General features: G+C 62.6%; 862 protein-coding genes, 10 tRNA genes, 31 pseudogenes and 1 riboswitch (2 of these 904 running past the window's edge). Of the genes and pseudogenes, 397 read left to right on the top strand and 506 right to left on the bottom strand.

The genetic code is table 11. The features are described from left to right. Positions 1-436 carry the 5' portion of a 30S ribosomal protein S4 gene (rpsD, locus tag AC56QQ_RS20655; protein ID WP_497123171.1) on the bottom strand. 182 nt of this gene lie to the left of the window's left edge, so 436 of the gene's 618 nt are visible here — the first part of the coding sequence; the start codon lies at positions 434-436; its stop codon lies off the left edge, out of view. Positions 437-812: 376 nt separating this feature from the next. Between rpsD and AC56QQ_RS20660 the strand changes: the two genes are divergently transcribed. Then, entirely contained in the window at positions 813-1019 is a 207-nt protein-coding gene (locus AC56QQ_RS20660) for a hypothetical protein (RefSeq protein ID WP_091578271.1), read from the top strand. 117 nt (positions 1020-1136) lie between these two features. Here the strand turns inward: AC56QQ_RS20660 and AC56QQ_RS20665 are convergent, their stop codons facing one another. From AC56QQ_RS20665 to AC56QQ_RS20675, 3 genes are all read right to left on the bottom strand, one after another. Continuing rightward, on the bottom strand, positions 1137-1325 hold the full coding sequence (locus AC56QQ_RS20665) for a DUF3008 family protein (RefSeq protein ID WP_489861012.1): 189 nt from the start codon (positions 1323-1325) through the stop codon (positions 1137-1139). 64 nt (positions 1326-1389) lie between these two features. Continuing rightward, positions 1390-2190: a glutamate racemase gene (gene murI, locus AC56QQ_RS20670; RefSeq protein ID WP_497123172.1), complete on the bottom strand. Its 801-nt coding sequence runs from the start codon at positions 2188-2190 to the stop codon at positions 1390-1392. Then, the gene (locus AC56QQ_RS20675; RefSeq protein WP_497123173.1) at positions 2183-3103 is read right to left on the bottom strand and encodes an RNA methyltransferase; all 921 of its coding nucleotides are present in this window, start codon (positions 3101-3103) and stop codon (positions 2183-2185) included. The genes murI and AC56QQ_RS20675 overlap by 8 nt, the downstream gene beginning before the upstream one ends. 217 nt (positions 3104-3320) lie before the next feature. Here AC56QQ_RS20675 and AC56QQ_RS20680 point away from each other — a divergent pair, with 217 nt between their 5' ends. Both AC56QQ_RS20680 and AC56QQ_RS20685 read left to right on the top strand, forming a co-directional pair. Next, positions 3321-4532, top strand: coding sequence for an NADP-dependent isocitrate dehydrogenase (locus tag AC56QQ_RS20680; protein WP_497123174.1), 1212 nt, complete (start codon positions 3321-3323; stop codon positions 4530-4532). Between the two features lie 12 nt (positions 4533-4544). Beyond that, the gene (locus tag AC56QQ_RS20685; RefSeq protein WP_497123175.1) at positions 4545-5171 is read left to right on the top strand and encodes a glutathione S-transferase family protein; all 627 of its coding nucleotides are present in this window, start codon (positions 4545-4547) and stop codon (positions 5169-5171) included. 47 nt (positions 5172-5218) lie between these two features. Here AC56QQ_RS20685 and alaS read toward each other — a convergent pair whose 3' ends face one another. After that, positions 5219-7885, bottom strand: a complete 2667-nt coding sequence (gene alaS, locus AC56QQ_RS20690; protein ID WP_497123176.1) for an alanine--tRNA ligase — start codon at positions 7883-7885, stop codon at positions 5219-5221. 277 nt (positions 7886-8162) lie between these two features. Then, entirely contained in the window at positions 8163-9260 is a 1098-nt protein-coding gene (recA, locus tag AC56QQ_RS20695; RefSeq protein ID WP_010909075.1) for a recombinase RecA, read from the bottom strand. 280 nt (positions 9261-9540) lie between these two features. On the opposite strand from recA, the gene AC56QQ_RS20700 reads away from it, so the two are divergent. Next, entirely contained in the window at positions 9541-10485 is a 945-nt protein-coding gene (locus AC56QQ_RS20700) for a carbohydrate kinase family protein (protein WP_497123177.1), read from the top strand. 75 nt (positions 10486-10560) lie between these two features. Further along, positions 10561-11478, top strand: coding sequence for a pseudouridine-5'-phosphate glycosidase (locus tag AC56QQ_RS20705; protein ID WP_497123178.1), 918 nt, complete (start codon positions 10561-10563; stop codon positions 11476-11478). Between the two features lie 11 nt (positions 11479-11489). Here AC56QQ_RS20705 and AC56QQ_RS20710 read toward each other — a convergent pair whose 3' ends face one another. Then, on the bottom strand, positions 11490-11813 hold the full coding sequence (locus AC56QQ_RS20710; RefSeq protein ID WP_091578257.1) for a TfoX/Sxy family protein: 324 nt from the start codon (positions 11811-11813) through the stop codon (positions 11490-11492). A 90-nt stretch (positions 11814-11903) separates the two neighbouring features. Between AC56QQ_RS20710 and AC56QQ_RS20715 the strand changes: the two genes are divergently transcribed. After that, positions 11904-12401 carry a GFA family protein gene (locus AC56QQ_RS20715; protein WP_497123179.1) on the top strand — a complete coding sequence of 166 codons (498 nt, stop codon included), beginning with the start codon at positions 11904-11906 and terminating at the stop codon, positions 12399-12401. A 32-nt stretch (positions 12402-12433) separates the two neighbouring features. On the opposite strand, the gene sufA is transcribed toward AC56QQ_RS20715, so the two are convergent. The 7 genes from sufA to AC56QQ_RS20750 form a co-directional block, all read right to left on the bottom strand. After that, on the bottom strand, positions 12434-12814 hold the full coding sequence (gene sufA, locus AC56QQ_RS20720; RefSeq protein WP_013532156.1) for a Fe-S cluster assembly scaffold SufA: 381 nt from the start codon (positions 12812-12814) through the stop codon (positions 12434-12436). Between the two features lie 109 nt (positions 12815-12923). Continuing rightward, complete coding sequence (locus AC56QQ_RS20725) at positions 12924-13316, bottom strand: SUF system Fe-S cluster assembly protein (protein WP_497123180.1); 393 nt, start codon at positions 13314-13316, stop codon at positions 12924-12926. A gap of 5 nt (positions 13317-13321) precedes the next feature. Further along, a complete protein-coding gene (locus AC56QQ_RS20730; protein ID WP_497123181.1) occupies positions 13322-14566 on the bottom strand; it encodes a cysteine desulfurase in 1245 nt (414 codons plus the stop codon). Positions 14567-14571: 5 nt separating this feature from the next. After that, positions 14572-15840 carry a Fe-S cluster assembly protein SufD gene (sufD, locus tag AC56QQ_RS20735; RefSeq protein WP_497123182.1) on the bottom strand — a complete coding sequence of 423 codons (1269 nt, stop codon included), beginning with the start codon at positions 15838-15840 and terminating at the stop codon, positions 14572-14574. A gap of 25 nt (positions 15841-15865) precedes the next feature. Continuing rightward, positions 15866-16621, bottom strand: a complete 756-nt coding sequence (gene sufC / locus AC56QQ_RS20740; RefSeq protein ID WP_497123183.1) for a Fe-S cluster assembly ATPase SufC — start codon at positions 16619-16621, stop codon at positions 15866-15868. 27 nt (positions 16622-16648) lie between these two features. Next, positions 16649-18166, bottom strand: a complete 1518-nt coding sequence (sufB, locus tag AC56QQ_RS20745; protein WP_256750867.1) for a Fe-S cluster assembly protein SufB — start codon at positions 18164-18166, stop codon at positions 16649-16651. 189 nt (positions 18167-18355) lie between these two features. Further along, the gene (locus tag AC56QQ_RS20750; protein WP_497129072.1) at positions 18356-19534 is read right to left on the bottom strand and encodes a cysteine desulfurase family protein; all 1179 of its coding nucleotides are present in this window, start codon (positions 19532-19534) and stop codon (positions 18356-18358) included. A gap of 241 nt (positions 19535-19775) precedes the next feature. Between AC56QQ_RS20750 and AC56QQ_RS20755 the strand changes: the two genes are divergently transcribed. Together AC56QQ_RS20755 and AC56QQ_RS20760 are read left to right on the top strand one after the other, a co-directional pair. Beyond that, a complete protein-coding gene (locus tag AC56QQ_RS20755) occupies positions 19776-20450 on the top strand; it encodes an alpha/beta hydrolase (RefSeq protein WP_091578247.1) in 675 nt (224 codons plus the stop codon). Between the two features lie 21 nt (positions 20451-20471). After that, positions 20472-21122 (top strand): FMN-binding negative transcriptional regulator, encoded by a 651-nt coding sequence (locus tag AC56QQ_RS20760; RefSeq protein ID WP_497123184.1) that lies wholly within the window; start codon positions 20472-20474, stop codon positions 21120-21122. Positions 21123-21142: 20 nt separating this feature from the next. Here the strand turns inward: AC56QQ_RS20760 and AC56QQ_RS20765 are convergent, their stop codons facing one another. From AC56QQ_RS20765 to AC56QQ_RS20785, 5 genes are all read right to left on the bottom strand, one after another. Then, positions 21143-21913, bottom strand: a complete 771-nt coding sequence (locus AC56QQ_RS20765) for a phosphatase PAP2 family protein (RefSeq protein WP_497123185.1) — start codon at positions 21911-21913, stop codon at positions 21143-21145. A gap of 90 nt (positions 21914-22003) precedes the next feature. Next, a complete protein-coding gene (locus tag AC56QQ_RS20770) occupies positions 22004-23653 on the bottom strand; it encodes an ArnT family glycosyltransferase (protein WP_497123186.1) in 1650 nt (549 codons plus the stop codon). Positions 23654-23694: 41 nt separating this feature from the next. Further along, positions 23695-24030, bottom strand: a complete 336-nt coding sequence (locus AC56QQ_RS20775) for a lipid-A-disaccharide synthase N-terminal domain-containing protein (protein ID WP_256750863.1) — start codon at positions 24028-24030, stop codon at positions 23695-23697. Next, positions 24023-24757: a glycosyltransferase family 2 protein gene (locus AC56QQ_RS20780; RefSeq protein ID WP_497123187.1), complete on the bottom strand. Its 735-nt coding sequence runs from the start codon at positions 24755-24757 to the stop codon at positions 24023-24025. The genes AC56QQ_RS20775 and AC56QQ_RS20780 overlap by 8 nt, the downstream gene beginning before the upstream one ends. Beyond that, entirely contained in the window at positions 24684-25118 is a 435-nt protein-coding gene (locus tag AC56QQ_RS20785; protein ID WP_497123188.1) for a hypothetical protein, read from the bottom strand. The genes AC56QQ_RS20780 and AC56QQ_RS20785 overlap by 74 nt, the downstream gene beginning before the upstream one ends. Here AC56QQ_RS20785 and tyrS point away from each other — a divergent pair. Beyond that, entirely contained in the window at positions 25105-26358 is a 1254-nt protein-coding gene (tyrS, locus tag AC56QQ_RS20790) for a tyrosine--tRNA ligase (RefSeq protein ID WP_497123189.1), read from the top strand. The two genes, AC56QQ_RS20785 and tyrS, sit on opposite strands and share 14 nt — an antisense overlap. 6 nt (positions 26359-26364) lie before the next feature. On the opposite strand, the gene AC56QQ_RS20795 is transcribed toward tyrS, so the two are convergent. Then, complete coding sequence (locus AC56QQ_RS20795) at positions 26365-29745, bottom strand: hypothetical protein (protein ID WP_497123190.1); 3381 nt, start codon at positions 29743-29745, stop codon at positions 26365-26367. A 95-nt stretch (positions 29746-29840) separates the two neighbouring features. Here AC56QQ_RS20795 and AC56QQ_RS20800 point away from each other — a divergent pair, with 95 nt between their 5' ends. Beyond that, entirely contained in the window at positions 29841-30308 is a 468-nt protein-coding gene (locus AC56QQ_RS20800; protein ID WP_497123191.1) for a peroxiredoxin, read from the top strand. A gap of 141 nt (positions 30309-30449) precedes the next feature. Then, positions 30450-31754 (top strand): M23 family metallopeptidase, encoded by a 1305-nt coding sequence (locus AC56QQ_RS20805; protein WP_497123192.1) that lies wholly within the window; start codon positions 30450-30452, stop codon positions 31752-31754. A 123-nt stretch (positions 31755-31877) separates the two neighbouring features. Here the strand turns inward: AC56QQ_RS20805 and AC56QQ_RS20810 are convergent, their stop codons facing one another. Then, the gene (locus tag AC56QQ_RS20810; RefSeq protein WP_497123193.1) at positions 31878-32501 is read right to left on the bottom strand and encodes a class I SAM-dependent methyltransferase; all 624 of its coding nucleotides are present in this window, start codon (positions 32499-32501) and stop codon (positions 31878-31880) included. Positions 32502-32800: 299 nt separating this feature from the next. On the opposite strand from AC56QQ_RS20810, the gene AC56QQ_RS20815 reads away from it, so the two are divergent. The 6 genes from AC56QQ_RS20815 (at position 32801) to AC56QQ_RS20840 (ending at position 38124) form a co-directional block, all read left to right on the top strand. Next, positions 32801-33967: an ROK family transcriptional regulator gene (locus AC56QQ_RS20815; protein ID WP_497123194.1), complete on the top strand. Its 1167-nt coding sequence runs from the start codon at positions 32801-32803 to the stop codon at positions 33965-33967. Continuing rightward, complete coding sequence (locus tag AC56QQ_RS20820) at positions 33964-34728, top strand: ATP-binding cassette domain-containing protein (RefSeq protein ID WP_489860989.1); 765 nt, start codon at positions 33964-33966, stop codon at positions 34726-34728. Before AC56QQ_RS20815 ends, AC56QQ_RS20820 begins: the two co-directional genes overlap by 4 nt. 39 nt (positions 34729-34767) lie before the next feature. Further along, entirely contained in the window at positions 34768-35808 is a 1041-nt protein-coding gene (locus AC56QQ_RS20825) for a sugar ABC transporter substrate-binding protein (RefSeq protein WP_489860988.1), read from the top strand. Positions 35809-35934: 126 nt separating this feature from the next. Then, on the top strand, positions 35935-36930 hold the full coding sequence (locus AC56QQ_RS20830; protein WP_497123195.1) for an ABC transporter permease: 996 nt from the start codon (positions 35935-35937) through the stop codon (positions 36928-36930). 13 nt (positions 36931-36943) lie between these two features. Next, on the top strand, positions 36944-37714 hold the full coding sequence (locus AC56QQ_RS20835; protein ID WP_497123196.1) for an SDR family NAD(P)-dependent oxidoreductase: 771 nt from the start codon (positions 36944-36946) through the stop codon (positions 37712-37714). A 185-nt stretch (positions 37715-37899) separates the two neighbouring features. Continuing rightward, entirely contained in the window at positions 37900-38124 is a 225-nt protein-coding gene (locus AC56QQ_RS20840; RefSeq protein WP_497123197.1) for a hypothetical protein, read from the top strand. A 30-nt stretch (positions 38125-38154) separates the two neighbouring features. Here AC56QQ_RS20840 and AC56QQ_RS20845 read toward each other — a convergent pair. Next, positions 38155-38230, bottom strand: a tRNA-Val gene (locus AC56QQ_RS20845). A gap of 217 nt (positions 38231-38447) precedes the next feature. On the opposite strand from AC56QQ_RS20845, the gene AC56QQ_RS20850 reads away from it, so the two are divergent. Next, positions 38448-38524, top strand: a tRNA-Asp gene (locus AC56QQ_RS20850). A 62-nt stretch (positions 38525-38586) separates the two neighbouring features. On the opposite strand, the gene AC56QQ_RS20855 is transcribed toward AC56QQ_RS20850, so the two are convergent. Continuing rightward, positions 38587-38787, bottom strand: a complete 201-nt coding sequence (locus AC56QQ_RS20855; RefSeq protein ID WP_497123198.1) for a hypothetical protein — start codon at positions 38785-38787, stop codon at positions 38587-38589. 695 nt (positions 38788-39482) lie between these two features. Here AC56QQ_RS20855 and AC56QQ_RS20860 point away from each other — a divergent pair. Beyond that, positions 39483-39611, top strand: a complete 129-nt coding sequence (locus AC56QQ_RS20860; RefSeq protein WP_497123199.1) for a hypothetical protein — start codon at positions 39483-39485, stop codon at positions 39609-39611. A gap of 132 nt (positions 39612-39743) precedes the next feature. Then, positions 39744-39875, top strand: coding sequence for a hypothetical protein (locus AC56QQ_RS20865; RefSeq protein ID WP_497123200.1), 132 nt, complete (start codon positions 39744-39746; stop codon positions 39873-39875). A gap of 260 nt (positions 39876-40135) precedes the next feature. Here AC56QQ_RS20865 and AC56QQ_RS20870 read toward each other — a convergent pair whose 3' ends face one another. Then, positions 40136-40510: a response regulator gene (locus AC56QQ_RS20870; protein ID WP_497129074.1), complete on the bottom strand. Its 375-nt coding sequence runs from the start codon at positions 40508-40510 to the stop codon at positions 40136-40138. 82 nt (positions 40511-40592) lie between these two features. After that, positions 40593-41642, bottom strand: coding sequence for a sensor histidine kinase (locus AC56QQ_RS20875; protein ID WP_497123201.1), 1050 nt, complete (start codon positions 41640-41642; stop codon positions 40593-40595). Between the two features lie 260 nt (positions 41643-41902). Between AC56QQ_RS20875 and AC56QQ_RS20880 the strand changes: the two genes are divergently transcribed. Next, positions 41903-42076, top strand: a complete 174-nt coding sequence (locus tag AC56QQ_RS20880; protein ID WP_497123202.1) for a hypothetical protein — start codon at positions 41903-41905, stop codon at positions 42074-42076. 243 nt (positions 42077-42319) lie between these two features. Here AC56QQ_RS20880 and AC56QQ_RS20885 read toward each other — a convergent pair whose 3' ends face one another. The 4 genes from AC56QQ_RS20885 to AC56QQ_RS20900 all read right to left on the bottom strand — a co-directional run bounded on the left by AC56QQ_RS20885 (position 42320) and on the right by AC56QQ_RS20900 (position 45615). Continuing rightward, positions 42320-43066, bottom strand: coding sequence for a hypothetical protein (locus tag AC56QQ_RS20885; RefSeq protein WP_497123203.1), 747 nt, complete (start codon positions 43064-43066; stop codon positions 42320-42322). Positions 43067-43142: 76 nt separating this feature from the next. Then, positions 43143-44072 carry a ribokinase gene (rbsK, locus tag AC56QQ_RS20890; RefSeq protein ID WP_497123204.1) on the bottom strand — a complete coding sequence of 310 codons (930 nt, stop codon included), beginning with the start codon at positions 44070-44072 and terminating at the stop codon, positions 43143-43145. Between the two features lie 4 nt (positions 44073-44076). Further along, a complete protein-coding gene (locus AC56QQ_RS20895) occupies positions 44077-44529 on the bottom strand; it encodes an RbsD/FucU family protein (protein ID WP_489860979.1) in 453 nt (150 codons plus the stop codon). Positions 44530-44556: 27 nt separating this feature from the next. After that, the gene (locus AC56QQ_RS20900; RefSeq protein ID WP_497123205.1) at positions 44557-45615 is read right to left on the bottom strand and encodes an ABC transporter ATP-binding protein; all 1059 of its coding nucleotides are present in this window, start codon (positions 45613-45615) and stop codon (positions 44557-44559) included. A 288-nt stretch (positions 45616-45903) separates the two neighbouring features. Here AC56QQ_RS20900 and AC56QQ_RS20905 point away from each other — a divergent pair, with 288 nt between their 5' ends. The 4 genes from AC56QQ_RS20905 (at position 45904) to AC56QQ_RS20920 (ending at position 50027) form a co-directional block, all read left to right on the top strand. Next, positions 45904-47568, top strand: coding sequence for an ABC transporter substrate-binding protein (locus AC56QQ_RS20905; protein ID WP_497123206.1), 1665 nt, complete (start codon positions 45904-45906; stop codon positions 47566-47568). Positions 47569-47664: 96 nt separating this feature from the next. Continuing rightward, complete coding sequence (locus AC56QQ_RS20910) at positions 47665-48786, top strand: carbohydrate ABC transporter permease (RefSeq protein ID WP_497123207.1); 1122 nt, start codon at positions 47665-47667, stop codon at positions 48784-48786. A 12-nt stretch (positions 48787-48798) separates the two neighbouring features. Further along, a complete protein-coding gene (locus AC56QQ_RS20915; protein ID WP_091578215.1) occupies positions 48799-49716 on the top strand; it encodes a carbohydrate ABC transporter permease in 918 nt (305 codons plus the stop codon). Continuing rightward, positions 49713-50027: a hypothetical protein gene (locus AC56QQ_RS20920; RefSeq protein ID WP_497123208.1), complete on the top strand. Its 315-nt coding sequence runs from the start codon at positions 49713-49715 to the stop codon at positions 50025-50027. The genes AC56QQ_RS20915 and AC56QQ_RS20920 overlap by 4 nt, the downstream gene beginning before the upstream one ends. Here AC56QQ_RS20920 and AC56QQ_RS20925 read toward each other — a convergent pair. Continuing rightward, entirely contained in the window at positions 50024-50767 is a 744-nt protein-coding gene (locus AC56QQ_RS20925) for a creatininase family protein (RefSeq protein ID WP_497123209.1), read from the bottom strand. The two genes, AC56QQ_RS20920 and AC56QQ_RS20925, sit on opposite strands and share 4 nt — an antisense overlap. 3 nt (positions 50768-50770) lie before the next feature. Beyond that, positions 50771-51337 (bottom strand): SIS domain-containing protein, encoded by a 567-nt coding sequence (locus AC56QQ_RS20930; protein WP_497123210.1) that lies wholly within the window; start codon positions 51335-51337, stop codon positions 50771-50773. Between the two features lie 164 nt (positions 51338-51501). Here AC56QQ_RS20930 and AC56QQ_RS20935 point away from each other — a divergent pair, with 164 nt between their 5' ends. Then, a complete protein-coding gene (locus tag AC56QQ_RS20935) occupies positions 51502-52524 on the top strand; it encodes an aldo/keto reductase (RefSeq protein WP_497123211.1) in 1023 nt (340 codons plus the stop codon). 88 nt (positions 52525-52612) lie between these two features. Here the strand turns inward: AC56QQ_RS20935 and AC56QQ_RS20940 are convergent, their stop codons facing one another. The 4 genes from AC56QQ_RS20940 to clpP all read right to left on the bottom strand — a co-directional run bounded on the left by AC56QQ_RS20940 (position 52613) and on the right by clpP (position 57999). Next, complete coding sequence (locus AC56QQ_RS20940) at positions 52613-52885, bottom strand: HU family DNA-binding protein (RefSeq protein WP_023798342.1); 273 nt, start codon at positions 52883-52885, stop codon at positions 52613-52615. 196 nt (positions 52886-53081) lie between these two features. After that, positions 53082-55493, bottom strand: a complete 2412-nt coding sequence (lon, locus tag AC56QQ_RS20945) for an endopeptidase La (protein WP_497123212.1) — start codon at positions 55491-55493, stop codon at positions 53082-53084. A gap of 306 nt (positions 55494-55799) precedes the next feature. Further along, a complete protein-coding gene (clpX, locus tag AC56QQ_RS20950; RefSeq protein WP_023759839.1) occupies positions 55800-57074 on the bottom strand; it encodes an ATP-dependent Clp protease ATP-binding subunit ClpX in 1275 nt (424 codons plus the stop codon). 295 nt (positions 57075-57369) lie between these two features. Continuing rightward, on the bottom strand, positions 57370-57999 hold the full coding sequence (clpP, locus tag AC56QQ_RS20955; protein WP_256750838.1) for an ATP-dependent Clp endopeptidase proteolytic subunit ClpP: 630 nt from the start codon (positions 57997-57999) through the stop codon (positions 57370-57372). Positions 58000-58327: 328 nt separating this feature from the next. Between clpP and AC56QQ_RS20960 the strand changes: the two genes are divergently transcribed. Further along, positions 58328-58918 carry a hypothetical protein gene (locus tag AC56QQ_RS20960; protein ID WP_489860970.1) on the top strand — a complete coding sequence of 197 codons (591 nt, stop codon included), beginning with the start codon at positions 58328-58330 and terminating at the stop codon, positions 58916-58918. A gap of 49 nt (positions 58919-58967) precedes the next feature. Next, positions 58968-60347 carry a pyridoxal phosphate-dependent decarboxylase family protein gene (locus AC56QQ_RS20965; protein ID WP_497123213.1) on the top strand — a complete coding sequence of 460 codons (1380 nt, stop codon included), beginning with the start codon at positions 58968-58970 and terminating at the stop codon, positions 60345-60347. Between the two features lie 30 nt (positions 60348-60377). Here AC56QQ_RS20965 and AC56QQ_RS20970 read toward each other — a convergent pair whose 3' ends face one another. Continuing rightward, positions 60378-61481, bottom strand: coding sequence for an NAD(P)/FAD-dependent oxidoreductase (locus AC56QQ_RS20970; RefSeq protein ID WP_497123214.1), 1104 nt, complete (start codon positions 61479-61481; stop codon positions 60378-60380). A gap of 104 nt (positions 61482-61585) precedes the next feature. Between AC56QQ_RS20970 and AC56QQ_RS20975 the strand changes: the two genes are divergently transcribed. From AC56QQ_RS20975 to AC56QQ_RS20985, 3 genes are read left to right on the top strand one after another with little or no spacing between them, the layout of a single operon-like run. Next, positions 61586-62836: a cytochrome P450 gene (locus AC56QQ_RS20975; RefSeq protein ID WP_497123215.1), complete on the top strand. Its 1251-nt coding sequence runs from the start codon at positions 61586-61588 to the stop codon at positions 62834-62836. Between the two features lie 60 nt (positions 62837-62896). Continuing rightward, positions 62897-63928, top strand: a complete 1032-nt coding sequence (locus tag AC56QQ_RS20980; protein WP_497123216.1) for a hypothetical protein — start codon at positions 62897-62899, stop codon at positions 63926-63928. Positions 63929-63980: 52 nt separating this feature from the next. Further along, on the top strand, positions 63981-64688 hold the full coding sequence (locus AC56QQ_RS20985; RefSeq protein ID WP_497123217.1) for a transporter substrate-binding domain-containing protein: 708 nt from the start codon (positions 63981-63983) through the stop codon (positions 64686-64688). A gap of 20 nt (positions 64689-64708) precedes the next feature. Here AC56QQ_RS20985 and AC56QQ_RS20990 read toward each other — a convergent pair whose 3' ends face one another. From AC56QQ_RS20990 to AC56QQ_RS21015, 6 genes are all read right to left on the bottom strand, one after another. After that, positions 64709-65053 (bottom strand): cupin domain-containing protein, encoded by a 345-nt coding sequence (locus AC56QQ_RS20990; RefSeq protein WP_497123218.1) that lies wholly within the window; start codon positions 65051-65053, stop codon positions 64709-64711. Between the two features lie 6 nt (positions 65054-65059). Next, positions 65060-66340, bottom strand: coding sequence for an O-acetylhomoserine aminocarboxypropyltransferase (locus AC56QQ_RS20995; protein ID WP_269905688.1), 1281 nt, complete (start codon positions 66338-66340; stop codon positions 65060-65062). Between the two features lie 145 nt (positions 66341-66485). Continuing rightward, positions 66486-67007 (bottom strand): CoA-binding protein, encoded by a 522-nt coding sequence (locus AC56QQ_RS21000; RefSeq protein WP_489860963.1) that lies wholly within the window; start codon positions 67005-67007, stop codon positions 66486-66488. After that, positions 66994-67758 carry a GNAT family N-acetyltransferase gene (locus AC56QQ_RS21005; RefSeq protein WP_497123219.1) on the bottom strand — a complete coding sequence of 255 codons (765 nt, stop codon included), beginning with the start codon at positions 67756-67758 and terminating at the stop codon, positions 66994-66996. The genes AC56QQ_RS21000 and AC56QQ_RS21005 overlap by 14 nt, the downstream gene beginning before the upstream one ends. Positions 67759-67768: 10 nt before the next feature. Continuing rightward, positions 67769-68191 (bottom strand): VOC family protein, encoded by a 423-nt coding sequence (locus tag AC56QQ_RS21010; protein WP_489860961.1) that lies wholly within the window; start codon positions 68189-68191, stop codon positions 67769-67771. Between the two features lie 2 nt (positions 68192-68193). Next, positions 68194-69015, bottom strand: a complete 822-nt coding sequence (locus AC56QQ_RS21015; protein ID WP_489860960.1) for an enoyl-CoA hydratase — start codon at positions 69013-69015, stop codon at positions 68194-68196. Between the two features lie 153 nt (positions 69016-69168). Between AC56QQ_RS21015 and AC56QQ_RS21020 the strand changes: the two genes are divergently transcribed. From AC56QQ_RS21020 to rpsI, 3 genes are all read left to right on the top strand, one after another. Beyond that, positions 69169-69633, top strand: coding sequence for a PaaI family thioesterase (locus AC56QQ_RS21020; RefSeq protein WP_497123220.1), 465 nt, complete (start codon positions 69169-69171; stop codon positions 69631-69633). A gap of 215 nt (positions 69634-69848) precedes the next feature. After that, positions 69849-70313, top strand: coding sequence for a 50S ribosomal protein L13 (gene rplM / locus AC56QQ_RS21025; protein ID WP_010915638.1), 465 nt, complete (start codon positions 69849-69851; stop codon positions 70311-70313). A gap of 1 nt (position 70314) precedes the next feature. Then, positions 70315-70797, top strand: coding sequence for a 30S ribosomal protein S9 (gene rpsI / locus AC56QQ_RS21030; RefSeq protein WP_091578186.1), 483 nt, complete (start codon positions 70315-70317; stop codon positions 70795-70797). 99 nt (positions 70798-70896) lie between these two features. Here the strand turns inward: rpsI and AC56QQ_RS21035 are convergent, their stop codons facing one another. Then, positions 70897-71796, bottom strand: a complete 900-nt coding sequence (locus tag AC56QQ_RS21035; protein WP_489860957.1) for a LysR family transcriptional regulator — start codon at positions 71794-71796, stop codon at positions 70897-70899. Between the two features lie 91 nt (positions 71797-71887). On the opposite strand from AC56QQ_RS21035, the gene AC56QQ_RS21040 reads away from it, so the two are divergent. Further along, positions 71888-72766, top strand: a complete 879-nt coding sequence (locus AC56QQ_RS21040) for an aldo/keto reductase family oxidoreductase (RefSeq protein WP_489860956.1) — start codon at positions 71888-71890, stop codon at positions 72764-72766. A 181-nt stretch (positions 72767-72947) separates the two neighbouring features. On the opposite strand, the gene AC56QQ_RS21045 is transcribed toward AC56QQ_RS21040, so the two are convergent. Then, a complete protein-coding gene (locus tag AC56QQ_RS21045) occupies positions 72948-74000 on the bottom strand; it encodes a glycerophosphodiester phosphodiesterase family protein (RefSeq protein ID WP_489860955.1) in 1053 nt (350 codons plus the stop codon). A gap of 151 nt (positions 74001-74151) precedes the next feature. Beyond that, positions 74152-75360, bottom strand: coding sequence for an acyltransferase family protein (locus AC56QQ_RS21050; protein ID WP_489860954.1), 1209 nt, complete (start codon positions 75358-75360; stop codon positions 74152-74154). 124 nt (positions 75361-75484) lie between these two features. Here AC56QQ_RS21050 and speB point away from each other — a divergent pair, with 124 nt between their 5' ends. From speB to AC56QQ_RS21065, 3 genes are all read left to right on the top strand, one after another. Then, a complete protein-coding gene (speB, locus tag AC56QQ_RS21055; RefSeq protein ID WP_497100779.1) occupies positions 75485-76495 on the top strand; it encodes an agmatinase in 1011 nt (336 codons plus the stop codon). A 30-nt stretch (positions 76496-76525) separates the two neighbouring features. Then, a complete protein-coding gene (argC, locus tag AC56QQ_RS21060; protein ID WP_489860953.1) occupies positions 76526-77452 on the top strand; it encodes an N-acetyl-gamma-glutamyl-phosphate reductase in 927 nt (308 codons plus the stop codon). 172 nt (positions 77453-77624) lie between these two features. After that, positions 77625-77939: a hypothetical protein gene (locus AC56QQ_RS21065; protein WP_489860952.1), complete on the top strand. Its 315-nt coding sequence runs from the start codon at positions 77625-77627 to the stop codon at positions 77937-77939. A 19-nt stretch (positions 77940-77958) separates the two neighbouring features. Here the strand turns inward: AC56QQ_RS21065 and AC56QQ_RS21070 are convergent, their stop codons facing one another. Beyond that, entirely contained in the window at positions 77959-79050 is a 1092-nt protein-coding gene (locus AC56QQ_RS21070) for a COX15/CtaA family protein (protein ID WP_489860951.1), read from the bottom strand. A gap of 197 nt (positions 79051-79247) precedes the next feature. Between AC56QQ_RS21070 and AC56QQ_RS21075 the strand changes: the two genes are divergently transcribed. Continuing rightward, positions 79248-79463 (top strand): DUF2842 domain-containing protein, encoded by a 216-nt coding sequence (locus AC56QQ_RS21075; protein ID WP_489860950.1) that lies wholly within the window; start codon positions 79248-79250, stop codon positions 79461-79463. A gap of 22 nt (positions 79464-79485) precedes the next feature. On the opposite strand, the gene AC56QQ_RS21080 is transcribed toward AC56QQ_RS21075, so the two are convergent. Next, positions 79486-80544 (bottom strand): polysaccharide deacetylase family protein, encoded by a 1059-nt coding sequence (locus tag AC56QQ_RS21080; protein WP_489860949.1) that lies wholly within the window; start codon positions 80542-80544, stop codon positions 79486-79488. A gap of 91 nt (positions 80545-80635) precedes the next feature. Between AC56QQ_RS21080 and AC56QQ_RS21085 the strand changes: the two genes are divergently transcribed. Further along, a complete protein-coding gene (locus AC56QQ_RS21085; protein WP_497123221.1) occupies positions 80636-81862 on the top strand; it encodes a GNAT family N-acetyltransferase in 1227 nt (408 codons plus the stop codon). A 104-nt stretch (positions 81863-81966) separates the two neighbouring features. Here the strand turns inward: AC56QQ_RS21085 and AC56QQ_RS21090 are convergent, their stop codons facing one another. Further along, positions 81967-82680 carry a GntR family transcriptional regulator gene (locus AC56QQ_RS21090; RefSeq protein WP_091578163.1) on the bottom strand — a complete coding sequence of 238 codons (714 nt, stop codon included), beginning with the start codon at positions 82678-82680 and terminating at the stop codon, positions 81967-81969. A 262-nt stretch (positions 82681-82942) separates the two neighbouring features. Here AC56QQ_RS21090 and AC56QQ_RS21095 point away from each other — a divergent pair, with 262 nt between their 5' ends. The 6 genes from AC56QQ_RS21095 to AC56QQ_RS21120 all read left to right on the top strand — a co-directional run bounded on the left by AC56QQ_RS21095 (position 82943) and on the right by AC56QQ_RS21120 (position 88765). Continuing rightward, positions 82943-84031 carry an ABC transporter ATP-binding protein gene (locus tag AC56QQ_RS21095; RefSeq protein WP_497123222.1) on the top strand — a complete coding sequence of 363 codons (1089 nt, stop codon included), beginning with the start codon at positions 82943-82945 and terminating at the stop codon, positions 84029-84031. Between the two features lie 34 nt (positions 84032-84065). Continuing rightward, positions 84066-85355 carry an ABC transporter substrate-binding protein gene (locus AC56QQ_RS21100; protein ID WP_497123223.1) on the top strand — a complete coding sequence of 430 codons (1290 nt, stop codon included), beginning with the start codon at positions 84066-84068 and terminating at the stop codon, positions 85353-85355. A gap of 87 nt (positions 85356-85442) precedes the next feature. After that, on the top strand, positions 85443-86354 hold the full coding sequence (locus tag AC56QQ_RS21105) for an ABC transporter permease (protein ID WP_497123224.1): 912 nt from the start codon (positions 85443-85445) through the stop codon (positions 86352-86354). 1 nt (position 86355) lies between these two features. Continuing rightward, positions 86356-87174 carry an ABC transporter permease gene (locus tag AC56QQ_RS21110; protein ID WP_489860946.1) on the top strand — a complete coding sequence of 273 codons (819 nt, stop codon included), beginning with the start codon at positions 86356-86358 and terminating at the stop codon, positions 87172-87174. 2 nt (positions 87175-87176) lie between these two features. Then, positions 87177-87923, top strand: coding sequence for an aspartate/glutamate racemase family protein (locus tag AC56QQ_RS21115; protein WP_497129076.1), 747 nt, complete (start codon positions 87177-87179; stop codon positions 87921-87923). Between the two features lie 5 nt (positions 87924-87928). Next, complete coding sequence (locus tag AC56QQ_RS21120) at positions 87929-88765, top strand: GNAT family N-acetyltransferase (protein ID WP_497123225.1); 837 nt, start codon at positions 87929-87931, stop codon at positions 88763-88765. A gap of 39 nt (positions 88766-88804) precedes the next feature. Here the strand turns inward: AC56QQ_RS21120 and AC56QQ_RS21125 are convergent, their stop codons facing one another. Continuing rightward, on the bottom strand, positions 88805-91054 hold the full coding sequence (locus AC56QQ_RS21125; protein ID WP_497123226.1) for a GumC family protein: 2250 nt from the start codon (positions 91052-91054) through the stop codon (positions 88805-88807). 257 nt (positions 91055-91311) lie between these two features. Between AC56QQ_RS21125 and AC56QQ_RS21130 the strand changes: the two genes are divergently transcribed. From AC56QQ_RS21130 to AC56QQ_RS21150, 5 genes are all read left to right on the top strand, one after another. Beyond that, complete coding sequence (locus AC56QQ_RS21130; protein ID WP_013532220.1) at positions 91312-91875, top strand: polysaccharide biosynthesis/export family protein; 564 nt, start codon at positions 91312-91314, stop codon at positions 91873-91875. A gap of 11 nt (positions 91876-91886) precedes the next feature. Continuing rightward, entirely contained in the window at positions 91887-93017 is a 1131-nt protein-coding gene (locus tag AC56QQ_RS21135) for a glycosyltransferase family 4 protein (RefSeq protein ID WP_497123227.1), read from the top strand. A 97-nt stretch (positions 93018-93114) separates the two neighbouring features. Next, positions 93115-94650, top strand: a complete 1536-nt coding sequence (locus AC56QQ_RS21140; RefSeq protein WP_489860942.1) for an undecaprenyl-phosphate glucose phosphotransferase — start codon at positions 93115-93117, stop codon at positions 94648-94650. Beyond that, positions 94647-95981 (top strand): O-antigen ligase family protein, encoded by a 1335-nt coding sequence (locus AC56QQ_RS21145; RefSeq protein WP_497123228.1) that lies wholly within the window; start codon positions 94647-94649, stop codon positions 95979-95981. Before AC56QQ_RS21140 ends, AC56QQ_RS21145 begins: the two co-directional genes overlap by 4 nt. Then, a tRNA-Pro gene (locus AC56QQ_RS21150) sits at positions 95972-96048 on the top strand. The genes AC56QQ_RS21145 and AC56QQ_RS21150 overlap by 10 nt, the downstream gene beginning before the upstream one ends. Before the next feature lie 112 nt (positions 96049-96160). Here AC56QQ_RS21150 and AC56QQ_RS21155 read toward each other — a convergent pair. Both AC56QQ_RS21155 and AC56QQ_RS21160 read right to left on the bottom strand, forming a co-directional pair. After that, positions 96161-96622 carry a YbaK/EbsC family protein gene (locus AC56QQ_RS21155; RefSeq protein ID WP_497123229.1) on the bottom strand — a complete coding sequence of 154 codons (462 nt, stop codon included), beginning with the start codon at positions 96620-96622 and terminating at the stop codon, positions 96161-96163. Between the two features lie 186 nt (positions 96623-96808). Next, complete coding sequence (locus AC56QQ_RS21160) at positions 96809-97390, bottom strand: helix-turn-helix domain-containing protein (RefSeq protein ID WP_497123230.1); 582 nt, start codon at positions 97388-97390, stop codon at positions 96809-96811. Here AC56QQ_RS21160 and AC56QQ_RS21165 point away from each other — a divergent pair. The 3 genes from AC56QQ_RS21165 to AC56QQ_RS21175 all read left to right on the top strand — a co-directional run bounded on the left by AC56QQ_RS21165 (position 97371) and on the right by AC56QQ_RS21175 (position 99611). Further along, on the top strand, positions 97371-97985 hold the full coding sequence (locus tag AC56QQ_RS21165; protein ID WP_489860937.1) for a hypothetical protein: 615 nt from the start codon (positions 97371-97373) through the stop codon (positions 97983-97985). The two genes, AC56QQ_RS21160 and AC56QQ_RS21165, sit on opposite strands and share 20 nt — an antisense overlap. A gap of 197 nt (positions 97986-98182) precedes the next feature. Continuing rightward, positions 98183-98380 carry a hypothetical protein gene (locus AC56QQ_RS21170; protein WP_497123231.1) on the top strand — a complete coding sequence of 66 codons (198 nt, stop codon included), beginning with the start codon at positions 98183-98185 and terminating at the stop codon, positions 98378-98380. A gap of 253 nt (positions 98381-98633) precedes the next feature. Next, positions 98634-99611 carry an ATP-grasp fold amidoligase family protein gene (locus AC56QQ_RS21175; RefSeq protein ID WP_497123232.1) on the top strand — a complete coding sequence of 326 codons (978 nt, stop codon included), beginning with the start codon at positions 98634-98636 and terminating at the stop codon, positions 99609-99611. 76 nt (positions 99612-99687) lie between these two features. Here the strand turns inward: AC56QQ_RS21175 and AC56QQ_RS21180 are convergent, their stop codons facing one another. Further along, the gene (locus AC56QQ_RS21180; protein WP_497123233.1) at positions 99688-99990 is read right to left on the bottom strand and encodes a hypothetical protein; all 303 of its coding nucleotides are present in this window, start codon (positions 99988-99990) and stop codon (positions 99688-99690) included. A gap of 91 nt (positions 99991-100081) precedes the next feature. Beyond that, the gene (locus tag AC56QQ_RS21185) at positions 100082-100621 is read right to left on the bottom strand and encodes a MerR family transcriptional regulator (protein ID WP_127412982.1); all 540 of its coding nucleotides are present in this window, start codon (positions 100619-100621) and stop codon (positions 100082-100084) included. Here AC56QQ_RS21185 and AC56QQ_RS21190 point away from each other — a divergent pair. Next, complete coding sequence (locus AC56QQ_RS21190) at positions 100620-100802, top strand: hypothetical protein (RefSeq protein WP_497123234.1); 183 nt, start codon at positions 100620-100622, stop codon at positions 100800-100802. The genes AC56QQ_RS21185 and AC56QQ_RS21190 overlap by 2 nt on opposite strands. Before the next feature lie 37 nt (positions 100803-100839). Here the strand turns inward: AC56QQ_RS21190 and AC56QQ_RS21195 are convergent, their stop codons facing one another. From AC56QQ_RS21195 to AC56QQ_RS21215, 5 genes are all read right to left on the bottom strand, one after another. Beyond that, a complete protein-coding gene (locus AC56QQ_RS21195; protein WP_111545727.1) occupies positions 100840-101163 on the bottom strand; it encodes an integration host factor subunit alpha in 324 nt (107 codons plus the stop codon). Between the two features lie 103 nt (positions 101164-101266). Continuing rightward, positions 101267-102238, bottom strand: coding sequence for a beta-ketoacyl-ACP synthase III (locus tag AC56QQ_RS21200; protein ID WP_489860933.1), 972 nt, complete (start codon positions 102236-102238; stop codon positions 101267-101269). 9 nt (positions 102239-102247) lie between these two features. Further along, positions 102248-103318, bottom strand: a complete 1071-nt coding sequence (gene plsX, locus AC56QQ_RS21205; protein WP_497123235.1) for a phosphate acyltransferase PlsX — start codon at positions 103316-103318, stop codon at positions 102248-102250. 113 nt (positions 103319-103431) lie between these two features. Further along, positions 103432-103980 (bottom strand): YceD family protein, encoded by a 549-nt coding sequence (locus AC56QQ_RS21210; protein WP_497123236.1) that lies wholly within the window; start codon positions 103978-103980, stop codon positions 103432-103434. 11 nt (positions 103981-103991) lie between these two features. Then, positions 103992-104534 carry a ubiquinol-cytochrome C chaperone family protein gene (locus AC56QQ_RS21215; protein WP_489860930.1) on the bottom strand — a complete coding sequence of 181 codons (543 nt, stop codon included), beginning with the start codon at positions 104532-104534 and terminating at the stop codon, positions 103992-103994. Positions 104535-104649: 115 nt separating this feature from the next. Between AC56QQ_RS21215 and AC56QQ_RS21220 the strand changes: the two genes are divergently transcribed. Then, a complete protein-coding gene (locus tag AC56QQ_RS21220; protein WP_497123237.1) occupies positions 104650-105165 on the top strand; it encodes an outer membrane protein assembly factor BamE in 516 nt (171 codons plus the stop codon). 308 nt (positions 105166-105473) lie between these two features. Here AC56QQ_RS21220 and AC56QQ_RS21225 read toward each other — a convergent pair whose 3' ends face one another. Beyond that, a complete protein-coding gene (locus AC56QQ_RS21225; protein ID WP_497123238.1) occupies positions 105474-107615 on the bottom strand; it encodes a sodium-translocating pyrophosphatase in 2142 nt (713 codons plus the stop codon). Between the two features lie 722 nt (positions 107616-108337). Here AC56QQ_RS21225 and AC56QQ_RS21230 point away from each other — a divergent pair. Then, complete coding sequence (locus AC56QQ_RS21230; RefSeq protein WP_497123239.1) at positions 108338-109117, top strand: glycosyltransferase family 25 protein; 780 nt, start codon at positions 108338-108340, stop codon at positions 109115-109117. An 82-nt stretch (positions 109118-109199) separates the two neighbouring features. Here the strand turns inward: AC56QQ_RS21230 and AC56QQ_RS21235 are convergent, their stop codons facing one another. The 16 genes from AC56QQ_RS21235 to AC56QQ_RS21310 all read right to left on the bottom strand — a co-directional run bounded on the left by AC56QQ_RS21235 (position 109200) and on the right by AC56QQ_RS21310 (position 125383). Beyond that, the gene (locus tag AC56QQ_RS21235; RefSeq protein WP_497123240.1) at positions 109200-109949 is read right to left on the bottom strand and encodes an ABC transporter permease; all 750 of its coding nucleotides are present in this window, start codon (positions 109947-109949) and stop codon (positions 109200-109202) included. Continuing rightward, the gene (locus AC56QQ_RS21240; RefSeq protein ID WP_497123241.1) at positions 109946-110884 is read right to left on the bottom strand and encodes an ABC transporter ATP-binding protein; all 939 of its coding nucleotides are present in this window, start codon (positions 110882-110884) and stop codon (positions 109946-109948) included. The genes AC56QQ_RS21235 and AC56QQ_RS21240 overlap by 4 nt, the downstream gene beginning before the upstream one ends. Continuing rightward, positions 110881-112047: an ABC transporter permease gene (locus AC56QQ_RS21245; protein WP_497123242.1), complete on the bottom strand. Its 1167-nt coding sequence runs from the start codon at positions 112045-112047 to the stop codon at positions 110881-110883. Before AC56QQ_RS21245 ends, AC56QQ_RS21240 begins: the two co-directional genes overlap by 4 nt. Positions 112048-112102: 55 nt before the next feature. Beyond that, the gene (gene osmF / locus AC56QQ_RS21250) at positions 112103-113014 is read right to left on the bottom strand and encodes a glycine betaine ABC transporter substrate-binding protein OsmF (protein WP_497123243.1); all 912 of its coding nucleotides are present in this window, start codon (positions 113012-113014) and stop codon (positions 112103-112105) included. A 177-nt stretch (positions 113015-113191) separates the two neighbouring features. Beyond that, positions 113192-114409 (bottom strand): MFS transporter, encoded by a 1218-nt coding sequence (locus AC56QQ_RS21255; protein WP_497123244.1) that lies wholly within the window; start codon positions 114407-114409, stop codon positions 113192-113194. After that, positions 114406-114813: a transcription antitermination factor NusB gene (gene nusB / locus AC56QQ_RS21260; RefSeq protein WP_489863698.1), complete on the bottom strand. Its 408-nt coding sequence runs from the start codon at positions 114811-114813 to the stop codon at positions 114406-114408. The genes AC56QQ_RS21255 and nusB overlap by 4 nt, the downstream gene beginning before the upstream one ends. 98 nt (positions 114814-114911) lie before the next feature. Further along, positions 114912-115367, bottom strand: a complete 456-nt coding sequence (locus AC56QQ_RS21265; RefSeq protein ID WP_497123245.1) for a 6,7-dimethyl-8-ribityllumazine synthase — start codon at positions 115365-115367, stop codon at positions 114912-114914. A 99-nt stretch (positions 115368-115466) separates the two neighbouring features. Continuing rightward, on the bottom strand, positions 115467-116084 hold the full coding sequence (locus AC56QQ_RS21270) for a riboflavin synthase (RefSeq protein ID WP_497123246.1): 618 nt from the start codon (positions 116082-116084) through the stop codon (positions 115467-115469). Positions 116085-116146: 62 nt separating this feature from the next. Next, a complete protein-coding gene (gene ribD, locus AC56QQ_RS21275; RefSeq protein WP_497123247.1) occupies positions 116147-117271 on the bottom strand; it encodes a bifunctional diaminohydroxyphosphoribosylaminopyrimidine deaminase/5-amino-6-(5-phosphoribosylamino)uracil reductase RibD in 1125 nt (374 codons plus the stop codon). A 2-nt stretch (positions 117272-117273) separates the two neighbouring features. Beyond that, positions 117274-117753, bottom strand: a complete 480-nt coding sequence (gene nrdR, locus AC56QQ_RS21280) for a transcriptional regulator NrdR (protein ID WP_091578115.1) — start codon at positions 117751-117753, stop codon at positions 117274-117276. 438 nt (positions 117754-118191) lie between these two features. Continuing rightward, complete coding sequence (glyA, locus tag AC56QQ_RS21285) at positions 118192-119505, bottom strand: serine hydroxymethyltransferase (protein WP_091578113.1); 1314 nt, start codon at positions 119503-119505, stop codon at positions 118192-118194. A gap of 172 nt (positions 119506-119677) precedes the next feature. Continuing rightward, positions 119678-121318, bottom strand: coding sequence for a Na+/H+ antiporter (locus AC56QQ_RS21290; protein WP_497123248.1), 1641 nt, complete (start codon positions 121316-121318; stop codon positions 119678-119680). A gap of 104 nt (positions 121319-121422) precedes the next feature. After that, positions 121423-122676: a L,D-transpeptidase family protein gene (locus tag AC56QQ_RS21295; protein ID WP_489860918.1), complete on the bottom strand. Its 1254-nt coding sequence runs from the start codon at positions 122674-122676 to the stop codon at positions 121423-121425. Positions 122677-123164: 488 nt separating this feature from the next. Further along, positions 123165-123680, bottom strand: a complete 516-nt coding sequence (ldtR, locus tag AC56QQ_RS21300; protein ID WP_013896002.1) for a transcriptional regulator LdtR — start codon at positions 123678-123680, stop codon at positions 123165-123167. A 240-nt stretch (positions 123681-123920) separates the two neighbouring features. Then, the gene (locus AC56QQ_RS21305) at positions 123921-124343 is read right to left on the bottom strand and encodes a DUF6163 family protein (RefSeq protein WP_489860917.1); all 423 of its coding nucleotides are present in this window, start codon (positions 124341-124343) and stop codon (positions 123921-123923) included. After that, on the bottom strand, positions 124340-125383 hold the full coding sequence (locus AC56QQ_RS21310) for an enoyl-CoA hydratase/isomerase family protein (RefSeq protein ID WP_497123249.1): 1044 nt from the start codon (positions 125381-125383) through the stop codon (positions 124340-124342). Before AC56QQ_RS21310 ends, AC56QQ_RS21305 begins: the two co-directional genes overlap by 4 nt. Positions 125384-125490: 107 nt before the next feature. On the opposite strand from AC56QQ_RS21310, the gene AC56QQ_RS21315 reads away from it, so the two are divergent. From AC56QQ_RS21315 to AC56QQ_RS21330, 4 genes are all read left to right on the top strand, one after another. Then, positions 125491-126096 (top strand): pyridoxamine 5'-phosphate oxidase family protein, encoded by a 606-nt coding sequence (locus tag AC56QQ_RS21315; protein ID WP_497123250.1) that lies wholly within the window; start codon positions 125491-125493, stop codon positions 126094-126096. A gap of 98 nt (positions 126097-126194) precedes the next feature. Then, positions 126195-127019, top strand: a complete 825-nt coding sequence (locus AC56QQ_RS21320) for a DUF8605 domain-containing protein (protein ID WP_497123251.1) — start codon at positions 126195-126197, stop codon at positions 127017-127019. An 86-nt stretch (positions 127020-127105) separates the two neighbouring features. Further along, positions 127106-128137: a porphobilinogen synthase gene (gene hemB / locus AC56QQ_RS21325; RefSeq protein WP_497123252.1), complete on the top strand. Its 1032-nt coding sequence runs from the start codon at positions 127106-127108 to the stop codon at positions 128135-128137. Between the two features lie 221 nt (positions 128138-128358). Further along, a complete protein-coding gene (locus AC56QQ_RS21330; protein ID WP_497123253.1) occupies positions 128359-129006 on the top strand; it encodes a dihydrofolate reductase family protein in 648 nt (215 codons plus the stop codon). 51 nt (positions 129007-129057) lie between these two features. On the opposite strand, the gene ppk2 is transcribed toward AC56QQ_RS21330, so the two are convergent. Then, positions 129058-129978, bottom strand: coding sequence for a polyphosphate kinase 2 (ppk2, locus tag AC56QQ_RS21335; protein ID WP_497123254.1), 921 nt, complete (start codon positions 129976-129978; stop codon positions 129058-129060). A 272-nt stretch (positions 129979-130250) separates the two neighbouring features. On the opposite strand from ppk2, the gene AC56QQ_RS21340 reads away from it, so the two are divergent. Continuing rightward, positions 130251-131294, top strand: coding sequence for an aldo/keto reductase (locus AC56QQ_RS21340; RefSeq protein ID WP_497123255.1), 1044 nt, complete (start codon positions 130251-130253; stop codon positions 131292-131294). A 130-nt stretch (positions 131295-131424) separates the two neighbouring features. Here AC56QQ_RS21340 and AC56QQ_RS21345 read toward each other — a convergent pair whose 3' ends face one another. Further along, positions 131425-132396 (bottom strand): glycosyl transferase family 90, encoded by a 972-nt coding sequence (locus tag AC56QQ_RS21345; RefSeq protein ID WP_497123256.1) that lies wholly within the window; start codon positions 132394-132396, stop codon positions 131425-131427. A gap of 197 nt (positions 132397-132593) precedes the next feature. Between AC56QQ_RS21345 and AC56QQ_RS21350 the strand changes: the two genes are divergently transcribed. Continuing rightward, on the top strand, positions 132594-132740 hold the full coding sequence (locus tag AC56QQ_RS21350) for a hypothetical protein (RefSeq protein ID WP_489860909.1): 147 nt from the start codon (positions 132594-132596) through the stop codon (positions 132738-132740). Between the two features lie 54 nt (positions 132741-132794). Here AC56QQ_RS21350 and AC56QQ_RS21355 read toward each other — a convergent pair whose 3' ends face one another. Continuing rightward, positions 132795-133028 carry a DUF982 domain-containing protein gene (locus tag AC56QQ_RS21355; RefSeq protein ID WP_244529578.1) on the bottom strand — a complete coding sequence of 78 codons (234 nt, stop codon included), beginning with the start codon at positions 133026-133028 and terminating at the stop codon, positions 132795-132797. Positions 133029-133160: 132 nt separating this feature from the next. Next, positions 133161-133825: pseudogene (locus AC56QQ_RS21360) on the bottom strand (GntR family transcriptional regulator). Between the two features lie 172 nt (positions 133826-133997). Here AC56QQ_RS21360 and AC56QQ_RS21365 point away from each other — a divergent pair. Beyond that, positions 133998-135257: pseudogene (locus AC56QQ_RS21365) on the top strand (multidrug efflux MFS transporter). Between the two features lie 41 nt (positions 135258-135298). Further along, positions 135299-135666 (top strand): annotated as a pseudogene (locus AC56QQ_RS21370) (DUF423 domain-containing protein). Between the two features lie 97 nt (positions 135667-135763). On the opposite strand, the gene AC56QQ_RS21375 reads toward AC56QQ_RS21370, so the two are convergent. Both AC56QQ_RS21375 and AC56QQ_RS21380 read right to left on the bottom strand, forming a co-directional pair. Further along, positions 135764-135910: a hypothetical protein gene (locus tag AC56QQ_RS21375; RefSeq protein ID WP_497123257.1), complete on the bottom strand. Its 147-nt coding sequence runs from the start codon at positions 135908-135910 to the stop codon at positions 135764-135766. A 61-nt stretch (positions 135911-135971) separates the two neighbouring features. After that, on the bottom strand, positions 135972-136115 hold the full coding sequence (locus tag AC56QQ_RS21380; protein WP_497123258.1) for a hypothetical protein: 144 nt from the start codon (positions 136113-136115) through the stop codon (positions 135972-135974). Between the two features lie 157 nt (positions 136116-136272). Between AC56QQ_RS21380 and AC56QQ_RS21385 the strand changes: the two genes are divergently transcribed. After that, positions 136273-137349 (top strand): LacI family DNA-binding transcriptional regulator, encoded by a 1077-nt coding sequence (locus AC56QQ_RS21385; protein ID WP_497123259.1) that lies wholly within the window; start codon positions 136273-136275, stop codon positions 137347-137349. A gap of 21 nt (positions 137350-137370) precedes the next feature. On the opposite strand, the gene AC56QQ_RS21390 is transcribed toward AC56QQ_RS21385, so the two are convergent. After that, positions 137371-138618: an OpgC family protein gene (locus tag AC56QQ_RS21390; protein WP_497123260.1), complete on the bottom strand. Its 1248-nt coding sequence runs from the start codon at positions 138616-138618 to the stop codon at positions 137371-137373. A gap of 202 nt (positions 138619-138820) precedes the next feature. Here AC56QQ_RS21390 and AC56QQ_RS21395 point away from each other — a divergent pair, with 202 nt between their 5' ends. Further along, positions 138821-139486 carry an alpha/beta hydrolase gene (locus AC56QQ_RS21395; protein WP_497123261.1) on the top strand — a complete coding sequence of 222 codons (666 nt, stop codon included), beginning with the start codon at positions 138821-138823 and terminating at the stop codon, positions 139484-139486. Positions 139487-139622: 136 nt separating this feature from the next. Here AC56QQ_RS21395 and sthA read toward each other — a convergent pair whose 3' ends face one another. Beyond that, on the bottom strand, positions 139623-141011 hold the full coding sequence (gene sthA / locus AC56QQ_RS21400; protein WP_489860900.1) for a Si-specific NAD(P)(+) transhydrogenase: 1389 nt from the start codon (positions 141009-141011) through the stop codon (positions 139623-139625). Between the two features lie 211 nt (positions 141012-141222). On the opposite strand from sthA, the gene AC56QQ_RS21405 reads away from it, so the two are divergent. The 3 genes from AC56QQ_RS21405 to AC56QQ_RS21415 all read left to right on the top strand — a co-directional run bounded on the left by AC56QQ_RS21405 (position 141223) and on the right by AC56QQ_RS21415 (position 143610). Next, on the top strand, positions 141223-141693 hold the full coding sequence (locus AC56QQ_RS21405; protein WP_489860899.1) for an RDD family protein: 471 nt from the start codon (positions 141223-141225) through the stop codon (positions 141691-141693). Between the two features lie 138 nt (positions 141694-141831). Continuing rightward, the gene (locus AC56QQ_RS21410) at positions 141832-142596 is read left to right on the top strand and encodes an arginyltransferase (protein ID WP_497123262.1); all 765 of its coding nucleotides are present in this window, start codon (positions 141832-141834) and stop codon (positions 142594-142596) included. A gap of 117 nt (positions 142597-142713) precedes the next feature. Continuing rightward, complete coding sequence (locus AC56QQ_RS21415) at positions 142714-143610, top strand: DMT family transporter (RefSeq protein ID WP_497123263.1); 897 nt, start codon at positions 142714-142716, stop codon at positions 143608-143610. A gap of 27 nt (positions 143611-143637) precedes the next feature. Here the strand turns inward: AC56QQ_RS21415 and AC56QQ_RS21420 are convergent, their stop codons facing one another. Further along, on the bottom strand, positions 143638-144852 hold the full coding sequence (locus tag AC56QQ_RS21420) for an AI-2E family transporter (protein WP_497123264.1): 1215 nt from the start codon (positions 144850-144852) through the stop codon (positions 143638-143640). Positions 144853-145077: 225 nt separating this feature from the next. Beyond that, complete coding sequence (gene parC / locus AC56QQ_RS21425) at positions 145078-147330, bottom strand: DNA topoisomerase IV subunit A (RefSeq protein ID WP_497123265.1); 2253 nt, start codon at positions 147328-147330, stop codon at positions 145078-145080. Positions 147331-147351: 21 nt separating this feature from the next. Here parC and AC56QQ_RS21430 point away from each other — a divergent pair, with 21 nt between their 5' ends. Further along, the gene (locus AC56QQ_RS21430; RefSeq protein WP_497123266.1) at positions 147352-147555 is read left to right on the top strand and encodes a hypothetical protein; all 204 of its coding nucleotides are present in this window, start codon (positions 147352-147354) and stop codon (positions 147553-147555) included. 102 nt (positions 147556-147657) lie between these two features. Beyond that, a complete protein-coding gene (locus AC56QQ_RS21435) occupies positions 147658-148848 on the top strand; it encodes an aq_1923 C-terminal domain (protein ID WP_489860894.1) in 1191 nt (396 codons plus the stop codon). Positions 148849-148964: 116 nt separating this feature from the next. Here the strand turns inward: AC56QQ_RS21435 and aspS are convergent, their stop codons facing one another. Then, on the bottom strand, positions 148965-150755 hold the full coding sequence (gene aspS, locus AC56QQ_RS21440) for an aspartate--tRNA ligase (protein ID WP_497129078.1): 1791 nt from the start codon (positions 150753-150755) through the stop codon (positions 148965-148967). 198 nt (positions 150756-150953) lie between these two features. On the opposite strand from aspS, the gene AC56QQ_RS21445 reads away from it, so the two are divergent. Together AC56QQ_RS21445 and rnd are read left to right on the top strand one after the other, a co-directional pair. Next, positions 150954-152198: an MFS transporter gene (locus tag AC56QQ_RS21445; RefSeq protein WP_489860893.1), complete on the top strand. Its 1245-nt coding sequence runs from the start codon at positions 150954-150956 to the stop codon at positions 152196-152198. A gap of 76 nt (positions 152199-152274) precedes the next feature. After that, complete coding sequence (gene rnd / locus AC56QQ_RS21450; RefSeq protein ID WP_497123267.1) at positions 152275-153426, top strand: ribonuclease D; 1152 nt, start codon at positions 152275-152277, stop codon at positions 153424-153426. 40 nt (positions 153427-153466) lie between these two features. Here the strand turns inward: rnd and AC56QQ_RS21455 are convergent, their stop codons facing one another. Genes AC56QQ_RS21455 through guaB form a run of 3 tightly spaced genes read right to left on the bottom strand, consistent with a single transcriptional unit; the run spans position 153467 to position 155989 of the window. After that, a complete protein-coding gene (locus AC56QQ_RS21455) occupies positions 153467-153886 on the bottom strand; it encodes an MAPEG family protein (RefSeq protein ID WP_497123268.1) in 420 nt (139 codons plus the stop codon). A 29-nt stretch (positions 153887-153915) separates the two neighbouring features. Continuing rightward, entirely contained in the window at positions 153916-154536 is a 621-nt protein-coding gene (locus tag AC56QQ_RS21460) for a hypothetical protein (protein WP_497123269.1), read from the bottom strand. Further along, positions 154487-155989: an IMP dehydrogenase gene (guaB, locus tag AC56QQ_RS21465; RefSeq protein WP_091577517.1), complete on the bottom strand. Its 1503-nt coding sequence runs from the start codon at positions 155987-155989 to the stop codon at positions 154487-154489. The genes AC56QQ_RS21460 and guaB overlap by 50 nt, the downstream gene beginning before the upstream one ends. On the opposite strand from guaB, the gene AC56QQ_RS21470 reads away from it, so the two are divergent. Beyond that, on the top strand, positions 155976-156179 hold the full coding sequence (locus tag AC56QQ_RS21470) for a hypothetical protein (protein WP_497123270.1): 204 nt from the start codon (positions 155976-155978) through the stop codon (positions 156177-156179). The two genes, guaB and AC56QQ_RS21470, sit on opposite strands and share 14 nt — an antisense overlap. Before the next feature lie 95 nt (positions 156180-156274). Then, complete coding sequence (locus tag AC56QQ_RS21475) at positions 156275-157696, top strand: MFS transporter (RefSeq protein ID WP_497123271.1); 1422 nt, start codon at positions 156275-156277, stop codon at positions 157694-157696. A 10-nt stretch (positions 157697-157706) separates the two neighbouring features. On the opposite strand, the gene AC56QQ_RS21480 is transcribed toward AC56QQ_RS21475, so the two are convergent. Both AC56QQ_RS21480 and AC56QQ_RS21485 read right to left on the bottom strand, forming a co-directional pair. Then, positions 157707-158489 (bottom strand): RlmE family RNA methyltransferase, encoded by a 783-nt coding sequence (locus tag AC56QQ_RS21480; protein ID WP_497123272.1) that lies wholly within the window; start codon positions 158487-158489, stop codon positions 157707-157709. Positions 158490-158816: 327 nt separating this feature from the next. Continuing rightward, positions 158817-160175, bottom strand: coding sequence for a Ppx/GppA phosphatase family protein (locus AC56QQ_RS21485; protein ID WP_497123273.1), 1359 nt, complete (start codon positions 160173-160175; stop codon positions 158817-158819). A 375-nt stretch (positions 160176-160550) separates the two neighbouring features. Between AC56QQ_RS21485 and AC56QQ_RS21490 the strand changes: the two genes are divergently transcribed. Together AC56QQ_RS21490 and AC56QQ_RS21495 are read left to right on the top strand one after the other, a co-directional pair. Continuing rightward, on the top strand, positions 160551-161483 hold the full coding sequence (locus AC56QQ_RS21490) for a lysylphosphatidylglycerol synthase domain-containing protein (RefSeq protein ID WP_497123274.1): 933 nt from the start codon (positions 160551-160553) through the stop codon (positions 161481-161483). A 173-nt stretch (positions 161484-161656) separates the two neighbouring features. Next, a tRNA-Gln gene (locus AC56QQ_RS21495) sits at positions 161657-161730 on the top strand. Here the strand turns inward: AC56QQ_RS21495 and AC56QQ_RS21500 are convergent. The 3 genes from AC56QQ_RS21500 to AC56QQ_RS21510 form a co-directional block, all read right to left on the bottom strand. Next, complete coding sequence (locus tag AC56QQ_RS21500; protein WP_497123275.1) at positions 161698-163287, bottom strand: recombinase family protein; 1590 nt, start codon at positions 163285-163287, stop codon at positions 161698-161700. The two genes, AC56QQ_RS21495 and AC56QQ_RS21500, sit on opposite strands and share 33 nt — an antisense overlap. Before the next feature lie 59 nt (positions 163288-163346). Next, positions 163347-163592 carry a hypothetical protein gene (locus tag AC56QQ_RS21505; RefSeq protein WP_497123276.1) on the bottom strand — a complete coding sequence of 82 codons (246 nt, stop codon included), beginning with the start codon at positions 163590-163592 and terminating at the stop codon, positions 163347-163349. Positions 163593-163665: 73 nt separating this feature from the next. Continuing rightward, positions 163666-164241 carry a hypothetical protein gene (locus tag AC56QQ_RS21510; RefSeq protein ID WP_497123277.1) on the bottom strand — a complete coding sequence of 192 codons (576 nt, stop codon included), beginning with the start codon at positions 164239-164241 and terminating at the stop codon, positions 163666-163668. 117 nt (positions 164242-164358) lie between these two features. On the opposite strand from AC56QQ_RS21510, the gene AC56QQ_RS21515 reads away from it, so the two are divergent. Continuing rightward, the gene (locus AC56QQ_RS21515) at positions 164359-164604 is read left to right on the top strand and encodes a helix-turn-helix domain-containing protein (RefSeq protein WP_095770966.1); all 246 of its coding nucleotides are present in this window, start codon (positions 164359-164361) and stop codon (positions 164602-164604) included. Between the two features lie 271 nt (positions 164605-164875). Here the strand turns inward: AC56QQ_RS21515 and AC56QQ_RS21520 are convergent, their stop codons facing one another. The 4 genes from AC56QQ_RS21520 to AC56QQ_RS21535 form a co-directional block, all read right to left on the bottom strand. Continuing rightward, entirely contained in the window at positions 164876-165022 is a 147-nt protein-coding gene (locus tag AC56QQ_RS21520) for a hypothetical protein (protein WP_497123278.1), read from the bottom strand. Then, a complete protein-coding gene (locus AC56QQ_RS21525) occupies positions 165019-165261 on the bottom strand; it encodes a response regulator (protein ID WP_497123279.1) in 243 nt (80 codons plus the stop codon). The genes AC56QQ_RS21520 and AC56QQ_RS21525 overlap by 4 nt, the downstream gene beginning before the upstream one ends. A 144-nt stretch (positions 165262-165405) precedes the next feature. Beyond that, the gene (locus AC56QQ_RS21530) at positions 165406-165741 is read right to left on the bottom strand and encodes a response regulator (protein ID WP_497129080.1); all 336 of its coding nucleotides are present in this window, start codon (positions 165739-165741) and stop codon (positions 165406-165408) included. Between the two features lie 136 nt (positions 165742-165877). Next, positions 165878-166924 (bottom strand): sensor histidine kinase, encoded by a 1047-nt coding sequence (locus AC56QQ_RS21535; RefSeq protein WP_497123280.1) that lies wholly within the window; start codon positions 166922-166924, stop codon positions 165878-165880. An 895-nt stretch (positions 166925-167819) separates the two neighbouring features. Between AC56QQ_RS21535 and AC56QQ_RS21540 the strand changes: the two genes are divergently transcribed. Then, a complete protein-coding gene (locus tag AC56QQ_RS21540) occupies positions 167820-169259 on the top strand; it encodes an RNA-directed DNA polymerase (protein WP_497123281.1) in 1440 nt (479 codons plus the stop codon). Next, the gene (locus tag AC56QQ_RS21545; RefSeq protein WP_497123282.1) at positions 169249-170001 is read left to right on the top strand and encodes a hypothetical protein; all 753 of its coding nucleotides are present in this window, start codon (positions 169249-169251) and stop codon (positions 169999-170001) included. The genes AC56QQ_RS21540 and AC56QQ_RS21545 overlap by 11 nt, the downstream gene beginning before the upstream one ends. Positions 170002-170125: 124 nt before the next feature. Here the strand turns inward: AC56QQ_RS21545 and AC56QQ_RS21550 are convergent, their stop codons facing one another. Then, positions 170126-170350, bottom strand: coding sequence for a helix-turn-helix transcriptional regulator (locus tag AC56QQ_RS21550; RefSeq protein WP_497123283.1), 225 nt, complete (start codon positions 170348-170350; stop codon positions 170126-170128). A gap of 132 nt (positions 170351-170482) precedes the next feature. Beyond that, complete coding sequence (traA, locus tag AC56QQ_RS21555) at positions 170483-173527, bottom strand: Ti-type conjugative transfer relaxase TraA (protein WP_497123284.1); 3045 nt, start codon at positions 173525-173527, stop codon at positions 170483-170485. A gap of 313 nt (positions 173528-173840) precedes the next feature. Here traA and AC56QQ_RS21560 point away from each other — a divergent pair, with 313 nt between their 5' ends. The 3 genes from AC56QQ_RS21560 (at position 173841) to AC56QQ_RS21570 (ending at position 175764) form a co-directional block, all read left to right on the top strand. Continuing rightward, the gene (locus AC56QQ_RS21560; protein WP_497123285.1) at positions 173841-174872 is read left to right on the top strand and encodes an IS110 family RNA-guided transposase; all 1032 of its coding nucleotides are present in this window, start codon (positions 173841-173843) and stop codon (positions 174870-174872) included. 315 nt (positions 174873-175187) lie between these two features. Next, entirely contained in the window at positions 175188-175514 is a 327-nt protein-coding gene (locus AC56QQ_RS21565) for a conjugal transfer protein TraD (protein ID WP_497129082.1), read from the top strand. Position 175515: 1 nt separating this feature from the next. Continuing rightward, positions 175516-175764, top strand: coding sequence for a conjugal transfer protein TraD (locus AC56QQ_RS21570; RefSeq protein ID WP_497123286.1), 249 nt, complete (start codon positions 175516-175518; stop codon positions 175762-175764). Between the two features lie 88 nt (positions 175765-175852). On the opposite strand, the gene AC56QQ_RS21575 is transcribed toward AC56QQ_RS21570, so the two are convergent. The 3 genes from AC56QQ_RS21575 to AC56QQ_RS21585 all read right to left on the bottom strand — a co-directional run bounded on the left by AC56QQ_RS21575 (position 175853) and on the right by AC56QQ_RS21585 (position 177334). Further along, positions 175853-175927, bottom strand: a tRNA-Ala gene (locus tag AC56QQ_RS21575). Between the two features lie 538 nt (positions 175928-176465). Further along, positions 176466-176912, bottom strand: coding sequence for a Ros/MucR family transcriptional regulator (locus AC56QQ_RS21580; RefSeq protein WP_497123287.1), 447 nt, complete (start codon positions 176910-176912; stop codon positions 176466-176468). Positions 176913-177043: 131 nt separating this feature from the next. Next, positions 177044-177334 carry a hypothetical protein gene (locus AC56QQ_RS21585; RefSeq protein ID WP_497123288.1) on the bottom strand — a complete coding sequence of 97 codons (291 nt, stop codon included), beginning with the start codon at positions 177332-177334 and terminating at the stop codon, positions 177044-177046. 310 nt (positions 177335-177644) lie between these two features. On the opposite strand from AC56QQ_RS21585, the gene AC56QQ_RS21590 reads away from it, so the two are divergent. Then, positions 177645-177902, top strand: coding sequence for a hypothetical protein (locus AC56QQ_RS21590; RefSeq protein WP_489860875.1), 258 nt, complete (start codon positions 177645-177647; stop codon positions 177900-177902). A gap of 25 nt (positions 177903-177927) precedes the next feature. Here the strand turns inward: AC56QQ_RS21590 and AC56QQ_RS21595 are convergent, their stop codons facing one another. The 4 genes and pseudogenes from AC56QQ_RS21595 to AC56QQ_RS21610 form a co-directional block, all read right to left on the bottom strand. After that, positions 177928-178296: a hypothetical protein gene (locus AC56QQ_RS21595; RefSeq protein ID WP_497123289.1), complete on the bottom strand. Its 369-nt coding sequence runs from the start codon at positions 178294-178296 to the stop codon at positions 177928-177930. Next, positions 178293-178586: a hypothetical protein gene (locus AC56QQ_RS21600; protein ID WP_497123290.1), complete on the bottom strand. Its 294-nt coding sequence runs from the start codon at positions 178584-178586 to the stop codon at positions 178293-178295. The genes AC56QQ_RS21595 and AC56QQ_RS21600 overlap by 4 nt, the downstream gene beginning before the upstream one ends. A gap of 237 nt (positions 178587-178823) precedes the next feature. Continuing rightward, positions 178824-179540 (bottom strand): annotated as a pseudogene (locus tag AC56QQ_RS21605) (SOS response-associated peptidase). 78 nt (positions 179541-179618) lie between these two features. Continuing rightward, positions 179619-179840, bottom strand: coding sequence for a DUF768 domain-containing protein (locus tag AC56QQ_RS21610; protein ID WP_497123291.1), 222 nt, complete (start codon positions 179838-179840; stop codon positions 179619-179621). 130 nt (positions 179841-179970) lie between these two features. Here AC56QQ_RS21610 and AC56QQ_RS21615 point away from each other — a divergent pair, with 130 nt between their 5' ends. Continuing rightward, positions 179971-180192: a hypothetical protein gene (locus AC56QQ_RS21615; RefSeq protein WP_497123292.1), complete on the top strand. Its 222-nt coding sequence runs from the start codon at positions 179971-179973 to the stop codon at positions 180190-180192. Between the two features lie 31 nt (positions 180193-180223). Here AC56QQ_RS21615 and AC56QQ_RS21620 read toward each other — a convergent pair whose 3' ends face one another. Both AC56QQ_RS21620 and AC56QQ_RS21625 read right to left on the bottom strand, forming a co-directional pair. Continuing rightward, positions 180224-180448 carry a hypothetical protein gene (locus tag AC56QQ_RS21620; protein ID WP_497123293.1) on the bottom strand — a complete coding sequence of 75 codons (225 nt, stop codon included), beginning with the start codon at positions 180446-180448 and terminating at the stop codon, positions 180224-180226. Beyond that, positions 180435-181307 carry an ATP-dependent DNA ligase gene (locus tag AC56QQ_RS21625; protein ID WP_497123294.1) on the bottom strand — a complete coding sequence of 291 codons (873 nt, stop codon included), beginning with the start codon at positions 181305-181307 and terminating at the stop codon, positions 180435-180437. The genes AC56QQ_RS21620 and AC56QQ_RS21625 overlap by 14 nt, the downstream gene beginning before the upstream one ends. 822 nt (positions 181308-182129) lie before the next feature. On the opposite strand from AC56QQ_RS21625, the gene AC56QQ_RS21630 reads away from it, so the two are divergent. Beyond that, positions 182130-182345, top strand: a complete 216-nt coding sequence (locus tag AC56QQ_RS21630) for a Y4oE-related protein (protein WP_497123295.1) — start codon at positions 182130-182132, stop codon at positions 182343-182345. A gap of 70 nt (positions 182346-182415) precedes the next feature. On the opposite strand, the gene AC56QQ_RS21635 is transcribed toward AC56QQ_RS21630, so the two are convergent. From AC56QQ_RS21635 to AC56QQ_RS21645, 3 genes are all read right to left on the bottom strand, one after another. Then, positions 182416-182631 carry a hypothetical protein gene (locus tag AC56QQ_RS21635; RefSeq protein ID WP_497123296.1) on the bottom strand — a complete coding sequence of 72 codons (216 nt, stop codon included), beginning with the start codon at positions 182629-182631 and terminating at the stop codon, positions 182416-182418. Between the two features lie 833 nt (positions 182632-183464). Next, a complete protein-coding gene (locus tag AC56QQ_RS21640) occupies positions 183465-183761 on the bottom strand; it encodes a hypothetical protein (protein WP_489860865.1) in 297 nt (98 codons plus the stop codon). A gap of 580 nt (positions 183762-184341) precedes the next feature. Beyond that, positions 184342-184542, bottom strand: a complete 201-nt coding sequence (locus tag AC56QQ_RS21645) for a hypothetical protein (protein ID WP_497123297.1) — start codon at positions 184540-184542, stop codon at positions 184342-184344. A gap of 983 nt (positions 184543-185525) precedes the next feature. Between AC56QQ_RS21645 and AC56QQ_RS21650 the strand changes: the two genes are divergently transcribed. Continuing rightward, on the top strand, positions 185526-185852 hold the full coding sequence (locus tag AC56QQ_RS21650) for a hypothetical protein (RefSeq protein ID WP_497123298.1): 327 nt from the start codon (positions 185526-185528) through the stop codon (positions 185850-185852). A 580-nt stretch (positions 185853-186432) separates the two neighbouring features. On the opposite strand, the gene AC56QQ_RS21655 is transcribed toward AC56QQ_RS21650, so the two are convergent. The 7 genes from AC56QQ_RS21655 to AC56QQ_RS21685 all read right to left on the bottom strand — a co-directional run bounded on the left by AC56QQ_RS21655 (position 186433) and on the right by AC56QQ_RS21685 (position 195728). Then, a complete protein-coding gene (locus tag AC56QQ_RS21655) occupies positions 186433-188241 on the bottom strand; it encodes an OmpA family protein (protein WP_497123299.1) in 1809 nt (602 codons plus the stop codon). A gap of 373 nt (positions 188242-188614) precedes the next feature. Continuing rightward, entirely contained in the window at positions 188615-189892 is a 1278-nt protein-coding gene (locus AC56QQ_RS21660; RefSeq protein ID WP_497123300.1) for a class I SAM-dependent methyltransferase, read from the bottom strand. 1562 nt (positions 189893-191454) lie between these two features. Continuing rightward, a complete protein-coding gene (locus tag AC56QQ_RS21665; RefSeq protein WP_497123301.1) occupies positions 191455-192087 on the bottom strand; it encodes a hypothetical protein in 633 nt (210 codons plus the stop codon). 37 nt (positions 192088-192124) lie between these two features. Then, positions 192125-193957, bottom strand: coding sequence for a caspase family protein (locus tag AC56QQ_RS21670; protein WP_497123302.1), 1833 nt, complete (start codon positions 193955-193957; stop codon positions 192125-192127). A gap of 280 nt (positions 193958-194237) precedes the next feature. Further along, positions 194238-194648 (bottom strand): curlin, encoded by a 411-nt coding sequence (locus tag AC56QQ_RS21675; protein ID WP_497123303.1) that lies wholly within the window; start codon positions 194646-194648, stop codon positions 194238-194240. 174 nt (positions 194649-194822) lie between these two features. Further along, a complete protein-coding gene (gene csgH, locus AC56QQ_RS21680) occupies positions 194823-195221 on the bottom strand; it encodes a curli-like amyloid fiber formation chaperone CsgH (protein ID WP_497123304.1) in 399 nt (132 codons plus the stop codon). A gap of 69 nt (positions 195222-195290) precedes the next feature. Then, positions 195291-195728, bottom strand: coding sequence for a curlin (locus AC56QQ_RS21685; protein ID WP_497123305.1), 438 nt, complete (start codon positions 195726-195728; stop codon positions 195291-195293). A 593-nt stretch (positions 195729-196321) separates the two neighbouring features. On the opposite strand from AC56QQ_RS21685, the gene AC56QQ_RS21690 reads away from it, so the two are divergent. Further along, positions 196322-196774 carry an NRAMP family divalent metal transporter gene (locus AC56QQ_RS21690; protein ID WP_497123306.1) on the top strand — a complete coding sequence of 151 codons (453 nt, stop codon included), beginning with the start codon at positions 196322-196324 and terminating at the stop codon, positions 196772-196774. Positions 196775-196867: 93 nt separating this feature from the next. Here the strand turns inward: AC56QQ_RS21690 and AC56QQ_RS21695 are convergent. From AC56QQ_RS21695 to AC56QQ_RS21705, 3 genes and pseudogenes are all read right to left on the bottom strand, one after another. Further along, positions 196868-197005: pseudogene (locus AC56QQ_RS21695) on the bottom strand (DUF768 domain-containing protein); the annotation flags it as partial. After that, a complete protein-coding gene (locus AC56QQ_RS21700) occupies positions 197005-197223 on the bottom strand; it encodes a hypothetical protein (RefSeq protein ID WP_497123307.1) in 219 nt (72 codons plus the stop codon). The gene AC56QQ_RS21700 and the pseudogene AC56QQ_RS21695, both read right to left, overlap by 1 nt. Before the next feature lie 489 nt (positions 197224-197712). Further along, positions 197713-198502 (bottom strand): annotated as a pseudogene (locus tag AC56QQ_RS21705) (ATP-dependent DNA ligase); the annotation flags it as partial. 120 nt (positions 198503-198622) lie between these two features. On the opposite strand from AC56QQ_RS21705, the gene AC56QQ_RS21710 reads away from it, so the two are divergent. The 3 genes and pseudogenes from AC56QQ_RS21710 to AC56QQ_RS21720 all read left to right on the top strand — a co-directional run bounded on the left by AC56QQ_RS21710 (position 198623) and on the right by AC56QQ_RS21720 (position 200027). After that, positions 198623-198823, top strand: coding sequence for a hypothetical protein (locus AC56QQ_RS21710; protein WP_497123308.1), 201 nt, complete (start codon positions 198623-198625; stop codon positions 198821-198823). An 18-nt stretch (positions 198824-198841) separates the two neighbouring features. Continuing rightward, positions 198842-199009: a hypothetical protein gene (locus AC56QQ_RS21715; protein WP_497123309.1), complete on the top strand. Its 168-nt coding sequence runs from the start codon at positions 198842-198844 to the stop codon at positions 199007-199009. An 84-nt stretch (positions 199010-199093) separates the two neighbouring features. Then, a pseudogene (locus AC56QQ_RS21720) lies at positions 199094-200027 on the top strand (IS481 family transposase). 207 nt (positions 200028-200234) lie between these two features. Here the strand turns inward: AC56QQ_RS21720 and AC56QQ_RS21725 are convergent. After that, a complete protein-coding gene (locus tag AC56QQ_RS21725; protein ID WP_497123310.1) occupies positions 200235-200645 on the bottom strand; it encodes a hypothetical protein in 411 nt (136 codons plus the stop codon). A 205-nt stretch (positions 200646-200850) separates the two neighbouring features. Further along, positions 200851-201060: a hypothetical protein gene (locus AC56QQ_RS21730; protein ID WP_497123311.1), complete on the bottom strand. Its 210-nt coding sequence runs from the start codon at positions 201058-201060 to the stop codon at positions 200851-200853. 398 nt (positions 201061-201458) lie between these two features. On the opposite strand from AC56QQ_RS21730, the gene AC56QQ_RS21735 reads away from it, so the two are divergent. Then, positions 201459-201656 (top strand): hypothetical protein, encoded by a 198-nt coding sequence (locus AC56QQ_RS21735; protein WP_497123312.1) that lies wholly within the window; start codon positions 201459-201461, stop codon positions 201654-201656. Between the two features lie 510 nt (positions 201657-202166). Here AC56QQ_RS21735 and AC56QQ_RS21740 read toward each other — a convergent pair. Further along, on the bottom strand, positions 202167-202709 hold the full coding sequence (locus AC56QQ_RS21740) for a helix-turn-helix transcriptional regulator (protein ID WP_497123313.1): 543 nt from the start codon (positions 202707-202709) through the stop codon (positions 202167-202169). A 351-nt stretch (positions 202710-203060) separates the two neighbouring features. Here AC56QQ_RS21740 and AC56QQ_RS21745 point away from each other — a divergent pair, with 351 nt between their 5' ends. Continuing rightward, on the top strand, positions 203061-203435 hold the full coding sequence (locus AC56QQ_RS21745) for a hypothetical protein (protein ID WP_497123314.1): 375 nt from the start codon (positions 203061-203063) through the stop codon (positions 203433-203435). Positions 203436-203555: 120 nt separating this feature from the next. Here the strand turns inward: AC56QQ_RS21745 and AC56QQ_RS21750 are convergent, their stop codons facing one another. The 3 genes from AC56QQ_RS21750 to AC56QQ_RS21760 all read right to left on the bottom strand — a co-directional run bounded on the left by AC56QQ_RS21750 (position 203556) and on the right by AC56QQ_RS21760 (position 205478). Next, positions 203556-203951 (bottom strand): helix-turn-helix transcriptional regulator, encoded by a 396-nt coding sequence (locus tag AC56QQ_RS21750; protein ID WP_497123315.1) that lies wholly within the window; start codon positions 203949-203951, stop codon positions 203556-203558. A gap of 682 nt (positions 203952-204633) precedes the next feature. Then, positions 204634-204903: an ArsR family transcriptional regulator gene (locus tag AC56QQ_RS21755; protein ID WP_497123316.1), complete on the bottom strand. Its 270-nt coding sequence runs from the start codon at positions 204901-204903 to the stop codon at positions 204634-204636. A 380-nt stretch (positions 204904-205283) separates the two neighbouring features. Next, on the bottom strand, positions 205284-205478 hold the full coding sequence (locus AC56QQ_RS21760; protein ID WP_497123317.1) for a hypothetical protein: 195 nt from the start codon (positions 205476-205478) through the stop codon (positions 205284-205286). Positions 205479-205778: 300 nt separating this feature from the next. Between AC56QQ_RS21760 and AC56QQ_RS21765 the strand changes: the two genes are divergently transcribed. Beyond that, complete coding sequence (locus AC56QQ_RS21765; protein ID WP_497123318.1) at positions 205779-206627, top strand: GGDEF domain-containing protein; 849 nt, start codon at positions 205779-205781, stop codon at positions 206625-206627. An 85-nt stretch (positions 206628-206712) separates the two neighbouring features. Here AC56QQ_RS21765 and AC56QQ_RS21770 read toward each other — a convergent pair whose 3' ends face one another. The 4 genes from AC56QQ_RS21770 to AC56QQ_RS21785 all read right to left on the bottom strand — a co-directional run bounded on the left by AC56QQ_RS21770 (position 206713) and on the right by AC56QQ_RS21785 (position 211583). Next, positions 206713-206910 carry a hypothetical protein gene (locus AC56QQ_RS21770; RefSeq protein WP_497123319.1) on the bottom strand — a complete coding sequence of 66 codons (198 nt, stop codon included), beginning with the start codon at positions 206908-206910 and terminating at the stop codon, positions 206713-206715. 1669 nt (positions 206911-208579) lie between these two features. Then, entirely contained in the window at positions 208580-208984 is a 405-nt protein-coding gene (locus AC56QQ_RS21775) for a response regulator (protein WP_497123320.1), read from the bottom strand. 11 nt (positions 208985-208995) lie between these two features. Continuing rightward, positions 208996-209412 carry a response regulator gene (locus AC56QQ_RS21780; RefSeq protein ID WP_497123321.1) on the bottom strand — a complete coding sequence of 139 codons (417 nt, stop codon included), beginning with the start codon at positions 209410-209412 and terminating at the stop codon, positions 208996-208998. Beyond that, positions 209409-211583, bottom strand: coding sequence for a PAS domain-containing sensor histidine kinase (locus tag AC56QQ_RS21785; protein ID WP_497123322.1), 2175 nt, complete (start codon positions 211581-211583; stop codon positions 209409-209411). Before AC56QQ_RS21785 ends, AC56QQ_RS21780 begins: the two co-directional genes overlap by 4 nt. 305 nt (positions 211584-211888) lie before the next feature. Here AC56QQ_RS21785 and AC56QQ_RS21790 point away from each other — a divergent pair, with 305 nt between their 5' ends. Beyond that, positions 211889-212689 carry an alpha/beta fold hydrolase gene (locus AC56QQ_RS21790; protein WP_497123323.1) on the top strand — a complete coding sequence of 267 codons (801 nt, stop codon included), beginning with the start codon at positions 211889-211891 and terminating at the stop codon, positions 212687-212689. Positions 212690-212706: 17 nt separating this feature from the next. Next, complete coding sequence (locus AC56QQ_RS21795; protein WP_497123324.1) at positions 212707-214323, top strand: ATP-binding protein; 1617 nt, start codon at positions 212707-212709, stop codon at positions 214321-214323. A gap of 33 nt (positions 214324-214356) precedes the next feature. Here the strand turns inward: AC56QQ_RS21795 and AC56QQ_RS21800 are convergent. The 4 genes and pseudogenes from AC56QQ_RS21800 to AC56QQ_RS21815 form a co-directional block, all read right to left on the bottom strand. Next, positions 214357-215091, bottom strand: a pseudogene (locus AC56QQ_RS21800) (IS630 family transposase); the annotation flags it as partial. An 82-nt stretch (positions 215092-215173) separates the two neighbouring features. Further along, positions 215174-217828, bottom strand: coding sequence for a bifunctional diguanylate cyclase/phosphodiesterase (locus AC56QQ_RS21805; RefSeq protein ID WP_497123325.1), 2655 nt, complete (start codon positions 217826-217828; stop codon positions 215174-215176). Between the two features lie 267 nt (positions 217829-218095). Then, a complete protein-coding gene (locus tag AC56QQ_RS21810; RefSeq protein WP_497123326.1) occupies positions 218096-218962 on the bottom strand; it encodes a class I SAM-dependent methyltransferase in 867 nt (288 codons plus the stop codon). Positions 218963-219793: 831 nt separating this feature from the next. Further along, positions 219794-220681 carry a hypothetical protein gene (locus tag AC56QQ_RS21815; RefSeq protein WP_497123327.1) on the bottom strand — a complete coding sequence of 296 codons (888 nt, stop codon included), beginning with the start codon at positions 220679-220681 and terminating at the stop codon, positions 219794-219796. Positions 220682-220885: 204 nt separating this feature from the next. Between AC56QQ_RS21815 and AC56QQ_RS21820 the strand changes: the two genes are divergently transcribed. Beyond that, the gene (locus tag AC56QQ_RS21820; protein WP_497123328.1) at positions 220886-221506 is read left to right on the top strand and encodes a hypothetical protein; all 621 of its coding nucleotides are present in this window, start codon (positions 220886-220888) and stop codon (positions 221504-221506) included. A gap of 56 nt (positions 221507-221562) precedes the next feature. Beyond that, positions 221563-223248 (top strand): tetratricopeptide repeat protein, encoded by a 1686-nt coding sequence (locus AC56QQ_RS21825; RefSeq protein ID WP_497123329.1) that lies wholly within the window; start codon positions 221563-221565, stop codon positions 223246-223248. Between the two features lie 23 nt (positions 223249-223271). On the opposite strand, the gene AC56QQ_RS21830 is transcribed toward AC56QQ_RS21825, so the two are convergent. Continuing rightward, complete coding sequence (locus tag AC56QQ_RS21830; RefSeq protein ID WP_091577621.1) at positions 223272-223958, bottom strand: D-lyxose/D-mannose family sugar isomerase; 687 nt, start codon at positions 223956-223958, stop codon at positions 223272-223274. A gap of 292 nt (positions 223959-224250) precedes the next feature. Between AC56QQ_RS21830 and AC56QQ_RS21835 the strand changes: the two genes are divergently transcribed. Both AC56QQ_RS21835 and AC56QQ_RS21840 read left to right on the top strand, forming a co-directional pair. Beyond that, entirely contained in the window at positions 224251-225309 is a 1059-nt protein-coding gene (locus AC56QQ_RS21835) for a D-TA family PLP-dependent enzyme (RefSeq protein ID WP_497123330.1), read from the top strand. Between the two features lie 146 nt (positions 225310-225455). Next, entirely contained in the window at positions 225456-225746 is a 291-nt protein-coding gene (locus AC56QQ_RS21840; RefSeq protein ID WP_091577505.1) for a hypothetical protein, read from the top strand. Positions 225747-225803: 57 nt separating this feature from the next. Here the strand turns inward: AC56QQ_RS21840 and AC56QQ_RS21845 are convergent, their stop codons facing one another. From AC56QQ_RS21845 to hutI, 9 genes and pseudogenes are all read right to left on the bottom strand, one after another. Beyond that, complete coding sequence (locus tag AC56QQ_RS21845; RefSeq protein WP_489860838.1) at positions 225804-226562, bottom strand: heme ABC transporter permease; 759 nt, start codon at positions 226560-226562, stop codon at positions 225804-225806. Between the two features lie 107 nt (positions 226563-226669). After that, positions 226670-228451: a glucan ABC transporter ATP-binding protein/ permease gene (locus AC56QQ_RS21850; protein WP_497123331.1), complete on the bottom strand. Its 1782-nt coding sequence runs from the start codon at positions 228449-228451 to the stop codon at positions 226670-226672. Positions 228452-228967: 516 nt separating this feature from the next. Beyond that, positions 228968-237555, bottom strand: a pseudogene (locus AC56QQ_RS21855) (glycoside hydrolase family 94 protein). A 267-nt stretch (positions 237556-237822) separates the two neighbouring features. Next, positions 237823-238410 (bottom strand): HutD/Ves family protein, encoded by a 588-nt coding sequence (locus AC56QQ_RS21860; protein ID WP_489860835.1) that lies wholly within the window; start codon positions 238408-238410, stop codon positions 237823-237825. 12 nt (positions 238411-238422) lie between these two features. Beyond that, positions 238423-240095, bottom strand: a pseudogene (hutU, locus tag AC56QQ_RS21865) (urocanate hydratase). Beyond that, positions 240092-240466 (bottom strand): hypothetical protein, encoded by a 375-nt coding sequence (locus AC56QQ_RS21870; RefSeq protein ID WP_489860833.1) that lies wholly within the window; start codon positions 240464-240466, stop codon positions 240092-240094. Before AC56QQ_RS21870 ends, hutU begins: the two are co-directional and overlap by 4 nt. Positions 240467-240493: 27 nt before the next feature. Further along, positions 240494-241312: an N-formylglutamate deformylase gene (hutG, locus tag AC56QQ_RS21875; protein WP_489860832.1), complete on the bottom strand. Its 819-nt coding sequence runs from the start codon at positions 241310-241312 to the stop codon at positions 240494-240496. Then, positions 241312-242853, bottom strand: a complete 1542-nt coding sequence (hutH, locus tag AC56QQ_RS21880; RefSeq protein WP_489860831.1) for a histidine ammonia-lyase — start codon at positions 242851-242853, stop codon at positions 241312-241314. Before hutH ends, hutG begins: the two co-directional genes overlap by 1 nt. After that, complete coding sequence (gene hutI, locus AC56QQ_RS21885; RefSeq protein ID WP_497100772.1) at positions 242850-244082, bottom strand: imidazolonepropionase; 1233 nt, start codon at positions 244080-244082, stop codon at positions 242850-242852. Before hutI ends, hutH begins: the two co-directional genes overlap by 4 nt. A 98-nt stretch (positions 244083-244180) precedes the next feature. On the opposite strand from hutI, the gene AC56QQ_RS21890 reads away from it, so the two are divergent. Then, positions 244181-245533 (top strand): formimidoylglutamate deiminase, encoded by a 1353-nt coding sequence (locus AC56QQ_RS21890; RefSeq protein ID WP_497123332.1) that lies wholly within the window; start codon positions 244181-244183, stop codon positions 245531-245533. Then, the gene (gene hutC, locus AC56QQ_RS21895) at positions 245530-246270 is read left to right on the top strand and encodes a histidine utilization transcriptional repressor HutC (protein WP_497123333.1); all 741 of its coding nucleotides are present in this window, start codon (positions 245530-245532) and stop codon (positions 246268-246270) included. Before AC56QQ_RS21890 ends, hutC begins: the two co-directional genes overlap by 4 nt. Positions 246271-246307: 37 nt before the next feature. On the opposite strand, the gene AC56QQ_RS21900 is transcribed toward hutC, so the two are convergent. Beyond that, complete coding sequence (locus tag AC56QQ_RS21900) at positions 246308-246652, bottom strand: RidA family protein (RefSeq protein ID WP_497123334.1); 345 nt, start codon at positions 246650-246652, stop codon at positions 246308-246310. Between the two features lie 226 nt (positions 246653-246878). Between AC56QQ_RS21900 and aztA the strand changes: the two genes are divergently transcribed. The 6 genes from aztA (at position 246879) to AC56QQ_RS21930 (ending at position 250944) form a co-directional block, all read left to right on the top strand. Continuing rightward, positions 246879-247682, top strand: coding sequence for a zinc ABC transporter ATP-binding protein AztA (aztA, locus tag AC56QQ_RS21905; RefSeq protein ID WP_497123335.1), 804 nt, complete (start codon positions 246879-246881; stop codon positions 247680-247682). After that, a complete protein-coding gene (aztB, locus tag AC56QQ_RS21910; RefSeq protein ID WP_489860827.1) occupies positions 247682-248557 on the top strand; it encodes a zinc ABC transporter permease AztB in 876 nt (291 codons plus the stop codon). The genes aztA and aztB overlap by 1 nt, the downstream gene beginning before the upstream one ends. Positions 248558-248588: 31 nt before the next feature. After that, on the top strand, positions 248589-249530 hold the full coding sequence (gene aztC, locus AC56QQ_RS21915) for a zinc ABC transporter substrate-binding protein AztC (protein ID WP_497123336.1): 942 nt from the start codon (positions 248589-248591) through the stop codon (positions 249528-249530). Positions 249531-249673: 143 nt separating this feature from the next. After that, entirely contained in the window at positions 249674-250096 is a 423-nt protein-coding gene (locus AC56QQ_RS21920) for a YeeE/YedE family protein (RefSeq protein WP_497123337.1), read from the top strand. 4 nt (positions 250097-250100) lie between these two features. Next, positions 250101-250538, top strand: coding sequence for a DUF6691 family protein (locus AC56QQ_RS21925; protein WP_497123338.1), 438 nt, complete (start codon positions 250101-250103; stop codon positions 250536-250538). 67 nt (positions 250539-250605) lie between these two features. Continuing rightward, a complete protein-coding gene (locus AC56QQ_RS21930; RefSeq protein ID WP_489860823.1) occupies positions 250606-250944 on the top strand; it encodes a protein tyrosine phosphatase family protein in 339 nt (112 codons plus the stop codon). A gap of 10 nt (positions 250945-250954) precedes the next feature. Here the strand turns inward: AC56QQ_RS21930 and AC56QQ_RS21935 are convergent, their stop codons facing one another. Further along, positions 250955-251422 (bottom strand): Lrp/AsnC family transcriptional regulator, encoded by a 468-nt coding sequence (locus AC56QQ_RS21935; protein ID WP_497123339.1) that lies wholly within the window; start codon positions 251420-251422, stop codon positions 250955-250957. A gap of 139 nt (positions 251423-251561) precedes the next feature. On the opposite strand from AC56QQ_RS21935, the gene hppD reads away from it, so the two are divergent. After that, on the top strand, positions 251562-252671 hold the full coding sequence (gene hppD, locus AC56QQ_RS21940) for a 4-hydroxyphenylpyruvate dioxygenase (RefSeq protein ID WP_497123340.1): 1110 nt from the start codon (positions 251562-251564) through the stop codon (positions 252669-252671). Between the two features lie 55 nt (positions 252672-252726). Here hppD and AC56QQ_RS21945 read toward each other — a convergent pair whose 3' ends face one another. From AC56QQ_RS21945 to hmgA, 5 genes are all read right to left on the bottom strand, one after another. Continuing rightward, positions 252727-253269, bottom strand: a complete 543-nt coding sequence (locus AC56QQ_RS21945) for a DinB family protein (protein ID WP_497123341.1) — start codon at positions 253267-253269, stop codon at positions 252727-252729. A 4-nt stretch (positions 253270-253273) separates the two neighbouring features. Continuing rightward, positions 253274-253567, bottom strand: coding sequence for a hypothetical protein (locus AC56QQ_RS21950; protein WP_497123342.1), 294 nt, complete (start codon positions 253565-253567; stop codon positions 253274-253276). A gap of 15 nt (positions 253568-253582) precedes the next feature. Continuing rightward, entirely contained in the window at positions 253583-254596 is a 1014-nt protein-coding gene (locus AC56QQ_RS21955; protein WP_497123343.1) for a fumarylacetoacetate hydrolase family protein, read from the bottom strand. A 90-nt stretch (positions 254597-254686) separates the two neighbouring features. Further along, a complete protein-coding gene (locus AC56QQ_RS21960) occupies positions 254687-255541 on the bottom strand; it encodes an MBL fold metallo-hydrolase (protein ID WP_497129084.1) in 855 nt (284 codons plus the stop codon). Positions 255542-255552: 11 nt separating this feature from the next. After that, complete coding sequence (gene hmgA / locus AC56QQ_RS21965) at positions 255553-256866, bottom strand: homogentisate 1,2-dioxygenase (protein ID WP_497123345.1); 1314 nt, start codon at positions 256864-256866, stop codon at positions 255553-255555. Positions 256867-256986: 120 nt separating this feature from the next. Between hmgA and AC56QQ_RS21970 the strand changes: the two genes are divergently transcribed. Further along, positions 256987-257424, top strand: coding sequence for a MarR family winged helix-turn-helix transcriptional regulator (locus tag AC56QQ_RS21970; protein WP_497123346.1), 438 nt, complete (start codon positions 256987-256989; stop codon positions 257422-257424). A gap of 81 nt (positions 257425-257505) precedes the next feature. On the opposite strand, the gene tdh is transcribed toward AC56QQ_RS21970, so the two are convergent. Further along, a complete protein-coding gene (gene tdh / locus AC56QQ_RS21975) occupies positions 257506-258540 on the bottom strand; it encodes an L-threonine 3-dehydrogenase (RefSeq protein WP_497123347.1) in 1035 nt (344 codons plus the stop codon). 52 nt (positions 258541-258592) lie between these two features. Then, entirely contained in the window at positions 258593-259780 is a 1188-nt protein-coding gene (locus AC56QQ_RS21980; RefSeq protein ID WP_091577468.1) for a glycine C-acetyltransferase, read from the bottom strand. A 310-nt stretch (positions 259781-260090) separates the two neighbouring features. On the opposite strand from AC56QQ_RS21980, the gene AC56QQ_RS21985 reads away from it, so the two are divergent. Further along, positions 260091-262160 (top strand): putative bifunctional diguanylate cyclase/phosphodiesterase, encoded by a 2070-nt coding sequence (locus tag AC56QQ_RS21985; protein WP_497123348.1) that lies wholly within the window; start codon positions 260091-260093, stop codon positions 262158-262160. Positions 262161-262232: 72 nt separating this feature from the next. Here AC56QQ_RS21985 and AC56QQ_RS21990 read toward each other — a convergent pair whose 3' ends face one another. Next, positions 262233-262661, bottom strand: coding sequence for a MarR family winged helix-turn-helix transcriptional regulator (locus tag AC56QQ_RS21990; RefSeq protein ID WP_497123349.1), 429 nt, complete (start codon positions 262659-262661; stop codon positions 262233-262235). A gap of 114 nt (positions 262662-262775) precedes the next feature. Here AC56QQ_RS21990 and AC56QQ_RS21995 point away from each other — a divergent pair, with 114 nt between their 5' ends. Further along, positions 262776-263183, top strand: a complete 408-nt coding sequence (locus AC56QQ_RS21995) for a hypothetical protein (protein ID WP_497123350.1) — start codon at positions 262776-262778, stop codon at positions 263181-263183. Positions 263184-263324: 141 nt separating this feature from the next. On the opposite strand, the gene AC56QQ_RS22000 is transcribed toward AC56QQ_RS21995, so the two are convergent. Then, positions 263325-265370: an oxidoreductase gene (locus AC56QQ_RS22000; protein WP_497123351.1), complete on the bottom strand. Its 2046-nt coding sequence runs from the start codon at positions 265368-265370 to the stop codon at positions 263325-263327. Positions 265371-265511: 141 nt separating this feature from the next. On the opposite strand from AC56QQ_RS22000, the gene queF reads away from it, so the two are divergent. Further along, on the top strand, positions 265512-265973 hold the full coding sequence (queF, locus tag AC56QQ_RS22005) for a preQ(1) synthase (protein ID WP_091577460.1): 462 nt from the start codon (positions 265512-265514) through the stop codon (positions 265971-265973). Positions 265974-266002: 29 nt separating this feature from the next. Here queF and AC56QQ_RS22010 read toward each other — a convergent pair whose 3' ends face one another. From AC56QQ_RS22010 to AC56QQ_RS22045, 8 genes and pseudogenes are all read right to left on the bottom strand, one after another. Then, entirely contained in the window at positions 266003-266707 is a 705-nt protein-coding gene (locus AC56QQ_RS22010) for a mandelate racemase/muconate lactonizing enzyme family protein (RefSeq protein WP_497123352.1), read from the bottom strand. Positions 266708-266876: 169 nt separating this feature from the next. Then, positions 266877-267224: pseudogene (locus tag AC56QQ_RS22015) on the bottom strand (hypothetical protein); the annotation flags it as partial. Beyond that, entirely contained in the window at positions 267194-267802 is a 609-nt protein-coding gene (locus AC56QQ_RS22020) for a hypothetical protein (protein ID WP_497123353.1), read from the bottom strand. The pseudogene AC56QQ_RS22015 and the gene AC56QQ_RS22020, both read right to left, overlap by 31 nt. A 4-nt stretch (positions 267803-267806) precedes the next feature. Next, positions 267807-268286, bottom strand: a complete 480-nt coding sequence (locus AC56QQ_RS22025; RefSeq protein ID WP_497123354.1) for a DUF3828 domain-containing protein — start codon at positions 268284-268286, stop codon at positions 267807-267809. A gap of 179 nt (positions 268287-268465) precedes the next feature. Next, positions 268466-269575, bottom strand: a complete 1110-nt coding sequence (locus tag AC56QQ_RS22030; RefSeq protein ID WP_497123355.1) for a mandelate racemase/muconate lactonizing enzyme family protein — start codon at positions 269573-269575, stop codon at positions 268466-268468. A 99-nt stretch (positions 269576-269674) separates the two neighbouring features. Further along, a complete protein-coding gene (locus AC56QQ_RS22035) occupies positions 269675-270367 on the bottom strand; it encodes a corrinoid protein (RefSeq protein ID WP_497123356.1) in 693 nt (230 codons plus the stop codon). A gap of 95 nt (positions 270368-270462) precedes the next feature. After that, a complete protein-coding gene (locus AC56QQ_RS22040) occupies positions 270463-272112 on the bottom strand; it encodes an ABC transporter substrate-binding protein (RefSeq protein ID WP_497123357.1) in 1650 nt (549 codons plus the stop codon). A gap of 32 nt (positions 272113-272144) precedes the next feature. Next, entirely contained in the window at positions 272145-273695 is a 1551-nt protein-coding gene (locus tag AC56QQ_RS22045) for a trimethylamine methyltransferase family protein (protein WP_497123358.1), read from the bottom strand. Positions 273696-273787: 92 nt separating this feature from the next. Here AC56QQ_RS22045 and AC56QQ_RS22050 point away from each other — a divergent pair, with 92 nt between their 5' ends. Continuing rightward, positions 273788-274690: a LysR substrate-binding domain-containing protein gene (locus AC56QQ_RS22050; protein WP_256749812.1), complete on the top strand. Its 903-nt coding sequence runs from the start codon at positions 273788-273790 to the stop codon at positions 274688-274690. 73 nt (positions 274691-274763) lie between these two features. Next, on the top strand, positions 274764-276653 hold the full coding sequence (gene mutL / locus AC56QQ_RS22055; RefSeq protein ID WP_497123359.1) for a DNA mismatch repair endonuclease MutL: 1890 nt from the start codon (positions 274764-274766) through the stop codon (positions 276651-276653). A 32-nt stretch (positions 276654-276685) separates the two neighbouring features. On the opposite strand, the gene AC56QQ_RS22060 is transcribed toward mutL, so the two are convergent. Next, positions 276686-277447, bottom strand: a complete 762-nt coding sequence (locus tag AC56QQ_RS22060) for a hypothetical protein (RefSeq protein ID WP_497123360.1) — start codon at positions 277445-277447, stop codon at positions 276686-276688. Between the two features lie 117 nt (positions 277448-277564). After that, a complete protein-coding gene (locus tag AC56QQ_RS22065) occupies positions 277565-278458 on the bottom strand; it encodes a DMT family transporter (protein ID WP_497123361.1) in 894 nt (297 codons plus the stop codon). A 90-nt stretch (positions 278459-278548) separates the two neighbouring features. Between AC56QQ_RS22065 and AC56QQ_RS22070 the strand changes: the two genes are divergently transcribed. After that, positions 278549-279475 carry a LysR substrate-binding domain-containing protein gene (locus AC56QQ_RS22070; protein WP_497123362.1) on the top strand — a complete coding sequence of 309 codons (927 nt, stop codon included), beginning with the start codon at positions 278549-278551 and terminating at the stop codon, positions 279473-279475. Here the strand turns inward: AC56QQ_RS22070 and AC56QQ_RS22075 are convergent. Next, a complete protein-coding gene (locus AC56QQ_RS22075; RefSeq protein ID WP_497123363.1) occupies positions 279472-280062 on the bottom strand; it encodes a hypothetical protein in 591 nt (196 codons plus the stop codon). The two genes, AC56QQ_RS22070 and AC56QQ_RS22075, sit on opposite strands and share 4 nt — an antisense overlap. Positions 280063-280176: 114 nt before the next feature. On the opposite strand from AC56QQ_RS22075, the gene AC56QQ_RS22080 reads away from it, so the two are divergent. Then, positions 280177-280410, top strand: coding sequence for a DUF2093 domain-containing protein (locus AC56QQ_RS22080; RefSeq protein ID WP_489860798.1), 234 nt, complete (start codon positions 280177-280179; stop codon positions 280408-280410). A gap of 56 nt (positions 280411-280466) precedes the next feature. Here AC56QQ_RS22080 and lpxK read toward each other — a convergent pair whose 3' ends face one another. The 7 genes and pseudogenes from lpxK to epmA all read right to left on the bottom strand — a co-directional run bounded on the left by lpxK (position 280467) and on the right by epmA (position 287272). Continuing rightward, on the bottom strand, positions 280467-281492 hold the full coding sequence (gene lpxK / locus AC56QQ_RS22085) for a tetraacyldisaccharide 4'-kinase (RefSeq protein ID WP_497123364.1): 1026 nt from the start codon (positions 281490-281492) through the stop codon (positions 280467-280469). A gap of 1 nt (position 281493) precedes the next feature. Beyond that, the gene (gene waaA / locus AC56QQ_RS22090; protein WP_489860796.1) at positions 281494-282810 is read right to left on the bottom strand and encodes a lipid IV(A) 3-deoxy-D-manno-octulosonic acid transferase; all 1317 of its coding nucleotides are present in this window, start codon (positions 282808-282810) and stop codon (positions 281494-281496) included. After that, positions 282807-283597 (bottom strand): annotated as a pseudogene (locus AC56QQ_RS22095) (lysophospholipid acyltransferase family protein). Before AC56QQ_RS22095 ends, waaA begins: the two are co-directional and overlap by 4 nt. Positions 283598-283602: 5 nt before the next feature. Beyond that, positions 283603-283848, bottom strand: a complete 246-nt coding sequence (locus AC56QQ_RS22100) for a DUF4170 domain-containing protein (protein ID WP_137929775.1) — start codon at positions 283846-283848, stop codon at positions 283603-283605. A gap of 76 nt (positions 283849-283924) precedes the next feature. Next, complete coding sequence (locus AC56QQ_RS22105) at positions 283925-284728, bottom strand: 3'(2'),5'-bisphosphate nucleotidase CysQ (RefSeq protein WP_497123365.1); 804 nt, start codon at positions 284726-284728, stop codon at positions 283925-283927. Continuing rightward, positions 284715-286058: a TldD/PmbA family protein gene (locus AC56QQ_RS22110; RefSeq protein WP_497123366.1), complete on the bottom strand. Its 1344-nt coding sequence runs from the start codon at positions 286056-286058 to the stop codon at positions 284715-284717. Before AC56QQ_RS22110 ends, AC56QQ_RS22105 begins: the two co-directional genes overlap by 14 nt. Positions 286059-286225: 167 nt before the next feature. Continuing rightward, on the bottom strand, positions 286226-287272 hold the full coding sequence (epmA, locus tag AC56QQ_RS22115) for an EF-P lysine aminoacylase EpmA (protein WP_497123367.1): 1047 nt from the start codon (positions 287270-287272) through the stop codon (positions 286226-286228). A gap of 111 nt (positions 287273-287383) precedes the next feature. Between epmA and efp the strand changes: the two genes are divergently transcribed. Beyond that, a complete protein-coding gene (gene efp, locus AC56QQ_RS22120) occupies positions 287384-287953 on the top strand; it encodes an elongation factor P (protein WP_091577433.1) in 570 nt (189 codons plus the stop codon). A 218-nt stretch (positions 287954-288171) separates the two neighbouring features. Here efp and AC56QQ_RS22125 read toward each other — a convergent pair whose 3' ends face one another. After that, complete coding sequence (locus AC56QQ_RS22125) at positions 288172-288930, bottom strand: TylF/MycF/NovP-related O-methyltransferase (protein WP_497123368.1); 759 nt, start codon at positions 288928-288930, stop codon at positions 288172-288174. Between the two features lie 150 nt (positions 288931-289080). On the opposite strand from AC56QQ_RS22125, the gene AC56QQ_RS22130 reads away from it, so the two are divergent. After that, positions 289081-290004 carry a class I SAM-dependent methyltransferase gene (locus AC56QQ_RS22130; protein ID WP_497123369.1) on the top strand — a complete coding sequence of 308 codons (924 nt, stop codon included), beginning with the start codon at positions 289081-289083 and terminating at the stop codon, positions 290002-290004. Positions 290005-290117: 113 nt separating this feature from the next. Here AC56QQ_RS22130 and AC56QQ_RS22135 read toward each other — a convergent pair whose 3' ends face one another. The 5 genes from AC56QQ_RS22135 to AC56QQ_RS22155 form a co-directional block, all read right to left on the bottom strand. Next, positions 290118-290972: a patatin-like phospholipase family protein gene (locus tag AC56QQ_RS22135; RefSeq protein ID WP_497123370.1), complete on the bottom strand. Its 855-nt coding sequence runs from the start codon at positions 290970-290972 to the stop codon at positions 290118-290120. Then, positions 290969-292258 carry a M16 family metallopeptidase gene (locus AC56QQ_RS22140; protein ID WP_497129086.1) on the bottom strand — a complete coding sequence of 430 codons (1290 nt, stop codon included), beginning with the start codon at positions 292256-292258 and terminating at the stop codon, positions 290969-290971. The genes AC56QQ_RS22135 and AC56QQ_RS22140 overlap by 4 nt, the downstream gene beginning before the upstream one ends. A gap of 88 nt (positions 292259-292346) precedes the next feature. Then, the gene (locus AC56QQ_RS22145; RefSeq protein ID WP_497123371.1) at positions 292347-293735 is read right to left on the bottom strand and encodes a M16 family metallopeptidase; all 1389 of its coding nucleotides are present in this window, start codon (positions 293733-293735) and stop codon (positions 292347-292349) included. A 118-nt stretch (positions 293736-293853) separates the two neighbouring features. After that, entirely contained in the window at positions 293854-294408 is a 555-nt protein-coding gene (gene rsmD / locus AC56QQ_RS22150) for a 16S rRNA (guanine(966)-N(2))-methyltransferase RsmD (protein ID WP_497123372.1), read from the bottom strand. Between the two features lie 13 nt (positions 294409-294421). Continuing rightward, on the bottom strand, positions 294422-296650 hold the full coding sequence (locus tag AC56QQ_RS22155) for a pseudouridine synthase (protein ID WP_497123373.1): 2229 nt from the start codon (positions 296648-296650) through the stop codon (positions 294422-294424). 180 nt (positions 296651-296830) lie between these two features. Here AC56QQ_RS22155 and AC56QQ_RS22160 point away from each other — a divergent pair, with 180 nt between their 5' ends. Further along, positions 296831-297280: a nucleoside deaminase gene (locus tag AC56QQ_RS22160; RefSeq protein WP_497123374.1), complete on the top strand. Its 450-nt coding sequence runs from the start codon at positions 296831-296833 to the stop codon at positions 297278-297280. Positions 297281-297326: 46 nt separating this feature from the next. Here the strand turns inward: AC56QQ_RS22160 and AC56QQ_RS22165 are convergent, their stop codons facing one another. Next, positions 297327-298007 (bottom strand): hypothetical protein, encoded by a 681-nt coding sequence (locus AC56QQ_RS22165; RefSeq protein ID WP_091577423.1) that lies wholly within the window; start codon positions 298005-298007, stop codon positions 297327-297329. 211 nt (positions 298008-298218) lie between these two features. Beyond that, positions 298219-301197, bottom strand: coding sequence for an isoleucine--tRNA ligase (gene ileS, locus AC56QQ_RS22170; RefSeq protein ID WP_497123375.1), 2979 nt, complete (start codon positions 301195-301197; stop codon positions 298219-298221). Positions 301198-301303: 106 nt separating this feature from the next. Between ileS and AC56QQ_RS22175 the strand changes: the two genes are divergently transcribed. Continuing rightward, positions 301304-301495, top strand: a complete 192-nt coding sequence (locus tag AC56QQ_RS22175; protein WP_489860783.1) for a hypothetical protein — start codon at positions 301304-301306, stop codon at positions 301493-301495. Here AC56QQ_RS22175 and AC56QQ_RS22180 read toward each other — a convergent pair. After that, positions 301485-302291 carry a MipA/OmpV family protein gene (locus tag AC56QQ_RS22180; protein WP_497123376.1) on the bottom strand — a complete coding sequence of 269 codons (807 nt, stop codon included), beginning with the start codon at positions 302289-302291 and terminating at the stop codon, positions 301485-301487. The genes AC56QQ_RS22175 and AC56QQ_RS22180 overlap by 11 nt on opposite strands. A gap of 195 nt (positions 302292-302486) precedes the next feature. Between AC56QQ_RS22180 and AC56QQ_RS22185 the strand changes: the two genes are divergently transcribed. Further along, a complete protein-coding gene (locus AC56QQ_RS22185; RefSeq protein WP_489860781.1) occupies positions 302487-303041 on the top strand; it encodes an HdeD family acid-resistance protein in 555 nt (184 codons plus the stop codon). Positions 303042-303055: 14 nt separating this feature from the next. Here the strand turns inward: AC56QQ_RS22185 and AC56QQ_RS22190 are convergent, their stop codons facing one another. From AC56QQ_RS22190 to AC56QQ_RS22200, 3 genes are all read right to left on the bottom strand, one after another. Then, positions 303056-303382: a hypothetical protein gene (locus tag AC56QQ_RS22190; protein WP_489860780.1), complete on the bottom strand. Its 327-nt coding sequence runs from the start codon at positions 303380-303382 to the stop codon at positions 303056-303058. Between the two features lie 74 nt (positions 303383-303456). Then, a complete protein-coding gene (locus tag AC56QQ_RS22195) occupies positions 303457-304437 on the bottom strand; it encodes a bifunctional riboflavin kinase/FAD synthetase (RefSeq protein WP_497123377.1) in 981 nt (326 codons plus the stop codon). A gap of 6 nt (positions 304438-304443) precedes the next feature. After that, entirely contained in the window at positions 304444-305304 is an 861-nt protein-coding gene (locus AC56QQ_RS22200; protein ID WP_497123378.1) for a TIGR01459 family HAD-type hydrolase, read from the bottom strand. Positions 305305-305609: 305 nt separating this feature from the next. Between AC56QQ_RS22200 and AC56QQ_RS22205 the strand changes: the two genes are divergently transcribed. Both AC56QQ_RS22205 and AC56QQ_RS22210 read left to right on the top strand, forming a co-directional pair. Next, a complete protein-coding gene (locus tag AC56QQ_RS22205; RefSeq protein ID WP_497123379.1) occupies positions 305610-307595 on the top strand; it encodes a TadE/TadG family type IV pilus assembly protein in 1986 nt (661 codons plus the stop codon). Between the two features lie 125 nt (positions 307596-307720). Then, entirely contained in the window at positions 307721-308353 is a 633-nt protein-coding gene (locus AC56QQ_RS22210; RefSeq protein WP_497123380.1) for a LysE family translocator, read from the top strand. 54 nt (positions 308354-308407) lie between these two features. On the opposite strand, the pseudogene AC56QQ_RS22215 reads toward AC56QQ_RS22210, so the two are convergent. After that, positions 308408-309233, bottom strand: a pseudogene (locus AC56QQ_RS22215) (DUF2189 domain-containing protein). A gap of 288 nt (positions 309234-309521) precedes the next feature. Here AC56QQ_RS22215 and AC56QQ_RS22220 point away from each other — a divergent pair. Beyond that, on the top strand, positions 309522-310034 hold the full coding sequence (locus tag AC56QQ_RS22220; RefSeq protein ID WP_489860774.1) for a CAP domain-containing protein: 513 nt from the start codon (positions 309522-309524) through the stop codon (positions 310032-310034). A gap of 68 nt (positions 310035-310102) precedes the next feature. On the opposite strand, the gene AC56QQ_RS22225 is transcribed toward AC56QQ_RS22220, so the two are convergent. The 5 genes and pseudogenes from AC56QQ_RS22225 to AC56QQ_RS22245 all read right to left on the bottom strand — a co-directional run bounded on the left by AC56QQ_RS22225 (position 310103) and on the right by AC56QQ_RS22245 (position 317710). Continuing rightward, positions 310103-312784 carry an EAL domain-containing protein gene (locus tag AC56QQ_RS22225; protein ID WP_489860773.1) on the bottom strand — a complete coding sequence of 894 codons (2682 nt, stop codon included), beginning with the start codon at positions 312782-312784 and terminating at the stop codon, positions 310103-310105. Positions 312785-313092: 308 nt separating this feature from the next. Further along, positions 313093-314076 (bottom strand): isopenicillin N synthase family dioxygenase, encoded by a 984-nt coding sequence (locus AC56QQ_RS22230; protein ID WP_497123381.1) that lies wholly within the window; start codon positions 314074-314076, stop codon positions 313093-313095. A 137-nt stretch (positions 314077-314213) separates the two neighbouring features. Next, the gene (locus AC56QQ_RS22235) at positions 314214-315749 is read right to left on the bottom strand and encodes a DHA2 family efflux MFS transporter permease subunit (protein ID WP_497123382.1); all 1536 of its coding nucleotides are present in this window, start codon (positions 315747-315749) and stop codon (positions 314214-314216) included. A gap of 307 nt (positions 315750-316056) precedes the next feature. Then, the gene (locus AC56QQ_RS22240; protein WP_497123383.1) at positions 316057-317235 is read right to left on the bottom strand and encodes an HlyD family secretion protein; all 1179 of its coding nucleotides are present in this window, start codon (positions 317233-317235) and stop codon (positions 316057-316059) included. After that, a pseudogene (locus tag AC56QQ_RS22245) lies at positions 317232-317710 on the bottom strand (MarR family winged helix-turn-helix transcriptional regulator). Before AC56QQ_RS22245 ends, AC56QQ_RS22240 begins: the two are co-directional and overlap by 4 nt. Before the next feature lie 261 nt (positions 317711-317971). Between AC56QQ_RS22245 and AC56QQ_RS22250 the strand changes: the two are divergent. The 11 genes from AC56QQ_RS22250 (at position 317972) to AC56QQ_RS22300 (ending at position 329706) form a co-directional block, all read left to right on the top strand. Further along, positions 317972-318580 carry a CDP-alcohol phosphatidyltransferase family protein gene (locus AC56QQ_RS22250; protein WP_497123384.1) on the top strand — a complete coding sequence of 203 codons (609 nt, stop codon included), beginning with the start codon at positions 317972-317974 and terminating at the stop codon, positions 318578-318580. A 39-nt stretch (positions 318581-318619) separates the two neighbouring features. After that, a complete protein-coding gene (locus AC56QQ_RS22255; RefSeq protein ID WP_497129088.1) occupies positions 318620-320404 on the top strand; it encodes a bifunctional alpha/beta hydrolase/class I SAM-dependent methyltransferase in 1785 nt (594 codons plus the stop codon). Between the two features lie 5 nt (positions 320405-320409). Continuing rightward, positions 320410-321735: a phosphatase PAP2/dual specificity phosphatase family protein gene (locus tag AC56QQ_RS22260; protein ID WP_497123385.1), complete on the top strand. Its 1326-nt coding sequence runs from the start codon at positions 320410-320412 to the stop codon at positions 321733-321735. Further along, positions 321732-322175 (top strand): hypothetical protein, encoded by a 444-nt coding sequence (locus AC56QQ_RS22265; RefSeq protein ID WP_489860767.1) that lies wholly within the window; start codon positions 321732-321734, stop codon positions 322173-322175. The genes AC56QQ_RS22260 and AC56QQ_RS22265 overlap by 4 nt, the downstream gene beginning before the upstream one ends. Beyond that, a complete protein-coding gene (locus AC56QQ_RS22270; RefSeq protein ID WP_489860766.1) occupies positions 322172-322834 on the top strand; it encodes a lysophospholipid acyltransferase family protein in 663 nt (220 codons plus the stop codon). The genes AC56QQ_RS22265 and AC56QQ_RS22270 overlap by 4 nt, the downstream gene beginning before the upstream one ends. Next, positions 322834-323769 (top strand): phosphatidate cytidylyltransferase, encoded by a 936-nt coding sequence (locus tag AC56QQ_RS22275; RefSeq protein WP_497123386.1) that lies wholly within the window; start codon positions 322834-322836, stop codon positions 323767-323769. Before AC56QQ_RS22270 ends, AC56QQ_RS22275 begins: the two co-directional genes overlap by 1 nt. A gap of 334 nt (positions 323770-324103) precedes the next feature. Beyond that, on the top strand, positions 324104-325471 hold the full coding sequence (locus AC56QQ_RS22280) for a glycosyltransferase family 2 protein (RefSeq protein WP_497123387.1): 1368 nt from the start codon (positions 324104-324106) through the stop codon (positions 325469-325471). Next, entirely contained in the window at positions 325468-327144 is a 1677-nt protein-coding gene (locus AC56QQ_RS22285) for a glycosyltransferase (RefSeq protein WP_497123388.1), read from the top strand. The genes AC56QQ_RS22280 and AC56QQ_RS22285 overlap by 4 nt, the downstream gene beginning before the upstream one ends. After that, a complete protein-coding gene (locus AC56QQ_RS22290) occupies positions 327141-328025 on the top strand; it encodes a glycosyltransferase (RefSeq protein ID WP_497123389.1) in 885 nt (294 codons plus the stop codon). Before AC56QQ_RS22285 ends, AC56QQ_RS22290 begins: the two co-directional genes overlap by 4 nt. Beyond that, a complete protein-coding gene (locus tag AC56QQ_RS22295; RefSeq protein WP_497123390.1) occupies positions 328016-328777 on the top strand; it encodes a glycosyltransferase family 2 protein in 762 nt (253 codons plus the stop codon). The genes AC56QQ_RS22290 and AC56QQ_RS22295 overlap by 10 nt, the downstream gene beginning before the upstream one ends. Further along, complete coding sequence (locus AC56QQ_RS22300; protein ID WP_497123391.1) at positions 328774-329706, top strand: glycosyltransferase family 2 protein; 933 nt, start codon at positions 328774-328776, stop codon at positions 329704-329706. The genes AC56QQ_RS22295 and AC56QQ_RS22300 overlap by 4 nt, the downstream gene beginning before the upstream one ends. A gap of 285 nt (positions 329707-329991) precedes the next feature. On the opposite strand, the gene AC56QQ_RS22305 is transcribed toward AC56QQ_RS22300, so the two are convergent. The 4 genes from AC56QQ_RS22305 to AC56QQ_RS22320 form a co-directional block, all read right to left on the bottom strand. Beyond that, on the bottom strand, positions 329992-330984 hold the full coding sequence (locus AC56QQ_RS22305; RefSeq protein ID WP_497123392.1) for a substrate-binding domain-containing protein: 993 nt from the start codon (positions 330982-330984) through the stop codon (positions 329992-329994). 78 nt (positions 330985-331062) lie between these two features. Continuing rightward, positions 331063-332112 carry an ABC transporter permease gene (locus tag AC56QQ_RS22310; protein WP_256749766.1) on the bottom strand — a complete coding sequence of 350 codons (1050 nt, stop codon included), beginning with the start codon at positions 332110-332112 and terminating at the stop codon, positions 331063-331065. Then, positions 332112-333629: a sugar ABC transporter ATP-binding protein gene (locus AC56QQ_RS22315; protein ID WP_497123393.1), complete on the bottom strand. Its 1518-nt coding sequence runs from the start codon at positions 333627-333629 to the stop codon at positions 332112-332114. The genes AC56QQ_RS22310 and AC56QQ_RS22315 overlap by 1 nt, the downstream gene beginning before the upstream one ends. Then, a complete protein-coding gene (locus AC56QQ_RS22320) occupies positions 333626-334624 on the bottom strand; it encodes a LacI family DNA-binding transcriptional regulator (protein ID WP_497123394.1) in 999 nt (332 codons plus the stop codon). The genes AC56QQ_RS22315 and AC56QQ_RS22320 overlap by 4 nt, the downstream gene beginning before the upstream one ends. Before the next feature lie 359 nt (positions 334625-334983). Between AC56QQ_RS22320 and AC56QQ_RS22325 the strand changes: the two genes are divergently transcribed. Continuing rightward, a complete protein-coding gene (locus AC56QQ_RS22325; protein WP_497123395.1) occupies positions 334984-335817 on the top strand; it encodes a GyrI-like domain-containing protein in 834 nt (277 codons plus the stop codon). Between the two features lie 4 nt (positions 335818-335821). On the opposite strand, the gene AC56QQ_RS22330 is transcribed toward AC56QQ_RS22325, so the two are convergent. The 3 genes from AC56QQ_RS22330 to AC56QQ_RS22340 are packed head-to-tail and all read right to left on the bottom strand — an operon-like array spanning position 335822 to position 339442. Continuing rightward, positions 335822-336967, bottom strand: coding sequence for an alanine racemase (locus AC56QQ_RS22330; RefSeq protein ID WP_497123396.1), 1146 nt, complete (start codon positions 336965-336967; stop codon positions 335822-335824). Continuing rightward, positions 336964-338244 carry a D-arabinono-1,4-lactone oxidase gene (locus tag AC56QQ_RS22335; RefSeq protein ID WP_497123397.1) on the bottom strand — a complete coding sequence of 427 codons (1281 nt, stop codon included), beginning with the start codon at positions 338242-338244 and terminating at the stop codon, positions 336964-336966. Before AC56QQ_RS22335 ends, AC56QQ_RS22330 begins: the two co-directional genes overlap by 4 nt. 10 nt (positions 338245-338254) lie before the next feature. Beyond that, entirely contained in the window at positions 338255-339442 is a 1188-nt protein-coding gene (locus AC56QQ_RS22340) for an MFS transporter (protein ID WP_497123398.1), read from the bottom strand. A gap of 123 nt (positions 339443-339565) precedes the next feature. Here AC56QQ_RS22340 and AC56QQ_RS22345 point away from each other — a divergent pair, with 123 nt between their 5' ends. Next, entirely contained in the window at positions 339566-340192 is a 627-nt protein-coding gene (locus tag AC56QQ_RS22345) for a TetR/AcrR family transcriptional regulator (RefSeq protein ID WP_489860751.1), read from the top strand. A 9-nt stretch (positions 340193-340201) separates the two neighbouring features. Here the strand turns inward: AC56QQ_RS22345 and AC56QQ_RS22350 are convergent, their stop codons facing one another. Then, complete coding sequence (locus AC56QQ_RS22350) at positions 340202-341053, bottom strand: ATP-grasp domain-containing protein (protein WP_497123399.1); 852 nt, start codon at positions 341051-341053, stop codon at positions 340202-340204. 73 nt (positions 341054-341126) lie between these two features. Between AC56QQ_RS22350 and AC56QQ_RS22355 the strand changes: the two genes are divergently transcribed. From AC56QQ_RS22355 to groL, 3 genes are all read left to right on the top strand, one after another. Then, positions 341127-341924, top strand: a complete 798-nt coding sequence (locus AC56QQ_RS22355) for a class I SAM-dependent methyltransferase (RefSeq protein WP_497123400.1) — start codon at positions 341127-341129, stop codon at positions 341922-341924. A gap of 238 nt (positions 341925-342162) precedes the next feature. Next, positions 342163-342459, top strand: coding sequence for a co-chaperone GroES (groES, locus tag AC56QQ_RS22360; protein WP_006203049.1), 297 nt, complete (start codon positions 342163-342165; stop codon positions 342457-342459). A 62-nt stretch (positions 342460-342521) separates the two neighbouring features. Further along, complete coding sequence (gene groL, locus AC56QQ_RS22365; protein ID WP_497123401.1) at positions 342522-344177, top strand: chaperonin GroEL; 1656 nt, start codon at positions 342522-342524, stop codon at positions 344175-344177. 137 nt (positions 344178-344314) lie between these two features. Here the strand turns inward: groL and AC56QQ_RS22370 are convergent, their stop codons facing one another. Then, positions 344315-345217, bottom strand: a complete 903-nt coding sequence (locus AC56QQ_RS22370) for a LysR family transcriptional regulator (RefSeq protein ID WP_497123402.1) — start codon at positions 345215-345217, stop codon at positions 344315-344317. Positions 345218-345333: 116 nt separating this feature from the next. Between AC56QQ_RS22370 and AC56QQ_RS22375 the strand changes: the two genes are divergently transcribed. Then, positions 345334-346212 (top strand): EamA family transporter, encoded by an 879-nt coding sequence (locus AC56QQ_RS22375; RefSeq protein ID WP_497123403.1) that lies wholly within the window; start codon positions 345334-345336, stop codon positions 346210-346212. A 22-nt stretch (positions 346213-346234) separates the two neighbouring features. Here AC56QQ_RS22375 and AC56QQ_RS22380 read toward each other — a convergent pair whose 3' ends face one another. Then, positions 346235-346870, bottom strand: a complete 636-nt coding sequence (locus tag AC56QQ_RS22380; protein ID WP_497123404.1) for a TetR/AcrR family transcriptional regulator — start codon at positions 346868-346870, stop codon at positions 346235-346237. A 99-nt stretch (positions 346871-346969) separates the two neighbouring features. On the opposite strand from AC56QQ_RS22380, the gene AC56QQ_RS22385 reads away from it, so the two are divergent. Genes AC56QQ_RS22385 through AC56QQ_RS22395 form a run of 3 tightly spaced genes read left to right on the top strand, consistent with a single transcriptional unit; the run spans position 346970 to position 348866 of the window. Then, positions 346970-347980, top strand: coding sequence for a zinc-dependent alcohol dehydrogenase family protein (locus AC56QQ_RS22385; protein WP_497123405.1), 1011 nt, complete (start codon positions 346970-346972; stop codon positions 347978-347980). Between the two features lie 35 nt (positions 347981-348015). After that, positions 348016-348465, top strand: a complete 450-nt coding sequence (locus AC56QQ_RS22390; protein ID WP_497123406.1) for an OsmC family protein — start codon at positions 348016-348018, stop codon at positions 348463-348465. Between the two features lie 14 nt (positions 348466-348479). Further along, positions 348480-348866 carry a nuclear transport factor 2 family protein gene (locus AC56QQ_RS22395; RefSeq protein ID WP_497123407.1) on the top strand — a complete coding sequence of 129 codons (387 nt, stop codon included), beginning with the start codon at positions 348480-348482 and terminating at the stop codon, positions 348864-348866. A gap of 19 nt (positions 348867-348885) precedes the next feature. On the opposite strand, the gene AC56QQ_RS22400 is transcribed toward AC56QQ_RS22395, so the two are convergent. The 10 genes from AC56QQ_RS22400 to AC56QQ_RS22445 form a co-directional block, all read right to left on the bottom strand. Continuing rightward, entirely contained in the window at positions 348886-349497 is a 612-nt protein-coding gene (locus tag AC56QQ_RS22400; RefSeq protein ID WP_091577351.1) for a LysE family translocator, read from the bottom strand. A 171-nt stretch (positions 349498-349668) separates the two neighbouring features. Continuing rightward, positions 349669-350001 carry a YkgJ family cysteine cluster protein gene (locus tag AC56QQ_RS22405; protein ID WP_497129090.1) on the bottom strand — a complete coding sequence of 111 codons (333 nt, stop codon included), beginning with the start codon at positions 349999-350001 and terminating at the stop codon, positions 349669-349671. A gap of 52 nt (positions 350002-350053) precedes the next feature. Further along, positions 350054-350221 (bottom strand): hypothetical protein, encoded by a 168-nt coding sequence (locus tag AC56QQ_RS22410; RefSeq protein ID WP_497123408.1) that lies wholly within the window; start codon positions 350219-350221, stop codon positions 350054-350056. A 1-nt stretch (position 350222) separates the two neighbouring features. Beyond that, positions 350223-350630 carry a hypothetical protein gene (locus AC56QQ_RS22415; RefSeq protein ID WP_091577347.1) on the bottom strand — a complete coding sequence of 136 codons (408 nt, stop codon included), beginning with the start codon at positions 350628-350630 and terminating at the stop codon, positions 350223-350225. Then, positions 350630-350857, bottom strand: a complete 228-nt coding sequence (locus AC56QQ_RS22420) for a hypothetical protein (protein WP_256749745.1) — start codon at positions 350855-350857, stop codon at positions 350630-350632. The genes AC56QQ_RS22415 and AC56QQ_RS22420 overlap by 1 nt, the downstream gene beginning before the upstream one ends. A gap of 343 nt (positions 350858-351200) precedes the next feature. Further along, positions 351201-351410 (bottom strand): cold-shock protein, encoded by a 210-nt coding sequence (locus tag AC56QQ_RS22425; protein ID WP_010915421.1) that lies wholly within the window; start codon positions 351408-351410, stop codon positions 351201-351203. Between the two features lie 386 nt (positions 351411-351796). Continuing rightward, positions 351797-352579: an SRPBCC domain-containing protein gene (locus AC56QQ_RS22430; RefSeq protein WP_497123409.1), complete on the bottom strand. Its 783-nt coding sequence runs from the start codon at positions 352577-352579 to the stop codon at positions 351797-351799. Then, positions 352576-352896, bottom strand: a complete 321-nt coding sequence (locus tag AC56QQ_RS22435) for an ArsR/SmtB family transcription factor (RefSeq protein WP_256749743.1) — start codon at positions 352894-352896, stop codon at positions 352576-352578. Before AC56QQ_RS22435 ends, AC56QQ_RS22430 begins: the two co-directional genes overlap by 4 nt. 68 nt (positions 352897-352964) lie before the next feature. Next, a complete protein-coding gene (locus AC56QQ_RS22440) occupies positions 352965-353717 on the bottom strand; it encodes an SDR family NAD(P)-dependent oxidoreductase (protein WP_497123410.1) in 753 nt (250 codons plus the stop codon). Positions 353718-353801: 84 nt separating this feature from the next. Continuing rightward, a complete protein-coding gene (locus tag AC56QQ_RS22445) occupies positions 353802-354455 on the bottom strand; it encodes a glutathione S-transferase family protein (protein WP_497123411.1) in 654 nt (217 codons plus the stop codon). A gap of 386 nt (positions 354456-354841) precedes the next feature. Here AC56QQ_RS22445 and AC56QQ_RS22450 point away from each other — a divergent pair, with 386 nt between their 5' ends. Further along, a complete protein-coding gene (locus AC56QQ_RS22450; protein ID WP_497123412.1) occupies positions 354842-355030 on the top strand; it encodes a CsbD family protein in 189 nt (62 codons plus the stop codon). 56 nt (positions 355031-355086) lie between these two features. Here AC56QQ_RS22450 and AC56QQ_RS22455 read toward each other — a convergent pair whose 3' ends face one another. Next, positions 355087-356220 (bottom strand): metallophosphoesterase, encoded by a 1134-nt coding sequence (locus tag AC56QQ_RS22455; protein WP_497123413.1) that lies wholly within the window; start codon positions 356218-356220, stop codon positions 355087-355089. Positions 356221-356343: 123 nt separating this feature from the next. On the opposite strand from AC56QQ_RS22455, the gene AC56QQ_RS22460 reads away from it, so the two are divergent. After that, positions 356344-356937, top strand: coding sequence for a hypothetical protein (locus AC56QQ_RS22460; RefSeq protein ID WP_497123414.1), 594 nt, complete (start codon positions 356344-356346; stop codon positions 356935-356937). Here the strand turns inward: AC56QQ_RS22460 and AC56QQ_RS22465 are convergent. The 3 genes from AC56QQ_RS22465 to AC56QQ_RS22475 form a co-directional block, all read right to left on the bottom strand. Then, on the bottom strand, positions 356918-358063 hold the full coding sequence (locus tag AC56QQ_RS22465) for an NAD(P)/FAD-dependent oxidoreductase (RefSeq protein ID WP_497123415.1): 1146 nt from the start codon (positions 358061-358063) through the stop codon (positions 356918-356920). The genes AC56QQ_RS22460 and AC56QQ_RS22465 overlap by 20 nt on opposite strands. A 92-nt stretch (positions 358064-358155) precedes the next feature. Beyond that, positions 358156-359697: an amino acid ABC transporter permease/ATP-binding protein gene (locus tag AC56QQ_RS22470; RefSeq protein WP_497123416.1), complete on the bottom strand. Its 1542-nt coding sequence runs from the start codon at positions 359695-359697 to the stop codon at positions 358156-358158. A gap of 98 nt (positions 359698-359795) precedes the next feature. Continuing rightward, positions 359796-360584, bottom strand: a complete 789-nt coding sequence (locus AC56QQ_RS22475; protein WP_497129092.1) for an ABC transporter substrate-binding protein — start codon at positions 360582-360584, stop codon at positions 359796-359798. Between the two features lie 288 nt (positions 360585-360872). On the opposite strand from AC56QQ_RS22475, the gene AC56QQ_RS22480 reads away from it, so the two are divergent. Further along, a complete protein-coding gene (locus AC56QQ_RS22480; RefSeq protein WP_497123417.1) occupies positions 360873-361952 on the top strand; it encodes a LacI family DNA-binding transcriptional regulator in 1080 nt (359 codons plus the stop codon). Between the two features lie 35 nt (positions 361953-361987). On the opposite strand, the gene AC56QQ_RS22485 is transcribed toward AC56QQ_RS22480, so the two are convergent. Next, positions 361988-362542 (bottom strand): TetR/AcrR family transcriptional regulator, encoded by a 555-nt coding sequence (locus tag AC56QQ_RS22485; RefSeq protein ID WP_497123418.1) that lies wholly within the window; start codon positions 362540-362542, stop codon positions 361988-361990. A 147-nt stretch (positions 362543-362689) separates the two neighbouring features. Here AC56QQ_RS22485 and AC56QQ_RS22490 point away from each other — a divergent pair, with 147 nt between their 5' ends. Continuing rightward, on the top strand, positions 362690-363478 hold the full coding sequence (locus AC56QQ_RS22490; protein ID WP_497123419.1) for an NIPSNAP family protein: 789 nt from the start codon (positions 362690-362692) through the stop codon (positions 363476-363478). Here the strand turns inward: AC56QQ_RS22490 and AC56QQ_RS22495 are convergent. Then, entirely contained in the window at positions 363475-363678 is a 204-nt protein-coding gene (locus AC56QQ_RS22495; protein WP_497123420.1) for an alpha/beta fold hydrolase, read from the bottom strand. The genes AC56QQ_RS22490 and AC56QQ_RS22495 overlap by 4 nt on opposite strands. Here AC56QQ_RS22495 and AC56QQ_RS22500 point away from each other — a divergent pair. After that, complete coding sequence (locus tag AC56QQ_RS22500; RefSeq protein ID WP_497123421.1) at positions 363601-363861, top strand: TetR family transcriptional regulator C-terminal domain-containing protein; 261 nt, start codon at positions 363601-363603, stop codon at positions 363859-363861. The two genes, AC56QQ_RS22495 and AC56QQ_RS22500, sit on opposite strands and share 78 nt — an antisense overlap. 50 nt (positions 363862-363911) lie before the next feature. Here AC56QQ_RS22500 and AC56QQ_RS22505 read toward each other — a convergent pair whose 3' ends face one another. Continuing rightward, positions 363912-364850, bottom strand: coding sequence for a glycosyl transferase family 90 (locus AC56QQ_RS22505; RefSeq protein ID WP_497123422.1), 939 nt, complete (start codon positions 364848-364850; stop codon positions 363912-363914). Between the two features lie 284 nt (positions 364851-365134). On the opposite strand from AC56QQ_RS22505, the gene AC56QQ_RS22510 reads away from it, so the two are divergent. The 3 genes from AC56QQ_RS22510 to AC56QQ_RS22520 are packed head-to-tail and all read left to right on the top strand — an operon-like array spanning position 365135 to position 367172. After that, entirely contained in the window at positions 365135-365908 is a 774-nt protein-coding gene (locus AC56QQ_RS22510) for an SDR family NAD(P)-dependent oxidoreductase (RefSeq protein WP_497123423.1), read from the top strand. After that, positions 365811-367007: a glycosyltransferase family 10 fucosyltransferase gene (locus AC56QQ_RS22515; RefSeq protein ID WP_497123424.1), complete on the top strand. Its 1197-nt coding sequence runs from the start codon at positions 365811-365813 to the stop codon at positions 367005-367007. The genes AC56QQ_RS22510 and AC56QQ_RS22515 overlap by 98 nt, the downstream gene beginning before the upstream one ends. Positions 367008-367034: 27 nt before the next feature. Next, positions 367035-367172: a hypothetical protein gene (locus AC56QQ_RS22520; protein WP_497123425.1), complete on the top strand. Its 138-nt coding sequence runs from the start codon at positions 367035-367037 to the stop codon at positions 367170-367172. A 12-nt stretch (positions 367173-367184) separates the two neighbouring features. Here the strand turns inward: AC56QQ_RS22520 and AC56QQ_RS22525 are convergent, their stop codons facing one another. Then, positions 367185-368168 carry a LysR family transcriptional regulator gene (locus AC56QQ_RS22525; RefSeq protein ID WP_497123426.1) on the bottom strand — a complete coding sequence of 328 codons (984 nt, stop codon included), beginning with the start codon at positions 368166-368168 and terminating at the stop codon, positions 367185-367187. A 99-nt stretch (positions 368169-368267) separates the two neighbouring features. Between AC56QQ_RS22525 and AC56QQ_RS22530 the strand changes: the two genes are divergently transcribed. From AC56QQ_RS22530 to AC56QQ_RS22545, 4 genes are all read left to right on the top strand, one after another. Then, on the top strand, positions 368268-368747 hold the full coding sequence (locus AC56QQ_RS22530; RefSeq protein ID WP_489860721.1) for a cupin domain-containing protein: 480 nt from the start codon (positions 368268-368270) through the stop codon (positions 368745-368747). A gap of 167 nt (positions 368748-368914) precedes the next feature. Next, complete coding sequence (fumC, locus tag AC56QQ_RS22535; protein WP_489860720.1) at positions 368915-370312, top strand: class II fumarate hydratase; 1398 nt, start codon at positions 368915-368917, stop codon at positions 370310-370312. 107 nt (positions 370313-370419) lie between these two features. Beyond that, the gene (locus tag AC56QQ_RS22540) at positions 370420-370842 is read left to right on the top strand and encodes a DoxX family protein (RefSeq protein ID WP_489860719.1); all 423 of its coding nucleotides are present in this window, start codon (positions 370420-370422) and stop codon (positions 370840-370842) included. Between the two features lie 190 nt (positions 370843-371032). Then, positions 371033-371437, top strand: coding sequence for a DoxX family protein (locus AC56QQ_RS22545; protein WP_489860718.1), 405 nt, complete (start codon positions 371033-371035; stop codon positions 371435-371437). Positions 371438-371458: 21 nt separating this feature from the next. Here the strand turns inward: AC56QQ_RS22545 and ppx are convergent, their stop codons facing one another. Both ppx and AC56QQ_RS22555 read right to left on the bottom strand, forming a co-directional pair. Further along, a complete protein-coding gene (ppx, locus tag AC56QQ_RS22550; RefSeq protein ID WP_497123427.1) occupies positions 371459-372994 on the bottom strand; it encodes an exopolyphosphatase in 1536 nt (511 codons plus the stop codon). After that, positions 372994-375195, bottom strand: coding sequence for an RNA degradosome polyphosphate kinase (locus AC56QQ_RS22555; RefSeq protein ID WP_489860716.1), 2202 nt, complete (start codon positions 375193-375195; stop codon positions 372994-372996). Before AC56QQ_RS22555 ends, ppx begins: the two co-directional genes overlap by 1 nt. Positions 375196-375339: 144 nt before the next feature. On the opposite strand from AC56QQ_RS22555, the gene AC56QQ_RS22560 reads away from it, so the two are divergent. Further along, positions 375340-375585 (top strand): zinc-finger domain-containing protein, encoded by a 246-nt coding sequence (locus tag AC56QQ_RS22560; RefSeq protein WP_091577590.1) that lies wholly within the window; start codon positions 375340-375342, stop codon positions 375583-375585. A 20-nt stretch (positions 375586-375605) separates the two neighbouring features. Continuing rightward, on the top strand, positions 375606-376856 hold the full coding sequence (locus AC56QQ_RS22565; RefSeq protein ID WP_497123428.1) for an FAD-dependent monooxygenase: 1251 nt from the start codon (positions 375606-375608) through the stop codon (positions 376854-376856). Here AC56QQ_RS22565 and AC56QQ_RS22570 read toward each other — a convergent pair. From AC56QQ_RS22570 to AC56QQ_RS22600, 7 genes are all read right to left on the bottom strand, one after another. After that, positions 376828-377493, bottom strand: coding sequence for a TIGR02117 family protein (locus AC56QQ_RS22570; RefSeq protein ID WP_497123429.1), 666 nt, complete (start codon positions 377491-377493; stop codon positions 376828-376830). The two genes, AC56QQ_RS22565 and AC56QQ_RS22570, sit on opposite strands and share 29 nt — an antisense overlap. A 116-nt stretch (positions 377494-377609) precedes the next feature. Beyond that, positions 377610-378359 carry an amino acid ABC transporter ATP-binding protein gene (locus tag AC56QQ_RS22575; RefSeq protein WP_031240865.1) on the bottom strand — a complete coding sequence of 250 codons (750 nt, stop codon included), beginning with the start codon at positions 378357-378359 and terminating at the stop codon, positions 377610-377612. A gap of 78 nt (positions 378360-378437) precedes the next feature. Then, positions 378438-379595, bottom strand: coding sequence for an amino acid ABC transporter permease (locus AC56QQ_RS22580; protein ID WP_497123430.1), 1158 nt, complete (start codon positions 379593-379595; stop codon positions 378438-378440). 4 nt (positions 379596-379599) lie between these two features. After that, entirely contained in the window at positions 379600-380787 is a 1188-nt protein-coding gene (locus AC56QQ_RS22585) for an amino acid ABC transporter permease (RefSeq protein ID WP_497123431.1), read from the bottom strand. Between the two features lie 63 nt (positions 380788-380850). Further along, entirely contained in the window at positions 380851-381879 is a 1029-nt protein-coding gene (locus AC56QQ_RS22590; protein ID WP_269903981.1) for an amino acid ABC transporter substrate-binding protein, read from the bottom strand. A gap of 434 nt (positions 381880-382313) precedes the next feature. Beyond that, positions 382314-383189 (bottom strand): DUF2182 domain-containing protein, encoded by an 876-nt coding sequence (locus AC56QQ_RS22595; RefSeq protein WP_497123432.1) that lies wholly within the window; start codon positions 383187-383189, stop codon positions 382314-382316. Between the two features lie 10 nt (positions 383190-383199). Further along, entirely contained in the window at positions 383200-383835 is a 636-nt protein-coding gene (locus AC56QQ_RS22600) for a DUF1326 domain-containing protein (protein ID WP_489860709.1), read from the bottom strand. A gap of 485 nt (positions 383836-384320) precedes the next feature. On the opposite strand from AC56QQ_RS22600, the gene AC56QQ_RS22605 reads away from it, so the two are divergent. The 5 genes from AC56QQ_RS22605 (at position 384321) to AC56QQ_RS22625 (ending at position 388586) form a co-directional block, all read left to right on the top strand. Beyond that, positions 384321-385505 (top strand): cystathionine beta-lyase, encoded by a 1185-nt coding sequence (locus AC56QQ_RS22605; protein ID WP_497123433.1) that lies wholly within the window; start codon positions 384321-384323, stop codon positions 385503-385505. 254 nt (positions 385506-385759) lie between these two features. Beyond that, positions 385760-386848 (top strand): HPP family protein, encoded by a 1089-nt coding sequence (locus tag AC56QQ_RS22610; protein WP_497123434.1) that lies wholly within the window; start codon positions 385760-385762, stop codon positions 386846-386848. A gap of 104 nt (positions 386849-386952) precedes the next feature. Further along, positions 386953-387624 (top strand): RNA polymerase sigma factor, encoded by a 672-nt coding sequence (locus AC56QQ_RS22615; RefSeq protein ID WP_497123435.1) that lies wholly within the window; start codon positions 386953-386955, stop codon positions 387622-387624. A gap of 117 nt (positions 387625-387741) precedes the next feature. Continuing rightward, positions 387742-388266: a DUF4142 domain-containing protein gene (locus tag AC56QQ_RS22620; protein ID WP_497123436.1), complete on the top strand. Its 525-nt coding sequence runs from the start codon at positions 387742-387744 to the stop codon at positions 388264-388266. Then, the gene (locus tag AC56QQ_RS22625) at positions 388263-388586 is read left to right on the top strand and encodes a cupredoxin domain-containing protein (RefSeq protein WP_497123437.1); all 324 of its coding nucleotides are present in this window, start codon (positions 388263-388265) and stop codon (positions 388584-388586) included. Before AC56QQ_RS22620 ends, AC56QQ_RS22625 begins: the two co-directional genes overlap by 4 nt. A gap of 85 nt (positions 388587-388671) precedes the next feature. Here the strand turns inward: AC56QQ_RS22625 and AC56QQ_RS22630 are convergent, their stop codons facing one another. From AC56QQ_RS22630 to AC56QQ_RS22645, 4 genes are all read right to left on the bottom strand, one after another. Continuing rightward, positions 388672-389520 (bottom strand): LysR family transcriptional regulator, encoded by an 849-nt coding sequence (locus AC56QQ_RS22630; RefSeq protein ID WP_497123438.1) that lies wholly within the window; start codon positions 389518-389520, stop codon positions 388672-388674. An 84-nt stretch (positions 389521-389604) separates the two neighbouring features. After that, complete coding sequence (locus tag AC56QQ_RS22635) at positions 389605-390720, bottom strand: branched-chain amino acid ABC transporter substrate-binding protein (protein ID WP_497123439.1); 1116 nt, start codon at positions 390718-390720, stop codon at positions 389605-389607. 52 nt (positions 390721-390772) lie between these two features. Next, positions 390773-392095 (bottom strand): serine hydroxymethyltransferase, encoded by a 1323-nt coding sequence (gene glyA / locus AC56QQ_RS22640; RefSeq protein WP_497123440.1) that lies wholly within the window; start codon positions 392093-392095, stop codon positions 390773-390775. A gap of 131 nt (positions 392096-392226) precedes the next feature. Continuing rightward, positions 392227-393150, bottom strand: coding sequence for a crotonase/enoyl-CoA hydratase family protein (locus tag AC56QQ_RS22645; RefSeq protein ID WP_497123441.1), 924 nt, complete (start codon positions 393148-393150; stop codon positions 392227-392229). Between the two features lie 87 nt (positions 393151-393237). Between AC56QQ_RS22645 and AC56QQ_RS22650 the strand changes: the two genes are divergently transcribed. Beyond that, entirely contained in the window at positions 393238-393825 is a 588-nt protein-coding gene (locus AC56QQ_RS22650) for a TetR/AcrR family transcriptional regulator (protein ID WP_489860699.1), read from the top strand. On the opposite strand, the gene AC56QQ_RS22655 is transcribed toward AC56QQ_RS22650, so the two are convergent. The 6 genes from AC56QQ_RS22655 to AC56QQ_RS22680 form a co-directional block, all read right to left on the bottom strand. Then, a complete protein-coding gene (locus AC56QQ_RS22655) occupies positions 393822-395048 on the bottom strand; it encodes an anion transporter (protein ID WP_497123442.1) in 1227 nt (408 codons plus the stop codon). The genes AC56QQ_RS22650 and AC56QQ_RS22655 overlap by 4 nt on opposite strands. 154 nt (positions 395049-395202) lie before the next feature. Continuing rightward, complete coding sequence (locus AC56QQ_RS22660) at positions 395203-396165, bottom strand: glycosyltransferase family 4 protein (protein WP_497123443.1); 963 nt, start codon at positions 396163-396165, stop codon at positions 395203-395205. A gap of 223 nt (positions 396166-396388) precedes the next feature. After that, positions 396389-397177: a GGDEF domain-containing protein gene (locus AC56QQ_RS22665; RefSeq protein ID WP_497123444.1), complete on the bottom strand. Its 789-nt coding sequence runs from the start codon at positions 397175-397177 to the stop codon at positions 396389-396391. A 275-nt stretch (positions 397178-397452) separates the two neighbouring features. Then, a complete protein-coding gene (locus tag AC56QQ_RS22670) occupies positions 397453-397674 on the bottom strand; it encodes a hypothetical protein (RefSeq protein WP_497123445.1) in 222 nt (73 codons plus the stop codon). 289 nt (positions 397675-397963) lie between these two features. Next, positions 397964-398040 (bottom strand) — tRNA-Arg (locus AC56QQ_RS22675). A 52-nt stretch (positions 398041-398092) separates the two neighbouring features. After that, a complete protein-coding gene (locus tag AC56QQ_RS22680) occupies positions 398093-398398 on the bottom strand; it encodes an ETC complex I subunit (RefSeq protein ID WP_091577283.1) in 306 nt (101 codons plus the stop codon). Positions 398399-398522: 124 nt separating this feature from the next. Between AC56QQ_RS22680 and AC56QQ_RS22685 the strand changes: the two genes are divergently transcribed. After that, positions 398523-398599 (top strand) — tRNA-Pro (locus AC56QQ_RS22685). A 401-nt stretch (positions 398600-399000) separates the two neighbouring features. Here AC56QQ_RS22685 and hdaA read toward each other — a convergent pair. Genes hdaA through AC56QQ_RS22700 form a run of 3 tightly spaced genes read right to left on the bottom strand, consistent with a single transcriptional unit; the run spans position 399001 to position 401472 of the window. Next, positions 399001-399705 carry a DnaA regulatory inactivator HdaA gene (gene hdaA, locus AC56QQ_RS22690; RefSeq protein ID WP_497123446.1) on the bottom strand — a complete coding sequence of 235 codons (705 nt, stop codon included), beginning with the start codon at positions 399703-399705 and terminating at the stop codon, positions 399001-399003. 47 nt (positions 399706-399752) lie between these two features. Further along, positions 399753-400943 (bottom strand): AI-2E family transporter, encoded by a 1191-nt coding sequence (locus AC56QQ_RS22695; RefSeq protein ID WP_497123447.1) that lies wholly within the window; start codon positions 400941-400943, stop codon positions 399753-399755. After that, positions 400915-401472, bottom strand: coding sequence for a CDP-alcohol phosphatidyltransferase family protein (locus tag AC56QQ_RS22700; RefSeq protein ID WP_256749833.1), 558 nt, complete (start codon positions 401470-401472; stop codon positions 400915-400917). The genes AC56QQ_RS22695 and AC56QQ_RS22700 overlap by 29 nt, the downstream gene beginning before the upstream one ends. A 170-nt stretch (positions 401473-401642) precedes the next feature. On the opposite strand from AC56QQ_RS22700, the gene purM reads away from it, so the two are divergent. Genes purM through AC56QQ_RS22725 form a run of 5 tightly spaced genes read left to right on the top strand, consistent with a single transcriptional unit; the run spans position 401643 to position 404600 of the window. After that, on the top strand, positions 401643-402737 hold the full coding sequence (gene purM, locus AC56QQ_RS22705; RefSeq protein ID WP_497123448.1) for a phosphoribosylformylglycinamidine cyclo-ligase: 1095 nt from the start codon (positions 401643-401645) through the stop codon (positions 402735-402737). Continuing rightward, the gene (purN, locus tag AC56QQ_RS22710) at positions 402734-403447 is read left to right on the top strand and encodes a phosphoribosylglycinamide formyltransferase (protein ID WP_497123449.1); all 714 of its coding nucleotides are present in this window, start codon (positions 402734-402736) and stop codon (positions 403445-403447) included. The genes purM and purN overlap by 4 nt, the downstream gene beginning before the upstream one ends. Before the next feature lie 58 nt (positions 403448-403505). Next, complete coding sequence (locus AC56QQ_RS22715) at positions 403506-403775, top strand: type II toxin-antitoxin system ParD family antitoxin (protein WP_489860690.1); 270 nt, start codon at positions 403506-403508, stop codon at positions 403773-403775. 6 nt (positions 403776-403781) lie between these two features. Further along, entirely contained in the window at positions 403782-404075 is a 294-nt protein-coding gene (locus tag AC56QQ_RS22720; protein WP_497123450.1) for a type II toxin-antitoxin system RelE/ParE family toxin, read from the top strand. Positions 404076-404078: 3 nt separating this feature from the next. Then, a complete protein-coding gene (locus AC56QQ_RS22725) occupies positions 404079-404600 on the top strand; it encodes a SixA phosphatase family protein (protein WP_497123451.1) in 522 nt (173 codons plus the stop codon). A 44-nt stretch (positions 404601-404644) separates the two neighbouring features. Here AC56QQ_RS22725 and AC56QQ_RS22730 read toward each other — a convergent pair whose 3' ends face one another. The 3 genes from AC56QQ_RS22730 to AC56QQ_RS22740 all read right to left on the bottom strand — a co-directional run bounded on the left by AC56QQ_RS22730 (position 404645) and on the right by AC56QQ_RS22740 (position 405587). Continuing rightward, positions 404645-404878, bottom strand: a complete 234-nt coding sequence (locus AC56QQ_RS22730; protein ID WP_497123452.1) for a DUF680 domain-containing protein — start codon at positions 404876-404878, stop codon at positions 404645-404647. A gap of 218 nt (positions 404879-405096) precedes the next feature. Further along, complete coding sequence (locus AC56QQ_RS22735) at positions 405097-405324, bottom strand: DUF680 domain-containing protein (protein WP_497123453.1); 228 nt, start codon at positions 405322-405324, stop codon at positions 405097-405099. A 56-nt stretch (positions 405325-405380) separates the two neighbouring features. Further along, positions 405381-405587, bottom strand: a complete 207-nt coding sequence (locus AC56QQ_RS22740; protein WP_497123454.1) for a DUF680 domain-containing protein — start codon at positions 405585-405587, stop codon at positions 405381-405383. Positions 405588-406177: 590 nt separating this feature from the next. Here AC56QQ_RS22740 and AC56QQ_RS22745 point away from each other — a divergent pair. Both AC56QQ_RS22745 and AC56QQ_RS22750 read left to right on the top strand, forming a co-directional pair. Then, a complete protein-coding gene (locus AC56QQ_RS22745) occupies positions 406178-406846 on the top strand; it encodes a response regulator (protein WP_497123455.1) in 669 nt (222 codons plus the stop codon). Beyond that, a complete protein-coding gene (locus AC56QQ_RS22750; RefSeq protein ID WP_497123456.1) occupies positions 406836-408194 on the top strand; it encodes a sensor histidine kinase in 1359 nt (452 codons plus the stop codon). Before AC56QQ_RS22745 ends, AC56QQ_RS22750 begins: the two co-directional genes overlap by 11 nt. A gap of 12 nt (positions 408195-408206) precedes the next feature. On the opposite strand, the gene AC56QQ_RS22755 is transcribed toward AC56QQ_RS22750, so the two are convergent. From AC56QQ_RS22755 to AC56QQ_RS22800, 10 genes are all read right to left on the bottom strand, one after another. Then, on the bottom strand, positions 408207-409085 hold the full coding sequence (locus tag AC56QQ_RS22755; RefSeq protein ID WP_497123457.1) for an ABC transporter permease: 879 nt from the start codon (positions 409083-409085) through the stop codon (positions 408207-408209). 11 nt (positions 409086-409096) lie between these two features. After that, positions 409097-409906 carry an ABC transporter ATP-binding protein gene (locus AC56QQ_RS22760; RefSeq protein ID WP_497123458.1) on the bottom strand — a complete coding sequence of 270 codons (810 nt, stop codon included), beginning with the start codon at positions 409904-409906 and terminating at the stop codon, positions 409097-409099. A 104-nt stretch (positions 409907-410010) separates the two neighbouring features. Then, positions 410011-410967, bottom strand: coding sequence for an ABC transporter substrate-binding protein (locus AC56QQ_RS22765; protein WP_497129095.1), 957 nt, complete (start codon positions 410965-410967; stop codon positions 410011-410013). Positions 410968-411160: 193 nt separating this feature from the next. After that, positions 411161-411937, bottom strand: a complete 777-nt coding sequence (dapB, locus tag AC56QQ_RS22770) for a 4-hydroxy-tetrahydrodipicolinate reductase (protein WP_497123459.1) — start codon at positions 411935-411937, stop codon at positions 411161-411163. A gap of 17 nt (positions 411938-411954) precedes the next feature. After that, positions 411955-414048: an ATP-dependent helicase gene (locus AC56QQ_RS22775; protein ID WP_497123460.1), complete on the bottom strand. Its 2094-nt coding sequence runs from the start codon at positions 414046-414048 to the stop codon at positions 411955-411957. An 83-nt stretch (positions 414049-414131) separates the two neighbouring features. After that, a complete protein-coding gene (locus tag AC56QQ_RS22780) occupies positions 414132-414305 on the bottom strand; it encodes a hypothetical protein (protein ID WP_489860680.1) in 174 nt (57 codons plus the stop codon). A gap of 106 nt (positions 414306-414411) precedes the next feature. Continuing rightward, on the bottom strand, positions 414412-414624 hold the full coding sequence (locus tag AC56QQ_RS22785; RefSeq protein ID WP_091577256.1) for a hypothetical protein: 213 nt from the start codon (positions 414622-414624) through the stop codon (positions 414412-414414). Positions 414625-414923: 299 nt separating this feature from the next. Beyond that, positions 414924-416090 carry a M20 aminoacylase family protein gene (locus AC56QQ_RS22790; protein WP_497123461.1) on the bottom strand — a complete coding sequence of 389 codons (1167 nt, stop codon included), beginning with the start codon at positions 416088-416090 and terminating at the stop codon, positions 414924-414926. A gap of 18 nt (positions 416091-416108) precedes the next feature. Then, a complete protein-coding gene (locus AC56QQ_RS22795; protein ID WP_497123462.1) occupies positions 416109-417335 on the bottom strand; it encodes a Zn-dependent hydrolase in 1227 nt (408 codons plus the stop codon). Next, positions 417332-418540 carry a diaminopropionate ammonia-lyase gene (locus tag AC56QQ_RS22800; RefSeq protein WP_497123463.1) on the bottom strand — a complete coding sequence of 403 codons (1209 nt, stop codon included), beginning with the start codon at positions 418538-418540 and terminating at the stop codon, positions 417332-417334. Before AC56QQ_RS22800 ends, AC56QQ_RS22795 begins: the two co-directional genes overlap by 4 nt. A gap of 104 nt (positions 418541-418644) precedes the next feature. Between AC56QQ_RS22800 and AC56QQ_RS22805 the strand changes: the two genes are divergently transcribed. Both AC56QQ_RS22805 and AC56QQ_RS22810 read left to right on the top strand, forming a co-directional pair. After that, a complete protein-coding gene (locus AC56QQ_RS22805; RefSeq protein ID WP_091577249.1) occupies positions 418645-419124 on the top strand; it encodes an Lrp/AsnC family transcriptional regulator in 480 nt (159 codons plus the stop codon). Between the two features lie 71 nt (positions 419125-419195). Then, positions 419196-420338, top strand: a complete 1143-nt coding sequence (locus tag AC56QQ_RS22810) for a flavin-containing monooxygenase (protein WP_497123464.1) — start codon at positions 419196-419198, stop codon at positions 420336-420338. Between the two features lie 24 nt (positions 420339-420362). On the opposite strand, the gene AC56QQ_RS22815 is transcribed toward AC56QQ_RS22810, so the two are convergent. Both AC56QQ_RS22815 and AC56QQ_RS22820 read right to left on the bottom strand, forming a co-directional pair. Further along, a complete protein-coding gene (locus AC56QQ_RS22815; protein WP_497123465.1) occupies positions 420363-422471 on the bottom strand; it encodes a molybdopterin-containing oxidoreductase family protein in 2109 nt (702 codons plus the stop codon). Between the two features lie 185 nt (positions 422472-422656). Continuing rightward, entirely contained in the window at positions 422657-423559 is a 903-nt protein-coding gene (locus AC56QQ_RS22820) for a LysR family transcriptional regulator (protein WP_489860674.1), read from the bottom strand. 178 nt (positions 423560-423737) lie between these two features. On the opposite strand from AC56QQ_RS22820, the gene AC56QQ_RS22825 reads away from it, so the two are divergent. Genes AC56QQ_RS22825 through AC56QQ_RS22835 form a run of 3 tightly spaced genes read left to right on the top strand, consistent with a single transcriptional unit; the run spans position 423738 to position 426783 of the window. Beyond that, positions 423738-425018: a serine hydrolase domain-containing protein gene (locus tag AC56QQ_RS22825; RefSeq protein ID WP_489860673.1), complete on the top strand. Its 1281-nt coding sequence runs from the start codon at positions 423738-423740 to the stop codon at positions 425016-425018. A 37-nt stretch (positions 425019-425055) separates the two neighbouring features. Then, the gene (locus tag AC56QQ_RS22830; RefSeq protein WP_489860672.1) at positions 425056-425931 is read left to right on the top strand and encodes an NmrA family NAD(P)-binding protein; all 876 of its coding nucleotides are present in this window, start codon (positions 425056-425058) and stop codon (positions 425929-425931) included. A gap of 24 nt (positions 425932-425955) precedes the next feature. Continuing rightward, positions 425956-426783 (top strand): aldo/keto reductase, encoded by an 828-nt coding sequence (locus AC56QQ_RS22835; RefSeq protein WP_489860671.1) that lies wholly within the window; start codon positions 425956-425958, stop codon positions 426781-426783. Between the two features lie 63 nt (positions 426784-426846). Here the strand turns inward: AC56QQ_RS22835 and AC56QQ_RS22840 are convergent, their stop codons facing one another. From AC56QQ_RS22840 to AC56QQ_RS22860, 5 genes are all read right to left on the bottom strand, one after another. Further along, positions 426847-428724 carry an ABC-F family ATP-binding cassette domain-containing protein gene (locus tag AC56QQ_RS22840; protein ID WP_497123466.1) on the bottom strand — a complete coding sequence of 626 codons (1878 nt, stop codon included), beginning with the start codon at positions 428722-428724 and terminating at the stop codon, positions 426847-426849. Positions 428725-428865: 141 nt separating this feature from the next. Next, positions 428866-429309, bottom strand: a complete 444-nt coding sequence (locus tag AC56QQ_RS22845; protein ID WP_256749677.1) for a Ros/MucR family transcriptional regulator — start codon at positions 429307-429309, stop codon at positions 428866-428868. Positions 429310-429470: 161 nt separating this feature from the next. Continuing rightward, the gene (locus AC56QQ_RS22850) at positions 429471-429674 is read right to left on the bottom strand and encodes a hypothetical protein (protein WP_497123467.1); all 204 of its coding nucleotides are present in this window, start codon (positions 429672-429674) and stop codon (positions 429471-429473) included. Continuing rightward, positions 429667-430617 carry a DMT family transporter gene (locus tag AC56QQ_RS22855; RefSeq protein ID WP_497129097.1) on the bottom strand — a complete coding sequence of 317 codons (951 nt, stop codon included), beginning with the start codon at positions 430615-430617 and terminating at the stop codon, positions 429667-429669. Before AC56QQ_RS22855 ends, AC56QQ_RS22850 begins: the two co-directional genes overlap by 8 nt. Before the next feature lie 45 nt (positions 430618-430662). Beyond that, on the bottom strand, positions 430663-431496 hold the full coding sequence (locus AC56QQ_RS22860) for a hypothetical protein (RefSeq protein WP_497123468.1): 834 nt from the start codon (positions 431494-431496) through the stop codon (positions 430663-430665). 111 nt (positions 431497-431607) lie between these two features. On the opposite strand from AC56QQ_RS22860, the gene AC56QQ_RS22865 reads away from it, so the two are divergent. After that, on the top strand, positions 431608-432549 hold the full coding sequence (locus AC56QQ_RS22865; RefSeq protein WP_497123469.1) for a LysR substrate-binding domain-containing protein: 942 nt from the start codon (positions 431608-431610) through the stop codon (positions 432547-432549). A gap of 28 nt (positions 432550-432577) precedes the next feature. On the opposite strand, the gene AC56QQ_RS22870 is transcribed toward AC56QQ_RS22865, so the two are convergent. Next, a complete protein-coding gene (locus AC56QQ_RS22870) occupies positions 432578-433090 on the bottom strand; it encodes a DinB family protein (protein WP_497123470.1) in 513 nt (170 codons plus the stop codon). Positions 433091-433150: 60 nt separating this feature from the next. Here AC56QQ_RS22870 and AC56QQ_RS22875 point away from each other — a divergent pair, with 60 nt between their 5' ends. Continuing rightward, positions 433151-433843 carry a glutathione S-transferase family protein gene (locus tag AC56QQ_RS22875; protein WP_497123471.1) on the top strand — a complete coding sequence of 231 codons (693 nt, stop codon included), beginning with the start codon at positions 433151-433153 and terminating at the stop codon, positions 433841-433843. Positions 433844-433926: 83 nt separating this feature from the next. Here AC56QQ_RS22875 and AC56QQ_RS22880 read toward each other — a convergent pair whose 3' ends face one another. Further along, positions 433927-434187, bottom strand: a complete 261-nt coding sequence (locus AC56QQ_RS22880) for a DUF2934 domain-containing protein (RefSeq protein ID WP_497123472.1) — start codon at positions 434185-434187, stop codon at positions 433927-433929. A gap of 368 nt (positions 434188-434555) precedes the next feature. Between AC56QQ_RS22880 and ndk the strand changes: the two genes are divergently transcribed. Together ndk and AC56QQ_RS22890 are read left to right on the top strand one after the other, a co-directional pair. Then, on the top strand, positions 434556-434978 hold the full coding sequence (gene ndk / locus AC56QQ_RS22885; protein ID WP_489860664.1) for a nucleoside-diphosphate kinase: 423 nt from the start codon (positions 434556-434558) through the stop codon (positions 434976-434978). 236 nt (positions 434979-435214) lie between these two features. After that, a complete protein-coding gene (locus AC56QQ_RS22890; RefSeq protein WP_497123473.1) occupies positions 435215-435820 on the top strand; it encodes a class I SAM-dependent methyltransferase in 606 nt (201 codons plus the stop codon). A 73-nt stretch (positions 435821-435893) separates the two neighbouring features. On the opposite strand, the gene AC56QQ_RS22895 is transcribed toward AC56QQ_RS22890, so the two are convergent. The 6 genes from AC56QQ_RS22895 to AC56QQ_RS22920 all read right to left on the bottom strand — a co-directional run bounded on the left by AC56QQ_RS22895 (position 435894) and on the right by AC56QQ_RS22920 (position 441093). Then, the gene (locus AC56QQ_RS22895) at positions 435894-436658 is read right to left on the bottom strand and encodes a YbaY family lipoprotein (RefSeq protein ID WP_497123474.1); all 765 of its coding nucleotides are present in this window, start codon (positions 436656-436658) and stop codon (positions 435894-435896) included. A gap of 113 nt (positions 436659-436771) precedes the next feature. Then, entirely contained in the window at positions 436772-437248 is a 477-nt protein-coding gene (locus tag AC56QQ_RS22900) for a molybdenum cofactor biosynthesis protein MoaE (RefSeq protein WP_497123475.1), read from the bottom strand. Positions 437249-437250: 2 nt separating this feature from the next. Continuing rightward, positions 437251-437508: a molybdopterin converting factor subunit 1 gene (gene moaD, locus AC56QQ_RS22905; protein WP_497123476.1), complete on the bottom strand. Its 258-nt coding sequence runs from the start codon at positions 437506-437508 to the stop codon at positions 437251-437253. A gap of 1 nt (position 437509) precedes the next feature. Next, complete coding sequence (gene pgsA, locus AC56QQ_RS22910; RefSeq protein ID WP_091577231.1) at positions 437510-438106, bottom strand: CDP-diacylglycerol--glycerol-3-phosphate 3-phosphatidyltransferase; 597 nt, start codon at positions 438104-438106, stop codon at positions 437510-437512. A gap of 159 nt (positions 438107-438265) precedes the next feature. Continuing rightward, positions 438266-440332 (bottom strand): excinuclease ABC subunit UvrC, encoded by a 2067-nt coding sequence (uvrC, locus tag AC56QQ_RS22915; protein ID WP_497123477.1) that lies wholly within the window; start codon positions 440330-440332, stop codon positions 438266-438268. Beyond that, positions 440329-441093, bottom strand: a complete 765-nt coding sequence (locus AC56QQ_RS22920) for an SDR family oxidoreductase (protein WP_497123478.1) — start codon at positions 441091-441093, stop codon at positions 440329-440331. Before AC56QQ_RS22920 ends, uvrC begins: the two co-directional genes overlap by 4 nt. A gap of 411 nt (positions 441094-441504) precedes the next feature. On the opposite strand from AC56QQ_RS22920, the gene AC56QQ_RS22925 reads away from it, so the two are divergent. Continuing rightward, positions 441505-442164 carry an outer membrane protein gene (locus AC56QQ_RS22925; protein ID WP_497123479.1) on the top strand — a complete coding sequence of 220 codons (660 nt, stop codon included), beginning with the start codon at positions 441505-441507 and terminating at the stop codon, positions 442162-442164. Positions 442165-442243: 79 nt separating this feature from the next. Here the strand turns inward: AC56QQ_RS22925 and AC56QQ_RS22930 are convergent, their stop codons facing one another. Both AC56QQ_RS22930 and AC56QQ_RS22935 read right to left on the bottom strand, forming a co-directional pair. After that, a complete protein-coding gene (locus AC56QQ_RS22930) occupies positions 442244-442840 on the bottom strand; it encodes a glutathione S-transferase family protein (protein WP_497123480.1) in 597 nt (198 codons plus the stop codon). A gap of 446 nt (positions 442841-443286) precedes the next feature. Then, entirely contained in the window at positions 443287-443673 is a 387-nt protein-coding gene (locus tag AC56QQ_RS22935; protein ID WP_497123481.1) for a hypothetical protein, read from the bottom strand. A gap of 639 nt (positions 443674-444312) precedes the next feature. Between AC56QQ_RS22935 and AC56QQ_RS22940 the strand changes: the two genes are divergently transcribed. Continuing rightward, on the top strand, positions 444313-444603 hold the full coding sequence (locus AC56QQ_RS22940) for a transcriptional regulator (protein WP_497123482.1): 291 nt from the start codon (positions 444313-444315) through the stop codon (positions 444601-444603). A 36-nt stretch (positions 444604-444639) separates the two neighbouring features. On the opposite strand, the gene AC56QQ_RS22945 is transcribed toward AC56QQ_RS22940, so the two are convergent. The 9 genes from AC56QQ_RS22945 to AC56QQ_RS22985 form a co-directional block, all read right to left on the bottom strand. After that, on the bottom strand, positions 444640-445254 hold the full coding sequence (locus AC56QQ_RS22945; RefSeq protein WP_497123483.1) for a LysE family translocator: 615 nt from the start codon (positions 445252-445254) through the stop codon (positions 444640-444642). A gap of 41 nt (positions 445255-445295) precedes the next feature. Next, on the bottom strand, positions 445296-445484 hold the full coding sequence (locus AC56QQ_RS22950; RefSeq protein WP_497123484.1) for a hypothetical protein: 189 nt from the start codon (positions 445482-445484) through the stop codon (positions 445296-445298). 5 nt (positions 445485-445489) lie between these two features. After that, positions 445490-446326 carry an EamA family transporter gene (locus tag AC56QQ_RS22955; RefSeq protein ID WP_497123485.1) on the bottom strand — a complete coding sequence of 279 codons (837 nt, stop codon included), beginning with the start codon at positions 446324-446326 and terminating at the stop codon, positions 445490-445492. Continuing rightward, entirely contained in the window at positions 446323-446904 is a 582-nt protein-coding gene (locus tag AC56QQ_RS22960; RefSeq protein WP_497123486.1) for a TetR/AcrR family transcriptional regulator, read from the bottom strand. Before AC56QQ_RS22960 ends, AC56QQ_RS22955 begins: the two co-directional genes overlap by 4 nt. Before the next feature lie 136 nt (positions 446905-447040). After that, on the bottom strand, positions 447041-447493 hold the full coding sequence (locus tag AC56QQ_RS22965; protein WP_497123487.1) for a hypothetical protein: 453 nt from the start codon (positions 447491-447493) through the stop codon (positions 447041-447043). A 264-nt stretch (positions 447494-447757) separates the two neighbouring features. Continuing rightward, positions 447758-448606 carry a 23S rRNA (adenine(2030)-N(6))-methyltransferase RlmJ gene (locus AC56QQ_RS22970; protein ID WP_497123488.1) on the bottom strand — a complete coding sequence of 283 codons (849 nt, stop codon included), beginning with the start codon at positions 448604-448606 and terminating at the stop codon, positions 447758-447760. Next, the gene (locus tag AC56QQ_RS22975) at positions 448603-449220 is read right to left on the bottom strand and encodes a hypothetical protein (RefSeq protein ID WP_497123489.1); all 618 of its coding nucleotides are present in this window, start codon (positions 449218-449220) and stop codon (positions 448603-448605) included. The genes AC56QQ_RS22970 and AC56QQ_RS22975 overlap by 4 nt, the downstream gene beginning before the upstream one ends. A gap of 165 nt (positions 449221-449385) precedes the next feature. Further along, the gene (locus AC56QQ_RS22980) at positions 449386-449835 is read right to left on the bottom strand and encodes a DNA polymerase III subunit chi (protein ID WP_497123490.1); all 450 of its coding nucleotides are present in this window, start codon (positions 449833-449835) and stop codon (positions 449386-449388) included. Between the two features lie 28 nt (positions 449836-449863). Then, entirely contained in the window at positions 449864-451360 is a 1497-nt protein-coding gene (locus AC56QQ_RS22985; RefSeq protein WP_497129099.1) for a leucyl aminopeptidase, read from the bottom strand. Between the two features lie 69 nt (positions 451361-451429). On the opposite strand from AC56QQ_RS22985, the gene AC56QQ_RS22990 reads away from it, so the two are divergent. From AC56QQ_RS22990 to rsmA, 7 genes are all read left to right on the top strand, one after another. Next, the gene (locus AC56QQ_RS22990; RefSeq protein WP_489860632.1) at positions 451430-451744 is read left to right on the top strand and encodes a hypothetical protein; all 315 of its coding nucleotides are present in this window, start codon (positions 451430-451432) and stop codon (positions 451742-451744) included. Then, a complete protein-coding gene (lptF, locus tag AC56QQ_RS22995) occupies positions 451731-452933 on the top strand; it encodes an LPS export ABC transporter permease LptF (protein ID WP_489860631.1) in 1203 nt (400 codons plus the stop codon). The genes AC56QQ_RS22990 and lptF overlap by 14 nt, the downstream gene beginning before the upstream one ends. Continuing rightward, positions 452930-454015: an LPS export ABC transporter permease LptG gene (lptG, locus tag AC56QQ_RS23000; protein WP_497129101.1), complete on the top strand. Its 1086-nt coding sequence runs from the start codon at positions 452930-452932 to the stop codon at positions 454013-454015. The genes lptF and lptG overlap by 4 nt, the downstream gene beginning before the upstream one ends. Continuing rightward, positions 454015-456435 carry an LPS-assembly protein LptD gene (locus AC56QQ_RS23005; RefSeq protein WP_489860630.1) on the top strand — a complete coding sequence of 807 codons (2421 nt, stop codon included), beginning with the start codon at positions 454015-454017 and terminating at the stop codon, positions 456433-456435. The genes lptG and AC56QQ_RS23005 overlap by 1 nt, the downstream gene beginning before the upstream one ends. 90 nt (positions 456436-456525) lie before the next feature. Continuing rightward, complete coding sequence (locus AC56QQ_RS23010) at positions 456526-457464, top strand: peptidylprolyl isomerase (protein WP_497123491.1); 939 nt, start codon at positions 456526-456528, stop codon at positions 457462-457464. 1 nt (position 457465) lies between these two features. Beyond that, entirely contained in the window at positions 457466-458494 is a 1029-nt protein-coding gene (gene pdxA / locus AC56QQ_RS23015) for a 4-hydroxythreonine-4-phosphate dehydrogenase PdxA (protein WP_497123492.1), read from the top strand. Between the two features lie 10 nt (positions 458495-458504). Continuing rightward, positions 458505-459344, top strand: coding sequence for a 16S rRNA (adenine(1518)-N(6)/adenine(1519)-N(6))-dimethyltransferase RsmA (gene rsmA / locus AC56QQ_RS23020; protein ID WP_497123493.1), 840 nt, complete (start codon positions 458505-458507; stop codon positions 459342-459344). 34 nt (positions 459345-459378) lie between these two features. Here the strand turns inward: rsmA and gmk are convergent, their stop codons facing one another. The 7 genes from gmk to fabD form a co-directional block, all read right to left on the bottom strand. After that, positions 459379-460035 carry a guanylate kinase gene (gene gmk, locus AC56QQ_RS23025; protein WP_256749645.1) on the bottom strand — a complete coding sequence of 219 codons (657 nt, stop codon included), beginning with the start codon at positions 460033-460035 and terminating at the stop codon, positions 459379-459381. Positions 460036-460038: 3 nt separating this feature from the next. Beyond that, positions 460039-460929, bottom strand: coding sequence for a YicC/YloC family endoribonuclease (locus tag AC56QQ_RS23030; RefSeq protein ID WP_489860626.1), 891 nt, complete (start codon positions 460927-460929; stop codon positions 460039-460041). A 156-nt stretch (positions 460930-461085) separates the two neighbouring features. Next, positions 461086-462315, bottom strand: a complete 1230-nt coding sequence (mltG, locus tag AC56QQ_RS23035; protein WP_489860625.1) for an endolytic transglycosylase MltG — start codon at positions 462313-462315, stop codon at positions 461086-461088. A gap of 102 nt (positions 462316-462417) precedes the next feature. Further along, entirely contained in the window at positions 462418-463680 is a 1263-nt protein-coding gene (gene fabF / locus AC56QQ_RS23040) for a beta-ketoacyl-ACP synthase II (RefSeq protein ID WP_497123494.1), read from the bottom strand. Between the two features lie 34 nt (positions 463681-463714). Continuing rightward, positions 463715-463951, bottom strand: a complete 237-nt coding sequence (locus AC56QQ_RS23045) for an acyl carrier protein (RefSeq protein WP_006203723.1) — start codon at positions 463949-463951, stop codon at positions 463715-463717. Between the two features lie 212 nt (positions 463952-464163). Beyond that, positions 464164-464901 (bottom strand): 3-oxoacyl-[acyl-carrier-protein] reductase, encoded by a 738-nt coding sequence (gene fabG / locus AC56QQ_RS23050; RefSeq protein ID WP_497123495.1) that lies wholly within the window; start codon positions 464899-464901, stop codon positions 464164-464166. Between the two features lie 59 nt (positions 464902-464960). Beyond that, positions 464961-465902, bottom strand: coding sequence for an ACP S-malonyltransferase (gene fabD / locus AC56QQ_RS23055; protein WP_497123496.1), 942 nt, complete (start codon positions 465900-465902; stop codon positions 464961-464963). Between the two features lie 255 nt (positions 465903-466157). Here fabD and AC56QQ_RS23060 point away from each other — a divergent pair, with 255 nt between their 5' ends. Next, positions 466158-468086 carry an LTA synthase family protein gene (locus AC56QQ_RS23060; RefSeq protein WP_497123497.1) on the top strand — a complete coding sequence of 643 codons (1929 nt, stop codon included), beginning with the start codon at positions 466158-466160 and terminating at the stop codon, positions 468084-468086. 20 nt (positions 468087-468106) lie between these two features. Here AC56QQ_RS23060 and AC56QQ_RS23065 read toward each other — a convergent pair whose 3' ends face one another. Beyond that, positions 468107-469753, bottom strand: coding sequence for a pilus assembly protein (locus tag AC56QQ_RS23065; protein WP_497123498.1), 1647 nt, complete (start codon positions 469751-469753; stop codon positions 468107-468109). 464 nt (positions 469754-470217) lie between these two features. Between AC56QQ_RS23065 and rpsF the strand changes: the two genes are divergently transcribed. The 13 genes and pseudogenes from rpsF (at position 470218) to AC56QQ_RS23130 (ending at position 482229) form a co-directional block, all read left to right on the top strand. Beyond that, positions 470218-470718 (top strand): 30S ribosomal protein S6, encoded by a 501-nt coding sequence (gene rpsF, locus AC56QQ_RS23070; RefSeq protein ID WP_489860621.1) that lies wholly within the window; start codon positions 470218-470220, stop codon positions 470716-470718. Continuing rightward, positions 470718-470966 carry a 30S ribosomal protein S18 gene (rpsR, locus tag AC56QQ_RS23075; protein WP_006203718.1) on the top strand — a complete coding sequence of 83 codons (249 nt, stop codon included), beginning with the start codon at positions 470718-470720 and terminating at the stop codon, positions 470964-470966. Before rpsF ends, rpsR begins: the two co-directional genes overlap by 1 nt. Positions 470967-471178: 212 nt before the next feature. Next, the gene (gene rplI, locus AC56QQ_RS23080) at positions 471179-471763 is read left to right on the top strand and encodes a 50S ribosomal protein L9 (protein ID WP_256749637.1); all 585 of its coding nucleotides are present in this window, start codon (positions 471179-471181) and stop codon (positions 471761-471763) included. A gap of 188 nt (positions 471764-471951) precedes the next feature. Beyond that, on the top strand, positions 471952-473256 hold the full coding sequence (locus tag AC56QQ_RS23085; RefSeq protein WP_497123499.1) for a cyclopropane fatty acid synthase: 1305 nt from the start codon (positions 471952-471954) through the stop codon (positions 473254-473256). 64 nt (positions 473257-473320) lie between these two features. Next, positions 473321-473644, top strand: a complete 324-nt coding sequence (locus tag AC56QQ_RS23090; protein ID WP_497123500.1) for a YnfA family protein — start codon at positions 473321-473323, stop codon at positions 473642-473644. A gap of 1 nt (position 473645) precedes the next feature. Further along, positions 473646-474617: a small ribosomal subunit Rsm22 family protein gene (locus tag AC56QQ_RS23095; RefSeq protein WP_497123501.1), complete on the top strand. Its 972-nt coding sequence runs from the start codon at positions 473646-473648 to the stop codon at positions 474615-474617. 380 nt (positions 474618-474997) lie between these two features. Continuing rightward, positions 474998-476488 carry a replicative DNA helicase gene (locus AC56QQ_RS23100; protein ID WP_489860617.1) on the top strand — a complete coding sequence of 497 codons (1491 nt, stop codon included), beginning with the start codon at positions 474998-475000 and terminating at the stop codon, positions 476486-476488. A gap of 63 nt (positions 476489-476551) precedes the next feature. Then, complete coding sequence (gene radA / locus AC56QQ_RS23105) at positions 476552-477955, top strand: DNA repair protein RadA (RefSeq protein WP_497100642.1); 1404 nt, start codon at positions 476552-476554, stop codon at positions 477953-477955. A 44-nt stretch (positions 477956-477999) separates the two neighbouring features. Next, a complete protein-coding gene (locus AC56QQ_RS23110) occupies positions 478000-478671 on the top strand; it encodes a CvpA family protein (protein ID WP_489860616.1) in 672 nt (223 codons plus the stop codon). A 93-nt stretch (positions 478672-478764) separates the two neighbouring features. After that, positions 478765-480233 (top strand): annotated as a pseudogene (gene purF / locus AC56QQ_RS23115) (amidophosphoribosyltransferase). 150 nt (positions 480234-480383) lie between these two features. Further along, positions 480384-481123, top strand: a pseudogene (locus AC56QQ_RS23120) (SDR family NAD(P)-dependent oxidoreductase). A gap of 82 nt (positions 481124-481205) precedes the next feature. Beyond that, positions 481206-481838, top strand: a complete 633-nt coding sequence (locus tag AC56QQ_RS23125) for a hypothetical protein (protein ID WP_497123502.1) — start codon at positions 481206-481208, stop codon at positions 481836-481838. 172 nt (positions 481839-482010) lie between these two features. Next, positions 482011-482229: a hypothetical protein gene (locus AC56QQ_RS23130; protein ID WP_091577180.1), complete on the top strand. Its 219-nt coding sequence runs from the start codon at positions 482011-482013 to the stop codon at positions 482227-482229. Positions 482230-482284: 55 nt separating this feature from the next. On the opposite strand, the gene AC56QQ_RS23135 is transcribed toward AC56QQ_RS23130, so the two are convergent. After that, positions 482285-482791: an OsmC family protein gene (locus tag AC56QQ_RS23135; RefSeq protein WP_497123503.1), complete on the bottom strand. Its 507-nt coding sequence runs from the start codon at positions 482789-482791 to the stop codon at positions 482285-482287. A gap of 240 nt (positions 482792-483031) precedes the next feature. Here AC56QQ_RS23135 and AC56QQ_RS23140 point away from each other — a divergent pair, with 240 nt between their 5' ends. Beyond that, complete coding sequence (locus tag AC56QQ_RS23140; protein WP_497123504.1) at positions 483032-483910, top strand: DMT family transporter; 879 nt, start codon at positions 483032-483034, stop codon at positions 483908-483910. A gap of 60 nt (positions 483911-483970) precedes the next feature. Further along, entirely contained in the window at positions 483971-484876 is a 906-nt protein-coding gene (locus AC56QQ_RS23145; RefSeq protein ID WP_497123505.1) for a DMT family transporter, read from the top strand. A gap of 165 nt (positions 484877-485041) precedes the next feature. Here AC56QQ_RS23145 and AC56QQ_RS23150 read toward each other — a convergent pair whose 3' ends face one another. After that, entirely contained in the window at positions 485042-485905 is an 864-nt protein-coding gene (locus AC56QQ_RS23150; protein WP_497123506.1) for a LysR substrate-binding domain-containing protein, read from the bottom strand. Between the two features lie 113 nt (positions 485906-486018). Here AC56QQ_RS23150 and AC56QQ_RS23155 point away from each other — a divergent pair, with 113 nt between their 5' ends. Both AC56QQ_RS23155 and AC56QQ_RS23160 read left to right on the top strand, forming a co-directional pair. Further along, on the top strand, positions 486019-486426 hold the full coding sequence (locus AC56QQ_RS23155) for a tautomerase family protein (RefSeq protein ID WP_497123507.1): 408 nt from the start codon (positions 486019-486021) through the stop codon (positions 486424-486426). A gap of 132 nt (positions 486427-486558) precedes the next feature. Then, positions 486559-488781: an AMP-binding protein gene (locus tag AC56QQ_RS23160; RefSeq protein ID WP_497123509.1), complete on the top strand. Its 2223-nt coding sequence runs from the start codon at positions 486559-486561 to the stop codon at positions 488779-488781. A gap of 27 nt (positions 488782-488808) precedes the next feature. Here the strand turns inward: AC56QQ_RS23160 and AC56QQ_RS23165 are convergent, their stop codons facing one another. After that, on the bottom strand, positions 488809-489627 hold the full coding sequence (locus AC56QQ_RS23165; RefSeq protein ID WP_091577169.1) for a CDP-alcohol phosphatidyltransferase family protein: 819 nt from the start codon (positions 489625-489627) through the stop codon (positions 488809-488811). 3 nt (positions 489628-489630) lie between these two features. Further along, the gene (locus AC56QQ_RS23170; protein WP_497123510.1) at positions 489631-490329 is read right to left on the bottom strand and encodes a phosphatidylserine decarboxylase; all 699 of its coding nucleotides are present in this window, start codon (positions 490327-490329) and stop codon (positions 489631-489633) included. Between the two features lie 253 nt (positions 490330-490582). Between AC56QQ_RS23170 and AC56QQ_RS23175 the strand changes: the two genes are divergently transcribed. Next, positions 490583-491257, top strand: a complete 675-nt coding sequence (locus tag AC56QQ_RS23175) for a lysozyme inhibitor LprI family protein (RefSeq protein WP_497123511.1) — start codon at positions 490583-490585, stop codon at positions 491255-491257. 104 nt (positions 491258-491361) lie between these two features. Here AC56QQ_RS23175 and AC56QQ_RS23180 read toward each other — a convergent pair whose 3' ends face one another. From AC56QQ_RS23180 to AC56QQ_RS23205, 6 genes are all read right to left on the bottom strand, one after another. After that, positions 491362-492054, bottom strand: a complete 693-nt coding sequence (locus AC56QQ_RS23180; RefSeq protein WP_497123512.1) for a hypothetical protein — start codon at positions 492052-492054, stop codon at positions 491362-491364. Next, complete coding sequence (locus AC56QQ_RS23185) at positions 491996-492619, bottom strand: DMP19 family protein (protein ID WP_497123513.1); 624 nt, start codon at positions 492617-492619, stop codon at positions 491996-491998. The genes AC56QQ_RS23180 and AC56QQ_RS23185 overlap by 59 nt, the downstream gene beginning before the upstream one ends. A gap of 147 nt (positions 492620-492766) precedes the next feature. Then, the gene (locus AC56QQ_RS23190; RefSeq protein ID WP_489860604.1) at positions 492767-493114 is read right to left on the bottom strand and encodes an antibiotic biosynthesis monooxygenase family protein; all 348 of its coding nucleotides are present in this window, start codon (positions 493112-493114) and stop codon (positions 492767-492769) included. 110 nt (positions 493115-493224) lie between these two features. Next, positions 493225-495105: an ABCB family ABC transporter ATP-binding protein/permease gene (locus AC56QQ_RS23195; RefSeq protein ID WP_497123514.1), complete on the bottom strand. Its 1881-nt coding sequence runs from the start codon at positions 495103-495105 to the stop codon at positions 493225-493227. A 23-nt stretch (positions 495106-495128) separates the two neighbouring features. Then, positions 495129-495476: an ArsR/SmtB family transcription factor gene (locus AC56QQ_RS23200; protein WP_489860602.1), complete on the bottom strand. Its 348-nt coding sequence runs from the start codon at positions 495474-495476 to the stop codon at positions 495129-495131. 142 nt (positions 495477-495618) lie between these two features. Next, positions 495619-497142 (bottom strand): LysM peptidoglycan-binding domain-containing protein, encoded by a 1524-nt coding sequence (locus AC56QQ_RS23205; RefSeq protein WP_497123515.1) that lies wholly within the window; start codon positions 497140-497142, stop codon positions 495619-495621. A gap of 114 nt (positions 497143-497256) precedes the next feature. Between AC56QQ_RS23205 and AC56QQ_RS23210 the strand changes: the two genes are divergently transcribed. Continuing rightward, positions 497257-497868, top strand: coding sequence for an LOG family protein (locus tag AC56QQ_RS23210; protein WP_497123516.1), 612 nt, complete (start codon positions 497257-497259; stop codon positions 497866-497868). On the opposite strand, the gene AC56QQ_RS23215 is transcribed toward AC56QQ_RS23210, so the two are convergent. Further along, positions 497865-498776 (bottom strand): LysR substrate-binding domain-containing protein, encoded by a 912-nt coding sequence (locus AC56QQ_RS23215; protein ID WP_497123517.1) that lies wholly within the window; start codon positions 498774-498776, stop codon positions 497865-497867. The two genes, AC56QQ_RS23210 and AC56QQ_RS23215, sit on opposite strands and share 4 nt — an antisense overlap. Positions 498777-498885: 109 nt before the next feature. On the opposite strand from AC56QQ_RS23215, the gene AC56QQ_RS23220 reads away from it, so the two are divergent. Then, a complete protein-coding gene (locus tag AC56QQ_RS23220; protein WP_497123518.1) occupies positions 498886-499176 on the top strand; it encodes a hypothetical protein in 291 nt (96 codons plus the stop codon). A gap of 77 nt (positions 499177-499253) precedes the next feature. Here the strand turns inward: AC56QQ_RS23220 and AC56QQ_RS23225 are convergent, their stop codons facing one another. Continuing rightward, positions 499254-500369, bottom strand: a complete 1116-nt coding sequence (locus tag AC56QQ_RS23225; RefSeq protein WP_497123519.1) for a DUF262 domain-containing protein — start codon at positions 500367-500369, stop codon at positions 499254-499256. A gap of 94 nt (positions 500370-500463) precedes the next feature. After that, positions 500464-501165, bottom strand: a complete 702-nt coding sequence (locus tag AC56QQ_RS23230; RefSeq protein WP_497123520.1) for an FRG domain-containing protein — start codon at positions 501163-501165, stop codon at positions 500464-500466. Positions 501166-501532: 367 nt separating this feature from the next. Between AC56QQ_RS23230 and AC56QQ_RS23235 the strand changes: the two genes are divergently transcribed. Continuing rightward, positions 501533-502528, top strand: coding sequence for a transporter (locus AC56QQ_RS23235; RefSeq protein ID WP_497123521.1), 996 nt, complete (start codon positions 501533-501535; stop codon positions 502526-502528). A gap of 4 nt (positions 502529-502532) precedes the next feature. On the opposite strand, the gene AC56QQ_RS23240 is transcribed toward AC56QQ_RS23235, so the two are convergent. The 8 genes from AC56QQ_RS23240 to cysS all read right to left on the bottom strand — a co-directional run bounded on the left by AC56QQ_RS23240 (position 502533) and on the right by cysS (position 509590). Continuing rightward, positions 502533-503216 carry a glutathione S-transferase family protein gene (locus AC56QQ_RS23240; RefSeq protein ID WP_497123522.1) on the bottom strand — a complete coding sequence of 228 codons (684 nt, stop codon included), beginning with the start codon at positions 503214-503216 and terminating at the stop codon, positions 502533-502535. 10 nt (positions 503217-503226) lie between these two features. After that, positions 503227-504144 carry an EamA family transporter RarD gene (gene rarD / locus AC56QQ_RS23245; RefSeq protein ID WP_497123523.1) on the bottom strand — a complete coding sequence of 306 codons (918 nt, stop codon included), beginning with the start codon at positions 504142-504144 and terminating at the stop codon, positions 503227-503229. 83 nt (positions 504145-504227) lie between these two features. Further along, a complete protein-coding gene (cimA, locus tag AC56QQ_RS23250) occupies positions 504228-505850 on the bottom strand; it encodes a citramalate synthase (RefSeq protein ID WP_497123524.1) in 1623 nt (540 codons plus the stop codon). Then, on the bottom strand, positions 505847-506803 hold the full coding sequence (gene pip / locus AC56QQ_RS23255; protein ID WP_497123525.1) for a prolyl aminopeptidase: 957 nt from the start codon (positions 506801-506803) through the stop codon (positions 505847-505849). The genes cimA and pip overlap by 4 nt, the downstream gene beginning before the upstream one ends. Further along, entirely contained in the window at positions 506800-507276 is a 477-nt protein-coding gene (locus tag AC56QQ_RS23260) for a GFA family protein (protein ID WP_489860593.1), read from the bottom strand. The genes pip and AC56QQ_RS23260 overlap by 4 nt, the downstream gene beginning before the upstream one ends. Then, a complete protein-coding gene (locus AC56QQ_RS23265) occupies positions 507273-507764 on the bottom strand; it encodes a GFA family protein (protein WP_497123526.1) in 492 nt (163 codons plus the stop codon). Before AC56QQ_RS23265 ends, AC56QQ_RS23260 begins: the two co-directional genes overlap by 4 nt. A gap of 6 nt (positions 507765-507770) precedes the next feature. Beyond that, the gene (locus AC56QQ_RS23270; protein WP_497123527.1) at positions 507771-508157 is read right to left on the bottom strand and encodes a VOC family protein; all 387 of its coding nucleotides are present in this window, start codon (positions 508155-508157) and stop codon (positions 507771-507773) included. Then, a complete protein-coding gene (gene cysS / locus AC56QQ_RS23275) occupies positions 508154-509590 on the bottom strand; it encodes a cysteine--tRNA ligase (RefSeq protein ID WP_497123528.1) in 1437 nt (478 codons plus the stop codon). Before cysS ends, AC56QQ_RS23270 begins: the two co-directional genes overlap by 4 nt. Positions 509591-509998: 408 nt before the next feature. Between cysS and AC56QQ_RS23280 the strand changes: the two genes are divergently transcribed. Next, positions 509999-510154: a hypothetical protein gene (locus tag AC56QQ_RS23280; protein WP_091577141.1), complete on the top strand. Its 156-nt coding sequence runs from the start codon at positions 509999-510001 to the stop codon at positions 510152-510154. Between the two features lie 71 nt (positions 510155-510225). Here AC56QQ_RS23280 and AC56QQ_RS23285 read toward each other — a convergent pair whose 3' ends face one another. Beyond that, positions 510226-510987, bottom strand: coding sequence for an SOS response-associated peptidase (locus AC56QQ_RS23285; protein ID WP_497123529.1), 762 nt, complete (start codon positions 510985-510987; stop codon positions 510226-510228). 130 nt (positions 510988-511117) lie between these two features. Here AC56QQ_RS23285 and AC56QQ_RS23290 point away from each other — a divergent pair, with 130 nt between their 5' ends. The 4 genes from AC56QQ_RS23290 to AC56QQ_RS23305 all read left to right on the top strand — a co-directional run bounded on the left by AC56QQ_RS23290 (position 511118) and on the right by AC56QQ_RS23305 (position 513499). Beyond that, positions 511118-511555 carry an NUDIX hydrolase gene (locus tag AC56QQ_RS23290; RefSeq protein ID WP_497123530.1) on the top strand — a complete coding sequence of 146 codons (438 nt, stop codon included), beginning with the start codon at positions 511118-511120 and terminating at the stop codon, positions 511553-511555. A gap of 91 nt (positions 511556-511646) precedes the next feature. After that, positions 511647-512024: a TIGR02301 family protein gene (locus tag AC56QQ_RS23295; RefSeq protein ID WP_497123531.1), complete on the top strand. Its 378-nt coding sequence runs from the start codon at positions 511647-511649 to the stop codon at positions 512022-512024. A 361-nt stretch (positions 512025-512385) separates the two neighbouring features. Then, positions 512386-512643 carry a hypothetical protein gene (locus AC56QQ_RS23300; protein WP_008874920.1) on the top strand — a complete coding sequence of 86 codons (258 nt, stop codon included), beginning with the start codon at positions 512386-512388 and terminating at the stop codon, positions 512641-512643. A gap of 67 nt (positions 512644-512710) precedes the next feature. Further along, positions 512711-513499, top strand: a complete 789-nt coding sequence (locus tag AC56QQ_RS23305) for a hypothetical protein (RefSeq protein ID WP_497123532.1) — start codon at positions 512711-512713, stop codon at positions 513497-513499. A 105-nt stretch (positions 513500-513604) separates the two neighbouring features. Here the strand turns inward: AC56QQ_RS23305 and AC56QQ_RS23310 are convergent, their stop codons facing one another. Continuing rightward, positions 513605-514936 (bottom strand): dihydroorotase, encoded by a 1332-nt coding sequence (locus AC56QQ_RS23310; protein WP_497123533.1) that lies wholly within the window; start codon positions 514934-514936, stop codon positions 513605-513607. 83 nt (positions 514937-515019) lie between these two features. On the opposite strand from AC56QQ_RS23310, the gene ygfZ reads away from it, so the two are divergent. From ygfZ to AC56QQ_RS23325, 3 genes are all read left to right on the top strand, one after another. After that, the gene (gene ygfZ / locus AC56QQ_RS23315; RefSeq protein ID WP_497123534.1) at positions 515020-515898 is read left to right on the top strand and encodes a CAF17-like 4Fe-4S cluster assembly/insertion protein YgfZ; all 879 of its coding nucleotides are present in this window, start codon (positions 515020-515022) and stop codon (positions 515896-515898) included. Then, the gene (locus tag AC56QQ_RS23320; RefSeq protein WP_497123535.1) at positions 515898-516533 is read left to right on the top strand and encodes an HD domain-containing protein; all 636 of its coding nucleotides are present in this window, start codon (positions 515898-515900) and stop codon (positions 516531-516533) included. The genes ygfZ and AC56QQ_RS23320 overlap by 1 nt, the downstream gene beginning before the upstream one ends. A gap of 64 nt (positions 516534-516597) precedes the next feature. Continuing rightward, the gene (locus AC56QQ_RS23325) at positions 516598-518736 is read left to right on the top strand and encodes a putative bifunctional diguanylate cyclase/phosphodiesterase (protein WP_489860582.1); all 2139 of its coding nucleotides are present in this window, start codon (positions 516598-516600) and stop codon (positions 518734-518736) included. Between the two features lie 11 nt (positions 518737-518747). On the opposite strand, the gene AC56QQ_RS23330 is transcribed toward AC56QQ_RS23325, so the two are convergent. Beyond that, positions 518748-519638, bottom strand: a complete 891-nt coding sequence (locus AC56QQ_RS23330) for a fatty acid desaturase family protein (protein WP_497100639.1) — start codon at positions 519636-519638, stop codon at positions 518748-518750. A gap of 112 nt (positions 519639-519750) precedes the next feature. Between AC56QQ_RS23330 and AC56QQ_RS23335 the strand changes: the two genes are divergently transcribed. Beyond that, positions 519751-520662 (top strand): LysR substrate-binding domain-containing protein, encoded by a 912-nt coding sequence (locus AC56QQ_RS23335; protein WP_497123536.1) that lies wholly within the window; start codon positions 519751-519753, stop codon positions 520660-520662. Positions 520663-520680: 18 nt separating this feature from the next. Here AC56QQ_RS23335 and AC56QQ_RS23340 read toward each other — a convergent pair whose 3' ends face one another. From AC56QQ_RS23340 to AC56QQ_RS23380, 9 genes and pseudogenes are all read right to left on the bottom strand, one after another. Next, complete coding sequence (locus tag AC56QQ_RS23340) at positions 520681-520953, bottom strand: DUF3303 domain-containing protein (RefSeq protein WP_489860580.1); 273 nt, start codon at positions 520951-520953, stop codon at positions 520681-520683. A gap of 22 nt (positions 520954-520975) precedes the next feature. Further along, complete coding sequence (locus AC56QQ_RS23345) at positions 520976-522439, bottom strand: RimK family ATP-grasp domain-containing protein (RefSeq protein ID WP_256749593.1); 1464 nt, start codon at positions 522437-522439, stop codon at positions 520976-520978. Next, complete coding sequence (locus AC56QQ_RS23350; protein WP_489863676.1) at positions 522436-523542, bottom strand: peptidase C39 family protein; 1107 nt, start codon at positions 523540-523542, stop codon at positions 522436-522438. The genes AC56QQ_RS23345 and AC56QQ_RS23350 overlap by 4 nt, the downstream gene beginning before the upstream one ends. Positions 523543-523749: 207 nt before the next feature. Then, the gene (locus AC56QQ_RS23355) at positions 523750-524541 is read right to left on the bottom strand and encodes an anti-sigma factor family protein (RefSeq protein WP_497123537.1); all 792 of its coding nucleotides are present in this window, start codon (positions 524539-524541) and stop codon (positions 523750-523752) included. After that, positions 524538-525056 (bottom strand): RNA polymerase sigma factor, encoded by a 519-nt coding sequence (locus AC56QQ_RS23360; protein ID WP_091577120.1) that lies wholly within the window; start codon positions 525054-525056, stop codon positions 524538-524540. The genes AC56QQ_RS23355 and AC56QQ_RS23360 overlap by 4 nt, the downstream gene beginning before the upstream one ends. Before the next feature lie 174 nt (positions 525057-525230). Continuing rightward, positions 525231-527973: pseudogene (locus AC56QQ_RS23365) on the bottom strand (DUF2339 domain-containing protein). Positions 527974-528046: 73 nt separating this feature from the next. After that, positions 528047-528565, bottom strand: a complete 519-nt coding sequence (locus AC56QQ_RS23370) for a PaaI family thioesterase (protein WP_497123538.1) — start codon at positions 528563-528565, stop codon at positions 528047-528049. Then, positions 528562-529338 carry a DNA repair protein RecO gene (recO, locus tag AC56QQ_RS23375; protein ID WP_497123539.1) on the bottom strand — a complete coding sequence of 259 codons (777 nt, stop codon included), beginning with the start codon at positions 529336-529338 and terminating at the stop codon, positions 528562-528564. The genes AC56QQ_RS23370 and recO overlap by 4 nt, the downstream gene beginning before the upstream one ends. Before the next feature lie 136 nt (positions 529339-529474). Beyond that, entirely contained in the window at positions 529475-530569 is a 1095-nt protein-coding gene (locus AC56QQ_RS23380) for a porin (protein ID WP_497123540.1), read from the bottom strand. 749 nt (positions 530570-531318) lie between these two features. On the opposite strand from AC56QQ_RS23380, the gene AC56QQ_RS23385 reads away from it, so the two are divergent. Further along, on the top strand, positions 531319-532122 hold the full coding sequence (locus AC56QQ_RS23385) for a CPBP family intramembrane glutamic endopeptidase (protein WP_497123541.1): 804 nt from the start codon (positions 531319-531321) through the stop codon (positions 532120-532122). Between the two features lie 101 nt (positions 532123-532223). Continuing rightward, entirely contained in the window at positions 532224-532541 is a 318-nt protein-coding gene (locus AC56QQ_RS23390) for a hypothetical protein (protein ID WP_497123542.1), read from the top strand. A gap of 41 nt (positions 532542-532582) precedes the next feature. Here the strand turns inward: AC56QQ_RS23390 and era are convergent, their stop codons facing one another. The 9 genes from era to rpoZ all read right to left on the bottom strand — a co-directional run bounded on the left by era (position 532583) and on the right by rpoZ (position 540123). Then, complete coding sequence (gene era, locus AC56QQ_RS23395; RefSeq protein ID WP_497123543.1) at positions 532583-533515, bottom strand: GTPase Era; 933 nt, start codon at positions 533513-533515, stop codon at positions 532583-532585. Continuing rightward, entirely contained in the window at positions 533512-534261 is a 750-nt protein-coding gene (rnc, locus tag AC56QQ_RS23400) for a ribonuclease III (protein ID WP_497123544.1), read from the bottom strand. Before rnc ends, era begins: the two co-directional genes overlap by 4 nt. A gap of 2 nt (positions 534262-534263) precedes the next feature. Next, positions 534264-535013, bottom strand: a complete 750-nt coding sequence (gene lepB, locus AC56QQ_RS23405; protein ID WP_269903848.1) for a signal peptidase I — start codon at positions 535011-535013, stop codon at positions 534264-534266. A gap of 78 nt (positions 535014-535091) precedes the next feature. Then, the gene (acpS, locus tag AC56QQ_RS23410) at positions 535092-535505 is read right to left on the bottom strand and encodes a holo-ACP synthase (RefSeq protein ID WP_497123545.1); all 414 of its coding nucleotides are present in this window, start codon (positions 535503-535505) and stop codon (positions 535092-535094) included. Beyond that, positions 535502-536101, bottom strand: coding sequence for a DUF2062 domain-containing protein (locus tag AC56QQ_RS23415; RefSeq protein WP_497123546.1), 600 nt, complete (start codon positions 536099-536101; stop codon positions 535502-535504). Before AC56QQ_RS23415 ends, acpS begins: the two co-directional genes overlap by 4 nt. Before the next feature lie 254 nt (positions 536102-536355). Continuing rightward, the gene (locus AC56QQ_RS23420) at positions 536356-536736 is read right to left on the bottom strand and encodes a VOC family protein (RefSeq protein WP_497123547.1); all 381 of its coding nucleotides are present in this window, start codon (positions 536734-536736) and stop codon (positions 536356-536358) included. 13 nt (positions 536737-536749) lie between these two features. Next, the gene (pyrE, locus tag AC56QQ_RS23425; RefSeq protein WP_489860567.1) at positions 536750-537328 is read right to left on the bottom strand and encodes an orotate phosphoribosyltransferase; all 579 of its coding nucleotides are present in this window, start codon (positions 537326-537328) and stop codon (positions 536750-536752) included. A 30-nt stretch (positions 537329-537358) separates the two neighbouring features. After that, positions 537359-539587 carry a RelA/SpoT family protein gene (locus tag AC56QQ_RS23430; RefSeq protein WP_489860566.1) on the bottom strand — a complete coding sequence of 743 codons (2229 nt, stop codon included), beginning with the start codon at positions 539585-539587 and terminating at the stop codon, positions 537359-537361. A gap of 134 nt (positions 539588-539721) precedes the next feature. After that, positions 539722-540123, bottom strand: a complete 402-nt coding sequence (gene rpoZ, locus AC56QQ_RS23435) for a DNA-directed RNA polymerase subunit omega (RefSeq protein ID WP_091577099.1) — start codon at positions 540121-540123, stop codon at positions 539722-539724. A 327-nt stretch (positions 540124-540450) separates the two neighbouring features. Here rpoZ and AC56QQ_RS23440 point away from each other — a divergent pair, with 327 nt between their 5' ends. Next, a complete protein-coding gene (locus tag AC56QQ_RS23440; RefSeq protein ID WP_091577098.1) occupies positions 540451-541032 on the top strand; it encodes a LabA-like NYN domain-containing protein in 582 nt (193 codons plus the stop codon). Between the two features lie 11 nt (positions 541033-541043). Beyond that, positions 541044-541700 carry a uracil-DNA glycosylase gene (locus tag AC56QQ_RS23445; RefSeq protein ID WP_497123548.1) on the top strand — a complete coding sequence of 219 codons (657 nt, stop codon included), beginning with the start codon at positions 541044-541046 and terminating at the stop codon, positions 541698-541700. A gap of 21 nt (positions 541701-541721) precedes the next feature. Here AC56QQ_RS23445 and AC56QQ_RS23450 read toward each other — a convergent pair whose 3' ends face one another. Genes AC56QQ_RS23450 through dapA form a run of 3 tightly spaced genes read right to left on the bottom strand, consistent with a single transcriptional unit; the run spans position 541722 to position 543834 of the window. After that, positions 541722-542432 (bottom strand): glycoside hydrolase family 25 protein, encoded by a 711-nt coding sequence (locus tag AC56QQ_RS23450; protein ID WP_497123549.1) that lies wholly within the window; start codon positions 542430-542432, stop codon positions 541722-541724. A 15-nt stretch (positions 542433-542447) separates the two neighbouring features. After that, a complete protein-coding gene (gene smpB / locus AC56QQ_RS23455; RefSeq protein WP_256749577.1) occupies positions 542448-542927 on the bottom strand; it encodes an SsrA-binding protein SmpB in 480 nt (159 codons plus the stop codon). Between the two features lie 25 nt (positions 542928-542952). Further along, a complete protein-coding gene (dapA, locus tag AC56QQ_RS23460) occupies positions 542953-543834 on the bottom strand; it encodes a 4-hydroxy-tetrahydrodipicolinate synthase (protein ID WP_269903837.1) in 882 nt (293 codons plus the stop codon). 290 nt (positions 543835-544124) lie between these two features. Between dapA and AC56QQ_RS23465 the strand changes: the two genes are divergently transcribed. Both AC56QQ_RS23465 and AC56QQ_RS23470 read left to right on the top strand, forming a co-directional pair. Further along, positions 544125-546155, top strand: a complete 2031-nt coding sequence (locus AC56QQ_RS23465) for a lytic transglycosylase domain-containing protein (protein ID WP_497123550.1) — start codon at positions 544125-544127, stop codon at positions 546153-546155. A 152-nt stretch (positions 546156-546307) separates the two neighbouring features. After that, the gene (locus AC56QQ_RS23470) at positions 546308-547210 is read left to right on the top strand and encodes an alpha/beta fold hydrolase (RefSeq protein ID WP_497123551.1); all 903 of its coding nucleotides are present in this window, start codon (positions 546308-546310) and stop codon (positions 547208-547210) included. Between the two features lie 78 nt (positions 547211-547288). On the opposite strand, the gene AC56QQ_RS23475 is transcribed toward AC56QQ_RS23470, so the two are convergent. The 3 genes from AC56QQ_RS23475 to AC56QQ_RS23485 all read right to left on the bottom strand — a co-directional run bounded on the left by AC56QQ_RS23475 (position 547289) and on the right by AC56QQ_RS23485 (position 549912). Next, positions 547289-548344 (bottom strand): tyrosine-type recombinase/integrase, encoded by a 1056-nt coding sequence (locus AC56QQ_RS23475; protein WP_497123552.1) that lies wholly within the window; start codon positions 548342-548344, stop codon positions 547289-547291. 243 nt (positions 548345-548587) lie between these two features. Continuing rightward, positions 548588-549682 (bottom strand): porin, encoded by a 1095-nt coding sequence (locus AC56QQ_RS23480; protein ID WP_497123553.1) that lies wholly within the window; start codon positions 549680-549682, stop codon positions 548588-548590. Between the two features lie 139 nt (positions 549683-549821). Continuing rightward, positions 549822-549912 (bottom strand) — tRNA-Ser (locus AC56QQ_RS23485). A gap of 451 nt (positions 549913-550363) precedes the next feature. Between AC56QQ_RS23485 and AC56QQ_RS23490 the strand changes: the two genes are divergently transcribed. Next, the gene (locus AC56QQ_RS23490; RefSeq protein ID WP_497123554.1) at positions 550364-551494 is read left to right on the top strand and encodes a porin; all 1131 of its coding nucleotides are present in this window, start codon (positions 550364-550366) and stop codon (positions 551492-551494) included. Positions 551495-551768: 274 nt separating this feature from the next. Here the strand turns inward: AC56QQ_RS23490 and AC56QQ_RS23495 are convergent, their stop codons facing one another. Further along, positions 551769-553433 carry a tetratricopeptide repeat-containing sulfotransferase family protein gene (locus AC56QQ_RS23495; RefSeq protein ID WP_497123555.1) on the bottom strand — a complete coding sequence of 555 codons (1665 nt, stop codon included), beginning with the start codon at positions 553431-553433 and terminating at the stop codon, positions 551769-551771. Between the two features lie 189 nt (positions 553434-553622). Between AC56QQ_RS23495 and AC56QQ_RS23500 the strand changes: the two genes are divergently transcribed. After that, positions 553623-554735, top strand: a complete 1113-nt coding sequence (locus AC56QQ_RS23500) for a pyridoxal phosphate-dependent aminotransferase (protein WP_497123556.1) — start codon at positions 553623-553625, stop codon at positions 554733-554735. A gap of 35 nt (positions 554736-554770) precedes the next feature. On the opposite strand, the gene AC56QQ_RS23505 is transcribed toward AC56QQ_RS23500, so the two are convergent. Continuing rightward, on the bottom strand, positions 554771-555244 hold the full coding sequence (locus AC56QQ_RS23505) for a GNAT family N-acetyltransferase (RefSeq protein WP_497123557.1): 474 nt from the start codon (positions 555242-555244) through the stop codon (positions 554771-554773). Positions 555245-555339: 95 nt separating this feature from the next. Then, positions 555340-555762: a MarR family transcriptional regulator gene (locus AC56QQ_RS23510; RefSeq protein ID WP_497123558.1), complete on the bottom strand. Its 423-nt coding sequence runs from the start codon at positions 555760-555762 to the stop codon at positions 555340-555342. 163 nt (positions 555763-555925) lie between these two features. On the opposite strand from AC56QQ_RS23510, the gene AC56QQ_RS23515 reads away from it, so the two are divergent. The 3 genes from AC56QQ_RS23515 to AC56QQ_RS23525 all read left to right on the top strand — a co-directional run bounded on the left by AC56QQ_RS23515 (position 555926) and on the right by AC56QQ_RS23525 (position 558152). Next, positions 555926-556210, top strand: coding sequence for an acylphosphatase (locus AC56QQ_RS23515; protein WP_497123559.1), 285 nt, complete (start codon positions 555926-555928; stop codon positions 556208-556210). 71 nt (positions 556211-556281) lie between these two features. Further along, the gene (locus AC56QQ_RS23520) at positions 556282-556923 is read left to right on the top strand and encodes a TetR/AcrR family transcriptional regulator (protein WP_497123560.1); all 642 of its coding nucleotides are present in this window, start codon (positions 556282-556284) and stop codon (positions 556921-556923) included. Positions 556924-556988: 65 nt separating this feature from the next. Next, complete coding sequence (locus AC56QQ_RS23525) at positions 556989-558152, top strand: isovaleryl-CoA dehydrogenase (RefSeq protein ID WP_497123561.1); 1164 nt, start codon at positions 556989-556991, stop codon at positions 558150-558152. Positions 558153-558169: 17 nt separating this feature from the next. Here AC56QQ_RS23525 and AC56QQ_RS23530 read toward each other — a convergent pair whose 3' ends face one another. Beyond that, the gene (locus AC56QQ_RS23530; RefSeq protein WP_497123562.1) at positions 558170-558562 is read right to left on the bottom strand and encodes a hypothetical protein; all 393 of its coding nucleotides are present in this window, start codon (positions 558560-558562) and stop codon (positions 558170-558172) included. 245 nt (positions 558563-558807) lie between these two features. Between AC56QQ_RS23530 and AC56QQ_RS23535 the strand changes: the two genes are divergently transcribed. The 4 genes from AC56QQ_RS23535 (at position 558808) to AC56QQ_RS23550 (ending at position 563558) form a co-directional block, all read left to right on the top strand. Then, positions 558808-560415: a carboxyl transferase domain-containing protein gene (locus AC56QQ_RS23535; protein WP_497123563.1), complete on the top strand. Its 1608-nt coding sequence runs from the start codon at positions 558808-558810 to the stop codon at positions 560413-560415. A gap of 1 nt (position 560416) precedes the next feature. After that, positions 560417-560938, top strand: a complete 522-nt coding sequence (locus AC56QQ_RS23540; RefSeq protein ID WP_497123564.1) for an O-acetyl-ADP-ribose deacetylase — start codon at positions 560417-560419, stop codon at positions 560936-560938. A gap of 129 nt (positions 560939-561067) precedes the next feature. Beyond that, positions 561068-561445: a hypothetical protein gene (locus AC56QQ_RS23545; protein WP_497123565.1), complete on the top strand. Its 378-nt coding sequence runs from the start codon at positions 561068-561070 to the stop codon at positions 561443-561445. 130 nt (positions 561446-561575) lie between these two features. Continuing rightward, positions 561576-563558: an acetyl/propionyl/methylcrotonyl-CoA carboxylase subunit alpha gene (locus AC56QQ_RS23550; protein WP_497123567.1), complete on the top strand. Its 1983-nt coding sequence runs from the start codon at positions 561576-561578 to the stop codon at positions 563556-563558. Between the two features lie 1181 nt (positions 563559-564739). Here the strand turns inward: AC56QQ_RS23550 and AC56QQ_RS23555 are convergent. Next, a complete protein-coding gene (locus tag AC56QQ_RS23555) occupies positions 564740-565861 on the bottom strand; it encodes an ABC transporter substrate-binding protein (protein ID WP_489860546.1) in 1122 nt (373 codons plus the stop codon). A 388-nt stretch (positions 565862-566249) separates the two neighbouring features. After that, entirely contained in the window at positions 566250-566516 is a 267-nt protein-coding gene (locus AC56QQ_RS23560; protein WP_010915070.1) for an SEL1-like repeat protein, read from the bottom strand. 449 nt (positions 566517-566965) lie between these two features. On the opposite strand from AC56QQ_RS23560, the gene AC56QQ_RS23565 reads away from it, so the two are divergent. The 5 genes from AC56QQ_RS23565 (at position 566966) to AC56QQ_RS23585 (ending at position 570648) form a co-directional block, all read left to right on the top strand. Continuing rightward, a complete protein-coding gene (locus tag AC56QQ_RS23565) occupies positions 566966-567310 on the top strand; it encodes a DUF2147 domain-containing protein (protein WP_256749558.1) in 345 nt (114 codons plus the stop codon). A gap of 224 nt (positions 567311-567534) precedes the next feature. Continuing rightward, positions 567535-567693 carry a hypothetical protein gene (locus AC56QQ_RS23570; RefSeq protein ID WP_269903817.1) on the top strand — a complete coding sequence of 53 codons (159 nt, stop codon included), beginning with the start codon at positions 567535-567537 and terminating at the stop codon, positions 567691-567693. 39 nt (positions 567694-567732) lie between these two features. After that, positions 567733-567927: a hypothetical protein gene (locus AC56QQ_RS23575; protein WP_091577065.1), complete on the top strand. Its 195-nt coding sequence runs from the start codon at positions 567733-567735 to the stop codon at positions 567925-567927. Positions 567928-568043: 116 nt separating this feature from the next. Then, positions 568044-569507, top strand: a complete 1464-nt coding sequence (locus tag AC56QQ_RS23580; RefSeq protein WP_489860544.1) for an AMP nucleosidase — start codon at positions 568044-568046, stop codon at positions 569505-569507. A 124-nt stretch (positions 569508-569631) separates the two neighbouring features. Beyond that, positions 569632-570648 carry an endonuclease/exonuclease/phosphatase family protein gene (locus AC56QQ_RS23585; protein ID WP_497123568.1) on the top strand — a complete coding sequence of 339 codons (1017 nt, stop codon included), beginning with the start codon at positions 569632-569634 and terminating at the stop codon, positions 570646-570648. A 93-nt stretch (positions 570649-570741) separates the two neighbouring features. On the opposite strand, the gene AC56QQ_RS23590 is transcribed toward AC56QQ_RS23585, so the two are convergent. Next, on the bottom strand, positions 570742-571338 hold the full coding sequence (locus tag AC56QQ_RS23590; RefSeq protein WP_497123569.1) for a DUF922 domain-containing Zn-dependent protease: 597 nt from the start codon (positions 571336-571338) through the stop codon (positions 570742-570744). A gap of 142 nt (positions 571339-571480) precedes the next feature. Beyond that, positions 571481-573160: an electron transfer flavoprotein-ubiquinone oxidoreductase gene (locus tag AC56QQ_RS23595; RefSeq protein ID WP_497123570.1), complete on the bottom strand. Its 1680-nt coding sequence runs from the start codon at positions 573158-573160 to the stop codon at positions 571481-571483. 219 nt (positions 573161-573379) lie between these two features. Here AC56QQ_RS23595 and AC56QQ_RS23600 point away from each other — a divergent pair, with 219 nt between their 5' ends. The 3 genes and pseudogenes from AC56QQ_RS23600 (at position 573380) to AC56QQ_RS23610 (ending at position 575828) form a co-directional block, all read left to right on the top strand. After that, complete coding sequence (locus AC56QQ_RS23600) at positions 573380-574024, top strand: hypothetical protein (RefSeq protein WP_489860540.1); 645 nt, start codon at positions 573380-573382, stop codon at positions 574022-574024. Between the two features lie 470 nt (positions 574025-574494). After that, a pseudogene (locus AC56QQ_RS23605) lies at positions 574495-574952 on the top strand (uracil-DNA glycosylase). 66 nt (positions 574953-575018) lie between these two features. Next, positions 575019-575828, top strand: coding sequence for a helix-turn-helix domain-containing protein (locus AC56QQ_RS23610; RefSeq protein ID WP_497123571.1), 810 nt, complete (start codon positions 575019-575021; stop codon positions 575826-575828). 12 nt (positions 575829-575840) lie between these two features. On the opposite strand, the gene AC56QQ_RS23615 is transcribed toward AC56QQ_RS23610, so the two are convergent. The 3 genes from AC56QQ_RS23615 to AC56QQ_RS23625 form a co-directional block, all read right to left on the bottom strand. Then, positions 575841-576299: a hypothetical protein gene (locus tag AC56QQ_RS23615; protein ID WP_497123572.1), complete on the bottom strand. Its 459-nt coding sequence runs from the start codon at positions 576297-576299 to the stop codon at positions 575841-575843. Between the two features lie 67 nt (positions 576300-576366). Beyond that, a complete protein-coding gene (locus tag AC56QQ_RS23620; RefSeq protein WP_425284673.1) occupies positions 576367-577269 on the bottom strand; it encodes a DMT family transporter in 903 nt (300 codons plus the stop codon). Between the two features lie 71 nt (positions 577270-577340). Beyond that, positions 577341-579647 carry a xanthine dehydrogenase family protein molybdopterin-binding subunit gene (locus tag AC56QQ_RS23625; RefSeq protein ID WP_497123573.1) on the bottom strand — a complete coding sequence of 769 codons (2307 nt, stop codon included), beginning with the start codon at positions 579645-579647 and terminating at the stop codon, positions 577341-577343. A gap of 157 nt (positions 579648-579804) precedes the next feature. Between AC56QQ_RS23625 and pepN the strand changes: the two genes are divergently transcribed. Together pepN and AC56QQ_RS23635 are read left to right on the top strand one after the other, a co-directional pair. After that, positions 579805-582450, top strand: coding sequence for an aminopeptidase N (gene pepN, locus AC56QQ_RS23630; RefSeq protein ID WP_497123574.1), 2646 nt, complete (start codon positions 579805-579807; stop codon positions 582448-582450). Positions 582451-582643: 193 nt separating this feature from the next. Next, a complete protein-coding gene (locus AC56QQ_RS23635; RefSeq protein WP_489860535.1) occupies positions 582644-584965 on the top strand; it encodes a PAS domain-containing sensor histidine kinase in 2322 nt (773 codons plus the stop codon). A gap of 111 nt (positions 584966-585076) precedes the next feature. On the opposite strand, the gene AC56QQ_RS23640 is transcribed toward AC56QQ_RS23635, so the two are convergent. The 14 genes and pseudogenes from AC56QQ_RS23640 to AC56QQ_RS23705 form a co-directional block, all read right to left on the bottom strand. Further along, positions 585077-585556, bottom strand: coding sequence for an EF-hand domain-containing protein (locus AC56QQ_RS23640; protein WP_489860534.1), 480 nt, complete (start codon positions 585554-585556; stop codon positions 585077-585079). A gap of 138 nt (positions 585557-585694) precedes the next feature. Then, positions 585695-588655: a bifunctional [glutamine synthetase] adenylyltransferase/[glutamine synthetase]-adenylyl-L-tyrosine phosphorylase gene (locus AC56QQ_RS23645; protein WP_497123575.1), complete on the bottom strand. Its 2961-nt coding sequence runs from the start codon at positions 588653-588655 to the stop codon at positions 585695-585697. Further along, on the bottom strand, positions 588655-590133 hold the full coding sequence (locus AC56QQ_RS23650) for a sensor histidine kinase (protein WP_497123576.1): 1479 nt from the start codon (positions 590131-590133) through the stop codon (positions 588655-588657). Before AC56QQ_RS23650 ends, AC56QQ_RS23645 begins: the two co-directional genes overlap by 1 nt. A 7-nt stretch (positions 590134-590140) precedes the next feature. Further along, positions 590141-590815, bottom strand: coding sequence for a response regulator transcription factor (locus AC56QQ_RS23655; RefSeq protein ID WP_167365012.1), 675 nt, complete (start codon positions 590813-590815; stop codon positions 590141-590143). 335 nt (positions 590816-591150) lie between these two features. Further along, positions 591151-592710, bottom strand: a complete 1560-nt coding sequence (locus AC56QQ_RS23660) for a Do family serine endopeptidase (protein WP_497123577.1) — start codon at positions 592708-592710, stop codon at positions 591151-591153. Between the two features lie 130 nt (positions 592711-592840). Continuing rightward, positions 592841-593308 (bottom strand): cytochrome c-type biogenesis protein, encoded by a 468-nt coding sequence (locus tag AC56QQ_RS23665; RefSeq protein ID WP_497123578.1) that lies wholly within the window; start codon positions 593306-593308, stop codon positions 592841-592843. Continuing rightward, positions 593305-595296 carry a heme lyase CcmF/NrfE family subunit gene (locus AC56QQ_RS23670; protein ID WP_497123579.1) on the bottom strand — a complete coding sequence of 664 codons (1992 nt, stop codon included), beginning with the start codon at positions 595294-595296 and terminating at the stop codon, positions 593305-593307. Before AC56QQ_RS23670 ends, AC56QQ_RS23665 begins: the two co-directional genes overlap by 4 nt. Positions 595297-595371: 75 nt before the next feature. Then, entirely contained in the window at positions 595372-595812 is a 441-nt protein-coding gene (gene ccmE, locus AC56QQ_RS23675; RefSeq protein ID WP_497123580.1) for a cytochrome c maturation protein CcmE, read from the bottom strand. Between the two features lie 5 nt (positions 595813-595817). Beyond that, positions 595818-596956 (bottom strand): annotated as a pseudogene (ccmI, locus tag AC56QQ_RS23680) (c-type cytochrome biogenesis protein CcmI). A 126-nt stretch (positions 596957-597082) separates the two neighbouring features. Beyond that, positions 597083-597523, bottom strand: a complete 441-nt coding sequence (locus AC56QQ_RS23685) for an RT0821/Lpp0805 family surface protein (RefSeq protein ID WP_489860526.1) — start codon at positions 597521-597523, stop codon at positions 597083-597085. Positions 597524-597710: 187 nt separating this feature from the next. After that, on the bottom strand, positions 597711-599144 hold the full coding sequence (locus AC56QQ_RS23690) for an ATP-binding protein (RefSeq protein WP_497123581.1): 1434 nt from the start codon (positions 599142-599144) through the stop codon (positions 597711-597713). Then, positions 599128-599793 carry a response regulator transcription factor gene (locus AC56QQ_RS23695; RefSeq protein WP_497123582.1) on the bottom strand — a complete coding sequence of 222 codons (666 nt, stop codon included), beginning with the start codon at positions 599791-599793 and terminating at the stop codon, positions 599128-599130. The genes AC56QQ_RS23690 and AC56QQ_RS23695 overlap by 17 nt, the downstream gene beginning before the upstream one ends. Positions 599794-599901: 108 nt before the next feature. Then, entirely contained in the window at positions 599902-600201 is a 300-nt protein-coding gene (locus AC56QQ_RS23700) for a hypothetical protein (protein WP_497123583.1), read from the bottom strand. A gap of 171 nt (positions 600202-600372) precedes the next feature. After that, a complete protein-coding gene (locus AC56QQ_RS23705) occupies positions 600373-600780 on the bottom strand; it encodes a DUF3168 domain-containing protein (RefSeq protein ID WP_420107491.1) in 408 nt (135 codons plus the stop codon). A 291-nt stretch (positions 600781-601071) separates the two neighbouring features. Here AC56QQ_RS23705 and AC56QQ_RS23710 point away from each other — a divergent pair, with 291 nt between their 5' ends. Beyond that, on the top strand, positions 601072-601860 hold the full coding sequence (locus tag AC56QQ_RS23710; RefSeq protein ID WP_497123584.1) for a 2-keto-4-pentenoate hydratase: 789 nt from the start codon (positions 601072-601074) through the stop codon (positions 601858-601860). Positions 601861-601891: 31 nt separating this feature from the next. On the opposite strand, the gene AC56QQ_RS23715 is transcribed toward AC56QQ_RS23710, so the two are convergent. From AC56QQ_RS23715 to AC56QQ_RS23740, 6 genes are all read right to left on the bottom strand, one after another. Further along, positions 601892-602509, bottom strand: coding sequence for a LysE family translocator (locus tag AC56QQ_RS23715; protein ID WP_497100637.1), 618 nt, complete (start codon positions 602507-602509; stop codon positions 601892-601894). Between the two features lie 231 nt (positions 602510-602740). Continuing rightward, the gene (locus AC56QQ_RS23720) at positions 602741-603547 is read right to left on the bottom strand and encodes an ABC transporter permease (protein ID WP_497123585.1); all 807 of its coding nucleotides are present in this window, start codon (positions 603545-603547) and stop codon (positions 602741-602743) included. Then, positions 603547-604380 (bottom strand): ABC transporter permease, encoded by an 834-nt coding sequence (locus tag AC56QQ_RS23725; protein ID WP_489860521.1) that lies wholly within the window; start codon positions 604378-604380, stop codon positions 603547-603549. The genes AC56QQ_RS23720 and AC56QQ_RS23725 overlap by 1 nt, the downstream gene beginning before the upstream one ends. A gap of 26 nt (positions 604381-604406) precedes the next feature. Next, complete coding sequence (locus AC56QQ_RS23730) at positions 604407-605522, bottom strand: ABC transporter substrate-binding protein (RefSeq protein ID WP_489860520.1); 1116 nt, start codon at positions 605520-605522, stop codon at positions 604407-604409. Positions 605523-605589: 67 nt separating this feature from the next. Then, the gene (locus tag AC56QQ_RS23735; protein WP_497123586.1) at positions 605590-606684 is read right to left on the bottom strand and encodes an ABC transporter ATP-binding protein; all 1095 of its coding nucleotides are present in this window, start codon (positions 606682-606684) and stop codon (positions 605590-605592) included. Positions 606685-606862: 178 nt separating this feature from the next. Next, positions 606863-607759 carry a LysR substrate-binding domain-containing protein gene (locus AC56QQ_RS23740; RefSeq protein WP_489860518.1) on the bottom strand — a complete coding sequence of 299 codons (897 nt, stop codon included), beginning with the start codon at positions 607757-607759 and terminating at the stop codon, positions 606863-606865. A gap of 75 nt (positions 607760-607834) precedes the next feature. Here AC56QQ_RS23740 and AC56QQ_RS23745 point away from each other — a divergent pair, with 75 nt between their 5' ends. The 15 genes from AC56QQ_RS23745 (at position 607835) to AC56QQ_RS23815 (ending at position 624224) form a co-directional block, all read left to right on the top strand. Next, positions 607835-609481 carry a zinc-binding metallopeptidase family protein gene (locus AC56QQ_RS23745; RefSeq protein ID WP_497123587.1) on the top strand — a complete coding sequence of 549 codons (1647 nt, stop codon included), beginning with the start codon at positions 607835-607837 and terminating at the stop codon, positions 609479-609481. Beyond that, complete coding sequence (locus AC56QQ_RS23750) at positions 609468-610400, top strand: dimethylarginine dimethylaminohydrolase family protein (protein ID WP_497123588.1); 933 nt, start codon at positions 609468-609470, stop codon at positions 610398-610400. The genes AC56QQ_RS23745 and AC56QQ_RS23750 overlap by 14 nt, the downstream gene beginning before the upstream one ends. 161 nt (positions 610401-610561) lie before the next feature. Beyond that, complete coding sequence (locus tag AC56QQ_RS23755) at positions 610562-611176, top strand: cupin domain-containing protein (RefSeq protein WP_091577017.1); 615 nt, start codon at positions 610562-610564, stop codon at positions 611174-611176. A 141-nt stretch (positions 611177-611317) separates the two neighbouring features. Next, positions 611318-612259, top strand: coding sequence for an ABC transporter substrate-binding protein (locus AC56QQ_RS23760; protein ID WP_497123589.1), 942 nt, complete (start codon positions 611318-611320; stop codon positions 612257-612259). A gap of 93 nt (positions 612260-612352) precedes the next feature. Then, positions 612353-613153, top strand: coding sequence for an ATP-binding cassette domain-containing protein (locus tag AC56QQ_RS23765; protein ID WP_425284667.1), 801 nt, complete (start codon positions 612353-612355; stop codon positions 613151-613153). Beyond that, complete coding sequence (locus AC56QQ_RS23770; RefSeq protein WP_497123590.1) at positions 613150-614169, top strand: ABC transporter permease; 1020 nt, start codon at positions 613150-613152, stop codon at positions 614167-614169. Before AC56QQ_RS23765 ends, AC56QQ_RS23770 begins: the two co-directional genes overlap by 4 nt. 1 nt (position 614170) lies before the next feature. Continuing rightward, positions 614171-615259 carry a phosphotriesterase family protein gene (locus tag AC56QQ_RS23775; RefSeq protein WP_497123591.1) on the top strand — a complete coding sequence of 363 codons (1089 nt, stop codon included), beginning with the start codon at positions 614171-614173 and terminating at the stop codon, positions 615257-615259. A gap of 32 nt (positions 615260-615291) precedes the next feature. Further along, positions 615292-616062 carry a glutamine amidotransferase gene (locus AC56QQ_RS23780; RefSeq protein WP_497123592.1) on the top strand — a complete coding sequence of 257 codons (771 nt, stop codon included), beginning with the start codon at positions 615292-615294 and terminating at the stop codon, positions 616060-616062. A gap of 2 nt (positions 616063-616064) precedes the next feature. Next, positions 616065-616976 carry a ribokinase gene (locus tag AC56QQ_RS23785; protein WP_497123593.1) on the top strand — a complete coding sequence of 304 codons (912 nt, stop codon included), beginning with the start codon at positions 616065-616067 and terminating at the stop codon, positions 616974-616976. After that, the gene (locus AC56QQ_RS23790; RefSeq protein ID WP_497123594.1) at positions 616973-617821 is read left to right on the top strand and encodes a BtpA/SgcQ family protein; all 849 of its coding nucleotides are present in this window, start codon (positions 616973-616975) and stop codon (positions 617819-617821) included. The genes AC56QQ_RS23785 and AC56QQ_RS23790 overlap by 4 nt, the downstream gene beginning before the upstream one ends. Further along, on the top strand, positions 617818-619062 hold the full coding sequence (locus AC56QQ_RS23795; protein WP_497123595.1) for a Zn-dependent hydrolase: 1245 nt from the start codon (positions 617818-617820) through the stop codon (positions 619060-619062). Before AC56QQ_RS23790 ends, AC56QQ_RS23795 begins: the two co-directional genes overlap by 4 nt. A gap of 251 nt (positions 619063-619313) precedes the next feature. Beyond that, positions 619314-621467 carry a transglycosylase domain-containing protein gene (locus tag AC56QQ_RS23800; protein WP_489860510.1) on the top strand — a complete coding sequence of 718 codons (2154 nt, stop codon included), beginning with the start codon at positions 619314-619316 and terminating at the stop codon, positions 621465-621467. Between the two features lie 109 nt (positions 621468-621576). Beyond that, positions 621577-622161, top strand: a complete 585-nt coding sequence (locus AC56QQ_RS23805) for a DUF1214 domain-containing protein (RefSeq protein WP_489860509.1) — start codon at positions 621577-621579, stop codon at positions 622159-622161. Beyond that, entirely contained in the window at positions 622154-622723 is a 570-nt protein-coding gene (locus AC56QQ_RS23810; protein ID WP_497123596.1) for a DUF1254 domain-containing protein, read from the top strand. Before AC56QQ_RS23805 ends, AC56QQ_RS23810 begins: the two co-directional genes overlap by 8 nt. A 475-nt stretch (positions 622724-623198) precedes the next feature. Next, positions 623199-624224: a hypothetical protein gene (locus tag AC56QQ_RS23815; protein ID WP_489860507.1), complete on the top strand. Its 1026-nt coding sequence runs from the start codon at positions 623199-623201 to the stop codon at positions 624222-624224. On the opposite strand, the gene AC56QQ_RS23820 is transcribed toward AC56QQ_RS23815, so the two are convergent. The 3 genes from AC56QQ_RS23820 to AC56QQ_RS23830 form a co-directional block, all read right to left on the bottom strand. Further along, entirely contained in the window at positions 624202-624549 is a 348-nt protein-coding gene (locus AC56QQ_RS23820) for a DUF1491 family protein (protein WP_489860506.1), read from the bottom strand. The two genes, AC56QQ_RS23815 and AC56QQ_RS23820, sit on opposite strands and share 23 nt — an antisense overlap. A gap of 71 nt (positions 624550-624620) precedes the next feature. Beyond that, positions 624621-625427 (bottom strand): peptidoglycan-binding domain-containing protein, encoded by an 807-nt coding sequence (locus AC56QQ_RS23825; protein WP_497123597.1) that lies wholly within the window; start codon positions 625425-625427, stop codon positions 624621-624623. Then, positions 625402-627135 (bottom strand): PAS domain-containing sensor histidine kinase, encoded by a 1734-nt coding sequence (locus AC56QQ_RS23830; RefSeq protein WP_497123598.1) that lies wholly within the window; start codon positions 627133-627135, stop codon positions 625402-625404. Before AC56QQ_RS23830 ends, AC56QQ_RS23825 begins: the two co-directional genes overlap by 26 nt. Before the next feature lie 532 nt (positions 627136-627667). On the opposite strand from AC56QQ_RS23830, the gene AC56QQ_RS23835 reads away from it, so the two are divergent. Both AC56QQ_RS23835 and AC56QQ_RS23840 read left to right on the top strand, forming a co-directional pair. Next, the gene (locus AC56QQ_RS23835) at positions 627668-628021 is read left to right on the top strand and encodes a DUF5330 domain-containing protein (RefSeq protein WP_489860503.1); all 354 of its coding nucleotides are present in this window, start codon (positions 627668-627670) and stop codon (positions 628019-628021) included. 100 nt (positions 628022-628121) lie between these two features. After that, entirely contained in the window at positions 628122-628550 is a 429-nt protein-coding gene (locus tag AC56QQ_RS23840; RefSeq protein WP_497123599.1) for a SufE family protein, read from the top strand. Between the two features lie 105 nt (positions 628551-628655). Here the strand turns inward: AC56QQ_RS23840 and AC56QQ_RS23845 are convergent, their stop codons facing one another. Then, entirely contained in the window at positions 628656-629081 is a 426-nt protein-coding gene (locus AC56QQ_RS23845) for a Ros/MucR family transcriptional regulator (protein ID WP_091576990.1), read from the bottom strand. 429 nt (positions 629082-629510) lie between these two features. Beyond that, positions 629511-629879, bottom strand: coding sequence for an SH3 domain-containing protein (locus AC56QQ_RS23850; protein ID WP_497123600.1), 369 nt, complete (start codon positions 629877-629879; stop codon positions 629511-629513). A gap of 116 nt (positions 629880-629995) precedes the next feature. Here AC56QQ_RS23850 and AC56QQ_RS23855 point away from each other — a divergent pair, with 116 nt between their 5' ends. Continuing rightward, complete coding sequence (locus tag AC56QQ_RS23855; RefSeq protein ID WP_497123601.1) at positions 629996-632122, top strand: S9 family peptidase; 2127 nt, start codon at positions 629996-629998, stop codon at positions 632120-632122. Between the two features lie 94 nt (positions 632123-632216). Beyond that, positions 632217-632606, top strand: coding sequence for an SET domain-containing protein (locus AC56QQ_RS23860; protein ID WP_091576987.1), 390 nt, complete (start codon positions 632217-632219; stop codon positions 632604-632606). Between the two features lie 7 nt (positions 632607-632613). Here the strand turns inward: AC56QQ_RS23860 and AC56QQ_RS23865 are convergent, their stop codons facing one another. From AC56QQ_RS23865 to AC56QQ_RS23880, 4 genes are all read right to left on the bottom strand, one after another. Then, positions 632614-633564: a cytochrome c gene (locus AC56QQ_RS23865; protein ID WP_497123602.1), complete on the bottom strand. Its 951-nt coding sequence runs from the start codon at positions 633562-633564 to the stop codon at positions 632614-632616. A gap of 9 nt (positions 633565-633573) precedes the next feature. Next, positions 633574-634011 carry a c-type cytochrome gene (locus AC56QQ_RS23870; RefSeq protein ID WP_489860499.1) on the bottom strand — a complete coding sequence of 146 codons (438 nt, stop codon included), beginning with the start codon at positions 634009-634011 and terminating at the stop codon, positions 633574-633576. A gap of 159 nt (positions 634012-634170) precedes the next feature. Beyond that, positions 634171-634773, bottom strand: coding sequence for a superoxide dismutase (locus AC56QQ_RS23875; protein WP_091576982.1), 603 nt, complete (start codon positions 634771-634773; stop codon positions 634171-634173). A 175-nt stretch (positions 634774-634948) separates the two neighbouring features. Continuing rightward, entirely contained in the window at positions 634949-635827 is an 879-nt protein-coding gene (locus tag AC56QQ_RS23880; protein ID WP_497123603.1) for a branched-chain amino acid aminotransferase, read from the bottom strand. A 156-nt stretch (positions 635828-635983) separates the two neighbouring features. On the opposite strand from AC56QQ_RS23880, the gene AC56QQ_RS23885 reads away from it, so the two are divergent. From AC56QQ_RS23885 to AC56QQ_RS23900, 4 genes are all read left to right on the top strand, one after another. Then, positions 635984-636646 (top strand): haloacid dehalogenase type II, encoded by a 663-nt coding sequence (locus tag AC56QQ_RS23885; RefSeq protein WP_497123604.1) that lies wholly within the window; start codon positions 635984-635986, stop codon positions 636644-636646. Positions 636647-636820: 174 nt separating this feature from the next. Then, positions 636821-637645: a L,D-transpeptidase gene (locus AC56QQ_RS23890; RefSeq protein WP_497123605.1), complete on the top strand. Its 825-nt coding sequence runs from the start codon at positions 636821-636823 to the stop codon at positions 637643-637645. A gap of 252 nt (positions 637646-637897) precedes the next feature. After that, a complete protein-coding gene (locus AC56QQ_RS23895; RefSeq protein WP_497123606.1) occupies positions 637898-638980 on the top strand; it encodes an alpha/beta fold hydrolase in 1083 nt (360 codons plus the stop codon). Positions 638981-639135: 155 nt separating this feature from the next. Then, on the top strand, positions 639136-640185 hold the full coding sequence (locus AC56QQ_RS23900) for a class I SAM-dependent methyltransferase (protein ID WP_497123607.1): 1050 nt from the start codon (positions 639136-639138) through the stop codon (positions 640183-640185). A 188-nt stretch (positions 640186-640373) separates the two neighbouring features. Here AC56QQ_RS23900 and AC56QQ_RS23905 read toward each other — a convergent pair whose 3' ends face one another. Further along, entirely contained in the window at positions 640374-641921 is a 1548-nt protein-coding gene (locus AC56QQ_RS23905; RefSeq protein WP_497123608.1) for a helicase HerA-like C-terminal domain-containing protein, read from the bottom strand. Between the two features lie 320 nt (positions 641922-642241). Here AC56QQ_RS23905 and AC56QQ_RS23910 point away from each other — a divergent pair, with 320 nt between their 5' ends. From AC56QQ_RS23910 to AC56QQ_RS23920, 3 genes are all read left to right on the top strand, one after another. Then, positions 642242-643684, top strand: a complete 1443-nt coding sequence (locus tag AC56QQ_RS23910) for a methylmalonyl-CoA mutase family protein (RefSeq protein ID WP_497123609.1) — start codon at positions 642242-642244, stop codon at positions 643682-643684. Further along, a complete protein-coding gene (gene scpA, locus AC56QQ_RS23915) occupies positions 643681-645801 on the top strand; it encodes a methylmalonyl-CoA mutase (protein ID WP_497123610.1) in 2121 nt (706 codons plus the stop codon). The genes AC56QQ_RS23910 and scpA overlap by 4 nt, the downstream gene beginning before the upstream one ends. Positions 645802-645867: 66 nt before the next feature. After that, entirely contained in the window at positions 645868-646095 is a 228-nt protein-coding gene (locus AC56QQ_RS23920; protein WP_497123611.1) for an AbrB/MazE/SpoVT family DNA-binding domain-containing protein, read from the top strand. A 16-nt stretch (positions 646096-646111) separates the two neighbouring features. On the opposite strand, the gene greA is transcribed toward AC56QQ_RS23920, so the two are convergent. Then, on the bottom strand, positions 646112-646585 hold the full coding sequence (greA, locus tag AC56QQ_RS23925) for a transcription elongation factor GreA (protein ID WP_091576966.1): 474 nt from the start codon (positions 646583-646585) through the stop codon (positions 646112-646114). A 121-nt stretch (positions 646586-646706) separates the two neighbouring features. Between greA and AC56QQ_RS23930 the strand changes: the two genes are divergently transcribed. Beyond that, positions 646707-648083 carry a TIGR03808 family TAT-translocated repetitive protein gene (locus tag AC56QQ_RS23930; RefSeq protein ID WP_497123612.1) on the top strand — a complete coding sequence of 459 codons (1377 nt, stop codon included), beginning with the start codon at positions 646707-646709 and terminating at the stop codon, positions 648081-648083. Positions 648084-648095: 12 nt separating this feature from the next. On the opposite strand, the gene AC56QQ_RS23935 is transcribed toward AC56QQ_RS23930, so the two are convergent. Further along, the gene (locus tag AC56QQ_RS23935) at positions 648096-649100 is read right to left on the bottom strand and encodes an asparaginase (protein ID WP_497123613.1); all 1005 of its coding nucleotides are present in this window, start codon (positions 649098-649100) and stop codon (positions 648096-648098) included. A 25-nt stretch (positions 649101-649125) separates the two neighbouring features. Next, positions 649126-650292, bottom strand: coding sequence for an acetyl-CoA acetyltransferase (locus AC56QQ_RS23940; protein ID WP_497123614.1), 1167 nt, complete (start codon positions 650290-650292; stop codon positions 649126-649128). A gap of 200 nt (positions 650293-650492) precedes the next feature. Between AC56QQ_RS23940 and betI the strand changes: the two genes are divergently transcribed. The 5 genes and pseudogenes from betI (at position 650493) to betB (ending at position 656770) form a co-directional block, all read left to right on the top strand. Further along, the gene (gene betI, locus AC56QQ_RS23945; RefSeq protein ID WP_497123615.1) at positions 650493-651083 is read left to right on the top strand and encodes a choline-binding transcriptional repressor BetI; all 591 of its coding nucleotides are present in this window, start codon (positions 650493-650495) and stop codon (positions 651081-651083) included. A gap of 29 nt (positions 651084-651112) precedes the next feature. Continuing rightward, positions 651113-652608, top strand: a pseudogene (betC, locus tag AC56QQ_RS23950) (choline-sulfatase). Beyond that, positions 652608-653609: a threonine/serine dehydratase family protein gene (locus AC56QQ_RS23955; RefSeq protein WP_497123616.1), complete on the top strand. Its 1002-nt coding sequence runs from the start codon at positions 652608-652610 to the stop codon at positions 653607-653609. Before betC ends, AC56QQ_RS23955 begins: the two are co-directional and overlap by 1 nt. Continuing rightward, positions 653602-655254: a choline dehydrogenase gene (betA, locus tag AC56QQ_RS23960; protein WP_497123617.1), complete on the top strand. Its 1653-nt coding sequence runs from the start codon at positions 653602-653604 to the stop codon at positions 655252-655254. The genes AC56QQ_RS23955 and betA overlap by 8 nt, the downstream gene beginning before the upstream one ends. A 52-nt stretch (positions 655255-655306) precedes the next feature. Beyond that, positions 655307-656770 (top strand): betaine-aldehyde dehydrogenase, encoded by a 1464-nt coding sequence (gene betB / locus AC56QQ_RS23965; protein ID WP_497123618.1) that lies wholly within the window; start codon positions 655307-655309, stop codon positions 656768-656770. Here the strand turns inward: betB and AC56QQ_RS23970 are convergent. Together AC56QQ_RS23970 and AC56QQ_RS23975 are read right to left on the bottom strand one after the other, a co-directional pair. Then, complete coding sequence (locus AC56QQ_RS23970; RefSeq protein ID WP_497123619.1) at positions 656764-659016, bottom strand: mannose-1-phosphate guanylyltransferase/mannose-6-phosphate isomerase; 2253 nt, start codon at positions 659014-659016, stop codon at positions 656764-656766. The genes betB and AC56QQ_RS23970 overlap by 7 nt on opposite strands. 53 nt (positions 659017-659069) lie before the next feature. Beyond that, positions 659070-659969, bottom strand: coding sequence for a LysR family transcriptional regulator (locus AC56QQ_RS23975; protein WP_497123620.1), 900 nt, complete (start codon positions 659967-659969; stop codon positions 659070-659072). Positions 659970-660070: 101 nt separating this feature from the next. Between AC56QQ_RS23975 and AC56QQ_RS23980 the strand changes: the two genes are divergently transcribed. Beyond that, entirely contained in the window at positions 660071-660964 is an 894-nt protein-coding gene (locus AC56QQ_RS23980) for an NmrA/HSCARG family protein (RefSeq protein ID WP_497123621.1), read from the top strand. Between the two features lie 170 nt (positions 660965-661134). Here AC56QQ_RS23980 and AC56QQ_RS23985 read toward each other — a convergent pair whose 3' ends face one another. Continuing rightward, positions 661135-662655 (bottom strand): phosphomannomutase/phosphoglucomutase, encoded by a 1521-nt coding sequence (locus AC56QQ_RS23985; protein ID WP_497123622.1) that lies wholly within the window; start codon positions 662653-662655, stop codon positions 661135-661137. 197 nt (positions 662656-662852) lie between these two features. Here AC56QQ_RS23985 and AC56QQ_RS23990 point away from each other — a divergent pair. From AC56QQ_RS23990 to AC56QQ_RS24010, 5 genes are all read left to right on the top strand, one after another. Next, positions 662853-662929: transfer RNA gene (locus tag AC56QQ_RS23990), tRNA-Pro, on the top strand. A gap of 583 nt (positions 662930-663512) precedes the next feature. Beyond that, positions 663513-663821 carry a hypothetical protein gene (locus AC56QQ_RS23995; protein ID WP_497123623.1) on the top strand — a complete coding sequence of 103 codons (309 nt, stop codon included), beginning with the start codon at positions 663513-663515 and terminating at the stop codon, positions 663819-663821. Positions 663822-663944: 123 nt separating this feature from the next. After that, a complete protein-coding gene (locus tag AC56QQ_RS24000) occupies positions 663945-664220 on the top strand; it encodes a hypothetical protein (RefSeq protein ID WP_497123624.1) in 276 nt (91 codons plus the stop codon). A 222-nt stretch (positions 664221-664442) separates the two neighbouring features. Beyond that, the gene (locus tag AC56QQ_RS24005) at positions 664443-664658 is read left to right on the top strand and encodes a hypothetical protein (protein WP_497129103.1); all 216 of its coding nucleotides are present in this window, start codon (positions 664443-664445) and stop codon (positions 664656-664658) included. Positions 664659-665171: 513 nt separating this feature from the next. Further along, positions 665172-665516 (top strand): hypothetical protein, encoded by a 345-nt coding sequence (locus AC56QQ_RS24010; protein WP_497123625.1) that lies wholly within the window; start codon positions 665172-665174, stop codon positions 665514-665516. A 26-nt stretch (positions 665517-665542) separates the two neighbouring features. On the opposite strand, the gene AC56QQ_RS24015 is transcribed toward AC56QQ_RS24010, so the two are convergent. The 14 genes and pseudogenes from AC56QQ_RS24015 to AC56QQ_RS24080 all read right to left on the bottom strand — a co-directional run bounded on the left by AC56QQ_RS24015 (position 665543) and on the right by AC56QQ_RS24080 (position 687677). Next, positions 665543-667162 carry an ABC transporter ATP-binding protein gene (locus AC56QQ_RS24015; protein WP_497123626.1) on the bottom strand — a complete coding sequence of 540 codons (1620 nt, stop codon included), beginning with the start codon at positions 667160-667162 and terminating at the stop codon, positions 665543-665545. Between the two features lie 17 nt (positions 667163-667179). Continuing rightward, entirely contained in the window at positions 667180-668301 is a 1122-nt protein-coding gene (locus AC56QQ_RS24020; protein ID WP_497123627.1) for an ABC transporter permease, read from the bottom strand. Further along, positions 668294-669217, bottom strand: a complete 924-nt coding sequence (locus tag AC56QQ_RS24025; RefSeq protein ID WP_497123628.1) for an ABC transporter permease subunit — start codon at positions 669215-669217, stop codon at positions 668294-668296. Before AC56QQ_RS24025 ends, AC56QQ_RS24020 begins: the two co-directional genes overlap by 8 nt. A 163-nt stretch (positions 669218-669380) precedes the next feature. Beyond that, positions 669381-670973: a peptide ABC transporter substrate-binding protein gene (locus AC56QQ_RS24030; RefSeq protein ID WP_497123629.1), complete on the bottom strand. Its 1593-nt coding sequence runs from the start codon at positions 670971-670973 to the stop codon at positions 669381-669383. A gap of 625 nt (positions 670974-671598) precedes the next feature. Continuing rightward, positions 671599-673224: a beta-galactosidase BglA gene (bglA, locus tag AC56QQ_RS24035; RefSeq protein WP_497123630.1), complete on the bottom strand. Its 1626-nt coding sequence runs from the start codon at positions 673222-673224 to the stop codon at positions 671599-671601. After that, a pseudogene (gene glgX, locus AC56QQ_RS24040) lies at positions 673211-675258 on the bottom strand (glycogen debranching protein GlgX). The gene bglA and the pseudogene glgX overlap by 14 nt, the downstream one beginning before the upstream one ends. Further along, a complete protein-coding gene (locus AC56QQ_RS24045) occupies positions 675258-676886 on the bottom strand; it encodes an alpha-D-glucose phosphate-specific phosphoglucomutase (RefSeq protein ID WP_497123631.1) in 1629 nt (542 codons plus the stop codon). Before AC56QQ_RS24045 ends, glgX begins: the two are co-directional and overlap by 1 nt. A gap of 3 nt (positions 676887-676889) precedes the next feature. Then, on the bottom strand, positions 676890-678335 hold the full coding sequence (gene glgA / locus AC56QQ_RS24050; RefSeq protein WP_497123632.1) for a glycogen synthase GlgA: 1446 nt from the start codon (positions 678333-678335) through the stop codon (positions 676890-676892). 26 nt (positions 678336-678361) lie between these two features. Then, the gene (gene glgC, locus AC56QQ_RS24055) at positions 678362-679627 is read right to left on the bottom strand and encodes a glucose-1-phosphate adenylyltransferase (protein WP_091585919.1); all 1266 of its coding nucleotides are present in this window, start codon (positions 679625-679627) and stop codon (positions 678362-678364) included. Between the two features lie 15 nt (positions 679628-679642). Beyond that, complete coding sequence (gene glgB / locus AC56QQ_RS24060; protein WP_497123633.1) at positions 679643-681862, bottom strand: 1,4-alpha-glucan branching protein GlgB; 2220 nt, start codon at positions 681860-681862, stop codon at positions 679643-679645. 235 nt (positions 681863-682097) lie between these two features. Beyond that, positions 682098-684566, bottom strand: a complete 2469-nt coding sequence (locus AC56QQ_RS24065) for a glycogen/starch/alpha-glucan phosphorylase (RefSeq protein WP_497123634.1) — start codon at positions 684564-684566, stop codon at positions 682098-682100. A gap of 132 nt (positions 684567-684698) precedes the next feature. Further along, entirely contained in the window at positions 684699-685481 is a 783-nt protein-coding gene (locus AC56QQ_RS24070; RefSeq protein WP_091585956.1) for an ATP-binding cassette domain-containing protein, read from the bottom strand. Further along, positions 685478-686538, bottom strand: a pseudogene (locus AC56QQ_RS24075) (ABC transporter permease). The gene AC56QQ_RS24070 and the pseudogene AC56QQ_RS24075 overlap by 4 nt, the downstream one beginning before the upstream one ends. A 161-nt stretch (positions 686539-686699) precedes the next feature. Beyond that, complete coding sequence (locus AC56QQ_RS24080) at positions 686700-687677, bottom strand: sugar ABC transporter substrate-binding protein (RefSeq protein WP_489863671.1); 978 nt, start codon at positions 687675-687677, stop codon at positions 686700-686702. Between the two features lie 268 nt (positions 687678-687945). Between AC56QQ_RS24080 and AC56QQ_RS24085 the strand changes: the two genes are divergently transcribed. From AC56QQ_RS24085 to AC56QQ_RS24100, 4 genes are all read left to right on the top strand, one after another. Then, positions 687946-689172, top strand: a complete 1227-nt coding sequence (locus tag AC56QQ_RS24085) for an ROK family transcriptional regulator (RefSeq protein ID WP_256749462.1) — start codon at positions 687946-687948, stop codon at positions 689170-689172. After that, entirely contained in the window at positions 689173-689619 is a 447-nt protein-coding gene (locus AC56QQ_RS24090; RefSeq protein WP_489860468.1) for an RbsD/FucU family protein, read from the top strand. It begins immediately after the preceding gene. Continuing rightward, the gene (locus AC56QQ_RS24095) at positions 689616-690539 is read left to right on the top strand and encodes a carbohydrate kinase family protein (protein WP_489860467.1); all 924 of its coding nucleotides are present in this window, start codon (positions 689616-689618) and stop codon (positions 690537-690539) included. The genes AC56QQ_RS24090 and AC56QQ_RS24095 overlap by 4 nt, the downstream gene beginning before the upstream one ends. A gap of 251 nt (positions 690540-690790) precedes the next feature. Then, positions 690791-691933 carry a DegT/DnrJ/EryC1/StrS family aminotransferase gene (locus AC56QQ_RS24100; RefSeq protein WP_497123635.1) on the top strand — a complete coding sequence of 381 codons (1143 nt, stop codon included), beginning with the start codon at positions 690791-690793 and terminating at the stop codon, positions 691931-691933. Positions 691934-691947: 14 nt separating this feature from the next. Here the strand turns inward: AC56QQ_RS24100 and cysQ are convergent, their stop codons facing one another. Genes cysQ through cysD form a run of 3 tightly spaced genes read right to left on the bottom strand, consistent with a single transcriptional unit; the run spans position 691948 to position 695595 of the window. Then, complete coding sequence (cysQ, locus tag AC56QQ_RS24105) at positions 691948-692739, bottom strand: 3'(2'),5'-bisphosphate nucleotidase CysQ (RefSeq protein ID WP_497129105.1); 792 nt, start codon at positions 692737-692739, stop codon at positions 691948-691950. A 10-nt stretch (positions 692740-692749) separates the two neighbouring features. Further along, on the bottom strand, positions 692750-694687 hold the full coding sequence (cysN, locus tag AC56QQ_RS24110) for a sulfate adenylyltransferase subunit CysN (protein ID WP_497123636.1): 1938 nt from the start codon (positions 694685-694687) through the stop codon (positions 692750-692752). A gap of 2 nt (positions 694688-694689) precedes the next feature. Then, positions 694690-695595, bottom strand: a complete 906-nt coding sequence (gene cysD / locus AC56QQ_RS24115; protein WP_489863669.1) for a sulfate adenylyltransferase subunit CysD — start codon at positions 695593-695595, stop codon at positions 694690-694692. A 492-nt stretch (positions 695596-696087) separates the two neighbouring features. Here cysD and AC56QQ_RS24120 point away from each other — a divergent pair, with 492 nt between their 5' ends. Continuing rightward, positions 696088-697386, top strand: a complete 1299-nt coding sequence (locus AC56QQ_RS24120; RefSeq protein ID WP_497123637.1) for an O-antigen ligase family protein — start codon at positions 696088-696090, stop codon at positions 697384-697386. A 17-nt stretch (positions 697387-697403) separates the two neighbouring features. Further along, positions 697404-698351, top strand: coding sequence for an NAD-dependent epimerase/dehydratase family protein (locus tag AC56QQ_RS24125; RefSeq protein ID WP_497123638.1), 948 nt, complete (start codon positions 697404-697406; stop codon positions 698349-698351). 47 nt (positions 698352-698398) lie between these two features. Here the strand turns inward: AC56QQ_RS24125 and AC56QQ_RS24130 are convergent, their stop codons facing one another. The 3 genes from AC56QQ_RS24130 to AC56QQ_RS24140 form a co-directional block, all read right to left on the bottom strand. Beyond that, a complete protein-coding gene (locus tag AC56QQ_RS24130) occupies positions 698399-698938 on the bottom strand; it encodes a sugar transferase (protein ID WP_489863668.1) in 540 nt (179 codons plus the stop codon). Positions 698939-699058: 120 nt separating this feature from the next. Then, positions 699059-699991, bottom strand: a complete 933-nt coding sequence (locus tag AC56QQ_RS24135) for a glycosyltransferase family 2 protein (protein ID WP_497123639.1) — start codon at positions 699989-699991, stop codon at positions 699059-699061. Between the two features lie 79 nt (positions 699992-700070). Further along, positions 700071-702059 (bottom strand): SDR family NAD(P)-dependent oxidoreductase, encoded by a 1989-nt coding sequence (locus AC56QQ_RS24140; RefSeq protein WP_497123640.1) that lies wholly within the window; start codon positions 702057-702059, stop codon positions 700071-700073. 420 nt (positions 702060-702479) lie between these two features. Between AC56QQ_RS24140 and AC56QQ_RS24145 the strand changes: the two genes are divergently transcribed. The 10 genes from AC56QQ_RS24145 (at position 702480) to AC56QQ_RS24190 (ending at position 711913) form a co-directional block, all read left to right on the top strand. After that, positions 702480-703271, top strand: coding sequence for an ABC transporter permease (locus AC56QQ_RS24145; protein WP_497123641.1), 792 nt, complete (start codon positions 702480-702482; stop codon positions 703269-703271). Between the two features lie 7 nt (positions 703272-703278). Further along, a complete protein-coding gene (locus AC56QQ_RS24150) occupies positions 703279-704019 on the top strand; it encodes an ABC transporter ATP-binding protein (protein WP_497123642.1) in 741 nt (246 codons plus the stop codon). A gap of 35 nt (positions 704020-704054) precedes the next feature. After that, positions 704055-705185, top strand: coding sequence for a DegT/DnrJ/EryC1/StrS family aminotransferase (locus AC56QQ_RS24155; RefSeq protein WP_497123643.1), 1131 nt, complete (start codon positions 704055-704057; stop codon positions 705183-705185). Further along, entirely contained in the window at positions 705170-706120 is a 951-nt protein-coding gene (locus AC56QQ_RS24160) for a glycosyltransferase family 2 protein (protein ID WP_497109029.1), read from the top strand. Before AC56QQ_RS24155 ends, AC56QQ_RS24160 begins: the two co-directional genes overlap by 16 nt. After that, positions 706117-707055, top strand: coding sequence for a WxcM-like domain-containing protein (locus tag AC56QQ_RS24165; RefSeq protein ID WP_497123644.1), 939 nt, complete (start codon positions 706117-706119; stop codon positions 707053-707055). The genes AC56QQ_RS24160 and AC56QQ_RS24165 overlap by 4 nt, the downstream gene beginning before the upstream one ends. A gap of 1 nt (position 707056) precedes the next feature. After that, on the top strand, positions 707057-707437 hold the full coding sequence (locus AC56QQ_RS24170; RefSeq protein WP_489860455.1) for a hypothetical protein: 381 nt from the start codon (positions 707057-707059) through the stop codon (positions 707435-707437). Then, positions 707413-708942, top strand: a complete 1530-nt coding sequence (locus tag AC56QQ_RS24175; RefSeq protein WP_497123645.1) for a glucosyltransferase domain-containing protein — start codon at positions 707413-707415, stop codon at positions 708940-708942. The genes AC56QQ_RS24170 and AC56QQ_RS24175 overlap by 25 nt, the downstream gene beginning before the upstream one ends. A 249-nt stretch (positions 708943-709191) precedes the next feature. Next, the gene (locus AC56QQ_RS24180) at positions 709192-710052 is read left to right on the top strand and encodes a class I SAM-dependent methyltransferase (protein WP_497123646.1); all 861 of its coding nucleotides are present in this window, start codon (positions 709192-709194) and stop codon (positions 710050-710052) included. A 43-nt stretch (positions 710053-710095) separates the two neighbouring features. After that, complete coding sequence (locus tag AC56QQ_RS24185; protein WP_497123647.1) at positions 710096-711019, top strand: hypothetical protein; 924 nt, start codon at positions 710096-710098, stop codon at positions 711017-711019. Between the two features lie 219 nt (positions 711020-711238). After that, positions 711239-711913: a class I SAM-dependent methyltransferase gene (locus AC56QQ_RS24190; RefSeq protein WP_497123648.1), complete on the top strand. Its 675-nt coding sequence runs from the start codon at positions 711239-711241 to the stop codon at positions 711911-711913. Here the strand turns inward: AC56QQ_RS24190 and tnpC (AC56QQ_RS24195) are convergent. From tnpC (AC56QQ_RS24195) to AC56QQ_RS24245, 11 genes are all read right to left on the bottom strand, one after another. Next, positions 711877-713409: an IS66 family transposase gene (tnpC, locus tag AC56QQ_RS24195; protein WP_497123649.1), complete on the bottom strand. Its 1533-nt coding sequence runs from the start codon at positions 713407-713409 to the stop codon at positions 711877-711879. The two genes, AC56QQ_RS24190 and tnpC (AC56QQ_RS24195), sit on opposite strands and share 37 nt — an antisense overlap. A gap of 69 nt (positions 713410-713478) precedes the next feature. Beyond that, on the bottom strand, positions 713479-713835 hold the full coding sequence (gene tnpB, locus AC56QQ_RS24200; protein WP_023800865.1) for an IS66 family insertion sequence element accessory protein TnpB: 357 nt from the start codon (positions 713833-713835) through the stop codon (positions 713479-713481). Continuing rightward, positions 713832-714212, bottom strand: coding sequence for an IS66-like element accessory protein TnpA (tnpA, locus tag AC56QQ_RS24205; RefSeq protein ID WP_497123650.1), 381 nt, complete (start codon positions 714210-714212; stop codon positions 713832-713834). Before tnpA (AC56QQ_RS24205) ends, tnpB (AC56QQ_RS24200) begins: the two co-directional genes overlap by 4 nt. A gap of 284 nt (positions 714213-714496) precedes the next feature. Further along, a complete protein-coding gene (locus AC56QQ_RS24210) occupies positions 714497-715480 on the bottom strand; it encodes an NAD-dependent epimerase/dehydratase family protein (RefSeq protein WP_497123651.1) in 984 nt (327 codons plus the stop codon). Then, positions 715477-720054, bottom strand: coding sequence for a glycoside hydrolase family 99-like domain-containing protein (locus AC56QQ_RS24215; RefSeq protein WP_497123652.1), 4578 nt, complete (start codon positions 720052-720054; stop codon positions 715477-715479). Before AC56QQ_RS24215 ends, AC56QQ_RS24210 begins: the two co-directional genes overlap by 4 nt. Then, entirely contained in the window at positions 720051-720959 is a 909-nt protein-coding gene (gene rfbD / locus AC56QQ_RS24220) for a dTDP-4-dehydrorhamnose reductase (protein ID WP_497123653.1), read from the bottom strand. Before rfbD ends, AC56QQ_RS24215 begins: the two co-directional genes overlap by 4 nt. Then, on the bottom strand, positions 720956-722026 hold the full coding sequence (rfbB, locus tag AC56QQ_RS24225; RefSeq protein WP_497123654.1) for a dTDP-glucose 4,6-dehydratase: 1071 nt from the start codon (positions 722024-722026) through the stop codon (positions 720956-720958). The genes rfbD and rfbB overlap by 4 nt, the downstream gene beginning before the upstream one ends. Before the next feature lie 34 nt (positions 722027-722060). Then, entirely contained in the window at positions 722061-722612 is a 552-nt protein-coding gene (gene rfbC, locus AC56QQ_RS24230) for a dTDP-4-dehydrorhamnose 3,5-epimerase (protein WP_497123655.1), read from the bottom strand. A 2-nt stretch (positions 722613-722614) separates the two neighbouring features. Continuing rightward, positions 722615-723496, bottom strand: a complete 882-nt coding sequence (gene rfbA / locus AC56QQ_RS24235) for a glucose-1-phosphate thymidylyltransferase RfbA (protein ID WP_489860444.1) — start codon at positions 723494-723496, stop codon at positions 722615-722617. A gap of 219 nt (positions 723497-723715) precedes the next feature. Then, positions 723716-724741: an NAD-dependent epimerase gene (locus AC56QQ_RS24240; protein WP_497123656.1), complete on the bottom strand. Its 1026-nt coding sequence runs from the start codon at positions 724739-724741 to the stop codon at positions 723716-723718. A gap of 80 nt (positions 724742-724821) precedes the next feature. After that, positions 724822-725412 (bottom strand): biotin transporter BioY, encoded by a 591-nt coding sequence (locus AC56QQ_RS24245; protein WP_497123657.1) that lies wholly within the window; start codon positions 725410-725412, stop codon positions 724822-724824. Between the two features lie 118 nt (positions 725413-725530). On the opposite strand from AC56QQ_RS24245, the gene AC56QQ_RS24250 reads away from it, so the two are divergent. Beyond that, entirely contained in the window at positions 725531-726439 is a 909-nt protein-coding gene (locus AC56QQ_RS24250) for an MBL fold metallo-hydrolase (protein ID WP_489860441.1), read from the top strand. A gap of 9 nt (positions 726440-726448) precedes the next feature. On the opposite strand, the gene AC56QQ_RS24255 is transcribed toward AC56QQ_RS24250, so the two are convergent. Next, positions 726449-727234, bottom strand: coding sequence for a DUF1499 domain-containing protein (locus AC56QQ_RS24255; protein WP_497123658.1), 786 nt, complete (start codon positions 727232-727234; stop codon positions 726449-726451). A gap of 178 nt (positions 727235-727412) precedes the next feature. Further along, positions 727413-729041, bottom strand: a complete 1629-nt coding sequence (locus AC56QQ_RS24260) for a fatty-acid--CoA ligase (protein WP_489860439.1) — start codon at positions 729039-729041, stop codon at positions 727413-727415. 193 nt (positions 729042-729234) lie between these two features. Between AC56QQ_RS24260 and AC56QQ_RS24265 the strand changes: the two genes are divergently transcribed. Both AC56QQ_RS24265 and AC56QQ_RS24270 read left to right on the top strand, forming a co-directional pair. After that, positions 729235-729591 carry a hypothetical protein gene (locus tag AC56QQ_RS24265; protein ID WP_489860438.1) on the top strand — a complete coding sequence of 119 codons (357 nt, stop codon included), beginning with the start codon at positions 729235-729237 and terminating at the stop codon, positions 729589-729591. Positions 729592-729731: 140 nt separating this feature from the next. After that, positions 729732-730121, top strand: a complete 390-nt coding sequence (locus AC56QQ_RS24270) for a DUF427 domain-containing protein (protein WP_497123659.1) — start codon at positions 729732-729734, stop codon at positions 730119-730121. Positions 730122-730182: 61 nt separating this feature from the next. On the opposite strand, the gene AC56QQ_RS24275 is transcribed toward AC56QQ_RS24270, so the two are convergent. Together AC56QQ_RS24275 and AC56QQ_RS24280 are read right to left on the bottom strand one after the other, a co-directional pair. After that, positions 730183-730923 (bottom strand): polysaccharide deacetylase family protein, encoded by a 741-nt coding sequence (locus AC56QQ_RS24275; protein ID WP_497123660.1) that lies wholly within the window; start codon positions 730921-730923, stop codon positions 730183-730185. Positions 730924-731061: 138 nt separating this feature from the next. Continuing rightward, a complete protein-coding gene (locus tag AC56QQ_RS24280) occupies positions 731062-732006 on the bottom strand; it encodes a glycosyltransferase family 9 protein (protein WP_497123661.1) in 945 nt (314 codons plus the stop codon). Here AC56QQ_RS24280 and AC56QQ_RS24285 point away from each other — a divergent pair. Beyond that, positions 731995-732153 (top strand): hypothetical protein, encoded by a 159-nt coding sequence (locus AC56QQ_RS24285; RefSeq protein ID WP_497123662.1) that lies wholly within the window; start codon positions 731995-731997, stop codon positions 732151-732153. The two genes, AC56QQ_RS24280 and AC56QQ_RS24285, sit on opposite strands and share 12 nt — an antisense overlap. A 137-nt stretch (positions 732154-732290) precedes the next feature. Here the strand turns inward: AC56QQ_RS24285 and ppdK are convergent, their stop codons facing one another. Further along, positions 732291-734969 carry a pyruvate, phosphate dikinase gene (gene ppdK / locus AC56QQ_RS24290; protein WP_497123663.1) on the bottom strand — a complete coding sequence of 893 codons (2679 nt, stop codon included), beginning with the start codon at positions 734967-734969 and terminating at the stop codon, positions 732291-732293. Positions 734970-735193: 224 nt separating this feature from the next. Here ppdK and AC56QQ_RS24295 point away from each other — a divergent pair, with 224 nt between their 5' ends. The 3 genes from AC56QQ_RS24295 (at position 735194) to AC56QQ_RS24305 (ending at position 736853) form a co-directional block, all read left to right on the top strand. After that, positions 735194-735538: a VOC family protein gene (locus AC56QQ_RS24295; protein ID WP_497123664.1), complete on the top strand. Its 345-nt coding sequence runs from the start codon at positions 735194-735196 to the stop codon at positions 735536-735538. A 118-nt stretch (positions 735539-735656) separates the two neighbouring features. After that, a tRNA-Gln gene (locus tag AC56QQ_RS24300) sits at positions 735657-735731 on the top strand. Positions 735732-736484: 753 nt separating this feature from the next. Next, a complete protein-coding gene (locus tag AC56QQ_RS24305; protein ID WP_497123665.1) occupies positions 736485-736853 on the top strand; it encodes a VanZ family protein in 369 nt (122 codons plus the stop codon). Positions 736854-736905: 52 nt separating this feature from the next. Here AC56QQ_RS24305 and smc read toward each other — a convergent pair. From smc to AC56QQ_RS24320, 3 genes and pseudogenes are all read right to left on the bottom strand, one after another. Beyond that, positions 736906-740363, bottom strand: a pseudogene (gene smc, locus AC56QQ_RS24310) (chromosome segregation protein SMC). 114 nt (positions 740364-740477) lie between these two features. Beyond that, the gene (locus AC56QQ_RS24315) at positions 740478-741221 is read right to left on the bottom strand and encodes a DsbA family protein (protein ID WP_497123666.1); all 744 of its coding nucleotides are present in this window, start codon (positions 741219-741221) and stop codon (positions 740478-740480) included. A 142-nt stretch (positions 741222-741363) separates the two neighbouring features. Then, complete coding sequence (locus tag AC56QQ_RS24320) at positions 741364-741864, bottom strand: DUF721 domain-containing protein (RefSeq protein ID WP_489860430.1); 501 nt, start codon at positions 741862-741864, stop codon at positions 741364-741366. Between the two features lie 54 nt (positions 741865-741918). Between AC56QQ_RS24320 and mutY the strand changes: the two genes are divergently transcribed. After that, positions 741919-743124 (top strand): A/G-specific adenine glycosylase, encoded by a 1206-nt coding sequence (mutY, locus tag AC56QQ_RS24325; protein WP_497123667.1) that lies wholly within the window; start codon positions 741919-741921, stop codon positions 743122-743124. Continuing rightward, positions 743117-743728 (top strand): HAD family hydrolase, encoded by a 612-nt coding sequence (locus AC56QQ_RS24330; protein ID WP_497123668.1) that lies wholly within the window; start codon positions 743117-743119, stop codon positions 743726-743728. The genes mutY and AC56QQ_RS24330 overlap by 8 nt, the downstream gene beginning before the upstream one ends. A 69-nt stretch (positions 743729-743797) precedes the next feature. On the opposite strand, the gene AC56QQ_RS24335 is transcribed toward AC56QQ_RS24330, so the two are convergent. After that, positions 743798-744931, bottom strand: coding sequence for a site-specific DNA-methyltransferase (locus tag AC56QQ_RS24335; RefSeq protein ID WP_497123669.1), 1134 nt, complete (start codon positions 744929-744931; stop codon positions 743798-743800). Between the two features lie 163 nt (positions 744932-745094). On the opposite strand from AC56QQ_RS24335, the gene AC56QQ_RS24340 reads away from it, so the two are divergent. Beyond that, positions 745095-745784, top strand: a complete 690-nt coding sequence (locus tag AC56QQ_RS24340) for an HAD family hydrolase (RefSeq protein ID WP_497123670.1) — start codon at positions 745095-745097, stop codon at positions 745782-745784. 41 nt (positions 745785-745825) lie between these two features. Here AC56QQ_RS24340 and AC56QQ_RS24345 read toward each other — a convergent pair whose 3' ends face one another. After that, positions 745826-746551, bottom strand: a complete 726-nt coding sequence (locus tag AC56QQ_RS24345; protein WP_489860425.1) for a hypothetical protein — start codon at positions 746549-746551, stop codon at positions 745826-745828. Between the two features lie 129 nt (positions 746552-746680). Between AC56QQ_RS24345 and thrC the strand changes: the two genes are divergently transcribed. From thrC to AC56QQ_RS24365, 4 genes are read left to right on the top strand one after another with little or no spacing between them, the layout of a single operon-like run. Further along, positions 746681-748078, top strand: coding sequence for a threonine synthase (thrC, locus tag AC56QQ_RS24350; protein ID WP_497123671.1), 1398 nt, complete (start codon positions 746681-746683; stop codon positions 748076-748078). A 14-nt stretch (positions 748079-748092) separates the two neighbouring features. Beyond that, entirely contained in the window at positions 748093-749385 is a 1293-nt protein-coding gene (locus tag AC56QQ_RS24355; protein ID WP_497123672.1) for a M16 family metallopeptidase, read from the top strand. Between the two features lie 14 nt (positions 749386-749399). Further along, positions 749400-749996, top strand: a complete 597-nt coding sequence (locus AC56QQ_RS24360) for a GNAT family N-acetyltransferase (protein WP_497123673.1) — start codon at positions 749400-749402, stop codon at positions 749994-749996. Positions 749997-749998: 2 nt separating this feature from the next. After that, entirely contained in the window at positions 749999-752887 is a 2889-nt protein-coding gene (locus AC56QQ_RS24365; protein WP_489860421.1) for an EAL domain-containing protein, read from the top strand. Positions 752888-752907: 20 nt separating this feature from the next. Here the strand turns inward: AC56QQ_RS24365 and AC56QQ_RS24370 are convergent, their stop codons facing one another. Then, positions 752908-753516: a YqgE/AlgH family protein gene (locus AC56QQ_RS24370; RefSeq protein ID WP_256749819.1), complete on the bottom strand. Its 609-nt coding sequence runs from the start codon at positions 753514-753516 to the stop codon at positions 752908-752910. A gap of 169 nt (positions 753517-753685) precedes the next feature. On the opposite strand from AC56QQ_RS24370, the gene AC56QQ_RS24375 reads away from it, so the two are divergent. The 6 genes and pseudogenes from AC56QQ_RS24375 (at position 753686) to tnpC (AC56QQ_RS24400) (ending at position 758160) form a co-directional block, all read left to right on the top strand. Next, positions 753686-754492, top strand: a complete 807-nt coding sequence (locus AC56QQ_RS24375) for a protein-disulfide reductase DsbD domain-containing protein (RefSeq protein ID WP_497123674.1) — start codon at positions 753686-753688, stop codon at positions 754490-754492. An 84-nt stretch (positions 754493-754576) separates the two neighbouring features. Further along, positions 754577-755059, top strand: a complete 483-nt coding sequence (locus AC56QQ_RS24380) for a peroxiredoxin (protein ID WP_497123675.1) — start codon at positions 754577-754579, stop codon at positions 755057-755059. Positions 755060-755157: 98 nt separating this feature from the next. Further along, positions 755158-755634, top strand: a complete 477-nt coding sequence (locus AC56QQ_RS24385) for a DUF2938 domain-containing protein (RefSeq protein WP_497123676.1) — start codon at positions 755158-755160, stop codon at positions 755632-755634. Between the two features lie 100 nt (positions 755635-755734). Then, positions 755735-756200: pseudogene (gene tnpA, locus AC56QQ_RS24390) on the top strand (IS66-like element accessory protein TnpA). Further along, positions 756181-756534, top strand: a complete 354-nt coding sequence (tnpB, locus tag AC56QQ_RS24395; RefSeq protein WP_258580693.1) for an IS66 family insertion sequence element accessory protein TnpB — start codon at positions 756181-756183, stop codon at positions 756532-756534. Before tnpA (AC56QQ_RS24390) ends, tnpB (AC56QQ_RS24395) begins: the two are co-directional and overlap by 20 nt. 54 nt (positions 756535-756588) lie before the next feature. Continuing rightward, the gene (gene tnpC, locus AC56QQ_RS24400) at positions 756589-758160 is read left to right on the top strand and encodes an IS66 family transposase (protein ID WP_497123677.1); all 1572 of its coding nucleotides are present in this window, start codon (positions 756589-756591) and stop codon (positions 758158-758160) included. A 77-nt stretch (positions 758161-758237) separates the two neighbouring features. Here the strand turns inward: tnpC (AC56QQ_RS24400) and rnhA are convergent, their stop codons facing one another. From rnhA to coxB, 12 genes and pseudogenes are all read right to left on the bottom strand, one after another. Further along, complete coding sequence (rnhA, locus tag AC56QQ_RS24405; RefSeq protein ID WP_497123678.1) at positions 758238-758768, bottom strand: ribonuclease HI; 531 nt, start codon at positions 758766-758768, stop codon at positions 758238-758240. Continuing rightward, complete coding sequence (locus AC56QQ_RS24410) at positions 758765-759727, bottom strand: homoserine kinase (RefSeq protein ID WP_497123679.1); 963 nt, start codon at positions 759725-759727, stop codon at positions 758765-758767. Before AC56QQ_RS24410 ends, rnhA begins: the two co-directional genes overlap by 4 nt. 5 nt (positions 759728-759732) lie before the next feature. Continuing rightward, positions 759733-760743: a 4-hydroxy-3-methylbut-2-enyl diphosphate reductase gene (ispH, locus tag AC56QQ_RS24415; RefSeq protein WP_489860415.1), complete on the bottom strand. Its 1011-nt coding sequence runs from the start codon at positions 760741-760743 to the stop codon at positions 759733-759735. Between the two features lie 89 nt (positions 760744-760832). Further along, positions 760833-761588 carry an SURF1 family protein gene (locus tag AC56QQ_RS24420; RefSeq protein ID WP_497123680.1) on the bottom strand — a complete coding sequence of 252 codons (756 nt, stop codon included), beginning with the start codon at positions 761586-761588 and terminating at the stop codon, positions 760833-760835. Further along, a complete protein-coding gene (locus AC56QQ_RS24425; protein ID WP_489860413.1) occupies positions 761585-761971 on the bottom strand; it encodes a DUF983 domain-containing protein in 387 nt (128 codons plus the stop codon). The genes AC56QQ_RS24420 and AC56QQ_RS24425 overlap by 4 nt, the downstream gene beginning before the upstream one ends. Beyond that, positions 761968-762122 (bottom strand): annotated as a pseudogene (locus tag AC56QQ_RS24430) (L,D-transpeptidase family protein); the annotation flags it as partial. The gene AC56QQ_RS24425 and the pseudogene AC56QQ_RS24430, both read right to left, overlap by 4 nt. A gap of 83 nt (positions 762123-762205) precedes the next feature. Further along, positions 762206-763087, bottom strand: coding sequence for a cytochrome c oxidase subunit 3 (locus tag AC56QQ_RS24435; RefSeq protein WP_489860412.1), 882 nt, complete (start codon positions 763085-763087; stop codon positions 762206-762208). A gap of 1 nt (position 763088) precedes the next feature. Beyond that, positions 763089-763721 (bottom strand): cytochrome c oxidase assembly protein, encoded by a 633-nt coding sequence (locus AC56QQ_RS24440; protein WP_497123681.1) that lies wholly within the window; start codon positions 763719-763721, stop codon positions 763089-763091. Continuing rightward, the gene (locus AC56QQ_RS24445; RefSeq protein WP_497123682.1) at positions 763721-763885 is read right to left on the bottom strand and encodes a cytochrome c oxidase system small membrane protein; all 165 of its coding nucleotides are present in this window, start codon (positions 763883-763885) and stop codon (positions 763721-763723) included. Before AC56QQ_RS24445 ends, AC56QQ_RS24440 begins: the two co-directional genes overlap by 1 nt. Then, on the bottom strand, positions 763882-764826 hold the full coding sequence (locus AC56QQ_RS24450) for a heme o synthase (protein ID WP_497123683.1): 945 nt from the start codon (positions 764824-764826) through the stop codon (positions 763882-763884). The genes AC56QQ_RS24445 and AC56QQ_RS24450 overlap by 4 nt, the downstream gene beginning before the upstream one ends. A 77-nt stretch (positions 764827-764903) precedes the next feature. Continuing rightward, positions 764904-766556, bottom strand: a complete 1653-nt coding sequence (gene ctaD / locus AC56QQ_RS24455; protein ID WP_091576372.1) for a cytochrome c oxidase subunit I — start codon at positions 766554-766556, stop codon at positions 764904-764906. 37 nt (positions 766557-766593) lie between these two features. Then, the gene (coxB, locus tag AC56QQ_RS24460) at positions 766594-767478 is read right to left on the bottom strand and encodes a cytochrome c oxidase subunit II (protein WP_489860408.1); all 885 of its coding nucleotides are present in this window, start codon (positions 767476-767478) and stop codon (positions 766594-766596) included. A 375-nt stretch (positions 767479-767853) separates the two neighbouring features. Here coxB and AC56QQ_RS24465 point away from each other — a divergent pair, with 375 nt between their 5' ends. Further along, positions 767854-768414, top strand: a complete 561-nt coding sequence (locus tag AC56QQ_RS24465) for an invasion associated locus B family protein (RefSeq protein ID WP_497123684.1) — start codon at positions 767854-767856, stop codon at positions 768412-768414. A gap of 124 nt (positions 768415-768538) precedes the next feature. Continuing rightward, complete coding sequence (gene tldD, locus AC56QQ_RS24470) at positions 768539-769951, top strand: metalloprotease TldD (RefSeq protein ID WP_497123685.1); 1413 nt, start codon at positions 768539-768541, stop codon at positions 769949-769951. Positions 769952-770004: 53 nt separating this feature from the next. Here the strand turns inward: tldD and AC56QQ_RS24475 are convergent, their stop codons facing one another. Next, positions 770005-771240, bottom strand: a complete 1236-nt coding sequence (locus AC56QQ_RS24475) for a class I SAM-dependent RNA methyltransferase (protein WP_497123686.1) — start codon at positions 771238-771240, stop codon at positions 770005-770007. Then, positions 771237-772001: a TlyA family RNA methyltransferase gene (locus AC56QQ_RS24480; protein ID WP_497123687.1), complete on the bottom strand. Its 765-nt coding sequence runs from the start codon at positions 771999-772001 to the stop codon at positions 771237-771239. Before AC56QQ_RS24480 ends, AC56QQ_RS24475 begins: the two co-directional genes overlap by 4 nt. Before the next feature lie 170 nt (positions 772002-772171). Between AC56QQ_RS24480 and AC56QQ_RS24485 the strand changes: the two are divergent. Beyond that, a pseudogene (locus AC56QQ_RS24485) lies at positions 772172-772561 on the top strand (GFA family protein); the annotation flags it as partial. On the opposite strand, the gene AC56QQ_RS24490 reads toward AC56QQ_RS24485, so the two are convergent. From AC56QQ_RS24490 to AC56QQ_RS24515, 6 genes are all read right to left on the bottom strand, one after another. Beyond that, positions 772522-772845, bottom strand: a complete 324-nt coding sequence (locus tag AC56QQ_RS24490; RefSeq protein WP_497123688.1) for a hypothetical protein — start codon at positions 772843-772845, stop codon at positions 772522-772524. The pseudogene AC56QQ_RS24485 and the gene AC56QQ_RS24490 sit on opposite strands and share 40 nt — an antisense overlap. A 148-nt stretch (positions 772846-772993) precedes the next feature. Continuing rightward, the gene (gene dxs, locus AC56QQ_RS24495; protein WP_497123689.1) at positions 772994-774928 is read right to left on the bottom strand and encodes a 1-deoxy-D-xylulose-5-phosphate synthase; all 1935 of its coding nucleotides are present in this window, start codon (positions 774926-774928) and stop codon (positions 772994-772996) included. A 122-nt stretch (positions 774929-775050) separates the two neighbouring features. Then, positions 775051-775971 carry a pirin family protein gene (locus AC56QQ_RS24500; RefSeq protein ID WP_497123690.1) on the bottom strand — a complete coding sequence of 307 codons (921 nt, stop codon included), beginning with the start codon at positions 775969-775971 and terminating at the stop codon, positions 775051-775053. Between the two features lie 40 nt (positions 775972-776011). Then, on the bottom strand, positions 776012-776278 hold the full coding sequence (locus AC56QQ_RS24505) for a DUF2277 domain-containing protein (protein WP_489860399.1): 267 nt from the start codon (positions 776276-776278) through the stop codon (positions 776012-776014). A gap of 111 nt (positions 776279-776389) precedes the next feature. Next, positions 776390-776641, bottom strand: coding sequence for an exodeoxyribonuclease VII small subunit (locus AC56QQ_RS24510; protein WP_013532792.1), 252 nt, complete (start codon positions 776639-776641; stop codon positions 776390-776392). A 3-nt stretch (positions 776642-776644) separates the two neighbouring features. Next, positions 776645-777571: a histone deacetylase family protein gene (locus tag AC56QQ_RS24515; RefSeq protein WP_497123691.1), complete on the bottom strand. Its 927-nt coding sequence runs from the start codon at positions 777569-777571 to the stop codon at positions 776645-776647. A 121-nt stretch (positions 777572-777692) separates the two neighbouring features. Then, a riboswitch (cobalamin riboswitch) is annotated at positions 777693-777872 on the top strand. A 120-nt stretch (positions 777873-777992) separates the two neighbouring features. On the opposite strand from AC56QQ_RS24515, the pseudogene bluB reads away from it, so the two are divergent. Next, positions 777993-778502 (top strand): annotated as a pseudogene (bluB, locus tag AC56QQ_RS24520) (5,6-dimethylbenzimidazole synthase); the annotation flags it as partial. A 170-nt stretch (positions 778503-778672) separates the two neighbouring features. On the opposite strand, the gene AC56QQ_RS24525 reads toward bluB, so the two are convergent. The 4 genes and pseudogenes from AC56QQ_RS24525 to aroC form a co-directional block, all read right to left on the bottom strand. Continuing rightward, positions 778673-779656, bottom strand: a complete 984-nt coding sequence (locus tag AC56QQ_RS24525) for a hypothetical protein (RefSeq protein ID WP_497123692.1) — start codon at positions 779654-779656, stop codon at positions 778673-778675. Between the two features lie 92 nt (positions 779657-779748). Then, positions 779749-779868, bottom strand: a pseudogene (locus tag AC56QQ_RS24530) (TetR/AcrR family transcriptional regulator); the annotation flags it as partial. Positions 779869-779957: 89 nt separating this feature from the next. Then, positions 779958-781057, bottom strand: a pseudogene (gene ribB / locus AC56QQ_RS24535) (3,4-dihydroxy-2-butanone-4-phosphate synthase). Between the two features lie 79 nt (positions 781058-781136). Continuing rightward, positions 781137-782252 (bottom strand): chorismate synthase, encoded by a 1116-nt coding sequence (aroC, locus tag AC56QQ_RS24540; RefSeq protein ID WP_497123693.1) that lies wholly within the window; start codon positions 782250-782252, stop codon positions 781137-781139. 178 nt (positions 782253-782430) lie between these two features. Between aroC and AC56QQ_RS24545 the strand changes: the two genes are divergently transcribed. Further along, positions 782431-782691: a DUF1344 domain-containing protein gene (locus AC56QQ_RS24545; RefSeq protein ID WP_091576397.1), complete on the top strand. Its 261-nt coding sequence runs from the start codon at positions 782431-782433 to the stop codon at positions 782689-782691. Between the two features lie 23 nt (positions 782692-782714). On the opposite strand, the gene AC56QQ_RS24550 is transcribed toward AC56QQ_RS24545, so the two are convergent. From AC56QQ_RS24550 to AC56QQ_RS24565, 4 genes are all read right to left on the bottom strand, one after another. Beyond that, on the bottom strand, positions 782715-783302 hold the full coding sequence (locus tag AC56QQ_RS24550; RefSeq protein WP_497123694.1) for a histidine phosphatase family protein: 588 nt from the start codon (positions 783300-783302) through the stop codon (positions 782715-782717). A 46-nt stretch (positions 783303-783348) separates the two neighbouring features. Further along, positions 783349-784167, bottom strand: a complete 819-nt coding sequence (fabI, locus tag AC56QQ_RS24555) for an enoyl-ACP reductase FabI (protein ID WP_497123695.1) — start codon at positions 784165-784167, stop codon at positions 783349-783351. A 106-nt stretch (positions 784168-784273) separates the two neighbouring features. Next, positions 784274-785203 (bottom strand): DnaJ C-terminal domain-containing protein, encoded by a 930-nt coding sequence (locus AC56QQ_RS24560; RefSeq protein ID WP_091576402.1) that lies wholly within the window; start codon positions 785201-785203, stop codon positions 784274-784276. A 260-nt stretch (positions 785204-785463) separates the two neighbouring features. After that, positions 785464-785925 carry an RT0821/Lpp0805 family surface protein gene (locus tag AC56QQ_RS24565; RefSeq protein WP_497123696.1) on the bottom strand — a complete coding sequence of 154 codons (462 nt, stop codon included), beginning with the start codon at positions 785923-785925 and terminating at the stop codon, positions 785464-785466. A 40-nt stretch (positions 785926-785965) separates the two neighbouring features. Between AC56QQ_RS24565 and pdxH the strand changes: the two genes are divergently transcribed. Then, positions 785966-786583, top strand: coding sequence for a pyridoxamine 5'-phosphate oxidase (gene pdxH, locus AC56QQ_RS24570; protein ID WP_489860393.1), 618 nt, complete (start codon positions 785966-785968; stop codon positions 786581-786583). Between the two features lie 9 nt (positions 786584-786592). Here the strand turns inward: pdxH and AC56QQ_RS24575 are convergent, their stop codons facing one another. Then, positions 786593-787345, bottom strand: coding sequence for a crotonase/enoyl-CoA hydratase family protein (locus AC56QQ_RS24575; RefSeq protein ID WP_497123697.1), 753 nt, complete (start codon positions 787343-787345; stop codon positions 786593-786595). 19 nt (positions 787346-787364) lie between these two features. Next, positions 787365-789134, bottom strand: a complete 1770-nt coding sequence (locus AC56QQ_RS24580; RefSeq protein WP_497123698.1) for an acyl-CoA dehydrogenase family protein — start codon at positions 789132-789134, stop codon at positions 787365-787367. A gap of 214 nt (positions 789135-789348) precedes the next feature. On the opposite strand from AC56QQ_RS24580, the gene AC56QQ_RS24585 reads away from it, so the two are divergent. Both AC56QQ_RS24585 and AC56QQ_RS24590 read left to right on the top strand, forming a co-directional pair. Continuing rightward, positions 789349-789585 (top strand): hypothetical protein, encoded by a 237-nt coding sequence (locus tag AC56QQ_RS24585; protein WP_497123699.1) that lies wholly within the window; start codon positions 789349-789351, stop codon positions 789583-789585. An 86-nt stretch (positions 789586-789671) separates the two neighbouring features. Then, positions 789672-790835 (top strand): glycoside hydrolase family 25 protein, encoded by a 1164-nt coding sequence (locus tag AC56QQ_RS24590; RefSeq protein WP_497123700.1) that lies wholly within the window; start codon positions 789672-789674, stop codon positions 790833-790835. Between the two features lie 22 nt (positions 790836-790857). Here AC56QQ_RS24590 and purD read toward each other — a convergent pair whose 3' ends face one another. Together purD and AC56QQ_RS24600 are read right to left on the bottom strand one after the other, a co-directional pair. Then, the gene (gene purD, locus AC56QQ_RS24595) at positions 790858-792135 is read right to left on the bottom strand and encodes a phosphoribosylamine--glycine ligase (protein WP_497123701.1); all 1278 of its coding nucleotides are present in this window, start codon (positions 792133-792135) and stop codon (positions 790858-790860) included. Between the two features lie 157 nt (positions 792136-792292). After that, positions 792293-793114 (bottom strand): phytanoyl-CoA dioxygenase family protein, encoded by an 822-nt coding sequence (locus AC56QQ_RS24600; RefSeq protein WP_497123702.1) that lies wholly within the window; start codon positions 793112-793114, stop codon positions 792293-792295. Between the two features lie 89 nt (positions 793115-793203). Here AC56QQ_RS24600 and AC56QQ_RS24605 point away from each other — a divergent pair, with 89 nt between their 5' ends. Both AC56QQ_RS24605 and ubiA read left to right on the top strand, forming a co-directional pair. Next, complete coding sequence (locus AC56QQ_RS24605) at positions 793204-794115, top strand: LysR family transcriptional regulator (RefSeq protein ID WP_497123703.1); 912 nt, start codon at positions 793204-793206, stop codon at positions 794113-794115. Positions 794116-794176: 61 nt separating this feature from the next. Further along, positions 794177-795160 (top strand): 4-hydroxybenzoate octaprenyltransferase, encoded by a 984-nt coding sequence (gene ubiA, locus AC56QQ_RS24610; protein ID WP_497129107.1) that lies wholly within the window; start codon positions 794177-794179, stop codon positions 795158-795160. Positions 795161-795257: 97 nt separating this feature from the next. On the opposite strand, the gene AC56QQ_RS24615 is transcribed toward ubiA, so the two are convergent. The 3 genes from AC56QQ_RS24615 to AC56QQ_RS24625 all read right to left on the bottom strand — a co-directional run bounded on the left by AC56QQ_RS24615 (position 795258) and on the right by AC56QQ_RS24625 (position 798424). After that, positions 795258-795824: a DUF6101 family protein gene (locus tag AC56QQ_RS24615; protein WP_091576418.1), complete on the bottom strand. Its 567-nt coding sequence runs from the start codon at positions 795822-795824 to the stop codon at positions 795258-795260. A gap of 185 nt (positions 795825-796009) precedes the next feature. Next, complete coding sequence (locus tag AC56QQ_RS24620; protein WP_497123704.1) at positions 796010-797440, bottom strand: FAD-binding oxidoreductase; 1431 nt, start codon at positions 797438-797440, stop codon at positions 796010-796012. 9 nt (positions 797441-797449) lie between these two features. Then, a complete protein-coding gene (locus tag AC56QQ_RS24625; protein WP_497123705.1) occupies positions 797450-798424 on the bottom strand; it encodes an L-threonylcarbamoyladenylate synthase in 975 nt (324 codons plus the stop codon). Positions 798425-798616: 192 nt separating this feature from the next. Between AC56QQ_RS24625 and AC56QQ_RS24630 the strand changes: the two genes are divergently transcribed. Both AC56QQ_RS24630 and AC56QQ_RS24635 read left to right on the top strand, forming a co-directional pair. Continuing rightward, entirely contained in the window at positions 798617-799078 is a 462-nt protein-coding gene (locus tag AC56QQ_RS24630) for a hypothetical protein (RefSeq protein ID WP_497123706.1), read from the top strand. 157 nt (positions 799079-799235) lie between these two features. Beyond that, positions 799236-799625 (top strand): hypothetical protein, encoded by a 390-nt coding sequence (locus AC56QQ_RS24635; protein WP_497123707.1) that lies wholly within the window; start codon positions 799236-799238, stop codon positions 799623-799625. Positions 799626-799797: 172 nt separating this feature from the next. On the opposite strand, the gene AC56QQ_RS24640 is transcribed toward AC56QQ_RS24635, so the two are convergent. Then, the gene (locus AC56QQ_RS24640; protein ID WP_489860380.1) at positions 799798-800196 is read right to left on the bottom strand and encodes a cupin domain-containing protein; all 399 of its coding nucleotides are present in this window, start codon (positions 800194-800196) and stop codon (positions 799798-799800) included. A gap of 95 nt (positions 800197-800291) precedes the next feature. On the opposite strand from AC56QQ_RS24640, the gene AC56QQ_RS24645 reads away from it, so the two are divergent. Both AC56QQ_RS24645 and AC56QQ_RS24650 read left to right on the top strand, forming a co-directional pair. Continuing rightward, the gene (locus AC56QQ_RS24645) at positions 800292-801203 is read left to right on the top strand and encodes a LysR family transcriptional regulator (protein ID WP_497123708.1); all 912 of its coding nucleotides are present in this window, start codon (positions 800292-800294) and stop codon (positions 801201-801203) included. Then, positions 801200-801352 carry a hypothetical protein gene (locus AC56QQ_RS24650; protein ID WP_497123709.1) on the top strand — a complete coding sequence of 51 codons (153 nt, stop codon included), beginning with the start codon at positions 801200-801202 and terminating at the stop codon, positions 801350-801352. The genes AC56QQ_RS24645 and AC56QQ_RS24650 overlap by 4 nt, the downstream gene beginning before the upstream one ends. Before the next feature lie 102 nt (positions 801353-801454). On the opposite strand, the gene AC56QQ_RS24655 is transcribed toward AC56QQ_RS24650, so the two are convergent. Both AC56QQ_RS24655 and glyS read right to left on the bottom strand, forming a co-directional pair. Then, positions 801455-801766: an ATPase gene (locus tag AC56QQ_RS24655; RefSeq protein WP_497123710.1), complete on the bottom strand. Its 312-nt coding sequence runs from the start codon at positions 801764-801766 to the stop codon at positions 801455-801457. 110 nt (positions 801767-801876) lie between these two features. Next, complete coding sequence (glyS, locus tag AC56QQ_RS24660; protein ID WP_497123711.1) at positions 801877-804093, bottom strand: glycine--tRNA ligase subunit beta; 2217 nt, start codon at positions 804091-804093, stop codon at positions 801877-801879. A 226-nt stretch (positions 804094-804319) separates the two neighbouring features. Here glyS and AC56QQ_RS24665 point away from each other — a divergent pair, with 226 nt between their 5' ends. Continuing rightward, positions 804320-804496: a hypothetical protein gene (locus AC56QQ_RS24665; protein WP_497123712.1), complete on the top strand. Its 177-nt coding sequence runs from the start codon at positions 804320-804322 to the stop codon at positions 804494-804496. Between the two features lie 3 nt (positions 804497-804499). Here the strand turns inward: AC56QQ_RS24665 and AC56QQ_RS24670 are convergent, their stop codons facing one another. Then, on the bottom strand, positions 804500-805480 hold the full coding sequence (locus AC56QQ_RS24670) for a glycine--tRNA ligase subunit alpha (RefSeq protein ID WP_489860374.1): 981 nt from the start codon (positions 805478-805480) through the stop codon (positions 804500-804502). Between the two features lie 235 nt (positions 805481-805715). On the opposite strand from AC56QQ_RS24670, the gene AC56QQ_RS24675 reads away from it, so the two are divergent. Beyond that, positions 805716-806177, top strand: a complete 462-nt coding sequence (locus AC56QQ_RS24675; RefSeq protein ID WP_497123713.1) for a GNAT family N-acetyltransferase — start codon at positions 805716-805718, stop codon at positions 806175-806177. Between the two features lie 106 nt (positions 806178-806283). Here AC56QQ_RS24675 and AC56QQ_RS24680 read toward each other — a convergent pair whose 3' ends face one another. The 5 genes from AC56QQ_RS24680 to AC56QQ_RS24700 all read right to left on the bottom strand — a co-directional run bounded on the left by AC56QQ_RS24680 (position 806284) and on the right by AC56QQ_RS24700 (position 811252). Beyond that, complete coding sequence (locus AC56QQ_RS24680; RefSeq protein ID WP_497123714.1) at positions 806284-808059, bottom strand: tetratricopeptide repeat protein; 1776 nt, start codon at positions 808057-808059, stop codon at positions 806284-806286. A gap of 238 nt (positions 808060-808297) precedes the next feature. Continuing rightward, entirely contained in the window at positions 808298-808741 is a 444-nt protein-coding gene (locus AC56QQ_RS24685; protein ID WP_497123715.1) for a DUF1284 domain-containing protein, read from the bottom strand. A 6-nt stretch (positions 808742-808747) separates the two neighbouring features. After that, positions 808748-809347 carry a biotin transporter BioY gene (locus AC56QQ_RS24690; RefSeq protein ID WP_489860371.1) on the bottom strand — a complete coding sequence of 200 codons (600 nt, stop codon included), beginning with the start codon at positions 809345-809347 and terminating at the stop codon, positions 808748-808750. 106 nt (positions 809348-809453) lie between these two features. Further along, positions 809454-810122 (bottom strand): GntR family transcriptional regulator, encoded by a 669-nt coding sequence (locus AC56QQ_RS24695; protein ID WP_497100627.1) that lies wholly within the window; start codon positions 810120-810122, stop codon positions 809454-809456. Between the two features lie 113 nt (positions 810123-810235). Then, the gene (locus AC56QQ_RS24700; protein WP_269903636.1) at positions 810236-811252 is read right to left on the bottom strand and encodes a polyprenyl synthetase family protein; all 1017 of its coding nucleotides are present in this window, start codon (positions 811250-811252) and stop codon (positions 810236-810238) included. A gap of 206 nt (positions 811253-811458) precedes the next feature. Between AC56QQ_RS24700 and AC56QQ_RS24705 the strand changes: the two genes are divergently transcribed. The 7 genes from AC56QQ_RS24705 to AC56QQ_RS24735 all read left to right on the top strand — a co-directional run bounded on the left by AC56QQ_RS24705 (position 811459) and on the right by AC56QQ_RS24735 (position 815780). Continuing rightward, the gene (locus AC56QQ_RS24705) at positions 811459-811683 is read left to right on the top strand and encodes a putative signal transducing protein (protein ID WP_091576439.1); all 225 of its coding nucleotides are present in this window, start codon (positions 811459-811461) and stop codon (positions 811681-811683) included. Then, complete coding sequence (locus AC56QQ_RS24710) at positions 811683-812483, top strand: tRNA1(Val) (adenine(37)-N6)-methyltransferase (protein WP_497123716.1); 801 nt, start codon at positions 811683-811685, stop codon at positions 812481-812483. Before AC56QQ_RS24705 ends, AC56QQ_RS24710 begins: the two co-directional genes overlap by 1 nt. A gap of 79 nt (positions 812484-812562) precedes the next feature. Continuing rightward, entirely contained in the window at positions 812563-813423 is an 861-nt protein-coding gene (locus AC56QQ_RS24715) for a S49 family peptidase (protein ID WP_489860368.1), read from the top strand. Positions 813424-813563: 140 nt separating this feature from the next. After that, positions 813564-813749, top strand: coding sequence for a hypothetical protein (locus tag AC56QQ_RS24720; protein ID WP_489860367.1), 186 nt, complete (start codon positions 813564-813566; stop codon positions 813747-813749). Between the two features lie 5 nt (positions 813750-813754). Further along, entirely contained in the window at positions 813755-814675 is a 921-nt protein-coding gene (locus AC56QQ_RS24725; protein WP_497129109.1) for a 4-(cytidine 5'-diphospho)-2-C-methyl-D-erythritol kinase, read from the top strand. After that, complete coding sequence (gene moaB / locus AC56QQ_RS24730; protein ID WP_497123717.1) at positions 814662-815216, top strand: molybdenum cofactor biosynthesis protein B; 555 nt, start codon at positions 814662-814664, stop codon at positions 815214-815216. Before AC56QQ_RS24725 ends, moaB begins: the two co-directional genes overlap by 14 nt. Before the next feature lie 141 nt (positions 815217-815357). Beyond that, positions 815358-815780, top strand: coding sequence for a GFA family protein (locus AC56QQ_RS24735; protein WP_489860365.1), 423 nt, complete (start codon positions 815358-815360; stop codon positions 815778-815780). A 7-nt stretch (positions 815781-815787) separates the two neighbouring features. Here the strand turns inward: AC56QQ_RS24735 and AC56QQ_RS24740 are convergent, their stop codons facing one another. Both AC56QQ_RS24740 and AC56QQ_RS24745 read right to left on the bottom strand, forming a co-directional pair. Further along, complete coding sequence (locus AC56QQ_RS24740) at positions 815788-816762, bottom strand: hypothetical protein (protein WP_497129111.1); 975 nt, start codon at positions 816760-816762, stop codon at positions 815788-815790. 144 nt (positions 816763-816906) lie between these two features. After that, positions 816907-817434, bottom strand: a complete 528-nt coding sequence (locus tag AC56QQ_RS24745; protein WP_489863661.1) for a glycosyltransferase — start codon at positions 817432-817434, stop codon at positions 816907-816909. A gap of 150 nt (positions 817435-817584) precedes the next feature. Between AC56QQ_RS24745 and AC56QQ_RS24750 the strand changes: the two genes are divergently transcribed. Together AC56QQ_RS24750 and rnhB are read left to right on the top strand one after the other, a co-directional pair. Further along, entirely contained in the window at positions 817585-818739 is a 1155-nt protein-coding gene (locus tag AC56QQ_RS24750; RefSeq protein WP_489863660.1) for a PA0069 family radical SAM protein, read from the top strand. A gap of 152 nt (positions 818740-818891) precedes the next feature. Beyond that, on the top strand, positions 818892-819587 hold the full coding sequence (gene rnhB, locus AC56QQ_RS24755) for a ribonuclease HII (RefSeq protein ID WP_091576450.1): 696 nt from the start codon (positions 818892-818894) through the stop codon (positions 819585-819587). Positions 819588-819734: 147 nt separating this feature from the next. Here the strand turns inward: rnhB and AC56QQ_RS24760 are convergent, their stop codons facing one another. From AC56QQ_RS24760 to AC56QQ_RS24790, 7 genes are all read right to left on the bottom strand, one after another. Then, positions 819735-820226, bottom strand: coding sequence for a F0F1 ATP synthase subunit B (locus tag AC56QQ_RS24760; RefSeq protein ID WP_091576452.1), 492 nt, complete (start codon positions 820224-820226; stop codon positions 819735-819737). 10 nt (positions 820227-820236) lie between these two features. After that, positions 820237-820836: a F0F1 ATP synthase subunit B gene (locus AC56QQ_RS24765; RefSeq protein ID WP_497123718.1), complete on the bottom strand. Its 600-nt coding sequence runs from the start codon at positions 820834-820836 to the stop codon at positions 820237-820239. Between the two features lie 78 nt (positions 820837-820914). Further along, the gene (locus AC56QQ_RS24770) at positions 820915-821139 is read right to left on the bottom strand and encodes a F0F1 ATP synthase subunit C (RefSeq protein ID WP_006206606.1); all 225 of its coding nucleotides are present in this window, start codon (positions 821137-821139) and stop codon (positions 820915-820917) included. A 69-nt stretch (positions 821140-821208) separates the two neighbouring features. Then, positions 821209-821967 carry a F0F1 ATP synthase subunit A gene (locus AC56QQ_RS24775; RefSeq protein ID WP_091576882.1) on the bottom strand — a complete coding sequence of 253 codons (759 nt, stop codon included), beginning with the start codon at positions 821965-821967 and terminating at the stop codon, positions 821209-821211. A gap of 85 nt (positions 821968-822052) precedes the next feature. After that, positions 822053-822460 (bottom strand): AtpZ/AtpI family protein, encoded by a 408-nt coding sequence (locus tag AC56QQ_RS24780; RefSeq protein ID WP_256749357.1) that lies wholly within the window; start codon positions 822458-822460, stop codon positions 822053-822055. A gap of 255 nt (positions 822461-822715) precedes the next feature. After that, on the bottom strand, positions 822716-823900 hold the full coding sequence (locus tag AC56QQ_RS24785) for a cell wall hydrolase (protein WP_497123719.1): 1185 nt from the start codon (positions 823898-823900) through the stop codon (positions 822716-822718). 148 nt (positions 823901-824048) lie between these two features. Continuing rightward, complete coding sequence (locus tag AC56QQ_RS24790) at positions 824049-825347, bottom strand: MFS transporter (protein WP_497123720.1); 1299 nt, start codon at positions 825345-825347, stop codon at positions 824049-824051. A 119-nt stretch (positions 825348-825466) separates the two neighbouring features. Here AC56QQ_RS24790 and AC56QQ_RS24795 point away from each other — a divergent pair, with 119 nt between their 5' ends. Further along, positions 825467-826387, top strand: a complete 921-nt coding sequence (locus AC56QQ_RS24795) for a LysR substrate-binding domain-containing protein (protein WP_497123721.1) — start codon at positions 825467-825469, stop codon at positions 826385-826387. 18 nt (positions 826388-826405) lie between these two features. Here the strand turns inward: AC56QQ_RS24795 and der are convergent, their stop codons facing one another. Both der and AC56QQ_RS24805 read right to left on the bottom strand, forming a co-directional pair. Next, positions 826406-827845, bottom strand: a complete 1440-nt coding sequence (gene der, locus AC56QQ_RS24800) for a ribosome biogenesis GTPase Der (protein ID WP_497123722.1) — start codon at positions 827843-827845, stop codon at positions 826406-826408. Positions 827846-827908: 63 nt separating this feature from the next. Beyond that, positions 827909-828574, bottom strand: coding sequence for a tetratricopeptide repeat protein (locus AC56QQ_RS24805; RefSeq protein WP_489860360.1), 666 nt, complete (start codon positions 828572-828574; stop codon positions 827909-827911). 197 nt (positions 828575-828771) lie between these two features. On the opposite strand from AC56QQ_RS24805, the gene AC56QQ_RS24810 reads away from it, so the two are divergent. Then, positions 828772-829779, top strand: coding sequence for a polysaccharide deacetylase family protein (locus AC56QQ_RS24810; RefSeq protein ID WP_497123723.1), 1008 nt, complete (start codon positions 828772-828774; stop codon positions 829777-829779). A gap of 40 nt (positions 829780-829819) precedes the next feature. Here AC56QQ_RS24810 and sbmA read toward each other — a convergent pair whose 3' ends face one another. The 3 genes from sbmA to AC56QQ_RS24825 form a co-directional block, all read right to left on the bottom strand. Beyond that, positions 829820-831079, bottom strand: a complete 1260-nt coding sequence (gene sbmA, locus AC56QQ_RS24815) for a peptide antibiotic transporter SbmA (protein WP_497100625.1) — start codon at positions 831077-831079, stop codon at positions 829820-829822. A gap of 113 nt (positions 831080-831192) precedes the next feature. Continuing rightward, positions 831193-832353, bottom strand: a complete 1161-nt coding sequence (locus AC56QQ_RS24820; protein WP_497123724.1) for a YbfB/YjiJ family MFS transporter — start codon at positions 832351-832353, stop codon at positions 831193-831195. Positions 832354-832471: 118 nt separating this feature from the next. Beyond that, positions 832472-832696 (bottom strand): hypothetical protein, encoded by a 225-nt coding sequence (locus AC56QQ_RS24825; protein ID WP_497123725.1) that lies wholly within the window; start codon positions 832694-832696, stop codon positions 832472-832474. Positions 832697-832791: 95 nt separating this feature from the next. Here AC56QQ_RS24825 and AC56QQ_RS24830 point away from each other — a divergent pair, with 95 nt between their 5' ends. The 3 genes from AC56QQ_RS24830 to AC56QQ_RS24840 all read left to right on the top strand — a co-directional run bounded on the left by AC56QQ_RS24830 (position 832792) and on the right by AC56QQ_RS24840 (position 835426). Continuing rightward, complete coding sequence (locus tag AC56QQ_RS24830; protein ID WP_497123726.1) at positions 832792-833706, top strand: LysR substrate-binding domain-containing protein; 915 nt, start codon at positions 832792-832794, stop codon at positions 833704-833706. An 84-nt stretch (positions 833707-833790) separates the two neighbouring features. Continuing rightward, on the top strand, positions 833791-835047 hold the full coding sequence (locus AC56QQ_RS24835; protein ID WP_497123727.1) for an aminopeptidase: 1257 nt from the start codon (positions 833791-833793) through the stop codon (positions 835045-835047). A 25-nt stretch (positions 835048-835072) separates the two neighbouring features. Continuing rightward, positions 835073-835426 (top strand): DUF488 domain-containing protein, encoded by a 354-nt coding sequence (locus AC56QQ_RS24840; RefSeq protein WP_497123728.1) that lies wholly within the window; start codon positions 835073-835075, stop codon positions 835424-835426. A 61-nt stretch (positions 835427-835487) separates the two neighbouring features. Here AC56QQ_RS24840 and AC56QQ_RS24845 read toward each other — a convergent pair whose 3' ends face one another. Then, a complete protein-coding gene (locus AC56QQ_RS24845) occupies positions 835488-835835 on the bottom strand; it encodes an ArsC family reductase (RefSeq protein ID WP_497123729.1) in 348 nt (115 codons plus the stop codon). Between the two features lie 166 nt (positions 835836-836001). On the opposite strand from AC56QQ_RS24845, the gene AC56QQ_RS24850 reads away from it, so the two are divergent. Together AC56QQ_RS24850 and AC56QQ_RS24855 are read left to right on the top strand one after the other, a co-directional pair. Beyond that, a complete protein-coding gene (locus tag AC56QQ_RS24850; protein WP_497123730.1) occupies positions 836002-836358 on the top strand; it encodes an ArsR/SmtB family transcription factor in 357 nt (118 codons plus the stop codon). Then, on the top strand, positions 836355-836834 hold the full coding sequence (locus AC56QQ_RS24855) for an SRPBCC family protein (protein WP_497123731.1): 480 nt from the start codon (positions 836355-836357) through the stop codon (positions 836832-836834). The genes AC56QQ_RS24850 and AC56QQ_RS24855 overlap by 4 nt, the downstream gene beginning before the upstream one ends. Positions 836835-836924: 90 nt before the next feature. Here the strand turns inward: AC56QQ_RS24855 and AC56QQ_RS24860 are convergent, their stop codons facing one another. The 8 genes from AC56QQ_RS24860 to AC56QQ_RS24895 form a co-directional block, all read right to left on the bottom strand. Further along, the gene (locus tag AC56QQ_RS24860) at positions 836925-837278 is read right to left on the bottom strand and encodes a SnoaL-like domain-containing protein (protein ID WP_497123732.1); all 354 of its coding nucleotides are present in this window, start codon (positions 837276-837278) and stop codon (positions 836925-836927) included. 129 nt (positions 837279-837407) lie between these two features. After that, positions 837408-838046, bottom strand: coding sequence for a 2'-5' RNA ligase family protein (locus AC56QQ_RS24865; protein ID WP_497123733.1), 639 nt, complete (start codon positions 838044-838046; stop codon positions 837408-837410). A 219-nt stretch (positions 838047-838265) separates the two neighbouring features. Further along, positions 838266-839351, bottom strand: coding sequence for an ABC transporter ATP-binding protein (locus tag AC56QQ_RS24870; RefSeq protein ID WP_497123734.1), 1086 nt, complete (start codon positions 839349-839351; stop codon positions 838266-838268). Further along, positions 839341-839949, bottom strand: coding sequence for a cupin domain-containing protein (locus AC56QQ_RS24875; RefSeq protein ID WP_497123735.1), 609 nt, complete (start codon positions 839947-839949; stop codon positions 839341-839343). Before AC56QQ_RS24875 ends, AC56QQ_RS24870 begins: the two co-directional genes overlap by 11 nt. Before the next feature lie 196 nt (positions 839950-840145). Beyond that, positions 840146-841204 (bottom strand): ABC transporter substrate-binding protein, encoded by a 1059-nt coding sequence (locus AC56QQ_RS24880; RefSeq protein ID WP_497123736.1) that lies wholly within the window; start codon positions 841202-841204, stop codon positions 840146-840148. Next, on the bottom strand, positions 841189-842058 hold the full coding sequence (locus AC56QQ_RS24885; RefSeq protein ID WP_497123737.1) for an ABC transporter permease: 870 nt from the start codon (positions 842056-842058) through the stop codon (positions 841189-841191). The genes AC56QQ_RS24880 and AC56QQ_RS24885 overlap by 16 nt, the downstream gene beginning before the upstream one ends. Beyond that, the gene (locus AC56QQ_RS24890) at positions 842055-842939 is read right to left on the bottom strand and encodes an ABC transporter permease (protein WP_489860344.1); all 885 of its coding nucleotides are present in this window, start codon (positions 842937-842939) and stop codon (positions 842055-842057) included. Before AC56QQ_RS24890 ends, AC56QQ_RS24885 begins: the two co-directional genes overlap by 4 nt. 83 nt (positions 842940-843022) lie before the next feature. Further along, a complete protein-coding gene (locus AC56QQ_RS24895) occupies positions 843023-844306 on the bottom strand; it encodes an NAD(P)/FAD-dependent oxidoreductase (protein WP_497123738.1) in 1284 nt (427 codons plus the stop codon). Positions 844307-844526: 220 nt separating this feature from the next. On the opposite strand from AC56QQ_RS24895, the gene AC56QQ_RS24900 reads away from it, so the two are divergent. The 7 genes from AC56QQ_RS24900 to AC56QQ_RS24930 all read left to right on the top strand — a co-directional run bounded on the left by AC56QQ_RS24900 (position 844527) and on the right by AC56QQ_RS24930 (position 852731). Beyond that, the gene (locus AC56QQ_RS24900) at positions 844527-845684 is read left to right on the top strand and encodes a fumarylacetoacetate hydrolase family protein (protein WP_497123739.1); all 1158 of its coding nucleotides are present in this window, start codon (positions 844527-844529) and stop codon (positions 845682-845684) included. A gap of 252 nt (positions 845685-845936) precedes the next feature. Then, positions 845937-847475, top strand: a complete 1539-nt coding sequence (locus AC56QQ_RS24905; RefSeq protein WP_497123740.1) for a sugar ABC transporter ATP-binding protein — start codon at positions 845937-845939, stop codon at positions 847473-847475. Next, positions 847472-848506, top strand: coding sequence for an ABC transporter permease (locus AC56QQ_RS24910; protein ID WP_497123741.1), 1035 nt, complete (start codon positions 847472-847474; stop codon positions 848504-848506). Before AC56QQ_RS24905 ends, AC56QQ_RS24910 begins: the two co-directional genes overlap by 4 nt. Positions 848507-848745: 239 nt before the next feature. After that, positions 848746-849681 carry a substrate-binding domain-containing protein gene (locus AC56QQ_RS24915; protein ID WP_091576490.1) on the top strand — a complete coding sequence of 312 codons (936 nt, stop codon included), beginning with the start codon at positions 848746-848748 and terminating at the stop codon, positions 849679-849681. Between the two features lie 120 nt (positions 849682-849801). Next, positions 849802-850788, top strand: a complete 987-nt coding sequence (locus AC56QQ_RS24920) for an ABC transporter permease (RefSeq protein WP_489860339.1) — start codon at positions 849802-849804, stop codon at positions 850786-850788. A 3-nt stretch (positions 850789-850791) separates the two neighbouring features. After that, positions 850792-851583, top strand: coding sequence for an ATP-binding cassette domain-containing protein (locus AC56QQ_RS24925; protein WP_497123742.1), 792 nt, complete (start codon positions 850792-850794; stop codon positions 851581-851583). Between the two features lie 125 nt (positions 851584-851708). Beyond that, a complete protein-coding gene (locus AC56QQ_RS24930; RefSeq protein ID WP_497123743.1) occupies positions 851709-852731 on the top strand; it encodes a LacI family DNA-binding transcriptional regulator in 1023 nt (340 codons plus the stop codon). 339 nt (positions 852732-853070) lie between these two features. Here AC56QQ_RS24930 and AC56QQ_RS24935 read toward each other — a convergent pair whose 3' ends face one another. Then, complete coding sequence (locus AC56QQ_RS24935; protein WP_489860336.1) at positions 853071-853661, bottom strand: TetR/AcrR family transcriptional regulator; 591 nt, start codon at positions 853659-853661, stop codon at positions 853071-853073. Between the two features lie 245 nt (positions 853662-853906). On the opposite strand from AC56QQ_RS24935, the gene AC56QQ_RS24940 reads away from it, so the two are divergent. Genes AC56QQ_RS24940 through AC56QQ_RS24950 form a run of 3 tightly spaced genes read left to right on the top strand, consistent with a single transcriptional unit; the run spans position 853907 to position 858498 of the window. After that, positions 853907-854158, top strand: coding sequence for a hypothetical protein (locus AC56QQ_RS24940; protein ID WP_497123744.1), 252 nt, complete (start codon positions 853907-853909; stop codon positions 854156-854158). Continuing rightward, positions 854143-857328 carry an efflux RND transporter permease subunit gene (locus tag AC56QQ_RS24945; RefSeq protein ID WP_497123745.1) on the top strand — a complete coding sequence of 1062 codons (3186 nt, stop codon included), beginning with the start codon at positions 854143-854145 and terminating at the stop codon, positions 857326-857328. Before AC56QQ_RS24940 ends, AC56QQ_RS24945 begins: the two co-directional genes overlap by 16 nt. Positions 857329-857343: 15 nt before the next feature. Then, a complete protein-coding gene (locus AC56QQ_RS24950) occupies positions 857344-858498 on the top strand; it encodes an efflux RND transporter periplasmic adaptor subunit (RefSeq protein ID WP_497123746.1) in 1155 nt (384 codons plus the stop codon). A gap of 44 nt (positions 858499-858542) precedes the next feature. Here AC56QQ_RS24950 and AC56QQ_RS24955 read toward each other — a convergent pair whose 3' ends face one another. Further along, entirely contained in the window at positions 858543-859451 is a 909-nt protein-coding gene (locus AC56QQ_RS24955; protein ID WP_497123748.1) for a LysR substrate-binding domain-containing protein, read from the bottom strand. Positions 859452-859554: 103 nt separating this feature from the next. On the opposite strand from AC56QQ_RS24955, the gene AC56QQ_RS24960 reads away from it, so the two are divergent. The 13 genes from AC56QQ_RS24960 (at position 859555) to AC56QQ_RS25020 (ending at position 874742) form a co-directional block, all read left to right on the top strand. Continuing rightward, positions 859555-860343, top strand: coding sequence for a HalD/BesD family halogenase (locus AC56QQ_RS24960; RefSeq protein WP_497123750.1), 789 nt, complete (start codon positions 859555-859557; stop codon positions 860341-860343). 114 nt (positions 860344-860457) lie between these two features. Next, entirely contained in the window at positions 860458-861150 is a 693-nt protein-coding gene (locus AC56QQ_RS24965) for a GntR family transcriptional regulator (RefSeq protein ID WP_497123751.1), read from the top strand. A 36-nt stretch (positions 861151-861186) separates the two neighbouring features. Further along, positions 861187-862293, top strand: a complete 1107-nt coding sequence (locus tag AC56QQ_RS24970; protein WP_497123753.1) for a mandelate racemase/muconate lactonizing enzyme family protein — start codon at positions 861187-861189, stop codon at positions 862291-862293. Position 862294: 1 nt separating this feature from the next. Further along, positions 862295-863479, top strand: a complete 1185-nt coding sequence (locus AC56QQ_RS24975; protein WP_497123754.1) for a mandelate racemase/muconate lactonizing enzyme family protein — start codon at positions 862295-862297, stop codon at positions 863477-863479. Positions 863480-863712: 233 nt separating this feature from the next. Continuing rightward, entirely contained in the window at positions 863713-865377 is a 1665-nt protein-coding gene (locus AC56QQ_RS24980) for an ABC transporter substrate-binding protein (RefSeq protein WP_497123755.1), read from the top strand. A gap of 135 nt (positions 865378-865512) precedes the next feature. Continuing rightward, entirely contained in the window at positions 865513-866403 is an 891-nt protein-coding gene (locus AC56QQ_RS24985; protein WP_167365002.1) for an ABC transporter permease, read from the top strand. After that, the gene (locus tag AC56QQ_RS24990; protein WP_497123756.1) at positions 866400-867278 is read left to right on the top strand and encodes an ABC transporter permease; all 879 of its coding nucleotides are present in this window, start codon (positions 866400-866402) and stop codon (positions 867276-867278) included. The genes AC56QQ_RS24985 and AC56QQ_RS24990 overlap by 4 nt, the downstream gene beginning before the upstream one ends. Then, positions 867271-869301 (top strand): dipeptide ABC transporter ATP-binding protein, encoded by a 2031-nt coding sequence (locus tag AC56QQ_RS24995; protein WP_497123757.1) that lies wholly within the window; start codon positions 867271-867273, stop codon positions 869299-869301. Before AC56QQ_RS24990 ends, AC56QQ_RS24995 begins: the two co-directional genes overlap by 8 nt. Before the next feature lie 121 nt (positions 869302-869422). Next, positions 869423-870187 carry an SDR family oxidoreductase gene (locus AC56QQ_RS25000; RefSeq protein ID WP_497123758.1) on the top strand — a complete coding sequence of 255 codons (765 nt, stop codon included), beginning with the start codon at positions 869423-869425 and terminating at the stop codon, positions 870185-870187. Positions 870188-870408: 221 nt separating this feature from the next. Beyond that, complete coding sequence (locus tag AC56QQ_RS25005; protein WP_489860324.1) at positions 870409-870600, top strand: hypothetical protein; 192 nt, start codon at positions 870409-870411, stop codon at positions 870598-870600. Between the two features lie 25 nt (positions 870601-870625). Then, the gene (locus tag AC56QQ_RS25010; RefSeq protein ID WP_489860323.1) at positions 870626-871600 is read left to right on the top strand and encodes an ABC transporter substrate-binding protein; all 975 of its coding nucleotides are present in this window, start codon (positions 870626-870628) and stop codon (positions 871598-871600) included. A 77-nt stretch (positions 871601-871677) separates the two neighbouring features. Further along, on the top strand, positions 871678-872763 hold the full coding sequence (locus AC56QQ_RS25015) for a quaternary amine ABC transporter ATP-binding protein (RefSeq protein WP_497123759.1): 1086 nt from the start codon (positions 871678-871680) through the stop codon (positions 872761-872763). Further along, positions 872760-874742, top strand: coding sequence for an ABC transporter permease (locus AC56QQ_RS25020; RefSeq protein WP_497123760.1), 1983 nt, complete (start codon positions 872760-872762; stop codon positions 874740-874742). Before AC56QQ_RS25015 ends, AC56QQ_RS25020 begins: the two co-directional genes overlap by 4 nt. Before the next feature lie 15 nt (positions 874743-874757). On the opposite strand, the pseudogene AC56QQ_RS25025 reads toward AC56QQ_RS25020, so the two are convergent. Continuing rightward, positions 874758-875716: pseudogene (locus AC56QQ_RS25025) on the bottom strand (NAD(P)/FAD-dependent oxidoreductase). Between the two features lie 257 nt (positions 875717-875973). Here AC56QQ_RS25025 and AC56QQ_RS25030 point away from each other — a divergent pair. Next, entirely contained in the window at positions 875974-876699 is a 726-nt protein-coding gene (locus tag AC56QQ_RS25030; protein WP_256749867.1) for a helix-turn-helix domain-containing protein, read from the top strand. A gap of 18 nt (positions 876700-876717) precedes the next feature. Here AC56QQ_RS25030 and AC56QQ_RS25035 read toward each other — a convergent pair whose 3' ends face one another. The 5 genes from AC56QQ_RS25035 to AC56QQ_RS25055 all read right to left on the bottom strand — a co-directional run bounded on the left by AC56QQ_RS25035 (position 876718) and on the right by AC56QQ_RS25055 (position 881202). Further along, positions 876718-877242, bottom strand: coding sequence for a hypothetical protein (locus tag AC56QQ_RS25035; protein ID WP_497123761.1), 525 nt, complete (start codon positions 877240-877242; stop codon positions 876718-876720). Between the two features lie 176 nt (positions 877243-877418). Further along, the gene (locus tag AC56QQ_RS25040; RefSeq protein WP_457153360.1) at positions 877419-878459 is read right to left on the bottom strand and encodes a heme-dependent oxidative N-demethylase family protein; all 1041 of its coding nucleotides are present in this window, start codon (positions 878457-878459) and stop codon (positions 877419-877421) included. Between the two features lie 9 nt (positions 878460-878468). Next, positions 878469-879434, bottom strand: coding sequence for a PDR/VanB family oxidoreductase (locus AC56QQ_RS25045; RefSeq protein WP_497123762.1), 966 nt, complete (start codon positions 879432-879434; stop codon positions 878469-878471). Next, entirely contained in the window at positions 879431-880027 is a 597-nt protein-coding gene (locus tag AC56QQ_RS25050; protein ID WP_091576522.1) for a dimethylamine monooxygenase subunit DmmA family protein, read from the bottom strand. Before AC56QQ_RS25050 ends, AC56QQ_RS25045 begins: the two co-directional genes overlap by 4 nt. A gap of 41 nt (positions 880028-880068) precedes the next feature. Then, complete coding sequence (locus AC56QQ_RS25055; RefSeq protein WP_497123763.1) at positions 880069-881202, bottom strand: aminomethyl transferase family protein; 1134 nt, start codon at positions 881200-881202, stop codon at positions 880069-880071. 284 nt (positions 881203-881486) lie between these two features. Between AC56QQ_RS25055 and AC56QQ_RS25060 the strand changes: the two genes are divergently transcribed. The 18 genes and pseudogenes from AC56QQ_RS25060 (at position 881487) to AC56QQ_RS25145 (ending at position 902739) form a co-directional block, all read left to right on the top strand. Beyond that, a complete protein-coding gene (locus AC56QQ_RS25060) occupies positions 881487-881774 on the top strand; it encodes a hypothetical protein (protein ID WP_489860315.1) in 288 nt (95 codons plus the stop codon). A 12-nt stretch (positions 881775-881786) separates the two neighbouring features. After that, positions 881787-882164, top strand: a complete 378-nt coding sequence (locus AC56QQ_RS25065; RefSeq protein ID WP_256749873.1) for a hypothetical protein — start codon at positions 881787-881789, stop codon at positions 882162-882164. Positions 882165-882179: 15 nt separating this feature from the next. Then, positions 882180-882341 (top strand): hypothetical protein, encoded by a 162-nt coding sequence (locus tag AC56QQ_RS25070; RefSeq protein ID WP_172351483.1) that lies wholly within the window; start codon positions 882180-882182, stop codon positions 882339-882341. Positions 882342-882355: 14 nt separating this feature from the next. Further along, the gene (locus AC56QQ_RS25075) at positions 882356-883750 is read left to right on the top strand and encodes an APC family permease (protein WP_497123764.1); all 1395 of its coding nucleotides are present in this window, start codon (positions 882356-882358) and stop codon (positions 883748-883750) included. A 45-nt stretch (positions 883751-883795) separates the two neighbouring features. Further along, positions 883796-884485, top strand: a complete 690-nt coding sequence (locus AC56QQ_RS25080; RefSeq protein ID WP_497123765.1) for a hypothetical protein — start codon at positions 883796-883798, stop codon at positions 884483-884485. Beyond that, positions 884482-884811, top strand: coding sequence for a hypothetical protein (locus AC56QQ_RS25085; protein ID WP_497123766.1), 330 nt, complete (start codon positions 884482-884484; stop codon positions 884809-884811). Before AC56QQ_RS25080 ends, AC56QQ_RS25085 begins: the two co-directional genes overlap by 4 nt. A gap of 85 nt (positions 884812-884896) precedes the next feature. After that, entirely contained in the window at positions 884897-885793 is an 897-nt protein-coding gene (locus tag AC56QQ_RS25090; protein ID WP_497123767.1) for a class II glutamine amidotransferase, read from the top strand. A 3-nt stretch (positions 885794-885796) separates the two neighbouring features. Next, the gene (locus AC56QQ_RS25095; RefSeq protein WP_497123768.1) at positions 885797-886522 is read left to right on the top strand and encodes a GltB/FmdC/FwdC-like GXGXG domain-containing protein; all 726 of its coding nucleotides are present in this window, start codon (positions 885797-885799) and stop codon (positions 886520-886522) included. A 6-nt stretch (positions 886523-886528) separates the two neighbouring features. Continuing rightward, positions 886529-887857, top strand: a complete 1329-nt coding sequence (locus tag AC56QQ_RS25100) for an FMN-binding glutamate synthase family protein (protein ID WP_172351489.1) — start codon at positions 886529-886531, stop codon at positions 887855-887857. Between the two features lie 40 nt (positions 887858-887897). Further along, positions 887898-889205: a type III glutamate--ammonia ligase gene (gene glnT, locus AC56QQ_RS25105; protein WP_091576536.1), complete on the top strand. Its 1308-nt coding sequence runs from the start codon at positions 887898-887900 to the stop codon at positions 889203-889205. 35 nt (positions 889206-889240) lie between these two features. Continuing rightward, on the top strand, positions 889241-890494 hold the full coding sequence (locus tag AC56QQ_RS25110; protein ID WP_489860309.1) for a sarcosine oxidase subunit beta family protein: 1254 nt from the start codon (positions 889241-889243) through the stop codon (positions 890492-890494). Positions 890495-890510: 16 nt separating this feature from the next. Then, positions 890511-890786, top strand: a complete 276-nt coding sequence (locus tag AC56QQ_RS25115) for a sarcosine oxidase subunit delta (RefSeq protein WP_497123769.1) — start codon at positions 890511-890513, stop codon at positions 890784-890786. Continuing rightward, positions 890786-893766: pseudogene (locus AC56QQ_RS25120) on the top strand (sarcosine oxidase subunit alpha). The gene AC56QQ_RS25115 and the pseudogene AC56QQ_RS25120 overlap by 1 nt, the downstream one beginning before the upstream one ends. Then, a complete protein-coding gene (locus AC56QQ_RS25125; RefSeq protein ID WP_497123770.1) occupies positions 893759-894388 on the top strand; it encodes a sarcosine oxidase subunit gamma in 630 nt (209 codons plus the stop codon). Before AC56QQ_RS25120 ends, AC56QQ_RS25125 begins: the two are co-directional and overlap by 8 nt. Before the next feature lie 126 nt (positions 894389-894514). Continuing rightward, the gene (locus AC56QQ_RS25130; protein WP_497123771.1) at positions 894515-896884 is read left to right on the top strand and encodes a trimethylamine N-oxide demethylase; all 2370 of its coding nucleotides are present in this window, start codon (positions 894515-894517) and stop codon (positions 896882-896884) included. 253 nt (positions 896885-897137) lie between these two features. Then, positions 897138-898847, top strand: coding sequence for a trimethylamine N-oxide permease (locus AC56QQ_RS25135; protein WP_489860304.1), 1710 nt, complete (start codon positions 897138-897140; stop codon positions 898845-898847). A 180-nt stretch (positions 898848-899027) separates the two neighbouring features. Continuing rightward, positions 899028-901130 (top strand): oxidoreductase, encoded by a 2103-nt coding sequence (locus AC56QQ_RS25140; RefSeq protein WP_497123772.1) that lies wholly within the window; start codon positions 899028-899030, stop codon positions 901128-901130. A 70-nt stretch (positions 901131-901200) separates the two neighbouring features. After that, positions 901201-902739 carry a trimethylamine methyltransferase family protein gene (locus tag AC56QQ_RS25145; protein ID WP_489860302.1) on the top strand — a complete coding sequence of 513 codons (1539 nt, stop codon included), beginning with the start codon at positions 901201-901203 and terminating at the stop codon, positions 902737-902739. Here the strand turns inward: AC56QQ_RS25145 and AC56QQ_RS25150 are convergent. The 4 genes in view from AC56QQ_RS25150 to AC56QQ_RS25165 are tightly spaced (at most 46 nt apart) and all read right to left on the bottom strand, a layout consistent with a single transcriptional unit that may run on beyond the window. After that, the gene (locus tag AC56QQ_RS25150; protein ID WP_497123773.1) at positions 902736-903416 is read right to left on the bottom strand and encodes a TetR/AcrR family transcriptional regulator; all 681 of its coding nucleotides are present in this window, start codon (positions 903414-903416) and stop codon (positions 902736-902738) included. The genes AC56QQ_RS25145 and AC56QQ_RS25150 overlap by 4 nt on opposite strands. Positions 903417-903462: 46 nt before the next feature. After that, positions 903463-905010, bottom strand: coding sequence for an ABC transporter substrate-binding protein (locus tag AC56QQ_RS25155; protein ID WP_497123774.1), 1548 nt, complete (start codon positions 905008-905010; stop codon positions 903463-903465). A 16-nt stretch (positions 905011-905026) separates the two neighbouring features. After that, positions 905027-906055, bottom strand: coding sequence for an oligopeptide/dipeptide ABC transporter ATP-binding protein (locus tag AC56QQ_RS25160; RefSeq protein WP_497123775.1), 1029 nt, complete (start codon positions 906053-906055; stop codon positions 905027-905029). Then, positions 906052-906865 carry the 3' portion of an ABC transporter ATP-binding protein gene (locus AC56QQ_RS25165; protein ID WP_497123776.1) on the bottom strand. The gene runs 152 nt beyond the window's last position, so only the last 814 of its 966 coding nucleotides appear in the window; the start codon falls outside the window, past its right edge; the stop codon is at positions 906052-906054. Before AC56QQ_RS25165 ends, AC56QQ_RS25160 begins: the two co-directional genes overlap by 4 nt.

The following is a 906865-nucleotide window of genomic DNA, read 5'->3' on the forward strand; positions in this document are numbered from 1 at the left end:
TTTCGCGTACTTCGACGACATCGCCCGGCTTGCAGCGGTACGAGCCGATGTTGACGCGCTTGCCGTTGACGTTGACGTGGCCGTGGTTGACGAACTGACGAGCGGCGAAAATGGTCGGCACGAACTTGGCGCGGTAAACGACCGCGTCGAGACGCGACTCGAGCAGGCCGATCAGGTTCTCCGAGGTGTCGCCCTTGCGGCGGTCGGCCTCTTCATAAACCTTGCGGAACTGCTTTTCCGAGACGTCGCCATAGTGACCCTTCAGCTTCTGCTTGGCGCGCAGCTGCAGGCCGAAATCGGAAAGCTTGCCCTTGCGGCGCTGGCCATGCTGGCCGGGGCCGTACTCACGCTTGTTGACCGGGGACTTCGGGCGGCCCCAGATGTTTTCGCCGAGACGGCGGTCGATCTTGTACTTCGCGGATCTGCGCTTGCTCATCGCATTCCCTTTCAAAACAAACACACCCGGAACCTCATGGTCCGGGTGAAGGAAACGCGCCCTCCTCTGGCCTCCGTTTTCGAGACCTGACAGGGTCTTCCCACGCAACGCGGCGGAAAACCCACGGGACACGTCATTTCAAACAGGATCAGAAAACGGCTAAGGCTCACTGATCTTGCGTATACAAAACAAACACCGGACATCGCTGCCCGGCGTTGGCGGCTGGTTAAACCGAGTTTTAACCGGTGTCAAGCTTGTGCCTGGCGTGGCGTAAGGCAAAGATATAGCGTTTCGCATGTTGATGCAGTGCCGGATGTGGCGGGAGGTGGTCGCGCCAGCGGCATCAGGAAGGGACTAGAGAGGAGACTGTGGTCATATGAAGAAGTTCTTCCTTACGTTGGCAGGCGCGGCGGTGTTGGCCGGGTCGATGGCGGTTGCACCGGAGCCGGCAGAAGCCAGACATTGGCAAGGACACCGGCATCATCAGGTTTGCCGCGTGGTGGTGAAGAAGAAGGTGGTCTGGCGGCATGGCCACAGACACGTCATCCGCTACAAGGTGCGGCGCTGCTGGGCACGCTGGTAAAAGTTCGGCTCAGGCGACCTACTCAAAGCCCGCGGCTATGGCCGCGGGCTTTTTGATTCTGACCCGTCTGACCGTGTTCTCGTGGACGATCTGGATATCCACCACGAGGACCAATCGTCAGTCCTTCGATTTCTTTTCAGGCAGTCCCTTGCGCTTCGTCTCGGCGAACTCCTCGAGTTGCTTTTCGCTCATCGATTCGAACATTTCCCGGGACGCGCCCTTGAGCTCACTCTTTTTCGTCTCGCCGCGCTTTGCGGAAAGTGCGGCACCGGCGGCCTTTTGCTGGGCTTTCGAGGTGGCAGGCATGATCGGTTCTCCCGTTTGGCTAAGGAGAAAAACGCAACGGCCGCCGGGATGTTCCCTTCGAGGATCAGGACATCGCCAGCCCGAACCCCTGCATCAGGCGACGGGTCGGGAAATCGATCCTTTTCGATGTGAAGACAGCAAGGTCGGGGCCTTCCGGCAGCATCTCGCCACGACCGTTCGGATCGATGTCGGCGAGAAGCGAAAGCGCGCGGCGCGCGATCGCTTCAGCCGGGTCGAGCCAATCGACCGGCCAGGGCGCCGTCTTGCGCATGCGATTGGCCAGAAAGGGATAGTGCGTGCAAGCGAGCACGACGATATCGGTACGCAACCCATCATGCTCGACGAAGCACGGTGCAATCTCGGCGCGCACAGCCTCCTCGTCGACGAAACCCTCACGCATGTAGATCTCGGCCAATCCCGCCAGATTGTCGCTGCCGACCAGGCGGACGTGGCACTTCTGCGCCCATTTGCTGATCAGGTCGCGCGTATACTGGCGCTTCACGGTGCCGGGCGTCGCCAGCACCGAAACCAGCCCGGAACGCGTGCGTTCCGCCGCCGGCTTGATCGCCGGCACCATGCCGACGAAAGGATGCTCGGGAAATCTCTCGCGCAGCGCATCGATCACCAGCGTCGAGGCGGTGTTGCAGGCGATGACTGAAATGGCCGGCGTAAACCGGTCGAGGAGTCTTGCGAACAGTTCGAGGATGTGCGTCCTCAGCGTCGGCTCTTCCCAGGCGCCATAGGGGAAGGCAGCATCATCAGCGACATAGATGAAGCGACGATCGGGCATCAGGACGCGCGCCTCGCGCAGCACGGTGAGCCCGCCAATGCCGGAATCGAACATCAGGACCGGCCGCTCAGTCATTGTCGGTTCCCCTGCCGCCGAGCGGGGGCGTGTCATTGTCGTCGCCATTGGCGTCGGGCGCCGGTCGACCCGCTTCCGCCTTGCGGGCGCGCGCGGCTGCCGCGGGCAATCGCCTGGGATCGTCGCCGGGAGACCCGTCGCCGCGGGGCATCGCCGGCGAGAATCTGTCTAGTGACGAGATGATGCCGCGCAGCACCTTGAGCTCCGGTTCGGCAAAGCCGGCACGCGTCAGCACGGCGCGCAGATTGTCGACCATCTTCGGCTTCTTCGGCGCCGGCCGGAAATAACCGCGCGCTTCGAGCGCACCTTCCAGATAGGCGAACAGGCCGTGCAGTTCTTCCTTGCTTGCCGGCTTCATGTCTGGACCGGCAAAGTTGGTCTTTGTCTCATCCTCGAGGCCTGACTTCATCCACTCATAGGACATCAGCAACGCCGCCTGGGCGATGTTGAGCGAGGAGAAATCAGGATCGACCGGAAAGGTGACAATCTCGTCGGCAAGGCCAACCTCGTCATTGTAGAGACCGAAGCGCTCGCGGCCGAACAGGATGCCGGTGCGCTGCCCCATATCGTGACGGGCTCGGAGCACCCTGCCCGCCTCCACCGGGCCGCGCACGGATTTGAAGCCGTCACGCTGCCTGGCGGTGGTGGCGAAAACGAAGTTCAGGTCGGCCAGCGCCGAGGCCAGATCGTCGAACACCTTCACCGCATCGATGACATGGTCGGCGCGGCTGGCGGCCGCCCGCGCCTTTTCGCTCGGCCAGCCGTCGCGCGGGTTGACCAGGCGCAGCTCGACCAAGCCGAAATTGGCCATGGCGCGTGCGACCATGCCGATGTTCTCGCCGAGCTGCGGCTCGACCAGGATGATGGCCGGACCGGCGGCGGGAATGGTGGCGGTGTCTTCGGTGACTGGCATGATTGTCAATGAACTGCTGTTTGCGGCATTTCAGCGTCCCCTGCCACATTCGGCCGCGAAAATGAAGCATTCGCAAATGATCGCGGCCACGGCCTCACATTCGTGACCGATCGCCGTTTGCGCGGCCAAAAACGCTTTGATATACGGGCGGGCATCCCCCGGCCGAACGCCACGCGGGCAAGGCCGTCCCATATCCCAGCAACGAGGCATTCTTTCCATGGCGAAGATCAAGGTGGCGAACCCGGTCGTCGAACTCGACGGCGACGAGATGACCCGCATCATCTGGCAGTTCATCAAGGACAAGCTGATCCACCCTTATCTCGACCTCAAGCTCGAATATTACGACCTCAGCATCGAGCATCGTGACGCCACCAACGACCAGGTGACCGTCGATTCGGCCAACGCCATCAAGAAATACGGCGTCGGCGTGAAATGCGCGACGATCACGCCCGACGAGCAGCGCGTCGAGGAATTCAAGTTGAAGAAGATGTGGAAGTCGCCGAACGGCACCATCCGCAACATCCTCGGCGGCACCATCTTCCGCGAGCCGATCATCATGAAGAACGTGCCGCGCCTGGTGCCCGGCTGGACCAAGCCGATCATCGTCGGCCGTCACGCCTTCGGCGACCAGTATCGCGCCACCGATTTCCGCTTCCCCGGCAAGGGCAAGCTGACGATCAAGTTCGTCGGCGAGGACGGCAAGGTGATCGAGCATGAGGTGTACGACGCGCCCGGCGCTGGTGTCGCCATGGCCATGTACAACCTCGACGAGTCGATCCGCGAATTCGCCCGCGCCTCGCTGAACTACGGCCTGCTGCGCAACTACCCGGTCTATCTCTCGACCAAGAACACCATCCTCAAGGCCTATGACGGCCGCTTCAAGGATATCTTCCAGGAAGTCTACGAGGCCGAATTCGAGGCCGAATTCAAGGCGCGCAAGCTCTGGTACGAGCATCGCCTGATCGACGACATGGTGGCGTCCAGCCTGAAATGGTCGGGCGGCTATGTCTGGGCCTGCAAGAACTATGACGGCGACGTCCAGTCCGACACCGTGGCGCAAGGGTTTGGGTCGCTCGGCTTGATGACCTCGGTGCTGATGACGCCAGACGGCAAGACTGTCGAAGCCGAGGCCGCGCACGGCACCGTCACCCGCCACTATCGCCAGCACCAGAAGGGCGAGGAAACCTCGACCAATTCGATCGCCTCGATCTTCGCCTGGACTCGTGGTCTCGCCCACCGCGCCAAGCTCGACGACAATGCCGAACTGAAACGCTTTGCCGAGACGCTGGAAAAAGTCTGCATCCAGACCGTCGAGTCCGGCTTCATGACCAAGGATCTGTCGCTGCTGATCGGCCCCGACCAGCCCTGGCTCTCGACCACCGGTTTCCTCGACAAGATCGACGAGAATTTGCAAAAGGCGATGGCCTGACAGTCAGGCAAGATGGGCAAGCCCATCGTCTACGGGGCGGACTACAGCGTCTATGTGCGCATCGTCCGCCTCGTGCTCGCGGAAAAAGGCATCGACTACGAGCTCGTGCCGGTCGATGTCTTTGCCGCCGGGGGCATTCCCGCCTGGTATTTCGAGCATCATCCGTTCGGCCGCATCCCGGCCTTCGAGCATGACGGTTTCCGCCTTTACGAGACGAGCGCGATTGCCAGATATGTCGACGAGGCGTTCGACGGCCCGGTACTGCAGCCGAAAGACCCGCGCGCACGCGCAACGATGAACCAGATCATCGGCATGCTCGACGCCTATGCCTACCGATCCATGGTCTGGGATGTCGCCGTCGAGCGGCTGGAGAAACAGGCGCCCGACGAGGCCCTGATCGCCGGCGGGCTTTCACGGGCGAGCACGGCGCTGCAGGCTCTCTCCTCGCTGAAAGCGTCGGGCCCATGGTTGCTGGGCAATGAGCTGACGCTGGCCGACCTGCATGCGGCGTCGATCATCGCCTATTTCGTCAAGGTCCCGGACGGGCAAAAGCTGCTGGCCGAATTTCCCGAGATCCAGGCCTGGTGGAACCGCATCGCGGCACGGCCAGGCTTTGCCCGCACTGAGAAGGCTGACTGACAGCAAAGGCCCGGTGGTTGGGCCCTTGCTATCTGATCACAATCTGATCACGCGGCTTCGAGGGCAGCTTTCACTGCCGCGATCGCATCGGCGGCCTTGGAAGCATCCGGGCCGCCGGCCTGGGCCATGTCTGGCCGGCCACCGCCGCCCTGCCCGCCGAGTGCGGCGGAGGCCACGCGCACCAGATCGACGGCGCTGAAGCGGCCGACAAGATCATCGGTGACAGCGACCACGACACTCGCCTTGTTGTCCTCGCCGGCGCCGACGAAGACCACGACGCCGGAGCCGAGAGACGACTTGCCGGCATCAGCCAACGGCTTCAAATCCTTCGGCGAGACGCCGGAAACCGCCTTGCCGAGGAAACCGACGCCCGCCACCGTCTCGTTCTCCGACGGAGCGCCCGCCGCGGCACCGCCGCCCAGCGCCAGCTTCTTGCGCGCCTCGGTCAGTTCTTTTTCGAGCTTCTTGCGCTCGTCGAGCAGCGCCTCGACACGCGCCGGCACGTCGGCCGGCGAGATCTTCAGCGTTGCGGCGACGGTCTTCAGCCGCCTGTCCTGCTCGTCGAGATGCTTGCGTGCGGCCTCGCCGGTCAATGCCTCGATGCGGCGCACGCCGGCGGCAACCGCGCTGTCCGACACGACACGCACCAGACCGATATCGCCGGTCGCCCTGACATGCGTGCCACCGCAGAGTTCGACCGAATAGGGCCGGTTCGCCTTGGCGCCATGCAAGCCGGTGCCCATCGACACCACACGCACTTCATCGCCGTACTTCTCGCCAAACAGCGCCATGGCGCCTTCGGCGATGGCGTCGTCGACCGACATCAGGCGCGTCGACACCGGGCTGTTCTGCACGACGATCTCGTTGGCCATGCGCTCGACCTCTTCGAGCTCCTCGGGCGAGATTGGCTTGTTGTGCGAAATGTCGAAGCGCAGGCGTTCCGGCGCGACCAACGAGCCCTTCTGCGCGACATGGCTGCCCAGCACCTCGCGCAGCGCCTCGTGGATCAGATGCGTCGCAGAATGGTTCGCGCGCAGCCTGGTGCGGCGCGCATGGTCGACTTTCAACTCGACGGCCGCGCCGGTCTTGACCGTACCGCTGGCCACCTTGCCGATATGGACGAACAGCCCATCAGCCTTCTTCTGCGTATCGGAGATATCGATCGAGAAGCCTTCGCCCGAAATGACACCGGTGTCGCCCATCTGGCCACCGGACTCGCCATAGAACGGCGTCTGGTTGACGACCACGGCAACCGCCTCGCCCTTGCTGGCGCTGTCGACGGTCTTGCCGTCCCTGACAAGCGCCTGGATGAGGCCTTCCGCTTGCTCGGTCTCGTAGCCGAGGAATTCGGTGGCGCCGGCCTGCTCGCGCACCGGGAACCAGACCCTCTCGGTGGCCGCGTCGCCGGAGCCTGCCCAATGAGCGCGCGCCTCGGCCCTCTGCCGCTCCATCGCATCGGTAAAGCCGGCAAGATTGACCGAGATGTTGCGCTGGCGCAGCGCATCCTGCGTCAGATCGAGCGGGAATCCGTACGTGTCGTAGAGCTTGAAGGCCGTTTCGCCATCCAGCATGTCGCCGGGATGCAGCTTTTCCGTAGCCTCCGAAAGCAAGCCGAGGCCGCGCACCAGCGTTTTGCGGAACCTGGTTTCCTCGAGCTTCAGCGTCTCGGTGATCAACTGTTCGCCGCGCACCAGTTCCGGATAGGCCTGGCCCATCTCGCGCACCAGCGCCGGCACCAGGCGCCACATCAGCGGATCACGGGAGCCAAGCAACTGCGCATGGCGCATGGCGCGTCGCATGATGCGGCGCAGGACATAGCCACGGCCTTCGTTCGACGGCAGCACGCCATCGGCCACCAGGAAGGAGGACGAGCGCAGATGGTCCGCGATGACGCGAAACGACGCGACGGTTTCCTTGTCGGGGCCATGCCCGATCGCCGACGACGCCGCGTCGATCAGGTGACGGAACAGATCGGTTTCAAAGACGCTTTCCACCCCCTGAAGAATCGACGCCATGCGCTCCAGGCCCATGCCGGTGTCGATCGACGGGCGCGGGAGGTCGATGCGCTCCTCCTTCGTCACCTGTTCATACTGCATGAACACCAGGTTCCAGAATTCGAGGAAACGATCACCGTCCTCCTCCGGACTGCCGGGAGGGCCGCCCCAGATGTGCTCGCCCCGGTCAATGAAGATTTCCGAGCACGGCCCGCACGGTCCGGTGTCGCCCATCGCCCAGAAATTATCCGAGGTCGCAATGCGAATGATGCGATCGTCGGAAAAACCGGCGATCTTCTTCCAGAAGCCGGCTGCCTCGTCGTCCGTATGATAGACGGTGACCAGCAGCTTGTCCTTGTTCAGCCCGAATTCCTTGGTGATCAGGTTCCAGGCAAGCTCGATCGCACGCTCCTTGAAGTAGTCGCCGAAGGAGAAATTGCCGAGCATCTCGAAGAAGGTCAGATGGCGCGCGGTATAGCCGACATTGTCGAGGTCGTTGTGCTTGCCGCCGGCGCGAACGCTCTTCTGGGCGGTCGAGGCGCGCGAATAAGGCCGCTTCTCAAGGCCGGTGAAGACGTTCTTGAATTGCACCATGCCGGCGTTGGTGAACATCAGCGTCGGATCGTTGCGCGGCACCAGCGGGCTCGACGCGACGATCTCGTGACCCTCCTTGTGGAAGTAGTCGAGAAATGTCGACCGGATCTCGTTCACGCCACTCATGAATGCTGCCTTTTCGAGAGAACCGCCGGCCAGCCGGCGGAAAATGGGCTCTTGCGTCCTGGAAGATAGACTTGGCCTTTTAGCGATCGCACCGCACCCTGTCCAGAAACACGGAATTGGTCCAAATCATGGTCTTTGCCGACTGTCCGGACCGGCCTGCCTCACCGCCAAAACGCAAAACCGCCGACCCAGGGCCGGCGGTTCGAAACGCATTGATACGCAAACTCAAACTGGGGTACGCGAACTCAGGCTGAAGCCCTGACGGACCATACTCGTCCTACATCGCGCCGGCTTCATCCTCGAAACCGTCGTCACCGCCTTCGGAGCCACCATTCTCGAGGAATTTCTCGGCGATCAGCCCGGCATTCTGCCTGAGCGCCAGTTCGATCTCGCGCGCCGTGTCGGGATTGTCGCGCAGGAACAGTTTTGCATTCTCGCGACCCTGGCCGAGACGTTGCGAATTGTAGGAGAACCAGGCACCCGACTTCTCGACCACACCGGCCTTGACGCCAAGATCGACCAGTTCGCCGGTCTTGGACACGCCCTCGCCATACATGATGTCGAACTCGACCACCTTGAAGGGCGGCGCCAGCTTGTTCTTGACCACCTTGACGCGGGTCTGGTTGCCGACGACCTCGTCGCGGTCCTTGACCGAGCCGATGCGGCGGATGTCGAGGCGCACCGAAGCATAGAATTTCAGCGCGTTGCCGCCGGTCGTGGTCTCGGGCGAACCGAACATGACGCCGATCTTCATGCGGATCTGGTTGATGAAGATGACCATGGTGTTGGAGCGCGAGATCGATGCCGTCAGCTTGCGCAGCGCCTGGCTCATCAGCCGGGCCTGCAGGCCGGGCAGCGAATCGCCCATCTCGCCTTCGATTTCAGCGCGAGGCGTCAGCGCCGCGACCGAATCGACCACCAGCACGTCAATCGCGCCGGAGCGCACCAGCGTGTCGCAGATTTCCAGCGCCTGCTCACCGGTGTCGGGCTGCGAGATCAGAAGGTTCTCGAGATCGACGCCAAGCTTGCGCGCATAGACCGGGTCAAGCGCATGCTCGGCATCGACGAAGGCGCAGATGCCGCCCTTCTTCTGGGCTTCCGCCACAGTGTGGAGGGCGAGCGTCGTCTTGCCCGAGCTTTCCGGCCCGTAGATCTCGATGATGCGGCCGCGCGGCAGGCCACCGACGCCAAGCGCGATGTCGAGGCCAAGCGAGCCGGTCGGCACCGTTTCGATCTCGACGACCTGCTCGTTCGCGCCGAGCCGCATGATCGAGCCCTTGCCGAAAGCCCGCTCGATTTGCGACAGCGCCGCATCCAGAGCCTTTGATTTGTCCACCGCTTTGTCCTCTACCAGCCGCAAAGAATTCTGAGCCATGATACATCACCCCTTGGTCGTCAATGAAGGCCGGACAATCCGTAATCCCTGTCATTTTGTACCTTTTTTGTTCTCGTTTGGCAAGGGGCTTCAAATATCTGAAAAACAATCAAAATTCGGATTTGTTCTTTTTTCGTCCCAGAACCCGAGCAGGAATGCATCCCACATTGGGCCAGACAGCTTGGCCGTTTCGATCCGCCGAATCGTTGCCTTGCATGCGAAACTCCGTCACGCAGCCTAGCGCTTGTGCGGGTGGAATAACAAAGGTCATATCGCCGGCATGGTGAAATCTCCAAGAATTCTGGCGGTGGGCGGTGCCCATATCGACCGGCGCGGCCAGGTTTCGGGCGCTTACGTGCCCGCCGCCTCCAATCCGGGCACGATGCGCGAGGATGTCGGCGGCGGCGTCTTCAACGCGTTGCGCAGTCTGGTGCGGCGCGGGGTCTCGGCCTCGCTGCTGTCGGTGCGTGGTGGCGATGCCGCCGCCGATACCGTCGCGCGAGCCATCGCGGAAGCAGGCATTGCCGACCTGTCCGCCGTGTTCCTTGATCGGACGACGCCGAGCTACACGGCGCTGATCGACCGCGAGGGCGAACTGATCGTCGGCTTCGCCGACATGGCGCTCTATGAGTTGGCGTTTCCCAAGCAGATTCGTCGTTCCAAGGTGCGGGAGGTGATCGCCGCCGCCGATGCCATTCTGTGCGACGCCAATCTGCCTTCGGCGGCACTGGAGCGGCTGGTTTTGCTTGCCGCCGGCAAGCCCGTGTTCGCCATTGCCATTTCGCCGGCCAAGATCGTGCGTTTGAAATCGGTCCTCGGCCATCTGGCCGTCGTCTTCATGAACCAGCGCGAAGCCGTCGCCTTGGCTGGCCTGGACGGTACGGCGTCCGGGCAAGATATCGTTGATGGCCTGAAACGCGCCGGCCTCGACAGCGCGGTGGTGACGGCGGGCGGCGGCCCGGTGCTGGGTTTCGACCGGGATGGCACCTTTGCCGTCATGCCGCCCGCTCCCAGGAAGGTGGCGGATGTTACCGGCGCCGGCGATGCGCTGGCGGGCGCAACCGTTGCCGCCCTGCTGCGTGGCATGCCCCTGCGCGCGGCACTGCGCGAGGGTGTCGCCGCGGCGACGCTGGCCATCGAAAGCGCCGACGCCGTTCCCGATTTCACCGCGGCGACCTTCTCCGAGGCGCTGGCCCTTGTGCCGGATGCGCAGGAAGTGGCATGAGACCGGCAAATTCATAGTGCCGGAGTGCCGCTCGCGCGTCCCGATGGATCGCCGCACTCCGGGTTGGAGATCAAGATGACGCCAGAGACCGCCCGCCCCTTCATCGACATCCATGCGCCGGTGGCGCAAGCCTTGGCTGCCGGGCGGCCGGTGGTGGCGCTGGAAAGCACCATCATCACCCACGGCATGCCCTACCCCGACAATGGCGCCATGGCGGCGGACGTCGAAAAGATCATCACCGATGGCGGCGCCGTGCCAGCGACGATCGCCGTGGTTGCCGGCCGCATCAAGATCGGGCTTTCGGACGGTGAGCGCGAATCGCTCGCCATGACGGGTGACGCCATGAAGCTGTCGCGCGCCGACCTCGGCTTTGCGGTCGCGCAAGGGCGCACCGGCGGCACCACGGTCGCCGCCACGATGATCGCGGCGCATATGGTCGGCATCAAGGTGTTCGCCACCGGCGGCATCGGCGGCGTGCATAAGGGCGGCGAAAAGAGTTTTGACATTTCCGCCGATCTCGACGAGCTGGCGCGCACGCCGGTCATCGTCGTATCGGCCGGCGCCAAGGCCATCCTCGACATCGAAAAGACGCTTGAAGTGCTGGAGACGCGCGGCGTGCCGGTGGTCGGCCATGGCTGCGAGACGATGCCAGCCTTCTGGTCGCGGCATTCGCCGTTCCGCGCGCCGTTGACCTTGTACAAGCCGGAAGACATCGCGCATTTCTACCAGACGCGGCAGGCGCTCGGGCTCGGCGGCGGCATGCTGATTGCCAATCCGGTGCCGGAAAACCACGAAATCCCGGCCGAGGAGATGGCCTTCTATATCGAAGCCGCGCAGAAGGCAGCCGAGGCTCTCAACGTGACTGGCAAGGCGGTGACGCCATTCCTGCTGTCGAAGATCCTCGAACTGACCGGCGGCAGGAGCCTCAAGACCAACATCGCCCTGGTCGAAAACAATGCAAGACTGGCGGCTAAGATCGCCAGGGCATTGTAGTTTCCACGCAGCTACTTGCCGGCGCGCCGTCCCGCCTCATGGGCGCGGCGTGCCCACACCGCCATCTCGTCCGGATCGTCGAACGCGCTGTCGGGAATGCTCCAGTAGGGCATGGAGACCAGCTTGCCGTGCCGCGATCCGGTATAGGTCCATTGCTTGCAACCGGCGGCTTCGAAGGCGGGCGCGCTTTGCTCGTCCGCCTTCAGCATCAATTCGCCGCGCAGCACGATGGCGACGATGACGCCGTCGAAATAGATGCCCTTGCCGCCGAACAATTTGCGGATGCTGACCGGGCCAAGGCCTTCGAAAAGTTCGGCTATGCGTTCATTGTCCATGCCGCGATCATGACATCGGCATCTGGCATTGTCATCGCCGCAACCAAAACCATGCTGACAGGTTGAGAACGAAATTCGTCGGAGTTTTTCATGCCGCTTCTGCTCAAAGGGTCCTGCCGGTGCAACGCCGTGCGTTTCGAGGTCGAGAGCCACACACCGGTGCCGTTCATGCTCTGCTACTGCTCGATCTGCCGCAAGCAACAGGGTGGTGGCGGCTTCGCCATCAATCTCGGCGCCGACTACGAAACGCTGAAAATTACCGGCAAGCGCAATCTTGGCGTTTATCGAGCCGAGATCGAGGATGACGAGCATTCGCAATGCGAAGTCTCGTCAGGCGAGCGGAATTTCTGCAGGAAATGCGGATCGGCACTGTGGCTCTACGATCCGACCTGGCCGGAGCTGGTCCATCCCTTCGCCTCGGCGATCGACAGCGACTTGCCGAAGCCTCCGAGCAAGGTGCATCTGATGCTGAAGTACAAGGCGAACTGGGTCGAGCCTGATATCGGCAAGGGCGACAAAACATTCGACGTCTACCCGGAGGAATCGATCGCCGACTGGCACAAGCGAATGAAGATGTGGGTGGATTAGCATCCTTCTCCCCGTTTGCGGGGGAGGAATACTCAGGCCGACGCCCGCGCCTCTGCCAGCGCTTTCAAGTCAGCCGGCTTCAACTCGACGGATTCGCCGCAGCCGCAGGCCGAACTCTGGTTCGGGTTGTGGAAGGTGAAACCGGTGCGCAGCGTCGTCTGCTCGAAGTCCATCTCGGTGCCGAACAGGAAAAGCGCTGCTTCAGGCGCGACATACACATGGGCGCCGTCGCGCTCGATATGGTCGTCCTTGGTGTTGGGCTCGGTCACCAGATCGACCGTGTATTCCATGCCGGCGCAGCCGCCCTTCTTGATGCCGAGGCGTATGCCATGCGCGTTGTCGCGGGTGGCGACGATCTCGCGCACCCGGTCGGCGGCCTTTTCGGTCATCGTGATGACGGCGAAGCGTCCCATTTTTTCTCTCTCCATTCCATGCAGGTTCAAGGCCTGCCGAATGATTCCTCACCTAAAATGGTGAAGTTTTATCACTGGCGCAAGGGCACCAACCTTTGTCGGCTCGACGCTAGTACCAACCGACCGCCACCTGTGCCTCTTCCGACATGCGGTCGGGCGACCAGGGCGGGTCGAAGGTCATGTTGACCTCGACGCCGGAAACACCTTCGACGGCGCCGACGGCGTTTTCGACCCAGCCCGGCATTTCGCCAGCGACAGGGCAGCCGGGCGCGGTCAGCGTCATGTCGATCTTGACCGAGCGGTCGTCCTCGATGTCGATCTTGTAGATGAGGCCGAGCTCGTAGATGTCGGCCGGGATTTCCGGATCGTAGACGGTCTTCAGCGCCGAGACGATGTCGTCGGTCAGCCGCGCCAATTCGTCGGCGGGAATGGCCGAAGCGGAAACCAGCGGATTGATGGCCGCTTCCGGTACGGTCTCGGTGGTATGGCTAGCGTCGTCCATGATCGTCACCCGAAGAACTTTCGCGCTTTTTCGAGCGCTTCTGCCAAAGCGTCGACTTCGGCCCTTGTATTATACATCCCGAACGATGCCCTGCATGTGGAGGTTACGCCAAAACGTTTCAACAGCGGCTGGGCGCAATGGGTGCCCGCGCGGACCGCTACTCCCTGCCGATCTATCACCATCGACACGTCATGGGCATGAATGCCCTGCAACTCGAAGGAAATGATCGCCCCCTTGCCCGGTGCGTCGCCGAAGATGCGCAGCGAATTGATGGCGCGCAGCCGCTCGTGGGCATAGGTCTTGAGGTCTTCCTCGTGCGCGGCGATGCGCTCGCGACCGACCTTTTCCATATAGTCGAGTGCCGCGCCCAGCCCGATGGCCTGCACGATTGGCGGCGTGCCGGCCTCGAAGCGGTGCGGTGGCTCGTTATAGGTGACGATGTCTTCCGTCACTTCCTCGATCATCTCGCCACCGCCCATGAACGGTCGCATGCCCAGGAGAATGTCCTTCTTGCCACAGAGCACGCCGATGCCGGACGGACCGTAGACCTTGTGGCCAGTGAAGACGAAGAAATCGCAATCGAGATCCTGCACGTCGATCGGCATGTGCACGGCGCTCTGGCTGCCGTCGACGAGTACGGGAATTCCACGCGAATGCGCAATGCGCACGATCTCCTTGATCGGCGTCACCGTGCCCAAGGCATTCGACATCTGCGTGATGGCGACAAGCTTGGTGCGGTCGGTCAGCCGCTTCTCGAATTCCTCGATGTGGAAGACGCCGAGATCGTCGACCGGCACCCAGACCAGCCTGGCGCCCTGCCGCTCCCGGATGAAATGCCACGGCACGATGTTGGAGTGGTGCTCCATGATCGACAGCACGATCTCGTCGCCCTCGCCGATGTTGGGCATGCCATAGCCATAGGCGACCGTGTTGATCGCCGACGTCGTGTTCGAGGTGAAGACGATGTTGTCGGTGCTCGGCGCATTGAGGAAACGGCGCACAGTCTCGCGCGCCTTCTCATACGCATCGGTCGCGGCATTAGACAAGAAATGCAGGCCACGGTGAACGTTGGCGTATTCCTGGCTGTAGGCGTGCTGGATTGTATCCAGCACCACCTGCGGCTTCTGAGCCGACGCGCCGTTGTCGAGATAGACCAGCGGCTTGCCATAGACTTCCCGCGACAGGATCGGGAAGTCGCGGCGGATCGCCTCGACGTCGTAGAAATCTCCGATCTTGCCCGGAGCGTTCATCAGGATCACCCGTGTGCCACGAACCAGTCGTCAAGCCGCGCTTCGAGCGCCTCGACAATCGTCTCGTCGTCCAATTCCTCGATCACCTCGGCGACAAACGCCTTGACCAGAAGGCCGCGCGCGCTCTTCTCGTCGATGCCACGCGCCATCAGGTAGAACAGGTGGTCGTGGTCTATCTCGGTGACGGTCGCACCATGGCCGCAGACGACGTCGTCGGCGAAGATTTCAAGTTCGGGCTTGGTCGAGAACTCGCCGTCGTCCGACAACAGCAGCGTGTTGCAGGCCATCTTGGCGTTGGTCTTCTGCGCGTACTGGTGGACGTTGATGCGGCCCTGGAAGACGCCGCGCGCCTTGCCGGTCACCACGTTGCGGATCACTTCCGTCGAGGTCGTGTGCGGCACGGTGTGGTCGAGCACCATGGTCACGTCGCTATGGGTGTCGCCTGCAAGCAAGTTGATGCCACGCAGCTTGAAATCGGCGCCCTCGCCAGTGGTCTTGACCATGATCTCCTGGCGCACGAGCTTGCCGCCGGCATTCATGACGAACAGCGTCAGTTTGGCGTTCTTGCCGATATGGGCCGTGAACTGCGCCAGATGCGTCGCCGTCTCCGGCTGTTCCTGGACGATCAGCCACGTCACCTCGGCGCCCTCGCCGAGCACGAGCTGGCTGACCGAACTTACCAGAGCAGCCCCGTCACCCGTCTGACGCTCGACGATGATTGCCTTGGCGCCAGCGCCGACACGCACCGGCAGGCGCACATGCGTCTGGCCACCGGCCTGCAGGTTCTGCAGTTCGATCGGCTTGTCCAGTTCGACGCCATCGGCGATGTCGACAAAGTAACCGTCAGCAACGAAAGCGGTATTCAAAGCGCCGATGGCATCGTCGCTGCCATAGGGATCGAGCCCCGGCGCGATGCTGCCATCGATCAGCTTTTCCGTCAGGCGCTGCACGGTGACGCCCTCAACGGCCGGCACCTTCGTGCTCGATACGCCGTTCAGGACGGCCAACACGGCCGAGCCTTCCACGATCGGAGCAATGGCCTTGACCGCCGCGGCCGGATCGAAGTCCGGCACCGCATTCAGCAGCCGGCGCAGGTCCGTGTAGTGCCAGGATTCGACACGCCGAGTCGGCAGGCCGTGCTTGATCGCCTCGATGGCGTCGTCGCGCTTCAGCATCACCGCGCCGTCGCCCGGTAGCAGCGACAACCGTTCGCCGAAGGCGTCGATCAACGCCGTCTCGGCCGGTGTCCGCTGGGGCTGTGTGTGCATATTCATCAGTCTTGCCTTGCCTTCTGGCATCTCACGCGGCTTCGCCGATCACGCCGGCATAGCCATTGGCTTCCAGGTCGAGCGCCAGCGACTTGTCGCCGGACTTGATGACCTGGCCCTTGTAGAGCACGTGCACGCTATCCGGCACGATGTGTTCGAGCAGGCGCTGGTAGTGGGTGATGACCAGGAAAGCACGGTCCGGCGCGCGCAACGCGTTGACGCCGTCGGAAACGATCTTAAGCGCGTCGATGTCGAGGCCGGAATCGGTTTCGTCGAGCACGCACAATTTCGGCTCAAGCAGCTTCATTTGCAGGATCTCGGCGCGTTTCTTCTCGCCACCGGAGAAGCCGACATTGAGCGGCCTCTTCAACATCGCCATGTCCATGCTGAGCGAGGCGGCGGCTTCCTTCACGCGCTTGAGGAATTCCGGAATCTTCAGCGGCTCTTCGCCCCGCGCCTTGCGCTGCTCGTTCATCGCAACCTTCAAGAATTCCATGGTCGCCACACCCGGTATCTCCATCGGGTACTGGAAGGCGAGGAAGATGCCGGACGTGGCGCGCTCGGCCGGATCCATTCCGAGGATCGACTGGCCGTTGTAGAGGATGTCGCCCTCGGTGACTTCATAGTCCTCGCGCCCGGCGAGGATATAGGACAGCGTCGATTTTCCCGAACCGTTCGGACCCATGATGGCGGCGACTTCGCCGGCTTTCACCGTCAGGTTCAAACCGCGGATGATTTCGGTGCCGTCATCGACGATGCGGGCGTGCAGGTTTCTGATCTCAAGCATTCTTTTGTTTCCTGAATATCTGTCCGGTCAGCCGACCGAGCCCTCAAGCGAGATCCCGATCAGCTTCTGCGCCTCGACCGCGAATTCCATCGGCAGCTGCTGGATGACGTCCTTGACGAACCCGTTGACGATCAGCGCGATCGCCTCTTCCTCGGGGATGCCGCGCTGCATGACGTAGAACTTCTGGTCCTCGGAAATCTTCGAGGTCGTCGCCTCATGCTCGAACTGCGCCGTCGAATTCTTGGCTTCCATGTAAGGTACGGTGTGCGCGCCGCACTGGTCGCCGATCAGCAGCGAGTCACAGTTGGTGAAGTTGCGGGCGTTGGTCGCCTTGCGGTGCGCAGAAACCTGGCCGCGATACGTGTTCTGCGAGAAGCCGGCGGCGATGCCCTTGGAGATGATGCGGCTCGACGTGTTCTTGCCGAGATGGATCATCTTGGTGCCGCTATCGACCTGCTGATAGCCGTTCGACACGGCGATCGAATAGAACTCGCCGCTGGAATCGTCGCCGCGCAGGATGCAGCTCGGATACTTCCAGGTGATGGCCGAACCGGTCTCGACCTGCGTCCACGAGATCTTCGAGCGGTCGCCACGGCAGTCGCCGCGCTTGGTGACGAAATTGTAGATGCCACCCTTGCCCTCGGCGTCACCGGGGTACCAGTTCTGCACCGTCGAGTACTTGATCTCCGCATCGTCGAGCGCCACCAGTTCGACGACCGCGGCATGAAGCTGGTTCTCGTCGCGCTGCGGCGCCGTGCAGCCTTCGAGATAGGAGACGTAAGCCCCCTCCTCGGCGATGATCAACGTGCGTTCGAACTGGCCGGTGTTCTTCTCGTTCATGCGGAAATAGGTCGACAGTTCCATCGGGCAGCGCACGCCCTTGGGCACGAAGACGAAGGACCCGTCGGTGAACACGGCCGAATTCAGCGTGGCGTAGTAGTTATCGGAAGTCGGCACGACCGAACCAAGATATTTCTTCACCAGTTCCGGATGCTCGCGAATGGCTTCCGAGATCGAGCAGAATATGACGCCGGCCTGCGCCAGCTCCTTCTTGAAGGTGGTGACGACGGAGACGGAATCGAACACCGCGTCGACAGCGACACGGCCCGATTTGTAGACATTGTCGCTGACTTCCTCGAGCTCCGAGGCGTCGGTCTTCTGCACGCCGGCGAGGATTTCCTGCTCCCTCAGCGGAATGCCAAGCTTTTCATAGACTTTCAGCAGTTCGGGATCGACATCGCTGAGCGAGGTCGGGCCGGGCGTGCTCTTGGGCGCCGCATAGAAGTAGATGTCCTGGAAATCGATCTTCGGGTAATGGACGCGCGCCCAAGTCGGCTCGTCAAGCGTCAGCCAGCGGCGATAGGCTTCCAGACGCCATTCCAGCATCCAGGACGGTTCATCCTTCTTGGCCGAAATGAAACGGATGATGTCTTCGCTCAGCCCCTTCGGGGCCTTGTCCATCGCGATTTCGGTCTGGAATCCGTATTTATACTGGTCGACATCGATCTTGCGGACTCGATCGATCGTCTCCTGCACAGCAGGCATAAGCGTTCTCCATCCACGCCGGGGTCAAGGCCCGGCAGTTTTCAAACTATGGCACCGCCAAAATGAACACCCCAAAGGGCCGTCCGCGGCAGCGTAAGTTCCATATAGTGCGTTCCGACCGGAAATTCACCCGGCCAACATGAAACGCACGGCTCTACCAGGCCGTGAAGCCTGTCTATCTCTGGCCGCTCATGCGGCCTTTTCCTTGTCCGCCTTTTCCCTGGCGGCTTGTCGCGCGGCGATCCCCGCCAACGCGATGCGGAACAGATCGATGTCCTGCGCGCCGGTCGCTGAACCGATCGACACGCGCAAGGCACCAACGCTGTCACTGTGCCCCATGGCTTTCAGCACATGGCTCGGCCCGACCTTGCCCGACGAACAGGCTGAGCCGGCAGACAGAGCCACACCCGCCAGATCGAAGGCGATCTGCGCGGTTTCGGCCTTGACGCCCGCAATAGCGAAGAATGTCGTGTTGGCAAGCCTTGGCGAACCGGTTCCGAAGATTTCCACGTCCGGAACCAGCATTTTCACGATGGCCTCGATCTCGTCGCGGCGATGCCCAACCGCATCCATGGTTGGCAATCCGGTCTGAGCCTCGCGCGCGGCCGCGCCAAAACCAGCGATGGCGGCGAGGTTTTCCGTGCCGCCGCGATGGCCCTTTTCCTGGCCACCACCACTGACCAGGGGCTTCGGCATCATCAGATCGGAGGCGGCGACAATGGCGCCGACGCCCTTGGGACCACCGATCTTGTGCGAAGACAAAATAAGATAGTCGGCGTAACCCGCTGACATATCGATCGAAACACGGCCCGCGGCCTGAACGGCGTCAACGACGAGAACGCCGCCCGCCGCCTTGACGATCCCGGCAATCCGATCGATCGGCTGGATCACCCCGGTCTCGTTGTTGGCGGCATGGATTGCAACCAGCGGCAGGCCATCGGCCTTGTCATGTGCGGCAAGCGCCACGGCCAAGGCTGCAAGGTCGGCGATGCCGTTGGCGTCAACGCCAATCCGCGTCACCTGCGCTGCCGGGAACCGCCCGCCATTCAACAGGCATGGATGATCGGCCTCGGACACGTAGAGCCGGCTCATGCGTACCGTGCCGCGTCCCATCCGCCAGTCGGGTGTCAGCAGCGTCGAGGCGGCCTCCGTCGCGCCGGAGGTGAACACGACATGCTCGGCCTTGGCGTTGACCAGCGCTGCCACATCACGCCTTGCAGTCTCGATCAGGCGTCGTGCAGCACGCCCCTCGGCGTGGACCGACGACGGGTTGGCGGCGACATCAAGCGCCGCGACCATAGCCTCGCGCGCCACCGCAAGCAGCGGCGCACTGGCATTGTAGTCGAGATAGGCGCGTAGTCCGGCCATTTTCGTCCAGTTGGTCCCGTCAGAAGCCATTCCGCCGTCGTATGGCGTTATTTCCTTGAAATTCCAAGGCGAGCCGTCCTATTTACGCGGCTTGCGGCGCGAGTGGCCGGGCTCGACGTTTTGGCCACTCAGTTTTGAACAATTCTAAACTAGCTTCTAAGAAGACGCTCGCCCTGCGTCAAGGCCAGAGGAAGATACGTTCCGGGCGCCGCGCATTCGTATTACCTAAGTGGAGTATTTCATGCCTGAGGTCATTTTCACCGGTCCTGCCGGCCGTCTGGAGGGACGCTACCAGCCCTCCAAGGAAAAGAGCGCGCCGATTGCCATCATCCTGCACCCGCATCCGCAATTTGGCGGCACGATGAACAACAAGATCGTCTACGACCTCTTCTATATGTTCCAGAAGCGGGATTTCACCACGCTTCGCTTCAATTTCCGCGGCATCGGCCGCAGCCAGGGCGAATTCGATCACGGCACCGGCGAGTTGTCGGATGCCGCCGCGGCACTCGACTGGGTGCAGTCGCTGCATCCGGATTCCAAAAGCTGCTGGGTCGCCGGTTATTCGTTCGGCTCGTGGATCGGCATGCAGTTGCTGATGCGCCGGCCGGAGATCGAGGGTTTTATCTCGATAGCGCCGCAGCCCAACACCTATGACTTCTCGTTCCTGGCGCCCTGCCCGTCATCGGGCCTGATCATTCATGGCGATGCCGATAAGGTGGCGCCACCGAAGGACGTGCAAGGCCTGGTCGACAAGCTACACACGCAAAAGGGCATCACCATCACGCAGAAGACCTTGCCCGGCGCCAACCACTTCTTCGCCAACGACGCAGACCTGCTGCTCGAGGAATGCGCGGACTATCTCGACCGCCGGCTCGCCGGCGAATTGTCCGATCCGCGGCCGAAGCGGCTGAGATAGACCAGGAAGAAGCGACAGGCGATGTACGAGCCTCCTCACTTCAAGGAAACGCGGCCGGACATCCTGCACGGGCTGATCCGGGCACATCCGCTGGGCCTGTTGATTTGCAACGGCGCCGAGGGGCCGGTCGCCAACGCCATCCCGTTCCTGCTCGATGGCGACGTGCCGCCCAACGGCAGGCTGCGCGCGCATCTTGCCAAGGCCAATCCACAATGGCGCCTGTTGGCCGACAATCCGGCCTCGCCGGTGCTGATCGTCTTCCAGGGCAGCGATGCCTATGTGACGCCGTCCTGGTACGAGACCAAGCGCGAAACCGGCAAGGTGGTGCCGACCTGGAACTATGCCATCGTGCAGGTGCGCGGCACCGTCAAGGTGATGGATGACCAGGACTGGCTGGCGCGGCAGATTGCCGATCTGACTGCGTCCCAGGAAGGCACTCGCAAGGCCCCCTGGTCAGTGACCGACGCGCCGGCGCCCTTCATCCAGTCGCAGATCAAGGGCATCATCGGGCTGGAAATCGAGATCAACGAAATCCACGGCAAGTGGAAAGTCAGCCAGAACCGGCCGGTCGCCGACCGTGCCGGCGTCGCCCAAGGGCTGGAAATCGAAAACCACCGGTCACCCGATATGGCCGGCCTGGTGAGATCCTACGGCGGTCTCGACGGCAACTAGGCTTCGGCAAATCCGAGCGCTCAGGCGGTCTTCCTGGTCGGGCCAATCAGCCAAAACGTCTCCTTGCGAACCGGCAATCCCGACCCTGTCGGACGAAAGATGAAGCCAAGCCGGGCAAAGACCAGCCCGCTGGCCAGAGCGAAGGCGCAGCCAAGGCCGAAGCCGGCGACGGTGTCGCTGGGATAGTGCGCGCCGACAAAGACCCGCGTCGACGCGATGCACGCCGTGATCGCCAAGGCTATGTACCAGCGCCGCGGAAACAAAAGCAGCGCAACCCCGAACACGGCGCCCATTGTCGTGGCATGGCCGGATGGAAAGCCGGCGAAGCGCGCATCAAAGGCGAAAGGGTGCAGGGACAGAACGCCAAAATCGTGGAAATAAAGCGGGCGGGCCCGACCGATGGCGTATTTCAGCATATTGACGGTCAGGCCGGACAGACCGACGGCGCTCAGCACCAGAAATGCCAAGCAGGTCCAGTTGTAGGCCAGCATCAGCGAACGCCTCGAAAGGCTTCGCCAGTCCGTCAGGTTCGCGGCGACGAGCAGAAGCGCCGACGGAATGAGATACCAGCCACCCAGGCCGAACTGCGTGAAAAAATCGGCAAGGTGGACAAACCCTGGCGACCATTGGTCGCGAAGCATTCCGGCCGGAGTGTCGAGGCGAACAAACGCTGCCGCCGTCAGAAAAACCCAGGCCAGGCCCCAGACAGGCCACACTATGTTCGGGTAGCCGGCGGGTCGAACGGCAAAGCGCTTGCTTGCGATCTGCATCGTATCGCGAAAATTGTCCAAGGATCGGCGCCCCACGCCAAGGAGCCCGCGGGAAACAGAAGGGCGCGATTTCACGAGCATTGGAAATTCGACCCTATCATCGAACAGCCGTCATTGAACCACACGGTAAAGGCCGAGCGACAGTTTGTCTCCCGACGAATAGTTGAGCCCGTCGATCTGGGCAACGCGGCTCGCGGATTTGCCTTGTGCCGCCAGCAGGCCATTCAGTTTCTGCTCATCGCCGACCTGCGCCAGCGCCAGCGCACAGGCAGGGTCGGCAAGCAGATGCCTGGCGACGCCATCGACATCGGTCAGAACCGTTTTCGTGCCGACAAGGAACACCAGGCTCGGTTCGTGATACCCCGCCGAGGCGAGCACGGTGGTGTCGCAAGGCCTGTTGGCGCGGACCGCCGCCTCGATCGCCGGGCTCAGCCAGATCGGCTTCAGCGAGGGCGCGATGACGCTGAACAACAAGGCATAGGTGATGCCCGCACAGACCGCGACGGCGGCAATGCGGCGAAGCGGCACTTGCAACCGTCGCGAAAAGGCGAAGTAGCCGGCGCCGAGTGCTGCGGCCGCCGCCGGAATGCTCCACCATGAGAAGGTGCCGGTGAGGTAGATCGGCGCGCCCACGCACACCACCGCCAGGCCGAGGCTGACCACGACCAGGCCGAATGCGGTCGACCACCACAACCAGCTTTGCCAGCGTCTGAGCGGTGCATTGGCATCCTGCGGCGACAATGTCAGCAGCCAGCCGATCAGCAGCGCCATGCCGGGGTAGGCCGGCAGGACATAATGCGGCAGCTTTGTCGGAATGAGCTCGAACACCAGCCAGAATGGGATGTACCAGGCAAGGCAGAAACGCAGCCGGGGATCGTCGCGCAACCGGTTGAGCGCCTGGAGCCCGGCACCAACCGCGATCAGGCCGAAAGGCCACATGAACAGCGAGTAGGTCAGCATGTAGAAGCCGGGCGGCAGGCCATGCGATTCCTCGCCCGACGCGACCTTGCCAAGCATGTCCTTGCCGACGGCCTGCTGCAGGAAAGCGCCATGGCTTTTCCAGGTGATCAGGGCAAGCCAGGGCAGCACGATCAGCACGACCAGTGCCAGGCCGCGCCCCACTTTGAGCTTCGCCAGCCAGCGCCCGTCGCGCTCGAAGGCAAACAGCACCGCAATGGTGAGCGCCGACAGCAGCGGCGCGATCGGTCCCTTGATGAGGATCGCGGCACCCTGCGCTATCCAGAAGATCCACCACAGATGGCCGGCGACAGGTTCGTTCCGGCGCGACGCCAGATAGATCTGCGCCAGCGCGCCTTGCGCCGCCACGCAACAGGCCAGCAGCATCGCATCGGTCTTGGCGTCGCGGCCCTCGAAGGCGGTGGCAAAGATCGCGGCCATGACCAGGCCGGCGGCGATACCGGCATTGGCTCCGAAAAGATTGGTGCCAGTCCAGACGATCGCCAGCACAGCAATGGCAATGCCGAGCGCCGAGACGGTGCGATAGACCCAGATCGGCGCTTCGGCGCCCTCGCCGCTCAGCATCACGGCCGCGGATTGCAGCCAATATATACCGATTGGCTTCTGGTAGCGCGAGGCGTCCTGAAAACGGATGTCGACATAGTCGCCAGTCTCCACCATCTGCTTGGTGGCCTGGACGAAGCGCGGTTCATCACGGTCGACCGGCGGCATCGACGCCAGCCCCGAAACCGTCATCACCAGGCTGAACAGGAAGAGGAGGATGTAGTTCCTGTTCAACGCCATGCTTCAGCCTCTCTGACCATTTTTCGAAGCGCCCAGGCCGCTCAATCGACCTTGGTCATCGCCGCGGCCTTGCGCTCATTGGCGATCAGCCAGAGATTGCGGATATAGATGAACATGCCCATGGCCTGCCCGGCGATGAAGACCGGATCCTGACGCTGGATGGCATAGATCAGAAGCAGGCCGCCGCCGAACAGCGAGAAGAACCAGAACGCGACCGGCACGACACTGCGCTTGGCCTTTTCCGAGGCGAGCCACTGCACGACGAAGCGCATGGTGAAGAAGAACTGGGCGATGAAGCCGAGCAGGATCCACGCATCGAACTGCTTGATGAAAACCTGGTGAAGCCAGGTCACCAATTCCTGAAGCACGTTACCCATGCCTGATTTCCTCTACTTTGGGCATTCTGCGGCGCCTGCGGCGCAGCCACCAGACACCGCCGAGATCGAGCGCACCCTGCAGGCCGCGATCGAAAATCCCGTAGTTCGACTTGCCGTGGCGGCGCGAACGATCGATGACGTCGCAATGCACGACGCGGTATCCCTCCTGGATGACCAGCGCCGGAACGAAGCGATGGGTGCCGTCGAAGAACGGCAGTTTCCGCAGGATATCGGTATGCACCGCCTTCAGGCCACAGCCGGTGTCGCGCGTCTCGTCATGCAGGATGGCGTTTCTCAGCCAATTGGCGAAACGCGACGCCAGCTGCTTGACCTTGCTGTCGCGGCGCTTGAGGCGCTGCCCTTGCGCGGCGCCGAAATTGGGCCCGGCCTGCCGCAAGGCATCGACCAGCACCGGAATGTATTGCGGATCGTTCTGGCCATCGCCGTCGATCGTGGCGACGATGCTGCCGCGCGCCGCCCAAGCGCCCGAACGCACCGAAAGGCTCTGGCCGGCGGATTTCTGGTGCCGCAATTCCCGCAGCGGAAACGGGCGAATTGCCGCCTGCTCGGCGAGCACCGAAGCGGTCTCGTCGGTCGAACCGTCATTGACGATGATCAGTTCGAAGTCGCGGCCGGCCATCGCCGCCTCGATCTCATCGATCAGCAGCGGCAGGTTTGCCGCCTCGTTCCTGCAAGGAATGACGATGGATATCAATGCGTCCGGCATGTCGCGTCGGGCTCTGTCGTCGGATATGGCATTGGATGGATGCCGTGCGGTGCCGTTCGAGGTCGTGGGCTGCAAGAACCTTCTGGCGCGGCGCCTCATTACGCCAGCCGAAACGATGAAGCAAGCATTCGTGCCGGAAGGCCCGCTGCAACGTTTCAACAACGGGTGATCGCTTCGGCGTCTTCAGCCGCAAAACCGGATTCCACTTTTGCTGATCGCGAGTTCTTCGTTGACGCGCGATCTGACGCAAAACCGGATTCCACTTTTGCTGATCGCGCTTGGATGCTAAACGCCCGCGTTCATGCACGCCAGAGCCGCAGCGGCCGGGCGCTTTCGGGAAAGAAACAATGTCCGCCTTCAAATCCGATTTCCTGCGCACGATGAGCGAGCGCGGTTTCATCCACCAGACTTCGGATGATGCCGGCCTCGACAATCTCTTTGCCAAGGAGACGGTGACGGCCTATATCGGCTTCGACGCGACCGCCAAGAGCCTGCACGCCGGATCGCTGATCCAGATCATGATGCTGCACTGGCTGCAGCAGACCGGTCATCGGCCGATCGCACTGATGGGTGGCGGTACTTCGATGATCGGCGATCCGTCCTTCAAGGACGAGGCGCGCAAGCTGCTGACCCCGCAGGATATCGACGACAACCTCGCCGGCATCCGCCGCAACTTCATGCCCTACCTCAAATTCGGCAGCGGCCCGAATGACGCGATCATGGTCAACAATGCCGACTGGCTGATGGAGATCAACTACGTCAATTTCCTGCGCGACGTCGGCCGTCACTTTTCCGTCAACCGCATGCTCGCCTTCGATTCCGTCAAGCTCCGGCTCGATCGCGAACAGTCGCTGTCGTTCCTCGAATTCAACTACATGATCCTGCAGGCCTATGATTTCGTCGAGCTCTACAAGCGCCTTGGCTGTCGCCTGCAGATGGGCGGCTCCGACCAGTGGGGCAACATCATCAACGGCATCGACCTCGGCCGTCGCATGGAGGATGCTCAACTCTACGCGCTGACCACGCCGCTGCTCACCACCTCGTCGGGCGCCAAGATGGGCAAGTCGGCCTCGGGCGCGGTCTGGCTCGATGCGGAAATGCTGAGCCCCTATGAATTCTGGCAGTATTGGCGCAACACCGAGGATGCCGACGTCGGCCGGTTCCTGAAACTGTACACGACGCTGCCCTTGAGCGAAGTCGCACGCCTTGAGCAACTCGGCGGATCCGAGATCAACGAGGCGAAGAAGGTGCTCGCCACCGAAATCGCCGCCATGCTGCACGGCCGCGAGGCGGCGGAAAGAGCCAGCGAGACGGCGCGCAAGACCTTCGAGGAAGGCGCGCTCGCCGAGTCGCTGCCGACCGTCGAGGTTGAAAACGCCAAGCTCGAAGCCGGCGTCGGCATCCTGTCGCTTCTGGTAACCGCCGGGCTGGCGGCGTCGAACGGTGAAGCGCGACGGCATGTGCAAGGTGGTGCCGTGCGCTTGAACGATCAGCCTGTCAGCGATGATCGCCGGCTGGTGACGCCCAGGGATTTGAGCCCGGAAAACGTCGTAAAGCTTTCACTCGGCAGGAAAAAGCACATTCTCGTGCGGCCGGCCTGAGGTCGATTACCGGTACTCGAAGATCGACCTGAATATCCCGGGAGCGATGACGGACAGCGGATTGACGTCCAGAAGTGGCTTGTTGGCGTTGCCCTTGAGCCGGTAGGTGACGCCAATCAGGCCACGATCGCGGCCATTGCCAAGAAGCGCGCCGACGATCGGCAATTCGCCGAAGATGCGGTTGAGGCCATAGACCGGCATGAAGGTGCCGGTCATGTCCATGTTGTTGTCCTGGTCATAAAGCGTGCCCTGGAAGGTGGTGCCAATGCGCGGACCGCGCAGCACGCCATTGGCCAGTTTCAGGTAGCCGCTGCCCTTGTCGATCTCGGCATAGCCGCGTTCGAACTTCACCCGCGACGTGTCGAGATTGCCCTTGACCGCCTGGTTGAGACTGCGGCTGTCGCCGGCTGGCGTCGTCGAGACGATGGAGGCCAGCTTCGGTTCGTTGACGACGAAGAAGTTGGTCGTATCGACCTTGCCCTTCATCGGACCGTCGCTCGCTCCCGACAGGGCCAGCGTGATCGAGCCGCCTTCCATGTGTTCGTAGATGTTGAGAAACCTCAATATGGCACCAGCATCCGCGGACTGCACGTTGAGCGCGCGGCGGCCGTCGCCGGTCGTGTTGCTGATGGTTATGGCGGCACCCGAACTTGCCGTGGCGCTGACCTTCAGCCCGTTCACCCTCGATCCGGCCGCGCTGTAGTCGAGCTTGAGGTTGGACAATTGCTCGTCGTGGAAACCGGTCAGCTGATCGACATCGGCGCTGACCGAAATGGCGTCCGACCCGGTGGTCTTGGTCGCTGTGTCGACATCCGAGGTGAACTGCTTGATGAGAGAACGGGCATCCAGCATGCTGCCATTGATGTCGACCGCATAGCCCTTTCCCGACCGCTTCACCGACACCGCGACATCGTCTCCCCTGTTCAGAGCGACCTTGCTGAACCGTGCGGACGACAGCGCGCCATTGACCAGCACAACGCTGCCGTCGACGGAGAAAGTCTTTCCGTCGAGATTGAAGTCGGACAGCGTCGTGGTGTCGCCGGACGTGGTCATGACGAACGTGACATTGGCGGGAACCCCCGCCCCCTTGCTCCAGCCCGCCCAGGGAATGTCCAGCCTGGCATTGGTCAGATCGGCCGAGACGTTCTGGTTGCCGGTGCCGCTCTTGTCGATGGCGACCTTCACCGTTCCGGCAAGCAGCGGCGTCAGGCCGGGCATCGCGGCGGCACGGACCTTGTCGTCGAGCACCAGAGCCACCTTGCGGCTGCGCGCCGGCCCGCCATCCTCCAGCGGCTCGATGAGATCGAGCTCGGCCGGTATGCCGTTCAGCGATGCCTTGGCGGAGATCACCGCCTTTTCGGGGTCGACCGTGATCGAGCCGTCGGCATCCGCCAAGGTCTGGCCCTCGAAAGGCTTGGCCAATGAAAGGCCCGTGTAGTCGAGCGACACCAGCCAATCGAGCTTCGAGGTGTCGACACCGGACTGCAACGGGATGTCCGCCTTGACGTGGCCGGTGACGTTGCCGGACAGGTCTTCCGGCAGGAAGCCGACATGGCGCATGGCGTTGATCGGCTCATACGAGGCGAGTTCGGCGATTGCCGGCGCTTCGCCCTCGACGTCGAGGTCGAGAGAGCCGATGACCGGTGGATGGTTCGCCGCCTTGACCGTCAGCGTTCCATTGCTGGCCGCCACCGTACGGCCACTGGGCATGAAGACCGTGCCCGAGGTCAGCGCGATATCGACATCATTGGCACGGAAACCAACGACGCCGACCGCGTCGCGTATCGGCGGAATGCGGCCGGCCGTGTCGAAACGCGAGCCTTCGACCTGGAAGTGGCCGAACACCTCGTCGGCGGAAAGCGGCACGCCATTGCCCAGGCGATCCGGCACGACGTGGAACTGAAGGTTGGCGTCGACGACGCGGCCGCCAAACAGATTGTCCAGCACCCAGAGCCGCGCATTGCGCGCCGAAAACCACGGCCAAAGCTGCTTGACGTGGGAGACCGGCATGTCGTGGACGTTGAAGGCGAGATTGATCCCAGGCGCTTTGCCCTCCACGAATTCCACGGCGGCGGTTCCCAGCACCTCGCCGCTGGAATCGGAACGAAGCGCGATCTGCTCGGCCACCAATCTATGGCTTACGGTCTGATAGACGCCGGCAATTCGAGCCAGGAAAGCAAGCGCGGGCTCTGGCGACTCCGATGGCGCCAATGTCGAACCGTCGCTGGTCAGGTCGTAACGATAGGACGGCTCCTCACCGGCAGTCCCAGTCGCCGGCTTCGGCCCTATCGATCCGGCAAAATTGAATGTCGAGCGGCCGGTCTTCAGCAGCAGCCTGTCCACCTGGATCTTGTTGCTGCCCGCAACCAGCGTCGCATCGACGCCGACATCTGCCGGCAGCAGTCCACGTGTGCCAAGATCGAGCACGGATCCCGTCGATGACAGCGCGGCCGTCAGCCGCGAAGCATTCGTGCCGGTCCCTTCCGATCCTGTCAGCTTCAGTGCGACCGCGCCCAACTTGCCCGCAGCGGCCGTGGTGTCACCGGCATCCGCCAGATCGATGCTCGCATTCAGCGCCGTCACGCGGTGCGCCGCGATATCGCGGGTGGCGGAAGCGGCGACGGTAACCACCGTGCCGTCGGCATCCGCCTGTGACGAAAACTCCATGCCGCCTGGCCCCGACTGCGCGACGGTGGCGTCGGTGATCTTGACCCGTTTGATCGTTGCGGTGTCGGGCAGCACGAATTCGACGTTGCGAAGATCGATGCGGCGCAGCGAATCTTCCCGCACCGCGTCGAGCGCGCGGTGGATGTTGCCAAACACCGCATCGGAAAGTTTCTCCGGATCGATGAGGCCATCCTTGTTGCGCAGGGCCGCGGACCAGTCGCCACTGGTCGGCATCGCCGCCACGACAATGCGCGCATCGGATATCCTGGCGCTGGTCAGCCGCACATCCCCCCACAACAGCGGTATCAGGCGCACGCCGAAACGCACGCGGCCCGCATCCGCCATCGGCTTGCCGTCTGATGTCTTCAGGCTGACGTCACTGACCTGCAGGGCAATGAAGCTCGATCCGTCCAGGGTGATGCGCGCCGGTCCGACCGAAACATCGACATCGAGGCCGGCCAGTTTCTCAATGGCGGTTTCCGCTTCCGCCCGAAGCCGCTCGGAGCCAACGCCAGATACACCGACCAGGTAGACAACGACAGCCGCCAACAACACGAGGCTGGCGAAGCCGGCGAACATCCTCGCCAGGATGCGAAAGCCGCGTCCGATCGACGCCTGACCGAGCGGCGGTACACGGCACGCGGACGGAAAAGTCCCCAGGTCGGTGATCTCGTCACGCCTGAACCTAATCTTCTCGTGCTGCGGTTGCTCCTGATCCACGCAATTTTCCGTTGTACGAACTCGATCGTGGACAGATCCCCGTTCGACACTATATCGGTGTGGCTTCGCGCGTAACCTCAAACAAGGGCATTGGTATGGCTGACCTCGACGTAGGTGATCTTGCGCCGCAATTCGATCTCCCGCGGGACGGCGGCGGATCGCTTAGCCTTGCCGCACTGTCGGGTAAACCCGTTGTGCTCTATTTCTATCCGCAGGACGACACAACAAGCTGCACGCAAGAGGCGATAAGCTTTTCGCAGCTGAAGCCCGAATTCGAAAAGGCTGGTGCCGTGGTGATCGGCCTGTCACCTGACAACGCCAAGAAGCACGACAAGTTCAAATCAAAATACAATCTCACCATCGACCTTGCCGCCGATGAGGAGCGCAAGGTCATCGAGGCCTATCATTTGTGGGTCGAGAAATCGATGTATGGCCGCAAATACATGGGCGTCGAGCGGGCGACCTTCCTGATCGGCCGTGATGGGCGGATCGCCAGGATCTGGCGCAAGGTCCGGGTCAAGGGCCATGCCGAGGACGTGCTGGAGGCTGTCCGCGCGCTTTGAGTTCTTGCCGGGAAAGCTGATGCGCCTTCCCCGCAACCTTGTGCCGCCTGACGGGCAATTGCTGACGCAACACCGCAAAGCTTTGTTAACCCTAATAATGTGTAATCAAGCAGTCGTGGTGTTTAACGAAAGCTTGGTCCCGTGAACGCAACCGGTCAGTCCGCAGTCTTCGGCAGACGCAAGGAACCCCATACGGTCATCATCGCCCGGGGCAACGAGATCAGGCACTTCACGGTCCGCCCCTGGCTCGCGGCATTTCTCGGTTCGGCGCTGGCCGCCATCGTCGTCGGATACCTGCTGGCCACCTCCTACCTCGTGCTGCGCGATGACCTGATCGGCGCCACCACGGCGCGGCAAGCCCGCATGCAGCAGGCCTATGAAGATCGGATTTCGGCGCTTCGCGCCCAGGTCGACCGCATCACCAGCCGCCAGTTGCTCGACCAGCAACTGATGGAAACCAAGGTCAGCGAACTGCTCGAACGTCAGAGCCAGTTGAGCCAGCGCCATGGCCGCCTCGGCCCGCTGCTCGAACGCGCAGAGAATGAAGTGGGAACGGCGCCAGCTGAAAATCCGGCAGCGATTGGGAAGCCGGACAAACCCGCCGAGGTGACCGGCAGCATCAACCAGCCGGTACAAAACTACGCGGTCGCCAGCCTGAGCGCCAACCCCGGTGCTGGCGACACCAGGCCGTTCTCACTGTGGTCGACCCGCTCCGATCCGCTGCCCAGCGATTCAGCCGCCGATCGTGCCGACAAACTGTTCGTGTCGATCAACCAGTCGCTGAAATCCATCGAGAGCGAGCAGCTCAGTCGCATCAGCACGCTTGCCGACAACGCCTACAAGAGCGCCGACGCGATCACCCAGGCGCTCGTAGCGGCGGGCCTGCCGGTCGATAGTGATTTCGGCAAGAGCAACAGCGATGTCGGCGGACCGCTGATACCGCTCGACAGTTCGATGATCTTCGACAGCAAGGTCAAGGAATTGGACGAGGCGCTGGACACGCTCGACCAGCTCAAGAAGGAAGCGCGCCAGCTGCCGCTTGCCAATCCGGCCCCCGGCCACTCCGTCACCAGCCCGTTCGGCGTTCGCACCGATCCTCTCCTAGGCACCGCCGCACTGCATTCCGGAATGGATTTCAGGGCCCCGATCGGCATGGCTGCCAAGGTCACGGCGCCCGGCGTCGTCACCAAGGCCGGCTGGAACGGCGGCTATGGCCGCATGGTGGAGGTCGACCACGGCAATGGTTTTGCGACGCGTTACGGGCACCTCAGCGAGATCGACGTGACCGTCGGCGAGAAACTGGACGCCGGCGCCGTCATCGGCAAGACCGGCAGCAGCGGTCGCTCGACCGGCCCGCATCTGCATTATGAAGTCCGCCACAATGGCGAAGCGATCGATCCCTTGCGCTTCCTGACTATCGGCAAGAAGGTCGCCCAGTATCTCTGAGACGCTCAAGCCCTGATCGAGGCCGGGGGATCAAAGCCTTGGCCGGTCTGTTCGATCGCGTGCGCCGGCAGGCGGGACTGACACATTCGACGCCGGTTGGCGCCGTATCTTGTGGAGTTGTCATCAATTGATGACAAGCGCGGCCCGCTGCTCTTCGAAGGCTGCCCAGGTGTATTGCTCTGGCTTCAACACCTCGTTCAGCGCCTTCCACTCTCCAAATCGCCATCCTGGGTAGCAGAGCAGTTCGTCAAACAGGATGACGCTGCCGCTGACGAGCCTATCCCTACAGAGCGTGAGAATAGCTTTGCAGGGTGTGTAGGTGTCCGTGTCAATATGAATGAAGGCAATCGGACCTTGGTGCTGCTCAAGAAACGTTGGAAGCGTATCTTCGATCCAGCCCTTCATCAGGCTCACATTTTGCCGAACCTTCGGCACAAGGCCGTCCCTGTTGAACTGCCGACCCTTGGCTTGGAAGTCAGTTCCAGCCCAGTTTTCTTGAAGACCTAGAAAAGCATCGAATCCAAAGATTGGCCGCGTGTCGCCGTGCGCCGTCAGCCTGTCGGCAAAATGGTTGATGCTTGTCCCGTCAAAGACACCAAATTCCAGCAGAAGCCCGGACTTCGCCACCTTCTCAATTGCGTAAGTTCGTATTTGCTGTTGGTCGTTGAAAAGTAAAGCATTCTCCATGTGCGGCGCCACAAAATCGGCACCCTCGATAACGCAGCGCTCATGCAGTATTTGCTTCATACGCCGTTCTGGAAGCACAACAACTGATGGCTGGCGCTTTCGTTTGAGACCGTGTCTCTCCAGGAAACTTGTAAGTTTCGACACTATTTGCCGCTCCACCAAATGTGCTCTTGTGAGTGAGGCGGGATGGAAAATCAAGCGCTGTGGATTTCGCCTTCCCTGGCCCCGTCCTGCACCGGCTCGCAATGGCCTCATCGCCTGTGACCCCGGCGCCGACGGATACGCGAATTATTTTTGAATTCCATTTGACTGAATAAATAACTGGTGCGAAGCTGCCCTCTCCTAAAGGGGCGCACGTCATGGCACTGCGGGGGACCAATCAGGAATTCGGCCGGCCCTACAACCGGCGTATCGTGCTTGAGTCCATCCGCCTTCATGGACCGATCGCCCGCGGCGAGATTGCCAGGCGCGTCGGGCTCACCGTCCAGACGGTATCGACCATCGTTCGCGAGCTCGAAGAGCAAGGTTACATCCTGTCCCTGCGCGAAGAGCCGAAGGGGCGTGGCCTGCCGCCGGCGACCCTGCGGATCAATCCCGACGGCGGCTATGCCGTCGGCACCCACATCACCCCGCTCGGCATCAACGCCGCGTTGATCAATCTGAGCGGCGACGTGATCGAGAGCAGCTACCGCGAGGCCCCCAACGCGACTCCGGACCACGCCTTCGACCTGATCGGGGCGATGGTGGTTGAATTGACCCGATTGCGGGCTGGAGGACGGGTTCTCGGGGTTGGCATGGCCCTGCCCGGGCCGTTCGGCGTCGAATCCATGAGCTTTGTCGGTCCGACCACCATGACCGGCTGGAAGGACGTGGCGCTGCGCGAGCGGCTGGCGGCTTCCACCGGACTACCGGCCTTCTTTGAAACCGACATGGCGGCCGCGGCCATGGGCGAGCGCCTCTACGGCCTCGGGGCTCAATTCTCCGAATATTACTACCTGTATTTCGGCGTCGGCCTTGGCGGTGCCATGGTTCATGACGGCAGCGTGTTGCGTGGCGCCTGGGGAAATGCCGGCGAGATCGGACACATTCCTGTCGTTCCCGGCGGTGAGAATTGCCCGTGCGGCAACAGCGGCTGCCTCGAAAGATACCTCTCGCTCGAAGCGCTCCGGCGCTGGAACGGCAGCGAGGCCGATTGGGTCGTGGAAGTCGCTCCTGTCTTCCACAATGCCGTCGCCATCATCGAGAACCTGTTCGACCCGGAAACAATCATCCTGGGCGGGCTGGCGTCCACCGCCTTGCTCGAACGGCTGGCTGGCTCGACCGCGGGCCTGCACAACTCCGTCTCCGCGCGAAAGGACCGCAAGACGCCTCGAATTGTCGTGGCGCGCGGCGGGCAGCATTCGGTGTTGCGCGGTGCCGCCGCCCTCGCTGTTTCCGGAGTGCTGTCGCCCCGCTTCGGGCAGATGTTCGCCGCCGAACGCGAGCGCGAGCGCGACCTTCTAAAAAGCAGGGAGATTGCGGCATGAGCGAACCGCTGCTGGTCCTCGACAACGTCACCAAGAACTATGGCGCGATCGAAGCGCTGAAGGGGATCAGCTTCTCGATCGGCCGGGGCGAGGTCGTGGCGTTGCTGGGCGACAACGGTGCCGGCAAATCCACACTGGTCAAGATCATCTCCGGCGGGCTGGAGCCGACCTCCGGCCGCATGCTGTTCGAGGGCAAGGAATTCCTCGCCAGGTCGCCCGCCGAAGCCAAGGCCGCGGGCATCGAAACCGTCTACCAAGACCTCTCGCTGTGCACCAATGTCGACGTGGTCGCCAATTTCTTCATGGGCCGCGAGATCACCAGGAAGGTTCTTGGCATTCCGGTGCTCGATGAGCGCGCCATGGAGGCCGTGGTCGAAAAGGCGCTGGCCACCGCCGGCACCCGCATCCCTTCGCTGCGCACCAATGTCGAGCATCTTTCGGGCGGCCAGCGGCAAGCCATCGAGCTCAACCGCTTCGTGCACTGGGGCGGCAAGCTGGTGCTGCTCGATGAACCGTTCGCCGCACTCGGTGTCGAACAGACGCGGCGCGGTCTCGACATGATCCGCCAGGTGGCGAGCCAGGGCATCGGCGTCGTCATCATCACCCATATCATGCAGCAGGCCTTCCAGGTCGCCGACCGGATCGTGGTCATCCGGCAAGGCGTCGTGGCGGGCGATGTCGCGCGCAACAAAACAAGTCCCGACGCGGTGATCAACATGATCACCGGTGAAACGCTTGCCGGTGCCGGACCGGTAGGCTGAGGGACAAAAGTGGGGTCCGGCTTAACAGGAGCGAACGACATGAAGCGACTACTTCTTGCTGTCTTCGGTATCCTGGCACTGGCTTTTGCCACGCTCATGCCGGCATTCGCCCAGTCCAAGGGGACCGTTTATTACTTGGTGCCGACATTGCTCGATGAGTTTCAGACCGGCTCGGTGAGCGCTCTGGAGCTGTTCCTGAAGCAGGTCGGCTATGAGGTGAAGACGCTGAACGCCGACAACAAGACCGACGCCCAGCAATCGCAGATGAATGACGTCATCGCGCTGAAGCCGGCCGCGATCATCCTCGCCGCCGTCGACTTCAATGCGCTGAAACCGTCCATCGAAGCAGCGCGCGCAGCCGGCATCCCGGTGGTCGAGTTTGACCGCCAGATCACCTCGACCCCCTCCGACTTCACGTCGGTCGCGGGAACGGTGGAGATCGGGTACGTCGCCGCCGACCAGGCCGAGAAACTTCTGAAAGCGAAGAACGGTTCGGTCAAGGGCAAGGTCCTGCAGGTGCTCGGCGATCCCGGCGATCCCTACACGCTCGACATCCAGAAGGGTTTCGAGGAGAAGATGAAGGCGTTTCCGGACGTCAAGATCATCTCGCTTCCGGCCATGCAATGGGAAGCCAGCAACGCCGGCACCATCGTTGCCGACCAGATGCTGGCGAACCCCGATATCGACCTGATCTTCAGCCATGCCGCGCACCTCTCGGTCGCTGCCGTCGCCTCGCTCGAGGCCGCCGGCAAGAAGCCGGGCGACGTCATGCTGATGAGCTCGAACGGCGCTCCGGTCGGCCTCGACCTGATCCGCAAGGGCTGGCTCAACGTCGAAGTCGAGCAACCGCTTTACGCGCAGGCCGCGGCCGTCGCCATGTTCATGGACAAGGTCGTCAAGAAAGAAGAGATCAAGCCCGGCGAATATGACGTGCTCGGCTTGAAATCGACCGTGACCAAGGAAGCCTGGGGTCCGAACATCAAGATCCCCGGTGCTGCCATCACCAAGGAAAACGTCGACAACCCGGCCTTCTGGGGCAACCAGAAGCCGCCGACGGACACCGTCAAATCCGTCGAATAGCAGCATCCCCGCAAAAACGCTCCGGACCATCTCGGTCCGGAGCCAATCCTCTGCAATTTCAATTTGCGCATGGTCCTCCGAAGATCGGATTTGGTTTTCGGGTTCGTGCGCCAGCCGGATCAGCCCATGAACCCCCGCACCCGCCACGCCCTGGAGTTCGTCCTCGACAACCTCGTCTGGTTCATGTTGCTGTTCGTGCTGGTTGTCTTTTCCATCTTCATCCCGAACTATTTCCAGCTCGGCATCTTCGCCAACATCATCGAGGCTTCCAGCGTGCTCGGCGTCATGTCGATCGGCCTGGCGCTGGTCATCATCGCCGGTCACATGGACCTGTCGGTCAGATCGGTGGCGGCGCTCAGCGCCATGGCGGTCGGCATCCTGTTCTGTTCGTCGGGCATTGGCCTTGGCGTTCAGCTCCATCCGGAATGGTTGATGGTTCCGGTCTCGCTGCTGCTGGCGCTTGCCGTGGGCGGCTTCATCGGCGCCTTCAACGGCTATCTGGTTGTCAGGGTGAAGATGAGCGCCTTCATCATCACCCTGGCCTCCTACATCTGGGTGCGAGGCCTTGTGCTGGTGATTTCGGGCGGCCGCTCGGCGCAGGACCTAGCACCGGCAATCCGCTGGTTCGGCATCCAGCGACTCGCCGGCCTGCCGCTGACGGCCTGGATAGCAATTGCCTGTTTCGTGGTTTTCTCGCTGATCATGGCCAAGACGCCGTTCGGCCGGCATCTCGTCATGATCGGCGGCAATGAGACCGCAACCTTCCGCGCCGGCATCCGCGTGAACCGCAATCTCATCATCGCCTTCGTGCTCGCCGGCGCCATCGCCGGCCTCGCCGGCTGGCTGCTGGCAATCCGCACCTCCGGCGCCACCGCCAATCTCGGCGTCGGCCTGCTGTTCAACGCCTTTGCCGCGGTCGTCATCGGCGGCGTCAGCCTGAAAGGCGGTGTCGGCACCCTGCCCGGCGTCTATGCCGGCGTGCTGCTGCTCTCGGCCATCAACACGGCGATCAACCTCATGGGCTTGCCGGCCAACTTCACCCAGGTGATCCATGGCCTGCTGGTGCTGGCCGCCGTGCTGCTCGACGCTTTCAAGCAAACCATTCGCCAAAGACTCGCATGACAGGACGGCTCGCATGACCAACCGGTTAAAAGACAAGGTCGCGCTGATCATCGGCAGTGCGCGCGGCATCGGCAAGGGCATTGCGCTACGCTTTGCCGAAGAAGGGGCAAAACTCGTGCTCGCCGACAACGAAGTCGAGGCCGGGCAAGCAACCGCTGGCGAACTCGGCGTCCCCTTCATCCGCACCGATATCTCGCGGATGAGTGACGTGGAAGCCGCCGTGGCGGCGGCGCTGAAGCACCATGGCCGCCTCGACATCATCGTGCAGAATGCCGGCATCTATCCCTGGCAACTGATCGAGAACACCACCTCGGATGACTGGGATGGCGTCATGGCCGTCAATCTGCGCGGCACTTTCAATGCCGCGCGCGCAGCACTTGTGCCGATGAAGGCGCAGCACTTCGGCCGCATGCTCTTCACCTCATCCATTACCGGCCCGCACGTCACCAGCCCCGGGCACGGCCACTATTCCGCCAGCAAGGCCGGAATCAACGGCTTCATCCGTGCCGCCGCGCTCGAATTCTCGGGCTATGGCATCACCGTCAACGGCGTCGAGCCCGGCAACATCCTCACCGAAGCGATCGAGCTTCACCGCGGCGCCGCCTATATCAAGAACATGGAGGACTCCATCCCGCTCGGCCGGCTTGGCAGCCCGCGCGATGTCGCCAATGCCTTCCTGTTTCTCGCCTCCGACGATGCCAGCTACATCACCGGCACGACCATTGTCGTCGATGGCGGGCAATTGCTGCCGGAGGGTAATGATTTTCGCCTCTTGCCGCCCTGATTGCTGCACCGACGGCAACGGACCGACATATCTCCTGGCAGCGAGGGGGAAGGCGAGCCGCGACTTCAAGCGCAAGATCCGGTGCTCAGTACATCAGCGGGTAAATTTCCCCTCAAAAGTTGTGCGGAACTCGGATACATCTCAAAGGTTGTGCACGAAGTGCTCACCAACGGAGGTGCTTGTGAATGACAGACGAAATCAGGACAGGCCATATCTACCAGCGGGCTCATGCTTTGGCGGAAGGTGGTTTTCACCACTCGCCAGCCGAGATCGTCGCCACGTTGCTGGCCGAAGGCTACCCGGAAGCGGCCGAGTTGCTGAACTCCAAAAACATCCATGCCGATCTGCGGCGGATTTGCAAAGCGGCGGTTGATGGCCAGCCAACTCCGCACGGCGGGCTTCGCCACTGACGCGGCGGTGGATGGATTGTGTGATTGGAATGGTGGGCGATGACGGGCTCGAACCGCCGACATCTTCGGTGTAAACGAAGCGCTCTACCAACTGAGCTAATCGCCCGCTCCGGGCCGGACCTTTAAGCGGTCAGGACCAGCTTCGCAAGGCCAAATGAGCGCGGGACGCCCTCCTTGGAGGCCGGTTTTGCCAACAAAACGCCGGCTGTCAAAAAACCTTCTCCTGATTGCTGTTATGCTGTCCTGCCGCGCTTGACACCCGGTGGCGAACCCCTTATCCAGCGGCCCAACGACGAACACGGCTGACACGTGCTCGTCAATGCGCGGGTGTAGCTCAGTTGGTTAGAGTGCCGGCCTGTCACGCCGGAGGTCGCGGGTTCGAGCCCCGTCACTCGCGCCATTTCTTTCAAGGGGTTAGCTACCGCCCCTTGAAAAGTTTCAACTCTCATTTTCCGGAGAGTTTCAACTTTTTGTATTCGTTCTTGGCGGAGCAGCTTTCGCCCCCTTGCGGCGGCTGGCGGAACGCACGGCTGCGAGATTGACCGGCATACAGGTCTTCTGCAGCGCCTTGTTCTTGTCGACCCAGTTGCCCATCATCTTGGCCGAGATCGCCTCGACCGAGGCGGCGTTGGCCTCGACCGCGGCCGAGCGCCACATGTCCATCAGCTCCATCCGACCTTGGGGCCCCGGCGCGAAGTCGCCTTCTGCATTTGGATAGTGATCGTTCGGCCATTGGGTCGAACTTCGGCGGTCATAGCCGCCGGTCTCGTTGGCGAAGCTGCTTGCCGCAAAGGCCACCACCTCCATGTGGGCCGACGTATTTTTCCGACCCTCACAGGTATGGAGACGCAAGCCCATGGCTTGCGCCGCCGGGCTGGGGGCTGGCGCAGAAGCTGGCGCTACTCACTCGTAGGGAAAATGGCCGGTGCAGTTGGGGGTCTCTGGGCGTGCACCACACCGGCCACTGCGGGAAGGGTTTTCGTCCCCCGCTTGCTTAGATTAACGCATATTAGCAGCCACGTAATTAACCCGATCGGCGACACCAAGGCGTAGGACAATGATTCCCTTTAAACGCGATTCAGCCTTACGCTTGCGAGCGCCCAGACCGGACCATGCTTATTCGGCAAGGCTGTACTCGAAAACACTGCGGTCACTTCCGTCAACCACTCTAAACCAGTGCTCTTGGAGGGCGCGGGGCGATATGGGTTTGCCGGTGATTTTCTGAAGCGCTGCAAGAGGTGTAACGCCACTGGCGACGTAAGATGCCACCCGCATGTCACCCTGTATTTCGTCTATGTTATATACTTGCATCCCACCTTCTCAAAAAGATCGCTCGTCCATCTCAGCGGCTTGTGCGCTTGATCGGCATGATGTGCGACCTGCCGAAAATCCCGCATATCGATCTGCTGGCCGCAGACCGAGCACACGATGAAGTGGTGACGTTCATTTCGTGGCTCGCCGTCTTGTGGCTTGCCGTGCTTGGGTGACCCGAAATCCGACAGCTTCGGCATTTGGGCAAACATAGTCACCGCGTAAAAGTTCCCGAACCATTTCATCGCCAGCTAACTGAATCGCGGTTTTGCGTGTCCGTTCATGCGTCTGAAGTCATCCCGCCACTGATGCCGACGCTCGTCGAGCAACCTCCCGAAGGCGACGACTGGATTCATGAAGTCAAGTTCAACGGCTATCGCTCGCAGCTGATCGTCGACGACGAGCCCGGTGTCGAGCCGCAGTCTCAAAGACCTTCGTGAGCTTGTTGCCGGCGGCGAAGCCTACTCCGCCGACCCGTTTTCGAGGTAGGGCGAGGCGCTCGGCACGCACTTTGCGCAGATCGGGGGCAAGGCGGGGCGGATCAGCAAGGAACTGCACGGGCCCGGCATGTGGTTCTGGTACCAAGGATCATCGAGCGGCGGTGTGGCGACCAAGGAAGAAGCCGTCTTCGAGGTGGAGCGAGCCTGTACCTGATGGGTCGCCAAGGCCGACTGGGCCGGGAAGTTTGCGCTGCCACATCTCAAATCTGATCGGGTACCATCCGCCGGATTTCTTCGATAATTGTGTTCTCGTGATAGGGCTTCGGGAAGAATCGACTTCCCTCCGGAAGTCGGCTCTCTTCAAGAATCGCCCTGCCGGACGCCACGATCAGCTTTATCGGCGGCCATCGGTTTCGGATGTAATGCGCTAGTTTGATGCCGTCCATGGTGCCGGGCATCCCGACGTCGGTGAACACCAGGACGATATCCGCTCGCGCCTCCAGAAGCCGAATTGCCTCGTCGGCATTGGTCGCCTCCAAGGCCTCGTAACCCGCATCGACGACCAGGTCGACAGCTCCCATCCTGATGATGGCGTTGTCTTCGACGATGAGAATGACAGCCTTTCGGTTCGTCATGAGTTCTCCAGCCTGCGCAGGACCAACGTCTGCGTCAGGCGACTGTTGTGCCGCAGCGGCAGTTTTCGGACTGGTCATCGTCCTATGCTGCGGCCGGTACGTCGTCGCCCACAGCGGCCTGCAGGTGGGCGACTGATATCAGGGTTCCCGGGTTTGCGTCGGTTACCCTGATTTCACTCTGGAGGTTTCTGGCAAGCGCCTCGACAATCCCGGTACCAAGCCCGGCCTTAGCGGCGCCGTCGCCGGTTGTCATGCCGATCCCATCGTCTCGAACCGAAAGGGTCCAGTATGGCCCGTCCGAATGGTAGTCGACCAAAATCTTGCCGGACCGCTCTTCGGGAAACGCGTGCTTCAATGCGTTGATCACCAGTTCGGTCACGATAAGTCCCAAGCTTATCGAAATGTCGGACTTCACGACACTTTCATCGACGGAAACGATAATGGAAAGCCGTTCCCTGTCGGAGATCATCGAAGCGCCAAGGCTTTGACAGAGCTGGGTCAAGTAGGTTCGCAACGAAACCCTTTCTGCGCCAGACTGGGCGAGGTGCCGTTGCACGGCAGCGATCGACATCACCCTGTTGTGGGCGTCATGCAGATGCCCGCGTGCCTCTTCTGACTGGACCCTGCGGGCACTTTGCATCAGCACGCTCGCGATGATCTGGAGGCTGTTGGCCACCCGGTGCTGAACCTCCTGCATCAGGATTGCCTTGTCCCGAATAAGATCGTCCTTTTGCCGGGCATTGGCGCGAGCATCCGTGACGTCGGTTATGGCTACGAGGAGGCGAGTACGATCGGGGTCGCCGTCTTCGAGCACGCGAGCGTTCACCACCAACTGGCGGGTTTTCTGGCCGTTCCGCTTCAAGTCAATCTCGTAGGCCTCGATCTTGGCGCTGCCCGAAGCGGTTGCCTTCAGCAGCGAGTTCAGCTTCGGCATGTCCCATTCGCCTGCGCCGAGTTCCGAAAGCTCCCTGCCTGAAACCGTGGCGGGATCGATCTCAAAGGTTCGGCAAAACGAAGCGCTGACAACGATGACCCGAAGATCATCGGTCAAGAACAAAAGCGGCTCGTTCGATGAAACGACCACCGCGAGCGTGCTCGCAGCTTCCAAGTGGGAGGGTGATACGGATGCCATAAAATTGGCCCTCATGGGCCGAAAGCTCGCGAAGCGAACCATCACTCGGCATAGACGTCGACCGAAAACCTTATGTGCGATCGAAAGGTATGATCAACAGTATCACGTTGAGCATTGTTCGCCACGCAATTTAAATTGCGCTTGAGACCGGCGTATCTAAAATGCTCACGTTGCCGTTGAAAGGCAAACAATACCTTGTTCGAGGCAGGAACCATTGCGTGTCGCGACCCGTTGGGGTCGCACGGAAGGGACATCCGACAATGAGTGAAGAGCAGCGGACGCCACTGGGTGCGACGGACGGCATTGCTCGCCGTTTGGTCAACGAAACCGACATCACCGATGCCCAGGCCCGAGAGCTCATCGCCCTCCTTGGGCCGCACAATTGGACATCGCTTTTGCGAGAGGCCCGGATATTGAACCCGAAGGGGGCCTAGATCCGTATGAGGTCACGCCGGAGGTCGCGAGTCCGAGCCCTGTCGTTCGCGCCATTTCTCTCAAGGGATAACAAGCCCTTGGCTTCGGAGAAATGTCGACGTTAAGTGTCAAAAACGTCTTCTTTCGTGAGCAGCTCAGGTCTTTCCGGATCTGAGTTCGAGCATTCATGGATCGGTCTGCAAACCCGCTTTTGAATCGAGCCCGCCACTCGCGCCATCCTGCCAGGGCCGCGCAGAGGTTCTCTACGCGAACGGTCTGAGCCGCCGCAGAATTCTCGCCATTCCGCCTTTCGGGACATTCTTATGCGTGTAGCTCTGACTGCCATGCGTCAGGCGTTTCGCCTCGTGATTGCGCATGTAGGCATCGGCCCGCTTTTCGAACGAATCACCGGCATAGTCCGGATATCGCGCGGATGCGGGATTCAGCTCATTGTAGATGGGCGCACGAAACACGGACATCTTTGCCAGAAAGCACTGATCCGAGAAACCGTAACCGACAAGGAACTCGCCCGCCCGGTCGAAACTCTCCGATCTCGCTTCGTCAAACCTGTCGTTCCAGCACAGATTCGCGACGACAAGATCGTTCCTGCCTTCCATGAGCTGGATGGCGGGGTCGATCCACCGGTGACGATGGTTCGGGTATGAGTCGCCCTTGTAATAAAGCAGATAGTCGGCTGTGCTGGCGTGGATGCCGACCAGTTCACTGATCGAATACAGGTAGCCACGGCCAAGGGACGTCCTGTCGATCTGGAAGAAATCCAACGCAGCATCGGCGTGATCTTCAACGAATAAATACTCGTCGAGATGGCCGCGGGCGATTGCCGCCTTCGCCGCGGCTTCGACCGGACGACGCTTCCTGACATTGTTGATGATCAGGCGGCGTCTGGAAAACGGATAGGCGCAGCGGTCCAGTACGACGCGCAGATAATGTCTTCCGAGCACGATCGGCCAGTCGTTCTCGTAGCAGTTGGTTTCGAAATCGACGGTCAAGTCACCCGCATTTCTCGATGATGGTGTGGTGTTGGCCAAGGGCTGTGCTGACAGGCGTGATACCAGGTGGCCCAGCTCAGCTCTTGCCGAGCAGCGCCTCGACCTCCTGCAGCGTCGGCATCGACGGCGCGGTGCCGGGGCGGGTCACGGAAATGCCGGCGACAGCGCAGGCGAAGCGCACCGCCTGCAACGGCTCAACCCCTCGCGAAAGTGCTGCGGCGAGGCCGCCATTGAAGGCGTCCCCCGCCCCGGTGGTCTCGACGACCGGCCCCGCGCTTATGGCGGGGACATGGTCGGAGCGATCCTTCGTGTGCAGAAGCGCGCCCTTGTCACCCAGCGTGACGATGACCGTGCCGACGCCCTTTTCGAGCAGCTTGTCCGCGGCGCGGCGCGCGTCGTCGACCGAGGAGACCTTTAGTCCGGTCAATTCCTCGGCCTCGGTCTCGTTCGGCGTGAGATAGTCGCACAGCGTGTAGATCCGGTCGGGAAGCTTTGCCGCAGGGGCCGGATTGAGGATGGTCGTCACCCCTGCCCCACGCGCGATCTCCAGTGCTCGCATCGCGGCATCGATCGGCTGCTCGAGCTGGGTGACAAAGACGCCGGCGGCACGGATCAGCTCGGCATTGGCCTCGATATCGGCCGGTGAGATCAGCATGGCCGCTCCGGGGCTGACGATGATGGCGTTGTTGCCGGTCGTCTCCTCGACGAAGATGTAGGCCGCTCCCGTGTAACTGTCGGGCGTGTCGATGACGGCGCTCTTGACGCCGGCATCCTGCCGAGTCCGCTTTGCCATGTCGGCGAAGGCATCGACGCCGAGCCTTGTCAGGAACGTGGTGTCGGCGCCGAGCTTGCCGGCGGCGACCGCCTGGTTCGACCCCTTGCCACCAGGGCCGAGCTTGAAGGAGTTGCCGAGGATCGTTTCGCCCATGCGCGGCTGGCGCTCGGCGCGATATGCAGTGTCGGCGACAAAGACGCCCAGGATGACGACGGGCTTGCCGGAGGCCATGCTGCTACTCCGCATCCGGCGGCACGACGCCCTTGCGGAAGGCAAAGCAGCCATAGAAGCGGCGTTCCCCGGTCTGGATCACGCAATAGGCCTGCTTGGCGCGCTCGTAGAAGGCGTAGCGCTCGACGGAAATCATCGGCCAGGCCTTGCCTTCGGCCTTGTCGATCTCCTTTTGCACTTCCTTCTGCACCGGCGGGATCTCGTCCGGCTTGCCGACGATTTCCATCCGTGCGGCAGAGTCATTGACGAAGGTGTCCAGCGGATAGAGCGATAGCACGGCCCTGACCACCTCGGCGGCCGGCGCGTCGATGCGCAGAAGCTTGCCGTGCACGGTCTGCTTCGCCACCGAATCGGACGGAAAGTTGGTGTCGGCGATGATCAGGTCATCGCCGTGGCCCATCGCTCGCAATGCCTGGAGCACGTCGGCATTGAGCAGCGGATTGATGCCTTTGAGCATGGTATTCCTCGTGAAGTCCGTTTGAGATCAGAGACGCTTGCCGGTCTCGGCGTCGAAAAGATGGATCTGGTCGAGCCTTGGCTTGAGCTTGAGCGTGTCGCCGGGCTTGAAGTCGTGACGCTCACGGAACAGCGCCACCATCTCGCCCTCACCAAAGCGGAGGAACACCAGCGTTTCCGAGCCGGTCGGCTCGACCACCGAAATCTTCGCCGGCACGCCGTCGGGATGGATTTCCAGATGCTCCGGACGCACGCCATAGACCACGGCCTGCCCGTCCCGCCCGGCATTGTCCGCGGCAATCGGGAACAATGTGCCTGATATTTCGACGCCGGGCTTGGCGCCTTTGCGCATGACGCCCTTGAGCAGGTTCATCGACGGCGAGCCGATGAAGCCTGCGACGAAAAGATTGGCAGGCCGGTCAAACAGTTCCAGCGGCGCGCCGACTTGCTCGATGCGGCCGTCGCGCATGACGACGATCTTGTCGGCCATGGTCATGGCTTCGATCTGATCGTGCGTGACGTAGATGGTGGTGGTCTTCAGCCGCTGGTGCAGTTCCTTGATCTCCGTGCGCATCTGCACGCGCAGCTTGGCGTCGAGATTGGACAGCGGCTCGTCGAACAGGAACACCTGCGGATTGCGCACGATGGCGCGCCCCATCGCCACGCGCTGGCGCTGGCCACCGGAGAGCTGCCGGGGATAGCGTTTCAGATAGGGATTGAGGTCGAGGATGTCGGCGGCGCGCTTGACCCGCTCGGCGACCTCGGCCGGATCGGTTTTGCGCAGTTTTAGGGCAAAGGCCATGTTCTGCTCGACCGTCTTGTGCGGATAGAGCGCATAGTTCTGGAACACCATGGCGATGTCGCGCTTGGCCGGCGGCAGATGATTGACGACGCGGTCGCCAATGGAGATCGTGCCGCCGGAAACGGTCTCCAGCCCGGCCACCATTCTCAGCAACGTGGACTTGCCGCAGCCGGAGGGACCGACCAGCACGACGAACTGTCCGTCGGCAATGTCGACGCTGACCTCGTGCAGAACCTTGACGGTTCCGAACGCCTTGGCCACCTTGCTGATTGCGACTTGCGCCATGTCTCCCCCATCGGCTCCATTGGCCGTAGGCGCAGAAGCTAACCAACGCGACCGGTCAGGGCAAGTCGGTCTCTTATAGATAAAAACCTGTCCTCGTTGACACGGCAGTTGGTTGTGAGAATAGTGGTGGGTGCTGGTCCAAAGTCGGTGGCCGATCCGCAATCGGAACATCAATCGATGCAGGGTGGGGTCCTGCGTAATTCGTTTCCGAGCCGGGAAAATCGCTGGTGCTCCAGCGTCCGACAATGACCACATCCATTCACACTGATATTCTGGGAGGAATAGTCCATGAGAACAGACCTTTACGAAAAGCTGGCCCGTGCCGGCGCCACAAGGCGCGACATCTTGAAGGGCGCGGCCAGCATGGCCGCCATCGCAGCCGCATCCGGCGCCGGACTTGGCGCGTTGACGCGTCCGGCCTCCGCCGCCAGCGAGCTTCGCACGAAAATCCTGCAGATCCCCGGTGTCGGCAAGGGTCAGCCGACCGACGCCGACTTCCAGAAGGTCGGCGAGCTTTGCACGGAAGCAACCAAGGCCAACGTCAAGGAAGGTGAATTCGCCGGCGTCGAGCTGACCTTCATGGGCCTCAACAACCAGAACCTGCACAATGTGCTGTTCCGCGGCTTCCTGAAGCCATGGGAAGCCTATACCGGCGCCAAGATCAGCTGGATCGACCTGGCGCAAGCCGACTACAACGCCCGGCTGCAGCAATCGATCGCCACCGGCACCGTCGATTTCGACATCATCGAGATGGGCGCGCCGTTCGAAGGCGATGTCTGCGGCAAGGGTCTTACGTCGGAAATGCCCGACTGGGTCAAGAAGCAGATCGATTTCGACGATCTGGTCAACTATCTCAAGCCTCCGGTCGGCACCTGGGACGGCAAGCAGTATCGCGTGACCATTGACGGCGACGCGCACAATTTCAACTACCGCACCGACGTGTTCGCCGACGCCGATCTCGCCAAACAGTGGAAGGATGGCGGCGGAGAAGGCGAGTGGGGCGTGCCGAAGACCCGGCAACAGGTCCAGGCGGTCACCAAATTCCTCAAGGGCAAGAAGTTCAAGGACCAGGACGTCTACGGCTATCTCGATGCGCCCAAGCCCTGGGGCGGATTCGGCTTCTACTTCCTTGGCAGCCGCGCCAGCGCCTATGCCAAGCATCCCGATGACAAGGCCTGGCTGTTCGACGCCGACACGATGAAGCCGCGCATCAACAACCCGGCCTGGGTGCGGGCAATCCAGGACGTCATCGACGCCTTGCCTTCCGAACCGGCGGACCAGATCAACGCTGACCCGAACACCACCGGCTTCCAGCAGTTTCTGGCCGGCACCGGTTCGATGATCCCCTGGTGGGGCGACATCGGCTCCAACGTCAAGACCAACGATTCCTCGGTCATTGGCGATGTCACCGGCTTCTCGATCCTGCCCGGCTCCGACGATGTCTACAATTCCAAGACCGGCAAGTGGGACAAGCTCGCCAGCGGGCCGAACTACGCGCCGAACTGCGCCTATCTCGGCTGGGGCGTCTATGTGATGGCCCGTGTCGATGCCGACGAGAAGAAGAAGAAGGCGGCCTGGTCCGCCGCCGCACATCTCGGCGGCAAGGACTTGTCGATCTGGACGGCGATGTATCCGTCAGGCTTCCAGCCCTACCGCAATTCCCATTTCGACGTTCCGGAATGGGTGGCGGCAGGCTACGATGAAGCTTTCATCACCTCATACCTCAAGTCGGAAGGCGACTCCTACAACCATCCGAACGCGGCGATCGAGCCGCGCATCCCCGGCATCTTCCAGTATTACAGCGCCGCCGAGGACATTCTGGCCAACACCTTCGCGGGCAAGATGAAAGCGCAGGAAGGCGCCGACGCAATTGCCGCGGCCTGGGAGAAGCTGACCGACCAGATCGGCCGTGAAAAGCAGGTCAAGCTCTACAAGGCTTCGCTCGGCATGTAGGCTGGTTTATGTGAACCCGTGGTCCGGCGGCAAAGGCCGCCGGACCACAACTGACCGGCTCCGTCTCATCGCGGAGCCCCTGAATGGGCGAGATTTGTGGCTGATCAGACTTCGACCGCGAGCCAGTGGCCGGCAGACGCCGCCCCTTACGACCTGATTTCACCGGCCCGCAGACGGCTGGGCTGGGCGTTGATGGCTGCTGCTACGCTCGGCCTGCTGGCAACGATCCTTGTCCAGATCCTTTACAAGAGCGAGGTCGACACGATCGGCTTCGAGACTTGGCGCCCGGTCGTCTACGCCTATGTGCTGTGGGGCGTGGCAATCGGCATCGGCCAGGTGCTGACACGAGGGGAAGACGGCCAGCGCGCGCTGTTCCTGCTGCCGGCACTGCTGTTCACCATCGCCATGGTGATCTTCCCGACGCTGTTCGGCTTCTACATCGCGCTCACCGACTGGAACCTCAGCTCCTTCAGCGGCCGCAGGTTCAACGGGCTCGACAATTTCTGGCAGATGCTGGGCGATCCCTACTATCGCAACGCGCTGTTCAACATGGTGCTCTATGTGCTCGCCGTGCTGGTCGAATATGTCATCGCCTTCGGCCTTGCGCTGCTGCTCAACGCGCAGATCCGCGCGCGAAAGTTCTTCCGCGTCGTCTTCCTGATGCCGCTGATGCTGTCACCGGTCGCGGTGTCGTGGATGGTCGGCAAATCGCTGATGGAATACCGCTTCGGGCCAGCGGCAACACTGGCGCGCCATCTCGGCTGGGAAAACCCGGCCTTCTTCTCGGATCCGATCATCGCCCGCATCTCGATCATGGTGCTGGATGCCTGGACGTTCATTCCGTTCATGATGATCATGCTGCTCGCCGGCTTGCAGGCGATGTCGCGTGAGATCCTCGAAGCGGCACGGGTCGACGGCGCCAATGCGTGGCAGACCTTCTGGCAGGTCACCTTTCCGCTGATGCTGCCGGTGTCGGTAACGGCGGTCATCCTGCGCATCATCTTCAAGCTGAAGCTGGCCGACATCATCATCACGGTGACCTCGGGCGGGCCCGGTGGCGCTACCGATTCCGTCTCCAGTTTCATCTACCGCGAATACCGCGACCGCTCGAATGTCGGCTACGGCACCATGCTGGCGATGGCCTATCTGGTCATCATCATCGTGTTCGTGACCTGGCTGCTGAAATTCGCCAACCGCTTCGTGCGCAACGTCAACTGAGCGGTGGGAATCATGAGCGTTCAAACCACCGAATACACCGTTTCCGAAATCCGCTCTCCGGCGAGCTTCATCACCAGCCGCGTCTTCATCTACGGCGCGCTGGTGTTCTGGGCCTTCATCTGCCTCTTCCCGATCTACTGGACGCTAACCACCTCGTTCAAATCGGCGGTCGATGTCACCCAGGGTCACCTGATCCCCTTCGTCGACTTCCAGCCGGACTGGAAGGGCTGGCGTTCGCTCGGCCTGTCGCCGGATTCGATCTTCCAGACCTCCACGGTGCGCGATGAGTTCTTCAAGCGCTTCATGAACTCGGTCATCACCTCGGTCGGCGCGTCCAGCCTCGCCATCGTCATCGGCAGCCTGGCGGCCTACGGGCTCACCCGCTATCGCTACCGCTTCGCCTGGTTCAAGAACGAGGACATCTCGTTCTTCTTCCTGTCGCAGCTGATCCTGCCGCCGGTGGTGCTCGCGCTGCCTTTCCTGGTGCTCTACCGGGAGGTCGGCCTGCTTGACACGCGCATCGGGCTGATCCTGCTCTACACGCTGATGGTGCTGCCGATCGTCATCTGGATCATGCGCGACCAGTTCAACTCGATCCCGGTCGAGCTTGAGGAAGCGGCACTGGTCGACGGGCTGTCGATCTGGGGGGCGTTCCTGCGCATCGTCATGCCGATCGCGTTGCCGGGCATGGTCGCCGCCTTCATCCTGGCGATGGTGCTGTGCTGGAACGAGTACTTCTTCGCCGCACTTCTGACTTCGACCGACGCAAAGACAATTCCCGTCATGGTGGCGAGCCAGACCGGCTCGCAAGGCATCAACTGGTGGTCGATGGCAGCGCTGGCCACCGCGGCGATAGCGCCGCTGGCGGTCATCGGCATCGCGCTGGAACGCTATCTGATCATGGGCATGACTGCCGGGGCGGTGAAGTGACGACCGGATACTGGTTCGCGCGCAACATCCGCGCGGGCCACCAGGGTTACGACCGCTACGGCAAGGGCGTCATGCCCGTCGCCTGGCAAGGCCAAGCCGTCATCGCCGGCTTTGTACTGGCGATGGTGGCAGGCGGCCTCTCCATGCTCTTGATCATGCTCCACACCAAGCTGTTTCCACTTGGCATCGCGCTCTTTGCCATCCTTGCCATTGCCGGCGGCGGCACGTTCATTTGGGCCGTGGCAACGAAAAGCGATCCGGACAAGTCGATCGCCGACTACCGGGCAGAGCGGCAGAAAATCAGCGGTTAGGCCCTCAGGATCGTGCGCAGGTGATCCATGATCATGGCGACGCCCTCTTCTCCAAGCTCAGCCGATGCCTCCTTGGCGCTCGCCGTGTACCAGCCCGTATTGTCGGCGAAGTGGGCGGCATCGACAGCTTCGGGGCATAGCGCCAGCATCAATGACGTCTCGCCAACGCCGGCATGGTCGAACGGGTACTTGCCGTTCATTGCCGCCGGCATCAGCGGATGCACCTGCACCCAGTTGAAGAAGTTTTCACCCGCAGCGTGTCCGGAATAGTAGTCGGCCATCGCCTCCGAACCCCACCAGCCCTCGCCGCGCTGCTTCTCGAGGAAGCGGAAGATCGCCTGGCGGCCGGCGGTCTTGAAGGCGAGATCGGTCGGCATGCCGGCGGCGAAATTCTCGGTCTGGTGGTGGATGATGGCGTGGATGTTGCGAAAACCGATGCGCAGCAGGCTGTAGAACAGCTCCTCCGCGAACGGAGCCAGCGCATTGCCACCGACCTGCACCGAGCCAGTGCCTTCCGGCGGCGCCACCGCATAGCTCGCCGCGCCGTAGTAGAAGGGCGGCAGGATGACGATGTCCCTCTCCTTCTCGAGCAGTTCCAGCGTCTTGACGACGGCCAGCGTATCCATGCCGACGGCCATGTGCTCGCCGTGGTATTCGAGCACGCCCAGCGGCAGTGCCACCGGCCAGTTCTCGGCGATCGCCTTGCGGATCTGGTGTGGCAGCATCAGTTCGTAGCGCATGATCTATTCCATGTTGGTGTGGCGGGCGCGCATGGCTTCCGGTGTCGCAGCGGTCAGATCCCTGAGCTTCAGCACCATCACCTCGAACAGCAGGAACAGTGCGCCTTCGAACACCGAGCCCATCGGCAGCACCGATGTCTTCCGCGAACCCTGGTCGTCGGCCATGGTCTGCGCCGGGATGAGCAGCGTGAAATCGGCCTGTCTTGCGGCGCTGCTCCCGGCCTGGGCGGTCAGCAGGAGGTTGGTTGCGCCGGCACCGTGAGCGACCCGCATCAAGGTCAGCACGGTCGAGGTCTCGCCGGGCCCGGAACTGGCCAGGAAGACATCGCCCGACCCCAGGGGTGGCGTGGTCATGTCGCCGACCACGGAGACCGGCACGCCAAGATGGTAGAGCCGCATGGCAAAACCCTTGACCTGCAAGGCCTCGCGGCCGCAGCCATAGACGACGATCTGCCTGGCGTCGGCCAGCATCTTGCAAGCCGCGTCGATGCGGCTGCCGTCGATGCGAGCCAACACGCCGCCGAGTTCGCCGAGCGCGGTGCTGAAGAGGTTTTCGCTCTGCTCGCTCACCACAAACCCGCCCTCGAAATCATCCCGGATTTTCCTACGAACAGCTTGATTTCGTTCATGCTAGCAACGGCGAAAATGCGTGTCCAACGCTCCGCGACGCTTTTGCCGGGCCACGGGCATGATAGTGTCATGTCAGACAAATCAACCCAGGAAAACCGCAGGACATGAAGACACGGCATTTCGACCGCATCGGCAATGGCGGCATCAGCTTCACCGAGCTCGGCTTCGGCACGGCGCCGCTCGGCAACCTCTACCGTGCGGTCTCGGACGAGGACGCCAATGCCACGCTGGAGGCCGCCTGGGCGACCGGCTGCCGCTACTACGACACCGCGCCGCTCTACGGGCTCGGCCTGTCGGAAACGCGGCTCAACCCCTTCCTGCGCTCCAAGAAGCGCGACGACTATGTGTTGTCGAGCAAGGTCGGCCGCATCATGCGCGCCTGTCCACCGGAAGAGCGCACCGGTATCGGCAAGTTTTTCGACACGCCGTCGCGCCGCGAGATGTACGACTACAGCTATGATGGTGTCATGCGCTCGTTCGAGGCCTCATTGGAGCGGCTTGGCGTCGATCGGATCGACATCCTTTTCGTCCATGATGTCGACATCTTCACCCATGGCAGCAAGGAAGCGTCCGACCAACGCATCGAGGAGTTCATGCGCTCGGGCTATTACGGGCTGCTGTCCCTGCGCGACCAGGGCGTCATCAAGGCGTTCGGTGGCGGCATCAATGAGTGGCAGGTCTGTCAGACGCTGGCCGAGCGTGGCGATTTCGATCTCTTCCTGCTTGCCGGGCGTTATACGCTGCTGGAGCAGGAGGCGCTGACATCCTTCCTGCCGCTTTGCCGGGCGCGCGGCATCGGCATCGTTCTCGGCGGACCTTACAATTCCGGCATCCTGGCAACGGGCCCGAAACCGGGCGCCTACTATAACTACACCGAAGCGCCACAGGACGTGCTTGACCGCGTGGCGCGTATCGAGGCCGTCTGCAAGCGCCACGGCGTGCGGCTGATCGAGGCGGCGCTGCAATTCCCGTTGCTGCATCCGTCGGTCGTCTCGGTGATCCCCGGTGGCCAGCGACCGAGCGAAGTCGAGAGCAACCGCTCGCTGCTCGACGCGAAGCTGCCGGCAGCGCTTTGGGCCGATCTCAAGCAGGAAGGCTTGATGCGCCCTGAGGCGCCGACCGCATAAGCCGACGACCGTTCGCGTTGCCGTGGGGCATAAAAATGAAAAGCCGGGCAAGCCCGGCTTTTCTGGTCTCTGAAAAGAAAAGAAACGCTTAGTTGACTGCGTCCTTGAGGCCCTTGCCGGCCGAGAACTTCGGCACGGTGCGTGCCGGGATCTGCACTTCGGCACCGGTCTGCGGATTGCGGCCGGTCGAAGCCGCACGCTTTGACACGGTGAAATTGCCAAAGCCGACAAGCCGGACATCGCCGCCCTTCTTCAGTTCGCCGGTGATCACGGAAAATACCGCATCGACCGCCGACTGCGCGTCACCCTTCGAAATGCTCGCGGCGTCGGCGACAGCGGACACCAGTTCGTTCTTGTTCATAAAAATTCCCTTCCATGAGAACACCGGAACTAACGACTCATCCGGCAGGAAACGGACTTTAGAAAGAAGCGTTCCCGCAACCAAGTCGAAAAGCCCGGAAAAAAGCGGAAAAAGCCCGGAATTCCGGGGTTTTTCACATGAAAAAGCCGGGCATGAAGCCCGGCTCTCTGTTTGTGCGCTGCAACTTTAGCTTTAACTAATGCGCGAGCGTCTTGCTGGCATCGTCCGCGCTGTCCGTTGTGGCCGGCGGATTGACCGGTTCGACCCATTCGATCGGCTCCGGCATACGCACCAGCGCATGGCGCAACACCTCACCGACCCGTGCGACCGGAATGATTTCCATGCCGTTCTTCACGTTGTCCGGAATCTCCGCCAGATCCTTGGCGTTGTCTTCCGGGATCAGCACCTTCTTGATGCCGCCGCGCAATGCGGCAAGCAGCTTTTCCTTGAGGCCGCCGATCGGCAGCACCCTGCCGCGCAGCGTGATCTCGCCGGTCATGGCGACATCGGCCTTGACCGGAATGCCGGTCAGCACGGAGACGATCGCCGTCGCCATCGCCACGCCAGCCGACGGTCCGTCCTTGGGCGTGGCACCCTCCGGCACGTGGACGTGGATGTCGCGCTTGTCGAAGAGCGGCGGCTCGATGCCGAAATCGATGGCGCGCGAGCGGACATAAGAGGCCGCCGCCGAAATCGATTCCTTCATCACGTCGCGCAGGTTGCCGGTCACCGTCATGCGGCCCTTGCCGGGCATCATGACGCCTTCCACCGTCAGCAATTCGCCGCCGACTTCCGTCCAGGCGAGCCCGGTAACGACACCGACCTGATCGTCAGCCTCGACCTGACCGAAGCGGAAGCGCGGAACACCGAGGTAATCGGCGAGGTTCGCCGCCGTGATGTTCACCGTCTTCTTCTTCGTCTTCAGGATCTCGGTCACCGCCTTGCGCCCGAGCTTCATCAGCTCGCGCTCCAGACTTCTGACGCCCGCTTCACGGGTGTAGGTCTGGATGATGGCGCGGATCGCGTCCTCGCCGACGGAGAATTCCTTCGGCTGCAGCGCGTGATCGCGGACCACCTTCGGCATCAGGTGCCGCTTGGCGATTTCGATCTTCTCGTCCTCGGTGTAGCCGGCGATACGGATGATCTCCATGCGGTCCATCAAGGGCGCGGGGATGTTCAGCGTATTCGCCGTCGTCACGAACATCACGCTCGACAGGTCGTATTCGACCTCGAGGTAGTGGTCCATGAACGTCGAGTTCTGTTCCGGATCGAGCACCTCAAGCAGCGCCGACGACGGATCGCCACGGAAATCCTGGCCCATCTTGTCGATCTCGTCGAGCAGGAAGAGCGGGTTGGACTTCTTCGCCTTCTTCATCGACTGGATGACCTTGCCGGGCATCGAGCCGATATAGGTGCGCCGGTGGCCGCGGATCTCGGCTTCGTCACGCACGCCGCCCAGCGCCATGCGGATGAATTCGCGACCCGTCGCCTTGGCGATCGACTTGCCGAGCGAGGTCTTGCCGACGCCGGGAGGACCGACGAGGCACAGGATCGGCCCCTTCAGCTTCTTCTGGCGGCTTTGCACGGCAAGGTACTCGACAATGCGGTCCTTGACCTTGTCGAGGCCGAAATGATCGGTGTCGAGCACGTTCTGCGCGAAGGCCAAGTCCTGCTTGACCTTGGAGTTCTTGCCCCACGGGATGGACAGGATCCAGTCGAGATAATTGCGCACGACGGTCGATTCAGCCGACATCGGCGACATCGTCCGCAGCTTCTTCAATTCGGCTTCCGCCTTTTCGCGAGCCTCCTTGGAGAGCTTGGTCTTCTTGATGCGCGCCTCGATCTCTGCGGCCTCGTCGCGGCCGTCCTCGCCTTCGCCGAGCTCCTTCTGGATCGCCTTCATCTGCTCGTTGAGGTAGTACTCGCGCTGTGTCTTCTCCATCTGGCGCTTGACGCGCGAGCGGATGCGCTTCTCCACCTGCAGGACGGAGATTTCGGCTTCCATGAAGCCCATAGCCTTTTCCAGCCGCTCCTTGACCGAGAGCGTGGCCAGCATCTCCTGCTTTTCAGGGATCTTGATGGCGAGATGCGAGGCAACCGTGTCGGCGAGCTTGGAATAGTCGTCTATCTGGCTGGCGGCACCCACCACTTCAGGCGAGATTTTCTTGTTCAGCTTAACGTAATTCTCGAAGTCGGTGACGACGGAACGGGCCAGCGCCTCGACCTCGACCTCTTCCTCATCCGGCTCGACCAGCGCCGTGGCGCGGGCCTCGTGGAAATCGGGGCGGTCGGTGAACGAAACGATTTTCGCGCGCGTGGCTCCCTCGACCAAGACCTTGACGGTGCCGTCGGGCAGCTTCAGCAATTGCAGCACATTGGCGAGCGTGCCGATGTCAAAGATGGCATCGGGCTCGGGATCGTCGTCAGCGGCATTCATCTGGGTGGCGAGCAGGATCTGCTTTTCCTGACCCATCACCTCTTCCAGCGCCTTGATCGACTTCTCACGCCCGACGAAGAGCGGAACGATCATATGCGGGAACACCACGATGTCGCGCAACGGGAGGACTGCGAAGACGCCGTCGCTGGGAGCCTTGGATATTTTGGCCATTGTCCAACCTTTCATGTCGCGATCGCCAGTCGGCCAACCGCGAATCTCATATTAACGACCGGGGATCGTTCCGCCTACCACCGTTTGTGACGGGAGTTTTATAGCACAGAAATCGGGCACCTCGGCCTTCTCCGTTTAGTTGGATGCACGACCCACAAAGATCAAGGGGCAGGTACAAATCCGGCCCTCCAACTTGCCCGCAAGTGACACATTTGCGACGGCAAAACCGCGCGCAGCCGCGAAACCCTGCATAACAGCAAAACGGCGCCTTGCGGCGCCGTTTCAAAATTCCGCTGCAGGCTCATGTCAGGCGCTGACATTGCCCTTCTTTTCCTTCTGCTCGGAGTAGATGTAGAGCGGCCTGGCGCTGCCGGTCACCACCTCTTCCGAAATAACCACTTCGCGCACGCCTTCGAGCGCCGGAAGTTCGAACATCGTGTCGAGCAGGATCGCTTCCATGATCGAGCGCAGGCCACGCGCGCCGGTCTTGCGCTCGATGGCGCGCTTGGCGATCGCCGACAAGGCATTCTCATGGAATGTCAGGTCGACATTCTCCATCTCGAACAGCCGCTGATACTGCTTGACCAGCGCATTCTTCGGTTCGGTCAGAATCTGGATCAGCGCCGGCTCGTCAAGGTCCTCAAGGGTCGCCAGAACAGGCAAACGGCCGACAAATTCAGGAATAAGACCGAATTTCAGCAGATCCTCGGGCTCAACCAGGCGGAAAACATCGCCGGTGCGGCGATCCTCGGGCGAAGCGACGATGGCGCCGAAGCCAATCGAGGTTTTTCTGCCGCGATCCGAAATGATCTTGTCCAGGCCAGCGAAGGCGCCACCGCAGATGAACAGGATGTTGGCGGTGTCCACCTGCAGGAACTCCTGCTGCGGATGCTTCCTGCCGCCCTGCGGCGGCACGGAGGCGACCGTGCCTTCCATGATCTTCAACAGCGCCTGCTGCACGCCCTCGCCCGACACGTCGCGGGTGATCGAGGGATTGTCGGACTTGCGCGAAATCTTGTCGATTTCGTCGATGTAGACGATGCCGCGCTGGGCCCGTTCGACATTGTAGTCGGCCGACTGCAACAGCTTCAGGATGATGTTTTCGACATCCTCGCCGACATAACCGGCTTCGGTCAGCGTCGTCGCGTCCGCCATGGTGAACGGCACGTCGATGATGCGGGCCAGTGTCTGCGCGAGCAGCGTCTTGCCGCAACCCGTCGGGCCGATCAGCAGGATGTTCGACTTCGCCAGTTCGACATCGTTGTTCTTGCCGGCATGCGCGAGGCGCTTGTAGTGGTTGTGAACCGCCACCGACAGCACGCGCTTGGCGTAGGGCTGGCCGATGACATAGTCGTCGAGAACCTTGAGGATCTCCTGCGGTGTCGGCACGCCCTCGCGCGACTTCACCATCGAGGTCTTGTTCTCCTCGCGGATGATGTCCATGCAGAGCTCGACGCACTCGTCGCAGATGAAGACCGTCGGACCGGCGATCAGCTTGCGCACTTCGTGCTGGCTTTTGCCGCAAAACGAGCAATAAAGCGTGTTCTTGGAATCGCCGCTGTTGTTGCCGACCTTGCTCATTTTCATGTCCTTTCATGGCCGCCCGCCGATGGTCTGGCTGAAAGGGCGCATACTCTATCTATCGCGGGAATCCGCCGCCGCCAGTATCCCGGCTCCCGCAACGCATTCCGTACGAAACACAAATCAGAAAACGTGGCAATGATTCGCGACAACCCCGCCTAAAGCTAAGCCGTCGAAACTCAACATAGCCTTAACGTAGGCAATCCTGTCCGCCGAGGGAACAGCCAATTGTGGCCGAAATGCCGCAACACGCGCCAAAAGCGCGTGATGGTGCCATCCAACTGCCAACAAGCCCTTATGCCACAGCTCCTTCAGCCGCTTCGCGCGACGAAATGACCTTGTCGATGAGGCCGAAATCCTTGGCTTCATCGGCGGTCATGAAATGGTCGCGGTCCAGCGTCTTCTCGATCTCTTCGTAGCTCTTGCCGGTGTGCTTGACGTAAACCTCGTTGAGGCGACGCTTCAGCTTGATGATGTCCTGGGCGTGGCGCTCGATGTCGGAGGCCTGACCCTGGAAGCCGCCTGATGGCTGGTGAACCATGATGCGGGCGTTTGGCGTGGCGAAGCGCATGTCCTTGTGGCCAGCGGTCAGAAGCAGCGAGCCCATCGAGGCCGCCTGGCCGATGCAGAGCGTCGACACGGCCGGCTTAATGAACTGCATGGTGTCGTAGATCGCCATGCCCGAGGTGACGACGCCGCCCGGCGAATTGATGTAGAGGTTGATTTCCTTCTTCGGATTCTCGGCTTCGAGGAACAAAAGCTGCGCGCAGACCAGCGTCGCCATGCCGTCCTCGACCGGACCGGTGATGAAAATGATGCGCTCCTTGAGGAGGCGGGAGAAAATGTCGTAGGCCCGTTCACCGCGATTGGTCTGTTCGACCACCATCGGAACGAGGTTCATGTAGGTTTCGACGGGGTTCTTCATCAGTTATCTCTTATCTCGCGGTGGGATTCCGGCGCCGGGAAGGCTGGCAAGTCGGGCAGAATCGGTCTGGATCGTTGTTCCGTAAATAGGATGCCGGCTCATCCTTGTGCAAGGCCGACCCGTCCTAGCCATCTGGGTAAGTCAGATCAAGGTTACGCTGACAGGATTTATCGGCTGGCGCCGTCTCCCGCTGGCGACACTGGTGATCCAGTAGCAGTTTCTTAACCCAGTCGCTTAACGAAATGCGCGGAAACCGCTTTTCTCCGAAAATGCTTCCTCTACAATTCAACGTTGAACTTGTGCGTAGAGTTCAAACAGGGGCAGTGTCATGTCCGGGAAAACCGCATGCTTCACCATTGCCGGGCTGACCATGCTCGGCACGATTTCCGAAACGGCGGCCGGCGGCCTCGCCGCCGAATGCTATGAACCTGTCCGCACGCCGGCCGTCTACGACACGGTCTACGAAGACGTCATGGTCACCCCGCCCGGCCAGCAGGTCGACTACGTCCCCGCGATCTACGGTACCCGCGAGCGCGTGGTGATGACCGTTCCGGCACAGGTGACCTACGAGGTCGTGCCCGCCGTCACCCGTACCGTCTACCATACGGTCCAGGTCGATGATGGCGGCTATTCCTGGGAATGGCGTGTCATCCACGGCCGCCGAGTGCTGTGCAAGATCTGGCACAAGGCGCGTTACGGGCGGGTCGCCGAGACCGTGGTGATCCAGCCGGAACGCACGCGGCGCGTCGTCATCCCGGCGCAGTACGACCGGATTGCCGAAGAGGTGCTGGTGCAGCCGGAACAACGGCGCTTCATCGATGTTCCCGCCTCCTACCAGACCGTCGCGCGGCGCGTGCTGATCCGCGAAGGGTCGTCAGGCTGGCGGCGTGTGCATATTCCGAGGCATTGCCAGGATTAGCGGCCATCGCGTAGCCTGCGCCGCAGCGAATTTCCGTTGGGCTGAGGACATGCGCGACCTGGAAGTTTCCAATCAAGAACTATCAGATCTCGCGGAAGAGGCCCTGGAACTGGCCAAAAGCTATTGGGCGTCCCTCGAGGAGCGTCGGGCGTACCCCTCGACCAGCGGCGAGGATACGACCGAACTCTTCTCGCGTCCTTGGCTGGAGAACGGTCGTGGTCGGGAAGTCTTGCAGGACTTCAAGTCGATGTCAGAGCATGTGCGACCTGCCACCGGCAGATTCTTCGGTTACGTCGTCGGCTCAGGCGAACCGGTCGGCGCGCTGGGAGAATTGCTGGCCGCGGTGCTCAATCAGAATGTGACGTCGTGGCGGTCGGCTCCCGCGGCGACGTCGATCGAACGCGCCGTTGTCGGATGGTTGGCGGAGGCTGTCGGCTGCGCCGGATTTACCGGCAGCCTGTGCGGCGGCGGCTCGTCGGCCAACCTCATGGCGTTGGCGATGGCGCGTGAAGCGAAGCAGCCAGCCAACGAAACAGGCGCACGGCCCTGCGTGATCTATGCTTCCGAACAAGTGCACATGTCCATTCCCAAGGCTGTCGCACTGCTGGGCATCGGCAGAAACAACCTTCGCTTGGTCCCTGTCGACGACAAATTCCGGATGCGACCGGATGCCCTCCAGGCGGCCATTGCCGTCGACCGCGAGGCTGGAAACATGCCGATCGCCATCGTGGCCACGGTCGGCACCATCGTCTCCGGCGCGATCGATCCCCTCCCCGAAATTGCAGACATTGCCCGGAGGGAGGCGCTATGGATGCATGTCGATGGTGCCTATGGGGGACTGGCGGCTCTGGCGGTGCCGGAAAAGTTCCAGGGGTTGTCTTCGGCGGATTCTCTGTCGCTCGACGCGCACAAATGGCTGTATCAGCCACTCGATTGCGGCTGCCTGCTCAATCGTCATCCAGATGTCGCGCGCACGACTTTCTCGCACAGCGACGATTATGTCAGGATCCTGAGTGAAGACCCTACGGAAGCGTTTGCCTTCTTCGAGGAGTCGATCGAGCTTTCTCGACGCTTCCGCGCGCTGAAACTCTGGATGTCGCTGCAGTATCACGGGCGCAGTGCCTATCGCGAAGCCATCACGCGCGATCTCCATCACGCACAATTATTGGCGCAGACAATCGCGTTGTATCCGGAGCTGGAACAGCTTGCCCCTGTATCGCTAAGCGCAGTCTGTTTCCGCCACCGCTCGAAGAGCAACGAAGCGATCCTGCGCCGCGTGATCGCGCGTGGCCGGGTGTACCTGTCAAATGCAACGATCAACGGCCAGTTCGCGCTGCGGGCGTGTTTCGTCAATCACCGAACGACGCCAGAGGACGTGCGGGCGATCGTGTCGGAAGTCATTGCCGCCGCCGACGAGCTCAATCGCTAAGCCGCCGTTGCCTTCTACCTGGCTTGCGCCTCAAGCCACCTCCGCCCGCAGCCATGCCTTCAGGCCAGCGACATTGCCGTCGTCGACGCAAGCCGCGACCCGCCTGCCGACCGCCGCACCGAATTTATAACCATGGCCCGAACAAGCCGAGACGATCAGGCATTTGCCCTTCTCGTGCGCCATGAATTTCTCGTCGGCGGTGAAGGTGTAGGCGCAAGTGACGACCTCCGTCACCCGATACTCCCCGATACGGGCGACCGGTGGCGAAAACAGATTGCGGATCGCCTCGCCCTCGCCTGCCACCGGTTGCCGGTTCCAGTCGGCATCGCTGGTCGGCACCCGGTGCAATCCCGAACCGAATTTCATCCCGGCGCCGCCGGAGGGCGGGATCACATAGCCATCGACAGCGCCGCCGATATCGAGGACCACCGGCGCTGCCTGCCAGGCCGCATCGAGGTCCGCCGGCGGTTCGACATAGGCGAGCGCGGTTCGATATGTCTTCAGCTCGCCGCCCAGTTCCGGGAACAGTTTCAACACCCAGGCGCCGGCAGCGACGACGACGCGGTCGGCCTGCATGGTTTCGCCACCAGCAAGCACGATATGGCCGGCTTCGGCATCGACTTCCACGACCTTACTGTTCTCGTAGACATTGGCGCCGTTGGCGCGCAGCCATCTTGCCAGGCCGGACGCGATCTTGCGGCAATGCAGCGCGCCGCCTTCGGTTGAATAATAAGCGTAACGGAATGAGCCAGCCTCAAGAAATGGCCAGCGTTCGACGGCCGCGTCCGGCTCCAGCAATTCAAACGGGAAATTGCCCTCTTCCAAGCCCTCGCGGTATTCCTCGGCCTCGTCGCCAGGCTCGCGCGAAATGCAGACAAATCCGCGCGCATCGAGGTGTTTTTCACCCAGATCGGCCCACATCTCGTCCCAGGCCTGATAGGCTTCGGTGATCAGCCGGCCATAGCCGGTTCCGGCCCGGTAGGCGCGGCGAATGATGCGGTGATGATCGCCCGACGCGGCCAATGGATTGGGGATCGGCCCCTGTTCGACGATCGAGACGCTGTGTCCAGCCTTGACCAGTGACCACGCCGTTGAAAGCCCGGCGATCCCAGCACCGACCACAATCACATTCATCAGATCAGACTTTCCGCAGCCGCATCGGCTGGCTCAACTCATTGGGTGTCGGGCGCCAACATACGGTCTGGCACCGAGCTGACAAGCCGCGCTAATGATCTGGCATGACCAAATTGACGCCACCCTACCTGGCCTTTGATCCAGCCACCCGCCATCTGCGGCTTGATCCGCATGAACCGGCCTTCTTCCAGAACCCGTATGAGGCCTATGCCTTTCTGCACGGCGCATCGAATGCATTTTTCTGGGAAGAATTCGGCTTCTGGTGCTTTGGCGGCTTCGACGACGTCAACCGGCTGTTGCGCGACCGCCGCTTCGGCCGCCAGAACCCGGCCGGCGTTCCCGACAGAAGCGGCATCGGCCAGGATCGCAGCCATCTGAGCGCCTTCGACGGCATCGAAGCCAACTCGATGCTGGAGCTGGAGCCGCCGGTGCACACGCGGCTCAGAACGCTGGTCAACCGTGCCTTCGTCTCGCGTCAGATCGAACGGCTGCGGCCGCGTGTCGAAGCCCTCGCCAACGAGCTGATCGACCGTTTCGAACCGGACAAATCCGTCGACCTGTTGCCTGCCTTCGCGGCTCCCTTGCCGATCACCATCATTGCCGAGATGCTCGGCGTGCCCGTCGAGATGGGGCCTCAATTGCTCGACTGGTCGCATCGGATGGTTGCGATGTACATGCATGGCCGCACGCGCGAGACCGAGGAGACGGCCAACCGTGCCGCGGGCGAATTTACCGATTTCCTGCGCCTCTATGTCGCCGAGCGACGCAAAAACCCAGGCGACGACCTGCTGTCGTTGCTGATCTCGGCGCAGCAGGATGGCCAGAAGCTGTCGGAGGACGAGCTGGTGTCCTCGGCGATCCTGTTGCTCAATGCCGGCCACGAAGCGACGGTGCATCAGACCGGCAACGCGGTCCGCACGATCCTCGCCCAAGGCGGCGACCCGCGCCGCTTCTTCATCTCGCCCGAAGCGACCGCGGCAACGGTCGAGGAATGCCTGCGTTTCGACGCGCCGCTGCACATGTTTACCCGCTACGCCTATCAGGAGATCGAAATCGCGCCCGGCATCGTCGTGCAGCCGGGCCAGACGATCGGCCTGCTGCTTGGCATGGCCAATCATGACCCGCGCGCCTTCGCCGAACCCCTCGCCTTCCGGCCGGATCGTGCGGACCAGAAGAACGTGTCATTCGGCGCCGGCATCCATTTCTGCATCGGTGCGCCGCTCGCCCGGCTCGAATTGCAGGTGTCGCTGAAAACTTTGTTCGGACGGCACCCGCGACTCCATCTTGCCGAACAGCCGCGCTTCCGCGACACTTATCATTTCCATGGGCTGGAAACGCTCGCCGTCGGCTTCTGACGATCGCGGGCCTGGGGCTGCGAGATGAGGGGCATTTCGATACGCACGGTCGCGTTGGCTTTGGGCATCGCGCTGGCGAGCCTTGCCAGCGCTTGGGCTCAGCAACAGCAGGAAAACATCCCGCAAGAAAACAGCGACGCGGTGGCAAGGAAGCTGGCGAGCATTCTGATTGAACGCCAGACCGGTGCCGCCGTGCCCGCCAACAGGTTCTGGGCCTATGAGGCCGATTTCAACCTCGACGGGTTTTCCGAACTCTATGTCTATGTCGCCGATCCCGCTTGCGATGGGGTGAAATGCGGACTTTTCATTTTCGTGCTGGAAGGCGACAGCTATCGCGAGGTGTTAGGCGACATCCCGGGCGCAAGGCTTGCCGATCCCGCTAAAGTCGGCTTCGGCGCCTTCAAGCGCAACGGCTTCATCGACTTTCAACTCGACCAAGTACTGGCCAGTTGGACAGGCGATCATTATGCGGATTCCTCGACGTTCCCTGCCACGTCGCTCGACGGTGTCGCCTTCCTGGCGGCTTGCCAGAAATCCAAGTCGAGCGAGCAGCCCGAGGAGGGTGAAGCTGAGCAGGTGGCCGGTGAGTGCCAATGCCAGTTCAACCGGTTTCAGACAATCGGCTTCAGCCAGGCCAGCCTGGACACCTATACGGCCTCGATGGGCGAAAACTTCGCCTATCCGAATGGCGAGAAGGAAAAGGCATGGCTCGCCCTGCTCAAGGATGCCGAGGATGTCGGAACCGGTTGCAGCGTCGTAAGTGGCAAAAGCCATTGGCAGCCGGCCTATTTCAAGCACGGCGACCAGCCGCAGCAAAAGCTTGACTTCGAAGCCTTCCTGGATGCCTGCCCAGCGCAGGATTTCATCCTGACAAATCGCAAGATTGGATCACCTGACCGAGCGCTCGGTCTGTGCGGTTGCATTGCCCGCGAACTCCCCACGCAAGGGGTCACGCAAACGGGACTCGATCTGCTGACGCAGTATTATCGCAACGAGATCTCCGACGCGGACATCGAGACGCGGGACGCCGACATTCTGACCTTCCACGACCAGGCGTCAGAAGCTTGCCTCAGCCAGTTCCCGGCGAAGTAGGCAACGCAGCCTGGTTCAAACATTGCGGGGACCGGACCCCATGGGCGAGACAATGAGATTTGCCTTTTTGCAGGAGCCGCCCTTCTGCTTCAGGGATGCCGGCGGCAATCTCCTCGGCTGCGATGCCGAACTCGCCGGGAAGGTGTGCGAGGGGCTGAAGCTCGATGCCTTCCTGCCGATCGAAACCGAGTTTGCCGAACTGCTTCCCGGATTGGCTGGCAACCGCTGGGACATGACCACCGGCCTGTTCATCTCGGACGAGCGCAGGAGAGTTGTCGACTTCACGCGGCCGATCTGGGTGCTGCAGGACGGGTTGCTGGTCGCCAAAGGCAATCCTCGTGGCTTTCGCGGCTATCGGTCGGTGGCCGAGGATCGGACGGCGCTGACCGGCGTCATATCCGGCCAAATCCAACATCAGACGGCGCTGCAAAATGGCGTTGCGCCGGAGCGGATCCGGATATTCGCCACACAAGCGGCCGCGGCGGAGGCTGTAGCGGCCGGCACGGTGCATGCCTATGCCAGTGTTGCGCTGGCGCACCGGGGCTATCTCGCCCGGTGGCCGCAGGCACCTCTTGCCGTCATTGATGTTCCGGCGACCGAAAAACAGCCGGCTGCCGGCGCCTTCGCCGTGGCCAAAAACAATACGGCTCTGCGCCAACGCATCGACTCAAGCCTGGGCGAACTGTTGGGAAGTCCCTGGCACCGGGAAATGATGAGCGGATACGGATTTTCCGATGCCGATATCGATCGCCTTTTGTGAGGCTGGGTGCTGCGAAATGATCAAAGCTTGATCACGTATTCCTTGCGGGTCGTTTCAAGCACTTCCCAGCTGCCCCTGAAGCCGGGCCTCAGCACGAAACTGTCGCCGGTTCGGACGGTGCGGGCATCGCCGCCGTCTTCCGCGATCACCGAAATGCCGGACAGGATGTGGCAGAACTCCCATTCGTCATAGACGATGCGCCATTTGCCAGGGGTCGATTCCCAGATGCCGGCGTAGAGGCCGCCTTCCCGCTCCTCGACGTTCCAGGTGCGGAATTTGGGATCGCCAGAGATCAACCGATCTGGCGCCGGCGCGCCAGATTCGGGTTCGACGTTTTTGGTGTCGACGGAAAGAAACGCGGCCATGGGCAATCAGACCTTGGCAAGCGCCTGTTCGAGGTCGGCGACGATGTCGTTGACGTCCTCGATGCCAATGGAGAGCCGCACGGTGTCCGGACCCGCACCGGCCTTGACCTTCTGCTCGTCGGAAAGCTGGCGGTGGGTCGTCGACGCCGGGTGGATGACCAGCGACTTGGTGTCGCCGACATTGGCGAGGTGCGAGAACAGTTCGAGCGCCTCGACGAATTTGACGCCAGCCTCGTAGCCGCCCTTGAGGCCGAAGGTGAACACCGCACCGGCGCCTAGCGGCGAGTACTTCTTCTGCAGCGCGTTGTTCTTGTCGCTCGGCAGGCCGGGATAATTCACCCAGGCGACCTTGGGGTGATTGGACAGCCAGCCGGCGACCGTCACCGCATTGTCGCAGTGGCGCTGCATGCGCAACGGCAAGGTTTCCAGGCCGGTCAGGATGAGGAAGGCGTTGAACGGCGAGATCGCCGGGCCGAGATCGCGCAGGCCGAGCACACGCGCGGCAATGGCGAAAGCGAAGTTGCCGAAGGTTTCATGCAGGACGAGACCGCCATATTCCGGGCGCGGTTCCGACAGCATCGGGTACTTGCCCGACTTCGACCAGTCGAAAGTGCCGCCATCGACGATGGCGCCGCCGATCGAATTGCCGTGGCCGCCAATGAACTTGGTCAGTGAATGCACGACGATGTCGGCGCCATGCTCGATCGGCCGGATCAGGTAGGGCGAAGCCAGCGTGTTGTCGACGATCAGCGGCAGGCCATGCTTGCGCGCGATGTCGCCGATCTTCTCGATGTCGACGAAGGTGCCGCCCGGATTGGCGAGGCTCTCGATGAAGATCGCCTTGGTCCTGTCGTCGATCTGGCTTTCGAAGGTCGAGATGTCATTGGTGTCGGCCCAGCGCACTTCCCAGCCATAATTCTTGAAGGCGTGCCCGAACTGGTTGATCGAACCGCCATAGAGCTTGTTGGCGGCGACGAAATTGTCGCCCGGTTGCATCAGATTGTGGAAGACGATCACCTGCGCGGCGTGGCCGGACGCGACCGCAAGCGCGGCCGTTCCGCCCTCCAGCGCCGCAAGACGCTCTTCCAGCACCGCCTGCGTCGGGTTCATGATGCGGGTGTAGATGTTGCCGAAGGCCTTCAGCCCGAACAGCGAAGCGGCATGATCGGCATCGTCGAAGACGAAGGAGGTCGTCTGGTAGATCGGCGTGGCGCGCGCGCCGGTGGCCGGGTCGGGTTTGGCGCCCGCATGGACGGCGAGCGTGTTGAAACCGGGCGTACGGGTCATCGAAAACCTCCCTTTTTGAAACTCTGAAATCGCCGGGCATTCTTGGCGAAGCCCGTACGTGAATGCAAAGAAGAAAATACCTTTCGGTGGACGATCCGCGGTGAACGCGCGAGAAAACCTAATTCTTCCTGGAATAATTTTTCGTCTACTTCTGGCGCACGCCGAAACTCTGGAATCCCGAGCGCATCAGCGGCTTCTTCGATGACAGCACCCCGGAGTTGACGCCGGTCCAGCCGATCTCGCCGGACAGCTTGCCATATTCGATCTTGGGACAGCGGTTCATCACCACCTTGATGCCGGCGGCTTCGGCGCGGGCGGCGGCTTCGTCATTACGCACGCCAAGCTGCATCCAAAGCACTTTCGGCAAGGGATCGAGCCGCAACACCTCATCGACGATACCGGGCACAGCCGCGGCATTGCGGAAGACATCGACCATGTCGATCGGTTCCGGAATATCGGCCAGCCTGGCATAGGTCATCCGGCCGAGGATTTCCTTGCCGGCCTGGCCGGGATTGATCGGGAACACCGAAAAGCCCTTGGCCAGCAGGTATTTCAGCACGAAATAGCTCGGTCGCACGTCGTTGGCGGATGCGCCGACCATGGCAATGGTCTTCACCGAATTGAGGATGCCGGCGATGTAGGCGTTGTCGTAGCTATCGTGGTTCATGCGGCTTCCTGCGGTAGTGATATCGGTAGAGTTCACGATTGAACCCGAGCGAGGCATAGAGTGCGCGGCCGGCTGCGTTGTCGGCAACCACTTGCAGGCATACAGCCAACGCACCTGCCCGCCGCGCCCAGTCAATCAGCCCGCCTACCGTCCTACGACCCAAGCCTTGCTGCCTGAAGCGGCCGTCGGTTTCAACCGATTCCACCACAAGCAGGCCATTGCGGATGACGCCATAGGCCAAGGCGGCAATTTCGCTGTCGCGTTCGCAAGACGCGAATGCCCGGTCGCCGATGATCAGCCCGGTCATCTCGCGAAAGATGCGGCGATCATTATCGTCATAGGCAGCCATGCGGAACCGCGCTTCGAACCACTTTTTGCTTGGCGTCGCCGAAATGACGACCTCCACGTCGCGCGATACCTTGAACTCTTCAATGCCGGCGAACAGATGAATCGTTCCGCCTTCAACGTCGTACCCATGACGGCCAAGGACCACATCCATCTCGGCGGCAATGTCGGGTACGCGAAACAGCGGTGTCTGGCCGTGACCGGCATAGAACGCCTCGGCGGCCGCAAGCACCCTGTCGGGCGCGCCGCGCTTGCCGTGCAGCGGGTTGACCGAATTGGTGCGCCGGATTCGTCCGCCCGATCGTCTCAGAAGCCAGCCATCCGCGACGGTCTCAACCGCGGCTGGCCAACCTTCGCGGCAAGCCTGCTCGATGCGCCAATTGAGATCATCGTCGCTGGCGGTCATTCGCCAGCCATCAACCGGGCAACGAAATCGTGCCGTCTTCGGCAATCGGAAAGGCCGGATTGTGCGCCACTTCCCAGACATGCCCATCCGCATCGGCGAAGTAACCATACCAGCCGCCCCAGAAGGCGCGGCCGGCCGGCTTGACGATGCGGCCGCCGGCCTTCTCGGCCATGGCGAGCACCTCGTCGACCTCGGCGTCGGAACGGGTGTTGTAGGCGAGGTAGACCGCCGACGGCGCTCTGGCGAAGGTGACGCCCGAATCCTCCTCGGCGCTTGCGCGCGGGAACAGGCCGAGAATGGCACCGCCCATCTGGAAGAAGGCGACACCGTCGGTGATGCCGGCATGACGGGTCAGGCCCATCGCCTCATAGAAGCGCACCGCGCGCTCAAGATCGTCGGTAGCGATCGTTATGATGGAGATGCGCGGTTCCACGGTTACGCGTCCGACCACTCCGGCTTGCGCTTGCCGATGAAGGCGCCGATGCCTTCCTCCGCGTCGCGCGCCAGCATGTTCTCGACCATGACGCGGCCGGTGTAGGCATAGGCGTCCGCCAGCCCCATTTCGGCCTGCGCGTAAAAGGCTTCCTTGCCGGTCCTCACCACCAAAGATGATTTGGAAGCAATGGTTTGCGCGTATTTGGTGACGATCTGATTCAGATATTCACGCGGCACGACGCGGTTGACGAGGCCGAACTCTTTGGCTGTTGCCGCATCGATCGTCTCGCCGGTCAGAAGCATCTCCATCGCATGCTTGCGCGACACGTTGCGTGACAGCGCCACCATCGGCGTCGAGCAGAACAGGCCGATGTTGACGCCCGGCGTGCAGAAGGTCGCCTCATGCGAGGCAATCGCCAGGTCGCAACTGGCGACCAGTTGCAACCCGGCGGCGGTGGCCAGGCCGTCCACCTCGGCGATCACCGGCAAGGGATGACGCACGATCGCCTGCATCAGTGCGGCACAGGCCGCAAACGTCTCTTCGAAGAAGGCCTTGCCGCGATCGGCGTCGGCGCGGCGCGCGGTCAATTCCTTGAGATCATGGCCGGCGCAGAACACCTTGCCGGCCGCCGACAGCACGATGACGCGAACGGCCCTGTCGGCGTTGGCGCGGTCGAGTTCCGCCATCAGCGCCGCCATCACCGAAAGCGACAAGGCGTTGGCGGGTGGATTGGTAAGTGTCAGCCGCAGCACGCCCTTGTCCAGCCGCGCGGCGACCGGACCGTCAACGGCGGCAGGCTTGATGGCAAGGATTTCGGCCATGGATAAGGTCTCCTCGATTCCGCTCGGGCTGGCAGAGTATCTAATACCGGATCGGTTTTCATCCAACACTCCATCGCTTGCGCCAAGCGACGGAGCTGTTGCCAGAAACGCCGTGCTGCGCTCATACAGGCTGGTGCAACACGAGAGGCCGACATGCCTGCCCAGACCAATCTCACGCCCGTGCTGACCGCGGCGCAAGTCAATGTGCTGATGGAAACCGTCTATCCGCAACTCAATGAGCAGTTCAAATATTACGAGGCGATCGACGTGTTCCCAGGCGGCTGCGTTGTGCGGCTCAATGCCGGCGAACGGCACCTGCGTCCCGGCGGCACGGTGTCCGGCCCGTCACTGTTCACGCTGGCCGACATCGGCGGCTATGTCTGTGTGCTTTCGCATGCCGGGCCCGATGCGCTCTCGGTCACCACCAATCTCAACATCAATTTCGTGCGCAAGGCCGAGGCCGGACCGATCGACGGCCATTGCCGCATTGTGAAACTGGGAAAGAGCCTGATGGTGTTCGACATAGACATCGTCGCCGGCCCGGACGGGCACACGATCGCGCACGCAACGGGCACCTACTCGATCCCACCGAAGCGAAAGGACGATGTGGTAAAATAATACCTTTTATTCAAACCATTGTTTTTGCTGCATTTTACCTGTTACCAGACTTTTCACGCGCCTTGACGCAACAACAGCCCTCGCCTATAAGCCCTCACGAAGCAGCGGCCCGCAAAGGCCGCCGTTTTGTTATTGGCGACGGACAGCGTCTCATCGCCAATCCAAGCAACAAGAAACGCCTTCCTCGCGAAGGTCCGAACCGAAAGCAGAAAACCATGACAACCTTTTCGCAGAAGCCTGCGGATGTGGTGAAGAAGTGGATCCTGATCGACGCCGAGGGTCTCGTCGTCGGCCGTCTCGCCACTGTCATCGCCAATCATCTTCGCGGCAAGCACAAGCCGACCTTCACCCCGCATGTCGACGACGGCGACAATGTCATCGTCATCAATGCCGACAAGGTGGTGTTCACCGGCAAGAAGTTCACCGACAAGGTCTATTACTGGCACACCGGCCACCCCGGCGGCATCAAGGAGCGCACCGCGCGCCAGCTGCTCGAGGGTCGTTTCCCCGAGCGCGTCGTCGAGAAGGCCGTTGAGCGCATGGTCCCGCGTGGCCCGCTCGGCCGTCGCCAGATGAAGAACCTGCGCGTCTATGCAGGCGCCGAGCATCCGCATGTCGCCCAGCAGCCCGAGGTTCTCGACGTGGCCAAGCTGAATTCCAAGAACAAGAAGGTCGCATAAGATGGCTGAGCTTTCCTCGCTCGCAGAACTGGGCGCCGCCACCGGCAACACCAACACGCAGCCGGCGGCCCCCGTCCACGTCCAGAAGCTCGACAAGTCGGGCCGCGCCTATGCCACCGGCAAGCGCAAGAACGCCATCGCGCGTGTCTGGGTGAAGCCGGGTTCCGGCAAGATCGTCGTCAACGACAAGGAATTCGCGACCTATTTCGCGCGTCCGGTCCTGCAGATGATCCTCAACCAGCCGATCATCGCCGCCAACCGTTCGGGACAGTATGACATTGTCGCCACCGTTGTCGGCGGCGGTCTCTCCGGCCAGGCCGGCGCGGTGCGTCACGGCATCTCCAAGGCGCTGACCTACTACGAGCCGACGCTGCGCGCCGTGCTCAAGAAGGGTGGCTTCCTGACCCGCGACAGCCGCGTCGTCGAGCGCAAGAAGTACGGCAAGGCGAAAGCCCGCCGCTCGTTCCAGTTCTCGAAGCGCTAAACGCTACGCAGCTTCAGACAATCGAAAGGCCGCCTCCGGGCGGCCTTTCTTTTGCAACTCACCAGACAGCAGCCGCACCCGTCGAATGACAACAAAATCTCAGGGTCTACCGGCCTTGATGAAGTCGATGAACGCACGCAGCGGGGCCGGCACGAGGCGCCGACCGGGATAATAGAGGAACGGTCCGGGAAAACTCTGCCACCATGGTTGGAGCACGGGCTCGAGGGCACCGTCTTCGAAGTAAGGGCGAAGCCAGCCCTCGAAGAGGCCGATGATGCCGGTGCCGGCGATGGCCGCATGGACGGCAAGATCGGTCGCCCCACCGATCCGCACGATCAGTGGCCCCGTCGGATCGACCCGCACCACCTCGCCGTCACGCTCGAATTCCCACGGCAGCATCGAACCGCTGGCAAAGCGGCCGCGCAGGCAAGCGTGGCCGAGCAGGTCGCTCGGGTGTTCAGGGCGCCCATGGCGATCGAGATAGGCGGGGCTGGCGGCGGTAGCAAAATGCTGGAGGCGCGGTCCGATCGGCACCGCGATCATGTCCTGTTCCAGCCGTTCGTCGTAGCGGATGCCGGCGTCACACCCGGCCGCCAGCACGTCGACGAAGTTCTCATCGGCGATCACCTCCAGCCGGATGCCAGGATACGCGGCGAGGAAGTCCGGAACGATATCGGGCAATATTAGTCGCGCCGCGCTGACCGGCACATTCAGACGCAACGAGCCCGCCGGCCTGTCGCGAAAGCCATTCAACACGTCCAGAGCCGCCTCCACCTCCGACAGCGCCGGGCCGAGCCGTCCAAGCAGGCTCAGGCCCGCCTCGGTCGGGACAACGCTGCGCGTCGTGCGGTTGAACAGCCTGACGCCGAGCTGTGCCTCGAGGCGTCGCACCGCCTCACTCAAGCCGGAGGCGCTGCCGCCGCTCGCACGCGCGCCATCGCGAAAACCGCCGGCGCGCGCCACCACCACGAAGGCATTCAGATCGCTGAGGTCCATCATTGTTCGCCATTCCGCACAGCCTGTGTGGATTGTACCTGATTATCCCGAGATTGAGCAGCGCCTATCTTCGTCTCCTCAAAGGAGACCACTCATGCCCAATATCGACCAGGCCGAAACATCCACCCTCGGCAGCCGCACCGTGAAGCGTCTTGGCTATGGTGCCATGCAACTCGCCGGGCCCGGTGTGTTCGGGCCGCCCAGGGACCATGACGCGGCACTGGCCGTGCTGCGCGAGGCCGTTGTCCAAGGGGTCGACCACATCGACACCAGCGATTTCTATGGCCCGCACGTCACCAACCGGCTGATCCGCGAAGCGCTGTCACCCTACCCGGACGATCTCGTGATCGTCACCAAGATCGGCGCCAAGCGCGGCACCGATGGATCGTGGCTGCCGGCCTTCTCTCCCGAGGCGCTGACCCAGGCGGTGCACGACAATCTGCACAATCTCGGCCTTGAGGCACTGGACGTGGTCAACCTGCGGATCATGTTCGACACCCATGGTCCCGCCGAAGGGTCGATCGAAGCGCCGCTCACCGTGCTGGCCGAGCTTCAGCGGCAGGGCTTGATCAGGCATATCGGCTTGAGCAACGTGACGTCAGCGCAGATCGCGGAGGGACGCCGGATCACCGAGATCGTCTGCGTGCAGAACCAGTACAATCTGGCGCATCGCGATGACGACGCCCTGATCGACGACCTTGCCCGTGACGGCATCGCCTATGTGCCGTTCTTCCCGCTCGGCGGCTTCAACCCGCTGCAGTCTTCGACGCTGTCTGATGTAGCGCAGCGCCTTGACGCAACCGCCATGCAGGTCGCGCTCGCCTGGCTGCTTCACCGTTCGCCCAACATCCTGCTGATCCCCGGCACGTCGTCGGTCGCGCATCTGCGGGAGAACCTCGCCGCTGGCGAACTCGAGCTTTCGGATGATGTGCTCGGGGAGTTGGACAGCATAGCGAGCGTCGCCTCAAGCTGACGACACGGCATCCGGTTGTGCCAGGCACCCGGCGATAGCAGCATCTGACCAACGATCTTGAAAAGGCCGCCTCCGGGCGGCCTTTTGCGTAGAGCATTCTTATCCGGCGGAATGATCCGCATCTCGGATGATCAGGAATGCGCAGAGCGCAGCCCGCGATGATGTGCCGAGTGGCAGCAAATCAATTGATGCTGGCGGTTGCGGCAGACTCGATGTGCGGTTCGGCATAAGGCACCCGGTAGCCATTTGCCGCCAGCCAGTCGATTGCCGCCTTCGGCTCGTCGGTCTGGATGATGGTGGCGCCGCGATCGGCCCAGAAACCCCAGCTTTCGCGCGGCAGGCTGGCCCGGACCGCCAGTTCGTCGCCGCGGCCGCCGGCGAGGAAGCCGCCCGGCTTGTTGACGATGGCGTAGGTGTCGGCCCAGATGTGCCAGTCGCCCCGCACCGCGGCCGCCCGCATGCGGGTGCTAAACAGCGGTCCGCCGGTCTCGGTCAGTTTCTCAGCGCCGGCCCGCCAGTTGATCATTTCGATCGCGCGCGGCGAGAAGGCGTGGTCGACAGTCTCGGCGAAACCAGCATCATGCACTGCGTCATCGGCGATGATCGGCATGAACTGGAAGCCGCCGCCGATGGCACCCATGGCCGCCTTGACCGTAGCAATCCGCTGTGGATTCCACAGGTTCTCCTTGACGATGACCTGCTCGGCCGTGCCGAGGTCGCGGGCGACGGCGATCATGCCTGAGAGGTCACCGACCTCCAGCTTGTTGTCGAGGTTTATGAGGATCCTGTCCCTGGTTGTCGTCAGCATCTCGCGCAGCGTCGAAACCGTCTCATTGGTGACGGCGCCGGTACCCTCGACCACCAGCCGGCAGGTCTTGAGTTCCGCCAGCGTGTACTTGACCACCTCGCCCTTGCAGGTCGTGGTGCGGTCGAGCCAGCTGTCATGCATGACGACGAACTCGCCGTCCTTCGAGCGCCTGATGTCGACCTCGACGATTTCGGCGCCCATGGCGATCGAGCCTTCCACGGCGGCAATCGAATTTTCCGCATAGAGCGTCTTGCCGGCCTGCATGCTGCCGGCGCGATGCGCGGCCACCATGACATGGTCGCGCCACTGGTTGGCGTGCTCGAAGCGGTCGAGAATCTGCCTGGCGCGGCTCTCTTCGGCACCAGCCGCGCCAACAGACGCCATCAGCGCGGTGGAAAGCAGAAGGCTCAGCCAGACGGTTCGCATCGAGAATCGCTCCTTGCCGGATCGAGACCCGGATAGGCGAAGCCCGTGACATCCAGGTGAACGAAGCCGGCTAGCCGATATCTTGTTTGAGCATGATCCTTTCCGAAAACCGGTCGCCACTTTTCGGGATCATGCTCGCGAGAGCTGAGCGTCAGATGCGTTTCGATAGCCGGCGGAACCACGCCATGGCCGGCATTTCGACAAAGCGCCAGGTGATCCAGGAAACGGCGATGGTGGCGACGAGCATGACGATGATCGCCACGGACCCCATCCAGCCGGCGCCAAAGCCCGTCGCGGGCTGGCCGCGCAGCACGATGTCACCGATCAGGCCCAGGTCGAGCTTGCGCTCGACGAGCCCGGCGACGTTGATCAGCCGCGACTGGACGAAGATATGGACCATGTAGATCGAGTAGGACAGCGCACCAAGCGTCAGCATGAACGGGGTCCTGAGCAAGGCGCTGATCCAGCCGCCTTCATGGGCGAAGAGAAACAGCGCCAGCGCGAACACCAGGGGCGCCGCGATGCCGAGATCACTGTCGCCCGCCAGCGAGACGAAAAGCACGATGACCGCCACCATGACAATCTCGGCAAGGGTCCAGGCCATGCGTGGGCCACCCCTGGCGAGCGCCTGTCGCGCCCCTGCAATGGAATCATGCTGAAACCAGGCCAGCAGGGCACCCAGCGAGAAGCCGTACAGGCAGCGGATGAAGCCGAAATCGAAAGACACATCCATATGATGGGTCGAAAATCCGAGCAGGAACAGCGGCGCGGTGACCGCAGCCGCGACGAACCATACCCAGGCGCGCGCGCCGGCGACGAAGACCACGCCCGCAAACAGGAGATAAGCGAAGAACTCCGCCGAAATGCTCCAGCTTGGCGCATTCCAGGTCAATCGATCCTCGAAACCGACACCCTGCAGCAACAGCAGGTTGGCAACCAGGCTCTTGAGATCGAAGCCACCGGTGAAAGGAGCAGCGCCGGCGCCATGGAGTTGCGGCAGCATCAGCCGCAGCAGCTCGAAACCGGCAAAGGCGGCGAGCATGATGAGATGCAGCGGGTAGATGCGGCCGAAACGGACCAGGGCGAAGCGCGCGACCTCTTCCGGCTCATTCAGCCGATTGCCGTAACTGCTGGCGATGACGAAACCCGAGAGAACGAAGAAGAAGTCGACGAAAAGGTAGGACGAACCGATGAAGGCGCTTTGCGAAACCATCGACGCGGTCGGGAAATGGAACAGCGCCACCAGAAGCGCGCAGATGCCGCGCCACGAATCGAGAACCAGGAAGCGCTCGCCCGCGATCGTGCCGGCGTGGGTCGACAACACGGCGCGAGAAGGATTGAGGAACGCCGTCTGCGTCATGATGATACAAATCCTGTCTTGCCGTGGCACTCGAGCGGCGCCATTTCGTCTCGCCAAGCTGTGACTGGCATCTTCCGTGCCGCTTCTGTAGTTGTTGCACCCCGATGAAAAACGAGGATCCGTAATGGCGAACAAGAATATCGACCACGCCTTCACCGCCCGGTCCAAAACGGGGGGCGCCCTCGAGCCGACCTATTCCGGCGCGCTGTCGTTCATGCGGCGCAAATACACGAAGGACGTGAAGGGCGCGGACGCGGTGGTATGGGGTATTCCGTTCGACGCCGCCGTCACCAACCGGCCCGGCGCCCGTTTCGGGCCGCAGGCGATTCGCCGCGCCTCGGCGATCCTCGACAACGACCCGCAATACCCGTTTTCACGCGATCTGTTCGAGCATCTGGCGGTGGTCGACTATGGCGATTGCCTGCTCGACTCGGGCAACCACCAGAAGACGCCGGGGACGATCGAACGCGAGGCGGCGAAGATCCTGAAGTCGGGCGCCTTCCTGCTGACGTTGGGTGGCGACCACTTCGTGACCTGGCCGCTGCTCAAGGCCCATGCCGCCATCCACGGTCCGCTCGCTTTAGTGCAGTTCGACGCCCACCAGGATACCTGGCCGGACGACGGCAAGCGCATCGACCATGGATCCTTCGTCGGCCGCGCCGTCAATGAAGGCATCATCGATCCAGATCGCTCGATCCAGATCGGCATTCGCACCCATGCGCCTGACACATTCGGCATCAAGATCCTCTACGGCCACGAGATCGAGGAGATGCGGGCGTCCGACATCGCCTACGCCATCGTCGACCGCACCGGCGGCAGGAAGACCTATCTCACCTTCGACATCGACTGCCTCGATCCGGCCTATGCGCCCGGCACCGGCACGCCGGTCGCGGGCGGGCCGTCCTCGGCGAAGATCCTGTCGACGCTGCGCCAGCTTACCCAAGTCGATATTGTCGGCGCCGATGTCGTGGAGGTTGCGCCGGCCTATGATCACGCCGATATAACGGCGATCGCCGGCTCGATGGTGGCCATGCAGTATCTCGGCCTGCTGGCGGAGCGAAAGGCCCGGCTTGAAGAGATGAACAACAACGGCAATCACAACGGTGCCGCGGTGAATCATGGTCAAGGCATATAGTCTTGAAATATCAGGGAATTTGATCAGGCAATGAAACCGAAAATCTTCATCGACGGCGAGCACGGCACCACCGGCCTGCAGATCCGGGCGCTGCTTGCCGAGCGCGGCGATCTGGAGATCATTTCCATTCCTGCCGAGCGCCGCAAGGAAACGGCGGCGCGCGCCGAATTCCTCAATGCCGCCGATATCGCGATCCTGTGCCTGCCGGACGAGGCGGCGAAGGAAAGCGTCTCGCTGATCGCCAACGGCACCACCAAGGTCATCGATGCGTCGACGGCGCATCGCGTGGCCGAAGGCTGGGCGTATGGCTTCGCCGAAATGGACAAGGAACAGGCAAGGACGATCGCCTCGGCGAAGCGCGTCGCCAACCCCGGCTGCTGGCCGCAAGGACCGATCGCCACATTGCGGCCGCTGGTCACCGCCGGCCTGCTGCCGGCGGATTTCCCGATCACGGTCAACGGCATTTCGGGCTATTCGGGCGGCGGACGTCCGATGATCGAGGACTATGTCGCCAAGGGCGAGGACGCTTCGGAATTCCTGCCCTATGGCCTCACCCTGCAGCACAAGCATGTGCCGGAACTGAGGGCCTATGCCAGGCTGTCGCATGACCCGATCATGCAGCCGGCGGTCGGCAATTTCGCGCAAGGCATGATCACGGTGGTGCCGCTGCAGCTTGGCGGCCTCGACCATGTGCCGACGGGTGCCGAGCTTCACGCGGCCATTGCCGACCATTTCGCTGCCATCCAGGGCGGCGTGGTCGAGGTGGCGCCCTATGTGCATCTGGAGCGCATGCCGGAGATCGATCCGGAAATCTACAACGGCACCAACCGGATGAGGGTCTACGTCTTCGCCAACGACAAACGCGCACAGGCGCTGCTGCTGGCAGTCTACGACAATCTCGGCAAGGGTGCCTCGGGGGCGGCCGTCCAGAACATGGACCTGATGCTCGGTCTCTGATGGACTCACCGGCATTTCCGGTGCCCTGGAACGTCAGCGCGTGCGAACTCATCACTGAGACCTTTTCGAGCCGCATCTGGAAAGTGCGGCGCGAGGGCGCTTCGCCCTGTGGTAACCGCATGTTCACCATGATGGTTTACTGACCTGTCCTGGCTTCCACTAGGAATTTGTCATGGTCAGCGCGATCTCGGGTTCCTCGGCAACCCAATATTCCTCGTCGATCTCGTCGAGCAACGCAGCCCAGGAGGCCGCGCTCGAAAAGCAGATCCAGGCCAAGGAAGACGAAGCCAAGGCGATCAAGGACCAGGTCGAAGCCGCCAAGGTGCAGCAGGAGATCGCAGCGCTGAAGGCCAAGCTTGATGCGCTCAAGGCCGCAGACAAGGCAGCCAAGGCCGATCAAGGCCAATCCGCACCGTCCGCCGCCGCGTTGCGTCAGGCGGAATTCGACGGCGAGAAGAAGACACCGTCGAACGCCTTCTGGATGTAACTGTCAGATCAGCTCGGGATCAGTTCCTGAGCGCGATTTCGTGCGACAAGGGATAGGCACCCTTGGTGCCGCGCCAATGCGCGGCGGCAAAACCGAGCACGACAAGCGCAAAACCCTGATGTGTCAGCGCCATATGCAGCGGCACCTGCATCAGCAGCGTGCCGATGCCGATCGAGGCCTGGACCAGCACCAGCAGGAACAGCAGCGTCGCGCGGCGGGCGTGGGTCGAGCCCGGCAGGCGCGTCCGCGTCGCGATCATGTGCCAGAGCGCGACGGCGAAAACCGTGTAGGCACCCAGCCGATGGACGAACTGCACCGTCTTCGGGCTTTCGAAGAAATTGCGCCACGCCGGCTCGAGGATCAGTAGATCACCCGGTATCAGCTTGCCGTCCATCAGCGGCCAGGTGTTGTAGCTCAGGCCCGCGTCGAGCCCGGCCACCAGACCGCCGAGATAGATCTGGATCAGCGCCAGAAGCACGATGAAGCCGGCCAGTCTCTGCGTCGAACGATCGGCGGCGGGTTCGGAATGCGGCGCCAGCCCGCGTGCAACGACCATGGTCGCCGTGAAGATCAGCGCCGCCAGCGTTAGGTGGGTCGCCAGCCGGTACTGGCTGACGGAAACCCGGTCGACCAGACCGGAGGCCACCATCCACCAGCCGATGGCGCCCTGCAGGCCGCCAAGGAGGAGAATGCCCGCCAGTTTCGGCCCCAGGCCGCGTTCGATGCGGCGCGTTGCCCAGAAGAACAGCAGCGGCAAGGCAAAGACCAGGCCGACGCTGCGCGCCAGGATGCGATGCGCCCATTCCCACCAGAAAATCGACTTGAACGCCTCGATGCTCATGCCCTTGTTGAGCTCGGCATATTGCGGGATCTGCTGATAGAGCTGGAATTCCTCTTGCCACTCAGCATCGTTGAGCGGCGGTATGACGCCGTGGATCGGCTTCCACTCGGTGATCGACAGGCCGGAATCGGTGAGCCTTGTGGCGCCGCCGACCAGCACCAGCGCGAACAGCACCAGAAGCACGACATAGAGCCAGCCGCGCAGCAGCACTCGGTTGTGCAGGTCGCGATCGCGGGCCACAAATGGCGCGGCAGCTGATATGGCAGCCATGGTCTTGTCCCGGCAGGTTGGTTTCCCGGATTGGTGGACCATCGTATCCCTGCTGGCAAGACCAGGCGGCGCGGCACGCCGTCGCGCCGCGTCTGCCGGGTTGCACCGCTTCGCGTCAAGGCCTATGCGAGGCCAACACCCTGAGCTTGCCGGGATCCTTGTCCGGGTTCCCGGCAGCCTCGACCAGGAGGCTAACCATGCCCGTGCGCCTGAAAAAGCTGATCGGAATGTTTCTGCTGGTGGCGCTGGTCATCATCTATGCGCTGCTCGCATCGATCTTCGCGGTCGCCCGGCTGTCGGAGTCGGGGCCGTGGGTGCACTTCCTGTTCTTCCTGCTGAGCGGCCTGCTGTGGGTACTGCCGGCGATGGGCATCATCAAGTGGCTGATGCTGGAGCCACGGGCCAAGCGCTGAGCCGGAAGCCCGCCTGCTGGCGTCAGATTGTCACCAGCATCTTGCCGGCGTTGGCGAGCGGGGTCGTCACGCCCGACAGCATGGTGCGGATGTGGGCGAGGCTCTGGTAGCGGCCGTTGACGGAAATGCGCGGCAATGCGTGCAGGAAGCCGGCATGTTCGGCGCGCAACACACCGTGGCGCGTCGTCACGGCCGAGGTATAGCCGGCGTCGCGGGCGAACCCCACTTCGCGGCAGCCTACCGCGCTGGCGTAGCCATAGGGATAAGCGAAATGGCGCGGTTCTTCGCCGAGTTCGGCCTGCAGAAGGCCGCGCACGGCGCCGGTCTCGTGCCGTGCATCGGCTTCGGAAAGCCGCTTCAGATTGCTGTGGTTGATCGTATGGGCGCCGATCGTCACCAGCGGATGCGCGGCCATGCCGCGGATTTCATCCCAGCTCATCAGTGTCCGCAGACGCGGGCCGTCAGCGTCGACGCCTGTTGCATTCGCCAAGTCACGCAGCACGGCCCGCAGGTCCTCCTCGCGGACTTCCGAGGTGAGGTAGGCGTGCAGGCGTGCGTTGGCCTGAAGCTTTTTGGCCGGGGTCGAACAATCGATCGCCAACGGGCCGCCTGGCGTGTTCAAGGTCAGGCGGGTGCCCGCATTGACGATGTCCTCGATCACATCCCACCACAGATCGGCGGTGCCGCTGATCAGCCCGGGCGCGACATAGATGGTGATCGGCGCGCCGTGCTTTTCCAGCACCGGCAGTGCCTCGGTCATGTTGTCACGATAGGCATCATCGGCGGTGATGGTGGCAAACTGACCGCCCTTGCCGCCTGCCTTGATGCGCTCAACCGCTTCGTCCATCGAGACGAAGGCATAACCGCTTGCCTTCATGTCGGCGATCACGGCGTCAAGGAAGCCGGGCGCGATATTCAGATGCCGGTTGACACTGTCAGGCTTTTCCGGTGTCGCGGTCACACGGTGCAGCATCAGGATGGCGCCAATGCCGCCGATGAACGGCTTGGCCAGCGGTGCGAGACCGGTATAGCGGGCGACGTTCAGCGCCAGTTTCCGGATTGCCTCGCCTCCGTCGATCATTCATTCACCTTTTGCGCCTAGGCTGATCCAAGCACGGAATGCGCCTACGCGAACCCCCAAATCGCGATCAATACGCCCTAAGGATTGAGGTATGGTTGACGCAACAGCGTCATTTGACGGCAATCGGCTTGCGGCAACCGAGGCGTCGCCCCGCGCCTTGCCGCGGGACCAGGCCGGGCCGTCGACATCCGTGGTGTCCGCCGAGGGCCTCACGGCCTATGCCGAGTTCTGCCGCTCGGCGCTGTTTGCGCCGGCGCAGAGTGCTGCCTGGATCCTGAACTGGGTCGTGCAGCTCGGACCGGATCTGCTTGTCGCGACACTGAGCGCCGAAGGCAGGCCGGTTTTCTCGCTGGCCCTGGAGGTCAGCCGCACCGGACCGTTCCGCGTCGCCCGCTTCTTGGGTGGGCGCCACGCCAACGGCAACTTCATCGCCGTCGATCCGCAATGGCTGGCCAGGCCGGATATCCCGGCCATCCGATCGATGCTGACCGCCATTGCCAAGGCACGTCCGGACATCGACCTCCTGGCACTGGAAAGATTGCTCCCCGATCTCGATGGCGTCGCCAATCCACTCGCCTCGTTTGACCATTTCGCCAGCCCCAATCTGTCGCTGGCTGTTGACCTCTGCGATGGCTTCGATGCGCTGCTGTTGCGCGCCAGCGGCAAGCGCAAGCGCAAGAAGCACCGCTCGCAGATGCGCAAGTTCGAGGCCTTCGGCGCCCATCGCCGCATCGAGGCCACGACTGCGGACGAGGTGAACAGGCTGCTCGACGCCTTCTTCGAGATGAAGGAGTTCCGCTTCCGCAAGATGGGCATCACTAACGTCTTCGCCGACGAGCAAGTGCGTGGCTTCTTCCGCGCGCTGTTCACGCAAGCGCTTGCCGAGGACAAGCCTTCCTTCGTGCTGCACGGGCTCGAGGTTGCCGGCAAGCTGCGTGCCATCACAGGGTCGAGCCGTTCGGGCAGGCGCCTGATCTGCGAGTTCGGAGCGATCGCCGAGGACGATCTCGGCCACACCAGCCCGGGCGATTTCCTGTTCTTCGACAACATCCAGGAAGCCTGCGAGACCGGTTTCGAGGTCTATGATTTCTCCGTCGGCGACGAGCCCTACAAACGGCTGTGGTGCGATATCGAAACCCAGCATTTCGAAGTGCTGTTTCCCTTGACCCTGAAGGGCCGCGTGCTGGCGCTCACCCTCCGGCAAGGTGCGCGGCTGAAGGCCTTCATCAAGAACAGCCCGACAGTCTGGAAGCTGACCAAGATGGTGCGCCGCAAGGCGGTGGGACAGACAGCGGCGCGCACCGAGGACGAAAGCTAGAGCCCCCTTTCATCCCGGCGGAATCGGGCTGAGGCTCTAACTGTCTTTCGAGCATGGATGTTTTCCGAAAACCGGCACCCATTTCCGGGATCATGCTCCGGGCTTCAGAAATTCAGGGCTTCCCTGAGCGCGGGGCCGGCCCTGACGCGCAGATCGAGATCCGCCTCGATATGGTCGATGTGGTGCAGCATCAGCCGGCTCGCCAGCCCGGAATCGCGGCTCTCCAGCGCACCGACAATGCCGGTGTGCTCGCTATGCCCGCAGGCTGACGCGCCGGATCGTCCATAAAGGGCGATGACCAGCGACGAGCGCGCCACCAGCTCCTCCATGAAGCGCTGCAGGATGGCATTGCCGGCAACCGAGGCCAGCAGCAGATGGAAATCGCCCGACGCCTTGATTTCGGAGCGTCGCGCATGTGGGCCGCGTTCGGCGATGAAGCGCCCCTCCTCGTCGAGCTGCGCCTTGAAGGCGACGATGTCGGCGGCGGTAACGCGCCCGCAGGCGGCGATGGCGATGCCCGGCTCGATCAGCCGGCGCGAGGCGAATACCTGGCGCGCCTCCTCAGGAGACGGGTTGGCCACGAAGGCGCCACGGTTGCGCTCGGTGCGCACCAGCCCTTCGAAGGACAGCATCTGCAGGGCCGCGCGTGCGACGGTGCGGGAGACATCGAACAACGTGCCGACCTCGCCTTCCGACAGCTTGGTGCCTGGCGCCAGCCGGCGATCGACAATGGCGTCGCGCAGCTGGTCGCGGATCGTCTGGGCGCGATCCTGCGTGGCGCTGTCGGCGGCTGAATAAACCTGGTCGGCGATGTTCATGGCGGAAATTGTCCTGCCCCCTTCTAACGCGACTCGCGAGGCCAGCACGAGAGGCAAAGTGAACACGAAGGCAAAAAAGATTGCATACGATTTTTGTGCATATCGCCCACAATAGCTCATAATTTGTGCAACGCACAACCCAGCCCATTCTGCGGGCGGTGATCCAGAATCCAGATTTTGCCGACGATTCAATTGCTTGGTCACTCACCTCGCGATTGGCACGCATGATGCTTTGGTTAATGCGACCAAACGGGGAAGCCTGATGTCCAAAGCCGCCGAAATCGACCTCGTGTCCGTTTCGAAAGTCTATGGAACGACGACCGCCGTCGAGGACATCAGCTTGAAGATCCCCGCCGGCACCTATTGCTGCCTGCTTGGCCCTTCCGGCTGCGGCAAGACGTCGACGCTGCGCATGATCGCCGGCCACGAGAGCATATCCAGCGGCGATGTCCGACTCGGCAACACCGTCGTGACGGACCTGCCGCCGGCCAAGCGCGGCACGGCGATGATGTTCCAGTCCTATGCGCTGTTCCCGCATCTCGACCTCATCGACAATGTCGCCTTCAGCCTCAAGATGAAGGGGGTCGACAAGGAACAGCGCCGCGCCAAGGCGCTGGATATGCTCAAGCTGATGCAGATGGAGGCCTATGCCACGCGCCGCCCCGCGCAGCTTTCCGGCGGCCAGCAGCAGCGTGTGGCGCTGGCGCGTGCGCTGATCACCGATCCCGAGGCGCTGCTGCTCGACGAACCACTGTCGGCACTCGATCCCTTCCTGAAGATCCGCATGCGCGCCGAGTTGAAGAAACTGCAGACCGCGCTCGGTATCACCTTCGTCCACGTCACCCACAGCCAGGAGGAGGCGATGGCGCTTGCCGACCTGATCGTGGTGATGAATGACGGCCGCATCGAGCAGGCGGCCCCGCCGCGCGACGTGTTCGAGCGACCGGCCACCGCCTTCGTCGCGCGCTTCATGGGCGACCACAATGTCATCTCCGGCCGTGTCACCGGCAGCCAGGACGGCATGGTCGTCTTCGATGTCAATGGCGGTGGCTCGCTCGCCGCCAGCGGGAAGTCACAGGAAGCAGGACAGCCGATCGACATCGCCATCCGCACCGACCATGTGCGCATCGGCGTCGCACCCTCGCCCGGCCTCGGCTTCACAGGCATCGTCTCCAACATCGAATACCGCGGCGCCACGGTGAAGCTCTCCGTCACTGGCGCCGGCATCGGCGATTTCACGGTCATCGTCGACGATTCCGACTTCTTCGCCAAACCGGTCGCCATCGGCGACGCCGTACCGCTCGCCTGGGATCCGCAAGACGCGATCGTCCTCGGCCGCCTTCATTCATGACGTCAACGAAGCAAAACAAGAAAGGGGAATAGACATGACAAACACCACCCAAGCCAAGACAGGCATATCGCGCCGCGCGCTGCTCAAGACAGGTGCGGCCGCCGTCGGCCTCGCCGCCGGCTCCGGCGCCATCACCGGCTTCCCGACCATCTGGGCGCAGTCCAACATCACGCTGCGCCAGTTCGGCACCGGCGTATCGAACCTCAACGCCATCGCTGACAAGTGCAAGGCCGACCTCGGCATCACGCTGGAGATGACCGCGACCGATTCCGACGCCGCCGCCCAGCGCGCCGTGACCCAGCCCGACAGTTACGACATCGCCGACATCGAATACTGGATCTGCAAGAAGGTGTTCCCCACCGGCGTGCTGCAGCCGATGGATGTCAGCAAGCTGAAATATTACGACGAGCTGGTGCCGCTGTTCAAAACCGGCAAGCTGACGCCCGACAGCGTGATTGCCCAGGGCACCGCGCCGCACACGGTCGGCTTCGTCGAGGCGCAGGACAGCAAGGTGTTCGCCAAGGCGCCGACCAACTGGTTCACGATGGTGCCGACCATCTACAACGCCGACACGCTGGGCATCCGCCCCGATCTCGTCGGCCGCGACATCACCACCTGGGCCGACATCATGGACCCGGCCTTCAAGGGCAAGACCGCGATCCTCAACATTCCGTCCATCGGCATCATGGACGCCGCCATGATCATGGAAGCCATGGGCAACATCAAATATGCCGACAAGGGCAACATGACCAAGGAAGAGATCGACAAGACCATCGACTTCCTGATCAAGGCCAAGCAGGGCGGCCAGTTCCGCGCCTTCTGGAAATCCTTCGACGAGAGCGTCAACCTGATGGCCTCGGGCGAAGTGGTCATCCAGTCGATGTGGTCGCCGGCTGTCGCCGCCGTACGTTCCAAGGGTATCGCCTGCCGCTTCCAGCCGCTCAAGGAAGGCTACCGCTCATGGGGCGGCGGCCTTGGGCTGGCGGCGCATCTCTCGGGCGCGCAGCTCGACGCGGCCTATGAATACATCAACTGGTACACGTCTGGCTGGGTCGGCGGCTATCTCAACCGTCAGGGCTACTACTCGGCCAACATGGTCTCGGCCAAGAAGTTCATGACCGAGGACGAGTGGGGCTACTGGATCGAGGGCAAGCCGGCCAAGGGCGACATCAAGGCGCCCGACGGCACCGTCATGGAAAAGGCCGGCGCCCTGCGCGACGGCGGCTCGTTCGAGGAGCGCATGGGCCATGTTGCCTGCTGGAACTCCGTCATGGACGAGGACCGCTACATGGTGAAGCGCTGGAACGAGTTCATCGCGGCGTAAGGAAGCCCAGCGCGCCTCCTCTTCCCCTTCTCCCCTATGGGAGAAGGGGACACGGCTCAGGCCGCATCGTCAACCCCGAGAGCATTGATGACAGTCGCGCTCGAACGTCCCGCAATCGCCGCCGCGAAACCCACCAGGCGCCGCCGCTTCTCGCTCGGCGCCGTCACGCCCTATCTGCAATCGGCGCCGCTGGCGCTGATCCTCGGTGCGTTCCTGCTGCTGCCGATCATCATGATCGTCGTCGTCTCTTTCTGGGATTACGACTTCGCCGCCATGTACCCGGATTTCCTGACCACCAACTATTCCGACGTGCTGGGCTCCTGGGTCACCTGGAAGACCTATCTCAACACCATCAAATTCGCGGCCATCGTCTGGGCGCTGACCTTGTTCATCGGCTTCTGGGTCGCCTATTTCCTCGCCTTCCACATCCGCACCACGGCCATGCAGATGGTGCTGTTCCTGGTCTGCACCGTGCCGTTCCTGACTTCCAACATCATCCGCATGATCTCGTGGATCCCGGTGCTCGGCCGCAACGGCCTGATCAACTCGACGCTGGTGCATCTGGGCATTGTGCCCAAGCCCATCGAATGGCTGCTCTATTCCGAATTCGCCGTCGTGCTGGCCATGGTGCATCTCTACACGCTGTTCATGGTGACGCCGATCTTCAACACGCTGATGCGCATCGACCGCTCGCTGGTCGAGGCCGCCCGCGACGCCGGCGCTTCGGGCTGGCAAGTGCTGTGGAACGTCATCATTCCGCTGGCCAAGCCAGGCATGGCGATCGGCACCATCTTCGTCGTCACCCTGGTGATGGCCGATTTCTCCACCGTGCAGGTGATGTCGGGCGGGCAGAGCGCGTCGGTGGCGCTGATGATGAAAAACCAGATGTCGCTGCTGCAATATCCGGCGGCCGCCGCCAACGCCGTGGTGCTGCTGGTGCTGGTGCTTTTGATGGTCGCCGGCATCCTGCGCATCGTCGATATCAGGAAAGAACTGTGACGTGAGCCACGAAAAACGCAGCTTCGAATTCTACGTGCTGGCCGTGTTCTTCACGCTCTTCGTGCTGTTCCTTTATGGCCCGCTGTCGGCGATCCTGATCCTGTCCTTCCAAGGGCCCGAGGGCGGGCTGACGTTTCCGCTCAATGGTGTCTCGCTGCACTGGTTCGCCAATCTGTTCGAACGCCAGGCGGTCGGCGATTTCGGCGGCAGCTTCAGGCGCTCGCTGGTGCTGGGCGTCATGGTGATGATCGTCACCGTCGTGGTGTCGCTGCTCGCGGGCCTCGCCTTCCGCCGGAAATTCCGCGGCGCCACAGCCCTGTTCTACCTGGCGGTCGCCAGCCTCGTCGTCCCTTCGATCATCATTTCGCTCGGTATCGGCGTTGTCTTCCAGCAGATCGGCTTTCGCCCGGCCTGGTACACATCGGCCTTGGGCGCGCATCTGACCTGGACGCTGCCCTTCGGCGTGCTGATCATGTTCGCTGTCTTCAACCGCTTCTCGCCAGCCTATGAGGAAGCCGCGCGCGATCTGGGCGCCACCTCCTGGCAAACCTTCATCCATGTCGTGCTGCCGATGATCGCGCCGAGCCTGATCGGTGTCGGCCTGTTCGGCTTCACCTTGTCCTACGATGAATTCGCCCGCACGCTGATGACGTCGGGCACCTTCAACACGCTGCCGCTGGAAATCTACGGCATGACAACCAACGTCACGACGCCGGTGCTCTATGCGCTGGGCACGGTGACGACCGTGTTTTCCTTCCTGGTGATCCTGGCAACGCTGGGCGCCATCCTCTATGTCGGCCGCCGCCGGGCGAGAGCTTGATCGTGCGGATACTGGTGGTGAACCCCAACACGACGGCCAGCATGACCGAAACCATCGCGGCGGCGGCGCGCGCGGCTGCCGGCGCCTGGACCGAGGTCGTCGCCGTGACCTCATCGATGGGGCCGGCCTCGATCGAAGGCTATTATGACGAGGCGCTCGCCGTGCCCGGCCTGCTGATGGAAATAGCCACCGGTGAGCGGAGCGGCGCGCAGGCGGCCATCATCGCCTGCTTCGACGACACTGGCCTCGATGCGGCGCGCGCCATGGCCGCGATTCCCGTCATTGGAATCTGCGAGGCCGCCCTCAGCATGGCGTCCTTCATCGCCCAGCGCTTCAGCGTCGTCACCACCACCGACCGCTCGCGCGTGCCGGTCGAGGCGCTGGTACAGCGCTACGGCATGGCGGGACGGGCGCGCGTGCGCGCCGCCGACATTCCGGTGCTTGCGCTTGAAGACCCGGCCTCGGGCGCGGTCGGCAAGCTGCGCGACGAAATCGCCCGGGCCATCGACGAGGACCGCGCCGAAGCCATCGTGCTTGGCTGCGCCGGCATGGCCGATCTCGCGCACCGGCTGCAGGCGGAGTTCGAACTGCCGGTCATCGACGGCGTCGGCGCGGCGCTGAAGCAGGCCGAGGCGCTGATCGCACTCGGCCTGTCGACATCGAAGCGCGGCGCCTATGCCAGCCCGCTGGCCAAGCCCTATCGTGGTGTGCTGAAATCCTTCTCACCCGGAGCCGTCGCAGCGGAGTGAGCGCAATGAAGCCAACCATCCGCACGCTGTCGCTGCAGGAGCTGACGGTCCTTGTCGACTGGGCGGCGGCGGAAGGCTGGAACCCTGGTCTCGAAGACGCGGCGATGTTCCAGGCGGCGGACCCCGAAGGCTTCATCGGTGCCTTTGTCGGCAACGAAATGGTCGCGGCGATCTCGGCGGTGGCCTATGGCCGCGAATTCGGCTTCATCGGCCTCTATATCTGCCGGCCGGACAAGCGCGGCAAAGGCTTCGGCAAGGCGGTCTGGAACGCTGGCATGAAGAGACTCGCCGGTCGAACCGTCGGCCTCGACGGCGTGGCCGAACAGCAGGCCAATTACCGGCGCAAGGGCTTCAGCCCGGCCTATGAGACCATCCGCTACAGCGGCCGCAAGGCGGGCCCGCCGGTCAAGGCCGACGGACTTAGGACGGTGAAGACCGAACTCGTGCCCGACATCATCGCCTATGATGCCCACTGCTTTCCCGCCCCCCGGCGCGCCTTCCTGCGGCGATGGCTGCAGCCGCCCCACCACGCGCTGGCGGTTATCACATCTCTTGGAACGACCGGCTATGCTGTCGCGCGCTCGTGCCGCGATGGCTTCAAGGTCGGCCCGCTGTTTGCCGACGACATCGGCGTCGCGCTGCACCTGCTGGAAGGGCTGGCGGGTGCGTGCGAGGGCGACGACCTCCACATCGACGTTCCCGCCGCCAAGGTGGACTTCATCGCCGCGCTCGATGCGGCAGGCTTTTCATCCACCTTCACCACCACCCGCATGTACAAGGGTCCGCCCCCGAAGCTCGGCCAGCAGCGGATATTCGGCGTGACGACCCTGGAACTGGGATAGAACTGGACTTCCGGCTTCCGCGGGCGGTCTGCGGCTCCTTTACGCGGCGGAGCGCCGTCCCGGCACCGGATTGCCGGGCGGCTCGTGGCCGAGCGGCGTCACCAGTGTCAGGTCGGGATAGCCGTTTTCAATCAGCTTGACCGCGGCCTGTGCCACCTCGTCGTCCGGTTCCAGCATCGAGAGAAAGACCTCGGTGGCATCGCCGGTCAGACGGCCGATGCCTTGCGCATCGGTCGGTCCGCATTCGACAACGACGAGATCATAGGCGGTGGTCAGCGACTGCATGATGATCGGCAGCCGATCGGCGGCGCGCATGGCACGGACCGGATCGGCGGTGCCGACGGGAATGACGTGGCAGTCCGAGTAGAGATCGGCATGGATGACGTCGCTGAACTGCGCTTCCGAAGCAAGCAGGTTGGTGATGCCGGGGAAAAGACCGCTGTCCAGCATCGGCCGCGAGGCAGCCCCCGACGCGGTCAGGTCCAGCAACAAGACACGCAGGCCGGCGTCCGAGACCTCGCGCGCCACCAGGACCGCCGATGCGGCTGCCTCATCGCCCTCCGGAGAAACGAATATGGCGCGCGCGGCCCCGCTTGCGATCAGTTTCTCAGCCGCCTTTTCGATGTCGATCTCACCCAGGCGGGAACGTGCCGGTTCGGCCTCGGCAGCCATGCGCTCGGCTGGCGCCGCCTCGGGCACGGCAACCATGCCCGGCACCTCGGCCGCATCGGGCACGACGGTGTCGGGCATTGAAGTCGTATCGGACAGCGGGGCCTTGTCGGGCTCGACCACCGCTTCAGCCGGATGTTCCCCCATCTCCTGGAGGGCGGCAGGTTCCTGGCGGACACCCGGCATCGCGACCTCATCGATCGGCTCGAAACGGCCACCCGCCGCCGGTCGCATCGCTCGGCCTGAAAACAGCTCCTGCAGAAGCGTCGCAATGGCCATGATCAGCAGCGATGCGACGAAAGCGGCGCCGACGATAGGCAGGACCTTCGGGAAATAGGGCTCGGACGGCACCGAGGCCTTTGAGGAGATGCGGGCATCGACGGGCAGATACTTGCGATCCTGGCGCGAAGCCGCTTCGCGGTAATTGGTCAGATAGAGCTCGAGCTGCTGGCGCTTGGCAGCAGCGTCGCGCTGCAGTGCGTCGAGATCGACCTGCTGCTCGCCGGCGCGCGCCGAAGCCGCCTTCAGCGTATTGACATCGGCGACAAGCTGGCTCTCGCGCGCCTTGGCCGTATCGGCCTGCGCCGTCAGGCCCTTTATGATCTTCTCGGCTTCACTGCGGATCTGTGCATCGAGATCGGCCAGTTGCGATTTCAGCGCGCGAATGCGTGGATGATTGCCGAGCAGGGTCGTGGAAAGGTCGGCGATGTTGGAGCGCAATTCGACCTGTCGCTCTCGCAGGCGCTGGATCAGGTCCGATGCCAGGACTTCCGGTACCGTATCCAGCGAACCGCCATTCCGCAGCACCTTGCGCACGTTGTCCGCGGTCGCTTCCGCCGAGGCGCGGTTGCCACGCACTTTCGACAGTTCGCTCGACAATTCCGCAAGCTGCTGCGTGGCCAGCACCGAGTTGTTGCCGCCCATCAGAAGATCGGACTGGGCGCGGTAGGTCGCGACCTTGGCCTCGGCAGCCTTGACCTGCTGCTGCAAGTCGGCGATCTCCGGCGCCAGAAAGTCAGCGGCCGCGGCATTGGATTCGAGCTTGGCTGTCCCTTGCCCGGCGATATAGGCAGCGGCGATGGCGTCAGGGATCGCCGCTGCAAGCGTCGGATCCAGCGAAGAAAACTCGATGGCGATGATGCGGGTTTTCTCAACGCCATAGACGTTGAGCTTCTCACGCATCTTCTTTAGCACGCGCTCGTCGACCGGTACGTCCATCGGGTCGCTCTTCAACCCGACCAGAACCAGCAGGCGACTCAACGATGACATGCCGGCTGCTTCATCGAATTCCGGCAGTTTCGCCAGATCGAGCTTCTGCGCCACCTGCTTGAGGATGTCGTTGGAGGAGATTATCTGGACCTGGGTGGCAATGCCCGACTCATCGAGGATTGGCTTGTCGGTGTCGTTGTTGCCGGCCGGCCGCGTGTAGACCGATTCACGCGGAATGATCTCCACTTGTGCCTGGGCCTTGTAGTGCCGGGTTGCCATCGAGGCGAACGCGAAAGCCGCGCCGGTCACCACCAGCGCGACGACGAGGATGCGCAGCCAGTTCCTCGCCAGGCTGGCGAAGAGCTGCCTGAGATCGACGTCGACATCTGCGGCCGCGGACTGAACGGACATGCATCCCTACTCCGGTACTGGGTCAGGATGCACCGTAAACAACTATGGTAACTCAGCCGTTAAGATCACGGTAAGCTCCCGTTAGGGTTTGCTGGAGAGCAACAAACAAAACCGCCAAAGACCGCAAAAACTCTTGCCGGCGCCCGACGTATCCGCCGCCTCCTTTACCGGCCATTAACCCTAACAGGATGATAACGAACTCGATCCCCGAGCTTGCGGCGACGCTGCAGCGACCAGTCGAAGGTACGTGTCCGGTCATGAAAAGCACTGCTTCCCTCTTTCGCGCGCTGCTTGCCGTATCGATGCTTGCCGGCTGCTCCAGCTACCGGCCGACGCCGGCAGCCTTCCATGAGGTGCTCGATCAGCCCTACCGCCTCGGCGCTGGCGACCGCGTCCGCGTCACCGTGTTCGAACAGGATGGGCTGACCAATACCTACAGCGTCGACCAATCCGGCTATCTCTCCTTCCCGCTTGTCGGCGCCATACCGGCCCGCGGCCACACCGCACAGCAGATGGAAAAGGAAATCGCCGACAAGTTGCGACAAGGCTATCTGCGCGATCCCGACGTCTCGGTCGAGATCGACCGCTACCGGCCGATCTTCGTCATGGGCGAAGTGGGCGCTGCCGGTCAATATTCCTACGTCCCCGGCCTGACGGTGCAGAAGGCGATCGCCATTGCCGGCGGTTTCACACCGCGCGCCAACCAGGAAAGCGTCGACATCACCCGCGACATCAACGGCAAGGTGATGACCGGCCGCGTGGTCACTTCCGACCCGCTGCTGCCCGGAGATACCGTCTACGTCCGCGAACGTCTCTTCTGACGAACCACCACGTGACGGACAAACTCAGGATCGTCCATTGCTTTCGTTCACCCGTCGGAGGAATTTTCCGGCATGTGCGCGACCTCACCGAGGCGCAGGTCGCCGCCGGGCATTCGGTCGGCATCGTCTGCGATTCGACGACAGGTGGAGAATTCGAGGAACGCCTGTTCGAGCAGATGAACGATATGCTGGCGCTCGGCATCCATCGCACGCCGATGCAACGTCATGTCGGCCCGGGCGACGCGACGTCGGCCTGGCGCACTTACAGGATCATCAAGGAATTGCGGCCGGACGTGCTGCACGGGCACGGCGCCAAGGGTGGCGCCTATGCCCGTCTGTTCGGCTCATTGTTGCGGGTATCAAGGTCTCGCGTAGCCCGCCTTTATTCGCCGCATGGTGGCTCCCTCCACTATGACGAGAACACGACCACCGGAAAGCTGTTCTTCGCGCTCGAGCGCTTCATGGCCCGCTTCACCGACTGCCTGCTGTTTGTTTCCGACTACGAGAGGCGAACCTATCGCCGCAAGGTCGGCGAACCGCCGATCCCGAACACCTTGGTCTACAACGGCCTGCGCGCCGCCGAGTTCGAGCCGGTGATCACCGGGGCCGACGGTGCCGATCTGCTCTATATCGGCATGATGCGCGACCTGAAGGGACCCGACATCTTCATCGATGCGCTGGCCGCGGCCGGGCCCCAGCTCGGCCGCGCGCTTACCGCGGTCATGGTGGGCGACGGTGACGACCTGCCGCGTTACCATGGGCAAGTGAAGCGCCTCGGGCTCGACGGCAATGTCCGCTTCCTGCCGCCGATGCCTGCCGGGGAAGCCTTCGCGCTGGCGGCGCTCGTGGTCGTTCCGTCGCGCGCCGAAGCCATGCCCTATATCGTCCTCGAGGCGCTTGCCGCGGGAAAACCGATGATCGCCACGGCGGTCGGCGGCATACCGGAGATTTTCGGCGCCGACTCCCCTGCCCTGATCCGGCCCGACCCGATCGAGCTTGCGGCCAAGATGAGCCAGGCGCTGGCCGACCCCGCCGCCTATCGCAACCTGATGCCCGATGAGGCCAGCCTCAAGGCGCGCTTCGGTGCCGATGTGATGGCCGCCGAGATCGAGAAGGCCTATTTCGCCGCGCTCAACAAGTAGGGCGCAAACCCCAAGCCATTCCAAAGCCACCTGTTGTTTCAAGGGTTTCTTAGCTCTCTTTTGCTATTCACCGCAGGGAAGCTTGCGGAAAAGCCCCATGAACGAGATCGACCCCGCGCACCGCTTTTCAGCAGAGGCGGTGCGTAAATTCGACGCCCCGACCGACGGCGATACGCCCGGCGGCATGAACGATGTCGCCCGCCAGGTCGCGTCACAGTACAGGCGCGATACGATGTCGCCGATCATGGTCAGCGGCGTCCTGCGCATGGTCGAATTCGGGCTGCTGTTCCTGTCGGGGCTCTGCTCCTATTTCTATTACGTTGGGTTCTTCAACTATCTCGCCTGGCAGTACCCGCTGGCGATCGCCGCCACGTCTTTCCTTGCCGTGGTGCTGCTCGACGTCACGGACTGCTACCAGGTTTTTGCCCTGATGCGGCCGATCGCCAATTTTAGCCGCGTCCTGGTGGTCTGGGCCGGCACCTTTGCCCTGATGGCGTTGACTGCCTTCGCCATGAAGATGTCGGAAGACTACTCGCGGCTGCTGTTCGGCACCTGGTTCGTCGTCGGTTTCGTCCTCATCTTCGGCCTCAGGCTGGTGATGTCGAAGCTGATCCGGCGCTGGGCGCGCGACGGCCGCATGGAGCGGCGCGCCGTTATCGTCGGCGGCGGCAAGGCAGCGGAAATCCTGATCCGCTCCGTCGAGAAGCAGCCCTACAACGACATCCGTATCTGCGGCATCTTCGACGATCGGGGCGACAAGCGCTCACCACCCATCGTCGCCGGGTATCCAAAGCTCGGCACCATTTCCGAACTGATCGAGTTCGCCCGCATCGCCCGCATCGACATGCTGATCGTGTCGCTGCCGCTGACGGCCGAATCGCGCGTGCTGCAGCTGTTGAAGAAGCTGTGGGTGCTGCCGGTCGATATCCGCCTGTCGGCACATTCGAACGCACTGCAATTTCGTCCACGCGCGTATTCCTACATCGGCTCCGTGCCGATGCTCGACATCTTCGACAAGCCGATCAACGACTGGGATTCGGTCGCCAAGCGTGCCTTCGATATCGTCTTCAGCCTCATCGGCATCGTCGTGTTCGCTCCGGTGATGCTGGCGACCGCCATCGCCATCAAGCTCGACAGCAAGGGACCCGTGCTGTTTCACCAGAAACGACACGGCTTCAACAACGAGATCATCGAGGTCTACAAGTTCCGCTCGATGTATACGGACCGGTCGGACCCGACCGCCAAGCAGACGGTGACCAGGAACGACCCGCGCGTCACCCGCGTCGGCCGCTTCATCCGCAAAACCTCGATCGATGAGCTGCCGCAATTCTTCAATTCGCTGCTGGGCTCGCTGTCGCTTGTCGGCCCGCGCCCGCACGCCATCGCCGCGCAGTCTCACAACCTCCTCTACAACGAAGTGGTCGACGGCTATTTCGCCCGCCACAAGGTCAAGCCCGGCGTTACCGGCTGGGCGCAGATCAATGGCTGGCGCGGCGAGATGGACACCAACGAGAAGATCCGCATGCGGACGGAGTACGACCTCTATTACATCGAGAACTGGTCGCTGCTGTTCGACTTGCGAATCCTGTTCCTGACGCCGATCCGGCTGCTGAACACGGAAAACGCCTATTGAGCGCGATTTCCCACGAGCTGCCACTGGGGGCTGTCAACGCCAAGCTGATCGCGCTGATCTCATCGGCGGCGGTTTTCCTCGGCATATTCCTGTCCGGCTTCGTCATCAGCGAACCGGCGCCCTATGAACTCTACATGGCGGGGCTGATCGCCATCTGGGCGCTCTTCGGCCTGAGGATTTCGCGTGCGGCGCTGCCGCTGCTGGTACTGCTGGTGACGATGAACATCGGCGGCATGATCGCCATGACGCAAATGTCTGACCTCGCCAACACCCCGCTCTATCTCTCCGTTTCGCTGTTTCTCGCCTTCACCGCCGTGTTCTTCGCCTCGGTGACGGCGGTGCAACCCGGCCTCTACCGGCTGATCTTCTTTGCCTATGTCGTGTCGGCGGTGATCACCTCGCTGCTCGGCATTGCGGGCTATTTCCATGCCTTCCCGGGCGCGGAGATGTTCACCAAATACGACCGTGCCGCCGGTGCCTTCCAGGACCCGAACGTCTTCGGGCCGTTCCTCGTGCTGCCTGGCATCTATCTGCTCTACCTGCTCTTGACCGGGCCGATCCCGCGCATGCCGCTGCTGGCGGTACCGCTGCTGATCATCACCGCCGGCATCTTCTTCTCCTTCTCGCGCGGCGCCTGGGGCATGTTCGCCGTCTCGGCCATCCTGCTCACCGGCTGCCTGTTCCTGCAGAGCGCCAGCGGCATGTTCCGGCTGCGCGTCGTGGTGATGACGATCGCCGCGCTATCGCTGCTGGTCATCGCCATGATCGTCATCTTGCAGTTGCCGGGCGTGGCGGAGATGTTTTCCAACCGCGCCCATCTCGAACAGAGCTACGACACGGCCCGTCTCGGCCGCTTTGCCCGCTACGCAATCGGCTTCCAGATGGCGCTCGAGCACCCGTTCGGCATCGGCCCGCTGGTCTTCGGCACGATCTTCGGCGAAGACACGCACGACATCTGGCTGAAGATGCTGATGGACTATGGCTGGCTTGGCTTCGTGTCTTTCCTGACGCTCGTCGCCTGGACGATAGCGGCCGGTTTCCGCATCCTGCTGCGCGACCGGCCGTGGCAGCCCTATCTCCTGTGCGCCTATGTCGCCTTCATCGGCAATATCGGGCTCGGCACCTTCATCGACATCGATCACTGGCGCCACGTCTATCTGCTGCTCGGGCTGATCTGGGGCGCAATCGCGCTGGAATACCAGCATCAGCGGCTGTTGCGGCCGGCATTGCCGGGTTCTCCCTCACCCGCAATCGCAGCAAGACAAAAGTCGCCGAATTCGGTTGACCCGAGCGGGGTTATCACGATACATCGCGACCGGTCCGGAGTGTAGCGCAGCCCGGTAGCGCACTTGACTGGGGGTCAAGGGGTCGTCGGTTCGAATCCGGCCACTCCGACCAATTCAAAGCAGGACTTGCCCCCAAAAGTCCGCCTCATCAGACGCTCAGCCAATCTCAAATCGTGTCTGTTGCCTTGTTTGCTAAGGCCTCGGGCCGAATCCGACCCGTTTGTCTAACCCTGGCACACATCAACCCATTCGGCGCCGGTAAGGACAACCACGCGCTGCGGCGCAAGTCGCACGGCGGCGTTGGTGGCGCCGGCGGCGGGCACGACCTCGTCGAATCCGCGCAGCGACACGTCGCAGTAGACCGGCAGCGGCGCTGGCAGGCCGAACGGGCAGACACCGCCGACAGGATGGCTCGTGGCGGCGACAACCTCCTCAGCATCCAGCATGCGCGGCTTGCCGCCGAACTGGTCCTTGAACTTGCGGTTGTCCAGCCTGGCGATGCCGCTGGTGACGACGAGCATGGTGCGGTCGCCAACGCGAAGGCAGATCGTCTTGGCGATCTGCGCCGGCAGTACGCCATGCGCCTCGGCCGCCAGCGCCACTGTCGCCGAACTCGCCTCCGTCACGATGACGTCGATGTCGGGCGCTTGGGCGGCAAAGAAGGCACGAACGGATTCCAGGCTCATATCGAAAAACCCACGGTTAAAAGCTTGGACGGCGGACTTGGATGGGCAACAGTGAATCTGCCCACGCGCATAAACACGGGCGATATACCAATCAGCAAGCCGCAGCGGCAGGGACACTGCTGCACCAACAAACAAACCCGCCAAGGGTATAGCCTGGCGGGTTCCGTGGGCATGCCTGGTGCTGATTTATGCCAGGGATCGACCTTGTGCGGCGCGCACGTCTGAACCGATGAAAGCGTCGTGTGGAAGTCGAAGCGCGGACGCAATACGACGCAGCTTCGACGGATCGGCCGCCCTGCCGTTCTCGATATCCTGAATCTCGTCGGCCGCCAGACCGCAGGTCAGGGACAACTTTTCCACGCTGTATCCGAGGGTCTCCCGGATCGCTTTGAGGGTGCTGTAATCTGGCCCGATCCCGTTGGCTACCGGTTCGGAGAGGGCTTCGCTTCTTGCATTGTGGGGCATTGGCAACTCCGTGGGCTGAAAGAGTTTGGTAAAATGACGATGTTGCCTGAGACGATCGAGAAGATGCCCGCTCGACGGCAATTTGCCAAGTGCCAATCGGACCGTCACGGTATCGTGAACCAGGCGCCCGCGCGGCCGCCTCGCGCGCACGCCGCGATCAAGTTGTTTTGAATGCCCGGACCCCTTTTTGCCCAGTGGTTTCGGCCCACCTGTTCGTTGTTCTAATGCGCTGGCGTGAAAACCATCCGGTTCCAGCCAGCTCTTTCCCGGAAGGATTTCTGCAATGAACTTCAAGACATTCATGGTCGTGCTCGGCACCATCTCCAGCCTCACCGTTGCCGGTACGGCCGGCGCCCAAGCGGCGGACGCGCTGCGGGTGCGCGGCACGGTGGTCAGCTTCGAGTCATCGCTGCTCACCGTGAAAACCCGCCAGGGCGATACAGATGCGATCAAGCTTGATGCCGGCTGGAAGATCTCGGGCGTCGCCAGCGCATCCGTGAAGGACATCAAGCAGGGTGATTTCCTCGGCGTCGCATCCGTCTCGAAAGCGGATGGCGGCAGCGGCGCCCTGGAGGTGGTGGTCTTTCCAGCCGCTTTGAAAGGCACTGGCGAGGGTGACCGTCCCTGGGACCTGCAGCCAAACAGCCGCATGACCAACGGCACCGTCGCCGACGTAACCGATATAAACGGGCGAGCCGTCACACTGACCTACGACAATGGGCAGACAAAGAAGATCTCGATACCCGACAACACGCCTGTCGTGACCTTTGCGACCGCCACGCCGACCGATCTCAAGCCAGGCGCGACGGTCTTCGTTGTCGCTCAGCGTGACGGTGACGGCACACTGAGCGCCGGTCGCGTCGTGGTCGGAAACAACGGTGTGGTTCCGCCGATGTAGGCGAAACAAGCGGCAAGGTCACGGCCTTTCGGCCTTTGTCGATGATGGTGGTGGAAGCCCGTTTCGTCAGAAACAGTCCAGACACAAAAATCTACAGTCGGGAAATACTGACGAAAAAATTCAGGAGCGTAATCCCATTCGCGGCGGTCGGGCTGTCGCCCCGGTTTATGTCAGCCTGCTAAAAAAGGAAACGTTCCATGAAGAAGTCCCTCCTCTCGGCCCTCGGGCTTGCGGTTGCACTTGCTTTCACGGCGCCGGTGATTGGCGCGACGAGCGCGGATGCTGCCCCGATGGCAAAGCATCATGGTCACCACCATCATCATCGCTACCACCACCGCCATCACCACGTTCATCATCACCACCACGTGAAGAAGATCGTGAAGAAGGCCTACTAAGCACTGCCAACGAGAAGACCTGCCTTGGCTTCTTGTTCAAGGCTGGTCTTCTCGTGGTAACGCTACGCGAAGCGCAACGCGGGCACCTCGAATTTCCCCAATGGCAGCGCTGGTTCCAGGATCCCGGCGCAAAACCACCACGGCGACGCTGGCCAACCTTTCACGCCAAGGCAAATCGCGGTACGGCAAGGGATGTTTCTGACCGGCGCACTCCCACCGGATCAGGCTTTGCCAACGAGGCCCAGAAATCCTGATGACGGCCAAGGCCGATGTTTCGTGGACAAGCCGCATTGTCCTGTCGACCGCGCGCCTCTGGCTCACCCTTCGGCATCCGGCTCTGATCTTGCGCTTCGTGCGCCGGCTGGGTTACCTGCCAAACCCGGCGGAACCCAGGAGCTACCATGAGCGATTGCTCTGGCGAAAGATCGTCGACCGCAATCCGCTGTTCGTAACGCTGACCGACAAGTTGGCGGCGAAGACCCATATCCACAATGCCTGCCCGGATCTGAAACTGCCCGCAACGCTGTGGGCCGGCAGCGACCCGGCGGCGATCCCGCCGGCATTGCTGGCCGGCGACGTGGTGGTGAAAGTCAACCATGGCTGCGAGATGAACATGTTCGTCGCCGATGGCCTGCCGGATCGCGACGCCATCGTCTATCGCACCAGCCGCTGGCTGAGGAGCCGCTTCGGCGTTCGCGACGGCGAATGGGCCTATTGGCCGATTGTTCCGGCCGTCTTCGTCGAACAGCGGCTGGCGTTAAGCGGCGGAACGATCGCCACCGACATCAAGGTTCATGTCTGCAGCGGCGTGATATCCCATGTCTGGGTCGAGGATACGCAAGCCAGTCGTTCACTGCTGTTTGACCGCGAAGCCAATCCGCTGCCTGGTCGCGATCCCGACTATCCTCGCGAGGATCAGGCCTTGCCCGTCAATGCGCGGCTGATCGATTATGTTCGCCAGGCGATCTCGATCGCGCCAGCCATCGCCGGCGACCTCGACTACATCCGTGTCGACTTCCTCGTCACCGACGACTGTCTCTATGCCGGCGAGATCGCCGTCTATTCGGCGGCGGGCTATGCCACCTGGACCAACCCGGCGATCGTCAGGGAAATCGAGCGATGCTGGCGGCTTGACCAATCCGCATTCCTGCGCCGGCGGCACAGCGGTGCCGTGCGCCTCTACGCCGAGGCGCTGAGCGCCAGATGCCAGAGCGACAGCAGAAATCGCTAATCGTCGGGTCCGGTGAACGCCTCGGGGGGAAGGCGCCTGAGCCCGAACTGCGGGAAGGCGATCCGAGGCTTGCCGCTCAACGCCTGCTGAACAGCAGACTGGCGACGAGACCAACCACGACAAGGCCGACCGCTGCCGCCACCGCCGGATGGTCGCGGGCCGATCTCTCGATCACCCTGCCCTGCTTGCGGATTGCCGGCATCGCCTCCCGCAAACGCCCTGCGAGATCGGAATAGGTGTCGAGCGCGGCATCACGACCGTCTTCGTAGACGGCGCCGCCTCGCCTGGAGACCGCCTTTTTGAGAGCCGCCAGTTCCCTGGAGAGAGCAGCAACCTGCTTGTCCAGATCGATATCCGAGAGGGTCGAGAACGATGCCATGATGTGTTTCCTTGCTTGCAGAAGGAAACGTAACGCGTCACCCGAAGGCGGGTTCCGGTTTTCGGGATATCACCGGCGCTTCAGGCGACGGTCAGCGCACCTGGTCGAGCAGCCGCTTGCATTCCAGGAGGTCGAACAACGCTTCCTGCAGCAGGGCGCGATTGTCGCGCGAGAGTTTCGACGCATCCGGCTGGACGGGACCTTCCTCATCGCTCTTGCCGAGACCAAAAAAGCGCCGACTTGGCTTGACGCGCGGTTGGCCAACCAGTTCGTCATCCATGCCGCGCGGCTGGGCTGCCGGCGTCAGTGGCACTTGATCGGCCTGCCTACGCTGCGAGATCGCCTCGACGGCGGCCATGTCGCCATTGCCGATGGCGACCAGGAAATGATTGCCATTCTCGCGCAACAGCTTTTGCACGCCCTTGATGGTGTAGCCCTGGTCGTAGAGCATATGCCGGATGCCCTTGATCAGTTCGACATCCTGCGGCCGGTAGTAGCGACGGCCGCCACCGCGCTTCATCGGCTTGATCTGGTTGAAACGCGTTTCCCAGAAGCGCAGCACATGCTGCGGCAGATCGAGATCCTCGGCGACCTCGCTGATTGTACGGAAGGCGTCAGGGCTCTTGTCCATGGGCGAAATCCTCACGCTGGAGCGTGATCCGGAACGGTCTTCAGACGAGATCACGCTCACCAAAGAGAGAAGCTCATTCCGTTTCCGCGGAATGGATCATACGCAGAACACCAATCCAGCCATGCTGCCGAATCGGACCTTATTTCAGCGGTTTGTGAAGCAATATTCAAGCCCGGCGTGATGACGGGGTCGGTTTTCAACCGCGCAGTAGAACGAGACTACTTGCCGCCTTTGGCCTTTCCGCTTTGATGAGACCGCAAAATGCGGCTCTTCAACACGTTCGACGATTTGAAGGTCATCACCCGGCGCGGCAGGATCGGCACCTCTTCGCCGGTCTTCGGGTTGCGGCCGATGCGCTCGTTCTTGGAACGGACGTGGAATGTCGCGAAGGACGACAGCTTCACCGTCTCGCCACGAACGATCGCTTCGCAGATTTCGTCCAGAACCGCTTCAACGAGTTCGGCCGATTCAGTGCGTGACAGGCCGACCTTTCGGTAGACGGCCTCGGCAAGGTCGGCGCGCGTAAGTGTCTTTCCCCCCATGCGACCGTCCCATCAGCTCAAAACATAAAATTCGGCACAACAACGGCAGAGCCTAAGTAATTGATCCGGCAAGGTCAAGGACCGAAACCGGACCGTTCGGCACTTACCAGCGAACGAGAACAGCGCCCCATGTGAAGCCGCCACCCATCGCTTCCAGAAGCACGAGATCGCCCTTCTTGATGCGCCCGTCGGCAACGGCAACCGAAAGCGCCAGCGGCACGGAAGCCGCCGAGGTATTACCGTGCAAATCGACCGTAACCACCACCTTTTGCTCTTCTATCCCGAGCTTCCTGGCGGAAGCGTCAATAATGCGTTTATTGGCCTGGTGGGGCACGAACCAGTCGAGATCCGCGGCGGTGATGCCAGCTTGCGAGAACGTCGCCTCGATGACGTCGGTGATCATGCCGACCGCATGCTTGAAGACTTCGCGGCCTTCCATCCTCAGATGGCCGACGGTCCCCGTGGTCGATGGCCCGCCGTCGACAAAAAGCTTGTCCTTGTGCGTGCCGTCGGAGCGCAGGCTGGCCGCCAGAACGCCGCGGTCGGCGATCGTGCCCGCGCCCTCGCCCGCCTCGAGCACCAGCGCGCCCGCGCCGTCGCCGAACAGCACACAGGTCGAGCGGTCGCTCCAGTCGAGGATGCGCGAGAATGTTTCCGAGCCGATCACCAGCACGCGCTTGGCCAAGCCGCCACGGATGTAGAGGTCGGCGGTTGTCACGGCATAGACGAAACCGGAACAGACCGCCTGCATATCGAAGGCAAAGCCGTGATGCATGCCGAGCCGGTTCTGGATCTCGACCGCGGTGGCCGGAAAGGTGTTGTTGGGCGTCGAGGTTGCCAGCACGATCAGATCAATGTCATCGGGCGTCAGGCCCGCATTGGCAAGTGCGGCGCGCGCGGCCGCTTCACCCAGCGAGGCCGTCGTCTCGTCGTCACCCGCGATGTGACGCTGGCGGATACCAGTGCGCTGGGCGATCCACTCGTCCGAGGTTTCGACCATGCCTTCGAAATCGGCATTCTTCATGATGCGGCGGGGCAGCGCGGCGCCCGTGCCGCGCACGACTGATCTGATCAATGCTCTTTCCTATTCCTTCGCGTCGGTAACGACGTCGGATTTCCTAGATGTCATGGCATGCGGGTTGCGCGCATGAAACAGGTCCAGATCGGCCTCGATGCGGTCAAGCAAATTGTTGCGCACCATGTCGTAGCCGAGCTCGATCGCCGCGGCGAACCCGTCCGAATCGGCCCCGCCATGGCTTTTGACGACGATGCCGTTCAGCCCCAGGAAAACACCGCCGTTGGAGCGGCCGACGTCCATCTTTTCGCGCAGGCGGTCGAAGGCCCCCTTGGCGAAGACATAGCCGATCTTGGCCATCAGGGTGCGGCTCATCGCGGCGCGCAGATAACCTGCTATCTGGCGCGCGGTGCCTTCCGCCGTCTTCAGCGCGATGTTACCGGCGAAGCCTTCAGTGACAACCACATCGACCGTACCCTTGCCGATATCGTCGCCCTCGACAAAGCCGTGATAATTCATCGAGGCCATATTGGCCTCGCGGAGCATGCGTCCCGCTTCCTTGACCTCTTCCTGGCCCTTGATCTCCTCGACGCCGACATTGAGCAGGCCAACCGTTGGCCGGGCGATGCCGAACACGGAGCGCGCCATGCCGGTGCCGAGAATTGCAAAATCAATGAGTTGGTGCGCGTCGGCACCGATGGTGGCGCCGACGTCCAGCACCACGCTTTCGCCGCGCAATGTCGGCCAGAGTGCCGCGATCGCCGGGCGATCGATGGTCGCCATGGTGCGCAGGCAGAATTTCGACATCGCCATCAGCGCGCCGGTGTTGCCGGCGGAGATACAGGCATCCGCCGCGCCCGACTTGACCGCTTCGACCGCCTTCCACATCGACGACTTCCAGCGGCCGTGGCGCAGCGCCTGGCTCGGCTTGTCGTCCATCCTGACCGCTACCTCGCAATGGATGAACTCGCTGACATCGGCCAGCTTGGGAAACTTGGCCAGTTCAGGGCGCACCACATCCTCGCGCCCGTAGATGACGAACCGGATGTCGGGACGGCGGGTCGCGACCGTCATGAGCGCCGGAATGACCACGGCTGGTCCGTGATCGCCGCCCATGGCATCGATGGAAATCCTGATCACGCGGTATTCATCTCACGGTTAGGCGGCAGGTCGCTTTAGCGATCGCGAAGGTTCGGCGAAAATAACGGTTTTGGGCTGCCGCACAACCGACTTTTCCGTCGCGGGCGAGGTTTTCAGGATTTTCCAAGCAAGGATCGCAGTTTTTGCTGAAATTCATTTTCCGCCGGTTCGATCTCGCCACCGGCATCCAGCGATGCGCCCTGCTTGCGCGGATAAGGGTCGATGGCCAGTCCGAAGAACTGCTCGGCGAGCGCGCCGACATCGATCGTGTCGCCGGAAAATGTTTCCGGGCTGTCAGGACCGTCCGCATCGATCAGGATCTCGCCGCCGCCATCGAAACCCTGCCGCCCGAGCTTGGAGTCATCCGGCAGGAACAGCGCCTCGATCGCCTCGTCGATATGCGCTTCGACAGGCTCGAGCGTGACGATGCAGGCCTGGGTTATGTCGGCCTCGACGCGGCCACTGACTTTGACGCCATTGCGTTTCCATGGCGCCACCAGGAGCTCCGCGCGATAGGTTTCGACCGACAGCAGATCATGCTCCGCGGCAAGGGCCGCGCGTTGGGCGCCGTCGGCGGTGATGACCACCGGCAGCCCCTTGTGCGGCAAGCGGGCGACATTGGCGATGAAGGACACCGGGCCTTGTGGTTCTGCATGTTTCATCGCTGCCTCCTTCAGTCTGCCTTGGCGGTGGGAAACGTCACCGTACCGGAGAGAATCGATTCGGTTGGCTGCGCGGCAAGATGCGTTGCCGCATCGGCGACATAGAGGGCCAGCCGTGACGCCTGCGGCCAGGCGCCGGCGTCGGGCCGGACATTGCGGGCAAGGGCAGCGGTGAGCCCGTCGTGGTCGTTTCGCTGCAGGGCATCATCATAGGCGGCGGTTCGGCCATAGAACATCTTCGCCAGCTTTTTCATGCGTTTGGGCACGCCGACGTCGCCAATGCCCAACTCCCGCAGCGAATGATCGACGTCGAGGAAGAACTCATCGATCAGCACCTGGGCGACCTCTTGCGCCGCACCGCCTTCGCCGCGCAACCGGTGCTGGAACAGGAACATGTGCAGCGACAGCATCTCGAAGCGACCAAGCGGCGTGTCGGGTACATTCCAGTGGGAATAAAACACAGTCTGCCGCGCCGCCGCCACGATTTGTGCGTAAAGCGCCTCGGTGATGGCGCGGTTGGCATGGCGTTCGCGGCCAAAAAGGCGCTGGAACATTGGGGATGGTCTCCCGGGACCGTTTGTTTAGTTGGCCTTGTTGCATCGGCAGGCAAGCTGGTTTACCGGTTTTGCGGCCCAGCGCAAGTTGCGGCGATATAATGGAGAATTGTTGTTGCGCGCGCTGAATTTCAAGTCGTCCTTCTCGTCCAGGCCCGCCGGTGCGATCACGCTGCTGCTCGCCGTTTCGGCGCTGTCGGCGTGCCACACCAACAAGATGATCGGTGACCTCAACCCGAGCGAGACGCTGACGCAGGGCTATGTCATCGACCAGCAGGCGATTGACCTGGTGCCGGTCGGATCGAGCCGCGAACAGGTGCTTCTGGCACTCGGTACGCCGTCGACCACGGCGACGTTCGACAACGAGGCCTTCTACTACATTTCCCAGACGCGCAAGCGCTACGTCGCCTTCGACAAGCCCAGGCTCATCGACCAGCATGTGCTGGCGGTCTATTTCGGCCCCGACGGTCGCGTCACCCAGATCGCCAATTACGGCTTGAAGGACGGCAAGATGTTCGACTTCATCTCGCGCACGACGCCGACCGGCGGCAAGGACCAGAACTTCCTCAGCCAGATCATCAACGGCGCCAGCAAGCTGGCGCCCGGCATTCCCGGCGGCGGCACTCCCTGATCTTCAGACCTGCCTTCCCGGGTCCTCCAGGAAGCAGCAACATCTCAGGCAACCAAAAACCCGCGGGAGCGATCCCGCGGGTTTTGTTATGACCAGACGGAGCGGTCCTGGCGGCATGCTCAACAGCAAGGGGAGTGGCTTCCCCATCGCCATGCCGTGAACCGAACCTGAAGGAAATGCCTGCGCTCGAATGCAAGCATTTCCCGGAGCCGACAAAGAGAAGAGCTGAAGGGTCCGCACCTCATTCGCCTCAACAAAAACCCGCGGGATCGCTCCCGCGGGTTTTGACGTTGAGCGTTGGACGCCGTTCAGCCGTGCGCGAGCACGGCGAGCAGCAACAGCGCGACGATGTTGGTGATCTTGATCGCCGGGTTGACGGCCGGGCCGGCGGTGTCCTTGTAGGGATCGCCGACCGTGTCGCCGGTAACCGAGGCCTTGTGCGCCTCGGAGCCCTTGAGATGCTTGACGCCGTCCTTGTCGACAAAGCCGTCCTCGAAGGACTTCTTCGCGTTGTCCCGGGCGCCGCCGCCCGAGGTCATCGAGATGGCGACAAAGAGGCCATTGACGATGACACCAAGCAGCGAGGCGCCAAGTGCCGCAAAGGCGGAAGCCTTCGAACCCGAGATCAGCAGCACGCCGAAATAGACGACGAGCGGCGCCAGCACCGGCAGCAGCGACGGGATGATCATTTCCCGGATCGCCGCCTTGGTCAGAAGGTCGACCGCACGCGCATAGTTCGGCTTCGAGGTGCCGGCCATGATGCCCGGATCCTCGCGGAACTGCTTGCGCACTTCCTCGACGATGGCACCGGCGGCGCGGCCGACGGCCGTCATGGCGATGCCGCCGAACAGATACGGGATGAGGCCGCCGAAGATCAGGCCGGCGACGACGTAGGGGTTAGAGAGGTCGAAGGAGATCTCGCCCATGCCCTGGAAGTAAGGATATTTGTCGCCATTGGCGGCAAAGAACTTCAGGTCGTTCGAGTAGGCGGCGAACAGCACCAGTGCGCCGAGGCCGGCCGAACCAATGGCATAGCCCTTGGTTACGGCCTTGGTGGTGTTGCCGACCGCATCGAGCGCGTCGGTGGAGTGGCGCACTTCCTTGGGCAGACCGGCCATTTCGGCAATGCCGCCGGCATTGTCGGTCACCGGGCCAAAGGCGTCGAGCGCGACGATCATACCGGCCAGGCCGAGCATGGTGGTGACCGCGATCGCGGTACCATAGAGGCCGGCCAGCTGGTAGGTCGAGATGATGCCGCCGACGATGACGATCGCCGGCAGTGCCGTCGATTCCAGCGAGACCGCAAGGCCCTGGATGACGTTGGTGCCGTGACCGGTCACCGAGGCCTGGGCGATGGAGTTCACCGGGCGCTTGCCGGTGCCGGTATAATATTCGGTGATCACCACGATGAGACCCGTCACCAGGAGGCCGATCAGGCCGCAGATGAACAGGTTCTTGCCAGTGATGACCATGCCGGCGACGGTGCCGATCTCGCCCCAGCCGAGGCATACCGAAGTGGCAACGCCAAGACCGACGATGGACAACAGGCCGGTGACGATCAGCCCCTTGTAGAGAGCACCCATGATCGAACCGTTGGCGCCGAGCTTGACGAAGAAGGTGCCGACGATCGAGGTCAGGATGCAGGCGCCGCAGATGGCCAGCGGATAGAGCATCGCGGCTCCGAGAACGGCGGTGCCGCCGAAGAAGATGGCGCCAAGGACCATGGTGGCGACGACCGTCACCGCATAGGTCTCGAACAGATCGGCGGCCATGCCGGCGCAGTCGCCGACATTGTCGCCGACATTGTCTGCGATGGTGGCCGGATTGCGCGGATCATCTTCCGGAATACCTGCTTCGACCTTGCCGACCAGGTCGCCGCCGACGTCAGCACCCTTGGTGAAGATGCCGCCGCCGAGACGGGCGAAGATCGAGATCAGCGAGGCGCCGAAGCCGAGTGAAACCAGCGAGTCGATGACGATGCGGTCGTTGGGCTGAAGGCCCATGAAGTGGGTCAGGACAAGGTAGTAGATCGACACGCCGAGCAAGGCGAGGCCCGCCACCAGCATGCCGGTGATGGCGCCCGACTTGAAAGCGATGTCGAGGCCGGCGGCGAGGCTGTTGGAGGCCGCCTGCGCGGTGCGCACATTGGCCCGCACCGAAACGTGCATGCCGATGAAACCCGCGGCGCCGGACAGAACGGCGCCGATCAGGAAGCCGATCGCGGCGGTGATCGAAAGCAGCCACCAGGCGAGCACGAGCACGACCACGCCGACGATGGCGATGGTGGTGTACTGGCGCGCCAGATAAGCTTGCGCGCCCTCGCGGATGGCCGCGGAGATTTCCTGCATGCGTGCATTGCCCTGATCGGCCGCAAGAACCGAACGTGTCGCCCAGATGGCGTATAGGACAGAAAGCAGACCGCAGGCGATGACGGCGGAAATAATTGTCATTGCCGGATTTTCCTCGATTGATGGCCCAAAAGAACCCCTCCCTGGGCCGTTGAGACAGAGACCGGATTCCGCGGGCGGAATCCGACCCTTCGCAGCGGTGTATGCGAAACAGGGCTCGGAACGTCAAGATATTGTTCGGTTTTTGCCCGGCTTTCGCCGTAATGCTTTCGTGCAAACCGATTGAATTGCATTCAGGCCGCGCCGTGCCCGGCGCTGAAGGGCTTGTCGTGGCCCTGAAAGCGCGCCGCTCGGCGTCCAGCCACCAAGCGACCTGCTCGTCCGTCGGCCCGTCAGATCAGGCGGCATGTCCTGAACTTTGTCCCAGCCGCGCGCGGCGAAAAAGCGTCTATCGCCTTGTGGTCCTGCCAGTAGTCGCGGACGAAGGCTGGCCAGCACCGGGCACAGATGTTCGGGCGACTCCCAAGAGACCTGGTAATTCTTGCCGCGCCGTGGGCGTCCCAAGGGCAGGCTGTTGCGTCAGATTCTGGGGATGTTCGCGAGGGCCTCCGCAAAGGTACGGGCCATAGCTTTTTGCTGTCCTATTATGCTCTTGGAGCACGCCAGCCTGGCCCAATGGCCGCGACCACAGTGGCGCTCAGGGAAAGTTTAGCGCGCCCGTATACAATTTCGACAGGCGACAATAACTGATGGTCAACTTTCCGCATAAGTATAGAGCGCATATAATTCTTTTATGCCCGGGGGGGTCGGTAGTGAGGTGTCTGGTGATCAATCTTGACCGATCAATTGATCGGCTCGCTGACGTCACGGCAGAATTTTCCCGCATTGGAATTCCTTTTGAACGCGTTGCAGCTGTCGATGCGACTGCCGGGGCTCCGTTCATCGCGGCCCCCCTCACCGAGGGGGAAATCTGTTGCTTCCTTAGCCACCGCCTCTGCTGGCAAAGGATCGCCGATGGCCCTGATCGGTATGGCGCAGTCTTCGAAGATGATGTTGTTTTCAGCCACGACGCCGGACCGGTGCTGAACGATGATGCCTGGGTCCCCCGAGACGCGGACGTGGTCAAGCTCGAAACATTCTTTGTGCGGGTGAGGATTGGGCGCCGGCACGTTCCCGTAAGAAATGGATACTCCGCAACGCGATTGCTCGGACATCACCTGGGCGCGTGCGGGTATCTGATTTCGAAAGAGGCCGCCCAAAAACTGCTCAAGAACACGAGGCGTCTTAGGGCAGCGGTCGATGTCGCGCTGTTCAGTCCCGATGAGATGACGACCGTGCTCAACACGACCTACCAGTTGATGCCCGCGCTCTGCGCCCAGGCCAAGTTCATTTCAGAGAACGACAGCCCTGCGACCTTGATCCAAGTCACTCCGAGGCTCCACAGAGACAAGCGGGTCATCGACAGAATCCGGGCAGAGGCGACACGCGTCTTCGGGCAATTGCGGAATAGAAGCTTTTTCGCGACGGAGAAGGTCGATGCCGTGCCGTTGCGTTTTCCGTTGGCGGCGCACGCCGACATGGATACCGCGCCCGTACCCGCTTAGAGTGGAAATATTGCGCAAATGAACGGAGTCAAACCTCCAAGATTTAGAACTGCTTCCTGCTGACGCCAGGTGAGATCGTAAACTACGCTGTCTCCCTGCCCATGCGGCGCGCGGTATAGCGTTCGACCGCCGACAGCCCGTCATAAATGAGCACGGCAAGTGCCGCCACGATCAGGCCGCCCTGCAGGATGAAGGCGAGGTTGTTGGACAACAGCCCGGCAATGATCACCTCGCCCAGCGTCTTGGCGGCCACGGTCGAGCCGATGGTGGCGGTGGCAAGGCCGATGACAACCGACAGCCTGATACCGCCGAGCATGATCGGGGCGCTGAGCGGCAGCTCGACCTTGACCAGTCTTTGCCAGCCGGTCATGCCGGCGCCGCGCGCCGCCTCCATCACATTGGCCGGCAGCGTCGTCAGGCCGGTCAGTGCATTCTCGAAGATCGGCAGCAGGCCATAGAGAAACAACGCGATCAATGTCGGCTTTTCGCCAAAGCCGACCGCCGGCACCGCAAGCGCCAGCACCGCCACCGGCGGAAAGGTCTGGCCGATATTGACCAGGCTGCGCGATAGCGGCAGGAACTCGGCACCGGCGGGCCTGGTGACCAGGATGGCAAGCGCCACCGCAACGATGGTTGCCGCCATGGTGGCGATCAGCACGATGCGCAAATGCAACAGCGTCAGGGTCAGCAGGCTGCCCTGGTTATATATCACCGGGGCATTGTTCTCGGTCAGCGGCTTCAGCAGCGGTTCGAACCAGCCGGGATTGGTGAGGAAGGCGACGAGCAGCACGACCAGGGCCAGTCGCAGCAGCGCCGGAAGCCAGGCTTTCATACCGGCCTCGCCGAGCGTTTGACCAGACCGTCGAGAGTGACGCGGCCGAGCGGCTTGCCGTCGGCGTCCCTCACCGGCAGCGCCGGCCGGCCCGACCACAGCAATTCTGCCAACGCATCGCGCTGGCTGGCATCGCCGGGGATCGCCTCGCCCTCAGCGGTGCCTTTCTCCACCGCGTCGCGCACCCGGCCGAGCGACAGCAGGCGAAACGGCCGTTCGCTGGCGCCGACCAGGGTTTCGACAAAAGCGCTGGCCGGTTTGGCCAGGATCTCGGCCGGCTTGGCGTATTGCACGAGCTTGCCGGCATCCATCACGGCGATCTTGTCGCCCATATGAACGGCCTCCTCCATGTCATGGGTGACAAGGATGATCGTGGTGCCGAAGCGCTTCTGGATCGTCAGCAGGTCTTCCTGCGCCTTGGTGCGGATGATCGGATCGAGGGCGCCGAACGGCTCGTCCATCAACAGCACGTTAGGCTCGGCGGCGAGCGCGCGGGCAACGCCGACGCGCTGCTGCTGGCCACCGGAAAGCTCGTGCGGGTAGCGCGGGCCGAACGCCTCGGGATCGAGCTGGTAGAGCGTCATCAGCTCCTCGACGCGGGCCTTGATGCGGGCCTTGTCCCAGCCGAGCAGAACCGGCACGGTGGCGATGTTCTGCGCCACGGTGCGATGCGGAAACAGGCCGTGGCCCTGGATGGCATAGCCGATGCTGCGGCGCAGTTCATAGCCGGGCAGCGAGCGGTTGTCGGCGCCGTCGAGCTTGATGACGCCAGCGGTCGGCTCGACCAACCGGTTTATCATGCGCAGCAGCGTCGTCTTGCCGGACCCGGACGTGCCAACGATGACAGCGATGGTGCGCGGCTCGATGACCATCGAGACGTCGTCGACCACCGTTGTCGCATCGTAGCGCTTGGTAATGCCTTCGATCTCGATCATGCCGGGCTTGCCTCGCGTCGTCTGGTGGAGGTCATTTCGATCACCGCGTCGAGTATGATGGCGGCGGCGAAGGCGAGCGCGACCGTCGGCACCGCGCCGAGCAGCACCAGATCCATCGCCGTCTGGCCAACGCCCTGGAAGACGAACACGCCAAAGCCACCGCCGCCGATCAGCGCGGCAATCGTCGCAAGGCCAATGTTTTGCACCAACACGATGCGGATACCGGTGAGGATCACCGGAAAGGCCAGCGGAAACTCGACACCGAACAGACGTTGCCTGTCGGTCATGCCCATGCCGCGGGCAGCGTCATTGGCGGCGCGTGGCACGCCGGCGAGGCCGACCACCGTGTTCGCCACCACCGGCAGCAGCGAATAAAGGAACAAGGCGACGAAAGCCGGCGCGGTGCCGATGCCGCGAATGCCGAGCGCCGCAGCCCCCGGCACATGTGACGCGATCCAGCCGAGTGGCGCGATCAGCAGCCCGAAAAGCGCGATCGAGGGAATGGTCTGGATGATGTTGAGCACGTTGAGGACGCTCGCACGCAGCCTCTCGACGCGATGGCAAAGGATGCCGAGCGGCAGGCCGATGATCACCGCGGCAAGCAGCGAACCGAGTGCCAGCGTCACATGCTTGGAACCTTCGGCCCAAAAGCTGTCGGCGCGGTTGGCGTATTCCTTGAGGATGGACAGGTCGTTCCAGCTTCCCGAAATCAACAGCAGACCGACCGCCGCGCTAGCCACTACCAGCACGCCGACGCGGCCCCAGGGCGAAAGCTCCAGCCTCGTCAGAACGTCGGCCAGCAAGAGCGTGAAAGCAAAGATGAGGATCCAGAAGCCCGAGGCCGGCGAAATTCGCGCAAAGGTATTGCCGGCCGGAGTGAGGAACGTGCCGGCGACGCCGATCAGCAGCGCGAGCACGGCAAGTGCCGCTACGCTGGCGGCGAGGCGCAGCATCAGCGGCGTCTTGAACAGCGCGACAAGTGCGGCAGCGACAATGATGGCGAGCAGCAAGGGCCCGGTGGCTGGCGGCAACGCCTCGAGAATCGAACGCGCCTGGCCGGGAACGATGCGGTTGGCACGGAACGTGGCAAAGGGCGCGGCGAAAGCCGCGTAGCCTGCTATCGCGGCGATGACCACGCCGAGCTTGTCGAAGCGGATTGGCACGCCCTCCCCCGTCAGTCGTTCCGGCGCGCCACGAATGCGGCGCGCCGGAATCGCTCTACTTCAGGAAGCCGTTCTTTTTCAGGAAGTCTTCGGCGACGCCCTTGACCGGCTCACCGCCGACCTGGACGCGGCCGTTCAGCTCCTGCAGCGTGACGAGGTCGAGCTTGGCGAAGACCGGCTTCAGCAGCGTCTCGATCTCGGGATGCTGCTTGAGCACCGCTTCGCGGATGATCGGCGCCGGCTGGTAGACCGGCTGCACGCCCTTGTCGTCGTCGAGCACGACGAGACCGGACGGCGCGATGCCGCCATCGGTGCCGTAGACCATGGCGGCGTTGGCGCCGCTGGTCTGGTTGGCTGCCGCCGCGATGGTCGCCGCCGTGTCGCCGCCTGAGAGCGTGATCAGCTGCTCGGGTTTCAGCGTGAAGCCATAGGTGGTCTGGAAGGCCGGAAGCGCTGCCGCCGAATTGACGAATTCTGCGGAAGCCGCCAGCACCACCTGGCCGCCGCCAGCGACATACTTGCCGAAGTCGGAGAGCGTGGCGAGCTTGTTGGTTTCGGCCACCTCCTTGCGCAGCGCGATCGCCCAGGTGTTGTTGGCTGGCGACGGCGACAGCCAGACAATCTTGTTGGCGTCATAGTCGAGCTTCTTGGCCGTCTCATAGGCCTTGACGGCATCCTTCCAGACCGGGTCGTCGGCCTTCTCGAAGAAGAAGGCGGCATTGCCGGTGTATTCGGGATAGATGTCGATCTCGCCGGCGGTGATCGCCTTGCGCACCACCGGCGTGCCGCCGAGCTGGATGCGGTCGGTGGTCTTGATGTTGTTGGCGTTGAGAACGAGCTGGATGATGTTGCCGAGCACGCCACCCTCGGTGTCGATCTTCGAGGAGACAACCACCTGGGCGCTCGCGGAGGCAGCGGTGATGCCGAGCGCAAGCGCCGCGCCGGCCAGAGCCTTGATTGAAAACATAGTGAAATCCCCTTGCAATGAACCGAAATTCGGTGGCCCCATATGAGCATGGCCCAAACGCGCCGTCGGGGCATACGGTTTCATAAGAACAGGGATCGGCGCAATAATTTTGTTCGGGCGGCGACGCCTTCGCCGAGTCCATCCTGACAGCATCGTATCAAGCAAAGCGATCCGGGATCAGGCGCCGGCTTTGCGAGTGCCCGTCAGCTTCAGCGCGCCGAGGGCCATGAAGCACAGAACGGTGACCGGAAAGATCATCCAGTTCAGCATCTCCCAGCCCCAGGCGTTGTAGACCATGCCCGACATCAGCGAAGCGCAGGCCACCGAGCCGAACAGGACGAAGTCGTGGAAGCCTTGCACCTTGCCCTTTTCCGACGGCCGGTAGCTGGCCGCCACCATCGCCGTGGCGCCGATGAAGCCAAAATTCCAACCAAGGCCGAGCAGGATCAGCGCCGTCCAGAATTGCCACAGCGCCAGACCCGACAAGGCGACAATGGCGCAGCCGGTCAACAGGATCAGGCCGATGGCCACGATGCGCTCGGCGCCGAAGCGATGGATCAGCGAGCCGGTGAAGAAGCTCGGTGCGAACATGGCCATGACGTGCCAGGAAATGCCCAGCGTCGCATCGTCTTCCGACAGGCCGCAGCCAACCATGGCCAGCGGGGCGCCGGTCATGACGAAGCTCATCAGCGCGTAGCTGCCGACCGCGCAGAACAATGCGGCGACGAAACGCGGTCGCGTGACGATTTCAGCCAACGGTCTGGCGTCGCTGCCGGCGATTTCCGCTTTCCCTGTTGCCTTCGCCGGCAGTCGCAGGAACGACAGGACGATGGCGCCGACCGCGGCCAGCGGCAGGATGGAAGCGAACGAGCCGGCAAACATCACCGGCGCGAACAATTCGCGGGTGAAGATAACGATCTGCGGCCCCAGGATGGCAGTGACGATACCGCCGGCTAGCACGAAAGAGATGGCGCGCGCCTTGAACGCCGGCGGCGCGTTGTCTGCGGCGGCAAAACGGAACTGCTGGACGAAGGCACCGCCGACCCCGATCAGCAGCAGGCCGAAGGCAAACAGCCAGAAGCTGCCATGGAAAAGCGCCAGGGTGGCGACCAGCCCGCCAAACGCGGTAACGACAGTGCCGGTCATGAAGCCGCCGCGCTGGCCCAGCCTGCGGATGATCGCCGCTGCCGGCAACGCGCCGAGCGCCACGCCGAGGTTGAAGCCGGTGATCGGCGCCGTCGCCAGCGACTTGTCGGCGGCAAGCAGATATTGCCCGGCCAGCGCACCCATGGAGATGGCGATGGGCGCAGCCGAGCCAACGATCGCCTGCGAGGCGGCGAGGATCAACGCGGTGCGACGCGCCTCCTTGCCTGCCTCGACGGCGATTGCCGTCATGATGCGTCCTTGCCGCGCCCTTCGCCACGCACCCGGCGTGACACGCGGTCGAGTACGGCGTTGACCAGCTTCGGCTCGTCTTCCTCGTAGAAGGCCTTGGCAATGTCGACATACTCGGAAACGATGACTGCGACGGGCACGTCCTCGCGCTTCATCAGTTCGTAGACGCCGGCGCGCAGGATGGCACGCAGTGTCGAGTCGAGCCTTGACAGCGGCCAATCCTCGGTCAGCGCCTGGCGGATGATCGGATCGACGGTCTTCTGGTTCTCGACGACGCCGGAGAGAATGGCGCGAAACCATTGCGCATCGGCCTCGCGGTAGAGCGCCCCGTCAACTTCCTTGCCGAGGCGAAAGGCCTCGTATTCGGCTGTGATCTCGAAGACACCGCTGCCGGCGACATCCATTTGGTAGAGTGCCTGCACGGCAGCCAGACGGGCAGCGCCACGCTTGTTGGCCTGGCGCACCGGCGGTCGGTCCTTGTCTCCGGATTGCGTCACGCCGTTCAGGCTCCGAGCCGTTTCTTCACCGCGATCATGGTCAGTGCGGCACGGGCCGCAAACCCACCCTTGTCGCCTTCCGTGCGCCGGGCGCGGGTCCAGGCCTGTTCGTCGTTCTCGGTGGTCAGGATGCCGTTGCCTATGCAGATGGCCTCCTGCACGGACAAATCCATCAGGGCGCGCGCCGATTCGTTGGCGACGATGTCGAAATGATGCGTCTCGCCGCGGATCACGGTGCCGAGCGCAACGTACCCGTCATACTCGGCCCCCTCGCCTTCGGCGGCGTCGAGCGCAAATGAGATCACAGCCGGAATTTCCAGCGCGCCGGGCACGGTGACGACATCGTACTTGGCGCCTGCCTCGTCCAGCGCGGCCTTGGCGCCGTCGAGCAGCGCATCCGCCAAATCGTCATAGAAGCGCGCTTCAATGATCAGCAGCTTGAGTTTCTTGTTCCTGGGCATTTTGGCTCACGTTTCCGGCGGAGCCGGTGACTTAGGCCGAAGCCGACAAGTTCGCAAGCTTTCCGAAGGTGACCCTGGGTCGAAATTCCAGGCAGCCGCTCAAAACCCTTCGTTCGCGGCCTCGACAAGGCGTGCCGCGTAGCGGGCCATGGTGTCGATCTCAAGATTGACGCGGTCGCCGACCTTGCGCTCGCCCCAGGTGGTCACGGTCAGCGAGTGGTGGATCAAAAGCACGTCGAAGCGCGTGCCTTGCACTCTGTTGACGGTGAGCGAGGTGCCATCGAGCGCGACCGAACCCTTGGGCGCAATGAACTTCGCCAGGTCGCGCGGCGCTTCCAGCGTGAAGCGCACGGCATCGCCCTCATCCTTGCGCTCGATGATCTCGGCCATGCCGTCGACATGACCCGAAACGATGTGACCGCCGAGTTCGTCGCCGATCTTCAGCGCCCGCTCCAGGTTGATCCGCGTGCCCGATTTCCAACCTATCGCCGTCGTCAGTCTGAGCGCCTCTTCCCAGGCCTCGACTTCGAACCAGCGCGCGTTCGAGCCGCTGTCTGGCAAGGCCGTAACCGTCAGGCAGACGCCGGCGCAGGAGATCGAAGCGCCGATGGCGATGGTCTGGGGGTCATAGGCCGTGTCGATGCGCAGCCCCACCCCTTCCCTGAGCGGTTTGACGGCCGCGACAGTGCCGACATCGGTGACAATCCCGGTGAACATCAGATCCTATCTTTCCGATTGACCACGATCCTATCCCGGTTCCCACTTTTCGGGACCATGATCTAGATATCCTTTACCCACTCTGCATAGCTGTCTTCGCCGAAACGCATGTCGCGAAGCTTGCGAAATCCTGCCAGGATGTGGTCAGCGTCGATCGGCGATGCAATGCCGTCGTCGCCGATCGCTTCGGGCCCCTGGAACAGCACGATACGGTCGACCAGCCCATCGGCCAGGAAAGCCTTGGCCACCCTGGCGCCACCCTCGACCAGGACACTTGCCATGCCGAGCGCGGCGAGATCCTCGAGCAGCTCCGGCAGCGCGACGCCGCCTTCATGTGTTTCTGTGCCGATGAAGCGCACGCCGGCGCGTTCGAGTGCTGCCCGGCGCAGCGGATCGGCCTCCAGGCAAGCGGCGACATAGAGCGGCACCCGGTCCACGCCCGAAACCAGCTTGGAGGCCTCCGGCAACCTGATCTGCCTGTCGAGCACGATGCGCGCCGGCGAACGGTTCTCCAGTCCGGGCAGTCGCACCGTCAGTGCCGGATCGTCCTCCAGCGCGGTGCCAATGCCGACCAGTATGCCGTCGGCCTCGGCCCGCATCAGATACACCTCGCGACGGGCGATATCACCGGTGATCGACACCTGCCCCTCGCCTTCCCTGCCGATCTTGCCGTCGCTGGAAAGCGCAAGCTTGAGAATCACTTCGGGCCGTTTTTTCAACGATCGAATGAGATAGCCGGCCATCTGCTCGGCGGCTTCCACCGCCAGCACCTTTTCGACCACCTCGACACCCGCGGCGCGCAGGATCGCATAGCCCTTGCCGGACACGCGCGGATCGGGATCGCTGGCGGCGCCAACGACGCGCGCGACACCGGCATTGACCAGCGCGTTGGCGCAAGGCGGCGTCCGGCCATGGTGGGCGCAAGGTTCCAGCGTCACATAGGCGGTGGCGCCGCGCGCCAGCTCGCCGGCCTCGGCCAGGGCCTCGGTCTCGGCGTGCGGGCGGCCGCCGACCGCGGTGACGCCGGTGCCGACGATCATCGGCCCGGCACCGTCATCGCGCACGATCAACGTGCCGACGGAGGGATTGGTCGAAGTGCGTCCGGCATTCTTCCGCGACAGTCTAAGCGCCGCCGCCATGAAACGGCGATCAAGGGCGGCCTGTCCGGTCTTGTCGCTTGCGGTCATGCTCAGCTGGCGTCCTCTTCGCCCTTTGTTTCGTCGCCCTTGAGCTCGCCGAGCAATTCGTGGAAATCCTTGGCCTCGCGAAAATTGCGGTAGACCGAGGCGAAGCGCACATAGGCGACATCGTCGAGCGACTTCAGTGCTTCCATGACCAGCCGGCCGACTTCGCCGGAGGCCACTTCCGTTTCACCGGAGCTTTCGAGTTGGCGCACGATGCCTGTCACCGCTCGGTCGATGCGCTCCGGATCGACATTGCGCTTGCGGACGGCGATCTCCACCGAACGCAGCAGCTTGTCGCGGTCGAACGGCACTTTTCGGCCGGACTTTTTCACCACCACCAGGTCGCGTAGCTGGACGCGTTCGAAGGTGGTGAAGCGGCCGCCGCAATCGGGGCAGACACGCCGCCTGCGGATCGCCGCGCCATCCTCGGCGGGGCGCGAATCCTTCACCTGCGTATCTTCGGACTGGCAATAGGGACAGCGCATGGTGAGCCTTGGGTTCGCGAATCTCGTGGGACGAAAGGCTTAGTGCTTTTTACAACGATGGCAAAGCATGCACGGCCCTTCGCGCCTCAGAGATAGCGAGGCGCAAGGAAAATTGCGAGAGCAGCCAGCAGCCGGACGGCGATACCGCCAAGCACGGCCAGCCGGTAGTCGACCTTGTCGGAAGGCGAGATAGGCGGGGATGGTCACCCCGGCCAGACAGGCCTCGCGAAAGGCCACGGCCGTGGTCTGAGCCGGGGCAGCTTGCGTGGGTGCGGTTTAGGCCAAGGTGATGCCTGGGAGCGGCAGGGCGGCCAAAGCGGTCGGGGCGCGCGCGGCGCCGCCGAGACGAAACATGCCTATCATCAAGGCTCCTGTGGATCACACCGGCCTTGCCGCGACGCTTGTCGTCGTGACAAGGCGGCGAGACCCGAAGTCTCGTCAGCCGAGATAGGGATAGAGCGGGAAACGATCGGTCAGCGCCATCACCTTGGCCTTGACCGCCGCTTCGACAGCAGCATTGCCCTCGTCGGAGTTGGCGACCTTGAGACCATCCAGCACTTCGGCGATCAGCTTGCCGATCTCGCGGAACTCGGCCTGGCCGAAGCCTCGCGTGGTACCGGCCGGGGTGCCGAGACGCACGCCCGAGGTGACGAAAGGCTTTTCAGGGTCGAACGGAATGCCATTCTTGTTGCAGGTGATGTTGGCGCGACCGAGCGCTGCCTCGGCGCGCTTGCCGGTGGCGTTCTTGGGACGCAGGTCGACCAGCATCAGGTGGTTGTCGGTGCCACCGGAGACGATGTCGAGCCCGGTTTCCTTCAGGCTCGCGGCCAGCGCCTTGGCATTGGCGGCGACGCTTTCGGCGTAGACCTTGAAGCTCGGCTTCAGCGCCTCACCGAATGCGACCGCCTTGGCGGCGATGACATGCATCAGCGGGCCACCCTGTAGGCCGGGGAACACCGCCGAGTTCATCTTCTTGGCGATCTCCTCGTCATTGCACAGGATCATGCCGCCGCGCGGGCCGCGCAGCGATTTGTGCGTGGTGGTCGTGACCACATGCGCGTGCGGCAGCGGCGACGGATGCACGCCGCCGGCGACGAGACCGGCGATATGAGCCATGTCGACCATCAGATAGGCGCCGACCGCATCGGCGATCTCGCGAAAGCGCTTCCAGTCCCAGACGCGCGAATAGGCGGTGCCACCGGCCAGGATCAGCTTCGGCTTGGTCTCGTGGGCGGTCTTCTCGATGGCGTCCATATCGAGCAGATGGTCATCCTTGCGCACGCCGTAGGAGACCACCTTGAACCATTTGCCGCTCATGTTGACCGGCGAGCCGTGGGTCAGATGGCCGCCGGAATTGAGGTCGAGGCCCATGAAGGTGTCGCCGGGCTGCAGCAGCGCCAGGAACACCGCCTGGTTCATCTGGCTGCCGGAGTTTGGCTGGACGTTGGCGAAGTTGCAGCCGAAGAGCTTTTTCGCCCGCTCGATGGCCAGTTCCTCGGCCACATCGACGAACTGGCAGCCGCCATAGTAGCGCTTGCCCGGATAGCCCTCGGCATATTTGTTGGTCATGATCGACCCCTGCGCTTCGAGCACGGCGCGCGAGACGATGTTTTCAGAGGCAATCAGCTCGATCTCGTGGCGCTGGCGACCAAGCTCGTTGCGGATGGCGCCGAAAATCTCCGGATCGGCATCGGCAAGCGTGGTTTCGAAGAAGGATTCGAATTTGTTCGACACTGCCGCTGCTGTTGCCATGGCTTGAAATCCTCGGAGTTCGGGGGGCGATCTTTGTTGAGCATGTCGTCGTCCTGAACCGCTGCGTAGTTTTGGGCGACATTCGCCGCGCATTAACACAGTTGCTTTCGCCTCGCCACGTTTGCAGCGCGAAATTTGCTGGCCGGTTTGCGGCAGAAGGGCCGCGAGACCGCTATTTCCTTTTCTGCCGACCCGTCAGCAAAGCTTCGGTGAGGGTGATCTCGGAAAACAGGGCCCGCATCGTATGGTCGTTGATCTCGCGGCTGCGAAACATTGCCCGGACGGCGGTGCGTTCCGCCTCGATGCCGGCGAGCCTGAGTTCGAGCTCCAGCTTCCCGGCTTCGCGGGCCTCGGCGCGCGCTTCGTCGGCCTCGTCGGAGGCGGCGATGCGGCGCCGGTAGCCGGCGACGATGCTGTCGGCGACGGCCAGCCCGGCCTCCGCCACCTCGCCCTCGCCTGCGTCACTGGCGATGCTCTCGATCCTGGCGATGGCAGCATTGGCCGCGCCGACTCGCGCCCGGCGCTCTTCGGCCGCAGCTGGATCCTCGCCCGGTTCAACCAGCCCGCGCGCGATCTTCGGCAAGGCAAGGCTGGCGATGGTGAGCGAGCAGATGATGACGCCGGCTGCGAGGAAGATGACAACATCGCGCGCCGGAAACGGCGAACCATCCGGCATGGCGAGCGGCAAGGACAGGATGCCGGCCAGCGTGACGGCGCCGCGCACGCCTGCAACCGAACCGGCGAGCCGGACGCGCAGGCCGAACACCTTGGCCTTGCGCTTGCCCAGCCGCGCGGCGATCGCCTGCGCGATATCGCCAATCCAGATCCATACGAAGCGCAGGCCGATCAGGCACAGCGTCAGAGCCAGTATTGTGGCGACCGGCTCCGCCAGCCAATGCCGGCTGGTGAGTTCGGGCGGAACGTTACGGATGATATCGGGCAGCTGCAGGCCGAGCAGGATGAAGAGCGCGCCGTTGAAGACGAAGGACAGCGTCGTCCACAGCGACATCGTCTGCATGCGCGCCGAGACGCCAAGATAACGGAAAATGCCGGAGCCGCCAGTCAGCAAGCCGGCGGTGACCGCAGCCAGGATGCCGGAGGCGCCGGCATGTTCGGCGCCGAGATAAGCGATGAAGGGTATCAGGATCATGACCAGCACCTGCGCCTCGGCCGGCACGCCGCCGATGCGGCTCAAGAGCTGCAGCGTCTTGGCGGCGACGATCAGCGCCGCCACGCCGGCCAGGATGCCGGCCGCCACGGCATAAAGAAAGCTCAGCGAGGCCGCCGCGAAGGAAAAGCTGCCGGTCAATGCCGCCGCCACGGCGAAGCGGAACATGACGAGGCCCGATGCGTCGTTGAGCAGCGACTCGCCTTCCAGGATGTGCATCAGCCGCGCCGGCACGACGTTCCTGTCGACGATCGAGGACACCGCGACCGCGTCGGTCGGCGACAGTACGGCGGCAAGCGCGAAAGCGACGACCAGCGGGATGCTCGGCACCAGCCAGTGCAGGGCATAGCCGAAACCGACGACGGTGAAGAAGACGAGCCCGATGGCAAGGTCCAGGATCGGCCCGCGCAGCGCTATGAGTTCGCGCTTCGGCGCGGCAACGGCATCTGCAAACAGCAGCGGCGGAATGAACACCAGCAGGAACAGATCCGGATCGATCTCGACATGGATACCGCGCACCGGCCAGGCGAGTGCGGCTCCTATGGCGATCTGCAGCACCGGCAACGGCACCCGCACCAGTCGCACCAGCGCGCCGGAGACCGCGACGAAGACGAGCACGACCAGGATGAAGACGGCGACCTGCATGGGCGCGTTTCCGAGTGTTTTCCGGACCATGCGCAAACAGCTCCGGTCCGTCCAGAAAAAGAAAAGGCCGCCCGAAGGCGGCCTTTGCGATACCGAGAAGCCTGTTAGAGCGCCGACGTGATCTGTAGCTCGTTGGCGCCGTCGAGCGCGTAGACGTCGTCGCGGAACTGCACAACGCCCGGGCCTGTCGACCAGGCCGAGAGATAGAGGAAATGCACCGGCACCGGGTTGGTGATCTGGATCGGCGTGTTTTCGCCAGTCTTGATCGCCGCCTCGAAATGCTGGCGGTCCCAGCCGGGCGTGTCGCGCAGAATCCAGGTGACGAGGTCGCGCACGTTCTGCACGCGCACGCAGCCCGAGGAATCGAAACGCATCATCTTGCCGAACAGGCTCTGCTGCGGGGTGTCGTGCATATAGACGCCGTCCGGGCTCGGAAAATTGATCTTCACCGAGGCCATCGCGTTGCCCGCGCCCGGATCCTGGCGGAAGCGGTACTTCGCCGCGTCGTCAGTCGACCAGTCGACATTGAGCGGATCGACCTCGCTGCCGTCTGGAGCGAACAGGCGGATATGGCTGTCCTTCAGATAATTGGGATCCTTCCGCATCAGCGGAATGATGTCCTTGCGCACGATCGAGACCGGCGCGTTCCAGTAAGGATTGACGATGATCTCGTTGATCTTGGAATTGACGATCGGCGTCTGGCGATCGATCTTGCCGACGATCGCGGTGTGGCGAAGCACGACGCGGTCGTTCTCGACCGCTTCGACCTGCGCCGCCGGAATGTCGACCAGCACATAGCGGCTACCCAGCGTGCCGGCCTTCTCCTTCAGCCGCTGCAGATTGGTCTGCAACTGGCCAAGCCGGATCTGCGCCGAGACATTCATCGCGGCATAGGTGTACTTGCCCATTGAGCCGTCAGCCGGCAGGCCGTGGCGCAACTGGAAGCGCTTGACCGCCGAGTCGACATAGGAATCGAAGGCCGTTGAAACGCCGGCGCTCTGCGCAAGGTCGCCGGAAACCATCAGACGCTTGCGCAACGGCACGACATCCGGATCATCGACGCCGAGTTCCAGTTTCTTGGTCGCGGGGACCTCCACCCAGCCGCCCTGCGCGACAATATTCTGATACTGGGCGACCGCCTGCTCCGTAAAGGCAACGGTCTGCAGGCTGAAAATCGGCAGTGTCGAGGCCACCTTGCCGCCCTCGCTGGCGCGAGCGTCAAACTGATCGTCCCAATTGCCGCGGGCCGACGATTTCAGGATATCCCCGATCACATCCTGCGCATTGGCGCCGCCGGCGACCATCGCTGCTGCGAGCGCGGAGGCTCCGGAGAGGAAAAAACGGCGGCTGGTTCTCATAGACGTTCCAGACATTCTTGTAGCGTTCGATCTACTGCATTCGGTTATCGGGCGATCTCGCCCGCACTCTAGAGTTGGCAACCTTAACAATTGACCAACCATGTCCGCATCAGTTCGGCCACAAACGCGCGGGGCACGATACGGGTTCCAGGTGAAGGCACGGCTTTCACCACAGCATCACCGGCATCCTCGGTCCCATTGGAATATGGCGGCAACGTGGCTTCCGGCGGAATTTGGCCCGGCCGTCACGGCGAAATGAAAGACCCGTGCTCTTTCGGCACCGATCGGCGATCGCCTGCATGACATCGCCGGGTGAACCACCAGCCATTGATGAAACAACGACAAGCGAAAGTCCGCTGACAGCCGTAACCCGAAAATCGTCAAACCCAAAAGAAAAGGCCGGCGCTTTCGACCCCGGCCCTGACTGAAGGTCGCTGTTTCGGCCGCGCTTCTTTGGCGCGGGCCAGATCCGATGCGCCGGATGCGCCTTACATCCGGTAGGCGATGGTGTCGTTCCAAAAGCGGTCGAGCCGCTGCAGGGCGCGGTTCATCTGCTTGAACTCGTCGGTGTTGATACCGCCGACCTGTTCGATCGAGCCGACATGGCGCTCATAGAGGCCGGCGACGACGTCAGCCACCTCGTTGCCCTTCGGCGTCAGCGAGACACGAACCGAGCGGCGGTCGATGCGCGAGCGCTGGTGGTTGATGAAGCCGAGATCGACCAGCTTCTTCAGATTGTAGGAGACGTTGGAGCCGAGGTAGTAGCCCCGCGAGCGCAGTTCGCCGGCGGTCAGCTCGGAGTTGCCGATGTTGAACAGCAGCAGCGCCTGGATGGCATTGATGTCGGAACGGCCGTTGCGGTCGAACTCGTCCTTGATCACGTCAAGCAGGCGGCGGTGCAGCCGCTCAACAAGCTGCAGCGATTCCATGTACAGCGAACGGATAGCCTCGCGGCGATCGTCGGATACGTTGGCGGTCTTCGCCGCCGGACGCGAATTGATCATTGTCTTTGCCTCTCGTTTGTCGCCCTGGTGATTTTTTGTTTTTCACCTTGATCGCGACACTATCGAATACTCATAAAATTCGACTTAAACGCTAGGGCTAACAAGAGCTTACCGGTAAGAGGTTTCGAAAGAGGCTTAACGAACGGTCACCCGAGCAAGGATAATTAACCTAAAGATTTAGCCAAGGATTTTGGAGGCCCAATTCACCGCCTGTTGGACCGCGCGGGCGCCCACCGGGCCTTACCCTCGTACCGGCCGCTTCTGCATATGGATGACGACGCGGAAGACGATATAGAGCACCGCCACCGCCGAATGCGAGACGATGATCAAAGGGCGGGAGCCGAAAAGTTCGGGAAAGCCGGCATACATGACGATCTCGGTCACCGCGCAGATGAACCAGATCACCGGTCCCCAGGAGGCCAGCATCCACAGGCCTGCAGCGGCGAAGGGGAAGAACACGGCCAGCACCACCGCCGCCACCTGCCAGTGGACCGGCATCAGGTCGAAACGCCAGAGCGATCCCGGATAGAAGCCGATCAGCTTTATCCAGTACAAGATGCCGAACAGCAGGCAGTAGCCTGATATGACGCGCTGGAACCAGGCGAATATCACCTCGACCGTCGAGGGCTGGAGCACGACGCGTCTCGAGGTCACCTCGCTCACAGTTCGAGCTCCCGTTCGCCGAGCGAGGCAAAATAGGCGTCGACATCCGCCTCGCTGACCGCAGCAAGGCTGGCGGGCCGCCATTGCGGCTTCGAACCCTTGTCGATGATGGCGGCGCGGATGCCCTCGTAGAAATCATGGCCGGCCAGCATCCGGTTGAGGATGCGGAACTCCATCTTCATGCAATCGTCCATCGACAGTGTCAGCCCGGCGCTGATCTGGCGCCAGGCGACGCGAAGACTGGTCGGCGAGCGCGTAAGGATCGTCGCCAGCGTCCTTGCCGCGAAATCGTCGGTGCCTGCGGCCCGCTCCAGGCTGTCGATTACGGCCTTGAGCGATGGTTGTGCAAAATGGCTGGATATTGCCTGCAGCGTCGGGCCGTCGGTCTCGCGCTTCGCCTGAGCGAAGAAACCGCGCAGTACAGTTTCCGGATCGCCGGTCAGCGTCAGCTGGTCGAGGAAGCCGGCCTGGTCCTCGGCCTTGATGGTGTGGGTAGCCAGCCCCGACCACAGCGCGTCGCCATAGCGGATGCGATTGCCGGTCAATGCCAGATACATGCCGAACGAGCCGCCGAGATCAGGCAGCAGATGGCTGGCGCCGACGTCCGGGAAAAAGCCGATGCCGACCTCCGGCATGGCGAACTGGGCATTCTCGGTCATCACCCGGTGCGAGCCGTGGAAGGAGATACCAACGCCACCGCCCATGACGATGCCGTCGATGAGCGCCACATAGGGTTTCTCGAAGCGCGCGATCTGAGCGTTGAGCCGATACTCGTCGGCGAAGAACTCGACCGGCGGCTTTCCAGCCCGGCCGGCTTCATAGATGTGCAGGATATCGCCACCGGCCGAGAACGCCCTGCCCTCGGCCTTGACGACCACGACATCCACAACGTCGTCGCGCTCCCAGCAATGCAGCGCTTCGCCCAGCGCCTTGACCATGCGGTGCGTCACGGCATTGAGCGCCTGCGGCCGCGTCAGCGTGACGACGGCTGCCCTGCCCAACCGTTCGAAGCGAATTTCGTCGCCTCCACCAAAATCCATCGCCAGAGAATCCCTCCCCCGCGCCTGCGGGACTGAAGTGCTAAAGGCGGCGCATGGGTGCGTCAATGGCGAGGTCAATCGGCAGCGGGTGAGTTTGGATTTCCGGGTTGGCGGAGCTCATCCTTTGCGCCCGGATCAAATGGGCGCAAAATTGTCAGCGAAGCACGGCTACCTTTGTGGGCAGCAGTCAACTCAAAGGCGACCGCATGATCCTTGTGCCCGGAGTGTCAGGATACGACTTGGCGATGCCGCGAAAGTTCGACCCGAACGACGTTCTAAGCCGCCCCCTTATGGCGAATCTGGCGACCGTTACCGCGGACGGCGCGCCGCGCAACGCACCGGTATGGTTCATCTGGGAGGAAGGTGCGATCTGGCTTCTCGGGTCGTCGGACGGAAGCGCGGTAAGGCATCTTGAAAGAGACCCACGTTGCGCGGTGGAAATTGTTCACTTCGACAACAATGCCGGCATCTTGCTGCATCTCGGACTGCGCGGCGTCGCCACCATCGAGCCGATGTCACCAGACCGCTTCAAACGGCTCCTTCACAAATATCTCGGTCCCGAAGCAAGCTGGAACGAGTGGTTCATCGATAACGTGGCCCAGGTCGAACATCAGGATGGGCGCATGATCAGACTTGCCCCAGCCAGCATTTTCACCAACAACGTGTCGTTCTTCAGAACGGGCCCTGACCTTGCGTGGCCGCCAAATCCATAGCCACGCTCGCTCCGCTTCCCCATCTTGGCTACCGCCACCGCCCGATGCTACAAGGCTGTTGATCACGGCCATGACCGGTTCGGGGGGAACGGTGAGCCATGTCGCAGTTTTCGCGCCTTGTTCTTGTGCTAGTCGGCTTGGTCATCGCTTATGCAGCGACCCATCCCGTAATCGCGGCAACCGTCGACGAGCTCTATCAGTCGCAGACCATCGTCACCGGCCAGGGCGAAGTAAACAGGCAGATCGGCTTCAAAGACTGCCTGGACAGGGTGCTGGTCAAAGTTTCCGGCGACCAGTGGCTGCCGAAGAAACCCGAAATGGCTGGTCTGCGCGACAAGGCCGGCAGCTTCGTCGATTCCTTCCGCTATCATGACAGGCTGGAAGGCATTCCGGTGCATGACGAGCAAGGCACGCATGACCGGCCGCATGATCTCACCTGCCTCTACAAGCCGGCGGTCATCGACAAAGTGCTTGGCGAACTCGGCAGCAAGCCGTGGCTTGGCGAGCGGCCGCGGCTCGTGGTGTTCCTCACGGCCGAGCAAGGTAGAAGGCATTTCGCGCTGACGGCTGATGATCAGCCAGGCCAGGCCATGCGCGAATCTTTCGTCAACGCGACCGGCCCGCTCATGATGCACATCGCATTTCCGCCGGCGGCACTGCTTTCCGGCATGGACGAGAACGCCGAGCGCGCCGCCGACATGGCAAGCCTGGACCGGCTCGCCCAAAAGGCAGGCGCCGACCAGGCGCTTGCCGGCAGCATCGTCTGGAGCGACAAGGATCTAGGCTGGATCGCCGATTGGCGGGTTGCCATGGCCGGCAAGACCTACCACTGGCAGGTGCGTGGGGTGAGCTTCGACGAGGCGTTCCGCGTCGCCATAAGGGGCGCGGCGCAGATCCTGTCGGGCAATGGACAACCGAAATAGGACGCGACCGGGTCGCTGGCACAAACGTGTCGCATTGGTCAGCGGCAAGGGCTCGTGGTAAAAGCCGCCGATCTGGAGTTTTGGCGATGAACAAATTCACCCCGACAAAGCCAGCCGGCGCGCGCAGCGTCGACGACATCACCGGCAGCCGCCGTTTGCGCCGCATGCGCAAGGCCGACTGGTCCCGCCGCCTCGTGCAGGAGAACCGGCTGACGGTCGACGACCTGATCTGGCCGATCTTCGTCGTCGACGGCAAACAAGTGCGCGAGCCGATCGCCGCCATGCCCGGCGTCTTCCGCCTGTCGATCGACCTTGCCGTCAAGGAGGCAGAGCGCGCGGCCAAGCTCGGCATTCCCGCGCTTGCCACCTTCCCCAATGTCGACATCTCGCTGCGCGACCAGACCGGTTCGTACATCCTCGACCCCGACAACGTCATCAACCGCGCCACCCGCGCGATAAAGGATGCCGTGCCTGGGATCGGCATCATCACCGATGCCGCGCTCGACCCGTTCACCAGCCACGGCCATGACGGCATTTTGCGCGACGGCATCATCGTCAACGACGAGACGGTTGAACAGGTGGCGGCGGCGGCGGTCATCCAGGCGGCTGCCGGTGCCGACATCATTGCACCGTCCGACATGATGGACGGCCGCATCGGCGCCATCCGCGACGCGCTCGACGCCAATGGCTTCCAGGACGTGGCGATCATGTCCTACGCGACCAAATTCGCCTCGGCCTTCTACGGCCCCTATCGCGAGGCGGTGGGCACCGCCGGCCTGCTCAAGGGCGACAAGAAGACCTATTACATCGACCACGCCAATTCCGACGAGGCGGTGCGCGAGGCCGAGCAGGACATCGCCGAAGGCGCAGACATGCTGATGGTCAAGCCCGGCATGCCCTATCTCGATATCATCCGGCGGCTGAAGGACGAATTCCAGATGCCGACCTTCGCCTACCAGGTGTCGGGCGAATATTCGATGATCAAGGCGGCCGGCGCCAATGGCTGGATCGACGGCGAGAAAGCGATGCTGGAATCGCTGCTCGCCTTCAAACGTGCTGGCTGCGACGGCATTTTGACCTACTTCGCACCTGAAGTGGCGGAGCTGCTCAAGGGATAACTTTCTCTTCTCGCGGACGGCCGGTAGCGGCGAGCAAATGCCGGCGATCCGCCTCGACATCCAGGATAATTTCCGGCTGGCGGCCGGGGAACCAGAGCGAAGGTCGTTGGACCAAGTGCCTTAGGCTTCTTCGCGCCCAAAAAATACCGCTTGCAATTCGCAATCGGTTTGCTAGAAAACAGCTGCTTGCAAAATACGATCGGTTGTCGAGGAGGCCTGTCATGCCCAAGCTGCGTGTCAACGCATTCACCCTGTCGCTCGACGGCTACGGCGCCGGTCCCGATCAGGATCTGCAAAATCCGCTCGGCGTCGGCGCGGAATCCTTGCACAAGTGGTTTGTCGATACCCGCACCTTCCGTAAGATGGTGCTCGGACAAGATGGCGGCACCACCGATATCAACGAGGCGTTCGCGGCGCGCGGTTTCGAAAATGTCGGCGCCTGGATCCTCGGCCGCAACATGTTCGGGCCGATCCGCGGCGAATGGCCGGATGAGACCTGGAAGGGCTGGTGGGGCGACAACCCGCCCTATCATGTCCCGGTTTTCGTGCTGACGCACCACAAGCGGGCGCCCATCACCATGGAAGGCGGCACGATTTTCCACTTCGTCACCGACGGCATCCATTCGGCGCTCGAGCAGGCGAAGTCGGCGGCCGAAGGCAAGGATGTGCGGGTGGGTGGCGGCGTCGCCACCATCCGGCAATATCTCCAGGAGAAGCTGATCGACGAGATGCATCTGGCGATCGCGCCGGTGCTGCTCGGGGCCGGCGAGAACCTTTTTGCCGGCCTCGACATGCCCAGGCTTGGATACCAGTGCACTGAACAGGTGGCGACGGCGCTCGCCACCCATGTTGTCATCAAGCGCGGCTAGGTGGAGAGCCTAATCTCCCCCCGCGTGGGGGAGATCGCAGCTTCATCTACCTCAATATTTCTCGGGCACATAAAGCTCGCGCGGCAGTGTCTGGCGCTCGTATTCGGGATTGAACACACGCTCGGGCAGCGTGATCTCCTCGTGTGGTACCTCTTCATACGGCATCTGCTTCAGCAGATGATCGATGCAGTTCAGCCGTGCCCGCTTCTTGTCGTTGCCCTCGACGATGAACCAGGGCGCTTCCGGGATGTTGGTGCGGGCGAAGGTCTCTTCCTTGGCCTTGGTGTATTGTTCCCATCGCACGCGCGACTGCAGGTCCATCGGCGACAGCTTCCACTGCTTCATCGGATCGTGGATGCGCATCAGGAAGCGCATCTGCTGTTCCTCGTCGGTGATCGAGAACCAGTACTTGACCACGGTGATGCCGGAGCGGACGAGCATGCGCTCGAACTCCGGCACGTCGCGAAAGAACTCCTCGACCTGATCCGGTTCGGCAAACCCCATCACCCGCTCGACGCCGGAACGATTGTACCAGGAGCGGTCGAACAGCACGATCTCGCCGCCGGCCGGCAGATGCGGGACATAGCGCTGGAAATACCACTGCGATTTCTCGCGCTCGGTGGGCGCCGGCAGCGCCACGACACGGCAGATGCGCGGATTGAGCCGCTGCGTGATGCGCTTGATAACGCCGCCCTTGCCGGCGGAATCGCGGCCCTCGAAGATCACCACCAGCTTCTTCTTGTGATAGGCGACCCAGGACTGCAGCTTGATCAGCTCGGACTGCAGACTGATCAAGCCGCGAAAATATTGCATGCGATCGATCGATGGCGGATGGGCGTTCTTGTAGATCCTGGCGATCTCCATCGAAAGTGCCGGCTCCGACATTTCGAGCTCATAGTCCTCGTCGAGCGTGTCGGCGAGCTCGGCTTCAAGCCAGTCCCTGGCCCCGGATTTCAGTTTGGGTTCGTTCATCTGCACCGCTCCGCATGCAAGCTGCCGTCCGTGATCCTGGCAGGCGCCCTCGTCCGGCCGGAAAAGGACCGTGAGCCGACTTGATATAGGCCAGCAATGACGGTTTTATTGCAGTCGGCCAAGGTCCAGGCCGCCGGGGCAGATTCCGCGAGGCATGATCGATCGGTCGTCGTGGCATGGCGACAAGTCATCCAAATTGTCCTACAAATAGCAGCCACATTCGCGGTGCCTTTCGCGGCACCCCTTTTCCAAATGCAATCGCGAGGACTGACATGGAATACCGCACTCTCGGCCGTTCCGGCTTGAAGGTTTCGACACTGACCATGGGCACCATGACCTTCGGCGGCGCCGGCGCGTTCTCCGCGGTCGGCAAGACCGACCTCGACGAGGCGCGCCGGATGATCGATCTGTGCATCGACGCCGGCATCAACGTCATCGACACCGCCAATGTCTATTCGAACGGCATCTCGGAAGAGATTATCGGCGAGGCCCTCGGCGGCAAGCGCAAGGGCGACGTGCTGATCGCCTCCAAGGCACGGATGCGGATCGGCAAGGGTCCGAACGATGAAGGCCTGTCGCGCTATCACCTGATCCGCGAATGCGAGAAGAGCCTGAAGCGGTTGAAGACCGACGTCATCGACATCTACTTCCTGCACGAGTGGGACGGAGTGACGCCACTCGAAGAAACCATCGCCGCGCTCGACACGCTGGTTGCCCAAGGCAAGGTCCGCTATGTCGGCTGCTCCAACTATTCCGGCTGGCAAGTGATGAAGGGGCTCGGCATCAGCGATAGCCATCGCCAGCCGCGCTTCGTCACCCAGCAGATCCACTACACGCTGGAGGCGCGCGAGGCGGAGTACGAGTTGCTGCCGATTTCGGTCGACCAGGGGCTAGGCGTGCTGGTCTGGAGCCCGCTCGCCGGCGGATTGCTGTCGGGCAAATACCGCCGCGACAGCCCCACCGCGCGACAGCTCGCCGGCTGGTCCGAGCCGCCGATCCGCGACGAGGACCGGTTGTGGCGCATCGTCGATGTCCTTGTCGATATCGGCACGCAGCGCGGCGTGTCGGCGGCCCAGGTGGCCCTGGCCTGGCTGCTTGGCCGGCCAGCGGTCTCCTCGCTGGTGATCGGCGCCCGCAACGAAGTCCAGCTCAAGGACAACCTAGCGGCCGCGAGCCTGGTGCTCACCGACGACGAACGCAACCGCCTGGACGCGGTCAGCCGGCCACCGCTGCTCTACCCCTATTGGCACCAGCAATTGACGGCAAGGGACCGGTTCGGCGCCGCCGATCTCGTGATTGACCGAAGCGGCGTGTGACCGCGGGGTTCGACGAGGAGCCCGGCCGGCGCTGTCCGCCGGGCAACTCTATCTTTTTGACGCAATTCCCAAGGGAAAGCGCTACGTGCTTTTCCCGGGAAAACGGTTTCACGCTTTTCCTGGAATTGCTTCAGCCCGTGATGTAGCGCCAGACTTCGGCGTCCGGTTTGATCTGGCCGCTGAGGACGAAGTATTTGTAGAGCACCAGCAGGGAGATCGCCTGCTCGGCCTGCTCGTTGGCGAATGTCCTGCAATAGGCATTCGCAGCGGCGATGATGCGCTCGGCTTGCTCGAGATGGCGTTCGAAATACGCCACGCGTTCGGCAAGATTGGAGAAGTCCGCTTCCAGCGGTACATAATGGACATCAGCCTGGAGCTGTCTCTCCGCGAACCATGTCTCGTAGGTCGGCGGCGGCATCAGGCACAGCGACTTCGAGTTCATGATCCATTTCAGGTTGGTCGCCACGTCATTGCCTTCGAGCGAGACGATATAGCGATAACGCTGGTGCTGGCTGATGCTGAGGAAGGGCTTGCTGTACTCGGCCGGCGCGTTCGGCTTGTGTGAGCCGGCGTCGCAGAACGGCAGGTCGCGCACGGCGTTCAGAAACCTTGTGCGTATGGGATTGTTGAGGTCGCCGCGCCAGACCACGGCCGGAAGCTTGTCGGCGAACGCGGTTGCGTCAGCAGGCATCTGGAAATGGCGAAACTTGTCGAGCTTCATGATGACCGCATTGCTGTCGTCGGCGACGATCGGCCGGTCCTTGACGATCGAAGGCACCTTCGGCACCTTCCTGACGTCTCCGTATTCCACGTCGATCAGCAGCGCGCGATCGAAGTAGCGGGCAAATTCCTTCAGGTCGTAATAGTACATGGTCGGCGTAAACGGCAGCTCGCCTATGCGCACGGCATCAGCGCTGGGCGTAAACGCATCCTGCAGCTTGTTGTAGTAATTCAGCCGCTGGCGAACCGAAGCGTCCGGGAGCCTTGCCTTTTCGAGGCGAGCGGCCAGCCTGTGGCGAAACAACGCCTGCGGGGCGATATCGCGCGCAAAGTTTCGCGCATAGTAGAAAACCCTTGCCGTCGTTCGCGCAATTGTGGCCATGCTTCACTTGATCAAAACAAGCGGGCGGCTCTCAATACCTGGGCGCCCCGGTTCCTCCTACACCATTGTGCCGCGCATCTTGCAAGCCCCGCACCATCATCGACGCCAACAGCCGAGCAGTTCACTTCAGCTGTTGTGTTTGGCGGCCAATGCTCTTAGGCAGGGTCAGAGCCGCGAGGCAGTGAAAAGGAGCCGATATGGCGCGAGCACCAAACTACGATCAGGAACGCAAGGAACGCGACCGCCAGAAGGCGGCCAAGAAGGCTGAGAAGCTGGCGGCCAAGGTTGCCGCGCGGGAACGTTCGCAGCCCGAGAACGAGACTGAAACCGAAGCAGCGAAATGACGGCAAAAGGCCCGCGAATGCGGGCCGTGCCTCAATCCGGATTGTCGCCTTGCGTCAGGCCGTCGCCTTGTCGCTGACGAAGACGTCCACTTCGCGCGCCGCGGCAATGAAGGCGCGCCTGGCGTTCATCGCCGGCTTGTCGCCAGCCAGCGCATCGTGACAGGCCTGCAGCGCCGCGCGATGCTTGGGGCTGCGTTTGCCCGGCCAGCTGTTGAGCAGGTAGTCGGAAGCCTCTCGGGCCGAGCGCAAGAGCTGAGTGCTTCCCGCCGCGACTGACTTGACCGTCACGGGTGTTTCAAATCGGTTGTTTTCCATCGCCGCTCTTACGCCATCGGCGCTCGCGAAGCGAGGCCGAAAGTGCATCTCGCGTCCGGGGCGTCGCCTTTTGCACGGCGACCGCCCTGCCCTGCAGCCGCCGCACTAAGCGGCAACGACGGCAAAACCCCTGGCGCGAAGACCACGGCGATCGTTGGCGAGCGACGTCACCAGCCTGTCGCGGCTGCCGACGATGTGGGCCGAAAGCTGGCGTGCGGCCTCTTCGGCATCGCCAAGGCGTGTCGTCGCCAGAATGGCGCGATGTTCGGCCCAGGCACGGGCAAGGGCCGCCTCATCGCGAACCTCCAGCCAACGGGCCCGCGACAGGCGCGTCATGGCATCGCGGACCGCGCGAAACAGGAATTCGTTGCCCGACAGGCGCGCCAGCTCGATGTGGAAATCCATGCCGACACGATGCCATTCCTCGCGCGGCGTGTTGGTGTCGCAGGATTCGAGCATCGCCTCGATGACATCGACCCCGCTCCTGTCGGCCAAGGCACAGGTCAGGCGAAGTGCGGCAACCTCGACCGCCTCCCTGTAGACGGCGATCTGCTCGAGTTCAGCCAGATTGATGGGCGAAACCGTCCAGCCACGGCCATCCCTGCCGACTAGGCCTTCGGTCTCGAGCCGCAGCAGCGCGGCCCTGACGGGGGTTCGCGACGCGCCGAAGCGACTTTCGATCCAGCGCTCGGTCAGTTTCTCGCCAGGACCGGCTCGAGGCCCAGGATCATCTCTCGAAGCTGTTTTTCGACGCTCTGCATCTGCGACATTGTCGTTCCCGTTTTCTGGCCGTTTGCTGGCGACCGGCCTGCGTCCGATCACGTTTGAGAGGGTCGCATTGACAGCGGCCGGGCTAGCGTCCATGACGGATACCAGTTTGGTATCCCAAAATGGTATCCGCAGCAACAGGCCACTCCAAGTTGCTCGGGCAGGACATTCGACATGCCGCAGAACACGCCCCCGGCGACCGACAGCGCCTACAACGTCCACTGGCGGCGCAATCTGTTCGTATGCTTCGCCGGTTCGTTCTCGACGCTTGTCGCCATGACGCTGCTTCTGCCGTTCCTGCCGCTCTATATCGAGCAGCTCGGCGCCGAAGGTCATGCAGCGATCGTGCAATGGTCCGGGATTGCCTATGGCGCGACATTCTTCGCGGCGGCACTGGTGGCGCCGCTCTGGGGACGCCTTGGCGACCGCTACGGCCGCTAGTCGATGCTGGTTCGCGCCAGTTTCGGCATGGCCATCTGCATGTCGCTGACCGGCATGGTGCAGACAGTCTGGCAACTGGTGCTGCTGCGGCTGCTGATCGGTTTTGCAGGCGGCTATTCCTCGGGATCGACCATCCTCGTCGCCATGCAGACGCCCAGGGAGCGTTCGGGCTGGGCACTGGGACTGCTGTCGGCGGGGATCACGGGTGGAGCACTGGTCGGTCCGCTGGTTGGCGGCGCCTTGCCGCCGCTGATCGGCATCCGCGCCACCTTCCTGTTGTCCGGCGGCGTCATCTTCCTGGCCTTCCTGGCGACCACCTTTCTGATCAAGGAGAATCCTCGGCCGAAGACAACAGACGCCGCATCGAAGGCGAAGCCAAAGGGCGGTTGGGCACAAATTCCCGACAAACGGCCTGTTATCGCCATGCTGGCGACCGGCATGCTGTTGAGTTTCGCCACCATGTCGATCGAGCCGATCATCACCGTCTATGTACAGCAGCTCATCGAGGACCAGAGCCGCGTCACGCTGATCTCGGGCGTCGTCATGTCGGCGGCGGCGCTTGGCGCCATCCTGTCGGCGTCGCGCCTCGGCAAGCTCGCCGATCGCATCGGCCATTGGAACGTCATCATCGGCGCGCTCGCCGTCTCGGCCCTGCTGCTGATCCCGCAGGCCTTCGTCACGCAAAGCTGGCAACTCATCGGCCTGCGCTTCCTGATGGGCCTGGCGCTGGGCGGGCTGCTGCCCTGCATCACCAGCGTGATCCGCCACAATGTTCCCGATGGCGTCGGCGGCAATGTATTGGGACTCTCGATCTCCGCCCAATATGTCGGACAGGTCGCCGGCCCCTTGCTTGGCGGCTTTGCCGGTGGCCATTTCGGCATGCGCTCGGTGTTTCTCGGCACCTCCGTCTTGATGGCGGGCGGAGCGATGTATAATTGGCTGGCGCAATCTCGCCGCGAGCAGGACATGCTCACCAACCCCGGCAAGTCCTGACCGGGGTGGCCGCATCCCTTGAACGTCACGGAGCCACGGATATGAGCACGGTCGAGCAGTCTTCCGGCGACAGCGGCCTCATCCTCGCCGCCGGCCTCTGTGGCGCCGCCGGCGTGGCGCTGTCGGCCGCGGCTGCGCACCGGGCGGCGCCTTCGTCGGCACCGCCGCATCCTTCCTGCTCATGCACGCGCCGGTCTTCCTCGCCACAGGATTGCTCGGCTCGAACCGGATCCTGCGTATCGGCAGCCTAGTCCTGCTGGTCGGACTTCTTCTGTTCTGTGGCGACCTGCTTGCCCGAGACTTCCTCGGCTCGCGGTTGTTCCCGCTGTCGGCGCCCATCGGCGGCACCTTGCTCATCGCCGGCTGGCTGGCGATCGCGGCCTCTGCACTGGGGCGGGCGCCTTCCTGATCCGGCTGAGTTCTCGGAATGATGCCTCAGGGCGCCCTGCCCTCGGACTGGACCCGGTCGCGAAGACTCATGCCAGGACGCTGCCTGTCACGAACGATCAGTCCTGGCAACGCTCCGGCTGAACAAGCAACTCGCGATTGCGCCGAAACATGGTCGGACGGCGCGCCTCCGGCCGGCGGCGAGCAGGCGAGATGCCCCAATAGTTGCGGTAGATGTCTTCGAACAGATAGCTCACGGGATGCATAGCGCGTTCTCCTTTAAAGACTTGAATCGATCCAATCGATCGACAAAAAATGCGGCGCCATTCAGCTCTGCTTGCGCTCCACGAGGAACCGCAACTCACGAACCCATGGGCTGGCGACGCCACGGCGCCTCTGCGTCACGGTGCGCAAGGCGACGCTCCAGTCGTTGCGATAGATGTCCTCGAAAAGAAAATTGACGGGGTGCATGGCACATCTCCCATGATCACGGATTGAATCGATCCAATCAATTAGATCACTACCCACTTGGATCGATTCAAACATACCCCTCGCCGAACCTTTGATCAAGTCAAAATTTGAACCGATCCAACGAAAGTGTTAGGTAGGACGCAGTCAGGAGACGAAGATGGCGCCATTGACCTCTGGAAAGACAAGACCGGTCCGGCTGGCAGACATCGCCAAAGCGGCCGGCGTGTCGCACGGCACTGCCTCCAACGTGTTCGCCCGTCCGGAGATCGTGCGCGAGGAAGTCCGCGAGCGGGTGAAGGCCGCAGCCGAGGCAATGGGATATGGCGGACCGGACCCCAAAGGACGGCTGCTGCGCGCCGGCAAGGTCAACGCCATCGGTGTGGCCACCGGCGAACCCCTGTCCTATTTTTTCGACGACCCTTTTGCCCGGGTGATGATGGCCAGCATTTCGCAGGCTTGCGACGCGACCGGCGCCGGGATCTCGCTGGTCTCGGCCGCCAACAGCGAACAGCTGGCCTGGAACATCCAGAGCGCCCTGGTCGACGGGTTCATCGTCTTCTGCATGGAGGGCGACTCGCGACTGGTGCAATTGGCACGCGAACGCAAGCTGCCCTTTGTGGCGCTCGATCTCGATTCGGACGACCAGACGGTCGCGGCGATCGGTATCGACAACATCGCCGGGGCTGGCCTGGCGGCCCACCATCTGGCCGAGCTTGGGCATCGTCGCTTTGCCGTGCTTGCCCTGCCCTGCGCGGACGCCGGCTTCGGTCCTACCACCCAGGCACAAGTGGAGATGGCCCTCTATTCCGGTACGCGCGACCGTCTGCGCGGCTATTTCGCGGAGCTCTCCAGTTTCGACATCGACGTCTCGCTTGTGACGATCTACGAAACCGTCAATGACGAGAAAAGCGTCTGGGCCGGCCTCGATCATATCTTCGCCTGCGCCGAGCCGCCAACGGCAATCCTGGCAATGTCGGACAGGATCGCCCTGCATGCGCTGGACTGGCTGCGTCAGCATGACATCGCCGTGCCGGGCGACGTTTCGATCGTCGGCTTCGACGGAGTCCCGGAAGGCGCGATCTCCGAGCCGCCGCTGACCACCGTCGCCCAGCCGATTGCCGAGATGGGCCGCCGCGCCGTCAAGGCGATCCTGGAAAATGATGGCTCGCTCAGCCGGCAATTGCTGCCGGTCGACCTCGTGGTGCGGGCCTCGTCCGGCCCCCCGCCGGCCTGAACCGCCGGTCGCCTCAAAGCGTCATCGGCTCACTCTTGCCGTCATGGGTGACATGCCGAAGGATGCATGGACAGGCGGCGGCGCGTTGGAAACCGGCCTGCTTTTCCCGGACCAGCCAAGGCCCGAAAGCCATTCTAGATAATAGGCGAGCGCAAACTGCATGGCGATGCCGGCGGCAATCAACAGGCTGTCATAGGTGAACCCGCCAGGATTGATCTGCTTGAGCACCTGCGCCGCCATGGCCAGCACGGTGCCGGCGATGAAAACCGGCAGCGATCGCTTGCCCAATATGGCAAGCGGGTGGTCGCGCCCGGTGCGAAACAGGTTGGAAATCGCCGGGAATGCCACGATCAGGTAGCTTACCGCCAGGATATGCAGCAGCCTCGGCAGCGACAGAAACGTCTTGTCAAAGCCGGTCAGTACGGAAGGCAGGCCAAGCCAGGAAATCTGTCCCCAGAGCGGGCTGTGCACCCATACCAGCGCCGTGGCGGCGTAGGCCAGAGCCGCGCCAACCAGCCAGCGATTGACCGGGATGCTGCCGCCGCGACGCACATGCAGTGTGCCCGCCAGGCCGATGTTGAAGAGGAACTGCCATGACAGCGGGTTGAGGAACCAGAAGCCGGGCTCGGGATAATTGGGCGGCGCGATCTGATAGATCCCCGCCACCAGCCATAGCGCACCGGAAGCGGCCAGCGCTGGCAACGGCCGGTGGCTGACAACAAGCAGGAAGACCGGCGCCAGCAACAGCAGAACCGCATAGACCGGCAGGATGTTGTTGTAGCCGAGCTGATGACCAAGCGTGACGATGCCGACCAGGACTTCCGGCGTGTTCTTCATGAGCGGCTCGATGTTGATCATCTTCAGCAGCTCAGGCCGCCTGGCGAATACCGCCGCGGCGCAGAACAAGGCCATGACCACCATGGTGGTGACGATGTGGGCGGCATAGAGCACACCGGCGCGCCGCCACATTTTCAGGGTCGCCAATAGCCGGTTGCCCGGCTGAAATTTCCTGCCGTAGGCAAGAGCGACCGAGATGCCGGAAATCAGCACGAAGACCTCGGCCGCGTCCGAAAAGCCGAAATTCTTGTAGGTCAGATATTCGAAGGCGGTGCCCGGTACATGGTCGACATAGATGGTCAGCAGAGCGAGAGCGCGGAAGACATCAATGCGCGTGTCGCGCTCCGTGACACGCATATCCCGGTCCGGGACACGCGTGTCACGGTCGGGGACACGCGCAGAAGCGCGATCCGGGGAAATTGGGGTGGTCATCGACAAAAGGCCTCAAAGCTGGTTGTTCATGCCGGCAATGCGACCCCCGGCGCACCGCTTCGATTCCTCCCACGGGAACGATATCGGCGAAGAAACGGACTGTAATGCGCCCGGTTCAATCAACTTTCGCGGAGCTTGAAAATATTGCGTTTTGAAGCCGGCAAAATGAACAAAAGTAACTTGAAATCAAAAGGCTGTGATCGTGACTGAAGAAGCCTTCGAAGACGTCGCCCCGCGGCGCGATCTGGGTTTTTTCTACCGCCTCTACCGGCCCGCCAATGCAACCGGCGAAGTGCTTTTTCTGCTGCACGGATCCGGAGTCGACGAGACCACTCTGGTCCCGCTCGGGAAACAGATCGCGCCGCGCGCGGTGCTGGTGGCGGTGCGTGGTCATATCGCCCAGGAAGACGGTTTCCGCTGGTTCACCCGGATCACCCCGACGCGCTTCGAGCAGCATAGCATTCGCGACGAGGCGGACGCGTTTGCCGGCTTCATCGGCGAAGCGGCGCTGCATCACAATCTCGATCTCTCCCGCACGACATTCCTCGGCTACTCGAACGGCGCCAATCTGCTTTCCAGCGTTATGCTGTTGCATCCCGGCCTAGTCGAACGAGCCGCATTGCTGCGGCCGATGCCGGTGCTGGACGATGTGCCGCCGACGGATTTGTCAAAGGTGCGTGTGCTCATCATCGCCGGCGCCGCCGACGCGACCTATGCGCCCTTCGCGCCAGCACTGGTGACGCTGCTCAGCCAGTATGGCGCCGACCTCGACGCCCGGATCGTTCCGTCGGGTCACGAATTCGGTGACGCGGATGCGGCAATCGTCAGGCAGTGGCTGACAGCGCCCCAGTCACACGAGGCTGGTTGAAGGCGGCGAAAGCCATGCCCCGGGCTGGTATGGAGCGCGGGGGCGGCGCTCTAGCTGACTCCAATGTGTCTGCCGTTGCTTTCACTCGCGCTACCGGCGGAGCGACGGCGGGAGAGCGACCGAATGAACTGGTCGCCTACCCTCGCCCCATCCTGTTCCACGCGTCCAGCCCAGCGATCTTGTAGGCCTCGGCGAGCGTCGGGTAGTTGAAGGTGTTGTTGACGAAGAAGTCGACGGTGCCGCCGAGATTGATCACCGCTTGGCCGATATGGATCAGCTCGGTGGCTCCCTCGCCCACTATATGCGCGCCAAGCAGCCGGCGCGTCTCGATTGAGAACAACAGCTTCAGGAAGCCGGTGTTGACGCCCATGATGTGGCCGCGCGAGGTTTCGCGGAAGCGCGCCACGCCGACCTCGTAGGCGGCCCCACTCTCGCGCACCTGTTCCTCGGACTGGCCGACTGTCGAAATCTCCGGCACCGCATAGATGCCGTAGGGAAAGGTCTCCGGTGGCGGCGGCAAGGGCACGCCGAAGGCGTGGCAGGCCGCCACCCTGCCTTGCTCCATCGAGGTGGAGGCGAGGCTCGGAAAACCGATGACATCGCCGGCGGCGTAGATGTTTGCCACGCTGGTCTGGAAAGTCTGCTGATCGACCTTGATACGACCCCTCGAGTCGGCGTCGATGCCGACAATATCCAGCCCGAGGCTGCCGACATTGCCGGTGCGACCGGCGGCGTAGAGCACGACCTCCGAACGAATGGTGCGGCCATCGGCCAGTTCCACTTCGGCGGTGTCCGGCTTGGACCGGATTTCCTTCACCGCGCTGCCCAGACGGATCGTCATGCCGCGATCGCGCATCTGGTGGATGAAATCGTCAACGATCTCACGGTCGACGAAATCAAGGATCGAGTTGCGCGGCTCGACCAGCGTCACCGGCACATCGAGCGCGGAAAAGATCGTCGCGTATTCGACGCCGATGACGCCGCCGCCGATCACCGTCAGGGTTCGCGGCAGGCGGTCAAGCTCCAGCATCTCGTCGCTGTCGAAGACGCGGGTCTTGTCGAAAGGCACGTCGCGCGGCCGGTGCGGCCTTGTGCCGACCGCGATCAGCGCATGGGCGAAACCGACCTCGCTGTAGTCGCCAGCGTCGGTTGTCAGGCTGACCTTGTTGGGGCCAAGAAATTTCACATCCGCGCGTGCGCTCTTGACCGTGTTGCGCATGAACTGGTGCTGCAGCACCTCGACCTCGTGATCGAGCGTCTTGTGCAAGCGTTCGATCAGGTCGCCGACCGAGATGTCCTGCTTGACCCGATAGCCGCGGCCGTAGAAGCCGCGCTCGCGCCAGCCCGAGAGGTTGAGCACCGTTTCGCGCAGCGTTTTCGACGGGATGGTGCCGGTATGCACCGATACTCCACCTAGACGCCGGCCCCGGTCGACCACCAGCACCGATTTGCCGAGCTTGGCCGACTGCACCGCGGCGCGCCGCCCTGAGGGGCCGCTGCCGATGACCAGCATGTCGTAGTCCATGGTGCCCCGTTCCCTCTGCCCCTGCGCGCTTTGTTGCGCCGCAGCAAGCTAATGCTATCCGCAAAACAAATTCAACCGATTCGCATTACATCTCGTGCCGTCCGAGCCTTGCCTGCCGTGAAAAGCCCGATCTTGATTCCGCCCCGGGCCCTCACCATTTCAATGCCGAGCGGCCAGCACCCTATGTCGGGCCCTGTTACGAGGAAATGACATGAACGCGCGCGTTCTCGACGGCGAAATCATCACCACCAGGCTTGACGACGTGCGGGCCTATGACGGCGTGCGCACGCGGCGCATCCTGGCCTTCGTGATCGACTATGTCATTGTCGCGCTGCTCACCATCCCGTTCGCCATACTGGTGTTTTTCCTCGGGCTGCTGACCCTCGGCCTTGGCTGGATGCTGTTTGGCGTCCTGGTGCCGGCCGTCGCCATCCTCTACATCTGGAACACGCTTGGCAGCGCCGACCAGGCTACGACGGGCATGAAAATGATGGGCATCCGCCTCGACCGGCTCGACGGCAGGCCAATCGACGGTCTCACCGCCGTCGTCCATTCGGTGCTGTTCTGGGCCGGCAATGTCATCCTGTCGCCGCTGGTCCTGCTGGTGACTTTGTTCGCCGATCGCAAGCGCACGCTGCATGATCTGCTGCTTGGCACGGTGGTCAGCCGCACCGACCGCTGACGGCATTTTCAGGAGCTCCGCGGGCCCTGTCGGCGCAAATGTGAAGCGTCGTCTCAACCACGCCCTAACAATCCTGTTGAATTTTTCGCCGTCCGCGCCAAAGGTAGAGAGATTCGAAGGAGTGTATCCAAAGGCTCGATGACGCAGCATCCGACCCAGTCGCCGCAGTTTTTCCTGACCGCGCCGTCGCCGTGCCCCTATCTCGACGGCCAGTTCGAGCGCAAGGTGTTCACGCACCTCGTCGGCGACAAGGCGTCGGAGATGAACGACCTGCTTACGCAAGGTGGCTTCCGGCGCTCGCAGAACATCGCCTACAGGCCGGCGTGCGAGACCTGCCGCGCCTGTGTTTCCGTGCGTATCCTGGCCCAGGAATTCGTCACCAGCCGCAGCATGAAACGCGTGCTGCAGCACAATTGCGACCTCGTCGGCGCCATGCACGGCGCCGAACCCTCCACCGAACAATATTCGCTGTTCCGCAGCTACCTTGATGCCCGTCACCGTCGTGGCGGCATGTCCGACATGACGGTGCTCGACTACGCCATGATGGTCGAGGACACCCATGTCGACACCAAGGTGATCGAGTACCGGCGGCGCGGACCCGACACCTTCATCACAGGCAAGGGACAAGGCGAGCTGATCGCGGTGGCGCTTACCGACAAGATGGCTGACGGCCTGTCGATGGTCTATTCCTACTTCAATCCCGATTTCGATGAGCGCTCGCTCGGCACGTTCATGATCCTCGACCATATCGCGCGCGCCCGGGCGATGGGCCTGCCCCATGTCTACCTTGGCTACTGGGTCAACGGCTCGCGCAAGATGAATTATAAGATGCGCTTCATGCCGCAGGAGCATCTCGGCCCGAAAGGCTGGGAGCGCTACACCAACGAAGCGGTTGCACGCTGAGTTTTTCCACGATCCACGCTTAAACTGTTTCAAGGCAGGGATGCTGGTCTTTCAGCCGGTTGGCTGAGAGTGCGCCATTGCACCGGGTCACCTGCATCTCATTGCGAAAGTTGCCGCATGTCTTCCCACAACGACCACCAGAAGGGCCTTTTGATAACCGCCATTGGCGGACTGACGCTGACCGTCGACATTCCGCTCATCCGCCTCGCCGACGGCGGCGCATGGACGATCCTGTTGCTGCGCACCGGCACCACCTTCGTGGCGGCCATGATTATCTGGTCGATCTGGCGCGCGTTCAGCCGGAACGCCCCGCAACTCATCCCCGGCTGGTCCGGCCTCGTCGTGGCGATATGCTATGGGCTGACCTCGATCACCTTCGTCACCGCCGTCTATCACACCTCGACCGCCAACCTGGTGTTCATCCTGGCCTTCAACACCGTGTTCGCGGCATTGCTGTCCTGGATATTCCTGAAGGAGAGGCCGCGGCTGGTGACGATCGCCGCGATGCTGATCATGATCCTCGGCGTGCTGGTCATCGTTGGCGGTTCGGTCGGCACCGGGCATCTGTTCGGCGATTTCATGGCGCTGTGCTCGGCTTTCTTCATCGCCGTTGCCATCACCATCTCGCGCGCCAGCGGCAAGGACATGGGGTTCACGGCCCTGGTCGGCGTCCTTCTGCCACTCGCGCTGGCGGCATTCATGGTCACTGGCGAAGGCATCCAGGTGAACGCGCCATGGTGGATCATCTTCAACGGCGCCGTCGTCATGCCGATCTCATTCTTCTGTCTCGCCAACGGGCCAAAATACATTTCAGGGCCGGAAGTGGCGATGTTCTACCTGCTCGAAACCGTGCTGGCGCCGGTCTGGGTCTGGATGATTTTTGCCGAAACACCGACCCGCAACAGCCTGATCGGCGGCGCGATCCTGATCATCACGCTGGTCGCGCATTCGCTTTGGCAGTTGCACGAGGGACGCAAGCGCCGTACCGACCTCGCGGTGCATCATCCGGCCTAGCAACATGGCGCAAGCCGGCTTTCGGGATCAGGCGTTGGCTTTCTTCACCGCGACAGGCTCCGCCAGGATCTCTATCCGCCGACCAGCTTCGATTTCCGCCACCGAATCGGGAACCACTTCATCGGCCAGTTCCACCTCGCGCAGCCATTCGCGCCAGATCGCAACCAGCAGGGCCATCAGCACCGGGCCGATGAACAGGCCCAGAAAACCCATGGTCTTGACGCCGCCGATCAGGCCGAAAAAAGTAGGCAGGAAGGGTAGTTTTATCGGGCCGCCGACGAGCTTCGGGCGCAATGTCTTGTCGACGATGAACAGCTCGACCGCACCCCACAAAAACAGCGCCAGCCCGGCCATCGGCGAACCGCTGGCGGCAAGGTAGATCGAGACCAGGGTGAAGGACAATGGCGCGCCGCCGGGGATAAGCGCCATGACACCTGTCAAGGCCCCGAGCGTTACCGGCGACGGTACGCCGGCCAGCCAGTAGGCGATACCCAGCACCAGCCCCTCGCCGATGGCGATGACGGTCATGCCGGTCACGGTCGAAGAGATCGTCGCCGGCACGACGCGCGAAATCCGCTCCCATCTCGTCGGCAGGATGCGTTCGCCAAGACGATCGACCTGGCCAGCAAAGTGCTCGCCGTCACGATAGGCGAAGAACAGGGCGATCATCATGAACAACAACGTCAACAGCAGGCCGAAAGCACTGCCGCCAGCAGCCAGCACGCCGCGGTAGATGCTGCCGATATTGGCGCCGCTGACCAACTGGATCAGTTCACCAATGCCGCCGGGATGGCCGATATTGGTCGTCCACTGCTCGTTAAGCCACTCGCCCACGACAGGCAGCGTGGCGATCCAGTGCGGCGTGACCGCGCCGTGCCGGTTGGTCTCGATCGCCCAACCGACCCATTCGCGCACCTCGTTGATGGCGTAGGTGCCGGCAAGCGCGATCGGGATGACGAGGAAGGCGAGGATGAACAGGATGGCAAAGGTCGCGGCGATGGTGCGGTTGCCGCCGACACCCGCCAGCAGCCGCCGATACAGCGGCCAGCTGGCGAAAGCGATGACAAGCGCTGCCAGCACAGGAAACAGGAACCCGTGAAAGAAGTAGACGCCGGCGGCGACGATCAGCACCAGCAGCCAGCGCGCCGCCGACAGCGGCGGGATGACGGCGGACCTCAACGGCGTCGACAGGCCAAACAGGCGCTGCTGACGTTCCGGCTTCTGGATTTTTGCTTCCTTCAAACGCCTGCCTTTCCCAACACCCTTCCCACTTATGCACTGATATAGTGCAGCAATCGTGACGACATTCCAAATGGTGCTGGTGAAGCTGCTGCGCTCCCCTCCTCGAGGGCGGCTGAACTGCCGGCTCGCCGAAGGCGAATTCATCGTGCCAGTGGCATATGCAGGCCGGCGAACGTTGCAAAGCAGCGGGACCCGGCAAGGTTGTCAGTCAGCGAATGCCCGGCTTTAACCGAACTTCCCTGTCCTGGGGAACCCTTTTGGCACCATGCGCCCAGCCGAAGCACGAGCGCCGATCCATTCGGCCAGTTCCTCGCGCGACCTGGTGAAGGTGCGGTCCGCCGAATCCTGCCAGGTGAGGCCGGTCTCCAGCGTGAACGGCTTGAGGTCGAGAAGGCCGCCATCCTTGTATTTCTGCAGGCGCACGCCCTTGCCGCGTCCCATTTCCGGAATCTCGGAAAGCGCGAACACCAGCATCTTGCGGTTCTCGCCGACGATGGCCAGATGATCGCCCGCGACCGGCACGCAGCGCTGCGCCTCATCGGGCGCCTTGACGTTCATCACCTGCTTGCCCTTGCGGGTGTTGGCGACCACCTCTTCCTCCGGCACTATGAAGCCATTGGCGTCATGCGAGACCAGCAAGAGCTTGCGCTTCGGATCGTGAACGAAAGCGGTGACGATGTCCTGATCATTGTCCATGTCGACGATGATGCGGATCGGCTCGCCGTGGCCACGCCCGCCGGGCAGCCGGTCGGCGCCGATGGTGTAGAACTTGCCGCCGGTGGTGAAGACGAGCACCTTGTCGGTGGTCTGGGCATGGAAGGCGAGCTTGAGGCTGTCGCCTTCCTTGAAGGTAAGGGTCGAGAGATCGGCCAGATGCCCCTTCATCGCTCTCAGCCAGCCCTTTTCCGAGACGACCACGGTGACCGGCTCGCGCTCGATCATGGCGTGCGCAATGTCGGTCAGATCGTGCTCGGGCGCGTCGGCGAACTGGGTGCGGCGCTTGCCGAGCTCGGTCTCTGGGCCGAACTTGTCACGGATGTTGGTGACTTCCCACTTGATGGTCGCCCATTGCTTGTCGTTTGAAGCAAGCAGCGCCTCGATCTGCTTCTTCTCGCCGCTCAGGCCGTCGAATTCCTTGCGGATCTCAAATTCTTCCAGCTTGCGCAAGGCGCGCAGCCGCATGTTGAGAATGGCTTCGGCCTGAGTGTCGGTCAGTGACCAGCGGGCCATCATCACTTGCTTGGGCTCATCCTCCTCGCGGATGATCCTGATCACCTCGTCGATGTTGAGGTAGGCGATCAGGTAGCCGGCAAGGATCTCCAGCCGCTTTTCGATCTCGCCGAGCCGATGTTTCGAGCGGCGGACCAAAACATCGCGGCGGTGGTCGAGCCATTCCTGCAGCACGCCCTTCAGCGACAAGACGTTGGGCACCTTGCCCCGCGACAGGACATTCATGTTGAGCGGGAAACGGCTTTCAAGCTCAGTAAGCTTGAACAGCGATTCCATCAGGATGCCGGGGTCGACAGAACGGCTCTTCGGCACCAGCACGACGCGAATGTCCTCGGCGCTCTCGTCCCTGATATCCTCGAGCAACGGCAATTTGCGCGCCATCAACAGCTCGGCGATCTTCTCGATCAGCCGCGCCTTCTGCACGCCATAGGGAATTTCGGTGACGACGATGCTCCAGGTGCCCCTGCCCTGGTCCTCCTGGCTCCACTTCGACCGGACACGAAAGCCGCCGCGCCCGGTTTCATAGGCTTCGAGGATAGAGGCGCGGCTGTCGACGATGATGCCGCCGGTCGGAAAATCCGGGCCCTGGACGAAGTCCATCAGCTTCGCCACCGGTGCATCGCGATGCTCGATCAAGTAAAGTGCCGCATCGCAAAGCTCGGCCGCGTTGTGCGGTGGGATCGATGTCGCCATGCCGACAGCGATGCCGGACGAGCCGTTGGCCAGGAGGTTCGGAAAGGCGCCGGGCAAGACCACCGGCTCCTCATCCTCTTCATTGTAGGTCGGCCGATAGTCGACGGCGTCCTCGGTGATGCCTGACAAAAGCTCGGTCGCCACATCTGTCATGCGCGCTTCGGTGTAGCGCATGGCGGCGGCGTTATCGCCGTCGATGTTGCCGAAATTGCCTTGCCCGTCGACCAGCGGGTAGCGCATCGAGAAATCCTGCGCCAGCCGCACCAGCGCGTCATAGATCGACTGGTCGCCATGCGGGTGGAACTTGCCCATCACTTCGCCGACGATGCGGGCGCATTTGGCAAAGCCCTGGTCGGGATTGAGGCGCAGCAGGCGCATGGCATGCATGATGCGGCGATGGACCGGCTTCAGTCCGTCGCGCACGTCGGGCAGCGCCCGGTGCATGATGGTCGACAGCGCATAGGCAAGATAGCGCTCTTCCAGCGCCTTCTTCAGATCGACCGGTTCGATATGATCGCCGCCGCCATCTTGAGGCGGCAAAAGCCCTTTTCCCATGGGCTGGGACTAGCCGAGAGGATGATTCGCGGCAAGAGGCAGGCAGATGTCCCGCCCCTTCTGCAACATCAAACCATGCATTGGAGGATATTGGCCAACATCAGCCCGTTACATGCGGTCTCTATGGCCAAGCGCAGTGACATCCGGCAACCGGATATTCATGACAAATTCACCGGTTTGCGCAAAGACGGTGGGATCGGATTTGCCTTTCGCCGTGATTTTTGACCATTGTGCCGGGACACGCCTTTTTCCCGTCCAGTTCGTCACGGAATGGTGATGGCGCAAAGAATTGAAAAACAATTTCAGGACACTCTCAGGGAACTCGCGATGACAATCAAACGCTCGACTCTTAGGAAATTAGCTTTTTCGACCTTTTTGCTGACGCTGCCGCTGAACGCGGCCCTCGCACAGGATACGGCGGTCGCCGACCGGCTGAAGGCAGCGCTTGCCGCGCAGGGTGTCGACGTCTCCTGGACAGGCGTAACCGGTGACAACACCAGCATGGTGCTGCAGGGCGTCTCGGTCAAACCGGCGGCCGAAAAGGAAGCCCTTGTCATCGGCGACGTCAAACTCGAAGGCGTCACCGCAGCAAACGGTGGCTATGACATCGCGACTGTCTCGACGTCGGCGTTCGAGCACAGCAAGGATGGCGTCACCCTCAATCTCAGCCCCTTCGTCATCCATGACATGACGGTTCCGGCCGACGGCGCCACCGGCCCGCTGGGTTCGCTGATGATGTACAAGTCCGCCGAACTCTCAAACATGACGGTCAAGGTCGCCGACAAGACCGCCTTCTCGATGGACGGGCTCGCCATCGAGATCACACCGCCGGCCGACGGCAAGGCGATGGAATTCACCGGCACAACGGAAAAGTTCAACGCCGACCTGACGCTGGTCGACGACCCCAAATCCAAGGAAGTCATCGACGCGCTCGGCTACCAGAACATCGCGGGCAATTTCGAGATGGCCGGCACATGGCAGCCGGCTGACGGCAAGATGGAACTGTCGAAATACGACATTTCCGTCGAGAACGCCGGCACGCTCGGCATGACCTTCGATCTCGGCGGCTACACGATGGACTTCATCAAGTCGCTGCAGGAGATGCAGAAGAAGATGGCGGCGCAACCGGAAGGCGCCGACAATTCGGCGCAAGGCATGGCCATGCTCGGCCTGTTGCAGCAACTTTCGTTCAACAGCGCCTCGATCCGCTTCGACGACGATTCTTTGACCAACAAGGTGCTCGAATATGTCGGCAAGCAGCAAGGTATGTCCGGCAAGGACATCGCCAACCAGGCCAAGGCGATCGTGCCGTTCGGCATGGCGCAACTCAACAACCCGGAACTGACGGCGCAAGTGACGGCCGCTGTCAGCAAATATCTCGACGATCCGAAGAGCCTCGAAGTTTCGGCCGAGCCGCCGGCATCGGTGCCGTTCGCGCTGATCATGGCGGGCGCCATGTCCAACCCGCTCGACCTGCCGAAGACGCTCGGCGTCACGGTCAAGGCCAACGAAGACTGATCGAAGCGACCTCGACACACGAAAAGCCCGGCAGCGATGCCGGGCTTTTTTGTGGAATTAGCGAATTGAATGAATCGGTTCGGACGGTTCTTTAAAGCATCGCCCGAAGCTAGCGATCATGCGTCCTTCTTGGGTACCGCAACGCGCAGCGCCAGTTCGCGAAGCTGCTGCGGGCTTGCTTCCGAAGGGGCGTTCATCAACAGGTCGTAGGCCTGCTGGTTCATCGGGAACATGGTGATCTCACGCAGGTTCTTGGCGCCCACCAGCAGCATGACGACGCGGTCGACGCCAGCGGCCATGCCGCCATGCGGCGGCGCGCCATACTGGAAGGCGCGGTAGAGGCCACCAAAGCGCTCCTCGACCGTGGCGCGGTCGAGCCCGACCGTCTCGAAAGCCTTGACCATGGTCTCGGGCAGATGGTTGCGAATGCCTCCGCTGGCGATCTCGAACCCGTTGCAGACCATATCGTACTGGAAGGCCTTGATGCCGAGCAGGTCCTCGCCGTTCAGCGCATCGATGCCGCCCTGAGGCATCGAGAACGGGTTGTGGGCGAAGTCGATCTTCTTCTCCTCCTCGTTCCATTCGAAGAAGGGGAAGTCGACGATCCAGCACAGTTCGAAGCGCTCGCGGTCGACAAGGTTCAGTTCCTCGCCAGCGCGCGTGCGCGCCGCACCCGCAAACGAGACGAACTTCTTCGGGTCGCCGGCGACGAAGAAAGCGGCGTCGCCATCGGCAAGGCCGAGCTGTTGGCGGATCGCCTCGGTGCGCTCCTCGCCGATGTTCTTGGCGAGCGGGCCGGCACCTTCGAGCTTGTCGCCCTCCTTACGCCAGAAGATATAACCCAGTCCCGGCTGGCCCTCGCCTTGCGCCCAGGCGTTCATGCGGTCGCAGAAGGCGCGGCTGCCGCCGGTCTTTGCCGGAATGCCCCAGACCTCGGCCTTCGGGTCGTTGGCGAGGATATTGGCGAACACCTTGAAGCCGGAATCGCGGAAGTGATCGGAGACGGCCTGCATCTCGATCGGATTGCGCAGGTCGGGCTTGTCGGAGCCGTATTTGCGCATGGCGACATCATAGGGAATGCGCTGGAATTTCTGCGTCACCGGCTTGCCGTTGGCGAAGGTCTCGAACACGCCCCGCATCACCGGTTCCATGGTCGACAGCACGTCGTCCTGCTCGACGAAACTCATTTCAAGGTCGAGCTGGTAGAATTCGCCGGGCAGGCGGTCGGCGCGCGGATCCTCGTCGCGGAAGCAGGGCGCAATCTGGAAATAGCGGTCGAAGCCCGACACCATGATCAGCTGCTTATACTGCTGCGGCGCCTGCGGCAGCGCGTAGAACGTGCCGGGGTGGATGCGCGACGGCACCAGGAAGTCGCGCGCGCCTTCCGGCGACGAAGCGGTGAGGATCGGCGTCGAGAATTCGGTGAAGCCGACCTCGTCCATGCGCTTGCGCATCTCGGCGATGATCTTGGTCCGCGCCACGATGTTCTTGTGCAACGTGTCGCGGCGCAGGTCGAGGAAGCGATACTTCAGGCGGATATCCTCGGGATAATCAGGCTCGCCGAACACCGGCAGCGGCAACTCCTTGGCCGCCGACAGCACCTCGATCTCGCGGGCGAAAATCTCGATCTCGCCGGTCGGCAGGTTGGCGTTCGTGGTCTCTGGCAAGCGAGCCTTGACCTCGCCGTCGACGCGGATAACCCATTCGCCGCGCACGGTCTCGGCGACCTTGAAGGCCGGCGAATCCGGATCGGCGACGATCTGGGTCAGGCCATAATGGTCGCGCAGGTCGATGAAGAGCAGGCCACCATGATCGCGTACGCGATGCACCCAGCCCGACAGGCGAACGGTTGAGCCGACGTCGCTCTTTCTCAACTGGGCACAGGTATGGCTGCGGTAACGGTGCATTGTCATTGGTAAAGTCCGGGGTGTTGGGTTGCAGGCCGAAGCATCAAGCCCGGCCTCAAAATTTGCGCGAAAAGCGCATGGGAGGCCGGATTTGTCAAGGCGAGCGAGGCTGGCGGCGGAGGGTCTTGCCGGGAATTGCCGCTGGCATTGGCCAAGGTGATGGTCCAATAAGGATCACCGACACGTGATCACCCCTTCATGTCCTCCATCCGCCCGCTGCTCCCGCTCCTTCTCGCTGCCGGCATCCTGCTCGGCGGCAATGGGCTGCAGAGCACGCTGATCGCACTGCGCGGCGCGCAGGAAGGGTTTTCCGCCTCGGCCATCGGCCTGATGGGCACCTTTTACTTCGCCGGCTTCCTGCTCGGCTGCCTGGCCATCACCCGCATCATGAAGGCGGTTGGCCATATCAGGGCGTTTTCAGCGCTGGCGGCCATCGCCTCGGTCGGCACCTTGCTGCTGGTGCTGGTCCTCGATCCGGTGATGTGGTGCGCGGTGCGCTTTATCGGCGGCTTCTGTTTCGCCGGGCTGTTCACCATCGTCGAAAGCTGGCTGAATTCCGGCGTCGCCAACAAGGATCGCGCCCGCGTGCTGGCGATCTACCGGATGGTCGACACCGGTTCGGTAACCGGCGCCCAGTTCCTGATTCCCGTTTTCGGCGCCGGCGGCTTCACTATCTTCGCCATCATGTCGATCATGATCACGCTCTCGCTGGTGCCGGTCTCGCTCGGCGACCGCTCCAACCCGACCCCGCCCGAGGAGGTCAAGCTCGACCTGGCGCGCGTCTGGCGGATTTCGCCGCTCGGTTGCTTCGGCTGCATCGCCGTCGGCGTCACCAACAGCGCCTTTCGCACCCTGTCGCCGGTCTATGCCGAGCAGATCGGCATGTCGGTGGCCGATGTCGTCACCTTCGTCAGCGTCGGCATCTTCGGCGGCGCCATCATCCAGTATCCGCTCGGCTACCTCTCCGACCGCTGGGACCGGCGCCGGGTGCTGTTGATAACGACCTGCTGCGCGATGCTGGCGGCACTGGCACTGGTGTTCATCGCCGGCAGCAATCCGACGCTCAATTTCGTCATCATCTTCATCTTCGGCTGTTTCGCCATGCCGCTTTATTCGTTGTCGGCGGCGCATTCCAACGACCGCGCCGACACCGGCGAGTTCGTGCTGATCAACGCGGCGCTGATGCTGTTCTACTCCTTCGGCGCCATTGGCGGGCCGTTCGCCGCCTCGACGGCGATGCAGTATTTCGGGCCGAGCGCGCTGTTCGTGTTCAGCGCCCTGGTCTACGCGATCTTCATCGCCGTCATTCTCTACCGGATGCAGGCCCGGTCCGGCGTTCCTGCGGGCAAGCGCGGCCGCTTCACCGCGCTTTTGCGCACCTCGACGGTTTTCGCGCGACTGGCCAGAAGAAACAGCGACCCGGACGGTCCGGTGGGGTCGTAACGACGGTGCCGGCGCTTGACGAAAGCCTTGCCGGCTGAAATTGAAGAAGACCCTACTCTTTGCCAAAAGCGATTTGATGCACGTCATCACCACCCAGAAAGAACTCGAGACCGTTCTCGCCGCTTTCGAAAAGTCGGATTTCGTCACCGTCGACACCGAATTCATTCGCGAAACGACCTTTTGGCCGATCCTGTGCCTGATCCAGATGGCAGCACCTGGCGTAACGGCGCTGATCGACCCGCTGTCGCCAGACATCGACCTCACGCCGTTCTTCAAGCTGATGGCCAACGAGGCGGTGGTCAAAGTCTTCCATGCCGCGCGGCAGGACATCGAAATCATCGTCCACCTTGGCGACCTCGTCCCGCATCCGGTGTTCGACACGCAAGTGGCGGCGATGGTCTGCGGCTTCGGCGACAGTGTTTCCTACGACCAGCTCGTGCAGCGGATCACCGGCGCGCGGCTTGACAAGTCGTCGCGCTTCACCGACTGGCGCCACCGGCCGCTTTCCGACAAGCAGCTCGACTATGCGCTGGCCGACGTCACCCATCTGATCGAGGTTTATCAGCACCTCAGCGCCGAGTTGGCGCGGGAAAACCGTGCCCACTGGCTGAACGAGGAAATGGATGTCCTCACCTCGCGCGAGACCTACGATCCGCACCCCGAGGATGCCTGGAAGCGGCTGAAGATGCGGCTGCGCAAGCCACAGGAACTGGCGATCGTGCAAACCGTGGCCGCATGGCGCGAGCGCGAGGCGCGCGAACGCGATGTGCCGCGCGGCCGCGTGCTCAAGGACGACGCCATCTACGAGGTGGCGCAGCAGGCGCCGCGCGACGCGGCAGCCCTTGGCAAGCTGCGCACGACACCGAAGGGCTGGGAGCGCTCCTCGACGGCAACGGCACTGCTTGGCGCGGTCAACACCGCCCTTGCCTTGCCCAAGGAACAGATGCCGAAACTGCCAAAGAACTTCCAGCCGCCCGAGGGCTCGAGCGCGGCGGCGGAACTCTTGAAAGTCCTGCTCCGGATCGTCGCCGAAAAGGAGGGCGTGGCCTCGAAGGTGCTCGCCTCCAGCGACGACATCGACCGCATCGCGGCCGAAGGAGAAGCCGCCGACGTACCGGCCCTGCAGGGCTGGCGGCGCGCCGTATTCGGCGAGGCGGCGCTCAAGCTGGTGCGCGGCGAGATCGGCATCAAGTTCGACAACCGCAAGATCGCGGTGTTCGACCTTTAGGTTCGCGAAGCGACCCTCCCACAAGGGGAAGGGTAACTGCTCACACGGCCCCGAGCAGGTGAAGCGCGAACCATATCCACCCCAGCAAGAGGATCACCGCCCCGACGAAGAAAGACCGGCTGCGCAGGCGCAGATTGTTGCTGGTCAGGTGAACCCAGGCATGGAAATAGCGGGACGCGATAAAGATCCACATCAGGGCCAGGGTCAGATAGTTGACGCCGTTGGTCAGGTGCAGTGCCAGGCACAGCACGTAGAAAAGCACCGGCAGTTCGAACTGGTTGATCAAATTGTTGGCAACGGTGACGCTGGATGACGGTTCGGTCGAGCGCACCTTGTACTGACCGACCTTGGCCTCGCCCGACTTGACGGCGAAATACCTGCGCTGGCCCATGACGCAATAGACAATGTAGATCAGCAGTACATGCGCCAGGATAGGCCAGAAGATCGTGGTCTGGTTCATGGAACCTCCTGCCCTGATGCCGGATCAGGTCAATGTTGTTTCTGTGCCACCAGCCAGAAAACGGCGATGACGATGACCGGGATGGCGAGAAGCGCGAATTTGGTGACGATGAGCGCCGAGGCGAAAGACAGCGAATCCGGGTTGGCCGACAGGAAATCCGACAGAAGGCTGGCCACCGCGATGTTCTGGGCATAGTCGGCAAGCGTGTAGGGCAGCACCAGCACCAGCGCGAAAATCGACTGTATCTGCCCCGGCAGCATACGGAAATTCTCCAGGCGCCGGCCAGTGGCCAGGATCAGGCTGACCAGCGTCATCGACAACAGGGCCGGGAACAGGAGATCGAAGGTCAGATAGTGCCAGACGAGAATGATCTCGCCACCGCGCCGGCCGAGCGACGTCAGCCAGGCCATGCCTTCGTCCGGCGTGAAACCGAAAAAGCGTGTGTCGAGTGACGGCAAGCCGCCGCTCAACTGGCGGAAGTAGAGGAACTCCAGCGCCGTCATGGCGATGAAAATCGCCGCCGACAGGAAACAGAGCGCGGCCGCGTGGCGTGGCAGCCGCAGGATCGTCGCTGTCAGGCCTCGCCCGAACCCGTACGGATCAGACTCCGCCGGGATAGTTCGGGCTTTCGCGGGTAATCGTGACGTCATGGGCGTGGCTTTCACGAAGTCCGGCGTTGGATATGCGCACAAAGGTGGCGCGTTCGCGGAAATCGGCAAGATCGCGGCCACCGACATAACCCATAGCGGCTTTCAGCCCGCCCGCAAGCTGGTGCAGCACTCCAGACACAGGTCCTTTGTAAGGAACCTGCCCTTCGATGCCTTCCGGGACCAGTTTCAGCGTGTCGCGCACCTCGGCCTGGAAGTAGCGATCGGCGGAACCGCGCGCCATGGCGCCGACCGAACCCATGCCGCGGTATGCCTTGAAGGAGCGGCCCTGATGCAGATAGACCTCGCCCGGGCTTTCGTCGGTTCCAGCCAGCAGCGAGCCGATCATGGCGGCGCTGGCGCCGGCGGCGAGCGCCTTGGCGAGGTCGCCGGAATATTTGATGCCGCCATCGGCGATCACCGAGACACCCGATTTGTGCGCGGTTTCCACCGCCGACATGATCGCCGAAAGCTGCGGCACGCCGACCCCGGCAACGATGCGGGTGGTGCAGATGGAGCCCGGTCCGATGCCGACCTTGACGGCGTCGGCGCCGGCGTCGATCAGCGCCTGCGTGCCTTCCGCGGTGGCGACATTGCCGGCCAGGATGCGAACCGAGTTGGAGAGTTTCTTGGCCCGCGTCACCGCGTCCAGCACGCGCTGCGAGTGGCCATGCGCGGTGTCGATGACCAGAAGATCGACACCGGCCTCGATCAGGCGCTCGGCGCGCTCATAACCGTCGTCGCCGACGCTGGTGGCGGCGGCGGCGCGCAGGCGGCCCTGCGCGTCCTTGCTGGCGTGCGGGTTGAGCTGCGACTTCTCGATGTCCTTGACGGTGATCAGCCCGACGCAATTGCCCTGCTTGTCGACAACGACCAGCTTCTCGATGCGATGCTGGTGCAGCAGCCGCTTGGCCTCGTCCTGGTCGACATTCTCCTTGACCGTGATCAGGTTCTCACGGGTCATCAGTTCGTAGACCTTCTGTGCCGGATCGGACGCAAAACGCACGTCGCGGTTGGTCAGGATGCCGACCAGCCGGCCGATCTTCTGGCCGCCGGTGCCGCCATTCTCGACCACCGGAATGCCTGAAATCGAGTAGGTGCGCATCAGCGAAAGCGCGTCGGCAAGGGTGGCGTCGGGGCCGATGGTGACCGGATTGATCACCATGCCGGATTCGAATTTCTTGACCTGGCGCACCTGCTCGGCCTGCTCGGCCGGCGTGAAATTGCGGTGGATGACGCCGATGCCGCCGGCCTGCGCCATGGCGATGGCGAGGCGCGCCTCGGTGACAGTGTCCATCGCCGCCGACAGGATCGGCACATTGAGGTCGATGTCGCCGGCGATGCGGGTGCGCACATCGGTCTCGCCGGGCATGACCTCGGAATGACCGGGCTGCAGCAGCACGTCGTCAAAGGTCAGCGCCAGTGCGCCGGTGGACGTTTCGATGATTTTTGCCATGGCCAGCCCTCGGAATACAAAAAAGCGCTGGACCGGAATGGACAGCGCCGACTCGTTTCTTCCCTTTCAGGATTGGCGCTGGCTGGTACCACGTCCCACCGCCGATGAAAAGCCGATGATTTCACGCTCCCGGAAAGGTGACTTGTTGCCGAAAGGACGCCACCTGTGGTTGCCGGTCGCACAAAAGTGACAGCAAATTAATGCGACATCCGGGTCCAGCCGTGATACCCGCCCCTCGTACCGGTTTGCCCCCAGCCGGAAAGAGACTCTGAAACGGGCACGCTCGTGAATCGCACCATCCCGCTCATCCTGGCGGTCGCACTTTTCATGGAAAACATGGATTCGACCGTGATTGCCACGTCGCTGCCGGCGATTGCCATCGACATCCACACCAGCCCGATCGCGCTCAAGCTGGCGTTGACGGCCTATCTCGTGTCGCTGGCGATCTTCATTCCGATCAGCGGCTGGATGGCTGACCGTTTTGGCGCCAAGAATGTCTTTCGCGCCGCGATCGCGGTCTTCATCGTCGGCTCGATCGCCTGCGCGCTTTCCGGTTCGCTGCCGGCTTTCGTGGTTTCGCGTTTCCTGCAAGGCATCGGCGGCGCCATGATGACACCGGTCGGGCGGCTGGTGCTGGTTCGGGCGACGCCGAAAAGCGAACTGGTCGCGGCGATGTCTTGGCTGACCGTTCCGGCGCTGGTCGGGCCGTTGGTCGGTCCGCCCGTCGGCGGCTTCATCACCACCTATTTCACCTGGCACTGGATCTTCCTGATCAATGTGCCGATCGGCCTGATCGGCATCTGGCTGGCGACGCGTTTCCTGCCGGAGACCGAACCGGCGGAGACGCCGCCGCTCGACTTCATCGGTTTCGTGCTGAGCGGGCTGGCGGCATCCGGCGTGGTGTTCGGCCTGTCGGTGGTCAGCCTGCCTGCCCTGCCGCCGATCGCCGGGTTCATCACCGTGGCGGTCGGGCTGCTGTCGGGCGTGCTCTACCTATTGCACGCCCGCCGCGCCAAAAATCCCCTGCTGGCACTCGAGCTGTTCCGCAACCAGGTGTTCCGCTCCTCGGTGCTTGGCGGCTCGCTGTTCCGCATCGGCATCGGCGCCGTGCCGTTCCTGTTGCCGCTGATGTTCCAGATCGGCTTCGGGCTGACGCCTTTCCAGTCCGGCATGATCACCTTCGTCTCGGCGATCGGCGCCATCGGCGTGAAATTCGTCACCGCACTGATCTTCCGCGGCGCCGGGTTCCGCCGCGTGCTGGTCGTCGGCTCGCTGGTCGCCGCGGCATCGATCGCCGTCAACGGCCTGTTCACCCCCGACACGCCTTATCTGCTGATGCTGGCCATGCTCCTGGTTGGCGGCTTCATCCGCTCGATGTTCTTCACCGGCGTCAACGCACTTGCCTATGCCGAGGTTTCGGCGGCCGACACCAGCAAGGCGACGCCGATTGCCGCCGTCTTCCAGCAACTGTCGATCGCGCTTGGCGTTGCGGTGGCCGGCGGCATCCTGGAAGTGTCGACGAGCATCCATGACAGGTCGCTGACGCTGGCGGATTTCCACACCGCCTTTTTCATCGTCGCGGCGATTTCCGCCGCAGCCTCGCTATCCTTCATCCGGCTGGCACCCGATGCTGGCAATGCCGTTTCCGGCCATGGCCGGCTGACGACGCCTAAAACGCTGGAAACGGTAAGCCCGCCCGGCAACTGATCCGGCAGACTCAGGCTTGGGGCTCGCCCTGCCCTTCCTTGTCGCTCCGGGCGCTCGAAGCTTTCGAAACGTCCACTGGTCCGCCTGACGGCGGCTCCCGCCCCTTGAAGTCCTTTGCCAGCAGATAAAGCTCGACCGATTCGTCGCGCGAGGCCGGTGGCTTGACGTGGTGCACCGAGCGGAAATTCTTCTTCAGCATCGAGAGCAGCTCGTTTTCGGCGCCGCCCTGGAAGGTCTTGGCGAGGAAATGCCCTCCCGGCTTCAGGACCGACAGCGCGAAATCGGCCGCCACCTCGCACAGATGCATGGTGCGGATGTGGTCGGTCCGCTTGTGGCCGGTGGTGGGTGACGCCATGTCGGACAGCACGATATCCGGATCGCCACCCAGCGCCTCGGCCAGCTTCTGCGGCGCCAGCGGGTCGAGGAAATCCATCAACAGCACGGGGGCGCCGGGCACCGCGTCCATTTCCAGATAGTCGATACCAACGACGTGTGGGTTGTCGGCCGTCGATTTCGTGCGCGCGGCGGCGACCTGGCACCAGCCGCCCGGTGCGGCGCCCAGATCGATCACCTTCATACCGGGCTTCAGGAGATGGTGCTTGTCGTCGATCTCGATCAGCTTGTAGGCCGCGCGCGAGCGATAGCCGTCAGCCTTCGAACGCTGGACATAGGGATCGTTGATGTGGCGCTGCAGCCAGCGGCGCGACGATTCCTTCAGGCCGCTCTTCTTCTTGATCCGCGTCTTCAGCACGCGAATGTTGGCCGATCCTGGTTTTTCCGGTTTCTTGGTCATTGCCTGATTTCTTGCCCGAGCATGATCTCTGGACAAACGGAACCGTTTGTCCGCGAAAACCGGTCGCCACTTTTCGCTGACGCGGTTCTGCGGTTCGGGATCATGATTTCTGGTCTGAGGTTTCTCGCCCGCCGAGTTGTGGCTGGGTTTCGGCGGCTGCGCGTTTCGTGAACGGCTTCCTCCACTCCGTCGCTGCTTCGCAGCGCCTCCTCTCCCCCTCCGGAGGGAGAGGAGGGGAGCCAGCCGGCATATGCTCGCGCCTTTCCTCTCCCCCGTCGATCGGGGGAGAGGTGTCGAGCGAAGCTCGACGGAGTGGGGGTCGACTATTCATGCTCTGCCACGCCCATCGTTGCGCCAGACGCCATCATCGGCCATCAGCTCGCTCAGTATGCCTTCGCGCAGGCCACGGTCGGCGACGCGCAGCCGCTCCGACGGCCACACGGCGCGGATCGCTTCGAGGATCGCGCAGCCGGCCAGCACCAGATCGGCACGATCGGCACCGATGCAAGGGTTGGCGCAGCGCTGTTGGAAATCCCAGCCGACCAGTCTTTCGACCATGCGATCGACACTGTCGCGGTCCATCCACAGCCCGTCGACACGACGGCGGTCGTAGCGTTCGAGGTCAAGGTGAACGCCAGCCAGCGTCGTCACCGTGCCCGACGTGCCAAGCAGATGGAAGTTCGGGCTTGCCTTGAGATGGCTCAGCCGGTCGCGGCCATCGAAGCTGGCCAGCCGGCCGGCGACGTCGTCGACCATGGCAGCGAAGATCTCGCGCGTCACCGTGCGGCCGCCGAAACGCTCGGCCAGCGAAACCACGCCGACCGGCAGCGACGTCCACGACACGATGTGGTTGGCGAGCCGCGGCGAGCGGCGGCCGCTGAGATCGATCAGCGCGATTTCGGACGAGCCGCCGCCAATGTCGAACAGCACGACGCCTTGCGTGTCGCGCTCGACCAGCGAGCCGCAGCCGGACACCGCCAGCCGCGCTTCGGTCTGGCGGTCGATGATCTCGAGTTTCAGGCCGGCCTCGCGCTCGACGCGATCGAGGAACTCGACCCCGTTTTCCGCCGTGCGGCAGGCTTCGGTGGCGATCAGCCGGGCCTTGCGGATCTTGCGGTTGCGCAGTTTGTCGCCGCAGATCTTCAACGCCTCGACGGCGCGGTCCATCGCCGGCTGGCCGAGCCGGCCATTGGCGGTCAGCCCCTCGCCCAGCCGGACGATGCGTGAAAAGGCGTCGATGACGCGGAACTGGCCATGACGCGTCGGCACGGCAACCAGCAGCCGGCAATTGTTGGTGCCGAGGTCGAGCGCCGCGAACACCGGGAGCTCCTGCATCGGCGGCCGACGGGTGCCCTGTTCGGAACGTACCGGCGCGGCTGCGGGCGAGGCCACCGCCTCCGCCGGTCTGCGCGCTTCATTGGCCGGGGCAACGGTTTTGCCGGGCGCCGGCGACCCGATCTCCGTGGGCCGCGCCTCGTCGCGCGCGAAAACCTTGCGCCCGCGCCTTCGCTTGCGCCGTTTCTTAGGCTTGCCCTTGTTGGCCGCGTCGCCCGCCTGCCCGTCGGCGGAGCGGGCCTCCGTCGGGCGGCGCTGCTGCCAACTGGCGGTCCCCGAGCCAACCGGCCCTGGGGAAGCGCTGGACGCGCCCACCTCCGGCGCGCCGGCGCCGGTGTCGCGGTCTTCCACTTGTCGTTCCTTCCGGCGCCGCGCGAACCGATGATGGACGCTGCGGGCGCTTCAGTGTTTTAAGTTGCCGTCAGACTAACAGTGCCGCGCCCGATCACCAAGAGCCGCATGCTGAATTTTGCCGGCTGGGCGCACGAACCGCCTTTCCGGCCACGCCGCGCAATGTATCCGCAAGCCAGGATTGCTGGCGCAACGCCTGCCGGCGCCTCCCGTTCGACCGCTCTCGACAACGACAAATCCTGGTTGTGGCCGGCGCGACAAGCGTTCGCGGTTGAATAGCCGGCTTCAATGAGGCATTCCTGAAATGGAAGAATCCGGACCAGCCGGCCTCCCGACAGAAAAGGAAGCGGATCCGCAACGCATGGCAATCAGGCAATGAACTGGAGACGCTATTTCTGGCCGGTCGTCGGCCTCGCGGCGGTGATTTTCTCGCTGCTGCTGCTCTGGCACGAACTGCGCGGCATCTCGCTCGACGACGTCTGGGGCGGTATATCGGCGATACCGACCCGCGGCTGGATCCTCGCCGCGCTGAGTTCGGTCGTCGCCTATGCCTCGCTCGCCGGCTACGACCACATCGCGCTCCTGCATATCGGCAGACGAGTTTCGTGGCTGTTCGTCACCCTGTGCTCATTCACCACCTATGCGCTGTCGCACAATATCGGCGGCTCGGTGTTTTCCGGCGCCGTCATCCGCTACCGCGCCTACGGCACCAGGGGTCTGACCGGCCAGGATGTCGGCATTCTGGTGGCGATCTGCTGGATCACCTTCGTGCTGTCGACGCTGCTCGCCTCCGGCCTTGTGCTTGTCTTCGAGCCGCAGATACTCGACCGGTTTTCCGGCATCGCCCATCACGGCCTGTCGCGGGGGGCGGGCGTCGTCATGCTGCTGCTGGTCGCCGCCTATATCTTCGGCAGCTGGCTGCATCTGCGGCCGCTGAAGATTGCCAGCTTCCAGTTGCACTATCCGGCGCTGCCGATCGTCGCCCGGCAGTTGCTGATCGGCCCGATCGAACTGCTGGCGGCCGCCGCGATCATCTTCTTTGCCCTGCCCGAGGCCCACAATCCCGGCTATTTCGTCGTGCTGGGCGTCTTCCTCGTCTCGTTCTCGATCGCGCAGATCTCGCACGCGCCGGGCGGGCTCGGCGTGTTCGAGGTGGTGTTCCTCGCCGGGCTTTCCGACATGGACCCGGTCGGCGTGCTGGCGGCGCTGCTGGTGTTCCGGCTGTTCTACCTGATCATCCCGCTGATTCTAGGCCTGGGCGTGGTGCTGTATTTCGAACGCTCGCAATTCAGCCGCAGCGAGAGCTGAGGCGGGACAGGCACGAGGCTCAGCGCGACCTTTGAAACGCAGTGCCTGAAACCCGCCGACAAAACCTGCCGATTGAACTGCGCAGCAGGCTTGACTATTTTCCACTGGCGGCTACAAGGCAGCGCTCACAGCGGCTTGCCCGCTCGGCTCGCGCGGTTCATGACCGCGCCTGCTGGGGAATAGGTTAACGGTAGACCCACGGACTCTGACTCCGTTAGTCCTGGTTCGAATCCAGGTTCCCCAGCCAAACTGGACTCCCTGTCGACAAAGCTATCTGCCGTGCACCCATTGCTGCGCCGGCTGCGACCGTTTCCGCAAGTAGATCAAACGGTTGCCTGAAGACCGGATGAACCTCGCCTTGATCCCATTGGCAGTTCGACAGCACGAGATTCAAGAGCCGCTTTTTCTCGTGCGCAGGCTGTTTCGCAAACAGTCGGCTGGCGTTGCGTGCCAGCTCCAACAGCCGGATGCCGTCCTCCATGTACGATTCCTCGGCGCTACCATGACGCTCTATCTCGCGAAGCAGCCGTGTCTGTTCGGTCCGCCACTGTGCTGACATCCGATCGTAGAAGGCGTTGTCGATGCGGCCATCGAGCTTGTCGAGATACATGGCATGCAGCCAATCCTCGAGCCGCTTGTACTCGACCTGGCATCGACGGATCGCCTGTTCATGCTCGCGGCGCTCGTCGGCATGGCTGGTCAAGAGGGCTGCCTTTACCCATTCCAGTATCTCGTCGTCGAAATGCAACCGGTCGAGCAGGTTGGCGAATGCCTGATCGAGCACTTCCTCGCGGACATATTTGCGGCGACAATCTGCGTATCCGCCCCGACCTTTGTTGGCGTGCCCCGTACAGTGATAGTAGACGTATTTGCCTTTCTTGATCTCCGCGACTACGGCGCAGCCGCATTCGGTGCAGTTCATCAGGCCGGTGAAGGCAAACTCGTTTCCTATCGGATGGGTCGGTACCGCGTTGCGGCCCGTCAGGATGCCTTGAACCCGCTCCCATAGTTCGATCGACACGAGAGGTTCGTGCTTGCCCTGGTGCAATTTTCCGTTCCACTGGAACAGCCCGGTATAGAGGCGGTTGCGCAGGATCATATGCACGGTGCTGACTGGAACCGGATTGCCGCTCTTGGGATAGATCAACCCATCGCCATGGGCTGCCTTAGCCAAGGCCTTGAGCGAATACTGGCCGGTTGCGTAGCGCTCAAACAGTTGTGTTACGACTGGAGCGAGTTCAGGATGCGGCTCAATAACCTTTCTGCCATCCTTCCCAGTGGTGTTGACATAGCCCAGCGGAGCCTTTGTCGGCCATATGCCCTGCTCCGCCTTCTCCATCTGCCCCTTGCGGGCTTCTTCCGACAGGTTGTCGATATAGTTCTTGGCCATCAAGACCTTGATGCCGTGCATGAACTTTTCAGATGAGCGTGAGTCTCGCGACAGCGTCACACCTTCTTTCGCAAGGTGGATTTCCACATCCAGCTCATCGAGAGTCACCCAATCCTTCAGGTTGCGATAGAGCCGGTCGGTCTTCTCGACCAGCACGCTTCGAACGCCAGGATGCTTTCGCAGATATTTGACCATTTCCGTGAAGTTGGTACGGCCAGTGGTCTTGGCCGTCTCGACGTCGATAAACTCCTGCACGATGTCGAACCGCTGTTGCTGGGCATAGTCGCGCAGTAACTTGCATTGCGCCGGGATGGAGAAGCCTTCCTTCTCCTGCTCCTTGGAGGACACGCGCGCGTAAAGCAGCGCCTTTACAAGGCCAGCCGGCTTGGCAGTCCGGACAAGTCGTTGGTTCATCTGGGTCGCCCCCTCGTTCATGGCACGGTCGCACCGAAGGCCGTCAGGTGAAGCGCCAACTATTTGCGCCGGTCAATCCGTTCCCATTCGCCGAGGATGCGGAAGAATCCGCCGAGATTGGCAACGATTTCCCGGGCGCTTTCCGTTGACAGGGGTCGTCCCATGCGAGCCTCGAACAAGAGGGCCGTTCGTTCCAGGAATGCTTCGTCCACGGTGCGATGGCATGAAAATAGATCGGTCTCGGCGTTGTGCTCAACACGTTTCGTGACGCGCCGCTTCGCTCTCACCATTTCCGTCGCGACCATATCTGCATCGAGATAGGGTCGCCGAAATCGGCTCAGCGCCAAATAGCCGTATTCTACGCCTGAGTTTCTTTTTCTACTCCCCCTTGATGCCTAGGACAGGCCGCCGCTCCAAATCCAGTCTACCGACCCGCTTTTCTACACCGACCAGGTCAGCTGCTATCTCTTGATAACGCCGACAGTCCGCCTGAATCACGGATCGTTGAGGGCGTTCTGAGGGCAGGCTCCCAGCTATTTCCTTCAGGTCATCAAGGACGGAAGCAATATGTGGCCAAGGAAAGTCTGTCGGGTCGTCGATATCGCGATCTGCGCCTGCGATGATTTCGAGCTTGGCGACGATACCAAGAAGCGACCGCGCCCGTATGTGGGGTAGCTTGTCCTGAATCTTCAAGGCCACAGTGGTGGCCTCGACCTCCGCTTGGCAGGCGATCAAATAGGCGACCTGCTTCTCCATCGCTTCCGCGCGTCTAGCGTCGAGATAACGCCTCTCTAAACGCTGTTGAAGACGGCAAAGGATCTGAGAAACATGCTGCGCCCGCAACCAATCCCGCCACAGTAGAACTGGAGGGTCTGAATCTGGCAACCGTTTCGGCGTCGGATTCCTGCCATTCGTGACGAGAGGCATAGTCGTGCTATGGTCGGAATCAGCCATGATCCGAGCTCCGCAAAGCGTGGGCGTGGTTAGACTGTTGGAAGCGGGAACCACTTCCGACGGCCGTTTCATAAAACAAGCATATTTGCACTTTTTGTGCAACAGGGCATTTGAACAATGAAGGTAAGTGCGGCCCAAGTTCGCGCGGCCCGTGGGCTTCTCGACATTTCTCAACAGGAATTGGCGGATTTATCCAAGGTAAGTTTGAGGACGATCGTGCAGTTCGAACGTGGTTCGAAACCAGCATCTGAATCGATCCTGCAAGTGCTGAAGCTATCTCTCGAAGCAGCCGGAATAGAGTTTATTCCAGAGAATGGCGGTGGCCCTGGTGTGCGTTTGTCGCGCGGTACCGCAAACACTTAGCCGAAGGCGGCACTTGCGGGCGGCATTACGGATGAGCTGTTTCCCAATCAATGTCGGCAGTGCGCCTCAACTCGGACGTAGAGGCCAATTTTGCTGTTGCCCAAAAGCAGCCATCTAACGCGACCACCTGTAGGTCGCTTCTCCGTCAGGGACTATCCCGACAAGTGGGTAGCATTGTCGGCAGGGGCCCTTCGTCCGACTTTAAGGTCGGTACTCAAGGGGTGTCATGCAACGATCAGAGCGCCAATGTGCCCAAGCACAGCCAGGCGTGTCAGGGGTGGTCGGAATGCTGTTGATTCAGCAGGGTCGACAAGGCCGTGATGATCTGAGGCAGGAAAAAGGGCTTGGCAATCATCACGCTTTCCGGAACACCCTCGGCGCCCCAGTGGATGGCGCTATCGCCACTCATGTAGATCACGGTATTGTCGGGTTGGCCTGGCGCAGATGCCGTGCAACGTCCCAGCCGGATTTGCCCGTCCCCAAGCGTATGTCGGTGACGATGCCCTTGAACTTGCCCGGCTCGGCGTCGAAGGCCGCGATGGCCTGAGCCGCATTGTGAGCCGCCACGACTTCGAAGCCAGCTTCTTCCAAGGCCGACTCGACGTCGAGCAGGATGAGCAGCTCATCCTCCACGACCAGAACCGCGCCATTACTCATCTGGACGCTCCCCTCGGAATTGCCACGCCACGATCCAGGCAAGTTCATACTACGGTTTCGACCCCGTTTTAGTTCCATCTAATAAATTCAACTGGATGTGAGGCCCGACCTAAGTCTTGAAACGATGAGTCAGACGATCCGCGCCTAGAGCTTCGGACGCGTTTCAATCGGCGACAGCATCCGGCGGATCTGTTCGACAATAGTGCCGTCATTATAGGGCTTGGGAAAAAAGTGACTTCCTTCAGGTAGGCGGCTCTGTTCGACGATCGACCTGCCGGAAGCGACGATCAATTTGACCGGCGGCCATCGGTTTCGGATGTGGTGAGCCAATTTGATACCATCCATGGTGCCGGGCATGCCGACGTCGGTGAACACCAGAACGATGTCGGTTCGCGCCTCCAGCAGCCGAATTGCGTCGTCGGCATTAGTGGCTTCCAGCGCCTCGTAACCGGCATGAACGACGAGGTCGATCGCGCCCATTCTGATGACGGCGTTGTCTTCGACAATCAGAATGACGGCCTTGCGGTTTGTGTTGATTTCTGCGGCCTGCGCGGGACCGACGTTCGCCTTGGGCAACGGTTGCCCTCGGTCAGCAGCTTTTGGACTGGTCATCCGGCTATGCTGCCGCCGGCACGTCGTCGCTGACAGCAGCAATGTGAGCGACCGATACAATGGTTCCGGGCTTTCCGTCGGCTACGCTGATGTCACTTTGCAGGTTCCTGGCAAGCGCCTCTATGATACCGGTGCCAAGCCCGGCCTTTGCGGCGTCGTCGCCGGTTGGAATGCCAATGCCGTCATCCCGAACCGAAAGGGTCCAGTCCTGTCCGTCCGAACGGTAGTCGACCGAAATCCTGCCGGACCGCTCCTCCGGAAATGCGTGCTTCAGAGCGTTGATCACCAGTTCGGTCACGATAAGGCCCAAACTTATCGAAATGTCCGATTTCACAACACTATCGTCGACAGTGACAACGATAGAGAGCCGCTCCCTGTCGGAGATCATTGAGGCACCAAGGCTTTGACAAAGCTGGGTGAAGTAGGTCCGTAGCGAAACACTTTCAGCGCCGGACCGGGCGAGGTGCCGCTGCACGGCTGCGATCGACATCACCCTGTTGTGGGCGTCGGTCAGATGGCCGCGTGCCTCATCGGACTGGACCCTGCGGGCGCTCTGCATCAGCACACTCGCGATGATCTGCAAGCTGTTGGCGACCCGGTGTTGCACCTCCTGCATCAGGATTGCCTTGTCCCGGATAAGATCGTCTTTTTGCCGGGCATCGGCGCGAGCATCGGTGACGTCGGTGACAGCCACCAGGAGCCGGATACGAGAATGGTCGCCGTCGTCAAGCACGCGGGCGTTCACCACCAACTGCCGGATCTTCTGGCCCGGCCGCTTGAGGTCGATCTCGTAGGCCTCGATGTTAGCGCTGCCCGAGGCGGTCGCCTTGAGCAATGAATTCAGCTTCGGCATATCCCATTCGCCCGCGCCGAGTTCCGACAGCAATTTGCCGGCAACCGCGGCGGGATCGATCTGAAAGGTCCGGCAAAACGACGCGCTGACAACAATAACCCGGAGATCATCAGTCAGGAACAAGAGCGGCTCGTTCGATGAAACGACCACTGCAAGAGTGCTCGCCGCTTCCAGGGGGGCTGTTGAAACGGATGCCATGACATTGGCCCTCAAGGGCCGAAAGCTCGCGAAGCGAGCCATCACTCGGCAGGAACGTCGACCGAATTCATGCTCGGCCGAAAAACATGACCCACCCTATCACATTGTAGGTCGTTAGCTATGGAATTCGGTCGTGCCTCACTCCGCGGGATTGGACGCGCTATGACGGCAAGACGCTCGTTCATTTGTCCTCAGGACGCTCGGCCCCTGGATCGGCCATTAAGGTGCATGATCTAGTTGCGATCGTCTTCGGAAACCAGAAGCTGCATTCAGCTTTTGACCCGCAGCTGCCGGGCCGCAATGCGCCTCAAGCCGGACGCTCAGGCAAACTATGCCTTCGGCTAAAAGCGGACGCTTCGCTGGGGGCAGCTGGGACGGCAGCGACGCACACCTAGTCCGTCGTCCGGTTTACGAAACTGGATCCGAAGCGGTCTTTCATGTGACTACCGGCTGATCGTGGACGCGGCGAAAGTTGGGAACTTCCGTCCCATTTCGACCGCCGCTAGGCGCAGGGGCCCCTAGGCGCGTTCGCCGTTGAGGTTGCTAAGGGAGCGGATCGCGCGTCGTCAATTTTTCATCGGGCATTTTTCTTATGCTATTGACGGTGCCACTGGACAGGCAAGTCCATCATCTGCAAACAAGCGCGAGACGACGAGTTATACCATCGCCTGCGCCATTTGCCGCGCATAAGAAGGATCATATTGATCAGAATGATCAGGGTTGAAACAGGCCATTTTCTTCGAGCTGCTCTTGAGATCGGCAATAGCGGTGAAAACGACACATTTACGATCTCGATGCGGCTTTTGTTAAGGACAGGGCAAGCGATCTCGCGTCTCTCTGTATGGCTTTGTTTCAAGGCGTCGAAAAGGGCGCTTTTGGGAAATCGATCATTTTCATGAACGGGCTCGCGATCGGGTCGGAGCGTTTACTCGTTCCTTCCGGGCCGCATGGTTTCCGCATTACCACCAAGATCCATCCCTTCTGGAACCTCTATCTAAATGGCCTTGGTCTGGCGATCGCGGAGGCGAATGAAGGATACCGAAGCGATCGCGCGCATTCCTATCGGCTCGCGGCGCACGGGCCGGCCTTTTTCGACCGAACCAAATCCTGGCGCGAGTACAAGCTTGCGACGTTGAACGAGCCCGGTCTAGGAGTTGAGCGGGCGGTTGTCATCCAGACCGATGTCTCAAGCTTCTACGAGCATGTCTACCACCATCGGCTCGAAAACGTCATCAAGGACTTGGCGCCAGGATCGACCTTGGCGATGCAAATCGATCGCATCTTGAGCAAGCTCACGGCAGGCCGTTCGTTCGGCCTGCCAGTCGGCGGCCAGTGCGCACGCATCCTCGCGGAAGTGATGATGACCCCCATCGACCGCTCTTTGAGCGACGCCGGGCTCGTATGGCACCGCTATGTCGACGACTACACCTTGATCTGCCGTTCGCAGCAGGAAGCCTACATGGCATTGTCAACGCTGTCGCATGCTTTGGCGGACTATGGCCTCTCGCTAAATCGCAGCAAGACAACCATCTTGAGCGCCAAGCACTACAGGGATTTCGTATCGGCGCAGTTGGGAGAGGGCGAGGATTCGGGCCTCGCGCTGCGAGAGCTCGATCTTCATTTCGATCCCTACTCTGACAATGCGAGCGCCGAATATGAGAAGCTCAAACAGTCGTTCGAAAAAATCGATATCTCATTTCTGCTCGATCTCGAACGAGAGAAATCGCAGCCCGATGCCTTTGTGCTTGCGCAGATCGGCCGCGCTCTCAAATTCCAGGAGCCGGCTGTGGCGGTTCAACTGTGCGCCACGCTCCTAGATCCGAATAATCTGGACTCGTTCCGCGCCTCTTGGTCGAAAATCATGCGAGGCGTGTACGCTGTCCGCTCAAACGACCTATTTGCAACAATATTCGTCGCCCTCGATGCTCTCCTCGATCGCATACCGTCCGCTAGCGCCCATCTACTGGTTCCTGAAGCCAATATGCTGCACTTCTTGAGAGCAATCCGATTCACCAGAACCGACATCCGTGGTGCGTTCGTGCGGCAGACCTACGATATGGCGACATCCGCTTCTGTCCGACGCGCCTGTATAGATTGCTGGAGACAGTGGGCGGATCGGTCGAACTTCACACGCCTGCGAAACCAATGGCCGAATCTGGGCGCCGGCGAGCAACGAATGCTCTGGGTGGCGGCAGGCGCGTTCGGCGACGAGGGCATGAAGACGAGGGACCAACTGCGAGGTTCCCTAGGACAGGCTTGGCAACTTGGTATCGAGGCCGGCGCACCGGGTAGCTTTGCTGCTTGTTACGAAGACTGGGTCAGAAATGCCTTTTAATCGTCTTCCGGCCCGGGACCCAAGGACCGTCGCGCGCGACATTCCCGGTGTTCTGGACGTTCTGTTCCCACGACTGACCGGCGGCCTCGTCAACGCCTTGAACGCGACCATGTTTTCCTTCCCCGGTATCAGCCCAATCCCAAACGCGATCATCGAAAAAAGCCGCCTGCAAAAGGCGATGATGTTCGAATTGTCGATGGCGCGCGCCGAAAGCCACCTGCGGGGAGGCGAGGTGGCGTCATGGGACACTTGCCTAGCAATCGCATCAAAACGGCAGCAACGCCATTTCGACGCGCGGATCCCGGAGGGGCTCGAGCCGGTCGACATCCTGGTCGCCGATCATGCCGCTCGCAATCTGGTGGCAATGCTGAACAGCGTACGGGCACAGCGATCTTCCGCCGTTTTGGAACATGCGCCTCTTATACCCGGCTTGGGCTGGATAGCGTCCGGAAACGGGGATTTTGCGATTGGCTCGACGCTCATCGAGGTCAAACATACGGAGCGCAATTTCGGCGCGAGCGATTTTCGTCAAGTTCTAATGTATTGGCTCCTGCGCTATGCGCGGATCGTCGAGAACGATGGCGATATGTGGTCAGACGTTCTGCTCCTGAACCCGAGACGCAACGCAGCGCTGCTCGTCAATTACGATCATCTTCTGCGGTCCGCATCCGCCTCTTCGAACCGCGTCGAGCTGCTCGAACTGCTGCGCTCTGCCGTTGGGCAGGAATTCGATCGACGCTGACGGCAAGCGAACGGTCAGCTCTGCTACAAGCGACGCCGAAAGCGGAAGGTTGGCTAACGGCCCATTCCCAGTCATTGAACTTGCCTCAGAGAGGAGTGTTCAACGTTGACAGCAACCTGCGACTTCACCGCCACTGGTCGATGTTTTTTCGTGATGCGCTGGTGTGCCATGAGGCTGGATCAGCGACCCACCGATTGATGTCGGACTCCCTCCATCCCGCACCGGTCAAGCTGATCTTGATTTGGGCCGGGAACGTGCCTTCGGCGATCTTGCGATAGATGGTTGAACGGGACAGGCCAGTCCTGGCAAGGACGGTTTTGAGGCGTATAATTCGATCCGGCTCGGGCATAGTTTCCCTGCACCCTACTGGTGGTTGCTGATTTCTGCTAAGACAGACAGGACGAACCCATGCCGGAGGCAATCAGGTTTGTCGCCTCAGCCGCGTGCAGCGTGAAAACGGCGGCAAATCGGCATGCCTTAGCTAGATCCCTATGCCCCGACCCTTGCCGATGCCATGGCTGAAGGCGAGTTCCGCGCCAAGGCGCCGGCCGGAATCGCTATGGATTCCAAGCTCGCGTTTGCGGTTTGCCAGTAGGGATTCAAGTTGAGGGTCACGTTCGAGGCTCTTGGCCATATCGGACATGGCCGAACGCGTTGACTTGTAGCCGGACATGTCGCCGGCCTGATATTGCTCCCGTCCCATACGGTCGAGCTTTTGCCAGCGCTCCACGAAACGGTCGGCGCGGCGGCCGGGATCGATTTCCATCCCTGTGCGGATTTCCGTCTCAAGCTGGAGAGCCAGCACGACGCGGCTGACGCGGCCGGCCCCCGCCTCGCGGACAAGTTGGGGATTTTTCACATAAGCCGCTTCGGCATCGCGCCAACCATGAGGCCGAACCTTCTCAAAAGCGTTGCGCGCATCTCTCAATTCGCCCATCTGCTCGGGAGTCCCCTGCCCGTCCGCATTTCCGGTACTGAGCATCGCGTCGAGCGCTCGCGCGTGACGCACAAGCGCCTTCGTGCGAGCGCTGCGCAACGCTGCTTCCGCGTCCACCGGCATATCCGTGTCGTGCGGCACGCCCCTGGCGGAAGGTTTCCTTTCCGGCGTGGAGCCAGACTCTCCGATTTGCGCCCCAACATTTTCCCTTGCCGGCCGCCCACCTTCCTGGCCGGACCCGGCGTCTCCGGGCGAGCGCAACCCGTCGAGCAGCCCACCGATCCTGTCGCGCAACTTCTCCGGAACGACCCGGCGCACGATCTCGACGACGCGCTGGCGGAACGTGATGCCGCGCCGCTCGGCATAGCTCTGCGCCGTGTCGATCTGCTCGTAATCCGACGCCATGTCCTTGGCGCGGTCCCGTGACATCGCGCGGACGAGCCGTTCGCGGGTCGCGAAGTCATCGCTGCCGTAATGCAGGTCCATCCCGTCGCGATGCCGCGACAAGGCAACGTAGCTGCCATGCGCATCTATGCCTGGCGTCGCCAGCACATGCGTACGATCGACCGTCATGCCCTGGGCCTTGTGAGTGGTGGCGGCATAGCCGTGATCGATGTGGGCATAGTCTTTCAGGTCAAAGCGCACAGACCGACCATCGTCGGTTCGAACCGTCATGCTCTGTGTGCTGACCTCTTCGGTCATACCGAGCGTGCCATTCTTGACGCCAAGCGACCGCTCGTTGCGCAAGAACATGACGCGATCGCCGCTGGCGAAGGCCCTTGCACCGCGTTCCACATCCACGCGAACATCGCCGCCGAGATCGCCGGCAGCGCGCATGCGCTCGCGCGCTGCCTGGTTAAGCGCGCGCACCTCGTCGTTTGTGTGGGTGAGGATTATCCGGCTTGCCTCTCGATGCGCCTGTCTGTCGCGATCCCAGCGCTCGACGAGTTCATCTCGCGCTTCCTCGCGCGTTGCAGCCTGATGCACCATGCCTTGCGCGTCGTAGGCGCTGATCGCGGCTCCGATCCTGCCGCTTGCCAGATCGCGCGTTGCGTCACGCTGCCAGTCCTCGCGCTGCCGGCGCACCTGGCCGATTTCGACGCCGCCATGACGCTCGTGGATAGAGCGGAATGCAGCGCCGGCTTCGATTGCCTGCAGCTGCTGCGGATCGCCGACGAGGACGACTTTCGCGCCGACGTCCGCCGCATGGGAAAGCACGCGCTCCAACTGGCGCGTGCCGACCATGCCGGCCTCATCGATCACCAGGACATCGCGCGCGGTGAGCAGATCCCTGCCCTGTCCCCAGCTATGCTCCATACTGGCGATGGTGCGTGACGCAATCCCCGATCCGCTCTCGAGATTCTCGGCGGCAATGCCCGAGAGCGCGGCACCTCGAACCTCGTAACCCGCCGCTGCCCATGCCTGGCCCGTAACGCCCAGCATGGCGCTCTTTCCCGTCCCGGCGAAGCCGATGACGACACCAAGACCGCGGCTATTCGTGATGTGATCCAGTGCATCTCTTTGCTCGCCCGAAAGGATAAGCCCGCGTTGCGCAGCCCGCGCCAGTGCTGCCTCGCGATGTACGTCACTCACCGCGTGTCGCTCGTCCAAATCGATACGCTCCGCGGCGCGGTGAAGGCGCTGTTCGGTCTCGATCATCTGGCGGGTGGTGAAACGGTCTTCGCGGCGTCCGTCCTTGCCGAGTTCCACCAGATCGGGTGCATTGCTGATGGCTGCCATGACCGCGTTGAACTGCTCCACTCCATCGCTGTGCCGATGCGCAAACTTCGCAATGTCCTTTCGGGTAAAGGTCGATTGCTGATGGGTGATGGCATCGAGCGCCACGGATGGATCGGCAATGATGCGCGCACCATTGTTGCGCGCGATCTCGCGATGCAGTTCGGCGCGATCTGCTTCACTGTCGCCAGCAGCAAGGCCACTGCCTTCGATGCGTTGCGCCGGTGCACCAATCTGGGTTTGCGGCTCCAGGGCAATGCCTTGCGCTTCCAGACTGCGGTGATCGATGCGGGCGTCGATGTCGAGTTCGGCCAGACGCTCATTGGCCAGCTCCGCCCACCGCTCGCGCCAGCGCTCGACAAGCTGAGTAGCATTCCAGTCGCGGACCTTGGCACCAAAACCGTTCTCGTCCACGGACCGCATGGTCAGCATGACATGGGCATGCGGTTTGGGGCTGCCATCCTCTGCCCTGTCCCAATGCACATTGAGATCGGCGACCATGCCGTTGCTGACGAACTCGACTTGTACAAAGTCGCGCGCCAGTTCGATGCCTTGCGCCTGGCTGAGTTCGCGCGGCAGGGCAAACTCGACCTCGCGGGCAAGCTGCGCATCTTTGCGCACCTCGAAGGCCTCGACATCGTTCCACAGCCGTTCGCGGTCATACCAGGCCTCGGGCGCACCCTCCGGCAGCATCACCTCGGAATGGACGACACCGCGTTTGGCTGAAAAATCATGGCTGCGTTCGACGCGCTCGTCATGCAACCGCGAGGCCGAGCGGTAGGCGGCCGACGCGACAGCGCTTGAGCCTGCCTTGCGGCCAATGACCTTGACGTGAAGATGATAGATCGCCATTGCGACAGGATCATTTGCACGGCAAAGCGCACGTCGGCACGACGTATAAGCGCGCCCTCCCTCGAAAAAATCTCGGGATGGACCAGCCCGTCCCGGGCTGTCTCGGCAACATGGAAGCCTTCCGGCAGGCGCTCCCCTATCATCGCTGCATCGACAATCGATGGAGACAGCCATGCGCAAACATGGGCTAATCGCGGCGCGACTCACGATCTATTCCGTCGGGACGGCGGATGGTGAAGGCGGTTGCTCCTCGATAGAATCGGAAGCGGGCTCACGATTGGCGCCGGGCCCAAATATCGGACGGAGAGCAACCATGGAGCAGTATGTCGGCCTTGATGTTTCCTTGAAGGACACCGCAATTTCGATCCGCCAGGATGGTGAGCGGATTTGGCGTGGAAAATGTCCTTCTGACCCTCAGATACTGGCGCAAGTGATCCGCAAGCATGCACCGCACGCCAGCCGCGTCGTCTTCGAGACTGGGCCATTGGCAACTTGGTTCTATCACACGTTGGCGGCTAAAGGTCTGCCTGCGATCTGCATCGAAGCGCGCCATGCGCAGAAGGTGCTGAGCGAAACGCTCAACAAGACCGATGCCAATGACGCGGATGGGTTAGCCCGGCTTGCCGAAGCGGGCTTCTTCAAAGCGGTCCGAGTCAAGTCGTACGACACGATGTTGATCCGCACGCTGGTGGCGGCACGCAATCAATTCATCCTCATCTCGACGCAACTTGGCAACCAGATACGCGGAACAATGAAGACGTTTGGGCTCATCGTTCCGCGGGGCAAAGGAGGCGCGTTCGAAAACAATGTCCGGAACCTTCTGGACGGCGAAGAAGGTCTGGCTCGGATCATGCTGCCGCTGCTCGAAGCCTGGCGCGACGTTCGCAAGCGCGCGGCCGATCTCGATCGTCAGCTACTTGCGACGGTGCGCAAAAGTCAGCGGGCTCAGTTGCTGATGACCGTCCCCGGCATTGGTGCGGTGACGGCTATTTCCTATGTCGCAGCGATTGAGGACCCCGACAATTTCCGCAAGTCACGCGCGGTGGGCGCTTGGCTGGGCCTGACCACACGGCGTTACCAGTCCGGTGAGGTCGACTATGACGGCCACATCTCACGACGAGGTGACAAACGCCTGCGCAGCTTGCTCTATGAAGCAGCGCTGGTGATCCTCACCCGAACCGGCGCCAAGAACGAGAGCAGCCTCAAGACCTGGGGACTCCAGCTACGTGAGCGCCTGGGCTTCAAGCGCGCAGCGATCGCGGTGGCGCGTAAACTGTCAGTCATCATGCACGCGATGCTTAAGTCAGGAGAAGCTTTCAACCGATCGGCTGGGGCCAGCGCCTAGCCTAGGCAACCCAGCTCTACACTCTCAGCGCGTCGTCATTCTAGCGCGCCGAGGCGTCCCTGCCGGGACGTGGGTCAGACCATTCCGTTCTCGTGATTGCAGCTCTCCGGAGACTGCGGCGCAAACACAGGAAGGCCTCGCCTGCGAAGACCCATAATGCGACGGCCAAATGCCGATCGCGGAGACAACCCTGCTCCCGGCACTCGCCTATGACTCGCGCGAAAGCGGCCACTGCGGGCATGCCCATTCTTCGTTCCAACCTGCGGCGGTGCAATCCATCGCCCGACTAGAAATGGAGTTGACCAGATGAGAGCGATTAGACAACCGCGGGACTTCGACGCCGAACTGAAGGCGCTGGAAGACAAAGCGCGAGAACTCAAAACGCGAAAGGTGCAGCAACTTGGCGAGCTGGTGATCGCCACCGGCGCCGATCAGCTCGGCACCGACGAACTGGCCGGCGCGCTGGTCGCCATCGCTGAAACGAAAGATAGCGGAAAGCGTGAGGCATGGGCCAAGCGTGGGGTGATGTTTTTCGAGAGCCGGTCCCGGCGAACTGCTCCGACATCTCGGCGCAACCTGCGCAGCGCTCCAGCGCAACCGGGCAGCGCACAATCGTCGGCAAGCGGCTCTGGCTCGCAGTGACATGCGCACCTGGCAGGTCGAGCGTCGCCAGCGCACCCGACGTCTGATCGAGCTCGGTGGGCTCGTCGTCAAGGCAGGCATCGTCGAGCTGAGTAAGGACGATCGCGCCATCATCTACGGAGCGATGCTCTGGATCGCCGCCAAGCTGCAAAGCCATGAAGGCGAGCAGGCAAGAGACCTATGGGCCGCGAAGGGAAGGCAGGCGTTCGATGCGGAACGGCATGAAGCCCAAAAGACTCAGCGAACTTAGCGGTGATTGGCGATCGGCAGGGTGCGAAGCCGCGAACAGCGGCATCTGCCAGCCGCTCGCCAGCTGACGGCGCTGCGTTAAGGATGGTAGCGATTTGGGGGACAATCAGCAGCGACCCCCAGCACTCCCTTGCCAAGGGAGTGCTCTACCACTGAGCTACCGCAGCAACGGGCGTCTGAATAGCCGCTGACGCCTTCAATTGCAAGGCGTTCCGGCCCCTATCTGCACAATCGTCGCACCGGGACGATTGGAACCGTACTGGCACCATGCGAGCACGAAACAGCCTCCAGCTGACACCATTCAGCTTGAAGCTACACCGTTCTTGAAACCGGTTTGGTGCCATGCCGGACACGCATTGAAATAGAGCCCCGTGGAGGGGTTTGTCCTCCCCCCACCCTTCACTCACTACCGGCGAAGGCCCTCGCGCTCGTCCTTGCCCCCGCCGCAGCTCGAAATGATACGTTTGCGAGGTTCATCCTCACCCGATTCAGCGCCTCGCTTATCGCGGACGGGGCCGAGGGCGATGACGCCCCAAAATTTGCGGTTGGGCGCTCACAGTAGGTTTTGGCGGAAAGAAAGGCCGGCGCCAATTTGGGGATCGGGGGTGGGCTTTGGGTGACGCCGGCCAAGCGGACACTTGGTCCGCCGCAATGGAAACAAAGCCGATTTGGCAGTGGTTCCCAATGGTGCGATCGCGGACCCTACGCTTTGGCCTTCCGCTTAGCAGGCGCCTTTTTGACTGGAGCAGCCTTGCGGCCAAGCCCCGATGCCCTAGCCAGCGCCGACCGAGTTGCAGCGTAGTTTGGCGCCACCATTGGGTAGTCGCGCGGCAGGCCCCATTTGGCGCGGTACTCATCGGGCGTCATGCCGAGCAAAGCGAGGTGCCGCTTCATCGATTTGAATTTGCGACCGTCTTCCAGGCTGACGACGTAGTCGGGGAACACTGACTTTTTCGGATTAACCGCAGGCACCAGCGGTTCGCTCGGCGCTACTGCGGGCCCACCAAGACCGGACAGCGACATATGCACGGATGCTATCACGTCCGGTAAGCTGGCCACGGGCAAAGGATTGTTGCTCACATATGCGGAAACAATTTCTGCCGTTAGATCGATGAGCTCGACGGCGCGGTAGTCCGTGTCTTCTGTCATTTGTTCGTCCTCTGTTTGTGGACAGCTATTACTGGAGGGGCTTCATCGGCGCAATGCACTTCGCAACTGTCGACCACCCGCGAAACAACCGGCCCGATCTACTCGACGATCTGTTCTACGCGCGTGAGGTCCTACGCGCTGCCATCCGTTTCGCTTTCCTCATGGATCATTCGCACTGGCAGATAAGCATTCGCTTCCAGCCACTCGCGCAGCACGATCTGAATGAGTTCCGACCGGCTTATCTTCACCTCGCCGGCAATGGAGTTCAGGGCGTCTTCGGTCGCCGGCTCCAGCGGCACGCCAGCCACATTTCGAAGCATCAGGGCGGCCCGTCGCAAAATGATCTGTAGATCGGGCCTCGCCATGTCCGCGATGCGGTTGGCGGCGTTCTCGAGTTCTTCGGCGATGGATAGACGGCTCATCTAGGAATGCTCGCGGAATTTAGTTCTTCTCGCAAGTAGGGTGCGCGCCAGCCGCGCGGGACGCTTCTGCAGGTGTAGGACAGCGGGCAGCGCCAAGCGAGGGTAATGCCACTCATATCGTCGATGTCTCACAACGGATCATTTGCGGTTGGCATCGGAATTGCTTCGTCCACCACAACGGCGGGATCCACATGGGGTCTGGAAAGCAAGGCGGAATGAGGCCGAAAGCCCGGGCGATTTTCATCCTGGCGAAGGCTCATGCCGAAGCGGGCGCTCCAAATCGCCTAATTGAACTCGCAAAGGTCGCAAGATGGTGGAAGCAACTCAATATTCGTTCACCTTGACCGAGGTCGCCACGGCACTGCTTCGACAGCAGGGGATCAAAAATGGCCGGTGGTCGCTTGGGTTTGAATTTTCCCTTGGAGTTGGAGCTTTTGGGACCAGCGAGGCTGAGTCCAAACCAGGAGCGATGGTGCAGATCCGCGCTGTGACTTTGATGCGGGTGCCAGACGAAAGTCCGCCTTCGACAGCCAGCTATGTCGTCTACGCTGCAGAATTAGATGAATGACGCCACACTAACCGGTTCGATGCCTTCAACGAGGCCAGTCGGCCTTCGCGACCCATCGGGTGTAGGCGCGCTCGACCTCGACGACGGCTTCTTCCTTTGTCTCCACGCTGCCCTTCGATGATCCCTGGTACCAGAACCACATGCCGGCAGACGGACCATGCAACTCTTTCCTGATCCGCCTGGCATTGTCGCTCTGGAAGGATGCCGCGAAGTCATACGCGGCTGTGCGACCTGCGATCTCCGTCCTGCCCCAGTCAACGTGAACCCGGGCACCACGCTCGACCAGGAACTGGAACGCCGCTTCCTTCGTGTCGAAGGTGTCCACGATCGCGCTGCCGTCCACAACTTGCCAGCCGCGCTGATAGGCAAGGCGGATCTTCAGGCGTTCACTCACCAGCGGAACCGTTCCGTGTACCAGGTGATCTTGCCGTCGACCTTCATCGGCTTGTGGATCATGAGGCGCTTCGGCAGGTGTTCGGGGTGCACCTCAAGCAGCGTTATCTTGACCTGCGGCTTGCAGTGGCTGCAGTCGAACTTCAGGGCCAGCGGATCTACGCCGCCGCCATAGACCATCATCAGGTCGGCCGACCTGCAGTAGCGGACGTTGCCGCAGCTGCATTCCGCTTTCACAAGCATGTTGTGCCGGGTTGCCTTGCCCAGCGTGTCGATCGGTTCGTGCGCCATGAGAACGAATAAAGAACATTTCTCTTGCCCGTCAAGCCGGCCCGTGGAATGTTTTCGCCATGAGCGACGAACCGACACGCCTTGCCGACACTATCACGCCAAGGGAGCACGCTCCGATCCTCGGCCATATCTGCGAGCATCAAGGCTGCGCCAGGCATGCGGGCTTCGGCTTCGCACGGCCGCGACAAGAACCTCGTTGGTTCTGTTCGCGCATCGCAGTGATGGCGAGCGCTACCTCTAGACGTCGAACAAATCGGATGGCCCGAGGCCGATCTCGTCGATGATGTCAGGCGTGTTGTTGCGCGGGCTGCCTACCTTGCTGTCGATCGGCCACATCTTCATCAGCTCGGACGGATAGGGCTTCATCAGGTCGCGCGGATCAGGCTCCGGACCAAGCCAGCGCATGTAGTCGGACGGCGCCAGAATGACGGGCATGCGATCATGGATAGTGGCCATCAGCTCGTTCGGCTCACACGTCGCAATGGCGAATGTGCGCACCAGTTCACCGGTCGCCTTGTCGGCGTATTCTTCCCAGATGCCGGCCATGGCGAAGGGATCGCCAGACTTCATGGCGATGGCATAAGGCTGCTTCTTCTTGCCTGAAGGGTCGAGCTTCCCATTCGAAATAGCCGTCGACGGGCACCAGGCAACGGCGTGAGGCATAGGCTTTCCTAAACAGGCCATTGGAGGCGATGGTCTCGCAGCGTGCGTTCACTGGCGGCGGCCGGCCGCTGCCTTCCCTGGCCCAGCCGGGGACGAGGCCCCACTTGGCCGACACGAACCCCGCCATGCTTGTGCAAGCTCATCACGAAGGATTATGGGGTACATGAGGCTTGGCGCGCCGTTCCAGATCGGAAACGCGTTTCCCATGCGCTCGACTTCACCAGGATGGGCAAACTCGAACCGCCGCACCATGTCGGGGATCGTCGATTTTACGAAGACGCGTCCACACATTTTAGACCAGGCTCACTCGTCACGTCAGGGGAAGACCAAAATGGGAACGCACCCGGAACGAGTCAAGCCTGAACCGCGTCACTCCGGAGCACCGGCATCGTAGTGCACGATGGCATCCAGGATGGTGCGGTAGAGGCTGTCGACCTCTTCGTCGATCTCTTCCCGCTTGATGCCGAGCGCCTTGGCATCGGCGATCAGCTTGTGTGTCAGTTCGTCGACGGAGATGACATCCGCCTTTGTCGTCTCGGGAACGTTGTTGGTGATCCATCGATCGAGGAAGTTTATGCCGCGTGTGCTCATCTGGCGACAAGCTCGCGAAGGCGTTTCGGTTCCGGCCCGAGCTTCTGCGCGGATCGAAAATCGCACTTGTGAGTTTACGGATTGCGGCACGCGCGCCGTTCGGCTGCACCGAACAGTTGAAGGAGGCGAAATGATCAATCCGCCAAAGCGACAGGGCGAGTACCTAGACCGTGAGGTCGACTGCCAGGAGGCCATGGAGCCCGGCTTTCAGGCGATCGTCGATTGCATGTTGGAAGTTGGCTGGACGCGAGGCGAGATCCAGCGATCACTGCGGAGGCTCATTGCAGCGGACAACATGACCCAAAAAGAAAACGCCAAGACGGATCCCAGCTGGCGATCGCGCGCGCCATGATGCGCGCCGGCAAGCTGCTATAGATGCGGCTTCAAGGCTTGCTCACTCCAGCTTCGTCAATCTCAGCTTCCATCTGGTCGCTGACGGGCTTGTTCTTGCCGCCGGCGAGCGGCTCGCCATCGAAGCCCTTCAGCCACGCATCGGCGAATTCGTCCCAGACCTGCGGCACAACGCGCTCCCTGCCGTCCTTGGGGGCCTGCGCACCGTACATCCACGCGTAGGTGATGCGCTCCTGGTCCTTCTTAGCCACGGACATCGTCTAACTCCCAGAAATCTTGCAGCGAAGCGTGCCGCAAATCTTCATCGCCGCGCAAGTGCTTGACGCGACCGATCAGGCCGGGCTTGACCCATTGCGTCGCCGGCCGTTTCATTCCCTTGGGCGCCGGCCCGGCATGGTCCTGGACACGCTTCCACAGCCGCTCACGGATCGCACGACTGGAATTGATGAAGGCCGAGCCGACATACTTGCCGGTCGCCCGATCCGCCATGAGAGCGAAGGCCGGCTTGCCGGCCTCGCGCTCGACGCCGAGCAGCCCATATTCGTCGATGGCGTAGCATTTCGTCTTCAGCCAATTTGTCGACGGGCCGCCGCGGTACTTGCTGTCGCGGCGTTTTGACACCATGCCCTCGAGTCCGGCCTCGTCGAGCAGATGATAGATGGCCTTGGCGTCGCCCGGCAGCGGCTCGCTGAACTGGATGCGCCCGCCCGGCTCGATCATGCCGGCCAGGATCTCGCGCCGCTCTTCCAGCGTCATGTCGCGCAGATCGTGACCATTGAGGTAAAGCAGGTCGAAGGCAACGAAATAGAGATCATGCTGCCGGCGCGTGATTGCCTGGCGCAGCTCTCCGAAGTCGGACAGGCCGGCTTTGTTGAGCACGATGATCTCGCCGTCGACAATGGCGCTTTCGGCGCCGAGGCTGGCGGATTCGTTTACCAGGTCGCGATACTTGGCCGTCCAGTCGTGGCCGTTGCGCGTATAGATCCTGGTGCCGGCGCCGTCGATGATCAGCTGCGAGCGATAGCCGTCGAACTTGACCTCGTGAATCCAGTCGTCGCCCTCGGGAGGCTGCTCGACGAGCGTCGGCATCAACGGCGGAATGAACTTCAAGCGCATACGGGAACCCACACAAACCGCGATTCAATTAGCTTGCGCTGAAATGGTTCCGGAACATTTTAGCTAAGTTGAATGTTTCAATGATTACCTTGCACAAACGAGGGACCGGATGGCACGAAACCTGAGAGTGGGCGACGAGATCACGCTAACCGCCACAATCTTGAAGGTGGTGAGCGACGGCGTTTCGAGCGTCAGCATTCCCACTTACAACTTCCCCCTCCCAATAGATTCGCCGAAACACGCCAAGCCGGGGCAGAAGGTTGAAATCAGGGGGTTCGCCACTCGCGTCGATGACGAGGATGGCAAGGTCACGGTTCGGATCGATGGGGGCGGCCTGGTGACCGTGGATCGACATCGCGGGTTGCGGTACGCGAGTAGCCTCGCGCGTAAGCTGCACTTGCACGAAAGAACATGCCGGCCTAGCCGATTGAGGTATCCGGGCGTAGTCACTCCCCTTCGAGAAAGGCAGATATAATTCCGGCGTTCCCGACGCCGGATTGGCCGGTTTCGGCGAACAGGGAGGGTATGATGCTACGTGCAATATCTAGGGTTCTGGCTATCGTCGTCCTCTGCTCCACCGCCGTCGGAATCACGACCAGCCTGACCATGGCTGACCCGCGCGATGTGGGCCACAAGCCGGGTGATAGAGGGAACTAGTTCCACCGCCCAGTACCGACGTGCCCAAGTGAATGGCCCGTTGCCCTCGCAGCGGGCCTATTTTCGTCTGAGGCACGTCGACGAGTTCGGCAACGGTGATGCTGAGGTCGCGCGGGTAGTGACCAGCGATCAAGCGAAAGGTACGATACAGGCGGAGGCTTAGAAATGCCGAACGCCGAAATCCCCACCTTGACCGTGCCCGGGCTCGCTGACCCCAACCGAGCCATCCAGGCAGCGGTCGCGCTTTATGGATCAGACGCAGCGACCGCCGTTGCGTGGTGTGCCCTGGAAGCGCGTTTCGCCGGCCGTGAAGCGGACTACCGCTTCTGGTGTGGCGTCTTCAAGCAACTGTACGCGACAAAAAAGAATGCCCGCCACTGACAAAACAGTGACGGGCTTTCTGTTACACCTGCCGGTGAGGGGACCGAGCATCAATAGAACTTCACTGCCGCTAGTCGGTTCCGAAAAAAGCCGGCCATTCATCAGTTGAGATCGCACGGCCTTTTGCCATGCCCTCTTCATGCCTACGGCCGCCTTCGACGATCAGCTGCTGAGCGGTAGCCGTTGAGCTCGACCTCGTGAATTCAGTAGGCTGCTCCACCGAGGTCGGCATCAACGGCGCGACGAACTTCAAACGCATGAGATGAACCGCAAAACCGAGATTCATTCAATTGGCTGACCTGAATTGGTTCCGGAACTTTTACGCGGTGACGATGTTTCCTCAAATGCCGAAGCTCTCAGATCGCGCGCCACCTACGCACGGCAAGCCACACGACGGCGAGCCAGGAAATCAACGTGACCACTTCATCGTGTGCTCGGTCTGCGGCCAGCAGATCGATATGTGGGATTTTCGGCAGGTCGCACATCATGCCGATCAGGCGCACAAGCCGCTGAGATGGGGGTCTGGACGCGTCTCAATGAGCGGCGGCGGGATAGCTTGAAATAATCAACTCGGCTGTCGCCCAAAATGCGAGGCCGGCGAAAAACAGAACCGCCACCGAGATGAACAACACTCGCTGGAAATCCGTAATCCTGAAACCTCGCCACACGATTGAAACCGGATCTGTTAAAGCCGACAGCCCGCTGCCAAGGTTGATTGGGACGAGGCAGCGGGCCGCTGGGTGTGGTGCACCCAATGAGCAGCGGGGGTCTGCTGCTCGTTCACTTATAATCGCTTGGCCAAGGTTCACGCCTTACATATTGGTAAGGAATTGTGATCCATTCACATCGAGGAGGTTGGGGGCGGCGTGCTCATCCAAACCAGCCGAACGTCAAGCTAACCATCACCACCGAGATCAGGATTGAGAGCGGCACCGCCATGAACAGTCCGGCCTCCCAAAAACGAGTTTCCTTATCACTGAACATTAGACGCGCCTTATGGATTGTTCGCCGCAGATAGAAGCGGCGAACCCTTGATTTGGCTCCGTATGCTGAGACGTGTAGAAACGAAAAAACCCGCCGGCGCACGCCGGCGGGCGATCGGGAGCTAGGCCTAACTGATCAGTTGGCGCCGCCGAGCTGCTTTGTCATTTTGCAGAAATTGTCATGTGACTTCGCGATAGCCTCGTCGCCACATTCCTTCATCATGCCCGCACGGTCTTCTTCCTTCATGGCCATCCAGGCGGCCTTGAATTCCGCTTCGGACTTCATCGTCTTCATGCCGGCATCAGTAAAGAAGGGCGACATCTTCGCCGGGTCATCGAGCGCAGACGTTCCGGTGCTGCCGCCCGCAAGCGCTGAACCAGTCATGATCGCAAGCGCCATAGCGCCCGTTGTCAGCATTTTGAAGTTGTTCATGGAAAATTCCTCCGGTTACGGCTGCCAGAAAGGCAGCTTGTTCCATCAACTCCGTCATTGGGAAAAAGTTTCCCTCAAAAAGGAAGCCGACCGCCGTACCCCAACCGGGAGGTTCCGTTGATCCTTCAAAAAAAAAGCCCGCCCGGTATACATTTTCGAGCGGGCCAAACGCCCATCCGAATGGAGAACGGGTGGGCCAAGGTCTGGAGTACGCTGGGTTAGCCAGCATAGCCAGACGAGCGGCGGCGAGGTTGGTTGCGCATATGGGCGTCAGCTGATCGTCGAGAGCAAAGCGTCTCTGGCAAGCCTGTGGATAGTAGCCGTTGAAGGCGAGCCGATCACGCCTATCGTGGAGTTGCCACCCCGCCCGGCAGTCGATGCTTTCACGTTTCTCAGGCAAGTATGCGTCGACTGCCGGCCCCCCAAAACATCAGGCACTTCTGTTGCTTACGCCGCACATCCTACGCTCACGCTTCATGCCCCGGATGGCGTCAGGCGTGCCGTAGCCTGCCGTTTCAAAAAAGAAACGCAAAAAAGAATCCCACCCGGCCGAAGCCGATGACTGGAAATGACGTACGGGTCAAGCGGTGCGCAGCACCTTCATGATGGCTTCCCACGCCCACCCATCCTCAAACCAATGCCGGCTCTGGCGACGCCATCGGCCCGCCACCGCCTCTTCTCGGGACGATTGCACGGTAGGCCGGACAGGGTGGAGGATCATCGTCATCCCGCCTGCGACGATGCGGCCAAGGCGCCCACTTGTCCTGACGGCGTCGAGCATGCGGCGCTCCCCAAAGCGTGCGATTTCGATTTGGACGGTTGTCATCCGACACGCCGTCCAGGGTCTTTAACGCGCACAGGATGTCGTCAATCGTGGCTATCGCTCCATTCTCCAGCCGACGCAGCAGAGGTATCCCGGGAACCGAGCAGGCGTCGGACGCCCAGGAAGCCAAAATCGCCCGCTTCTCGGCAGCAGTCAGATCTGGAAGGCCTACAACATCTTCAGGATGGGCAATCCTTGTTGAGCCGTATTGCATTTCCGATTTGGCAATAATTCGTGTCCGGTTGTCATCTCCATGGCGCTATCGATGCTGCCGTCTAGTCGCCGCGTGGGGGCGCGGATTGTCCCTACGTAGTCTGGCGATCCTGGTGACAACGACCGCTTGAAGCTGGGCGCCCGCGCCGCCTTAGTCAGGCCCCAGTTTCGGTCGCTGTTTTGTCAGTACCAGCAGCAGCAGCGACGGTCTCGGCCTTTTGGGCGTGGTAGATTTTCAGTAGAGTGGAAGCCGTTGCATCGGGCGTCCACCCCTGCGCTTCTGCGGAAGCTACCAAGGCCGCAAAGGCTGCTTCCAAAGCCACCTCGCAGTTGACCTCCCTGTCTGGGCTGTTCTCCGGCAAGATCGGTCCTTCAACGGCTTGGGACATCTGAAAAGCAGCTGGCCGCCGAAAGGTTTCTCTTGCCACGGTTTTGCGCCGCGTCGTGTCCCCCATATCGGGTTGACGACAGTCTGCACCTCTGGCCGAGCCCCCCGCTGGCGTCTCTGTGCCCTCCACTGTGTCCTCGATCTTTACCCCTCTCCATCGCCACCACTTCCGCCGCATAGTTGCAACCCGGGCACAGGTGGCGGCGAATGACACTTCCTGACTAAAGGCAGGGGGGCGCCCGTTCTCAGTGCTCGATGATCTGTGTGATGTCGAGGGAACAACCGCTGCTCCAGAGCGTTTTTGTCCCGACGGGACATTCTCAGCTCATGGAGAGTTGTGATGTTTAGAAAACTGGTTCTCTCATCGGTGATCGCGGTCACTTGTGCTGCCGCCGCCGTCTATCCGGCAAACGCGGGCGGTGTCATCATCGACTTTGGTAGTGGTTATGGCGACGATTATGGAGACAATTATGACTACTATGGTGACAGTGATCGGTACCCCGATTATTACGGTCAACGCTATTCCCAATACGACGACATGTATGACAACGGCTATAGGCCCCATTACTACCATCGGCATCATCGACACCATTGCCGCGTGGTGCTGATCAAGCATTGGCGTCATCACCACCGCGTCATCGAGCGAGTTCGAATCTGCAGGAGGTAATGGTATCAGGTCCGGCCAATCTGGGCGGACTGAGCGCTTGAGTTCACAGTTCCCGCAGCCGATAGGGGTACTTAACGCAGGTGGTCCGCTCGATCGCGGAGACGTGTCCGCTCGGGCGGCCTGCCGTTTTTCAGACGGACATGACGCTGCCTTTCTCGGCAACAATTCTGCCCTTTGCCCGCTTCGCGGGCGGTAGGTGGCCATGCTTAACGAACTGCGGACGACCAAGCGCCGCGCGCACCACGCAGTGGGCGGGTACATTCTGGGGGAAGTTCAAGTTCCGCATCAAACACCAGCGCGCCGGCGGCGAGGCAGTCCCCGCATTTTGATAAGAGCCGGCGGGCTTGTGCCTCAGGTACCCGTCGCTCTCTAAGAGCGACGGGCGGTGTTGCCTGAAAATGCGGAACTGCTACTTTAGCCGCAAGCGGGATGCTAAACCGCTCGGTAAATGGAGTCTTAGAAAAGCCCCGTCGGGGTTTGAAAGACAAGCATCTTCCGTCATCGGAGCACGCCGGGGTTTGGTCCTTGGCGCAAGTGTCTCGCGATTCGGGAGCTTTACCGAATCGCGAGATTGTCTTGGTCAGTTGGAACTGGCGACCGGGGCCACAAGCGGCGTGATGCGGCGAATAGCGACGCGGCGGTTCTGTCGTTCCGGCCCTGTCGTATTCACCTTAAGATAACGCTCGCCGTAGCCTTGGGTCGTCAGGTTCTCTGGCGCTATGCCAAAGGCGTTGGTGAGGGCCTCGGCAACTGCCTCGGCTCGCTGGTCGGACAAGGCCAGGTTTGCAGTGTCACTGCCGACGGCATCAGTGTGACCTTCGATCAGGAATGTTTCGGCTGGGTTCTTCTTCAGCAACAGCTCCATTGCGTCCGCAACCCCTTGCAGCTTTTTGACTTCGCTGTCCGAGATCGATGCCGAACCGGAGTCGAAATTCAACGTGTCGAGATCAACGCGCCGGGCGATGTCGCGCACACGCGCCGAGCGTTTGACCTCGTCGACCGAGTAGAGACGCTGGACCTTTTCCACGGGCGGTTGCTCAAGGAAGGTGTAGTAGTCGCCAGGATCCTCTACCAAATCCGATTCCAGGATATATTGCTTGCGCGGAATGGTTAGCCGCATCGGCGGCAAGTCATCGCCAGGGTCGCGCCAATCTTGCACGTCCTGGTAATACCGCTCGTCGACATAGCTCAACACATACTCGCGACCGTCGGGCGTGATGCGGGAGCGCTGGATGACGTCTCCATTGCCGTTGCGGATGGTGACGATCTGGTTGCCGTTGTCGCGAACGACGGTCTCGCGTGTACGGCCGCCCGGCAGATCCTCGTAATACACGTCCTTGGCACCACGGTTCATGCGCGGCGCTTCGTTGCTCTGGACGATCGTCTGGTTGTTGAACTGTATGATGACCCGGCCGCCAATTTCCGCGAGGACATCGGCGCCTTTTGGACGCTCCGGCGCTTGGGTGTCGGGCGCCTTGTCACGGCGAGTGCCCTTTTCGTTCGTCACCGGAACGATCTTCTCCGGCTTGATCTCCTGTTGCGCTGACTTGTCGTCAGCAGGTGGTGGTGCGGCATCTGCGGGGGCGGCCGCAGGCGCGGTGGCCTCATCGCTGCCGTTCTGCGGGGCGACGTTGCCGTCCTTGCCCGGACGTTTCGCGTCCTTCTGGCTGTCCAGGATGGGGGCAGCGTTCGGATACGCTGGCGCCTCGCCCTGGACTGGCTTTTCGCTTGGGGCGGGCGCGGCCGGCTCACCAACGGCCGGTTTTCCGCTGGGGGGCTGCTCGGTCGAAGGTGGGTCTTTTGTCTCGGGCTGGTTTGGGGCAGGCTGCTCGGCGGCAGGCTGCTCGGCGGCAGGTTTTTTCGTAGGTTCAGCCGGCTGTTCGCTCTGTACAGGCGCAGGCTGATCGGTCGCAGCGGGCGCTTGGGGAGCCGGGGTGGGCAAAGGCGCCTTGTCTGCGGGCGGCTGGGCTTGCTTGCCTGCCGGTTCGTCGGGAGCCTTGGACGCAGGCTCGGCTGGCGGCGCCGGCGCAGGTTCGGCCGTTTGCGCGGGCTGTTGCTTCGCGGACGGTTCAGTCGGTGCGGTGGATTCTGGAACGGGAGGTGCCTCAGACGCCGGAGCTGCCTCTTTTGGCTGCTCCTGCGGTTTAGGAGCAGGCTGTGGTTCGGTCGCCGGAGGTGGAGCAGCGTTTTCGGACGGAGCCTGTTGCCTCAGCGCGCAGGCTTCGGCGGACTCGCCCTCCTTACATTTCAACTTGATAAAAATCGGCGTTGCGGATGCGACGAACCGTGCCGCGCCGAATGCCGCGCTGCTGAGCGGGGCCCCGAACGGCGCTGAGGCGATGAGCAACCCGAGTGCGGTGCTGGCCAAAATCTTTGGTCGGCGTGTCATTTGAATTCTCCGTGTCGTGTCCCGTCACTATCCAAACTGGGCGCTGGCACATTGGTTCCCCGTCAAGATCGAATGGCGCGTTTGCCAGCAGACACGACACGCGGCTGAATCGCTACACTGCCTCTCATTGGCACTAGTTGTGGCTATTTTTATCTGGTGACTAGCGATGCCGGCCGGCCGCCTCACAAGATCCGCGTAAGCCCATCTGAACCCTTCTGGCGCCGCAATCCCCGCTAGGCCGCACCAACCGTAGGCACAATAACCAGCAATCTCGAATCCGAAGGCATGCGCGGCTGCGAGCAAGTGGTGTGCAAATGCGCCCCCACCGGCTCTGGGGCTGGTCGCTACCTGATCGTGATCGAGAGACCGCGCGTCACCATCGATAAATGTCGGCCCGCGTCGGCGGCAGGCCGCTCGGACCCCGCGCGCGTTTGGTGACGACGGTCTGGAAAATCTGTGCCGAGGCGCGCTCGAAGGTGATCGAACAGCCCGTGAGATAGAGCAGCCACAGCCGCGCCTTGGCCTCGCCGACCTCGGCGACCGCCTCGTCGAAGCGGGCCTGCAGCCGCTCGGCCCACAGCCGGCAGGTGCGTGCATAATGTTCGCGCAAATTCTCGACGTCGTAGACGAGGAAGCCATGCGCCTCGAGATTGCCCAGCGTCATGCCGATCGTGTCGAGTTCGCCGCCGGGGAAGATGTATTTGAGCAGTGCCTTGAACTCCGGGCCCTTGCGCAGGGTTTTCTTCATGTCGCCCTTGCTGCGCCGTGTAATGGCGTGGTGCAGATAGATGCCGCCTGGTTTCAGCAGGCGATGGATGGTCTTGAAATAGGTGGCGTGGTTGGCAAGTCCGAGATGCTCGAACATGCCGATCGACGATATCTTGTCGAAGGAGCCGGTGAGCTCCGCATAGGATTTGATCTCGATGGTGATGCGGTCTTCCAGCCCCTCGGCGCGGATACGCTCGCGGGCGAGGTCGGTCTGCGCCTGCGACAGCGACACGCCATGGCCGACGACGCCGTAATTCTTCGCTGCATGGATCAGCATGGCGCCCCAGCCGCAGCCTATGTCGAGCAGCTTTTCGCCCGGCTTCAGCCGCAGCTTGCGGCAGATATGGTCGAGCTTGTCGGCCTGCGCCTGGTCGATGCCGTTGGCGAAATCCGTGAAATAGCCACAGCTGTAGACCATGGGCTCGTCGAGGAAGAGCCGATAGAAGGCGTTCGAAATGTCGTAGTGGTGCTGGATCGCCTCCTGGCTCGAACCGCTGACGAAGGGATTGCGCCCGGATAGATCGGCGCGCGCCGTCATCTGTTTCCTCGAAAACAGCACGGCCGGCAGGTCGCGCAGGATCGCCAGTTTCGGCAATGACTTGAGCTTCGTCCGCAGCTTGCCTTGCGACGGCAAGGCATAGAAATCGAACAGCGATCCGTCTTCGACGTCGATCGTCTTGGAGATCCACATCTCGATCAGCGTCGAGAAGGCGGGCCGGCGGAGCACCTGCCAGACGATGTCCTGATCGTTGATGGTGAGCACCGGGCCAGTGGTGGGGCCGATCCGCTCGCCGGTCCACAGCCTGACTGCGAAACCCGGCTTCAGCGTTTCGACAACCGTGCGAACGATCCGTGCTGCCTTGTCGGCGGCGTCCTTTGGCATTTCCCCGTCCTGGCGCAAAGCTAACGATGCCTCCGAAAGTGTGACTTCCATCAACAGGCAGTCCATAATCTAGAGTCTTAGACAGACTCAGCAATCCCCGACGGCGCGTGTGCCGTGGCTACTAAAGCCGCACCAACGGCGCGCCCATCCCTGATCCGCACGGCCACGGCATTGTCCAAATCGATCAGAAAAGGGAACCTTCTCTATCATTCAAAGGTAGTCCTACGCCGCGTGTCCTTTCCACTGTACCGAAACGACGAGCAGCCCCTTCTGCATATTCCGACGGCTCTGCACCCCTATTCGATCATCGATCTTGGAGCCAAGCCTGGCGACAGGATGAGATTCGAAGGGGAAGTTGTGCATGTGGACGAGGATTTGAACAGGGTCACAGTGCAGGTGGTGGGGCGCGTCACGGTCGACACTAGCATGGTCAAGTTGGTGCGAAGATATCGGCCGCCGACCCGCAGCGAGCCGCTGCGTGAAACGGCGGTAAAGCGTTAGAGGTCCTCTCAAGCGCGTCGTGTCCCCGCCGGGGCCGTACGTTTTCGAGTTCGCGGGCGGCTTCCTCGCTCCTTCCGGGAGGCGCGCTTACCGGCGAAGTAGCGTTGGTGGTGATATCGGCACTGGCGTTTTGTTCGAGCAACGTGATTGGGCCATGCTGGTTTGCATGCTCCAGTCCCCGCCACGTCGTTTCGCGTTTCTGCCAGCGCGATAATTAGCTCACCCAGCTTGGTGTGATGGCGGCGGTGTCGCGATAGCCCTGGATCAGCACCACACCCAGTTGCACCTCAGTTCACCGCGGGCCAACCCTTAAACGTTAATGTAGCGTTCGGTGGGATGACATGCCGAGTTCGGCCTCGACGACGTTCATCGCGGTCACCTTGGCCGAGGATATCCGCCCGTGGTCGTCGGCCAGGTGCTGCGCAAACGAGTTCTTAAGGGCCTTCCTGTTTCGGCGGGTCACAAATGGGCGGTCTATTATTGTGCAAAGGCGCCAGCTGGCCGGGAGCCAGCGGGCGACGGACCTTGCGGCCCTAATGACCGCCTGGAGGGGACCGGCGGGCAAATGGCATGACTTTCAGCGCCGCAATCTGAGCTGCAGGCGGCGATTTTCAGTCAGTTTCAAAAAATCGATCTGATTCAACGATTCCGTTGGATTGCCTACGGGACCCTGTGCCTTGGGACGTTCATCGGCCTTGTTCGAAGGCGCGGATGCCTCGAATAGGCTACCATGGTTCAGATGCGTACAGTGCTCATAGCCATGGTCGCGCGCACCGCAGCGAGAACAGCACATCGAGATTTGGCTTATCAGCATTCACTAAAATGCGCGACTTGGATTTTGGTTGCCGAGGCTAGAAGCAAACATTCGGGTGCCGAAGACCCTCAAGGGCCTCACGCCGTACGAACACATCTGCAAAAACCTGGGCAAAATAGCCCGAGCAGCCGGGACTAAACACCGAGTGGGCCACCGTCCCTCCCGTCGATCACGCCTTTCGCTCCACCCCATTTCGAGCCTCACCGCCCACCTCGCGCGGCTGATGCCCTGATTGCCTTCCGGCCTCCTATTTGCCGCAGGCCGGCTCGCCCTGATGCCCGCAGGACAGCTTTTTACCAGGCAACTGCTGCGGCTTGGGCTGCTGTGGCAGGCGTTGTTCTTGGATTTGGGGCTTCGGCTGGGCACGGAACTCCGGCTTGGGCTGGGGCGGCGGACGTCGCTCTTGTACCTGGGCTTTCGGCTGGACGTGGAATTCCTGCTTCGGCTTCGCATGAAACGTCGGCTTCTGCGGCTTGGAGAACATCTGCACGTTCGGCTTTTCCTTCGGCTTGAGCTGGCGCTGCGGATTCTCGTTCGGCTTCTTGACCTTGAAATTCCGCTGGACGTTGATTTCCGGGCCGGTGGAACCTCCACCGCTGTTCTGCATCTTGCGGATTTTCTTGTTCCCGTTGCCCGGGACCTGATCGCTCGGTCCGACAACGGCCTGGCCAGCGGACAGATCCTTGCGCGTCAGCTTCTTCGGCTTGCCGGCGTTCTGGTAGGACAACGCGTTGGGATTGTTCTTCCTGAACTTCTGCCGAGCGCTCAGACCTTGCCCGGCCGGTGCACCGTTGACGGTGGGCAGCTTGCGGAATTTGCCATTCTTTCCCTGCCCATTGCCGGCTCCGTTCTGCTGTTCAGCGCCCTGCCCCTCCGTCACGGCGGCGCCTGGATTCCTGTAGTCTGCGGGTTCCCGCTCATCGTACCCTGCTTGCGCAGCTTCCTGAACTTGTCATTGGACAAGGTCTGGCTGTTGAGCACCGGCTTGCCGTTGACGAGCGGCAGCGTCTTGCCGTTGGCGCCGGGCAAGGCGTGATCGGTCGAAAGCTTGCCGCCAGGTAGCGTCTTTGACATCGGCATGGTGCCGCCTGGCTGCTCGCCCTGCGCTGCACCCTGGCCGAGCTTCGCCGGCAGGCCGCTCGGCTTCTGCTTGACCAGCGCGGCCCTTTTCTGCAGCAGCGGCGGCAGCGCGACCTTGGCCGCGAACGCGGCCGCGCCCAGCCCGCGGCGCCGAGCTTTTGGGCGGTGGTAAGACCGTCCGGCGCGTTGCCATTGCTCTGCCCGCCCTGATTGTTGGTCTCGTTGTTGATCGTCGTATTGTTGATGATCGTGGTGTTGTGGATGTTGTTGAAGACGATGTTGTCCCGAGGCGGCACGACGTTGTGCGGCGGGTTAACCCACACCGGCACCGGCACGAAGACCGGTACCGGCAGAACGAAGATATCGACTGCCGGCCGGGGTGGCGCCAACACGATGAAATCCGGCGGAGGTGGCGGCAGGAAGATCACCGCCGCCGGCGGCGGCGGATCGAAGTCGAAATCGTCGAAATAGAGCACGGGCCGGTCGACATAGATAATCTCTTCCGGCGGCGGCGGCGGCACGTCATAGTCATAGACAGCAAAACTCTGCGGCGGCTCCAGGGCGGCGTCGAAATGCTCGAGCCTGCGGCGGGCGTCCCAGGCATGCGGGCCATGCGGATAGCGATCGAGATAGGACCAATAGGCTTCGGGCGTATCCCTGAGCCAGGTCTGGCGCCAAGTGATCGCCTCGCGCCGCGCCGCCAGGATGGCGCGCACGCGCCTGGCCATCGGATCGTGGGGATAGGCGACCAAAAAGTCTTCGTAGCCGCGCATCGTGTCGCGATCGAGGGCCGCGATATAGGCGTCATGCGCGTCGAAGTCTCGGATCTCCCTGGTCCAGTTTGTCCGCACCTCGGCGGCGGAAACCTGCGGCGCGGGAGCATCCGGAGCGCGATCGAAGAAGACAAAGGGCTCCGCGATCTTCGAGGCGTTCCAGGGCACTTCAGCGCCTTGCGTCACTTCGTTGACGCGCAGCCTCGTGCGGTCGAACACTTCGCTGAGCGGCAAGCCACCTTCGCGCATCATCTCGGCGAGTGCCTGGGCATAGGCGCCATAAGGCCCCTTGCCTTCGGGTGCGACTGTCCCTGGAGCTGCATTGAAGGCGATGAGCATGTTCGGATCGGGATCAACCAGCGCGAGGCCGCCCGCAAGTGGCTGCTTCGATTGGGCCAAGGAATTCGGCCGCGCCGCGTCGAGCACGACGATGTTGACTTTCGACGGCAGCGCGGCAAGCGGCTTGGTGAGGTCGGAAACCCGCACCGCCGCAATCGGCACGTCAGCCGCGTTCGAGATCTGGGCATCGACCGGCAGGAAATAGTTCTCACCTTCGAACTGCACGCCATGACCAGCGAGATAGACGAAGACGACCGCGTCGGGACCGGCGGCCGAAACCTTGGCGAGGAAATCACGGAACGAGCCGCGCAGCGATTCCTGGTCAACGTCGCGCGCGCCGACAACATCAAACCCTGCCGCCTGCAAGGTCTGCGCGATCAGGCCAGCGTCGTTTGAGGGCGTCGCCAGCTCGCCGGATTGATAGGCGGCATTGCCGATAACAAAGGCCAGGCGCTTTTCATTTTGCGCGAGCACGCCCGTCGCGAAACAGACCGCAAAGATAGTAAGCGCGGCAAGGAAACCGAGGAACTTGCCGACGAACTTTTGGAGTGTCCGCATCACAATCTGCCATCCTTACAAACTACGACGCCGCAGAGACAGAAACCTCCCGCAGACAGTTCGAAGCAGAATCTCGCGCGGCTTTGCGGCACAATTTCGTCCAAAAAAGGCGGTATGGGTTACCAGACACGACCGCCGGGGGGCCGGGTCGCATAGCTTGGCATCGGACGTGCGATCGGCATTTCGGACATAGCGACGGTGAGGCCGGCGCTGCGAGATCACCAGCCATCGAGCTGCGGCGACCGGCAATGACTGTCTCGGGGTCCGTTCTCGTCGGTCTCTACCAGCCGTAGCTGAAAGTCGCGCCGCCGCCATCGCCGTTCTGCACGACGTTGGCGTGGGTATTCCTGCCGAACTGGAAAATTCCGTAAGCGTTGTCATTGCCGTTCTGCCGCAGGGTAGCTGAGTGGCCATTGCCCTGCTGTTGGATGATACCCAGATTGCCGCGGCCGTTCTGCGCGATCCCGGCAACATTGCGGCGCCCCGATTGGCGGATGCTGGCGCCGCGCAGGCCGTGATAGAGCGAGTAGACCCGCAGGCCGGCCGCCAGGGCGCCAGCATCGCGGGCGTTGGCAGGGGCATAGGTCGCAGAAACCCAGCCGCCGGCTAAGGCCGGTGCTGACAGCGCCGCCTGGCCGATGCTGCCGGCAACGAGAGCGACTGCGAGGGTCTTGAACATGTCGTGGGTCATCCTAGTCTCCATTTTCCGGCCGTCTCTGCCATGACTAACTGACCTTCTCATTTCGGGGCTGAACCCTGGCGGAACCCGTCGTTCAGCAGTCGTTTAGTCATTGTGCCCAGGCCTGACGCTCATAGAAAAGAGCGCCCCGACCCCGACGCCCTTTTTGTAATCTTGGCGATGCGATCAGGTTGCGCCACCGACCCGCTCGGCGCACCCGATTCTCTTGCCGCCGACGGTTACCTCGAGCTTGGCGTCGTAGATGCCGCCCTTCGCGTCGAGCGTGACGGTGCCGAGCGTGGCAGGGGGGCCGGGCGCGGCGCTGAAAGCGCCGCCCTGCTCGATATCGGTGCCGCCGGTGTGACCGGCACTTTCGACATGGAAGGAATACGTGCCGCTCACATTTGTGTCGGCATGGGCGAGCGCCTCCAGCGAAACCATGCCGCCTTCCGGCGTGACACGGATCTCGCAGCGTACCGGCCCAAGGGACTGGTCGGCGGTGGCCATGGTTGCCAGCGCGTTGGCCGAGACCAGGACCAAGGCGAGTGCCGCGACGCGGCGGGGATGTTTACTTATGCCTGGCATGGTTCGTCTCCTTGGCGTTCGTTAGCCGCGACCGCAGCCCTTTCCGCGGTCGCTTGCTCGTGCTGCCGATTACTGGCAGGCCTGGACGAAAGCGGCCACGTTGCCGCTGCCACCCTGGCTGACATTGGCATCACAGCCGTGCCCCACCTGCACGCCGGCAGCGATGTTGCCGTTGCCGTCCTGCGTCAGAATGGTGGTATGGTTCGAGCCGAATTGGCCGACCCCAGCCACGTTGCGGTCGCCGTTTTGGTAGGTGGCGCCATAGTTGGCGACGCCTTCCTGGCCGATGGCCGAAAGGTTGTGGCGGCCGCGTTGCTGGCCGATCACCTTGTTGAAGCGGCCGTTCTGATAGACACCGATGCGGTTTCTGAAACCGTTCTGAGCGCCGCCGGCTGAGTTCGACCAGCCATATTGCTCGATGCGTACATCGTTTGCCATGGCCGGTGCGACGGCGGTGAGACCCACAAGAGCGGCGAGCGCGGTTGCGACGAAAGAATTGCGGATCATGAGAGCGTCTCCTTTGGCGGACGGGCCGCGCGTTGAACGGCTTCTTTTTAGGAAATGCCGTTCGAACCGAAGCTGAAGACGGTGTTCAGATGGGGTTCAGGAAGGACTAATTGATCGCGATATTGTGATTTTGAGAGCGCTTCCGGCTTTCGGGCCGAAACATTCACGCGGAGCGGGCGGTTTGAATTAAGGCTTCTCTCGGCTGCTTGTCAAAACTTGGCAGCCATTCCCTTCCACCATCTGTTTAAGGTGGGCGGCCATACCAATTTGTAATGTTGGCGCATGGAACCGCACCGGGGTTTGCAGCTTCCTAGCTTTCAACAAAGGATACGTAAGGCGAGCCTAATGTTCAGTGACAAAGAAACACGATTCTGAGAGGCAGGGCTGTTCGTCGCTGTGCCGCTCTCAATCCTGGTCGCGGTGCTGATGGTTAACCTTACGTTCGGCTGGTTTGGATAAGCAACAAGTGGGATTCTTTGTGGCAAGAATCACGCTCGTCGCCAGAAGACTGTCTTCATCGTCGGTGCGAGCCTCCTTTGCGCGGGATCGGCACCCATATTCAGTAGGTATTACTACGGTTTAGATCGGGACCTTTGCAATCCGGACGCAAACGCAGCAAACCCGTTTGTCGGGCCATCAGGCGGCGCCTGCTTGGCATCCTTGGACCCGGCCTAATCGCGGGTGCCTCGGACGACGATCCGAGCGGCATTGCCACCTATTCTCGAGTTGGTGCTCAGTTCGGCTACGGCATGAGTTGGGTCATGCTGTTCAGCTGGCCCTTGATGTGCGCCATTCAAGAAATCAGCGCTAGGATCGGACGCACAGGTAGAGGTATCGCGGGCAATCTGCGAAAGCACTATCCTGCTGGCGTTGGTATTTCGATCGTTTCACTGCTCATGATCGCCAATATCATCAACCTCGGCGCCGACCTAGGTGCGATGGGAGCCGCGTTAAGACTGATCATCGGCGGACCGCAGTTGCTGTACGTCGGCGCTTTTGGCATCGTAACCGTCCTTCTAGAAATCTTTTCCCGTTACTCCCGCTAAGTGTCTGTGCTGAAGTGGCTCACATTGTCGCTTCTCGCCTATGTCGCGGTCGCCTTCGTGGCGAATGTCCCGTGGGCGACGGTAGGCTACGATGCGTTTGATCCCCAGCGCCTTCGCGTCGGCAACCAGCTTGTGCGTGAGTTCGTCGACCGAGATTACGTCGGCCTTCGTCGACTTGGGAACGTTGTTGGCCAGCCACCGGTGCAGGAAGTTTATTCCGCGCGTGCTCATCAGTTCGTTGCCTGACCCGGATTGTTTTGGTTGTGCAGTTGACGGCTGGGCGCCAATGCGGTTCTGCTATTGGTGTCGGGGATTTCAGTCGTGACCGAAAGGCGTTGCTCCCGCAACCGCGCAGTTTTGGCTTCCCTATCCTGTCGCTCTGCCTCAATGATCAGATGTGATTCTCTGTTCGCACGCTCGATCCGATCCTTATCGACTCTTCTGCGCATGAAAACCTCCCGACGGTGGCTTCCGAAAATGCTGCCCGAAGACGATGGTTCCAAAACGATAATTGATTCCGTTCGGTAAAGGGTTCAACGGGATTTGACTGTACGTTTTTAACCAAGGCCGCCGCTCAATGGATCGTTACCGTCGCTGGCTGGCAGTTGTGGGCGTCGGCGCTTGGTGAGTTCGTAAAGCTCCCGCCCATTTTCCGGAGTAGCCTCATGGACCAGGACCATGACGACGGACATGTTTCAGCCTTCGCTTTTGACATCGTACGTGAGGCTTTCAGAAAGTCGGTACGCGAAACAACCCTGCCCGAAGAGCATTGGGCCGAACCGCCAAGCGGCTGTTGCAAGACATGACGACGGAGAACCCGACGCAAGCATTATTAGCAGGATCATCGGGCCCTAAGCGGCCGGCGTGCGTAAGAGCCGCGCCTCGTGCACCAGGTGACGGAGAATGGTTCCATAGGCACTTAGCCACCCCCATCCCTCTTCCTCCCGTAAATCCTGCAGCGAAGCGTGCCGCAAATCTTCCTCACCACGCAAGTGCTTGACGCGGCGGATCAGCCCCGGTTTGACCCATTGCGTGAAGGGGCGCCTCATCCCCTTCGGCGCCGTGCCTGCGCGCTCCTGGACGCGCTTCCAAAGACGCTCGCGGATCGCCTGGCTCGAATTGATGAAGGCCGAGCCGCGACCGGTTGCTCGATCGGCCCTCAGTGCCGAGTAGCATTTCGCCTTCAACCAGTTCGTCGACGGGCCGCTGCGGTATTTGCTGTCGCGCCGCTTCGATACCATCCCTTCAAGGCCAGCCTTGTCGAGCAGATGGAAAATCGCCTTGGCTTCACCCGGCAGTGGTTCGCTGAACTGGATCCGGCCACCAGGCTCGATCATACTGGCCAGGATCTCGCGGCGCTCCTCCAGCGCCATATCGCGCAGGTCATGGCCGTTGAGGTGCAGGAGGTCGAAGGCCACGAAATATAGGTCGTGTTGCCGCCTGGTGATCGCCTTACGCAGCTCTCCGCAGTCAGACAGGCCGGCCCCGTTCAAAACGATGATCTCGCCGTCGACGATGGCGCTCTCGGCGCCGAGGCCCCTCTTTCACTAAGTCGGAATATTTGGCTGTCCAGTCGTGACCGTTGCGCGTGTAGATCCTGGGGCCGTCCTCATCGATGATCAGTTGCGAGCGGTACCCATCGAATTTGACCTCGTGAATCCAGTCGTCACCCTCAGGAGGCTGCTCAACGAGGGTCGGCATCAGAGGCGCGACGAACTTCAAACGCATGCACAGGACTCACAAACCGCAATTCAATCAGCATGTGCTAAAATAGTTCCGAACTTAGAAATCTTCAGCGAAACAAACCGGCTTGCCGGGCGTTGCGATCGATTGGGGTGTGAGAAGCCGATGCCAATCTATCAAGTGGAAAAATTGTACGGCGACGAAGTTCTCTCCTCTGATACGGTGGAGGAAGAGGACCCGATGAAGGCGGCCGAAAAGGTCGTCGGCCGGTCCGTCACGCCCGGAGCCTCGCAGGATTACTGGTACCGAGTCGTCGACGAGCGCGAGGCCACGGTTCACGAGTTCCAGCCTGGCCGCAACAGGTGAAGCCCGAGACTTCGCGAAGTGACGAAGCTATCTGACCTTGGCCCACCGATCCCCGGCAAGCTGCACGGCGGCGACCTCATCCGTGAAGAGGGTTATTTCTACAACTGCCCGAACTGCGGACAGAGGGTGGATCAGCGCGACTGCGGCAGGTCTTTTGGCACGAAGAGCCAGGGCATGAGCCTCTAGCTGTGAGCTTTCGGGAGGTTGTCCATTCGGACCGGACCGGGGAGACTGGAGTTACCAGGCTTCAGCACTCACCGGAGGGTCCGAATGAACATCCACAAGAATGCCCGTCTCACGCCGCTGCGTCGAGAGGAGATGGCGCTGTCGGTGATAGAGGGCGCTTTTTTCAAAGCCCATGCGGCGCGCGCCTATGGCGTGTCGGCCAAGATCGTGGCGCGCAGGGTCGAGCGCTATAAGGCCGAAGGTCGAGCCGGCACGGTCGACCGTTCCTCACGGCCCGCCCATATGCCACAGGCGACCGCTGCGTCGATCGCCGAACGCATCGTGGCGCTGCGGCGGCAACGTTGGACCGGCAAGCACATCGCCCATGAGGTCGGTGTCTCGCCCGCTACCGTCAGTCGGGTTCTCAAGCGTGCTGGGCTGTCGCGGCTCAAGGATATCGAACCGGCCGAACCGGTCCGGCGCTACGAGCGCGAGCATCCCGGCGAGATGATCCACACATCAAGAAGCTCGGCCGTTTTGAGCGCATCGGCCATCGCATTACCGGCAAACGTACCGGCAATGCCAGTTCGCGCGGCAGCAGTTGGGAGTTCGTCCATGTTTGCATCGACGACGCCTCCCGCATCGCCTTTTCACAGATCCTGCCCGACGAGAAACAGGAGAGCGCCATCGCCTTCCTCAAGGCGGCGGTGGCCTACTACGCCAGCCTCGGCGTCGCGATAGCCCGCGTCATGAGCTACAACGGCTCCTGCTACATATCGAAGGCGATCTCGGCCTCAAGCACGTCAGGACAAGACCCTATACGCCCAAGACCAATGGCAAGGCTGAGCGCTTCATCCAGACAGCACTGCGCGAATGGGCTTATGCCATCGCCTATCCGACTTCAGATCACCGCGCCGCAGAGTTGCCGGTCTGGCTGCATCGTTACAATTGGCACCGTCCCCACGGGAGCCTAAAGTCCAAAACACCTATCAGTCGCCGCGATCTAACCGAGGACAACCTGTTGAGGCTCCACATCTAGCCCGAAACCGTTGCGACGATTCTCGAGTTTTCTCGAAAGAAGTAGCAGCCCCGGTGCGGAGACCACAGGCAAAAAGAGCCCGCCCGGAACGGGAACCGAGGGCGGGCCATGAGGTAGCTAGGGATCAACCCAGCAACATGTCAACGAGTAGCGAAGGGGTTGGTTGTCAAAAGGGTAGCATCGTCGCTCAAACTGCTTCTGGCGACCTCAGCGGGTGGCTGGAGAGAGCCCCGACACCGATCGCACGCTCGCGCTGGAGAAGACCACAAAGGCAAATATCAGCACAGCAGCAGCCACCATCAGCGAGCCGCCAGCGACGACCGGCTCAAGCGCTGAATACCCTCCATGCAGCATCAGATACAGCGCCGGCAACATGATCACCAATCCGGCGTTATAGAGGCCGTAGTGGATCATTGCGATTTTCCGCTCTGCCTTAGCCTGGTTGAGCGCGTAGTACCCACCGAATATAGCGCTGGTGACCCATCCGAGCAGATTGATGTGAGCATGGGCCGGGAAGGAACCGTGATCGCCGGAGATTGCCATTTGCAAGCCGGCACCGATCCCCAAGATAAGCCACACGACAGCCGTTTTAAAAAAGAGATCCGAAACTTTAGGCATGACACTTCTCCCCAAAAGCGCTGAAAATTAACGCTCGCGATATTAAGGGGCTGCTAAAATGACAATGCAATCAAAATCAATGCCAATCCGGCGGCACTTGCTGTTGCGCTACCGCGCCTAGGCCTGTCCAACCCCTTCCCTGGCTCGGGTGGCTGGAGAAGAGCGCCACCATATTGCGTCCATAGATGTTCGCAGTCCCAGACCCTCAAGCTAGGCGTTCCAGGTTCCCCGTACAGCACCATTGCACCGCGAACGTCGTAGCCAAGCACGGACGCGTTGCGACGAACTGGATGGCGCGCCCCAAGCCGATGGCGCCGATCCGTGTTTCCGTTTTACTGATGAGATCGATCACGCCGAAGATTTCCGCATCTGTTCCGCTGCCGGCTAACACAGCCGTCGATAACGCGTCGTCCAAGGCTCGCGGAGTCCCCCGTAACCAACCCCTGCTAACTTCAATGGGCGAAATTTGTTCCGTGCGGTTTGCTTGCCGGCCCTTGGCTGAAAAGCATCATTCACAGCGCTTAAACTAATGGCACGGATCGTTTCGTTTACGCTGGCTACGGGATCGTTACCGGCTGCGAGCGTCGTCTCGATCGGGGATAGATCATCCCGTTGCGGCGGCTCCTTCAACGGAGATCGCTATTGAATGACTGAAGTCCCCGGCTTCACCGGCCCGAACGCCTACGGCAAGTAGACGAGCCCGCGTCATCCAATTGATGGATGAAGGCCAATATGCGCCGGTGGTATTTGGACGTCATGGCTCGCGACTTACCTCCAGCGTTTTGCAGAGGCCGCTGGCTTGTGGGGCCGAATATGAGCAATACGACACTCATTGCTATCGCTTTCCTCGCAATCAGCATCGGCCATGCCGAAGCCAAGGACAAGCACCGGCCGGCTTGCACCGCGTCGAACTCGGTCGTCGAAGTCCTCGGTGACAAATGTTTTCTCGTCAAAGGTTGGATGATCTATGGCGACATTGCCGAGCTTTCCCAGATAGTCCGCTTGAACTAGTAGCCGGGGCTGCGGCGCACAATAGAAGCGGAATCGCTGGAATGGGCAATGATCCGAGATGACGTTAGAAGGCGAGGCTCGAAGAGATCACGCCGAAGGCGAAGAAGCGCTAGGTGGTGGCAAGATTTTTACCGCTAATGCGCCTCGTCTTCCAATCGAACGACACGCCAGCCGGGGCCCGAAAACCTTGCGCAGGCTTTTTCATGATCTTGAAAGAACTGCTGGCCTTGGGCTCAGGACCAGCTTGAGACTCACGTTTCCTCTGAACCCAAGGCGCCGCGCCGGATAATCATCTGACGGATCACGGCGCGCTCTTCTGCCGACAGCTTGGTTAGCTCGCCAGCGTGTTCGACTTGGACGGGAGATCCGTTCGGCCGGAATGCTCCACTCGATCGGCGGCGTCCAGGTGGCCGATGCTTGGATCTGAACATAGACCGACGGCACCTTTGGCCCGCTGCACAGAGTGGAGGCGTCGACCACGGAGGGCGCCTAAGCGACGAGACGGCAGCCTCACGGTAATACGGAAATACGCCCGAGGAGGGCCACCAGTTCGGCCTGACGTTTGGTATCGGTTTTGGCGAACAGCGAAGCTAGTTGGGACCTGATCGTGGTGGGGCTGAGGCGCCAACTGCGGGCGATGTCCAAGGGCGCATCCCCCTGAGCCAGGCGCATGGCAAGCTGGGTCTCCGCACTCGTCAAGCCGAACATCTTTTGCAGGGTCTGAGGATTGGCCGACGACCTATTGTCGCGGTCCAACAATGCCACGATGCTCGTCCCATCAGGAGCAATGACACCGCCCTCATTGAGTACCACCGGACGATCGCCGGCGCTGCGGATCACTACCCATGACAACGACCCTCGCAGAAAGTTGGCCGGAACATTGGCAACGAGCCGCCTGAGTGCAGCCGAAAGTTCGGCAGCTGTACCGGCCGCTTCGTCCTGACGCTCAAATGTGCGTTGGGCGGCGGCGTTCCATTCAACCACCTTCTTCTCGCGGTTCAAGAGGAGATAGCCACAGCCGATGCGGTCAAGCATGCCGGTGACGGATTCCATGTTGCGTCGCTTCGAGTCCCCGACATCGGCAGCCGGCCGATCTGAAGTGTTGCGCGCTGTAGAAGTTGGGCGTCCGGATTCATTCCGCAAGACAACATACCTGTTGCCCGCAACGGTGTCGTTGCGCCCGTCAATCAGAGTCATTGTTCCTACCCCAACCCTTGTGTCTGTCCGAGCTTCATCTTGAAGTTCGATATCCCGAAATAAATTGATCTTGCTTAGGTCAGGGCTATCCACATGAGGGACTACGATCCAGACTTGCTCCTAGTCTCGACGGACTAGTCCGGAGGTCGTAGCCTCACACATGGATATGCCGATCCGTCCGAAAAACCTTGCAATCTGCACCTACCGTTGGGCATTGCGGCGGATTTGTACGGGTTCGCCGACCGCGTCTTGGCCCCGCACCGCGGGCTGGAATCCATTTGCAATCTTTGCATGGGGTTGGTCCTCAATTTGGTTGGTAACCCCTCCCCACCTGCGAGCAGCATTGACAGTCCCAACTACGGCCTGCCCGCCAGCATGGACGTGCACATGCTAGACCGTGACTTTCTGCTGGCCTTTGCCGCGATGGCGGTTGAGGGCTTCGAGCAGCGTCGCATACAGGTCGGATACATGGCCGCACCAATCAGCAACTGCAAAAAGCTTAAAACCCCCTTGCCACCTGAGAGCCGTCCATACACGTTCGGCGCCGACGACTTGAGGTTCGACGGTGGCAGCACCTTGTGAGCTTTCACGAGGGCCTCCAGGCGGCGACAGCAAGGGGCGAAAACGCCGGACCGGCAAGCCGGTTGGCGACGTGACTTCGCGACCGCGACAACGAGGATCTGAGGTTTAATTCGCGAATAGTCATTTGACCATTGACACGGTCTTGTTTGCTCGCGTCTGTAACGGGGTTAAACCCCGGTATTTCTTCATCACATTGGTGAAGTGACTTTGGCTTGAAAATCCGGTCAGATGAGCAATGTCGGCGATCTTCATTTGGCCGTCGAGAAGCAGTCCTTCGGCGAAGTCCAGTCTCAGATCGAGGACGTACCGATGAGGCGGCGCCCCAAATGTCTTGGAAAAAGCCCGCACGAAATGGTGGGGCGAAAGCCCGGAAACCGCCGCCATCTCGGCAAGCGCCAGCTTCTGGCAAAAGTTCTCGTCAAGGAAAGCCTGCACTTTGCGAGCAGTGCGAAGGGGAAGCCCACCTTTCACACTCAGGGTCCGCACCGACTCCCAAGAGTCATCACGACGGGGCATCTTCTCATCTCCATGGCCCGGAAGGAATCCTAGGCTGCCATCCCCGTTCCACACAGCAATAGATCGAACTGCCCTTAAAATCGCTATGGTCAATCCGGCCAAGTGGGGCAAGTAAAATTGTCGTTGGTCCTCAGCATCTTGAGCAATGTGTGTCGCTCGGAATGGGGACGAGCAAGAAGCCGGCTGAGAAACAAAAATCAGATGGGGCCACCGATAGAGCGGCCTTGTCACGGTGGTGCGGATTAGATGGTCTAGCGGTCAGCGACGTCTCGGGTGAGCGTGCGGGAAGTCGCTTTGAAGGGGTTAGGAAACTTTTTCGCGGCCTATCGTTCGGTGACATCACAAAGCTCTCCGACCTCGGACCACCCATTCCTGGCAAGCGCATCGCGGTGACCCGGAACGGGAAGAGCGACTTGCGCCAAGTGTCTTATCACGATCCGCCGGTGCACGCGCCGCTAGAGTCGGAGATCGAGGCTCAGATCATCGAATTCCCTCGACGGGAATGAAAGCCCGCCACTGAGGACAGTGGCGGGGCGGGCCACTGCGAGGGCCAGCGACGGGCACCTTCTGGGGTTGCCTGTCGCTTCTTTTCGAACATGCGGCCCCGCCCTAGCGTCTGGCTGTGCGGCCAAGTTGGGTCGTCCGGGGCCGGAGGTTAACAGCAACGAGACGAACGCCGGTCTCACGGTCTCGGCAGGGATCCGCAAGTGATCGTGTCTGGCCAGATCATCCAGGAACCTGACGACAGCTTTGGCTGCTCGTAGCGTCGCACGCCATCGGCGCCGCATTCGAGGATTCCGTGCTCAAGCATGAGGCTCAGATGTTGTGATAGGGCCGAATTGGAGATATCGACAAGGGCGGCTAATTCCCCCACCGTTTTTTCACCACCCATCAAATGAAGGGCAGGCAAGAAACGCTTGCCGTTACCCAGAATGGCAAGCCAACGCGCCACTGAGGCCGCTTGTTGGCGGAGGCTAAGGGGCTAGGCCGGCCTTAACTCCAGGGCACGGGCGTCCCGAATTTCTGCAGGTCTTTGCTTGACGTACGAACCCATCTTTGTCACCGATTCGAAGATGCAGAGTCGCTGCGGCGACCCGCCTAGTCAAGCGGATGCTGAAAAAGCCCGCCAGCCGTGAGGCCAGTGGCTATGGTCCGGAGTGCGCGCATCCAGTTAGGCTGACCTGCCACTGAACTGTCATCCAGTGGCGATTAGAGCGCATCGTCTCCGTTGCCATAGATGCATCCAGGCGCTGAAATTGTCATTCCGCAAGGCAACTAGTAACGCTAAGTTGAGTGTGCCGCCCTTGCAGCGCGCGCCTTTTTCAACAAGCCTTAGGTTAGACGCGGTGCAGGCCGGCACTTTTTGCGTGCTTCGTCGAGCGCCTTGGCCGCGTCCTTGTCCACTTGGTTTTTCATGATCTTTGCCGCCGTATTGAGCACGCAGTCAATATAATCGTCGTCCTCGTCCGCGATGGCTGCGCCGATCATAGTCGCCGTAGCCAGGAGGATTGCTGCAGCTAGTTTCATAACATCCTCCTGCCGAGGCTTGGCATTCCATAGAGCCGGGCAAATTCGTTTGGTTCACCCGCGGCTAGTTGATCCGCTCCTTCGATCCGTATTGTTGGGCGTAAACCTTTAGCATCAGCTAACGCTCTTCAGCAAAAATCGGGGCCAACACCGGATTTCGGGCGGTCTCCTGTCGCCCAGAGACGCCGCCGGTTTCTTCGATATCACAGGTATTCCGACCCTACGCAGGTTCGAACTGCAACGCATACTTGCCTTGGCACGGTCACTCACGCGACTGCGCCTAAATACCAGAGTGATTTTATGCGACTTGGTAACGGCCTGTTTAGCGCCAATGGCTACACAAGCAATATGACGCCGCGCACCAAACGTATCCTGGGCAAGTCATTGGTCGTGACGGTAATTGCAGTCGTCGCGACCTTCGGTTTGTCGTTTACCGTGAGACTTGCGCTGCAGATGCCAATCGACTGGCTGAGTTGGGTGGAATGCACCTTCATACCCATTTTCATTGGAATGCCCGTCGCTTCCTACATCTTCAACCAGTCCGAAACGATCCAGGATACATGTGACAAGTTGGAAAAGTCGCATATGGCCTTGAAAGAGGCACACGACAGGCTGACCTTCGTAACGAGCCACGACCAGATGACGGGGCTCCTGAGCCGCGGTGAATTCATCGCAAGGATGGACAGAAGGCGCGACGAAGGAGAATACGACACGCTTCTCCTGATCGACCCCGATCACTTCTCCTCAATCAATGACGAGCACGGACATTCCACGGGTGACGAGGCTTTGCTTCGGATTGCAAAGGCGCTCGTCTATGCGACACGCCGCGGTGACTCAATTGGCCGCCTTGGTGGCGAAGAGTTTGGGGTCTTGCTGCGAGACCTGCGCAAAGACCGGGCGATTACAATTGCGGATAACATTCGTCGACATATCGAGGGGCTTCCCTGGATCAAAGGGCAACAAGACAGCGTGAAGGTGACCGTCAGCATCGGTGGTGCGGAAATTGCTCGCGATGCAGATCCTCAGGATGTGCTACGCACTGCGGGGCGCTGCCTTTTTGAAGCGAAGCAACGTGGGCGGAACCGCGTTTCGTTCGACTATCAGTCATCCAGGTCGCAAGGTTTGGTGAGCGAAACACGCAGCAGATAAACAGGCCCGCCGTTGGCAATAAGAAGTGCCTAGCAGACCAAAAGCGACCGGCAGATGAGTTATATGGCACTACACGCCATTAGCTTCAGGCTGTTCCTTTAGCCTTCCTGTGGCTCAAGTCCAGGTTATTGAGCTCATACAGTATGTCGTCGGCCTCTAGCAGCTTCAGGCCAGCCAACAGAACGCCGTCGAGAATCGCCGGCTGCCCTGTGAACATGTCAATGATCGACCAGACCCCGCTATGTGCTCGCTGCATGTTGTAGCGCTTGGTGATTTTGGTCATAGTCTGCGCCCTGGCTAATCTCGCCCCATCAACATCCAATAGCACCGCATCGAAAGCACGGAACGAGCCGAGAGGCGTCTACGTATTTGTTTCGTTGGGGCCGGTGCCCACGACCACGAGGACATCGGGCCTGCTTGCCAAACGAGAGTATCATCAAACGCCTAGCCTGGTAAAATTACTCGGTCATTTGTAAAAGAAACCATAAAGGCGGTATCGCTCCCGGGTTGAAGGCAGGAGCAAAGCGAGACCGCCTGCATTCGTTTTTTTCGACGATGCCGGCGCTCTCCTTCGCCAGCTTGCCCCGCCTATGGCACCCGTTGTGCCGCTTACTCCCAGCGCCTGGCTGATTGGCTTTCAGCCGTACCGGCGCGCCTCGAAACGCTAGGCCTATTAACCGGTCATTCACCATGCCGCTATAAGCTTTCTCAAGGCTGCGGCTGTGTTTGTGTACCGCAGCGCCCTGGCGGCAAGACGATGGTGCTAGCGGGCGTAGGTCGTATTCTAGGAATTCTCCCCGTACCGGCATTCCAGGGCGTTGGCAATTCGCTCGCAGAGCAGCTCACCCATGCCGATTTTTAGGTGAAGACGGACGCGACCTCCTTGCGCATTAACCAATGTCACTACAACGCCTAGATCCTAGATCCGTGTATTCAGCAACGTTGAGAACGTCGTTGACGATGAAGTCGGGCGCTTCGCCGGCCGCCTCGGAAATGTCGTTCACAGCTCTCTCCTCAATCAACACCGATCGCCAATGGGCGGCTTGCCGGGGAGGCCAAGCCCTGGTCGTTGGCCTTCGGCGAAGTGCTCCCCAGCGGCCTGGTTCTCAAACGTCTGTTGCCTCCTTCGGCAATCTGAACCGTCCACGCCCCCCAAATTTACTTGCACGTCATCTGTTTTCGCCGGCCACCATTCCGGTCTTCCATGTCACAGTCGATGAATAAAAATAGGGCATACGCCAAGCATGACTCGGCAAGCGGTTGATCGGGGGACGAATTTTGAATCGACGCACTGACTCCCCATCCAGGTTCGAGAGATAACCCCGAAGGTCAAGCGCTAGACCCTAGGCGGACCTATCCATGACGACGACCAAGAAGGCTGGCGGGTAGAGAAACTTTGCTGATTTGAGGAACGAGGGCACTATGCGCATGCAATCGCTCTCGAAACAAATTCTCGCTGCTCTATCATGCTGGCGACAATCATGGATGACGCCGAGCCCGATGTGCTGGCCTAGATGACCTTCCCGATGGAACATCGCGCCAAGCTCCACTCGATCTCCAAATTCACCTCCCTAGGATGGGATAGAAGAGCGGCAGTCTGCAGTCACATTCCTCTAAGCATGCATGACATTAGGAGGGCAAACATTTATCGGCTCACAGCTCGCTGCCGGTGAGGCCTTCAGCAACGCTTGATATAGCGTCCAGCATATCCCGGACGCGAGTAGCCAACCCTTCTGGACGAGCCGGTCGTTAGCCGCCAGCCCATCCTTGGCGAAGGGCGCCAGGATTGCCTGCTCCTCATCGTCGGAGCTGAAGAATGCACAAGCTTGACAGGAACAAGTAAGTTCCGAGCCCGCGAGTTTAACTGACCGACTGAGCGGCGCTGCTTGATGAACCTTAGGCATAGAACGATCTCCGCTGTACTGAAACGACCCCACAGGATCTCATCATCCTCATTGTTGGTGGAGTTCTGCCGATAACGTCGTTGGATCGCCCTTACTACCCAACAAGGCGGCCGTAAGGGCGGCCGAAAGTTCTTCAAGTTGAAATGGCTTTGGCACGACAGGTCTGGTGCGAAAAGCTTCGGGCAGTCCCGCACGGCCATATCCACTTGCAAAAGCGAAGGGAACACCCCGATCGGAGAGGAGCTCCGCGACGGGGAAAACCTGTTTGCCGTTCAGGCTCACGTCCAGCAGAGCAACTTCGAAGCCACCTGCCACCGCCCTTTCCATCGCTTCCGGCAAGCTGCTTGCCTGCGCCGCCACGGTACAGCCCAGATCCGACAACATGTCCTCGAAAGACATGGCCACCAGGCCATCGTCTTCGACGAGAAGAACGCGCAATCCTTCCAATTCCATGAGAGCCCCCGTTACAAACTCGATCGTATAGTGCTCAAGCCCGGTTCACCGTCCTGGGATGGGGCGCGCCTGGTAAGTTGTGAGAACAACGCCGTTTTCAGATCGTCAATGGTGTATGGTTTGTTCAGAACTTCGTAATCCTTGAAGGTCTCCGGCACGCCACCACGCCCATATCCCGTGCTGAAAATGAAGGGCAACTGCCGTCCTTTCAAAATCTCTGCTACAGGAAAGACGAGCTCTCCAGCCAAATTGACATCGAGGACCGCGAAATCCAATGTTTCGGTTCGGGCGGCGTTCAACGCCTTTGCCAAGCTCGCGACCGAAGCCGCAACCTCACATCCCAAATCCTCGAGCATGCCCTCGATGAGCAGCGCTACACTGCCCTCGTCTTCGACCACAAGCACACGTAGCCCAGCAAGATCAGTCATTCCGCGGCGGTCCCCAGCGGGACAACAATCCGGCAGCGCAATCCTTGTGAATCGAAGACGAGGTCGAGCTCGCCGCTCAAATCGCGCTCGATACACCTCTCCATCAGCCGAGTGCCGAAACCGCGTCGGGTTGGCGCTTGAACGGACGGTCCGCCGCTTTCCTGCCAAAGCAAATCCAGTGTGTTTTGCGTGGCGGCTTCTAGTACCTGCCAGGTAAGCGCCAGCATCCCCGTTTCGGAAGACAGTGCGCCGTATTTCGTCGCGTTCGTGGCCAGCTCGGTCAATGCCATCGTCAGGCTGAGGGCCGCCCTCGAATTCAGCGGTACGGAGGGGCCATCGATCCGGATCCTCTCGCCAAAGCTCGTGGGGGCGAGGACCTCGCGGGCCAAAAAGTCCAGCGGAGCATCTTCCCAACGGCGCTTCGTCAGCAGATCGTGTGCACGGGCCAGCCCCAGCAGTCGCTCTTCATATCGCTTACTGAAATCTTGAACACTGTCGGAGTGTCGTGCTGTTTGCGCCGCCAACGATTGCACGGTTGCAAGCGTGTTCTTCACCCTGTGATTCAGTTCATCAATGAGTGTCTTTTGTCGGTTTTCCGCCTGCTTGCGCTCGGTGATATCCACGAGCATGTTGATTGCACCGATCAGGTTCCCATCAGCGTCATGCAGCGGGGTTGGATACGGTATGAAGGGGACAAACGTGCCGTCGGGCCGCTCGGCGACAGCCTCGACGCCCCGGACGATCCGGTCTTCTTTAAGAGCAACCGCCATCGGACATTGATCGTGCGGCAGCGGCGCCCCGTCGGGAGTGTAGAGCCGCCAGGTCACGCACCACTCGTCGCCCAGCTGCGGTGTTCGACCCGCCATGTCGATGCAGGCCTTGTTGAAGAACGTGATCCGGCCATTTGCATCTGTGGTATAAACGGCAGCGGGTAGACCCTCGAGAAGATCGCGCATATGCTGCTCGCTTTCGCGAATGCGATCCTCCATACGCTTGGCTTCCGTTACGTCCTGCAGCACGCGGACGCCGTACAGGAACCGTCCCTCTTGGTCACGCACGGCGGACCCGTGTACTTCTAGGAAGATCGTGGCGCCGTCCGGCTTGCGGGCCCGCTTTCGCATGGAGTAACTACCCAATTCTCCTCTGACTTGGCGCGCATAATTTGCAGCATCTTCGGCGCGGTCGTCTTCGTCCGTGTAATCGAAAAATCTCATGGCCAAAAGCTGATCGCGCGAACGGCCGAGCATCTTGCAAAGAGCATCGTTCACGCGCAGCAAGCGACCGGTCTCATCGGCCTCGGCGATACCGACCGTCGCCGCCTCATAGGTCGCAGCCAAGCGTTCTTCACTTTCGCGGCGAGCACGCTCAGCTTCGCGCATATGAGTCACGTCCGTCGTAAAGCAACGGGTATTGACAAATTTTCCGTCGCTGAACCTGCTATTCGACGTGATAAGGACATGCTTGACGGAGCCGTCCTTTGCCTGAAGACGCGCAGGATAGCGGTCGAGCCGTTCCCCGCACGAGAGCTTTTGAAGGATGTCGCCGATAACCGGCGCGTCCGCATGGAACTCCGCTATATGACGCCCGACATACTCCTGCGCCGTGTATCCCAGGAGATTGAGCTCGGCCTGGTTCGCGCGCAAGATAATGCCTTCGCCACTCACTATATGAAGGCCGACAGCACTGTTCTCGAAAAAATCCTCAACGTCGCTGGTTTTGCGCCGAACCTCTTCCTCCATTGCCTTGTGCGCGGAGATGTCCTGAAAACAATTGATTGCGCCCTGGATATTGCCCTTGTGATCCTTCAAGGCACGGATATTGACCAATGCAGTGAAGCGTGTGCCGTCGGGGCGCTCCATTATGACTTCGGCGTTGCGGGTGGTCGTTCCCATACGCACCGCATCGGCCATCGGACAATCATCGGCTGGAAGCGGCGTGCCATCCAGCAAGAATAATCGGTGCGATCCGCAGAAGCGCTCCCTTCGGCCGTTCAGGTTGGGAGTGCGGCCCCAGAGCGCGGCCGCCTCGGAGTTGTAGCGGATCAGCCAGCCGTCATGGTCGCAAACGTACACGGCGCCCGGGATGGCTTCCAGCGCCGTTGGCACCGCAGCGACGAGTGCGTCAAACTCGGACAGTTGGCGGTGTACGGGAAAATCTTCGACGTTAGACATCTTTGGATCCGAAGGAGGAACCGTTTGCTGGAGGGCAGCGCCGAACTGACAAAATCGATTCCCCCTCAGCCTGCAGGTGCAGCCAAGGCCCTATAACGCCGCCCCTCAAAAATGGTTCCATTGATCGGTTACCTCGACGGCGGGAACGAGGGTACACAAGGGCGAACGTTCCTGTTACGATCTAATGGGACCTTCGCGCCGCCGATTGGGCCTGCGGGGCGCGCCCGGATCAGGGCACGAAATCTGATTGGAGCGCCCACACAGGTCGTGCGTACTGGGAAAGGTCGGCACGCAAAGGACTAGTCTTGAACATTATGCAGCGCAATAACGTTAAGGTGGTGGGCGCCGGCAGTCGCGCGATGGTCTTCGCCCACGGCTTTGGCTGCGATCAGAACATGTGGCGCTTCGTTTGGCCTCCCTTTTCCGAACAGTATCGCATCGTTCTTTTCGATCACGTGGGCTGCGGAGGATCCGACCTTTCGGCTTACCAGCCGGAGAAGTATGCGTCTTTAGGTGGCTACGCCGCCGACGTCGTCGATGTCTGCCGCGCGCTGGGCGTCACCCATGGTGTGTTCGTCGGACATTCCGTGAGCGCAATGATCGGCGCCCTCGCTTCGCTCAAGGCTCCCGAGATTTTCGACGATCTGATCATGATTGGTCCGTCACCTCGCTACGTCGACGATGGTGACTACACCGGCGGATTCAGTGAGCAGCAAATTCATGAGCTATTGGATTTCCTTGATGACAACCACATGGGCTGGTCGCGGGCTATGGCGCCCGTCATCATGGGCAATCCCGACCGGCCGGAGCTCGGGGAAGAACTTACCAATTCGTTCTGCATGACGGATCCAGAGATCGCAAAAAAGTTTGCGCGCGTTACTTTTCTTTCCGACAACCGCAGCGACCTGCCTTCAGTAAAGGCCCGCTGTCTTGTCCTGCAATGTTCGGAAGATGTGATTGCGCCGCAGACTGTTGGCAAGTATGTCGCTGACCGGCTGGCGAACAGCCATTTCATGCTGCTCAACGCAACTGGCCACTGCCCGAATCTCAGCGCGCCTGACGAGACTGTTGCAGCCATGAGGGCCTTCCTTGTAGGTCGACGCTGATTGAGGTCGCGGAGCCCATGAACGACACGGCCGCGGATCTTGATGATCTGTTCGACAATGCTCCATGCGGATATGTCGCCGCTGGCGCAGACGGACGTATCACCAAGGTGAACTGCACGTTTTCGAAATGGCTTGGTCGCGACAAAGCTTCCCTTCTGGGACAACGCTTTCAGGACTTCCTAAATATCGCGGGGAAGATCTACTACGAAACCCACTTTGCGCCGCTGATGCGCATGCAAGGTTTTTTCAACGAGGTCGCACTCGACTTGGTGCGAGTCGATGGATCGCCGCTTCCAGTTCTCGTCAATGCGGTCGAGCGGCGCGATGAGGCGGGTGACCTCCTCTTCATTCGCATCACCATCTTCAACGCTTCCGATCGCCGGCGTTACGAGCGAGAGCTTCTCGAAGCCCGTCGAGCCGCGGAGCAGGCGAGTGCTGAACTCCGCCAACTTAACCTCACGCTCGAACAACGTGTAGCCGAAGCCGTCGAAGCGCGCCTGAAAGCGGAAGAGGCCCTTCATCAGGCGCAAAAGATGGAAGCCGTGGGCCAGCTGGCGGGCGGTATAGCGCACGACTTCAATAACATGCTCGCCGTCATCGGCTCTTCGCTCAGTCTGCTTGAGAGACGGCTGGCCAAGGGCGAGGACGTCGCGCGCTTCATTTCTGCGGCACAAGAAGGCGTTAATCGCGCCGCCGGATTGACACGCCGCCTGCTCACCTTCTCCCGTCAGCAGAGCCTTGCACCTGAAGCGATCCAAACCAATCAGATGGTCTCCGAAATGTCGGAGCTTCTGCGCCGCACGTTAGGCGAAGAGGTACACCTCGAGACCGCCTTGGGGAGCGAGCTTTGGCAGATCAACGCCGACAAGAACCTCCTCGAAAGCGCTATCTTGAATCTCGCGATCAATGCGCGCGATGCCATGCCGGAGGGTGGACGATTGACCATCGAGACTGCCAATTGCGACCTCGATGAGAATTACGCCGCGGAGTACGCTATTACATCAGGGCAATATGTCATGGTAGCCGTTACAGACACCGGTACCGGCATGACTTCCGAGGTCATGGCCAAGGCCTTTGATCCCTTCTTCACCACAAAGGGCGTAGGCAAGGGTACAGGCTTGGGATTGAGCCAAGTGTTCGGCTTCGTCAAGCAGTCGAATGGTCACCTCAAGATCTACTCCGAGGTTGGGCATGGTACTGCGATAAAACTTTACCTGCCTCGGCTGCGCTCCACTACCGAAATACCGAAGCCTCCGCCCACAGGCGCTTTGGCGTCAGCCTCCGATAATGAGGTCATACTCCTGGCCGAGGATGACGATCAGGTGCGGTCGCTGACGGCTCAGACGCTGCGTGAACTGGGCTATCGCGTGATCGAAGCAGGGGCTGCTGCCGAAGCATTGAACGCGCTCGCGCAGCACCCCGACATCTGCCTTCTTTTCACCGACGTGGTCTTGCCCGACTTGAACGGCCTTCGTCTCGCCGACGAAGCGCGACACCGCCGACCCCACCTCAAAATTCTTTTTACTACGGGCTACGCACGCCACACGGACCCGGACGTGCCCCTGCTGCAGAAGCCAGCCTCCTTGGAGCAGTTGGCGGCAAAAGTGAGAGAAATTTTGGATGGACCGGATTAATCTGATGACGGCATGCTACACAGACCGGCCATGCATCCATTGTTTGATTTTGGCGAAGGCTTGCTCGATCGGATTGAGGTCCGGAGAGTAGGGCGGCAGGTACCAAAGCTTGGCACCGGCAGTGAGCTGCTGCTCGACATAGGCGCGGAAGCACTGGCCGTTGATCGGCGCGTCGAAGACGCAAGGTGCCGCGAGCCGGTCCCAGCGCAGCGCGCCGAGGAAGGTCAGCGTGCGCCAGTGGCCGTGCGGAGCCAACCGCGCAGCCGCTTGCCCTTCGGCCCCCAACCTCGCAGCGGAGCCATGTTGGTCTTGATCCAGGTTTCATCGATGAAGACCAGTCTCTGCGGGTCCAGGCTGACCTGCCAGGATCGCCATCGTTGGCGCCTGCGGGCGATATCAGCACGCGCCTGCTCAAGGGCGAACAGCGTTTTTTGAAACTCAGCCCCTCGCGGCGCAGGAACATCCAGCCGCGTTGTGCGAGACCTTGACCCCGCGCGCGGCCAACTCGTCCTTCAGCCCATGCAGCGTCAGATCAGAGGTCTGATTGATCCGCTCCACAATGAAGGACCGATAAGGCTCAAGAATCCGCTTGCGGTGTCCGCCCATCTTGCCCGGCGCGACCGAGCCGGTCGTCCCATGGCGCTGCAACAGCTTCACCGCGGCCGAAACCGAAATGCCGAACCGTTTCGCGGCCGACCGGCGACTCTCGCCACTCGAAACCGCCGCCACAACCCGCTCGCGAAGATCATTGGAAAGAGGTCGAGTCATCAGATGCTGGCCTCCACTCCAGCCAGCATCTTGAATTACAAAACCAGGTATCCCTTTCGACCCCATCAAGTCGTGAGCCGCTCTAGCTGGCCGCGCGCAGGCGTTGAGAGCGAACCAAGACCTTCAGCCCCTCGGAATCCAACGCCTGCCCGAAGGCATAACCCTGCAGTATGTCGCAGCCCAACTCCTTCAGTATGCGAGCGTGCTCCATCGTCTCGACGCCTTCCGCTATGACCTTGATACCTAGGGATTTGCCGATCTCGATGATCGACGAGACAATCTGCCTTCGTTGCGGAGATTCGACCATTGGAATGACCAGCTGCCGATCAATCTTCAGTCGGCGCGGCTGTATCTTGAGCAGGCTGACTATGGAGGCATAGCCCGTACCAAAATCATCTATCTCTATATCAATGCCCAGTTGCTTGATTTGATCGACATTCCATGTCACCAAATCATCGTTTTTGTCAAGGAAAATGGACTCAACAAGCTCAAATGAAACTGTTCCCTTCTTGATATTCATATCTCGCAAGCTCTTTATGAGTTCTTCATCTTGGAGCCGCCGTGCCGAAACGTTGACTGATACACGCGGTATATGAAGATTCGCAGCAGACCAGTTTTCAAAATCTGAAAGCGCTTGGTCCAGTATGGTTCGATCGATCATCGAAACGACGTTTAGTTCTTCTGCAATCCTTAGAAAGACATCCGGTGCTAAGATGCCCTTCTTTGGGTGCCTCCATCGCGCAAGCGCCTCGACTCCGACAATTTCGAGAGTTTTTGCACCAAATTGGGGTTGGTAGAAGGCTATGAACTCATTGCGCTCAAGGCCGCCAAGAATTTCGTCGGCCATCCGCTTTGTGTCGACGATTTCGCTTTGCATCGCTTCAGTGAAGAATTCGTGCCGATTGCGCCCACGGTTCTTTGCTCGGTAAAGCGCGATGTCGGCGTTCACCAGGAGGTGCTTGGCTTCGACGTCTTTTCCGTTGTCGACCGCAATTCCCACGCTGACACCAAACCGGCATCGGTGGCCTTGGTAGTAGACGGGCTCGCTCATCTGGCTGATGAGGCGGTCGGCCAGCAGTGCCAGTCGCTTGATATCGTCATGCACCGTGCACAGGATGACGAATTCGTCTCCTCCGATCCGAGCGACGAATCCTCCATCCTCGACCTTGGATCGAAGGACGGTGGATGCGTGAACCAACATCGCGTCGCCCGCAGCGTGGCCGAGCGTATCGTTGATGTGCTTGAACCGATCCAGGTCGATGTGAAGCAGGGCCGCTTGACCGCCGTCGCGCCTGCAGTTGGCTGCGTACTGTTCCATTACCTGGTCGAGGTAACGACGGTTGGGCAAACCGGTCAGCGAATCATGAAGCGCGATATGCTCGATGCGGGCCTTGGCCGCCTCGAGTTCGACATTTCTCGACTCGGACAGTTGTTTCGAGCGAACCAGATCGCTGTTTAGCAGGACGTCGGCTGTGACATCCCATTCCGCACCAATCATTTTGGGCGTCTCATTTGGGGCTTGGTATATGGTCGCCTTAGATCGGACGTGACGAATCTCGCCATCCGGACGAACAATTCGGTATTCCGACGAATATGTTCCGCGGCTGGCCACGGCATGGTCGAAATCTGCGTGGGCGGCGGCCAAGTCCAGGGGGTGAATTGCGCCTGCCCAATCCGAGTAGCCTCGACGTCCTCCGTCGCTGGGTCTGCCATATATTTCATTGACCCGATCGTCCCACGACAGGTCATTGGTCGCGAGATCGTGTTCCCAAACGCCAATGGCAGATGCCTCCAAAGCGAGTTCTAGTCGTCTCGACAATTGACGCAGTTCCGCATAGTTACGCTGTCTCTCGCCAATCAGACGACCTGTGACCAAGAATGGGATCACAATCAGCGCCCCGGCCACGGCCATGATTGCGCGCAGGAACCACGCGTTGCTGGGAGTCGAAGGCCAGCCGTTTTTGGGGATTGCTGCGATTTGCCACGATCCTGACGGGAGCAGAACTTCGGCCGTCACTGGATTGTTTTTGCGGACGCCCACATCACCGAAGAATTGATCTCCGCTTGGGCCGAGGGCGTCTTTACCGATGAGCGCGACGTCAATCCCGAGATCATCGTCAAGCAGGCCGCTCGCCTTGTAAAGACGCTGCACGTCGACAACGGCGGAAATGATGCCCCAGAATCTTTCAGTGTTGCCCGCGCTCGGCACAAAAACCGGAAAGCGGCCGATGAAGCCTTGGCCGCCCTGCTTCAGGTCGACCGGACCGGCAAGAATCAACTTGCGCTCGTCTCGCGCCCGCAGCGCGGCGTTACGCTGCCGATCGTCCATTCGGTAATCGAGGCCTATCGCTTTCTCGTTGCCCTTCAGAGGGTACATCAAGGAAACGACCAGATCGGGCGCGCCAGCAATATTGTTCAATTGCGAGTCGCCGCCAAAGAGGTTGCTCGCGAGCGAAGCGAAGCGCTGCTGTCCCAAGTAGGGTTCAGTCACGACCGTCGCGACAAGCCCATGCACGAGTTGGAGGTTCCCGTTGATGTTCCCCTCTAGCTTGGCGCGGATCAGATTGACCTTGGCCAGGACATCCGCACGAGCGGCCTGGTCCGAAACGATTTTGTTCTGATGGTCCGCATAGGCCGCGCTGATGGCAATAACCAAAATCGCCACTGCGGCCGGAATATTTGCCGACGAAAAAACAGCTTCCTTTATGCCGCTGAACCTACCGCCGAAAAGAGCCAATAGGGTGGAACTCCCCTGTGTTAATCAGGTTCTCGGATCGACCCGCCGACAGAACATTAGCTTCCATTAATTAATTTTGAACTTCTTAGTCGTGAAAACTTTGCACTTCCGACCGTGTGTCGACACCACTGTCCATGCAGGAACAGCCAGGATGGACACGCCGCCGTCGGCACTTGACGCAGGAGCAGCCATCGGTCTCGAGGAGCCGTGCGTTTCCAGCCAGCCCCTCGGCTAGCGGTGAGCACTGGAGCTACTTGGGGTGCGGCCCTAGTGTCCCTCGATAACCTTAGGAGCAACAAGGTATGGTATCTTGCCGACGCTTCGCTTCGTCGCGCCAATGGAATAGGCCATTGGGATCTTGGGGGAGTTGTTTGGCAGGCCGTACATATCCTTGCCTGCCCTCACTGCAAATGAAAAGTGCTGCCACGAAACCGTGTCATGCTCATTCAGAAAATCGAGCGTCAGCCCCGCCGAAATCAGTGCGTTCACCACGTCGCTGATCGGATGGATCCACTCATAATACCGAGGATGCTTCAAAATGCGGTCGTCGCCGGTATAGGTCCGTTCCTCGTTCCATGCGAGCGGCCGAGCTATAGGCGTTCTCCAATCGTGCTTAAACTCCAGCGCCGCGGCCTTACGATCACACTGAAACATCAACGGATGGCCCTCGGCCATATAGAGCCGGCCACCTGGTCTCAGGAGACCCGCAACGACCCGCGCCCATCGGAACACATCGTCCAGCCAATTTACCGAACCCCAGGTAACGTAGGCGATGTCAAAGGTCCGGCCGAGCGCTTCAACTGCCTCGAATAGTGGCGCTTCCACGAAGCGCACATCAGTACCTGCCTTCGCGGCGAAATCCCGCGCAGCTGCGATCGCGGTCGGTGAAAAGTCGAGACCGATCACGCTGCCAGCACCGAGATTCTTCAAGCTGATCGTGTCGAGCCCGATGTGACATTGCAAATGGACGATATCCTTGCCGACGATATCGCCGACCTCGCTCGTTTCCAGCTCATAGAGATTGGATCCGCCTGCCAGCACATTTTCAATCTGGTAGCTGCCCGTCGTGTCGGTCGAATGCAGTTCGGCCCGATCATCCCAATTCAGGCGATTTGCTCCCAGAAACGGTTCCAAATTACCCCCCTGCTTTCAGCGGCGACTGACACTTGGTTAACAAATCGTTAATATACCTTTGCAGCGAAAGAGTCGCGCGTCAATGTGGGCCGGCGGGCGGGTGCGCCTACGTCGCAAAGCCCACCCTGCCTCTGCGGCCGGTGTCAGCTCAGCATCCAGTCGTGGAGGATAGCGGCGGCGGCTCCTCAAAAATCGCCCCGGTGATGGCCTAAACGCGCCAACCTCTGGCGTCGGGCGTTCCAGCAGCAGCGTAGACGGTTTCCGGTGACAACGCTAAACGGCTCCGCGGGAAGCGACTTGTAGTCGTTTGGCCGGTCAGATGCTTGGCGGTTCCTCGATCAAGTCAGTTTCCCTCCTTTTTGAGTTCGACGGTGCTCATTCCCGATCGCCGCCTTGGTTGGGGTGCCAGATTCATGCTTAGCGACCGAGATTGAGACGCACAGCTGTCATTTAACACGTAGCGTTTCGTGCTGCTGACGGTGACGACCTGCGAAGTCACCCGCGCCAGAGTGGCGATGCCTCAGACTTCTCCAAAACCGAATCTAATGGCCTAATTTGGGCCATAAGCACTCGCAATTCGGGCTGAGATGTCGGACGAGGCCGCACCGTAGTGAAAAGAGACCCCGCCAAGTCGCCGCCTTCAAAGCTATCCAAAACCGAACCTAGTGTCCCACTTTGTCCATAAGCAACCGAAATTCGGGCTGACGCGCGACGCAGAAAGTTCGAAAAGCTTCCAGGAACCCCAGCCATCCTTTCTTTTCTCAAACAAATCAAACTCTTAGGCGAGACGAAAAAATGGCAACCGGAACGCTTTTCCGGTGCATAGAAGCGTCACATTTTCGGCCTGAATGGTAAAATGGTCGCACTGTCTGCCGGCCGACTTATGCGTTGAGGTCTATCGGAAGGCGACGAGTAGCCGAACGACATGGACTTTATCGACACCGATCCGCCTCCAACCCCTACAGCCAATCCAGACTGATCGAGCATGACACCAATTTTACAGCCATCTAGTTCCATGCCTTCGGTGCTCAAGCTGTTACCATCTAACATTGTGAACAGTGTCGGCTTCCCTGCGCTGCTCGACATTGCAATCCCCCGGTGTCTCAGATTGAAGCGTTCGAACACCAGTTGGTTGGGTGGATTGCTGCGGAGCACCAAGTCGATGTCACGGACATTGGAATTTATAGTGATCCGATCTCCTTCTACGCGGACATCCCAATTGGATGTTTTGGTTCTCCATTCATTGTCGACTATATGCATCATTGGAGCACCGTTCCGGTCGCTCACAAAAGCTGAAATACGAAATGGCCCCCCTGGCGCTTCCGGCTCACGGATACGAAATACATCCTCGCCATGGATCTGAATAAGGACCGGAACATGGCGCGCTACCACGTTCCCAAAAACCAATTCGGGATGCTGAGTACCCACGTCAAATGGTCCAAAAGAAAATCCCTTGCGGCGGGCCACTGGTGACTTAATTGCTTCGTCAATGGATTTGGGAGACAGTCGGCCCCTCGTTTTTAGGCCGTGACACATGATGCACAGCAAGGCAATTCCTGTTGTCTCGTGTTCTTTGGCATCTTTGAATTCGGGCGCGAAGTGCTCGTAGTCAATAATGGCGTTACCGCACACTACGCATCCAAAACCGTCTCGCTGCCGCACTTCCCTAGCTACGGCAGCGGGTAAATTTCTTGAAAGCCCAAATCTATTTTTGGTCATCAGTCTTCGCCCACCCTGTTAGCATCGGTCACTCCGACCGTTGGTATCTTCGGTGCACAAGCTGTCGCCTTGCACATCATCGCACCTCGCGTATCATTTTTGGCTGATTGAAGCAGGTGAGATTTCCCGAGCGAAAAAGATTGGTGGCCGCTGGTGCGTTCCAATGGCTAAGCTGGGTAAGAGTTTCCCGCACGAGGCTCCATAGTGGTCACTGACACCGAGTTTATTCTCGACAGCATCAATCAGGGCTGCGTGATGCTTGCCGATGGCGAGTTCTTCATCGACAGGCTGGTGAAGTATGTCGGCAACGGAAGGATCCGGTGGCACGTCGAGTTTCGTGGGCATCGCGTCGAGTTCACGACCGGCCAGCTAAAGAAGCAGCCTGCCTTCCGAAGAAAGATGCTCGAGCAGGCCGGTGTGCTGCCGCCCCAGCTCGCCGGAGCCGACTACAGGCGATGGGCCATCGCGTTGAGGAAGAGTGCCATCGAGCTTCCCTGGCGGGATAGGCCGGTCGATACCGGCTTCGCCATCGACAGGCTTGTCGGTCATGGGGGCGACCGGTGGACGGTTGAATACCAAGGCAAGGCAATCAAGTTCACGACGACCAAGCTCCGCAGGCAAACCAGTTTCCGCAAGCGTATGCTGCTCAAGGCCAAGGTGCTGCCGCCCCAGCTGGATGCGGTTGCCTATCGGAAGTGGGTGGACTGGCTGATTCAAAACGCCACTGATGCCGCACCGCAGGCCGGCGATACCTCGATCACCGAGAAGAGTTGGCTTGACGACCTGCCAGAGCTGGCTGGCTGGCAAAACGAAGGGACCGACTAAGGGCGGCTGGCGCGCCGCCCTTCGCATCCCATCAGCACCAAAACAGAATGGAAGACATGGATCGCTTCGACCTCGGCACCTACCGCCGCCCCATCTCCACCCTCTCGGCGGAAACCCAGCGTTGGTTCGATATCGGCTTGAACTGGTGCTACGGCTTCAACCATGAGGAAGGCATCAAGTGTTTTGAGAAGGCGCTGGAAACCGACCCCGACTGCCCGATGGTGCATTGGGGCATCGCCTATGCCGCCGGGCCTTTCTACAATCTGACCTGGAAGGAGCATGGCGAGGCCGAGGCGAACAGCGCGACCAAGCTTTGCTTTAAGCATGTCCAGCTGGCGCGGGCCAATGCGGCCGCCGCCAGCGATGTCGAAGGGCGCTTGATCGAGGCGCTTGCTTGCCGTTTCCAGAAACCGCATCGGGTGACACTGCCCGAATTCGAAAAGTGGGATGACGCCTACGCCGCTGCGATGCGGCTGGTCTATGCCAGCTTTCCCAACGACCATGATGTGATGGCGCTTTTTGTCGAGGCGCTGATGATGCGCACCGTTCGGCGCCTGTGGAACCTCAAGACCGGCGAACCGGCGCCGAATTCCGATGTCGTCGAGGCGCTCGAGGTTTGCGAGCGATCGATCCGGCTTGCCGACGAGGCCGGGATTGCACAGCATCCGGCGATCGTTCACTTGCACATCCATCTTTTGGAAATGTCCACCATGCCGGAACGCGGCATGCGCTCGGCCGACCTGCTCGGCGAGATGTGCCCCGATGCCGGGCACATGAACCACATGCCGGGGCACATCTATGTGCTGTGCGGCGCGTATGACAAGGCGAAGCTTGCCAGCGAAAAAGCGGTTCGCGCCAACGACCTCTACCTCGCCTATGCGGATGAGCCGACCTACTATCTGCTCGGCTGCTGCCACGACCTGCATCTGATGATGTTCACCTGCATGTTGTCAGGCCAGTCCAGGCCGGCCCTGTGGGCCGCCGAGAGAGTACGCAGCCTGGTGACGCGCGACGTCGTCAGCCTTCCCGACCGGCCAAAACTCACCCAGACGGTGGAAGGCTACCACGCGATGAAATCGCATGTGCTGGTACGCTTCGGCCGCTGGCAGGAGATCATCGACGAGCCCCTGACCAGGGAGCCGGCGCTCTATGTGCTGACGGCGGCCATGCAGCACTACGCCAAGGGTGTCGCGCATGCGACGCTCAGGAATTTTGCCGAGGCGGAGCGCGAGCGCGACCAGTTCCATCGGCATCTGGAAGGCATCGCGCCCGATCGGCGCTTCCTCAGCAACCCGACCCGCGCCTCGCTCGCCGTCGGCGCTGCCTTGCTCGATGGCGAGCTTGCCTATCACCAGGGCCGGCATGACGAGGCCTATGGCCATTTGCGGCAAGCGGTCGAGCTCGACGACAATCTGTCCTACACCGAGCCGTGGGCTTGGATGCACCCGCCGCGCCATGCGCTGGCCGCGCTGCTTCTCGACCAGGGCCACGCGCAAGAGGCCGAGCAGGTCTATCGCGACGATCTGGGCCTCAGCCGCAAGGTGCAGCGCTGCGCCCAGCATCCGAACAATGTGTGGTCGCTGCACGGGCTGGTGGAATGCCCGGAACGGCGCGGCGAGACCGAAGAACTGCCGGCGCTGCAGGCAAGGCTCGCGGTGGCGCTGGCCAAGGCGGACGTGCCGATCAGTTCATCCTGCCTGTGCCGGACGAGCGTGCAGCCAGCGCCGGGCTGCTGTCATTGAGGTGGCCTGACAGTACAGCGAACCTAGCCCAGCCACTTCTCGTAGTCGGACACCAGCAGGTGCACCGGCGCTGTATCCTCGTCGATGTTGGAAAAACGGCCGATCGGTTCGCGGAAGACATTGTCGGTGAGATCGTCATTGACGGTCGACACCTCGCCGATCAGCACATCCTTGCCCTCGGCCCAGAAGGCGTGCCAGACGCCGGGCAGCAGCGTGACGCTCTGGCCCGGGTCGAGCTTCAGCAGCCCGCCAGCCGGCAGCCTGTGGATGGTTCCGTCCACAGGCACCGACACCTCGGCCTTGGGATCGATGCCGCCATCGCGATCGTGCATGAACAGTTCCAGCACCAGCTTGCCGCCACCACGGTTGATGATGTCCTCGGCCTTGATGTTGTGGCGGTGCATCGGCGACAGCTGGTCCTTGCGCGAGATCATGATCTTCTCGGCATAGAGCATGCCCATGCCCTTCTTCATGTCCTCGTAGCGGCCGTTGCGAACGGTGAACAGGAACAGGCCGAGCTCCTTGAACTTCTCCTGGCCGTAGTCGGTGATGTCCCAGCCGAGCCGGGAGGTAAAGATGGCCGAGGAGTCGACCTGGCGCGCCTTCATTTCCTCGGGCGACCAATAGGCGAAGGGCGGCATGATGTAGCCGAACGAGCGGATGAAAGCGTCGGCTTCGCGGATTATGTCGTTGATGGCGGAGCGTTTCATGATCATGGTCCTTCGTGTCGACTTTGCTCAAGCGCGCGGCGTCTGGCGGGGTTCAAGCGATACGCTTCAGCTTGTTAGCACGCATGCCGTTATCCCAAAACCGCTACGCACTTTTGGGCGACACGCATAGGCAAACCGCATAGCCGAACGCCGCCGCGGTGTCGATCCGTCTTGCCACCCTGCACGCGCCTTGCGGCTTGTGCGCATGGACCACAGATCCGCTCGGCTGGCCGCGTGACATCGCGCGCTTTCAGGATCATAACCCCTGCGGATTTTCACAGGGTGACAGATGATGCCGACTATCCACGACCTCGATACGCCCTCGATCCTGATCGACGCGGCGCGCGCCGAAGCCAACATTGCCCGCGCGCAGGCCCATGCCGACAAGAACGGGCTGAAGCTGAGGCCGCATATCAAGACGCACAAATTGCCCTACTGGGCGAAGAAACAGGTCGCGGCCGGCGCCGTCGGCATCACCTGCCAGAAGATCGGCGAGGCCGAGGTGATGGCCGACGCCGGGCTCGCCGATATTTTTCTGCCCTACAACATCCTCGGCCGCGCCAAGCTGGAGCGGCTTCTGGCGTTGCATCGCCGTGTCACCCTCTCGGTGACGGCGGACAGTATGGAGACGCTGGGAGGGCTCGCGGCGACTTTCACCGACGCCGGCCATCGTCTGCCGGTGCTGGTCGAATGCGACACCGGCATGGGCCGCTGCGGCGTGCAGACGGCCGGCGAAGCGGTTGCGCTGGCACGACAGATCGACAAGGCTGGCGGCCTCGTCTTCGGTGGGCTGATGACCTACCCGGCCGCCGGCCGCGCGGCCGAGGCTGAAGCCTGGCTCGCCGACGCCAGGCAGGCGCTGGCCGCATCGGGCCTTGCCTGCGAACGCATCTCCAGCGGCGGCACGCCGGACATGTGGCGCTCCAGCGGCGCATCGGTCGTCACCGAATATCGCCCCGGCACCTACATCTATCTCGATCGCTATCAGGTCGCCAAAGGCGTCGGCACTCTCGACGATTGCGCGCTGACGGTGCTGTCGACGGTGGTCAGCCATCCGACGCCGACGCGCGCCATCCTCGATGCCGGCAGCAAGGCGCTGTCCAGCGACACGCTTGGGCTGCCCGATTTCGGCGAGTTGCTCGGCGTTGCGGGCGCGCGGGTAACCGGCTTGAGCGAGGAGCACGGCACCGTCACGCTTTTGGACCAGGCCAGGCTGCGCATTGGTGAACGCGTCCGCGTCGTGCCCGATCATTGCTGCGTCGTCACCAACCTGTTCAACGAGGTCAATCTGATCGACGGCGACAAGGTGCTGGAAACGTTGCCGGTGGCTGCGCGCGGCCGCACCGGCTGACGCGAACATCCAAACCCGTGTCCAGGGCATGGTGCATGGTCGACCCTGTCTAAGGTTCTGCATGTCCCCGGTGTTCCCTTACGTCAATCTGGCTTCAGCAAGCCGGCCATTGGATGGTTTGCGGCTTGCTCGGGAGGAAAACAAAAATGGCTTACGCGATCACGCATTATTTTCCTGGCGGCACGAAGGAGCAGTACGAGGCGTCAATCGCTGCGGTGCATCCAGCAGGCGGAAAAAGCCTGCCAAAAGGCCAAGTCTTCCATGTTGCCGGCCCGTCGGCCGGTGGCTGGTCAATTGTTGCGGTTCACGAATCCAAGAAGAGTTGGGAGCAATTCCGGGACGATATCCTGATGCCTCAAATGAAAACGGGCATCAAGGGTGGGTTCACCTCGCCGCCTCAGGAGACCGCGTTCGAGGTTCACAATCTGCAGAAATGACAAGCTGTTCAGAGACGATGAACGCTTGATCTGTCAGTGCACCGGCGCAATGGCGCCTTAAATCCGCTCGGCCTGCCTGGCGGCGACGCGACGCATTGCAATGACCCGGCGGCGGCGGATTTCCGTGCGCATCGCCATCAGGTGCAATGCGAAGAACAGCACCGTGAAGCCGACGGCCATGACCAGCAGCGGCCACAGCAGGCTGGGATCGATGGTCGGCCCGCCGAGCCGGAACACCGAGGCCGGCTGGTGCAGCGTGTTCCACCAGTCGACCGAGAATTTGATGATCGGGATGTTGATGAAGCCGACCAGCGTGATGATGGCGGCGGCCCAGGCGGCGCGTCCGGCATCGTCGAGCGCACGGGTCAGCGCGATGATGCCGAGATACATCAGGAACAGCACGAAGACCGAGGTCAGCCGCGCATCCCAGACCCACCAGGTGCCCCACATCGGCTTGCCCCAGATCGAACCGGTGACCAGCGCCAGCGCGGTGAAGACAGCCCCGATGGGGGCCGCGGATTTCAGCGCGACATCGGCCAGCGGATGCCGCCAGACCAGCGTGCCAAGCGCCGAGATAGCCATCAGCGTGTAGCACATCATGGCGAGCCAGGCGAAAGGCACGTGGAGGTACATGATGCGGACGGTGATGCCTTGCTGGAAGTCCTCGGGCGCCGCGAAGCTCATATAGAGCCCGATGGCGAGGATGAGTGCGGCGATCGTCGCCAGCCAAGGCACGACCCTGTCGGCCAGCCCGACGAAGCGTGTCGGGTTGGCAAGATCCATCCAGCCAGTCAGGCGTGAAGTCATGTCGCTCATGCGGCTCTACATAGACCGCCGGCGCGTTTGGGGCAATCGAGCGGTGGTGTCGCAGGCGCGTCTCGCCTTCTCCCTTTTGCGGGAGAAGGCAGAGGCACTACCCCCGATCAGGCGGCTGCTTCCTGCTGCTGCTGGACCGTGCGGCTGAGGCGGCGAACCTCCTCGTCGTTGAGCAGGCCACCGGCACGCAGCAGGCTGGCAAAGCGGCCATTGCGCATCGACAGTTCCGCGAAGCCGCCCATCTCGACCACCCTGCCCTTGTCCATGAACACAACCAGATCGGCGTCGCGAACGGTGGTCAGGCGGTGGGCGATGATGAAGGTGGTGCGGTCGCGCCGCAATTCGTCGATCGCTTCCTTGACGCGGTCCTCGGTCTCGACGTCGAGGGCGCTGGTCGCTTCGTCGAGCACCAGGATCGGTGCATCCTTCAGCACGGCGCGGGCAATGGCGATGCGCTGGCGCTCGCCACCCGACAGCTGGCCGCCGCGTTCGCCAACCAGCGTATCGTAGCCGCTGCTCTTGGCCAGGATGAAGTCCTGCGCGGCAGCCGCGTTGGCGGCGGCATGGATCTCGTCATTGGTCGCATCGGCGCGGCCGACGCGGATGTTGTCCTCGATCGAGCGGTTGAGCAGGCCGGCATCCTGGAACACGGTGGCGATCGAATGACGCAGCGACTTGCGGGTCACGGTGCGGGTGTCCATGCCGTCGATCAGGATACGCCCATGGGACGGCGAGAAGACGCGCTGCAAGAGGTTGATGAGCGTGGTCTTGCCGGCGCCCGTCGGGCCAACGATGGCGACCGTCTGACCGGCCTGAACCTCGAACGACACGTCGTCGATGCCTTGTCCCGAGTTGGCGAATTCGAAGCCGACATTCTCGAAGCGGACGTGGCCGGTGACGTTGGTCAGATCGCGCAAGCCATCCGGCTCGGCGGCGTCGGCGGCGGAGTCCTCGAGACGGTAGAAGTCCTCGAGCTTGGCGCGGGCCTCGGAAATCTGGTTGGCGAAGGCCGACATCTGGTCGAGCCGGGCGATCAGCAGCGTGGCAAAGCCGGTGAAGGCGATGACGTCGCCGATGCGCAGCTGGCCATGGGTGACCAGATAGGCGCCGATCAGAAGCACCACCATCATCGAAATGGTGGACGACAGGCGATGCAGCGCATTGGCCATCGCCCACCAGTCGAGCACCGGGTTCTGCGCGTCGAGCAGGTTCTTGACGTAGCGGCGCAGCGTATCGGCCTCATGGCCGAGGCGGTTGTAGCTTTGCAGCACGGCGACGTTGCTGACCGAATCCGTCACATGCGCGAACACCTGGTGATAGTGGCGCTCCACGGCGGCCTGGCCTGCCTTGGTGCGCTTCATCACCAGCCGGCCGATGCAGACATAGAGCGCGCCGAGCGCCAGCAGGACCAGCGACATGCGCAGATCCATGCTGATGGCCGTCGGCACCAGCAGGACAAGGGCAACGGCAGTGGACAGATGCTGACGCATGAATTCGAGCCACAGGCTAAACAGCGTCTCGACCGCGCGCAACAGCGTGTGCAAGGCGTTGGAGGTGCCGCGCTGATGGTGCCAGGCGAGCGGCATGGTGATCACGCGTTCGAAAGACTGGCAAAGCACCTCGCTGCGCCGCTTGTGGGCGAAACGGTCGGCGCCGCGCGCCACCAGAACGAAGGCGACGATGTTGAAGGCGCCCAGGCCCGCCCACAGGGCAAGCGTGGTAAACACGGAACCGCGCTCGGAAATCGCATCGATCACCCGGCCGAACATGATCGGCTCGAGGATGGCGATGATGGCGAGAGCGACGTTGGCCGAACAGATCAACGCGACGCGTTTCCTGTCTTCGGCCAGATAACCGAGCGCTCTCCAGTAGATTTGCAGAAGGGTCACCCCAGTTACTCCGCCACGCTGTTTATTGTGCACTGCATCATTTGACTCGTACCGCTTGATACGTCGCAAAACAATGGCCGTGTACCTCTTCAGTTCCCTCTGAGCGAACAAAAGATGGCGACGTTCCGAAATCTGCCGTGATCACCTAACGGTTTGAGAAGACAGCTAAAATGTCAGGCATGCGGCGGAATCATGGCAGACGGCCAGTGCTGCCGCAATTTTAATCACCAAGGATGTCGGGCGGATGACGAGGGGCTGAAATCGCCTTCTCAACAGTACGCTCAAAGTAACGCGCCCTGGCGGCTCCTAGGGATCGCCGGGAGGCCAAGATTCACCTGGGGGGAACGCCCAGGCGTGATGCATCAAAGTATTGATTCTAAATAATTACCAGTCCCGATCCGGGCCCCACTCTCGAACACGGCCCCAAGCGACTTGGCGCCGTGTTCCATCATGCCGTCGTCCCCAAACCGCGTCACCCAGGAGTCAAGCCGAGGGCGTGCTGCCGGGCGACATGGGTCAGGCCGGGATTCTGATGACGACGTCAGCAACCTCGCCACTTTTTAGCTCAACCGTCGAAACCTTGGTCTTTGCCCCATTCAGCTCCAATGAAACCGTCTTGGTCTTATTGTCGCGGATGACGCGAACCCTGAGTTCCGCGCCCAGCATCTTGAGGGTCGCCGAATACCCGTCCCAGTGGCTGGGGAGCTTCGGCTTGAACTGGACGCGCTTGCCACGCCGTTCGATGCCCAGGATGCCTTCGACCGCCGCCCTGTAGAGCCAGCCGGCGGAGCCGGTGTACCAGGTCCAGCCGCCACGGCCGCCCTTGTCGTCCCCGGCGTAGATATCGGCCGCAACCACATAGGGCTCGACGCGATAGTGCTCGGCCGAAGCCTCGTCGATCGCATGGTTGACCGGATTAAGCATCGAGAAACAGCGATAGGCCTCGTCGGTCAGCCCCATTTCGGCGAGCGCGATGACGAACCATGTGGCGGCGTGGGTGTACTGGCCGCCATTCTCGCGAACACCGGGTGGATAGCTCTTGATGTAGCCCGGGTCCTTGTCCGTCTTCGAGAAGGGTGGTGTGAACAGCTTGACGATGTTGAGCTTGTCGTCGACGAGCAGCTTCGTCGCCTGCTCCATCGCCGTCGTCGACCGCGCCGGGTCGCCCTCTCCCGAAAGCACGCTCCAGGACTGGGCAATCGAATCGATCTTGCACTCTTGCGAGGATCGCGAGCCGAGCGGCGTGCCGTCATCGAAGCTGCCACGCCGGTACCATTCGCCGTCCCATGCCGTACTCTCGAGCGCCCGCTTCAGCGCATCGGCATGCTTTGCCCAGGCTTGCGCATGCTTGGCATCACCCTCGGTCTTGGCGACGGCGGCGAAGTCGCCCAGGGTCTTCAGGAGGAACCAGCCCAGCCAGACGCTCTCACCTTTGCCCTGCTCGCCGACGCGGTTCATGCCGTCGTTCCAGTCGCCGCCAAGGATCAGCGGTAGCCCGGCGGGGCTGCTGCGCTTGATGGCAAGATCGAGCGCTCGCGCGCAATGATCGTAGAGCGAGGCCGTCTTCTTCGAAACTTCCGGAGTGAAGAAGGCATCGTGCTCGCCCTCGCCCAGAGCCTGTCCGTCGATGAAGGGCAGTTGCTCCTTCAGGATGGTGGCGTCGCCAGTCACCAGCAGATAGCGCGCCGTGGCATGGGCCAGCCAGACCACATCGTCGGAGATCATGGTGCGCACGCCGGCGCCGGTGCGCGGCAGCCACCAGTGCTGTACGTCGCCTTCGGGGAATTGCCGCCGCGCGGCGTTGAGGATCTGGTCACGCGCCAGCTGCGGATCATGGGCCAGCAACGCCAGCGTGTCCTGCAACTGGTCGCGGAAGCCGAAAGCGCCACTTGCCTGATAGAAGGCGGAGCGGGCGCGGATGCGGCAGGCCAGGCTCTGATAGGGCAGCCAGTGGTTGACCATGGCGTCGAGCGCCTTGTCCGGCGTCTCGACCTGGATGGTGTCGAGGAAGCCGCGCCACTCGCGCTCGTTGTCGGCCAGCCGCTTGTCGAAATCCTTGGCCCGGTGCTGCTGCACCAAGGCGCTGGCTTCCTCGACGGACTCGGCATCGCCAAGCAGCCACAGCAGCGTCACGTCGCCGCCGGCGGGAATCTCGATGTCACGGGCGATCGCCGCGCAAGGATCGTCTCCAGCTTCGACACGGCCCGTGAGTGCCGCGCCACTCAGCACCGCGTGCGGAAGCTCGCTGGTGCCGTGCCGGCCGAGGAACTCCGAGCGGTCGGTCGTCACCGAGTGCACGCCACCGTCGGCGGCCAGGAAGGCCACCCGCTCGCTGAAATCGAGCCCGTAGGGGTTTTGCGCCAGCAACGCACCGGTGGCAGCGTCGCGGGACGGGACGATGGTTGCCGCCGTGCGCGAGCGATGCCCGCCGAGCACCCATTCGGCATAGGCATAGACACGCAGCCGCGCCGGCACCGAACCGGAATTCTGGATGCGCAATCGCGAAATTTTCACCGGATCGACCGGATCGACGACATAGGTAAGATCCATCGACAAGGGTCCGCGCCTCGAGCGGAAAGTCGAGAAACCCTGGCCGTGCCAGGCCTCGTAGGTCATCGAGGGATCGCGCACCACGGCGGCGAGCGGCGAGAACGCCTTGCCGCTGGCCTGATCGTAGATGTAGAGGCCCTCACCCGGCCGGTTCGAGACCGGGTCGTTCGACCACGGTGTCAGCTGATAATCGCGGCTGTTGCGGCTCCAGGTAAACGCAGCGCCCTCGGCCGAGATATGGAAGCCGAACGAAGCGTTGGAGACGACGTTGATCCACGGCTGCGGCGTGGTGCGCCGGCCGGCGAGGCGCACGACATAGTGCCGCCCGTCGCCGTCAAAACCGCCAAAGCCGTTCCACTGGCTGAGCCCGCTTCCGTCGGCGCTGGCATTCGCCACCGCCTGCGAGGCAAAGGCATGCGCCGTCGGCGCAAGCGAAGGCAGGTCGCGCGGGACCAGCGATCCTGCCGGCTGCAGGGGTTCGCGCGCCTGCAGGGCAGCCGCCTCCGCCCGCTCGATCTGATCGAAGATGGTGCCGTTGCGCGTGTGCAGGACGACGCGGGCGACGGCGAGCAGCGTCTTGTAGGTGGTCTCGTCCATCAGGTCGCGGCGGACCGCGAAAATGTGCTGGCGAGGCCCGAGTTCCTTGCCGCGCAGGCGGCTGTTTTCGCACAGCGTCTCGACCGCACGCTGCAGGTCCTGGACGTAGGAGGACGCCTGCTCGTTGACGACGACGAAATCGATCATCATGCCGCGGGTGCGCATGTACTCCTGGAAACGCAGCGCCTGGGCGACGATCTCCAGGTCGGCGACGTCGCCGATCCTGACCAGGAAGATCGGGAAATCGCCCGAAATGCTGGTCGGCCACAGGCTCGACTGCTTGCCCAGCCCCGAGGCGATGGATTCGGCGGGGAGACGCAGGAACGGATCCGGATAGATCAGATAGCGCGCCAGCTTCTGCACGTTTGCGGCATCGGTCAGGCTGAGGCCCATATGGCGGGTCTGCACCTGGCTGCGGGTCCAGGCGAGCATGGCCTGGCGAGCGAAACTCTCCGGATGGTCGAGCCGGGCGACGGCCTCCTCCAGTTCAGTGCGGCTGGCGCCGACGACGGTCCAGAAGGTCAGGGATATCTTCTTGTTGGCGGGCACGCGCACCGGCGGCGCAGCGCGGCGACGGGATCGAGAGTGAACCCCGAATGGCCCCCAAGCCTGGCGCCCGGATCGAAAGCGGCCGCATCGACGATGGTGCGGCCACGGCCGATGAAGGCTCGCCTGTCGGTCTCGGCCTCGGCATCACGCGCCAATCCCGACGGATCGGTGACGAAATGCACCATGGCGACATCGGGCTCGCTGGTTTCGCGCTTGCGCCGCGTGGCGAAGATCGCACTGTTGTTCGACGCGATCTCGGTCTCGACGAACATCTTCGAGAAGGCCGGATGCGCGTTGTCCGATGCCTCCAGCCCGAGCACCAGTTCGGCAAAGGAGGTCACTTCGATGTGACGGTCGGATGGGCCGTCATTGTAGAGGGTGACCCGACGGCCCTCGCCATTTCCTTCCGAAATGACGATGCATTCGACCTCGGAGCGCAAGGTGCCCACCGATTTGACGAAGCTCGCCTTGTCGTCGGAGAACAGGGTCTGCGCCTTTTCCTCGGCGGCGTGCTTCGGCTCCGCGGTCGCCGACCACCAGTCGCCGGTGCCGGCATCGCGCAGGAAGATGTAGGAGCCGAGCCGGTCCTCGGTAGGGTCCGGCTGCCAGCGGGTGATGGAGAGATCGCCCCAGCGGCTGTAGCCGGAGCCGGTCGCGGTGACCATCACCGAATAACGGCCGTTGGACATCACACTGGTCGAACGCAGCGCCCGCAACGGATCGAGCACGATGCGGGTGTCGGGGCTCTCGATCTCGGTCTCGTCCTTGGCGCGTTCGTCGGCCTCGGTCCTGACGGTCGCGGTCGGGATGTCGCGCGGCGCCCGCTCCTGCAGCAGCAGTTCGGCGGATTCGATGACCGGATCGCTGTGGAACCGGTCGCGCATGCGGCCTTCAAAGATGGCATCGGCAACCGCCACGATCGACATGCCCGAATGGTGGGCCATGTAGTTCTGCACGACGACATGATCGGTGCCTTCCGGTACGCGCTGCGGCGTGAAGTCGACGGCATCGTAGTAGCCGTGGCGGCCTAGCGCGCCGACCTCCCGCAACCGCGCGAGGTTCTGCACGGCTTCACGCGGGTTGAACTGCGCCGCCAGCACGGTCGCGTAAGGCGCAATCACCGTGTTCTGGCCGAGACCACGCTTCAGCCCGAGGCCAGGGACGCCGAAATTGGTATACTGGTAGGTCAGTTCGCGGTCGCGGGCGTTATAGGCCGCTTCCGAAATGCCCCATGGCACGTTCTTCTGGCGGCCGTACTGGATCTGACGCTTGATGATCAGCTTGCTGGTCTGGTTCAGAATACTGCCTTGCGGCTCTTTCATCACCAGCGGCGGCATCAGATACTCGAACATCGAGCCGGACCACGACATGAGCGCGCCCTGGAAGCCGATCTCGACGATCGGCCGGCCAAGACGGAACCAGTGCTCGGTAGGCAGGTCACCCTTGGCGATGGCGAACAGGCTGGTCAGCCGCGCCTCGGACGCGAGAAGGTCGTAGCAGCTTTCATCGAGTTGGTGTTCCTCGACACGGTAGCCGATCGACAGCAGCTTGCGTTCAGGCCGCATCAGGAAGGAGAAATCCATTTCGAAGGCAAAGCGGCGCGTGCGCTCGCGCAAGGTCAAGAGCTTGGCGCGCAGGGCCTCGACAGCGTTGTCGTCGCTGTGCGCGTCATGGACATGCGCCTCACAACTGGCTTCCAGCCTTGCCGCCCAATCGACGATGATGTCGCTCTGGGCCGATGCGGCCTCGGTATGGATGGCAGCGGCGAGTTTGCGGATCTCGCCGGCCAGCACGGCCAGATTGATGGTGCGGATCGACGCCATTTCCGGCTGCGCCTTGATGGTTTCGACCGCGCGCCGCATGCCGTCGAGACGGTCCGCCAGGCGCTGACGCAACGGGCGCAGCTGGCGGCGGTCGTCAGGCAAATCGTCGAGGCTTTCGCTGAGGATGGTGACCGTGTCGAGGATGCCTTCGAAATCGCCCTGGAGGTGCACGGAGGGCGCTTCCGCCCACTCGGCACAGGCTGCCGCCACCGCCACCAGATGGCCGGCAAGATTTCCGCTGTCGACAGCGGAAATATAGAGCGGATAAAGCGGCTTCAGCGTCGTCGTGTCATACCAGTTGAAGAGGTGGCCACGGTCGCGCGGCATGCCCTCGATGGTGGTCATCGTGGCGTCGATGCGGGTAATGGCATCGGACAGGCTGATCCAGCCGAAGTCTCGCGCCGAGACGACGGACAGCAGATAGACGCCGATATTGGTTGGCGAGGTGCGTGGCGCCACGACCGGCGCCGGACTTTCCTGGAAATTGTCCGGCGGCAGATTGTGATGCTCGGCCGTTACGAAGCTCTCGAAATAGTGCCACGTGCGCCGCGCCACCGTGCGCAGCGCATGGATGTCGGCGGCTGAGATGCGCAGCCGGTCCTCGGTTTCGGCCGAACGGCTGATCCAGGCGGCGATGGCCGGCGAGGCGATCCAGAACAGGGCGAAGAAGAAGGCGACGAAGGCGCCGGTGGAATCGGCCAGCACCGGTATGGCGAGACCGACGAAGCCGATGATCACGGCGCCATACATCATGCCGTAATAGGAGCCGAGATCGTTGTCGCCGCTCTTGTGCGCCTGCGAGGCGGTGCGCCATTCCAGCAGGTTCTGGCGGCTGACCAACAGCCGGTAGAGCGTGCGCACGATGGCGTCGCCCATCATCCAGGCATTATGCGCCATCAGCACGATCTTGAGCGCAACCATGGCTGTGCCGAAGGCGACGTCACGCGCCAGTGCCGAGAAATGACCGCGCGGCGTCTGGTCGCCGCTCTTGGGCAGGATGGCGTTGACGACGTCGAATGTCGGCGCCATGAACAGGCTGAGGATGAGCAGGGCCTGCCACTGCGCGGCCTGCGTGAAGGGCAGCAGCGTCCAGCCGGCGATCGCCGCCATCACCCAGAAGATCGGCGTCAGCGAGCGACGCAGGTTGTCGACCATCTTCCAGCGCGACAAGGCCGGCACGCCGGAGCGCGGATCGAGGATGAAGCCAAGAAGCTGCCAGTCGCCACGCGCCCAGCGATGGTGACGCGAGGCGTCGACCGAGTAGCGTGTCGGGTAGTCCTCGACCAGCTCGACGTCGGTGACCAGCGCCGAGCGCGCCAGCGCACCTTCGAGCAGATCGTGGCTGAGGATGGTGTTTTCCTCGATGCGACCCTGCAGCGCCGCCTCGAAGGCGTCGACATGATAAAGGCCCTTGCCGGTGAAGGAGCCGTCGCCGAAGACGTCCTGATAGAGATCGGATACGGCAAACACATAAGGATCGAGGCCGCGATTGGCCGAGAAGACCCGCTGGAAGAACGACGCATCGTCACCACTGGTCAGCGACGCGGTGATGCGCGGTTGCAGGATGGTGTAGCCGGCCGTGACCACCCGCTTGGTCGCATCGAAATGCGGACGGTTAAGCGGATGGCAGAGCTTGCCGACGAGGGTCGCGACGGCGTCGCGGGTGGTGCGCGTGTCGGCATCGAGCGTCATCACATGGACGACGTTTTCCGGCAGCGGCACGTCGAGCGGCAGGAACGTGGTGTCGCTGTCGCCGCGCAGCAGGAGGTCGAGCTCATGCAGCTTGCCGCGCTTGCGCTCCCAGCCCATCCAGGCGCCCTGGGCGGCGTTGAAGAGACGGCGCCGGTGCAGGATGTAGAAGCGCGATGCGCCTTGCGAGGGATAGCGGGCGTTCAGGCGGGCGATCTCGGCGCGGGCGAATTCGAGTATCTCGGTGTCCGCCGCATCGATCTCGGTCTTGCTGTCGGGCCAGTCCGACAGCAGCGCGAAGTAGATTTCATCCGCCGTGTTGGCGAGGTAATGCACCTCGATGTTGCGGATGTTTTCCTCGACGTCGTCGCGCGAGCCGATCAGCGACGGCACCACCACCAGGGTGCGCGCCTCGGACGGTACACCGTGCTTGTAGTCGTAGCCGACGAGGCGCGTCGGCTTCAGGAACAGCGACGCGACGGTGTTGAAGAAGGCGAGCGCACCCTCGCTGGCCGGCACCGCGAACAGCGCCAGCATCAAGACGATCGACGGCACCGACAGGCCCAGATTGGCCAGGGCGTTGCCGGAGAGGACGAGAAGCAGAGCCGTCAGCGCAAACACCGGTACGACGATGCCAAGCCATCCGGTCTTGCGGAACGCGCGTTTGGTCGTCTGGCTGACCGTCGGCCGGTAGCCGATCGCCTTTTCCAGTTCCAGCCGGCGCGGGCCGACAAGAAAGAAACCGACATCGGTGTGGGCGGACGCAGCCGGAGCGGCATCACCTTCACTATGACCAATGATGGTCCCGCTGGCGGCGTGACCGGCCAGTTCGATGGCCTTCTCGGCGACGCGATATTCCGAAAGGTTCGAGCGGCGCGCCAGTTCCTCGATCGCGGTCCGGTACTGGTCACGCGAGAAGAAGTCGAGCGCGGCGAAATCGGTGCGCTCGCGCAGCACGGTATCGATGCGGCTGACGCCTTCGAACCACACCGTCCAGTCGACGTCGTTGATGAGGCGCAGGCCGCGGATGATGTTTCCGGTCGTCACATTGCCGCTGGACAGCGTGTGATGTTCGGAAATGATGATTTCCTCGGCGTCGGAGCCGGTCTTTTCGAGCTCGCCTTCCAGCCACTCCAGGGCCTTGCCTGCGTTCTGCGATCCATCGCGCAAGCGGTAGAGCAGCTGGGTGGCGAAGGTGGTGTCCTGCGCGTGGGCGCTGAAGTTGGACAGGATCGCCTGACGGTCGGGGGTGTCGTCGGTCGCCAGAACCTTGTCCGCCACGTCGTTGGCGATCTGGCGCATCTGGCGGGTGCGATTGACCCTGACCGCCAGCCGGCGGAGATTTTCGATCAGGACGAAGCGCAACAATGAGGGCAGCGCCCAGAGTTCGCCGATCTTCAGCGGCTCGACCGACTGAAAGCCCTGGACGATCGACTTGAACATCGTCGCCGAGACGGAACTGTCCGAATGCGCCACATAGGTCCAGGCCAGCGCCAGCGCGCGCGGCACGCTGCCGCTGTCGGGCAGTTTCAGGGTGGGCAGCTGGCGGTAGAAGCGGCGCGGCAGGTCGCGCTTGACCTGGAAGATGGTTTCTTCGACCAGATAGTTGTTGTCGAGAAGCCACTGTGCCGCCGGCGTGATCGTCTCGCCTCGCGCCTGCGCGGCGTTGGTCGAACGGTAGACCTCCAAAATCTTCTTGGCGCTGTCGCGGATACGGGCCTGAAAATCGAACGGCGTCAGGCCGAAGAGATCCGTCAGGTCGCCTTTTGCGAGGCTTTCGCCAAGCAGCCGAAGGCGGTCTTCGGGCAGGAAATTGGATCGGATCGGCTCTTCCGTGATTACCGGGAAGCTCGCGCTTGTCTTCTCGATTTGGGCAGGGTTCGTCTGAATATTCATTGAAAATTCCGTATGCGGCACTCAGCGGCGTCACCGCCACGGCAATGGCCCTAAAACCGATTCAAATGCAATTGGTTGCATAAACCCCAATTGCCGAAAGTTTGTTTCCGCACCACGACAGGGCGTCATCTCTCAGCAAAAATTCAAAGACGTGCGCCCCTGTTCCCGTCAAGATCGATCGACGAAGAGGATTCAGGCTTTTTCGTGATGCCGCCAGCAGCTTACGCTATATTTCGCCGGCATCGCGATCATGTTTGGAAACAAGCGTTAATCGTTGCCGGTGACGCCGCCGATCCGGATCACGAACAGCGTCGTGTCATGGACGGGTTGGACAAGCAGGCTGGCGGTATCCGGGCCAGGCAGCAGCGTGTCCAGCGGCCCGAGGCGAACCGGTTCGGTGCCGGGCACAGTGATTTCCCCATTCAGGCACAGGATGAGGTTTATCCTCGCCTTGGTCTTGATTTCCACCGGCGCCGAAACCGCCAGACGCTCGACCGAATGCGTCATCCGGCTTCGGCGGGTCATGACATTGAGATCGGTGATCGGCCCGCCAATCAGCGCGGCCGCGGTCGGCACGTCAGCCGGAAAGGAAAGTGGGGCGGTCGCCCTGGTGACTGATATCGGCGGGCGGCCGGCAATATCGAGGACGATGCCCTCGCCTTCGAGCACGGCAAGCGTGCGATCGATCCCGGCAAATTGCGAGAACGGGCCGCTGCCCTCGACGCGCGCCATCGAGACGCGCCAGTCGAAGTCTTCGAGCCCGGCGCCTGCAGGCGAGACGGCGATTTCCGTCGTCACGCCGCCGCCGTTCTTCCACGGCATCGACCGGTATTCAGATGCCCGCAGGACGCGCATCGGTTCAACCACTCACCCGAGAATGCCGGGGAGATTGAGCTGATGCTCCTTCGCGCACTCGATGGCGATGTCGTAGCCGGCATCGGCATGGCGCATGACGCCGGTCGCCGGATCGTTCCACAACACCCGCTCCAGGCGCCTGGCTGCCTCGGGCGTGCCGTCGGCGACGATGACCATGCCGGCGTGCTGCGAGAAGCCCATGCCGACGCCGCCGCCATGATGCAGCGACACCCATGTGGCCCCTGACGCCGTGTTGAGCAACGCGTTGAGCAGCGGCCAGTCGGACACCGCGTCCGAGCCGTCCTTCATCGATTCGGTCTCGCGGTTCGGCGAAGCGACCGAGCCGGAATCGAGGTGATCGCGGCCGATGACGACCGGGGCCTTCAGCTCGCCCTTTGCGACCATCTCGTTGAAGGCGAGCCCCAGCCGATGGCGGTCGCCAAGACCAACCCAGCAGATGCGGGCCGGCAGGCCCTGGAAAGCGATGCGCTCGCGCGCCATGTCGAGCCAGTTGTGCAGGTGGGTGTTGCCGGGGGTGAGTTCGCGCACCTTGGCGTCGGTCTTGTAGATATCCTCCGGGTCGCCGGAAAGAGCTGCCCAGCGGAATGGGCCGATGCCGCGGCAAAACAGCGGGCGGATATAGGCCGGCACGAAACCGGGGAAAGCGAAGGCGTTCTCGAACCCCTCCTCCTTGGCCACCTGGCGGATGTTGTTGCCGTAGTCGAGCGTCGGCACGCCGGCGTTCCAGAATGCCACCATTGCCTCGACATGTTCGCGCATTGACGCGCGGGCGGCTTTTTCAACCGCTTTCGGGTCGGACGTCCGCTTCTCTCGCCACTCAGCCATCGTCCAACCCTTTGGCAGATAGCCGTTGATGGGGTCGTGGGCGGAGGTCTGGTCGGTGACCATATCGGGGCGGATGCCGCGTCTGAACATTTCCGGGACGATCTCGGCGGTATTGCCGAGCAGGCCGACAGACTTCGCCTCGCCGGCCTTGGTCCAGCGCTCGATCATCGCCATCGCCTCGTCCAGCGTCTCCGCCTTCTCGTCGACATAGCGGGTGCGTAGACGGAAATCGATCGAGTCCGGATTGCATTCGATGGCGAGACAGCAGGCGCCGGCCATGACGGCGGCCAGCGGCTGAGCACCACCCATGCCGCCGAGACCACCCGTCAGGATCCATCTGCCCTTGAGATTGCCGCCATAATGCTGGCGGCCGGCCTCGACGAAGGTCTCGTAGGTGCCCTGCACGATGCCTTGCGTGCCGATATAGATCCACGAGCCGGCCGTCATCTGGCCGTACATCATCAGGCCCTTCCTATCGAGCTCGTTGAATTTTTCCCAGGTCGCCCAGTGCGGCACAAGGTTGGAGTTGGCGATCAGCACGCGTGGTGCGTCGGGATGGGTGCGGAAGACGCCGACCGGCTTGCCCGACTGGACCAGCAAAGTCTCGTCATCGGCCAGCGTCCTCAGGGAGGCGACGATGCGGTCGAAGTCGTTCAGGTGCGCGCCGCCCGGCCGATGCCGCCATAGACGACCAGTTCGTTGGGGTTTTCGGCGACGTCCGGATCAAGGTTGTTCATCAGCATGCGCAGCGGCGCTTCGGTCAGCCAGGAGCGTGCGCTGATTTCTGTACCACGCGGGCTGCGGACTTCACGGATGTTGTGGCGAGGATTGTTCATCATTGTCCCTTTCGAATGAGGTGCGCGGCGTTGCGGTGGCCGTCAGCGCTGATCCAGGTGACCTGCTCATGGGCAGGGTCGGATGTATCGATGGTCATGGCGTAGCAGGCCCAGATGTCCGAGGGCGGCCACAGCGAGCAGTATTGGTCGCCACGCACGTCCCAGCGACCCTGCGACTGGGCGCCGGCTTTCGTGTAGATCGTGGCGCCGCCATCGTCGAAGCTCTGCGCCCAGTCAGGGCCTTCGACACGGGCACCTTTCAAGGTGGCGAGAATGTCAGCGCCCTTCATGGCCACTTCGGCGGCGGCCGCCGGAACGACCGCGGCCGAGAGCAGCCCGACGGCAAGAACAAATCTCCTGGCATGTCCGGTCATGGCATCCATCCCGAAAGCGTTGCCTGATCAGCGTTGCGCCCAGGCAATCGCGGTCTTAAGAATCTTTTCCAGCGTTGCGCGGATCGGCGCCGCGAACTCGGCATCGTAGGGAACCGGCCAATTGTCAGGCGCGCCCTTGCCTTCCGGCTCGCGCATGTAGCCACGGTTTGACAGCTCCATCTGCAGCGCATGGATGCCATCTTGAGGCTGACCGAAATGGCGCGTGATCCAGCCGCCCTTGAAGCGGCCGTTGACGACAGAGCTTTCGCCGGTTTCGGCCATGATCCGGCCGACCATCGCCTGCAAGTCCGGGTCAGCGCTCTTGCCGTCATTGGTGCCGAGATTGAACACCGGCAGCGTGCCCTCGAACAGCCGCGGCAGCACCGAGCGGATCGAGTGGCAGTCGTAGACGACGATCGTCTGGTGCAAGGTTCGCAGCCTGTCGATCTCGTCTTGCATGGCGGCATGATAGGGCACGAAGAATTTCTCGCGCCGCTCATCGACCTCCGACGGCCCCGGCTCCTCGCCCTCGCGGTAAAGCGGATCGCCGTCGAAAGTCTCGGTTGGGCAAAGCCCGGTCGTCGTCTGGCCGGGGTAGAGCGAGGCGCCGGACGGATCGCGGTTGACGTCGATGACGGTGCGCGAGATCGCGGTGTGAACGACAGTCGCTCCGAGGCCCGCGGCGAAGTCATAGAGCTTGTCGATCCACCAGTCGCAATCGCGGCGGCCGAGCCAGGGCGACACCAGCCGATTCTCGAGGCCGGCGAGGTCGATGCCGGTGTGCGGAATCGACACCAGCAGCGGTGCCGTGCCGCGCGTTACCGTGAGCCAGGGCGTTCTGGACATCATGCCGCTCCCGAAATCGACGGCAGTGCTATCGCGCCGGCAGCCCTGACTGTCGCGCCGCTGCGCACCATGGCGATGGCCTTTTCCATGTCGGGATGGAAATGCCGGTCATTGTCGAGATGCGGCACCTCGGCCCGGACCAGCTTGCGCACCGCTTCGAGCGCGGCGCTCGACGCCAGCGGCTGATGGAAGTCGCAGCCTTGCGCGGCGGCCAGCAATTCGATGCCGATCACCGCCGTTGCATTCTCGATCATGCCGATCAACCGGCGCGCGCCATGCGCGGCCATCGAAACGTGGTCTTCCTGGTTGGCCGAGGTGGGAATGGAATCGACGCTGGCCGGATAGGCCTTCTGCTTGTTCTCCGAGACAAGAGCAGCCGCTGTCACCTGCGGGATCATGAAGCCTGAATTCAGGCCCGGCTTCGGCGTCAGGAAGGCCGGCATGCCCGACAGCGCGGGATCGACCAGCATGGCGATGCGGCGTTCCGACAACGAGCCGATCTCGCAGACGGCGAGCGCGATCATGTCGGCGGCAAAGGCCACCGGCTCGGCGTGGAAGTTGCCGCCGGAAAGTGCCGTGTCGTCCTCGGCGAAGATCAGCGGATTGTCGGTGACGCCATTGGCCTCGGTGCCGAGCGTGTCGGCTGCCTGCCGCAGCACGGTGAGTGCCGCACCCATCACCTGCGGCTGGCAGCGCAAGCAATAAGGATCCTGCACGCGCTCGTCGCCGACCCGGTGCGATTCACGGATGGCGCTGCCGGCCATCAGGTTGCGCAAGGCGTCCGCCGTCTCGATCTGGCCACGGTGCTTTCTCAGCAGGTGGATGCGCGGATCGAAGGGGGCGTCGGAGCCCCTTGCCGCGTCGGTCGACAGCGCACCGGCGACCAGCGCCGACTGGTAGAGCACTTCGGCCTCGAACAAGGCGGCGAGCGCATAGGCCGTTGAAAACTGCGTACCGTTGAGCAGCGCCAGCCCTTCCTTGGCGCCCAGCGTCACCGGCTCCAGCCCGTGCGAGACAAAGGCGACCTTGGCCGGGAAACGGCCATGCGGGGTAAAGCATTCGCCGACGCCGATCATCACCGCCGTCATGTGCGACAGCGGCGCCAGATCACCCGACGCGCCGACCGAACCTTGCGCCGGCACCACCGGGATGACGTCGTTGGCCAGCATCGCTTCGAGCAACTCGATGGTTTGCGGCCGCACCCCAGACGCGCCCTGCGCCAGGCTGGCGAGCTTCAGCGCCATCATCAGCCTGCAAACAGCTGATGGCATCGGCTCGCCGACACCAGCGGCGTGCGACAGCACGATGTTGCGCTGCAAGGTCTCGAGATCCTCGGCGGGGATGCGGACGCTGGCCAGTTTGCCGAAGCCGGTGTTGATGCCATAGACCGGCTCACCCTTGGCAACGATCCGCGCCACCGCCTCGGCACTCGCCTTGATTTTTGGCTTGCAGGCATCGTCCAGCTTCGGCACGGCGCCGCGATAGATAGCGCGCCAGTCGGCCAGCGTCGCATTGCCGGGCTTGAGGGTCAGTTCGGTCATTGTCCTCTCCAGATACGGGCATGCAGCGGGTTGAAACCCATGCGGTAGACGAGTTCGGCGGGGCGCTCGATGTCCCAGATCGCCAGGTCGGCGGATTTGCCGGCTTCGAGCGTGCCGGTTTCGCCAAGCAGGCCCAGTGCACGGGCGGCCTCGCGGGTGATGCCGGCAAGGCATTCATCGACCGTCAGGCCAAACAAGGTCGCCGCCATGTTCATGGTCAAAAGCAGCGAGGTCAGCGGCGAGGTGCCGGGATTGTTGTCGGTGGCGACGGCCATCCTGACGCCGTGCTGCCGGAACAGGCCGATCGGCGGTTTCTTTGTCTCGCGGATAAAGTAATAGGCGCCGGGCAGGATCGTCGCCACGGTTCCCGCCTTCGCCATCGCCGCCGCACCGGCCTCATCGGTGTATTCGAGATGATCGGCCGACAACGCGCCGTAGCGGGCGGCGAGTTCGGCCCCATGCAGGTTGGACAATTGGTCGGCATGAAGCTTGACCGGCAGGCCTGCCACCTTGGCGGCATCGAAGACGCGCGCCATCTGCTCCGGCGAAAAAGCGATACCTTCGCAAAAACCGTCGACGGCATCGGCCAGCCCTTCGGCGGCGACCGCCGGGAGAATTTCTTTTGCGACCAGATCGATAAAGGCGTCCTTGTCGCCCTTGGCTTCCGGCGGCAGCGCATGGGCGCCAAGGAAGGTTGTGCGGATCGTCACCGGGCGTCTGTCGCCCAGCTGGCGGGCGGCACGCAGCGACTTCTGCTCATTTTCGAGGTCGAGCCCGTAACCGGACTTTACTTCCACCGTGGTTACGCCCTCGGCGATCAGCGCATCGAGGCGAGGCAGCGACTGCGCGACCAACTCATCCTGGCTGGCGGCACGTAAAGACTTGACCGAGGAGACAATGCCGCCGCCCGCTTTTGCAACTTCTTCATAGGTGGCGCCGGCCAGCCGCATCTCGAACTCGTTTGCACGGTTGCCGGCGTGGACAAGATGGGTGTGGCAATCGATCAGGCCAGGCGTGATCCAGCGGCCCTCGCAATCGACCGTCTCGTCCGGAGCAAGCGTTGCGGGCATCTCCGATTCGGGACCGGCGTAGACAATGCGGCCGTCACGCGCGGCGACCGCGCCATGTTCGACAACGCCAAGTCCGGCAGAACTTTTGGCCATGGTGACAAGGCGCGCATTGCGCCACAGGCGAAGCCCCCCTGCCCGGCGTTTGCTCTCTGCAACCATCATCTTTTCCGTTTCAATCGGCAGCGATTATGTATATACATATTGAAACGCACTGCAAGCGCTATCATCGCATGAGAGACAGAGAACGGGAGAGAAAAGTGACTGATATCTTCGCGGAACAGGCACTCCTTCCCGATGGCTGGCACAACAATGTGCGCATCACCCTCGCCAAGGGATGCATCGCAACTGTCGAGCCTGAAAGCATTGCGTTGGCCGGCGACGAACGCCACTCTATCCTGCTGCCCGGCATGCCCAATCTGCACAGCCACGCCTTCCAGCGCGGCATGGCCGGATTGGCCGAGCTTCGCGGCCCCTCCGCCGACAGTTTCTGGAGCTGGCGCGAGGTGATGTATCGTTTCGCGCTGTCGATGACGCCCGATCAGGTCGAGGCAGTTGCCGCGCAGCTCTATGTCGAGATGCTGGAGGCGGGTTTTTCACGAGTCGGCGAATTTCACTATCTGCATCACGACCGCGACGGAAAACCCTACGCCAACCTCGCCGAGATGGCCGAGCGGATCGCGGCCGCGGCCAGCGAAACCGGTATCGGCTTGACGCTGCTGCCGGTGTTTTACGCACACTCCTCTTTTGGCGGCGCGGCCCCCAATGAAGGCCAGCGGCGATTCATCAACGATGTGAACCGGTTCTCCCGGCTTGTTGAGAAAAGCCGGGAATGCGTTGGCACTTTGAATCAAGCCGTCGTCGGCGTCGCTCCGCATAGTTTGCGTGCTGCGACACCGGAGGAGTTGACCCAGGTCGCCGCCATAGCGCCTGACGGACCAATCCACATCCACATCGCCGAGCAAGTGAAAGAGGTCGAGGATTGCCTTGCCTGGTCCGGCGCGCGTCCGGTCGAGTTTCTGCTTGGCCATGCCAAGGTCGACCAGCGCTGGTGCCTGATCCACGCCACGCACATGACAGATGCGGAAACGGTCGGGATGGCGAAGAGCGGCGCCATCGCCGGCCTTTGCCCGATCACCGAGGCCAATCTCGGCGATGGCACCTTCGCCGCGCCGCTGTTTAAAGAACATGGCGGCCGTTTTGGCGTCGGCTCCGATTCCAACGTTCTGATCGGCTTGCCCGACGAGTTGCGCCAGCTCGAATATTCGCAACGCCTCGCGCATCGTGCCCGCAATGTGCTGGCGGTCGCCGGTGGCTCGACAGGTCGCGCGTTGTTCGACGCCGCAGTTGACGGCGGCAGCGCCGCCCTTGGTGCCGGCGCGTCCGAGATTTCCGCTGGCGCATCCGCCGATCTCGTCTCGCTCGATGCCAATGACCCCTCATTGGCCGGCAAGAAGGGTGACGCGATCCTCGATGCCTGGATTTTCGCCAATGGCAGCAAGGCCGACTGCGTCTGGGTGCATGGCAAAAAACAGGTCAGCGGCGGCCGGCATGCAGGGCGCGAGGCCATCGCCGAGCGTTTTCGCAATGTGATGACGGCGCTCTCGGCATGAGCGTGATCGAGACGACGGATGCCGAAGGTGGCGGCTCGCTGCACCAGCGCATCCTGTCCGATATCAGCGAGAAAATCCTGTCCGGCGCCTGGGCGCCCGGTCATCGTATCCCGTTCGAACACGAATTGACGACCGAGTACAATTGCTCGCGCATGACCGTGAACAAGGCGCTGTCGCAGTTGGCCAAGGCCGGACTGATCGAACGCCGCCGGCGCTCAGGCAGCTTCGTCCGCCGGCCACAATCGCAGGCGGCCGTGCTGGAAATCCACGACATCCGGATCGAGGTCGAGGCGCTTGGCCTGCCCTATCGCTACGAGCGCGTGGCGCGGCACAAGAGGCGCAGCAGCGCCGAGGATCGCAGTTTGCTGGAACTCGATGCCGTCGGATCGGTACTGGCGCTGGAATGCCGGCATTTCGCCGGCGAGCGGCCGTTCGCGCATGAGCAGCGGCTGATCAACCTGGCCGCCGTGCCAGAAGCGATCGATGAGGAATTCCTGGCTATCGCGCCCGGCCCGTGGCTGATCGGCCGCGTGCCTTGGAGCGAAGCCGAGCACCGCATCCGCGCGGTTGCCGCCGACAGGCACATCGCGGCGGCGCTCGACATCGAGGCCGGCGCGCCTTGCCCGGTGGTCGAGCGTCGGACATGGAGCGCGGAGCACCCGGTCACCCACGTCCGCTTTATCTACGCGGCCGAGAGCCACACGCTGGTGGCCCGGTTCAGGCCCTCGCAGGGGTGATTACCCTCCCCTTGCGGGAGGGTAATCGGGCCGCGGCTCAGATCGCCGCCGTGATGATGATCTCGACCAGATATTCCGGTCCGGCGAGCTTTGCTTCACCGGTGGCGCGGGCCGGGGTGTTGCCCCGGGGCACCCACTTGTCCCATTCCGAGTTCATCTCGGCAAAGGTGCTCATGTCGGCCAGCCAGATGATCGCCTGCAGAATCTTGGTCTTGTCCGAGCCGGCCTTGGCCAGCAGTTCATCGACGGCCGACAGGATGTCCCCGGTCTGCGAAGCAACGTTCCCACCCGGCTGACCAACCTGACCGGCCAGATAGACGGTATCTCCGTGAATGACGATCTGGCTCATGCGCGGGCCAACATCGATGCGACGAATGCTCATGGGGCGTTCCTTCCTGTTATTGGTGGCGCCTGTTTAGAGTTGCCGCCGGCTTCGGGCAAGGCCGCCCGGTCAAATCCCCTTGGGCCACCGGCGTATGACATCCGTACACAGCAAGTTGACCCGGCAGCCGCGACTCCGCTTGAGCGGCTTGTTGACTAATGTAATAACATCACATATCCAATCGACCGCTGGCAGCAGCCGGATTTCGCCGCCCCCATGGAACGACATGACCCAGACCTGCCTGACATTCCGCGACCTGACGCTTGGCTACGGCAGCCACCCGGCGATCCATCATCTCGATGGCACCATCCGCAAGGGCTCGCTGACAGCCGTGGTCGGCGCCAACGGCTCCGGCAAATCGACGCTGATGAAAGGCATTGTCGGCGTCTTGAAACCGATGGCCGGTGAGGTCATCCGCGCCCCCGGCGTGCGTGCCGCCTACCTGCCGCAGCAATCGGAACTCGACCGCTCCTTTCCCGCCCGCGTCGTCGATCTGGTCTCGCTTGGCCTGTGGCCAAGACGCGGGCTGCTCGGCCGCTACACCAGGGAAGATCGAGATGACGTCAGCCAGGCGCTGATGGCCGTCGGTCTCGCCGGCTTCGAAAAGCGTCCGATCGACACGCTGTCGGGCGGCCAGTTGCAGCGCACGCTGTTTGCCCGTGTGCTGTTGCAAGACGCCGACCTCATCCTGCTCGACGAGCCGTTCAACGCCGTCGACGCCAAGACGGTCGGCGACCTGATCGCGCTGATCAAGCGCTGGCATGGCGAGGAACGCACCATCATGGTGGTGGTCCATGATCTGGACCTGGTGCGCCAGAATTTCCCCGAAACGCTGCTGCTGGCGCGCCAACCGATCGCATGGGGCGAGACCAGGGAGACACTGAAGCCAGAAAACCTGTTGCGCGCCCGCCGCTTCCACGAGGCCTGGGAAGAGAACGCGCCCTGGTGCGAGCCTGAGGGCCATGATCATGCCCATGATCACAGTCATGGGCATGATCACCATCACGGCGCCGGACCGAGGGCTGCCTGATGGACATGCTTTACGGCCTCTTCATCGCGCCCTTCGCCGACTTCGGCTTCATGCAGCGGGCACTTGTCGGCTCGCTGATGCTTTCGCTCGGGGCTTGCCCGGTCGGCGTGTTCCTGATGCTGCGGCGCATGAGCCTGTCGGGCGACGCCATGGCGCATGCGATCCTGCCGGGCGCGGCCGCCGGCTTCCTGCTCTATGGGCTGGAAATCCTGCCGATGACCATTGGCGGGCTGATCGCCGGCATCATCGTGGCGCTCGGCGCCGGTGCCGTCTCGCGCTTCACCATCCAGCGCGAGGATGCCTCGATGGCGGCTTTCTATCTGATTTCGCTCGCCATCGGCGTGCTGATGGTGTCGATCCGCGGCTCAAGCGTCGATCTCATGCATGTGCTGTTCGGCACCGTGCTGGCGCTCAACAATGAAGCGCTGACGCTGATCGGCGGCATCGTCGCGGTGACTTTGGTCAGCCTCGCCATCTTCTGGCGGGCGCTGGTCGCCGAGTGCCTCGATCCGCTGTTCCTGCGCTCGGTCAGCCGCTTGGGAAGCCCCGTGCATTTCATCTTTCTCGGCCTCGTCGTGCTGAACCTCGTCGGCGGCTTCCAGGCGCTCGGCACCTTGCTGTCGGTCGGACTGATGATGCTGCCGGCCGCCGCCGCCCGCTTCTGGACCGTGCGCGTCGAGCCGATGTGCGTGCTGGCGGTGCTGATCGGCTTTGCTTCCTGCATCGCCGGGCTGCTCTTGTCGTATCACGCGTCGCTGCCGTCCGGCCCGGCCATCATCCTGTCCGCCGGCGTCGTCTATTTCGCCTCGATCCTGTTCGGTACGCGCGGCATTTTGCGTGCGCGCATCATCCATCACCGCCACAGAACGGCCTGATCTCACCCCTGCCCCTGAAGGAGACCCGCTTATGTTGAAATCGATCCGTGCCGCCCTGGCGATGAGCGTTATAACATTAATTGCCTTCGGCACATCGTCGGCCTTCGCAGCGCCGCTGAAAGTGGTCGCCAGCTTCACCGTCATCGCCGATTTCGCCAAAAATGTCGGCGGCGACCGCATCGATGTGACCACCATCGTCGGGCCCGATGGCGACGCTCATGTGTATGAACCGAGCCCGGCCGACGCGGTGGCCATGGCCAAGGCCGACATCGTGCTGGTCAACGGCCTGCATTTCGAAGGTTTTCTGCAGCGGCTGGTCGATGCCAGCGCCACCAAGGCCTCGATCGTCACCCTGACCAAGGGCGTTACGCCGATCGATTTCAAACCTGAATTCGCCGACGCCGACGCAGCCGAGGGCGCCGGTACCGGCGGCGGTAAGACGGTCACGGATCCCCACGCCTTCCAGTCGATCGCCAATGCCAGGATCTATGTGAACAACATCGCCGAAGCCTTCTGCGCGGCCGACTCCGAGGGCTGTGTCAGCTACCAGACCAATGCCGCCGCCTACATCAAGAAGCTCGATGCGCTGGAAGGCGAAGTGAAAGCCGCGATCCAGTCGATCCCCGAGGAGAAGCGCGTGGTCATCACCTCGCACGACGCCTTCGGCTATTTCGAACACGAATACGGCCTGATCTTCCTCGCCCCGCAAGGCATCTCGACCGACTCCGAACCGTCGGCCGCCGACGTCGCCAAGCTGGTCACCCAGGTGAAGCAGGACAAGGCCGCGGCGATCTTCGTCGAGAACATCACCAACCCGCGGCTGATCGAGCAGATCGCCAGCGAAACCGGCATCAAGGTGGGCGGCACGCTCTATTCGGATGCGTTGTCGCAACCCGACGGCCCGGCTTCGACCTATATCGACATGATGCACAACAACATCCGTCAGATCAAAGGCGCCATTCTCGGCAGCTGACGCGGGCCCCCTCGGAAAGGCGGAGCCAATCTCCGCTTTTCCGTTTCCGCTCCGGGCAGCGCGAGTTGGATTCTCCGCCGGAAAAGTCTATCTGCGCTCTGGTATCGATCCGCGCGGATCGAAAGCGGATCCAAAGCGTTGCCATGACAGACTTCACGCCTTTCCAGTCGCTGCTTGGCGGCGCCCTCATCGGCCTGTCGGCAGTGCTCTTGATGGCGTTGCATGGACGGATTGCCGGGATGACCGGCATCCTGTCCGGCGTCATCCCGCCGCTTTCTCCTGAATGGCGTTGGCGGGCCGCCTTTCTCGCCGGCGCCGTGATGGCGCCACTTCTCTATCAAGCCATTGGCGGGCACATCGCCTTCAGCGTGCCGGTGCCGACGCTGGCTCTTGTCGGTGGCGGCTTCCTGGTCGGCATCGGCGTGCATTTCGGCGGCGGCTGCCCGAGCGGCCACGGCATTTGCGGCATGGCGCGGCTGTCGCCACCCTCCCTCATTGCCGTCGCGATCTTCATGATGACCGCCTTCGCCACCGTGTTTCTTGTTCGCCACGTGATCGGGGGCTGAGGTCATGAACAAGCTCGTCTCGGCCTTCCTGATTGGCGGCGTCTTCGGCCTCGGCATTACCGTTTCCGGAATGATCAACCCAGCCAAGGTGCTGAACTTCTTCGATCTTGCCGGCACCTGGGATCCAAGCCTGATCTTCGTCATGGGCGGCGGCCTCGCCATCGCCTTCGCCGGTTACCGCCTGGTGTTCCGCCGCCGCAGGGCGCCTGTGTTCGAAACCGCCTTCGCGCTGCCAACGAAACGCGCAATCGACGCGGAGTTGGTCGGCGGTGCCGCCGTCTTCGGCATCGGCTGGGGCATTGCCGGCTTCTGCCCCGGCGGTGCCATCCCTGCGCTTGGTCTCGGCTATTCCGCGACACCGATCTTCGTCGTGGCGGTGATCGCCGGCATTATCGTTGCGCGTTTTGCCCGGGCGCGCCTTGCCCAGCCGGCTGCGACATAGGATTCAGTTGCCGGCCACGTCAGGGAGTGGCAAGACTCCCGCCAAATCAGATCGCGAGGACATCGTCATGGAATATCGTGAGATCAGCGAGGACTATTCGGTCTCGGGCCAGATCCAGCCCGAAGACGTCGCCGCCATCAAGGAAGCCGGATTCAAGAGCGTCATCTGTAACCGGCCGGATGACGAGCAACCGGGCCAACCTTCGGCCGATACCGTCAAGCGGGCAGTGGAAGCCGCCGGTCTCGCCTTCCGCTATATCCCCGTGATCAGCGGCCAGATCACGGCCGAGAATGTTGAGGATCAGGCCGAGGCGCTCGATGAACTTGACGGCCCGGTCTTCGCTTACTGCCGTTCCGGCGCACGCTGCACCAACCTCTATGGGCTGATCCAGCAGTCGAAGGGGTGACGGCCTAAGGTCAGATCGGCAAGGCGCCGGTTTCCTTCAGCGTTTCGAGCACGATCGCGGTCTTCACATGCTGCACGGATTCATGTGGCAGCAGCACGCCGTTGACGAATTCCGACAGCGACTTCAGGTCGGGGGTCACGACTTTCAGGATGTAATCCATCTCGCCGGTCAGCGCGTGCGCCTCCTGCACCTCCGGCAGCCGCGCTACCAATTCGCCGAAGCGCCGTGCGTTATCGCGGTTGTGGGTAGCCAATGTCACCGAGATGACGTTGACCAGCGAGAAGCCGAGCTTGTCGCGGTCGAGCACAGCGCGATAGCCTTTTATATAGCCGTCTTCCTCCAGCCGCTGGCGGCGGCGCGAGCATTGCGACGCCGACAGGTTCACCCGGTCCGATAGATCGTTGTTGGTCAATCGCGCGTCGCCCTGCAAGAGCGCCATTATCTTGCGGTCAAACTTATCAATGCGCGCCTCATCCATAGTTTTTCCTCAAATCATGCACGCTTCACGCATGAGATGATCATTTCAAGCGTTTGAATGCAAGCACCATGCAGCCCGTCCGCGTTATCATTGGGGTCAAATGGCCGTTTCAGGCCAAGCCAGCTTCCGGAGGAATATCATGGGTCCTTTCCCGCACGACGCCCCGCCCGCCAAGATCAGCAAGGACAACCCGGCCGGCACCGATGGCTTCGAATTCGTCGAATTCGCGCATCCGGAGCCGGAGAAGCTGGCCGAGTTGTTCACCCGCATGGGCTATGTGGCGGTGGCGAAGCATCGCACGAAGAACATCACCGTCTGGCGCCAGGGCGACATCAACTATGTCGTCAATGCCGAGCCCGGCTCACACGCGATGAAGTTTGCCGACAAGCACGGACCATGTGCTGCCTCGATGGCCTGGCGGGTGGTTGATGCCAAGCATGCTTTCGATAACGCCGTTGCCAAGGGTGCCACGCCCTACGAAGGCAGCGACAAGGCTCTCGATGTGCCGGCTATTGTCGGCATCGGCGGCTCGCTGCTCTATTTCATCGAGACTTATGGCAAGAAGGGTTCGGCCTATGACGCCGAGTTCGAATGGCTGGGTGCGCGCGACCCGTGGCCGCAAGGCGTCGGCTTCTACTACCTCGACCATCTCACCCACAATGTCTATCGCGGCCAGATGGACAAATGGTGGGATTTCTACCGCAATCTGTTCGGCTTCAAGCAGATCCATTTTTTCGACATCGACGGCAAGATCACCGGACTGGTCAGCCGTGCCATCACCTCGCCCTGCGGCAAGATCCGCATTCCGCTCAACGAATCCAAGGACGAGACCAGCCAGATCGCCGAGTATCTGAAGAAGTACAATGGCGAAGGCATCCAGCACATAGCCGTTGGCACCGACGAGATCTACGAGGCCACCGACAAGCTAGCCGCCAACGGGCTGAAGTTCATGCCCGGACCGCCGGAAACCTATTACGACATGTCCTATGCCGGGGTGAACGGCCATGACGAGCCGATAGAGCGGATGAAGAAGCACGGCATCCTGATCGACGGCGAAGGCGTGGTCGACGGCGGCATGACCAAGATCCTGCTGCAGATCTTTTCCAAGACCGTGATCGGCCCGATCTTCTTCGAGTTCATCCAGCGCAAGGGCGACGAAGGCTTTGGCGAGGGCAATTTCCGCGCGCTGTTCGAATCGATCGAGCAGGACCAGATCAAGCGCGGCGTGATCAAGGTCCAGGCGGCGTAACAGATTTCAGGTCGAGCGGATTGCGCATGCCCCCCGGTTGGGATCATGCGTGAAATCAGATTTCGAGCCCCAGCCGCTCGACCTCCTTCTCTCTGAGCTTCACATCGTAGTCGAGCAGGAACTCGTCGAGCTGCGGCGGCTTGACCGACGTGCCGGACAGCATCGCGTGCACCTGGCCGCGGTGATGGATGTCATGCAGGAAGACATGCGCGAGGATGTCGCCGATGCGCTCGGGGATCATGCCGTCCTCGCGCCGGTCGGTGACGACGCGGCGGTCGAGATCGTCGCACGATAGGGCGTGGCAGAAGGCGATCAGCCGCCGGTCGGCCGCGACCTGCGCGGCAAACAGCGCATGGGGCTCGTCGAAAGGCACGAAATCATCATGGGCGGCGGCACCGACACCGCCCTCTTCCAGAAAATCGAGATAGAGATGATCGACCGCAAGGATGTGGTTGAGCGTCGCCTTGATCGACGGGAAAAAGCTGGTGCGTTCGGCTTCGAACTCACCAGGCTTGAGCGCGAGTACGGCATGATAGAGCCGGTCGTTCGACCAGAGATTGTTGCCGGCCATGCGGCGCAGATGGTCAAGCAAAGTCATCACGTCATCCTGTAGAGCGAACCAGATACAGACCTGCCCACATCACCGCAAATCCGGCGAGAACGATTAATAGCAGCCCATTCATGCGCCGCCGCATGGCTTGCGTTTGCTCGTCTGGCGAGACTTTCATGTTTGTGACGGTGTGAAACAACATCGCCTTGCGGGGAAAGCCGCCGCGGTTGGTCAGGTCCGGCGAGCGTGACTCGATGCGATAGCTCAGTCGGATCGCCAGGATGAAGACGAGCAGTATGGCGATCGCCCAGACGCCGCACAGAAGATAGAATGCCTCGCCCTTCATTCCACTACTCCGCCCCTATCCCTCGTATTTCTCGACCTTCTGCTCGATGGCGCCGAAGATAGAGTGCCCGGCCTTGTCCTTCATCTCGATGCGGACCGTGTCACCGAAGCGCAGGAACGGCGTTTTCGGTTCGCCGCTCTCTATCGTCTCGATCATGCGCAGTTCGGCAATACAGGAATAGCCGGCGCCGCCCGCCGACACCGGCTTGCCCGGCCCGCCGTCGAGCTTGTTGGACACGGTGCCAGAGCCGATGATGGTGCCGGCGGTCAATGGTCTTGTCCTGGCGGCATGAACGATCAATGCCGGAAAATCGAAGGTCATATCGATACCGGCATTGGCCCGGCCGAAGGGCTTGCCGTTGAGATCGGCGAGCAGCGGCAGGCTCACCTTGCCGCGATCCCAGGCGTCACCCAGTTCGTCCGGCGTCACCGCGACCGGAGAGAAGGCCGAGGACGGCTTTGATTGAAAGAAGCCGAATCCCTTGGCCAGCTCCGGCCCGGTGAGCGCGCGCAGCGTCACGTCATTGACCAGCATGACCAGCCGGATCGCGGCGCGCGCTTCATCGAGGCTTGCGCCCATCGGCACGTCGTCGACAATAACGGCGACTTCCGCCTCCAGGTCGATGCCGAAGGCTTCGTCGGCCATGCGGATCGGGTCGCGCGGCGGAACGAAACCGTCGGAACCGCCCTGGTAGATCAGCGGATCGGTCCAGAAACTTGCCGGCACCTCGGCGCCGCGTGCCTTCCGCACCAGTTCGACATGGTTCACATAGGCCGAGCCATCGGCCCATTGATAGGCGCGCGGCAGCGGCGAATGCGCGTCATGTTCGTGAAAGCGGGCTGACGGCACCGCATTGGTTTCCAGCGATTCCGCCAGTGTCGCGAGGTGCGGCGCGATGCGGCGCCAGTCGTCGAGCGCCGCCTGCAGCGTGCGCGCCAGGAACGAGGCATCTGTGTACTGCGTCAGGTCGCGCGAGACGACGACGAGTTTTCCGTCGCGCGTCCCGTCCTTCAAGGTGGCAAGCTTCATGCGGTTTCCTCTCCTGATACGGCTTTGGTGCCGTTTTGGATTTTGTCCTACCCATGATCTTTTCCGAGAACCGGTTCCCGCCTTTAGGGATCATGCGAGTTCCACAACAAGGCCGTCGCGGGCGATCGTCAAGTCGCCAGCCCATGTTTTCCTGACAGCGGCAATCCAGTCGGCCTCGCCGATCTCGGCATCGTCGGCCGGGATGAGGTGGTTGAGCACCAGCCTCCTCACGCCAGCTTCACTGGCGATGCGCCCGGCCTCCTCGGCAAAGCTGTGGCTGGCGAGCAGATGTTCTTTCAGCCGCGCGCCATTGCCGGTTCTGGCCACCAGCCGCTCGATGCCTTCCTCCAGCATGGCTTCATGGACCAGAATGTCAGCACCTTCAGCAAAATCGGCGAGTGGTGGAAAGAAGGCTGTGTCGGCGGAAAACACCACGCTTTTCCCGCCATGCTCAAAGCGCAGCGCAAAACAGTCGGCCACCGGCGGATGGTCGACGCGCAGCGCCGAAACCTTCAGGCCGCGCTGCTCGACCACCTGTCCATCGCCGAATTCGACGATCGAAACCAGCTCGCGGATATCCGGCCGGCCCTCATCGACAATGCGGATCTCGATGTCGAATTCCATCGCCTGACAAAAGCGCTGCCAGTAGTGGCCCGTGCCGGGTGGGCCGAACACGCTGACTGGCGTGGCCAGACCCGCCGTCCAGGCGGTGTGAAGCAAAGGTCCCAGTTCCAGCACATGATCGGAATGCAGGTGGGTGATGAAGATCAGGTCGAGCGCCTTCAGGCTGATGCCAGTGTCGACGAGGCCGCGCGTCACGCCAAGCCCGCAGTCGACGACGAGGCCGCGGCCGCTGATCCGCAGCAACGAGGAGCTCGGCCATGGTCCGCCCGGCCGCAGCGCCGGACCACCCTTCGAGCCGAGCAGCACCAGCCGATCCGGCATTGGCTCACCGCTCAAGACCAGTCGCCCTCGGGCGTGCCGTTGAAGCGCTTCTTCAGGTCGGCCCAGCAGTCGATGTAATTGTCCTGCCGGGTTTCCAGTTCGGCGCCGTAGCGGGTCAGCATCTGTGGGTAACGGGTCTCGAACATGAAGGCCATGGTGTTGTCGAGCTTGACGGGTTTCAGGTCCGCGCGCGAGGCCTTTTCAAAGCCAGGCGCATCCGGCCCATGGGCCAGCATCAGATTGTGCAGGCTGATGCCGCCGGGAACGAAGCCTTCTTCCTTGGCATCGTACTGGCCATGGATCAGGCCCATGAACTCGCTCATGATGTTGCGGTGATACCAGGGCGGTCGGAACGTATCTTCGGCCACCAGCCAACGCGGCGGGAAGATGACGAAGTCGATGTTGGCGGTCCCCTCCTCACCGCTCGGCGCGGTCAGCACCGTGAAGATAGACGGATCGGGATGGTCGAAAAGCAGGGCGCCGACCGGCGAAAAGGTCGCCAGATCATATTTGTAGGGTGCGTAGTTGCCGTGCCAGGCAACGACATCAAGGGGCGAGTGGCCGATCTCGGTGACATGGAAATTTCCGCACCATTTCACCGTCAGTCGGCACGGCGTTTCCTTCTCCTCGAACCAGGCGCAAGGCGTCTTGAAATCGCGTGGATTGGCCAGGCAATTGGCGCCGATCGGGCCTCGGTCGGGCAGCGTCAGCTTGGCGCCGTAATTCTCGCAGACATAGCCGCGGACTTCCTTGTCGACCAACTCGACCTTGAAGACGAGACCGCGCGGCAGCACGGCGATCTCGCCGGGCCTAAGTTCAATGACACCCATCTCGGTGACGAAGCGCAAGGCACCGACCTGCGGCACGACCAGCAGTTCGCCGTCGGCGTTGAAGAAATGGTCGTCGACCATCGAGCGGTTGGCGACATAGACATGTGCGGCCATGCCGGTCTGCCCCAACACGTCGCCAGCGGTGGTGATGCTGCGCATGCCGGCGATGAAATCGGTCGGCTCCTTCGGCATTGGCACCGGATTCCAGCGATACTGGCCGAGCGCCAGCTCATGATCGCCGACATTGGGCGCACTCTTCCAAATCGGATAGCTCGCGGCCTTGAAGCGGCCGGTGTGCTTCACGCTCGGCCGGATCCGATAGAGCCAGGAGCGTTCATTGGTGCCGCGCGGCGCGGTGAAGGGCGAACCAGAGAGCTGTTCGGCATAGAGGCCGTAGGCCGGCCGCTGCGGCGAGTTCCGCCCCTGCGGCAGCGAGCCTGGCAGCGTCTCGGTTTCGAAGTCGTTGCCGAAGCCCGGCATGTAGGAAAAGGCCATCCGATCCTCCCTTGCGCATCCAGGAAGACGCGGCGCGTCCTGATGGATTGACCAAACTGGTTTCATTTGTAACCATTGAAAATGTAACTATCAATCTTCCGATGCGCCGGGTACGGACCAATGGAAATCCTCGAACTGGAAAACTTCCTGCCCTATCGGCTGTACCGCCTCGCCGATGCGGTCAGCCGGGAATTCTCTATGATCTACAGGGAACGCCATGGCCTGACCCGGCCCGAATGGCGTACCCTTTCCGGATTGGGACAGCGCGGCACAATGACCGCCACAGCGCTCGGCGAGCAGTCGGCTATGCACAAGACCAAAGTCTCACGCGCCGTCGCCGAACTCGAACGGCGGCGCTGGCTGACGCGAACCGCTGACGAGAATGACCGCCGCGTCGAGCATCTGACGTTGACCAAGGCCGGCCTTGCCGCCTATCGCGAAATGGTGCCTTTGGCGAAAGCCTTCGAGCGAGAACTGCTGGCAAAGCTGAGCGCCAGCGAGCGTGCAGCGATCAGCAATGGATTGGCTGCGCTGGAGGGCGCGCTGGGCAAAGGCTAAGTCGGCAACAGAAATGGTATTTTGGCGCGACGGATCGTTACGGAACAGCTTTCTCTGGCTCCGCATTCTTCGACCAATAGCCTACCAATCCATCACCACCTTGCCGGAACTGCCGCTGCGCATTGCATCGAAGCCGATCTGGAAATCGTCGATGCCGATGCGGTGGGTGATCAGGCCGGTCACGTCGAGCGGGCCCTGCACCAGCGCGATCATCTTGTACCAGGTCTCGAACATCTCGCGGCCGTAGATGCCCTTGAGATGCAGCATCTTGAAGATGACCTTGTTCCAGTCGATCTCGAAGCCGGTCGGGGCAATGCCGAGGATGGCGATCTTGCCGCCGTTGTTCATGGTGTCGATCATGTCGCGGAAGGCGGGTGCGGCGCCCGACATTTCGAGACCGACATCAAAACCCTCGGTCATTCCGAGCGCCGGCATCACATCACGCAGCCTTTCCTTGGAGGCATCAACGACATGCTGGACGCCAAGCTTTTTCGCCAGCTCCAGCCGCACCGGATTGATGTCGGTGATCACCACCTTACGCGCACCCACACATTGGGCGACGAGCGCGCCCATGATGCCGATCGGTCCGGCGCCGGTAACCAGCACGTCCTCGCCAACCAGATCGAAGGACAATGCGGTGTGAACCGCATTGCCCAGGGGATCGAAGATCGCGGCGATCTCGTCCGGCACGTCGTCGGGGATCGGCACCACATTGTGCTGGGGGATCGCCAGATACTCGCCGAAGGCGCCCGGCCGATTGACACCGACGCCAAGCGTGTTCCGGCACAGATGCCCCCTGCCCGCACGGCAGTTGCGGCAATGGCCGCAGACGATATGACCTTCGCCGGACACACGCTGGCCGACCTTGTACTCAGTGACCGCGGCGCCGAAATCGGCGACCGTGCCGACGAATTCATGGCCAGTGACCATCGGTACCGGCACCGTCTTCTGCGCCCACTGGTCCCAATTGTAGATGTGGACGTCAGTGCCGCAGATGGCGGTCTTCCTGATCTTGATCAGCACATCATTGGGGCCGATCTCCGGCACCGGCACCTGTTCCATCCAGATGCCCGGTTCGGCCTTGGCCTTCACCAGCGCCTTCATCATGTTCGACATTTCATTGTCCCTTGAATCTCTTGATCCGGAATCGCTTTTCGATTTCGGGCTTTCAGGAAATCACCCCGAGTTCACGCCCGACGGCGGCAAACGCTTCCACCGCGCGGTCAATGTCGGCAGTGGAATGCGCGGCCGACATCTGGGTGCGGATGCGTGCCTGCCCCTTCGGCACCACCGGGAAGGAAAAGCCGATGACATAGATGCCGCGCTTCAGCATGCGCGCCGCCATCTCCTGCGCCAGGCTCGCATCGCCCAGCATCACCGGGATGATCGGATGGTCGGCGCCGGCCAGCGTGAAGCCGAGCTTGCCCATCTGCGACCGGAATCGCGCCGCGTTGGCATAGAGGCGCTCGCGCAAGGCGTCACCATTGCGGACCAGTTCGAACACCTTGATCGAGGCGCCGGCGATCGCCGGCATCAGCGTGTTGGAGAAGAGATAAGGCCGCGAGCGCTGGCGCAGCCAGTCAACCACTTGGCTCTTGCCCGAGGTGTAACCACCTGATGCGCCGCCAAGTGCCTTGCCGAGCGTGCCGGTGATGATGTCCACCCTGCCCTCGACGCCGCAATGCTCGGCCGAGCCGCGGCCGTTCTTGCCAACGAAGCCGACCGCGTGGCTGTCGTCGACCATCACCATGGCGTCGTACTTGTCGGCGAGATCGCAGACCCCCTTCAGATTGGCGATGATGCCATCCATCGAAAACACGCCATCGGTGGCGATCAGCCGGAAGCGGCAATCCCTGGCCTCCTTCAATCGCGCCTCGAGATCGGCCATGTCGTTGTTGGCGTAACGGAAGCGCTTGGCCTTCGACAGCCGCACGCCGTCGATGATCGAGGCGTGGTTCAGCGCGTCGGAAATGATCGCGTCGTCCTCCCCCAGCAACGTCTCGAACAGGCCGCCATTGGCGTCGAAGCAGGAGCCGTAGAGGATAGTGTCTTCCAGGCCGAGGAAGGATGAAATCGTCGCCTCGAGCTGTTTGTGCTCCTCCTGCGTGCCGCAGATGAAGCGCACCGACGCCATTCCATAGCCATAGCGGTCGAGCGCCTGCTTGGCGGCGTCGCGCAAGTCGGCGCTGTCGGCGAGGCCGAGATAATTGTTGGCGCAGAAGTTCAGCACTTTCTGCCCGCCGACCTCGATCTGCGCCGACTGGGTCGATGTGATCACCCGTTCGGATTTGTAGAGGCCAGCCGATTTCAGCCCCGCAAGCTCGCTGTCGATGTGGGAGAGAAATGCTGCGGTCATGATCGGGCCTCGTTTGATGTGGGCAGACTGTCGTCCCGCCCGCATGAAAAATCCATCGCAAAAACGACCGGATCGGTGGCTGTGCAGCACCAAACCCGAACGTCGGACGATCACGCACGCCTCACATCGACAATGTCGGCAGTCGATGACTGCTCAAATGCGGGCGCGTCGCGAAAGGACCCGATAACCATTTCGCGATCTTTCGCTGTGTCGCGCCGGCCTGCCGGCTGTCCATTTCCGGACCTGTTAACATTTGCGGGCCAATGGTCCCCGCAGCAGGAATCCGTTGGCGAGAGGGCCGCCCCCGAAAATGTCGCAGCAGCCAGTGCATAGCGTTTCGCGCAAGCTCATACTGCTGATCAAGAGCGGCTACTGGCTGGCGCTGCTGATCATTGCCGCCATGGTGATGGCCTCCTTCATCCTGCTGCAGCAGATGATGGCCGCCCAGCAACGCAATGAGACGTTGCAAAATATCGTCAGCACGCAAAAGGCGCTGTCGCAGCGCATCGTCTTCCTTGCCGGCGCAACGGGCGCCGCATCGCCAGACAAGCAGCCGGCGCTGGTTGCCGCGCTCAAGCAAGCTACCGCCGAATTCGAGACGAATTACGATCTCCTGCTCGACCAGACGGGCGCCGATCCGATATCGCAGGCACGGTTCGATCCCAAGTCGATCGAAAATGTGCTTTTCGCCAAGCCGTTCCACCTCGATTACTTCTCGGTCGGGCTGATCGCCAATGGCAAACGCTTGATCTCATCGTTCAAATCGAAGCTGGCGAACAGCGGCGAGGGCTACAAGGGCGGCGCCGAGCGCGTCAATCTCGACGCCTCCGTCGCCAATGCTACCCTGTCGGGCTATGCGGCACTTGGCCAACGCATCAGCGCCTATGCCGATGCGCGCTCGGAACAGCTGCTCGATCTCCACCGCACCCTGTTCTTCGCCACCATCGGCGTCATCGTGCTGGTTGCGCTGTTCATCTTCCGGCCGATGTCCAAGGCCATCCTGCGCAAGACGCATGAGCTTGTCGACGCGCGCAACTCGATGGCCTTCATTGCCGTGCATGACGGGCTGACCGGGCTGCACAACCGCACCTTCCTCACGGATCATTTCGACACGCTGATCAAGGGCGCGCATCGCCGGCGCGAGCGGCTGGCGGTGATCCAGCTCGACCTCGACCGCTTCAAGCAGATCAACGACACGCTCGGCCACGCCGCCGGCGACTATGTGCTGGTCGTCACGGCACAGCGCATGCGCGATTCCTGCCGGGCGTCGGACCTCTGCGCGCGCCTTGGAGGCGACGAATTCGTGATGATCCTGAACGGCGCCGGCGGCACCGAGGACATCAACATGCTGGCCAGGCGCATCCTGGAGCAGATCAACGAGCCGATCACCTTCCAGGGCACGACCATCCTGCCTGGGGCCAGCGCCGGCATTGCCGTCTATCCGATCGACGCCGACAATGCACAGGATCTGCTGGTTCATGCCGATCTGGCGCTCTATTCCGCCAAGAAGACGGGTGGCGGCAACTTCTCGTTCTTCTCCGAGGAGCTGCGCCGCGAACTGGACTATCGCAAGCAGCTCGAGCACGACATCAAGGTCGCCATCTCGGAGCGGGCATTCCAGGTCTATTTCCAGCCGCAGGTTTCGCTGACAGATGGAACAATCAGCGGCATCGAGGCGCTGGTGCGCTGGAACCATGCCGAGCGCGGCATGATCCCACCGGGCGAGTTCATTCCGGTCGCTGAGAAATGCGGCTTCATGCCAGAGATAGGCCGCATCGTCATCAGCAAGGCGATCAACGAAGCCGCCGAATGGAACCGCGCCGGCATCGCCTTCGGGCGGCTTGCCGTCAATGTTTCGGGCACCGAGCTGCGCGAGCACGATTTCGATGCATTTCTGTTCGAAACGTTGGAAAAGGCCGGACTTCCGCCACAGAAACTGTCGCTGGAGATCGTCGAATCCGTCATTCTCGATGACGAGAAGACAGGCATCGCGGCAAAGCTGCGCCACATCAGGGCCGCCGGCGTCCATCTGGAACTCGATGATTTCGGCACCGGCTATGCATCGCTCAGCCACGTCAATCCGAACGAGATCGACCGGCTGAAGATCGATCGCCGCTTCGTCCAGAACATCCATGAGAATGGCGACAACTCGAAAATCGTGCGCGCCATCACCGAACTTGCCCGCGGCCTCGGCATCTCGATCGTTGCCGAGGGCGCCGAAACCGAGGCCGAACTCGATTCGCTGATGGCAATCGGCTGCGACCAGGTGCAGGGCTATTCCATCGCCTTCCCGATGCCGCAGGACAAGGCGCTGGAATGGCTGACAGCCCGCATGCCGAAGAAGGCCAAGCTGACAGTGCTGCAAGGAAGCCTGGCATAGGCACTGCCTAAAGCGTCGCGCTTGAGCGGATTCGTGCAGCGCGCTCCGTGCATGTCGTTGTGCTAATTCGGCCTATCCTTCGACATTGCCCCGCAACGCCGCCAGCACCTGTGCAAACTCCGCCAGCCTGTCGTCGGACAATCCCGTACGCAATCGCCTATCGAAGACAAGCGCGGCCTTGCGCAATGTCTCGAACAGCGCTTCTCCGGATTCAGTCAATTCGACCAGATGGACCCTTCGATTGACAGGATCGCGGCGGCGCGTCAGCAGGCCCTGCGCCTCCATAGCGTTGAGATGGTGGGTCAGCGTCGCCCCCTGGATGCCGATCATGCCGGCAAGCTCGCGCTGATTGGCAAGCTCGCTCGACTTCACCGACAGCAGCGTGAGCCAGACCGGCAACGTACCGCCAGCTTCGACTAGGGCAGCGTCAAAAGCCTGGGCAACCAGCTTGGCGGTTCGGCCGAGATTCATGCCGACTGGCGGGCGGTCAAAGGGCGTCATTGCCAGACACTAGACGGTGTTCCCGACGGATGGAACCGACTCCGGCTTATACATTGACATCTAATCATTTGATATCTAACTATATCACATGGCGGGCGAAAGAGGAATCCGGTCATGCAATATGTCTACATCGTCGTTATCGCTCTTCATGTCATGGCAGGCGTATTCTGGGCCGGCACCACGATCACGCTGGCGCGCGATCCCGATATCCGGGCCGAGCGCTTCATCCAGCCACAGATGGGCGCGGCCGGCATGGTTTTCCTGACCGGAGCGCTGCTCTGGTATTTCTTCCACGGCGGCTATTTCGGTTCGACGGAAATGGTGCTGGCGCTTGGCATCCTGGCCGCCTTCGCCGCCGCGGGCGTCCTCGGCGCGATGGTCAGAGCGCCCAGCAGACGACTTGCCGGCGCGAATGCGGAAACCGAAACGCAACTGCGCGCCAGAATGGCAATTGGCGAACGGATTGCCGCGTGTCTGCTGGTCATCACGGTGCTGTGCATGGCCATCGCCAGGATGTTCTGAGGCGCACCACGCGAAACAAGCTCACAGAATCGTACGTCGTGCGGCAACGAGCCAATGACGTGCGGGCGCGCGGTCAGGCCAACGTACACGGGCTCTCGTACGCAAGTTCGACCGCGCGCCACCAATTCTCGCGACGAGGGATCAGATTCGCAAGCCGAACCTGATGCCGTCATAGATGGCGGCGTGGATGTTGCGCGAGGCGACCGCGTCGCCGATCCTGAACAGCGTGAAGCCGCCTTGCGGGTTGCGCGCCGGAAAGATGTCGCCGCCGCTCACCAGACGCTCGTAGTCGACCGCCCCGCCATTCTTCGACAGCGGCTTCAGCGCGAGATAGAGTTCGTCGAGCGGCGCCGTGCCGTGCTCGACCACCACCTGGTCGACCCGCCGCTCGCCGCGCCAGCCGTCGGCGAAATCCGAAGCCAGTTCGGCGATCAGCTGATTGCCCTCGCGCCGCACCGAGCGCAGCCGCGTGTTGATGGTTATGGTGACGCCCTTTTCCTGGAAGGCGCGCATGTAGGGCACGTGGTTCATACCGCCCATTTCGGGAGCGAAGAAGCGCTCCGGCGAAACGAGTTCGAGCTTCGAGCCGGCATTGGCGATCAATTCGGCCGCACCCATACCCTGATGGCCGCCATTGTCGTCATAAAGCAGCACGTTTTCGGCTGGTTTGACGCTGCCGGCCATGATGTCCCAGCTTGAGGTGACAAGGTTGTCGCCAGCCGTCAATGGCGGGTTCTGCGGCAGGCCACCGGTGGCGACCACCACCACGTCTGGCGCCAGCGCCAGAACATCGTCCTTCTCCGCCCAGGTATCATAGCGGATCTCGACGCCGAGCCGGTCGAGTTCGGCCAGCCGCCAGTCGATGATGCCGATCAATTCCTTGCGGCGCGGGTTCTGCGTCGCCAACCGCACCTGCCCGCCCGCCTGTGACGATGCTTCCAGGATCGTGACGTAATGGCCTCTCTCGGCTGCGACACGCGCCGCCTCCAGCCCGCCGGCGCCGGCACCAACGACGATGACCTTTCTTCTCGGCCCCTCGGTCTTGACGATGATGTGCGGAATATCGGCCTCGCGGCCAGTCGCCGCATTGTGGATGCACAGCGCTTCGCCGCCCTCATAGATGCGGTCGAGACAATAGGTCGCGCCGACACAAGGGCGGATCTCGTGCTCGCGACCTTCCATGACTTTGCGGATGATGTGCGGATCGGCGATGTGGGCGCGAGTCATGCCGACCATGTCGAGTTTACCGGAGGCGATGGCGTGGCGCGCGGTGGCGACATCGGAAATCCGTGCCGCATGGAAGGTCGGGAACTTTGTCGCCGCCCTCACCTCGCCGGCGAAATCGAGATGCGGCGAAGAGCGCATGCCGGCCACCGGGATGACCTTGGTCAGCGCCGCGTCGCTCTCGATCGAGCCGCGGATGATGTTGAGGAAATCGACCTTGCCGGAGTTGGCGAGCCGCCTGGCGATCTCGACGCCCTCTTCCTTCGACAGGCCCTTCTCGAAATCCTCGTCGGCGACCATGCGGATGCCAACGACGAATTTGCCGCCAACCGCCGCCCGCACGGCATCGAGCACCATGTTGGTGAAACGCAGGCGGTTGTCGAGCGAGCCGCCGAACTCATCATCGCGATGGTTGGTGGCCGGCGACCAGAAGCCGTCGATCAGATGGCCGTAGGCCTCGAACTCGATGCCATCGAGGCCGGCCGCCCGGCAGCGCTGGGCAGCCGAAGCATAGTCGGCGACAATGCGCTCGATGTCCCAGTCCTCGATGGTCTTCGGGAAAGCGCGATGCGCCGGCTCGCGCACCGGCGAGGCCGACAGCACCGGCAGCCAGTCGGCCTTGTTCCAGCCGGTGCGGCGGCCGAGATGGGTGATCTGGATCATCACCTTGCAGTCATGTTCATGACAGGCCTCGACGAGCTCGGTTAGCCACGGCACGATCCCGTCGTCATAGACATGCAGATTGCCGAAGGCGGCCGGACTGTCGCGCGAGACGATCGCCGAGCCGGCGGTCATGGTCAGCGCCATGCCGCCCTTGGCCTTTTCGGCATGGTAGAGGCGGTAGCGCTCCTTCGGCATGCCGTCTTCCGAATAGGCCGGCTCGTGGCTGGTCGACATCACCCGGTTCTTCAGCGTCAGATGCTTGAGCTGGTAGGGCTGGAGAAGCGGATCGTTGGAGGTCATCGTCTTCCTACTGTTTCAAATTGTGCTGGATCAGCATGCGCTGCTGCATTTCCTATTTAAGCATCGGATTTATCCGAAAACCGCTGCACACTTTTCAGTCCGATGCTAATGAGCCGCAAAAACCAAACAAGGCCACCGTCCATGACCATCACCAAAGACCTTACCCAGCTCGGCGCGCACGTCGAGACGCCACAGAGCCCCGATCAGGCGGTCCTGGAAACCGTTCCGTTTTCGCGCGGCGACGGTCCGCCGGCTATCGTGCGCTTCACCTGCCCGGAATTCACTTCGCTCTGCCCGGTCACAGGCCAGCCAGATTTCGCCCATATCGTCATCGACTACGCGCCCGATGCGGCTCTGGTGGAATCGAAGTCGCTGAAACTGTTCATGACCTCGTTTCGCAACCATGGCGCCTTCCACGAGGAGTGCACGGTGATGATCGGGCGCCGCATCGTGGCGGCCACCAAGCCGCTGTGGCTGCGCGTCGGCGGCTACTGGTTTCCGCGCGGCGGCATTCCGATCGATGTGTTCTGGCAGACCGGCGCGCCGCCCGAAGGCGCCTGGCTGCCGGACACCGGCGTCGCGCCCTATCGCGGGCGCGGCTGAGCGGCGGTTTCTGAGAGCGACATTCGGCATCAGTTGAGCGGCAGCCGGCGGTAGCGGCCAGGATTGTTCGGATCGCTGAAATGCCCCATCGGCCCGTGCTCGGCGAAGTGACCGGCCCAGCGTTTCATCGCCGCCGGATCGAGTTCGACGCCCAGTCCATGGCCTTCCGGCACGCGCACCATATTGTCGGTCTGCCGGAACGGACCATCCTTGATGACGTCGCCGACCTGCCAGGCAAACAGCGATTGCGACGCTTCGGTGATCCAGGGGGTTGCCGCCACGACATGAAGGTAGGCCGAAGTCATGATGCCGAGATCGTTCGAATAACACCAGAAACCCTTGCCCATCGCCTCGCAGGCGGCGACGAATTTCAGCGTTCTCGACAAGCCGCCGAGCGCCGCGAAATTGCAGACGAAGTAGTCCGGGGCGCCGAGCGCGACAGCGCGCCTGAGGTCCGGAATGTGGGTTGAGAACGGGATGCGCGAGTGCTGGCGCAGCGCCGCCATCTCCTCGAAGGTGGCGACCGGATCCTCATAATTGCGAACGTTGAACGGCTCGATCTCGCGCAGCACCCAACGCGCCGTGGTCAGCGACCATTGCATGTTGGAATCGAGCTTGATCTGCGCCTTTTCGCCGAGCGCCTCGCGCAGCATGCGCACCGTCCTGATCTCCAACTGCGGATCGCCCATGATGAGCTTGCCCTCGAAAATGGTCGAGCCGTGCTCCTCGCGCATCCTCAGGCAATAGTCGACGATCGCTTCGGGTCATCTCGCCGCCTGCCCCATCCTGCTCGGGGCGAAAGGCGAAATATTCCGAAAACGGAACATCCTTGCGCACCGCGCCGCCAAGCAGCTTGTGGAGCGGCATGCCGAAGACCTTGCCCCTGATGTCCCACAGGGCCAGTTCCACGGAGCCGAAAGCGACGGAGGCAGCGTTTTCCCCTGTGTTGGCGGTAATCTGCCAAGGCGGCACGCAGCGTGCCTCGCAGTCAGCTATGTCGAGCGGATCGGCGCCGATCAGCGCAGGCGCGATCTCGGCCTTTATCACCTCGCCGAAATGCCACCACGGCGCCTCGCCCAGCCCGACCACGCCTTGATCGGTCTCAACCTCGATGATCGATTTCGAGGCGCCGCCATAGAGACCAGCCGTCCACCAGAACGGCGCATCGAGGGGCACATTGACATGAGTGACGCGAATATTGGTGATTTTCATTTCGCTGCCTATTCGCACTGATATTGGCTGAGCGCCCATTCGCCGGTCACCGACAGCAGGTCCGATATCTTCCAGTCGCCGTCGATCTTCTTGAATTTCCACTCAAGGCGGTGCGGGTTGCCGGCGACGACGAAGGCGACGATGACCTTGGCCTGGTCACCATTGATCGCCTCGAGCGTCTTCAAACTCTTGTCGATCTCGGCCTTGTTGTAGTCCGCATTGTCCAGCGCCATGTTGGGGTCGAGACACTCGCCCTGCCCGGATTTGCGCAAGGCATCGCTCTTGTCGAGGACGGTTTTCGCCGGATCGACGAAATGACTGCGCTGCGCCGGATCGATCTCAAGGCCGACCTGATCGTAAAAGGGCCGCACGACCGCCGTCGGCGATCCCGGCTGGATCGGCGCGGGCGGCCCGCTGGGCGGCCATGCAACCGGCGGCGTTGCCGGTTCCACCGCACCGCCGGGTGCATTTGCGGGCGGTGCCCCGCTATCGCCCGGCGCGGTGTCGCCGGGTGCATTTGCGGGCGGCGCGCCGAACAGCCCCTGGGCGGCGGCGCCGCTCAAACCCACAGCCAGCAGGCACATGACCGACAGTGCCAGGAGCGGGCGACGGCCCATCGCATCACTCCGGTGTCTGGCTGGCCAAGCATTCCAGCGCGCTGAGCTTCCAGTCGCTGGTCTTCGAGGCGATGTCCGATATCTTCCACTTGCCGTCGATCTTCTTGAGCGACCAGACCATCTCACGTTTGGAGTCATCGCCTTCCGAGAAAAGGCTGAAGGACGCTGTAACCTCGGCGTTGTCACCATCTCGCTTCTCGGACAATTTCAGGGTTTTCGATACAGATTTCTGATCGAAATCCTGTGCGTCGAGACCCGGATCGAAATCGATGCAGGCGACCTCGTCCGGGTGCTTTTTCGTTGCCTGGTCGTTCAGCTCGAACAATTTCGTCACCGGCTCGGTGAACCGATCCCGGTATTGTTCGTCTGCCTCGAACTTGACGGCCGGCACATAGAAGAATTTCACGGCGTCGGACGCCGGGCCGGCGAAGGCGGCCGCCGGCAAGGCTGTCGAAAGGACGGCAACGAGCACTGTCAGTCTCATGCAGAATCTCCGGCTTTTGATGGCTTGAGGCTATCAATACCACGCATCCTGCATATCGGCTTTTTTGCGGCTCATGAAGTCCCGGGGCGCCAACCTTTGGTGCCCCGCCAGATGTTCTGGAGGTTCGCAATTGCCGACGATACTGGCCAGATACAATCGCCGCGAACGTCACAGGATCCTCAACCTCCGAAAATCGCGACCGGCGCTTTGAGTCGAGAGCGCTCAGGTTTGACACCAAGCCCTGGCATCTGGGGGACGCGTATATGCCCGTTTTCGATGACGATGGGATTTACGGGATCGGTATGACCTTCGATGTATTCCTGCGCGATCCAGGCGCCCTCAAAGCGTCTCGGCTCGACGGTAGCGGCCAAGTGGACGCATGCCGCGGCGATGACGTCCCCACCCCAGGCATCGTCGCAGCTGTGCGGAAGAGATCGTATCGCACACATGTCGCGGACCGTGACCATCTTGGTAAGGCCGCCCAGGCGTGTCACCTTCAATCCGAATCCGTCCGCGATACCTGAAGACACTGCCCGCAGGACGGCGTTCAAATCCTCGGTGTTCTCGTCGAGGTAGACCGGGTGGGTAATGCGTCCCTTGAGGCTCGCGACTTCCTCCATGGTGTTGCAAGGCTGTTCGAATACGAACGGGATTGCCTGGCAAAGCCGGTCGATGTGCAGCGCCGCCGCGGCGGTGAGGCCACGATTGGCATCGACGGCTATCCGGGCCCTGAAGCCAACCGCTTCCCATACCTTGTGCACGGTGGCGACGTCTTGTTCGAGATCCCGTCCGCCTATCTTGATCTGGAGTCGTGGGTATCCGGCCTTGACCTTGTCGACGGCAACACGCGCGGTCTCGTCCGGTGCACCGACAATAGTCGAGTAGTAAGAGGGCACACGATCGGTGAGCGCACCGCCCAGAAGTGTTGAAACGGGAACGCCTAGCCGCTGGCCGGCGAGATCGAGGAGAGCTATGTCCAAGGCCGCCTTGGCGTAGTTGTGACCATTCAACCGCTCGTCGATTCTTTGCGCGAGGCGGCGCATGGACGTAGTGTCCTCACCAACGAGCCCAGGCGCTATTTCAGCAATTGCCGCTCTCGCTCCCAGGGCATGTTGGGGCTGATAAACAGGGCCGACCGGGCAAGTCTCACCCCAGCCTGACAGCCCGTCCTCGGTGGTCACTTCAACGAGCGTGCTGTCCAGATCCTGCACTGTATCGCTAGCCATCCGGTAGGCCCCGCCTTTGACAGGCAGAAGCATTTGATAGACTTTGATCGACTCGATACGCATACGGACCTCAGGCCCCTTCGAGCCAAGCGATTCTGGCCATCTTGCCGTCCCCGTGCATTAAGGCATTCTCGGTCGCGAACCTGGATCGAACTGCTGTGCTCAAGCCCGCAAATTGTGCTTGCGCTTCATGAAGTCCTTGGCGGTTTCGACCGCCACCGCGGCATCGCGACAATAGGCGTCGGCGCCGACGGCCTTGCCGAATTCCTCGTTCAGCGGCGCGCCGCCGACCAGCACGACATAGTCGTCGCGGATGCCCTTTTCCTTCATCGTGTCGATGACGACCTTCATGTAGGGCATGGTCGTGGTCAGCAGAGCCGACATGCCGATGATGTCGGGCTGATGCTGCTCGATCGCATCGAGATATTTTTCGACCGCATTGTTGATGCCGAGGTCGATGACGTCGAAGCCGGCGCCTTCCATCATCATGCCGACGAGGTTCTTGCCGATGTCGTGGATGTCGCCCTTGACGGTGCCGATCACCATCTTGCCCTGCTTGGGCGCGCCGGTGGCGGCCAGCAGCGGGCGCAGGATGAACATGCCGGCCTTCATGGCATTGGCCGAAAGCAGCACTTCCGGCACGAACAGGATGCCGTCGCGAAAATCCTCGCCGACGATGCGCATGCCTTCAACCAGCGCCTCGGTCAGCACCTTGTAGGGCACCCAGCCGCGATCGAGCAGGATCTGCGTGCCTTCCTCGATCTCCTCCTTCAGCCCGTCATAAAGATCGTCGTGCATCTGCTGCACCAACTCATCGTCGGAAAGTTCGGAAAGGATGATCTCGTCGTCGGACATTTTGCCTGCCAATTGCCTGTCAGTGATTTACGGGCCGCCGGCACCTTATTGTAATAGGTGCCGGCGGCGGTTGCTTGCAAATCTCGGGAGCCAAATCAGGCGTCGAGCCAGACGTTCTGGAAGTCCATTTCGTAGGTCTGGTGCATCCCGTAGTTCTTCACCTTCTTGCTCATGTGGCAGTAGAGCTTCTGCCAGAACGGCTGGATGATGACGCCGGAATCCTGCAGGATCTGCTCGACGTCCTTCATGACCTCCTTGCGCTTGGCAGGATCCGCCAACGAAAGCGCCTGCTTCAGCTTGGCGTCGAAATCCGGGTTGGCATAGGCCGTTTCGTTCCAGGCCTCACCCGAGCGATAGCCGAGCGCCAGCACCTGGACGCCGAGCGGCCGCATGTACCAGATGGTCATCGAGTACGGATACTTCGTCCAGTCGTTCCAGAAGGTCGAGCCCGGCAGCACCGTACGCTTCACCTTGATGCCGGCATCGCGCAATTGGCCGGCGATCGCATCGCCGGTGTTCTTCTGCCATTCGTCCTCGACGGTGATCAGCTCGTGCTCGAAGTCGGCTTGCCCGGCATCCGCCATCAGCTTCTTGGCCGCGGCGGCATCGCGTGTCTTCTTGGGCAGCGGATAGTATTCGGGATGGATCGGGGCGACGTGGTGGTTCTCGCCGACCGTGCCGAGCCCCGCGTAGCCGAGCTGCATCACGGCATTGTTGTCCACGGCCATCTGCAGCGCATTGCGCACCCGCTGATCGTCATAGGGCTTGTGGGTGATGTTGGTGCGGGCAACGAGCGTGGTCGCCGTCGCGACCTCCGATTTCACCAGATCCATCTTATCAAGGGCGTCGATGAAATCGGCCGGTGTTTCGAAATCGAGGTCGATCTCACCGGATTCGAAGGCATTCAAAGTGGCGTTGAAGTCGGTACCGTAGTCGATGAACTCGACAGCGTCGAGCGGCGTTTCACCACCCCACCACTTCCCATTCTCGCGACGCTTGACGACCGCCTTCGAACCCACTGCATAGGACACCAACTCGAAAGGTCCGGTACCGATTGGCTTCTTGAGCGGGTCGGCGCCATCCTTGTCGAAGTCGCGATGCACGACCAGCGCCGGATAGTCGGTGAAGCCCGGTATGATCGCGATGTCGGGTTCGGACAGCTTCAGCTTGACCGTGAGGTCGTCGACCTTGGTGATGGCGCCATCCTTCGCCTTGCCGGTCTTTGTGTCGATCAGCGCGCCGACGCGTGCGGCCATGGAATTACCGGAAGCACCCTTCTCGCACCAGCGGTTCAGATTGGAGACCACGTCATCGGCGCTGAAGGCATCGCCATTGTTCCAGGTGATGCCTTTGCGCAGATGCAGTGTGTATTCGGTGGCGTCGTCATTGACGTCCCAGCTTTCGAGCAGGACCGGCTCGAAGGTGAACTGGTGCGTGTAGCGGACGAGCGGCTCCAGCCAACAACGGGTGACGTTTGCCATCTCGGTCCAGTCATAGGTGCGCGGATCCTTCTGTGCCTTTACCGACATCGCGACATGAAGCGTTCCACCCTTTTTCGGTTCGTCGGCCAGGGCTTTTGTCGGCGCGGCAAGGCCGATCATGCCATAGGCGAAAGCCGTCGAGGCGCCGAAGGCACTGGCCAGCGCCAGGAATTCGCGCCGGTCCATGCGGCCTGCACGCGTCTCTTTCGCCATAGCCTCGATAGCGCCCGGCACGCGGTCGCCATTGCTTCTGAAGAATGTCATTTTTTTTCCTCCCTTTTGTTCCCGTTACGTCTTTAACTGACGCTGTCCGGCAGCCGCTCCTCGCGGCGCGCGATGAAATCTGTCAGGCCATCGGCGATGCCCTCATCGAGCTTCGGCTCTTCATAATCCGCGAGCATGTTGCGCGCTTTTTCGCGGCCGCGGGTGTCGTGGTCCTTTGCGCCTTCAGCCTTCCATTGTTCGAACGAGTTGAAGTCCATGATGGAGGGCATGAAGAAGGCCGACTCGAAATGTTCGAGCGTGTGCTGGGTGCCGAGGAAATGGCCCTGCGGCCCCACCTCCCGGATCGCCGCCATGGCCTCTTTGAAATCGTCGAATGGCAGCCCGCCCGCATATTTGTACCAGCCGACAAGCTGTTCGCAGTCCGTCGCGAATTTTGAATAGCCGCAGGTCAGGCCGGCCTCGAGCCACCCGGCGGAGTGCCAGATATAGTTGGCGCCGGACAGGATGGCGGCATGCATCAGCATGTTCGACTCGTAGCCGGCCTGGGCGTCATTCAGCTTCGAGCCGACATGGAAGCCCGAAGTGCGCCACGGCAGCCGGTATTTCCGTGCCAGTGCTCCCATCAGATACATCATTTGGGCCGCCTCCGGCGTGCCACCCATCGGAGCACCGGTTTTCATATCCACGGTCACCATGAACTGGCCGTAGAGCTGCGGAGACCCGGGACGCAGCAGCTGTGTGAACGCGACGCCCGCCAGCGCCTCGGCATTGACCTGCGCGACCGCTCCCACGGCGGAGGCCGAAGTCGAGGCGCCGCACAGCGCAAAGGGCGCCAGGATGAGCGGCTGGTTGTGGCGGGCATAGACCTTCATCGCGTCCAGCATGGTGGCGTCCCACACCAGCGGTGAATTGCAGTTGGTGATCGACACCAGCACCGGATTGTCTCGGACATAGTCATCGCCGAACACGATGCCCGCCATCGCCATCGTGTCTTCGGCTCGCTCCTTGGACGTCACGATGCCCATGAACGGCTTGTCGGAGTGTTTCAGCGCTGAATGGATGATGTGGAGGTGACGCTTCGGCACCGCAATTTCCATCGGCTCGCAAATGACCGAGCTCGACGAGTGCAGCGCCGGCGACATGTAGGAAAGCTTGTGGAAGTTCTGAAGGTCGGCGAGCGTGCCGTAGCGCCTGTTGTTGTCGAGGTCGCGCACGTAAGGGGCGCCATACATCGGCACGAAGATCGAGTTGTTGCCGCCTACCCGCACCGAACGCTGTGGATTCCTCGCATTGAGCGTGAATTCCGAGGGGACCTTCGATACGAGCTCCATCAGGAGGGCACGGTCGATCCGGACTCTGGTGTCCGAGACATCGGCTCCCGCCGCCTTCCACAGTGCAATCGCCTCGTCGTCGCGGAACTCGCATCCCACCTCTTCGAGGATCGAAAGCGATTCCTGATGGATAAGCTCCACCGCCTCATCCGGGACCATCTCATACACAGGGATCTTGCGGACCAGGGTCGGAAACGACGCCATGGGGATTCCCCGCAGCACTTTGCGTCCCAGGCGGCCACCAGCTCTACGGTTGGCAGGTTCGGTCACTTCAACGGCCGGTGCGTTCATGGAAACTCCATCCTCCCAGAGCCCGCCAATTTAGCGAGACAAAATACAGCTGTGACGCTGGAAAATCCTGATCGCTTGTATAAGCTGAGCTTATGCGAAGCCTGCGCCACCTGCTGCCCTCCGCCGGCAGCCTGATCGTCTTCGAGGCGGCCGGACGACTGTCGAGCTTCACCGCCGCCGGGCGCGAGCTCGGCATGACGCAGGCGGCCGTGTCCTACGCCGTGCGCGGGTTGGAGGAGCAGCTCGGTGCCAAGCTCTTCCAGCGCCGCCACCGCCAGGTCATCCTGACGGAGGCCGGCGAGCGCTTTCACGCCGACGTCTCGCTCGGGCTATCGCATATCCGCAAGTCGGCGGAGGATCTGCGCCTGCAGGCGACCGGCGGCCATGTCACGCTGGCCGCCTCGACCGCCTTTGGCTCGTTTTGGATGATGCCGCGCCTGCAGCAATTCCGCGACGAACTGCCTGGCGTCGATCTACGCATCCAGACCGCCGACCGCGACCTCGACATCATCGCCGAGGGCATTCCGCTCGGCGTGCGCGGCGGCGTGCCGCGCGACTGGCCGGACTATCATTCGCTGTCTCTCTCCGACGAGGAGATCTTCCCGGTCGCAGGCCCCAACTATCTGGCGAAGTTTGGGCTGCCGAAGACCGTCGAGGAACTGGCAACGCACCGACTCATCCATCTCGAGGAGCCCTACCGCGAGGCCCCGAACTGGGACGAATGGTTCGCGTCCGCAGGAACCAGCCTCCGTAATGCCGAGCGCGGCTTGCGCATCAATGACTATGCGTTGGTGATTCAGGCGGTCATGGAGGGACAAGGCATCTCGCTCGGCTGGCGGCATCTGGTCGAGCGTCTCGTGGCATCAGGACTGCTGGTGCCGGTGACGGATCATGTGCTGAGGACCGGCATCGGATTCTACGTCATCTGGCCGAAGAACCGCGAGCTCAGCGACAATGCGCGCAAGGTAAGGGATTGGCTGGTGGCGCAGGCATAGGTCGTTTTCACTGATCCACCGCCAGCGCAATTCTGCCCCTCCCGCGCGGCCCGAATCCGCCTATAGTGTTCGCATGCCCATACGCCAGCTTTCCGAAACGATGATCAACCAGATCGCCGCCGGCGAAGTCATCGAGCGTCCGGCAAGCGTGGTCAAGGAACTGGTCGAGAACGCGCTCGATGCCGGAGCATCCCGGGTCGAGATCGTCACAGCCGGCGGCGGGCTGAATTTGATCCGCGTCACCGATGACGGCTCCGGCATCGCCGAGCAGGAGCTGGCGCTGGCCATTGCCCGCCACTGTACCTCCAAGCTTACCGAAGACATTCACGACATCCGCTCGCTCGGCTTCCGCGGCGAAGCGCTGCCGTCGATCGGCTCGGTGTCGCGGCTGTCGATCCGTTCACGCACTGCTTCGGGCGACAGTGCCGCCGAGATCGGCATCGAGGGTGGTCGCGTTTCGGCCGTCAGGCCGGCGGCGGCCAATCGCGGCACCACGGTCGAGGTGCGCGACCTGTTCTTCGCCACGCCCGCCCGGCTCAAATTCATGAAGGGCGAGCGCGCCGAAAGCTCGGCCACCAGCGACGTGGTCAAGCGCATCGCCATCGCTTTCCCCGCCGTGCGGTTCACGCTGGCAGGTTCGGATCGCTCGACGCTGGAATTGCCGGCGACCGACGGCAGTCCAGAAGGCAGCTTGCGCCGCGTCGCCCAGGTGATGGGCGCCGATTTTCCGGACAATTCGATTGCCATCGACGCGATGCGCGAAGGCGTGCATCTGACAGGGCATGTCTCGATCCCGTCCTTCACCCGCGCCAACGCGCTGCAGCAATATGCCTATGTCAATGGCCGGCCGGTGCGCGACAAGCTGATCGCCGGCGCCATTCGCGGCGCCTTCGCCGACGTGCTGCCGCGCGACCGTCATGCGGTGACGGTGCTGTTCCTGACGCTCGATCCGGCCATCGTCGACGTCAATGTCCATCCGGCCAAGGCCGATGTGCGTTTTCGCGATCCCGGACTGGTGCGCGGGCTGATCGTAGGTTCGATCCGCCAGGCACTGGTCGATGCCGGCATCCGTGCCGCCACCACGGGCGCTGCCGGCATGATGGCGGCGTTCCGGCCAGGTGCCGCATCCTACGGCCACGGCGGCCCGGCAAACGGCCATCGCAGCTACGAAGCCGCGTATCGCGCCTCCGGCTCGGCCGGCTTCGACCCTTCGCGCTCGCCGCAGCGGCCGCTCGACATGCAATTCGAAGGCTCGGGCTTCGAGCGCGCCACTGCAAGGAATGGCGGCTTTGCTGAGCCTGACCAGCCGGCATTCGATGCCGGAGAGCTTGCCAGCGCCGATGCGCGCGCCGGACAGAGCGAAGCGGCCGAGACATTGCTTGGCGCGGTGCTCGGAGCGGCCCGTGCCCAGGTGCATGAGAATTACATCGTTGCCCAGACCAGGGATTCGCTCATCATCGTCGACCAGCATGCGGCGCATGAGCGGCTGGTTTACGAAGCGCTGAAGAACGCGCTGCATTCGCGACCGGTCCCCTCGCAGATGCTGCTCCTGCCTGAGATCATCGACCTGCCGGAAGAGGATGCCGAGCGGCTCGCAATGCATTCGGAAACACTGGCCCGCTTCGGCCTCGGCATCGAGCGCTTCGGCCCAGGCGCCGTCGCGGTGCGCGAGACGCCATCCATGCTCGGCGAGACCAATGTCCAGCAATTGGTGCGCGACCTCGCCGACGAGATCGCCGACAACGACACCGTCGACACGCTCAGGGAAAGGCTCGACAAGATCGCCGCCACCATGGCCTGCCACGGTTCGGTGCGCTCCGGACGGCTGCTCAAGGCCGAGGAGATGAACGCGCTGCTGCGCCAGATGGAGGCGACGCCCGGTTCCGGCACCTGCAACCATGGCCGCCCTACCTATATCGAGCTCAAGCTCGCCGATATTGAGCGGCTGTTCGGCCGGCGGTAGTTGTGCCTGTCCAATGCAGGGGAGGTACCTGGTCAATTAACCAGCTGATGATACTTCATTGTTCTGGCAGAGAAAACATAGTCCTGCGTATAGCCGCTGCTTCCGCCAGCAAAATTTACTGAAATAATATCGAAGTTTCTTTCCCTCTGTTTTTGAACGTTCATATAGATGGGCGTCATCAGCATCCCGGCATTGCAATCATCGCCACGGAACTCAATCTCCTGAACGACCTTCTTTTTCTTTTTGTTAATGACCTGCAGCTTCGTCATGCAGGCGAGAAAGCCCGCCTTCTCATAAACCCCGGCAAATCTGTGGGTGGCTGTCTGCGTCCAAAAGGGAATCTCGACGGTTCCGTCAATCTCCGCCTTGCCGGTATTATCGAGGCTTGCGACCTTCTTTAAGGTGATCGGCATTCTGTCCGGGCCCTTGCTCCAGGTCCCTGTTGCACCGCTCTTGCCAATGTCGAGAGAAAACGGGCATCCGGTGGTATCGACGGGCGTTCTGGATCCTATGACCAGCACCCGGTCCAGTTCCTTGTCGTCGGCAATCTCGCAGAGTACGAGCGCGGTGCCGTTGAGCTTGCCGTACACCGCTATGGGGCTCTGCTTGGCGTCGTAGAAGTAACTTCCCTCGACCGTTATGCCGCTGCCGAAACTGTCATACGTCTGAAGCGAGACATGAACGGGTTGAGAGCCGATCGTCCCTTGGTAATTTTCCACGTGGTACCAACCCGCGGAGGCGTTTCCGCCTAGCAGCAGCACGCAAAAAATAGCGAATATGAACCGTCTTGCCATCCCGACCCCGCCGCGCTTTGCAAAAGCGCCTCACCATAGCCGCGCGCCTGGCGCATGTCTGTATCACAGCGGGGCGGGCCGACATTTTGAGTCCGGAAACGGCTCCAGCCTTTTGTTCTATCGCTTCAAATTCACCACGATGACGCCACCCAGCGCCAGTGCGCCGCCAAGCATGCCGAGCAGCGTCGGCACTTCGCCCAGCCAGAAGAAGCCGATCAGGGCAGACATGGGCGAAACCAGATAGAGGAAGTTGGAGGCTCGTGCGGCCGGCAGACGCGATAGCGCGGTTGCCCAGGCGGCATAGGCGATCAGGCTGGGCACGATGCCAAGAAAGATGACGGCGCCGAGACCGGCGGTGTTGGCGACCGCTGCCTGCGCAAAACCGCTTGGCAGAAAGGGCGACAGACAAAGTGCGCCGAGCACCATGTTGGAGGCCGAGACGGTCAGCGGGTGGTGACGGGCAAACAGCGGTTTCTGGACGATGGTGTTGACGGCCGAGCAGAGCGCGGAGCCAAGCACCAGCAGCGCACCGGCATTGAAATGCAGGCCCTGCCCGTCTGCCATGGCGATGACGCCGATGCCAGCGAAGGATATCACCGTGCCAGCCCAGGCCCACCTGGAGAAGCGTTCACCGAGCAGAGCCATCGCCATGATGGCGGTGAAGATCGGACTGACGTTGATGATGAAGCCGGCCGCACCGGCCGAGACAGTCAGTTCGCCGAAATTGAGCATGACGGTGTAGAGCGCGACGAAAATTGCCCCGCCAAAGACGAGGCGCCACAACTCGTCGAGCCTGGGCAGCACCGGGCGCTTGACGGCGAGGAAGATCGCCGCCGGCACTGCGGCGATGGCAAAGCGCAATGCGCCGAGTTCCAGCGGTCCAAAGGCGGCCAGGCCAGCGCGGATCGCCGGAAAGGCGGACGCCCAGCCAACCACCGTCAGCGCCACCGCGATGGCCGCCGTGGTGTCCATCCGTTGTGTCGGATTCAACGTGCTGGTCATTACGCTCATCTGACTGCCCTCACGTTCCTGCCTGTAAAATGCAGAAAACGCCTTTTCGACCTGCTTGACAAACGACCAAATCGAGGATCACCTGTGACTATGGATCACAGCTCAGACACGATGTTGCCGCTCGAAACCTTGCGAGCCTTCGACGCGGCGGCACGCACTGGCAGTTTTTCGGCGGCGGCCGAAAAGCTCAACATCACCCATGGCGCCATCAGCCGGCAGATCGCCAAGCTCGAGGACTGGCTTGGGCTCAAGGTGTTCGATCGCGGTGCGCGCGGCGTCTCGCTGACGATCGAGGGCAACAGGCTGCACCTGCGCACGGCCGAAGCCTTCGCGCTGATATCGAGTCATTCCGACCGCTGGGTCGAGCCACGCGGCACCGCCGTGGTGCGGCTGACCTCGATCCCCTCGGTGAGCGGCCTGTGGCTGATGCCGCGCATGGCGGCGCTGGAGAACAATCCCTCGAAGCTGCGCATCGTGCTCGATGTCGATATACGCCAGGCCGACCTTGCCGACGAAGGCATCGACCTGTCGATCCGCTGTGGGCGCGGCGGCATTCCGGGCCGCGTCTCGGTGCAGCTTTTCGAGGAACATGTCTTCCCCGTCGCCTCGCCGGAACTTGCGCGCGAGATCGGGCATGGCGACCCTGCCCGGTTGCTCAAATTTCCACTGATCAACGATTCCGACGCTTCGGCCTGGCGCGCCTGGTTCGCCGCGCAAGGCATGGATTACCGCCCGCGCCCGCAGGACCGTCGCTTCGAGGACTACAATCTGGTGCTTGACGCCGCCGCCCATGGGCTCGGCATAGCACTGGCGCGGCCGCCCCTGACCGGGCATCAATTGAAATCAGGCCGTATCACCGCCGTCGACGAGCGCACAGCGCTCAATCCGGTGTCCTACTGGCTCGACCGGCCGATAGGGCGGCCACGTACCGCCGCTGCCGATCTCGCCCGCCGCATCGCGGCCGAGGCCGGACTGACGCCGGGGAGGATCGAGGCGTTCATCGAAGCCGAGAGCTAGCCGAGGATCCTTATCGCCAGACCGAAGGCCGCTGCTGCCAGCAATCCTGTCGTTGCCGAAACAAAGGCGATTTTCAGCAGTAGGCGCTCGTGATTTGGCGGCGGCGCGGCGTGGGCCCGGTTGGGCGGCTTGCTCGGCCCCGCCGATACATCGGGGATGGCTCCGTTGCGTGACACGGGGACCTGTGGCGCAACAAAAGCCAGCAACGATAGCGCCACAGTTCCGGCGGGCGCGGTATCATTGGCCGTTGCCAAAGGCGGCAATGCACCTCGCTGTGCTTCGGCTTCGGGCACCGCTTTTCTCGCGACGACCGGCGCCGGCGCCACCATTTCGTTCGACTCGACCGCCGCCAGATAGGCCTCGACAATCCCAGCCGAAGCGATCTGCTGCGATTTGGCGGCCATCGGCACCACCGGCAAAGCCAACAGTGCCGGTGCTGTCTGTTGCGCAAGCAGAGACGGAGCCGGCGGCTGGACCAGCGCCTTGACCAGCGCCGTCCTGACCGGATCGGCCTTTGGCTGCGGGACAGTCTGCGGCGTCATCGCTTGCCTGAGCAAGGCGGCAAGACGAGCAGAAGAAATGTCCATTCTGTCCCCACGATAGCCGTTTCCAGGCTATGATTAGTCGCCTTGCGTTGCGCCAAGCTTGACCTTGCCGGCAATTTATGGCGATGAAATCCTCATGAAGCTCAGCGTCCCTGCATGATGAACCGTTTCGAAGGCCCTGGCGGCAAGGAAGCCCGTATCCGCTATCTTGATGGCGACTTCCAGGTTACCAGCCCTGGCGCATTCGTGCGCTGCGCGGTGACCGGCGAAAGCATTCCGCTCGACGAGTTGAAATACTGGAGCGTCGCAAGGCAAGAGCCCTATATCAGCGCCGCCGCCTCGTTGCGCCGTGAGATCGAGGTTCACCCGGAGTTGCGCAGCCGGCGTTGACCTGGCGCATCTCGCTTGCCGCGAGAACGGTCGCGCCCTTCAAGACGACAGCTTGATCAGCCTTTGAGCTTGCGCTGGCGCCACGCATCCAACGTCTCGTGGATGATGCGTTCCGGCACATTGTCGAGCTCGAACACAGCGTCGATTTCCAGCACGTCGAGCTTGTCGAGAAAGTCCCGTGACGCGCCATGGCGCAGCCGGGCGGCATCCTTGGCCGTGGTGATGAGGCCGAGCCCTTCCGCATGCGCTGTCGCCGCCAGTTCGGCAAGCTCATCCTCGCCATAGAAATGATGATCTGGAAACGGGCGCGCCAACGCCAATTCGCCGCCGGCCTCCCGCACGGTGTCGAAGAATTTCTCGGGATGGCCGATACCGGCGAAGGCGAGGAACCGCTTGCCGGCAAGACGCTTTTTGCCGCTTGGCTCTGTATGAGCCTCGAAGATCGGCCGACCGGCGCGCGCCGCCTGGCGGACGACAGCGTCGGCGGCGGTGCCCTCGCCCATCTTCAACAGCCCACTGGTGAAGACCAGTTGGTCGACGATCTTGGCCCTGAGCGGACCGCCCGGAATGACGCGACCATTGCCGATCCCGTAGCGCGCGTCGACGACGACCAGCGCATAGTCGATGTGAATGCGCGCGCTCTGGAAACCGTCATCCATGATCAGGAAATCGCAGCCGTGCCGTTCCAGCAGCAAGCGGGCGCCGGCGGCACGGTGCGGCGTCACCGCCACCGGCGCGTGTTCGGCCAGGAGCAACGGCTCGTCGCCGACATGCCCGGCGCTGTCGTGATGGGCATCGACGACATGCGGCTCGGCGAACGAGCCGCCATGGCCGCGCGACAGGAAGCCGGGGTTCAGTTGCATGCGCTTGGCCTGCTCGGCAAGCGCGATCGCCACCGGTGTCTTGCCGGTGCCGCCAACCGTGAAATTGCCGATGCACAGGACCGGCGCCTCGATCTTCTCGCGCCGGGCCCGCCGCATGCCGCGGCCGGCGGCGAGCGCGTAGACGGCCGACAGTGGCGACAGCGCCAGGACGCGCCAGTCCGGCTCTTCCCACCAGAATGGCGGTGCTTCGGAAGCCACGTTAGCGCCCGTTCGCGCCCTTCAGGCGCGACTTGACGACCAGCGGCTGGATGTAGGGCTCAAGCGATTTCAGCGTGCGCGCCAGCGCGCCGCGCATCTCGTCGACGGTCGCAGCTCCCGCCGCCATCATCTCGTGGCGCGCCACTTCATTGGTCAGGAGGAAATTCACGGCACCGGCCAGCATGTCGCGATCACGCACCAGCTTGGCACCGCCGCTATCGATAAGGCGCTGATAGGCCTCACGAAAATTCTGTACATTGCGCCCGGCGAGAACAGCCGTGTCGAGCATCGCCGGCTCCAAGGGATTCTGGCCACCCTCCGAGGTCAGCGAGCGGCCGACAAAGGCGATTTCGGTCAGCCTGAGATAGAGCCCCATCTCGCCGATCGTATCGCCAAGCAATATGTCGGTATCGGCGACGATCCTGTCGCCCTTGCTGCGCCGCGCGACCTTCAGGCCCATGCCGGAAATCTGCGCGGCAAGCGCCTCGGCACGATCGGGATGGCGCGGAACGACGATCGTCAGAAGACCATGGTGACGCTTGTGCAGCGTCGCATGGACCTCGGCCGCGACCACTTCCTCGCCGTCATGCGTCGAAATCGCGGCCCAGGTCGGGCGGGCACCGATCTGCCGCCTCAGCGTCGCCAGCGCCCGATCGTCGACGGGCGGCGGCGCGGTATCGACCTTGAGATTACCCGAGACGGTGACCGGCCGCGCGCCGAGCGAACGGAAGCGCTCGCCGTCGACGTCCGACTGGGCGACGACATGGGCGAGGTTCTCGAACAGCGCCTCGGCGATGTTGGCGCGCTTCTTCCACGACGTGAACGAACGGTCGGACAGCCTGCCATTGACCAGCACCTGCGGCACGCGGCGCGCGCCAAGCTCGAGGATGGTCATCGGCCAGATCTCGGATTCGGCGATGATCGCCAGATCGGGCTGCCAGTGATCGAGGAACCGGCTGACCGCCGGCTTGAGGTCGAGCGGCACATACTGGTGGATGATGCGATCGCCGAGCCGCTCATCGGCGACCTGCGCCGAGGTGACCGTGCCGGTCGTCAGCACGATGTTGACGCCGTAGTCGAGAATGCTTTCGACCAGCGGCACGACGGCTATGGTCTCGCCGACGCTGGCCGCGTGGATCCAGATTACCGGCCCCTCGGGGCGGGGGCGGCCGGCAACGCCATAGCGTTCGCGACGGCGGTTGCGGTCTTCCTTGCCGCGCGAGGTGCGCCAGGCGACATAAGGGCCGACCAGCGGATAGGCTGCCGCACCCGCGAAACGGTATGCCGACAGCATGGCTCGCGCCCAGCGACCGCTCATCGCGGACCATCCACGAGACGGTAGGCCTCGGCGGTCGCGGCATTGAGCGCGGCGGTGACTTCCTGGCGCTTGCGCTCCATTTCGGCATCGTCGGCGTCCGCCGCCACGAAGATCGGCGCGCCGATGGTCACGGCGGAACGGCCGAATGGCAAGTTGATGGTGGTCTTGTCCCAACTCTTCTCCAGCACCTTGCGGCGGCTGGTGGCGATGGCGACAGGCAGCAGCGGCCGGCCGGAGAGGCGTGCCGGAGAACGATGCCAAGCCCGGCGTCGCGCGGGGTGCCGTGCGGAATGTCTGCGATCATGGCGACGTTCTTGCCGGCGGTGAGCGACTTTTTCAGGGCGATGAGCGCCTTGGCCCCACCTTTGTCGAGATGCCCGGCATTGTCGCGCCCACCGGATCCGCGCACCGCCTCGATGCCGAACTTCTCCAGCATCAGCGCGTTGAGCTCGGCATCGGCGCTGCGCGAGACCATGGCGACCAACGGCTTGCGCTTGGGATAATAGGCCGGCGTCAGCAGATGCTGACCATGCCACAGGGCGATAATGCCGGGCTCGAACTCGGCGTAGGCGCCACCCGAAAATCGTGCCGATCCGGCGACCAGAGGGCTGGTCATGCGAACCAGCCGCACGAACTGGGCGAGCAGGCTGGCGATGGCGTTCTTGACGAATCGCGACTGTGCAAGCGGTTCGCGAATCTTGCGCCAGAAAGTCTTGGTCGTGCGGCTGCCGCCCCTGCCCGTGGACGCGGCCTCGCTGGCTGGCCCTTTCGCCAGGTCATGCTCCATCGACGTCAACCGGCAGCCTTGCTGTCGGGGTCGAGCAGACGGTGGAGATGCACGACGAAATAACGCATGTGGGCATTGTCCACGCTGGCTTGCGCCTTGGCCTTCCACGCCGTGTGCGCGGTTTGATAGTCCGGATAGACGCCGACGATGTCGAGCGCGTCGAGGTCGCGGAACTCGGTGCCGCCAAGCTTCTTCAGTTCGCCGCCGAACACCAGATGCAAAAGCTGTTTCTTTCCGTCTTCCGCGGCCATGTCGGTCCTTCACATATTGTGAGTTTGTGACAGGTCTAGACCAAAGCCGCCGACTTTGGAACCTTCGAAAACGCTTTCACGCATCCAGTCCGGCGATGACATTGGCGAGCACGGCCAGCAATTCACCGCTGCCGGCGGCGAGCGCACCGTGGCGGATCACCTCGCCGGCATAGAGCGGCGCGCGGCCATGCCGGTCGAGCAACCGGCCGCCGGCCTCACGCAGGATGAGATCGGCGGCGGCGATATCCCAGTCATGCGCGTTCGGCTTGACGAAAGTCGCGTCAAGCGCGCCATTGGCGATCATGGCCAGCCGATACGCTAGCGAAGGACTGTAGGGAGCCCGTTTCAAGCGCGCCAGCCACTCGGCCGGCAGCAGGTCGATCAGCGGCTTGGGGCCGGAAATCTCGGCCATCTCCGCCGGCTTGCGTACCGAAATGCTTTGGCCGTTGCGGAAGGCGCCTTCACCAGGCAGCGCCCAATAGGTTTCTTCGGTCGCGGGGCATTCCAGCACGCCGGCAAGTGTGCGGCCCTGCTCGACGACGGCAACGCTGACGCACCAGGTGCGCTGGCCTTCCAGGAAACCGCGCGTGCCGTCGATCGGGTCGACGACGAAGGTGCGGCGCGCCGAAAGCCGCGCCGGATCGTCGGCCGTCTCTTCCGACAGCCAGCCATAATCCGGCCGTGCCGAAAGCAGGGTCTCGCGCAGATAGGCGTCGGCGGCATGATCGGCTTCGCTGACCGGCGATGTGCCGCCCTTCAACCAGACTTGCGGGTTGTTACCGAAGTAGCGCATGGCGATGAACCCCGCCTCGCGGGCGGCATCGCGCAGCAGCGGCAGATCCTCGACGGCACCGGCCGTGGTCAGGTCATGCTCCGGCAAGGGTCATGCCTTCGATCAGAAGCGTGGGGGCCGCGGTGCCGAAATTGCGGTCGAGGTCGCTCGCCGGCACCATGTTGAGGAACATGGTCTTCAGGTTCGAAGCGATCGTAACCTCGGCGACCGGATAGGCCAGCTCACCATTCTCGATCCAGAAGCCCGAGGCGCCACGGCTGTATTCGCCGGTGACCATGTCGACGCCCTGGCCGAACACTTCGGTGACATAGAACCCGGTCTTGAGCGACTTGATCAGGTCTTCCGGCGACCGCTCGCCTGGTTCGATGGCGAGATTGGTGGAGGACGGCGAGACGGAGGAGCCGCTGCGCGCGCCACGCCCGTTGGTGATGAGCCCCAGCTCGCGCGCGGCCGATGTCGACAGGAACCAGTGGTTGAGCACGCCCTTTTCGACCATGAACAGCTTCTCGCCCTCGACGCCCTCGCCGTCGAAGGGACGCGAGGCCTGGCCACGCCGCCTGAGCGGCTCGTCGGTCACGGTGATCGCCGACGCGGCCACCTGTTTGCCCATCATGTCGCGCAGGAACGACGTCTTGCGCGCGACCGAGGCGCCATTGATGGCACCGGCCAGATGGCCGGCGATGCCGCGCGCGACGCGCGGGTCCAACACCACATCGATCGGCCCAGTCGCCGCCTTGCGCGCGCCGATGCGGCGCACGGCGCGTTCGCCGGCCTTGCGGCCGATATCCTCCGGCGCGTCGAGATCGGCAAAATGCTGGCGCGAGGAGAATTCATAGTCACGTTCCATGCCGGTGCCCTCGCCGGCAATGACGCTGGCAGAGCGCGAGAAACGCGAGCCGATATAATGGCCAAGGAAGCCGTGCGAAGTGGCCAACACCAGACCGCCCAGACCGGCACCGGCACTGGCACCAGCCGAATTGGTCACACCCTTGACGGCAAGGGCTGCGGCTTCCGCCGCGAGTGCGGCTTCCTTCAACTGGTCGGCGGACACTTCGGTGGCATCGAACAGGTCAAGATCGCGGGTCTGTTTCGCCAGCAATGCCGGATCGGCAAGGCCTTGATAGGGATCCTCGGGCGAAACCCTCGCCATGGCGACCGCCCGTTCGGCCAGCGTTTTTGGGTCAGACGCAGCCGTCGCCGAGACGCTCGCCACCCTGCCGCCGACGAAGACGCGCAGTGCAACGTCCTCGCTCTCGGACGATTCCGTCGCCTCGACCTTGCCAAGACGCACAGATACGCCGGTCGAGCGGCCGCGCACGGCCACCGCGTCGGCGGCATCAGCGCCAGCCTTTTTGGCAGCCTCGACCAAAGCCGCGACACGGTCGGTCAATTTTGCTGCCTCTGATGTATCGGTCATGCGCGCGATCCTGCTGGTGCGCGGCCAGCTTCGGCCGCTGCCACCCATCTATTGTTCCGGTTCGGCTTGTGCAATGGCGAAGGCAGGAATCAGTGGAGTGATTGCCGGCGTGTATCCGCGCTGGCTCCCGGCGGGCAGATGAAGGGAAGCGCCAGTGTCTGGTGGTTTTAAGACTCCGCCACCGGCGTCCAGATCACGTCCTCTATCCTTTTCGCGCCGGTTGCCAGCATGATCAGCCGGTCGAAGCCGAGCGCGACACCGCTGGCCTGCGGCATGATGGCAAGGGCCGCCAGGAAATCCTCGTCCAGTGGATAGCGCTCGCCATAGACGCGCTCTTTCTCGTCCATCTCGATGACAAAACGCCGGCGCTGCTCCCCGGCGTCGGTCAACTCGCCAAAGCCGTTGGCGAGCTCGACACCGCAGCAATAAAGTTCAAAGCGCTCGGCGACGCGGGGATCGCGCGGGCTTGGCCGCGCCAATGCCGCCTCGGCCACCGGATATTCGCACAGAATGGTCGCCCGCCCCCGCCCGAGGAACGGCTCGACCTTTTCCACCATCACCCGGCTGAACAGGTCAGCCCAGCTGTCATCGGGCGCGGTGCGCAGGCCGGCCCGGGTCAAGGCGGCGTATAGCGCGTCGCGATCGGTGGCGCCGTCGGCGGCGACCGTGGCCAGCAGGTCTATATCGGCATGGCGGGTGAAGGCATCCGCCACCGTCAGCCGCTCCGGCTCGGCGAACGGATCGCAGTCGCGGCCCCGGAAGGAAAAGCGCGTCGTCCCCGACCTTGTCGCGGCCAGCGCCAGAAGGGCGGCGCAATCCTGCATCAAGCTTTCATAGGTCTCGCCCACCCGGTACCATTCGAGCATGGTGAATTCGGGATGGTGCAAGGGGCCGCGCTCGCGGTTGCGGTAGACCGGACCGAGGCTGAAAATGCGCTGTTCGCCGGCGGCGAGCAGCTTCTTGCAGGCGAATTCCGGTGATGTGTGGAGATAGAGCGGCGACCGCGCGCCGTCCGGCCCGACCGCTTCGGTGGCGAAAGCCGCCAGATGCGCCTCGTTGCCGGGCGAGACCTGCAGGGCCGCCGTTTCCACCTCGACGAAGTCGTGGCGGGCAAACCAGTCGCGCAAGCTGGCGGCGATAGCGTTGCGCAGCATCAGCCGCGGGCGGCGGTCGGCGTGGACGTGTGGCGTCCACCAGGGCGAGGCATCAGTCATGGCTCAGATCATATGGAATGGGGCTGGCGGTTGTGGCCAAGATGCGCTAGTTCGCAGCGGACGGCTGCTGAAGCCGATTTGTACCAATCAACCATTTCAGGATTGTAAGCCGTGGTGAAAGTCATCGCCAGTTCGCTCCGCAAAGGCAATGTCGTCGACAAGGACGGCAAGCTTTATGTGATCCTCTTTGCCGAAAACATCCACCCGGGCAAGGGCACGCCGGTGACGCAGCTCGACATGCGCCGCATCGCCGACGGAGTGAAGGTTTCGGAGCGCTACCGCACCACCGAGCAGGTGGAGCGCGCCTATGTGGAGGAGCGCGAGCACACCTTCCTCTACAGCGATGGCGAAGGCTATCACTTCATGAACCCGGAGACCTACGACCAGGTGGCGGTGTCGGAAAGCGTGGTCGGCGACATGGCCCCCTACCTCTCCGAAGGCATGGCGGTGCAGATCTCGCAGCACAACGGCATCGCGATTTCCCTGGTGCTGCCTCAGCGCGCCACCTTCGAAGTGGTGGAAACCGAGCCGACGACCAAGGGACAGACGGCCTCGTCGTCCTACAAGCCGGCCGTGCTTTCCAACGGCGTGCGCACGCTGGTGCCGCCGCACATCGCCCCCGGCACCCGCGTGGTGGTGATGACGGCCGATGGGGCTTATGTGGAGCGGGCGAAGGACTGAGGGCGACAGTTTTGTTGGTTAGCCGCCGGCATTTCATTGACCCAGCTCGGTGCGCAGATGCCTGCCACACCCCGGGCATCACGATCCGCGCCCCGTCGGTCACGCCGATCTTCTCCCACCTTACCGAGTGGAAGCAGGGTTCAGGGCAGTTCTCGGGGAATGTTGTACGCAACAACAACGACTGACACGTGGTTCTGCGTTCATCGCGCTTCCGTGGCTCAGTTGTCGGTAATTGACTTCTGCCACCAACCGCCTGTCCAGTCTATCTCGTGCATCTGCGCGGTGATGTGGTTGCGTGCGCGGTAATCCTCGACTGCCTGCCGGCAGGTCGGCAGCGCCAAGTCATCGATGATAGCGAAACCGCCCGGCGACAGCCTTGAATAGAGCGCTTCGAGGCTGTCCATCGTCGACTCGTACAGATCGCCGTCCAGCCGGATCAGGGCGAAAGGGCCGGCTTTCAGGCCGGGCAGCGTGTCGCCGAACAGGCCTTTGACGAAGACCACCTGGTCATCCAGCAGGTCATAGGCGGCAAAATTCGCTTCAACCTGCCCCTGGTCGATTGCCAGTTGGCGGAACTCGTGCAGCCTGTCGCCCCGGTCGGCGGGAAAATTCTCGGGGTCCGGCGGCGGCAGACCGTCGAACGAGTCGGCGACATAGACCTTCCTGTCCGTGAGCCCGTTGGCGGCCAGCACACCGCGCATGAGGATGCAGCAGCCGCCGCGCCAGACGCCGGTCTCGATGAAATCCCCGGGCACATTCTCATCGATGGCGCGCTGGACGAGGTCGCGCAGATTGGTCAGGCGCTTGATGCCCGCCATCGAATGGGCAACCGTTGGCCAATCGCGGCCATTGAGCCGATCCTCGCGATTGAACGGGGTCGACTCGCCAACCTTGGCGGGATCCATCACCTGCGAGCCGGAGCCGTAGATGGTATTGGCAATGATCTTGATCAGAAGATCTGTATAGAGGCGGTTCACAATCGACCTTTCAGTGCATCACGATTCCATATCGAAATATGCTGTTGCGGATATCCAGTTGAAGTGCAACGGAACAACCGTCAATTCGCGACGGTCTGTCCAAAGCGCCGTGCAAGCAAGTCGCAACCAATTGCCCAGGGAGACACCCCAATGCAAACCGCGGATCAAGCGATGGGCATGATCGAGACACTCGATATTGCCGTTTTCCAGGTCAAGACCGAGAGCACCCTTAGTGACCGCACCAGTTTCCTGCGGGTGCAAAATTTCGCTCGCGCGGCGTTAGGCCACTATGTTTACCTTGAGGTTGGCTCGCATATCGGCGGCAGCCTGTTCCCGCACCTGATTGATCCGGCCTGCGAGGCAGCGATATCGGTCGATCCGCGGCCCCCGGCGCAGCCTGACGAACGCTCGCAATTTTTTCACTATCCCGAAAACTCAGCTGCCCGAATGATCGCCGTACTGTCGGATTGCCTTCCCCCGGCGGCAATGGCCAAGCTTACCACGATCGACAGCGACGTCTCCGATGTGCGCGCCGACGCGATCGGCTTCAAGGCCACACTTACGCTGATCGACGGCGAGCACACGAACAGGGCCTGTTTTTCGGACTTTGTCGGTGTTTTGCCACTTGTGAAACCGGACTGCATTGTTTGCTTCCACGACGCCAACCTGATCGCGGACGCAATCGTCAATGCGGAACGTCTGCTCGATCATCTCGGCATCACGCACGAAACAGTGTTCCTCCCAGACACAGTGGCCGTCATCGGCCTCGGCAGTCTGGCATCCGCGGTCCGAGATCAACTCCAGCCTCACGCATTGGACCGGGAGACTTACCTGGATCGATCGCAACGGCAGCTATGGTCTCATATTGCCGAGGTGCATTCCCCAAAAATCCATGCCGAAATAGAGCGGCTGCATTCTGAGAACTCAAAGCTGATCGAAGAGATTGAATGCATGCGAAAGACGAGCCTGGACGCGCAGACCCATCTGGCCGCCATAACATCCAGCACGACCTGGCGCGCATCCGCTCCCATACGGGCAGTTGTCGATCGCATCAAACGTCGCTTCGCGCGATGAGCGCCGAACCGAAAAAGCCTGCCTATGTTCAAAAATGAGCGCCCTGCGATGCCTTAGGCGGCCGGCTTGCCCGAGGCCCAGGCCGAGCCCGACCGGCGCGCATCCCGGATGCATCATCCAGCCACGCGCTTGCCCTTCCCGCCCCGCGTCTCAACTGCCTTCTGGATTTCCCGCTTCAGCTCGTCCTTGATCGCCACCGTCTCGTTCATCAGGGCGTCGATCTTCAGGAAATCGAGCACGCGGTATTTCGACACCGTCGGACGGACCAGGATGTCGGGCCGGCCCTGCTTCAGCTTGTTGGCGATGATCGACTGCATCATCAATTGCGTGGCGCCGAACATCAGATCGACGGAGGTTGGCTGCTTGCGATCGACTTCCACCGGCGCGCCGACCACGTCGACGGCGATGATGATGTCGGCGTCGTTCTCGATGAGGTCGAAGGGCACGGGGTTGTAGATGCCGCCATCGATCAGCAGCCTTCCATCGCGCGTCACTGGGCGGAACACGGCGGGAATGGCCGCTGAAGCCGCGAGCGCCGAATGCAGTTCGCCGTCATCGAAGACGGCAAGCTTGTGGCCGAAATAGTCCGTCGCCGTCACTTTTAGCGGGATCTTGAGCTCGGCGAAGCTTTCGGGAATGGCCTCGGGCAGAAAGGCCTTCAGGATGCGCTCGACGTTGAACTGGCTGACGCGAATGCCGCTCTGCATGGCTTCCGCGATCGTGCCCGGCCGCGCCCGCCACATGCGGCTCGCCACTTCGGCGCGGCGGCCGAGGATCGAACGGGCATAGTCATGGATATCCCTGCCGGTCATGCCGGAGGCCATGCCGGCGCCCATGATGGCGCCGATCGACGAGCCGGCTATTGCCACGGGCCTGATGCCCAGTTCGTCGAGCGCCTCGATGACATGGATATGCGCCAGCCCGCGCGCGCCGCCGCCGCCGAAGGCGATGCCGAAAGTCGGGCTCATCCCTTGCCGGCCTCGGCAAGCTTCGGCCCGACGATCATGATGGTCGGTTCGGTGGACAGCAGCTTCTTCGCCGCCGCCTTGACCTGATCGAGCGTCACCGCGTTGATGAAGGCGGCGCGGCGCTGCATGTAGTCGATGCCGAGGTCGTCGAGCTGCAATTCGACCAGCGTCGCGGCAATGGCGTTCGAGGAGTCCAGATTGTTGATGGCGTAGGCGCCGATCATGTATTTCTTGGTCGCCGCCAATTCGGCCTCGGTCGGGCCTCCCTCGGCCAGTTGCCTGACCACGTCACGAACGATCCCCAGCGTCTCGGCCGCGCGGTCGGATCGAGTCCCGGTGCTGACGATCAGCGCGCTGGCGTGGTCCTGGTTGACCAGCGAGGAGTTGACGCTATAGGCCAGCCCGCGCTTCTCACGCACCTCCTGGAACAGGCGCGAAGTGAAGGTACCGCCGCCAAGGATCTCGTTCATCAGCACGGCGGGAAAGAAATCCGCCGCCTTGCGCTTCACGCCGGGATAGGCGAGCTGCAACGAGGTCTGCGGCAAATTGTAATCGACCTCGACATGCTGCGCCAGCTTCGGGTCGATATCGGCCACGGGGGCGAGCGCCTGGCTTTGCGGCAGGTCGCCGAACACCATGTCCAGCTTCTTCTTCAGGGTTTCGGGGTCGATCGCGCCGACCACGGCGACATGCAGGCCTCCGCGCGCGAAAACCGCCTTGTGCAAGGCTTTCAAATCATCCGGCGTGATGGCGGCGATGCTCTGCCCGGTGCCCTGGTCGGACCGCGAATAGGGATGGTCGCCGTAGAGTACCCGCGCCCATTTGTTCTGCGCCACCGTATCGGGGTCGTTCTCGCCGGCGATGATGCCGGACAGGATCTGGGCGCGGATGCGGTCGATCGGCGCCTGGTCGAAGCGTGGCTCGTTGACCGCCAGCCGCAACAGATCGAACGCTTCGTCGCGCTGCTCGGCCAGCATGCGCATCGAGCCATAGATGCCGTCGCGGCTCTCCTCGAAGCTCATCTCGGCGCCGGCATCGTCGAGCTTTATCTGGAAGGCTTCGCTGTCGAGTGGGCCGGCGCCTTCGTCGAACAGGCCGGTCATCAGATTGGCCAGCCCCTCCTTGCCTGGCGGGTCCTGCGTCGAGCCGCCCCCGAAGACGAAGCGGATGGCGACGATCGGCACCGAATAGTCCTCCACCAGCCAGGCGGTGACGCCCTTTGGCGAGGTGACTTGCCGGATGTCCATGGCCCGGGCGGCAAGCGCCGGCAGGATCAGGAAGATGATGGAGAGGAAGAGGGTTGCGAACGCGGCGCGCGCTTTTCCTTCCCCCTTGTGGGAGAAGGCAAGCCGCGGCGGTGCTGGTTCATCATCATCAATTCTCCGCCTTGGCTTGCGGCAACAGGTAGCCGGTTGTCGACCGGTCAAGCACCAGATAGCGCGCGGCAACGGCCTTGACCTCGTCGGCGGTGACCTTGCGGATGCGGTCTGGCCATTGCAGGACGTCCTGCACGTTGCCGCCGGTGGCCAGTGTCGAGCCGTAGATGTTGGCCATGGAATCCTGTTTGTCGCGGGCAAAGATCATCGAGCGCACATAGCGGTCCTTGGCCTTTTCCAGCTCCGCTGGCGTGACGCCATCCCTGGCGATGCGCGCCACTTCCACATCGACCGCCGCTTCGACATCGGCGAGCCTGACATCGCCGCGCGGCGTGCCATAGACGGTGAAATTGGTATCATCGAGCATGGTGCCCTGGAAATAGGCGCCGGCGCTGGAAGCAATGCCTTGCTGGACGACCAGCGCCTGGTAGAGCCGGCTGCGATTGCCACCGCCTAGGATTTCCGCAAGCAGGTCGAGCGCTTCAGCTTCGCCCGGCTTGCCCGAGTGATAGGACGGCACCACCCACTGCGTCGAAAAACTCGGCACGCTGACGCGGGCGTCGGAGAGCGTGACCGTGCGTTTGGTGTTCTGCTCCGGCTCGACCGGGCGGATGCGCGGCGGCAAATCGGGGCCGCGGGCCACCTTGCCATAGGTCTTCTCGGCCAGCGCCCTGACCGTGTCCGGCTCGACGTCGCCGGCAACGATCAGCACGGCGTTGTTGGGCCGGTAATATTTGTCATAGAAGGCGGTGGCGTCGGTGCGGTTCAGCTGCTCCATCTCCTGCATCCAGCCGATGACGGGAACGCGATAGGGCTGGTTCTGCCACAATGTGGCGTCGACTTCCTCGTCCAGCACCGCCTCGGGATTGTTGTCGATGCGCGAGCGGCGCTCCTCGAGAATGACGTCCCGTTCGGTCTTGATGACATCGTCGGTGAGGATGAGATTACGCATGCGGTCGGCCTCGAAGCCCATCATCAGCTCAAGCGCCGATGGCGCCACCGTCTCGTGGAAGGCGGTGTAATCGTAAGAGGTGAAGGCGTTGTTGGAGCCGCCGATGTCGGAGACGGCGCGGTCGAATTCACCGGCCGCATGGTGGGTCGTCGCCTTGAACATCAGATGCTCAAAGAAATGCGCGATGCCGGATTTGCCCGGCGGCTCGTCGGCGCTGCCGATCTTGTACCACACCATGTGGGTGACGATCGGCGCGCGGTGGTCCGGGATGACGACGACCTCCATGCCATTGTCGAGCAGGAAATCCGTGACCTTGAATTCGGCCGGCTTCGTGTTGGGCAACACGGGGCTGTCGGCCAGCACCGGGCCGGCCATGGTGAAAGCCAACGACGTCGCCAGCAGCGTTGTGCGCAGCCATTCAGCCTGAAATGTCATCAATGGCTCCGGTTCCTCGGCAAGACGATAGGCGGGGTCGGTACGACAAGCAAAGTGAATTGTTCGTCATGTCTCAGGCAAAGGCGGCGGCAAAGAGGCCGGCCGCGCAGGCAGGCGATCAGGCTGCCTCGATGAAGCGGATAACGGTCTCGCCATAGTTGCGCTCGTCAAGCACGGAGAAGCCGGGGCCGGGCTCGAAGGGAGCCGCTGCTGCCTCCTCGACCACGCACAACGCGCCGGGGCGAAGCCAGCCGCCGGCTTTCGCCGACTGCAAGGCGCGCTCGCCAAGGCCCTTGCCGTAGGGCGGGTCGGCGAAAACGAGGCCGAACGGCGCAAGCGTGCCCGCCTCGCCAAGGCCCGTTGCATCGCGGCGGAATATCTTGGTGCGGCCGGTCAGGCCGAAGGCCTCGACATTGTCGCGGATCAGGCCACGGCCTTCGGCAGATTCCTCGATGAAGACACCGTATGAGGCACCACGCGACAGCGCTTCGAGACCAAGCGCGCCAGTGCCGGCGAACAGGTCGAGCACGCGCGCGCCGTCCAGCTGCTTAGCGAAGCGATGCGCCAGCACGTTGAAGACGGCCTCGCGGGTACGATCGGTCGTCGGGCGAATGGCGCTGCTGCGGGGCGTCGCCAGCGGGCGCCCGCGAAAATCACCGCCGACGATTCTCATTTCAATCCGGGCCTCATCTCGTTCTGGGCCCCTTGGGGCCGCCACGCGGCCGCTCGCTGCCGCCCGGGCGCTCGCCGCGCGGCTTGCCGAACGGCTTGGCGCCGCCGGGCTTGCCATAGGACGGCTTGAATGATGCCTTGCGTGCCTTGGCGTCCGCGGCCTTGGCGGCGTCAGCCTCGGCCCGGCCTTTGCCGATCGGCCGCGCACCCGGCGCCATCCAGACATTGGCCTTGCGCTGGCCCGGCGGCTCGATGGGCCGCTGTTCGCGCTCGGATTTCTTGCCGCCACCACGGGGCTTGTCACCGAAGCCACCGCGCGGCTTGTCACCAAAATTGCCGCGGGGTTTGTCGCCAAAGCCGCCGCGTTCGGGTCGCGGGCCACGTTCGCCAAAGCTCTTCTCCGGCCGGGAGGCTCTGTCGGGACTGGTCGACAGCTTGCCCAGCGCTTCGTCGCGGCTGCCCTCGCGGCGCTTGCGGTTCTTAATCAAACCACCCTCGCCGATCGGCCGGCGCTCGCCATCGCGCGTGAATTTCGGCCGTTCCGGTTCCGGCTCGCGGATTTCGGTACGCCGCACCGGCTTGTTGGAAAACGGGTTCGATATATCGGCGTCGAAATTGGCGCCGGATTCCTCAACCAGGCGTTCACCAAGCTGGTCGCGCAGCACGCGGCCCTTGATCTCCAGCACATGGCCCTCGGCGAGATCGTCGAGCTGGAATGGACCGTAGGAGATCCTGATCAGCCGCGTCACATCAAGGCCGAGCGAGCCCAGGATGTTCTTGACCTCACGGTTCTTGCCCTCGCGCAGGCCGATCGTCAGCCGGGCATTGGTGCCTTGCGCGCGGTCGAGCGTCGCCTCGATGGCGCCGTAGAAGACACCGTCGACGGCTATGCCTTCACGCAGGCCGGCAAGCGCACTTTCCTCGACCTTGCCATGCACGCGCACGCGGTAGCGCCTGAGCCAGCCGGTGGCCGGCAGTTCGAGCACACGCGACAGGCCGCCATCATTGGTGAGCAGCAGCAGGCCTTCGGTGTTGATGTCGAGCCGGCCGATGGTCATCAGCCGCGGCAATTCGGCCGGCAGCACGTCGAAGACGGTCTTGCGGCCCTCGGGATCACGGTTGGTGGTGACAACGCCGGCCGGCTTGTGGAACAGGAACAGGCGCGTCCGCTCGATCGGCGGGATCTCCATGCCATCGAGATGGATGATGTCGCCTGGCATGACGTTGAAGGCCGGCGAGGTCAGAGCGCGGCCATTGACCTTGACGCGGCCGGCGGCGATCAGCTCCTCGGCGTCGCGGCGCGAGGCAAGGCCGGCACGCGCCAACCGCTTGGCGATGCGCTCGCCTGCCTCCTCCGCCGCCCCGGGGGAACTGGAACGCGGCTTGAAGCCGCCGCCCGATGCTCCTTGCGGCCGATCGCCGAAATCACGCTTGGGTCTGTCGCCACCGAAGTCGCGCTTGGGGCGTTCAGCGAAATCGCGCTTGGGACGGTCGAAGCGCTGTTCGCCACCCGCCGCAGCAGCCGGCCGGTCGCCGCGTGGCGCGTAAGGCTTGCGCGGACCCTCGCGTTTTTCAAAGGGCTTGCCTGCGGGGCGCGGGCCGCTGTGGAACGGCCTCTCGGCGCGTCCGGCTTCACCGGCTTCGCGCGGCTTGAAATCGCGCTTTGGCCGCTCGCCCTCGGCAGCCATCGGACGATCGCCGCGCGGCGCGTAGGGCTTGCGCGGGCTTTCGCGCTTCTCATAGGGCTTGCCTTCGGGACGCGGCCCCTTGCTGAATGGCTTGTCGCCGCTCTTGAAGTCGCGCCTGGGCCGCTCGCCTTCGGCAGCCATCGGGCGGTCGCCGCGCGGCGCGTAGGGCTTGCGCGGGCCTTCGCGCTTCTCATAGGACTTGCCTTCGGGACGCGGTCCCTTGCTGAATGGCTTGTCGCCGCTCTTGAAGTCGCGCTTGGGTCGCTCACCTTCGGCAGCCATCGGGCGGTCGCCGCGCGGCGCGTAAGGCTTGCGCGGGCCTTCGCGCTTCTCATAGGGCTTGCCTTCGGGACGCGGTCCCTTCGTGAATGGCTTGTCGCCGCTCTTGAAGTCGCGCTTCGGCCGTTCGCCCTCGGTCGCCATCGGCCGATTGCCGCGCGGCGTATAGGGCTTTTTCGTACCGAAGGACGGCTTGCCGCCGCTGTCGCCTCGCGGAGCCGCAGGTTTCTTGCCCGGGCCTTTTTGGCGCGGAGATTTCTTGTCGTTGTCGTCCATGTGGCCTTTATCCGTTTGCGCTGCTACAGCGTGGCGCATCCTTTCGGGCGCGCAACGAACGCTGTGGCACTTTGATTTGGCGCATGATCATTTCCGGAAATCGAGTCCGATTTCCGGGTTGATGCGCTCAATAACAGGATCGCCGCCGGGTGGCGAGGAGATAATCGGAATGGAAACCGCGTGACGCGGCCGGATTTCATGGCGCTGGCGCTGAAGGAGGCCGAAGCAGCCGCCTTGCGCGGCGAGGTGCCGGTCGGCGCCGTCATCGCCAGCGGCGGCACAGTCGTTGCCAGTGCCGGCAACCGCACCCGCGAATTTGCCGACCCGACGGCGCATGCCGAGATGCTGGCGATCCGCGAAGCCTGCCGCAAACTGTCAGCCGAGCGGCTGACCGGGCACGATCTCTATGTGACGCTGGAGCCCTGCGCCATGTGCGCCGGCGCCATTTCCTTCGCCCGGCTGCGCCGGCTCTATTTCGGCGCGGCCGACGAAAAGGGCGGCGCGGTGGTCAACGGTGTGCGTTTCTTCACCTCGCCAACCTGCCATCACGTGCCGGACATCTATCCGGGCATGGCCGAAACCGAAGCGGCGGTGCTGCTGAAGGGATTCTTCCGCGAACGTCGCTACTGAACCGGGCGCAATACCCGTCAGCCAATGCAATCAACGTCGCTAGTTATTACAGGGACGGCAGCCAGTCGAACCAGCCGCTGCCCTTCTTGCCTTCCGCCAGTTTCTTCAGGCGGCGTTCCTTCTTGTATTCGTCTTCACCGAGCTGATCCTTCGGCGCGGTGTCGGCGGCAACGCGATACTGCACCGGCGGCTCGCTCAGATATTTGCGGGTGTTCGGATCGCCCTGCTTGCTTTCGGCAAGGCGGCGCTGGATCTCGGCGGCGCGGCCCTTGTCGGAATCAGCCGGCGTCCAGCGTGGCGGATGGCTCGATCCCGAATCCGCCATCGCCTTCTTGACCGATTCCGGATCGGTCTGCACGTCGTCAACGATTTCCGACTGATAGGCTGGATCATTCTGGTGGGCGGTGGCGTCGGCACGCAAGCGGGCGCGGCGCTGCTCGGGCGATTCGGGCCATTCGGCGCTCGCCGTCTCGATGCTGTCCTGCGGCGCCGGCAGCGCTTCCTTCTGCCCCGGCGCAGGCTTCACCAGCGTCGGACGCGGCTTGTAGTCGATCTGTTCCTTGCGCTTCGGCGCGAACGAAAAGGCGCCAGAAATATCGCCGGCCAGCTGTTCGCCGGCGGTCTTGTCGGTCCCGTAGGTCGGAGAGCCGACACAGCCGGACAGAGCGAGGCCCGATGCGACAAGCGGCGCCAGCAGCGCAAGGCGCGCGTTATATCTCTCGGTCATGCCAAAAAGTCCCACTCTAGACAGCCTCTCGATTGCCACCGGCCCAATGTCCGGTCCCCATCGTCCAAGCACTTGCGACGGAAATCCGGCGACAATTTGTCTTCCGGAGTTTCGCGTGTTTACCTCAACCGCTCGTTAAGGGCAACGCGCGGGCGGTTTTCACCCGCCCGGCGTGGCAATTGTGCACCGATAGAGGCTTCCGGCCGGCCGGTCAAAGCCGACCCAATGCCTTCAACTCGTGCAGCACCGCCGCATCGCGCGCCGAAACGTCGGGAAATGCAGAGTCCTGCCCGACATCGGCGGTGTAGCGCCAAGACCGCGCGCATTTCACCAGGCCGCGATCCTCGGCCTTCTCGACCACCACGGCGACGCCCTTGACGTCGTCCAGGGTGAAGGCGCCCGCCGGTGCATTGCCATGAGCGATGACCAGGTCGCTGGTGATCGCCATCTCGGCCATGTCGACATCCGATATCGCCGCCTCGAGCGCCGCATCGTTGATGGTGACGACCGGCACTGCTTCCAGCGACGAGCCGATCACCTTCTGGGCGCGCGCGATTTCCAGCGCGCCGGTGACGACACGACGCACCTGCCGCACCTTGCGCCATTTTTCCGCCAGCGCCTCGTTCTTCCAGTCCGCCGGGATTTGTGGGAACTGGTCGAGATGCACCGAGACAGCGCCCGGATGCAGGTCGAGCCAGGCCTCTTCCATCGTAAAGGGCAGCATCGGCGCCAGCCATTTCACCAGACAGTCGAAGAGATGGCGCACCACCTGCACCGAGGCCTTGCGTTTCACGCTCGAGGACCCGTCGCAGTAGAGCGCATCCTTGCGAATGTCGAAATAGAAGGCCGACAGCTCGACCACCATGAAATCGAGCAAGGTGCGGGTGATGCGTTTGAACTCGAAGGCATCGTAGCCCGAGCGCACGACGTCATCCAGCTCGGACAGCCGGTGCAGCATCAGCCGCTCCAGCTCCGGCATTTTTTCCAGCGGCACCTCTTCGCCATCGTCATGGGCAAGCGTGCCCAGCATCCAGCGGATGGTGTTGCGCAGCTTGCGGTAGGCGTCGATGTTGGTCTGCAATACGTTCTTGCCGAGCCGCTGGTCTTCCCAGTAGTCGGTCGTCACCACCCACAGGCGCAGGATGTCGGCGCCGGACTGCTTGATGACATCCTGCGGCACGACGGTGTTGCCGAGCGACTTCGACATCTTGCGGCCCTCCTCATCCATGGTGAAGCCATGGGTGACGACGGTGTCGTAAGGCGCCCTGCCCCGGGTGCCGCAGCTTTCCAGCAACGAGGAGTGGAACCAGCCGCGATGCTGATCGGAGCCTTCGAGATAGACGTCGGCCGGCCATTTGAGATCCGGACGATCCTCCAGCGTGAAGGCGTGGGTCGAGCCCGAATCGAACCAGACATCGAGGATGTCCATCACCTGCTTCCATTTGGAGGCATCGTGATTGCCAAGGAAACGCTCCTTGGCGCCGGCTGCGAACCAGGCGTCGGCGCCCTCCTTCTCGAAGGCGTCCATGATGCGCTGGTTGACCGCCTCGTCCTTCAGCACATTTCCGTCGGCGTCGGCGAACACGGCGATCGGCACGCCCCAGGCGCGCTGGCGCGACAGCACCCAGTCGGGGCGCTCCTCGATCATGGCGCGGATACGGTTCTGGCCCGCCGCCGGCACGAACCGGGTATCGTCGATGGCCTTCAGCGCGCGGCTGCGCAGCGTGGTGCCGTCGCCGAGGTCCTTGTCCATATAGACGAACCATTGCGGGGTGTTGCGGAAGATGATCGGCTTCTTCGAGCGCCAGGAATGCGGATAGGAATGCTTCAACCGACCGCGCGCGAACAGCGCGTTGCGCTTGATCAGCTCATCGATGACGGCCTGATTGGCGTTACCCTTCTTGCCGTTGTCGTCGATGACGCGCGCGGCTCCACCTTCACGATCCGGACCGACGCCCGGCGCATCCTTGGTGAAGAAGCCGGCATCGTCGACCGTGAAGGGGATGACGGCATCGATGCCGCGCGCGCGCAAATCCGCGGCCGCATCCATCCAGGCGTCAAAGTCCTCTCGGCCATGGCCGGGCGCTGTATGGACGAAGCCGGTGCCGGCATCGTCGGTGACATGATCTCCGGCGAGCATCGGCACCGGAAATTCATAGCCGCCGCCAAAGCCCTTGAACGGATGCGAAAGTGTAAGGCTTCCAAGCTGTTCCGCCGAAACGCTGTGAAGGCGATTCAAGGTGACTTTGGCCTTGGCGGCGGAGTCTTCCGCCAGAGCATCGGCAAAGATCAGCTTCTCGCCCGGCTGCGGTCCGAAGGCGTTCTCGGCCGCCGTGACCTTATAAAGACCGTAGCCGATGCGCGGCGAATAGCTGACGGCGCGGTTGCCGGGGATGGTCCAGGGCGTTGTCGTCCAGATGACGACGTGGGCTTCCAGCAGGTCCAGCGACGCCTCGGTCAGCTTTGCCGGCTCTTCGGCATTGGCGACCTGTCGAGCAAGGCTGGCGACCGGAAACTTCACCCAGATCGTGTCCGACTCATAATCCTGGTACTCGACCTCGGCCTCGGCCAGCGCGGTGCGCTCCACCACGCTCCACATCACCGGCTTGGAGCCGCGATAGAGCTGGCCCGACATGGCGAACTTCAGCAGCTCGCCGGCGATGCGCGCCTCGGCATGGAAAGCCATCGTCGTATAGGGATTCTTGAAGTCGCCGATGACGCCGAGCCGCTGGAACTCGCCGCCCTGCACCGTGATCCAGTGCGCGGCGAAATCGCGGCATTCCTTGCGGAACTCGTTGACCGGCACTTCGTCCTTGTTCTTGCCCTTGGCGCGATACTGCTCCTCGATCTTCCACTCGATCGGCAGGCCGTGACAGTCCCAGCCAGGTACATAGTTCGAGTCATAGCCGCGCATCTGGAACGAGCGCGTGATGACGTCCTTGAGGATCTTGTTCAGCGCATGGCCGATATGGATGTTGCCATTGGCATAGGGCGGGCCGTCATGCAGCACGTATTTCGTGCGGCCGGCCGCGCTCTCGCGCAGCTTGCGGTAGAGGTCCATGTCCTGCCAGCGCTTGACCAGCAGCGGCTCCTTCTCGGGCAAGCCGGCGCGCATCGGGAAATCCGTCTGCGGCAGATAAAGCGTCTTGGAATAGTCGATCGTTGAATTGTTGGGCGTTTCGTCGGTCATTGGTCTGCCATGTGCGTGCCCGGCCAGACGGCCTGCGGCGTTGAAGTCTTCGCTTTGACGCATATCGTTTTCCCAAAACGGAGCCACTTCTGGGCGATATGCGTTGATGATCTGGAAAGGCGCGAGGGTCGCGCGCAAGATTCCCGGCGGTTCCAGCGGCGCTCAGGCCGCCCGAAACACCGGGCCGGTAATTCGTATCGCAATGGCGACGGGACGCGAAAAGCTCGTCATTGGTGGGCTTTTAGCGGAGATGAGCGCAGGAATAAAGCGTCTCTCGTTCGATTCACTTACATCGTGAAGTCGAAGCGGTAGGTGGTCGACACGCCGATCATGAACTGATTGCGGTCACCGCGTTCCTTGACCAGACTGGAATCGGCCGCCGGCCCCATCAGGCGCGAATATTCGCCAAACAGGCTGGCGGTCATCGGCTCGGTCACCTTCCAGGTTATCGCGCCGCCGAGGCCGGTCGATTTCAGCCCGCCACCTGGATTATATTCGCTGAGGCCGGAGGCGACGGCCTCCTGCGCATCGACACCGTAATAGGCGTCGAAATAGTTCGCCGAGGCGAAAGAAACGCGTGGTCCGCCCGAAATCCTGACAGTTGGCGTCACATCGTAGAACGCATCGGCGGCGATATCGGCGACAAAGCCGTTGTGAGCACGAATGCCGTGGCGCAGTTCGGCACGCGCGCGCAGCCAATCCGTCGGATAGAATTCAAAGAAACCACCCACTTCGCCGCCCCAGCGCACCGGATCGAGGCCCTTCAATTCGTCGGCGTCGCCATCGTCACGGGAGAACAGGAATTTGCCGGTCAGACCGGCGCGGACGCCGCCGTCGTCGACCAGCGCCAGCGAGATGTTGTCGTTGCGCGAGGTGAAACGGGCCGCGGGACCGGCTTTGCCCAGCGAGATGATCGGCGAGGCGCTGAGCAGATACTTCTTGCCTCCCTCGAAATTCGGCGCGACCATGCCCGTGGCACCAACAGTCAGATACCAATCGCCGGACAGCCAACTGCCCTCGCCCGCGTTGGCTGCGCCTGCCTCACCCAGCACCGCAACGGCCAACAGCACAGAGATTTTTCCGACCCGACTCATGGCCACTCCACTAACACAACGAACACGCTTACCGATGACAGCTTTGGCCGCCGCTTGGTAAATTTTGATTTAAGCCAGAGACATCCCGGTCGCGGTTTCCCGCGATCGGGCCGTCGGTCATCGACTGGACGTTCCCCGACGCCGGGACTAACCTTTCCTTGGTAGTATCCCGCAGCCCTTGAGGAGACCGCGACAATGACCCTGCATGGCGACGCCTTGAAAACCGCAATCAGCCAGACACGGGCGAAATGGGGGTGGTTCGTGGCGCTTGGCGTGCTGCTGCTCATCTTCGGCGGCATTGCCTTCGGCAATCTGTTCATCGCCACCGTGGCTTCGGTCTATGTCGTGGGCTGGCTGATGCTGATGGCCGGTGTCATCGAGATCGTGCATGCGTTCGGCGTCAAGACCTGGGGTCGCTTCTTCTACTGGCTGCTCAGCGGGCTGCTCTACGCGGTCGCCGGCTTCTTCGCTTTCGACAATCCGATTCTCGCTTCGACCGTGCTGACCTTCCTGCTGGCCGTCGCGCTGGTCGCGTCAGGCGTGCTCAGGGTCTGGGTCGGCTACGGTCACCGGCCGGAACCCGGCTGGGGCTGGATCGTCGCCGCCGGTATCATCAGCGCGCTTGCGGGCCTGATCATCGCCATGGGGTGGCCGGTCAACAGCCTGTGGGTTCTTGGGCTCTTTCTGGCGATCGACCTGATCTTCCAGGGCTGGAGCTTCATCGCCCTCGGCCTGGCTCTGAAGAGGTAGCCCCGCCGACAGGCTTACGAAAGATTCAGCAGCGTCACCGCGATCAGTGCCAGTCCGATCCCGACATACTGCAGCGAGGAAACCTCTTCCTTGAAAACAATGACGCCAACCAGCATGGCGCCGGCCACGACGATGGTGTTGACCAGCGCGCCTGTCACGGCGAGGTTCAACCGTGTGTTGATGATGGCAAATGCCCCGTAGGAGATCGGCGACAAAAGCATGACATATGCCAGGCTGCGGCCGCTGCCGGTCTTGCCCCAGTGCGCGCTCAGACCATCGCAAAGGATGAACAGTCCGGCGCAAACGAGCACAACGCTCCAGACGAATATGTCGATTTTCATCGATGAATGTTGGGCTTTCCGCTGGCCGCCTTCGATGAACTGGTTCACAGTTCGCGGCTGTTTCGGCTAAACCCTCAGGAGGCGATGGCGCGATCCAGCTCCGAAAGCGGCCTGACGCCGGCAAGCAGCGCCCTCGCCTCGGCTTCGTCGCGCTTCATCTGCGCAACCAGCGTATCGAGACCGTCGAACTTGATCTCGCTGCGCAGGAAACCAAAGAAGGAAACCTGGCAGATTTCGCCATAGAGATCGCCGGAGAAATCGAAGACGAAGGTTTCCAGAAGCGGCGCGCCATTGTCATCGACGGTCGGACGACGGCCGAAGCTGGCGACGCCGTCATGAAGCGTGCCGTCGGCGCGACGAAAGCGGACGGCATAGATGCCCTCCTTCAGCGCGGCTTCCGGAGAAAGTCTCATATTCGCGGTTGGAAAGCCAAGGGTGCGGCCGAGCCGCTGGCCGCCCACCACCTCGCTTTCGACAGTGAAACGATAGCCGAGCAGGCCGGCGGCCTCGGCCACCTCGCCGTCGCTGAGCAAGCCGCGGATGCGGCTCGACGACACCACCTCGGCGCCCTCGTCACGAAAGGCGTCGACGAGCGTGACGCCGAAGCCATGGCGCCCGCCGGCCGCCATCAGGTAGGCCGGGCCACCTTGGCGGTCCTTGCCGAAATGGAAATCAAAACCGGTCACGGCATGGGTGATGCCAAGGTTCCTCTCCAGCACATCGGTCACGAACGCTTCCGCCGACAACGAGGCGAAGTCGCGCGTGAACGGCTGTTCGACCAGCGCGGCAAAACCCAGCAGCGACAGGAGCCGCGCCTTCATCGGCGGCGGCGTCAGCACGAACAACGGCATGTCCGGCCTGAAGATCTTTCGCGGGTGCGGTTCGAAAGTCAGCACCAGAGCCGGCACCCCGCGCCGCCCGGCCTCGGCCAATGCCTGCTGAAGCACCGCCTGATGACCGCGATGGACGCCGTCGAAATTGCCGATCGCCACCACGCCGCCACGCAATTCGGCGGGTAGCGGCGCGGTTGCCAGAATGTGCTGGAAGGCTGTCATTGTCACCTACCGCAGTTTCGGAATGACGGCCACCGGACGATAGCCATGCTTCTCCAGGAAGGTCCTCAACCTTGCCGGATCCGGTTGCGATGCATCGCCATAGTCGCGGGCGTGGATGCCACCAGAGACATAAAGAACGTCAAAACCGTTGTCGACCGCACCCTTCACGTCGGTCATCATGCCGTCACCGATGGCCAGCACCCGCGAACGCTCGACTGGCCGGCCAACGATGTCCGCCAGTTCCTTCATCGCGACCTCATATACCGGCGCGTAAGGTTTTCCGGCGATCAGCGTCCGGCCGCCGAGCTGCGCATAGTCGCGAGCCAGGGCACCGGCGCACCAGATGATGCGTTCGCCGCGCTCGACCATGATATCGGGATTTGCGCAGATGAACGGCAGGTTCCTGGCGCGCAGCCGCCGCAGAAGCTCCGTGTAATCCTCGGGCTTCTCGACCTCGTCATCGAACAATCCGGTGCAAACGACGCCGGATGCCTCGAACTCCTCGACAAGCTCGACATCGAGACCATCATAGAGCGTGAAATCGCGGTCACCGCCAATATGGAAAATCCTGCGTGGGCCGTCGGCGATCAGGTCGCGGGTGACATCGCCGGAAGTGACGACACGGTCATAGGCTGACGATGGAACGCCGATCGCGTTCATCTGCGCCACGACATCGACATTGCGGCGCGGTGAATTGGTGATCAGGACGACGGGGATTTCTGCCTCTCTCGCCCTTGCCAGCGCCGAGGCAGCCGCCGGAAAGTGCCTTTCGCCGTTATGCACCACGCCCCAGACATCACACAGGATTGCCGAATAGGCTTTCGACACGTCCTCGAGCGAGCCGATGATTTCAGGCGAATCCGCCATGCCGGTTCCTTCAGTCATGATCGTTGCGAGTGCTGCGACCGACGGTTCGCCGCAGCCGGTTCGGATTAACCGAACCGCTCCGGCCTGTCACCAGCTTTCGCGGGCAGCCGCGCATCACCCGCAGGTCGGCATTATCCCGATGCGAGATGCCCCTGCCTGCCCGGATGAAGAACAAGCTTGCCGGATTGGTTAGCGGTTGGTGAAGCGCCGACCAAGCAATCGAGCGGTTTCCCAAACCCGTCCTTCAGCGTTTTGTGGAAAGCTGGCCTCGATCGAGAATCCGCCGGCGGGGGCCGCAGCAAGACATGCATGAACTCTGGGGTCAGTTCTGCCGCGACAGACGCGGCAACTATGCTCTTATGACGGCCGTTGCGATGATTCCGCTCATGGGCGGCCTAGCGATGGCGGTCGACTTCACCGAGATGAACCGCGAAAAGCAGATGGTGACGAACGCGCTCGACGCCGCCAACTTCGCCACTGCGCGCCGGCTGACGGAAGGCGCGACCGACGACCAGCTAAGAGCCTATGCCGTCGACTTCTTCAACGCCAACCTCAACAATATCGATCCCGCCAACACGACGCTCAGCGTCACCTTGCCAAGCAACACCAGCGGCGGCGGCTTGCTCAAGATGAGCGCGCGGCTTGACTACAAGCCCTATTTCTATCCTGTCTTTGCCCAACTCATCGGCAAATCCGAAGCCGACGCGAACCAGAAGATCAGCTTTGACGTCACCTCCGAAGTGCGGCTGAAGAACACTCTGGAAGTCGCCCTGGTGCTCGACAATTCCGGTTCGATGGTCACGCCCGGAACAGGCTCGGGACAAAAGCGCATCGATCTTCTCAAGGACGCGGCCAAACAGCTGGTCGACACGCTTGCCCAGCAAGCGGCGATGATCAAGCAGGTCGACAAGCCGGTGCAATTCGGCCTCGTGCCATTTGCCGCCTCGGTAAATGTCGGTCCTGGCAACGGCAACGCATCTTGGATGGACACCGAGGGCCTGTCGCCAGTATCGAACGAGAATTTCGACTGGTCGACGCTGAACGCGGCCGACAAATACGCCCAGCAGACCAACGGCATCTGGTACAAGCGCGGCACCGGTTGGGGCAGCGAGGAAGGCCAGATGCTGACCCGGTTTTCGCTCTACCACGACATGAAGGTCGTCACCAACCACGAGCGCGTCGTCAGCAGCAAGCGCGTGGTTTGCGACGAATACAACTGGAACAACACCTGCAAACGCAGCCACGACGAATATGACTATATCGATTCCTATGGTCCGTTCGCCAGCTGGCAAGGATGCGTGGAAGCCCGACCTTATCCCTATAATGTCAACGACGCCGCGCCCTCCGGCGGCTCGGCTAACACCGGCATAGGCGTCGGCGATCCGGCGACGATGTTCGTGCCGATGTTCGCGCCGGACGAACCTGGTAATCATTGGAAGCTCACCCAGGACCCCGATGAGGCCGCGCCGACGACCTACGGCGCCGTGAACAGCTGGTGGAACGACGACCCGTCGAGCAGCACCGGTCAGTCCCGGCTGCGCAACATGGCCAAATATTTCCAGCCGCGGCCAATCAATGCGCCGGCGCTATCCGCCGGCAATGGCCCGAACTACAGCTGCACCACCAGTCCGATCACGCCGCTGACCGACGTCAGCAACACCAATGGGCTGACGGCGATCAAGGCAGCCATCGACCTGATGCAGCCGAATGGCGGCACCAGTGTTCCCGAGGGCATGGCGTGGGGCTGGCGGGTGGTTTCCAGCGGCGAGCCGTTTACGCAAGGGCGCCCGGAAACGGAAAAAGGCAACGACAAGGTGGTGATCGTGCTGACCGATGGCGCCAACACCTACTATACGCCTTCGTCCCTGGGCTATTCCGATCCCGCCGACTCCAAATCGACCTATGCGTCCTATGGCTACCTCAAGCCCGGCTACAACGGCACCTCGGTCGGCCGCATGTTCCTGGGCACGTCGAGCGCCATCGGTCAGTTCGACTATTCGAACGGCAACTACACCAACGCGCTCAACGAGCAGATGGCGACGCTCTGCAACAACGCCAAGGCGGCCAACATCATGGTGATGACGGTGGCGCTCGACCTGTCCACCACCAAGACCAGCGACAAGCAGGCGATCGACGCGCTGAAATCCTGCTCGTCGGACTCGCGTTTCCGCAAGGATCCGACGGACGCGAGCAAGCCGGCCAAACTGTTCTGGAATGCGACCGGCGCCACCTTGTCGAACGATTTCAAGGAAATCGGCAACGAATTGTCGAACCTGCGCGTCGTCAGCTGATCCGAAGGGCAGCGGTAACACTGGCGCAACAGCTGGCACCGCCATGCTCTTGCGCGCGCCCACCGGGGCGGGCACATGTGGCCGCGTGCTGCCGCGCATCCATCGCGGCGCGCTGGAGTGATCAGATGCCTGAAACCGCCAATCATATCGCCTTCGCGCTGGTCTGCCTCGGCATGGTGCTGACGCCCGGCCCCAACATGATCTATCTGATCTCGCGTTCCCTGTCGCAAGGGCCCAAAGCCGGACTGATCTCGCTTGGTGGCGTCGCGCTCGGCTTTCTCTTCTATGTGCTGTCGGCTGCGTTCGGCATCACCGCCCTGCTGCTCGCAGTGCCCTTCGCCTATGACGCGCTGCGCTTTGCCGGTGCGCTCTACCTCTTGTGGCTGGCCTGGCAGGCGGTGAAGCCTGGCGGACGCTCGCCGTTCCAGGTGCGCGAATTGCCGAAAGACCGGCCGCGCAAGCTGTTCATGATGGGCCTGATGACCAATCTGCTCAATCCGAAGGTGGCCGTACTCTATCTGTCGCTGCTGCCGCAGTTCATCAGCCCCGGCAAAGGCCATGTCCTGTCGCAACTCCTGGTGCTCGGCGCCACGCAGATATCGATCAGCCTCAGCATCAATGCCATCATCGCGGTGACGGCAGGCTCAATCGCCACCTTCCTCGCCGGACGGCCGCTCTGGCTGGTCATCCAGCGCTGGATGATGGGGACCGTACTGACGGCGCTGGCGCTGAAGATGGCGACCGACGCGCAACGCTGACGGCTTCTTGGTTTTCCGAAGAACGGCTCCCACTTTTCGGAATCGTGGTCCTGCCTACATTGGCCGCCTTATCTGCTGTGCTCGCTCCGGTTCGACCACCCTGCGGTAGAGGTGCCAGGTGGCATGGCCGAGCACCGGCATGACCACGGCGAGCCCGGCAAACAGCGGGATCGAGCCGACCACCAGAAGCACGGCGACCAACAGCCCCCACAATGCCATCGGCAGCGGATTTGCCATCACCACGCGGGCCGAGGTCTCTATGGCCGAGACCGCGCCGACGTCGCGGTCGAGCAGCAATGGAAAGGCAACCACGGTGGTGGCCAGCACGACCACGGCAAAGACGAAGCCGGCGGCGTTGCCGGCGAGGATCAGCGTCCAGCCCTTTCCGGTCGTCAGCACCTCGCGGACGAAGCTGCCGATCGAGGCCGGCGGCTGATCGCCGAACAGGCCGGTGTAGATCGATTGCGCGGTGTACAGCCACAACAGGAACAGCGCGACCAGCATGGCGCCGATCACCGCGATCGAGGGAACCGCCGGCGAGCGGCGCACGTCGAGTGCGTGCCGCCGAGGAGGTGTTCATGCCGAGCTCGCGCCGGCGACTGATCTCGTAAAGACCGATCGCGGCGAACGGCCCGACCAGGGCGAAGCCCGACATCAAGGGATAGACGAGCTGGATGGCGTTAGAGCCCGACGTCCACTGCGTCAGGATCAGGCCGACAATCGGATAGATCAGGCACAGGAACACGTAATGCGACGGTTTTGCCCAGAAATCCTCGACGCCGAGCTTGAGCGCGTCCCAGAGATCCGTCGTGGTGATGCGACGCACCACGGGTTGCACATGCACCCCACGCGCGTCCGCCATGACATGAAAACCGGCCATAACCTTCCTCCCGTGTGTCGGGGCGGTCACCGCCGAGATGGCCGCCTGCAGCTGCCACTAGTAGATGTAGCACCATAGACGATTTGCCAGGGCTTGTCGCCGGATCGATGATCTCGGACACGCCCTCACGGGATTGTCATCACCATGTGGGCGAAAGCCGGCGGCGCGGACTCTATTGTGGCGCGTTGAAGGCGGCCTCGATGCGATGACCATCGGGATCGACAACGAAGGCAGTATTTTCACCGCCTTGCCCGGCAAAAGCCATGATCGCGACTATGTCAGACAGGCATGACAGCTGAAAACATCGAAATCCGTCAAGCAAGCCTGAACAGGCGCAGATGGCTCAAGGCAGCCGGCCTCGCGGCCTTGGCCGGGCTCGCTGCCTGCAGCACCGTTTCGCTGCCAACCGGTGAAGGCGCCGGGGTCTCCTCCTCCGCCACCGGCACGCTGACCAGTATCCGCGCCACGGCGGGTCTCGCGCCGCTGGTCCCCGACGCGCAACTCGAACAGGCAGCCTTGCAGCAGGCCGGCTATATGGCGCAGGGGGGCCGCATGACCCACACCACCGGCTGGGGCAAGGATTTCGCCTCGCGGGTCAAGGGCAACGGCATTGCTGGTGCGGCCGCCGAGAATATCGCCGAGGGCCGCTTCGACCTGCAGAAGCTGTTCGACATCTGGGTGCATTCGCCCGGCCACCGCCGCAATATGCTCGACCCGCGCTTCACTCGCTTTGGCCTTGCCTATGTGCGCGACGGCCGCGACAGCAGCCTCCGCTACTGGAGCCTCGTGCTCGGAAAATAAAAACAGGCGTGTCGCCGTCGGGTGTGGTTTTCGTCGAGCCGACGCGAGATCGCTTGCTGAGCAATCCGTCAATCCTCGTGGTTGAGCAATTTCTCGATGTCCCGGGCAGAGACCGGCTTGCTGAAATGGTAGCCCTGCATTTCGTCGCAATTGTTCTTGAGCAAGAAAGCCACCTGATCGTCTGTTTCGACGCCCTCGGCAATGACCCTCATGTTCAGCTTTTGACCCAACGAAATCACGGCGCTGGCAACAGCCTGATCGTTTTCGTCCTCGGCGACGTCGTTGATGAAAGACTTGTCGATTTTCAGCCGCGCAACTGGAAAGGTCTTGAGCGCGCTGAGGCTGGAATAGCCCGTTCCGAAATCGTCGATCGATATCTGAACGCCCAGGCCTTGCAGTTCGTTCATTGTCGCGACCGCCAATTCGATATCCTGCATGATAAGGCTTTCGGTCACCTCCAGCTCGAGATATCTGGCCTCCAGACCACTGTCCCTCAGCGCATTGACGACGCGACCGACCAGATTCTTTTCTCTGAACTGCCGTGCCGACACGTTCACACAGACAGTCATCGGCGGCAAACCCGCATCCTGCCAGGCCTTGTTCTGTCGACAGGCTTCATGCAGAACCCAGTCGCCGATCGGCACGATCAGACCTGTCTCCTCGGCCGTCGGGATGAAATTGGCCGGCGCTATCACGCCCTGTGTCGGATGGTTCCAGCGGATCAACGCTTCCACCGCGAAGACGCGCCCCGAGCGAAGATCGACTTGCGGCTGATAGAGCAGCACGAATTCTGAACGGGCCAGGGCGTTTCGCAACTCCTCCTGAAGCACGAATTTTTCATGCGCCCTGGTGTTGAATTCGGGAGCGTAGAACTGGAAATTGTCGCGGCCGATTTCTTTCGCGCGATACATGGCTGCATCGGCATTGGCCAAGAGCGTATCGGGGACCGCCCCATCCTTGGGATAGTTCGCGATACCGATGCTGGCTGTCGCCCTCAGCCAATGCTCTCCAAGATGAACTGGCTCGGCAATCGCTGTGCGGATTTTCTGCAAGGTCTCCGAGATGAGATCGACGTTCGTCGGTTGATCAAACAGGACGATGACAAATTCATCGCCGCCAAGTCGGACCACGGTGTCAGTCGCCCTTACGCATTCAACCATGCGGCGGGCGACGATCTTCAGGAGTTCGTCTCCGGCATTGTGGCCGAGCGTGTCGTTGACAAGCTTGAAATTGTCCAGATCGATGAACACCACCGTCACCCAGCGATCGTATCGCTGCGCGTACAGGATCGCTTGAGAAAGCCGATCCTCCAGCAAGGCGCGATTGGGAAGTCCGGTAAGCACATCATGGTTGGCCATGAAGTGGATCTGGTCTTCGGCCAGCTTGCGCTCGATCGCGATTCCGGCGATGCGGGTCGTGAAATCAATCAGCCGGGTCTCGGCCTCGACCGGTTCGCGCACCGTCATCGAATACATCGCGAACACGCCCAGGACGGTGCCCTGGTGCGACAGGATCGGGGTCGACCAGCACGAACGATAGCCGAAAACCGACACCAGTTCGCGAAATTCTTCCCAGAGGGGGTCCTGCATGATGTCTGCGACAATGACCGGCTCCCGCCGGTAGACGGCGGTCCCGCAGGATCCCACCTTCGGACCGATAGCGACCCCGTCGATGGCGTTCGTATAGTCTTTCGCCAGGCTCGGCGCGGCGCCGTGCCGCAAGTGGCTGCCGTCCTTGTCGAGCAGCAAGACGGAACCGAATATGCCCGTCAACTGGGATTCCACGAGGCGCATGAGACGGTCGAGCACATCTTCAAGCGGAGCGCTCATCGCGATCATTTCCAGGATATGCGCTTGCCCGTTCCTAAGGACGTCCGCTTGCTTGCGGGCAGTGATGTCATGGGCAATGCCAACCAGACCGAAGATTTCGTTTTGGGCATTGCGCAACGGCACCTTCGTCGACGAGAGCCATTTGCCGTCGCCCGACGCGTCGACAACGAACTCCTCCTCGTCAATCATCGGTTGTCCGCTGTTGAGGACGTTCTGCTCGATGAGGCGGAACTTCTGCGCAAGTTCCGGGGCATGGAGATCAAAATCGGTCAAGCCGATCATGTCACTGGTCTTATCCCGACCGCTGTCGGCCGCAAGGGCGCTGTTGACCACGACAAAGCGGCTTTCCCTGTCCTTGACCCAGAGATAGTCGGGCACCCAGTCGATCAACGTTTGCAGCGAGATGCGCTCGTCGACGATCTGGCGATTGGCAGTCAGTTCCGTAATGTCCTCATGCGTGGCCACCCAACTGCCATCGGGCATCGGCTGATGGCAAATCTGAATAGTTCGACCGTCGGTGAGTATGGCGGTCCAGATTTTCGAAGCGGTGCCCGAATTGACCGACCGGGCCAATGCGAGATAGGCATCGGCCGCCATCGCGGATGTCCCGGCGGCAACGCGGCGTTCGACGATTTCGCTCAATGTCAGGCCCGATTGCAATCGCCCAGGCGCGATGCGGTAGATCTCGGCATAGCGGCGGTTGGACAGGATCAGCCGCTCATCGGCACCGAAAAAGCAGATGCCTTGCGAGATGTTGTCGATCACCGTCTCGAACCGCAGCGCCTGTGCTTCGAGCGTTGCGATCGTCGCCCGAAGCTCCAGCTCAAGAGTTCCGTACGAAGCAGTCGCCAGTTTTGCCAGCACGGCCAGACTGGCCGACTCGGGCGCTTCGGCGACTTGCCTGGATGATTTCGTGGCCAAACAGAATTCCTCGGATTTTTGGACTTGGGAAAAAAGAGCGCCCATCGGCAGAATGAAAGTCGGCCCATAGTGTTACTGATGTACTAATGACAGATAAACCGGATCGAAATCGGGTCGCGAGGCTCGGATGCCTGAAACTCGATCGCGGTTCTGGAACCACCTTTGAGCTTTCAGGCTCGGTGTTCTTCGACATCAGGATGAATTGGCTGAGCCGCGCTTCAGCCGCGTCGGCCTCGACTATGCGCGAAACGATCGCGACAGCGACATCCGCCACTGGAGCCTCGCGCCTGGGAATAGGGTGTTCTTCCCTACCTGGTCGTCGCCTTGAACTTGGCCATCAGATAGGGGCCGGACAGCACCGGCTCGTATTTCGGCGCCTCACCGTCGGCAAGGCATACGTCCAGCACCCTGATCCGAGCATCCCAGTTCGGCTGGTGAAAGAAAGCCATGGACTGGCGCCGGTCCTTGCCGCCCTCACCGGCCGGCGGATTGACCACGCGATGCAAGGTGGAAACCCAGCGATCGTTGGTCCAGCGCGCCATCAGATCGCCAATGTTGATGACGAAGGCGCCCGGAATTGGCGGAACCGGGGTCCACTCCCCGTTCGGGGTGATGATCTCGAGGCCGCGCGACCCGGGCTGCGGCAGGAGGATCGTCAGGCTGCCATAGTCGGTGTGGGCACCGGCACGGATCTGGCCGGGTTTGGGCGCGACATGCTGTTCGGGGTAGTTGAGGGCTCGTAGCGCACTGATCGGCGCATCGAGATAGCTGTCGAAATAGCTCTCGGGCAGGCCGAGCGCGGTGGCGAAAACCCGCATGATGCGCACGGCGAGATCCTCGAGCGCGGCATAATAGGCCTTCCATGCCTCGATGAAGCCGGCGGGCTCGGCCGGCCAGATCGTCTCGGCGTAGCAGAAGGCCAACGCCTCCGGATCACGCATGCCCGACGGTACGCGCAGCGGACCGCCGTTGAAGCTTTCCTTCAGGTCCGGCGGCGTGTCGACATTGCGCGATTTGGCAAGCGCTTCGAGTTCGGGGCCGAGATAGCCGTAGGGGTAGCCCTTGTAGGGCGCCTTCGAACGCTGCTTTTGCTCCGGAAGGAGGTCGAAGAAAGCTCGCGCCTTCGACCAGGCGGCGTCGATCACGGGTTCCGGAATGCCGTGGTTCTTCACGGCCAGAAAGCCGGTGCCGCGGCAGATGCGGTCGACCTCGGCACCGAGCGCCTTCTTCTCCTCGTGGCCGGAGTTCTCGAAGCGCCCGAGATCAAATACTGGGAATGCCGGATGTTGCATCGCATCTCCCCCAGGCCGAAGCCAATGCTCGTGGAGCCACCAGCGATGCATGACGGCATCGTCGGGACGGAGGCAATATTTCTCCAGCCAACCTCGGTTGGCTAGCGCTTGGGCGGCGGAAAACGCTGGCCAGCCTTCTAGTCCATATGCGCGGCGGGTGCCCCACCGGCCGCCGGCGCCCGCGCTGGCTTGCGCAGCAGGAAGACAAACGGGACCGCGATCAACGTCATCATCATCAGTATTTTGAAGTCGTTGACATAGGAGATCATCATCGCCTGGAGATTGACCATGCGATCCACCTGGAAAAGCGCCATCTGATTTCCGCTCGCCGCCGCCGGTGAGACCGCCCATAGATTGGGGTTGAACGGGTTGATGAAGGCCGAAAGCTCGGCATGGTTGATCTGCGTGTTGCGCACCATCAAAACCGTCACGACCGACACGCCGATGGACGACCCGAGGTTGCGGACCAGACTGAACAAGGCCGTGGCATCGGTGCGGAAGCGTACGTCAAGCGTGGCGAAGGCCACGGTCGACAGCGGCACGAACACCATTCCCATTCCCAAGCCCTGGATGACGCCGGAGCTGATGATCAGCCAGTTGTCCATCTGAGGCGTGAAGCTGGACATGGTGTAGAGCGACTGCGCGGTCAGGAGAAAGCCGATGACGACGAGAATCCTGGCGTCGATCTTGCTCATGAGCCGCCCGACGACGAGCATCGAAATCATCGTGCCGACACCGCGTGGCCCCATGACGATGCCTATGGTGACGGTAGGATAGCCGAAGATGGTCGACAGCATCGGCGGCAGCAGCGACATGCTCGCCAGAATGAGCACACCCATGACGAAGATGAACGCCAGCCCGGTCACGAAATTGCGGTCGAGGAAAATCTTTGGATCGATGAAGGGATGTTCTGATGTGACCGTGTGGATGATGAATACCCAGAACCCCGTGATCGAAAGGCCAAGCTCGATCCATATCTCGACCGAGGAAAACCAGTCGACCTCACCGCCGCGATCGAGCAGCAGCTGAAGCGCGCCGACGCCGAGCGATATCATGGCGAAGCCGAAGAAATCAAAGCTGCGCACCCGCCGCGCAACGGCCGGCAAATAGGCGGCCATGCCGAGGAAGGCGACGATGCCGACCGGCAGGTTGATGAAGAAGACCCAGCGCCAGTTGAAATTCTCGGTCAGCCAGCCACCCAGGGTCGGGCCCAGAATTGGCCCCAGCATGATGCCGGCGCCCCAGATGGCCATCGCCTGGCCGTGGCGTTCCCTGGGGTTGATGTCGAGCAGGAAAGTCTGCGACAGCGGCACGATGGCGGCGCCGAACACGCCTTGCATCAGCCGGAAGAACACCATGGTCTCCAGGCTCCAGGCGATGCCGCACAGCATCGAGAACACGGTGAAGCCGACCACCGCCGTCAGGAACAATTCCTTGCGGCCGAAGCGGTCGGCGAGCCAGCCGGTCACCGGCGTCATGATGGCGGCGGCAACGATGTAGGAGGTCAGCACCCAGTTGATGTTGTCCGGAGAGGCACCGAGATCGCCGGTCATGGTCGGCAGCGCGACGTTGGCGATCGTCGTGTCGAGCGCCTGCATGATCGTCGCCAGCATCAGCGCGACCGTGATCAGGCCGCGATGCGGCACTTCGCGAAAGGGTTCTGGCGTGCTCATGATGCGGAACTTCCGACAGGTAACAAAATCGTGTACAGAGGGTTTCCGGGCGGCAGAGCCTTCCGTAAGGAGAGACTCTCATCGCGGTGGGACGCGAGTATCGATGTGGGGGTTACATCGACCGAGCGTCTCGACATGACGGACACCTGCCGCCCGGAAACCGAAGGACCAAAGGGTCCGGCGTCGAATGGTTCAGGGATCGAGCGAACCGCATCTTCGATGCAGCCCGGCCATCGGCCCCTTCTCCCTTCACACCCTCCCCTCGGACCAATCTTGCCATCTGTGTCACCCCAGCGCGGCGAGCGCCCTACTTGGCCTCACCCGCAGTGGCGTGGCCGAATATGGTGGGAAACCCGCGCGAAACGCCGGTGTCCACGGTGACGGCGGTGCTCATGCCGGTGCGCAACGCCATCTTGGCGTCGGCATCGGTCAGCTCGAGGCGCACCGGAATACGCTGCGTGACCTTGACCCAGTTGCCCGTGGCATTCTGGGCAGGCAGCAGCGAGAATTCGGCTCCCGTGCCGGCGCCGATCGCCTTGACCGTCGCCTCGAAGGTGCGGCCCGGATAGGTATCGACCACGATCTCGGCCTTCTGGCCGGGCTTCATATGGGTCAGCTGGGTTTCCTTGAAATTGGCTTCGATCCAGGTATCGCCGGTCTCGACAAGTGAAAACAGCGGCGTGCCGGAGCCGACATACTGACCGACCTTGAACGACGAGGCCTGGCTGATGACGCCATCGGCCGGAGCCTTGACCGTGGTCTGCGCCAGGTCGTAGGCCGCCTTGTCGCGCGCGGCGAGCGCGGCCATCACAGTCGGATGCCTGTCAGTCTCGATGTCGGGATTGCCGGCAAGTGCAGCCTTGGCGCTGATGATGCCTTGCTGGGCAACAGCCAATTGCTGCTTGGCCTTGTCGAGATCGTTTTTCGCCTGGTCCAGCGCCGACTTGGTGTTGATGCCCTTCTGGGCGAGGTCGGCGGCGCGGTCATATTGCGACTGCGCATAGTCGACTTCGCTGGTGGCGGACTTTTCCTGCGCCGTCGCCTGGCTGTAGGCGGCGCGCAACTGCTCGATACCAACCCGTGCGACAGCAACCGCCGCGTCGGCCTGGGCCAACGCGATCCGGTATGGCTCCGGGTCGATGGCAAACAGCACGTCGCCTTGCTTGACCAGTTGGTTGTCGGCGATGTCGACCTGAACGATGCGGCCGGCCGTATCCGAGGCGATCGACACCTTGGCCTGCTGCAGATTGGCGTTTTCCGTTTCCTGATAGCGGCCGCCGGTGACCCAGACATAGCCGCCGCCAACCACCAGTGCCGCAGGCAGCGCAATCATCAGCAGGGAGCGGCCCAGCCGGCGCTTCTTCTTCACAGGCACCGGTGCCGGCTGGACCGGAGGTGCAACCGCCACGGGGGCAGCAGCCGGCTGTGCCGGCGCTTCCATTTCCAGCTTGGTCGCGTTCTCATCTATCTTGGCTACCGCGTTCATGCTGCTGCGCCTTCCGTATTCTTCATTTTTTCAATGGACGGCGTCTCGTCGTCCGCCAGGTTCTGGACCATCGCCTCAAGCCCCATGATCAGGACGCGGCGATCTTCCGGCGACACGCCGGTCAGCGATTCTTCGTAGACTTCGCCAGCAAGGCTCTTGATCAGGGCGTAGGCTTCGCTCGCCTTGGGTGTCAGAAAGATCATGCGGACGCGGCGATCGGTGGCGTCGGAACGACGCTCGATCCAGCCCCCTCCTCCATGCGGTCGACCAGACGAGAAACGCTGATCGGCTCGATTTCGAGAAGTTCGGCCAGCCGCGCCTGCGCGACACCATCTTCCTTGGCAACGCGGACCAAAAGCCGCCATTGCGCCGAGGAAAGCCCCAAACCACTGGCCCTCGCCTCGAAGCGCTTGCGCATCAGGCGCTGCACGTCGTGGATCAAGAACCCCAACCTGTCTATGCCATCGGAAACCATGAGCGAGACATATAATAAGCGTGCTCACTATTCAAGATGCCGCATTGCGCCAGAAGCCGGCAAATGTGGATGGCAGCCCTGCGCTGCAGTCAGGGTTAGCGCTTGGTGAACATCTGGTCGGCGGCCGTCCCGGTCGGCGTGACCGCATCCGCGACGTCAGGATGCACGCACTGGAGAGGCGCCGTTTCGGCCTCCGCAACCTACTGGTCGCATCTGACATATTGATGTACAGCCGCTGATCAGGATCGGGGGATCAACGAAATGCCGACGCTTTACGCTCTCAAGCCGGCTTTCCAAGGAAAACTGCGGCCGCTGGTCAATAGGCTGGCGGCAGCCGGAGTTACTGCAAACAGCATAACCCTCCTGGCGGCCCTATTGTCGATCGCGACGGGGACGGCCATCGCGATCTTGCATGAATGGCGCTCGCTTCTGCTGCTCATTCCCGTGGTGATGTTCGTGCGCATGGCGCTCAATGCCGTCGATGGCATGCTGGCGCGGGAACACGGGCAGGCCTCGACGCTCGGCATGTATCTGAACGAATTTTGCGACGTCGTCTCCGACCTCGCGCTGATCTTGCCGTTCGCCGCCTTTCCACAGTTCAGTCCATGGGGCGTCGTCGCCTTCGCCTTGTCAGCCGTGCTGACCGAGTTCGCTGGCGTGCTCGGCATCGCCGCCAAGGTCGGACGAAACTATGCCGGGCCGTTCGGCAAAAGCGACAGGGCGCTGGCGCTGGGCGTGGTCGCCGTGCTGTGCGCCCCCGGGCTCTGGCCAGCATCCATCGCACCGCTTGTGTTTCCAGCCATGGCAACGCTTTCGCTATTGACCGCCATAAACCGGATACGCGCCGGCCTTATTGGCAGCGCCAGCTGAGCATCGAGGCTCGCCATGCCGCCAGGGGGAAAGACCATGATGCACGAGCCAATCGCAGCCGCGGTTGCGGAAAACCTTGATCGGCAAGCGCAAGAGCGTGTCTTCCGCAGCCATGACGGGACGGAGATCTTCTACCGGTTCTGGCCGGCGGCTTCCGCCGATGCCAAGGGTGCGGTGGTGCTCTTCCACCGCGGCCACGAGCATGGCGGTCGCATGGCCCATCTCGTCGACGAATTGCAAATGCCCGACCACGCCTTCTACGCCTGGGACGCCCGCGGCAATGGCCGCTCGTCCGGCGAGCGCGGCTATGCCCCTTCCTTCTCGGCCCTGGTAAGCGACATCGACTGCTTCATGCGCGAGATCGCCGTCAAGGATGGCTTCGCCACGCAGGATATTGCGCTGATCGCGCAGTCCTTTGGCGCCGTGCTCGCCGCAGCCTGGGTGCACGACTATGCGCCAAAGCTGCGTGCCATGGTGCTGGCCTCACCGGCCTTTTCGGTGAAGCTCTATGTGCCCTTCGCCAAGGAAGGCATCGCACTCTGGCAGAAGCTCAAGGGCCGTTTCTTCGTCAATTCCTACGTCAAGGCGAAGTTCCTGACCCATGATCCCGTGCGTATCGCCTCTTTCGAGAGCGATCCGCTGATCACACGGCCGATCGCCTCCAACATCCTGGTCGAACTCTACCAGCATGCGGCGCGCATCGTTGCGGACGCCCGCGCCATCACGGTGCCGACGCAGCTTCTGCTTTCGGGAAGCGACTGGGTGGTGCGCCACGGCCCGCAGCACGAGTTCTTCGTCAATCTCGGCAGCCGCGCCAAGGAACGCCATGTGTTGCCGGGTTTCTTCCATGACACGCTGGGCGAGCGCGACCGGGCGCAGGCCCTCGACCTGATCCGGCCGTTCCTTGCCGGGCAGTTCGCCGCGCCGGACGCGCCGGTCGACCTCAAGCAGGCGGATGTCGCCGGCTACACGCGCGACGAGGCCGACAGGCTTGCCTCGCCACTAGCTCCGCTGTCGCCCAAGGGCCTTTATTGGGCATTCAGCCGTGCCTCCATCCGCATGGGCGCCTGGTTCTCGTCGGGTATGAAGGCGGGCGTCACCACCGGCTTCGATTCGGGCTCGACGCTGGATTACGTCTACGAGAACGACGCGCGGGGTCTTACACCTCTCGGCCGCTTCGTCGACCGCATCTTCCTGGAAGCCATCGGCTGGCGCGGCATCCGCCAGCGCAAACTGCATCTCGAAGAGCTGATCGGTTCCTGCCCGGCGACACTGAAGGCCGCCGGCCGGCCGGTACACATTCTCGACATCGCCGCAGGCCACGGCCGCTATGTCCTCGATGCCATTGTGAAGTGCCCCGACCAGCCGGCGAGCGTGCGTCTGCAGGATTATTCCGACCTCAACGTCCAGCTTGGCCGCAAGCTGATCGCCGAACGGCAATTGCCGGCAAGCGTCTCGTTCCAGCGCGCGGACGCTTTCGATGCCGACATGCTCGCGGCCGCCGATCCGGCGCCCGACCTCGCCATCGTGTCGGGTCTTTACGAACTGTTCTCCGACAATGCGATGATCGCGCGCTCGCTCGGTGGATTGGCCCGCGCCATGCAGCCAGGAAGCCTGCTGCTCTACACCAACCAGCCCTGGCATCCGCAGCTGGAGATGATCGCGCGCAGCCTGACCTCGCATCGCGGCGGCCAGGCCTGGGTCATGCGCCGGCGCACGCAAGGCGAAATGGACCAGCTCGTCGAAGCCGCCGGTTTCGAGAAACTCGACCAGCGCATCGACCAATGGGGCATCTTCACCGTCTCGGTCGCACGGCGGCGCTGAACAGGATGGTATCATCGCTTGCATCCACGGAGCGCGCCGAACCTTACGGTCGGGTGGTCTTCAGGGCGGCCCTTTGGCTGGCCTTCCTGACGCCGTTCTTCTACCTGAGCTACGGTTTCGCCAACTGGTTGGCTTCACGGCGCGACGATGTCGGCAGCATCGTGTTTTCCTGGGAGCACAGTATCCCGTTCATCGCCTGGACCATCGTACCCTACTGGTCGATCAACCTTTTCTACGGCCTGTCGCTGTTGCTCAACGACAGCAGGCAAGGAGTAGACCGCCTGGCCGGGCGTTATCTCACCGCGCAGATCGTGGCCGTGGCCTGCTTCGTTCTGTTCCCGCTGACCGCGACTTTCCTTCGACCGGAAACGACCGGCGTGCCGGGTTTCTTGTTTGCCGTGCTTGGCGGTTTCGACAAACCTTTCAACCAGGCGCCCTCGCTGCACATCGCCCTGCTGGTGATCATCTGGGATCACTGGCGCCACCGGCTCGGCGGCCTTTTCCTGCCGCTCTGGCATGCCTGGTGCTTCCTGATCGGCGTCTCGGTGCTGACGACTTGGCAACATCATTTCATCGACATCCCCACCGGCGCGCTGCTGGGGTTTTTTGCGCTGTGGCTGTTTCCGCGCAGCGGCGACTTGCCGTTTTCGGGCGCCCGACTGACCGGCGATGCGAAAGCGCGCCGGCTGGCGCGGTTCTATGCGCTGGGTGCTGTCCTTGCGCTGGCGGGCGCCGCGTTCGGCGCCTTCTTTTCCGCTGTCGCGCTTTTCCTGCTTTGGCCGGCGCTGGCGCTCGCCATCGTCGCCTTTGTCTATGCCGGGGCCAGCGCCAAGGTGTTCCAGAAGACGGCGGAAGGCCATGTGTCCCTGGGAAGCCGCGTCCTGCTTTCGCCCTATCGATTGGGCGCCAGGGTCAATATTGCGATATGGACGCGCAAGCTCCCGCCGCTCGTGGCCGTCACCGATGGCGTCTTTCTCGGCCGCTTTCCGACGGCGCGCGAAGCCAACAGATTCGGCACGGTCATCGACCTCGCCGCCGAACTTGAAAAACCGGCGGGAGCAAATTGCCGTTGGATCAGCTTGCCGATGATCGATTTGTTGCCGCCGCCAGTGACGATACAGCAGCAGACCGCCAGCGCGCTGGAGAGCGCTTGCCGCGACGGCACGGTGCTGGTGTGCTGCGCGCTCGGTTTCCAACGCAGCGCCGGCGTTGTCGCCGAATGGCTGGTGGCGACAGGCAGGGCCAGGACGCTGGTGCTTGCCCGCGAGATGCTCGTCGCCGCCGGTCGGCCGATTCATCTTGCCAAGACGACGGAGCGGGCGGCGTCATGACGGACAATGCCTGCCGGGAACGTGCCAATCTTTTCGCCCGCATGCTGATGCAACAGGCCGCATGGCCGGCCGCAGTTGTGGTGGCCGGAAATATTCTCACGCCCTTGGCTGCTTCGGCGCGCGGCGCCTTCGAGACCTGGCCCGCAGCCATCGCCCTTTCGGTCGCCGCCGCGAGCGCTGTCGCCGTGCTAGCGCTTTCGACGCTGCTGGCATTCGACGCGCTGCTGTTCCGGTTGATGGCCAGCCACGACGACGAGGCTTCCAGCGGTGCCGCGGTGGATGACATGCTGGCGCGCATGCGCCTGAAACCCCTCCCGTCCGCCACACGCCAGTTCGATGACCGCATTGCCGGCACGCGCCGGCTGCTCACCCGGCAACGCGCCGCCCTTGGCCTGTTTGTGGTGATGCTTTTCGCTGCGGGATTTTGGGCGCCGCGATGAGCAAGCTTTCGCTCAAGACCTTCACCATGCTGCAGACGGCGACCTCCGTCGGCCTCTCGGCGCTGGCCTGGGTGGTGACCGGCGTGCGTCCGATCTGGAATGGCAGCTTGCCGTCGGACCGGCAGCGAATCTATTTCGCCAATCACACCAGCCATGGTGACTTCATCCTGCTGTCGGCCTGCCTGAGCGAAAAGGAGCGCGCTATCACCCATGCCGTGGCCGCCGGCGAATATTGGGGGAAGTCGCGGCTGCGCCGCTTCATCGCCGAGGACATGCTGTCGTCCGTGCTCATCAACCGGCAATGGACCAGGCCGGAGGAAAACCCGATCGAGATCATGCTGTCGGTTCTCGATCAGGGCCACTCGCTGATCCTGTTTCCCGAAGGCACCCGCAACATGACCGACCAGCCGCTGCTGGCCTTCCGCTCCGGACTATACAATCTGTCGATGGCGCGGCCGGAGGTCGAACTGATCCCGTGCTGGATCGAGAATATGTCGCGTGTGCTGCCCAAGGGTCAGTTCCTCCCGGTGCCGCTGCTTTGCCGTGTCGTCTTTGGCGCACCGGTGACGGTGGCCCCCGGCGAAGAACGCCGTGCCTTTCTCGACCGCGCCCACGCCACGCTTCTGGCGCTCAACCCGCGCCCCGAGCGAGACGATTGATGCGCCACGACATCTCCATTCTGATCATCGGCCTGCTCGCGGTGCTGACGACCGCCAGCATCGTCGCCGCGATACTTTGCGCGCGGGCGCCGAAGCCACTCAGTTCGACGCTGGTCAATCTCACCCAGCGCATCAACGCCTGGTGGGTGATGGTGGCGCTGATGACCGTCGCCTTCTTCTTCGGTCGCTACGGAATGACCATCCTGTTCGCGCTGATTTCCTTCGCCGCCCTACGCGAATTCGTTACGCTGACGCATACAAGCCGCAGCGACCATTGGGTGCTGCTTGGCATGTTCGGCATCATCATACCGTTTCAATACTGGCTGGTATGGACTGCCTGGTATGGACTCTTCGTCATCTTCATCCCGGTCTACTGCTTCCTGTTGATGCCGGCCATCACCGCGCTGCATGGCGACACTGAACGCTTTCTCGAGCGGATCGCCGCGCAGCAATGGGCGGTGATGATCTCGGTCTATTGCGTCAGCCATGTTCCCGCGCTGTTGACGCTCGAAGTGCCAGGCTTCGAAGGCCGCAACCTCTTGCTGATCGCGTTCCTGATCATCGTGGTACAAGGCAGCGACGTGCTGCAGTACATCTTCGGAAAGCTTTTCGGAAAACACCGTTTTTCGCCGACCGTGTCGCCGTCGAAAACCTGGGAGGGCCTGATCGGCGGACTGGTGTCGGCGAGCCTGCTCGGCGCGCTGTTGTCGTTCGTGACGCCCTTCTCGCCACTGCAGGCGGCATATGTGGCCTTCGTCGCCTGCTCGATGGGATTTCTGGGAGGGCTGGTAGCCTCCGCCATCAAGCGCGACCAGGGGGTCAAGGATTGGGGCCATCTCATCGAAGGCCATGGCGGCATGATGGACCGTACCGACAGCCTGGTCTTCGCTGCCCCGATCTTCTTTCACATCGTGCGCTATTTCTGGACCGTCTGAGCGGCGAACTCTTGCCCACCGCGCGACTGGGGCGAAAATACCGTGAGTCGGTATGGTTGACCTGCCGACTTTCATGGGAACACATAGCGGGACGATAAGAAGCACTGGGGTCGAGCTTCATGGCGAAAGGCTCGCGCGAAATGGCTGATATTCTCGGTTTCCGGAGCTCGTCGGGTCGTTGAAACGGCAAGCGAGCGAGGGGCTGGTTTTCCGCATCGGGCGTTGGATAGACGCCAGATCGTCCTCGTCGATCGCGCCGGCAAGCCGAGCCGTGTTTACCGCAACGGACATTTCCACGGCGGGTCTCGCGTTCGACCGTCCGCCTGAACCCTGCGTGTCAATCATCATCAGTGCCTTCGGCGGCCTCGCCCAAACGCTGCACTGCCTGCGGTCGATCGCGGCAAATCCTCCTTCGGTTCCGATCGAGATCATCGTCGTCGAGGATGCTTCAGGTGATCCGGAGATGGGAGTGCTGGCCGGCATTCCCGGCTTGAGGTTTCATGACACCGGAGAAAACGTCGGTTATCTCCGTGCCTGCAATCTCGGGGCGACGCTGGCGAGCGGAGAATTCCTGCATTTTCTCAACAATGATACAGCCGTTTCATCAGGCTGGCTGGACGCAATGTTGGAGTTGTTCAACCGGCATCCGCAATGCGGTGCTGTCGGATCGAAGCTGCTCAATGCCGATGGCAGCCTGCAGGAAGCCGGCGGCGTCATCTGGCGCGACGGGTCCGCCTGGAACTATGGCCGCTCGGACCATGCCATGCTCAGCGACTACAACTATGTTCGCGAGGTCGATTACTGCTCGGCCGCATCGTTGCTGATCCGACGCGGCATTTTTGCAGCGCTTCATGGTTTCGACGAAGCCTTCGCACCTGCCTACTACGAGGACACCGACCTTGCCTTCCGCCTGCGGGAGAAGGGACTGCGAACTTTCTACCAACCACGGTCGATCGTTTATCATCTGGAAGGGTTTTCGCATGGCAAGGATCCCAAGGTCGGCATCAAGTCCTTCCTGCGGGTCAACCAGCGAAAGTTCGTTGAGCGATGGGCGCATGTTCTGTCGCGTGAACATTTCATCACAGGCGAATTCAGGCTGCTGGCGAGCCAGCAGGCGGCGCTACGCAAAATTGTCCTTGTCGTCGCCCGGCCAAGTGCCCGCCTGGATGGGGGCTCTGGTTCAGACCGGATCCGGCGGATCATCGAGGCTCTCGTCGATCGTGGGCTGGTGGTGAAATTATGGCTTCAGGGGGCCGGGCTCGAGCAGCATCATGTCGAGGCGCTTGAGCAACAAGGCGTTGAAGTCTTCCGGGGCTGGCGCTATCGGAGCCACCTTGCGAAGTGGTTGCGCGTGAATGGGCGCTGTGTCGATTTCGCCCTGCTCTTCGGTGCGGCAGCGTCGCCATCGCTGGTGGCGACAATCAGGTCGACGAGCCCTGCACGGATTCTTAGCCTCGGCGAGCAGAAGGATCAGAACTTGCATGGCGAGGGCAGCGGCGCCGAGGTGTTAGCAGCCGCCGACTGCTCGCCGGCGCAGCTTTGGCAGGTGCTGTCGCGCAGCATCAAGGAGCGACCGTACGGTTCGCTGACCGAGCGTTTCGGCCCGGAACAGATGGGCAATCTTGGTGCGCGGCCGAATCCGGATCTGGTGCATACACCGCCAGAGGTGCCGGCTGCCATGCGTGGCGGTCCGGCCGAATGAGCGAGCCGACGGCTGCAATTTGCATGCTTGCGGTGGGCAAGCCTGGCTATGCGCTGGCGGCACGCGAAGCGCTGACGTCCTTTCTCGGACACACCGACTTCGAGATCTATGTGACCGCCGATTCGGCGGTGGCGCCCCTCTTGCCCCAGTCGCCGCGCATCCATCTCAACCAGATCAGTCTCTCGGCCCCGGAACATCGATCCAGCTACTTCCGCGCCAAGTTCGATGCACTGGCGTGGTGCCTGGATCAGACCAGCGCAGCGATCATTCTCCAGGTCGATGTCGATGCTGTTCTATTGCGTCCGCTTGCAGCGGCAGAGATGATGGCGGCGCTGGGCGATCGTCGGATCGGCATGGTCGAGCAAACCGGCATTTCCGGATCCGGAATGAGCGGCGACGATTTTTTCGAGCACTATCGCAGCCAGTCGCTGGCCTTTATCGATGCCTCGGCGGAGCCGCCACCCCGACACGCCTTCCACTACTTCAACAGTGGCGTCGTGCTTGCCTGCAGGGACGAACTGCGAAGGTTCCTCGACTGGGCGGATGAAAGACAGCGCGTCTTGCCCGCGGATCACATGGCCGGAGCCTACATGCTCGGCGACCAGGCCTATTTCCAGGTCTGGGCGAACACCGTCGCGCCCGCCAGATGCCGCGCCTTGCCCTGGCAGTGGAACCATTGCAGCCACTGGGATGAGGGTTTCCCGCGCAAGGACGCGCTGATCGCCCATTTCAGCAATTTCCGCAACGGTCCGGAATTCGAGACGGTCATGGCCATGCACGCACTTGTTGGCGACGGCCCAACCGATCCCGTGCTGGAACAAACGTCGACAGGACAGGCTGCCGAACTGGCTTTCATCATCATCACCTACAACTCCTCCAAGGTCATCGGTTACTGCCTCGACGCCCTGGCGAACCGAAAGCATCAGATCATCGTCATCGACAATGCCTCGACCGATGGGACACTCGATCATGTGACGCGCGAGGGCGTGACAATCATCAGGAACACGCGCAATGAAGGTTTCGCCGCCGCAGCCAACCGGGCCGCGGCAGCCACCAGCGCCATGCATCTGTGCTTTCTCAATCCGGACTGCCTGATGACGCCGGCGGCGGTCGAGGCGGCTCTCACCACACTTCGCCAAAGACCCGATGCGATGGTCGTGCCTGACTATGTCGACTGGCACGGCAATCCGACAGCCGGCCGCCAGCCCGGTTACTCCAGGCTCAAGCTGACGGCCGACATTCTTGACAACAACGGCATGGCCAAACTTGCCAGGCGCCTGAAGCGCTTGCCCGGCTATGACCTCGAAAGCTGGAGCTGGCCCCTCGCCGCTGCTCTGTTCGTCAGGCGCGGTACATTCCACGCCGTTGGCGGCTTCGATGAGCGCTACTTCTGCTACATGGAAGACGTTGCCATCGGCTTTGAAATGGCGCGACGCGGGCTCGAGATCATAAGGCTCGATCATGTCTTGCCGCATTTTGGCCAGCACGGCGCGGATATCCCGTCCTCCGGCAGGATCCGGTTGATCGACGCTGCGCGGCTCAAATTTGCTCGACTGCACTACGGTCGAACTCTTGCCGCGACGCTCGCGGTGATGCATTGGGTCCTGCTCCGCCGCCTCGCAATCAAGGGCGCCTGGCGTCGCCGGCGGCGGCGCAGGATGGAAAGCAGATGAACTATTACGTTCTGCCCGGCATCGGCATCCATGGCGGCATCAAGGTCGGCTTCCAGTTCGCGCAACTGTTGTCGGAGGCTGGCGTGCCGATTGCAGCCGCTACCCCTGGCGGCCTTGCGCCGTCGTCGTTCCGGTGCGCCCAACCGGTGGTCGACAGGCAATACGTGCTTGCCAATGCAGGTCCGAGCGACACGCTCGTCTTTTCGCTGACGCACGACTATCCGGCACTGAAGGCAACCGGAGCGCGGCTGATCTTCCACTGCCAGGGCACCGACCCTCTGATAGACCCGGTGCTACGCGACCGGGATGTGACCATTCTATCGTGCTGGGAACAGGCCGCACGCTATGCGAGGATCGTGGCCGGTCGCGAAGCCATCGACGTCGGCATCTCGATCGCCGATACCTTTTTCTACGACGGCGCCGCCAAGGACCCATGCTTGGTGGCCTTCATGCCACGCCAGGGCGCCATCGCCGAAAGGGCGATGAAACAGGCACACCGTCTGCGCTACGTGCCAATCGACAACGAGACCGAAGAGGTTTGCGCGGCAACTCTGAAGCGCAGTGGGTTCTTCCTGGCGATGGCGGTGGGGGAATGGTTTGGACTGCCGGCACTGGAGGCAATGGCAGCCGGTTGCGTCGTGGTGTCGGTCCCGGCGATTGCCACGGAACACCTAAGGGACGGCGACACCGCATGCGTTGCGGAGCCAGCACGCTTGCCGATGGTGCTTGACGACATCAGCGGGGAAGGCGCCGGTTTGCGGCGCGCCGCACTGCGTGATCGCGGCGCTGCAATGGCGTCCCGCTATCGCACTGCCTTGCATAGGAGGAAACTGGAAAGCGCCATGCTGGCTGGTTTGAAAGACGCCTTGTCATGGAACTGAGCGGCATTGAGCTGAGTGTCGTTATACCGTCTTACGGGCTGACCGCGCTATTGCGGACCTGCGTCTTGCACGTCCAGTCAGGTCTGGCCCGAGCATTGCCCGGACGCGCGGCGATTGTCGTCGTCGACAACGGTTCCGCCATGCCCTACCAGGCAGACGATCTGGCAACGCCGGCTGTCCGCATCCTACGGCTCGACCGCCGGCATTCCTTCTCCGCGGCGTGCAATCGCGGCGCCAGTGCCGTGCCGGCGGCGCGCTACCTGTTCCTCAACAACGACGTCTTCCTGCATCCAAACGCGATGGCTGAGATGCTCGAGATAGCAAGGCATGAAACGGTCGGCATCCTGGGCACCAGGCTGGTCCTGCCCGATAACACGATTCAGCACTGCGGCGTGCGTTTCGATGCCGGTGAGCGCGGCCCCTATCACCATGCACATGGCAGGCCAAGCTCATCGGTCAGCCGCGCCACGACGTTTCCGCAGGCTGTAACGGGTGCGGCATTGATGATCGATCATGCAACCTTTACCGCCCTGCGCGGGTTCGACGAGACCTTTCCCTTTGGTTATGAGGATGTGGATCTGTGCCTGCGCGCGCGGCAGATGGGAGCGCGCATCGGCTGCGGCCAGAAATGGGATTCCCTGCACTTGGAATCGACCTCCGATCGAGGGCCTGATCGCCACAGGGCATCGCGCAGGCTGTTCTTTGAACGCTGGCGCGGGCGCTATTCCATCGATGGAGACGAAGGCGCATGAGGCAAGATATCGCCATCTCGCTGATCGTTCATACGCGCAATTCAGCCGCGACTTTGCCACGGCTACTCGAAACCACAGGTTGGGCGGCCGAGCGCATCGTCATCGACATGCAAAGCGGCGATGCAACGGTCGAAATCGCGCGCGCGGCCGACTGCCGGGTGCTGTCTTGCGCCATCGTCGATGCCGTCGACGATATCCGCAACCAGTATCTTGCGGAAGCGCGGCATGACTGGGTCCTCGTTCTGGATTCCGACGAATACCTTGCCGACGATGCCTACGAAGCCATGCAGCAGCTTGTCGACGACCATGGCGACAAGATCGATGCCTTTGCCTTGCCAAGGTGGAATTCGGTAGCCGGCCAGATCATGCGTGGCTCGGGCTTTTACCCGGACCAGCAGATCAGGTTCTTTCGAAAGGGTACAGTGGCATGGCAGCCTGGCAATCACCGTGTGCCGCAAGTGCTGACTGGCGCCAGGCGCCTGCGCGTCCTCCAGCCACCAAATTGCATTCACATCCACCACGAAAACTACACCGACATCGTGTCGTTCATCACGCGACAACTGCGTTATGCACTGACCGATTCTTACGACCCCGATCCGGGCCATTTCGACTTCAGCGTCTACATTGCCGAGGCCTATGCCGAATTCGCGCGGCGCCACGAGCCGACCGAAGACGGCGACTTGTCGACCGCCGTGGCAACAGTGCTGGCATGGGACCGTATCATGCGCGGCCTGATCCATTGGGAGCGGCTGGGGCGGCAACAGCCGCTCAACGCCGCCTTCTCCTTGCCGATCGTTCCCATTCTGCCTGCACCCGACAAACGCGCGCGTGTTCCAGATACGGGCGGCTGGCAAAAAACCTCGTTTCGCCATCTGCCGCGCGAGATCGGGCGCTGGTTTCGCCGGCTCTTCCAGCCCGGGCGGCGCTAAGCGGCGCCATTTTGCGCCATCCGCAATTTCGATCAAACTGGGTCGAGATGGTTTGCCGGTTCGTCAAGGAACTGGATCCTGGACTCCTGAGCGATGGCGCGCGCTGGCGTTCGCCGCCGGACAGCGAGCCGATGGTGCGGCCAGCAGCGGCAGCACGCCGGTCAAGAAATAGCCAGCCAGCCCCAAGCCTGCCGATGCAGCCAACGAGCTGGAATCGCTCGAGAAAGGACCCACAGCGGGTTCGTGTGAACTCCGCTATGGGTCCAAGATGCTGGCAGCCAGGGTCTACTTGCCCATCAGCTGCTTTGCATTCTCGGCGGTAATTGCCGTGGTCTCGACGGTGACGACGGGTTCGACCGAAGAGGCACAATCGAGCAGGATCTTCTTCGACATCTCGATCGCTTCCTTGGCGCCGGTCGGATAGGTGAAGGTCGCCGCCCAGTCGCCCTTGGCTACCGCCTCGATGCCACCGGCCGGACCCGGCAGGCCGTCGGTGCCGATGATCTTGACCTGCTTGCCCGCTCCCTTTGCGGCGAGCAGCGCGCCAGCCGCCATCATGTCATTTGAGGCATAGAGCACCTTGATGTCGGGATGCGCCTGCAGCATCGCCGAGAACGCTGTCTGGGCTTTGTCCGGCACCCAATCCGCCGCCTGCTCGGCGACGACCTGGATCTTGGCATTCTCCTTGACGCCGTCCTTGAAGCCGTTCAGCCGCTCCACTGCCGGCGTTGAGCTCGGCAGGCCTTCCAGCACCGCCGCCTCGCCACCTTCAGGTAGCAAGGTCTTGGCGGTGTATTTGCCGGCCTCGAGCGCGATCTTGTAATTGTCGCCGCCGATGAAGGCGGTGTAGTCCTTGCCGGGGTCGCCCACCGTCTTGCGGTCGAGTTCGATGACCGGAATGCCGGCATCCATGGCGCGCTTCACCGCCGGCGTCAGCGGCGCCGCCTCGAAGGGCGAGATCAAGAGCAGATCGACCTTCTGGGTGATGAAGTTGTCGACCTGCGACGTCTGCGTGTTGACGTTGCCGGCGCCATCGGCAATCTGCAGCGTGAAGCCCGGCACTTCCTTGGCCGCCGCGGTCAGTTCGTCATTGACGTGCTGGCGATAGGGTTCGGCATTGTTGGCTTGCGAAAAGCCAATGATGAACTGGCCGTCCTTCGCACAGGCCTTGACCATCGGGTCGGCGGCTTGCGCAACACCTGCCATGCACATACACGTCCCGGCGAGCAGGCCAGCCTGCCAGCTTAGACGCCACGATCCTCTTTTAATGGCTTTCATAACTCACTCTCCTCCTCGTCGGGCCTCAGCAGCCAGACCTTGGTTTCACAGTCTTCCACTTGCGTGCCGCCGACCTCCCTAGCGACCCAAACCCTCGCGGCGGCGAACGAGGGATTGGAGTACTGCCGCCAGCACGATGATCGCGGCGGTCGCGAGCAGTTGCAGGGCTGGCGTGATATTGTTGAGCTGCAGAATGTTGGCTAGCGCACCCAGCATAATCGTGCCGGCGACGGTGCCGACCATCGAGCCGGCGCCGCCGAACAGGCTAGTGCCGCCGATGACCACTGCGGCGATTGCGGTCAGTTCGTAGCCCATGCCGTCATTGGCGCTGCCGAAATTGAACTGCCCGGCGTGAACGATGCCGGCGAGCGCGGCGGCGAAGCCGGTGATCGCGTAGACGCTGATCTTGACCATCGACACCGGCACGCCCGAAATGCGCGCCGCCCGCTCATTGCCGCCGACGGCAAAGACATAGCGACCGAAGCGCGTGGTGTTGAGCACGATCGTTGCAATCGCGGCAAAGACGATGAAGACGATGGTGGCGACCGGTACGGTGTTGTTGAACAGCCGCTCGCCGAGGATCGCAAACACCGGCGGTGCCAGTCCCGGCCCGTCTCCATAGGAAATGTTGATGTACTGGTTGCCCGAGACGACCAGCGCCAGGCCACGCGCCGCCTGCAGGCCGGCCAGCGTGACGATGAACGGCTCCAGCCGGAAACGGCTGGAGATGGTGCCCTGGATCGTGCCGAAGACGATGCCCATGACAAGCACGGCAAGGATGGTGGGGATCAGCCCGAAGCCGCCGGAGATCATCATCGTCGCGGTGACGACGCTGGACAGCCCCAGCACCGCGCCAACAGAAAGGTCGATGCCGGCGGTGATGATGACGAAGGTCATGCCGATGGCGATGATGCCGGTCTCCGACACCGCGCGCACGATGTTGGCAATGTTGTCGGGGTCGAGGAACAGGATCTCTCCGTGACGGCGCGGCGAGAAGATGACACCGCCGATCGCCACCAGCACCAGGCCGATCAGGCTCTGGAAGCGCACGATCAGCGCCAGCGGATCGCGATGTACCGGTGCGGCGGCCACAGGGCCGCTTGCCTCCGAAATCTTCTGTTCAGACATCAGGCCTCCCTGCCATTTGCCGCGTCAAGCACCGTGTGCTCGTCGACGCCGCCGATGAATTCCGCGACATTGCGCCCCTGGCGCAGCACCACGATCCGGTCGCACAGGCCGATCAGCTCCGGCATCTCGCTGGAGGCGACCAGTATGCCGAGCCCCTGCGCCGCCAGTTGCCGCAGCCGCGCGTATATCTCGCCCTTGGCGCCGACATCGACGCCGCGCGTCGGCTCGTCGAGCAGCAGCAGCCGGGGATTGCCGAGGATCTCCTTGGCCAGCACCACCTTCTGCTGGTTGCCGCCCGAAAGCGCGCCGACGGCGATGTCTGGATTCTTCGGCCTGATGTCGAACTGGCCGAAGGACTGCTTGACCGCTTCCGCTTGCCGCCGCGCCGACATCAGCCCGAAGGGCGAGATGCGAGAGATGACCGACATGACCAGGTTGAGGCCGAGCGCCATGCGCAGCATCAGGCCGCTGCCACGGCGGTCATCAGTGACGAAGGCAATGCCGGCGGCTCGCGCCGCCTTGATCGAATCCAGCTTGACCGGGCGGCCGTCGATGGCGACGTCGCCTTGCCAGCGGCCGGACAGGCCGGTGCCATAGAGCGCGCTGAGCAGCTCGGTGCGCCCTGCCCCCATGATGCCGGCGAGGCCGACGATCTCGCCCTCATGCACATCGAGCGACACGCCTGTCGGGGCCTGCCAGCCGGCACTTTCGCGCGACAGGTGGAAGGTGGCGTCACGCAGATGCAGCAGCGCCCTGCCTGTCGCCTTGGCGCGCGCTGGAAAGAGCTCGTTGAGCGGGCGCCCGACCAGCAGCCTGACCAGTTCGGCCTGCGGCGCGTGCGGCTCGGTGATACCGGCCACTCGCCCATCGCGCATGACCGTCACCCGGTCGGCGATCTGTGGCACCTCCTCCAGGCGATGCGAGATATAGACAATGCCGACACCGCTGGCGGCGAGCTTGCGCATGACATCGAACAGCCGTTCGACCTCGGCCACCGTCAGCGCTGCCGTCGGCTCGTCCATGATCAACACACGCGATGCGTAGGACAGCGCCTTGACTATCGCCACCACCTGGCGCTGGCCGATCGACAGGTCGGCTACCAGCCTGGCGGGATCGATGGCGAGTTCGATGGCTTCGAGCCGCTTGCGCGCCTCACTGCGCATGGCCGGCACATCGAGGAAGCCGCCCGGCCGCATCAGCTCCCGGCCAAGGAAGAGGTTGGCCGCCACGTCGAGCGTCGGCACCAGGTCGAGCTCCTGGAAGATGGTGGCGATGCCGGCAGCTTGAGCCTCACGCGGATTGTTGAAGGCTACCTGCTTGCCGTCGATCTGGATGGTACCTTCGTCGGGCGTGTAGACGCCCGACAAAAGGTTCATCAATGTCGACTTGCCGGCGCCGTTCTCACCAAGCAGCGCGTGGATCTCGCCCGCCCTGAGGTCGAAATCGACGCCACGCAGCGCCTGTACGCCGCCGAAGCGCTTGACGGCGCCGGTGACTGACAGCAGCGGCGCGCTCATGCCGGTCTCCCGCAGGATTCACGGGCATGCAGCGTCGCCTGCAGCCGCACCGCTTGCGGCTTCAGGCCACTGGAGGCGATGCGGGCGGACAGCAGTGCCGCGGCCTGCCGGCCGATCTCGGTGCAAGGTTGTGCGACAAGGGTCAGCCGCGGCTCGAAACAGTCGGCCCATTCGAAGTCGTCGAAGCCGGCGAGCGAGATGTCCCCCGGTATCGAGAGGCCCCTTTCGCGGATCGCCCGCACCGCTCCGATCGTCGTCATGTTGTTGCCGGTGACCAATGCCGTGGGCGGCGAAGGCAATGACAGAATGGCATGGGTCGATGCCGTTGCGCTCGCCGTGTCGACGTTCTCGGGCGACACATAGTGCGGAAATAAAGCAAGTCCATTGGCCGCCAGCGATGACTGGAACGCCTCGATGCGTTCGCGCGTCGTCGCCAGTCCTGGCTGGCCAGCGATGTAGCCGATGCGTTTGTGGCCGAAGGAGGCGACGTGATCGATGAGGGCCCGCATCGACGACTGGTTCTCGACGCCGATCTGGTCGAAGCGATCGTCGGCGAAGCGGTCGATCAGCACGCAGGGCAGCTTCTTCTCGGCCAGATAGTCGATGGCTCGCTGCGGCGCGCCCGACGGCGCAAGGATGACGCCGTCGACCCGCCGCTGATGGAAGGCGCGCACCACCGAAAGCTCGCGGTCTGGATCCTCCTGCGTGTCGGAGAGGAACACCATCAGACCGAGGCGCGCGCATTCCGCTTCGACCGCGCAGATGATGTCGGTGAAATAGGGATTGGAAATCGCCGAGATCGCCAGGCCGACGCTGTTGGTCGAGGCCACTTTCAGCGACCGCGCCAACTCATTGGGCTGATAGCCCATCGCGGCGATCGCGTCGTTGACCACCCTGGCCTTGGCGGGCGAGACAAAACGCGTTCGGTTGATGACGTGAGAAACAGTCGACACCGACACTCCAGCGCGGCGTGCGACTTCAGCCATGGTTGCCATTACAACCCGATCGGAGCCCAACGCGCACGCGCTTCTCCCTGTCTTGAGTGTTTCCATTGCGCTCTGTTGATGGCGCATTGGGAGTCACCCTATGACCATCGAAACGTTTGCGCAATCGCTTCGATGGCTATTTCCGACTAATTTCTCGTCTCAGGCGCCGCTGAGGAAATTCGGTTGCGAGGCCGGTCAGCGACTAACCGTGATCGCGTGGCCATGCAGCGAGATCGGCTGGCGACAGCTTCGTTTGGATTTGCGAGAGGCACAATTTCGATCAAACTGACCTCACAGAAAGACGGCACCCTGGTCCTGCCAATGCGAGAGCTGCTAATTCGAAAATTGGGCCAATCAAGAGGGAACACATGAACCCGACAGAGAAAGCTTTATGGTTTGTCGAAAGCCATCTGCCGGAAGCGGTCTCGCTCGACGATGTGGCGCAAAGCAGCGGCGTGTCACGTTTTCATGTGACACGGGCTTTCGGTGCCGCCACCGGCCGCTCGGTGATGGGCTACATGCGGGCGCGCCGGCTGACCGAAGCGGCCCGCAAGCTGGCCGCCGGGGCGCCCGACATCCTCCGCGTCGCGCTCGATGCCGGCTACAACTCACATGAGGCTTTCACCCGTGCCTTCCGCGATCAGTTCGGCACCACGCCGGAGCTGGTGCGCGCGCAAGGCACGCTCAACAATCTCGACCTCGTGGAGCCGATCCTGATGGACCAGTCCTTTCTTGCCAAGCTCGAACCGCCGCGCTTCGAGACCAGCCGGCCGTTCCTGATCGCCGGCCTCGGCGAACGCTACAGTTGCGAAACCAGCGCCGCCATTCCGATGCAATGGCAGCGCTTTGGCCCCTATATCGGCAACATACCGGGCGAGACCGGCGACGTCGCTTACGGCGTCTGCGTCAACGGCGACGATACCGGCAATTTCGATTACATCGCCGGCGTCGAGGTGACCGACTTTTCCGACCTTCCCAAGGAATTCAGCCGCGTGCGGGTGCCGGCGCAGAAATATGCCGTGTTCACCCATCGCGAGCACATCTCGACCATCCGCCGCACGGTCAACACCATCTGGAACAAATGGCTGCCGGCCTCCGGGCACGAGATATCGGACGCCCCTGAATTCGAACGCTACGGACCCGAATTCGATCCGCGCAGCGGCAATGGCGGACTGGAGATCTGGATACCGGTGAAGGCGTAACTGATCACGCCATCGGCAATACCGGCCAGCGATCAACGATCCTGCCGTCGGAAAACACGACGATCGGTCCGAACTGCTGCAGCACGGCCTCGCTCTGTGTTGGCCGCAGGAACGCGTAGTCTCCCGGCCTTGCGGTCGCGTCCGCCGGCAGGCCCATGAATTGCTGGTTGGAGGACAGGCCGAGGAAACTGTTCGTCTTCATGCCCTCGGGAAACACCGGCTCGGCCATCCATTTGCCGCCGTAGAGGTAGCAGCCCTTGCGCGGAAACCGGCCGGCCGCCCGCAGCAGGCGGGAGACGGCGGGCGGACCAGGCAGCATCGGTTCGACCACTTTCAGGATCGGCGTGGCGACGAAGGCCGCCGGCACGAAGCCTTCGAGGCCAGGCGTATCGAAATCGCCAGGCAGCACGAAGGCCGAGCCTATCGACACCTCGTTGGCAACGCCGCCGTGGTGAAGCAGCGCGGTCTTGCTGCCGCCGATGTTCAAGATGCGGCTCTGGTCGGCACCAAGGCAGGCGACGAAGGCGGCGGCACGTTTGGACGCTTCAGCCAATGCCTTGGCCGGCCCGCCGAACAGGCCGGGAATGTGCGGCGCATGCGCCTCATAGGCCATGACGCCTTCGCAATGCACCCGTTTGTGGGCCCACAGTGCGTTCAACGCCTTCGACAAGGCCTCCGGTTGCGCGAACCCGCCGCGATGCAGCCCGACATCGATCTCGAAAGCGATGCGCAACTCGATGTCGAGTTCGGCCGCCAGAGCGCCATATTCCGCCAGCCTCGCCTCGCTGTCGATCAGCCAGCAGACGCGCGACCAGTCGGCCGCGCTGTTTGAAAGCACGGCCCTCGCCGCGCCGACAGGCATCGGCTTGCCGTACAGAATGTCCGCGTCGGGAAACGCCTTCAACACGGCTTGCGTGACGGGCGGATGGAAAGTCATGAAGCGGACGGTGCCGAGGGCTTCGCCGATATGCGATAGCAGCGGCAGGCAGGCGAGCGACTTGTCGACCAGCCGCACGGCAAGATCTGGGTCAAGCCTTTCTTTCACCAGGGCGATGTTGCTGTCCAGCCGGTCGAGATCGAGCAGCAGGCAAGGTTGGAAGATGCCGGCGTCCTTCAGCGCATGCGAAAGAGTGGCGAAATAGGCGCTCATTGTTCGATGCCGAACAGGCCGGCCATGTAGGGCGAGACGAAGCGGTTCTGTGGATCGATGTCGCGGCGCACCGCCATGGCGTCATCCCAGCGCGGATAGAGCTTTTTCAGATCCGCCGCCTTGAGGCTGTGCATCTTGCCCCAGTGCGGCCTGCCGCCATACTTGCGAAAGATCGGCTCGGCCGCGCGCATGAACGGCTGCGGGTCGCTCGCCGCGTCGTGGTGGGTGGCGATCGAACAGGTGAGTCTTCTGTAGAACGGCGAGAGCCAGAAATCGTCGGGCGCGACGGTGCGCACCTCCATCGGGAAGTAGACCTCGGGAAAGTGCCTCTCGGTCAGCGCGATGATTTCGGCCAAGACCTTCGGCCCTTCCTCGTAGGGCAAGTGATATTCCATCTCGTTGAATTTGGTCTGCCGGTCGCTGGCATAGACGTTGAGCCAGTCCTGCACATAATCCTCGGCCGGCAATTTGGCGACGGCGCCCAGGATCAGCCGGCGGCGCAGCGCCGGTAGCCAGGCAAGCGCGGTGCGCAGCCGGCGCAGCGTCCTCAGGCCCGCCTCGTCTTCCTCCGGCGGCCGCGCGGTGGGTGCGGCGTCGCTCAAATCGCTGGCGATGAACTGCGCGTAGCCGGAGAACGGAATGTAGTAGAATTCGGCCGAACGATGCGCGGCCATCATCGTTTCGAAATCGCGAAGCATGTCGGCGATCGGCAGCACCCATTTGCGGCGACGCAGCCGGTAGGTCGCAATGTTGTTCAGCGTCACTTCGCTCAGGATGCCGAATGCCCCCAACGCGACGCCGGTGGCGTGGATCATGTCCTGATCGCCTGCCCGCTTGAATTCGCGGACCTTGCCAAGCCCATCGACAACCTCGACCGTTTCCAACTGCGTATGATAGGCGCCGAGCGTCGGTCCCGAGCCGTGCGTGGCGGTGCCCAGCGCGCCGCCTATCGCCTGGCGGTCGATATCACCCATATTGGGCAGGCCCTGGCCAAGGCCTTGCAGGATGTGCATGAGCAGGCCAAGCCGCGTCCCTGCCCGCACGCGCGCTTGATGCCGACCGGTATCGTGCGACACCAGACCCTCGAATTTCTCCAGCGACAGGATCGTGCCTTCGGATTTCACCAGCGGCGTGAAGGAATGGCCGGCACCGACGACGCGCACCGGGCCGGGTGCACTACGAACGAGATCGGCGAGCTCGCTGGCGTCATTGGGGCTGGCGATCAGCCGGGGCTCGGCAGTGACATAGCCCGACCAGTTGCTCCAGTTGTTCGACATGCTGCCTTGCTCAGGCAACGGCGCGGCGACGCCGCGACATGAGGATGAACAGGCCAAGCAGCGCCACGCTGGCGACGGCGCTGGCGGCGGCGAATTCCGGCACCGGCCGAAAATCCTTGCCGTCGATGAGCAGCGACGCAGCGATCGGCCCGATCGCCAGGCCAAAGAGCTGCGCGGCCGGCACCAGAAGCACGGCGGTGCGAGTTTCATCGGCGGTGATCGCCAGTCGGATCTGGTAGGGCACGATGAACAACAGAATGAAGCCCATGACCAAGGCGGCGACCCAGAATGTCGTAAGGCCGGGTCCGCTGGCGAGAACAAGGGAGCAGACAAGCGCCACGGCACCGATCGCGGTGATGGCCAGCCGATAATCGATGCGCGCCTCGAACATGGTCGCCGTCATCGCGCCTAGAACCTGTACCGCGAGGCTGGCCGAGACGATCAGGCCGACGGTGCGGCCATCGATGCCGAATTGCGCGCCAAGCGGCTCCAGAAACGCCCAGACCGCGCCAAAGAACATGAAGTAGCAGAAGACCGACAACAAAGCGGTGATCGAAGGAACCGTCACCACATTGGCGAGATTCTCGTCCTTCGGCAGGTCGTCATAGTCAGCGGGAACGATGAAGGCGACCACCAGCGACGCGACGCAGACGATGGCGAGAACGATGAAGCCACCCGCCGATCCGGCGGCGGGGATGACATAGAGTGCCAGCAACAGGGCAAGAACGCATTGCGCCAGCGTCTGCATGGTGACGAAATAACCGCCGATGCGTTCGGCGCGCCGTGAACGAGCAATCAGCTCGGTGGCGACCGCGACAAGGCCACCCTCGGCAAGGCCGGCCAGGGCGCGTGCCGCCATCAGCGTATTGGCGCCGGCAGCATAGGCCGTCCAGACATTCGACAGTGCCAGCAGAAGCAGCAGGGCCGCACTTTTCCAGCGCATCTTGTGGGCCGAGAGCAGCATCGCGACAATCGCCGAGCCGATCGCGATGGCGATCATTTCGGCGGTGGCGACCAACGCCAACTCATCGCCGCTGACATGGCCCTCGGTGTAAAGGGCGCCGAGCAAGACGGGCTGCAGACCGAGAATGAGCAGGCCGACCGACCCGATCCACAGGGCCGAGGCAAGCTGCCCGCTGGTCGGGTTGCCGACCAGCCAATCGCCATCGCCGGTGTATCCGGCATTTGTCGAAGCCAAAGGCGCCTCCCAACGTCCTTGCCGCGCGGCAAAAAAACTGACAATCTGTCAGCATTCCAGAAACTGATACTTGATCATATTTTTTGTCAATCGGAATTTGCAATCTCGCGAGAGAACGGGCGCATGGAAGAAGCACGGCGAACGGCCACCGAACCCAGGCGCAGACCCAAGCAGGAGCGCAGCCGCGAGCGCATCGACGCCATCCTGTCGACGACCATGCGGCTGATCGGCGAGAAGGGCATCGACGCCGTCACCATGAAGGAAGTCGGCATGCTGGCCGGTGGGCCGATCGCCACCGTCTATCACTACTTCCCCAACAAGTCGGCGATCCTGGCAATGCTCTATGAGCGGTTTTCAGAGGTCAGCCGCGCGCGATTGACAGCGATTATCGCCGACGTTCGCGAAGCGAAGGACGTGATCGCCGCAGCCGACCGGCTGCTTGACGACTACCACAGCCGCGTCGCCGGCGACCCGGCCATCCAGGATCTGCAGAACGCCATCCAGGCCGACAAGGCGCTCAAGAATCTCGACATCGCCGAAACCCGGCATCAAGCCAAGATGTTCTGCGACCATGTCATCGCCTTGCTGGAGCCGGAGAAGCACGAGCAGTTCGAACGCATGGTTCTGCTGATCTTCCAGCTCGCCGGTGGAGTGGTGCGCCTGGCGCTTGCGGAAGGCGAAGCGGCAAGCCGCCGGACCATCGAGGATTACCGGTCGATCATCCACACGCAGTTGCGGCTGTTTCTTTAGAGTATCCGTCTATCCGGCCCGACGGATCAGGCCTTCAAAACCGTCTGCCAGATTGGCGGTGCCGGCAGCGACGATCTTCGACAGGTTCCTGGCGCGGCCGGGCGTCTTGTTGGCATCGAGCAACACCGCCCTGTCCCCATGCATGACAAAGTCGAACTTGCCGTAGTCGAAGCCAAGCCGATGGCGCAAGGCGCGCAATTCTTCGGGTACGGGAACAGCCTCTCGCCGGATCGTGTCGTCGCCTTTTACGAGGCGCTGCGGTGAGACATAACGAGTGCAGCGCTCACGATCGCCGCAGAATATCCAAAACCGCGCCGCAAAACCGTCAGGCGCCGGTTCGGGAATGAACTTCTCCACGACCAGGTCGGTACGCACACGCATTTCCGGCGGAACTTCGGCCAGCGAAGCGTGGACTTGGTATTGATCGAATATCCGCACGCCCGGAAAAGGCTCGGCCTTGCCGGCGCGCTCGGCTTGCCGATTGAGTTGCTGCTCGGGTGTCCCCCAATGGTTGAGGTTGCTCTTGACGATGACGGGGCCGTCCCAATGGTCACCGTCCTTGAGGACCGCGCCGCTGATCCGACGCTTGGAAATGTCGGCCGCGCCAAGATTGAGGCAGAACGGAAATCCGCGCGCATACTCGACATAGTCGGCCGGTGTCACCGTCGCATCGACATGCAGCACAGCGATATCGGCATCATGCCTTGACGAAGGCCCGCGCAGAATCTGTGTCGAGTGGCCACGCCTCTTCAACTCGGCCAGAAGGTCGAACAGCATGTAGGGACTGTCCTGGCGCAATAGAAGGCCGCGCCGGCTCTGGAACCGGTCATACTCATGCGTTATCACGGCAATGCGAGCCATGGCCTCTCTATACCCAGCAGACAACCAACAGTTTCGAAGGAACCATGCCCCCACATCCCCCAAGTCGTTTTGCATGACAAATCATTGGGATGCAATTCGCCGCCATTGGCGGCTTCTCGGGCCACCGCTCTGTCCGCCGCCGGAAGCGGTCGCCACCTATGAGCGCGAACTCTGTCTGCAATCGCTCGACGTGGTGCTGCTCGGGGTCACGCCGGAACTTGCCGGTCTCGGCAGGACGATGCTGGCGGTCGATGAATCCCCCACCATGATCTCCGGCATCTGGCCAGGCGACACCGCCACACGCAAGGCGGTGGCAGGCAACTGGCTGGACATGCCGGTTGCCGGAGCAAGCATGGATGCGGTGATCGGTGACGGCTGCCTGTCGGCACTCGGCCTTTCCGTCGCGCGGCGGGCGTTGTTCGCGGAGATCGCGCGCGTGCTCGGGCCCAACGGCCGCGCAGGTCTCCGGCTCTATGCCAGCCCGGAAACGCCGGATGATCCGCAGGCGGTGCGAACGCTCGCCCTTTCGGGCGGCGTCCCGACCTTCCACGCACTCAAATGGCTCGTTGCAATGACAGCCACGCGCGGCCCGCCCGATCACGCCATCCCGGTGCAGGCAATCCACAAGAGATTCGACGAATTGTTTCCCGACCGCGACGAGCTTTGCGCGCACACGGGCTGGGACATGCCGGTCATCGGCACCATCGACGTCTACAGGAATTCGCCGGCCATCTACAGCTTCGCTCCGGTTGCGACGGTGATGCATGAAGCAGAGGCCTTCTTCGGCGACGTTCGCATCGTGGCGACCGGCACCTATGGGCTCGCCGAGCGATGCCCGCTGCTGGTGCTGCGATCACCCCGGCGTCGATAGAATCCGAATGATGGACAAAATTCCTCGCCGCTCCCAAGCGGCAACCGACGCATTCTGCAACCCGTCGCCTGCGCGAACAAAATTTCGCGCGATCGCGCCCTCTCGCGCGCCTTGACTCTCGCAGGCCAGCAGCCTATCTCAGCGCCACGTTAGCACTCGCCCTCGGTGAGTGCTAACCATGTGTCCGGCGCCGCCGGACGGAGGAACTGTTCTCACCGTTCTCATCGAGGAAGAAAAAATGGCAAAGTCGAAGTTCCGCCCGCTTCATGACCGCGTGGTCGTTCGCCGGGTCGAATCCGAATCCAAGACCGCCGGCGGGATCATCATCCCGGATACGGCAAAGGAAAAGCCGCAGGAAGGCGAGATCATCGCTGTCGGCTCCGGCGCTCGTGACGAAGCTGGCAAGCTCGTCCCGCTGGACGTCAAGGCTGGCGACCGCATCCTGTTCGGCAAGTGGTCGGGCACCGAAGTCAAGCTCAATGGCGAAGACCTTCTGATCATGAAGGAATCCGACATCATGGGCATCATCGGCTGAATATCGGCCTCACCCTCAACTGAATTCCCGGGCTTACTGCAAGCCCCTGCCAGGAGCTAAAAATGGCTGCCAAAGACGTAAAATTCTCCCGCGACGCCCGTGAGCGCATGCTGCGCGGCGTCAACATCCTCGCCGACGCGGTGAAGGTCACGCTCGGCCCCAAGGGCCGCAACGTCGTCATCGACAAGTCGTTCGGGGCCCCGCGCATCACCAAGGACGGCGTCACCGTCGCCAAGGAAATCGAGCTTGAAGACAAGTTCGAGAACATGGGCGCGCAGATGGTGCGCGAAGTCGCTTCGAAGACCAACGATATCGCCGGCGACGGTACCACGACCGCGACCGTTCTGGCGCAGTCGATCGTCCAGGAAGGCCACAAGGCGGTTGCCGCCGGCATGAACCCGATGGACCTGAAGCGCGGCATCGACCTGGCCGTGACCGAAGTCGTCGCGGCGCTCGGCAAGGCTGCCAAGAAGATCAAGACCTCCGAGGAAGTTGCCCAGGTCGGCACGATCTCGGCCAATGGCGATGAGTCGGTCGGCAAGATGATCGCGGAAGCGATGCAGAAGGTCGGCAACGAAGGCGTCATCACGGTTGAGGAAGCCAAGACCGCCGAGACCGAACTCGAAGTCGTCGAAGGCATGCAGTTCGACCGTGGCTACCTCTCGCCCTACTTCGTCACCAACGCCGACAAGATGGTTGCCGAACTCGAGGACGTCTACATCCTCCTGCACGAGAAGAAGCTCTCCAACCTGCAGGCCATGCTGCCGGTCCTCGAAGCCGTCGTGCAGACTTCGAAGCCGCTGCTCATCATCTCGGAAGACGTCGAAGGCGAGGCCCTGGCCACGCTGGTCGTCAACAAGCTGCGTGGCGGCCTGAAGATCGCCGCCGTCAAGGCGCCGGGCTTCGGTGATCGCCGCAAGGCCATGCTGGAAGACATCGCCATCCTCACCGGTGGCGAGGTCATCTCGGAAGACCTCGGCATCAAGCTCGAGAACGTCGGCCTCAACATGCTCGGCCGCGCCAAGAAGGTGTCGATCTCCAAGGAGAACACCACCATCGTCGACGGCGCCGGCAAGAAGGCCGAGATCCAGGGCCGCGTTGCCCAGATCAAGCAGCAGATCGAAGAGACCACCTCGGATTACGACAAGGAGAAGCTGCAGGAACGTCTCGCCAAGCTGGCGGGTGGCGTTGCGGTGATCCGCGTTGGCGGTGCGACGGAAGTCGAAGTCAAGGAAAAGAAGGACCGCGTCGATGACGCCCTCAACGCGACCCGCGCGGCCGTGGAAGAAGGCATCGTTGCAGGCGGCGGCGTCGCGCTGCTGCGCGCTTCGGCCAACATCAAGGCCACCGGCGCCAATGCCGACCAGGCTGCTGGCATCAACATCGTGCGCCGCGCGCTGCAGGCTCCGGCCCGCCAGATCGCGTCGAACGCCGGTGCGGAAGCATCGATCGTTGCCGGCAAGATCCTTGAGAACAAGGGCGCGACCTTCGGCTACAACGCCCAGACCGGCGAATATGGTGACATGATCGCCATGGGTATCGTCGATCCGGTCAAGGTCGTGCGCACGGCTCTCCAGGACGCGGCCTCGGTCGCCGGCCTGCTGGTCACCACCGAAGCCATGATCGCCGAGGCTCCGAAGAAGGAGTCGGCTGGCGGCGGCATGCCTGGCGGCATGGGCGGCGGCGGCATGGGCGGCATGGGCGGCATGGACTTCTAAGAAGTCCATAAAGCACGCCCATGAATCCAGGTTGCTCAAGCCCGCAAGCGGGCTTGAGTGGCGGCATGGATTTCTAATCCAGCCACTCTGGCTTATGCATATAAAGGGGCGGCAGAAATGCCGCCCTTTTTCATTGATCAGACGCCGAACGACTCAACGATCACATCGCGCACCTGCATCACCGTTGGCGTTCGAACGGTATCGAAACGCCAACTCACCCCGAATGCGTAACGCGGAAACTGCAAGGGACAGGCTCCCATCTCAAATGGGCCCTGGCCGCATAGTGCGCGCGCGGCATGGCTTGGGATTGTCGCCAGCGCATCGCTATTCCACAAGAGAAAAGACAGGGCGGAGAAATGCGTGGTCGCCGCAAGGACCCTGCGCCGCAGTCCATGTTCGGCAAGCACGTCGTCGGTGACGCCGCTCAGGCCGGAATAGGAAACCAGGATATGATCTCGTGAAAGGTATTCTTCCACCGTGAACGGTTCTCGCCCGGGTCTGGAGCGAGGATCATAGACGATCATGTAGTCCGAGCTCCCAACCGAGATGTGTTTCAGCCGGCTATCGGTGACGCCACCCGAGGTGATGGCGAGGTCGATTTCCTTGTCGTTCAGCGCTTGCGCCGCCACGAAGCTGTTGGTCTGGCGCAGGATGATCCTGACATTGGGCATTCTCTGCTTGGCCAGTTTGATGATGCCTGCGCCGAACGCCATTTCGAAATCGTCGGAAAGGCCAACCCTGACGACAACGACTTTCGCCCGATCTTCCGCCTGCGGGCTCGTGCTATCCAGCGTTCCACTGATGATCCCCAGCGCTTCCTCGATCAGTGGTCGCAGGATCACAGCGCGCGGCGTCGGCAGCAGGCCGCGCTGTGTGCGCGTGAACAGCGGATCGCCATAGAGCGCCCGCAGCCGCCTCAACGATGCGCTGACCGCAGCCTGACTAAGCCCGAGCCGTGCGGCGGCTCTCGTTACGCTCAACTCGCTCATGAGCATCTTGAACACCACAAGCAGATTGAGATCGACAGACTTGTTTTCCATTCTGTTTATATCTGCATTCCAGTTACGTTGTTTCAGTTATGTCATGTAGCGCGATATTCTCCCGGGATGGAAGACGAATAATCGTCACCGCATCCTCAGCGAGGGACCGCGAAATCATGAGACCTCGGCATATGCTTCTGGCGCTGTTGGTGGCGGCGATCTGGGGGATAAACTTCACCGTCATCAGCATTGGTCTCGGCAGCTTCCCGCCGCTGCTGCTCGCAGCACTGCGATTTGTCGTCGCCTCGCTGCCGGCGTTGGTCCTGCCCCGCCCAAATGTGCCGTGGCCCCGCTTGTTCTGGATTGGCGCAACCTTGTTCCTTGGCCAGTTCGCCCTGCTTTTCACGGGAATGGCACTTGGGCTGCCCGCGGGGCTCGCATCCGTGACGCTGCAGTCGCAGGCCTTTCTGACCATTCTCATCGCCTCAATCGTGCTGCGGGAAAAGCCGACGGCCCGTCAGGTCGCCGGGTCCCTGGTTGCATTTGCCGGGCTGGGCGTGATCGGGCTCACTGTCGGAGGCGATTTCTCCACCGCCGGCCTTGGTCTGTGCCTCGTGTCGGCGCTGTGCTGGGCATTCGGTAATGTGTTGCTGCGTGGCGCCGGCAAGGTCGACATGCTTGCAATGGTGGTCTGGCTGAGCCTGATCCCACCCGTTCCACTCTTCGCACTGTCAATGCTGCTCGACGGACCGACGACGATCGCCCACGCCCTGACGGCAATGCGCTGGAGCGGTGCGGGCGCGGTCATCTACATATCTGTGCTCTCGACCATTCTAAGCTATGCCATTTGGGGCCATTTGCTGAAGCTATATCCGGCCGGAACCGTCGCGCCATTTTCGCTTCTGGTACCGATCTTCGGAGCGCTTTCCGCCAGGATGGTGCTGGGCGAGCAGTTTGAAGCGACCCGCGTCCTAGGAATGATGCTGATCCTTGCCGGCTTGGTGGTCGTTGTGGCGCCGCTGAGGTGGACAATGCTGGTGCAGAAGCACGCCTGATCCAGTCGGGCGCATCGCTATATCAGGCTCCTTGCGACGGTGTTTCGGTCGCGGAAATCGCCGCGTCGCGGTTGCGGCCTCCTCCAGTCAGCACGGCACCTTCGATCAACGCCGCGACTTCATCGGCCACCGCCCACAGCGGGGCGCGGTCGCGGGTGGCACGGGCGATCACCATCAGTCCTTCCAGTGACGATTCGACCAGCAGCGCCAAAGCGTGGGCGCGGCGCTCGGGCACCCCTGCCCTGACGAAGGCCTCCCGCAGCAAGCCGATCCACTGCTCGAAGGCCGAGCGGCACAAATCCGCCAGTTCCGGCACGTCTGTCGGCGAGTCCAGCACGACAGGCGCGATCGGACAGCCGAGCGAAAACTGGTTGTCCTCCAGCATGCGCGCCACCGACTGGTAGATATGATGGACGGCCACGGCCGGATCCTTTTCGCCGGCCAGCGCCTCGCCCAGCCTCTCCGTCACCCTGGCAACGCTGTCGCGCGTCACCTCGATGACCAGTTGGTCCTTGCCGCCGGGAAAATGGAAATAGAGCGAGCCACGCGGCGCGCCGCTGGCGCTCAATATGTCGTTGAGCGAGGTCCCATGGTAGCCGCGCTGCCTGAGCAGCAGTCCAGTCGTCTCGAGTATGCGGGTGCGGGTGTCGTTCGCCATGTCAACCTCTGTCAGCAGCCATAACTATAGGCCTTGCGCTGAATATGACAATCGGTCTACATAATATGTAGATCAGTCTACATATTATGGGAAGCTGACATGCAAACCTATCGTATCGAAGGGTCCGGCGGGGCCGAGTGCCTGGTGATGCGCGACGAGGCGCAGCCGCGGCCGAAACCGCACGAAATCTTGGTGCGCGTTCGCGCAACCTCGCTCAACCGGCGCGACACGATGATCCTCAACGGCACCTATCCACTAACGCCGCGCGTGGGCGTCGTTCCGCTGAGCGATGGGGCGGGCGAAATTGTCGCCATCGGCGATGCCGTCACGCGCTTCGCGGTCGGCGATCGCGTGACCGGCAGCTATTTCGCGCGCTGGATCGACGGGCGCATCAATGCCGGGCTCATCGACCAGCTCGGCTGCACGCTGGACGGCATGCTGGCCGAATACGCCGTTCTCGACGAGCAATGGGCAGTACGCCTGCCCGACCATCTCGACTGGCATGAAGCGGCAACGCTGAGCTGCGTCGGCCTGACCGCCTGGAATGCGGTGACGGGGCCCGGAATTCCCAAGCCCGGCCAATGGGTTCTGGTCATCGGCTCGGGCGGCGTCGCGCTCTTTGCACTGCAGTTCGCCAAGCTGCTCGGCTGCCGCGTCGTCGCCGTCACCTCACGTGGCGAGAAAGCCGACAGGCTACGGGTGCTGGGCGCCGACCTTGTGATTTCGACATCTGACATGCCCGAATGGGGTGCGACCGTCCGCGACCAGACAGGCGGCGTCGATCTCGTCGTCGAGACCGGTGGCCCTGCGACCTTCGCGCAGTCGCTGATCGCCAGCACGCTTTACGGGCACATCGTGCTGCTCACACTGCAGGATGCGAAGGGCGGATCGATCCAGATGCCGGCAGCGCTCTACCAGCGCAGCCTCGCCACCATCAGCCGCCTCTTCGTCGGCAACCGGACCAATCTCGAAGCCATGCTGCGCGCTGTCTCGCAACACCGCCTGCGGCCCGTCATCGACAAGGTCTTTGCCTTCACCGAGGCCGGTGACGCCTACCGCTATTTCCAGCAGGGCGACGTCTTCGGGAAAGTGGTCGTCGACGGCGCCTGACCCATCGATTTCTCAAGATCAAGGGAGAACGGACAATGACAATTCGTGAAGCCTCGGCCGAGTGGCAAGGGACGCTGCGGGAAGGTTCAGGTCGGCTGCGGCTCGGCAGCGGCGTTGTCGAAGGCGCCTATTCCTTCCCGTCGCGTTTCGAGAATGGCCCCGGCACCAATCCGGAGGAACTGATCGCGGCGGCGCATGCCGGCTGCTTCTCGATGGCTCTGAGCGCCATACTGGGCAGGGCCGACCATATCCCGACAAGCATCAGCACCGTGGCCAAGGTGCATCTCGGCGCAACCGCTGCCGGGCCGACGATCACCCGCATCGAGCTTGAGACGCAAGCCGAGGTCCCGGGCCTCGCCCCGGATGAGTTCCAGGATCTCGCAGAGACGGCGAAAGCGTCATGCCTTGTCTCCCGCGCCCTCGCCGGCGTGGCAACCATCACGCTCAAGGCCGAACTCACCGCGACCGCCAGCACGGAACAATGAAACCAGGAGACGAGATGAAACAGGACAGTGTCATGACCCTCCATCCAGATGACCGCTCCACGCAGACGGCCGAAATCATGCGGCGCTTCAACGACGTGTTCCAGCTGCACGATCCGTCGGCGCTCCCCGCATTGGTTGCCGAGCAGTGCGTGATCGAAAACACCGGCCCGGCTCCGGATGGCGCCCGTCATGCCGGCCGGGAGGCCTGCGTCCAGCTGTGGTCGGTGATCGCCACCCAGCCGGGCACGCGTTTCGACATCGAGGAGACATTCGTTGCAGGTGAACGGGCGACGATCCGTTGGCGCTACTGGCTCGCCGACGGCAACTCCGTCCGCGGTGTCAATCTGATGCGCGTCGAGAACGGGCTGATCGTCGAAGCGATGGGATACGTCAAGGGATAGTCGCCCTCGCCCGGTGCCGCTATCGGTCCGCCAGGGCCAGCTTGGCGCCAAGCATGACAAAGGCGCCGGCAAAGGTACGGCGCATCCAGGTCAGCACCATTGGCCGCGACACGACATGGGTGCGGATCGAGGCGGCGAAGATGCCGTAGCCGACAAAAACGACGAAGGTCAAAAGCATGAAGACGCCGCTCAGCTCCAGCATCTTTGACAGCGCGTGCGGCTCGGTTGTGCTGACGAACTGCGGCAGAAAGGCAAAGAAGAAGATCGACAGTTTCGGATTGAGCACGTTGACGAGCACGCCGGTGGCAATCACCTTGCCAGCCGAACGCGGCGCGACATTGTCCTCGACGCTCAGGCCGCCCTTCTCCTTCAGCGTGTTCCAGGCCATGTAGAGCAGATAGGCGACGCCGATATATTTCAGTGTCTCGAAGGCGACCGCGCTGGTGTGCAGCAGCGCCGCCAGGCCGGTGATGGCGGCCGCCATATGCGGGATGATGCCGAGCGTGCAGCCGAAGGCGGCAATGATGCTGGCGCGGGCGCCGCGCGAAAGGCCGGCGCTCAGCGTATAGAGAACGCCGGTGCCAGGCGAGGCCACGACGATCAGCGACGTCAACAGGAATTCGATGCTCAAGGGATGATCCTCCGCGGCCCTGCCCTCTTGCAGCCTAGCCAGCAAGGGCTGCGAGCACAACCACCGGCAGTCCGTGTGAATGCATGTGGTGCTCAGCATTTTTTGGGAGAACGACATACACAAAACAAGGGCTTGAACCACGTCGACTGAATCCGTTCAACGCGATGCGCTTTAAGCCGTCGGCAATCCATGCGCGCGGCGCGCCATCAGGCAATCATCGTCGCCCGGCATGCAAGCGCGGCAGACATCCGGGCGCACCTCGTAAATGCCGCAAGCGGTCGACTTGCCGACCTCGCCGGATAGCGCCGAGCAGCGCACGCCCTCGCAGCGCATGCCGGATTCGTTGGCTGCTACGTATTTCGCCGGGATGCGGTCGAGTTGCGCGTCATCCTCGGTGGAAAAACGCGGCCACTCCGCCGAGTAGGAACAGCAGGCGCCACAGCTCTGGCAGTCGAAGAGAGGAGCGGTGCTCACTCGCGCTGACGAAAGGCCTGCGGCTACCACTAGGGCGAACAGCCCCGGCGCGGGATTACGATCAGCGTCCTGCGGCAAGGCGCTATTTCTTCTTGCCGGTCTTGCCCTTGGGCGAATCCACCGGCGACTTGAACAGATCGGTCGCGGCCTCGGCGGTATCAGCGGTTTTCGGTGCGGCAACCGGCTTGGCCGGCTTTGCGGCGACAGCGGGAGTTGCCGGCTGGTGCTTGGCGGAGAATTTTATGGCCATGTCAGTCCTCGTCGACGAAACGCGATGATGGCGCGCGCGGATTGCGCAAGCGGCCGATCAGGGCCGAAACCGCGGTGATGTTCATTTCCTCGGGCGACCAGTTCTTCACCGCCTCGATGTGGTGAGGCGCCAGTTCGCGATGCGTGCTGCCGCTGTAGGCGGCATCCTGGTGGGTCACCCGTTCATGGGTCTTGGCGTCTTCGCGGACATATTCGATCAGATAGTTCGGGCATTCGGCACGACCGCGTACACCGAGCCGCACCTGTGCATCGCCATGGGCGCGTTTGCAGCGCTCCAGCTTTTCCAGCACGCGGCGTACGTATTCGACCGGCTTGTTGAGGCCTTCGACCACGTCGGCGATCGTCGAGTCGGCGGCGATCATCTTTGGAGGCACGCGCTTGGTGGCCATCAGCGTCTTCCGGCTCGCTTTGGCAAGGCCGCAAGCGCCGCGGCCGCGGCCATCTCGTCAGCCTCCTTCTCCAGGCGCTGTTCGCGCAGGCGCGCGGTCTTGGCTTCCCGTGCCTCGCTGACGGCATCGCGTTCGGAAATGATGCGGTTGAGCGACATCGACTGGGTTCGCGTCTTGCTGAACAGGGACACGGGCTGATCGACGGCTGTCTTTGAACTGGTGGTCAAAATCTTTCTCCTGTCAGGAGTCTGGTGCCGATAGGACGAGACCGGGTCGTCGGTTAGACCACGCACAAAGAAATACGGCAGCGGATTCAAGTTGCTGGAGCGTTCCCTTAGCACGTTCCGGCCGAGTGCGGCGCACTTTCGGCGGCAAGAAACACAAAATGAAAAAGGCCAGGCACCGCCTGACCTCCCATGGGAGCGCCGCGCATCCAGATGGATGCAGAAGGCATGCTCCTCTCATGCGCATGACATGCCGTGGAAACTCAGGTCTCCGCGGCCATGCGCCCGAATTCGCCATTCACCAGTGCCAGTACATCCGTGGTCACCGGGAAGGCTGAATTCTTTTTCAGGCCGCCTTCAACTGGTCGGCGGACATCTTGCCCGACTTGTTGTCGCGGACCATCTCGTAGCCGAGCTTCTGGCCCTCGACGATGTCGCGCATGCCGGCGCGCTCTACGGCCGAGATGTGGACGAAAACGTCGGCCGAGCCGTCGTCAGGCTGAATAAAACCAAAACCTTTGGTGGCGTTGAACCATTTAACTGTGCCGGTGCTCATGACGAACCCTTTCCATGGCAAATATTCGTTCGCCGTCATGCGGATGCACAACGTCGTTTGTCTCGATTTTTGATGTGGGAAGTTCGTCAAAGGCGCGCTGCAAAGCGCGGATAACAAAAGTCAGTCAAACAAATATCGACAGAGGTCTTTTATGCTCCTAATGCCGCCTTGTCAATTCTTAGTTTGATCCGCCCTTTGCACTCGTACCATCCAAGGCGCCGCATCGAGCGCGGCGTTTAAAAATTGACATGGCGGGGAACCATTTCGGAACACGCACATTTCATGGTTGTCGTCAGCAGTTCACGAGCAATCGAAGGAAGGCTAACGGCAAAGACGCCCCCGCACTATAACAGGTGCGAGGGCGTTTTCTTTTGGCGCTCCGAACCTCACATGACAGCACTCATCATCGGCAGGATTTCGTAGCGAAAGCCCAGCCCTGAATGAACCGTCGGGTCCGCGTCGGTCAGCGCCCGGACGGCGGCCTCGTCGTTGGCGCGCACGATGCCGAGCCCCCAGGGGCCGGCAGGATCGGCGACCGGCCCGAACAGGATGACACCTCCCTCGCCCAACTTGCCGCGTAAATAGTCCGAATGCTGTTTCATCAGCGCCTTTTCCGCATCGGTCAAGGTGAACGCAAAGTCTGGCCGCGGCGGGATCAGCCGGCAGTGGAACACGACCTGCGGTTTGCCGCCTGCCCCATCGGACAGGAAGGTGGCCAGCCAACCGAGCACACGTTCCCAGCCGAAGCCGTGATCGCGGCAGGCGCCTTCGCGAGCGCCGAAGCCCTCGTGGCGTAGTGTCAGCCGCGTTCCGGCCTCGACCGCTTCGAGCGTATAGGTGACGGTGGTGACGTTGTCGCCGTCCCATGGCGCTTTCCATGTCAGCACCAGACGGTGCGGCGGCTCGACCTTGAGATACTCCCCCTGGACATGAAACTCTCGGCCGTCGACGCCCTTGCCTTCCGATCGCCACGCCCCGCCCGGCCGCACGTCGGCGGTATGTCTCGTCGTCCGGTAAAGTTCGTCCGATCCCCACCAGAGCGGTATCTGGTCGTCCGCCGTCAACGCGCGAAACACCCGCTCAGGCGGCACCGCGATCGTCACCGTGGCGAGAATCGTCCCCACCGACACGTCAGCGATAGCGCGAGGTCCATCATTGATCGCCCTCATTCGTTCTCCAGATAGGATTTGAGATTGCCGAGGCTCGCTTGCCAGAAATCGCGATAGGGCAAGATCCAGTCGGCCACGTCCTTCAATTCCGCAGGCTCCAGCCGATAGAGCCGCTCGCGGCCATGCCTCTGTTCGGACACGACCCGCAACTCACGCAGAATCCTGAGATGCTTGGAGATAGCGGGCCGACTCTGCGAAAAGGCCGAGGCCAGTTCGTTGACCGGCGCCGGCCCCTGCCGCAAGCGGTCGAGAATGGCGCGGCGCGTCGGATCGGCAATGGCGCGGAAGACGGAATGGTCGGATTCAGCTTGCGGCATAATGCGTATCCATTTGGTTACGTATTATGCCTGTCCTTGGCTTTCGTCAACTCCGGGACAGGCCTGAGCTAGCGCTCCTGGTCGGTCGGCCTGATGACGATCTCGTTGACATTGACGCGAGCCGGCTGACTGACCGCGTACAGGATGGCGGCGGCAATATCCTCGGCGGTCAGCGCTTCCATAGTGGCTAGGCGCTGATCGAGCCCCGCTTTCGAGGCGGCGTTGGTGATGTGATCGCCAAGCTCGGTGCGTACCAGTCCGGGTTCGATGACGGTGACGCGGACCTTGTCGGCATAGACTTCACGGCGCAGCGACTCGGAAAAGCCAACGACGCCGAACTTGGTCGCCGCATAACCACTGGCACCGGGATTGGCAACGCGGCCGGCAACCGACGAGACGTTGACGATATGACCCTTTGCGGCCCTGAGATGCGGCAGCGCCGCCTTGGTGACGCCCATCAGCGCCAGCAGGTTGAGTTCCACCATCTGGCGCCAGTCGTCGAGCGTCGCCTCGGCGGCCGGCGACAGAAGCATCACCCCGGCATTGTTGACGAGAATGTCGAGCCGGTCCCATTCGGCCACCACCTTGCCGATCATGGCGGTGACATCGCCATTGTTGGTGACGTCGGCCTCGATGCGCAGCGCCATGCCGCCGGCCGTTTCAATGCGCGCCGCCAGCGCCTCGAGCCGATCGGCTCGGCGGGCGGCGATCGCCACCTTTGCCCCGGCAGCGGCCAGCGCCGCAGCCGTGGCCTCGCCGATACCAGACGAAGCGCCCGTGACGAGGGCGACCTTGCCGGCGAGTGTAGAAGAAACAGTCATTGCGACATCTCCAAAAAGACGCAGCCCCCATGCCCTTAGATAGGCCGCCCGCGACCTCCTGGAAGCCCGCTTCTAGGTCAGACCTTATTCGTCGGGACCAGGCTCGGGCCAGGTTTCCCTGGCGGCTTCGGCGTACCAAAGGCGCATCGCGGGTGTTGAAAGCACGGCATCGACATAGGCACGGGTATCGGGCGCTAGCGTGCCGCCATAGGTGTCGAACCGAGTGGCGACCGGCGCATACATGGCATCGGTCGCGGTGAAATGACCGAACAGGAACGGACCGCCCTTGCCGTATTTTTCGCGACACTCGCGCCACAGCGCCTCGATGCGCGCCCGCTGCGCCTCGCCTTCGGCGTCGAGCGGCTTGTGGCCCTTCGGTCGCCGCAAATTCATCGGCCAGCCATAACGCACCTCGCGGAAGCCCGAATGCATCTCGGTCGCCGCCGAGCGCGCCAGCGCGCGGGCGCCGATATCGGCCGGCCAGAGATTTTTCTCGGGAAACAGATCGGCAAGATATTCAAGGATGGCAAGGGTTTCCCAGACGATCCTTCCCTTGTGATTCAACACAGGCACCTGGCCGGTCGGTGACACCTTTGCCAGGTTGGCGGCCGTCTCAGGCGTGCGCAGCCGTACAAGACTTTCCTCGAACGGTATCTCCAGATGTCTCATCGCCACCCATGGCCGGAGCGACCATGACGAAAAGCATTTGTTGCCGATGTAGAGCTTGAATTCCGCCAAGATGGTCTCCCCAAGATTTCGTCACATCAATCATTTGCGGCCTGGCAGCGGCCCTTGTGCCGCTGGAGAAGGCGAGGCCAACGACGGTCGGGCCATCGTCGCCCGAATCGGGAATGAAGGTCGGCGAAGGGTGGCCTGCTTCAGATGTCAAAACATTGATCGGCCTGACATCGTCGGCGACACAGCCAGCCGCCAGCAGGGAGACCGCGATCGCAAAGGCGAGACGAAGACGCATCGAATACCCCGGGCAGCCCTCACATCCGGCCCGCGCGGAACCTAGCCGCATTGCTCTGCCTTAGGCAACCAGTCGCGCGGCGGCAAATTGCGAGAGTTCGGAACCTAACGGGTTCAGGCCCGTTCCTGTCGGCGAATGAAAATCCCGGGAGATGCGCAAAATGGTGAACAAGGATCAGGTCGCGGGCGTGGCCAAGCAGGTCAAGGGCTCGGTCAAGAAGGCCGCCGGCAAGGCGACCGGCAACAGACAGACCGAGGTCGAGGGTGCGGCCGACAAGGTTGCCGGCAAGGTGCAGAAGGCCTATGGCGACGTGAAGGAAAAGGTCAAGAAGGCGCTCTGAGCCCGGCGAGGACTGCTTCTTTCCAAAGGGAAAGGCGGCCGCCAAGGTCGCCTTTTTCATGTGCTCCAGCCCTTGCTGAAAGCATTGGTGAAGACGATCTCGCCATGGTCACCCGTCGCCTCGCCCAGCGCCACGTCCATGCCGTCGCTGGTCACCCCGGCCACGGCGAACCCACCCATATAGGCAGCCTTCGGCTTGAACAGGTCGAGCCCGTCACTGCGGTAGATCAGCGGCGTGTCGTGCTGGTGGCCGTGGAAGATGCCGGCGATGTTGTAACCCTTCAGAACCGCCAGCAGCGCCTGCCGGTCGGCCTCGCTCCACCAGTGCGGCGCGCCGGCGCCGTCATCGTCGTAGACCCTTTTGGCGGCATCCCACCGTTCTATCGAGAACTTGTCCCAGCCATAGTGCTGGAACAGGATCACCGGGCGCCCATCCGCCGCATAGGTCGCCAGATCCTGCTTCAGCCAGGGCAGGCTCGAATCAGCGCCATGGCCGGTATCTCCGGCGAAACGATGCATCTGGACGAGATGCAGGCCGCCCCAGTCCCATGAATAGCAGTCGGTGTCGACGTCGTAGTCGGTGGCAGGGACCGGCGGCTTGAAGAACACACCGGCGCGGTGATTGACCTCGACATAGTCGCGCAGTTCACGCCGGTACCAGTCGACATGATGGGGCGGTCCGTTCTGGTCGAGATCATGATTGCCAAGTCCGATGTAGACCGGCATGTGCACGCGATCGGGACCGACGCCTTGCTGATAGCGCTGGCTGAACTGGAGAAGCTGCGTGCCCTCGCTCGGCTGGGTGATCTGGCCGCCACCGTCATCGGTCATGTCGCCGCCGACGACAAGGCCGAGCGGCATGCCGATCCGGCTGCCAGCCGAACGCAGGCCGGTGGCGACGCCACCAATCTCGACCGGCCAATCCTTGTCGCCGAGGCCGTTGAGCGCCGCAACATTGCGCAGCAATGCCGCGTCGGTCTTGCCTTCCTGCTGGCAGTTGGGGCCCAAGCCGCTTGCCATGCGGCAGGCATGGATATCGGCGATGAACAGGAAGGTGGCGTCGATGGGCTGAACGCGCTGCCCGGTCTGGCCGAGCGCCGGGCGCGAAAGAGCACCAGTGGCGGCGAAACCCGCAGCCTGCGCCAGAAAGCTGCGTCGGGAAAACAATCGAGGCGAACGGCAATCCATCATGACTTGAATTTCAGCATGGACACCGGCCCGCCGTCCAGCGCGTCTCATCGCCGCCGTCATCGACATGGTCCCACGGGTCTGGCATGTTCCCCCCTCAACTTGTGCGAGCATTGAGAGGGCAAGATGAGAACGGCCTTTACCGGCATGATGTTGACCGCGATGCTGACCTCGAGCGCCGCGCATGCCGCTGGTTGCATCGACGCGAAGTCCGCCAAGAATGGTTTCGTTCTGGCGAGGCCCGGAATTCAGAGCGAGTTCCGACCTGTGGCCGGCGGAATGGTTTCCGTCGTCAACACATACGAGTCGCAATCGCCGCAGACCCAGTTCCTCTTTGCCGGCCTGATCGAGGTGTTTCGCGACAGCGACACCGGCCGGCTGGCGATGATCCCGTTTTCCGATCTCAGAAAACTGTTTCCGCTGAAGACAGGCTCCAAGAGCACAATAGAGTTCGTCGAGCTGTCGCCGGACAAACAGCCGAAAAGCACCAAGACGCTGACCCTTGTCGTCAAGGGCAAGGAGACGTTCAGCCTGGGCGACTGCAAATACAATGTGCTGGCCGTCAACGAGACCTTCAAGAACGGGTCCGGCGAGACGCTGGATGCGTTCACCACGCTCTATGCGCCGGACCTGCAAGCTGCGCTGGCCAGACGCTACGATGAAGGCACTAGCGCGCAATCGGTGAACGGCTACGAGACGATCAAGCCACTGGCTGAGTAGAGACACTAAAGCGGCTTGGACGGAAGTTCGCAAGCAGCGGATTCTCAATGCCGCTGGCGATCTCGCCAGCAAGCAGTTCGCCCGCGATCAGGCCAAGCGTTGCGCCGCTGTGGCTGAAGGCAACGTAGTATCCCTCGATGTCCTTCAACTGGCCGAATACCGGCTCGCCGTCTCCGGGAATCGGCTTGGGGCCAACACCATAGCTTTCCAGTTCCAGCTTCGGATGGCCCTCGAGAACCTTCGAGGCTTCGTCGAGAAGCCCCTGAACAGTCGAATCCTTCACGCCATAAGTGCCGTCCGAATTGACGACCACCTCTTCTTCCGACCAGGCGGAATCGAGCGCGAGCGCTCCGTCCGGCGTCGGGCGGATGGCGACGCGCGGCGTGTTGAGCACGGCCCGAAGAGGCAAGCTCACCGGCTTGGTCCTGACCAGCAGCGCGATCGGCGTCCCATCGGCGATATGCTGGCCGGAGTCCGCAACCATTCGCGGCACGTCACCGCCGGTCGCCAGCAGTACCGCGTCGGCGGCAAAGCTGATGCCGCTTGTCGTGGTGACGCCAGTGGCACGACCGTTGACGACAGTGACCGCGGCGCTTCCGGCATCGGTGACCAGTTGGCCGTCACGCTCCACGAATTCCGCAATCAAGATCTCGATCAGCCGCGGCAGGTCGACCCAGCCTTCGCCCGGATTGAAGATCGCGCCCTGATGCGTGACAGCGCTTGCAGCGATACCCGGCGTGGCTGAAGCTACCGCGCCTGCGGACAGATGTTGGGCATCATAACCGAGGGCCTTTTCATGGGCGAAGACGTCCGCGATCTCATTCGAGGCGTCGTCCGCATCCCATGTCAGGCCGCCATCGAAACGCAGCCAGTCGGCATCCGGATATCGCGCCGACAGCGTCCGGTAGCGGTCGATGCCGATCATGCGCAGGCGATGATACTCGGCCGACCGCCTGCGCGCGGAATTGAGCCAGGCGAGCGAGCGAGCGGAAGCTCCCTTGGCGAGCGGTCCATCATTGATCAGGACGGTTTCGATACCGAGCCTTGCAAGATGAACGGCCGAGGAGACACCGAAAATGCCGCCCCCGACAACAATGACCTTTGAGACCGAAGGTAATGTAGCCATGGGATATTCTTTCACTGTGTGGAGGTTGGATTGGCGGCCGGGGCGAAGGCGTCTTGGTTTCCATGCGTCTCGGGGGCCATGCGATGGTGCGATCAAAGCACTTCGGCAAGGAAGTGCTTCAGACGCGGGCTTTTCGGGGTGTCGAAGATCGCAGCAGGCGTGCCGACCTCGATGACGCGGCCTTCGTCCATGAAGACGACCTGATCGGCGACCTTGCGGGCAAAACCCATTTCATGGGTCACGACGACCATTGTCATGCCGCGCCGGCCGAGGTCCGCCATCAGGTTCAGAACGCCCTTCACCAGTTCCGGATCGAGGGCGCTCGTCACCTCGTCGAAGAGGATAACCTCCGGGTCCATCGCAAGCGCTCGGGCGATTGCCACGCGCTGCTGCTGGCCACCGGAAAGACTGCCGGGACGATGGTGTTTGCGGGCGGCAAGGCCAACATCGGCGAGGCGCGCCTCGGCGATGCGCTCGGCCTCCTGCACCGGCATGCCCTTTACCTTGGTCAGCGACAGCATGACGTTTTCCAGGGCTGTATGGTCCGGAAACAGGTTGAAATGCTGGAATACCATGCCGACACGGCGGCGCAGTTTTTCAGGCTTCATCGCCAGGATGCTCGCGCCATCGAGGAGCACGTCGCCGCCTTTGGGCTCGACCAGGCGGTTGAGGCAGCGCAACAGGGTCGACTTGCCCGAACCTGATGGACCGATGACGCATGTGACCGTGCCCGGCTTGACCGTCAGGCTGACGCCCTTGAGGACATCGAGATCGCCGTAGGCCATGTCGAGATCGGTGATGGCGAGACTGCCGCCCTTGAACCGGTGAAGCGCCGGGCTGCCTTCAGGGCTGGTCTCCGAAGGTGGACTGCTGACGGCACTTTCCAGTTCGCTCACCTCGGCGAGGCCACTGGCGACGAGGCCGGCCTTTTGCTTGCCGACGCGCAGCGAGTTGTCGATGTGATTGACCACATGGGTCAACGGCACGGTGATGACGAGATAGAACACGCCGGCCAGAAGCAATGGCGAGAGGTTTCCGGTGACCACCGCCTGGTCCTGGCCGACGCGGAAAATCTCGCGCTCCGACGCGAGCAGACCGAGGAAATAGACAAGGCTCGAATCCTTGACGTTGCCGATGAACTGGTTGACCAGAGCCGGCAAGACGCGGCGGATGCCTTGCGGTATCACGATCAGGCGCATCCCCTGCCCGTAGCTCATGCTGAGCGCCCTGCAGGCTTCCATCTGCCCGCGCTCGACGCTCTGGATTCCCGAACGGAAGATTTCGCCGATGTAGGCGCCGGCGATCAGGCTGAGGGCGAGAATGCCGAGCGGATAGGGCGAAGGCCCGAAGATTTCACGGCCGATGCGGGCGAAGCCCTGGCCAATCAGCAGAATCGTGACGATCGCCGGAAGGCCACGAAAAATATCGGTGTAGATCCGGGCCGGAATGCGCAGCCAACGCGATTGCGAGATACCCATGACCGCAAGGATCATGCCGAGAATAACGCCAAGCACCGTGGAAGTGGCGGCGAGGATCAAGGTGTTCTTCAATCCGATGGTGATCATGCTCGGCAGCACGTCGGCCATGGCCTGCCAGTCGAGGAAACTGCGGCGCAAGTTTTCAAGCCAGTTCATTCGATCCCCTTTTCCATCGCGCTATTCGTGCCATCCGGAAATCAGGCGCAACAGCGTGTAGTTCTGCCGCCGGCCATCAAGGCCAGCGGCAGGCGCGGTTACTTCTTGGGGAGATACTGGTCAGGCATCGGCGAACCGGGGAACCACTTCTCGTAGAGCGTCTTCCAGGTGCCGTCCTGCATCGCCGCATGCAGGGCAGTGTTCAGCGCGTCGCGAAGCTTGTCGTTGCCCTTGCGCACGACGAAGCCTGCTGGCGCGTCGAAGGAAGGGATGTTAACTGCGATCTTCAAGTCCGGATAACGAACCCCATAGTCCTTGGCTGCCTCATAGTCGAGGAAATGAGCATCCACCGTGCCATTGTTGAGCGCCGAGACGGCCGAATTGTTGTCAGGAAATTTGACGAGATCCGTCCCGACAAAATTCTTCGCTGCATAGATTTCCTGCAGCGTACCCTGCACGACGCCAAGACGCTTGCCCTTGAGCCCGTCCGCCGAAGTTATCGCCTTGTCTGCGGTAAGCACCGACAGGTAGCCTGCGAGATAGCCGTCGGAAAAGTCGACGGTCTTCTTGCGCGCATCTGTCGTACCGATCGCCGCGACCGCCACGTCGAAACGCTCATTGGCAACCGAAGGCATCAGGGCCGAGAACTCCTGACCGGTGAAGATCACCTGATCCGGTTTGAATCCAAGGCGGCTCGCGACGTTCCGAAAGAGTTCAATATCGAACCCCGTGAACGTGCCATCCGCCTGCGTGAAAGCGTAGGGCTTTGCGTCTCCCATGGTCCCGACGCTGATAACCTTCGCATCGATAAGTCCATAGGGATTGTCATCCGCCGCGGCAGCCCGCGAAACCAAACCTGCTGCGATGCACACAACCATAAGAGCCATTGCGCCGGTCTGGGCCGGCGACATCAACGACTTGAGAATTCCGATCCTGCTCATGTCTTCTCTCCACTCTGAAGGTTTGTTCTTCTTGGCATTTGCGTTGAGCCCGCAATTTCACGCCTCGTAACGTTCGTCGCCGCGACAGCGGCTTGCACGGCAGGCTCCCATCACGCCTCTTGGCTCACGCATTTTTTGAAAGAGACCGGTCTCTTATTGTGTGAGACCGGTCTCTTTGATAATCGTTATCGTCAGATTGACCTTCCGTCAACAACTCTTGTAGTCGTTTGTCCAATGAAAAAAACCGCGCCCAAGACCCGGTCGATAACAGTCAGCGACGTCGCCCGCGCGGCAAACGTGTCGAAAGCGACAGCCGCGCGCGTGCTCGGCGGATACGGCGTCGTCAGCGATATGATCCGCGCGGACGTCATGGCCGCGGCCAAGGCACTGGACTATCGTCCGAACGAACTGGCCCGCAGCATGACGACCGGCCGGTCCGGCATCATCGGAGTGGTCGTCGGCGACATCGAGAACCCGTTCTTCAGCCTCGCGGTGCGCGGCATCAGCGACGCGGCAAGAGCAGCCGGTTTCAACGTCATTCTGGCCAACTCCGGCGAGAGGATCGAGGTTGAAAAGGCAGCCGTGCGGCTGTTGATCGGCAAGCGCGTCGACGGGCTGATCGTCACGCCATCGGAATCGCGTGACATCTCGCACCTGCGCGACATCCATCGTTCAGGCCGGCCGCTTGCCCTGCTTGACCGGGCGCTGCCCGATCTGGATGTCGATACGGTGACGGTCGACGATCGCGGCATCGCCATGCGGGCGACCCGCATTCTTGCGGATGCCGGCCACCGCAACATCGCCTATGTGACCGCGGTCGACGCCGAAGGGCATGAATACCGCGATCTCGGGCAAATCTACACCTCGTCGGTCCGCGAGCGTATCGACGGTTTCCTCGCCGTGTGCCGAGATGCCGGAATTGATCGGCCGGAAAATCATGTTCGCCTTGGTGCAACAAGCCCCGCCGAAACACGCAGGGTTGCCGACAAACTGCTGTCCGGACCAGATCGGCCGACGGCGATCCTCGCCTCCGACAGCGTCATAGCGCTGGAGATCTTCAGGGTGATCCGCCAGCGCGGCCTGCGGATTCCCGAGGACATTTCGCTGATCACCTTCCATGATGCGGACTGGACGAGCGTGACAACCCCGCCCATTACCGTCATCGACCAGCCCGTCTATGCACTTGGCAAGAGTGTCGCAGAATTGCTGATCCGACGGCTGAAGGGAGATCAGCGCCCGGCGGAAAGGCTCATTCTGCCAACATCGATCGTCGAGCGCGGGTCTGTCGGCCCACCCTCGAACAGGAAGTTGTAGATGCCATCGTCAAGCGCGAGCAGCGCGGCCGCGATCTAGGTTTCACCCAGCGCCGCCAGGCAGTCGCGCAGCATGGTGGCGTCCTGCGCCGTCTTGGCCATCGACATGGCGCCGGAATAAGTGGCCACAACGAGCGCGGCGAAGCGCTGCGGGTCGATGCCCTGCTCCCTGCCCGCCCGCTGGTCGGCGCTGATCTTGTCGGCGATGGCCTGGCGCCACGCCGAAAAGATACCGGCAAGCGCGGCACGAAAATCGGGATCGGCCAGCGACAGTTCATGCGCCAGATTGTTGAGCGGGCAACCGCGCACGAAGCCCTGCTGCTCCAGTTGCGCCGCCACGGCCTCGAACACCGTTCGCACGCCCTCGCGTGCCGAATCCGCCGCCAGCACCGGCGCGATCCATGTCTCCTCGACCGCCGCCGCCACGCGCTCCTCGATCACCGCCAGCGCCAGCGCCCTCTTGGTCGGGAAATGGTGATGCAGCGCGCCGCCGCTGACACCCGCCGCCGCCATCAGATCGCCGAGGCTGGAAGCATGATAGCCGCGTGCCTGAAACGACTCTTCGGCGACATCGAGCACTTTCTTGCGCATGCCTTCGGGGTCGTTGATGCGTTTGCGTGAACGAAGCCTTGGTTGAGCGGCAATCTCTGCTGACATTGCTGAACAATAGCATGTTGACAAAACAGGACAACCGGTCTGTTTATAAACAGGATGATCATCCTGTTTTGGAGACTGTCGATGGACCTACCTCGAAAAACCCTACCGGAACTCGCAATGCTCGCTTCGCCCGTGGTCGAGCTGAGGCAGTACACGTTGAAGCCCGGCATGCGCGAGACACTCATCGACATCTTCGACGGCAAGCTGATCGAAGGCCAGGAAGAGGCCGGCATGACTATCATCGGTCAGTTCCGGGATCTCGATCGCCCGGACATGTTCGTCTGGCTGCGAGGCTTCGACGGCATGGATGCGCGCAAGGATGCACTCGCCGCCTTTTATGCCGGGCCGGTCTGGGCGGCGCACAGCAATGCGGCCAATGCAACGATGATCGATTCCGACGATGTGCTGCTGCTGAAGCCCGCGTGGCTGGGCGCCGGCTTCGACCTCTCTGGTGCGTCGCGGGCCGGCATGCCTGCCGGCGAAAAACCAAGCCGGAACAAAGCTGTGGCTGGCATCGTTGTCATCCGGATTCATCACTTGCGGCGCGGCACCGAAATCGGTTTCGCCAATCGCTTCGAGGTTGAAATGGCGCCGCTGATGACGGCACCCGGTATACGCCAGCTCGCCGCTTTCATCACGGAGCATGCTGAAAACAGCTTTCCGCGCCTGCCGATACGGGCGGGCGAGAACGTTTTCATTTCCGTTACCGCCTTCGACAGCACCGAGGCGCGTGCCAGCCATGAAGCCGCCCTCGCCGCCTCGCCAGCGTGGCAGGCCTTTTGGCAGGCTGCGCGGCCTGACCTGACCAAACCAACGGAGACCTTGCGGCTATCGCCCACTTCGCAATCGTTGGTCCGGTGGAACTCTTAGCCTGTAAAGGCTTCGATGACGGCCCTGGCGACAAGGGCCGGATCTTCCCAATGCGGGTTGTGGCCACAGTTCTCGGCTCGGACGAGGACGGCTTCGGGAAGAGCGCGCAGCAAGACCTGCTGATGCGCCTTGCCGAACAGCGGATCGCGCGCGCCGGCGATGATCAGCGTTCGGGCCCGCACTTGTTGCCCGGCCTGCACGGCCTTGCCGCGCCGAGGGATGCCGACGACATCGCATTTGGCGTCACCGCGCTGATCGACGGGCTTTGGCTGCGGCTCGGCCTGCAGCCGGGCAGCGTCTCGCGTGAACAGGCGATCCTACAGGTCAAGAGCTATGTCGCAGGGCGGCTGGCCACGAGGGAGACCGTGACCGCCGTCGCGTAGTCAGTCTCGACTGGCTGGCCGGCCGAATTTGATACAGGGTGACAGGCGCCCTATCGCGGCGGCCAACCAGTCGCAGGCCTGCGCCGCTGGAGACCGGACTTCAGATTGCCGCCGGCAGCCATATGGCTTTCGAGCAGACGGGCCCATGCCGCCACGGCAGCCGAGCGCGTCAGGTGGGTTTGCGCGAAGCGCTGCGCTTCTTCCGCTATTTCGGCCTCCATCTTCGGATTGGCACGCAACCACTCGATGCGCTCGACCAGATCGGACATGTCGCGTGCCACCGGGACATAGTGACGAAACGGCTCGATACTGTCGAAGAACCATTCCCGCCAGGGCCGGTCCTGCAACAGCACAACGCGTTTCGTGTGCAGCAGCATCTTGAAGCGGCCACTGTAGCCCGCACCCTCGACATCGATCATATATCGGTAGGTGGCAACCTGGTCTTCCATCGACCTGAAAGTTGCCGAATACCGATTGATGGCAACGTCATAGTTTGGCTCGGTGTCGTACGCCTCCAGGAGATCGGGCCGGGCCGCGGCGATCTCGACTATCCTTCTGCGGGCGCCGTTCATGCAGCGCCCTGCCCAGAACAGCCTGTTATCGCGTGGCGGCCCGTCCGACGCAGCTGCCATCGCCCGCGTCTTTTGATCATAGTCGTCAAACTTTGCGTCCGGCCAACCATCGAAAACAAAATCCGGCGCGGCCACTTCGCCATAGCCGTCCGCCTGGGAGAATGCGAAGCGAGTGCGGAAATAGCGATGCCTTCTACGGGACGGCGTATCGCCGAGGAGCATGTGGAACGGCGGTACGCTGCGGACGCCAAGGGACGCCAAGGCCTCGGCAACGAGGGTCAATACTTGCCGGTGCCTTTCAAGCCAGGCGGCGCGAGAGCGCACCGAGAGCTTTCCGTTGTCGAATCGGCAGTAGATCTCGCCTCGATTAAGCCCGGGCAGCAGGCGCCTCTCAACTTCGACAACATCGACCGGCAAGGGAAGCTTCTGGGTTCCCGTCTCAAGAGGTACCATTTTCAACAATGCTCTTGCAGAAAGTATTTCGATCGGAAGCCCGCGTTGCCTGACTTAAACTTGCGCGGCCCCTCGATCAAGGCGGCTATCCTGTTCGCGCCCCAGATGCAAGCTGCGTCATCTGGCAATTCAACACACCAGAAGGCTTACAAGGGTCGAAGTTCATACCGTGGGATAGGTCGATAGCTTGACCACGGCCGTGAATCCGCGGTGCTCTCGAGGTGGCCAAAGCGGTCCCGGAGCGTCCAATGAGACTGAACAACAAACGCGCGCTGATTACCGGCGGATCGGACGGCATCGGCCTTGCAATCGCCGAAGCTTTCTTGCGTGAAGGCGCTGACATCACGATCGTCGGTCGCGACGCCGGGAAACTCAACGGCGCTCACGAAAAACTGACGGCTTCCGGCTCGGTTGGTACTGTCGAGACATTGTCGGCCGATCTTGCCACCGGCGTCGGCATCAGAACCGTCGTGTATCTGGTGAAAAGGTCGGGCCGAGCTCTCGACATCCTTGTCAACAATGCGGGGGTGGCTTTTCTGGTGCCGTTCGCTGATGTCAGCGAGGTTCAGTTCCAGCAATCCTTCGCTCTCAACGTGACGGCGGTGTTCTTCCTCACCCAGGGCCTCCTGCCACATCTCGCAACCGGCGCATCGGTGATCAACATTTCCTCCTATTTCGCCAACAAGATGATCCCAAAGCGGCCATCAAGCCTCTATTCGCTGTCGAAGGGCGCGTTGAACTCACTGACCAAATCGCTAGCCTTCGAGCTCGGCCCACGTGGCATCCGCGTCAACGCCATAGCGCCTGGCACAGTCGATACCGCCATGCGGCGCAGGACAGTCGACAATCTGCCTGCCGAGGCAAAGGCGGAGTTGAAGGCCTATGTTGAGCGCAGCTATCCGCTGGGCCGCATCGGCCGTCCCGATGACCTCGCCGGCATGGCGGTTTATCTGGCCAGCGACGAGGCCGCGTGGACCAGCGGAGGCATCTTCGCTGTCGACGGCGGCTATACCGCCGGGTGACTGTGCGGATCAGCCCCTTTGCGTCCGCCTCCGACAAGCCAAGGCGCTTGACCAGACTTCCCATTCCGCGTGTGTCACCGCTATAGATCCGAGGCGTAGTTCAGACACTCATGGTGCCATGTCATCAAACGATCCGCTGATCCTTTTCTACACGACGTTCTTCGGTAAGCCTGTCGACATCGCGTCCATCCATTGTGAAGGGCGGTGGACGCTGGACAAGCGCCGGCTTTCCGAGGCGGCAGCGGTCGTCTTTCACATTCCGGACTTTCGCGAATTCGGCGACGCCTACAAATACCCCGGCCAATATTGGGTGGCATGGTCAATGGAGAGCCGCCAGAACTACAAACGCGTCACCAATCCGGATGTCATGAGGCATTTCGACATGACGATGACGCACGAAACATGTTCCGATGTCTGGATGCCCTATCTTCCCCGGGCTCGCAGATGGCAGGAGATGGTTGCCAGACCGATCGCCGCGAAGACGGAAGAGGCGCCCGTTGCGCTGTTCCAGTCCGCCCCCGTCAACCGCAGCGGCCGCATTGATTTCACGGCCGAGCTCTCGCGCCATATCAAGATCGACTCCTACGGCCGACACTTTCACAATCGAGCGATCAGTGGCGCGGATCTTGGCCGGGAATCCAAGATTGAAACCATTGCGCGGCACAGCTTCTGCCTGGCGCTGGAAAATTCAATCGAGCCCGACTACGTCACCGAGAAGATCTACGATGCATTCGACGCTGGCACGGTACCGATCTACCTTGGCGCGCCGAATGTGGATGAATTCGTGCCTTCAAATTCTTACATCGACGCCAGCGCCTTCCCCAGCGCCAAGGAGCTGGCGGCCTATCTCCAGCACCTGATCGAAACGCCTGAGGACTACGAGGCCTATTTCGCCTGGCGCTCAAAGCCGCTGCCCGACAGCATCGTGAAACGTCTGCCCGGACTGGAAACCCCCACCTTCTGCCGATTGATGAACCTCGTGCGTCAACGCCGGGAAGAGCGGCCGCATCCGCCATCCGGTCGCCCGACTCTTCCTTTCGGCCGCATCTCCTTCCTGCGCACACGGTTGCGCCGCTGGAAGAAAACGATCCCGAGCTGACGATCGAGGCATAGGGGGCGAAGGCCTATGTCGAGCGGATCTCCCGCTGGGCCGCATCGGCGCCCCGATGACCTCGCCGGCATCGCGGTTCATCCGGCCGGCGATGAGGCCGCATGGACCAGCGGCGGCATCTTTTCCATCGACGGCATCCGCACGGCGGGGTGAACAGTCCGGCCGCTAGGCGCCGACAATTTCAGTGGTGGCGCTTTCCACAAATCCAAGAGCACCGACCGCCTCCAGGATCTGGTTGCGAACCCAGCGATGAGGTGGCTCGTCGTCGTGGCGCGCGTGCCAGTACATCCTGATTTCGGGAACAGCAATGGGAAGCGGCGGTTCGAAGATGACGAGCGGAAGGGTCCTCGCGGCCCAAACGGCGAACTGCCTGGGGACCGCTGCGAGGTAGTTTCCGTTTGCCACTGCCAACGCGACAGCCTGAAAGTGCGGCAGTGCCAGGCTCACACGACGCGTTCGCCCGAGCTTGCCGAGCGCCTCGTCGGTGGAACCCGACATCGAGCCGTCGATAGAGCGAAGAACGTGGGGCAGTTCGCAGAAAAGCTCGAGCGGCAGAGGTGCGCCGTCCGCGATCCCCGCCTGTCTGATCGCAGCATTGTCGCCCGCGGCGATGACGACGAATGGTGAATGGAACAGAGGCGTGCTGGAAACCCAGTCGGAGACCTCCAGCGGACGCTCCAGCGCTGCGTCGATCTCATCCTCCTGAAGCAGGCGCGAAACGTCGCCGCGCGCGCTATCGAGAAACCGCAACGACACACGCGGCGCGATACCCGCGATGCGCGCCGCCAGCGTTGGCATCAGCAGCATGGAAAAGAAATCCGCACCCATCAGCGTGAAGGTTCGTTCGAGTTCCACCGGATCGAAGTTTTTCGTGGACTGGAAGACACGTTCGATTTCCCGCAGTGCCACGCGCAACGGCTCCGCCAGGCTCTCGGCGCGCGGCGTCGGCATCATTTCGTTGCCGTGGCGCACGAACAGCTGGTCGTTGAGGGCATGCCGCAAGCGATTGAGCGCGGCGCTGACGGCAGGCTGGCTGAGGCCGATTTGCTCGCCGGCACGCGTAACGCTTCTTTCCCGCAGGAGGGCGTCGAACACCCTGACGAGATTGAGGTCGAGCGCGTTCAAATTCATCGCATCAATTCGCCCCATACGATCATCCGATTTCCGTCGCCGGCATGTCCTTGGTTAGGTCGCCATCGGCGCCGCCCAGTCGGCACAGGCAACAATAGGAAATAGGAGCATAGACTCATGACAATGACCCCTGGGACGATCACAGGCAAGGAACTCTTCTGGTTCAACAACACGCTCGTCGCGATCCACATCTCATCGGCCGCGGGAGAAGACGGCATCTGCGTCGTCGAACATCGCATGCCGTATGGCGACTCTCCGCCGCTGCATGTGCATCGCCGCGAAGACGAAGTGTTTCACGTCCTGGACGGGAGATTGCGCTTTCAGATCGCCGGCCACGAACACATTGCGGACGCCGGCGAAACCGTCATTGCGCCGAAAGGCCTGCCGCACACCTACAGGGTCGAGTCGCGCGAAGGAGCGAGTACCCTGACCGTCACGCGCGGTGCGGATTTCGAAACGCTCCTGCGCCAGGCGGGCCGCCCCGCCGAACAGCCGGAGCTGCCGCCGCAAGTGGAACCGACGCCGGAAATCATCGCGGCACTGGTGCAGCTCTGCGCAAAGAATGGCATCGACATCGTAGGCCCACCGCTTGCCTGACTGGCCGTTCAGGGCATTCACTTCGGCAAGCCGACGCGCCTTCCCTTCTCCCTTGCGGGAGAAGGTGGAGGCGTTCAACCGATTTGCATCATTTGCGCCCGAAATCTCCGCTTGAAGCGGTTTGTGCAACGCGATACGCCGTTGCCGACTTCGACAAGGAGAAAGCCGTGAGCACGCCAAAGACCAGAACCGAAACCGATACGTTCGGTCCCATCGAGGTCGCCGCCGATCGCTATTGGGGCGCGCAGGCGCAGCGTTCCCTCGGCAATTTCAAGATTGGCTGGGAAAAGCAGCCGGCTTCGATCGTGCGCGCGCTCGGCATCGTCAAGCGGGCGGCGGCGGAAGCCAATATGGAGCTGAAGCGGCTCGACCCGGCGATCGGCAAGGCGATCATCGCGGCGGCGCAAGAGGTGATCGACGGCAAGCTCAACGAGCATTTCCCGCTGGTGGTCTGGCAGACCGGCTCGGGCACGCAGTCCAACATGAACGCCAATGAGGTGATCTCCAACCGGGCGATCGAGATGCTGGGCGGCGTCATGGGCTCGAAGAAGCCGGTGCACCCCAACGACCACGTCAATATGAGCCAGTCGTCGAACGATACTTATCCGACGGCCATGCATATCGCCTGCGCCGAGCGCATCGTGCACGATTTGTTGCCGGCGCTGAAGCATCTGCACAAGGCGCTGGACGCCAAGGCCAGGGCCTTCAACCACATCATCAAGATCGGCCGCACGCACACGCAGGATGCCACCCCGCTCACCCTGGGCCAGGAATTCTCGGGCTATGCGGCGCAGGTCGCCTCCTCGATCAAGCGCATCGAGATGACGCTGCCCGGCCTGCAGGAACTGGCGCAGGGCGGCACCGCCGTCGGCACCGGCCTCAATGCGCCCGTCGGCTTCGCCGAAAGGGTGGCGGACCGCATCGCTGCCATTACCGGCATCGCCTTTGTCACGGCACCGAACAAGTTCGAGGCGCTCGCCGCCCACGATTCGATGGTGTTCTCGCACGGCGCCATCAACGCGGCGGCGGCGGCGCTGTTCAAGATTGCCAACGACATCCGCTTCCTCGGCTCGGGCCCGCGCTCGGGCCTCGGCGAACTGTCGCTACCGGAAAACGAGCCGGGCTCCTCGATCATGCCGGGCAAGGTCAATCCGACCCAGTGCGAGGCGATGACGCAGGTCTGCGTGCAGGTGTTCGGCAACAATGCCGCACTCACCTTCGCCGGCAGCCAGGGCCATTTCGAACTGAATGTCTACAACCCGCTGATGGCCTACAATTTCCTGCAGTCTGTGCAGTTGCTCTCCGACGCTTCGGTCTCCTTCACCGACAACTGCGTCGTCGGCATCGAGGCGCGTGAGGACAACATCAAGGCGGCACTCGATCGCTCGCTGATGCTGGTGACGGCTCTCGCCCCGACCATCGGCTACGACAACGCCGCCAAGATCGCCAAGACCGCGCACAAGAACGGCACCACGCTGCGCGAGGAAGCGCTGGCAACCGGGCTGGTCAGCGAAGCCGACTACGACCGGCTGGTGCGGCCGGAGGACATGACGCACCCGGGATGATCGCAGGAACGTTACCTACGGTGAACGATGTGTCGCCGCATTCGCGTCTTTGGTGAACAGTCGACATGGGCTATCTGCAGGGCATCAACCCCATTCGGAGTACCACCATGTCCCTCAACACTTCCGTCGCCGGTTCCGGCACCGCTTCCAATGCCTCGGCCACGATCCTGGTCGGCCGGGTGCTCCTGTCGATCCTTTTCATCCTGTCGGGCTTCGCCAAGCTGACCGCGATCTCGGCCACCGCCCAGTGGTTCGGCAGCATCGGGCTGCCGCTGCCGACGGTGGCTGCCGTTGGTTCCGGCCTGCTTGAATTGTTCGGCGGCCTCGCCATCCTTGTCGGCTTCCAGACCCGCATCGTGGCGATCGTACTCGCCATCTTCACGCTGGCCGCCACGGCGGTCGCGCACCTCAACTTCGCCGACCAGATGCAGATGCTGATGCTGCAGAAGAACCTCGGCCTCACCGGCGGCTTCCTGCTCCTGGCAGTGCTCGGTGCCGGCGCCTATTCGGTCGACGCCAGGCGCGGCTGAACAACACCTTCAAATACCTGAAACAAAGGCGGCGCGGAATTTTCCGCGCCGCTTTTTCGTTGTCGATGCACAGGCCCACACGTCTCGATCCGCCAGGCGGGATTTGCGACCGCATTGCTGATAGGATCAAGGCGTCGAGGTGAGCAGTCGGCCGATCGGCCCTGCCTGATCGACATCGGAGGTGACAAGCATGCCCCGCAACGCCCTGCTTCTGCTTTCCCGGCTACTGCTCGCCGCCCTTTTCGTGCCTTCCGGCTTCCAGGCGCTTTCCGATATTGCCGGAACGACGAGCTATTTCGCCAGCCTCGGCCTGCCGCTGCCGACCCTCGCCGCATGGGGCACGGGCCTGTTCGAGCTGATCGCCGGGCTGCTCATCCTGGTCGGTTTCCAGACCCGGATCGCGGCGCTGCTGCTCGCCGCCTTCTGCATCGTCGCCGGCTTCATCGGCCATTACGGCCAGGGTGGCGGTGACGCGATGCTCGCCTTCCTGCACTCGCAGATGCTGATGAAGGACATCGCCATATCAGGCGGTTTCCTGGCGTTGGCAATGGCCGGCGCCGGCGCCTGGTCGGCCGACGGGCGCGCTTCGGCGTAAGGCTTATTTCACCGAGACGCTCTATTTGACCGAGACGCTGGGGCCGCCCTCGACGGCCAGCACAAGCCGGCGGTTGGTGATCCTTGCCAGCTGCGCCAGCCGGCCGGCCGGCCGCTCGCCGTAAAGATCGGCCAGCGAGGCCGGCAACACCAGCGCCAGCACGCCGTTGGCGCGCTGTTCCCATTTCAGCCTGGGCATGATGCCGGGCATCGACGCCGTCAGCAGATAGACGACGCGCATCATCGCCGCCAGCACGCGAGCCCGCTCCAGATAGCGTGGCGTCGCCAGCGCCTTGATTTCCGGCGCGATGGATTCGTTGAAGATGCCGTCGTGACGATAGGCGTTGGCCAAAGCCAGGAAGGCGCGGCCAGGATGGTCGACGCCGAAGAAGGAGGCATGGGCAATGATGTTGAGCGATTGCTTGCCGCGATATTCTGGATGCGCGCGCCAGCCGATGTCGGCCAGCAATGCGGCCGCGTGGCGGTAGCGCGCCTCGTCCTCGGTCTCGTCGATGCCGAAGGCGGCAAAGGCCTTGCCGGTCCATTCGACCAGTTCGTGCGCATGGTGGACCGAGCGCGAGCGCAGCACTGCAAGTTCCTCCGAGGCCGAGATCAACGGATCGGCCTTCTGCTCAGCCTCGTCGAGGAGCGAATAGAGAAAGCCTTCGCGCACACCGAGTGCCGAAACGATGATCTTCGACGGCTGCATCGCCGTCATGATCTCCTGCAGCACGATGGCGCCATAAGGCAGCAGCGAACGGCGGTTCTTGGAGACGCCCTCGATGCCCTTGACCTTCTCGATTTCGGCTTTGGCCACCTGTTTCAGGAAGGTCGTGGCACTGTCGGCGCTGATCTCATAGTGGTGCATCACGCCAAGCGGATAATTGGTCATTTCCATGTGCAGCCGGGCGAGATTTCGCCAGGTTCCGCCCACGGCGTAGAAGGGCCTGCCTTGCCCACCCTTCAACAACTTCGCCTTCGCCAGTTCGTCGCGCGCGATCTTCGCCGCCTGGGCCAGCGAGTTCTTCGCCATGTCCTGCAGGCGCAGGCCACCCAACGGCAGCGTTATACCGTCGCCGATCGCTTCGCCATTGACGTCGACCAGTTCGAGACTGCCGCCGCCCAGATCGCCGGCGATGCCATTGGCAGGATGGAAGCCTGAAATGACGCCGAGCGCCGAATAGTAAGCTTCCTGGCGCCCGCTGATCACCCGGATCTCGGTCTTCAGCACGTCCTCGGCGCGGTGGATGAAATCGGGACCATTGACCGCTTCGCGGGCGGCGGCTGTCGCCAGCACATACATATGCTCGGCGCCGGCCTGGTCGGAGAGCGCGCGAAAGCGGCGGAACTCTTCCATCGAGCGCGTCACCGCCTCGGGGTCAAGTTTGCCGGTCGAAACGATGCCGCGGCCAAGACCAGCCAGCATCTTTTCGTTGAACAGCATGGTCGGCGAGCGCGCCAGCCCCTCATAGACAACGAGACGGATCGAATTCGACCCGATGTCGATGATGGACAGCGGTCGGCGGTCCTGCAGCCGGCCCTGGGAATCAGACAGCATCAGGTGGACGCTGCAGCGTTCTTCTTGCGGCGCTTGAACTGCGCGATGCGCTTGGGCGCATGCGACTTCAGCGCGTCACCCCGTCCGGACAGGCTCGGATTGGTCATGAAATATTCCTGCGCGTTGAACGGTTCCTCACCCTCCTCCAGCACCACGCGCCGGGAGGTTCCATCAGCCAATACGTCGAAACTTTGCTGATTGTCCATGATGTTGCCCAGCATGATCTGGCCAAGGACCTGTTCATGCACAGTTGGATTGGTGATCGGCACCATGGTCTCGACACGGCGGTCGAGGTTGCGCGGCATGAGGTCGGCCGAAGAAATGTAGACGATCGCCTCGTCCGAGGGCAGGCCATGGCCATTGCCGAAGCAATAGATGCGGCTGTGTTCGAGGAAACGGCCGACGATCGACTTCACCCTGATGTTTTCCGACAGGCCCGGCACCTGCGGCCGCAGGCAGCAGATGCCGCGCACGACGAGGTCGATCTCGACGCCAGCGCGGCTGGCATCATAGAGCGCATCGATGATGATCGGGTCGACGAGTGCATTCATCTTCATCCAGATGCGCGCCGGCCTTCCCTCCAGCGCGTGGGCGACCTCATCGGAAATATGCTTGAGAATGCGGCTTCTCAGCGTGAACGGCGAGATCGCCAACCGCATTTCATCCGTCGGCTCGGCATAGCCGGTGATGAAATTGAAGAGCTGGGCGACATCGCGGGCAATCGTCGGATCGGTGGTAAAGAAGGACAGGTCGGTGTAGATGCGCGCCGTCACCGGATGGTAGTTGCCGGTGCCGAGATGCACGTAGTTGCGCAGCTTTCCGTCCTCGCGCCGCACCACCAGCGACATTTTCGCATGAGTCTTCAGCTCGAGGAAACCGAACACGACCTGCACGCCGGCGCGCTCCAGGTCGCGCGCCCAGCGGATGTTGGCTTCCTCGTCGAAACGCGCCTTGAGCTCGACCAGCGCCGTCACCGACTTTCCGGCCTCCGCTGCGTCGACCAGCGCACGCACGATCGGGCTGTCGTTGGAGGTGCGGTAAAGCGTCTGCTTGATCGCCACCACTTCGGGATCGGCCATCGCCTGGCGCAGGAACTGCACCACCACATCGAAGGATTCATAGGGGTGGTGGACGATGATGTCCTTCTCGCGGATGGCTGCGAAGCAATCGCCGCCATGCTCGCGGATGCGTTCGGGAAAGCGCGGATTGTAGGGTGTGAATTTCAGATCATCGCGGGGGACGGCGACGATCTCGGATATCTGGCTGAGCGCCAGCGGGCCGGTTAGGACGCTGATGCGGCTCGACGAGACGCCAAGCTCACCAGCGACGAAATCGCGTAGTTCCGACGGCATCAGCCTGTCGAATTCAATGCGGATCACCGAACCGCGGCGGCGGCGCTTCAGCGCCGTCTCGAACAGGCGCACCAGATCCTCGGACTCCTCCTCGACCTCGATATCGCTGTCTCGGATGATGCGGAACGTGCCGGAGCCCTTGACTTCATAGCCAGGAAACAGCTTGCCAATGTAGAGGCCGACCGCCTCTTCCAGCGGGATGAAGCGGACATGGCGCTTGCGGTCCGGCAAACGGATGAAACGCTTCAGAGCCACCGGCAGGCGCAGAAGTGCGCTCATCTCTTCGCCGTTCTTGCGATGGCGCAGCTGCAGCGCCATCGAGAAGCCGAGATTGGGAATGAACGGGAACGGATGCGCCGGGTCGATCGACAGCGGGGTGAGCACCGGAAACACCTGTTCCTGGAAATGGTCTTCCAGCCAGATCTTTTCGTCCTTGGTCAGCGCATCGCGGGTGATGCTTTCAATGCCTTCCTTGTTGAGCAGCACGGTAAGGGCCGAAAGGCTCTTCTGCTGGTCTTCCTGCAGCCGTTCGACCTCACGCAGCAGCTGTTCGAGCTGCTGTTCGGGGGTGCGTCCGTCGGGGCTCTTCAGCACGATCCCCTCGCGCACCTGGCCGGCGAGGCCGGCGACGCGCACCATGAAAAACTCGTCGAGATTGGCGGCCGAGATCGACAGGAAGCGGACACGCTCCAGCAGCGGATGATTGAGGTTGAGCGATTCTTCGAGAACACGCCGGTTGAACTGCAGCCAGGAAAACTCGCGATTGACGAAACGGTCGGGATTGCCGCCTTCCGGGCTCGCTGCCTCGACATTGATGAATTCGCTCTGCACCGGCTTCAGTTCGTTCATGGTTCCTGCTCTTCCCGCGCCTAAAGCCGGTTAACCGGCTTAACTTATCCTCTGACAGGCTTTTGCGACAGTTTCATTTCATCGATCTTGCAAAGAGACCTGATATGATCCAGATGCAGACGAGACTGCGTTAAGGAGATGACGATGGCAGGCGGTTCCATTCCCCATTTTCAGAACGATGCGGGCCACCCGGCGATCGACATCGGCGTCAAGGAATTCATGTGCACCGGCGCCAACCCGCCTTTCGACCACCCGCATGTGTTTCTCGACATGGGCGACGACAATGAAAAAGTCTGCCCCTATTGCTCGACGCTCTACCGCTATTCGCCAAAGCTGAAGGCGACGGAAACGCAGCCGGCTGGCTGCATCTATATCGACCAGGCCGCCTGATCTCCAGCGACCGGCTGCAAATGGACGACATGCGCTCCCGGCAAGTCATCATCGCCGGGGCGGGCATCGCCGGGTTGACCGCGGCGCTGGCCTTCGCCGAACACGGTAATGCCGTGCAAGTGTACGAACAGGCGCAACGCATGGATGCAGTTGGCGCCGGCCTCCAGCTTTCTCCCAATGCAACACGCATCCTTCGCCAGCTCGGTGTGCTCGACCGCCTGCTGCCAACAGCGGTGCGGCCGGAAGCGGTGGTGCTGAAGGACGCCGCGACGTTGCGTGAACTGGCGCGCGTGCCACTTGGACAGACCGCTGAAGCGCGCTGGCGGGCACCCTACCTCGTGGCTCACCGCGCCGACCTGCAGGCGGCGCTGATGGCGCGCCTTGCCGAGGTGCCGGATATTCAGCTTACCACCGGCGGGCGCGTCGGCAGCCTTGCCATCGGGACCCATGGCATCACGGCGAGTGTCGAGACCGACGACGAGACTGTCGAGGTGGAAGGCTCCCTGCTGGTCGGCGCCGATGGCGTCTGGTCGTCGGTGCGCACGCTTGTCGATTCGACCAGGGGGACGGCATCGCCAAGAAGCCGTTTTTCCGGTGAGCTGGCCTGGCGCACCACCGTCGCGGCTGACAGCGCCGCCGGGCAAGCCTTTGCCGCAGTCGGCGCGGCCGACTGTGTGACGACCTTTCTGCATCCTGGCTTCCATATGGTCTGCTATCCCGTCAGCAAGGGTGACGCCTTCAACCTCGTCGCCTTCACCAGGGGTGAGCGTATCGCCGAGGGCTGGTCCGGCCATGCCGATCCCGGCATCCTCGCCGCCGCAATGCGCGGCACCGCGCCGGGCCTTGCAAGACTACTGGAAATGGCCGGCCCGTGGCTGACCTGGCCGCTCCATACGGTCGAGCAGAAGCAGCCCTGGACGACGCCGGACGGCATCGCGCTGATCGGCGACGCGGCGCATGCGATGACACCCTTCGCGGCACAAGGCGCGGCGATGGCGATCGAGGATGCGGCGACGCTTGCCGACGTCGTTGCTGCCTTTCCTGCCGATCCGGCGCGAGGCCTCCTCGTCTGGGAAAATCTGCGGCGGCCGCGCGTCGCCAAAGTCGCCCGGCGCGGCGCCCTCAACCACCTTGCCTGGCATGCGTCAGGGCCAGTGGCGCTTGCCCGCAACCTGTTCCTCAAGTTGCGCTCCCCCGAAAAGCTCGCGACGGATCTCGACTGGCTCTATGGCTGGCAGCAGACTAATTATACAGCCGCATCGACAGGCTGAGCGAAGCCGGCAGCGGGTTCCACCAGCCAGTGCGGAGGCCGGCGGTTCGCAAGGCCGCCGCCGTCCAGGTGTTGCAGCCAACCAGCGCGTTGAAACGGCCGTTCGCCTCATAGAAGCGGTCGAACCTGGAATAGGCGACATCCGGAACAATGATCGGGCCTTTCGGTCCCCACTGAAAACTTACGTCGATAAAATCGAGCAGCGCCATAAAACGCTCCTCGCCGATGTCGAAGCCGGCAACGTCGGCACGCGTCTCGCTTATGAAGCCAGCGACATCGACATGCATGACCGATGTGTCGAGGGTTAGCGCCTTCATCACCGGCGCAGCCTTGAGCTGCGACCAGGTCGGCGTTTCCAGATAGAAGGCACGGCCGCCCCAGCCGAAGACGATGTAGCGCACCTCGGGAATGTCGACGGGGACACCGGCATCGGCCAGGAAATGGAAGCGCTGGCGCACGGCATCATCGACCGGAATGGCGATGTCGGTGTGGATCGGGTTCTTCAGCACCAGGATGTGGTGTTTACCCTCGCTCGAGGCAGCAGCCGGCCAGAGCGGGCGCGGCACCAAGGTACCCAGTGTCACAGCCAGCGTCGCCACGATCAACAGAAGGCCTAGAAAACGTCCGAGCTTTTTCATGAATGGCGGCCCTGCAAACGCGTTCCGGCGCGACAAGAACCGCCCGCCTCCTGCCCGTCCATACGCAAAAGAGCCCGGCACTGTTTCAGCCGGGCTCTTTTGCAGCCATCGAAGGCCTAGTGCAGGATCTGCGACAGGAACAGCTTCGTGCGCTCGTGGCGTGGATGGTCGAAGAACTCGGCCGGCGTGTTCTGCTCGACGATCTGGCCCTGATCCATGAAGATCACGCGGTTGGCGACCTTGCGTGCAAAGCCCATTTCGTGGGTGACGCAAAGCATGGTCATGCCTTCTTCGGCGAGACCAACCATTGTCTCCAGCACTTCCTTGATCATTTCGGGGTCGAGCGCCGAGGTCGGCTCGTCGAACAGCATGATGCGCGGGTTCATGCACAGCGAACGGGCGATCGCCACGCGCTGCTGCTGGCCGCCGGAGAGCTGGCCCGGATATTTGTTGGCCTGTTCCGGAATCTTGACGCGCTTGAGAAAATGCATGGCGATTTCCTCCGCCTGCTTCTTCGGCGTCTTGCGCACCCAGATCGGCGCCAGCGTGCAGTTCTCGAGGATGGTGAGATGCGGGAATAGGTTGAAGTGCTGGAACACCATGCCGACCTCGCGGCGCACTTCGTCGATCTTCTTGAGATCGTTGGTCAGTTCCTTGCCGTCGACGATGATCTTGCCCTTCTGGTGCTCTTCCAGCCGGTTGATGCAGCGGATCATCGTCGATTTGCCGGAGCCGGACGGACCGCAGATGACGATGCGCTCGCCGCGCATCACTTTCAGGTTGATGTCCTTCAGCACATGGAACTCGCCGTACCATTTGTGCATGGCGATGATGTCGATGGCGACATCGGTGGTCGAGATATGCATTTTGGCGGCGTTGACCTTGATCTCTTCCGCGCTGACGGCATTTTCGGTGGCCATGGCAGGGTCCCCTTGTTCTTTTGTTTAGCGTTTGTGGCCGGTGTCGAGTCGGCGTTCGGTGTACATTGAATAACGCGACATGCCGAAGCAGAACAGCCAGAAGACGAAGGCAGCGAAGATTAGGCCGGACCTGGCCGTCTGCGCCGTTGCCCAGTTGGCGTCTGAGAAGTTCTGCTTGACGACGCCGAGCAGGTCGAACATCGAAATGATCGAGACCAGGCTGGTGTCCTTGAACATGCCGATGAAGGTGTTGACGATGCCCGGGATGACCAGCTTCAGCGCCTGCGGCATGACAATCAGCACCATCTTCTGCCAGTAGCCGAGGCCGAGCGAATCGGCGCCTTCATACTGGCCCTTGGGGATCGCCTGCAGGCCGCCGCGCACCACTTCGGCCATGTAGGCCGCGGCAAACAGCGAGACGCCGATCAGCGCACGCAGGAACTTGTCGAAGGTGACACCGGCCGGCAGGAACAGCGGCAGCATGACGCTGGCGAAGAACAGCACGGTGATCAGCGGGATGCCACGCACCGTCTCGATGAAGATCACGCACAGTGTCTTGACGATCGGCATCTTCGAACGTCGCCCCAGCGCCAGCAGGATACCGAGCGGCAGCGACACCGCGATGCCGACGAAGGACAGGCTGAGCGTGACCAGCAGGCCGCCCCACAGCGACGTCTCGACATGCGGCAGGCCGAAGACACCACCGACCAGCAGGACGAAGGCGACGACCGGCAGCACCAAAAACAGCAGAATCGCGTTCAATCCCTTGCGCGGCACGCGCGGGATGAGCAGCGGTACCAACAGCACGACGGTGAGGATGGCCACAAGGATCGGCCGCCAGCGCTCCTCAATCGGATATCGCCCGAACATGAACTGGCCGAACTTGGCGTTGACGAAGGCCCAGCAGGCACCGCTCCAGCCGTCCGGCTGGATGCCGCCCTGCCCCACGGTGGCACAGAAGGTACGGTCGGTGCCGGTCCACTGGGCGTTGATGAACGCCCAGTTGATGACCTGTGGCAGGATCATCGCGACAAGCACGAGGCCGACGATGGTCAGTATGGTGTCGCCAGTAGAAGCGATCAGGTTCTTGCGCACCCAGGCGCCGAGGCCGCTGACGCTTGCCGGCGCCGGTTGCGCCAGCACCATTTCGGTGCGTACCCAGGACATATCGTGTTCTTGCATGTCCCTACCTTTCCACCAGCGCCATTCTGGCATTGACGACGTTCATGACCGCCGACGTCACCAGGCTGAGCGCGAGATAGACGACCATCATGATCAGCACGCCCTCGACCGCCTGTCCGGTCTGGTTCAAGACCGTGCCGGCGGTCGCCGTCAGGTCCGGGTAGCCGATGGCGATGGCCAGCGACGAGTTCTTGGTCAGGTTGAGATACTGGCTGGTCAACGGTGGAATGACGATGCGCATCGCCTGTGGCACGACGACGAGCCGCAGGATCGATCCCGGCCGCAGCCCGAGCGCGCCGGCTGCTTCGGTCTGCCCCTTGCTGACACCCATTATCCCTGCGCGCACGATCTCGGCGATGAACGCCGCCGTGTAGCAGGACAGCGCCAGATAGAGCGACAGGAACTCCGGCTTGACCTGGAATCCGCCGGTCAGGTTGAAGGTCGATTGTTTCGGAAAATCGAAGCTCAGCGGAAAGCCGCTCAGCACGTAAGCGAGCAGCGGCAGGCCGACGATCAGCGCCACCGACGTCCAGAACACCGGAAATTGCTGGCCAGTAGCCATCTGTCGCTGGCGCGCCATGCGGGCAACGAACCAGGCCATGGCAATGCCGACGATGAATGCCACCAGCATTAGCCAGGAGCCGTCGCCCCAGACCGCGCGTGGAAAATAGAAGCCTCGTTGATTGAGGAAGGAACCGAACGGCAGGTTGATGCTGTCGCGCGGTGCCGGCAGCACGGAAAGCACGCCGGAATACCAGAAGAAGATCACCAGCAGCGGCGGGATGTTGCGGAAGATCTCGACATAGACCGTGCAGATCTTTCGGATCAGCCAATTGTGGGACAGCCGGCCGATGCCGACTATGAAGCCGATAAGGGTCGCGGTGACAATGCCGGCGACCGCAACGATAATGGTGTTGATGAAGCCGACCACAATGGCGCGGCCATAGGTCGAGTCGGATGTATAAGCGATGGCGCTGTCGCTGATGTCGAAGCCGGCGCGACCTTTGAGGAAGCCGAAGCCCGACGCGATGTGCAAGCGGGTCAGATTGTCGACGACATTCTGGACGATCCACCAGACCGAAACCGCCAGCAGGACGACCACCACCGCCTGGTAGAATATCCCGCGGACCCTGGGATCATTGATAAAGGAACCGCGGCTGGGCTCCTCGCGAAGAACTTCCTGCGATGCCATTCGACCGTCCCCTGGAAAGAGAAGCCGGGAGGCAGACAATCTGCCTCCCGGATCACATTTCGATCAGCGGATCGGCGGAGCGTATTGCAGGCCGCCCTTGGTCCACAGCGCGTTGATGCCACGCGCGATCTTGAGCGGGCTGCCCGAACCGACATTGCGGTCGAACATTTCGCCATAGTTGCCGACGGCCTTGACGATGTTGACGACCCAGTCGTTGGAGACGCCGAGATCGGTGCCGATCTTGGTATCGGCTTCCTGGCCGAGCACGCGCTTTATCTCCGGGCTGGGGGAGTTCTTCATTTCGTCGACATTGGCCTTGGTGATGCCGAGTTCCTCGGCGTCGAGCAGTGCGAAATAGGTCCACTTGACGATGTGGTACCACTGGTCGTCGCCCTGGCGCACGGCCGGTCCGAGCGGCTCTTTCGAGATGATCTCAGGCAGCACGACATGGTCGGCCGGCGAGCCCAGCGTCAGGCGGATGCCGTAGAGGCCCGACTGATCGGTGGTGTAGACGTCGCAGCGGCCGGCGTCATAGGCGGCGTTGACCTCTTCTAGCTTCTCGAAGACGACCGGGTTATACTCCATCTTGTTCGCCTTGAAGTAATCGGCGAGGTTGAGCTCGGTGGTGGTGCCGCTCTGCACGCAGACGGCGGCTCCGGAAAGCTGCAGCGCCGAATTGACGCCGGGCAGCTTCTTGGCGTTGATCATGAAGCCCTGGCCGTCATAGTAGGTGGTGCCGACGAAATTCAGGCCAAGCGCCGTATCACGATTGATCGTCCAGGTTGTGTTGCGCGACAGGATGTCGACCTCGCCGGACTGCAGCGCGGTGAACCGCTCCTTGGCGCTGAGCGGCGTGAACTTGACCTTGGTGCCGTCACCAAAGACGGCGGCCGCGACCGCGCGGCAGAAATCCGCATCGATGCCTTGCCAGTCACCCTTGTCATCCGGCGCCGAGAAGCCGGCCAGGCCGGTCGAGACACCGCACTGGATGAAGCCTTTCGCCTTGACGGTATCGAGCGTGGTTGCCGAAGCGGCCGAAGCCATCAATCCAAGCGCGCCAGCTCCAAGAATGCCAATTGCAATGTGTTTCATAACCCACAGACCCTTTTCTCTGTTTTCAGGCAAACCCTGATCTTTGTTCCTGCGTGAACGCAGCCCCCTTCGGGTTTATTCCGAGAACCCCTGCATCGTTGTCGACGCGCTGCCTCCCATTCACGAACTGCATCGAAGGCGATTATTCCTGTGAGGTCAAGGGAAATGACCGAATCCGAAAGAGTTTGAAAACCAGTTGCCGCAAATGCCTGAATTGCAGACAAACGCGCCCGCGATTTAGTCCGCAGCGCAAACAAAGGAGGCAAAACTCGTTCAACGCAAATGCAGGCCGGGGCAGCGAAGTCCATGCTCGCAATACCTTCGCGTTACTACCTCGGTGCGGAATGAATTGACACGCCCAAAGCTGTCATCTGACGATTTGCCGGGTGGTTTCAGGTCAATAACGCCCGGAAACACGAGGCAACCGCGCGTTGTCAAAGTGCTTCAAGGATCAGCCAGGCGCCGGTCGCCGCCATCAGCGCACCGGAAACGCGCGGGATCAACTGCCCGGTCGGGACCGTCTTCTCCAGGAGAACAAGGATGGCGATGCCAGCGATCCACAGCACGTTCATGACGCCGCCGACGAACAGCAGAGCCATCAGCGCCCAACAGCAGCCGAGGCAATAGGCGCCGTGATCGATGCCCAGTCGAAGCGCGCCGACCGGAGCGGAACGGAACCCGCCATGACTGGCCAGGAACGCGATCGGTGCCTGGCATTGACGCACGCAGACACCCTTCATCGGCGTCCATTGATAGAGGCCAGCGGCGATCAGAACGAGGCCGCCGAGTATCGCGCTGTCGGTCGCCATCGAGGGATCGAGCAAGACGAGACGGGCGAGCAGCCATTGCGCTGCGGTCGCCACGATGCTGAACACAACCCAGACGGTGAGATAGCCGGTAAAAAACCACCCCGTCGAAGCGATGGGGCGGCCATCCGCTCGCGCCTTGCGGCCGACACCGGCATAGAGCAGCAACATCGGCGCGACCGACGGCGTCATCATGCCGACCATCATCACCGCCCACATCGTGAAGATAAAAGCGAAATCGGCCGTTGCCCAAGCCCGGAAACCGGGAGCCACCGTGGCGCCCATGTCCATGCCGCCCATGTCCATGCTCGACATGTCCATGTTCGACATGCCCGTTGCGGCCACGTCGCCTGCGCCGCCGCTCGGTACGGAAGAACCGGGCATGACCATTCCTGCGGCGAGCCACAGCACATAAGCCCAGGCAAGCACGGCAATCACGACGAGTGCGGCCGTCACGACCGCACGGTCGCGGCGCAGCACCGCCTCGAGGGCTGTGTCGCCCATTTGGATCAGGTCAATGCACGACGCCGCTCTGCGTGAGATGCAGATTGGCGAAATGGCTGTGCGTATCGGACAGCTCGAACTTGATCGGGCCCGTCGCCTTGGTCCAGCCACGCCCAACCTCGGCGACCGCGTATTCGAAGCCGTGCGGCAGGTCGATACGCGCATGATGCTCGGCGCCGGTGACCGGATTTTTGATTGGCTCGCCATGGCCGTCGGTTACGCCCTTGACGTACAGCCGGCCGGTTCGTGCGTCGACGTCGACCTTGAAATCGATCGCGGCAAAGATCGGATCGTGGAATTTCTCCAGTGTGGTCGAAAAGACCTGGAATATCGTTGCACCTGGTTCGGTGTCCTGACCACCCAATATACGAAGCAGCGCTTCACGCTGGGCTTCGGTCGCCCTCTCGTCGATAACCACCGCGGCTTCGCCCCTGCCCTGGTGTATCGCGCCGGGCCAGCGGAAAATCCCGACGAACCGCAATCCATCGAGCTTGGTGCTGCCGTGATGGCCGCTCTCGATTTCCATGCCAGCAACCGCCTGGCAGGATCCGTGTGTCGGCAAGGCATTGAACTGGCACGGGCAGCCATAAGCGCAATTGCAGTTGATGAATTCGCGCGCCTTCATTGTCCATTTGACGTCGGGCATGGCATTCCTCCCCTTGCCGCGCTCATGCTCCGTGAGCGCGATATCCGGATCGTGGGGAACCAGGGGGTCAACCGGCAACAACCATCCGGCAGCATCTGGTCGAGGCAATCCGGCGATTAATATTAGGACCTGATTATATTCCTTTCGCAGCCACCCACAATAGGCCGATCGGTGGAGGCCATCGCAGCCGCATACAACGAACTGCCGATCCGCGCAGGACACAGAACCCGGACCCGCGTTGCCGCCGCGACGATGGCGGCCTCCATCGCCACGGGCAAGATCGTCCCGCTGCTGACGGCTTCGGGGATCGGGCTGCTCGCCTCGGCACTACCGCACGTGGTCGGCCAGATTAGGATCCGACCCTGGCTGCGATATTCACACGGGAGAATTGGCATATTCGAAGTCGTCCGCTGGCGGACGGTGGCTGTTGCGCGGTCCATGACGCCGCACTATGGCTAGCGCCTTGTAAAACAAGGCGACGAAGAATGGCGAAAGACGGCAGCGAGCAAGTTAGCGACAAGCTGGGCATCAACACGCGGCTTGCCCATTCGGGGAACAACCCGCATGACTATTTCGGCTTCGTCAATCCGCCGGTGGTACATGCCTCGACCGTGCTTTTTCGTGACGCGGCGTCGATGGCGGCACGCAGCCAGAAATACACTTACGGGACGCGCGGCACGCCGACGACCGATGCCCTTGCCCAGGCGATCGACGCGCTGGAAGGCTCGGCCGGAACGATCGTGGTGCCGTCGGGCCTTGCGGCGGTGACCGTGCCGCTGCTCGCCTTCGTGTCGGCGGGCGACCACCTGCTGATCGTCGATTCCGTCTACCACCCGACCCGCAATTTCGCCGACACGATGTTGAAGCGGCTGGGTGTCGAGGTCGAATACTACGCTCCCGATGTCGGTGCCGACATCGCGGCGTTGATCAGGCCCAACACCAAGGTGGTGTTCACGGAATCGCCGGCCTCCAACACGTTCGAGGTGCAGGACATCCCCGCCATCGCCAAGGCGGCGCACGCCGCGGGTGCCATCGTCATGATGGACAACACCTGGGCAACGCCACTCTATTTCCGCCCGCTCGACCACGGCGTCGACATCTCGATCCATGCGGCGACGAAGTACCCGGCCGGCCATTCCGACGTGCTGCTCGGCACGGTCTCCGCCAATGAGAGCCACTGGAAGCAGCTCTACGAGAGCTTTTGCACGCTTGGCTGCTGCGCCGGGCCCGACGACGTCTACCAAGTGCTGCGCGGCCTGCGCACCATGGGCGTGCGTCTGGAGCACCATCAGCGCAGCGCGCTCACCATCGCCTCATGGCTCGAGGGCCAGAAGGGCGTGGCGCGCGTGCTCCACCCTGCCCTTCCCAGCCATCCGGACCATGGCCTGTGGAAGCGTGACTTTTCCGGCTCGAGCGGCATCTTTTCCATCGTGCTTGCCGGCGGCGGCCAGAAACAGCAGCACGCCTTCCTTGATGCGTTGCAGATCTTCGGCCTCGGCTATTCCTGGGGCGGCTATGAAAGCCTTGCGGTGCCGGTCTGGCTCGGCGACCGTGTCGTCGCCAAGGGTCCCTATGACGGCGCGCTGATCCGCCTGCAGATCGGCCTCGAGGATGTCGAGGATCTGAAGACCGACATCCTGCGCGGTCTGACCGCCGCGGCAGCGGCCTGAAAGTCGAGGCCGCCTACCAAATTGAGTCAACGAACCGGCGCAAGCGCCTCGAAAGACCGATGAAACGCTCGCCTTGCCCTGCGCGAGCCAACTCGTCGGGCCGACAGACACCGCGGTGACATCAGGGGATTCTATTCCTTCAAACCGCGGCTTCGCGGATCAGTTTGGCTTCCAAATTCAACGATGCCGCGTCATTGCGGTGCGATCATCACGGTTTCCACCTCCCCTGCAATACCGGCAGAGTTTCCTACGTCATGGCTTTCCGCCTTTTTGTTCCCATTCTTGCCGGCGCGACGCTGCGCGAGCGGATCATCGCCTGCATCGGCGCGACGATCGGCATTGCCCTGACTGGCGCGATCGGAGGTCTGGTGCTGGGCAATGGCCCGCACGTGCCGCTGCTGGTGGCGCCGATGGGAGCATCGGCCGTGCTCCTGTTCGCGGTGCCGGCAAGCCCGTTGGCGCAGCCATGGTCGATCGTTGGCGGCAACACGATATCGGCACTGGTCGGCGTGATCGTGGCGCATTTCATCCATGAAACCGCCCTTGCCTCCGGCATCGCGGTGGCACTTGCCATTGCCGCCATGTCTTTCACACGCTGCCTGCATCCGCCGGGCGGGGCCGCGGCGCTGACCGCGGTATTGGGAGGACCTGCCGTCATCAGCGCCGGCTTCCTGTTTCCGTTCGTGCCGGTGGCGCTGAATTCGATCCTGCTGGTGGTGCTGGGCTATGGTTTCCACAAGCTGGCCCGGCGCAATTATCCGCACGTGCCGGCACCGGCGCCGGCGAACAGCCACGGCACCATCGATCCGCCCGCACAGTCGCGCATCGGCTTCCGCTCCGAAGACATCGACGCCGCGCTTGGCGCGCTCGAAGAGACGTTCGACATCGACCGCAACGATCTCGACCGGCTGCTGCGGCAAGTCGAATTGCAAGCGCTGGTGCGCGAGCATTCAACGTTGCTCTGCGAGGACATCATGTCGCGCGATGTCATCTCGGTGGATGAACACACCTCTGCCGACAGGGCGCGCAAATTGCTGCTCGACCATAACATCCGCATCTTGCCGGTCGTCGATGCAGAGGCAAGGCTGGCGGGAACCGTGGGATTGCGGGAACTGGCGCTGGCCACGGAGATGGTCGGTTCCGTCATTTCGCCGGCGGCGACCGCCACGGCCGGTTCCGCCGCAATGGGACTGTTGCCCGTGCTCACCGACGGCCGCAGCCACGCGGTCATCGTGGTCGACGACGACAAGCGGATCCTCGGGCTGATCACCCAGACCGATCTGTTGGCGGCAACGGCACGGCTGCGGGCTGCTGACAAGCTGTCGGCGGAAGCAGTACAGTAGCCCGCTGCCGGACCCGGCAAAATAGTCGGGAACCTTCTGCCGGCCATGCCATCCAATCCTTCAATCGGGGTTCCGGTCCGGAGATTGGGTTGAGGAAACTGGCCATGCCTGCTGTGTCGACCGCCGCGCCTTCTGCTGCTTCAGGCGACATGCATCTCGTGCGTCGAGCGCTGGCACGCGAGAGCGACGCCTTCCGCGCCATCATGAAAGCGCACAATCAGCGGCTCTACCGCATCGCGCGCGGCGTGGTGCGCAATGACAGCGAGGCCGAGGACATCGTCCAGGAGGCCTATGTCAGGGCGTTCGCCAGCCTGGGGGCCTTTCGCGGTGACTCGTCGCTGGCCACATGGCTATCCCGCATCGTCATCAACGAAGCGCTCGGCCGCCTGCGCAAAAGGCGGCGAACGGTGGCGATGCCGGAACCGCAAGCCGAGATCATCCAGTTCCCTCTCAACCCCAGCGACGATCCGGAGCGGACGATGGCGCAACGGCAAATTCTCAAGCTGGTCGAACGGGCGACCGACAGCCTTCCCGATGTCTACCGGACGGTGTTCGTGGCGCGGGTGATCGAAGGGCTAAGCATCGAGGAAACCGCCGATCTTCTTGGCGTGCGGCCTGAAACCGTCAAGACAAGGCTGCACCGCGCCCGTGCCCTGGTGCGCAAGGCGCTGGACGACCAGATCGGACCGGTGCTGCTCGACGCCTTCCCCTTTGCCGGCCGGCGCTGCGAAAGGCTGACCAGCGCCGTCATGCGGCGGCTCGGGCTGGAAAGCTGATCCCCGTCGGATTCAGTTGATTTTGGCGGGAACGTTTGCCGCCGCGCCGCATCCAATGACCGTTAACCGAAAACCACTGCCCGGCGCGCTTCCCGCGTCCGGGAGAAGGAGAATCCCATGCTTGTTCGTCACACCGCGGCCCTGGCCGCCCTGCTTCTGTTGGGAGCGGCGCCGCTGGCCCATGCCGCCGACAAACCGACCGACCCGCAGATCGCCCACATCGCCTATACAGCCGGCGTCCTCGATGTCGAGGCAGCCAAGCAAGCGCTCAAGAAGTCGAAGAACAAGGAGGTTCTCGACTTCGCCAAGGACATGGTGCGTGACCACGAGGCGGTAAATGCGCAGGCGCTCGACCTGGTCAAGAAACTCAAGGTGACGCCGGAAGACAACGCCACCAGCAAGGCGCTGACCAAGGCGGCGGCGGAGGAGCGGGCCAAGCTAGCCACGCTCAAGGGCGCGGCCTTCGACAAGGCTTATGTCGACAACGAGGTTGCCTATCACAAGCAGGTCAACGGCGCGCTCGAAACGCTGCTCATCCCGTCGGCCAGCAATGCTGAACTGAAGAGTCTGCTGGAGACCGGCCTGAAGATATTCCAGGGCCATGAGCAGCATGCCGAGCATGTCGCCGGCATGCTGAAATGAGGCCGTACGCCTTGGATCGGCGACTGTGGATCGCCTCCTTGGCGCTAGCCGTCGCGGTGACGCCTGCAGCGGCCGAAACCATAGCGGTCACCATCGACAAGCTTGTCTTTTCGCCGGCGACCGTCGAGGCGAAGGTCGGCGATACGATCGTGTGGGTGAACAAGGACGTGTTCGCCCACACGGCGACGGTGAAGGGTGGCTGGGAGGTGATCATCCCGCCGAAAAAATCCGCGAGCCTGATACTGAAGGCCGCGGGACCGGTCGATTATTCCTGCCGCTTCCATCCCAACATGAAAGGCCGTTTGGTGGTGGCGCCCTGATCCAGCGAGAGAACCGAAACAGGTCGGCGGCGAAGCGATTTCCTTGCCGTCGATCTGCTTGCGGTGGGGCGCAACTGGGCGATCGCTACGTCTGCAAAAGCAGCCATTCGATCATTTGCGCGGCCTGGGCGGGCGGGCGGTCTGGCGCAAGGATCGACAGGCTGAGGCCAGTCGGGACGCGCCGCGGGAACGGCGCCACGAGCGAACCGGCGGCGAGGGCGCGCGCGACCAGAGGCTCATGCCCCACCCCGGCGCCGTCGACGGCCGCCTGCAGCGCCATGCTGTAGAGCGAGAACTCGGAGCCGGACTCGATCGACGGGCCTTTCAGCCCCGCAGCCTCGAACCACAGGCTCCAGTCGCCGGTCCACGTCGTGTCCCAAAGCAGGAGCTGCGATGACAGATCCGCCGGCGTTTGCAGCTGCCGCGCCAGCGCCGGCGCGCAAACCGGAAAGATCACGTCGTCGCAGAGCTTGAACGAGCGGCTGCCGGCGGGCGCCTGCCTGGTCAGAAAGATGGCGAGGTCGAAGGGCTCGCGCCGGAAATCCGGCGGCTCCTCCAGCGCGTGGATGGACGGGCGAAGGGCAGGATTCTCGGCACGAAGTGCCGGCAGGCGCGGCGCCAGCCAAAGCTGGGCGATCGACGGCAAGGCGGCAATGCTGACCTGCGGCCTCGGCGCCCAGATGCGCAGTTCCTGGACGGCGAGGCCCATGGCGTCAAATGCCGTGGAGAAGGCCGGCAGGGCCGCGCGCCCTGCCTCGGTCAGATGCAGCCCCTGGGCATGGCGCACGAACAGCGGCGAGCCAAGCCAGGCCTCCAGGGACTTGACCTGATGCGACACCGCCGCGGGAGTAACCCCGAGTTCATCCGCGGCTTTGGCAAAGCTCTCATGGCGAGCCGCAGCCTCAAAAGCCCGCAAGGTGTTGAGGGGCGGCATTCGAGGTCGCGGCGGATTTACTGCCATCGTCCAGCGTTCCAGGACGGCATCGGCGGCCGATGTCCGGCCGCCGATGCAAAGTTTCTACTTGAGGGCGACCGGAGTCAGCTTGCCGTCGACCTTCTGCCACTCAAATACGACGAAGCCCGGCTGCTTGATATCCCCCTTGTCGTCATAGGAGATCGAGCCGAGCACCGTCGAGATGCTGGCGCCGGAATGAAGGACTTCGGAAGCGGCCTTGGGATCGTCGGCCTTGGCTTTGGCAATGGCCTGGGCAAGAATCTGCGTTGCCGCGTAAGCGTAGAGGGTCACCGCTTCCGTGGGCACGTTTTTGGCCTTCAGATCGGCGACGGCGTCCTTGGCTTCCGCAAACGTTGCCGGGTCCGGGAACGACGTCATCAGGGTTCCGACGGCACCATCGCCGCCGATAGCACCGAACTCGCTGTTGGAGATGCCGTCACCGCCCATCAGGATCGTGGTGACGCCCTGATCATGCATCTGACGGACAATGAGACCAGCCTCCGTGTGTTGACCGCCATAGTAGACAAGGTCGGCGCCCGATTGCTTGATCTTCGCCACAAGAGGACTGTAGTCCTTCTCGCCCGGGTTGACCTCCTCGTGGAGAACTTCCTTGCCGCCGCCGGCGTTGTAGGCCTTGGCCATTTCGTCGGCGAGACCCTTGCCCGCCGTCGACTTGTCGTCGACGATCGCAATCTTCTTGTCCTTGAAACGGTCGAGAATGAATTTGGCGGCGATCGTGCCTTGCTGATCGTCGCGCCCGCATGCCCTGAAAGCGTTCCACAGGCCTCGTTCCGTCACCATCGGGTTGGTGGCCGTCGGCGTGACGAACAGAACGCCATTCTCCGCATAGACCTCGGAAGCGGGGATGGTGACGCCAGAATTATAGTGTCCGACAACGTAATGAACGCCGTCGGCTACGAATTTGTTGGCGATCGAAACGCCCTGCTTCGGGTCGGAGACATCATCACCGACCGATACGGTAAGCTTCTGGCCGAGAACGCCGCCATTGGCGTTGATGTGTTCCACCGCGGTCTCGACACCGACGCGGTACTGTTCTCCATAGGCGGCGTTGGGCCCCGACATCGGGCCTGCGACGCCGAACACGATATCCGCCCTCGCAGCGCCGACAGCGGCGACGGTCATAAGGGCAGCAGTCATCATCTGCACGATCATGCGCATTTTTATTCCCCTGTTTTTTGAGAAAGGCGGGGTTCTCCCGCCGCTTCAGGCGTCAGTTCACAAAGTGAAGCTTGTTGAACCGACGCCTGAATACCGTGACATCTGCCGCGATTTGTTCGCTGGTGTCGTTGCCTCGCAGCCCCCTGGCGATGAGGGACGCGAGCTCAGGCATGTCGTCCTCGGTCATGCCCCAGCGGACGATCTCCGGTGTGCCGAAGCGCAACCCGTTCATGTCGCCTTCGACGGCCTCTATCGGCAAGCCGATGCCGCAGGTCAGGATGTTGGCCAGCCGCAACTTCCTTGCCGCCGCCTGGCCGCCACCGAACTCCGCCGCCTTGATCGCGAACTGATGTGATGTCGTGTAGCCCCTGCCGGTCGAAAACACCGGCAGGCCGCGATCGGCAAGGCTTTCGGCCAGCGCCTTTGCGGCCCGCGCCATCGTCGAGGCGTAGGCCTTGCCATGGTCTTTCCAATCCAGAAGCGTGATAGCCAAAGCTGCCGATTTGGCGGCATCGAAGTTGGCGGTCATGCCGGGAAATGCGATCTTGTCGAGCTTTTCGGCAACAGCGGCATCGTTGGTGACGATCAGCCCCGATGGAGGACCGCCGAGACTTTTGTAGGTGCTCATCGTCATCAGATGGGCACCTTCCCGCAAGGGCTGCTGCCAGGCGTGTCCGGCGATCATGCCGCACAGATGTGCCGCATCGAAGAGAACCAAGGCGCCGACCTCGTCGGCGATCTCCCGTATCTCGCGAATGGGATGGGGCAGCAGGTTGAGGCTGCTGCCGATCGTTATCATCTTCGGCCTTATTGATCTGGCCAGGTCGCTCAATTTGCCGACGTCGACGGTGTAGCCGTCGGCATCGACCGGCGCGGTGTGGATATCGAGCCCGTAGAGACCGGCGCAGCCGGCCATATGGTGGGTTACATGCCCTCCGATCGCCGGCGACGGGACAATGATGCTGTCGCCTGGCCGAGCTGCAACCATGAACGCATAGAGATTGGCGATCGCGCCGGAAGGCACCCGGATTTCGGCATAGCTGGCGCCGAAAACTTCAGCCGCCAGCTCAGCCGCAATGACCTCGATCTGCTCGACACCCTCCAATCCCATCTCGTATTTTTCGCCGGGGTAGCCAAGCGACGGGCGCGACCCCAAGCCAGAAGCCAGCGCGGCTTCGGCCTTTGGGTTCATGATATTGGTGGCCGGGTTGAGGTTGATGCAGTCGGCTTCATGGATCGACCGGTTCAGTTCGATGGCTCTGTCAATTGCCGCCATGATCTCGCCGGTTGCCTGACCGCTCGTCTTGCGCGCCAGCTCTTGGGCAAAGGCTTCGCAATCCGATGGAATCCAAGGCCTGCGAGCGAGAGCAACCATCGATGTCTCCATTGCCATTCGCCGACAATCCGGCTCCGAATGGTGCCCAGGATCACGCTGGTCATTGCCTTGGCGCAAACGAGTAGTTCTAGCGCCTAGGCTTAGGAAAACTAGGTCTATCCCGCCCGCCCTTATTTGGAGGGTCGTTTCCATCCAGACATTAAAGGCCATGTGCCGACGACGGCGGCGCCAGAATCCCGTTTGGCAAGCCGATCCTCCTCCAGCGACGCTCGCCTGGCCTCATCCGGTCGGGTGATGTGCGTCCACGAACCGGAATAGCCCGGCGTCCGGCGCCCGATCCAGGCATCGAGCCCTTCGCGCAGATCGGCGGTCGGGGCCATGCGGGCGAACTGCTCGGCCTCGACCAGCAATCCTTCCGCGATGGATTGGTTGAGGCCGCGCGCCACCGCCGTGAGGATGCTGGCGACCGCCGACCCGGAGTGCCGCAGAATCCGCCTGGCCAGGCCGATTGCCGCCGGCATCAGATCGTCATGCGGCACCACCTGGTTGACGAGGCCAAGTTCAAGGGCGCGCTGCGGCGGAAACCAGTCGCCGGTCAAAAGCAGTTCGAGCGCGCGCTTGCGCCCGGCGAGCCTGGGCAGGCGCTGCGTGCCGCCAAAGGTCGGCGGCATTGCCAGGTTGATTTCCGGTTTGGCGAACAAAGCGCGTTCGCTGGCAATGGCGAGCGGCACGGCCTCGGTGATTTCACATCCACCACCGAAAGCCAGGCCATTGACCGCGGCGATGACGGGCTTGCGGAATGCTTCCAGCCTTGCTGTCAGACGCTGCCCGCGCATGACGAAGTCACGCATCGCGATATCGGCGCCAAGCTCCAAACTGGCCGAGAATTCGTGGATATCACCGCCCGCCGAAAACGCCCGCTCCCCTGCTCCGGTAAGAATGACCGCCCGAACGGCGTCATCGACTTCAATGTCGTCGAGGAGTGCAAGCAGGCGATCGATCAGGGCATAGTTCAGCGCGTTGAGTTTTGCCGGCCGGTTGAGGGTGAGGACGGCTATCCCATCCCTGGTTTCGTTCAGGACAAGATCGGTCATCTGGCTTCCTTCTCCATTGTGCTGATAGGCTGGAAGGTGACGCGCTTTGCCGCTTGTGTATATTCACTAGTCGGTATACTTAGGCTCATGCCCGAAGCACAGAGCCCTACTCGCAAGCGCATTGTCGATGCCGCTACCAGGCTGTTTTACGCGGAAGGTATCGGCCGTGTCAGCGTCGATGCCGTTGCCGAGGAAGCGGGGCTCACCAAGCGGACGCTTTATTACCACTTCAAGAGCAAGGACGACCTCATCGCCGCCTATCTCGATGGCCGCGACCAACCCAATCTGAAGCGTATGGCCGGCTGGTTCGATGCCGCCGAAGGCGGCGCGGATCGCAAGGCCGAGGCGATCTTCACCAATCTGGCACGGGCCGCGCGCCATCCGAAGTGGAAAGGATGCGGCTTCCTGCGCACCGCCGCGGAACTCGCCTCGATGCCTGGGCACCCGGCGATCAAGGTCGGATCGCGACACAAGTCAAATTTCGAAACCTGGCTGGCTGGCGCATTGTCCAACCATGGCGTCGAGGAGCCGCAAGCCTTGGCGCGCGAGATCGTTCTGCTGATCGATGGCTGCTTTTCGATCATGCTGATCCACCGCAATCCCGACTATATCGAAGCCGCGGGACGAGCCGCGGCGACCCTGGTCCGGGCGCGAACTTCAAGTGGCAAGGCTTAGAAAGCGAACGCCAGCCATGCCGTGCCGGCGACGAGCGTTATCAGTGTCAGTGGCAAGCCGACCTTGAAGAAGGCGCCGAAGGACAGCTGTGTGCCGGCGTTCTTGGCCTGCTCGGCAACGATCAGGTTGGCGACCGAGCCGAGCAGCGTGAAATTGCCCGCCAGCGTCGAGCTCATCGCCACCACCAGCCAGGCGCGTTCCGGGTTTTCGAGGCCGGGTATGAACGGCCGCAGCGCCAGCACGGCCGGCACATTGCTCATGATGTTGGAGAGCACCGCGGTGAAGCCGGACAGCCGCCAGACATCGTCCAGCCCGAGCCCCTTGGCGGAGGTGATGAGGTCAGGGGTCAGCAGCGTCTTTTCGGCGCCGGCGACCACTACGAACAGGCCGGCGAACATGAACAGCAACGGCCCGTCGATCTCGCGGTAGATGCGTTCCGGCTTGATGGCACGGGTGAGCAGGAGAATGGCGCCGCCGATCAGCGCCGCCTTGGCGACAGGCACGCCGGCGAAGAAGGCGATGGCCAGCCCGACGCAGACCACCACCGCCTTCAACACCTGTCCCCGGTGCATGCGGCCGCGTGACACCTCGGGTGTCAGTTGGGCGGTGCGGGCGAATTCGGCGCGGTAGACGATGCGCACGATGGCGATGACCGCGACGAGGCCAAATAGCGCGACCGGAGCCAGTGCCGCCGAAAAGGCCGGATACGAAATGCCCGACAGCGCGCCGATGACCATGTTTTGCGGATTGCCGGTGATGGTGGCGACGCTGCCGCAATTGGATGCGGTGGCGGTGGCGATCAAGTAGGGGATTGGGTTGCGCTTGATGACGCGGGTGACGTGGACGACGATCGGCGCCATGACAAGGCAGATGGCGTCATTGACCAGGAAAGCCGACAGCACGCCGGTCAGCAACGTCACCATGACCAGCAGCATGAAAGGCGCATGCGCGTGCTCGATGGCGATGGCGCCAAGGCCGCGAAAGGCGCCGGAGACCTTCAGATGCGCCACCACGATCATCATACCGAGCAACAGTGTGATGGTGTCGAAATTGATCGCGCGGTAGGCATCCTCCATGCTGAGCGCGCCGATGGCGATCATCGCGGCCCCACCGAGCAGCGCGATCCCCGCCCTGTCCAGGCGCAGGCCAGGGATGCGGCCAATGGCGACACCGGCATAGGTCAGGACAAGGATCAGCAGTGCCGCGCCGCCCATTGGTGTCATCGGTAGAAAGTCCCATTCAATCTGTTGGCGCGCCGATACCGTCCGCCCGGCGATTCACACCTGCTTGCCCACCTTTAGCGCGATGTCGAGATCCATGCCAAACGGGCCGGATACAATGTCGCGCGGCCAGGAGAGGGAGGACGGCGAGGAGCCGCTAACGCAGATAGAAGTCCAGCCGCTGCCGCAGCGCCTGCGACGAAAACAACTGCTCGACGGTCTGCCGTGCCTTGTGGCCGACTGTCGCCCGCAGCGCCGGATCGGCTTTGAGTTCGGCCAGGATCCGCGCCGCCTGCTGGGTCGTTTCGAACAGGAAACCATTTTCGCCATGCCTGATATGATCGGCGTAGCCGCCATGCGAATGGCAGACCACGGGCAAACCGCAGGCCATTGCCTCGAACACCACGCGGCCGAATGTCTCCACATGCGAGCCGGTGCGATAGTAGAACACGTCGAGCGTCGGAAGGAACTGTTCGGCCGCGAATTGGCCCTGCGCCAGGAGTTCGAGTTGCGGATGCGGCGCGAGCCTGTCCTTGAGAGGCATCCCGCCCTGAATTCGCACCGCAACGCCATCCGCCAGCAATGCCTCGTAGAGCGCCACGTCGTCTGCGTGATGCTTGTCTGGCGTGTCGCGGCTCAACCGCCCCACCGTGAACGGACCATCCGGACGGGCCAGCCGCGGCGCAAAACGGTCAATATCGATCGGCGACGGATGCACGACGCCGTCGACCTGCAGCATGCGCCGTTGAAAGTCGGAAATCAGCACCAGTTCGGCGTCGGGCCAGCCCAGCATTCGCGGCATGCGCGTCGTCAACGCGATGACCTTCGGGTGAAAGGTGTTGAAGACGTAGATCAGCCGGCGCGGCCGCGGGATCAGGTAGGGCCACACCTTGTTGCGCCAATGCGCGCCGAGGAAGACATAGGTGCCGCCGTCCGGCACGTTCCGCGTTGGCGGCGAAATGCGGCGAATCGGAAAATGTCGCATCAGCTCGTCGGACACCCTGGAGGAGGTTGCCCACAGACGCACCCGCGAGTCGGCACTCAACAGCCGGTACAGTTCCAGGGTTTCGAGTTCGCTGCCGCCAAGGGGGTTCTGAAAGCCGTTGAACAGATGGATCATGATCGCTGTGCTTACCTGGCCTTGCCCGACCCCGTCTCACCATTCGTTCGCCGGCATCCAAAGAGGCCGTGGCTGTACCGGCGGCTCGGGCACTCGAGCAACTCAGGAAAGCAGGAACGTCCCTAGCGATGCCCCATACATCATCTCCCCGGAGGAAGCACACCGGTAAGGGAGCGTCAAGGAAGCGGTCGGCGGCAGCTTCCACTCTCTGGGAGAGCGTGGATCAATGCACGGTAGCAGCACTCGGCGGTGGCGCCTGCAAGGGGTTGACCGGATCGAAACTGACCTGATCCCGTCCATTGGACTTGGCCGCATAGAGCCGTCTGTCGGCTGCCGAGAAGATCGCTTCGTAGGTGGTCGGCCCACTGAAGCTTGTGCCGCCAATGCTGACCGACAGCGGGCATGGACGCCCGCCGGGAGAAAAGTCCATCTCACGAATGCGTCGGCGGATGCTCTCGGCAACCACCCAGGATTGCGAGGGATCCACGCCGGGAAGAAACACGCCGAATTCCTCGCCACCGATACGGCCGACGATATCGCCGCCGCGCAGCTGGCCTTTGATCGCCTGCGCGATCAGCTTGAGCGCCTGGTCGCCGCAGTCATGGCCAAGGCGGTCGTTGATCAACTTGAAATGGTCGGCGTCGATGATCAACAGCGCGCTCGAATGGGGCTGCTCCTGCTTGCGGGTCTGCTCAAGATAGGCCTCGACCAACATCGAGAAGGCGCCACGGTTCAGCACCGCCGTCAGGCTGTCCGTCGCGGCAATGACGCTGAGGTCACGCTGGGCTATGGCCAACTGGCGGATCTTCCACATGAGGAAAAACAGAAACGACCCGCCCAGCCCCAAGGGAAGCAGCAGGTCGGTCATCTGTGCGCGCCAGACGGCCTCGGAGGAGAGATAGGGGAAGTTGAAGGAATCGACGAAAAACGCCACCGCAATGAAGAATGCCGTCCCGGCGGCAGTGACAGCGATCACCCTGCCCCAGCTCGTCGACGACAGATCAAGCTTCATCCCGTTCAACTCCGTTAGCCGTCTCTACTATGACGTACCAACGCAAACAAAGTGCTAAGACTTTGCTTCCAATTCGACATCCGGCACGGCGCGGATGACAGGCGCCCCGCGGTCGGCGGCTTTGCGGCAGGATCATCGCCACTCCCTTGGAAGCAATCCCCAACGCCAAAGGACGGCCGCCGAAAGGCGACCGCCCGGATTCCCGGTTTGAAGGCTTGGACCAAGCTGTTGGCTGGGCAAGGGCAAGCAGCGCTCGAAACTGGACCGCCTAGCTGTCAGTTGAGCGTTCGTTCACCCAGCGCGTCGACGACGAAAGATGCAGCGATCAGGTCGTCGGCATCAAGACGCAGGAAGTCTTCGCCTCCGCCCATGACGGAAGCCACTTTCTGAAAGGTCTTCATTTCGTATTCTGTAATCCGGGCGTCCTGTATCCTGGCCTTGAGATCGGCGATCCGCCGATCCAGCGCCGGGGACACTGCTATTTCTCGTTTCGACATGGCAACACTCCTCCCCACCCGTGTTTGCCTCCCACCTATCCGCCTTTGTATGAGGCTTTGCGAATACAGGCGCCGAAACGCGTCGTGCGCGGGAAGGTTCCGAAAAGGCGGTGTCACGAAATAATACGATGGCATGTGCCATTCAGGGGCATGGACCGACGCCCTGATGTTCATCGCACGCCGTGTCGGCGCAAGCGCATCCGTGACAGCGAAACAGTTGAGCAGCGGGAATTTCGGCTTAGCCGGGTCGGAATTCCGCCCCCCATCACGACTAAGTTATTGAAATTATTGGCGATCCCGACAGGATTCGAACCTGTGACCATCGGCTTAGAAGGCCGGTGCTCTATCCAGCTGAGCTACGGGACCGCTGGCCGGCCGCTGGGCCGGCTGGATACTTGGCGCGGGCACTGGCCGCCGTTCAGTGCGTCCAGGGCGTCCTGCGGTCATAGCGGAAATTCTCCGCGTAGGAAATCTGGCGGCGCTTGGCCTCTTTCGGCTCCTCGACGCGGTAGGCAAGCCCTTCTTTTTCGGCGTAGGCCACGGCCTCTTCCCTGGTGTCGAAGGCGAGCCTGATCTGGCTTCTCATGTCTCCCGACGTGGTGTAGCCCATCAGAGGGTCGATCTTCTTGCGCGTCTCAGGGTCGAATTCCAGCACCCAGTGGCCGGTCTTGGCCTTGCCGGACTGCATCGCGGTTTTGGCTGGGCTGAAAATGCGCGCGGACATGGCCACCTCATTGCTGTGCAAGGCAGCATCGCCACCCTTTGCCCGTCATTACTGCGCAATGCGCACGGCGGCAAGGTTTTTGCGCTTGCCATGCAACACTGAAATGAATAGGCAACAGATCGTTCGGAGTGTAGCGCAGCCTGGTAGCGCATCTGGTTTGGGACCAGAGGGTCGGGAGTTCGAATCTCTCCACTCCGACCATCTCGCGCACGGATACGCGCACGGACCCCCCCAGAAATGCGATGTCGACAGCCACTGGCGCAGCGCCAGTGGGCGCTTTTATGTCAGTCTTCAATCGTCGCTGACAGGGAGCAGATGGCAGTCATTCCTTCGCCACCTCATCGGCGATGAGATGGCTGGCGTCCAATTGCCAGCGGCGCCAGCGAACGCCCGATGCATTTTTGAAGGCAAGCTCGCCGGGCGAGAACCCCAACCGCCTCACTCCCGGCGAGCCTACAACCTGATTTGGAACGCAATCAGGACCGGGGTCAGCCGGCGAGACTATACCAGCAAGACCGATGCCAGCTGCTATTTCCCGAAATGGGACAGGAGACGCGAGAAGCCGCCGTTCGCAGGCCGGCATCACCTGATATCAAGGCCCTCTAGATCTCGAACTCGCCCTGCCCCTCATCCATGGCGCTGACGGTTTCGGCGGCGAGCGCCCTGGTGATCGGCGTCTTGCGCTCGAGCGCGGTGCGGTCGAGCCGCTCGACCACGCGCATGGCTGTCGCCAGCGAGCGCTCGATGCGCCGCACCAGATACTGCACGACATGCGCTTCGACCTCGATCTGGCGGTCGGCGAACAGCTTGGTGATGACGCCGGCGAGCAGGAGATCGTCGGGTTCATGGATCTCGACCGTCGCCGCCGCCTTGAGCCGCGAGGCGAGATCGGGCAGCGAAACACCCCAGGCCGAGGGAAAACGCCGCGCCGTCAACAGCAGCGTCGAGCCCGCACTGCGCACGGCATTGATCAGATGGAACAGGCCTTGTTCATCGACCGTCCCGGCATCGACATCGTCGATCAGCGCCGGTCGGGTGCCGAGATTTGCAATGCCGTCGCCAATGCGCCCGGCGTCGACCGCCACCGCGTTGGCGCGCATACGCCAGATCGAGGCCAGATGTGTCTTGCCGGAGCCGGCCGGACCGGCCAGCACCACCACCGGCGAGGGCCAGTCTGGCCAGCGGTCGACCAGCGCCACCGCCTGACCATTGGTGCCGGAGACGACGAGGTCGTCGCGCGAATAGCCGGTGCCGTGGCCGAGATCGAGCGGCAACTGGCGCGGCGGGTCGGTTTTCTGGTCGCTCATGCGGGCTCAGCCGTGCGGGCCGGCAAGGTGTCTGGTCACCAGCCTGATCATGACTTGATGGCCTTGCGACGACCGGCCGGGAGCCGCGGCACAGATGCTTCGCCGTGGCCCTTGTAAAGTGGCGATTCGAGATAGCGGGCTATGGCAAACCGCACCAGCACGGCAACCGCCGCGGAAGCCGGCACCGCGATCAACAAGCCGACGAAGCCGAACAGCGCGCCGAAGGCAAACAGCGAAAACATCAGCCATACCGGGTGCAGGCCGACGCTTTTGCCAACCAGCCTGGGCTGCAGGATATTGCCTTCGATGAATTGGCCGATGACGAAGACCACGGCGACGGCGACGATCATGGTCCAGTCCGGCCAGAACTGGACGAAGGCGACGCCGATGGCCAGCACCAGTCCGGTCAGCGAGCCGACATAGGGAATGAAGGAGATCAGCCCGGCGAACAGGCCGATGAGGATGGCGAAATTCAGCCCGGTCAGCGTCAGGCCGGTGGCATACATGGCGCCCAGCACCAGGCAAAGCGTGCCCTGGCCGCGCACGAAGCCGGCCGTTGCGGTGTTGATGTCCTTGGCGATGGCGCGCACCGTCGCGACATTGTCGCGCGGCACCCAGCTGTCGATGACCGCCACCATGCGATCCCAGTCGAGCAGCATGTAGAAGGCGACAACCGGTGTCACCACGAACAGGCTGACCACGGAGACCAGCGCCACGCCGGAACTCCAGATCGAGGTGAAGACCGTGGTAAGCAGGCCGAAGCCGGAGGTCAGCAGCGAGTTCAGCCCGTCGCGCAGGCCATTGGCGTTGACGCCGAATTTCTGCTCCAGCCATTTCGGATCAAACGACGTGATCAGGGTCTGCAGCCGGGTCAGGTACTCCGGCAATTTGCCGGCGAAATCCGCCATCTGCGTGGCCAGAACCGGAATGAGGATGACGAAGGCCAGCACCAGCACGATGAGAAAAGTGATGAGGATGACCACCGTCGCCATGAAACGGGACAGGCCGAGCCGCTGCAGCCGGTCGGCGACGGGATCAAGGAAATAAGCAAGCACCATGCCGGCGACGAAGGGCAACAGGATGGCGCTGAAGATATAGAGGAAAAGTGCCAGGATCGCGGCGCCGGCCAGCCAGAAGAAGATCTGGCGACGGAAGGCGGCTGATGCGGCAAGGTCGGCGGCCTCAGCCTCCACCGCTGCTGCTTCTGTCTCAGATGTCCGGAGTGGAGCCTTCGCCATAGCCGCTCATATGCCTCAGCCAAGCCACGAGATAGGCCGCGGCCGAAGCCACGGTCAAGACCCCGGACAGCAATATGAGGGTTGGCCTCAGCGGGTGGAGGTTGACGACAAGGGCAAGTTCGCCCAGCACAACCGCCGCCAGCACGATCTGGACGGCGGTGTTGGCCTTCGACACAAAAAGCGGCTTCATCTCGACCGGATGGGCCATGACGGTGGACAACACAACCGCGCAGACGATCAATGCGTCGCGCGACACCATGATGACCACCAGCCAAAGCGGCAATTGCCCGATGAAGCCCATGACGACGAACACCGAGACCAGCAGCAGCTTGTCGGCCATCGGGTCGAGATAGGCGCCGAGCCTGGACTGCTGGTTGAAACGGCGGGCGATGAAGCCATCGACGCCATCGGAGATGCCGGCGATGAGGAAGCCAGCAAAGGCCCACTCCCAGCGCGCCTGAAGCATCGCCAGCACCACCGCTGGCACCAGAACAAGGCGCAGAATGGTGATCAGGTTGGGGATGGTCAAATGCGTGCCTATCGGGTTTGCTTGCTGATACATGATGGAGACGCAGGGCGGGTGCAAGGGACAGGCTGCTGTCCACGGTTTTGTCACGTCGAAACGCACCTCGGCCGCCGTTATCCTTGCGGACTGAAACCGTTCATGCGAAGAGCCCGCAAACGAGCAGGAAAATTGCGATGAGCAAGCGCGACACGAGCCAGCAAAAAACAGGCAAGCGCAAGAACGGGCTCACCTATGCCGAGGCTGGCGTCGATATCGACGCGGGCAACCTGATGGTCGAGAAGATCAAGCCGCTGGTGCGCGCGACGCGGCGGCCAGGCGCCGATGGCGAGATCGGCGGTTTCGGCGGTCTGTTCGACCTCAAGGCGGCGGGCTTTACCGATCCGGTGCTGGTCGCGGCCAATGACGGCGTCGGCACCAAGCTGAAGATCGCCATCGATGCGGGAAAACATGACACGATCGGTATCGATCTCGTCGCCATGTGCGTCAACGACATCGTCGTCCAGGGCGCGGAACCGTTGTTCTTCCTCGACTATTTCGCCACCGGCAAGCTCGATCCCGATCAGGGCGCGGCGATCGTCGGCGGCATCGCCGCGGGCTGCCGCCAGGCCGGCTGCGCGCTGATCGGCGGCGAAACGGCGGAAATGCCTGGCATGTATCATGGCAACGACTACGATCTTGCCGGCTTTGCCGTGGGCGCGGCCGAACGCGGCCAGCTGCTGCCGACCGACGACATCGTCGAAGGCGACGTGTTGCTGGGGCTGGCCTCCTCGGGCCTGCATTCGAACGGATTTTCGCTGGTGCGCCGTATCGTCGCCGTCAGCGGTCTCGCCTGGAGCGACCCGGCGCCGTTCAACGACGAGGCGACGCTTGCCGAGGCGCTGCTCGAACCGACCCGCATCTACGTCAAGTCGATCCTCAAGGCTATCCGCAACACGCATGGCATCAAGGCGCTGGCCCACATCACCGGCGGGGGCTTCCCGGAAAACATTCCGCGCGTGCTGCCCAAGGACTTTTCGGCGGAACTCGACCTCGAGGCGATTGACGTGCCTGCGGTGTTCTCGTGGCTGGCAAGGACCGGCGGCGTGGCGCCGGAAGAAATGATGCGCACCTTCAATTGCGGCATCGGCATGATTTTGGCGGTGGCCTCCGGCCGGGCGGCGCAGGTCGCCGCCGTGCTGCAGGAAGCCGGCGAGACCGTGACGCCGATCGGCCGCATCGTGCCGCGCCGCGACGCCGGTGTCATCTATCGGGGCTCGATCGGCCTATGAGCGTGCAGAGGAAACGTACCGTTGTTCTGATCTCCGGGCGCGGCTCCAACATGACCGCGCTGATAGCGGCGGCCAGCGACCCGGCTTTCCCGGCCGAGATCGTCGGCGTCATTTCCGACAGAGCGGACGCCGCCGGCCTCGGCATCGCCAAAGCGCGCGGCATCGCCACGCAGGTCATTTCCCGCGCCGGCCATGGCAGCAAGCAGGCGCATGATGCGGCGATCGACGCAGCACTTTCGGCATTCAATGCCGAAATCGTGGCGCTGGCCGGCTATATGCGCATCCTCACCACCGGCTTCGTCGAGAAATGGCAGGGCCGCATGATCAACATCCACCCTGCCCTGCTGCCGGCATTCAAGGGTCTTGACACGCATGCGCGCGCGCTTGCCGCCGGCATGCGAATCCATGGCTGCACGGTGCATTTCGTCACGTCGGAGATGGATGACGGCCCGATCATCGCGCAGGCGGCGGTGCCGGTGATGGTCGGCGACAATACCGATTCACTGGCTGCCCGCGTGCTGAAAGCCGAGCACCGGCTCTATCCGCTGGCGCTGGGGCTGGTCGCCGAAGGCAGGGCGCGGATGGAACGCGGACGCACCGTCTTTGCCCGCTTCGCCGACGACGCCGACAACGCAACCGCGATGATCATCACGCCGACCCCGCTGCGCGAGGAGATCGATCTCGAACAGCTGGCGCGCATCACGCCGTAAGCCTTGCTATTGAGAATGGTAGCAATATTTGCTACCATTTGGGTAAGGAGACAGGTCGATGTCAACAGTCGAGAAAGTTAGCGTAGCACTTTCCCCGGACCTGCTTGATATGGTCAAGGGCGCCGTAGCCAGCGGGCAGTACGGATCGGCGAGCGAAGTAATCCGCGAAGCCTTGCGAGAGTGGCGGCTGCGACAGCCCTTGCGCGAAGCCGAAGTGGAACGGCTGCGCAGGGCTTGGTCGGAAGGACTAGAAAGCGGTCCGTTCGAACCTTTCGACATCGAGGTCATCAAGCAGAAAGCCCGTAGTCGGCTCGCTGGCGCAAAGTAGCAGCGGATGGCCGGCATCCCGATTGTCCGCAGCCCGGCGGCCGAGAACGACCTGATCGACATCTGGTTTGCCATCGCCACGGACAGCCCGCTTGCCGCCGACCGCTTGCTGAACGCTGTGTCGGAGCGCATTTTGCAACTCGCCGATTTCCCTGAATCCGGCCCGCTAAGACCGGACATCGCTGCCCAAGCGCGAGCGCTCACGATAGGCAATTACCTCGTGCTCTATCGTATTGCCCAAAAGCATATCGAGATCGTTCGTGTCGTGCATGGCGCGCGCGACGTGTCGACATTGTTCTGATCCATGTCTGCCTCCCGGAAACAGCTGCTCCTGCTTCGCCACGCCAAATCGAGCTGGGATGATCCCGACCTTGATGATTTCGACCGCCCCTTGGCCGAACGCGGATTGAAGGCTGCCCAGTTGATGGGGCGCGCCCTTGCCGCGCGCGATTGGCTGCCGGACCTGGCGCTGGTGTCGTCGGCGCTGCGAGCCCGTGACAGCTGGCGGCTGGTGGCGATGGAATTGCCCGCGCTGCCCGAAGTCGCATTCGCCAGGGCGCTCTATGGTGCTTCAGCGGCGGAAATTCTGAACCAGATTCGTCAAGCCGACCCATCGAGCGGCAGCTTGCTGGTGGTCGGCCACAATCCGGGCCTGGAAGATCTGGCTAAACAGCTTGCGGGGCCAATGTCGGAGATCAAGGCCCGCAAGAGGCTCGAGGAAAAGTTCCCGACGGGAGCCCTTGCGCGCTTCGTGTTCGAGGGTGACTGGTCCGGATTGTCCTCCGCCCGGCTGACGCATTGTCTGCGGCCGAAGGATCTGGGCTAGCATCCAGATGCGGCAGGCCAGGCCCGCCACATCCGCTCGAGACATCAGTTGCCCCAGATGCCCTGGCCGGGTTCGGGCCAGTCGGTTGTGGTCTTCATCTTGGCATCCGCAGCCTTGTGCTCAGCCATGGTCTTGACCGAGCCAGTGACGGCATGATCGACGCCGGCTGCCGAGCCAACCGGTTGGTTGGCGTTGTTGGAGCCATAGTGGTCGCTGCCGGCGAAAGCGCTGCCCGTGGCAACGAGGATGGCGGCGGCAATGAGGGTGGTCCTGTTCATCTTCAAGTCTCCTGGTTCTTCCGTTGGGCGGCGTCTTGGGAGGACGGTTCCGCTACGGACAAGACCATGGACAGTCCGGTTTTATTCCCGAACTTGGAGATGCTTTGTAGATCGGCGAATTTCGGGGTCGGATGGCGACTGCGCATCGGCGTCGCGCTCAAAAAACAAGAGCGGCGGGCCGAGCCCACCGCTCTTTGTGGTCGAAGACTTTTCAGAAATCAACGACCCCAGATGCCCTGGCCAGACTGGGCCGGCACGTTGGCATTGGCGTCGCCCTGTGCCCTTACAGACTTCGGAATCGAGCCGGTGTGCGAGGTGTCGATGTTGGAAACCGACTGGTTGGCAACCGGCTGGTTGACATTGTTGGAGCCGTAGTTGTCGCTGCCGGCGAAAGCGGTGCCCGTGGCAACGAGGATGGCGGCCGCTGTGAGTGCGATCTTGGTCATTTTAAGTACTCCTGATTTGAATATTTGGCTGATTGCGACTGGTTCGGGAAAGGCGATTAGCGGTTGCCGAACAGGTTGCGGTCGCTGCCCTGCGTTACCGGCTTCTCGACGGTCGAGTTCGACTTCTGGATCGAAGCCGTGAACGAGTTGTCGACGGTGGCGGTGGGCTGGTTGGCGTTGGCCGAGCCATAATTGTCGCTGCCGGCAAAGGCAGTGCCCGTGGCAACGAGGATGGCAGCGGCGGTAAGAGCGATCTTGGTCATTTTAAGTACTCCAGTATTCTTTTGTCCTGTCCGTCTAGTGGCGTGCCCTTGGGAGGAATTTCGCGTCGCTCGGACCACCCCGAAGTGGGTTTGTCGGTCGACGACTTCCAATCACGAAGATGTTCCCTCGCGGCTCGAATCCGGCCCTTGAAATTTGGCCAAGACCTTAAGCGGTCATAATTTTCTTATTCAAAAACAAATAGTTATCAGAAAGCACCCATCGGGTGGCGTAGCCATTCACTAAGCCGGCGTTCACCACGTACTGGACGGTCCGTCAACAGAAAACGAACCGATCGGTTCGATTTGCGGCGACAGACCGGTTCTGGCACTTTTTTCAGAGCATCGAACGGCATGAATTGCGCGAGCCCGAAATCCGCCGGGACGATAACCCCGCTTATTTTTGAGCTTCGAACCTGTCGCGTCTGGAGACGGCAATCCACGGGGTCGGAAACGACGATGGGCGCATTTGCCTTGTGGCTGGATCGATATTATCGATTGTGCACGATCATCAATCGGACGCGACCTGGCTATGCCGGTCGAAGGAACGGACAGATTTCCGGGTGACTTGCATCCCAGGACAGCGATAGAAAATGCGGCTGCTGCTTGTCGAGGACAATCGCGAACTGGCGGATTGGCTAGGCAAGACCTTGCGCCAGGCGAACTATGTCGTCGACATCGTCCATGATGGCGAGGATGTCGAGCACGCGCTGGCCGCCGGCGACCATGCGCTTGTCATCCTCGACCTTGCGCTGCCGCGCATGGGCGGGCTGGAGGTGCTGCGCCTACTGCGGGCGCGCGGCAACCGTGTGCCGGTCATCGTGCTGACCGCGAATGCCAGCCTCGACGGCAGGGTCAAGGGCCTCAACGAGGGGGCCGATGACTATCTGGCGAAACCCTTCCAGATCGAGGAACTCGAGGCGCGCATCCGAGCCCAGCTACGACGCGCCAACGACCGCACAGCGCCTGTCGTTTCGTGCGGCGATCTCGTCTTCGACACCAACACGCGGCTGTTTTCGCTCGCGGGCGAAACGCTGGCGCTGACGCCGCGCGAGCATGCCGTGCTGGAGCAGTTGATGGTCAAGGCCGGGCGCACGGTGAGCAAGGCGGCATTGTCGGCGGCAATCTACGATTTCGAGACCGATGCCGACCCCAGCGCCATCGAGATCTATGTGCACCGTGTGCGCAAGAAACTGGAAGGCTCGCGGGTCCGCATCGTCACGCTACGCGGCCTCGGCTATCTCCTGCGCCATGAGGATTAACAGCCTTCGCTTGCAGCTTCTGGCCTGGGTGGTATTGCCTCTCGTCGGGCTCGCCACCATCAATCTGTGGACCAGCCACCGCAACGCGCTGGCAACCGCGGATCTCGTCACCGATCGCATGCTGATGGGCTCGGCACGCGCCATTGCCGAGCGTGCCGCCGTCACCGACGGCGTGCTCGACGCCACGATACCGCCGGCGGCGATCGAGATGTTCGATACCGGCGATCGCGACAGCGTCTACTACCAGGTCAAGGCTGCCGGAGGGCGGCTGCTGACGGGCTATCCGGACTTGCCCGCAGCGCCCGGGCACGCCAGCGTCGGGGCCAGCTATCGCGACCACCCGTTGCGGCTTCTGACCCTCAGCCATGCCGTGATCGGTGCCGGTGCCGATTCCCCTATAACGGTCACCGTGGGCGTTACGCTCGCCGGCCATGACGCGATGGTGAGACGGCTCTGGCTGAGCGCCTTTACCCAGCAGCTGGCGCTGGTGGCGATTGCCGGCTTGTTCGTTCTGCTGGGGCTGCATCGCGGCCTCGCGCCACTGATCCGGTTGCGCGACGCGGTGCGTTCGCCAAACCGCAGCGAGCTCGATCCGGTCGAAGTGCCGGGGGCTCAAAGCGAGATCCGCCCGCTGATCGATGCACTGAACGCCTATATGGAGCGCGTGCGGGCACAGATGGCGGCCCAGCGCCGCTTCATCGCCAATGCGGCGCACCAGTTGCGCACACCGCTGGCGTTGCTGTCGACACAGGCAAGCTACGCGCTGCGTGAAAGTGCGGCTGACGCGCGTCAGGAAGCCTTGGTGGCGCTGCAGGCCAGTTCCGGCCGGCTGGCACGGTTGGCCGAACAGCTGCTGACCCTGTCCCGCGCGGAACCAGGTAGCAGGCGGCCACGCGCCGACCGCATCGACCTGACCGAGGCTGCCCGCCATGTGCTGGAAACGCAGGCGCCGACAGCGATCAGCCGCAATATCGATCTCGGCCTCGAGGAGGCCGGCCCTGTGTCGGTCATCGGCGACGGCACGATGCTGCGCGAGATGATCGTCAACCTCGTCGACAACGCGCTGCGCTATTCGGCAGTCGGCGGCACCGTCACAGTCAAGCTGGCGGCCGTCGATGGCGAAGCCGTGCTGACTGTCGCCGACGACGGGCCCGGCATTCCGGTGGACGAGCGAGACCATGTTTTCGAGCGCTTTTACCGCATCGCCGGTTCGACCGAGGAAGGCAGCGGGCTTGGTCTTGCCATCGTACGTGAGGTCGTCGAAAATGCTGGCGGCCGCGTCACCCTAGGGGATGGCGCGACCGGCGGTCTGGTGGTTGAGGTAAGGCTGCCGCTGGCGGACAGCTAGGTCTGTCGCCGCTCACTGCGTCTCATGCAGTGGCTGGGGACGCCATTTTGCCAGGCGATCCTCGACCATCGTCATCAGATATTCGGCACCGAGCGCCACCACCATGACGATGACGATCGCAGCATACATGCCGGCCGCGTCAAAGGATCCCTTGGCGATGTTGATCAGCAGACCGATGCCATAGCGCGAGCCGACGAACTCGCCGACGATCGCGCCGATGATGGCAAAGCCGAAGCTGACATGCAGGCTGGCGAAGATCCAGCTCATCGCCGAAGGGACAATCACCGAGCGGGTCAATTGCCAGTTGGATGCGCCCAGGATGCGGGCATTGGCTATCATTGCCCTGTCGGCTTCCCGCACGCCCTGAAAGGCGTTGTGGAAGACAACGAAGAAAACCATCACGAAGGCAAGCGCCACTTTCGAAGCGAGGCCAAGGCCGAGGATCATGATGAAGATCGGTGCCAGAACCACGCGCGGAATGGAATTGATCACCTTGATGTAGATCGAGAAAATGTCGGCAGCCATCCGGTTGCGGCCGAGCGCGACGCCGATGATGATACCGGCAACCGAGCCGGTCACGAAGCCGATGACCGCCTCCTCCATGGTAACATAGAGATGATACCAGAGCGGCCCCTCGGACGTTCCTTCCGTGATCCACTCATAGAGCCGCAACGCGATCGCGCTTGGCATTGCGTAGAAGAACGGATCGATCCAGGCGAGACGGGCGGCGACTTCCCACAGAACCAGGAAGGCGACGAGGATGGCGACACGCCAGAACATCACGGTGCGCCGCCGATGCCTTGCCGTCTTCGCGGCGGCCGCTTCGATTTCCGCATCGGAGGTGCCCGGCCTGAAAGCTCTTGAACTGATGTCCATGGTGGCGTCGGTCATGGCGTTCCTCCTCAGGCAGCGGCGCGCGCGTAGCTGGTCTCGACCTCTTCCTTGAGGTCGGCCCAGATGGTGCGCGAGTAATCGATGAAGCTCTGCTCGTAGCGGATATCGGCGACCACGCGCGGGCGCGGCAGGTCGATCGTGTAGACCGACTTCACAGTGGCCGGCCCGGCGGTCAGCACATAGACCTTGTCGGCCAGCGCAATCGCCTCTTCGAGATCGTGGGTGACGAAGACCACGGATGCCTTGGCCTCGGACCAGAGGCGCAACAGCTCCTCGTGCATGAGAACGCGTGTCTGCACGTCGAGCGCGGAAAACGGTTCGTCCATGAGCAGGATCTCGGGGCCGTTGATGAAGGTCTGGGCGAGCGCCACGCGCTTGCGCATGCCGCCAGAAAGCTGGTGTGGATAGTGCTGCTCGAACCGAGACAGGCCGACACGCGAAAGCCAGTCGCGTGCCGAGGCCTGGGCGTGCGGCCTGGGCTTGCCGCGGAACAGCGGCCCGGCCATGACGTTCTCGATCACCGTACGCCAGGGGAACAGGGCGTCGGTCTGGAATACGAAGCCGATACGCGGGTCTATTCCCTTGACCGGACCACCCATGACGCGAACCTCGCCGGCACTTGGGCTGGCCAACCCGGTGATCAGGTTGAGGGTGGTCGACTTTCCGCAGCCGGTCGGACCGACGACGGCGACGAATTCGCCGCGCTCGACCGTCAAGGTGAAGTCGCGCAGTGCCGTTAGCGATTTGCCAGTGGGCGATAAGAACCGCCGACTGACATTGATCAGTTCAATCGCCGGAACAGTCTTTTCGGTAGCCATGGTCAAGCAACTCCAAAATCGAGCAGCCGCCCGGTGGCCGGGCGTCACCCAACGTGAAAAACGGACGGCGGCCGGCGCGATGCGTTCGCGCCGGCACGGGTCGGCTACTTGGCGTTTTTGACGAATTCCGTGGTGTAGGTCTTGGAAAGGTCGATCTGCTTGCCTTGCAGGTCCTTTTTGAAGGCCGACAGCACTGTCAGCACCGTTTCCGGCCCGCCTTCGGGCATGACCCCATCGGCAGTGAACATCGCCTTGCCGGCGTCCAGCGCCTTCACATAACCTTCCTTGTCGCCGACATAGTAGTCCTTCGGCATCTTGTCGGCGATTTCCGCGCCGCTATGGGTGTTGATGAACTTCAGTGTCTTGACGAAGGCATTCGCCAGTTTCTGCACCGTATCCTTGTGCGCGTCGACCCAGTCCGTCTGCATGTAAAGGGAGGCAGCCGGGTAGGTGCCGCCGAGCGCGGCCTTGGTGCCTTCAATCGTGCGCATGTCGATAAGAACGGACGCTTCGCCGGTCTTCAGCAACCGAGTGATCGTCGGTTCGGTCGTCATGCCGGCCTGGATCTTGTCCTGCTGCATGGCTGCGATGAAGGTATTGCCGGCGCCGACCGGAACCGAGGTAAATTCGCCGAGCTTCAGCCCGTTCTTGACGGCAAGATATTCCGTCAGGAAGTTTGTCGAGGAGCCGAGGCCGGTGACGCCAAGGCTCATGCCCTTGAAGTCGGCGGGCGACTTGATCTCGGGATGCTTGGTCGAAACAAGCTCGACTTCACCAGGCGCCTGGCTGAACTGGACGACGGATTCGACGAATTTACCTTTCGCCTGCAGGTCGATGCTGTGGTCATAGAAACCGACCACCCCTTGCACGGCCCCGGCAAGCATCTCATTCTCCGCATCGACGCCGGCCGGTTCGTTCAGCAGCTCGACATCGAGACCTTCGTCCTTGAAGTAGCCGAGCGCTTCCGCCAGCTTGGCGGGCAGGTAGATCTGCTTTTCGTAGCCACCCACCATGATGGAGATCTTTTCGTCGGCGCGTGCGGACGGCGCTGACAAGGCCATGGTGGCGACGAGTGCGGTTGTGGCGGCTGAATCGAGCAGAATTCGCGCGAGCGACATGGCCTCTTCCCTTTGTTCGTTTCCCGCGCCCCTCTCTCTCCCATCGCTTTCCGCGACAATATGGGGGCGCCCGTCAACACTTAGGTCACCAACCTTTCAGCCACCTTTCAAGGCAACCGGGAAAGTTACCGCAAACCTAGGCGTTCAATGCCAGCACGTCGCGCATGTCATATTCGCCGGGTACACGGCCCGCCACCCAAAGAGCCGCCGCGATGGCGCCGCGGGCGAACATGATGCGATCTCCGGCTGAATGCGACAGGGTCACGGTCTCGCCCTCGGCACAGAAGCTGACGCCGTGCTCGCCGACGATGCTGCCGCCGCGTAGCACCGCGAAGCCGATTTCGCCTGCCGCCCGCGCGCCGGTGAGGCCGTCGCGGGCGCGCCTTGCGACGGTGCCCAGTTCGATGCCGCGACCGCCAGCCACGGCTTGCCCAAGCATCAGCGCCGTCCCCGAGGGTGCATCGATCTTGTGGCGATGATGGGCCTCGACAATCTCGACATCCCAGTCATCGCGGTCGAGTGCTCTCGCCGCCTGCTCGACCAATCCAACCAGCATGTTGAGCCCGAGCGAAAAGCTGCCGGAGCGCACGATGGCGATGGTTTTCGCGGCATCGGCGATGGTGGCCAATTCAGCAGCGTCGAAACCGGTCGAGCCTATGACCAGTGCTGGCCCGCCTCGGCCAGCACAAAACCTGGCCAGATCAGCCGATGCCGCCGGCGTGGTGAAATCGATCACCACGTCGGCCATGGCAAGCGCCTCGTCGCGGCTCACCAGCCCTTCGCCAACGATGCCCGGCCGGTGGAAACGGGCGACGAGCGCCAGCCGCGGATCGGCCTGGACGGCATCCACCATCTGGCGGCCCATGCGGCCCAGCGCCCCGGCGATGGCGATCCTGATCGGCGGTTGGGACATCGCGCTATCCCTTGCGACTATTTCCACATGCCGCGCATGCGCGCGCCAATGTCGACGCGCACCTCGGGCCGCGGCGCCCTGCCCTGTGCCGCTTGCGCGCTCGGCCACGACATCTGCTGGAACGCGGGGAGGATAGAGGCCGGGATGAAACGGGTGCGCGAGGCATAGAGGTGGCGGTCGCCTCGTGCCGCCTGGCCGTGCGGAAAGAAGCGCTGCGGCATGACCAGGCTGAGATTGTCCTTGGCCCTTGTCATCGCCACGTAGAGCAGGCGGCGCTCTTCGTCGATATCTTCCTTGGTGCCGACGCCGAGATCGGCCGGAATGCAGCCGTCGACCGTGTTGAGCACGAAGACATTCTTCCATTCCTGGCCCTTGGCCGAGTGGATGGTCGACAGGATCAGATAGTCCTCGTCGCGATGCGGCGGGCCGGCCTGATCGCTGGTGGCGTCCGGCGGGTCGAGCGTCAGTTCGGTGAGAAACCGTTCGCGCGAGGCATAGCCCGAGCCGATCTGCTCGAGCTGCAAAAGGTCCGCGCGCCTGGTCGTCGCGTCCTCGTGGATGCGTTCCAGATGCGGCTCGTACCACAGCCTGACCTGTTCGAGGTCGGCCGGCCATTTGGCGCCGGCTCGCAGACCGGAATAAAGCGCGACAAAACCCGGCCAGTCGTCCGCCGCGCGTTGCGGCGGGCGCCAGCCGGCAAGGCCCATCGCCTCGTCCAGCGCCGACGTCATCGTCTCGACGATCTGCGCGGCAGCCGAAGGGCCGATGCCCGGCATGAGCTGCAGCACACGGAATCCGGCGACACGGTCGCGCGGGTTTTCGGCAAAACGCAGCACCGCCAACACATCCTTGACATGAGCGGCATCGAGGAACTTCAGGCCGCCGAACTTGACGAAGGGAATGTTGCGCCGCGTCAGTTCGATCTCCAGCGGGCCGCTGTGGTGCGAGGCGCGAAACAGCACCGCCTGTGATTTCAACGCCGTGCCGGCCTCGCGCTCGGCCAGGATGGCGTCGCAGACGAAGTTGGCCTGCTCGACCTCGTCGCGCACGGTCACCAGTCTTGGCTTGTCGGATGATTTGCGCTCCGACCACAGGTTCTTCGTGAAGCGCTCCGAAGCCTCGCCGATCACCGCATTGGCGGCGGCCAGGATGGTTTCGGTCGAGCGATAGTTGCGTTCCAGCATCACCACATCGGCGGCCTGCGCGAACTGTTTCGGGAAATCGAGGATGTTGCGCACCTCGGCGGCACGGAATGAATAGATCGACTGCGCATCGTCGCCGACCACCGTCAGCCCGGCGCCGTCAGGTTTCAGCGCCATGAGGATCGACGCCTGCAGCCGGTTGGTGTCCTGGTATTCATCGACCAGCACATGGTCGAAACGCCCGCCCAGATGCGCCGCTATTTCAGGCTCGGCCGCCATCTGCGCCCAGTAGAGCAGCAAATCGTCGTAATCGAGCACATTCTGCGCCTGCTTGGCTTCGACATAACCGGCGAACAGCTGCTTCAGCTGCTCCGCCCAGCCAACGCACCAGGGGAAGGCGGACCCCAACACCTCGTTAAGCGGAGCCTGCGCATTGACGGCACGTGAATAGATGGCAAGGCAGGTGCCCTTGGTCGGAAAGCGCGCTTCCGTCTTCGAAAATCCCAGCTCGTGCCGCACCAGGTTCATCAGGTCGGCGGAATCCTCGCGGTCATGGATGGTGAAGGCCGGGTCAAGGCCGATCTCCAGCGCATAGTCGCGCAGCAGCCGCGCGCCGATGCCGTGAAAGGTGCCGGCCCAGGTCAGCGCATCCGCGATCACCGCGGCGTCGCGGCCGAGCACCTCGCCGGCGATACGCTCGACGCGCCTGGCCATTTCGGATGCGGCGCGGCGCGAAAAGGTCATCAGAAGGATGCGGCGCGGGTCGGCACCCCTGACGATCAGATGGGCGACGCGGTGCGCCAGCGTGTTGGTCTTGCCCGAACCGGCCCCGGCGATGACCAGCAGCGGTCCGCCGATCTTGCCGTCGCCGTGCTCGACGGCCTGGCGTTGGGCATCGTTGAGCCGGCCAAGATAGGCCGGCTGGACGGTCGGCTCCCGAAAGGACGAATCAGGGGTGGCGAGGTTCATCGCCCATCAAGCATCGTTTCTGCTTTGTTCGCAACGTCGATGCGAGGATCTACTCGCGCAGACTCGGGGCCGACAGATCGCCCCTAGCGTTGGGGATCGACCCCCATCGCCGCCGACTGCCGGCGCAAAGCTTCACGATCATATTGCGATGGCGGAAGCAGCAGCGGGTCGATTGTATCGGGCACGTCGTCGATCATCTGCCGGGTGATGCGGTACGTGACATAGGCCAAAGCGCCGGCGATAAGCAGACGAAACATGGTTGCATACTCCATTGGAACAGGACCAACCCGAGGGGACGGCATTTGGTTCCCTCGCCGAGTATCCAGGCTGCGTGATGATGATCGAGAGCCGCAATGACCGCCGCTAATGCTCAGCCCGTTCCGGTATCTGGGCGATGCATTCCTCGAGACGCTCCAAGCGGAACTTTGCATTGCGAAGTTCGTGTCCGGCTTCAAACCGCCGATGACGTCCCTGAGGTGTGGCCGCCATCAGGTCGCGCTCCAGTTCGGCAATGCGCGCACGCACCTGCCGGGCCTCGTCCTGGCGCAACGCCTTGATCCATCCACGCCCACGCATTGGTCTTCCTGCCAAAACCCCAGAAGGCATGCCCGGGTCATGCCAGAGAAATCCTAATTTCCCGCAAGTCCAAAAACTCTAAATTTAACTTTCGCTAATTTAGCGTCAGCAACGAGGCCGCTTCGGGAAGAAGGCCGGCGCCGCTTGGGAGGTGAAGGCGCCGGCCGAGCGGATATCAGGTCCGCCGCACAGCGGAGGATAGCTGAGTCTTGCCCCCACGTCATGGCGGTTGTGATTGCCCACCCCTTTCTGAGTCAGGTTGGGCCAACGGCGAGCGCGGCGTAGCGATCAAACCGCCATCATCTGCTGGATTCGAGACGTTGCCTGACCACCGCGACATGGAAGTTCGTGCCGAACAACAGCCCGTCATCGTTGAAGTCGTAGCTGGAATTGTGCAGCGGCGCGGAGGCTTCACCATTGCCAAGGAAGACGAAGCAGCCAGGCACATGGTCGAGGAACCGAGCGAAATCCTCCGAGCCGGTCATCGGCTCGCGGGCGACGGCGATCTTGCCGGGCTCGAAGACGCTTTTTGCTGCGGCAAAGGCCTGCTCCACCAGTTGGGCATCGTTGCGCAGCGGCACGAATTCGCGGCTGTACTTGACCTCGGCGGCGACATTGTATGCGGCGGCGATGCCCTCGGCGATGATGCGCATCTGCCGCTCGATCTCGGCGCTCACCTCGGGACGGAAGCTGCGTGCGTCGCCCAGAATGCGGGCAAGACCGGGCAGTGCGTTGCGGGTGCCGTCGGTGATCAGCTCGGTCACCGAAACCACGGATATGTCGGCCGGGCTCAGCCGGCGCGAGACGATGGTTTGCAGATTGGTGACCAGTGCGCATGCGGCAACCAGCGTTTCATGCCCCGCATGCGGCCGCGCCGCATGGCCTCCGAGCCCCTTCAGCACGATCTCGAAATTATCCTCGGCCGACATGATAGGGCCGGTGCGGGTCTCGAAATGCCCGACGGGCAGGCCGGGCATGTTGTGCAGGCCAAAGATCTCGTCGAAGGGAAAGCGCTGCATCAGGCCATCGTCGAGCATGGCCAGCGCGCCCCTGCCCCATTCCTCGGCCGGCTGGAAGATGAAGCGCACCGTGCCATCGAAACCGCCTTCGCTGGCCAAGAATTTTGCCGCACCGAGCAACATGGTGGTGTGGCCGTCATGGCCGCAGGCATGCATGATGCCGGGGTTCTGCGAGCGATAGGCGGCCGCCGACTGCTCGGTAATGCGCAGCGCGTCCATGTCGGCCCTGAGCGCAATCGCCCGATTGCCGCTGCCTCGCTTCAACGTGCCAACGACACCGGTGCCGCCGACCCCCTCGGCGACATCGTCGAGGCCGAATTCGCGCAGCTTGGCCGCGACGAAGGCTGCGGTGCGCCTTTCCTCGAAGCCGAATTCGGGATGCTCGTGCAGGTCACGCCGCCAGAGAACCATCTCTTGCTTCAGCGCATCACGATCGAACTCAGACATTCTTCTTCCCCTCCTGACCTAGCTTGCAAGTTGGGTGACGACATCAAGCAGAATGTTGGCGCCGGCGACAAGCTCGGCATCTTCGGTATGCTCGCGCGGATTGTGGCTGATGCCGCCGGCGCTCGGCACGAAGATCATCGCTGCCGGCGCGATCCGCGCCATCATCTGCGCATCGTGGCCGGCACCGGACGTCATGCGCTTGGCGCCAAGACCGCGGTTTTTCGCGGCGGCCTCGATCCGTTCGACGATACGGATGTCGAACAGCACCGGCTCGAAGCGGGCCAGCCGCTCCACCGAAACCGTCACATTCTCGGCGGCAGCAAGCTGCTCGAGATAACTGGCCAGCGCCGCCTCCTCCGCCCGCAGGCGCTGTTCGTCGGGATCGCGCAGATCGACAGTGAAGACGGCGCGCGAGGGAATGACGTTGATGGCATTCGGTTCGAAACGGATCGAGCCCACGGTGGCCACGGTCGGGGCGTTCGAACCCTTGGCCCGGTCACGCAGGAAGGTGATGACCCGGGCCGCGGCATGGCCGGCATCGCAGCGCATCGACATCGGCGTGGTGCCGGCATGATTGGCGACGCCGTCGATGGTGACACGCTGCCAGGAAATGCCTTGCAGATTTTCCACGGCGCCGATCGGCACGCCCTCACGCTCCAGCACCGGCCCCTGCTCGATATGCAATTCGAGATAGGCGTGCGGCTTGAGAAAGCCAGGCGCTTCGTCACCGGCATAGCCGATGCGGGCAAGCTCCTGCCCGAGCACGCTGCCATCGGTGCCGACAGCCGCAAGCACGGTATCGACGCCGATGCCGCCGGCATGGACCAGCGAGCCCATCATGTCGGGGGTATAGCGCACGCCCTCTTCGTTGGTGAACGCGGCGACCGCGATCGGGCGCGACGGCAAAAAGCCGGATGCCTTCAGCGTCTCGACCACCTCCACCCCGGCAAGCACGCCGTAGCAACCGTCATAGATGCCGGCGTCTATGACGGTATCGATGTGCGAGCCGATGAGCAGCGGCGCCTGCCCGGCATTGTCCGCGCCTTGCCAGAGGCCGAAGATGTTGCCGACGCGGTCGATGGCGACATCGAGCCCGGCCTGCCGCAGCCAGCCGACGAACAGGTCGCGGCCCTGCTTGTCTGCGTCGGAAGCGGCCAGCCTGGTTAGTCTGTTTTGATCATCACGGCCGACGGCGCCGAGTTCACGGATACGGCCAAGCAGGCGCGGCGCGTCGACCGCGATCACGACAGCGCTCCGGCAAGCAGTTTGCCGGCCAGCACATCGGCCGGGCTGATGCCAACCAGCTCGGCATAGCGATGCGGATCGGTAGCGCCTTCGGTGTTGATCACCAGCACCCGGGATCGGCCGTCGAGTCCAAATGCGACCTTGTTGTCGGCCACCGCCCGGATCAGCCCGGCAAGACCGACGCCGCCGCTTTCACCGGCGACGATCACCGGATCACCGGCGCTCGGCTGGGCCAGCCGCCGCATCGCCGCGATGGCGTCGTCCTCATCCACGGTCATGAAGGCGTCGGCGGCACGCGCCAGCACGCGCCGGGCAACCGGCGAGGCCTCGTAACATTCGAGCATAGCCATCACTGTCTGCTGGTCGTGCGCGACCTTGACCGGATGCCCTGCCATTGCGGCTGCGACGATGCATGCGGCACGCGCGGGCTCGACCACGATGAAGGTCGGCCTGGCATCGCCGAGCACGATGGCCAGATGGCCGGCCACCGCGGCGGCTATGCCACCAACGCCGGCCTGCACGAATACGTGGGTGGGCGGTCCGGCGAGCTGGCGCAACGCTTCGCGCACGATCGTCGTATAGCCCTGCATCACCAAGCCGGGAATGCGTTCATAACCCGGCCACGAGGTGTCGGAGACTACGGTCCAGCCTTTCTCGGCCGCGACGCGCGCGGCTTGCCTGACCGAATCATCATAGTTGCCGTCGACGCGGACCATCTCGGCGCCGTAGCGGGCGATCGCTGCTATGCGTTCATCGCTGACGCCAGCGTGGACGAAGATCGCCGCCCTGGCACCGACGAGTTGCGCGCCTTGCGCGACCGACCGGCCATGATTGCCGTCCGTGGCGCAGGCCACCGTCATCGTCGCGGCGACGGCCCGAACATCGGGACGATCGAGATCGGCCACGTCGACTGGCCGGCCAAGCGACCGGCTGGCCTCTTCCAATACCAGCCGGAAGACAGCATAGGCGCCGCCCAGTGCCTTGAAGCTGCCGAGGCCGAGGCGAAAGCCCTCATCCTTGACATGCAATGCACCGAGGCCGAGTTCAGCGGCCAGCGCCGGCAGCGCGTGCAGCGGCGTTATCAAGTGATTGTCCCGATGGGCCAGAAAACGCTCGACCGTGTCGGCACCGGCAATGCCCAGGGTTTCGGCATCGACCGGATCGAGCGGCTGGCGGTGCAATGCATTGTGATTGAGCAGGAACACTGGTTGCCTCCTTGGCGTCTGGCGAGAACATATTGCAGGACCGGCGCAAAGAGCGCTGTAATACGGCCCTCGAAATGCAAGTTTGTTTCGTCAGGATATGTCCCTTGCCAGCATCGCCGCCCTCGCTCGACAGCTTCGATCTCGCCATCCTTGCCATCCTGCAACGGGACAACACGACGCCGCAGCGGCTGATTGGCGAAGCGGTGAACCTGTCGGCGCCGGCTGTGCAGCGCCGCATCAAGCGCATGGAACAGACCGGCGTCATTGCCGGAAATGTCGCCGTGGTCGAGCCGGCGGCGGTCGGCCAGCCCATCACCATCTTCGTCGAGGTGGAGCTGGAGAGCGAGCGCACCGAATTGATCGACGCCGCCAAGCGGCAATTCTCGGAAACGCCTGAAGTGCAGCAATGCTACTACGTCACCGGCGAAGCCGACTTCATCCTCGTCCTCACCGTGGCCGACATGGGCGCCTATGAGGCGCTGACGCGAAAACTGTTCTTCGACAGCAACAATGTCCGGAAATTCCGCACCTTCGTGGCCATGGACCGCGTCAAGGTCGGGCTGACGGTGCCGTTGCCGGATTGAGCCTTGCCGGCAGGGCAGGTCCTGCCATGCTTTTGACATTCTCCGGACGCGAATTGAGGTGGGAGGCGCGCTTGGACTACACCACACCCGTTGCGATCATCGGTGCCGGGCCGGCGGGCCTGGCCGTTGCCGCATGCCTGCGACAGGCCGGGATCGACTTCATCCTTTTTGAAAAGGAGCGGCAGGCCGCGCCCGCCCGGCGGCGCCACTACGAGCGTGTCCACCTGCACACGACCAAGCGCTATTCGTCCCTGCCCTTTGTGCCCTTCCCGAAGCACTATCCACGTTATGTGCCGCGCGATCTCTTTGCCGACTATCTCGATGCCTATGCGCAACGCTTCGACCTCAAGCCCCGCTTCGGAGAAACAGTCAAAGCCGTCACCCGGGACGGTCACGGCTGGCGTGTGGACGCGACATCCGGGCCGTTGCGGTCCAGGCATGTGGTGATCGCATCAGGCTACAATGCCGAGCCCTTGCGGCCCGGATTTGCCGGCATAGACACCTTCACCGGTAAGACACTGCACAGCGCCGACTATCGCAATGCCAGGCCTTTTGCCGGTCAGTCGGTGTTGGTCGTCGGCATGGGCAACACCGGCGCGGAGATTGCGCTCGATCTGGCGGAAAACGGCGCAAAGCCGACGCTTTCCGTGCGCGGCGGCGTTCATATCGTGCCGCGCGAACTGTTAGGCGTTCCCATCCAGATGGTCGGCATGGCGGCGCGCCTGGGGCCGCAACGCTTCAATGACGTCCTCTTCCCCATCATCCTCGACCTGGTGCTGGGCAGGCTGGAAAAATATGGGCTTAAACGGCCGAGACAGGGACTGCTGGAACAGATTGCGATTGCGTCGCGCATTCCGGTGATCGACGTGGGCACCATCGGCAAGATCCGCGAGGGCGCGATCAAGATTGCCCCCCATATCGCCGAGATCTCGGAACGCGGCGCCCGTTTTGCCAACGGCAAACACAGCGAATTCGACGCGATCATCTTCGCGACCGGTTTCCGGCCGGGCTATGCCAGATTTCTCGAGCCAGGCATCCAGCCGGACCGTAGTGGCGTTACCGCGCAAGCTTCGGATCTCGGCCTCTACCTTGTTGGTTTCCACAATGCAGTGACCGGATTGCTGCGCGAAATCGGGATCGAAGCCCAGGCGATCGCCGACGACATCCGCTACCGCCAGAACAGAAAGAAGGCGGCCGAAATCCTGCCGGTATAGTCGACCCGCAGGGCTTCGCCCAGCTCAACTTGCCTTGCGCAGCCAGACCTTGTTGTCGTGGAAGGCAGCACCGCCATAGGGCGCCGGTGCGTCGGCCCCGGTCAGCACGTTGATGCCCTCGCCGCGTTCATGGGCGCTGTTCGGCCAGATACCTTCGGCGATCACGACGCCACGCTTGATGCCATCGAACAGCTTTGCGTGCAGCACCACCTCTCCGCGCCCGTTGCCGACCTCGACACGGTCGCCATCTGTCAACCCTTGCGCCGCAGCATCGTCGGGATGGATAAGCAATTCTGGACGGCCCTCCTTAGCCTTCGAAACCGGTGTCTCCGAAAAGGTCGAATTGAGGAAGTTGCGTGCCGGCGAGGTCGTCAGCCGGAACGGATGCGCCTCGTCCGCCACTTCGATCAGGTCGACATGATCGGGAAATTCCGGCAGTCGCGCCACCGGCCCGAACAGGCCCATGCTCTTAGGCGGCCGGTTGGGTGCGGCCTGCCCGGTCCAGTCGGCGCGGAAGCGGAACTTGCCATCGGCATGGCCAAAGCCCTTGATGAAGTGCGCGGTCTCGAAATCGGGCTGCAGGTCGACCCACTTGTCTTCCTTCAAGCTGTTAAAGCTGCCCAGCCCGCGCTTGCCCAAAATGATGTCGATATGCTGCTGTTCGGTCAGGCCGAAGCCCGGGCGGTCCGCGACGCCAAGGCGCCCGGCCAATTCCTCGATGACGAAATGGTTGGTGCGAGGCCCCTCCGGCGGGTCGATCAGCTTGGGGCCGAGCGTGATGTGCTGGTTGCCACCACCCTTGTAGACGTCGTCATGCTCAAGGAACATCGTTGCCGGCAGCACGACATCGGCGAGTTTTGCCGTGTCGGTCATGAACTGCTCGTGCACGCAGGTGAACAGGTCGTCGCGCAGGAAACCCTGCTTCACCAGCCGCTGTTCCGGCGCGACGTTGGCCGGATTGGTGTTCTGGATCAGCATGGCCGTTACCGGGGGGCCGCCATAGAGCGCGTCAGGGGCGCCGGTCAGCACCGGGCCGATGCGCGAATGGTCGAGATAGCGGATCGAGGGATCGCGCATCTTCGTGCCTTCCAGTACATCCTGGTTGAGCTTGAAGATGCCGGAATTCGAGTGGAAGGCGCCGCCGCCCTCATATTGCCAGCAGCCGGTGACCGCGGCGATGGAGGCCGCCGCGTGCATGTTGACCGAGCCATTGCGCTGGCGCGCAAAACCATAGCCGAGGCGGAAATAGGTTTTCTTGGTCGTGCCGACGAGGCGGGCGAAGGCCTCGATCTCGGCGACGGTGAGCCCTGTGATATCGGCCGCCCACTCCGGGGTGCGCGTCCGCAGATGCTCTTCGAGGCCCTTCGGGTCGTCGGTGTATTTTTCCAGATAGGCGCGGTCGGCTAGGCCTTCCCTGAACAGCACATGCATGACCGCGCAGGCCAGCGCGCCGTCCGTGCCGGGCCTGAGCACCAGGCCGAGATCGGCCTGCTTCATCGTCGCGTTTTCGTAAACGTCGATGACGACGATCCTGGCGCCGCGTTCCTTGCGTGCCCTGATGGCGTGGGTCATCACATTGACCTGCGTGACCACGGCATTGGTGCCCCAGATCACCACGCAGTCGGATTTCGCCATCTCGCGCGGGTCCGGTCCACGCAAGGCGCCCGCCCCCATCATCCAGCCGGTCCAGGCCAGATTGGTGCAGATCGAGCCGAAGAAGCCGGAATATTTCTTGGCATGGCGCAGCCGGTCTATGCCGTCGCGCTGCACCAACCCCATCGTGCCGGCATAGTAATAGGGCCAGACCGTCTCCGAGCCATATTTTTCCTCGGCCGCGATAAATCTTTCGGCGACGAGGTCAAGCGCGGCTTCCCAGCTCGCTTCTTTCCAGACGCCGTCGCCCTTGGCGCCCGCCCGCACCAGCGGCTTCAGCAACCGGTCCGGATGATGGACGCGGTCGGCATAGCGGGCGACCTTGGCGCAGATGACACCGGCCGTGTAGCTGTTGGCCTTGGCGCCATGGACGCGGCCGATGCGGTTCCCATCGAGCAGCTCGACCTCGAGCGCGCAGGTCGACGGGCAATCATGCGGGCAGGCCGAATGGCCGATCCTGAACTTGGCGTGCTGGTTCATGGCACGTGTCTAACGGCTTTCGGGCGTGACTTGTAGGGCCAGATTTGCCCATAGACTGCCTTTCGGGGATGCCTATTCTACCCGATGGGTGGCGGCGCATTGCAAGCACCGCATCCCGCACGGCGTATGTGGCGCTGCCTGCTTCGATCCATAGTTCCATCGACATCGATGGCCTCCGGTATCGATTACAACCCAACGGCAATCTCCTGGATAAAATCCAGGAATGCCCTGACCTTGGCCGGTGGCAGATGGCGTGATGGGTGGTAGGCGTAGAGTGGGTAAAGCTCTTCCGACCACTCCGGCAGGATCGGCACGAGGTCTCCCCGTGCCAGAAACGGCGCCAGGCCGATGGCGAGGCTTTGGAAAATGCCTTGGCCAGCGACGCAGGCCGTTACCGCGACGGAAGGATCATCCAGCACCAGACGGCTTGGGATCTTGACCTCGACGATCTCCCCGCCTCGGTGAAACTCCCATGGAAAAGGAAGGCCGGTCTGGGGATCGCGGAAGAGAAGCGCCTCGTGGTGGACGAGGTCGTGCGGCGATCGCGGCTCGCCGTGCCGTTCGAGATAGGCCGGCGCCGCAACCGTCAGAATCTGGGCTTCCAGGAGCTTGCGCACGATAAGGGACGATGCGTCGGGCGGCCCGAAGCGTATCGCCACGTCCACGCCACTCATCATCTCCTCGCGATAGTTGCTGGTCAATAAATCCAGCACGAGCAACGGATAACGGGCGAGGAACCGCTGCAGCCCGCCTGCGAGCACCGTGCGTGCGAACCACGGGTCCACCGATACGCGCAGCCGGCCGCGCACCGCCACCGCCGCGCCCGCGGCCTCGGCCGCAGCCTCATCCAAGCCTGCGAGCAGCGGCATCACCTGCGCATGGAAGCGCCGGCCTTCCTCGGTCAGACGGATCTCGCGTGGATTGCGATCAAAGAGCCGCACGCCGACCCGGGCCTCCAGACGCGCGACGGCCCGACTCACCCCCGATGGCGTCAGGCCGAGCACCTCCGCGGCACGGGCGAAGTTCCCGGCCTCCGTGACCGCTGCCAGGACCCCGACGCCGGTGAGAAGCCGCGTGTCGAAAACCATTCGATCTCCCTTGCACTGCACCCCGATGACAAAGAGTGGTGATTTTTTATCATCATAACACTGATCTTAATGCGCGTGAATCACTGGATGGCGAGACGTACAAGCATGGCGTCACCGCAGTGCCGGCCGAGAGAGGCTGAGCAGGTCGGATTTCCTTCGATCCGGAAAGGAGTTAGCCATGAATCACCTCACACGCAGAACGATGCTTCAGCGCAGCGGAATGCTGGGGGCCATCCTGGCTCTCGACGCGGTCAGCCCCGCTCTGGCCAAGACAATACCAGCCGGTTCGTCGACGCGATTCAAAGCGATCGACGCCGCCCTGCGCGAAGGCGTTTCGAAGAACGACGTGGCCGGCGTGATCGCCGTCGCGGCGACGCCGAAAGGCATGGTCTATGAGGGTGCCTTCGGCAAGGCGAACACTGCAACGGGGGCGCCGATGACGCTCGATACGGTGTTCTGGCTGCTGTCGATGACCAAGGCTTTCACGGCTACGGCCTGCATGCAGCTGATCGAGCAGGGTCGCCTGAATCTGGACGACGACGCGGCGAAATACCTGCCTGAGCTGGCCTCGCCGCAGGTCCTCGTCGGCTTTGCCGAGGATGGAACGCCGCGACTGCGGCCGGCCAAGCGCGCGATCAAGGTGCGCCATCTGCTGACGCATACGTCCGGCTACACCTACTCGATCTGGAGCGAGGCCCTGACCCGCTACGAGAAGGTGACGGGCATGCCCGACATCGCGACCTGCAAGAACGCCGCCTTCACCGCCCCGCTCGAATTCGAACCCGGCGAACGGTGGGAATACGGCATCAGCATGGACTGGATCGGCAAGCTGGTCGAAGCGGTGTCCGATCAGTCGCTCGAAATCTACTTCCGCGAGAACATCTTCGCGCCGCTCGGCATGAAGGATTCAGGATTCCTGATCGGCACTAAGCAGAAACAGCGCGTCGCCACCTTCCACAACCGCCAGGCCGATGGCGGGCTGGAGCCGGCGCCCTTCGAGATGCCGCAACGGCCGGAGTTCTTCATGGGCGGCGGCGGTGCCTTCTCGACGCCGCGGGACTATGTGGCCTTCCTGCAGGCGCTGCTGAACGGCGGCGCGCTGCATGGCGTGCGAATCCTGCGTCCGGAGACGGTTGCCATGATGATGCAGAATCAGATCGGCGAGTTGAGCGTCCAGGAGATGCGCTCGGCGCAGCCGTCCTATTCCCGCAGCTTCGACCAGTTCCCGCAACAGCCGCATAAATGGGGCCTGTCCTTCGACATCAACACGCAGCCGGGACCGAATGGGCGCTCCGCCGGCAGCATCTCCTGGGCAGGTCTGCTCAACTGCTACTTCTGGCTCGACCCGGTGAAGCACGTCACCGGCGCGCTCTTCACCCAGGTCCTGCCCTTCTACGACGAGCGGGTCGTCGCGCTCTACGGCGCGTTCGAGCGCGGTCTCTATGCCGGGCTCGCCTGAACCCTGGCGATCAACACCAACGTTTTGGAGAACCACCATGTATGCAATCACCGGAGTAACCGGCAAGGTCGGCGGCGCGCTCGCGCGCAGCCTTCTCGCCGAGGGATTGCCTGTCCGCGCTGTCCTGCGCGACGCGGCCAAGGCGGCGGAGTGGAGACGTCGCGGCTGTGACGTCGCCCTGGCCGAGATGGACGATGCGGCAAGCCTGGCCTCGGCCTTCAGGGAGGCCGCGGGCGTCTTCATCCTGCCGCCCTCCGAGTTCGATCCGGAACCCGGCTTTCCCGAGGCTGTGCGCGTCATCGCGGCCGTGACCGCTGCCTTGGCCGAGGCGCGTCCCGGCAAGGTGGTCTGCCTGTCGACCATCGGCGCTGACGCGCCGTACGAGAACCTGCTGACCCAGCGCACGTTGATGGAACAGGCGCTGGACGGGATCGGGCTTCCGGTCACCTTCCTGAGGCCCGGTTGGTTCTTGGAGAATGCGCTCTGGGACATTCCCTTGGCGCGCGACGAAGGCGTGCTGCGCAGCTTCCTGCAACCGGCCGACCGGCCGTTGCCGATGGTCGCGACGCAAGATGTCGGGCGCATGGCCGCCGTGCTGCTCCAGGAAAATTGGATCGGGACGCGGGTCATCGAACTGGAGGGGCCTGTCCGCGTCTCGCCCAACGATCTCGCCCGCGCCTTCGCCACGGTGCTGGAGCGCCCGGTCAAGGTCGAGACGGTGCCGCGCGAGAGCTGGGAGCAGATCTTCCGTTCCCAGGGTACGCAAAATCCGTTGCCGCGGATCCGGATGCTTGACGGCTTCAACGAGGGCTGGATCGAGTTCAGCGACCAAGGCCGGTCGGCGATTAAAGGGACAATGACGCTCGATAGCGTTATCGCCAACCTCGTCGCGGCGAGCCGGGCAGCCACCTGACACGATCACGATTGGGAGACCATGATGGAATCAATCATCACGCAGGGCGTTGCGATCCCGCGCCTTGGCTTCGGCACGTTCCGCATGCCGGGCGACGACGCCCAGCCGGTCGTAGAGAGCGCCATTGCGCTCGGCTACCGGCATATCGACAGCGCGGCGATGTACGAGAACGAGGCCGCCGTCGGCGCCGCCATAGCAGCGTCCGGCGTAAACCGGAACGAGCTCTTCGTTACGACGAAGGTATGGCACGACCAGCTTGCGCCGGATGCGTTGCGCCGGGCCTTTGACGCCAGCTTGGGCAAGCTTCGGCTCGACCATGTCGATCTTTACATGATCCACTGGCCATCCAAAGACTTGGACATCAAGGCGACGCTGGAGGCCTTGATGTCGCTGCGGGAGCAAGGCTTCACGCGTGCGATCGGCGTGTGCAACTTCAACCTGCCGATGATGCGTCGCGCCGTGGAGGAGATTGGCGCGCCGATCGCGAGCGTCCAGCTCGAATACCATCCATTCCTGTCGCAGGACCGCATGCTGTCCTACCTGCGGGGCAACGGCATCCCCTTGACAGCCTACGCGCCGCTGGCCCAGGGCCGGGCCGCGAGTGACGCAACGCTCGCTGGCCTCGGGCGCAAGCATGGCTACAGCGCCGCGCAGATGGCCATCGCCTGGCTTTTGGACCAGGAGGGCGTCATCGTGATCCCGAAAGCTGCCCGCCCCGAAAGCCAGAAGTCCAACCTCGATGCGCTCGGCATCCGGCTTGACGATGAGGATCGCGCGACGATCGCTGCTCTGCCGAAGGACCAGCGCTTCGTCCGGCCACCCTTCGCACCTGATTGGGATGCCGCCGCATGAAATTGCGGCATGGGCTGGCGCTGTGATCGGTCCCAGTCTCGGTTTCCGGCAGGGTCGGCCGCCCTACTCCGCCGTGCCTTCCTCATATTCGGCCGACATGGTCAGCCATTTTTCCTCGTGGCCGGCCAGTGTCTGGGCGAGCTGCGAGCGCTCCTTGGCTAGGCGCGTCGCGGTCGAGGGATCCTTTTCATAGATCGCCGGGTTGGCCAATTCGTCCTCGATGCCGTCGATGCGCTTGCGGATGCGGTCCATCAGCGCTTCGGTGGCGCGGATCTCCTTGGCAAGCGGCTCGAAGGCGGCACGGCGCTGGGCTGCATCGCGGCGGCGGTCGGCTTTTGATGCCTTGTCGGCCTCGCGCTTGCCGCGGCGGTCGCCGGACACGCCGGTGACCAGCGTCTTGTAGTCTTCCAGGTCGCCATCATAGGGATTGACCGCGCCGTCCTTGACCAGCCACAGGCGGTCGGCCGTCGCCTCGAGCAGATGGCGGTCGTGCGAGATCAGGATGACAGCCCCGGGGAACTCGTTCAGCGCATGAATCAGCGATTCGCGGCTGTCGATGTCGAGATGGTTGGTCGGCTCGTCGAGGATGAACAGGTTCGGACCCTCGAAGGCCGACAGGCCCATCAGCAGCCGCGCCTTCTCGCCGCCCGACAGATCCTTTGCGGCGGTGTTCATCTTCTCGGTGGTGAGACCAAACTGGGCAACGCGGCCGCGCACCTTCGATTCCGGTGCCTCCGGCATTAGCCGGCGGACATGCTCGTAGGCGTTTTCGTCAGGCCGGAGATCGTCGAGCTGGTGCTGGGCGAAGATCGCCACTTTCAGCCCCGGCGCCACTGTCATGGTGCCGCTCTCCGGCTTCAGCCGGCCGGACAGCAATTTGGCGAAGGTCGACTTGCCGTTGCCGTTGGCGCCCAGCAGCGCAATGCGGTCATCGGCGTCGATGCGGAGCGACATCTTCTTGAGGATCGGCTGCCCCTCGGTATAGCCGACACTGACATTGTTCAGCGCGATGATCGGCGAGGCCACCGTCTTGACCGGCACGGGGAAGGAGAACGGCCGAACCGTGTCGTTGACGATGGCCGCGATCGGCTTCATCCTCTCCAGCGCCTTGATGCGCGACTGCGCCTGCCTGGCCTTTGAGGCCTTGGCACGGAAGCGCTCGACGAAGGATTCCATGTGCTTGCGAGCGGCTTCCTGCTTGACGCGGCCCTTCTCCTGCAGCTCTTTCTGCTCGGTGTACTGGCGCTCGAACTGATCGTAGCCGCCACGCCAAAAGGTCAGCTTCTTCTGGTCGAGATGAACGATCGAGTTGACGGCGCGGTTGAGCAGGTCGCGATCGTGCGAAATCAGCAGCACCGTGTGGGGATACTTCGACACATAGTTTTCCAGCCACAGCGTGCCTTCGAGATCGAGATAGTTGGTCGGCTCGTCGAGCAGCAGAAGGTCGGGCTCGGAAAACAGCACGGCGGCGAGCGCCACGCGCATGCGCCAGCCGCCGGAAAAGGACGAGGCCGGACGCCGCTGTGCCGCGTCGTCGAAGCCGAGGCCGGCCAGGATGGTTGCCGCGCGTGACTCGGCGGAATGCGCATCGATATCGGCCAGCCGCATATGGATGTCGGCGATGCGGTGCGGATCGGTGGCGGTTTTTTCCTCTTCGAGCAGCGCGGTGCGTTCGAGGTCGGCCTTGAGCACGATCTCGATCAGCGGATCCTCGGTGCCCGGCGCTTCCTGCGCCACCTGCCCGATGCGCGTACTCTTGGGCAGGCTGATCGACCCGGTCTCGGACGGGAAATCGCCGGTAATGGCCTTGAACAGCGTCGTCTTGCCGGTGCCATTGCGGCCGACAAGGCCGGCCTTGGTGCCGGCCGGCAAGGTCAGCGAGGCATGGTCGAGAAGCAGGCGTCCGGCCATGCGGAGCGAAAGGTCTGAGATAACAAGCATGGCGGCGCTTTTGCACCGGACATCAACGCTTCGCAAGGCCTTGCGGGCCAGTTGGCCGCACAAGGCCTGAAAACGAGGCCTGCAACGGCGCCGTCAGGGTAGCCGTTCAGTGACTTGCTACGGCCAAAGCCGCGCTCAGGCTCAGGCAGTAGTCTTGCGCTTTGCCTTGGTCGCGGCGGGCGGCGCGGCCGGCTTGCGGCCAAGTCCCGTCGATTTTGCCAGCGCCGACCGTGTTGCCGAGTAGCTTGGAGCAACCATCGGATAGTCCGGCGGCAGCCCCCATTTGGCCCGATAATCGTCCGGGCTCAGGCCATAGTCGGTCCTGAGGTGCCGCTTGAGCGACTTGAACTTCTTTCCATCCTCAAGGCAGACGATGTAGTCGGGAAACACCGACTTCTTCGGGTTCACGGCCGGAACCAGGCTTGGGCTTTCCGTGACGGCCGCACCGGCCAGCTTCCGAACCGAGGCGCTGACGCTGGCAATCAATTCAGGCAAGCCGGAAGCCGGAAGCGGATTGTTGCCTACATAGGCCGAGACAATATCGGCCGTCAGCTCGATAACGGTCTTATCATCGATATTTGACAAATCTTTCACCCTATCTGCGACAAAGTCATCCACCCCTGCGAAGACTTATGCCGACATATGTCTCTAACCGCGTCCCCCAACGGACCGCCAAGTCTCAACAAGGAATCAAGACTCGCAGAAGATGTTTTCATCGAAAATCGACGTCGCGCAAATTAGAAAATCTAATACTTCGCGGAAGCAGACTTGGCAGTTGGGTTGTCGGTCAATATCTCAAGAATACGCTTCCAGCGGGCGCAACGTCCGAAATCCTTTTGCTCTATCGCCTTTTCGGCCTTCATCGCGGCGTAAAGCGGCGCCTCGGCACCGAACTCCTTGATCAGCCAATGCGCTTCCTGCCTGGCGAGACGTTCATTTTCGTCAAACATGGTTTTCGGCCTCCGAACGTTCCATGCCGACCGCGACACAACTGCCGATGACGAGGACGGCTCCGACAATGGCGGTCATCGTCATCCGCTCGCCGGACAGGGTCAGCAGCAGCGTCGAAGCGATCGGCGTGAGATAGGCGACGACCGCGACCTTGCCGCTGCCTTCGAGCTTCAGGGCGCGCGACCAGAAATAGTAGCCCAACCCCATCGGACCGGCGCCCAGATAGAGCCCGAGAGCCAGGTCCGTGCCGGAGGGCCAGGCGACGCCGTCGCGAGCGCTCCACAGAAACGTCAAGGCGACACCGAACAGCGACGATGGCAGCAGCAAGCGATCCGGCGAAGCGGCAACCCGTCCCACCATGACCGAATAGAAAGCCATGCACAGCGCAGACCCGAATGCCGCGAGATAGCCGACCAGATCGCCCTGGAGCCAGGACTGGTCGCGCCCTCCCGAAATCACCAGTGCAACGCCGACGAACCCCAGGATCGCGGCAAGGCCCAACAATACCGGTCGCCGCGGATTTTCGAGCGCGATCACGGCCGCCGCGACCATCAACGGCCAGGTGTATGCCACCAGATTGGCCTCGATCACCGGCATCGAAGCGAAGGCCAGGTATTGCAGCACCATCGTGCCGACGAGGCCGATGATGCCGACGCCGATCGGCGCCAATCCCATCCAGGCGGCGGCGGGTGCGCCCGGTGCGGCGTTTCTTTGCGGCGCGTCTTCCCGGTTCATCAACCAGATGACAGCGAAGACAAGTGCCGCTCCCGAAAACTGCAGGAATTGCACCTGCGATACCGGGTGACTTGCCAGCAGGGATTTGCCGACCAACGCATTGGTCGACCACAAAGCCACCGCGCCGGCGGCGAAGGCCAGCGCGGATATCGAGCCTGATCCATGCCGAAAGAATCGGCTTGGGGCTCTATCTTCCCGTTTGACCATGATCTCGTCCGAAAACCGGCTCCCACTTTTCGGGATCATGGGCCGTTACCATGATTCCCTGGCTCCGCCCGGAACCGGCGCCTCGGGCGCCACCGGAACGGGACGTTCCGCCTCGAACTGGCGATAGGCTGGCAACTGGTTGGTCCACACATCCTCGGCCAGCTCGTTGACCCATTCGCGGTCGAGATCGTTGTCGGCGGCAAGATAGAACATCCGGTTGTCGTCGACATAGGGCTTGGCCACGGAGCGCTGGTTCAGCACCAGCGTGACGCGCTCGCCGAACCGGATCGGCGCCGTGCGATGCAGGACACCAAGGAACTGCCCGAGCGTGGCATAGTTCATCTTGTGGTCGATGCGCATGACACGGTTGCGGGGGATCTCGCGGCCGGATTCGAGGATGGCACGGCCGGTTTCCGAGTCGTCGCAGTAGATTTCGAGATGGCCGCCGACCAACGGATTGCTGATCGACAGCGGAATGAGCTCGGTGACGGGAACGCCGTCACAATGCCATTCGACCGCGCCGTCCTTCGGGTTCATGAAGGTGACGGTCGAACCGACGATCGACAGCGGATAGGGCTCCAACTTGGTGCCCATCATGTCGGACAGCCGCTCCAGGCGCAGCTTGTCGTGCAGCAATTCCTTGATTTCAGGGATGAAACGGTCGGCGCCGGTGATGAAGGTCAGATCGAGGTGCTTGTGCACCGCATGGCTGGCCTTGAGCTTCAAAGCGGCCTCCTCGATAGCGGCAAGCAGTGCCGGGTCATAGCCGTGAAGATACTGCGCGACGCCGAAGCTCGACACTTTCCAGGCGGTTTCGTGGCCGATGATGGCTTCGCGGCTCATCGCATAGCGCAGTTCGGGAATGGTATGGGCGTTCATTGTACTTCTCCAGGTGGGGGGCAAACACTTGGTAAACAGTTGATTAAATTAGCAGCCCCTGTAAAATTAGGAATGCTGGTGCTAGTGTAAGCCCAGCTTAAGGTCGAACCCGTGCGTCTGCTCAGTCAGGTCAACCTCAATTCGCTAAAGATCGTGGAGAGTGCTGCGAGGCACAGGAATTTCACGCGTGCCGGCGAAGAACAGTTCATCACCGCTTCGGCGGTCAGCCAGCGCGTCAAAAGCCTGGAGGACCAGCTTCGATTCAAGATCTTCCAGCGCGGCGGCAATGCGGTGTCGCTGACGCCGGAGGGCGAGACCTATGTCTCGCGCGTGCGCGAAGCTCTGGAGCGGATCGTCGCCGCCAGCATGGAAGCGACTGGGCAGTCGCAGGAACATGTGTTGAAGATATCGGTGCTGCCGACTTTTGCCGCGCGCTGGCTGTTTCCGCGCCTGCCGCTCTTCCAGCGGCAATACCCCGACATCGAGATGCGCGTTTCCACCTCCTATGCGACGCACGAATTCGCGACATCCGAATTCGATATCGAGATCCGTTATGGCGACGGACATTTTCCCGATCTGAAGGCCGACCTTCTGTTCAGGGAGGACCTGACGCCGGTCTGCAGCCGGAAGCTCTTCCACGAGATCCTGGGCGACAAGCCGCTATCGAAAGTGACCCCGGAAGACCTGCGCCACTTCACGCTGCTGCATTCCGATACCTGCACCCACAACTGGCAATCATGGCTCGGCTTCGCTGGCGCCGGCTCCGTGCTCAAGGAGGCCAGAAGCATCTATTTCGATTCGTGCATGATGTCCTACGAGGCTGCCAATGCCGGGATGGGATTTGCCGTGGCCAACCGGGCCTATATGGCCAGCGATATTCGCGCCGAAAGACTGGTCGCTCCGTTCGCGGTCCACCATCCGAATGCCGCAGGGTGGTATTTCGTCTGCCCCGACAAGACGCCTTCCGCCCGCAAGACATCACTGTTCAAGCAGTGGATCATGGCGGAGGCCGCTTTGACGCAGAGCCAGCTGGACAGCGAGATCAGCGGCTGATCGTCCGCTGCTGAGATCCTCTGGCAGATCAGGCGAAGGCCCTGCCCTCCTCGGTGCGCTGGAAGAGCATCAAGTCCAACCCCAGGCTTGGCCGGCCGAGGATGGTCAGAATGGCATGCGCCTGGCCGCGGTGGTGGGTCTGGTGGTTGAAGACATGGTCCAGCGCCGGCGCCAGCCTTTGCGAGACGGTGCGCATATCCGAGACCGTCATGTAGGTGAAGCGGCCCGTCAACGCCTTGTCGCTCAGGCCGCCAACCCAATCGATGATCCTCTTGTCCTCGGCTTCACGCGCCATCCTCAGCCCGGGCAAGGCCCGGTACAGGATGGCGTCCAGCGTCGTTGGCGCGTCGCCCTCGCCGGTGAAGCGCTTCATCCAGATGCGATCGGCTGTCAGCAGGTGATTGAGCGTGCCCATCATCGAGCCGAAAAAAGCCCCGACGTCGCGGTTGAATTCCTCTTCGTCGAGCCCGGCGGCGGCATCATAGATGCGGCTATTGGCCCATTGATTATAGGCCGCAAACATCATGAAATGCTGTCTCATGGCTTCCCCTCGGCTCGCGTCGATAGGGGGCCTACCTACCCCGCAGGAACGCTGACGCCAATGACCATTCTGCTCTATGATCTCGTCGGACGCGACACCACGCGCCCCTTCAGCCCGCATTGCTGGAAGGCGACGATGGCGCTGGCCCACAAAGGGCTCGAAGTCAGCACCGTGCCAACGCGCTTCCTCGAAGTGCCTGGTGTCGAGGGCGGCGTCTCGAAACTCGTTCCGGTGATCCGCGACGGCGAGAAGGTCGTCGCCGATTCCTTCGCCATCGCACTCTATCTCGACGAAACCTATCCGGATCGGCCGACACTGTTTGGCGGCGAAGGCGGCAAGGCGATGGCGCGCTTCGTCGAGCGCTGGTCGCAACTGACCATTCATCCCTTTGTCACGACCGCCGCGATCATGGACCTCCATGCCATGCAGGACACGGAAAACGCCGCCTATTTCCGTCAGAACCGGGAGCAGCGGCTCGGCAAGCGACTGGAAGATGTGATGGCCGCCCGGGATGCCGGGCTCGCCAACTTCAGAGCCTCGCTGGAGCCCTTGCGGTCGATGCTCGGCTATCAGCCCTTCATCGGTGGCGCGTCGCCGCTGTTTGCCGATTACATCGTCTTCGGCGCACTGCAATGGGCACGCATAGCCTCGCCTTACCAGTTGGTCGACGCCGGCGACGTGGTGGCGCAGTGGTTCGCCCGCTGCCTCGATCTGCATGGCGGGCTGGGGCGGAAGGTTGCCGCAGCGGCGTGACGCCGTAACGCCTGCTCCTACCGCAAGGCAGCACGAGAGCCGTCAGTCTCCTGCGAGAAAGGTCAGCAGCGAGATGGCCGGCCTTACTTGGCAGCCACCTTTTTTGGCTTGCTGGCCTTCGTGGCAGCCTTCGTCTCCTTGGGGGCGGCTTTTGCCTTGCCGGCACCAACCGCCTTCCTGGCGGGCTTCTTGGCTGCCGACGTCCCCGCGGCATCTTCCTGGTCGACATCGGCTATCGCCTGATGCCAATGGCGCTCATGCTGGCCAGCCGGTTGTCCCTCTTGCAGCCAGATCTGATGCGCGCGACTGCGAATGCGCTCCTGGCGATCGTTTGTCATGGTCATCCTGTCTCCGTTCGGGTCGGCCTCAGCATGGGCGCCCACGACCGACTATAACAAGCAAACCACTGCTTAACAGCCATCGGATCACACCTGCCGGTCTGCCTCATCGGCGCCGGCCTGGCACAGAAACGCGCACCTTACCGGCCCTTCGCTATCGCTCCCTGCCCTTCGGGCGTTCAAACCCTTTGAAAGGTCCACCGGGCCTTTCAATCCCCTCGAAGGCGGACCGGGCTTTCACCGTTCGTCACTCGGAAAGCCAGGCAATTGGCTTTCCGTCCGCTTCGCGGACCGTTCCTCGCCCCTTGGCAATGGGCCGGGCGGCTTGTATAGAGCCCGCCACTCTCAATTCCATTCTCAGACAAGGACGACCCATGGCGCTCGAACGCACCTTTTCCATGATCAAGCCGGACGCAACCCGGCGCAACCTCACCGGCGCCATCACCAAGATGCTCGAAGACGCCGGCCTGCGCGTCATCGCCTCGCGTCGGGTGTGGATGAGCCGTCGCGAGGCGGAAGGCTTCTATGCCGTCCACAAGGACCGTCCGTTCTTCGGCGAGCTGGTTGAGTTCATGTCCTCGGCCCCGACCGTCGTGCAGGTGCTGGAAGGCGAGAACGCCATCGCCCGCAACCGCGAAGTGATGGGCGCCACCAACCCGGCCAATGCTGCCGAAGGCACCATCCGCAAGGTGCATGCGCTGTCGATCGGCGAGAACTCGGTGCACGGCTCCGATGCGCCGGAGACCGCGGCGGAAGAGATCAAGTACTGGTTCTCGGCCACCGAGATCGTCGGCTGAGCCGATATCATCAAGTCTGATCTGGAAAGGCCGGCGTTTGACCGGCCTTTTTCATTGGCTGACCGGTCAGGTCTTGCGCCCGAACCGCGGCATGTCGGCAGGCAGCCGGTCCATATGCCTTGAGCAGCATCGGCGCCAGCAGTGCCGGCCTCGCAAAGGAGCATTACGATTTGAGCCGTTCTGCACTAGGGTCGAGACATGTCGCGGATGTATGCCGACAATGGAGCGACTCCAGCATGACCAGTGCCATTCCGGGCTTCTTCCAGGGCACGGAGATGCCGAACAGCGGCTGGTGGGAGACACTGTGGCCCGACCCCGCCGCCGTGCTCTCGGCAACGGGGATCAAGCCTGGAATGGAAGTGATCGATCTCTGCTGCGGCGACGGCTGGTTCACGCTGCCGATGGCCAGCATGGCGCGTCATGTCCTAGCCATCGATATCGATGCCGATCTGCTCGAAGTCGCACGGCACCGGCTGACCGAAAGCGGGGTGACGAATTGCGACTTTGTGGCGGGCGACGCCTACGAGCTTTCAAGGCTGGCGCCCCGACCCGCCGACTTCATCTTCATGGCCAACGCCTTTCACGGCGTTCCCGACCGGCCGCGTTTGGCGCGCGCGGTGCGGTCGACGCTCAGCCCTGGTGGTCGTCTCGCCATCCTCAACTGGCACCAGCGTCCACGCGAAACAACGATCGTCCTGGGCGAGCCTCGTGGACCGAGGACCGAATTGAGGCTGTCACCTGAACAGACCATAGCGGCCGCCGAGGCGGGGGGCCTCAGGTTTGCCGAACTGGTCGAGGTGCCACCCTATCACTACGCGGCCGTTTTCGAACAGGCTGAGTGAGAGCGTCCGTTTCGGTCTGACATCAGAGTGTCGATGTCCATGGCCAGGCCCCGCGCCCGACCATCAAGACATCTCAGCTTGCGGCGCTGAAGCGCAGGATCTCGCGGCCATCCTTGTCGGCAATGGCGAGCTTGCCGGCATCGACACTGTATGACGCAGCCTTGGCCAAGGCATCGAACAGCGCCTTTTCCTCAGCCATCACCTCCGGCGCGCAAGCCTTGTAGGTCGAGCCGATCTCGCTGATTGTGATCGCCTGGCCATCGACCTTGGCCGTGGCGAAGTACGTGTTGCAAGGGCCGCTGCCGCCTGCCTTGCCGGCCTCGCTGACCCTGAACGTCGCTTGCGGCGCGGCGATGGCGCCAATGCCGTCGACATAGTCGACCAGCCAGAGCTGACCAAAAACGGAAGCCGTCGGCTCGGTGCTCGGCGTGACCATCTTGAGCATGATGGTCTGCGGCACATCGGTCAGCGGATCGACCTGATGGCGCACATCGGAGATGAACAGCAGCCTGTCGTCGACGGTGATCCGGGCCTGAAGCGCATAGGTCATCTGCGACCGGATGACGGAGGGGTCGAATTTGATCTCGAAGCTGATCGGCACCTGACCGGCAGGCTTGATATTCTGCTCGCCGATGATTTTGACCGGAGCATCCGCCAGCGAGACATCGGCAAGCTGCACGGAGAGCACGGCACTGGGCGGCAACGCGATGCGCTCGCGATAAATCACCTCGCCTTTCACGGCCTTTTCGGCGGCAGCAGACAGTTCCGGCACGGCCAACACGCCGACCACCAGCGGCACAACACCGAAGACGAAGAATTCCGCGATCCTGTCCAGCATGACCATCTCCCTTTGCCCGGTCTGCCAATGCCCCGGGCTGCCAATGCCCCAGGCTGACCAACCGCGGTCAATTGGCCAAAGGATTGCGGTCAATGCATGGCTGCGGCCGGACTTTATTCAAGTGGTTTCCAGCGCTGTGCGGCCTTGGCGTCGGCCTCCTTGGCATCGACCCAGCCGCCCTCGGAGCCGTCAATGCGATGCTCCTTCTTCCAAAAAGGTGCGCGCGATTTCAAATAGTCCATGAGAAAATTCGCTGCCTCGAATGCCGCATGGCGATGCACAGAGGCGGCCACCACCAGCACGATGTTCTCCCCCGGCGCGATCTTGCCGTGGCGATGGATGGCAGTGAGCCCCTGCAGCGGCCAACGCTCGATCGCCTCGGCGGCGATGCGGGTGATCTCGGCCTCCGCCATGCCGGGATAATGCTCGAGCTCAAGTGCCGAGAGGCTGCCTGCCTCGTCGCGGCAAAGGCCGGAGAAGGTGACCACAGCGCCAATATCGGCGCGGCCTTGCGTCAGTCTGGCAATCTCGGCGGCGACGTCGAAATCCTGCGCCTGGATGCGCACGACAGGTACGACCGCGCCGGTCATTTTCAGCCCCCGGTCATCGGCGGGAACAGCGCGATCTCGCGCGCTCCCGATATCTTCTCGCGGTGGTCGACATGTTCCTGGTTGATGGCGACGCGGATCACATCGGGATATTGCAGCGCTTGCTCATAGCCCTCGCCGCGCGATTTCAACCAGCGCAAGAGGTCGGCGACCGTCTCGATGCCATAAGGCAATTCAACGTCTTCCTCAGATGTGCCGATCCGTTCGCGCACCCAGGCGAAATAGATGAGCCGGGTCGCCATCTCATTCATCCATGATGTGCTTGAGGCCGGCGCGGAAATAGTCGTAGCCGGTGTAGAGCGTAACGAGCGCCGCGATCCACAGCAGCACCAGCCCGGTCTGCGTGGTCAGCGGGAAAATCTTGTCGCCGGCCGGACCGGCCAGCAGGAAGGCGATGGCGACCATCTGGATCGCGGTCTTCCACTTGGCAAGCTGCGTCACCGGCACCGAGACCTTGAGCGCCGCCAGATATTCGCGCAGGCCCGAGACGAGGATTTCGCGGCACAGGATGATGATGGCGGCCCACAGCGACCAGCCGGCGATGCCTGCATGGCGATCGGTGTCGGCCGCCAGAAGCAAGAGGCAGGTGGCGACCAGCAATTTGTCGGCGATCGGATCAAGCATCTTGCCGATGTTGGAGGTCTGCTGCCAGGCGCGCGCCAGATAGCCATCCAGGTAATCGGTAATCGAAGCGAGCAAGAAGATGATCAGCGCCGACCAGCGGGCGAAGTCGCTCGATTTCAGATGCCCCTCCAGAAAAAAACACAGCACGACCAAGGGCACCGCGATGATGCGGGCGTAGGTGAGCATGTTGGGCAGGTTGAACGCGCGCTTGGCCATGTCTTGGGGACTCTTTCTGCCTGCGTACTCAAATCAGATGCGAATGTGGGGGGTCAACAGGCCAAAATCGATTGGCCAGCCGAAAATAGCGATAAACCTCTTTAAAGTGTGATGCATGCCGCTGTCCCAAAAACGCTGCGCACTTTTGGGCGACATGCATCAGCTCTCGTGGAAGTGATTGTAGACCAGTTTGGCAACCTGTTCGGAAATGCCGTTAACTTTCCTCAGATCCTCGATGGCGGCACGGCTGACCGCCTTGGCGGTGCCGAAATGCAAAAGCAGGGCGCGCTTGCGGCCGGGGCCGATGCCGCTGATCTCGTCGAGCGGGCTTTTGACCATTTCCTTCTTTCGGCGGGCCCGGTGCGAACCGATGGCGAAGCGGTGGACTTCGTCGCGCAGACGCTGGACGAAATACAGCACCGGATCGCGAACCGGCAGTGAAAACGAGTCCCTGCCCCTGACGAAGAAGCGCTCGCGGCCGGCATCGCGGTCCTGGCCCTTGGCGATCCCGATCGCCACGACGCGGTCCTCGATGCCGAGATCCGAGAGGATCTTGCGCACCGCCGTCATCTGGCCCTGGCCGCCGTCGATCAGGATGACATCGGGCCAGGCCGGGAAGCTGCCGGAGATGTCCTCCTCGATATCATCGATTGCACCGGCTGCCACCGCATCGTCGGGCGCGACATCGCCATGTTCCTTGAGCAGTCGCGAAAAACGCCGCTCCATCACCTCGCGCATCATGCCGAAATCGTCACCCGGCGTGATCTCGGTCGAACGAATGTTGAACTTGCGATACTGGTTCTTGACGAAGCCTTCCGGCCCGGCGACGACCATGGCGCCGACGGCGTTGGTGCCCATGATGTGCGAGTTGTCGTAGACCTCGATGCGCACCGGCGGCTTGGGCAGGCCGAAGGTCTCCGCGAAGCCGGCAAGCAACCGCCCTTGCGTGGAGGTTTCGGCCAGCCGGCGGCCGAGCGCCTCGCGTGCATTCTGCAAGGCGTTGTCGGTCAAATCCTTTTTCTCGCCACGCTGCGGCACCAGGATCGCGACCTTGCGGCCAGCCCGGGTCGACAGCGCCTCGGCCAGCAATTCCTGGTCCTCGACACCATGCGACAGCAGGATCGCCCGTGGCGTCGGCTTGTCGTCATAGAACTGCGCCAGGAACGAGCCCAGCACCTCGGACGCTTCCAGCGCCGGATCGGCCTTGGGGAAATAGGCACGGTTGCCCCAGTTCTGGCCGGTGCGGAAGAAAAACACCTGGATACAGACCTGGCCGCCTTCCTGATGGATGGCGAAAACATCGGCCTCGTCGACGGTCGCCGGATTGATGCCCTGATGGCTCTGCACATGCGACAGGGCCGCGAGCCGGTCGCGATAGATGGCGGCGCGCTCGAAATCGAGGTCCTCGGAGGCCTGCTGCATGGCGGCGGAAATTTCCGTCTTCACCTTCTGACTGCGGCCGGAGAGGAAATCCTTCGCCTCGGCGACCAGCTCGGCATAGTCCCCATGCGAGATCTCGCCGGTGCAGGGGCCGGCGCAGCGCTTGATCTGGTAGAGCAGGCACGGGCGCGTGCGGTTCTCGTAGAACGAGTTGGTGCAACTCCTGAGCAGAAAGGCGCGCTGCAACGAATTGATGGTGCGGCCGACGGCGCCGGCCGAAGCAAAGGGGCCAAAATAATCGCCTTTGCGCGACCGCGCGCCGCGATGCTTGTAGATGCCCGGCGAGACATGATCGCCGGTCAGGAGGATATAGGGAAACGACTTGTCGTCGCGCATCAGAACATTGAATCGCGGCCGCAAGCGCTTGATAAGATTGGCTTCCAGCAGCAGCGCTTCGATCTCGGTGCGGGTGACGACGAACTCCATCGTCGACGTCTCGCGCACCATGCGGCCGATGCGATTGGTGTGGAAGCGGCCTTGCGCATAGTTGGTCACGCGCTTCTTCAGGCTGCGCGCCTTGCCGACATAGAGCACGTCACCAGCGGCGTTCATCATGCGGTAGACGCCGGGCGCGTTGGGCAGCCGCTTGACCAGCGTCTGGATCACCTCGGCACCGACCATGCCTTCGGCGTCGCCGGCATGCGGCGTCCAGTCGATCGCCGTGAACGCTACGTCGGGACCTGCGGGTTCGACGATCTCCTCCACCGCCTCGTCCTCCAGATCGATATCGGGGGGCAGATCGTCGGCGCCGCCGCGCGGCTTGTTCTTGTGGTCTACAGGACTCATTCCACCATGCCTGTCACATCGGGCGTCCGCCATGCAAGGTGTTGACCGCCATCGAGCGCGATCATCTGGCCGGTGACGGAGCGGGCTTCCCAGAGATAGCGGATGGTGGCACCGAATTCCGACAATTGCGGGCCGCGCTTGAGGATCAAACCCTCGACCTGCGCGTCGAAATCGCTGTCGTCCTGGCGAACGTTCTTCAGGGTCGGCCCCGGACCGATGCCGTTGACGCGGATGCGCGGACCGAGCGCTTGCGCCATCATCTGCGTGGCCGTCCACAGCGTCGACTTCGACAGCGCATAGGAGAAATAGCGTGGTGTCGGGCGCCAGACCCGCTGGTCGATGATGTTGACGATCAGCCCCTCCTGTCCCTCCGGCAACGCCCGTGCGAAGTTTTGCGCCAGCAGCGCCGGCGCCTTCACATGCACGGCAAAATGTCGGTCCCAGGCCCGCCAGTCGAAATCCAGAACCGAATCGTCCTCGAACAGCGACGCATTGTTGACCAGCAGCGAGATCGGTCCGAGTGCGGCTTCCGCCTGGCTGATGAGACCGCCGACGGCGTCCATATCGGTCAGATCGGCGCCGACAACCGCAGCACGACCGCCGGCCTGGTTGATCTGGGCGGCCAATGCATCTCCCTCGGCGCGCGAGCGATTGCAGTGGATGGCGACGGCAAAACCGTGGGCGGCGAGATCCTCGACGAGCGCCCTGCCGATCCGTTTTGCCCCGCCCGTCACCAGCGCCGTGGCAGTGGCTTTACTCATATGCTGTCAATCCTCAATTTGGGCCGGAAAAACGGCGCCGGCGAAATATGGCCCGGCATGCGTTAAATGGCGTTCGCACCTTGGGCAGCATTGTGGCGAAACCGCCGGTTCGGCGTCCCGACTCGTCTTGGACTCGGAGCCGCCGACCGCAATATAGGACGCTGGACTCCTTGCACCAAGCGGTGTGCAGCGCAGCATGAAGTGGCTCCTGCCATTTCGCTGTTGCGAAGATGCAACGTCACGGTTCCGCCTCATTCGCGCCGGGGAATGACCCAAGTTCAGGTTCGCTTCAGCCGCATTTTGACACGACATTTGGAACCGACGAACGCCAGATCCGTTTCACCCCCCGGACGGGTCGATGGCGATCGTGAGAAACAAGCCTGTGTCCTGTGGCTTAAGGAGTAAAGAACAATGCAAGCCAATCTTAAATTCGCACGGCCGTTGGCCGTAGCGCTGGGCCTCTTCGCCCTCAGTGGAACCGCTTATGCCGCGGACGTCGTTTCCGAAGAGCCGCCGGCACCCGCACCGGTTGCCGAACTCCCTGTGGCGTCCTGGGCTGGTCCCTATGCCGGTCTGAATGTTGGCTACGGCTTCAGCGGCCGTACCAAGGAGAAGGATTTCGGCGATTCGACCGATACGAAGGGTTTCATCGGCAGTGTCTTCGGCGGCTATCAGTGGCAGCAGGAGAACTTCGTCTACGGCGGTGAAGCCGAGCTCGGCTACAACGGCGTCAAGGGTGACGACAATGGCATCCACTCCAAGGCCGGCTTCGAAGGCTCGCTGCGTGCCCGTCTCGGCTACGCCGTGACCCCGGAAATCCTGCTCTACGGCACCGGCGGTCTCGCCGGCAGAAGCCTGAAGGTGGAGGATACCGACCTCGGCACCAGCGACCGCGCCACGATGATCGGCTGGACCGCCGGCGTTGGCACCGACATCAAGCTGACCGACAATGTCTTCGGCCGTGTCGAGTATCGCTACACCGACTTCGGCAGCAAGAGCTTCGACGGCGGCATTGGCAAGGTCAAGGCCACCGACAACCGCGTCACCTTCGGCGTCGGTATGAAGTTCTAAGTCGTTCAAGCCACGACACGAAAAAGCCGGGCCTCGCGCCCGGCTTTTTTTATGTCCGACCACTCACGCGGGCGATCGGTCACCCGGGAATGCAAGGCTTGAGCTCGGGAAACTTCTCGTCGAAGCGCGCTGCCCACCGCGTCAGTCGGGCGCGACCCTTTTCCCATTTCCCGGCGAAGCGTAATGAGAGATAGCCAAGGCAGGCGCGTAACGCCATCTGGCCGACGGTGACCTTCTTCGGCAGCTTCGGCGGGTTGGCGTTGAGCAGGTCGAGTGCCTGCGTGATCTTCGCCCATTGGCGGTCGAGCCATGGCTGATAGACCATCTCCTCAGGCCGTGTCCGCCGTTCATAGACCATCGACAGCGCGCAGTCACAGATGCCGTCGGCCAGTGCCTCCAGCACTTCCGCCTCTAGCCGCTTGTCGGGGTTGCGCGGAAACAGCGCGTTCTTCGACAAACGGTTGAGATGCTGGGTAATGGCACGGCTGTCATGGATCGAACGGCCGTCATCCAGCACCAGCACCGGGATCTTGCCGAGCGGGTTGGCCTCGATCAGCACCGCCGGTTTGTCGTCGGTCTTGACCGGTACCGCCTCGATGGCAATGCCGGCATAGACCGCGGCCATGCGTACCTTGGAACTGTAGGGTGAGGAAGAGGCGTAGAGAAGTCTGGGCATGATTGGATTCCTGTTTGCCGACCGGCACTGTCAACCGGGAACGGTTGCCCCGGCAATGGCCAGGCGACAGAAAACCAGCTGCCAGAAAACCGGTGGCGGTTTCCTGCCATGACCATTGCGACCTGGCTAGGGACGGATGCGCGATCCACGCGGAGCGAGAAGAACCGGAGCAGAGCGGAGCATCCGACCTGCTTCTCAATCTCTCGCAGCCCCGACCTCGCAACGGGGCATTCGTTTCACGACCAGGCGCAAAGAAACCCAAGCCGTGCGAGCAAGCGAGGCGACCTGTCCGGCGCCTCGCTTTGCTGCCCTGACTCCCTTCCCCCACGTCCCGCGCATGGCCCGAAAACCGGTCCCGGTTTCCGGAATGATCATGCGCCGCTCGCAAGTGCCGGAGCGTTCTCCGCGCGTCCAGCAGGACACGCACCGCTCCAACAAGGCCTGGTCTACTTCTTGGCCGGCGCCTTCGCCTTTGCCGGTGCTGCCTTGGCCCTGGGTGCCGCGGCTTTCTTCACGGCGGGCTTGGTTGCCGCCGCTGCCGCCTTCTTGGCCGGCGCTGCCTTGGCCGCAGGCTTTGCCGCCGCCTTCGCGGGCGCTGCCTTCTTGGCCGCGGGCTTCGCCGCTGCCTTGGCCGCAGGCTTCTTGGCCGGTGCTGCCTTGGCCGCCGGCTTCGCCGCTGCCTTCGCGGGTGCCGCCTTCTTCACCGCCGGTTTTGCCGCGGCCTTGGCTGCGGGCTTCTTCGCCGGTGCGGCCTTCGCCGCCGGCTTCGCCGCAGCCTTCGCAGGCGCTGCTTTTTTCACTGCTACGGCGACCTTCGCCGTCGCTGCTTTCACGGGTGCTTTCTTTGCCGGTGTCTTGGATGCCGGCGCCTTAGACGACTGCTTCGCCATATCATGCCCCTTGCGTTACGCCGACGGCCGTGAATGACCTCGGCGGGGAATGCATATCTGACTCGCGGCTCTCTAGCCAGCGAAGCAATACACTGATTTTTGCAGATTAAGTTTTGGTTACGAAGGGCGCACGATCATGCTGACCATCGCAAAGATGCGTTGCTGATCTTTGATTATTGCCGCATTCCGTCACCGACATTCTGCGCGCCCTGTCAGACCGATCTCTCCGCGAAGCTGCGAAGATAAGCGAGCGGCCTTGCGTCTTGATCTTCGATGGTGGGGATCATGACCTGCTGTTTATCGACATGTTCGTCTTGTGCAAGTGGACGATTTACACAGATCACGAGAGCAATGCGATGGCCGATCGCGCCACCACCTTGTCAAGCGCGATCCCATCATCCGCTCGGGTGCGGATTGACAGATAACTCTACATTGCAGAGTATTCTGCACAAAATACAGGAGTGCTTCGATGTCGATCGCACAAGAGCAAGCGCTATCGCTGCCCGAGATCGCCGAGGCGGGGCCCCATGGATGCGGCCGCGTCGGCGACGGTCTCCGGCCCCGCCGCGCCGGAGCCAAATGATGGGCGCCGACGAAATCATCCACCAGAGCACGCGACTCAGGATCATGGCCGCCCTGAACACACTGGAAAGACGCGAGGCGCTGGAGTTCACCCGGCTGAAGGCTATGGTGAACGTCACTGACGGCAATCTCGGCGCACATATCGATACGCTCGCAAGGGTTGGCTATGTCGACGTCGAAAAGCTGTTCGTTGGGCGCCGGCCGCAGACGCGCGTCAAGGCGACGACGGCCGGACGGCGCGCGTTCCGCGGTCACGTTGCCTTTCTGCGCAAGCTTCTCGATCAGGCCTAGGCCGCGCGGCAAATAAGCGGCGACCAGCGGTACCTGTCAGCGCGTGACGACCACGGCAACGCCGGCGCCGATCATCACACCACCCGCCGCACGGTTGACCCGGCGCACAATCCTGGGCGTCCGGAGCAGACTGCGGGCGCGACCGGCGAGGATGACATGGCCACCGATCACCACGACCTCGACGGCCGGGATCACCATCGTCAATACGCCGAGATGATCAACGTCAAGCGACGCACCGACCACGTTCGGCAGCAGCGCCACATAGAACAGCGGCATTTTCGGATTGCCGAGATTGAGGGCTATGCCGGTGGCGAAGATCGTCAACAAGCCGCGCCGGTCGGAGATGGGCTGCAGGTCCGGCACGACGGGCACGGCCGTCCACAGCCTGATGCCCATCCAGATCAGGTAGGCCGCTCCACCATAGCGCAGTGCTGTCATGACGATCGCCATCTTGGCGGCGATGATCGACAGGCCGAAGGCGGCGAGAATGAGAAAGACGAGGATGCCAACCACGGTGCCCGCGCCATAGGCGACGCCGGACGCGGCGCCGCCGGAGATCGTGCGAGCGACGATCGTCATGTTGTCAGGGCCGGGGCTGGCGGCGAACACGAAGAAGGCGGCCGCGAAGGCAAGGATGGTTGCAAGGTCCATGAAGACTCCCGAAAGTGATGTGTTGCTCTCGGGTGCTCAGATTAGCCGGTTTGGCTGCCGGCGATAGCCGGAAAGATCATCGTTTTCGCGACAGCAACAGCGCGATCGCGGCGGATGCCGCGCCGAACACGCAGGTTGGCGACGGTCAGGCCCACGGCGACCGCGAGTATCGCAAGCAGGCCATTGTCGATCCTGGCGGAGCTGCTGCCCATACCGACGGGCGCGTGCATTTTTGTCACGGCTGATAGCCGAGACAGATAGCGCCGAGCGCGACGATGGCGCAGGCGCCGACCCGCCGGGGCGTCAGCATCTCGCCGAGAAACAGGCGCCCGATGAAGGCAGCGAACACGACACTGGTCTCGCGGATCGCGGTGATGGGGCCGGCTGGCCCCAGAGCGAAGGCGGCGACCACGACACCATAGGCCAGAAGCGCGAACAGGCCGCCACCCAGCGCCTTCCAGGTTTCCGGCGCCCGCAAGTCAACAGTGAGCCTGCCACGACAGGCAACGAAGGTCGCCGGCAGCAAGGCGCCGTAGATCAGCAGGACCCAGGAGGTATAGGCCCCGGCATTGCCCGCCGCGCGAACGCCGATCGCATCGACCGTGGCATAGGCGGCGATGATCGCTCCCGTTGCCAGTGCATAGAGTATCGATGTGGTGGCGGCTCTGCCTCTTCCGAGCGAAAGTCCCATGATGCCGCCGGCGACCAGAGCGACGCCGACGGTTTGCGGCAGGGTGAGCTGCTGGTTGGCGAGGAAAAAACCGCCGAGTGTTACAAGCAGCGGCACGCTGCCGCGAACGATCGGGTAGACCTGCCCCAGCTCGCCATATCTGTAGGCGGCCACCAGAAACACGCTGTAGCCGACCTGAAGGCAGGCCGAGAGCACGACATAGGGCCAGGCCGGTGCAGCCGGAAGGGCATGAAAGATGGCGAAGGGAATGGCGAGCGCCGTGCTGGAAAAGCTCATGACGGTGACGGTCCACAACCTATCGGCCCCCGTTCGCAGGAAGGCGTTCCAGCTTGCGTGCAAGATTGCGGCAAAGAGCGCCAGCCCGATGACCAGCGGGCTCATTGCGGCCTGCGCGAGGCGGCAATGACGGCCAGGGCGGCCTTGCGGGCGTCGCGAATGGCGGTGTCCGCCTGCCCCATCTGCGCCATCAGGGTTGCCCCTTCGATCAGCATCAACAGTGCCGCCGCCGCGCTCTCCGCCCGTCCGCGCGGCATCACATCCGCAAGGATCGACTGCATGCGTCGTCTGAGGCCGTCCTTCTGTCTGGCGGCTGCCTTGAACACCGGATGCTGGGGATCGCCGAACTCGGCCAGCGCATGCGCAAACAGGCAGCCGTGGAAATCCGGGCCGCGGAACCAGCGCTCGTGCCAGTCGAGGATTTTTGCGATCTTCTGCTCTGGTGTGGTGCCCTCCTCAGCAAGCCGGTCGAGCTGGCGGTCAAAACGCCTGGCGCGATAGTCGAGCACCTCGACGATCAATTCGTCCTTGCTGGGGAAGTGGCGATACATCGTCATCTTGGCCACATCGGCCTCGGCAATGATCCGGTCGATGCCTGTGGCATGGAAACCGGCGCGCTTGAACAGCGCGTAGGCTGTTTCTACGACGTGCTGGCGTTTGTCGGAAGCAGGCGACGATGTCATGGCGCTCACAGGTGATGAGACAGGTCTGTCTCATCACCATGCGACAGATCGCATCCTCTGTCAACACGGCACAAAAAAGCGCCCGCGGCCTATCCAGCCGCGGGCGCGACAAGGGATCGGGAAGGGAAAAACGCGCTCAGCGCAGGACGCGGCAGCGCCCGTTGTAGACCATCCAGCGGTCGAAGCCCGAGACGCAGAATTCGACATTGTCGCCGATCGAGGCAAAGCCCTGCCCTTCCTCGATCAGGTACCAGATGGCGCGGTCGCGGCCGTCGGAGAGGCTGACGGTGGCGCCGCAGTAGCGGCGGCCGATCGGCCAGGCCTCATTGGCCGGCAGATAGCGGTGTTGATGGATGCGGTGAAAATCGGTGATCTGCACGTCAGGCAGATGCGGCACGTGATGCACCTGGTAAGAGAAGCGGCTGGTGATCTTGTTGAGCACCCAGTTCTGACCGCAGATGCCGCCATCGTCCTCGGAATAGACGGCAAGGTCGGCCGCCTGCACGGACTGGGTGACGCCGAGAGGCGCGGCAAGCGGGGTGCATAGCGAAATCAGGGCAGCAAGGGCGGATTTGGCGAAGCGAGTCATGGCAGCCTCTCAAGGTCGGTTGCGCGCACTGTGCGGATTCGCTTGGCGGCGGTCAAGCGGTTGCATCGACGATGGTTTCCCAGCCGGAAACGGCTTTTGGCCAAGCCGAGCTTGCGTGGAACCGAAAGGGCTCCCGCACGTTGTTGGCTGGACCCACGAGAGCGCAAGCCCTGGGCCGTAAAAAAGCCCGCCTTCCCGCCCCCTCCGGAACGCGGGCTTTTTCGCGTCCGCCGTCGTTCATTGCCTCGCATGGCCGCCGCGACCTTACTCGCCGGCCAGCCAGTCGAGAGACCAATGCGCCGGCTTTTCCACGACAAGCAATTTGTGCAGTGCCGGCAGCACAGTTCGCAGCTCGCCTTCCAGCGTGAATGGCGGGTTGACCACCACCATGCCGCTGCCGTCGAGGCTTGGTTCGGTCGAAGACGGCCTGATCTCGAATTCTATGTCGAGCAGCTTGGGGATGCCGGACTGCTTTAGCGACTTTCTGAAGGCGATGATCGCCCGGCGGTCCTTGATCGGATACCACAGCGCATAAATGCCGCCGGGCCACCGCTTGTGCGCCCTTTCGAGCCCATCGACGAGACGGTCGAATTCGCCCGCTTCCTCGAAGGGCGGATCGATCAGCACTAGGCCGCGCTTTTCCTTCGGCGGCAGATGCGCCCCGAGCGCCAGCCAGCCGTCGAGTTCCATCACCCTCGTCTGGAAATCGCCGCCGAATTCCGTCCTCAGCCTCGCGGCATCCTTGGGATGCAGCTCGATCGCCGACAGCCGGTCCTGCTTGCGCATGAGATGCCGCGCGATCAACGGCGAGCCCGGATATCTCTTCACCCCGCCATCAGGGTTGAGCGACCGAACTGCCTCGAGATAGGGCGCGAGCAGCGCCGCCGCCGCCGCGTCGAACGAAGCATCGATCAGCCGGCCGATGCCGCCTCGCCACTCTCCGGTCTTCTGCGCTTCGACCGACGACAGATCGTAGCGCCCGATGCCGGCATGGGTGTCGATGACGCGAAACGCCTTGTCCTTCTGCTTCAGATATTCCAGCAACCGCGTCAGCACGACATGCTTGACGACGTCTGCAAAATTTCCGGCGTGGTAGGCGTGGCGATAATTCAAGCGGAACCCCTGCCCCAGCGTGGCGGTGGCGGCTGCGAGTTCGGATTTTCCGGCCGGCCGCCGCGGCCACCAAAGCGCATGGCCAGCACCAGCCCAATCAGACCGGCGGCCATCAGCGAAAAGCCGACCGGCCGCGCGCGGCCGTCGATCTCGCCGACACCGGAGCGCAGGATGAGGTCGACCGCCCGCATCGGGATGTCCTCAGCGTCGCCTGGGCCGACTGTGAAAATGTAGGGGCCGGGGCTGACGGCCGCTATCAGGCCGGCCTCATCGCGAAAAATCTTGTCGGGCAGTTGCGGGCTGGCCTGGCGCGGATTGTCGGAATGGTTGAACTGCAGCGTCGAGGCGAGCACCGTTCGGCCATTGGTGGCGGCGGTCAGAGTCAGCACCGTGCGCTGCTGCGAAACGATGCGCTCGGCCCTGGCGGTCAGGTCGACCAACACCCGCACCGGCGCGTCGCGGCCAGACAGCGGCACCGTCAGCGGCTTGAACCGACCTTGCTCGTAGACCCGCCAGGTGCCGATCTCATGACCGGAGAAATTGGTCATCGCCCAGGGATAGATGACACCGATGCCAGTGCCGGCGAGCAGGATCAGGACAAACAGAAAGCGCATTCAGAACGTCACCTTGTAATCGCACCTTGCCGGACAACCAGCTTGTATTGGTCCGTTGCGCAGTTCCATTTCGTCTAGCAACGCGCCGATTCCATCTTGTCCAGCAGTATGTCGAGACCGCCCGAATGTCTTGTCGAATCCCGTGACGTCAAGAAGTGCCGCTGCCTACGCCTTGCGCTCCCAGCGGCGATCAGGCGTCTGCTGCCAGTAAGTCACCGCGTGGCGGGCGTCCTTCATCGTCTTCCAGTGTCCACGGGCCGCCTCGACCTGGGCGGCGTCGTGGCCGTCGAACAGGAACACGGCGCGCTCATAGCCGCCAAGCTCGGGCGGCATGGCGCCGTCGACCAGAAACCTTATCTTTGCTTCGTTCGGGTTGCCGTCGCCGGTGGTCAACAGGATCGGCTGTTCGCCGGGATAAGCCTCTCGATCGGTCGCGTGGGCGAGGAACGAATCGTCCCGAAAGGTCCACAGATGCTGGTCGAGCGCGTCGCGGCGCTCTTCCGTGCCGGTCTGCACCACGACACGCCAACCACGGTCGATGCTGCGCTCGAGCAGACCGGGCAGCGCATCTTCCAGCGTTGATTCGGTCAGATGGTAGAAGAGGACGTCGGCCATCGCTTCAGTCTATACCGGTTGACCCCGCTCACTGTTCATAATTGTCACGCACCAGCCGGTCGAGCAGCCTGACGCCGAAACCCGAACCCCAGGACTGGTTGATCTCGTTCGACGGCGACCCCATCGCCGTGCCGGCTATGTCGAGATGCGCCCATGGCGTATCCTTGACGAAGCGCTGCAGGAATTGCGCCGCGATGATGGCGCCGCCATAGCGACCGCCAATGTTCTTCATGTCGGCGTTCTTGGAATCGATCAGCTTGTCATATTCGGTGCCGAGCGGCATGCGCCACAACCGCTCCTGCGTTGCCTGCCCCGCCGCCGTCAGCTTTTCCGCCAGATCGTCATTGTTGGAAAACAGGCCGGCATAGTGCTGGCCGAGCGCCACCATGATGGCGCCGGTCAGCGTCGCCAGGTTGACCATGAATTTCGGCTGGAAACGGTCGTTGCAGTACCACAGCGCATCGGCCAGAACGAGGCGGCCTTCCGCGTCGGTGTTGAGCACCTCGATGGTCTGGCCCGACATGGACGTGACGATATCGCCGGGGCGCTGGGCATGGCCGTCGACCGCGTTTTCCACCAGGCCGATGATACCGACGACGTTGGCTTTCGCCTTGCGAGCAGCCAACGCGTGCATCAGGCCGGTGACGGCTGCCGCGCCGCCCATGTCGCCCTTCATGTCTTCCATGCCCGAGGCCGGCTTCATCGAATTGCCGCCGGTGTCGAATGTGACGCCCTTGCCAATGAACGCGACCGGGCTGTCCTTAGGTTTGCCGCCATTCCACTGCATGATCGCCATGCGGGCGCCGCGCGGCGAGCCTTGCGCGACGCCAAGCAGCGAGCCCATGCCGAGCTTCTTCATCTCCTTCTCGGCGAGGATTTCGACCTTGACGCCGAGCGCCTCGAGTTCCTTGGCGCGGGCGGCGAACTCAACAGGCCCCAGCACGTTTGCCGGTTCGTTGACGAGGTCGCGCGCCAGAAGCACGCCGTCGATCACGGCCTCCGCATCGGTGAAGGCCTTTTTCGCAGCGGTCGGATCGGCGGTTTGGATGGTTATCTTGACCGGCTTCTTCAACTCCGCCTTGCCGTCGTCCTTGTCCTTCCTGGTCTTGTACTTGTCGAAGGCATAGCTGCGCAGAAGAATGCCGGCGGCAAGGCTTGCCGCGTCCTTGCCGCTCGGCGAGGCGCCAACCAGATCGAGCACCACGGCCACATCGGTCGACTTGCGCAGCGACGCGGCGATGGTGCCGCCGAGCTTCAGCCAGGCATAGTCGTCGAGCCCCGACACCTTGCCGGCGCCGATGGCGACAAGCCTGTCGAGCGAGGTTGCTTCGGGTGCCAGCACTTCCACGACGCCGGCGAACTTGCCCGTGAACTCCGCCACCGGAAAGGCCCGCTCCAGCGTCCTGCCGGGATCGCAAGCCTTGGCGGCGTCGCTCAGGCCGCCCTCATCCGCCGACAGCACGAAGACGCTGCCCTTCCTGGGTGCGGAAAATCTGGCGAAGGCGATCGTCGGTCTTTGATTCATCATGTCCTGCTTTCGGGGAATGCGTAGCTTGTCGGGAAGGCTTGGCTCGAGGGGAAGCTGTGTGAAGCGATGCGCGACATTTGGTCGTTTTCCGGCATTTGGCAAGACTTTGCCAAATTCGCACCCCATATCACCAACGGAATCGATGGCGATTCGTCGCGGCACGGCCCCGCATCTTGCCGCAACTTGTTGTTAACCATCGATGTTCTCCCTTTCTTATCCATTCCCGCCGACACTCCGGCCCACCGGGGGCGTGATCTGGGACAGGAACCGGTTCGACCATCTCATGGAGCCAGTTGTGCAGGCGTCGCCGGACAGCTACCCTTGTGCGGTGGCATGATGCCGTTCGAAAAAATCGAGAAAAGCCTTCATGAAGGTCATTGAACGCTACATCATGCGCCGCGCTTTCGTGGTCTTCATGGCAGCGCTTGTGTGGACGCTGGCCATCGTGTGGACGACGCAGGTGCTGGCAAAGATCGACCTGGTCACCGACAGCGGCCAGTCGGCGCTGACCTTCTTCGAGGTCGCCGCCCTCATCCTTCCCTCGATCATCCCGATCGTCGTGCCTTTCGCGCTGGTGGTGGCGGTCGCACAGACACTCAGCGCCATGAATTCGGATTCGGAGCTCGCCGTCGTCAACGCTTCAGGCGCCTCGCGCTGGACGATCGTGCGGCCGATCATGCTGCTGGCGCTCGCGGCCAGCGTCTTTTCCTTTGCCGTCGACAACGGCATCGACCCCTACGCACGTCAGAAAAACCGGGCCCTGGTGGCGTCATCACGGGCCGATCTGTTGTCGCTGATCATCCAGGAAGGCACCTTCCGCAAGATCGAGGACGGACTGTTCCTGCAGATCGGCGAACGGCTTCCCGACAATCGTCTGGGCGGCATCTTCGTCGCGGATTCGCGTGAGGAAGGGGTCAACCTCGTCTACTACGCCAAGACCGGCAGCATCGTCGAGCGCGGCGGCGAAAAGGTGTTGATGATGAATGACGGCGTCATCCACCGCAAAACGCTGACCGGCGACCTTTCGGTCATCCGGTTCACCTCCTATGCCTTCGACATGTCGGCCTTCATGGCGGCGGCTTCGGCGGTGACGCTGCTGCCGAAGGACCAGACGACCCAGTACCTGCTCAACCCGAGCGCCAACGACAAGAATTTTCAGCAACGCCCCAACGAATACCGGGCCGAGATCGACCAGCGGTTTTCGGAATGGACCTATTCCATGGTCTTCGCGCTCATCGCGCTCGCCGTCGCCGGAGACGCCCGCTCGCATCGCGAGGCGCGCGTCAATCCGCTGATCACGGCCATTACAATAGCGCTGTTCGTGCGCTGGCTGGGCTTCTTTGCCGCCAGCAAGGCCGATGAAATCCCGCAATACGCCTATATGGTCTATGGCGTGCCCATCGTGGCGTCCGCGGTGGCGATCTGGTTCATCGTCTCCAACCGGACCATGGAACTGCCGGTGGCCTGGGCGGACTGGATGACAAACTTCGCCACCCGCTTCGGTGACGGCTGGAATGCCATCAAACTACGCTTGTTCACGCGTGGCACTTCAGGGCAAGGGGTCAGCTGATGGGCTGGACACTGGGCCGCTATTTCTTCTTCCGCTATGTGACGATCACCATCTGGTTCTTCATCGGCCTGCTGGCGCTGGTGTTCCTGATCGATTTCACCGAGCTCTCCGGCCGCACGACTGGCCTGCCCGGCTTCACCTATGGGACCGCGGTGGCCATTTCGGCGCTCCGGATGCCGATGATCATGCTGCAGACGGTGCCGTTCGTCGGTCTCTTCTCGGCAATGGCGACGCTGGTGTCGCTCAACCGACGGTATGAGCTGGTCATCGCGCGCTCCGCCGGCGTTTCCGCCTGGCAGTTCCTGTTGCCATGCTGCATCGGAGCGTTGCTGTTCGGCGTGCTGTCGGTCGGCATCATCAATCCGCTCGCCGCGCACGCCTTTTCGTGGTCCGAGCAGATCGAGACCCAACTGCGTTCCGGCAAATCGAACACGGTTTCGGCCGATGCCGCACCGTGGATCCGGCAGAAAACCAGTTCCGGAGACACCATCATCGGGGCGCGGGCCATCCTCAACCAGGGACTGGAGATGGCCGATGCCGTCTTTTTCATTCTCGACCCGCAAGGCGACATCGTCGAGCGCAAGGACGCGGCGCGCGCCTTCCTGCGCGACGGCTATTGGGATCTGCAGGACGTCAAGACCTTCAAGAACGGCACCATCCAGCCATCGGCAAGCGATCGCGTGCCGACCAACCTAAAGCCTGAATTCGTGCAGGAACGGCTGGCGCGCCCAGAAACCATCCCGTTCTATGAACTGCCCGGAAAGATCGAGGTTGCCCGCTCCTTCGGCCTCAAGGCAAATGCCTTTGCCATGCAGTTTGATTCGCTGGTGGCGTTGCCGTTCCTTCTCGTCGCCATGACGCTGATTGCGGCAACAGTTTCAATGCGATTTGCTAGGATGGGGCAGTCAGCGACGATGATTCTGGGTGGCATCATCGCCGGGTTTCTGCTTTATGTCGTTTCGGTGCTGGTGAAGGCATTCGGCGTTGCGGGGTTTGTGCCGACTGTCGTAGCCGCCTGGGTGCCAGTCGTCGTGGCTATGTTCTTCGGGGTGACTTTCCTGCTATACAAGGAAGACGGCTAGTGAGGGAGGCGTTTTTGCCCAGTAGCAGGCGGGACGGTTTGGCGCGCCTTTATGCGGCGAGCGCCTTGGCGTGCCTGCTTGCCTGCGGTGTCCCGCTGCCGGCGCTTGCGCAGGACGTTGGCGACTTGGCGACCAAGGTTCCGTCCGGCTCGCAGATGCTGCTGGCGGCCGATACGCTGGTCTACAACAACGACAACCAGACCGTGACCGCCGTTGGTGGCGTGCAGATCGACTATGGCGGCAATCGCCTTGTCGCCCAGAGGGTCGAATACAACCGCAACACCAAACGGATGGTCGCGAGCGGCAATGTCGAAGTCGTCAACAGCGACGGCACAAAGATCAATTCCGAGCATATCGACATCACCGATGATTTTGCCGACGGCTTCGTCAACGCGCTGCGTGTCGAAACCATCGACAAGGCCTATTTCGCCGCCGAAAGCGCCGAGCGCATGGGCGGCGTGCTGACGACGTTCCACAATGGCGTCTACACCGCCTGCGAACCGTGCGAGGACAAGCCCGACAAAGCGCCGACCTGGCGTGTCAAGGCCAGGAAGATCATCTGGAACGGCGAGAAGAAGACGGTTCGCTTCGAGAACGCGAATTTCGAATTCTTCGGCTTCCCGCTCGCCTACCTGCCTGCGTTCGAGATTGCCGACCCGACGGTGAAGCGCAAGAGCGGCTTCCTGATCCCCAGCATCGTCTACAAAAGCGACCTCGGCGTCGGCGTTAAGATCCCCTACTATCTCGCACTTGCGCCGACATACGACCTGACCGTGACGGGCAGTGGCTACACCAAGCAGGGCTTCCTCGGCGAGGCCGAATGGCGCCAACGTTTCAACAATGGCGAGTACAGTCTGAAGATCGCCGGGATTCAGCAGCAGGATCCCGATGCCTTCATCGACAGCGCCGGTCACAACGTCGATTCGGGCGCGGCGGGCGACCCAAACAAATTCCGCGGCATGATGGGCACCCAGGGCCAGTTCGCGATCAATTCGCGCTGGAATTTCGGCTGGGACGTGCTGCTGCAGACCGACAAGAACTTCTCGAACACCTACAACATCGACAAGTACAATGCCGCCGTCCACCAATCGTCGGTCTACCTGACGGGTCTCAATGGGCGCAATTATTTCGACGTGCGCGCAATGCACTTCGAGGTGCAAGAGGATACGCTCAACAACAAAGCCGCCGCGCGAAACGGCCAGCAGCCCTGGGTGCTGCCATCGCTCGACTATGCCTATATCCCCGACGTCTCGGTGGCGGGTGGCCAGCTGTCGCTCAATGTCAATTCGCGGGTCATCCACCGCGATGAACTCGATCAAACCTATTTCACCCCTTACGTGCCCGCTTCAGGCACGCAGCGCGTGCGCGGCATTGAAGGCGAATCCGGACGTCTGACCGCTGAGGCCGAATGGAAGCGGACATTCGTCACCGATGATGGGCTGGTGGTGACGCCGTTGCTGGCACTGCAGGGCGACGTCGACTACCTCAACGCCTCCTCGGCTTCGCTCGCCGCCATCAACCAGATGGCGACGAATCTGGGCGAGCAGGACGATATGCGCTCGTCGTTTGCCCGTTACATGGCAACAGCCGGCCTTGAGATGCGTTGGCCACTACTGTTCTCCATGGCCAGCGGGTCCAGCCATGTTATCGAGCCGATGGCGCAGGTCTTTGTGCGCCCGAACGAGCAATATGTCGGCGGTCTTGCCGTGCCGAACGAAGACGCCCAGAGCATGGTCTTCGACGCGACCACCCTGTTCGAACGCGACAAGTTCTCCGGGTACGACCGTGTCGAAGGCGGTTCGCGCGCCAATGTCGGCCTGCGCTATTCGGGCTCCTACATCAATGGCTGGGGCACCAACGCCATTTTCGGCCAGTCCTATCAGCTTGGCGGCGAGAACTCTTTCGCGGCGCCGGATCTGGTCAATGTCGGCGCCTATTCGGGCCTCGAAACCACCAAGTCCGACTATGTCGGCCTGATTGGCGTCAACAGCCCCAACGGGTTCGCGGCCTCGGTCAGCGGCCGTTTCGACGAACAGACCTTCGAGATTCGCCGCGCCGAGGTGAAGGCCGCCTATTCCGGCCTTCCGGTGTCGCTGAGCGCCAAATACGCCTTCATCCAGGCCCAGCCACTCTACGGTTTCACAACCGACCGTCACGAAGTCACGCTCGGCGCTTCCACGCACCTTGCCGAGAACTGGCGCGTCTTCGGGACCGGAACCTACGATCTGCAGGAAAGCCTGCTGGTCAAGGACGGCGTCGGCTTCGCCTACAACGATTCCTGCTTCACCTATCTGATGACGTATTCGCAGTCGCGCGACCTGAATACCAGGGAGGTGACGCAGAGCATCGGCTTCAACCTGTCGTTCCGCACCCTTGGCGACTTCGGCTCGTCGACCAGTGCCATCGATACGATCCAGTAATCGGCGACATCGTTTCGCCGCATAGGGCTGGCACGGAATTCGCGCACCCGGAAAAAGATAAAATTGGGCGGAACCGGGACAAGATTTGGGATGCCAACGATGAGGAAATACCTCTTTTCAGCAGGGTTCGCGCTGCTTGTGGCGGCGACATCCGTGTCGATCACGGTGATGACGCCGCCGGCTTTCGCCAGCGAGATCAAGTACGTCGTCAACGACATTCCGGTCACCACCGGCGACATCGCACACCGCGCCGCCTTCTTGAAGCTGCAACGCAAGAAGGGCGACGCCGCCCAGGAAATGATCGACCAGACGCTGCGTATGGCCGAGGCCAGGCGGCTTGGCATCCGGATCAGCGACGCGCAGGTCGAGGCTGCCTACCAGCGCTTTGCCTCGACCAACAAGATGCAGCTCCGCCAGCTGGACAATGTCATGGACAAATCCGGCGTCAGCAAGGAGCACTTCAAGGAATTCATTCGCGCCCAGATGGCTTGGAACCAGGCTTTGAGCGCGCGTTACCGGTCCGGCGATGGCACCGGTGCTGTCAGCGAACAGGACCTTGTCAAGAAGATGCTCGAAAAAGGCGGCTCCAAGCCGAGCGCTACCGAGTACATGCTGCAGCAAGTCATCTTCGTCGTGCCGGCCGCTGAACGCAGCGCGACGCTGGCCAAGCGCAAGCGCGAGGCCGACGCCATGCGTGCCCGCTTCAACGGCTGCAACACGACGCGCGAATTCGCCAAGGGCCTGATCGACGTCACCGTTCGCGATCTGGGCCGGGTGCTGGCGCCGCAATTGCCGCCGGACTGGGCCGAACAAATCAAGGCAACCAAGGTCGGCGGCGCCACCGTCACGCGCGAGACCGAGCGCGGCGTCGAGTTCATCGGCATCTGCTCGTCGCGCGAAGTATCCGACGACAAGGTCGCCCAGATGGTGTTCCAGAGCGAGGGCTCCAGCGGCGACAAGAACGCCGACGAGCTCAGCAAGAAATATGTCGACGAGCTGAAGGCGAAAGCCCGCATCGTCAAGCGCTGACGTGGGCAACGCGGTGATTGCGCTCGCGTTGAGCGTCGGCGATCCGTCCGGTATCGGGCCAGAGATCGCGATCGCCGCCTTTCTGGCACGCGGCGCCGCCGGCTTGCCTCCCTTCTATCTGCTCGCCGATCCGGCGCTGATCGCCTCCCGGGCGCGTCACCTCGGTGTTTCGCTGCCAGTGGTTGAAACGACGCCGGCGCAAGCGGCGCAAGTCTTTGCCCAGGCGTTGCCGATCGTTCCGCTGGCCGCCCGCAGCATAGACAGCCCTGGCCGGCCGGACCCGGCCAATGCGGCGGCAACCATCGAGGCCATCGACCGCGCCGTCGCCGACTGCCTTGCCGGCGATGCGGCGGCCGTCGTCACATGCCCCATCGCCAAGAAGCCGCTCTACGATGCCGGCTTCCGCTTTCCCGGCCACACCGAATATCTGGCGCATCTGGCCGCCCGACACAGCGGCGTCGAGGCAATGCCGGTGATGATGCTGGCAGGCCCCGATCTGCGCACCGTTCCCGTCACCATCCACATCGCGCTGGGTGAGGTGCCGAAGACGCTGACCACCGAATTGATCGTCGCGACCGCGCGAATCACCGCCGCCGACCTTGCCAGCCGCTTCGGCATCGCCAGACCACGGCTTGCCATTGCCGGCCTCAATCCGCATGCCGGCGAAGGCGGCACCATGGGCCTCGAGGACGAGCGCATTGTCCGCCCGGCGGTCGACGTCCTGCGTGCCGAAGGCATCGACGCATTCGGCCCCCTGCCAGCCGACACATTGTTCCACGCCCGGGCACGAGCGGGATACGACGTGGCGCTGTGCATGTATCATGACCAGGCGCTGATCCCGGCCAAGGCACTGGCCTTCGACGAGGCGGTCAACGTCACGCTCGGCCTGCCCTTCATACGCACTTCACCCGACCACGGCACCGCCTTCGACATAGCCGGCAAGGGCGTGGCGCGGCCCGACAGCCTGATGGCGGCTCTGCGCCTTGCCCGCCAACTTGCCGACACCAACGCGAAGGCGGTTGCCGCTTGAGACCGCAGGCATGAGCATGGACGGGCTGCCGCCACTGCGCGAGGTGATCGAGCGCCATGGGCTGCAGGCAAAGAAGGCGCTCGGCCAGAATTTCCTGTTCGACCTCAACCTCACCGGCAAGATCGCACGCACAGCGGGCGACTTGTCCGATGCGACCGTGATCGAGGTCGGTCCCGGCCCCGGCGGGCTGACCCGCGCATTGCTCTCCAACGGCGCGCGCCGCGTCATCGCCATCGAGCGTGACGAACGCTGCCTGGCTGCCCTTGCCGAAGTGTCGGATCATTATCCCGGCCGGCTGGAGGTGGTTTCCGGCGATGCGTTGAAGACGGATTTCGCGGCACTTGCCAGAGGAGCGGCTGGAGACGGCGGCCCGGTAAAGATCATCGCCAACCTGCCCTATAATATCGGCACGGAGCTGCTGGTACGGTGGCTGACGGTCACGGACTGGCCGCCGTTCTACGCCTCGATGACATTGATGTTCCAGCGCGAAGTGGCCCAGCGCATCGTCGCCACGCCCGGCAGCGATGCCTATGGCAGGCTTGGCGTGCTGGCCGGCTGGCGCACGCAGGCCGGGATCGCCTTCGACGTGCCGCCGCAGGCATTCACGCCACCGCCCAAGGTCACCTCCTCGGTGGTGCATCTGGAGCCGCGCGCGCACCCCTTGCCTACCGATGTGAAAAAACTCGGCCGCGTCACGGAGGCTGCCTTCGGCCAGCGCCGCAAGATGCTGCGGCAGAGTGTGAAAAGCCTCGGCGGCGAAGCCCTGCTCGAACGCGCGGGTATCGATCCGACACGCCGCGCCGAGACGCTCAGCGTCGAGGAGTTCGTGCGGCTGACCAATACGGTATAGCTCCGTTCTTCCGGCTACAGGGAGAAGGAGCCGATCAGTCCGTCTTCTCGTCCAACAGCCCCGAGACGAAATCAAACAGACCCGGTCGCCGGTCGCGCCTTAGCCGCTCGGCGACAACGATGCCGCGCACTTCGGCGAAGGCGCGGTCGAGATCGTCATTGACGATGACGAAATCATATTCCTTCCAGTGCTCGATCTCGTTGCGGGCATTCTTCAGCCGCGTCTCGATCACCGCTTCCTGGTCCTCGGCGCGGCGCTTCAGTCGTGCCTTCAATTCCTTCATCGACGGCGGCAGGATGAAGATCGAGACGATGTCGGCGCGCATCTTCTCCTTGAGCTGCTGTGCGCCCTGCCAGTCAATATCGAACAGCATGTCGCGCCCTTGAGCCAGCGCCAGTTCGGCCGGCTCGCGCGGTGTCGCGTAGCAATTGCCATGCACCTCCGCCCATTCGAGCAGGGCGTCGGAATCGCGCAACCGCTCGAACTCGCGCATCGTGCGGAAATGGTAGTGAACACCCTCGATCTCGCTGCCGCGGCGCGGTCTGGTGGTGACCGAGACCGACAGCTCCAGGCTGGAATCACTTTCCAAGAGGTTGCGCGCAATCGTCGACTTGCCGGCGCCTGATGGCGACGACAGAACGAGCATGAGGCCCCGGCGGCGAATGCGGGACCCCAAATCCTTGGCAACCATCGGCTACTCCAGATTCTGGACTTGTTCACGAAACTGGTCGACCACGGCCTTCAACTCCAACCCGATCGCGGTGACGGCTGCGGCGTTCGACTTCGAGCACAGCGTATTCGATTCGCGGTTAAATTCCTGTGCCAGAAAATCGAGCTTGCGGCCGACGGCGCCGCCGCCCCCAAGCAGTGCCCGGCCAGACATGACATGTGTTTTCAGCCGGTCGATCTCTTCGCGAATATCGGCCTTGGTGGCCAGGAACGCCGCCTCCATATGCAGCCGGCTTGCGTCCAGATTGGCGGAGGCGTCCATCAGAAGCCTGACCTGCTCGGCGATGCGTTCACGGATCGCCGCCGTCTCGCGTGACGGATCCGCCTCGGCCCGCAGCGTCAGCGCCTCGATCGTGTCGATATGGACCGACAGAAGCGACACCAGCGCAGCACCCTCGCCCTGTCGCGCCTGCTCAAGCCCTTTGAGCGCCACCTCGAGCGCGGCCATGATCGCGACATCGAGCGCGGCTCGCACCTCTTCGGTTTCGACAGTTTCGGGAATGTCGAGGACGCCGCGCAGCGAAAGCAACCCGTCAGCTGTCGCCGGGGCTACGCCGAACTGCTCCTGAAGGCGCTTGGCCAGCCCTGCCAGGTCCTTCAGAAAGGCTTCGTTGACGACTGGCTGCGCCTGCGCGCCGGCGGCGCGGCCGATGGTCAGCGTCGCCTGGAAATTGCCGCGCGCAAAACGCTTCTGAAGTATCTGCCTGACGGCTGGTTCCAGCCGCTCGAAACCTTGCGGCAGCCGCAGCCGAACCTCGACGCTCTTGCCGTTGACGGACTTGACCTCCCAGGCGATCGAGGTGCCGTCATGCTCGGCGACGGCACGTGCGAAACCGGTCATGCTCTGCAAAGTCATTTCGTCCACAAATCCCTGGCGCATCACCCCCGAAACCGGCTTTCCGGAGAGGAGCAAGTGCGGTTTGAAAATCACCGCGCCTCTGGCGCGTCGAAATCAGACGCGCGGCGCTCTTCCAATTGTCAGTACGTCGCCTTCCCGGCAACGCCTTTCTTCTTACTGGGCAGCGCCCGCATCGCCGCCGCTGTCGTCGCCGCCGTCAGCCGGCTTGACGGCGTTGCCGTCGCTGGCGCCGGCGGCTGCCTTGGCGGCGTCATCGGCCTGCTTCTTCTGCAGCGCGCGATAGCGGGCGACGTTCTCATTGTGCTCGTCCAGTGTGGCGGCAAAGACGTGCCCGCCGGTGCCATCGGCAACGAAATAGAGGTCGTCGGTCTTCGACGGATTGGCGACGGCCTCCAGTGCCGCGCGACCCGGATTGGCGATGGGCGTCGGCGGCAGGCCGTTGATCACATAAGTGTTGTAGGGCGTCGGCTTCTGGATATCCGACTGGTAGATCGGCCGGTCCGCGGGTTTGCCCTTGCCGCCGAACAAGCCGTAGATGATGGTTGGATCGGACTGCAGGCGCATGCCCTTGGCCAACCTGTTCAGAAAGACGGCGGCAACCCGTGAGCGCTCGTCACCCTTGCCCGTTTCCTTCTCGACGATCGAGGCCAGCGTAACGAACTCTTCGATGTTGGCCAGCGGCAGATCCGGCGCGCGTCGCTGCCAGACATCCTCGACCAGCTTCTTCTGATCCGCCAGCAGCTTGTCGATCATCTGCTGGCGAGTCGCGCCGCGCGTGAAGCGCAGCGTGTCGGTGGCGAGACTGCCCTCGGGAAGAGTGGTCGCCGGCATGTCGCCGCTCAACGCGGGCTCGTCGGCGATGCGCTGCAGGGCCTGTTCGACCGTCAACCCTTCTGGAATGGTCAGTGAATACATCACCGACTTGCCGCTCTTCAAAAGCTCCATGATGTCGCGCATGGAAGCCCTGGGCTTGATCTCGTATTCACCGGCCTTCAGCGCCGAATCGTTGCCGAAGGCACGCACGCCAAGGCGGAATACCCTGGCGTCGCTGATCAGTCCGCGGCGCTCGAGCTGGTCGGCAATATCCTGGACGCCGGTGTTCGGCTTGACCAGGAACGTGTCGCCATTGGCCGAGGGGCCGGGCTCGTTGAACGCCTGCTTGCCCAAATAGAGCGCGACGCCCGCAGCCAGAATCATCAGCATCACCGAGGTGATGACGAAGTTCATGAACACCACGACCTGGCTGCGTGAAGCACGCGAGCGCTTCGGCGGCGGCGTGCCTGCCTCCGGCCGCAGGGCCTCGCTGGCCGTCTTCGGCACGATCGGTCCGGCAGTCGCCGGCCGTTGCGCAAATTCTCCGTTGCCCACCGGATTTGTGTTCATCTTGCCCTACCGTTTGATTGCTCAACGAATCCCCAGCGGCAGAGTAGGGGTGAATATGGCAAAATTGACGGCACGCCCAAGCGTCGCCCGACAGTCGGACGGTCAGCCATTGTAGCGCTGGAAGACGAGCGAAGCATTGGTGCCGCCAAAACCGAAGGAATTGGACAGCGCCACGTCGATCTGGCGGGCCCGCGGCTTGTTCGGCACCAAGTCGATCGCGGTTTCGCGCTCCGGGTTGTCGAGGTTGATGGTCGCCGGTGCGACATTGTCTCTGATAGCGAGGATCGAGAAGATCGCTTCGGCGGCACCCGCCGCTCCCAAGAGATGACCGATGGACGACTTTGTCGACGACATCGAAATCCTGGAAGCGGCATTGCCGACCAGGCGTTCGACGGCGCCGAGTTCTATCGTATCGGCCATGGTCGAGGTGCCATGCGCGTTGATATAATCGACATCGGCAGGCGTCAGCTTGGCCCGGTTCAATGCCGCCGTCATGCAGCGGAAGGCGCCGTCGCCATCTTCGGCGGGCGCGGTGATGTGATAAGCGTCGCCAGTGAGGCCGTAGCCGGTGACCTCTGCGTAAATCTTCGCGCCGCGCGCCTTGGCGTGCTCCAATTCTTCCAGCACGACGACACCGGCGCCTTCGCCCATGACGAAGCCGTCGCGGTCACGGTCGTAGGGACGCGACGCCGTTTGCGGCGCATCATTGCGATCGGTCGACAGCGCCCGGCACGCGGCGAAGCCGGCAATCGACAGCCGCGTCACCGGCGCTTCGGCGCCACCTGCGACCATCACGTCGGCATCGCCCCACATGATCAGCCGGGCAGCGTCGCCAATGGCATGCGCGCCGGTCGAGCAGGCGGTGACGACGGCATGGTTCGGGCCTTTCAGCCCGTGCCGGATCGAAACCTGACCGGAGACGAGATTGATGATCTGACCCGGAATGAAGAAGGGGCTGATGCGGCGCGGGCCGCGTTCCTTGAGGATCATCGCGTTCTCGGCGATGCCCTCTATGCCGCCGATGCCGGAGCCGATCAGGACGCCAGTGGAGCACTGCTCCGCATGCGTCTTGGATTCCCAGCCGGAATCCGCCAGCGCCTCGTCGGCAGCGGCAATCCCGTACAGGATGAAGTCGCCGATCTTGCGCAATTCCTTCGGCTCGAGCACGGCCTCGGGATTGAAGGTGGCGTTGCTGCCGTCGCCACGCGGAACGACGTGGGCGATCTTGCAGGCAAGATCCTCCACCTCGAACTCGGTGATGCGCTTGGCGGCGCTGCGGCCGGTCAGAAGTTCCTTCCAGCTGTGCTCGAAGCCCATGCCGAATGGCGACAGCAACCCAAGGCCCGTGACGACGACACGCCTCATCGCAGGTCCTCCCAGGTGACGACTGCGGAAAGCGTCAGGCCGAAGCCTTGTCGATGTACTTCACCGCGTCGCCGACGGTCAGGATGGTCTCGGCCGCGTCGTCGGGAATCTCGACGCCGAATTCTTCTTCGAACGCCATGACGAGTTCGACCGTGTCGAGGCTGTCGGCGCCCAGATCATCGATGAAGCTCGCTTGCTCCGTCACCTTGTCGGCATCGACGCCAAGGTGCTCGATGACGATCTTCTTGACGCGCTCTGCGGTGTCACTCATTTGGGGCATCCTCGTCTTTTGTTTGTCTGTCTTCGTTAGCGGGCAGAATGCCGCTAATCAAGCTGAAAGATGGTCCTGCCGGAAACGCAACGGCCACGGACCGGTTTTTGCCCGAACCGCCGGGTTGCGGGCCGCATTACACGAAAATCGGCTCAGGTCCAAGGCGAAATGGTCTCTTTTCACAACCCGGCAGCGTTGCCGCCGGACCTCGTTCAGATCATCGCCATGCCGCCGTTTACATGGATGGTCTGGCCGGTGACGTAGGCCGCTTCGTTGGAGGCCAGATAGGCAACGGCAGACGCAACTTCGGCGCTGGTGCCCATGCGGCGCGTCGGAATCGCCGCCATGATCGCCTCTTTCTGCTTGTCGTTGAGCTTGTCGGTCATCGCCGATTCGATGAAGCCCGGGGCGACGCAGTTGACGGTGATGTTGCGGGTGGCGATCTCCTGCGCCAGTGATTTGGAAAAGCCGATCATGCCGGCCTTGGAGGCGCAATAGTTGGTCTGGCCGGGATTGCCGGTGACGCCGACCACCGAGGTGATGTTGATGATGCGGCCATGGCGGCGGCGCATCATCGGATGGGTGAGTTCACGGGTCAGCCTGAACACGGCAGTCAGGTTGACCTCGAGCACGGTGTCCCAATCCGCATCCGACATGCGCACGAACAGGCCGTCCTTGGTGATGCCGGCATTGTTGACCAGAATGTCGACGCCTTCGAGATCGGCTTCCGCCTTCTGGCCAAGCGCCTTGACCTCGTCGCGGTTCGACAGGTTGGCCGGGAACAGCTTGACCCGGTCGCCAAGCTCGGCGGCGAGCGCTTCCAGTTTCTCGACGCGCGTGCCGTGCAGGCCGACGATGGCGCCTTGCGCATGCAGGACCCTGGCGATCGCCTCGCCGATGCCCCCCGATGCGCCGGTGACGAGCGCCTTGCGGCCGTTCAATTCAAACATTTTTGTCTCCTGATTGAGAAGAGAACACCCTCGCACGGGTGAGGTCAAATCGCATCCAACTAGGCAAGCGCTGCCAATGTCGCCTCGACCTCAGCCGCGGTGCCAACCGACGCGGTGGCGATGTCGCGGTTGATGCGTCGCGCCAATCCCGAAAGCACCTTGCCGGCGCCGATTTCGTAAAGCGTGCCGACGCCGTTCGCGCCGAACCATTCAACAGTCTCGCGCCAGCGCACGCGGCCGGTAACCTGGTCGACGAGGCGTCGGGCGATCTCGTCGGGGTCGCTGGAGGGTGTCACCGACACGTTTGAGACGACCGGGACGACGGGCGCATTCCTTGCCACGCCAGCCAGGGCTTCGCGCATCACGTCCGCGGCCGGCGCCATGAGCGCCGAATGGAAGGGCGCCGACACCTGCAGCATCAGCGCGCGCTTGGCACCCTTTTCCGTGCACAGCCTTGCCGCTAGTTCGACCGCGGCCTTGGCGCCGGAAATGACCAGCTGGCCGCCGCCATTGTCGTTGGCGATCTGGCACACCGAGCTTTTGCCGGCCTCGGCGCAAGCGGCTTCCACATCAGCCTGTTCCAGTCCGATGATCGCCGCCATGGCGCCCTCGCCGGCCGGCACCGCCGCCTGCATGGCGTTGCCCCGGATGCGGAGCAGCCGAGCAGCATCGGCAACCGAAACGAAGCCGGCGGCCGCGAGGGCTGAATACTCGCCCAGCGAATGGCCGGCGACATAGGCGACCCTGTCCTTCAGCGAGAAGCCGCGCGATTCCAGCGCCCTGATGGTGGCCAGCGACACCGCCATCAGCGCTGGCTGCGCGTTGGCGGTCAGCGTCAAGGTTTCCTCCGGCCCTTCCCAGATCAGCCTGGACAGGCTTTCGCCGAGCGCGTCGTCAACTTCCTGGAAGACCCTGCGCGCCTCGGGAAAGGCGTCGGCGAGATCCTTGCCCATGCCGATAGCCTGGCTGCCTTGTCCAGGAAAGGTGAATGCAACGGCCATGCGAGGGCTCCCAAAGGCTGGTTTTGCTTGCCTGTGACGCAAGGCAGGCCGCCAAGTCAAGCCCACTTCGGCCCTGCCCGGCGGCAGCATCGTCGGTCGAGTGCCTGTTCCAAAAGGCTTTTTGGCGATCACTCCTGATGAAAACCGCTCACGAATCGTTTGCTGGCTCTTCTTATTTCCGCCAGAGGCGCTAGCTTTGCGTGACAATTCCATGACAATCGAGTGACGAGTTTGTCGCTGGGCGGGGAAGTTAAAGTGGCAAAGAATTCAAAACGCGCCGGCAAGGCCGCGCCACAGTTCCTGGAAGACGATCCGTCCACCGGCTATCTGCCGGGCAGGACGTGGCCGGTTGTGCGCTATGGTCTGATCAGCCTGGCGATCGCGGCCGTGCTGGTGTTCGCCATAGAGCTGATCGTGCGCGGCGATTTTGCCGGCACCGTCTCCTTCTTCCTGCAGCCTCTCAAGCCCGGCTGGACCACCATTGTCGTGTTTGCGCTGATCCTGATTGGCCTCGACGCAGTGCTCGGCCGCAGTCACCAGAGCCTGATGATCGTGGCGCCGCTTACCCTGTCTCTTGCCTTTGTCGGCCACCAGAAGTCGCACTATCTCGGTGATCCGCTCTATCCGACCGATTTCCTCTATGCACGCCAGATCTTCGCGCTGCTGCCGCTGCTCGTGCGTGACCGGCCGATGACCGCGCTCGCCATGGTCGCCGGTATCGTCGCCGGCCTGTCGCTGCTCGTCTATGGCTGGCGGCTGTGGCGCCGCAAGGTTCCATCGCTCAGCCATAAGGGCCGTGTTGCCCGGCTGACGCTGGCGGTGCCGCTGCTCGCCTTCTTCGTTTCGATCATGGATTATGCCACCTTCTCATGGACCCGCGACCGGCTCCAGATCATCCCGATCATGTGGGACCAGAAGGAAAACTATGCCTCCAACGGCTTTGCACTGGCCTTCGCGCTGAATGTGCCGATGGCGCATGTCTCGGCACCGGCCGGCTATTCCGACAAGGCAATCGCGGCGATCGGCAGGTCCGATGTGACCGCCTCGGTACCCGATGAGAAGCCCGACATCATTGTCGTGATGAGCGAGTCCTTTTGGGATCCGACCAAGCTTCCCGGTGTCACCATCACACCCGACCCGATCCCCAATGTGCGGGCGCTGCGCTCGGGTTCGATGTTCTCGCCCGAATTCGGCGGCATGACCGCCAACATCGAGTTCGAGGCGCTGACCGGCTTTTCCAACGCGTTCCTGCCGGCCGGCAGCATTCCCTATCAGCAATATGTGCGCGCACCGACGCCTTCGTTGGCAACCTTCCTGAAGAGCGAGGGCTACCGGGCGCGCGCCATCCATCCCGGCACCAACTGGTTCTGGAATCGTGGCACGGTCTATGCCGATTTCGGCTTCGACGACTTCAAATCGGAAGAAACGCTGCCGCCGATGGAAAAGCGTGGGCCGCTGGCATCGGACGCGGCGATGACCGACGAGATCATCAGCGAGGCCGACGCCAGCGATCAACCGGTGTTCTTCTTCGCGGTCAGCCTGCAGAACCACGGCCCCTACGAGCCGAACCGCTATTACAATCCGACCCACACGGTGCAGGCGCCGATCAGCCAGTGGGCGCGCGCGTCGCTCCTGTCTTACGCCGAGGGCTCAGCCGACGCGGATCGAGGTCTTGAACGCCTGATCGAATGGGCCAAGAAGCGCGAGCGGCCAACCGTCATAGCCTTCTTCGGCGACCACCTGCCGCCATTGGGACCGGTCTATGTCGAGACCGGCTTCCTCAAGGACAATGTCGCGCCACGCAAGGAACCGACGCCGGAAGCCGCGCTTGAACATCACCAGACGCCGCTGATCATCTGGTCGAACCGCTCCGGTCCGGTCGAGAATCTGGGCGCGGTGAGCCCGGCATTCCTGCCCTATCATATCCTCACCGCCGCAGGCATCACCCACCCCTACTACACGGGTTTCCTAGGCGAGGTACGGGAGCGCTACCGCGTTGTCGACCGCAACCTGCTGCTGACCCCGACTGGCGAGGCGACACCCGATTGGTCGCGGCAGAAGGAGATCGACCCGACGATCAACGATTTCCGACTGATCCAGTACGACATGATGTTCGGCAAGCGCGGTGCGGCGCCCGACTTCTTCCCCGAAACGGTCGACAAGGTTGTCGCCCATACGAGTTGAGCCGTTCCCGGGCCACAGGTTCAATTTGTCAATTGCAGCTTGGAGAACTCGTTGGCGATCTGCTGGAACACGTTCGGCAGTTTGGTCGGATCATTGACGGCATAATAGTCGCTGGGATCCGAAGCGCATGCGCTGTAAAGCGCGCGGTTGGCGGCGGTGTCGGATTGCAGCACCATGGTGTAGATTTGCACGCCCTCGTTCTTCAATTGCGTACAAACGCTCTTGGTCCAGCCGTCGACATTACGCGCCGCCGTGGTCTGGTTGTCCGATCCGAAACGGCCACCCGCCAGATAGCCATAGGATGTGTAGTCGGACTTCGTCGGCTGTTCGCTGGCGCCATAGACGACGTTCTCTCCGTCGGTGAGCAACAGCACGATCTTGCTGATGCCAGGCGTCTTCCATGGCGCGCCATCGGTGTAGGGCGCGGCGGGCGACAGCACCCGCATGCCCCACGACAGGCCTTCGGAGACATTGGTGCCCGAACCGTTCCACTCGGTCATCTCGCTTGCTGCCTTGCGCAGCTTGTCAAAATCGTCGGTCAGGGGGACGACGGGTGTGGGGCAAGCGCGGTTCGGGCCGACGGTGATGGCGGAGCCCGTCTCGGTGATGAGTTCCTTGGCGGGTGCAACATATTTGGCAACCTTCTCCCTGGCGGCCTTGTCGGCCGGTAACACAGCGTCGAGCAGACTGCTGAGATCGATGCCGAGAGCGTTGCCTTTCTGCTTGGCGAGCTTGGTCTTGTCGCTGACGTCGTCGAGATAGGAATTGTTGTAGTATTTGTCCGAATTGCCGTAGGAGCCCGACGGCTTCTGGGCGTCTTGCGGATCGTCAGGCGCAAAATAGGGAACGAACAGCGTGTCGGGCTTGGCCGGGTCGGGTGGGGTGTCGGAAACATTGTAAGCCCCCGGCCGCGCCTCGACGCAGCCTTTCCATCCGGTGCCGTTCCATCCAGCCTCGGTCCATCCGGTCGCCTTGAGCTGCTTGAAAAGCGCCATATGATTGGGACGCTTGCCGTCGATGACCGGGAAATTGACGCCGTTGGTGGAGGACTTGCCGTCCATGTCGATCCAGGACGGGTCGAATTCATCGCCATCGACGTTGACGGCCGTGACGAATGGAACCAGGGAGGCACGGATCTGACGCGTCGGCGATCTTGCCGCCTCGAGAGTGTCGAGCAACGATTTCGTCGCCGTCCTCAACGCCGTCATGCGCGCCCCGGCCATGGAGCCGGTGTTGTCCAGCACCAGCACGACTTCGAGCTGGTTGTTCGATTCGACGGCCGAGGCATCGACCTCGATGTGCTTGCTGTTGCCGAACAGGAAGGCGAAGTTCAGATTGACGTCCGCTGTGGCAACTGCCTTTGTCTTGATGAAGTTGATGCCCTTGTCAACGGTCAGCGTGGCCTTCGCATTGCCGAGTTCGCCATGGCCGGCGAGGTTGGCCTGGAAATAGCGGTCAAAGGCGTCGTTGCGGGTAATGTCGAGATCGCCAAGATGCGAAGAGGCAAGGTTTGCCGCATCGAGGGCATTTTGCAGATTGCTCTTGGCCCGCATGAGTGTCGAGACGTCGGTAGCAAAGGCAATGGCCGTGAGGATGGCCGGCAACCCGAGCCCCAACACAAGCGTGAAGTTGCCGCTCGTCGAGCGCCAGAATTTGTTGAGAAGCATCCTTACCCCCAGAAATGCTTTCCGCTTTTTTGCCCGGATCATCTCTGCGCGTGCCATGATGAATCGACCGTTGAAAGCGGGGGGCAACTCCGCACAATCTGACCACAATCCGACATTGTGGTTAAGGCCTGGTGCCGGAAGCCACAAAGCCTGGCCGTTGTTGCTGCTTGATTTTTCCGCCCCTGCGACACAAGAGAGTGGCGCTTGCCCTTGCGTTGCGGCCGGATTGCTGTATAGACGCCCGCAATCTGCCGGTCCCAGCTGGGGGCTGAACGGAGGGCCGGAGGTTTTTTCGAAAGCCTTCGTGTGAAGCCAGAAGTGCTTCCGCCTCCCGTGTCTCCGCTCTCGACCGTCTCGTCATGCTCCTTTCTTCCCCGCCCCTTCGGGATCAGCGGGTCAGAGAAGTTGCAGAGGCTTTTGCCGCCGGGAACCGGGAGAGAAACGAAGAAAGGCACTGATACACCATGGCTCTATACGAACATGTGTTTCTTGCCCGGCAGGACCTCTCGCAGCAGCAGGTCGATGCGCTTGTCGAACAGTACAAGGGCGTCATCTCCGCGAATGGCGGGTCCGTCGGCCGGGTCGAGAACTGGGGACTGAAGTCCCTCACCTACCGGGTCAACAAGAACCGGAAGGCTTACTACACGCTGATGGATCTTACCTGCCCACCGGCCGCGCTCAACGAAATGGAGCGCCAGATGGGCCTGTCCGAGGACGTGCTGCGTTTCCTGACCATCAAGGTCGAAGCGCATGAGGAAGGCCCCTCGGCGATGATGCAGAAGCGCGAAGAGCGTTCGGAACGCGGCGGCTTCGGCGACCGCGACCGTGGCGACCGCGGTCCGCGCTCGTTCGGCGACCGTGATCGCGGCGACCGTGGCGACCGTCCGCCGCGCTCGTTTGGCGACGCCGGTGCCGATCGTGGCCCGCGCCGTCCCCGCGAAGGCTTTGAAGGGGGTGCAGAATAATGGTCGACATCAATCAGATCCCGACCCGGCGCCCGTTCCACCGCCGCCGCAAGACCTGCCCGTTCTCCGGCGCCAACGCGCCCAAGATCGATTACAAGGACGTGCGTCTCTTGCAGCGCTACATTTCCGAGCGTGGCAAGATCGTGCCGTCGCGCATCACCGCCGTCAGCCAGAAGAAGCAGCGCGAACTCGCCAAGGCGATCAAGCGCGCCCGCTTCCTCGGCCTGCTGCCCTACGTGGTCCGCTAGGACTTTCAAGCGGGCGGCTCGCCGCCCGCTTTCTTCCCCACGGCGACGGGCGCCGCAGGGTCGCTTCAAATCCCGAGTTGAGGTCAAGCCTCTAACTGCCCGGACAGGCAGGACAGCGACACCGGCGCCAGGGCGCCCAAGCTTCGTGACCTGTTCCAGAGACAATTCGGCGCCGATCCCGACTATTGGCGCTCAACAAAAGGAACAAAACCATGGAAGTCATTCTTCTCGAACGCGTTTCCCGCCTCGGCCAGATGGGCGATACCGTCAAGGTCAAGGACGGCTTTGCCCGCAACTTCCTGCTGCCGCAGGGCAAGGCACTGCGCGCCAACGAAGCCAACAAAAAGAAGTTCGAAGGCCAGCGCGCGCAGCTCGAAGCCCGTAACCTCGAGCGCAAGTCGGAAGCCGCCCAGGTCGCCGAAAAGCTCGACGGCAAGAGCTTCATCGCCGTGCGTTCGGCCGGCGAAACTGGTCAGCTCTACGGCTCGGTTTCGACCCGCGACATCGCCGATCTGTTGACGGCTGAAGGCTTTTCGGTCAACCGCAACCAGATCCTGCTCAACCAGCCGATCAAGACCATCGGTCTCACCAATGTGGCGATCGCCCTGCATCCGGAAGTCGAGGTCACCATCACGCTCAACATCGCGCGTACGGCTGATGAAGCCGAACGCCAGGCCAAGGGCGAGACGCTGACCACCGCCGAAGCCATCTATGGCGACGACATCAACGACAACGCCCGGCCGGAAAACTTCTTCGACCCGAATTCCGAGTTCGAAGGCGGCGAAGACAACGCCTGATTATGTGAAAAGTGGCGCGCGTCCGGCTGGACGCACGCCGCTTTCATCGACATCCAGACCGTCCAGTCATTCTGGACCAATGCCCGGGCCCCTCGCCCGGGCATTTTTGTGCCAAAAGGAACTTTTCGAAACCCTATATATTGATGCAGAGTAGGACAGCCTGTCTGACCGAGAGGGGGCATTTGGTCATGAATATTCTGTTGAAGCGCGTTCTCGACCGCCTGGTGCGCACCGGCAATCTCAAGGTAACCGGCCCCAGGGGCTCGACAGTGGTTTTCGGCGACGGCAGCGGCGAGCCGGTGCACATGCACATCAAGACCGCGCGTGCCGAGCGCGCCATCACCCTCGATCCGATGCTGGCGGTTCCGGAATCCTATATGGATGGCGAACTCGACATCCTCGAAGGTGGCGTGCTTGGTGTGATGCGCATCGCCTTCCAGAACATGGGCAGCGGCGGTATCGACGCAACCTGGTCCAAGGCGATCGAGGGCCTGCGGCACGCCTTCCGCCGCCTGCAGCAGATCAACACCGCCTCGCGCTCGCGCCGCAACGTCCAGCGCCATTACGACCTGTCGGGTGACCTCTACAGGCTCTTCCTCGACGAGGACATGCAGTATTCCTGCGCCTATTTCGAACAGCCGGACATGACGCTCGACGAGGCCCAGGCCGCCAAGAAACGCCACATCGCCGCCAAGCTCAGGCTGAAGGCCGGGCAGACGGTGCTCGACATCGGTTCCGGCTGGGGCGGGCTCGGCCTCTATCTCGCCAAGGCGTTCGACGTCGACGTGCAAGGGGTGACGCTTTCGACCGAACAGCATGGCGTCGCTACCGACCGCGCCCACGCGCAGGGCCTGGAAAGCCGCGTGCATTTCGAGCTCAAGGACTACCGCGAACTCAACGAGCGTTTCGACCGCATCGTCTCGGTCGGCATGTTCGAACATGTCGGCGTCAACCACTTCCGCACCTTCTTCGACAAGAGCGCCACCCTGCTCAAGCCCGATGGCGTCATGCTCTTGCACACGATCGGACGCTCCGGCGTGCCGTGGGCGACGAGCGCCTTCATCCGCAAATACATTTTCCCGGGCGGCTACATCCCCTCGCTCTCCGAAGTCATGCCGGCGATCGAGAAGTCGGGCCTGGTCGTCACCGACATCGAAATCCTGCGGCTCCACTATGCCGACACGCTGAAGCACTGGGGCGAGCGCTTCGCCGTCAACCGCGACAAGGCCAAGGCAATCTATGACGAGCGCTTCTGCCGGATGTGGGAGTTCTATCTGGCCGCCTCGGAAGCCGCCTTCCGCTGGCAGGACCTGGTCATCTTCCAGATCCAGATCGCCAAGAAGAACGACACGCTGCCCATGTCGCGCGACTACATAGCCAAATGCGAGAAGGCGCTTGAGATGCGCGATATGGGGCACCGGGAAGCGGCCCCCATCAAAAAAGGCCCGGCCGCCAAGCCAGCTCGCCGCCGCAAGGTCGCGGGCCAGGAATAGCATTGCCGCTTGCCATTGCTGGCAGCTGCCCTGAAAAAGGCTCCGTGATCGCGAGACCTTTTTCATGACCTACATCCTCTATTTCGCTGCCGCTCTGGCCGAGATCGCCGGCTGCTTCTCGTTCTGGGCCTGGTGGCGGCTGGAAAAGTCGTCGCTGTGGCTGCTTCCCGGCCTCGCCTCGCTCGCCTTGTTCGGCTTCCTGCTGGCACTGGTCGATGCAAGCGCCGCCGGTCGCGCCTATGCCGCCTATGGCGGCATCTACATCGCGGCGTCGCTGGCCTGGCTGTGGCTGGTGGACGGCGTGCGCCCCGACCGCTGGGATTTTGCCGGTGCCGCCCTCTGCATTGTCGGCGCTTCGGTTATCCTCCTCGCGCCAAGGGGCGCGTGAGATGGAACTTCCGGCGCCACTTCGCCAAGGAGTCGAGCGCCTGCTCGAAAACGTTCCGCTGGCGGCGCTCAAGCAAGCGGCAAGAACGCTGTCCGACCGCTACCGTGCCGAGCTGCGCGATGGCCGCCTGCATATGGCGCAGGACGCCGCCGTGAGGGCCTATCTGGCGACGCGGCTGCCGGCGACCTATGCCGCGGTGCGCGCCAGCCTCGACGCGCTGAGCGACGCCAGGCCCGGCTTTACGCCAAAGAGCCTGCTCGATGTCGGCGCCGGCCCCGGCACGGTGCTTTGGGCCACGACCGACCTGTGGCCCGATCTCGAACAGGCTGTGCTGCTCGAAGCCAGTGCCGCGGTGCGCAAGGTTGGCGAGACGCTCGCCGGCGACGCAATTGCCGCTCAAACCACGTGGCTGGCCGGTGACGCCACGGTCGACCTTGCCGACCTCAAGCCAGCCGATCTGGTGACGTGCGCCTATGTGCTGGACGAAATCGTTCCGGCCTCATTGCCGAAGCTGATCGACCGGCTGTGGCAACTCACTGGCGATACGCTGCTGGTCGTCGAGCCGGGCACGCCGGCCGGCTGGCAGCGTATCCTTGCGGTTCGCGGGCAATTGATAGAGGCCGGTGCGCATGTGCTCGCGCCTTGCCCGCATCAGGCGCCCTGCCCGCTCGCCCCGCCCGACTGGTGCCATTTTTCCCGCCGCGTCGCCCGCTCGCGCCTGCACAGGCTGGCCAAGGACGCCGACGTGCCATGGGAGGACGAGAAATTCATCTATGTCGCCGCCTCGCGACAAGCCGCCCCTTCGCAGCTCGCGCGCGTGATCGCGCCGCCGAAGTCCGGGTCCGGCAAAGTCTTGCTCAAGCTCTGTGAAAACGATGGCCGCGCCGGCGAAAAACTGTTCACCAAACGCGACGGCGATGCCTTCAAGGCCGCGCGGCGGTTGGACTGGGGCGACACTTTTGGCAAGCGATAAAGACGTAGTTTCGCGAAGATACGCCCTTTGAACCGGAATGCGGAATAGCCAAAATGACCAATCAAGCATCAAGGCTATAGAGCGCCGCAAGCCCAAGCAGAAATAACACCTCGGCGATATTCGGCGAACATTCTGAGGGCCATAGGAATTCAAAGACCCCATCGACCTGACGGCTGCATCCACAATTTTCCTGTTTTGTTCTCTTTCGAGAGGCGCTAGGCTCGCAGCTTCGATTCGAGTCAACCGGGATTCTTTCCACTGAATTTTTGCGCTGTGAAAAGCGGGCATCAAAGACGGTTGGACGGGCACTGATGCATATAAGTCAGCATCAAATTTTCCGGTTCTGATATCGAGAAGCCGAGATCGAAATCGGGGATATCATGGTAGAGGCAGCGCGGAAATTCGGCGTCGCGGAAACACCGCTTTATCGGGAAGCGCCAAACAACATCGAGGCCGAGCAGGCGCTGCTCGGCGCCATCCTCGTCAACAACGATGCCTTCTACCGTGTCTCGGACTTCCTAAAAGCCAGCCATTTCTACGAGCCGCTGCACCGCAAGATCTATGAGGTGGCGTCCGAGTTCATACGCATGGGCAAGGTGGCGACGCCGATAACGCTGAAGACCTTCCTGCCGGCCGACGAGAAGGTCGGCGACATGACGATGGCGCAATATGTCGTGCGGCTGGCGGTGGAGGCCGTTACCGTCGTCAACGCCACCGATTATGGCCGCGCCATCTATGACCTTGCCACCCGCCGGGCGCTGATCACCGTCGGCGAGGACATGGTCAACATCGCCTATGACGCGCCGGTCGACATGGCGCCCACGGAGCAGATCGAGGACGCCGAGCGGCGGCTGTTCGAGCTGGCCGAAAACGGCCGCTACGATGGTGGTTTCGAAAGTTTTTCCGATGCGTTGAAGAACGCCGTCGACATGGCCAGCGCCGCCTACATGCGCGACGGCCACCTGTCGGGAATTGCCACCGGCCTGCGCGATCTCGACAACCGCATGGGCGGCTTGCAACCATCGGATTTGATCATCATCGCCGGCCGTCCGGGCATGGGCAAGACGTCGCTGGCCACCAACATCGCCTACAATATTGCCGCCGCCTATGAGCCCGCCCAGCAGGCCGACGGCTCCGTCAAGGCTGCCAATGGCGGCGTCGTCGGCTTCTTCTCGCTCGAAATGTCGTCGGAGCAGTTGGCCACCCGCATCATCTCCGAGCAGACCGAGATCCCGTCGTCCAAAATCAGGCGTGGCGACTTGACGGAAGCCGATTTCGGCAAGCTTGTCGCGTACACGCAGGAGAACCACAAGCGCCCGCTCTACATCGATCAGACAGGCGGTATTTCGATTGCGCAGCTTGCGGCGCGCGCCCGCCGCCTCAAGCGCCAGCGCGGGCTGGATTTGATGGTCATCGACTATATTCAGCTGATGCAAGGTTCGTCCGCCAAGGCGTCGCAGAACCGCGTCCAGGAAATCACCGAGATCACCACGGGACTGAAGGCGCTCGGCAAGGAACTCGGCGTGCCGATCATCGCACTCTCACAGCTGTCGCGTCAGGTCGAAAGCCGCGACGACAAGCATCCGCAGTTGTCCGACTTGCGCGAATCGGGCTCGATCGAGCAGGACGCCGACGTGGTGCTGTTTGTGTACCGCGAGGAATATTACATCAAGAACAAGGAGCCGGAGAAAGGCACGCCCGAGCATCTCGCCTGGGAAGCGAAGATGATCGAGGTACAAGGCAAGGCCGAAGTGATCATTGCCAAGCAGCGCCATGGGCCGACCGGCACTGTCAGCCTTGCCTTCCAGGGCGAGTTCACCCGATTCTCAGACCTTGCCGAGGAACATCATTTGCCGGAAAGGTTCGAATAATTTCTTGACCTGCCCTCGCCCTTTGTCCCACCTCCCAGGCCATTTTCAAGCAGCATCCATCTGATGGCCAAATCGCGCGTTCAGTTCATCTGCCAGAATTGCGGATCGGTGCATCAGCGCTGGGCCGGCAAATGCGATGCCTGCGGCGAGTGGAACACGCTGGTCGAGGAAGGCACGTCCGGCGGCATCGGCTCGGGTCCGGCCAACACGCGCAACGCCCGCAAGGGCCGTGCCGTCGTGCTGACCACCCTGTCGGGCGACATCGAGGACGCGCCGCGCATCATCTCGGGCATCGGCGAACTCGATCGTGCCACTGGCGGCGGTTTCGTGCGTGGCTCGGCGCTGCTGGTCGGCGGCGACCCCGGCATCGGCAAATCGACGCTGCTCACCCAGGCGGCCGCGGCGCTCGCGTCAAAAGGCCACCGCATCGTCTATGTCTCGGGCGAAGAAGCCGTCGCCCAGATCAGGCTGCGCGCGCAGCGGCTTGGCGTCGCCGCGGCACCGGTGGAACTGGCCGCGGAGACCAATGTCGAGGACATCCTGGCGACGATCGCCGACGGCAAGCGGCCGGACCTCGTCATCCTGGATTCGATCCAGACGCTGTGGACCGACCTCGCCGACTCGGCGCCGGGCACCGTCACCCAGGTGCGCGCCGCCGCGCAGGCGATGATCCGCTATGCGAAATCAACGGGTGCGGCGATCGTGCTGGTCGGCCATGTCACCAAGGAGGGCCAGATCGCCGGACCACGTGTCGTCGAGCACATGGTCGACGCCGTGCTCTACTTCGAGGGCGAAGGCGGCCATCACTACCGCATCCTGCGCACGGTCAAGAACCGCTTTGGTCCCACCGACGAGATCGGCGTCTTCGAGATGTCGGACAAGGGCTTGCGCGAAGTCGCCAATCCGTCCGAGTTGTTCCTCGGCGAGCGTCATGCGAAATCGCCGGGTGCCGCGGTTTTCGCCGGCATGGAAGGGACGAGGCCGGTGCTGGTCGAGATTCAGGCGCTGGTCGCGCCATCTTCGCTCGGCACGCCGCGCCGCGCCGTCGTCGGCTGGGACGGCGCCCGGCTGTCGATGATCCTGGCGGTCCTCGAAGCCCATTGCGGCGTGCGTTTCGGCACCCATGACGTCTATCTCAACGTCGCCGGCGGCTATCGGATCTCGGAGCCCGCTGCGGATCTGGCGGTGGCGGCGGCCCTGGTTTCCTCGCTCACCGGTCTTGCCCTTCCCGCCGATTGCGTCTATTTCGGCGAAATCAGCCTTTCGGGCGCCGTGAGGCCGGTTGCGCATGCGCAACAGCGCCTCAAGGAAGCCGAAAAGCTGGGTTTTGGAAGCGCGGTCCTGCCCATGGGCAGCGGGGAACTTGCCGGGGGGATCGGGGCCGGTGCTTTCCAGCCGACCGAGCTTGCCGACCTCGTGGCGCGTATAGCCGGCTCACGCCGCAGCCGCGCCGACGAAGAAGAGTGACGCGGCTCGTCGACTGGTGAAAGACATGGAGTGGGGCGAAAGACATGCCGATTACGCTGCTTGACGGAATTCTTGTCGGCTTCACCCTGGTCTCGGCGATGCTCGCCATGGTCCGCGGCTTCTCGCGCGAAATCCTATCCGTCGTCTCCTGGGCAGCGGCAGCGGCAGCGGCTTTCTTCTTCTACAAGCCGGTTCTGCCCTATCTCAAACCTTACATCGACAATGACAAGATCGCGATGGCGGCCGCCGCCGGCGTAGTCTTCATCATCGCGCTGATCGTCGTCTCGGTCATCACCATGAAGCTCGCCGACTGGATCATCGATTCCAGGATCGGCGCACTGGATCGCACGCTGGGTTTCCTCTATGGCGCGGCGCGCGGCATTCTGGTCGTCGCGGTGGCGCTGTTGTTCTTCAACTGGCTGGCTGGCGCCAAGGCACCGGCCTGGGTCACGGATGCCAAGTCGCGGCCGTTGCTTGAATCGATCGGCGCCAAGCTTGAAAGCCTGCTGCCCGAGGATCCGGAAAACGCCATCCTCAAGAAGCTCAATCCGAATCAGCCGGCTGCCGAGACGCCCGCCGCTCCCGACGCACCGGCGGCCGATGCGCCGGCTGGTGGCGACGATGCCAATGCGCCGGCTCCCGATGACAGTGACGCCGGAACGCCGCCGGCGGACAACGCGCCGGCCAATCCAGCACCGGCAGCGCCAGCGAACTGACGTCGGAAAACCGACGATCATGCGAACGGCTGCACGGTGCGCGTTGCTTTCGGCGCGCACCCGCCTTATATGGCGATTTTAGCGGAGCTTAAGATGGCAGACGCAGACAACGTGCTTTCCGCCGAGGCCGACGACCATTTCCACGATGAATGCGGCGTGTTCGGCATTTTCGGCCGACAGGACGCGGCAGCCATTGTCACCCTGGGCCTGCATGCGCTGCAGCATCGCGGCCAGGAAGCCGCCGGCATCGTTTCCTATGACGGTACCCAGTTCCATGTCGAACGCCATGTCGGCCTGATCGGCGACACCTTCACCAAGCAGCGCGTCATCGACAGCCTGCAAGGCAACCGCGCCATCGGCCACACACGCTACGCCACGACGGGCGGCGCCGGCATGCGCAACATCCAGCCGTTCTTCGCCGAGTTGGCCGATGGCGGCTTTGCCGTTGCCCACAACGGCAATCTCACCAATGCCATGACCGTGCAACGCGCGCTGCAGAAGCAGGGCGCGATCTTCTCGTCCACCTCCGACACCGAGACGATCTTGCACCTTGTCGCCACCAGCAAGGAGCGCGACCTGAACTCGCGTTTCATCGATGCGGTGCGGCAGGTCGAGGGTGCCTTCTCGCTGGTGGCGATGACAGCCAAGAAGATGATCGGCTGCCGCGATCCGCTCGGTATCCGGCCGCTGGTGCTGGGCGATCTCGACGGCGCCTGGATCCTGGCCTCCGAGACCTGTGCGCTCGACATCATCGGCGCGCGTTTCGTGCGCGACCTGAAGCCCGGCGAGATGGTTGTCGTCACGTCCAAGGGCATCGAGAGCCTGTTCCCCTTCGAACCGCAGAAAACCCGCTTCTGCATCTTCGAGTACGTCTATTTCGCGCGGCCGGATTCGTCGGTCGAAGGTCGCAACGTCTATGAGGTGCGCAAGCGCATCGGCGCCGAGCTGGCGCAGGAAAACCCGGTCGAGGCCGACATTGTCGTGCCGGTGCCGGATTCCGGCACGCCGGCGGCGATCGGCTTCAGCCAAGCGGCGGGCATTCCCTTCGAGCTCGGCATCATCCGCAACCACTATGTCGGCCGCACCTTCATCCAGCCCGGCGATTCGATCCGCCACATGGGCGTCAAGCTGAAGCATAACGCCAACCGCCGCATGATCGAGGGCAAGCGCGTGGTGCTGGTCGACGATTCGATCGTACGCGGCACCACCAGCCAGAAGATCGTGCAGATGGTGCGCGACGCCGGTGCCAAGGAAGTGCACATGCGCATCGCATCGCCGCCGACCAGAGCGTCCTGCTTCTACGGCGTGGACACGCCGGAGAAGTCGAAGCTCCGGCATCGCGCATGTCGGTGGAAGAGATGGCCGAGTTCATCCGTGTCGACTCACTCGGATTCCTCTCGATCGACGGGCTCTACCGCGCCGTCGGCGAGGCCAGTCGTGACAACGACCAGCCACAGTTCTGCGACGCCTGCTTCACCGGCCAGTATCCGACCCGCCTGCTCGACTTCGAAGGCCACGACAATGTGCGCACGCTGTCGCTGCTGGCGACGAGCGGGACGTAGGATTGTTGGACCGTTATCAGAGCGGTTCGTCGTTTCACTGAAACGCAGAACCGCTCCATCTCCTTGTTTCGACGCAATTCCGGACGGAAAACCGTTTCACACTTTTCCTGGAATTGCTTTAGCCTTAGCCAGATTTCCGGATTCCATCGCATGACCCTCGACCTTTCCGGCCGCGTTGCGGTCGTTACCGGCGCTTCGCGCGGCATCGGCTATTTCATCGCCAAGGAACTGGCCGCCGCCGGCGCGCATGTCATTGCGGTTGCGCGCACTGTCGGCGGCCTGGAGGAACTCGACGACGAGATCAAGGCGGCCGGCGGACAGGCGACGCTGGTGCCGCTCGACCTCGCCGACATGGCCGGCATCGACCGGCTCGGCGGCGCCATCCACGAACGCTGGGGCAAGCTCGACATTCTCGTCGCCAATGCCGGCGTGCTCGGCGTCATCTCGCCGATCGGCCATGTCGAGGCGAAGACCTTCGAGAAGGTGATGACCATCAACGTCACCTCGACATGGCGGCTGATCCGCTCGGTCGACCCACTGCTGCGGCTCTCCGGCGCCGGCCGCGCCATTCTGCTTTCCTCGAACGCGGCTCATTCGGCGCGCGCCTTCTGGGCGCCCTACGCGGCGTCCAAGGCGGCGGTCGAGACGATGATGCGCTCCTGGGCGCATGAGACGCAAAGCCTGCCGCTGCGCGTCAACGCGGCCGACCCCGGCGCCACCCGCACCGCCATGCGTGCCCAGGCCGTACCCGGCGAGGATCCGGCAACGCTGCCGCACCCTCGGAAATCGCCAGGCGCATCGTGCCGCTGGCAAGCCCGGACTTGAAAGAGACGGGGCTGATCTTCCAAGCCAAGCACAACCGCTTTGTCGCGTACAGGCAGCCGGAATAAAACTTGAGCGCGAAGCGGATTAAATAGGCCTCCGGCAACGTTTCTTCGAATGCAACCATTCGAAGCCAACCGGAGGACCGACATGCGCAGACTTCTTCTCGTTGCCGCCACCGCCATCATTGCCGCCGTCGCCAGCACAGCCCTCTCGCAAGACGCAAAGATGAGTTTCTTCGTCACCAGTGTCGGTTCGGGCAAGGGCGCCGACCTCGGCGGCCTCAAGGGCGCGGACGCGCATTGCGCGTCGCTGGCGGAAGCCGCCGGCGTCACCGGCAAGACCTGGCATGCGTATCTTTCGACAAGCGACACCGACGCGCGCGACCGCATCGGCAAGGGACCATGGGTGAATGCCAAGGGCGTCAAGATAGCCGATGACGTCGCTTCGCTGCACAGCGACGCCAACGGCATCACCAAGCAGACGGCGCTTAACGAGAAGGGCGAAGTGGTCAACGGCCGCGGCGACACGCCAAATCGGCACGACATGCTGACCGGCTCCAAGCCCGATGGCACGAAGATAGCCGACCAGACGTGCGGCGACTGGACGATGAGTGGCACGGAGGGGGCCGCGATGATGGGACATCACGACCGCACCGGCCTTGACGATTCGGCTGCCGCCAAATCCTGGAACTCGTCGCATGCCTCGCGCGGCGGCTGCAGCCAGGAGGCGCTGAAGGGCACCGGTGGCGATGGCCTGTTCTATTGTTTTGCAACCGACTGAGCCGGCCTGGTCTTTGAGAATTCGGCCTCCAAAACCGCGTTGTCATCACGCGGCTGTGATTTGAGGGGGAAGGCCGCGTGGCGGTCATGCTTTCGTCATTTCCGTGGAGTTGGTAAGATCATAACGACTCCCGCAACAAGCGCCCTGGCTGGGCAGAATAAGGAAAATCCCCATGGCTTCGACTGTAGCGTTGGTCTGGTATCTGGTAATCGCCGGTCCGCAAGGCGGCATGGTCGTGCTGCCCAGCACCTTCGACAAGCGCGAACAGTGCACCGCCGCCATCACTGAATATCAAAAGCAGCCGACACCAGCCGGCTGGTCGGTGCAATGCGTGCCGAGCGCCTCGCCCTTCACCGACGAGGGCGACGCCGAAACGCCGTCAGCGCAGTAAGCACCAGCACGGCGCTGCAAACAGCCTATCTCCCCCAAAGGGGGAATAGGCATCATCAGCGACGCGCACTCACCGTCAGCTCCGGCTTCTGGTTGATGGTCTGGAATACCACGCAATAGCGCTCGGTCAGTTTCAGCAGCGAATCTATCCGCTCCTGCGGTTCATCCGTGTCGAGACTGAAATTCAGGCGGATGGCGCGAAAGCCAACCGGCGCATCCTTGGCAACCCCAAGCGTGCCGCGAAAATCAAGGTCGCCTTCGGCCTCCAGCGTGGCGGCGCCGAGCTTGAATTCAAGCGCCGTCGCCACGGCCTTCAGCGTCACCCCGGCGCAAGCCACCAACGCCTCCAGCAGCATGTCGCCCGAGCAGAGTTCGAGCCCTGAGCCGCCGGTTGCCGGATGCAGGCCGGCGATGGCGATCGCCCTGCCCGTCTCCACCTTGCAGGCAACCGATTGGTCGTCGATCGACCCTTTGGCGCGCAGCGTGATCAGCGCACGCGATGCGTCGTCGCGATATGCCTGCTTCAGCGGCGCCTGCATGGCCTTCAGTTCGGTTGCGTCCATGTGCGCTCCTCTTTTCGCTGTTGTGGCCGACCGGGGGCGTGGCTCTGTCAGATATAAGTGCCGATCGCTTCCTGGAAGCAAGATCGGCATTCCCTGCCCTAACGCAAGCATGGGGCTGGCGTAGCGCCGCGCCTGCTTTCACCCGTATAGAGGACGGCATCGTGGCCTGACTTTTTCAGAGTCCTCGTGTCTTTCCACCCAGCATTTCCGTCACCTTCCGCAACGTTGGTCCCGCGCCTTATGGCCATTCTCGAAACACGCGAAAGGGTTCTCGCCGGAATCCTGCTGACCGGCGCTGCCTATTTCCTGTTTTCGACGCAAGATGCCTCGATCAAGCTGCTGGTTGCCGGAATGAGCGTCTGGCAGATCATGTTCTTCCGCAGCATCACCATTCTCGGCGCCTGCGCGGCGATCGGCGGACGACAGCTGTTTGCCGATACAGTGCGCTCGCCGATCGTGCGACCGATGCTGGTGCGCAGCGCCTTCACACTCGCCGCCTGGCTCTGCTACTACAACGCCGCCCGCAACCTGCAGCTCGCCGAACTGACCACTGTCTACTACGCGGCTCCGATCATCGTCACCGTGCTTTCGGTGGCGATGCTCGGCGAAAAGGTGCCGTTGCTGCGCTGGTTTGCCGTGCTGATCGGTTTTGCCGGTGTCTTCGTCGCTTGCGATCCCACCCATCTCGGCCTGTCCGTGCCGGTGCTTCAGGTGCTGGCTGCAGCTGTTTTGTGGGGCATTGCCATCGTGCTGCTGCGCAAGACCGCCCTTGCCGAGCGCTCGCTGATCCAGCTGCTCCTCAACAATTTCTACTTCCTGGTGTTTTCGGCGGTGCCGGGGCTGTTGTGGTGGCACACACCGGACGGGCCCCAGCTGCTGCTCCTTGCAAGCGTCGGCGCGCTCGGCGGCCTCGCGCAATATCTTCTCTTCGAAGGCATGAAGCGAACGCCGGCCTCGATCCTCGCACCCCTCGAATACACCTCGCTGTTGTGGGCGTTCGCGCTCGGTTTTGCGATCTGGGGCGACGTGCCGCGCCGCGAAGTCTTCTTCGGCGCCGCCCTTATCGTCGCCGCCGGCCTGTTGATCGTGGGCGGCGAGCATTTCCGCAAACGGCTTTGATGTGCACGGCCATCACAGCTGACACTACGATGTCAGGACAGAGCGGCGTAGGCTGGCTGTATGACTGACATCGCAGCCACCACCGAAACTGCGGAACGCACGCTCGGCATCATCCTGGTGTCCTCATCGGCGGCTGTGTTCGGCCTGACTGGCGTGCTGACCAAATCGATCCATGCCGACCCGCTGACCATCATCTGCTGGCGCGGCTTTGTCGGCTCGATCCTGATCAGCCTCTATGTGCTGTGGCGACGCCGCCGCTCCGGCGGGCGCGAGAGCCTGCGGCTTGGCTGGCGCGGCTGGCTGCTGGCGGTAGAGGGCGCGCTGGCCAGCATTGCCTTCATCTCCGCGTTCAAGTTCACCTTCGTCGCCAATGTCGCGATCATCTACGCCACCGCGCCTTTCGTCACCGCGCTGCTGGCCTGGGTCCTGACACGTGAACCCTTCCGCCTGCAGACGATGGTCGCGGCCGCCGTGTCGCTGTGCGGCGTGGCGATCATGGTCTGGTCCGGCTTCGGCACCGGCAATCTGTTCGGCGACGGGCTGGCGCTGCTGATGACCATCGGCAGCGCCCTCTACATGATCATGGTGCGCGCCTTCCGGGACACGCCCGTGGTGTGGGCCGGTGCCGTGTCGGCCTTCCTGCTGTTCGTTCTTGGCTGGTTCGTCACCAATCCGCTGGCGGTTTCACCACGAGATGCCGTTCTGCTCGTCACCTTCGGCGCGTCCTTCGCGCTGTCCTCGATCCTGTGGACGGAAGGCGCGCGGCTTATCCCAGCGGCTGAATCCGGACTGCTCGGCTCGGCCGAAGTGCCGTTCGCGATTTTGTTTGCCTTCCTGTTTCTGGGCGAGATTGCGCCGGCAGCCAGCATGATGGGCGGCGCCATTGTGCTCGCCGCCGTGTTTGCCCATGCCGGTCGCGACTGGCTGGCGGCGCGCTCGCAACGCATGGCGTCAAATATCTCTTAAAAAATGGAGCAGTCACGGAACCATCATCGGGGTCAGGCATTATTGATGCGACGGGCCACCCCAAGTCCCCCCAAACCCCTCGGCCCGTCCTACTTTCAAGCCGACCGCAAGGTCGGCTTTTTCTTTGCCGATGAATCCCGCCGCACGACCGGAACCTGCACCGATTCAACCACGGAGCCCAGGCAGAGCCAGGTTGCCGCTGAGCAGTGCCGCCAGATCACGGGCGGGACCCTCGGCACCAGGGCGCAGCCGAATGGCGAACTCAGCCGTCGGCACCCGTGGCAGGCCAAGTTCGCGCGGGGCCTCGACAATGCCGGAATGGGCAAAGCGTGCCGTGCGCAGCGTCAGCGCAACACCGGCATTCACGGCTGTGCGCAGGCCAGCCAGGCTGGCGCTGCCGGCAGCGATACGGTAACGGCGACCGGCCGCATCCAGCGCGGCGATCGCCGCTTCGCGAAAGCCGCAATACGGATCGAGCAGCGCCAGCGGCAATTCTTCCTGCCGCGAGGCCAGCCCCTTTTGTGAACACAGCCATATCATCGGCTCGCGCAGGATGCCGATTTCGTCCGGCATCGCGGCCTGGCGCATGACGATCGCCAAGTCGAGGCTGCCTGAGCGCAGCGCCTGTGCCAGCTCAGTGGAGCGGCCGACACGCAATTCGATCCCGATGCGCGGATGACTGACGGCGAAGGCGCGCAACAGGTCGGGCAAGCCACTATCGGCGAAGTCCTGCGTAGTGCCGATAGCGACGCGCCCCGCAGCCCGCGCTCCCTTCATGGCCAGCCACGCCTCGCGATGCGCCGCCAGGATACGCCTGGCATGACCGACAAGGTCCTCGCCGGCGGGCGTCAGGCCGCGCCCTCGGCCTTGCGGCGCCAGAAGCGGCTCGCCGACGATCTCCTCGAGCCGTTGCATCTGTGCGGTCACCGCCGAGGGAGAACGGCCGACGCTCGATGCCGCCTGCGCCAGCGAGCCGCTGTCAACGAAAGCGAGGAAGGTCCTGAGCAGGTCGGGATCAAGGGTTTCCATAATTCGATATTATCGAATCTTCTGTTTTAAACAATTCGATTTTATTGATCCTTTGATGATGGCATGGTCCTCCCGCCGGCCATCAGACGCCGCTCGAGCCAAGGAGAAGAAAAATGCCCATCATCAACGTCAACGTCACCGGCAAGCCCGACGCCGCGCTGTCCGCCAGGATTGCCAGGGAGGTGACCGAGATCACTGCCACTCAGCTGCGCAAGGATCCGACGATCACCGCGGTTGCCATATCCTACATCGATCCACAGCACTGGTTCGCCGGTGGCAGGTCGCTGGCCGAGCACGGGACCAATACATTCTGGCTGGACATCAAGGTGGTCGACGGCACCAACACCAAGCTTGAGCTGGAGGCCTATCTGAAGGCGATTTTCGACGCCTTCGGCCGCCTGCTGGGCAGCGTGCACGAGGAGAGCTATGCCTTCGTGCATGAAGTGCCGGCCGCCGCCTACGGCTATGGCGGCAAGACACAGGAGTTTCGTTTTATCAGCGGGCGGTTGAAGGCGGCGTGAGCCGCGGTTCTCCTTCTCCCTTCGTGGGAGAAGGAATAAGCTTCGCATTGACCTTGCTCCCACATCGTCTAGGTTCTGGCCAAAGCGGCCGCGAAAGAGCCGCGATGCTAAGGTCGTTGGGAGAGATGCGGCATGATCCTGACACTGGCGCTGCTCGCGGGTCTCGTTTTGGCCTGGCTGCTTATCGGCGTGGTGGAAAAGTTCCGCCTCGGCCTGCGCTTCACCCAGGCGCTGCTCTATGTGCCGTTCAAGCTCGCTTACCGGATCGCCGACGACCGCATCGGGATCGCCCGCAAGGCGCAGGTCCCTGTCATCTACGTCATCTCGCATCAATCGCGCTTCGAGCCGGCATTGATGCTGTCGCTGCTGCCGGACGACACGCTGCATATCCTCGACGAGTTCTCGGCGCGCTCGCCTTGGCTCGAACCCTGGCGCGAGCTTGGCCGCACCATCGCCTTCAATGCCGAACATGTCTTCGTCAGCCGCCGGCTGGTGCGGGTACTGAAGGGCAAGGGCCGGCTCGCCGTCTATCTGCCGGATGCGGTCGAGCCTGACGTCAAGACATTCCGGCTATTTCGCGCGGTCACCCGAATCGCCATGCAGGCCGACGCCCGCATCGTGCCGATCTTCGTCGCCGGCGCGCGCAGCCTGCCGGTTTCGCTGACGCCGGCGGACAAGGCACCCAGGCACTGGTTTCCGCAGCTGTCGATCAGCGTGCTTGAGCCGATGACCATCGCCGAACTGGTGGCGCGCAACCCGGACCAGACTTCGAACACCAATGCGCTGTTCGATCGTATCGCCGAGGCCCGGCTTTTCGGCACCGACCTCGATCGTGGCCTGTTTCTGGCCATGCGCGATGCCGCCGACCGCGTGGGCGCTTCGCATCACATCATCGAGGACGTCATCTCGGGCGCGCAGAGCTACCGCAAGATGTTCATCGGCGCGCGGATCCTGGGCAAACGCTTCGAGGCGGTCACGGCGCCGGGCGAAGCGGTCGGGCTGATGCTGCCCAACGCCAATGGCGTCGTGCTGTCGCTTACCGGCCTTCTGTCGGCAGGCCGGTTGGCGGCGATGATCAACTATACGGCCGGGCCGGCCAGCGTCACCGCCGCCGTGCGCACAACGATGATCCGTACCGTCATCTCCTCCCGCGCCTTCGTCGAGAAGGCAGGCCTCGCCGATATCGTCGCGGCGGCCGAAAAGGGTGGCGCCACGTTCCTATGGCTGGAGGATGTGCGCAAAAGCGTCACCGTGCTGGACAAGCTTGCAGCCGCTTTGCTGTGGCGCTGGCCGCTGCAGCGGCAGGATGCGGCCAAGCCGGCGCTGATCCTGTTCACATCCGGGTCAGAAGGCACGCCGAAAGCGGTGGTGCTGTCGCACAGGAACCTGCTCGCGAACGCCATGCAGGCCGAGGCCCGCATCACCATCTCACCGTCCGACATTCTGCTCAACGTGCTGCCGGTGTTCCACTCTTTCGGCATGACGGGTGGCACCATCCTGCCTTTGGTCACCGGCGTAAAACTGTTCCTCTACCCTTCGCCGCTGCACTACAAGATCATCCCCGAGATCGCGCGCAAGGTGAAACCGACCATCATGTTCGGCACCGACACCTTCCTCGCCAACTACGCGCGCACCGCCAAGGACGGCGACTTTTCCAGCCTGCGTTTCATCGTCGCCGGCGCCGAGGCGGTGAAGCCGGAAACCCGCCGCGTCTATCGCGAGCGCTTCCAGGCCGAGATCATCGAGGGTTTCGGGCTGACCGAAGCCGCACCCGTGGTTGCCGTCAACACCGCGATCCATGGCCGCGACGGCACGGTCGGGCGGCTGTTGCCGGCCATGCGCATGAAGCTGGAGCCAGTCGAAGGCATCAGCGATGCCGGCCAATTGTGGCTCGACGGACCGAACCTGATGATGGGTTACATGACGGCGAACCGCGCCGGTGAGCTGCAGCCATTGACCGGCTGGCTTGACACTGGCGACATCGTCACCGTCGACCGCGAGGGCTTCATCACCATTCGCGGCCGCGCCAAACGCTTCGCCAAGATCGCTGGCGAGATGGTGTCTCTGGGTGCGGTCGAGATTCTGGTACAGTCGCTATGGCCGGAGGAGCGCCATGCGGCGGTGGCGGTGCCGGACAAGAGGCGTGGCGAGCGCATCGTGCTGGTCACCACCGCCGACGATGCCAATCCAGACGAGTTGCGCAAGTTCGGCAAACAGGCGGGTGCCGCAGAACTGATGGTGCCGAACGATATCATCAAAGTGGAGGAGATCCCGGTGCTGGGGTCCGGCAAAACCGACTATGTCTCGACCCGTAAGCTGGCGATCGACAGACTGGGGCTGAGCGCGGCAGCCTGAATCAAGTCAAATACTTCGCCGCCGTTCTTAACCTATGTCCGAAGGTGGCACCTTCTCGCCCTCCAGCTTGGCGCGCTTCGAATAGGCGCGCACGCTGAACGGCAGGAAGATCAGGTATCCGGCGACCGACGCGGTTAGCGTGTACCAGGGATAGGTCATCAGAAGCAGGATGTAGAGGACGACACCAAGGATGATCGGCAACACCCTGTCGCCCGGAATTCTCAGGCTCTTGCCGGAATAGACCGGCAGTCGGCTGACCAGCAGGAAGGCGACCAGGATGGTGAAGCCGGTGGCGACGAAGGCCGCTGGACGGCTGGGCTCCAGCCCCGTGCGCAGGAAATAGAGATAGAGCGGCAGCATCACCAGCACGGCTCCCGCCGGCGCCGGCACCCCAACGAAATATTCCGACTGCCATAGGGGGCGATCGGCCTTCTCGTCGTCGAGCACGTTGAAACGAGCGAGCCGCAGCCCGCAAGCGATCGCAAACAAAAGCGCCGCGATCCAGCCCGGCGAGCCGGCGCGGTCGAGCAGGAAGGCATAGAGCACCAGAGCCGGCGCAACGCCGAAATTGACGATGTCGGCCAGCGAATCCATCTGCGCGCCGAATTTGGAGGTCGCCTTCAGCATCCGCGCCAGGCGGCCGTCAATGCCGTCGAGGAAGGCAGCCAGCAGCACCATCACCACCGCCGGCTCGAAGCGGCCTTCGAAGCCGAAGCGGATGCCGGACAGGCCGGCGCAGATGGCAAGCACGGTGACGAGATTGGGCAACACCATGCGCATCGGGATCTCGCGGATGCGTGGACCGCCGCTGGCATGGGCCTCGAACTTCTTGTATTGCGTGCCCACGGCTCAAGAAATCCGCACGAGGGGGGTGCCAGCGACACCGCCGAATTCGGCCAGCACGGTTTCGCCGCCGACCGCCGTCTGGCCAACCGCCACGCGCGGCGTGGCGGCCAGGGGTAGGAACACGTCGACGCGCGAGCCGAAGCGGATCAGACCGAAACGCTCGCCGATGGCGATCGTGCCGCCGGCCTCCGCCCAGCATACGATGCGGCGCGCCACCAGGCCGGCGATCTGAACGGCGGCGACCGTGCCGTTGGGACTCTCGATGACCAGGCCGTTGCGCTCGTTCTCGGTGCTCGCCTTGTCGAGTTCGGCATTGAGGAACTTTCCCGGCCGATGCTCGATCTTGGCGATGCGGCCACGCACCGGGGCGCGGTTCACATGGCAGGAAAACACGTTCATGAACACCGAGATGCGGGTCAACTCGACATTGCCCAGGCCGAGTTCGCGCGGCGGCACGGCCGGTCCTACCGCCGAGATGATGCCATCGGCGGGGCTGACCACCAGGCGGTCATCGACGGGGGTGACGCGCTCGGGATCGCGGAAGAAATAGACGCACCAGGCCGTCAGGATAAGGCCGATCCAGAACAGGACCGAGGAGAAATAGCCGAGGAAAAGCGTTGCCGCGCCAAAGGCCGCGATGAAGGGATAGCCTTCGCGATGGATCGGTACGAACGCGTTCTTGACCGTATCGACAAGGCTCATCGGGTATAAACGGGCTCCGTTTCAGGTCGGGCCTCAATAGACCAAAGCCCCCTTCGCCGCAACGCAACAATGGGCCGTGCGGGCGAACGGGCAAAGGGCCTGCCGTGTCCGGATAGCCGGGCGCTCCGCGTTTCGTGAAGTCGCGCCCGGCTTGCGTGCCCATGCCATTGCCGTCAGAATTCCGGCCTGGGCGGGAAAAAACCTGATGAAAAGCCGGGAATCCGCGGGCCGCGTTCTGTATCCGGCGTTGGTCTTGGCCATTTTGCCGGCACTGCCCGGTCATGCGCTGGCGCAGAGCAAGCCATCCTTCGACTGCGCCAAGGCGGCCAGTGTGGCGGAAAAGGCCATCTGCGCCGACCCTGCTTTGGCGCAGGCCGATGCCGATGTGGCGAAGAACTACGCGGCGGTGCTGAAGACGCTCGACTCACACGCGGGCAAGGCCTTGCGGGACGACCAGAGCGATTTCATCGCATATCGCGACCAGATCGCCGGCTTCAACGAGAACACGCCCAAGGATCAGCAGACTTTCGATCTCGGCGAATTCCTGCGCGACCGCGCCACCTTCCTCACCGGCATCCGCAAACCGGCTGACGCCGGTTTCATTGGCCCATGGAGCAGCGTCCGCGGCGGGGTCGAAATCAAGGCGGCGGGCGGCGGCAAGCTGGACGTGTCGGAAGACGTCGCCAACCCCGTCACCGGCGGCGGCGAGTGCGACATCGACGGCACAGTTAAAATCGGCAAGAATCTGCGGCTGGTCGACACCGACGACAATGATAAGCCGACCGGCTTTGTCTTCGCCTTCCGCCGCGTCGGCGATGCGCTGGTCGTCGAGCAGAGCGGCACCGGCAAGGGCGATATGTCGGAGCCACCATCTTGTGGCGCCAACGGGCATGCCGACGGGATTTTCTTCCTGACCGCGCGACAGTAGAGCGGCTGTAGGAATAACCGCCGCATATGCCTCGGTAGCGGAAAGGTCCTGCCTGCAACGAACAAATGGGTTAAGGCGGGCGGACATGTAAACGCGAACCGGACCTAACCCGCAGCAGCGGAGCGATCAAAGTGCGCGTCGAGTTCAGCAATCGTAGTCTCGGCGAGCTTTTCGTAATCCTCACCACGTAAGAGCGCACTGCCATTCGGCGAAGACAGGGAGAGGAAGGTCCGGTCAGACGCCTGCACCACCCAATTCACCACTGGCCCTTCCGCCGTTTGCACCACTGAGTTAGCTGAAACGACGGCACCCAGCGGATCGACGCCGGCCTTGCGCAGCAGGAGGTCGACAGCGACCGGGGCATGATTTTGTTCAGACAGTTGGATTACCGTCTCAATCTCCGCCTCCTCCGCGCGTCCAAGCCGCATCCCGACCCTCGGTGCATTGGCACCCAACAAGCTGTCACCTGGGCGTGTGACCGGAGGATCGTCAGGGGAGATATATTCGTAAACGGTAACGTGTGCCTTTGTTGCGGCGCATAATCGGGGCTCTTCGGCACTGGTACGCAGATGGAAGACCATTTGCTTTTCGCCTTCGACATCCAGGATTCTTGCCATTCCCAGCGCCAGCTTGATCTCCGATGGCGACGCCTTAGCGCAGGCGAGGCCGGCACCGACGTCACGCTGGCTCAACATCTGGCTCACCAGTTTGCTGACCGACTCATGAAGAAGCCTACTTTCACGCTGGGGGTTGGCCATAATCGAGTCGGTCGATCGTATCGTCGTAGTTGTCATCATCGACAATCTGCAGATCGGCCCAAGACGTGATCCAGCGCGCGAGCAAATCCTCCATCGGCGCGGCTTCATCCGCTTCGTAGAATGCGTCATCGAGCGTATCCAGGAAATCGTCGCGGCCACCCTCGAAGCCCGTTTGTTTCGCTGCTTCATCAGGATTCCGCGCAACCCAAGCTGACATCTTTTCCAAGGTCGCCAACTGCCTCGTTGCCCCGCAAGCGCTGAGTCCGGCTCTGGCGTTGGCAATCGTGGTGTCGATTTCCCTGCCCGCATTGTGGATAAACTGACTGTGGCCGCCGTTCTTTACCTCCGAGGAGTACCAGTCCGCATGAAAGACCTGCATCGCCTTGGGGTTGATCTCCGGATGGCGGTAGAGCCCTTTGGAAACGATCGTCACCGCGAATTGCATGACAGCTAAGACGAGATCAAAAGGCTTTTCACTAGCCTTCTCGATCTTCGAACGAGGCACCGTGATTAGAGGTACGAGGAGATTGACCCCTTTATCTTCGGAAGCGGGCGGTGTCTTCTCGGACGCCCCTTTGGACTTGCGCGAGAAAAAGCCAAACATCGAAATGTTTCCGTAATTCAAAAATCGGTTGTTATTGCCTAGACAATATCAGTTGTCGTTGAGGATAAAAGCCCCAGTTCATCTATCGGGATAGAATGGGGGCGCCCGCGCCAGACAGACGCTGGGCGTCGTTGCGCTGAATGAGCGTTAAAGTTCCGGCACGCGCTGATAGTTGGCAATGTCGGCTCGCACCCCGAGCCGGGCGATCGTCTCCTGCGGGTTGAAGGCAACGCGCTCGTGCGCGGCCTTGACGATCGGCACCACCTTGTCGACGGCCGCCTGGCTTTCCCATTCGACTATCGTCACGAGGTTGAACTCGCCCGGGCCAGAGAATTGCTCAAGCAGGAAATCCTGCACGAACCCTTGCTGCACGCGCAGCAATTCATGCGTTGCCCTGACCTTGGCGAGTATCTCTTCGCGGGCGGCGGCGGGGACGACGAACTTGTCCACCCTGAACACGCTGCCGCCATCAACGTTCTGATTTATCTTGCTCATATCGATTGTTCCGTTCTTGAACGATGCTTCTTGCCGGGCTCCAAGAACGGCCTACAATCTCAACTTAAGTTGAGGTCAAGCGGAAAAAATCGGTTTGCCATGCTGAGCCTTCAATTCACCTCGGACGTGCGGCGACGAACGATGACGCCAAGCTCGTCGCCCTCGCGGGCGATGCGCAGCCGCTCCTCGGCCTCGGTCGCCTCGCGCTGGCGGTCCCACATCGAGGCATAGAGGCCGTGCTTGCGCATCAGTTCGGCATGGGTGCCGCGCTCGGCGATCTGGCCGTCCTGCAGCACGATGATCTCGTCGGCCGTAATCACCGTCGACAGCCGGTGGGCGATGACGATGGTGGTGCGGCCGCGGCTGACCAGGTCGAGGGCTGCCTGGATCTCCTGCTCGGTGTGGCTGTCCAGCGCCGACGTCGCTTCATCGAGCATCAGGATCGGTGGCGCCTTCAAGATGGTGCGGGCGATCGCCACGCGCTGCTTCTCGCCGCCGGAGAGCTTCAACCCACGTTCGCCGACCATCGACTTGTAGCCATCGGGCAGCCGCTCGATGAACGGGCCGATCTGGGCAAGTTCGGCCGCCTTGCGCATATCCTCCTCGCTGGCGCCGATGCGGCCATAGCGAATGTTGTAGGCGATGGTGTCGTTGAACAGCACGGTGTCCTGCGGCACCATGCCGATCGCTCCGCGCAGGCTTTCCTGTGTCACGTCCCTGATATCCTGGCCGTCGATCAACACCTGGCCGCCCTGGACGTCGTAGAAGCGGAACAGAAGCCGCGAGATCGTCGACTTGCCGGCACCGGACGGCCCGACAATGGCGACCGTCTTGCCGGCCGGCACCTCGAAGCTGATGCCCTTCAGGATCTTGCGGTTCGGGTCATAGGAGAAATGCACGTCGCGGAACTCGACCGTGCCGGCGCTGACGGCGAGCGGCTTGGCATCCGGTTTGTCGACGATCTCCTGCGGCACATCGAGCAGATCGAACATCTGCTCGATATCGGTCAGCCCCTGGCGGATTTCGCGATAGATGAAGCCGATGAAATTGAGTGGCACAGACAGCTGCATCAGCATGGCGTTGATGAAGACGAAGTCGCCGACCGTCTGTGTGCCGGCCTGCACCTCCAGCGCCGACATGCACATGACGATGACAGTGCCGGCGCCGAAGATGATGCCCTGGCCGAAGTTCAGCCAGCCGAGCGAGGTCCAGATCCTGGTCGCGGCAATCTCGTAGCGCGCCATCGAGCGGTCGAAGCGCTCGGCTTCCATGCCTTCGTTGTTGAAGTATTTGACCGTCTCGTAGTTGAGCAACGAGTCGATCGCCTTGGTGTTGGCGTCGGTGTCGCTGTCGTTCATGTCGCGGCGGATCGAGATGCGCCAGTCGCTGGCGCGCACCGTGAACCAGACATAGACCCAGACGGTGACCGCGACGACGACGACATATTTCCAGCCATAGGTGTAGGCGAAGATGCCGGTGGTCAGCGCGAATTCGAGGATGGTCGGCGCCGTGTTGAGCATGATGAAGCGCACGATCGTCTCGATGCCCTTGGTGCCGCGCTCGATGATGCGCGACAGGCCGCCGGTGCGGCGCTCCAGGTGAAAGCGCAGCGACAGTTGATGCATGTGGACGAAGGTGCGGAAGGCAAGCTGGCGCACGGCATATTGGCCGACGCGGGCAAACAGCGCGTCACGCAGTTGGTTGAAGCCAAGCTGCACCAGACGCACGACATTGTAGGCGACGACCAGCATCACCGGCGCCAGCAGGAAGGAAGGCAGCGGCGGCACCGATCTGGCATCGCCAGCCAGCGCGTCGGTCGCCCATTTGAAGAAATAGGGGCCGGCGACGAGCGTCAACTTGGCGACGACCAGCAACAGCGTCGCCCAGGTTACCCGCGCCCTCAGATCGGCGCGATCCGCCGGCCACATGTAGGGCCACAGGTTGAGCAGCGTCTTGAAGGTCGAGGAGTCGGAGACGGTTTTTTCGGCCATTCTTTGTGCCTTCTTCTTATCTTTTAGCGGCCGGAGCAGCAGGACGTGACGAGCGCGCTCAGTGATGCGGAGACATCGGCGAGCGCGGCGCGGTCGACCGCGTAGCGCGAGCGCTGGCGGTCGGGTTCGAAGCGGACCAAGCCGGCCTCGACAAGGATTTTCAGATGCTGGGAAACCGTGGACTGAGCCAGATCGAGACGGTCGACGACCTCGCGGCAGCAGCAGGAGTTGCTGGCCGACAGATGTTTGAGGATTTCGATGCGCGCCGGGTGCGAAAGTGCCGCCAGCCGGGTGGCGATAGCGCGGCTGTCCACGGCGGGGCTTTCCGGCGCGCGCCAGCTTCCGCCTGCTTCAACGAGGGATTCGGTCATCGTCCATCGGCGATAAACGATGACCAGCCCTACGGCAAGCTGCGCTTATGGGCAGCGGCCGAGGGGATTGATACGTCGCATGTCGTTGCGGCAAGAACCGCGGCCCCTCGGATCAAGTCCGAGCGGCTGCTTGCTCAATGCATCAGTTTGTCTTGGCTGGCGCGGTCGTTGCCTGCTCGCCCATCGCCTTGAGGTCGGCGGCTTCGCCTTCCTTCGACTTTTCAGGCACCTTGAACACCTGCCCTGGCCAGATGCGGTCAGGATCGCTGATCTGGTCCTGGTTGGCGAGATAGATGGTCGAATAGCGCACGCCATGGCCGTAGACGCGCCGCGAAATCCGCCACAGCGTGTCGTGGCGGCGGATGATGATGGCGCCGTTGGCATGTTCGAGCTTGGGCGCCACGGTTTCGGGTACATCGCTTGGCGGCGTGGCCGCAGCGACGGCGGGCGCTTCGGCGGCGGGAGCCGGCGTCGTTGATGACGCGGCTGGTGCGGGCTCGGCCGGAGCAGCCGCGACTGCAGGGGCTGGCGCGGCGGGCGCTTCGGCGGCAGCTGGAGCCGCCGCCTTTGCTTCGGCGGGCTTGGGCTCCGCAGGCGCCACGGCGGCGATCGCTTCACCCGGTTCGCGCTCGAACGGTACGGCGGCGCGGGCCACCACCTTCACGCCATCGGCGTCGAGACCATCGACATGGATGGTGTAGCTGCCAACCGGAATGTCGCGCGTCGCCTCGACGAGGAAGTGACCGTCCGGCGACGTCTGCGCATCACCGAGCAGGATATCGTTGGCATAGGCCCGCACCTTGCGGCCGGCATCCGCGAGACCGGCAACAAAGATCTTGTTGCCGTCGATCTCGACCGCCTCGACGACGATCTTGGGCTCGGCAACTGGTGCGGCGGGCGGCGTTGCCGGTGCCGCCGGAGCAGGTGCTGCTTCCGCCACGGCCGGCGCTGGCGCCGCCGGGGCGGCTGGTGCCGCCGCTGGCGCTTCGGCTGCCGGAGCGGCAGCCTGGTCACCGGCGGCCGGTGCGGCCGGCTTTGTCTCGGGCGCCGGAACCGTGAGCAGTTCAGCCGGCTTGCCCGGCTCCTCGACCATGGCCAACACCTGGCCGGCCGCATTCGCGGGGACCGAGACGACAGCGGTCTGCGCCGAGGCGGTCACGACATCGCTGGTGGTCGAGCGCAGCGCAATTGTGTAGTCGCCGGGCTTCAGCGGATCGTCGAGCACGATGACAAAGGCGCCATCGGGACCGGCGACCGTCGAACCGAGCACAGTCGTGCCGTTGAGGATCTCCACCTTCGAGTTGGGCGCCGCATTGCCGGCGACGACGATCGAGCCGTTACTCTCGACACGCACGACATCGAAAGTCGGTGCAACCGGACCAGTCGTGGCGGGCGCGGGCGGTGCCACCGCCTCCGTTGCCGGTGCGGCCGGGGCCGTCGCCTGGGGTGCGGCGGCGGGAGCGGCCGGCACCGACGCCGGCGGCAGCCGCGCTTCCGTGCCGGGATCAGCCGGTTTCGGCGCCGCGGGCGGCGTCAACGCCGCCACTTCGGCCGGCGGCGTGCGATTGAGATACGGGTCGAGTGCGCCCGATACATAGGCGGTTCCTACGGCCGCGACGGTCCCACCCGCCGCGAACAAGAACGCCTTCAGTGGATTAATTGCCATATTTCCCTACCCCTTAGCCACCTAATGCCGGTCTAACCTGTTTTGCCATGACCGACAAGAAAAAGCCCGCCCTGGGCTTGACCACGCTTTCAGACACAATCACCAATCATCGGCATGAACACGATTCGATCCGTCTGTGTCTATTGCGGCTCGTCTCCGGGCCGCGATGAAATCTACGCCAAGGCCGGACACCTGCTCGGGCGCTCGATTGCGCGAGCCGGCCTCAGGCTGATCTATGGCGGCGGCACCAAAGGCATCATGGGCGCCGTCGCCGAAGGCGCGCTCAAGGCCGGCGGCAAGGTGACGGGCATCATTCCGCGCTTCCTGATCAACAGGGAAGCAACCGAAAGCGCGCTTGATCGGCTCGATGAACTCGTGATCACCGACAACATGCACGAGCGCAAACACAGGATGTTCGAGAAATCCGACGCCTTTGTGGCGTTGCCGGGCGGCATCGGCACGGTCGAGGAGATCGTCGAGATCATGACCCGGGCGCAGCTCGGCCATCACCGCAAACCGATCGTCTTCGGCAATGTCGGTGGATTCTGGGATCCGATGCTGGCTTTGCTCGACCACATGACGGCCGAGGGCTTCATCCATACCGCACAGCGGGTCAAGCCGCTGGTCGTCAATGACCCCGAGGCGATCGTCGCCGCCATCATGGTGGCCGGCTCGTCTGTCGACGCGCCGACCGAGGGCGTGCAGTCGGTGATCGACAAGCTCTAAGCCGGATCTGGCTGCGCGGCTTGATTGTCCACTGCTTGCCGCCACAAGCCGGCGATCACCGCGCGGCGGTCATGACGCCGCCAGGCGAGATGGATCGAAACCGTGCGTTCGAACCATGGCAGGTCGCGAAACACGATGCGTGGGGGTGCTGCGGCACGCAGGCTTGATTGCACCGTCGCCAGGCCAAGGCCGGCGCTGACCAGACCGAGCGAGGTCAGCGGGTCCGCTGTCTCATAGGCGATGTCGGGGAGAAAGCCGGCCTTGGCACAGGCGGCGAGGAACTGGCCACGGTTGGTATCGTCAGGCTGGCGCACGACAGTGATCCAGGTGCGGCCGTCGAGGTGGTGCGGTCCGATGTCCGACAACAGAGCAAGCGGATCATCCTCGGGGATGGCCAGCACCAGCGGCTCATGGCGCAGCGCCATGGCCGTGATGTCAGGATCATCGTCAGCGGGCGGCGAGTAGACGAAGCCCAGGTCCAGTGACCGCTGCCGCAGCCCCTCCAACTGCGCCGCCGAACGCAGGCTTCTCAACTGAAGATGAAAATCCGGCCGGTCGCGACGGAACTGGCGCAGCATCCCGGCGACAAGCCCGGCATGCACGGCCCCCTCGACATAGCCGATGGCGAGACGGCCGACGGCGCCGCTGGCTAGGTTGCGGCCGAACTCCTCCAATCGTCGCGCATTGGACAGCAGTGTGCGAGCTTCAGCGAGGAAGGCGCGGCCTTCGGCGTTGAGATGAACCCGTTGCTTCGCCCTTTCAAACAGAGCGACGCCGAGCTGCTCCTCGAGCTGCATGATCTGCCGGCTGAGCGGCGATTGCGAAATATGTAGGATTTCAGCGGCGCGGCCGACATTGCCGGTTTCGGCGACGGTGACGAAATAGCGGAGTTGCCGCAAGTCGAACATTTTCTCTCCGAGGCTTCAGCCCTGCAAGGTCTCAACTTTATCCTAATCAGTCTTGGACAGTCTGATCAGCCAAAGCGATAGTCGGCCATCCCAACCAAAGGAGACCGCCATGCAGTTCTTTGCCCTTCTCACCCGCAACACCGAAAAGTTCAGCGATGCCGATTTCGCTCCGCTGCTGCCTGCCGAGGCCGAGCAACGCCGCACGCTCTACGCCGAAGGCGCGGTGCGCCAGGTCTGGAACCGTGGCGACATTCCGGGCAGCGGCATGATGTTCGAGGCCGGCAGCGATGCCGACGTGCGCGGCCACCTCGGCACCCTGCCGCTGGTCAAGGCCGGCATGATGGACATTGCCGCGATCGTGCCGCTCAACCCCTATCCAGGCTTCGGCCCGAAGCGCTGAAGCCGAGATAGCCTGCGGCTGGTCGCGTTTTGCGCGGCCGACCGCTGGATTGTCGCCGGCGCAATATCAAGCCTCCATCAGGATTCTAAAAAAGGATCTTCATCTGAAATATCATAAGTATCATATATGTATTTAACAAAACCTATTTTTAGTATCTCGAACCTACCTCGGTGACTAACGGCGTCATTTGTGCTCCTATTAAGCGTATCATACCGAGAGTACTGCTGATCAACGCGGGACGACGATCCAAGTTCTTTCTGAGCTTCCCTATGAGCCCTTCGTTCCTTTTCAAAATGAAGAAGAAAAGGTCGTATATCATCTCTAAACCGCAAGGAGACATCCCGAACAAACCAGTAGTACACCGGGAAAATGCCGGCTGATGCCAAAAGTTCATCATGAGGCAGGAACACCCCGTCCATTGCGTCGAATGTGTCCACCGCGCGTCGCGCGGCAAGCTCTAGCTTGTTTTTATCAATCGGCTTTTTGTCGATCTGCATTCCACGCGCAAATTCATCCAGCGTAGTCTTCTTTGTGGTTACAGGCCGTTCTTCGTATTCAAAGATCAAAGCCTTGGCGGCGGCATTCTGGTCGCCAGCACGCTTGGTGCTAAAGCGTATCGATTCCTGAAAGATAGAATGCTCTGTCAGGCTCCGGATAACATCTGTTACAGGGCCAGCGATCGCATTTCGGACCTCTGCCCCAGTTAGTGGCTTACTCCTGTTCAGTCGGACAAACAACTCGTTGACATCTTTCTCGTCGTCAGCCACGACACTCATTATATCGAATAAGAAATTCTCGAATTCGTCGGCAACTTGCCGATAGTTGCGGCGCAAATCACGCAACCCTAAGCCACCAAGCTTTAGGGATGGATCGCTTCGCAGTACGAAATCCGCATTGAGGACAAGCTCGTTTTCAAAAAACTCGAAAACAGTTTCCATTCTCTGCTTTCCGTCAATTATTGCATAAGGGAGACGCTTCTCGTTCAAAGACGAGTTCCCATATTGAAAATCTGCAAGATAAAGCTTGGGGATATCAAACCCATTGATAATCGAATCGATGAGGAACCCTTTATCTTGCTGCGACCACAGGCGCCCTCTTCGCTGGTAAGGTGGAGAGAAATCAATGCTTTCTCTTCTGCCGTACCACCATACAAGCGTTCGGGTCTGGTGTGGAGTTATGTGGAGATTTCCCATCAGTAATATCCAAAGCTTCTCTTTATCTCTAAAGATAATCCAAATAAATCCGGATATATCGTAGATTCGGCAAATCCCTTTCTATAGAGGGATCTCAATATAGTGTCGATATTATTTTTTTTATAACAATTTTTTGAAGAGCCCCAGCGGGAAATTGACCATCCGAGAACGTCTTTTCCATTCCATCGAGTCCCTTTCCGAACAACGCAAAGACGCCTCGTTGGGCAACTATTCTCGGGCTATTGTGCGTTCCGTAAATCATAACTGGTATTGTTGCACGCTGCTCTACTTCAGACGTTGGGCTGTAGGCTTTTATTTCCTCACAATACTCATCCAGAACGCCACCTGAAAATGAAATATGCGCAAGCGCCGTCCTATTCCAAGCTACTGGGTCACACAACCAAAGCGCTATGTCGCCAGTCGGTTTGCCACGCTTATCTCGCGCCACAGATGTAAGGGCAAAGTATAGACCGACAAAAGGACTCTCACTCCAGTCTAAAAGCCGAGTTGGTATTCCATAGTGCTGCATATAAAACAGCATTCTCCATTCGTTGGTAAAATCCGTACTTACAAATGGGGGAGATCGCTGAGCAAAACTGTTGGCGATTCCCCTCTCGATTTTGCTCAATTCCTCTGGAGTCGGAGATGGCGTTCTTCGAGCAAGTGTTGGAACCAATCGATGGGTAGCAGCACCGGCGCCGCGGTACCATGATACCTCGCGGCTATTTTGAAAGGTTTCGATGTACTTAAGGATTCCAGCGAAAGAATCTGGATTATGCTCAGATATGTTCGTCAACCGCGCTCCCCCCGTGATCGGCCGCGCTTTGCTTATGCCAATTTCTACGAACCCAAGCAATCCTGTATGATCAGAAGCGATTGTTTCGCCAATGAGTGGGTACGGACCTGACCAGAAACCGTCGATGCAAAACTTCGCATCGACACCCGAAGCGAATAAAGACCAAGCTAGTGCAGCAGACGAAGATCCTTATAGTCGAACGGGCTGTCGCAAATCGCATCTCATGGTGTTGGGGAATGGCTGGCACAAAAGCTTGATACTCTGTCAAGAAACCGTCACACGAAACCGGCTTCACCCGTGCTAGAAATCGCGGTCAGGCGGTCGCCATGCGGCGCCATGTTCGAAACCTGCATCTGGCACGGCGCCCATGAACATTGCTCTCGCTCCGGAAGGCACCGACCTTTCGCCTTACCTGCCCGACGAGCATGGGCTGTTCTTCAGCTATCATTTCACCGCCGAAGGCGTGCGAACCAGGGACCCCGCGCAGGCGCGATGGACATGGCGCAGCTATCAGATCACCGACTTGCACGCCCGTCAGGAGATCGGCGCCGAAAAGGCTATGCCGGGGCCGGTGCGCGAGGCAATCCTTGCCCCCAGTCATGGCTGCCACATCGACTACGAGGACGGCTGGCTCCATGGCGATCTGCCGGACCTCAAGCACGATTTTTCGGAGGCGCGCGGGCTCGTTCATTTCCGCTTCGCCTTCAACGATTCGATGCTGATCGGCGCACGCAAGCAGCCGCTGGAGTCGGTCGACGCCGTCCGCAAGGCGGTGGAGAATGGATCGCGGAAATTCCGCTCGCCGGCGGAACTGATCGAGGCGGTCATGGGCCAGTCGCTTGACGGCATGTCGGGCGAGCTCGGCAAGCTCGGCGACATGCTCGACGGCATCGAGGACCGTGTCGTGCGCGATGCATGGCACAATGAGCGGCAAGCGCTGGTCGAGGCGCGCCGACAGTTGGTGGTGATCCATCGGCAGATGGCGACACTCACGAACCTGTTTCGCCATCTCGACCAATCGCATCGCGACGAGCTGCCTGACCCGATCAACGACATGGCGGCCAGGCTCTCGCACCGGGCACATACTCTCTATCATGACGGCGAGCAGTTGCAGGCGCGCACAAGGCTGTTGCAGGACGAACTGATGGCCAAGCTGACCATGCAGTCGAACCAGTTGCTCTATGTTCTCTCTGTCATGACCGCCGTGCTGCTGCCGATGACCATCATCTCCGGCCTGTTCGGCATGAATGTCGGCGGGCTGCCGCTTGTCGACACGCCAATGGGTTTCTGGGTGGTGACAGCGGTCTCACTTGCTATCGCTGCCATAACCTACCTGTTCGTCCGACGCCTCGGGCGACTATAAGCGGTCAAACCGCACGAAAATCCTCGACGATGGTGCCCGCTGCCGCGACTTCCGCTTCGTGGTCGGGCTCACGCCAGGTCTCGGCAAGGCCTGCCGCGTACCATTCGCGCATCGCCGGCAAGGCAAGCAATCGCTCCGGATAGGAGGCGGCGGCCCCCTCGAAAGAGAGCCCATAGGACTGGGCCCGAAACGCCACCGGGGCAAAGAAGGCGTCGACGGCGGTGAAATGGGCGCCGGCGAGAAACGGTCCACCGAAACGGGCAAGGCCATCGTTCCACAAATCGCCGAGGCGAAAGAGATCCTGCTTCAGCGCGGCGGACATCGGAAACGGTTTGACGCGCAGGCCGCAACTCATCGGACAGGCGCCGCGCAGCGCGGTGAAACTCGAATGCATTTCGGCGGCGGCCGAGCGCGCCCAGGCGCGCGCCCTGGCCTCGACGGGCCACACACCATGATGGCGCTCCGCCAGATATTCGGCGATGGCAAGCGAATCCCAGACCGCCCAGCCATCGTCGATTAGACACGGCACCCGGCCGCTGGGCGAGAAAGGCCGGTAGAGATCCCAACTCGATCCGGTCGGAAACGGCACCAGCCGCTCCTCGAACGGAATATCGAGCTCTCGCATCAATACCCATGGCCGCAGCGACCACGAGGAATAATTCTTGTTGGCGATATGCAGCAGGTACATCGAAAAATCCTTACCGGGCAGCCGCCCTTCGCGCTGTCGTCAACATCGACCAGGAATAGATCGCCAGTGCCGCCCAGATCAGGGCAAAGGCGACGGCCTGGGTGGTGCCGAAAGGCTCATCGAAGATCAGAACGGCGATCAGGAACACCATGGTCGGCGCGATATACTGCATGATGCCGATGGTGGAGAGGCGTAGCAACTTGGCGCCGAAGGCGAACAACAAAAGCGGCACCGACGTGACCGGACCGCAGCCGATCAGCAGCGCCGTATCGGCGCCACTGCTGGATACGATGTGGTCCTGCCCGGTCGCGATCAGGTAGGCGATGTAGCCGAGCGCCGGCACCGACAGCAAAAGCACTTCGAGCAAAAAGCCCTGGCTCGGGCCGATCGGCAGCGTCTTGCGGAAGAAGCCGTAGGCGGCGAAGGAAAAAGCCAGCGCCAGCGATACCCAGGGCAGCTTGCCGCCTTCGATCGTCAGGACCGTGACGGCGACCGCCGCCAGCACAACCGCCGCGATCTGCAGCCGGTCGAGACGCTCCCCAAGCAGCAGCGCGCCGACGACGACGCTGACCAGCGGATTGATGTAGTAGCCGAGAGCGGTCTCGACCGTGCGGTCGACGGCGATCGCCCAGACATAGATGCCCCAGTTGACCGAAATCAGCGCCGCCGTCAGAGCGGCCATGGCGATGGTGCGCGGTGAGCGCAATGCGGCCTTGAAATCCGCCGTGCGGCCGGCCCAGACAAGCACAGCGGCGGCGATCGGTACCGACCAGACGATGCGGTGGGCGATGACTTCGGCGAGCGGCAGATGCGCCACGGCTTTCATGTAGAAAGGCAGCAACCCCCACAAGAGATAGGCGCCCAGCGCCAGCAGAAAGCCGCGTCGTGCCTTCGAATCCGCGTCCAGGGTCATTGCTTCAGTGGCCATGGGCCAACGCTATGGCCCAGTCACCTTGGCAAGACCATCGCAAACTTCTGATGGATCAATGGACTTTCGCTGATGGTTCAACCCTACTCGGCGGCGACAAGTCCCGCCATGTCCCGGTTCTTCATCAGCTTGTAGACGATCGAATCCATCAGCGCCTGGAACGAGGCGTCGATGATGTTCTCGGAAACGCCGACCGTCCACCAGCGTGCGCCGGTGCCGTCATGCGATTCGATCAGCACGCGGGTGATCGCCTCGGTGCCGCCATTGAGGATACGCACCTTGAAGTCGGCGAGTTCGAGATCGGCGATCTCGCTCTGGTACTTGCCAAGGTCCTTGCGCAGCGCGATGTCGAGTGCGTTGACCGGGCCATGCCCCTCGGCCACCGACATCTTCTCCTCGCCCTCGACCAGCACTTTCACGATCGCTTCGGACACTGTCTTCAACTGGCCGTTGGCGTCAAAGCGGCGCTCGACCATGCAGCGGAATGAGGTGACATGGAAGAATTCCGGCAGGCCGTGCAGCATCTTGCGTGCCAAGAGTTCGAAGGAAGCATCCGCACCTTCATAGGCATAACCCTCGGCCTCGCGTTCCTTGACCACGGCAATCAGTGCATCGAGCCTGTGGTCGTCCTTCGGCACGTCGATGCCGCGCCGCTTCAGTTCGGCGAGAAAATTGGCCCTGCCGCCCTGGTCGGAAACCATGACGCGGCGGCGGTTGCCGACCGTTTCCGGGGGTACATGCTCATAGGTCGCGGGCTCCTTGGCCAACGCCGAGGCATGGATGCCTGCCTTGGTGGCGAAGGCCGAGGCGCCGACATAGGGTGCCTGCGCTTCCGGGGCGCGGTTCAGCAGTTCATCGAAGGCGCGCGACAGGCGCGAAATGCCGGTCAGCGCGTCGACCGAAATGCCCGTCTCGAAACGATCCGCAAAAGCCGGCTTCAGCGCCAGCGTCGGCACGATCGAGATCAAATTGGCATTGCCGCAGCGCTCGCCAATGCCGTTCAGCGTGCCCTGGATCTGGCGCACGCCGGCCTCGACCGCGGCCAGCGAATTGGCGACTGCCTGGCCGGTATCGTCATGGGCATGAATGCCGAGATTGTGGCCTGGTATCCCGGAGGCGATCACCTTCTCGACGATGGCGCGGACTTCCGAAGGCTGCGTGCCGCCATTGGTGTCACACAGCACCACCCAGCGCGCGCCGGCGTCGTAGGCGGTCTTGGCGCAGGCCAGTGCATAGTCTGGATTGGCCTTGAAGCCGTCGAAAAAATGCTCGCAGTCGACCAATGCCTCCTTGCCGGAAGCAATCGCTGCTTCGACGGAGGCCTTGATGGCGTCGAGGTTTTCCTCATTGCTGCAGCCGAGCGCGACGCGGACATGGTAATCCCAGCTCTTGGCGACGAAACAGATGGCATCCGACTTCGATTGCACGAGCGCTACCAAGCCGGGGTCGTTGGACGCCGACACCCCTGCCCGCTTGGTCATGCCGAAGGCAACGAACTTGGCGCGCGCCGTGCGCTTCTTCTGGAAGAAGGCGGTATCGGTCGGGTTGGCGCCGGGATAACCGCCCTCGACATAGTCGATGCCGAATTCGTCGAGCAGCCTGGCGATGGCGATCTTGTCCTCAACCGAAAAATCGATGCCCGGCGTCTGCTGGCCATCGCGCAGTGTGGTGTCGAAGAGATAGAGACGCTCGCGGGTCATGGTCATTTGCCCGCAAACTTGTCCGTCGCCCGGATCAGCCGGTCAAGGATGCCCGGCTCCGAATAAGCGTGGCCGGCACCTTCGATCAGGTGGAAGTCCGCCTTCGGCCAAGCCTTGTGCAGTGCCCAGGCATAGCGCGCCGGACACGGCATGTCGTAGCGGCCATGGACGATGGTGCCGGGAATATCCCCAAGCTTGAAGGCATCGCGCAGCAGCTGCCCCTCTTCCAGCCAGCCGGCATGGACGAAATAGTGGTTCTCGATGCGGGCAAAGGCGACGGCGTAGTCGTCCTCACCGAATGGACCGCTGGTTTCAGGCTCCGGCAACAGCGTGATCGTCTCGCCTTCCCACAAGCTCCAGGCGCGAGCAGCCTCGATCTGCGCCTTGCGGTCGCTGCCGACCAGCCGCTTGCGATAGGCGGCCATCATGTCACCGCGCTCAGCTTGCGGGATCGGCGCGAGGAACCGTTCCCATTTGTCCGGGAACATTTCCGAGACGCCGAACTGATAATACCATTCGAGTTCGGCACGCGTCAGCGTGTAGATGCCGCGCACCACCAGTTCGCTGACGCGATCTGGGTGGGTTTCGGCATAGGCCAGCGCCAGCGTCGAACCCCAGGAGCCGCCGAACACCAGCCATTTGTCGAAGCCCGCCATCTCGCGCAAGCGCTCGATGTCGGCAACGAGATGCCAGGTCGTATTGGCCTCGAGCGATGCATTGGGCGTCGATTTCCCGCAGCCGCGCTGGTCGAACAGGATGACATCGTAGAGCTTCGGGTCGAACAGCCGCCGGTGTTTTGGCGAAATGGTGCCGCCTGGCCCGCCATGCAGGAACACCGCCGGCTTGGCGCCCTTGGTGCCGGAACGCTCCCAGTAGACCTGATGGCCGTCGCCGACATCGAGCATGCCGGAATCGAAGGCCTCGATCTCGGGATAGAGGGTACGCAATCGACTGCTCATAGTTGCAAACCCTTGGTCGGCCAGTCCGCTGTTTCATGGTCGGGGTGCTGGAAGGAGATGATCTGCTCCTGCCGGGCGTAATAATCAGGATCCTGGTGGACGGGCTGATCGAAGATCGTCTCCACCCAAGGCAGCCGCGCGGCGTAGTTGACCTGGATCCGTGGGGCGAGATCGGAGCGGTCATCGAAGGCGCCGATGGCGATCTCGAGCCCGCCGGGCTGCCGGTAGGTCAGCGGCGTACCGCAGCGGGCGCAGAAGCCACGATCGATGTTGACCGACGACTGGAAATAGCTCGGCTCTTCATGGGTCCATTCGACGCCATCCTTGGGCACCGTCACCAGCGCACCGAAGAACGAGCCGAACTGCTTCTGGCACATGCGGCAATGGCAGATCGAGGGACGGCCTAGCGCCCCGCGAATGCGGAAACGCACGGCGCCGCACTGGCAGCCGCCGGTTCGTATTGTCTCGGTCATGACTTTTCCTTTGGCGGCCATTGTTCGGTGTCGTGGTCGGGATGCTGGTAGGAGACGAGTTCGGCGAGGTACGGCGCCGATCCGATATCGGCCATCGTGTCCTCGGACGGCAGTTTGGGAATGCCGTCGACGTAAGGAAGCTTGGCCTCGACGCCCCACTGGATCGTCGGCGCGATGCCTGACGGATCGTCAAAGGCTGCGATCGCAAGCGCCATGCCGTCCGGCGCCTCGAAGGTCAGCGGCGTGCCGCATTCGGCGCAGAAGCCGCGCCAGGCGACATTGGACGAGCGGAAGCGTTTTAGTTCGCCACGCGTCCAGTCGAGCGTGGCGCCGCGCACCGAAACCAGCGGCAGATAGAAATTGCCGCTCGCCTTCTGGCACATGCGGCAATGGCAGATCGAAGCGTCGCCAAGCGCGCCCTCGACGCGGAAGCGCACCGCACCGCACTGGCAGCCACCGGTGTAGACCGGCCGGTTGTCGAGGCTCATGACTGCTTACTCCGGCACATGGCAGACCGCCTCGACATTGTTGCCGTCGGGATCGAAGACGAAGGCGCCGTAGTAGTTCGGGTGATAGTGCGGGCGCAGGCCCGGCCCGCCATTGTCCTTGCCGCCGGCGGCGAGTGCGGCTGCGTGGAAGGCATCGACCTCGGCGCGGCTGCGCGCCGTGAAAGCGACGTGCTGGTGATCCCTGGGTTTGTCCTTGCCGGCGTGCAGCCAGAACACCGGCCGGTCGCGGCCATAGCCGCCAACCTCCGCGCCGCCGGTGTATTCCTGCGGCACCATGTAGAGGAGTGCTGCCCCCAGCGGCGCCATCGCCTTGTCGTAGAAAGCCTTCGAAGCGTCGAAATCGGCCACGGTGATGCCGAGATGGTCGATCATCTTTTTACCTCCCAGGTGGTGATGCGTTCGCCGGTGGCGGGGTCCTTGCCGTCCTTCAACTGTACACCTTGTGCCAACAGTTCGTCGCGGATGCGGTCGGCCTCGGCCCAGTTCTTCGCCGCGATGAGCGCGAGGCGATTGGCGATCGTTCTGGCGACCTTGTCCTCATCCACCTCCGCCGAGGCGACATCGAAGCCAAGGAACAGCAGCGACGCCTTTAGCGCAGCAGCGGCTTCGTTGCTGTCGGCGGCTTCGCCGGCCAACTGCGTCAGGACCTGGAAAGCGGCATAGGTGGCGAGATCGTCCGACAAGGCATCGATGACCTCCACGGGCAACTGCCTTGCCGCCGCCGGCGCCAGGTCCGCCGCCCTTTTCCATTTGCGTAGCGTGTTCTCCGCCTCTTCCAGCTTGCGCACGGAAAAATCGATCGGCTCGCGATAATGCGTCATCAGCATTGCCAGCCGCAGCACCTCGCCCGGCCATTTGCGGCCACCAAAAGTCTCCGTCTCCAGCAGTTCGTTGATCGAATAGAAATTGCCGAGGCTCTTCGACATCTTCTGCCCCTCGACCTGCAGAAAGCCGTTGTGCATCCAGATGTTGGCCATGACATCGGTACCGTGCGCGCAGCGCGACTGGGCGATCTCGTTCTCATGGTGAGGGAAGATCAGGTCGAGCCCGCCGCCATGGATGTCGAACACCTCGCCGAGATAGGCGGCCGACATCGCCGAGCACTCGATGTGCCAGCCCGGCCGGCCCCTGCCCCAGGGCGAATTCCAGCCCGGCTCCTCCGGCGACGAGAGCTTCCACAGCACGAAATCGCCGGGGTTCTTCTTGTGCGCGTCGACGGCGATGCGAGCGCCGGCCTGCTGCTCGTCGAGATTGCGCTTCGACAATTGTCCATAGTCCGGCATCGACGCGGTGTCGAACAGCACTTCGCCTGCCGCGACATAGGCATGGCCGCGTTCGACCAGGCTTTGAATCAAGGTGATCATGTCGGCCTTGCCGTCAGCGCGGGGTTCGACGAATTCGGTGGCGCGCGGCTCGAATGTTGGCTCCAGGCAGCCGAGCGTCGCCACATCCCTGTGGAACTGGTCGGCGGTCTTTTCGGTGACCCGCCGGATTGCCTCGTTGAGCGAAAGTGCCCCGGAAGCGATCTCGCCGCCGAAATCACGCAGGGCGCGCGCGTTAATCTTGTCGTCGACATCTGTGATGTTGCGCACATACGTGACGTGCGCTTCGCCGTAGACATGGCGCAGCAAACGGAACAGCACATCGAAGACGATCACCGGCCGCGCATTGCCGATATGGGCAAAATCGTAGACCGTCGGGCCGCAGACATACATGCGCACATTGCGCGGATCGATCGGGACGAAATCCTCCTTGCTCCGCGTTAGCGTGTTGTAGAGGCGCAGGCCCTTCGATGCGTCAGACATTCGTGCCTTCCCGGTCCGTTGATAGTGAAGCCCTGCCTGCGCCGAAGGCGCAAATCGGGCTCCAGCCTGCTGGCCGGGGCGTTTGTCCAATCTAGGGGAAGATGAGGCGAAAACGTCCGGACCAGCGCGAGGCTAGCCAATAATGCAAATGCCACAAATGGCGAAAGACGTTTTCATGGGCGGCTTTATCGCCTTGGCCGGTGTTGCCGTCAAGTCGCTGGTTCTGAGAAAAACGTCACGAAGACTGGCAAACGCGTGGTTCGATCACGCGGAATCAGGCAGTGAAACATTTTATTAAACATGTCGGCACAGTCATGAAACATTCGCCGGCTAGATCACCACACGTCACGATTTGGTCGGATTCGGCCAGCAAACGCAGACACTGAAATGTTACCTGGGAAGAGAGACATGGCTCGCAGCAAGCAGGAATCCAACCGCGCCAAGCAACCGGCGCTGGCCAACCACTATCGCGCAATTGGCCCGGCGGCGATCGTCGCCGCCCTTCTCCACACCGCGAAGAAGAAAAAGCCGGCGCAGAAGATCGTATCCCCCCGCGCTGCCTGAAGCAGTATTCGGCCGGCGCCAAAGGCGCCGGGCATGATGGCGCTGAATGCGCCTCAAAATAGCAGCCTCTGCTAAAACAGCGTCATCTGACTGTCGTCCGCGCCGGGCTTCTGGCGCTTGACCTTCTCGGGCTCCGGCCCGATCTCGCCCCTCTCCTGTATCTCCGGTCCGGTGTTGGCGACCTTGTTGACAAGGTCGGAGACCGGAATTGCCTCGAAGAAACCTGTTGGCGCCGGCCGCAACAGGTCGGCGACATCGCGGGGCTCGAGCGTACGGCAATCCAGCCAGCGGACGAAATCCCTGGGATCGATCACCACCGGCATGCGATCATGGATGTGGGCGATGTCGGCATTGGCGTTGGCGGTCAGGATGGCGCCGGTATCCATTTCCGAACCACCAGGCTCGGCATAGGTCTCGACAAGGCCGGCAAAGGCGACCAATCCGCCTTGCCTGGGCCGGATCCAATAGGGCTGCCCCTTCTTGCCGCCGGTCTGCCGCCACTCGTAGAAACCTGACGCCGGCACCAGCGCGCGGCGATGACGCATGGCGGCCTTGAACGAGGCCTTTTCGGCTGCCCCTTCGGAGCGCGCGTTGAACAGCAGCGGAAACTCCCTGGTGTCCTTGACCCAGGTTGGGATGAGCCCCCAGCGCACCAGCACCGACTGCCGGTCCGGCAGATTCGAGCCCGGTGCCCGCTGGGCGCCGGCGGTCGCCATCAGGATCGGCTGCGTCGGGGCAATGTTGTAGCGCGCCGGGAAATCCTCCAGTTCCGCCAAGCCTAGAAAGGCGGCGGTCTGGTCCGGCGTCGCGGTCAAGGCAAAGCGTCCGCACATGGTCGGTTGGTGCCCTTAAAACGGTTCGGTTTGAAAGTGGCGATGGAACCGGCGTTGCGCAACCGCTAAAGCTTCCCCATGCTGGGCGGTCCACAACAGTCCTGCCTTCAATGAGCCCGATCGGAAATCCATGAACGAAGCGCGCAGGACACTTCCGGCAGTCTCGGTGGCCGTCGTGCGTGGCCAAAGCGTGCTCCTGGTCAAGCGAGCGCGGCAACCGTCACAAGGGCTCTATGCCTTTCCGGGCGGCAAGGTCGAGGCCGGCGAAACGCTGGAGGATGCGGCAAAGCGCGAGCTGCTGGAGGAGACGGGCTTGCGGGCCACCAATTACCGCCCGCTCCGGGAACTCCATATCGATGGCAGGGACGACAGCCACCCGGTCGACTATCTCCTGACGGTGTTCGGTGCCGCCTATGCCGGCGGCGAGGCGGTGGCCAGCGACGACGCCGAGACAGCGGCCTTCTATACGCTCGACGAGATGACGGCGCTGCCGCTCGCCGGCTCGGTGTTCGCGGTCGCCGAAGACTTGCTGGATCCTGGTGGAAACGCTGGGCTGCTGCAGCGGTGAAAATCGCCTTGCGGGCGACAAATTGTTTCGTCACAAAGGCTTATGCTGTTTGGCGGCCACAACGGCTTACGCCGTTCGGCAGGGAAGGCTCATGAACCGTCCATCCAGGTACCTCGCCATATATCTTGCCGTCAGTGCGGCTGTCTCGACGCGGCCGGCGCTGAGCGCCGAGTCGCCGTTCGAGCCGGGCCTGATGCGGCTGGCGGAGGTTCTGGGATCGCTGCATTTCCTGCGCAATTTGTGCGGAGAGAAAGGCGATCAGTGGCGCGTCGAAATGCAGAAGCTGCTCGATTCGGAAAATCCGGATGCCGAGCGACGCGCCCGCTTCATCGCCAGCTTCAATCGCGGCTACCGCTCCTTCGGCGGCACCTATACGCAGTGCACGGCCTCGGCAACCGAAGCCATCAGCCGCTACATGAAGGAAGGCGAGACGCTGTCGCGCGACATCGCTTCGCGTTACGGAAACTAGGCATTCCGGACTGCTCATCAACAAGTATCCGAGCCACCGCCGGCGCCAGCGGACATATACGGCTTGTGCCAGACGATATGTTGGTGCAATCCTGATGTTGCTCTTGTGCAACAGTATTAACGAAACGTTACCGCGCGAATGCGAAATTAACTCAAACTGAAGGTTTTCGCCCCGCAGCCCTCCCTAATCGGCTAAGTTTGACCCGAGCTGAACGCAGCTTCGCACAAGGCAATCGGGCTCTGTGAAAGACGATCAAAAAAATGTCGTATTTACAGATACTTACTTGACCCTGCGTGTGAAATGAACAGATCAGGCCCGATCCACATCGACGGATTGCTGCTTGAAAGGGTGGACATCGCATATGGAACATGGTGTCAACGACATCGACGCGCTGGTCAGGGAAGAAAAACGCCTGACCGCCGTGGAAAGCCACAGCGAAGCCTGGGCGGAAGGTCTCTCCGCCGGCATAGAGCCCGAAATCATTGCCGAAGCAGCGCTTGAGACGGCGTTCGGCGAGATGCTGCGTGCCAATGGCGAGACCTCGGCCCTTGCCCTGCTCGACCGTATGCGTGAAAAGGTGATTGCTGGCGCCTTCGAACCTGAACGGCTGCGGCACTGAACCGACGTCCGGTTCTTTGACGATATGCCGCTCGGGCATGATGCCCGGAATCAAGGAGAAGCGGGCAGTGAATTTTTCGATGTCAGGCAAGCCGCGTGGCTTGGTCCTTTACATCTGCTTCGCCGCTTGCAGTGCCGCGATTCCCTTGGTTGCATGCCTCGTGAGCAGCCCAGCCTATGCGCTGAGCGAGATCAAGCGCGACGAGCTCCCCTCCCCGGTCCAGCCTTCGGCCGACGACGACATGTTGCCGCCCGGAAGCGCCGTGCCGATGCCCGACCCGGTCGGAACGCCGCCTTCGACCAGCCAACCGGCTGCGCCGAACGAGGCCGAGCCCGACAGCCCACCCGACGGGGGCGTGACCAGACCGCGCGTCGATCCGGACACGCCGATACCCGAGGTCGTCTACGATCTCGACAAACTGCCCGAGCCGGTGCGGCGCATGCACAATCTGATCGTCGAAGCCTGCAAGAGCGGCGACATCGAAAAACTGCGGCCTTTGATCGGTAAGGGCGACAGCACGACGCAATTGTCGCTGACCGACATAGACGGCGACGCCATTGCCTTCCTCAAGGGCCTCTCCGGCGACCCGGAGGGGCAGGAAATCCTGGCCATCCTGGAGGAAGTGCTCGATGCCGGCTACGTCCACCTCGATGCCGGCACGCCGGAAGAGCTCTATGTGTGGCCGTATTTCTTCGCGCTACCGTTGGACAAGCTCGACGCCAAGCAGCGGGTTGAGCTGTTCAAGATCGTCACCGCGGGCGACTTCGATGACATGAAGCAGTTCGGCGCCTACATCTTCTACCGCGTCGGCATCACGCCCGCCGGGCAATGGACCTTCTTCGTCGCCGGGGACTGATTCTTCCGCCAAGCGGCGTGGTCAAACAACCCGCTCGTGTCTGAGCCGAATGCCCGTTGATCGCCGGCGATCTTGCGGATCGCCTTTCCAGCGCCGTCGAAACAGCTAACCCGCCAGTGCCTCGGAGAACTCCACCGCCCTGCCCTGGCTTGGCGTGACGATTTCGCCCTCCCACATGACGCGGCGGCCGCGAATGACGGCGCCGACCGGCCAACCGGTGACTTGCTTGCCATCATAGGGTGTCCAACCGGCTTTCGACCCTGCCTGCGCATTGGTGATGGTCTCGCGCCGCTTCATGTCGACAATGGTGAAGTCGGCATCGTAACCGGCGGCGATGCGGCCTTTTCTTGCCATGCCGAAGATACGCTGCGGGCCGTGGCTGGACAGGTCGACGAAGCGCTGCAGGGTCAACCGGCCGGCATTGACGTGGTCGAGCATGATCGGCACCAGCGTCTGCACGCCGGTCATCCCCGACGGCGACGCCGGGTACGGCTTTGCCTTCTCGGCCAGCGTGTGCGGCGCGTGGTCGGAGCCGAGCACGTCGACAATGCCTTGCACAATGCCATGCCAGACGCCGTCGCGATGGCGCGCGGCACGCACCGGCGGATTCATTTGAATGAGCGTGCCCAGCCGCGCGTAATCGTCCGCCGACAGCGTCAGATGATGCGGCGTCGCCTCGCAGGTCGCGACATCCTTGTGCTGTTCGAGGAACACAATTTCCTCGGCCGTCGAGATGTGCAGCACGTGGATGCGGGCGCGAACGCTTCGTGCGATGCGGACCAGCCGCTCGGTGCAGCGCAAGGCGGCGATCTCGTCGCGCCAGACCGGGTGCGATGAAGGATCCCCCTCGATGCGTTCGCCAAGACGCTCGCGCAGCCGGAACTCGTCCTCCGAATGAAAGGCGGCGCGGCGGCGCGTGTTCCTCAGGATCGAAGCGACGCCCTCGTCGTCCTCGACCAGCAGGTCGCCGGTCGACGAGCCCATGAAAACCTTGATCCCGGCAGCGCCCGGCAGCCGCTCAAGCTCGCCGACATCCCTGGCGTTCTCACGGGTGCCGCCGACCCAGAAGGCGAAATCGCAATGCATGCGACCATTGCCACGTCGGACCTTGTTGGCAAGCGCTGCCTCGCTGGTGGTAAGCGGATTGGTGTTGGGCATCTCGAACACGGCGGTGACGCCGCCAAGCACCGCCGCGCGCGAGCCCGTTTCCAGGTCTTCCTTGTGCTCCAGTCCCGGTTCGCGAAAGTGCACCTGGCTGTCGATGACACCTGGCAGGATATGCAGGCCGCGGCAGTCGATCGTCTCGCCGGCCGACGCATGTGAGAGATCGCCGATGGTGGCGATGCGCCCGCCCCGAACACCGATGTCGCGAAAACCTTCGCCATCATGGTTGACCACGATGCCGCCTGTCAGGATGAGGTCGTAGGTCGTGGCCATATGGGTCCAGTCTCTTGCAGGGGGAGTGCCAGCGGCTTACGTAAAGGCCGACCGTTTTGCAAGATCAGGTTCAATTCCCGCCAATGCCCTTTGCCCTGCTGAAAGACCGCGCCCTCATTTCCGTGTCCGGCCCGGATGCCGAGCATTTTCTGCAGAACATAGTAACCACCGATCTCGATGCACTCGGCGCCAGCGAAGCAAAGCCGGGTGCCCTGCTTTCACCGCAAGGCAAGATCCTGTTCGATTTCCTGATCTCGCGCGCCGGCGAGAATACCTTTCGGCTCGAATGCCGCGCCGACACTGCAGGCGATTTCGTGCGCCGGCTGACACTCTACAAACTACGCGCCAAGGCCGAGATAACCAAGGTCGATCAAGCACTTGTCACCGTTGCGTGGGGAAAGGAGTCAACGACCTCGCACTTAGATTCCACGATGGGGGCCGATTCAACGGCGGTGGTCGACCGACGCTTTTCCGGTGATGTCGTTACCCGCTCCTATGGCAATGCCGCGGCGAGCGGCGACCCCACCGCGTGGCAGGCCTTTCGTATCGCCCACGGCATTGCCGAAAGTGGGGCCGACTACGCGCTCGGCGAAGCATTCCCGCATGACGTGCTGCTCGACGAAACGGGCGGTGTCGGCTTCAAGAAGGGCTGCTACATCGGCCAGGAGGTCGTTTCGCGCATGCAGCATCGCGGCACGGCCAGGCGGCGCGTGCTGATCGTCCAGGCCGGGCTTGCCCTGGCCGCCGCGGGCACCGAACTCACCGTCGACGGACGGACGGTCGGCTCGCTCGGCTCGAATGTCGGCACGACCGGGCTTGCCATTGCCCGCATCGACAGGGTCAAGACGGCGCTCGACGCCGGCCTGCCGATCATGGCGGGAGACGTCCCGGTTACGGTGGCCATTCCCGGCTGGGCGAAGTTCACCTTCCCACAGGAAGCCGTCGGCGCGGAGGAGGCCTGATGGTGGCCGATCGCGTCGGCGCGCCGCCGCGTGCCTGGCAGCGCATGCTGTCCGGCCGCCGGCTCGACCTGCTCGACCCCTCGCCGCTCGACATCGAAATCTCCGACATTGCGCATGGGCTCGCCCGCGTCGCCCGCTGGAACGGCCAGACCAGTGGTGAGCATGCGTTTTCGGTTGCCCAGCACTCACTGCTGGTCGAAGCGCTGTTCTGCGACCTGGTGCCTGCGGCTTCGGCTGACGCCCGGCTGGCGGCACTGCTGCACGACGCACCCGAATATGTCATCGGCGACATGATCTCACCGTTCAAATCGGTGATGGGCGGCAGCTACAAGGACTGCGAGTTAAGATTGCAGCGCGCCATTCATTTGCGCTTCTCGCTGCCGCCAGAACCAACCGCGGCGTTGCGCAAGGAAATCAAGCGCGCCGACCAGATCGCCGCCTATTTCGAGGCAACGCTGCTTGCTGGCTTTTCGACCGCCGAGGCGACCGAGTTCTTTGGCCGCCCGCGCGGTTTCAACGCCGACCGCTTCGATTTCACGCCACGCTCCGTGACCTGGGCACAGAATGCGTTCCTGAAGCGCTTTTCCGCCATCGAGAAGTCACGCGGTCAGGTTCCTGCACCCGCGGTCAGCTGAAAACGCTAAATTAACCGGCTGCGGCCACAGTATCCCGTTCAATCACGAACCGCAGGCGCGCTTCATGCCCGTTGATGTCAAGGATGGTTCGGCCGTCCCGAAACGGGGCGCCGAAGGCGTGGATCGTTCGCGCCATATGGAAGACGAACTGCGCGAACAGAACGAACGTTTTTCGGCCGCGGTCGAGAACATGTCGCACGGGCTGTGCATGTTCGACGCCGACGAGCGGATGATCATCTGCAACCGCAACTACCTCGACATCTTCTGTCTCGACGCCAGCGTGATCCGAACCGGCACCCGGTTCCTCGACATCCTGCGGCACAGCGTAGACATCGGGATTGCTTCGCAAAGCGCTGATGAGCTCTACGCCATCCGCAAGCCCTATATCGACCAGGCCAGACCCTCGACCTACGAGGAGACGCTGTCCGATGGTCGCATCATCAACATCTCGCATCGCCCGCTGGCTTCGGGCGGCTGGGTCTCGATCTACGAGGACATCACCGAGCAGCGGCGCGCCCAACAGGATCTCAAGGAACAGCACCGCCGCTTCGACGCGGCGCTCGCCAACATGTCGCAAGGGCTGCTGATGTACGACGCCGACGGCAGGCTGATCGTGTGCAACGGGCGTTTTCTGGAACTCTACAACGTCACCGCAGCGGACTTCCCGCTCGGAACAACGCACCGCGACGCGCTCGAACGATTGCTGGAACTCGGCATCTATACGAAGATCGACGTAGACAGCGAAGTCGCCAAAACCGAGGCCTGCCTGGTGGCGGGAAAAATGCATTCGACATATCGGCATCTTACCGACGGCAGGACGGTTCTGGTCACGCGTCAGCCGATGAGCGGTGGCGGTTGGGTGGCGACCTTCGACGACGTCACCGAGCGCCGCCGCACCGAAGAGCGCATGACCCATCTTGCGCATCACGATACGCTGACCGGGCTGCCCAACCGCTCGATGTTTCGCGAACGGCTCTACCTTGCGCTGGAGGACGCAGCGGCCACGCCACTGGCGGTCTTCTCGCTCGATCTCGACCGCTTCAAGGCCGTCAACGACACCTGGGGACATCCTGCCGGCGACTGGCTGTTGAAAAGCGTGGCCGAGAGGCTGCAGCGTTGCCTACACAATGAAACAGACATCGTGGCTCGGTTCGGCGGCGACGAATTCGTCATCATCCAGTTCAATTTCAAGGGCATCGCCCATGCTGAAAAACTGGCGAAACGCATCGTCGAGGCAATCGCAAAACCGTTTCGCGACAAGAACCGGGACATGCATGTCGGCATCAGCCTGGGCATCTCCGTTTTCCCCGACGACGGCAGCGACGCCGATACTCTGCTGAAAAACGCCGATACGGCGCTCTATCGGGCGAAGAGTGAAGGGCGCAACCTGTATCGCTTCTTCGAGCCCGGAATGGACGCCATGGTGCAGGCCCGCCGGGCGCTTGAGGTCGATCTCGAGACAGCGCTGCCACGCCAGGAATTCGATCTCGATTTCCAGCCCCTCATGAACATAGAATCCGGCGAGATCATCGGCGCGGAGGCCCTGATGCGCTGGCATTCCCCAGCGCGCGGCACGGTGGCGCCGGACGAGTTCATTCCGGTCGCCGAGGAAACCGGACTGATCGTGCCACTTGGCGAGTGGGCACTGAGGAAGGCCTGCGCGGCGGCGGCAAGCTGGCCTGCTGGCGTGCGCATCGCAGTCAATGTTTCCGCCGTGCAGCTCAAAAGCGGCGGTTTCGCCCGCAGCGTCATCTCGGCGCTGGCCTTTTCCGGCGTGCCGGCCAATCAGCTGGAACTGGAGATCACCGAAACCGTGCTGATGGACGAGAGCGAAACCGTGCTGAAGACGCTGCGTCAATTGCGCGAGCTCGGCATCCGCATCGCGCTGGACGATTTCGGCACCGGCTATTCCTCGCTTGGTTATCTCAGGCGTTTTCCCGTCGACAAGATCAAGATCGATCGTTCTTTCATCCACGACCTGGGCAATCGCGATACCGCGGCGATCGTTCGCACCATCATCGGGCTGGGTGCCGAACTCGGCATCACCGTCACCGCCGAGGGTGTGGAGACCGAGGCGCAGCTCGACTTCCTGCGCGCCAATGGCTGTGTCGAGGCGCAGGGCTATCTGATCGGCGTACCGTCAAAGGCGGCGGACATTCAGCGCCTGCTGAAATCGCGCGTCTTGCACAGCCAGATCGGCTGAGACCGACCTCGTCAGCGCAGTGTCTCGATATACTTGCCGTGGAAGCTCACATAGCCCGGTTCGACGACCTTCAGATGCCGTTCTATCAGCGCATGAAACGCCGGCAGTTGATGAAACGGCACGCCGGGATAGGCATGGTGCTCGGCATGGAAAGGCATGTTCCACGCCAGCTTGCGCACAAACCAGTTCGTCAGCGTGGTCCGTGTGTTCTCCAGCATGTTGGCGACGAACGGACAACGGCCGTGCTCGGCGAGCAGATAGAGCCGCAGAAACGGCTGCCCGAGCAAGGCCGGCACGATCCAGACATAGAGAAGCACGGTGAGCCGGAAATACACCGCGAGGAAAATGACGACCGCATAGAAGGCAATCATGGCGCGTGCCTCGACCCGCACCTTGGCGTGGCCTTTTGGCGGAACGTAGCTTTGCCGGGCTCGATCTATCGCATTGGCATAAAGCGTCTTTAGGTGCCCCCACCATAACGGGATGCCTGATATGTGGATCAGATATTGCCGCAGGGTTTCCGGTTTGGGGAAGGCCAGTTCCGGGTCGTTCCGTGGGTCCTGCGTGTATCGATGGTGAGCGAAATGGAAGTAGCGGAACCAGTCCGCTGGCAGCGCGATCGCCAGGCTACACACCCGCGCCACGGCATCATTCAGCCACTGCGTCTCAAAAGCTGTGCGATGAACCGTCTCGTGCAGCGGCGTGAACAGGAACACGATCAGGATGCCTTGCGGCAGCATCAGCAACGGCCAGAACGGCACCTTCGCGGCAATCAGCGATCCAATGATCACGATCGCCCCCCAATGAGCGCCGAGTTGGACGAGACCCGCAACGTCGGACTTGGCGGTCAGGCGATTGCGCTCTTCGGGCGTCATGGATGCAATAATGTCGCGATGGTCCATCGGCCTCGATCCCGGCTTGGATTTGACGAAGCCCACCGTAGCCGATGAAAAAACTTTCCAAAAACGACGATTTCTGCGATTTGGATAAGCTGAGCTTATCTATCTGGCAATCATGGTCGCACTTCCATCCCTGAAAGGACTTCAGGCCTTCGAGGCCGCGGCACGCACGGGCAGTTTTGCCGCGGCGGCGGAAGAGCTTTCGGTCTCGGCCGCGGCCGTCAGCCAACTCATCCGCACGGTGGAGGAGCAGATCGGCCGCAAGCTGTTCCACCGCGTCAACCGCCGTGTCGTCCTCACCGAGGCCGGCGTCGAGATGCTGCCCAGGCTGACCATGGCCTTCCAGGAGATTGGCGGCGTCTCACGCGAACTGGGCGGCGACGCATTCCGCCCGCGCCTGGTGGTCTCGGTACCGCCATCGATGGCCATGGGCTGGCTTTCCCGGCGTCTCACCGGCTTTGTCACGAGCCACGGCGCCGTCGACATATCGCTCAGAGGTGATCACGATCCGGTATCGTTCGACCGTGAGCTGATCGACATCAGGCTCTCCTACGGTCCACATTATCGCGAACACCCGACCGAGGACATTGTTCGTGACGCCGTCTATCCCGTCTGCGCGCCCAGGCTCACCCACGCTACCGAACCCGACAGCCTCGGCGGCCTGCCGCTCATCCATACCGATTGGGGACCGACCGGTGCATCCTTTCCGTCCTGGCGCAACTGGTTCGAGGCGGCCGGCATCGAGCCGGGCCGGGCAGCGCAGCGTGGCCTCTCGGCCAACTCATCGCGGGCAGCACTCGACCTTGCCATTTCGGGGTTGGGCGTAGCATTGGCGCAAGGCGTCTATTGTGCCGAAGCGGTGGAGGACGGCAGGCTGGTCCGGCCCCTCGCCCGCGCGCTGGAGCTGCGCCAGCCTTATTGCCTGACGATCCCGGAGCGGAGCGCGAGGCGCGACGTCGTTGCGGCGTTCCGTGCCTGGCTGATCAACGAATGCAGGCGCGCAGTGGGCTCGCCAGCGCTGCGTTGACCCGACTGGCGGCAATGGTCAGAGGTGCCCGCTCAATGCCTCCGCCATGTCCTTGCTCGTCGCCACGGGAACAATCTCGAATTCCACCAGATCCGCCCATTCGATGACCCAGCGCTGCAGTAGCGTGACGTCATCGGCCTCCACCAGCATGAAGCAGCGGCTCATATCCGCCGCGATCCAGCTGTGGTGCACGACAAGCTCATCCGGCTTCAGGCGGCCCCGGTCGCGAAAGCGGCGATAGATATCCTTGCGGTCGCAGCCGGTGAAATCCTCGATCACGATGAACTGCATGTTTCCCTCTCGGTTGAAACTATTATCGCCCCGGCCGGTCCAGCCGCTCCAGGAACCACTGCGTCAGCCGCACCCAGACCTCGTCCTTCTCGCCGGAATCCTCCCAGCCATGATCGAGGTTCGGATTGTCGTTGACCTCGATGACGAAGACACCGTCCTTGGTCTCCTTAAGGTCGACGCCGTACAGGCCATCGCCAATGCAGCGCGCCGCCTTCACCGCCGTCTCGACGACATGGGCCGGCGTTTCCTTCAGCGTGAAGGTCTTGATGCCGCCCTGGTCGGGCTTGCCGTTGGCCTTGTGGTTGACGATCTGCCAGTGCTTCTTGGCCATCAGATAGTGGACGGCAAACAGCGGCTGGCCGCCGAGCACCCCGACGCGCCAATCATATTCGGTCGGAATGAATTTCTGCGCGATCAGAAGATCGGAATCCTCCAGCCACTCGGTGGCGAGCGTCTTCAGCTCCTCGAAGTTGGCGCATTTCTTGACGCCACGAGAGAACGACGAATCCGGGATCTTCAGCACCAGTGGAAAGCCCAGCGTCTGCGCCGCCACCTCGAGATCCGACGTACCGGCAATCATCACTGTCGGCGGCACCGGCACCTTGTTGTAGGCCATCAACTCGTTGAGATAGACCTTGTTGGTGCAGCGGATCATCGACAGCGGGTCGTCGATGACCGGCATGCCTTCCTGCTGGGCGCGGCGGGCGAAGCGATAGGTGTGGTTGGAGATCGAGGTGGTCTCGCGGATGAACAGCGCGTCGTAATTGGCGAGCTTGGCCAGGTCCTTCTTGGTGATCGGCTCGATTTCGACGCCCATCTTTTCGGCGATCTTGGCCCAATAGCGCAGCGACGAGATCTCCGACGGCGGCAATTCCTCATGCGGATCGACCAGCGTGGCGAAGGTGTAGCGCGCCGGCGTGCGGCCCTTGGTGTCGCGCCACTCACGGTTGGTGTAGGTCTCCAGGCACTGGATGAAGCTTTTTTCCTCGTCTTCGGTCATCCGCGCCAGAGGATGGAAGCCGATCTTGCGGATCGAGGCCCATTCAGCGCTGTCCTTGATGTGGACTTCGAGCGCCGGCGCCCGGAACCAGTCGAACAACAGCTTGGCGAAACGGTCCCAGACCTTGGACGGGCCGATACCGAAGAAGATGCAGACCTTTGCCGGAAAGGCGCCGCCGAGATCCTTGCGGCACTTGTTGAGCGCCAGTTCCAGTTCCGGCAGCGCGTGCTCGTAGAGCTTGCGCTCCGACAGGTCGATCATCGTCTCGACGGTGGGGATGACCTTGTGGCCGCGCGAGCCCGCCAGCAGCGAGGCATAGTAGCCGCGGCTCTGGTAGGCGTAGTTGTTCGACAGGTTGATGACCTTCGGCCGCTGACCGCGAAACAGCGACGGATGCGCGAGATAGTCACGGTTGGTGATGATCTTGTGCGGCGTTGCCACCTGGTCGAGATCGCTTTGCCGGCCGGTAAGGATGACCCAGGTCATTGTCTGTCGCGCTTCCCCAGAGTTATGGCTGCACGCAGCCCGTCGCGGCCGAACTGCGCCATGTTCATGAAGATGCCGTAGGGCACCGGAATGTTGGCGGCATCAAGGATGGTTTCTTGCCTTTCGTCCTCGACCCAGGGATCGTGGATCAAGATATGGTCGCCGTCGTCGCCGATGGCCAGCACCCAGTGCGGCACCTTCTTGCCGAACATAAGGAAGCCGCTGATCAGCACCAGCACCAGTTTTCCCCCAGCGATCGCATCACGAATGTCGTCGATGGTGAACGGACGGTAATTCACCGGGATGCCGTATTGTTCCGCGCGACGGCGAAAGTCGACCTGGGCCAGTTCCATCACCCGGCGCTTGTCCTCGCTGCGCACCGATTGCAGGAACAGCGCGCCGTAGAACGAAACGTAGATCTCCGCCGCGAGCCCGCTTTCATAACCCGAGACAGCCAGGCCGAACGGCTCGCAACCCCCAGGTCCCGACATCATGAACACGGTCGTTGCCTCGCGCCACAGGCGGATTTCCATGACCGGATCCGGCACGAAGTCGGGGTCGAAATTGGCCATGGCCATCATCAGGCAGCATGGGCCGCAGGTGAATTCGCAGGTTTGCTGGTAGAACGGCACCCTGGTGGCGATCGGAACATCGCCGCGCAGGGTCTTTTCATAGCGAAGCGCGGTCTGGCCGTCCTCGTAGTAGCCGGGTTCACGGCCGATCTTGCGATAGCCGCCCTGCTCGTAGATGCGGATGGCACGGCTGTTGTCCTCGCGCACCTCCAGACGCAACATCATGCGGTCATGTTCGAAGGCTGCGTCTTCCGCGGCCCCGAGCAACTGGCGGCCGACACCGAGCCCGCCGAAGAAAGGGCCGGTGGCGATGGAATAGAGCCGTGCCACACCGCTGCCCTTGCGGAACAGCACGATCGCATAGCCGGCAACGCGGCCATCGACTTCGGCGACCAGCGTCTCGGCGGTCTCGCGCTCGATGAACAGGCGGAAGGAGCGGCGGGAAATGCGATCGCTCGAGAAAACAGCTTTCTCGATGGCGGCGAGATCATCGACGTCAGACGCGCGGGCCGTGCGGATCTCGGCAGGCATGCGGCTTAAGAAAACCCCGATTTCGTTGCCGAAACGGCCCCGGCCAAAGACGTCGTAAACACCGGCCGAAGCGCCGGTATTGATCAAGCGCTATCGCACCTTGATTAGGGCCGAATTGTGACAGGTTCCGTGGCGGTAAGGAAGCGCGCGGACTTTGAACGGGATTGCCGTTTTGAAAGGCCGCCGGCTGCGGAAATCGCTGCCTAATCAGCTCGCGAGACCCGCCAAAAGCTGGCCATAGGCGCTCTTGGCAACGACCGCCAATTGCTCGCGCGGCAGCGAGCCCACGACGGCGCAGCCATAGCCCTTGTCCAGCCAGTAGACGGCCTGCGGGCCGTCCTGCGCCGCCATGTAGGTGCCCTTGGCATTCTCGGTCGATTCCGTGGTGACGAAGAGCGATATTCGCTCGCCTTTGTCGTCCTCGTAGAGCAGCATCGCGGCCTTGCTCTCGCCGGCCGGCAGCAACCGGCCGCCGACCAATTGAAAACCATTCGCGGTCAGATCCGGCGCCACCAGCTTCAATCCAACCCGGTTGGACAGCCAGGTCTGCAGATGATCCTTGTCGCTGGCCGGCACTTCCACCGCATGGCGCTTTTCGGCGGCATAGATGACATGGGCCGCGATTGCCTGTTCGGCGAGCCGATCCTCCGCCGGATCCTCCTGTCCAAGGCCGTCGATGCCGGCAAGATAGCCACTGAGCCCACCGGCGACCAGAAGCACCGCCGCAGCGGCAGAAAGCCACCAGCGCGAGCGCGATGCCGCAGCCTTGACCGGCGTCTCGCCAAGCACGACCTTGCGCAACCGCACTGGGACGGTCTCGTCCAGCACGCCGGCGAAGGCGGCCTGCAATGCCGCCCGGTCGGCGCTGAAGCGCGTGCTCCTGGCCTTCATTTCGGGATTGGCGTCGAGCCAGGCATCGTAAGCGGTGCGCTCATCGGCTGGCAGTTCGCCGTCGAGCGCCATGTGGATGTCACGTTCGGAAAAATCGCGGCGGATCATTTCTCGACGATCCTTATTGCGCGGCGGCGTGCCGTGTCGTCCAGCAGCCCGCGCAGTTCCTCACGCCCGCGCGCAATGCGCGACATCAGCGTGCCCGCGGGCACGCCGAGAATGTTGGCGGCTTCGGCATAGGAAAAACCTTCGATGGCGACCATGACGAGAGCCGCGCGGCGGTCGGGGCTGATCGCCTGCAATGCGTCGATGATCTCGCGCGAGGCGATGCTCTCCATCTGCTCGGCCGGCTGGGCAACTGCCTCGCCAGCCTCCAGCGGCAGCATCGCCGCTTCGCCGCGACGGTTCACCTTTCGCATCTGGTCGATGAACAAATGATGCATGATCGTAAACAGCCACCTCCTGGGGCTTTCTCCTGTCTGCCAGTTGTCGAGACGCACAAGCGCCCGTTCGAGGCAATCCTGGACGAGGTCGTCGGCAGAATCGCGGTCGCGCAAAAGCGAGCGCGCATAGCGGCGCAGACGCGGTATTTCGCCAAGGATCGCTGCCTTCTTTTCGTCCATGACCGCTGGTTCTGAGGTCGCCTTTGTTGAGCCCAATTGAACGCGCCTTCCCGGCGCGGCGCAAGCGGCCAGCGCGAAGCGGTCCGCCGCTCCGGTCACCCAGGCAATCAGATAACGAGCCCATTGGCCGATTTATTCCCGGCCCGACTGAAATTTTATTGTTCTTGCTTGCCTTTATCCGTTTTCCTTCGCCGCCCGCGTCAGCAGCCGCTGATAAAACAGGCCGATGCCGATCAGCACAGCGCCGAGGCCGATGAAGGACAGCGCCCTCAGCACGCCCTCCAATTCCGACATGTCGAATATGAACACTTTCAGCACGGCGATCGAGATGAGCGCCGCCGAGGCGATGCGCAGCACCTGCGACTTCAACCAGACGCCGGCGGTGAGCAGCGCCACGCCAATAATCAGCCAAAGCGCCGAATAGGTGTAGGTCTCCAACTGGCCGAGGCCGCTCCACAGGCCAATGAACTCGCCCTTGAACAGCCGCCTGACCGACAGCGTGGCATAGGCCAGGGCAAGCACGGCCCCCACCACGGCCAGCATCTGCGCATACCATTTCGGCCGCTTGTCCCTGGCGTAGAGCGCCAGCCCCCGGCGGCGACCGCCGGCAGGAGATAGGCGAGGAACAACAGGTTGAACACCGGGATCCGGCCTGTCGATTCGTCGGTGAACAGCGGATTCAGCACCACGAAATGCCGGATGACGATGAAGGCGACCGAAACCACGCCGGCGGCCATCGAACCATAGCGCAGCACCGAGCTTGGCGAGCGCATGTCGATGGCGACCAGGATGGCGCCGGCGCCGATGGCGATCAGCGTATAGATCGCCTGCTCGGCGAGCGTCATCGCACCCGTGTCGATGACGCCGCCATGCATGGCATGGCGTACCAGCATGGCGAGCGTGAGCAGCGCAAACAGTGCCGCCGCCGCTTCCATGGCGAGGCGCGGCCGGCCATTGGTGGTGCGGGCGAGTTGCCAGGCGGCGAAGCCGAAGGCGAGCGCCGGTATGCCGTAGCCCGGCAGCAGCCAGTTGAAGACAGGTGTCCTGGAGAGGAATTCAGCGCCGACGATGGTCGGGTCGAAGGCGACGCGGCCAAGCACCGCGATCACCGCACCGACCGAAATCCAGCCGAACGCCGGATAGGAGCGCCAGCGCGTGGCCAAGGCCGGCACGATAGCCGAAGCACCCAGCAGGATGGTGGTCCAGCCGGAATCGAAAGCCATGTGCAGCATCAAGAGACCGGCTATCGCAGCACCGCCCAAGGCAAACGACACCGCCGCGCCGCCCTTGAGCGGTGGCTCTTCACCGCGCGCGATCCACTCGGCGCCGGCGGCAAAAATCACGACCAGCAGTGCCGCGACCGCTCCGTAGACAAGATCACGGTCGAGGTTGCCGAAGGTGAACCAGAGCGCCAGCAGAATGACCAGAGGCACGATGACGCCCCACGCCCCCCATGAGGCGGCGCGGATCTGTGCCGAGGCAGCGAAGCGGCGCGCGGCCCAGAAGCCGGCGCCGATGAAAATCAGGCCAAGCGCAATGCCGATGCGCAACGTCAAGGCATCGGACACCACCACCGGCTGGCCGTCGACACCCAGAGCGCCGCTGGAAAAATCCGATGCCACGGACGTCGGTGGGATGATGCCGAGATAGATCAGCACCGTCACCAGTCCGGCCGCGTAAAGCAGCGGCAGCGCCAATGGGCGATAGAGCGCGACAGCCACCATTGCGGCGAGGATCACGGCGCCCGGCAAGGCATCGCCGGCGGCGGCGAAGGCCGGGTCGACCGACAGGCCCAGCGCCGAGAATGCGACGAACAGGCCAGGCGCGATGGACGGCCAGTCGAGGGCCCTGGTTGGTCCGGTTTCGTCGTCACGGCGGCCGAGCCAGACAAGAGCGAGCACGGCCAGCGTGACGGCATCGATGAACAGGATGGCGGAGAGGTTCGCGCCCGGCGCATCCGTCATGTAGAGGATGGTCCAGATACCGGTGCCGACAAAGGCCGCCGCCATCAACAATTTCCAGTCGCGTATGCGGGCGATGACGCAGGTGGCGATAAGCACGATCGAGAGATAGCCGAACAGCGCCCAGGGATTAGGCGCCTGCGAGGCGACCAGCATTGGTGTTACCATGGCACCGATGAGGCCGATGCCGGCCAGCGCCTGGCCATGGACAAGGGCCGCCGCGATCGTCGCCACGCCGATGGCGCCAAGCAGGGTGAAGGCAAGCGCCGGGCCGATGAAGCCGTAAATGCCGTGCGCGGCATAGACGGTGCCGAACAGGATGAAAGCGCCAGCCGCCGTCAGGATCGCCGGAATATAGGCGCCGGCGGCACCTTGCACCGGCACCGGAAGCCGGTGCGGCGAATGAACTCGCCGCCGGCGACCAGCACCAGCCCCAGAACCGCGGCCATGGCAAGCCGCACGCCGGGGCCGAAAATGCCGGCCTCGATCGTGTAGCGGATCAGGAACAGGCCGCCCAGCGCCAGCGCTATGCCGCCGACCCAGACCGCCCAGCGGGTGCCAAGCGCGGTTTCGATGTCCGGTTTGCCGGGCGCCTTCGCCGCCGCGGCGGGCTCGGCAGGTTCGGCTGCCTTCGGCTCGCCTGCGGTCCACGGCCCGGGCACGGCCTCGCCTAATGGAGCTTCCGCTTCCAGAGCCGGCGCCTGCGCGGTAACCGGCTCGCTCACCGCTGGCGAGGCGATTTCGGACGCTGCCGCAATGGCCGCGGCAGCGTCGGCAGGCCTGTTGTCGATCGCTGATTGTTCAGACGGCTTGGCTACGGGCGGCACCGCGCCGGAAAGGACCAGGCTGCGCAACGCGCCAAGCTCGCGCTCGATCAGGCCAATGCGGCTCTGCTGGCGCGAAATGATGACGAACAACGCGATGATGGCGACAAGGCCGATCAGGCTTTCAAACATGGCGGTTCCCCCAAACCAGGCCAGTTTTCACTGACGTTGACATTCAAATGCGGCGGCCAGACGGCCAGAAAACTCACCGTGCCGCCAGATTGGCGGCCGGAAAGATCGAACATGTTTCGGTGCCGAAAGCCAGCAGCTTGCCGCTGGCGTCCTTCAATGTCGCTTCCGACACCGCCAGCGTGCGGCCCTTGTGGACGACCTTGCCTTCGCAGACCACCTCGCCGGTCCTGGGCGTGATCGGCCGCGTCAGGTTCACCTTGAACTCCGCCGTCGTATAGGCTTCGCCCTTGCCGAGCAGAGTCTGCACGGCGCAGGCCAGTGACGAATCGAGCAGAGTCGCCGCCCAGCCGCCATGCACACCGCCCAGCGGGTTGAGATGGCGCTCGTTCGGCACGCCGCGGAACACGGCGCGGCCTTCTGACACTTCGGTCAACGCGAAGCTGAGCTGGAAGGAGATCGGTGGCGCCGGATACTTGCCGTCGATGATGCGTTGCAGCAGTTCCAGGCCGGTGTATTTCAGGATATCGGCGTGCGGAATGGTGCCGAGGCCGAGCGGCGAGACCCGGCCCGGATAAAGTTCTACTTCGCTCATGTGATGATTTCTCTGGCCGCGTTCTCTTCGGCCAAGGCCCTGCCGCGCGCATGGTGCTTGCGCAGAGCGGCGAGGAAGCCGGAGCGGGCGTCGGGCGGCTCGATGCCGCGTGGCTCATAGACGTGGCGCGTGAAGAAGAAGCCGGTCAGCCGGAAGGCATCTTCCACCGCCGCCGGGTCCGCCCGCAGGCCAGAGCCGCGCTGCAGGAAGGCCGGCAGCGCCAGCATCTTGTCACGCCATGGCGCGCCGGCTTCGCGCGATACCGCACGGCCCGATTTCGGCGAGACATAGGCAAGGTCCTGCCGCGTGCCGGTGGCGGCACATTGGCTGAGATCGAGGCCGAAGCCGAGTTCATCGAGGATCAGAAGCTCGAAGCGCGCCACCAGTTCGCCGGCGGCGTCGGCATCGTCGAGATGGACGATCATCACGGTGAGCGCCTCGTAGAGGCCGCCATGGGCGTCACGCTCGGGCAACAGGCGCAGATGCTGGGCCATGGTCTGCAACCCGTAGACGGCAACGGCGCTGTCCATCAGCCGGGCGGCGTTCATCTCGATCGCCTCGGCCTGGAAGGTGCCAAGATGTTCGTCAAGCCGCGCCCGCCACAACAGGTCGACGCGATTGCCTGGCTGGAGAACGGGCTGCTGCTTGCGCGAGCGGCCGCCACGGACAAGGCCGAGATGGCGGCCATGCGCGCGCGTCATCACCTCGAGGATGGCGCTGGTTTCGCCATGCTTGCGGGTGCCGAGAATGATTCCCTCGTCGCGCCATTCCATGCCTGGAGCATTTCACCGGTTGGATGGCGAAATCAAGGTATGGGTTTGTGCGTGGCGGGCCGGCACATCACATCAGCATACAAAAAGCCGCCCGCAGCGATGTGCTGCGGGCGATCTGGTAAGGTCAGTCGATTAGTTAGAACGAGCGCTGGAAGCGAACGATGCCGCCGACGCCATCTTCGAACTTGTCGTCGAAATTCTTGAAGTAATCGACTTCGGCCGTGATCGTGTAGCCGGGGACGATGGTGTAGGCGACGTTCGCGGCAACCGCGAAGTCCTGGAAGTCAGTGTAGGAGACCTGGGCGTTGAGCTGGACCTTCTTGTTGACGGTGTAGGTGCCGCCGCCCCAAACGGCGAAGTTGCCAGTCCACGGCTTGTAGAAATTGGTCGCCTTGTTATCGTCGGTGCCGTAGCCGCCCATGATGAAGAGCGTCAGGTCCGAGGTCGCCTTGACATCAAGGCGGACCTTGCCGGCCCATTCTTCCCAATTGCTGTTGTAGGCGCCGACGGCGGTGATCGCACCCCAGTCGCCCTTGTACTTCACACCGCCCACGACATGCGGAACGTAGCTGTCGATGGTCTCGGAGCCCGAACCTTCTTCAAGCGAGGCCACCGCCGAGAAGCCGTTGCCGGCATCGAAGTAGTAGCTGATCAGGTTGGTGTCCTTGGTGCCGTAAGGAATGATCGTATCCTGGATGACATTACCGGCATAGCCGATGAAGGAGTCATAGGCCGTTTCGTCCTTACCGACGCGCAGCCCGCCAAGCTGGATCCAGGCGAAATGCAGATCCGCGGTCTTGTTGCCAGCCTCGCTGTCAATCGCGAAGCCATTGGCGTCCTTGGCCGTGGTTACGCTACCGAAGTTGAAGCGCGTCTCGGTGTAGGTCTTCAAGGTGCCGAGTTCGGTTTCCTGGCCAGTCCATGTCTTCAGCGTGAAGCGCGCGTTCTTGTTCCAGGTGTCGTTGGTGCCGCCATCCATTGAGTCTGTGGCCTTGGTGCCGTCCAACACGCGATTGCCGTCGCCAATGCTGGCGTCGTAGCGAATGTAGCCGCCGATGCGCAGGCAGGTTTCGGTGCCTGGGATGTAGAAGTAGCCGGCGCCGTAGACGTCGCAGATCTTGACGTATTCGGCCGGCTCCGGTTCGGCGACGACGACAGCGTCGGCGGCGCGCGCGCCGGACACCGCGATCAGTGCCGCGGCTGAGCCGAGAAGGAGGCTCTTGATGTTCATTTTCTGACCTCTCCAGTCATAGTTTTAAATTGGCTTCGGATTTGTGGCTGGCGGCAGTGTTTCCCGCCTCATCCCCACAACGAAAAAGGCTCGCACCGCTCGCCCTTTTCAGCGGCGAACATACCCATCGATCGTCCGCCTTCAATGACGGTTTTAGAAATAACCACGATTCTCTAAACAGATTAATCGCGTGTTGCACAAATAACACTCGCGATAATGTCGAATGGCACAATTGGAACAACGTCATATTTTCAATATATATTCAGATAGTTTCTCGGCTAAGTATATCTCACTGGTGTTATAATTCCAATTGTGAGCTGAAAATGGGGAATACCCGCCTTTTTCCGTAAGAAATACCTGATAATTTCGTTCCATCTCGTCATCAGACGACACGGCGCGCCAGACCGCACTCCGGCGTTGTGGCGAAAGGCCGGCAGCGCCTGCCAAGCCCTTCGGCTTTTGGTCGAGGCACTCGAAACCCGCCTGGAGCGCTGCCCGCTTACTTGATTGCGACAGCCCAACCGTCGGGCACCGCGCCAAGGAAAATCGGCCACTCCTTCAGAAATATCGGAAATTTTTCAGGAACTGCTCGGGATTTTTGGCCACGCAGGCGCCAATAAGCGCGGGTTGACCGGCGTGGTCGACACGGCCTGCCGAACAACTCGGCGGCGACCGCTCCAGATGCATGTCGACCGATCGGGCAGCCCGGCGACCTCTCTTGACCCATCTGCCCACCGAGAGGATCTGATATGATTTCCGTCCTGAGCCTGGTGCGAAGGCACCATTTGACCGCCTTCTTTTCGCTTGCGCTTGGCCTGACCTGGCTGGCCTTCATCCCGTTCTTGCTGTCGAACGGCGACAGCATTCCCTGGTTTACCTTTGGACCAATGGTTGCCGGCTTCGTCGTTGCGGCCCTGACCGGCGGCTGGAGCTCGGTCAAGGCCATCCTTGCCTCGATGGTGAAATGGCGAGTTCATCCGGTGTGGTATCTGGTGACGTTCGGCCTGCCATTCGGAACGCAACTGGCTTCAATCCTGATCAATCCGTTGTTTGGCGCGGCAACACCGGCCTGGAGCAATATCCCTGCCTTCTCCGAGATGCTGCCGGTCATCGCGCTCTACGCAGTCTTCAGCGGCCCGTTCGGCGAAGAGCCGGGATGGCGCGGCTTTGCAACGCCACGCCTGCTTGCCAGCCATTCGGCACTGGCCGGCAGCCTGATCCTCGGCGTGATCTGGGCGATCTGGCACTTTCCGCTCGGCCTGGTCGGCGACCTGAGCCTTTACAGCACGATCAACGTCGTGCTGGCGGGCGTGGTGTTCACCTGGCTTTACCAGAACACCGGCAGCGTGCTTCTCGCCTTTATCATGCACGTCACGCACCAGAACAGCGTGCGTTTTCTCGGCAAGGTGTTCACCGGCAGCGACTATCTGCAACAGCAATGGCTCGGTGTTGCGATCTGGGCGATCATCGCGGTTGCCATCGTCGCCTGTTATGGCGCCGAGAGCTTCGTCCGCCGGCCAAAGACGCACCTTGCAATCGCCGACGCTGCCTAAGCTGCTCGCAAGGAGCGCGGTGTCCGAATCCGGGCGCCGCCCCCTTTCTTGTCGTCCGTGCAAATTTGCAAGCCCTTGACCCAGCCCCCTGACATAGGCCAATGCCGGCATGGCTTTCAGGGAGCGGGTACCAGTACGACAGATCGCTGGCGCTCTACATGCTGGGTGAGTACCGGCCGGCCGCTGAAGCGCTGGAACTGGCGACGCTGCCGACGCCGTGGATCCGAACGCGGCTTGCCGCCTGCTATGCGCAACTCGGCAACATGGAAGCGGCAAGCCACCAGGTCGCGCTGATCAACACCGACGGCTCCAATTTCTCCCCGCTCGACTATGCGAGAACGATCGTTCCGTTCGAAAACGCCGCCGATGCGGAACATCTTGCCAATGGCGTGTTGCTGGCGCTTGGACCGCGGCGGTAGTCCCGCCATTCAAGCGCCTCACGCCCCGCGGGCGTGGTCGGCTAATGCGGGAACTCGAGCCCCATCTCGCGGTAGCGCTCGGGGTCGTCGCCCCAGTTCTCGCGCACCTTCACGAACAGGAACAGGTGCACCTTCTGTTCGAGGATGCCTGCTATCTCCATGCGCGCTGCCTGGCCAATGGCGCGGATGGTCTCACCCTTGTGGCCGAGGACGATCTTCTTCTGGCTGTCGCGCTCGACGTAGATGGTCTGGTCGATGCGCACCGAGCCGTCCTTCTTCTCTTCCCATTTCTCGGTCTCGATATGCGAGGAATAGGGCAGTTCCTGATGCAGCCGCAGATAGAGCTTTTCGCGGGTGATCTCGGCAGCCAGCTGGCGCATCGGCAGGTCCGAGATCTGGTCTTCCGGATAATACCAGGGGCCGGCAGGCAGCGCTTCGGCGAGATAGTCGAGCAGGTCCTTGCAACCGGAACCGGTCAGCGCGGAGACCATGAAGGTACGCTTGAACGGAACCCTTTCGTTCGCCGCCGCCGACAAGGCCAAAAGCGTCTCATGCTTGACCCGATCGACCTTGTTGAGGATCAGCACCATCGGCTGGCGAACGTCCTTTAGCCTTTCAAGGATGGCGTCGGCGTCGCCCCTGATGCCGCGCTCGGCGTCGATCAGCAGCAACACGATATCGGCATCCTTGGCGCCGCCCCAGGCGGTGGTCACCATCGCCGTATCAAGCCGCCGCTTGGGCTTGAAGATGCCAGGCGTGTCGACAAAGACGATCTGCGCATTGTCATGCGTGGCGATGCCGCGCACGATGGCACGCGTCGTCTGCACCTTGTGGGTAACGATAGACACCTTGGCGCCGACAAGCTGGTTGACCAGGGTTGATTTGCCCGCATTGGGCGCGCCGATGAGCGCGACGAAGCCGGAGTGCGTGGCGGCTGCTTCTGGTGCCGCAGAGGTCTCTTCGGTGGCGGTCATGCCGCACTCCCTTCATTAACGCGCCGCGCGCCCGATACGTTGTTCCAGACGCCTTCGCGAACGAGCATTGCCGCCGCGGCGGCCTGCTCGGCCTCGCGCTTTGAACGACCACTACCGCTCGCTGGCTGAAATGCACCAACCCTGACGCTGACCGTGAAGAGCGGGTCGTGGTCCGGCCCCTCTCGGCTGTCGATGCTGTAGGCCGGGACAGCACTTGCCGCCTGGTGCGCCCATTCCTGCAATTCGGTCTTGGCATCGCGGCGTGCGGCGCCTGAAGCCTGCGAGCGCGGCTGCCAGTATTTATGGATGAAGGCGCGCGCCGCATCCAGCCCGCCATCGAGATAAAGCACCGCGATCAGCGATTCCAACGCGTCGGCACGCAAATTGACGCGCTTGCGGCCCTCAAGCCCGCGCATGTCCGATCCGGCGCGGATCAGGTCCGGCAGGCCGATATCCTCGGCGATTTCCGCGAGCGCCTCGGCGTTGACCAGCGCATTGAGCCGAAGCGACAGTTCACCTTCCGCAGCATCAGGAAATGCGGCCAGCAGCATGTCGGCGACCACCAGGCCGAGAACCCGGTCGCCAAGAAACTCGAAGCGCTCATAGTCGGTGCCGGCATTGGCGCCGCGCGCACTGGCGTGGGTCAATGCACGCTGCAGGCGCTGGCGGTCGGCGAAGGCGTGGCCCGTGCGTTCCACAAGCGCTTCGGCGAGCGCGTCGGCGGTAAGCCGTTTTGCCGCTGCCATCCCTAATTTACAAAATGGAACAGGCGCGAAGCGCGCATCAAGGACGGCCATTTCCAGATTTCAAGCGGACTTGCCTTGCCGGCGATCGAGAAGAAAATCAGATTGGCGCGGCCAACCAGATTCTCCGCCGGAACGTAGCCGACCGTGAACCGGCTATCACTGGAGTTGTCCCGGTTGTCGCCCATCATGAAATAATGGCCGGGCGGCACGTCGAATTCGCGGGTATTGTCGCCGATCGAATCCGGTGACAAATCAAGCGTGTCGTAGCTGACACCGTTCGGCAGCGTCTCGCGATAGACGTCGATGGGACGATCCGTCTCGGTGATGTCGGGATTGTCGATCTGGCCGGCCTTCACACGCGGCACGCCGACTCCATTGATGAACAGCTGGCCGTCCTTCATCTGGATCTTGTCGCCGGGCAAGCCGATCACGCGCTTGATGTAATCAACGGAAGGGTCCGGCGGGAATTTGAACACCACCACGTCGCCGCGCTTCGGCTCGGAGCCCCAGATGCGGCCCGAGAAAATGTCGGGGCCGAAAGGCAGCGAATAACGCGAATAGCCGTAGGACCACTTGGTGACGAACAGATAGTCGCCTTCCAGAAGCGTCGGCCGCATTGATCCCGACGGTATCGAAAAGGGTTGGAACAGCAGCGTGCGGATGACCAGGGCGAGCAAAAGCGCCTGGACGATGACGCTGACGGTTTCGCCAAGCCCGCCGGATTTCTTCTCGGATTTTTCAGCCACGCTCATGTCGTCCTCGATTGTGCGTTGGATGGTATAGAGTCTCGGCGCGCGCTGGGCAACGTCAATGCCGGTCGTCAGATGCAATCAATGTGGCGCTTCTTCGACGGGCAACGCCTCAATGATCACAAAGGCTTGAGCAAGCGGAAAATCATCCGTGATGGTGAGGTGGATTGCCACTCGATGGCCGCTTGGCAGGATTTTGTCCAAGCGCGCCAAGGCCCCGCCGGTCAGCGCCATGGTCGGCGCGCCGCTGGGCAGGTTGACGACACCCATGTCGCGCCAGAACACGCCCTGCGCGAGACCGGTGCCGAGAGCCTTGGCACAGGCCTCCTTGGCGGCGAAGCGCTTGGCGTAAGAGGCCGCGCGGGCGCGTCTCCCCTCCGAACGTGCCTGCTCGACCTCAGTGTAGATTCTCTGGATGAAGCGCTGGCCGTGGCGCTCCAGCGACTTCTCGATGCGTCTGATATCGATCAGGTCGCTGCCGATGCCGATGATCATCGTGCCGAGGTACCGATGCTTCCGGCGGGTTGAGACGACTGCGCATGGCGGGCGGACCGCTCGGCCAGGCGCTTGCGCCGCTGCTCGCGGAAAGCGCTCATACCCCAGCGCGTGATGCCATAAAACAGGAGCCCGAAGAGCAGCCCGAGCGGTACCGCGCCAATCAGCATCGGCTCAAGCACGGGCTTCCACAGTTGCGCGAAAGAAAGCTTGTGCAGCATCTCGCCCAGATGCGCCGGCGGGCCGTGCGCCGGCAGGCGATCATGCAGGATGAGTTTGCCGGTCTCCCAGGAAGCGCCCCATAGCAACGGGAAGGTCAGCGGATTGCCGAAGAATACCGCGCCGAGTGCCGCTGCCACCAGGTTGCCGGCGATCACCCAGCACACAACGGCGGCGATGGCAAAGTGGAAACCGACAGGAAAGAACGAAGCGAAGACGCCGGCGGCGACACCGGCCGCCACCGCATGCGGAGTGGCCTTCAGCCGCAAGATGCGCTTGGAGAAATACTGAAGCGAGCGCGAAAACGAGCGGCGCGGCCACAGATAGGTACGCACCCGCTCGAAAAGACCATCAGGCTTGCGACGTCGAAAAAGCACTCTGTTCCCGTTCCACGGCTCCCGCACCGGCAACTTTAGCCGGGCGCGCGACAGCCACATCTTGCGCTTGACGATCGCCCAATGGCAATCGCAACCTTGATATAGCCATACGCAACCCCAACAACAACTGAAGGCCGACAGCACAGCAGCCACGTGGCCATAATTTTTGGTAAGGTTCGCCCCTCCAACGCCGGACAATCGCGGCGAATTTGAGAAGCCGCCTGGATTTATTGTCGCAGCCAATGCTTCGTATCTTACGATCGGTATTCGCTGACCTCGACCAAATTGCCGTCCGGGTCACGGAAATAAACCGACATCATCAGCCCTCGCGCTCCAACACGTTCGACCGGACCGAGTTCGACCGCCACACCGTTGGCCGCGAGACGGGCACAGACCTCATCCAGCGGCCGGTCAGTGATCAGGCAGAAATCACCGGATCCGGGCGTCGGCGACTTCGCCTTCGGCTCGAAGGTGCGGCCAACCTCATGCACATTGATCTTCTGATTGCCGAAGGCCAGCGCTGTCGGCCGGCCCGGCGTATCGATGCGTTCAAAACCCAGCACGCGTTGATAAAAGGCGCAAGTCACTTCCAGCGAAGCGACCGTCAACACGAAATGATCGATGCCTGCGATCATTTCGGCCTCCTCGTCAGATGTTGCGGCTGCCGGGCTTGATTGCCGGTATGGCGGCAAGCTCCGGCGGCAACCGGTCGGCCGGATAGGCCGGAACCTCATATTCGGCGAGCGCGATCAGCGGCACACCGACGTGGGTCTTGCCGGCCGAACGGTCGATGATGCAGGCGGCGGCAACCACTTCGGCGCCCAGTTCGCGCAGGCACTCGATGGTTTCGCGGATCGACAGGCCGGTGGTGACGATGTCCTCGACGATGACGACACGCGCACCGGCGGCGATCTCGAAGCGGCGCAGGCGGAACTCGCCCCCTTCCCGCTCGACCCAGATCGCCGGCACACCGAGATGGCGCGACGTTTCGTAGGCCGGGATCAGCCCGCCGATCGCCGGACCGACGACATAATCGATCTTGCCCGGCACCGCCGCACGGATCTTTTCGGCCAACGCCTTGCACAGCCGCTCGGTCTTGTCGGCATGCATGAACACCCGCGCCTTCTGCAGGAAAACTGGGCTTCTCAGGCCCGAGGTCAAGATGAAATGCCCTTCCAGAACAGCACCCGCCTCGCGGAAAATGCCCAGCACTTCATCGGTATTCATCTGCGCCTGTCCCCACATAGATCAGCCGTGTCAGCCATTCACACGCCGTGCATCGCTGACACTCGAATTGTCCTTGAGCTGCGACAGCAGCCGGTTGAGGTGCTTCAGATCCCAGACTTCGAGATCGATCAGCATTTCGGTGAAATCGGGCGCGGTGCGCACCATCGACAGCGTATGGATGTTGGCGTCGTTCGACGCAACGACCTGGGCGATATCGGCGAGCGAACCCGGCGCATTGATGGCGGTAACCGATACGCGCGCCGGAAAGCGCTCCTTGGTGCGCTCATCAATATCCCACCGCACGTCGATCCAGCGTTCGGGCTGGTCGTCGAAGGCCTGCAGCGCCGGCGACTGTATCGGATAGATGGTGATGCCGGTGCCCGGCTGAACGATGCCGACGATGCGGTCGCCAGGCACGGCCCCTTCCGGCGCGAAACGCACCGGCAGGTCACCGCGCACGCCGCGGATCGGCACGGCGCCGTCCTTCGGCTGGTCCTTGTCCTTGCGCGCGGCGCGGCCTGGGATCTGGAACAGCATGCCGGCGGCGTTGCGGATCTTCGACCAGCCCTCCTCGCGCTGCTTGGGCGCGGCCGTGGTGACGCGCTCGTCCTTGTAGTCGGGGAATACCGCCTTCATGACATCGGTGGAAGCAAGCTCGCCACGGCCGACCGAGGCCAGCACGTCCTCAATGTCCTTGCGCGCCAGCCGGTGCAGCACCTGCTTGAGGCTCTCCTTGGTAAAGGTCTTGCCAGCCCGCTCGAAGGCGCGTTCCAGGATGCGGATGCCGAGACCCGAATACTGCTTGCGGATGGCGTTCTTGGTGGCGCGGCGGATGGCCGAGCGCGCCTTGCCGGTGACGACGACCGATTCCCACGCAGCCGGCGGCACCTGCGCCTTGGAGCGGATGATCTCGACCTCGTCGCCGTTCTTCAGCTCCGTCATCAGCGGCATGATGCGGCCGTTGACCTTGGCGCCGACGCAGGTGTCGCCGACATCGGTGTGCACCGCATAGGCAAAATCGATGGGCGTCGCACCACGCGGCAAGGCAATCAGCATGCCTTTCGGCGTGAAGCAGAACACCTGGTCCTGGAACAATTCCAGCTTGGTGTTTTCGAGGAAATCCTCCGGATTGTCGCCTTCGGCAAGCTGCTCGATGGTGCGCCGCAGCCAGGCATAGGCGTTGGTCTCCTTCGAGATCGCATGCGCGGCTCCGTTGGTCTTGCCGCCAGTGTCCTTGTAGATCGAATGGGCGGCGACGCCATATTCGGCGATCTTGTTCATCTCGCGGGTGCGGATCTGCAGCTCGACGCGCTGGCGCGACGGGCCGACGATGGTGGTATGGATCGAGCGGTAGTCGTTCTGCTTCGGCGTCGAGATGTAGTCCTTGAAGCGGCCTGGCACCATCGACCACGTGGTGTGGATGGCGCCAAGCGCCCGGTAGCAGTCCTCGAGCGTGTCGACGACGACGCGGAAGCCGAAGATGTCGGAGAGCTGCTCGAAGGAAAGCGCCTTGGCTTCCATCTTGCGGAACACCGACCACGGCTTCTTCTGCCGGCTCTTCACGCTGGCTTTGATCGCATGTTTCTCGAAGAGGCCGGACAGCGCCTTCTCGATTTCGGTCAGCACATCCTTGTTGCGCTCGAAGATCTCGGCGAGCCGTGCGGTGACGGCGCGATAGGCCTCCGGGTTGATATAGCGGAAGGCTATCTCCTCCAGCTCCTCGCGCATGCCTTGCATGCCCATGCGCCCGGCCAGCGGCGCATAGATGTCCATGGTCTCCTCGGCGATGCGCAGGCGCTTGGCCTCCGGCATATGGTCGAGGGTGCGCATGTTGTGCAGGCGGTCGGCGAGCTTGACCAGAAGGACACGGACGTCTTCGGAGATCGCGAGCAGAAGCTTGCGCAGGTTTTCCGCCTGCTCGGCCTTCTTCGACACGAGGTCGAGCTTCTTCAGCTTGGTCAGACCCTCGACCAGCTTGCCCATTTCCGGCCCGAACAGCTCGTCGATCTCGGCCCGCGTCGCCGTGGTGTCCTCGATGGTGTCGTGCAACAGGGCGACCGCGATCGTCGCCTCGTCCATGTGCATTTCGGTGAGGATGGCGGCGACTTCGAGCGGATGCGAGAAATAGGGATCGCCGGAAGCGCGCTTCTGGTGGCCATGCTTCTGCATGGCATAGACATAGGCCTTGTTGAGCAACGCCTCGTTGACGTCAGGCTTGTAGCGCTGGACGCGCTCGACAAGCTCATACTGACGCATCATGGGCGGGATCTCACAGCGGTGAAATGAATCATGCGCCGCACTGCTGTACGGCGCATGTCATAGATAGCCACGAAACTGCCGATACGGAAGGGCCGGACGATTAATCCAGCGACCTTGGCAACAGTGGTTCGCTCTTAGTAATCGTCGCTCTTTTCCGGGGGAACCAGGCCCTCGATGCCGGCCAGCAGATCTTCCTCGGTCATCCGGTCGAACGTGACATTCTCCTCGGCGTCGTCGGCATTGGTGGCCGCGACAGCGCCGCCGGTCTGGTCAGCGATCGCCTCGCCATCAGCTTCGGGCTCGTCGACCTCGACATGCTTCTGCAGTGAATGGATCAGATCTTCCTTGAGGTCGTCGGGCGACAACGTCTCGTCGGCGATCTCGCGCAGCGCGACGACCGGGTTCTTGTCGTTGTCACGCGGCACGGTGATCGGCGCGCCCTGGCTGATCTGACGGGCGCGGTGGCCGGCAAGGAGCACCAGCTCGAAGCGGTTATCGACCTTGTCGATGCAATCTTCAACGGTTACGCGGGCCATGGATTGCCCCTTTCATGCGATGGATTTGATGGAAAACAGGCGCGGTCCTTAACCTGAACGCCATCAAAATACAAGCATCATGGCAATGGCGGGGCCGCCAGGCACCCAATCCCTCGTTCAAACACCTGATTTTGCAAAATCAGGCAGCATCCCTGAGCTCCGTGCCTCGATCACAATTGCTTGCAGTGCGACAACACGCCCTTGGATTGCCACGAAACTGGGGGTATCTCGAATGATGCCAGGTCAGCCGGTTTATTATGAGCCTGACCGATAGTCGCTATCGCATTTCGTTTAGACGGCCGCCTATTTCGAAAAGGACTATTTTCCATGTTCGATCCCCGTGAAAAAATCGCCCTATTCATCGACGGCGCCAATCTCTACGCCACGTCGCGCGCGCTCGGCTTCGACATCGACTATCGCAAGCTTCTGTCGAGCTTCCAGAAGCGCGGCTATCTGCTGCGCGCCTATTACTACACGGCGCTGGTCGAGGATCAGGAATACTCCTCGATCCGTCCGTTGATCGACTGGCTCGACTACAACGGCTTCAAGGTCGTCACCAAGCCGGCCAAGGAATTCACCGACTCGACCGGCCGCCGCAAGATCAAGGGCAATATGGACATCGAGCTGACGGTCGACGCGCTGGAGCTCGCCGATGTCGTCGACCACTATGTCATCTTTTCCGGCGACGGCGACTTCCGCACGCTGGTCGAGGCGCTGCAGCGGCGCGGCCGCAAGGTATCGATCGTCTCGACCATGGCCTCGCAACCGCCGATGATCTCCGACGATCTGCGCCGCCAGGCCGACCATTTCATCGACCTGACGACGCTGAAGAACGAGGTCGGCCGCGATCCGTCCGAGCGGCCGGTGCGGCGGCCCGAGCCGGCTGAAGTCGACGAGGACGACTTTTGAGGGCGGTCGCCTTGACCGCCCTTTCCCCTTCCGAACCCGGCCGCGACTGCCCGCTTTGCCCGAGGCTGCATGATTTCATCGCCGAATGGCGCCAGCGCGAACCATCCTGGTTCAATGCACCGGTGCCGACCTTCCTGCCGCCGGAAGGTGAAGCAGCGGTCCAGTTGCTGATCGTCGGGCTGGCGCCCGGCCTGCGCGGAGCCAACCGCACCGGACGGCCTTTCACCGGCGACTTTGCCGGCGACCTGCTCTACTCGACTCTGATTTCGCACGGTTTCGCGCGCGGTGCGTTCAAGGCGCGGCCAGATGACGGACTTGAGCTTGTCGGCGCTGCCATAACCAACGCGGTGCGCTGCGTGCCGCCGGAGAACAAGCCGGTGGGCGCCGAGATCGCCACCTGCCGGACATTCCTGGTGCCGACCATCGCCCAGTTTCCCAACCTGCGCGCCGTGCTGGCGCTGGGATCGATCGCGCACCAATCGACCGTGCGTGCGCTTGGGGGGCGCGTCGCCGCCCACCCGTTCAAGCATGGCGGGCAGCAACCGGCCGGCGGCATCACCCTGTTTTCGAGCTACCATTGCTCGCGCTACAACACCAACACCGGTGTCTTGACCGAAGCAATGTTCGTCAGCGTTTTCAGCGAGATCGCGGCGTTCCTGCAGAAATAGAGTCGGGCGGCGGCGGGCTCATCAGCGCGGCGGCGCAACCAGCGCGGCCAACACCGCCGGACCACCCTGCAGCACATTCAGATCGACATCGCCGTTGATGCCGTCGACACGTCCCCTGTTGTGGTACTGCCAGTAGACCCAGTCGTCGCGGTCTGGCTGCAACAGCAATGAGCGAAGCCATAGCGGCCGGGCAGCGATGCGCCCGACATAGGCGTCTGCCGCCTCGTCGGTCAGATAGACGATCGCCGGCTTGCCGAACGCTGCCTCCACAGGTGCGAGGAAGGCGGCCAGTTCGGCACTCAGTTGCTCGGGCGTTGGTCGCTGCGGGCAATTGCCGCCGAACTCGATGTCGACAACCGGCGGCAGCAAAGGCTGATCGTGCGGCACCACCGAGATGAAATTGCGTGCCTGATCGCCGCCCGGCCGGCAGAAGGTGAAGAAATGATAGGCGCCGACGGCAAGACCGGCGGCGCGGGCCTCACGCAGATTGGTGGCGAAGGCGTCGTCGACATGATCGCCGCCTTCAGTCGCTTTGATGACGGCGAAGGCGACATCGTCGGCGGCGACGCGCCGCCAGTCGATCCGGCCCTGATGATGGGACACGTCGATGCCCCTGACTGGATATTTGCCGCGGTCCGGCGAGAATGCCCTGAAATAGAGATATCCGCCCGCGGCGACCAAACATGCCAGAACTAGGCTGGCCAAGCTCAAAAGGATAGTCCGGCTCTTCAAACGAATGGCCCCAGCCTATCCGCGCTCCTTCAAGAGCCTGCCCTTCTCACGAGACCAGTCACGCTGCTTCTCGCTTTCGCGTTTGTCGTGCAGCTTCTTGCCGCGCCCGACGGCGAGCAGCATCTTAGCGCGGCCCTGGTCGTTGAAATAGATCTTCAGTGGCACCAGCGTCATGCCTTCGCGATCGACGCTCTGCGACAATTTCGCCATCTCGCGTTTGTTAAGCAGCAGTTTGCGGCGGCGGCGCGGCTCGTGGTTGAAGCGATTGGCCTGCAGATATTCCGGCAGATAGGAATTGATCAACCAGATCTCGCCGCCTTCCACCGAGGCATAGCTGTCCTGGATGTTGGCCTGGCCCTGGCGCAGCGACTTGACCTCGGTGCCGGTCAGTACCAGGCCGGCCTCGACCGTGTCGAGCACCTCATAGGAAAACCGCGCCTTGCGGTTTTCCGCCACGGTCTTGTTGTTGGGATCGGCTTTTCTGACTTGATTCATGATGTGGAGAGATGGCGCCTCATCCCTAGTTTATCAAGCCGGCGTGCTTCATGGCCGCATCGATCTTTTCGGCCGTCGACTGCTCGACGGTGACCAGCGGCAAACGCAGCACGTTCTCGACCTTGCCCAGCTTCGACAGCGCGTATTTCGCGCCGGAAACGCCGGGATCCATGAAGATCGCCTTGTGCAGCGGCAGGAGACGGTCCTGCAGTTCCAGCGCCTTGGCGCTGTCGCCGGAAAGCGTCGCTTCCTGGAACTCGGCGCAAAGCCGCGGCGCGACGTTCGACGTCACCGAAATGCAGCCGACGCCGCCATGCGCGTTGAAGCCGAGCGCCGAAGCGTCCTCGCCCGAAAGCTGGATGAACTCCTTGCCGCAAGTCGCGCGCTGCTCGGAAACCCGCTCGACCTTGCCGGTGGCATCCTTGACGCCGACGATGTTCTTGAAGTCGTGCGCCAGCCGGCCCATCGTCTCCGGCGTCATGTCGATGACCGAGCGTGGCGGGATGTTGTATATTATGATCGGCAGCTTGGTCGCCCTGGCGACGGCTGCGAAGTGCTCATAGAGGCCGCGCTGCGTCGGCTTGTTGTAGTAGGGCGTGACGACCAGGGCGGCATCGGCGCCTGCCTTCTCGGCATATTGCACGAGCCCAACCGCTTCCTCGGTGTTGTTGGAACCGGCGCCGGCGACCACCGGTGCCCGGCCCCTGGCCACCTCGATGCAGACCTTGACGACATGGCGGTGCTCGTCATGCGACAGCGTCGGCGACTCGCCGGTGGTGCCGACCGGGACCAGGCCTGTCGTGCCCTCGGCGAGTTGCCACTCGACGAACGCGCGAAAGGCTTTCTCGTCGAAACGCCCGCTCTTTTCGAACGGTGTCACGAGCGCGGTAAGCGAGCCTCTCAGCATGTCGTCCAACTCCCTGGGACTTCTTGTCTATGCATGTCGCTTCCCCAAAACCGGTATCCACTTTTGGGCGACATGCATCGGTGCTTTGTCGTGCGCGCCTTCTAGCCGAAAGCGAAGCGGCGCACCATAGTCTCGACATTGTTGCGCGGCAAGCATTGCCATGGTGCCAGCAAGCGCAATTCGGGCGACCTCGATAACCTTTTGTTTACGGGCTCTTCACGACCTAAGTCTAGGCTTCGAGGCATCTCGGCCTGCTGGTAGAATGCCAGGACAAGGAAAGACACAAGATCATGCCGGCCAGTCGGCCTCACCTTTTCGCGCTGCTTGGCGCCACGCTCGCGCTGGTGCCGGGCATGGCGATCGGCGGCAGCGTCGATGTGCAGGTCACCTCGGCGATCCCTCCGCCGGGCCTGCAGGCCCGGGCGCAACCGGATGCCTCGCCCAGCGTCGCCCAACTGAAGAGCGGGCTGGATGCGCTGGCGGCTGGCGACATTCCGGGCGCCCGCGCCGTGCGTGATGCTCTTCCCGCCAACTCGCTCGACCAGCACATCCTTGCCTGGGCGATTGCGCTGTACGGCGGCGACAAGGTTCCGAGCGGCGACATCGCCGCAGCCGCAAGGATGCTGCCCAACTGGCCGGGCACCGTTGCCTTGCGCAAGAACAGCGAGCGCGCGCTTTATCGCGAGAACCCTGCCCCAGACATCGTCATTCGGGCATTCGACGGCAGCCAGCCGTCGACATTCGAAGGCGTGACGGTTCTCGCCCGCGCCTATGTCTCGTCCGGCAACGCCAAGGCGGCGCGTTCGGTGCTGTCACCGTTCTGGCGCACCGCGATCCTGGAAGCCAAGGATGAAACGGCGCTGATCAAGGAATTCGGCGGCCTGATCCCGGCCGCCGACCACCGTTTTCGTATGGAGCGCATGTTCTATGCCGACCGGGTTGGCTCCGCGCAGCGCGTCGCCAGCCTTGCTGGCGCCCAACAGCTTGCGGACGCCTGGGCGGCGGCGGACAGAGGCGACAAGAACACCGCCAAACTGCTGAAGGCGGTGCCGGCGGAGCAGCGTTCGGCCGGCTATTTCTTCGCGCAGGCCGAATATCTGCGCAAGCAGGAGAATTTTGCCGGCGCCGCTTCGGTCGTGATGCAGGCGCCAACCGATCGTGAAGCGCTGGTCGATCCGGACGCCTGGTGGGTCGAGCGCCGGGTGTTGTCGCGCGAACTGGTCGACCAGGGCGACATGAAGACGGCGTACCGGATTGTCGCCATGCACGCCGCCGAAAGTGCCGCCAATGCGGCGGATGCCGAATTCCACGCCGGCTGGTACGCGCTGCGTGGCCTGAACGACCCCAAACTTGCCGCGACGCATTTCGTGCGCATCGCCGACCTCGCCCAGGGGCCGATGACCCTGTCGCGCGCCTATTACTGGCTCGGCCGTGCCGCCGAAGTCGGCGGCCCCGGCAACGCCAAGGACTATTTTGGGCGCGCCGCTGCCTATGGCACGACATTTTACGGCCAGCTTGCCGCCGAACGCGTCGGCCGACAGGCACTCAACATCGTCTACCCGCAACCTGATACCGCCGACCGGCGGAATTTTGCCGGCCGCGAAGCCGTCAGCGCCATCAAGCGGCTGCAGGAGGCCGGCTACGACCGCTATGCCGAAACGATCTATCGCGATCTAGCCGGGCAGTTGACCAGCCCGGGCGAACTGGCGCTGCTCGCTGTTCTCGCCGAGAAGCAAGGCAACCATTTCATGGCGCTGAAGGTCGGGAAGATCGCGGGCGCGCGCGGCATCGATGTCGGCGCGCTGTCGCATCCGCTTGGCGTGATTCCCGATTCGGCCAATATCTCGGGCTCCGGCAAGGCGCTGGCCTATGCCATTGCCCGCCAGGAGAGCGAGTTCAACATCGGCGCTGTCTCAAGTGCCGGCGCGCGCGGCCTGCTGCAGCTGATGCCGGCGACCGCCAAACAACTGGCGAAGAAGGCCGGGGTGCAGTTTTCGCAGACAAGGCTAACCACCGACGCCGGCTATAACGCGACGCTTGGTTCGGCCTTTCTTGGCGAGCAGCTTGACCGCTTCAACGGTTCCTATGTGCTGACCTTCGCCGGCTACAATGCTGGCCCTAACCGGGCAAGCCAATGGGTGGCGAAATACGGCGACCCACGCGGCAAGGACATCGATGCGGTCGTCGACTGGATCGAGCGGATTCCCTACACGGAAACAAGAAGTTACGTGCAACGCGTGATGGAGAATTACGAGGTCTACAAGATGCGTATTTCCGGCAAATACGACATTGTTGGGGATCTTGTGAACGGGCGTGGCTGACCGAAGCAGCCGGATCGAGAGCGATTTCACCGAAGCTGCCGCCCCCTTGGGGAGATTTGGCCGTTTTCTCCAACCCAGCTCCTATTTGACCCTCCCCGCCCTCGCCTGTAGCAGTCAGGGAAGATTCGGCGGCGGGAAGGAATCGCGTCCAGATGTCGAGCACTGAAGGCTTTTCCGATTTTTTCCATATCGCTCCGGATGGGCTAAAACTTCATGCGCGCATCTATGGTGAAGCAAATTCCGACCATTGGCCGGTGGTCTGCCTACCTGGCCTGACCCGCAATGCCCGGGATTTTCACGAATTGGCGCTCCATCTTTCGGCGCGGCCCACGGCTCCGCGCAAGGTGGTTGCCTTCGACTATCGCGGGCGTGGGCAATCCGCCTACGATCCCGATGTCAGCCATTATAATGTCGGCATCGAAGCCGGCGACATTCTTGCCGGGTTGACAGCATTGGGAATTGAGGCAGCCGCCTTCATCGGCACCTCGCGCGGCGGGCTGATCATCCATGTTCTCGGCGCGCTGCGGCCGACGGTGCTGAAAGCCATTGTTTTCAACGACATCGGGCCGGCGATCGAGCCAGCCGGCCTTGCCCACATCCAGTCCTATCTTGAACACGCACCAAAGCCGAAAACTTTCACCGAGGCGGTGGATGGCCAGCGCGATGTTCACGGCCAGGATTTTCCCGCGCTCACCGACGCCGACTGGAGACGGATGGTGGAGGCGCTTTACCGCGAGACTGATGAAGGGCTGCTGCCCGATTTCGACCCGAAGCTGGTCGACACCGTTGCCAATCTCGATCTGACGCAGCCGCTCCCGGCCCTGTGGCCGCAATTCAAGGCGTTGGCAGCCATTCCCTTGCTCACGCTCCGCGGCGCCAATTCGAGACTATTGTCCTTGGAAACGCTGAGGCAGATGCAAGAACGCCATTCGCAGATGGAGACGATCACCGTCGAGGGCCAGGGGCACGCCCCGTTCCTTGAAACCGGCGACTTGCCAAACAGGATCGCCACGTTCTTCGACAATGCCGAGCAGCGCAGCGCGACCGCGGGCTGAGAACAGGCACGACCACCGCCGAAAACGAATGCGCCCCTCAGCCAAGCTCAGGTCGAGGGGCGCGCCGAAATATCTATGCTATTGGGATTTCGCGCTTTTCCGTACCTTGGCCTTTGCCGCGACCGGCTCGCTCTTTTTTTCCTGCATCACGGCGCAGGGAGACGATTCGGGCTTTGCCGCCGCGCTGTCGGACCCGCTGCTTCGAGGCGTTTCCAGCACAATGACGCAGCCGTCGAGGTCATTCGTGGCCAGATGCGCGTAGCGCATGGTCATCGACAGGGTCTGGTGGCCAAGCCACATCTGGACGCGCCTGATATCGATGCCACCCTGGACGAGGCGCGAAGCACAGGTATGGCGCAAGATATGCGGCACCACCTGGTCGTCGGCGCCTAGGCCGACCTCGGCCTTTGCGTCATTCCAGATGGCACGAAACTGAGCCTGGCTGAGCTTGGTGAAGGGACCTTTGGGCCGGCGACCTTCGGCGGCCGGCAGCTTGATGACCTCCTTCACCCGTTCGGTCATTGGAATGGTGCGGCTGCGCCCAGATTTCGTAATCCAGAAACTGACGCGATGCTCCTGAATGTCGTTCCAGATCAGTCCAAGCGCCTCACCGAGGCGGCACCCACTATCGACCAGGAAGACCGAGAGCCTGTAGGCATCCTCGCTGCGGCTCTTGATGGCGGCGAACAGCCGTGCCTCTTCATCCCTTTCGAGGAAACGAATCCGCCCCGCCCGCTCCTTCTGGCGGCGGAACTCGGGTAGGCTATGGATATCCCCCATCTTGTGAGCCTTGCGCAGCAGTTTGCTGAGGGCAGCCATCTTTCGATTGATGGTTGCGTTGCTGTTGCCGCGCTGGCGCAAGGTGCCGATAAGATTGTCCAGGGTACTCTGGTCAAAGGCGCTGAAACGCTCCCCGAGGAGAATCTCATCTATCTCGCCGATGAATGAGCTGACATTGTATTTATGTCGCCCATCATCCCATAATATGTCCCGATATGCTGAAAAAAGATCCCCAACCCTATGCGACGTTACTTCTCGTATCTTGTTGTAGGTATATTTAAACTTCGAATTTTGAGAAGAGAACACCGCAAAATGATCAGAGGGATTACCCTCTTGAATCGCTTCGTTTGTCATTATGAGCCACACCCCCGAGTGGATAGGTCTGACCTAGCCCACATCGAGGCGTCCTTTCAAGAGTTTTGAATCACACGATTGTGATTTCATCCGCCAGATGGGGATCCCACGAAATCATATCGCAGATTCAATTCAGCTACCGATGCCCCCTTTTCCTTCTGTCTGCCCAAGCCCAGTCACGAAACAAAAACAGCCCGGGCGTTTGTGCGCCCGGGCTGGATTTCACCTGTATGGAACCAGCCCTTAGAACGAGCGCTGGAAGCGGAGGATACCGCCGACAGCGTTGCTCTTGCCGGCCGGGATACCCGTCCAGTTGTATCCGTTGCTGTTGTGGCTGTTGTGAGCATAGTCAACTTCGGCCGTGATCGTGAGGCCGGGAACGATGTCATAGGCGATGTTGGCGGCGACACCCGCTTCCCTCGCTTCGTCATACGACACCTGGAGGTTGAACGAGGTCTTCTCGTTGAACTTGTAGGTGCCACCGCCCCACACTGCCCAGTTGCCACCCCACTGCTTGAAGAAGTTGCGAGCGGTGTTCTTGTCGGTGCCGAAGCCGGCCATGACCCAAAGCGACAGTTCGTTGGTAGCATTGACATCCAAGCGAACCTTGCCGGCCCACTCTTCGAAATTGCTGTCGTAAGCGCCGACCGCAACGATATCACCCCAGCCCTGCGTGTACTTCACACCGCCGACGACATGCGGCATATAGCTGTCGATGGTCTCGTAGCCCGAGCCTTCTTCGAGCGAGACCACGGCCGAGAAGCCATTGCCGGCATCGAAGTAATACTGGACGACGTTCGTGTCGAAGTCGCCGTAGGGAACCAGCGTGTCCTGGATGACGTTGCCAGCGTAACCGCTGAAGGTGTTGAAGGCCGATTCGTCCTTACCAACACGCAGACCGCCGAGTTGGATCCAGGCAAAGTTCAGGGAAGCGCCGCTGTTGCCAGCGTACGGGCCGTCACCATTGCCGAAGTTGAAGCGGGTTTCGGTGTAGGTCTTCAAGGTACCGAGTTCGGTTTCCTGGCCGGTCCAGGTCTTCAGCGTGAAGCGGGCGTTCTTGTGCCAGGTATCCTGGGCGTCGCCAGTCATGCGATCGAAAGACCGGGCGCCGTCGAAACTGCCTTCCTGGCCAGCGCTGATGTCATAGCGGACATAGCCGCCGATGCGCAGGCAGGTTTCGGTGCCGGGGATGTAGAAGTAGCCAGCGCCGTAGACGTCGCAGATCTTGACGTATTCAGCGGGTTCCGGCTCGGCGACGACGACGGCGTCGGCGGCGCGCGCACCGGAAACTGCGATCAGGGCCGCAGCGGAGCCGAGAAGAAGGCTCTTAATGTTCATTTTCTGACCTCCAGTCAGAATCGAACAAAACAGCGGTGTTTGGGGTGCATTTTGCGCGGCCTAGGGTCGCGTCAGCTTTAGCTATCTATCTGTTTTAGTGAGGTAATTTCTGCCTTGCCGCCATCGCGGTAGGCAAGGGTGGCGGAGAGGATGGGATTCGAACCCACGAGAAGCTTTTGACCTCTACTCCCTTAGCAGGGGAGCGCCTTCGACCACTCGGCCACCTCTCCGTTGCGCCGCTGGATAAAGAAAAGCGCCGGCACAATCAACAAGCCCGCGTCATTATATGGAAAAATAAGAACGCACCGAACCGCAGCTCTCCATGGATGCGGCGGTTCTGCGGCAGTTTCCCGGCCAGCGACTCGAGGCCTCGCCATGATTCCGTCGGCTGATTGCCGGATTCGCCCGCAAACAAAGGGTTGCGGAGGGGCGGATGGTTAACGAGAGCTTTCCGAGTGAGGCCAAATCGTGTCATTTGTGCAACAACGCCAGGGGATAGCAGCCGAACAGCCCTTTCGCCGGTACGATCGTGGTTGAACGCCGCCGTCTCATGGGTAATGTCGATTTCGAAGGAGCGGCGCGGTGCGCATCTTTTTCGGTAGTGGGGATGGGGCAGGGAACGCTGTCCTTCAGCAAAGAATACCCAGACCCGTTTTTTAACTTTTGACTGGAGGTCAGAAAATGAACATTAAGAGCCTTCTTCTCGGCTCCGCTGCGGCCCTGATCGCAGTTTCCGGTGCGCGCGCCGCCGACGCCGTCGTCGTCGCCGAGCCGGAACCCGCTGAATACGTCAAGATCTGCGACGTCTACGGCGCTGGCTACTTCTACATCCCCGGCACCGAAACCTGCCTGCGCATCGGCGGCTATGTCCGCTACGACATCGGCGTCGGTGACATCGGCTCGTTCGATGGCGCGAGAAGCGCAGATCACATGACCCCTGGCGACAACAACGCTACGTACTACAAGAATGCCCGCTTCACGCTGAAGACCTGGACCGGCCAGGAAACCGAGCTCGGCACCTTGAAGACCTACACCGAGACGCGCTTCAACTTCGGCAACTTCCAGACCGATACGGGTAGCTACATCAACGACGCCCACAACAAGGACGTTTCGTTGAACTTCGCCTGGATCCAGCTTGGTGGCCTGCGCGTCGGTAAGGACGAATCGGCTTTCGATACGTTCATCGGCTACGCCGGCAACGTCATCCAGGATACGCTGGTTCCCTACGGTAACTTCGACACGAACGTCGTCCAGTACTACTTCGATGCTGGCAATGGCTTCTCGGCCGTGGTCTCGCTCGAAGAAGGTTCCGGCGTCGATACGATCGACAGCTATGTTCCGCATGTCGTCGGCGGCGTGAAGTACACGCAGGGCTGGGGCGCCATCACCGGCGTTGCCTCGTATGACAGCAACTACGAAGAGTGGGCCGGCAAGGTTCGCCTGGATGTCAACGCCACGAACGAACTGTCGCTGTTCATCATGGCTGGCTATGGTTCCGACGACAATCTCAATGACTTCCGCGGCGGTCGCGGCTTCTACAAGCAGTGGGGCGGCAACTGGGCAGTGTGGGGCGGTGGCACCTACAAGTTCAACGAGAAGACCTCGTTCAACCTCCAGGTGTCGGCTGACGATGACAAGAACTGGGGTGTCGCGGCTAACGTCGCCTACGACGTCGTCCCCGGCCTCACGGTCACGGCCGAAGTCGACTATGCCCACGACGGCAAGTTTGGCGATCCGGACAACTTCAACTGGACCGGTGCCGACAAGAAGAACAGCCTCGGCGGTATGCTCCGCTTCCAGCGTTCGTTCTAATAGGTTTCGCTTCGTCGAAATCGGAACCCGGCGGGCAACCGCCGGGTTCTTTTTTGGAATTGCCAGGCGCAGCCGATGGAATTCAGCATTGCAAGTGCAAAATCTGACGAAAGAAGCGTTAGTAGTTATCGACTAGGTCGCCCCGGGCCTCTCGGGATTCGCACGTCTTTTCGCTCGGGCACGTTGTTCGAGAAATAAACGTACTACCGCTGGGGGCGCGATAGCATAAGCAGATTGGTGACCTTCAATCCGCTATGGGATCGTCGAGCTCAGCTTACGCCTCGGCAAGGTCACCCAGAGACTGTATCAACGGCTGAATCTCGTTCTCATAATTCTTCCAGCGCTTGACCGACGATTTGTAAATCGGTTGACGAACCTGCCACCGACTGGGCGTGTTGACCGAGCCATCCCTATCGAAAAAGCGCAGGCAGGCATCGTCCCAGGGCAATCCGAGATACTCTATGAGCCGGCGCGACTGCTCCTCCTGATTTTCGATCAAAATCTCATAGCGATTTTCGAAAATGCGTCCGGGGAAAACCCTGCTCCAATGGCGCATCAAGCGATCATATTCCCTGTAGTAAAGTCCCAGCGTTTCAAGATCGGTGCTGTAGCTGTGCGCTTTACTGAATGGCAAGACGAAGCAGGAGATGCAATTGTCAATGGCATCGCGGCGGCAATGAACGATGCGAGCGTTGGGGAAGAGAATGCCGATCAGACCGATCAGCTCGAAATTGTGAGGCATCTTGTCGACGATCCGAAGCGCATCAGGAGCCCGCTCACGCAGATAGGCAAGGTGCTCCTCGGCCAAAGTCCTGGTCAGATCGGGAGTAATCGTCGCGATCGATTCGCCAAAATTCGCGTTGGCGCGGTCTCCGAGGCCAATACCATTGGCTATTCGTCTAAGCTTGCTGAGCTCGCCGGCGCCATGAACATTGGGATGGCTGGCGCAGATCTGCTCAGTCAGCGTCGTGCCCGAGCGAGGCATGCCAACGACGAATACAGGCATCTCCGAGGGATTGCCATAAGCGGCCGTTGAAGCCACCAGTTCCGGCGTGAACGTTTCGATCATGGCATCGACCCAACGACGGTAGTTTTCCAGATCGAATTCATGACCGGCGGCTTGATTTCCCTTCTTGAAGTGGTCCATCGCCTCCTTGTAGCGACGCAGGTCATTGAGCACCTTCCCGGCCGCGTGATGAAGCGTTGCCGCTCCCTCCGACCCGTGGTTCGGGTCTCGAAGCTCTACTAGGATTGCCGCGAGCTCCGGCGGCTCTTCCGCGTATTTGCGCGTGTGTACAAGCGCACTATACGCAGCCGGCACCTCGATGCGCCGCTCTACTGCCTTTTTCAGATGAACTGCGGCTTCGTCCATACGACCGAGGCTTGCGAGTGCGTGGGACAACCCCATCCGAGCCAAAGGATGATCTCGCGCGAGTTTCAGCGCCTTCTCGAAGAGGGGCAGCGCCATCTCCCCCTTGTCAAACACATTGTAGGCGTTGCCGAGGGCGCAAAGCGCCTCCACCAGATCCGGTTTCATGGCCAAGGCGTACTGAATGTGCCGTATCGCTGGCGAAAACTCGCTGACCTTGAGATAGGCTTCCCCCAAGCTAAGGTGGTAATAGGGGTTGCGAGGCTCAGCTCCCACCGCGCGTGCGAAATACCGCAGGGCCTTTTCGTTATCGAACCCGAGCCCCAGCGTCCCCAGTATGTACAGCGCCAGGGGATGTTCGGGCGTTCGCGCCAGAACCCTGAGGCAAAGTTCCTCGGCCTCAGGCAGCCGTTCGGCCTGCTGCAGTTCGAGTGCCTGCCTCAACAGCATGTCGTCAGCATGCGTACGGGACAGGGCGACCTTTGGTGGTTGGGCTTTCGGCAGGTTGATCTTCTGCGCGGGTTGGGCCTTGAGATGCTTGGACCAAGCAGGGGGCAATCGAGAGTTCATGGCCCGTCGTTAGCAAAAAACTCCATCCGAATCTAGCATCGGAGGTACGTCGGCGCAGGCGAATCCTACACCCCTAACCGCTCTTACAGCGTATTGTTGCATTGGCGAAGGCTCTGTCCTCCGATCCTGAACTTGCGCCCGCTATCCGGTCACGCTAGCAAGAAAGCCCTTTTCAAGCGAGCTTCCGCCATGCCCCAACGCCCTCCCCTAACGCCGCTCATCGCAGCGCTTCCCTCGACAGTGCCCTTTGTCGGGCCCGAAGCGCAGGAGCGCGAGCGCGGCCGCGCCTTCCGCGCTCGCATCGGCGCCAATGAGAGCAGCTTTGGTCCCTCGCCCCGCGTCATCGCCCGCATGACCGAGATTGCCCGCGACATGTGGATGTATTGCGACCCCGACAATCATGATCTCAAGGTTGCCGTTGCCGGGCATCTCGGCGTGGGGGTCGAAAACGTGGTTGTCGGCGAAGGCATAGACGGCCTGCTCAGCCTCGTGGCCCGCATGTATGTGGCAGCAGGCGATGCCGTGGTGACCTCGCTCGGCGCCTATCCGACCTTCAACTTCCACATTGCCGGTGTCGGTGGGCGGCTGGTCACGGTCCCCTATGAGAACGACCGGGAAAGCCTGGACGGCCTGCTCGCGGCGGTCCGCAAGGACAAGGCGCCGCTGGTCTACCTGTCCAATCCCGACAATCCGATGGGCAGTTGGTGGGAAGCGGGCGAACTCATCCGCTTCATCGAAGCACTGCCGGAAACCACCATGCTGGTGCTCGACGAGGCCTATGGCGAACTCGGACCGGCCTCGGCAATGCCGCCGATCGATATCTCACGGACGAACGTCATCCGCATGCGCACCTTTTCGAAGGCCTACGGGCTGGCTGGCATACGCTGCGGTTATGCCGTTGCTGAGGCCGAAGTCATCCGCGACTTCGAGAAGATCCGCAACCATTACGGCGTCAGCCGCATGGCGCAGATCGCCGGTGTCGAGGCGCTTGCCGACCAGGACTATCTCGAAACCGTGGTGGCGCGAGTCGCGGCCGGCCGCCGACGCATCGCGGCAACCGCCGAGCAGAACGGGCTGAAGCCGCTGGCTTCGGCGACCAACTTCGTCACCATCGATTGCGGCCGCGATGGCGCTTTCGCGCTGAAAGTGCTGCAGGGCCTGCTGTCGCGCGACGTGTTCATCCGCAAGCCGATGGTGCCGGTGCTCGACCGCTGCATCCGTGTCAGTGTCGGCCTCGACCACGAACTCGACATCTTTGCCGAGGAACTGCCTGGCGCGCTCGCAGCGGCGCGGGGCAATTAGGATCCGTTCGTAAGCAAACAGCGAGCATACGAAGCTCACAAATCCAGTTCCCAGGTCTGACCGGTCAACTCCTTGCCGAAACTGTGATGGCGCTCCTGCGAGACCAGCTTGAAGCCTGCGCGCTCGTAGATCGCGCGCGCCGCGACGAGGATATCGTTGGTCCATAACATCAGCCTGATGTAACCGCAGGCGCGGGCCTGGCTCACGCACTGTGCGACCAGGCGTTTGCCGATGCCCAGGCCGCGGGCCGCCGCCTCGACATGCAGCATCCTCAGCTTCGCAACCTCGTCGTCCAGATGCACCAGGAACACGGCGCCCACCGGCTCGCCGCCGCGTTCGGCGATCCAGCAGAAATCGCGGCCGGGCACGAAATTGCGGATGAAATCGACGCCAATCTCGGCGAGCATGGCCTCGAACTCGATGTTCCAGCCATATTCCTCGGCATAGAGCTGGGCCTGCCGCTGCACGACCCAGCCGACGTCGCCGACACGGTGCGGCCGCAGCACCACCGCGTCATTCCCGCAGGCAGGATCGCCCAGCAATTTCCCAACCTTGCGCAACGCGTCGCCCAGCTCATGCAGCCTGTCGTCGGGCACACTTTCGATCAGCCGCGCCGTGTCCCGGTCGGCGGCCGCCTGAAGCCTTGCAAGTGCCGCTTCCCCCTGGGCGTGAGCGAGAGAACCCTCCGGCGCCGGTCGGTCGGATCCGTTCGGGCCTCGGTCAGCCCCTCGCCCGCAAACTTCCGCAGAATCCGCGTGAGATAAGCGGGATCGACACGCAATTGCCTGGCGATTTCGGACGCTGCCGGGCCGTTCTCCAACCGAAAAGCCCCGGCCAGGAACCCTCGCTCGCCAGCGATTTCGGGAGCAGCGGGACTGCTGTGGTGGCCCAATTCGAACAGCACGCGCGCCTCGGTCAGGGTGAACGCGCTCTGTGTCAGGGTCTCGTCGAGAAGGCCAACGGTCCGGGTGTAGAACCGGTTGAAGTGGCGTATCTGCGCCACCAATGCGTTGCGTTCGTCCAACATCTGCTTCCAACTCCCGACAAGGCAATTGCATTTTCCAAAATTGATGGACTGAGTCAATTAAATTTCAAAATCCGAGGCCGGCTATTGCGTCATGGGCGCAATTCTCAGGTTGCATTCCCGGAGCCCTGCACCAGATTCCAGGGAGACAGGCTTGGAGAGATTCATGGCTGGTCATCTCAGGGAAGTGCGGGCGCGCGTCTACGGCAATGTGCAAGGCATCGGCTTCAGGCTCTGGACTCGGGGCGAAGCCACACGCCTTGGTCTTGCGGGCTGGGTTTGCAATGAAGCGGACGGATCTGTAACGGCCCATATTGCAGGCCACGATGAAGCGGTCTCGACAATGATCGAGCGACTCTGGAAAGGGCCGACCGGGGCTTCGGTTTCCAAGGTCGACGTCGAGGAGTTGGCCGCCGGAAACGCCCCTGTTGGGTTCAGGATCATTGCATGACGACGGAATTGGTTCGGTACCCTTGAATTAATTGAACGTTCGTTTTAATATCGTTCCGCGAAGGGACGACAATGGCGCGCACCACCGGATCCGATGGCGAAAAGACCGAAGCGGCGATCCGCGAGGCTGCGGTCAACCTGATCGCGCGCTTTGGCTACGAGGCGATGTCGATGCGCCAGCTTGCCGCCAAGGTCGGCGTGCAGGCAGCCGCGCTCTACCGCTATTTCCCGACCAAGGAAGACCTTCTGTTCACGCTGATGCGCGAACACATGCAAGGCCTGTCCCAAGCCTGGGAAGCAGCCAAGCCGGCCGATGCGGATCCGGCACAACGGCTTTCGGCCTATGTCGAAAACCATATCGCTTTCCATATCGAGCGTCGCCATGCCACGCATGTGTCGAACATGGAATTGCGCAGCCTCTCGCCCGAAAGGCTGACACAGATCCTGCGCATGCGCACTGCCTACGAAAAGGAACTGCGCGCTATCCTGCGCGATGGCGCCGAGGCTGATGTCTTCAGCATCGACGATACCGGGCTGACGGCCATGGCGCTGATCCAGATGATGACCGGCGTCATCGTCTGGTTTCGGCCGGGCGAGCGGCTGTCGATCGCTGAAGTGACGGCGACATATCTTTCAATGACAATGCGCCTGGTCGGCGCGGCATCCGCTACAGCGCCGCGCGTCTTTTTAGACGCGCAAAGGACGCTGTTTTAATTCGCGCATGATCCCTTTCCGAAAATCAAAGTCGATTTTCGGGGTCATGCGGCAGGAGGAACGACATGTATACGAACACGCTCAGCTTCGGGCATGACGAGGATATCGAGGCGCTGCGCGACATGGTGCGGCGCTTCGCCCAGGACAGGATCGCGCCGATCGCCGCCGACATCGATCGGTCGAACGAATTCCCGGCGCATCTGTGGCGCGAACTCGGCGCGCTCGGGCTGCTCGGCATTACCGCCGATCCCGATTTCGGCGGCAGTGGCATGGGCTATCTTGCCCATGTGATTGCCGTCGAGGAGATTTCCCGCGCCTCGGCATCGGTCGGCCTCTCCTACGGGGCTCATTCCAATCTGTGCGTCAACCAGATCAACCGCTGGGCGACACCGGCGCAAAAGGAAAAATTCCTGCCCCCGCTGTGCTCGGGCGAGCGCGTCGGCGCGCTGGCCATGTCGGAATCCGGCGCCGGCTCCGACGTCGTCTCGCTCAAGTTGCACGCCGAAAAGCGCAATGACCGCTATGTGCTCAACGGCACCAAGATGTGGATTACCAACGGGCCGGACGCCGAAACGCTGGTCGTCTATGCCAAGACCGATCCAGAGCGGAAATCGCACGGCATCACCGCCTTCATCATCGAAAAGTCTTTTGCCGGTTTCTCCGTGGCGCAAAAACTCGACAAGCTCGGCATGCGCGGCTCCAACACCGGCGAACTGGTGTTCGAGAATGTCGAGGTGCCTTTCGATAATGTGCTGCATGAGGAAGGGCGAGGCGTCGAGGTGCTGATGTCGGGCCTCGACTATGAGCGCACGGTGCTCGCCGGCGGCCCGATCGGCCTGATGGCGGCGTGCCTCGACGTGGCGATCCCCTATGTACACGAGCGCAAGCAGTTCGGCCAAGCGATCGGCGAGTTCCAGCTGGTGCAAGGCAAGCTGGCCGACATGTACACGACCATGAACGCCGCGCGCGCCTACGTCTATGCCGTGGCCGCCGCCTGCGATCGCGGCCAGACTACGCGCAAGGATGCCGCCGGCTGCGTGCTGTTTGCCGCGGAGAAGGCGACGCAGATGGCACTCGACGCGCTGCAGCTGCTCGGCGGCAATGGCTATATCAACGACTATCCTACCGGCCGTTTGCTGCGCGACGCCAAGCTCTATGAGATCGGTGCCGGCACCAGCGAAATCCGCCGCTGGCTGATCGGCCGCGAGATCATGGCGGAGGGGCTGTGATGTTCCCCTCCGCCACCTCAGCCGAATGCCTTGGGCAGGTCATCGGTTGGCTTGGCAACGATCTGGTGCGGGTCGCGCCACAAAACCTCGCGCTGGCGCGCCGACGTGATCGAACGCACCGGCAAACCGCCCTCCTCGATCAACCAGGCGCAATAGCGCGCCCGGCTGATCGCTTCCTTGGCGTCCGGATGGAACCAGCAGATGCCCCAGATGGGGTTACGGCGCTTGAAATGCCGACCAACCCGACCTGGAATGGGCAAATGCTGGTTGAACCAGTCGAACTGACCCTCCAGTTCGTCATGAACCCAATCCGGGCAGCCGTTCCGGTGCAGGTACCAGGACGCGTGGAAGAAGCCGGTCTCCACCCGGCTCTTCGGATGGATCAGCGGCGTTACGAACCGCAAATACATTTTGACACCCACCGTGCCTCAGAGCGCGGTGTTCCTCTTGCTCAAATTCGGGACGTGAAAAGCCGCCCTCCGGCGGCGTCAGGCCATAGCCGAAGGGAGACATCTGGTGAAATGCAAAAGCATGCCTTTCATCGTCGCCTCCTGAGGGTGTCATTCGTACAAAAGAAGCCACGCTTGGCACGCAGCATCCGGGCGCGGGCTGTTACACTGGTTCCGCGGCGGCATCAAGAGGTGTGATAAACAACGTGGCTACACTGCAAACCCAGATATCTCCCTCCTCCGACACCTTCCGCGCCAATGCCGAACGCATGCGGGCACTGGTCGCCGACATCGCCGAGAAGGCCACGGCCGTCGAGCGCGGTGGCTCCGAGGAGGCGCGCGAGCGCCACGTTTCGCGTGGCAAGCTGTTGCCGCGCGAGCGCCTTGCCCTGTTGCTCGACACCGGCTCGCCCTTCCTCGAGATCGGCCAGTTCGCTGCATGGTCGATGTATGGCGAGGAGATTTCCGCGGCCGGCATGATCGCCGGCATCGGCCGCGTCGAAGGCACCGAGGTGATGGTCGTCGTCAACGACGCAACGGTGAAGGGCGGCACCTACTATCCGCTGACCGTCAAGAAGCATCTGCGGGCGCAGGAGATCGCGCTGCAAAACAATCTGCCTTGCATCTACCTCGTCGACAGCGGCGGCGCGAATCTGCCCAACCAGGACGAGGTGTTTCCCGACCGCGAGCATTTCGGCCGCATCTTCTACAACCAGGCCAACATGTCTGCCGCCGGCATCCCGCAGATCGCCTGCGTCATGGGTTCATGCACGGCGGGCGGCGCCTATGTGCCGGCGATGTCGGACGAGACGATCATGGTGCGCAACCAGGCGACCATCTTCCTCGGCGGGCCGCCGCTGGTGAAAGCGGCCACCGGCGAGGACGTCAGTGCCGAGGATTTGGGCGGCGCGGACGTGCATACGCGGCTTTCCGGTGTCGCCGACCACTATGCGCTGGACGACGAACATGCACTCGCCATCTGCCGGCGCATCGTCAGAAACCTGAATCGGAACAAGACGGTAAGCCTGAACTTGAGGAAAGCGATTCCACCGCTTCATCCGGCGGATGAGCTCTATGGCATCGTACCGACGGATCTGCGCCAGCCCTATGACGTGCGCGAGGTGATCGCGCGCATCGCCGACGGCTCCGAATTCGACGAGTTCAAGCAGAACTATGGCACGACGCTCATCACCGGCTTCGCCCACCTGCATGGCATGCCAGTCGGCATCATCGCCAACAACGGTGTGCTGTTTTCCGAAAGCGCGCTGAAGGGCGCGCACTTCATCGAATTGTGCTGCCAGCGCAAGATCCCGCTGGTCTTCCTGCAGAACATCACCGGCTTCATGGTCGGCAGGAAATACGAAGCCGGCGGCATCGCCAAGGACGGCGCCAAGCTGGTGATGGCGGTGGCCACCGCCAGGGTGCCGAAAGTAACTGTCATCATCGGCGGTTCGTTCGGCGCCGGCAACTACGGCATGTGTGGCCGGGCCTACTCGCCGCGCTTCCTGTGGATGTGGCCGAACGCCCGCATCTCGGTGATGGGCGGCGAACAGGCGGCGACGGTGCTTGCCATGGTCAAGCGCGAAGGCATCGAGCGCAAGGGCGGCGAATGGAGCGCCGAGGAGGAAGCAAAATTCAAGAAGCCGATCCTGATGAAGTACGAGCATGAAGGCCATCCGCTCTATTCCTCGGCAAGGCTTTGGGATGACGGCATCATCGACCCGGCGAAGACGCGCGAGGTGCTGGCACTCAGCCTTTCCGCCGCGCTCAACGCCGAGATCGAGGACACGCGCTTCGGCGTGTTCAGGATGTGACATGGACGGCATCGGCGACAGGGTCCGCATCCAAACCGGCGACATCACCAGGCTGACGATCGACGCCATCGTCAATGCCGCCAATTCCTCACTGCTGGGCGGTGGCGGGGTGGACGGCGCCATCCACCGGGCGGCCGGGCCGGAACTGGAGTTCGAATGCCGCATGCTCAATGGCTGCAGGACCGGCGATGCGAAGCTGACGAAGGGCTATCGGCTGCCGGCGCGCTATATCATCCACACGGTCGGACCGGTCTGGCAAGGCGGTGGCAAAGGCGAGGCCGAACTGCTCGCGTCCTGCTATCGCCGTTCGCTCGAACTCGCTGCCGCCAATGACTGCCGCACGGTAGCGTTTCCGGCGATCTCGACCGGCATCTATCGCTATCCGAAAGACGAGGCGGCAGGGATCGCCGCCAGGACGGTTAGTACATTCCTCGAACAGAAGACAATGCCGGAGACCGTCATTTTCTGCTGTTTCGACGATCAAATGGCGGAACTATACCGGCAGGCCGTTGCTGCCCTGTGAGAAAGCTGAACTGTATGGACCAACCGATTCACCAGCATAGGCAGCCAAGAATCTCCACCAACGAACTGGCAGCGAAGCAAAATATTCGCTACTGCTGGTCGTGCTTGGCGCAATGGGGACAGGGTGGAAATGAAACTGAAATATTGCCGCAAGTCGGCGGCGTCGATACTTGCAGGATTTCTAATATTAACGACAGCCGGCATCAGCTCGGCGGAATCGCTCGCGGGCAGCAAGGGAGACGTGCGTTTTCCAGCAACTCGAGGCTCGGATCCGAAGAGCGAATGCAACGTTGCCTACAAGGCCTATGTGGCGGCGAGCGGTCATTCGGCCTACGCCACGACCTTTTATTCGCGCGTTGTCGACCTCTACATTGTCTGCGGCTCGAAGCTCAACGCGCCCTCCCAGAAGGCAGCGGAAGAGATGGCGCTGCGCAACTGCCAGGCCGGCTTGACGAGGTGGAAGCTCAAGACCGCAAGCGGCGGCTGCGCAATCTCGGCGTCGAAGTAGGCAGGCGTGCCTCTTCCGTAGAGCACTCCCTTGGCAAGGGAGTGCTCTACGCCAAGTGCGGAACTGCAAAGCAGCCCCTGTCAAAGGAACGCCTGCGTCGCTTTACGCAAACCCTGGCTGCGGAGGCTCCATGTTCGGCAAGATCCTGATCGCCAATCGGGGCGAGATCGCATGCCGTGTCATTCGCACGGCTCGAAAGCTCGGCGTGCATACCGTTGCCGTCTATTCGGATGCCGACGCGAGATCCCTGCATGTCGAGATGGCCGACGAGGCGGTTCATATCGGCGCCTCGCCCGTCGGCGAAAGCTATCTGCGCGGCGACAGGATTGTCGACGCAACGCTGGCGACGGGGGCGCAGGCCATTCATCCCGGCTACGGCTTCCTGTCGGAAAACCCTGATTTCGTCGACCAGGTAGTGGCAGCGGGGCTTACCTTCATCGGTCCGTCGGCGGCCTCGATCCGTGCGATGGGACTGAAGGACGCCGCCAAGCGGCTGATGGAAAAAGCCGGGGTGCCGGTGGTGCCGGGCTATCATGGCGAGGCGCAGGAGATCGTGCTGCTTGCCTCCAAGGCACGCGAGATCGGCTATCCCGTGCTGATCAAGGCGCGCGCCGGCGGCGGCGGCAAGGGCATGCGGCGGGTCGAACATCCCGATGAATTTTCCGAGGCGCTGTCCAGCGCACGACGCGAGGCAAAGGCCGCCTTCGGCGACGACCGCGTGCTGGTCGAAAAATATGTCGACAAGCCGCGGCACATCGAAGTGCAGGTGTTCGGCGATAATTTCGGCAATGCGGTTCACCTCTATGAGCGCGACTGCTCGGCGCAGCGCCGCCACCAGAAGGTGATCGAGGAGGCTCCTGCCCCCGGCATGACGGAAGCGCTGCGCAAGGCGATGACGGAGGCGGCGGTAAAGGCCGCCAAGGCGATCGGCTATTCCGGCGCCGGCACCGTCGAGTTCATCGTCGATGCCTCGCAAGGCCTGAAAGCCGACCGCTTCTGGTTCATGGAAATGAACACCCGCCTGCAGGTCGAGCACCCCGTTACCGAAATGGTCACAGGCACCGATCTGGTCGAGTGGCAGCTCAAGGTCGCGTCGGGCGAGAAACTACCGAAGACGCAAAGCGAGATCGTACTCGCCGGCCATGCCTTCGAGGCGCGCATCTATGCCGAGGATGCGGCAAAGGGCTTCCTGCCCGCAACTGGCACGCTGCACCATCTGAAATTTCCGGACGCAGCACTTGAAGGTGCTCGCATGCGCATCGAGACCGGCGTGCGGGCCGGCGATGCCATTTCGCCCTATTATGACCCAATGATCGCCAAGCTGGTCGTCCACGCAAAAGACAGGCAGGCGGCGCTGAAAGCGCTCGGCGCGGCGCTGTCGCAAACCGAGATCGCTGGCTCGACCGTCAACACTGCCTTTCTCGCCGCTCTTACCGCGGATCCAGACTTTGCGGCGGGCGATGTCGACACTGGCCTGATCGCCAGGCACCAGCCGGCGCTGACCGAGGTCACGCCGCCGAGCGGCGAAGCCATCGCGGCCGCGGCCCTTGCGGCCGCTGGCGCGGGAGCACTGCCGCTGTCCAGCGAGCCATGGTCTTCGCTTGCCGGCTATGCGCATTTCCACAGCGTGGCGCGGCGCTCACGGCTGAAGTTCGGCGAAGATGATATCGTGGCGCGGGTTTCGGTGCGGCCGGACGGGCGGTTCCAGGTGGCGCTCGATGCACCCTATGACAGCACCAATTCGCATGACCTTCGCGCCGTCCCTCGCCTCGCCCTCTGGCCAGGCCACGTCACCGTATTCGAGGGCGCCGTCGGCTATACTTTCACAGTCACGGACCCGCTGGAGAGAACCGACGAGGCGGCTGGCGCTACCGGCAGCCTGCGTGCGCCGATGCCCGGGCTGGTCAAGCTGGTGCGTGCGGCACGAGGCGATGCCGTGACCAAGGGCCAGCCGCTGCTGATCCTCGAGGCGATGAAGATGGAACACACGATCGCCGCGCCGCATGACGGAGTGATAGCCGAGATCGCGGCTGAGGGAGCACAGGTTACCGACGGGACAGTGCTGGTGCGATTCGTCGAGGAACAGAGCGCTTCAACCACTGCCGCGAACTGACAGTTCGGAAGCGGACGACGTATCACAAGCAAAAATGGCCGGGAAAAACCGGCCAGACGGACGTTCAGGCGCAGTTCCCGAACAGACGCGTAAAACCGTCAATACGAGCAATAATCCTGAATACGAAACCCGCTTGCCGATGTTCCTGGAGAGGCGTTGGCAACAGCGCTCAATCACAATGCCGAATGAGCGGAGGAGGTCGCCAGCCTAGAGGCATCAGTTGATGCGGCTACTGCCGCAAGCCAGCCGCTCGAAGCCGCATCGACGAGCAGAGATCGATAATCAAGGCGGCGCAGGATCACGAGAAGGCCTTCGCCTTACCTCCAGTCCAATCGTCGTCGTCACGCGGCAAAGTTCGTCGGGTTGCCTTGGTGCAAGTTCCCGACCTTTCATTGCTGGACAAATTTGGCCGGCATTCGAATGTCGGTCTGTATTCCCAGAGCCTCCGCCGCCCAATCTCTCATTTCGGGGGAGACATCATCTGATCTTAGTATTGACACGGCCAGCGCCGCGACGTCCGCGGGGGTTTTTGGTTGGCGCCTCTATACATGAAATAACCAGCCAGGATGGCACATCCTATCGAGATGGCCGGTGGTGCAAACCGTATTGCCGTCAAAGCCATGGCGCGCCAGCGGGCGGTTGGGCTGATCTTGGGAAGCACATCTTCGTCGTCAACAAGCTCAGTCATTCCAATCCTCCCGCGGTCGGTAGAATGCCTTCCAGTAGAATGGTCTACATTAGTTAAATTGCGATAAAACTTATTGGGAATGGCGGGAGGGGCGATTTATCCTAGGCGTGTTCGCGGCGCCGCATTGGCGAACTGCGCTGACTACGAAGGACAAGGCCACGGCGTTCGCCATGACCAAGGAGATAGGCGACAAGGTCCGGGGCGAGAAAATCAGGCCGAAATGAAACGCCGACGGCTATCCCTGATATGCAAACGCAAGCGCATTCAGTCCGCTGTGATAGATTCGCCTCAGCACGCTTTCCGCAGCGTTAGCTCGCTGGGATGTGGCGATCTTCCATGAAGGCCCACCACATGGGTTTTGGCTCCGCCTTGTCGGACAGGCGGTCAACGCCGCCAAACGCGTTTGCGTCAGCCACAATCTTTTCAATGACAAATGGCCGGGACGAGCCCGGCCATTTCCTTGGTTATCTGGTCGCCGGAGCGACGTCAGCGATTACTGCGCGATCGGCGCGTATTTGCCGTCGTGCCACTGGTTGATGTCGTAGCTGGCATTCTTGAGATCGCCCTTCTCGTCGAAGGTGACATCACCGACAACCGTGCTGATCGGCGTGCCGTTCTTCAACGCTTCGGCAACCTTGGCCGGATCGTCGCTGCCGGCGCGCTTGACGCCCTCGGCGAAGGCCTGGATCACGGCATAAGAGAACAGCGTGAAGCCTTCCGGCACGAAGCCGCTCGCCTTGATCTTCTCGACCGCGGCCTTGGCTTCAGGCTTTGCCTGCGGATCCGACGGGAATACGAACATGGTGCCTTCGCCGGCCGGGCCGGCAACCTGCCAGAATTCCGGCGAGGCGATCGAATCCGGCATGATCAGCTGGAACTTGACGTTCTGCTCCGCCGCCTGGCGCAGGATCAGGCCAGCCTCGGGGTGGTAGCCGCCGAAATAAACGACGTCGGCCTTCAGATCCTTCAGCTTGGTGACGAGTGCCGAGTAATCCTTCTCGCCAGCATTGATGCCTTCGTAGTCCACCTCCTTGAGGCCGCCGGCATTCATGGTTGCCTTGACGGCGTCAGCCACGCCCTGTCCGTAGGCGCTCTTGTCGTGCAGGACGACGACGTTCTTGCCGGCATACTTCTTGGCGATCCACGGGCCGATGAAGGCGCCCTGCGCATCGTCACGCGTATAGAGGCGCATGATCGTCGGCCAGCCGGCCTTGGCCGCCGCGTCGGTCAGCACCGGGTTCGAAGAGGCCGGGCTCATCATCAGGGCGCCGGCTTCGGCATAGACAGCAGAAGCCGGAATGCTCGAGCCCGAGCAAGCATGACCGTCGATGAACTTGACGCCATCGGCCACGATGCGATTGGCGACCGACACGGCCTGCTTGGGATCACACTGGTCGTCCTCGATGTCGAGCTTGATCTGGCGACCACCGACACCACCTGCCGCGTTGATCGCGTCGGCAGCGGCCTGCGCGCCCTGCTTGAACTGATCGCCAATGGTGGCGAGTTGCCCGGTCATCGGGCCGACCACCGAAAAGGTGATGTCGTCGGCGAATGCGACCGGCGCGCTCATCATCAGGCCAAAAACGGCCGCGCTCAAAATACTCATTTTTTTCATGATAATAGAACTCCTCCACTCACGCGCGGCCGCCCCGGCCGCGCTTCTTCCAGAGAGGCGGGACAATTTCATCCTTCGTTGGGCCTGTCTAGGCGCATTGGCGGCACTCGATTGGGCCTGCATGACCTCATCAACGCCAAAAGAGCCATGCCAGCCTTGTCCCGGCTGGTCATGGCTCTTTTGCCCGTCGAGCAATTTCCAAGCGCCCCCGCGCCAGAAAATCCCACTCGCCTTCCCCGTGTTGCGCGGCTCAGCCCTGCAGGCCTGCCGCGTTCTTTTTCTTTACGTCGTTGACCGTCTCGCGCGGCCTTCTATTCCGCCGGGTCCGGCCGTCTGTGCGGCCTTGATCCCGGAGCTTCCCTGTCTTCGATAGGTCTGTGGGCGGATCTCAGTGCATGGTCATCCATTCGCGGGCTTCGCGCAGCGCCTTGGCGATCTCCACCTTCGACATGGCGGCCGACAGTTCCGAGCGCAATTCCGCGGCGCGGGCCGAGCCCTTGATGGCGGCAATGTTGAACCATTTGTGGGCGGCAACGACATCGGTCTCGCAATCGCGGCCAGTCGCATACATCATTCCCAATTCGAAAAGAATGTCGGCCTGGGCAGTTGCCCCCATGGCGCCGAAGCCGGCTTCAAGCATTTCAAAACGTGCCATTTTCAATCCCCTGTTCTGGCCCTGTCTGGCTCCCGAGAGCTGCCTCCGTTTGTCTTGCCGGGCCGCTCTTTCGATGTTTTCGAGAATGCCGTGCAGGCTTGAATCCGTCGTTAAATGGCGTGCTTAATTTGAGGAAAACAAAGCTAAAACAAGAGGTAAACGCGGAAATTCGTTAAGGATACGAAGCCAGCAACTCAGCCCGTTTGCGCCAAATTTGACGAAAATTTTAGCGGCGGACATCAACACTCCGCTAACCACGAGAGACAAAGGCAATGCGCCGATCGTTTCAGTTTCTCGCCAACGGGGCTTATTCAGACGTCTTTAAAATCCCGAAGTCTTCCGCAGCGGCACCGCTTTTGTTTTGCCGGGAGCTGGATTAACTTACGTTTGCGTAAACGGCAGACCGGCGAGGCGGAGCATCCGGCCGGATATCCAAAGGGAGGAAGAGCATGTTTCGAAAAGTGAGCCTGGCCCTTGCGGCCACGTTGATCATGGCTGGTGCGGCGTGGGCCGATCCGATCGAAGGCAACTGGAAGACCCAGGCCGGCTCAACGGCCGCCATCACGGGCGGCGGCGACACGTTTTCCATCACGCTGAAGTCGGGCAAATATGCCGGCAAGAACATCGGCTCGTTCAAGGTAGCCGGTGACAACAAGTATACCGGCACCATTACCGACCCGGAAAACGACAAGACTTATTCGGGCAAAGCGTCGGTCTCCGGCACCTCGCTCAAGATGAGTGGCTGCGTGCTCGGCGGGCTGATCTGCAAGAGCCAGACCTGGCACAAGCTCTGATCTATCGCATGCTTGCGACATGACGACGGGGCCCAGCGGGCCCCGTTTTTGTTTGTGGAGGCGCGGCACGTCCGCTTCGGCCGCTCTCGTACCGGCGCCCGTCGGAACCAGCGCCGGCGCATCAAAACACCGTCAACCAATTTGAACCGCAGATGAACGCCGGCATCAGAGCCGGTTCAGTCGCGCTCGGGCATTCTCCTGCGTGTTGAAGGAGACACGACCCAATGCTCGCCCGCCGCTTCACCATCGTCTGCCTGCTGATGAGCCTGTTTGGAATGTTTTTCGCCATCCTCGTCGCCGAAGCCGGTCGTCCGGCCCGCGCCTGGGACGAAGCCAGCTCCAGAACCTGCCGCCTCGGCTGCCCCACCCACCTTCGCAACTGAACCAAAGACCCAAGATCTCGAAAAGAAAAGCAGAACACCATGAACCGCATCGCCGCCAACGCTCTCAAGACCCTTCGGCTTCTGCCGCGGGCGGCGCTTATCCTGATGGTTCTGGCCGCTCCGGTCCTGGCCGTGCCGATGATGCGTGCCGATGCCGGCTCGACGATCGACGCACCGGCCCTGAAGAAGACCGGCGTCGGTTTCGTGCTTCTGGTCAGCCTGCAGCGTGGCTGAAGAAAAACGACGCTTTGGCCACCTTCGGTCGAGACACCCCTCCCAACATGTCGCCCAAGTCTCTATATTGAGACATGGAAAAGCGAATCTACCCTCAAGCCATCGAATCTGTCGTCATGCCGGAGCCTTTTGGCCGGCAAAGCTTCAACAGCGCCGAAAAGGCCGTCGCGGCGCTGCAAGCGCTTTACGACCGCAACACCAGGTTCCTGCGCGACTCCTTTGCGGCGCTTGCCGCAGCGGGCGGCGACAACGGCAAACGCTACCGCGCCTTCTATCCGGAGATCGGCGTCACCACCAACTCGTTCACCCAGATCGACTCGCGGCAAGCCTACGGGCATATGCCGACGCCAGGGCATTTTTCGACCACCATCACCCAGCCGGGCCTGTTCGAAAGCTACCTCATCGAGCAACTGCGCCTGATCATGCGCAATCACGGTGTCGCGGTCACCGTGTCGGAATCGACCACCCCCATCCCGCTACATTTTGCCTTTCTCGAAGGCACTCATGTCGACGGCGCGGCGGCCGAGCGCATCAAGCGGCCGATCCGCGACCTGTTCGATGTACCGGACCTCGACGGCACCGACGACCAGATCGCCAACGGCACATTCGAAGTGCCATTCGGCGAGCCGAGGCCGTTAGCGCCCTTCACGGCGCAGCGTATCGACTATTCCCTGCACCGCCTGTCGCACTACACGGCGACAACGCCGCAGCATTTCCAGAACTTCGTGCTGTTCACCAACTACCAGTTCTACATCGACGAGTTCGTCGCCCGCGCCCGGGTACAGATGGCGGAAGGCGGGCACGGCTATGCCGAATTCGTCGAACCGGGCAATGTGGTCACCAAGGCCGGACAGAGCGCGCCCAGCGAAGGCGTGGCGCCGCCGCGCCTGCCGCAGATGCCGGCCTATCATCTGAAGAAGCCGAACCATGGCGGCATCACCATGGTCAATATCGGCGTCGGGCCTTCCAACGCCAAGACGATCACCGACCACATCGCCGTGCTGAGGCCGCATGCCTGGGTGATGCTCGGTCACTGCGCCGGGCTGCGCAACACCCAGGCGCTGGGCGACTATGTGCTGGCGCATGCCTATGTGCGCGAGGATCATGTTCTCGACGACGATCTTCCGGTCTGGGTACCGATCCCGCCGCTGGCCGAGATCCAGGTGGCATTGCAGGAAGCCGTCGCCGAAGTCACCGGCCTGTCCGGCTATGACCTCAAACGCATCATGCGCACTGGCACCGTCGCCACCATCGACAACCGCAACTGGGAACTGCGCGACCAGCGCGGACCCGTGCAGCGCCTGTCGCAGTCACGCGCGATCGCGCTCGACATGGAATCGGCCACGATCGCCGCCAACGGCTTCCGCTTCCGCGTCCCTTACGGCACGCTGCTGTGCGTCTCGGACAAACCACTGCATGGCGAACTGAAGCTGCCCGGCATGGCGACCGAATTCTACAAGCGGCAGGTGGCGCAGCATCTGACCATCGGCATCAAAGCGATGGAGAAGCTGTCCGAAATGCCGATGGAGCGGCTGCATTCGCGCAAGCTCAGGAGTTTTTCGGAGACGGCGTTCCAGTAAGACGATCCGCGCGCTGCCATGGGGCATTGCGTCATCTTGATTGGGCCGCATTCTTGCCGATAACCGAGCCGGTATTATATCTGGCAACCCATGCAGACCTGACCCAATGAGACGCAGTCGAGACATGGCGGCTTCACTGGCATTCATCGCGATGATGATGTTCTCGGTTGCCCTGGTGGCCGGGTTCTTCGGCGCCCTGCATCCGGCCTTCGATTCTTTTTCGCATTTCCGCGTCCATCTGGCCGTGTTGATGGCGCTTTGCGCGCTGCCGCTGCTGGCGACGACATTTCGGCTGCAAGCGGCCGCGGCGCTGCTTTTCGCCGTGGCGGCCCTTGCCACCACCTTGAACGCGCTGCCCAGCCCGTGGCCGGTTCAGGCGGCCGATGAAGCCAAAACGGGGGACGACGCGGTCTACCGACTGCTGCAGATGAACCTGCGCTACGACAACCCGACGCCGAAGAAGGTGCTGTCGCTGATCGGCCGGACCAATCCCGACGTGATCACCCTCGACGAGGTGTCGGCGATGTGGACGACCGAGCTCGGCTATATCGGCAGCGCATATCCCTACCGGATTCTCTGTCCTTACCCGAACGGCATATTCGGCGTCGCGCTGCTCTCGCGGCGGCCCTTTGCCGCTGGCACCGAGCCGCGTTGCGAGCGGCGCGGCGCCATGGCGATAGCGACCGTCGACTTCGGCGGCATTGGCGTCGATGTCGCCGCGATCCATCTGAGCTGGCCATGGCCACGCGAGCAGTACTGGCAGATCGGTGAACTCACGGAATCGCTCTCATCGCTCGGCGAGACCGCCATCATGGCGGGCGACTGCAACGCTGCGCCATGGAGCGCGGCCGTGCGGCGTGTAGCCTTGCTCGGCGGGCTGACCGTGATGCCGTCCGCCGGACCGACCTGGACCTACATCAAGTTGCCGGACTTCCTGCGACGCTTTGCCGGTTTGCCCATCGACCAGGTGTTCAGCAAGGGAGCGGTGCTGATCCATCGCGCATCCAGGCTTGAGGAGACAGGCTCGGACCATCTTCCGGTCCTGGTGGAGTTCTCAGTCCGGGCCGACGGCAAGCAGCCTGACGACGATCACGCGACGGCGCTCGCTGCGAGCGATCTGCCCAGCAGGCCCCACGGCTGACACAGGCTCCTCGTCATCTCAGGGCAATTCCAGGAAAGAGCGGAGCGGCAATGAGACGCCGCAAGGACCCGGGATGATGAACGGATCGCTCGCTCAAGGCTTTCCCACCAGGGCGGCGATCAGATGTTCGACATGGCCGCCGTCGCTATGCTCGCGTTGATCGAAGACGTTTTGCCTGGCCTCGTATTCGGCATAGGCGACCTTGATGCGTCGCCGCGCCTCGCCACGCGTCTTGTAGCAGGACGGGTCGTCGGCGATGCTGAGGCCGGTGATCGACCTTTCCGTAGCGCGCATCATCTCTCTGGCGATGCGGCCATGGGTTTCCTCATGGGCGCGAACGCCGGCGAAGAACCGGTTCCAGCGCTTCTTCAGCGCCGGCGTCATGGGTGAAGCAACGCGAGGGAAGGTGTAGAAGAGGTTGAGCTTGCCGTTGACCCGCCGCAGCCGGCAGAAGCCATTTACCTGGCCGGGGTCGAGATCCCAGTCGACGGTATAGGCGGTTTGGGCGATGGCATGCGTCATGAAGCCGTGCTTGGGGCCCTTGCTGTCCATGGCGTCGACGAGGGTGGCGCCCGAACCTCCCGTGATGTCGTAGGTCCGCGTCTGGACCACGACCCTGGTGCCCGCCAAGGCTTCCGGCGCACAAAGAGCGCCGATGGCGACGAGGCATGTCAGAACGGTCCGGCGCATGGGTCTTTCTCCCTATCCGTAGACAAGGGAACCACAAGCCGGTGACCGTTTCAACGGTTCTGCTGTCTACATGCCTTGGCGGACCCCCGCTTCGCCGGCTTCCTGCTGCCGGTGGTCGACCCGGCCCAGCCGGCGCCGTGGCTCACATGTTCTGGTAGACCGGCCCTTCACCACCTTGCGGCGGCACCCAGTTGATGTTCTGGTTCGGGTCCTTGATGTCGCAGGTCTTGCAGTGGACGCAGTTCTGCGCGTTGATGACGAAGCGTACGTCCTTCGCTGCGGGATCGGCTGCGGCATTGCCGTCCTTGTCGACCCATTCGTAGACGCCGGCCGGACAATAGCGTGTCGAGGGTCCGGCAAAGACATCGTGTTCGGAACGCTTCTGCAGGTCCATGTCGCCGACCAGCAGGTGGACCGGTTCGTTTTCCTCATGATTGGTGTTGGACAGGAACACCGAGGACAGCCGGTCGAATGTCAGCACGCCATCGGGCTTCGGATAGGTGATCTTCTTGTGCTGGGCGGCGGGTTCGAGCGCGGCATAGTCGGCCTTGCCGTGCTTCAGCGTGCCGAAGGGCGAGACACCGAGCAGCGTGTTCAGCCACATGTCGAGGCCGCCGAGGCCTACGCCGACAATGGTGCCGAAGCGCGACCAGAGCGGCTTGACGTTGCGCACCTTCTTCAGGTCCTTGCCGATGTCGGTCGCCCGCCACGCCGCCTCGTAGGAGGAAAGCTCGTCATTGGCGCGGCCGGCGCCGATCGCCTCGGCGACATGGTCGGCCGCCAGCATGCCGGACAGCACGGCATTGTGCGAACCCTTGATGCGCGGCACGTTGACGAAGCCCGCGGCGCAACCCATCAGCGCACCGCCTGGGAAGGACAGTTTCGGCACCGACTGCCAGCCACCCTCGGTGATGGCGCGCGCGCCGTAGCCGAGCCGCTTGGCGCCTTCGAACGTGGCGGAAATCGCCGGATGGGTCTTGAAGCGCTGGAATTCCTCGAAGGGCGACAGCCAGGGATTCTTGTAGTTGAGATGGAGGACGAAACCCACGGCCACCTGGTTGTCCTCGAGATGGTAGAGGAAGGAGCCGCCGCCGGTCTTCATGTCGAGCGGCCAGCCGAAGGAATGCTGAACCAGGCCAGGCCGATGGTTCTCCGGCTTGACTTGCCAGAGTTCCTTGAGGCCGATGCCGTATTTGCCGGGCTCGCGGCCGTCGGAAAGATTGTATTTGGCGATCAGTTGCTTGGCGAGCGAGCCGCGAGCGCCCTCACCGATCAGTACATACTTGCCCATCAGAGCCATGCCCGGCGCGAAGCCCGGGCCGTGCGTGCCGTCCTTCTCGACGCCCATGTCGCCGGTGACGACGCCGGTAACGGCGCCTTCTTCATTGTAGAGCAGACCGGTCGCGGCAAAGCCGGGATAGATCTCGACGCCAAGCGCCTCGGCCTTGGTCGCCAGCCAGCGGCAGACATTGCCGAGCGAGACGATGTAGTTGCCGTGATTGTTCATCAGCGGCGGCATCAGGATGTTGGGCAGGCGGAACGAGCCGGCAGGGCCGAGCACGAGGAAATGGTCCGCCGTGACCGGCGTCGTGAACGGATGGCCATCCTCCTCGCGCCAACCGGGCAGCAGCCGGTCGATGCCGATCGGATCGACGACGGCGCCGGAGAGGATGTGGGCGCCGACCTCACCGCCCTTTTCCAACACGACGACGGAAAGCTCGGGATTGACCTGCTTGAGGCGGATGGCCGCGGCGAGGCCGGCAGGGCCGGCGCCGACGATAACCACGTCGAATTCCATGCTTTCGCGTTCGATGTCGCTCATCAACCCCTCCGCACTGGCTTGCCGCTGTTGCGTATCTTGCTGGCTCCTGCGCTGCATAGCGCATCAATTGGCGACAGGAAACCGGCGCATACGTGACAATGCGGATTTGGCCAAAAAGTCGCGCATCGTGCGCCAGGGCGGCTGCTTTCGTTCAGCCTGGCCCGCGGCGCTTGCGTTTTTAATTGTTCGACGGCTTGCTTATCGGCCATACTTCACGCCATGCGCATTCCTGGGCCAGCCGGCTTGTCATCGACGCGCTTTCCATCAACGCCCGGCCGGGCCCGCCGGGCGCTCCTTTTGGCCCTTCTGCTGCTGGCACCGGTCGACGCCGTCGCCGACGAGGTGAAAGTCTGGGCGACAGGCGCCTATTCCTTTTCCGACGAGCTTGGCGGCTTCCGCATCACCGGTGCCTCCGGCATCGGAACCAAGGAAGACCCGCTGGTGATCACCGAAGAGCTCAATTCGGCGACACCGGTGACTTTGACCATCCGCACGACAAAGCCGATCCAGGCATTCGGCAAGGCCGGCGAGTTCGCCAACGGCGTCATGTACATGCGCATCGACGTGCTCAACAACAGCGGCCAGGCGTGGATCGAATTCCAGTTCGAGCTTCAGGAGATACTTGACCAGCCGAGCGTGTTCGGCGACGGGCTTTCGTTCGACCAGCGCAACAAGACGCCCGACAATATCTGGTCGAGCAATTTCGCCGAATTCGATCGTGATTTCGAACCCTATGATCGGTTGCTGTTCAAGAACGGCAAGGTCGACCCGCTGAAAACCGCCAGGTTCGAATTCCTGATGACCGACTACACGCCACGATGGACCTTCTATCTGGTGCAAGACCCCCGCATTCCGACAGGCTAGGGCAAGCGGCCAGCCTTGCAAATTGCCGCCATGCGGACGAATGTGACTCCATGACTGCCGCTTCCCCCAACAACAGACCAGACCTTGCCGACCTGCTGGCCTTCTATGCCAGCGCGGGCGTCGACGAGGCGCTTGAAGACCAGCCGGTGAACCGGTTCGCGGAGGCTGCGCCCAAACCAACCGAGCGCGCGCCGGCGGCGCCCTTGGGCGACAACGCCGCACCGCCTCGCTCGACTGGCGTGCCCAGTGCCGAGGCGGGTGACAGATCAAACGCGCCGCCCGTCGCACGCGCACCGGCCAAGACCTCTACGGTCCCCGATGAAGCGCAAGCGGCGCTGGCGCGCCAGCTGGCGACGACGGCAACGACGCTGGACGAGCTTCGCCAGCACATGGCGGCGTTCGACGGCTGCAACCTCAAGGCCACCGCCAAGAACCTGGTGTTCGCCGACGGCAATCCGGAGGCCGCCGTCATGCTGGTCGGCGAGGCACCAGGCCGCGACGAGGACATCGAAGGCCTGCCCTTCGTCGGCCGCTCGGGCCGGCTGCTCGACCGCATGCTGGCCGCGATCGGCCTCGACCGAACCTCGGTCTACATCGCCAACGTCATTCCGTGGCGGCCGCCGGCAATCGCACGCCAACGCCGCACGAGACCGAGATATGCCGGCCGTTCATCGAGAGGCAGATCGAACTGGTCAATCCCAAGGTGCTGATCAACCTCGGCGGTCCGTCCGCGAAAACCTTGCTCAATACCAGCGAAGGCATCTTGCGGCTGCGCGGCAACTGGCGCGTCCACACGACGGCATCCGGCATCGCCATTCCCGCCATGCCAACCCTGCATCCGGCCTATCTCTTGAGGACCCCGGCGCACAAGAAACTGGCGTGGCGGGATTTTCTCGAAGTGAAGGCGAAGCTGCGAGCGCTCACCTAGTCGCTCACCTGGTGATGACCTCGCAGGTAATTGAAATGCGCCCCTCGCCGGCCTAGTCATTCGCTCATGACGACATCCCAAAACTCCGCCGGTAGCCTCATTCGCGAATGGCGCACCCGCCGCCGCATGAGCCAGCTCGGCCTCGCCATGGAAGCCGAGATCTCGCAGCGACATCTGAGTTTTGTCGAGAGCGGCCGTGCCGCGCCCTCGCGCGACATGGTGCTGCATCTGGCCGAACAGCTGTCGATCCCGCTCAGGCAACGCAACCAGCTGCTGCTGGCGGCAGGCTTTGCGCCGAGCTTCAGCGAACGCCCGCTCACCGACACGACGCTGGCGCCGGCGATGGCGGCGGTGGAGATCGTGCTCAAGGGACACGAGCCTTTCCCGGCACTCGCCGTCGACCGGCACTGGAACCTGGTTTCGGCCAATGCCGCAATCGCTCCGTTCCTTGCCGATGTCGCGGAGCCATCGCTGCTGACGGCGCCGGTCAACGTGCTTCGCCTCAGCCTGCACCCCGGCGGCATTGCGCCGCGCATCGTCAATCTTCAGGAATGGCGCACGCACCTGCTTGAGCGCCTCAAGCATCAGACTGACACGAGCGGCGATCCTGTTCTGGTCGAACTGGAGCGCGAGCTGCACGGCTACCCGTCCGGGTTGAAGAGCAGCCGGCCCATGCCTGTCGAGCCGAACGCCATCGTGCATCCGCTGCGCCTCGCCCATGGCGATCAGGTGTTGTCGTTCATCAGCACCATCACCGTGTTCGGCACGCCGCTCGACGTGACATTGTCGGAACTGGCGATCGAATCGTTTTTCCCTGCCGACGAGCAGACGCGGACGGTGCTGGTGCGGCTGGCGAAGGAGCGGGCGCCACGCTGAGCGACCGAGGCGTCAAACTGACGATTTCCGACACAACGAACCTGAAATCTCAGCAACGAATTGATCATCCGGGTAGGTCCGAGAGAGATGATCGAAATTCTCTTGGTCGGTGTATCCGAGCAGTTTTCCCTCCAGCCATTCCAACTGAGGGCACCAAGGGCCGCGATGATGCAGGAGGTCGAGAAGCAGCGAATACGCTTCGACCCTCCACTCCTCACCTCTGAGGGTGTAAAACCAATAGTCGATGTCCAGTGTCGCACCGCTCCGCAGGGGCATCCGAAAGGTCCGTACGCGCTCCGACAGCGTTCCGTCGGCAACGTGCGGAGCAAAGTCTTGATTGGCTAACGCATCAGATTTCTCAAAGCCGTCCACTCGCTCGTGGGCAAACACAGCCAAAGGCTTGGTTCCAGCGAGCATCATGGGAAGTTCACGGTTCGTGTGGAGGGTGTACGTTCGCTTTCTGTCATTCATTTTAGATTCCTCGTCGACAGAGAGAATTTATCGCGACCCTCGCTGATCGCCAAAGCAAGGGGCCGGATCATCCCTGGGGCAGAGCAGCCTTGCGGGTGCGGGTGCGCTCCAGGCCGAGCCGGCGCTCCCGCCAGATGATAAAGATGCCGGCCGCGACGACGATCAGGCCGCCGACAAGCATGTTGAGCGTGGCGATGTCGCCAAAAACGAGATAGCCGACGGCGACGCCAAGAATCATCGACGTGTATTCGAAGGGCGCCACGACCGAGGCCTCGGCATGGCGATAGGCTGCCGTCATCAGGATCTGGCCGAGGCCACCGCAAAAACCGGCGGCAACCAGCAGAGCCGCCTGGAGTGGCGTCAGCGCCTGCCAGCCGAACGGCAGCGACAGCAGCGCCATGACGCTCGCCGTCACCGAAAACCACAGCACGATGGTCGCGGTGCGCTCGCTTTGAACGAGGTTGCGCACCAGCAGCATGGCGATGGCCGAGATGGCCGCGGCAAGCAGCGCGGCAATGACGCCAAGCACCTCCTGGTCGCCGAGGGCAGCACCCGAGCGCAGCAGCGTCAGTTCCGGCCACGAGATGATCAGCACGCCGACCAGACCGACCGCGACCGCGCTCCAGCGATAGACGCGGATGGCCTCGCCGAGAAAGATCGAGCTGAACACCACCACCAGCAGTGGCTGGGCGTAGTTCAGCGTGATCGCTTCCGGTAATGGCAGCCGTGTCAGCGCGAAGAAGCCGAGCCCCATGGCGCAGACGCCAACGACGCCGCGCGCGATGTGATTGAGCGGACGCCTGGTCGAGAAGGCGGTGCCAAGTTTTCCCCTGAAAGCGAGGAAGGCGATGATCGGGAAGATTGCGAAGAAGGAACGGAAGAAGACGATCTGGCCCGCCGGCACGGTACCCGCTGCCTTGATGCAGGTCTGCATGCCGACGAAGACCGCCACCGATACGATCTTGAGCATGATGCCGGTGAGCGTGCTGTGCCCGCCGGCGTGCTCATTAACCCCGACGGTGGGGGTGCCCGGCCCCGCTGTCACGCTCCCGCGGCTTCCCGGATCGTCGCCCAGATGCGCGCCGGCGTCGCCGGCATGTCGATGTGCCTGATGCCGTAGGCGCGCCAGAGCGCGTCGGTCACCGCATTGAGCGCGGCCGGCGTTGCCCCGATGGTGCCGGCCTCGCCCGCCCCCTTGATGCCGAGTGCATTGGTGGTCGACGGCACGTTGCGGGTCTCGAAGTGGAAGAACGGGAAATTGTCGGCGCGCGGCATGGCGTAGTCCATGAAGCTCGCCGTCAGCAGTTGCCCGTCCTCGCCATGGACGGTGTCTTCGATCAGCGCCTGGCCGATGCCTTGCACCACCCCGCCATGCACCTGGCCGGCGAGCAGGATCGGATTCACGGTGACGCCAAAATCATCGACGATGGTGTAGCTGACAATCTCGGTCGCGCCGGTTTCGGGATCGATCTCGACCTCGCAGATATGGGTGCCGTTCGGGTAGGTGCACTCGTCCTGCACGAACTCGCCGAACCCCTTCAGATCGTCCGGCGTCTTGGCGGCCTTGGCGATGCTCGAAAAATCGATCGTCCGGTCGGTGCCGACGATACGGGCAACGCCGTTCGACAGCTCGATGTCGCCGGCTGAAGCCTCCAGCTCATCGGCGGCGATCCGCTTGATCTTGTTGGCCAAATCCTCGCCGGCACGCGACGCCGAAACACCGCCCAGCGGAATCGAACGCGAGCCGCCGGTGCCGCCACCGGCCTTCAATTCGTCGGTGTCGCCCTGGCGGACATGGATCTTGTCGATGTCGAGATTGAGCTTCTCCGACAGGAACTGCGCATAGGCGGTGGCGTGCCCCTGCCCGTTGGTCTGGGTGCCGATCTTCAGCGTCACCGTGCCGTCGCCATTGAGTTCGACAAAGGCCGGTTCGGAACCGGGAAACGCGCAGGCCTCGATATAGGTGGCCATGCCGATGCCGCGGATCTTTCCGCCTGCTTTCGACTGTTCGAGCCGCGCCGGAAATGCCTTCAATTGCGCCTGTTCGATGGCGCGGTTCATATGCCCTTCGAATTCGCCAGTGTCGTAGAGGCGGCCGGTCTGCGTGCGGTAGGGAAACTGTTCGGGCCGGATGAAATTGCGGCGCCTGATCTCTTCGACAGGCAGGCCCAGATCATGGGCGCAGGCATCGACAAGCTTTTCCAGCAGGAACGCCGCTTCCGGCCGGCCGGCGCCGCGATAGGCATCGACCGGGCAAGTGTTGGTGTAGAGGCCGGTCACCGAGACGTCGAGCGCCTGGATATCATAGACGCCGGTCGACATGGTGACGCCGATATAGGGAATGAACGGACCGTATTGCGAGATATAGGCGCCGATATTGGCGAGCAGGTCCACCTTCATGCCAAGGAAACGGCCGTCCTTGTCCAGCGCCATCTCCGCCTTCACGACATTGTCCCGCCCTTGAGCGTCGGTCAGGAAGTGCTCGGTGCGGTCGCTGGCCCATTTTACCGGGCGGCCAAGCCGCTTTGCCGCCTCGAGCACCAGCGGATACTCACGGTAGACGAAGCTCTTGGGCCCGAAACCACCGCCGACATCCGGCGTGATGACACGTATCTGATCCTTCTTGATCTTGAACAGGCCGGCCAGGATATACTGCATGGAATGCACGCCCTGCGACCCTGTGGTCAGCACGAAGCGGTTCTCCCGCACGTTCCACTCGCCGATCGCCGAGCGCGGCTCCATGTAGTTGCAGACCAGCCGGTTGTTGACGAATTCGATGCGGGTGACGTGGGCGGCCTTGGCGAAAGCCGCGTCGGTCTTTTTCTTGTCGCCCATGTGGTAGCTGAAGGCGCGGTTGGAACCGAGTTCCGGCCAGACCAGCGGCGTGCCTTCGGCAAGCGCCGTCGCGGTGCCGGAGGCGGCGTCCTCGGAATCATAGTCGACATCGATCAGCTCGGCGGCATCCTGCGCCAGGGCGCGACTGTCGGCGACGATAAAAGCGACGGCATCGCCTACATAGTTGACGCGGTCGCGGCACAGGATCGGAATGTCGCGGGTCGGCGCCTTGGTGCCATCCGGCTGTGCCTGCATGACGCCGGACTTGAGATCACCGAGATGGGCAAGGTCCTTGCCGGTCAGCACCAGATGCACGCCAGGCGCGGCCTTCGCCGCCTCGGTCGAACCGATGCTGAAGCTTGCCTTGGCAACCGGCGAGCGCACCACATGGCCGTGCAGGACGCCAGCCGGCTGGATGTCGTCGGTATAGCGCCCCTGCCCCTGGATGAAGGCAGCATCCTCGCGCCGCAGCACGGAGGCGCCCATCCCGAATTTCGGCGTGACGACGGTCATGGATGCCTCGCGATGATGACTGGAGAAGGAACGCCTGAAATAGGCGTTGGCTCAGTTTTGTCGAGGGACCGTTTCGTGTAAAGAGCGCGGACTTCAAATTTTTTAGGACCAGCGGCAACAATCCGCCGCCTACGCAATCGACAGGAAAACCCACGGAATGCGCACGGACACCGGCCAGGTCTTCAAGCTCGAAGACTATCGCCCCAACGATTACCTCATTCCGCAAGCGAACCTCACCTTCCGCCTGTCGCCAGAAGCAACGCGCGTCACCGCCGTGCTCACAGTCGAGCGCCGTGACGGCGTATCCGTGTCGGCACCGTTGGTGCTGGACGGCGACGGGCTGACGCTCGAGCGGGTCGAGATCGACGGCAAGAAAGCGAAGCGGGCGGATCTGCTGGTGAGCCCCGACCAACTGACCATCCTCAAGCCGCCGGCCGCGCGTCGCTTTCAGCTGGTTATCGAGACCGAACTGGCACCTGACGGCAACGAAGCCCTGATGGGCCTTTATCGCTCCAGCAATGTCTACTGCACGCAATGCGAGGCCGAAGGCTTTCGCCGCATCACCTATTTCCTCGATCGACCCGACATCCTGTCCGTCTACACGGTGCGGATCGAGGCGCTGCGCGACGAGGCGCCGCTGCTCCTGTCCAACGGCAACCCGGTCGACAACGGCGATCTCGGCAATGGCTGGCATTATGCGGTCTGGCACGACCCCTTCCCCAAGCCGTCCTACCTGTTCGCGCTGGTCGCCGGCAATCTCGGCAAGGTCGCCGACAGCTTCGTCACCCTGTCGGGCCGCAAGGTCGAGCTCGGCATCTATGTCGAGCCAGGCAAGGAGAAGCTGGCCGGCTACGCCATGGACGCGCTGAAGCGGTCGATGCGATGGGATGAGGAGGCGTTTGGCCGCGAATACGACCTTGACGTCTTCAACATCGTCGCCGTGTCCGACTTCAACATGGGTGCGATGGAGAACAAGGGCCTCAACATCTTCAACGACAAATATGTGCTGGCCGACCAGGAGACCGCGACCGATGCCGATTTCGCCAATATCGAGGCGATCATCGCGCATGAATATTTCCACAATTGGACAGGCAACAGAATCACTTGCCGCGACTGGTTCCAGCTTTGCCTGAAGGAAGGGCTGACGGTTTTCCGCGACCACGAATTCTCCGCCGACCAGCGCTCGCGTGCGGTCAAACGCATCGCCGAGGTGCGCACGCTGCGCGCACACCAGTTTCCCGAGGACCAGGGGCCGCTGGCGCATCCGGTGCGGCCCCGCCGCTATCGCGAGATCAACAATTTCTACACGGCGACGGTCTACGAGAAAGGCTCCGAAGTGGTGCGCATGATCCGCACCATCCTTGGGCCTGACGCCTTTCGCGCCGGCATGGACCTCTATTTCGAGCGGCACGATGGCGAGGCGGCGACGATCGAGGATTTCATCAAGGTGTTCGAGGATGCGTCCGGCCGCGACCTGTCGCAGTTCGCGCTCTGGTATCATCAGGCCGGCACGCCCAACCTGACGGTCAGTTCGACGCACAATCCGGCCGCGCGCGAGTTCACGCTCGAGATCGAGCAGTCGGTGCCGCCGACGCCATCCGAGAGCCGCAAGCGGCTGATGCACATTCCGCTCGCCTTCGGCCTGATCGGTGCCGGCGGCAGGCCGGTCGAGTATAGCAGCGTCGAGGGCGCCAGCGTCGAGGACGGCGTCATCCATGTCCGCAAGCGCCGCCACATGGTGCGTTTCTCGGGCGTGGCCGAACGGCCGGCCGTCTCGCTCAACCGCGGCTTTTCGGCGCCGGTGACGCTTTCCGTCGAGCAGAAGGCCGACGACCAGTTCTTCCTCGCCCGCCATGACAGCGACGCCTTCTCGCGCTGGCAGGCCTTCAACACGCTGCTGACCGATGCGCTGATTGCCGCCTTCCGCCAGATCCTTGGCGGCAAGCAGCCGGTCTTCGCCCAGCGGCTGACCGAACTCGCCGGCAACATCGCCGGCGACGAGACGCTGGAGCCGGCCTACCGGGCACTGGCGCTGGCGTTGCCAGGCGACGCCGACATTGCCCGTGACATCGGCAAGAATATCGATCCCGACGCCATCCATGCGGCCCGCGAGGCCCTGACGCTCACGATCGGCAGCGCCAACCGGGACACATTTGCCGGCCTCTACGACCGTCTTGCCGACAAGGCGGCGTTCAGCCCTGACGCGGCGAGCGCCGGGCGACGCGCCTTGCGCAACATCCTGCTGGACTATCTCTCCTTGCAGCCGGGCGGAGCGGCGCTTGCCATGAGCCACTTCCAATCGGCGACCAACATGACCGACCGCGCCGCCGCACTTACCGTGCTCGCCCATCGCCACCACGGTTCGCCCGAGGCAATCAGGGCACTGGCGGCTTTCGAGACGACATATGGATCCGACCCGCTGGTCATGGACAAATGGTTCCAGATCCAGGCCAGCGTGCCCGGTCCGCAGGCCGTCGACACAGTGCGCGCCCTGACCGCTCACCCGGCCTTCTCGATGGCCAATCCGAACCGGGTGCGCTCGTTGATCGGCACATTCTCCAGCGCCAACCAGACCGGCTTCCACCGCGCCGACGGCGAGGGCTACAGGTTCTTCTCGCGGACGGTGCTCGAGGTCGAAAAGCGCAACCCGCAAGTAGCGGCAAGGCTGGCGACGGCGCTCAGATCGTGGCGTTCGCTCGAACCCGGCCGGCAGGCCAAGGCCAGGGAAGCGCTACTTTCGATCGCCGGCACCGAAAACCTGTCGGCGGATTTAAGAGACATTGTCGAGCGTACGCTGGCCTAATCGCCCCTTCCCTTCCCCCTTCCGGGGAAGGCAGGGCCTCGAAGCCGGCGAAAGTCCATTATTTTAGTCGATTTTTAATCTTTTTTCGCCGGACCACTGGACAAGGCGAATCACCTTTGATTCTTTACTGACGATTCGGATGTGCGGCGTTTGCCGGATCACCAAGCATAGGCAAATTCGGGGAGTGCCATTTATGGCGAAGGCGGACGCGTGGGGCGCGCCCGGAGGGAAGGCTTTTGCCCGCCGCGAGGCGCGAAGCGACGGCCTTGCCGGGAATACGCGGCTCATCGCCGAACCGGCCTACCGGCGGCTGCTGGCCGCGGAGCCGCTATTGCGCCGATCGATACCGGCTCTCATCATTACTTTTCTGATCGTCATCGCGGCGCTGCGGGTGCTATCGCTGATGAACGAGCGCGACGATGTCGAGCGCGATGCCAAGGCAATCCTCACGCTGGCGGCGGGCCAACTGGCGAGTTCACTCGCCACCACTTCGGACACGGTGCCAGGCGCCATCCAGGATCTTCTGGAAACCACCAGCCGTCAGGGTGCGATGGGCCGCAGCCATGTGCTTGTCATCACCGACAGCGCTTTCAAGATCGTCGCGGTGACTCCGCGTTCGATGCCATGGCAAGGCCATTCGCTCGACGGTCTCGTCCAGGGCGGCCAGCCATTGTTCATGTTCGGCGACCGCGCCGGCGTGATGGAGGTCAACATCGGCGGACAGGACTGGTATGCGGCGGTCAGCCTGGCCAATGGGCGAAAAGGCGCGGCGGCGGCCCTGGTTCCGCAGGATGCGGTTTTCGATGCGTGGCGCAAGACCGTCTCGCTGAACGTCACCCTGTTCGTGCTGACGGCCGGCGTGCTGATCATCATCCTCTACGCCTATTTCGGCCAGGCGGCGCGCGCGCAGGCGGCCGATCGTATCTATCTCGAAGCGCATCAGCGCATCGACATGGCGCTGGTTCGCGGCCGCTGCGGCCTGTGGGACTGGGACATGGTGCGCGGCAAGATGTACTGGTCGCGCTCGATGTACGACATGCTCGGCTACGAGCCTTGCGACACGATGCTGTCCTTCGGCGAGGTTGACGAGATCATCCACCCCGAGGATGGCGACCTGTTCCTGTTGGCCAACAGGATCGTCTCCCGCGAGATCGACCATATCGACCAGGTGTTCCGGATGCGGCATGCCGACGGTCAATGGGTATGGATGCGCGCCAGGGCGCAAGTCATCGATCCGGAAGCGCCGGAGATCCAGTTGATCGGCATCGCCGTTGACGTCACCGAGCAGCGCCATCTGGCGCTGCGTTCCGAGGCGGCTGATCTTCGCCTCAGAACGGCGATCGAGAACATCAACGAATCCTTCGTTCTGTGGGATTCGGCCCAGCGCCTGATCATGTGCAATTCCAAATACCAGCAGGACAACGGGCTTTCGGACCGTGATGTGATGCCAGGCGTTGCGCGCGCCGCATTGGAAGAACGCATGCTGGCCTTCGCTTCCGAACGGCGGCTTGCCAACACCAACGGACTGCAAGGCGGCGCCACCTTCGAGCGGCAGCTGGCCGACGGCCGCTGGCTGCAGGTCAACGAACTGCGGACCCGGGACGGCGGTATCGTTTCGGTGGGCTCGGATATCACTCAGATAAAGCTGCATCAGGAGAAACTCGTCGACAGCGAACGTCGGCTGATGGCGACGATCCATGACCTGAGCCTCGCTCGCCGGGCCGAAGAGGAGCGGTCGCGCGAACTGGTCGACCTCAACCGCAAATACATGAAGGAAACCGAACGCGCCGAAGCGGCGAACCGGGCCAAATCCGAGTTCCTGGCCAACATGTCGCATGAATTGCGCACGCCGCTGAACGCCATCATCGGCTTCTCCGAACTGATGGAACAGGGCCTGTTCGGTCCGCTGGGGTCGGAGCGCTACGAGGAATATGCCACCGACATCAACAGCAGCGGCAAATATCTCCTGGGCGTCATCAACGACATTCTCGACATGTCCAAGATCGAGGCCGGCCAGTTCTCGCTGGATCGGGAAGAAATCGATCTCGGTCCGCTGATCAGCGAAACGGTTCGCGTCGTCTCGCTGCAAGCGGCGCAAAAGGCGATCACCGTGGAAACACGCATCGCCGACGCGCTGACGCTGATCGCCGATCGCCGTGCGATCAAGCAGATCGTCATAAACCTATTGTCCAACGCGGTGAAATTCACCGGTCAGGGCGGGCACATATCGGTCAGGGCCCGCAACACATCCGGCGCACTGGTGCTGACCATCGAGGACAATGGCTGCGGCATCCCGAAGGAAGCGCTCGGCAAGCTCGGACGGCCCTTTGAACAGGTGCAGAACCAGTTTTCCAAGAACCATGCCGGTTCCGGCCTTGGCCTTGCCATCTCGCGCTCGCTGGCCGAGTTGCAAGGCGGCGCGCTGAAGATCCGCTCGACCGAAGGCGCCGGCACGATCGTGTCGGTGCGCATTCCAGTCAAGAAAGCGACGCTCGCGATTAAGGCCGCGGCCTGACGGGTTGCGCCGGTTCGTCGGGGAACGTGTCTCCGGCGGCGCCTGCCGCCGGAATTCCACGTTTCAGATGTCGGAGCCCCCAATCAGGCCCTCAGGACGCGGCTTGCTTCCCTACTGCATGTCACCGTCATTGCCGTCGCCATCCGATTTGCGGTGGCGGCCAAAGCGGTCGCCTTTCGGCAGCTCACTCTTTTCGATCTTGCCGTCATTGTTCCTGTCGAGCATGGCAAAGACCTTTTTCTGGCGACTGGTGATGTCGTCGGTGGTCAGCGTGCCGTCGCCCTTGCTGTCGTAGCGGGCGATGATGCGCTTGGCCATCCGCTCGAAACGCGCCTTCTCCAGCGCGTCCGCGAGCTGGGCGACGGTCAGCTTGCCGCCATTGTCGGCAACGAGCTTCTTCAGCCGCGCGTCCATGGCGTCGGAAAACTGGTCGAACGTGATGGTGCCGTCCGAATCGCTCATCGCCTTGTTGAGGCGCATCATCATGCCTTCGCGCATTTTTGCGCTGGCGTTGTTTTCGGCATAGGCCGTGGTGCCGACGGCGCCGGCCAAGGCTACGAAGGCAAGGGCAAGTTTGGTCGTCTTTCTCATGGTCTTCTCCTGTTGCATCGTCACCCCCGACGCTGGAGTGGCGGATCTATGGCCGCTCTATCTCCTTGTTTGAGCATCGGACTTTCCCAAAACCGGTTCCCACCGTTGGGTCCGATGCTCTGGCCGGACAACCGTTCGTCACGGTCGTCCGGCACGAAGCAGAAGGTTGAAATCCTTCCTGACCTTCCGCGACGTTTCCTTGAGATGTGCTTCCAGCACACCGAAATCCGGCAGGTCGGCGACCGCCAGAAGCAGATCCGAAAGCCCCGGCGGAACGTCGTCGCGCTCGAAGGCTCCGGTGAGGCACAGCCGGGTCATCTGGGTCAGCCCCAAATAGAGTGCATAGGCATCGGCAAGTTCCTGCCTGACCCCGGCCACGGCAAAGCCGGGCGCCAGACGGGACAGGATCTCGGCCGTGCCGGTGACGCGCGGCCCGGCTTCGACCTGCGCGGTGATCACCGCCACCTGGGCGATGAATTCGAGATCGATCAGACCGCCGGGTATGAGCTTGATGTCCCAGAGGTCGCGCGGCGGCTTTTCGGCCTCGATCATGGCGCGCATGTCTGCGGCCTCGGACATCACCTTTACAGCGTCGCGCGGTTGGCCAAGCACCGCGGCAACTTCCGCTTCAACCTCGCCGCACAGGCTGGCGTCGCCGGCAATGGCGCGCGCCCGCGACAGCGCCATGTGTTCCCACGTCCAGGCCTCCTGGCGTTGGTACTTCTTGAAGGCGTCGATGTGGGTGGCCACCGGACCCTTATTGCCGGATGGCCGCAGCCGCAGGTCGAGTTCGTAGAGCACCCCTTCCGCGGTCGGCGCGGACACCGCTGATATCAGCCGCTGCGTCATGCGGGTGTAGTAGTGCGAGGGCGCCAGTGGCTTGTCGCCGTCGGAGTCCTCGGCGTCCGGCTCGTGGTCGTAGAGCAGGATCAGGTCGACATCCGACCCGGCGGTCAGCTCGCGGCTGCCAAGCTTGCCCATGCCGAGCAGCGAAACCACGCCGCCGGCAATCGTGCCATGGCGTACCGCGAATTCGGCCGTCACCGCCTGCAGCGCCGCCCCGATGGTGAGATCGGCAAGGTCGGAAAAGGCGCGGCCGGCCCGGGCCGGATCGATCGAGCCGGCGAGCAGCCTGACGCCGATCAGGAATTTCTGCTCGGAGGCAAATATGCGTAGCCGGTCGAGCACATCCTCATAGGCCCTGTCGCCTTCGAGGAAGGCGGAAAGCCGGCCCGACAGATAGGCGCGATCCGGCAATTCTGTCAGCAGGGCGGGGTCGAGCAGGCCATCGAAGACATGCGGCCGGCGCGTGATGATCGCCGCCAGCCGGGGTGCGGCACCCATGATCGTCGCCAAGAGCTTCAACAGGGCCGGATTGGACTGCAGCAGCGAAAAGAGCTGGATGCCGGCGGGCAGGCCGGCAAGGAACTCGTCGAAGCGGAGCAGGGCTTCGTCCGCCCGGCGCGTCTGACCGAAAGAGCGCAGCAGCGCCGGCGTCAACTCAGTCAGTCGCTCGCGTGCCTCCGCCGACTGAGTGACGCGATAGCGGCCGAAATGCCAGCCGCGGATGACGCGGCAGATGTCGCTCGTCCGCTGGAAGCCGAGGCCGTGCAGGGTCTGCAACGTATCGGGATCGTCGACATCGCCGGTGAAGACCAGATTGCCGATGCCCGTCGAAAGCTCGGGCGCGGTTTCAAACAGCGCGGCGTAGTGGCGTTCGACCTGTTGCAGCGAGGCGCGGAACGCCAGGGAAAAGGCGGCCGCATCGGCGAAACCAAGCATGCGGGCGATGCGCTCCAGCCCCTCATCGTCGTCCGGCAGCGTGTGCGTCTGCTCGTCGGCAACCATCTGCACGGCGTGTTCAACACGGCGCAGGAACCAGTACTGACGGGCGAGCGCGTCGCGCGCGTCGGCGGTGATCCAGCCGCGCGCCGCAAGCTGGCCGAGCATCGGCACCGTCTCGCGACCGCGCAGTTCCGGAAAGCGGCCGCCGGCGATGAGCTGCTGTGTCTGGACGAAGAACTCGATCTCGCGAATGCCGCCGCGCCCAAGCTTGACGTTATGCCCCTTCACGGCGATCTCGCCATGGCCCTTGTGGGCGTGGATCTGGCGCTTGATCGAGTGGACGTCGGCAATCGCCGCGTAATCCATGTATTTGCGCCAGATATAGGGCTGAAGCTCCTTGAGGAAGGTCGCACCGGCGGCCAGATCGCCGGCCACCGGACGCGCCTTGATCATCGCGGCGCGCTCCCAGTTCTGGCCGCGCGCCTCGTAGTAGCGCAGCGCAGCTTCGACAGGGATCGCCAGCGGTGTCGAACCGGGATCGGGGCGCAGCCTGAGATCGGTGCGGAAGACATAGCCGTGCTCGGTGCGGTCCTGCAGGATGCGCACCAGCCGGCGTGTCAGGCGCGAAAACAGCTCGGTGGCGTCAAGAGGATCGACGATGGCCGGCGCCTCCGGATCGAAGAAAACCACAAGATCGATGTCGGAGGAGAAATTCAGCTCATGCGCGCCAAGCTTGCCCATGCCGAGCAGGATCCAGCCCGATTGCCGCGATGGATTGTCGAGATCCGGCAGTCTGAGCTTGCCCTGGCCATGCGCGTCGCGCAGCAGGAAGTCGACGGCGGCGCGGGCGCAGGCATCGGCCAGGTCACTCAACCGCCGTACCGTCAGCGCCGTTTCGGCCTCGCCGGCAAGATCGGCCAGCGCGATCAGGAAATGCGCCTCGGCCTTCCACTGACGCAGTTCCATCATCAGGCCGGATTCCGAGACTGCCTCGGCCAAATGCGCGCGATCGATCGCGGCCCCGATCGCCTTCAGCCGAGCCTCGACCGTCTGGTCGAAAAGCCCGTCCAGGATCCGCGGCCGGCGACGCGCCGTATCACGCAGGAACGGCGACAAGTCGAAGACAGCTGCCAGGAAGTCCTGGCCCTCCCCCTTGCCGGCCAGGAATCTGGCCAGCCGCGCCAGCCCTTCTTCGCGTGCCGCGGAAGCGATCTCGGCCAGTTCCTGCCGCGCATGGCTTTCGTCCAGGGGAGAAAGCCTTGCCGCCGGCTTCAACAGCCACTCCGCCTCCGCCCGCTTCGCAACCGCGCTCATCAATGATCCTCCCGTGCGGGAAAACTCATGACCACGGATAATCCGGGATTGCCAGGCAAGAGATCAAGCCGGCCATTGTGAAATGTCATCACGGCCTTGGCGAGACTGAGACCGAGACCTGAGCCAGGCTGCGAACGGCTCTTCTCCAGCCGCACGAAACGTTCGGTCACCCGTGCGCGGTCGGCATCGTCCGGGATGCCCTGGCCATTGTCGGTGACGGAAAGCCTGATTTCGCCGCCGGCGCGACCGAGCGCCACGCGAACGGCCGGTTTGGCGGTGGCATCGGTCGAGTATTTGATGGCATTGTCGACGATGTTGGACAGCGCCTGGCCAATCAGCTCGCGATTGCCGTTGACTATGAAGGCGCCGTCCGTCGTGGCTTCGAGCGAAACGTCAGCCTCTTCCGCCACGGGCTCGTAGAGCTCCACGACATCGCGCACCGCCGCCGCCAGATCGACGCGGCTGGTGTTCTCGGAAGAGTAGCCCGCCTCCAGCCGGGAGATCATGAGGATGGCATTGAAGGTCTTTATCAGCTGGTCGGACTCGGCAATCGTGCTTTCCAGCGCCTGGCGGTAGTCGGTGGACTTGTGCTTGCCGGAAAGCGTCGCTTCGGCGCGGTTGCGCAGCCGCGTCAACGGCGTCTTCAAATCATGCGCGATGTTGTCTGAAACCTGCTTCAAGCCTTCATTGAGCGTGGCGATCCTGGCCAGCATGGAATTGAGGTTCTCGGAGAGACGGTCGAACTCATCACCGGCCCCGGTAACCGGCAGCCGGCCCGACAGGTCGCCGCCCATGATGCGGCGGCTTGCTTCTGACACACTATCGATGCGCTTCAGCGCAGCGCGGCCGACGAAGAACCAGATCAGCAGTCCGCCAACCGCCATCATGCCGAGCGCCAGCGTCAAGGCGCGGCGGATGACGGCGCGTAGCCGCTCCGGCTCGCCAAGGTCGCGGCCCACCAGCATGATCATCTGGTTCGGCAGGCGAAGCACCAAGGCAATGGCGTTGTGGCCCTTTTCGCCTTGTGCCTGCGTATCGTTCTGATCGGGTTGCGTGGTGGTGCCCTGTTCAGCAGGCAGATTGCGCAGACGCTCAAGCTCCCCCTCGCCAAAGCGCTGATAGGAGAACGGGCTGCTGGTCCAGCCTTCGTTTTCCAGAACGCCCGGCTCCAGGCTCTGCACGTTGCCGGTCAGGATCTGGCCGTTGGCGTCAGCGATCAGATAGAGGTTGGCGCCAGGCTGGCGGGAACGCTGTTCGACCACGCGCACCAGGATCGGCAATCCGCCGCGCTGATAGGCGCGAGCGAGGCCGAGCACCTCGTCGTTGATGGTCTCCTGCGTCTGCGCGGTCAGCATGCGCGCCGACAGCGAGGTCATGTAGAAGACAAGCAGAACTGCGCAGAGCGCGAAGAGCAGAAGATAGAGCGCCGAAAGCCGCGCTGCCGTCGTCTTCATGATGGCTGGCACGGATAGAGCCATGCTGCTGCTAGCCGCTTTTCAGCATATAGCCGGCGCCGCGAACTGTATGCAGGATCGGCTTGTCGAAACCCTTCTCGATCTTGCCACGCAGCCGCGAGACATGGACGTCGATGACGTTGGTCTGCGGATCGAAATGATAGTCCCAGACATTCTCGAGCAGCATGGTGCGCGTCACCACCTGGCCGGCATGGCGCATCAGATATTCGAGCAGGCGGAATTCGCGCGGCTGCAGCGTGATCTCGCGTGCCGCGCGGCGGACCGAATGCGACAGCCTGTCGAGTTCGAGATCGCCGACACGGTAGACGGTTTCGGCTTCCTTGGCGCTGGCACGGCGGTTCAGGACCTCGACGCGGGCCAGAAGCTCGGAGAAAGCGTAGGGCTTGGTCAGATAATCGTCGCCGCCGGCGCGCAGGCCGGTGACCCGGTCATCGACCTCGCCGAGCGCCGACAGGATCAGCACCGGCGTCGTGTTGCCCCTGGACCTCAGACCGGTGATGACCGACAGGCCGTCGCGACGCGGCATCATGCGGTCGATGACCATCACGTCGTAATCGCCGGCATCGGCGAGCGCGAAGCCGGTTTCGCCGTCACCGGCGACATGCGCGGTGTGACCGGCCTCGGTGAAGGCTTTCTGCAAGTAATCCGCGGCCTCGCGATCGTCTTCTATGACGAGAATCTTCATCGGGCTGTTATACGCGATTTCGCTGGAAGGTTGAGTAGCAGGCATCTGCATTGTGGCCTTTGCCAAAGCGCATCGCGATCAAGATGATTGGAAGCCGCGCGCGATAAAAATCCTCGTTCCCGATCTCGTTTCACCAAGATTGCTGAAACGCGTTTTTGGAAATGTGCGGCAGCGGGCGATGGGAGGCCCGCTGCCGCCGGAGGGGAGCACGATGACTGACTAACGTGCTCGGCTCCATGCTCTCCCGTGCGGCGGCTCGGGGGTGTTTGAAACGGCCGCACTGGAAACGTCGAACCTGCCGCCTCCGAAACCGGACTCCGGTTCCGGAGCCAGCGTCAGCCCTTGGCGACGGGCAGCGCGACGAAACGGTTGTTGTCGTCGCGGGTGATCTGCATCAGCACTGCCTTGCGGCCGGATTTGACCGCTTCGGTCATGGCCTTGGCGACGTCCTCGGTGCCGTTCACTTCGGTCGAGTTGACGGCGGTGATGATGTCGCCCGGCTGGATGCCGCGATCGGCGGCATCGCTGTCCGGATCGACGTCGGTCACCACAAGACCCTTGCCGTTTTCGGACTTGGTGACGGTCAAACCGAGATCTGCCAGGGTGTCGGGTTTTGCCGGAGCGGCGGGCTGCTGCGGCTGGTCGGCCGACGCCTGCTTGTCACTCGTGGGCAATGTGCCGAGGTCGACCTTGACCGTCTGGCTCTTGCCGTCACGCCAGACCGTGACATCGACCGACTTGCCCGGCGAGTAAGCACCGATAAGCCGGGCAAGTTCCTTCGGCGAAGCGACGTCCTTGCCGTCGACCTGGGTGATCACGTCACCGGCCGATATGCCCGCCTTCTTGCCGGGGCCGTTATCCTGGGCGCTGGACACCAAGGCTCCCTTATCCGACTTCAGGCCCAGCAGATCGGCGATGTCCGCCGTGACCGGCTGGATTTCAACGCCAAGCCAGCCGCGCTGTACGCTGCCGCTCTTCATCAGGTCCTGCACCACCTGCTTGGCGGTCGAAGCCGGAATGTCGAAGGCGATGCCGACGCTGCCGCCGGAAGGCGAGAAGATCGCGGTGTTGATGCCGACGACCTGACCGTTGAGGTTGAAAGTCGGGCCGCCCGAATTGCCGCGGTTGACCGAGGCGTCGATCTGGAGGAAGTCGTCATAAGGGCCAGCGCCGATGTCGCGGCCGCGGGCCGAGACGATGCCCGCGGTGACGGTGCCGCCGAGGCCGAACGGATTGCCGACGGCCACCACCCAGTCGCCGACGCGAACCTTGGAATCGTCAGCGAAGTCGACATAGGTGAACTTGCCGACGCCGTCGACCTTGAGCACGGCGAGGTCGGTGCGCGGGTCGGTGCCTATCAGCTTGGCGTCGAGTTCCTTGCCATCATTCATCACCACGGTGAAGGCCGAGCCTTCCTCGACGACGTGGTTGTTGGTGACGAGATAGCCGTCATCGGAGATGAAGAAGCCGGAACCCTGCGCAACCGGCCGCGGCTGGCCGTTGTTGTGGTCGCGGCGTCCAAACCGGCGGTGACCGTCCTCATTCTGACCGCCCTGGTCGCCAAAGCCGCGGAATTCCTTGAAGAAGCGGCGCAACTGCGGATTGTCGGGCATGTCGTTCATGCCATTCGGATCGTCGGACTGGTCGGAGCCATCGTCCGCCGCCGGGCTGATCTTGGCCTTCACCTTGACGCTGACCACGGCGGGCGAAACGCGCTCGACGACATCGGCGAAGCCCGGCACCTGCGGTGCCTCGACGCGCACGGCATCGGCCAAGACAGGCCCGGTTCCGGTCGTCAGCACGCCGACGCCGATCGCACCGGCAACGGCGATGGACGCGACGGCAGCCATGAGACGCTTGCGGGTGACGGAATATGAATTGGGGGCAATATTCATGGGTCTCGTATCCTCTTCAAATGGACGCGCTTGATCGGCATCCTCGGGAAAGGAGACTTAGAGAGGCGCACATTACAGCGCCATTTCCGACACATGAAACTTTGGTAATGTTCGCGGGTCACCGCGGCCGTCAGTCGCGGCGCAATATGGCGTCCAACGATGCCTGTTCTTCGGCCGACAGGGATTTTGTTGCCAGTGTGCGGCGCGACCGCGCCGTCAGTACGATGAAAAAGCCTCCCACCAGCAGCAGGATGACCGGCGTTCCCCACAGCAAGGCATTGCGCGGCTCGAAGCGCGGCTTCAACAGCACGAATTCGCCGTAGCGCGACACCACGTAATCCACCACTTGCTGATCGGTATCGCCGGCGACGAGGCGCTGGCGCACTAGGATGCGTAGATCGCGAGCAAGATCGGCGTCGGATTCGTCGATCGACTGGTTCTGGCAAACCATGCAGCGCAGGCCTTCCGAGAGCACTCGCGCCCTCGCCTCGAGCGCCGGATCGGCCAGCATCTCGTCGGGCTTCACCGCAAGTGCCGTGCCGGCAAAGAACAGCGCCAGCAGCAGGACAATCGAGGTCAGCGAAAGCCTAGCGTTCATGGCAGACCCGCGGACGTCACGGCGCTCGCCTGCCTGCGGCGGCGCGATGGGGCGCCGACGCGCAGGCGCCTGTCCATCAGCGACATGGCCGCGCCAGCCATCATCACCAGGCCACCGCCCCAGATCAATGTCACCAGCGGTTTCCACCACAGGCGCACCACGACCGAGCCATCCTTGCCCTCGTCGCCGAGCGAAAGGTAGAGCTGACTGAACCAGAGCGTCTTGATGCCGGACTCAGTCGTCGTCATCTGCCGCACCGGGTAGAAACGCTTGGCGGAACTCATTTCGCCGATAGCGCTGCCGCTGGCGCCGATCAGTTCGAAGCGACCACGGTCCTCGCTGTAGTTCGGCCCCTGGGCAGGATAAAGCCCGACGAAACGCAGCGTGTGGCCGGACAATTCCACCGTCTCGCCGGCATGCATCGACAATATCTTCTCGGTGCCGAAGCAAAGCGTGCCGACGATGCCGAGCGTGGTCAGGCCAAGACCGAGATGAGCCAAGGCCGTGCCGAAGACCGAGCGCGGCAAGCCAAGCAAGCGCCTGACCATGAGCCCCGTTGCAACATTGCCAAAGCCGGACTTGACGGCAAGGTCGGTGAGCGCGCCTAGGATCAGCCAGACGGCAAGGCCGACGCCAAGCGCCGCGAACACCGAGGCGCCGTCGATGAACAGAGCGGTGACCAGCGTTACCAGAAGGGCCGCGGCAAAGGCCACCATCAGGCGCTGCGCGGCGGCGAAGACGTCGCCCCGCTTCCAGGCCAGCAGCGGACCGAACGGAACCATCACCAGCAGCGGCACCATCAACGGCCCGAAGGTCAGGTTGAAAAACGGCGCGCCGACCGAGATCTTGTCGGCCGAAAAGGCCTCGACGGCCAGCGGATAAAGCGTGCCGACGAGCACGGTCGCGGTGGCCGTGGTCAGAAACAGGTTGTTGAGGACAAGCGCGCCTTCGCGCGAAATCGGATGGAACAGGCCGCCGGCCGTCAATCGGGAGGCGCGCAGCGCGAACAACGCCAGCGAGCCGCCAATGAACAGCGTAAGAATGCACAGGATGAAGATGCCGCGTGTCGGATCGGTGGCAAAGGCGTGCACTGAGGTCAACACGCCCGAGCGCACCAGGAAGGTGCCGAGCAGCGACAGTGAAAAGGTGAGGATGGCGAGCAGCAGCGTCCAGATCTTCAGCGCCGAGCGCTTTTCCATGACGATGGCCGAATGCAGCAGCGCGGTGCCCGCCAGCCACGGCATGAAGGAGGCATTCTCGACCGGATCCCAAAACCAGAAACCGCCCCAGCCGAGTTCGTAATAGGCCCAGTACGATCCCATGGCGATGCCGCCGGTCAGGAACATCCAGGCGACCAGCGTCCACGGCCGCACCCAGCGTGCCCAGGACGCGTCGATGCGCCCCTCGATAAGAGCGGCCACCGAGAAGGAAAAGCAGATCGAAAAGCCGACATAGCCGAGATAGAGCAGCGGCGGGTGAACGGCGAGACCGAGATCCTGCAGGATGGGGTTGAGATCGCGGCCTTCGATCGGCGCCGGATTGAGCCGGACGAACGGATTGGACGTTGCCAGGATGAACAGGAAGAAGGCGGCGCCGATCGCCCCTTGCACGGCAAGCACATTGGCGCGCAGCGTCGCCGGCAGGTTGGACCCGAACGCAGCGACGAGCGCACCGAAGAAGGTCAAGATCAGCACCCAGAGCAGCATCGAGCCTTCGTGGTTGCCCCAGGTTCCGGTGATCTTGTAGATCAGCGGCTGCAGCGAATGCGAGTTTTCCCACACACTCGCCACCGAGAAGTCCGAGCTTGCATAGGCGCTCGCCAGCGCCACGAAAGACAGCGCCGTCAGGCCAAAGCCGGTCACCGCGACCGGACCACCGACAGCCATCAGGCGCTGGTTGTTCAAGCGCGCGCCAAACAGCGGCACGATCGTCTGAACCAGCGAAAGCGCAAACGCCAAGACCAGGGCGAAATGTCCGGTTTCAACCATCATGGCGTCCAGATTTTTGTCTTGCGGCGGATTCCTGCCGCAGAACTGTGGGGCACTTTTGCCGAAACTGCCTATTCACTTTTTGCTTTCCTCCCACACGCCCTTGGCCTTGAGCTTGTCGGCCACGTCCTTGGGCATATAGTTCTCGTCATGCTTGGCCAGCACGCTGTCGGCGACGAAGACACCGTCCGCGTCAAACGAGCCTTCGGTGATCACCCCCTGCCCTTCCCGGAAAAGGTCGGGAAGGATGCCGGTGTAGCTGACCTTGACGTCCTTCTGGCTGTCGGTCACCGAAAAAGCCACCGTGGCGCCCTGGCCGCGCTCGACGGTACCCTTTTCGACGAGGCCGCCCAGCCTGATGCGCTGGCCGGGCTGCAGGCTGGCGGTGGTCAGGTCGGCGGGCATGTAGAAATAGGAGGCCTTCTGGCCGAGCGCGTAGAATGTCAGTCCGGTGGCGGCGCCCAGAAAAGCCAGCCCGCCCGCGATCACCGACAGTCGTTTCTGCTTACGCGTCATTCTGGTTACTCCGTTGCCGTCAGGCCAAGCGAGGCGGCAAAGGCGGTTAATTTCTTCGCTTCGTCACTGTCGGCCCCAAAGACGGCAATGGCGCGACCCAGCGCATCACGAGCCTGATCGGCCTTGCCCAACACGACATAGGAACGAACGAGCCGGGTCCATCCTTCCGCGTCGCGCGGGTTTTGCCGCAATTTGTCGTCGAGGCCGGCGACCATCGTGTTGATCATGGCCTCCCTGTCGGCGGGAGACATGGCGGAAGCGGCGTCGATATCGCCGGCACCGGGACCGTTCGTGGCACTCCCGGAGGCGACCTCGGGGCTGCCGGATTTCGCCAGCGCCTGCTCGACCGCGCTGCGCCATGGCGAATCCGGCGGCAGTTTCCCCAGCATGGCCTGCCAGGCCGTGGCGGCCTCCTGGCCGCGCCCTTCCTGCGCCAGCGCCACGGCCAGGTAGAAGCTGGCTTTCGCATTGGCCGGATCGAGCTTCAGCGCTGCTTCGAAGGCATCCTGGGCATCGGCCGAGACGATGCCGCCCGCCGCGCTGGCGATCGCCTCGCCAAGACCAGCCTGGCGATCGGCACTGTCACCATCGAGGCGAATGGCGTTGCGATAAGCCGCTGCCGCATCGGAAAAGCGCTGCATGCGCAGATAGACCGGCGCCAGCACGTCCCATCCCCTGCCATCGGAAGGATTGGCGGCGAGATGGGCTTCCGCCCGCGCCACCAGTTCGTCGACCGAACTGTCGGCCGGATTCTTGGCCAACCGCTCGCTGAGCGGTTGCGACGGCAGATCAGGCGAGCCGAGCTGGCTGTAGAGGCCCCAGCTGACAATCGGTACCACCAACACGGCCGCGGTTGCCACCAGCCTTGCCGCGACCGATGCTCGCCGGCGGATGCCTCGCCGCCCACTTCCGCATTGTCGAGGCGAAGAATGCGACGGGCGATCTCCGCGCGCGCCTCGGTTGCCTCCGCCGGCTGGATCAAGCCGCGCGCGGCGTCGCGGTCGAGCTCGGACAACTGATCGCGATAGACTTCCAGATCGTGATCGCCGCTCGACGACACGCCCTTCGAGCCGCCAGCCAGCGGCAGCAGTACCGTCAGGCTTGCGCCCAGCGTGAGAATTGCGGCTATGACCCAGAACAGCATGGTTCTTCCAATAACGGCAGAGCCGAGCCCTGCCAACTCAGGCGTCCTGCGACGCTTTGACGGCAGGCGCGCCGCATGTCCTTGATCGACATCAATCGGCCGGATCCCAGCTGGACCCACTGGTTGTCAGGTCAGCGGCGTCCAGCTACCGTCGGCGTTGCGGCAGGCGGTTCCGCGCGCCGTGACCCCGGCCCCGCCGTTAAACACCGTCTGCGTGTACTGGCGGCAGTCCTGCGACCCGACGCGGTAGGGCTGGGCAGGAACGACCTCGCCATAACGCGAAGCCTGGGCGCCCTTCCACGTCACCTTCTGACCGCTGGTCGTGTATTCGAGCGCCTTGTATTCAGCCTCGAGCGCACTGCGCTTCTCGGCATCGCTGAGGCCGGCGCCGATCGACCCGCCGATGAGACCGCCGCCCATCGCGGAAATGATCGTCGTGGTGACCTTGCCACCGCTGGCCGGAGGCGTCGCGGCGAGCGTCGGCGCGATGGTGGGGCCCTTGCCGCTCAGGGTGGTGCAGCCGGAAACGGCCAGCAATGCGGAAACGAGCGCGACGCGGATCTTCATGCCAACAACCGGTTTTCTTGAGTTGGAGCCTGCCATGGATGAGCCGCGGGCCGCGTCATCGGAGAAGTCGGCGTGGCCATAGTATTGATATTTGTCGGAAATTTGGCCGGAGCCGGTCGCCGCGGAACAATCGACATGCCGCCGAGAGCATGCTCCCTCCGTCGATGTCGATTGACCCTGGAAAGCATCATTGAAGGCTCCGCAACCGCACCACCGCCTTCAATCCGCCCATGCCGGACCGTTCGAGCGCCAGAACGCCTCCATACTCGTTGACGAGGTCGGCGACAATGGCCAGCCCGAGACCTGTTCCGGGCTTCGTCTCGTCCAGGCGCCGTCCACGCTTCAGCGCGTCGCGCGCCTTGTCCTCGGGAATGCCAGGACCGTCGTCCTCGATGCCGATCTCGAACAGGCTGGCCGTATCATCCTTGCCCGTCAAAGGCACGACCGACACCGAGACCGCGCTCCTTGCCCATTTCATGGCGTTTTCGAGGAGATTGCCCAGCAGTTCCTCCAGGTCCTCGCGCTCGCCGGCGAAGACGATCTCGGTGGCCGGCAGCGACAATGACAAGCTCGTCTGAGGATTGAGCTTCTGCAAAACCCGCACCATGCGCTGCACCAGCGGCGCCACCGGCGTGCGGTAGACGACGCTGTCGCGTTGCGCCGCGACACGGGCGCGCTGCAGATAGTGCTCCACCTGCTTCTGCATGGAGGCGGCCTGCTCGGCGATCAGCTGCCCCTTGGCGCCGCCAAGCGCCCGCCCCTCGTTGAGCAGCACCGCGAGCGGCGTCTTCAGCGAATGGGCGAGATTGCCGACCTGGGTTCGCGACCGCTCGACGATACGCCTGTTGTTTTCGATCAGCGCGTTGGTCTCGTTGGCGAGCGGCTCGATCTCCGCCGGAAAACGGCCATCAAGCCTCTGCGCGGTGCCCTCGCGCACCATGGCGAGGGCATTCCTGACCCTGCGCAACGGTTGCAGGCCGAGCAGGATGGCGATCGCGTTGATGGCGATCATGCCGACGCCGAACAGGGAGAGATAGGTCAGCAGGCGGCGCTGGAAGGTGGAGATTTCCTGTTCGAGTTCGCTCTGGTTGCCCATGACGCGGAAGCGCGCGGCGCGGTTCTTGGCATCGAGAACGAATTCGCTCTCGAACACTTCGAGTTGCTGGCCGTCGATGCCTTCGGCCGCATAGCTGCGCTGGAAGCTGGCGTTGAAAGGCACCTCGGCGACGCTTGGCGAAGGGATGGTCCTGGTCATCGACGACGAGTGAAGATCGCCGTGCACGCCTTCCGAGGCGGGCTCCACAGACCAGTACCAACCCGAATTCGGCTCCGAGAACCGGAGGTCGCCGAGGTCGGGCGCGCCGGTCAGCGCTCCCGTGTCGGAAATACCGACGGAGCCGATCAGGTTGAACAGATGCGCCGACAGCAGGCTGTCGAAGCCGCGTTCGCTGGCCTGGCGGTAGAGCGTGGTGATCAGGGTGAAAATGACGACAAGGGTCAGGATCGCCCAGACCGTGGAAAAGGCGATCACGCGGAACGTCAGCGAACGCGGCCACAAACGCAGCGAAAGCGGCGTCCTTGCGAGTGGTTTGAGCGGTTCCGAGTTACGCCTCCGGCTCACGCATGCGGTAGCCCATGCCGCGCACGGTTTCGATCATGTCTATGCCCATCTTCTTGCGCAGCCGCCCGACAAACACCTCTATGGTGTTGGAATCACGGTCGAAATCCTGGTCATAGAGATGCTCGACCAGTTCGGTCCGCGAGACGACCTCGCCCATGTGGTGCATCAGATAGGCAAGCAAGCGGAATTCGTGCGACGTCAGCTTCAGCGGCACGCCGTCGACATCGGCCTTCGACGCCTTGGTGTCGAGGCGCAGCGGGCCGCAGGTCAGCTCAGACGAGGCATGGCCGGCGGCGCGCCGGATCAAGGCCCTGAGCACGGCCAGCACTTCCTCGATGTGGAACGGCTTGGTGACATAGTCATCGGCGCCGGCGTCGATGCCGGAGACCTTGTCGCTCCAGCGGTCACGCGCCGTCAGGATCAGCACCGGCATCTTGCGGCCGCCGCGACGCCAGCGCTCGACCACGCTGATGCCGTCCATTTGCGGCAGGCCGATATCGAGCACGACGGCGTCGTAGGGCTCGGTGTCGCCGAGGAAATGGCCTTCCTCGCCGTCGAAGGCACGGTCGACGACATAGCCGGCATCAACCAGCGCGTCCGATATCTGACGATTGAGATCCTTGTCATCCTCGACGACGAGTACGCGCATGCGGAGTTCGATACCTGTTGAAGAATTGGGACAGACTGAAGAACTTGGCCAGATTGAAGACTTGGGGCAGATATAGGCCGATTCCGGTGGCCTGGGAAACGGCAGGGGTCAGTTCTGCGGAACGACGATTTCGGAGCGGCGCGGACGCTGACCGTCCTTGCCCGGGACGAGCACGACGATGACGCAGACCGGCTGACCGCCCCGGGTCGATTGCGAGGCCTTGGCCAGCGTCCCGCCATTCTGCTCGGCCACCTGCTGGCCAATCGCGTAGCAATCGGACGCCGCCAGCAGGATCGGGCTGGCCTGGTCGGGCGCGATGACCGGTATCGCCAGCGCCTGCGACGCAAACAGGCCGGCAGCACAGAGCGCCAGTGTCGCGGGTCGGAAGTGGGAGCGAAGCGTTTTCATGGTCGGCGTTGTAACGCATCGGTGCTGAACGTGAAATGAACAGTGAACGCCGCCAAGAACATGCCGCTACCCCCCTGAAACACGAGACAACCAATCGCAGATCCCGCCGCCCACCCGGCGAAATCCTGGAAACGTCAGTCTAGACTCCGTTTCGATCATATTGAAAGCGTATCAGGCACTTTCCTGCGTCAGCGCACGAAAGCGCAGCAGCCCGTGATGCACCAGCAGGTCCTCGTCGTAACGAGCCTCGGTGAATTCCAGCGACAACCGGGTCTGGCCACGAGGGCCAATCACCAGCGCCGCGTCGGCGAGGCGTGCCTTGATGGCGTCCATAATGGCAAGCGTCTCGGCCTCGCCATGGGCTTTCGACCAGACGTGCAGTGTGATCAACTGATCATCGCGGTTCTCGGCGCCTGTATCCCAGTCAAAGGCGCAGGTCTGGCCGCAAGTCACATACGGAAAGGCGACATTTCCGGTTGGACTTTCCAACAGCCCGGCGCCGCCCAGCAGCGCCGACAGCGATGCGTCGCCTTTCAGTCTCAGAAACAGTGCCTGCTGCAGATCGCCAGGTGCGGTCATCGTCCTTTTCCCCTAACGCCGGCCATTGCTGCCTTGCCAGATATAGCCGTTCGCCACGCAGAGACGATAGCGATTCGTCATCGGCAGCATGAATGCCGATGATCTCGAAAATGCGATCCGACAGAGGGCAGCCCAGGCATGATGCCCGGCAGCGGAAGCGCAAACGTGGACTCTCGATTCCTGGTCACCTATCCTTGCCCCATATGGACGGGTCCCATGGAATGGTCCTTGCAGGTTTGATCCACGAAGCGACGGCCAGCCGAGCGGCTTCTTTGATTTACGGAGTGGATAATGGCCGATCCAGAGAAGGCCAAGGCCGCGTCCCGGTTGTTGGTAAGCCATTGGGATAACGGCACCCGTCTCGGCGCCATACCGCAGGAGTTGCGGCCACAGACGCGGATCGAAGGTTATATTATCCAGTCGTATGTGATGGATCGCTCGGCGGCTCCGCTTTTCGGCTGGAAGATTGCCGCGACCAGCCTGGCCGGACAGAGGCACATCAACGTCGACGGTCCGATGGCCGGGCGTCTGCTTGCCGAAAAGGCGGTCGACGTTGGCGGCGCCGTTTCCTTGGCGACGAGCAAGATGCGCGTGGCCGAGATCGAATTCGCTTTCCGCTTCGGCAGCCAACTGCCGCCGCGTTCTGCGCCCTATGAAATCGCCGAGGTGATGGATGCCGTGGCCACCTTGCACCCGGCGATTGAGATTCCGGACTCACGCTATGACGATTTCTGCACCGTTGGCGCGCCGCAGCTCATAGCCGACAACGCCTGTGCCAATCTGTTTGTCATCGGCGAGGCTGTAGAAGACGATTGGCGCGACGTGGATCTCGCGAAGCACCCGGTGGTCGCCTTCGTTTCCGGAAAGTCGCAGTATCACGGCACCGGGGCAGCTGTATTGGGCGACCCTCGTATCGCGCTCACATGGATCGTCAACGAACTGTCGGGCCTGGGCATAGCGCTCCAGCCGGGACAAGTGGTGATTACAGGCACTTGTGTGACGCCGATAAGCGTCGAGGCCGGCGACGAAGTCACTGGCGATCTAGGCAGGTTTGGCCTCGTCTCGGTGAGATTTGTCTGAATTCGCTCCGTGCTGCCTGACGCAACGCGGTTCAGAAATGGCCAACGGATTGCAGGATCAGAACGCCTGAAAGACCGAGCAAGGCGAAGCCATAGAGCCGGTCGATCCACACTGCGTTCGGGCCGGCCAACAGCTTGACTGCCCGTGAGCCAAGCGTGGCGTAAAGCATCAGGACGAAAACATCCGACACAGCAATGATAACGGCCAGAACCGCGTATTGCATCGCGATTGGCTCGTTCGTGTCGACAAAGGCCGGGAGGATGGCTGGAAAGAGCAGCCATGCCCCGGGATTTGTGATTGCCACCACGAAACAACGCAGGATCAGTGCCCTGGCCGAGTGAACCTTGTCCGGAAAGCCTGGGTCGAGTGCATATCGGGCCGCGGTGGAGGTGCGAAGCGCGCCAACGGCGATGAAAAGCAGATAGAGGGCGCCGACCATCCTGACAGCTGAGAGGTAGAACTCCGAAGCCACCAGAAGCGCTCCGAAGCCGAGCCCCACCACGCAGATAAGGACGAAGTCCGAGAGCACCACGCCGGCCATGCCAAAGAAGGCGTGCCTGACCCCGTAGCGTGACCCGTTGGTAATGGCGAGCACGACATCCGGCCCTGGAACCGCCATCCCGAGCACCGATATCAAGGCAAATGTCACCAGCGGCAGGTTTTCCATGGCGCTGGATAGTGTGCCGGAGGCACACCTTCCGTAACGTCCTTCACATAGCGGTTGGGACTGCCGAGGATTTCCGCATGAACCGAACGCGTTACGGTTGGACGGCTTCGTCTAGAGCGGTTCATCGTTTCACGGAAACGCCGAACCGCTCTAACTCTTTGTTTTGACGCAATTCCGGACGGAAAACCGTTTCACACTTTTCCTGGAATTGCTCTAATGCGCCCCGCGCTGCCTGACGACGATGCTGCGCACGGCAAGCACCAGCACGGTGATGATGATCAGTATCACCGACAGCGCCGCGATCGCCGGATCGATGTTGTCGCGCAGGCCCATCCACATCAGCCTTGGCAGCGTGATGGCATTGACCGAGGTGATGAACAGCGTGACGCCGATCTCTTCCCAGGACAACACGAAGGACAAGAGTGCGGCGGTGACAATCCCGAACTTGATGTTGGGCATGATGATGCGGGTGGCGCGCTCCCAGACCGTTGCGCCGAGGCCTCGCGCGGCGAGATCGATGCGGCGGTCGAGTTGGCTGAGCGAGACCAGAATCAGCACCGTGGCGAAGGGCACAGTCATGACCGAATGCGCCATGGCGACGCCAAGCCAGGTGTCATAGCCGAAGAACGAACTGAAGCCGGAGATCGAGGTCAACAGGAAGTAGAGCGTGATCGCCGACACCACCGGCGGCACCACCATCGGCAACAGCACGAAGCCGACAAGGGCCGCCGTGAAGCGCGGCTGGAACATCCATATGCCGAGGCTGAAGCAGAGTGCGAGCACGGTTGAGAAGGCGCTGCTGACGACGCCGATGCGGATCGAGAGCAGGATGGAATCGATCCAGCGCGGATCCTCGATCAGTGCCCGGTAATGGCGCAGCGACAGTTCTCCCGATGGCATCGCCAGCATGCGGCTTGGCGTCAGCGACACCGGGATGACGGCGAGCAGCGGCATCAGCAGGAACAACGCCACCAAGGCGGCGATGATCAGCGAGACGGGACCGGGGCGATAGGTCGGCATCAGATCAACTGCTTCGGTCTGACATAGCGGAACAAGATCGCCATCAGCGCGCCGACGAACAGCACCAGCACGACACTGATCGCCGCCCCCAGACCCCAGTCCGGGCTCTGGAATATCCTGAGATAGATCAGCTCGGCGATCATCACGCTGCGGCCGCCCCCGAGGATCGCCGGCGTGACGAAGAAGCCAAGCGAGAAGACGAACACGATCATCGCGGCACCGATGATGCCCGATCGCGTCATCGGCACGAACACCGACCAGAAGGTGCGCATGCGGCTGGAGCCGAGGCCACGCGCGGCCAGAAGCACACGGTCGTCGAGGCTGCGCATGGCCGATGCCAGCGGGAAGACGGCGAACGGAATGAGGAAATGCGTCATGCCGACGATGACGCCGAACTCGTTGCGCACCAGCGCCAGCGGTTCGGAGATGAAGCCGATCGCCTGCAGCCAGGTGTTGATCAGGCCGCGATTGGACAACAGCGCCACCCAGCCGAAGGCGCGCGTCAGCACTGAAATCCAGAATGGCACCAGAATGCAGAACTCGGCGACAAGCCTTTGCGCCGGGGTTCCGCGCACCCAGACGACGGTTATGGCGTAGGCAGCCGCCACCGAAACCAATGTGACGATGGCGGCGATGCGCAGCGTGCGGATGAACACCGACTGCACCAGATCATCGGTCAGCAACGCGTTGTACTGGCCGAGCCCCGGCGTCGGCAGCGTGAAGCTCCACTTGACGACACCGAGGAACGGCCAAGCATAGGCCAGCACGAGAAAGAGGAGCAGCGGCGCCATCAACAGCGCCGCCCCCATCCTGTCGGAGAGATATGCTCTCATCTGGACCCGATTATCCCCGGCCTTGGTCAGGCGGAGATGATCTTGGTGTATTCGTCGAGCGCCGCCCCGTAGTTCTTGGCGTACCAGTCCATGTCGAGCGCGATCTGCTTCTTCATGTTCTCGGGGTCAACCGGGTTGATGCGCTTCTTGTCGGCGGGGATCAGCGCATCGGCGGCTGGGTTGGCCGGGCCCTGGCCGAGCTTGTCGAACATGACCAGCTGTTTCTGCGGGTCCTGGGCGCTGGCGATGAACTTCATCGCCGCGTCCTTGCCGCCCGGATTGCCCTTGAGCACGGCAAGCGCACCGGGCGAGATCAGGCCCTGGTCCCAGATGAACTTGATCTTGCCGCCCGAGTCCTGCTCGATCAGCGAGGCGCGGGTCGACCAGACGATGGCCATCGAGGCTTCGCCATTGAGCAGCACGCTCTGGCTCTCGGCACCGCCGCCCCAATAGGCGACGACATTTTCCTTGAAGGCGGCGATCTTGTCATGCGCGCGCTTGAGATCGAGCGGGTAGAGCGAAGCCGGCGCGATGCCGTCGGCCAGAAGGGCGGCTTCCCAGCTCGACACGCCCCATTTGTAGAGCGAGCGCTTGCCGGGGAATTTCTTCACGTCGAAGAAATCGGCCATCCCGGTCGGGGCGTCCTTGCCGTATTTCTCGGAATCATAGGCGATGACGTAGGAGAAGAAATAGGTCGAGGCGGCATAGTCCCAGCCGAAGCCGGGGCGCATCTTCTTCTTGTCGACGATGTTGTAGTCGATCGGCTCAAGCATGCCTTGCGCACCGAGCGTGATCGCCGAGAACGGATCGACGTCGACGAGATCCCAGGTCGGCGCGCCGCTCTTGAACTGCGCGGCGATGGCGCCTTCGGTCGGACCCGATCCGTCCATCTTGACGGTGATGCCGGTGTCCTTGGTGAAGGCCTGGCCATAGGCGGCGTCATAGGCGGTGATGGCGTCGCCGCCCCAGTTGACCAGCACCAGTTCCTTCGCCGCGGCAAAGGCTCCGGTCGAGCGCAGCAGCATCGGCGTGCCGGCGAGCACGAGTGCCGCCAGCTGCGTGAATTGCCGGCGCGAAATCTCGCCGCGACCTGCCCTGGCGGACAGGCTCTCGATGGCTTGTTTGTTGGTATCGTGTGTCATGTCAGTTCCCCTTGTTGTCGTTGATCGTTTCCGGAAGCCTGCGTGGCGGATTGGGTCACGCAGGCGGTCATTGTCCTCCGTCCGGAAGGAGGAAACCCTTTTCCGCCGGCCAGGTCAGCCAGACGGAATTGCCCTTGCTCAGCGCCGCCGCCGCGACCTCGTTCGGCACAGAGACGGTGACCTTCGCGCCCTGGCGCGTCGTCAGGTCGAGCTTGGTGGCCGCGCCCAGATAGGTCGACGCGATGGCGGTCGCGGCAATGCCGTTCTCGCCAACGGCCGCCTCTCGCGCGATCGACATGTATTCAGGCCGGATCGCCAGGATGGCGTCGCCACGGACTTTCTCGGCCTTGCAGTGCATGTTGACCGCGCGGTCTTCGCAAAGGCCGGTCGAGCCACCGTCGGCGGGCTTGACCCCCTTCAGTGGCAGCATGTTGATCTCGCCGAGGAACTCGGCGACGAAGCGGTTGTCCGGCCGGTCGTAGACTTCGTCCGGGGCACCGACCTGCAGCAGTTTGCCGTGGTTGAAGATGGCGACGCGCGAGGATAGCGCCAGCGCCTCGCTCTGGTCGTGGGTCACGAAGACGAAGGTGGTGCCGGTCTCCTGGTGCAGGCGCTTCATCTCGGCCTGCATCTGGCCGCGCAGGCCCTTGTCGAGCGCCGAGAACGGCTCGTCGAGCAGGAGCACGCCCGGCTCGAACACCAGCGCCACGGCAAGCGCCACGCGCTGCTGCTGACCACCGGAGAGTTGCGCCGGCAACTTCTTCTCGTGGCCTACCAGCCCGACGCGCTCGATCATCTCGCCGACACGGCGCTTGATGTCGGCCGCCGATTTCTTGCGTACCTTGAGCGGAAAGGCGATGTTGGCTTCGACGCTCATATGCGGGAACAGCGCATAACCCTGGAACACCATGCCGGCTGCACGCTGTTCGGCCGGACGATCGGTGATGTCGACGCCGTCGCTGAACAGGCGACCGTCGCTCGGCTGCACGAAGCCGGCGAGGATCATCAGGAAGGTGGTCTTGCCCGAGCCGGAGGGCCCGAGCAGGGTCAGGAACTCGCCGCGGCCAATATTGAGCGACAGATTGTCCAGCGCTCGGAACGAGCCGAAGCTCTTGCCGATCCCGATTGCCTTTATCTCTGCGGCCCGGCCGGGTTGCTGCATCCTGCCTCTTCCTCAGTCCCGGGTGAAATCGTAGGCAGGGTGGAGGTTCACCGCAACCGAATAGTTTTCGCCTGATCGGCAAATTTGATTCACGTCTGGCGGTTTTGGGTGCACCGTTGGAGCGGCTGATTTCCCTTTCGCAGGTGAGATCGGCAGCTTTGGTGTCCCGCAGGCTTTCTCAATACGTCGCCAGCCTGTTCTCCAACAGCTTTGCCCTTAGCCAGTCGCTGAAGGCATTGAGCACGGGATGGCTGGCCTTGGCATGCTCGAAGACCAGGAAATAGGAGCGTGGCGAGGGGACCGAAGCTTCAAACGGCTTGACCAGCCGACCCTCGCTCAGCGCGCGGCGACCGGTCAGCTCGTCGCCCATGGCAATACCCTGTCCGGCGACCGCCGCCGAAAAGACGAGGTTCATGTCGGAAAAGAAGATACCGCCTTCGGTATCGGGATTCTCCACCTTTGACAGCGCCAGCCAGCGCGCCCAGTCCTCGGTGTCGCCGAGATGGAGCAGATTGGCGCGCAATACGTCGGCGGGTTTGGAAAATCCACCCACCTTGTTGAGCAGTGTCGGGCTGCAGAGCGGCGTGAAGGAGACTTCGCAGAGCAGCTCCACCGCCCTGTTCGGCCAGTTGCCAACGCCAAAGGCGATGAAGGCGTCGGCCTCCGGATTGCTGACATCGTCGAGGCGGCGAGGCGTCAGGATCGAGAGCGCCACGTCCCGATACATTTGCTGGAACTCACCGATATGGCTGCACAGGAACATCGAGGCGAAGCCCGGTGGGCAGGAAATGGCGAAGGAACCACCGACGCCGGCGCCGCTATTTTGCGCTCCCGCGTCGCCGAGCACGGTAAGCGCCTTCCTGACATCGGCTGCGTAGCGCTGGCCGCGCGGCGTCAGCGCCACCCCTTTTCCAATGCGCTGCAGGAGATCGAAGCCGAGATCGCGCTCCAACAGCCGCAACTGGTGGCTCACCGCGCTACGGGTGAGATGCAGTTCGTCGGCGGCGCGCCAGACGCTGCCATGGCGGGCGAAACTGTCGAGGGCGCGCAGCGCCTGGGTGGAGGGAATTCTCAAGAGGTGAACCGAATTTGCACGAACCGGGAAAACATATCACTTTTTGGCGAAGCGCTTCACTGCTTTCTTTGAGGCATGGACAAACCGGTGACGACATCGGCGCAAGCGACCGCACTTGCCTGCCTCGACGGCATCCAGCCGCTGCTGTCGGCGTGGACGCGCACCATTTTCGATTTCGGCGAGACTGCATGGCGAGAGTATCAATCCGCTGCCTGGTATGTGGAGCGATTGAAGCGCGAAGGCTTTGTCGTCGAGGAAGGCTCCGGCGGCATGCCGACTGCGTTCTGCGCCCACTGGACGAATGGCGCCGGGCCGACCATCGGTATGTATGCCGAATATGACGCGGTGCCCGGCAACTGCCAGGACGCTGCGACCGTGAAGCAGCCTCGGCCCGGCCTTGGTTTTGAAGCGGGCGGCCACACCGATCCGCATTCGGGATTGGGCATGGCGAGCCTGGGCGGCCTGCTCGCCACAAAGGCGGCGATGCAGCGGCATGGCATTGCAGGCACCCTGCGTTTCACCGGCGAGCCGGCCGAGAAGGTACGCGGCTCGAAGCCGATCCATGCCGCCAAGGGCTATTATGACGGCCTTGACGGCATGATCTCCTTCCACCCCTTCTACATGCTGCCGCTCTGCAACACGGCGCGCTGGGACACGCATTGCGGTGCGGCCTACGCGATGATCTACCGCTTCATCTGCGATGAACCAGAGAGTTGGGCGCGAGCGGCGGGGGACAGCGCGCCGATCCCGCAGGCGCATTCGGCGGTCAGGGCGCCCGGTGCCAATGATGCGCTGATGATGATGTACATGGCCTCCAAGGCGCTGCGCGATTCCATGCTGCCACATCAGGGCGGCTGGTCGATCAGCGAGGCGATCCTCACCGCCGGCCAGGCAACCGCCGACAATCTGCCGGCGGGTCTGGCCGAGATCCAGTACATGATCCGCGTGCCGACGCTCGCCATGGCCGAACAGGTCACCGCCGTGCTCGATCGCAATGCGCAGGCGGCTGCCGGCATGAGCGGCTGCCGCACCGAGCGGCATTGGGTGTCGAAGTCGCGGCCCGGGCTCGCCAACCACGCCATGGCCGAGATCGCCTATGGAGCGCTTTCAACGGTCGGGCCGCCGCATTGGGACGAAGCCGCCAAGGCGATCGCCCGCGAAATCCAGGTCAATGCCGGCGGCACGGCGACCGAAAACCCGTTCATCGACGAGTTGGAGCGGCTGATCGAACCAAAGGAAGCGGAAGCGATCCTGCGCCGCGACCTGCCGCCATCGCAGGTCAATTCGACCTCGGACGACTATACCGATATGAGCTGGCATGCGCCGACGGCGCGTTTCTACGTCGCGCGTCCGGCACTGCGCTCGGCAAGCGGCCTCCCCTATCCGGCCTGGGCGATGAATGCTCTGGGCGGCATTTCGGCAACGATAGATCCGATGGTCCTTTGCGCCGCGAAGACGGTCGCGCTGGCGGCACTTCGCCTGCTCGAGGACAAGACCGCCCGCGACGCGGCAATGGACGAGTTCGTCACCCGCACAGGCGGCGGTGTCGGCGGCGCGAACTGGATCGCGCCGCTTTGCGACTACGAGCCGCCGATCAACTTCCGCTGGCCGGAATATGCCACCACCGCGCGCGGGCGCGACTGGTGGATCCCCAGCCTTCAATCATCAAGCAATCAATCACCCCAAGCCGCCCCATCAGGAGAACCCCATGACCGTTCATGACCGCATTGTCGCAGAACCGTTTTCGCTGCAGCGCCGCAACCCGGCCGGCGGCACCAAGCCGCTGACCGCCTGGGGCTTTGCCAACGAGACCGATGTCTTGACCGACGTGCTGCTCGGCTCGCCCAATTTCCTGCGTCATCTGTCGACCAGTTCGCTGTCGCGCAAGTATCTGCGCGAGGCGCCCTGCAACGTCCAGATCGCGCAGGCGCAGCACAAGGATCTGGTCGCCGCCTACGAGCATTTCGGCGTCAACATCCATTGGCATGAGCCGACGCCGGAATTGCCGATGCAGGTCTACTCGCGCGATTCCAGCGTCATGACACCGTATGGCGCCATCATCACCGCGATGGCCAACTGGTGGCGGCGCGGCGAGAATTACGCGGCGATCCGCACCTATGAGAAGCTAGGCATCCCGATCTACGACATGGTCACGGCCGGCACCTTCGAGGGCGGCGACTTCAACGTCATCGAGGACGGCGTCGTGCTGATTGGCTGCGGCGGCGCCCGCACCCAGGAAGAAGGCGCCCGGCAGGTGCAGGCCTGGTTCGACAAGGAGGGCTGGGAAACCCGCATCGCCTTCATCGACGAATATTACGTCCATATCGACCTGATGGTGGTGCCGATCGCCGAAAAGCTGACCGCCGTCTGCCTCGCCTGCACCGAGCCCGGCATCGTCGACTGGCTGAAGGGCAAGGGCCATGAGATCATTGACGTGCCGTTCCAGGACACGATGGCGCTCGGCTGCAACTTCATGTCGCTCGGCAAGGACCGGGTGATCGCGCCGACCTCCAGCCAGACGCTGATCGGCCAGCTCAAGGCGCGCGGTTTCGAGGTCGCGGCCGTCGACATGAGCGAAATCTCCAAGACCGGCGGCGGCATCCACTGCATGGCGCAGGCGCTGAAGCGCGAACCGGCCTGAGGGGCTGCCGCTCTCGCGAGTATTGAAAAGGCGGGCGCGGCGCCCCTGACTGGGTCCGTGGTTCCGATCCGACGCGTTGTCCGATTTTCATGAGGATGGACAACGCCCAGGATCGGTTTTACGAGTCAGCCCAGCCAGAGCGGAGATGTTCGCGCCCACCAATGAACAAGATTGATACCCACAACAGCAAGGGCGACGAGCGCTCGACCGCCACCAGCCTCTTGCGGCTCGGCACAAGGTTGAAGCTCTCCCGGCAGACGCGGGGCCTGACCCTGAAGGCGCTCGCCGCCGCCGCCAACTGCTCCGAAAGCCTGCTTTCCAAGGTCGAGAACGGCAAGGTCTCGCCCTCGCTTCCCATGCTTCACCGGCTTGTCGAGGTGCTCGGAACCAATATCGGCTGGATGTTCGAGGAGGCCGATGGCGAGGAAGGCATCGTCTTTCGGGCTGGAGCGCGGCCGCTGATCGCGCTCGATCCGCTTCGGCGCGGCGAAGGCATTTCGCTCGAGCGTGTCATCCCTTATTCGCCGGGCCATCTCCTGCAGTGCAACATCCACCATATCGAGGCGGGCGGTGAAAGCGCTGGCCCGATCCGGCATGCGGGCGAGGAGGTCGGCTATCTCCTGGAAGGCGCCATCGAATTGATGGTCGGTGAAAAGACGTTTCGCCTGTCCGCCGGCGATTCCTTCGTTTTCAACTCCGAACTGCCGCACTGGTACCGCAATGTCGGCGACGAACGCGCCAGCATTTTCTGGGTGAACACCCCGGCGACATTCTGATCAGGCCAGCCCCGTTTCCTCTCTCGTTGACGCTAATTCAAGTCACTTGACAAGAAATCAAGTATCTTGAATTATAACCTTGCGCTCAGCGCCAGGTGAGCCCGATCAAGGGCCTTTTCCGCAAAACCAAGGGGAACCGGAATGCGTCTTACCAAGATCCTTTCAGGCTGCGCCGCAGCCATCGCCATGACCCTCGCGCTCGGCTCTGCCTCGGCCATGGCCGAGACCTACGCGCTGGTCACCATCAACCAGCAGGCACTGTTCTTCAACCAGATCAATGACGGCGCCACCGCCGCGGCAAAGGCTGCCGGCGTCGACCTCGTCATCTTCAACGCCAACAACGTGCCGAGCGCGCAGAACGACGCGATCGAGAACTACATCACCCAGAAGGTCGACGGCATCATTCTCGTCGCCATCGATGTCAACGGTGTGAAGCCGGCGATCACCGCGGCCAAGGCCGCCGGCATTCCGGTCATTGCCATAGATGCGCAGATCCCCAATGGCGACAACATCGCTTTCGTTGGCGTCGACAACACCAAGGCCGGCGAGGATATCGGCAAGTTCTATGCCGAATACGTCAAGACCAAGATGAACGGAACCGCCAAGATCGGCGTCGTCGGCGCGCTCAATTCGTTCATCCAGAACCAACGCCTCGACGGCTTCAAGAAGGCCGTTACCGACAGCGGCCAGAAGGTCACTTTCCTCGACACGGTCGATGGCCAGAACGTGCAGGACGTCGCCCTGTCCGCCTCCGAAAACCTGATGACCGCCAATGCCGACATGACGACGCTTTACGCGACCGGCGAGCCGGCCCTGCTCGGCGCGGTTTCCGCCGTCACCAGCCAGGGCCGCACCGGGGACGTCAAGGTGTTCGGCTGGGACCTGACCAAGTCAGCGGTGCAAGGTCTCGAGGAAGGCTGGGTGATCGCCGTCGTCCAGCAGGATCCGGCCGGTGAAGGCAAGGCCGCCATCGAAGCCTTCGGCAAGCTCAAGAAGGGCGAGAAGATCGATCCGATCATCAATGTTCCGATCACCATCGTGACCAAGGAAAATGTCGGCCAGTTCAAGGACATGTTCAAGTAATATCCTCCCCAGACCGCCGGGCCGCGCATTGACCTGATGGTCGCCTGCGCGGCCCGGCGACCGATTGAACAAGTCGCCTAGAGAACTGGAACCATGATGAGCGATGGCGAGACCTACCGCGTCAGGATGACCGGTATTTCCAAACGATACGGCCCTATCCAGACGTTGGACGATGTCTCGCTGAACCTGAAGCCCGGCGAGGTGCTTGGCCTGGTCGGCGACAATGGCGCCGGCAAATCCACCCTGAGCAAGGTTCTTTCCGGTGCGGTCATTCCGGATTCCGGCACCATCGAGATCGACGGCAAGGCCGTTTCCTTTTCATCGCCGGCCGATGCTCGCGCCGCACGGGTGGAGATGGTCTACCAGGACCTTTCGCTCTGCGACACGGTGGATGTGGCGGGCAATCTCTTCCTCGGCCGCGAACCGCGCCGCCACGTTCTCGGCGTCCCCTTTCTCGACAACAAGCGCATGCATGACGAGACGCGCAATATGCTCGACCGCCTCGGCATCGTCATCGCTGATACCAGGCTCAAGGTCGAAAACCTTTCCGGCGGCCAGCGCCAGTCGATCGCCATCGGCCGCGCCGCCTCCTTCGATCCGTCGGTACTGATCATGGACGAACCGACGGCGGCGCTTGCGGTGGCGGAAGTCGAAGCGGTCCTGGAGCTTATCCGCGCTGTCAGCGCCCGTGGCGTCAGCGTCATCCTCATCACCCATCGGCTGCAGGATCTGTTCCTGGTCTGCGACCGCATCCAGGTCATGTACGAAGGCCGCAATGTCGCCGAACGCAGGATCGGCGACACCAGCATCGAGGAGGTCGTCAACCTGATCGTCGGCCGGAAATTCAACGCGCGTTCGGCGCGCGCCAGCCGCGATGAGGGGGTACAGCCATGAACGTCACCTCACCGTCGGCCGATATTGGCGCATCGCCGTCCAACCGCGCCCGCAAGGGCAGTTGGAAGGATGTGGCGATAGCCAATGGCAGCGTCGTCTCCATTGCGCTGTTCTTCATTGTCGTCTGCGTGGTGTTCTCACTGATCACCGGCTCTTTCCTGACAACACCCAATCTGCTCAACATCGTGCGCCAGTCGGCGCCGCTGCTGATCGTCGCGGCAGCCATGACCTTCGTCATCACCACCGGCGGCATCGATCTCTCGGTCGGTTCCGTGCTGGCGCTGACGGCGACGCTGTCGGCCGTCTTGCTGCAGGCTGGCCTGCCGTGGCCGCTGGTCGTTATCGCCATGCTGGCGCTTGGAGCCGCGATCGGCGCATTGCAAGGCTTCTTCATCGCCTATGAGCGCATACCGGCCTTCATCGTCACGCTTGCCGGTCTCTCCGTCGTCCGCGGCGTGGCGCTGCTGATCACCGGCGGCTATTCGATCCCGGTGGAGCCGACCAGCTTCTTCGTCAACATCGGCAGGGCCTGGTTCCTCGGCGTGCCGGTACCGGCGCTGCTCGCCCTTGCCGTCCTGATCGTCGCCTATCTCGCTTTCAACCAGACGCCGTTCGGCCGCTATGTGACCGGCATCGGGGCCAATGCCGAGGCCGTGCGCCGCGCCGGTGTCGATACGCGCTTCATGACGCTCTTCGTCTATATCCTGTCTGGCATGGCGGCTGCGTCGGCCGGCATCATTCTCGCGGCCCGGCTCGGTTCCGGCTCATCCAATGCCGGCCAGGGCTTCGAACTCGATGTCATCGCCGCCGTGGTGCTTGGCGGCACCAGCCTGTTCGGCGGGCGCGGCACGATCATCGGCACAGTGCTCGGCGCTTTGACCGTCGCGGTCATCGGCAACGGCCTGATCCTGGCGCATATGTCGCCCTTCCTGACGCCGATCGTCACCGGCACAATCATCCTCGTTGCCATCTGGCTGAATTTCCGCCTGTTCAAGGGCGCAACGCGGAGCCGCTGACATGGATCATCTGTTCGACGACAAGCCTAGGGAACGGTCACCGATCGGTGTTCGCTCCGGCACCGTGATGACCGTTACCGGCCCGGTCGCGATCGCCGACATGGGCGTGACCCTGATGCACGAACATATCCTGCTCGATGGCGCGACATCGTGGAAATGCCCCTGTCATCCCGACGAGAGGAAGATCGCCGAGCAGCCGGTCAGCATGGAGATCATCGGCGAGTTGCGGATGAACCCCTACATGAACCGCGACAACGTCTCGCTCGACGACAGCGACCTGGCGCTTTCGGAACTGGCGAAGTACCGCGCGCTCGGCGGCCATACCGTGGTCGATGCGACCAATATCGGCATTGGCCGCGATCCGGTGAAGCTGGCGCGCATCGCCCGCGCCTCCGGATTGCGCATCGTCATGGGCACGGGCTTCTATCTGCAGCACACCCACCCCAACTGGCTGAAGGCTATGGACGTCGACGACGTCACCGAATTCCTGGTCAACGATGTCGGCGGCGGGTCGACACAGCCCGAAATCATGGCCGGCATCATCGGCGAAGTCGGCGTCAGCAAGGATTTCACCGACGAGGAGCGCAAGTCGCTTCGGGCTTCGGCACGCGCGGCCAAGATCACCGGCGTGCCGCTGACCATCCATCTGCCCGGCTGGGAACGGCTGGCGCATGACGTGCTTGACATGGTGGAGGCGGAAGGCGCCGATCTGCGCCATACGGTGCTTTGCCATATGAACCCGAGCCACAACGATCTGGCTTACCAGAGAAGCCTTGCCGAGCGTGGCGCCTTCCTGGAATACGACATGATCGGCATGGATTTCTATTATGCCGACCAGGACGCGCAATCGCCTTCCGACGAGCAGAATGCGCAGGCGATCCGCTCGCTGATCGACATGGGGCTGGTCGACCGGATTCTGCTGTCGCAGGACGTCTTCTTGAAGATCATGCTGACGCGCTTCGGCGGCTTCGGCTACGGCTTCATCCTCAAGCATTTCGTGCCGAGGCTGAAGCGCCATGGTGTCGAGCAGTCGGCAATCGACCGCATGCTCATCGACAACCCAAAGACCGTGTTCGCCGATGGCCTCTGAGCCGCGGCTTCAAAAGCAACAAGGGAGTTTACATGTCCAGGAAGAAGGTTCTTCTCGCAGGCGAGTCCTGGGTCTCGACCGCGACGCACATCAAGGGCTTCGACCAGTTTCCGACCGTGACCTATCACACCGGGGCCGATGAACTGCTGTCCGCGCTGAAGGACAGTCCGTTCGACGTCACTTTCATGCCGGCGCATGAGGCGCAGCGGAATTTCCCCCAGACCATGGAGACGCTTTCGGCCTATGACGCCGTCGTGCTTTCCGATCTTGGCGCCAACACGCTGCTGCTTCACCCCGACACCTGGGTCCACTCCAAACCGACGCCGAACCGGCTGCGCCTGTTGCGCGACTATGTGGGCAATGGCGGCGGCCTGTTGATGTTCGGCGGCTATTACAGCTTCCAGGGCATCAATGGCGGCGCACGCTATCACAAGACGCCGGTCGAGGACGTCCTGCCGGTCACGTGCCTGCCGGTGGACGACCGCGTCGAGGTTCCGGAAGGCTATTCGCCGGTCGTTGTCGGTCCACAGAACAATCCAATCCTCAAGGGCTTGGGCAAGGATTGGCCGATCCTGCTCGGCTTCAACGAAGTTACGGTCAAGGACGGTGCGGAAGTGCTCGCCACCGTATCCTCCGACTACCGTTCGCTGCCGCTGCTGGTGACCGGCAAATATGGCAAGGGCCGCACCGTCGCCTGGACCTCTGATGTCGGCCCGCACTGGCTGCCGCCGGGCTTCATCGCGTGGAATGGCTACAAGACACTGTTTGAACAGATGCTCGGCTGGGCAACGGCCAGGGATTAGCCATGCGCGTCCATGTCGTCGGCAATGTCTGCGTCGATACGACGTTTCGGCTGGACCGGTTTCCGCAACCAGGCGAAACGCTGAACGCATCGGAACATGCCGACGGACTTGGCGGCAAGGGTGCGAACCAGGCGGTGGCCGCGGGGCGCACCGGAGCCGATGTCCGCTTCCATGCCGCGATCGGCAACGATGCCGCCGGAGCGTGGACAAGGGAGCAGTTGAGCCGCGACCTCGACGCCAGCCATCTGACGATGCTGTCTTTGCCCAGCGACCGATCGACGGTCATGGTCGATGCGCGGGGCGAGAACCTCATCGTCACCGGCGCCAGTTGCGCCGCCGCCTTCGATCCGTTGGCAGACAGTGATTTCGCGCCGTCGATCGAACGCGGCGACATCGTGGTAATGCAGGGCAATCTGGATCCGGATGTAACGACAACTTGCCTGCGGGCGGCGCGCGGCGCGGGAGCCATGACGATCTTCAATCCGAGCCCGCTCACCGCTGGCTACGCACCGATTTTGAGCGACGTCAGCGTCGCTATTGTCAATGCGGGCGAAGCAAAGCAACTGACCGGAGCCAGTGATCCTGCCGCGGCAGCTCGCGAATTGATCCATCAAGGTGCCGCAGCCGCGATCGTGACGCTTGGCGCGGGTGGCTGCCTGGTTGCCGATGGCGAAGCACGGATCGACCGGATCGCGGCGCCCAGGGTGACCGTGCTAGACACCAGCGGCGCCGGCGATGTCTTTTGCGGCTGCCTCGCCGGCTGCCTTGCGGCCGGCATCGACCTCGCCGCGGCGGCGCGGATCGCGGTACGCGCCGCGGCCATCTCGGTCGGACGCGCCGGCACTCTCGAATCCTGCCCCGACAGGCGGGAGATGAAAACGCTCATGGAAACGACGGAAGCGGAAACCGCATGACAAAATCCCCCAAATCCATCGGCTCCAAACAGGTCGCGAATGACGCGCTGCAGTCGATCTTCGGCAGAAGCAAGGTGGTGATCGGCGTCGTTCACCTGGCACCCCTGCCGGGCGCGCCCCGTTACGATGGCGAAGCGGTCGAGGCCATCTACCAGCGCGGCCTCGACGACGCCAAAGCCTATCTCGATGGCGGCTGCGACGGCGTGATCGTCGAAAACCACGGCGACGTGCCGTTCGCCAAGCCGGACGACATCGGCCCCGAAACCTCCGCCTACATGTCGGTCGTCTCCGACCGCATCCGCCGAGAACTCGGCCGGCCGATCGGCATCAACGTGCTTGCCAATGCCTCCATTCCCGCGCTGTCGATCGCCAGTGCCTCCGGTGCTTCCTTCGTCCGCGTCAATCAATGGGCCAACGCCTATGTCGCCAATGAGGGCTTTATCGAAGGCGAAGCGGCGCGCGCCATGCGCTTCCGCGCAAAACTTCGGGCCAACGGCATCCGCATTTTTGCCGATGCCCATGTCAAGCATGGCGCCCATGCGATCGTCGGCGACCGGCCGATCGAGGAACAGGTCAAGGATCTGGTGTTCTTCGATGCCGATGCGGTGATCGCCACAGGCCAGCGCACCGGCCACGCCGCCGACCTCGGCTATATCAGGATGATCAAGGACGCCGCCGGACTTCCGACGCTTGTCGGCAGCGGTGTAACGCCCGACAATGCCAACGACATCCTCGACATTGTCGACGGCGTCATCGTCGCCAGCTCCCTGAAATATGACGGCGTCTGGTGGAACGAGGTCGATCCGCATCGGGTGAAGGCCTTCATACGCGGCCTCAAGCGGTGACTTTGGTGCCTGAGATCAATGGCGAGCGGCTGGTTGGACGGCTCGACGCGTTCGCCCGGATCGGCGCGACGCCCGCCGGGGGTGTCAACCGGCAGGCGTTCAGCGTCGAGGATCGCAGCGCCCGGCGCCTGCTGGCGGAACTGGCGCTAGAGCGCGGCTTCGCGATCTTTCAGGACGGCATCGCGAACCTCTTCATTCGCCGCGAGGGCTCGGATGCCACGCTGCCGCCGCTCCTGATCGGCAGCCACCTCGACAGCCAGCCGACCGGCGGGCGCTTCGATGGCGCGCTTGGCACGCTTTGCGCCTTCGAGGCGCTTGAGGCGCTGGAGGATGCGAAGGCTGAAACCAAAGCACCGGTCGAGGTCGTTGCCTGGGCCAATGAAGAGGGCAGCCGCTTCGCCCCGGGCGTCATGGGCTCGATGGCCTTCACCGGCGCCGATACCGCCGCATGGAAATCCATTGTCGGCAGCGATGGTGCGTCCCCGGCAACGGAGATCGAGATGACGATCGCCGCCTTGCCGGAGGCGAGCCTTCGTCCGACCGGCATGCCGATATCAGGCTATATCGAGCTGCATATCGAACAGGGACCCTCGCTCGAAAAGGAGCGGATGCCGATCGGTGTCGTGACCGCCGTCCAGGGCACGCGCTGGCTGGAAATTTCCATCGAGGGCACTGCCGGCCACGCCGGTACGACCGGCCTTGCCTACCGCAGGGATCCGATGGTCGCCGCGATTGCCGCGATACATAGACTGCAGACGACGATCATGCCGCTCGACTCCAGCGCGCGGCTGACGGTGGGCCGGATCGCCGCCCAGCCGGGATCGATCAACGCCATACCGCAATCCGTGAGCTTCACGGTAGACCTGCGGCATCCACAGCCGGAGCGGCTCGATGCCATCGAGGCCGAAGTGCGCGAGGTTTGCGCGGCGGAGGCAGAGGCCCAGCATTGCACGGCAATGATCAAACGATCGTTCGACATGCCCGGGGCGGCATTCTCTCCCGATATGGTCAAAATCATCGAGGACGCCGCCAGATCGCTGCGGCTGCCGCACAAGCAGATGATATCGGGCGCCTTCCATGATGCGCTGTTCCTCGCCCGGGTGGCGCCCGCCGCAATGATCTTCGTGCCGTGCCGTGACGGGCTGAGCCACAACGAGGCGGAATATGTGGAACCTGCCGACGCAGTCACCGGCGCGCGGGTTCTGCTACAAGCGGCCATCGCGGCGGCCTCGCCGCGATGATCATTTAAAGAGTTGCCCCGGACAGGGTGATCGCGCTGACCTCAAGCCGCCTGATCAAGGTGCGTTGTTGTCGAGGCGGCGGCGGTCGCCATAAATGCTTCCCCTGCCCTGCCAGCCAACAAACCGTACAGCTGTGTCCTCGCCGCCCTTGTGGGTGTCCCCAAAATGGATGAATAGTCGAGACGGCGCGCCGCCCTGAAATTGCCGACTTGCGGTTTTCAGGTGAGGCGCCTTGCTCGCCGGGTTTTTGAATGGCCAGTCCTGAACCGCGCAAGAGAAGAGGTCCGATCGCCGCTTGGCTGCTGGCGCTCGACGCATGGATCGATTCCTCGCTCTACGAGATCGGTTTCAAGGCGCGCCAGTTCTGGGAAGCCGCCACGATCTTCTCGCGGCGTTTCCGCGTCTCCGGCTGGCGTCGCGGCATCATCGAATTGTTGAGCGAAGGCTTTACGCTGGGCGCCGGCGGCATTGTGGTCATGTTGGCGCTGGCCATTCCGGCTTTCCAGGACACCGCCGGCGACTGGCGCGCCCAGGGCGACTTCGCCGTCACCTTCCTCGACCGCTACGGCAACGAAATCGGCCAGCGCGGCATCATCCAGCGCGATTCGGTGCCGGTCGACGAGATGCCCGATCACGTCATCAAGGCAGTGCTCGCCACCGAGGATCGCCGCTTCTTCGATCACTACGGCATCGATGTTCTGGGGCTTTCACGAGCGATATTCGAGAATGTGCGGGCCAACTCGGTCGTCCAGGGCGGATCGAGCATCACCCAGCAGCTGGCCAAGAACCTGTTCCTCACCAATGAGCGCACGTTCGAGCGCAAGATCAAGGAAGCATTCCTGTCGCTGTGGCTCGAGGCCAATCTATCGAAAAAGGAAATCCTGCAGCTCTATCTCGACCGCGCCTATATGGGCGGCGGCACGTTCGGCATCGAGGCGGCCGCCGATTTCTATTTCGGCAAGAGCGTCAAGGATCTGAACCTCGCCGAGGCCGCGATGCTGGCCGGTCTGTTCAAGGCGCCGACCAAATATGCTCCCCACATCAATCTGCCGGCGGCACGTGCGCGCGCCAATGTGGTGCTGTCCAATCTTGTCGATTCCGGCTTCATGACCGAAGGCCAGGTGCTGCAGGCAAGACTGCATCCGGCCGATGTGGTTGATCGCGGCGAGCAGAAGAGCCCCGACTACTTCCTCGACTGGGCGTTCGACGAGGTCAAGAAGATCGCCAAACCGGGGCAGCATTCGCTCGTTGCCCACACCACCTTCGACGCCAACATCCAGAAGGCGGCGGAAGAATCGGTCGAGTTCCACCTGCGCCAGTTCGGCAAGGAGTACAACGTCACCGAAGGCGCGGTCGTCGTCATTGAGACCAACGGCGCCGTCAGGGCGATCGTCGGCGGCCGCGACTACGGCGCCAGCCAGTTCAACCGTGCCACCAAGGCGTTGCGCCAGACCGGCTCGTCGTTCAAACCCTATGTCTATGCAACCGCGATGGAACACGGCTTCACGCCCAACTCCATCATTTCCGGCGGCCCGATCAGCTGGGGCAACTGGTCGCCCCACAATTACAGTGGCGAATCGGCGGGCAACATCACCCTGATCATGGCGATGGCCAAATCGATCAACACCGTGCCTGTGCGGCTGGCCAAGGACCATCTCGGTATCGCGCCGATCAAGGCGATGGCCGAGGCGATGGGCGTGGAGTCGCCGCTCGAAGCACACAAGACGATGGTGCTTGGGACCTCGGGCATGACCGTGATGGACCAGGCGACGGGCTACAGCGTGTTCGCCCAGAACGGTTTCGTCGGCTCCCGGCACGGCATCACGCAGCTCGTCACCCGCACCGGCGACGTGGTCTACGACTTCGCCAAGGATGCGCCGCCGCCGCACCGGGTTCTGTCCGAGCAGGCGCTCAAATCGATGAATACCATGCTCGCCGCTGTGCCGGTGATGGGCACCGCGCGGCGGGCTCAAATTCCCAACATCGTCGTCGCCGGCAAGACCGGCACGACGCAGTCCTACCGCGACGCCTGGTTTGTCGGCTTCACCGGCAACTACACGGCGGCCGTATGGCTGGGTAATGACGATTTCACGCCGACCAAGAACATGACCGGCGGCTCGCTGCCGGCGATGGTGTGGCAGCGCCTGATGGTCTACGCGCACCAGAACATAGACCTCAAGCCGATCCCGGGCATCGACAAACCCTTCGTCGACGAGGAGGTCGCTGCCAAGGCCGAGGAAGCGCAGAAGAAGAGCGACGCGCAGGCGGCGGCCGATGCGGCTGCGGAACGGCCAGCGGTGCTGTCCAGCCGGACCACGCAGACATTGAGGGACATGACCAGGCTGTTCCAGTCGGCACCCATCCTCGGTGTATCGACATCGCCGGAGACGCTGTCGGCGCTGTGATATTGCCCGGCGAGCCTCGGTGGATTTGGGCAAATCCATCGGGCCGCTTGCCACAAGGCCCCGCGCCGCGATATCCCCGGGCGGCAACTTTTCGTGTCCCTGGCCCTTCATGCTCAAGAATGCTTTGTTGACGCTGCTTTCGCTTGCCATAGCCATCGGCGGCGGTGGCGGCAGCGTCTGGTATGCGCTCAAAATCCAGGATGGCGTCGGCGCAATCAGGATCGGCCAGTGGACGGCCTTTCCCGACATTGGCACGCCGTCCGCCGACCCCTATTCGAAGGCTCGCGTGGCGCGTGAAGGGGTCCTTGCGCTCGGCCGCGCCGAAGGGTTGTCCTTCGTCGCCGAGCGCGACGCGAGCGGCGGCGAACTCAAGCGCGAATGCACCTACAAGATCGAGGGTGGATTTCCGACGGCTCGGTTCTGGACGCTCTATGCCGCCGACCAGTCGCTCGGCGTGGTCGAAACCGGCAAACCGCGGCTTGCGGCGCTGCAATCCTATGGGGTGCTGCGCCAACCCGACAATTCGGTGATCATTTCCGCCAGCCATCACCCGATGCCGGGCAACTGGCTGCTGACCGACGGCTTTGGCAGGATGTATTTCGTGCTGACATTCTATGACACGCCGATCGCCAGCAGCACCGGCCTGTCGGACGTTTCGCTGCCGCGTATCGTGAAGGTCGGCTGCGATGCGTAGTTTATATGCCGCCATGCGCAGGCTTCTGCATGCCGTCCTGCTCGGCCTCGTCGGCGCCGGCATCGTGCACATCATCGTGCTGCTGCTGGTGCCTGAATTCTCCGAACGCGACGCCTGGTCGCGGCTGTCGATGGCCTCGGACCTCTACAGGATGACCCGGCTCGATGCCGAAGCCGGTGGCGCGCCGGTGGTGAAATCCGTCGACCCGCTGTTTTATGCCACGGCTTGCCGGTTCGACCTGGGCGAAGGGATGGTCCGCATCAAGGCGCCGGGACACGTCCCGTTCTGGTCGGTGTCCGTCTATGACCGCAGCGGCCACAACATCTATTCCTTCAACGACCACACGGCGACCGGCGGCGTGCTGGATGCCGTCGTGCTGACGCCGGCGCAGATGATCGACGTGCGCAAGGACCTTCCCGAGGACCTGCAGGGAGCGATCTTCGTCGAAGCGCCGATCGAGGAAGGCATCTTCGTCATCCGCGCTTTCGTGCCGGACGACAGCTGGAAGCCGATCGTGTCGCGCTTTTTCGAGCAGAGCTCCTGCGAGTTGCAGGACTTCTAGTGCGTGTCGCCCAAAGGTGGCCCCGTTTTTGGGACCTCACATGCGCGAAACAAACATTTAAAGCGCGACGCCTGAATCCGTTCGAACGCGACGCGCTTTAATGATGCGGGACCGGCTTCGTCCGCGGCGGGCCCGGCTTGTCGGGATCGACCGGCCGCACTTCGCCAGCGTGAGACCGCTCGTAACGGATGCCGGGAAAGATGATCACTGCCGCCGGCATTTCGGCGGTTTGCTTTATGCGATTGCTTGGTGCCGTTCGCGGCACGAAAGACAGTACCATGCCCATGATTCGCGCATTCCTCTCGGTTTCCCCGGAGCACAACGCAACGCCTCCAAATGTCATTAAGGAGGGCAGAGGGTTAACGGAGCGCTAACGGATCGTCGCTAACTTGATCTTTGTTCTTGGTAAGCGCTCGACCGACATGGTCCCGGTCGAGCATGGCCAGGTCTGTGTCTGTTATCGGGCGTATCCTTCGTGTCATCTTCGGACTTCAGGCAAATCGCGGTACGAACGGAATCGGGAAAGGCCGAAAGGCTGTTTCGCGCCGCGGTGTCGGCGTTCTGCTCGCTCACCCGCCCGTCACGCCGCGAGATCGGCCAGCTCGAGGACCTGACGCTGCCGCTGTTCGACAATGTGTCCGTCGAATCCCGCCGTTACGTCGCAGCCGCCCTTTCCGAATGCGAATATGCCCCCGCCGCGTTGGTGCGTCGTCTCTGCGAGGAACCGGTCGACATTGCCGCCCCCCTGCTCATTCGCTCGCGCGCGGTCAGCGACATCGATCTCATCGCGCTGATCGGTCGGCATGGCCTGCCTCACGCACGCGCCATAGCGCGCCGCAAGGATCTGAATCCGACCATTGCCGATCTGATCAGGGTGCTTGAACGGCCAACCCTGGTGCGGGTGCGGGATCCGGACGCCAACGCCACCAACCAGATCGCGCCGGTGATCCCGGAGGTCGCCTCCGGCACGCGAGAACAGTCGCCCGGCATTGCCGCCGAAAATGCACGGCGCAGGCTGCGGTCCATGATGCGCATTGGCGACGAGGCGGCGGCGCCAAAGGCCGGTCCTTTCACGGGAACGGACACTTATGTGAAATTGCGCGAAACGGCGTTGACGGGAAATGCCGCGTTCTTCCAGACCGCGCTCGCCGACGCGCTCGAAATCGATTTCTCGACCGCGCGATCGCTAACCGCCAACCAGAACTACGCGTCGCTGCTCGCGGCACTGCGCTCGCTCGATCTCAGCGAGGACCGGGCATTTCTGATCACGGTTGCCGTCTATCCCAGCCAATTCCCGCATCCGCAAGCGATCCGCACCTTCCTCGACCGCTACCGCCTGCTGCATCGCGATGCGGCCGTCGACAAGGTGCGGGTCTGGAAGGCCGAAACCCTTTCGAAGGTGGTTCGCGAGGCCGCGCCGGCAAACAACGATACCCGCAAGGCATCGAACAATGACGACGAGGCGGCCTCGTCCGGCCTCAGGGCGTCTTTACGGAAATAAGTTCCTCGACGGGAACGGCACCAGCCTCGATCTCGACCACCCAGATATCGGGATCGAACTTCTTTTCCTTTTCCAGTCGAGCGTCGAACACGGCGGCATCATCGCCGGTGCCGAGAAGGCTGAAGAAGCGGTCGTCGGGCTTCGCTGAATCGTAACTCGTCTGCGGCGCCGGCCCGAACAGGGCAATGTCTCCCGACCTGCCGCGCGCCAGGACAAAAACAGCGCCGGCTTCGGTTGCGCCGCGTTTGACCACGGCGGCAAATCCGCCGGCGCCGAAAACCCGGCGCAACAGGGCCGAGACCCACAGATCCGATGTGACGCGCATAAGATAACTCCGGAAGGCGTGCGGGCTATCTATCGGTATTTCCGGCGCTCGGCGAGCCGTCGTTTCGGCCGTCAGTTGGTCAGGCCGATCTCGCGCATCTTGACGTAGACGATCTCATCGGGCTCGCCGGTCTGCGGCAGCCCGAACAGCGACTGGAATTCCTTGATCGCCGCCTTGGTGCGGGCGCCGACGACGCCATCCAGTTGCATGTCGTCGTTGCCGAATGCCTTGAGCCCGGCCTGGATCTTGACGATGCGGGGATCGGGTCCCTGCGTCGAGGCATTCGTCTGGGCGGCATTCGCCTGACCCGACTGCCCGGTATTTGTCTGCAAGGACACCGGCACGGCGGCCGGTATATCCGGGCGCGGTTGCGGTCTCGGCACGACGGAAGCGGTTTTCGGCGTCGCGCCCAGTTGATCCAGCAGCAGCGCGTCGATCTCGCCGGACGCGTTGAGCCCGACCTTTTGCTGATAGGCCTGGATGGCCTTGCGCGTGTTGGGTCCGGAAATGCCGTCGACCGGGCCGGAATAGAAATCGAGATCCTTCAGTATGCCCTGCACCTGCCCGACCACCGGATCAGCCTTGACCGGTGCCGGCGAAGCACCTGGCCGCACGATGTTGAATGTCGTCTCTGGTTCGTCGGCCGCCGCATGCGGAAAACCTTGGATGCTGCGCGTCGCGAAGAACGCGCCAGCATGCGGGAAAGGCTGGTACCACAACGCGTTCGCGGAAACGTAGAACAGCGTCACCAGGAATGCCGTCGACCCGCCCACCAGGACAGGATTGCGCGAAATCATGCCACCGACCGCGACAGCGCCATCCTGAAAGGCGTTGCTGCGGCGCTTGACCGGCTTAGGCTGTTTTGCGGAGCGAGCCATTTCTGTCCTCTTTCCCCATGGCCAACGGCATCGTCAGCACTCCGGCCTTCTCCGCCGTGCGCCCCTTCGGTCCGTTCACCGGCAGGCTGATGGTCACCGTGGTGCCCTCGCCCGGCATGCTCTCGATGGACATCGTGCCGTCGTGCAGCGCCACCAGGCCCTTCACCAACGAAAGGCCGAGACCCGTCCCCTCGAAACGGCGGGTATAGTCGTTCTGGATCTGCATGAAGGGCTTGCCGAGATTGGCGAAATCTTCTTCGGCGATGCCGATGCCGGTATCCCTGACCCAGAAATGCAGGCGCGAGCCGATCCGCTTGGCGCCTATGACGACATCGCCGCCCTCCGGAGTGAACTTGATCGCATTGGAGACGAGATTGATAAGCATCTGCTGCACGGCACGCCGATCAGCATTGATATCGCCCGCATCCGGCGCGATCTGCGCTTGCAGATCGATGTTTTTGGCCTGCGCCTGCAGCCGCATCATGGACTGGCACATGTCGACCGCCTCCGAGAACCGGAACGGCTCCGGCTCGGTCGCGTAGACGCCCGATTCGATCCTGGACACGTCGAGTATCGAGGTCACGACAGCAAGCAGGTGCTGGCCCGAATCCCTCACCAGGCCGACATATTCCTTCTGACGCGGATCCTTGAAGGTACCGAACATCTCGTGCAGCAGCATATCCGAGAAGCCGATGATGGCATTCAACGGCGTGCGCAATTCATGGCTCACCACCGCCAGGAAACGTCCCTTCGCCACCTCGGCGGACGCGGCCGCCTCATTGGCCGCCGCGAAATCCTCACGCAGCCGGGCGATCTCGTTATTCTCGCGCAGCACAAGCGTGAAGACGTCGACCTCCTCTTCGCCCCGCACCAGCTCAAGCGAGAACGGCCGATAGTTGTCGGCCACTTGGCCGTTGCCATTCTGAGGCAGCCTGATGCGCAATTCGAGCCGGCGCGACAACGCGCCGTCGCGCATGTCGGCCAATGCGCTGAGATAGGAGACGCGATCCGACAGGTGGATGCGGTCGAAGAAGCCATTTCCGGAAAGCAGTTCAGGCGGCAGCTTCAAGAGCGTGCGCGCCTTTGCGGAAGCATCCAGCACCTCGCCGTGACGGGCGACGCGCAGGACCACCGCGTCGATGATGTCTTCGAGCCGGTCGGCCGTGTCCACGACATCCGCCGCGCCAGCGGTGTCGCGAAGCGCCGAAATGCGCGGAACCAGCGTGAGCGCCCAGGCCAACGGCACCAGCCAGTGCCATGGGGCGATCTGCGCCCCTGCGAACGGGAACATGGCAACGGCCAGAGGTTGAGCCAGAATGGCGACCGTTGCCGACACGGCGCCCCACAGCGCCGCGCGCCGCGAGGCACCGATCCACCAGGCTTCGAACGGCAGCGCCACGACAAGCATGGCGACAGGAGAGCTCAGTCCGCCGGCGGCGGCGATCAGGCCGCCAAGGGCAAGGCCCGCTATCGCCAGGGCGACCTGAGCCGCCACAGCCATCTTGCCGGTCGCCGCCACCAGCAAGGCGATGAACCAGCATAGACCAAAGGCCGCAAAGATGGCGGCTACGGTGACGGCGGCGCCCATGCCCGAAGTGACCAGCGTGACCGCGGCTCCCGCGGCGAAGAAAGGAGCAGCCAGCATGACGCCGATGAAGCGGCGCTGGCGCTCGCGGTCGCTCTGCCCAATGATGGACGGATGGACCATACGTTCGCAACCAGCGGCCATCGCGCCAGGCAATTCAACGTATCTGGCCTTTATTGAACTCAACTCAATGCACTCGCACTCGTCGTGGACAGCTCTGCTTTGCAGATTGTTCTGGTTGGTTCTGAAATTCGCATCCAGCGTTTAAGGAATGGATAAGGCAGGGCCGACCAAGGCCCGGCCTGCGGCAAATATCGGGATGCCGGCGGCCGAAAGCCCGGGCAAATGCCGCCATAGTAAACGGAGGGTTATTCAGCGACGCGGCCAGCCCGTCGATGAAAGCTCACGCCGGCACCCCGCCATTTTACGGGAAACCAATATAAAACAGATGGATAGATGGTTTCTGATAGATGAAGAAGATCATTCGGATCTGAATCAAATCGATTGCAAAACGGATCGTTTCGAATTTGCCTAAAATTTGAGGAAAATTCTCACTTTGCCTGCAAGCCGTCCTTTGCGGCTGTGTGCCAACATCCCGCCTACAAAAGAGGTCATGCCATATGGATGCATGATCCGGTCACGACGAGAGGCAAGCATGTTCTTCCTGATGAGAATGGCTTTCTGGTTTTCGCTGGTGTTGCTGGCGCTGCCACTGAGTGTCGGTTCCGACGAGTCGGGTCACGAAAGCGTTGGGCCGATCCAGGCCTTGTTCGCGGCACGCGAGGCAGTTGGCGACATTGCCGGCATTTGCGAGCGCAAGCCCGATGTCTGTGAGACCGGCAAGTCGGCGATGCACACCATCACCGCCCGCGCCAAGGAAACAGCCAAGATCGCGGCCGCGATGCTGGACGACAAATCCGCCGCAGGTCCTGACACGTCGACGACGACCGGCAGCGTGCCGGAAGAAATCGTCTTGCCCGACACAGTCAACTTGCCGGCGCAGAATTGAGCCGTCTCGACGGCGCACCGCGGGTTGTCTGCCCTCTCGACGCCCGCGGTGTCCTTGTTTTTTCCGTGACGCGGCACTGCTGCGTGACTATATCCAGGTCATGACGACCACGATCCAGACGATCCGCGACGACTTCTCGTTCCTCGATGATTGGGAAGACCGATATCGCTATGTGATCGAATTGGGCGAGGCGCTGCCGCCGTTTCCGGACGAGGAGCGCAACGCCGCCAACAAGGTGCCTGGCTGCGTCAGCCAGGTCTGGCTGACCACCGAACAGGGGCCGGGAACCGATCCCGTCATCACCTTCACCGGCGATTCGGACGCCCATATCGTGCGTGGGCTGGTGGCGATCATGCTGGCGCTGTTTTCCGGAAGGACCGCCAGCGAGATAGAGAAAACCGACGCGGAAGCCACATTGAGGGAGCTCGGCCTCGACGAACACCTTTCGCCGCAGCGCGCCAACGGTCTTCGCTCGATGGTCAAGCGCATCAAGCGCGACGCCGAGGCAGCACTCAAGCAGACCGCCTGACCACCCGCCGAGTTCGACCTCTTCACCCCGTCTTGCCGACCGCCCTGCAAAATCAAACGGCGCCCGAAGGCGCCGTTGGGGTCGATCCGATCTGGCAAGCGGCGATTAGCGCGCCTTGCGCTTGCGGCCGAGACCCATCTTCTTGGCAAGCTGGGACCGGGCTGCGGCGTAGTTGGGAGCAACCATCGGATAGGTCGGATCGAGATTCCACTTTTCGCGATACTGATCGGGCGTCAGGTCATAGTGGGTCATCAGATGGCGCTTCAGTGACTTGAACTTCTTGCCGTCTTCGAGGCAAACGATGTAGTCGTCATGAACCGAGCGCTTCGGGTTGACGGCCGGCTTTTGCTTGTCGGCAGGCGGCTGTTCGGCGGTTCCGCCCACGCGCCCAAGCGCGGCATGGACATCGGCAATCAGGTTCGGCAATTCGCCGACCGGCACGGGATTGTTGCTGACATAGGCAGCCACCACATCGGCGGTCAACTCGATCAGCGCATCGCTGTTTCTGGAAGGTGTTTCGACAATATCCATGGTCTTCAGGCCCCAACAGGAGTTACTTCGGTCCGCGCCCTTTTTTTACAGACAGGGCATAACACGAATTTTGTGCAGGTAGAATTTCTGCGATTCGTGTCGCGGGCACATCAATGAGCCCGCGGACCAAGTAAGTCAATTCTCCCGTTGCGCTATATTGCACGATGAAGATCAATTGTTCGCGGATCAGCTTCAATCTTTCGTGCACCATGTAATTTCTCGATATTTCCCCCGCCAAACGAGCAACGGCTGACGTTAGGTCAGCTATGCGTTACATTCGCGATAACTCACTAAGCACGTTTCAATGCTTGATTTTGCTTGGTCATCGCACGGGCAACCTTGGTTGCCCGCATCTCTCGACAAAACCACAGGTTGCCGCGTGTCTGCCGCGGGCAAGCAATCAGGCGAAATGCCTGCGGGGCCAATCAATCAGTAAGGGGCGATGTACTTGCCATAGGCCAAGCCGGTCACGAAGTCGCCGTTCTTGGCCGGATCATGCCAGACTTCGCACCAGCGATAGCGAACCTTCTGTTCCTGCTGCCGCGCCGGTTGATTGGCGATGTCGAGCAGATTTACCCCACCGGTGCATCGTCCAGTCATCTGCAGAACGGTCCCGTTCGGGTATGCCGCCTGTTTCTGGGATGTCCCCGAGGGATATTTGCGCACATTGAGCGTGTCGCCGAACGGCACATTGGCCACTTGCCAAGCCGCGAATACGGTCGCATGAGACTGGCCGACAGAAGCCAGAGCCAGCGAAGCAACGGCGAGAGCCGCAGCAATCCGAGAACAAATCGTCATCATCTCTCCTCCCGGCCAATCTCCCGAAGCCGACACAACCGATAGGCTGCGGCTCTTGAACCCGCGCTGATCGACGTGTTCATTCGCCATTCAAGATACTTCCAAAGCGAGACGCAATGACCAAGACTTCCGCATTTCCGATCGTCAGCCCGCCAGTACCCGAGAAACGGCCGGTGTCCGACACCCACCACGGCATCACGCGAACCGATGACTATGCCTGGCTGCGGGCCGACAACTGGCAGGAGATGTTCCGGGATCCGTCATTGCTCGATGCCGGGATTCGCGCGGAACTCGAGGCCGAAAACGCCTACCAGTCGAAGCTGATGGCCGACACGGTCGAACTGCAAAAGCAGCTTTTCAAGGAGATGAAGGGCCGCATCAAGGAAGACGATTCTTCCGTACCGATGAAGGATGGCCCCTATGCCTACGGTTCATCCTTCAAGCTTGGTGGTGAGCAGCCGCGTTATTTCCGCATGCCGCGCGATGGCGGTGTCGAGCAGATCCTGCTCGACGGCGACGCCGAGGCCGAAGGCAAGGCCTATTTCCGCCTCGGTGGCGTCGATCATTCGGCCGACCATCGCAAACTGCTATGGGCATTCGACGACAAGGGGTCCGAGTTCTACACGCTGCGTGTGCGCGACCTTGCCGCCGGCAAGGAGCTTGCGGACCAGATTCCCGACACTGGCGGCTCCGGTGTCTGGAATGCCGGCAATAACGGCTTCTTCTACACCCGTCTCGATCCCAATCATCGCCCGTCCAAGGTGCTGTTCCATGCGCTTGGAGACAGCCCCGACCGCGACCGGCTGATCTACGAGGAGACCGACCCCGGCTTCTTCATGAATGTCGGCGGCACGCGGTCCAACGAATGGATCATGATCGGCATCAACGATCACGAGACTTCGGAATATCGTCTGTTGAGCGCCAGCGATCCGTTTGCCGAACCCAAGCTGGTCTCGCCACGCGAGATTGGGCTTCAGTACGATTTGGAAGAAGGCGGTGACATCTTCTTCATCCTGACCAATGCCGACGGCGCCAAGGATTTCAAGATCATGACGGCGCCGGCGAGCGATCCGGTCCGCGCCAACTGGCAGGAGCTGGTGCCGCACGAGCCGGGCAGGCTGATCCTGTCGGTGATCGGCTTCAGGGACCACATGGTGCGGCTCGAACGCAAGGAGGGCCTGCCGCGCATCGTCGTGCACGACCGCAAAAGCGGCGAAGAGCATCATCTGTCGCTCGACGAGGAGGCCTTCTCGCTCGGCCTATCGGGCTCCTATGAGTACGACACCGAGATCATGCGCTTTTCCTACTCGTCGATGACGACGCCGGCGCAAGTGTTCGACTACAATATGCGCACCCGCGAGCGGGTGCTTCTGAAGACCCAGGAAGTGCCCTCCGGCCACGACCCGGACCACTACGTGACGAGGCGGCTAATGGCGCCTGCCGCTGATGGCGAACTGGTGCCGATCTCGCTTTTGCACCACCGCGACACGCCGCTGGATGGATCCGCCCCTTGCCTGCTCTACGGCTACGGCTCCTATGGCATCACCGTGCCGGCCGCGTTCAACACCAACTGGTTCTCGCTGGTCGACCGTGGTTTTGTCTTTGCCATCGCTCACGTCCGCGGCGGCAAGGACAAGGGCTATGGCTGGTACGACGACGGCAAGCGGGAGAACAAGATGAACACGTTCACCGATTTCATCGCCGTCGCGCGCCATCTGGTCCTGGAACGCTACACGTCCCACGACCGCATCATCGCACAAGGCGGTTCGGCCGGCGGCATGCTGATGGGCGCCATCGCCAACATGGCGCCGGAAAGCTTCGGCGGCATTATCGCCGAGGTGCCCTTCGTCGATGTGCTCACCACCATGCTTGACGCCAGCCTTCCGCTGACACCGCCGGAATGGCCGGAATGGGGCAATCCGATCGCGTCTGCCGATGACTACCGGACGATCGCCGCCTATTCGCCCTATGACAATGTCGCAGCGCTCGACTATCCGCCGATCCTGGCGCTGGCCGGCCTCACCGATCCGCGTGTCACCTATTGGGAACCGGCCAAATGGGTGGCGCGGCTGCGCGAGCGCAAAACCGGCAGCAATCCGGTGCTGTTCAAGATCAACATGGATTCCGGCCATGCCGGCGCATCCGGTCGGTTTTCCAGGCTGGAGGAAATCGCCTATACCTATGCCTTCGCGCTGAAGGTTGCCGGCAAGGCGCATCTTGTCGAACACAACCTTTTGAGCTGATTTTCCGCTCGCAATTGCGATAGTCGCGCGCTACCCAAGGCGCGGCTTTTTTCAAAGCCGCGCCGCCCAATCATCAATCTCGTAAGGGTCTGCCATGCTGCTCGTCGACGTCTATCTCGACAAATCGCCCATCCAGGGCATCGGTGTCTTTGCCAAGGCCCACATTCCCAGCGGCGCGCTGATCTGGAAGCTTGATCCCAAATATGACCGGCGTATCAAGGTCGAGACCTACGAGAACGAAACCGGGCCGGTCAAAGCCTATCTCGACCGCTATTCCTATCCCGACCGGCGCGACCCGAACTACATCGTCTTCGAAGCCGACGACGCGCGTTACATGAACCACGACGACGATCCAAATTGCGATGTCTCCTCGCCCGAGGAGACCTATGCGTTGCGTGACATCGCGCCCGGCGAGGAATTGACCTGCGACTACAATCATTTCTTCGAAACCGGCTTCGATTTCCTCGGCGACCGCCACCCGTAATCGAAAATCAGTTCGCCGTCTTCTTGCGAGCCGGGTAGCCGTTGGGATGCGGCGGTATGGCCTTCAGATAGGCGGCGATCGCCGCGCGATCGTCCGGAGTCAGCTCGGCCATGTTCTTTTGTACATCGACCATGGCACCGCTCGCGGAATCGAACTCCGGCGTAAAGCCGGTTTCGAGATAGTTGGCGATGTCGGCTTCAGACCATTTTCCGATGCCGCCCTCGCCCGAGGTGATGTTCGACACGATACCGTTGCCTTCAGCCGCCGCCGCGCCAGCCAGCCACTCGCTTTTCTTGGTGCCGCCGGTGAAGGCGCGCGGCGTGTGGCATTCGCCGCAATGGCCCGGTCCCTCGACCAGGTAGCGGCCAGCCATCACCGGAGCCGGCGTGCCCTCAGGGAAAGCGATCACCTCCTCCTTGCTCAAATAGAGCCGTTTCCACAAGCCGAGACCGCGACGGATGTTGAAGGGAAAACTCAACGAGTGACCTGGCGCCTTGCCGGCAACCGCTGGAAGCGTCTTCAGGAAGGCGTAGAGATCGGCGATGTCGGCGGGCCTCATGCGTGCGTAGGACGGGTAGGGAAACGCCGGGTAGAAATGCTCGCCTGAAGGCGAGACGCCCTTCAGCATGGCATTGGCAAGGTCTTCCACCGACCATGCGCCGATGCCATCCTTGGCGTCCTGCGAAATGTTGGGCGGCACGAAGGTACCGAACGGCGTCTTGAGTTCAAGACCGCCGACCAGTTGAAGTCGGGCGTCACCCTGGGAACCAGGCTTGGCATGACATGACGTACAGCCGCCGGCATTGAAAATGCGCTTGCCCCTGGCGGCATCGCCGGGGCCGAGTTGCGCCAGGGTTTCAGCGTCGAGCTTGACCGGCGCCGAGAGCAGCCATCCGGCAACAGCACCGACGCCACCCAGGATGAGGGCGGCGCCGACGAGTTTTTTCAGCAGGGGCATAGCCCGCGATCAGCCTTTTTTGATCCTGTAAGTCTGATGGCAGGTGCCGCAATCGGAGCCGATGGTGTCGAACTGCGTCTTCAAGGCGTCGACATTCGCTGGCGCGGCTGCGACCGCAGCCTTGACGTCAGCGAGATATTTGGCGTGAACCGTCTTGAAGCCTGCCATGTCTTCCCATATCTTGGGAGCAGCCGTGGTGTCGCCAGCGTCGCTGCCAGCCGGGAAAAGAGCGTCGATATCCAACTTCTCGGCATTCGCCTGAAGCGCCTGCAACGCCGTCAGGACCGCCGCTGCCTCGAAGGGCTCCTGGCCGTTGACCACTTTCGACAATCCGCCGGCAATCTTTCCACGTTCCTTCATCAGAGCCTGCCGATCGAGGATAGGATCGGCAAAAGCCGCTGAACCGACGAGGCCGAGCATAGAGATGGCGATGACAAGCTTTCTCATTCAATTGGCTCCATGATGAAGGGGGACGGAACGATAACGGCCAGGACGGCGTGAATATTCCCTGTTGATTGCCGGATTTCGCCGAGCGCGATTTTGCAGCGACCGCCTCGACGCTGGAAAAGAAAAGCCCCGGCATGCCGGGGCTTTTCCGCAAATCGATCAGGCCTTGGCCTTTTCGTAAAGCTCGAGGACATGGTCCCAGTTGATCAGGCTGTCGACGAACGCCTCGAGATATTTCGGGCGGGCGTTGCGATAGTCGATGTAGTAGGAATGTTCCCAGACATCGACGCCGAGGATCGGCGTCGCGCCGTGAACGAGTGGGTTTTCGCCATTCGGCGTCTTCGAGATCGCCAGCTTGCCATCCTTGACCGAAACCCACGCCCAGCCTGAACCGAACTGTGTCGTGCCGGCGGCGATGAAGTCGGCCTTGAACTTGTCGTAGCCACCGAGATCGCTGTCGACCGCCTTCTGCAGGGCACCCGGCAATTTGTTGCCGCCGCCGCCCTTCTTCATCCATTTCCAGAAATGGATGTGGTTGTAGTGCTGGGCTGCATTGTTGAACAGGCCGGCATTCTTGCCGAACGACTGCTTGACCACCTCTTCGACCGACAGGTCGCCCATGCCAGCCTCGGCGGCCAGCTTGTTGCCGTTGTCGACATAGGCCTTGTGGTGCTTGTCGTGGTGATATTCCAGCGTCTCTTTCGACATGTAAGGCTGCAAGGCCTCGTAGTCGTAAGGCAGAGCGGGCAATTCAAAAGCCATGGATGGTACTCCCTCGTGGAAAAATCCGGTGTCGATACCGGATTAAGATAGGTCTGGATTGAGCTGGAACAACTCCGGAATGAAGCGCCAGTTCCCTTTCTAAGCGGGTTGCGGAAAACTGTCACACGGTTTTCCGCAACGAACCACGCAGCGACAAAAGGCCCAGCCGGACGCGTCAGCCAGTCGGCGTTGAATGCGCCCAGTCCCAATAGAGCTCGCGCGCCTTCTTGGCCACCGGCCCGGGCTGCAGATTACGATCCTCGATACGCGTGATCGGCACCACCTTGGAATGGTTTCCCGTCGAAAAAATCTCGTCCGCTTCGAGGAAATCGCGCACCGACAGCGTCTTTTCAGTGGTCTTGAATCCATACTCGCCAAGCAGTGTCATCGTGCGCGAGCGGGTGATGCCGGACAGGAAGGTGCCGTTCGGTGCCGGCGTGAAGACATGGCTGTCCTTGACCAGGAAGATGTTCGAGGTTCCGGTCTCGGCGACGTTGCCCAGCATGTCGAGTACCAACGCGTTGTCAAAACCACGCATCTTGGCTTCGAGAATGGCACGGCCGTTGTTGGGATAGAGGCAGCCGGCCTTGGCGTTGGTCGGCATGGTTTCGATGGTCGGGCGCCGGAACGGCGACACGGTCACCGAAAAGCCGGTGGGTGGGATCATCGGTGATTCATAGAGGCAAAGGCAAAACCGGGTCGACGCCGGATCGGCCGGCACGCCCATGTAGCCGCCATGCTCGGCCCAGTACATCGGCCTGATGTAGACGGCTGTCTTGCCATCGAACTTCTTCAACCCATCCCACGTCAGCCCGACGATCTTGTCGGCGGTCATGGACGGCTTGAGGCCGAGCGCAATCGCCGAAGAGTTCACCCTGGCGGCATGGAGCTCTAGGTCCGGCGCCACGCCTTCGAACCAGCGGCCGCCGTCGAAGACGCTGGTGCCAAGCCACATGGCGTGGCTGCGCGGCCCAAGAATGGCGACATTGCCCTCGTACCAATCACCATCGACGAAAGTCCATGTCGCGGATTGTGCCGCTGCCGCCAGTGTCATCGCGGTGTCCCATCTCAACCGGTCTCGTGTGACAGCCATTGGAAGATGCTTTGGCGGGCGGCGTCAACCGGCATCGAGGAGTTTTGTTGAGGCCAGCGACAGGCGCGGGACAATCAGAGCTTGCACCTCGCCTCGCCTCGCCCCAAAACTGTTGCCATGCAATACGCCACCTATGTTTTCGACGCCTACGGCACGCTGTTCGACGTGCATGCGGCTGTACGCCGCCACGCCGATCAGATCGGACCAGACGGCCAGTTGCTGTCCGATATCTGGCGCGCCAAGCAGCTCGAATATTCCTGGGTGAGGACGCTGATGGGCGCCTATGCCGATTTCTGGCAATTGACCGAGCAGGCACTCGATTTCGCCTTGCGCAAGGTCCCCTCGGCCGATCCCAGCCTCAAGGCAAGACTGCTGGACGCTTACTGGCGGCTGGATTGCTATCCCGAGGTGCCGGCCGTCCTCAAGGCGCTCAAGGCTTCTGGAGCGAGACTGGCGATCCTCTCCAACGGCTCGCCGGAAATGCTCGAGGCAGCGGTGAAGTCCGCCGCGCTCGACCAGGTTTTGGACGATGTCTATTCCGTCGATGCGGTGCGGCGGTTCAAGACCGACCCCTCGGTCTACGACATGGTCACCACCAGCCAGCGCCTCTACCCCGGCGCGGTTTCCTTCCAGTCCTCCAATCGCTGGGACATCGCAGGCGCCACCAAGTTCGGCTTCCGCACGGTATGGATCAACCGTTCCAACCAACCCGAGGAATACCGGGATTTTCCACCAGCCTTGATCCTGCCAACCCTCGAAGCTCTGGTGTCCGCCAGCTAGGTCGCACACCTGTGTCCCTGGCGCCACAGTGGCGGCGCAGTCACAGCTTCGCCTTTCTTTGTCCACCTTCAAGCCAGAATCGGAACCGCCTATCGCGCCGGGTGTTGTAAGGCACCCGCGCGGCAGCCGGCGTATTCACGCTTTGTTGCGATTTGAGACCTAAAGAAGGCAACCATGTCCACAACCGAAATCGAATCCTACCGCCTGAGCCGTCGCGGCTTCCTGAACGCCGCTGCATTGGGCGCCGCTTCGATCGCGGTTTCCGCATGCGCCACCACCGGACCGGGACCAGTCGAGCCGCCGCCGCCGACCTATGTCGAGCCGCCTCTGCCCGACTATGCGACGATGTACGCCGCCGTCAGCGATGGCGGTTTCGACCTTCCGGCGATACCCTTCCAGAAGATCGATCCACAGTACCTGCGTCAGATCGTTCCCGATCCGACGGGGCAGAAGCCAGGCACGCTTATCGTCGACACGACCGGCCACCACCTTTATCTCGTGCGCCCAGGCGGCCAGGCCATCCGCTATGGTGTCGGTCTCGGCCGCGCCGGCTTCGAATGGTCCGGCGACGCCGTGGTCCAGTGGAAGCAGAAATGGCCAAAGTGGACACCGCCGGATGAGATGATCGCTCGGCAGCCGGAACTGAAGCCGTACAGCGCCGACAATGGCGGCATGCCCGGCGGGCTCAAGAACCCTCTCGGCGCGCGCGCGCTCTATCTTTTCCAGGGCAACGTGGACACGCTCTATCGGCTGCATGGCTCGCCGGAATGGAACTCGATTGGCAAATCGGTTTCGTCGGGCTGCGTGCGCCTGATGAACCAGGACATCATCGACCTCTACGACCGCGTGCCTTCCAAGACCCCGGTCATCGTTACCGCCGACATCGGTCAGCCCATGGTGGCGACGGGCAACCGCAAGGCCATCCCGATCGACGCCGGCGTGCCGGAAGGATCAGTGCTTCTCGGGCCGCTAAAAGAGATCACCAACTCGATCTTCTGATCCGGTTGAAGCAGAGCGGCCTCTGCCGCTCCTTCATCGGATTGTCTCGGAAACGGTATCGATTTTGCGTCAGGCGCGCGCCTGCGCATCTAGTTTTGGCGCGCCATGCGGCTGGAATGCCCGGAGCGGTCCCCCAACTGGGCCTCCCATTGCGAGCCGGATCTTGCGAGCCGGATCTAACGGACGTCATGAGACCAACCGGCCTCGGAGACCGGTCTGTCGCGTGGCGCTCCACTGCGATATTCTTGTGCGATGAAACTCAGCCAGAATATCCGGTTCTGCACGTCCGAGGACGGTACCCGCATCGCCGTCGCGTCATGCGGGGAGGGAAAGGTGATAGTGCGGGCGGCGCATTGGTTGAGCCATGTCGATTATGACCTCGAAAGTCCGGTTTGGCGGCCGTGGCTCCAGGCCCTTTCAGCCCGCAACCAGTTCGTGCGCTACGATCCACGCGGCTGCGGTTTATCGGATCGCCATGTCGCCGACCTCTCGATCGAAGCGTGGCATGCGGACCTGGACGCCGTGACGGCGACCATCGAGCAGCCAAGCTTCGTTCTGCTGGGTCTTTCGCAAGGCGGCGCTCTCAGCATCGCATATGCACTCCGGCATCCTGAACGGGTGTCGCATCTGGTGCTCCTGAACGCCTATGGTCAGGGTGCGAGAGTTCGAGCGCGGACCGAGGCCGAACGGTTGGAAGCCGAAACACTTGTCAATTTTGTTCGCATTGGCTGGGGACGCGAAAATCCTGCGTTCTGCCGGTTCTTCACCAATCTTTTCATCCCGGACGGGACACCCGAACAGCATCGCTGGTGGGGCGATCTGGAGCGCGTGACGGCAAGCGCTGACATAGCCGCCCGCCTGCTCTGGCAGATGCAGGGGATCGATGTACTGGACGTCGCGGCAAAACTCCGCGTGCCGACGTTGATCGCGCACAGCCGCGGGGACATGCGCGTGCCGTTCGATGAAGGTTGCAAGCTTGCCGCAGCGATCCCTGGAGCGCGCTTCCTGCCGCTTGAAAGCAAGAATCATGTTCTCCTGCCGACCGAGCCAGCCTGGACGGTGTTCCAGGACGAACTTGATGATTTCCTGGGACGCGCCCGGCCCAGGCAGCCGCGCGCAATACGCGAGGCCGCTCTGACACCAGCCGAGGCGGCGCTTCTGGATCTGGTCAAGGAGGGGCTCGACAACCGTGCGATCGCGCAACGCCTTTGCAAAAGCGTGAAGACCGTGCGCAACCAGCTGTCGATGATCTTCAGCAAGCTTGGCGTGCATAGCCGATCGCAGGCGATCGTGATGACGCTGTCCGACAGAGGGCGAGCGCCTCGGCCCGATTGACATCATCGCAGGCCACAGATGCGGGACATCTGTCCCTGCTTTTGGCTCGATTTTCTTGCCTGCGCGGGACCGTCGCATCATGCCCATTCCCACCGGGTGTCTCATCCTTGGATTGACGGGACTGCAAGCCGTCCGAAGATCCGGAGGAACCCAACATGACACAACTCAATGAAACCACGCTCAATGAATTGGTAGGCCGCATCCTGGGCGACCTTGGCGGTGCAGTCAGTGTACCGTTGGTTCGAATCGGAGATGCGCTGGGCCTGTACAAGACGCTCAAGGAGATCGGGCCGGCGAAGGCCGACGAACTTGCCGATGCCGCAGGATGCGCGCGCCGCTACGTTCGCGAGTGGCTGGCGGCCCAGACAGCGTCTGGCTACGTGCACCATGAACATGGGCGGTTCTCGCTGACGCCCGAGCAGTCATTCGTATTTGCGGAACCCGACAGCCCGGTCAATCTGATTGGCGGGTTCGATACCGCGGCCGCGATGGTCGAGAACCAGCCAAAGGTGCAATCGGCCTTCAAGACCGGGCGAGGCGTTGCCTGGGGCGATCAAGCAGGTTGTCTGTTCTGCGCGGTGTCACGCCTGTTCCGGCCGGGCTATGTCAATGCCCTGGTGAAAGAATGGCTGCCGGCGCTCGACGGCGTCGTCGCCAAGTTGAAGGCAGGTGCGTCGGTGGCCGACGTCGGGTGTGGGCACGGGGTATCGACGGTCCTGATGGCGCAGGCATTTCCCGACTCCCGATTCATAGGTTACGACTTCCATCCGGCCTCGATTGCCGCCGCGACCGCGCACGCCCGGTCGCACGGGCTAGCGAACCTGCATTTTGAGGTCGGCCGGGCGCAGGACTTTGGCGGGCGGGACTTCGATCTGGTCACCTGCTTCGATTGCTTGCACGATATGGGCGATCCAAAGGCCGCGGCGGCGCATATCCGCAATTCGCTGAAAGACGGCGGCACCTGGATGGTCGTCGAGCCCATGGCAGGAGACACTCTGGAGGAAAATATCAATCCGGTCGGACGGCTCTACTACTCGGCCTCGACCATGATCTGCGTTCCCACATCGCTGGCACAGGAAACGGGCCTCGCGCTTGGCGCGCAAGCGGGGGAGAACCAGCTGGCCGAGGTGATCCGTTCAGGTGGTTTCTCTCGTGTCAGGCGGGCTGCCCAGACCCCACTCAACATGGTGCTCGAAGCGACCTGACGAAGAAAGGGCCGGTTCGGGTCCTGCCTCGAACCGGCCAAGATCCTTCATGCGAACAAGCTGTCCCAATACCTCAACGGCAGCTATTGGCGCAGAGCGCCTTTGCGCAGCCGCCTATCCCGCCGGCGGGCACTGCTCCAGGCCACTGCATTTCGCCAAAACGGATGCCCCTGCCTCGGATCCGATGCTCACCGCCCCCTGGACAGGCTGCCCAGTATTCCGCGCACGATGGCGCGTCCGACCGATGAGCCAACCGAGCGCACCACCGACTTGATCGCCGCCTCGGCCACGGTCTGGCGATTGGACGGCCTTGGCGCCGGTGCGCGCCTGCCACCTGATTGAGGAGCCGGATCGTCGTTGCCGAAGCCGGGAATGGTCCAGCGCGAGCCGCCGCTGCCGGCCTGCTGTGCCTGCTCTTCGGCGTCCTGCGCCTCCTTGGCCTTTTTCTGCAGCATCTCGAAAGCCGATTCGCGATCGACGACCTGGTCGTACTGGCCGGCGACCGGGCTTTCCTGGATCAGCTTGCGACGCTCGTCGGGCGTGATCGGCCCCAGGCGCGAGGACGGCGGACGGATCAGCGTCCGCTGCACCATGGACGGAACGCCCTTGGCCTCCAGTGTCGAGACCAGCGCCTCGCCGGTGGCGAGCTGGGTGATTGCGGTCATGCAGTCGAAATCGGGATTTGGCCGGAACGTCTCGGCCGCCGTCCTCACCGCCTGCTGCTCACGCGGCGTATAGGCGCGCAGCGCGTGCTGTACGCGGTTGCCGAGCTGGGCCAGAACCTTTTCAGGGATATCCAACGGGTTTTGCGTGACGAAATAGACGCCGACGCCTTTGGAACGGATCAGTCGGACCACCTGTTCGACGCGATCGACCAGCACTTTGGGCGCTTCGTCGAACAGAAGATGCGCCTCATCGAAGAAGAACACCAACTTCGGCTTGTCGGGGTCGCCGACTTCCGGCAGCATTTCGAACAGCTCCGACATCAGCCACAGAAGGAATGTCGCGTAGAGCCGCGGATTCATCATCAGCTTGTCGGCGGCAAGCACGCTGATGGCACCACGCCCGTCGCGCGTGGTGCGCATGATGTCGGAGATCCGCAGGGCCGGCTCACCGAAGAAGTGCGCGGCACCCTGCTGCTCGAGGACCAACAGCGTGCGCTGGATGGCCCCCACTGAAGGCTTCGTCACATTGCCGTAACGCGAACCGATCTCGTCGGCGCGCTCGGCTATGTTGGCCAAGAGCGCCTGCAGATCCTTCATGTCGAGCAGCAGCATGCCTTCCTCATCCGCCAGGCGGAAGGCGATGTTCATGATGCCCTCCTGCGCCTCGGTCAGGTTCATCAGGCGCGACAAAAGCAGCGGCCCCATTTCCGAGACGGTGGCGCGGATCGGATGGCCCTGCTCCCCGAACAGGTCCCAGAAGATCACCGGAAATTCCTGAAAGTCATAGGGGTCTAGCTTGATCTGCTCAGCGCGCTTGACGAGGAAATCCTGTGCCGTACCCATCATGGCGATGCCGGACAGGTCGCCCTTGATGTCGGCGCAGAACACCGGCACGCCGGCGTTGGAAAAACCTTCAGCCAGGATCTGCAAGGTAACGGTCTTGCCGGTCCCTGTAGCGCCGGTCACCAGGCCGTGGCGGTTCCCGTACTGAAGCAACAGCTGCTCGGCACGCTGGTAGCTGTCGTCCGGCTTGCGGCTGGCGCCGATGAAAATGCTGGTGTCGTCAGCCATATGTCCGGTCTCCGCAAAGTGATGTCTTTAAAGCCAGTGGCCTTGCCGCTGGTATAGTGAGGCCGTTGCGCAGCGACAATGCCTTCGTTCAAACCGGGGCCATTCGTCCAAACTGGGGCCAATCGTCGAAATCGGTTTTTTTGGAGCTTGCGGATCTTGCCGGTGTTTGGCAATCGTTCATGGTTCGTGCCCGCGGGTCGACCTATATCCGATGGATCGAATTCAGCCCCCTGGAAGGGCATTGGATTGCGATATCGGACCGGGGGCCGTAGACTGAATTGCTCCAGGTTGGTGCGGCCGCACAAAAGCGAGGAAGACGGATGGGCGCCGGAGCCTTGATCCAGAATGTTGAACCCGCGAACGCCGAGCGCCAGCGATGGCTGGCCCTGGCGGAAAAGGCGCTTGCCGGCGCTTCCTTCGAGGAAAAACTGGTCTCGCATACAGACGACAACATCCGCATCGAACCCCTCTACGACCGCGGCATGGCGGCCGAACCGATGGTGCGCACAAACCCTACCTCGCCCTGGATCGTCAGCCAGCGGGTCGACGATCCCGACATTGACCGCGCCAAGGCGCAGGCATTGGAGGATGTGGCGCAGGGGGCCACTGGATTGTCGCTTGTCTTCGAAGGCGCCCCGAATGCATTCGGCTATGGCCTGCCGAGGACAGCGCAGGCACTGGAGACTGTGCTGGACGGAGTGCCGCTCAACCGCGTGCAGGTCCGCATCGACGCCCATCCATGGAGCCGCGCTGTGGCCGACTGGCTGGTGGCATTCCTGAGCAAACGCCGGTCCGATCCGACAAAGCTCAATCTCTCCTTCGGCATCGATCCGGCGGCTATTTTTGCCGGAACCGGTCGGTTGCGCATGTCGATCGAGGCCCTGCAGGCATCGATGCCGCAATCGCTGGCGCATTTCTTCTCGATGGGCGTTCCGGGCGTGCTTCTGGAGGCGGACGGGCGCGTGTTCCACAATGCCGGCGCGACGGAGGCACAAGAACTCGGCATCATGCTCGCTTCCGCGGTGTCCTATCTCAGAATGTTCGAGAAGGCGCGGCAGCCGCTTGTCTATGCCGCGCCCCATATCGGCTTCGCGCTGAGCGTCGACCAGGACCAGTTCCTGTCGATGGCCAAGGTCCGGGCCCTGCGCAGGCTTTGGGCGCGTGTGCAGGAGGCGTGCTCGATCCCGAATTCCACGGCCAACGTCCATGCCGAGACATCGTTTCGCATGATGACGGCGATGGATTGCGAGACGAACATCCTGCGTACCGCCATTGCCGGCTTCGCCGCGGCGGCGGGCGGCGCGGATTCCATCTCCATCCTGCCGCACACGATCGTGCACGGCCTGCCGGCGGGTTTTGCCCGCCGCGTCGCCCGCAACGCGCAACTGATCATGTCCCATGAAAGCCATATCGATCATGTCGCCGATCCTGCCTGTGGTTCCGGCGCGGTCGAAGCGCTGACCGAGGAACTGTGCGAGGTGGCCTGGGTGGAATTGCAGAAGATCGAGGCTGAGGGCGGCGTGTTGTCCAGCCTCCAGGACGGACATATACAGGCACGCGTTCACGCCGCGGCGGCGCGGCGCAACGCGGCCTACAAGGCAGGCGAGCGGGCCATCATCGGCACCACACTCTATCCCCTGAAAAGCGATCGTCCGGTCGAGACATTGGCGGCGGAACGGCGACCTGCCTTCACCGAAGGCGTTGCCGTCTGCGAGCCCCTGTTTCCCGCCCGCATCGACCAGTCGATCGGAGCCGTCTCTTGATCCCGGATTTCGGCCAGATCGGCTGGGTGCCGCCACGCCGCGTTCCCGTCGAGGTCAAGGGCCAGCGGACGACGCCGGAAGGTCTGGTCGTCAAGCATCTGTACAACCAGGGCGACCTCAAGGGCTTGCCGCATCTCGACACCTATCCGGGCCTGCCGCCCTTCGTGCGAGGCCCTTACCCGACCATGTATGTCCAGCAACCCTGGACGATCCGGCAATATGCCGGCTTCTCGACGGCGGAGGAGTCCAACGCCTTTTACCGGCGCAACCTTGCCGCCGGCCAGAAGGGCCTGTCGGTCGCCTTCGATCTCGCCACGCATCGCGGCTATGACAGCGACCATCCGCGCGTCGCCGGCGATGTCGGTATGGCGGGCGTCGCCATCGATTCCATCCTCGACATGCGGCAACTCTTCGACAAGATTCCGCTCGGCGACATGACGGTGTCGATGACGATGAACGGCGCGGTGCTGCCGATCATGGCGCTCTACATCGTGGCGGCGGAAGAACAGGGCGTTGCGCAGAAGGATCTCGCGGGGACGATTCAGAACGACATTCTGAAGGAGTTCATGGTCCGCAACACCTACATCTACCCGCCGAAACCCTCGATGCGGATCGTTTCGGACATCTTCTCCTACACGTCGAAGAACATGCCGAAGTTCAATTCGATCTCGATCTCGGGCTATCACATGCAGGAGGCCGGTGCGACGGCCGACCTCGAGCTTGCCTATACGATCGCCGACGGCATCGAATATGCCCGCGCCGGCGTTGCGGCGGGCCTCGATATCGACCGCTTCGCGCCGCGCCTGTCCTTCTTCTGGGCGATCGGCATGAACTTCTTCATGGAGGTGGCCAAGCTGAGGGCGGCGCGCCTGTTGTGGGCGACCTTGATGGCGAAGAACTTTTCGCCGAAGGACGAACGCTCGCTGTCGCTGCGCACCCATTGCCAGACCTCGGGCTGGTCGCTGACGGCGCAGGACCCCTACAACAACATCATCCGCACCATGATCGAAGCGATGGCGGCGACGCAGGGCCACACGCAGTCGCTGCACACCAATTCCTTCGACGAGGCGATGGCACTGCCTACCGACCACTCGGCCCGCATCGCCCGCAACACGCAGCTCATCCTGCAGAAGGAATCCGGCACCACGCGCATCATCGATCCCTGGGGCGGCTCTGCCTATCTCGAACGGCTCACGCATGACCCGGCGGCGCGCGCACTTGCCCATATCGAGGAGGTCGAGGCGCTCGGCGGCATGGCCGCCGCGACGGAAAAGGGCATACCGAAGCTGCGCATCGAAGAGGCCGCTGCGCGTACGCAGGCGCGCATCGATTCCGGCGAACAGATGCTGGTCGGCGTCAACGCCCATCGTCCTGGGACCGACATCGAGGTCGACGTGCTGAAGATCGACAATGCCGAAGTCAGGGCGCGGCAACTGTCGAAGCTGCAAAGGCTGAAAGGCACGCGCGATGTCGCCGCCGTCGAAAGCGCGCTCGAGGCGCTGACCCGCGCCGCACAGGGCAATGAAAACCTGCTGGAGTTCGCCATCCGCGCCGCGCGCGCCAATGCCACCGTCGGCGAGATCTCGTTCGCGTTGGAGAAAGCCTTTGGCCGCCACGTTGCAACGGTCCAGACCATTTCCGGCGTCTACCGCAAGGCGCTCGGCGACAATCCGGTGGTCGACCGGCTGCAGGACAAGCTTGAGGCCTTCGCGAAGAAATTCGGCGGCAAGCCGCGCATCCTCGTCGCCAAGATGGGACAGGACGGCCACGACCGTGGGCAGAAGGTCATCGCCACGGCTTTCGCCGATCTCGGTTTCGACGTCACTGTCGGCGCGATGTTCCAGACGCCGGAGGAAATCGCGAAACTGGCGATCGAACATGATGTCCATATCGTCGGCGCCTCGTCGCTGGCGGCAGGGCATCTGACGCTGATCCCCGAACTCAGAGACGCGCTGAAAAAGCTTGGACGAAGCGACATGCTGATCGTCGCCGGCGGCGTCATCCCGCCGCAGGATTGCGACGCAATCCTGAAGGCCGGCGCGGCGGAAATCTTCCCGCCGGGCACTGTCATTCCGGAGGCGGCTGATCGGCTGATGGATCGGCTGTTGGCGGGCTGAGCGAACATTGCTGTAGTGCCGGAAAAGGTTGTGCCAAACTAACAGGCGCAACCAAGGGTAACGACCGTGAAGACTATCATCCACAAGCTCGAAGACGGATCAGGCGCCGTGATCTTGCCACGGGAAATGCTCAACAGCCTGAACCTGCAAGTGGGCGATCAACTCCGGATTATCGAAACCGATGACGGCGTCATTCCAAGACCGGTGGAGAGTGACGACGTCGAACGACAGATGCGCGCTGCTCGTGATGTAATAGACAAGTATGCGGTCACATTGCAAAGGCTGGCCAAATAGACGACGCCAGTTGGCGTCAGCCATCCGAGAGCTTGACGATTTCCCATTCCTTGCCGTTGACCGTTACGACCTCGCCGACCTTCTTGCCGAACAGGGCCACGGCCATTGGCGAGACGTGGGAAATCGTGCCCTTGGCCGGATCGGCCTCGTCCTCGCCAACGATTTTCCAGTGCACCTTCTTGCCGTCATCGCCTTCCAGCGTGACACCCATGCCAAAGCGAACAAGGTCGCTGCCCGGCTCCGGCACGGACAGTTCGGCGCTTTCGCGCCGGGCGGTCCAATAGCGCAGGTCGCGCGACACCACCGCGATGCGTTCGCGGTCGGCTTTCCGTTCGGCTTTCGCCAGTATGTCGCGCAAGTCGGCCAGATTTTCCTCGATCATCGCCAGGCCATGCTCCGTCACCAGATTGCGGTGCTGGCTAATCGGCCGCTCGCCGACGCCGGCGATGGCGTTTTCGCTGTCTTCCTCGCGCGTAAAAGCTCTGCTCATCCGATGAACTTAGGCGCGGAGAGGCTGCTCGACAAGCCATTGTCGTTATCCCCGGAGAGAAGAGACAAAACGTCTGGCACGATTCCTGCGGTGTGGGGGTTGAACACCAGGACCTGTGCCGATGTTGAACAGACGAAAGCTGCTGACCGGAACGGCTGGTTTCGCCGTATTCGGCCTCTCGCTCGGCAAAGCAGCGGCCGCAGGCCTGACCGGCATCGAGAAAGCGTCCATGCGCGGTTCGATCAACGCCACCGAACTTGGCGTGCAGCCCGGCACCTTTGACGATCAGAGCAAGGCCTTCGCCAAGCTGCTGCGTGACGCGAACGACCGCGACATGCCGGTGTTCCTGCCGCCGGGCACTTATGTCGTCTCCAACCTCTCGCTGCCCAGCCGCGTGCGTCTTGCCGGCGTGCCGGGCGCAACGCGGATCGTCTATGGCGGCGACGGGCACCTCTTCATGGCCGAACAGGCCGATCATATAGAACTCGGCGGGTTGGTCTTCGATGGCACAAACCGCTCGATGGGCGACTACGCGCAGGGGCTGCTCGATTTGCGCCGGGTCGCGCACCTCGTCGTCGACAATTGCCAGGTCACCGGCAGCGGCAAGAACGGATTGGCGCTGGAACGCATTACGGGCCGGGTCGAACGCTCGGACATATCGGGCGCTGCCGATGCCGGCATCTATTCGGTCGAGGCCAGCGGCCTGGCGATCACGGGCAACATCGTCACCGACTGCGCCAATGGCGGCATCCTGGTGCATCGCTGGCAGGCGGCGGAAGACGGAACCATGGTCACAGGTAACCGCGTCGAACGCATCCAGGCGCGCAGTGGCGGAACCGGCCAGAACGGCAATGGCATCAACGCGTTCCGGGCCGGAAACGTCATCATCTCCGGCAATGTCGTGTCGGACTGCGCCTTCTCGGCGATCCGCGCCAACAGTGCCAGCAATCTGCAGATATCAGGCAATACCTGCTCGCGTTCGGGCGAGACCGCGGTCTATTCCGAATTCTCCTTCGAGGGCGCCGTCATAAGCAACAACATCGTCGACGGCGCCGCCAACGGCATCTCGATCGTCAACTTCAACGAAGGCGGCCGCCTAGGGGTCTGCACGGGCAACATCGTGCGCAATCTGTCGACCAGCGGCCCCTACCCCGCCGACCCGCCCGGGTTTGGCGTCGGCATAAGTGTCGAGGCCGACACGACCGTGTCCAACAATGTCATCGAGAACGCGCCGCTCTATGGCATGCAGATCGGCTGGGGGCCGTATCTGCGCAATGTCGTCGCCACAGGGAACGTCATCCGCAAGGCTGGAACGGGCATTGTCGTGTCCGTGGTCGAAGGTGCCGGCACGGCGGTCATTTCCGACAATGTCATCGATGGTGCGCATAACGGCGCCATTGTTGGCCAGCGCTGGGCCGACGCGGCGACAGGTGACCTGACGTCATCCGACAGTACCGGTTATGCGCACCTAACCGTGGAGCGCAATCACGTCAGCTAGGTGCTCATTGCCTCAGGCCAGGGCGGCGGTCGGCCGAAGCGCACCTACTTTGGCGCCTATCCGGCTTTCGATCGGGGCGTTTGCCAATTCGAGCAACTTCGCCGCCAAGGGCTCGTCCGCGTAGAGCAGCTTAGCAAGGACGGCGGCAGCCATGGCCTCGCCGGCGCGGCCGGCGCCGTCATCGCATTTGATCGCTATGCCGAGGCCAAGTTCGGGTATGGCGCTACAGTGAACACCTTCGGCGCCGCCTTTCGCGAAAATCCGACCCGGAGCGGCTTCCATCAAAGCGACGTCAGCGCGGCCGGTGCCAGCAACGAAAAATGGTTCTGCCATGCAGGCCGAAAACAGACGCTTGGCGGCCTTGGCCCGTTCGGGTCCAAATCCGTTTGTCGTGGCCATGCGGGCAAAGCCGAGGGCGAAACTCCTGAGCGGCACCGCGTAGGTCGGGATCGAGCAGCCATCGGTCGCCCGCTCATCGGCGCCATGGGCAGCGCCCGTCACCGCTTGCATGGCGTCGCGCACCATCTCCTGCAGGCCGTGCCCCGGCTTGACATAGCCGCGGTGCGCAATGCCCGCGTGGACGCAGGTGCAGAGGAAGCCGGAATGCTTGCCGGAGCAGTTGTTGTGCAACGCGTTCGGCGTTCCGCCGGCGCGAGCGAGGGAAATCTCCGCGTCATGATTGGAGGGCCAATGCGCGCCGCATTCGAGCGCCGACCCGTCCAGGCCGGCCCTGGCCAGCATGGATCGCGCCAGTTCGACATGCGCCGATTCGCCCGAATGAGACGCACAGGCGAGTGCCAGTTCGCGGTTGCCGAAGCCATAGGCATCGGCAGCACCCGATTCGACCAGCGGCAGCGCCTGAATGGCCTTGACCGCCGAGCGCGGAAACACCGGCTTCGACGTGTCGCCGATCTCCCAGACCGGCTTGCCGTCGGCATCGAAGACCGCGACTGCACCGCGATGAGCACTCTCGACGATCGCGCCGCGCAAGACTTCGATGAGAACCGGATCTGTCATGAACCCTCCCGTAGATGCGGGCGGTTTATCTGATCCGGTCGAGAATGGAAACGTAGTTGGCGACCGCCGCGCCTCCCATGTTGAAGATGCCGCCGAGTTTTGCGCCGGGCACCTGAATGCCACCCGCCTCGCCAACCAGCTGCATCGCGGTCAAGACATGCATGGAGACACCGGTGGCGCCGATCGGATGGCCCTTGGCTTTCAGCCCGCCGGAGGGGTTGACCGGCAGGCGGCCGTCCTTCGCTGTCGTGCCGTCCAGCGCCAGCTTGGCGCCCTCGCCCGGCTTGGCCAGACCCATGGCCTCATATTCGATCAGCTCGGCGATGGTGAAGCAGTCATGCGTCTCGACGAAGGAGAGATCGTCGAGCGTCACGCCGGCGTTCTTCAGCGCCTGGTTCCAGGCGTGCTCGCAGCCCTCGAAGGCGAGGATGTCGCGCTTCGACATCGGCAGGAAATCCTGCACATGCTCGTTGGCACGGAAGGCGACGGCGCGGCGCATCTTCAGCGCCGTCCCGGTATCGGCGAGGATAAGGGCGGCGGCGCCGTCGGAGACCAGCGAGCAGTCGGTGCGCTTGAGCGGACCGGCAACGAACGGGTTCTTCTCGCTCTCCTGACGGCAGAACTCATAGCCGAAATCCTTGCGCATTTGCGCATAGGGATTGTCGACGCCGTTCTTGTGGTTCTTGGCGGCGATCATCGCCAGCGCGTCGGACTGGTCGCCATAGCGCTGGAAATAGGCCTGCGCGATCTTACCAAAGACGCCGGCGAAACCGGCCGGCGTGTCGCCGTCCTCGGGCAGGTAGGAAGCCTTGAGCAGGTTCTTGCCGATCTCGGGACCCGGCGTCGTCGTCATCTGCTCGGCGCCGACCACCAGCACGATGCGGGCGGCGTTGGCATCTATGGCGCGAATGCCTTGCCTGACCGCCGCCGAACCGGTGGCGCAAGCGTTCTCGACGCGCGTCGCCGGCTTGAAGCGCAGCCGGTCGTCAGCCTGGAGGACCAGGCTGGCGGTAAAATCCTGCGCCGAAAAACCGGCGTTGAAGTGGCCAAGCACGATCTCGTCGACCTCGTCCGGACCTATGCCGGCATGGTCGAGCGCGTCCGTTGCCACCTTGACGATCAAGCCCTCAAGCGTCTCGCCTTCGAGCTTGCCGAAGCGCGAATGCGCCCAGCCAACGATGCATGCGGTCATGGCGGTCTCCATCCTTGGCGCCAGCCTGGCATGTGGGCTCATGGCGCACTTCGCGTTTATTGTTCAAATATAAACAATCTTGTTCGCTTCGGGAAGAGCCGGAACCAGACAATCGCTTGGTACAGGCCGAGCCACCACCAATTTTTTTGTTGATTGACCCGTCAATAAAAAATAATCCTGCTTCAAAGGACCACAGCGAAATGCCGAAAGTCGGAATGGAACCGCTGCGCCGCAAGGCGCTCATCGACGCGACGATCTCGGCGATCGGCGAGCGCGGCTCGCTCGACGTGACCATGTCCGAGATCGCCGGGCGCGCCGGCGTTTCATCCGCCCTTGCACATCACTATTTCGGCGCCAAGGACGAATTGCTGCTGGCGACAATGCGGCACATCCTGGCCGAGCTGACTGCCGACACGTTGCGCGCCCTCGGTTCGGCCAGCACCTCGCGCGAACGGGTCTCGGCCGTGGTGGCCGTCAATTTCTCCGACATCCAGTTCCAGCCGGAGACCATCGCCGCATGGCTCGCCTTCTATGTCGAGGCGCAAAAGTCTCCCTCGCTGCGACGGCTGCTCAGGGTCTACGCGCGGCGGCTGCATTCGAACCTGATGAGCGGCCTGACCGGCATCTTGCCCAGAGCCGAAGCAGACCGCGTCGCCGAAGCGACAGCGGCAATGATCGACGGGCTCTACATCAGGCGGGCGCTGAAGGATAGCGTGCCCGATGCAGCGACCGCGATCGCGCTGGTCGAGGACTATCTCGAAATCAAACTCGGCGAGCGGCCCAAACAGTGACAACCAAGCGACCCAATTTCCTGATCGTCATGGTCGATCAGCTCAACGGGACTTTTTTCCCGATGGGCCGGCGGAGTTTCTGCACGCGCCGCATCTGAAAGCGCTGGCCGCGCGTTCGGCGCGCTTCAAGAACAACTACACGGCGTCGCCGTTGTGCGCGCCGGGCCGCGCCTCGTTCATGAGCGGCCAGTTGCCGTCGCGCACCGAGGTCTATGACAACGCCGCCGAGTTCGCCTCGTCGATCCCGACCTTTGCCCATCATCTGCGCGCCGACGGCTACCACACCTGCCTGTCGGGCAAGATGCATTTTGTCGGGCCGGACCAATTGCACGGCTTCGAGGAACGGCTGACCACCGACATCTATCCCGCCGATTTCGGCTGGACGCCCGACTACCGCAAACCCGGCGAACGCATCGACTGGTGGTATCACAATCTGGGCTCGGTGACCGGCGCCGGCGTCGCCGAGATCAGCAACCAGATGGAGTATGACGACGAGGTCGCCTTCCACGCGGTGCAAAAACTCTATGATTTCGCCCGCGTCTCGGACGACGCCTCGCACCGGCCCTGGTGCCTGACCGTTTCCTTCACGCATCCGCACGACCCCTATGTGGCGCGGCGGCAGTACTGGGATCTTTACGAGGACTGCCCTGCGCTCGAGCCCGAAGTGGGCTTCATTCCTTACGACAGCCAAGACCCGCATTCGCAGCGGCTCTATCGAGCCAGCGACTATGACAGCTTCGACATCACGGCCGAACAGATCCGTCGTTCGCGGCGTGGCTACTTCGCCAACATCTCCTATCTCGACGACAAGGTCGGTGAATTGCTGTCGGTGCTGGAACGCACCCGCATGCTCGACGGCACCATCATCCTGTTCTGCTCGGATCACGGCGACATGCTCGGCGAGCGTGGCCTGTGGTTCAAGATGTGCTTCTTCGAGGGTTCGGCGCGGGTGCCGCTGATGATCGCCGGCAAGGGTGTGTCGGCTGGCCTGGTCGAGGCGCCGGTCTCCAATCTCGATGTGACGCCAACACTGTGCGATCTCGCCGGCATCGACATGAGCGCAATTACGCCCTGGACCGACGGCCAGTCGCTGCTGCCCCTGCTCGATGGCAAGCAGCGCACCGCACCGGTGCTGATGGAATATGCGGCCGAAGGCTCCAACGCACCCCTCGTGGCGATCCGCGACGGCCGTTACAAATTCGTCCATTGCGAAATCGATCCGCCACAACTCCATGACGTCGATGCCGACCCGCATGAGTTGAGCAATCTCGCCACCGATCCGGCGCATACCGATCTGGTGGCGGCTTTCATGGCAAAGGTCCGGGCGCGCTGGGACATGGCTGGCTTCGACGCCGCCGTTCGCGCCAGCCAAGCCCGGCGCTGGGTGGTCTACCCGGCGTTGCGCAACGGCACGCACTACCCCTGGGAGTTCCAGCCACTGCAGAAAGCCTCGGAACGCTACATGCGCAATCATATGGATCTCAACGTGCTCGAAGAGCAGAAGCGATTTCCGCGAGGCGAATGATGACCGACCTTCTCGTCCCCTCCCTAGACCATCTCAGGCAGGCCTATGCCGTCACCTCCAGGGCGACGCAGATCACGCCGCTGCTGGAATCGGCCGCACTTGCCCGCGAGACCGGTGCGGCCCGCGTCTTCATCAAGCCGGAATCGCTGCAATGGGCCGGATCGTTCAAGGTTCGTGGCGCCTACTGGCGCCTGAAGCAGCTTTCATCTGACGAAGCAAAGAAGGGCGTCGTTGCCTATTCCTCCGGCAATTTTGCGCAAGGGCTGGCGGCTGCAGGCCAGGCGCTTGGCATTCCCGTTACCATCGTCATGCCGATCGACGCACCGGCCGCCAAGCGCGAGGCCACGGCAGGTTATGGCGCCCGCGTCGTACTCACCGACCATGGCGAGCGCGCGCGCGAGGAAGTTGCCGCCGCCAAGGCACGCGAGATCGCGGAGACCGAGGGGCTTGCCTTGCTGCATCCGTTCGACGATCCCGAGATCGTCGCCGGCCGAGCGGGCGCCGGCCTCGAAGCGCTCGACCAGCTTGAAGCCAAGAACGCCAGGGCGGACCTTTTGTTCTGCTCGGTCGGCGGTGGTGGGCTGATCGGCGGCGTTTCGCTCGCCTTCCACTATTTGTCGCCCGCCACTGAAATTATCGGCGTGGAGCCGGAAGGTTTCAATGGCATGGGCTCGTCGCTGGCGCATGGCAGCATCGAGACGATGCCGATCGGCCCGAAGTCGATCTGCGACGGGCTGATGTCGCGACGGCCGGGCGACGCACCGTTCGCCGCGGTCAAGACCGCGGGTGTTCGCGGCATCACCGTCGACGATCAATCGGTGCGGCGCGCCATGCGGATCGCCTTCGAGCGGATGAAGCTGGTACTCGAGCCGTCGGGTGCGGCGTCGCTGGCGGCGCTGCTCGGCGGCAAGGTGGATGTGAAGGGCAAGACCGTCCTTGTCGTGGCAACCGGCGGCAACGTTTCGCTCGCCGATTTTATGGCGCATATGAACCATGCTTGAAGCGGACTTTGTCATTATCGGCTCTGGCTCCGCCGGCTCGGCCATGGCCTACCGCCTGTCGGAAGATGGCAAGCATTCGGTGATCGTCGTCGAATTCGGCGGCTCCGATATCGGGCCGCTGATCCAGATGCCGTCGGCGCTGTCGATCCCGCTCAACATGAGCCTCTACGACTGGGGCTTTGCCAGTGAACCGGAACCGCATCTCGGCGGCCGTGTGCTGGCGACGCCGCGCGGCAAGGTGATCGGCGGCTCATCCTCGATCAACGGCATGGTCTATGTGCGCGGCCACGCCCGTGACTTCGACCATTGGGCCGAAGAGGGTGCGACCGGTTGGGGCTTTGCCGACGTGCTCCCCTATTTCAAGCGCATGGAAGATTCGGACGGCGGCGAGGATGGCTGGCGCGGTCACGGTGGCCCGCTCCACGTGCAGCGCGGTTCGCGGCGCAATCCGCTCTACGGCGCCTTCGTCGAGGCCGGCCGCCAGGCCGGGTTCGAACTGACCGATGACTACAATGGCTCTAAGCAGGAAGGCTTCGGGCCGATGGAGCAAACCATCCGCGGCGGCCGCCGCTGGTCGGCGGCGAGCGCCTATCTGAAGCCGGCGCTCGGGCGCAAGAACGTGAGTCTGGTCAAGGGCTTTGCCCGGAGGGTGATCATCGAGAATCAACGCGCCATCGGCGTCGAGATCGAAGCTCACAAACAGATTCAAGTCGTTAAGGCGCGACGTGAGGTGATCGTCGCGGCGTCGTCGATCAACTCGCCCAAGATCCTGATGCTGTCCGGCATCGGCCCGGCCGAGCATTTGCGCGAAAACGGCATTGCCGTGGTCGCCGACCGGCCCGGCGTCGGCCGCAACCTGCAGGACCATATGGAGCTCTACATCCAGCAGGAATCGACCCAGGCGATCACGCTGAATTCGGTGCTGAACCCGTTCTCGAAAGCACTCATCGGCGCGCAGTGGCTGTTCTTCAAGTCCGGGCTCGGCGCCACCAACCATTTCGAGGCGGCCGCCTTCGTGCGCTCGCGCGCCGGCGTCGACTACCCAGACATCCAGTACCACTTCATTCCGGCCGCGGTCCGCTATGACGGCAAGGCAGCAGCCAAGTCGCACGGCTTCCAGGCGCATGTCGGACCGATGCGCTCGAAGTCGCGCGGCTCGGTGACGTTGCGCTCGCCGGACCCGAAGTCGAAGCCGGTGATCCGTTTCAACTACATGTCGCATCCAGATGACTGGACGGAGTTCCGCCACTGCATCCGGCTGACCCGCGAGATCTTCGGCCAGAAGGCATTCGACGCCTATCGCGGCAAGGAAATCTCGCCGGGCTCGCACGTGCAGTCGGACGACGACCTCGACGTCTTCATTCGCGACCATGCCGAGAGCGCCTACCATCCTTGCGGCACCTGCAAGATGGGCCGCGCCGACGATATGATGAGCGTCGTCGATCCGGAGTGCCGGGTCATCGGTGTTCAGGGATTGCGGGTCGCGGACTCCTCGATCTTCCCGCGCGTCACCAACGGCAACCTCAATGCGCCGTCGATCATGACCGGCGAAAAGGCATCCGACCACATTCTTGGCCGCACGCCGCTGGCGCCCTCCAACCAGGAACCATGGATCAATCCGCGCTGGCAGGCGTCAGACAGATAGAGCATGATCCGGTGGACGTTCCGCCCAAGCGAAGACGATTTGGAGACCTCCCATGCGCGCCCAGCCCACGGCATCGCACTACGTCAATGGACGCTACATCGAGGACGAAGGCGGCGCGCCACTGCCGGTCATCTATCCGGCAACCGGCGAGACCATCGCCATGCTGCGTTCGGCAACGCCAAACGTGCTGGAACTCGCCATCGAAGCCGCGCGGGCGGCACAACCCGCCTGGGCGCGGCTGAAGCCGGTCGAACGCGGGCGCATCCTGCGCCGTGCCGCCGACATATTGCGCGCCCGCAATGCCGACCTTGCGCGGATCGAAACGCTCGACACCGGCAAGGCGATCCAGGAGACGCTGGTGGCCGACGCGCCGTCGGCAGCGGACTGCCTAGAGTATTTCGGCGGCGCGGTGGCCGCCTACAATGGCGAGGCTGTCGATTTGGGCGGCCCATTCGCCTACACCCGACGCGAAGCGCTCGGCGTCTGCGTCGGCATCGGCGCCTGGAACTACCCGATCCAGATCGCCGGCTGGAAATCAGCCCCGGCGCTCGCCATGGGCAACGCCATGGTGTTCAAGCCGTCGGAGAACACACCGCTTTCGGCGCTAGCCCTAGCCGAGATCTACAGCGAGGCCGGCCTGCCCGATGGGCTGTTCAACGTGGTGCAAGGCTATGGCGATGTCGGCGCCGGGCTTGTCGGACATGATGTCGTCGCCAAGGTTTCGGTGACCGGCTCGGTGCCGACCGGCCGCAAGGTGCTGTCGCTTGCCGGCTCGAAGATGAAGCACGCGACGATGGAACTCGGCGGCAAGTCGCCGCTGATCGTCTTCGACGACGCCGACCTCGAGAACGCCATTGGCGGCGCCATGCTCGGCAATTTCTATTCAACCGGCCAGATCTGCTCCAACGGCACGCGCGTCTTCGTGCAGAGCGGCATCCACGACCGCTTCGTCGACCGTTTGATAGAGCGAACCAAGAAGATCCGCATCGGTGATCCGCTCGACCCCGAAACCCAGATGGGGCCGCTGGTGTCGAAGGCGCAGCACGACAAGGTCGTCGGCTATATCGGGATCGGCAAGCAGGACGGAGCTGTCCTCGCTTGCGGCGGCAACGTGCCTTCGCTGCAGGGTTTCCAGGGCGGCTTCTTCGTCGAGCCGACGGTGTTCACCGGCGTTACCGACACGATGCGCATCGCCCGCGAGGAAATTTTCGGGCCGGTGATAAGCGTGCTGAAATTCGACGGCGAGGACGAGGTGATCGACCGCGCCAACGACACCGAGTTCGGCCTTGCCGCAGGTGTGTTCACGCGCGACCTGTCGCGCGCCCACCGCGTCATCGCCGAGTTGCAGGCAGGCACCTGCTGGATCAACGCCTACAATCTGACGCCGGTGGAAATCCCGTTCGGCGGCTTCAAACAATCGGGCATCGGGCGCGAGAATTCGCTTGCCGCGCTGGCGCTCTATTCGCAGCTGAAGTCGATCTATGTCGAGACAGGGGATGTGGCGGCGCCTTACTGAGCCGGTTTACCCACCTTCTCCGCCGTCCCATCCAGATACTGGGTCAGCGCACAGACCAGATGATAGAAGATGCTGGCCGGAACATCCGTCGCCAGCGAGCGGCCGCGTTCGTCGATGCGGTCGATCCACAGGCCGAGCGGCGCCGGGTCGATGTGCCAGCGAAACAGCCTGCCGACGCGCGCCTCGATTTCCGGTTTGAGATCGGGACCGCCCGAACCATCGAGCGCAATCGCCGCCTTGACCGCTTCGGCCTGCGGCCAACTGCGTGATATCAGGTCGAGTGGCAGGCCCTGCCTGGAAACCGCACCATAGGCAAGGCCGGTGGCGCGGTTGAGGCCATTGGCGATCGCCGAGGCATAGAGTTTCCTGGCGAAACCGCTCAGTTCGGCCTGCCCGCTGCGCCCGGCGAAATCGACCAGCAGCGAGGCCCATTCGAAATGGTGGCCGGGCTCGGTCCAGGTCCCCTTCTCGCCGGCGGCTGGTTTCCATCCGGCATCGAAATACTCGCCGAGCGTCCAGCTTTCCGGGTCGAAGAAATGGCTGCGGAAGAGGTCGATGATGCGTGCCGCACGGCGCAGATGGGCGCGATCGCCGGTCGCCTGATACCAGGCAAGAAAAGCCTCGAGCAGATGCATGTGCGGGTTGGAGCGCCGCTCGCCCTCGCCGTCGGACGTTTCCAGGAAGCCGGTCATTCGATGATCCTCGAGATGCGCATCGAGAAACGAAAAAGTCTCTTCGCCAAGCCGCAAGGCATCGGGATTGCCCGACATATGCGCATGCGCCAGCGCCAGCAGCACGCAGGAGTGATCGTAGGCATCCTCGGTCGCGTCGGCGACCGAACCGTCGACATTCAGCGTGCGTACCCAGCCGCCATTGTCGGTGCGGCCCTGCTTGGCCATGAACTCGATGCCATGGCTGATCAGCCGATCGGCCGGACCATCCCAGCCGCGCGCCCTGGCGACGGCGAAGGCATAGACTTGCCTCGCCTGTGTGCGCATGCGCTTGGGCTTCATCAGCGGCGAAGCGTCGAAACCCAACGCCTCATGAAAACCACCATGGCGTTCGTCGACGCCTGATGTCGACCACAGCGGCAAGGTCTCCTGGAACAGCCAGTGATGCACGCGCCGCCGCCAGGCGCCGCTTTCGATGACGCGGTCATGTGCCGGCGTGAACCGGGTTTCCAGCCGGCCCGACTTTTCGAGCTGCTCGACGATCTTCTTGACGTGCTGGCTGTGGCTGACCGGTGCGACGAAGGTGGCGTCGGCGGTGGAGACGATGGCAACGTCCTTCATGCCGATCGCCGACAGCAAGCGGCCATCGCTGCGGATGTAGGAGTTCTGACAATCGATGGCGACGACATCGCCGACAATGACATTGCCTTGGTCATCGGCGGGGCCGACATCGAGCAGCGACTGCCAGGAGCCGAGATCGTTCCAACGGAAGCCAGCCGGCACCATGGCGATGTCTTTTGCCCGCTCCATGATGGCGTAGTCGATCGAGTTCGACGGTATGGCGGCGTAGAGTTCCAGTGGCATGTAGAGGCCGGAGAGATCCGATGTCGCCGCCTTGTAAGCGGCTTCGGTCGCCCGCCAGATGTCGGGCTGGAAAGCCGCGAAAGCGTCGCGCATGGCGCCGGCCCGAAACAGAAAAATACCCGTGTTCCAATAGAAGTTTCCGGCCTGGAGATAGCTCCGCGCAGTGGCAAGGTCCGGCTTTTCGACAAAGCGCGAGACGTCGAAGGTGCCGCCGCTTTCGGCTGCGACCTCGATATAGCCATAGCCTGTCTCGGGCTGTGTCGGCTTGATGCCGAACACCACCAGCCGGCCGGCGCGCGCAGCCTCGGCACCTGCCTCGACGCTCTGCCAGAATTGGCGCGCGGTGGCGATTTCATGATCGGACGGCACCACCAGCACCAGGCTGTCGCCGAATTCGGACAAAGTGCGCAGCGTCGCCAGCGCGACGGCGGCGGCGGTGTTGCGGCCGACCGGTTCGAACAGCGGACCACCGCCGGCGAGATCGAGGCCGGCCAGGTCGGCATGGACCCGGTCGGCATGGCGCTCCGAGGCGATCAGGAAGATCGGCGTTTCGCCTTCAGGCCTCGCCGCCAGCCGACGCAGCGTCTTGGCCAGCATCGAGCCATCGCCGGAAAAATCATGGAACTGCTTGGGATTATCCTCGCGCGACAGCGGCCAAAGCCGCGAGCCGACGCCGCCGCTCATGACAAAACTGACGATCCGCTCGGTCATTCGGGTCTCGCGCTCAAAAGGCAATTGGTGGCCGGTTGCTACCACACAAGCCTTTAAGCGGTGTTTATCCCATTGGAAATGCGCTCGGATGCAAGCTCGATGAATGCCTTGACCAGGGGCGAAAGGTGGCGGCTGCTCGGATAGAGAACATGCAGGCCACCAGCCGGTGTCGTGTAGCTTTTGAGAACGTGCTGCAACTGACCCTTATGGATCAGCCCTTCGGCGATCGCCTGGGGCAATTGGGCGATGCCAAAGCCTGCGAGCGCGGCCGCAACGACCGCCTGCATTTCATTGGCGGCGAAGCGCCCGGCCACGACGACCGTTTCCTGGCCGCCTGGCCCGTCCAGCACCCAATGAGCGCCCGAGGCCGAGGGGCCGGCGATGACGCATTGATGGTGCGTGAGATCCGCCGGGCTTTGCGGTATGCCGTGCCGTTCCAGATAGTCCTGGTTGGCGCAGAGCAGCCTGTGCGTGGAACCGAGCTTGCGGGCGATCAGCGTCGAATCCTCAAGGATCCCGGTCCGGAAAGCGAGGTCTATACCGTCCTCGACCAGATTGAGCCTGTCGTCGGTAAGGCGGAGCTCGACGTTGGTTTTCGGATATGTTGCGAGAAAGCCGACCACGGCGTCGATGAGGAAATGGCCGCCAAAGCCGACCGGGGCCGAAATGCGAATCGTGCCCGAAGGCTCCGTCCTCGCCTCCGCGAGGCGCAGATTTGCCTCCTCTATCGTCCGCAGCCCCTGGCTACTCTGCTCATAGTAGAGACGCCCGGCATCCGTCATGTTGAGGCTACGGGTCGTGCGCTGCAGCAGGCGAACGCCGACCTCCCGCTCAAGCGCGGCAACGCGGCGGCTAACCGTCGTCTTCGGCATGGCCAGCAGGCGCGCGGCAGCCGTGAAGCTGCCAGCTTCGACGACACGAGCGAACACGACGATATCGTTGAGATCGAGCATTGTATCCTAGATTGGGACGATGTTTCCCAATTATAGGCAATTATGCATCAATGCAACAGGCCCTAACTTTGCTCCAGCAGAAACAAGAAGGAGCAGACATCATGACCAGCAAACGAAGCATCCTGGTGACCGGCGCTACCGGCCAGCAAGGCGGCGCGGTCGCCCATGCCCTGTTGTCGAGAGGTCATCACGTCAAGGCACTGACGCGCAAGCCGGACAGCGACGGTGCGCGGCGCACGGCGTCTGCGGGCGCCGACGTCGTGGCCGGCGATCTCGCTGACGCAGCTTCCATCGTGAAGGCCGCAAAAGACGTCGACACCATGTTCCTGATGGGCAACAGCTACGAGGCCGGGCTGGAAGAAGAAACCCGCCAAGGGATCATCGCCGCCGATGCGGCGAAAGCTGCCGGCGTCGGACATCTGATCTATTCATCCGTTGCCGACGCCGACAAGAAGACCGGCATCCCGCATTTCGAAAGCAAATATCTCGTCGAGAAACACGTCGCCGGCCTCGGCATCCCCTACACGATCAGCGCACCGGTCGCCTTCATGGAGAATGTCGTTGCGCCGTGGTCGATCGGCGCGCTCAGACAGGGCACCCATGCCTTCGCAATGCCTCCGAAGCGCGTCCTGCAACTGGTTGCCCTGGCGGACATCGGCGCCTTTGTTGCCGCCTTGGCCGAGCGGCGTGAACAGGTGTTCGGCAAGCGCTTCGATTTCGCCGGGGACGAATTGTCCGGCGAAGAGCAGGCGAAAATCCTGTCCGAAGCCATCGGCCACCCGATTGGCTATCAGGAAATCCCGATGGCGGCAGCCCGCCAGCAAAGCGAGGATGCGGCACTGATGTTCGAGTGGTTCGACCGCGTCGGCTACGACGTTGACATCGCCGCCCTGCGCAAGGATTTTCCGGAGGTCCGCTGGCACAGTTTTGCCGACTGGGCGCGAGCATTCGACTGGAGCGCCCTGGAGCGGACAGCTTCGGCGGCTGCCAGCTGATGTTGGAGCGGTTCACCGTTTCACGGAAACGCAGAACCGCTCCATCTCTTTTGTTTTGACGCAATTCCGGAGGGAAAACCGCTAAGCACTTTTCATGGAATTGCGCTTCATCTCTTGTTTTGACGCAATTCCGGACGGAAAACCGCTACGCACTTTTCCTGGAATTGCTGTTAGAAAGTCTGGTTGTAGGCCCCTACTTCCGGGCTGCGGCGCAGCACGGCGTCGACGGCATCGAACATCTGCCGGCGACGCTCTGATGAAACCGGGCTTTCGACGACCACAACAAGCTCCGGCTTGTTCGACGAGGCGCGCACCAGACCCCAGGTGCCGTCCTCGGCGACGACACGCACGCCGTTGACGGTTATGAGGTCTGATATCTTCTGGCCGGCAAAGCTGTCACCATCCCGCTTCATGGCCTGAAAATCGGAAACTACCCGCTCGACCACGCCATACTTCAAATCGTCCGCGCAATGCGGCGACATGGTTGGCGTGCCGAAGGTCAGCGGCAGCGCGCGGTAGAGGTCGGCCATCGAGCTGCGCGGGTTGCGATCCAGCATCTGGCAGATGGCGATGGCGGTGACCAACCCGTCATCGTAGCCGCGCCCGATCGGCGGGTTGAAGAAGAAATGGCCGGACTTCTCGAAGCCGGCGACGGCGCCGAGCTCGGCGACGCGGCGCTTGATGTAGGAGTGGCCGGTCTTCCAATAGTCGGTGACGGCGCCGTTGGCCCGCAGCACGCTGTCGGTGTTGAACAGGCCGGTCGACTTGACGTCGACGACGAAGGTCGAGCCCGGAAGCTGGCTGGAGATGTCGCGTGCGAGCATGACGCCGACCTTGTCGGCGAAGATTTCGTTGCCCTCATTGTCGACGACACCGCAGCGGTCGCCGTCGCCATCGAAACCAAGGCCGACATCGGCCCCGGTTTCCAGCACCTTGTCCCTAATGGCATGCAGCATCTGCATGTCCTCGGGGTTGGGGTTGTAGCGGGGAAAAGTGTGGTCGAGTTCGACATCGAGCGGGACCACTTCGCAACCGATGCGTTGCAACGCTTCCGGCGCAAAGGCGCCAGCGGTACCATTGCCGCAGGCGACCACCACCTTCAGCTTTCGCGTGATGCGCTTGTCCCTGGTCAGATCGTCGAGATAGGTCACGCGAAAATCGCGGACGAAATCATACGAGCCGCCGCCGGTAAGGTCGAAGTCGCCTTCCAGCACGATCCCCTTCAGCGCGCTCATCTCCTCGGGGCCGAAGGTCAGCGGCCGCGCCGCGCCCATCTTGACGCCGGTCCAGCCATTCTCGTTGTGCGACGCGGTGACCATGGCGACCGAAGGCGTGTCGAGCGCGAACTGGGCGAAGTAGGCCATCGGCGACAAAGCCAGCCCAATATCCCTCACCCGCGCACCGGCGGCCATCAGCCCAGAGACCAGCGCCAGCTTGATCGAAAGGGAATAGGAACGGAAATCATGCCCGGTGACGATATCGGGCCCGGCGCCGAGACGGCGAATCAGCGTGCCGAGCCCCATGCCGAGGGCCTGGACGCCGATCAGATTAAGCTCCGGCGGTTGCGTCGAGCCCGGATGGCCGAACCACCAGCGCGCATCATATTCGCGAAAGCCGGACGCCTTGATCAGCGCCGAGGTTTCGAATTCGAAGCTGTTGGGTCGGGCCTCGCCAACGATCCTGGGGGTCAAGACTGGAATACTCCGAGCAGTTGGAACACGGCTTGTCGAAGCGGTGGCTAGCACACAAGCCTTTAAGCCGTGTTTATCCCTAAGGAAATCCGGGCGCCCGCGACATGCGTGACGAAAGCAGACGAAATGCGACAGAAGTGCTGCCATTGCCGCTTGCAGGATCGGAGTGCGGCGGCTATAAGCCCGCGGTCTGGTCACGGAGTGTAGCGCAGCCTGGTAGCGCACCTCGTTCGGGACGAGGGGGTCGCAGGTTCAAATCCTGCCACTCCGACCAGAAAAACAATGTGTTAGCGCATCCCGACTTTGGCGCTCAAACCGATGGCCCCCACAACCAAATAGGGCGAAATGACTCGCTTCCAGAGGGTCCCATCCGTCGTCGCCAACGCACTATGGCAGTAGTTGAAGACGCTGACGACGTAGGCAGTTGCAGCTCCCCGCCATCGTATCGGGCCCCGCAGACAGCCTGCGGCGCGTTCACCGTGTCGGCTTCGACTGGTTACATTCAGCCAGCGACGGGCATAGCCGAAGTGGCGCTTATCTGAGGCCGAAAAAGCTCAATATCGCTATCACGATGACCACTGCTCCAACGAGCCAAATGATGTTGTTCATGATCTATCTCCTGTTGCCTGAGGAAACCCGTGCCTCTGGCGGAGGACGCGGGCCAACCAGCCTTTGCCAGTTGATCTTCAGCAGACACCAAAACCTGGTGTCGGGTGTAGGGATAGAACTATCAGGTGCATCTAACGTTCCACCGTTCGGCAAGATCGCGAACTTGCCCTGGTGAATTGCATTTATATTAGCAATAGCGCATGTTTCGTTTGGCGGCAGTGACAGGATGCCGGCAACCCGGAGTCACAATGCGCAAATTGGTTTTCGCGGCAGCAGCAGCGCTTGCCTGCTACGGCGCTCCATCCCAGGCTGACGACGAGCGGTCATGCGAAATCGTGGCATCGGCCGCGCAGCTCTCCGGGAAGACCAACTGTAGAGAAGGCGATATCGCCACCATCTCCGGAATGAGCACCAAAGACCTGCCGGTGGCAGTGGCCAGATATTGCGATTTCTGGGGGCAGATCGTTGTGCTGCCCGATGTGGGCGTGACCGATGCATCGGGCCACATCGTTCTTTGCAAGTACCATCAGCGAGAGGCAGCCCCTCCTCAGCCATAGGCGTTGCGATCGCACCTCCTTTGCCTTGCCGCAAGTGTTCGGGCCGGCCCTCGGAAGACCGGAACCAAACTGGCCAGTGGCAGTTACCCGACGAAGGGTTAGTTAAAAAATGGAAAAACTGAAATGAAAACAATGATCATGTGCGCTTTGGCGCTTTCCATGGCATTACCGGCCGTAGCTTCGGCATCCCAGGCTGATGTGGTTGTCAGGACGCACCATCGACACCACGGCAACGTCAAGATCATCAACGAGGACGGCCAGCGCCTGCACCACCGCCGCCACGGTAGCGTTGCGTTCTACGACCATGGCCGCCGGCATCATCGTCCGGATACCGTCATTGTGACAGGCTCCGTCCACCGTCACCATCATCCCGTGGTGATCGAGAACAACGACTACTGAACCGACCCGGCCCGGCTCTTCGACTGAGGTCGGGCCCATCTTGAGGGTCTCGCTTGTCGCGCAGGAGCGGCAGGCGGACCGATGTTCGGACCATTGCGTTTCGCGATCAGACCAAGTCCCGCGCCCCACCGATTGAAGCATGGTTTGGGAACGATTGTGCTTGCCCCGAGTTCCGTGGTTGGGCGTGAAGACACAATCAGATGAAATGGATGAGCCATGACCATGTCGAACAGTGAGACTCCAAGATCCCACGCCCTGGGAATGCGCGTGGCTGACCTCAAGGCCAAGATGCAGGAAGCCCGGATTACCGTGGGCGAAATGAAGACCTTCCAGAAAGTCGCGGCCATCATGGAGGGCGGTCAGGGACGAATTGGTGGCGACGACCTGATTGCCGTATCCTTCGTTGCCGACACGCTGCTGGACAAGAAAACGCCCTGAGCGACCACGCCAGCAATTAGCAGACCTTTTTGATTCCCATGCGAAGTGCCCGGGTCGCTGGCGACCCGGTGGCTGCTTCGCGTACAGATTGCCGCTATCGGGCCCTCTGCGTCGGCTGCTCGGATCAGTCACCACGGCTGCCGGATCCGAGCGCCGACCGACATTGCTCGGACAGTGCTCGCACGTAGCGCCCCACGACATTCGTCGCCGAGCCAGCTCCAGCGGGACCAGAGCGAACCACTGAACTTACCTGCTCCAAGCCGGAGATCACCAAAACGCGAAAAGCCCGCCCCGACCTCAGCCGAGACGGGCTCTCTCCGTTTCCAGTGATTAAGTTGAAACACTCGACGGGTACTAACTTCGGGTGACCGAGAACGTTCCTGGACTCGGTAACCCATGAGTGTTCAGGCCGCCATTCCATCGCGATGGCAGACTTTGACGAAAATGGCTGTCGGCTCTAGGTAGTGCGATGGCTATGATGGAGCCAGTGAAACTGGCGAGCCGGGTGCGGACATGACTCTGATTTCAACGACGGCCTCGCGCCCGGTTCTGGTAGTTGCGCTGCTTCTCGTTGCCGGCTGCTCATCGATCGGCAAAACCGTCGATCCGGCGAAATATGAAAGCATGACCTGCACCGAGCTCAACAGCGCGCTGGGAAGCATCGCCCGCGACATCTCGCAAACCGCAATCACTCGCGGCAAGGTCGCAAACACCGGCGTTCCACAATGGCTGCTGGGTGGTTCTCGCGTGAAGACTGCCGTAGCAAACCGTGAAACGGCCAGGATCGACAGGCTGAAGCAGCAGCAAGACGCCATTGTCAGCGTGCGCGCACGAAAGTGCGCGAAGTCAACGGACTGAGGCGCTGCCTGGGTGCCTGGCGGCGTTCAGGCACTCAGCCGAAACCGCGTCACATCGATCGCCGCGGCCATCAGCGTCTGCGTGTAAACGTGCTGCGGATTGCTGAAGATAGCCTCGGTCGGCCCCTCCTCGACGATCTTGCCCTGCTTCATGACGATGATGTAGTCGGCCATGGCGCGCACGACCGAAAGATCGTGGCTGATGAACAGATAGGACAGTTCGTGGTCGGTCTGCAGTTTGCGCAGCAATTCGACGATCTGTTTCTGTACCGAGCGGTCAAGCGCCGAGGTCGGCTCGTCCAGCACCACGAGCTTGGGCTTCAGGATCATGGCCCTCGCGATGGCGATGCGCTGCCGTTGCCCGCCGGAAAATTCATGCGGATAGCGGTTGCGCGCGTTGGGATCGAGGCCGACCTCGAGCAAGGCTTCGACCGCGCGTTGATCGCGCTGCTTGCCCGAAAGGTTCGGCTCGTGCACCAGAAGTCCTTCCGTGACGACCTGGCCGACGGTCATGCGTGGCGACAGCGAGCCGAACGGATCCTGGAAGACAAGTTGCATCTCGCGCCGCAGCGGCCGCATCGCCTGCCGGTCGGCAGTGGAAATGTCGCGATCGCCGAAACGGATGAGGCCGTCGCTCGGCAACAGCCGCAGCAGGGCGCGGCCAAGCGTCGATTTGCCGGAGCCCGATTCACCGACAATGCCGATGGTCTGGTTGCGTTGCAGCCGGATCGAGATGTGGTCGACAGCACGTAGCATCAGCGGCTCGCCGGCGAGAAAACCGCCGCCGATCCTGAAGGTTACCTCGACATTCCTGCCTTCGAGCAGCACGGGCGCGTTGGCGGGCGGCGCCGCCTTGCGGCCAGTGGGCTCGGCCGCCAGCAGCATCTTGGTGTAGGCATGCTGGGGGTTGACGAAGATGGCTTCCGCCTCGCCCTCCTCGACAACCTCGGCCTGGCGCATGACATAGACCCGGTCGGCGAAGCGGCGAACGATGCCGAGATCGTGGGTGATGAAGACGATCGCCATACCGAGCTTGCGCTGCAATTCGGCCAGAAGCATCAGGATCTGCGCCTGGATGGTCACGTCGAGCGCCGTCGTCGGCTCGTCCGCGATCAATATGTCGGGATCGTTGGCGAGCGCCATGGCGATCATGACGCGCTGCCGCTGGCCGCCGGACATCTCGTGCGGATAGGATTTCATCCGCCGCTCGGGATCCGGGATATGCACAAGCCGCAGCAGCTTTAGCGCCTCCTCATACGCCTCGGCCGCACCCAGCCCGCGGTGCCGGCGGATCGGTTCGATCAGCTGGTTGCCGATCGAATAGAGCGGGTCGAGCGAGGTCATCGGCTCCTGGAAGATCATGCTGATCTTGGCGCCGCGGACCTTGTTCAACTCGGACTTGCTCAGTGTCAGAAGGTTGCGGCCGCGGTAGTCGACACTGCCGGTGGCTTCGCCATTCGAGGCCAGCAGGCTCATCGCCGCCATCATCGTCTGGCTTTTGCCGGATCCGGATTCGCCGACCACGGCCACCGTCTCGCCCGCGTTGACGTGGATGTTGATGCCCTTCACCGCCTCGACCGCGCCATCGAGCGTGCGGAAGCGGACGCGCAGGTCCCTGACGCTGAGGATCGTTTCAGAAGCAGCCATTTCAGCGATCCCCATCTTTATCGATCTCTCGGGTCGAGCGCGTCGCGCAGGCCGTCGCCGACAAAGTTCAGGGCGAACAGCGTCGAGACGAGGAAGAAGGCGGGAAACAGGAGCAGCCAGTTGGCGGTGCCGATGTTCTTGGCGCCGACCGAAATCAGCACGCCCCAGCTGGTCATCGGTTCCTGCACGCCGAGGCCAAGGAACGACAGGAAGCTTTCCAGGATGATGACCTGCGGCACCAGCAGCGTCATGTAGATCACCACCGGGCCGAGCAGGTTGGGGATGACATGGCGGATCAGGATGCCACGCTGGCCGACGCCCATCGCCTCCGCCGCCTGGACATATTCCTGGCGGCGGATCGACAGCGCCTGGCCGCGCACGATACGCGCCATGTCGAGCCACAGCACGGCTCCGACGGCCAGGAACATCAGCACGAAGTTGCGGCCGAAGAACACCACCAGCATGATGACGAAGAAGATGAAGGGCAGCGAATAGAGCACGTCGACGATGCGCATCATCACCTCGTCGACCTTGCCGCCGGCAAAGCCGGCCGCTGCACCATAGAGCACGCCGATCACCACGGCCACGACGCCGGCAAGCAGGCCGATGGCCAGTGATATGCGCCCGGCCATCAGCGTGCGCGAGAGGAGATCGCGGCCGGTGTTGTCGGTGCCGAACAGGAAGTACTGCTGCTTGATCGACGCACTCATCGTCACTTCGAGGCCGTCGGTCGACTTGCTCTCGATCTTGGTGTCGTCAAACGCATCGGAGCGGTCGAGATAGCGGATGTTGCGATCGTCGATCGGCTTGGTCGACTTGACGGTGACGAAGACCTGATTGCCTTCCTGATGCCACTCCTTGACGTCGACCCGCATGCGCTTGATCGCCTCGGTGAGCGCCGTCTCGATCATGTCGGGCTTCGGATAGGCCGAAAGGCTCGGCGGCATGCGCACATAGTCGGCATAGATGGTCGTATACTGATGCGGCACGAACCAGGGCCCGAACACGCTGACGATACCGATCAGCGCAAGGTAGTACAGGCTGAACATGGCGGCGCGATTGGCCTTGAGGCGTGCCCAGGCATCGCCCCACAGGGAGCGGCCAACGACGGCGGGAGCTGTGGCTGCGATGTCAGTCATAGCGCACCCTCGGGTCGACGACCGCGTACATGACGTCGACGATCAGGTTGAAGACGATGGTGAAGATGGCGATCACCACCACCGTTCCCATCACCAGCGTGTAGTCGCGGTTGAGCGCGGCATCGACGAAATAACGACCGACGCCTGGAATGGAGAAGATCGTCTCGACGATGACCGAGCCGGTCAGCAGTGCCGCGGCTGCCGGGCCCGTGAAAGAGACGATCGGCAGGATCGCGCCGCGCAGCGCGTGCTTGACCACCACCGACCAGTCGGAGAGGCCGAGCGCGCGGGCCGTGCGGATATGATGGGAGCGCAGCGATTCGATCATCGAACCGCGCATCAGGCGGGCCACGATGGCGATCTGCGGCAAGGCAAGCGTCAGCACCGGGCCGATCTTGTTGATGAAGGCGCCATCGCCCCAGCCGCCGATCGGCAGCAGCTTCCAGGTCAGTCCGAACAGCAGCTGGATCACCGGCGCGATGACGAAGGTGGGGATGGTGCTGCCGGCGGTTGCCAGCGCAATCACCGTATAGTCGCCGAGCTTGTTCTGGTTGAGCGCGGCAATGGTGCCGAGCACGCTGCCGAGCAGCAGCGCCAGGATCAACGCCGAGGCACCGAGTTGAACCGAAATGGGCAGGCCCTTGGCAAACAGTTCGGTGACGGTGAAATCCGGCATGTTGTAGCTCGGGCCGAAATTGCCGCGCAACAGGTTACCGAGATAGTGGACAAATTGCAGCCAGAGCGGATCGTTGAGACCGAACTGGGCTTCGAGATTGGCCCTGATCTCGGGGCTCAGCCCCCGCTCCTGGTTGAATGGCCCTCCTGGCGCGACGCGCATCAGGAAGAACGCCATGGTCACGATGACGAACAGCGTCGGAATGGCGGTCAGAAGCCGCCGGAATACATATCGCAGCATCGGTGCCCCGCTTGATCCGGAGCAACGCGCGTCCATTTGGACACGTGCGCTCCAGCCTTCAATCTTCGCACCGAACTTTCCGAAAATCGATTCCGGTTCCCGGGCCGATGCGGTGGCAAACCAGTTCCGCCGCGCACTCAGTGCGCGGCGGCTTGGCCAGGGATCAGTCCTTGCTGACGAAGCGGGACGGATGCACGTCCATCACGTTGTCGACGAAGCCGTGCAGCTTCGAGGAAACGATATCGTGGTAGCTGTAGTAGAGAAGCGGTATCTGGCCGACGTCGTCGACGAGGATGCGCTCGGCCTCGGAGAGTTCCTTCATGCGCTCTTCGGGCTTGCCGCCGGCGGCGGCGGCCTTGTCCATGGCCGCCTCATATTGCGGGCTGTTGTAGTTCGAATAGTTGTTGCCGCTCGCCTTGCGCGAGATGCCGAGGAAGGTCTCCGGATCCTTGTAGTCGGCAATCCAGGCGGCACGCGCCACGTCATAGTCGCCCTTCTGTTCAAGGAAGGAGTAGTGGGTCTTGGTGTCGGTGTTGAGCAGCGTGACGTCGACGCCAAGCGGCTTCAACTGTTCCTGGATGGCGACCGCGGTGTTCTTGTGGTTTTCCGAGGTGTTGTAGCGGATCTCCATCTTCAGCGGGTGCTCGGGTGTGTAGCCAAGTTTCTCGAGGATCTTCTTGGCTGCGTCCTCGCGGTCGATCTGCGGCGTGTCGGCATACTTGGCCATCGCCGGCGTGTAGCCCTCGATGCCGGGAGGCACCATCGAATAGCCGGGCAGCATCGAGTTCTGCCAGACCTTTTCGGCAATGAAATCGCGGTCGATCGCCATCGAGATGGCGTTGCGCAGTTCAGGGTTGTTCCACGGCGCCTTGTCGGTCTTGATCGCATAATAGTAGGTGCCGAGATACGGTCCGACGTGGATCTGATCGCCAAACTTGGTCTTGAGGTCGGCGAGCTGTTCTGTCGGCAGATCGTCGTAGCTGTCGAGTTCGCCAGCCTCGAAACGCTTCATCGCCGATGAGCGGTCTTCGGTCGGAATGTAGTTGACCACATCGAACTTGACGCTCGCGGCGTCCCAGAATTTCGGATTCTTGACCAGCTTCATGTGATCGTTGGGGACCCACTCGGCCAGCGTATAGGCACCGTTCGAAACCAGATTACCCGGCTTGATCCAGTCGGCGCCGAGCTTTTCGATGGAGGCCTTGCTGACCGGATAGGTCGCCTGGTGGGTCAACATCTCCAGGAAGTAAGGCGTCGGCGCCTTGAGCGTCACCTCCAGAGTGGTGGCGTCGATCGCCTTGACACCCATGTCCTCCGGCTTGCCCTTCTTGGTGTTGACTTCCTCGGCGTTCTTCACGGGATAGAGCATGGACGCGTATTCGGCGCCGGTCGCCGGATCTTCCAGCCTGTGGAAAGCGTAGACGAAGTCTTCGGCCGTCACCGGGCTGCCATCCGACCAGACGCCGTCCTTGCGCAGCTTGAACGTATAGACGGTGCCGTCATCGGAAACCGTCCAGCTTTCCGCGGCGCCCGGAATGAGGTTTGCCTTCGCGTCCTGCATGACCAGTCCCTGGAACAGGTCACGCAAGACATTGGCTTCATACACCGTCGAGGTCTTGTGCGGATCGACCGATTCCGATTCGGCGGCGGTGCCCCTGTTATAGACGCTCTCGGCGAAAGCCGGCGTGCAAAACGCGCCGGCGGCCGCAGCCATGGTTGTGGCGAACACCGTCGCCTTCAGCATGTTTTTCAGCATGAAGTTCTCCCTGTCGGCGCTGCCGTCGGCTCGCCTTTAAGTGTTGACGCCCCGAGACCGATATCTGGCCCCTTTGAGCGCGCCGCCGGTTCCCTTCCGGCGGCTGGTGCCCAGACACTAACGCGGAGATTTATTATTTCAACAGACTCTCTGGTTCACCCAAAGTAAGGCGGCACGAAAGCTGTGGCGCGGCGCCCGAAACACCGCCGAAACCAGAAGCTTGACTTGGTTTCCTCACCTCGACGCCATTTTTCACAGGCCGCATCGGTTTGCCGGAATGTGTCTATGCGCTCCTGAGCAACCTCAGGTTACATTATGACTACCTTCTGTACGGTTCCCATTCCAGATGCATGGCGACTATGAGTAACATACCAAGCAGACCATCGACAATTCGCCATAGAATATGGAAATCTCAAGAAGAATCTCGAACTTCAGCGGTCGAATCCGCCTTGCTCTCGCTGCTTTTCATCGCCTTTTGCTCGGAATGGTTGCACACGATACATATTTCGGCGCCGCCAATTCGATCCAGCAGATCGCCGCGGACGCGGTCCGGAGGTGCGCGCGTCACCGGCGCGACCTGCGGACGCTCGGTTCTCGTTCAGTTTTAGACGGCCGAGACGCCAGATCAGTCAAGTCGGCCAAGAAAGCAGCCGAGCGCGGGCAACGACAACCCGGCTTCCTCCACGACAACGGCATCGCCGCCAAGCCTTGCTGCCGACCCGATATCCCGCGGCAACGGCCAATTGGCAGGCACTCCGGCGAAATTGAAGACGCAAAGCAGTCTTTCACCGCCACCTTCGCGGATGAAGGCGAGCACGTCACCCTCCGCGTCGAGAAAGCGGATCGAGCCTGTTATCAATGCCTCATGCTCTCGGCGCAAAGCCAGCGCGGCCCGATAGAACGTGAGCACCGAGGCGATGTCGGCATTCTGGACGTCGACCGCACGGGCGCGATGGCTGGCCGGTACCGGCAGCCATGGCTTGCCGGTAGAGAACCCCGCATTGTCGGCGCCGGCTTCCCAGACCATCGGCGTGCGGCAACCATCCCTGCCCTTGACGCCTGGCCAGAAGCGGATGCCGACGGGATCGCGCAAGTCCTCGAAGGCGAGTTCCGCCTCCTCCAGGCCGAGTTCCTCGCCCTCGTAGAGGCAGATCGATCCGCGCAGGCAGCACAGCAGCATGATCGAGAATCTTGCGACCGCGCCGGGGTCGCTGTCTGGCCTTGTCCAACGGCTGACATGGCGCACCACGTCGTGGTTGGAGAATGCCCAGCAGACCCAGCCATCGGAAACGGCCGCCTCGAAGGCTTCGACGCAGCCACGCACATGCGCCGCGGAGAACTGTGGGCCAAGCAGATCGAATGTGTAGCACATATGGAGCTTGTCGCCGCCGGACGTATAGGCGGCGAGCGTCTGCAATGAGCGGCCTTCATCGCCGATCTCACCAACGGCGGCACGGTCCTCGTACTCATCGAGCAGCGCCCGGAAGCGCCGAAGGAACGTCAGGTTCTCCGGCTGCGTCTTGTCGAACAGATGCTCCTGGTAGAGGTAGGTGTTGGTCTCGTTGTTGGTGCCGGCGACGCTCGACGCCAAGGGCGGATTGCTGCGCAGCCAGAGGTCGTGGACATAGTAGTTGACCGTATCGAGGCGGAAGCCGTCGACGCCGCGCTCCAGCCAGAAGCGCACCGTTTCCAGAAGCGCGTCCCGAACCTCCGGATTGTGTAAATTCAAATCCGGCTGAGAGGCGAGAAAATTGTGCATGTAATATTGCCGGCGGGTCGAGTCCCACTCCCAGGCCGGGCCACCGAAGACGGAAAGCCAGTTGTTGGGGGCGCCGCCATCCGGCTTCGTATCGGCCCAGACATACCAGTCGGCCTTGGGATTGTCGCGGCTGGCGCGGCTTTCGACAAACCACGCGTGCTTGTCGGATGAATGCGACAGCACCTGGTCGATGATGATCTTCAGGCCGAGGCGGTGCGCCTCGGCGATCATCGCGTCGAAGTCCTCCAGCGTGCCGAACATTGGATCGACATCGCAGTAATCCGACACGTCGTAGCCCATGTCGGCCATCGGTGATTTGAAGAAGGGCGACAGCCAGATGGCGTCGACGCCAAGCGAGGCGACATGAGCCAACCGCGATGTGACGCCCCGCAGATCGCCACTGCCGTCGCCGGTCGTATCCTGGAAGGAGCGCGGATAGATCTGGTAGATGACGCAGCCGCGCCACCATTCGGACCCCTCACTTGCCGCCATTGCGTTTCTCCCTTGAGCCAACCTCTAGGGCTGCTCGTTCGATCATGAAGATCACCGTACGCCCCGATACCGGACCCGAGATGTCCACCGCCTCGCCTGTTTCGAGGGCTGGCGCCCAGAAAAACCCTTCGCGCCCGGGCAGGGTGAACATGCAGGCCCGGCGATCGCCGTTGATGACCACCGCCGGGCGGCGCCCGTCATCGGCGGTGCCACCCAGGATCATGACCAGACGATGCCTCTGCGGGTCCTGCCAGCTCTGTTCGTCGAGCGGCGCGCCTGTCTCGGTCAGCCATGCGACGTCTGGCGTCCCTGAACCTGCCGGCGACTGGCCGGTGAGGAAGCGAGTGTCGGAAAGCGCGGGCACCGCGCGCCGCAACGCCGCGAGCAGCGACGTGCAGCGCTCCAGGGCCTGGTCGCGCCCGGCCCAGTCGAGCCAGGTGATCTCATTGTCCTGCGCATAGGCGTTGTTGTTGCCGTGCTGGGTGCGGCCGAATTCGTCACCGGCGGTCAGCATGATGGTGCCGCGCGAGGCAAACAGCGTGGCTAGCAGCGCGTGGTGGTCGTTCAGGCGGGCCGCCGATACGGCCGGGTCGTCCGTGTCGCCCTCCACGCCACTGTTCCATGACAGGTTCTCATTGTGACCATCGCGGTTCTGCTCGCCATTGGCCTCGTTGTGCTTGCGCTCGTAACGCACGGTGTCGGCCAGCGTCATGCCGTCATGGGCGGCGATGAAATTGACGCTGCGGCTGGTGTGTTGGCCAGCCTTGGCAAACACATCGGACGACCCGGCAAGCCGTGTCGCCAATGCGCCGACCATGCCGGCGTCGCCGCGCCAGAAGCGTCTGACATCGTCGCGGTACTTGTCGTTCCATTCGAGGAAGGACGGCGGGAAATTGCCGAGTTGGTAGCCATCCGGACCGATGTCCCAGGGCTCGGCGATCAGCACGCGGTCGGCCAGCAGCGCGTCCTGGCGCATCGCTTTCAACAGTGGCGCCTCGGTATCGAATGTTCCCTCCACCCGCCCCAGAATAGGTGCCAGGTCGAAACGGAAGCCATCGACGCCGGCATCACGAACAAAATGGCGAAGCGCGTCGATGATCATTTCCTGGACGACAGGGTGGTCGCAAGCAACCGTATTGCCGGTGCCGGTGTCGTTGGCCAGCCTGCCGTCCGATGTATGCCGGTAATAGGCCTGATTGTCGAAGCCGCGCAGCGACAGCGTCGGGCCGAGCCTGTCGCTCTCGCCGGTGTGGTTGAAGACGAGATCGAGGATGACGCCGATGCCGGCTTCGCGCAGCACGGCGACCGTGTTTCGCAATTCCATGATGCCACCCGGCGCAAGACGTGGATCGAGCGCCATGAAGGTGACGGGATTGTAGCCCCAGGCGTTGCGCAGCCCGAGCGGTGGCAGATGCCGCTCGTCGATCGACGCCGTCACCGGCATCAGTTCGACGGCGCCTACGCCGAGTTTTTTAAGATGCTCGATAACCCCCGGATGAGCGAGGGCAGCAACCGTCCCACGCAGCTTTTCCGGAACGTCGGGGTGGCGCATGGTGAAGGCACGCACCGGCACTTCGTAGATCAGGCCGCCGGCCCGGAAGAGCGGCGGCGACGCCTGCACCGGTTTCGGCAAGGCCCCGGCAATCGCCTTCGGCATCAGAGGGGCGGTATCGCCCCCTTCCCCCGACGGTGGGCCAACCGCCAATCATGGGCGTAAGGCCTGTCGATCTCGATGGCGTAGGGATCGGTCAGCAATTTGTCGGGGTCGAACCACAGTCCACGCTCCGGCGCATAGTCGCCGTCGGCGCGAAATCCGTAGCGAGTGCCGGGACCAAGGCCCGGGACGAACAGCGCATGGACGCCCTCGCCTTCCGGCTGCAGCTCAAGCCGTTCGATTTCCCGACTGCCGTGCTCGTCGAAGATGGAGACCCACAGCCGCCTGGCCGCTTGCGACCACGCGGCGAAGCGGATGCCACCGTCCGAAACAAGTCCGCCAAATCGCGGCCGCTGATTGGCCGCAGTTCTCGGTGGCATCAGGTGATGACGCTCGGCTTGGCGCGGCCGGTATGGCTGCGAATCCCGGCAATATCATCGGCCGCGACAATCAGATCGGCAAGTGCGGCCTGCGTGTCGAGATCATGCCTCGACTTGTCCGGCTCGTAGCGCTCGATATAGACGCGCAGCGTCGCGCCCGACGTGCCGGTACCCGATAGCCGGAAGACGACGCGCGAACCGCCCTCGAACAGAACCCTGATGCCCTGGTGCTCGCTGGTCGAACCGTCGACCGGGTCGATATAGGCGAAGTCGTCGGCGCTGGCGATTGTCATGCCGCGCACACTGGTGCCGGGCAACGAGCCGAGCTTGGCGCGCAGTTCGTCGACCAGCGCGTTGGCGCGATCGCTCTCGACCTCCTCATAGTCGTGGCGCGAATAGTAGTTGCGGCCATAGGTCGCCCAGTGCTCGGTGACGATCTGCTTGCAGCTTTCGCCACGCGCGGCAAGGATGTTGAGCCACAAAAGCACCGCCCACAGGCCGTCCTTTTCGCGGACATGGTTGGAGCCGGTGCCGGCACTCTCCTCGCCGCAGATCGTCGCCATGCCGGCATCGAGCAGATTGCCGAAGAACTTCCAGCCGGTCGGCGTTTCATAGATGCCGATGCCGAGCTTGTGGGCGACGCGGTCTGCGGCGCCGCTGGTCGGCATCGAGCGGGCGATGCCCTTCAGGCCGTCCTTGTAGCCGGTCGCCAGGCGGGCGTTGGCGGCAAGCATGGCGACCGAATCCGACGGGGTGACGAAAATGCCCTTGCCGATGATCAGGTTGCGGTCGCCGTCGCCATCGGAAGCAGCGCCGAAATCCGGCGCGTCCGGTCCCATCATTTCGTCATAGAGGTGCTTGGCATGGACGAGATTCGGATCCGGGTGATGGCCGCCGAAATCCGGCAGCGGCTTGAAATTGCGGCAGGTCCCGTTGGGCGCGCCAAGCCGGTTTTCCAAGATCTCCTTGGCATAGGGACCGGTCACCGCGTGCATGGCATCGAAGCGCATGCGGAAGCCCGATTTGAACAGCTTGCGCAGTGCCTCGAAGTCGAACAGGCTTTCCATCAGCTCGGCGTAGTCGGCGACGGGATCGATGACCTCGACCGTCATGCCGGCGGCCTTGACCGTGCCTATCGTGTCGATGTCGATCGGCTCGATGTCGGCGGTCTTGAAGCTCGAAATCGTCTTGGTTTTTTCGAACATCGCGTCGGTCAGTTTTTCCGGCGCCGGGCCGCCATTGCCGGCATTGTACTTGATGCCGAAATCCTCATGCGGGCCGCCCGGATTGTGGCTGGCCGACAGGATGATGCCGCCGAAGGTCTTGTATTTGCGAATGACATGCGAGGCAGCCGGCGTTGACAATATACCACCCTGCCCGACCATCACCTTGCCGAAGCCGTTGGCGGCGGCCATGGCGATCGCCTTCTGGATGACCTCGCGGTTATAGAAGCGGCCATCGCCGCCGATCACCAGGGTCTTGCCCTTGAAGCCGTCCAGCGCGTCGAAGATCGACTGGATGAAGTTCTCGGCATAGTGCTCCTGCTGGAACACCGGCACCTTCTTGCGCAGGCCCGAAGTACCGGGCTTCTGATCGGAATAAGGCTTGGTGGGAACGGTCCGTATCATGCTTCAGGCAACCCTTTTCAAAAGCAGCGAGCGATAGAGTTCAACATATTTTTCCGCGCTCTTGTCCCACGACACATCGGCCTTCATGCCCTGGCGTTGCAACGATTCCCAGACCGCCGGACTGGCATGTGCGTCGACGAGGCGGCGCATGGCGTGCAGCAAGGCACCGCCATTGTTGGGCGCGAACTGGAAGCCGGTCGCGACGCCGGCCGAGACGGCAGCCTCGTTGGCGTCGATGATGGTATCTGCCAGGCCGCCGGTACGAGCAACCACCGGCACGCAGCCGTAGCGAAGGCCGTAAAGCTGCGTCAGCCCGCAGGGCTCGAAGCGCGAGGGAATGACGATGGCGTCGCAGCCGCCTTGCATGATATGCGAAAGCGCCTCGTCGTAGCCGATGACGACCCCAATGCGGCCACGGTGTCTAGCGGCGGCGGCAAGCAGCGCGCCTTCGAGGCCAGCATCGCCCGAGCCCAGTATGGCCAGGCGCGCGCCGGTCGCAACGATGCCATCGATCACCAGCGCCAGTATGTCCATGCCCTTTTGCCAGGTCAGGCGGCTGACGACGCAGACGATCGGGCTGTCGTCGCGATCGAGGCTGAAACGGTCCTCGACGGCGACCCTGTTTGACGCGCGCGCCTTCAGCGTCCTGGCCGTGTAGTTCGATACCAGATGCTTGTCGGTTTCCGGGTTCCAGATGGCGGTATCGATGCCGTTGACGATGCCATAGAGATCGCTGGAGCGCATGTTGATGAGGCCGTCGAGACCCATGCCGAATTCCGGCAAGCGGATTTCCTGCGCGTAGGTTGGGCTGACCGTGGTGATCGCCCAGGCTGCCTGCAGGCCGGCCTTGAGGAACCCGACGCCACCGTAATATTCGACGCCGTCGAGCGCCATTGCCACCGCCGGCAAGCCAAGCTCGCCAAAGATGCTGGCGCCGAACTGGCCCTGGAAGGCGAGGTTGTGGACGGTCATCATTGAGGGGACGCCGATCGCCTTGCCGTAGCGCATATAGGCCAGGGTCATCGCCGACTGCCAGTCATGGGCATGGACGATGTCGGGCTGATAGCCCGAGATGGCACCACCGGCGATGTCACCGCCCACCTGGCTCAGCGCCGCGAAGCGCCGCCAGTTGTCGGGCCAGTCACCACCGCTGGCATCGCCATAGGGACCACCGGGGCGGTCGAACAGATGCGGCGCGTCGAGCACGAACAGGTCAAGCCCGGCAAGCTGGACGGCATGAACGGAAGCCTTGCCGCCTTGCAGCAGGGGATATTGCAGGACCGCCCGCTTTTTCTTGAAGGCGGCCATCACGGTGGGAAAGCCCGGGATGAGCGTGCGCATTGTCACGCCCTTGGCTGCCAGTGCGACAGGCAACGCGCCGGTCACGTCGGCAAGCCCACCGGTCTTGATCAGCGGGAAAATCTCGGGCGTGACCGACAGAACCTGCATGCGCCTACAATCCGATCCTGTCAGTCCTATAGCCCCAGTTTGTCGATCATGTCCTGGGTGACCAGGCAGATGCCTTTCTCGGAGACCCGAAAACGCTTGGCGTCGAGAGCGGGATCTTCGCCCACCACCAGCCCTTCCGGTATCCTAACACCATGGTCGATGACCACGCGCTTCAACTTTGCGTTCCGGCCGACATGAACGTCGGGCAGCATGACGACTTCTTCCAGCGTCGAATAGGAATTGATGCGCGCGCCGGTAAAGATCAGGCTCCTCTTCAGCGAGGCGCCCGAGACGATGCAGTCGCCCGAGACAAGCGAAGAGACCGCCGAGCCGCGGCGGCCATCCTCGTCATGCACGAACTTCGCCGGCGGTTTCAATTCGGCATAGGTCCAGATCGGCCAGTCGCGGTCATAGAGGTCGAGTTCCGGCGTGATGTCGGTCAAGTCGATATTGGCTTCCCAATAGGCATCGACCGTTCCGACATCGCGCCAGTAAGCCTCGTTCTCGGCGGTCGAGCGGACGCAGGATTTGGCGAAGCGGTGCGCGATCGCCTTACCGTGCTGGACGATATAGGGAATGATGTCCTTGCCGAAGTCGCGGCTCGAGCCCGGCTCGGCGGCATCGCGGCGCAGCTGCTCCATCAGGAACTTGGTCTTGAACACATAGATGCCCATCGATGCCAGGGCGAATTCCGGTTTGTCGGGAATGCCGGGCGGATCGGCGGGCTTTTCGACGAAGGCGATGATGTTGTCCTTGCCATCGACATGCATGACGCCGAAGCCGGTGGCTTCCATGCGCGGCACTTCGAGGCAGCCGACGGTGACGTCGGCATTGGCGTCGACGTGCTGGCGAAGCATCATCTCGTAGTCCATCTTGTAGATGTGGTCGCCGGCGAGGATGACCATGTATTCGGGTCCATAGGCCTCGATGATGTCGATGTTCTGATAGACGGCGTCGGCCGTGCCCTCGTACCACTGCGTCTCCGAAACGCGCTGGCTGGCCGGCAGGATGTCGAAGCTCTCGTTTCGTTCGGGCCGCAGGAAGTTCCAGCCACGCTGCAGATGGCGGATCAGCGAATGCGCCTTGTACTGGGTGGCGACGCCAAGGCGCCGGATGCCAGAGTTGAGGGCATTGGAGAGCGCGAAGTCAATGATGCGCGTCTTGCCGCCGAAATAGACGGCTGGCTTGGCGCGCCGGTCGGTCAGTTCCTTGAGGCGGCTGCCACGGCCGCCGGCCAGTACATAGGCCATGGCATCGCGCGCCAGCGGCTGGGTCCGTTTCAAGTCTGCCATTTCTACCCTCCCAAGTTACTCAGTCTCGGCAACGAGCTCGAGCATGATCGTCGACAGCGGTGGCAAAAGCATCGTCGCAGAGATGCTTCCTCCCTCCGCCCGCGCCTCGACCATGCCGCCATTGCCCTTGCCGGAACCACCATATTCCGAAGCGTCGGTGTTGATGATTTCGCGCCATTTCCCGGCCGTCGGCAATGGCACGCGATAATTGTCGCGCGGCACCGGCGTGAAGTTGGAAATGACGGCCACCGGGCTGCCGCCCGGTGCGCTGCGCAGCCAGGCAAAAACCGAATTCTGACTGTCGTCGACGATCAACCAGGAAAACCCTTCCGGTTCGCAATCGCGGCCATGCAGCGCCGGGCGCGAACGGTAGAGATAATTGAGATCGCGCACCGTCTGCCAGACGCCGCGATGCGGGCGGAAATCAAGCAAGTTCCAGTCGAGCGCGCGTGCCTCGCTCCATTCGCGGCGCTGCGCGAACTCCTGCCCCATGAACAGCAACTTCTTGCCGGGGTAACCCCACATGAAACCGTAATAGGCGCGCAAGGTCGCGAATTTCTGCCAGTCGTCGCCGGCCATCTTGCCAAGCAGCGTACCTTTGCCGTGCACGACCTCGTCATGCGACAGCGGCAGCACGAAATTTTCCGAGAAGGCGTAGGTCAGACCGAAGGTGAGATCGTTGTGGTGGTGCTTGCGGAAGATCGGCTCCTTGGAGAAATACTCCAGCGTGTCATGCATGAAGCCCATGTTCCATTTGAAGCCGAAGCCCAGCCCGCCCTCATGCACAGGTGCCGAGACCTTCGGCCATGAGGTCGATTCCTCGGCGATGGTCATGACGCCCGGATGGTGACCGTAGACCTCCTTGTTCATCTTCTGCAGGAAGCTGACCGCCTCGAGGTTTTCGCGGCCGCCCTTTTCGTTGGGGATCCATTCGCCGGCCTTGCGCGAATAGTCGAGGTAGAGCATCGAGGCGACCGCATCGACGCGCAAACCGTCGACATGATATTTCTCGGCCCAGAACAGCGCGTTGTTGACCAGGAACGCCACCACCTCGCGACGGCCGAAATTGTATATCGCGGTGTTCCAGTCGGGATGAAAACCCTGGCGCGGATCGGCATGCTCATAGAGCGCGGTGCCGTCGAAATGGGCGAGGCCGTGCTCGTCGACCGGGAAATGCGCCGGCACCCAGTCGAGAATGACGCCGATGCCGGCGCGGTGAGCGCCGTCGACGAAGCGGGCAAAGCCGTCCGGGTCGCCGAAGCGAGCCGATGGCGCGTAGAGGCCGGTGGTCTGGTAGCCCCAGGACGGATCGTAGGGATGTTCGGAGATCGGCATGAACTCGATGTGGGTGAAGCCGGTCTCGACCGCATAGGGGATCAATCGGTCGGCCAGTTCGTCCCACGACAGGAAGGTGCCGTCGTCGCGAAGCTGCCAGGAGCCGGCATGAACCTCGTAGATCGAGATGGCTTCGCGGCGAGGATCGGCGTTGCGCCAGTAACTGCGATGCGCCTCGTCGCCCCATGGATGCGACGGAGGCACCGCCGTCACCGATGCCGTGGCCGGCCGCAGTTCGGACTTGAAGGCGAACGGATCGGCCTTCAGCGGCAGCCTGACGCCGTCAGGGCCGATGATCTCGTATTTGTAAGGCCGGCCGGCGCCTATGTCGGGAATGAACACCTCCCAGATGCCGGTATCGCGACGGTCGCGCATCGAGTGCCTGCGGCCGTCCCATTCGTTGAAGTCGCCGACCACCGAGACGCGCCTTGCATTGGGCGCCCACACGGCGAAATGCACCCCCGAAGCGCCTTCGTGCTCGATGACATGCGCACCGAGCTTGTCGAACAGCCTGAGATGCGAGCCTTCGGCGATGTAGTAGTCGTCCATCGGCCCGAGCACCGGACCGAACGAATAGGGATCCGTCAGCCACCAGTCGCCGCCGGCGTTCCTGGCATGATAGCGCAGCGGCTGACGCTTGCGGATCGACAGCTTGCCTTCGAAGAAACCACGGTCGTCGCGCCGGGAAAGTTCACCTGCGATGGTGCCGGTCAGCGTATAGGCGGTGACGGTCTCCGCATGCGGAACGAAGCAGCGGGCAAACAGGCTCTTGCCGACCTCATGGACGCCAAGGACCGCGAAGGGATCGCCGTGCGTGCCGGCAACAATCGCCGCGACATCGCCGGCTGGCGCCAGTCCGTCCGGCCCGCTTGTCGCAGCGGTCGCGCGCGGCTTCTTCATCAGGCAGTGTCCCTCCCCGGGCACCAATCTTGTTCTCGTGCATCCCCAAAACCGCTACGCGCTTTTGGGCGACATGCATCTCTTTGTTCTTGTGCATGTCGTTGTCCCAAAACCGCTACACACTTTTGGGCGACATGCATCTCTTTGTTCTTGTGCATGTCGTTGCCCCAAAACCGCTACACACTTTTGGGCGACATGCACCGGACCACATTGTTCGTGGCCTCATGCAATCACATCAGACAGGCACGTTCCAGATTTCTTTCGCATATTGGCGGATCGTGCGATCGGAGGAGAACCAGCCGACGCGCGCGACGTTGCGGATCGCCTTGGCATACCAGTCCGGGCTGTTGCGCCAGACCGCATCGACTTCGCGTTGTGCAGCGGCATAGGCATCGAAATCGGCCGCCACCATGAACCAGTCGCTCTCGTAGAGACCGTTGATGAGGTCGCGGTAACGTTCCGGATCATCCGGCGAGAAGACGCCTGACGAGACGGCAGCAAGCGCCTGCGACAGTTCCGGTGAAGCCTCGATGACCGAGCGCGGATTGTAGCCATTGTTGCGCCGCTCTGCGACCTCGGCGGTGGTCAGGCCGAAGATGAAGATGTTGTCGTCGCCGACGCACTCCTTGATCTCGACATTGGCGCCGTCGAGCGTGCCGATGGTCAACGCGCCATTCAGCGCGAACTTCATGTTGCCGGTGCCGGACGCTTCCATCCCGGCGGTCGAGATCTGCTCGGAAAGATCCGCGGCCGGCATCATGATCTCCGCCAGGCTGACGTTGTAGTTCGGCACGAACACCACCTTCAACAGACCGCGAACGGCCGGATCGCGGTTGATGACCCTGGCGACATCGTTGGCGAGTTTGATGATCAGCTTGGCGTTGTGGTAGCTGGGCGCCGCCTTGCCGCCGAAGAATTTCACGCGCGGCATCCAGTCGCGCTCGGGGTGCGAGCGGATCTGGTCGTACAGCGCGATCGCCTCGAGGATGTTCAGAAGCTGGCGCTTGTATTCATGGATGCGCTTGATCTGGATGTCGAACAGCGCCGAGGGATCGACCTTGATGCCGAGCCGGTCGGCGACGAGATTGGCCAGGCGCGCCTTGTTGGCGCGCTTGACGGCGGCGAACTTGTCGCGAAAGGCGGCATCGCCGGCGAAGGCATCGAGATCCTTGATGGCGTCGATGTCGTCGAGAAAGCGGTCACCGATCGCCTCGCGGGCGAGCGCCGTCAGGCCGGGGTTGCACTGGATCAGCCAACGCCGCGGCGTGATGCCGTTGGTCTTGTTGTTGATGCGATCGGGATAGAGCTTGTGCAGGTCGGCGAACACCGTCTCCTTCATCAGATCGGTGTGAAGAGCCGAAACACCGTTGATCGAGTGCGAACCGACAAAGGCCAGATTGCCCATGCGCACCCGGCGGTCGCCATTTTCCTGGATCAGCGAGATGCGGCTGATCTGCTCATCCGAAAACTGGTTGGAGGCACGCGCCTCCAAAAGCACTTCGGCGTTGATGGCGTAGACGATCTGCATATGGCGCGGCAACAGCCGCTCGAAAAGCGGCACCGGCCAACTTTCCAGCGCCTCGGGCAGCAGCGTATGGTTGGTGTAGCCGAAAGTGCGCTTGGTGATGCTCCAGGCCTGGTCGAAGTCCATGCCGTGGACATCCATAAGCAGGCGCATCAGTTCGGGAACCGCGATGGCCGGATGGGTGTCGTTGAGGTGGATCGCCGCCTTGTCGGGCAGCGACTGCAAATTGCCGTACTGGCTGACGTGGCGCTGCAGGATGTCCTGCAGCGAGGCGGTGGAGAAGAAGTACTCCTGCCTGAGCCGCAGTTCCTGCCCGGCCTTGTGGGAATCGGCGGGATAGAGGACGCGCGACAAGGCATCGGCCTTGTTGCTCTCGGCAAGCGCGCCGATATGGTCGCCGGCATTGAACTTGTCGAGCAGGATCGGATCGACCGGCATGCCCGACCACAGTCGCAGCGTGTTGACCCGGTTCGCCCGCCAACCGACGACAGGCGTATCATAAGCGACCGCCAGGACATGCTCGGTCGGCTTCCAGACATGGCGCTCGAGCCGGCCGTCCTTCGAGGTGATCGATTCCACCGACCCCCCGAAACCAACCTCGAACGACCGTTCGCGCCGTTCGAATTCCCAGGGATTGCCGTGATCGAGCCAGGTCTCGGGCAGTTCAACTTGCCAGCCGTCGTGAATCTCCTGGCGGAACATGCCATTGGCATAGCGGATGCCGTAGCCATGCGCGGGAATGTTGACGGTCGCCATGCTTTCCATGAAGCAAGCGGCGAGCCGGCCGAGGCCGCCATTGCCGAGTGCCGCATCCGGCTCAAGTGCAGCAATCAGATCGAGATCGACGCCGAGCGACGACAGCGCGTCGCGCATATTGTCCATCAGGCCGAGATTGGAGAACGCGTCGCGCATAAGACGGCCGATGAGAAACTCAAGCGACAGATAGTAGACGCGCTTTTCCTGCTGGTCGTAGGCTTCTTTCGTCGCCTGCATCCAGCGATCGACGATGCGGTCGCGAACGACCTTGATCGAGGCGGTGAGCCAGTCGTACTGGGTCGCGACGGTGGTATCCTTGCCGACCCGATATTTGAGGGCCATCAAGACTTCCGTGGCGAGCGTCTTGGGATCGGGGTTTTCGAGTAGTGGCGGGAGGGCTTCGGATGTCATCGCGCGCGTCATGCTACCTCTCGTGCTGTTGCCACGATCATACCGGCTTTCAACAATCCTCCCAGCCCATGCTAGCGCATCCTTCAGTATGTTCAATCGATTTAGGCAACGACGGAGCCAAGCGCCCCTGCGGCAATTTGGCCGTCAGGCGGCCAGTGCCGCCTCCGGTGGTACCTTGGCTCCGGTCATGAAGGCAACGGCATCGGACATCGTATATTGCTTGGGATCGATGACGCAGAGACGACGACCCAGCCGGTGGATGTGAATGCGGTCGGCCACTTCGAAGACATGCGGCATGTTGTGCGAGATGAGCACGATCGGCAGGCCGCGCTTCTTGACGTCGAGGATCAGTTCAAGCACGCGGCGGCTTTCCTTGACGCCAAGGGCGGCAGTCGGTTCGTCCATGATCACCACACGGCTGCCGAAGGCAGCGGCGCGCGCCACCGCCACGCCCTGGCGCTGGCCGCCCGACAGCGTTTCCACCGCCTGGCTGATGTTCTGGATGGTCATCAGGCCCAGCTCGGTAAGCTTGTCGCGGGCGCGCTTCTCCATCGCCGGACGGTCGAGCATGCGAAGCCAGTCGCCCAGAAAACCCGGTTTGCGGATCTCGCGACCAAGGAACATGTTGTCTGCGATTGACAGCGCCGGCGACAGTGCGAGGTTCTGGTAGACCGTCTCAATGCCGGCTTCGCGGGCCTCCATCGGCGATCTGAAGGCGACGGGTTTGCCTTCGAGCCGGATCTCGCCTTCGTCAGGCACGGCCGCGCCGGAAATCGCCTTGATGAGCGATGACTTGCCGGCGCCATTGTCGCCTATGACGGCAAGGATCTCGCCCGGATAAAGGTCGAAGTCGGCATTGTCGAGAGCGGTGACGCGGCCATAGCGCTTGACCAGACCGCGCGCGGTAAGGATGGGTTCCTGGGTCATGCGGAAACCTTTCTGATCCATTGGTCGATCGCCACGGCGCCGATGATCAGCACACCGGTGAGCAGCACTTTCCATTGCGGATCGGCGCCCAGCATGTTGAGACCCATGGAGACGACGCCGACGATCATCGCGCCAAACAGCGTGCCCAGGATCGAGCCGCGCCCGCCGAACAGGGAAATACCACCAATCACCGTCGCGGTGATCGCCTGCAGATTGTAGTCGGTGACGGCGGCTGACGGCGAAATCGAGCCGTTGCGGCCGATGGAGACCCAGGCGGCGAAAGCAGCGATCAGCCCGGCAAGGGTATAGACCGTCATCAACACTTTCTTGGTCTGGATGCCCGACAGCTTCGCCGCCTCCTGATCATCGCCAACGGCGTAGACATGGCGGCCCCATGCCGTGTGATTGAGCACGTACCACAGGATCAAAACGAGCACGACCGTGGCAATGACCCCGAGCGTCAGCACCGCCGTGCCGATCTTGAAGCTCAGGGCGAACAGATGCAGCAGGGGCGCCTGGGTATCGACGTCGGTGTCGCGGATCGTCTCATTGGCCGAATAGATGAAGTTCGTGGCCATGACGATGTTCCAGTGCCGAGCGTCACGATGAAGGGTGGCAGCTTCATGTAGGCGACCAGCACCCCGTTGAGCAGCCCGCAGGCCGCGCCAGCGGCAAGCCCGATCGCCACGGCCAGTACGCTTGGCAGACCGTAGCTGACCGCGCAATTGCCCATGATCACGGCCGAAATCACCATGATCACGCCAATCGACAGGTCGATGCCAGCGGTCAGGATGACCAGCGTCTGCGCGGCTCCGAGGATGCCGACGATGGCGATCTGCTGCAGGATCAGCGTCAGCGTGTAGGACGAAAAGAACCGCCCTCCGATCGTGATGCCGAAGACAATGATCGCCAGAAGCAGCACGATCAGCGGCACTGCGGCTGGCGTTGAATGCAGGAAATGCTGGATGCGCTTGACGGCCGATTTGTGCTCGTCAAAAGCGGCAACACTTGTGTCGCTGCTCGAGAGAACTTTCTCGAATTCCTGAGCTTGAGCCATGTTTCCTCCCCGTAGGGGTGTCAGCCACACGCCGACGCCCGTCCACGCCTTTCCGGTCTGTCGCCGGGATTGTTCGCGGTCACGCGACCCATCGTCCACCCGAAGCGGCCGGGGATCAAGCCCCGACCGCTTCGGTTTTATAGTTGCCGGTCAGACCGGCATCAGCCCCAGCACTTGGCGAGGCCTTCCTTGGTGTCGATGGACTTCACGCCATTGGCCGGTTTGTCGGTCACCAGGTTGACGCCGGTATCGAAGAAGTTCTTGCCTTCGGTCGGCTTCGGCTTGGTTCCATCCTTGGCGAAAGCAGCGATCGCCTCGATGCCGAGGGCCGCCATCTGCAGCGGGTATTGCTGCGACGTGGCGCCGATCACGCCTTCCGTAACCGACTTCACGCCGGGGCAACCGCCGTCGACCGAGACGATCAGCACCTGCTTTTCGAGGCCGACGGCCTTGAGCGCCTGGTAGGCGCCGACAGCGGCTGGCTCGTTGATGGTGTGGATGACGTTGATGGTGTTGTCCTTCTGCAGAAGGTTCTCCATCGCCTTGCGGCCGCCTTCCTCGTTGCCGTTGGTGACGTCGTGGCCGACGATGCGCGGATCGTTCTCGTCGCCGATCTTGTTGGGATCCTTCACATCGATGCCGTAGCCCATCATAAAGCCCTGGTCGCGCAGCACGTCCACGGTCGGCTGCGAGGGGGTCAGGTCGAGGAAGCCGATCTTGGCGTCCTTGGCCTTGTCGCCGAGCGTGGCGGCGGCCCAGGCGCCGATCAGCTTGCCGGCTTCAAGATTGTCGGTGGCGAAGGTCGCATCGGCCGCGTCGATCGGATCGAGCGGCGTGTCGAGCGCGATCACCAGCAGACCGGCATCACGTGCCTTCTTCACCGTAGGCACGATGCCCTTGGTGTCGGATGCGGTGATCAGGATACCCTTGGCGCCGTCGGCGATGCAGCTTTCGATCGCCGCCACCTGGCTCTCGCTGTCGCCGTCGATCTTGCCGGCGTAGGTCTTGAGGTCGACGCCGAGTTCCTTGGCTTTCGCCGTGGCGCCTTCCTTCATCTTGACGAAGAAGGGGTTGGTGTCGGTCTTGGTGATCAGGCAGGCGCCAACACCGGCCGCGGATGCGGACGACGCAAACGCCATCAGACCCAGGGCAGCGGCGGCAAACACGGTCGATTTCAACAGTTTTGTATTGGTCACGATTTTCCTCCCAGTGGAACCATTCTGGACGCCGGCCAACCGGCATCTGCAGCGCATCCAACGAACTTCTCCCAGCGTGGACGCTGTCCCAACAGACACCAGACGGACGCCTCTGTCAATAATTAAATCACTCTTATTTATTATTGACAGCCTTGCTTCGTTCACTCATTCTGGCCCAAAAGCATTGAGGGGAAACGACGGGAGGAACAGGGTGGAGACCGCCATTTCCAGGCACGGTTCGCCCGAAGCGAATGAGAGCCTTATTCACCGCGGCACCAACCAGAGCGGCATGCGCGACCACAACGAGCGGCTGGTGCTCTCGCTGGTGCGGCAGCACGGCAGCCTGGCGAAGTCCGACATCGCGCGCATGACCGGGCTTTCCGCGCAGACGGTCTCGGTCATCATGCGTGAACTGGAGGAGGAAAGCCTTCTCGTTCGTCAGGCGCCGTTGCGCGGCAAGATCGGCCAACCCTCCATCCCCATGGCGCTCAATCCCGATGGCGCCTATTTCATCGGCCTGAAGATCGGCCGCCGCAGCGCTGAACTCGTGCTGATCGATTTCCTTGGCCATGTCCGTTCGATGCTGCAGCATTCGTACCGCTATCCGGCGCCACGCGAGACAGTGGAATTCGTCACCAACGGCATGCGGCAAATGCGCGGCGAGCTGACGCCAGCGCAGGACAAGCGCATCGCCGGCCTGGGGATCGCCATGCCGTTCGAATTGTGGAACTGGGCCGACACGGCCGGCGCGCCGCGCGACGTCATGGACGAATGGCGTCACCGCGATATTCGTGCCGACATCCAGGCGCAATGCGATTTTCCGGTCTACCTGCAGAACGATGCCACTTCGGCCTGCGGCGCCGAGCTCGTCTTCGGCCAGGCCGGCGCGGCGCGTGACTTCGTTTATTTCTACATCGGCGCCTTTGCCGGCGGCGGCATCGTGCTGAATGGCCGGCTGTTCGGCGGCCCGACCGGCAATGCCGGCGCGCTCGGCTCCATGCCGGTGCCCGGGCCGGACGGCAAGCCGACGCAGCTGATCGACGTGGCATCCATCGCCATGCTGGAAAAGGCGCTCAATGCGCGTGGCGTCGAGGCCTCGCATCTGTGGACATCGCCGGAAGACTGGGGCGAGATCGGTCCCGAGCTCGACGAGTGGATCGCCAGCGCTTCGCAGGCGCTTGCCTATGCCATCGTCGCGGCATCCTCGGTCATCGATTTCGAGGCGGCGGTGATCGATGGCTGGATGCCGAAAGCCGTGCGCCGCCGGCTGGTTGACGCCATCATCGCCGCCATCGCCATGATCGACGCTGAAGGCTTGAAACTTCCCGCCGTTCGCGAGGGAACCGTCGGCATCCATGCCCGCGCGCTCGGTGGCGCCAGCCTGCCGCTTTCCGAACGCTTCCTGATCGGTTCGACGACGATTTCCAGGAGTGCCTGAATGCTGATCGGAATCCCGGCGCTGCTCGGTCCGGACCTTTTGGCGACACTGCGCGCCATGGGCCATGGCGATGAGATCGCCCTGGTCGATGGAAATTATCCGGCAGAACACCAGGCAACCCGGCTGGTGCGGGCCGACGGTCACCACCTCATCCCGGTGCTCGACGCTATATTGAGCATCCTGCCGGTGGACGACGCCGTGCCGGAAGCCCTGTTTCGTGCGTCGGTGAAAGGCGATCCTTCGCTCGCCGATCCTGTCCACCGTGAGATTGAGGCGATCTGCGCCAAACGCGCGCCGGGCCGCAAGGTGGTTGCGCTGGCCGGCGCCGACTTCTATGCACGGGTCAAATCGGCGTTTGCCATCGTCGCGACAAGCGAGCCGCGGCTCTACGCCAACATCATCATCCGCAAGGGCGTGATCTATCCGCCGGAGACCAGGAAATCATGATCCTCTGCTGCGGCGAAGCCTTGATCGACATGCTGCCGCGTACAACGACAGAGGGTGAGCCGGCCTTTGCCCCCTATGTCGGTGGCGCGGTCTTCAACACCGCGATAGCGCTCGGCCGGCTGGGCGCGCCGGCAGGTTTCTTTTCGGGCCTGTCGTCGGATCTGTTCGGCGGCCAGCTGCGGGATGCGCTTGGGGCCAGCAAGGTCAGCTCCACCTATGCGCACACCTCGCCCAAGCCGACCACGCTTGCCTTCGTGCGGCTGAACAACGGCCAGGCGACCTACACATTCTACGACGAGAACACAGCCGGACGCATGCTGACCATCGACGACCTGCCGGAACTCGGCGACGAGATCGAAGCCATGCTGTTCGGCGCCATCAGCCTGATCTCCGAGCCCGCCGGTGCTGCCTATGAGGAGTTCATGCGGCGCGAGCATGGCCGGCGCGTCATGATGCTCGACCCCAACATCCGGCCTAACTTCATCCCCGACAAGGCAAAACACCTCAGGCGCATCCGGGCCATGATGGCGATGGCCGACATCGTGAAACTGTCGGACGAGGACCTGGACTGGTTCGGCGAAGCCGGTTCGCACGAGGACGTCGTCCGCAATTGGCTCGACCGCGGCCCGAAGCTGATCGTCGTCACCCATGGCAGCGAAGGCGCCGTCGGCTACACCAGGGATCATGCTGTCACCGTGATGCCGGACAAAGTCGAAGTGGTCGACACGGTCGGCGCCGGCGACACGTTCAACGCCGGCATCCTCGCCTCCTTGCATGAGCAGGGCCTGCTGACGAAGGCGGCGATCGCCGGCCTGTCGAAAGATGCCATCCAAGCGGCGCTGGCGCTTGGCGCCAAGGCGGCGGCGGTGACTGTGTCGCGGGCCGGCGCCAATCCGCCCTGGCGTCACGAGATCGCCTGAGCGACGTGCCCAAGATAGATTAAGCCAGTCGATCACTTTATGTTTCGCAGGGCGTGTCCCAGGGACTATAAAGGCGAGATCGCGCCCGACGAAGGCCGGATTTCCGGCACCTCACGAAGACACGCAGGAAATTACCGGTAACAGACTGCGACACTTGCGCAATTCGCGGCTTTGCCAGTCCGGCTTTCTCGACAGGCGCAACTCTGGTATCAGCGGGCCATTATCTCTGGCTAAACCGTTTTGAGGCCGACATGCAGTTCATCGATCTTGGCGCCCAGCGCGAACGAATCCGCGATCGGCTGAAGGCCGCGATCGACCGCGTCATCGAAGAGGGCCGCTATATCCTCGGGCCGCAGGTCACCGAATTCGAAAACAAGCTTGCCGCCTATATCGGCACCAAGCATGTCGTGGCCTGCGCCAACGGCACGGATGCGCTTTTGTTGCCTCTGTTTGCAGCTGGCGTCGGTCCGGGCGACGCGGTGTTCGTGCCGAGCTTCACTTTCGCCGCGACCGCCGAAGTGGTGGCGTTGGCCAAGGCAGAACCGGTTTTTGTCGACGTCGATCCGGCGACCTACAATATCGACATTGCCAGCCTCGAGGCTGCCATCGCCATGATCAAGAAAGAAGGCCGACTGAAGCCGAAGGCGATCATTCCGGTCGACCTGTTCGGCCTCGCCGCCGACTACGACGCGATCATGGCGATTGCCAATCGAGAGAATCTGATGGTGATCGAGGATGCCGCCCAGTCGATGGGCGGCTCGGTCGACGGCAAGATGTGCGGCTCGTTCGGCGCCGTCGGCTCAACCAGCTTCTACCCGGCAAAACCGCTTGGCTGCTACGGCGATGGCGGCGCGATGTTCACCAATGACGATGCGTTGGCCGAGCAACTGCGTTCCTTTGCCTTCCACGGCAAGGGCGAAACGCAATATGACAATGTCCGCGTCGGCATCAATTCCCGGCTCGACACGCTGCAGGCGGCGATCCTGATCGAGAAGCTGGCCATTCTCGAAGACGAGATGGTTGCCCGGCAGATGGTGGCAAACCGCTACGCCGAAGGGCTTGGCGATATCGTCACCGCCGCCCGGAACCTCGGCGGCAGCCGTTCGGCGTGGGCGCAATACGCGATCGAGACGCCCAAGCGCGACGGGCTGAAGGCGCATCTCGGCGAAAAGGGCATTCCGTCGGTCATCTACTACGTCAAGCCGCTGCATGCCCAAGTCGCCTATCGCGACTACCCACGCACGCCGACCGGTCTTGCCGTCTCGGAGGAACTGCCGAAGCGGATCCTCTGCCTGCCGATGCATGCCTATTTGAGCGAAACCGACCAGGACCGCATCATCGAGACGATCCGCAACTATATCGGCTCGAATTCAGCGCAGGCCGCAGCCGAGTAGCCCGTCGACCGGTCTCAGGCGGGGCTGACCCCTGCCCTGCCGCTGGCGATGAAATGCGGATTGGCGAAGTCCTCGTCATCGCTTTGCCTGCGCTTGCCATAGACCAGGGGCTGACCGTCCAGCGTGCGCGTCATGCCGCCGGCAGCGCGCAGCACGGCGTCGCCCGCCGCCGTGTCCCATTCCATGGTACGGCCGAAGCGCGGATAGACGTCCGCCTCGGCGCTGGCGAGAAGACAGAATTTCAAGGACGAACCGACCGAGACGATCTCGGCGGCACCGAGGTCGCGAATGTAGGCCTCGGTTTCCGGTGTGTTATGCGAGCGGCTGGCAACGACGGCCAGCGGCGCTGCGGCCGTTCTCACCGAGATCGGCCGGCGGCCGACGATCTGGTAATCGCCATTGATTTCCAGCGACTCCGCCCTGCCCGGCCGGCCGGAAAAGAAGCGGCCAGTGCAAGGCGCAAAGACGACGCCGACTTCCGGCACGCCATGGCGAACCAGGGCTATGTTGACGGTGAAATCGGTGCGACGGTTGACGAATTCCTTGGTGCCGTCGAGCGGGTCGATCAGAAAGAAGGCCCCGTCCAGGTGAGGTGGCACGACGCCGGCGGACGCTTCTTCCTCGGCCACGCACGGAATGTTGGGAAATGCGGTGCGCAGCCCGGCGAGAATGATCTTCTCGCTCTCCCGGTCCGCCTCGGTCACCGGCGAGGAATCGGATTTACGGTCGACCGCATAGCCTTCGCGGAACACGCGCATCACCTCGCGTCCGGCCGCCAGAGCCAGTCGCTCGAAGATTTCGAGCATCAGCCCGTCGTCAGATCCCGCCGCCGCTGTCGTATTGGTCTTCGGCAATGTCGCGCTCGTTCAGCCAGTGTTCCAGGGTATCTACCATCTCTTCGGCCGATTTGCCGAGCGTCTTCAGATGGATTTCCGGTTTTTCCGGCGCCTCGTAAGGGGAATCCACACCGGTGAAATTCTTGATCTCGCCATTCAGCGCACGCGCATAGAGCCCCTTCGGGTCACGCCTGGCGCATTCCTCGAAGGGAGTATCGACAAACACCTCGACGAATTCACCATCGGTCATCAATTCGCGCGCCATGCGCCGCTCGGCGCTGAACGGCGAGATGAACGAAACAATGACGATCAGCCCGGCATCGGCCATCAGGCGCGCCACCTCGGCGACGCGCCGAATATTCTCGACGCGATCGGCGTCGGTGAAACCAAGATCGCGATTAAGACCGTGACGGACATTATCACCGTCGAGGATATAGGTATGGCGGCCAGAGGCGAACAGCTTCTTTTCGAACAGGTTGGCGATGGTCGACTTGCCGGAGCCCGACAGTCCGGTGAACCAGAAAACGGCGGGCCGCTGGTTCTTCATGTCGGCACGCACGCGCTTGCCGACATCGAGCGACTGCCAGTGGATGTTCTCGGCCCGGCGCAGCGAGTGCAGGATCATGCCGGCACCGACCGTGGCGTTGCTGATGCGGTCAATCAGGATGAAGGCGCCGGTCGTGCGGTTTTCAGCAAATGAGTCGAAGGCGATCGGCGTCCGCGTCGAGATGTTGCAGATGCCGACTTCGTTCATTTCGAGCGACTTGGCCGCCTCATGGGCAAAGTCGTTGACGTTGATCCGGTATTTCAGGTCGGTGACGGTGGCGCTGGTCTGATCTGTCTCGGTGCGCAGGATGTAGGAACGGCCTGGCAGCAGCGCATGCTCGTCGAACCAGACGATGTTGGCGGCGAACTGGTCGGCGACCTGCGGCCGAGCGGCCGGCGAAACCAGCATGTTGCCGCGTGAAATCTCGACCTCGTCGTCAAGGACGAGCGTGACGGCCTGGCCGGCCGCCGCCTGGGCGAGGTCGCCGCCATACGAGACGATCCGCTTGACGCGCGAGGATTTTCCGGACTTGGCGACAACAACCTCGTCGCCGGGCGCAACCGAGCCGGAGGCGATCGTGCCGGCAAAACCGCGGAAATCGAGATTGGGACGATTGACGTACTGGACCGGGAAACGGAACGGCAGCTCGACCGCGGCTTCGTCGACCGACACGGTTTCAAGATGCTCGATCAGCGTCGGGCCGGAATACCATTCAGTCTTGTCCGATCGGCTGGTGACGTTGTCGCCATAGCGCGCCGACATCGGGATCGGCGCGATGGTCTGGAAGCCGAGATCGCGCGAAAACTGCCCGTAATCTTCAACGATCCGGTCGAAGATCGCCTGGTCGAACCCGACGAGATCGATCTTGTTGACGGCCAGCACGATGTGGCGGATGCCGAGCAGTGAGGCGATGATCGAATGGCGCCTGGTCTGGCGCAGCACCCCCTGCCGCGCATCGATAAGCACGATCGCCAGGTCGGCGGTCGAGGCACCGGTCGCCATGTTGCGGGTGTATTGTTCGTGGCCGGGCGTGTCAGCAACGATGAACTTGCGCTTCGGCGTGGCGAAGAAGCGGTAGGCGACGTCGATGGTGATGCCTTGCTCGCGCTCGGCCTCGAGGCCGTCGACCAGCAGCGCGAAATCGATGTCGTCGCCGGTGGTGCCATGCTTGCGCGAATCGCGTTCGAGCGCGGCGAGCTGGTCCTCGAAAATCTGCTTGGTGTCCGACAGCAGGCGACCGATCAGCGTCGACTTGCCATCATCGACGGAACCGCAGGTCAGGAAGCGCAGCAGCGACTTCTTCTCCTGCGCCGCCAGATAGTCGCGCACGTCGTTGGTGGGGGCGAGGCTCTTTGCCATGATGTGGCGCATGGTCAGAAATACCCCTCGCGCTTCTTCTTTTCCATCGAGCCGGCTTCATCGCGGTCGATCAGGCGACCCTGCCGTTCCGAAGTGCGCGCGGTCAGCATTTCGCCAACGATGGCCTCCAGCGTGTCGGCATCCGATTCGATCGCGCCGGTCAGCGGATAGCAGCCCAGCGTGCGGAACCGTACCAGCCGGTTCTCCACAACTTCGCCGGGGCGCAGTTTCATGCGCTCGTCATCCCTGAGGATAAGCATGCCGTCGCGCTCCACCACCGGCCGTTCCTTGGCGAAATAAAGCGGCACGATCGGGATGTTTTCCTGCAGAATGTATTGCCAGATATCGAGTTCGGTCCAGTTCGACAGCGGAAACACCCGGATCGATTCCCCTGACGCGATGCGGGTGTTGAATATCTTCCACATTTCCGGCCGCTGGTTCTTCGGATCCCACACATGCTGGGCATTGCGGAAGGAGAAGATACGCTCCTTGGCGCGCGACTTCTCCTCGTCGCGACGGGCACCGCCAAAGGCGGCGTCGAAACCGTATTTGTCGAGCGCCTGGCGCAGGGCCACGGTCTTCATCACATGGGTATGCGTGTTCGAACCGTGATCGAACGGATTGATGTTGTCGCGCACGCCATCCTCGTTGACATGGACCAGGAGGTCGAAGCCGAGTTTCTGCGCCATCTGGTCGCGAAAGGCGATCATCTCGCGGAATTTCCACGTCGTGTCGACATGGAGGAAGGGAAAGGGCGGCTTGGCGGGGTAAAACGCCTTCATCGCCAGATGCATCAGCACGGAAGAATCCTTGCCGACCGAGTAGAGCATGACCGGCTTGGCGAAGGCGGCCGCAACCTCGCGGAATATATGGATGGATTCGGCTTCAAGCCGTTGCAGATGCGTAAGCGCTATTGTCATGGACTGTGAGCGTTCTCTCGTGCCTTCCGACAGAAGGACTTGCGTGAAATCATCGAGCTTTTGCGCCCGGCTCATGCTTCGCTTCTGGATAAACATGTTTCAAGCCGGCCTTCTAGCAGATCGCCGCCGCCCAGAACAATGCAAGACGAGCCCGGCACCGGTCCGTTCGAGAATGAATTTTCCACACTTGGGCCAAAACCCGGAAATTTCTGCTCGCACCGTCAATTGCCGAGAAATGGCGAGAAAAATATTGCTTGAGGGACTGCGGCGGCGCCCCTCCCAGGGCCTTCTCCAATCGCCCGGAGCCAGCTGTCGATTTGCGGTGGCTATCGGCCCTGACGCACTATCGAAAGAGCAGCCCAGCCGCTATACCAGCCTCTGAAAGCGGGCAAGACGCATCATACGGCACGGGCAATTTCGAGGCGAGCATATTTTGATTTCGCTCAACAAGATCTGCCGTATGTAGTTTCCAGAGATTAGCGAGCCAGAAGATTGACCCGGCTTTCCTCCACAAGACAGCAATTCACGCCTTCGCGCGTCAATATCTATTTCTCCATTCTTTGCTTCTTTTTCCCACCGGTTCTGGGATCGGTGGTCAGCTTTGTGTTCAATGGCGGTGGCCTGTGGTCCGTCCTGTTGATTGCCTCCAGGAAAAGGCGCTTCAACGTCGGCCGACCCATGATCGCGCTGACGGTCGCGATCTATGCCTACTGCGCCGCCAATCTCATCGCCTCCATCGTCAACAACTCGATCGCTCGAGATGCGCCGCACCTGATCCCGCTCGTCACGTTCCTGTTTTTTCCAATCTCCTATTCGACCTGGAGCATCACGCCTAAGGCCACGCTTGTCCGCATCATCGTGCTCAGCAGCATGGCCGCCTGTTTTGTCGCCCTGCTGCTGGCTATCTTTCAGCAATATTGGCTAGGGATGAGAGCCGAGGGCGGGGCCGGCAATGCGATCGTGTTTGCTCAAGTCCTCTGCCTTGCCGTGATGATGTGCGTGGCTGGCGCCCTGTCGGGTGTCGAGAGACACAGGATCGCCCTCATCTGCGCCGCGCTCGGCGGAGCGGTGGCCATCGTCTATTCCGGTACACGTATTGCCTGGCTGGCGCTGCTGATTTCCGGCATCGCCGTTCTGCTGATCAACCAACAGAGACTAAGAGGGTGGACTCTCGTTCGCCTGCTGCTGCTTCTGGCGGCGGTCGGCATCGTGATCGCGGCTTTCGGCTTCCAGACGATTGCCGAGCGCGTCGACTTTCTGCGCTCCGACTGGGATGCGCTCGGGGCGCACGGCAACTACGACACCTCGATGGGAATACGTATTGCCCTTTGGGAGATCGGCCTGAAGGCATTCCGCGAGATGCCAGTGTTCGGACATGGGGCCGGTGCGACCCAGCTCTTGATAAAGCAAGGCTTCCAGGATCAGTTCGCGCTGTCGCTAGGCTTCAATCATTTCCACAACGGCTTCCTGACCGCCCTGGTGCAGGCAGGAATCCTGGGCGCCGTGACCCTAGCCGCGATCTTTGTCGTTGCCGCCAGAAATGCCGCCCTGGTCCTGCGAAACAGCACCGATCCGATCGAGCGCTTCGGCGCCACGATGCTTGTTGTCGTCGTGATCACCTATCTCACGTCCGGAATGACGGGCATCCTGGTTGGTCATGACATTCTGGACTCGGTGCTGATGGTCTTCCTGGTGAGCGGGACATATCTCGCCTCCGGACACCAGGTTTCATTGGTGGAAGCTCATCCACCAATGACGGAAGACCGAGCTCTTCCGTCAGTCACGCAATAGATGTTCCGGGTAAGGCAATGAAAGTCCTGGTCACAGGCGCGACGGGTTTTATCGGGCGCCTTGTCGTGCGCCACCTTCGCGAGGCCGGGGCCGAGCTTCGCCTTGCCTCCCGCCGCCCGCAGAAACTGGGGGCGGAAAACGACACTGTGCCCATGCCCAATTTCGATGCGCCGGCGTCGGCTTTCCTGGCACTCACCAGGGATGTGACCCATGTCGTCCATTGCGCGGGCCTGAACAATGATCAGGGCAACGCCACCGAAGCCGATTATCGGGCGGCCAATGTGGAATTGAGCGCGCGGCTGGCGCATGCCGCGGCCGCACAGGTGAGCGGACGCTTCATTCAGCTGTCCTCGATCCGGGCCGTGATCGGCGCTCGCGTCAGCGCAACAATCGACGAGAACACGCCCCCTGCCCCGCAATGCGTCTATGGACGCTCGAAACGCGAAGGCGAAATCGGGGTTCTCGGCGCCTATGCCTCGCAAGGCCGTTCCGATGCCGCGGTGCTGCGCCTGCCTCCTGTCTATGGAAGCGGCATGAAGGGAAACCTGGCGACGTTGATGCGCCTGGCCGACACCAGCTTGCCGCTGCCGACAGGCGCCTTGACGGGAATCCGCTCGCTGATGTCATCCGAAGCCGCGGCGCGAGCCGTTTCGCACCTTTTGAGCCATTCCGCGTCGCTTCGTCCGGTCTATGTCGGCGCCGATGTGCCGCCGGTCGCGGTTGCAGCCATCATGGGCGCCTTTCGCAGCGGTCTTGGACGGCCTCCGCGCCTGATCGCCGTGCCGGCCGGCCTGATGCGACCGGCCGCGGCCGTGCTTGGCAGGCGGGCGTTCTGGGACAGCCTGACCGCGACACAGATATGCGATCCTTCCCTGCTGGTGTCGGAGGGCTGGCTGCCGGAGACCGGCACGCTGGAGCGGCTGGCCGAGATAGCGCGGCTCAGCAAATCTCGAATTCTTGTTTGACCATGATCTTTCCGAGACCGGCTTCAACTTTTGGGGTCATGGTCCGCTCAGCCTCGATAGAGCGTCCTGAACAGGATCCGAAGGTCGAGCCATAATGACGCGCACTTGAGATAGGCGGCATCGGTTTCGGCCAGAAGCGCCGGGCTCGACATGTCTATGCCCCTGATCTGGGCCAGGCCGGTAATGCCCGGAAGTGCCCCCAGGACCCCCAGCCGCCTGCGATATTCGATCACCTCCGTCTGGGTCGGCAGAGAGGGGCGAGGCCCGACCAGGCTCATCTCGCCTCTCAGAACGTTCCAGAACTGCGGCAGCTCATCGAGCTTGAACTTCCGCAAGACCTCGCCAACCGATGTCACGGCGTTCACGGGCGTCTCATGCGACGGCAATGATGGCGTCCCGACGTACATCGTCCTCAACTTGTGACAGCGAAACAGCGCGCCGTCGCGACCGACCCGCGTCTGGGAAAAAATCGCCGGACCGGGAGACGATGCCCGAACCGCAAGGACGGCGAGCAGAAAAACAGGAGATGTGACCAGCAACAGCAGGGCCGCACCGACAAGGTCGAAGATTTGCTTGGCTGTCTTCATGAACGGCCGATAGCGCTCCCTGCCAAAGCCATGAGGCAACGCCACGTACGGAGCCCCTCGATCCGGTCGACGTAGCATGAGGTTATCTGTTGACCAAGCGCGCCAGGCATCATTCGTTGCTCAGATACGACCCAGGATGAATGCGAGATAGAGCCCCAGGGTCCCGGCAAAAGTCTGTCGATAGACACCGCTCTTGCGCAAGCCAGCCAAGCGGTGGAAAAGACTGCCCTGCCGTGCGCTGGTGAACAAGTCGAGGCACGCCGCCGCATCCGGGGTAAGGAGGTCGCGATTGACGGCAAGGCCGTCGAGGTTGAGATCGGTCCAGCCGGCAAACTCGCCCCGGAACAGGCGGCCAAGCCGGGAAACCCTTGCCTGCCACGACACGTTGGCGCCAACCAGGTTTGCGGGATGCTGCCGGTAGCGCACCAGCGGCCGCGGATCGTAGCGAACGACGCCGCCGGCGGCGGTCACGATGAGATAGGCCCACCAATCATGGCTGACGAACCCGGTGCGCGCGCAGGACGTGGCCAGCAGGTCGCGCGCGGAGGCGTTCAACAGGATGGTGTTGCCGCCCGCGATGCTCTGCACGAGCGCGTTGCGAAAGGACGGCGGCCGGCGAAACAACGGCGAATAGCCGACAAGGCTTCCGGCCTCGGTCATGGTTGCTGTCCGCGAGCAGAACATCAGTGGGGTTCTTGCATCGAGCCCCTGCATCCAGCGGACTGCGGTTTCCAGCCTGTCGGGCTCCCAGATATCGTCCTGGTCGCAGAAAGCATAGCAGTCCGCCTCGATGCGTCGATCCAGGATCATCGAGCGGAAATTGGCGGCGAAGCCTTGCCGCGGACCCTCCAGCAGGGTCATTCGCCCCTTGGACCAGCGGGGCATCCAGGCCTCGATGATGGCGGTCGTGCCATCGACGGAGCCATCGTCGGAGATCCACAGGTCGATGAAAGGGTGCGACTGCGCGAGCAGGGACCGCAGTTGCTCGTCAATGAAGGCGGCGCCGTCTTTCGTGCCCATCAGGACTGCAATGCGCGGATCTTCCTTGCTCACCAGCTTCAAATACCCTGCAAATGCCCAGGAATGGCTGGGCCTGTCCGAACCACGATCAAGAACATTCTCTGAATTGGGTCTAGGTCGCCCGCCCGGCCGTTTTCGGGATCACGTCCGGAGGTGCGCTCCCCCTTGCCCTCTTGGCGCGGTCAAGGCCGGCCAGCACGGCAAGCGAGGAAGCCTTGTCCTGGCTCTTCATCGATTGCTGCAGTTCCGTGAGCGCGGCCTGGACATCCGACCATTCCACGACATCGGTGCTCAGGCCGAAAATCTTCGAAATGCCGAGCTCGACCAGCTCCTCATCTTCCCCATGCAGCGTTTCGTGGAGCTTTTCGCCCGGCCTTATGCCGGTGAACCGGATCGGAATGTCCGTGTATGGGTTCTTTCCGGACATGCGAATCATCGTTTCGGCTACTTCAAGGATCGGCACGGGCTTGCCCATATCGAGCATATAGACGGCACAGTCGTGGCCGCCCTGCCGCGATGCCGCATCGGCCGCCGACATGATGACCAGATCGACGGCTTCGGCCACCGTCATGAAATAGCGTGTCATGCGCCGGTCCGTGATGGTGACGGGGCCCCCGGCCTCGATCTGCGCCTGGAATATGGTCGCCACCGAACCATTGCTGCCGAAGACGTTGCCGAAGCGGACAGCTATGAACTTGGTGGCAGACCGACGCCCGCCCGGCTCGCTCGCGGGTGCCCCATGCAAGGCGCTGACGATCTGTTCGGCGGCCCGTTTTGTCATGCCAAGCACTGATGTCGGATCCACCGCCTTGTCGCTCGACACCATGACGAACTGCGGTACACCGCATTTGGCGGCGACCTCGGCGCAGACGAGCGTGCCGAAAACATTGGTCTGGATGGCCGAATCCCAGTTTTCCTCAAGCAAGGGAACATGCTTGAGCGCGGCGGCATGAAAGATGATGTCCGGCCTGAATTCCGTGACGACGCGCGTTATCTGGCGCCGGTCGGCGACATCGACGATGCGGACCTTGAGGCGGTCATGGTGCTTCTCGTCAATGTACTGGCTCAACTGGAAGATGCCGAATTCGGAGTTGTCGGCGACCAGCACCGCCTCGGCTCCCAGCTCCAGCGACCGTTTGACCAGCGTTCGGCCGATGGACCCGGCGCCTCCCGTCACCAGAACGCGTTTGCGGCCGACGAAGGCGCCGATACGCTCGATATCGGACGGGACTGTCGGGCGGCGCAGGATGGTTTCCATCTCGACAGCGTCGAGAACGAGCTTGCCCTGCTGTTCCAGTTGCGAAAGACCGGAGAATTGCACCACCGTTATATCGCCGTGCCGGGCGACGCGGACGAGCTCCGTGTACTCCTCGATCTCATGCTCGGCACCGCTGCCGAAAATCAGCAGGTCCAGGCTTTTGGTGCCGGTTGCATAGTCCTCCAGGACATCGACCAGACGCGGCCGGGTCGCCACCACGGGAACGCCCTGAATACGCGTTCCCAAGGGGGCGCCTTGCTCGGTCGCCATGATGCCGGCGATGGAATAGTCGGCGGGTTCAGCCGTGCGCGTGAAGCGGATGATCAGGTCGGCTTCGCCGAGCCGGCCGACGAACAATGCCCGCTTGGTCCACGAATTGTCGCTCTTGCGGCTCAGGATGCCCCAGCTCGCGCCGTCACGCAGGAAGCGGTAGAACAGCCGCGGCCCCGATATGATGGTGAAGGAGACGAGGAAGAAAACAATGAACTGTCGTTCGTTGAGGCCGGCGACCGGCTGGACGAAACGAACCACCAGCGAAGCCGCGTAAAGAGTGAGAGTCAAAATCGCGCAGCTCTTCAGGATGTTGAAAAAGTCGGGCGTCGAGGCAAAGCGCCAGACCGTGGTGTAGAGACCGCTATACCTGAACAGCAAATGGCTGATGACAACGATGCTCGCCCAGGTGGCCAAACCCTCGTTGGAGAACGCACCGAACGAAAGATCCGACCGCGAAAGGCTGAGGCTGAGTGCCACCGCGACCAGGACCATGACCACGTCCTGGACCATGATGAAGGCGCGCCGCATCTCCGGCCTGAGTCCGAATACAGCTTCCAGGTAGGAATTCATTGGATGGCACTAGACTCCAGGCTCTCGGACATGGACACCTGAAAAGCGCGAACACGAAAACATTCGTGGCCGATCACTCTTTCAAAGTGCCATCCCCGGCCCCCGCCGTGCTGTATCGCATACTGCGGGCTCGAAGTCATAGCCAGATGTTTTTTCCGTAAAGCGTGTGAATAAGAGTAAGATTTACGTCGTGTTGCCGAATGGTTGCTGCCGAGCCCGCGGCCACCCTTGCGATTTTGCATAATGCCGCAACGTCAGCGTGTATCCAGTTTTGCCGCGGTTGACTCTGCTCTCGACCTCGTTACGACGCAATGCGTTGCCATATGCTCTTCGAAATGGCTATTAGGGAGGGGGCTTGGTGGTTCGCTATGGCCAGCGAAGAGTAATGCGCCGGAACAACAGATTGCGATACCCCAAACGATGATTGCGGCACTAACCGGCGCTTTTGACGACATCTCCAGGGCCATGAGGCTGCACAGGGTCTGGATTGCGCTGGCTCATGAGGACATTGGCGACCAGCACAGACGCACGACTCTCGGACCGCTTTGGCTGCTGGTCAACTACGTTGCGTTCGTAGGCACGTTCGTCTTTGTGTTCCAACCTGCCGGCAAGGATGCCGCGGGTTATGCAGCCTATGTCGCGATCGGCCTCCTGGTATGGTTCTACCTGATGGAGATCATGTCCCTGAGCGTGTCGCTGTTCCAGCGCGAAGAGAGCTTCATCGAAGGCACGACCCTGCCTTTGTTTGTGTATGTGCTGCGGCTGACACTGCAGTCCGCCATCCGGGCGGGCTATGCGATCACGGGTTGCGTTGTCATTCTGCTCTTGAGCGGCCCCCCTGTCGCTTCGCCGTGGCTGTGGTCGGTTGCAGGATTGCTCCTTATACTGCTGGTCACCCCCGCAATGATTACTGTATTCGCGTTTCTGGGAGCTTTCTTTCCCGACAGCCAGTTCATTGTCGGTAATTTGCTGCGGGTAGGCATGTTCTTCACGCCCGTTTTCTGGGTGTACGAAGGACAGGAAGGCATACAGAAATACGCGTATCACTGGAATCCATTCACGTATTTCCTCGAGATCGTCCGTTTGCCGATATTGAACGGAGAATTGCCAGCTCATGCTTTTGGGGTGACGATCATCATGTCGTTGGCGACATGGATGATTGCATTGCTGCTGCTTGGCCGGTACCGCAAGCAAGTCATCTTCATCATCTGAGTTTTCGATGGTTTCTATCAGACTGGACAACGTTAGCCTTGTTTACAAGCTGCACGAGAAGCTGACGCTTTCCGCGCCGGACCGGCGCGTGGGTGGGCCTGGCGGCAGAATCGAGGGCTCGGGCAGAAAGCAGTTTGTGCAGGCGCTCGACGGCATAAGCTTCGAGTTGAAGGCCGGCGATCGGCTGGGACTGGTTGGCCCGAATGGAGCCGGCAAGACCACCCTGCTCAAGGTGCTCTATGGGATCTACGAACCATCCGGCGGAAGTGTCGCGATAGAAGGCAAGGTCGACGCTCTTTTCAATATCAACATAGGCTTTCGCCGCGAGGCCACCGGGCGCAGGAACATCGTGTTGCGTGGGTTGATCAGCGGATGGACGGAAGCCGAGATCGAAGAGAAGATGGAGGATATCATCGCCTTCAGCGAGCTCGGGGACTTCATCGACCTGCCGTTCAAGGCCTACAGCCAGGGCATGGCGGCGCGATTGGCTTTTTCGGCGGCAACCGCGCTTGACCCCGAGATTCTGCTGATGGACGAGTGGATCGGCGCCGGCGACGCCTCTTTTCAGGCCAAGGCCAAAAGGCGCATGGATGAACTGGCGGAAAAGGCCGGCATCATCGTGCTGGCCAGCCACAGTGAGGCCCTTATCCAAAGCGTCTGCACGAAAAAAATGACGCTCAGGAGCGGTCGGATCGAATCGTTCACGACAGAGCCGGTTAAGCGTGCTGGAAAGCCCGCCAAGCTCTAATCCTTTTCGCGGGTATCGGATAGCGAGACTGACGCATGACGAAACAAGACTCCGTTCCGATGAATGACCTGAAGCGCCTGTATCAGCGCTATCAGGTTGAAATCGAGCGTGAAGTAGCGAGCACGCTGCGGTCCGGATGGTGGCTCAACGGCGCGGCGGGCAAGAGATTTGCGGCAAATTTTTCCAAGTATATAGGTGTTTCGGAATGCGTCCTTGTCGCCAATGGTACCGATGCACTTGAATTTGCCTTGGCCGCTGTCATCGGGCGCAACGGCTCGCGCGGGCGCGAAGTCATCATCGCGGCCAATGCAGGGGGTTATGCCAGCTGCGCCTGCTGGCACAACGATCTCGTTCCGCATTATGTCGACATCGAACCGGCTAGCCAGCTCATGGACATTCAATCCGTGCTGAAAGCAGCCAATGCAGACACCGCCGCGATCGTCGTCACCCACCTTTATGGTGGCGTCGTCGACGTCCAAGCCATGAGGGCCGGACTTGCCGAGGCTGGCCTCTCGCACATTCCAATTGTGGAGGACTGCGCGCAGGCGCACGGGGCAAGGATCGCAAACGAGGTTGCGGGTTCACTGGGGGATATCTCCACTTTCAGCTTCTATCCAACCAAGAATCTCGGAGCCATGGGTGATGGCGGTGCTGTTCTCACCCCTGACGCGTCAGCCGCCGCGCACATAAGGCAGTTGCAGCAATATGGCTGGAGTTCAAAATATCATGTCGGCGTGCCCAACGGCCGCAACTCTCGCATGGATGAGGTTCAAGCCGCGATACTGGACGTTTTGCTGGGTGATGTGGATATCCGCAACGGGCAGCGGCGCGCCATCCTCAGCCGGTATAAATCGAGCGCCGGGCGCCGAGCGCAATTCCTGGAAGGTGGCGACGGCGCTGTCGCGCACCTCGCCGTCGCGCTCTGCGACGACCGGGATGCATTCCGAGCATTCATGAAAGAGCGCGGCGTCGACACCGACATTCACTATCCCGTGCTGGACTGCGACCAGATCGGCTGGGCCGATCTGCCCATGAAGGGTACGGAAAATCTCGCCGTTTCAAGGGCCAGCGTCAGCCGTCTTTGCTCCGTCCCTTGCTATCCCGACATGACGAGTGACGAAATAGAGCAAGTGTGTCTGGCCCTCCGCGAATGGGAGGCAATGTGACAACACGTTCGATCGTTTTCCCGATCTATCGAAATCAGGCGAACATCCCTTCCCTTCTGCAGGCGGTCGCCAATTTCCATTCCAGATATCGAGGTGACATCGAGTTCGTCTTCGTTGTCGACGGATCGCCGGACGAATCCGGCCCTCTGCTGGTCAAGGAATTGAAGGGCTCTGGCTATGACTACAAGATCATCTTCCATAGCCGGAACTTTGGCTCGTTCACCGCCATTCGAACCGGGCTCGAACATGCCTCAGGTGACCAGGTCGCCGCCATGGCCGCCGACCTGCAGGAACCACCGGAACTGATCGTCGAATTCTTTTCGAAACTGGAAAAGGATGAAGCCGACGTGGTGTTTGGGCAGCGCACCGGGCGTAGCGATCCACCCCTGACCAAATTTCTGTCCAAGGCTTTCTGGGCCGCCTACCGCAGGCTCGTCCTGCCAAGCATGCCGAGCGGCGGCGTGGATATTTTCGCCTGCAACCGTCAGGTGCTGGAGGCGATCCTGTCGATCGAGGAGCCGAACAGCTCGCTTGTGGTGCAACTGTTCTGGGTCGGCTTCAGGCGTGAATTCGTGCCTTACCGCCGTCGCGAACGAGAGCACGGAACAAGCGCCTGGGGCATGGCACGGCGGTTTAGATACATGATGGACAGTATTTTATCGTTCTCTGATTTTCCGATCATGCTCACACTCTGGCTAGGTTTTGCAGGCTGCGTGCTAAGCCTTCTGTTTGCAGTTGTTACCGTGATTGCGCGCCTGCTCGGCAACATCGACCCCGCTGGTTACACGACGCTGGTGCTGCTCATCACCGGCTTCGGGTCGGCCAGCCTCCTGGTTCAGGGCATTCTTGGCTGCTATCTCTGGCGCGCCGTTGAAAACACCAAGTCACGCCCTCTCAGGATCATCAGCCGCGTCGTTGACGGAACAGCCAAATGACCGACAAGCCATTTTTCGTGCATGAACGCGGCATCTGCGAGAGCCCTCAAATCGGCAGCGGGACACGCATCTGGGCGTTCGCCCACGTCCTCCCCGGCGCCGTGATCGGCTCGAACTGCAATATCTGCGATCACGTCTTCATCGAGAACGATGTGGTCGTCGGCAATGATGTGACCATCAAGAGCGGCGTGCAGCTGTGGGATGGCGTACGCCTGGGCAATAGCGTGTTTGTCGGTCCGAACGCGACCTTCACCAACGATCGCTTCCCCCGCTCCAAGGAATATCCCGAAGCGTTCCTCCTGACGACGGTCGAGGACGGCGCGTCGATCGGCGCCAACGCGACAATTCTGCCGGGCGTTGTCATTGGCCGCCATGCGATGATAGGCGCCGGCGCCGTGGTGACCAAGAATGTGCCCGCCAATGCTGTTGTGGTCGGGAATCCCGCCATCATCATCGGCTACCAGACCGGCCCGCGGATCGTGCCGGCCGTCACTCAGACGTTCCCCGGCACGGTCGGCGAAAAAATGTCGCTCGCGGTCGGCGGCAGCGAACTCTGGCGGCTGCCGCATTTTGGCGACCTGCGCGGCGAACTCGCACCGCTGGAGTTCGGTTTGAACCTGCCGTTCAAGCCGGCGCGGTCGTTCCTGGTTTACGGCGTGCCGTCAGACAAGGTCAGGGGCGAGCACGCGCATCGCGAGTGCCACCAATTCCTTATCGCTGCTCACGGCAGTCTCTCGGTTGTCGTGGACGATGGCCATGACAGGAAAGAGGTTTCGTTGACCGAACCGTCGATCGGGCTCTACATACCGCCCGGCATCTGGGGGATTCAGTACAAGTTTCAGCCGGATACGGTGCTCCTGGTCATGGCCTCGCATCCCTACGATGCCGACGACTACATCAGGGACTACACGGATTTCCTGGATACGGTCAGGTAGGATGGCCGCTGATCGAATTGGTGGAGACGCTGCCCGGTTCCTCGTCGCCGGCGGCCTGAACACCGCCCTGACCAGTATCGTCTATTTCGCCGGCCTCACCGTGCTCAGTTCGAGCTTGTCTTACGGCCTCGCCTGGTTGGTAGGCCTCGTATTCGTGATGACGTTTTATCCCGATCGCGTCTTTCCCGGAGGCCGTACGGGCTTTGCGGACCGACTGGCGATCGGCGGTTCAATCGTAGTCGTGTTCGTGATCGGACTTATGATCCTTCGCGTCCTTGAAAGCGCCTTGCAGAACACAGCATTGGCCTTCTTCGTAACCCTTGCCACGACGACCATCCTCAACTTTGTGATTTCTCGATGGATACTCCGCAGACCATGCTGATGCGACCAAACATAGTCCGACAGGCAATCAATCTTTTTGCGATTTTCGTCGCGATGTATTTCTCTGAGCTGGCTTCCTTTTCGCTTTCAGTCGACGAGGAACTAGCCGCGTTCAGAACCGATGCGTCGATTTGGATCATTCAGGGGCGCTGGGGGGCATATCTGATCGAGAGATTTCTCATCCCCCATCCCGTGATGCCTCTGCTGACACCAGCCGTCTTTGGCGCCGGTTGCGTAGCCGCCTATCTCCTCGTCATGGACGCCATCGACAAGCGCGAGCTTTCCATCGCGGAATATGCATGTTTTGCAATCTTCTGCGGTTTCCCGACCTGGTTCTTCATCGTCGAGTTTTATTCGAACATCGCCGCTGTCGGTATTGGTCTGTTCGCCACCGCGCTCGCGCTTTGGCTGATCGTCAGGAGTGACGTTTCTGTACTCAGCCCATCCTTCTTGGGTGCAGTAGCCGCTGGCGGTTTCGCGATCTCGGTCTATCAGAGTTTCGCGCCGGCAATTCTGGTATTGGGCATCGCGATCTCAATTCTGCAGACAAGGGCTGGCACGGGAAAATCGCTGCCGAAAGGCCTGTTTCGGATCGGTGTTCTGCTGGCCGGCGCCATATTGTTCTACGTCATCGGCAACGCCGTTTTCAGATCGTTCGTCTCCGGCAGCAACGCCTATTTCGACTCGCTTTCCCAGCCGGGTTTTCTGTTTGAACATCCGGTTATGGTCATTGGACGCGTATTGGAGGCGATGAGCGGGGCTTACGCTCTGGACCGGGGCACTTATGGCGTTGCGTTGTGGGCAATTCCTCTCTTGCTGATCCTGGGCGGCTGGGTACTTTTCGCGGAATCGCCCCGCGCAAGACTGTTGTTGACGGCAGCCGCCTTCGTTTCGTTGCTTGTTCCCTTCGGTCTTCATTTCCTCGCGGCGGGCAGCATGCCTGTCAGAAGTCTCGTTGGGGTTCCGATCGCGGTGTGGCTGTTTGTCTATGTTGCAGTGACGAGCAGGAATTCCAGAATTCGTCTCGCCTCTGTTATTTTGCTCGCGGTGGCGCTTTTCCAGATCCAGGTCCTCCAGAACTATCGTCAGGCGTCCAGCCATCTGGTCGACAAGCACGATACTCTTCTGGCGGGAGCCCTCTACGACAGGTTGTCGGCCATGCCCGGTTTCGACGCAAAGCGCAGCTACGCCTTGAGCGTGTTCGGTGCACAGCCATTTGTGACAACCTATCCGAGGCCGCCCGGCTCGACAGTCGGTTATTCCTTCTTCGAATGGGACGGTGGCAATCCTTGGCGTATCGCTTACTATATGAAACTTCTGGGCTATTCTAATTTGACAGGCCCGACCCCGGATCAAGTTGACCAAACAATCGTCCGTCTTTCGACAATGCCGGTGTGGCCCGCTCCCGGCAGCGTAGAAATCAAGGATGACATCGCACTGATAAGGCTCGGCGAGACGCCTAGCTACGCACATCAGCAAGCCCTTGAAAGGATGGCCAAGCGTTGAAGGGCGCCGCAATTGGTCCTGCTCGCGAAAGTCCTGTAGTGTGGTTTGGCACTTCTCGCTGCGGACTTGACATGCGCCCGACTAGTGTAGGTTTGACCCGTATGTCGCCAGCTCTTGAAACGGTGAATTGGCGACCCGTCGAGCCAGTGTTCAGCGGTGATTCCTTTGGTCGTTGATTGGCTAACTGCAATTCGACGCGTGCTACACGGTCACGCAAACGGAGAGACCTCACGAACAGTGGGAGGCCGGATGTTTTCCACTGCCGTCCCACACTTGAATGCGGCGGAACGCGCGGCGGCCAACGGATGCACGGTTGAAGAGGCACTCATTTTTCTACGCCGAATGAGCCTGGACGACTTCGGCCTTTTTATGATTTCCTTGCCGAATAAGGACTATCCTGGTTTGTCGCGCCTTCTGCCCGCAATGGCCAGCGACAAAGTGCAGAAGACCTGGACCGGAGCATCTGGTCTCGATCTGTATCGGCAGACGGCATCTTTTGCCCGTCAACTTGAAAACAACTACACCCGGCATGTGAAAAAGCCGCTGGCAGGCTCTGACATCCTCGACTTCGGGTGTGGCTACGGGCGTATCTTGCGCATGATGTATTACTATAGCGACCCGTCGTGCATTTGGGGTGTTGACGCCTGGGATAAATCTCTCAACCTATGCCGAGAGGCAAGGCTGCCTGGCAAGTTCGCTCAATCGGAGCGGATGCCTTCTGTTCTACCCGTCAATGATCAAAAATTCGATTTGATCTTCGCGTTTTCGGTATTCACTCATCTCGCGCCTGCAACCGCGAAAACCTGCCTTTCGGCACTTCGGAACCACATCAAGCCCGGTGGATTGCTCGTCGCCACCATTCGGCCTATCGAATTCTGGCCGTTCAGCGATGGGATTCGAAAGACCTCCATCGCTGCGGAAATGCAGTCGAACCACCGCCTTAACGGATTTGCCTATCTTCCTCATGGTGGTGTCGAAGGCGAAACGTACGGCGACATCTCTTGCGAGATAGATTTCCTGGGTGGAGACGGTTGGAAAATCGTGGGACACGATCGATCGATACTCGATCCATTCCAAGTGTCGGTGCTGATGCAGCCCGATTTTTCGTGAGTGGTGGGGTTGCTGCGATGATGGAATCGCGGTTTACCAAGCCATGCGGGTCATTCTTCATATCGGTGTCCACAAGACCGGGACGAGTGCGTTGCAATCGTTCCTGCATCGGAACGCCGCATTGCTTTCGAAGCGTGGTGTCTTTTACAAACCAACCAGCGCCGACTGGCCGAACCACAATCCTTTGTCGGCAGCGTTCATGCGGGGATCGGTGGACCACGGTCCCGATCGACTGGCGAAGACGCTGAAGGAAGCAGGGAAACGGAGGCTGCTGATAAGTTCGGAAATGCTGTGCGAGCCGGCCGTTGACATTGAGTTGTTTTTGTCATGCCTCAAGGGTCACGACGTTCAAACTATCGCTTATATCCGTCACCCCTGCGATATCCTCATTTCGGCGTTTAACGAGGTTGTCCGACATCACGAAACGCGTTGGACACGTCCCCTTAATGAAAAGCCGTTCGCTTATGACCCATCGCAGATGGACATTCTCGGGCGCTGGCTTGGCGCCACCAATGTCACGCTAGCTCCGTATGATCCGACCCAATGGGCAGGCGGCTCGATCTTTTCGGATTTTCTGAACATGATCGGCGTGCGCGGGGACGGCTTCGACTACAGTCAGTCTGGCGGCAATGAATCACTGCCATATCCGCTGGCCGAGGCGCTCCGGCTTGTGAACACGATCAACCCTTCAGCCGAACAGCATGCCGCCATAGTCGAGGGTTTGCGGACCATCGCGTGCGAACCGAAGGGATACCCGCTGACGCCCAAAAACGTCAATATGTGTCTCGCGCAAATGCGTGCGGCGCTGCCTACCTATCGTCCCCATTTCCGCCCTGGCTTTCAGGAGGAGTTTCTTCTTCAGGCGCGGCCTTTCCCTCCAAAATTGGCTGAAGACAATAGCCGCAAAGGGCTCGCATCGGCCTTTTTCCAGTTTTTGTCGCATCGGGCTTCACGGCCTGAGCCCTGATTAGCGGCGAGACGCTATAATCGCATGCCGCCGATTATCGCCGTGAGCACCGGTGACGGCGGCCACGACGACGCCTCGCTCCGTTTGGCGAAATTGCGATCATGGGTTTACCTTTCTCGCCCAGAGCGCGGGCGGCGGTGCTTAGAAACATGGGACGCGGCTGCGGGTTTGTGGCGGCTGCAGAGTTCGGCCAAGTCTGAGGCCAAGCGGAGAACGTCAATGCCGATAGAGTTTCAGGCTACCTGCCCGATTTGCACCGAACGCAAAACATTTGCGTCGCCAGACGACTACAACTGCTGCAGGGACTCCCTCGCCGCCATTGACTGTCCGCTAAACAATTGCGTGACGCGCGAGCGGGCCGCAGCTGATGTCGTATTCTCTATCTTCCCAAGAGAAGCCTTCAAGACGCTCCGCGTGCATGAATCGGCGCCTGGAGGTCGCGGCCTATCGCTCTGGCTTTGGTACAATTCGAAGCAAAAGGTTTTTTCAGGCTATTACCCTAACAAACCTTTCGGTTCGATGGTTGGGCACATCAGGAATGAGGACCTGGAAGCTCAAACCTTTCCTGACCGAACTTTCGATCTCGTCATCCATCTTGATGTAATGGAGCATCTATTCGACCCGTTTGCCGCCCTGAGGGAGATTTTCCGAACTCTGGATTTCGGTGGCGTGTGCATTTTCACAGCACCGACATACCCGGAAAGGACGACCTCAGAACAAGTGGCCTTCCGATCGAAGGATGGCATCCGGATAGTGGGTGAACCCGAATACCATGGCAATCCCCAAGATCCGAGCGGATCATTGGTCACATGGCGGTACGGCTATGATCTGCCCCTGTTGATACGTAAGCGGTGTTCTCAGGCCACGGCCTTGAGCTCGAGCTTGTTGATGTAGACCCAAGGCAGGAGATCGTCGATCTGGCTGTTGGGGTGGCCATTGACGATCCTGGTGAGGACATCGGCGAGATAGCCGAGTGGTTCGACGCCATTGAGCTTGCAGGTTTCGATCAGCGAGGCGATGACTGCCCAGTGTTCGGCGCCGCCGTCAGAGCCTGCGAAGAGCGCGTTCTTGCGGTTGAGCGCTATCGGACGGATCGAGCGTTCGACGGTGTTGCTGTCGATCTCGATGCGGCCGTCGTCAAGGAAGCGCGAGAGGCCTTCCCAGCGTGAGAGCGTGTAGCGGATTGCCTCTGCGAGCTTGGTCTTCTGACTGATCAGGCCGAGCTTCTCACGCAGCCAGGGTTCGAGATCGGCAACGATGGCGCGGCTTTTGTCCTGACGCATCGCGCGGCGCTCGTTGGCCGATCGGCCACGGATGTCATCCTCGATCTTGTAGAGTTCGGCGATCCGTCTCAGCGCCTCGCTGGCGATCGGCGCGGGACCGGCTGCTGCCAGTTCATAAAAGCGCCGACGGACATGCGCCCAGCAGAAGGCGAGAGTGACGCCGCTTTTGTCGGCCAGCACGCGATAGCCGCCATAGCCGTCGACCTGCAAGATTCCGGTGAAGCCTGCGAGATGAGCGATCGGACGCTCGGCCTTTCGGTCCGGCGCATAGACATAGGCGACGCCCGGCGGGTCGCTCCCCTCCCAAGGTCGGTCATCGCGGGCATAGGCCCAGAGTTGACCTGTCTTAGTCTTGCCGCGGCCGGGATCGAGCACCGGCGCGGTCGTCTCGTCGGCGAAGAGTTTTGGCGAGGACTTCAGCTTGCCAAGCAGCCGCTCATGCACCGGACGCAGGTGCCGGGCGGCGCGGCCGACCCAGTCGGCGAGCGTAGAGCGATCGAGATTGATACCCTGCCGGGCGTAGATCTGCGCCTGACGATAGAGCGGAAGGTGATCGGCATATTTTGAGGCCAGCACCTGGGCGACTGTTGCCTCGGTCGGAAGACCACCCTCGATCAGCCGGGCCGGCGCGGGAGCCTGAACCACGACGTCCTCGCAGGCGCGGCAGGCATATTTGGGCCGGCGCACGACGATCACACGCAACTGCGCCGGCACGATGTCGAGCCGCTCGCTCACGTCTTCGCCGATCTGATGCAGGCCATTGCGGCAGCACGGGCAGGCATGGTCCTCGATGTCGACGACCATCTCGACACGAGGAAGATGCGACGGCAGTGCACCCCGGTTGGCCCGACGCCTGACCGTCTTTGCCAGACGTTCCGTGGGAGCAGCCTGCTCGTTCTCCTCCTCGCCGGCCGCCTCGATCTGCTCGGCTTCCTCGAGCCCCAGCAGCAACTGATCCTCGGGGAGCGTCTCAGCTCTACGGCCGAAGCGGTGACGCTGCAATTCCTTGATGATCTGGATCAGGCGGGCGTTCTCGACGTCGCGCGCCGGGACCATCGCCTTCAGCGCGTCCGGATCGTCGGGAAGCTGGTCAGCCGTCATCGCCATGACCGGATCAGACCATATTCGCCGACAGCCCGCGACAGCGGAACCCAGGCTGATTCACTTCGTCGCGGGTCAGCCCGCCTGAACCGGAACGCGGGTCCGGCGCGCCTCGTGGACCCGCCGCCAGTCGAGACCTTCGAGCAGCGCCGACAACTGCGCGGCCGTCAGCCGCATCATGCCGTCATGCACTTTCGGCCAGCGGAACTCCCCATCCTCCAGACGCTTGGCATAAAGGCAGACTCCAGTGCCGTCCCAGAAGATCAGCTTGATCCGGTCCGTCCGCTTCGCCCGGAAGACGTAGACGGCCCCGCTGAACGGATCGGCCCCCATCGTCTCGCGCACCAGTGCAGCCAGCCCCTCCGCGCCCTTTCGGAAGTCCACCGGCTTCGTCGCGACCATGACCTTGACCGCACCCGTCGGCCCAATCACGTCGTCGCCTTCAGCGCGCGGATCACTGCGGTCACAGTCTTCGCATCCGCACCCCGGCCAACGCGCATGGCGATGCCGTCGATCTCAAGCTCGATCACGCCGGCGTCTCGCGTGGCTTTCCGTTTCCGCTGCTTCGGTGAACGGCTGGCTACAGTTTCCGCCGCCGCCACAACCGCCGGCACAAAGGCAGGAGAATCTTGCTGCACCGAAGCGACCTGTTTGCGCGCTTCGCGGCGCCAGGCGAAGACCTGCTGCGGCCTGAGACCATAACGGCGGGCGACCTCGGAAATGATCGCATTCGGCTCCAGCGTCTCTGCGATGATCCGCGCCTTGTCATCCACCGACCAGTGACGCCGACCGCCGGCACCGTTGATCACCTCGAAACGCCGAAGCTGCCGCTCCGGGTCAAGCGTAAGGTCAAGTCCAGACACAAGCCGATCTCCGATCCCAATACAGGATCGGCAACCTCACAGATCGCGACCACTCCCGAAAGGTGGTCCCAAAACAGCGCTTACGTTGATACAGCGCCGTACCGGCTTCGACGTCGAAGTCCGGAGGATGCAGTCGAAGGGCATCGCCGTCCTCGGCCCCATGACCGAGGTCTATGTCTTGAGGAAGCCAGCCAAGCCTTGAGGATACCTCGCACCTGAAGTCCACACAATTAGCCCAACCTTTGCACGCCGTCGCGAACTCCCACGGTTGGATTGTGGTTCTGCCGCCAGCGATATGTGAGGGCCACACCTTCATCAAGCGCATGAATTGGCTGCCAACCGACTTCACGTTCGATCTTGCGGATGTCGAGAACGTTTCGTCGGACATCGACGCCACGAGCGGGCGCATAGACAAGTTCGGCAGGCATGCGAAGAATGGCGGATATTTTCGTCGTCAGTTCGATTACGCTTGTGCCCAGGCCGGAGCCGACATTGTAGATTTCTCCAGCTCTTCCACCAAGACCCAGCAATATCAGAGCCTCCGTGACGTCGTCGATATAGACGTAGTCGCGGACATTCTGGCCATCGCCCCATATGTTCACAGGCGTTCGGCTGGCGATCCTGTCGAACAGAGCTGCAATCAACCCCTGCCCCTTCGCCGCAGACTGGTGCGGACCAAAGGGGTTCGAAATCCGCGCTATGACACTGTCGACGCCATGCAGGACTCGATAGAGACTGTAGTAGCGCTCGATTGCGAGCTTGACCGTGCCGTAGGATGATATTGGTACGGTCGGGTGCTCCTCGGATATTTGCGCCGCGTCGGTCTGACCGTAGACCGTGCCCCCTGATGAAGAAAACACCCATCGGCAATCCACACCCTTGGTCGCCTCCAACAACCCCACGATGGAAACAAGATTGGCCTCGATCTCAGTAACGGCCATGTCGGTTGCTGCCGTCGGGCGCGCGGAACTGGCCAAGTGAAAGACTATGGAGCCCTCCATTGCTGCCAGGAGTTGGCTGGGGGGAGCGGCCAAATCACCCAGAATAATGGTACTCTCGGCAGGCCAGTGCTCGGATGCATGACGGGCAAAGCAGACAAGGTCGAAACCGCGTTCCGCCAAGGCGCGTGCCAGATTGACCCCGATAAAACCGGAAGCCCCAAGGATGACCGCCTTCCTACGCTCATTGGCGCGCCGCGGGCGATCTTGGGTCATGCCGCATCCGAGCCTTTGACACCGAGATAGGTGCGAACGTGCTCTAGCCAGGCGTCAGCCTTGCGACGGGTTTCAGGGGAGATTGAGATGAGTGAACGCGCCAGCTCCTGCGCCCGCCGCACCTCGCTGAGATGTGTTTCCGCCACTTCGGATTGTGTGACGCTGTGCGCGTGACGTCGGTGCCAGTTGAGCTGCTTCGCGCTGAATCGAATCTTTCCCTGCAGCAATACCCTGAGATAGACGAGCCAATCTCCTGCTATGCGATAGCTGAACAACTCCTCGCCGATTTCGGCGATCGCCTTGCTGATTGCAAGGCGCCGGAACACAACCGCACTGACGTTCGGAATCGTGTTTTTTATACTCATCGCCTCGCCGATCTCGGCTTGGCCATTCTTGGTATAATCGGACGACCAATCATCGGAGATGTCACGAGTATAGTCGATATAGCTTTCTGCGAGCACGTGTCCCTTACCGTCCAACTGCCCGGATTGGCTATATGCAAGCACGAGGGACGGATCAGCGAAGGCAGGTACGAGCTCCTTGAGAAAGTCGAGCTCCGCGAAATCATCCGCCTCCGCGATCCAGACCAGATCGCCTCGACTGCGGTCCACGCCCTTCGCCCACTGGCGAAATACTGACCCCGAATTCTCGCGGTTGACGATCAGTTCAGCATCCAATTCAGGGCGCTTGGTCAGGAAACCACTGATGGCTTCGATGCTCCCGTCCGTCGAAGCATCGTCCAGCACGATAAGTTCATAGATCGGATAGCTTTGGTCCGCGATACTCCTTAGCCGCTGCAACAAGTAGTTCGCGTAGTTGTAATTCGGAACGATCACCGATACGCGCTGGAACCCTGTCGCGTGATGTAGAATATCCATTAGATATTGCCGCATTGACCCAACCGCCGCGAAACCCTTTTGGCTGGGACCGTCCAGGATTTCTCTCACCTGAATGGCAAAATCCTCAACGTCGAGCTTCTTCGCGAGCCTTCCTCCATGATCAACGATGAAGTCGGCCGCGCCGGTTGCTTCCCGAAAGGCTACGACCGGAACGCCGACCTCCGCGGACTCCAGAACGACATTCGGAAACGGATCCTCGCGTGACGTCAACGCGTACACCGACGCCCCGGCATAGTATGCCATCGGGTCTTGGACAAACCCGACAAACTTCACCCGATCCTTCAATTTCTTCCGGTCGAGAACCGTCTCGATCATCTCCTCCATCCCCGCGTCGAAGTGACCGATCCAGACGAAGGCCATATTGGGATGCGTACTAAGGACCCTTTCCGCCATTTCGATGAAAAGGTCCGGCCCCTTTCTATGATCCACAAAGGCTACTGCAAGAACATATCGGGTGTCCGGTGCAAAACCATGCTGGTCACAAACAAGACGACGAGCTTCCTCGCATTGGCCTTTGAACGGGTTCTTCCGAACGAGGCCCTGAGGGCGTATCAATGCTTGCCTGAGCGGTTCGCCGAGGAAGTCTTCGAATCCAGATTGAACGATAGACGCCGCAAAAACGATTTTATCGGCGTGTTCAGCGATGGCCATTGCGTGTCTCTTAAGCCTGTAGGACTCCAACACCCCTGGCAGTTCGTGAACCAGCGAGACCGTGCGGAAACCAGCTTCCTTCAGGATGGGAACAATCAGGCCAGATACCGTAGTGTTTACAATGGCGACCTCGGCGCCGGCGCTCCGTATCGCCTCCACCTTACGGCGCACCGATTCCATCGGCTCGCTGTCGAGCGCTATGTGATGTAGCGACGCAACTTCGGCAAAGCGTGACAGCATAGGGCCATCGCCGAGGACGATCATGTCTACATCATATTGCAGTTCCCCAAACTCGCGAGCCATCGCGAGCGCCAGCAATTGTGCGCCATGCGGATGGGCATCGTGGGAAACGATTACGATCCGAGGTTTGCATTTCCCGCTCACCGCCTCCAGGGCGTCGCGGGTCGCTTGCAGGTACGCATAGCCGTTTACGGTATCGGGCTCCAGATGAGCGCCTTCCGCCCATTCGTTCCAGGCATTGACGAAGACCAGCCGCTCGGATGGCTCCTTGACATGGGCCAGCGTGTCCTTGATGGCGTTATCCAGCCACCCGCGGTAGAGCGCGGGGGAGTTGTTGATGAACACGGTGCCGCCGCGCTTGCGGCGCGCCGTGTTGTCCCAGCCGGGACAAACCGAGCGGAAGAGCTTGTATTTGCGGGGTGGATAGTTCTCGCTGCGCTGCGGAAAAACCGACCAGTCATAGACGGTGGTAGCAAAATCGTCGTGCAGCGGCGCCACGGTGTGCGTGACGTTTGGCGGCGCCGAATTGTTTGGCGGAAATTCCACAGCGGCATCGAACCCGTAACGGTCGGGAGACACGGCTTCGAAGGATTGGGTGTAAGCGAGGAAAATCTCGCCGATGCCGTTCTCCCGGCACCATGTCCGCCAGCGTTGCGTCGTCTCGGCCGCCGCCGGAAGCAGGCTTGGGCGATAGACAAGCAGCAGCGGCTTGCCGTCGATGCGGATGTAACGAGGGTCGCGAAGATAGGCTGCGACCTCGGCGATGAAAGCGAGGTCGTCCTGGGGAGAGTGGTCCTGGGCGATGAGTATCTCGTGGTCCAGCCCGTCCCAGCGGCGCGACCAGTTCTCGTTGGCCCAGCAGAGGCAGAACGGCATGTCGAGGCTCTTGTCCCCGAGCCAGTTTTCGAGCGGCTTTTCCAACAGCCTCTTGCCGCCGAACCAATAAAAATAGAAGCAGAAGCCTTCCACGCCATAGAGCTTTGCCAGTTCGATCTGGCGGTGCTGCACGGCGGTGTCCCGCAGATCATAGTAGCCGAGCGCATCCGGTTCATGCGGCTGGTGGTGGCCGACAAATTGCGGCTGGGCGGGCCTGACATTGGTCCATTCGGTGAAGCCTTGCCCCCACCATTCATCGTTTTCGGGCGTCGGGTGGAACTGCGGCAGGTAGAACGCAATGACGCGCACCGGCTTTTGGAGCAGCGGCGGTGCTTCGAGACGCGGCACGTAGACGGGTTCGGGCGCAACGGCCGGGCCAGAACTGGCCGGCCGGTACAAGGCCGTCCCGACGTAGCCCATCGGTGCGTCGGGCGCCTCCAGGCTTCGCCAGGCACGATAGGCATTCGTAACGCCAAACAGGGAAGGAAAGGTCGAAAACACCGCGCTTTTCAACTTCCGTTTAACGTCGACAGACAGCGGCAGGTTGTGCCAGCAAGTATACGCGCCGCGAGCCATGACGCGGCGAGCGGTCATGGGTGCCTTGCCGATCGCGCGGACGCGGCTCGCAATTCCGCGCAATGGCCTGGTCAGTCGCCATGAGGTGCTGGCGTAGACGGCATCGAGAACACCGTGCAACCGGACTTCCTCGAAGCGTGCACTGTCACGATCCGCAAGCAGCGCGTTCCCCGCCGTATGCGCCACCGACAATTTTTCTTGCAAGGCCTGAATCTGTTCGTCTCTCGCGATGGCCTGTGCCCGCATTCGCGCGATCTCTTCGGCCGCGGCGATCGCCTTTGCCCTTATTCGCGCGATCTCTTCTTCGCGAATCCGTATCCGTTCGCGTATTTCGACCATCTCACTGGAGGAGGCGCCGATACGCGCTTCATGGTGTTCTACCGACTCCCTGTTGGCTACAATCTCCTCTTCCATTGTCGTCGACCTCAACGACCATGGATTTCCGGTTTGATCGGTCGCCTTGTTCTCCGTGCCGTCGAGAGGAACCACGCTCCCGTCGGCGAGCGCAATCCGGCCATGCACGCTACGAGGCCCCAGAACATTTTCCTGAGTTGGCCGCTTCGTCACAACGCTGAGCGAGTTCAAGAACTCGATGGAATGGACCGACGCGAGGGATGCTTCCTCGAATGCGATCTTGTTCTGTTCGGCGAAAGTGGCCAACGCATCGACGCGGTGGCGGTCCAGTCCCCAGTGCTCATGGTTGACCACATCGAGCAGGCGCTTGAAGAACGACATCGAGGAAAGAGGATCATAGAGACCGCCCTCGAATTCCCCCCAGTAACTGCAATGCAAATCTTCAGCGATGTACATTCCCCCTTCGGAAAGATGAGGGAAATAGCGAGCGAAAGACCGTACTATGTCAGACGACAGGTGCGATCCATCATCAATTATGATGTCGAATTTTCCAGACTTCGCGAGGATATTTCGCTCTGTCTCATCGGTATTGGCGTCGCCGATGACGACCGCGATCTTCTGATCGTCAAAAACCAGATTGCCGCAAGCCATGTTGATGTCGCAGCCGAGGACGAGCTCCGCATTGGCGAAATATTGTCGCCAGATCTCCAGCGAACCACCGTTCTGAACTCCGATTTCCAGGATTCGAACCGGCTTGTTCCGATACTCGGAAAAAATGCGGTCATATGTGTCCAGATAGATAGACCATTTGTCCGACACTTTGCCGCTATGCGCGTTGTAGAGGTCACGAAGCGAAGGGTCGCGCTCTCCTGGCCGCGCGGCTTTCGCCTTGGACGGCTTCTTCGTCGCCGCTTTGCCTGTGGCCCGCCGGCCAGGTTTCGCGTCGCGGATATTCTCGGGTGACGGATGCTTGTTCATGCAGTCGCTGCCTGTCTCGTCCCGCCTATAAGTAGAGCTCGCACCACCGCTTCAGCCGATTGCCGCCAGTGCGGCGCCGCCCATCCGAAGGTGGAGGCAAATTTCGCGCTCGAAAGCCGGGAATTGGCGGGGCGGCGCGCCTTGGTCGGGTAGTCCATCGTGGCAATGTCCCGTACCCGCGCCCAAGGACCATCAAAAGCCTGGCTTGTGTCGAGGATATGACGGGCAAAGCCGCTCCAGTTGGTCTCGCCCGTGCCGACCAGATGATAGACGCCAAAGGCACCGAAGCGCTTGTCGCCATACAGCATCGCCGCCGCATGCAGGATCGCGTCGGCGATATCGAGCGCGGAGGTCGGATTTCCCCATTGGTCGGCCACCACCGCGATCTCGTCCCGGTCGGCGGCCAACCGCAACATGGTCTTGACGAAATTCCTGCCGAACGGGCTGTAGACCCAGGCCGTGCGCAGGATCAGGTGGCGCGGGTTGGCTGCCGCCACCGCCTGTTCGCCGGCGAGCTTGGAGGCGCCGTAGACGCCGAGCGGCGCCGTCGCGTCGGTTTCGACGTAGGCGCCGTCCTTCGAGCCGTCGAAGACATAGTCGGTCGACAAATGGATGACGGGAACGCCAAGCCGCGCCGCCGCCTGCGCCACCGTGCCGGCGCCGACGGCGTTCACCGCGAATGCCAGACCGGGTTCATCCTCCGCCTGGTCAACCGCCGTGTAGGCGGCGGCCGACACGACGATATCCGGCTGCGCGGCAGCGATGGCTTCGGTCACGGTATCGGGTCTTGCCAGGTCGAGCTCCGGGCGGCCAATGGCGACGATCTCCACGCCGGCGTGCCTCTGGCCGGCCTCGAGCAGGCTTGCCGCGACCTGGCCCTCGCGTCCGGTGACAATGAGCCTCACACTCCCTCCTTGCGCGCTTCGCCCAACCGTTCACCGGCATAGCGCTGTTCGCGGATCGGCCCCCACCACCATTTGTTGTCCAGGAACCAATCCACGGTTCTCGCCAGGCCGCTGTCGAAATTCTCGCTGGGCGCCCAGCCGAGATCCCGCCCTATCTTCGATGCGTCGATGGCATAGCGGCGGTCATGGCCAGGGCGGTCGGTGACGAACGAGATCAGGTCACGATAGCTCTTGCCGCCGGCCCTGGGACGCCTGGTGTCGAGGAGATCGCAGATCGTCTCGACGACGCTGAGGTTTGTCCGCTCCGAATTGCCGCCGACATTGTAGCTCTCGCCCGGCCTGCCCTTGGTGGCGACGAGTTCCAAGGCCCGCGCGTGGTCCTCGACGAACAGCCAGTCGCGCACATTGGCGCCGGCGCCATAGACCGGCAGTGGCTTTTCATCGAGCGCGTTGAGGATGACGAGCGGGATCAGCTTCTCAGGAAAATGATAGGGGCCGTAATTGTTCGAGCAGTTGGAAAGCACGACCGGGAGGCCATAGGTCTCGTGCCAGGCCCGCACCAGATGGTCCGAGGCCGCCTTCGACGCGGAATAGGGCGACGACGGTGCGTAGGGCGTTTCCTCGACGAACATGCCGCCATCGAAAGGCAGATCGCCAAACACCTCGTCGGTCGAGACGTGATGGAAGCGGAAGCGGCTCTTCCTGTCGTCGGGCAGGCCGCGCCAGTATTCCAGCGCGGCATTGAGGATACGGTAGGTGCCGACGATGTTGGTCTCGATGAAGGCGCCTGGCCCGTCGATCGAGCGGTCGACATGGCTCTCGGCGGCGAGGTTCATGACGATGTCGATATCGTCCCGCCGCAGGATGTCGAGCACCGCCCGCTCGTCGCAGATATCGGCATGAGCGAAGCGGTAGTTGTGCGCATTCTCGATCGGCCGCAGCGAGGCCAGGTTGCCCGCATAGGTGAGCTTGTCGAGATTGGTCACGCGATAGGCCGGGTTGGCGCACAAATGCCGGCATACCGCCGAACCGATGAAGCCGGCACCGCCTGTCACCAGGAAATTCATGCTGCTGTCCTCACGCACCCTTTGGCAACATCCATCAGGCAAACACCTCGGCGGCGGCAAGCGGCGGCGCCTTGAGATCCTTGTCCGAAAGCTGGAACCCGCCAGCCATCGACGGCCATTCGATACCGATGGCGGGATCATCGAAACGGATCGACCGGTCATGCTCGGGCGAATAGGTGTCGGTGACCTTGTACAGGACCTCGGTGTCGGGCACGAGCGTCACGAAGCCGTGCGCGAAACCCTTTGGCACCAGAATCTGGTTGCCCTTGTCGGCCGACAGTTCGAGGGCGACCCATTTTCCAAAGGTCTTCGAGCCGCGGCGAATGTCGACCGCGACGTCGAGGATGCCGCCACAGATGACGCGCACCAGCTTGTCCTGGGCGCGCGGCGCAAGCTGATAATGGAGCCCGCGCAAGACGCCAGCGGCGGCGGAATAGGAATGGTTATCCTGCACGAAACGCAAGTCGATGCCGGCCTGCGAAAAACGCTCGGCATTGTAGGTTTCGATAAAGAACCCGCGCGCGTCACCATGCCGTTTCGGAACGATTTCCAGCACGCCGTCGATGCCAAGGGGCCTCACCTCCACGCCTAACCCTCCGAAAGATCGACGACACGCCGGCGCAGATAGGCGGCGTACTCGTTCTTGCCCAGGCGGGTTGCGCGCTGCAGCACCTCATCGGCCGTCAGCCAGCCCTGTTCGAAGGCAATTTCCTCCGGGCAGGCTACCTTGATGCCCTGGCGGTGCTCGATCGTGCGCACAAAGGAGGAGGCTTCGTGCAGACTGTCATGCGTGCCGGTGTCGAGCCAGGCATAGCCGCGCCCCAGCCGGTGCACATGCAGCAGGCCGCGATCAAGATAGACGTTGTTGAGCGCCGTGATCTCCAGCTCGCCGCGCGCCGAGGGCCGGATGGTCGGGGCGATGTCGACGACGTCATTGTCATAGAAATACAGGCCGGTGACAGCCCAGTTGGATTTAGGCTTCTGCGGCTTTTCCTCGATCGTCAACGCGGTTCCGGTCGCCTTGTCGAAGGACACCACGCCATAGCGTTCGGGATCCTCGACATGGTAGGCGAACACCGAAGCGCCGCTTTCGCGCGATGCAGCGGCGCGGCAAAGCTCCGACAGCCCATCGCCGAAATAGATGTTGTCGCCCAGAATCATCGACACGCTGTCCTTGCCGATGAAGTCGCGGCCGATGATGAAGGCTTCGGCAAGACCATTGGGATGCGGTTGCTCGGCATAGGACAGGTCGAGCCCGAACTCCGATCCGTCGCCGAGCAGTTGGTGGAATGTAGGCAGATCACGGGGCGTCGAAATGATCAGAATCTCGCGGATTCCCGCAAGCATCAAAACGCTCAGCGGATAATAGATCATCGGCTTGTCGTATATCGGGAGAATTTGCTTAGAGACTGCTAATGTTAGTGGATAAAGACGCGTTCCACTGCCTCCAGCAAGGACAATTCCTTTCAAGAAGCTCTCCTTGACATGCCGAAGCCCCCCGGCCTTGACTGCCCGTGCTTAGGTTTCATGCAATGGCTTGTCAATCGACGCACTCAACAAACGACCTGACCATGTCCGATAGAAAGCCATCCCGGGCGGCAAGTGTCTATCCAAATACTTGGAGCGCGAACAGACTTCACAGGACTGACACTAACTCAACAGCAATTTCGCGCAAGGACGTGCCCTTCGCTATCCTCGCCCATAGTATGCCTGGTACCAGTTGACGAACCGCTCGACGCCCTCGTGCACCGTGGTGGCCGGGCGGTAGCCGACCGCCTGATCCAGCGCCGAGGTGTCGGCGAACGTATCGAGCAGGTCGCCCGCCTGCAGCGGCAACAGCTCGATGATGGCTTTGCGGCCAAGCGCATTTTCCAGCGCCTCGACATAGGCAGTCAGCTTCACCGGATTGTTGTTGCCGATGTTGAAGATGCGCCAGGGGGCGTTGCTCGTCGCCGGATCCGGATGGCTGGAGTCCCAGGCGGGGTTGCGAGCGGCCGGGTTGTCACTGGCCCGGACGACGCCTTCGACGATATCGTCGACATAGGTGAAATCCCGCGTGTGATTGCCGTTGTTGAACAGCTTGATCGGCTCGCCGGCAAGGATGCTCCTGGTAAACAGGAAAAGCGCCATGTCCGGGCGCCCCCAGGGACCATACACGGTAAAGAAGCGAAGCCCGGTCGTCGGCAACCCGAACAGGTGGCTGTAGCTGTGCGCCATCAGCTCGTTGGCGCGCTTGGTCGCGGCGTAGAATTGCAGCGGGTGGTCGGCCGGCCGATGCTCGGAAAACGGCATGTCGGTGTTGGCGCCATAGACGCTCGAAGTGCTGGCATAGGTCAGGTGTGCAACGCCGCTGCCGCGGCAGGCCTCGAGCATGTTCGTGTAGCCGACGATGTTGCTTTCGACGTAGGCATGCGGGTTTTCCAGGCTGTAGCGAATCCCGGCCTGGGCGGCGAGATGGATCACCCGGTCGAATGCGTGGTCGGCAAAACAGCCGTCGACCACGCTTTTGTCGGCGAGATTGCCGTGGATGAAATGATAGCCGGCGTTGGTCTTGCGGCTCGCCTCCTCCAAGAGCCGCAGCCTCGCATGCTTGAGCTGCGGATCGTAGTAGCTGTTGATGCTGTCGATACCGACAACCTCGTCACCGCGCTCCAGCAGACGCCTGGCCACATGATAGCCGATAAATCCAGCAGCGCCGGTGACCAGAACTTTCATTGGAAGCATCCGTCCGCGACATTGCCGGGCAACAGCCCCCTGATGTCATATGACACTTGGCTTCCTGCTTCTTGCAGACTTCAGGAGCGCTTCAGCAACGACCACACGGCCGGCACCAGGCTGGCCGCTAGGGCAACCTTTATCAGGTCGCCGACGATGAACGGCACGACGCCGAACTGCCACGACTTTTCGGGGCCGATCAGCAGCGCCAGCCAGGCAAAGCCCATTGCCATCATGACGACTTCGGCAACCAGCATCGCGTTGAAAAGCTTGATCGGATGGCGGTCCCAGCCCCGATCGGCGGCCCAGCCGACGATCGCCGCCATGACCACAAAGCCGGCAAGGTAGCCGCCGGTCGAGCCGAGCATGTAAGCAACGCCGATGCCCTTTTCCGGGGTGCTCTGGAAGACCGGGAAGCCCATCGCGCCTTCCGCCATATAGAGCAGCAGGGTGGCGACGCCGAGACGCATGCCGAAGGTGGCGGCAATCAGGAGCACAGCCAGCGTCTGCATCGAAATGTCGACCGGCCCGAGCATCACCTTGGTCTTGGCGGACAAGGTCAGCACCAGCGTGCCGGCGATCGCGAGGAAAATCTGCGTCGCCAGCCGCGACGTGCCGTTTTCGGGCAAGGCCAGAGACACAAGCGGACGCATCGTTGTTGCAATTGCCATGATATTCCCCATCCGATTGCCGCCATCTTATGTTCGCGGCCTCGCGTTCTCCTATATTGGCTTGCGTGTTATGCGGCAATCGGTTTTGCCGTTTTCCGAAACAAAGCACCGGTCCGCCATGGCTCTCAAATTCGACACCGGCTTCGATCCCGCCTACGGCCAGGGGGTGAGCGTCGCGCCGGACGTCCAACGCATCACGGCCCGAAATCCAAGCCCCTTCACCTTTCACGGTACCAACAGTTACATCGTTGGCCGCGACACGCTGGCGGTGATCGATCCGGGGCCGGATGACGAGACGCATCTGCGGACCCTGCTCGATGTGATCGCAGGCAGGCCGGTCAGCCATATTTTCATCAGCCACACGCATCGCGACCACTCTCCTCTGGCGGCGCGGCTGAAAGAGCGTACCGGCGCCGTCGTGCTGGCAGAGGGCCCGCACCGCTCCGCAAGACCCTTGCATATCGGCGAGACCAACGCGCTCGACGCCAGCGCCGACACCGCTTTCGCTCCCGATATCGCACTTCCCGACGGCGGGCTGGTCGACGGCGATGGCTGGTCGATCAGGACTGTTCTGACCCCGGGCCACACCGTCAATCACGCGGCGTTCGCGCTGGAAGGAACCGGCATCCTGTTTTCGGCCGATCATGTCATGGCGTGGGCGACGTCGATCGTCGCGCCGCCAGACGGGGCGATGGCTGACTACATGGCCTCGCTGGATCGGCTGATCGAGCGCGGCGACCGCCTGCTTTTGCCTGGCCACGGCGGACCGGTGACGGCACCGCGCAGTTTCATGCGCGGATTGAAAACGCATCGCAAGATGCGCGAGCGAGCCATCCTGGAGCGGGTCAGGGCAGGCGACCGGACGATTGCGGACATGGTCAAGGCGATCTACAGGGATACCGACCCGCGGCTTCACGGCGCTGCCGGATTGTCGGTGCTTGCCCATCTGGAGGATCTGGTGGCGCGCGGTCAGGTCGTGACAGACGCCGCACCAGCCATCGACGGTATTTTCACGCCTGCGACATAGGCCCGATGCTTATTCGGCTGGAGCCGCGCCGACCTGGCCGGCGACTTCCTGGTCCAGTTCCGCGAGGAAATCGGTGATGCGCGCGGCATTGTCGCCGAGGTCATAGCGACCGTAGCGGGAAGCCGACCGCATGTCGACGATGATGGAATCACCGTCGTCGGTCACGCGGATCGCCACGTCGGCGGGAAGACCGAGGACAAAACCCTTGGCTACAGCGGCAATCGTCACCTCGCTTTGCCCGCTGACATCGGGATAGGGTTCGGTTAGATCCCAATCGCGCCGATCGAGCACGGTTTCGACGGCATCCACGACAGTCTCGAATGGCAGATTGTAGCTACGCCCGCTGACCAGCGGATAGCTCTCGGTCTGCAGCCGCTGTTCGCCGGGCGTGGACGGGGAGAGCACGTTCATATCCTTGGTCCGGTCGCTGACGTCGAGCGCCGGCGGATCGTCGAAATCCGTCGAGATATCCCTGAGCGGCGGATAGGTTGTCGCCCAGTAGGCGGCTACGCCATAGGGTGTGAGCACGAGCAGCGCCAGCAGGACGCCGACCGTCAGGTCGCGACCACCGCGGTCGCCGAAATTCCACAGCCTCGAAAAGGCAAATCCGGCAAACAGGAGCGCCAGGGCCGCCAGCAGCGCGACGATGCCCAGTACCCACAGGAAAACAGGTGTTTCGACGAGGTCGAAGCGATGGCCGATGAAGACGGTCAGCAGCAACACCGCCGAAAAGGCGGCGGTGCGCCGCGACCATCCGGCCGCCTTCGACGTCTGCCGTTCGGGAATGCTAACCATTGTTTTCCGCGCTGCCCCAACCCGAACGGAGACTTAGCGCATGACCCCGAAAATCGGAATCGATTTTCGGGGTCATGCGCTAGTTAAAAATGCCACAGCGCCCTTTGCGCGCCCGAAAGGGCGCACGGCGCCGTAGTGCCTTTTGCGGCGGCTTGAAGCCGAGACACGCACCATCCAGTCAATCCGTCGGCAAGCGATAATCCTTGAACTGCTGGCGCAACGTGATCTTCTGGATCTTGCCGGTGGCGGTATGCGGTATCTCGCCAACGAAAGCGACATCATCCGGCATCCACCACTTGGCCACCTTGCCGTCCATGAAATCGAGGATGTCCGCCTTGGTCGGTTCCTTGCCCGGCTTGGCAACGACGACCAGCAATGGCCGCTCGCCCCATTTCGAATGCTGGACGCCGATGGCCGCCGCCTCCGCGACGTCGGGGTGGCCGACAGCCAGATTCTCGAGGTCGATGGTCGAAATCCACTCGCCGCCGGACTTGATGACGTCCTTGGCACGATCGGTGATCTGCATATAGCCGCCGGCATCGATATGAGCGACGTCTCCGGTGTCGAACCAGCCGTCCTCGTCGAACTGCTCCGCGCCCGCGCCGCCATAGTAGGCGCGGGCAACGGCCGGGCCGCGCACTTTCAACCGTCCAAACGTCTTGCCGTCCCAGGGCTGTGCCTTGTTGTCGTCGTCGGTCACCTTCATCTCGACGCCGAATGGCGGGTAGCCCTGCTTCTGCTGAATGTCGAGCCGGGCCTCACCCTGGAGACCCGCATATTCCGGCTTCAAGGTGCACAGCGTGCCGAGTGGCGACATCTCGGTCATACCCCAGGCATGGATGACCTGGACGTCGTAGTTCTGCTGAAACTTCGTCATGATCGCGCGCGGACAGGACGAGCCGCCGATGACGACCCTGTTCAGATAGGGAAGCTTCTTGCCGGTCTCTTCGAGGTATTGCAGCAGCATCATCCATACGGTCGGCACGGCGGCGCTGAAGGTCACCTTCTCGGTGTCGAGCAGTTCATAAATCGAGGCGCCGTCCATCTTGCAGCCAGGCATGACCAGCTTGGCACCGACCATCGGCGCGCTCTGGCCAAGGCCCCAGGCATTGGCATGGAACATCGGCACGACCGGCAGGATCGTATCACGCGACGACAGCCCCATCGCGTCAGGCATGGCGGCGATCATGGCGTGCAGCACGTTCGAACGGTGACTGTAGACGACGCCCTTTGGATCGCCCGTGGTCCCCGACGTGTAGCACATTCCGGCGGCGGTGCCTTCGTCGAAGACCCTCCAGGCGAAGTCGCCATCCGCCTCATTCAGCCAGTCCTCATAGGCGACCACATTCGGCAGTGTGGTCCGCGGCATGTGCGCACTGTCGGTCAGCACGATCACCTGTTTCAGCGACTTGACGGCGCCGGCGATCTTCTCGAGCAGCGGCACGAAGGTCAGGTCGACGAAGATTGCCTTGTCCTCGGCATGGTTCATGATCCAGACGATCTGCTCGGGAAACAGCCGTGGATTGAGCGTGTGATAGATCGCGCCGATGCCCATGATGCCGTACCAGGCCTCGATGTGGCGCGCCGTGTTCCAGGCCAGCGTGGCGATGCGGTCGCCCAAGCGATAGCCGTCGCGTTCCAGTCGCTGGGCGACCTTCAGGGCGCGGCGATGGATGTCCGCATAGCTGGTGCGCACGATCGGCCCCTCGATCGAGCGCGACACGATCTCGCGCACGCCATGCTGCCGCTCGGCATTGTCGATGAGTTTGTGGCACAGCAGCGGCCATTCCTGCATCAATCCCAGCATTCGTTCCTCCCCTACGCTTTTGCGTTTTTGCTTTTCGCTCCATTGTGGAGCGAACCGGCGGTTTGTCCAGTCGCCGGCCCCGGGCAAACGCTGCATTGATCGACAGGACCGGGAAAACCGCCACAATCCGGCCATCCTCGGCGTTAAGGTTCGTTAAAGGGCAAGGGGCGATTGGCGACTGAAAGAGGTTCGCATGGACGCGCAGCTCGACGACAAGACCCTCGAAAGCACGCTTGCCGAAAGTCTGGCTGATCTGGTGCCGGATACAAAGACTGTTTCCGAAGACGAATTTGTTGAAGTTGTCGGCGGCGCGCTCGAAGCGGTCGGCGGCACACTGCTGTTCAAGATGTGCGTCCAGAACGAAGGCGAAGGCCAGCACGTAGCGGCCGCATCCGTCGGCGACGGCGGCAATCGCCAGTTCCTGCTGCTCACCTTGCCGACCGGCGGTGGCTCCTTGAAAGTCGAGACCGCGTCGCGAAGCAGCAACCCGGTGGCCGGTATCGCAGCCGCCTATGCCGGGCTCATGGATGCCTTCAAGACCGCTGCCTGACTCTCGGACAGGGCTGTCTCAAGGCACGCGCAGTCGACCCCGGTCCGGCGCAAGCGGCCTTGCGTGCAGCATGGCGACAGCAGGCCTTGCGCAACGCGCTTGCACGACACACTTTAAAGTCGAGGCAAGGAGACCCCAGCATGGACCAGATCGCCAACCCGGCACCCGGCTTTCAACGCAATCCAGACAAGGTCATTGCCATCGAGCCCTATGTCGGCACCGTCACCGTGCGCGCCGGGGACACAGTCATCGCCTCCTCCACGAAGGCCAAGGTGCTGACCGAGACGCCCTATCCCGCGGTCTTCTACATTCCGTTCGCCGACATCGATTTCAGCAAGCTCCGCGGCACGGAACATTCCACCCATTGTCCCTACAAGGGCGATGCAAGCTATTGGAGCGTGCTGGCTGCCGGCGAGACCGGCCAGAATGCGATGTGGGCTTACGAGCGGCCATTCGACGAAATGGCTGAAATCCGCGCTCACGGCGCGTTCTACGCCAGCAAGGTCAGCATCGAAGCCAAACCAGGCTGAGCGGACGGCAGCCACTTTCGAATCCGCGAAGCAACGAAAGCGCTGGTGCTCCGGACAGCCGTTAGTCCGTGGTGCCGTGATTGCCGATGCCATCGGCATCGTCGAGCCGCACAAAGGTCAGACCTTTTTCCTTCAGCGCCAGCAGGCCCTGCACCACGCCTTCGCCGGCGGCATGGGTCGGCTGGTTGATGTGGGCGATGATGACGTCACCATCCTTGGCCGCCGCTATGCGCCTGGTGGTTTCCCTGGCGCCGAGCAGCGAACCACCGTCGCCGTTTATCGAGAAGCCTGCAATCTTGAAGCCAAGCTTGCGGATCATCGCGATCGCCGACGGGCTGTATTCGGCGGTTGCCCCGCGAAACCATTTTGGCGCCGGCTCGCCGGTCCTGGCAAGAGCAGCGGCACCCGACTCGACCTCGGCCAGTACCGCGTCCGGGCTGCCGGCGCTGCGGATGCCGTAGATCTTCTGCGGCGTGTCGACCGCCGGGACATGACGGCCGCCGTGATTTTCCAGTTCGAACAGATCGGGATGCGCCCGCATGATCTCGACGGCTGCAGCGTTTCGCTTCAGCCAGATGCCGGTAACGAAAATGGTGGCGGGAATCTTGTTTTCCACCAGCGCCGAGAGAATCCGGTTGTCGGTCTGTCCGCCGCAGGCATCGAGCGTCAGCGCAACGCGACCCGCCCCGCTTGCATCCGGCTGGATGTGAAGCGTGGGCTCGACCAGCGTCGCGGCGTTGCCGGCGGATACCAGCGCCAACGAGATGGCGAGCATGCAGAGATGTTTTTGCAACGGGTGCATCAATTCCTGACCGGTATTTTCACGTGGGTCTCCCAAGACCCGCATGAAGGCGGAAATCGGGATGGTGCATAGCAGAAAAGCACAAGGCGCGACAATTTGACTGTCCGCGTGGTGTGACGATGCCTGCCACGCATGATCTCAGATGGCGCGCTCCAGCTTCAATTCGGTGCGCGAAAGGAGTTCAAGCACCGCGTCGACGACAGGCTTGACCTCCAGGCGCCACACGCAGCAGGCCTTGCTGGTATCCGGCCACCGGCACAGGTCTTTGGCTACACAATTGCAAGGCATTGGAGGTCGAAGCGCAAAGCTGGATACGCCCACGGGACCCCAGCGCGACGGGTCCGTCGAACCGAACAAGCCAACAACCGGGGTTTCCACCGCCGCGGCCATGTGCATCGGGCCGCTTTCGTTGCCGAGAAACAGCCTGGCCTGCGCCAGCACTGCCAGCAGCCTTTCAAGCGACAGCTGCCCAACCAGATTGACGACCGATGGCGCTGTCCGGGCGACGATACGTTCGGCAATCCCGTGCTCGTCCGGGCCACCCACCAGGACGACGTCGAGGCCGGTTTCGCCCATGATTTCGACGATCGCCGCGGCAAACCGCTCCGGCTGCCAACGCCGCCCCTCGAAGCTTGCACCCGCATGCACCACCAAGAAGCCGTTTGGCCGCAGATGATGCTTGCCCAGGAGTGCCAATGCCTTTGCCGTCTCGACCGGCAGCGGTTGAATACGCGGAACCGCTACGCGAAGACCGATGCCAAGCGCCTGGAGCGGCGAAAGATAGCGAAACAGATAGTGCTCGCCACCAAAGCCATATGGCCTGGCAAAGACATTGGCGGGCTGCCGCTCCAGCAGACGCAAAGGCCTCTCGGTAGGGTTATAGCCGACGCGTGTCTTGGCGTTCACGAACCCGGTAATGAGCCGCGACGTCTTTGAATCGGTCAGATCGATCGTCAGGTCGAAGCGGAAGCGGCGCAACGCCCGCACCATGGCGTAAAGCTCTTTTAGCCGCTCCAGGGTGGTGCCGCGCATGCGGGCTCTGCTGAATGTGACCACCTCGGAAGCAATGCCATGGGCGACCACGAAGCTCTCGAAGCGGGCCTCGCACAGAAACACGAGCCTGGCGCCGGGGAATTCAAGCCGCAGGTTTTCCGCAAGCGCCGAGGCGAGGACGAGATCTCCCATGAACTTCGTTTGAATGACCAGGATCGAGCGAAACGGCGCGGGTGAAGTCTGCAACATCTGTTTCCGGGAGCAATTGGCAGGACGTCCGCAAATTGGCCGGGAACAATGTCGAGATTGCGCGATGCCGTCAGCACGTTCGCGTGAATTATCTTACAAAACGGTAAGCTCGATCTGGATGGGTCCTATCCGTGGCCTGCCTTGGCGACCAGCACCGCCGCCTGCGCTGCGGCCAGCCTGGCGATCGGCACGCGATAGGGCGAGCAGGACACATAGTCGAGGCCGACCTCTTCGCAAAAGCGGATCGAAGCCGGGTCGCCGCCATGTTCGCCACAGATGCCGAGCTTGATGTCCGGCCGCGTCGCCCTGCCCTTTTCGGCAGCCATGCGCACCAGTTCACCGACGCCGTCGATGTCGAGCGAGACGAACGGATCCTGCTCGATGATGCCCTTCTGCCGATAGGTTTCCAGGAACGAGGCCGCATCGTCGCGCGAGATGCCGAAGGTCGTCTGGGTGAGGTCGTTGGTACCGAAGGAGAAGAATTCGGCCGTGGCGGCTATGACATGGGCGCGGATCGCCGCGCGCGGCAATTCGATCATCGTCCCGGTCAGATAGTCGATCTTGACGCCAGTCTCCTCCATGACGCTCTTGGCGACGGCATCGATGCGCGCCTTCACATAGTCGAGCTCCTTCACGAGACCGACAAGCGGCACCATGATTTCGGGAACCACCAGCGCGCCGGCCTTGCGGCCGGCCTCGACGGCGGCCTCGAAAATGGCGCGCGCCTGCATCTCGGCGATCTCGGGATAGGACACCGCCAACCGGCAGCCGCGATGGCCGAGCATCGGGTTGAACTCATGCAGGGCCTCGGTGCGCTGCCTGAGCTTGTCCGGCGACACATTCATGGCGGTGGCGACTTCGGCAATTTCCTCCTCGGTCTTGGGCAGGAATTCGTGCAGCGGCGGATCGAGCAGGCGGATCGTCACCGGCAGGCCTGCCATGATCTCGAACAGTTCGAGGAAATCCGAACGCTGCATGGGAAGAAGCTTGGCAAGCGCGGTGCGCCGGTCCTTTTCCGTGTCGGCCAGAATCATTTCGCGCATCGCCACGATCCGCTCACCGTCGAAGAACATGTGCTCGGTGCGGCAAAGCCCGATGCCTTCGGCGCCGAAGGAACGCGCCATGCGCGCATCCAGCGGTGTTTCGGCGTTGGTGCGCACCTTCATGCGGCGCACCGCATCCGCCCACTCCATGATTGCGGCGAAATCGCCGGAAAGTTCCGGCTGCAGCATCGGCACGGCGCCCTTCAGCACCTGACCGTTGCCGCCATCGATGGTGATGATGTCACCCTTGCGAAAGGTCGATCCCATCGCCATCAGCGTGCCGGCCTTGTAGTCGACGCGCAGCGAACCGGCGCCGGACACGCAAGGCTTGCCCATGCCGCGCGCAACGACGGCGGCGTGGCTGGTCATGCCGCCGCGTGTCGTCAGGATGCCTTCCGCCGCGTGCATGCCGTGAATATCTTCGGGGCTGGTTTCGATGCGCACCAGGATCGCCTTGCGGCCTTGTGTCTTGAGCTCCTCGGCGTCGCCAGAGGAAAAGACGATCTCGCCGGTGGCGGCACCTGGAGAGGCAGGCAGACCAATGCCGACAACGTCGCGGGCCGCCTTGGGATCGATGGTGGGATGCAGCAATTGGTCGAGCGAGGCCGGATCGATGCGGGCGACAGCTTCCTCCTTCGTGATCAGCTTGTCGCGGGCCATATCGACGGCGATCCTGAGCGCCGCCTTGGCGGTGCGCTTACCGGACCTCGTCTGCAGCATCCACAACTTGCCGCGCTCGATGGTGAATTCGAGATCCTGCATGTCGCGGTAGTGTTTTTCCAGACTGTCTGAGATTGTGACGAAGGACTGGAAGGCGTCCGGCATTAGCTTCTGCAAGGATGGCTTGTCGGAGCCGGCGGCGATGCGCGCCGCCTCGGTGATGTTCTGCGGCGTGCGGATGCCGGCGACGACGTCCTCGCCCTGCGCGTTCACTAGGAACTCGCCATAGAGCTGCTTTTCGCCGGTCGACGGGTTGCGGGTGAAGGCAACGCCGGTGGCCGAGGTTTCGCCCATATTGCCAAACACCATGGCCTGGACATTGACCGCCGTGCCCCAGCTTTCGGGAATGTCGTGCAGACGCCGGTAGGTGATGGCGCGGTTGTTCATCCAGCTTGAAAACACGGCACCGATGGCGCCCCAGAGCTGTTCATTCGGATCCTGCGGAAACGGCTTGCCCAGTTCTTCCTCGACCTTGGCCTTGTAGAGCGCGATGACGCCTTGCCATTCGAGGGCCGTCAGATCGGTGTCGAGCTCATGGCCGAGCCCGCCTTTCTGGTCTTCGAGGATTTCCTCGAACACCTCGTGGTCGAGGCCCATGACGACATCCGAATACATCTGGATGAAGCGGCGGTAACTGTCATAGGCAAAGCGCGCATCACCGGAATCGGCGGCGAGCGCCTCGACCGTCTCGTCGTTCAGCCCGAGATTGAGCACGGTATCCATCATACCCGGCATCGAGGCACGGGCACCCGAACGCACCGACACCAGAAGCAGTTTCGACGGGTCGCCGAACCGACGGCCGGTCAGCCGGCCGATGTGATCGAGCGCCACCGCGACATCCGCTTCCAATCCCGTCGGATAAGTGCGGCCATTGGCATAATAGGCGTTGCAGACCTCGGTGGTGATGGTGAAGCCCGGCGGCACTGGCAGGCCCAGACTGCACATCTCGGCCAGGTTGGCGCCCTTGCCGCCCAGCAGATTCTTGTCGCCGGCACGGCCTTCCGCCGCACCGTCGCCAAAGGTGAAAACCCATTTGGTCATGCTTTGCTCTCCGGTTGCAGGAGATTGGAAAGATTGGCGAAACGGAAGTCCCGCCGTGTCCGACTTCGGAGCGATATGATGCTGCAGTGCGAAAGGCAAGGCGTCAGGGAGGCCGTCCGCCTGCTACAATCGATTAAGAAAAAGTTGTGTCCGAAGATGCGGCAAAAAGACTTGCCACTCCAGAACCACAGGACTAGAACATAAAGGGAACAAAGAGGTACGCCATGAAACTGTCTGGGAAACTCGACTATCTGGAAATGCCGGCGACCGGCGGAACGCTGGACCGGCTCAAGGCTTTCTACAGTACCGCCTTTGCCTGGTCTTTCACCGACTATGGGCCGACCTATTCGGCCTTTGCCGAGGGTCTGGACGGGGGCTTCCAAGCCGACGCCGCGGAGGCGCCCGCCAAGCCACTGCCCGTGCTCTATAGCCGGGATCTGGAAGAAACCCTCAATGCCGTCGAAAATGCCGGCGGCACGATCGTCAAGCCGATCTTCGCGTTCCCCGGCGGCCGGCGCTTTCATTTCGTCGATCCGGCCGGGAACGAGATGGCGGTCTGGTCCGAATAGCCCGTTCGCTTGCCATCTGGCGGCGACGAAGGTTAGCCCATTTGGACGTCGTTCATAAGCATTGTGCTTTTTGGCTGCTCTGCTAATAACGCGCCGCACAAGCGACTCTGACGGCAATTGGGGCGTCGCCAAGTGGTAAGGCATCGGTTTTTGGTACCGACATTCCCAGGTTCGAATCCTGGCGCCCCAGCCATCATCTATTTCATATTTATTAATATAATCAGATACTTACAGTGATTTTGATTCTTGATGACCACGGCGGGAGCCACCGTGAGCCGGGTGTCGCTATCGATGTAGGTGCCCACGCGGGATTTTCATTTGGCTGGTGTGCCCCTAGGCATCAGCACTACGCGAAAGCGTGCGGGAAATATTGCATAACAATTTCAGTTACTTGACCAAGTCACCGATGACTCGGTGCCAGAGAAAAATGGCCGAGCACAACCCTGACGGTTTGACGCTTGTCGTAGACCTGTGAAGAGGACCAGTCCTCACTCTTTAAATTATAGCAGAATCGGAATCCGAACGACAGAAAAGGAGGAAATATTTCCTATTTTCCTGGGTATGTCTTTTGACATAGCGTTTTGACTTGGTTTGAGCTTTTCAATGGAACCGAAGTGGCCCTTCGCGAGTTGATGGCCGACCTGAGAATCCCAAGCCTTAGGTTGTCAAAGAGCCCGCCTTCCTCCCCCTCCCCGGAACGCGGGCTTTTTCGCGTCGGCTTTCCGCCCGAGGTCGTCCAGGATTGATTGCCTGCTCGCGGCAGCTGCCTGCCAGTTGATGCTGGCGGTCGTCTCGCAGGGATCCGTTGCTATTCAAAACATCCGATGCAATCGTGGCGTGACGGCACCGCCCTGCCCCATCGGGTATTCCCGCGAAGGCCCGGTCCGGATCGTCGAGCCGGCTTTGGCTTTCTCGGCGCTCAGGCACAGATTGTTGTTGGAGCAGAATGAGATCTTATTCAGCCGCCGGACGGACCGCCTTTGCCGTCACGCTCATTGTCGTTCTTGTGCTTGCGCTGTTGCCAGTACCCCGTCTCGAGGAATTCGGCATCGACGTCGGTTTCCACTACGACAAGCTGAACCATGCCAGCGCATTCGCCGTCCTGACATTCCTCGGAAGTATCGGCTGGCCCGAGCGCAAGGCAAGGCTGATCGTCTTCCTTGCCCTGGTTGGAGCCGCGATCGAAATTCTCCAGGGCACGACGCTGATAGAGCGTGATCTTGACGTGTTTGACTGGGTTGCCGATTGCGTCGGCATGGCGTTCGGTCTCGCGGCCGCGATGTGCGCAAACTGGATTTTGCGACGCGGAGACTGAAAGTGGCCAATCGCCGCAGGATCATTCCAGCGATCCAGGCAGCCCGGATGGTTCAGCTAGCCTCGCGCATCGCCTCGGCGGCCTGCAGATCGACCGACACGAGCTGGCTGACGCCCTGCTCGGCCATGGTCACGCCGAACAGCCGGTTCATGCGCGCCATGGTGATCGGGTTGTGGGTGATGATGACGAAGCGCGTCTCTGTGGTGTTGGCCATCTCGTCCATGAGATTGCAGAAGCGCTCGACATTGTGGTCGTCGAGCGGGGCGTCGACTTCGTCGAGCACGCAGATCGGCGCCGGATTGGTCAGGAACACGGCGAAGATCAGCGACATCGCCGTCAACGCCTGCTCGCCGCCAGACAGCAGCGTCATGGTCTGCGGCTTCTTGCCGGGCGGGCGGGCGAGGATCTCGAGCCCGGCCTCGAGCGGATCATCGGACTCGATCAGCTGCAATTCCGCCGTGCCCCCGCCGAACAGATGCGAGAACAGCCGCTGGAAATGGCTGTTGACCACATCGAAGGCGGCTAGAAGCCGCTCGCGGCCTTCACGATTGAGGCTCTGGATTGCCTGCCGCAGCTTGCGGATCGCTTCGATGATGTCCTCGCGCTCGGAGACGATGGTCTCAAGCCGATCGGACAGTTCCTTCTGCTCTTCCTCGGCGCGCAGATTGACCGCGCCAAGCCGCTCGCGCTCGATCTTCAGCCGATCGAGCTGACGCTCGATCTCGGCCATTTCCGGCATCGGGCTGTCGGCTTCAAGGCCGGTGTGGCGGATGACCAGATGCGGCGGCGTGTTCAGCGTTTCCTGGATGCGCGCCTCGACCTCCAGCCGGCGTTCGTCGGCCGCGGTCAGCCGCTCTTCGGCGCGAACGCGCGTCTCGCGCGCCTCGGCCAGCGACTGGATGGCGCCGGTGGCCGCCTTGTCCAATTCGGATTGCCTGTTCTCCGCCTCCTGCAAACGGTCTGCGGCCGCCCTGCGCAAGGTCTCCGCCTCGGTGAGCTGCGACAGCAACGCGCGCCGTTTGGCGTCGATTTCGTCTGGTGCATCGGCCAGTCGCTCGCGCTCGGCCTCGGCCTCGGCCTTGCGTTCACCTAGCGAAGCGATCTGCGTCGAGGCATTTTCGGCGCGCTCCAGCCAGTTGCTGCGCTCGGCGCCAATGGCCTCGAGCCGGCGTATGCGCGCCTCGGCCTCGCGCCGCAAACCCTCGTGCACGGCGCGCGCATCGGCAAGCGTGGCGCGGTCGCGCGCGACATTGGCCGAGGACTGTTCGAGCTGCAATTGCAGGTCGCCCAGATCGGGAGCGCTCTGCAAGAGCATCTCGGCCTCGACGAAAGCCGCCGATGTCTCCTCATGGCTGTCGACGATGCGGGCCCGTGCCTCGTCCAATGCGGCGCGCCGGCTCGACAATTCGCCGCCGGCCTTTTCGGCCTCGGCCAGCGCATTGCGGGCTGCGTCCAGCCGATGCTGGGCGTCACGTCCGGCCTGGCGCGCATTGCGCTCGGCCTCGCTTGCCAGGCGAAGCGTCTGTTCGGCCTGTGCCAGCGCCTCCTCGGCCTGACGCAGGACAAGCGTCGCCTGCACGGCTTCGGCATCGAGTTCGGCCAGCCGGTTCTTCTGCGCCAGCCGTTGCGCGGCGGCGGTCGGCGCGTCGGCACTCGCGGTGAAGCCATCCCAGCGCCAGAGCGCGCCCTCACGGCTGACCAGCCGCTGGCCGTGCGCAAGAAGCGCCTGCAGCCGGCGGCCATCACTGTCCGCAACGATACCGATCTGCGCCAGCCGGCGGGCGAGCTGCGCCGGCGCGTGAACCACACTGGCAAGGCTCGTGACGCCCTCGGGTAAAGCCGCATCGCCGGGCTGGATCTGGCTTTCGCCCCAATGCACCGGCGCGCTGCGGTCGAGCGGCACGTCAAGGTCTTCGCCAAGGGCGGCGCCCAGCGCCGTCTCGAAGCCGCGCTCGACGCTGATCTGTTCCAACACGGCCGGGAAGAGGTCGCCGCTGGCGGCGTTGAGGATCTTGGCCAGCGTGCGTGCTTCCGTCTCGATCCGCGCCAGCTCCGCCCTGGCGTCCTGGAGTGGCGGCCGGGCAGCGCTTTCGGTGGCGCGGGCATCGATGACCAACTGTTCGGCCTCCGATACCGCGGCCTCGGATTCTTCCAGCAGCGCGATAGCCTGTTCGACCAGGAGCTGTTTCTCGGCCGGATCCGGCAGTCCGGCCACCTTCGACAGGATGTCCGACAGCTCCCGATCAACCTCGGCGAGCTGGCGCGCGAAGCGGTCGCGGCGCTCGGCGGTGTCGCGCAGCGTCCGTTCGATCTGGTTGCGCGAAGCCGCGGCCTCGGCCCGCTCGGCGGTCAGCGCGGCGAGCCGGCTTCGCTTGCGACAAGCGTCGATGCCGCCTGTTCGAACGCGGCCCGGGTGCTGGCCTCGCGCTCGGCGGCACCGGCATTTTCGGAATTGAGCGCGGCTTCCTCCGTGCGAAGGCGCTCGATAATATCCGCGTTGTCGCGGACCATGCGCTCCTCGCGCGCAATATCGCCGTCGAGTTGCTGCAGCCGGCGCTCGAGTTCCGCCTGGCGGGCACGAATGCGGCCGGCTTCCTCCTCGATCTGCGACCTGGCTATCGACAGGCGCTGGAAGGCAGCGGCGGCGGCGGCTTCCGCGTCCCGCAGGTCAGGCAAGCGGTGAGCACCGATGCCTTGCTCCTTGGCCGCATTCATCTGAGCGGCGGCGCGATCGCCGACCAGCGCCGTGGCAACCGCCAGCGCCGAGCGTGCTTCGGCTTCCTGCGTCTTGGCCAGCGTCCAGCGCAGATGCAGCAGCGTCGCTTCGGCCTTGCGGATATCGGCAGACAGGTTCTTGAAGCGGGATGCCTGGCGCGCCTGGCGCTTGAGGCTTTCGATCTGGCTTTCCAGTTCGCCGACGACGTCGTCCAGGCGTTCCAGATTCTGTTCGGCCGCCTTCAGCCGCAGTTCTGCTTCGTGACGACGGGTGTGCAGCCCGGAAATGCCGGCCGCCTCTTCGAGCAGCGCGCGGCGCGCCTGCGGCTTTGCCTGGATCAGTTCGCCGATGCGGCCCTGGCCGACCATCGACGGCGAGCGCGCGCCGGTCGACTGGTCGGCGAACAGAAGCTGCACATCCTTGGCGCGCGCTTCCTTGCCGTTGATGCGGTAGAGCGACCCCGCCTCGCGCTCGATGCGGCGTGACACCTGCAATTCGTCGGCATCGTTGAAGGCGGCGGGCGCCGAGCGGTCGCTGTTGTCGAGGAAAAGCGTGACTTCGGCGGTGTTGCGTGCCGGGCGCGTGCCGGAACCGGAAAAGATGACATCGTCCATGCCGGACGCGCGCATGTTCTTGTAGGAGCTTTCGCCCATCACCCAGCGTAGCGCCTCGACCAGGTTCGACTTGCCGCAGCCGTTCGGCCCGACAATACCCGTCAGGCCGCGTTCGATGACGAACTCGCCGGGCTCGACGAAGGATTTGAAACCGAGGAGGCGAAGGCGTGAAAACTTCATTCACGCCGCCCTATAGGGGGATTCCGCAAAAATGTTGCACGGTTTTGCGAATGTCCGCGGCACAACAAGAGGCCGCGCATGCTGAGGCGCTGCCGCTTCGGCGCTGCCCGGGCGTCAGAGCAGAGGGTCGATGATGGCCGACATTTCCTCAATCGACATCGCCCCTTTGTAGGTCTTACCGTTGATGAAGAAGGTCGGCGTTGAGTCGACCTTGAATTCATTGGCGCCGCGCTTCTGGACCGATCTCACATCGTCCAGAAGTTTCTGGTCCGTCAAGCAGGCCTCGAAGGACTCCTGTGTAAAACCGGCGAGCTTCGAGATTTGCAGCAGCGCATCCTTGGTGTTGGCGACGCCAACCCAGTTCGCCTGCTGCCTGAACAGGACATCCACCATTGGGAAATAGTTATCCTTGGCGCAACGCGCCAGCATGAAACCGGCCTCGGCGCTCGGATCGAACGGGAATTCGCGCAGGATGTAGCGGGCCTTGCCGGTGTCGATGTACTTCGTCTTCAGATCCGGAAAGGTGGTCTCGGCGAAATGCGCGCAGTGCGGGCAGGTCATCGAGGCGTATTCGACGATGGTGACCTTGGCGTCGTCCTTGCCAAGCTGCTTGTCGGGCAGCGCACCCGGCTTCAGCAATTCCGCCATGTCCACCGTGCCCTGTGCTTCCGGCGCGGTAGCCGCGGCCGGCGTGGCCGGCTTCGCGGGCACGGCCGGGTCGGCGGGCTTCACGTCCGCGGCCTTGGCTTGCTCGCCGGAATCGCTGCAAGCCGCGAGCAGGGCCAACGCCGGAATGGCGGCCAGCGAAGACAGAACGTTTCTGCGAGACAAGCTTGCGCCAAACGGGGGACGGTTCATACGAATCACCTGACAAGGGTTGGATTTTGCAATGCAAAAGCACGAAAAGGCGAGAGTTGGCGCGAATTAAGGCATCCCTGTCCCCAATCCAATCGCGAAACCTGACAAGGGCGATCACGAATGCGCGAGATTGGCGACAAATCTATGTCTTCCTTTCCCCAATAATGGTCGCGCCAAGTTTTTCCAACGAGGCGCGCAGTCCATCATCGTCGATCAGGCCGACAGTGCCCGACAATTTCGTCTTCTCGGCAGCGGTCAGCGGCCTCAAGGTCGGTTTAGGCCGTCCTTTGTCCGCTGTCACCGGCTTCTGCAGGATCCTGATCCGGCTGATGGCGGTGAAGCCGAGAAAGGCGTTGACCCGGTTGATGATCTCGCCGGTCTCGTGCTGCAGGTGGAGTGCGGCCATGCCCTCGCAGGCGATGACCAGCACCGCCGGCTCGAACGGATCGTCTTCATGCATGCGGCGCGGCCACTGGATTTTCTCGGGACGAGAGCGGCTGGCGAGGCGCGGACCGGCGATCTCTTCCCATGACTGGACGAGGCCAATTGAAATGCCGGCCCGCTTGCGCAGCACCGGATCGAGGATTTCGGTTGCAAGATCGCTCACCGGGACGGGATTGCCGTAGGGCTTTCTCCCTGCCATGTACGTCCTCCAGCCACGACCTTCATCAGCATCGCCAAGGCCAATTCCCGATCAATGGCACCAGCAGACCAGACCCGCAAGACCGCATCCAGAGATAGCAGCACGGCTGCATCTGGAGATAGCAGCGCTGCTGCATCTGGAGATAGCAACACGGCTGCATCTGGAAGCGGCGATGACATCGCATCCCGCCTGCTCGGCTGGTACGACGTCCATCACCGCGAGCTGCCGTGGCGTATCACGCCGCGCGAACATGCGCGCGGCGTGCGGCCCGACCCCTACCGTATCTGGCTGTCCGAGGTCATGCTGCAGCAGACCACGGTCGAAGCGGTGAAGACTTATTTCCGGGCATTCGTCGAGAAATGGCCTGACGTCGAGGCGCTGGCCGCGGCGCCGACCGAGGATGTGATGAAGGCCTGGGCCGGGCTTGGCTATTACTCCCGAGCCCGTAATCTCAAGGCGTGTGCCGATCTGGTGGCCGAGCGCGGCGGCCGGTTTCCCGACACCGAGGCTGGCCTGAGAGACCTGCCCGGCATTGGCGCCTATACGTCGGCGGCCATCACGGCGATCGCCTTCGACCAGCCCGCCGCCGTCGTCGACGGCAATGTCGAACGCGTCATCTCCCGGCTGTTTTCCATCACCACGCCGCTGAGCGAAGCCAAGGCCGAGATACGCGCCCATGTCGAGCGCATGGTGCCGGGTGCGAGGCCGGGCGACTTCGCCCAGGCGATGATGGATCTGGGGGCGACGATCTGCACGCCGCGCCGGCCACGCTGCATGCTGTGCCCGCTACGCGAAGACTGCAGCGCCACTGTGTCAGGCGATCCCGAGCACTTCCCCGTACGCCTGCCGAAGGCCGACAAGCCGTTGCGGCGCGGCGCCGCCTTCGTCGCCGTGCGCGGCGACGGCGCCATCCTTCTGCGCAAACGGCCGGAAAGAGGTTTGCTTGGCGGCATGACCGAGGTGCCGACGACCGACTGGACGGCGCGGATCGACGGCGCGACCACCGAGGCGGCGGCGCCTTTCCCCGCCAACTGGCGGCCTGCCGGCCAGATTGCCCATGTCTTCACCCATTTCGCGCTTGAGCTCGACGTCTTTCGTGCCGAGGTGAACGGCGCCGCGCCGGCGGGGCATTTCTGGTCGCTGGCCCATGAAATTTCCGGCGAGGCACTGCCCACTGTCATGAAAAAGGCAATCGAGGCTGCGATACCCGGCGCGACGAAAAAACCGTCACCACACAGTGCAAAGAGGCCCCATGACTGAAGTCCGCCACATCGTTTTCGACATCGGCAGAGTGCTGATCCACTACGATCCCAACATTCCGTTCAGCCGGCTGATTCCCGATGAGAAGGAGCGGAAATGGTTCTTCGACAATGTCTGCACGCATGACTGGAACATCGAGCAGGACCGTGGCCGGACCTGGCAAGAGGCTGAGTCGCTGCTGATCGCCGAGCATCCCGATCACGCGGAAAACATTCGCAATTTCCGCCGCTACTGGCACGACATGGTGCCGCATGCCTATGACGACAGCGTCGCCATCATGGTCGGCCTGATCGAGAGCGGTCACGACGTGACCATGCTGACCAACTTCGCCACCGACACGTTGGCCGAGGCGCGCAAGCGCTTCGATTTTCTGGAGCGGCCGCGCGGCGTCACCATCTCCGGCGAGATCGGCATGATCAAGCCGGATCGCGGCATCTATGATCATCACGTCGCCACGTTCGGCCTCGAGCCGTCGGCCACGTTGTTCATCGACGACAGCCAGAAGAATGTCGACGGCGCGAAGGCCGCCGGCTGGCAATCGGTGCTGTTCACCGATGCGACGACGCTTCAAGCGGACCTTCAGCGCCTCGGAATCAAAGCGTGATTTGAATCGCTTGCAGCGATCCATTGAGAATTTGAATCAACGCAAATTAGCACAGCAAGCGGCAGGGGCTCAGGCCCCTGCCCGCTCCATCCCCAGTCGCGCGATGCGGCGAAGCTCGTCGATCGGGGTCAGGCCGCCGCTGCGCTCATAGTGCCAGAAGGTCCAGCCGTTGCAGGCGTCCAGTCCCTGCACTTCGGCGCCGATCTTGTGGATCGAACCTGCGCTGTCGCCGATCGCCACCGTGCCGTCGGCGCGCACCTTGGCCGCCCAGCGCTTCTTGGCATCGTAAAGCGTCGCGCCGGGCGTCATCAGTCCGGTGTCGATGAGGCTGACGAAGGCAACGCGCGGCTCGGCGCGCTTGCCGGTCAGCACGGTCAGATCAGCGTCGTCCAGCGGCCGCACCGCGTCGATGCGCTCATTGGCGGCGTCGATATAGGCCTGCTCACGCTCGATGCCGACGAAATGGCGGCCGAGGCGCTTGGCCACCGCGCCGGTGGTGCCGGAGCCGAAGAAGGGATCGAGCACGATGTCGCCCGGTTTGGTCGACGCCATCATGATGCGGGCGAGCAGCGCTTCCGGCTTCTGCGTCGGATGCAGCTTGTCGCCATTGTCGTTCTTCAGCCGCTCGCCGCCGGTGCAGATCGGAAACAGCCAGTCTGAGCGCATCTGGATGTCGTCATTCGAGGCCTTCATGGCTTCGTAGTTGAAGGTATAACCCTTGCCCTTCTGGTCGCGCGAGGCCCAGATCATCGTCTCATGGGCGTTCTGGAAACGGCGGCCACGGAAGTTCGGCATCGGATTGGTCTTGCGCCAGACCACGTCGTTGAGGATCCAGAACCCCAGATCCTGCATCTTGGCGCCGACCCGGAAAATGTTGTGATAGGAGCCGATGACCCAGATGGTGCCGTTGGGCTTCAGCACCCGACGTGCCGCCAGCAGCCAGGCGCGGGTGAAAGCGTCGTATGCCTCGAAGCTTTCGAACTGGTCCCAGTCGTCGTCGACGGCATCGACCTTGGACTGGTCGGGGCGGTGCAGATCGCCGTCGAGTTGCAGATTGTAAGGCGGATCGGCGAAGATGACGTCGATCGACTTTTCCGGCAGCCGGTCGAGCGCGGCGACGCAGTCGCCCTTCAGGATCGTATCCAGCCATTCGGATTGCTGGGCAGCGTGGGAAAGCTCGTCGAGAAGACGCACGGCAGACATTCTGACACCCAAGGCACGCGTTACTGTTTTACTCTCTGTTATGGTTACCGATCAGCGTAAATATTCGGTGAAGACCGCCGAGTTTGCGAAGGCCGACCTGTTGGTGTATGCCGCGCCGCCTGAGGCCGTCCGAGGCCCTGCTCCTCCCACTGTCCGGATCACCATGCCCCAGCCAGACCTTGTCATCTTCGATTGCGACGGCGTTCTCGTCGATTCCGAAATCATCGCCGCGCGTGTCGAGGCCGAGCTGCTGACCTTGGCCGGGTATGAAATTTCGGCCGAGGAAATCGCCGAAACCTATGCCGGCCTGACCTTCAAGGACATCATGATGCGGGTTGAGGAGAAGTCCAGCATCCCGTTCCAGGCCTCGCTCATCGACCGCGCCGAGGATCTGGTCGACCGCAAGTTGCGCAGCGACGTCCGTGCCATCGATGGCGCGCGCGAGGCGGTCGCCGCGGTAACGGCGCCGCGCTGCGTCTGCTCGAATTCACGCGCCGAGCGGATCGAGTTCATGCTGGAGAAAGTGCACCTGCTGCCGTTCTTCGCCGGTCACATCTTCTCGGCGCTGGAGATACCGAGCAAGAAAACCAAGCCCGCTCCGGACGTGTTCCTGTTCGCGGCGGAGAAACTCAACGCGAATCCGGCGAACACCTTTGTCATCGAGGACTCCGTGCACGGCGTCCACGGTGCCAGGACAGCCGGCATGCGCGTGATCGGCTTCACTGGTGCCGGGCACAGCTATCCCGGCCATGCCGACGCGCTGACCGAAGCCGGCGCCGAAACGGTGATCCGCCGCTGGGCGGAGCTGAAAAGCGTGATCGCGGCGCTGTCGGAGTGGTCGGCGGATGCTTGAAAATGTGCGTCCGTCCGGACGCAGGTTGGGCCGGCAACCTCTTAATTTGTCGCCACTTTCTTCCTGTGGGTCTTCTTCGGCTTGTCGGTCGTCGCCTTGGGTGCGGTCTCATCGTAGCCGGCATAGGCCTGATAATCCTGCGCCGCCGGCTCCGGCACGACGACATTGGAATCGGTGAAGACGAACTGTGTGGCGACCGAAGGGTCGGTCACCTGGACTTGATACTGGTGAAGCTGCGAGTAAAGCACTTCGGTGCCGTGCATCACCGCGGTGCGGATCGGCATGGTGATGGTGCCGGGCGAGAACTTCGGCCCCGGAACGATCCTGCCGGCGACTGCTATCTTCATCGTCAGTTGCCCGTTGGCGCGGCTGCAGTCGCGGGTCACGTCGCTGATCGAGGCCTGATAAATGATCCTCGCCGAATCGTCGGGCGGAGTAGCAGCGGCGGCGTCGGCCGCAGCCTGGGCCGCGGCATCCTGCGCGGGGTCACCGGTCTTCTTGAGCTTGGGCTTGGCCTTCTGGACGTCCTTGCCGTAGGTGTTGAAGAAGGCCGTACCGTCGCGCACCGTCACTCGCGGACAGTAGGCTTGCAACTGGCTGGCCAACACCTTGGGATCCTGGGGCGGCGGTGGCGCCGTCGGGTCCTTCTTGCCAATGCCGAGGTTCAGGATGCCATTGTCGCCCGATTGGCAGCCGGCGGCGGCGAGCATAAAGCCGGTGAGCGCAAGACCCGCCAAAAAGCGACCACTGAATGTACGAAACGCCATGAAACTGCACTTCCCTCTCGCAAAGCTGGTGACGTATATCAACCGCGCGGCAAAAATGCGACTGAGCCAGCGCAGAAATTAACCACCTTGTGGTGAACGGAAAAGCCGAGCGGCAATGGATTGGTGAAGATGCAATATGTGAGTACCCGCGGGGAAGCGCCCGTGCTTGGATTTTCCGACGCCGTGCTGGCTGGCCTGGCGCGCGACGGCGGGCTCTATGTCCCGCGTGAATGGCCGCGGTTCTCCGCCGCCGAAATCCGCGCCATGCGCGGCCTTGCCTATCCCGACCTTGCCATCCGCGTGCTGTCGCCGTTTCTTGGCGACGAAATCCCGGCGCCCGTCTTCGAACGCCTGGTGCGCGAAGCCTATGCCACTTTCCGCCACGAAGCCGTCTGCCCGCTGGTGCAGACCGGCCCCAACACCTTCATCCTGGAACTCTTCCACGGCCCGACACTCGCCTTCAAGGACGTGGCAATGCAGTTGCTTGCCCGGCTAATGGACCACGTGCTTGCCGAGCGCGACCAGCACGCCACCATCGTCGGCGCCACGTCAGGCGATACCGGCGGGGCGGCTATCGATGCCTTTGCCGGGCGCAGCCGCACCGACATCTTCATCCTTTTCCCACACGGCCGCGTCTCGCCGGTGCAGCAGCGGCAGATGACGACATCGACGGCCGAAAACGTCCATGCGCTGGCGATCGAAGGCAATTTCGACGATTGCCGGGGCCTGCTCAAGGACATGTTCAACGATCACGGCTTTCGCGACCGGGTTGCGCTGTCCGGGGTCAATTCGATCAACTGGGCCCGCATCATGGCCCAGATCGTCTACTATTTCTCGTCGGCGCTGTCGCTCGGCGCGCCGGACAGGCCGGTGTCCTTCACCGTGCCGACCGGCAATTTCGGCGACATCTTCGCCGGCTACGCCGCCAAGAAGATGGGCCTGCCGATCGAACGGCTGGTGATCGCCACCAATGACAACGACATCCTGGCGCGCACCTTCGCGACCGGCGAATACCGCACCAAGGGCGTGTTTGCGACTACGTCGCCGTCGATGGATATCCAGGTGTCGTCGAACTTCGAGCGTTTGCTGTTCGAGGCATCTGGCCGGAACGCCGCGACCGTGCGGCGCTACATGGCCGGGCTCAAACAGTCCGGCGCCTTCACCATCGAAGCGGCGGAAATCGCCAGGATGCGGTCCGAATTCGACGCCGGCCGCGCTGATATGGACGAGGTTGCCGCCACGATCCGCTCGACGCTTGCGGGCAGCAACTATTTGCTCGATCCGCATACCGCGGCAGCCGTGCATGTGGCGGCGGGCAAGGCGGCCGGCGCCGTGCCGATGGTGGTGCTGGGCACCGCCCATCCGGCGAAATTTCCGGCCGCCGTCGAAGCCGCCAGTGGCGTGTCGCCCGCACTGCCCGCATGGCTAGGTGGGTTGATGACCGCGCACGAAAAATACACGGTACTTCCATCCGACCTGAAAATGGTGGAAGATTACGTCGGCCGCCGCGCGCGAGCGGCGCGTTAGGGAGTGCAAGCCATATGGGTGTTGAGGTAAGCCGTCTGTCGAACGGCCTGACAGTCGCCACCGAAACCCTTCAAAGCATCGAATCGGTTGCCCTTGGTGCCTGGGTCAAGTCCGGTGCCCGCAATGAGCGTGACGAAGAGCATGGCATGGCCCATCTGCTCGAGCACATGGCGTTCAAGGGGACGAAGCGGCGAAGCGCCTTCGAAATCGCCTCGGAAATCGAGGATGTCGGCGGCGAGATCAATGCGGCCACCAGTGTCGAGACCACCTCCTATTATGCGCGGGTGCTTTCCGACGACGTACCGCTGGCGGTCGACATCCTTGCCGACATCCTGCAGGAATCCGAGTTCGACCCGCAGGAACTCGAACGCGAGCAGCATGTGATCCTGCAGGAGATCGGCGCCGCGCACGACACGCCCGACGACATCGTCTTCGACCGTTTCACCGAGACGGCCTTTCGCCATCAGACGATCGGCCGGTCGATCCTGGGCACGCCCGAAACCGTCAAGTCCTTCACCTCGAAGCAGCTGCACGATTTCATCGAACGGCAATATGGCGCCGAACGCATGGTGATCGTCGCCGCCGGCGACATCAAGCACGACAATTTCGTGCGCGAGGTCGAAAAGCACCTCGGAGGCTTCCGCAGCAAGGCCGACAGCACCATCCCGCAGTATGCGCAATATGTCGGCGGCGACTTCCGCGAGGATCGCGACCTGATGGACGCGCAGATCGTGCTGGGCTTTGAGGGCCGCGCCTATCACGTGCGCGACTTCTATGCCTCGCAGGTGCTGTCGATGATCCTCGGCGGCGGCATGTCGTCGCGTCTTTTCCAGGAAGTCCGCGAGAAACGCGGCCTGTGCTATTCGGTTTATGCCTTCCACTGGGGCTTTTCCGACACCGGCGTCTTCGGCGTCCATGCCGCGACTGGCCAGAGCGACATCGCCGAACTGGTGCCTGTCATCATCGACGAATTGCAGAAGGCCGGCGAGAACATCCTGCAGGAGGAGCTCGACCGGGCTCGCGCCCAGTATCGCGCCGGGCTGATCATGTCCGCCGAAAGCCCGGCCAGCCGCGCCTCGCAGATCGCCCGGCAGCTGCTTCTGTTCGGCCGGCCGATCGGCAAGGAGGAACTGATGGAGCGGCTGTCGGCGCTGACGATCGAACGGCTGACCGATCTGTCGTCGCGGCTGTTCTCGACCAAGCCGACGCTTACCGCGGTCGGGCCTGTGGGCACGCTGGCACCATACGAGACGATCCTCGATCCGCTTGCGGGAACGCAGACCACGGCCCGCAAGCTCGCCGTCTAAGTCCCCCAAGCGTCGTGTTCGCACTCCCTTTCTTTCGCCGTGACCTGCCGGCACTGAAGGGCGACCGCGTCGCGCTGCGCGTGCCGTACACGAATGACTACCGCGAATGGTCGGTGCTGCGCGGCGAGAGCCGCGCCTTCCTGGAGCCATGGGAGCCGCGCTGGACCCCCGATGAACTCGACCGCACGGCATGGCGGCTGCGCATCAGCCGGTACCGCGAAGACTATGCCCAGGGAACCGCGATCGCCTTCTTCATCTTCGAGAAGAGCAGCGGCAAGCTGGCGGGCGGCATAACGCTCGGCAACATACGCCACGGCGTTTCGCAAAGCGGTCATGTCGGCTACTGGATCGGCGAGCGCTTTGGCGGCCGTGGCCTGATGACCGACGCGGTCAAGGTCGTGGCGCGCTTCGCCTTCGATACGCTGCGGTTGCACCGGATCGAAGCGGCCTGTATTCCCGACAACGCCCGATCGATCCGCGTGCTTGAAAAAGCCGGATTCCGGCGCGAAGGACTTCTGCGATCTTATCTTCGGATCAACGGCATCTGGCAGGACCACTACCTCTACGCCCGGATCGCGGACGATCCGCCGGGCGCTGGAACGAAGGACTGATTTTGACGAATTTCCTGCGAAACGGGCCGCTGTTCGCCTTTGTCCTCGCGACAATCCTGGCGTTGTGCGCGGCATCGTCGGCTTTCGCCGTCGAGCCGATCAAGATTGCCCGCGACGACGTCGCGCTCGACCTGTCGGGCGCCGTCGAGATCTACCGGAACCAGGGCGAGAATTTCCAGGTATCGACCGCTCCCGGACCGGATGGCATCGTGCGGCGCATCGAGGTCGAGGCCAATGACGCCCGCTCGACCGGCGACTGGGCGGTGTTCGCGCTTGCCAACACCACCGACCAGCAGCTCGACAGGCTGATCGTCGCGCCGCATTTCCGCCTGGTGAATTCCGGCATCTTCTGGCCGGATCTCGGCTCGACCCGCATCGCCGCCATCACGCCGAGCGAAGGCTTCGCGCTTGATCGCCAGACCAGCCCCGACGCCGACGTGTTCCGGGTGACGCTGAACCCCGGCACGGTGATCACCTTCATCGCCGAACTGGCCTCGCCGAAGCTGCCGCAGGTCTATCTGTGGGATCCGGAATCCTACAAGGACTCGGTCAATTCCTACACGCTGTTCCGTGGCATCGTCATCGGCATCGCAGGCCTGCTGGCGCTATTCCTGACTATCCTTTTCGTGGTCAAGGGGACGTCGATGTTCCCAGCGACCGCGGCGCTTGCCTGGGCGGTGCTCGCCTATATCTGCGTCGATTTCGGCTTCCTCAACAAGATCATAGAGATTTCGCCTGGCAATGAGCAGATGTGGCGAGCGGGAACGGAGGTGGCGCTGGCGGGAACCTTCGTGGTGTTCCTGTTCGCCTATCTCAACCTCAACCGCTGGCACGGCCATTTCAGCTATGGAGCGCTGGTCTGGATCCTCGGCCTGGTGCTGATCGCGGGTGTGGCCATCGTCGATCCGGCGGTCGCCGCCGGCATCGCCCGCATCTCGTTTGCCGCCACCGCGCTGACCGGGCTCGGCCTGATCATCTTCCTCGGCATACGCGGCTATGATCGCGCCATCATGCTGGTGCCCAGTTGGGTCATGGTGCTGCTGTGGCTATGCGGATCGTGGATGGCGATCACCGGCATGCTCGACAACGATATCGCCCAGCCGGCGCTTGGCGGCGGCCTGATCCTTATCATCCTCTTGATCGGCTTCACCGTCATGCAGCATGCCTTTGCCGGCGGCGCGCTGCATCAAGGCCTGTTCTCCGATCTCGAACGACAGGCGCTGGCCGTCGCCGGATCGGGCGACACGGTGTGGGACTGGGACGTGCTGCGCGACCGCGTCGTCACCAAACCCGATGTCAGCATCCAGCTTGGCCTGGCGCCCAACAGCCTGGGGGGCGCCGCGCGCAACTGGCTGCCGGTGCTGCATGCCGATGACCGCGATACTTTCCGCACGACGCTCGACGTGGTGCTGGAACATCGGCGCGGCCGGGTGTCGCAGAACTTCCGCCTGCGCGGCGCCGACGGCCACTATCACTGGTTTTCGCTGCGCGCGCGGCCGGTCATCGGATCCGACGGCGAGGTCATCCGCTGCGTCGGCACCATGGTCGACGTCACCGAGCAGAAGAAGTCCGAGGAACGGCTGCTGCACGACGCCGTGCACGACAACCTGACCGGCCTGCCGAACCGCGAACTCCTGATGAACCGGCTGGAAGCGATCATCTCGATCGCGCGCACCGAGGAGAAAGTGCGCCCCACCGTCTTCGTCATCGACATCGACCGTTTCAAGCAGGTCAATGACGGGCTCGGCATCTCGGCCGGCGACACCATCCTGCTGACCATTGCGCGTCGCCTGCACCGGCTGCTCAAACCGAAGGATTCGCTGTCGCGCTTTGCCGGCGACCAGTTCGCGCTGATGCTGCTTTCCGAACAGGACCCGGCCCGCATCGCTGCTGTCGCCGACGCCATCAAGCATGCCATCAACAACCCGATCACCTTCGCCAAGCGCGAGATCGTGCTGACCGCGTCGATCGGCTTGATCACCTGGAACTCGCCGCAGATGTCGGCGGAAGACATGGTCAAGGATGCCGAGCTCGCCATGCATCAGGCCAAGCGCTTCGGCGGCGACAGGATCGAGCCGTTCCGGCCGGCCTTCCGCACCGTCGGCACCGATCGGCTGCAGTTCGAATCCGACCTGCGGCGCGCCATCGAACGACGCGAATTCACGCTTGCCTACCAGCCGATCGTGCGGCTGGAGGATGGCAGCGTCGCCGGCTTCGAAGCCTTGCTGCGCTGGGATCATCCGCGCCGCGGCATGATCCCGCCGGCCGATTTCATCCCGGTCGCCGAAAGCTGCGGGCTCATCGTGCAGCTCGGCTTGTTCGCCATGCAGCAGGCGGCCGAGGACCTTGCCGGATGGCAAAAGCAGATCGGCGACGCGCCGCTGTCGGTTTCGGTCAACCTGTCGAGCCGCCAGCTCATCCGCCGCGACCTGGTCAGCGACGTCCGTTCCGTCATCGCGCGGGCCAATCTGAAGCCGCGCTGCTTCCGGCTCGAACTCACTGAATCGCTGGTGATGGACAATCCCGAGCAGACCGCCCATGTGCTGACCAAGCTGAAGCAGCTCGGCATCGGCCTGTCGCTGGACGATTTCGGCACCGGCTATTCCTCACTGGCCTATCTGACCCGCTTCCCCTTCGACACCATCAAGATCGACAAGAGCTTCGTCGACGACAACACGCCCAAACGCGCGGTGTTGCTCAAATCCATGGTCAACATGGCGCATGAGCTTGGCCTGTCGGTGGTCGCCGAGGGCATTTCGGACGAAAGCGACGCGCTGGAGCTGCGCCAGATGGGTTGTGAATATGTGCAGAGCTTCATGTTCGGCGCGCCGATGCCGGGCGACCAGGTGCTGAAGACGCTCAAGGAGCAGTATCCCCTGACGCAAGCCTGAGATCAAAGGCTTGCCTGGGTTCAGGCGTGCCCGGCGGCGAGGCTGAGATGGGCCAGATCGATGCCGATCGAGGCAAGTATCCGGTCGTATTTGCGCTCGATGTCGGTGTCGAACAGAAGCTCGGCGTTGGCCGGGCAGGTCAGCCAGCCATTTTCGGCGATCTCGGTCTCCAGCTGGCCGGCGCCCCAGCCCGAATAGCCGAGCGCCATCAGCGCGTGACGGGGGCCACGGCCAGACGATATGGCACGCAATATATCGACCGTGGCGGTCAGGCAGATGTCGTCCGAAACGGTCAGCGACGATTCCACCCGATAGTCGCCCGAATGCAGGACGAAGCCCCGGCTGCGGTCGACGGGCCCACCATTGCGCACGACGAAATCGCGAGCCTGCGCCGGCAGGCGGATCGCCTCCTGCTCGTTCATGATGCCCAGTTGCACGAGCAGGTCCGGAAACAGCATCTGCTGTGTCTGGTTGATGATCAGGCCCATGGCGCCTTCATCGCTGTGCGCGCAGATATAGATGACCGAGCGCGTGAAACGGTCGTCCTTCATGCCAGGCATGGCAATCAGGAACTGGTCATCGAGAAAGCCGCGGCTGGCGGCTGTCTTCTTGTGGCGCAGCAAGTCCATGGCGAGAGGGTAACGCGTTTCCAAAGCGCCGAAAAGATGCGCCGTGCGGGATTCGACCAAAGCCCATGCCGCCGGCTCGCGCATTCTTCCGCTCGAGGTCACGCAAATATGATATCGGCGACACCATGAAAACATTGCGCGGCCACGAACGGACGATCAAATCACCGCCATGCAAAGCTTGAAAATCCTGCTGCTCGGCGCCGCGATCGGATCGGCAACTGCTCTTCCCGCCGCTGCCTCCTCGTCGACGTGGTACAACAGCGAAGGCGGCAAGGTGCGGCTGGTGACGAGCGGCAAACCCGATGACGCCGGTCGCATCCAGGGCGTTCTTGACATAGCGCTCAAACCCGGCTGGAAGACCTACTGGCGCGACCCGGGCGACGCGGGCGTGCCGCCACAGCTCGACATTTCAGCCAGCACCAACATCGCCGAGGCCAGACTTTCCTTCCCGGCACCGCAGCGTCACGACGACGGCTATGGCAAATGGGCGGGCTACGACTATCCGGTTTCGCTGCCGGTGGTGTTCACGCTGTCGGTGGCGAAGGATCCAGCCGTCATCGACGCCGACATCTTTCTCGGCATTTGTGAAACGATCTGCATCCCAGTGCAGACGCGGCTGACTGTCGACCCCGCCTCAGACCCGGACAATGCCGACGACGCGGCGCTGGTGAAAGCGGGTTTCACTGCACTGCCGACGCCCGCAAGGCCGGATTTCGGCATCAACGTTCTGCCCGGCGACCACGAAACGCTGATTGTCGAGGCGAGCTTCCCCGGCGATCCGCAAGCAGCGGATTTCTTTGTTGCCGGCGAGCGGGATTACATGTTTGGCTCTCCTGTCCGCAGCGAAAAGGACGGCAAGCTGATTTTCACCGTGCCGATCCTCGACCGTCCTTCGACGACGCCCACGGATGGCGGACTTCATTACACGCTGACGAGTTCGGCCGGGGCGGTCGAAGGGCTTCTGCCTTTCCCTTGATCCAGCCTGCTCAAACGATTGCAGGAAGTCGCTGAGTTCGCTACGCAAGCAAACATCCTTCCCCATTCCCCAAGCGAGGAACTCATGACCATTTCCGTTGGCGACAAGCTGCCCGAGGTGACCTTCAAGACGATGACCGCCGACGGCGCGAAGGCGATCACTTCGGACGAGATCTTCTCCGGCAAGAAGGTCGTGCTGTTCGGCGTCCCCGGCGCCTTCACGCCGACCTGCAGCAACAACCACCTGCCCGGCTATCTCGAAAACCATGACGCCATCCTGGCGCGCGGCGTCGATACGATCGCTGTCGTTTCGGTCAACGACGTCCACGTCATGGGCGCCTGGGCGCGCTTCACCGGCGGTGAGGGCAAGATCCTCTATCTCGCCGACGGCAGTGGTGATTTCGCCAAGGCGGTCGGCCTCGACAACGACCTTTCCGCAGGCGGCATGGGGCTGCGCTCGAAGCGCTTTTCGATGATCGTCGAGGACGGCAAGGTGACGGCACTCAATGTCGAGACCAAACCCGGCGTCGACGAAAGCGGCGCGGCTCATATTCTCGGACAGCTCTGAACCTCAGCGAAAACGCCGGGCCTGGATCGCAACGGTCACCCTCGCCCGACGGCCGCGCTTATGTTTCCAGAACTGCATGATTTTAGGGGACCGCAGCGATGTTTGACATCTTATGGCGTACAGTCGCGATCGGCATCGGTGCCACGGTTCTGATGGATCTCTGGGCGATCTTCCTCAGCAAGGCGTTCGGCCAGCCGTGGCCGAACTGGGGGCCGGTCGGGCGCTGGGTCTGGCATCTCCGCGACAAGGTCTTTCACGACGATATTGGCGATGCCGCGCCCTACGCGCATGAGACAGCGCTTGGCTGGGCCTTTCACTATTTTGTCGGCATCGTCTACGGCATCATCCTGGTGGCATTGGCGGGAGCGGCATGGCTGGCGGCGCCGACATTCCTGCCGGCCTTCATCCTCGGCATCGTCACCGTCGGCGCCGGCTGGTTCCTGTTGGCGCCGGGCATGGGCGCTGGGTGGGCGGCCTCAAATCGGCCCAATCCCATGCAGATCCGGGCGCTCAACCTCGTTTCGCACACCGTGTTCGCGCTCGGGCTTTACGGCACGGCGCTGCTGATCCGCTAAAAGCAGACGGATTCGCTGTAAGCGCGAATTTCTCCGCACCTTTTTCCATTGAGCGTGTTTTGGCATGAAGTGTCCACTTAACGGAGGTGGACACCAAGTGATTGAGGACGATGAACAGAAACTGCTGGTGAGGCGGATTTTGCGCAACGGCCGCCGGCGGTACGACCCGGCGTCGAAAGAGCGGCTAGTTGCGGCCTGCCTTGAGCCTGGCGTGTCGGTATCGCGACTTGCGCTTGAACATGGGATCAATGCCAACCTTCTTCGGAAATGGATAAAGACGACCAAAGACGCCGGTGCTTTGCCGCCACCTGCACCGTCTGCGTTCATTCCAGTTCAAGTCACCGCTGCGGGACCACAGCCTGCCTATGCAGAGCAATTCGGTGGACAGGCCTGCTGCGCGTGGTGAAGAGCGGCTGTCGAAGTCGGAAAGCATGGGCTCATCGCCACTCCCAGCCAAGGTGAGCGCGTCTTTGCCGAACGGCGTGAAGCTGGTGCTGGAATGCGGTGATGTAGACGCGTTGACGGCGATCATTGGAGCTCTGGGCCATGTTCAGACTGGGCGCTGATCTCAACGTCTACCTGCACCGCGAGCCGATCGATTTTAGGGCCGGCATCAACAGCCTTGCGGTCCTGGTTCAGGAGGTGATGGAGCTTGACCCATTTGCGCCTGCGGTCTTTGCATTTTGCAATCGCCGCCGCGACCGGATGAAACTCTTGTTCTTCGACCGGTCCGGCTTCGTGCTGGTTCTGAAGCGGCTGACCGAAGACAGGTTCCGATGGCCACGCCGGGAGACGGCGGTGGTTACGCTGACGACCGAGCAGCTCCATTGGATTCTCGACGGCATCGACATCGATGCAATGGTGCGCCATCCGGTGCGGCAATATCAGGTTGCGGGCTGACGGCTCCCGAATTGTGCGGTTGACGCGTCGGTGCGGTTCAGATTCAAAACTACGATGAATCGACCTGGCGAACCGACTGTTGAGGAGTTGATGGCGCGCATTGCTGTGCTGCAGGCGGAGAACCGTCAGCTCGCAGAACGCGTGGTTAAGCTCGAGGAAGAGTTGGCGCTGGCGCGCTCACATCGTTTTGCGCCCAAGAGCGAAAAGCACGTTGATCGCCTCTTCAATGAAGCCGAACAGGTTGCCGATGAAGACGACGCGGGCAGCGAAGATGGCAATGTCATCGACCTGCCGGACACCGGCTTTCCGTCCACCGAAAAGCCGGAGGCAAAGAAGCGTGGCCGCAAGGCCCTGCCGGAACACCTGCCGCGCGAGCGCGTCGAGTATGACCTTCCCGAAGATCAGAAGGCCTGTCCTTGCTGTCGTCACCGGATGCACCACATGGGCGAGGCCATTACCGAGCAGCTTCATATCGAGGTGAAGGCGAAGGTCCTGCAGAATGTGCGCTTCAAGTATGCCTGCCGCCATTGCGACCGCACCGGCATCAATACGCCGGTCGTGATCGCGCCGATGCCCGCGCAGCCCTTGCCGGGCAGCATCGCCACGGCCTCGACACTGGCATTTGCTCTTGTTCACAAGTACGTCGACGGCACGCCGCTCTACCGCTTGAGCCAGGCATTCGAGCGAGCCGGCGTGCCCGTCAGCCGCGGCGCTCTGGGGCATTGGGTGATCGGATCGAGCGAGAAGCATCTCTCCCGCATCTATGACGCACTGAAGCTGCGGCTCAGGTCTCAAGCACTCATCCATGGCGACGAGACCACCGTCCAGGTCCTGAAGGAAAAGGACAGGGAGGCCACCAGCACATCATTTATGTGGGCATACCGGAGCGGCGAAGAGAGTAACGAGCCGATCGTGCTGCTCGATTATCAACCGGGTCGCGGCCAGATTTATCCGCAGGCCTTCCTCGGCGATTACCGCGGCATACTGATGAGCGATGGCTATACCGCATGGCGCACGCTGGCAGGGGCCACCCATGTGGGATGCATGGCCCATTCCAGACGTCGCTTCGTCGATGCCCTCAAGGCAAGAAAGAAGGGGGGCGGTCCGCCGGAGCAGGCGCTCAAGTTCTTCGAGCAGCTCTACCGGGTTGAAGGCCAAGCGCGGAACGAAAAGCCGGACAAGGGCGAAACACAAGCCGATTGCATTCGCCGCTTTCGCCAGCAACACAGCGTTCCCATCCTCAATGCTCTCAAGATATGGCTCGACGACATCGCGCCGAAGGTCTTGCCCGATAGCAAGATCGGCGACGCCGTGTCCTACACTCTGAACCAGTGGGAGTACCTGACGCGATACACAGAAGACGGCAGGATGCCGATCGACAACAACCTCCTCGAACGCGATATCAGAATCTTTGCCACCGGCAGAAAATCCTGGCTGTTCAGCGATACCGTGGATGGAGCCAGGGCCAGCGCCGTCATATACAGCCTGATGCTGACCTGCCGCGCCTGTGGCGTCGAGCCCTTGGCCTACTTGCGCCACGTCCTCAGCGAATTGCCGCAGCGCGCCACAGACGCCGACATCACCGACCTGCTGCCCTTCAACTTCGCCAAAACCGCCGCTGCATGATCCGATGCAGCCGTCTGACAGCGACCCCGTCAAACGGGCCGCGTCAACGCGCATGGAAATGAGCGCTTACGATTCGCTCAATAGCTCTGTGTCGAGCGCCGCGCCTTTGCCACCGTCGGTCGCTTTGACTGCTCGGCAGGCTTCGGCGCCGCCGCAGGTCTGACCGGGCCTTTCTTGAACGGCGCCATGCCTTCGCGCGCGAGTTCGTCGGCGCGCTCGTTCTCGGTATGACCGGCATGACCCTTGACCCAGGTCCAGGTAACCTTGTGGCGCCGGTTGGCTTCATCGAGCGCCTGCCACAGCTCACCGTTCTTGACCGGCTTCTTGTCGGCGGTTTTCCAGCCGTTCTTCTTCCAGCCGTGGATCCACTTGGAAATGCCGTCCATGACATATTTGCTGTCGGTATGAAGGTCTACGGTGCAAGGCTCTTTCAGCGCATTCAGCGCTGAGATGGCGGCGAGAAGTTCCATGCGGTTGTTGGTCGTCTCGGCCTCGCCGCCGGAAAGCTCCTTGGTGGTGCCGTTGAAGCGCAGGATCGCGCCCCAGCCGCCGGGGCCGGGATTGCCCGAACAGGCGCCGTCGGTGAAGATCTCAACCTGTTTGCTCATGCCAATCCATATTCCGAAGGAGATCTGATCGCCCGATGGAACCGCATCCTGCGGATATATTCGGTCGGGTCGCGTTTCATCACCAGCCCGCCGTCGGGAACGGTCAGCCAGTCGTAGAGCCGGGTCAGCATGAAACGCAATGCCGAGCCGCGCGCCAGTATCGGCAGCGCGGCCTTCTCCGGGTCGCTCAAGGGACGCACGCTCTGATAGCTGGCAAGCAACGCCCTGCCCTTGGTCAGGTTGAAGGAAAAATCCTTCTCGAAGCACCAGGCGTTGAGGCAGGTGGCGACATCGTAGGCGTAGAGGTCGTTGCAGGCGAAATAGAAGTCGATGAGGCCGGAGAGTTTTTCGCCGAGAAAAAAGACGTTGTCCGGGAAAAGATCGGCATGGATGATGCCCTTGGGCAGGTTCTTCGGCCAGTTCCGCTCGAAATCGGCGAAGTCGGCGTCGACCTCGGCCGCCAGGCCTGGCTCAACCTCGTCAGCCCGTTCGTGGGACGCATTCCAAAGCTTGCGCCAGCCGTCGATTGCGAGCGCATTTGGACGGGTCATCGGGAAATCGGCGCCGGCCAGATGCAGGGCCGCCAGCGCCTTGCCGACCTCGGCGCAATGCGCTGATGTCGGCCGCCGCAGCGAAAGCCCTTCGAGGAAGGTGATGATGACGGCTGGCCGGCCGGCGAGCGTGCCGATGACGCTGCCATCATGCGCGGTCACGGGCAGCGGACAGGACACCCCTTTTTTGGCGAGATGACCCATCAGGCCTAGGAAAAACGGCAAATCCGCCTTCTCGACGCGCTTTTCATAGAGCGTCAGGATGTAGGAGCCGCTTGAGGTGTGCAGCAGGAAGTTCGAGTTCTCGGTGCCTTCGGCGATGCCCTTGTAGGACAGGAGATCGCCGACCGGATAGCGCTTCAGGAATGCGCCGAGTTCGCCTTCCGCAACATCGGTATAGACCGCCATGCGCTTTACGCGGCTCCATTGACGAAGGCCATGTCGGCCCGCGTCAGTTCGACGTCGCGCAATACCCGCATGACCGGAAAATCCTCCGTTTCCGTGGCCGTGATGGCCAGGTCGATCGTGACATCAAAGCGCTGGCGGAACGCGTCGATGATCTCGTCGACGATGATTTCGGGCGCCGACGCACCGGCCGACAGGCCGAGCGTCGAGATGCCGGCGATGTCATTCCACGGAATCTCGGCGGCGCGCTGCACGAGAAGCGACATCGAGGCGCCGGCTCGCTCCGCCACTTCGACAAGACGCCGCGAATTGGATGAATTGGGCGCTCCGACGATCAGGTAGAGATCGGCGCCGGCAGCGGTCTCCTTGACCGCTTCCTGGCGGTTGGTGGTGGCATAGCAGATCGATTCCGCGGCCGGGGCATGCAGGTCTGGAAAGCGGTCCCGCAAGGCGCGGATGATGCCGGCGGTGTCCTCTACCGACAGGGTGGTCTGGGTAACGAAGCCGAGCGCCCGCGGATCGGCGGGCGCAAGCTTCGCGGCGTCGGCTTCGGTCTCGACCAGCGTCACCGCTCCCTCGGGCAGCTGACCCATGGTGCCGATCACCTCGGGGTGTCCGGCATGACCGATAAGCAGCACATGACGGCCAAGCCGCTGGTGGCGCATCGCCTGCTTGTGGACCTTCGACACCAGCGGGCAAGTGGCGTCGAGATAGAAGAGGTTGCGTGCCTGGGCATCGGCCGGCACCGATTTCGGCACGCCATGCGCCGAGAACACGACCGGGCTCTGGCGATGTTCCGCCGGAATCTCGGAGAGCTCTTCGATGAAGACCGCGCCAAGGCTTTGCAGCCCCTCAACGACGTAGCGGTTGTGCACGATCTCGTGGCGGACATAGACCGGCGCACCATATTTCTTCAACGCCAACACGACGATCTGGATGGCACGGTCGACGCCGGCGCAGAAACCACGCGGCTGGCAAAGCCGTATCGTCAGAGGAGGCTTGGTGGTTGTCTGAAGCATCAAATCCTGGCCGGTTGATCAGAGCCGAAATGAGGTGCGCACCCCCGCCCTGTCAAGGGCGTCGGTAGAAAGGGGGGCGTCGGTCGCGTTCATTCCTCTTTCACGGGTCGGCGAAGCCGCAGGATGAGCACAGCGGCGAGTGCCGCGGCAAGCCCGTACCAGGTCACCGCATATTGCAAATGGCTGTTCGGCAGGTCGATGATGGTGACGCCGCCGACCGGCAGCCCGCCTGGATTGGGCGCCTTGTCGGCGTCGATGAAGATCGGCACCAGCGTGGCGCCCGCCGGCAGCCCGGCGCTCGCCGCCATCGCGTCGCGGTCCTTCCAGTAGAAGATATTCTTCGCCACGTCATTGTCGGGAAGCATCATCGACGGCTTTGCCGGCAGCGGATTGCGGGCTAGCCCTGATATCGTCACCTTCCCCGCCACCTGCCCTTGCGAGCGCTTGGCGGCATCTTTCAGGTCGTAAGGCACGAAGCCGCGATTGATCAGGATGAAGCGGCCATCGCCGAGCGCGAGCGGTGTGTAGACGTTGAAGCCGGCTTCACCTTCCCACGTTGCATAGAAATGCCGTTCGCCTGAGTGCAGGAAGGTACCGGTGACGGTCACCGGCGTATAGTCGACGTCCCCGGTGGAGGCGAGCTCTTTCTCAACTTCGGCCAGCGGCCGCGGCACCGAGTGGGTGCGCTGGTCGATGGTCTGGAGAAGACCTTCCTTCCAGTGCAGTCGCTGTACCTGCCAGGTGCCAAGCGCCACAAGGATCAGCAGCAGCACCAGGCCGAGGCCTAGCAGCAATGCCGTCCTTGGCCGCGAACGGCCGCCACCTTTAATCGACGCCTCGCTCATTCACCGCGATCCAGCCGGCCCTCGGCCGCCTTGTTGCGATATTGCAGGGTGAGCAATACGCCCTTGATCAGCCGGAGCGCCGTCAGGCACAGCACGATGGCCAGTGGGATCCAGAGCAGCAGATGCAGCCAGAGCGGTGGGCTCAGCGTGACTTCAACCCAGAGCGCCAGGCCGACAATCAGGAAGCCTATGATCAGGATGACGAAAACCGCGGGCCCGTCACCGGCATCGGCGTAGGAATAATCGAGGCCGCAATTGACGCAGCGCTTGCCGACAGTGAGGAAGCCGGAAAACAGTCGCCCCTCGCCGCAGCGTGGGCAACGGCCGTGCAGGCCAGCCGAAATCGGATCGACCGGAGGCCAGATCGCCTTGTCGTCACTCATTGTCTACCACTCGATCTCGATGGCGTGCCATCGGCCGCCATCGCCCAGTTCTCGTCCATTTCGGAATCCGTAACCGCAATGCAGCCATCGGTCCAGCCGACCAATTGAAGCAGCCAGCCCACCAGCCGAAACCATTTGGCCGGCCATGGATCGTATCGACCGGCGATCATTGCGCTGAAAAAGAAAAAGGCGGCCGCGTCGCCGCGGCCGCCTCCTTGTTTCCTCGAACCGGTATCAGTGGCCTTCGATGACCGCGCCGACCGATCCCCAGACGTAGATCGATGCGAACAGGAACAGCCAGACCACGTCGACGAAATGCCAATACCAGGCCGCGGCCTCGAAGCCGAAATGCTGCTTGGGGGTGAAATCGCCCTTTATCGCCCTGATCAGGCAGACCAGCAGGAAGATGGTGCCGATGATGACATGGAAACCATGGAAGCCGGTGGCCATGAAGAAGGTGGCGCCGTAGATGGAATCCTTGAAGGCGAACGGTGCATGCATGTACTCGTAGGCCTGCACCATGGTGAACAGCATGCCGAGGGCAACGGTCAGCACGAGACCGTTGATCAACCCCTTGCGATCGCCATGGATGAGCGAGTGGTGCGCCCAGGTAACCGTGGTGCCCGACAGGAGCAGGATGACGGTGTTGTAGAGCGGCAGGTGGAAAGGATCGAGAACCTCCATGCCCTTCGGCGGCCAGACACCACCGGTGAACGCGGTACGCGCGTAATTCTGAACCTCGCTGGGGAACAGGCTGGCATCGAAAAAAGCCCAGAACCAGGCGACGAAGAACATCACCTCCGAGGCAATGAACATGATCATGCCGTAGCGCAGGTGGAGCGATACCACCCGCGTGTGATGGCCCTCATGCGCTTCCTTGATCGTATCCGACCACCAGGCGAACATGGTGTAGAGGACGATCGCCATGCCGATGAAGAACAGCCACGGATTGGCGATGTTGAAGCCGAAGATCGGGAAGTTGCCCGCCTTGAGATACTGCATCAGGCAGACGCCACCGATCGCGGTCACCAACGCGCCGACGGACCCCAGGAAAGGCCATGGGCTCGGATCTACGAGATGGTAGTCATGGTGTGGTTTTGCGTGCGCGTCTGCCATATCAACCCCCGAGATTTGCTTCGGTATTCGAAATTATCTTGCTGCTGCCTTTGACCGGCACAGATGATGCAACCGGCTTGCTCTTCTCGACCGGGAACATCGTATAGGACAGGGTGATCGTCCTCACGTCCTTCAGTTCCGGCACGTTCACGATATCGGGATCCACATAGAACACGACCGGCATGTCCAGCGTCTGGCCGGGTTTCAGCGTCGTATCGGTGAAGCAGAAGCACTCGACCTTGTTGAAGTAGGGGCCGGCGAGTTCCGGCTGCACATTGAAGGTGGCCCGGCCGGTAACGGGGCGATCGAACTTGTTGATGGCCTGGTACTGCGCCTGCACCGTCTCGCCGATCTTCATCGTCATAGACCGTTGGACCGGCTGGAATTGCCACGGCACGCCGGCAATGTTGGCATCGAAGCGGACGGTGATGTCGCGGTCGAGCACGCGGCCTGCATATTGCTTCTCGGCACGTTGCGTCTTACCGCCATAGCCAGTAGCCTGGCAGAACATCTTGTAGAGCGGCACCGCGGCATAGGCCATGCCGATCATGCCGGTGAAGAAAGCAAGGCAGACCGCCGCGACCATGACGTTGCCGTTGTTCCTGCCCGGTCTTTTGGACGTTTCGACGCTCATCACATCGTGCCCAGGTTGTGGCCGAACTTGACGATCGTCGCGATATAGAAAATGACGACCAGCACGGCCAAAGCTAGGCCGATGGCGACGGAACGGTTGCGCCTGGCTTTTCTGTGACGCTCGGTCAACGTGACCAGCTCGAGCTTTTCTTCGATCATGGTCATGCTCCACCCATGGCAAGGACACGCTCGACGACGCTGTCGGCAAGATAGGCGGCGAAGATGGCGAAGAGATAAAGCAACGAATAGGCGAACAAGGCCTTGGCAGGCTTCATCACGCGGTCGCCGTCGGCCATCGCCAGTACTTTCCACGCGTACCAGACAAAACCGGCGCCAAGCAGCACGGCGGCCACGCCATAGACGGGCGTGGTGTAGCCAAGCAGCCATGGCAGCACGCCAACCGGAGCCAGCACCAGCGCGTAGGCGAAGATCTGACGGCGGGTTGAAGTCTGGCCGGCGACATTCGGCATCATCGGAATGCCGGCGCGTTCGTAATCCTCGGACTTGAACAGCGCCAGCGCCCAGAAATGCGGCGGCGTCCACAGGAAGATGATCAGGAACAGGATCAGGCTTTCGAGGCTGACCGTTCCGGTCACCGCTGCCCAGCCAATGACCGGCGGAATGGCGCCGGCAGCCCCGCCGATGACGATGTTCTGCGGCGTCCAGCGCTTCAGCCACATCGTGTAGACGACGGCGTAGAAGAAGATGGTGAAGGCCAGCAGTGTCGCCGACAGCCAGTTGACCAGAACGCCCAGCGTCATCACCGACAGCACCGACAGCACCAGGCCGAAGCTCAGCGCCTCGCCGGGCCGAATGCGACCGGCCGGGACCGGACGGCTCGCGGTCCTGGTCATCACCGCATCGATGTCGGCGTCGTACCACATGTTAAGCGCGCCCGACGCCCCGGCGCCGATGGCGATCGACAGGATGGCGATCACCGCCAGCAGCGGGTTGATGGTCACGGGTGCGGCGACCAGGCCGACAAAGGCGGTGAACACCACCAGCGACATGACGCGCGGCTTCAGCAGGGCGAAGAAATCGCCTGCCGTCGCTTCCGACATGCGAAAGCCCGCTTCGTCAATCAATGAGTCGTCGACAAGGGCCATGCGTACTTAAGTCCATCATTCCGTTTGGCCAAAACCGCCGGCGGACCGGCGGTTTCGATTCCGTGCAGGCTGCCGCCTTACTTGATCTTCGGCAGCTGCTCCCACTGGTGGAAAGGCGGCGGCGAAGGCAGCTGCCATTCCAGTGTCGTCGCGCCCTCACCCCACGGGTTGGCGCCGGCCACCCGCTTCTTCTGGAAGGCTTCGAACACACCGTAGAGGAAGATCACGACGCCGACGGCCGAGATATACGAACCGTAGGACGACACCATGTTCCAGCCCGCGAATGCGTCCGGATAGTCGATGGTGCGGCGCGGCATGCCGGCGAGGCCGAGGAAGTGCTGCGGGAAGAAGATCAGGTTGACGCCGACGAACGTGACCCAGAAGTGGGTGTTGGCGATAACCGGCGAGTACATGTAGCCGGTCATCTTCGGGAACCAGTAGTACCAGCCGGCGAAGATGGCGAAGACCGCACCCAAGGACAGCACGTAGTGGAAGTGCGCGATCACGAAATAGGTGTCATGCAACGACCGGTCGAGGCCGGCATTGGCCAACTGGACGCCGGTGACGCCACCAATCGTGAACAGGAAGATGAAGCCCAGCGCCCACAGCATCGGCGGCTTGAACGAAATCGACCCGCCCCACATCGTGGCGATCCACGAGAAGATCTTCACGCCCGTCGGCACCGCGATGACCATGGTGGCGAAGACGAAATAGCGCTGCGTGTCGAGCGACAGGCCGGTCGTATACATGTGATGCGCCCAGACGATGAAGCCCACCGCGCCGATCGCCACCATGGCGTAGGCCATGCCCAGATAGCCGAACACCGGCTTTTTGGAGAAGGTCGAGACGATATGGCTGATGATGCCGAAGCCCGGCAGGATCAGGATGTACACTTCCGGATGACCGAAGAACCAGAACAGGTGCTGGAAGAGGATCGGGTCGCCGCCGCCGTCCGGTGCGAAGAAGGTCGTTCCGAAATTACGGTCGGTCAACAGCATGGTGATGCCGCCGGCAAGCACCGGAAGCGAGAGAAGCAGCAGGAATGCGGTGACCAGCACCGACCACGCAAACAGCGGCATCTTGTGCAGCGTCATGCCGGGAGCGCGCATGTTGAAGATGGTGGTGATGAAGTTGATGGCGCCGAGGATCGACGACGCGCCGGCAATGTGGATCGACAGGATCGCCAAATCCATCGCCGGTCCAGGCTGGCCCGAGGTCGAAAGCGGCGGATAGAGCGTCCAGCCGCCGCCGACGCCAAAGGCGCCCGGCGCGCTCGGCACGAACATCGAGGTGAGCAACAGGATGAAGGCTGGTGGCAGCAGCCAGAAGGAAATGTTGTTCATGCGCGGGAACGCCATGTCGGGCGCGCCAATCATGATCGGAACCATCCAGTTGGCGAAACCGCCGATCAGCGCCGGCATGACCATGAAGAAGATCATGATCAGGGCGTGCGCGGTGGCGAAGGCATTGTACATGCTCTTGCCGCCGTCGATCGCGGCATCACCGTTCATGCCGTAGACCATCTGCGCGAGGCCACTGAAGATCTGGATGCCCGGCTCCTGCAGCTCCATGCGGATAGCCACGGACAGGGCGCCGCCGATGATGCCGGCGAAGATCGCGAAGATCAGATAGAGCGTCCCGATGTCCTTGTGGTTGGTCGAATAAACCCAGCGGACCCAGCCGTGATAAGGCTTGTGGTCGTGCCCGTCGTGAGCTGCAGCGTCTGCCATGTTCCGCTCCGTTCCCTGATCTTTTCTGGCCGCGGCGTCAGTTGCCGGCGACCGCTACCTTGTTCTGGCCGTCGACCTCAGCCATCAGCGCCTTGTTGGCGCCGGGCAGATTGGTTTTGGCTGCTTCCAGCCAGCTGTTGAATTGCGCGTCGGACACCACGCGGATGGCGATCGGCATGAAAGCGTGATCCTTGCCGCAGAGCTGCGAGCACTGACCGTAGTAGAGGCCTTCCTTCTCCGCCTTGAACCAGGTCTCGTTGGTGCGACCGGGAACCGCGTCCATCTTGATGCCGAACGACGGCATGGCGAAGGAGTGGATCACATCGGTTGCGGTCACCAGCACGCGGGTCATGGTATTGACCGGCACAACCATCTCGTTGTCGACGGCAAGCAGGCGAGGATAGACCTTGCGATCTTCCTTGCCGGCGGCAGCCCGGTCCGCGTCCTGGAGGACCGCGGAATTGAAGGAGAGCGTGTTCCCGGTCTGGTACTCGTAGTCCCAGTTCCACTGGTTGCCAGTCGCCTTGACCGTCAGCTTGGCTTCTTCCGGAGGCGTGTACTGCGCCGTCAAAAGCTGGAACGAGGGTATGGCGAGGCAGAGCAGGACGACGACCGGACCAACAGTCCAGACCACCTCGATCAGCGTGTTGTGGCTGGTCTTCGATGGGACCGGGTTTGCACTCGCGCGGAATCTCACGATGCAATAAGCGAGAAGCAGCAGCACCAGGACGGTGATCGGGACGATGAACCACATCGTGTAGTTTCCGAACCACTCGATCTGCCGCATGATGTCGGTAGCCGGCGCCTGGAACGTGGTCTGCCATGCCACCGGCTGGTCGGCATGGGCGGGTGGGCCGGCGAAAAACGTGGCGGCGGCCCCAGCACTTGCTAGAAACTTGGCGCTTGCTAGGAATTTTCTCATCGCCCTCATCGTCTCCCAGTTCCTCGCGGTTGCGGTGCGAGAATATCGAACAATGCCGGGACGGGAATCCCGACAGTCTCAAGCTGGTTCAAACCATACTCTTTTTCCCTCCGCAAGAAAGGAGCGGACGAAACCGTGCGGCATTTTTGCGCGCAAGCCGGGATGGGCCCTTGAAGGCAGCAGAGGCGGCCCCGAATCGCGTATGTTCGGCCAATGGCCACATTCTTGCGGGCCCTGCGTGGCAGACGTCGCAATTCGGGCGAAATTGGCTAGGAAAAGCGCCGTGTTGGCTTTTTCGGGGCAGACCGGTTGCGGTCTCATCCTTTACTTGGCTTTGGCGCGGCTTAAAGTGCCGTGATTCGCAATGGAGCCGTCATGAACTCTTGGCTTTCGAGACTTGGGCTTTCGAGAACCTTGGCGAAGGTCAGCTTTCTCGCCGCCTTGTCCGTGATCGGCTTGTCTGCAATCGGCTTGTCCGGCATCAGCCAGGCCAATGCCGCGCAGCCGAGCGGCACCGTTCGCTCGACGCATGGCGCCTGGTCGATCATCTGCGACACGCCGGCCGGCGCCACCTCGGAGCAATGCGTGATGATGCAGAACGTCGTCGCCGAGGATCGCCCCGAGATGGGGCTGTCGGTCGTCGTGCTGCGCACCGCCGACAACAAGGCGGAGATCCTGCGCGTGCTGGCACCGCTCGGCGTGCTTCTGCCCAACGGGCTCGGCCTCAATGTCGACGGCAAGGATATCGGCCGCGCCTATTTCGTGCGCTGCTTCCAGGACGGCTGCTACGCCGAGGTCATTCTCGAAAAGCCACTGCTCGACACGTTGAAGACCGGCACATCGGCCACTTTCATCGTCTTCCAGACCCCGGAAGAAGGCATCGGCATTCCGGTCGACCTCAAGGGTTTCGCCGACGGTTTCGCCGCCCTGCCCTGAGCAGTTCTCTTCCTGAGGGACATGTTTGCACGGACGCGCGTGCACCATCGCTTTGCCGCAGCGCATTGCCGAAACGCCCGGTCGCGCCTACATCGGCAAAAGAAATCTTCTCCAGGGATGCGCCATGAACAGCCTGATAGGCCAATTTGACATTTCCGACGACCGCATCAAGCAGATCGTCGCCGACACCATCAATGGCGCGGACGACGGCGAGCTGTTCCTCGAATACAGCGAGAGCGAGGCGCTGATGTTCGACAATGGCCGGCTGAAGACCGCCAACTTCAACACGGACCAGGGCTTCGGCCTGCGTGCCGTTGCCGGCGAAGCCAGCGGCTATGCCCATTCCAGCGATCTTTCGGAAGCCTCGCTGCTACGCGCGGCCGATGCCGTGTCCACCGTCAAGGGCGGCTATTCCGGCACGCTTGCCGCAGCCCCCGCCCGTACCAATCGCCATCTCTATGGCGATGAGAACCCAATCCCCTCGCCTTCCTTCGAGGTCAAGGCGAAGCTGCTGCAGGAAATCGACGCCTGGCTGCGCGCCGAGGACCCGCGCGTTCGCCAGGTTTCGGCATCGCTCGCAGCCTCCTGGCAGCATGTCGAGATCGTGCGCGCCGACGGCCAGGTGGTGCGCGATATCCGCCCGCTGGTCCGGATCAACGTCTCTGTCGTCGTCGGCAATGGCGACCGCCAGGAGAGCGGCTCCTACGGCATGGGCGGACGCAAGGCCTTCGGCGACTTTCTCGTCGAGGACAGTTGGAAGCACGCCGCCAAGGAGGCGCTCAGGCAAGCGCTGGTCAACCTCGAGGCCATTCCGGCGCCAGCCGGGACCTTCGACATCGTGCTGTCGAGTGGATGGCCGGGTGTCATGCTGCACGAGGCTGTCGGCCATGGCCTTGAAGGCGACTTCAACCGCAAGAAGACCTCGGCCTTCGCCGGCCTGCTGGGTCAGCAGGTCGCCGCCAAGGGCGTCAGCGTCGTCGACGACGGCACCATGCCAGAGCGGCGCGGCTCGCTCACCGTCGATGACGAAGGCACGCCTTCGGCCCGCAATGTGCTGATCGACGACGGCAAACTGGTCGGCTACATGCAGGACCGCCAGAACGCCCGGCTGATGGGCATGAAGGCCACCGGCAACGGCCGGCGCGAAGGCTATGCGCACCAACCGATGCCGCGCATGACCAACACCTACATGACGGCGGGCGACATGGAGCCGGACGAAATCATCGCCTCGGTAAAGAACGGCATCTATGCCGTCTCCTTCGGCGGCGGCCAGGTCGACATCACCTCGGGCAAGTTCGTGTTCGGTTGCACCGAGGCCTACATGATCGAGAACGGCAAGGTGACGCAGCCTATCAAGGGCGCCATGCTGATCGGCAACGGGCCGGACGCCATGCACCGCGTTTCGATGGTCGGCAACGACATGAGGCTCGATACCGGCATCGGCATGTGCGGCAAGGCCGGACAGGGCGTACCGGTCGGCGTCGGCCAGCCGCATCTGCGCATGAATCAGATGACGGTGGGCGGCACGCGGGTTTGATCGAGGGCAATCAAGGCTCGCCTCGAACCTTGATTGCCATGCTTGCTTCCACCTCAGCGACGGCGCTTCGGCTTCTCCAGCAGCGCCACCGCCTCGACGTGGGATGACCACAGGAACTGGTCGATCGGCGTCACGCTTTTCAAGGTGTAGCCGCCGTCGATGAGGATGCGCAAATCCCGCGCCAGCGTCACCGGATTGCAGGACACCGCGGCGACAAGCGGCACGTCGCAACGAGCGATCTGCTTCGACTGGTCCTCAGCGCCGGCGCGCGGTGGGTCGAACACCAGACCGTCGAAAGCGTTCAGTTCCTTGAACGTCAGCGGCCGGCGGAACAGGTCGCGGCGTTCGCCCGTCACCCGCTTGAGGCCAGTCGCGAAGCGTGCCCCCCGGTCGAGCGCCGACAGTGCCGCCGCGTCGCCCTCCACCGCATGGACTTCCGACTTCGCCGCAAGCCTAAGCGCAAAGCTGCCGCAACCGGCGAACAGATCAGCGACCTTCTTGGCCCGGGCCAGATGTCCACCGACGATATCGGCCATCGTCTGTTCGGCGGCCGCCGTCGCCTGCAGGAAGGCGCCCGGCGGAACGGCGACCGCGACGCCGCCGAACATGACCACCGGTTTCTTCGGTTCGATGACGATTTCGTCGTCGATCGAAAGCCGGGCAAATCCCTGAGCCATGACGAAGTTGGAGGCGACCCGACGCTGGTTCTCACCCAGTTTCCCGGACTCGTAGACCGCGATGTCAAGGCCCGATCCGGTCACGGTGACCGCCATCCGGAACGATTTGGTGGTGGCGCAAACCAATTCGGCGAGTGCCCTCAACCGGTCGAGCGCGGCGACGATCTCCGGCAGCGAGATCGGGCATTCCGATATCGGAATGATTTCCGGCGACAGATGGCGATTGAAGCCGAGCAACATGCCCGTTTCGGCGCGCCGGGCGGCGAGCACAACACGGCGGCGCGTGTGCGGCGCGCAGGCGACCAACTCGCCAATCTGGCAATCGATGCCCCTCAAGGCGTGCACCACCTTGTCGCGTTTCCATTGGCGATAGGCTTCGGCTTCGAGATGCTGGAGAGCGCAGCCGCCGCACTCGGTGAAATGGCGGCAGGCGGGATCGATGCGCAGCGTCGAGGTCTCCAGCACCGCCATCAGCGTGGCGCGGTCCCTTTCGCGCGCCGCGGTGACGGTTTCGCCAGGCAAGGTGAAGGGAATGAACAGATCACCGCTTTCGGTTTCGGCGATGCCGTCGCCCTGGGCGCCAAGTTTCCTGATGGTGAAGCGCGTGGTCATCGATCCTTGATCCCACCGAGCAGGAATTCGCGATTGCCGTCGCCACCTTCGATCGGCGACAGATGCAGCCCGAGCGAGCGCCAGCCGGGAATGGCGTCAAGCCAATCCTGCAGCAGGCCGGCGACGCGGGAGGCATCGTAGGGATCTTTCAGCAGGCCACCCTTGCCGATCGCTTCGCGACCCGCCTCGAATTGCGGCTTGACCAGAAACACGGCGCCGGTGCCAGCCTTCGCAATGGCAAGCGCCGGCGGCAGCGCCAGCTTCAGCGAAATGAAGCTGACATCGGAGACGATAAAGTCCGGAATACGGCCGGCAAGATCGGCCGCTGTGAGGTCGCGGGCGTTCAGGCCCTCGATGAGGGTTACCCGCGGATCGCCGCCGACATCGGGATGCATCTGGCCATGACCGACATCGATCGCGGTGACATGCGCAGCGCCGCGCTCAAGCAGGACCTGGGTGAAGCCACCGGTCGAAGCGCCGATGTCGAGCGCCTCGCGGCCAGCCGGATCGAGGCCGAAATGGTCGAGCCCGCCGATCAGCTTGAGCGCCGCGCGCGACACGTAACCTTGCGCCGGGTCGTCGATGGCAATCAGGCATTGCGGCAAAACGTTCTGACCGGGCTTGCGCGCAATCACCCCGTCAACCGTGACGGCTCCGCGTTCTACCGCGTCGCGGGCACGCGAGCGGCTGGCAAACAGCCCGCGCTGGACGAGCAGTTCGTCGAGCCGCTGGCGTGTGCTGGCTGGCAGAGGCGAGTTCATCGGCCTTCATGGCGAAAGCCGGCCGCGAAGGCAAGGATATTGGGGCGGGACAAGGAACATCGTCGGAAAGCGGAACGCATCAAGCCGCTCCGCGGCCATCGAATATCGCATCGGGTCCGGCACAATGGTAAGGAGACAGCAGCTTGCTGTCGGAACTCGAAGGAGGGCGGATGCTGACGGGAACCTGCCACTGTGGTGCGGCCCACTGGACCCTGGAGGGCGATCCCGGATCCATCACAGCCTGCAATTGCACCCTCTGCCGTCGCTATGGCGTGCTCTGGGCCTACGATTATGTCGACGAACGCATTCGCGTCGCCAGACCGACGAGTAGCTATACGCGCGCCGGGAAGGATGCGCCTTCGCTCGAGATCCTGTTCTGCCCGACCTGCGCCTGCGTGCTGGCCTGGCGTGGCTTGGGCTCGAGCGCCGGCGGTCGAACGCGAATCGCCGTCAATGTGAGACTTGCGCCACCGGAGGCCGTCGCCGACTTGCCGATCGACCATTTCGATGGCCTCGACATCTACGACGACCTGCCACGCGATGGCCGCTGCGTGCGCGACTTTCGCGAAACCTGGCGCTCGACGGCTGGAGACAAACCGTCGTCTCGATCCCCCGAAGCTTGCTCGCGTGGATGCTCGGTCGCAACCGCGGGCGCCGGAACAGGGTCCGGGAGGACCACGAGCTGCGGCACCTGCTTATAGGAAAAGCCGCCGCGAATATCGCCCATCTTGCCGGCGACGATGCCCATGGCAGCCTTTTCAAGGCTGCGATCATAGCGCGTTTCGGCGGCGGCCGGCGCGACAATGACCACCAAGAGGGCCACGCCACACAGAAGCGTTCTCATTGTTGTTATCTCCCTGCCTGATCATGATCTAGCAGGGCGCCATTGAAAAACGGCCAAGAGACACGGTAAGCAAAGCACCAAACGGCAGCGTAAACAATACGTTACGAATTCAAGCCGGCAAATCGATTCAAGCCGTTGAGGTTTTGATTCAGGCGCGTTGCGCGCGAACCGTATGGCCAAGCGCTGTGAACACGGTGCGCACGATGCCAGCGGCGTCGAGACCGGCATCGGCATACATTTTTTCCGGCTTGGCGTGGTCGGTGAACGCGTCGGGCAACACCAGCGGGCGCACCTTCAGGCCGCTTTCCAGCAGGCCCTCATGGGCGAGGAACTGCAGCACGTGGCTGGCGAAGCCGCCAACGGCGCCCTCTTCCACCGTCACCAGAACTTCGTGCGAGCGGGCCAGCCGCCGGATCAGATCCTCGTCGAGCGGTTTGGCAAAACGGGCATCGGCGACGGTGGTGGAAAGCCCGGCAGCGCCAAGCTCCTCGGCGGCGATCAGGCAATCCTGCAAGCGCGTACCGAAGGACAGAAGGGCGACCTTGGTGCCTTCCCTGACGATACGACCCTTGCCGATTTCGAGAACCGAGCCGCGTTCCGGCATGTCGACACCGACGCCGTTGCCGCGCGGATAGCGGAAGGCGATCGGGCCATCATCATAGCTCGCCGCGGTTCGCACCATGTGGCGCAATTCCGCCTCGTCGGCGGCCGCCATCACCACGAAGCCGGGCAGCGTCGCCAGGAAGGTTGTGTCGAAGGCGCCGCAATGGGTGGCGCCATCGGCGCCGACGAAGCCGGCGCGGTCGATGGGGAAGCGCACCGGCAGCTTCTGGATCGCGACGTCGTGCACGACCTGGTCGTAGGCGCGCTGCAGGAAGGTCGAATAGATCGCCGCGAACGGCTTGTAACCTTCCGTGGCGAGGCCGGCGGCGAAGGTCACCGCGTGCTGCTCGGCAATGCCGACATCGAAGGTCCGTGCCGGAAACACCTCGCCGAACAGGTCAAGGCCGGTGCCGCTCGGCATGGCGGCGGTGACGGCAACGATGCGGTCGTCCTCGCGGCCTTCCTGAATCAGGCTTTCGGCGAACACCTTGGTGTAGGCCGGCGCGTTGGCAGGCGCCTTGGCCTGCGCACCGGTGATGACGTCGAACTTGTTGACGCCATGATACTTGTCGGCGGCGGCTTCCGCCGGCGCATAACCCTTGCCCTTCTGGGTGACGACATGGATCAGCACCGGGCCTTTGCCATTGTCGCGGACATTCTTCAGCACCGGGATCAAATGCTCGAGATTGTGACCGTCGATCGGGCCGATGTGGTAGAAGCCGAGCTCCTCGAACAGCGTGCCGCCGGTGACGTAGCCGCGTGCATGCTCGACCGCCCTGGTGATCGCACGGTCGGCGCGTTTGCCGAGATAGGAGGTCAGTTTCTTGCCGAAGTCGCGCAGGCCGATATAGGCCTTGCCCGAGGCCAGACGCGCCAGGTAGGCGCTCATGGCGCCGGTCGGCGGAGCGATCGACATGTCGTTGTCGTTGAGGATGACAATGAGACGGGCATCGAGCGCGCCGGCATTGTTCATCGCCTCATAGGCCATGCCAGCCGACATGGCGCCATCACCGATGACGGCGATGACATTGTTGCGGCCGCCGGATAGGTCGCGGGCGGCGGCCATGCCGAGACCGGCCGATATCGATGTCGAGGAATGGGCGGCGCCGAAGGGATCGTACTCGCTCTCGGCGCGGCGGGTGAAGCCGGACAGGCCGCCCTCCTGCCGCAAGGTGCGGATGCGGTCGCGGCGGCCGGTGAGGATCTTGTGCGGATAGGCCTGGTGGCCGACATCCCAGATCAGCCGGTCATCCGGGGTGTTGAAGACATAGTGCAGCGCCACCGTCAGCTCGACCACGCCAAGGCCGGCGCCAAGATGGCCGCCGGTGCGGGACACGGCGTCGACCAATTCGGCGCGCAGCTCGGATGCCAGTTGCGGCAGCTCGCTCTCGGCAAGCGTGCGCAAGTCGGCCGGAATGCGGACCTTGTCGAGAAGCGGCGTATGCAGCGTTGCGTTCACGGGCTCAGGCTCTCTATTCATCGGCGAAATAGGCCGCCGGCCGGCGAATGTAAATGCGTGTCTGTGACGCGCGTCGATCCACGGCTCTAACTGTTGGGCATGATCTCTTCCGAAAACCGGTTCCCACTTTTCGGGATCATACCCTAGCTCTCCGGCAGCGGGATGAACTCTTCCTCATCTCCAGGAACGATATCGAAGCGGCCGGTCTTCCATTCCTGCTTGGCCTGTTCGATGCGCTCCTTGGACGACGAGACGAAATTCCACCAGATGTAACGCTGCGAGCCGAGCGAAGCGCCGCCAAACAGCATGAAATGCGCGCCGCCCTGCGACGACACGACGATTTCGTCACCGGGCCGGAACACCAGCAGGCGTTCCGCTGGAAAAATATCCCCTGAAATCGCGACCTCACCCTCCAACGTGTAGATGGCGCGCTCTTCCGCATCGGCTGGAATTCTCACGCTGGCGCCGGGGGCCAGGCGCAGGTCGGCATAGAGCGTGTCGGAATACGCTCTGACCGGAGACCGCATTCCCTGGAAATCACCGATGACGACGCGCCCGCTGACGCCTTCGGCATCGATCTCGGGAAGAAGCACCGCGCCAGTGTTCTCGAATACCGGTGCCACTTCTTCCTTGCCGTCCGGCAGCGCCAGCCATGTCTGCAGGCCGGAGACCGACATCGGTGCGCCGCGCAATTCCTCGGGCGTGCGCTCGGAATGGACGATGCCGCGGCCGGCGGTCATCAGGTTCACGTCGCCGGGCTGGATGACCATCTCGGTGCCGAGCGGATCGCGATGCCTGATCTTGCCGTCGAACAGATAAGTGACCGTCGACAGTCCGATATGCGGATGCGGGCGGACATCGAGCGCCTGGCCGGCGCGCAGGATGGCCGGGCCCATGCGATCGAAGAAGATGAACGGACCGACCAGTCGCCGCTTGGCGGTCGGCAGGGCGCGGCGCACCTGAAAACCGCCAATGTCCTTGGCGTTCGGAATGACCATCAGCTCGATCTGGTCGCTGGCGAAGGCATCGCCGACCTCAGGGTCTTTCCCGGGGAAGAAGCTCACGATATCTCCTTGTCAGCGGTCGACGACCGCATTGGACGCCTCAGGCAAACCGGATCGCCGCCTTGGCCCGCAGTTTGGCCGCAACCTCTTCGCGATTGCGAGGATGCTGATGGGTCTCGAGAGAATCGAGCAGTTCGCGCGCTGACGCGGCAATCGCATCGACAGCGTGGTCGAACGCATGCTGGTTCTGCTTCGAGGGCCGTGTCGTTCCGCTGAGCTTGCGAACGAACTGAAGTGCCGCGTCGCGGATTTCGTCGTTGGTTGCGGGCGGATCAAAGTTGAACAGGGTCTTGATGTTTCTGCACATCGTTTCCGAACCTCCTCTTGTCCTGGAGCCGTTTCAGTCGGGACGCGTTCCATCCTCGATCATGATCGTGTCCAAAAACCGGTGAGGCAAGACCATCGTTCGGGCCGCGCCTCAGTCCGCGTCGAGCGGCTCCGTTCCGACCGGCTTGCCGTCGCGCGACAGCCTGATCTTCTCGACCTTGTCCTCCGCGGCCTTCAGCAACCGGTCGCAATGCGCCTTCAGCGCCTCGCCGCGCTCATAAATCCTGATCGACTGATCGAGCGGCACGTCGCCGCGCTCCAGATCATCGACGATCTTCTCCAACGCGTCGAGTGCCTGTTCGAAGCTCATCGCCTTGACGTCTTCGTTGGTCTCACCAGCCATCATTCATCCTTTCATCAGTCGCCCGACATGGGCGGCGACCGAAAATGCCAGTCCCTGCAGATCGTAACCACCCTCGAGCAGGCTGACGAGCCGGTTGCCGCTGTGGCGCGTGGCGCGCTGCATCAGCTGGCCTGTCGCCCAGTCGAAGTCGTCCTCGGTCAGATTGATCTCGGCCAGCGGATCACGGTGATGCGCGTCGAAACCGGCCGAAATGATGATCAGGTCCGGCGCGAAATCGTCGAGCGCCGGAAGCACGCGCGACAGGAAGGCATCGCGAAACACCTCGCTGCCGGTCTGCGGCGCCAGTGGCGCGTTGATAATGTTGCCGGCACCGGTTTCGTTCTTTGCCCCTGTGCCGGGATAAAGCGGCATCTGGTGCGTCGAACAATAGAGCACGGAGGGATCGTCCCAGAAAATGTCCTGCGTGCCGTTGCCGTGATGCACGTCCCAATCGACGATGGCGACACGCTCGGCGTCGAATTTCTTCTGCGCATAGCGCGCCGCGATCGCCGCGGTGTTGAAGAGGCAGAAACCCATCGCCGTCGTCTTCTCGGCGTGATGGCCCGGCGGCCGGGCGGCGACGAAGGCATTGTCGGCGCGGCCCGTGAAGACGTCGTCGACGGCGGCGTTGGCGGCGCCGATCGCCGTGATCGCCGCCTGCCAGCTCTTCGGGCTGGCGGTGGTGTCGGCGTCGATGCGGGCGATGCCCTCGTCGGGAATGGCGGCGCGGACGCGCGCGACGAAATCGGCGGGATGCGCGTAGAGGATGGTCGCCTCGTCGCCTTCCGGCGCCTTGACGCGGTCGAGAGCGGCAAATGCCTCATCGTCCAGCACGCGCTCGATGGCGCGCAAGCGGTCCGGCCGCTCGGGATGGCCGGGGGGCGTGATGTGCTCGAGGAAGATCGGATGGGTGTAGAGACGGGTAACCATCGTCCTAATCTAGTGGCCCGGATCGACAAAGGCCATGAGCAGGCGGCTGATGGCTGGGGAAAATCACGCCTGCGTCCATTGGTGTCGCTGCGGGCATTGGCGTCGCTGGCGCTTCGGCGTAAGGTCGCCGTCACTGCCTGGTGCCCGCCGCAAGCGGGAGAATCGGGAACACGGTTGAACTCCGTGGCGTGCCCAACGCTGTGAGGGGGACCGCGCCGGTAAGTGCCACTGTCGATGACGGGAAGGCGCCGGACGCGGGTTGATCCCGAGCCAGAAGACCGGCCTGGCAGGCATCGTCATCCGCATGGTCAGGCGGCTGGCATTGATTGCAATCGCAAGGGGACAAGCGATGCCGGAACACATGACCGCTCCTGTTGGCGACGGATTTGACCAGAAAGCGCGCGATGCGGTTTATCGCGCCATGTTCACGCGGCGGGATGTGCGCAGCCATTTCCTTCCCACCGCGCTCGACGATGACGTGCTGGCGCGGCTGCTCCTTGCCGCCCACCATGCGCCGTCGGTCGGCTTCATGCAGCCATGGAATTTCATCGTCATCCGCGACGCCAAACGACGGGAAAAGGTGCGCGACCTGTTCCTGGCGGCGCGCGAGCAGGAGCTGCCGGCCATCGAGGCAGAACGGCAAACGCTGTACCGCAAGCTCAAGCTGGAAGGCATTTGCGAAAGCGCACTCAACATTTGCATCACCTGCGATCGCGGGCGCTCGAAGGATTCACCGCTGGGACGCTGGCACAATCCGGAGATGGATCTCTACAGCACGGTCTGCGCGGTGCAGAATTTCTGGCTGGCGGCGCGCGCCGAAGGCGTCGGTGTCGGCTGGGTCAGCATCATCGAGGCGCAAGCGCTGAAAAGCCTGCTGTCCATTCCCGAGCATGTGACGCCTGTCGCCTATCTCTGCGTCGGCCGCGTTTCCGAGTTCGCCCCCAAACCGGACCTCGAAACACATGGCTGGGGCCGCCGGCTGCCGCTGCCGGAGCTGATCATGAGCGAGACGTTTTGCGGGCAAGGCGAAGCGCTGCTCAAGTCGACCGTGGCGCGCCTCAACACCGTCGATGCTACGGTGGCGACCGCAAGCTCCGCTGATCAGCGTGTCGCGCCGGCCGTGCCCCAGCGCGAGCCGCCAAAGGAGGCCAGCGCCTTGTCCTTGAGCTCCCTGAACTTCGACGATGCCTCGGCCAGCCGGGCGTCCCAGTCGGGATCGGGGACCTGGCCGGCGATGGTCTTGAAGTAGACCTGCATCAGGCAGGCGATAGCGAAGGGTTCGATGAAGGCCGCCTTGAAGGCCCAGGCGAAGACGATGGCGAGCACGAAAGCCCAGCCGGCGAGCTGCCCGGGCATCATGAAGAGAATGGCGGCGGCAGGGGCCAGCATCAGCAGGAAGATGACGAAGGACACGCCCCACATGATGACTGCCAGCCAGACGGCGTTCTTGACCATGATCTTGCCATTCTGGGCGTAGAGCACGACGCCTTGCCGCGCCGTCTCGAAAGGCGAGGCGGAATTGATGCGGATGTTGTAGCCGAGGATGATCTCGTCGACATAGGTCAGCGACAGGCGGATCACCGTGTTGATGAAGGAGACCAGGCCGTTCAACCCCGGGATCGGCAGGAAGGCGGCGATGCCGCCAAGCAGGCCGGTGATGGCGCGGATGGCGCCCTTGACCAGTTGGTCGACGACGAAAAGGATGTTGGCCTCGGCGAAACGCTGGGTGACGACTTGCCCGGCATAGGCGATCTGGTCCTGGCCGTCGGGAATGTCGCGGCCGTCGATCAGATGGACCATGACGGCGACATGGCCGGCCTTGACGACGTAGAGGATGTATTCGCGGATCCAGTAGACGGCAATCGAAACGACGCCGAAACCGACCACGCCTCCCCACAAGGCAAACGACAACGGCCCGTCAGGATCGGTGGAAATATGGCCGACGCCATAGCCGACGGAGGCGCCGGTGCCGGTCGCCACGATATAGGCCAGCGTGATGCCGAAATAGACGATCATGCGAAAGACAATGAAGGGCCAGGTCCGCATCATGATGGACACCGACCTGCCGATATCGAAATCCCACATGCCCGAATCTCCCCTCAGAGATGGTGGGAGAGGATGCGCTCAACCCGGCTATTGTCAATTGCGATAGCTGCGCCAAGCCGTCAATGGCGCCTTCAGTTCGGCCGCGAACCCGGCCTTTTGAGCAGGCCCTCAAGCAACTGTTTGAAGGCCGCTACCGCCATTTTCGACGTCGCTTCAGGTTCTTGCGAATTGGCGATCCGCTGCGAAGCCTGACGGATGCGAAGCGGGTATCATTCCCGCGGAATGATCCGCGAAGCGCCCGGTTTCGAACGGCCGGGCGCTATCCTGTGTCGACTGACCTTCAGAGAATCTCGGTCTTGGCGATGTGGATGCCAAAACCTTCGAGGCCGACATAGTGGCGTTCGCGCGAGGCGATCAGGTTGATCGAGGAAATGCCGAGATCCTTCAGGATTTGCGCTCCGAGCCCGATCTCGCGCCATTCGTTCTCGCGGCGGCGCGCCTCATCATGATCCTCGCGGTCGCCGGAGGCGGGACGCTTGCGTTCCTGATGGGCGACGCCGACCGAGCCCTCACGCAGGTAGACAATGACGCCGCGCCTGCGTTCGCCCATCGTTTTCATAATGCCGTCGAGCCGATGGCTGGTGCCGAAGACGTCGGTTACGACATCCTCGGAATGCAGGCGCACCGGGACATCCTCGCCGTCGCGGATGTCGCCGAAGACGATGGCGACGTGATGCATGGAATCCCACGGCAGCGTGTAGGTGAAGACCTGCGCCTTGCCGCCCGGCGTTTCAATATCCGAACAGGCGACGCGTTCGACCAGCGTTTCCTTACGCTGCCGGTAGGCGATGAGGTCGGCAACCGAAACCTGCTTGAGACCGTGCTGCTCGGCAAAGGCGGCAACCTGCGGGCCGCGCTTAACCGTGCCGTCGTCGTTCACCAATTCCGAAATCACGCCGACCGGGGGCAGACCGGCGAGCTTGCACAGGTCGACCGCCGCCTCGGTATGGCCCGAGCGCATCAGCACGCCCCCTCGCGCGCGATCAGTGGGAAGATGTGGCCGGGACGCACGAAATCCGAACCGCCAACATTGCCGTTGGCGAGGTTGCGAACGGTCAGCGTACGGTCCTCGGCCGAAATGCCGGTCGTGGTGCCGTGCTTGAAATCGACGCTGACGGTGAAGGCGGTGGTGTGCGCCGAATCATTGTCGGCAACCATCGGCTGCAAGTTGAGGCGCTTGGCCTCCTCGCGCGGCATCGGCGTGCAGACGATGCCGGAGGTGTGGCGGACGATGAACGCCATCTTTTCCGGCGTGCAATGGACGGCGGCGACGATCAGGTCGCCCTCGTTCTCGCGCCCGTCATCGTCCATGACGACAACGATCTCGCCGCGCTCGAAAGCACGCAGGGCTTCGACGATCTTCTTCTGGTCGTAAGGCATGGGCGGCTCGCTTCGCTCGCAGGGAATTAGGCAGTAAGGCAGTAGGGAAAAGAAAAGGCTGTATCGGGCGGCCTACCGCCTATTCCCTACTGCCTATTCCCTTCCCCGTCTGTCCGCGATGACGCAGATAATGATCGGCAATGGCGCACGCAACCATCGCCTCACCGATCGGCACCGCGCGGATGCCGACGCAGGGGTCGTGGCGGCCCTTGGTCATGATCTCGACGTCGTTGCCGTCCTTGTCGATCGACTTTCGCGGCGTCAGGATCGAGGACGTCGGCTTGACGGCGAAACGGGCGATGATTGGCTGGCCGGTCGAGATGCCACCAAGAATGCCGCCGGCATTGTTGGACAGGAACACCGGCTTGCCGTCATTGCCCATGCGCATCTCGTCGGCATTCTGCTCGCCGGTGATGCGGGCGGCTTCGAAGCCATTGCCGATCTCGACACCCTTGACCGCGTTGATCGACATCAGGCCGGATGCGATGTCCTGGTCGAGCTTGGCATAGATCGGCGCGCCGAGGCCTGCCGGAACGCCGTCCGCTACGATCTCTATCACCGCGCCGACCGAGGAGCCGGCCTTGCGGATGCCGTCGAGATACTGCGTGAAGACGGGAACGGAAGCAGGATCAGGGGTGAAGAACGGATTTTCCGCGTCGCCGATGAAATTCCAGTTCCAGTTGGCGCGGTCGATCGATTTTTCGCCCATCGACACCAGCGCGCCGCGCACCACCATGCCGGGCACCACCTTGCGGGCGAGCGCGCCGGCCGCGACGCGCGCCGCCGTCTCGCGGGCCGAGGAGCGGCCGCCGCCACGATAGTCGCGCACGCCATATTTGACATCATAGGTGTAGTCGGCATGGCCCGGCCGGTATTGGCGGGCGATCTCGCCATAGTCCTTTGAACGCTGGTCGACATTCTCGATCAGCATCGACACCGGCGTGCCGGTGGTGATCATCGTCTCGCCGTCCTCGTCGAGTATGAAGCCGGACAGCACCTTCACTTCGTCGGGCTCGCGCCGCTGGGTGACGAAGCGTGACTGTCCCGGCCGGCGCTTGTCGAGTTCTTCCTGGATTTCATCGCGCGTAAAGCGGATGCCGGGCGGACAGCCGTCGATGACGCAGCCGAGCGCGGCGCCATGACTTTCGCCCCAGGTGGTGACGCGGAAAAGATGGCCGAACGTGTTGTGAGACATAAAATAACCCTGCCCGGCATTGGAGCCGGCTCAAGGCAGCCTTCTATTGGCGTTTTTCACAGGGGTCAAACCGTGATCTGGTGGATTTAGTTTTGACACATTCGGTTGGTTTCTGCTCTGCTCCATCCGCCGTTGAACGCCCGCCGCCATGCCGGTGCAATGATAAAGAGGAACGATTATGCGTACCCTGATTGGCGCCGTTGCCGCCACACTGCTGCTTTCCACCGCCGCTTTCGCCGGTCAGACCGAAGGCCTGATCAAGAAAATCGACAAGGACGCGCTGACGCTGACGCTGGATGACGGCAAGTCCTACAAGCTGAACGCCGAGACCGATCTCGATGCGCTGAAGCCGGGCATGGACATCGTCATCGCCTATGATGTGACCAATGGCGAAAACGTGATCACCGACATGGAACTGCCTGACAGTTCGGCCAATTAGAGAATCGGCGCCGCCACCTGCGGCTAAAGCCACTCCAGGCCCTTGCCTTCGAGTTTGAGCACGCGATCCTGCGGCATGTCCAGGTTCGCTGCCTCGTCCTCGGCCATATCAAGCACGAAGCGAAACAAGGTCCGCATCACGCCGCCATGCGTCACGCAGATCGTCGGGCGTTGGATCGCATCGAACCAGGGCTTCACCCGTACGAGCAGCATCTGGTAGCTCTCGGCGCCTTCGCCCGGCGGCTGAAAGTTCCATTTGTCCAAAGCGCGCGTCCTGCTCGCGCCTGGATACCGCGTCTCGAGTTCGGCAAAGGTAAACCCCTGCCAATCGCCGAAATTGACTTCGACGAGGCGAGGATCGGTCCGATAGGCACCCGGATCGAGCTTCATCGCGGCGCGGATGCGCTCCATCGTTTCGCGCGTGCGCTTCATCGGGCTTGCGACGAAATCGAAATCCCGGGGATTGCCGACGAGTTCGGCAAGCCGATGCCCGTTTCCGGTCGCCTGTTCGCGGCCGAGAGTATTGAGATCGGTGTCGGCCTGCCCCTGAAGCCGGGATTCGGCGTTCCACGCGGTCTGGCCGTGGCGCACGATATAAACCAGCGGGTACATCGGGTCTTCCGGAACGGGATCGGGACTGACGACGATTGGCGGGCTGTTAATCCTTGACCGTCGAAATGTCCGGCGCGTCGACCGCCTTCATGCCGACGACGTGATAGCCCGAATCGACGTGATGCACCTCGCCGGTAACGCCGCGCGACAGATCGGACAGGAAATAGACGGCGGAATCGCCGACCTCCTCCTGCGTCACCGTCTGCTTCAGCGGCGAATTGTATTCGTTCCACTTCAGGATGTAGCGGAAATCGCCGATGCCGGACGCGGCAAGCGTCTTGATCGGGCCGGCCGAGATGGCGTTGACGCGGATCTTCTTGGCGCCGAGATCGACGGCCAGGTAGCGCACGCTGGCCTCGAGCGCCGCCTTGGCGACACCCATGACGTTGTAATGTGGCATCACCTTTTCGGCGCCATAGTAGGTCAGCGTCAACAGCGAGCCGCCATTGGCCATCAGCGCCTCGGCGCGCTTGGCGATGGTGGTGAAGGAATAAACCGAAATGTCCATGGTGCGCAGGAAATTGTCGCGCGTCGTCTCGACATAACGGCCGGTCAACTCGTCCTTGTCCGAAAAAGCGATGGCGTGGACGAGAAAATCAAGCTTGCCCCAGTGCTTGGCGACGTTGGCGAAAACCTCGTCCAGGCTCGCCGGATCGGTGACATCGCAATGGCCGGCGACAAAGGCGCCCAGTTCCGCGGCCAGCGGCTCAACGCGCTTCTTGAACGCCTCGCCCTGATAGGTCAGCGCGATCTCGGCGCCATGGTCGACGCAGGCCTTGGCGATGCCATAGGCGATCGATCTGTTGTTGGCGACGCCAAGAATAAGGCCGCGCTTGCCGGCCATAAGGCCCTGTCCACCCGCCATGTGAGCGCTCTCCGCAAGGTTTTCTGCTTTGTGGAGTGCCTATCGCACAGGCACAGGGCCCCTTCAAGCGCTCAAACCGGACAGTTCAGGGGACAAGAGCCGACAATCAGCCTTTTTGGCTGCGCAACAGCGCTTCGAGCGCACTGTCGCCGCCCTCTGGCAGCATGATCCGCACATGGGCATAGAGATCGCCATGGCCACCGGCCTTTTCCGGCAGACCCCTGCCCTTCAGCCGCAGGACCTTGTCCGAGCTCGACCAGGCCGGAACGTTGACGGCAAGCTTGCCGGTCGGCGTATCGACCGCCACCTTGGCGCCGAGCACCGCATCGGCCAGCGCTACCGGCAGATCGGCGTGCAGGTCGCGGCCCTCGAGACGATAGCGCGGATGCCGGCGAAAGCGTATCTTGACCAGCGCGTCGCCAGGTTGGCCCGGCCCCTGCTCGCCCTGCCCCTTCAACCGGATGGTCTGGCCATCCTCGACATAGGCCGGCAGCTTCACCGCCACCTTGCGGCCGTCGGGGAACATCGCCGTCACCTTGTCGGCTGTCGCGGCTTCCTCGATGGTGACGTCGAGCGTCACGTTCAGATCGGCGGCGGTCGCCGGCTGGCGGCGGTCGCCCGGGCCTGCGCCGCGCGCGCCGGAAAAGGCGTCGCCGAATATCTGGCTGAAGATGTCGCTGTTGCCGTCGAACGGATCACCGCCCGGACGACCGGAGCGGAATTCGAATCGCGAACCGCCCGCCCCTTGCTGCCGGCGAAACCCGCCGAAGGGATCGCCACCACCGGCCGCGCCCTCAAAGCCCTGGAATCGCGGCTTGCCGTCGGCGTCGATCTCGCCGCGATCGAAAGCGGCGCGATTCTTCTCGTCGCCGACGATCTCATAGGCCTGGTTGGCCGCGGCAAAACGGTCCTTCGCCTTGGGATCATTCGGATTCTGGTCCGGATGATGCTTTTTGGCGAGTTTCCGGTACGCCGATTTTATGTCCTTGGCCGATGCGTTCTTGGCAACGCCCAGCACCTCATAGGGGTCGCGCATGCTTACTGCCCTGGAGAAGGAGTGAGTCTCTGTTGCCCCCTATATGCGCTCGCATAGGAAGAAATTCCAGTGGTGGAACGGCATATCAAAGGCGGAAAATCAGAGCCTGATCCGAAAGTCGGCGGTTGAGGATTGGTGAGGGATTTTTGTCGATCCGGAAGGAGCCGGTCGCAGCCGATATCGGGATATCGGCAAGATTGGCGACGCACTGGGCGGCGAAAAGACCCGCCAAGCCGACCCGATCGTTTTTCGGATCAGGCTCAGAGCGCCTTGAAGTCCTGCATGCGCCAGCCGCCGGCGCCGGCCAGGCAAAGTTCGCCTTCGAACATGGCAACGCCGTCAAAGCTTTCGCGCGAGGCCTTGAAGCGGCGGCAGGTCTGGCCTTTGTCCTTCAATTCGGCCAACCCGGTGATGGAGCCGCGTGACCCGGTGCCGGCGTTCGCCCATGGCACCGACTGGCCGGCGAGCTGCTCGATGTCGGCGGATGACACCGCATTGCCGATCGTCGTCTGGTCGGAGTCGCGCTCCGAATCGGTCGCCGCGGCCGAAGCCGATGTGCTGCTGGTCAGGATCGAGCGATCGACCTCGGCTTTTTCCAGGCTGAAGCCACCGGCGCCACAGGCTGCAAGCGGCAGGGCGACTGCCACGATCACGGCTTTCCTGCTGGCCGAAGCGATAACGCTCCATTGCCTGCTGTCAAAAGCTTGCGCGATACGCGACAATCAGCAACCTCCCCGATTTCGTGACAATTTGAGAAAAACTATGAGTGACACAGAGTTAACAAGCAGTGACTTTACCGAGGCGGCCGAGCCGTTTCGCCTCTTTGCCGCATGGCTGGAAGACGCCACGAAGAGCGAAATGAACGACCCCAACGGCGTCGCCCTGGCGACCGTCGATGCCGACGGCATGCCGGATGTGCGAATGGTTCTGCTCAAGGGGTTCGATGAAAGCGGATTCGTCTTCTACACGAATTTCGAGAGCGCCAAGGGCCGGGAAATTCTTGGCAGCATGAAGGCGGCGATGTGTTTCCACTGGAAATCGCTGCGCCGGCAAGTGCGCATTCGCGGTCCGGTGGAGATCGTCAGCGATGCCGAAGCCGACGCCTACTACGCGACGCGTCCGCGCGGCAGCCGCATCGGCGCCTGGGCCTCGAAACAGTCGCGGCCGCTGGAAAGCCGCTTCGCCTTGGAAAAGGCGGTGGCGGAATACACGGCGCGCTATGCGATCGGCGATATCCCGCGGCCAAAACACTGGTCGGGCTTCCGCATCGTGCCGCAAACGATCGAGTTCTGGCACGACCGTCCGTTCCGGCTGCATGACCGCGTCGTCTTTTCACGCAACGGCAAGGGTGGTTGGGGCAAGACGCGGCTTTACCCCTGAAGGAGAGGCTCAGGCTTTCTTCCTGGTCATGAAAGCGGTCAAGGCAGCGCGCGCCTCGTCTGACTTGAGCCGCTCGCGGAAGTGCTCGCTTTCCTCGCCGATGCGGGCGACAAGGTCGTCGCGCGAACCGCGCATCAGGTCGCGTGCGATCTTCAGCGCTTGCGGTGGCTTGGCGGCGATCTGGCCGGCCGCCGCCAGGACCGAGGCTTCCAGCGCTCCTTCCTCGACCACCTCGTAGATCAGGCCGGCGGCCTTCGCTCGTGCGGCCGAAAAACCCTCGCCGAGGGCGAGCAATGCAAATGCGCCTTGCTGCCCCAGGATGCGCGGCGCCAAAAGGCTCGACCCCGCCTCGGGCACCAGACCGAGGTCGACGAAAGGCGTCCTGAACACGGTGCGCGGCGTGACGAAGGTCAGGTCGCAATGCAGATTGAGCGTCGTTCCTATGCCCACCGCGATGCCGTCGACGCCGGAGACGATGGGCTTCTCGACCCTGGCCAGCGCCATGAGGAAATCCCACACCTCGGTGCCGCCATCGCCGCCCGTGGCGACGACCATGAAGTCGGCAAGGTCGTTGCCGGACGAAAAGGCGCCGGGCACGCCGAGAAACACGTGGACGCGGATCGCCGGGTCGGCGTCACCCTCGGCAAGAGCCGCAGACATTTTCGCATACATGGCGCGCGTCAGCGCGTTCTTCTTGTCGGGGCGATTCATGCGGATGATCTGGATGGCGCCCTGGCGCTCGACGAGGATATGGTCTGTCACGGTTTCTTCCTTGTGAGCGTCAGGCTGAAATCAGCGTTTTACCGGCAGCGGCTAGGCTTTCGGCGCCGTCGATGACGCGCGCCCTCAACGCGCTGACCTCACCGAGCAGGTTTTCAGCGAAAAAGCGGCAAAGCGGGATACGGCCATGATCGGCAAGCGCCCCCTGCGCCAGATAGGCGCCGCCGGCGGCCAGCGAAATCAGCCTGAGATAGGGCGTCGCACCCGCCAGCGCCTCGTCCAACCGGCCGTCGGCCGTCAGTTTCTGCAGGAAGCGGGTCGCTTGCGTCAGATCGGCGAGCGCCGTGTCGAGAGCATCGGCGGTGCGGCCGAACCCCTGCAGGTTGGAGGTGCGCACCGTTCCGGCCACCGCCGCCAGTTCGTCGATGAAGCCATGAACATGTTCGCCGCCGCCGAGCGGCAGCTTGCGCATCACCAGGTCGATCGCCTGAATGCCGTTGGTGCCTTCGTAGATCGGCGCGATGCGCGCATCGCGATAGAGGGCGGCCGCGCCCGTCTCCTCGATGAAGCCCATACCGCCATGCACCTGGACGCCGAGCGAAGCGACGTCCACGCCGACATCGGTCGAGAAAGCCTTGGCCAGCGGCGTCAACAGATTGGCACGGTCGCGCCAATGCGCCGCGTCATCGCCGGCCGATACGCGCGCCAGGTCGATGGCGTGGGCACAGCAGTAGCTGATGGCGCGCGCGGTCTGCGTCAGCGCCTTCATGGTCAACAGATTGCGCTGCACGTCGGGATGATGGACGATCGGCGCCATGCCGGTACCAGCGTAGCTCGCCGCCTTGCCCTGCCGGCGGTCATTGGCATAGGCGATCGCCTTCTGGGTCGCGGCTTCCGCGACCGCCACGCCCTGCATGCCGACGCAGAGCCGCGCATTGTTCATCATGGTGAACATACAGGCGAGGCCCTTGTTCTCCTCGCCGATCAGCCAGCCGATGGCGCCGGGTTTGGCCCCCTCGAAGCCATCGCCATAGATCATGGTGCAGGTCGGCGAGGCATGGATCCCCAGCTTGTGCTCGAGGCCGGAACAGAAGACATCGTTGCGCGCGCCGAGCGATCCGTCGTCGCCGACCAGGAATTTCGGCACCAGGAACAGCGATATGCCGCGCGTGCCGGCAGGCGCATCGGGCAGCCGCGCCAGCACCAGATGAATGATGTTGTCGGTGAAGTCGTGCTCGCCATAGGTGATGAAGATCTTCTGGCCGAAGATGCGGTAGGTGCCGTCGCCGGCCGGTTCGGCGCGGGCGCGCAGCGCGTTGAGGTCCGAACCGGCTTGCGGCTCGGTCAGGTTCATCGTGCCCATCCATTCGCCGGAGACGAGCTTTGCGAGATATTTCGCCTTGAGGTCTTCAGAGGCGTGCTTGTCGAGCGCTTCGACCGCGCCCATGGTCAGCGTCGGGCCGATGCCAAAGGCCATGGCGGCGGAGTTCCACATTTCGAGCGCGGCGACACCGAGCATGGTCGGCAGCGCCTGGCCGCCATACTCTTCGGGCCCGGAGAGCGCGTTCCAGCCGCCATCGATCCAGCGGCGATAGAGGTCCCTCCAGCCGGGCGGCGTGGTGACGGCGGCACCCTTCAGCACCGCACCTTGTTCGTCGCCGATCTTGTAGAGCGGTGCTACCTCCTCGGTGGCGAAACGGCCGGCCTCGCCAAGCACGGCATCGACCAGGTCCTCGCTCAGATCGCCGAACGTGCCGGCATCGAGTGCGGGCTTCAGGCCGGCAACATGCTTGAGGGTGAAAGCGATATCCTCGACCGGTGCCCGATACATGCCGCTCTCTCCTCTTGATGCATCGGCCCGATTGATCCTAGGACCCGCGCTGCCGCAAAACCATCCCGCCTTTGGGTGGTCTCCCATCTTCTTTTTACGTAAACGTCAAATTTTGTCACGCGGATTTTGCAATCGCGCCGACACGTATTAAATTCAATCATCGCCGGATCAAGTCGACCCGGCGACAGGGAAAAACAGCGGACCGGACCATCCCATGCTTGCCAGACCCGACGCCTATCGCTGCATCGAATGCGTCCTGCCCTATCGCGCAACAGGGTTCTGGTACCATCAGGGCAAGCTGGAAAACGGCGCCGCCTACTGGTCGGATCGCGGCATATTGTGTTCGCCGCAATGCTCTCTCGCCCACCACCGCAAACGCGCCGCCGAAGGCACGCTGCCGCAAGAGCCGGCACCCGACCCGTTTGAATTTCAGCCGCTCATGCGACGCTAGCTTTGCTGGTGGCGCACCCAGCAGCAAATCCTTAACCATAGCGGTTCAGCATCTGCCTTTGATCAACGGGGATTCCCTGTTTGCCAATGCCGGCGCGCCTCCTTCGCCGCACAGCGCTTCTCGCTTTCGCGGCGACGATCGCGCTGTCGATGGCGGCACAGGCTTCGGATTTCTCCGAGCCGTGGAAGAATGCCGACCGCGCCCTGGTGGTCGACGCCTACGAATACAATTCCATCGACTGGGCGCAACTTGCCACCGACAAGCGCATCGTCGGATTCATCAACAAGGCTTCCGACGGCATGCCGCCGCCCTATTTCTGTTTTGGCAGCGACACCGACGTAAAGCTCTGCAAGGCGCTGTGGAAACGCCATGCAGTGACGCGCGAACTGTTCCAGACGCGTCGGGTCGTGGCCAAGGCGCTCGGCCTGAAATGGGGCGCCTATCACCTGGCCCGCCCCGGCAATCCGGTCGAGCAGGCCAACAATTTCCTCGATTTCGCCGAGCCGGCGCCGGACGACCTGCTGGCTCTCGACATCGAGGGCAACGATCCCTCACAGTGGATGTCGCTCGACGATGCCGAGGAGTTCGTCCGCCAGGTGCACAGGCGCATCGGCCGTTTCCCGGTGCTCTACACCAACGGCAAGACGGCCCAGTACATTGCCGACAACAGCTATCGATACCGGCTCCTGTCGCGGCTACCGCTCTGGTACGCCCGCTACAAGTCCGACATCGACGTGCATTTTCCGATGGGCAACTGGCAAGGCTACGCATTGTGGCAGTTCTCGGCGCAAGCCAATTGCGGCAGGTTCCGCTGCCCTTACAGGGTCGCCGGCACGCCTAACGACATCGACGTCAACGTCGCGCCGACGGACGCCGCCACGTTGCGTGCGCAATGGCCGTTCGGTGGGCTCATCGACGTGCCGCCTGATTATCTCGCCTCGATACCGTTGCCCGTCTCACGCCAGGCTGGCCTCGCCGGCAACGTCACCATCACCTATGCCTCGGTGGCGGCACCACCGACCTTCGAGGAAATGGTCGCGGCGCTCAGTACGCGCTGGGCGAAGTTCCGCTACGGTTTCCGCATGCCAGTCGTGAAGACGGTGCCGCGGCGGCCGAATTTCGGCATTGTCCAATATGTCGCCTGGAAGCGGACCGAGCGGCGTTCACCCGCGCAACTCGACGCCGCCTTCGCCGGGGCGGCCGACCCTGTCAGCACCGCTTCCACCGAACTCGATCGCGGCCAGCGGTAGGCTGCCTTCCCGATACGGAACTTCAGCCTGCCCGCTCGCGCGCCACGGCCTGCCAGCCGATATCGCGGCGGCAGAAGCCGTCCGGCCAATCGATGCGGTCGAGCGCGGCATAGGCGCGCCTCTGCGCCTCGCCGACCGTGCTCCCGGTCGCCGTGACATTGAGGACGCGGCCACCATTGGCAACCAGCGCGCCGCCATTGATGGCCGTGCCGGCGTGGAATATCTGGACGCCGTCGCTTGCCGCGTCTTCGACGCCGCGGATGACGGATCCTTTTTCCGGAGTACCGGGATAGCCCCTGGCGGCCATCACCACGGTGAGCGCGGCTTCGTCGCGCCAGCGCACTGAGGTATGCGCAAGCTGGCCGTCGGTCGCTGCGTTGAGCAGCACCAGCAGATCATCCTTCAGCCGCATCATCAGCACCTGGCATTCCGGGTCGCCGAAACGGGTGTTGTACTCGATCAGCTTCGGCCCATTCTCGGTGATCATCAGCCCGGCGAAGAGAATGCCGGCGAAAGGCGCGCCTGATACAGCCATTCCGCGCATGGTCGGCTCGATGATCTCGCGCCTGGTGCGTTCAACCATCTGCGGCGTCATCACCGGGGCCGGCGAGTAGGCGCCCATCCCACCGGTGTTGGGACCAACATCGCCATCACCGACACGCTTGTGGTCCTGCGCGGTGCCGAAGGGCAGCGCCGTGGTGCCGTCGCAGAGGCAGAAGAAACTTGCCTCCTCACCGGTCATGAATTCCTCGATCACCACCTCCGCCCCGGCGGCGCCGAAGGAACCTTCGAAACAGGCATCGAGTGCTGCCTGTGCCTCACTGAGTGTCATGGCGACGGTCACGCCCTTGCCAGCGGCCGGGCCATCGGCCTTGATGACGATCGGCGCACCCGTCTTTTCTACATAGGCCTTGGCGGACGCCAGATCGCCGAAACGGCCATAGGCGGCGGTCGGGATGTTGTATCTGGCGCAGAGGTCCTTGGTGAAACCCTTCGAGCCTTCCAGCTGTGCGGCGGCCTTGGATGGACCAAAGACGCGAATGCCTTGCGCGCGCAGATCGTCGGCAATGCCGGCGACCAGCGGCCCTTCCGGACCGACCACGACAAGGTCGATTGTCTTCTCCAGGCAAAAGGAGGCCACGGCGGCGTGATCGGCAATGTCCAGCTTCACCAGCTCGGCCTCGCCGGCGATGCCCGGATTGCCGGGAGCCGCATAGAGCTTGGTCAGCAGCGGTGAGGCGGCAATCTTCCAGGCAAGCGCATGTTCGCGGCCACCGGAGCCGAGAAGAAGAACGTTCATGGCCACCTCTTGATGCTATCCCTTGGAGAGCACCCGCTATTGCTCTCTTGGCGACGGGTCAAGGCATCCGGGTGTTTTGATCCGAATTGCGCACGGGAACGTTACCCCTGCCGAACACGGGCGCCGGATACCGGCGCCCGTGTTCTGGCAATTCGGTTCAGCCCGGGAAAACGACCGGAAACCAGTCCTCGCGCAATTTCTGTCCCGGCTGCATGCCGTGGCCATGATAGGGCGGCGACGTGCGTCCCGGCCGCTCGACATAGCGTGCGTCGTCACCGACCCAGCGCAGCGACAGCGCCCGGCGCCGCGCCGAGGTCATGTTGCCGCGTGCGCCATGCGCGGTCCTGAAGTCGAACAGGATAGCGTCGCCCGGCTCCATTTCCCACTCGAGCACCTTCAGCGACGGATCCTTGTCCGGGTCGGGCACCGGCAGATAGTCCCCGTCGCCAGCGTAGAAATTGCTGTCGTCGAGCCAGCGCACCGGCAGGATCATCTTGTCCCATTTGTGCGAGCCGGCGATGAGGCGCAGCGTTGCCTCCTTCACCGGGTCGATGGGAATCCAGAAGCTCACCGTCTGCCGGCCGTCGACAAAGTAGTAGGGGATGTCCTGGTGCCAGGGCGTCGGCTTCTGCGTACCGGGTTCCTTGACCAGCACATGATCATGGAAGAACTGCGCGGTGCGCGATTGCATCACCGCCGCCGCCAACTCAGCGGCCGGCGATTCCCGCACCACCCTGACGAATTCGGGAATGCGCTCCCAGTTGCAGTAGTCGTCGAAGAAACTGCCGCGGCCATTGGCGATATCCGACGCGGTGGCGCTGCGGTTCTGCATGTTGCGCTCGATGCCGGCGGCAATCGTGTCGACCCAATCCTTGAAGGCGCCACGAATGCAAACCGCACCGTCACGCTGGTAGTCGGCGATTGTCTTGGCATCGATTTTCTGGGCATCGATCGTCTGGGTGTCGCTTTCGGAAGCCATGGCGTTCTCCTTATGGGAATGACCGACTATCGCAACCATCTTTCATTCAGTAAAATAATAACTTTCCATTTGCTACATAGGCTATGTCTATGAATGTGACCCTCACGCAGTTGCGTTATCTTGTCGCCGTGGCGCGTCATGGCAGCGTCACCGGCGCGGCAAAGATGCTGAACGTCTCGCAGCCTTCGATCTCGGTGGCGATTGACGCCGTCGAAAAGAATTTCGGCCAAAAGCTGTTCGTCCGCCAGCGGGGAAGCGGCGTGTCGCCGACATCGTTCGGGCGCGCCGTTGTGGCGAAGGCAAGACAGGTCCTCTCCGAGGCGGACGAACTCGTCGGCCTGGGCTCAGGCAAATCGGCTGTCGGCGGTGAACTGGTGCTGGGCTGTTTCGAGGATCTGGCACCGTTCTTCGCGCCGGCCCTGATCCGTGCCTTCTCCGAACGCTATCCCGCCGTGAAGATCGTGGTTCGCGACGAGACGTTCGAAACGCTGGGACGACGGCTCGGCGATGCGGCCATCGATCTCGGCCTCACCTATGATCTCAGCCTGCCGACGCATTTCGCCCGCATCCTGCTGCGCGAACTTCGCCCGCACGCCCTGTTACCGGCAGGCCATCCCCTGGCGGACCGTCCATCGGTCAGCCTCGCGGACCTGGCCGCCTATCCGCTGATCACGACGGACCAGCCACACAGCTGGCAACACATGCTTGATCTGTTCCGCAGCCGCGGCCTTTCGCCAGTGGCCGACAGGGCGACGAGCTCGTTCGAACTCCAACGCAGCATGGTCGCCAACGGCTTCGGCGTTGCCATCAGCTACACCCGCCCGCACGGTGACCGCAGCTATGACGGCCTGCCCCTCATCTGCAAGCCGCTGTCGGATCCGCTGCCCATGCAGCGGATCCTGCTCACCCATGACACGCATCAGCGTGTATCTAATGCGGCGCTGGCCTTCATCGAGGTGGCGAAGGATTGGTTCGCCACCCACGACATCTTCGCCTCATGATCCGGCGCAGCTGCCCGCCTCGCCGCTTGACGACCTCCAACTCTGCTGCCAATCCAGCATGATGGAACCCATCCAATCGAAAGCGGCCCAGGGCCGTGTCGCCGATGCGCCGAACGGCCATTGGGTCTATCGCGTGCTGCCACGCTCGATATGGCCCTACGCCCAGCTTGCCCGGTGGGACAGGCCGATCGGCTGGCAGTTGCTTTTGTGGCCGTGCTGGTGGTCGGCGGCGCTTGCGGCGAGCGCCTATCCGCGCCCCGGCGACCCGCTGCTCTCGCTGCTGCCGGCGCCATGGTATCTCGTGCTGTTCCTGGTCGGCGCCATCGCCATGCGCGGCGCCGGCTGCACCTACAACGACCTCGTCGACGAGGACATCGACAACAAGGTCGAACGCACGCGGTCGCGGCCGCTGCCATCGGGCAAGGTCACGCGCCGGCGGGCATGGCTGTTTCTCGTCCTGCAGGCCCTGGCCGGCCTGGCGGTGCTGCTGCAGTTCAACAGCTTCGCCATTCTGCTCGGCATCTGTTCGCTGGCCGTCGTCGCCATCTATCCGTTCATGAAGCGGATAACCAACTGGCCACAACTGGTTCTCGGCCTTGCCTTTTCCTGGGGCGCGCTGATGGGATGGGCAGTCGAGTTCGGCGATCTCGATGGGCCCGCCATCATGCTCTATGTCGGCTCGATCCTGTGGGTGATCGGCTACGACACGATCTATGCGCACCAGGACAAGGAAGACGACGCCATTGTCGGCGTGCGCTCGACGGCACGCCTGTTCGGCGAAAACACCAAGTCGTGGCTGGCAGGACTTTATGGCGGCGCGCTGATCTGCTTCGCCATCGCCTTCGCGTCGGCGCAGGCGCCGGTGCCGGCACTGGCCGGGCTGATCGCCGCCGGCGCCCATATGGGCCGGCAGATCACGGTTCTGGATATCGACAATCCGGACCAATGCCTGCGGCTGTTCCGGTCGAACAACCAGGTCGGTTGGTTGATCTTCCTCGGCCTGATCGGTGGCGCGCTGTGGGTGGCGCTGAAGCCGCTGGTCTAGCGGCCGCCTCCCTCGCCCCCGCCCTTCGCAAGCTCAGGGCGTTCGAAGCTCGAAAAGCCAAGCAATTGGCTTTTCGTCCGCTGTCGCGGACCGCTTCTCACTCCCTTGAAATCATCTCCTGGCCGTCGATGACCAGCCTGAGACCGAGATCGCCGGCCCTGCGGCGAGCGAGGAAGCGCGGGCGACGCGTGGTCGAAACGCGACCCTTGCGGCGATCCTGCGGCGGCAGCGTCTTGATGGCCGCGCCGAGCGATTCCTCCAGCGTGCGGGCGACACCGTCCGATTCGATCAAGAGCATCGGCAGACGGTAGGCATCCGCCCAGGCGCGCCAGTCGGCGGCGACATCCTCGAGATCGTCGGCAACCAGCAGCGGCACCGACAGCATCGGATCGTTGTGCAGAAGTTCCAAAGTCACCGTGACATTGCCGTCCGGATCCTCCATCGCGCGGGCGGCAACGCCGCGGAACGCATTGGCGGGCAGAGCGATGATCGCCGGCACGCCGCTCATCTCGAGTACGCGGCGGATGACGGCGCCACGCTGGTCGATGGTGAAGGTCACGTCGCCGTAGTCGTCGCGCGTGGCATAGCTCACCACCTGCGGCAGGCGGAATGGGTCGAGACGCATGTTGCGTCCCGCCCAGACTGGCTTCAGTCCGGTGTTCATAGAGTGCCTTCCTGTCTGTCTCCTGAGAGCCGGTGTCCGGTTCTCTCCGGGCCGGTTTTTCCAGCCTCGTTTGTGAGGAAACAGTAGCGCGGGCTCCTTACCGTCGCGCTTAAGAAAGTCGGTTAAATTTTGCTGATCTCAGGGATGGTTATCGGAATGCGACCAGGCACAAGATGTTGAAAGGATCAGATAACCTTACCGGGATTCATGATCCCCGCCGGGTCGAAGGCCGCCTTCACCCTGCGCATCAGGTCGATCGCCATCGGCGGCGCGGTGGCGATCAGTTCGTCCCGCTTCAACTGGCCGATGCCGTGCTCGGCCGAGATCGAACCGTGCAGGCTGCGCACCACGTCATGCACCGCGTGGTTCATCGCATGATAGAGACCGAGAAACGCTTCGTCGTCGCCGTCCACTGGCCGCGAGATGTTATAGTGGAGATTGCCGTCGCCCATATGGCCAAAGCAGACCACACGGGCGTTCGCGCTTACCGATGCCACGGCACCGGCGGCCTGTTCGATAAAACGCGGGATCATGGCCACCGGCACGGAAATGTCGTGCTTGATCGAGGCGCCCTCCGGTTTCTGCGCTTCGGGCAGCACCTCGCGGAAATTCCAGAAGGCATCGCCCTGCCCGAGGCTTGCAGCGATGACCGCGTCACCGACGAATCCCTGCTCAAGACCGGCTGAAAGCACGTCCTCGATCAACGCTCTCGAATCTTCCGATGAACGGCCGGACGAAATCTGTATCAGTACATACCAAGGCCAATCCTCGACCAGCGGCCGCGTCACGCCCTGGGCATGCGCCAGCGTGAAATCGTATGGCCGCCTGCCGATCAATTCGAAAGCGGTGAGTGCGTATCCGGCACGGTCCATCGCCAGGCTGAACAGGGAAAGCGCCGCCTCGGGCGACGACAGGCCGACGAAAGCCACTTCACGTCCCTTCGGCTTCGGGAACAGCTTGAGCACGGTGGCTGTGATGACACCGAGCGTGCCCTCGGCGCCGACGAACAGGTCTTTCAGGTCGTAGCCGGTGTTGTCCTTCTTCAGCTTGCGCAGGTCGTCGAACACCTCGCCGGTCGGCAGCACCACTTCGACGCCAAGGCAGAGCTCGCGCGCATTGCCATAGGCAAGCACGCCGGTGCCGCCGGCATTGGACGAGAGATTGCCACCGATCTGGCAGGAGCCTTGCGCGGCCAGCGACAGCGGAAACAGCCGGTCGGCGGCGTCGGCCGCCTCCTGCAGCGTCTGCAGGATGACGCCGGCCTCGACGGTCACCGTGTTGGACAGCACATCGATCTCGCGGATGCGGTTCAGCCGCGACAGCGACAAGACGATCTCGCGGCCCGATTTGTCCGGCACCTGGGCGCCGACCAGCCCGGTGTTGCCGCTCTGCGGCACGACCGGCGTTCCCGTCTCGCTCGCCAGCTTCATGATCTGGCTGACCTCTTCAACGCTGCCCGGCCGCAGCACCAGCGATGTCGCGCCATGCCAGAGCCCGCGCCGCTCGGTGAGGTAAGGCGCGATATCCCGCTCGTCGCGCAGGGCATATTTGTCGCCGACGATCGCCGCGAAGCGATCGATGAGAACGGGGTCGAGTGTCGCTGAAGTCTCGGTCATGTCGGAAAACTATGTTGTGGGCTGTGTGTTGTCACGTGGGGCAGCCGCGCGCGACAGCCGATCGTTGATCGCCTCGCCAAGACCATCAAAGGGGATAGGCTCGACGGCGATCGTCCGCGCGCCGCTGCGGTCGAGATCCTGCATGTAGGCGAAAAGATTGCTCGCCGCTTCGCGCAAATCGCCTGATACGGACAGGTTGAGGAACGCGGCGGCGTGTCGCCAGCCTTCGGCTCGCTGGCTGCCGAAGGCGAGCAGGGCTTCGCCCTCGCCGACCGTACCCGCGTTCAGCCGCATGGCGGCACCCGGCGCGTAATGCGAGGCCAGCATGCCGGGCGCCTCGACGCCGACGGCACCGCCACGCAACAGCTTCATGCCGATGACCGCCTCGATCTCACCGGCGGCAATGCCGCCGGGCCTGAGCAGCCGCAATGCCGCGCCATCTACCTTGACGATGGTCGATTCCAACCCGACCGGCGTCGCGCCGCCATCGACCACCAGCTTGATCCGCGCGCCGAGATCGGCGGCCACCGCCTGCGCCGTCGTCGCGCTGATCCGTCCCGACGAATTGGCGCTGGGTGCCGCAAGCGGGCGACCGAGGCGGTCGATGAGTTCGCCGCCAAAGCCCCTCGGCATGCGCAAGGCAATCGTATCGAGCCCGGCCGTGACCAGCGGATGGATGCCGTTGCCAGGCCGCTGCGGCAGCACCAGCGTCAGCGGACCCGGCCAGAATGCCTGCGCCAGCTTCTTCGACAGCGGATCAAACAACGCGATGCGCTCGGCCATCGCCATGTTGGCGACATGGGCGATCAGCGGGTTGAAGCGCGGCCGCCCCTTGGCTTCGAAGATGCGCGCCACAGCGATGCCGTTGGTGGCATCGCCGGCAAGCCCGTAGACGGTCTCCGTCGGGATGGCGACGACATCGCCATCCCTGAGCAGCGCCAGCGCCCGCTCCATCGCCTCGCCGACGGCAAGTATTTCAGCCACTCTCGTCACCTCACAGATGCCGGCTGCGTAGTACGATGGCGGCTGTCGGGCAAGTCGGCAGTTGGGCAAGTCGCTGTTGGGAGCAGTCGGGCATTGGCGACTTATCAATCCCTAAAATGCAATGTTTCCACGAAAGCCGATATCAAGTCCGACCCGCTATCGTGTGGTTCTGGACAAAGGGGAGCTATCATCGTGTCTGTGCGTATCCTGGGGGCGCTGGGGATCACTCTGGCGGCGATGACCGGCGGGGCGCAGGCCTCGTCGCTGGTTTTTCCCGGTGTGCCATCCTCGACACCATCCATCATCAAGCTCGGCGTCAAAGCCAGCGATATGCGGTCCGTGGTGGCGCTCGGCGAAGCACAGCCCGACGTCACCTATGAAAAGGTGGCCGCCATCCCGGACAAGCCCGGGACCAGGCGCGGCTCCCAGCAAGGCCCCGTGGTCATCCGTGGTGGCGTCGCCGGTCCTGCCTTCTCGGCACCGGCACCAAGCGCGGCGCCGGCCACCGGTACCGCGGCAGCAGGCACCGCGCCGGCAACGGCCACTGCCTCGGCAGCCCCTTCGGGAGATACTGGAAATAAATCCGCCGCAGCCCCGAGCACGCCCGCGCAGGCAGCGGCCCAGCCCATACAAGGGCTCGGCAAAGCCAAGTAGGGCGCCTCACCGCGACTTGACTGCGGTCTGACGGTCGGCGCACCATTGCCGGGCAAACCCCGTCCCGGCTGATCTTCACCGCTGGACGCGGTCACCTGAATTTCGCCAGGCGGCTGTGGCAGACGGGGTTTCATCGTTCAGGGCAAGAGGGGTTGATATGAGCAAATCCAGAACTGTCACCGTGGTCGGGCTTCTGCTGGTATCACTGCTTGGCGCCGGCGCGGCTCATGCGGACGACATGCTGGGATCCTATGTCGCGCGCATTTCCGATCGGGATCATCAAGCGAGTGACGGCTATGCGCTCGACAGCGCCGCGCAAATGGTGCGGCAGGACCGCGCCAACTGGCACAAATTCCATCGCCGCGACCGCGACGACGAGGGTGACGCCTGGTTCAGGACCAATGACCAGCGCGCCGATCTGCAGCGCATGCTGGAGCGCCCCGGCGCGATGAGTTCCTCGACCAAGCGCGCCATCGTCAATGGCGAGCCTCTGATCCAGGTCGACGTCTACGAAAACGGCGTACACGTCAGCATCCTGGAGGACTGACAAGTCAGCATCCGGGAGCACCAAAAGAGAGGGTCGCGCTGATCAGGCTGTGTGAAAGCACAATTGGTTCTTTGCGTCGTCGCCGAAGTCTGCCGAACGGCAAGACCCTCCCCGACTCTCCACCGAGACTAATCGATCGGGGAACGTCCGTAGTCGAAGCGAAAACTGCCGTTCACTTCACAGGGTCGGCAAATGGTGTGTCGGGGTCGCTCACATAAAAGAGCACCATTCTTGCCGGTACTTTGGGATCGAGATTGCGTCCTGTCATGGTGACGTGTGCCGGTTCAACGAACACTTCGCCGGCGCGCACGTGGACAGGCTCACGGTCGTCGAGTTCCAGAGTGAAGGTGCCTTCGAGCATATAGACCGTAACCGGAAAGCGGTGCGAATGATGTGGCGTGCGATCGCCTGGATCGAGAGTGGCGGACAGAACGCGCACCTCCTGATCTTCTGCGCGCGACATCGTCTGCACGACCTCGCGATGAAGCGGGGTGAGTTTCGCCGCGCCGGTGTCTCGCGCTGATGCGGTGACGCCGACCGAAAGGCCCGCGATCGCCTGACTGATTTCCATTGTCTTGTGCATACGGCTCTCCTCGTCGAATGATGGCCGATCCTAGGCCGGGACCGCGACACCGGGCAGCAGCAAGTTTGCCGAACGGCCATGCAATGCTGCATAACGTCCGAATGTTCGATTGGAACGGCCTTCGATATTTTCTTGCAGTTGCGCGGCATGGAAGCACGCTCGCGGCCGCTCGGGCGCTCGGCGTCAATCAGTCGACGGTTCATCGGCGACTGTTGGAGTTGGAGCGCAAGGTCGGTCATGCGTTGGTCCGCCGCCACCCGACAGGTTATCAGCTAACGGAACTCGGCGAAGCGCTGCGCCCGGCTATCGAACGGGTGGACGAGGCCGTCGCTGGAGTCGAGCGCCAGGTCCGTGACCATGGAAACGAGCTGGTTGGCACGATCCGTCTCACCTGCCCCGAGCCTTTGGTATCCCGCATCACGTCATCGCCTTTGCTCGATCTCTTCCACGAGCGCCATCCTGGGCTGAGGGTGGAGTTCGTGATGAGCGACGGTTATCTCGATCTTTCGAAAGGGGAGGCCGACATCGCGCTGCGCTCCGGCGAACCTGCCGACGAAAACCTGGTCGGGCGGAAAATCGGCGATTCGATCTGGGCGGTTTACGCCAGCCTGAGCTACGTCCAGCACAATGGCAGGCCACATCGTGTTGAAGATATCGCCGACCACTCCATCGTGGGATTCGATGGAATGCTCGTGAACCACCGAGCGGCGAAGTGGTTCGCCAGCGTTGCGCCCAACGCAAAGGTCGCAGCTCGCAACAACAGCGTTCTTGGCGTGTTGATGGCCGTGAAATCGGGCGTCGGTGTCGCTCCGCTGCCCACCACGATTGCCGACATGCACGATGACTTGGTGCAGGTCCTTCCTCCGGTACGGGAACTGACGCGCGGCTGGTACCTCCTCACGCATCCGGACCTGCGGACGACACCTCGCATCCGCGCCTTCTTCGATTTCGTTGTCGAGAAGCTGGACCTGGTCCGGCCGATCCTAATGGGATGATCGCCGCGCCCGACCTGAAGCACTGGATAAAATGGATGATGACAGGCCGGTTCCTGACGCGAGGCACCAAGGGAACCAGCACCGAAATGGCACTCTCGGTGCTGGCTTTCAACATGGTCCGGAGCATCAACCTCGGCCAAAGCCGTTGAAAGGTAGATGGGCTGTTTCAGGCGCTTCGCCGAGACGAAGCGCCGACGTTCTCATACAGCCTGTGATGCGCCGCCCTCTTTCGACTGAACTGGATTGAAATCTCAGGCCGCGACGTCCTTGTCCTCGTCTTCTTCGGACTCGTCTTCTTCGGATTCCTCGTCGTCGCCTTCAGCCTTCACGCTGTCGTCGGCGTCGTCTTCTTCATCTTCCTCGTCTTCGTCCTCGTCGTCACCCGAGAGAGTGGCGGCTTCGGCCTCGTCCTTGTCCGACTCTCCGCCGTCTTCGTCGTCTTCGTCGTCCGACAGGTCGGCGGTTTCGACGGCAGCGGCAAGATCGGTTTCGGAAGCGGTTTCAAGCGCCTCGGCGGGAGCCGGGGTTTCTTCTGTCACTTCGATTTCGTGATCGGAATTCATGGAAGCCTCCGTGGGGTTGGGGAACATGTCCCTTTTGCCACGGAGAGATCATCGCCATATGACTGTAAGCCGGCTCGAACGGCCGGCCTACAGATATTTTTCTTAAGCTCTCAACCCGCGATTTTCGCGAAATCCGCGACTTGACCGGTGGCCGCACGGATGCGGGCGAGCAGCGCCAGACGGTTGGCTCGTACGGACACGTCCTCATCATTCACGAGAACACCCTCAAAGAATGAATCAACGGGTTCGCGCAAAACGCTAAGCGCCAGCATGGCAGCGGAAAAGTCTTCGTTTTGAATCGCTTCGCCGGCTTGCTTCTCGGCCTGATTCACCGCCGCAAACAGCGATTTCTCGGCATCGTGCCGGAACAGCGCCGGCTCAACGGTTTCGGCGACCGCCGTTTTCTTCTTCTCCTCGGCCGCCAGGATGTTGGCCGCACGCTTGGTGCCGGCGAGCAGGTTCCTGCCGTCCTCGCTGTCGAGGAAGGAGCCGAGCGCCTCGACGCGGCGGACGATCTGCAGGAGGTCGTCGGACTGTGGCGTGATGACGGCATCGATGAGATCGTGGCGGGCGCCCTGGTCACGCAAGTAGACCTTGAGGCGATCGTGGAAGAAGGCGAGGAGGTCGAGTACCTCATCGCCAACTTGCGCACCTCTGAACTCTCGCATTCCTCGCCCTATTGCTCCACCTTGGGCGCTCCTCATCGATTGATGGACCGAAGGGATGTGAGATTCTGCCACATCGACGATGCTCAACTGAATCTTGTTCTCGACCAGTATCCTCACGACGCCAAGCGCAGCCCTCCTCAACGCATAAGGATCCTTCGACCCTGTCGGCTTTTCATCGATGGCCCAAAAGCCAACCAGCGTATCCAACTTATCTGCGAGCGCGACGGCGATCGAAACCGAATCGCTCGGCACGCGATCGGAAGGGCCTTGCGGCTTGTAATGTTCTTCAGCGGCGGCGGCCACGGATGGATGCTCGCCCTGGAGGAGCGCGTATTTGCGGCCCATGGCGCCCTGCAGTTCCGGGAACTCGCCGACGACCTCGGTCTGCAGATCGGCCTTGGCGAGAACCGCGGCACGGCGCGCCAGAGCGCGATCGGCGCCGACGATTGGCGCCAGTTCTTCGGCCAGCCGCTTGATCCGCTCCACCCGTTCGCCCTGCGTGCCGAGTTTGGCATGGAAGGTGACGCCGAGATGGTCGAGGCGGGCCATGCGCTGATCAAGCGGTTTGTTTAGGTCGAGTTCGAACTTTTCCGCCGACGCCCGCAACTGGTCGAGATCAGGCAAATTGCCTTGGTCGGTCGTCCAGAAATAGAGCGCGTCCGACAGGCGAGAGCGCACCACCTTGCCGTTGCCGTGGGCGATCTCCTTGCCGCCATCCTTCGCTTCGATGTTGGCGGTGAGGATGAAGTGGTTGGAAAGCGTATCGTCGACGCCCGGCGGCCGTGTCACAAAGCACTTCTGATTGGCGCGGATGGTCAGCCGGATCACCTCGGCCGGAATGCCCAGGAAAGCCTCTTCGAACGCGCCCATCAGCACGACCGGCCATTCGACCAGTCCGGAGACTTCCTCCAGCAGCCCGTCGTCCTCGACCAGGTCGAGACCGTTGGCGAAAGCGAGATTGCGGGCGTCGGCAAGGATGATCTCCTTGCGCCGGTCGGCGTCGAGCACGACTTTCGCCGCCTCCAGCTTAGAAACATAGTCATCGAAGCGGCGCACGGTGATGGCATCAGGCGCGTGAAAGCGGTGGCCATAGGTGATGTTGCCGGAGCGGATGCCGTCGATCTCGAAATCGACCACGACGGGCTCCTCGGTCTCCGGGCCGAAGGTGCACAGGATGGATTGCAGCGGCCGCACCCAGCGCAGCGAGCCTGGTTTCGCCGAGGCCGGGCCCCAGCGCATCGATTTCGGCCAGGGGAAATTGCGGATGATGCCCGGCACCAGTTCGGCGATGATCTCTTCGGTTGCCCTGCCCGGTTTCGAAATGTGGGCGACATAGAAGTCGCCCTTCTTGGGGTCGGAATGGACATGCGCCTCGGCGATCGATGTAAGCCCGGCCTTGCGCAGGAACCCCTGGACCGCCTGCTCGGGCGCGGTCGTCGACGGCCCCTTGATCTCCTCGCGGATATCCTTCGAGCGTGCGGTCAGCCCCCTGATGTCGAGCGCCAGACGCCGCGGCGTCCAATACTCGCGCGCCGCCTCATAGGTCAGCCCCGCCTCGACCAGACCGTCGGTCAGCATCTTCCTCAGGTCACCCGCCGCCTTGCGCTGCATGCGGGCAGGAATTTCCTCGGAGCGAAGTTCTAGAAGCAGGTCAGGCATCGGGGTCAGCTCATGCGGGAGAGTGGTCCGGGCGGGGCATAGCAACTCGGCTGGCCGCTGTCACCCTTTCGGCGCTTCAATCGCCGACTTCGGCTGATTTCCGGAAATTTTGGCCTCGCTGTCGGGACGCGGCGATCCGGCCCGTCCTTGGATCAAAGATTTCCATGAACCGAACGCAGCGCTGAAGCGACCCACGCTCAGGCAGGGAACTATTGGCTGAACGACCATGAAAACGGCATCCAGACTTCTTCAGATCCTCGCGCTCAGCGCCTGCTTCACCGCGCAGGTCCACGGCGCCTTCTCGATGCCGGGCGTGCGGCAGGCATTGCGGACCATGGCTGGCCCGAGCGGCCAGATCCTGTCGCCGATCAACGCTTCCCTAGAAATGATGAAGCGCGCCTGAAACTCAGGCCGCCAGTCCGCCAGCCTGTGTCTTCAGAAACGCCTCGCCGCAGGCCTTGGCCAGATTGCGCACCCGCAAGATGTAGCTCTGCCGTTCGGTGACCGAAATCACGCCGCGCGCGTCGAGCAGGTTGAAGACATGGCTGGCCTTGATGCACTGGTCGTAGGCTGGGAAGACCATCCTGTGCATCGGCAGATTGTCGTTCGACGCCGGCGCACCGGCATCGAGCAGCGCCTTGCACTCGGCCTCGGCATCCTCGAAATGCCTGAGCAGCATCGCCGTGTTGGCGTATTCGAAATTGTGACGCGAGTATTCCTGCTCGGCCTGCAGGAAGACATCGCCATAAGTCACCTTGTCGGCGCCCTCGCGGCCGTTGAAGTTGAGGTCGTAGACATTGTCGACGCCCTGCACATACATGGCCAGTCGCTCCAGCCCATAGGTGAGTTCGCCGGCCACCGGCGCGCATTCGATGCCGCAGACCTGCTGGAAATAGGTGAACTGCGACACTTCCATGCCATCGCACCAGCATTCCCAGCCGAGTCCCCAGGCGCCCAGCGTCGGGCTCTCCCAATCGTCCTCGACGAAGCGGATGTCGTGCAGCAGCGGATCGACGCCGATCGCCACCAGCGAGCCGAGATAGAGCTCCTGCAGGTTCGGCGGATTCGGCTTCAGGATGACCTGATACTGGTAATAGTGCTGCAGCCGGTTCGGGTTCTCGCCGTAGCGGCCGTCCTTGGGACGGCGCGAAGGCTGGACGTAGGCAGCGTTCCAGCGCCTGGGTCCAAGCGCCCGCAGCGTCGTCGCCGGATGAAACGTGCCAGCGCCGACCTCCATGTCGTAGGGCTGGAGGATGACGCAGCCATAGGCCGCCCAGTAGTTGTGCAAGGTCAGGATCAGCCCCTGGAACGAGCGGCTGGGGTGCATATGGGCGGGGATTTCAATCGTCACGGTGGCCTCGACAGCAAAGGCTAGAGCCTGTTCCATCCCTTGAGCATGATCCTTTCCGAAAACCGGTACCCACTTTTCGGGATCATGCTCTTGCCGGCACGTCCTAGAGACACGGCGGCGAAGCGTCAAGCAAGGCGCGCCGGCACGGATCGCCGTGAGCGTGCGGGACGATGTTGAAAGCATTGCAAGCGGCTGGCCCATTGCCGGCCATGAGAGCCTGCGGTCTGTTCGATACCTGAACCATCCCGTGTCAACGACAACAGGTTCCGCCATGCCCAGCCCGATCGCCATCCGCCCCGTCACCCGCCAGGACTTCGACCAATGGCTGCCACTGTGGGATGGGTACAACGCATTTTACGGCCGCTCGGGTGAGACGGCCCTGGCAAGTGAGATCACCGCGATGACGTGGTCCCGCTTCTTCGATGCCTATGAGCCGGTCCACGCGCTGGTCGCCGACAGCGGGAGACAACTCCTCGGCCTCGTCCACTATCTCTTCCACCGCAGCACCACGGCGATCGCGCCGAACTGCTATCTGCAGGACCTTTTCACCACCCAGGCCTCGCGTGGAAAAGGGGTCGGCCGGGCGCTGATAGAGGGCGTCTACGAACGCGCCCAGGCCGCCGGCTCGGGCCGGGTGTACTGGCTGACGCACGAAACAAACCACACGGCGATGAAGCTCTATGACAAGGTCGGCGAACGCTCCGGCTTCGTCGTCTACCGCAAGATGTTCTGAGGCAATTCCGAGCGCATCGACGCCTGTCTGGGCGCGTCGCCGAATACCATCGATCCAAACGAAAACGGGGCTCCGAAGAGCCCCGTTCGCATTCACAAAGCCGGCTTCACCCCTTCGGGGCGGGCACTGGCTCGGGCTTGACCTTCGGGGTTTCCTGCGCCGTGTTGGATTCGATCGCCGGCAAGCCCTTCATCAGCTTCTGCTGCAAGGTGGCCAGCACATCGGGATCAGGCTTCAGGTCGCGCGCCTGGTTCCACTGGAAGGTGGCTTCCAGCTTGCGACCGACGCGCCAGTAGGCATCACCCAGATGGTCGTTCAGAACCGGATCTTCCGGCTTCAGCGACACGGCGCGTTCCATTTCACGCACCGCATCATCGAACCTGCCCAGGCGGAAATAGGCCCAACCCAGCGAATCGACGATGTAACCGTCGCTTGGTCTGAGGTCGACGGCCTTCTGGATCATCGCCAGGCCTTCCTTGAGGTTCGTGTTCATGTCGACCCAGGAATAGCCGAGATAGTTCAGCACCTGCGGCTGGTCGGGCTGCAGTTCCAGCGCCTTGCGGAAGTTGGGCTCGGCCTTCGGCCATTCCTTCAGCCGCTCATAGGCGATGCCGCGCTGGTAGAATATGTTCCAGTTGGCGGCGGTCGGCGTCTTCAGCACTTCGACGGCCTTGTCATAGAGGTTGGCGGCCGAGCGGAAGTCATCCTTCGAGGAATAGACGCCGCCAAGCGCCAGATAGGCGCGCATGTCGTCGGGGTGGGCGCCAACGAAGGCCTTCAGGTGGGTGATCGCCTCATCGTGACGGTCGAGATCGGCAAGGTTGAGGCCAAGCTGCAGGTCGGAAAGCTCCTTCAGCGGCGAAGAGTCGGGAATGCGCCGGTAGAGCGCGATGGCGCCCTCGCCGTCCTTCAACTGCTCGGAGACGGCAGCGAGTTGCACCAGGGCGGCGTCGCTGTCGGGCTTCAAGGCCAGGGCGTATTGGAGATAAAGACGGACGAACGGCTCGCCGCCACCGCGGTTGAGCGCGGTGGCGAGATCGAGCAGGATTTCGGAGGCGCCGTCGGACGGGCCGGTAACCATCGGCGCAATCTTGTCGCCCTTGCTGATCCTGTCGCGCAAGGCGACGATTTCCAGCTTGCCGGGCGAAAACGCCTCGGCCTGGTCGAGCACCGAAATCGCCTTGGCCTTGTCGCCCTTGCGGGCCAGGAACGAGGCATAGGCCTGGGCGTTGCGCATCCAGGTTTCAGGAGCGGCGCCGCCGGCGGTCGTGTCCTGCATTGTCGCGGCGTAGATCGCCTCGGCCTTTTCAGGCATGTTCGACGCATCGGCGATGAGCGCGCGGTGGAACGACTTGAACAGGCCGAACCAATCCGGCCCCTGGAGCTTGTCGATCGAAGCCATCGCGTCGCTGGCCTGGCCGGCGCCTTGTTCGGCCCAACCGGACATCACCCCGGAGATCAGCCTATCAAGATCGGATTCCAGCGACAGCTTGAGCCAGTACTGCGCCTTGGTGAAATCCTTCTTGTGGAAGGAATCGACGGCCAGCGCCAGGCGCGAGAAGCGCTCGACATCGGGAACTTCCTTGAGCTTGTCCGCATAGACCAGGGATTCGTCGAAGCGACCTTGAGCGATCAGCGACAGCATCAGGCTCTGCTGCAGGCTGGTGTCACTCGGGTCGAAGGCCAGGGCCTGCTTGTAGTAGGCTATGGCGCTGTCGAGGTCGTTGTCGCCTTCGGCGATCCGCGCGGCCAGATAGGCCCCCGAGAAAGACGTGATCTTGACCGGTTCGGTGGTTTGCTTGGCATGGGCGGGCAGAGCCGAGATCGCTATGCCTGCCACAATTGCCAGCCTTGTCAGCCAGCGCGCACGTCCTTGCTGCATCGTATCCCTTTCAGCCAGGCGTCATCTCCGCGTCAGCGGGATCGACGTAGACTCGATCATTCGGGGCAAAGCATGGCCTTTTTGGGGTCACGCTTCAATCCGCCTCAAATTCACAATCGGGTCACCCGATTAACAAACCATGGCGGCAAGGGACAGTTTTCCGCTTGGAATTTCCGCCCTGACGCTGGTGAAACCGAATATATCACAGATTTCAACCACTGGGATTCCACCACCGCTATCAGCGTTTGCCCGGCACGGCGGACCGCTGCACCTGCGTATCGCGATACCTACCGGCCGCGACCGTGCCGCACAGCTCGTTCCATTCGCAGCCTCCGCAGGCCTTGCGCACCAGGCCCGCCGAAAACGCCTGCCGCATCCGCGCCAGAATCGCCGCATCGAGGTCGAGGCGCGCGCCGATCAGGATTGGCCGCGCCAGCAATTCCTCCACATCCGCCGCCGCGAGCCGGTCCCGCTCCACCGCGCTCTCGCCCAGGCAGTGCGGTTCCGGCTCGTCGAGCAACGGCGCGCAGACGTCGTCCGGGCCGGAAACGATCAGGATGTCCTCGCCGCGGCTCAGGCGCTCCGCGATCCCGTCGTAGTTGGCGGTGAAGGCAGGGCTGTATCCCTTGCCTACATAGGTGAGCAGGCAAAGGAGGTGATGGGCGCGCAGCCTTATGGTCATCTGTTCTTACAGCCTGAGATCGCCCGGCTCCGGCTTGTAGCCTGAAAACAGCTTGAGTGTCGCGGCACCGAGCGCCGACTTGAGCAAGCCGCCGACGATGAACGGCAGGAAGCCGAAGGTAATGGCCTTTTCGGCGCCGATCATCACCGCGAGCCATGCCGTGCCCAGAACCAGGCAGGCAAGGTTGCCGAGCAGCATGGCGGCGAAGGCAAGCACCACCCTGTTGCCGTTCCAGCCGCGTTCGGCCAGCCATCCGACAAGCGCGCCGGTGATCGGGAAGGCGAAGAGATAGCCGCCCGTCGGCCCGACGAAATGCGCTACACCGGCCGCGCCTCCGGCCAGGACCGGAAAGCCCACCGCGCCCTCGACCAGCCATGCCGCGATGGTGACCGCGCCAAGCCGCCAGCCATACAGCGCGCCAATGAGCGTCACGGCGAAAGTCTGCATGGTCACCGGGACCGGCACCATCGGCACTTCGATATAGGACGACAACGCCAGGAACAGCGTGCCGAGCACGACGGCTCCGACCTGCCAGCCGAGAGCGCGATCCTGGAGCCTGAGCGGGCTGAAAGAAGGTTTGCGGGAGGTGAATGCGATGTTTGCCATTGGGATTCCTTCGATCGATTGCAAATTATAGATAATTTCTGTTTTCGATCTATTATCGAATCCACAATTCCCTGGAGATAGCAAGCCTTCCCTTTGCAAAGGCCGTCTAGCCCACGATTGCAAAGGCCTCGCGCGTCGCCCCGGAGGCCGTCTTGACCGGCTTGCGGCCAATCCACTGGACATGCCGCCCCAGTGTCACTGCCGCCGATTCGGTGTTTCCCTGCCGCAAGGCGGTCAATATCGCCCGGTGGTCCTGGTCGGTGCGCTTCTCCCACTCCGAGCGCCATGCGGCGAACAGGAAGCGCGCACTCGCGGCGTGCAGATCGTCGATGGTGGCGAGCAGGCGCGGCATGCCGCACGGCGCCAGGATCAACCGGTGAAAGGCGCGGTTGGCTTCTTCCCATGACCGGACATCGCGGGACTTGTCACCGGCCTTGGTCGCTTCCTCGGCCAGATCGAGAATGGCTGGCGTCAGGTGCGGCGCGGCATGGCGTAGCGCCAGCACTTCGAGCGCGGCCCGCATTTCGGCGACCTCCTTGACCTCGCCCAGATTGAAAGCCGCCACGCGCACGCCACGGCGCGGCTCGCTGACGGCCAGCCCTTGCGCTTCGAGACGGCGGAAGGCCTCGCGTACGGGAACATGGCTGGTGTGGAATTCCTCGGCGACATGGTCCTGCCGAAGCCGAGCCCCGGGCTCTATCGCGCCCGAGATGATGCGATCCGCCAGTATCTTGCTGATGCGCACCGCGATGGTGTCGTCTGTGCCCTTTGCCATTTTTTATAGATAATTTGCGGCAAGGCGGCTTGTCGAGACTGTGGGACCGGGATTCGGCGGATTGCGTTCTTGCGCGTCTCGTCTGCCGCGCCGGAGAGGCGCGGCAGCGCTTCTCAGTTCACCCGGCTGATGCAGAAATCGATGACGTCGATCAGCGCCGATTTCTGCGGCGTCGCTTCCAGCGGCGCCAGCGCGTCGCGGGCGATCTCGCCGAAATGGCTGGCGCGCCCGATCGTGTCTGCAATCGCGCCGTGGCGGGTCATCAGCCCGATCGCCTTTTCCAGGCCGGCGTCATCGACGACATTGTCCTCGATGGCGCGCTTCCAGAAGGTGCGCTCGGCCTTGGTGCCGCGCCGATAGGCGAGAATGACCGGCAAGGTCACCTTGCCCTCGCGGAAATCGTCGCCGACATTCTTGCCCAGATCCTTGCTGGTGCCGCCATAGTCCAACGCATCGTCGATCAACTGGAAGGCAAGACCGAGATTCATGCCGTAGGAGCGCAGTGCCGCGCGGTCGTTGCGGGTCGCCTGGGCAATGACGGGGCCGACTTCGGCGGCAGCGGAAAACAGCGCCGCGGTCTTGGCCTTGATGACCGCGAAATGTTCATCCTCGGTGGTCTCGAGGTTCTTGGCGGCGGCAAGCTGCATCACCTCGCCCTCGGCGATGATCGAGGCGGCGCTCGACAGGATGTCGAGCGCTTCGAGCGAGCCGACATCGACCATCATGCGGAAGGCCTGGCCAAGCAGGAAATCCCCGACCAGGACACTCGCCTGGTTGCCCCAGATCATGCGGGCGGTTTTCTTGCCGCGACGCATGCCGCTCTCGTCGACGACATCGTCGTGCAGCAAAGTCGCGGTGTGCATGAATTCGACCGACGTTGCGAGCTTGACGTGGCCCTCGCCCACATAGCCGAACATCTGGGCCGCGGCGAGCGTCAGCATCGGCCGTAGCCGCTTGCCGCCAGACGAGATCAGATGGTTGGCAACCTCCGGGATCATCTCGACATCGGAGCCGGCCTTGGACAGGATCAACTCGTTGACACGCCCCATATCGGCCGCCGTCAGATCGATCAAATCCTTGATGGAGGCGGGCTCCCGCTTCCCGTTTTCGATGTTGAGAACGACACCCACGACAATCACTCCCGTCTTGGTATAACGCGTGCGACGGCACCCTTAATCCCGACAAGACTCTAGGGCGGCAGACACCGACACGGCAAGTGGCGAATTGGCGCGGCGGCAACGATAGCGTGTCAACCGACACCGAAGGGGGAGCTCCGCTTTGCCACGGAAATCCCCTGCCCGTTTACATCAATAGCGCAAGCTGCGAGTTTCATCCGATGATAGAGCTCATCCGCACCAACGACGCCGTCATCATTTCCTTTGTCGAATCGCTGATGCGCGATGCCGGCATCGGTTGCTTCGTCGCCGACCAGAACATGAGCGTGCTCGACGGCTCGCTCGGTATCCTGCCGCGACGCATCATGGTCGACGCGGATCAGGCCGACGCCGCACGGCGCATTCTGACCGACGCCGGCATCGCCAACGAGATTCGCGGAAAATAATGTCCGCCGTACCAGCCGCCCTTGCCCCGGACACGCCGGCCCACACGGTCGACGCGTTCCATCGCGGCCGGTTCTGGCTCGTGCAGCCCAAGCATGGCGGCCATCGCGCCGGCATGGATGCGATGATGCTTGCGGCGTCCGTGCCATCCTCGTTTGGCGGACGTCTCGCCGATTTCGGCGCCGGAGCCGGGGCCGCCGGCCTGGCGGTGCTGTCGCGCTGCCCGACCGCCGAGGCGGTGCTTGTCGAACGCGCGCCGGAAATGGCGGCCTTCGCGGCTGCCACCCTTGCCCACCCCGGCAATGCGCATCTCAGCGATCGCGCGTCCGTGCTCGTCGCCGATGTCACGGTGTCGGGCAAGGCGCGGGCGGCGGCCGGCCTCGCCGACAATGACTTCGACTTCGTCATCATGAACCCGCCCTTCAACGCCGCACGCGACCGCGCCACGCCCGATCGCCTGAGAAAGGAAGCGCATGTCATGGAGGACGGGCTGTTCGAGAGCTGGATCCGAAGTGCCGCGGCGGTGGTCAGGCCGCGCGGCGGGCTTGCCGTCATTGCGCGGCCCGAACAACTCGGTGCCGTTCTCGACGCCCTCGCTGGCCGTTTCGGCGATGCCGAACTGCTCGCCGTGCATCCTCGCCCCGACGCCGTAGCGATCCGCATCGTCGTGCGGGCAACGCTCGGAGCGCGTGGAAGACTCGCCATCCGCCCTCCCCTGATGCTTCATGCGCAATCGGGCCACGGCCCTGACGAGCGCAGCGAAATGATTGCCAACGGTCTCGCCTCGCTGTTCGGAGACTGAGCTATTCTTGGCCGCCACATTGCCGTTGGCCGGGGAATCCCTACATGCCTGCAACCCATCGACCGGAGACCGCGCCATCGTGAAACGTCTTTTCAACCGCCTGCTGCCGAAATCCTGGCGCTCCACCGTCGTCACCATTCCGGTCATCCGGCTGCACGGGACGATCATGTCGGGCGGCCAGTTCCGGCAGAACCTGTCGCTGGCCTCCACCGCCGGCCTCATCGAGAAGGCATTTTCCTTCGACGCGCCGGCGGTTGCCGTCTCGATCAACTCGCCGGGAGGTTCGCCGGTGCAGTCGCGGCTGATCTTCAAGCGTATCCGCGACCTGGCGACGGAAAAGAACAAAAAGGTACTGGTCTTCGTCGAGGACGTCGCGGCATCGGGCGGTTACATGATCGCGGCCGCCGGCGACGAGATTTTCGCCGATCCATCGTCGATCGTCGGATCGATCGGCGTGGTCTCGGCCTCGTTCGGTTTCCCGGAACTGATGAAGAAGATCGGTGTCGAGCGCCGTGTCCACACCGCCGGCCAGAACAAGGCCGTGCTCGATCCATTCAAGCCTGAGAAGAAGGAAGACGTCGAGCGCCTGAAGGCGCTGCAGCTCGAGGTGCACGACACGTTCATCGATCTCGTCAAGGAGCGGCGCGGCTCGAAGTTGAAAGACGATCCGGACCTGTTCACCGGCCTGTTCTGGACCGGCAAGAAGGGGCTCGAACTCGGCCTGGTCGATGCGCTCGGCGACATGCGCACGGTGCTGAAAACCCGTTTCGGATCGAAAACCCAGCTCAGGCTGATCACGGCGCCGCGCGGTTTCCTCAGCCGCTTCGGTCTGTTTGGCTCGAGCAAGGGCTTTTCGGCGCCCGATATTGCCGCGGCTGCCGCCAGCGGCGTCATCGATGCGGCGGAAGAGCGCGCGCTGTGGGCTCGCTTCGGGCTTTGAAAACCGAGCAAAACCGTCTAGCATGAGTGCTCGAAGTCTTATGCATGTCGTTTTCCCAAAATCGGATCCACTTTTGGGCGACATGCATCAACCGACCCGACCGGCCGCCTTTGCCGGCCCAGCGTGGGAGGAGTTTTGACATGCCGCAGATCATTTTCTTCACCGTCGTTGGCGTCGCCGCCTATTTCGGCTACCGCACCTTCGTGCGGGAAGCCGAACGCGTGACGGCCAAGGTGCGACGCACCGAAAAGCAGGCGGCGAACGGCACGATGGGAACGCTGGTGAAGGATCCGAAGACCGGCGAATACCGGCTGGCCAAGGACTGAGCATCATCCCGCATACATCAGACGCTGCGGACACCGTCATCGGTGCACGCGCTTGGCCTGCGCATGCCAAGATCAATCTTGCCCTGCATGTCACAGGCAGGCGCCCGGACGGTTATCATCTGATCGAGAGCCTGGCGGTGTTCACGCGTTTTGGCGACCGGGTCGAGATCGCGCTCGCCGATAGCGATGATTTCACCGTGTCCGGCCGCTACGCGCCGACGGTTCCTCTCGACGCCAGCAATCTGGTGCTCAAGGCGCGTGATGCCCTGCGCAGGGCGGCCGGGCCGCAGAGAACCCCGCCGGTCGCCATCCGGCTCGAAAAGAACCTGCCGGTCGCCTCCGGCGTCGGCGGCGGCTCGAGCGACGCGGCAGCGGTTCTGCGCGGGCTGGCGGAGACCTGGGTCCTGGACATCGATGGCGCCGAACTGGCGCGGATCGGCCTCTCGCTTGGCGCCGACGTGCCGATGTGCCTGGCGGCAAAGCCGCTGGTCGCGCGCGGCATTGGCGACGAGCTGTCGATGGTACCGGATTTTTCGACACTGGGGCTGGTGCTGGTCAATCCAGGCACGCCGGTCTCGACGGCCGCAATATTCAACGCGCTGTCGCGGCGCGACAATGAAGGCCTGCCGCCGCTGCCGCGCATCATCGATTTTCACAGCCTACGCAACTGGCTGGAGGTCACCCGCAACGATCTCGAGCCGGCAGCCCTTGCCATACAGCCCGCCATAGGCAGGGCGCTTTCCTGGCTGAACAAGGCTGGATCGGGTTTTTCGCGAATGTCCGGATCGGGCGCGACATGCTTCGGCCTGTTCGAGACCGGCAATGTCGCCAAGCGCGCGGCCGCCGAGATCCGCACCCGTCAGCCCGACTGGTTCGTCGCGGCGACGCGCAGCATCGCATCGGAGGGAGCTGATGGCCAGAATTGACGAGAGCCGTTCCTTCATTCCCGTGCGCATCGCGGTGCTGACCGTTTCGGACACACGCGGCCTTGCCGACGATAAATCCGGCCAGGTGCTGGTCGACCGCATCACTGAAGCCGGCCATAGGCTTGCCGCCCGCGATATCGTCACCGATGACCGCGAAAAAATCCGCGACAAGGTGCTCGGCTGGTCGAAGGACGAGGCGATCGATGTCGTGATCACCACCGGCGGCACCGGGTTCACCGGGCGCGACGTAACGCCGGAAGCGCTGGAGCCGATCTTCGAAAAGCGCATGGATGGCTTTTCGGAAGTGTTCCACCGCATCTCCTACGACAAGATCGGCACCTCGACGATCCAGAGCCGGGCCACCGGCGGCGTCGTCAACGCCACCTTCGTCTTTGTGCTGCCGGGCTCGCCCGGCGCCTGCAAGGACGCCTGGGACGGCATCCTGAAAGCGCAACTCGATTACCGGCACATGCCGTGCAACTTCGTCGAGATCATGCCGCGCCTCGACGAGCATCTGCGGCGCGGAAAATCGGCTCCGTAAAAGCCGAGGCAAAGCACCGGTTTCGCGTCGCGATTGCCAGGCAGAACGCTACCGGCGCCTTCGAAACGCCATTCCGCACCGGACCCTGGAAAAGTATCTTGCCTGAAGGCGATCATCGCCGTTCACGACAAGGCAGATACGATGACCATGCATACTGGCGGATGCCACTGCGGCAACATACGCCTTGGATTTTCAACCGGGCTCGACCCATCACAGATCGAAGTTCGCGCCTGCCAATGCTCGTTCTGCGTCAAACATGGTTCGCGCGCCGTTGCCGACCCGGACGGCAGGCTGATCATCTCGGTCAAGGACGAAATGCGATTGCACCGATACCGGTTTGGGCTGAGGACGGCCGACTATTTGATCTGCCGGGAGTGCGGCGTCTATGTCGCCGCGATCACCGCAGACGCCGACGCCAGAGCGATTGTCATCATCAACGCGCTGGACGACCAAGAACGGTTCAGCCAGCAGCCGATCCCGGTGGATTTCGACACGGAAAGCAAAGCGCAGCGACAAGCCAGGCGCCGCTCGCGCTGGATGCCTGTCGAGATGAGCTTCGAATAGTTCTCGTTCAGCGGATGACAGGTTCCCCATGAAACCGCCGGCGTGACGGCGGCGATACGCCGAAGCCGACTTCCATCATCAGCCGCGGCGTGCGCGCCGGCACTGTGCCCATGTGGAAACCGAACGGATCCTCGACGAAGCCGAGGCCCGCTTCGCCGGTCAGCGTCACCGGGCTCTGCTCGCCATAGACATCCAGAACCTCCTGCGCGGGATGCCCCACCAGCAAGGTGAGCTGATGCTTGAGGGCGCGGCGGTTGTGGCTGCCCCTGACATAGACATGCGGACCGGTGTCGGCGTCGACGGGCTTGAGATAGAAGAAGAATTTCAGCATGCGCCAATCGTCGAGGTCGAAATGGTACTTGCCCAGCGAGGCAAGGTTCTTGTCGGCGTCCGAGGCCTCGCCGGTCGGAAAGCTCCACCAGACGCGCGTCGTGATCAGTTTTGCCTGGCCGCCGAGATAATGCGCGGCGATATCGAGAAGCAGCGGATCGCGCTGGATGGCGAGCGCTGCACCGCAGTCGAGTGTGCGTTCGAAATAATGGCCGCTGAGCAGCGAGCGGCCAAAGCGCTTCTCGGCCTCGGCATGTTCACCCGGCATGAATTCGAGACGGCGATCGAAATTACCGAAACAAGGCGTGCGCTGGGCGAAATCCGCGATCTCTTCGTGAATCGCCGGCGGCAGGACCAGGCCTGAAAACAGCCCGTCGCAGCGCAGCGCTTCGACCACCGCGGCGCGCTCGATGCCGGCGAACATTGTATCCCCGGCATTTTCGGCCGGATGGGCGCGCCTTGCGCCCAGCCAGTGCATCCGGCGCCCAGGCATGGTGCGGGCCAAAACGAACATCGGCAACCAGGCGGGGTTTTCGCGCAGATCCGTCAAATAGGTCGGAATGCGCACGGCGATGCGGCGCAGCAGGCTGCCATTGCGCGCGATTGCCTCGAGACTGGCAGCACCAGATTTGTCTGATGTCGAAAGGTTCATCGGATCCTCGGCTATGAGAGCGGCACTGATACGCATCGGCGCTCGGCCCTCGGCATGACCCAAACCAAATTCACCCGCCTCTACAGGAAGCTAATCCCGCGTCAGCTTTTGTGCAATGCACAATGGAGAGAGCAACTGCAAAAATCAGATCGGGGAGCGGTGCTCTTGCTTCGGCGACGCCACCCAGATCTCGGCGTCGAGCCGCTTTGTCGCGCGGCCACGCGCGATGGCCTCGGCGCTGCCGGCATTCTTCGCCGCGGCGGCGGCCTGCTGTTTGCTGATCACCAGTCCCTCGGCCAAAGCGCGATTTCCCGAAAAGACCCTCGCCAGGAACGGCATGCGGCTGGCCCGCACCCGCGAGAACCGCGCCGCCATGGTTTGCCTGGCCGTGTGGGCAACGACCTCGTCGATCCAGCCCTCCACCAGCCGCGCACCGGGCTCCAGCAGCAACAGCCATTCACCCTTGGCTTGCCGGATGCCCGCAACAACACCGCCGCTCGCGACATAGTGGCAGCCGGCATGCTCGGCGACACGATGCGTCTGGTCGGTCGAACCCGTGTCGCAGACGATGACTTCGCGCACCACGCCCTCGACCGCGCCGCCAATCAGCGAGGCGAGCGTGCGGGCGAGAGCCTCCTCGTCATTTCGGGTTTCTATGAGAACGCTGAGCATCATTAGCCGAATAGCGGAAAGCGGCGCAGAGCGCCAGTTCTTGCGCTGCACCATAAAAAGTTCTTGCTTTGTTCTCATCGGCAAAATAGGAATAATTTCATGAACCGAGCGATTCGACACAACATGGACAGTCCCTGGGAGCGGGCGAAAATGGAACAGATCGTGCGCGCCGACATTGCAGCTTTCGGGGCAGGAAGAGCCGAGATGGCCAATGCAATGATCGAGCAGAGCGGCGTGCGTGTCCGTCCGGACCGCAATCGCGGCAGGTCGGCGGGCATCAATCCTTCCGGGCGATTCGAGCCGGTCAGCCGGCATGTCTTCGATGACGGCTGGAATTCGCTGGAGGAACTGCCGCCCTTCAAGACCGAAGTGCAGGTCGAGAAGCCTCGCACCATCATCACCCGCAACGAATCGCCCGACATTTCCTTCGACCGTTCCATCAACCCCTATCGCGGCTGCGAGCACGGCTGCGTCTATTGCTTTGCCCGGCCGACACACAGTTTCATGGGCCTGTCGCCGGGTCTCGATTTCGAATCCAAGTTGTTCGCCAAGCCGGATGCGGCGCGCTTGCTCGACAAGGAGCTGTCGAAGGACGGCTATCAGCCACGCACCATCGCCATCGGCACCAACACCGACCCCTACCAGCCGATCGAGAAGCAATACCGGATCATGCGCGAGATCCTCGAGGTGCTGGAAGCACGCGGCCATCCGGTCGGCATCGTCACCAAGTCCGCCTTGGTGACGCGCGACATCGATATTCTTTCGCGCATGGCCGAGCGCGGGCTGGCCAAGGTGGCGCTGTCGGTGACGACGCTCGACCGCATGCTGGCCAGAACGATGGAGCCACGCGCATCGACGCCGACCAAGCGGCTGGAGGCTATCCGGCAGCTTTCGGATGCCGGCATTCCGGCTTCGGTGATGGTGGCGCCGATCATCCCCGGCCTGACCGACCCCGAGATGGAACGCATCCTCGATTCGGCACGCGCGGCCGGCGCGCGCGAGGCGGGTTATGTCATCCTGCGCCTGCCGCTGGAGGTGAGTCCGATCTTCAAGGACTGGCTGCTGCGCCACTATCCCGACCGCTACCGCCACGTGATGTCGCTGATCCGTTCGATGCGTGATGGCAAGGATTACGATTCGGAATGGGGCAAGCGCATGAAGGGTGCCGGTCCCTACGCCTGGCAGATAGGCCGGCGTTTCGAGATCACCGCCAAGCGGCTCGGCCTCAATGTCGAACGGCGTGCGCTTCGGACCGACCAGTTCGTTTCCGCCGGAAAGGACCAGCTGCAGCTGACGCTGCTTTGAGAGGTCAATTCACTGCGGTGGTTTGATCTGTCGCAGCACAAGAATCCCGTCCGGCCTGCCCCGGCCTGCAGACGGTGCCCTCCCGGTCCGGCGCCCCACCCGACCCGGAGGGACTTGCGGAGAATCGGAGCCGATGCGAACCTCGCCGCAACATGGCTCGCGCGCGTTCCGATTCTCCGCTTCTCTTTGAAATCGTCGAGAAGCCCGACTTCTCCTTCGAGACGAAGGCGATGGCCGACGGTCTGTGGCCGGTGGCCGGGATGGATGAGGCCGGTCGCGGCCCCCTAGCTGGGCCAGTCGTCGCCGCGGCGGTGGTGCTAGACCCCGCCAACATTCCAGACGGGCTCGACGATTCCAAGCGCCTCAGCCACTTGCAGCGCGAGGCGCTGTTCCTGCGAATTCTTGGTTCCGCGCTGGGCGTTTCGATGGCGTCCATCAGCGCCGAGGGCATCGACGGCAGCAACATCCTCAAGGCCAGCCTGGAGGCCATGCGCCGTGCGCTGGTCGGCCTGCCTGTTCAGCCGAAGCTCGCGCTCGCCGACGGGCGCGACGTGCCGCCAGGCCTGCCTTGCGCGGGGCGGGCGCTGATCAAGGGCGACCAGCGGTCGCAATCGATCGCTGCCGCCTCGATCGTCGCCAAGGTGATGCGGGACAGAATGATGTGCGGTTGCGGCAACCATCACGATCGCTACGGTTTCGAGGTCCACATGGGCTACGCCACGGTCCGCCACCGCACGGCAATCGAGGCGCACGGGCCTGTCGCACGGTTGCACCGCGTGTCCTTCGCGCCGTTCAGGCTGGGCGGCGTTGAGGTGGCGGAAGAAGAGAGCCTGGCCGGACTTGATTGAATTAAGGGATCGGCGAAACGGCTGAGCGGGTAATCTCTTTCCTCGAGGGGGAGATCATTCCCGCCCTCGAGGGGGAGATCATTTCCGCAACAACAAAAAAGCCGCCAGGTTTCCCGGGCGGCTTCGATCCTTGCTTGAACAACAGGCTCAGTTCAGCTTCGACTTCACATCCGCAAGCGATGCCTTGAAGAGGTCGGCACCGGCCTTGGCGTCGATCTTGCCGGCCAGCAGGGTGCGCGCAGCCTCGACAGCGATGTCGACGGCGCTGGCGCGGACTTCAGCGATCGCGTCACGCTCTGCCTGACCGATCTTCTGCTCGGCAAGGGCTGTACGCCGGGCAACATAATCCTCGGTCTTCTTGTGCGCATCCGCGGCAAGCATGTCGGCTTCGCGCTTGGCAGCCGCGACGATGTCGGCGGCTTCCTGCTCGGCTTCCTTGCGCTTGCGCTGATACTGGCCAAGCAGTTGCTGGGCCTCCTCGCGCAGCCGGCGCGCTTCATCAAGCTCATTGCTGATCCTGGCGGCGCGGGCGTCGAGCGCCTTGGCGATCAGGCCTGGCACCTTGATGTAGACGGCAACGCCCAGGAAGATGACGAGGGCTACCGTTGCCCAAAGTGTTGCGAGAGATGTGGCGTCCATGATGCGCTCCTCACCCGGCCACGGATTTGACCGCGGCCGCGATCTCGGCCTTGCTGGCCTTGCCGCCGACCAGTGCCTCGACGATCGCCGAAGCGGTGTCCTCGGCAATGGTGCCGACTTCCTTCATGGCATTGGCCTTGATGGAAGCGATGCGCGCCTCGGCCTCGCCAAGCTTCTGGTCAAGCGCGGCCTCGACCTTCTTGCGTGCGGTCTCGGCTTCGGCCTTGGCCGCATCGTTGGCCTGCTGGCCGATCGCGTTGGCATTGGTCTTGGCTTCCGCCAGTTCCTGCTCGTAGGCAGCAACAGCGGCGTCGGCCTCGCCCTTCAACTTGGCTGCTTGGTCGAGATCCTGTGTGATGCGATCGTTGCGGACATCGATGATGCCCCCAACACGCGGCATCACCACCCGCTTCAGGAAGAGATAGAACAGCCCGAAAGTGATCGCCAACCACAGAAGCTGCGACGGAAACGTCGCAGGATCGAATGGCGGAAACGTGCCGTGCGCTTCAGCAGGCACGCTGGTGCCGGAATGCGTGTCGCCTTCCGTAGCAGCGTGGCTGGTATCGGCGGCAGGCGCGGACTCTTGCGCGAAGGCAGATGTCACGAACATGGACTATCCCCGAAATTCAGGCCCGCCGCTTTCGCGGCTGGCCTGTCCAATCTTCTCATGGCTTAGCCAAAGAGGGGCTCAGCCGAACAGGGCCAGAAGCGCGATGAGAAGCGAGAAGATGCCCAGAGCTTCGGTCACGGCGAAGCCGAAGATCAGACGGCCGAACTGGCCATCAGCAGCCGACGGGTTGCGCAGAGCGCCCGCGAGGTAGCTGCCGAAGATGTTGCCGAGGCCAATGCCCGCGCCACCCATGCCCAGGCAAGCGATGCCGGCGCCGATGTACTTTGCTGCTTCTGCGTCCATTTGTTCAACTCCTTTGGATCTAAAATTCCGTTGCGATTCCATCCGGCGCCAATGCCGGAAACTCTTGGATTAATGCCCGGGATGCAGGGCGTCGTTGAGATACATGCAGGTCAAGACGGCAAAGACGTAGGCCTGCAAGAAGGCGACCAGCAATTCCAGAGCGGTCAGCGCCACCGCCATTGCAAGCGGCAGGACCGAGCCCGCCACGCCGACCGCGCCCAGCGCGCTCAGGCTGACGACGAACCCCGAGAACACCTTCAGCGTGATGTGGCCGGCGAGCATGTTGGCGAACAAACGAACCGAGAGGCTGACCGGGCGCGACACGAAGGAGATCACCTCGATCAGCACCACCAGCGGCAGCAGGAACACCGGCACGCCATGCGGCACGAACAGTTTCAGGAAACCGAGACCATGCTTCATGAAGCCGTAGACGACCACGGTTCCGATCACCAGGGCGGCGAGGCCGAAGGTGACGATGATATGGCTGGTGACGGTGAAGAAATACGGGAACAGGCCAAGCAGGTTGGCGACCAGCACGAACATGAACAGCGAGAACACGAACGGGAAGAACTTCATGCCTTGCGTGCCGGCGGCATCGCGCAACATGTTGCCGACGAACTCATAGGCCATTTCGGAGATCGACTGAAGCCGGCCGGGAACAAGGCTGCGGCTCGACGTCGTCAGAAACAGAAACGCCGCCGCGACAACCACGGTGGCGACCATGAACAGCGCCGAATTGGTGAACGACAGGTCATAGCCGCCGATCTCGATCGGTATCAGCTTGTTGATATGGAACTGGTGGATCGGATCGACCTTGTCAGCTGCCACGTTCAAACCCCGTCAATGCCGCGTACGGCCAAATTACCATTGCCACACAAAGGGCGGCTATTTCCAAATGACGCCTGAAGGGCGGTCATTTTCCATCGTCCCGGTCAGAACGCGACTTATCGCCCTGTCCGAATTCGGCCACAACGCCCGCGGAACGCATGACATTGAGCACGCCGGCGCCAAAGCCAAGCAGCAGGAACACGATCAGCCCCCATGGCGAGGTCCCCGCCAGACGGTCGATCATCCAGCCGATGCCGGCGCCCACCACCACCCCGGCGATAAATTCGCTGGAGAGTTTGACCGCCTGGCCATAACCGGCCGCACTGCCCGCTTTCGCGTCGTCTTTCCCCTCGAGCCGGTTCGGCAGCCTTGTCGCAAGCGATGCTTCAAGTTCACGCCGGCGGCGCTCAAGATCGTCGTCGCGGATGTCGGGTTCATGCTGCTTGCCGCGGCCGGTTTCTCCGGTTCCGTCTGGCCTGCTTTTATCGGCCATCGCAACCCCCCTGCCCGGTCAGACCGTCACCGTCCGTCCGCTTCTAAAGTCGCCGGCAACATAGTTAGAGGGTTTGCGCCCGTCAAGCCACGGGCAGAAGTTCATCGCCATGTATTTTAGGCAATAAAATCAGATATTTAGAAAGGTGCGACATCGTGCCCGCCGCGATGACGGGGATGCATGGCACGAATCCCCCAGGCAATGGCTCCTTGATCGACCGCGCACCGCGCGAAAAGATCAGCGACTGTTCGGTGCTCAGCTCCAGCCGCCGCCATAGGTCCGGTAGAAGATATGCAGGCCGATCTTTGTCATCTTCTGCATCGTGCGTGCCCAGCCGGGATGGACATATTGGGCGTAGTAGTGGGTCGAAGAGCCGACCTCGGGGATGAAGATCTTGCCGGCGGTGACGGCCATGGCGATATCCTGGGCGGTCTTGTAGGCGGCCGGGCTGTCGATGCGCTTCTTCCTGCCGTCGCAAGCGAAGGAGAACTGGCAACGGTTGAACCAGCTGTCGTTCTGGTAGACGACACCGCAGATCGAATTCGGATAGGCCGGGTTGCGGACGCGATTGAGGATGACCTGGGCAACGGCGGCCTGACCGCGCACGGATTCGCTCCTCGCCTCGAAATAGATGCCGTTGGCAAGACATGCCTGTTCCGGCTTGGAGAAGACGCTTGCCGGAAGCGGGTTCTGTATCCACGAATGGTCGCCTTTGGCCATCGGCGGAATGAAGCGGCCGTCATTCGGCTTGTCGTCCTGCAGCAGGGCCTCGAAGGGCGACGCCTTGGCATAGTCCGGCTCGGCCTGCGCATAGGCGGTCGCCAGCACATCCGGATGGTCGTTGTTGACCAGGGCTGCAAGCATGGCCGGCACGCCGGGATCCGACTTCTTGTCCTCACGCGCATGGAACGCCGCGGCGATCTGGATTTCCTTGCCTTTGATCTGCGGTTTGGCGAAGGCCATCTTGAGGCCGCTGTCCATGCTGGGGCGCAGCAAGGAGGAGGTGCGCTCGAAGATCGACCCGGCGTTGAAGTTCTTGGGCGGTGCGACGGGAGACATCTGGACGATGCGGCCCTTCTTGTCGGCGCGCACGACGCGGTCCTCGTCGGGAGTCCCACTGACCTTGCCGCCCTTGCCCCGAAACGACACATTGCCGACGCCGGCCAGATGGATACCCGATCCGGAGATAGAGCCGGTGACATCGGAATCGACAAAGGGCATTTCAGCGGAATGGGTCGAGCCGGCAACGGATTTCTCGACATAGGAATTCCAGCGCGTGCTCGACGCTTCAAGGCCGGAAACAAGGCTGGTCATGTCCTGGTAGGCGGCGACGGTCGGGAAGCCCATCCAGATGCCGAGACCGATGACGAGCTGAGGCAGAAAGCCGCGTTTTCTCTCACCGGCGGCGGCGACCAGCCGCTTCAACACACGTCGATGCACGGAACACTCTCCAGGAACGCTACTGACCCCACTGGAGAGCAAAATGATGCATTAACCTTGATGGGACGTTAACGGAATCGATCGGGTTTTCTTAGTCGACTGTAGGTGGTGATTTCGAAGTCGGGCGGTTTTGCGGCTGGCACGTCCCTCAGGTCGGCCGCAGGAAGATCGGCCATGCGATCAGCGCGCAGATGGCTGCCGACAGCCAGACGCCGGGCCATGAGCAGAAGTGCAGAAGCCCCGGAATGGCCACCGGCACGAGGAAGAACCCGACGAAAACGAAGCTGTTGGCAAGGCTGAGCGCGGTTCCGACATGGCCGGTGCCGGCCAGCGTGGCAAGCTCGGTGTAGGCGACGCCGTGCCAGGAAGAGACCGAGATGCCTGCGACAACCAGGAGCACAGGTAGGATCGCCACCAGGAAGAACGCGCTGCCTGACATGGCGGGAGCGGCCAGAACCACCAGCCAAAGCACCACGAAGCCAAGCGCGCTGATCGCACTGCAAGACCGAAGAAACTGGCGGCGGTTGCCATGGCGGTCGGTGAAGCGGCCGCTCCAGACGCGCATGACCATCGCGCCGATCTGCACGGCGGCGAGGCTGGCACTGGTCGCCGCCGTTCCCAGTTCGGCGAAGTCGTGCAGGAATACCGACGCGAAGGTGAGCACCGCCACTTGCGGGAAGCAGAGCAGGCCGATGGCGGTGGCGATGCGCCAGACCTCGATGTTGCGGAGCGGCGGCGGCCCGGCCACAGCCGCCGAGCCGAACTGGCCCTCGCCCTGCATCGGCGGCTCATGCAGCCAGCGCCATGCGAACAGGGCGGACAGAGCGGATGCTGCCGCCAGGAGCCCGAACACCGCGGCAAAGCCGCAAGCCAGGGCAAGCGACGGCAGAACAAGCGCGCCGAGGCCGCCACCAAGCGGCACAGCTGTTTGCCGGATGCTCATGGCGAAGCCGCGTTCGCTTTCTCGAAACCAGGCCATGATGGCGCGGCCGCTTGAACCGTTGACGCTGCCCCCCAGCAATCCCGTGAGGAGCAGGCTGGCCGACAGGAGCGTGACGTTGGGAATACTGGTCCTCGTCGGGACGACGAGCATCGCCATGACGAAGAGCCAGGCCGCCGTCGCGCCGAGCCCGATCAGAAGCACGCGGCGATCGCCCCAGCGGTCGGTAAGCAAGCCCCAGGGCAGTTCACTGAGCGCAACCCCCAACCCGAGAACGCCGAGCGCGACGCCAAGTTCGGCATTGCCCAGGTGATAGCCCTGGCGAAGCACGACCGCCGTTGCCGGTATGCCGGAAAAAGTGGCCGAGAAACTGGCGTTCGCGGAGACGCCGATACCCAGGACCTTCCAGCGATGGCCGGGGCTGAACACCCTTCCGGCGGGGTCGGCAGCCCTGTCTTGCAGGATTTGTCTTGGCTGTTGGTCGGTGCAGTCGACAATGGCGGACATGATTTCATTCCCGTGACGGTCCAGTCCCCTGGACCTTGACGGCATCTCTCTAGCGTCATAATTTCATCCTTAAAATCAGGAAGTTTTTGATTATAAATCCTGAAAAACAGGACGTTTCTATGCAACGCGTGACCTTCGACCTCGACGTTCTCCGCAGTTTCGTCACCGGCATGGAGCTGGGCAGCTTTGCCAAGGCCGCCGACCGGCTTGGCCGCTCGACCTCGGCGGTCAGCGCGCAATTGAAGAAGCTGGAAGAGCAGGCAGCGACGCCGATCTTCCGCAAATCGGGGCGCGGCCTGGCCTTGACGGAGGCCGGCGAAACCATGCTCGGCTATGCGAGACGGCTGCTCGAATTGAATGACGAAGCAGCGGCGGCGATCCATGATGTCGAGCTGGAAGGCTGGGTGCGGCTCGGCATGCAGGAGGATTTGGGCGAGGCGGTGCTGCCAGACGTGCTCGGCCGCTTCGCCCGGGCCCACCCCAAGGTCAAGATCGAGGCCAGGATCGGGCGCAGCCACGACCTCGCCGAAAGGGTGATGTCAGGCAGCCTCGACATCGCACTTGCCTGGCACAGCGGCCAGACGCTGCCCTACAGCGAGCACATCGCCGATGTTCCAATGCGCTGGATCGGCCCGGCCAAGCGCATCGAGACCAGCCTGCGCGACGGCGAGCCACTGCCGCTGGTGGCGTTCGAAGCGCCGTGCCTGTTGCGCACGGTAGCGACGGAAACGCTCGACCGCGCCGGGCTGCCCTGGCGCATGGCCTTCTCCAGCCCGAGCCTTGGCGGCATCTGGGCGGCCGTCGCCGCGGGACTGGGGCTGACGATCCGCACCGACATCGGCCTGCCGGCCAGCGTCAGCGCAATGACGCCTGAGATCGCCGGGCTGCCGGCCCTGCCCACGATGGCGCTGTACCTGCATCGCCGGGATGCCGAACCCGAGCCGGTGGCTGCCCGTCTCGCCGACATATTGCTGGAGGCGGCGCGGCAGGCATTGCCGGACAATGCGCGGGCCAATGCGGGCTTGCGTGCCGTGGCCTGATCGGACGAGCGTGAAGCCTCAGCCGCGTTTCTTGGCCCTGCCGGCGAACGGATTGTCGGAGGTGCGCAGCGCGATACGGATCGGCACGCCGGGCATGTCGAAGGCCTCGCGCAGGCTGTTGGAGAGATAGCGGACATAGGATTGCGGCATCGCGTCGGGCCGCGAGCACTGGACAACGAAACCCGGCGGCCGCGTCTTGGCCTGGGTGACGTACTTGACCTTCAGCCGGCGCCCGGCGACGGCGGGCGGCGGATGATGCGCCAGGATGCCTTCCAGCCAGCGGTTGAGCTTGCCGGTCGAGACGCGGCTGTTCCACACCTTGTGGGTCCTCAGCACCGCATCCATCAGCTTGTCGAGGCCACGCCCGGTCTCGGCCGAGACGGGCACGGCCTGGAGGCCGCGCACCTGCGGCAACAGCCGCTCGGTCTTCTCGCGCAGTTCCGCCAAAAGCTCCTGCGGGTTGTCGATCAGGTCCCATTTGTTGAAGGCGATCACCGGCGCCCGGCCCTCGCGGATGATCAGGTCGGCGATCTGCAGGTCCTGCTTCTCGAAGGGAATGGTGGCGTCGAGCACGATGATGACGATCTCGGCAAAGCGGATGGCGCGCAAGCCGTCCTGCACCGACATCACTTCCAGCTTTTCGTGAATCCTGGCCTTGCGGCGCATGCCGGCGGTATCGAACAGTTTCAGGCGGCGGCCATGCCAGTCCCAGTCGACCGAGATCGAATCCCGGGTGATGCCGGCTTCCGGTCCGGTCAGCAGCCGCTCCTCGCCGATTAGTGCATTGATGAGCGTCGACTTGCCGGCGTTCGGGCGACCGACGACCGCGATGCGCATCGGCTTGGTGTCATCGTAGGTGTGCACATCCTCGGCGTCCGGATCGGCGATGTCCTCGCCGATCAGCACCTCGCCGGTGGCGATCTCCTCGTCTTCGCCATCCTCGTCTTCGCCGAAGGCACGCGCCTCGCCGAGCGCGCCTATCACCGCATCGCGCAAATCGGGCATGCCCTGGCCATGCTCGGCCGAGACCGGGATCGGCTCGCCAAGGCCAAGCTCCCAGGCCTCAAGCATGCCGCCCTGGGCGCCCTTCGCCTCGGCCTTGTTGGCGACCAGCACGACCGGCTTGCCGGACTTGCGCACGATCTCGGCGAAGGTCTTGTCATCGGGCATCAGGCCGGATTTGGCATCGACCGTGAAGAAGATCAGGTCGGCCTCGCGGATGGCGATCTCGGTCTGCGCGCGCATCCGGCCGGGCAAGGTCGAGGCGCCGGCGTCCTCGAAGCCCGCGGTGTCGATGACGTCGAAATGCAGGTCGTAGAGCTTGGCGGCATGGACACGGCGATCGCGGGTCACGCCCGGCGTGTCGTCGACAAGCGCCAGCTTCCTTCCCACCAGACGATTGAAAAGAGTCGATTTGCCGACGTTAGGTCTGCCTATGATGGCGACTTTGAAGGTCATACGGTCCTACAATCATGCATGTCGTTGTCCCAAAACCGCTGCACACTTTTGGGCGACATGCATTTACGAGGCATTGCCCGAGCCGCGGATCAGCTCAGACATCAGCGTTGCCCGCTCGCGGGTGTTGCGCGGGGCGCCGTCATCGGCGGCGATCTGGTCGAACAGCTTCAGCGCGTCCTGGGTCTTGCCTTCCTTCCAGGCGGCAAGGCCGAGTGCCTCGCGCGCCGTGTGACGCAGCGTGTTGGTATCCGATGTGAGCGCCTCGACGCGGCTGGAGACGTCGGCGAAGGAGCCATGGTCGACGAGCAGGAGTGCTGCCCGCAGCCGTGCCATGTCGCGGATGCCCTGGGGAATGGCGGTGTCGGCGGCGACGTCGTCGAAATCCTTGACGGCGGCGGCGACATCGCCCTTGTCCGCCTTGACGGTCGCGGCGCGCATGCGGGCGAGCAGCGGATAGGCGCCGTAGCCATCCTTCTCCAGTTGATCAAGGGCGGTCAGCGCTTCGTCGTTCTTGCCGTCATTGGCAAGCTTCAGCGCCTGCGAGAACGCATCCCCCGAGCGGTTGGCGCGCGTCTCGTCCCAATAGCGATAGCCGACGAAGGCGGCGGTGCCGAGCACCACGAGGATCGCAAGGCCAAGCAAGGCCGGACCAAAACGGTCCCACAGGGCCTGCGCCTGATCGCGACGCATCTCGTCGTTGACTTCACGGATAAAACTGTCGTCGGACATCAATCAAAACCATTCCTGCCCCGGGCCGGGGCGGTTCATGAGCCCGCGTTTTAGCGAAATTTTGTCGGCATGGAAGGGGTTCGGCAGGAAAATCGGCTTATCGCAAGACAAGTGACCACAAAAGAACGACCGTACCCACGCCACATTTGCCCGATAGCCGGCTGCCAGACATTTCCCCGAGCCCAGATCGATTGCCCATGCTTCGTCCGTTCCGCGTTGTTGCGTTCTCCCTGGCTTCGCTCGCCAGCGTCGGCACGGCCTTGGCTGATCCGCCAGCCCCCCCAACGCCAGCGAAGTCCAAGCAGGTCGTCATCATCTCGTTCGACAGCGCCCGCGATATTTCGCAGTGGAAACGCAGCCGGGCGCTGGCGCAGCGTACCGGCGCGCATTTCACCTATTTCCTGTCCTGCGTGTTCCTGCTGTCGCCGGAAACCCGCAACCAGTACACCGCGCCGGGCAAAACCGCTGGCAAATCCAACATCGGCGTTGCCGCGTCCAGGCAGGAAGTCGCCGAGCGGCTCGAGCAGATCGGGCTTGCCGCCTCGGAAGGTCACGACATCGCCAGCCATGGCTGCGGCCATTTCGACGGCAAGGACTGGAGCAAGGCCGACTGGCTGAGCGAGTTCGCCTCGTTCGAACACATTCTCGAGAACGCCTACACGATCAACGGCATCGCGCCCGAACCCAAGGGTTGGCGCGATTTCGCGCGGCATGCGGTAGCCGGTTTTCGCGCGCCATACCTGTCGGCAAACAAGGCGCTCTACGAGGCGCTGCCGGTTGCCGGGTACCAGTTCGACGCGAGCGGCGTCTCGCAGGGCCCCGCCCGGCCGGCGAGCGTCGGCGGCATCACCCGCTTTTCCCTGCCGCAGATCCCGGAAGGTCCGAAATCAAGGCCGGTGATCGCCATGGATTACAATCTTTATGTGCGCCATTCCGGCGGCTTCGAGCGGCCAAGCAAGGCGGACGCGTTCGCCAACCGGACCTATGACGCCTTTCGCGCCGCCTTCGACAAGGAATATGCGGGCAAGCGTATTCCACTGGAACTCGGCTTCCACTTCACGCTGATGAATGACGGCGCCTATTGGAACGCGCTGGAGCGTTTTGCCGGTGAGGTCTGCGTCAGGGCCGACGTCGAGTGCATGAGCTTTCGCGACTATGTTTCGCGCCAGGATGCTGGCCAGAGACAGGTCTCGGTTGGCGGCTGAGCCGCCAATCCGGTTCGATTTCCAAAACCTCGGTCTTTGATCAGGCCGGATCCTCGGCGCTCTGCCTTGCCAGATAGCGCTGGTCGATATCCGGCAGCGGTTCCCCTTGCAGCGTCGCTTCGAAGGCGCGCAGGCGCTTGTGAACCGACTGAAGTTCGACGATCGTCGACCAGGAGGTGAGCAGAAACTGCAGCGAACCCGTCACCTTGCCGAATGCGTTCGAGATCTGGTTCAGCGCGCCGAACGTGATCTTGTGCGCAACCAGCGACGGACCCAGGATCAGCAGCGAGAAAATGTTGTCCGCCTGCAGGTAGGTGTAACGGACAACGTTGAAATAGATGTAGTGGAAATAGAGCCTGAAATAGTTGTGACGAACATTCGCGAACAGCTCGGCGGTGGTGGCCGGCTGCGCCCTGTCCGCATGGTCTTCACCGTAGACCAGTTCCTTGCGATAGGCGGCTTCGACACGCTGGTTGCGGAACTGCAGCCCGGGAAGTTTCAGGCCGGCAATCATCACCGAGATCGTTCCAAACAGACACCAGGCCAGTGCTGCGACAACCAATGGCTGGGGAATCGTGCCGATGATCGGCAGTTCGGTGATATGGGCCTGCAACTGGATCATGACCGGCAGGAATGCGATCAAGGTCATGATCGACTGGACGAAACTTGACCCCAGGTCCTCCATGATCTGCGAAAAGCGCATCGTGTCTTCCTGGATGCGCTGCGAGGCGCCTTCGATATGACGCAGCCTGCCCCAATTCTCGACGAAGTAATTGTTCATCGCCGTGCGCCAGCGGAAGATCCAGTGGCTGACGATGAAGGCATTGACCACCTGCACGTTCATGCCGATCAGCGCGAGCCACGAAAAGTCGGCCAATCCGATGTAAAACTCTCTGTTGGTCGACTTCCCGGTCCCCGACATCAGCCCCTGTACATAGTCGAAGAAAGGCCCGTACCAGGCGTTGACGGCGACACTGACCTGCACGTTGAAATAGATGAAGAACAGGATGACCGCCGTCATCAGGATCGACCAGCGCTGCCATGGATGCGGAGAGTACCAGCTCCAGAACGCATAGAAGACGGCCACGCAAAACACGAAGTAGAGATAGAACCAGAGAAACGGCTTCGATACGAGCACGGCGATGCCGATGATGGGCGGCGCGTCGGCGGCGGCCGGCGGCAGCCCGAACAGGGCGCCCAACTGCTCGCCGCCGAAGAACCAGAACAGGATTGCCGCAAGGCTCCAGATGGCGGCCGAAGAGAAGAATAGCTTCGGCTGCGGGAAGAAGGATACGAACACTGTGGCGGATTCCTCGGTCGGTGCGCAAATCAGCGGGGTTTAGCGGGCATAAGGTCACACATTAGTTGGAAAGCAAATGCCTGCCCGATGCCCTGTGCCGAGCAAAACCACAATCATGGCGATTTTGGCGCAGCCGACCATGTGATGGCGCCGGAAACGACAAGAGCGCCGGCCGCGACAATCGAGGCCAGGAAGAAATCACCTGACGCCTGCGCCAGAAACCCAGCGGCAACCGGACCGATGATCTGGCCAAGTCCGAATGAGGCCGTCATCACGGCAAAGATCCGGCGTGGCGCCATTGGCGCCAGCAGCCGTGCGGCCTGCAGGCCAAGCGCGGTGATGGCAATGAAGGTGACGCCGAGCAGCAGGCCGCCAAGCAGCGGCCCGGCGCGTCCGCCGATGGCGACGCTTGCCGTGACGCCGACAACTTCGATGAAACATGCCAGCGCATAGGCGACATAGAGTCCGATCCGTGCGGCGATCTTCTGCCAGAGCCAGGTCGAGGGAAATCCGGCAAGGCCGGCGACCATCCACACAACAGCCTCGAAGACGCGGCTACCGCCGCCTTGCCGGACGATGGCGACCAGGAATGTTGCCGTCACTACGTAGCCAAAGCCAAACAGACCGTAGGCGACAATGATCTTCAGCAGCGATCGATCTTTCGGCAGAGCCGGCTCACGCCCGGCTTCGCCATTGGCGAGCGGGCCCTCATCCGCCAACAGCGCCACGACCACAAAGCCGCAAGCCGAAATCGCCGCCGACCACAGCCAGCCTGCCGCCCAGCCGGCATGTTCGGTGACCAGGACAGCCATCATCGCCGCGGATACCGCGATGCCGAGGCCAACGCCGCCGAAGTGCCAGGCCTGCAAGTCGCCGCGACCGGCGGCGGCGATATGGCTGAAAACGATGCTGGCCATGAACACCATGACAAAGGCACTGGCCAGACCGGCAAGAAAGCGGATGACGAGAAAGGCGACCATCGCGTCAGTCAGCCCCATCAGGGCGGCCAGGACAGTGCTGGCGCCGAGACCCGCCAGCATAAGCAGGCGTTCGCGCCCATGCGCCCAGCCGCCCGCCGCCGCCAGCGCGCCGACGAGATAGCCGAGATAGTTGGCGGAGGCGATCCATCCGGCATCGGCCGGCGACAAATGGAGCTCTTCCATCATTCCGGGCAGGATCGGGGTATAGACGAAGCGGCCGATGCCCATGGCGACGGCCAGGGCAATCATGCCGGCGAAAGCGTAGCGCAGCGCTGTCGAGGTGGGCGATATCATTGCAGCGCACAATAAGTGCGCGAGCCGGTGAAACAATCCGCCTTTTGTTGGGCCAGTACAACCGCGAGGCGGCGCGATCGCCTCGACTTTTCCTTAAGTAGGAGGGCGTGGCGTCCGCTCAGCAGCGTCCACCGGAACCGGCGCGCAATGAAGCCGTCTCGTGGGCGGTCCGCCGCGCCGTCAGCCTGAACGGCACATCACCAAGTTCGCGCTCGGACATGGTGTTCAGCACGGGGTGCGAAAGCGGATCGATCAGCCATCCCTGCGTCTCGCTTTCACGGCACGGCTCATATGGCGTATTCGCGGCGAACAAGACCTTCAGCGACGACAACATCCTCAGCATTTCCGGCTCCGTGGGCCTGTCTCCGTCGACAAAGTCTGCCGTTTCGATATGTCTTTCAATTGAGATTTCAGCCGGATCGATTTAGAAAAACTCAAATGGCCATGCTCAATCGCGTCCATCTCAACGGCCTTCGCGCCGTCGAAACCGTTGCCCGTCTCGGCTCGCTTGCCGCGGCAGCCGGTGAGCTCACCGTTTCCGTCAGCGCCGTCAGCCAGCAAATAAGCCGCACCGAGAAGCAGCTCGGCCAGGCGCTGTTCGAGCGGACGGCGAGCGGTCTCGTGCTGACCGAATTCGGCGCCGTCTTCGCGGCCCGCCTTGGCGCGGGGTTTCGCGAGCTTGCCCAGGCCGTGGCGCTGGCCGACGAGGCCACGCAATGCACATTGGTGGTTTCAGTGGCACCGGCCTTTGCCTCGAAATGGCTGCTGCCCAGGCTGTCGCGTCACTTCGCGCGGCATCCCAACGTGCTCCTGCGCATCGACGCTTCGGTGCGGCTGGCCGATCTCGATCACTCCGACATCGACATCGCCATCCGGCTTGGCGACGGAAAATGGCCGGGCGGGCGGGCGGAACTGCTTCTGGCGCAGGAGGTCTTCCCGGTCTGCGCGCCTGTCATCGCCAAAAAACTGAAATCGGTCGAGGACCTTGCCCAGACCTGCGCGATCACCGACGAGCGGGCGATGATCAACTGGGAAAGCTGGTTCGAGGCGGCCGGTGTTCCACCGGTAACCTTCCTGAAGGGGGCGCGCTTCACCGACCCGATGCTGTGCCTGGAATCGGCGATTGCCGGCCACGGTGTGATGCTCGGCTGGCAATTGCTGACCGCGGATGCCCTGGCCGACGGGCGGCTGGTGGCGCCTTTCGGAATCCGCGCCCAGAGCGGGCTCGGCTACTGGCTGGTCACCTCCGCCACCAGGAGCGAAAGCCGCAAGGTCAGGGATTTCAAGATCTGGGTCCGCGAGGAAATCGAGGCGACGATGGCGCAGTTCAGGTCGCTTGAAAGCGTGGCCTAGGTCTGGACCAGCGCAATCGCGGTGGAAAGGATGCGGACTGCGGTCTATGTAAGACCGGATCAAAACATCACGGCAGGCAGGATCATGACCACACATTCGCGCGGCGTTTCCGCATCGATCGACCCGGTGAAGCTCGACAGGCTGGCGGAGGTCGCCATCAAGGTCGGGCTGCAATTGCAACCCGGACAGGATCTGGTGCTGACATCGTCGATCGCGGCACTGCCGCTGACCAGGCGGATCGTCGAGCATGCCTACAAGGCCGGCGCCGGCCTGGTGACGCCGATCTTCAACGACGATGAGATGACGCTGGCGCGCTACCGCTTCGGCGCCGATGCCAGCTTCGACCGCGCCGCCGGCTGGCTTTATGAAGGCATGGCGAAAGCCTTTTCCAACAATGCGGCGCGGCTTGCCGTACGCGGCGAGGATCCGTCACTGCTCTCGGCGCAGGACCCGGCGAAAGTGGCTCGCGCCAACAAGGCGAATTCGATGGCCTACCAGCCGGCGCTGGAAAAGATCACCGGCTTCGACATCAACTGGAACATCGTCGCCTACCCGGACCTCGCCTGGGCCAAGCAGGTCTTCCCGGACGATGCCGACGATGTTGCCGTGGCGAAACTCGCCGACGCCATCTTTGCCGCATCGCGGGTGGATGTGGAGGACCCGATCGGCAACTGGAAGGCGCACAACGCAGCGCTGCGCGGCCGCACGGAATGGCTCAACGGGCACAATTTCCACGCGCTGCACTTCCGCGGACCCGGCACAGACCTGACTGTCGGGCTGGCGGACGGCCATGAATGGATGGGCGGCGCTTCGACTGCCAAGAACGGCATCACCTGCAATCCCAACATCCCGACCGAGGAAGTCTTCACCACGCCGCATGCAAGGCGCGTCGAGGGCAATGTCTCCTCGACCAAGCCGCTGTCCTACCAGGGCACGCTGATCGACGAGATCTCGGTGCGTTTCGAGGAAGGCAGGATCGTCGAGGCCAAGGCTTCGAAAGGCGAGGACGTGCTGAAGAAGGTGCTCGACACCGACGAGGGCGCGCGCCGTCTCGGCGAAGTGGCGTTGGTGCCGCATTCCTCGCCGATCTCGGCGAGTGGCCTGTTGTTCTTCAACACACTGTTTGATGAGAACGCCGCCTGCCACATCGCGCTTGGCCAGTGCTATTCGAAGTGCTTCGTCAATGGCGCCTCGCTCAGCCAGGATGAGATCGCGGCGCGTGGCGGCAACAAGAGCTTCATCCACATCGACTGGATGATCGGTTCGGACAAGATCGACATCGACGGCGTCCACAAGGACGGTGCCCGCGTGCCTGTCATGCGCAAGGGCGAGTGGGCCTGACGGGATTGCATGAAGGAGGGCATTGATGGCCTTCGGGATCGCGGTCAAGCGCGTCTATGCGGCACCCGAAAAAGCCGATGGCCAGCGGGTGCTGGTCGACCGCGTCTGGCCGCGCGGCGTCAGCAAGGAGCATGCCGCGCTGGACTTATGGCTGAAGGACGTGGCGCCGAGCGCCGAATTGCGCAAGTGGTTCGGGCACAAGCCCGAACGCTGGGCTGAGTTTCAGAAGCGATATCGTGCCGAACTGGACGGGAATGGCGAGGTGGTGGAACAACTGCGCGCCATGCTCCACGACGGCAAGGTGACGCTGCTCTACGGCGCGCATGACGAAGCGCACAACAATGCGGTGGCGCTGGCGGCGTATCTGCGGGGAGAGTGACCTTCCCCGTCGTCATCCTCTGGGTCGCCGCCGGAGGATGACGAAGCCGGGTGTACAGCGCCTACTTCACCGCCTGCTCATAAACATCCGGCTTGAAGCCGACGAGAATACTGTCACCGACCTCCAGCACCGGGCGCTTGATCATCGTCGGCTTGGCCAGCATCAGCGCCTTGGCCTTCTGCTCGTCGAGCGATTGCTTGTCTGCCTCCGGCAGTTCGCGGAATGTGGTGCTACCCTTGTTGAGCAGTTTTTCCCAGCCGACCTTGCCGACCCAGCCATTCAGCTTGCCCGCCTCGATTCCTTCAGCCCGATAGTCATGGAAACGATAGGGCACGTCATGGCTCTCCAGCCAGACGCGCGCCTTCTTGATCGTGTCGCAGTTGGTGATGCCGTACATGGTGATCGTCAAAGCGTGCTTTCCTTGGCTGACCGTCGAATCCGTTTCGCAGCCTAAAACCGCCCTTCCCGCTTTGCCAGCACCCAGGCCCGCATGGTCGCATTTTGGGGATTGCCAATACTAAGGATTTTTCCTAAGTATTTTCGTGCCACTTTTGACGGCACCTCAGGATCGACCAATGATAAGCCTCCCGACCACAAATCCGAGCCCCCCGCCCATCGACGGCATCTTCCGTGCGCTTGCCGATCCGACGCGACGGAGCGTTGTCGAGCGCCTGAACAGGAGCCCGGCTTCGGTCAGCGAACTGGCGCAGCCTTTCGAAATGGCCCTGCCCTCCTTCATCGAACACCTCAAGGTGCTGGAAGGCTGCGGGCTGGTGCGATCGGAAAAGATCGGCCGCACAAGGACCTACCAACTGGCGCCCGAGCCGCTGCGGCTCGCGGAGAACTGGCTGGCGGAACAGCGGACGTTGTGGGAGCGCCGCCTCGACCAGTTCGACGCCTATGTGATGACCCTGAAGGAGAACGAAAAATGAGCTATCCTTTCAAGCCGGATCCCAGACTGGACCTCGTGCTGGAGCGCGTTATCAACGCGCCGCGCGAGCTGCTGTGGCGAGCCTGGACGAAGCCGGAGCATGTCAAGCAATGGTTCACGCCCAGGCCGTGGCTGATCACCGACTGCGAGATCGACCTCAGGCCCGGTGGGCTGTTCCGGACACGTATGCAGTCGCCCGACGGCAAGGAAGTCAACGACCGCCATTGCTGTTATCTGGACATCGTGCCGAACGAGCGGCTGGTGTGGACGGATGCGCTGCTGCCAGGTTACCGGCCGTCGGGCGAGCCCTTCATCACCGCGGTCATTTCCCTCCAGCGGGAAGGCGAGAGCACGCGCTACACCGCCACCGCCATCCACCGCGACGAGGCCAGCCGCAAGAACCATGAGGAGATGGGTTTCTTCGATGGCTGGGGCACGGTGGCCGATCAGCTTGCAGCGTATGCGAAAACGATTTGAACGCCACATGGCGGCCAGGACGCCGTCCCGGCCGACATGCTTGTACCTCGAAGCGAAGAGCAGGCTCCGAAGTCGGAGGTATCTCCTGCCTCAGTAGTAAAAACGCTCTTCGGTAATCTTGCCGTTCTTGACCGTGTAGAGGCCAACCTCGTCCATGGTGACACGCTGGCCGGTGGCCTTGGGCGTTATGTCGAATGTGAAGCGCACCGCGAACTGGTCGCCGTTGACATAGGGTCCCTCGACCGAGCCGCCATGGACCTCGTGGTTTTCTTGCCACCATTGGCTTTTCTGCCTGAGTGCCTCCTTGCCGTGGCTGACGGCCATCGGTCCCTCCATGGCTTCGTAGCTGGCGATGTCCTCGGCATTGTATTTTTCAGCAGCACCGTTGTGATCACCCTGCTTGAGGAGTTCGGTGAAATCCTTGGCAATTTCCGCGATGGTCATTTGTGTTCCTCCTGTTCGGACGCATTCGAAGTAGGGAAGCGCTTGTCGGCCCGCCACCTTTGGCCCGGTCGATAGCTGACAAGGTGTGTCAGGACGATGGATATAGAGCTGCTGTGTGACGACGATTTCTCACATACCGGCCAGGGAATCGTCCTGGCCGGTCAATTGCCAACGTCCACGCTCCTTGTAGACACCCTTGCCGATAAGACTGTGGATGAGCACAAAATCCCGCACCAACCAGCTGACTGGATCAATCGATCGTTCGCGGATTTTGGGAACACGCGCTTCATCGCGAAGCAACGTGACATGCGGTTCGATGGACTTTGTGAGAAAGCATTTCAACGGGCTGTCGGAAATCAGCGCAGTGAGGTTGCGCCAGAATTCTTGCAGTGCCGGATTGCTGCCACTGCCACCGCGCAGAACAAGCGAACCGCCACCAAAAGCCGACAGGCGATCGAACGAAACCTCGAAAGGTTTTGCAACGATCATCGAGCCTATGCGGCAGGCGATTTCGACCAACTCTTGTGGAAATCCGTCATGGTCACCGAGACCGACGAGCGAGATATGGATGTGATCTTCCGGAACAAACCAGCCTTGCAACCCTAACTCCCGATCCAGGTCGACAGCCTTCCGCGCGAGAGGGCCGGCGATAGCGCTCTCAGCAAGGATGGCGAAGAATATCCGGTCGTCGAAATGTCGCTCGAACTCTTCCCATTGGAAAAAGGTCTGACCGTTCTTGGCGGTCCCGAATGCAGGTTGCCCACTCATAACTGAACTCGACCGGCAAATTGTATCCGGTTGAGAATTATAGAACAAATAGGGAACAAATCAAGCAAAAATGGGACGGACGTCGGGGCTGCGGCATTGGCGGGATGAATCGCCTAGTGGGCGTATTCGCGGCCGTTGCCAGACTTTGTTTGTAACCACCGAACGGCGCGAACGTGTCCCGCGCGCAGTTGGGCTGCTGACTTGAAACGCTGGATGAGACTAGCTGGGCAGCACGGGGCAGTTGGCGCCGCGGCGCAGACTGATATGGGCCACGTCGCCGACGCTGAATTGAAACCCCTCGGCCTGGCGGGGCGCGTCGATGACGATCGGAACGCCCTGCCCGAGTTCGGCATGCAGGCGCAGCGTACGGCCGTGAAAGACGATGCTGTTGACGCGCGCCGGTGCCGTGCCGGCCGTGGCTTCGGTCGTCGCCAGGAGATCCTCCGGCCGCACGCCGATGATGCGCATTGTGCCCGCGCTCGGCGCCTCGCCATTTTCCGGCATGGCTTCCAGCGGCAGAGCGCCGGCCGTGAAGCGCAAGCGATCGCCGTCGCGGCCGACAAAGCGCGACTGCAGCAGGTTCATCGTGCCGATGAAGCTGGCGACGAATGTGGTGGCGGGCCGGTCATAGAGCGTCGCCGGCGGCGCGATCTGCTCGATGCGGCCCTTGTTCATGACGACGATGCGGTCGGAGATCGACAGCGCTTCAGTCTGGTCATGGGTGACCATGACGAAGGTGGTGCCAAGGCTGGACTGCAGCCGCTTCAGTTCGACCTGCATCTGTTCGCGCAGATGCGCATCGAGCGCCGACAGCGGTTCGTCGAGCAGCAGCACGCGCGGCTCGCAGACGATGGCGCGGGCGAGTGCGACGCGCTGGCGCTGGCCGCCCGAGAGTTCGGACACGCGGGCGCCAAGCTTGTCGGCAAGGCCGACCATGTCGAGGGCTTCGCCGACGCGTTTTGCCTGCTCGGCACCGGACAACTTTCGCAGGGAGAGGCCGAAACCGACATTTTCAGCGACGTTCATGTGCGGAAACAGCGCATAGTCCTGGAACACGGTGTTGACGGGCCGATCGAACGGCCGAAGCGCGGTGATGTCACGGCCGTCGAGCAACACCTTGCCGCTCGACGGGCTTTCGAACCCGGCGATGACCCGCAGGCTGGTTGTCTTGCCGCAGCCGGATGGACCAAGAAGGGTGAGAAACTCGCCACGGACGATGTCGAGATCGACGGCGTCGAGTCCGACGATGCCGCCGGGAAAAACCTTCGAGACCGCTTGCAACCGGACGAGAGGATCAGGCGCCATCGCGAACCTCGGACGGTTTCGTGGTGTTGACCCAGAGGATCTGGCAGCGCTCGGCACCCGGATTGCGGAAGGCATGCAAAAGCGTGCTCTTGAAGGCAAAACTGTCGCCGCTCTTCAGAACGTAGTTTGTGGAATCCACCACCAGTTCGACCTCTCCCGACAGGACGAAGCCGAATTCATGCCCGGCATGCGCATAGGCCTCGGCGGTGCCGCCACTGGCTTCCACCGTCACCAGCATGCCGGTCAACGTTGCACCCGGCGGCGACAGCAGCGCCTTGGCAATACCTTCCGACTTGACGGGAATGGCGCGGCGGCTGTTGGCGCGCACGCAATAGAGATCGCTGACGGCATCGTTGCCGTCGGCGATCAATGCCGACGGCTCGATGTCGAGCGCGGCGGCGAGCGGCCAGATCACCTTGACGCGTAGCGAGGACATGCCACGCTCGATCTGGCTGAGCGCGCCGATCGACACGCCTGCCCCGGCGGCAAGGTCAGCCAGCGACAAGTTGCGCTCGAGCCGCAGAGCCCGCACGCGCCGGCCGACCCGCACGTCGGCATCGTCCTTCGGCCTTTCAGCCGGTTCGTTCAGAACATCCATGCATACGTCCTCGTTTGCCGCACCCGCTGCTCTTCAGAACGCTTGCGCTGCCCCTCACCCTTACCCTCTCCGCGTAAAGGACGGGGAGAGGGGTTCACCAGCGCTGGAGGTTGCGAGAAGGTGCCGGCAGGCGGATGAGGGGGCGCGCAAACCTTTGGTAGCTAGTCGTCTTCACAACGATTGGGGGGCCGAAGCCTCACCCGCCCGCTTTGACCTTTTCGAACATCTTGGCGAGTTCGTCATTCTGTTTCATCGGTCCGGTGAAGATGGTGGTCTTCAGCATCACTTCCGGATCGGACGGCAGCTGCAATTTCTCCAGATCCTCCTTCGGCACGGTGGCAAAGGCGGAGCTCAGCGAACTGCCATAGCCATAGGCCTCGATCAGGTACTTGCCTGAGTCGGCGTCCAGCCGGCTGTTGATGAAGTCGTAGGCGAGATCGACATTCTTGGCGTCCTTCAGCATGACGAAGCCGCAGGCCCAGGTCAGCATGCCTTCCTTCGGCTTCATGAACTCGACCGGCACGCCCTGCTTCTTCAACGAGGTGGCGGACGCGTTCCAGGTCATGGCCGCGACCAGCTGGCCGCTGGCCAGCGCCTGCTCGACCGAGGTCATGTCGGTGGTGTAGTTGGAGAGCAGCGGCCGCTGCTCGCGCAGCTTTTCGGCCACCTTGTCCATCTCGGCCGGTGTCATGTCGAACGGATTGACGCCGGCGAGCAGCGCCGCGACGATCGGCGTGTCATGCACGGCGTCGATCGTCGCCATGCGACCGGCGTACTGCTTGTCCCACAGGAGGTTCCAGCTCGCTTCCGGGTTCTTCACTAGGTCGGTGCGATAAAGGATCGAGGTGTTGCCCCAGTCCCACGGCACCATCCAGACCTTGCCGTCGCCGGCCTGCAGGTCGGGCAGGTTCTTGAACACCGGGAAGATCGAATCCCAGTTCTTGATGCGCTTGGTGTCGATCGGCTGCAACAGGCCTTCCTTGTTCCAGCGCGCCACCTTGTCGTAGCAGGGATGGGCGATGTCAGGGCGGAAGCCGGCCTTGACCTTGGTGAAGGCGTCATCGTCGTCACCGAAGATCGAGGCCTCGACGCCATCGGGATGCGCGGCGAGGAAGCTCTTGTTGAAGTCGGGCAGTTCGTAGCCCGACCAGGTGAAATATTGCAGCTTGTCGCCGGCGAAGGCGACGGTCGACGACAGCGCCAATGCCAGGGCGGCCAGGCCAGCCCGGGCCGTCTTTATCAGGTCGAATGCCATTGCAGTTCTCCTCTCTCGGTTTGTTTTGGTTGTGGTGGATCCGCGGGTCGAGGCGCTGGCGCGGACAGGCCGCGATGGCGCAGGATTTCGGCGATTGCGGCAATGACGAAGGACACCGCCAGGATCGACGTGCCCAGCGCCATGACCGTCGGCAACGATTTGGGGAAACGCAGCTGGCTCCAGATGTAGAGCGGCAGCGTCGGCTCGGTGCCGGCGAGGAAGAAGACGACGATGAATTCGTCGAACGAGATCAGGAAGGCCAGCATGAAGGCCGAGATGATGGCCGGCAGGCTGAGCGGCAGCATCACGCGCCGGAAGGTCGTCCAGTCGGAGGCACCGAGATCGAGTGCCGCCTCGCGAATGGTTTTCGGGATGGCCGCGAAGCGGCTGCGCATGATCACCACCGTCGTTGGCAGCGCCACCAGAATGTGTCCGAGAACGATGGCAATGCGCGATGGTCCGAGACCAATGAGATTGACGAGGATCAGCAGCGATATGCCGACGATGACGCCCGGGATCAGGATCGGCAGCCGCGCGATGGCACTGATGGTGGCGGCCAGCGGCGAGCGGCCATAGAGGTCCATGTAGGATACGGTGATGCCGCAGATCGTTGCGCCCGTGGCGGCTATGGCACCGATGACGAGACTGTTCAAAAGCGCGCCGGACAGTGCCGAATTGCCGAACAGCGTCGCGTACCATTGCAAGGTAAAGCCTTGCAGCGGAAACGCTGCCTGGATCGAGTTGTTGAAGGAAAACAGCGGGATCAGCAACACCGGCAGATAGAGAAAGACCAGGTAGGCGATGACGTAGACGCCAAGCCAGTGGCCGCCTCTTTCCGTGCGCGCGCCGCTCATGTGCGGCTGCCAAATCTGCGGTCGGTGAAGCGCGCGACCAGCACCACGCAGAGGATGACCAGCATGACGGCGACGGAGAGCGCGGCGCCAAACGGCCAGTCATTGGCCTTGCCGAATTCAGCCTGGATCAACGTACCGATCATCGTGCTGGCCGGGCCGCCGACGAGAGCCGGCGTGACATAATCGCCAACCGTCGGCACGAAGACGACAAGGGCGGCCGCCAGCACGCCCGGCATCGAATTGGGCAGCACGATCCGGCGGAAGGACGTGAAGGGTCTCGCACCGAGATCGGAAGCAGCCTCGATCAGCGATTTCGGGATGGTGTCCAGCGCCACATAGATCGGCAGGATGGCGAACGGCGCATAGGCGTGGGCGAGCGTGACGACGACGGCGGCCGGCGTGTTGAGAAAGGCCAGTGTCGGCTCGGACCAGATGCCACTTTCGATCAGCGCCGAATTCAGCACGCCATTGTAGGCCAGAACGATCTTCCAGGCGAAGACGCGCAGGAGATAGCTGGTCCAGAACGGAAGCGTCACCAGGAACAGCAAGAGGCCGCGCCGCCGTCCGGCGTGGAAGGCGAGATAGTAGGCGACGGGATAGGCGGTGACGACCGTGGCCAGCGTGACCAGAGCGGCAATGACCAGCGAGCGCAGCGTCACCGTCCAGTACAGCGGATCGGACACCACGGTGGCGAAGTTCGCCACGGTGAAACCGGCGCCGAGCAGCGAACCGTCATTGCCGCGGAAGGCGAGGAAAAGCACCAGGCCGAGGGCAAACAGGATCAGCAGGAAGGTGACCAGCGCGCCCGGCAGCAACATGGCAATCCGGAAGCCCGATGAAGACCTGGCCTCTGGCGTTCGTGTTGCAACTAGGGTCGACATCGACCTGCTCATCGAAATTTTGAAATTACCTAAGACTTTTTCATATTTGTGAAACTGTCAAGCGGAATCCCGTTGATGCGCAGTCAACGCTCCAGCGCGTCGAGCAAGCGATACCAGGCGATCGTTGCGGCAACGCCGACCTGCCGGAAAGCATGGAACGGGATCGGCCGGATCGGCGAAAGCGGAAATGGCAATTGCCTGGCATCACCGCTTTGGAGATAGCCCGCGAGGCGTTCGCCAAGTGCCGTCATCAGGCCGACGCCACGGCCCTGGCAGCCGACCACGGCGACGAGGCCCCGCTCTGGCTCGTGGATGTGCGGAAGATGGTCCGGCGTCATCGCCACCCGGCCGAACCAACGCCTTTCTATGGCGAGACCAGACAGTGCCGGATAGAGCCGCAGCAGCGCGCGCTCGAGATGCGCCCAGTCACCGGCGCTCGTCGGCAAGGCCATGCGACCACGCCCGCCGAGCACCAGCCGCCCATCGGCGCTCTTGCGGTAATAGACAAGGATGCGCCTGGAATCCGACACCGCCTGCCCTTCCGGCAGGATCGTGGCTGCCAGGTCAGGCGGTAACGGCGCGGTCGCAATCTGGAAGGAATGCAACGGCACGATCGTCTCGGCGAGGCCGGGGATCAGGCCGTCCGTGTAGGCGTTGGTCGCCAGGACGACCGCCTTGGCCTGCAATTCCGCGCCATTTTCGGTTGAAATGCGCCAGATATCAGCGGCATTGGTGAGCCGTACGACCCTCTGGCGTTCGGCTATGCGCACACCAGCCGCCGCTGTGACCCGGGCAAGTTCCGACGTATAAGCAAGCGGGTCGATCACACCGGCGCGGCGATCGTGCCAGCCGCCGAGATAGCCGCGCGCGCCAGTCATCGAAGCGATCTCCGTCGCGCTCAGAAGCCTGACGTCGGCACCCCGCGCCCGCCATTGCCGGTCGCGGTTTGCCGCTGCTTTCAGTGCAACCTCGGTATGAGCCGCCTGGATCCAGCCCTTTTGAACGAACGGCACCGACAGCTGTTCGTCGCGGATCAGTTCGAACACCGCATCGGCGGTCGAGGCGGCAAAATTGACAAGCGCCTCGCCGCGCTCCTCGCCAAAATGCTCCAGCAGCCATTCCGGATCATATTTCAGGCCGGGAATGACCTGCCCGCCATTGAGCCCCGACGCGCCCTGGCCGATTTCACCGGCCTCCAGCACCTGGACCGACATGCCAAGGCGAGCAGCATGCAGCGCCGTCGACAGCCCCATGATACCACCGCCGACAACCACGACATCGACACGATCACCGCTTGAAAAAAGCGACTGAAACTTGGAAGCTGCCTGCGGCTTGCGCCAGATCGGATCAGAGAATGGTGCGGACAAAGGGTCACCTGGATGCGCTGCGTTTCGGTGAAAATCCTAGCCAATATTTCACAGTTTTGAAAGAGCGCTTCGGTTTTCGTTTGTGGACTGTCGCCAGCGGATCTTCGCAGAACTGGAATCCGATCGACAGTGACGGGATAGACCTTTGACCGGAATCCGGTGAAAGTGCCGCGCCGATCCGGCCAACTCGCATTGTTGATCATCCAGAGGACCGAACGCCATGACGAACCCGACGCACCTGCCCGCCGAAGGCCTCTTTCTCGGCCGCGCCAGGAGCAGTGATGCCTTGCATCCGCTGGTGGTGACGGTCCGCGATGGCACCGTGTTCGACATCACATCGCGTGCGGCTCCGACCGTGCGTGATGTCTGTGAGATGGCTGATCCCGCCGGTCACGTCCGATCGGCCAAGGGTAAGCCAATCGGGCCACTCGACGCCATCGCCGCCAACAGCTTCCAGGCGGCACGCGATCCGGCAAAGCCGTATCTCTTGTCCCCGGTCGACCTGCAGGCGGTCAAGGCGTCAGGCGTTACCTTCGTCGTCAGCCTGCTGGAACGGGTGATCGAGGAACAGGCGCGCGGTTCGGCGGAAAAGGCCGACGCCATCCGCGCCGACATCGCCGGGCTGATCGGCCATGACCTGTCAAAGCTCAAGCCCGGTTCGCCAGAGGCGATGGAGATCAAGGCCAAGCTCATCGCGCGCGGCGCCTGGTCGCAATATCTGGAAGTCGGCATCGGCCCCGATGCCGAGATCTTCACCAAATGCCAGCCGATGGCCTCGGTCGGCTTCGGTGCCGATGTCGGGCTGCACCCGGTGTCGACCTGGAACAATCCGGAGCCGGAGATCGCCATGATCGCCGCCAGCAGCGGCAGGATCGTCGGCGCCACCATCGGCAACGATGTCAATCTGCGCGACGTCGAAGGGCGGTCGGCGCTGCTGCTCGGCAAGGCCAAGGACAACAATGCCTCGGCGGCGCTGGGTCCGTTCATCCGCCTGTTCGATGACACGTTTTCGATCGATGACGTGAAGCGGGCTGTCGTGCGCCTGAAGGTCGAGGGCGAGGATGGGTTCTCGCTGGAGGGCGCGAGTTCGATGGCCGAGATCAGCCGTTCGCCGGAAGAACTGGTTGCCGCCGCCATGGGCCCGCATCATCAGTATCCGGACGGGCTGGCGCTCTATCTCGGCACCATGTTCGTACCGTCCAAGGATCGCGGCGAGAAGGGCAAGGGCTTCACCCACAAGGTCGGCGACATCGTCACCATCTCGTCGGAGAAATTCGGCGCGCTGGTCAACCGGGTACGGTTGTCGCCCGACTGCCCGCACTGGACCTACGGCGCCAGCCATCTGATGCGAGAGCTGGCGAAGGCGGAACTCATCTAGGGCTTGTCGATATTCAGGTGATGCCGGTCTGCAAATGGCGGTTTCCTGTGCTTCCGGCACTCGCGTACCCGAACGTACGCTCCGTTCCGGTTCTCGGAACTCACCATTCTCGACTCGGCCTGACCTGAATCTCGACAAACCCTAACCAGCTTCCGCCCGAAGGGGACGCCATCAACACAATTTTGTGCGCAACCCGGGTGACTGCGGACGCAATCCGCTCCAAGATCGCGGCGCGGTCGGGGGGCCGTCGATATGTCCGATTCGCCGATACTCTTCGTGCGCACCATCGCCAAGCGCTTTGGCGGCACGGTTGTGCTCGAAGACATGAACCTTACGGTCGAGCGCGGCTCGATCCACGCGGTGGTTGGCGAAAGCGGCGCCGGCAAGTCGACGCTGATAAAGGTGCTCGCCGGTATCGTCCGGCCAGACAGCGGCACTATCGAATATGACGGCAAGAAAGTGACAATCGGCAGCCCCGATGCGGCGCGAAAGCAAGGCATTGGCGTGGTCCTCCAGCAGGCCGGCCTGTTTCCGGAGCGCCCGGTGCTCGCCAATCTGTTCGTCAACGGCGAACCGCTGCACAACGGGCTGATCTCCCGACGCGAAATGGAGGCACGCAGCCGCGACGCGCTTCGCCAGCTTGGTCTCGTCGTCGATGTCCATCGCCCGCTCAGCGATCTGGCACCCGGCGAACGGCAGCTCATAGCCATCGCCCGCGCACTCCTGGAAAACCCGAGGCTGCTCATCCTCGACGACCCGGCTTCGGCGCTCGACCGGCGTCAGAGCGAGCGGCTGTTCGTGGTGTTGCGGGGGTTGAAAGCCAGGGGCATGAGCATGCTCTACGCATCGAACCGGCTGGAGGAGACGCTTGCCATTGCCGACCAGCTGACGGTCATCCGCAACGGCCGCGACGTGCTGTCCAAGGCGCGGCAGGACCTGACGGTGTCCGAGGAAACCATGATCGGCCAGTTGCGCCAGTCCCTGTTTCCACTACCGCCCAGAGCCTTGCCGACACTTGCCGGCACGCTGCGGCCGCAGATCACAATCGCCGGGCTTGGCGGCGGCAGACTGAATGGGATCAGCTTCACGGCCCGCGCCGGCGAGATCGTCGGCCTTGCCGGACTTGCCGGTTCCGGGGCGTCGAACCTGCTTGCCATGTTGTTCGGGCAGCAAAAGGCGCGCGAAGGCAAGGTGCGTTTTCCGGATGGCGACGGCTTGCCGAGGAACCGCACGGAGGCGGCGCGACGCAACATCTGCCTGATTTCAGGCGAGCGCGGCAACGGGTTGATGCCCGGCAAGTCGATCGCCTTCAACCTGTCGAACGTCGTCGTCGGCGCGCGCGACTGGGGTACGCGCTGGTACTCGCCCAGGATGGCACTCGGCCGCGCCGCGCGGCAGATCGAGGCGCTGCGCATCAGGTCGGCACCGGAGATGCCGGCGGGCTCGCTGTCGGCCGGTGGCCAGCAGAAGGTGATCATCGCCAAATGGCTGGAAATCGGCCCGCAAGTGGTGCTGCTCGATGAGCCGGCCCGCGGCATCGATATCGGCAGCAAGCAGGAAATCTACGCGTTGATCCGCCAAATGGCGGCCAGCGGTTGCATCGTGCTGCTGCATTCGAAGGAGCTTTCCGAACTGACGGGGCTCTGCGACCGCATTCTTGCCTTCCGCCAGGGCCGGCTCGTTGGCGAGATCGCCGATGCCGCCATGGATGCCGGGACGGTTCTGAAGCTGATCGCGGCGGACGAGCCCGGCAGCGAGCACAGACAGCCCCGTCGGGAGAGCGCTGCATGACCAAAACCGACGCCGCGCCGCCGCTCGCCGGGTCGGCGAACCGTCAGCCAGGACGCGGCATTCGACTGCCTGGCGAAACCGGTGCCGTTGTCGCGCTTGCCGCCCTGGTCGGGATACTGGGTTGGCTGAGGCCCTCCTTCCTGGATCCGGCCAGTCTTTGGGCGTTGCTGGGGCAAGCCGCCCTCCCCGGGCTGCTGGCGGTCGGCATGGTGTTCGTGCTCGCCTTGCGCGAGATCGACCTTTCGGTGGGCGCGGTGTTCCATCTCGCGGCGGTTTTGACGGCACTGCTGATGGTCGCCGGAATGGATCCCTGGCTTGCCGCCCTGGCTGGCGTCGCGGCCGGCGCGGGTCTGGGCCTCATCAATGGCCTGCTTGCGATCACGCTGCGTCTGCCCGCCCTGGTGGTGACGTTCGGCACCTGGTGGATGATCCAGGGCCTGTCGCTGGTGGTTGGCAAGGGACAGACGATCGCGCAAGCGGGCGCGGATGGCAGCTTCTTCACGACGCTGTCCGCCAAGGCTTTCGCGATGCTGCCGACGGCGGGTATCGTTTTCATCGTGCTGGCACTGGCGATGCATATCGTGCTGCACCGCACCCGCTTCGGTTATCGGGTCCAGGCCGTCGGCAGCAATCCGCAGGCGGCCGCCTATGCCGGCATCCCCACCGCCAAGGTGCGGCTGCTGACGCTGATGCTGATGGGCGCGATGGCGGGGCTTGCCGGCGTGATCCATGTCGGGGCCTACGGCGCCATTGCCCCCGGTGACGGCAGCGCCTTTGCGCCGCTGGCGATCGCGGCGGCCCTCATCGGCGGCACTTCGCTGTCGGGCGGCCATGGCAGTGTCATCGGCGCTGCGATCGGCATCCTGATCGTCCAGGTGATCCTGAGCGCAATGACCTTGCTTGGTGTGGATGCCGCGTGGGGCACTTTCGTCACCGGCGCCCTGACCGTGCTCGCCCTGGCGCTCAACCGGCTGATCAGGCTGTGGCGCAACCGGCGCGTCGAAGGCGGCCAGGACAATCCGTTCGGCTGAGCCTTGACGCCAATCATCCGAGCGTCGGAAAAAATCATCGCAACTGATGCAATCTGATGGGACCGCTGATGGCGCCTGGTCGGACGCCAACTACGACTTGCAGATGGAGGCTTGCCATCCGTCGAAAAAGGGAATGCTCTGACGCGTTCAACTTGGCGTAGGCGAGAGAGACGCGATCCGGTTCTTGCCGGAACAAGAAGTGGATCCGGACTGATCATCTTCAAACGGGAGGAAATCAAATGCTGACACGGCTAAGACTCGTTTTGTATGGCCTGTTGGTGGCGCTGATGGTGGTACCAGCAGCGGCACAGGCCAAGACGTTCTACTGGATTTCGCACGGTGGTCCGGCCGATCCGGTCTGGACCTACTTCCTCGCAGGCGCCAAGCAATGGGCGAAAGACACCGGCAACACCGTCAACACCTCGTTCCACAATGGTGACGTCGCCTCGCAGCAGGAGGCGGTTCGCGCCGCCCTCTCCGCCAAGGCTGACGGCATCGTCACCACCAGCCCCGATCCGGGCAGCCTCGTCGAGATCGTCAAGGAAGCCCGCGCGGCCAACATCCCGATCATCAATTTCAACACGCCCGATCCCAAGGCCAATTTCAACGCCTATGTCGGCGGCGACAACGTCACCTTCGGCAAGCACTGGGCGCAGTATCTGGTCGACAAGGGGCTGGTGAAGAAGGGCGACTTCGTCTGGATGCCGGTCGAAATCCCCGGCGCCACCTATGGCGTCCAGGAAGAGGAAGGCATCAAGAGCGTCTTCGGGCCACTGGGCATCACCTATGAGATCACCGAGGCGACGCTCGATCAGGCCGAAGTGATCAACCGCATGGTCGACTACCTCACCGCCAACAAGGCCAAGGTCAAGGCGATCATCGGCCTCGGCGACCTCGTCACCGGCTCGATCAAGCGGGTCTTCGACCAGGTCGGCATCAAGCCGGGCGAAATCCCGGTCGTCGGCTGGGGCAACTCGCTCGACACCACTCAGGAAGTGCTGAACGGCTATGTCAATGCCGGCCAATGGCAGGACCCGCAGGCGACCAGCTACGTTGCGCTTTCACTGGCGAACATGGCGGCAAGCGGCATTCCTCCGGGCTTCAACGTCATCACCGGCGCGCTCTACGAAAAGGATACCGCCGGGGTCTACGACAAGATCCTGTCCGGCAAATAAGCTCCGAGACGCACACAGTCGCGACTGCTCCGGTGGTCGCGACTGACTTTCCATTTTCGCCGAGCTCTTCGCACTCCGATGCGCGAGCCTCAGCCTTTCCACTCATGTCGCGGATACCTCGTGGAAAATCGTTCACTCATCCAACGCCTGATCGCGCGTCCTGAATTCGGCCCCTTCGTGCTGCTGATCCTCGAGATCGCCGTTTTCTGGGGCTTCAACCATGACTTCCTGTCGCCGCAGAACATCTCCAACATACTGGCCTTCACGGTCGAGCTGGGGCTGATCGCGCTGGCGATGACACTGCTGATGACATCGGGCGAATTCGATCTTTCGGTCGGTTCGCTGTTCGGCTTCTCGCCTGTGCTGATGTGGACGCTGTTCAACAGCGGGGTCACCTCGCTGGAAGTCGGCTTTCTCGTCGCGCTGCTGGTCGCCGCCCTGATCGGGCTGGTCAATGGCTGGTTCGTGACGCAGCTCAAGATCCCGTCCTTCCTGGTCACGCTCGGCATGCTGCTGGTGGTGCGCGGCACCGCCCTCTTCGTCACCGATGGTTTTCCGCAACGCACCTGGAGCGCCGAGGGCAGCTGGCTTGCGAACATATTGGTCGGCGACTTCTTCATCGGACCGTTCCGCATCTACATGTCGCTGTTCTGGTTCATCGCCGCGGCCATCGCGCTCGGCTATGTGCTGACACAGAGCCGGACCGGCAACTGGATCCAGGCGGCGGGCGGCAATCCCAATGCGGCGCGCGCCCGCGGCGTCAATGTCAGCGGCGTTAAGATCGGCCTGTTCGTGCTCTCGTCGCTGATGGCCTCGTTCGCCGGCATCATCTCCTCGCTGCGCACGTCCGCTGCCAACCCCAACAGCGGCACCGGCTATGAGCTCGAGGTCATCGCCATGGTGGTGATCGGCGGCACGGCGCTGACCGGCGGGCGCGGCACCATCATCGGCACCGTGCTCGGCATCCTGATCCTGCGCGTGATGCGCAACGGCATCGTGCTGATCGGCGTGCCAGGCCTTGCCTACAACATCTTCATCGGCGCGATCATCCTTGGCATGATGGCGCTCCATTCATGGCTGGAACGCCGGCATCAGGCAGGGACTTGAACCATGGCCGAGCCACTGATCCGCATGCAGAACATCCGCAAGTCCTATGGCCGCGTGCAGGCCCTGGAGGATGCCAGCTTCCACGTCAATGAAAGGGAGATCGTCGGACTGCTCGGCGACAACGGCGCCGGCAAGTCGACGCTGATAAAGGTGCTTTCAGGCGCGGTGCCGCTGACCAGCGGCGATATCTTCATCCGCGGCAAGAAGGTCAACCTCCGCAGCACCAGCGATGCCATCGCCCACGGCATCGAGACGATCTACCAGGACTCGGCACTGGTCACGCAACTGTCGATCGCCCGCAATCTGTTCCTCGGACGTGAACCGATCAAGCCGCCGCGTTTCCTGAACCGGATGGACCAGGAGGCCATGAACACTGTCGCCCGCGACCTGCTCAAGCAGGTCGGCATCTCGAAGAACATCCCGCCGACGACACCGATCGGCTCGCTGTCCGGCGGCGAGCGCCAGGCTGTGGCCATCGCGCGCGCCATGCATTTCGACAGCGACCTCATCATCCTCGACGAGCCAACCAACAATCTCGGCGTCGCCGAGACGCAAGGCGTGCTGAGCTTCGTGCGCAGTGCCCGCGATTCAGGGCATTCCTGCATCTTCATCGCCCACAACATCCACCATGTGTTCCAGGTGGTCGACCGCATCGTCGTCATGCGCAGGGGCAAGGTGGTGGCCGACGACATCGACCCGAAGAAGACCAGCGTGGCGGAAGTCGAACGGATCATCACAGGCATGTCGGACAAGGAAATCCGCGATGCCATCGCCGACGGCAAGCCATCGCACTGAGCACGGGCGGAAGCCGCCTTGTCAAAGCAGCCGAAATGCGTCCGGTTGATGGACGGCAATCAGCCGTCACCTCAAATCGCATCGCGTGTCTGGCGCGGTATAGCATCGGCGCATAGGGTTGCGGCATGAAAGCCACCGTCTCGGATATCGCCCGCAGCTGTGGGCTCTCGACCGCAACGGTCGACAGGGTGCTCAACAACCGGGCGGGCGCCAGCGCGGCCAACCGGCAGCGCGTGATGGAGGCAGCCAAGCAACTCGGTTATCTGCCGGTGGCCGATCAGGTGACGCTTCCCTCGCGGCCGGCCCATCTCGAATTCCTGCTGCCGATCGGAACCAACGCTTTCATGTGCGATCTCGCCGGACATATCGAGGACTACGCCGCGCGCCTGCCGCTGGTCGCTTCCTGCCGGATCCATAACCTTGCCGGGATCTCGCCGAACGCCTTGCAGACCGCCGTTGAAAACCTCTCGCTCAGGGCCAACGGCGTCGGTGTCATCGCCGTCGATCATCCGCGAACCCGCAACATCCTGCGCGACGTCGTCGATGCCGGCATCCGCCTGGTCACACTGGTGTCCGATATTCCGGCGGCACCGCGATCGGCCTATGTCGGCATCGACAACCGGGTGGCGGGACGAACGGCCGCACTGTTGATGGGACGGTTCCTTGGCGGCCGTACCGGTCATCTGGCGATGGTCGTCGGCTCGCGTTCCTATCGCGGCCACGAAGAACGCGAAATGGGTTTCCGCTCGGTGCTCAACGAGGAGTTTCCCAACCTGATGATCAGCAGCGCCGTCGAGATCAACGACGAGCCGGAAGTGAGCTACACCGAGACCATGAAGGCGCTGCACAACGAGCCGGAACTGCTCGGCATCTATTGCGTCGGAGCCGGACGCTCGGGCGTGGCAAGAGCGCTCCGGGAGGCCAAGCCCAACCGTAAACCGGTGTTCATCTGTCACGACCTGACAAGGGAAACGCGGGGCTATCTCGTCGACGACCTGCTCGATGTCGTCATCGACCAGAATGCCAGGCTGATCGCCGAACAATCCGTCATCCGCCTGCTTGGGTCCATTGCCTCATCAGCGCCCTACCTGACGCGTAAATTCATCGAGCCGCGCCTGATCTTCAGGGAAAACGTCCCGGTGCAGTGAGGCGGGGCGGGCTGGCAAAGCCGGTTTTCCGGATTTGTATGACAATTGACCCGGCAAATCTGCACAGCTGCTATGCACAATTCATTGTTGCCGAATCATTGGGCAACTCGTAGCTTCTGGTTGTCGGCCATCTACTCCTCCCAGATGCGATGCCGACGCTGAATGGGGTGCACCTCCTCCCGCGCCACATTCGAAATCGAGCCCGCTGCCACCTCCTCCCGGCAGCGGGCTTTTTTCGTTCAGCCGGCAGGGACAGCGGTGTAACCGACCCCAAAGCGCGCCACGCATCGCACTTGATCGCACGATACAACGGCGCGTCATTGATAGCGGCGGCTCACTTCAACCGGCGGCAGTGCCCCGGAAGGAAACGATCAGCCCTTCGGCCATGCGCACGAACTGCGTGCTCGGCCCTTCGGTGCCCACGGTCTGCACACTGACGCGGGCGCCTTCGAACAGCAGCGACAGCGTATCGGCGAGCAGTTCGGCCTGACCAATGCCGGCATCCCGGCACAGCGCCACAAGGCGCTCGCGCTGGGCTTCCTTGAGCTCCTTGATCACCAGCCTGGCCGGATGGTCCGGCTCGGTCAGTTCAGCGGCGGCATTGGCCATGTCGCAGCCGCGGCCGTCAGCCTTGAGCATGGCAGCCGCCTTGCGAACCCAGGCATGCAGTTGGGCAAGCTTGTCACCAGGAAATTCGGTCTCGAACGCGTCCCACATACCGCCGGCCTTGGCCGCGTTGGCGCGCAGGCACTCGACGATCAGTTCGTCCTTGGATTCGAAGTGACGATAGAGCGTCATCTTGTTCGTGCCGGCAGCTTCGGTGATGGCGTCGACGCCGACGCCCTTGATGCCGTGCTTGTGGAACATGTCACGCGCTGTCTCCAGGATCCGATCCCGGGGACGAGAGCGCTCCACGACGCCGTCTGCCATCATGATCTCCTTTCGTTTCCAAAAAACCCTCGGCCACCTCTTGACTAGGGTGTTACCGGTCTGTAACGTCACGAATGTTACTTACTGGTAACACCTATGTCGCCTTTCGTCAATAACAAGACCGTGAACTGGTCCTGCCAGATAGAGATGGGCGAAAAATTGCAGATCATGCGGCCTCGGCCGGTGAAGACATGAAAAACGGTTCGCGAGCATGGGCTGCGAATCGACAGACAAGGAGCCGGCCAATGCCACAGCGCCGCGATCTTACCATAGATGAGGCCGTCCGGGATCCGATGATCCGGCTGGTCATGAAAGCAGATGGGGTCGACCCCCGCGCCTTCGAGACGATGCTTCGCTCGCTTGCCAATGAGCAGCGTCGCGAGGTGCCGTTGCTGCGTTCGCGGGAAGTCCCCCGTGACGGGCACGGCCAGTTGTCCAGGGTTGCCAGCGCCTTCGGGCGGGCAAGAGCAGCCGGCGAGGCATGTGTGTCGTGGTAAACTTCTTCATCCACCGTCCGATCTTCGCCTCGGCGATCGCCATCATCATGGTGCTCGCCGGGACGATTTGTTATTTCCTGCTGCCGGTCTCGCAGTTTCCGGACATCACGCCGCCCCAGGTCGTGGTCAGCGCCCACTATCCGGGCGCCAGCGCGCAAGTGGTGGCTGACACGGTGACGACGCCGCTGGAGCAGCAGATCAACGGCGTGCAGGGCATGACCTACATGTCGTCGTCGAGCTCCAATGACGGCTCCTCGACAATCACCATCACTTTCGATGTCGGCTATTCCCTGAGCACCGCCGCCGTCGACGTCCAGAACCGCGTCTCGCAGGCGGCTTCGTCGCTGCCGGCGATCGTCAACCAGGGTGGTGTGACGATCAAGAAGCAGAATCCGAACTTCGTCCTGATCGTCAACCTGACTTCGCCGGACAATTCCATCGACCCGGTGGCGCTGAGCAACCTTGCCTATCTGCAGGTCGTCGATCCGCTGAAGCGGCTGCCCGGCGTCGGCGACGTGCAGATCTTCGGCGAACGGCGCTATTCGATGCGCGTCTGGCTCGACCCCGACAAGCTCGCCAATCTCGGCATTACCGCGGTCGACGTCCAGAACGCCATCGCAGAGCAGAACGTGCAGGTGGCGGCCGGCAAGATCGGACAGTCGCCGGCTCCGGCCGGGACCGCCTTCGAGATGCAGGTCAATGCCGTCGGCCGCTTGAGCGATCCCAAGGAATTCGGCGACATCGTCGTGCGCGCCAACACCGCCAATGGCTCCCTGGTACGGCTGCGCGACGTCGCCCGCATCGAGCTCGGCGCGTTGCAATATTCATCGTCGGCCTTCTTCGGCAAGGACCCGACCGTCGTTCTCGCCGTCTACCAGATGCCCGGCTCCAACGCGCTCGATCTGCAGCAGCGCGTCAAGGACAAGATGCAGGAGCTGTCCGGCCGGTTCCCGAAGGGTGTCTCCTATGCGATGCACTATGACACCACGCGCTTCGTCTCGGCGTCGATGCATGACGTGCTGATCACGCTGGGCGAGGCGCTGGTTCTCGTCGTCGCCGTGGTGTTCATCTTCCTGCAGAGCTGGCGCACGACGATCATCCCGACCATCGCCATTCCAGTGTCGCTGGTGGCGACGCTCGTCGTCATGGAGATGCTCGGCTTCTCGCTCAACATGCTCTCCCTGCTCGGCATGGTGCTGGCGATCGGCCTCGTCGTCGACGATGCCATCGTGGTGGTCGAGAATGTCGAACGACAGCTGGAGGCCGGGCTCAAGCCACTCGCGGCGACAAAGGCGGCGATGGCCGAAGTCACCGGTCCGATCATCGCCACCACCGCCGTGCTGATGGCGGTGTTCGTGCCGGTCGCCTTCATTCCCGGCGTCTCCGGGCGGCTCTACAACCAATTCGCGCTGACGGTGGCGATCTCCGTCGGCATCTCCGCCTTCAACTCGCTGACGCTGAGCCCAGCGCTCAGTGCCGCCTTCCTGCGGCATCGCCAGCCAACGCAGTTCGTCCTGTTCCGCTGGTTCAACGCAGGCTTCGACAGGCTGTCGCATGCCTACGCTCATGGCGTGCGCATTCTCATCCGCCTGCGCTGGATCATGCTTGGCCTGTTCGCGGCCGGCTTGGTCGCCACCTACTTCGTCTGGCAGCGCCTGCCCTCGACCTTCCTTCCGGTCGAGGACCAGGGCTACTTCTTCGTCGTCATCCAGTTGCCGGACGGCGCGTCGCTGGAGCGCACCGACGCGGTGGCACAGAAGGCGCGTGACATCCTGCAAGCGACGCCCGGCGTCGACATCGTCGGCTCGATCAGCGGCCTGAACTTCCTGACCAGCGCGGCGCAGTCGAACTCGGCGGTCGAATTCGCCATCCTGAAGCCTTGGGAGGAACGCGGTCCCGACCAGAGCGCATCGAAGCTCGTCGCCGACGTGCGCGGTAAGCTGATGCAGATTCCGGAAGCCTTCGCGCTGAGCTTCGATCCGCCCTCGATCCCAGGTATCGGCACGACAGGCGGGTTCGAATTCGTCGTCGAGGATCTCACTGGTCGCGGCAGTTCGGCACTCAACGACGCGACGCAAGCCGTGATCGCCGAGGCGCGCAAGCAGCCGGAAATCAATCCGCAGCAGCTGTTTTCGCCGTTCTCGACCTCGACGCCGCAGTTCAACTACGACCTCGACCGCAGCAAGGCCAAACTGCTCGGCCTGAACCTGCCCGACGTGTTCAACACGCTGCAGATCTATCTCGGCTCGCTCTACGTGAACGATTTCAACCTGTTCGGCCGCACCTTCCGGGTGACCATCCAGGCCGACAAGGATGCACGTGCGGGCGCCGCCGACATTTCGCGGCTCTATGTGCGCAATGCCTCCGGCGGCATGGTGCCGCTCAGCACGCTGGGCAAGCTGGTGCCCTTCGTCGGCCCGGAAACCGTGCCGCACTACAACAACAACGCCTCGGCCACGATCAATGGCGGTGCCGCACCCGGCTTTTCCTCGGGTCAGGCGGTCGCCGCGATGGAACGGGCCGCCGCCACAGCGCTGCCCAGGGATTTCGGTTTCGAATGGACCGGCATCACCTTCCAGGAACTCAAGGCAGGATCGATCGCGTCCGTCGTCTTCGGCCTCGCCATGGTCTTCGTCTTCCTGATCCTGGCGGCGCAGTACGAGAGCTGGGCGATGCCCTTCATGGTGTTGCTGGCGGTGCCGCTGGCCCTGTTCGGTGCCTTCGCGGCGCTATGGGCACGCGGCATGCAGATCGACGTCTATTCGCAGATCGGCTTCGTCATGCTGATTGGCCTGGCGGCCAAGAACGCGATTCTGATCGTCGAGTTCGCAAGACGGCGACGCGAGGAGGGCCTCAGCATTGTCGAGGCGGCGATGGAAGCCGCGCGGCTCAGGCTGCGGCCGATCCTGATGACGGCCTTCGCCTTCATCCTCGGCGTGCTGCCGCTGATGTTCGCCACCGGCGCCGGTGCCGCCAGCCGTCAGTCGATCGGCACCACCGTATTTGGCGGCATGGTCGCGGCGACCATTCTGTCGCTGGTGTTCGTGCCGGTCTTCTACGCGGTCATCGAACAACTGCGGGAACGCCGCGAAAGCGGCGAGCCCGCCTCCAAGCCCACTGAACCGACAGCCGAAACCGCCTTCCCTCCCCTGGCGGAAGCGGCCGAATAAGATTGGAGACTAATCATGCGTAAATGGAAAATCGCTTTGGGAGCGGCTGTCGCGCTGGGTGCCATTTCGGTGGCCAGCGTCCACCTGCTCGACATGGGCAACCTCAGGCTGAGCAGCGGCACGGCCGGAGCGGCGACACCCGCTCCAGCGGCGTTTGTCATGCCGGTGCCGGTGGCGAGCGTCGTCAAGAAGACGATCCCGATCTATCTCGACTATGCCGCCCGGATCGAGCCGATCCGCAGCATCACGCTGCAAGCGCGCGTCCCCGGCTACCTGCAGGAACAGACGGCGCAAGACGGCGCGGATGTGCGGCAGGGCGACCTTCTCTACAAGATCTCGCCTGACGACTTCCAGGCCGCACTCGACCAGGCGAAGGCCCAGGTGCAGCGCGATACGGCGACGCTCGACTATGCGCGTTCCAATCTGGGCCGCGGCACCGAGCTCGCCAAGAGCGGTTACCTGGACAAGGACAGCTTCGACCAGCGCACCAGCACCTTGCGCGAAGCGCAGGCGTCGCTGGCTCTCAACCAGGCGGCTGTGCGCACCGCGGAGCTCAATCTGAGTTACGCTGAAATCCATGCTCCGTTCACCGGGCGCCTGGGCCGCAACCAGGCCTCGGTCGGAACGCTGGTCAGCGTTGCCGGCACCGTGCTCAACACGCTGGTGCAGCTCGACCCGATCTACGTCACCTTCAATCCGAGCGAGACGGATCTGGCCGAGATCGAAAAGGCCCGCGCGGCCGGCCCGATCGAGGTCGAGGTCCTGCTCCCGGGTGAGACCGAGACCAGCCAGAAGGGCGAGCTCACCTTCATCGACAACACGGTCGACCACTCGACCGGCACGATCACCGCCCGCGCCACCATCGGCAATGCGAAGTTCACGCTGATGCCCGGTCAATATGTCCGCGTGCGGCTGCATATCAAGCAGCAGCCCGATGCGTTGATGGTGCCTCAGACAGCGCTCGGTTCAAGCCAGCTCGGCAAATATCTCTACGTCGTCGGCAAGGGCAACACGGTCGACCAGCGGCTGGTCTCGCTTGGCCCAACGAGCGGCGATCTGGTGGCCATCCTCAGCGGCGTTTCCGAAGGCGACCAGGTGATAACAGGCAATCTGCAGAAGATCGGACCCGGAATGCCGATCTCGCCACTGCCACAGAAACCGGCTACCTGACTCCCCCGCAGGCCCGGTTTCCGCGCGGCGCCTTCGACCTTTTCTCAGGTCGTAGGCGCCGTTTTCGTGAGAAGCTCCACCAGACCCGCGACATCGGCCCGGTCAGCCTTCGCCGGCGGCATGAACGCACAATAGGGATGCCCGAGGCGCACCGAGACGGACGACAACGCGATCAACCGACCGGCCTCCAGATCGGCGCGCGCCATGACCCGCTGGCCAAGGGCAATACCCAGGCCAAGCCTCGCCGAGGCGATCGCCGGGCTGGACAGGCCCACCCGGCGCCCATGCGAGGGATCGGGCGAGCGGCTGCCGCCGGATGCGGCGAACCAATCGGCCCAGCTCGGGTGCGAGGCATAGTTCGGCCCCCAATTGGTGTGGATGAACAGGCTCTCATGCAGATCCGCCAGGTTCGGATCACCATTGCCGTGCCGGTGCCAGAACTCCGGCGCGCAGACCGGCAGCACGTCGTCATGGACGAGACGAACGAGTTTCAGTCCGGGATAGTGATAGTCGCCATAGCTGATGCGCAGGTCGATGTTCTGGCGCATGAGGTCGACCGGATCATCCTCGACCCGAACATCGATCGCCATCCGCGGAAAAGCATCGAGAAGCACGGCCAGCCTCGGCGCCAGCCACAGTTCGGCCAGCGAAAACGGCACGCTCACCACCAGACGCGTCCTCAAGCCGCCTTCAAGCATGCGCCGGCCGATCGCGGCGATGTCGCCCAGCGCACGCGCGGTCTGTGGATAGATGGCGTGGCCGGCGTCGGTGAGCGCGATGCGGTTGCCGCTGCGCACGAAAAGCTGCTTGCCGAACCAGGTTTCGAGATTGCGTATCTGCTGGCTGACCGCCGCCGACGACACGCCAAGCTCGGTCGCCGCCAGGGTGAAGCTGCCGGCGCGGGCGGCGACTTCAAAGGCCTTGATGGCATTCAGCGGAGGCAGCCGTTCCACATCAGGCTCCATAAGTTTTTCTTGCTCAATCCTAATAATTTTCCGCGTTGAGAGAAAGATTTTTTTGCCATCTCATGTGCTCGGAACCTCGGAGCCTGTAATCATGAAAGACATTCTCGATCTCGACCGCTATCCGCTCGACCGCGAAGGCAGCGGCGAATGGCAGCGCCTCGTCGAACAATCCGTCGCGGCGCTCGAAGCCGGCGGCATGTTCAACCTCGAAGGGTTTCTGCGCCCCGGCGCGGCTGAAAAGGCGGTGCGGGAAATCAAGCCTGTGATGGACGCGCGCTCGCATGTGCACAAGCGGACGCACAACATCTACTTCAAGCCTGATATCCCCGAGCTTGCTCCCGATCACCCGGCCTTGCGCAAGGTCGAGACCATCAGCCACACCGTCTGTGCCGACCAGATCCCCGGCAGTGTCGTGCTCGCCATCTACGAATACGAACCGTTGCAGCGCTTCCTGGCGGCGACAATGGGCAAGAGCCGGCTGCATGTCATGCAAGATCCGCTGGCGCGTACCAATGTCATGGCCTATCGGGCCGGCGAGGCGCTCAACTGGCATTTCGACCGTTCGGAATTCACCACCACGCTCCTGCTGCAGGCGTCGGAACGCGGCGGCGATCTCGAATACCGAACCGACCTCCGTTCGGACGACAATCCCAACTATGACGGCGTCGCCAGACTGCTCGAAGGGCGTGACCCCGAGGCCAAGATCCTGCGCATGAAGCCGGGCACGCTGAACGTCTTTCGCGGCAAGAACACAGCGCATCGCGTCACCACCGTCGAAGGCGATCGCGAGCGCATGATCGCGGTTTTCTCCTACTACGAGAAGCCCGGCGTCATGTTCAGCAACGAGGAGCGTATCGGCTTCTACGGCCGCGCGGCCTGAGGACCGACTGTCGAGGACGCATCATGCTTCGAGGCTATCAAAATCCCAAAATAGTCTCTTGTTAGATTGTCGACAATCTGCTTGTCTTGCTCTCGGTTTCCTTGGGAGTGCCGAATGGGGAAAGCGGATTTCAGTCCGATCGCGGACACCACGCGCCGCGCCGAAATCGTCGCGCTGCTGCGGCGCGCGATCCTGACTGGCCAGTTGGAACCAGGCCAGAAGCTCAACGAACTCCGGATCTCCGAACAGATGCGGGTCAGCCGCGCGCCGCTGCGCGAGGCGATGCGCGAGCTGGTCCAGGAAGGCATCCTGACCAGCATTCCCTATGCCGGCACCTTCGTCATCGATGTCACCGCCAAGGACATCGATGATGCCTATTCGCTCAACAAGGTGCTGGACGAGTTCGCCATCGAGCGGACATGGCCACTGCGCGACCAGCGATTTTTCGATGAGCTCGACCGGCGCCACGAGACGGTGAAGCAGGCAACCCGCAACCGCGATACCACCCGCCAGATCGAGACGGCGCTGCAGCTGCATGGGCTGATCTACGAATGGGCCGACAATTCGGTGCTGCTGGAAACCTGGCAGCGATTGACCAGCCGGTTGCAGATGTATTTCGCGCTGCACCAGCAGGCACGCAAGGAAGCGGTGCCGGCCGAAGACGTTCACGAGACCTATGTGTCGCTGCTCAAGGGCACCGACATGCGCGCCGCCCAGCGCCATGCCCGCGAACACATCGACCTCGATTTCGAAGAGCTCCTCTCTTACGCGCGCGGCCTCGAACAGCGCCCGTCGAAAGGCGCCTGACCAGTTCCCCAAACATCGCAGCCAACGGACAGACACGTGCAGATCGAAACCATAAAAGCCTACCATGTCGTGCAGCCCTTCGTGGACGGGCCTTATCGCATGTCGAAGGGGCGCGTTGCCGACGCCTTCGACGCGGTGATCGTGTCCATTACTTCTGATAGCGGTTTGACCGGCTGGGGCGAGATGGCGCCGCTCGGCAATTTCTACTCGCCCGCCTTCGCCGCTGGCGTCCGCGCAGGCGTGGTGGAGATCGCGCCGCATCTCATCGGCCACGACCCGCGCGGGCTGGCCAGCATCGGCCGGTTGATGGACACGGTGTTCAAGGGGCATCCCTACATCAAGTCGGCGCTCGACATGGCGTGCTGGGATCTCGCGGCGCGCGCCGCCGACGTACCGCTGGTCACGCTGCTTGGCGGCCAGGAGAGCGAGACCGCGGAGCTCTACAAGGTCGTCACCCACGGCAGCGTCGACGCCATGGCGGCGCTGGCCAAGCGGATCGTCATGGACGGCTTCCACCGGCTGCAGGTCAAGGTTGGCGGCAACGTCCATGACGACATCGAGCGCGTCACTGCGGTCGCCGCTTCGGTGCCGAAAGGCACCGTCATCTTCTGCGACGCCAATGCCGGCTGGACACCCTATCAGGCACGCCAGTTCGCCGACGCAACGCGCGCCATCGACTATACGTTCGAGCAGCCCTGCACCACCATCGACGAATGCATGTCGGTGCGCCGCTCGCTCGACAAGCCGATGGTGCTCGACGAGTCCGTCGCCTCGCTCGACGACATGCTCGACATCCACCGCAAGGGCGCGGCAGACGGGCTGACGCTGAAGATCTCGCGGCTGGGCGGTGTCAGCAAGACCCGCCAAATTCGCGACCTCGCCGTCGACCTCGGCTTCATGATCACGGTCGAGGACACCGGCGGCGCCGAGATCGACACCGCTGCCATGGCGCATCTGTCGCTGTCGACGCCGGAAGAGCGCCGGCTGCACGCCATCGCCTTCCACGAATGGGTGACGGTGCGCACAGCCTCCAACAAGCCGCCGGTCACCGGCAGCCGCATGGGCATTCCAGACGGGCCGGGCCTAGGCATCGACGTCGTTCCCGGCCTGCTCGGCGCGCCGTTCTTCGAGGTCGGCCGCTGACATGAAGATCCGTCGCATCACGGCAACGCCGATCAACCTGCGCCTCGAGGCGCCTTACGCCTGGGTGTTCGGCGAGCTCGACGGGTTTTCGCCGACCATCGTCGAGGTCGAGACCGAGGATGGACTGATCGGCCTCGGCGAGGCGCCGACGCCGGCGGCGGCCGCGATCATCAATGATGTGCTTGCCCAACGGCTGACCGGTCGTGACGCCTTCGACATCGCCGGCGCCGAGCATGTCTGCCTGCCCTACTGGACCGGTGTGCAATCGATCAACGACCGCAGCCGCATCATGGCCTTCGGCGCCATCGAGATGGCGTTGTGGGATCTGCGCGGCAAGGCATGGAACCAGCCACTCTACCAATTGCTTGGCGGCGCCGTGCGCAAGGACATCCCGTTCACCGACTATTTTTCGCTGCGCGGCGACGGGCCAAATGTGAGGGGCGAGACGACCCCGGAAGAAGTCGCCGACTATTGCGTCGAATTGCACGAGACGCACGGAACGACCTTCTTCGAAGGCAAGTTCTCGACCCAGGATCCGAAGATTTCGCTCAGGATGGTCGAGCTGATCCGCAAGAAGCTCGGCGACGATGCGATGATCCGCATCGATTCCAACCAGGCCTATTCGCTGGCGACGGCGCGGCGACTGGCGCGGCCGCTGGAAGACCTCGGCGTGCGCAACTGGGAGGACCCGGTGGCGACGATCGAGGAGATGCGCGAGTTGCGGCGCCATTGCTCGATCCCGTTCTCGACCCACAACATCGACATCGCGCGCGCCATGGAGATGAAAGTGCCGGATGCCTTCGTCGGCAACCCGACGGCGCATGGCGGCATCGGCCGCCTGCTGCGTTTCGTCGGCGCCTGCGAACACGCAGGCATCGATTTCTGGTGCTACAGCGGCGACAGCGGCATCGGCAGCGCGGCCTACCTGCATCTGTGCGCGGCGCTCGGCTGGATCAGGGAGCCGAACCAGTCGCTGTTTCGCATGCTGCCGATGGATATCACGGAGCAAGGGCCGTTTTCGCCGAAGAACAACATCGTGCGCGTGCCGGAGGGTCCCGGTCTCGGCATCAGCTTGTCGCGGGAAAACCTCGCCGCCTGTCACAGAGACTTTACCGAGAAAGGACCGTGCAACAAGTATCATGACCCGGCAAAGCCCGGAACCTATCGCCGCTTGCCGCTGAACTAGATGACGACCGGCGGCCAAGACAACAAGAAGCCAACCACCGCGACTTCGGTCGGGAAGGTCGGCCAAGTACAGGTGGAGCAGTGCAGACAAGAATCCAGCGCATCCACGCCAAGGACTGGATGGAACGGACAAAACCGCATGCTACAGTCCCGGTCAACAGGCCTCTGGCGGCGGGAAACGGAGCAATCCACGAAATTCGTCAACCATAAGAAATAGGGGAAAGGGTAAAACCCATGAGCAAGAACTATCGCATTCTCGATCTCATCCGGCACAACCGTTCGCCGCTTGAAAATCACCTCATCGACGGCCTCGTCGACGGCAGGCTCAGCCGCCGCGATTTCGTCCGTCACGGCAGCCTGCTCGGCCTGTCGCTGCCGCTGCTGGGCCGTATCGGCATGGCTGCCGGCCTCGGCGGCATGCCGTCGCTGGCGCGCGCCGCGGGCGCACCCGGCGCCACGATCCGTATCGCCAGCAGCGTGCCGGCGGCAACGATCGACCCGGTCACCATAGCCGATGCCGGCGGCCTGCTGGTCATGCAACAGGTTGCCGAATTCCTCTGCGTCGATGGACCCGACCTCGTGCTGCAGCCGGCGCTGGCCGAGAGCTGGAAGCCAAACGACAACGGCACGGTGTGGACCTTCAAGCTGCGCAAGGGCGTGAAATTCCACAGCGGCGGCGAGATGAAGGCCGACGATGTCGTGGCCAGCATCGACCGCCTCGCCGACCCCGCCAATTCGTCCAACGCGCTGTCGGTGTTCACCGGCATCCTGCAGAAGGGCGCCACCAAGAAGGTCGACGACTACACGGTGGAGTTCCATCTCGACGCCCCGAACGGCAACTTCCCCTACATGGTGTCGTCCGACAACTACAACGCCGTCATCATCCCGGCGAGCTACAAGGGCGACTACGAAAAGAGCTTCGACGGCACCGGGCCGTTCAAGATCGAGAAGTACACGGCAAAGGTCGGCGCATCCTTCGTCCGCAACGAAGACTACTGGGGGCCGAAGGCACTGCCCGAGCGCACCGAGTTCACCTTCTTCGCCGACACGCAGCCACAGATCCTGGCACTGCAGGGCGGGCAGGTCGACATCATCAACCAGATGCCGGTGCTGGCCGGCGTCGCGCTGCTCAACGATCCGAATGTCGACATCATCAGCCTGAAGTCGGTCGCACACCAGCAACTGCATTTGCGCTGCGATTCCGATCCCTTCAAGGACCCGCGCGTGCGCCGCGCCATCGCGCTCAGCCTCGACCGCGACAAGCTGGTTGCCGGCCTGATGAAAGGCCGGGCTTCACCGGGCAACGACAGCCCGTTCGCACCTGCCTATCCCTCGACCGATACGAGCGTGCCGCAGCGCAAGCAGGATATCGCGCAGGCCAAGCAGCTGATGGAGGCGGCCGGCGCCGGCAAGGGCTTCAAGGTGACGCTGACCACCGAGCGCTACCTCGAAATCCCCGAATACGCCCAGCTCATCCAGAACTGGGTCAAGGAGATCGGCATCGAGCTCGAGCTCAACATCCTCGACCAGGGCGCCTATTACGGAGACGCGGTGTTCGGCAAATCGAACTGGCTGGATTCGGTGATGGGCATCACCGACTATGGTCACCGCGGCGTGCCGAACGTGTTCCTTGCCGCGCCGCTGAAAAGCGATGGCACATGGAACGCGGCGCACTTCAAGAACAAGGACTATGACACACTCGCGACCAGCTACATCGCCGCGCTCGACCTCGAGGCGCAGAAGGCGACGGCAGGCAAGATCCAGAAGCTGCTGCTCGAGGAAACGCCCGTCATCTTCGGCTACTTCTACGACTATCTGACGGCGACGGCGAAAGGTGTCACCGGCGTGCAGCCGACCGCGATGTCGCAGCTGTTCCTCGACAAGGCATCGAAGGCCTGAGCCAGAAGGGAAAGCCAATCCTCTAACAGCCAGCTCCCTCATTGGGGGCTGGCTTCACAAGGAGTATTAGCCATTCTCTCCTTCTTTGTCCGGCGTGTCTCTCTATCGCTCGTCACGCTGTTCCTGCTCAGCATCATGGTGTTCCTGGGCGGCCAGGTGCTGCCCGGCAATGTCGGGCGCGCCATACTGGGCCCGTTCGCCGACCAGCGCGCGGTCGACGCGCTCAATCACACGCTCGGTGTCGATCGTCCGCTGCTTACCCAATATGCGACCTGGATCTGGAACTTCGTCCGGGGCGACATGGGCACGTCCTATATCTTCCGCTCGCCGGTGGCGCCCTTCGTCATCGATGCGCTGGGCAATTCGATGAAGCTGGCGGCGGTCGCCTTCGTGCTGGTGGTGCCGATCGGCATCCTCGGTGGCGTCGTTGCCGCGCTCAATCTCAACCGGCCGCTCGACCGCATCATCAGCCTCGGCGGCTTGTCGGTAACGGTGCTACCGGAGTTCGTCACCGGCATCATCCTGATCCTGATTTTCGGCGTCTGGCTGCGCTGGCTGCCGATATCGGCCGCATGGCCGCGTGATGCGGGCTTCTTCACCCAGCTCTATTACCTGATCCTGCCTTCGCTGCCGCTGTTCCTGGTGCTGTTCGGCTACATCGCCCGCATGGCACGCTCCGGCATGATCGAGGCGCTCGATTCCGACTACACGCGCACAGCCGTGCTCAAGGGCCTGCCATGGCGCACGGTGATCTGGCGGCATGTGCTGCGCAACGCGCTGTTGCCGACCATCACCGTCATCGCGACGCAGACCGGCTATCTCATTGGTGGCCTCGTCGTCATCGAAACGCTGTTCCGTTACCAGGGCATCGGCTCGCTGATCTTCACCGCGGCGCGCGGCAAGGATTTCCCGATGCTGGAATCGGGAATTCTCACCATCGGCATCGTCTATGCCGTGGCGACACTTGCCGCCGACTTTCTCTATTCCGTGCTCAATCCGCGCATTCGGCTGGGGTCAGATCAATGAGCGCCGTCCCAACCAGCTCCGCGACACCCGACGATACGCGCCAGCGTGGCCCGCTGGCGGAGGTGCTGTTTTCGTTGCTGCGCTCCGGCACGTTCCTTACCGGTCTTGTCATCGTGCTGTTCTGGGTGGGCTGCGCGCTTTTCGGCGAGCATTTCGCACCCTATGATCCGCTTGCCGACGACATCATCAACGCGCTGGCGCCGCCTTCGGCCGAGCATTGGTTCGGCACCGACCAGATCGGCCGCGACGTCTTCTCGCGCGTCATCGTCGGCTCGCGCGATATCCTGACCGTCGCGCCGCTGGCGACCTTGTTGGCGACGGTGGCCGGCACGGCGCTCGGCCTCGTCACCGGCTATTTTCGCGGCATCGTCGACGATGTCATCAGCCGCATCCTCGAGGCCTTCATGGCGATTCCGGTGGTCATCGTCGCGCTGCTGGCCATCGTCGCGCTCGGCACCTCCAAGACAACCGTCATCGTCGTCATTGGCCTGAGCTTCGCGCCGATCATCGCGCGCACCGTGCGCTCGGCGGTGCTTGCCGAGCGCGAACTCGACTATGTCGCCGCCGCGCAGCTCAGGCATGAAAGCGCTCTGCATACGATGTTCGTCGAGATCCTGCCCAATGTCATCCCACCGATCCTGGTCGAAACCACCGTGCGGCTCGGCTATGCCATTTTCGCGGTCGCCACGCTGTCCTTCATGGGCTTCGGCATCCAACCGCCCTCGCCTGACTGGGGGCTGAGCATTTCCAGCAATTACGGCATGATCGGCGGCGGCTTCTGGTGGACGGTGCTGTTCGACGCGCTGGCCATCGCCTCGCTGGTGATCGGAGTCAATCTGGTGGCCGACGGCGTTCACGGAGCGCTCAATGACTAGATCCGCCAAGGCCGAAAACGCGCTCGAGCTCACCGATCTGTCGGTCGCCTACCGTGTCGCCGGTCGCAACCGCGCGGTGCTGCGCAACCTCAGCCTCACCATCGGCCAGGGCGAGGCCTATGGGCTGGTCGGCGAATCCGGCTGCGGCAAATCCACCGTGGCGCTCACCGTGGTGCGCTATCTGCCGAGGAACGGCTCGATCACCGGCGGCGCGATCTCGCTCGACGGCCAGGACGTCATGAGGCTGGATGCCGAGGCGCTCAGGCGGGCGAGGGCCGAAAGCGTTTCCATGGTCTACCAGGATCCGGGCAAGGCGCTGAACCCGTCGATCCGCGTCGGCCGGCAACTGACCGAGATTTTTGAACTCGGCGGCATAACGGGCAAGGCGGCCGAGGGTCGCGCGATCGCCATGCTGAACCGCGTGCGCATCTCCGATCCGACAAGCGTCATGCAGCGCTACCCGCACCAGCTCTCCGGCGGCATGCAGCAGCGCGTGGCGATTGCCATGGCGCTCGCCAACGATCCGTCGATGCTGATCCTCGACGAGCCGACCACCGGCCTCGACGCGACGGTGGAGGCCGAGGTGCTCGACCTGATCGCGCAGCTGCGGCAGGAACTGTCGGCCTCGATCCTGTTCATCAGCCACAACCTCGCGGTCGTCTCCAACATGTGCGACCGCGTCGGCGTTCTCTATGCCGGCATGCTGGTGGAGGAAGGGCCGACGGAGGTCGTGTTCAACGATCCGCGCCATCCCTATACCGTTGCGCTGCTGCGCTGCCTGCCGCGCGGCGGACAGCGCAAGGACCAGGGTCGCCTCGACACCATCCCCGGCTTCCTGCCCGGCATCGGCGCCGCCATCAAGGGCTGCGCTTTCGCCGACCGCTGCGCGCTCGCCGATGACCGCTGCCGAACCGAATTGCCGCCGCTCTACGATCTCGGCGGCCGGCTGTCGCGCTGTCATTACCACGAGAAGGCGCAGGCGCTGCCGCGCGCAACACCGAGCAATGTCGCGCCTGCACCAAAGGCAGCAGCGGCTCCCGTGCTGCGCGTCGCGGGGTTGAACAAGACCTATGCCAGCCATGGCCACGCACTGCGCGCCGTCAAGGACGTGTCGCTCGATCTGAGGCCCGGCGAAACGCTCGGGCTGGTCGGCGAATCCGGCAGCGGCAAGACGACTTTCGCCAGGCTTCTGCTCGGCCTGGTGCCACCGGACGAAGGCGGCACCATCGAACTGGAGGGCAAGGCGCTGGCGCCGCGGCTGGCAAACCGCAGCGACGACCAGATCAAGGCGATGCAGATCGTCTTCCAGAATCCGGACTCGGCGCTGAACCGCTCGCATTCGATCCGGCACCTGATCAGCCGCGCGCTGAAGCGGCTGGCCGGCTTGAGCGGCAAGGCGCTCGAGGCTCGCCTCAACGACCTCGTCCGCTCTGTGCGGCTGACCGACCGGCATCTCGCCGTCAAGCCACGCCAGCTTTCGGGCGGACTGAAGCAGCGCGTCGCCATCGCGCGCGCCTTTGCCGGTGATCCGCGCATCGTCGTGTGCGATGAGCCGACCTCGGCGCTCGACGTCTCCGTGCAGGCGGCGATCCTCAACCTGCTCGCCGACCTGCAATCGAAGGAAGACGTCAGCTACATCTTCATCTCGCATGATCTTGCCGTGGTGCGTTACCTCTCGGACAAGATCGCCGTGCTCTATCTCGGCCGCATCATGGAACTCGGGCCATCGGAAGACGTCTTTTCCGGTCCGCACCATCCCTATACGGAAGCGCTGCTGTCGGCCGTGCCCAAGCTCGACCAGACCGAGACGGCGCGCATTCGTCTCGACGGTGAAATCCCGAGCGCCACCCACCCGCCGTCTGGCTGCGTGTTCCACACACGCTGCCCGCGAAAGATCGGTGCGATCTGCGAGCAGCAGGAGCCGCCACTCAGCGAGGCACAGCCCGGCCATTCGATCCGCTGCCACATCCCGTATGCGGAGTTGGCGAGGCTGCAGAAGGCGGTCGTGACCGAACCGGCATAGCGAGCATCGCCATCGAAGGCTATTTCCGAGCATCAACGGACTATCTGTCCGCTTGCGCGCGGTGCGCTTGATCCAGGCACGGTTCAGCGCATACCCTCCCTGAGCCAAGGGAGGGCTATCGATGGATCTTTTCAAGCTGGACGGCGATGTCGCGCTGGTCACCGGCGCCGGCAGCGGCATCGGCCAGGCAATCGCGATCGGACTGGCCGAGGCAGGCGCAGACGTCGCCTGTTTCGGCCATGCATCGAAGGGTGGGCTGGACGAAACCGCGCATCGGATCACCGCACTCGGCCGCAAGGCGCTGGTGCTGACCGGGACGGTGACGTCGCAGAGCGATCTCGCGGCGGCGATCGAGCGCGTCGAGGCTGAACTCGGCGCCCTGACCGTCGCCGTCAACAATGCCGGCATTGCCGGCTCGGAACCCGCCGAGACACTGTCGCTGGAGAAATGGCAGAAGGTGCACGAGGTCAATGTCGCCGGCGTGTTCCTTTCCTGCCGGGCCGAAGCCCGCAAGATGCTGGCGCGACGCAAGGGCTCGATCATCAACATCGCCTCGATGTCGGGAACCATCGTCAATCGCGGGCTGACGCAGGCGCACTACAACTCCTCGAAAGCCGCCGTCATCCATATGTCGAAGAGCCTCGCCATGGAGTGGGCGGACCGCGGGCTGCGCGTCAATGTCGTCAGCCCGGGCTACACGCTGACGCCGATGAACAAGCGGCCGGAGGTGGCGGAAGAGGTGAAGATCTTCAAACGCGACACGCCAATGGGACGCATGGCGGCGCCGGAGGAGATGGTCGGGCCGACGGTGTTCCTGGCCAGCCGTGCATCGAGTTTCGTCACCGGCCTCGACCTGATCGTCGATGGCGGCTACGTCTGCTGGTAGGACGAAACATCGAGCGGCTGAGTGAGACCGTGACTTCGCCTGCAGTCTGAAATTATTCATCTCGCGAGGCGTTAGTCGTTGCGTGCGATGAACCTTGGTATATATAATTTCATCCCAGGAAACGGCTTTCGCAAGATGGGGCTTGCCGAGGCCGATAGCCGAAATGGTGGGACCTTCATGGCTCGCAAATTTCAGAGCGCCGCAGCGCCGGCGATCGATCCATGGATGACTGCTTCGGCAGCAATCCTTCGGCAGCTATGACGCGGCCCTTTCGGCACGACATCACCACCTTCGAATTGAGCACCATCGCGCCTGCACCGGCTTTTAGCCGCGCCATGGCGACAACGGCCTTGCGCAACGACCAGCCTTTCCAACACAATCAAGAAAAGCCGCAAGAAGGGAACGACCGATAATTTCACAGCTTGAAGGAGAACAAGCATGTCATTTCGCAGCTATATCTCGAAACTGTCGATGGGCGCCGTCGCGCTCGCGACGCTCAGCCTGCTGACACCGTCCGCCCAAGCCGCCGCGCCCGAATCCAACGACCCGATCAAGATCGCGCTGTTCGACTGGACCAGCGTCAACCTGAACGCCAAGATCCTCGGCGGCATCCTCGAAAAGCTCGGCTACACGGTAGAATATCCGACCGCCGACTACCTCTCCAGCCTGACCACCGGCCTCACCAATGGCGACCTCGATGTCGGGCTGGAATTCTGGGACACGACGGCCGGCGAAGCCATGAAGGCGTCCGACGCCACCGGCCAGACCGAACGGCTCGGCAAGCTCGGCCCGAAGGCCAAGGAAGAGTGGTGGTTTCCCGAATACATGAAGGAAAAGTGCCCGACCTTGCCGGACTGGCATGCCTTGCTCGACCCAGCATGCGCGGCGTCGTTCTCGACGGCGGAAACCGCGCCGAAGGGGCGCTATCTCGGCGGCCCCGTGACCTGGGAAGGTTTCGACGACGAGCGTGTTGCCGCCTTGAAACTTCCCTTCACCGTCATCCATGCCGGCACCGACGCGGCGATGTTCGCCGAACTGGATTCCGCCTATCAGCGCAAGGCGCCTATCATGCTGTGGATCTATTCGCCGCACTGGGCGCCGGCAAAGTACAAGGGCGAATGGGTGCAATTCCCGGAGTACACGCCCGAGTGCTACAATGACCCGAAATGGGGCACGAACCCTGATGCCAAGTATGACTGTGGCAAGCCGCATGGCGAGATCTGGAAATACTCCTGGTCCGGCATGAAGGACAAATGGCCGGTCGCCTACAAGGTGGCAAAAGCCTTCACGGTCGACACCGACGAGCTCAACAAGATGAGCGGCGAGATCGATCTCGACGGCAAGACACCGGAAGATGTCGCCGCCGCCTGGATCGCCGCCCACGAGGCCGACTGGAAAGCCTGGGCGCAGTAATCGACCCGACTGGAAAAATGAGACCTGGCTGTTGACCAGCCGGGTCTCAATTCCCGGTGCTCCAGAAGGACGATTGGATGACGGATAGGACTGAACCGGGGGCGGACGCAGCGGGCACGCCAAAGGATGCCCGTCCCATAAAACTTGCCTGCCGCAATGTCTGGAAGCTGTTCGGATCGAACGCGGCCAATTTCATCCGCGAGCGCGACGGCAAGGCCAGCATGGCGGATGTCGCTGCTGCTGGACTGGTCGGCGCCGTGCGCGCCGTCGATCTCGAGATCCGCCAAGGCGAGATCTTCATCATCATGGGCCTGTCGGGGTCCGGAAAATCGACGCTGGTGCGTTGCATGTCGCGGCTGGTCGAGCCGACGCATGGCAAGGTCGAATTCGAAGGCAAGGACCTGCTCAAGATTTCCGATGCAGCACTCATCGAACTGCGGCGGCATCGCATGGGCATGGTGTTCCAGAACTTTGCCCTGCTGCCGCATCTCAACGTGTTGGAGAACATCGCCTTCCCGCTGAGCATCCAGGGGCAGGACAGGCCGACACGCGAGGCGCGGGCGCGCGAGGTCATCGATCTCGTCGGCCTGCGCGGCCGCGAGCAGTTCTATCCGCGCGAATTGTCCGGCGGCCAGCAGCAGCGTGTCGGCATCGCCCGCAGCCTCGCCACCAAGCCGGAGATCTGGTTCCTCGACGAGCCGTTCTCGGCGCTCGATCCGCTGATCCGGCGCGAGATGCAGGACGAACTGATGCGACTGCAAACGATGCTGCACAAGACCATCGTCTTCATCACCCATGATTTCGACGAGGCGATCCGGCTGGCCGACCGCATCGCCATCATGAAGGACGGCGAGGTCATCCAGATTGGCACGCCGGAGGAACTGGTGGTCGATCCGGCGACCGACTATGTCGCCGAATTCACCCGCGACGTCGACCGCGCCAAGGTGATCTCGGCGCGCGGCCTGATGCGCGCCTGTGAAGGAAGCGAACATGGCGGCACGGTAGCGCCGGATGCAAAGATCGCCAGCTTCTCGGCCAGCATCGTTGCCGCCGGCAAGCCGTTCGCGGTCGTCAACGGCACCGGCAAGCCGATCGGCGAGGTGACGCCGCAAGCGGTGATCGATCTGCTGGCCGGCATCGACCGTTCCGGAGCCGGCGCATGACGGTGACGGCAAGCGCCAGCGAGGCAAGGGGGCGCCCGGTTCAGGTCTGGCTTCTGGTCTGGGCCTTGGCGCTTGCCATCGTGCTTGTCACGTTCCTGCTGCAGGACAGCCTGCCCTGGGCCGTCAACTATCCCGACAGCGCCGTCGTGCCGGTCGCCGACTGGGTCAGCGCACTGATGCGCTGGATCAAGTCGAACCTGTCCTGGCTGACGCGCTCGATCACCGCGGTGCTCGGCGTGCCACTCGACTTCGCGCTCAATCTGTTGGCCAAGAATTTCAAGTTCGGCCATGGCGCCGATACCGTCATCCTGCCTCGGCTGTCCTGGGTCGGTGTGTGCGCTGCCGCCTTCCTCGCCGGGCATGCCGTTGGCGGCCGGAAGCTCGGCATGCTGGTCGGCGGCTGCTTCCTCTACATCGCCCTGTTCGGCCAATGGACCAGCGCCATGCTGACGCTGGCGCTGATTTCCATCGCCGTGCCGTTCTGCATCGTCACCGGGCTGTTCGCCGGTATCTGGGCCTGGCGCAAGCCATGGGCGGAAAGGCTCATCGTCTCTCCAGCGCTTGACCTGATGCAGACGATCCCGACCTTCGCATACCTCATCCCGACGCTGCTGCTGTTCGGCAACAGCCCGGTGTCGGCGATGATCGCGACAGCGATCTTCGCCACGCCGCCGATGGTGCGGGCGACGATGCTGGGGCTGTCGCGCGTCCCTTCGGAAATCGACGACTTCAGCGAGATGGCCGGCTGCACGGCGCGGCAGAAACTGTGGCGGGTGCTGCTGCCCTCGGCGCGCCCGACGCTGATGGTCGGCGTCAACCAGGTGATCATGCTGGCGCTCAACATGGTGATCATCGCCTCGATGATCGGCGCCGGCGGCCTCGGCTACGATGTGCTTTTGGCGCTGCGGGCATTGAAGGTCGGCGAGGCGATGGAGGCCGGGCTCGCCATTGTGGCGCTGGCCATCGCGCTCGACCGGCTGAGCCAGGCGATCGCGCACAACAACGCGAAGGGCCATGTCCATCAAGAAACCAGCCCGGTGTTCTGGCGGCGCTACCCCAATCTGACCCTGGCCATCGCGATCCTTGTCGTGACAACGCTGCTCGGCCTGTTCGTACCCGCCTTCGCGGCGGTGCCGAAGGCGATCACCTTCACCACCGCGCCGCTGTGGAAAGCGGCGGTGAACTGGGTGACGATCAATTTCTTCGACATGATCGAGGCCTTCCGCGTGGCGCTGATCCTCAATGTGCTCAATCCGGTGCGTGCCTTCTGCGAAGGGTTCCCATGGCTGGGCGCGGTGTTCCTGCTCGGCTTTGCCGGCTATCAGCTCAGCGGCCTGCGCCTGGCCGCCCTGGTCGCCGTACTGACCGCCTTCTGCGCGGTGACCGGCCTGTGGGAAAAGACCATGGCGACGGTCTATCTCTGCGGCATCTCGGCCTTCATCGCGTGCCTGATCGGCATTCCGATCGGGCTGATGGCCTCGCGCAGCGACCGGTTCGAGAAGATCGTCACCCCTGTTATCGACACGCTGCAGGTGCTGCCGTCGTTCTGCTTCATCATTCCGGTGGTGATGCTGTTCCGCGTCGGCGACGTCACCGCGATGATCGCCACCGTCGCCTTCGCCGTGGTGCCGGCCATCCGCTACACCAATCACGGCATCAGGCAGGTGCCGCCGGCGCTGATCGAGGCGGCCAAGGTTTCCGGTTGCACACCGCGTCAAACCTTCTTCCGTGTGCAATTGCCGCTGGCGCTGCCGGAGATCATGCTGGGCGTCAACCAGACGATCCTGATGGCGCTGGCGATGATCATCATCTGCGCCATGGTCGGCACGCGCGATCTCGGCCAGGAGGTGTTCATCGCGCTTTCCAAGGCCGATTCCGGCCGTGGCATCGTCGCCGGCCTCGCCATCGCCTTCATCGGCATCGTCGCCGACCGGCTGTTCAACGCCTGGACGGCGAAAGCACGGGCAAGATTGGGGTAGTGTGAGACGCGACGGCTATTCCGCCGCCACCCCTTTGACCTCGAGATAGCTCTCCATCGAATCGTCCAGTGCCTGCAGCCACGGCGTATGGTGCAGCGGCGCCATGGTGCCGGTCATCAGCGAGCGGTAGGCATGGTCGCGGAAGCTCATGATGTCTTCGCCCTTGTGGTGCTCCCACTCCATGAAGGTCTGGTTGACCGCCTCGACGTCGAAACCCGGATAGTCGGTCTGCTCCATCAGTTCCTTGGTGTAGTCGCCCTGGAACCAGATCATCTGCTCGGCGTCTTCCAACGTTTCCTCGCGCGCGCGCCACTTGGCGCTGTGCTCGGCCATCGCCTTGGCGGAGGGCAGCTTGATGCGGCCCATGATGACGTCGCGCGCGTACCAGGCCTGCGCGTCGAACATGTTGAAAGTGTAGAACTGGTCCTGCATGCCGATATAGAACAACTTCGGATTCTTCTCCCAGACGACGCCCTCATAGAGTGCCCAGAAGCGACGACGACATTGTCGAACTCTTCCGAATAGGTGACGTCGTTGGTGCGGTCATGCGCGGTGACGGTGAATTTCTTCGTCTCGTCCGAAAACGTCACCATGCGCACCGGGCTGTTGAAGCGCACCCATTTGCGCACGCCGGACTTTTCGACGCGGCCCTTGATGTAGTCCCACAGCACGGCGCGCGGCGGATAGGAACCGATCGGCCGGCCGAAATGCTCCTCGAAAGTGTAGTCGGCGAATTCCAGGCATTCCTTTGGCCCGTTCGACCAGAGGTAGCGGTACATCGAGCCGTGCACCGGGTCACCATGCTCGTCGAGGCCGGTGCGCCAGGTGTAGTTCCACAGCCCGCCCCAGTCGGACTGCTTTTCGAAGCAGACGATTTCGGGAATCTCGGCACCCTTGTCCGCCGCCGACTTGAAGGCTCGAAGCTGTGCCAGGCCGGACGGTCCGGCTCCAATGACGGCAACGCGACTTTTCATTGCAGGCCTCCCGGTCTGATTTCCCTAACGAAACAAATTTCACTCACAGGACAGTAATTGGCCCTTGCGTGCTGTCAACAGCCTCCATGCTGAAACAGCGTTCCGCCAAGGCGGATTTCCCGCAGAAATCGAACGCGACCAAACGCTGGATCACGAGCATGCGCCCCAAACGGCTTGCCGTCGCGGTTGCGCTCCTGTATCGGCACCGAATATGTTCACCTAGGGTGAAATAAATCTTCAAAGTCCGGGGTGGCGACATGGCTAAAAAGACTTCCGATCCCAAGGCTGGCGCCAACCCTGCCGGTGCAAAGGCAAAGCCGCTGCCAAAGGTCTCGGCGGACGGCAAAACTATCCGGGCACCACTGACGCAGAACCCGCACGCCATCCGCGACACCCGCGAGAAAGTGCTGGAGGTGGCGATCGGCCGCGAGGTGCGGGCGTTCCGCAAGAAGCTCGGTATCACCGTCGCCGATCTGGCGGTCGCCACCGACATTTCGCTGGGCATGCTGTCGAAGATCGAGAACGGCATCACCTCGCCGTCGCTGACCACCTTGCAAGCGCTGTCGCGGGCGCTCGGCGTTCCGGTCACTGCCTTCTTCCGCCGTTTCGAGGAGGAACGGAGCGCCGTCTTCGTCAAGGCCGGCGAAGGGCTCGATGTCGAGCGTCGCGGCACGCGCGCCGGCCACCAGTACAATCTGCTCGGCCATATCGGTTCGAACACCAGCGGCGTCGTCGTCGAGCCCTATCTGATCACCCTGACCGAGGATTCCGATGTGTTCCCGACCTTCCAGCACGAGGGCATGGAGTTCCTCTACATGCTGGAGGGCGAGGTCGTTTACCGGCATGGCAGCAACCTCTACCCGATGAAGCCCGGTGACAGCCTGTTCTTCGACGCCGATGCGCCGCATGGGCCCGAGCAACTGACACGACTGCCGATGCGCTATCTCTCGATCATCTGCTATCCGCAGAACAGTGCGGGGTGAGGTTTTCCTGTCGACACTTCAAAGTTCGACGAGGGATCGGTCGGCTATCGCGCAGGCTTCTTTGGCCCACGCAACAAACGCGTCTAAAAACAGACCCGAGATGTCAATTCTTTGATCGCTCCACTGGAAAGTCGTTTCCTTAGCCGACAAGCCAAAGTGAATCGTTCGCACAAATCCATTTTCCTCAATCGGCTTTGGAGCATTCTTGCGAGATATGTACAGACGGTCATCGATATACTCAAAATGGTCCCTGGCCTGCTTGTAAAAGATTAGATCAAGCGCACTCAAATGATTAGTCATTTCATTACCTAGGACTCTAGCTGCCAACGCAATGCCGTCCTTAACTCTGTCGACGGAAATTAGAGAAAAGTGTAGTTCCACCAGAGCCCGCTTGGGCTGCTTTGCCTGCCACGCTTCCATCATCAAAGCGTGCTGCCTCACCGCCGCATCAACGTATCTCTCAACCAACGTAATGCCATTGTGAAGTTGGCCAGTATGATCCTTCCGCATGTAGCGGAAGGTATATTCGGGATTTTCCGTCATCGGATCACATTATCCAACCGGAGAAAGAAAATCAGGCCTCATCTATCATCTGGTGTCGAAGTTTGACGCAGACATCGAAAGCCTTATCCGAACAAACCTCGCTGCATGTTCCAGAAGTGGCGTTAATTCGGTAAGGGTAAAATCGAATGACCTGTGGAAATAGTAGCAGGCGGATCTCAATCCGGCCCAAACCCCGGACTGGTCGGGCTGCCATCATCCAGCTTCGACAGCCACTCGACCAGCGTCGGCCTATAGCGCGTCAGACCCTTGTAGTTGGCGAGTTCGTCCGGCAGGTCGCGGATGACGCGATGCAGGCGCCTTGCCCATTTCGGCTGCGTCACCAGTTCATCCATCTTGATCAGGTAGCAGCGGATCGGGAAGACGATGCCATTCGAGCGCGGCAGCCGCCAGAAACTCTGCAGCTCGACGCGCAGATGCACCTTGTCGCCAACGTTCTCCGGTGTCACCGTCGTCCGGTCCGGACCCCATTTGTGGTAGTTTTCCGGGCTCGTATCGAGGCGTGGATTGATGGTCATCGTCCAGTTCAGGCGCCGCGCCGGCTTGCCTTGCTGGATGTTGGTGAGGAATTTCAGCGCCCGGGTGAAGATCCCCTTCTCATGCGCCAGCGGCACCGGCGCGTGCCACTCGAAGAAGTTCATGCCGATGTCGAAATCGAGCGACCAGTCGGCCTGCGTGGTGACCATGCCGGCATCCATCCACAGATTGCCGTCGCGCTGATCGAGAATGCAGAAATCGCCCTGGCTTTGCCGGGTGATATACTCCATCGGCCCGTAGGGCAGTGTTGAGGTGTCTCCGAAGGTGAAGGTGTCATCGATGCCGAGCGGCCGGTTGATCCAGCGCCAGCGGTCGCCATCGCGGGTCAGCGTGAAATGCTCGGGATAGCCCAGCGCCTGCTGCTCCATCAGAAGCTCCAGCAGGTCCCAGCCGGCCAGCGTCATGTGCGGCAGCGACTGGCAGCGCAACGGGTCCTCGGCCAGCACCAAAGCCCGGTCCTGCATCTCGGCGACATAGTGCTCGTCGACGTCGATCAGGTTTTCCAGCACGCTGCCCTTCGGCCCGACGACATGCGGCTCGATGTTGACCGCATACATGTAGGCGTCTTCGTGGAAGGGGAACGGAAACCGCCTGATATGCTCCGGGCTGTTCTTGAAGGTGAAGTCGTCGCGGAACGTTTCCTTGCGGAAGGTGATGCCCATGATTTCCTCCTACCGCTCCAGCACCAGCGACCGGCCCTCGAAGCGCGACACGCACGGCATGATCTTGCAGCCGGAGCGGTGGTCTTCCTCGCTCAGCCAGTGGTCGTTGTGGATGAACTTGCCGTCATAGGAGACGACATTGGTTTCGCACTGGCCGCAGACGCCGCCCCGGCAGAGGTAGGGCGGATCGACGCCGGCGGCCTCGATCGCTTCCAGGAGGCTCTGCTGTTCATCGACCCTGATGGTCTTGCCGCTGACCGCCAGCGTCACGTCGAACGGCAGCCCAGGCTGGGGTGCCGCGAAATGCTCGAAATGCACGGTCTCCCCCGGCCAGCCCAGCGCGGCCGCCCGGTCGCGCACCCAGCCGATCATGCCTGAGGGGCCGCAGACGTAGAGATGCGTGCCGAGCGGTTGTGTCGACAGCAGCCGGTCGAGCTCGATGCGCTCGTCGCGGTCGTCATGGTAGAGTCTGATACGGCGGTCGTAGCGCTCCCGCAGCACATCGGCATAGGTGCCGAGCGAAGCAGTGCGGCAGGTATAATGCAGTTCGAAGTTGCCGCCTTCCGCCGCCAGCTGCGCGGTCTGCGCCATGAACGGCGTGACGCCGATGCCGCCCGCCAACATCAGGTGCTTCCTGGCACGCAGGTCGAGCGAGAACAGATTGACCGGATAGCTGATCACCATCTCCAGGCCGGGCCTGACGCTCCTGTGCATGAACAGCGAACCGCCGCGGCCGACATCGTCGCGGCGCACCGAGATCGTGTATTCGCGCGTGTCGAGCGGCGAGCCCATCAGCGAATAGGGATTGAGCCGGGTGCGCTCGCCGTCGCGCATCTCGACCACGACATGGGCGCCGCCGGAAAAGGTCGGCAACAGCTGCCCGTCGCGCCGGCGGAAATGGAAGCGGGTGACCAGTTCGTTGACCGGGACGACGTCGCTGACGACGACATCGAGCTTGGTGGTGCCGGTGCTCATCGGAAGATCTCCTCCATCGGAGGGATTTCGCTGCGATCCTCGGCGTTGATGCACACACCCTGGAAGGCGGCGATGCGCCGGGAATAGTGATCACGCACCAGAAGCAGCAGGCCGCAATGCGCGCAGGTCGCCGGCTGAGTCGTCACATTCTCGGTGATGCCCTTGCAGTGGACGCACTGCATGCGGCGCGCCAGCGAGCCGCGATGCTCGGTCTGGATCGAGGTGTGGTCGATGCCGGCTTCGAGTGCCACCTGCATGGCCTGGCCAATCAGGCCTTCGGTGCCGGCAAGATAGAGACGCAAGCCCATGTGCGCGTTGGCCAGCGTTTGCTTCAGCCGGGGCAACAGGCTGGCGAAGGACGGCGCCTGATGAAACTGCGCCGGCTTCAGCGCTTCGAGGGCGGCGACGTGCTTGCCGTCGGGCCCTGGAATGAAGTCGATTTCGGCGCCGTCGAAAAACCCGGCTGGGGCTCTCCCGGCCATGTCCGATATAGCGAGCGCACCCTCGGCATCGGCGATGAAAAGATGGTGCTTGCCCGGTTGCGGAGACAAGGTTCCGTAAACGGGCCGGCTGATGATGCTTTTGGCTGCCATTTAAGTCTTCGTGCCTCGAACCCCTCGCTGTCGACTATGCCTCAACCTTTCGCCGTGCGCTTGGTCTTCTTGGGATCATCGAAGGGAAGCGGCTGCGCCGTCGCCTTGACGGCGCCGCTCTTGTTGCGGATTTCCAGCCTGGTGTCCTTGACCGCGCAGTCGATGTCGAGGCGGGCGATGCCCATCGATTTCTTGACCAGCGGCGAATACATGGCGCAGGTCACCACACCGACTTGTTTGCCGTCGCGATAGACCGGCGCGCCCTCGTCGGCCGGCTCCTTGCCGTCGAGCAGGACGCCGTAGATCTTGAAGCGCTCCTTGCCTTTGAGGCGATAGTGTTCCTCGGCGCCGCGGAAGCCGGTCTTGCCGGGGCTGACGGTGAAGTCGAGGCCGAGTTCCCACAGCGTGTCGCCGGGGCCTTCATTCTCGAACGGGTACTTCTGCGAATTGTCGTAGGGGTAGAACAAGAGGTAGCTTTCGACGCGCAGCATATCGAGCGTGGTGAAGCGGCACGGGATGATGCCGGCGCTCTTGCCCTCGTCGAGGATCCTATCCCAGATCGTGCCGGCATCCTGGCCGCGGCAGAAGATCTCGTAGCCGCGCTCGCCGGTGTAGCCGGTGCGCGAGATCATCACGGGCAAGCCGAACAGCTGCGTCTGCATGTGATGGAAATAGTTGAGATCGCGAATGCCCGGCACATGCTTGGCCAGATAGTCGACCGATGTCGGCCCCTGCAGCGACAAATCATGCAGATTGTCGTCGAATCGCAGCGACACGTCGCGGCCCATGGCCGCGCGCTGCAGCTCCTCATGGCCGGTGCCCGAACCGTGCACGACCATCCAGGCGTTCGGGCCGGTGCGGTAGAGGATGCAGTCGTCGGTGAATTTTCCCGCCTCGTTCAGCATGCAGGCATAGGCCGACTTGCCCGGATAGATCTTCTCCACGTCGCGCGTGGTGGCGAGGTCAATGAGATGCGAGGCGTGCGGCCCGGTGATGTGGACCTTCTTCAGGCCCGACACATCCATCAGCCCGGCCTTGGTGCGGATGGCAATGTACTCCTCGTCGGCATCCTTGTCATAGGTCCAGGCGGTTCCCATGCCGCTCCAGTCTTCGAGCTTCGAACCAAGCGCGCGATGGCGATCCGCCAGGGTCGAAAATCTCCAGGATGCCGTCATCCGCCAGTCCTCCGTCCAAAAATCCTGCTGTTCCCTGCTCCTTTGCACACATGCCGGAGCTTTGGTCGAATATTGATCGTAAACGCCGGAGGCCTGCAATCCCCTGCAAGCAAGTAATTTCATTGTCAGGCAAAATCGACCGCCGAACCAAACGGTTAACTCAACGTAAATTCGCCTTGACAATTGCAGAATTCGGTCTGAATTTATGAAAAAATTTCACTCTCTTGAAAGAGGGCGGCGGACGGTGGATTCGGAACCGGGCGTCGGCAAAAAGGGGAAAACCGATGTCAGACCTGCAGCAGCGCATCGAGGCGCTATACCGTTCCGACCTGCGCGGATCCGCGCTGCTGATCATCTGCCTGTGGGCGACGATCCTCTTCGTCCTGCTGATGACCTGGCCACACATACCCGATGCGGGGATCAAGCTCGTGGTGGCGATCGCCGCCGCCGCGGTGCTGATCTTCAACACGGCCGCCATCCTGGCGATGGTCAAACACTACAAGGAAGACAAGGACTTCATCTACGGGCTCGACATCAAGAACGCCGACGCGTTCCGCAACCGCAAGTCCTGAGGGGTAGAAAGCATGTCCCGCTACACACCGCCGGAGCAGAGCAAGGCCGGGCAGATCTTCGATATCGTCGTCGTGGTGGTCGCCATATTCGTGGCGCTGTGGTTGCCGCTGAAGCTGGGTCTCGCCGGAGCTGCGAAGTCCATCGATGTACTCGACGCAAAGACCTGGGAAGCGCTTGGCCAGAACCCGACCATGGCCTCGATCTGGGAAAGGCTCGGCTACACGCCGGAAACGGCGCACGACATCATCCAGAACCGTTTCCATTACGTGATCGACTGGCCGACGCTGATCATCATGGCCGCGGTGCTGATCGGCTATTTCGTGTTCCTGTTCCGCGCATCCGACCGCGAATATCGCGACGTCATCAATGAAAAGTTCGACGACAAGTAATCCGGGGGACGCATCATGTGGGTGGCACTCTCTTACGCATCTTGGGGCATATCGATCGTGCTCGCTCTGTGGATGCTCTACGACTGGTTCAAGGTGGATACCACCTACACCGAGGATGTCCTGACTTCCTCACGCGAAGGCGAGCTTGAAGCCGTTTCCGAAAAACACCGGATCTGAGTGGGGATTGAACAATGACGATCACGCTTGAACCGGCAATCCACGGAGACAGGGTCTCACTGCTGCGCGTGCTTGGCCCGGCCCATGTCTGGGCGCTCGGCGTCGGCATCGTTCTGGTCGGCGAGTTCACCGGCTGGAATTTTGCCGCCGACAAGGGCGGCGCGCTGGCGGCGCTGATCGTCTGCTGGATCGTCGGACTGCTCTATACCTCGGTCGCCATGATCGATTCCGAGGTGACATCGACCGTCGCCGCTGCCGGCGGCCAATACGCGCAGGCCAAGCATATCGTCGGCCCGCTGATGGCTTTCAACGTCGCGCTGTTCCTGGTCTTCGCGTACACCATGCTGGAAGTGTCCGATGCCATCCTGCTTGGTGACACCATCGTCGCCAAGGCCGGCGTCGAAGGACTTACCCATAATTCCTTCATCGCCGCAACCATCGTGGTGCTGGCGTGGCTCAACTATCGCGGCGTGCTGATGACGCTCAACGTCAACTTCGTCATCACCGCGATCGCCTATATCTCGATCGTCATCCTGTTCTTCTCGGTCAGCCCATGGACGCAAGGCGCCGTGCTGAAGCTCAATGAGCTGGTCACTCCCGAAAACGCCCTGCCCTATGGCTGGATCGGCGTCATCGCCGCCTTCCAGTTCGGCATCTGGTTTTATCTCGGCATCGAAGGCACAACGCAGGCGGCCGAGGAAGTGCGCTCGCCGGCCCGCTCCCTGCCCTACGGCACCATGGCTGGCATGATCACGCTTTTGGTCGCCGCCGCCATGACCTGGTATGTCTGCGCCTCGCTGATGCCGTGGGAATATCTCGGCATCACCTACTATCCGCTGTGGGACGCCGGCAAGCTGACCGGCAGCCCGCTGCTCGAGAACCTTTTGTTCATCGCGACGCTGCTGGCGGCACTTGCGTCGGCCAATGGCTGCATCAACGACGCGGCACGGGCCTGGTTCTCGCTCGGCCGCGACCGCTATCTGCCGAGCTGGTTTTCGGCCGTGCACCCAAAATATCGCACGCCCTATCGCTCGATCCTGTTCCTTTTGCCGATCGCGCTTGCCTTCGCCTTCATCGCCGACCTCAACCAGGCGATCACCTTCTCGATCCTGTCGGGAGTGCTGCAATATACGTTCATGAGCATCAACATCCTCATGTTCAGGAAGAAGTGGCCGCTCGGCTCGATCCGCCGCGGCTACACGCACCCCTTCCATCCGCTGCCGGCGATCGTCCTGTTCTGCCTGTGCGTGGTGACCTTCTTCGCGATCTTCCTCGGCTTCGGTTCGCAGCTGATCGCGATGGTCGCCTTCTACTTCCTGATCTCGTTGTGGTTCCATTTCTACCGCTACAAATTCGTGCGGCGCGGCGACCAGTTCACCATGCCGTGGCCGAAGCCGCAGGGCTATTGATGGGAGAAAGGCCGTCCGGATACCGGGCGGGCCTGGCATGACGAAATGTCCGAGGTGACGTCAGCACTGCTTGCCGGCGCAATTGTCCTGGCTCTCGTCCTTCACCTTGCCTGGCTGGCGCGCGCCAGCCGCAACAGGGCGGCAGTGGCGCTCGCCGTCGAGCAAGCCAACATCCGCACCGTCATTGCCGACGCAGCCGACGTCTCTGACGGCACCGCCGGTGTCCTTACCTGGGAAGGATCTTGGAACGGCCAGCGCGTCCAGATACGCACCATCGTCGACACGCTGGCGACGAGAAAACTTCCGGCGCGCTGGCTGAGCGTCTCGATCACCGAAAAGGTGGCGGTGCCGGGCACGTTCGACATGATGATGAGGCCGGGGTCGCCAACGACCTTCTCCAATTTCGATCATCTCGATCATACGCTGCCGAAGAGTTCGGCATTGCCGGCCGAGGCCTTGGTGCGGACGGATCGCAAAGGCGTCCGCTTCCCGCAGGAGATCATCGCCGATCACCTGGGGATCTTTTCCGAAGGGCGCGCCAAGGAACTGCTGATCACTCCGAACGGAGTGCGCGTCGTCTGGCTGCTGGCAGAGGCGGAACGCGCACGCTACGGCGTCTTCCGGCAAGCCGAATTTGGCGACGCCACGCTGGACCCGACACTGATCGAGAGACTGCTGGAATCAGCGTCGACGCTTCGCGACGCCATCAACAGAAACGAACGGCAAGCCGCATGACCAACTCCACCACCCCGCCCGCCCCGGCAAATCCGTATGTCGTTCTCGGCGCCGCGATTGTCTTGCCGGCTAGCGGACACGTCATTCTCGGCGTGCCGGTGCGCGGCCTGCAGTTTCTTTTCTTCGTGGTGATCCTGGCATGGGTGACGGCCAAGATCGCCCCGCCCGATGCCAGCTTCGTCGGCCGCCATGCGGGTGGCTTCCTGATCTATGCCTTGTCGGTCCTTGATGCCTACAAGTTAGCCCGCATACGCCATGCCCAATGGGTTCACAATGCCCGCCAGGGCAGCGATAGTGGTCATGGCGGCATTGCGCCGCACACGTAACTAGAGGAATATTTTTTTCATACGATTGAATTTATGGGACTCATTCGATACATCATCTTCTAGCTACAAACGCCGGGAGGCTGACATGTGTGGAATCGTCGGACTGTTTTTGAAGGATAAGTCGCTTGAGCCCCAGCTCGGCTCGATGCTGTCGCAAATGCTGATCTCGCTCAGCGATCGCGGCCCGGACAGCGCCGGCATCGCCATCTACGGCGCGCCTTCCAAGAATGAGGCCAAGATCACCATCCAGTCGGCCAAGCCGGAGCGCGATTTCCGCGGACTCGACACCGAACTCGCCAAAGCCATCGGAACGCCGGTGAGCATCGTGGTGAAATCGACCCACGCCGTGATCAGGACCACGCCCGCCAAGATCGACGAAGCGCGCGAGGCCATCCAGGCACTGCGTCCCGACATCCGCATCATGGGTACAGGCGACGTTGTTGAAATCTACAAGGAAGTCGGCCTGCCGGAGGCGGTGGTCGACCGTTTCGACGTCCGCAGCATGACTGGCACGCATGGCATCGGCCATACCCGCATGGCGACGGAATCGGCGGTGACGACGATGGGCGCGCATCCGTTCTCGACCGGCGCCGACCAGTGCCTGGTGCACAATGGCTCGCTGTCGAACCACAACAATGTCCGCCGCGAGCTGGTTCGCGAAGGCATGAAATTCGAGACCGAGAACGACACCGAAGTCGCGGCCGCCTATCTCTCCTCGCAGATGGCGCATGGCAAGAACCTCGGCGAAGCGCTGGAAGGCACGCTCTCCGACCTCGACGGCTTCTTCACCTTCGTCGTCGGCACCAAGAACGGCTTCGGCGTCGTGCGCGATCCGATCGCCTGCAAGCCCGCCGTCATGGCCGAGACCGACCAGTATGTCGCCTTCGGATCGGAGTACCGCGCGCTGACCAAACTGCCCGGCATAGACAATGCGAGGGTCTGGGAACCGGAGCCCGCAACCGTCTATTTCTGGGAGCATTGAGTCATGCCGGCAACCTCCAAGGCAACGCGCGACCAAAGCCACGCGCGCGTCTTCGACCTCGACGTCATGTCGCTGCGCGAGCTCAACCAGGCCCTGCACAATCTGACGCCCGGCTCGAATGAAACGGCATGGGAAGTGCTGCACCCGAAGGGCAGCCATTCGGTCGCCGTCGGAGTCGACCAGCCTGTTTCCATCGATGTGCGCGGCAGCGTCGGCTATTACTGTGGCGGCATGAATGACGGTGCCACGATCACAGTACATGGCTCGGCGGGACCCGGCGTCGGCGAGAACATGATGTCGGGCTCGATCATCATCAAGGGCGACGCGAGCCAGTATGCCGGCGCCACCGGCAAGGGTGGATTGCTGGTCATCGAAGGCAACGCGTCGTCGCGCTGCGGCATCTCGATGAAGGGCATCGACATCGTCGTGCGCGGCAATATCGGCCACATGTCGGCCTTCATGGCGCAGTCCGGCAATCTGGTGGTGCTGGGCGACGCCGGCGATGCACTGGGCGATTCCATCTACGAGGCGCGGCTTTTCGTGCGTGGCAATGTCGACAGCCTCGGCGCCGACTGCATCGCCAAGGAGATGCGGCCCGAACATCTGGAATTGCTGCAAGGCCTGCTCGACCGCGCCGGCGTGACTGGCATCAAGCCGGCGGAATTCAAGCGTTACGGCTCGGCGCGCACGCTCTACAATTTCAATATCGACAACGCCGACGCGTATTGAGGCAGCATGACCTACAAGAATCCGCCGACGACGCCGCGCAAATCCGCGACCTTCGACGACTACACGCTTTCCGAAATCCGCCGCGCCGCGGCGACCGGCATCTATGACATCCGTGGCGGTGGCGCCAAACGCAAGCTACCGCATTTCGACGACCTCCTGTTCCTCGGCGCCTCGATCTCGCGCTATCCGCTCGAAGGCTATCGCGAGCGCTGCGACACCAGTGTCGTGCTGGGCTCCCGCCATGCCAAGAAGCCGATCGAACTGAAGATCCCGATCACCATAGCCGGGATGAGCTTTGGTTCGTTGTCCGGCCCGGCGAAAGAAGCCCTCGGCCGAGGCGCGACGCTGGCCGGCACTTCGACCACCACGGGCGATGGCGGCATGACCGAGGAAGAGCGCGGCCATTCCAAGACGCTGGTCTATCAGTACCTGCCATCCCGCTATGGCATGAACCCGCGCGACCTGCGCCGGGCGGATGCCATCGAGGTCGTTGTCGGCCAGGGCGCCAAGCCCGGTGGCGGCGGCATGCTGCTCGGCCAGAAGATCTCCGACCGCGTGGCCGAGATGCGCACGCTGCCGAAAGGCATCGACCAGCGCTCGGCCTCCCGACACCCCGACTGGACCGGCCCCGACGATCTCGAGATCAAGATCCTCGAACTGCGCGAAATCACCGACTGGGAAAAGCCGATCTACGTGAAGGTCGGCGGCGCGCGCCCCTACTACGATACAGCGCTTGCGGTGAAGGCCGGTGCCGATGTCGTCGTCGTCGACGGCATGCAGGGCGGCACGGCCGCCACGCAGGAAGTGTTCATCGAGAATGTCGGCCAGCCGACGCTCGCCTGTATCAGGCCAGCGGTGCAGGCGCTGCAGGATCTCGGCATGCACCGCAAGGTGCAGTTGATCGTCTCCGGCGGCATCCGCAACGGCGCCGATGTCGCCAAGGCGCTGGCGCTCGGCGTCGATGCCGTGTCGATCGGCACAGCCGCCCTTGTCGCGCTCGGCGACAACGATCCTCGCTGGGAGGCCGAATACAACGAACTCGGCACCACGGCCGGCGCCTATGACGACTGGCACGAGGGACGCGACCCGGCGGGCATCACCACGCAGGACCCGGAACTGATGAAGCGGGTCGACCCGGTGGCCGCCGGACGCCGGCTGGCGAACTACCTCAAGGTGATGACGCTCGAGGCGCAGACCATTGCCCGCGCCTGCGGCAAGAACAGCCTGCACAATCTCGAACCCGAGGACCTCGTCGCCCTGACGATCGAGGCCGCCGCCATGGCCGGCGTGCCGCTGGCCGGCACCAACTGGATACCGGGGAAAAACGGCTTCTAAGACATCAGACCACCAAAAATACCATAAGCGAGGAATTATAATGGGGAACGATCTCGCCGCATTCGCCAAAGAGAACGGCGTCAAGTATTTCATGATTTCCTACACCGACCTGTTCGGTGGCCAGCGTGCCAAGCTGGTGCCGGCGCAGGCGATCGCCGACATGCAGAAGGATGGCGCCGGCTTTGCCGGTTTCGCTACCTGGCTGGATCTCACGCCGGCACACCCGGATATGCTGGCAGTGCCGGACCCGGCTTCGGTCATCCAGCTGCCATGGAAGCCCGATGTCGCCTGGGTCGCCGCCAACTGCATCATGGACGACAAGGAGGTCGACCAGGCGCCGCGCAACACGCTGAAGCGGCTCATCGCCGAGGCGGCGAGTGACGGCATGCATGTGAAGACCGGCGTCGAGGCTGAGTTCTTCCTGATCTCGCCCGACGGCAAGACGATTTCGGACGAATACGACACCGCGTCGAAGCCTTGCTACGACCAGCAAGCGGTGATGCGCCGCTATGACGTCATCGCCGAGATTTGCGACCACATGCTGGCGCTCGGCTGGGGCGCCTACCAGAACGACCACGAGGATGCCAACGGTCAGTTCGAGATGAACTGGGCCTTCGACGATGCGCTCGCCACCGCCGACAAGCACTCCTTCTTCAAGTTCATGGTCAAGTCGATCGCGGAGAAGCATGGCCTGCGCGCCACCTTCATGCCAAAACCGTTCCAGGGCCTGACCGGCAATGGCTGCCATGCCCACATCTCGGTGTGGGACAAGGCCGGCAAGACCAATGTCTTCGCCGACAATTCGATGGAGCTCGGCCTCTCCGCCAAGGGCAAGAACTTCCTCGGTGGCATCATGAAGCATGCCTCGGCCTTGGCCGCGATCACCAACCCGACGGTCAACTCCTACAAGCGCATCAACGCGCCGCGCACCATCTCGGGCGCGACCTGGGCGCCGAACACGGTGACCTGGACCGGCAACAACCGCACCCACATGGTGCGCGTGCCCGGCCCCGGCCGTTTCGAACTGCGCCTGCCCGACGGCGCGGCCAACCCCTATCTGCTGCAGGCGGTCATCATCGCCGCCGGCCTCGACGGCATCCGCTCGAAGGCCGACCCCGGCAAGCGTTACGACATCGACATGTACCAGCACGGTCATACCGTGAAGGGCGCGCCGAAGCTGCCGCTCAACCTGCTCGACGCCTTGCGCGAGTTCGACAAGGACAAATCGCTCAAGGCGGCGCTGGGTGAGGAATTCTCGTCGGCCTACCTAAAGCTGAAGCACCAGGAATGGAATTCCTATGCTTCGCACTTCACGCAATGGGAGCGCGACCACACGCTGGATATCTGACTGCCCAGCGGTGCGAGCGACCTCGGAATGAACGTATGAAATACTCGATCTTCTCGCTCGCCCGCGCCGCGCTTTCCGGTCACAAGAACTGGCAACGCACCTGGCGCGATGCCACGCCGAAGGACCACTATGACGTGGTGATCATCGGTGGTGGCGGCCATGGCCTGGCAACCGCCTGGTTCCTGGCCAGCGAATACGGCATCAAGAATGTCGCCGTGCTGGAAAAAGGCTGGATCGGTTCCGGCAATGCCGGCCGCAACACCACCATCATCCGCTCCAACTACGGCCTGCCCGGCAACACCGGCTTCTACGAATTGTCGATGAAGCTGTGGGAGCGGATGGAGCAGGATCTCAACTACAACGCGATGGTCAGCCAGCGCGGCGTCGTCAACCTCTACCATTCCGACGCACAGCGCGACGCCTATGCGCGACGCGGCAACACGATGCGTATCAACGGCATCGACGCCGAACTGCTCGACCTCGCCGCGGTCAAGAAGATGATGCCGTTCCTGAACTTCGACAATGCGCGCTTTCCCGTGCAAGGCGGGCTGTTGCAGCGGCGCGGCGGCACGGCACGGCACGACGCCGTGGTCTGGGGCTATGCCCATGCGGCGAGTGCGCTCGGTGTCGACATCATCCAGAACTGCGAGGTGACGGGCTTCGTGCGCGATGCCAACGGCAAGGTGACCGGCGTCGAGACCTCGCGCGGCAAGATTGGCGCCGGCAAGGTCGGCATGGCGGTTGCCGGCTCATCGTCCCGGGTCGCGGCGATGGCGGGCCTGCGCCTGCCGATCGAAAGCCATGTGCTGCAGGCCTTCGTCTCCGAGGCGATCAAGCCGCTGCTGCCCAACGTCATGACCTTCGGCGCCGGCCATTTCTATGTCAGCCAGTCGGACAAGGGCGGTCTGGTCTTCGGCGGCGACATCGATGGCTACAATTCCTACGCCCAGCGCGGCAACATGCCTGTGATGGAGGACGTCTGCGAAGGCGGCATGGCGCTGATGCCGATGATCGGCCGCATACGTCTGCTGCGCCAGTGGGGCGGCATCATGGACATGTCGATGGACGGCTCGCCGATCATCGACAAGAGCCCGGTGGACGGCCTCTACCTCAATGCCGGCTGGTGCTATGGCGGCTTCAAGGCGACGCCGGGATCGGGCTTCGTCTTTGCCCATCTGCTGGCCCGCGACACGCCGCACGAAGAGGCCGCAAGGTTCCGCCTCGATCGCTTCCGGCGCGGTGCGATGATCGACGAAAAGGGCCAGGGCGCCCAACCGAACCTGCACTGAGGACGGTCAAGAAACCATGCGTATTGTCTGTCCCTTCTGCGGCGAACGCGAACTCGGCGAGTTCACCTATCTCGGCGACGCCAAGCCGGTGCGGCCAGTGGCCGGCGCCTCGGAAGACGAGGTGTTCGACTATGTCTATCTGCGCGACAATGTCGCCGGTGAAACGAGCGAACACTGGTACCACGGCGGCGGCTGCCGGGCGTGGCTTAAGGTCGCCCGCAACACGCTGACGCACGAGATTTCTTCGGTCGAGCCGGCAGCGGGCGCCGGTGCCGCCAAGGTTGACGCGTGATGGCCGGCGCGCAGACACACCGGCTGGACAAGGGCGGTCTTATCGACCGCTCGGCGTCGCTGAACTTCCGCTTCGACGGCAAGACATTTTCCGGATTCCAGGGCGACACGCTCGCCTCCGCACTCATCGCCAACGGCGTCAAGCTGGTCGGCCGTTCGTTCAAATATCATCGCCCGCGCGGTATCCTGACCGCAGGCTCGGAAGAGCCCAACGCGCTGGTCGAATTGCGCACGGGCGCCGGGCGCGAGCCGAACACCAAGGCAACGACCGCCGAACTCTATGAAGGGCTCGAGGCCGCCAGCCAGAACCGCTGGCCGTCGCTGCGCCACGATGTGATGTCGGTGAACCAGCTGTTCGCGCCGATCTTCGTCGCCGGCTTCTACTACAAGACCTTCATGTGGCCGGCGAAATTCTGGGAGGCGATCTACGAGCCGGCAATCCGCCGCGCCGCCGGCCTTGGCCGTGCCGCCGGCGTTGCCGATCCCGACCACTACGACAAGGCGTGGGCGCATTGCGATGTGCTGATCGCCGGCTCCGGCCCGGCCGGTCTGGCGGCAGCACTCGCCGCCGGTCGCAGCGGCGCCCGCGTTGTCCTGTGCGAAGAGGATTTCACGCCCGGTGGCCGCCTGCTGTCGGACGGCGGCACGATCGACGGCGTTGCGGCAGCCGAGTGGCTGTCGCGGACGCTGAGCGAACTCGCGGCGATGCCCGATGTCCGCATCATGACCCGCACGACGCTGTTCGGCGTCTATGATGGCGGCACCTATGGCGCGATCGAACGGGTCAACGACCATTTGCCCTCGCCGCCCGAGCACCGGTGCGCCAGCGGCTGTGGCGAATCGTGGCCAAACGCTGCGTGGTCGCCGCCGGCGCCATTGAGCGGCCGATCGTCTTTGCCGGCAACGACACGCCCGGCGTGATGATGGCTTCGGCGATGCGGACCTATATCGCTCGATACGCCGCAACGCCGGCAAAACGCGTCGCGTTATTCACCAACAATGAGGATGGCTGGCGCACGGTCGAGACAGCCCTCGATGCCGGGTTGCAGATCGCGGCGGTCGTCGATGCGCGCTCGGATGTGTCGGCCGCCCATCGCTCGCTGGCCTCCAAGGGCGGCTTCCCGGTGCTGCACGGCTCCGTCAGCGGCGTCGACGGCGGCAAGGATGGCGTCAGGAAAATTGCCGTCTCGCTCGCCGGCGGCGCACGCGCCGAAGTCGAGGCCGACGGGCTTGCCGTCTCCGGCGGCTGGAACCCTGCAGTCGGGCTGACCTCCTATCATCGCGGCCGGCCGAAATGGCGCGACGACATCGCCGCCTTCGTGCCGGATGGCGCGCCTCCCGGCATGGTCGCCGCCGGTGCCGCGAACGGCGCCTTCGGGCTCGACGCCTGCTTGAGCCAGGGATTTGCGGCGGGTGCCGCCGCAGCGCATGATGCTGGGCACAGCGGCAAGGCGGGTACAGCGCCGATCGCCGACAACGAAGCGTTCTCGCTCACCCCGCTCTGGCACGTCGCCGGCAAGGGCAAGGCCTTTGTCGACTACCAGCACGATGTGACGGCGTCCGACATCGAACTGGCGCAGCGCGAAGGCTTTGAATCGGTCGAGCACCTGAAGCGCTATACGACGCTGGGTATGGCGACCGACCAGGGCAAGACCTCCAACGTCGCCGGCCTCGCCATCATGGCGGCGGTGAGCGGCCGGTCAATTCCCGAGACCGGCACGACGATCTACCGGCCGCCCTATGTGCCGGTCGCCATCGGCGCCTTCGCCGGCCACCATCGCGACGAGACTTTCCATGCGACGCGGCTGACGCCGTCGCATCACTGGGCCGTGGAACAAGGTGCTGTCTTCGTCGACACCGGCCTGTGGAAGCGCGCGCAATGGTATCCGCGCGCCGGCGAGAAGGACTGGCTGGAATCGGTGACCCGCGAGGTCAAGGCGGTGCGCGGCGGTGTCGGCTTCTGCGATGTCTCGACGCTCGGCAAGATCGACGTGCACGGCGCGGATGCCGGCGCCTTCCTTGATCGCGTCTACATCAACACCTTCTCCAATCTTGCCGTGGGCAAGGCCCGCTACGGGCTGATGCTGCGCGAGGACGGCATCGTCTATGACGACGGCACGACGTCCCGGCTGGCCGAGGACCACTATTTCCTGACCACCACCACCGCCAAGGCCGGACTGGTGATGCAGCATCTCGAATTCTGCCGGCAGGTGCTGTTTCCGGAACTCGACGTGCAGTTGACCTCGGTCTCAGACCAGTGGGCGCAATTCTCGATCGCCGGACCGAAGACCCGCGACCTGCTGAAAGAAATCGTCGATCCGGCCGAAGACCTTTCCAATGAAGGCTTTCCGTTCATGGGCGCCCGCGAAGTGGCGTTGCGCGGCGGCATCAAGGCAAGGCTGTTCCGCATCTCGTTCTCAGGTGAGATGGCGTTCGAGATTTCCGTGCCGGCACGCTTCGGCGATGCCATGGCACGCAATTTGATGCTGGCGGGCGCGCCATTCGGCGTGACGCCTTACGGCACCGAGGCGCTTGGCGTCATGCGGGTCGAAAAGGGTCACGTCGCCGGCCCAGAGCTGAGCGGAACGACAACGGCGGCCGATCTTGGCCTGGGCAAGATGATGTCGACCAAGAAGGACTATATCGGCCGCGTCATGGCCGGGCGCGAGGCACTCGTCGCGCCGGAACGTCAGGTCGTCGTCGGCATCAAGCCCACGGATAAGGCACGACGTCTGCGTTCGGGCGCGCACATCATCCCGAAGGGACAGACACCCGGCCCGGGCAACGACCAGGGCTACGTCACCTCGGTGTGTTTCTCGCCGACGCTCGACCAGTGGATCGGGCTCGGCCTCGTCGAGCGCGGGCGCGAGCGCATCGGTGAAGTCGTCCATGCGCATGACCCGCTGCGCGGCGAAGACTATGATGTCGAACTGTGCAATCCCGTCTTCTACGATCCGGATGGAGGGCGCCAGCGTGGCTGAGTTTTCCTGGGTTTCCCGCAGTCCGCTCGAGCATGCGCTTGTCACCGGCACGCATGGTGCACGCGGTATCGAGGCCGGCGTCTCGCTGACCGAGATCCGCGATTTCGACCTGATCCAAGTGATGGCGCGGCGCGGCCAGGCGGCTGAACTGGCAAAGGCGGCAATGGCCCGTTTCGGCGTGGCGGCTCCAGATGCGCCCAAGGCGGTGCAGACCTCGGACGCCACGCTTATCTGGTCGGGGCCGGATCAGTTTTTCGTGCTGTCGAAGGGCGGCAAACACACAATGCAAACGCTGGCGCCGGCCTTGTCCGGCCCCGCCTCGCTGTCGGACCAGTCGCATGCCCGTGCTCTGATCGGCATTTCCGGATCGAAGGCGCGCATCATGCTGGCCAAGCTGTCGTCGATCGACCTGCACCCGGGAGTATTCCCCATCGGCTCGGCTGCTGCGACATCAATGGATCACACCAGCGTCACGCTCTGGCGCGGCGGCGACCGGCCGGATGGGCAGGCGGTGTTCAACCTTCTGGTGTTTGCGACCTTCGCCGAAAGCCTGTGGCACACGATGCTTGATGCTGCCGCTGAATACGGCGTCGACATCCGCCACTCCGAGGAACTGGCCTAGTTTTCAACCTCGCTGGCGATGGGTAGCCGCCACGTCCGCCTTGCCAAATACGGCCTTGCTGCCTATTCTTGCTGCTAAAATAATTTCACATACAGGCAAACTTGTTTCTCGAACCGCAAGGCTGAGATGAGCCAGTCGCCCTACCCTGCAATCGCAGCCGGACCGCCCACGCCGAGCCTTATCCTGAGGCCCGGCCAGATCGCGCTGCCGCCGGGCATGGAGCGCTATACGATCCAGGGAAACGGCGCGGTGCTCATCGAGGTCGAAGCCGGCGACACAATCACCGTGCGCAACGTCGAGGGTGGGCAGGCCTGCGAACTGCTGGCTTGGGACAAGACCGGAGCGACCGATACCGGCATTTTCGGTGAGACATCGAACAGCAATGCGGCCGGGATCAAGGCGCTGCTCGCCGGGGGCGATGACAGTCTCGCCGCGCTTCGGCGCGGGCTCGCGCGCCGTCAGGTGCAGTTCGACCAAGCCAAGGCGCTGCGTTTGTTTGGCGGTTCCACACCCGCCGGCACCGAGCAGGGTTTCACTGCCCTGCGCGACGGCTCGATGGTCATCGCCGCCCCCGGTGGGCCGATGCTGGTTGACGCCCACGACACGGCGACACCGCTCACGGTTATCGTCCGGCGGGCCACCATCCGTCCGGCGGCGAAATCGCAGCTGGCCGATCCACTCGCCGATCCGGTGCTCGATTTGCGGGTCCATTCGGCGACGGCGGAATCCTACTTTGTCAAAGCCGGGGACTATCTGCAGATCATCGATGTCGACGGGCGCCAGTGCACCGACTTCCAGTGCTTTTCAGCGCGCAAGCTGGACAAAGGCCTCGACCACCCGCTCGACGTGACGACGACCCGCACGCTGATGGGATCGAGCTACCCGATGCCCGGCCTGCACTCGAAGTACTACGACCAGGACATGGAGCCGCTGGTCGAGGTGGTGCAGGATACCTGCGGCCGGCATGACGCCTTCGCGCTCGCTTGCGCGGCCAAATATTACGACGACATCGGCTATCCCGGCCACGCCAACTGCTCGGAGAACTTCAACCGCGCTTTGTCGGACAACGGCGTCAATCCGCGCGCTGGCTGGATGGCGATCAACTTCTTCTTCAACACGGCAATCGACGCGCATGGCGTCATGGTGTCCGACGAGCCGTGGTCACGGCCGGGCGACTATGTGCTGCTGCGCGCGCTCACCGACATCGTCTGCGTTTCCTCCGCCTGCCCCGACGACACGACGCCGGCCAATGGCTGGAACCTGACCGACATCCATGTGCGGACCTATTCTGGCCAGCACAAATTCTCGCGAGCGATCGCCAGACGCATGACGCCCGATTCGGAACCCAAAATGACCCGCGAGACCGCTTTTCATTCGAGCTTTGCCAAGCACACCCGCAACTTCGTCGAGTACCGGGGCTACTGGCTGGCCAATTCCTTCGCCAAGCAAGGTCCGATCGACGAATACTGGGCCTGCCGGCAGGACGCCGTGATCATGGACTTGTCGCCGCTGCGCAAGTTCGAGGTCACCGGCCCGGATTCCGAAGCCTTGCTGCAATACACGCTGACCCGCGACCTCAAGAAGCTCGGCGTCGGCCAGGTCGTCTATTCGGCGATGTGCTACGAGCACGGCGGCATGATCGACGACGGCACGCTGCTGCGCCTCGGCAAGGACAATTTCCGCTGGGTCGGCGGCGACGTTCTGTCCGGCGAATGGCTGCGCGAGACGGCGACGAAGCTCGGCCTCAACGTGCTGGTGCGTTCCTCGACCGACCAGATGCATAATGTCGCCGTGCAGGGGCCGAAGAGCCGCGACATTCTCAGGCAGGTGATCTGGACCTCGCCGCTGCAGCCGTCGATCGACGAACTCGAGTGGTTTCGTTTTGCTGTCGCGCGCATTGGCGGCGGCAACGGTATTCCCGTCGTTGTCTCGCGCACCGGCTATACGGGCGAGCTCGGCTATGAGATCTGGTGCCATCCGCGTGACGCCGAGAAAGTGTTCGACGCGATCTGGGAGGCGGGCCAGCCGCATGGGCTGAAGCCGATGGGGCTGCAGGCGCTCGATATGGTGCGCATCGAGGCCGGGCTGATCTTCGCCGGCTACGAGTTCTCCGACCAGACCGATCCCTTCGAGGCCGGCATCGGCTTCACCGTGCCGCTGAAGACCAAGACCGATGACTTCATCGGCCGCGAGGCGCTGATCCGGCGCAAGGAGAACCCGCAAACAAAGCTGGTCGGCCTCGACATCGACGCCAATGTCACCGTGGGCCATGGCGACCGCGTCCATGTCGGCCGCGCGCAGATTGGCGTGGTCACCTCCAGCATGCGCTCTCCCCTGTTGAACAAGAACATCGCGCTGGCGAGGCTCGATGTCACCCATTCAGCCGTCGGCACCGAGGTCGAGATCGGCAAGCTCGACGGCCACAGCAAACGGCTGCCGGCGCGCGTCGTCGCTTTCGCGCACTACGACCCGCAGAAGACCAGACCACGCTCCTGACGGCCGCTTTCGCGACGCACAGACCAGGCGGTCGATGATGTCGCCGGACGCGTGAGCTCGCACGCTCGTAAGCGTTATGTGCACGGCGCCACAAAACGCTTGACGTGAAAGCGCGCCGGATCAATCTTCACTCTTAAGAAAAAAATACGACTGAGTGGAAACACAGCAGTCGTGCCATCACATGCCGGGGGACAAGCTTCGCGAAGCCGAGGCACCGCCGGCGGGGAACAGCAAAAAAGGGGAATTCACACATATGAGCACGATAAGCACGGCCCTGGAGCAGCCTGCCGAAAGCAAGCTGCTGAGGCATATCGACTGGCGTGGCGCTTTCTGGGTGGCAAGCGGCGTTCCGGCGCTGGTCCTGTTCTCGATCGGCGGCATTGCCGGCACGACCGGAACATTGGCCTTCCTGATCTGGACGGCGTCCATGATCATGGGCTTCCTGCAATCCTTCACCTATGCCGAAATCGCCGGCCTGTTCCCGAACAAGTCCGGCGGCGCCTCGATCTACGGCGCCACCGCCTGGCTGCGTTATTCGAAGTTCATCGCGCCGCTATCGGTGTGGTGCAACTGGTTCGCCTGGTCACCGGTGCTGTCGCTCGGCTGCTCGATCGCCGCCGCCTATATCCTCAACGCGCTGGCGCCGGTGCCGCTGTTCACCGATGCCTCGCCGGACGTCGTCGCCTATATCGCGGCGCATGCCGGAACGAGTGCCGCCGACGCCGTCACGGCGGTGACCGCGGCCGCCACGCCGGCAATCCGCAACTGGACGCTGTACAGCCACACGCTGGGTCCGGTTTCCTTTACGTTGAACGCAACCTTCTTCATCGGCGCGGTGCTGATGCTGATCATCTTCTCGATCCAGCATCGCGGCATCCTGGGCACGGCCAATGTGCAGAAATATATCGGCCTGCTGGTCATCATCCCGATGCTGATCGTCGGTGTCGTGCCGATCGTCACCGGCCAGATCAACTGGGCGAATTTTTCGCCGCTGGTACCGCTGGCAGCCGCCTATGCGCCCGAGCCCGGCGCTTGGAATATCGCCGGCTGGACCCTCGTGCTTGGCGGCATGTTCATCGCGGCGTGGTCGACCTACGGCTTCGAGACCGCCGTCTGCTACACCTCGGAGTTCAAGAACCCCGGTACCGACACGTTCAAGGCCATCTTCTATTCCGGCCTGTTGTGCATGCTGCTGTTCATCCTGGTGCCCTTCACCTTCCAGGGCGTGCTGGGGCTGAACGGCATGCTGGCAACACCGATCGTCGATGGCTCCGGCGTTGCCGACGCGCTGGCCGGCATGGTCGGTGGCGGAGCGCTGATTCACAGCTTGCTGGTGATGCTGATGATCCTGGCGCTGGTGCTGTGCATCATGACGGCGATGGCGGGTTCTTCGCGCACACTCTATCAGGGCTCCGTCGACGGCTGGCTGCCGCGCTATCTCAGCCATGTCAACGAACATGGCGCGCCGACCAGTGCCATGTGGACCGACCTCGTCTTCAACCTGATCGTGCTGGCCATCGCCTCGGCCGACGCCACGAGCTTCTTCTTCATCCTCGCCGTGTCGAACTGCGGCTACATCATCTTCAACTTCCTCAACCTCAACGCCGGCTGGATCCATCGCATCGACAACGGCCATATCGCGCGGCCATGGAAGGCACCGAGTTGGCTGCTCGGCGTCGGCGCCATCTTCGCTTACGTCAATGCGATCTTCATGGGCGCCGGTGCCAAGGTCTGGAACCCGATGGCACTGTGGGCCGGGCTGATCACGGCTGCGCTGATCATCCCGGTGTTCTGCTACCGGCACTACATCCAGGATGGCGGCAAGTTCCCCGACCATATGATGGCGGACCTCGGCATGACGGGTGCCGACCTCTCGGTCAAAAAGGCGGGAATGCTGCCCTATCTGACGCTGGTCGCCGGTGTCGTGGTGATGCTGCTCGCCAACTGGTTTTTCGTCATCTGACCAGGGCCTTTGACCGGGCGCCGATCAGCGCCCGGTCCGCATCCTCCCTATGATCACAATCCATCCCAGCGAAAGCCGGGATGGATTTTTTGTTGTTTGCCTCCCTGCCCATTGCGCGGCGCCCGGCGTGCGAATATGCTTGTTGTACGGTCGTTCAACAAGCATATTCGAGAAGCCTCGATGCCGTGCAATCCCCGCTATGAAATCCTGTTCGAGCCGATGCGGATCGGGCCCGTCACCGCGCCGAACCGCTTCTATCAAGTGCCGCATGCCAGCGGCATGACCAACGCGCTGCCGCGGGTGCGCGCCGCCTTTCGCGAGGCCAAGGCCGAGGGCGGATGGGGCGTGATCTGCACCGGGGCCTGTTCGATCGACCCGAGTTCGGACGACGCACCGCTGCCTTTCGCCACGATGTGGGACGACAACGATATCCGCGCGCATGCGCTGATGACGGAGGCGGTGCACCGCCATGGCGCCCTTGCCGGCGTGGAACTGTGGCACGGCGGCGCATCGGTCATGAACAGGACAAGCCGCCTGCCGCCGCTGTCACCGTCGGGAATTCCGTGGATGGCCACGCATGTCGGCTTCATGGGCAATTTGCGGCCGAAGACGATGGACAAGGCCGATATCAAGGAAGTGTTGCGATGCCAGGCCGAAGCGGCGCGCAAGGCGCGCAGGGCCGGCTTCGACATTGTCTATGTCTACGCCGGCATGGGCTATCTCGGCTACGAGTTCCTCCTGCCGGAATACAACCATCGCACCGATCAATATGGCGGACCGATCGAGAACCGCGTGCGCTTCGTGCGCGAGATGATCGAGGTCACCAAGGATGCGGTCGGCAAGGATTGCGGCGTCGCGTTGCGCGTCAGCCTCGAGGAATTGCGCGGCCGGCCCGGCCGCAACCAGCCCTCCGAGGCGCACGAGCTGGTCGAGCTGCTCGCCGACCTGCCCGACCTGTTCGACGTCAAGATGGATTCCAGTCCGACCGACTGTTCGGCGTCGCGCTTCACCGGCGAAGGCAGCCACGAGCCGGTGATCGATTTCGTGAAGTCGCTGACCAAGAAGCCGGTGGTCGGCGTCGGGCGCTTCACCTCGCCCGACACCATGGTCTCGCAGATCAGGCGCGGCGTGCTGGACTTCATCGGCGGCGCGCGCCCCTCGATCGCCGACCCCTTCCTGCCGAACAAGATCCGTGAGGGCCGCGAGGCCGAGATCCGCGAATGCATCGGCTGCAACATCTGCATTTCGAGCTGGCATGACGGCGTGCCGGTGCGCTGCACCCAGAACCCGACCGCCGGCGAAGAGTGGCGGCGCGGCTGGCACCCCGAACGGGTCGAGCGCGCCGATAGGCCTGAGCGGATCCTGATTGTCGGCGGCGGACCGGCCGGGCTCGAATGCGCGCTCACGCTCGGCCGTCGCGGCCATGAGGTAATGCTCGCCGACGGCAGCCGGTCCTTCGGCGGGCGGCTGACCTTCGAGAAGACCTTGCCCGGCCTCTCGGCCTGGAACCGCGTCGTCGACTACCGGCTCGGGCGCCTCGACGAGATGAGCAACGTCTCGCTCTATCCCGAGAGTCCTATGGGCGCGGACGAGATCATTGCCGTGGCACCGGACCGCGTGGTGCTGGCGACCGGCGCGCGCTGGACCGATATGCTCTACTCCTCGCTGGAGATACCGGTCGGCCGGCTCGACCGTCCCGATGTGCTGACCCCGGACGACATTGCCGGCGGGCGGCTTCCTCAGGGGCCCGCTTTGGTTTTCGATTTCGATAATTACTACATGGGCGGCGTTCTCACCGAACATCTGGCCGCGCAGGGCATCCCGGTCAGCTACGCGACCCCGGCGGGCCAGGCGTCCGCATGGACGATCATGACCAACGAGTTGCCGCTGGTGCATCGCGCGCTGGCGCGGCGCAAGGTGCCGGTGGCCACACTGCATATCCTGAAGTCCTTTGACGGCGAGACGGCAATACTGGCGCATCTGTTCACCGGTGAGGAAACCCGCGTGGCCTGCCGCTCGGTGGTGATCGTCGGGCTGAGACTGCCGCGCAATGAGCTGTTCGAGACGCTGACCGAACGGGCGGATGAGCTTGCGGCCGCCGGCATCCGCAATGTCGATCGCATCGGCGACGCGCTGGCGCCAGGGGCCATTGCGCACGCAGTGCACAGCGGCCACAAGCTCGCTCAGGAGATCGGTGCAAAGATCCGCTGGCAGCCCTACCGCCGCGACACGCCGATCGTCGACGCGGTGGCGGATTTCGACATGCGCACAGCAGCCGAATAGCGCAGTTCCAGGAAAAGTGTGAAGCGGTTTTCCGTTCGAAATTGCGTCAAACAAGGAGGTCTAGAGAGCCATGGAGCGCATCACGGCACGTCGCAGACCCGGCCGCCCGCAGCGCGAGATCGGCGGCATCGAGCAGCGGCCATGGAAACAGCTGACACGGCCCTATGCGCCGATCGAGATCCTGTCGGCCGACCAGGTGCAGACGATCCACGAAATGGGGCTCACCATTCTCGAAGAGATCGGCATGCGGGTGCTGCAGCCGCAGGCGCGCCAGTTCTATCGCGCGGCCGGCTGCGACGTCGACGAAGGTCAGATGCGTGTGCGCTTCGACCGCGCCATGGTCATGGAGCGCGTCGCCTTGGCGCCGTCATCCTTCGAACTGCGCGCCCGCAATCCGCGGAAGAACGTCAAGGTCGGCGGACGGCACTGCATCTTGTCGTCGGTGGGCGGACCAGCCTATGTCATGGACAATGATCGCGGTCGCCGTCCCGGCACTTATGCCGAGATGTGCGACTACTTGAAACTCATCCAGTCGTTCAACGTGCTGCACCAGGAAGGCGGCGGGCCCTTCGAGCCGCTCGACCTGCATCAGAACACGCGCCATCTCGACCTCTACTATGCCGAGATCACGCTGCTCGACAAGAACTGGCAACCGCAAACCCTTGGTCAGGGTCGCGCCATCGACGCGTTGGAAATGGTGGCGATTTCGCTCGGCACGACGCGCGAAAACCTCGCGCGGGAAATGCCGGTGTTCACCGGCATCATCAACACCAATTCGCCGCTGCAGCTCGACGAGCCGATGGCCGAAGGCCTGATCGCATTGGCCGAGCATGGCCAGGTCAATGTCATCACGCCGTTCACGCTGGCCGGAGCGATGAGCCCGGTGACGCTGGCCGGCGCGCTGTCACAGCAGCATGCCGAGGCGCTGGCCGGCATCGTGCTGACCCAGATCGTGCGTCCGGGCGTGCCGGTGATGTATGGCGGCTTTACCTCCAATGTCGACATGAAGACCGGCGCGCCGGCCTTCGGCACGCCCGAATACACGCAGGCCGCGCAGATCACCGGGCAGCTCTGCCGGCTGATCGGCGTGCCGTTCCGCTCCAGCAATGTCACCGCCGCCAACTCGGTCGACGCGCAGGCCGCCTATGAAAGCGCCATGTCGCTGTGGGGCTGCCTGATGGGCGGCGCCAATCTGGTGCTGCACGCCGCCGGCTGGCTCGGCGGCGGGCTGACGGCGTCGTTCGAGAAACTGGTTATCGATGCCGAGATGCTGCAGATGATGTGCGCCTATTTCGAACCGCCGGTGGTCGATATCGACACGCTGGCACTGGACGCCGTGCGCGAGGTCGGTCCAGCCGGACACTTCTTCGGCGCGGCGCACACGATGCAGCGCTACGAGCGCGCCTTCTATTCGCCGCTGGTGTCCAACTGGGACAACTACGACACATGGATGGAGCGCGGCCAGGTCACGGCGCGCGAGCGGGCCAACGTCATCTGGAAGCGCATGGTCGCCGAATACGAACAGCCGCCGATCGATCCCGGCATCGACGAGGCGTTGCGCGACTATATGGAACGCCGCAAGCGTGAAGGCGGCTCACCGCTGAACTAGGCCCCCCGCAAAGGCCCGACCTGCGCCTCCAGCATTTCAAAGCCGGCGGCCTCGGCGGCCTGCGGCGTCACCACGCTTTCGTCGAGACACCATTCGAGCCAGAGCCCGTCGACCAGGGCGATGAAATTGCGCGCCAGTGCCGGCGCATCGACATCCCTGCCGCGCGGCTTTGCGACCGCCGCGATGTCCTCGGCGAGTTCCGCCCGATAGGCGTCGTAGAGTTCGCGATGCGCTGCCTTGAGACGCGGGTTGACGGCAATTTCGCCCCACAGCGACAGCCAGATCAGCAGGTTGTCACGGCTGAAATAATCGGGCGAGAAATTGGAGTGCACCAGGGCGGCGAGCGCTGCCTGCGGCGACCAGTCCGAAGTCTCGGCGCGGCGTCGCTTGGCTTCGGCGATCTGGTTGTTGACGCTGGCATAGAGCGAGGATTTGTAGACCTCGACCAGCAGCCCGTCGCGGCCTTCGAAATGGTGGTTGATGAGGCCACGCGAGACACCAGCCTCCTTGCAGATGCGATCGACGGTGAAGGCGCCGATGCCGCCGACCGACAGGCATCGCGTCGCCGCCTCGATCAGCATGGACCGGCGCACATCAGCCTGTTCGCGGCTGAAGCGCGGCGGCGACTTCTTGGCGCCGCGCTTCTTTGTGGCAGTTGCTGGTTGGGCTTCCGTCATGGACCCCAGCTAATCGATTGCGGCCGAACTGTCCACTTGCCGCCGGTCACACACTCTTCTTGAACAGCACCGGATTGGGGTGGCCATCGGGATAGATGACCGGCTCGAAATCCGTCTTGTGGATGACGACCAGCGGCTGGTGGCAGATGAAGACGAACCCGCCGGACTGCTCCATCAGATCCTCCATCCGGTTGGACAGCGCGATGCGCTTCGCCGGATCGCTTTCCGCCACCAACTGCTGATAGCTGGTCTCGAATTCAGCACTGTCGAAGCCGGACCAATTGTAGGCGCCGATCTGGTCGGGGCGGAACCAGACCAGGTTTTCGGACGGGTCGACGCCACCGGCGAAATCCATCAGCGCCAGATCGATGTTCTTGTAGCCGTCGCCTTGCGTCTTGTCGCCGACGCCCCAGAATGCGGCTTCGTCGTAAGGCTGGATCTCGACCTTGATGCCGGCCTGTTCGAGACTGGCCTGGATGATCTGCGCCGTCGCCGTGCGGATGGAATCGTTCATCACCGTCAGGGTCAGCGACAGACCGCTGACACCGGCTTCGGTGAGCAGTGCGGCGGACTTTTCATAGTCCGGTGCCGCGATCAGGTTGCTGGCGCGCGCGAATTTGGTGCCAGGCTGCACGACGCCGGTGGAGCGCTTGGTGAGATCGTCATAGACGCCGGTGAGGATCTGCCCGACATCGACACCGTATTGCACGGCCTGCCGCACCTTGAGGTCCTTGAGGCGTGGGCTCAGCATGTTGATGGTCAGCCAGACATAGCGAGTCGACTGCGCCTCGATCACCTTGGTGTTGGCGGGTGGGTTGGCCTTGACCGCCTTGGTCGCCGAAATGGCGATCTTTGTGTAGTCGAAGGCATCGGCTTCATAGGCAAGCTGCGCCGCCTGGTCGTCAGCGACGATGTAGATTTCGACCTTGCCGAAATCCGGCTTCGGGCCCGGCCAGTCAGGATTGGCGGTGAGCGTCACCTTCTGCTTTTGCTGCCAGTCGGAGAAGAGATAGGGGCCGCAGGTTGCCGGTGGCTCGGTGGTGAACTTTCCGCCGGCCTTTTCGGTGCCGGCGTGGCTGATGATGTGGCCGCCATAGTAAGGCAGGCTGGTGACGAAGATCGGCTGGTACGGGTCCTTGAGATGGATGATGCCCGATCTGGCATCGACCACTTCGACGCGGTCAAGTTTTTCGAACTGATAGGCCCAGGGCGACGACAGCTTCGGATCGGCGATGCGCTCGTAGGAGAATTTCACGTCCTCGGCGGTGACGGGACCAAAGCCCTTCGACCATTTCAGCCCGTCGATCAGCGTGAAGGCAATCGTCTTCGCATCCTTCAGCTCAAGCGTCTGCGCCCCCCACAGCGACCATGGCGAACCTTCCCGGAGATCACCGAGACGGTTCAGCGACACATAGATGCCGCGCATGATGACGTCCTCGATGCCGCCGATCATGAAGGCGGGGTCAAGCGTCTGCAAATCGCCTTCCATGCGGATGCGCAACGTGTCGCCATCGGCCGACCAGGCGAAACCCGGCTTCATCGCCAGGCCGGCACCTAACGCGCCAGCCACTTTCAGGAATGCACGTCTGTCCATGTTCCATCGTGTCATGTCAGTTTCCCCTTTGGTTTGCGGAAGCGCGTGAGAAGGCTTCCCGTTCTTGCCCGCCGGTCTCCAGCGGGAAATGGCAGCGCACCATCCGGTCGGCGCCCATCGGTCGATAGGCCGGTGCCTCGGTCTTGCAACGATCGCGCGCGATCGGGCAGCGCGTATGGAATTCGCAGCCCGAAGGCCGCCGGAAAACGCTCGGGATTTCGCCGGTGACGGCGGGATTTTGGCTGCGCCGGCGCGGGTCGGGCACCGGTTCGGACTGGATCAGCGTCGCGGTGTAGGGATGCATGGGCGCGGAGAACACTTCCTGCGTCGGTCCGGTCTCGACCAGCCGGCCGAGATACATGATGGCCAGCCGGTCGCTGACATGGCGGATCATTGCCAGATTGTGGGTGACGATCATGGCGGCGAAACCGAGTTCACGTTTCAACTCGCCGATCAGGTTGAGCACGTCGCCCTGCACCGAGACATCGAGGCCGGCGGTCGGCTCATCGGCGAGCAGCAGATGCGGTTTCATCGCCAGCGCGCGGGCGACGCCGACGCGGCGCGCCTGCCCGCCGGACAGCTCATGCGGAAAGCGGTCGACGAAGGAGGCCGGCAGCCCGACCAGCGCCAGCAGCGCCTTGGCGGCGGCGCGCCGGTCCGGCATCGGGATACCCTGGATGATCTGCGGCTCGGTCAGCAGTGTGCCGATACGCAGGCGTGGGCTGAGCGACGCCACCGGATCCTGGAACATCATCGCCGAGTGCCTGCGCATGGCGCGGAAATCGGCTGGCGTCCGCACTTCCCTGCCCTCGAAGGTGATGCGGCCAGCAGCCGCGCGCACCAGCCCGAGAATGGTGCGGGCAAGCGTGGTCTTGCCGGAACCGGACTCGCCGACCAGGCCCAGTGTCTCGCCGGGCATCATCGACAGCGTCACGCCGTCGATGACATTGAAGCTCGGCAACGGGAACGGGTTGATCAGGCGACTGAGCAACCCGTTGCGGACGAAAGTCACCGATAGGTCCTCGACAGCGAGCAGCGGGCTCATGGCGTCACCGCATGGCAGCGCGCGACATGGGAGGCGGAGAGCTTCACCAGCGGCGGCGCGACGGAGACGCATGGCGCAAAGGCGCGGTCGCAGCGTGGTGCGTAGACGCACCCGGATGGCGGCTGGGTGAGGTTAGGCGGCGTGCCGGGGATGGTCGGCAACCGCTCAAGCCTTTCATGGAAGCGGGCCGGATCGCAGGCGAGCAGCGCTTGCGTGTAGGGATGCTTTGCATCGTGGAAGATCGCGTCGACCTCGCCGCCCTCGACCACCTCGCCGGCATACATGACATAGACCCGGTCGCAGAGCTCGGCGATGACGCCGAGATGGTGCGATACGACGATGATGATGCCGTTATATTCGCGCCGGAGTTCGCGCAGCAGATGGATGATCTGCGCCTCCATGGTGACATCGAGCGCGGTCGTCGGCTCGTCGGCAATGAGCAGGCCGGGATCAGTCAGCAAGGCGGCGGCAATAGCTACGCGCTGGCGCATGCCGCCGGAGAGCTCGTGCGGATAGCAGTCCATCCGCCGTTCCGCATCCGCAATGCCGACGCGGCCAAGCATGGCGGCGATGCGGGATCGCTTCTGCGCGCGACCGAGATCCTTGCGGTGGTGCTGGAAGTCGACAAGCTGGTCACCTATGGTCAGCACCGGGTTGAACGCCGTCATCGGATCCTGGCCGACCAGCGCGATCTCGTCGCCGCGCAGCAGGCGTTGGCGATGGGCGTCAAGCTTTGCCAGGTCGACGCCGTTGTAGCTGATCGACCCATCGATGCGGGCATTGGCCGGCAACAGGTTTGCCAAAGCGGTG

This window comes from Mesorhizobium sp. RCAM 05099, from assembly GCF_059683685.1.

Coding starts and splice junctions, on each gene's coding strand:
- AC56QQ_RS22635 (WP_497123439.1), bottom strand. CDS start 390,720: ATGCGCATGATCGTGCAGATGATGACTGCTGCCCTTATGACCGTCGCC.
- AC56QQ_RS24150 (WP_497123642.1), top strand. CDS start 703,279: ATGGTTTCTATCAGACTGGACAACGTTAGCCTTGTTTACAAGCTGCAC.
- AC56QQ_RS24545 (WP_091576397.1), top strand. CDS start 782,431: ATGCGTACCCTGATTGGCGCCGTTGCCGCCACACTGCTGCTTTCCACC.
- AC56QQ_RS21405 (WP_489860899.1), top strand. CDS start 141,223: ATGAACGCGCGCGTTCTCGACGGCGAAATCATCACCACCAGGCTTGAC.
- AC56QQ_RS23520 (WP_497123560.1), top strand. CDS start 556,282: ATGGCGCGCACCACCGGATCCGATGGCGAAAAGACCGAAGCGGCGATC.
- AC56QQ_RS22950 (WP_497123484.1), bottom strand. CDS start 445,484: ATGCACGCGCCCGTCGGTATGGGCAGCAGCTCCGCCAGGATCGACAAT.
- AC56QQ_RS20965 (WP_497123213.1), top strand. CDS start 58,968: ATGCGCGACCTGGAAGTTTCCAATCAAGAACTATCAGATCTCGCGGAA.
- AC56QQ_RS21535 (WP_497123280.1), bottom strand. CDS start 166,924: ATGGCATCCGTTTCAACAGCCCCCCTGGAAGCGGCGAGCACTCTTGCA.
- ppdK (WP_497123663.1), bottom strand. CDS start 734,969: ATGACCAAATGGGTTTTCACCTTTGGCGACGGTGCGGCGGAAGGCCGT.
- AC56QQ_RS21170 (WP_497123231.1), top strand. CDS start 98,183: ATGAAGAAGTCCCTCCTCTCGGCCCTCGGGCTTGCGGTTGCACTTGCT.
- AC56QQ_RS23875 (WP_091576982.1), bottom strand. CDS start 634,773: ATGGCTTTTGAATTGCCCGCTCTGCCTTACGACTACGAGGCCTTGCAG.
- AC56QQ_RS25135 (WP_489860304.1), top strand. CDS start 897,138: ATGAGCACGATAAGCACGGCCCTGGAGCAGCCTGCCGAAAGCAAGCTG.
- AC56QQ_RS24305 (WP_497123665.1), top strand. CDS start 736,485: ATGAGATCTTATTCAGCCGCCGGACGGACCGCCTTTGCCGTCACGCTC.
- AC56QQ_RS23595 (WP_497123570.1), bottom strand. CDS start 573,160: ATGAGCGACATCGAACGCGAAAGCATGGAATTCGACGTGGTTATCGTC.
- AC56QQ_RS22030 (WP_497123355.1), bottom strand. CDS start 269,575: ATGCGTATCGAGTCGATCAAAGTCTATCAAATGCTTCTGCCTGTCAAA.
- AC56QQ_RS23545 (WP_497123565.1), top strand. CDS start 561,068: ATGAAACTGAAATATTGCCGCAAGTCGGCGGCGTCGATACTTGCAGGA.
- AC56QQ_RS22570 (WP_497123429.1), bottom strand. CDS start 377,493: ATGAAAAAGCTCGGACGTTTTCTAGGCCTTCTGTTGATCGTGGCGACG.
- AC56QQ_RS21510 (WP_497123277.1), bottom strand. CDS start 164,241: ATGGCTGATTCCGACCATAGCACGACTATGCCTCTCGTCACGAATGGC.
- AC56QQ_RS24820 (WP_497123724.1), bottom strand. CDS start 832,353: ATGATATCGCCCACCTCGACAGCGCTGCGCTACGCTTTCGCCGGCATG.
- pip (WP_497123525.1), bottom strand. CDS start 506,803: ATGAGCAGTCGATTGCGTACCCTCTATCCCGAGATCGAGGCCTTCGAT.
- AC56QQ_RS23330 (WP_497100639.1), bottom strand. CDS start 519,638: ATGGACCATCGCGACATTATTGCATCCATGACGCCCGAAGAGCGCAAT.
- AC56QQ_RS21830 (WP_091577621.1), bottom strand. CDS start 223,958: ATGAAACGCTCCGCCATCAACGACATAATCCGCGAAGCCGACGCTTTC.
- AC56QQ_RS23755 (WP_091577017.1), top strand. CDS start 610,562: ATGAACAAGATTGATACCCACAACAGCAAGGGCGACGAGCGCTCGACC.
- AC56QQ_RS23370 (WP_497123538.1), bottom strand. CDS start 528,565: ATGAGCGAAGTAGAACTTTATCCGGGCCGGGTCTCGCCGCTCGGCCTC.
- AC56QQ_RS25010 (WP_489860323.1), top strand. CDS start 870,626: ATGTCATTTCGCAGCTATATCTCGAAACTGTCGATGGGCGCCGTCGCG.
- AC56QQ_RS22265 (WP_489860767.1), top strand. CDS start 321,732: ATGACGGACAATGCCTGCCGGGAACGTGCCAATCTTTTCGCCCGCATG.
- AC56QQ_RS24710 (WP_497123716.1), top strand. CDS start 811,683: ATGTCCGCCGTACCAGCCGCCCTTGCCCCGGACACGCCGGCCCACACG.
- AC56QQ_RS23085 (WP_497123499.1), top strand. CDS start 471,952: ATGAATATTCTGTTGAAGCGCGTTCTCGACCGCCTGGTGCGCACCGGC.
- AC56QQ_RS24940 (WP_497123744.1), top strand. CDS start 853,907: ATGCCACAGCGCCGCGATCTTACCATAGATGAGGCCGTCCGGGATCCG.
- AC56QQ_RS21740 (WP_497123313.1), bottom strand. CDS start 202,709: ATGGAATCCGTCACCGGCATGCTTGACCGCATCGGCTGTGGCTATCTC.
- clpX (WP_023759839.1), bottom strand. CDS start 57,074: ATGAGCAAGGTCGGCAACAACAGCGGCGATTCCAAGAACACGCTTTAT.
- AC56QQ_RS24410 (WP_497123679.1), bottom strand. CDS start 759,727: ATGGCGGTCTATACCGATGTTGCGGAAGGCGAACTCGGCGCATTCCTG.
- AC56QQ_RS21035 (WP_489860957.1), bottom strand. CDS start 71,796: ATGATGGACCTCAGCGATCTGAATGCCTTCGTGGTGGTGGCGCGCGCC.
- AC56QQ_RS22840 (WP_497123466.1), bottom strand. CDS start 428,724: ATGCTTGTTATCTCAGACCTTTCGCTCCGCATGGCCGGACGCCTGCTT.
- AC56QQ_RS24090 (WP_489860468.1), top strand. CDS start 689,173: ATGCTGATCGGAATCCCGGCGCTGCTCGGTCCGGACCTTTTGGCGACA.
- pdxH (WP_489860393.1), top strand. CDS start 785,966: ATGAGTGACACAGAGTTAACAAGCAGTGACTTTACCGAGGCGGCCGAG.
- glgB (WP_497123633.1), bottom strand. CDS start 681,862: ATGAAGAAGCCGCGCGCGACCGCTGCGACAAGCGGGCCGGACGGACTG.
- AC56QQ_RS22000 (WP_497123351.1), bottom strand. CDS start 265,370: ATGACCTCCAACGATCCGCTTCTCCAGCCCTACCAGCTCAAGCATCTG.
- AC56QQ_RS22925 (WP_497123479.1), top strand. CDS start 441,505: ATGCAAGCCAATCTTAAATTCGCACGGCCGTTGGCCGTAGCGCTGGGC.
- AC56QQ_RS24735 (WP_489860365.1), top strand. CDS start 815,358: ATGACCATGCATACTGGCGGATGCCACTGCGGCAACATACGCCTTGGA.
- AC56QQ_RS23840 (WP_497123599.1), top strand. CDS start 628,122: ATGACGACCACGATCCAGACGATCCGCGACGACTTCTCGTTCCTCGAT.
- AC56QQ_RS22205 (WP_497123379.1), top strand. CDS start 305,610: ATGCATGAACTCTGGGGTCAGTTCTGCCGCGACAGACGCGGCAACTAT.
- AC56QQ_RS22145 (WP_497123371.1), bottom strand. CDS start 293,735: ATGACATTTCAGGCTGAATGGCTGCGCACAACGCTGCTGGCGACGTCG.
- AC56QQ_RS22330 (WP_497123396.1), bottom strand. CDS start 336,967: ATGAGCGCCTATTTCGCCACTCTTTCGCATGCGCTGAAGGACGCCGGC.
- AC56QQ_RS21795 (WP_497123324.1), top strand. CDS start 212,707: ATGAACGACACGGCCGCGGATCTTGATGATCTGTTCGACAATGCTCCA.
- AC56QQ_RS24340 (WP_497123670.1), top strand. CDS start 745,095: ATGCCCCAGCCAGACCTTGTCATCTTCGATTGCGACGGCGTTCTCGTC.
- AC56QQ_RS23210 (WP_497123516.1), top strand. CDS start 497,257: ATGAACACGATTCGATCCGTCTGTGTCTATTGCGGCTCGTCTCCGGGC.
- AC56QQ_RS25145 (WP_489860302.1), top strand. CDS start 901,201: ATGGAGCGCATCACGGCACGTCGCAGACCCGGCCGCCCGCAGCGCGAG.
- AC56QQ_RS22725 (WP_497123451.1), top strand. CDS start 404,079: ATGTCTGCCTCCCGGAAACAGCTGCTCCTGCTTCGCCACGCCAAATCG.
- AC56QQ_RS22625 (WP_497123437.1), top strand. CDS start 388,263: ATGAGGCCGTACGCCTTGGATCGGCGACTGTGGATCGCCTCCTTGGCG.
- AC56QQ_RS25035 (WP_497123761.1), bottom strand. CDS start 877,242: ATGACGGAAAATCCCGAATATACCTTCCGCTACATGCGGAAGGATCAT.
- AC56QQ_RS23625 (WP_497123573.1), bottom strand. CDS start 579,647: ATGACCGTCGTCACGCCGAAATTCGGGATGGGCGCCTCCGTGCTGCGG.
- AC56QQ_RS20715 (WP_497123179.1), top strand. CDS start 11,904: ATGCCGCTTCTGCTCAAAGGGTCCTGCCGGTGCAACGCCGTGCGTTTC.
- AC56QQ_RS20770 (WP_497123186.1), bottom strand. CDS start 23,653: ATGGCGTTGAACAGGAACTACATCCTCCTCTTCCTGTTCAGCCTGGTG.
- AC56QQ_RS21050 (WP_489860954.1), bottom strand. CDS start 75,360: ATGACGCAGACGGCGTTCCTCAATCCTTCTCGCGCCGTGTTGTCGACC.
- AC56QQ_RS20925 (WP_497123209.1), bottom strand. CDS start 50,767: ATGCGCTACGAACTGATGCTGCCACACCAGATCCGCAAGGCGATCGCC.
- AC56QQ_RS21330 (WP_497123253.1), top strand. CDS start 128,359: ATGCCCAAGCTGCGTGTCAACGCATTCACCCTGTCGCTCGACGGCTAC.
- AC56QQ_RS21835 (WP_497123330.1), top strand. CDS start 224,251: ATGCCGACTATCCACGACCTCGATACGCCCTCGATCCTGATCGACGCG.
- AC56QQ_RS24590 (WP_497123700.1), top strand. CDS start 789,672: ATGCCGGCGCGCCTCCTTCGCCGCACAGCGCTTCTCGCTTTCGCGGCG.
- AC56QQ_RS21920 (WP_497123337.1), top strand. CDS start 249,674: ATGACAGACTTCACGCCTTTCCAGTCGCTGCTTGGCGGCGCCCTCATC.
- AC56QQ_RS24875 (WP_497123735.1), bottom strand. CDS start 839,949: ATGGATGTTCTGAACGAACCGGCTGAAAGGCCGAAGGACGATGCCGAC.
- AC56QQ_RS22720 (WP_497123450.1), top strand. CDS start 403,782: ATGGCCGGCATCCCGATTGTCCGCAGCCCGGCGGCCGAGAACGACCTG.
- AC56QQ_RS21340 (WP_497123255.1), top strand. CDS start 130,251: ATGGAATACCGCACTCTCGGCCGTTCCGGCTTGAAGGTTTCGACACTG.
- tldD (WP_497123685.1), top strand. CDS start 768,539: ATGAACAGCCTGATAGGCCAATTTGACATTTCCGACGACCGCATCAAG.
- AC56QQ_RS20875 (WP_497123201.1), bottom strand. CDS start 41,642: ATGGCATCCGTATCACCCTCCCACTTGGAAGCTGCGAGCACGCTCGCG.
- AC56QQ_RS24635 (WP_497123707.1), top strand. CDS start 799,236: ATGAGCAAATCCAGAACTGTCACCGTGGTCGGGCTTCTGCTGGTATCA.
- AC56QQ_RS21760 (WP_497123317.1), bottom strand. CDS start 205,478: ATGAAACTAGCTGCAGCAATCCTCCTGGCTACGGCGACTATGATCGGC.
- thrC (WP_497123671.1), top strand. CDS start 746,681: ATGCAATATGTGAGTACCCGCGGGGAAGCGCCCGTGCTTGGATTTTCC.
- AC56QQ_RS21390 (WP_497123260.1), bottom strand. CDS start 138,618: ATGACCACCCCAATTTCCCCGGATCGCGCTTCTGCGCGTGTCCCCGAC.
- AC56QQ_RS25005 (WP_489860324.1), top strand. CDS start 870,409: ATGGATGACTGCTTCGGCAGCAATCCTTCGGCAGCTATGACGCGGCCC.
- AC56QQ_RS23930 (WP_497123612.1), top strand. CDS start 646,707: ATGTTGAACAGACGAAAGCTGCTGACCGGAACGGCTGGTTTCGCCGTA.
- AC56QQ_RS23980 (WP_497123621.1), top strand. CDS start 660,071: ATGACCAGCAAACGAAGCATCCTGGTGACCGGCGCTACCGGCCAGCAA.
- AC56QQ_RS23220 (WP_497123518.1), top strand. CDS start 498,886: ATGCAGTTCTTTGCCCTTCTCACCCGCAACACCGAAAAGTTCAGCGAT.
- hmgA (WP_497123345.1), bottom strand. CDS start 256,866: ATGGCCTTTTCCTACATGCCGGGCTTCGGCAACGACTTCGAAACCGAG.
- AC56QQ_RS22480 (WP_497123417.1), top strand. CDS start 360,873: ATGAAAAAAACCGCGCCCAAGACCCGGTCGATAACAGTCAGCGACGTC.
- AC56QQ_RS22385 (WP_497123405.1), top strand. CDS start 346,970: ATGCAAACCTATCGTATCGAAGGGTCCGGCGGGGCCGAGTGCCTGGTG.
- nrdR (WP_091578115.1), bottom strand. CDS start 117,753: ATGCGCTGTCCCTATTGCCAGTCCGAAGATACGCAGGTGAAGGATTCG.
- AC56QQ_RS22295 (WP_497123390.1), top strand. CDS start 328,016: ATGGAACTGAGCGGCATTGAGCTGAGTGTCGTTATACCGTCTTACGGG.
- AC56QQ_RS22315 (WP_497123393.1), bottom strand. CDS start 333,629: ATGAGCGCGCCGCTGCTGTCAGTCACCGGCGCCGTCAAGCGCTTCGGC.
- AC56QQ_RS22380 (WP_497123404.1), bottom strand. CDS start 346,870: ATGGCGAACGACACCCGCACCCGCATACTCGAGACGACTGGACTGCTG.
- AC56QQ_RS21610 (WP_497123291.1), bottom strand. CDS start 179,840: ATGAGCACACGCGGCATAAACTTCCTCGATCGATGGATCACCAACAAC.
- AC56QQ_RS20915 (WP_091578215.1), top strand. CDS start 48,799: ATGAGCGTTCAAACCACCGAATACACCGTTTCCGAAATCCGCTCTCCG.
- rfbB (WP_497123654.1), bottom strand. CDS start 722,026: ATGAATTTCCTGGTGACAGGCGGTGCCGGCTTCATCGGTTCGGCGGTA.
- AC56QQ_RS23240 (WP_497123522.1), bottom strand. CDS start 503,216: ATGTACCTGCTGCATATCGCCAACAAGAATTATTCCTCGTGGTCGCTG.
- AC56QQ_RS23770 (WP_497123590.1), top strand. CDS start 613,150: ATGAACGTCACCTCACCGTCGGCCGATATTGGCGCATCGCCGTCCAAC.
- AC56QQ_RS21505 (WP_497123276.1), bottom strand. CDS start 163,592: ATGGTCGCGACGGAAATGGTGAGAGCGAAGCGGCGCGTCACGAAACGT.
- AC56QQ_RS22565 (WP_497123428.1), top strand. CDS start 375,606: ATGGACGACATGCGCTCCCGGCAAGTCATCATCGCCGGGGCGGGCATC.
- cysS (WP_497123528.1), bottom strand. CDS start 509,590: ATGTCTGACGCATCGAAGGGCCTGCGCCTCTACAACACGCTAACGCGG.
- AC56QQ_RS21750 (WP_497123315.1), bottom strand. CDS start 203,951: ATGCCCCGTCGTGATGACTCTTGGGAGTCGGTGCGGACCCTGAGTGTG.
- AC56QQ_RS23955 (WP_497123616.1), top strand. CDS start 652,608: ATGACCGACCTTCTCGTCCCCTCCCTAGACCATCTCAGGCAGGCCTAT.
- AC56QQ_RS24335 (WP_497123669.1), bottom strand. CDS start 744,931: ATGTCTGCCGTGCGTCTTCTCGACGAGCTTTCCCACGCTGCCCAGCAA.
- AC56QQ_RS22390 (WP_497123406.1), top strand. CDS start 348,016: ATGACAATTCGTGAAGCCTCGGCCGAGTGGCAAGGGACGCTGCGGGAA.
- AC56QQ_RS23215 (WP_497123517.1), bottom strand. CDS start 498,776: ATGTTCGACTTGCGGCAACTCCGCTATTTCGTCACCGTCGCCGAAACC.
- AC56QQ_RS22410 (WP_497123408.1), bottom strand. CDS start 350,221: ATGGCCATAAAATTCTCCGCCAAGCACCAGCCGGCAACTCCCGCTGTC.
- AC56QQ_RS25090 (WP_497123767.1), top strand. CDS start 884,897: ATGTGTGGAATCGTCGGACTGTTTTTGAAGGATAAGTCGCTTGAGCCC.
- AC56QQ_RS22100 (WP_137929775.1), bottom strand. CDS start 283,848: ATGGCCGCGGAAGACGGAAAGAAACAGCTTTTGCATCTGGTGTTCGGC.
- AC56QQ_RS22990 (WP_489860632.1), top strand. CDS start 451,430: ATGCGCGACATTTGGTCGTTTTCCGGCATTTGGCAAGACTTTGCCAAA.
- AC56QQ_RS24790 (WP_497123720.1), bottom strand. CDS start 825,347: ATGTCCGCCATTGTCGACTGCACCGACCAACAGCCAAGACAAATCCTG.
- AC56QQ_RS22630 (WP_497123438.1), bottom strand. CDS start 389,520: ATGCCGCCCCTCAACACCTTGCGGGCTTTTGAGGCTGCGGCTCGCCAT.
- hemB (WP_497123252.1), top strand. CDS start 127,106: ATGAACAAATTCACCCCGACAAAGCCAGCCGGCGCGCGCAGCGTCGAC.
- AC56QQ_RS23620 (WP_425284673.1), bottom strand. CDS start 577,269: ATGCTCAAGATCGTATCGGTGGCGGTCTTCGTCGGCATGCAGACCTGC.
- AC56QQ_RS24810 (WP_497123723.1), top strand. CDS start 828,772: ATGCTTCGTCCGTTCCGCGTTGTTGCGTTCTCCCTGGCTTCGCTCGCC.
- AC56QQ_RS23160 (WP_497123509.1), top strand. CDS start 486,559: ATGATCCTGACACTGGCGCTGCTCGCGGGTCTCGTTTTGGCCTGGCTG.
- AC56QQ_RS21545 (WP_497123282.1), top strand. CDS start 169,249: ATGCCTTTTAATCGTCTTCCGGCCCGGGACCCAAGGACCGTCGCGCGC.
- AC56QQ_RS24505 (WP_489860399.1), bottom strand. CDS start 776,278: ATGTGCAGAAACATCAAGACCCTGTTCAACTTTGATCCGCCCGCAACC.
- AC56QQ_RS22040 (WP_497123357.1), bottom strand. CDS start 272,112: ATGACATTCTTCAGAAGCAATGGCGACCGCGTGCCGGGCGCTATCGAG.
- AC56QQ_RS24210 (WP_497123651.1), bottom strand. CDS start 715,480: ATGACCCAAGATCGCCCGCGGCGCGCCAATGAGCGTAGGAAGGCGGTC.
- AC56QQ_RS23335 (WP_497123536.1), top strand. CDS start 519,751: ATGGTCGCACTTCCATCCCTGAAAGGACTTCAGGCCTTCGAGGCCGCG.
- AC56QQ_RS25115 (WP_497123769.1), top strand. CDS start 890,511: ATGCGTATTGTCTGTCCCTTCTGCGGCGAACGCGAACTCGGCGAGTTC.
- recO (WP_497123539.1), bottom strand. CDS start 529,338: ATGGAATGGCGCGACGAGGGAATCATTCTCGGCACCCGCAAGCATGGC.
- AC56QQ_RS22520 (WP_497123425.1), top strand. CDS start 367,035: ATGTCGAGCGGATCTCCCGCTGGGCCGCATCGGCGCCCCGATGACCTC.
- dapA (WP_269903837.1), bottom strand. CDS start 543,834: ATGCTGAGAGGCTCGCTTACCGCGCTCGTGACACCGTTCGAAAAGAGC.
- AC56QQ_RS22320 (WP_497123394.1), bottom strand. CDS start 334,624: ATGGCAACCATGGCTGAAGTCGCACGCCGCGCTGGAGTGTCGGTGTCG.
- AC56QQ_RS21125 (WP_497123226.1), bottom strand. CDS start 91,054: ATGTCCGTTCAGTCCGCGGCCGCAGATGTCGACGTCGATCTCAGGCAG.
- AC56QQ_RS23285 (WP_497123529.1), bottom strand. CDS start 510,987: ATGTGCGGACGCTTTGCCTTGACCGCGACGCCGGACCAGACCGCCGCC.
- AC56QQ_RS22695 (WP_497123447.1), bottom strand. CDS start 400,943: ATGGCGAAGGCTCCACTCCGGACATCTGAGACAGAAGCAGCAGCGGTG.
- AC56QQ_RS21930 (WP_489860823.1), top strand. CDS start 250,606: ATGGAATATCGTGAGATCAGCGAGGACTATTCGGTCTCGGGCCAGATC.
- AC56QQ_RS23300 (WP_008874920.1), top strand. CDS start 512,386: ATGGAACATGGTGTCAACGACATCGACGCGCTGGTCAGGGAAGAAAAA.
- AC56QQ_RS22500 (WP_497123421.1), top strand. CDS start 363,601: ATGCGCCTTGCCGAACAGCGGATCGCGCGCGCCGGCGATGATCAGCGT.
- AC56QQ_RS21685 (WP_497123305.1), bottom strand. CDS start 195,728: ATGATCCGCAATTCTTTCGTCGCAACCGCGCTCGCCGCTCTTGTGGGT.
- AC56QQ_RS22870 (WP_497123470.1), bottom strand. CDS start 433,090: ATGAGACAGCATTTCATGATGTTTGCGGCCTATAATCAATGGGCCAAT.
- AC56QQ_RS23895 (WP_497123606.1), top strand. CDS start 637,898: ATGAAACTCAGCCAGAATATCCGGTTCTGCACGTCCGAGGACGGTACC.
- AC56QQ_RS23420 (WP_497123547.1), bottom strand. CDS start 536,736: ATGATCGCAGGCATCGATCATTTCGTGTTGACGGTCGCTTCGCTGGAA.
- AC56QQ_RS21210 (WP_497123236.1), bottom strand. CDS start 103,980: ATGAAACATGCAGAACCACAAGGCCCGGTGTCCTTCATCGCCAATGTC.
- AC56QQ_RS22830 (WP_489860672.1), top strand. CDS start 425,056: ATGTATGCAATCACCGGAGTAACCGGCAAGGTCGGCGGCGCGCTCGCG.
- sufC (WP_497123183.1), bottom strand. CDS start 16,621: ATGCTTGAGATCAGAAACCTGCACGCCCGCATCGTCGATGACGGCACC.
- purD (WP_497123701.1), bottom strand. CDS start 792,135: ATGAACGTTCTTCTTCTCGGCTCCGGTGGCCGCGAACATGCGCTTGCC.
- AC56QQ_RS24385 (WP_497123676.1), top strand. CDS start 755,158: ATGTTTGACATCTTATGGCGTACAGTCGCGATCGGCATCGGTGCCACG.
- AC56QQ_RS24420 (WP_497123680.1), bottom strand. CDS start 761,588: ATGAGCGAGGCGTCGATTAAAGGTGGCGGCCGTTCGCGGCCAAGGACG.
- AC56QQ_RS24945 (WP_497123745.1), top strand. CDS start 854,143: ATGTGTGTCGTGGTAAACTTCTTCATCCACCGTCCGATCTTCGCCTCG.
- guaB (WP_091577517.1), bottom strand. CDS start 155,989: ATGGCAAAAATCATCGAAACGTCCACCGGCGCACTGGCGCTGACCTTT.
- traA (WP_497123284.1), bottom strand. CDS start 173,527: ATGGCGATCTATCATCTTCACGTCAAGGTCATTGGCCGCAAGGCAGGC.
- AC56QQ_RS21775 (WP_497123320.1), bottom strand. CDS start 208,984: ATGGAATTGGAAGGATTGCGCGTTCTTCTCGTCGAAGACGATGGCCTG.
- AC56QQ_RS24930 (WP_497123743.1), top strand. CDS start 851,709: ATGAAAGCCACCGTCTCGGATATCGCCCGCAGCTGTGGGCTCTCGACC.
- fabG (WP_497123495.1), bottom strand. CDS start 464,901: ATGTTTGAATTGAACGGCCGCAAGGCGCTCGTCACCGGCGCATCGGGG.
- AC56QQ_RS24915 (WP_091576490.1), top strand. CDS start 848,746: ATGCTGACACGGCTAAGACTCGTTTTGTATGGCCTGTTGGTGGCGCTG.
- AC56QQ_RS24175 (WP_497123645.1), top strand. CDS start 707,413: ATGGATACTCCGCAGACCATGCTGATGCGACCAAACATAGTCCGACAG.
- AC56QQ_RS21860 (WP_489860835.1), bottom strand. CDS start 238,410: ATGCGCGTCCTGCGGGCATCTGAATACCGGTCGATGCCGTGGAAGAAC.
- AC56QQ_RS20700 (WP_497123177.1), top strand. CDS start 9,541: ATGGTGAAATCTCCAAGAATTCTGGCGGTGGGCGGTGCCCATATCGAC.
- lptF (WP_489860631.1), top strand. CDS start 451,731: ATGAAGGTCATTGAACGCTACATCATGCGCCGCGCTTTCGTGGTCTTC.
- AC56QQ_RS21140 (WP_489860942.1), top strand. CDS start 93,115: ATGAACGAGATCGACCCCGCGCACCGCTTTTCAGCAGAGGCGGTGCGT.
- AC56QQ_RS23745 (WP_497123587.1), top strand. CDS start 607,835: ATGGACAAACCGGTGACGACATCGGCGCAAGCGACCGCACTTGCCTGC.
- AC56QQ_RS23940 (WP_497123614.1), bottom strand. CDS start 650,292: ATGACCGCATGCATCGTTGGCTGGGCGCATTCGCGCTTCGGCAAGCTC.
- sufD (WP_497123182.1), bottom strand. CDS start 15,840: ATGAATATGCACACACAGCCCCAGCGGACACCGGCCGAGACGGCGTTG.
- AC56QQ_RS25065 (WP_256749873.1), top strand. CDS start 881,787: ATGTCCCGCTACACACCGCCGGAGCAGAGCAAGGCCGGGCAGATCTTC.
- AC56QQ_RS23670 (WP_497123579.1), bottom strand. CDS start 595,296: ATGGTTGAAACCGGACATTTCGCCCTGGTCTTGGCGTTTGCGCTTTCG.
- AC56QQ_RS24640 (WP_489860380.1), bottom strand. CDS start 800,196: ATGGAAATCAGTCAGGCGATCGCGGGCCTTTCGGTCGGCGTCACCGCA.
- AC56QQ_RS21635 (WP_497123296.1), bottom strand. CDS start 182,631: ATGAATCTCGGTTTTGCGGTTCATCTCATGCGTTTGAAGTTCGTCGCG.
- AC56QQ_RS23260 (WP_489860593.1), bottom strand. CDS start 507,276: ATGACCGAGACAATACGAACCGGCGGCTGCCAGTGCGGCGCCGTGCGT.
- AC56QQ_RS20855 (WP_497123198.1), bottom strand. CDS start 38,787: ATGGACATGTGGCGCTCGGCCGCGGTCGAGGCCAACGCCGCCTCGGTC.
- AC56QQ_RS21225 (WP_497123238.1), bottom strand. CDS start 107,615: ATGACAATTATTTCCGCCGTCATCGCCTGCGGTCTGCTTTCTGTCCTA.
- AC56QQ_RS22580 (WP_497123430.1), bottom strand. CDS start 379,595: ATGCAAGAACACGATATGTCCTGGGTACGCACCGAAATGGTGCTGGCG.
- AC56QQ_RS25140 (WP_497123772.1), top strand. CDS start 899,028: ATGCCGTGCAATCCCCGCTATGAAATCCTGTTCGAGCCGATGCGGATC.
- AC56QQ_RS24100 (WP_497123635.1), top strand. CDS start 690,791: ATGCAGTTCATCGATCTTGGCGCCCAGCGCGAACGAATCCGCGATCGG.
- AC56QQ_RS20975 (WP_497123215.1), top strand. CDS start 61,586: ATGACCAAATTGACGCCACCCTACCTGGCCTTTGATCCAGCCACCCGC.
- AC56QQ_RS21515 (WP_095770966.1), top strand. CDS start 164,359: ATGAAGGTAAGTGCGGCCCAAGTTCGCGCGGCCCGTGGGCTTCTCGAC.
- AC56QQ_RS21005 (WP_497123219.1), bottom strand. CDS start 67,758: ATGACCGCCAGCGACGATGATCTCAATTGGCGCATCGAGCAGGCTTGC.
- AC56QQ_RS23825 (WP_497123597.1), bottom strand. CDS start 625,427: ATGGCTCGCTCCGCAAAACAGCCTAAGCCGGTCAAGCGCCGCAGCAAC.
- tnpC (WP_497123649.1), bottom strand. CDS start 713,409: ATGGCGATGACGGCTGACCAGCTTCCCGACGATCCGGACGCGCTGAAG.
- AC56QQ_RS21385 (WP_497123259.1), top strand. CDS start 136,273: ATGGCGCCATTGACCTCTGGAAAGACAAGACCGGTCCGGCTGGCAGAC.
- AC56QQ_RS23935 (WP_497123613.1), bottom strand. CDS start 649,100: ATGACAGATCCGGTTCTCATCGAAGTCTTGCGCGGCGCGATCGTCGAG.
- AC56QQ_RS24905 (WP_497123740.1), top strand. CDS start 845,937: ATGTCCGATTCGCCGATACTCTTCGTGCGCACCATCGCCAAGCGCTTT.
- AC56QQ_RS23200 (WP_489860602.1), bottom strand. CDS start 495,476: ATGACCGAATCCCTCGTTGAAGCAGGCGGAAGCTGGCGCGCGCCGGAA.
- sufA (WP_013532156.1), bottom strand. CDS start 12,814: ATGGGACGCTTCGCCGTCATCACGATGACCGAAAAGGCCGCCGACCGG.
- AC56QQ_RS20725 (WP_497123180.1), bottom strand. CDS start 13,316: ATGGACGACGCTAGCCATACCACCGAGACCGTACCGGAAGCGGCCATC.
- AC56QQ_RS22035 (WP_497123356.1), bottom strand. CDS start 270,367: ATGTCCGACGACGAGATCATCCTTTCCGAACTTTCCGACGATGAGTTG.
- AC56QQ_RS22875 (WP_497123471.1), top strand. CDS start 433,151: ATGACCATTCTGCTCTATGATCTCGTCGGACGCGACACCACGCGCCCC.
- AC56QQ_RS23735 (WP_497123586.1), bottom strand. CDS start 606,684: ATGCAGCAACCCGGCCGGGCCGCAGAGATAAAGGCAATCGGGATCGGC.
- AC56QQ_RS24295 (WP_497123664.1), top strand. CDS start 735,194: ATGAAACTGTCTGGGAAACTCGACTATCTGGAAATGCCGGCGACCGGC.
- AC56QQ_RS21560 (WP_497123285.1), top strand. CDS start 173,841: ATGGAGCAGTATGTCGGCCTTGATGTTTCCTTGAAGGACACCGCAATT.
- AC56QQ_RS22985 (WP_497129099.1), bottom strand. CDS start 451,360: ATGAATCAAAGACCGACGATCGCCTTCGCCAGATTTTCCGCACCCAGG.
- AC56QQ_RS21645 (WP_497123297.1), bottom strand. CDS start 184,542: ATGCTCGACGCCGTCAGGACAAGTGGGCGCCTTGGCCGCATCGTCGCA.
- AC56QQ_RS21095 (WP_497123222.1), top strand. CDS start 82,943: ATGTCCAAAGCCGCCGAAATCGACCTCGTGTCCGTTTCGAAAGTCTAT.
- parC (WP_497123265.1), bottom strand. CDS start 147,330: ATGGGAAAAGGGCTTTTGCCGCCTCAAGATGGCGGCGGCGATCATATC.
- AC56QQ_RS23655 (WP_167365012.1), bottom strand. CDS start 590,815: ATGAAGATTCTCGTCATAGAAGACGATCGCGAGGCCGCGGATTACTTG.
- betB (WP_497123618.1), top strand. CDS start 655,307: ATGCGCGCCCAGCCCACGGCATCGCACTACGTCAATGGACGCTACATC.
- AC56QQ_RS23470 (WP_497123551.1), top strand. CDS start 546,308: ATGTCGAGCACTGAAGGCTTTTCCGATTTTTTCCATATCGCTCCGGAT.
- AC56QQ_RS23320 (WP_497123535.1), top strand. CDS start 515,898: ATGGTGGCCGATCGCGTCGGCGCGCCGCCGCGTGCCTGGCAGCGCATG.
- AC56QQ_RS21435 (WP_489860894.1), top strand. CDS start 147,658: ATGACAATCAAACGCTCGACTCTTAGGAAATTAGCTTTTTCGACCTTT.
- AC56QQ_RS20870 (WP_497129074.1), bottom strand. CDS start 40,510: ATGACGAACCGAAAGGCTGTCATTCTCATCGTCGAAGACAACGCCATC.
- AC56QQ_RS22775 (WP_497123460.1), bottom strand. CDS start 414,048: ATGAACCTCGCCACCCCTGATTCGTCCTTTCGGGAGCCGACCGTCCAG.
- acpS (WP_497123545.1), bottom strand. CDS start 535,505: ATGATCATCGGCATCGGCAGCGACCTGATCGATATCAGACGCATCGAG.
- AC56QQ_RS23185 (WP_497123513.1), bottom strand. CDS start 492,619: ATGTTTGGCTTTTTCTCGCGCAAGTCCAAAGGGGCGTCCGAGAAGACA.
- AC56QQ_RS23870 (WP_489860499.1), bottom strand. CDS start 634,011: ATGAGAAAGCTTGTCATCGCCATCTCTATGCTCGGCCTCGTCGGTTCA.
- AC56QQ_RS24600 (WP_497123702.1), bottom strand. CDS start 793,114: ATGGCTTCCGAAAGCGACACCCAGACGATCGATGCCCAGAAAATCGAT.
- aztA (WP_497123335.1), top strand. CDS start 246,879: ATGACCCAGACCTGCCTGACATTCCGCGACCTGACGCTTGGCTACGGC.
- AC56QQ_RS22790 (WP_497123461.1), bottom strand. CDS start 416,090: ATGTCTGAGTTCGATCGTGATGCGCTGAAGCAAGAGATGGTTCTCTGG.
- osmF (WP_497123243.1), bottom strand. CDS start 113,014: ATGTTTTCAATCAAGGCTCTGGCCGGCGCGGCGCTTGCGCTCGGCATC.
- AC56QQ_RS22735 (WP_497123453.1), bottom strand. CDS start 405,324: ATGACCAAGATCGCACTCACAGCGGCCGCCATCCTCGTTGCCACGGGC.
- AC56QQ_RS22960 (WP_497123486.1), bottom strand. CDS start 446,904: ATGACATCGTCGCCTGCTTCCGACAAACGCCAGCACGTCGTAGAAACA.
- AC56QQ_RS24130 (WP_489863668.1), bottom strand. CDS start 698,938: ATGAAGACAGCCAAGCAAATCTTCGACCTTGTCGGTGCGGCCCTGCTG.
- aroC (WP_497123693.1), bottom strand. CDS start 782,252: ATGTCTCACAACACGTTCGGCCATCTTTTCCGCGTCACCACCTGGGGC.
- AC56QQ_RS20815 (WP_497123194.1), top strand. CDS start 32,801: ATGGCACTGCGGGGGACCAATCAGGAATTCGGCCGGCCCTACAACCGG.
- AC56QQ_RS22300 (WP_497123391.1), top strand. CDS start 328,774: ATGAGGCAAGATATCGCCATCTCGCTGATCGTTCATACGCGCAATTCA.
- AC56QQ_RS20985 (WP_497123217.1), top strand. CDS start 63,981: ATGAGATTTGCCTTTTTGCAGGAGCCGCCCTTCTGCTTCAGGGATGCC.
- greA (WP_091576966.1), bottom strand. CDS start 646,585: ATGAGCAGAGCTTTTACGCGCGAGGAAGACAGCGAAAACGCCATCGCC.
- tnpB (WP_258580693.1), top strand. CDS start 756,181: ATGTTCAGACTGGGCGCTGATCTCAACGTCTACCTGCACCGCGAGCCG.
- AC56QQ_RS20680 (WP_497123174.1), top strand. CDS start 3,321: ATGGCGAAGATCAAGGTGGCGAACCCGGTCGTCGAACTCGACGGCGAC.
- AC56QQ_RS21530 (WP_497129080.1), bottom strand. CDS start 165,741: ATGGGCGCGATCGACCTCGTCGTTCATGCCGGTTACGAGGCGCTGGAA.
- AC56QQ_RS22545 (WP_489860718.1), top strand. CDS start 371,033: ATGCCCCGCAACGCCCTGCTTCTGCTTTCCCGGCTACTGCTCGCCGCC.
- AC56QQ_RS22485 (WP_497123418.1), bottom strand. CDS start 362,542: ATGCGCAAGAAAGTGCTCGATGTCGCCGAAGAGTCGTTTCAGGCACGC.
- AC56QQ_RS24980 (WP_497123755.1), top strand. CDS start 863,713: ATGAGCAAGAACTATCGCATTCTCGATCTCATCCGGCACAACCGTTCG.
- AC56QQ_RS22965 (WP_497123487.1), bottom strand. CDS start 447,493: ATGACTCGCTTCGCCAAATCCGCCCTTGCTGCCCTGATTTCGCTATGC.
- AC56QQ_RS22780 (WP_489860680.1), bottom strand. CDS start 414,305: ATGTTTCGTCTGCTTATCGCCGGCGCTTTGGCCTATGTCACGTACCGC.
- AC56QQ_RS21945 (WP_497123341.1), bottom strand. CDS start 253,269: ATGACTTTGCTTGACCATCTGCGCCGCATGGCCGGCAACAATCTCTGG.
- AC56QQ_RS24900 (WP_497123739.1), top strand. CDS start 844,527: ATGACGAACCCGACGCACCTGCCCGCCGAAGGCCTCTTTCTCGGCCGC.
- AC56QQ_RS22185 (WP_489860781.1), top strand. CDS start 302,487: ATGACCCTGCATGGCGACGCCTTGAAAACCGCAATCAGCCAGACACGG.
- AC56QQ_RS23660 (WP_497123577.1), bottom strand. CDS start 592,710: ATGAATATTGCCCCCAATTCATATTCCGTCACCCGCAAGCGTCTCATG.
- AC56QQ_RS25045 (WP_497123762.1), bottom strand. CDS start 879,434: ATGAGCACCGGCACCACCAAGCTCGATGTCGTCGTCAGCGACGTCGTC.
- AC56QQ_RS24025 (WP_497123628.1), bottom strand. CDS start 669,217: ATGCTGCGATATGTATTCCGGCGGCTTCTGACCGCCATTCCGACGCTG.
- groL (WP_497123401.1), top strand. CDS start 342,522: ATGGCTGCCAAAGACGTAAAATTCTCCCGCGACGCCCGTGAGCGCATG.
- AC56QQ_RS22575 (WP_031240865.1), bottom strand. CDS start 378,359: ATGCATATCTCGACCACCGATGTCGCCATCGACATCATCGCCATGCAC.
- AC56QQ_RS25060 (WP_489860315.1), top strand. CDS start 881,487: ATGTCAGACCTGCAGCAGCGCATCGAGGCGCTATACCGTTCCGACCTG.
- AC56QQ_RS20665 (WP_489861012.1), bottom strand. CDS start 1,325: ATGCCTGCCACCTCGAAAGCCCAGCAAAAGGCCGCCGGTGCCGCACTT.
- AC56QQ_RS20990 (WP_497123218.1), bottom strand. CDS start 65,053: ATGGCCGCGTTTCTTTCCGTCGACACCAAAAACGTCGAACCCGAATCT.
- radA (WP_497100642.1), top strand. CDS start 476,552: ATGGCCAAATCGCGCGTTCAGTTCATCTGCCAGAATTGCGGATCGGTG.
- purN (WP_497123449.1), top strand. CDS start 402,734: ATGAGCGTGCAGAGGAAACGTACCGTTGTTCTGATCTCCGGGCGCGGC.
- AC56QQ_RS23100 (WP_489860617.1), top strand. CDS start 474,998: ATGGTAGAGGCAGCGCGGAAATTCGGCGTCGCGGAAACACCGCTTTAT.
- AC56QQ_RS23385 (WP_497123541.1), top strand. CDS start 531,319: ATGATTTCCGTCCTGAGCCTGGTGCGAAGGCACCATTTGACCGCCTTC.
- AC56QQ_RS23475 (WP_497123552.1), bottom strand. CDS start 548,344: ATGACAAACGAAGCGATTCAAGAGGGTAATCCCTCTGATCATTTTGCG.
- AC56QQ_RS23860 (WP_091576987.1), top strand. CDS start 632,217: ATGCTGCTCGTCGACGTCTATCTCGACAAATCGCCCATCCAGGGCATC.
- AC56QQ_RS23750 (WP_497123588.1), top strand. CDS start 609,468: ATGACCGTTCATGACCGCATTGTCGCAGAACCGTTTTCGCTGCAGCGC.
- AC56QQ_RS24620 (WP_497123704.1), bottom strand. CDS start 797,440: ATGACCGAGACTTCAGCGACACTCGACCCCGTTCTCATCGATCGCTTC.
- AC56QQ_RS20830 (WP_497123195.1), top strand. CDS start 35,935: ATGAACCCCCGCACCCGCCACGCCCTGGAGTTCGTCCTCGACAACCTC.
- AC56QQ_RS22435 (WP_256749743.1), bottom strand. CDS start 352,896: ATGCCGCAAGCTGAATCCGACCATTCCGTCTTCCGCGCCATTGCCGAT.
- AC56QQ_RS22855 (WP_497129097.1), bottom strand. CDS start 430,617: ATGGTCAAACGGGAAGATAGAGCCCCAAGCCGATTCTTTCGGCATGGA.
- AC56QQ_RS23640 (WP_489860534.1), bottom strand. CDS start 585,556: ATGAGAAAGACGACCAAACTTGCCCTTGCCTTCGTAGCCTTGGCCGGC.
- AC56QQ_RS23530 (WP_497123562.1), bottom strand. CDS start 558,562: ATGTATTTGCGGTTCGTAACGCCGCTGATCCATCCGAAGAGCCGGGTG.
- AC56QQ_RS25080 (WP_497123765.1), top strand. CDS start 883,796: ATGTCCGAGGTGACGTCAGCACTGCTTGCCGGCGCAATTGTCCTGGCT.
- AC56QQ_RS21725 (WP_497123310.1), bottom strand. CDS start 200,645: ATGCCTAAAGTTTCGGATCTCTTTTTTAAAACGGCTGTCGTGTGGCTT.
- pgsA (WP_091577231.1), bottom strand. CDS start 438,106: ATGGCCAAGCGCGCGTTCAACCTGCCCAACATGCTCACCTACGCCCGC.
- AC56QQ_RS21985 (WP_497123348.1), top strand. CDS start 260,091: ATGTCGCAGCAGCCAGTGCATAGCGTTTCGCGCAAGCTCATACTGCTG.
- AC56QQ_RS24745 (WP_489863661.1), bottom strand. CDS start 817,434: ATGCTCAGCGTTCTCATAGAAACCCGAAATGACGAGGAGGCTCTCGCC.
- AC56QQ_RS23665 (WP_497123578.1), bottom strand. CDS start 593,308: ATGAACGCTAGGCTTTCGCTGACCTCGATTGTCCTGCTGCTGGCGCTG.
- AC56QQ_RS21825 (WP_497123329.1), top strand. CDS start 221,563: ATGGATCGCTTCGACCTCGGCACCTACCGCCGCCCCATCTCCACCCTC.
- AC56QQ_RS23090 (WP_497123500.1), top strand. CDS start 473,321: ATGACCTACATCCTCTATTTCGCTGCCGCTCTGGCCGAGATCGCCGGC.
- AC56QQ_RS20825 (WP_489860988.1), top strand. CDS start 34,768: ATGAAGCGACTACTTCTTGCTGTCTTCGGTATCCTGGCACTGGCTTTT.
- AC56QQ_RS24615 (WP_091576418.1), bottom strand. CDS start 795,824: ATGAACACCGGACTGAAGCCAGTCTGGGCGGGACGCAACATGCGTCTC.
- AC56QQ_RS24550 (WP_497123694.1), bottom strand. CDS start 783,302: ATGTACCCGCTGGTTTATATCGTGCGCCACGGCCAGACCGCGTGGAAC.
- AC56QQ_RS21735 (WP_497123312.1), top strand. CDS start 201,459: ATGAGCAATACGACACTCATTGCTATCGCTTTCCTCGCAATCAGCATC.
- AC56QQ_RS22860 (WP_497123468.1), bottom strand. CDS start 431,496: ATGAACGCCCATACCATTCCCGAACTGCGCTATGCGATGAGCCGCGAA.
- AC56QQ_RS22135 (WP_497123370.1), bottom strand. CDS start 290,972: ATGAGCCCGACTTTCGGCATCGCCTTCGGCGGCGGCGGCGCGCGCGGG.
- AC56QQ_RS21540 (WP_497123281.1), top strand. CDS start 167,820: ATGAACGGGCTCGCGATCGGGTCGGAGCGTTTACTCGTTCCTTCCGGG.
- AC56QQ_RS22740 (WP_497123454.1), bottom strand. CDS start 405,587: ATGACCAAGATCGCTCTTACCGCCGCTGCCATCCTCGTTGCCACGGGC.
- AC56QQ_RS22200 (WP_497123378.1), bottom strand. CDS start 305,304: ATGGCGGATTCGCCTGAAATCATCGGCTCGCTCGAGGACGTGTCGAAA.
- AC56QQ_RS23775 (WP_497123591.1), top strand. CDS start 614,171: ATGGATCATCTGTTCGACGACAAGCCTAGGGAACGGTCACCGATCGGT.
- AC56QQ_RS24245 (WP_497123657.1), bottom strand. CDS start 725,412: ATGGCAATTGCAACAACGATGCGTCCGCTTGTGTCTCTGGCCTTGCCC.
- AC56QQ_RS21270 (WP_497123246.1), bottom strand. CDS start 116,084: ATGTTCACCGGGATTGTCACCGATGTCGGCACTGTCGCGGCCGTCAAA.
- AC56QQ_RS20840 (WP_497123197.1), top strand. CDS start 37,900: ATGACAGACGAAATCAGGACAGGCCATATCTACCAGCGGGCTCATGCT.
- AC56QQ_RS22655 (WP_497123442.1), bottom strand. CDS start 395,048: ATGACACCAATGGGCGGCGCGGCACTGCTGATCCTTGTCCTGACCTAT.
- AC56QQ_RS24795 (WP_497123721.1), top strand. CDS start 825,467: ATGCAACGCGTGACCTTCGACCTCGACGTTCTCCGCAGTTTCGTCACC.
- glgA (WP_497123632.1), bottom strand. CDS start 678,335: ATGCAGGTTCTGTCGGTCACGCCCGAGATTTTCCCGCTGATCAAGACC.
- AC56QQ_RS22900 (WP_497123475.1), bottom strand. CDS start 437,248: ATGACCGGCGCGGTCGTACCTGTCGTGCGCATCCAGGCGCAGGATTTC.
- AC56QQ_RS24890 (WP_489860344.1), bottom strand. CDS start 842,939: ATGTCGACCCTAGTTGCAACACGAACGCCAGAGGCCAGGTCTTCATCG.
- AC56QQ_RS23810 (WP_497123596.1), top strand. CDS start 622,154: ATGCGTAGTTTATATGCCGCCATGCGCAGGCTTCTGCATGCCGTCCTG.
- AC56QQ_RS23145 (WP_497123505.1), top strand. CDS start 483,971: ATGACTGACATCGCAGCCACCACCGAAACTGCGGAACGCACGCTCGGC.
- groES (WP_006203049.1), top strand. CDS start 342,163: ATGGCAAAGTCGAAGTTCCGCCCGCTTCATGACCGCGTGGTCGTTCGC.
- AC56QQ_RS23510 (WP_497123558.1), bottom strand. CDS start 555,762: ATGTTGGACGAACGCAACGCATTGGTGGCGCAGATACGCCACTTCAAC.
- AC56QQ_RS23710 (WP_497123584.1), top strand. CDS start 601,072: ATGGCCGATCCAGAGAAGGCCAAGGCCGCGTCCCGGTTGTTGGTAAGC.
- AC56QQ_RS22010 (WP_497123352.1), bottom strand. CDS start 266,707: ATGCGCGAGGAGCACGGCTCGACCATTTTCGAGGGCAAGCTCATCATG.
- AC56QQ_RS22620 (WP_497123436.1), top strand. CDS start 387,742: ATGCTTGTTCGTCACACCGCGGCCCTGGCCGCCCTGCTTCTGTTGGGA.
- AC56QQ_RS23685 (WP_489860526.1), bottom strand. CDS start 597,523: ATGAAGATCCGCGTCGCGCTCGTTTCCGCATTGCTGGCCGTTTCCGGC.
- AC56QQ_RS20775 (WP_256750863.1), bottom strand. CDS start 24,030: ATGGGTAACGTGCTTCAGGAATTGGTGACCTGGCTTCACCAGGTTTTC.
- AC56QQ_RS24095 (WP_489860467.1), top strand. CDS start 689,616: ATGATCCTCTGCTGCGGCGAAGCCTTGATCGACATGCTGCCGCGTACA.
- AC56QQ_RS22250 (WP_497123384.1), top strand. CDS start 317,972: ATGCCGACGCTTTACGCTCTCAAGCCGGCTTTCCAAGGAAAACTGCGG.
- AC56QQ_RS21190 (WP_497123234.1), top strand. CDS start 100,620: ATGGGCGAAATCCTCACGCTGGAGCGTGATCCGGAACGGTCTTCAGAC.
- AC56QQ_RS20900 (WP_497123205.1), bottom strand. CDS start 45,615: ATGGCGCAAGTCGCAATCAGCAAGGTGGCCAAGGCGTTCGGAACCGTC.
- AC56QQ_RS22465 (WP_497123415.1), bottom strand. CDS start 358,063: ATGGCTACATTACCTTCGGTCTCAAAGGTCATTGTTGTCGGGGGCGGC.
- AC56QQ_RS21065 (WP_489860952.1), top strand. CDS start 77,625: ATGGTCAGCGCGATCTCGGGTTCCTCGGCAACCCAATATTCCTCGTCG.
- AC56QQ_RS23700 (WP_497123583.1), bottom strand. CDS start 600,201: ATGAAAACGCTTCGCTCCCACTTCCGACCCGCGACACTGGCGCTCTGT.
- AC56QQ_RS20760 (WP_497123184.1), top strand. CDS start 20,472: ATGTACGAGCCTCCTCACTTCAAGGAAACGCGGCCGGACATCCTGCAC.
- ldtR (WP_013896002.1), bottom strand. CDS start 123,680: ATGATCAATTCGCGTCCGGCGGCGAAGACCGCCAACGTATCCGACGAT.
- AC56QQ_RS22660 (WP_497123443.1), bottom strand. CDS start 396,165: ATGATCCATCTGTTCAACGGCTTTCAGAACCCCCTTGGCGGCAGCGAA.
- AC56QQ_RS24490 (WP_497123688.1), bottom strand. CDS start 772,845: ATGAGAACGCTTCTGTGTGGCGTGGCCCTCTTGGTGGTCATTGTCGCG.
- AC56QQ_RS22080 (WP_489860798.1), top strand. CDS start 280,177: ATGATGAACCGTTTCGAAGGCCCTGGCGGCAAGGAAGCCCGTATCCGC.
- hutH (WP_489860831.1), bottom strand. CDS start 242,853: ATGACCGAACTGACCCTCAAGCCCGGCAATGCGACGCTGGCCGACTGG.
- AC56QQ_RS23355 (WP_497123537.1), bottom strand. CDS start 524,541: ATGATCCGCCGCGATTTTTCCGAACGTGACATCCACATGGCGCTCGAC.
- AC56QQ_RS21185 (WP_127412982.1), bottom strand. CDS start 100,621: ATGGACAAGAGCCCTGACGCCTTCCGTACAATCAGCGAGGTCGCCGAG.
- AC56QQ_RS25150 (WP_497123773.1), bottom strand. CDS start 903,416: ATGACGGAAGCCCAACCAGCAACTGCCACAAAGAAGCGCGGCGCCAAG.
- hppD (WP_497123340.1), top strand. CDS start 251,562: ATGGGTCCTTTCCCGCACGACGCCCCGCCCGCCAAGATCAGCAAGGAC.
- ccmE (WP_497123580.1), bottom strand. CDS start 595,812: ATGACGCGTAAGCAGAAACGACTGTCGGTGATCGCGGGCGGGCTGGCT.
- mltG (WP_489860625.1), bottom strand. CDS start 462,315: ATGAACACAAATCCGGTGGGCAACGGAGAATTTGCGCAACGGCCGGCG.
- AC56QQ_RS25130 (WP_497123771.1), top strand. CDS start 894,515: ATGAGCCAGTCGCCCTACCCTGCAATCGCAGCCGGACCGCCCACGCCG.
- AC56QQ_RS23975 (WP_497123620.1), bottom strand. CDS start 659,969: ATGCTCGATCTCAACGATATCGTCGTGTTCGCTCGTGTCGTCGAAGCT.
- AC56QQ_RS24180 (WP_497123646.1), top strand. CDS start 709,192: ATGTTTTCCACTGCCGTCCCACACTTGAATGCGGCGGAACGCGCGGCG.
- AC56QQ_RS21240 (WP_497123241.1), bottom strand. CDS start 110,884: ATGATCGAGATCGAAGGCATTACCAAGCGCTACGATGCGACAACGGTG.
- AC56QQ_RS22350 (WP_497123399.1), bottom strand. CDS start 341,053: ATGGCTCGCATTGCCGTGATAACGCATGAGTATGACCGGTTCCAGAGC.
- AC56QQ_RS22345 (WP_489860751.1), top strand. CDS start 339,566: ATGGAAGAAGCACGGCGAACGGCCACCGAACCCAGGCGCAGACCCAAG.
- AC56QQ_RS21350 (WP_489860909.1), top strand. CDS start 132,594: ATGGCGCGAGCACCAAACTACGATCAGGAACGCAAGGAACGCGACCGC.
- AC56QQ_RS25015 (WP_497123759.1), top strand. CDS start 871,678: ATGACGGATAGGACTGAACCGGGGGCGGACGCAGCGGGCACGCCAAAG.
- AC56QQ_RS22645 (WP_497123441.1), bottom strand. CDS start 393,150: ATGACCGATCTTGTCCTGAACGAAACCAGGGATGGGATAGCCGTCCTC.
- AC56QQ_RS24475 (WP_497123686.1), bottom strand. CDS start 771,240: ATGACCACGCGCTTCACCATCAGGAAACTTGGCGCCCAGGGCGACGGC.
- AC56QQ_RS24345 (WP_489860425.1), bottom strand. CDS start 746,551: ATGGCGTTTCGTACATTCAGTGGTCGCTTTTTGGCGGGTCTTGCGCTC.
- AC56QQ_RS24165 (WP_497123644.1), top strand. CDS start 706,117: ATGACCGACAAGCCATTTTTCGTGCATGAACGCGGCATCTGCGAGAGC.
- AC56QQ_RS22180 (WP_497123376.1), bottom strand. CDS start 302,291: ATGAGTCGGGTCGGAAAAATCTCTGTGCTGTTGGCCGTTGCGGTGCTG.
- AC56QQ_RS23650 (WP_497123576.1), bottom strand. CDS start 590,133: ATGGCTCTATCCGTGCCAGCCATCATGAAGACGACGGCAGCGCGGCTT.
- AC56QQ_RS23820 (WP_489860506.1), bottom strand. CDS start 624,549: ATGCGCGTCACATCGGATCTGTGGGTCTCGGCCCTGTTGCGCCGGGTT.
- AC56QQ_RS22275 (WP_497123386.1), top strand. CDS start 322,834: ATGCGCCACGACATCTCCATTCTGATCATCGGCCTGCTCGCGGTGCTG.
- AC56QQ_RS21290 (WP_497123248.1), bottom strand. CDS start 121,318: ATGCAGGTCGCCGTCTTCATCCTGGTCGTGCTCGTCTTCGTCGCGGTC.
- AC56QQ_RS23390 (WP_497123542.1), top strand. CDS start 532,224: ATGCCGGCATGGCTTTCAGGGAGCGGGTACCAGTACGACAGATCGCTG.
- AC56QQ_RS24510 (WP_013532792.1), bottom strand. CDS start 776,641: ATGGCTGGTGAGACCAACGAAGACGTCAAGGCGATGAGCTTCGAACAG.
- AC56QQ_RS25160 (WP_497123775.1), bottom strand. CDS start 906,055: ATGAGCCCGCTGCTCGCTGTCGAGGACCTATCGGTGACTTTCGTCCGC.
- rpsF (WP_489860621.1), top strand. CDS start 470,218: ATGGCTCTATACGAACATGTGTTTCTTGCCCGGCAGGACCTCTCGCAG.
- AC56QQ_RS24990 (WP_497123756.1), top strand. CDS start 866,400: ATGAGCGCCGTCCCAACCAGCTCCGCGACACCCGACGATACGCGCCAG.
- aztB (WP_489860827.1), top strand. CDS start 247,682: ATGGACATGCTTTACGGCCTCTTCATCGCGCCCTTCGCCGACTTCGGC.
- rbsK (WP_497123204.1), bottom strand. CDS start 44,072: ATGGCCTCCGGCAAGCCCGTCGTCATCCTGGGCGTCTTTGTCGCCGAC.
- AC56QQ_RS23765 (WP_425284667.1), top strand. CDS start 612,353: ATGATGAGCGATGGCGAGACCTACCGCGTCAGGATGACCGGTATTTCC.
- AC56QQ_RS23910 (WP_497123609.1), top strand. CDS start 642,242: ATGGGCGCCGGAGCCTTGATCCAGAATGTTGAACCCGCGAACGCCGAG.
- AC56QQ_RS21770 (WP_497123319.1), bottom strand. CDS start 206,910: ATGACCAAAATCACCAAGCGCTACAACATGCAGCGAGCACATAGCGGG.
- AC56QQ_RS21180 (WP_497123233.1), bottom strand. CDS start 99,990: ATGGCATCGTTCTCGACCCTCTCGGATATCGATCTGGACAAGCAGGTT.
- cysN (WP_497123636.1), bottom strand. CDS start 694,687: ATGCGCCACATCATGGCAAAGAGCCTCGCCCCCACCAACGACGTGCGC.
- AC56QQ_RS22880 (WP_497123472.1), bottom strand. CDS start 434,187: ATGACCATGACAAACGATCGCCAGGAGCGCATTCGCAGTCGCGCGCAT.
- AC56QQ_RS21175 (WP_497123232.1), top strand. CDS start 98,634: ATGACGGCCAAGGCCGATGTTTCGTGGACAAGCCGCATTGTCCTGTCG.
- AC56QQ_RS24450 (WP_497123683.1), bottom strand. CDS start 764,826: ATGGCCCTTGTCGACGACTCATTGATTGACGAAGCGGGCTTTCGCATG.
- AC56QQ_RS22270 (WP_489860766.1), top strand. CDS start 322,172: ATGAGCAAGCTTTCGCTCAAGACCTTCACCATGCTGCAGACGGCGACC.
- hutG (WP_489860832.1), bottom strand. CDS start 241,312: ATGTCCAGAACGCCCTGGCTCACGGTAACGCGCGGCACGGCACCGCTG.
- AC56QQ_RS22310 (WP_256749766.1), bottom strand. CDS start 332,112: ATGTCTGAACAGAAGATTTCGGAGGCAAGCGGCCCTGTGGCCGCCGCA.
- rpoZ (WP_091577099.1), bottom strand. CDS start 540,123: ATGGCCCGCGTAACCGTTGAAGATTGCATCGACAAGGTCGATAACCGC.
- AC56QQ_RS21105 (WP_497123224.1), top strand. CDS start 85,443: ATGACAGTCGCGCTCGAACGTCCCGCAATCGCCGCCGCGAAACCCACC.
- AC56QQ_RS24020 (WP_497123627.1), bottom strand. CDS start 668,301: ATGACTGACATCGCAGCCACAGCTCCCGCCGTCGTTGGCCGCTCCCTG.
- AC56QQ_RS21700 (WP_497123307.1), bottom strand. CDS start 197,223: ATGCGCAGAAGAGTCGATAAGGATCGGATCGAGCGTGCGAACAGAGAA.
- AC56QQ_RS23565 (WP_256749558.1), top strand. CDS start 566,966: ATGTTTCGAAAAGTGAGCCTGGCCCTTGCGGCCACGTTGATCATGGCT.
- AC56QQ_RS24145 (WP_497123641.1), top strand. CDS start 702,480: ATGATTGCGGCACTAACCGGCGCTTTTGACGACATCTCCAGGGCCATG.
- AC56QQ_RS22335 (WP_497123397.1), bottom strand. CDS start 338,244: ATGTCGAACAACTGGAGCAACTGGTCGGGCTATGTCACTGCCGAGCCC.
- dapB (WP_497123459.1), bottom strand. CDS start 411,937: ATGTCCCAACCGCCGATCAGGATCGCCATCGCCGGGGCGCTGGGCCGC.
- rnc (WP_497123544.1), bottom strand. CDS start 534,261: ATGGCAGCGGCAAAACGGCTTACCGCCGACGCGCTCGCCGAAGCGCTT.
- dxs (WP_497123689.1), bottom strand. CDS start 774,928: ATGAATAGAGAGCCTGAGCCCGTGAACGCAACGCTGCATACGCCGCTT.
- AC56QQ_RS21045 (WP_489860955.1), bottom strand. CDS start 74,000: ATGCGAACCGTCTGGCTGAGCCTTCTGCTTTCCACCGCGCTGATGGCG.
- AC56QQ_RS22595 (WP_497123432.1), bottom strand. CDS start 383,189: ATGGGCGACACAGCCCTCGAGGCGGTGCTGCGCCGCGACCGTGCGGTC.
- AC56QQ_RS24910 (WP_497123741.1), top strand. CDS start 847,472: ATGACCAAAACCGACGCCGCGCCGCCGCTCGCCGGGTCGGCGAACCGT.
- AC56QQ_RS23885 (WP_497123604.1), top strand. CDS start 635,984: ATGCAATACGCCACCTATGTTTTCGACGCCTACGGCACGCTGTTCGAC.
- AC56QQ_RS23180 (WP_497123512.1), bottom strand. CDS start 492,054: ATGATGACAACTACGACGATACGATCGACCGACTCGATTATGGCCAAC.
- AC56QQ_RS21580 (WP_497123287.1), bottom strand. CDS start 176,912: ATGACAGAAGACACGGACTACCGCGCCGTCGAGCTCATCGATCTAACG.
- AC56QQ_RS22955 (WP_497123485.1), bottom strand. CDS start 446,326: ATGAGCCCGCTGGTCATCGGGCTGGCGCTCTTTGCCGCAATCTTGCAC.
- AC56QQ_RS21970 (WP_497123346.1), top strand. CDS start 256,987: ATGGAAATCCTCGAACTGGAAAACTTCCTGCCCTATCGGCTGTACCGC.
- AC56QQ_RS23760 (WP_497123589.1), top strand. CDS start 611,318: ATGCGTCTTACCAAGATCCTTTCAGGCTGCGCCGCAGCCATCGCCATG.
- AC56QQ_RS21550 (WP_497123283.1), bottom strand. CDS start 170,350: ATGCCCGAGCCGGATCGAATTATACGCCTCAAAACCGTCCTTGCCAGG.
- AC56QQ_RS21295 (WP_489860918.1), bottom strand. CDS start 122,676: ATGAGAACCAGCCGCCGTTTTTTCCTCTCCGGAGCCTCCGCGCTCGCA.
- AC56QQ_RS24995 (WP_497123757.1), top strand. CDS start 867,271: ATGACTAGATCCGCCAAGGCCGAAAACGCGCTCGAGCTCACCGATCTG.
- AC56QQ_RS22730 (WP_497123452.1), bottom strand. CDS start 404,878: ATGAACAGGACCACCCTCATTGCCGCCGCCATCCTCGTTGCCACGGGC.
- AC56QQ_RS24260 (WP_489860439.1), bottom strand. CDS start 729,041: ATGCTGGGATTGATGCAGGAATGGCCGCTGCTGTGCCACAAACTCATC.
- AC56QQ_RS23125 (WP_497123502.1), top strand. CDS start 481,206: ATGCGCAGACTTCTTCTCGTTGCCGCCACCGCCATCATTGCCGCCGTC.
- mutY (WP_497123667.1), top strand. CDS start 741,919: ATGGCACCAGCAGACCAGACCCGCAAGACCGCATCCAGAGATAGCAGC.
- AC56QQ_RS24935 (WP_489860336.1), bottom strand. CDS start 853,661: ATGGCAGACGGCGTCGTGGAGCGCTCTCGTCCCCGGGATCGGATCCTG.
- aztC (WP_497123336.1), top strand. CDS start 248,589: ATGTTGAAATCGATCCGTGCCGCCCTGGCGATGAGCGTTATAACATTA.
- AC56QQ_RS21255 (WP_497123244.1), bottom strand. CDS start 114,409: ATGACGGCAATCGCCGTCGAGGCAGGCAAGGAGGCGCGTCGCACCGCG.
- AC56QQ_RS22255 (WP_497129088.1), top strand. CDS start 318,620: ATGCACGAGCCAATCGCAGCCGCGGTTGCGGAAAACCTTGATCGGCAA.
- glyA (WP_497123440.1), bottom strand. CDS start 392,095: ATGGTTGCTCTCGCTCGCAGGCCTTGGATTCCATCGGATTGCGAAGCC.
- AC56QQ_RS21625 (WP_497123294.1), bottom strand. CDS start 181,307: ATGCGCTTGAAGTTCATTCCGCCGTTGATGCCGACGCTCGTCGAGCAG.
- hdaA (WP_497123446.1), bottom strand. CDS start 399,705: ATGAGCGACCAGAAAACCGACCCGCCGCGCCAGTTGCCGCTCGATCTC.
- murI (WP_497123172.1), bottom strand. CDS start 2,190: ATGACTGAGCGGCCGGTCCTGATGTTCGATTCCGGCATTGGCGGGCTC.
- AC56QQ_RS21590 (WP_489860875.1), top strand. CDS start 177,645: ATGGTGGAAGCAACTCAATATTCGTTCACCTTGACCGAGGTCGCCACG.
- der (WP_497123722.1), bottom strand. CDS start 827,845: ATGACCTTCAAAGTCGCCATCATAGGCAGACCTAACGTCGGCAAATCG.
- AC56QQ_RS21765 (WP_497123318.1), top strand. CDS start 205,779: ATGCGACTTGGTAACGGCCTGTTTAGCGCCAATGGCTACACAAGCAAT.
- AC56QQ_RS24250 (WP_489860441.1), top strand. CDS start 725,531: ATGGCTCTCAAATTCGACACCGGCTTCGATCCCGCCTACGGCCAGGGG.
- AC56QQ_RS22525 (WP_497123426.1), bottom strand. CDS start 368,168: ATGGGGCGAATTGATGCGATGAATTTGAACGCGCTCGACCTCAATCTC.
- AC56QQ_RS23590 (WP_497123569.1), bottom strand. CDS start 571,338: ATGCGCCGGACCGTTCTGACATGCCTCGTCGCCATCGGCGCTCTTTGT.
- AC56QQ_RS22395 (WP_497123407.1), top strand. CDS start 348,480: ATGAAACAGGACAGTGTCATGACCCTCCATCCAGATGACCGCTCCACG.
- AC56QQ_RS22665 (WP_497123444.1), bottom strand. CDS start 397,177: ATGAAGCTTGATCTGTCGTCGACGAGCTGGGGCAGGGTGATCGCTGTC.
- AC56QQ_RS21460 (WP_497123269.1), bottom strand. CDS start 154,536: ATGACGTCACGATTACCCGCGAAAGCCCGAACTATCCCGGCGGAGTCT.
- AC56QQ_RS21925 (WP_497123338.1), top strand. CDS start 250,101: ATGAACAAGCTCGTCTCGGCCTTCCTGATTGGCGGCGTCTTCGGCCTC.
- AC56QQ_RS21525 (WP_497123279.1), bottom strand. CDS start 165,261: ATGAGTAATGGCGCGGTTCTGGTCGTGGAGGATGAGCTGCTCATCCTG.
- AC56QQ_RS22175 (WP_489860783.1), top strand. CDS start 301,304: ATGATCTGGAAAGGCGCGAGGGTCGCGCGCAAGATTCCCGGCGGTTCC.
- AC56QQ_RS22460 (WP_497123414.1), top strand. CDS start 356,344: ATGAGAACGGCCTTTACCGGCATGATGTTGACCGCGATGCTGACCTCG.
- rnhB (WP_091576450.1), top strand. CDS start 818,892: ATGGCTCGCGCGCGTTCCGATTCTCCGCTTCTCTTTGAAATCGTCGAG.
- AC56QQ_RS21785 (WP_497123322.1), bottom strand. CDS start 211,583: ATGTCTAACGTCGAAGATTTTCCCGTACACCGCCAACTGTCCGAGTTT.
- AC56QQ_RS20800 (WP_497123191.1), top strand. CDS start 29,841: ATGGCTGACCTCGACGTAGGTGATCTTGCGCCGCAATTCGATCTCCCG.
- AC56QQ_RS22070 (WP_497123362.1), top strand. CDS start 278,549: ATGGATCACAGCTCAGACACGATGTTGCCGCTCGAAACCTTGCGAGCC.
- epmA (WP_497123367.1), bottom strand. CDS start 287,272: ATGACTGATGCCTCGCCCTGGTGGACGCCACACGTCCACGCCGACCGC.
- AC56QQ_RS24690 (WP_489860371.1), bottom strand. CDS start 809,347: ATGGCAAACATCGCATTCACCTCCCGCAAACCTTCTTTCAGCCCGCTC.
- moaB (WP_497123717.1), top strand. CDS start 814,662: ATGGCCAGAATTGACGAGAGCCGTTCCTTCATTCCCGTGCGCATCGCG.
- AC56QQ_RS23855 (WP_497123601.1), top strand. CDS start 629,996: ATGACCAAGACTTCCGCATTTCCGATCGTCAGCCCGCCAGTACCCGAG.
- AC56QQ_RS21935 (WP_497123339.1), bottom strand. CDS start 251,422: ATGGATGAGGCGCGCATTGATAAGTTTGACCGCAAGATAATGGCGCTC.
- AC56QQ_RS22060 (WP_497123360.1), bottom strand. CDS start 277,447: ATGGCAAGACGGTTCATATTCGCTATTTTTTGCGTGCTGCTGCTAGGC.
- AC56QQ_RS23110 (WP_489860616.1), top strand. CDS start 478,000: ATGCCGATTACGCTGCTTGACGGAATTCTTGTCGGCTTCACCCTGGTC.
- AC56QQ_RS24805 (WP_489860360.1), bottom strand. CDS start 828,574: ATGTCCGACGACAGTTTTATCCGTGAAGTCAACGACGAGATGCGTCGC.
- AC56QQ_RS24140 (WP_497123640.1), bottom strand. CDS start 702,059: ATGAATTCCTACCTGGAAGCTGTATTCGGACTCAGGCCGGAGATGCGG.
- AC56QQ_RS22130 (WP_497123369.1), top strand. CDS start 289,081: ATGCAAACCGCGGATCAAGCGATGGGCATGATCGAGACACTCGATATT.
- AC56QQ_RS21950 (WP_497123342.1), bottom strand. CDS start 253,567: ATGAAGGGCGAGGCATTCTATCTTCTGTGCGGCGTCTGGGCGATCGCC.
- AC56QQ_RS24215 (WP_497123652.1), bottom strand. CDS start 720,054: ATGAACAAGCATCCGTCACCCGAGAATATCCGCGACGCGAAACCTGGC.
- AC56QQ_RS21455 (WP_497123268.1), bottom strand. CDS start 153,886: ATGAACCAGACCACGATCTTCTGGCCTATCCTGGCGCATGTACTGCTG.
- AC56QQ_RS22220 (WP_489860774.1), top strand. CDS start 309,522: ATGACAGCTGAAAACATCGAAATCCGTCAAGCAAGCCTGAACAGGCGC.
- AC56QQ_RS22850 (WP_497123467.1), bottom strand. CDS start 429,674: ATGTTTGACGAAAATGAACGTCTCGCCAGGCAGGAAGCGCATTGGCTG.
- AC56QQ_RS21655 (WP_497123299.1), bottom strand. CDS start 188,241: ATGACACGCCGACCAAAGATTTTGGCCAGCACCGCACTCGGGTTGCTC.
- AC56QQ_RS24885 (WP_497123737.1), bottom strand. CDS start 842,058: ATGAGCGGCGCGCGCACGGAAAGAGGCGGCCACTGGCTTGGCGTCTAC.
- AC56QQ_RS22680 (WP_091577283.1), bottom strand. CDS start 398,398: ATGTCCGCGCGCATTTTCAGCCCAGCCAAAACCGCGATGCAGTCCGGC.
- AC56QQ_RS23130 (WP_091577180.1), top strand. CDS start 482,011: ATGGCTTCGACTGTAGCGTTGGTCTGGTATCTGGTAATCGCCGGTCCG.
- AC56QQ_RS22195 (WP_497123377.1), bottom strand. CDS start 304,437: ATGACAGCCTTCCAGCACATTCTGGCAACCGCGCCGCTACCCGCCGAA.
- AC56QQ_RS23995 (WP_497123623.1), top strand. CDS start 663,513: ATGCGCAAATTGGTTTTCGCGGCAGCAGCAGCGCTTGCCTGCTACGGC.
- ubiA (WP_497129107.1), top strand. CDS start 794,177: ATGGAACCCATCCAATCGAAAGCGGCCCAGGGCCGTGTCGCCGATGCG.
- AC56QQ_RS23340 (WP_489860580.1), bottom strand. CDS start 520,953: ATGCAGTTCATCGTGATCGAGGATTTCACCGGCTGCGACCGCAAGGAT.
- AC56QQ_RS24655 (WP_497123710.1), bottom strand. CDS start 801,766: ATGAATTCCGATCACGAAATCGAAGTGACAGAAGAAACCCCGGCTCCC.
- AC56QQ_RS24010 (WP_497123625.1), top strand. CDS start 665,172: ATGACTCTGATTTCAACGACGGCCTCGCGCCCGGTTCTGGTAGTTGCG.
- AC56QQ_RS23465 (WP_497123550.1), top strand. CDS start 544,125: ATGCCGGCCAGTCGGCCTCACCTTTTCGCGCTGCTTGGCGCCACGCTC.
- AC56QQ_RS23585 (WP_497123568.1), top strand. CDS start 569,632: ATGGCGGCTTCACTGGCATTCATCGCGATGATGATGTTCTCGGTTGCC.
- AC56QQ_RS22370 (WP_497123402.1), bottom strand. CDS start 345,217: ATGGAAAACAAGTCTGTCGATCTCAATCTGCTTGTGGTGTTCAAGATG.
- AC56QQ_RS24580 (WP_497123698.1), bottom strand. CDS start 789,134: ATGTATCGGGCACCGGTCGAGGATATCGCTTTCACCCTCAAGCATGTT.
- AC56QQ_RS23610 (WP_497123571.1), top strand. CDS start 575,019: ATGACGACATCCCAAAACTCCGCCGGTAGCCTCATTCGCGAATGGCGC.
- AC56QQ_RS21020 (WP_497123220.1), top strand. CDS start 69,169: ATGCCTGCCCAGACCAATCTCACGCCCGTGCTGACCGCGGCGCAAGTC.
- AC56QQ_RS23865 (WP_497123602.1), bottom strand. CDS start 633,564: ATGCCCCTGCTGAAAAAACTCGTCGGCGCCGCCCTCATCCTGGGTGGC.
- rarD (WP_497123523.1), bottom strand. CDS start 504,144: ATGGCCACTGAAGCAATGACCCTGGACGCGGATTCGAAGGCACGACGC.
- AC56QQ_RS22540 (WP_489860719.1), top strand. CDS start 370,420: ATGTCCCTCAACACTTCCGTCGCCGGTTCCGGCACCGCTTCCAATGCC.
- ppk2 (WP_497123254.1), bottom strand. CDS start 129,978: ATGAACGAACCCAAACTGAAATCCGGGGCCAGGGACTGGCTTGAAGCC.
- AC56QQ_RS22285 (WP_497123388.1), top strand. CDS start 325,468: ATGAGCGAGCCGACGGCTGCAATTTGCATGCTTGCGGTGGGCAAGCCT.
- AC56QQ_RS21780 (WP_497123321.1), bottom strand. CDS start 209,412: ATGACTGATCTTGCTGGGCTACGTGTGCTTGTGGTCGAAGACGAGGGC.
- AC56QQ_RS22715 (WP_489860690.1), top strand. CDS start 403,506: ATGTCAACAGTCGAGAAAGTTAGCGTAGCACTTTCCCCGGACCTGCTT.
- AC56QQ_RS21840 (WP_091577505.1), top strand. CDS start 225,456: ATGGCTTACGCGATCACGCATTATTTTCCTGGCGGCACGAAGGAGCAG.
- AC56QQ_RS23500 (WP_497123556.1), top strand. CDS start 553,623: ATGCCCCAACGCCCTCCCCTAACGCCGCTCATCGCAGCGCTTCCCTCG.
- AC56QQ_RS24370 (WP_256749819.1), bottom strand. CDS start 753,516: ATGGACTTGCTGCGCCACAAGAAGACAGCCGCCAGCCGCGGCTTTCTC.
- uvrC (WP_497123477.1), bottom strand. CDS start 440,332: ATGAGTCCTGTAGACCACAAGAACAAGCCGCGCGGCGGCGCCGACGAT.
- AC56QQ_RS25095 (WP_497123768.1), top strand. CDS start 885,797: ATGCCGGCAACCTCCAAGGCAACGCGCGACCAAAGCCACGCGCGCGTC.
- AC56QQ_RS24285 (WP_497123662.1), top strand. CDS start 731,995: ATGGGCGACCACGAAGCTCTCGAAGCGGGCCTCGCACAGAAACACGAG.
- AC56QQ_RS21310 (WP_497123249.1), bottom strand. CDS start 125,383: ATGGATTTTGGTGGAGGCGACGAAATTCGCTTCGAACGGTTGGGCAGG.
- AC56QQ_RS22835 (WP_489860671.1), top strand. CDS start 425,956: ATGGAATCAATCATCACGCAGGGCGTTGCGATCCCGCGCCTTGGCTTC.
- AC56QQ_RS23580 (WP_489860544.1), top strand. CDS start 568,044: ATGCCGGAGCCTTTTGGCCGGCAAAGCTTCAACAGCGCCGAAAAGGCC.
- AC56QQ_RS24855 (WP_497123731.1), top strand. CDS start 836,355: ATGAGCTATCCTTTCAAGCCGGATCCCAGACTGGACCTCGTGCTGGAG.
- AC56QQ_RS24185 (WP_497123647.1), top strand. CDS start 710,096: ATGCGGGTCATTCTTCATATCGGTGTCCACAAGACCGGGACGAGTGCG.
- AC56QQ_RS24155 (WP_497123643.1), top strand. CDS start 704,055: ATGACGAAACAAGACTCCGTTCCGATGAATGACCTGAAGCGCCTGTAT.
- ctaD (WP_091576372.1), bottom strand. CDS start 766,556: ATGGCAGACGCTGCAGCTCACGACGGGCACGACCACAAGCCTTATCAC.
- AC56QQ_RS23705 (WP_420107491.1), bottom strand. CDS start 600,780: ATGACCGCACCTGGCGATCTGCAGCAGGCACTGTTTCTGAGACTGAAA.
- AC56QQ_RS21155 (WP_497123229.1), bottom strand. CDS start 96,622: ATGAGCCTGGAATCCGTTCGTGCCTTCTTTGCCGCCCAAGCGCCCGAC.
- AC56QQ_RS24315 (WP_497123666.1), bottom strand. CDS start 741,221: ATGAACCGTCCCCCGTTTGGCGCAAGCTTGTCTCGCAGAAACGTTCTG.
- AC56QQ_RS24685 (WP_497123715.1), bottom strand. CDS start 808,741: ATGACCATAAGGCTGCGCGCCCATCACCTCCTTTGCCTGCTCACCTAT.
- AC56QQ_RS24645 (WP_497123708.1), top strand. CDS start 800,292: ATGCTGCATAACGTCCGAATGTTCGATTGGAACGGCCTTCGATATTTT.
- AC56QQ_RS24770 (WP_006206606.1), bottom strand. CDS start 821,139: ATGGACGCAGAAGCAGCAAAGTACATCGGCGCCGGCATCGCTTGCCTG.
- AC56QQ_RS24330 (WP_497123668.1), top strand. CDS start 743,117: ATGACTGAAGTCCGCCACATCGTTTTCGACATCGGCAGAGTGCTGATC.
- AC56QQ_RS25000 (WP_497123758.1), top strand. CDS start 869,423: ATGGATCTTTTCAAGCTGGACGGCGATGTCGCGCTGGTCACCGGCGCC.
- glyA (WP_091578113.1), bottom strand. CDS start 119,505: ATGGCAACAGCAGCGGCAGTGTCGAACAAATTCGAATCCTTCTTCGAA.
- AC56QQ_RS22235 (WP_497123382.1), bottom strand. CDS start 315,749: ATGAGCACGCCAGAACCCTTTCGCGAAGTGCCGCATCGCGGCCTGATC.
- AC56QQ_RS24265 (WP_489860438.1), top strand. CDS start 729,235: ATGGACGCGCAGCTCGACGACAAGACCCTCGAAAGCACGCTTGCCGAA.
- AC56QQ_RS22515 (WP_497123424.1), top strand. CDS start 365,811: ATGACCTCGCCGGCATGGCGGTTTATCTGGCCAGCGACGAGGCCGCGT.
- AC56QQ_RS24445 (WP_497123682.1), bottom strand. CDS start 763,885: ATGACCATGATCGAAGAAAAGCTCGAGCTGGTCACGTTGACCGAGCGT.
- AC56QQ_RS24675 (WP_497123713.1), top strand. CDS start 805,716: ATGCCCAGCCCGATCGCCATCCGCCCCGTCACCCGCCAGGACTTCGAC.
- cysQ (WP_497129105.1), bottom strand. CDS start 692,739: ATGCTCGAAATCTTCGAGCGACTGGCTCTGGCGGCCGGACGCGAGGTG.
- glgC (WP_091585919.1), bottom strand. CDS start 679,627: ATGGCAGACTTGAAACGGACCCAGCCGCTGGCGCGCGATGCCATGGCC.
- rplI (WP_256749637.1), top strand. CDS start 471,179: ATGGAAGTCATTCTTCTCGAACGCGTTTCCCGCCTCGGCCAGATGGGC.
- AC56QQ_RS23600 (WP_489860540.1), top strand. CDS start 573,380: ATGCGCATTCCTGGGCCAGCCGGCTTGTCATCGACGCGCTTTCCATCA.
- fabD (WP_497123496.1), bottom strand. CDS start 465,902: ATGGCCGTTGCATTCACCTTTCCTGGACAAGGCAGCCAGGCTATCGGC.
- AC56QQ_RS20730 (WP_497123181.1), bottom strand. CDS start 14,566: ATGAACGCTCCGGGCAAGATCGGAGATTTCTACGACGTCGAGGCGATC.
- AC56QQ_RS24765 (WP_497123718.1), bottom strand. CDS start 820,836: ATGTTCGTGACATCTGCCTTCGCGCAAGAGTCCGCGCCTGCCGCCGAT.
- AC56QQ_RS23830 (WP_497123598.1), bottom strand. CDS start 627,135: ATGGTCCATCCGTCCATCATTGGGCAGAGCGACCGCGAGCGCCAGCGC.
- AC56QQ_RS23065 (WP_497123498.1), bottom strand. CDS start 469,753: ATGCTTCTCAACAAATTCTGGCGCTCGACGAGCGGCAACTTCACGCTT.
- AC56QQ_RS21710 (WP_497123308.1), top strand. CDS start 198,623: ATGCCAATCTATCAAGTGGAAAAATTGTACGGCGACGAAGTTCTCTCC.
- era (WP_497123543.1), bottom strand. CDS start 533,515: ATGACCGCCACCGAAGAGACCTCTGCGGCACCAGAAGCAGCCGCCACG.
- AC56QQ_RS23225 (WP_497123519.1), bottom strand. CDS start 500,369: ATGGGAAATCTCCACATAACTCCACACCAGACCCGAACGCTTGTATGG.
- AC56QQ_RS23805 (WP_489860509.1), top strand. CDS start 621,577: ATGCTCAAGAATGCTTTGTTGACGCTGCTTTCGCTTGCCATAGCCATC.
- AC56QQ_RS23490 (WP_497123554.1), top strand. CDS start 550,364: ATGAACATTAAGAGCCTTCTTCTCGGCTCCGCTGCGGCCCTGATCGCA.
- AC56QQ_RS22440 (WP_497123410.1), bottom strand. CDS start 353,717: ATGACTGTTTCTTCTACACTCGCCGGCAAGGTCGCCCTCGTCACGGGC.
- fabI (WP_497123695.1), bottom strand. CDS start 784,167: ATGGCGGGTGGACAGGGCCTTATGGCCGGCAAGCGCGGCCTTATTCTT.
- AC56QQ_RS24585 (WP_497123699.1), top strand. CDS start 789,349: ATGCTTGCCAGACCCGACGCCTATCGCTGCATCGAATGCGTCCTGCCC.
- AC56QQ_RS23270 (WP_497123527.1), bottom strand. CDS start 508,157: ATGATCGACCATCTCGGCATCACCGTGGCCGATTTCGACGCTTCGAAG.
- rpsR (WP_006203718.1), top strand. CDS start 470,718: ATGGTCGACATCAATCAGATCCCGACCCGGCGCCCGTTCCACCGCCGC.
- moaD (WP_497123476.1), bottom strand. CDS start 437,508: ATGGCGACCCGGCTCATCTATTTCGCCTGGGTGCGCGAACGGATCGGC.
- AC56QQ_RS21235 (WP_497123240.1), bottom strand. CDS start 109,949: ATGAAAGCCTGGCTTCCGGCGCTGCTGCGACTGGCCCTGGTCGTGCTG.
- ribD (WP_497123247.1), bottom strand. CDS start 117,271: ATGACCGCAAGCGACAAGACCGGACAGGCCGCCCTTGATCGCCGTTTC.
- AC56QQ_RS21620 (WP_497123293.1), bottom strand. CDS start 180,448: ATGTCCGTGGCTAAGAAGGACCAGGAGCGCATCACCTACGCGTGGATG.
- AC56QQ_RS21490 (WP_497123274.1), top strand. CDS start 160,551: ATGAACTGGAGACGCTATTTCTGGCCGGTCGTCGGCCTCGCGGCGGTG.
- AC56QQ_RS21380 (WP_497123258.1), bottom strand. CDS start 136,115: ATGCACCCCGTCAATTTTCTTTTCGAGGACATCTATCGCAACGACTGG.
- AC56QQ_RS24480 (WP_497123687.1), bottom strand. CDS start 772,001: ATGAACTCGCCTCTGCCAGCCAGCACACGCCAGCGGCTCGACGAACTG.
- betI (WP_497123615.1), top strand. CDS start 650,493: ATGCCGAAAGTCGGAATGGAACCGCTGCGCCGCAAGGCGCTCATCGAC.
- gmk (WP_256749645.1), bottom strand. CDS start 460,035: ATGGTTGCCAAGGATTTGGGGTCCCGCATTCGCCGCCGGGGCCTCATG.
- AC56QQ_RS23790 (WP_497123594.1), top strand. CDS start 616,973: ATGACAAAATCCCCCAAATCCATCGGCTCCAAACAGGTCGCGAATGAC.
- AC56QQ_RS23295 (WP_497123531.1), top strand. CDS start 511,647: ATGAACCGTCCATCCAGGTACCTCGCCATATATCTTGCCGTCAGTGCG.
- AC56QQ_RS22555 (WP_489860716.1), bottom strand. CDS start 375,195: ATGAACGAACTGAAGCCGGTGCAGAGCGAATTCATCAATGTCGAGGCA.
- AC56QQ_RS21615 (WP_497123292.1), top strand. CDS start 179,971: ATGATCAATCCGCCAAAGCGACAGGGCGAGTACCTAGACCGTGAGGTC.
- AC56QQ_RS24780 (WP_256749357.1), bottom strand. CDS start 822,460: ATGGCCGATAAAAGCAGGCCAGACGGAACCGGAGAAACCGGCCGCGGC.
- AC56QQ_RS22050 (WP_256749812.1), top strand. CDS start 273,788: ATGCGAAGCCTGCGCCACCTGCTGCCCTCCGCCGGCAGCCTGATCGTC.
- AC56QQ_RS20905 (WP_497123206.1), top strand. CDS start 45,904: ATGAGAACAGACCTTTACGAAAAGCTGGCCCGTGCCGGCGCCACAAGG.
- mutL (WP_497123359.1), top strand. CDS start 274,764: ATGCCCATACGCCAGCTTTCCGAAACGATGATCAACCAGATCGCCGCC.
- AC56QQ_RS23095 (WP_497123501.1), top strand. CDS start 473,646: ATGGAACTTCCGGCGCCACTTCGCCAAGGAGTCGAGCGCCTGCTCGAA.
- AC56QQ_RS24880 (WP_497123736.1), bottom strand. CDS start 841,204: ATGGCATTCGACCTGATAAAGACGGCCCGGGCTGGCCTGGCCGCCCTG.
- AC56QQ_RS21080 (WP_489860949.1), bottom strand. CDS start 80,544: ATGATCGACGGAGGCGAGGCAATCCGGAAACTGGCGCTGAACGTCGCC.
- AC56QQ_RS21845 (WP_489860838.1), bottom strand. CDS start 226,562: ATGAGCGACATGACTTCACGCCTGACTGGCTGGATGGATCTTGCCAAC.
- rpsI (WP_091578186.1), top strand. CDS start 70,315: ATGGCTGAGCTTTCCTCGCTCGCAGAACTGGGCGCCGCCACCGGCAAC.
- AC56QQ_RS23850 (WP_497123600.1), bottom strand. CDS start 629,879: ATGACGATTTGTTCTCGGATTGCTGCGGCTCTCGCCGTTGCTTCGCTG.
- AC56QQ_RS24860 (WP_497123732.1), bottom strand. CDS start 837,278: ATGACCATCGCGGAAATTGCCAAGGATTTCACCGAACTCCTCAAGCAG.
- AC56QQ_RS24375 (WP_497123674.1), top strand. CDS start 753,686: ATGCAAAGCTTGAAAATCCTGCTGCTCGGCGCCGCGATCGGATCGGCA.
- AC56QQ_RS24440 (WP_497123681.1), bottom strand. CDS start 763,721: ATGAGCGTCGAAACGTCCAAAAGACCGGGCAGGAACAACGGCAACGTC.
- AC56QQ_RS23265 (WP_497123526.1), bottom strand. CDS start 507,764: ATGAGCCTCGACAACCGGCCGGTCTACACCGGTGGCTGCCAGTGCGGT.
- AC56QQ_RS22290 (WP_497123389.1), top strand. CDS start 327,141: ATGAACTATTACGTTCTGCCCGGCATCGGCATCCATGGCGGCATCAAG.
- AC56QQ_RS20755 (WP_091578247.1), top strand. CDS start 19,776: ATGCCTGAGGTCATTTTCACCGGTCCTGCCGGCCGTCTGGAGGGACGC.
- rnd (WP_497123267.1), top strand. CDS start 152,275: ATGCACGTCATCACCACCCAGAAAGAACTCGAGACCGTTCTCGCCGCT.
- rsmD (WP_497123372.1), bottom strand. CDS start 294,408: ATGAGAATCGTCGGCGGTGATTTTCGCGGGCGCCCGCTGGCGACGCCC.
- AC56QQ_RS24240 (WP_497123656.1), bottom strand. CDS start 724,741: ATGAAAGTTCTGGTCACCGGCGCTGCTGGATTTATCGGCTATCATGTG.
- AC56QQ_RS23380 (WP_497123540.1), bottom strand. CDS start 530,569: ATGAACATCAAGAGCCTCCTTCTCGGCTCAGCCGCGGCACTGATCGCG.
- AC56QQ_RS20705 (WP_497123178.1), top strand. CDS start 10,561: ATGACGCCAGAGACCGCCCGCCCCTTCATCGACATCCATGCGCCGGTG.
- AC56QQ_RS22745 (WP_497123455.1), top strand. CDS start 406,178: ATGCGGCTGCTGCTTGTCGAGGACAATCGCGAACTGGCGGATTGGCTA.
- AC56QQ_RS21430 (WP_497123266.1), top strand. CDS start 147,352: ATGATTCGCGGCAAGAGGCAGGCAGATGTCCCGCCCCTTCTGCAACAT.
- AC56QQ_RS24000 (WP_497123624.1), top strand. CDS start 663,945: ATGAAAACAATGATCATGTGCGCTTTGGCGCTTTCCATGGCATTACCG.
- AC56QQ_RS21320 (WP_497123251.1), top strand. CDS start 126,195: ATGTCGCAGTTTTCGCGCCTTGTTCTTGTGCTAGTCGGCTTGGTCATC.
- AC56QQ_RS21040 (WP_489860956.1), top strand. CDS start 71,888: ATGCCCAATATCGACCAGGCCGAAACATCCACCCTCGGCAGCCGCACC.
- AC56QQ_RS24985 (WP_167365002.1), top strand. CDS start 865,513: ATGGTGTTCCTGGGCGGCCAGGTGCTGCCCGGCAATGTCGGGCGCGCC.
- AC56QQ_RS23970 (WP_497123619.1), bottom strand. CDS start 659,016: ATGACCGAGCGGATCGTCAGTTTTGTCATGAGCGGCGGCGTCGGCTCG.
- fabF (WP_497123494.1), bottom strand. CDS start 463,680: ATGAGGCGTGTCGTCGTCACGGGCCTTGGGTTGCTGTCGCCATTCGGC.
- AC56QQ_RS24015 (WP_497123626.1), bottom strand. CDS start 667,162: ATGGCTGCTTCTGAAACGATCCTCAGCGTCAGGGACCTGCGCGTCCGC.
- AC56QQ_RS23525 (WP_497123561.1), top strand. CDS start 556,989: ATGTATACGAACACGCTCAGCTTCGGGCATGACGAGGATATCGAGGCG.
- AC56QQ_RS23730 (WP_489860520.1), bottom strand. CDS start 605,522: ATGACACACGATACCAACAAACAAGCCATCGAGAGCCTGTCCGCCAGG.
- AC56QQ_RS21165 (WP_489860937.1), top strand. CDS start 97,371: ATGAACTTCAAGACATTCATGGTCGTGCTCGGCACCATCTCCAGCCTC.
- AC56QQ_RS24515 (WP_497123691.1), bottom strand. CDS start 777,571: ATGGTTACCCGTCTCTACACCCATCCGATCTTCCTCGAGCACATCACG.
- AC56QQ_RS22895 (WP_497123474.1), bottom strand. CDS start 436,658: ATGCTGGACAGGATCGCGGAATTCTTCGTCTTCGGTGTTGTGCCGCTG.
- AC56QQ_RS22470 (WP_497123416.1), bottom strand. CDS start 359,697: ATGAACTGGCTTGAAAACTTGCGCCGCAGTTTCCTCGACTGGCAGGCC.
- AC56QQ_RS21675 (WP_497123303.1), bottom strand. CDS start 194,648: ATGACCCACGACATGTTCAAGACCCTCGCAGTCGCTCTCGTTGCCGGC.
- sthA (WP_489860900.1), bottom strand. CDS start 141,011: ATGGACTACGACATGCTGGTCATCGGCAGCGGCCCCTCAGGGCGGCGC.
- AC56QQ_RS22815 (WP_497123465.1), bottom strand. CDS start 422,471: ATGAACCAGCACGCCAAGTTCAGGATCGGCCATTCGGCCTGCCCGCAT.
- AC56QQ_RS24160 (WP_497109029.1), top strand. CDS start 705,170: ATGGGAGGCAATGTGACAACACGTTCGATCGTTTTCCCGATCTATCGA.
- AC56QQ_RS23560 (WP_010915070.1), bottom strand. CDS start 566,516: ATGGCACGTTTTGAAATGCTTGAAGCCGGCTTCGGCGCCATGGGGGCA.
- AC56QQ_RS23890 (WP_497123605.1), top strand. CDS start 636,821: ATGTCCACAACCGAAATCGAATCCTACCGCCTGAGCCGTCGCGGCTTC.
- AC56QQ_RS20895 (WP_489860979.1), bottom strand. CDS start 44,529: ATGCTCAAAGGCATCAATCCGCTGCTCAATGCCGACGTGCTCCAGGCA.
- AC56QQ_RS25050 (WP_091576522.1), bottom strand. CDS start 880,027: ATGGCAGCCAAAAGCATCATCAGCCGGCCCGTTTACGGAACCTTGTCT.
- argC (WP_489860953.1), top strand. CDS start 76,526: ATGAAACCGAAAATCTTCATCGACGGCGAGCACGGCACCACCGGCCTG.
- AC56QQ_RS22890 (WP_497123473.1), top strand. CDS start 435,215: ATGACCAGTGCCATTCCGGGCTTCTTCCAGGGCACGGAGATGCCGAAC.
- AC56QQ_RS24425 (WP_489860413.1), bottom strand. CDS start 761,971: ATGAGTGACGACAAGGCGATCTGGCCTCCGGTCGATCCGATTTCGGCT.
- AC56QQ_RS25100 (WP_172351489.1), top strand. CDS start 886,529: ATGACCTACAAGAATCCGCCGACGACGCCGCGCAAATCCGCGACCTTC.
- AC56QQ_RS25110 (WP_489860309.1), top strand. CDS start 889,241: ATGAAATACTCGATCTTCTCGCTCGCCCGCGCCGCGCTTTCCGGTCAC.
- AC56QQ_RS23235 (WP_497123521.1), top strand. CDS start 501,533: ATGAACATTGCTCTCGCTCCGGAAGGCACCGACCTTTCGCCTTACCTG.
- AC56QQ_RS20880 (WP_497123202.1), top strand. CDS start 41,903: ATGAGTGAAGAGCAGCGGACGCCACTGGGTGCGACGGACGGCATTGCT.
- alaS (WP_497123176.1), bottom strand. CDS start 7,885: ATGAGTGGCGTGAACGAGATCCGGTCGACATTTCTCGACTACTTCCAC.
- nusB (WP_489863698.1), bottom strand. CDS start 114,813: ATGGATGTCGCCGGCAGCGGTGTCTTCGAGATCACAGCCGAATACGAG.
- AC56QQ_RS25075 (WP_497123764.1), top strand. CDS start 882,356: ATGACGATCACGCTTGAACCGGCAATCCACGGAGACAGGGTCTCACTG.
- AC56QQ_RS22765 (WP_497129095.1), bottom strand. CDS start 410,967: ATGGCCTTGTCAGCGCCGTCCGCACGCGCCGACGAAAAGATCTCCATC.
- AC56QQ_RS24680 (WP_497123714.1), bottom strand. CDS start 808,059: ATGCAGCAAGGACGTGCGCGCTGGCTGACAAGGCTGGCAATTGTGGCA.
- AC56QQ_RS22930 (WP_497123480.1), bottom strand. CDS start 442,840: ATGCCCAGACTTCTCTACGCCTCTTCCTCACCCTACAGTTCCAAGGTA.
- AC56QQ_RS24960 (WP_497123750.1), top strand. CDS start 859,555: ATGAAAGACATTCTCGATCTCGACCGCTATCCGCTCGACCGCGAAGGC.
- AC56QQ_RS23785 (WP_497123593.1), top strand. CDS start 616,065: ATGCGCGTCCATGTCGTCGGCAATGTCTGCGTCGATACGACGTTTCGG.
- AC56QQ_RS22190 (WP_489860780.1), bottom strand. CDS start 303,382: ATGAAAATCGACATATTCGTCTGGAGCGTTGTGCTCGTTTGCGCCGGA.
- AC56QQ_RS21410 (WP_497123262.1), top strand. CDS start 141,832: ATGACGCAGCATCCGACCCAGTCGCCGCAGTTTTTCCTGACCGCGCCG.
- AC56QQ_RS20780 (WP_497123187.1), bottom strand. CDS start 24,757: ATGCCGGACGCATTGATATCCATCGTCATTCCTTGCAGGAACGAGGCG.
- AC56QQ_RS24465 (WP_497123684.1), top strand. CDS start 767,854: ATGAACTCTTGGCTTTCGAGACTTGGGCTTTCGAGAACCTTGGCGAAG.
- AC56QQ_RS22425 (WP_010915421.1), bottom strand. CDS start 351,410: ATGAGCACCGGCACAGTTAAATGGTTCAACGCCACCAAAGGTTTTGGT.
- AC56QQ_RS20685 (WP_497123175.1), top strand. CDS start 4,545: ATGGGCAAGCCCATCGTCTACGGGGCGGACTACAGCGTCTATGTGCGC.
- AC56QQ_RS23900 (WP_497123607.1), top strand. CDS start 639,136: ATGACACAACTCAATGAAACCACGCTCAATGAATTGGTAGGCCGCATC.
- pyrE (WP_489860567.1), bottom strand. CDS start 537,328: ATGAATACCGATGAAGTGCTGGGCATTTTCCGCGAGGCGGGTGCTGTT.
- AC56QQ_RS21990 (WP_497123349.1), bottom strand. CDS start 262,661: ATGACGCCCTTTGACCGCCCGCCAGTCGGCATGAATCTCGGCCGAACC.
- AC56QQ_RS21870 (WP_489860833.1), bottom strand. CDS start 240,466: ATGACCGGACATGCCAGGAGATTTGTTCTTGCCGTCGGGCTGCTCTCG.
- AC56QQ_RS23695 (WP_497123582.1), bottom strand. CDS start 599,793: ATGCGCGTACTCGTCGTCGAGGATGACAAGGATCTCAATCGTCAGATA.
- csgH (WP_497123304.1), bottom strand. CDS start 195,221: ATGCCAGGCATAAGTAAACATCCCCGCCGCGTCGCGGCACTCGCCTTG.
- AC56QQ_RS23835 (WP_489860503.1), top strand. CDS start 627,668: ATGTTCTTCCTGATGAGAATGGCTTTCTGGTTTTCGCTGGTGTTGCTG.
- AC56QQ_RS21960 (WP_497129084.1), bottom strand. CDS start 255,541: ATGCCGGATCGGCTGGTGCTGCTCGGCTCGAAGGGTGGTCCGGCGCTG.
- AC56QQ_RS21375 (WP_497123257.1), bottom strand. CDS start 135,910: ATGCATCCCGTGAGCTATCTGTTCGAAGACATCTACCGCAACTATTGG.
- AC56QQ_RS23045 (WP_006203723.1), bottom strand. CDS start 463,951: ATGAGTGACACCGCAGAGCGCGTCAAGAAGATCGTCATCGAGCACCTT.
- pepN (WP_497123574.1), top strand. CDS start 579,805: ATGCGCACGGACACCGGCCAGGTCTTCAAGCTCGAAGACTATCGCCCC.
- queF (WP_091577460.1), top strand. CDS start 265,512: ATGACCATCACCAAAGACCTTACCCAGCTCGGCGCGCACGTCGAGACG.
- AC56QQ_RS24760 (WP_091576452.1), bottom strand. CDS start 820,226: ATGGACGCCACATCTCTCGCAACACTTTGGGCAACGGTAGCCCTCGTC.
- AC56QQ_RS20835 (WP_497123196.1), top strand. CDS start 36,944: ATGACCAACCGGTTAAAAGACAAGGTCGCGCTGATCATCGGCAGTGCG.
- AC56QQ_RS22045 (WP_497123358.1), bottom strand. CDS start 273,695: ATGAACGCACCGGCCGTTGAAGTGACCGAACCTGCCAACCGTAGAGCT.
- AC56QQ_RS22450 (WP_497123412.1), top strand. CDS start 354,842: ATGCGCAAAATGGTGAACAAGGATCAGGTCGCGGGCGTGGCCAAGCAG.
- AC56QQ_RS20810 (WP_497123193.1), bottom strand. CDS start 32,501: ATGAAGCAAATACTGCATGAGCGCTGCGTTATCGAGGGTGCCGATTTT.
- AC56QQ_RS20710 (WP_091578257.1), bottom strand. CDS start 11,813: ATGGACAATGAACGCATAGCCGAACTTTTCGAAGGCCTTGGCCCGGTC.
- AC56QQ_RS24270 (WP_497123659.1), top strand. CDS start 729,732: ATGGACCAGATCGCCAACCCGGCACCCGGCTTTCAACGCAATCCAGAC.
- AC56QQ_RS21900 (WP_497123334.1), bottom strand. CDS start 246,652: ATGAGCATTCGTCGCATCGATGTTGGCCCGCGCATGAGCCAGATCGTC.
- AC56QQ_RS21075 (WP_489860950.1), top strand. CDS start 79,248: ATGCCCGTGCGCCTGAAAAAGCTGATCGGAATGTTTCTGCTGGTGGCG.
- AC56QQ_RS22375 (WP_497123403.1), top strand. CDS start 345,334: ATGAGACCTCGGCATATGCTTCTGGCGCTGTTGGTGGCGGCGATCTGG.
- AC56QQ_RS22585 (WP_497123431.1), bottom strand. CDS start 380,787: ATGGCATCGCAGGAAGTTCTTCGCGAGGAGCCCAGCCGCGGTTCCTTT.
- sufB (WP_256750867.1), bottom strand. CDS start 18,166: ATGCCTGCTGTGCAGGAGACGATCGATCGAGTCCGCAAGATCGATGTC.
- AC56QQ_RS21090 (WP_091578163.1), bottom strand. CDS start 82,680: ATGAACATCGCCGACCAGGTTTATTCAGCCGCCGACAGCGCCACGCAG.
- AC56QQ_RS21160 (WP_497123230.1), bottom strand. CDS start 97,390: ATGAATGTCTTGAAGTTCATTGCAGAAATCCTTCCGGGAAAGAGCTGG.
- AC56QQ_RS21070 (WP_489860951.1), bottom strand. CDS start 79,050: ATGGCTGCCATATCAGCTGCCGCGCCATTTGTGGCCCGCGATCGCGAC.
- AC56QQ_RS24975 (WP_497123754.1), top strand. CDS start 862,295: ATGAAGATCCGTCGCATCACGGCAACGCCGATCAACCTGCGCCTCGAG.
- AC56QQ_RS22940 (WP_497123482.1), top strand. CDS start 444,313: ATGGGCGCCGACGAAATCATCCACCAGAGCACGCGACTCAGGATCATG.
- AC56QQ_RS24670 (WP_489860374.1), bottom strand. CDS start 805,480: ATGGAACAGGCTCTAGCCTTTGCTGTCGAGGCCACCGTGACGATTGAA.
- AC56QQ_RS24705 (WP_091576439.1), top strand. CDS start 811,459: ATGATAGAGCTCATCCGCACCAACGACGCCGTCATCATTTCCTTTGTC.
- AC56QQ_RS22475 (WP_497129092.1), bottom strand. CDS start 360,584: ATGGCTCTTATGGTTGTGTGCATCGCAGCAGGTTTGGTTTCGCGGGCT.
- AC56QQ_RS24005 (WP_497129103.1), top strand. CDS start 664,443: ATGTCGAACAGTGAGACTCCAAGATCCCACGCCCTGGGAATGCGCGTG.
- AC56QQ_RS23310 (WP_497123533.1), bottom strand. CDS start 514,936: ATGGCCACGACCTACGACCTCATCCTGACAGGCGGCATCGTGGTCAAC.
- AC56QQ_RS22325 (WP_497123395.1), top strand. CDS start 334,984: ATGAACCCGACAGAGAAAGCTTTATGGTTTGTCGAAAGCCATCTGCCG.
- AC56QQ_RS23575 (WP_091577065.1), top strand. CDS start 567,733: ATGAACCGCATCGCCGCCAACGCTCTCAAGACCCTTCGGCTTCTGCCG.
- AC56QQ_RS23205 (WP_497123515.1), bottom strand. CDS start 497,142: ATGGCAATTAATCCACTGAAGGCGTTCTTGTTCGCGGCGGGTGGGACC.
- AC56QQ_RS23190 (WP_489860604.1), bottom strand. CDS start 493,114: ATGAGCAAGATAAATCAGAACGTTGATGGCGGCAGCGTGTTCAGGGTG.
- AC56QQ_RS23905 (WP_497123608.1), bottom strand. CDS start 641,921: ATGGCTGACGACACCAGCATTTTCATCGGCGCCAGCCGCAAGCCGGAC.
- AC56QQ_RS21585 (WP_497123288.1), bottom strand. CDS start 177,334: ATGAGCCGTCTATCCATCGCCGAAGAACTCGAGAACGCCGCCAACCGC.
- AC56QQ_RS22510 (WP_497123423.1), top strand. CDS start 365,135: ATGAGACTGAACAACAAACGCGCGCTGATTACCGGCGGATCGGACGGC.
- tnpC (WP_497123677.1), top strand. CDS start 756,589: ATGAATCGACCTGGCGAACCGACTGTTGAGGAGTTGATGGCGCGCATT.
- AC56QQ_RS24560 (WP_091576402.1), bottom strand. CDS start 785,203: ATGCGCGACCCCTATGAGGTGCTGGGCGTTGCCAAGAACGCATCGGCC.
- AC56QQ_RS23480 (WP_497123553.1), bottom strand. CDS start 549,682: ATGAACATTAAGAGCCTTCTTCTCGGCTCCGCTGCGGCCCTGATCGCA.
- AC56QQ_RS24650 (WP_497123709.1), top strand. CDS start 801,200: ATGATCGCCGCGCCCGACCTGAAGCACTGGATAAAATGGATGATGACA.
- AC56QQ_RS25070 (WP_172351483.1), top strand. CDS start 882,180: ATGTGGGTGGCACTCTCTTACGCATCTTGGGGCATATCGATCGTGCTC.
- AC56QQ_RS22490 (WP_497123419.1), top strand. CDS start 362,690: ATGGACCTACCTCGAAAAACCCTACCGGAACTCGCAATGCTCGCTTCG.
- AC56QQ_RS25155 (WP_497123774.1), bottom strand. CDS start 905,010: ATGGACAGACGTGCATTCCTGAAAGTGGCTGGCGCGTTAGGTGCCGGC.
- AC56QQ_RS23725 (WP_489860521.1), bottom strand. CDS start 604,380: ATGAGAGCATATCTCTCCGACAGGATGGGGGCGGCGCTGTTGATGGCG.
- AC56QQ_RS23555 (WP_489860546.1), bottom strand. CDS start 565,861: ATGAAAAAAATGAGTATTTTGAGCGCGGCCGTTTTTGGCCTGATGATG.
- AC56QQ_RS23570 (WP_269903817.1), top strand. CDS start 567,535: ATGCTCGCCCGCCGCTTCACCATCGTCTGCCTGCTGATGAGCCTGTTT.
- AC56QQ_RS23635 (WP_489860535.1), top strand. CDS start 582,644: ATGGCGAAGGCGGACGCGTGGGGCGCGCCCGGAGGGAAGGCTTTTGCC.
- AC56QQ_RS21470 (WP_497123270.1), top strand. CDS start 155,976: ATGATTTTTGCCATGGCCAGCCCTCGGAATACAAAAAAGCGCTGGACC.
- AC56QQ_RS21670 (WP_497123302.1), bottom strand. CDS start 193,957: ATGCGGACACTCCAAAAGTTCGTCGGCAAGTTCCTCGGTTTCCTTGCC.
- AC56QQ_RS20675 (WP_497123173.1), bottom strand. CDS start 3,103: ATGCCAGTCACCGAAGACACCGCCACCATTCCCGCCGCCGGTCCGGCC.
- AC56QQ_RS22530 (WP_489860721.1), top strand. CDS start 368,268: ATGACAATGACCCCTGGGACGATCACAGGCAAGGAACTCTTCTGGTTC.
- AC56QQ_RS24965 (WP_497123751.1), top strand. CDS start 860,458: ATGGGGAAAGCGGATTTCAGTCCGATCGCGGACACCACGCGCCGCGCC.
- AC56QQ_RS24840 (WP_497123728.1), top strand. CDS start 835,073: ATGGCCTTCGGGATCGCGGTCAAGCGCGTCTATGCGGCACCCGAAAAA.
- AC56QQ_RS23170 (WP_497123510.1), bottom strand. CDS start 490,329: ATGAGCCTTGTCGATACGGTCAAGAACGCGTTCGTACCGATCCATCGC.
- AC56QQ_RS22230 (WP_497123381.1), bottom strand. CDS start 314,076: ATGCAACATCCGGCATTCCCAGTATTTGATCTCGGGCGCTTCGAGAAC.
- AC56QQ_RS24825 (WP_497123725.1), bottom strand. CDS start 832,696: ATGCTGAGGATGTTGTCGTCGCTGAAGGTCTTGTTCGCCGCGAATACG.
- AC56QQ_RS21955 (WP_497123343.1), bottom strand. CDS start 254,596: ATGAAGCTTGCCACCTTGAAGGACGGGACGCGCGACGGAAAACTCGTC.
- AC56QQ_RS21445 (WP_489860893.1), top strand. CDS start 150,954: ATGTCCTCCATCCGCCCGCTGCTCCCGCTCCTTCTCGCTGCCGGCATC.
- AC56QQ_RS23345 (WP_256749593.1), bottom strand. CDS start 522,439: ATGACCTGGGTCATCCTTACCGGCCGGCAAAGCGATCTCGACCAGGTG.
- AC56QQ_RS21660 (WP_497123300.1), bottom strand. CDS start 189,892: ATGCCAAAGGACGCCGCCGACAAGGCAGCACGGATCGTTCGCACGGTT.
- AC56QQ_RS24750 (WP_489863660.1), top strand. CDS start 817,585: ATGGAACAGATCGTGCGCGCCGACATTGCAGCTTTCGGGGCAGGAAGA.
- AC56QQ_RS25020 (WP_497123760.1), top strand. CDS start 872,760: ATGACGGTGACGGCAAGCGCCAGCGAGGCAAGGGGGCGCCCGGTTCAG.
- AC56QQ_RS25055 (WP_497123763.1), bottom strand. CDS start 881,202: ATGACGGCATCCTGGAGATTTTCGACCCTGGCGGATCGCCATCGCGCG.
- lepB (WP_269903848.1), bottom strand. CDS start 535,013: ATGAGCGTGGCTGAAAAATCCGAGAAGAAATCCGGCGGGCTTGGCGAA.
- AC56QQ_RS22430 (WP_497123409.1), bottom strand. CDS start 352,579: ATGAGGGCGATCAATGATGGACCTCGCGCTATCGCTGACGTGTCGGTG.
- AC56QQ_RS24605 (WP_497123703.1), top strand. CDS start 793,204: ATGAATGTGACCCTCACGCAGTTGCGTTATCTTGTCGCCGTGGCGCGT.
- AC56QQ_RS23010 (WP_497123491.1), top strand. CDS start 456,526: ATGCCAACGATGAGGAAATACCTCTTTTCAGCAGGGTTCGCGCTGCTT.
- AC56QQ_RS22920 (WP_497123478.1), bottom strand. CDS start 441,093: ATGAGTAAAGCCACTGCCACGGCGCTGGTGACGGGCGGGGCAAAACGG.
- AC56QQ_RS22750 (WP_497123456.1), top strand. CDS start 406,836: ATGAGGATTAACAGCCTTCGCTTGCAGCTTCTGGCCTGGGTGGTATTG.
- AC56QQ_RS23290 (WP_497123530.1), top strand. CDS start 511,118: ATGAACGAAGCGCGCAGGACACTTCCGGCAGTCTCGGTGGCCGTCGTG.
- AC56QQ_RS24740 (WP_497129111.1), bottom strand. CDS start 816,762: ATGAACCTTTCGACATCAGACAAATCTGGTGCTGCCAGTCTCGAGGCA.
- AC56QQ_RS24695 (WP_497100627.1), bottom strand. CDS start 810,122: ATGGCAAAGGGCACAGACGACACCATCGCGGTGCGCATCAGCAAGATA.
- AC56QQ_RS22755 (WP_497123457.1), bottom strand. CDS start 409,085: ATGACCGACGCCACCATGGACATCAGTTCAAGAGCTTTCAGGCCGGGC.
- AC56QQ_RS22825 (WP_489860673.1), top strand. CDS start 423,738: ATGAATCACCTCACACGCAGAACGATGCTTCAGCGCAGCGGAATGCTG.
- rsmA (WP_497123493.1), top strand. CDS start 458,505: ATGAGCATGGACGGGCTGCCGCCACTGCGCGAGGTGATCGAGCGCCAT.
- AC56QQ_RS21130 (WP_013532220.1), top strand. CDS start 91,312: ATGAAAAGCACTGCTTCCCTCTTTCGCGCGCTGCTTGCCGTATCGATG.
- AC56QQ_RS22610 (WP_497123434.1), top strand. CDS start 385,760: ATGGCTTTCCGCCTTTTTGTTCCCATTCTTGCCGGCGCGACGCTGCGC.
- lon (WP_497123212.1), bottom strand. CDS start 55,493: ATGGCCAAAATATCCAAGGCTCCCAGCGACGGCGTCTTCGCAGTCCTC.
- AC56QQ_RS24070 (WP_091585956.1), bottom strand. CDS start 685,481: ATGACCCAGGAACCCATCCTTACCGCGCGCGGTCTGGTCAAGCGCTAT.
- AC56QQ_RS21100 (WP_497123223.1), top strand. CDS start 84,066: ATGACAAACACCACCCAAGCCAAGACAGGCATATCGCGCCGCGCGCTG.
- AC56QQ_RS22165 (WP_091577423.1), bottom strand. CDS start 298,007: ATGACCGAGAGATATAACGCGCGCCTTGCGCTGCTGGCGCCGCTTGTC.
- clpP (WP_256750838.1), bottom strand. CDS start 57,999: ATGAAGAACCCCGTCGAAACCTACATGAACCTCGTTCCGATGGTGGTC.
- AC56QQ_RS21600 (WP_497123290.1), bottom strand. CDS start 178,586: ATGGCGCACGAACCGATCGACACGCTGGGCAAGGCAACCCGGCACAAC.
- AC56QQ_RS25030 (WP_256749867.1), top strand. CDS start 875,974: ATGGCTAAAAAGACTTCCGATCCCAAGGCTGGCGCCAACCCTGCCGGT.
- AC56QQ_RS24925 (WP_497123742.1), top strand. CDS start 850,792: ATGGCCGAGCCACTGATCCGCATGCAGAACATCCGCAAGTCCTATGGC.
- AC56QQ_RS20935 (WP_497123211.1), top strand. CDS start 51,502: ATGAAGACACGGCATTTCGACCGCATCGGCAATGGCGGCATCAGCTTC.
- AC56QQ_RS24435 (WP_489860412.1), bottom strand. CDS start 763,087: ATGGCAGACGCGCACGCAAAACCACACCATGACTACCATCTCGTAGAT.
- AC56QQ_RS21815 (WP_497123327.1), bottom strand. CDS start 220,681: ATGACCAAAAATAGATTTGGGCTTTCAAGAAATTTACCCGCTGCCGTA.
- smpB (WP_256749577.1), bottom strand. CDS start 542,927: ATGAATCAAGTCAGAAAAGCCGATCCCAACAACAAGACCGTGGCGGAA.
- AC56QQ_RS24355 (WP_497123672.1), top strand. CDS start 748,093: ATGGGTGTTGAGGTAAGCCGTCTGTCGAACGGCCTGACAGTCGCCACC.
- AC56QQ_RS24720 (WP_489860367.1), top strand. CDS start 813,564: ATGCCGCAGATCATTTTCTTCACCGTCGTTGGCGTCGCCGCCTATTTC.
- AC56QQ_RS20940 (WP_023798342.1), bottom strand. CDS start 52,885: ATGAACAAGAACGAACTGGTGTCCGCTGTCGCCGACGCCGCGAGCATT.
- AC56QQ_RS23195 (WP_497123514.1), bottom strand. CDS start 495,105: ATGGCCGAAAAAACCGTCTCCGACTCCTCGACCTTCAAGACGCTGCTC.
- glyS (WP_497123711.1), bottom strand. CDS start 804,093: ATGCCTGACCTGCTTCTAGAACTTCGCTCCGAGGAAATTCCTGCCCGC.
- AC56QQ_RS22820 (WP_489860674.1), bottom strand. CDS start 423,559: ATGGTTTTCGACACGCGGCTTCTCACCGGCGTCGGGGTCCTGGCAGCG.
- aspS (WP_497129078.1), bottom strand. CDS start 150,755: ATGCACCGTTACCGCAGCCATACCTGTGCCCAGTTGAGAAAGAGCGAC.
- AC56QQ_RS22760 (WP_497123458.1), bottom strand. CDS start 409,906: ATGGCTACCGAAAAGACTGTTCCGGCGATTGAACTGATCAATGTCAGT.
- waaA (WP_489860796.1), bottom strand. CDS start 282,810: ATGAGCGGTCGCTGGGCGCGAGCCATGCTGTCGGCATACCGTTTCGCG.
- AC56QQ_RS22945 (WP_497123483.1), bottom strand. CDS start 445,254: ATGGACCTTGCAACCATCCTTGCCTTCGCGGCCGCCTTCTTCGTGTTC.
- AC56QQ_RS23780 (WP_497123592.1), top strand. CDS start 615,292: ATGTCCAGGAAGAAGGTTCTTCTCGCAGGCGAGTCCTGGGTCTCGACC.
- AC56QQ_RS24190 (WP_497123648.1), top strand. CDS start 711,239: ATGCCGATAGAGTTTCAGGCTACCTGCCCGATTTGCACCGAACGCAAA.
- AC56QQ_RS21195 (WP_111545727.1), bottom strand. CDS start 101,163: ATGGGGGGAAAGACACTTACGCGCGCCGACCTTGCCGAGGCCGTCTAC.
- AC56QQ_RS21995 (WP_497123350.1), top strand. CDS start 262,776: ATGCAATATGTCTACATCGTCGTTATCGCTCTTCATGTCATGGCAGGC.
- AC56QQ_RS21570 (WP_497123286.1), top strand. CDS start 175,516: ATGCGCACCTGGCAGGTCGAGCGTCGCCAGCGCACCCGACGTCTGATC.
- AC56QQ_RS20960 (WP_489860970.1), top strand. CDS start 58,328: ATGTCCGGGAAAACCGCATGCTTCACCATTGCCGGGCTGACCATGCTC.
- AC56QQ_RS24665 (WP_497123712.1), top strand. CDS start 804,320: ATGAAAACGGCATCCAGACTTCTTCAGATCCTCGCGCTCAGCGCCTGC.
- AC56QQ_RS23360 (WP_091577120.1), bottom strand. CDS start 525,056: ATGGACGAAAAGAAGGCAGCGATCCTTGGCGAAATACCGCGTCTGCGC.
- hutI (WP_497100772.1), bottom strand. CDS start 244,082: ATGGTTGCAGAGAGCAAACGCCGGGCAGGGGGGCTTCGCCTGTGGCGC.
- AC56QQ_RS20820 (WP_489860989.1), top strand. CDS start 33,964: ATGAGCGAACCGCTGCTGGTCCTCGACAACGTCACCAAGAACTATGGC.
- AC56QQ_RS24255 (WP_497123658.1), bottom strand. CDS start 727,234: ATGGTTAGCATTCCCGAACGGCAGACGTCGAAGGCGGCCGGATGGTCG.
- AC56QQ_RS21650 (WP_497123298.1), top strand. CDS start 185,526: ATGTTTAGAAAACTGGTTCTCTCATCGGTGATCGCGGTCACTTGTGCT.
- AC56QQ_RS24830 (WP_497123726.1), top strand. CDS start 832,792: ATGGCCATGCTCAATCGCGTCCATCTCAACGGCCTTCGCGCCGTCGAA.
- AC56QQ_RS22560 (WP_091577590.1), top strand. CDS start 375,340: ATGGCAGGCGGTTCCATTCCCCATTTTCAGAACGATGCGGGCCACCCG.
- AC56QQ_RS20865 (WP_497123200.1), top strand. CDS start 39,744: ATGCCGACGCTCGTCGAGCAACCTCCCGAAGGCGACGACTGGATTCAT.
- AC56QQ_RS22355 (WP_497123400.1), top strand. CDS start 341,127: ATGACAAATCATTGGGATGCAATTCGCCGCCATTGGCGGCTTCTCGGG.
- AC56QQ_RS23515 (WP_497123559.1), top strand. CDS start 555,926: ATGGCTGGTCATCTCAGGGAAGTGCGGGCGCGCGTCTACGGCAATGTG.
- AC56QQ_RS22980 (WP_497123490.1), bottom strand. CDS start 449,835: ATGGCCGACGTCCTCTTCTACCATCTGACCGAATCAACGCTGGAAGAT.
- AC56QQ_RS23030 (WP_489860626.1), bottom strand. CDS start 460,929: ATGACTTTGCAGAGCATGACCGGTTTCGCACGTGCCGTCGCCGAGCAT.
- AC56QQ_RS21630 (WP_497123295.1), top strand. CDS start 182,130: ATGCCGAACGCCGAAATCCCCACCTTGACCGTGCCCGGGCTCGCTGAC.
- ygfZ (WP_497123534.1), top strand. CDS start 515,020: ATGCCCTTTGCCCTGCTGAAAGACCGCGCCCTCATTTCCGTGTCCGGC.
- AC56QQ_RS21085 (WP_497123221.1), top strand. CDS start 80,636: ATGGTTGACGCAACAGCGTCATTTGACGGCAATCGGCTTGCGGCAACC.
- ndk (WP_489860664.1), top strand. CDS start 434,556: ATGGCGCTCGAACGCACCTTTTCCATGATCAAGCCGGACGCAACCCGG.
- AC56QQ_RS24835 (WP_497123727.1), top strand. CDS start 833,791: ATGACCACACATTCGCGCGGCGTTTCCGCATCGATCGACCCGGTGAAG.
- AC56QQ_RS24030 (WP_497123629.1), bottom strand. CDS start 670,973: ATGCTGAAAAACATGCTGAAGGCGACGGTGTTCGCCACAACCATGGCT.
- AC56QQ_RS24065 (WP_497123634.1), bottom strand. CDS start 684,566: ATGACGCGCGCGATGACATCCGAAGCCCTCCCGCCACTACTCGAAAAC.
- AC56QQ_RS21415 (WP_497123263.1), top strand. CDS start 142,714: ATGTCTTCCCACAACGACCACCAGAAGGGCCTTTTGATAACCGCCATT.
- AC56QQ_RS22590 (WP_269903981.1), bottom strand. CDS start 381,879: ATGAAACACATTGCAATTGGCATTCTTGGAGCTGGCGCGCTTGGATTG.
- AC56QQ_RS25040 (WP_457153360.1), bottom strand. CDS start 878,459: ATGGGCATCACCTTCCGCAAGGAAACGTTCCGCGACGACTTCACCTTC.
- AC56QQ_RS21345 (WP_497123256.1), bottom strand. CDS start 132,396: ATGGCCACAATTGCGCGAACGACGGCAAGGGTTTTCTACTATGCGCGA.
- AC56QQ_RS23645 (WP_497123575.1), bottom strand. CDS start 588,655: ATGAGCGCGGTTGCGAAGCGGGCGGAGGCGGAGTGGCTGTTGAAGCCG.
- AC56QQ_RS22975 (WP_497123489.1), bottom strand. CDS start 449,220: ATGCGCTTTCTGTTTGTCCTGATCCTGCTCGCCGGCACTGGCATCGGT.
- AC56QQ_RS24850 (WP_497123730.1), top strand. CDS start 836,002: ATGATAAGCCTCCCGACCACAAATCCGAGCCCCCCGCCCATCGACGGC.
- AC56QQ_RS22605 (WP_497123433.1), top strand. CDS start 384,321: ATGGCGAAAGACGGCAGCGAGCAAGTTAGCGACAAGCTGGGCATCAAC.
- cysD (WP_489863669.1), bottom strand. CDS start 695,595: ATGACAATAGCGCTTACGCATCTGCAACGGCTTGAAGCCGAATCCATC.
- AC56QQ_RS22785 (WP_091577256.1), bottom strand. CDS start 414,624: ATGCGTGGGCGTGGATGGATCAAGGCGTTGCGCCAGGACGAGGCCCGG.
- AC56QQ_RS24865 (WP_497123733.1), bottom strand. CDS start 838,046: ATGAGTGGGCAACCTGCATTCGGGACCGCCAAGAACGGTCAGACCTTT.
- AC56QQ_RS24080 (WP_489863671.1), bottom strand. CDS start 687,677: ATGGCGTTTGCGTCGTCCGCATCCGCGGCCGGTGTTGGCGCCTGCCTG.
- AC56QQ_RS23155 (WP_497123507.1), top strand. CDS start 486,019: ATGCCCATCATCAACGTCAACGTCACCGGCAAGCCCGACGCCGCGCTG.
- rplM (WP_010915638.1), top strand. CDS start 69,849: ATGACAACCTTTTCGCAGAAGCCTGCGGATGTGGTGAAGAAGTGGATC.
- AC56QQ_RS21500 (WP_497123275.1), bottom strand. CDS start 163,287: ATGAACCAACGACTTGTCCGGACTGCCAAGCCGGCTGGCCTTGTAAAG.
- AC56QQ_RS21480 (WP_497123272.1), bottom strand. CDS start 158,489: ATGACCAAGAAACCGGAAAAACCAGGATCGGCCAACATTCGCGTGCTG.
- AC56QQ_RS23280 (WP_091577141.1), top strand. CDS start 509,999: ATGGCTCGCAGCAAGCAGGAATCCAACCGCGCCAAGCAACCGGCGCTG.
- AC56QQ_RS21265 (WP_497123245.1), bottom strand. CDS start 115,367: ATGCCCAGGAACAAGAAACTCAAGCTGCTGATCATTGAAGCGCGCTTC.
- AC56QQ_RS24045 (WP_497123631.1), bottom strand. CDS start 676,886: ATGATACGGACCGTTCCCACCAAGCCTTATTCCGATCAGAAGCCCGGT.
- AC56QQ_RS21980 (WP_091577468.1), bottom strand. CDS start 259,780: ATGACCGCAGCATTTCTCTCCCACATCGACAGCGAGCTTGCGGGGCTG.
- AC56QQ_RS24380 (WP_497123675.1), top strand. CDS start 754,577: ATGACCATTTCCGTTGGCGACAAGCTGCCCGAGGTGACCTTCAAGACG.
- hutC (WP_497123333.1), top strand. CDS start 245,530: ATGAGCGTGATCGAGACGACGGATGCCGAAGGTGGCGGCTCGCTGCAC.
- AC56QQ_RS23135 (WP_497123503.1), bottom strand. CDS start 482,791: ATGGACGCAACCGAACTGAAGGCCATGCAGGCGCCGCTGAAGCAGGCA.
- AC56QQ_RS22650 (WP_489860699.1), top strand. CDS start 393,238: ATGCCCGAAGCACAGAGCCCTACTCGCAAGCGCATTGTCGATGCCGCT.
- AC56QQ_RS22260 (WP_497123385.1), top strand. CDS start 320,410: ATGGTATCATCGCTTGCATCCACGGAGCGCGCCGAACCTTACGGTCGG.
- AC56QQ_RS23540 (WP_497123564.1), top strand. CDS start 560,417: ATGGACGGCATCGGCGACAGGGTCCGCATCCAAACCGGCGACATCACC.
- AC56QQ_RS21215 (WP_489860930.1), bottom strand. CDS start 104,534: ATGTTCCAGCGCCTTTTTGGCCGCGAACGCCATGCCAACCGCGCCATC.
- speB (WP_497100779.1), top strand. CDS start 75,485: ATGGCGAACAAGAATATCGACCACGCCTTCACCGCCCGGTCCAAAACG.
- AC56QQ_RS20970 (WP_497123214.1), bottom strand. CDS start 61,481: ATGAATGTGATTGTGGTCGGTGCTGGGATCGCCGGGCTTTCAACGGCG.
- betA (WP_497123617.1), top strand. CDS start 653,602: ATGCTTGAAGCGGACTTTGTCATTATCGGCTCTGGCTCCGCCGGCTCG.
- AC56QQ_RS20750 (WP_497129072.1), bottom strand. CDS start 19,534: ATGGCCGGACTACGCGCCTATCTCGACTACAATGCCAGTGCGCCGCTG.
- tyrS (WP_497123189.1), top strand. CDS start 25,105: ATGTCCGCCTTCAAATCCGATTTCCTGCGCACGATGAGCGAGCGCGGT.
- AC56QQ_RS23550 (WP_497123567.1), top strand. CDS start 561,576: ATGTTCGGCAAGATCCTGATCGCCAATCGGGGCGAGATCGCATGCCGT.
- AC56QQ_RS22240 (WP_497123383.1), bottom strand. CDS start 317,235: ATGAACGCGGTAGCCAAGATAGATGAGAACGCGACCAAGCTGGAAATG.
- AC56QQ_RS22305 (WP_497123392.1), bottom strand. CDS start 330,984: ATGAAAGCCATTAAAAGAGGATCGTGGCGTCTAAGCTGGCAGGCTGGC.
- AC56QQ_RS23845 (WP_091576990.1), bottom strand. CDS start 629,081: ATGGATATTGTCGAAACACCTTCCAGAAACAGCGATGCGCTGATCGAG.
- AC56QQ_RS23880 (WP_497123603.1), bottom strand. CDS start 635,827: ATGACACTGGCGGCAGCGGCACAATCCGCGACATGGACTTTCGTCGAT.
- AC56QQ_RS22075 (WP_497123363.1), bottom strand. CDS start 280,062: ATGGACATTTCTTCTGCTCGTCTTGCCGCCTTGCTCAGGCAAGCGATG.
- AC56QQ_RS23615 (WP_497123572.1), bottom strand. CDS start 576,299: ATGAATGACAGAAAGCGAACGTACACCCTCCACACGAACCGTGAACTT.
- AC56QQ_RS23150 (WP_497123506.1), bottom strand. CDS start 485,905: ATGGAAACCCTTGATCCCGACCTGCTCAGGACCTTCCTCGCTTTCGTT.
- AC56QQ_RS24525 (WP_497123692.1), bottom strand. CDS start 779,656: ATGTGGGATTTCGATATCGGCAGGTCGGTGTCCATCATGATGCGGACC.
- AC56QQ_RS20995 (WP_269905688.1), bottom strand. CDS start 66,340: ATGACCCGTACGCCCGGTTTCAACACGCTCGCCGTCCATGCGGGCGCC.
- AC56QQ_RS22615 (WP_497123435.1), top strand. CDS start 386,953: ATGCCTGCTGTGTCGACCGCCGCGCCTTCTGCTGCTTCAGGCGACATG.
- AC56QQ_RS23800 (WP_489860510.1), top strand. CDS start 619,314: ATGGCCAGTCCTGAACCGCGCAAGAGAAGAGGTCCGATCGCCGCTTGG.
- AC56QQ_RS24870 (WP_497123734.1), bottom strand. CDS start 839,351: ATGGCGCCTGATCCTCTCGTCCGGTTGCAAGCGGTCTCGAAGGTTTTT.
- AC56QQ_RS21000 (WP_489860963.1), bottom strand. CDS start 67,007: ATGAACCACGATAGCTACGACAACGCCTACATCGCCGGCATCCTCAAT.
- AC56QQ_RS22025 (WP_497123354.1), bottom strand. CDS start 268,286: ATGAGACTGACAGTGCTCGTTGCCGTCCTTTCGACAGCCTTGCCGGCG.
- recA (WP_010909075.1), bottom strand. CDS start 9,260: ATGGCTCAGAATTCTTTGCGGCTGGTAGAGGACAAAGCGGTGGACAAA.
- AC56QQ_RS23430 (WP_489860566.1), bottom strand. CDS start 539,587: ATGATGCGTCAGTATGAGCTTGTCGAGCGCGTCCAGCGCTACAAGCCT.
- AC56QQ_RS24125 (WP_497123638.1), top strand. CDS start 697,404: ATGAAAGTCCTGGTCACAGGCGCGACGGGTTTTATCGGGCGCCTTGTC.
- AC56QQ_RS21120 (WP_497123225.1), top strand. CDS start 87,929: ATGAAGCCAACCATCCGCACGCTGTCGCTGCAGGAGCTGACGGTCCTT.
- AC56QQ_RS24170 (WP_489860455.1), top strand. CDS start 707,057: ATGGCCGCTGATCGAATTGGTGGAGACGCTGCCCGGTTCCTCGTCGCC.
- AC56QQ_RS22110 (WP_497123366.1), bottom strand. CDS start 286,058: ATGACCGATACATCAGAGGCAGCAAAATTGACCGACCGTGTCGCGGCT.
- bglA (WP_497123630.1), bottom strand. CDS start 673,224: ATGGCGGCAAGTGAGGGGTCCGAATGGTGGCGCGGCTGCGTCATCTAC.
- AC56QQ_RS25085 (WP_497123766.1), top strand. CDS start 884,482: ATGACCAACTCCACCACCCCGCCCGCCCCGGCAAATCCGTATGTCGTT.
- AC56QQ_RS24275 (WP_497123660.1), bottom strand. CDS start 730,923: ATGCACCCGTTGCAAAAACATCTCTGCATGCTCGCCATCTCGTTGGCG.
- ppx (WP_497123427.1), bottom strand. CDS start 372,994: ATGCTGTCTGATTCCCAGGGCCGGCTGCAGGACCGCCGACCGCTGTCC.
- AC56QQ_RS23720 (WP_497123585.1), bottom strand. CDS start 603,547: ATGCCGACCTATCGCCCCGGTCCCGTCTCGCTGATCATCGCCGCCTTG.
- coxB (WP_489860408.1), bottom strand. CDS start 767,478: ATGAGAAAATTCCTAGCAAGCGCCAAGTTTCTAGCAAGTGCTGGGGCC.
- cimA (WP_497123524.1), bottom strand. CDS start 505,850: ATGACCATGACCCGCGAGCGTCTCTATCTCTTCGACACCACACTGCGC.
- AC56QQ_RS20660 (WP_091578271.1), top strand. CDS start 813: ATGAAGAAGTTCTTCCTTACGTTGGCAGGCGCGGCGGTGTTGGCCGGG.
- ispH (WP_489860415.1), bottom strand. CDS start 760,743: ATGCTTCAGACAACCACCAAGCCTCCTCTGACGATACGGCTTTGCCAG.
- AC56QQ_RS22020 (WP_497123353.1), bottom strand. CDS start 267,802: ATGGGCCGTCGCCCGCTCCTGGCACTGTCGGTCATGTGCCTGCTGGCT.
- AC56QQ_RS22600 (WP_489860709.1), bottom strand. CDS start 383,835: ATGCCCGACGTCAAATGGACAATGAAGGCGCGCGAATTCATCAACTGC.
- AC56QQ_RS23440 (WP_091577098.1), top strand. CDS start 540,451: ATGTTCGATCCCCGTGAAAAAATCGCCCTATTCATCGACGGCGCCAAT.
- AC56QQ_RS22155 (WP_497123373.1), bottom strand. CDS start 296,650: ATGGACGACAACGACAAGAAATCTCCGCGCCAAAAAGGCCCGGGCAAG.
- AC56QQ_RS23495 (WP_497123555.1), bottom strand. CDS start 553,433: ATGAACTCTCGATTGCCCCCTGCTTGGTCCAAGCATCTCAAGGCCCAA.
- AC56QQ_RS24320 (WP_489860430.1), bottom strand. CDS start 741,864: ATGGCAGGGAGAAAGCCCTACGGCAATCCCGTCCCGGTGAGCGATCTT.
- ileS (WP_497123375.1), bottom strand. CDS start 301,197: ATGACCGACGAAACGCCCAACAATTCAACGATCGACTATTCCAAGACG.
- AC56QQ_RS23325 (WP_489860582.1), top strand. CDS start 516,598: ATGCCCGTTGATGTCAAGGATGGTTCGGCCGTCCCGAAACGGGGCGCC.
- AC56QQ_RS22210 (WP_497123380.1), top strand. CDS start 307,721: ATGCCTGAAACCGCCAATCATATCGCCTTCGCGCTGGTCTGCCTCGGC.
- AC56QQ_RS22670 (WP_497123445.1), bottom strand. CDS start 397,674: ATGTCGAAACGAGAAATAGCAGTGTCCCCGGCGCTGGATCGGCGGATC.
- tdh (WP_497123347.1), bottom strand. CDS start 258,540: ATGTCGAACATGATGAAGGCGCTGGTGAAGGCCAAGGCCGAACCGGGC.
- AC56QQ_RS21015 (WP_489860960.1), bottom strand. CDS start 69,015: ATGGCCGAAATCCTTGCCATCAAGCCTGCCGCCGTTGACGGTCCGGTC.
- purM (WP_497123448.1), top strand. CDS start 401,643: ATGAGCAAGCGCGACACGAGCCAGCAAAAAACAGGCAAGCGCAAGAAC.
- AC56QQ_RS21640 (WP_489860865.1), bottom strand. CDS start 183,761: ATGAACAACTTCAAAATGCTGACAACGGGCGCTATGGCGCTTGCGATC.
- AC56QQ_RS22455 (WP_497123413.1), bottom strand. CDS start 356,220: ATGATGGATTGCCGTTCGCCTCGATTGTTTTCCCGACGCAGCTTTCTG.
- rnhA (WP_497123678.1), bottom strand. CDS start 758,768: ATGAGCAAACAGGTTGAGATCTTCACCGACGGCGCCTGTTCGGGCAAT.
- glnT (WP_091576536.1), top strand. CDS start 887,898: ATGGGGAACGATCTCGCCGCATTCGCCAAAGAGAACGGCGTCAAGTAT.
- AC56QQ_RS23140 (WP_497123504.1), top strand. CDS start 483,032: ATGGCCATTCTCGAAACACGCGAAAGGGTTCTCGCCGGAATCCTGCTG.
- AC56QQ_RS22415 (WP_091577347.1), bottom strand. CDS start 350,630: ATGGCCACCAAGCGCGTGCCTCCAAAGATGATCGCCGCCGACTCGACG.
- AC56QQ_RS23350 (WP_489863676.1), bottom strand. CDS start 523,542: ATGCCTGCCGAGATCCGCACGGCCCGCGCGTCTGACGTCGATGATCTC.
- AC56QQ_RS22065 (WP_497123361.1), bottom strand. CDS start 278,458: ATGAGCGTAATGACCAGCACGTTGAATCCGACACAACGGATGGACACC.
- AC56QQ_RS24950 (WP_497123746.1), top strand. CDS start 857,344: ATGCGTAAATGGAAAATCGCTTTGGGAGCGGCTGTCGCGCTGGGTGCC.